Source organism: Streptomyces sp. Ag109_O5-10, from assembly GCF_900105755.1.
In the GTDB taxonomy this organism is placed as follows: Bacteria; Actinomycetota; Actinomycetes; order Streptomycetales; family Streptomycetaceae; genus Streptomyces.
The window spans coordinates 3,477,539-4,391,485 of sequence record NZ_FNTQ01000001.1 but is presented as its reverse complement, the minus strand read 5'-3'; the positions used below and the strand labels follow the sequence as shown (position 1 = coordinate 4,391,485).

822 protein-coding genes, 6 tRNA genes, 3 rRNA genes, 19 pseudogenes and 3 riboswitches (1 of these 853 running past the window's edge) are annotated in these 913,947 nt (G+C 71.0%); of the genes and pseudogenes, 524 read left to right on the top strand and 326 right to left on the bottom strand.

Going from position 1 to position 913,947, the window contains the following annotated elements:
* Nucleotides 1-1,704 carry the 5' portion of a heterodisulfide reductase-related iron-sulfur binding cluster gene (locus tag BLW82_RS20065; RefSeq protein ID WP_093500380.1) on the bottom strand. Its footprint begins 579 nt before the window's first position, so only the first 1,704 of its 2,283 coding nucleotides appear in the window; it begins with the start codon at nt 1,702-1,704; its stop codon lies beyond the left edge, outside the window.
* A gap of 228 nt (nt 1,705-1,932) precedes the next feature.
* Between BLW82_RS20065 and BLW82_RS20060 the strand changes: the two genes are divergently transcribed.
* The 5 genes from BLW82_RS20060 to BLW82_RS20040 all read left to right on the top strand — a co-directional run bounded on the left by BLW82_RS20060 (nt 1,933) and on the right by BLW82_RS20040 (nt 7,195).
* A complete protein-coding gene (locus BLW82_RS20060; RefSeq protein WP_093500378.1) occupies nt 1,933-2,952 on the top strand; it encodes an MraY family glycosyltransferase in 1,020 nt (339 codons plus the stop codon).
* Nucleotides 2,953-3,046: 94 nt separating this feature from the next.
* Nucleotides 3,047-4,882, top strand: a complete 1,836-nt coding sequence (dnaK, locus tag BLW82_RS20055) for a molecular chaperone DnaK (RefSeq protein ID WP_093500376.1) — start codon at nt 3,047-3,049, stop codon at nt 4,880-4,882.
* Nucleotides 4,879-5,532, top strand: coding sequence for a nucleotide exchange factor GrpE (gene grpE, locus BLW82_RS20050; protein ID WP_093500374.1), 654 nt, complete (start codon nt 4,879-4,881; stop codon nt 5,530-5,532). Before dnaK ends, grpE begins: the two co-directional genes overlap by 4 nt.
* Nucleotides 5,533-5,568: 36 nt before the next feature.
* Nucleotides 5,569-6,744 (top strand): molecular chaperone DnaJ, encoded by a 1,176-nt coding sequence (gene dnaJ, locus BLW82_RS20045; RefSeq protein WP_093500372.1) that lies wholly within the window; start codon nt 5,569-5,571, stop codon nt 6,742-6,744.
* A gap of 4 nt (nt 6,745-6,748) precedes the next feature.
* The gene (locus BLW82_RS20040; protein ID WP_093500370.1) at nt 6,749-7,195 is read left to right on the top strand and encodes a heat shock protein transcriptional repressor HspR; all 447 of its coding nucleotides are present in this window, start codon (nt 6,749-6,751) and stop codon (nt 7,193-7,195) included.
* A gap of 72 nt (nt 7,196-7,267) precedes the next feature.
* Here the strand turns inward: BLW82_RS20040 and BLW82_RS20035 are convergent, their stop codons facing one another.
* Nucleotides 7,268-9,241: a PA14 domain-containing protein gene (locus BLW82_RS20035; RefSeq protein WP_107408560.1), complete on the bottom strand. Its 1,974-nt coding sequence runs from the start codon at nt 9,239-9,241 to the stop codon at nt 7,268-7,270.
* A gap of 7 nt (nt 9,242-9,248) precedes the next feature.
* Nucleotides 9,249-11,282 (bottom strand): PA14 domain-containing protein, encoded by a 2,034-nt coding sequence (locus BLW82_RS20030; RefSeq protein WP_093500368.1) that lies wholly within the window; start codon nt 11,280-11,282, stop codon nt 9,249-9,251.
* A 293-nt stretch (nt 11,283-11,575) separates the two neighbouring features.
* Here BLW82_RS20030 and BLW82_RS20025 point away from each other — a divergent pair, with 293 nt between their 5' ends.
* A complete protein-coding gene (locus BLW82_RS20025) occupies nt 11,576-12,685 on the top strand; it encodes a sugar ABC transporter substrate-binding protein (RefSeq protein WP_093500366.1) in 1,110 nt (369 codons plus the stop codon).
* 94 nt (nt 12,686-12,779) lie between these two features.
* On the opposite strand, the gene BLW82_RS20020 is transcribed toward BLW82_RS20025, so the two are convergent.
* From BLW82_RS20020 to BLW82_RS20010, 3 genes are all read right to left on the bottom strand, one after another.
* On the bottom strand, nt 12,780-13,622 hold the full coding sequence (locus BLW82_RS20020) for a transglutaminase family protein (protein ID WP_093500364.1): 843 nt from the start codon (nt 13,620-13,622) through the stop codon (nt 12,780-12,782).
* Between the two features lies 1 nt (nt 13,623).
* On the bottom strand, nt 13,624-14,556 hold the full coding sequence (locus tag BLW82_RS20015; protein ID WP_093500362.1) for an alpha-E domain-containing protein: 933 nt from the start codon (nt 14,554-14,556) through the stop codon (nt 13,624-13,626).
* A 215-nt stretch (nt 14,557-14,771) separates the two neighbouring features.
* Entirely contained in the window at nt 14,772-16,313 is a 1,542-nt protein-coding gene (locus tag BLW82_RS20010) for a circularly permuted type 2 ATP-grasp protein (RefSeq protein WP_093500360.1), read from the bottom strand.
* A 399-nt stretch (nt 16,314-16,712) separates the two neighbouring features.
* Between BLW82_RS20010 and BLW82_RS20005 the strand changes: the two genes are divergently transcribed.
* On the top strand, nt 16,713-17,780 hold the full coding sequence (locus BLW82_RS20005; protein WP_093500358.1) for a helix-turn-helix transcriptional regulator: 1,068 nt from the start codon (nt 16,713-16,715) through the stop codon (nt 17,778-17,780).
* Between the two features lie 364 nt (nt 17,781-18,144).
* Here the strand turns inward: BLW82_RS20005 and BLW82_RS20000 are convergent, their stop codons facing one another.
* Complete coding sequence (locus BLW82_RS20000; protein ID WP_256216221.1) at nt 18,145-19,110, bottom strand: helix-turn-helix domain-containing protein; 966 nt, start codon at nt 19,108-19,110, stop codon at nt 18,145-18,147.
* 397 nt (nt 19,111-19,507) lie between these two features.
* Here BLW82_RS20000 and BLW82_RS19990 point away from each other — a divergent pair, with 397 nt between their 5' ends.
* From BLW82_RS19990 to BLW82_RS19980, 3 genes are all read left to right on the top strand, one after another.
* Nucleotides 19,508-19,843, top strand: a complete 336-nt coding sequence (locus tag BLW82_RS19990; RefSeq protein ID WP_089100103.1) for a Rieske (2Fe-2S) protein — start codon at nt 19,508-19,510, stop codon at nt 19,841-19,843.
* 413 nt (nt 19,844-20,256) lie between these two features.
* Nucleotides 20,257-22,890, top strand: a complete 2,634-nt coding sequence (gene clpB / locus BLW82_RS19985) for an ATP-dependent chaperone ClpB (protein WP_093500352.1) — start codon at nt 20,257-20,259, stop codon at nt 22,888-22,890.
* Nucleotides 22,891-22,992: 102 nt separating this feature from the next.
* Nucleotides 22,993-23,523, top strand: coding sequence for a type III secretion system chaperone family protein (locus tag BLW82_RS19980; RefSeq protein ID WP_093500350.1), 531 nt, complete (start codon nt 22,993-22,995; stop codon nt 23,521-23,523).
* 13 nt (nt 23,524-23,536) lie between these two features.
* Here the strand turns inward: BLW82_RS19980 and BLW82_RS19975 are convergent, their stop codons facing one another.
* The 4 genes and pseudogenes from BLW82_RS19975 to BLW82_RS19960 all read right to left on the bottom strand — a co-directional run bounded on the left by BLW82_RS19975 (nt 23,537) and on the right by BLW82_RS19960 (nt 25,933).
* Nucleotides 23,537-24,718, bottom strand: coding sequence for a hypothetical protein (locus BLW82_RS19975; RefSeq protein WP_371131359.1), 1,182 nt, complete (start codon nt 24,716-24,718; stop codon nt 23,537-23,539).
* Between the two features lie 94 nt (nt 24,719-24,812).
* Nucleotides 24,813-25,247 (bottom strand): annotated as a pseudogene (locus BLW82_RS19970) (aminotransferase class I/II-fold pyridoxal phosphate-dependent enzyme); the annotation flags it as partial.
* A 157-nt stretch (nt 25,248-25,404) separates the two neighbouring features.
* A complete protein-coding gene (locus BLW82_RS19965) occupies nt 25,405-25,665 on the bottom strand; it encodes a Txe/YoeB family addiction module toxin (RefSeq protein ID WP_046730454.1) in 261 nt (86 codons plus the stop codon).
* Nucleotides 25,666-25,675: 10 nt separating this feature from the next.
* Nucleotides 25,676-25,933 (bottom strand): type II toxin-antitoxin system Phd/YefM family antitoxin, encoded by a 258-nt coding sequence (locus tag BLW82_RS19960; RefSeq protein ID WP_037676836.1) that lies wholly within the window; start codon nt 25,931-25,933, stop codon nt 25,676-25,678.
* 469 nt (nt 25,934-26,402) lie between these two features.
* Here BLW82_RS19960 and BLW82_RS19955 point away from each other — a divergent pair, with 469 nt between their 5' ends.
* Complete coding sequence (locus BLW82_RS19955; protein ID WP_107408558.1) at nt 26,403-29,477, top strand: FG-GAP-like repeat-containing protein; 3,075 nt, start codon at nt 26,403-26,405, stop codon at nt 29,475-29,477.
* A 380-nt stretch (nt 29,478-29,857) separates the two neighbouring features.
* Here BLW82_RS19955 and BLW82_RS19950 read toward each other — a convergent pair whose 3' ends face one another.
* A complete protein-coding gene (locus BLW82_RS19950) occupies nt 29,858-31,048 on the bottom strand; it encodes a pyridoxal phosphate-dependent aminotransferase (protein WP_093500346.1) in 1,191 nt (396 codons plus the stop codon).
* A gap of 140 nt (nt 31,049-31,188) precedes the next feature.
* On the opposite strand from BLW82_RS19950, the gene BLW82_RS19945 reads away from it, so the two are divergent.
* The 9 genes and pseudogenes from BLW82_RS19945 to BLW82_RS19900 form a co-directional block, all read left to right on the top strand.
* Nucleotides 31,189-31,482 carry a hypothetical protein gene (locus tag BLW82_RS19945; protein ID WP_093500344.1) on the top strand — a complete coding sequence of 98 codons (294 nt, stop codon included), beginning with the start codon at nt 31,189-31,191 and terminating at the stop codon, nt 31,480-31,482.
* 330 nt (nt 31,483-31,812) lie between these two features.
* Complete coding sequence (locus BLW82_RS19940) at nt 31,813-32,343, top strand: DUF2617 family protein (protein ID WP_093500342.1); 531 nt, start codon at nt 31,813-31,815, stop codon at nt 32,341-32,343.
* Between the two features lie 85 nt (nt 32,344-32,428).
* Nucleotides 32,429-34,090 carry a polyamine aminopropyltransferase gene (locus BLW82_RS19935; RefSeq protein ID WP_093500340.1) on the top strand — a complete coding sequence of 554 codons (1,662 nt, stop codon included), beginning with the start codon at nt 32,429-32,431 and terminating at the stop codon, nt 34,088-34,090.
* A gap of 85 nt (nt 34,091-34,175) precedes the next feature.
* Nucleotides 34,176-34,931, top strand: coding sequence for an SRPBCC family protein (locus tag BLW82_RS19930; RefSeq protein WP_093500338.1), 756 nt, complete (start codon nt 34,176-34,178; stop codon nt 34,929-34,931).
* Between the two features lie 554 nt (nt 34,932-35,485).
* Nucleotides 35,486-36,274: an aldose epimerase family protein gene (locus tag BLW82_RS19925; RefSeq protein WP_093500337.1), complete on the top strand. Its 789-nt coding sequence runs from the start codon at nt 35,486-35,488 to the stop codon at nt 36,272-36,274.
* A 10-nt stretch (nt 36,275-36,284) separates the two neighbouring features.
* Nucleotides 36,285-36,833 (top strand): orotate phosphoribosyltransferase, encoded by a 549-nt coding sequence (gene pyrE, locus BLW82_RS19920; protein ID WP_093500335.1) that lies wholly within the window; start codon nt 36,285-36,287, stop codon nt 36,831-36,833.
* A gap of 161 nt (nt 36,834-36,994) precedes the next feature.
* Nucleotides 36,995-38,017: a class II fructose-bisphosphate aldolase gene (fbaA, locus tag BLW82_RS19915; RefSeq protein ID WP_093500333.1), complete on the top strand. Its 1,023-nt coding sequence runs from the start codon at nt 36,995-36,997 to the stop codon at nt 38,015-38,017.
* Nucleotides 38,018-38,084: 67 nt separating this feature from the next.
* A complete protein-coding gene (locus tag BLW82_RS19910; protein WP_093500331.1) occupies nt 38,085-39,524 on the top strand; it encodes an MFS transporter in 1,440 nt (479 codons plus the stop codon).
* Between the two features lie 158 nt (nt 39,525-39,682).
* A pseudogene (locus tag BLW82_RS19900) lies at nt 39,683-40,587 on the top strand (IS3 family transposase); the annotation flags it as partial.
* Between the two features lie 7 nt (nt 40,588-40,594).
* Here BLW82_RS19900 and BLW82_RS19895 read toward each other — a convergent pair.
* Nucleotides 40,595-41,998 carry an IS30 family transposase gene (locus tag BLW82_RS19895; RefSeq protein ID WP_093496878.1) on the bottom strand — a complete coding sequence of 468 codons (1,404 nt, stop codon included), beginning with the start codon at nt 41,996-41,998 and terminating at the stop codon, nt 40,595-40,597.
* 47 nt (nt 41,999-42,045) lie between these two features.
* On the opposite strand from BLW82_RS19895, the pseudogene BLW82_RS19890 reads away from it, so the two are divergent.
* A pseudogene (locus tag BLW82_RS19890) lies at nt 42,046-42,348 on the top strand (integrase core domain-containing protein); the annotation flags it as partial.
* Nucleotides 42,349-42,376: 28 nt separating this feature from the next.
* On the opposite strand, the pseudogene BLW82_RS19885 reads toward BLW82_RS19890, so the two are convergent.
* The 4 genes and pseudogenes from BLW82_RS19885 to BLW82_RS45530 all read right to left on the bottom strand — a co-directional run.
* A pseudogene (locus tag BLW82_RS19885) lies at nt 42,377-43,276 on the bottom strand (IS481 family transposase); the annotation flags it as partial.
* 235 nt (nt 43,277-43,511) lie between these two features.
* Nucleotides 43,512-44,189, bottom strand: a complete 678-nt coding sequence (locus BLW82_RS45535) for a hypothetical protein (RefSeq protein ID WP_256215882.1) — start codon at nt 44,187-44,189, stop codon at nt 43,512-43,514.
* Nucleotides 44,186-45,250, bottom strand: a complete 1,065-nt coding sequence (locus BLW82_RS19870; RefSeq protein ID WP_093500323.1) for a metallophosphoesterase family protein — start codon at nt 45,248-45,250, stop codon at nt 44,186-44,188. Before BLW82_RS19870 ends, BLW82_RS45535 begins: the two co-directional genes overlap by 4 nt.
* Complete coding sequence (locus BLW82_RS45530; protein ID WP_256215881.1) at nt 45,247-45,714, bottom strand: cupredoxin domain-containing protein; 468 nt, start codon at nt 45,712-45,714, stop codon at nt 45,247-45,249. The genes BLW82_RS19870 and BLW82_RS45530 overlap by 4 nt, the downstream gene beginning before the upstream one ends.
* A 177-nt stretch (nt 45,715-45,891) precedes the next feature.
* Here BLW82_RS45530 and BLW82_RS19860 point away from each other — a divergent pair, with 177 nt between their 5' ends.
* From BLW82_RS19860 to BLW82_RS19845, 4 genes are all read left to right on the top strand, one after another.
* A complete protein-coding gene (locus tag BLW82_RS19860) occupies nt 45,892-46,494 on the top strand; it encodes a sigma-70 family RNA polymerase sigma factor (RefSeq protein ID WP_093500321.1) in 603 nt (200 codons plus the stop codon).
* A gap of 25 nt (nt 46,495-46,519) precedes the next feature.
* Nucleotides 46,520-47,317, top strand: coding sequence for a zf-HC2 domain-containing protein (locus BLW82_RS19855; protein WP_093508155.1), 798 nt, complete (start codon nt 46,520-46,522; stop codon nt 47,315-47,317).
* A gap of 209 nt (nt 47,318-47,526) precedes the next feature.
* A complete protein-coding gene (locus tag BLW82_RS19850) occupies nt 47,527-47,955 on the top strand; it encodes an ATP-binding protein (RefSeq protein ID WP_093500319.1) in 429 nt (142 codons plus the stop codon).
* A 196-nt stretch (nt 47,956-48,151) separates the two neighbouring features.
* Nucleotides 48,152-48,571, top strand: a complete 420-nt coding sequence (locus BLW82_RS19845) for a hypothetical protein (protein WP_093508154.1) — start codon at nt 48,152-48,154, stop codon at nt 48,569-48,571.
* A gap of 19 nt (nt 48,572-48,590) precedes the next feature.
* Here the strand turns inward: BLW82_RS19845 and BLW82_RS19840 are convergent, their stop codons facing one another.
* Nucleotides 48,591-49,010, bottom strand: a complete 420-nt coding sequence (locus BLW82_RS19840) for a DUF3151 domain-containing protein (RefSeq protein WP_093500317.1) — start codon at nt 49,008-49,010, stop codon at nt 48,591-48,593.
* 140 nt (nt 49,011-49,150) lie between these two features.
* Between BLW82_RS19840 and BLW82_RS19835 the strand changes: the two genes are divergently transcribed.
* The 11 genes from BLW82_RS19835 (at nt 49,151) to BLW82_RS19785 (ending at nt 61,972) form a co-directional block, all read left to right on the top strand.
* Complete coding sequence (locus BLW82_RS19835; RefSeq protein WP_143063693.1) at nt 49,151-50,326, top strand: M23 family metallopeptidase; 1,176 nt, start codon at nt 49,151-49,153, stop codon at nt 50,324-50,326.
* A gap of 143 nt (nt 50,327-50,469) precedes the next feature.
* Complete coding sequence (locus BLW82_RS19830) at nt 50,470-51,312, top strand: tryptophan 2,3-dioxygenase family protein (RefSeq protein ID WP_093500313.1); 843 nt, start codon at nt 50,470-50,472, stop codon at nt 51,310-51,312.
* Entirely contained in the window at nt 51,305-52,576 is a 1,272-nt protein-coding gene (kynU, locus tag BLW82_RS19825; protein WP_093500311.1) for a kynureninase, read from the top strand. Before BLW82_RS19830 ends, kynU begins: the two co-directional genes overlap by 8 nt.
* A gap of 176 nt (nt 52,577-52,752) precedes the next feature.
* Nucleotides 52,753-53,628, top strand: coding sequence for an alpha/beta hydrolase (locus tag BLW82_RS19820; protein ID WP_093500309.1), 876 nt, complete (start codon nt 52,753-52,755; stop codon nt 53,626-53,628).
* A gap of 154 nt (nt 53,629-53,782) precedes the next feature.
* Entirely contained in the window at nt 53,783-54,904 is a 1,122-nt protein-coding gene (locus tag BLW82_RS19815) for an alpha/beta hydrolase (RefSeq protein ID WP_093500307.1), read from the top strand.
* A 52-nt stretch (nt 54,905-54,956) separates the two neighbouring features.
* Nucleotides 54,957-56,138, top strand: coding sequence for an acyltransferase family protein (locus tag BLW82_RS19810; RefSeq protein ID WP_177233008.1), 1,182 nt, complete (start codon nt 54,957-54,959; stop codon nt 56,136-56,138).
* Nucleotides 56,131-57,534: a sensor histidine kinase gene (locus BLW82_RS19805; RefSeq protein WP_093500305.1), complete on the top strand. Its 1,404-nt coding sequence runs from the start codon at nt 56,131-56,133 to the stop codon at nt 57,532-57,534. The genes BLW82_RS19810 and BLW82_RS19805 overlap by 8 nt, the downstream gene beginning before the upstream one ends.
* A complete protein-coding gene (locus tag BLW82_RS19800; RefSeq protein ID WP_093500303.1) occupies nt 57,531-58,217 on the top strand; it encodes a response regulator in 687 nt (228 codons plus the stop codon). Before BLW82_RS19805 ends, BLW82_RS19800 begins: the two co-directional genes overlap by 4 nt.
* 108 nt (nt 58,218-58,325) lie before the next feature.
* A complete protein-coding gene (locus BLW82_RS19795) occupies nt 58,326-59,690 on the top strand; it encodes a sensor histidine kinase (protein WP_371131357.1) in 1,365 nt (454 codons plus the stop codon).
* Complete coding sequence (locus BLW82_RS19790; RefSeq protein WP_093500301.1) at nt 59,687-60,361, top strand: response regulator; 675 nt, start codon at nt 59,687-59,689, stop codon at nt 60,359-60,361. Before BLW82_RS19795 ends, BLW82_RS19790 begins: the two co-directional genes overlap by 4 nt.
* A 405-nt stretch (nt 60,362-60,766) precedes the next feature.
* Nucleotides 60,767-61,972, top strand: coding sequence for a cytochrome P450 (locus BLW82_RS19785; RefSeq protein ID WP_093500299.1), 1,206 nt, complete (start codon nt 60,767-60,769; stop codon nt 61,970-61,972).
* Between the two features lie 70 nt (nt 61,973-62,042).
* Here BLW82_RS19785 and BLW82_RS19780 read toward each other — a convergent pair whose 3' ends face one another.
* Complete coding sequence (locus BLW82_RS19780) at nt 62,043-63,611, bottom strand: ABC transporter permease (protein ID WP_093500297.1); 1,569 nt, start codon at nt 63,609-63,611, stop codon at nt 62,043-62,045.
* Nucleotides 63,608-64,563: pseudogene (locus BLW82_RS19775) on the bottom strand (ATP-binding cassette domain-containing protein). The gene BLW82_RS19780 and the pseudogene BLW82_RS19775 overlap by 4 nt, the downstream one beginning before the upstream one ends.
* Nucleotides 64,564-64,637: 74 nt before the next feature.
* Here BLW82_RS19775 and BLW82_RS19770 point away from each other — a divergent pair.
* A complete protein-coding gene (locus BLW82_RS19770) occupies nt 64,638-65,132 on the top strand; it encodes a GbsR/MarR family transcriptional regulator (protein ID WP_093508151.1) in 495 nt (164 codons plus the stop codon).
* A gap of 38 nt (nt 65,133-65,170) precedes the next feature.
* On the opposite strand, the gene BLW82_RS19765 is transcribed toward BLW82_RS19770, so the two are convergent.
* Together BLW82_RS19765 and BLW82_RS19760 are read right to left on the bottom strand one after the other, a co-directional pair.
* Complete coding sequence (locus BLW82_RS19765) at nt 65,171-66,736, bottom strand: COG1361 family protein (protein ID WP_093500296.1); 1,566 nt, start codon at nt 66,734-66,736, stop codon at nt 65,171-65,173.
* A gap of 113 nt (nt 66,737-66,849) precedes the next feature.
* Nucleotides 66,850-68,361, bottom strand: coding sequence for an APC family permease (locus tag BLW82_RS19760; RefSeq protein ID WP_093500294.1), 1,512 nt, complete (start codon nt 68,359-68,361; stop codon nt 66,850-66,852).
* A 363-nt stretch (nt 68,362-68,724) separates the two neighbouring features.
* On the opposite strand from BLW82_RS19760, the gene BLW82_RS45525 reads away from it, so the two are divergent.
* Nucleotides 68,725-69,006 (top strand): PDDEXK family nuclease, encoded by a 282-nt coding sequence (locus tag BLW82_RS45525; RefSeq protein WP_371131356.1) that lies wholly within the window; start codon nt 68,725-68,727, stop codon nt 69,004-69,006.
* Here the strand turns inward: BLW82_RS45525 and BLW82_RS19750 are convergent.
* Nucleotides 68,984-69,832, bottom strand: a complete 849-nt coding sequence (locus tag BLW82_RS19750; RefSeq protein WP_093500291.1) for a diacylglycerol kinase family protein — start codon at nt 69,830-69,832, stop codon at nt 68,984-68,986. The genes BLW82_RS45525 and BLW82_RS19750 overlap by 23 nt on opposite strands.
* 197 nt (nt 69,833-70,029) lie before the next feature.
* Between BLW82_RS19750 and BLW82_RS19745 the strand changes: the two genes are divergently transcribed.
* The 3 genes from BLW82_RS19745 to BLW82_RS19735 all read left to right on the top strand — a co-directional run bounded on the left by BLW82_RS19745 (nt 70,030) and on the right by BLW82_RS19735 (nt 74,243).
* Nucleotides 70,030-71,313 (top strand): adenylosuccinate synthase, encoded by a 1,284-nt coding sequence (locus tag BLW82_RS19745; protein WP_093500289.1) that lies wholly within the window; start codon nt 70,030-70,032, stop codon nt 71,311-71,313.
* Nucleotides 71,314-71,476: 163 nt separating this feature from the next.
* Nucleotides 71,477-73,309: a bifunctional metallophosphatase/5'-nucleotidase gene (locus BLW82_RS19740; RefSeq protein ID WP_093500287.1), complete on the top strand. Its 1,833-nt coding sequence runs from the start codon at nt 71,477-71,479 to the stop codon at nt 73,307-73,309.
* 631 nt (nt 73,310-73,940) lie between these two features.
* Complete coding sequence (locus BLW82_RS19735) at nt 73,941-74,243, top strand: hypothetical protein (RefSeq protein WP_143063692.1); 303 nt, start codon at nt 73,941-73,943, stop codon at nt 74,241-74,243.
* Between the two features lie 159 nt (nt 74,244-74,402).
* On the opposite strand, the gene BLW82_RS19730 is transcribed toward BLW82_RS19735, so the two are convergent.
* Both BLW82_RS19730 and BLW82_RS19725 read right to left on the bottom strand, forming a co-directional pair.
* The gene (locus BLW82_RS19730) at nt 74,403-74,639 is read right to left on the bottom strand and encodes a DUF397 domain-containing protein (protein WP_093500283.1); all 237 of its coding nucleotides are present in this window, start codon (nt 74,637-74,639) and stop codon (nt 74,403-74,405) included.
* Nucleotides 74,636-75,487 carry a helix-turn-helix domain-containing protein gene (locus BLW82_RS19725; RefSeq protein WP_371131355.1) on the bottom strand — a complete coding sequence of 284 codons (852 nt, stop codon included), beginning with the start codon at nt 75,485-75,487 and terminating at the stop codon, nt 74,636-74,638. Before BLW82_RS19725 ends, BLW82_RS19730 begins: the two co-directional genes overlap by 4 nt.
* 115 nt (nt 75,488-75,602) lie before the next feature.
* On the opposite strand from BLW82_RS19725, the gene BLW82_RS19720 reads away from it, so the two are divergent.
* The 4 genes from BLW82_RS19720 to BLW82_RS19705 all read left to right on the top strand — a co-directional run bounded on the left by BLW82_RS19720 (nt 75,603) and on the right by BLW82_RS19705 (nt 77,285).
* A complete protein-coding gene (locus tag BLW82_RS19720; protein WP_093500281.1) occupies nt 75,603-76,010 on the top strand; it encodes a hypothetical protein in 408 nt (135 codons plus the stop codon).
* Nucleotides 76,011-76,173: 163 nt separating this feature from the next.
* Nucleotides 76,174-76,497 (top strand): hypothetical protein, encoded by a 324-nt coding sequence (locus tag BLW82_RS19715; protein WP_143063691.1) that lies wholly within the window; start codon nt 76,174-76,176, stop codon nt 76,495-76,497.
* Between the two features lie 75 nt (nt 76,498-76,572).
* Nucleotides 76,573-76,839 (top strand): cupin domain-containing protein, encoded by a 267-nt coding sequence (locus tag BLW82_RS19710; RefSeq protein ID WP_256215880.1) that lies wholly within the window; start codon nt 76,573-76,575, stop codon nt 76,837-76,839.
* Complete coding sequence (locus BLW82_RS19705) at nt 76,836-77,285, top strand: PIN domain-containing protein (protein WP_093500275.1); 450 nt, start codon at nt 76,836-76,838, stop codon at nt 77,283-77,285. Before BLW82_RS19710 ends, BLW82_RS19705 begins: the two co-directional genes overlap by 4 nt.
* A gap of 103 nt (nt 77,286-77,388) precedes the next feature.
* Here the strand turns inward: BLW82_RS19705 and BLW82_RS19700 are convergent, their stop codons facing one another.
* The 5 genes from BLW82_RS19700 to BLW82_RS19680 all read right to left on the bottom strand — a co-directional run bounded on the left by BLW82_RS19700 (nt 77,389) and on the right by BLW82_RS19680 (nt 83,311).
* The gene (locus tag BLW82_RS19700; RefSeq protein ID WP_093500273.1) at nt 77,389-77,655 is read right to left on the bottom strand and encodes a hypothetical protein; all 267 of its coding nucleotides are present in this window, start codon (nt 77,653-77,655) and stop codon (nt 77,389-77,391) included.
* Between the two features lie 184 nt (nt 77,656-77,839).
* Complete coding sequence (locus tag BLW82_RS19695; protein ID WP_093500271.1) at nt 77,840-78,490, bottom strand: hypothetical protein; 651 nt, start codon at nt 78,488-78,490, stop codon at nt 77,840-77,842.
* A gap of 78 nt (nt 78,491-78,568) precedes the next feature.
* Nucleotides 78,569-81,016 (bottom strand): dolichyl-phosphate beta-glucosyltransferase, encoded by a 2,448-nt coding sequence (locus tag BLW82_RS19690; RefSeq protein ID WP_093500270.1) that lies wholly within the window; start codon nt 81,014-81,016, stop codon nt 78,569-78,571.
* A complete protein-coding gene (locus BLW82_RS19685) occupies nt 81,013-81,714 on the bottom strand; it encodes a GntR family transcriptional regulator (RefSeq protein WP_093500268.1) in 702 nt (233 codons plus the stop codon). Before BLW82_RS19685 ends, BLW82_RS19690 begins: the two co-directional genes overlap by 4 nt.
* Nucleotides 81,715-81,952: 238 nt before the next feature.
* On the bottom strand, nt 81,953-83,311 hold the full coding sequence (locus BLW82_RS19680; protein WP_093500266.1) for an aspartate aminotransferase family protein: 1,359 nt from the start codon (nt 83,309-83,311) through the stop codon (nt 81,953-81,955).
* Between the two features lie 209 nt (nt 83,312-83,520).
* Between BLW82_RS19680 and BLW82_RS19675 the strand changes: the two genes are divergently transcribed.
* Nucleotides 83,521-85,308, top strand: a complete 1,788-nt coding sequence (locus BLW82_RS19675; protein ID WP_093500264.1) for a serine/threonine-protein kinase — start codon at nt 83,521-83,523, stop codon at nt 85,306-85,308.
* Nucleotides 85,309-85,459: 151 nt separating this feature from the next.
* Here the strand turns inward: BLW82_RS19675 and BLW82_RS19665 are convergent, their stop codons facing one another.
* Together BLW82_RS19665 and BLW82_RS19660 are read right to left on the bottom strand one after the other, a co-directional pair.
* Complete coding sequence (locus BLW82_RS19665; RefSeq protein ID WP_093500260.1) at nt 85,460-86,614, bottom strand: Gfo/Idh/MocA family protein; 1,155 nt, start codon at nt 86,612-86,614, stop codon at nt 85,460-85,462.
* A gap of 266 nt (nt 86,615-86,880) precedes the next feature.
* Nucleotides 86,881-87,636, bottom strand: a complete 756-nt coding sequence (locus BLW82_RS19660; protein WP_093500258.1) for an SLATT domain-containing protein — start codon at nt 87,634-87,636, stop codon at nt 86,881-86,883.
* Between the two features lie 306 nt (nt 87,637-87,942).
* On the opposite strand from BLW82_RS19660, the gene BLW82_RS19655 reads away from it, so the two are divergent.
* The 7 genes from BLW82_RS19655 (at nt 87,943) to BLW82_RS19625 (ending at nt 94,713) form a co-directional block, all read left to right on the top strand.
* Nucleotides 87,943-88,287 carry a YbaB/EbfC family nucleoid-associated protein gene (locus tag BLW82_RS19655; RefSeq protein ID WP_093500256.1) on the top strand — a complete coding sequence of 115 codons (345 nt, stop codon included), beginning with the start codon at nt 87,943-87,945 and terminating at the stop codon, nt 88,285-88,287.
* A 93-nt stretch (nt 88,288-88,380) separates the two neighbouring features.
* Nucleotides 88,381-88,980, top strand: coding sequence for a recombination mediator RecR (gene recR / locus BLW82_RS19650; protein WP_093500254.1), 600 nt, complete (start codon nt 88,381-88,383; stop codon nt 88,978-88,980).
* Nucleotides 88,973-89,638, top strand: a complete 666-nt coding sequence (locus BLW82_RS19645; RefSeq protein ID WP_093500252.1) for a DUF5063 domain-containing protein — start codon at nt 88,973-88,975, stop codon at nt 89,636-89,638. Before recR ends, BLW82_RS19645 begins: the two co-directional genes overlap by 8 nt.
* Nucleotides 89,639-89,966: 328 nt before the next feature.
* On the top strand, nt 89,967-91,238 hold the full coding sequence (locus tag BLW82_RS19640) for an aspartate kinase (protein ID WP_093500250.1): 1,272 nt from the start codon (nt 89,967-89,969) through the stop codon (nt 91,236-91,238).
* On the top strand, nt 91,235-92,314 hold the full coding sequence (locus BLW82_RS19635; protein ID WP_093500248.1) for an aspartate-semialdehyde dehydrogenase: 1,080 nt from the start codon (nt 91,235-91,237) through the stop codon (nt 92,312-92,314). The genes BLW82_RS19640 and BLW82_RS19635 overlap by 4 nt, the downstream gene beginning before the upstream one ends.
* A 486-nt stretch (nt 92,315-92,800) precedes the next feature.
* The gene (locus BLW82_RS19630; protein WP_093500246.1) at nt 92,801-93,478 is read left to right on the top strand and encodes a SigE family RNA polymerase sigma factor; all 678 of its coding nucleotides are present in this window, start codon (nt 92,801-92,803) and stop codon (nt 93,476-93,478) included.
* 119 nt (nt 93,479-93,597) lie between these two features.
* Nucleotides 93,598-94,713, top strand: a complete 1,116-nt coding sequence (locus BLW82_RS19625) for a hypothetical protein (RefSeq protein WP_352090277.1) — start codon at nt 93,598-93,600, stop codon at nt 94,711-94,713.
* A gap of 25 nt (nt 94,714-94,738) precedes the next feature.
* On the opposite strand, the gene BLW82_RS19620 is transcribed toward BLW82_RS19625, so the two are convergent.
* On the bottom strand, nt 94,739-95,533 hold the full coding sequence (locus BLW82_RS19620) for an SURF1 family protein (protein WP_177233006.1): 795 nt from the start codon (nt 95,531-95,533) through the stop codon (nt 94,739-94,741).
* A 172-nt stretch (nt 95,534-95,705) separates the two neighbouring features.
* Between BLW82_RS19620 and BLW82_RS19615 the strand changes: the two genes are divergently transcribed.
* Nucleotides 95,706-97,514 (top strand): S9 family peptidase, encoded by a 1,809-nt coding sequence (locus BLW82_RS19615; protein WP_256215879.1) that lies wholly within the window; start codon nt 95,706-95,708, stop codon nt 97,512-97,514.
* Nucleotides 97,515-97,976: 462 nt separating this feature from the next.
* On the opposite strand, the gene BLW82_RS19610 is transcribed toward BLW82_RS19615, so the two are convergent.
* Entirely contained in the window at nt 97,977-99,899 is a 1,923-nt protein-coding gene (locus BLW82_RS19610; protein ID WP_093500241.1) for an NAD-binding protein, read from the bottom strand.
* Between the two features lie 172 nt (nt 99,900-100,071).
* Between BLW82_RS19610 and BLW82_RS19605 the strand changes: the two genes are divergently transcribed.
* Both BLW82_RS19605 and BLW82_RS19600 read left to right on the top strand, forming a co-directional pair.
* A complete protein-coding gene (locus BLW82_RS19605; protein WP_093500239.1) occupies nt 100,072-101,115 on the top strand; it encodes a permease in 1,044 nt (347 codons plus the stop codon).
* Nucleotides 101,112-101,861, top strand: coding sequence for a TIGR03943 family putative permease subunit (locus BLW82_RS19600; protein ID WP_093500237.1), 750 nt, complete (start codon nt 101,112-101,114; stop codon nt 101,859-101,861). The genes BLW82_RS19605 and BLW82_RS19600 overlap by 4 nt, the downstream gene beginning before the upstream one ends.
* 163 nt (nt 101,862-102,024) lie before the next feature.
* Here the strand turns inward: BLW82_RS19600 and BLW82_RS19595 are convergent, their stop codons facing one another.
* From BLW82_RS19595 to BLW82_RS19585, 3 genes are all read right to left on the bottom strand, one after another.
* Nucleotides 102,025-103,257 (bottom strand): cation:proton antiporter, encoded by a 1,233-nt coding sequence (locus BLW82_RS19595; RefSeq protein ID WP_093500235.1) that lies wholly within the window; start codon nt 103,255-103,257, stop codon nt 102,025-102,027.
* A gap of 7 nt (nt 103,258-103,264) precedes the next feature.
* On the bottom strand, nt 103,265-103,750 hold the full coding sequence (locus tag BLW82_RS19590; protein ID WP_093500233.1) for a cation:proton antiporter regulatory subunit: 486 nt from the start codon (nt 103,748-103,750) through the stop codon (nt 103,265-103,267).
* A 98-nt stretch (nt 103,751-103,848) separates the two neighbouring features.
* The gene (locus BLW82_RS19585; RefSeq protein WP_093500231.1) at nt 103,849-104,217 is read right to left on the bottom strand and encodes a peptidoglycan-binding domain-containing protein; all 369 of its coding nucleotides are present in this window, start codon (nt 104,215-104,217) and stop codon (nt 103,849-103,851) included.
* A gap of 152 nt (nt 104,218-104,369) precedes the next feature.
* Between BLW82_RS19585 and BLW82_RS19580 the strand changes: the two genes are divergently transcribed.
* Nucleotides 104,370-105,437, top strand: a complete 1,068-nt coding sequence (locus BLW82_RS19580) for an ATP-binding cassette domain-containing protein (protein WP_256215878.1) — start codon at nt 104,370-104,372, stop codon at nt 105,435-105,437.
* Entirely contained in the window at nt 105,434-106,228 is a 795-nt protein-coding gene (locus BLW82_RS19575; protein ID WP_093500229.1) for an ABC transporter permease, read from the top strand. Before BLW82_RS19580 ends, BLW82_RS19575 begins: the two co-directional genes overlap by 4 nt.
* Here the strand turns inward: BLW82_RS19575 and BLW82_RS19570 are convergent.
* On the bottom strand, nt 106,206-109,406 hold the full coding sequence (locus tag BLW82_RS19570) for an ATP-binding protein (RefSeq protein WP_093500227.1): 3,201 nt from the start codon (nt 109,404-109,406) through the stop codon (nt 106,206-106,208). The two genes, BLW82_RS19575 and BLW82_RS19570, sit on opposite strands and share 23 nt — an antisense overlap.
* Nucleotides 109,407-109,658: 252 nt before the next feature.
* Between BLW82_RS19570 and BLW82_RS19565 the strand changes: the two genes are divergently transcribed.
* The 3 genes from BLW82_RS19565 to BLW82_RS19555 all read left to right on the top strand — a co-directional run bounded on the left by BLW82_RS19565 (nt 109,659) and on the right by BLW82_RS19555 (nt 111,105).
* Nucleotides 109,659-110,090 carry a hypothetical protein gene (locus tag BLW82_RS19565; RefSeq protein ID WP_093500225.1) on the top strand — a complete coding sequence of 144 codons (432 nt, stop codon included), beginning with the start codon at nt 109,659-109,661 and terminating at the stop codon, nt 110,088-110,090.
* 71 nt (nt 110,091-110,161) lie between these two features.
* The gene (locus BLW82_RS19560; RefSeq protein WP_093500223.1) at nt 110,162-110,791 is read left to right on the top strand and encodes a SigE family RNA polymerase sigma factor; all 630 of its coding nucleotides are present in this window, start codon (nt 110,162-110,164) and stop codon (nt 110,789-110,791) included.
* Nucleotides 110,788-111,105, top strand: coding sequence for a hypothetical protein (locus BLW82_RS19555; RefSeq protein ID WP_093500221.1), 318 nt, complete (start codon nt 110,788-110,790; stop codon nt 111,103-111,105). The genes BLW82_RS19560 and BLW82_RS19555 overlap by 4 nt, the downstream gene beginning before the upstream one ends.
* On the opposite strand, the gene BLW82_RS19550 is transcribed toward BLW82_RS19555, so the two are convergent.
* From BLW82_RS19550 to BLW82_RS19515, 8 genes are all read right to left on the bottom strand, one after another.
* Nucleotides 111,102-112,697, bottom strand: coding sequence for an adenosine deaminase family protein (locus BLW82_RS19550; protein WP_093508147.1), 1,596 nt, complete (start codon nt 112,695-112,697; stop codon nt 111,102-111,104). The genes BLW82_RS19555 and BLW82_RS19550 overlap by 4 nt on opposite strands.
* Nucleotides 112,698-112,921: 224 nt before the next feature.
* A complete protein-coding gene (locus tag BLW82_RS19545; RefSeq protein ID WP_093500219.1) occupies nt 112,922-113,839 on the bottom strand; it encodes a class I SAM-dependent methyltransferase in 918 nt (305 codons plus the stop codon).
* 34 nt (nt 113,840-113,873) lie between these two features.
* Nucleotides 113,874-115,064 carry a permease gene (locus BLW82_RS19540; RefSeq protein WP_093500217.1) on the bottom strand — a complete coding sequence of 397 codons (1,191 nt, stop codon included), beginning with the start codon at nt 115,062-115,064 and terminating at the stop codon, nt 113,874-113,876.
* 208 nt (nt 115,065-115,272) lie between these two features.
* Nucleotides 115,273-115,932 carry a zinc ribbon domain-containing protein gene (locus BLW82_RS19535; RefSeq protein WP_093500215.1) on the bottom strand — a complete coding sequence of 220 codons (660 nt, stop codon included), beginning with the start codon at nt 115,930-115,932 and terminating at the stop codon, nt 115,273-115,275.
* Nucleotides 115,933-116,104: 172 nt separating this feature from the next.
* Nucleotides 116,105-117,460 (bottom strand): beta-1,3-glucanase family protein, encoded by a 1,356-nt coding sequence (locus BLW82_RS19530; RefSeq protein WP_093500213.1) that lies wholly within the window; start codon nt 117,458-117,460, stop codon nt 116,105-116,107.
* 276 nt (nt 117,461-117,736) lie between these two features.
* Nucleotides 117,737-118,495, bottom strand: coding sequence for a DUF2182 domain-containing protein (locus BLW82_RS19525; RefSeq protein ID WP_093508146.1), 759 nt, complete (start codon nt 118,493-118,495; stop codon nt 117,737-117,739).
* Entirely contained in the window at nt 118,492-119,106 is a 615-nt protein-coding gene (locus tag BLW82_RS19520; RefSeq protein WP_093500211.1) for a DUF1326 domain-containing protein, read from the bottom strand. Before BLW82_RS19520 ends, BLW82_RS19525 begins: the two co-directional genes overlap by 4 nt.
* Nucleotides 119,107-119,235: 129 nt before the next feature.
* Nucleotides 119,236-120,066, bottom strand: coding sequence for an ANTAR domain-containing protein (locus tag BLW82_RS19515; RefSeq protein WP_093500209.1), 831 nt, complete (start codon nt 120,064-120,066; stop codon nt 119,236-119,238).
* Between the two features lie 363 nt (nt 120,067-120,429).
* Here BLW82_RS19515 and BLW82_RS19510 point away from each other — a divergent pair, with 363 nt between their 5' ends.
* Complete coding sequence (locus BLW82_RS19510) at nt 120,430-121,617, top strand: acyltransferase family protein (protein ID WP_093500208.1); 1,188 nt, start codon at nt 120,430-120,432, stop codon at nt 121,615-121,617.
* A 94-nt stretch (nt 121,618-121,711) separates the two neighbouring features.
* On the opposite strand, the gene BLW82_RS19505 is transcribed toward BLW82_RS19510, so the two are convergent.
* Nucleotides 121,712-122,977 carry a serine/threonine-protein kinase gene (locus BLW82_RS19505; RefSeq protein WP_093500206.1) on the bottom strand — a complete coding sequence of 422 codons (1,266 nt, stop codon included), beginning with the start codon at nt 122,975-122,977 and terminating at the stop codon, nt 121,712-121,714.
* A gap of 271 nt (nt 122,978-123,248) precedes the next feature.
* Here BLW82_RS19505 and BLW82_RS19500 point away from each other — a divergent pair, with 271 nt between their 5' ends.
* The 4 genes from BLW82_RS19500 to BLW82_RS19485 all read left to right on the top strand — a co-directional run bounded on the left by BLW82_RS19500 (nt 123,249) and on the right by BLW82_RS19485 (nt 125,473).
* Entirely contained in the window at nt 123,249-123,833 is a 585-nt protein-coding gene (locus BLW82_RS19500; protein ID WP_093500204.1) for a TerD family protein, read from the top strand.
* A gap of 277 nt (nt 123,834-124,110) precedes the next feature.
* Nucleotides 124,111-124,386: a hypothetical protein gene (locus BLW82_RS19495; protein WP_093500202.1), complete on the top strand. Its 276-nt coding sequence runs from the start codon at nt 124,111-124,113 to the stop codon at nt 124,384-124,386.
* A 150-nt stretch (nt 124,387-124,536) separates the two neighbouring features.
* On the top strand, nt 124,537-124,734 hold the full coding sequence (locus tag BLW82_RS19490; protein ID WP_093500201.1) for a hypothetical protein: 198 nt from the start codon (nt 124,537-124,539) through the stop codon (nt 124,732-124,734).
* 229 nt (nt 124,735-124,963) lie between these two features.
* Nucleotides 124,964-125,473: a sialidase family protein gene (locus BLW82_RS19485; protein WP_256215877.1), complete on the top strand. Its 510-nt coding sequence runs from the start codon at nt 124,964-124,966 to the stop codon at nt 125,471-125,473.
* A 62-nt stretch (nt 125,474-125,535) separates the two neighbouring features.
* On the opposite strand, the gene BLW82_RS19480 is transcribed toward BLW82_RS19485, so the two are convergent.
* Nucleotides 125,536-125,748 (bottom strand): hypothetical protein, encoded by a 213-nt coding sequence (locus BLW82_RS19480; RefSeq protein ID WP_093500200.1) that lies wholly within the window; start codon nt 125,746-125,748, stop codon nt 125,536-125,538.
* A 337-nt stretch (nt 125,749-126,085) separates the two neighbouring features.
* Between BLW82_RS19480 and BLW82_RS19475 the strand changes: the two genes are divergently transcribed.
* Nucleotides 126,086-127,297, top strand: a complete 1,212-nt coding sequence (locus tag BLW82_RS19475; protein ID WP_093508145.1) for an alkaline phosphatase — start codon at nt 126,086-126,088, stop codon at nt 127,295-127,297.
* Between the two features lie 35 nt (nt 127,298-127,332).
* On the opposite strand, the gene BLW82_RS19470 is transcribed toward BLW82_RS19475, so the two are convergent.
* A complete protein-coding gene (locus BLW82_RS19470) occupies nt 127,333-127,701 on the bottom strand; it encodes a VOC family protein (RefSeq protein ID WP_093500198.1) in 369 nt (122 codons plus the stop codon).
* A gap of 63 nt (nt 127,702-127,764) precedes the next feature.
* Here BLW82_RS19470 and BLW82_RS19465 point away from each other — a divergent pair, with 63 nt between their 5' ends.
* A complete protein-coding gene (locus BLW82_RS19465) occupies nt 127,765-128,223 on the top strand; it encodes a MarR family winged helix-turn-helix transcriptional regulator (protein ID WP_093500196.1) in 459 nt (152 codons plus the stop codon).
* A gap of 101 nt (nt 128,224-128,324) precedes the next feature.
* Here the strand turns inward: BLW82_RS19465 and BLW82_RS19460 are convergent, their stop codons facing one another.
* The 4 genes from BLW82_RS19460 to BLW82_RS19445 form a co-directional block, all read right to left on the bottom strand.
* Complete coding sequence (locus BLW82_RS19460) at nt 128,325-128,552, bottom strand: hypothetical protein (protein ID WP_177232767.1); 228 nt, start codon at nt 128,550-128,552, stop codon at nt 128,325-128,327.
* A 108-nt stretch (nt 128,553-128,660) separates the two neighbouring features.
* Nucleotides 128,661-129,668 carry an iron-containing redox enzyme family protein gene (locus tag BLW82_RS19455; RefSeq protein ID WP_093500194.1) on the bottom strand — a complete coding sequence of 336 codons (1,008 nt, stop codon included), beginning with the start codon at nt 129,666-129,668 and terminating at the stop codon, nt 128,661-128,663.
* A complete protein-coding gene (locus BLW82_RS19450) occupies nt 129,665-129,886 on the bottom strand; it encodes a CDGSH iron-sulfur domain-containing protein (RefSeq protein WP_093500192.1) in 222 nt (73 codons plus the stop codon). The genes BLW82_RS19455 and BLW82_RS19450 overlap by 4 nt, the downstream gene beginning before the upstream one ends.
* A 173-nt stretch (nt 129,887-130,059) precedes the next feature.
* A complete protein-coding gene (locus BLW82_RS19445) occupies nt 130,060-131,589 on the bottom strand; it encodes an FAD-dependent oxidoreductase (RefSeq protein ID WP_093500190.1) in 1,530 nt (509 codons plus the stop codon).
* Nucleotides 131,590-131,832: 243 nt separating this feature from the next.
* Between BLW82_RS19445 and BLW82_RS19440 the strand changes: the two genes are divergently transcribed.
* Entirely contained in the window at nt 131,833-132,069 is a 237-nt protein-coding gene (locus BLW82_RS19440; RefSeq protein ID WP_093500189.1) for a hypothetical protein, read from the top strand.
* 194 nt (nt 132,070-132,263) lie between these two features.
* Nucleotides 132,264-132,953 carry a GAF and ANTAR domain-containing protein gene (locus BLW82_RS19435; protein WP_256215875.1) on the top strand — a complete coding sequence of 230 codons (690 nt, stop codon included), beginning with the start codon at nt 132,264-132,266 and terminating at the stop codon, nt 132,951-132,953.
* Between the two features lie 222 nt (nt 132,954-133,175).
* Here the strand turns inward: BLW82_RS19435 and BLW82_RS19430 are convergent, their stop codons facing one another.
* Both BLW82_RS19430 and BLW82_RS44490 read right to left on the bottom strand, forming a co-directional pair.
* On the bottom strand, nt 133,176-135,056 hold the full coding sequence (locus tag BLW82_RS19430; protein ID WP_093500187.1) for a hypothetical protein: 1,881 nt from the start codon (nt 135,054-135,056) through the stop codon (nt 133,176-133,178).
* Nucleotides 135,057-135,743: 687 nt separating this feature from the next.
* Entirely contained in the window at nt 135,744-135,935 is a 192-nt protein-coding gene (locus tag BLW82_RS44490) for a hypothetical protein (RefSeq protein ID WP_177233004.1), read from the bottom strand.
* A gap of 523 nt (nt 135,936-136,458) precedes the next feature.
* Here BLW82_RS44490 and BLW82_RS45520 point away from each other — a divergent pair.
* Nucleotides 136,459-136,940, top strand: a pseudogene (locus tag BLW82_RS45520) (site-specific integrase); the annotation flags it as partial.
* 318 nt (nt 136,941-137,258) lie between these two features.
* On the opposite strand, the gene BLW82_RS19420 reads toward BLW82_RS45520, so the two are convergent.
* From BLW82_RS19420 to BLW82_RS19365, 12 genes are all read right to left on the bottom strand, one after another.
* Nucleotides 137,259-137,771: a hypothetical protein gene (locus tag BLW82_RS19420; protein WP_093500185.1), complete on the bottom strand. Its 513-nt coding sequence runs from the start codon at nt 137,769-137,771 to the stop codon at nt 137,259-137,261.
* Nucleotides 137,772-137,848: 77 nt separating this feature from the next.
* Complete coding sequence (locus BLW82_RS19415) at nt 137,849-138,775, bottom strand: hypothetical protein (protein WP_143063690.1); 927 nt, start codon at nt 138,773-138,775, stop codon at nt 137,849-137,851.
* A gap of 203 nt (nt 138,776-138,978) precedes the next feature.
* The gene (locus tag BLW82_RS19410; RefSeq protein ID WP_256215874.1) at nt 138,979-139,698 is read right to left on the bottom strand and encodes an MFS transporter; all 720 of its coding nucleotides are present in this window, start codon (nt 139,696-139,698) and stop codon (nt 138,979-138,981) included.
* Nucleotides 139,699-140,030: 332 nt separating this feature from the next.
* On the bottom strand, nt 140,031-143,705 hold the full coding sequence (locus tag BLW82_RS19405) for a hypothetical protein (protein WP_143063689.1): 3,675 nt from the start codon (nt 143,703-143,705) through the stop codon (nt 140,031-140,033).
* A 269-nt stretch (nt 143,706-143,974) separates the two neighbouring features.
* Entirely contained in the window at nt 143,975-144,397 is a 423-nt protein-coding gene (locus BLW82_RS19400; protein ID WP_218162376.1) for a hypothetical protein, read from the bottom strand.
* 308 nt (nt 144,398-144,705) lie between these two features.
* Entirely contained in the window at nt 144,706-144,963 is a 258-nt protein-coding gene (locus tag BLW82_RS19395) for a DUF397 domain-containing protein (RefSeq protein WP_371131354.1), read from the bottom strand.
* 134 nt (nt 144,964-145,097) lie between these two features.
* Nucleotides 145,098-146,308 (bottom strand): IS3 family transposase gene (locus BLW82_RS19390; protein ID WP_093500178.1). Its coding sequence is split into 2 segments (ribosomal slippage): nt 145,098-146,062 and nt 146,062-146,308, totalling 1,212 coding nucleotides; the frame shifts between segments, so codons are not numbered across the junction.
* A gap of 81 nt (nt 146,309-146,389) precedes the next feature.
* Nucleotides 146,390-147,175 carry a hypothetical protein gene (locus tag BLW82_RS19385; protein WP_093500176.1) on the bottom strand — a complete coding sequence of 262 codons (786 nt, stop codon included), beginning with the start codon at nt 147,173-147,175 and terminating at the stop codon, nt 146,390-146,392.
* 119 nt (nt 147,176-147,294) lie between these two features.
* Nucleotides 147,295-147,975 carry a DUF488 family protein, N3 subclade gene (locus BLW82_RS19380; protein ID WP_093500174.1) on the bottom strand — a complete coding sequence of 227 codons (681 nt, stop codon included), beginning with the start codon at nt 147,973-147,975 and terminating at the stop codon, nt 147,295-147,297.
* A gap of 243 nt (nt 147,976-148,218) precedes the next feature.
* Nucleotides 148,219-148,292: transfer RNA gene (locus BLW82_RS19375), tRNA-Pro, on the bottom strand.
* A 74-nt stretch (nt 148,293-148,366) separates the two neighbouring features.
* On the bottom strand, nt 148,367-149,128 hold the full coding sequence (locus BLW82_RS19370; protein WP_093500172.1) for a Pr6Pr family membrane protein: 762 nt from the start codon (nt 149,126-149,128) through the stop codon (nt 148,367-148,369).
* A 106-nt stretch (nt 149,129-149,234) separates the two neighbouring features.
* Nucleotides 149,235-150,161, bottom strand: a complete 927-nt coding sequence (locus tag BLW82_RS19365; protein ID WP_093500170.1) for a metallophosphoesterase — start codon at nt 150,159-150,161, stop codon at nt 149,235-149,237.
* A 103-nt stretch (nt 150,162-150,264) separates the two neighbouring features.
* On the opposite strand from BLW82_RS19365, the gene BLW82_RS19360 reads away from it, so the two are divergent.
* Nucleotides 150,265-150,732 (top strand): GatB/YqeY domain-containing protein, encoded by a 468-nt coding sequence (locus tag BLW82_RS19360; protein WP_093500168.1) that lies wholly within the window; start codon nt 150,265-150,267, stop codon nt 150,730-150,732.
* Nucleotides 150,733-150,841: 109 nt separating this feature from the next.
* Here the strand turns inward: BLW82_RS19360 and BLW82_RS19355 are convergent, their stop codons facing one another.
* Complete coding sequence (locus BLW82_RS19355) at nt 150,842-153,145, bottom strand: transglycosylase domain-containing protein (protein ID WP_093500166.1); 2,304 nt, start codon at nt 153,143-153,145, stop codon at nt 150,842-150,844.
* Between the two features lie 559 nt (nt 153,146-153,704).
* Here BLW82_RS19355 and wblA point away from each other — a divergent pair.
* The gene (gene wblA, locus BLW82_RS19345) at nt 153,705-154,043 is read left to right on the top strand and encodes a transcriptional regulator WblA (protein ID WP_132856581.1); all 339 of its coding nucleotides are present in this window, start codon (nt 153,705-153,707) and stop codon (nt 154,041-154,043) included.
* A gap of 43 nt (nt 154,044-154,086) precedes the next feature.
* Here wblA and BLW82_RS19340 read toward each other — a convergent pair whose 3' ends face one another.
* Both BLW82_RS19340 and BLW82_RS19335 read right to left on the bottom strand, forming a co-directional pair.
* On the bottom strand, nt 154,087-155,511 hold the full coding sequence (locus BLW82_RS19340) for an ATPase BagB (RefSeq protein ID WP_093500164.1): 1,425 nt from the start codon (nt 155,509-155,511) through the stop codon (nt 154,087-154,089).
* Nucleotides 155,508-156,485 carry an ATPase BagA gene (locus tag BLW82_RS19335; RefSeq protein WP_093500162.1) on the bottom strand — a complete coding sequence of 326 codons (978 nt, stop codon included), beginning with the start codon at nt 156,483-156,485 and terminating at the stop codon, nt 155,508-155,510. Before BLW82_RS19335 ends, BLW82_RS19340 begins: the two co-directional genes overlap by 4 nt.
* Before the next feature lie 107 nt (nt 156,486-156,592).
* Between BLW82_RS19335 and BLW82_RS19330 the strand changes: the two genes are divergently transcribed.
* From BLW82_RS19330 to BLW82_RS19315, 4 genes are all read left to right on the top strand, one after another.
* On the top strand, nt 156,593-156,751 hold the full coding sequence (locus tag BLW82_RS19330) for a Sp36 family protein (protein WP_019992579.1): 159 nt from the start codon (nt 156,593-156,595) through the stop codon (nt 156,749-156,751).
* On the top strand, nt 156,751-157,215 hold the full coding sequence (locus tag BLW82_RS19325) for a RidA family protein (protein ID WP_093500161.1): 465 nt from the start codon (nt 156,751-156,753) through the stop codon (nt 157,213-157,215). The genes BLW82_RS19330 and BLW82_RS19325 overlap by 1 nt, the downstream gene beginning before the upstream one ends.
* 153 nt (nt 157,216-157,368) lie before the next feature.
* Nucleotides 157,369-158,250: an NUDIX hydrolase gene (locus BLW82_RS19320; protein ID WP_093500159.1), complete on the top strand. Its 882-nt coding sequence runs from the start codon at nt 157,369-157,371 to the stop codon at nt 158,248-158,250.
* Nucleotides 158,247-159,089, top strand: a complete 843-nt coding sequence (locus BLW82_RS19315) for an MBL fold metallo-hydrolase (RefSeq protein WP_093500157.1) — start codon at nt 158,247-158,249, stop codon at nt 159,087-159,089. Before BLW82_RS19320 ends, BLW82_RS19315 begins: the two co-directional genes overlap by 4 nt.
* A 48-nt stretch (nt 159,090-159,137) precedes the next feature.
* On the opposite strand, the gene BLW82_RS19310 is transcribed toward BLW82_RS19315, so the two are convergent.
* Nucleotides 159,138-159,968 carry a nucleotidyltransferase domain-containing protein gene (locus tag BLW82_RS19310; RefSeq protein WP_093500155.1) on the bottom strand — a complete coding sequence of 277 codons (831 nt, stop codon included), beginning with the start codon at nt 159,966-159,968 and terminating at the stop codon, nt 159,138-159,140.
* A gap of 130 nt (nt 159,969-160,098) precedes the next feature.
* Nucleotides 160,099-160,773 carry a Crp/Fnr family transcriptional regulator gene (locus BLW82_RS19305; RefSeq protein ID WP_018547939.1) on the bottom strand — a complete coding sequence of 225 codons (675 nt, stop codon included), beginning with the start codon at nt 160,771-160,773 and terminating at the stop codon, nt 160,099-160,101.
* 276 nt (nt 160,774-161,049) lie between these two features.
* Here BLW82_RS19305 and nth point away from each other — a divergent pair, with 276 nt between their 5' ends.
* The 3 genes from nth to BLW82_RS19290 all read left to right on the top strand — a co-directional run bounded on the left by nth (nt 161,050) and on the right by BLW82_RS19290 (nt 164,271).
* Nucleotides 161,050-162,144 carry an endonuclease III gene (gene nth, locus BLW82_RS19300; protein ID WP_093500151.1) on the top strand — a complete coding sequence of 365 codons (1,095 nt, stop codon included), beginning with the start codon at nt 161,050-161,052 and terminating at the stop codon, nt 162,142-162,144.
* A gap of 100 nt (nt 162,145-162,244) precedes the next feature.
* The gene (locus BLW82_RS19295) at nt 162,245-162,949 is read left to right on the top strand and encodes an NUDIX hydrolase (protein ID WP_256215872.1); all 705 of its coding nucleotides are present in this window, start codon (nt 162,245-162,247) and stop codon (nt 162,947-162,949) included.
* Nucleotides 162,950-163,071: 122 nt separating this feature from the next.
* Nucleotides 163,072-164,271: a MarP family serine protease gene (locus BLW82_RS19290; protein ID WP_093500149.1), complete on the top strand. Its 1,200-nt coding sequence runs from the start codon at nt 163,072-163,074 to the stop codon at nt 164,269-164,271.
* Between the two features lie 27 nt (nt 164,272-164,298).
* Here the strand turns inward: BLW82_RS19290 and BLW82_RS45515 are convergent, their stop codons facing one another.
* The 6 genes and pseudogenes from BLW82_RS45515 to BLW82_RS19260 all read right to left on the bottom strand — a co-directional run bounded on the left by BLW82_RS45515 (nt 164,299) and on the right by BLW82_RS19260 (nt 172,424).
* Nucleotides 164,299-164,478 carry a hypothetical protein gene (locus BLW82_RS45515; RefSeq protein ID WP_093500147.1) on the bottom strand — a complete coding sequence of 60 codons (180 nt, stop codon included), beginning with the start codon at nt 164,476-164,478 and terminating at the stop codon, nt 164,299-164,301.
* A 127-nt stretch (nt 164,479-164,605) separates the two neighbouring features.
* Nucleotides 164,606-165,526 (bottom strand): alpha/beta fold hydrolase, encoded by a 921-nt coding sequence (locus tag BLW82_RS19280; protein WP_093500145.1) that lies wholly within the window; start codon nt 165,524-165,526, stop codon nt 164,606-164,608.
* Nucleotides 165,523-166,011, bottom strand: coding sequence for a phage holin family protein (locus BLW82_RS19275; protein WP_093508139.1), 489 nt, complete (start codon nt 166,009-166,011; stop codon nt 165,523-165,525). The genes BLW82_RS19280 and BLW82_RS19275 overlap by 4 nt, the downstream gene beginning before the upstream one ends.
* 76 nt (nt 166,012-166,087) lie before the next feature.
* Nucleotides 166,088-167,539, bottom strand: a pseudogene (nhaA, locus tag BLW82_RS19270) (Na+/H+ antiporter NhaA).
* Between the two features lie 232 nt (nt 167,540-167,771).
* A complete protein-coding gene (gene acs, locus BLW82_RS19265) occupies nt 167,772-169,730 on the bottom strand; it encodes an acetate--CoA ligase (RefSeq protein WP_093500141.1) in 1,959 nt (652 codons plus the stop codon).
* A 303-nt stretch (nt 169,731-170,033) separates the two neighbouring features.
* Complete coding sequence (locus tag BLW82_RS19260; RefSeq protein ID WP_093500139.1) at nt 170,034-172,424, bottom strand: SulP family inorganic anion transporter; 2,391 nt, start codon at nt 172,422-172,424, stop codon at nt 170,034-170,036.
* A gap of 281 nt (nt 172,425-172,705) precedes the next feature.
* Here BLW82_RS19260 and BLW82_RS19255 point away from each other — a divergent pair, with 281 nt between their 5' ends.
* Nucleotides 172,706-173,968, top strand: coding sequence for a polysaccharide deacetylase family protein (locus BLW82_RS19255; RefSeq protein ID WP_093500137.1), 1,263 nt, complete (start codon nt 172,706-172,708; stop codon nt 173,966-173,968).
* Nucleotides 173,969-173,992: 24 nt separating this feature from the next.
* On the opposite strand, the gene BLW82_RS19250 is transcribed toward BLW82_RS19255, so the two are convergent.
* Nucleotides 173,993-174,973, bottom strand: coding sequence for an ATP-binding protein (locus BLW82_RS19250; protein WP_177233002.1), 981 nt, complete (start codon nt 174,971-174,973; stop codon nt 173,993-173,995).
* A gap of 100 nt (nt 174,974-175,073) precedes the next feature.
* Here BLW82_RS19250 and BLW82_RS19245 point away from each other — a divergent pair, with 100 nt between their 5' ends.
* Nucleotides 175,074-175,898 carry a Fic family protein gene (locus BLW82_RS19245; protein WP_093500135.1) on the top strand — a complete coding sequence of 275 codons (825 nt, stop codon included), beginning with the start codon at nt 175,074-175,076 and terminating at the stop codon, nt 175,896-175,898.
* 402 nt (nt 175,899-176,300) lie between these two features.
* Here BLW82_RS19245 and BLW82_RS19240 read toward each other — a convergent pair whose 3' ends face one another.
* On the bottom strand, nt 176,301-177,125 hold the full coding sequence (locus tag BLW82_RS19240; protein ID WP_093500133.1) for an HAD family hydrolase: 825 nt from the start codon (nt 177,123-177,125) through the stop codon (nt 176,301-176,303).
* Nucleotides 177,126-177,706: 581 nt separating this feature from the next.
* Here BLW82_RS19240 and ssd point away from each other — a divergent pair.
* The 7 genes from ssd to BLW82_RS19205 all read left to right on the top strand — a co-directional run bounded on the left by ssd (nt 177,707) and on the right by BLW82_RS19205 (nt 182,842).
* Complete coding sequence (gene ssd / locus BLW82_RS19235; protein ID WP_093500131.1) at nt 177,707-178,807, top strand: septum site-determining protein Ssd; 1,101 nt, start codon at nt 177,707-177,709, stop codon at nt 178,805-178,807.
* Complete coding sequence (locus BLW82_RS19230) at nt 178,804-179,997, top strand: TadA family conjugal transfer-associated ATPase (protein ID WP_093500129.1); 1,194 nt, start codon at nt 178,804-178,806, stop codon at nt 179,995-179,997. The genes ssd and BLW82_RS19230 overlap by 4 nt, the downstream gene beginning before the upstream one ends.
* Before the next feature lie 193 nt (nt 179,998-180,190).
* Nucleotides 180,191-181,051, top strand: coding sequence for a type II secretion system F family protein (locus BLW82_RS19225; RefSeq protein WP_177233001.1), 861 nt, complete (start codon nt 180,191-180,193; stop codon nt 181,049-181,051).
* On the top strand, nt 181,048-181,836 hold the full coding sequence (locus BLW82_RS19220; protein WP_093500126.1) for a type II secretion system F family protein: 789 nt from the start codon (nt 181,048-181,050) through the stop codon (nt 181,834-181,836). The genes BLW82_RS19225 and BLW82_RS19220 overlap by 4 nt, the downstream gene beginning before the upstream one ends.
* 67 nt (nt 181,837-181,903) lie before the next feature.
* Nucleotides 181,904-182,092 carry a DUF4244 domain-containing protein gene (locus BLW82_RS19215; RefSeq protein ID WP_093500124.1) on the top strand — a complete coding sequence of 63 codons (189 nt, stop codon included), beginning with the start codon at nt 181,904-181,906 and terminating at the stop codon, nt 182,090-182,092.
* A gap of 28 nt (nt 182,093-182,120) precedes the next feature.
* Entirely contained in the window at nt 182,121-182,435 is a 315-nt protein-coding gene (locus BLW82_RS19210) for a TadE family type IV pilus minor pilin (protein WP_093500122.1), read from the top strand.
* 23 nt (nt 182,436-182,458) lie between these two features.
* On the top strand, nt 182,459-182,842 hold the full coding sequence (locus BLW82_RS19205) for an Rv3654c family TadE-like protein (RefSeq protein ID WP_093508137.1): 384 nt from the start codon (nt 182,459-182,461) through the stop codon (nt 182,840-182,842).
* 79 nt (nt 182,843-182,921) lie between these two features.
* On the opposite strand, the gene BLW82_RS19200 is transcribed toward BLW82_RS19205, so the two are convergent.
* On the bottom strand, nt 182,922-185,294 hold the full coding sequence (locus BLW82_RS19200) for a DEAD/DEAH box helicase (protein ID WP_177232999.1): 2,373 nt from the start codon (nt 185,292-185,294) through the stop codon (nt 182,922-182,924).
* Nucleotides 185,295-185,456: 162 nt separating this feature from the next.
* On the opposite strand from BLW82_RS19200, the gene bldG reads away from it, so the two are divergent.
* The 18 genes from bldG to BLW82_RS19110 all read left to right on the top strand — a co-directional run bounded on the left by bldG (nt 185,457) and on the right by BLW82_RS19110 (nt 221,623).
* Nucleotides 185,457-185,798 carry an anti-sigma factor antagonist BldG gene (gene bldG / locus BLW82_RS19195; protein ID WP_010986038.1) on the top strand — a complete coding sequence of 114 codons (342 nt, stop codon included), beginning with the start codon at nt 185,457-185,459 and terminating at the stop codon, nt 185,796-185,798.
* A gap of 248 nt (nt 185,799-186,046) precedes the next feature.
* Nucleotides 186,047-186,481 carry an ATP-binding protein gene (locus BLW82_RS19190; RefSeq protein WP_093500118.1) on the top strand — a complete coding sequence of 145 codons (435 nt, stop codon included), beginning with the start codon at nt 186,047-186,049 and terminating at the stop codon, nt 186,479-186,481.
* 338 nt (nt 186,482-186,819) lie between these two features.
* On the top strand, nt 186,820-189,231 hold the full coding sequence (locus BLW82_RS19185) for a sodium-translocating pyrophosphatase (protein WP_093500116.1): 2,412 nt from the start codon (nt 186,820-186,822) through the stop codon (nt 189,229-189,231).
* A gap of 358 nt (nt 189,232-189,589) precedes the next feature.
* Nucleotides 189,590-190,246 carry a small secreted protein gene (locus tag BLW82_RS19180; RefSeq protein WP_177232998.1) on the top strand — a complete coding sequence of 219 codons (657 nt, stop codon included), beginning with the start codon at nt 189,590-189,592 and terminating at the stop codon, nt 190,244-190,246.
* A 144-nt stretch (nt 190,247-190,390) separates the two neighbouring features.
* Nucleotides 190,391-191,920 (top strand): DUF7059 domain-containing protein, encoded by a 1,530-nt coding sequence (locus tag BLW82_RS19175; protein ID WP_177232997.1) that lies wholly within the window; start codon nt 190,391-190,393, stop codon nt 191,918-191,920.
* Between the two features lie 327 nt (nt 191,921-192,247).
* Nucleotides 192,248-192,445, top strand: a complete 198-nt coding sequence (locus BLW82_RS19170) for a hypothetical protein (protein ID WP_093500112.1) — start codon at nt 192,248-192,250, stop codon at nt 192,443-192,445.
* Between the two features lie 255 nt (nt 192,446-192,700).
* Nucleotides 192,701-195,535, top strand: coding sequence for a type I DNA topoisomerase (gene topA, locus BLW82_RS19165; protein WP_093500110.1), 2,835 nt, complete (start codon nt 192,701-192,703; stop codon nt 195,533-195,535).
* 338 nt (nt 195,536-195,873) lie between these two features.
* Nucleotides 195,874-199,152 carry a dTMP kinase gene (gene tmk, locus BLW82_RS19160; protein WP_093500108.1) on the top strand — a complete coding sequence of 1,093 codons (3,279 nt, stop codon included), beginning with the start codon at nt 195,874-195,876 and terminating at the stop codon, nt 199,150-199,152.
* 244 nt (nt 199,153-199,396) lie between these two features.
* The gene (locus BLW82_RS19155; protein ID WP_093500106.1) at nt 199,397-200,602 is read left to right on the top strand and encodes a DNA polymerase III subunit delta'; all 1,206 of its coding nucleotides are present in this window, start codon (nt 199,397-199,399) and stop codon (nt 200,600-200,602) included.
* Between the two features lie 109 nt (nt 200,603-200,711).
* On the top strand, nt 200,712-202,322 hold the full coding sequence (locus tag BLW82_RS19150; RefSeq protein WP_093500104.1) for an alpha/beta hydrolase: 1,611 nt from the start codon (nt 200,712-200,714) through the stop codon (nt 202,320-202,322).
* Nucleotides 202,323-202,428: 106 nt separating this feature from the next.
* Nucleotides 202,429-202,505 (top strand) — tRNA-Thr (locus BLW82_RS19145).
* A 572-nt stretch (nt 202,506-203,077) separates the two neighbouring features.
* Nucleotides 203,078-207,388 carry a LamG-like jellyroll fold domain-containing protein gene (locus BLW82_RS19140; RefSeq protein ID WP_371131353.1) on the top strand — a complete coding sequence of 1,437 codons (4,311 nt, stop codon included), beginning with the start codon at nt 203,078-203,080 and terminating at the stop codon, nt 207,386-207,388.
* A 192-nt stretch (nt 207,389-207,580) separates the two neighbouring features.
* The gene (locus tag BLW82_RS19135) at nt 207,581-214,375 is read left to right on the top strand and encodes a polymorphic toxin-type HINT domain-containing protein (protein ID WP_256216218.1); all 6,795 of its coding nucleotides are present in this window, start codon (nt 207,581-207,583) and stop codon (nt 214,373-214,375) included.
* Nucleotides 214,369-214,836 (top strand): hypothetical protein, encoded by a 468-nt coding sequence (locus BLW82_RS19130; RefSeq protein WP_093500101.1) that lies wholly within the window; start codon nt 214,369-214,371, stop codon nt 214,834-214,836. Before BLW82_RS19135 ends, BLW82_RS19130 begins: the two co-directional genes overlap by 7 nt.
* Nucleotides 214,837-215,180: 344 nt before the next feature.
* Entirely contained in the window at nt 215,181-215,654 is a 474-nt protein-coding gene (locus tag BLW82_RS19125) for a hypothetical protein (protein ID WP_143063688.1), read from the top strand.
* A 341-nt stretch (nt 215,655-215,995) separates the two neighbouring features.
* Complete coding sequence (locus BLW82_RS43955) at nt 215,996-216,178, top strand: Imm32 family immunity protein (protein WP_143063687.1); 183 nt, start codon at nt 215,996-215,998, stop codon at nt 216,176-216,178.
* Between the two features lie 922 nt (nt 216,179-217,100).
* Complete coding sequence (locus BLW82_RS19115; RefSeq protein WP_093500095.1) at nt 217,101-217,994, top strand: glycosyltransferase family 2 protein; 894 nt, start codon at nt 217,101-217,103, stop codon at nt 217,992-217,994.
* Nucleotides 217,995-218,464: 470 nt separating this feature from the next.
* A complete protein-coding gene (locus tag BLW82_RS19110; RefSeq protein WP_093500093.1) occupies nt 218,465-221,623 on the top strand; it encodes an AfsR/SARP family transcriptional regulator in 3,159 nt (1,052 codons plus the stop codon).
* A gap of 9 nt (nt 221,624-221,632) precedes the next feature.
* Here the strand turns inward: BLW82_RS19110 and BLW82_RS19105 are convergent, their stop codons facing one another.
* On the bottom strand, nt 221,633-223,321 hold the full coding sequence (locus BLW82_RS19105) for a bifunctional 3'-5' exonuclease/DNA polymerase (RefSeq protein ID WP_093500091.1): 1,689 nt from the start codon (nt 223,319-223,321) through the stop codon (nt 221,633-221,635).
* Between the two features lie 67 nt (nt 223,322-223,388).
* Nucleotides 223,389-224,225, bottom strand: coding sequence for a Clp protease N-terminal domain-containing protein (locus BLW82_RS19100; protein ID WP_093500089.1), 837 nt, complete (start codon nt 224,223-224,225; stop codon nt 223,389-223,391).
* Nucleotides 224,226-224,373: 148 nt separating this feature from the next.
* Here BLW82_RS19100 and BLW82_RS19095 point away from each other — a divergent pair, with 148 nt between their 5' ends.
* Nucleotides 224,374-225,510, top strand: coding sequence for a DUF2786 domain-containing protein (locus tag BLW82_RS19095; RefSeq protein WP_093500087.1), 1,137 nt, complete (start codon nt 224,374-224,376; stop codon nt 225,508-225,510).
* A 268-nt stretch (nt 225,511-225,778) separates the two neighbouring features.
* Here BLW82_RS19095 and BLW82_RS19090 read toward each other — a convergent pair whose 3' ends face one another.
* The 3 genes and pseudogenes from BLW82_RS19090 to rpsN all read right to left on the bottom strand — a co-directional run bounded on the left by BLW82_RS19090 (nt 225,779) and on the right by rpsN (nt 227,474).
* Complete coding sequence (locus BLW82_RS19090) at nt 225,779-226,294, bottom strand: DUF4232 domain-containing protein (protein ID WP_093500085.1); 516 nt, start codon at nt 226,292-226,294, stop codon at nt 225,779-225,781.
* 165 nt (nt 226,295-226,459) lie between these two features.
* Entirely contained in the window at nt 226,460-226,978 is a 519-nt protein-coding gene (locus BLW82_RS19085) for a hypothetical protein (protein WP_256215871.1), read from the bottom strand.
* 140 nt (nt 226,979-227,118) lie between these two features.
* Nucleotides 227,119-227,474, bottom strand: a pseudogene (gene rpsN / locus BLW82_RS19080) (30S ribosomal protein S14).
* 506 nt (nt 227,475-227,980) lie between these two features.
* Between rpsN and BLW82_RS19075 the strand changes: the two are divergent.
* A complete protein-coding gene (locus tag BLW82_RS19075; RefSeq protein WP_177232996.1) occupies nt 227,981-228,250 on the top strand; it encodes a DUF397 domain-containing protein in 270 nt (89 codons plus the stop codon).
* Between the two features lie 91 nt (nt 228,251-228,341).
* On the opposite strand, the gene BLW82_RS19070 is transcribed toward BLW82_RS19075, so the two are convergent.
* Entirely contained in the window at nt 228,342-228,821 is a 480-nt protein-coding gene (locus BLW82_RS19070; RefSeq protein WP_093500083.1) for an ATP-binding protein, read from the bottom strand.
* Between the two features lie 354 nt (nt 228,822-229,175).
* Between BLW82_RS19070 and BLW82_RS19060 the strand changes: the two genes are divergently transcribed.
* From BLW82_RS19060 to BLW82_RS19050, 3 genes are all read left to right on the top strand, one after another.
* On the top strand, nt 229,176-230,000 hold the full coding sequence (locus tag BLW82_RS19060) for a helix-turn-helix domain-containing protein (protein ID WP_093500079.1): 825 nt from the start codon (nt 229,176-229,178) through the stop codon (nt 229,998-230,000).
* A gap of 128 nt (nt 230,001-230,128) precedes the next feature.
* Nucleotides 230,129-231,589, top strand: a complete 1,461-nt coding sequence (locus tag BLW82_RS19055; RefSeq protein ID WP_093500077.1) for an aldehyde dehydrogenase family protein — start codon at nt 230,129-230,131, stop codon at nt 231,587-231,589.
* A gap of 99 nt (nt 231,590-231,688) precedes the next feature.
* Entirely contained in the window at nt 231,689-232,228 is a 540-nt protein-coding gene (locus BLW82_RS19050; RefSeq protein ID WP_093500075.1) for a DinB family protein, read from the top strand.
* Between the two features lie 96 nt (nt 232,229-232,324).
* Here BLW82_RS19050 and BLW82_RS19045 read toward each other — a convergent pair whose 3' ends face one another.
* Nucleotides 232,325-233,734: a glutamate decarboxylase gene (locus BLW82_RS19045; RefSeq protein WP_093500073.1), complete on the bottom strand. Its 1,410-nt coding sequence runs from the start codon at nt 233,732-233,734 to the stop codon at nt 232,325-232,327.
* A gap of 102 nt (nt 233,735-233,836) precedes the next feature.
* Entirely contained in the window at nt 233,837-235,123 is a 1,287-nt protein-coding gene (locus BLW82_RS19040) for an ion channel protein (protein ID WP_093500071.1), read from the bottom strand.
* A gap of 121 nt (nt 235,124-235,244) precedes the next feature.
* Between BLW82_RS19040 and BLW82_RS19035 the strand changes: the two genes are divergently transcribed.
* Entirely contained in the window at nt 235,245-236,006 is a 762-nt protein-coding gene (locus tag BLW82_RS19035) for a MerR family transcriptional regulator (RefSeq protein WP_093500069.1), read from the top strand.
* A gap of 36 nt (nt 236,007-236,042) precedes the next feature.
* Here BLW82_RS19035 and BLW82_RS19030 read toward each other — a convergent pair whose 3' ends face one another.
* Nucleotides 236,043-236,408 (bottom strand): YbjQ family protein, encoded by a 366-nt coding sequence (locus BLW82_RS19030; RefSeq protein WP_093508133.1) that lies wholly within the window; start codon nt 236,406-236,408, stop codon nt 236,043-236,045.
* Between the two features lie 156 nt (nt 236,409-236,564).
* On the opposite strand from BLW82_RS19030, the gene BLW82_RS19025 reads away from it, so the two are divergent.
* A complete protein-coding gene (locus tag BLW82_RS19025) occupies nt 236,565-237,530 on the top strand; it encodes a DedA family protein (RefSeq protein WP_093508132.1) in 966 nt (321 codons plus the stop codon).
* Between the two features lie 98 nt (nt 237,531-237,628).
* Here BLW82_RS19025 and BLW82_RS19020 read toward each other — a convergent pair whose 3' ends face one another.
* Nucleotides 237,629-239,287 (bottom strand): threonine/serine exporter family protein, encoded by a 1,659-nt coding sequence (locus BLW82_RS19020; RefSeq protein WP_093500067.1) that lies wholly within the window; start codon nt 239,285-239,287, stop codon nt 237,629-237,631.
* 130 nt (nt 239,288-239,417) lie between these two features.
* The gene (locus tag BLW82_RS19015; RefSeq protein WP_018547987.1) at nt 239,418-239,909 is read right to left on the bottom strand and encodes an inorganic diphosphatase; all 492 of its coding nucleotides are present in this window, start codon (nt 239,907-239,909) and stop codon (nt 239,418-239,420) included.
* 124 nt (nt 239,910-240,033) lie between these two features.
* Between BLW82_RS19015 and dacB the strand changes: the two genes are divergently transcribed.
* The 6 genes from dacB (at nt 240,034) to folE (ending at nt 248,175) form a co-directional block, all read left to right on the top strand.
* Nucleotides 240,034-241,650 carry a D-alanyl-D-alanine carboxypeptidase/D-alanyl-D-alanine endopeptidase gene (gene dacB, locus BLW82_RS19010; protein ID WP_371131500.1) on the top strand — a complete coding sequence of 539 codons (1,617 nt, stop codon included), beginning with the start codon at nt 240,034-240,036 and terminating at the stop codon, nt 241,648-241,650.
* Between the two features lie 458 nt (nt 241,651-242,108).
* Entirely contained in the window at nt 242,109-243,242 is a 1,134-nt protein-coding gene (locus tag BLW82_RS19005; protein WP_093500065.1) for a zinc-dependent metalloprotease, read from the top strand.
* Nucleotides 243,243-243,433: 191 nt separating this feature from the next.
* Nucleotides 243,434-244,546 (top strand): tRNA lysidine(34) synthetase TilS, encoded by a 1,113-nt coding sequence (gene tilS, locus BLW82_RS19000; protein WP_093500063.1) that lies wholly within the window; start codon nt 243,434-243,436, stop codon nt 244,544-244,546.
* Between the two features lie 76 nt (nt 244,547-244,622).
* A complete protein-coding gene (hpt, locus tag BLW82_RS18995) occupies nt 244,623-245,183 on the top strand; it encodes a hypoxanthine phosphoribosyltransferase (protein WP_093500061.1) in 561 nt (186 codons plus the stop codon).
* Nucleotides 245,184-245,392: 209 nt separating this feature from the next.
* On the top strand, nt 245,393-247,432 hold the full coding sequence (ftsH, locus tag BLW82_RS18990; protein ID WP_093500058.1) for an ATP-dependent zinc metalloprotease FtsH: 2,040 nt from the start codon (nt 245,393-245,395) through the stop codon (nt 247,430-247,432).
* 137 nt (nt 247,433-247,569) lie between these two features.
* Nucleotides 247,570-248,175 carry a GTP cyclohydrolase I FolE gene (gene folE, locus BLW82_RS18985; RefSeq protein ID WP_093500056.1) on the top strand — a complete coding sequence of 202 codons (606 nt, stop codon included), beginning with the start codon at nt 247,570-247,572 and terminating at the stop codon, nt 248,173-248,175.
* Nucleotides 248,176-248,194: 19 nt separating this feature from the next.
* Here the strand turns inward: folE and BLW82_RS18980 are convergent, their stop codons facing one another.
* The 6 genes from BLW82_RS18980 to BLW82_RS18955 all read right to left on the bottom strand — a co-directional run bounded on the left by BLW82_RS18980 (nt 248,195) and on the right by BLW82_RS18955 (nt 253,253).
* A complete protein-coding gene (locus BLW82_RS18980) occupies nt 248,195-248,683 on the bottom strand; it encodes a DUF3180 domain-containing protein (RefSeq protein ID WP_093500054.1) in 489 nt (162 codons plus the stop codon).
* Between the two features lie 50 nt (nt 248,684-248,733).
* On the bottom strand, nt 248,734-249,345 hold the full coding sequence (folK, locus tag BLW82_RS18975) for a 2-amino-4-hydroxy-6-hydroxymethyldihydropteridine diphosphokinase (protein WP_093500052.1): 612 nt from the start codon (nt 249,343-249,345) through the stop codon (nt 248,734-248,736).
* Nucleotides 249,342-249,701: a dihydroneopterin aldolase gene (gene folB / locus BLW82_RS18970; protein ID WP_093500050.1), complete on the bottom strand. Its 360-nt coding sequence runs from the start codon at nt 249,699-249,701 to the stop codon at nt 249,342-249,344. Before folB ends, folK begins: the two co-directional genes overlap by 4 nt.
* A 246-nt stretch (nt 249,702-249,947) precedes the next feature.
* Nucleotides 249,948-250,451: a nuclear transport factor 2 family protein gene (locus BLW82_RS18965; RefSeq protein WP_093500048.1), complete on the bottom strand. Its 504-nt coding sequence runs from the start codon at nt 250,449-250,451 to the stop codon at nt 249,948-249,950.
* A complete protein-coding gene (gene folP / locus BLW82_RS18960) occupies nt 250,448-251,341 on the bottom strand; it encodes a dihydropteroate synthase (protein ID WP_093500046.1) in 894 nt (297 codons plus the stop codon). The genes BLW82_RS18965 and folP overlap by 4 nt, the downstream gene beginning before the upstream one ends.
* Before the next feature lie 100 nt (nt 251,342-251,441).
* Nucleotides 251,442-253,253, bottom strand: coding sequence for a phosphatidylglycerol lysyltransferase domain-containing protein (locus BLW82_RS18955; protein ID WP_093500044.1), 1,812 nt, complete (start codon nt 253,251-253,253; stop codon nt 251,442-251,444).
* Between the two features lie 225 nt (nt 253,254-253,478).
* Here BLW82_RS18955 and BLW82_RS18950 point away from each other — a divergent pair, with 225 nt between their 5' ends.
* Nucleotides 253,479-254,591, top strand: a complete 1,113-nt coding sequence (locus BLW82_RS18950) for an alpha/beta hydrolase (RefSeq protein WP_093500042.1) — start codon at nt 253,479-253,481, stop codon at nt 254,589-254,591.
* Nucleotides 254,592-254,688: 97 nt separating this feature from the next.
* Complete coding sequence (locus BLW82_RS18945; RefSeq protein WP_177232993.1) at nt 254,689-255,915, top strand: hypothetical protein; 1,227 nt, start codon at nt 254,689-254,691, stop codon at nt 255,913-255,915.
* A 179-nt stretch (nt 255,916-256,094) separates the two neighbouring features.
* On the opposite strand, the gene BLW82_RS18940 is transcribed toward BLW82_RS18945, so the two are convergent.
* The gene (locus BLW82_RS18940; protein WP_093500039.1) at nt 256,095-257,423 is read right to left on the bottom strand and encodes a PH domain-containing protein; all 1,329 of its coding nucleotides are present in this window, start codon (nt 257,421-257,423) and stop codon (nt 256,095-256,097) included.
* Complete coding sequence (locus BLW82_RS18935) at nt 257,420-257,923, bottom strand: PH domain-containing protein (RefSeq protein ID WP_093500037.1); 504 nt, start codon at nt 257,921-257,923, stop codon at nt 257,420-257,422. The genes BLW82_RS18940 and BLW82_RS18935 overlap by 4 nt, the downstream gene beginning before the upstream one ends.
* A gap of 31 nt (nt 257,924-257,954) precedes the next feature.
* Between BLW82_RS18935 and BLW82_RS18930 the strand changes: the two genes are divergently transcribed.
* On the top strand, nt 257,955-259,106 hold the full coding sequence (locus BLW82_RS18930; RefSeq protein ID WP_093500036.1) for an NADH-quinone oxidoreductase subunit D: 1,152 nt from the start codon (nt 257,955-257,957) through the stop codon (nt 259,104-259,106).
* 47 nt (nt 259,107-259,153) lie between these two features.
* Here BLW82_RS18930 and BLW82_RS18925 read toward each other — a convergent pair whose 3' ends face one another.
* Nucleotides 259,154-260,176, bottom strand: coding sequence for an SAM-dependent methyltransferase (locus BLW82_RS18925; protein WP_093500034.1), 1,023 nt, complete (start codon nt 260,174-260,176; stop codon nt 259,154-259,156).
* 118 nt (nt 260,177-260,294) lie between these two features.
* Here BLW82_RS18925 and BLW82_RS18920 point away from each other — a divergent pair, with 118 nt between their 5' ends.
* Together BLW82_RS18920 and BLW82_RS18915 are read left to right on the top strand one after the other, a co-directional pair.
* Nucleotides 260,295-261,500, top strand: a complete 1,206-nt coding sequence (locus tag BLW82_RS18920) for a sensor histidine kinase (RefSeq protein WP_093500032.1) — start codon at nt 260,295-260,297, stop codon at nt 261,498-261,500.
* Nucleotides 261,501-261,590: 90 nt separating this feature from the next.
* Nucleotides 261,591-262,265 carry a response regulator gene (locus BLW82_RS18915; protein ID WP_093500030.1) on the top strand — a complete coding sequence of 225 codons (675 nt, stop codon included), beginning with the start codon at nt 261,591-261,593 and terminating at the stop codon, nt 262,263-262,265.
* Between the two features lie 140 nt (nt 262,266-262,405).
* Here BLW82_RS18915 and BLW82_RS18910 read toward each other — a convergent pair whose 3' ends face one another.
* Nucleotides 262,406-263,506 carry a DUF5937 family protein gene (locus BLW82_RS18910; RefSeq protein WP_093500028.1) on the bottom strand — a complete coding sequence of 367 codons (1,101 nt, stop codon included), beginning with the start codon at nt 263,504-263,506 and terminating at the stop codon, nt 262,406-262,408.
* Nucleotides 263,507-263,627: 121 nt separating this feature from the next.
* Complete coding sequence (locus BLW82_RS18905; RefSeq protein ID WP_093508130.1) at nt 263,628-264,833, bottom strand: threonine aldolase family protein; 1,206 nt, start codon at nt 264,831-264,833, stop codon at nt 263,628-263,630.
* A gap of 176 nt (nt 264,834-265,009) precedes the next feature.
* On the opposite strand from BLW82_RS18905, the gene BLW82_RS18900 reads away from it, so the two are divergent.
* From BLW82_RS18900 to BLW82_RS18855, 10 genes are all read left to right on the top strand, one after another.
* Complete coding sequence (locus BLW82_RS18900) at nt 265,010-265,972, top strand: Rossmann-like and DUF2520 domain-containing protein (protein WP_093500026.1); 963 nt, start codon at nt 265,010-265,012, stop codon at nt 265,970-265,972.
* Entirely contained in the window at nt 265,969-266,970 is a 1,002-nt protein-coding gene (gene panC / locus BLW82_RS18895; RefSeq protein ID WP_093500025.1) for a pantoate--beta-alanine ligase, read from the top strand. The genes BLW82_RS18900 and panC overlap by 4 nt, the downstream gene beginning before the upstream one ends.
* Nucleotides 266,967-268,715 carry an L-aspartate oxidase gene (locus tag BLW82_RS18890; protein WP_093500023.1) on the top strand — a complete coding sequence of 583 codons (1,749 nt, stop codon included), beginning with the start codon at nt 266,967-266,969 and terminating at the stop codon, nt 268,713-268,715. Before panC ends, BLW82_RS18890 begins: the two co-directional genes overlap by 4 nt.
* 5 nt (nt 268,716-268,720) lie before the next feature.
* Nucleotides 268,721-269,698, top strand: a complete 978-nt coding sequence (gene nadC, locus BLW82_RS18885) for a carboxylating nicotinate-nucleotide diphosphorylase (RefSeq protein WP_093500021.1) — start codon at nt 268,721-268,723, stop codon at nt 269,696-269,698.
* A 4-nt stretch (nt 269,699-269,702) separates the two neighbouring features.
* Complete coding sequence (locus BLW82_RS18880; RefSeq protein WP_089099902.1) at nt 269,703-270,500, top strand: type III pantothenate kinase; 798 nt, start codon at nt 269,703-269,705, stop codon at nt 270,498-270,500.
* 551 nt (nt 270,501-271,051) lie between these two features.
* Nucleotides 271,052-271,669: a hypothetical protein gene (locus BLW82_RS18875; protein ID WP_093500019.1), complete on the top strand. Its 618-nt coding sequence runs from the start codon at nt 271,052-271,054 to the stop codon at nt 271,667-271,669.
* A gap of 83 nt (nt 271,670-271,752) precedes the next feature.
* A complete protein-coding gene (locus BLW82_RS18870; protein ID WP_093500017.1) occupies nt 271,753-271,932 on the top strand; it encodes a hypothetical protein in 180 nt (59 codons plus the stop codon).
* 162 nt (nt 271,933-272,094) lie between these two features.
* Nucleotides 272,095-272,496 carry a BlaI/MecI/CopY family transcriptional regulator gene (locus tag BLW82_RS18865; protein ID WP_093500016.1) on the top strand — a complete coding sequence of 134 codons (402 nt, stop codon included), beginning with the start codon at nt 272,095-272,097 and terminating at the stop codon, nt 272,494-272,496.
* A gap of 9 nt (nt 272,497-272,505) precedes the next feature.
* The gene (locus BLW82_RS18860) at nt 272,506-273,039 is read left to right on the top strand and encodes an amino-acid N-acetyltransferase (protein ID WP_093500014.1); all 534 of its coding nucleotides are present in this window, start codon (nt 272,506-272,508) and stop codon (nt 273,037-273,039) included.
* A 300-nt stretch (nt 273,040-273,339) separates the two neighbouring features.
* The gene (locus BLW82_RS18855) at nt 273,340-273,675 is read left to right on the top strand and encodes a histone-like nucleoid-structuring protein Lsr2 (protein ID WP_093500012.1); all 336 of its coding nucleotides are present in this window, start codon (nt 273,340-273,342) and stop codon (nt 273,673-273,675) included.
* On the opposite strand, the gene BLW82_RS18850 is transcribed toward BLW82_RS18855, so the two are convergent.
* Nucleotides 273,654-274,340, bottom strand: a complete 687-nt coding sequence (locus tag BLW82_RS18850; protein WP_093500010.1) for an SCO3374 family protein — start codon at nt 274,338-274,340, stop codon at nt 273,654-273,656. The genes BLW82_RS18855 and BLW82_RS18850 overlap by 22 nt on opposite strands.
* 430 nt (nt 274,341-274,770) lie before the next feature.
* Between BLW82_RS18850 and BLW82_RS18840 the strand changes: the two genes are divergently transcribed.
* Entirely contained in the window at nt 274,771-277,296 is a 2,526-nt protein-coding gene (locus BLW82_RS18840; protein WP_093500006.1) for an ATP-dependent Clp protease ATP-binding subunit, read from the top strand.
* 61 nt (nt 277,297-277,357) lie between these two features.
* On the opposite strand, the gene BLW82_RS18835 is transcribed toward BLW82_RS18840, so the two are convergent.
* Nucleotides 277,358-280,417, bottom strand: coding sequence for an NACHT domain-containing protein (locus tag BLW82_RS18835; RefSeq protein WP_093500004.1), 3,060 nt, complete (start codon nt 280,415-280,417; stop codon nt 277,358-277,360).
* 212 nt (nt 280,418-280,629) lie between these two features.
* Entirely contained in the window at nt 280,630-281,232 is a 603-nt protein-coding gene (locus BLW82_RS18830) for an HAD family acid phosphatase (RefSeq protein WP_093500002.1), read from the bottom strand.
* Between the two features lie 559 nt (nt 281,233-281,791).
* Between BLW82_RS18830 and BLW82_RS18825 the strand changes: the two genes are divergently transcribed.
* The gene (locus BLW82_RS18825) at nt 281,792-282,343 is read left to right on the top strand and encodes a M23 family metallopeptidase (RefSeq protein WP_093500001.1); all 552 of its coding nucleotides are present in this window, start codon (nt 281,792-281,794) and stop codon (nt 282,341-282,343) included.
* 7 nt (nt 282,344-282,350) lie between these two features.
* Here BLW82_RS18825 and BLW82_RS18820 read toward each other — a convergent pair whose 3' ends face one another.
* The gene (locus tag BLW82_RS18820; protein ID WP_093499999.1) at nt 282,351-282,947 is read right to left on the bottom strand and encodes a TetR/AcrR family transcriptional regulator; all 597 of its coding nucleotides are present in this window, start codon (nt 282,945-282,947) and stop codon (nt 282,351-282,353) included.
* Nucleotides 282,948-283,095: 148 nt separating this feature from the next.
* Between BLW82_RS18820 and BLW82_RS18815 the strand changes: the two genes are divergently transcribed.
* The 4 genes and pseudogenes from BLW82_RS18815 to BLW82_RS46310 form a co-directional block, all read left to right on the top strand.
* On the top strand, nt 283,096-284,694 hold the full coding sequence (locus tag BLW82_RS18815; protein WP_093499997.1) for an MDR family MFS transporter: 1,599 nt from the start codon (nt 283,096-283,098) through the stop codon (nt 284,692-284,694).
* Nucleotides 284,695-284,779: 85 nt separating this feature from the next.
* Nucleotides 284,780-285,241: a helix-turn-helix transcriptional regulator gene (locus BLW82_RS18810; protein WP_371131499.1), complete on the top strand. Its 462-nt coding sequence runs from the start codon at nt 284,780-284,782 to the stop codon at nt 285,239-285,241.
* A 32-nt stretch (nt 285,242-285,273) separates the two neighbouring features.
* Complete coding sequence (locus BLW82_RS18805; protein ID WP_093499995.1) at nt 285,274-285,705, top strand: VOC family protein; 432 nt, start codon at nt 285,274-285,276, stop codon at nt 285,703-285,705.
* Nucleotides 285,702-285,829: pseudogene (locus BLW82_RS46310) on the top strand (SAM-dependent methyltransferase); the annotation flags it as partial. The gene BLW82_RS18805 and the pseudogene BLW82_RS46310, both read left to right, overlap by 4 nt.
* A 249-nt stretch (nt 285,830-286,078) precedes the next feature.
* On the opposite strand, the gene cseC reads toward BLW82_RS46310, so the two are convergent.
* From cseC to BLW82_RS18780, 5 genes are all read right to left on the bottom strand, one after another.
* On the bottom strand, nt 286,079-287,431 hold the full coding sequence (gene cseC, locus BLW82_RS18800; RefSeq protein ID WP_093499993.1) for a two-component system sensor histidine kinase CseC: 1,353 nt from the start codon (nt 287,429-287,431) through the stop codon (nt 286,079-286,081).
* A gap of 11 nt (nt 287,432-287,442) precedes the next feature.
* Entirely contained in the window at nt 287,443-288,147 is a 705-nt protein-coding gene (gene cseB / locus BLW82_RS18795) for a two-component system response regulator CseB (RefSeq protein WP_093499991.1), read from the bottom strand.
* Between the two features lie 73 nt (nt 288,148-288,220).
* Complete coding sequence (locus tag BLW82_RS18790; protein WP_093499989.1) at nt 288,221-288,892, bottom strand: hypothetical protein; 672 nt, start codon at nt 288,890-288,892, stop codon at nt 288,221-288,223.
* Nucleotides 288,880-289,419 carry a SigE family RNA polymerase sigma factor gene (locus BLW82_RS18785; protein WP_093499987.1) on the bottom strand — a complete coding sequence of 180 codons (540 nt, stop codon included), beginning with the start codon at nt 289,417-289,419 and terminating at the stop codon, nt 288,880-288,882. Before BLW82_RS18785 ends, BLW82_RS18790 begins: the two co-directional genes overlap by 13 nt.
* Nucleotides 289,420-289,686: 267 nt before the next feature.
* Nucleotides 289,687-290,562 (bottom strand): HhH-GPD family protein, encoded by an 876-nt coding sequence (locus tag BLW82_RS18780; protein WP_093499986.1) that lies wholly within the window; start codon nt 290,560-290,562, stop codon nt 289,687-289,689.
* A gap of 202 nt (nt 290,563-290,764) precedes the next feature.
* Between BLW82_RS18780 and BLW82_RS18775 the strand changes: the two genes are divergently transcribed.
* A complete protein-coding gene (locus BLW82_RS18775) occupies nt 290,765-291,625 on the top strand; it encodes a hypothetical protein (protein ID WP_177232992.1) in 861 nt (286 codons plus the stop codon).
* A 439-nt stretch (nt 291,626-292,064) separates the two neighbouring features.
* Here the strand turns inward: BLW82_RS18775 and disA are convergent, their stop codons facing one another.
* Together disA and radA are read right to left on the bottom strand one after the other, a co-directional pair.
* A complete protein-coding gene (gene disA / locus BLW82_RS18770) occupies nt 292,065-293,189 on the bottom strand; it encodes a DNA integrity scanning diadenylate cyclase DisA (RefSeq protein WP_093499984.1) in 1,125 nt (374 codons plus the stop codon).
* A gap of 80 nt (nt 293,190-293,269) precedes the next feature.
* Complete coding sequence (gene radA / locus BLW82_RS18765; RefSeq protein WP_093499982.1) at nt 293,270-294,679, bottom strand: DNA repair protein RadA; 1,410 nt, start codon at nt 294,677-294,679, stop codon at nt 293,270-293,272.
* Nucleotides 294,680-294,886: 207 nt separating this feature from the next.
* On the opposite strand from radA, the gene BLW82_RS18760 reads away from it, so the two are divergent.
* Entirely contained in the window at nt 294,887-296,590 is a 1,704-nt protein-coding gene (locus BLW82_RS18760) for a BACON domain-containing protein (RefSeq protein WP_093499980.1), read from the top strand.
* Nucleotides 296,591-296,722: 132 nt separating this feature from the next.
* Here the strand turns inward: BLW82_RS18760 and BLW82_RS18755 are convergent, their stop codons facing one another.
* Nucleotides 296,723-297,580, bottom strand: a complete 858-nt coding sequence (locus BLW82_RS18755) for a DUF3109 family protein (RefSeq protein WP_093499978.1) — start codon at nt 297,578-297,580, stop codon at nt 296,723-296,725.
* An 80-nt stretch (nt 297,581-297,660) separates the two neighbouring features.
* Between BLW82_RS18755 and BLW82_RS18750 the strand changes: the two genes are divergently transcribed.
* The 4 genes from BLW82_RS18750 (at nt 297,661) to ilvD (ending at nt 302,273) form a co-directional block, all read left to right on the top strand.
* The gene (locus tag BLW82_RS18750) at nt 297,661-298,593 is read left to right on the top strand and encodes a Ppx/GppA family phosphatase (RefSeq protein WP_093499976.1); all 933 of its coding nucleotides are present in this window, start codon (nt 297,661-297,663) and stop codon (nt 298,591-298,593) included.
* 211 nt (nt 298,594-298,804) lie between these two features.
* A complete protein-coding gene (locus BLW82_RS18745; protein ID WP_093499974.1) occupies nt 298,805-299,635 on the top strand; it encodes a sugar phosphate isomerase/epimerase family protein in 831 nt (276 codons plus the stop codon).
* On the top strand, nt 299,632-300,255 hold the full coding sequence (locus BLW82_RS18740; RefSeq protein WP_256215869.1) for a TetR/AcrR family transcriptional regulator: 624 nt from the start codon (nt 299,632-299,634) through the stop codon (nt 300,253-300,255). Before BLW82_RS18745 ends, BLW82_RS18740 begins: the two co-directional genes overlap by 4 nt.
* A 164-nt stretch (nt 300,256-300,419) precedes the next feature.
* A complete protein-coding gene (gene ilvD / locus BLW82_RS18735) occupies nt 300,420-302,273 on the top strand; it encodes a dihydroxy-acid dehydratase (protein ID WP_093499972.1) in 1,854 nt (617 codons plus the stop codon).
* A gap of 65 nt (nt 302,274-302,338) precedes the next feature.
* Here ilvD and BLW82_RS18730 read toward each other — a convergent pair whose 3' ends face one another.
* Nucleotides 302,339-304,456, bottom strand: a complete 2,118-nt coding sequence (locus tag BLW82_RS18730) for an outer membrane protein assembly factor BamB family protein (RefSeq protein WP_093499970.1) — start codon at nt 304,454-304,456, stop codon at nt 302,339-302,341.
* Nucleotides 304,457-304,636: 180 nt separating this feature from the next.
* On the opposite strand from BLW82_RS18730, the gene BLW82_RS18725 reads away from it, so the two are divergent.
* From BLW82_RS18725 to proC, 7 genes are all read left to right on the top strand, one after another.
* A complete protein-coding gene (locus tag BLW82_RS18725; RefSeq protein ID WP_093499968.1) occupies nt 304,637-304,957 on the top strand; it encodes an SH3 domain-containing protein in 321 nt (106 codons plus the stop codon).
* A 54-nt stretch (nt 304,958-305,011) separates the two neighbouring features.
* Entirely contained in the window at nt 305,012-305,365 is a 354-nt protein-coding gene (locus BLW82_RS18720; protein WP_177232991.1) for a hypothetical protein, read from the top strand.
* A gap of 54 nt (nt 305,366-305,419) precedes the next feature.
* Complete coding sequence (locus BLW82_RS18715; RefSeq protein ID WP_093499966.1) at nt 305,420-305,926, top strand: hypothetical protein; 507 nt, start codon at nt 305,420-305,422, stop codon at nt 305,924-305,926.
* A gap of 75 nt (nt 305,927-306,001) precedes the next feature.
* The gene (locus tag BLW82_RS18710; protein ID WP_093499964.1) at nt 306,002-306,817 is read left to right on the top strand and encodes a class I SAM-dependent methyltransferase; all 816 of its coding nucleotides are present in this window, start codon (nt 306,002-306,004) and stop codon (nt 306,815-306,817) included.
* A gap of 279 nt (nt 306,818-307,096) precedes the next feature.
* Complete coding sequence (locus BLW82_RS18705; protein WP_093499962.1) at nt 307,097-307,906, top strand: ABC transporter ATP-binding protein; 810 nt, start codon at nt 307,097-307,099, stop codon at nt 307,904-307,906.
* The gene (locus BLW82_RS18700; protein WP_093499959.1) at nt 307,903-308,691 is read left to right on the top strand and encodes an ABC transporter permease; all 789 of its coding nucleotides are present in this window, start codon (nt 307,903-307,905) and stop codon (nt 308,689-308,691) included. Before BLW82_RS18705 ends, BLW82_RS18700 begins: the two co-directional genes overlap by 4 nt.
* 69 nt (nt 308,692-308,760) lie before the next feature.
* A complete protein-coding gene (gene proC, locus BLW82_RS18695) occupies nt 308,761-309,573 on the top strand; it encodes a pyrroline-5-carboxylate reductase (RefSeq protein ID WP_093499955.1) in 813 nt (270 codons plus the stop codon).
* 133 nt (nt 309,574-309,706) lie between these two features.
* Here the strand turns inward: proC and trpS (BLW82_RS18690) are convergent, their stop codons facing one another.
* A complete protein-coding gene (gene trpS / locus BLW82_RS18690; protein WP_093499953.1) occupies nt 309,707-310,777 on the bottom strand; it encodes a tryptophan--tRNA ligase in 1,071 nt (356 codons plus the stop codon).
* Between the two features lie 824 nt (nt 310,778-311,601).
* Between trpS (BLW82_RS18690) and BLW82_RS18680 the strand changes: the two genes are divergently transcribed.
* The 12 genes from BLW82_RS18680 to BLW82_RS18625 all read left to right on the top strand — a co-directional run bounded on the left by BLW82_RS18680 (nt 311,602) and on the right by BLW82_RS18625 (nt 325,071).
* A 16S ribosomal RNA gene (locus BLW82_RS18680) occupies nt 311,602-313,126 on the top strand.
* Between the two features lie 301 nt (nt 313,127-313,427).
* Nucleotides 313,428-316,534: ribosomal RNA gene (locus BLW82_RS18675) — 23S ribosomal RNA — on the top strand.
* A 69-nt stretch (nt 316,535-316,603) separates the two neighbouring features.
* Nucleotides 316,604-316,720: ribosomal RNA gene (gene rrf / locus BLW82_RS18670) — 5S ribosomal RNA — on the top strand.
* Together the 16S, 23S and 5S rRNA genes form the textbook arrangement of a ribosomal RNA operon.
* A 72-nt stretch (nt 316,721-316,792) precedes the next feature.
* Nucleotides 316,793-317,437 (top strand): HAD family hydrolase, encoded by a 645-nt coding sequence (locus BLW82_RS18665; RefSeq protein ID WP_093499951.1) that lies wholly within the window; start codon nt 316,793-316,795, stop codon nt 317,435-317,437.
* Between the two features lie 93 nt (nt 317,438-317,530).
* On the top strand, nt 317,531-318,268 hold the full coding sequence (locus BLW82_RS18660) for a VC0807 family protein (protein ID WP_093499949.1): 738 nt from the start codon (nt 317,531-317,533) through the stop codon (nt 318,266-318,268).
* Nucleotides 318,269-318,349: 81 nt separating this feature from the next.
* Nucleotides 318,350-319,567, top strand: coding sequence for an MFS transporter (locus BLW82_RS18655; RefSeq protein ID WP_093499947.1), 1,218 nt, complete (start codon nt 318,350-318,352; stop codon nt 319,565-319,567).
* Entirely contained in the window at nt 319,518-320,690 is a 1,173-nt protein-coding gene (locus tag BLW82_RS18650) for an acetoin utilization protein AcuC (protein ID WP_093508125.1), read from the top strand. The genes BLW82_RS18655 and BLW82_RS18650 overlap by 50 nt, the downstream gene beginning before the upstream one ends.
* 621 nt (nt 320,691-321,311) lie before the next feature.
* Nucleotides 321,312-322,127, top strand: a complete 816-nt coding sequence (locus BLW82_RS18645) for a phosphatase (protein ID WP_093508124.1) — start codon at nt 321,312-321,314, stop codon at nt 322,125-322,127.
* Nucleotides 322,128-322,257: 130 nt separating this feature from the next.
* Nucleotides 322,258-322,467 carry a helix-turn-helix domain-containing protein gene (locus BLW82_RS18640; protein WP_067299677.1) on the top strand — a complete coding sequence of 70 codons (210 nt, stop codon included), beginning with the start codon at nt 322,258-322,260 and terminating at the stop codon, nt 322,465-322,467.
* Nucleotides 322,468-322,599: 132 nt separating this feature from the next.
* Nucleotides 322,600-322,698, top strand: a complete 99-nt coding sequence (locus BLW82_RS18635; RefSeq protein WP_003948845.1) for a 30S ribosomal protein bS22 — start codon at nt 322,600-322,602, stop codon at nt 322,696-322,698.
* Nucleotides 322,699-322,867: 169 nt separating this feature from the next.
* Nucleotides 322,868-323,953, top strand: a complete 1,086-nt coding sequence (locus tag BLW82_RS18630; RefSeq protein ID WP_093499945.1) for an NAD-dependent epimerase/dehydratase family protein — start codon at nt 322,868-322,870, stop codon at nt 323,951-323,953.
* A 14-nt stretch (nt 323,954-323,967) separates the two neighbouring features.
* Complete coding sequence (locus BLW82_RS18625; protein ID WP_093499943.1) at nt 323,968-325,071, top strand: lysophospholipid acyltransferase family protein; 1,104 nt, start codon at nt 323,968-323,970, stop codon at nt 325,069-325,071.
* A gap of 101 nt (nt 325,072-325,172) precedes the next feature.
* Here BLW82_RS18625 and BLW82_RS18620 read toward each other — a convergent pair whose 3' ends face one another.
* The 3 genes from BLW82_RS18620 to BLW82_RS18610 all read right to left on the bottom strand — a co-directional run bounded on the left by BLW82_RS18620 (nt 325,173) and on the right by BLW82_RS18610 (nt 328,826).
* Nucleotides 325,173-326,417 (bottom strand): DUF5667 domain-containing protein, encoded by a 1,245-nt coding sequence (locus BLW82_RS18620; RefSeq protein WP_093499941.1) that lies wholly within the window; start codon nt 326,415-326,417, stop codon nt 325,173-325,175.
* Between the two features lie 233 nt (nt 326,418-326,650).
* A complete protein-coding gene (locus tag BLW82_RS18615; RefSeq protein WP_093499939.1) occupies nt 326,651-327,493 on the bottom strand; it encodes an ECF subfamily RNA polymerase sigma factor, BldN family in 843 nt (280 codons plus the stop codon).
* Between the two features lie 409 nt (nt 327,494-327,902).
* A complete protein-coding gene (locus BLW82_RS18610; protein WP_093499937.1) occupies nt 327,903-328,826 on the bottom strand; it encodes an HAD family hydrolase in 924 nt (307 codons plus the stop codon).
* Nucleotides 328,827-328,974: 148 nt separating this feature from the next.
* Between BLW82_RS18610 and BLW82_RS18605 the strand changes: the two genes are divergently transcribed.
* The 6 genes from BLW82_RS18605 to hemB all read left to right on the top strand — a co-directional run bounded on the left by BLW82_RS18605 (nt 328,975) and on the right by hemB (nt 335,952).
* Nucleotides 328,975-329,250 carry a glutaredoxin family protein gene (locus BLW82_RS18605; protein ID WP_093508123.1) on the top strand — a complete coding sequence of 92 codons (276 nt, stop codon included), beginning with the start codon at nt 328,975-328,977 and terminating at the stop codon, nt 329,248-329,250.
* Between the two features lie 281 nt (nt 329,251-329,531).
* Complete coding sequence (locus BLW82_RS18600; protein WP_093499935.1) at nt 329,532-330,287, top strand: redox-sensing transcriptional repressor Rex; 756 nt, start codon at nt 329,532-329,534, stop codon at nt 330,285-330,287.
* On the top strand, nt 330,284-331,984 hold the full coding sequence (locus BLW82_RS18595; RefSeq protein ID WP_093499932.1) for a glutamyl-tRNA reductase: 1,701 nt from the start codon (nt 330,284-330,286) through the stop codon (nt 331,982-331,984). The genes BLW82_RS18600 and BLW82_RS18595 overlap by 4 nt, the downstream gene beginning before the upstream one ends.
* Nucleotides 331,981-332,949 (top strand): hydroxymethylbilane synthase, encoded by a 969-nt coding sequence (hemC, locus tag BLW82_RS18590; protein WP_093499930.1) that lies wholly within the window; start codon nt 331,981-331,983, stop codon nt 332,947-332,949. The genes BLW82_RS18595 and hemC overlap by 4 nt, the downstream gene beginning before the upstream one ends.
* On the top strand, nt 332,946-334,652 hold the full coding sequence (locus tag BLW82_RS18585; protein ID WP_093499928.1) for a bifunctional uroporphyrinogen-III C-methyltransferase/uroporphyrinogen-III synthase: 1,707 nt from the start codon (nt 332,946-332,948) through the stop codon (nt 334,650-334,652). Before hemC ends, BLW82_RS18585 begins: the two co-directional genes overlap by 4 nt.
* 307 nt (nt 334,653-334,959) lie before the next feature.
* Nucleotides 334,960-335,952 carry a porphobilinogen synthase gene (gene hemB / locus BLW82_RS18580; RefSeq protein WP_093499926.1) on the top strand — a complete coding sequence of 331 codons (993 nt, stop codon included), beginning with the start codon at nt 334,960-334,962 and terminating at the stop codon, nt 335,950-335,952.
* 29 nt (nt 335,953-335,981) lie between these two features.
* Here the strand turns inward: hemB and BLW82_RS18575 are convergent, their stop codons facing one another.
* On the bottom strand, nt 335,982-336,203 hold the full coding sequence (locus tag BLW82_RS18575) for a hypothetical protein (protein WP_093499923.1): 222 nt from the start codon (nt 336,201-336,203) through the stop codon (nt 335,982-335,984).
* A gap of 288 nt (nt 336,204-336,491) precedes the next feature.
* Here BLW82_RS18575 and BLW82_RS18570 point away from each other — a divergent pair, with 288 nt between their 5' ends.
* On the top strand, nt 336,492-337,697 hold the full coding sequence (locus BLW82_RS18570; protein ID WP_093499921.1) for an aminotransferase-like domain-containing protein: 1,206 nt from the start codon (nt 336,492-336,494) through the stop codon (nt 337,695-337,697).
* Between the two features lie 13 nt (nt 337,698-337,710).
* On the opposite strand, the gene BLW82_RS18565 is transcribed toward BLW82_RS18570, so the two are convergent.
* Both BLW82_RS18565 and argS read right to left on the bottom strand, forming a co-directional pair.
* Nucleotides 337,711-338,484, bottom strand: coding sequence for a DUF4253 domain-containing protein (locus tag BLW82_RS18565; RefSeq protein ID WP_093499919.1), 774 nt, complete (start codon nt 338,482-338,484; stop codon nt 337,711-337,713).
* Nucleotides 338,485-338,533: 49 nt separating this feature from the next.
* Nucleotides 338,534-340,291, bottom strand: a complete 1,758-nt coding sequence (gene argS / locus BLW82_RS18560) for an arginine--tRNA ligase (RefSeq protein ID WP_093499917.1) — start codon at nt 340,289-340,291, stop codon at nt 338,534-338,536.
* Nucleotides 340,292-340,637: 346 nt separating this feature from the next.
* On the opposite strand from argS, the gene lysS reads away from it, so the two are divergent.
* On the top strand, nt 340,638-342,380 hold the full coding sequence (gene lysS / locus BLW82_RS18555) for a lysine--tRNA ligase (protein ID WP_093508122.1): 1,743 nt from the start codon (nt 340,638-340,640) through the stop codon (nt 342,378-342,380).
* Nucleotides 342,381-342,451: 71 nt separating this feature from the next.
* On the opposite strand, the gene BLW82_RS18550 is transcribed toward lysS, so the two are convergent.
* The 3 genes from BLW82_RS18550 to BLW82_RS18540 form a co-directional block, all read right to left on the bottom strand.
* Entirely contained in the window at nt 342,452-343,756 is a 1,305-nt protein-coding gene (locus BLW82_RS18550) for a DUF2637 domain-containing protein (protein WP_093499915.1), read from the bottom strand.
* A 99-nt stretch (nt 343,757-343,855) separates the two neighbouring features.
* Nucleotides 343,856-344,752 (bottom strand): DUF3558 domain-containing protein, encoded by an 897-nt coding sequence (locus BLW82_RS18545; protein ID WP_177232989.1) that lies wholly within the window; start codon nt 344,750-344,752, stop codon nt 343,856-343,858.
* Nucleotides 344,753-344,884: 132 nt separating this feature from the next.
* Complete coding sequence (locus BLW82_RS18540; protein ID WP_093499913.1) at nt 344,885-345,763, bottom strand: hypothetical protein; 879 nt, start codon at nt 345,761-345,763, stop codon at nt 344,885-344,887.
* A 228-nt stretch (nt 345,764-345,991) separates the two neighbouring features.
* Here BLW82_RS18540 and BLW82_RS18535 point away from each other — a divergent pair, with 228 nt between their 5' ends.
* Nucleotides 345,992-347,185 (top strand): RtcB family protein, encoded by a 1,194-nt coding sequence (locus BLW82_RS18535; RefSeq protein ID WP_093499911.1) that lies wholly within the window; start codon nt 345,992-345,994, stop codon nt 347,183-347,185.
* Nucleotides 347,186-347,234: 49 nt separating this feature from the next.
* On the opposite strand, the gene BLW82_RS44485 is transcribed toward BLW82_RS18535, so the two are convergent.
* From BLW82_RS44485 to BLW82_RS18525, 3 genes are all read right to left on the bottom strand, one after another.
* Nucleotides 347,235-347,405: a hypothetical protein gene (locus BLW82_RS44485; protein WP_177232988.1), complete on the bottom strand. Its 171-nt coding sequence runs from the start codon at nt 347,403-347,405 to the stop codon at nt 347,235-347,237.
* Nucleotides 347,405-348,163 carry an SDR family NAD(P)-dependent oxidoreductase gene (locus BLW82_RS18530; RefSeq protein WP_093499909.1) on the bottom strand — a complete coding sequence of 253 codons (759 nt, stop codon included), beginning with the start codon at nt 348,161-348,163 and terminating at the stop codon, nt 347,405-347,407. Before BLW82_RS18530 ends, BLW82_RS44485 begins: the two co-directional genes overlap by 1 nt.
* A 171-nt stretch (nt 348,164-348,334) precedes the next feature.
* On the bottom strand, nt 348,335-348,667 hold the full coding sequence (locus BLW82_RS18525) for a YnfA family protein (protein WP_093499907.1): 333 nt from the start codon (nt 348,665-348,667) through the stop codon (nt 348,335-348,337).
* A 122-nt stretch (nt 348,668-348,789) separates the two neighbouring features.
* Here BLW82_RS18525 and BLW82_RS44480 point away from each other — a divergent pair, with 122 nt between their 5' ends.
* A complete protein-coding gene (locus BLW82_RS44480; RefSeq protein ID WP_218162375.1) occupies nt 348,790-349,266 on the top strand; it encodes a hypothetical protein in 477 nt (158 codons plus the stop codon).
* A 9-nt stretch (nt 349,267-349,275) separates the two neighbouring features.
* Here the strand turns inward: BLW82_RS44480 and BLW82_RS43950 are convergent, their stop codons facing one another.
* On the bottom strand, nt 349,276-349,560 hold the full coding sequence (locus BLW82_RS43950) for a hypothetical protein (RefSeq protein WP_143063686.1): 285 nt from the start codon (nt 349,558-349,560) through the stop codon (nt 349,276-349,278).
* A gap of 32 nt (nt 349,561-349,592) precedes the next feature.
* Nucleotides 349,593-350,978, bottom strand: coding sequence for an NADP-dependent succinic semialdehyde dehydrogenase (locus BLW82_RS18515; protein ID WP_093499903.1), 1,386 nt, complete (start codon nt 350,976-350,978; stop codon nt 349,593-349,595).
* 208 nt (nt 350,979-351,186) lie between these two features.
* Here BLW82_RS18515 and BLW82_RS18510 point away from each other — a divergent pair, with 208 nt between their 5' ends.
* On the top strand, nt 351,187-352,263 hold the full coding sequence (locus BLW82_RS18510) for an NAD(P)-dependent alcohol dehydrogenase (protein ID WP_256215868.1): 1,077 nt from the start codon (nt 351,187-351,189) through the stop codon (nt 352,261-352,263).
* A 24-nt stretch (nt 352,264-352,287) separates the two neighbouring features.
* On the opposite strand, the gene BLW82_RS18505 is transcribed toward BLW82_RS18510, so the two are convergent.
* Nucleotides 352,288-352,983, bottom strand: coding sequence for a type 1 glutamine amidotransferase domain-containing protein (locus BLW82_RS18505; RefSeq protein ID WP_093499901.1), 696 nt, complete (start codon nt 352,981-352,983; stop codon nt 352,288-352,290).
* Between the two features lie 242 nt (nt 352,984-353,225).
* Between BLW82_RS18505 and BLW82_RS44475 the strand changes: the two genes are divergently transcribed.
* On the top strand, nt 353,226-353,387 hold the full coding sequence (locus tag BLW82_RS44475; protein WP_177232987.1) for a hypothetical protein: 162 nt from the start codon (nt 353,226-353,228) through the stop codon (nt 353,385-353,387).
* Here BLW82_RS44475 and BLW82_RS18500 read toward each other — a convergent pair.
* Both BLW82_RS18500 and BLW82_RS18495 read right to left on the bottom strand, forming a co-directional pair.
* Nucleotides 353,369-354,265: an alpha/beta fold hydrolase gene (locus BLW82_RS18500; RefSeq protein WP_107408554.1), complete on the bottom strand. Its 897-nt coding sequence runs from the start codon at nt 354,263-354,265 to the stop codon at nt 353,369-353,371. The genes BLW82_RS44475 and BLW82_RS18500 overlap by 19 nt on opposite strands.
* A gap of 143 nt (nt 354,266-354,408) precedes the next feature.
* Nucleotides 354,409-355,446, bottom strand: coding sequence for a thaumatin family protein (locus tag BLW82_RS18495; RefSeq protein WP_093499900.1), 1,038 nt, complete (start codon nt 355,444-355,446; stop codon nt 354,409-354,411).
* 172 nt (nt 355,447-355,618) lie between these two features.
* On the opposite strand from BLW82_RS18495, the gene BLW82_RS18490 reads away from it, so the two are divergent.
* The 5 genes from BLW82_RS18490 (at nt 355,619) to BLW82_RS18470 (ending at nt 362,002) form a co-directional block, all read left to right on the top strand.
* Nucleotides 355,619-357,562 carry a sigma-70 family RNA polymerase sigma factor gene (locus BLW82_RS18490; RefSeq protein WP_093499898.1) on the top strand — a complete coding sequence of 648 codons (1,944 nt, stop codon included), beginning with the start codon at nt 355,619-355,621 and terminating at the stop codon, nt 357,560-357,562.
* Nucleotides 357,563-357,832: 270 nt separating this feature from the next.
* On the top strand, nt 357,833-358,978 hold the full coding sequence (locus BLW82_RS18485; protein WP_093499896.1) for an LLM class flavin-dependent oxidoreductase: 1,146 nt from the start codon (nt 357,833-357,835) through the stop codon (nt 358,976-358,978).
* Complete coding sequence (locus BLW82_RS18480) at nt 358,975-359,580, top strand: FMN reductase (protein WP_093499894.1); 606 nt, start codon at nt 358,975-358,977, stop codon at nt 359,578-359,580. The genes BLW82_RS18485 and BLW82_RS18480 overlap by 4 nt, the downstream gene beginning before the upstream one ends.
* 217 nt (nt 359,581-359,797) lie before the next feature.
* Nucleotides 359,798-360,547: a response regulator transcription factor gene (locus tag BLW82_RS18475; protein ID WP_093499892.1), complete on the top strand. Its 750-nt coding sequence runs from the start codon at nt 359,798-359,800 to the stop codon at nt 360,545-360,547.
* An 18-nt stretch (nt 360,548-360,565) separates the two neighbouring features.
* Entirely contained in the window at nt 360,566-362,002 is a 1,437-nt protein-coding gene (locus tag BLW82_RS18470) for a HAMP domain-containing sensor histidine kinase (RefSeq protein ID WP_093508118.1), read from the top strand.
* 27 nt (nt 362,003-362,029) lie between these two features.
* Here BLW82_RS18470 and BLW82_RS18465 read toward each other — a convergent pair whose 3' ends face one another.
* Both BLW82_RS18465 and BLW82_RS18460 read right to left on the bottom strand, forming a co-directional pair.
* Complete coding sequence (locus BLW82_RS18465) at nt 362,030-363,829, bottom strand: phosphatidylglycerol lysyltransferase domain-containing protein (RefSeq protein ID WP_093499890.1); 1,800 nt, start codon at nt 363,827-363,829, stop codon at nt 362,030-362,032.
* Between the two features lie 142 nt (nt 363,830-363,971).
* Complete coding sequence (locus BLW82_RS18460; protein ID WP_093499888.1) at nt 363,972-364,253, bottom strand: hypothetical protein; 282 nt, start codon at nt 364,251-364,253, stop codon at nt 363,972-363,974.
* 77 nt (nt 364,254-364,330) lie between these two features.
* On the opposite strand from BLW82_RS18460, the gene BLW82_RS18455 reads away from it, so the two are divergent.
* Nucleotides 364,331-365,161, top strand: a complete 831-nt coding sequence (locus BLW82_RS18455) for a M55 family metallopeptidase (RefSeq protein WP_093499887.1) — start codon at nt 364,331-364,333, stop codon at nt 365,159-365,161.
* An 11-nt stretch (nt 365,162-365,172) separates the two neighbouring features.
* Here BLW82_RS18455 and BLW82_RS18450 read toward each other — a convergent pair whose 3' ends face one another.
* Together BLW82_RS18450 and BLW82_RS18445 are read right to left on the bottom strand one after the other, a co-directional pair.
* The gene (locus BLW82_RS18450; protein ID WP_093499885.1) at nt 365,173-365,853 is read right to left on the bottom strand and encodes a hypothetical protein; all 681 of its coding nucleotides are present in this window, start codon (nt 365,851-365,853) and stop codon (nt 365,173-365,175) included.
* A gap of 170 nt (nt 365,854-366,023) precedes the next feature.
* Complete coding sequence (locus BLW82_RS18445) at nt 366,024-366,572, bottom strand: hypothetical protein (protein ID WP_093499883.1); 549 nt, start codon at nt 366,570-366,572, stop codon at nt 366,024-366,026.
* A gap of 157 nt (nt 366,573-366,729) precedes the next feature.
* On the opposite strand from BLW82_RS18445, the gene BLW82_RS18440 reads away from it, so the two are divergent.
* The gene (locus BLW82_RS18440; RefSeq protein ID WP_093499881.1) at nt 366,730-367,710 is read left to right on the top strand and encodes a cytochrome c oxidase assembly protein; all 981 of its coding nucleotides are present in this window, start codon (nt 366,730-366,732) and stop codon (nt 367,708-367,710) included.
* Between the two features lie 221 nt (nt 367,711-367,931).
* Nucleotides 367,932-369,044 (top strand): Ppx/GppA family phosphatase, encoded by a 1,113-nt coding sequence (locus tag BLW82_RS18435; RefSeq protein ID WP_093499879.1) that lies wholly within the window; start codon nt 367,932-367,934, stop codon nt 369,042-369,044.
* Nucleotides 369,045-369,714: 670 nt separating this feature from the next.
* On the opposite strand, the gene eno is transcribed toward BLW82_RS18435, so the two are convergent.
* Nucleotides 369,715-370,998, bottom strand: coding sequence for a phosphopyruvate hydratase (eno, locus tag BLW82_RS18430; protein ID WP_093499877.1), 1,284 nt, complete (start codon nt 370,996-370,998; stop codon nt 369,715-369,717).
* Between the two features lie 101 nt (nt 370,999-371,099).
* Between eno and BLW82_RS18425 the strand changes: the two genes are divergently transcribed.
* The 4 genes from BLW82_RS18425 (at nt 371,100) to BLW82_RS18410 (ending at nt 374,488) form a co-directional block, all read left to right on the top strand.
* On the top strand, nt 371,100-372,002 hold the full coding sequence (locus BLW82_RS18425; protein ID WP_093499875.1) for a winged helix-turn-helix transcriptional regulator: 903 nt from the start codon (nt 371,100-371,102) through the stop codon (nt 372,000-372,002).
* A gap of 13 nt (nt 372,003-372,015) precedes the next feature.
* Nucleotides 372,016-372,705 (top strand): M24 family metallopeptidase, encoded by a 690-nt coding sequence (locus tag BLW82_RS18420; RefSeq protein WP_093499873.1) that lies wholly within the window; start codon nt 372,016-372,018, stop codon nt 372,703-372,705.
* 117 nt (nt 372,706-372,822) lie between these two features.
* On the top strand, nt 372,823-373,611 hold the full coding sequence (locus BLW82_RS18415; RefSeq protein WP_093499871.1) for an SAM-dependent methyltransferase: 789 nt from the start codon (nt 372,823-372,825) through the stop codon (nt 373,609-373,611).
* 217 nt (nt 373,612-373,828) lie between these two features.
* Nucleotides 373,829-374,488, top strand: coding sequence for an MSMEG_1061 family FMN-dependent PPOX-type flavoprotein (locus BLW82_RS18410; RefSeq protein WP_093499869.1), 660 nt, complete (start codon nt 373,829-373,831; stop codon nt 374,486-374,488).
* 37 nt (nt 374,489-374,525) lie between these two features.
* On the opposite strand, the gene BLW82_RS18405 is transcribed toward BLW82_RS18410, so the two are convergent.
* Entirely contained in the window at nt 374,526-375,398 is an 873-nt protein-coding gene (locus tag BLW82_RS18405; protein ID WP_256215866.1) for a S8 family peptidase, read from the bottom strand.
* 1,098 nt (nt 375,399-376,496) lie between these two features.
* On the opposite strand from BLW82_RS18405, the gene BLW82_RS18395 reads away from it, so the two are divergent.
* From BLW82_RS18395 to BLW82_RS18375, 5 genes and pseudogenes are all read left to right on the top strand, one after another.
* Nucleotides 376,497-377,021, top strand: coding sequence for a PadR family transcriptional regulator (locus BLW82_RS18395; protein ID WP_093499865.1), 525 nt, complete (start codon nt 376,497-376,499; stop codon nt 377,019-377,021).
* Nucleotides 377,018-377,704 carry an ABC transporter ATP-binding protein gene (locus BLW82_RS18390; protein WP_093499863.1) on the top strand — a complete coding sequence of 229 codons (687 nt, stop codon included), beginning with the start codon at nt 377,018-377,020 and terminating at the stop codon, nt 377,702-377,704. The genes BLW82_RS18395 and BLW82_RS18390 overlap by 4 nt, the downstream gene beginning before the upstream one ends.
* Nucleotides 377,701-379,953, top strand: a complete 2,253-nt coding sequence (locus BLW82_RS18385) for an ABC transporter permease (protein ID WP_093499861.1) — start codon at nt 377,701-377,703, stop codon at nt 379,951-379,953. Before BLW82_RS18390 ends, BLW82_RS18385 begins: the two co-directional genes overlap by 4 nt.
* 229 nt (nt 379,954-380,182) lie before the next feature.
* Nucleotides 380,183-380,918, top strand: a pseudogene (locus tag BLW82_RS43945) (hypothetical protein); the annotation flags it as partial.
* A complete protein-coding gene (locus BLW82_RS18375) occupies nt 380,915-381,604 on the top strand; it encodes a YdcF family protein (RefSeq protein ID WP_093499856.1) in 690 nt (229 codons plus the stop codon). The pseudogene BLW82_RS43945 and the gene BLW82_RS18375, both read left to right, overlap by 4 nt.
* Before the next feature lie 135 nt (nt 381,605-381,739).
* Here the strand turns inward: BLW82_RS18375 and BLW82_RS44470 are convergent, their stop codons facing one another.
* The gene (locus tag BLW82_RS44470) at nt 381,740-382,423 is read right to left on the bottom strand and encodes a hypothetical protein (protein WP_177232986.1); all 684 of its coding nucleotides are present in this window, start codon (nt 382,421-382,423) and stop codon (nt 381,740-381,742) included.
* Nucleotides 382,424-382,725: 302 nt separating this feature from the next.
* Between BLW82_RS44470 and hemL the strand changes: the two genes are divergently transcribed.
* From hemL to BLW82_RS18325, 8 genes are all read left to right on the top strand, one after another.
* Nucleotides 382,726-384,054, top strand: coding sequence for a glutamate-1-semialdehyde 2,1-aminomutase (hemL, locus tag BLW82_RS18360; protein ID WP_093499854.1), 1,329 nt, complete (start codon nt 382,726-382,728; stop codon nt 384,052-384,054).
* Nucleotides 384,051-384,770: a histidine phosphatase family protein gene (locus BLW82_RS18355; RefSeq protein ID WP_256215865.1), complete on the top strand. Its 720-nt coding sequence runs from the start codon at nt 384,051-384,053 to the stop codon at nt 384,768-384,770. Before hemL ends, BLW82_RS18355 begins: the two co-directional genes overlap by 4 nt.
* Nucleotides 384,771-384,925: 155 nt before the next feature.
* Nucleotides 384,926-386,191 (top strand): polysaccharide deacetylase family protein, encoded by a 1,266-nt coding sequence (locus BLW82_RS18350; RefSeq protein WP_093499852.1) that lies wholly within the window; start codon nt 384,926-384,928, stop codon nt 386,189-386,191.
* A 67-nt stretch (nt 386,192-386,258) separates the two neighbouring features.
* Nucleotides 386,259-386,849: a TlpA family protein disulfide reductase gene (locus tag BLW82_RS18345; RefSeq protein ID WP_177232985.1), complete on the top strand. Its 591-nt coding sequence runs from the start codon at nt 386,259-386,261 to the stop codon at nt 386,847-386,849.
* A 1-nt stretch (nt 386,850) separates the two neighbouring features.
* On the top strand, nt 386,851-387,624 hold the full coding sequence (locus BLW82_RS18340) for a cytochrome c biogenesis CcdA family protein (protein ID WP_093499847.1): 774 nt from the start codon (nt 386,851-386,853) through the stop codon (nt 387,622-387,624).
* Between the two features lie 3 nt (nt 387,625-387,627).
* Nucleotides 387,628-389,343, top strand: coding sequence for a cytochrome c biogenesis protein ResB (locus tag BLW82_RS18335; protein WP_093499845.1), 1,716 nt, complete (start codon nt 387,628-387,630; stop codon nt 389,341-389,343).
* A complete protein-coding gene (ccsB, locus tag BLW82_RS18330) occupies nt 389,340-390,434 on the top strand; it encodes a c-type cytochrome biogenesis protein CcsB (protein ID WP_093499843.1) in 1,095 nt (364 codons plus the stop codon). Before BLW82_RS18335 ends, ccsB begins: the two co-directional genes overlap by 4 nt.
* A 25-nt stretch (nt 390,435-390,459) precedes the next feature.
* Nucleotides 390,460-390,855, top strand: coding sequence for an SRPBCC family protein (locus BLW82_RS18325; protein WP_093499841.1), 396 nt, complete (start codon nt 390,460-390,462; stop codon nt 390,853-390,855).
* Between the two features lie 92 nt (nt 390,856-390,947).
* Here BLW82_RS18325 and BLW82_RS18320 read toward each other — a convergent pair whose 3' ends face one another.
* From BLW82_RS18320 to BLW82_RS18305, 4 genes are all read right to left on the bottom strand, one after another.
* Nucleotides 390,948-392,495 carry a type 1 periplasmic-binding domain-containing protein gene (locus tag BLW82_RS18320; RefSeq protein ID WP_093499839.1) on the bottom strand — a complete coding sequence of 516 codons (1,548 nt, stop codon included), beginning with the start codon at nt 392,493-392,495 and terminating at the stop codon, nt 390,948-390,950.
* A complete protein-coding gene (locus tag BLW82_RS18315; RefSeq protein ID WP_093499837.1) occupies nt 392,495-394,591 on the bottom strand; it encodes a hypothetical protein in 2,097 nt (698 codons plus the stop codon). Before BLW82_RS18315 ends, BLW82_RS18320 begins: the two co-directional genes overlap by 1 nt.
* Nucleotides 394,592-394,685: 94 nt before the next feature.
* On the bottom strand, nt 394,686-395,657 hold the full coding sequence (locus tag BLW82_RS18310; protein WP_256215864.1) for an isopenicillin N synthase family dioxygenase: 972 nt from the start codon (nt 395,655-395,657) through the stop codon (nt 394,686-394,688).
* On the bottom strand, nt 395,650-396,108 hold the full coding sequence (locus BLW82_RS18305) for a nucleoside deaminase (RefSeq protein ID WP_093499833.1): 459 nt from the start codon (nt 396,106-396,108) through the stop codon (nt 395,650-395,652). The genes BLW82_RS18310 and BLW82_RS18305 overlap by 8 nt, the downstream gene beginning before the upstream one ends.
* 111 nt (nt 396,109-396,219) lie before the next feature.
* Here BLW82_RS18305 and BLW82_RS18300 point away from each other — a divergent pair, with 111 nt between their 5' ends.
* On the top strand, nt 396,220-397,533 hold the full coding sequence (locus BLW82_RS18300) for a PucR family transcriptional regulator (protein WP_093499831.1): 1,314 nt from the start codon (nt 396,220-396,222) through the stop codon (nt 397,531-397,533).
* 287 nt (nt 397,534-397,820) lie between these two features.
* Entirely contained in the window at nt 397,821-398,813 is a 993-nt protein-coding gene (locus BLW82_RS18295) for a magnesium transporter CorA family protein (protein WP_256215863.1), read from the top strand.
* Nucleotides 398,814-398,907: 94 nt separating this feature from the next.
* Here BLW82_RS18295 and BLW82_RS18290 read toward each other — a convergent pair whose 3' ends face one another.
* From BLW82_RS18290 to BLW82_RS18280, 3 genes are all read right to left on the bottom strand, one after another.
* Nucleotides 398,908-400,305 carry a purine-cytosine permease family protein gene (locus tag BLW82_RS18290; protein ID WP_093499830.1) on the bottom strand — a complete coding sequence of 466 codons (1,398 nt, stop codon included), beginning with the start codon at nt 400,303-400,305 and terminating at the stop codon, nt 398,908-398,910.
* A 156-nt stretch (nt 400,306-400,461) separates the two neighbouring features.
* Nucleotides 400,462-400,704 (bottom strand): chaplin, encoded by a 243-nt coding sequence (locus BLW82_RS18285; protein ID WP_093499828.1) that lies wholly within the window; start codon nt 400,702-400,704, stop codon nt 400,462-400,464.
* A 114-nt stretch (nt 400,705-400,818) separates the two neighbouring features.
* A complete protein-coding gene (locus BLW82_RS18280) occupies nt 400,819-401,469 on the bottom strand; it encodes an FMN-dependent NADH-azoreductase (RefSeq protein WP_093499826.1) in 651 nt (216 codons plus the stop codon).
* A 128-nt stretch (nt 401,470-401,597) separates the two neighbouring features.
* On the opposite strand from BLW82_RS18280, the gene BLW82_RS18275 reads away from it, so the two are divergent.
* Nucleotides 401,598-401,948, top strand: coding sequence for a winged helix-turn-helix transcriptional regulator (locus BLW82_RS18275; RefSeq protein ID WP_093499825.1), 351 nt, complete (start codon nt 401,598-401,600; stop codon nt 401,946-401,948).
* A 7-nt stretch (nt 401,949-401,955) separates the two neighbouring features.
* On the opposite strand, the gene BLW82_RS18270 is transcribed toward BLW82_RS18275, so the two are convergent.
* Complete coding sequence (locus BLW82_RS18270; protein WP_093499823.1) at nt 401,956-402,357, bottom strand: hypothetical protein; 402 nt, start codon at nt 402,355-402,357, stop codon at nt 401,956-401,958.
* A gap of 133 nt (nt 402,358-402,490) precedes the next feature.
* On the opposite strand from BLW82_RS18270, the gene BLW82_RS18265 reads away from it, so the two are divergent.
* The 3 genes and pseudogenes from BLW82_RS18265 (at nt 402,491) to BLW82_RS18255 (ending at nt 405,468) form a co-directional block, all read left to right on the top strand.
* On the top strand, nt 402,491-403,387 hold the full coding sequence (locus BLW82_RS18265) for a helix-turn-helix domain-containing protein (protein ID WP_371131498.1): 897 nt from the start codon (nt 402,491-402,493) through the stop codon (nt 403,385-403,387).
* Nucleotides 403,353-403,460 (top strand): annotated as a pseudogene (locus BLW82_RS45510) (DUF397 domain-containing protein); the annotation flags it as partial. The gene BLW82_RS18265 and the pseudogene BLW82_RS45510, both read left to right, overlap by 35 nt.
* A 307-nt stretch (nt 403,461-403,767) precedes the next feature.
* Nucleotides 403,768-405,468 (top strand): protein kinase domain-containing protein, encoded by a 1,701-nt coding sequence (locus BLW82_RS18255; protein ID WP_093499817.1) that lies wholly within the window; start codon nt 403,768-403,770, stop codon nt 405,466-405,468.
* Between the two features lie 504 nt (nt 405,469-405,972).
* On the opposite strand, the gene BLW82_RS18250 is transcribed toward BLW82_RS18255, so the two are convergent.
* From BLW82_RS18250 to BLW82_RS18240, 3 genes are all read right to left on the bottom strand, one after another.
* On the bottom strand, nt 405,973-406,362 hold the full coding sequence (locus BLW82_RS18250) for a hypothetical protein (protein WP_177232984.1): 390 nt from the start codon (nt 406,360-406,362) through the stop codon (nt 405,973-405,975).
* A gap of 121 nt (nt 406,363-406,483) precedes the next feature.
* Nucleotides 406,484-406,750 (bottom strand): PLD nuclease N-terminal domain-containing protein, encoded by a 267-nt coding sequence (locus tag BLW82_RS18245; protein WP_093499815.1) that lies wholly within the window; start codon nt 406,748-406,750, stop codon nt 406,484-406,486.
* A gap of 53 nt (nt 406,751-406,803) precedes the next feature.
* Nucleotides 406,804-407,355 (bottom strand): TlpA family protein disulfide reductase, encoded by a 552-nt coding sequence (locus BLW82_RS18240; protein ID WP_256215861.1) that lies wholly within the window; start codon nt 407,353-407,355, stop codon nt 406,804-406,806.
* 63 nt (nt 407,356-407,418) lie between these two features.
* Here BLW82_RS18240 and BLW82_RS18235 point away from each other — a divergent pair, with 63 nt between their 5' ends.
* The 9 genes from BLW82_RS18235 (at nt 407,419) to BLW82_RS18195 (ending at nt 414,631) form a co-directional block, all read left to right on the top strand.
* Nucleotides 407,419-408,876 carry a menaquinone biosynthesis decarboxylase gene (locus BLW82_RS18235; protein WP_093499813.1) on the top strand — a complete coding sequence of 486 codons (1,458 nt, stop codon included), beginning with the start codon at nt 407,419-407,421 and terminating at the stop codon, nt 408,874-408,876.
* Nucleotides 408,873-409,775: a menaquinone biosynthesis prenyltransferase MqnP gene (mqnP, locus tag BLW82_RS18230; protein ID WP_093499811.1), complete on the top strand. Its 903-nt coding sequence runs from the start codon at nt 408,873-408,875 to the stop codon at nt 409,773-409,775. The genes BLW82_RS18235 and mqnP overlap by 4 nt, the downstream gene beginning before the upstream one ends.
* Before the next feature lie 44 nt (nt 409,776-409,819).
* On the top strand, nt 409,820-410,392 hold the full coding sequence (locus BLW82_RS18225) for a Uma2 family endonuclease (RefSeq protein WP_256215860.1): 573 nt from the start codon (nt 409,820-409,822) through the stop codon (nt 410,390-410,392).
* Nucleotides 410,393-410,447: 55 nt separating this feature from the next.
* Entirely contained in the window at nt 410,448-411,092 is a 645-nt protein-coding gene (locus tag BLW82_RS18220; RefSeq protein ID WP_093499809.1) for a UbiX family flavin prenyltransferase, read from the top strand.
* A 103-nt stretch (nt 411,093-411,195) separates the two neighbouring features.
* The gene (locus BLW82_RS18215) at nt 411,196-411,651 is read left to right on the top strand and encodes an Lrp/AsnC family transcriptional regulator (RefSeq protein WP_093499807.1); all 456 of its coding nucleotides are present in this window, start codon (nt 411,196-411,198) and stop codon (nt 411,649-411,651) included.
* Between the two features lie 38 nt (nt 411,652-411,689).
* Complete coding sequence (gene mqnE / locus BLW82_RS18210; protein WP_093499805.1) at nt 411,690-412,853, top strand: aminofutalosine synthase MqnE; 1,164 nt, start codon at nt 411,690-411,692, stop codon at nt 412,851-412,853.
* Nucleotides 412,854-413,043: 190 nt separating this feature from the next.
* Nucleotides 413,044-413,556 carry a GNAT family N-acetyltransferase gene (locus BLW82_RS18205; RefSeq protein WP_093499803.1) on the top strand — a complete coding sequence of 171 codons (513 nt, stop codon included), beginning with the start codon at nt 413,044-413,046 and terminating at the stop codon, nt 413,554-413,556.
* 89 nt (nt 413,557-413,645) lie between these two features.
* Nucleotides 413,646-413,945, top strand: coding sequence for a DUF4229 domain-containing protein (locus tag BLW82_RS18200; protein ID WP_093499802.1), 300 nt, complete (start codon nt 413,646-413,648; stop codon nt 413,943-413,945).
* A 47-nt stretch (nt 413,946-413,992) separates the two neighbouring features.
* Nucleotides 413,993-414,631, top strand: coding sequence for a TetR/AcrR family transcriptional regulator (locus BLW82_RS18195; RefSeq protein WP_093499800.1), 639 nt, complete (start codon nt 413,993-413,995; stop codon nt 414,629-414,631).
* Between the two features lie 117 nt (nt 414,632-414,748).
* Here the strand turns inward: BLW82_RS18195 and BLW82_RS18190 are convergent, their stop codons facing one another.
* Entirely contained in the window at nt 414,749-415,588 is an 840-nt protein-coding gene (locus tag BLW82_RS18190) for a MaoC family dehydratase (RefSeq protein ID WP_093499798.1), read from the bottom strand.
* Between the two features lie 409 nt (nt 415,589-415,997).
* Here BLW82_RS18190 and BLW82_RS18185 point away from each other — a divergent pair, with 409 nt between their 5' ends.
* The 3 genes from BLW82_RS18185 to BLW82_RS18175 all read left to right on the top strand — a co-directional run bounded on the left by BLW82_RS18185 (nt 415,998) and on the right by BLW82_RS18175 (nt 420,260).
* A complete protein-coding gene (locus BLW82_RS18185) occupies nt 415,998-417,902 on the top strand; it encodes an AMP-dependent synthetase/ligase (RefSeq protein WP_093508111.1) in 1,905 nt (634 codons plus the stop codon).
* A 154-nt stretch (nt 417,903-418,056) separates the two neighbouring features.
* Nucleotides 418,057-419,040, top strand: coding sequence for a DUF1259 domain-containing protein (locus tag BLW82_RS18180; protein WP_093499796.1), 984 nt, complete (start codon nt 418,057-418,059; stop codon nt 419,038-419,040).
* A 26-nt stretch (nt 419,041-419,066) separates the two neighbouring features.
* Nucleotides 419,067-420,260, top strand: coding sequence for a cytochrome P450 (locus BLW82_RS18175; protein ID WP_256215858.1), 1,194 nt, complete (start codon nt 419,067-419,069; stop codon nt 420,258-420,260).
* 179 nt (nt 420,261-420,439) lie between these two features.
* Here the strand turns inward: BLW82_RS18175 and BLW82_RS18170 are convergent, their stop codons facing one another.
* Together BLW82_RS18170 and BLW82_RS18165 are read right to left on the bottom strand one after the other, a co-directional pair.
* Nucleotides 420,440-420,754 carry an AzlD domain-containing protein gene (locus tag BLW82_RS18170; protein ID WP_093499794.1) on the bottom strand — a complete coding sequence of 105 codons (315 nt, stop codon included), beginning with the start codon at nt 420,752-420,754 and terminating at the stop codon, nt 420,440-420,442.
* Complete coding sequence (locus tag BLW82_RS18165; protein WP_093499792.1) at nt 420,751-421,458, bottom strand: AzlC family ABC transporter permease; 708 nt, start codon at nt 421,456-421,458, stop codon at nt 420,751-420,753. The genes BLW82_RS18170 and BLW82_RS18165 overlap by 4 nt, the downstream gene beginning before the upstream one ends.
* A gap of 72 nt (nt 421,459-421,530) precedes the next feature.
* On the opposite strand from BLW82_RS18165, the gene BLW82_RS18160 reads away from it, so the two are divergent.
* A complete protein-coding gene (locus BLW82_RS18160) occupies nt 421,531-422,103 on the top strand; it encodes a helix-turn-helix domain-containing protein (protein WP_093499790.1) in 573 nt (190 codons plus the stop codon).
* A gap of 94 nt (nt 422,104-422,197) precedes the next feature.
* Here BLW82_RS18160 and BLW82_RS18155 read toward each other — a convergent pair whose 3' ends face one another.
* Nucleotides 422,198-422,401, bottom strand: coding sequence for a cold-shock protein (locus BLW82_RS18155; protein ID WP_003992177.1), 204 nt, complete (start codon nt 422,399-422,401; stop codon nt 422,198-422,200).
* 316 nt (nt 422,402-422,717) lie between these two features.
* Between BLW82_RS18155 and BLW82_RS18150 the strand changes: the two genes are divergently transcribed.
* Together BLW82_RS18150 and BLW82_RS18145 are read left to right on the top strand one after the other, a co-directional pair.
* Entirely contained in the window at nt 422,718-423,566 is an 849-nt protein-coding gene (locus BLW82_RS18150; RefSeq protein WP_093499788.1) for a menaquinone biosynthetic enzyme MqnA/MqnD family protein, read from the top strand.
* 331 nt (nt 423,567-423,897) lie between these two features.
* Nucleotides 423,898-425,583, top strand: coding sequence for a serine/threonine-protein kinase (locus tag BLW82_RS18145; RefSeq protein ID WP_093499787.1), 1,686 nt, complete (start codon nt 423,898-423,900; stop codon nt 425,581-425,583).
* Between the two features lie 77 nt (nt 425,584-425,660).
* Here the strand turns inward: BLW82_RS18145 and BLW82_RS18140 are convergent, their stop codons facing one another.
* Entirely contained in the window at nt 425,661-430,238 is a 4,578-nt protein-coding gene (locus BLW82_RS18140) for an FtsK/SpoIIIE domain-containing protein (protein ID WP_093499786.1), read from the bottom strand.
* A gap of 241 nt (nt 430,239-430,479) precedes the next feature.
* Between BLW82_RS18140 and BLW82_RS18135 the strand changes: the two genes are divergently transcribed.
* Nucleotides 430,480-430,782, top strand: a complete 303-nt coding sequence (locus BLW82_RS18135; protein ID WP_093499785.1) for a WXG100 family type VII secretion target — start codon at nt 430,480-430,482, stop codon at nt 430,780-430,782.
* A 67-nt stretch (nt 430,783-430,849) separates the two neighbouring features.
* On the opposite strand, the gene BLW82_RS18130 is transcribed toward BLW82_RS18135, so the two are convergent.
* Complete coding sequence (locus BLW82_RS18130; protein ID WP_256215857.1) at nt 430,850-431,524, bottom strand: hypothetical protein; 675 nt, start codon at nt 431,522-431,524, stop codon at nt 430,850-430,852.
* Between the two features lie 101 nt (nt 431,525-431,625).
* On the opposite strand from BLW82_RS18130, the gene BLW82_RS18125 reads away from it, so the two are divergent.
* From BLW82_RS18125 to BLW82_RS18105, 5 genes are read left to right on the top strand one after another with little or no spacing between them, the layout of a single operon-like run.
* Nucleotides 431,626-431,931, top strand: coding sequence for a type VII secretion target (locus BLW82_RS18125; protein ID WP_093499784.1), 306 nt, complete (start codon nt 431,626-431,628; stop codon nt 431,929-431,931).
* Nucleotides 431,928-433,199 carry a putative T7SS-secreted protein gene (locus tag BLW82_RS18120; protein WP_093499783.1) on the top strand — a complete coding sequence of 424 codons (1,272 nt, stop codon included), beginning with the start codon at nt 431,928-431,930 and terminating at the stop codon, nt 433,197-433,199. Before BLW82_RS18125 ends, BLW82_RS18120 begins: the two co-directional genes overlap by 4 nt.
* 45 nt (nt 433,200-433,244) lie before the next feature.
* Nucleotides 433,245-433,823, top strand: a complete 579-nt coding sequence (locus tag BLW82_RS18115; protein ID WP_256215855.1) for a hypothetical protein — start codon at nt 433,245-433,247, stop codon at nt 433,821-433,823.
* Nucleotides 433,820-434,488: a hypothetical protein gene (locus BLW82_RS18110; protein ID WP_093499782.1), complete on the top strand. Its 669-nt coding sequence runs from the start codon at nt 433,820-433,822 to the stop codon at nt 434,486-434,488. Before BLW82_RS18115 ends, BLW82_RS18110 begins: the two co-directional genes overlap by 4 nt.
* A complete protein-coding gene (locus BLW82_RS18105) occupies nt 434,485-435,048 on the top strand; it encodes a hypothetical protein (protein WP_093499781.1) in 564 nt (187 codons plus the stop codon). The genes BLW82_RS18110 and BLW82_RS18105 overlap by 4 nt, the downstream gene beginning before the upstream one ends.
* 449 nt (nt 435,049-435,497) lie before the next feature.
* Here BLW82_RS18105 and BLW82_RS18100 read toward each other — a convergent pair whose 3' ends face one another.
* Nucleotides 435,498-436,583, bottom strand: coding sequence for a hypothetical protein (locus tag BLW82_RS18100; RefSeq protein ID WP_256215854.1), 1,086 nt, complete (start codon nt 436,581-436,583; stop codon nt 435,498-435,500).
* Nucleotides 436,529-437,179 (bottom strand): hypothetical protein, encoded by a 651-nt coding sequence (locus tag BLW82_RS18095; protein WP_093499779.1) that lies wholly within the window; start codon nt 437,177-437,179, stop codon nt 436,529-436,531. Before BLW82_RS18095 ends, BLW82_RS18100 begins: the two co-directional genes overlap by 55 nt.
* An 18-nt stretch (nt 437,180-437,197) precedes the next feature.
* On the opposite strand from BLW82_RS18095, the gene BLW82_RS43940 reads away from it, so the two are divergent.
* The 5 genes from BLW82_RS43940 to BLW82_RS18075 all read left to right on the top strand — a co-directional run bounded on the left by BLW82_RS43940 (nt 437,198) and on the right by BLW82_RS18075 (nt 440,888).
* Nucleotides 437,198-437,521 carry a hypothetical protein gene (locus BLW82_RS43940; protein ID WP_143063684.1) on the top strand — a complete coding sequence of 108 codons (324 nt, stop codon included), beginning with the start codon at nt 437,198-437,200 and terminating at the stop codon, nt 437,519-437,521.
* Between the two features lie 82 nt (nt 437,522-437,603).
* On the top strand, nt 437,604-437,900 hold the full coding sequence (locus BLW82_RS18090; protein ID WP_093499778.1) for a hypothetical protein: 297 nt from the start codon (nt 437,604-437,606) through the stop codon (nt 437,898-437,900).
* A 68-nt stretch (nt 437,901-437,968) separates the two neighbouring features.
* The gene (locus BLW82_RS18085; RefSeq protein ID WP_143063683.1) at nt 437,969-439,228 is read left to right on the top strand and encodes a putative T7SS-secreted protein; all 1,260 of its coding nucleotides are present in this window, start codon (nt 437,969-437,971) and stop codon (nt 439,226-439,228) included.
* Between the two features lie 47 nt (nt 439,229-439,275).
* The gene (locus BLW82_RS18080) at nt 439,276-439,971 is read left to right on the top strand and encodes a hypothetical protein (protein ID WP_143063682.1); all 696 of its coding nucleotides are present in this window, start codon (nt 439,276-439,278) and stop codon (nt 439,969-439,971) included.
* 41 nt (nt 439,972-440,012) lie between these two features.
* Complete coding sequence (locus tag BLW82_RS18075) at nt 440,013-440,888, top strand: hypothetical protein (RefSeq protein WP_177232766.1); 876 nt, start codon at nt 440,013-440,015, stop codon at nt 440,886-440,888.
* 33 nt (nt 440,889-440,921) lie between these two features.
* Here BLW82_RS18075 and BLW82_RS18070 read toward each other — a convergent pair whose 3' ends face one another.
* Nucleotides 440,922-441,563: a hypothetical protein gene (locus BLW82_RS18070; protein ID WP_143063681.1), complete on the bottom strand. Its 642-nt coding sequence runs from the start codon at nt 441,561-441,563 to the stop codon at nt 440,922-440,924.
* 305 nt (nt 441,564-441,868) lie between these two features.
* On the opposite strand from BLW82_RS18070, the gene BLW82_RS44465 reads away from it, so the two are divergent.
* From BLW82_RS44465 to BLW82_RS18045, 5 genes are read left to right on the top strand one after another with little or no spacing between them, the layout of a single operon-like run.
* On the top strand, nt 441,869-442,153 hold the full coding sequence (locus BLW82_RS44465; protein ID WP_177232983.1) for a hypothetical protein: 285 nt from the start codon (nt 441,869-441,871) through the stop codon (nt 442,151-442,153).
* Nucleotides 442,150-443,556 carry a DUF308 domain-containing protein gene (locus BLW82_RS18060; protein ID WP_093499773.1) on the top strand — a complete coding sequence of 469 codons (1,407 nt, stop codon included), beginning with the start codon at nt 442,150-442,152 and terminating at the stop codon, nt 443,554-443,556. Before BLW82_RS44465 ends, BLW82_RS18060 begins: the two co-directional genes overlap by 4 nt.
* Nucleotides 443,557-443,602: 46 nt before the next feature.
* On the top strand, nt 443,603-444,415 hold the full coding sequence (locus BLW82_RS18055) for a hypothetical protein (protein ID WP_093499772.1): 813 nt from the start codon (nt 443,603-443,605) through the stop codon (nt 444,413-444,415).
* Nucleotides 444,412-445,023, top strand: coding sequence for a hypothetical protein (locus BLW82_RS18050; protein WP_093499771.1), 612 nt, complete (start codon nt 444,412-444,414; stop codon nt 445,021-445,023). Before BLW82_RS18055 ends, BLW82_RS18050 begins: the two co-directional genes overlap by 4 nt.
* Nucleotides 445,023-445,622, top strand: coding sequence for a hypothetical protein (locus BLW82_RS18045; RefSeq protein WP_093499770.1), 600 nt, complete (start codon nt 445,023-445,025; stop codon nt 445,620-445,622). Before BLW82_RS18050 ends, BLW82_RS18045 begins: the two co-directional genes overlap by 1 nt.
* 9 nt (nt 445,623-445,631) lie before the next feature.
* Here the strand turns inward: BLW82_RS18045 and BLW82_RS18040 are convergent, their stop codons facing one another.
* The gene (locus BLW82_RS18040) at nt 445,632-446,303 is read right to left on the bottom strand and encodes a hypothetical protein (RefSeq protein WP_093499769.1); all 672 of its coding nucleotides are present in this window, start codon (nt 446,301-446,303) and stop codon (nt 445,632-445,634) included.
* Between the two features lie 502 nt (nt 446,304-446,805).
* Between BLW82_RS18040 and BLW82_RS18035 the strand changes: the two genes are divergently transcribed.
* From BLW82_RS18035 to BLW82_RS17970, 14 genes are all read left to right on the top strand, one after another.
* Complete coding sequence (locus tag BLW82_RS18035; RefSeq protein ID WP_093499768.1) at nt 446,806-447,534, top strand: hypothetical protein; 729 nt, start codon at nt 446,806-446,808, stop codon at nt 447,532-447,534.
* A 16-nt stretch (nt 447,535-447,550) separates the two neighbouring features.
* Nucleotides 447,551-448,390 (top strand): hypothetical protein, encoded by an 840-nt coding sequence (locus tag BLW82_RS18030; RefSeq protein ID WP_093499767.1) that lies wholly within the window; start codon nt 447,551-447,553, stop codon nt 448,388-448,390.
* A complete protein-coding gene (locus tag BLW82_RS18025) occupies nt 448,387-449,694 on the top strand; it encodes a TadA family conjugal transfer-associated ATPase (RefSeq protein ID WP_093499766.1) in 1,308 nt (435 codons plus the stop codon). The genes BLW82_RS18030 and BLW82_RS18025 overlap by 4 nt, the downstream gene beginning before the upstream one ends.
* A gap of 6 nt (nt 449,695-449,700) precedes the next feature.
* Entirely contained in the window at nt 449,701-450,744 is a 1,044-nt protein-coding gene (locus tag BLW82_RS18020; protein WP_256215853.1) for a type II secretion system F family protein, read from the top strand.
* Nucleotides 450,741-451,661: a type II secretion system F family protein gene (locus tag BLW82_RS18015; protein ID WP_177232982.1), complete on the top strand. Its 921-nt coding sequence runs from the start codon at nt 450,741-450,743 to the stop codon at nt 451,659-451,661. Before BLW82_RS18020 ends, BLW82_RS18015 begins: the two co-directional genes overlap by 4 nt.
* A gap of 69 nt (nt 451,662-451,730) precedes the next feature.
* The gene (locus BLW82_RS18010; protein WP_093508106.1) at nt 451,731-451,982 is read left to right on the top strand and encodes a hypothetical protein; all 252 of its coding nucleotides are present in this window, start codon (nt 451,731-451,733) and stop codon (nt 451,980-451,982) included.
* Nucleotides 451,983-452,033: 51 nt separating this feature from the next.
* Nucleotides 452,034-452,495, top strand: a complete 462-nt coding sequence (locus tag BLW82_RS18005; RefSeq protein ID WP_371131350.1) for a TadE family protein — start codon at nt 452,034-452,036, stop codon at nt 452,493-452,495.
* A complete protein-coding gene (locus BLW82_RS18000; protein WP_093499764.1) occupies nt 452,495-452,914 on the top strand; it encodes a TadE/TadG family type IV pilus assembly protein in 420 nt (139 codons plus the stop codon). Before BLW82_RS18005 ends, BLW82_RS18000 begins: the two co-directional genes overlap by 1 nt.
* Entirely contained in the window at nt 452,911-453,372 is a 462-nt protein-coding gene (locus BLW82_RS17995) for a TadE/TadG family type IV pilus assembly protein (protein WP_093499763.1), read from the top strand. The genes BLW82_RS18000 and BLW82_RS17995 overlap by 4 nt, the downstream gene beginning before the upstream one ends.
* A gap of 204 nt (nt 453,373-453,576) precedes the next feature.
* Nucleotides 453,577-453,927, top strand: a complete 351-nt coding sequence (locus tag BLW82_RS17990; RefSeq protein WP_093499762.1) for an SsgA family sporulation/cell division regulator — start codon at nt 453,577-453,579, stop codon at nt 453,925-453,927.
* Between the two features lie 239 nt (nt 453,928-454,166).
* Nucleotides 454,167-457,145, top strand: a complete 2,979-nt coding sequence (locus BLW82_RS17985; RefSeq protein WP_093499761.1) for a bacterial transcriptional activator domain-containing protein — start codon at nt 454,167-454,169, stop codon at nt 457,143-457,145.
* A gap of 347 nt (nt 457,146-457,492) precedes the next feature.
* Nucleotides 457,493-458,263, top strand: coding sequence for a prepilin peptidase (locus tag BLW82_RS17980; protein ID WP_371131497.1), 771 nt, complete (start codon nt 457,493-457,495; stop codon nt 458,261-458,263).
* Nucleotides 458,264-458,347: 84 nt separating this feature from the next.
* Nucleotides 458,348-459,547, top strand: a complete 1,200-nt coding sequence (mqnC, locus tag BLW82_RS17975) for a cyclic dehypoxanthinyl futalosine synthase (RefSeq protein WP_093499759.1) — start codon at nt 458,348-458,350, stop codon at nt 459,545-459,547.
* A 7-nt stretch (nt 459,548-459,554) separates the two neighbouring features.
* Nucleotides 459,555-460,007, top strand: a complete 453-nt coding sequence (locus tag BLW82_RS17970; protein WP_093499758.1) for an imidazolonepropionase-like domain-containing protein — start codon at nt 459,555-459,557, stop codon at nt 460,005-460,007.
* Between the two features lie 102 nt (nt 460,008-460,109).
* Here BLW82_RS17970 and BLW82_RS17965 read toward each other — a convergent pair whose 3' ends face one another.
* Nucleotides 460,110-460,349 carry a glycoside hydrolase family 18 protein gene (locus BLW82_RS17965; protein WP_371131529.1) on the bottom strand — a complete coding sequence of 80 codons (240 nt, stop codon included), beginning with the start codon at nt 460,347-460,349 and terminating at the stop codon, nt 460,110-460,112.
* A 23-nt stretch (nt 460,350-460,372) separates the two neighbouring features.
* Here BLW82_RS17965 and BLW82_RS17960 point away from each other — a divergent pair.
* Together BLW82_RS17960 and BLW82_RS17955 are read left to right on the top strand one after the other, a co-directional pair.
* A pseudogene (locus BLW82_RS17960) lies at nt 460,373-460,740 on the top strand (acyltransferase); the annotation flags it as partial.
* A gap of 24 nt (nt 460,741-460,764) precedes the next feature.
* Nucleotides 460,765-461,460, top strand: coding sequence for a demethylmenaquinone methyltransferase (locus BLW82_RS17955; protein ID WP_093508105.1), 696 nt, complete (start codon nt 460,765-460,767; stop codon nt 461,458-461,460).
* 15 nt (nt 461,461-461,475) lie between these two features.
* On the opposite strand, the gene BLW82_RS17950 is transcribed toward BLW82_RS17955, so the two are convergent.
* Both BLW82_RS17950 and BLW82_RS17945 read right to left on the bottom strand, forming a co-directional pair.
* A complete protein-coding gene (locus BLW82_RS17950) occupies nt 461,476-461,787 on the bottom strand; it encodes a PASTA domain-containing protein (protein WP_093499757.1) in 312 nt (103 codons plus the stop codon).
* A gap of 110 nt (nt 461,788-461,897) precedes the next feature.
* Nucleotides 461,898-462,434 carry a GNAT family N-acetyltransferase gene (locus BLW82_RS17945; RefSeq protein ID WP_093499756.1) on the bottom strand — a complete coding sequence of 179 codons (537 nt, stop codon included), beginning with the start codon at nt 462,432-462,434 and terminating at the stop codon, nt 461,898-461,900.
* A 48-nt stretch (nt 462,435-462,482) separates the two neighbouring features.
* Here BLW82_RS17945 and BLW82_RS17940 point away from each other — a divergent pair, with 48 nt between their 5' ends.
* Nucleotides 462,483-463,817 (top strand): geranylgeranyl reductase family protein, encoded by a 1,335-nt coding sequence (locus BLW82_RS17940; RefSeq protein ID WP_093499755.1) that lies wholly within the window; start codon nt 462,483-462,485, stop codon nt 463,815-463,817.
* 6 nt (nt 463,818-463,823) lie between these two features.
* On the opposite strand, the gene def is transcribed toward BLW82_RS17940, so the two are convergent.
* Nucleotides 463,824-464,450 (bottom strand): peptide deformylase, encoded by a 627-nt coding sequence (gene def, locus BLW82_RS17935; RefSeq protein WP_093499754.1) that lies wholly within the window; start codon nt 464,448-464,450, stop codon nt 463,824-463,826.
* A gap of 328 nt (nt 464,451-464,778) precedes the next feature.
* Nucleotides 464,779-465,585 (bottom strand): C40 family peptidase, encoded by an 807-nt coding sequence (locus BLW82_RS17930; protein ID WP_093499753.1) that lies wholly within the window; start codon nt 465,583-465,585, stop codon nt 464,779-464,781.
* Between the two features lie 745 nt (nt 465,586-466,330).
* Here BLW82_RS17930 and BLW82_RS17925 point away from each other — a divergent pair.
* Genes BLW82_RS17925 through nuoN form a run of 14 tightly spaced genes read left to right on the top strand, consistent with a single transcriptional unit; the run spans nt 466,331 to nt 482,269 of the window.
* A complete protein-coding gene (locus BLW82_RS17925) occupies nt 466,331-466,690 on the top strand; it encodes an NADH-quinone oxidoreductase subunit A (RefSeq protein WP_007383963.1) in 360 nt (119 codons plus the stop codon).
* Nucleotides 466,691-466,703: 13 nt separating this feature from the next.
* On the top strand, nt 466,704-467,258 hold the full coding sequence (locus tag BLW82_RS17920) for a NuoB/complex I 20 kDa subunit family protein (RefSeq protein WP_053654534.1): 555 nt from the start codon (nt 466,704-466,706) through the stop codon (nt 467,256-467,258).
* Complete coding sequence (locus tag BLW82_RS17915) at nt 467,255-467,998, top strand: NADH-quinone oxidoreductase subunit C (protein ID WP_093499752.1); 744 nt, start codon at nt 467,255-467,257, stop codon at nt 467,996-467,998. The genes BLW82_RS17920 and BLW82_RS17915 overlap by 4 nt, the downstream gene beginning before the upstream one ends.
* Nucleotides 467,995-469,317: an NADH-quinone oxidoreductase subunit D gene (locus BLW82_RS17910; protein WP_093499751.1), complete on the top strand. Its 1,323-nt coding sequence runs from the start codon at nt 467,995-467,997 to the stop codon at nt 469,315-469,317. The genes BLW82_RS17915 and BLW82_RS17910 overlap by 4 nt, the downstream gene beginning before the upstream one ends.
* The gene (nuoE, locus tag BLW82_RS17905) at nt 469,314-470,192 is read left to right on the top strand and encodes an NADH-quinone oxidoreductase subunit NuoE (protein WP_093499750.1); all 879 of its coding nucleotides are present in this window, start codon (nt 469,314-469,316) and stop codon (nt 470,190-470,192) included. Before BLW82_RS17910 ends, nuoE begins: the two co-directional genes overlap by 4 nt.
* Complete coding sequence (nuoF, locus tag BLW82_RS17900) at nt 470,192-471,538, top strand: NADH-quinone oxidoreductase subunit NuoF (RefSeq protein ID WP_093499749.1); 1,347 nt, start codon at nt 470,192-470,194, stop codon at nt 471,536-471,538. Before nuoE ends, nuoF begins: the two co-directional genes overlap by 1 nt.
* Nucleotides 471,535-474,039, top strand: a complete 2,505-nt coding sequence (locus BLW82_RS17895; RefSeq protein ID WP_093499748.1) for an NADH-quinone oxidoreductase subunit G — start codon at nt 471,535-471,537, stop codon at nt 474,037-474,039. The genes nuoF and BLW82_RS17895 overlap by 4 nt, the downstream gene beginning before the upstream one ends.
* Nucleotides 474,036-475,400 carry an NADH-quinone oxidoreductase subunit NuoH gene (nuoH, locus tag BLW82_RS17890; RefSeq protein WP_093499747.1) on the top strand — a complete coding sequence of 455 codons (1,365 nt, stop codon included), beginning with the start codon at nt 474,036-474,038 and terminating at the stop codon, nt 475,398-475,400. The genes BLW82_RS17895 and nuoH overlap by 4 nt, the downstream gene beginning before the upstream one ends.
* Nucleotides 475,393-476,001, top strand: a complete 609-nt coding sequence (gene nuoI / locus BLW82_RS17885; protein WP_093499746.1) for an NADH-quinone oxidoreductase subunit NuoI — start codon at nt 475,393-475,395, stop codon at nt 475,999-476,001. The genes nuoH and nuoI overlap by 8 nt, the downstream gene beginning before the upstream one ends.
* Entirely contained in the window at nt 475,998-476,840 is an 843-nt protein-coding gene (locus BLW82_RS17880) for an NADH-quinone oxidoreductase subunit J (protein ID WP_093499745.1), read from the top strand. Before nuoI ends, BLW82_RS17880 begins: the two co-directional genes overlap by 4 nt.
* Entirely contained in the window at nt 476,837-477,136 is a 300-nt protein-coding gene (gene nuoK, locus BLW82_RS17875; RefSeq protein ID WP_046726439.1) for an NADH-quinone oxidoreductase subunit NuoK, read from the top strand. Before BLW82_RS17880 ends, nuoK (BLW82_RS17875) begins: the two co-directional genes overlap by 4 nt.
* 14 nt (nt 477,137-477,150) lie before the next feature.
* On the top strand, nt 477,151-479,046 hold the full coding sequence (nuoL, locus tag BLW82_RS17870; RefSeq protein WP_093499744.1) for an NADH-quinone oxidoreductase subunit L: 1,896 nt from the start codon (nt 477,151-477,153) through the stop codon (nt 479,044-479,046).
* 5 nt (nt 479,047-479,051) lie between these two features.
* Nucleotides 479,052-480,623 (top strand): NADH-quinone oxidoreductase subunit M, encoded by a 1,572-nt coding sequence (locus BLW82_RS17865; RefSeq protein ID WP_093499743.1) that lies wholly within the window; start codon nt 479,052-479,054, stop codon nt 480,621-480,623.
* A complete protein-coding gene (gene nuoN, locus BLW82_RS17860) occupies nt 480,620-482,269 on the top strand; it encodes an NADH-quinone oxidoreductase subunit NuoN (RefSeq protein WP_093499742.1) in 1,650 nt (549 codons plus the stop codon). Before BLW82_RS17865 ends, nuoN begins: the two co-directional genes overlap by 4 nt.
* Before the next feature lie 95 nt (nt 482,270-482,364).
* On the opposite strand, the gene BLW82_RS17855 is transcribed toward nuoN, so the two are convergent.
* Nucleotides 482,365-482,904 (bottom strand): hypothetical protein, encoded by a 540-nt coding sequence (locus tag BLW82_RS17855; RefSeq protein ID WP_093499741.1) that lies wholly within the window; start codon nt 482,902-482,904, stop codon nt 482,365-482,367.
* A gap of 261 nt (nt 482,905-483,165) precedes the next feature.
* Here BLW82_RS17855 and recQ point away from each other — a divergent pair, with 261 nt between their 5' ends.
* Nucleotides 483,166-485,205, top strand: a complete 2,040-nt coding sequence (gene recQ / locus BLW82_RS17850; protein ID WP_093508104.1) for a DNA helicase RecQ — start codon at nt 483,166-483,168, stop codon at nt 485,203-485,205.
* 74 nt (nt 485,206-485,279) lie between these two features.
* On the opposite strand, the pseudogene BLW82_RS45500 reads toward recQ, so the two are convergent.
* The 4 genes and pseudogenes from BLW82_RS45500 to fahA form a co-directional block, all read right to left on the bottom strand.
* Nucleotides 485,280-485,408 (bottom strand): annotated as a pseudogene (locus BLW82_RS45500) (GntR family transcriptional regulator); the annotation flags it as partial.
* Nucleotides 485,409-485,651: 243 nt separating this feature from the next.
* Nucleotides 485,652-486,299: a tetratricopeptide repeat protein gene (locus BLW82_RS17845; protein WP_093499740.1), complete on the bottom strand. Its 648-nt coding sequence runs from the start codon at nt 486,297-486,299 to the stop codon at nt 485,652-485,654.
* A gap of 156 nt (nt 486,300-486,455) precedes the next feature.
* Complete coding sequence (locus BLW82_RS17840) at nt 486,456-487,394, bottom strand: M56 family metallopeptidase (RefSeq protein WP_093499739.1); 939 nt, start codon at nt 487,392-487,394, stop codon at nt 486,456-486,458.
* A gap of 243 nt (nt 487,395-487,637) precedes the next feature.
* Nucleotides 487,638-488,849, bottom strand: coding sequence for a fumarylacetoacetase (gene fahA, locus BLW82_RS17835; RefSeq protein ID WP_093508103.1), 1,212 nt, complete (start codon nt 488,847-488,849; stop codon nt 487,638-487,640).
* A gap of 277 nt (nt 488,850-489,126) precedes the next feature.
* Between fahA and BLW82_RS17830 the strand changes: the two genes are divergently transcribed.
* From BLW82_RS17830 to BLW82_RS17820, 3 genes are all read left to right on the top strand, one after another.
* Entirely contained in the window at nt 489,127-490,380 is a 1,254-nt protein-coding gene (locus tag BLW82_RS17830; protein WP_093499738.1) for a carboxylate--amine ligase, read from the top strand.
* 98 nt (nt 490,381-490,478) lie between these two features.
* Nucleotides 490,479-490,820 carry a hypothetical protein gene (locus tag BLW82_RS17825; RefSeq protein ID WP_093499737.1) on the top strand — a complete coding sequence of 114 codons (342 nt, stop codon included), beginning with the start codon at nt 490,479-490,481 and terminating at the stop codon, nt 490,818-490,820.
* Between the two features lie 50 nt (nt 490,821-490,870).
* Entirely contained in the window at nt 490,871-491,677 is an 807-nt protein-coding gene (locus tag BLW82_RS17820) for an HAD family hydrolase (RefSeq protein WP_093499736.1), read from the top strand.
* Between the two features lie 18 nt (nt 491,678-491,695).
* Here the strand turns inward: BLW82_RS17820 and BLW82_RS17815 are convergent, their stop codons facing one another.
* Nucleotides 491,696-492,175, bottom strand: coding sequence for a transglycosylase SLT domain-containing protein (locus tag BLW82_RS17815; protein WP_093499735.1), 480 nt, complete (start codon nt 492,173-492,175; stop codon nt 491,696-491,698).
* Nucleotides 492,176-492,180: 5 nt separating this feature from the next.
* Nucleotides 492,181-492,377, bottom strand: a riboswitch (cyclic di-AMP (ydaO/yuaA leader).
* 1,257 nt (nt 492,378-493,634) lie between these two features.
* Here BLW82_RS17815 and BLW82_RS17810 point away from each other — a divergent pair.
* The 5 genes from BLW82_RS17810 to BLW82_RS44460 all read left to right on the top strand — a co-directional run bounded on the left by BLW82_RS17810 (nt 493,635) and on the right by BLW82_RS44460 (nt 499,827).
* Nucleotides 493,635-494,645 carry a polyprenyl synthetase family protein gene (locus tag BLW82_RS17810; RefSeq protein ID WP_093499734.1) on the top strand — a complete coding sequence of 337 codons (1,011 nt, stop codon included), beginning with the start codon at nt 493,635-493,637 and terminating at the stop codon, nt 494,643-494,645.
* Nucleotides 494,646-495,103: 458 nt separating this feature from the next.
* A complete protein-coding gene (locus BLW82_RS17805; RefSeq protein WP_093499733.1) occupies nt 495,104-496,372 on the top strand; it encodes a LolA family protein in 1,269 nt (422 codons plus the stop codon).
* A gap of 57 nt (nt 496,373-496,429) precedes the next feature.
* Nucleotides 496,430-497,440: an ABC transporter ATP-binding protein gene (locus BLW82_RS17800; RefSeq protein WP_093499732.1), complete on the top strand. Its 1,011-nt coding sequence runs from the start codon at nt 496,430-496,432 to the stop codon at nt 497,438-497,440.
* On the top strand, nt 497,427-498,314 hold the full coding sequence (locus BLW82_RS17795) for an ABC transporter permease (protein ID WP_093499731.1): 888 nt from the start codon (nt 497,427-497,429) through the stop codon (nt 498,312-498,314). The genes BLW82_RS17800 and BLW82_RS17795 overlap by 14 nt, the downstream gene beginning before the upstream one ends.
* A gap of 202 nt (nt 498,315-498,516) precedes the next feature.
* On the top strand, nt 498,517-499,827 hold the full coding sequence (locus BLW82_RS44460; RefSeq protein ID WP_093499730.1) for a hypothetical protein: 1,311 nt from the start codon (nt 498,517-498,519) through the stop codon (nt 499,825-499,827).
* Nucleotides 499,828-499,861: 34 nt separating this feature from the next.
* Here the strand turns inward: BLW82_RS44460 and BLW82_RS17785 are convergent, their stop codons facing one another.
* From BLW82_RS17785 to BLW82_RS17775, 3 genes are all read right to left on the bottom strand, one after another.
* Complete coding sequence (locus tag BLW82_RS17785; protein ID WP_093499729.1) at nt 499,862-500,326, bottom strand: VOC family protein; 465 nt, start codon at nt 500,324-500,326, stop codon at nt 499,862-499,864.
* Between the two features lie 31 nt (nt 500,327-500,357).
* Complete coding sequence (rarD, locus tag BLW82_RS17780; RefSeq protein WP_093499728.1) at nt 500,358-501,323, bottom strand: EamA family transporter RarD; 966 nt, start codon at nt 501,321-501,323, stop codon at nt 500,358-500,360.
* Nucleotides 501,324-501,442: 119 nt separating this feature from the next.
* Complete coding sequence (locus tag BLW82_RS17775; protein WP_093499727.1) at nt 501,443-502,294, bottom strand: NAD(P)H-binding protein; 852 nt, start codon at nt 502,292-502,294, stop codon at nt 501,443-501,445.
* A gap of 199 nt (nt 502,295-502,493) precedes the next feature.
* Between BLW82_RS17775 and BLW82_RS17770 the strand changes: the two genes are divergently transcribed.
* The gene (locus tag BLW82_RS17770) at nt 502,494-502,832 is read left to right on the top strand and encodes a winged helix-turn-helix transcriptional regulator (protein WP_093499726.1); all 339 of its coding nucleotides are present in this window, start codon (nt 502,494-502,496) and stop codon (nt 502,830-502,832) included.
* A gap of 100 nt (nt 502,833-502,932) precedes the next feature.
* Here the strand turns inward: BLW82_RS17770 and BLW82_RS17765 are convergent, their stop codons facing one another.
* The 5 genes from BLW82_RS17765 to BLW82_RS17745 form a co-directional block, all read right to left on the bottom strand.
* Complete coding sequence (locus BLW82_RS17765) at nt 502,933-503,934, bottom strand: 2-oxoacid:ferredoxin oxidoreductase subunit beta (RefSeq protein WP_256216216.1); 1,002 nt, start codon at nt 503,932-503,934, stop codon at nt 502,933-502,935.
* A 124-nt stretch (nt 503,935-504,058) separates the two neighbouring features.
* Nucleotides 504,059-505,987, bottom strand: a complete 1,929-nt coding sequence (locus BLW82_RS17760; protein ID WP_093499725.1) for a 2-oxoacid:acceptor oxidoreductase subunit alpha — start codon at nt 505,985-505,987, stop codon at nt 504,059-504,061.
* 202 nt (nt 505,988-506,189) lie between these two features.
* Nucleotides 506,190-506,897 carry a response regulator transcription factor gene (locus tag BLW82_RS17755; protein ID WP_305729047.1) on the bottom strand — a complete coding sequence of 236 codons (708 nt, stop codon included), beginning with the start codon at nt 506,895-506,897 and terminating at the stop codon, nt 506,190-506,192.
* 505 nt (nt 506,898-507,402) lie between these two features.
* On the bottom strand, nt 507,403-508,794 hold the full coding sequence (locus tag BLW82_RS17750; RefSeq protein ID WP_093499724.1) for a sensor histidine kinase: 1,392 nt from the start codon (nt 508,792-508,794) through the stop codon (nt 507,403-507,405).
* Nucleotides 508,795-508,930: 136 nt separating this feature from the next.
* Complete coding sequence (locus tag BLW82_RS17745) at nt 508,931-510,121, bottom strand: sensor histidine kinase (RefSeq protein ID WP_093499723.1); 1,191 nt, start codon at nt 510,119-510,121, stop codon at nt 508,931-508,933.
* A 249-nt stretch (nt 510,122-510,370) separates the two neighbouring features.
* Between BLW82_RS17745 and BLW82_RS17740 the strand changes: the two genes are divergently transcribed.
* The 13 genes from BLW82_RS17740 to BLW82_RS17680 all read left to right on the top strand — a co-directional run bounded on the left by BLW82_RS17740 (nt 510,371) and on the right by BLW82_RS17680 (nt 522,798).
* Nucleotides 510,371-510,781, top strand: a complete 411-nt coding sequence (locus tag BLW82_RS17740; RefSeq protein WP_093499722.1) for an NADH-quinone oxidoreductase subunit A — start codon at nt 510,371-510,373, stop codon at nt 510,779-510,781.
* On the top strand, nt 510,772-511,395 hold the full coding sequence (locus BLW82_RS17735; protein ID WP_093499721.1) for an NADH-quinone oxidoreductase subunit B: 624 nt from the start codon (nt 510,772-510,774) through the stop codon (nt 511,393-511,395). The genes BLW82_RS17740 and BLW82_RS17735 overlap by 10 nt, the downstream gene beginning before the upstream one ends.
* The gene (locus tag BLW82_RS17730) at nt 511,392-512,897 is read left to right on the top strand and encodes an NADH-quinone oxidoreductase subunit C (protein ID WP_093499720.1); all 1,506 of its coding nucleotides are present in this window, start codon (nt 511,392-511,394) and stop codon (nt 512,895-512,897) included. The genes BLW82_RS17735 and BLW82_RS17730 overlap by 4 nt, the downstream gene beginning before the upstream one ends.
* Complete coding sequence (locus tag BLW82_RS17725) at nt 512,894-513,862, top strand: complex I subunit 1/NuoH family protein (protein ID WP_093499719.1); 969 nt, start codon at nt 512,894-512,896, stop codon at nt 513,860-513,862. Before BLW82_RS17730 ends, BLW82_RS17725 begins: the two co-directional genes overlap by 4 nt.
* Nucleotides 513,862-514,452: a NuoI/complex I 23 kDa subunit family protein gene (locus BLW82_RS17720; protein WP_093499718.1), complete on the top strand. Its 591-nt coding sequence runs from the start codon at nt 513,862-513,864 to the stop codon at nt 514,450-514,452. The genes BLW82_RS17725 and BLW82_RS17720 overlap by 1 nt, the downstream gene beginning before the upstream one ends.
* The gene (locus BLW82_RS17715; RefSeq protein WP_093499717.1) at nt 514,449-515,138 is read left to right on the top strand and encodes an NADH-quinone oxidoreductase subunit J family protein; all 690 of its coding nucleotides are present in this window, start codon (nt 514,449-514,451) and stop codon (nt 515,136-515,138) included. The genes BLW82_RS17720 and BLW82_RS17715 overlap by 4 nt, the downstream gene beginning before the upstream one ends.
* Entirely contained in the window at nt 515,138-515,515 is a 378-nt protein-coding gene (nuoK, locus tag BLW82_RS17710; RefSeq protein WP_093499716.1) for an NADH-quinone oxidoreductase subunit NuoK, read from the top strand. Before BLW82_RS17715 ends, nuoK (BLW82_RS17710) begins: the two co-directional genes overlap by 1 nt.
* On the top strand, nt 515,512-517,506 hold the full coding sequence (locus BLW82_RS17705; RefSeq protein WP_093499715.1) for an NADH-quinone oxidoreductase subunit 5 family protein: 1,995 nt from the start codon (nt 515,512-515,514) through the stop codon (nt 517,504-517,506). The genes nuoK (BLW82_RS17710) and BLW82_RS17705 overlap by 4 nt, the downstream gene beginning before the upstream one ends.
* Before the next feature lie 6 nt (nt 517,507-517,512).
* On the top strand, nt 517,513-519,087 hold the full coding sequence (locus tag BLW82_RS17700; protein ID WP_093499714.1) for an NADH-quinone oxidoreductase subunit M: 1,575 nt from the start codon (nt 517,513-517,515) through the stop codon (nt 519,085-519,087).
* Nucleotides 519,084-520,607, top strand: coding sequence for an NADH-quinone oxidoreductase subunit N (locus BLW82_RS17695; RefSeq protein ID WP_093499713.1), 1,524 nt, complete (start codon nt 519,084-519,086; stop codon nt 520,605-520,607). Before BLW82_RS17700 ends, BLW82_RS17695 begins: the two co-directional genes overlap by 4 nt.
* A gap of 239 nt (nt 520,608-520,846) precedes the next feature.
* Nucleotides 520,847-521,710, top strand: coding sequence for a zinc metalloprotease HtpX (gene htpX / locus BLW82_RS17690; RefSeq protein ID WP_093499712.1), 864 nt, complete (start codon nt 520,847-520,849; stop codon nt 521,708-521,710).
* Nucleotides 521,707-522,099, top strand: coding sequence for a YccF domain-containing protein (locus BLW82_RS17685; protein WP_093499711.1), 393 nt, complete (start codon nt 521,707-521,709; stop codon nt 522,097-522,099). Before htpX ends, BLW82_RS17685 begins: the two co-directional genes overlap by 4 nt.
* 132 nt (nt 522,100-522,231) lie before the next feature.
* The gene (locus BLW82_RS17680; protein WP_093499710.1) at nt 522,232-522,798 is read left to right on the top strand and encodes an SMI1/KNR4 family protein; all 567 of its coding nucleotides are present in this window, start codon (nt 522,232-522,234) and stop codon (nt 522,796-522,798) included.
* Between the two features lie 85 nt (nt 522,799-522,883).
* Here BLW82_RS17680 and BLW82_RS17675 read toward each other — a convergent pair whose 3' ends face one another.
* Nucleotides 522,884-524,152 carry an APC family permease gene (locus BLW82_RS17675; protein ID WP_371131349.1) on the bottom strand — a complete coding sequence of 423 codons (1,269 nt, stop codon included), beginning with the start codon at nt 524,150-524,152 and terminating at the stop codon, nt 522,884-522,886.
* Nucleotides 524,153-524,333: 181 nt separating this feature from the next.
* Here BLW82_RS17675 and BLW82_RS17670 point away from each other — a divergent pair, with 181 nt between their 5' ends.
* Complete coding sequence (locus BLW82_RS17670; RefSeq protein WP_093508100.1) at nt 524,334-524,600, top strand: GlsB/YeaQ/YmgE family stress response membrane protein; 267 nt, start codon at nt 524,334-524,336, stop codon at nt 524,598-524,600.
* A 97-nt stretch (nt 524,601-524,697) separates the two neighbouring features.
* Here BLW82_RS17670 and BLW82_RS17665 read toward each other — a convergent pair whose 3' ends face one another.
* Nucleotides 524,698-525,186: a YajQ family cyclic di-GMP-binding protein gene (locus BLW82_RS17665; protein WP_093499708.1), complete on the bottom strand. Its 489-nt coding sequence runs from the start codon at nt 525,184-525,186 to the stop codon at nt 524,698-524,700.
* Between the two features lie 226 nt (nt 525,187-525,412).
* Between BLW82_RS17665 and BLW82_RS17660 the strand changes: the two genes are divergently transcribed.
* A tRNA-Tyr gene (locus BLW82_RS17660) sits at nt 525,413-525,494 on the top strand.
* Between the two features lie 174 nt (nt 525,495-525,668).
* Here BLW82_RS17660 and BLW82_RS17655 read toward each other — a convergent pair.
* From BLW82_RS17655 to BLW82_RS17580, 17 genes are all read right to left on the bottom strand, one after another.
* On the bottom strand, nt 525,669-527,048 hold the full coding sequence (locus BLW82_RS17655) for a tyrosine-type recombinase/integrase (RefSeq protein WP_093499707.1): 1,380 nt from the start codon (nt 527,046-527,048) through the stop codon (nt 525,669-525,671).
* A 60-nt stretch (nt 527,049-527,108) separates the two neighbouring features.
* The gene (locus BLW82_RS17650) at nt 527,109-527,297 is read right to left on the bottom strand and encodes a helix-turn-helix transcriptional regulator (protein WP_093499706.1); all 189 of its coding nucleotides are present in this window, start codon (nt 527,295-527,297) and stop codon (nt 527,109-527,111) included.
* 156 nt (nt 527,298-527,453) lie between these two features.
* Complete coding sequence (locus BLW82_RS17645; protein ID WP_093499705.1) at nt 527,454-528,719, bottom strand: DUF3631 domain-containing protein; 1,266 nt, start codon at nt 528,717-528,719, stop codon at nt 527,454-527,456.
* Between the two features lie 190 nt (nt 528,720-528,909).
* The gene (locus BLW82_RS17640) at nt 528,910-529,878 is read right to left on the bottom strand and encodes a bifunctional DNA primase/polymerase (protein ID WP_093499704.1); all 969 of its coding nucleotides are present in this window, start codon (nt 529,876-529,878) and stop codon (nt 528,910-528,912) included.
* Nucleotides 529,879-529,967: 89 nt separating this feature from the next.
* Nucleotides 529,968-530,423, bottom strand: coding sequence for a single-stranded DNA-binding protein (gene ssb / locus BLW82_RS17635; RefSeq protein WP_093499703.1), 456 nt, complete (start codon nt 530,421-530,423; stop codon nt 529,968-529,970).
* A gap of 23 nt (nt 530,424-530,446) precedes the next feature.
* Nucleotides 530,447-531,241, bottom strand: coding sequence for a deazapurine DNA modification protein DpdA family protein (locus BLW82_RS17630; protein ID WP_093499702.1), 795 nt, complete (start codon nt 531,239-531,241; stop codon nt 530,447-530,449).
* A 14-nt stretch (nt 531,242-531,255) separates the two neighbouring features.
* Nucleotides 531,256-531,759 (bottom strand): hypothetical protein, encoded by a 504-nt coding sequence (locus tag BLW82_RS17625; protein ID WP_093499701.1) that lies wholly within the window; start codon nt 531,757-531,759, stop codon nt 531,256-531,258.
* A 21-nt stretch (nt 531,760-531,780) separates the two neighbouring features.
* Complete coding sequence (locus BLW82_RS17620; protein ID WP_093499700.1) at nt 531,781-531,972, bottom strand: hypothetical protein; 192 nt, start codon at nt 531,970-531,972, stop codon at nt 531,781-531,783.
* Between the two features lie 212 nt (nt 531,973-532,184).
* Complete coding sequence (locus tag BLW82_RS17615; RefSeq protein ID WP_093499699.1) at nt 532,185-534,299, bottom strand: P-loop NTPase family protein; 2,115 nt, start codon at nt 534,297-534,299, stop codon at nt 532,185-532,187.
* A gap of 1 nt (nt 534,300) precedes the next feature.
* Nucleotides 534,301-535,869 carry a hypothetical protein gene (locus BLW82_RS17610; RefSeq protein WP_093499698.1) on the bottom strand — a complete coding sequence of 523 codons (1,569 nt, stop codon included), beginning with the start codon at nt 535,867-535,869 and terminating at the stop codon, nt 534,301-534,303.
* A gap of 295 nt (nt 535,870-536,164) precedes the next feature.
* Nucleotides 536,165-537,175: a hypothetical protein gene (locus tag BLW82_RS17605; protein ID WP_093499697.1), complete on the bottom strand. Its 1,011-nt coding sequence runs from the start codon at nt 537,173-537,175 to the stop codon at nt 536,165-536,167.
* Between the two features lie 16 nt (nt 537,176-537,191).
* Complete coding sequence (locus BLW82_RS17600) at nt 537,192-537,560, bottom strand: RRQRL motif-containing zinc-binding protein (protein WP_093499696.1); 369 nt, start codon at nt 537,558-537,560, stop codon at nt 537,192-537,194.
* Nucleotides 537,560-537,886, bottom strand: a complete 327-nt coding sequence (locus BLW82_RS17595; protein WP_093499695.1) for a hypothetical protein — start codon at nt 537,884-537,886, stop codon at nt 537,560-537,562. Before BLW82_RS17595 ends, BLW82_RS17600 begins: the two co-directional genes overlap by 1 nt.
* Nucleotides 537,883-538,176: a hypothetical protein gene (locus BLW82_RS17590; protein WP_093499694.1), complete on the bottom strand. Its 294-nt coding sequence runs from the start codon at nt 538,174-538,176 to the stop codon at nt 537,883-537,885. Before BLW82_RS17590 ends, BLW82_RS17595 begins: the two co-directional genes overlap by 4 nt.
* A 149-nt stretch (nt 538,177-538,325) precedes the next feature.
* Nucleotides 538,326-538,517 carry a hypothetical protein gene (locus tag BLW82_RS17585; RefSeq protein WP_093499693.1) on the bottom strand — a complete coding sequence of 64 codons (192 nt, stop codon included), beginning with the start codon at nt 538,515-538,517 and terminating at the stop codon, nt 538,326-538,328.
* Nucleotides 538,518-538,630: 113 nt separating this feature from the next.
* Nucleotides 538,631-538,798: a hypothetical protein gene (locus BLW82_RS44455; protein WP_177232980.1), complete on the bottom strand. Its 168-nt coding sequence runs from the start codon at nt 538,796-538,798 to the stop codon at nt 538,631-538,633.
* Nucleotides 538,799-539,856: 1,058 nt separating this feature from the next.
* Nucleotides 539,857-540,573, bottom strand: a complete 717-nt coding sequence (locus BLW82_RS17580) for a GntR family transcriptional regulator (RefSeq protein WP_093499692.1) — start codon at nt 540,571-540,573, stop codon at nt 539,857-539,859.
* A gap of 50 nt (nt 540,574-540,623) precedes the next feature.
* Between BLW82_RS17580 and BLW82_RS17575 the strand changes: the two genes are divergently transcribed.
* Nucleotides 540,624-541,484 carry a class I SAM-dependent methyltransferase gene (locus BLW82_RS17575; protein WP_093499691.1) on the top strand — a complete coding sequence of 287 codons (861 nt, stop codon included), beginning with the start codon at nt 540,624-540,626 and terminating at the stop codon, nt 541,482-541,484.
* Nucleotides 541,485-541,497: 13 nt separating this feature from the next.
* Here BLW82_RS17575 and BLW82_RS17570 read toward each other — a convergent pair whose 3' ends face one another.
* Both BLW82_RS17570 and BLW82_RS17565 read right to left on the bottom strand, forming a co-directional pair.
* Complete coding sequence (locus BLW82_RS17570; RefSeq protein WP_256215847.1) at nt 541,498-542,688, bottom strand: helix-turn-helix domain-containing protein; 1,191 nt, start codon at nt 542,686-542,688, stop codon at nt 541,498-541,500.
* A 12-nt stretch (nt 542,689-542,700) separates the two neighbouring features.
* Nucleotides 542,701-543,534, bottom strand: coding sequence for a hypothetical protein (locus tag BLW82_RS17565; RefSeq protein WP_093499690.1), 834 nt, complete (start codon nt 543,532-543,534; stop codon nt 542,701-542,703).
* Between the two features lie 172 nt (nt 543,535-543,706).
* Between BLW82_RS17565 and BLW82_RS43925 the strand changes: the two genes are divergently transcribed.
* Nucleotides 543,707-544,186 carry a hypothetical protein gene (locus BLW82_RS43925; protein WP_143063679.1) on the top strand — a complete coding sequence of 160 codons (480 nt, stop codon included), beginning with the start codon at nt 543,707-543,709 and terminating at the stop codon, nt 544,184-544,186.
* A gap of 214 nt (nt 544,187-544,400) precedes the next feature.
* Here the strand turns inward: BLW82_RS43925 and BLW82_RS17560 are convergent, their stop codons facing one another.
* The 3 genes from BLW82_RS17560 to BLW82_RS17555 all read right to left on the bottom strand — a co-directional run bounded on the left by BLW82_RS17560 (nt 544,401) and on the right by BLW82_RS17555 (nt 546,759).
* On the bottom strand, nt 544,401-544,631 hold the full coding sequence (locus tag BLW82_RS17560; RefSeq protein ID WP_093499689.1) for a hypothetical protein: 231 nt from the start codon (nt 544,629-544,631) through the stop codon (nt 544,401-544,403).
* Nucleotides 544,632-545,293: 662 nt separating this feature from the next.
* Nucleotides 545,294-545,827 carry a hypothetical protein gene (locus BLW82_RS43920; RefSeq protein WP_143063677.1) on the bottom strand — a complete coding sequence of 178 codons (534 nt, stop codon included), beginning with the start codon at nt 545,825-545,827 and terminating at the stop codon, nt 545,294-545,296.
* 23 nt (nt 545,828-545,850) lie between these two features.
* A complete protein-coding gene (locus BLW82_RS17555; RefSeq protein ID WP_093499688.1) occupies nt 545,851-546,759 on the bottom strand; it encodes a hypothetical protein in 909 nt (302 codons plus the stop codon).
* Nucleotides 546,760-547,091: 332 nt separating this feature from the next.
* On the opposite strand from BLW82_RS17555, the gene BLW82_RS43915 reads away from it, so the two are divergent.
* Nucleotides 547,092-547,781, top strand: a complete 690-nt coding sequence (locus tag BLW82_RS43915) for a hypothetical protein (protein WP_143063676.1) — start codon at nt 547,092-547,094, stop codon at nt 547,779-547,781.
* Nucleotides 547,782-548,166: 385 nt separating this feature from the next.
* Entirely contained in the window at nt 548,167-548,379 is a 213-nt protein-coding gene (locus BLW82_RS17550; RefSeq protein WP_093499687.1) for a hypothetical protein, read from the top strand.
* Between the two features lie 4 nt (nt 548,380-548,383).
* Here BLW82_RS17550 and BLW82_RS17545 read toward each other — a convergent pair whose 3' ends face one another.
* Nucleotides 548,384-549,040: an SDR family oxidoreductase gene (locus BLW82_RS17545; protein WP_093499686.1), complete on the bottom strand. Its 657-nt coding sequence runs from the start codon at nt 549,038-549,040 to the stop codon at nt 548,384-548,386.
* 177 nt (nt 549,041-549,217) lie between these two features.
* Entirely contained in the window at nt 549,218-550,486 is a 1,269-nt protein-coding gene (locus BLW82_RS17540) for an amidohydrolase family protein (RefSeq protein ID WP_093499685.1), read from the bottom strand.
* Nucleotides 550,487-550,763: 277 nt separating this feature from the next.
* On the opposite strand from BLW82_RS17540, the gene BLW82_RS17535 reads away from it, so the two are divergent.
* From BLW82_RS17535 to BLW82_RS17500, 8 genes are all read left to right on the top strand, one after another.
* Nucleotides 550,764-550,836 (top strand) — tRNA-Thr (locus BLW82_RS17535).
* 46 nt (nt 550,837-550,882) lie between these two features.
* A tRNA-Met gene (locus tag BLW82_RS17530) sits at nt 550,883-550,955 on the top strand.
* A 90-nt stretch (nt 550,956-551,045) separates the two neighbouring features.
* Nucleotides 551,046-551,210, top strand: coding sequence for a 50S ribosomal protein L33 (gene rpmG, locus BLW82_RS17525; protein WP_003948671.1), 165 nt, complete (start codon nt 551,046-551,048; stop codon nt 551,208-551,210).
* Between the two features lie 117 nt (nt 551,211-551,327).
* On the top strand, nt 551,328-551,792 hold the full coding sequence (locus BLW82_RS17520) for a MaoC family dehydratase N-terminal domain-containing protein (RefSeq protein ID WP_093499684.1): 465 nt from the start codon (nt 551,328-551,330) through the stop codon (nt 551,790-551,792).
* Between the two features lie 7 nt (nt 551,793-551,799).
* Complete coding sequence (locus BLW82_RS17515) at nt 551,800-552,228, top strand: MaoC family dehydratase (RefSeq protein ID WP_093499683.1); 429 nt, start codon at nt 551,800-551,802, stop codon at nt 552,226-552,228.
* A 132-nt stretch (nt 552,229-552,360) separates the two neighbouring features.
* The gene (locus BLW82_RS17510; protein WP_093499682.1) at nt 552,361-552,942 is read left to right on the top strand and encodes a TetR/AcrR family transcriptional regulator; all 582 of its coding nucleotides are present in this window, start codon (nt 552,361-552,363) and stop codon (nt 552,940-552,942) included.
* Between the two features lie 94 nt (nt 552,943-553,036).
* Nucleotides 553,037-554,473, top strand: a complete 1,437-nt coding sequence (locus tag BLW82_RS17505; protein WP_093499681.1) for a DHA2 family efflux MFS transporter permease subunit — start codon at nt 553,037-553,039, stop codon at nt 554,471-554,473.
* A gap of 182 nt (nt 554,474-554,655) precedes the next feature.
* A complete protein-coding gene (locus BLW82_RS17500; RefSeq protein WP_093499680.1) occupies nt 554,656-555,711 on the top strand; it encodes a UDP-N-acetylmuramate dehydrogenase in 1,056 nt (351 codons plus the stop codon).
* 14 nt (nt 555,712-555,725) lie between these two features.
* Here the strand turns inward: BLW82_RS17500 and BLW82_RS17495 are convergent, their stop codons facing one another.
* Nucleotides 555,726-556,355: an NAD(P)-dependent oxidoreductase gene (locus BLW82_RS17495; protein ID WP_093499679.1), complete on the bottom strand. Its 630-nt coding sequence runs from the start codon at nt 556,353-556,355 to the stop codon at nt 555,726-555,728.
* A gap of 156 nt (nt 556,356-556,511) precedes the next feature.
* On the opposite strand from BLW82_RS17495, the gene BLW82_RS17490 reads away from it, so the two are divergent.
* Nucleotides 556,512-557,129, top strand: a complete 618-nt coding sequence (locus BLW82_RS17490) for a TetR/AcrR family transcriptional regulator (protein ID WP_093499678.1) — start codon at nt 556,512-556,514, stop codon at nt 557,127-557,129.
* A gap of 7 nt (nt 557,130-557,136) precedes the next feature.
* Here BLW82_RS17490 and BLW82_RS17485 read toward each other — a convergent pair whose 3' ends face one another.
* Together BLW82_RS17485 and BLW82_RS17480 are read right to left on the bottom strand one after the other, a co-directional pair.
* Nucleotides 557,137-558,177, bottom strand: a complete 1,041-nt coding sequence (locus tag BLW82_RS17485; protein ID WP_093499677.1) for an adenosine deaminase — start codon at nt 558,175-558,177, stop codon at nt 557,137-557,139.
* Between the two features lie 164 nt (nt 558,178-558,341).
* Entirely contained in the window at nt 558,342-559,568 is a 1,227-nt protein-coding gene (locus BLW82_RS17480) for a pyridoxal phosphate-dependent aminotransferase (RefSeq protein WP_093499676.1), read from the bottom strand.
* Nucleotides 559,569-559,829: 261 nt separating this feature from the next.
* Here BLW82_RS17480 and BLW82_RS17475 point away from each other — a divergent pair.
* From BLW82_RS17475 to BLW82_RS17425, 10 genes are all read left to right on the top strand, one after another.
* Nucleotides 559,830-559,902 (top strand) — tRNA-Trp (locus BLW82_RS17475).
* 109 nt (nt 559,903-560,011) lie between these two features.
* Nucleotides 560,012-560,296, top strand: a complete 285-nt coding sequence (gene secE / locus BLW82_RS17470; RefSeq protein WP_093499675.1) for a preprotein translocase subunit SecE — start codon at nt 560,012-560,014, stop codon at nt 560,294-560,296.
* A gap of 80 nt (nt 560,297-560,376) precedes the next feature.
* A complete protein-coding gene (nusG, locus tag BLW82_RS17465) occupies nt 560,377-561,228 on the top strand; it encodes a transcription termination/antitermination protein NusG (RefSeq protein ID WP_093499674.1) in 852 nt (283 codons plus the stop codon).
* A gap of 226 nt (nt 561,229-561,454) precedes the next feature.
* Nucleotides 561,455-561,889, top strand: coding sequence for a 50S ribosomal protein L11 (rplK, locus tag BLW82_RS17460; RefSeq protein ID WP_037858373.1), 435 nt, complete (start codon nt 561,455-561,457; stop codon nt 561,887-561,889).
* 81 nt (nt 561,890-561,970) lie between these two features.
* Nucleotides 561,971-562,696, top strand: coding sequence for a 50S ribosomal protein L1 (gene rplA / locus BLW82_RS17455; RefSeq protein WP_093499673.1), 726 nt, complete (start codon nt 561,971-561,973; stop codon nt 562,694-562,696).
* Between the two features lie 162 nt (nt 562,697-562,858).
* The gene (locus BLW82_RS17450) at nt 562,859-563,779 is read left to right on the top strand and encodes an SCO4651 family lipoprotein (protein ID WP_093499672.1); all 921 of its coding nucleotides are present in this window, start codon (nt 562,859-562,861) and stop codon (nt 563,777-563,779) included.
* Between the two features lie 402 nt (nt 563,780-564,181).
* Entirely contained in the window at nt 564,182-564,712 is a 531-nt protein-coding gene (gene rplJ, locus BLW82_RS17445) for a 50S ribosomal protein L10 (RefSeq protein WP_093499671.1), read from the top strand.
* Between the two features lie 121 nt (nt 564,713-564,833).
* Nucleotides 564,834-565,217 (top strand): 50S ribosomal protein L7/L12, encoded by a 384-nt coding sequence (rplL, locus tag BLW82_RS17440; RefSeq protein WP_093499670.1) that lies wholly within the window; start codon nt 564,834-564,836, stop codon nt 565,215-565,217.
* A gap of 557 nt (nt 565,218-565,774) precedes the next feature.
* Entirely contained in the window at nt 565,775-569,260 is a 3,486-nt protein-coding gene (gene rpoB, locus BLW82_RS17430) for a DNA-directed RNA polymerase subunit beta (protein WP_093499669.1), read from the top strand.
* 97 nt (nt 569,261-569,357) lie between these two features.
* Complete coding sequence (locus BLW82_RS17425) at nt 569,358-573,257, top strand: DNA-directed RNA polymerase subunit beta' (protein WP_093499668.1); 3,900 nt, start codon at nt 569,358-569,360, stop codon at nt 573,255-573,257.
* 122 nt (nt 573,258-573,379) lie between these two features.
* On the opposite strand, the pseudogene BLW82_RS17420 reads toward BLW82_RS17425, so the two are convergent.
* A pseudogene (locus tag BLW82_RS17420) lies at nt 573,380-574,121 on the bottom strand (SDR family NAD(P)-dependent oxidoreductase).
* Between the two features lie 532 nt (nt 574,122-574,653).
* On the bottom strand, nt 574,654-575,904 hold the full coding sequence (locus BLW82_RS17415; protein ID WP_093499667.1) for a glycosyltransferase family protein: 1,251 nt from the start codon (nt 575,902-575,904) through the stop codon (nt 574,654-574,656).
* Between the two features lie 499 nt (nt 575,905-576,403).
* Here BLW82_RS17415 and rpsL point away from each other — a divergent pair, with 499 nt between their 5' ends.
* From rpsL to tuf, 4 genes are all read left to right on the top strand, one after another.
* Complete coding sequence (rpsL, locus tag BLW82_RS17410) at nt 576,404-576,775, top strand: 30S ribosomal protein S12 (RefSeq protein ID WP_003948652.1); 372 nt, start codon at nt 576,404-576,406, stop codon at nt 576,773-576,775.
* 2 nt (nt 576,776-576,777) lie between these two features.
* Nucleotides 576,778-577,248 (top strand): 30S ribosomal protein S7, encoded by a 471-nt coding sequence (gene rpsG, locus BLW82_RS17405; RefSeq protein ID WP_007384059.1) that lies wholly within the window; start codon nt 576,778-576,780, stop codon nt 577,246-577,248.
* Between the two features lie 39 nt (nt 577,249-577,287).
* Nucleotides 577,288-579,414 (top strand): elongation factor G, encoded by a 2,127-nt coding sequence (gene fusA, locus BLW82_RS17400; protein ID WP_093499666.1) that lies wholly within the window; start codon nt 577,288-577,290, stop codon nt 579,412-579,414.
* Nucleotides 579,415-579,584: 170 nt separating this feature from the next.
* Complete coding sequence (gene tuf / locus BLW82_RS17395; protein WP_093499665.1) at nt 579,585-580,778, top strand: elongation factor Tu; 1,194 nt, start codon at nt 579,585-579,587, stop codon at nt 580,776-580,778.
* A gap of 87 nt (nt 580,779-580,865) precedes the next feature.
* Here the strand turns inward: tuf and BLW82_RS17390 are convergent, their stop codons facing one another.
* A complete protein-coding gene (locus BLW82_RS17390; protein WP_093499664.1) occupies nt 580,866-581,096 on the bottom strand; it encodes a hypothetical protein in 231 nt (76 codons plus the stop codon).
* Between the two features lie 731 nt (nt 581,097-581,827).
* Nucleotides 581,828-582,508 carry an MBL fold metallo-hydrolase gene (locus BLW82_RS17385; RefSeq protein WP_093499663.1) on the bottom strand — a complete coding sequence of 227 codons (681 nt, stop codon included), beginning with the start codon at nt 582,506-582,508 and terminating at the stop codon, nt 581,828-581,830.
* Between the two features lie 107 nt (nt 582,509-582,615).
* Between BLW82_RS17385 and BLW82_RS17380 the strand changes: the two genes are divergently transcribed.
* Entirely contained in the window at nt 582,616-583,167 is a 552-nt protein-coding gene (locus tag BLW82_RS17380) for a helix-turn-helix domain-containing protein (protein WP_371131496.1), read from the top strand.
* Nucleotides 583,168-583,187: 20 nt separating this feature from the next.
* Here BLW82_RS17380 and BLW82_RS17375 read toward each other — a convergent pair whose 3' ends face one another.
* The 5 genes from BLW82_RS17375 to BLW82_RS17350 form a co-directional block, all read right to left on the bottom strand.
* Nucleotides 583,188-583,763, bottom strand: coding sequence for a TetR/AcrR family transcriptional regulator (locus BLW82_RS17375; protein WP_143063675.1), 576 nt, complete (start codon nt 583,761-583,763; stop codon nt 583,188-583,190).
* Between the two features lie 119 nt (nt 583,764-583,882).
* Nucleotides 583,883-584,596 carry an MBL fold metallo-hydrolase gene (locus tag BLW82_RS17370; RefSeq protein WP_218162373.1) on the bottom strand — a complete coding sequence of 238 codons (714 nt, stop codon included), beginning with the start codon at nt 584,594-584,596 and terminating at the stop codon, nt 583,883-583,885.
* A 946-nt stretch (nt 584,597-585,542) separates the two neighbouring features.
* Nucleotides 585,543-586,013: an FkbM family methyltransferase gene (locus BLW82_RS17360; protein WP_093499660.1), complete on the bottom strand. Its 471-nt coding sequence runs from the start codon at nt 586,011-586,013 to the stop codon at nt 585,543-585,545.
* Entirely contained in the window at nt 586,010-586,810 is an 801-nt protein-coding gene (locus tag BLW82_RS17355; RefSeq protein ID WP_256215845.1) for a helix-turn-helix domain-containing protein, read from the bottom strand. The genes BLW82_RS17360 and BLW82_RS17355 overlap by 4 nt, the downstream gene beginning before the upstream one ends.
* 346 nt (nt 586,811-587,156) lie before the next feature.
* A complete protein-coding gene (locus BLW82_RS17350; protein ID WP_093499658.1) occupies nt 587,157-587,591 on the bottom strand; it encodes an ATP-binding protein in 435 nt (144 codons plus the stop codon).
* Nucleotides 587,592-587,747: 156 nt separating this feature from the next.
* Here BLW82_RS17350 and BLW82_RS17345 point away from each other — a divergent pair, with 156 nt between their 5' ends.
* The 3 genes from BLW82_RS17345 to BLW82_RS17335 all read left to right on the top strand — a co-directional run bounded on the left by BLW82_RS17345 (nt 587,748) and on the right by BLW82_RS17335 (nt 589,995).
* Complete coding sequence (locus BLW82_RS17345; RefSeq protein WP_093499657.1) at nt 587,748-588,623, top strand: helix-turn-helix domain-containing protein; 876 nt, start codon at nt 587,748-587,750, stop codon at nt 588,621-588,623.
* Nucleotides 588,620-588,847: a DUF397 domain-containing protein gene (locus BLW82_RS17340; protein ID WP_093499656.1), complete on the top strand. Its 228-nt coding sequence runs from the start codon at nt 588,620-588,622 to the stop codon at nt 588,845-588,847. Before BLW82_RS17345 ends, BLW82_RS17340 begins: the two co-directional genes overlap by 4 nt.
* A 653-nt stretch (nt 588,848-589,500) precedes the next feature.
* Nucleotides 589,501-589,995, top strand: a complete 495-nt coding sequence (locus tag BLW82_RS17335) for a hypothetical protein (protein ID WP_093508096.1) — start codon at nt 589,501-589,503, stop codon at nt 589,993-589,995.
* A gap of 65 nt (nt 589,996-590,060) precedes the next feature.
* Here the strand turns inward: BLW82_RS17335 and BLW82_RS17330 are convergent, their stop codons facing one another.
* Complete coding sequence (locus BLW82_RS17330) at nt 590,061-590,408, bottom strand: hypothetical protein (protein ID WP_093499655.1); 348 nt, start codon at nt 590,406-590,408, stop codon at nt 590,061-590,063.
* A 79-nt stretch (nt 590,409-590,487) separates the two neighbouring features.
* Here BLW82_RS17330 and BLW82_RS17325 point away from each other — a divergent pair, with 79 nt between their 5' ends.
* The 5 genes from BLW82_RS17325 (at nt 590,488) to BLW82_RS17305 (ending at nt 597,469) form a co-directional block, all read left to right on the top strand.
* Nucleotides 590,488-591,135, top strand: a complete 648-nt coding sequence (locus BLW82_RS17325) for a hypothetical protein (RefSeq protein ID WP_093499654.1) — start codon at nt 590,488-590,490, stop codon at nt 591,133-591,135.
* A gap of 172 nt (nt 591,136-591,307) precedes the next feature.
* Nucleotides 591,308-591,607: a hypothetical protein gene (locus BLW82_RS45495; RefSeq protein ID WP_256215844.1), complete on the top strand. Its 300-nt coding sequence runs from the start codon at nt 591,308-591,310 to the stop codon at nt 591,605-591,607.
* Between the two features lie 116 nt (nt 591,608-591,723).
* Nucleotides 591,724-596,379, top strand: coding sequence for an RHS repeat-associated core domain-containing protein (locus BLW82_RS17315; RefSeq protein ID WP_093499652.1), 4,656 nt, complete (start codon nt 591,724-591,726; stop codon nt 596,377-596,379).
* A 3-nt stretch (nt 596,380-596,382) separates the two neighbouring features.
* The gene (locus BLW82_RS17310; protein ID WP_093499651.1) at nt 596,383-596,850 is read left to right on the top strand and encodes a hypothetical protein; all 468 of its coding nucleotides are present in this window, start codon (nt 596,383-596,385) and stop codon (nt 596,848-596,850) included.
* Nucleotides 596,851-596,878: 28 nt separating this feature from the next.
* Nucleotides 596,879-597,469: a hypothetical protein gene (locus tag BLW82_RS17305; RefSeq protein ID WP_093499650.1), complete on the top strand. Its 591-nt coding sequence runs from the start codon at nt 596,879-596,881 to the stop codon at nt 597,467-597,469.
* Between the two features lie 198 nt (nt 597,470-597,667).
* On the opposite strand, the gene BLW82_RS17300 is transcribed toward BLW82_RS17305, so the two are convergent.
* Entirely contained in the window at nt 597,668-598,609 is a 942-nt protein-coding gene (locus BLW82_RS17300) for a DNA-binding protein (protein WP_093499649.1), read from the bottom strand.
* 483 nt (nt 598,610-599,092) lie between these two features.
* Here BLW82_RS17300 and BLW82_RS17295 point away from each other — a divergent pair, with 483 nt between their 5' ends.
* From BLW82_RS17295 to BLW82_RS44450, 3 genes are all read left to right on the top strand, one after another.
* Nucleotides 599,093-599,614, top strand: a complete 522-nt coding sequence (locus BLW82_RS17295) for a hypothetical protein (protein WP_143063674.1) — start codon at nt 599,093-599,095, stop codon at nt 599,612-599,614.
* A 115-nt stretch (nt 599,615-599,729) separates the two neighbouring features.
* Nucleotides 599,730-600,476 (top strand): hypothetical protein, encoded by a 747-nt coding sequence (locus BLW82_RS17290; protein ID WP_093499647.1) that lies wholly within the window; start codon nt 599,730-599,732, stop codon nt 600,474-600,476.
* A 24-nt stretch (nt 600,477-600,500) separates the two neighbouring features.
* Nucleotides 600,501-600,668 (top strand): hypothetical protein, encoded by a 168-nt coding sequence (locus tag BLW82_RS44450; RefSeq protein ID WP_177232979.1) that lies wholly within the window; start codon nt 600,501-600,503, stop codon nt 600,666-600,668.
* A gap of 180 nt (nt 600,669-600,848) precedes the next feature.
* On the opposite strand, the gene BLW82_RS17285 is transcribed toward BLW82_RS44450, so the two are convergent.
* Nucleotides 600,849-603,923, bottom strand: coding sequence for a poly(A) polymerase (locus tag BLW82_RS17285; RefSeq protein ID WP_093499646.1), 3,075 nt, complete (start codon nt 603,921-603,923; stop codon nt 600,849-600,851).
* Between the two features lie 3 nt (nt 603,924-603,926).
* Nucleotides 603,927-605,579: an RNA ligase family protein gene (locus BLW82_RS17280; protein WP_093499645.1), complete on the bottom strand. Its 1,653-nt coding sequence runs from the start codon at nt 605,577-605,579 to the stop codon at nt 603,927-603,929.
* 539 nt (nt 605,580-606,118) lie between these two features.
* Here BLW82_RS17280 and rpsJ point away from each other — a divergent pair.
* The 31 genes from rpsJ (at nt 606,119) to truA (ending at nt 623,599) form a co-directional block, all read left to right on the top strand.
* Entirely contained in the window at nt 606,119-606,427 is a 309-nt protein-coding gene (rpsJ, locus tag BLW82_RS17275) for a 30S ribosomal protein S10 (protein ID WP_003948644.1), read from the top strand.
* Between the two features lie 16 nt (nt 606,428-606,443).
* On the top strand, nt 606,444-607,088 hold the full coding sequence (rplC, locus tag BLW82_RS17270; RefSeq protein WP_062706771.1) for a 50S ribosomal protein L3: 645 nt from the start codon (nt 606,444-606,446) through the stop codon (nt 607,086-607,088).
* 8 nt (nt 607,089-607,096) lie between these two features.
* Complete coding sequence (gene rplD / locus BLW82_RS17265; RefSeq protein WP_093499644.1) at nt 607,097-607,753, top strand: 50S ribosomal protein L4; 657 nt, start codon at nt 607,097-607,099, stop codon at nt 607,751-607,753.
* Nucleotides 607,753-608,172: a 50S ribosomal protein L23 gene (gene rplW / locus BLW82_RS17260; RefSeq protein WP_093499643.1), complete on the top strand. Its 420-nt coding sequence runs from the start codon at nt 607,753-607,755 to the stop codon at nt 608,170-608,172. Before rplD ends, rplW begins: the two co-directional genes overlap by 1 nt.
* A 38-nt stretch (nt 608,173-608,210) precedes the next feature.
* A complete protein-coding gene (gene rplB / locus BLW82_RS17255) occupies nt 608,211-609,047 on the top strand; it encodes a 50S ribosomal protein L2 (RefSeq protein ID WP_093499642.1) in 837 nt (278 codons plus the stop codon).
* A 12-nt stretch (nt 609,048-609,059) separates the two neighbouring features.
* A complete protein-coding gene (gene rpsS, locus BLW82_RS17250) occupies nt 609,060-609,341 on the top strand; it encodes a 30S ribosomal protein S19 (protein WP_023547380.1) in 282 nt (93 codons plus the stop codon).
* A 44-nt stretch (nt 609,342-609,385) separates the two neighbouring features.
* Nucleotides 609,386-609,733, top strand: coding sequence for a 50S ribosomal protein L22 (gene rplV / locus BLW82_RS17245; protein ID WP_003974262.1), 348 nt, complete (start codon nt 609,386-609,388; stop codon nt 609,731-609,733).
* Nucleotides 609,733-610,560, top strand: coding sequence for a 30S ribosomal protein S3 (gene rpsC / locus BLW82_RS17240; protein ID WP_093499641.1), 828 nt, complete (start codon nt 609,733-609,735; stop codon nt 610,558-610,560). Before rplV ends, rpsC begins: the two co-directional genes overlap by 1 nt.
* Before the next feature lie 5 nt (nt 610,561-610,565).
* Nucleotides 610,566-610,985, top strand: coding sequence for a 50S ribosomal protein L16 (gene rplP, locus BLW82_RS17235; RefSeq protein WP_093499640.1), 420 nt, complete (start codon nt 610,566-610,568; stop codon nt 610,983-610,985).
* Nucleotides 610,985-611,209, top strand: a complete 225-nt coding sequence (gene rpmC, locus BLW82_RS17230) for a 50S ribosomal protein L29 (protein ID WP_018564811.1) — start codon at nt 610,985-610,987, stop codon at nt 611,207-611,209. The genes rplP and rpmC overlap by 1 nt, the downstream gene beginning before the upstream one ends.
* Nucleotides 611,209-611,496, top strand: a complete 288-nt coding sequence (rpsQ, locus tag BLW82_RS17225; RefSeq protein WP_093499639.1) for a 30S ribosomal protein S17 — start codon at nt 611,209-611,211, stop codon at nt 611,494-611,496. The genes rpmC and rpsQ overlap by 1 nt, the downstream gene beginning before the upstream one ends.
* A 102-nt stretch (nt 611,497-611,598) precedes the next feature.
* Nucleotides 611,599-611,967: a 50S ribosomal protein L14 gene (rplN, locus tag BLW82_RS17220; protein WP_003998823.1), complete on the top strand. Its 369-nt coding sequence runs from the start codon at nt 611,599-611,601 to the stop codon at nt 611,965-611,967.
* Nucleotides 611,968-611,969: 2 nt separating this feature from the next.
* Complete coding sequence (gene rplX, locus BLW82_RS17215; protein ID WP_053674523.1) at nt 611,970-612,293, top strand: 50S ribosomal protein L24; 324 nt, start codon at nt 611,970-611,972, stop codon at nt 612,291-612,293.
* A complete protein-coding gene (rplE, locus tag BLW82_RS17210; RefSeq protein WP_093499638.1) occupies nt 612,293-612,850 on the top strand; it encodes a 50S ribosomal protein L5 in 558 nt (185 codons plus the stop codon). The genes rplX and rplE overlap by 1 nt, the downstream gene beginning before the upstream one ends.
* Before the next feature lie 5 nt (nt 612,851-612,855).
* Complete coding sequence (locus BLW82_RS17205) at nt 612,856-613,041, top strand: type Z 30S ribosomal protein S14 (RefSeq protein ID WP_003948630.1); 186 nt, start codon at nt 612,856-612,858, stop codon at nt 613,039-613,041.
* A gap of 214 nt (nt 613,042-613,255) precedes the next feature.
* Nucleotides 613,256-613,654, top strand: coding sequence for a 30S ribosomal protein S8 (rpsH, locus tag BLW82_RS17195; RefSeq protein ID WP_030420829.1), 399 nt, complete (start codon nt 613,256-613,258; stop codon nt 613,652-613,654).
* Between the two features lie 24 nt (nt 613,655-613,678).
* A complete protein-coding gene (gene rplF / locus BLW82_RS17190) occupies nt 613,679-614,218 on the top strand; it encodes a 50S ribosomal protein L6 (RefSeq protein WP_093499637.1) in 540 nt (179 codons plus the stop codon).
* A gap of 3 nt (nt 614,219-614,221) precedes the next feature.
* Nucleotides 614,222-614,605, top strand: a complete 384-nt coding sequence (gene rplR, locus BLW82_RS17185) for a 50S ribosomal protein L18 (protein ID WP_030860987.1) — start codon at nt 614,222-614,224, stop codon at nt 614,603-614,605.
* A 36-nt stretch (nt 614,606-614,641) separates the two neighbouring features.
* The gene (rpsE, locus tag BLW82_RS17180; protein ID WP_009190144.1) at nt 614,642-615,247 is read left to right on the top strand and encodes a 30S ribosomal protein S5; all 606 of its coding nucleotides are present in this window, start codon (nt 614,642-614,644) and stop codon (nt 615,245-615,247) included.
* Between the two features lie 2 nt (nt 615,248-615,249).
* Nucleotides 615,250-615,432, top strand: a complete 183-nt coding sequence (gene rpmD, locus BLW82_RS17175) for a 50S ribosomal protein L30 (RefSeq protein ID WP_003974250.1) — start codon at nt 615,250-615,252, stop codon at nt 615,430-615,432.
* A gap of 2 nt (nt 615,433-615,434) precedes the next feature.
* Complete coding sequence (rplO, locus tag BLW82_RS17170; protein WP_007443991.1) at nt 615,435-615,890, top strand: 50S ribosomal protein L15; 456 nt, start codon at nt 615,435-615,437, stop codon at nt 615,888-615,890.
* A 188-nt stretch (nt 615,891-616,078) separates the two neighbouring features.
* Nucleotides 616,079-617,395 carry a preprotein translocase subunit SecY gene (gene secY / locus BLW82_RS17165; protein WP_093499636.1) on the top strand — a complete coding sequence of 439 codons (1,317 nt, stop codon included), beginning with the start codon at nt 616,079-616,081 and terminating at the stop codon, nt 617,393-617,395.
* Nucleotides 617,395-618,060 (top strand): adenylate kinase, encoded by a 666-nt coding sequence (locus tag BLW82_RS17160; RefSeq protein ID WP_093499635.1) that lies wholly within the window; start codon nt 617,395-617,397, stop codon nt 618,058-618,060. Before secY ends, BLW82_RS17160 begins: the two co-directional genes overlap by 1 nt.
* A 121-nt stretch (nt 618,061-618,181) precedes the next feature.
* Nucleotides 618,182-619,018 carry a type I methionyl aminopeptidase gene (gene map, locus BLW82_RS17155; protein ID WP_093499634.1) on the top strand — a complete coding sequence of 279 codons (837 nt, stop codon included), beginning with the start codon at nt 618,182-618,184 and terminating at the stop codon, nt 619,016-619,018.
* 287 nt (nt 619,019-619,305) lie between these two features.
* Nucleotides 619,306-619,527 (top strand): translation initiation factor IF-1, encoded by a 222-nt coding sequence (infA, locus tag BLW82_RS17150; RefSeq protein ID WP_003948620.1) that lies wholly within the window; start codon nt 619,306-619,308, stop codon nt 619,525-619,527.
* A 61-nt stretch (nt 619,528-619,588) separates the two neighbouring features.
* Nucleotides 619,589-619,702 (top strand): 50S ribosomal protein L36, encoded by a 114-nt coding sequence (rpmJ, locus tag BLW82_RS17145; protein WP_003998809.1) that lies wholly within the window; start codon nt 619,589-619,591, stop codon nt 619,700-619,702.
* 190 nt (nt 619,703-619,892) lie between these two features.
* Nucleotides 619,893-620,273 carry a 30S ribosomal protein S13 gene (gene rpsM / locus BLW82_RS17140; protein ID WP_031167100.1) on the top strand — a complete coding sequence of 127 codons (381 nt, stop codon included), beginning with the start codon at nt 619,893-619,895 and terminating at the stop codon, nt 620,271-620,273.
* A 70-nt stretch (nt 620,274-620,343) separates the two neighbouring features.
* Nucleotides 620,344-620,748, top strand: a complete 405-nt coding sequence (gene rpsK / locus BLW82_RS17135; RefSeq protein ID WP_003956432.1) for a 30S ribosomal protein S11 — start codon at nt 620,344-620,346, stop codon at nt 620,746-620,748.
* Between the two features lie 141 nt (nt 620,749-620,889).
* Nucleotides 620,890-621,912: a DNA-directed RNA polymerase subunit alpha gene (locus BLW82_RS17130; protein WP_003966937.1), complete on the top strand. Its 1,023-nt coding sequence runs from the start codon at nt 620,890-620,892 to the stop codon at nt 621,910-621,912.
* A gap of 217 nt (nt 621,913-622,129) precedes the next feature.
* On the top strand, nt 622,130-622,627 hold the full coding sequence (gene rplQ, locus BLW82_RS17125) for a 50S ribosomal protein L17 (RefSeq protein ID WP_093499633.1): 498 nt from the start codon (nt 622,130-622,132) through the stop codon (nt 622,625-622,627).
* Between the two features lie 126 nt (nt 622,628-622,753).
* Nucleotides 622,754-623,599, top strand: a complete 846-nt coding sequence (gene truA / locus BLW82_RS17120) for a tRNA pseudouridine(38-40) synthase TruA (RefSeq protein WP_093499632.1) — start codon at nt 622,754-622,756, stop codon at nt 623,597-623,599.
* 4 nt (nt 623,600-623,603) lie between these two features.
* On the opposite strand, the gene BLW82_RS17115 is transcribed toward truA, so the two are convergent.
* The 7 genes from BLW82_RS17115 to BLW82_RS17090 form a co-directional block, all read right to left on the bottom strand.
* Nucleotides 623,604-625,640 carry an acyltransferase family protein gene (locus BLW82_RS17115; RefSeq protein WP_256215843.1) on the bottom strand — a complete coding sequence of 679 codons (2,037 nt, stop codon included), beginning with the start codon at nt 625,638-625,640 and terminating at the stop codon, nt 623,604-623,606.
* A 35-nt stretch (nt 625,641-625,675) separates the two neighbouring features.
* Nucleotides 625,676-626,776 (bottom strand): mannose-1-phosphate guanylyltransferase, encoded by a 1,101-nt coding sequence (locus BLW82_RS17110; protein WP_093499630.1) that lies wholly within the window; start codon nt 626,774-626,776, stop codon nt 625,676-625,678.
* Nucleotides 626,777-626,792: 16 nt separating this feature from the next.
* Entirely contained in the window at nt 626,793-627,995 is a 1,203-nt protein-coding gene (locus tag BLW82_RS17105; RefSeq protein ID WP_256215842.1) for a glycoside hydrolase family 113, read from the bottom strand.
* Nucleotides 627,996-628,054: 59 nt separating this feature from the next.
* Nucleotides 628,055-629,506 carry a glycosyltransferase family 2 protein gene (locus BLW82_RS17100; protein ID WP_256215841.1) on the bottom strand — a complete coding sequence of 484 codons (1,452 nt, stop codon included), beginning with the start codon at nt 629,504-629,506 and terminating at the stop codon, nt 628,055-628,057.
* 257 nt (nt 629,507-629,763) lie between these two features.
* Nucleotides 629,764-631,152: a glycoside hydrolase family 26 protein gene (locus BLW82_RS17095; protein WP_093499629.1), complete on the bottom strand. Its 1,389-nt coding sequence runs from the start codon at nt 631,150-631,152 to the stop codon at nt 629,764-629,766.
* Between the two features lie 4 nt (nt 631,153-631,156).
* Nucleotides 631,157-631,285 carry a hypothetical protein gene (locus tag BLW82_RS45490; protein WP_256215840.1) on the bottom strand — a complete coding sequence of 43 codons (129 nt, stop codon included), beginning with the start codon at nt 631,283-631,285 and terminating at the stop codon, nt 631,157-631,159.
* Between the two features lie 86 nt (nt 631,286-631,371).
* The gene (locus BLW82_RS17090; protein WP_093499628.1) at nt 631,372-632,250 is read right to left on the bottom strand and encodes a hypothetical protein; all 879 of its coding nucleotides are present in this window, start codon (nt 632,248-632,250) and stop codon (nt 631,372-631,374) included.
* 392 nt (nt 632,251-632,642) lie between these two features.
* On the opposite strand from BLW82_RS17090, the gene rplM reads away from it, so the two are divergent.
* The 4 genes from rplM (at nt 632,643) to BLW82_RS17070 (ending at nt 635,811) form a co-directional block, all read left to right on the top strand.
* Complete coding sequence (gene rplM / locus BLW82_RS17085; RefSeq protein WP_093499627.1) at nt 632,643-633,086, top strand: 50S ribosomal protein L13; 444 nt, start codon at nt 632,643-632,645, stop codon at nt 633,084-633,086.
* A gap of 42 nt (nt 633,087-633,128) precedes the next feature.
* Nucleotides 633,129-633,641 (top strand): 30S ribosomal protein S9, encoded by a 513-nt coding sequence (gene rpsI, locus BLW82_RS17080; RefSeq protein ID WP_093499626.1) that lies wholly within the window; start codon nt 633,129-633,131, stop codon nt 633,639-633,641.
* 180 nt (nt 633,642-633,821) lie between these two features.
* Complete coding sequence (glmM, locus tag BLW82_RS17075) at nt 633,822-635,180, top strand: phosphoglucosamine mutase (RefSeq protein WP_093499625.1); 1,359 nt, start codon at nt 633,822-633,824, stop codon at nt 635,178-635,180.
* 109 nt (nt 635,181-635,289) lie between these two features.
* Nucleotides 635,290-635,811 (top strand): hypothetical protein, encoded by a 522-nt coding sequence (locus BLW82_RS17070; RefSeq protein ID WP_143063673.1) that lies wholly within the window; start codon nt 635,290-635,292, stop codon nt 635,809-635,811.
* Here BLW82_RS17070 and BLW82_RS17065 read toward each other — a convergent pair.
* Both BLW82_RS17065 and coaA read right to left on the bottom strand, forming a co-directional pair.
* Entirely contained in the window at nt 635,808-636,755 is a 948-nt protein-coding gene (locus BLW82_RS17065; protein WP_093499623.1) for a DUF389 domain-containing protein, read from the bottom strand. The two genes, BLW82_RS17070 and BLW82_RS17065, sit on opposite strands and share 4 nt — an antisense overlap.
* Nucleotides 636,756-636,776: 21 nt before the next feature.
* Nucleotides 636,777-637,745, bottom strand: coding sequence for a type I pantothenate kinase (coaA, locus tag BLW82_RS17060; RefSeq protein WP_177232978.1), 969 nt, complete (start codon nt 637,743-637,745; stop codon nt 636,777-636,779).
* Nucleotides 637,746-637,980: 235 nt separating this feature from the next.
* Between coaA and glmS the strand changes: the two genes are divergently transcribed.
* Complete coding sequence (gene glmS, locus BLW82_RS17055) at nt 637,981-639,828, top strand: glutamine--fructose-6-phosphate transaminase (isomerizing) (RefSeq protein ID WP_093499621.1); 1,848 nt, start codon at nt 637,981-637,983, stop codon at nt 639,826-639,828.
* A gap of 48 nt (nt 639,829-639,876) precedes the next feature.
* On the opposite strand, the gene BLW82_RS17050 is transcribed toward glmS, so the two are convergent.
* The gene (locus BLW82_RS17050) at nt 639,877-640,794 is read right to left on the bottom strand and encodes a LysR family transcriptional regulator (RefSeq protein WP_177232977.1); all 918 of its coding nucleotides are present in this window, start codon (nt 640,792-640,794) and stop codon (nt 639,877-639,879) included.
* A 93-nt stretch (nt 640,795-640,887) separates the two neighbouring features.
* Between BLW82_RS17050 and BLW82_RS17045 the strand changes: the two genes are divergently transcribed.
* From BLW82_RS17045 to tsaE, 7 genes are all read left to right on the top strand, one after another.
* Nucleotides 640,888-641,763 carry an aldo/keto reductase family oxidoreductase gene (locus tag BLW82_RS17045; protein WP_093499620.1) on the top strand — a complete coding sequence of 292 codons (876 nt, stop codon included), beginning with the start codon at nt 640,888-640,890 and terminating at the stop codon, nt 641,761-641,763.
* 49 nt (nt 641,764-641,812) lie between these two features.
* Nucleotides 641,813-642,184, top strand: coding sequence for a holo-ACP synthase (locus BLW82_RS17040; RefSeq protein ID WP_093499619.1), 372 nt, complete (start codon nt 641,813-641,815; stop codon nt 642,182-642,184).
* A gap of 54 nt (nt 642,185-642,238) precedes the next feature.
* On the top strand, nt 642,239-643,690 hold the full coding sequence (locus BLW82_RS17035; RefSeq protein WP_177232976.1) for an NAD(P)H-hydrate dehydratase: 1,452 nt from the start codon (nt 642,239-642,241) through the stop codon (nt 643,688-643,690).
* A gap of 414 nt (nt 643,691-644,104) precedes the next feature.
* Nucleotides 644,105-645,028: a L,D-transpeptidase family protein gene (locus BLW82_RS17030; RefSeq protein ID WP_093499617.1), complete on the top strand. Its 924-nt coding sequence runs from the start codon at nt 644,105-644,107 to the stop codon at nt 645,026-645,028.
* 60 nt (nt 645,029-645,088) lie between these two features.
* Nucleotides 645,089-646,294 (top strand): alanine racemase, encoded by a 1,206-nt coding sequence (alr, locus tag BLW82_RS17025; protein ID WP_093499616.1) that lies wholly within the window; start codon nt 645,089-645,091, stop codon nt 646,292-646,294.
* A gap of 138 nt (nt 646,295-646,432) precedes the next feature.
* A complete protein-coding gene (locus tag BLW82_RS17020) occupies nt 646,433-647,695 on the top strand; it encodes an alpha/beta fold hydrolase (RefSeq protein WP_093499615.1) in 1,263 nt (420 codons plus the stop codon).
* On the top strand, nt 647,661-648,173 hold the full coding sequence (tsaE, locus tag BLW82_RS17015) for a tRNA (adenosine(37)-N6)-threonylcarbamoyltransferase complex ATPase subunit type 1 TsaE (protein ID WP_093499614.1): 513 nt from the start codon (nt 647,661-647,663) through the stop codon (nt 648,171-648,173). Before BLW82_RS17020 ends, tsaE begins: the two co-directional genes overlap by 35 nt.
* Before the next feature lie 427 nt (nt 648,174-648,600).
* Here tsaE and BLW82_RS17010 read toward each other — a convergent pair whose 3' ends face one another.
* Complete coding sequence (locus BLW82_RS17010; RefSeq protein ID WP_093499613.1) at nt 648,601-649,164, bottom strand: hypothetical protein; 564 nt, start codon at nt 649,162-649,164, stop codon at nt 648,601-648,603.
* Between the two features lie 136 nt (nt 649,165-649,300).
* Between BLW82_RS17010 and tsaB the strand changes: the two genes are divergently transcribed.
* The 8 genes from tsaB to BLW82_RS16965 all read left to right on the top strand — a co-directional run bounded on the left by tsaB (nt 649,301) and on the right by BLW82_RS16965 (nt 656,373).
* Nucleotides 649,301-649,957 (top strand): tRNA (adenosine(37)-N6)-threonylcarbamoyltransferase complex dimerization subunit type 1 TsaB, encoded by a 657-nt coding sequence (tsaB, locus tag BLW82_RS17005; protein ID WP_093499612.1) that lies wholly within the window; start codon nt 649,301-649,303, stop codon nt 649,955-649,957.
* 17 nt (nt 649,958-649,974) lie between these two features.
* Nucleotides 649,975-650,502, top strand: a complete 528-nt coding sequence (gene rimI, locus BLW82_RS17000; RefSeq protein ID WP_093508092.1) for a ribosomal protein S18-alanine N-acetyltransferase — start codon at nt 649,975-649,977, stop codon at nt 650,500-650,502.
* The gene (gene tsaD, locus BLW82_RS16995; protein ID WP_093499611.1) at nt 650,495-651,589 is read left to right on the top strand and encodes a tRNA (adenosine(37)-N6)-threonylcarbamoyltransferase complex transferase subunit TsaD; all 1,095 of its coding nucleotides are present in this window, start codon (nt 650,495-650,497) and stop codon (nt 651,587-651,589) included. Before rimI ends, tsaD begins: the two co-directional genes overlap by 8 nt.
* A complete protein-coding gene (locus BLW82_RS16990) occupies nt 651,586-651,846 on the top strand; it encodes a hypothetical protein (RefSeq protein ID WP_093499610.1) in 261 nt (86 codons plus the stop codon). Before tsaD ends, BLW82_RS16990 begins: the two co-directional genes overlap by 4 nt.
* A 285-nt stretch (nt 651,847-652,131) precedes the next feature.
* Complete coding sequence (locus BLW82_RS16985) at nt 652,132-653,169, top strand: LacI family DNA-binding transcriptional regulator (protein ID WP_093499609.1); 1,038 nt, start codon at nt 652,132-652,134, stop codon at nt 653,167-653,169.
* 411 nt (nt 653,170-653,580) lie between these two features.
* On the top strand, nt 653,581-654,549 hold the full coding sequence (locus tag BLW82_RS16975) for an LCP family protein (RefSeq protein ID WP_093508091.1): 969 nt from the start codon (nt 653,581-653,583) through the stop codon (nt 654,547-654,549).
* Nucleotides 654,550-654,692: 143 nt separating this feature from the next.
* A complete protein-coding gene (locus tag BLW82_RS16970) occupies nt 654,693-655,049 on the top strand; it encodes a YciI family protein (RefSeq protein WP_093499607.1) in 357 nt (118 codons plus the stop codon).
* 43 nt (nt 655,050-655,092) lie between these two features.
* Nucleotides 655,093-656,373, top strand: a complete 1,281-nt coding sequence (locus BLW82_RS16965; RefSeq protein WP_256215837.1) for an RNA polymerase sigma factor — start codon at nt 655,093-655,095, stop codon at nt 656,371-656,373.
* 168 nt (nt 656,374-656,541) lie between these two features.
* Here the strand turns inward: BLW82_RS16965 and BLW82_RS16960 are convergent, their stop codons facing one another.
* Nucleotides 656,542-657,714 carry a class I SAM-dependent methyltransferase gene (locus BLW82_RS16960; RefSeq protein ID WP_256215836.1) on the bottom strand — a complete coding sequence of 391 codons (1,173 nt, stop codon included), beginning with the start codon at nt 657,712-657,714 and terminating at the stop codon, nt 656,542-656,544.
* A 90-nt stretch (nt 657,715-657,804) separates the two neighbouring features.
* Here BLW82_RS16960 and BLW82_RS16955 point away from each other — a divergent pair, with 90 nt between their 5' ends.
* The 4 genes from BLW82_RS16955 to groL all read left to right on the top strand — a co-directional run bounded on the left by BLW82_RS16955 (nt 657,805) and on the right by groL (nt 661,815).
* Complete coding sequence (locus BLW82_RS16955) at nt 657,805-658,698, top strand: polysaccharide deacetylase family protein (protein ID WP_093499604.1); 894 nt, start codon at nt 657,805-657,807, stop codon at nt 658,696-658,698.
* The gene (locus tag BLW82_RS16950; protein ID WP_093499603.1) at nt 658,695-659,498 is read left to right on the top strand and encodes a polysaccharide deacetylase family protein; all 804 of its coding nucleotides are present in this window, start codon (nt 658,695-658,697) and stop codon (nt 659,496-659,498) included. The genes BLW82_RS16955 and BLW82_RS16950 overlap by 4 nt, the downstream gene beginning before the upstream one ends.
* Before the next feature lie 259 nt (nt 659,499-659,757).
* A complete protein-coding gene (gene groES, locus BLW82_RS16945; protein ID WP_004955293.1) occupies nt 659,758-660,066 on the top strand; it encodes a co-chaperone GroES in 309 nt (102 codons plus the stop codon).
* A 126-nt stretch (nt 660,067-660,192) separates the two neighbouring features.
* Nucleotides 660,193-661,815 carry a chaperonin GroEL gene (gene groL, locus BLW82_RS16940; protein WP_093499602.1) on the top strand — a complete coding sequence of 541 codons (1,623 nt, stop codon included), beginning with the start codon at nt 660,193-660,195 and terminating at the stop codon, nt 661,813-661,815.
* Nucleotides 661,816-661,939: 124 nt separating this feature from the next.
* Here groL and BLW82_RS16935 read toward each other — a convergent pair whose 3' ends face one another.
* The 3 genes from BLW82_RS16935 to BLW82_RS16925 form a co-directional block, all read right to left on the bottom strand.
* The gene (locus tag BLW82_RS16935; protein WP_093499601.1) at nt 661,940-662,647 is read right to left on the bottom strand and encodes an ester cyclase; all 708 of its coding nucleotides are present in this window, start codon (nt 662,645-662,647) and stop codon (nt 661,940-661,942) included.
* 121 nt (nt 662,648-662,768) lie between these two features.
* Nucleotides 662,769-663,542 (bottom strand): SDR family NAD(P)-dependent oxidoreductase, encoded by a 774-nt coding sequence (locus tag BLW82_RS16930; RefSeq protein ID WP_093499600.1) that lies wholly within the window; start codon nt 663,540-663,542, stop codon nt 662,769-662,771.
* Between the two features lie 97 nt (nt 663,543-663,639).
* Entirely contained in the window at nt 663,640-664,308 is a 669-nt protein-coding gene (locus BLW82_RS16925) for an MOSC domain-containing protein (protein ID WP_093499599.1), read from the bottom strand.
* 81 nt (nt 664,309-664,389) lie between these two features.
* On the opposite strand from BLW82_RS16925, the gene BLW82_RS16920 reads away from it, so the two are divergent.
* On the top strand, nt 664,390-665,289 hold the full coding sequence (locus BLW82_RS16920; protein ID WP_093499598.1) for a LysR family transcriptional regulator: 900 nt from the start codon (nt 664,390-664,392) through the stop codon (nt 665,287-665,289).
* 81 nt (nt 665,290-665,370) lie between these two features.
* Here the strand turns inward: BLW82_RS16920 and BLW82_RS16915 are convergent, their stop codons facing one another.
* A complete protein-coding gene (locus BLW82_RS16915; RefSeq protein WP_093499597.1) occupies nt 665,371-665,700 on the bottom strand; it encodes a WhiB family transcriptional regulator in 330 nt (109 codons plus the stop codon).
* A 381-nt stretch (nt 665,701-666,081) separates the two neighbouring features.
* On the opposite strand from BLW82_RS16915, the gene BLW82_RS16910 reads away from it, so the two are divergent.
* The 4 genes from BLW82_RS16910 to BLW82_RS16895 all read left to right on the top strand — a co-directional run bounded on the left by BLW82_RS16910 (nt 666,082) and on the right by BLW82_RS16895 (nt 670,478).
* Complete coding sequence (locus BLW82_RS16910) at nt 666,082-666,693, top strand: response regulator transcription factor (RefSeq protein WP_003948568.1); 612 nt, start codon at nt 666,082-666,084, stop codon at nt 666,691-666,693.
* 277 nt (nt 666,694-666,970) lie between these two features.
* Nucleotides 666,971-667,558 (top strand): sigma-70 family RNA polymerase sigma factor, encoded by a 588-nt coding sequence (locus BLW82_RS16905; RefSeq protein ID WP_089099378.1) that lies wholly within the window; start codon nt 666,971-666,973, stop codon nt 667,556-667,558.
* A 176-nt stretch (nt 667,559-667,734) separates the two neighbouring features.
* Nucleotides 667,735-669,237, top strand: coding sequence for an IMP dehydrogenase (guaB, locus tag BLW82_RS16900; RefSeq protein ID WP_093499596.1), 1,503 nt, complete (start codon nt 667,735-667,737; stop codon nt 669,235-669,237).
* Between the two features lie 116 nt (nt 669,238-669,353).
* Entirely contained in the window at nt 669,354-670,478 is a 1,125-nt protein-coding gene (locus tag BLW82_RS16895) for a GuaB3 family IMP dehydrogenase-related protein (RefSeq protein WP_093499595.1), read from the top strand.
* A 403-nt stretch (nt 670,479-670,881) separates the two neighbouring features.
* Here BLW82_RS16895 and BLW82_RS16890 read toward each other — a convergent pair whose 3' ends face one another.
* The gene (locus tag BLW82_RS16890) at nt 670,882-672,105 is read right to left on the bottom strand and encodes a nucleotide sugar dehydrogenase (RefSeq protein ID WP_093499594.1); all 1,224 of its coding nucleotides are present in this window, start codon (nt 672,103-672,105) and stop codon (nt 670,882-670,884) included.
* Between the two features lie 589 nt (nt 672,106-672,694).
* Between BLW82_RS16890 and BLW82_RS16885 the strand changes: the two genes are divergently transcribed.
* Nucleotides 672,695-674,401, top strand: a complete 1,707-nt coding sequence (locus BLW82_RS16885) for a glycerol-3-phosphate dehydrogenase/oxidase (protein WP_093499593.1) — start codon at nt 672,695-672,697, stop codon at nt 674,399-674,401.
* A gap of 388 nt (nt 674,402-674,789) precedes the next feature.
* Here the strand turns inward: BLW82_RS16885 and BLW82_RS16880 are convergent, their stop codons facing one another.
* Nucleotides 674,790-675,833 carry a serine hydrolase domain-containing protein gene (locus BLW82_RS16880; protein WP_093499592.1) on the bottom strand — a complete coding sequence of 348 codons (1,044 nt, stop codon included), beginning with the start codon at nt 675,831-675,833 and terminating at the stop codon, nt 674,790-674,792.
* 169 nt (nt 675,834-676,002) lie between these two features.
* Here BLW82_RS16880 and BLW82_RS16875 point away from each other — a divergent pair, with 169 nt between their 5' ends.
* The 3 genes from BLW82_RS16875 to BLW82_RS16865 all read left to right on the top strand — a co-directional run bounded on the left by BLW82_RS16875 (nt 676,003) and on the right by BLW82_RS16865 (nt 682,936).
* On the top strand, nt 676,003-678,057 hold the full coding sequence (locus tag BLW82_RS16875; RefSeq protein ID WP_093499591.1) for a serine/threonine-protein kinase: 2,055 nt from the start codon (nt 676,003-676,005) through the stop codon (nt 678,055-678,057).
* A 137-nt stretch (nt 678,058-678,194) separates the two neighbouring features.
* Nucleotides 678,195-681,023, top strand: coding sequence for a protein kinase (locus BLW82_RS16870; protein WP_093499590.1), 2,829 nt, complete (start codon nt 678,195-678,197; stop codon nt 681,021-681,023).
* A 221-nt stretch (nt 681,024-681,244) separates the two neighbouring features.
* Nucleotides 681,245-682,936, top strand: a complete 1,692-nt coding sequence (locus BLW82_RS16865; protein WP_093499589.1) for a serine/threonine-protein kinase — start codon at nt 681,245-681,247, stop codon at nt 682,934-682,936.
* A 16-nt stretch (nt 682,937-682,952) separates the two neighbouring features.
* Here BLW82_RS16865 and BLW82_RS16860 read toward each other — a convergent pair whose 3' ends face one another.
* Nucleotides 682,953-683,369: a hypothetical protein gene (locus tag BLW82_RS16860; protein ID WP_093499588.1), complete on the bottom strand. Its 417-nt coding sequence runs from the start codon at nt 683,367-683,369 to the stop codon at nt 682,953-682,955.
* 215 nt (nt 683,370-683,584) lie between these two features.
* On the opposite strand from BLW82_RS16860, the gene BLW82_RS16855 reads away from it, so the two are divergent.
* Nucleotides 683,585-685,201 (top strand): serine/threonine-protein kinase, encoded by a 1,617-nt coding sequence (locus tag BLW82_RS16855; RefSeq protein ID WP_093499587.1) that lies wholly within the window; start codon nt 683,585-683,587, stop codon nt 685,199-685,201.
* A 10-nt stretch (nt 685,202-685,211) separates the two neighbouring features.
* Here the strand turns inward: BLW82_RS16855 and BLW82_RS16850 are convergent, their stop codons facing one another.
* Nucleotides 685,212-687,107, bottom strand: coding sequence for a glycosyltransferase family 2 protein (locus BLW82_RS16850; RefSeq protein ID WP_093499586.1), 1,896 nt, complete (start codon nt 687,105-687,107; stop codon nt 685,212-685,214).
* A 544-nt stretch (nt 687,108-687,651) separates the two neighbouring features.
* Between BLW82_RS16850 and BLW82_RS16845 the strand changes: the two genes are divergently transcribed.
* The 7 genes from BLW82_RS16845 (at nt 687,652) to BLW82_RS16815 (ending at nt 704,952) form a co-directional block, all read left to right on the top strand.
* Nucleotides 687,652-689,178: a VCBS repeat-containing protein gene (locus BLW82_RS16845; RefSeq protein ID WP_256216213.1), complete on the top strand. Its 1,527-nt coding sequence runs from the start codon at nt 687,652-687,654 to the stop codon at nt 689,176-689,178.
* A 32-nt stretch (nt 689,179-689,210) separates the two neighbouring features.
* Complete coding sequence (locus tag BLW82_RS16840; protein ID WP_093499585.1) at nt 689,211-692,831, top strand: LamG-like jellyroll fold domain-containing protein; 3,621 nt, start codon at nt 689,211-689,213, stop codon at nt 692,829-692,831.
* 163 nt (nt 692,832-692,994) lie between these two features.
* Nucleotides 692,995-699,852, top strand: a complete 6,858-nt coding sequence (locus tag BLW82_RS16835) for a polymorphic toxin-type HINT domain-containing protein (protein WP_256215835.1) — start codon at nt 692,995-692,997, stop codon at nt 699,850-699,852.
* A 5-nt stretch (nt 699,853-699,857) separates the two neighbouring features.
* Nucleotides 699,858-700,361, top strand: coding sequence for an SUKH-3 domain-containing protein (locus tag BLW82_RS16830; protein ID WP_177232975.1), 504 nt, complete (start codon nt 699,858-699,860; stop codon nt 700,359-700,361).
* Nucleotides 700,362-700,454: 93 nt separating this feature from the next.
* Nucleotides 700,455-701,330: a serine/threonine-protein kinase gene (locus BLW82_RS16825; RefSeq protein WP_093499583.1), complete on the top strand. Its 876-nt coding sequence runs from the start codon at nt 700,455-700,457 to the stop codon at nt 701,328-701,330.
* A gap of 136 nt (nt 701,331-701,466) precedes the next feature.
* On the top strand, nt 701,467-703,092 hold the full coding sequence (locus BLW82_RS16820) for a succinic semialdehyde dehydrogenase (RefSeq protein ID WP_093499582.1): 1,626 nt from the start codon (nt 701,467-701,469) through the stop codon (nt 703,090-703,092).
* An 84-nt stretch (nt 703,093-703,176) separates the two neighbouring features.
* On the top strand, nt 703,177-704,952 hold the full coding sequence (locus BLW82_RS16815; RefSeq protein ID WP_093499581.1) for a GMC family oxidoreductase N-terminal domain-containing protein: 1,776 nt from the start codon (nt 703,177-703,179) through the stop codon (nt 704,950-704,952).
* A gap of 112 nt (nt 704,953-705,064) precedes the next feature.
* Here the strand turns inward: BLW82_RS16815 and BLW82_RS16810 are convergent, their stop codons facing one another.
* The gene (locus tag BLW82_RS16810; protein WP_177232974.1) at nt 705,065-706,090 is read right to left on the bottom strand and encodes an LAETG motif-containing sortase-dependent surface protein; all 1,026 of its coding nucleotides are present in this window, start codon (nt 706,088-706,090) and stop codon (nt 705,065-705,067) included.
* A 204-nt stretch (nt 706,091-706,294) separates the two neighbouring features.
* Here BLW82_RS16810 and BLW82_RS16805 point away from each other — a divergent pair, with 204 nt between their 5' ends.
* Nucleotides 706,295-707,470, top strand: coding sequence for a hypothetical protein (locus BLW82_RS16805; RefSeq protein WP_093499580.1), 1,176 nt, complete (start codon nt 706,295-706,297; stop codon nt 707,468-707,470).
* 612 nt (nt 707,471-708,082) lie between these two features.
* Here BLW82_RS16805 and BLW82_RS16800 read toward each other — a convergent pair.
* Nucleotides 708,083-708,400 (bottom strand): chorismate mutase, encoded by a 318-nt coding sequence (locus BLW82_RS16800; protein ID WP_093499579.1) that lies wholly within the window; start codon nt 708,398-708,400, stop codon nt 708,083-708,085.
* 298 nt (nt 708,401-708,698) lie between these two features.
* On the opposite strand from BLW82_RS16800, the gene guaA reads away from it, so the two are divergent.
* Complete coding sequence (guaA, locus tag BLW82_RS16795) at nt 708,699-710,279, top strand: glutamine-hydrolyzing GMP synthase (RefSeq protein WP_093499578.1); 1,581 nt, start codon at nt 708,699-708,701, stop codon at nt 710,277-710,279.
* 194 nt (nt 710,280-710,473) lie between these two features.
* Nucleotides 710,474-711,268 carry a class II aldolase/adducin family protein gene (locus tag BLW82_RS16790; protein WP_093499577.1) on the top strand — a complete coding sequence of 265 codons (795 nt, stop codon included), beginning with the start codon at nt 710,474-710,476 and terminating at the stop codon, nt 711,266-711,268.
* A gap of 137 nt (nt 711,269-711,405) precedes the next feature.
* Here the strand turns inward: BLW82_RS16790 and BLW82_RS16785 are convergent, their stop codons facing one another.
* A complete protein-coding gene (locus tag BLW82_RS16785) occupies nt 711,406-712,293 on the bottom strand; it encodes a DUF4429 domain-containing protein (RefSeq protein ID WP_093499576.1) in 888 nt (295 codons plus the stop codon).
* A gap of 188 nt (nt 712,294-712,481) precedes the next feature.
* Here BLW82_RS16785 and BLW82_RS16780 point away from each other — a divergent pair, with 188 nt between their 5' ends.
* Both BLW82_RS16780 and BLW82_RS16775 read left to right on the top strand, forming a co-directional pair.
* On the top strand, nt 712,482-713,759 hold the full coding sequence (locus tag BLW82_RS16780; RefSeq protein ID WP_093499575.1) for a hypothetical protein: 1,278 nt from the start codon (nt 712,482-712,484) through the stop codon (nt 713,757-713,759).
* Nucleotides 713,760-713,961: 202 nt separating this feature from the next.
* Nucleotides 713,962-714,501, top strand: coding sequence for a DoxX family protein (locus tag BLW82_RS16775; RefSeq protein WP_093499574.1), 540 nt, complete (start codon nt 713,962-713,964; stop codon nt 714,499-714,501).
* 175 nt (nt 714,502-714,676) lie between these two features.
* Here the strand turns inward: BLW82_RS16775 and BLW82_RS16770 are convergent, their stop codons facing one another.
* Nucleotides 714,677-714,886, bottom strand: a complete 210-nt coding sequence (locus tag BLW82_RS16770; RefSeq protein WP_093499573.1) for a hypothetical protein — start codon at nt 714,884-714,886, stop codon at nt 714,677-714,679.
* On the bottom strand, nt 714,873-716,297 hold the full coding sequence (locus BLW82_RS16765; protein ID WP_093499572.1) for a PspC domain-containing protein: 1,425 nt from the start codon (nt 716,295-716,297) through the stop codon (nt 714,873-714,875). Before BLW82_RS16765 ends, BLW82_RS16770 begins: the two co-directional genes overlap by 14 nt.
* 219 nt (nt 716,298-716,516) lie before the next feature.
* On the opposite strand from BLW82_RS16765, the gene BLW82_RS16760 reads away from it, so the two are divergent.
* Together BLW82_RS16760 and BLW82_RS16755 are read left to right on the top strand one after the other, a co-directional pair.
* The gene (locus tag BLW82_RS16760; RefSeq protein WP_093508088.1) at nt 716,517-717,809 is read left to right on the top strand and encodes an ATP-binding protein; all 1,293 of its coding nucleotides are present in this window, start codon (nt 716,517-716,519) and stop codon (nt 717,807-717,809) included.
* Nucleotides 717,806-718,519 (top strand): LuxR C-terminal-related transcriptional regulator, encoded by a 714-nt coding sequence (locus BLW82_RS16755; protein ID WP_093499571.1) that lies wholly within the window; start codon nt 717,806-717,808, stop codon nt 718,517-718,519. Before BLW82_RS16760 ends, BLW82_RS16755 begins: the two co-directional genes overlap by 4 nt.
* Nucleotides 718,520-718,577: 58 nt before the next feature.
* Here BLW82_RS16755 and BLW82_RS16750 read toward each other — a convergent pair whose 3' ends face one another.
* Entirely contained in the window at nt 718,578-719,636 is a 1,059-nt protein-coding gene (locus BLW82_RS16750; protein WP_093499570.1) for a C40 family peptidase, read from the bottom strand.
* Nucleotides 719,637-720,047: 411 nt separating this feature from the next.
* On the opposite strand from BLW82_RS16750, the gene BLW82_RS16745 reads away from it, so the two are divergent.
* Nucleotides 720,048-720,401 (top strand): hypothetical protein, encoded by a 354-nt coding sequence (locus BLW82_RS16745; RefSeq protein ID WP_093499569.1) that lies wholly within the window; start codon nt 720,048-720,050, stop codon nt 720,399-720,401.
* 39 nt (nt 720,402-720,440) lie between these two features.
* On the opposite strand, the gene BLW82_RS16740 is transcribed toward BLW82_RS16745, so the two are convergent.
* Nucleotides 720,441-721,409, bottom strand: a complete 969-nt coding sequence (locus tag BLW82_RS16740; RefSeq protein ID WP_093499568.1) for a tellurite resistance/C4-dicarboxylate transporter family protein — start codon at nt 721,407-721,409, stop codon at nt 720,441-720,443.
* Nucleotides 721,410-721,636: 227 nt separating this feature from the next.
* Nucleotides 721,637-722,800: a C40 family peptidase gene (locus BLW82_RS16735; RefSeq protein WP_093499567.1), complete on the bottom strand. Its 1,164-nt coding sequence runs from the start codon at nt 722,798-722,800 to the stop codon at nt 721,637-721,639.
* Nucleotides 722,801-722,808: 8 nt separating this feature from the next.
* A riboswitch (cyclic di-AMP (ydaO/yuaA leader) is annotated at nt 722,809-722,984 on the bottom strand.
* 335 nt (nt 722,985-723,319) lie between these two features.
* Between BLW82_RS16735 and pcrA the strand changes: the two genes are divergently transcribed.
* Nucleotides 723,320-725,812, top strand: a complete 2,493-nt coding sequence (pcrA, locus tag BLW82_RS16730; RefSeq protein WP_093499566.1) for a DNA helicase PcrA — start codon at nt 723,320-723,322, stop codon at nt 725,810-725,812.
* Nucleotides 725,813-725,867: 55 nt separating this feature from the next.
* Here pcrA and BLW82_RS16725 read toward each other — a convergent pair whose 3' ends face one another.
* Together BLW82_RS16725 and BLW82_RS16720 are read right to left on the bottom strand one after the other, a co-directional pair.
* Nucleotides 725,868-727,349 carry a M23 family metallopeptidase gene (locus BLW82_RS16725; protein ID WP_093499565.1) on the bottom strand — a complete coding sequence of 494 codons (1,482 nt, stop codon included), beginning with the start codon at nt 727,347-727,349 and terminating at the stop codon, nt 725,868-725,870.
* Nucleotides 727,350-727,603: 254 nt separating this feature from the next.
* The gene (locus tag BLW82_RS16720; protein WP_093499564.1) at nt 727,604-728,470 is read right to left on the bottom strand and encodes an esterase/lipase family protein; all 867 of its coding nucleotides are present in this window, start codon (nt 728,468-728,470) and stop codon (nt 727,604-727,606) included.
* Nucleotides 728,471-728,797: 327 nt separating this feature from the next.
* On the opposite strand from BLW82_RS16720, the gene BLW82_RS16715 reads away from it, so the two are divergent.
* On the top strand, nt 728,798-729,214 hold the full coding sequence (locus BLW82_RS16715; RefSeq protein WP_093499563.1) for a coenzyme B12-dependent isobutyryl CoA mutase small subunit: 417 nt from the start codon (nt 728,798-728,800) through the stop codon (nt 729,212-729,214).
* 105 nt (nt 729,215-729,319) lie between these two features.
* Here the strand turns inward: BLW82_RS16715 and BLW82_RS16710 are convergent, their stop codons facing one another.
* Nucleotides 729,320-730,912, bottom strand: a complete 1,593-nt coding sequence (locus BLW82_RS16710; RefSeq protein ID WP_093499562.1) for a DUF5691 domain-containing protein — start codon at nt 730,910-730,912, stop codon at nt 729,320-729,322.
* 337 nt (nt 730,913-731,249) lie between these two features.
* Nucleotides 731,250-732,605: an SWIM zinc finger family protein gene (locus BLW82_RS16705; protein ID WP_093499561.1), complete on the bottom strand. Its 1,356-nt coding sequence runs from the start codon at nt 732,603-732,605 to the stop codon at nt 731,250-731,252.
* Between the two features lie 132 nt (nt 732,606-732,737).
* Here BLW82_RS16705 and BLW82_RS16700 point away from each other — a divergent pair, with 132 nt between their 5' ends.
* The 7 genes from BLW82_RS16700 to sucD all read left to right on the top strand — a co-directional run bounded on the left by BLW82_RS16700 (nt 732,738) and on the right by sucD (nt 741,736).
* On the top strand, nt 732,738-733,856 hold the full coding sequence (locus BLW82_RS16700; RefSeq protein WP_093499560.1) for an ATP-binding protein: 1,119 nt from the start codon (nt 732,738-732,740) through the stop codon (nt 733,854-733,856).
* Nucleotides 733,853-736,231 carry a DUF5682 family protein gene (locus BLW82_RS16695; RefSeq protein ID WP_093499559.1) on the top strand — a complete coding sequence of 793 codons (2,379 nt, stop codon included), beginning with the start codon at nt 733,853-733,855 and terminating at the stop codon, nt 736,229-736,231. The genes BLW82_RS16700 and BLW82_RS16695 overlap by 4 nt, the downstream gene beginning before the upstream one ends.
* Nucleotides 736,228-737,439, top strand: a complete 1,212-nt coding sequence (locus BLW82_RS16690) for a VWA domain-containing protein (RefSeq protein WP_256215833.1) — start codon at nt 736,228-736,230, stop codon at nt 737,437-737,439. The genes BLW82_RS16695 and BLW82_RS16690 overlap by 4 nt, the downstream gene beginning before the upstream one ends.
* Nucleotides 737,440-737,674: 235 nt before the next feature.
* A complete protein-coding gene (locus BLW82_RS43910) occupies nt 737,675-738,643 on the top strand; it encodes a hypothetical protein (protein ID WP_093499558.1) in 969 nt (322 codons plus the stop codon).
* A gap of 231 nt (nt 738,644-738,874) precedes the next feature.
* Complete coding sequence (locus tag BLW82_RS16680) at nt 738,875-739,192, top strand: hypothetical protein (protein ID WP_093499557.1); 318 nt, start codon at nt 738,875-738,877, stop codon at nt 739,190-739,192.
* A 450-nt stretch (nt 739,193-739,642) separates the two neighbouring features.
* Nucleotides 739,643-740,824, top strand: coding sequence for an ADP-forming succinate--CoA ligase subunit beta (sucC, locus tag BLW82_RS16675; protein WP_093499556.1), 1,182 nt, complete (start codon nt 739,643-739,645; stop codon nt 740,822-740,824).
* Nucleotides 740,825-740,851: 27 nt separating this feature from the next.
* Nucleotides 740,852-741,736, top strand: coding sequence for a succinate--CoA ligase subunit alpha (sucD, locus tag BLW82_RS16670; protein ID WP_093499555.1), 885 nt, complete (start codon nt 740,852-740,854; stop codon nt 741,734-741,736).
* A gap of 215 nt (nt 741,737-741,951) precedes the next feature.
* Here sucD and BLW82_RS16665 read toward each other — a convergent pair whose 3' ends face one another.
* Entirely contained in the window at nt 741,952-742,947 is a 996-nt protein-coding gene (locus tag BLW82_RS16665) for an RNA polymerase sigma factor (protein WP_371131348.1), read from the bottom strand.
* Between BLW82_RS16665 and BLW82_RS16660 the strand changes: the two genes are divergently transcribed.
* Nucleotides 742,891-744,678, top strand: coding sequence for a cell division protein PerM (locus BLW82_RS16660; RefSeq protein ID WP_177232973.1), 1,788 nt, complete (start codon nt 742,891-742,893; stop codon nt 744,676-744,678). The genes BLW82_RS16665 and BLW82_RS16660 overlap by 57 nt on opposite strands.
* 42 nt (nt 744,679-744,720) lie before the next feature.
* Here the strand turns inward: BLW82_RS16660 and BLW82_RS16655 are convergent, their stop codons facing one another.
* Nucleotides 744,721-745,497 carry a hypothetical protein gene (locus BLW82_RS16655; RefSeq protein WP_093499553.1) on the bottom strand — a complete coding sequence of 259 codons (777 nt, stop codon included), beginning with the start codon at nt 745,495-745,497 and terminating at the stop codon, nt 744,721-744,723.
* A 357-nt stretch (nt 745,498-745,854) separates the two neighbouring features.
* On the opposite strand from BLW82_RS16655, the gene purN reads away from it, so the two are divergent.
* Both purN and purH read left to right on the top strand, forming a co-directional pair.
* The gene (gene purN / locus BLW82_RS16650) at nt 745,855-746,484 is read left to right on the top strand and encodes a phosphoribosylglycinamide formyltransferase (RefSeq protein WP_093499552.1); all 630 of its coding nucleotides are present in this window, start codon (nt 745,855-745,857) and stop codon (nt 746,482-746,484) included.
* Complete coding sequence (purH, locus tag BLW82_RS16645; protein ID WP_093499551.1) at nt 746,481-748,064, top strand: bifunctional phosphoribosylaminoimidazolecarboxamide formyltransferase/IMP cyclohydrolase; 1,584 nt, start codon at nt 746,481-746,483, stop codon at nt 748,062-748,064. Before purN ends, purH begins: the two co-directional genes overlap by 4 nt.
* Before the next feature lie 81 nt (nt 748,065-748,145).
* On the opposite strand, the gene BLW82_RS16640 is transcribed toward purH, so the two are convergent.
* On the bottom strand, nt 748,146-748,745 hold the full coding sequence (locus tag BLW82_RS16640) for an RDD family protein (protein WP_093499550.1): 600 nt from the start codon (nt 748,743-748,745) through the stop codon (nt 748,146-748,148).
* 231 nt (nt 748,746-748,976) lie between these two features.
* Here BLW82_RS16640 and BLW82_RS16635 point away from each other — a divergent pair, with 231 nt between their 5' ends.
* From BLW82_RS16635 to BLW82_RS16615, 5 genes are all read left to right on the top strand, one after another.
* The gene (locus BLW82_RS16635; RefSeq protein WP_093499549.1) at nt 748,977-749,831 is read left to right on the top strand and encodes a bifunctional methylenetetrahydrofolate dehydrogenase/methenyltetrahydrofolate cyclohydrolase; all 855 of its coding nucleotides are present in this window, start codon (nt 748,977-748,979) and stop codon (nt 749,829-749,831) included.
* Nucleotides 749,821-750,291, top strand: coding sequence for a DUF3017 domain-containing protein (locus tag BLW82_RS16630; RefSeq protein WP_093499548.1), 471 nt, complete (start codon nt 749,821-749,823; stop codon nt 750,289-750,291). The genes BLW82_RS16635 and BLW82_RS16630 overlap by 11 nt, the downstream gene beginning before the upstream one ends.
* Before the next feature lie 385 nt (nt 750,292-750,676).
* Nucleotides 750,677-751,153 (top strand): helix-turn-helix domain-containing protein, encoded by a 477-nt coding sequence (locus BLW82_RS16625; RefSeq protein ID WP_093499547.1) that lies wholly within the window; start codon nt 750,677-750,679, stop codon nt 751,151-751,153.
* 343 nt (nt 751,154-751,496) lie between these two features.
* Entirely contained in the window at nt 751,497-752,537 is a 1,041-nt protein-coding gene (locus BLW82_RS16620; protein ID WP_093499546.1) for a helix-turn-helix domain-containing protein, read from the top strand.
* 408 nt (nt 752,538-752,945) lie between these two features.
* Entirely contained in the window at nt 752,946-753,935 is a 990-nt protein-coding gene (locus BLW82_RS16615) for a malate dehydrogenase (RefSeq protein ID WP_093499545.1), read from the top strand.
* Nucleotides 753,936-754,006: 71 nt separating this feature from the next.
* Here BLW82_RS16615 and BLW82_RS16610 read toward each other — a convergent pair whose 3' ends face one another.
* Nucleotides 754,007-754,693 carry a siderophore-interacting protein gene (locus BLW82_RS16610; RefSeq protein ID WP_093499544.1) on the bottom strand — a complete coding sequence of 229 codons (687 nt, stop codon included), beginning with the start codon at nt 754,691-754,693 and terminating at the stop codon, nt 754,007-754,009.
* A gap of 111 nt (nt 754,694-754,804) precedes the next feature.
* Here BLW82_RS16610 and BLW82_RS16605 point away from each other — a divergent pair, with 111 nt between their 5' ends.
* The 14 genes and pseudogenes from BLW82_RS16605 (at nt 754,805) to BLW82_RS16545 (ending at nt 768,481) form a co-directional block, all read left to right on the top strand.
* The gene (locus tag BLW82_RS16605; RefSeq protein ID WP_177232972.1) at nt 754,805-755,107 is read left to right on the top strand and encodes a type 2 periplasmic-binding domain-containing protein; all 303 of its coding nucleotides are present in this window, start codon (nt 754,805-754,807) and stop codon (nt 755,105-755,107) included.
* 190 nt (nt 755,108-755,297) lie between these two features.
* Nucleotides 755,298-755,477 carry a hypothetical protein gene (locus BLW82_RS43900; protein WP_143063672.1) on the top strand — a complete coding sequence of 60 codons (180 nt, stop codon included), beginning with the start codon at nt 755,298-755,300 and terminating at the stop codon, nt 755,475-755,477.
* Nucleotides 755,478-755,498: 21 nt separating this feature from the next.
* A complete protein-coding gene (locus tag BLW82_RS16600; RefSeq protein WP_093499543.1) occupies nt 755,499-756,197 on the top strand; it encodes a DUF2637 domain-containing protein in 699 nt (232 codons plus the stop codon).
* Between the two features lie 195 nt (nt 756,198-756,392).
* Entirely contained in the window at nt 756,393-757,904 is a 1,512-nt protein-coding gene (locus BLW82_RS16595) for an aldehyde dehydrogenase family protein (protein ID WP_093499542.1), read from the top strand.
* 45 nt (nt 757,905-757,949) lie between these two features.
* The gene (locus BLW82_RS16590) at nt 757,950-759,479 is read left to right on the top strand and encodes a GMC family oxidoreductase (protein ID WP_093499541.1); all 1,530 of its coding nucleotides are present in this window, start codon (nt 757,950-757,952) and stop codon (nt 759,477-759,479) included.
* A pseudogene (locus BLW82_RS16585) lies at nt 759,479-760,522 on the top strand (glycine betaine/L-proline ABC transporter ATP-binding protein); the annotation flags it as partial. The gene BLW82_RS16590 and the pseudogene BLW82_RS16585, both read left to right, overlap by 1 nt.
* 788 nt (nt 760,523-761,310) lie before the next feature.
* Nucleotides 761,311-763,242 carry an ABC transporter permease gene (locus BLW82_RS16580; protein WP_093499540.1) on the top strand — a complete coding sequence of 644 codons (1,932 nt, stop codon included), beginning with the start codon at nt 761,311-761,313 and terminating at the stop codon, nt 763,240-763,242.
* Between the two features lie 2 nt (nt 763,243-763,244).
* Nucleotides 763,245-764,195: an ABC transporter substrate-binding protein gene (locus tag BLW82_RS16575; protein ID WP_093499539.1), complete on the top strand. Its 951-nt coding sequence runs from the start codon at nt 763,245-763,247 to the stop codon at nt 764,193-764,195.
* Nucleotides 764,196-764,300: 105 nt separating this feature from the next.
* Nucleotides 764,301-765,167 (top strand): tyrosinase family protein, encoded by an 867-nt coding sequence (locus BLW82_RS16570; RefSeq protein WP_093499538.1) that lies wholly within the window; start codon nt 764,301-764,303, stop codon nt 765,165-765,167.
* A gap of 125 nt (nt 765,168-765,292) precedes the next feature.
* A complete protein-coding gene (locus BLW82_RS16565) occupies nt 765,293-766,705 on the top strand; it encodes a condensation domain-containing protein (protein WP_093499537.1) in 1,413 nt (470 codons plus the stop codon).
* Between the two features lie 164 nt (nt 766,706-766,869).
* Complete coding sequence (locus BLW82_RS16560) at nt 766,870-767,115, top strand: hypothetical protein (RefSeq protein ID WP_093499536.1); 246 nt, start codon at nt 766,870-766,872, stop codon at nt 767,113-767,115.
* Between the two features lie 36 nt (nt 767,116-767,151).
* The gene (locus BLW82_RS16555; protein ID WP_093499535.1) at nt 767,152-767,544 is read left to right on the top strand and encodes a hypothetical protein; all 393 of its coding nucleotides are present in this window, start codon (nt 767,152-767,154) and stop codon (nt 767,542-767,544) included.
* Between the two features lie 131 nt (nt 767,545-767,675).
* Nucleotides 767,676-767,972: a hypothetical protein gene (locus BLW82_RS16550; RefSeq protein WP_143063671.1), complete on the top strand. Its 297-nt coding sequence runs from the start codon at nt 767,676-767,678 to the stop codon at nt 767,970-767,972.
* A gap of 164 nt (nt 767,973-768,136) precedes the next feature.
* Entirely contained in the window at nt 768,137-768,481 is a 345-nt protein-coding gene (locus BLW82_RS16545) for a hypothetical protein (protein ID WP_256215832.1), read from the top strand.
* 69 nt (nt 768,482-768,550) lie between these two features.
* Here the strand turns inward: BLW82_RS16545 and BLW82_RS16540 are convergent, their stop codons facing one another.
* From BLW82_RS16540 to BLW82_RS16530, 3 genes are all read right to left on the bottom strand, one after another.
* A complete protein-coding gene (locus BLW82_RS16540; RefSeq protein ID WP_093499533.1) occupies nt 768,551-768,841 on the bottom strand; it encodes a hypothetical protein in 291 nt (96 codons plus the stop codon).
* Nucleotides 768,842-769,041: 200 nt separating this feature from the next.
* Entirely contained in the window at nt 769,042-769,326 is a 285-nt protein-coding gene (locus BLW82_RS16535; RefSeq protein WP_093499532.1) for a hypothetical protein, read from the bottom strand.
* 146 nt (nt 769,327-769,472) lie between these two features.
* Nucleotides 769,473-769,946: a hypothetical protein gene (locus BLW82_RS16530; protein WP_093499531.1), complete on the bottom strand. Its 474-nt coding sequence runs from the start codon at nt 769,944-769,946 to the stop codon at nt 769,473-769,475.
* Nucleotides 769,947-770,412: 466 nt separating this feature from the next.
* Here BLW82_RS16530 and BLW82_RS16525 point away from each other — a divergent pair, with 466 nt between their 5' ends.
* The 3 genes from BLW82_RS16525 to BLW82_RS46060 all read left to right on the top strand — a co-directional run bounded on the left by BLW82_RS16525 (nt 770,413) and on the right by BLW82_RS46060 (nt 772,334).
* Nucleotides 770,413-771,183, top strand: a complete 771-nt coding sequence (locus BLW82_RS16525) for a hypothetical protein (protein WP_093499530.1) — start codon at nt 770,413-770,415, stop codon at nt 771,181-771,183.
* 74 nt (nt 771,184-771,257) lie between these two features.
* Nucleotides 771,258-771,536 (top strand): hypothetical protein, encoded by a 279-nt coding sequence (locus tag BLW82_RS16520; protein ID WP_093499529.1) that lies wholly within the window; start codon nt 771,258-771,260, stop codon nt 771,534-771,536.
* 141 nt (nt 771,537-771,677) lie between these two features.
* Nucleotides 771,678-772,334, top strand: a complete 657-nt coding sequence (locus tag BLW82_RS46060; protein WP_305729046.1) for a chaplin — start codon at nt 771,678-771,680, stop codon at nt 772,332-772,334.
* A 60-nt stretch (nt 772,335-772,394) separates the two neighbouring features.
* On the opposite strand, the pseudogene BLW82_RS45470 reads toward BLW82_RS46060, so the two are convergent.
* Nucleotides 772,395-772,719 (bottom strand): annotated as a pseudogene (locus BLW82_RS45470) (isocitrate lyase/phosphoenolpyruvate mutase family protein); the annotation flags it as partial.
* Nucleotides 772,720-772,766: 47 nt separating this feature from the next.
* Nucleotides 772,767-773,264, bottom strand: coding sequence for a carboxymuconolactone decarboxylase family protein (locus tag BLW82_RS16505; RefSeq protein ID WP_093499527.1), 498 nt, complete (start codon nt 773,262-773,264; stop codon nt 772,767-772,769).
* Between the two features lie 47 nt (nt 773,265-773,311).
* Here BLW82_RS16505 and BLW82_RS16500 point away from each other — a divergent pair, with 47 nt between their 5' ends.
* Both BLW82_RS16500 and BLW82_RS16495 read left to right on the top strand, forming a co-directional pair.
* Nucleotides 773,312-774,775: a MocR-like pyridoxine biosynthesis transcription factor PdxR gene (locus BLW82_RS16500; protein WP_093499526.1), complete on the top strand. Its 1,464-nt coding sequence runs from the start codon at nt 773,312-773,314 to the stop codon at nt 774,773-774,775.
* A gap of 254 nt (nt 774,776-775,029) precedes the next feature.
* Nucleotides 775,030-775,551: a CGNR zinc finger domain-containing protein gene (locus tag BLW82_RS16495; RefSeq protein ID WP_093499525.1), complete on the top strand. Its 522-nt coding sequence runs from the start codon at nt 775,030-775,032 to the stop codon at nt 775,549-775,551.
* A 39-nt stretch (nt 775,552-775,590) separates the two neighbouring features.
* On the opposite strand, the gene BLW82_RS16490 is transcribed toward BLW82_RS16495, so the two are convergent.
* Nucleotides 775,591-776,418 carry a DMT family transporter gene (locus BLW82_RS16490; protein ID WP_093499524.1) on the bottom strand — a complete coding sequence of 276 codons (828 nt, stop codon included), beginning with the start codon at nt 776,416-776,418 and terminating at the stop codon, nt 775,591-775,593.
* A 118-nt stretch (nt 776,419-776,536) separates the two neighbouring features.
* Nucleotides 776,537-777,475, bottom strand: a pseudogene (locus BLW82_RS16485) (hydrolase); the annotation flags it as partial.
* Nucleotides 777,476-777,742: 267 nt separating this feature from the next.
* Here BLW82_RS16485 and BLW82_RS16480 point away from each other — a divergent pair.
* Together BLW82_RS16480 and BLW82_RS16475 are read left to right on the top strand one after the other, a co-directional pair.
* On the top strand, nt 777,743-778,087 hold the full coding sequence (locus tag BLW82_RS16480; protein WP_093499522.1) for a hypothetical protein: 345 nt from the start codon (nt 777,743-777,745) through the stop codon (nt 778,085-778,087).
* Nucleotides 778,088-778,094: 7 nt separating this feature from the next.
* On the top strand, nt 778,095-779,285 hold the full coding sequence (locus BLW82_RS16475) for a glutathionylspermidine synthase family protein (protein WP_093499521.1): 1,191 nt from the start codon (nt 778,095-778,097) through the stop codon (nt 779,283-779,285).
* A gap of 75 nt (nt 779,286-779,360) precedes the next feature.
* On the opposite strand, the gene rocD is transcribed toward BLW82_RS16475, so the two are convergent.
* On the bottom strand, nt 779,361-780,566 hold the full coding sequence (gene rocD / locus BLW82_RS16470; RefSeq protein ID WP_093499520.1) for an ornithine--oxo-acid transaminase: 1,206 nt from the start codon (nt 780,564-780,566) through the stop codon (nt 779,361-779,363).
* Nucleotides 780,567-780,670: 104 nt separating this feature from the next.
* A riboswitch (ZMP/ZTP riboswitch) is annotated at nt 780,671-780,761 on the top strand.
* Nucleotides 780,762-780,793: 32 nt separating this feature from the next.
* On the opposite strand from rocD, the gene BLW82_RS16465 reads away from it, so the two are divergent.
* The 3 genes from BLW82_RS16465 to BLW82_RS16455 all read left to right on the top strand — a co-directional run bounded on the left by BLW82_RS16465 (nt 780,794) and on the right by BLW82_RS16455 (nt 784,114).
* Nucleotides 780,794-782,248, top strand: coding sequence for a glycine hydroxymethyltransferase (locus BLW82_RS16465; RefSeq protein ID WP_093499519.1), 1,455 nt, complete (start codon nt 780,794-780,796; stop codon nt 782,246-782,248).
* A 143-nt stretch (nt 782,249-782,391) separates the two neighbouring features.
* Nucleotides 782,392-783,405 (top strand): tryptophan--tRNA ligase, encoded by a 1,014-nt coding sequence (trpS, locus tag BLW82_RS16460; protein ID WP_093508085.1) that lies wholly within the window; start codon nt 782,392-782,394, stop codon nt 783,403-783,405.
* 130 nt (nt 783,406-783,535) lie between these two features.
* Nucleotides 783,536-784,114, top strand: coding sequence for a 2'-5' RNA ligase family protein (locus BLW82_RS16455; RefSeq protein ID WP_093499518.1), 579 nt, complete (start codon nt 783,536-783,538; stop codon nt 784,112-784,114).
* 55 nt (nt 784,115-784,169) lie between these two features.
* Here BLW82_RS16455 and BLW82_RS16450 read toward each other — a convergent pair whose 3' ends face one another.
* Nucleotides 784,170-784,925: a decaprenylphospho-beta-D-erythro-pentofuranosid-2-ulose 2-reductase gene (locus BLW82_RS16450; RefSeq protein ID WP_093499517.1), complete on the bottom strand. Its 756-nt coding sequence runs from the start codon at nt 784,923-784,925 to the stop codon at nt 784,170-784,172.
* Nucleotides 784,926-784,950: 25 nt separating this feature from the next.
* The gene (locus BLW82_RS16445) at nt 784,951-786,306 is read right to left on the bottom strand and encodes a decaprenylphosphoryl-beta-D-ribose oxidase (RefSeq protein WP_093499516.1); all 1,356 of its coding nucleotides are present in this window, start codon (nt 786,304-786,306) and stop codon (nt 784,951-784,953) included.
* A gap of 139 nt (nt 786,307-786,445) precedes the next feature.
* Here BLW82_RS16445 and BLW82_RS16440 point away from each other — a divergent pair, with 139 nt between their 5' ends.
* The 4 genes from BLW82_RS16440 to BLW82_RS16425 all read left to right on the top strand — a co-directional run bounded on the left by BLW82_RS16440 (nt 786,446) and on the right by BLW82_RS16425 (nt 789,285).
* Nucleotides 786,446-786,946 carry a phosphatase PAP2 family protein gene (locus BLW82_RS16440; protein ID WP_177232970.1) on the top strand — a complete coding sequence of 167 codons (501 nt, stop codon included), beginning with the start codon at nt 786,446-786,448 and terminating at the stop codon, nt 786,944-786,946.
* A 154-nt stretch (nt 786,947-787,100) separates the two neighbouring features.
* A complete protein-coding gene (locus BLW82_RS16435; RefSeq protein ID WP_256216212.1) occupies nt 787,101-787,970 on the top strand; it encodes a decaprenyl-phosphate phosphoribosyltransferase in 870 nt (289 codons plus the stop codon).
* Nucleotides 787,967-788,392: a GtrA family protein gene (locus tag BLW82_RS16430; protein ID WP_093499513.1), complete on the top strand. Its 426-nt coding sequence runs from the start codon at nt 787,967-787,969 to the stop codon at nt 788,390-788,392. The genes BLW82_RS16435 and BLW82_RS16430 overlap by 4 nt, the downstream gene beginning before the upstream one ends.
* Nucleotides 788,380-789,285, top strand: coding sequence for a YihY/virulence factor BrkB family protein (locus BLW82_RS16425; protein ID WP_093499512.1), 906 nt, complete (start codon nt 788,380-788,382; stop codon nt 789,283-789,285). The genes BLW82_RS16430 and BLW82_RS16425 overlap by 13 nt, the downstream gene beginning before the upstream one ends.
* Here BLW82_RS16425 and BLW82_RS16420 read toward each other — a convergent pair.
* Nucleotides 789,233-790,495 carry a D-alanyl-D-alanine carboxypeptidase family protein gene (locus tag BLW82_RS16420; protein WP_371131347.1) on the bottom strand — a complete coding sequence of 421 codons (1,263 nt, stop codon included), beginning with the start codon at nt 790,493-790,495 and terminating at the stop codon, nt 789,233-789,235. The genes BLW82_RS16425 and BLW82_RS16420 overlap by 53 nt on opposite strands.
* A gap of 91 nt (nt 790,496-790,586) precedes the next feature.
* On the opposite strand from BLW82_RS16420, the gene BLW82_RS16415 reads away from it, so the two are divergent.
* From BLW82_RS16415 to BLW82_RS16400, 4 genes are all read left to right on the top strand, one after another.
* Nucleotides 790,587-790,826 carry an SCO4848 family membrane protein gene (locus tag BLW82_RS16415; RefSeq protein WP_093508084.1) on the top strand — a complete coding sequence of 80 codons (240 nt, stop codon included), beginning with the start codon at nt 790,587-790,589 and terminating at the stop codon, nt 790,824-790,826.
* Between the two features lie 29 nt (nt 790,827-790,855).
* Nucleotides 790,856-792,103, top strand: a complete 1,248-nt coding sequence (locus BLW82_RS16410) for a metallophosphoesterase (RefSeq protein ID WP_093499510.1) — start codon at nt 790,856-790,858, stop codon at nt 792,101-792,103.
* Between the two features lie 210 nt (nt 792,104-792,313).
* On the top strand, nt 792,314-793,870 hold the full coding sequence (locus tag BLW82_RS16405) for an ABC transporter substrate-binding protein (protein WP_093508083.1): 1,557 nt from the start codon (nt 792,314-792,316) through the stop codon (nt 793,868-793,870).
* Between the two features lie 5 nt (nt 793,871-793,875).
* Complete coding sequence (locus BLW82_RS16400; RefSeq protein WP_093508082.1) at nt 793,876-794,277, top strand: ATP-binding protein; 402 nt, start codon at nt 793,876-793,878, stop codon at nt 794,275-794,277.
* Between the two features lie 138 nt (nt 794,278-794,415).
* Here the strand turns inward: BLW82_RS16400 and BLW82_RS16395 are convergent, their stop codons facing one another.
* Nucleotides 794,416-795,849, bottom strand: coding sequence for a sensor histidine kinase (locus BLW82_RS16395; RefSeq protein ID WP_093499509.1), 1,434 nt, complete (start codon nt 795,847-795,849; stop codon nt 794,416-794,418).
* Complete coding sequence (locus tag BLW82_RS16390; RefSeq protein WP_093499508.1) at nt 795,846-796,535, bottom strand: response regulator transcription factor; 690 nt, start codon at nt 796,533-796,535, stop codon at nt 795,846-795,848. The genes BLW82_RS16395 and BLW82_RS16390 overlap by 4 nt, the downstream gene beginning before the upstream one ends.
* 175 nt (nt 796,536-796,710) lie before the next feature.
* Here BLW82_RS16390 and BLW82_RS16385 point away from each other — a divergent pair, with 175 nt between their 5' ends.
* On the top strand, nt 796,711-799,119 hold the full coding sequence (locus tag BLW82_RS16385) for an MMPL family transporter (RefSeq protein ID WP_093508081.1): 2,409 nt from the start codon (nt 796,711-796,713) through the stop codon (nt 799,117-799,119).
* On the opposite strand, the gene BLW82_RS16380 is transcribed toward BLW82_RS16385, so the two are convergent.
* The 4 genes from BLW82_RS16380 to BLW82_RS16365 all read right to left on the bottom strand — a co-directional run bounded on the left by BLW82_RS16380 (nt 799,112) and on the right by BLW82_RS16365 (nt 801,271).
* Entirely contained in the window at nt 799,112-799,858 is a 747-nt protein-coding gene (locus BLW82_RS16380; protein ID WP_093499507.1) for a TetR/AcrR family transcriptional regulator, read from the bottom strand. The two genes, BLW82_RS16385 and BLW82_RS16380, sit on opposite strands and share 8 nt — an antisense overlap.
* A 9-nt stretch (nt 799,859-799,867) precedes the next feature.
* Nucleotides 799,868-800,362 carry a thiol-disulfide oxidoreductase DCC family protein gene (locus BLW82_RS16375; protein WP_256215829.1) on the bottom strand — a complete coding sequence of 165 codons (495 nt, stop codon included), beginning with the start codon at nt 800,360-800,362 and terminating at the stop codon, nt 799,868-799,870.
* Nucleotides 800,359-800,766 (bottom strand): hypothetical protein, encoded by a 408-nt coding sequence (locus BLW82_RS16370; protein WP_093499506.1) that lies wholly within the window; start codon nt 800,764-800,766, stop codon nt 800,359-800,361. Before BLW82_RS16370 ends, BLW82_RS16375 begins: the two co-directional genes overlap by 4 nt.
* 94 nt (nt 800,767-800,860) lie before the next feature.
* A complete protein-coding gene (locus BLW82_RS16365; RefSeq protein ID WP_093499505.1) occupies nt 800,861-801,271 on the bottom strand; it encodes a VOC family protein in 411 nt (136 codons plus the stop codon).
* Nucleotides 801,272-801,402: 131 nt separating this feature from the next.
* On the opposite strand from BLW82_RS16365, the gene BLW82_RS16360 reads away from it, so the two are divergent.
* Entirely contained in the window at nt 801,403-801,843 is a 441-nt protein-coding gene (locus BLW82_RS16360; RefSeq protein WP_093499504.1) for a hypothetical protein, read from the top strand.
* Nucleotides 801,844-801,910: 67 nt separating this feature from the next.
* Here the strand turns inward: BLW82_RS16360 and BLW82_RS16355 are convergent, their stop codons facing one another.
* From BLW82_RS16355 to BLW82_RS16335, 5 genes are all read right to left on the bottom strand, one after another.
* Nucleotides 801,911-802,690 (bottom strand): succinate dehydrogenase iron-sulfur subunit, encoded by a 780-nt coding sequence (locus BLW82_RS16355; RefSeq protein ID WP_093499503.1) that lies wholly within the window; start codon nt 802,688-802,690, stop codon nt 801,911-801,913.
* Nucleotides 802,690-804,444 (bottom strand): succinate dehydrogenase flavoprotein subunit, encoded by a 1,755-nt coding sequence (gene sdhA, locus BLW82_RS16350; protein WP_093499502.1) that lies wholly within the window; start codon nt 804,442-804,444, stop codon nt 802,690-802,692. Before sdhA ends, BLW82_RS16355 begins: the two co-directional genes overlap by 1 nt.
* A 19-nt stretch (nt 804,445-804,463) precedes the next feature.
* Complete coding sequence (locus tag BLW82_RS16345) at nt 804,464-804,943, bottom strand: succinate dehydrogenase hydrophobic membrane anchor subunit (RefSeq protein ID WP_093499501.1); 480 nt, start codon at nt 804,941-804,943, stop codon at nt 804,464-804,466.
* A 5-nt stretch (nt 804,944-804,948) separates the two neighbouring features.
* A complete protein-coding gene (sdhC, locus tag BLW82_RS16340; protein ID WP_071659649.1) occupies nt 804,949-805,329 on the bottom strand; it encodes a succinate dehydrogenase, cytochrome b556 subunit in 381 nt (126 codons plus the stop codon).
* 192 nt (nt 805,330-805,521) lie between these two features.
* Nucleotides 805,522-806,094 carry a 2-oxo-4-hydroxy-4-carboxy-5-ureidoimidazoline decarboxylase gene (locus BLW82_RS16335; protein WP_093499500.1) on the bottom strand — a complete coding sequence of 191 codons (573 nt, stop codon included), beginning with the start codon at nt 806,092-806,094 and terminating at the stop codon, nt 805,522-805,524.
* A 155-nt stretch (nt 806,095-806,249) separates the two neighbouring features.
* Here BLW82_RS16335 and BLW82_RS16330 point away from each other — a divergent pair, with 155 nt between their 5' ends.
* The 8 genes from BLW82_RS16330 (at nt 806,250) to BLW82_RS16295 (ending at nt 814,187) form a co-directional block, all read left to right on the top strand.
* The gene (locus BLW82_RS16330; RefSeq protein ID WP_177232969.1) at nt 806,250-807,905 is read left to right on the top strand and encodes a beta-N-acetylhexosaminidase; all 1,656 of its coding nucleotides are present in this window, start codon (nt 806,250-806,252) and stop codon (nt 807,903-807,905) included.
* A 114-nt stretch (nt 807,906-808,019) separates the two neighbouring features.
* Nucleotides 808,020-808,784, top strand: a complete 765-nt coding sequence (locus BLW82_RS16325; protein WP_093499498.1) for a DUF4328 domain-containing protein — start codon at nt 808,020-808,022, stop codon at nt 808,782-808,784.
* Between the two features lie 265 nt (nt 808,785-809,049).
* A complete protein-coding gene (locus tag BLW82_RS16320) occupies nt 809,050-809,607 on the top strand; it encodes a hypothetical protein (protein WP_093508079.1) in 558 nt (185 codons plus the stop codon).
* 200 nt (nt 809,608-809,807) lie between these two features.
* Complete coding sequence (locus BLW82_RS16315) at nt 809,808-810,113, top strand: hypothetical protein (protein WP_093508078.1); 306 nt, start codon at nt 809,808-809,810, stop codon at nt 810,111-810,113.
* 117 nt (nt 810,114-810,230) lie between these two features.
* On the top strand, nt 810,231-811,703 hold the full coding sequence (locus BLW82_RS16310) for a DHA2 family efflux MFS transporter permease subunit (protein ID WP_093499497.1): 1,473 nt from the start codon (nt 810,231-810,233) through the stop codon (nt 811,701-811,703).
* 196 nt (nt 811,704-811,899) lie between these two features.
* Nucleotides 811,900-812,064: a hypothetical protein gene (locus BLW82_RS44445; protein WP_177232765.1), complete on the top strand. Its 165-nt coding sequence runs from the start codon at nt 811,900-811,902 to the stop codon at nt 812,062-812,064.
* A 426-nt stretch (nt 812,065-812,490) separates the two neighbouring features.
* The gene (locus tag BLW82_RS16300; RefSeq protein ID WP_093499495.1) at nt 812,491-813,153 is read left to right on the top strand and encodes an RNA polymerase sigma factor; all 663 of its coding nucleotides are present in this window, start codon (nt 812,491-812,493) and stop codon (nt 813,151-813,153) included.
* Nucleotides 813,153-814,187 (top strand): hypothetical protein, encoded by a 1,035-nt coding sequence (locus BLW82_RS16295; RefSeq protein WP_093499494.1) that lies wholly within the window; start codon nt 813,153-813,155, stop codon nt 814,185-814,187. Before BLW82_RS16300 ends, BLW82_RS16295 begins: the two co-directional genes overlap by 1 nt.
* Before the next feature lie 224 nt (nt 814,188-814,411).
* On the opposite strand, the gene BLW82_RS16290 is transcribed toward BLW82_RS16295, so the two are convergent.
* Entirely contained in the window at nt 814,412-815,263 is an 852-nt protein-coding gene (locus BLW82_RS16290; protein WP_093499493.1) for a L,D-transpeptidase family protein, read from the bottom strand.
* 97 nt (nt 815,264-815,360) lie between these two features.
* Between BLW82_RS16290 and BLW82_RS16285 the strand changes: the two genes are divergently transcribed.
* Together BLW82_RS16285 and leuE are read left to right on the top strand one after the other, a co-directional pair.
* Nucleotides 815,361-816,941, top strand: coding sequence for an acyl-CoA mutase large subunit family protein (locus BLW82_RS16285; protein ID WP_093508077.1), 1,581 nt, complete (start codon nt 815,361-815,363; stop codon nt 816,939-816,941).
* Between the two features lie 84 nt (nt 816,942-817,025).
* Nucleotides 817,026-817,679 carry a leucine efflux protein LeuE gene (gene leuE / locus BLW82_RS16280; protein ID WP_093499492.1) on the top strand — a complete coding sequence of 218 codons (654 nt, stop codon included), beginning with the start codon at nt 817,026-817,028 and terminating at the stop codon, nt 817,677-817,679.
* A gap of 228 nt (nt 817,680-817,907) precedes the next feature.
* Here leuE and BLW82_RS16275 read toward each other — a convergent pair whose 3' ends face one another.
* Nucleotides 817,908-819,296 (bottom strand): FAD-dependent monooxygenase, encoded by a 1,389-nt coding sequence (locus BLW82_RS16275; protein WP_093499491.1) that lies wholly within the window; start codon nt 819,294-819,296, stop codon nt 817,908-817,910.
* Between the two features lie 71 nt (nt 819,297-819,367).
* Between BLW82_RS16275 and BLW82_RS16270 the strand changes: the two genes are divergently transcribed.
* Complete coding sequence (locus BLW82_RS16270; protein ID WP_093499490.1) at nt 819,368-820,012, top strand: TetR/AcrR family transcriptional regulator C-terminal domain-containing protein; 645 nt, start codon at nt 819,368-819,370, stop codon at nt 820,010-820,012.
* 72 nt (nt 820,013-820,084) lie between these two features.
* Here BLW82_RS16270 and BLW82_RS16265 read toward each other — a convergent pair whose 3' ends face one another.
* From BLW82_RS16265 to BLW82_RS16245, 5 genes are all read right to left on the bottom strand, one after another.
* The gene (locus BLW82_RS16265) at nt 820,085-820,993 is read right to left on the bottom strand and encodes a class I SAM-dependent methyltransferase (protein WP_093499489.1); all 909 of its coding nucleotides are present in this window, start codon (nt 820,991-820,993) and stop codon (nt 820,085-820,087) included.
* 144 nt (nt 820,994-821,137) lie between these two features.
* The gene (locus BLW82_RS16260) at nt 821,138-822,247 is read right to left on the bottom strand and encodes an acyltransferase family protein (protein ID WP_093499488.1); all 1,110 of its coding nucleotides are present in this window, start codon (nt 822,245-822,247) and stop codon (nt 821,138-821,140) included.
* A gap of 201 nt (nt 822,248-822,448) precedes the next feature.
* The gene (locus BLW82_RS16255; RefSeq protein WP_093499487.1) at nt 822,449-825,136 is read right to left on the bottom strand and encodes a glycosyltransferase family 4 protein; all 2,688 of its coding nucleotides are present in this window, start codon (nt 825,134-825,136) and stop codon (nt 822,449-822,451) included.
* 272 nt (nt 825,137-825,408) lie between these two features.
* Entirely contained in the window at nt 825,409-826,743 is a 1,335-nt protein-coding gene (locus tag BLW82_RS16250) for an alpha-2,8-polysialyltransferase family protein (protein ID WP_093499486.1), read from the bottom strand.
* Nucleotides 826,740-827,717, bottom strand: a complete 978-nt coding sequence (locus BLW82_RS16245) for a glycosyltransferase family 2 protein (protein ID WP_093499485.1) — start codon at nt 827,715-827,717, stop codon at nt 826,740-826,742. Before BLW82_RS16245 ends, BLW82_RS16250 begins: the two co-directional genes overlap by 4 nt.
* 198 nt (nt 827,718-827,915) lie before the next feature.
* Between BLW82_RS16245 and BLW82_RS16240 the strand changes: the two genes are divergently transcribed.
* The 4 genes from BLW82_RS16240 to BLW82_RS16225 are packed head-to-tail and all read left to right on the top strand — an operon-like array spanning nt 827,916 to nt 832,674.
* The gene (locus tag BLW82_RS16240) at nt 827,916-829,238 is read left to right on the top strand and encodes a DUF6716 putative glycosyltransferase (protein WP_093499484.1); all 1,323 of its coding nucleotides are present in this window, start codon (nt 827,916-827,918) and stop codon (nt 829,236-829,238) included.
* 56 nt (nt 829,239-829,294) lie between these two features.
* Nucleotides 829,295-830,545, top strand: a complete 1,251-nt coding sequence (locus BLW82_RS16235) for an acylneuraminate cytidylyltransferase (protein WP_093499483.1) — start codon at nt 829,295-829,297, stop codon at nt 830,543-830,545.
* A gap of 15 nt (nt 830,546-830,560) precedes the next feature.
* Nucleotides 830,561-831,496, top strand: coding sequence for an N-acetylneuraminate synthase family protein (locus tag BLW82_RS16230; protein ID WP_093499482.1), 936 nt, complete (start codon nt 830,561-830,563; stop codon nt 831,494-831,496).
* A gap of 38 nt (nt 831,497-831,534) precedes the next feature.
* On the top strand, nt 831,535-832,674 hold the full coding sequence (locus BLW82_RS16225; protein ID WP_093499481.1) for a hypothetical protein: 1,140 nt from the start codon (nt 831,535-831,537) through the stop codon (nt 832,672-832,674).
* Nucleotides 832,675-832,769: 95 nt separating this feature from the next.
* On the opposite strand, the gene BLW82_RS16220 is transcribed toward BLW82_RS16225, so the two are convergent.
* Both BLW82_RS16220 and BLW82_RS45465 read right to left on the bottom strand, forming a co-directional pair.
* Complete coding sequence (locus tag BLW82_RS16220) at nt 832,770-834,401, bottom strand: thiamine pyrophosphate-dependent enzyme (RefSeq protein ID WP_093499480.1); 1,632 nt, start codon at nt 834,399-834,401, stop codon at nt 832,770-832,772.
* Nucleotides 834,402-834,451: 50 nt separating this feature from the next.
* Complete coding sequence (locus tag BLW82_RS45465) at nt 834,452-834,649, bottom strand: hypothetical protein (RefSeq protein ID WP_256215826.1); 198 nt, start codon at nt 834,647-834,649, stop codon at nt 834,452-834,454.
* Here BLW82_RS45465 and BLW82_RS16210 point away from each other — a divergent pair.
* From BLW82_RS16210 to BLW82_RS16195, 4 genes are all read left to right on the top strand, one after another.
* Nucleotides 834,648-835,157 (top strand): IclR family transcriptional regulator, encoded by a 510-nt coding sequence (locus BLW82_RS16210; RefSeq protein WP_256215825.1) that lies wholly within the window; start codon nt 834,648-834,650, stop codon nt 835,155-835,157. The genes BLW82_RS45465 and BLW82_RS16210 overlap by 2 nt on opposite strands.
* A gap of 113 nt (nt 835,158-835,270) precedes the next feature.
* Nucleotides 835,271-835,777, top strand: a complete 507-nt coding sequence (locus tag BLW82_RS16205; RefSeq protein ID WP_093499479.1) for a carboxymuconolactone decarboxylase family protein — start codon at nt 835,271-835,273, stop codon at nt 835,775-835,777.
* Between the two features lie 106 nt (nt 835,778-835,883).
* On the top strand, nt 835,884-836,978 hold the full coding sequence (locus tag BLW82_RS16200) for an SPFH domain-containing protein (protein ID WP_093499478.1): 1,095 nt from the start codon (nt 835,884-835,886) through the stop codon (nt 836,976-836,978).
* 15 nt (nt 836,979-836,993) lie between these two features.
* Nucleotides 836,994-838,076 carry a TFIIB-type zinc ribbon-containing protein gene (locus BLW82_RS16195; protein WP_093499477.1) on the top strand — a complete coding sequence of 361 codons (1,083 nt, stop codon included), beginning with the start codon at nt 836,994-836,996 and terminating at the stop codon, nt 838,074-838,076.
* On the opposite strand, the gene BLW82_RS16190 is transcribed toward BLW82_RS16195, so the two are convergent.
* Together BLW82_RS16190 and BLW82_RS16185 are read right to left on the bottom strand one after the other, a co-directional pair.
* Nucleotides 838,073-838,267, bottom strand: a complete 195-nt coding sequence (locus BLW82_RS16190; protein ID WP_093499476.1) for a DUF397 domain-containing protein — start codon at nt 838,265-838,267, stop codon at nt 838,073-838,075. The genes BLW82_RS16195 and BLW82_RS16190 overlap by 4 nt on opposite strands.
* Nucleotides 838,267-838,662 (bottom strand): Scr1 family TA system antitoxin-like transcriptional regulator, encoded by a 396-nt coding sequence (locus BLW82_RS16185; protein ID WP_177232967.1) that lies wholly within the window; start codon nt 838,660-838,662, stop codon nt 838,267-838,269. The genes BLW82_RS16190 and BLW82_RS16185 overlap by 1 nt, the downstream gene beginning before the upstream one ends.
* Before the next feature lie 37 nt (nt 838,663-838,699).
* Between BLW82_RS16185 and BLW82_RS16180 the strand changes: the two are divergent.
* Together BLW82_RS16180 and BLW82_RS16175 are read left to right on the top strand one after the other, a co-directional pair.
* Nucleotides 838,700-839,479, top strand: a pseudogene (locus BLW82_RS16180) (hypothetical protein); the annotation flags it as partial.
* 136 nt (nt 839,480-839,615) lie between these two features.
* On the top strand, nt 839,616-840,704 hold the full coding sequence (locus tag BLW82_RS16175) for a glutamate--cysteine ligase 2 (RefSeq protein ID WP_093499475.1): 1,089 nt from the start codon (nt 839,616-839,618) through the stop codon (nt 840,702-840,704).
* Between the two features lie 26 nt (nt 840,705-840,730).
* On the opposite strand, the gene BLW82_RS16170 is transcribed toward BLW82_RS16175, so the two are convergent.
* A complete protein-coding gene (locus BLW82_RS16170) occupies nt 840,731-841,387 on the bottom strand; it encodes a class I SAM-dependent DNA methyltransferase (protein ID WP_093499474.1) in 657 nt (218 codons plus the stop codon).
* Nucleotides 841,388-841,647: 260 nt separating this feature from the next.
* On the opposite strand from BLW82_RS16170, the gene BLW82_RS16165 reads away from it, so the two are divergent.
* The 9 genes from BLW82_RS16165 (at nt 841,648) to BLW82_RS16125 (ending at nt 852,445) form a co-directional block, all read left to right on the top strand.
* Entirely contained in the window at nt 841,648-842,865 is a 1,218-nt protein-coding gene (locus BLW82_RS16165) for a M20 family metallopeptidase (protein ID WP_093499473.1), read from the top strand.
* Nucleotides 842,866-843,283: 418 nt separating this feature from the next.
* Nucleotides 843,284-844,315: a BMP family lipoprotein gene (locus BLW82_RS16160; RefSeq protein ID WP_093499472.1), complete on the top strand. Its 1,032-nt coding sequence runs from the start codon at nt 843,284-843,286 to the stop codon at nt 844,313-844,315.
* A gap of 244 nt (nt 844,316-844,559) precedes the next feature.
* Nucleotides 844,560-845,609 (top strand): BMP family lipoprotein, encoded by a 1,050-nt coding sequence (locus BLW82_RS16155; protein ID WP_093499471.1) that lies wholly within the window; start codon nt 844,560-844,562, stop codon nt 845,607-845,609.
* A gap of 315 nt (nt 845,610-845,924) precedes the next feature.
* Complete coding sequence (locus BLW82_RS16150) at nt 845,925-847,634, top strand: ABC transporter ATP-binding protein (RefSeq protein WP_093499470.1); 1,710 nt, start codon at nt 845,925-845,927, stop codon at nt 847,632-847,634.
* Nucleotides 847,631-848,752, top strand: a complete 1,122-nt coding sequence (locus tag BLW82_RS16145; protein ID WP_093499469.1) for an ABC transporter permease — start codon at nt 847,631-847,633, stop codon at nt 848,750-848,752. The genes BLW82_RS16150 and BLW82_RS16145 overlap by 4 nt, the downstream gene beginning before the upstream one ends.
* Nucleotides 848,752-850,014: an ABC transporter permease gene (locus BLW82_RS16140; RefSeq protein WP_093499468.1), complete on the top strand. Its 1,263-nt coding sequence runs from the start codon at nt 848,752-848,754 to the stop codon at nt 850,012-850,014. Before BLW82_RS16145 ends, BLW82_RS16140 begins: the two co-directional genes overlap by 1 nt.
* Entirely contained in the window at nt 850,011-850,415 is a 405-nt protein-coding gene (locus BLW82_RS16135; protein ID WP_093499467.1) for a cytidine deaminase, read from the top strand. Before BLW82_RS16140 ends, BLW82_RS16135 begins: the two co-directional genes overlap by 4 nt.
* Before the next feature lie 72 nt (nt 850,416-850,487).
* A complete protein-coding gene (locus BLW82_RS16130; protein WP_093508075.1) occupies nt 850,488-851,765 on the top strand; it encodes a thymidine phosphorylase in 1,278 nt (425 codons plus the stop codon).
* A gap of 95 nt (nt 851,766-851,860) precedes the next feature.
* Nucleotides 851,861-852,445 (top strand): Uma2 family endonuclease, encoded by a 585-nt coding sequence (locus tag BLW82_RS16125; RefSeq protein ID WP_093499466.1) that lies wholly within the window; start codon nt 851,861-851,863, stop codon nt 852,443-852,445.
* An 8-nt stretch (nt 852,446-852,453) separates the two neighbouring features.
* On the opposite strand, the gene BLW82_RS16120 is transcribed toward BLW82_RS16125, so the two are convergent.
* Entirely contained in the window at nt 852,454-853,374 is a 921-nt protein-coding gene (locus BLW82_RS16120; protein ID WP_093499465.1) for an AEC family transporter, read from the bottom strand.
* A gap of 199 nt (nt 853,375-853,573) precedes the next feature.
* On the opposite strand from BLW82_RS16120, the pseudogene BLW82_RS46305 reads away from it, so the two are divergent.
* A pseudogene (locus tag BLW82_RS46305) lies at nt 853,574-853,780 on the top strand (hypothetical protein); the annotation flags it as partial.
* Nucleotides 853,781-853,810: 30 nt separating this feature from the next.
* Here BLW82_RS46305 and BLW82_RS16110 read toward each other — a convergent pair.
* Complete coding sequence (locus BLW82_RS16110) at nt 853,811-854,824, bottom strand: sigma-70 family RNA polymerase sigma factor (RefSeq protein WP_093499464.1); 1,014 nt, start codon at nt 854,822-854,824, stop codon at nt 853,811-853,813.
* A gap of 189 nt (nt 854,825-855,013) precedes the next feature.
* The gene (locus BLW82_RS16105) at nt 855,014-856,282 is read right to left on the bottom strand and encodes an MFS transporter (protein ID WP_093499463.1); all 1,269 of its coding nucleotides are present in this window, start codon (nt 856,280-856,282) and stop codon (nt 855,014-855,016) included.
* 62 nt (nt 856,283-856,344) lie between these two features.
* Here BLW82_RS16105 and BLW82_RS16100 point away from each other — a divergent pair, with 62 nt between their 5' ends.
* On the top strand, nt 856,345-857,298 hold the full coding sequence (locus BLW82_RS16100) for a LysR family transcriptional regulator (protein ID WP_093499462.1): 954 nt from the start codon (nt 856,345-856,347) through the stop codon (nt 857,296-857,298).
* A gap of 77 nt (nt 857,299-857,375) precedes the next feature.
* Here the strand turns inward: BLW82_RS16100 and BLW82_RS16095 are convergent, their stop codons facing one another.
* Nucleotides 857,376-858,140, bottom strand: coding sequence for an alpha/beta hydrolase (locus BLW82_RS16095; protein ID WP_093499461.1), 765 nt, complete (start codon nt 858,138-858,140; stop codon nt 857,376-857,378).
* Nucleotides 858,141-858,263: 123 nt separating this feature from the next.
* On the opposite strand from BLW82_RS16095, the gene BLW82_RS16090 reads away from it, so the two are divergent.
* Both BLW82_RS16090 and BLW82_RS16085 read left to right on the top strand, forming a co-directional pair.
* Nucleotides 858,264-859,382: an adenosine deaminase gene (locus tag BLW82_RS16090; protein WP_093499460.1), complete on the top strand. Its 1,119-nt coding sequence runs from the start codon at nt 858,264-858,266 to the stop codon at nt 859,380-859,382.
* Nucleotides 859,383-859,572: 190 nt separating this feature from the next.
* Nucleotides 859,573-859,923, top strand: coding sequence for an ATP-binding protein (locus BLW82_RS16085; protein ID WP_093499459.1), 351 nt, complete (start codon nt 859,573-859,575; stop codon nt 859,921-859,923).
* Nucleotides 859,924-860,003: 80 nt separating this feature from the next.
* On the opposite strand, the gene BLW82_RS16080 is transcribed toward BLW82_RS16085, so the two are convergent.
* From BLW82_RS16080 to afsQ1, 5 genes are all read right to left on the bottom strand, one after another.
* Nucleotides 860,004-860,204, bottom strand: a complete 201-nt coding sequence (locus tag BLW82_RS16080) for a PspC domain-containing protein (RefSeq protein ID WP_093499458.1) — start codon at nt 860,202-860,204, stop codon at nt 860,004-860,006.
* Between the two features lie 95 nt (nt 860,205-860,299).
* Complete coding sequence (locus BLW82_RS16075; RefSeq protein WP_093508074.1) at nt 860,300-860,851, bottom strand: VanZ family protein; 552 nt, start codon at nt 860,849-860,851, stop codon at nt 860,300-860,302.
* 274 nt (nt 860,852-861,125) lie between these two features.
* Entirely contained in the window at nt 861,126-861,728 is a 603-nt protein-coding gene (locus tag BLW82_RS16070) for a hypothetical protein (protein WP_093499457.1), read from the bottom strand.
* A complete protein-coding gene (locus BLW82_RS16065; protein ID WP_177232966.1) occupies nt 861,728-863,257 on the bottom strand; it encodes a sensor histidine kinase in 1,530 nt (509 codons plus the stop codon). The genes BLW82_RS16070 and BLW82_RS16065 overlap by 1 nt, the downstream gene beginning before the upstream one ends.
* Before the next feature lie 50 nt (nt 863,258-863,307).
* Nucleotides 863,308-863,985 (bottom strand): two-component system response regulator AfsQ1, encoded by a 678-nt coding sequence (gene afsQ1, locus BLW82_RS16060; RefSeq protein ID WP_177232965.1) that lies wholly within the window; start codon nt 863,983-863,985, stop codon nt 863,308-863,310.
* Nucleotides 863,986-864,238: 253 nt separating this feature from the next.
* On the opposite strand from afsQ1, the gene BLW82_RS16055 reads away from it, so the two are divergent.
* Nucleotides 864,239-864,976, top strand: coding sequence for a SigE family RNA polymerase sigma factor (locus BLW82_RS16055; RefSeq protein WP_093499455.1), 738 nt, complete (start codon nt 864,239-864,241; stop codon nt 864,974-864,976).
* A gap of 234 nt (nt 864,977-865,210) precedes the next feature.
* Here BLW82_RS16055 and BLW82_RS16050 read toward each other — a convergent pair whose 3' ends face one another.
* Nucleotides 865,211-865,852: a uridine kinase family protein gene (locus tag BLW82_RS16050; RefSeq protein WP_256215823.1), complete on the bottom strand. Its 642-nt coding sequence runs from the start codon at nt 865,850-865,852 to the stop codon at nt 865,211-865,213.
* A gap of 127 nt (nt 865,853-865,979) precedes the next feature.
* Here BLW82_RS16050 and BLW82_RS16045 point away from each other — a divergent pair, with 127 nt between their 5' ends.
* Entirely contained in the window at nt 865,980-866,375 is a 396-nt protein-coding gene (locus tag BLW82_RS16045) for a hypothetical protein (RefSeq protein WP_093499453.1), read from the top strand.
* Between the two features lie 105 nt (nt 866,376-866,480).
* Here the strand turns inward: BLW82_RS16045 and BLW82_RS16040 are convergent, their stop codons facing one another.
* The 3 genes from BLW82_RS16040 to deoC are packed head-to-tail and all read right to left on the bottom strand — an operon-like array spanning nt 866,481 to nt 869,771.
* A complete protein-coding gene (locus tag BLW82_RS16040) occupies nt 866,481-867,368 on the bottom strand; it encodes an aldehyde dehydrogenase family protein (protein ID WP_093499452.1) in 888 nt (295 codons plus the stop codon).
* Complete coding sequence (locus BLW82_RS16035; protein ID WP_093499451.1) at nt 867,361-868,797, bottom strand: aldehyde dehydrogenase family protein; 1,437 nt, start codon at nt 868,795-868,797, stop codon at nt 867,361-867,363. The genes BLW82_RS16040 and BLW82_RS16035 overlap by 8 nt, the downstream gene beginning before the upstream one ends.
* 20 nt (nt 868,798-868,817) lie before the next feature.
* Nucleotides 868,818-869,771, bottom strand: a complete 954-nt coding sequence (gene deoC, locus BLW82_RS16030) for a deoxyribose-phosphate aldolase (RefSeq protein WP_093508073.1) — start codon at nt 869,769-869,771, stop codon at nt 868,818-868,820.
* 191 nt (nt 869,772-869,962) lie between these two features.
* On the opposite strand from deoC, the gene BLW82_RS16025 reads away from it, so the two are divergent.
* Nucleotides 869,963-870,643 (top strand): PH domain-containing protein, encoded by a 681-nt coding sequence (locus BLW82_RS16025; protein WP_093499450.1) that lies wholly within the window; start codon nt 869,963-869,965, stop codon nt 870,641-870,643.
* Nucleotides 870,644-870,842: 199 nt separating this feature from the next.
* Nucleotides 870,843-871,475, top strand: a complete 633-nt coding sequence (locus BLW82_RS16020; protein WP_093499449.1) for a TetR/AcrR family transcriptional regulator — start codon at nt 870,843-870,845, stop codon at nt 871,473-871,475.
* On the opposite strand, the gene BLW82_RS16015 is transcribed toward BLW82_RS16020, so the two are convergent.
* A complete protein-coding gene (locus tag BLW82_RS16015) occupies nt 871,462-872,226 on the bottom strand; it encodes an SDR family NAD(P)-dependent oxidoreductase (RefSeq protein ID WP_177232964.1) in 765 nt (254 codons plus the stop codon). The genes BLW82_RS16020 and BLW82_RS16015 overlap by 14 nt on opposite strands.
* A gap of 657 nt (nt 872,227-872,883) precedes the next feature.
* Between BLW82_RS16015 and BLW82_RS16005 the strand changes: the two genes are divergently transcribed.
* The gene (locus BLW82_RS16005) at nt 872,884-873,525 is read left to right on the top strand and encodes a nucleotidyltransferase domain-containing protein (protein ID WP_093508071.1); all 642 of its coding nucleotides are present in this window, start codon (nt 872,884-872,886) and stop codon (nt 873,523-873,525) included.
* Between the two features lie 7 nt (nt 873,526-873,532).
* On the opposite strand, the gene BLW82_RS16000 is transcribed toward BLW82_RS16005, so the two are convergent.
* Together BLW82_RS16000 and BLW82_RS15995 are read right to left on the bottom strand one after the other, a co-directional pair.
* Nucleotides 873,533-873,994: a S66 peptidase family protein gene (locus BLW82_RS16000; protein ID WP_256216211.1), complete on the bottom strand. Its 462-nt coding sequence runs from the start codon at nt 873,992-873,994 to the stop codon at nt 873,533-873,535.
* A 100-nt stretch (nt 873,995-874,094) separates the two neighbouring features.
* The gene (locus BLW82_RS15995) at nt 874,095-874,433 is read right to left on the bottom strand and encodes an ArsR/SmtB family transcription factor (RefSeq protein ID WP_093499447.1); all 339 of its coding nucleotides are present in this window, start codon (nt 874,431-874,433) and stop codon (nt 874,095-874,097) included.
* Between the two features lie 101 nt (nt 874,434-874,534).
* On the opposite strand from BLW82_RS15995, the gene BLW82_RS15990 reads away from it, so the two are divergent.
* Nucleotides 874,535-875,509 (top strand): quinone oxidoreductase family protein, encoded by a 975-nt coding sequence (locus BLW82_RS15990; protein WP_093499446.1) that lies wholly within the window; start codon nt 874,535-874,537, stop codon nt 875,507-875,509.
* A gap of 127 nt (nt 875,510-875,636) precedes the next feature.
* Here BLW82_RS15990 and BLW82_RS15985 read toward each other — a convergent pair whose 3' ends face one another.
* From BLW82_RS15985 to BLW82_RS15965, 5 genes are all read right to left on the bottom strand, one after another.
* Nucleotides 875,637-876,824 (bottom strand): hypothetical protein, encoded by a 1,188-nt coding sequence (locus BLW82_RS15985; protein ID WP_093499445.1) that lies wholly within the window; start codon nt 876,822-876,824, stop codon nt 875,637-875,639.
* Nucleotides 876,825-876,969: 145 nt separating this feature from the next.
* A complete protein-coding gene (locus BLW82_RS15980) occupies nt 876,970-878,601 on the bottom strand; it encodes a phospho-sugar mutase (protein WP_093499444.1) in 1,632 nt (543 codons plus the stop codon).
* Nucleotides 878,602-878,965: 364 nt separating this feature from the next.
* A complete protein-coding gene (locus BLW82_RS15975; protein ID WP_093499443.1) occupies nt 878,966-879,790 on the bottom strand; it encodes a purine-nucleoside phosphorylase in 825 nt (274 codons plus the stop codon).
* A gap of 148 nt (nt 879,791-879,938) precedes the next feature.
* Nucleotides 879,939-880,217 carry a type II toxin-antitoxin system RelE family toxin gene (locus BLW82_RS15970; RefSeq protein WP_093499442.1) on the bottom strand — a complete coding sequence of 93 codons (279 nt, stop codon included), beginning with the start codon at nt 880,215-880,217 and terminating at the stop codon, nt 879,939-879,941.
* 49 nt (nt 880,218-880,266) lie between these two features.
* Nucleotides 880,267-880,707: a gamma-glutamylcyclotransferase family protein gene (locus tag BLW82_RS15965; protein WP_093499441.1), complete on the bottom strand. Its 441-nt coding sequence runs from the start codon at nt 880,705-880,707 to the stop codon at nt 880,267-880,269.
* A gap of 96 nt (nt 880,708-880,803) precedes the next feature.
* Between BLW82_RS15965 and BLW82_RS15960 the strand changes: the two genes are divergently transcribed.
* A complete protein-coding gene (locus BLW82_RS15960; protein ID WP_093499440.1) occupies nt 880,804-882,252 on the top strand; it encodes an NAD(P)H-quinone dehydrogenase in 1,449 nt (482 codons plus the stop codon).
* 166 nt (nt 882,253-882,418) lie between these two features.
* Nucleotides 882,419-883,384 carry a DeoR/GlpR family DNA-binding transcription regulator gene (locus BLW82_RS15955; RefSeq protein ID WP_093499439.1) on the top strand — a complete coding sequence of 322 codons (966 nt, stop codon included), beginning with the start codon at nt 882,419-882,421 and terminating at the stop codon, nt 883,382-883,384.
* A gap of 107 nt (nt 883,385-883,491) precedes the next feature.
* On the opposite strand, the gene BLW82_RS15950 is transcribed toward BLW82_RS15955, so the two are convergent.
* Complete coding sequence (locus BLW82_RS15950; protein WP_093499438.1) at nt 883,492-884,028, bottom strand: TetR/AcrR family transcriptional regulator; 537 nt, start codon at nt 884,026-884,028, stop codon at nt 883,492-883,494.
* A gap of 89 nt (nt 884,029-884,117) precedes the next feature.
* Complete coding sequence (locus BLW82_RS15945) at nt 884,118-885,890, bottom strand: acetyl/propionyl/methylcrotonyl-CoA carboxylase subunit alpha (protein ID WP_093499437.1); 1,773 nt, start codon at nt 885,888-885,890, stop codon at nt 884,118-884,120.
* A gap of 376 nt (nt 885,891-886,266) precedes the next feature.
* Between BLW82_RS15945 and BLW82_RS15940 the strand changes: the two genes are divergently transcribed.
* Nucleotides 886,267-886,809, top strand: coding sequence for a hypothetical protein (locus tag BLW82_RS15940; RefSeq protein WP_093499436.1), 543 nt, complete (start codon nt 886,267-886,269; stop codon nt 886,807-886,809).
* Here the strand turns inward: BLW82_RS15940 and BLW82_RS15935 are convergent.
* From BLW82_RS15935 to BLW82_RS15920, 4 genes are all read right to left on the bottom strand, one after another.
* Nucleotides 886,781-887,383: a Maf family protein gene (locus BLW82_RS15935; RefSeq protein WP_093499435.1), complete on the bottom strand. Its 603-nt coding sequence runs from the start codon at nt 887,381-887,383 to the stop codon at nt 886,781-886,783. The two genes, BLW82_RS15940 and BLW82_RS15935, sit on opposite strands and share 29 nt — an antisense overlap.
* 37 nt (nt 887,384-887,420) lie before the next feature.
* On the bottom strand, nt 887,421-887,549 hold the full coding sequence (gene mmpB / locus BLW82_RS45460) for a morphogenic membrane protein MmpB (RefSeq protein WP_093499434.1): 129 nt from the start codon (nt 887,547-887,549) through the stop codon (nt 887,421-887,423).
* 105 nt (nt 887,550-887,654) lie between these two features.
* Complete coding sequence (locus tag BLW82_RS15925) at nt 887,655-887,864, bottom strand: acyl-CoA carboxylase epsilon subunit (RefSeq protein ID WP_093499433.1); 210 nt, start codon at nt 887,862-887,864, stop codon at nt 887,655-887,657.
* Nucleotides 887,865-887,873: 9 nt separating this feature from the next.
* The gene (locus BLW82_RS15920; RefSeq protein WP_093499432.1) at nt 887,874-889,457 is read right to left on the bottom strand and encodes an acyl-CoA carboxylase subunit beta; all 1,584 of its coding nucleotides are present in this window, start codon (nt 889,455-889,457) and stop codon (nt 887,874-887,876) included.
* A 110-nt stretch (nt 889,458-889,567) separates the two neighbouring features.
* Between BLW82_RS15920 and BLW82_RS15915 the strand changes: the two genes are divergently transcribed.
* On the top strand, nt 889,568-890,443 hold the full coding sequence (locus tag BLW82_RS15915; RefSeq protein WP_093499431.1) for a biotin--[acetyl-CoA-carboxylase] ligase: 876 nt from the start codon (nt 889,568-889,570) through the stop codon (nt 890,441-890,443).
* A gap of 226 nt (nt 890,444-890,669) precedes the next feature.
* On the top strand, nt 890,670-891,785 hold the full coding sequence (locus BLW82_RS15910) for an adenylate/guanylate cyclase domain-containing protein (protein ID WP_093499430.1): 1,116 nt from the start codon (nt 890,670-890,672) through the stop codon (nt 891,783-891,785).
* A gap of 39 nt (nt 891,786-891,824) precedes the next feature.
* Here BLW82_RS15910 and BLW82_RS15905 read toward each other — a convergent pair whose 3' ends face one another.
* The gene (locus BLW82_RS15905) at nt 891,825-892,460 is read right to left on the bottom strand and encodes a hypothetical protein (protein WP_256215822.1); all 636 of its coding nucleotides are present in this window, start codon (nt 892,458-892,460) and stop codon (nt 891,825-891,827) included.
* Between the two features lie 215 nt (nt 892,461-892,675).
* Between BLW82_RS15905 and BLW82_RS15900 the strand changes: the two genes are divergently transcribed.
* From BLW82_RS15900 to hutH, 3 genes are all read left to right on the top strand, one after another.
* On the top strand, nt 892,676-893,470 hold the full coding sequence (locus BLW82_RS15900) for an enoyl-CoA hydratase/isomerase family protein (RefSeq protein WP_093499429.1): 795 nt from the start codon (nt 892,676-892,678) through the stop codon (nt 893,468-893,470).
* Between the two features lie 188 nt (nt 893,471-893,658).
* Nucleotides 893,659-894,804: a GGDEF domain-containing protein gene (locus BLW82_RS15895; protein WP_093499428.1), complete on the top strand. Its 1,146-nt coding sequence runs from the start codon at nt 893,659-893,661 to the stop codon at nt 894,802-894,804.
* Nucleotides 894,805-894,906: 102 nt separating this feature from the next.
* On the top strand, nt 894,907-896,445 hold the full coding sequence (hutH, locus tag BLW82_RS15890; RefSeq protein ID WP_093499427.1) for a histidine ammonia-lyase: 1,539 nt from the start codon (nt 894,907-894,909) through the stop codon (nt 896,443-896,445).
* 297 nt (nt 896,446-896,742) lie between these two features.
* Here hutH and BLW82_RS15885 read toward each other — a convergent pair whose 3' ends face one another.
* Both BLW82_RS15885 and BLW82_RS15880 read right to left on the bottom strand, forming a co-directional pair.
* Nucleotides 896,743-897,525 (bottom strand): hypothetical protein, encoded by a 783-nt coding sequence (locus tag BLW82_RS15885; RefSeq protein WP_256215821.1) that lies wholly within the window; start codon nt 897,523-897,525, stop codon nt 896,743-896,745.
* A 41-nt stretch (nt 897,526-897,566) separates the two neighbouring features.
* On the bottom strand, nt 897,567-897,884 hold the full coding sequence (locus tag BLW82_RS15880; RefSeq protein ID WP_093499425.1) for an LAETG motif-containing sortase-dependent surface protein: 318 nt from the start codon (nt 897,882-897,884) through the stop codon (nt 897,567-897,569).
* 109 nt (nt 897,885-897,993) lie between these two features.
* Between BLW82_RS15880 and BLW82_RS15875 the strand changes: the two genes are divergently transcribed.
* From BLW82_RS15875 to BLW82_RS15855, 5 genes are all read left to right on the top strand, one after another.
* The gene (locus BLW82_RS15875) at nt 897,994-898,338 is read left to right on the top strand and encodes a hypothetical protein (protein ID WP_177232963.1); all 345 of its coding nucleotides are present in this window, start codon (nt 897,994-897,996) and stop codon (nt 898,336-898,338) included.
* 223 nt (nt 898,339-898,561) lie between these two features.
* Nucleotides 898,562-899,806, top strand: a complete 1,245-nt coding sequence (locus BLW82_RS15870) for a L,D-transpeptidase (RefSeq protein WP_256215820.1) — start codon at nt 898,562-898,564, stop codon at nt 899,804-899,806.
* A gap of 236 nt (nt 899,807-900,042) precedes the next feature.
* Complete coding sequence (locus tag BLW82_RS15865; protein WP_093499423.1) at nt 900,043-901,527, top strand: ABC transporter permease; 1,485 nt, start codon at nt 900,043-900,045, stop codon at nt 901,525-901,527.
* A gap of 244 nt (nt 901,528-901,771) precedes the next feature.
* On the top strand, nt 901,772-902,455 hold the full coding sequence (locus BLW82_RS15860) for an ABC transporter ATP-binding protein (protein ID WP_093499422.1): 684 nt from the start codon (nt 901,772-901,774) through the stop codon (nt 902,453-902,455).
* A 290-nt stretch (nt 902,456-902,745) separates the two neighbouring features.
* The gene (locus BLW82_RS15855) at nt 902,746-905,994 is read left to right on the top strand and encodes a S8 family peptidase (RefSeq protein ID WP_093508068.1); all 3,249 of its coding nucleotides are present in this window, start codon (nt 902,746-902,748) and stop codon (nt 905,992-905,994) included.
* An 88-nt stretch (nt 905,995-906,082) separates the two neighbouring features.
* On the opposite strand, the gene BLW82_RS15850 is transcribed toward BLW82_RS15855, so the two are convergent.
* A complete protein-coding gene (locus BLW82_RS15850) occupies nt 906,083-906,991 on the bottom strand; it encodes a helix-turn-helix domain-containing protein (RefSeq protein ID WP_093499421.1) in 909 nt (302 codons plus the stop codon).
* A gap of 176 nt (nt 906,992-907,167) precedes the next feature.
* On the opposite strand from BLW82_RS15850, the gene BLW82_RS15845 reads away from it, so the two are divergent.
* Nucleotides 907,168-908,211 (top strand): NAD(P)-dependent alcohol dehydrogenase, encoded by a 1,044-nt coding sequence (locus BLW82_RS15845; RefSeq protein ID WP_093499420.1) that lies wholly within the window; start codon nt 907,168-907,170, stop codon nt 908,209-908,211.
* Nucleotides 908,212-908,398: 187 nt separating this feature from the next.
* Nucleotides 908,399-908,782, top strand: coding sequence for a VOC family protein (locus BLW82_RS15840; protein WP_093499419.1), 384 nt, complete (start codon nt 908,399-908,401; stop codon nt 908,780-908,782).
* A gap of 11 nt (nt 908,783-908,793) precedes the next feature.
* Here the strand turns inward: BLW82_RS15840 and BLW82_RS15835 are convergent, their stop codons facing one another.
* Both BLW82_RS15835 and BLW82_RS15830 read right to left on the bottom strand, forming a co-directional pair.
* Complete coding sequence (locus tag BLW82_RS15835) at nt 908,794-909,909, bottom strand: serine hydrolase domain-containing protein (protein ID WP_093508067.1); 1,116 nt, start codon at nt 909,907-909,909, stop codon at nt 908,794-908,796.
* A 77-nt stretch (nt 909,910-909,986) separates the two neighbouring features.
* On the bottom strand, nt 909,987-910,757 hold the full coding sequence (locus BLW82_RS15830) for a FadR/GntR family transcriptional regulator (protein ID WP_256215819.1): 771 nt from the start codon (nt 910,755-910,757) through the stop codon (nt 909,987-909,989).
* Nucleotides 910,758-910,836: 79 nt separating this feature from the next.
* Between BLW82_RS15830 and BLW82_RS15825 the strand changes: the two genes are divergently transcribed.
* From BLW82_RS15825 to msrA, 3 genes are all read left to right on the top strand, one after another.
* Nucleotides 910,837-911,709 (top strand): carbon-nitrogen hydrolase family protein, encoded by an 873-nt coding sequence (locus tag BLW82_RS15825; protein WP_093499417.1) that lies wholly within the window; start codon nt 910,837-910,839, stop codon nt 911,707-911,709.
* 33 nt (nt 911,710-911,742) lie between these two features.
* Nucleotides 911,743-913,149, top strand: coding sequence for an APC family permease (locus BLW82_RS15820; protein WP_093499416.1), 1,407 nt, complete (start codon nt 911,743-911,745; stop codon nt 913,147-913,149).
* A gap of 80 nt (nt 913,150-913,229) precedes the next feature.
* The gene (gene msrA, locus BLW82_RS15815; RefSeq protein ID WP_093499415.1) at nt 913,230-913,742 is read left to right on the top strand and encodes a peptide-methionine (S)-S-oxide reductase MsrA; all 513 of its coding nucleotides are present in this window, start codon (nt 913,230-913,232) and stop codon (nt 913,740-913,742) included.
* Nucleotides 913,743-913,947 lie beyond the last annotated feature (205 nt).

Here is a 913,947-nt window from a genome sequence, read left to right as displayed (position 1 = left end):
GGCCGACTTCGGCTTCTTCGTCGCCGGGTCCACCTCTCCCTCCTCGTTGAGGGACTCGCCGAACGCCATGTTCAGCGCGGCCACGTTCTCCATGCCGAGCTCCTGGAACAGGGGCTCGTTGCCGAGGCGGCGGGCGGAGTCGCCGGTGCACTTCTCGTCGCCGCCCATGATCGCGAACTTGACGCCCGCGATGTGGAGCAGCTCGGCGAAGGCCTTGGTGGTCTTCTTGGCGCGGTCCTCCAGGGAGCCCGCGCAGCCGACCCAGTACAGGTACTCGACCTCGGTGAGGTCCTCGATGTCCTTGCCGACGACCGGGACCTCGAAGTCGACCTCCTTGAGCCACTCCAGGCGCTGCTTCTTCGCCAGGCCCCAGGGGTTGCCCTTCTTCTCCAGGTTCTTGAGCATCGTGCCCGCCTCGGACGGGAACGCGGACTCGATCATCACCTGGTAGCGGCGCATGTCGACGATGTGGTCGACGTGCTCGATGTCCACCGGGCACTGCTCGACGCAGGCGCCGCAGGTGGTGCAGGACCACAGCACGTCCGGGTCGATGACGCCGTTCTCCTCGGCGGTGCCGATGAGCGGCCGCTCGGCCTCCGCGAGGGCCGCGGCGGGGACCCCGGCGAGCTGTTCCTCGGAGCCCTTCTCCCCGCCCTCGGCGGTCTTGCCGCCGCCGGCCAGCAGGTAGGGCGCCTTGGCGTGCGCGTTGTCCCGGAGCGACATGATCAGCAGCTTCGGGGAGAGCGGCTTGCCGGTGTTCCAGGCCGGGCACTGCGACTGGCAGCGACCGCACTCCGTGCAGGTCGAGAAGTCGAGCAGGCCCTTCCAGGAGAACTGCTCCACCTGCGAGACGCCGAAGACGTCGTCCTCGCCCGGGTCGGTGAAGTCGATCGGCTTGCCGCCCGAGGTCATCGGGAGCAGCGCGCCCAGCGAGGTCTCACCCGTCGCGTTCCGCTTGAACCAGATGTTCGGGAAGGCGAGGAAGCGGTGCCAGGCGACGCCCATGTCGGTCTTGAGGGCGACCACGATCATCCAGATGAACGAGGTCGCGATCTTCAGGCCGGCGAAGAAGTAGGTGAGGTTCTGGAGCGTGGAGACGTCCATGCCCCGGAACCAGGACACCACCGGGTACGAGATGAAGAACGACGCCTCGTAGGAGTCCACGTGGTGCTGGGCGCCCTCCAGCGCGTGCAGCGTGAAGATGCAGACGCCGACGATCAGGATGACCGTCTCGACGAAGTAGGCCTGGCCGAAGTTGGAGCCGGCGAACCGGGACTTGCGGCCCGGCCGGTTCGGCTTGCTCAGCTGGCGGATCGCGATCAGCACGAGGATGCCGAGGACCGTCATGGTGCCGATGAACTCGACGAAGACGTTGTACGGCGCCCAGTCGCCGATGACCGGCAGGATCCAGTCGGCCTGGAACAGCTGGCCGACGGCGTTGACGATCGTCAGCAGCAGGGAGAAGAAGCCGACCGCGACGAACCAGTGCGCCACGCCCACGATGCCCCAGCGGTTCATCCGGGTGTGGCCGAGGAACTCCCTGACCACCGTGACGGTCCGCTGGACGGGCTCGTCGGTACGGGTGCCGGCGGGCACGCTCTGACCGAGCCGCATGAAGTTGTAGATCTGCAGGACGGCGCGGGCGAACAACGCCACGCCAACCACGATCAGAACCAGCGACACGATGATCGCGGCGAGTTGCATGGGGGCTCCTCGGGCCTGCGAGGGGTGGTCTCTTCGGGTCTCTTCACAGAGGGTTCCCGAAATTACTAAGCGGTAACTTATCCAGTCGGTTCGAGACTACCCGCATCTTTACTCGCACTGTAGCCAGGTGCGGGGTGATCTGGATCGCTGAGGTCCGCCTGGGCGGTACGCCCCAACCCGATCGTGTTATTCGTACATAATTGTTACATTTAGGTCTAATTTGGACCCGTGCTCTACGGGATCGCCGCCGCCACCACCGCCTTCCTGCTCGCCGCCTTCCTCGCCGCGCTGATCCGCCCGTGTGCCCTGCGGGTGGGGCTCGTCGACCGGCGGCGGGCCCGGCGGGTGCCCGCGCTGGGCGGCCTCGCCGTGGTCGGTGCCACCTGCCTGGTCGCGTTCGCCGGCGACTGGACCCGGGTCGCCCCGCTCGGCACCGGCGTCGGGGAGCTGGTGGCCGCCGGAGGGGCGGTGGCGCTGCTCGGGGTGGTCGCCGACGTATGGCGGCTGAAGACGCGGTTCCTGCTGTTCGGCACGGCGGTGGCGGCCGCGTGCGTGGTGCCGTACGGCGAGTTCGGGATCGTTGGCGGGCTGCTCGGGGCGGCCTGGATCGCCTTCGTCGCCGTTGCCTTCAAGGGGCTCGACCACGCGGACGGGCTGGCCGGGACCGTCGGGGTGGTGACCGCCTTCGGGGTCGGGGCCTGTGCCGCCGCCGAGGTGATGGACGGACTCGCCGTGCTGCTGAGCGTGCTCGCGGCCGCGCTCACCGGGTTCCTGCTGCACAACTGGGCTCCCGCCCGGATCGCCCTCGGCGCCACCGGCTCGCTGTTCACCGGGTTCGTGCTGGCCTCCGCCGCGCTGGTCACCCGGTCCGGCTACGACCCCGCGGCCAGCGCGGGCGTGCTGTTCGCGCTCACCGCCGTGGCGAGCGGCGACGTCCTGCTCGTCGTGCTGTCGCGGCTCCTCGCCGGGCGCCCGGTGCTGCGACGCGGGCCCGACCACCTCGCGCACCGGCTGCGGCGCCTCGGGCTCACCTCGCAGCGGGCAACCGTCGTCCTCGGTGCCGCGTCCTTCGCCGGGGTACTCGTCGCGGTGCTCGTGCACGGCGGCTGGGTGGGCCGGACCGGCGCCACATGCGTCGCCTGCGTCACCTTCAGCATCGTGCTGCTCCTCCTTCGGGTGCCGGTGTACGGGCCCCGGAACGCCGTACCGACGCAGGTCAGCGGGCACTTGCGTGTAAGGAACGGATAAGACTTGAGTCGGCTGGACTCAGGTCTGTTGACCTAGGGCGCGGCTTGCTGCACACTTGAGTCCGTTCCACTCAAGTCAGCTGGAGGAAATCACCATGGCACGTGCGGTCGGCATCGACCTGGGCACGACTAACTCCGTCGTCAGCGTTCTTGAAGGCGGCGAGCCCACCGTCATCACCAACGCCGAGGGTGCCCGGACCACGCCGTCCGTCGTCGCCTTCGCGAAGAACGGCGAAGTTCTGGTCGGCGAGGTCGCCAAGCGTCAGGCGGTCACCAACGTCGACCGGACCATCCGGTCCGTGAAGCGTCACATGGGCACCGACTGGAAGATCCAGCTGGACGGGAAGGACTTCAACCCCCAGCAGATCTCCGCGTTCATCCTGCAGAAGCTCAAGCGGGACGCCGAGGCCTACCTGGGCGAGAAGGTGACCGACGCGGTCATCACCGTCCCGGCCTACTTCAACGACTCCGAGCGTCAGGCGACGAAGGAGGCCGGCGAGATCGCCGGTCTGAACGTCCTGCGCATCGTGAACGAGCCGACCGCCGCCGCGCTGGCGTACGGCCTCGACAAGGACGACCAGACGATCCTCGTCTTCGACCTCGGTGGCGGCACCTTCGACGTGTCCCTCCTGGAGATCGGCGACGGCGTCGTCGAGGTGAAGGCCACCAACGGCGACAACCACCTCGGTGGTGACGACTGGGACCAGCGCATCGTCGACTACCTGGTCAAGCAGTTCGCGTCCGGCCACGGCGTGGACCTCGGCAAGGACAAGATGGCCCTCCAGCGCCTCCGCGAGGCCGCCGAGAAGGCCAAGATCGAGCTGTCGTCCTCCACGGAGACCTCGATCAACCTGCCCTACATCACCGCCTCCGCCGAGGGCCCCCTGCACCTCGACGAGAAGCTCACCCGCGCCCAGTTCCAGCAGCTGACCGCGGACCTCCTGGAGCGCTGCAAGACCCCGTTCCACAACGTCATCAAGGACGCCGGCATCCAGCTCGGCGAGATCGACCACGTCGTTCTCGTCGGCGGCTCCACCCGCATGCCCGCCGTCGCCGAGCTCGTCAAGGAGCTGACCGGCGGCAAGGAGGCCAACAAGGGTGTGAACCCGGACGAGGTCGTCGCCATCGGCGCCTCGCTCCAGGCCGGTGTGCTCAAGGGTGAGGTCAAGGACGTCCTGCTCCTCGACGTGACCCCGCTGTCCCTCGGTATCGAGACCAAGGGCGGCATCATGACCAAGCTCATCGAGCGGAACACGACGATCCCGACCAAGCGGTCCGAGATCTTCACCACCGCCGAGGACAACCAGCCCTCCGTGCAGATCCAGGTCTACCAGGGCGAGCGCGAGATCGCGGCGTACAACAAGAAGCTCGGCATGTTCGAGCTGACCGGTCTGCCGCCGGCCCCGCGCGGTGTCCCGCAGATCGAGGTCTCCTTCGACATCGACGCCAACGGCATCATGCACGTCACGGCCAAGGACCTCGGCACGGGCAAGGAGCAGAAGATGACCGTCACCGGCGGCTCCTCGCTGCCGAAGGACGAGGTCGACCGGATGCGCCAGGAGGCCGAGCAGTACGCGGAGGAGGACCACCGCCGCCGCGAGGCCGCCGAGACCCGCAACCAGGGCGAGCAGCTCGTCTACCAGACCGAGAAGTTCCTCAAGGACAACGAGGACAAGGTCCCGGGCGAGATCAAGACCGAGGTCGAGGCCGCGGTCGAGGAGCTCAAGGAGAAGCTCAAGGGCGAGGACACCGCCGAGATCCGCACCGCCACCGAGAAGGTCGCGGCCGTCTCCCAGAAGCTGGGCCAGGCCATGTACGCCGACGCCCAGGCCGCGGGTGCCGCGGCCGGCGGTGCCCCCGCCAGTGACGCCGCCGACGACGTGGTGGACGCCGAGATCGTCGACGACGAGCGCAAGGACGGTGCCGCGTGACGGAGGAGACCCCGGGCTTCGAGGAGAAGCCCGACGTCCCCTCCGGCGCCACCCCCGACGACGCCGAGCCGAAGGCCGCTCCCGCACAGGGAGCGGCCCCGGCCGGGGACGCAAGCGCACAGCTGGCCGGTCTGACCGCGCAGCTGGACCAGGTACGCACCGCGCTCGGTGAGCGCACCGCGGACCTCCAGCGCCTGCAGGCCGAGTACCAGAACTACCGACGCCGCGTGGAGCGCGACCGGATCACGGTCCGGGAGATCGCCATCGCGAACCTCCTGACCGAACTCCTGCCCGTGCTCGACGACATCGGCCGGGCCCGGGAACACGGCGAACTGGTCGGCGGTTTCAAGTCGGTGGCCGAATCCCTCGAGACGGTCGCGGCGAAGATGGGCCTGCAGCAGTTCGGCAAGGAGGGCGAGCCCTTCGACCCGACGATCCACGAGGCGCTGATGCACAGCTACGCGCCGGACGTCACCGAGACGACGTGCGTGGCCATCCTGCAGCCCGGGTATCGCATCGGCGAGCGCACCATCCGCCCGGCGCGGGTGGCGGTCGCCGAACCGCAGCCGGGGGCGACGCCGGCGAAGGCCGAGGGGACCGAGGAGGCCCCCGCGGCCGACGAGAAGGACAACGGCCCTGAGGAGGGCTGACGTAATAAGTACCGAGCGGAAGGAGGGGCGTCGGGGATGAGCACCAAGGACTTCATCGAGAAGGACTACTACAAGGTCCTCGGCGTCCCCAAGGACGCCACCGAGGCCGAGATCAAGAAGGCGTACCGGAAGCTCGCCCGCGAGTTCCACCCGGATGCCAACAAGGGCAACGCCAAGGCCGAGGAGCGCTTCAAGGAGATCTCCGAGGCGAACGACATACTCGGCGACCCCAAGAAGCGCAAGGAGTACGACGAGGCACGCGCCCTCTTCGGCAACGGCGGCTTCCGCCCGGGGCCGGGCGCGGGCGGCGGCAACTTCAACTTCGACCTGGGCGACCTCTTCGGGGGAGGCGCCCAGGGCGGGGGCGGCGGCTTCGGCGGCGGCGGCTTCAGTGACGTCCTGGGGGGCCTGTTCAACCGGGGCGGCGGCACGGCCGGCCGTACCCAGCCGCGGCGCGGCCAGGACATCGAGTCCGAGGTCACGCTGAGCTTCACGGAGGCCATCGAGGGCGCCACGGTCCCGCTGCGGATGTCCTCGCAGGCCCCCTGCAAGGCCTGTTCGGGCACCGGCGACGTGAACGGCACGCCTCGGGTGTGCCCGACCTGCGTCGGCACCGGCCAGGTGGCGCGGGGATCGGGCGGCGGCTTCTCGCTGACCGACCCCTGCCCGGACTGCAAGGGCCGCGGCCTGATCGCGGAGAACCCCTGCCCCGACTGCAAGGGCAGCGGCCGCGCCAAGTCGTCCCGGACCATGCAGGTCCGCATCCCCGCCGGGGTGACCGACGGCCAGCGCATCCGGCTGCGCGGCAAGGGCGCACCGGGCGAACGCGGCGGCCCCGCGGGCGACCTGTACGTCATGGTGCACGTGGACACCCACCCGGTGTTCGGCCGCAAGGACGACAACCTCACGGTGACCGTCCCGGTGACCTTCACCGAGGCGGCGCTCGGCGGCGAGGTCAGGGTCCCGACCCTGGGCGGACCGCCGGTCACCCTGAAGCTGCCCCCGGGCACGCCCAACGGCCGCACCATGCGCGCCCGTGGCAAGGGCGCGGTCCGCAAGGACGGCACCCGCGGCGACCTCCTGGTCACCGTCGAGGTGAGTGTCCCGAAGGACCTGTCGGGGAATGCTCGGGATGCACTGGAGGCGTATCGCGAGGCGACCGCTGGCGAGGACCCGCGGGCCGAGCTGTTCGAGGCCGCGAAGGGAGCATGAAGAGATGGACGGCCGTCGACGTAACCCGTATGAACTGACCGAGGAGACCCCGGTCTACGTCATCTCGGTGGCGGCCCAGCTCTCCGGACTGCACCCGCAGACGCTGCGCCAGTACGACCGGCTCGGCCTGGTCTCCCCCGACCGCACGGCCGGGCGCGGCCGCCGCTACTCGGCCCGCGACATCGAACTGCTCCGCCAGGTGCAGACGCTGTCCCAGGACGAGGGCATCAACCTGGCCGGCATCAAGCGCATCATCGAACTGGAGAACCAGGTCCTGGCGCTCCAGCAGCGGGTCGCCGAACTCGAGGCGGCCGTCGATGGCGCGGCGGCCGCGATGCGGCAGCGCGAGGCCGCCGTCCACGCCTCCTACCGCCGCGACCTGGTTCCGTACCAGGAGGTCCAGCAGACCAGCGCGCTGGTGGTGTGGCGGCCGAAGAAGGCCAAGGACTAGGCGCGTTCGACGAGGGATTCGACGAGAAAGGGGGCCCCGGCGGAAAGCCGGGGCCCCCTTTCCCACACCTGCTCACGGCTCCAGGATCGCCCACTCCGCGCCCGGGGCCGACTCCGTGCCGTCGGCGTACAGCGCGGTCACCCAGTAGTGGTGGGTGGTGCCGCGGGCGGCCGTGGCGTCGTCGTAGGAGCGGTCGGCCGTGGCCGCCAGCTTCTCGTACGTCCGCGTCGCCGGGTTCCAGCGGTAGACCTGGTAGCCGGTCGCCGAGTCGACCGCGCTCCACGCGAGGTGGACGCCGCCCGAGTCGGGGGTGTCCGCCGTCAGGGTCAGCGGGGAGCCCTCCGGGGTGGCCACCGACGGGGTCAGGTCCAGCTCGTCGACGGCGACCGCGCTCACCGGCCCCAGCCACCGACTGGAGTTGCCCGCGGTGTCGATCGCGTCCACCCAATAGCAGGCGTGATCGCCGTCCGGCAGCCGCACGTCCCGGTATCGCGAGGTGGACGGGGACAGCCACGCCCACTCCGAGCCGGAGCAGACCTGCTCGTCGCCCTCCTCGCCGAGGACCGTGCCCCGGTAGACCACGTACCGGTTCAGGTCGGCCTCGGTGTTGTCGTCCCAGTCCAGCTCGATGCCGTACTCGGTGGCCGTCGCGGTCAGGCCGGTCACCTGGGCGGGCGGCTTGTCCGACGCAAGCGTGGTGACGGTCGCGGTGCCGGAGAGGGGGGACACCTGCGGCCACTGCACGTTCGCCACCGCGTAGTGGTACGTCGTGCCCTCCTCGGCCGAGAAGTCGCCACAGCTGTACCGGCGGGACCCGTCGGAGAGGGTGGTGTAGCTGGTCGTGCAGGTCACCCACTGCGCCGTCGAGGTGTCCACGGGCAGCGTGGTTGAGCGGTAGACGCGGAACTCGCCGTACGGGGTGTCCGCGGCCCTCATCGTCCACTGGAGGGTCGCGCTGCCGATGCCCGCGGTCGCCGTGAGTCCGCGGGGCGCGGCCAGCGGGCGGGTCACCGCCTTGAGGTCGGTGAACGGCGACGCGTGGCCCGAGCCGTCCACGGCCGCGACCCGGTACTTGACGGTCTCGCCCCGGGTGAGCGTGCCGTCGGTGAGGCTCACCGTGTGGGCGAGCTCCCAGGACTTGGTGACCACACCGTGGAAGTCGGTCCGCTCCACCCGGTACTTCACCGCGGCGCGCACCCCCGACCAGCTCAGTTCGGCGCCCGTGTCGGTGGCCGAGACGGTGAACCGGGCGGGCGTCTGCAGCACCGCACTGGTGACCGGGGCGTCGGCGGTGCCGGCCGACTCGTTGCCGGCCTTGTCGTAGGCGCGGATCTCGTAGTAGTAGAGGGCGCCGGTCGCGGGCGGAGCGTCGGTCAGGGACGTCGACGCCGTGGTCCCCACCTTCGTCCAGCCGGTACTCCCGCGCGGGCGCCGGTAGACCCGGTAGCCGGCCAGGTCCATCTCCCGGTTCTTCGCCCAGCTCAGCTTCGTCGTGTTGGCGTTGCCGTCGTAGGACACCAGCGGGGCCAGCGGGGTGAGCGGCCTGACCTTGTCGACCCCGGCCGAGGTGCGCGGTGTGTAGGTGAACTTGACCTTGGCGGCGCCGGTCCAGTTGACGTAGTCGACGCGGAGGGTGTGCTTGCCCTTGGGGACGGTGACGTTGACGGTCTTGGTCACCGTCTTGGTGGTGTTCTTCCACAGGTCGATCTTGCGGACGCCGTCGAGGTAGACCCGGATCCCGTCGAGGCCGGAGGCGGCGAGGGCGAAGGGGCCGCCGGAGCCGAAGTCGCGGGTGACGCTCCAGCGCACCCCGAAGTTGTCCTTCGGGAGGCCGGAGGCCGGGGCGCCGCTCCAGCTCTCGTCGATCGCGGAGTCGCAGGCGGTCTTCTTCGGGGTGCCCTTGAACGTGGTGTTCGCGAACAACTGCCGCTTGAAGACAGGGGAGGCACAGGTCGTGGCCGCCGAGGCGGTGGGCACGGCGACGGTGGTGAGGAGACCGGCCGTGGTGGCCAGCACCACGGCCGTCGCCTGCAGGGTGGTCTTCATCGAGGGGTCAGGTTCCGTTCGGCAGGGACGCACAGGCGTCCACGTTGCTGAAGGTCTCCGAGCCGTCGGGAGCGACGACCGAGAGCACGTAGAAGACGGTCGTGCCGTGGGGCACGGTGGGATCGGTGTAGTGGGTGGCGGTAGGAGCCAGCGGAACGTCCGTCACCCGGACGTAGGTGCGCGTCGCGGGGTCCCAGCGGTACACGTTGATGCCGGCGGCGTCCGTGGCCACCGAGTCCGCACAGTCGATGTACATGCCGCCCTCGTCGCCGAGGGTGGAGTAGGTGGTCAGCGAGCAGTCCGCGGTGTCCTCGGGGACCGTCGCCGGGGTGAGGTTCTGCTCGGTGACGGTGACCTTGGAGTAGGGGCCGCCCCATTTCGGGATGTCCCGACTGTCCTCGTACGAACCGGAGTTCCCGTAGATGTCGACCGGGACGACGATGTAGGCCTTCGTCTCGCCGTTCGCCACCTCGGGGCCGACGACGTACTCGGAGCTGCCGGCGGGGACGGACTCGAGGTACGAGGGCTCGTAGTGCTCCGGGTCCTCGTAGACCTCGTAGTGGTCGATGTCCGCCGCCGTGCTGTCGTCCCAGTCCAGCTTGACGCCGTACTCCAGGGGCACGGCCGTCAGGTGGGTCACGGGCGGCGGCGGGACCTCGTCGCCGGGCCGGGTGACGGTCATGTCGGCGGAGCCGGTGGACCAGCGGCCCGCGGTGTTCTGCCGGATCATCACGTAGTGGTAGGTGGCGCCCTGGTCGCCGTCGTAGTCGACGCAGGAGCGGACGGTGTTGCCGGCCGCGTCCGTGCTCTTCTTGCGGCTGCGGCAGTCGGTGAGGTTGGCGTAGGTGAGCTCCACCGGGGAGGTCGTGGAGCGGTAGACCTTGTAGTCGGCGGTGTCGCCGCCCGCCGGCTCGGTCCAGGTGAACACCGCGCCGTAGCGCGGCACGGTCGCCGTCACGTTCTGCGGCGGCAGGATCGACCGGGTGCTGCGCACCACGTTGGAGGAGCGGGCGTTCCTGGCCGCGTCGAGGGCGCTCACCTTGTAGTCGTAGGCGTAGCCGTAGGACGCCTTGGTGTCCGAGTAGCTCGTGCCGGTGGTCTCGGCGAGCTCGGTGTACGAGGTCTCCGACGCCGACTTGCGGAAGACCTTGTAGGTCGCGGCGTCCGCGGGGGCCGTCCAGGAGAGGTCGTTGGAGGCCTCGACGGCGGTGGCGGTGAGGACCGGGGCGGCGGGGGCGGTCAGGTCCTGCGACACGACGAGTTGGTCGGCGGAGCCCGCCGACTGGTTGCCCGCCTTGTCGTGGGCGCGTACCTCGTAGTAGTACGACTGCCCGGTCGGCGGCGTCTGGACCCGGGCCCGGCGGGTGCCGGCCGTGGCCGAGGCCACCTCGGTCCAGCTGCCGGAGCCCTTCAGTCGCCGGTAGAGCCGGTAACCGGCGAGGTCCATCTCCTTGTTGGCCGCCCAGGTGACGTCGGTGTACGACCCCTCCCCGTCGGGCCGGTAGACGGCGGAGGCCCCGGTCGGCGCGAGCGGCCTGACCTTGTCGACCCCGGTCGAGGTGCGCGGTGTGTAGGTGAACTTGACCTTGGCGGTGCCGGTCCAGTTGACGTAGTCGACGCGGAGGGTGTGCTTGCCGGACGGGACGGTGACGTTGACGGTCTTGGTCACCGTCTTGGTGGTGTTCTTCCACAGGTCGATCTTGCGGACGCCGTCGAGGTAGACCCGGATCCCGTCGAGGCCGGAGGCGGCGAGGGCGAAGGGGCCGCCGGAGCCGAAGTCGCGGGTGACGCTCCAGCGCACCCCGAAGTTGTCCTTCGGGAGGCCGGAGGCCGGGGCGCCGCTCCAGCTCTCGTCGATCGCGGAGTCGCAGGCGGTCTTCTTCGGGGTGCCCTTGAACGTGGTGTTCGCGAACAACTGCCGCTTGAAGACAGGGGAGGCACAGGTCGTGGCCGCCGAGGCGGTGGGCACGGCGACGCCGAGCAGGGTGCCGGCGGTGGCGAGCACCACGGCAGCGGCCGCGGCGCTTCTGGCTGGGTTCATTCGATCCTCTGGTCGTATCCGTACGACCGACACGGTCGTTCCGGATGTCGACTCGTGAGGAACCGCGTTGGTTGTACTGATCTTTGCCTACCCGTGAACTCCCTTTGGATGGAGGGTCCGTAAAGAGTGTTTGGAGGTGATTCCGCTGAGCCTTCACACAAGCAGCGGAGCGTGGCGTTGCGCACTCGTTAAGTAGTTCCGCTTGACGCCGGGTGTGGCCTACGCGTTGTCTTTTCAGACATCTGGGTCGCAAAGCAGCCCACGTCCGGAACGCACCTGAAGTGAGCCCCCGTATGCGTCGTATAGCCATGTTTGTGGCCGCGTCCACGATGACCCTTTCGCTTGCCGGCTGCGGCGTGCTCAACGCGACAGGTTCGTCGACGTCCGCGACCCCGACGAAGGGCAACGACATCACGGTGGGCGTGCTGATGCCGGACAAGATCAACACCCGCTACATCAACTTCGACTACCCGATCATGAAGTCGAAGATCGCCGAGCTGACCAACAACCAGGGCAAGGTCGACTACCAGAACGCCGGCTCGTCCGCCTCCACGCAGGCGACGCAGATGCAGCAGATGATCGCCGACAAGGTCGACGTGATCGTCCTGGACGCCGTCGACGCGCACGCCATCGCGGGCACGGTGAAGAAGGCCAAGGCCGCGGGCATCCCGGTCATCGCCTACGACCGCCTCGCCGAGGGCCCCATCGACGCCTACGTCTCCTTCGACAACGAGCTGGTGGGCGAGGTCCAGGCCCGTACCCTCCTGGAGGCGCTCGGCTCGAACGTCGACACCTCCGAGAAGGTCGTCATGATCAACGGCTCGCCGACCGACCCCAACGCCAAGCAGTTCAAGACGGGCGCCCTGTCCGAGCTGAACGGCAAGGTGACGACCGCGGGCTACTCCTACGACACCAAGGACTGGAACCCGGACATCGCCGAGCAGGAGGTCACCAAGGCCGTCGACCTGCTCGGCAAGGACAACATCGCCGCCGTCTACTCCGCCAACGACGCGATGGCGGCCGGTGTCGTCAAGGCCCTCAAGGCCGCGGGCGTGACCACCATGCCGCCGATCACCGGCCAGGACGCGGACCTCGACGCCATCCAGCGGATCCTCACCGGCGAGCAGTACATGACGGTCTACAAGCCGTACCCCGACGAGGCCGAGGCCGCCGCCCAGATGGCCGTCTACAAGGTCCAGGGCAAGGACATCCAGTTCGACGCGCTCACCCAGGACACCGTCGACAGCCCGACCACCAAGAACATCCCGTCCCAGCTGGTGCAGGTCAGCGCCGTCACCAAGAGCAAGATCAAGGACACCGTCGTCGCGGACGGCATCTACAAGATCTCGCAGATCTGCACGGCCGCGTACAAGTCCGCCTGCGCGTCGGCGGGCCTCAAGTAGGAGTGTCGCCGGGCGCGTGGAGCCGGGAGCTGCTCCAGCGCCCCGGAAGGGGGGCGGGGAACTGCGCGAGCAGCCCCCGCGCACCCGCGCAGGACTACGCGACCCGGGTGAACTCCACCGTCACCTCCGGCGCCCCGCCCGGCACCCCCCGGTAGATCCCCTTGTGCGGGGTCACGTCGTCGTAGTCCCGGCCCCGGCCCACGACCACGTGGTCCTCCCCGGCCCGCACCCGATTCGTCGGGTCGTACCCGCACCAGTCGCCGGCCCAGTACTCGATCCAGGCGTGGCTCTGCCCGGCGACGGGCCGGTCCAGCTCGGCCTCCCGGTCCGGGTGCAGGTACCCGGACACGTACCGGGCCGGCAGCCCCAGCCCCCGCAGCAGGGCGACGGTGAGATGGGTGATGTCCTGGCAGACGCCCGCCCGCTGGGCCCACGCCTCCGCCGGCGAGGTGTTCACCCCGGTCGCCCCCGGCAGGTACGTCACCCGGTCGGCGACCATCCCGGACACGGCCACCGCGGCCTCGTGCGGGCCCAGCCCCGCCGCCGCGCCCAGCGCCTTCTTCACCAGCCTCTTCGGCACCGACGTACGCCCGGTCGGTGTCACGAACTCCAGCAGCCGTGATCCCGACGCCCGTGCGGCCAGCTCGGCCCACCTCGGCGCGGCCGGCAGCGGGCCCGGCGCCGCCGTCTCCACCAGGCTGGACGCGGTGATCGTCAGGTCCTCGTGCGGTTCGAGGAGGTCGAAGCCGGTGACCTGGGTGCCCCAGTAGTCCCAGTACGACCAGACGGCGGTCGCCGGCTGCACCGTGACCCGCGCGTCCAGCGTGGTCTGCCCCGGCAGGGTCAGCGGCGTCATCCGGACCTCGTTGTGCGAGGAGGCCACGGGCTGCGCGTAGGAGACCCGGGTGGTGTGCCGGATGCGGAGGCGACGAGCCATCTCAGGCCCCTTCCTGGGCCCACTGCACGGGCCCCTGGTACGGGAAGAACCGCTCCGCCACCGCGTCGGCGGACGCCATGCAGGCCTGCTGGAGGTCGCGCAGCAGGACCGGCAGCTGCTCCTCCAGGGTGACGGTGTCCAGGTATTCGAGGCGGGTGCGGGCCCGGCCGACGGGGGAGCGGGCCGGGTCCTGCCGGGGCCTGCCGAGCGCGGCCAGGCACTCCTCGGCGGTGGTCAGCGCGTGCAGCGCCGAGCGCGGGAAGTCCCGGTCCAGGAGCAGGAATTCGGCCACTCTCGGAGTGTCCCCGAAGCCGCTGTGCACGCGGGCGTACGCCTCGTCGGCGCCGCTCGCGCTGAGCAGCGTCGGCCAGTCCGGCGCGTGCGCCGCGTCCAGCACGCGCACCGAGAGCAGTCGTACCGTCATGTCCACCCGCTCCAGGCTGCGCCCGAGGACCACGAACCGCCAGCTGTCGTCCCGGCTCATCGTCGAGTCGGCCAGCCCGAAGAAGAGCGCGGCCCGGCTGCGGACCAGCTCCAGGTAGGCGTAGGGGCCGGTGCGGCGGGCCGCGCGGCGCCGGTCGCCGAGCGCGTGCCAGGTGGAGTTGAGGCACTCCCACATCTCCGAGGAGACGGCCTCACGGGCGCTGCGCGCGTTCAGCCGGGCGGCGCCCAGCGCGCCCTCGATGGAGCAGGTGGAACGGGCGTCGAAGGCGAGCTGGTCCAGGACCTGCTGCATGTCGACCCGTTCCGGACCGGCGTCCACGCCGAGGATCGCGTACAGCGACCGGCAGGCGGCGTCCTCGTCGCGCCAGGGGTCCTCCAGCAGCCGGTGCAGGTAGGCGTCGAGGATCCGGCCGGTGGCGTCGGCCCGTTCGACGTACCGCCCCGTCCAGGTCAGCGACTCGGCGATACGGGAGAGGATCACGTCGTTCATCGAGTCCCCCGGTCACACATCGGCCGGTGCGGTGGACACGTGCTGAGCGAGAACCAGGCCGGCACGGCAACCTCCGTTCGCCGGGGAGATCGGGCGGGTTCCCACCCGGCCGGTGCCGATCGCGTAGGACCCGACCGTTCGCCGAGCGGCCGAGCGGTGTGAGCCACGAACCCCTGTCGCCCAGGAGAGGGACGGTTTCATCCTGCTGCGCTCCTTCACTGCTGTGCCCCCTCGTGCACGACGCTGGGGGTGCTGACGGGGCCGAGCTGGCGCGGGGCGACGTCGGGCTGTGCCGCCGTCGGTGCCGCCGGCCGCTCCGCCGGGCCCTCGGCGAGCACCCAGGTGTCCTTGGAGCCGCCGCCCTGGCTGGAGTTGACGATCAGGTTGCCCTCCTGGAGGGCGACCCGGGTGAGCCCGCCGGGCAGGACCCAGATGCCGTCGCCGTCGTTCACGGCGAACGGCCGCAGGTCAATGTGGCGCGGGGCCATCCGTTCACCCGAGAGGGTGGGGGAGGTGGAGAGGGCGACCGGACGCTGTGCGATGAAGCCGCGCGGGTCGGCCGCGACTGCTTTGCGAGTGCGTTCCAGGGTCTCCTTGTCGGCCTTCGGGCCGATCACGATGCCCTGCCCGCCGGCCCCGTCCACCGGCTTCACCACCAGCTGGTCGACCTGGTCGAGGACGGCCTCCAACTGCCCTGGCTCATCAGGCCGGTAGGACTCGACATTGGGGAGAACCGGTTCTTCGCCGAGGTAGTAGCGGATCAGGTCCGGGACGTAGGTGTAGAGGAGTTTGTCGTCCGCGATGCCGTTGCCCACTGCGTTCGCGAGTGTGACGTTCCCCGCGATGGCGGCGTTCAGGATGCCGGGGCAGCCGATCACCGAGTCGGGGCGGAAGTGCAGCGGGTCGAGGAAGTCGTCGTCGAGGCGCCGGTACACGACGTGCACGGGCACCTCGCCCCGCGTCGTGCGCATCCACACCCGGTTGCTCCGGCACACCAGGTCGTGCCCCTCCACCAGCTGCACGCCCATCAGCCGGGCCAGCAGGGCGTGTTCGAAGTAGGCCGCGTTGCTGGGCCCGGGGGTGAGGACGACCACCCGGGGATCACCCGCCGCCCCGCCCGGCGCCGCGGCCCGCAGGGCGGCGAGCAGCCGTCCCGCGTACCCGTCCACCGGCAGCACGTGCTGCTCGGCGAAGAGCGACGGGAAGATCCGGGTCATCGCGCGCCGGTTCTCGATGACGTAGGACACCCCGCTCGGCACCCGTACGTTGTCCTCCAGGACCCGGAAGACCCCGGCCTCGTCCCGCACCAGGTCGATTCCGGCCACATGGATGCGCACCCCGCCGGGTGGCTCCACCGCGTGCGCGGCCCGGTGGAAGTGCGGCGAGCCCAGCAGCAGCCGCCAGGGCACCACCCCGTCCTCGAAGGCCCGCGCGTGTCCGTAGGCGTCGGCCAGATAGGCCTCCAGCGCCCGGACCCGCTGGGCCACGCCTCTTCGCAGAAGATCCCACTCCAGGGCGTCGAGGATCCTCGGTACCAGGTCCAGCGGCCAGGGCCGTTCCTCGCCCGCGAAGGCGTAGGTCACCCCCCGGTCGGTGAAGGCCCGGGCCATCTGGTCGGCCCGGAACCGCAGTTCACTCGGTTCGATCGGCTGAAGCGCAGCCAGTACCGGCTCATAGGCGGTCCTGACCTCACCCGGCCGCACAAACATCTCGTCCCACGCGTCGGCCAACGCGTACGCGTCGAATATGTCCGCCATGGAGGGACGTTAGAGCGGGCACGTAACGCGGCGATCACTGGCGGATTTCGGGGATTCGCCGGGACCGCCGCGTCACGCGCCCGCGAGCGGCCCTCCCCGCAACGCGTCTCCCCCGTGCGCGCGTTGCACGGGCCCCGGCCCGATTGTCGATCGGGGGAGGATGGCCCGGTGCCCCGCCGGGTGTCCGGCGACACCCGTGGCAAGCGGCTCTCGCGATGCCGCGCGCACCCCCTGCCACTACCGTCATCTTGTTGCAATGTTGTCGGCGGAGGCGGTGCGATATGCGGTCGTATCCGGGCATTACGGCGCCCCGCGTGAGGGGAGCCGTGTTGCGGACCCGGTCCGGACCGCTCATAGTTGCGCTGCGGAAGAGGCAGCAAACCGGGGGTGGAATGGGCGATGGCCGGGCACGGGACGGAGGAGCATCCACACGGTGCCGACCGGCTGTGCACCGCCGGGGACCGGGTGTACTCCCGGGCCGTGCGCCGGGGCCGGGTGTCGCGCACGGACGCCGACGCGGTGCCCTGCCTGCTTGAACTGGCGCTGCTGCACCCCGATCCCGACGACATGGACTGGCTGGTGCCCACCGCACCGCAGGAGGTCATGACCCGGCTGTTGCGCGGGGTCTACGACGAGGTGACGGACAGCCAGCGGCGGATGGGGTCGGCGGTCGCGGCGTTCGAGTGGTACGCCGGTCTGGGACGGCATCTGCAGGCCGTCTCGGCGTCCGCGGAGGGCACGGCGGCCATCCGGGTGCTCGACGGGCTGTCCCGGATCCAGGCGGCCATGGACGAGGCGACGGAGGCGTGCACGCAGGAGGTGCTGACCGTGCAGCCCGGCGGCATCCGGCGCGAGTCGGAGCTGACCGAGGGTCTGCACCGGGCCGTCGCCCTGCGCGGGCGGGGCGTGCGGATGCGCGACCTGTACACGCACGTCGCCCGGCACGGCCAGGGCCTGCTCAACTACCTGGAGCTGATGGGCGACGCGGTCGAGGCCCGCACCCTCGACGAGGTCATCGACCGGCTCATCCTCTTCGACCGCACGGTGGCGTTCATCCCCGCGAACGCGGACCGCACGATGGCCCTGGAGCTGCGCCACCCCGCCCTCGTCGAGTACTTCGTCACGGTCTTCGAACGACTCTGGCGCCTCGCGATCCCGCTCACCGCCCCGCTCCCCGACACCGGCATCGAGGGCATCTCGCACCGGGAGCAGTCCATCGCGGCGCTGCTCGCCGAGGGCCACCAGGACGCGGTCATCGCCGAACGCCTCGGCATCAGCGTGCGCACCTGCCGCGCCCACATCGCCCGCCTCTCGGAGACGCTGGGCGCGGCCAGCCGCACCCAACTCGGCGTGCGGATAGCACAGGTGGGACTGGACCGGCCGCCGGGCGAGGCGGGCACGGCGGCCCCCGACACGGCGCTGGACGCGGTCAGCCTTCCTGATCAAGGATCCCCGAGCGTGCGATGAGGCAGCCGAGCCGAGCGCGGCTCCGGCTGCCGGGGGCGGCGGCGAGTCCGTCGTCACGCGGGGCGGTACCCCGGAGGTTCATCAGCGGTTCGCAGAGCTCCACCAGGCGCTGCTCCGGCCGCCGTTCCTCGGTGATGCGGGCGCGGGCCCCGCGCCGCAGCCGGGTCGGCGCGACCTCCGGGGCGGCGGGCTCCAGGCGGCCCGCGTCGTCGGGCGCCGGGTGCAGGAGGCCGAGGTCGACAAGGCAGGGCGCGCCCCTGGCGTCCTGGGCGGAGACGTGCCCGTTGCCGAGGGCCCTTTCGTAGAGTTCCGTCCCCTCGGGGCACAGGTCCTCGACGCCGTGCTCGGCACGAGGGGTGGGGGGTCACGGCCTGCCGGCCTCCTCGGGAGGCGTCTGATCCAGGATTCCGGACTGGGCGATCAGGAAGCCCAGTTGCGCGCGGCTGCCGCTGCCCAGGAGCTGGGCCAGTTTGGCGATGTGGGCCCGGCAGGTGCGGACGTTCATGCCCAGGCGGCGGGCTATCGCCTCGTCGACGTGGCCCTCGATGAGGAGCTTGGCGATGGAGTGCTGGACCTCGGTGATGCCGTCGGGGGCGGTCTCGTAGGGCGCGCCTGCACTCAGCGGGACCGCTCGGTTCCACATGAACTCGAAGACCTTGATCAGGTATCGGACGAGCCCCGGGTGCCGCAGTTCGAGGGCGATCTCCCCGTCGTCGCGGGTGGGGATGAAGGCCACGGTCTCGTCGCAGATGATGAGCCGCTCGACGAGTTCGTCGATCGTGCGGTACTCCACCTTGCCGTCGGTGAACTGGGCGACGTAGGCGAGCGTCTCGGGGCTGTAGCGGGCCGGGTGCTGGTAGAGCGTGCGGATGCGGCAGCCGCGTTCGATCAGCGGCCGGTCGCGTTCCAGGGCCTTGGTGAGCGTGTGTTCCAGGCGCCGGCGGCTGGGCTGGACGGTGAGCATCTCGGTCTGGCACTGAGAGGTGGCCAGATCGAGGGCCGCGTTGATCCGGTCCAGGCCCTCCAGCACCGTGATGGAGTGCGTGGTCGTCGTGGACTGCGCGCTGAGGGTCATGAACGGCTCGAAAGCGTCGGCGAGTTCGATCGACATCCGCCTGCGTTGGGTGATCTCGCTCTCGATCGGGTTCAGCCGCTGGGCGAGGGCGATCGACGGGGGGACCGGGCGCAGCCAGTTCGGGTCGTCGGGATCGGCATGAAGGAGGGCGAACTCCATCAAACAAGGCGCCGGTTCCACATCCGCACGGGCGACGCGTCCCGTCCGGAGAGCGTTCCCGTAGAGACGGCGCCCGTCCTCGCACAGGTCGGTCAGCCCGTGGGGATGTGTCCGCTTAGTCTCATTTATTGCCAAATCTCCACCCCCCAGGGTCCTGAACGTGCAGGAACATGATGCATCGATTGTGTGGCCACGACGTGCCGGAATGGGCCATCGTCGTATTCGGACGGGGGAGAGGTGACCTTCAAATGAGGACGAAGCCGACTATGCATAAGAGAATGCTTCGCTCGGTGCTTGTTGCCGCCTTCTCCGCGGTTGTGGCCTTCGGAGCAGTGGGCGGCCTCTCGGCGACGAAGAGTGATATCGCGGGGGACAGCAGCTGGAGCACCACCGCCGCCGTCCCAGGTGACAGCAGTTGGTCGATCGTGGCGTCCGACGTCCCCGGGGACAGCTCATGGGTTGCCCCGGCCGACAGCAGCTGGGCCGTATCGTCATGACCACCCCACCCGACGACCGCTCCTTCCGCCGGGAAATGGCCACCGCCTACCGCTCGGGCTGGCACTTCATCGACCTCGTCACCGCGATCCCCCACTCCGGTGACTCGTTGATGGTGACTGTCTTCGGTGAGCCGGTCGTCGTCACGCGCGACGAGGACGAGGACGTACGGGCGTACCGGTGTCTGCGCAAGCCCCGGGGTGCGCCGCAGCCCGTGCGGTGCGCGATCCGGTACGGAATGATCTTTGTGAACCTGGACCAACGGGACCACCGGCTGGCTGAGCCGGATGTCCCGGACGTGAGGACCATCTCTGCCACCCCCCGCAGTGCCTGACGCGATTCCCCCGTCGTAAAAGATCGCTCAGGTGCTTCCCCCCGCAGCGGCGTCACCGTGACCTGAACACGGTGACGCCGCTGCAGTTTTAGGGCGACATTTCGGAGTATCCCCTGGTTTCGGCAATGCTTCACGGTGGCTGAAACTGGCTGCCGGAACAGGGTGGCCGCCCCGGCCCCGTGCCGCCCTCACCCGCACCCGGCGTTCCCGCCCGCCTCTCCTGCCCCGGCGCCTTCGCCGCCGCGCTCCCGGCCGCCGCCCGGGCCAGGTTCTTCCTCCGGCAATCACCCACGTGCACATGGCCCGAAAGGCGGCCCCAGGAAGGGCTCCCGCTCGCACCTTGAGTGGAATAGACTCAACTTTGTGTACGTTGGCTGAGTCAGCCGAACGACGCCGAGGAGGAGAACGCGAACGTGGACGCCGAGCTGACCAACAGGAGCCGGGACGCGATCAACGCGGCCAGCAGCCGGGCCGTGACCGAGGGGCACGCGGACCTCACCCCTGCCCACCTGCTGCTGGCTCTGCTTGCCGGGCAGGACAACGAGAACATCACCGACCTGCTCGCGGCTGTCGACGCCGACCAGGCCGCCGTACGCCAGGGCGCCGAACGCGTGCTGGCCGCGCTGCCCAGCGTGACCGGATCCACGGTCGCGCCCCCGCAGCCCAACCGTGAACTGCTCGCGGTCATCGCCGACGCGGGCGAACGAGCCAAGGACCTCGGCGACGACTACCTCTCCACCGAGCACCTGCTCATCGGCATCGCCGCGAAGGGCGGCGCGGCCGGCGAGGTGCTCGACCGGCAGGGCGCCAGTGCGAAGAAGCTGGCGGAGGCCTTCCGGAAGGCGCGCGGCGGGCGCCGGGTGACCACCGCCGACCCCGAGGGCCAGTACAAGGCACTGGAGAAGTTCGGCACCGACTTCACGGCCGCCGCCCGGGACGGCAAGCTCGACCCCGTCATCGGCCGCGACCAGGAGATCCGCCGGGTCGTACAGGTGCTGTCCCGCCGTACCAAGAACAACCCCGTGCTCATCGGCGAGCCCGGCGTCGGCAAGACCGCCGTCGTCGAGGGACTGGCCCAGCGGATCGTCAAGGGCGACGTGCCCGAGTCGCTGAAGGACAAGCGGCTGGTGGCGCTGGACCTCGGCGCGATGGTCGCGGGCGCGAAGTACCGCGGCGAGTTCGAGGAGCGGCTGAAGACCGTCCTCGCCGAGATCAAGGACTCCGACGGGCAGATCATCACCTTCATCGACGAGCTGCACACGGTCGTCGGCGCGGGCGCCGGCGGCGACTCCGCCATGGACGCCGGCAACATGCTGAAGCCGATGCTGGCCCGCGGCGAACTGCGCATGGTCGGCGCCACCACCCTCGACGAGTACCGCGAACGCATCGAGAAGGACCCGGCGTTGGAGCGCCGCTTCCAGCAAGTGCTGGTCGCCGAGCCGACGGTGGAGGACACCATCGCCATCCTCCGTGGCCTGAAGGGCCGTTACGAGGCCCACCACAAGGTGCAGATCGCGGACTCGGCACTGGTCGCCTCCGCGACCCTCTCCGACCGCTACATCACCTCCCGCTTCCTGCCCGACAAGGCGATCGACCTGGTCGACGAGGCGGCTTCCCGGCTCCGCATGGAGATCGACTCGTCCCCCGTCGAGATCGACGAACTCCAGCGCTCCGTCGACCGGTTGAAGATGGAGGAGCTGGCGCTGGAGAAGGAGACCGACCCGGCCTCCCGGGAGCGCCTGGAGAAGCTGCGCCGCGACCTCGCCGACAAGGAGGAGGACCTGCGCGGTCTCAACGCCCGCTGGGAGCGCGAGAAGCAGTCCCTGAACCGGGTCGGCGAGCTGAAGGAGAAGCTCGACGCCCTGCGCGGCACCGCCGAACGCGCCCAGCGCGACGGCGACTTCGACACCGCCTCCAAGCTGCTGTACGGCGAGATCCCGCAGCTGGAGAAGGAGCTGGAGGCCGCGTCCGAGGCCGAGGAGGAGACGGCCAGGGACACCATGGTCAAGGACGAGGTCGGCTCCGACGACATCGCCGACGTGGTGGCCGCCTGGACCGGCATCCCGGCCGGCCGCCTGCTGGAGGGCGAGACCCAGAAGCTGCTCCGCATGGAGGACGAGCTGGGCCGCCGCCTGATCGGCCAGACCGAGGCCGTGCGAGCGGTGTCGGACGCCGTACGACGGTCCCGCGCCGGGATCGCCGACCCCGACCGCCCCACCGGCTCCTTCCTCTTCCTCGGCCCGACCGGCGTCGGCAAGACCGAGCTCGCCAAGGCCCTCGCCGACTTCCTCTTCGACGACGAGCGGGCGATGGTCCGCATCGACATGTCGGAGTACGGCGAGAAGCACAGCGTGGCCCGGCTGGTCGGCGCCCCGCCCGGATACGTCGGCTACGAGGAGGGCGGCCAGCTCACCGAGGCCGTCCGCCGCCGCCCCTACACGGTCGTCCTCCTGGACGAGGTGGAGAAGGCCCACCCCGAGGTCTTCGACGTCCTGCTCCAGGTGCTGGACGACGGCCGCCTCACCGACGGCCAGGGCCGCACGGTCGACTTCCGCAACACGATCCTGGTCCTCACCTCGAACCTGGGCAGCCAGTACCTGGTGGACCCGGTCCTCGGCGAGGAGGAGAAGAAGCGGCAGGTCCTGGAGACGGTCCGGCACTCCTTCAAGCCGGAGTTCCTCAACCGCCTCGACGACACGGTGGTCTTCTCCGCCCTGGCCAAGGACGAACTGGCCCGGATCGCCCGGCTCCAGATCGACCGGCTCGCCAAGCGCCTCGCCGACCGCCGACTCGCCCTGGAGATCACCCCCGAGGCCCTGGCCTGGCTCGCCGAGGAGGGCAACGACCCGGCCTACGGCGCCCGCCCGCTGCGCCGCCTGGTCCAGACCGCCATCGGCGACCGGCTGGCCAAGGAGATCCTCGCCGGCGAGGTCAAGGACGGCGACACGGTCCGCGTGGACGCGTTCGGCGAGGGGCTGATCGTGGGACCGGCGACGGCGGCGGAGGCCGTGGAAAGCACCGGTCAGGAGTCCGGAAAGACGCTCTGAGCGGAATTGCGCCAACGCGAGATGAACCCGCCGGGGCAGGGGTTGCCACCCCCCGCCCCGGATGGGGGAGGATGGCGGAATCCGTATGAAGGGAAAAACACGGTGACCATCGACCCGTCCTCGATTCCGAACTTCGGGGGCCAGCCCGAGCCGCAGCCCCAAGGACCGGCGGGCCCCGTCGTCCCGGATCAGGATCTTGTGAAGCAGCTCCTCGACCAGATGGAGCTCAAGTACGTCGTCGACGACGAGGGCGACCTCGCGGCGCCGTGGGAGCAGTTCCGCACGTACTTCATGTTCCGCGGCGAGGACGAGCAGGCCGTCTTCTCGGTGCGGACGTTCTACGACCGCCCCCACAAGATCGACGAGAAGCCGCAGCTGCTCGAGTCCATCGACGACTGGAACCGGCGGACCCTGTGGCCCAAGGTCTACACCCACACCCACGACGACGGCACGGTCCGTCTCATCGGTGAGGCCCAGATGCTGATCGGCACGGGCGTCGACATCAACCACTTCGTGTCGTCCACGGTCAGCTGGGTGCGGGCCGCGATCGAGTTCGACAAGTGGCTGGTCGAGCAGCTCGGCCTGGAGGAGGCCGTCAACGAGGCCGACGAGCCGGAGGACGGCGAGGAGTAGGACCTGAAGCGGCCTACAGCGGCGTCTGCGCGTAGACGACGAGGTAGGTGCCGTAGCCGAACGAGAGCCCGGCCAGGGCCGTGACCACCACTGTCGCGTGCCAGGGCCGGGCTCTCGCCGTGCGGACCAGCGCCCTGGCCAGCGGCAGCAGCAGCGGGAAGGCCGGGAGCAGGAAGCGCGGCTTCGACTCGAAGAAGCCCGAGCCGCCGAGGGTGATCAGCAGGAGCACGGCGGTGTGGGCGAGCAGCGGGAGCGGGGCGCGGTCCAGGGCCAGCAGGGCGAACAGCACCACCGCCGCCGCGACGATGACCAGCGTCATCGGGAAGACGAACCGGTCGCCGCGCAGCAGCAGCGTACGGACGAACGCCAGCGAGCCCCGGCCGAAGTCGAAGCGCGAGCCCCACAGCCGCTGGACGCCGAAGTAACCGCCCAGCGCGTCGCCGGTGCGGCTGCCGACCCACAGGACGTACGCGGTCCAGCCCAGCGGAGCGAGCGCCGCGCCCGTCCACAGCCTGTGGGTAACCCTGCCGCGGGAGCGGTACAGCTCGTGCCCGGCGGCGAGCAGCACGGCCGCGGCGACCGCGAAGCCGTTCGGTCGGGACAGCCCGGCCAGGGCGGCCAGGGTGCCCGCCCACAGCCAGTTCCCGGCCATGACGGCGTACAGCGACCAGGCGGCGAAGGCGGTCAGCACCGGTTCCGTGTACGCCATGGACAGCACCACGGAGTGCGGAAGCAGCCCCCAGAGCAGCACCAGGGCGGTGCCCACCGCCCGGCCGTGCAGCCGGGCGCCCACCGCGTAGATCCCGCTCGCGGCGACGGCGGCGGCCGTCCATGACACCAGCAGCCCCGCGCCGGCCCCGCTCAGCGGGGTCACGGCCGTCAGGGTCCGGATGAGAGCCGGGTAGAGCGGGAAGAACGCCAGGTCGCTGTGGACGATGCCGGGCCCGAAGTACAGGGTGCGGCCGTAGCCGTGCGCCGCGATCCCCAGGTACCACGCCGCGTCCCACGACCGCCCGAGCAGCGTCAGCGGATGCCGCCCGCCCGCCCACGCGGCCAGCGCCAGCACGGCCATGCCGGTGAGCCGTGCCGCCGCGAACAGTCCCACGGCGACCCCGCCCGCGGCGACGACGGACAGCCGGGCGCCGGGCCGCTGCGCGACGGGCGGGGCGAGGGCGGTGGTGCTGGCGTGGCTCACATTCGCACAGTGCCGGGGGATCGGGTCAGGTGCGAGAAATGTGCGCCCGATGGAGGAAGCGTCCCGTGGAGAGGCGAGCTGCGGCGCCCCGGAGCTACGACAGCCGGCGCAGCCGTTCCGCCGCCTCCTTCAGGACCTCCGCCCGCTTGCAGAAGGCGAACCGCACGAACGAGGCTCCTTCCTCGCGGTGGTCGTAGAAGACGGCGTTGGGGATGGCGACGACGCCCGCGCGTTCCGGCAGGGAGCGGCAGAAGGCGAAGCCGTCCGTCTCGCCGAGGGGGCGGATGTCGGTGGTGATGAAGTACGTGCCGGCGGTGTCGTAGACCTGGAAGCCCGCCTCCGTCAGGCCCGCCGCGAGGATGTCGCGCTTGGTCTGCATGTCCCGGCGGAACGCCTCGAAGTACGCGTCGGGGAGCGCGAGGGCCTCCGCGATCGCGTACTGGAAGGGGCCCGAGGCGACGTACGTCAGGAACTGCTTGGCCGAGCGCACCGCCGCGACCAGCTCCGGCGTCGACGTCACCCAGGCCACGCCTCCTTCGTACACCCATTCACGCGTGGCGCACCGGGCCCACCAAGGTAAGCCGTCGCCGACCGAGGCGCGGGCTGAGAAGTCCGTCGCTCTCCGCCGTACGACTGAGCGCACCGTGCGGATGGGACGGGAACGGTGGATCGCCGCGGTTCACCGGTCAGCTCTCGTAGTGGTAGCGGCACTGTGCGATCAGGACGGCGTCCTCGGTGGCCTTGTAGATCAGTCTGTGCTCGTCGTTGATGCGGCGCGACCAGTAGCCCTGGAATCCGTGCTTGAGCGGTTCCGGTTTGCCGATCCCCTCGTTGCCGTTCCGGGCGATGTCCGCGATGAGCGTGTTGATGCGCTTCAGGATCTTCCGGTCCTGAAGCTGCCACCACAGGTAGTCCTCCCAGGCGCGGGAGGAGAAGGTGATCTTCAACTCGGGGCCCTCATTCGTCGGTCGCCAGTTCGCGTACGGTGCCGCCGCCGTTCTCCAGCTCGTCGATGGAGGCGAGCAGGCGCCGGGCGTTCGCCGGGCTTCGCAGCAGGTACGCGGTCTCCTTCAGGGACTCGTAGTCCTCAAGGGAGACGATGACGACCGGCTCATGTCCGGCCCGGGTGATGACGACCTCCTCGCGGTCGTCGGTGACGGAGTTGAGTACCTCGGCGTACCGCGCGCGGGACTCGGAATACGTCATGGTCTTCACGATCAACCCTCCTTCGACGTACAAGAAATTGTACGTCTCGCTCTGTCGTGCGGCAAGCGCCTATACCACGGCCGGGAGCGTGCGGCCTCCGGTGCGCGAGCGCTTTGCGGAGCCTTTCCGCCGCACCCGGCAGCACCTCGGTGCGTTTGCAGAATGCGAGCCGGGCGCAGGGGGCGCCCGCTGCGGCAGGGAGCATTTTGTCCGGCGCGCGGCGACGGCATCGACGTCACCGACAACGGCGGGTGCGCCGAGAAGGGACCTGGGGTCGCCGATCCGGTGGCCGTCGCGAAGACGATCGGGATCTCGTCCTACCGGTGCCTCAGAGAAACCTGTGGCCACTGTTATCATCAACTCGCCGCGTGTGGGGGGAAGTTCGGGGGCGGATATTTCGCGGCAGCATCAATACACGCCTTCCCGACCGTCGGCCTCCGGCACGCCTCTTTCCGCCGGAAGCCCCCAGGAGGCGACGATGGCTCGTCGTACCACCGCCCGTGGCGTCGTCGCCGCGCTGGCAGTCCTCACCGTCGTCGCCGGTCCCGGTCCACTCGTCGGCACGGCCGATGCGGGCGACGGCACCGGGAGCACCGCACGCGCGACCGAGAAGGTCTTCCAGTCCGACCGTTACCAGCCTCGCGCCGACCGGCTCTACAGCGCCGGTACCGACGGCTACCTGCACGCCCAGGAGGGACGCTCCGGCTACCTGTGGACGTCGTACGCCACCGGTGCGACGACCGAACTGGGCGAGCTGCCGCGAGTCGAATTCGCCGGCTACCTGGGCTCGTCGTCCGACATCGTGACCGACGTCGTCTCGCCCACCCAGAAGGTCGTCCTGCGTGACCTCTCCGCCGCCACCAGCACCGACGTCACCCTCACCCACGGCACGTACATGGCCACCTACGGCACCCATGTGCTGACCCAGGCCCGCGACACGGGCGGCAGCCGCACGCTGTGGCTCTACGGCGGCGACGCCCCGGCCGACGGCACCCTCGTCGACGGGTGGCCGGCCGGGATCACCTCGAACTTCCGGGTGCTGGGCGGCGACAGCGGCACCGCCGTCGTCGGCTACGCGCTGGGGGGCGTGCAGCACCTGGCGCTGGTGGACCTGGCCGCCGCGAAGGTCACCGGCGACGTGACCCTGTCCGCCGCTCCGGCCGCCGTCGCGCTGAGCGCGGACCGGCTGGTCTGGTACCCGTCCGGTACCACGCCGACGGCGCACGTCCTGGACCGCGGCGACCTCACCGCCCCCGGGACGACGGTGCCCCTGCCCGGCACCGAGGGCACCCCGTCGGTCGGCATCGCCGGGGACTGGCTCGTGGTGGCCCGTACCGTGCCGTCGAACCCCTCCAACCTGGCCGACGAGTCCGGCGAGCAGCTCATGGCCGTCCCCGTCACGGGCGGCGCCCCGGTCACCCTGCTCCGGCACGCGAACAGCTCCGTCGTACCCGCCCCCGACGGCGGCCTGCTGGTCGTCGGGGGCGCCGACGCCGGGCACTGGGCGGTACGCCGGGTCACCGGCACGGGCGCGGACACCCCGGCACTGACCGAACTGACCGCCGTACCGCCGGTAGCGGCGAAGATCACGCGGCTGTCGCTGGAGAACGGCACCCTGGCCACCGACGAGGCCAACTCCAGCTTCCTGGGCGCGTACTACACCCGGCCGATCGCCGCGGACGGCACGCCCGGCACCCGGACCTGGGAGAAGTGGGACGGCCTCGACACGGGCCCGTACGCCACCGGGGACGGCCGCGCCGTGACGTTCACCGCCGACGCCGACCCGGTCGGCTCGTACGTCCAGTCCGTCGACCGCGACGACCAGGCCGGCTTCTTCTACCTGCCCTCGGCAACCGGCACCGTCCTCGACGTCACCGGCCGCTACGCGGTCGTCAACGGTTCCTTCCCCAGCAAGCAGTACGTCGGCGACCTCGGTGTCTACACCGACCTGCAGCCCGTCCTCACCCGCTCCGTCACAGCCGCCTCCGTCTGGGGGAGCAGCCTGTGGACGCCGGGTTCCGGCAACGGTGTCGTCACCGCCAGGAACCTGAAGACCGGCGCGACCGCCGCCACCGTCAGCACCGGCGCCCCGTGCGTCCCCAAGGAGCTCCAGGTGGTGAGCCGCTGGATCTACTGGTCCTGCGGTACGGGCGGGACGGCCGGCGTCTGGGACCGAACGGCGAAGAAGAACATCCCCGTCCCGTCCGGCCAGGTCCAGCTCGGCGACGGATACCTCGTCCGGCAGGACACGACCACCGGGACGCTGCTCCTCACTGCCTTCGCCGACGGCACCGCGACCACCCGTGAGATAGCCGACCTCCCGGCGGGCACGTCCGGCGGGCGCGGGACGACCTGGACCGTGGACAAGTTCGGCGGGCCCGTCGCCTACGTCGACGCGGAGAACCGGATCCACCTGGTGCCCAGCGGGGTCGCCACCCAGCCGCTCTCCGCCGTCGAGTCCGAGACGACCGGCAACGCGGGGGAGAACAGCGCGGCCGACAGCCCGTGGTGGCAGTGGCGCGGGCTCCTCTCCAAGCCGGCCGCCTCCTGGACGGCCACCCTCACCAGCAAGGCCACCGGTACCGTCGTCCGCACCCTCTCCGGCGGGGCGGTGCAGGGCAACCTGACCGCGCGGTGGGACATCCGTGACGCCAAGGGCGCGCTCGTCCCCAACGGTGCCTACACCTTCACGGTGACGATCCCGCCTGCCGACGGCTCGGGACGCGCGCTGACCGTGTCGCAGACGGTGCAGGTGTCCGACGGGGCCGCCGTACGCCACGACTTCACCAGCGCCGGTTCCTGGGCGCCCGACGGAACCGGTGACATCCTGACCCTCAGCTCCTCCGGCACCGTCAGCTACCGGCCGGGCACCGGCACGGGCACCCTGGGCAAGGCCATGTCCGCCTCCGGCTGGCCCGCCTCCGTGAAGCTCTTCCCGTTCGGTGACCTCGACGGCGACCGGCGCAACGACATCCTCGTCCGGTTCAGCAGCGGCGAACTACGGGTGTACCGGACCATGCTCGGCCAGGCGTTTCTCACCAGCACTCCGCACACCTCGCTGGGCAAGGGCTGGAACCAGTACGACGTCCTGACCTCGCCCGGCGACATCAGCGGTGACGGCCGTCCCGACCTCATCGCCCGCAACTCCGCCACCGGCGCCGTCTACCTCTACCGGGGGACGAGCACCGGAAAGCTCACCGCGCGCGTGAAGCTCTACGCCGACTGGAAGACGTACAAGAAGATCGTGGGTGTCGGCGATCTCAACGGCGACGGCATCGGCGACCTGGTCGCCCAGGACAAGTCCAACAACCTGTACCGCTACCTCGGCACGGGCAAGGGCACCTTCTCCGCACGCGTGAAGCTGTCCTCCTCCTGGGGCGGCTCGTACGACACCGTCATCGGCGCCGGCGACCTCACCGGCGACGGCAATGCCGACCTCCTGTCCCGCGACACCTCCGGCAACCTGTGGCGCAACAACGGCAACGGCAAGGGGGTGTTCGGCGCCCGCACGAAGATCGCCACCGGATGGCGGGGGTACAAGGGGATCTTCTGAGTGGTGACGAAAAACGCGCCACGGGGCCGGCCGACCTCGAACCCGGCTGCCCGCAGGCCGTTGCCGAGCAGGTCGCGCTTCGGCGGAGGCCGGCGCCGACGTACGTCGGGTACTGCTCCGCCGTCGGGACGGCGGAGCCGAGCGGGCCGTCGGCCGTGACCCAGCCGGAACCGTGTTCACGCACCCGCTCGCGTGCCGCGCGGCAGGCCCCGCCGAGGGAGGCCGGCGAGGTCGGTGGACCGGCGGTCGCTCCACCCGGTCGTGCAAACTCCGCGTCAGCGGTCGCGCTCGTCCATCCACCGCGCCGCTCTACGGCCTGCGACATCTACGCGCTGCGGCGTGAGTCAGGCCGGGACCCTCGCCGGTACGGCTGTCGGCTGTCACCCGGCCAGCGTCTTGAGCCGGGTGGCGGCCTCCTCCAGCACTCCCGTGCGCTTGCAGAAGGCGAACCGTACGAATGGCGCACCCTGCTCGCGGTGGTCGTAGAAGACCGCGTTGGGGATCGCGACCACCCCGCAGCGCTCCGGCAGTGCACGGCAGAAGGTGAGACCGTCGCTCTCACCGAGGGGCCGGATGTCGGTGGTGATGAAGTACGTACCGGCAGGGCGGAAGACCTTGAAGCCCGCCCGCTCCAGGCCGCCCGCGAGCAGGTCCCGCTTGGCCAGCATGTCCGCGCGGAAGTCCGCGAAGTATGAGTCGGGCAGACGCAGTCCCTCGGCCACGGCGTACTGGAAGGGCCCGGAGGCGACGTACGTCAGGAACTGCTTGGCCGAGCGCACCGCCGTGACCAGTTCCGGCGTCGCGGTCACCCAGCCGACCTTCCAGCCGGTGAAGGAGAAGGTCTTGCCGGCCGAGCCGATGGTGACCGTGCGCCCGCGCATGCCGGGGAGGGTGGCGAGGGGGACGTGTTCGGCCTCGTCGTAGACCAGGTGCTCGTACACCTCGTCGGTCACCACCAGCAGGTCCCGCTCCACCGCCAGCTCGGCGACCGCGGTCAGCTCGGCGCGGGTGAGGACCGTGCCGGTCGGGTTGTGCGGGGTGTTGACCAGGAGCAGCCGGGTGCGCGGGGTGACGGCGGCGCGCAGCTCGTCGAGGTCGAGGCGGAAGGCGCCGGCGTCCGGGCGCAGGGTGACCGGGACCCGGGTGCCGCCCGCCATCGCGATGCTCGCCGCGTAGGAGTCGTAGTACGGCTCCAGGGCGATCACCTCGTCCCCGGGCTCCACCAGGGCCAGCAGGGCGGCCGCGATGGCCTCGGTGGCACCGGCGGTGACCAGCACCTCGCCGTCCGGGTCGTACGACAGGCCGTACCGGCGCCGCTGGTGCGCGGCGATCGCGGTGCGCAGCTCGGGGACGCCCGGCCCCGGCGGGTACTGGTTGCCGTGCCCCGCGCGCAGCGCCCGCACGGCGGCCTCCCTGACCTCTTCGGGGCCGTCGGTGTCCGGGAAACCCTGCCCCAGGTTGATGGAGCCGGTGCGCAGCGCGAGGGCGGACATCTCGGCGAAGATCGTGGTGCCGAACTCGGCCAGCCGGCGGTTCAGGAGCGGGCGTTCGCTGGAGGTCATGCCGGTCATCCTGCGCCCAAGCTCTGGAGTTCCTCAACTCCGCTTTGGCCGCCGTGGCGGGCGGGCATCCCCAGTTCACGCCGCGGTCTCGCGGCGGCCGGGGCGCCCACGGGGGGTCGCTCTCGGGGGAGCGGAAAGAAGGTGACGCCATGGGCACCGTCTTCATCGTGGTGGTGGCCGCGGTCATCTGCCTGGCGATCGTCGCGTCGGCGGTCCGCAGGGGCGGCGGGGGCAAGGGGGCGTACCGCGGGGGCGGCTCCTCCTCCTACGACAGCTCCGGCAGTTGGTGGGCCGGGGACTCGGGGTCGTCGTCCTCGCACGGGGGTCATCACGGGGGTGGCCACTCCTGCGGCGGCGGGCACTCCTCGTGCGGCGGCGGGTCGTCCTGCGGCGGGGGCGGGTCGTCCTGCGGTGGCGGGGGCGGCTGCGGCGGGGGCAGCTGAGCCGTCGCGGGCGGCGCGGAACCGGGGCGTCCGGGCGTGGAGCGGGGGAGCTCTCGCCGGGCGCCCCGGCGTGCGCCGGAAGGAGTGGGGCGCACGACTTGGTTGAACAGTTGAGCTGTGGAGCCCTCTGAGGGATGGAAACCCCACGAAGTTGGGTAAAAACGCTGTGGGAGCGCCACAGTTCATGATTCCCTCTAAATCACCAAAGCAGCACCTCGGACGTCCTGACGACACCCTCCCCCGGCTGGGCCGGCCGGGCCGATCTCCCGGTGTCGACCGAGGTGCACCGGACCACACTCCTCCCCTTTTGCGTGTTAGCGGAGCCGATCCATGCTCACGACCCTGAACACCACCTACACCGATACGCGCGCGGCCGACCTCGCCTGGGCCCTGGGGCGCGAGCCGCTGCCCGCCCTGGCCACCCTCGACCTGGAACTGACCGGGGCGAAGCTGCAGTTGAGACTGCTCGGCGCGTCCCACCAGGTGCTCCTGGAGGAGGAGTGCGGCGGCTGTTCGGAGACGGTGGCGTGCATCCCGGGGTCCAGCACCCCCCTGCCACTCGGGGTCGCCAAGCGCAACGGCAACTGGGAGTACGAGTTCGCGGCCCGCGTCGAGGTGCTGTCACCGGGCTCCTTCGCGGGCCGCGCCCAGGAGTTGCTGGCCCTCGTCTCCGAGCATCCGCACGGCCTCGCCGGGGTCTTCCCGGGCAGCCCGCACGCGTTCACGGCGATGCTGGCCCAGCGCCACGAGGGTCAGGTGCACTGGCGGACCTGGCACGCGTACCCGCAGGACGGCCAGCTGGTCGCGACCCGGACCCGGGTCGGCGTACGGGTCCCGGTGCCCCAACCGGTCGCCGGATGACATAAACCAGCGGGGCGTCAAAGGGTCCGGAGTTCCACACGTGTGGGTGACGAAGCGTACCGAGCGAGTGACGTAACGTCGCAGAGTGATCGATCCGCACGCACCCGCCCCGCCCGGCACACCGCCGCCCTGGGGCGCCCTCGCGCCGCTGCCCGTGCGGCCGGGGACGGGCCGCTTCCTGGTCCTGGCGTGCGTGTTCGTCTGCGCGGCCTGCGGACTGGTGTACGAACTCGAACTGGTCGCCCTCGCCTCGTACCTGATCGGCGACTCGGTCACCCAGGCATCCGTCGTGCTGTCCGTGATGGTCTTCGCGATGGGCGTCGGCTCCCTCGCCGCGAAACGGCTGCGCTGGCACGCGGCGGCGGGGTTCGCCGCGGTGGAGGCCGCGCTGGCGCTGGTCGGCGGCTGCAGCGCCATGGCGCTGTACGCCGTCTTCGCCTGGACCGGCGGCTGGGGCGGCCTGTGGGCCGCCGGGCCGCGCTGCCTCCTGGTCGCCTTCTCCCTCGCCATCGGACTGCTCATCGGCGCCGAGGTGCCGCTGCTGATGGAGCTCATCCAGCGCATCCGCCGCCAGGACGCGGGCGGCGCGGTCGCCGACCTGTTCGCGGCCGACTACGTGGGCGCGCTGGTCGGCGGCCTCGCCTTCCCGTTCCTGCTGCTGCCCTTCCTCGGCCAGTTGACGGGCACCCTGCTCACCGGCACCGTCAACGTCGTCGCCGGGGGCGCCCTGGTCCTCGGCCTGTTCCGCCGCGACCTGTCCCGCCGGACCCGCTGGACCCTCCTCGTCGCGAACGTCACCGTCCTCGGCCTCCTCGCCGCCGCCGCCGTCCTCGTCGGCGACTTCGAACGCGCCGCACGGCACGCCGTCTACGGCGCCGACGTCCGCGTCGCCCTCCAGACGGACGTCCAGGAGATCGTCCTCACCGGCGGCACCCACGGCCGCCCTCTCGACCTCTTCCTCGACGGCCGGCTGCGGGTCGGCGGCCGCGACGAACGCCGGTACCACGAAGCCCTCGTCCGCCCCGCGATGACCGGCCCGCACGCGCACGTGCTGATCCTCGGCGGCGGTGACGGCATGGCCGCGCGCGAGGTGCTGCGCCACCGGGGCGTCGACCGCGTCGACATCGTCGAACTCGACGCGGGCCTGGTCCGCCTCGCCCGCCACGACCCCGCCCTGTCCGCGCTCAACGGCCACGCCTACGACGACCCGCACGTCCACGTGTTCACCGCCGACGCCTTCCACTGGCTGCGCGAGTCACCCCGCTCCGGTTCCTCCGGCTCCTCCGGCTCCTCCGGTTACGACGTCGTCATCGCCGACCTGCCCGACCCCGGCATCACCGCCAGCACCAAGCTGTACTCCGAGGAGTTCTACGGCCTGATCCGCCGCGCGCTCGCCCCCGGCGGCCGCCTCGTCGTGCACGCCGGACCGGTCCAGGCCCGCCCGCACGCGTTCTGGACGGTCGCCGCGACCCTGCGGGCGGCGGGCCTCGCCGCCACCCCCTACCGGGTCCTCGGCCAGGACGCCGGGTTCCCTCCGGGCCCCGACCGCTCGGCCGGCGAGTCCAGGGCCCCGCACGACTGGGGCTTCATCCTCGCGACCGCCGGGCGCCGCGCGCCGCCGCTGCGCCTCCCGGCCGACGGGCCGCGGCCGCGGACACTCACGGAAGAGGGACTGGAGCGGGACGCCCTGATGACACCGGCGGCCGGGCTGCCGCCGGCGTCCACGCTGGTGCACCCGCGGTACTGAACGGGCCCGCGGGTCAAGGAGGCTCGCAGCGTGCCGGGCGCCGGGGAGGGTGTGTTGGACCGACTCGTGGGTAGGCTCAGTCGGCATGGAGCACCAGGTGTACGTCCCGGCCCCGGCCTCGCGGCTCAGGGAGGCGCTGGCCGACCCCGCGCGGGTCGCCCGGGCGGTCCCCGGCCTCCAGCAGGACGCGGGCGCCGACCCCGGCAGCGGCCGCCTCAAGGTCCGCATCGGCAGCCACTCGATCACCTACCGGGGCTCCCTGCGGGTGAGCCCCCACGACGACGGTTCGTACGCGGTCGACGGTGACGCCGCCGAGGCCCGCGGCGCCGGCACGGTGAAGCTGGCGCTGACCTTCCGCCTCGCGGAGACGGGCGAGGGCTGCACGGTCACGGTGACCGGTACGGCCACCGCCGACGGGCGGGTCGCGGAGCTGCCCGTGGAGGCGGTGCGGGCGGCGGGGACGAGGCTGCTGAGCCGTTTCGCGGAGGGGCTGGGGGAGGCGCCCGCCGCCGAACCGTCCTCGGTCTTCGAGACGGAGGTCCCGCCGCCGTCCCTGGCACCGGAGCCGGAGCCGGAGCGCGCAGTGGTGGAGGAGCCGGTGAGCGAGCCGGTCGTGGAGCCGCTGCCCGAGATCTTCGCCGAAGCGGCACACGCGCGTCGGACGATGATCGGCCGCAGTGCGGAGGAGGTGGACCACGCGCCGCCGAGGGGGCGGTACGCGCCGGTCCCGGCGCCGCAGACGGTGGCCGGGGCGTCGGCCCTGCGCTGGGCCGCACCCGCGGCGGCACTGGCACTCGCGTCGGCGATCGTGGTGACGAGGGCGTTGCGCAGGCGCCGCTGACCAGGCCGGCGCCGAGGCGGGGACGCTCACCGGCGCCAACCGGGTGCCCCCGCGCCCACCCGTGCCGCCCTGCGGCACGCCTGCCCGCAGCTACGTATCCAAGACGCGGCTGGGCAGTCCCCCGAAAGGGGCCCGGGCAACTGCGCGACCAGCCCTCCACCGATCCGCAGCCGTGTATGCCGGACGCGGGCAGTGCCCCGTAAGGGGCGCGGGGAACTGCGCGATCAGCCCCCACCGGCCCGCAGCTGAACCGCCTGCCGGCAGCCGTGTATCCAGGACGCGGCTGGGCAGTGCCCCCGTAAGGGGCGCGGGGAACTGCGCGACCAGCCCCCACCGGCCCGCAGCCGAACCTCGGCCCCCACCGGCCCGCAGCCGAACCTCGGCCCCCACCGGCCCGCAGCCGAACCTCGGCCCCCACCGGCCCGCAGCCGAACCCCGGCCCCCACCCACCCGCAGCCGAACCCTGACCCCCACCCACCCGCAGCCGAACCCTGACCCCCACCCACCCGCACCCGAAACCCGGCGCGCCACGGCCTCCCCACTACTCTCGTCCCGTGAGTAACGAAGACATCACGCTGACCGCAGGCGACGCCACCCTGCACCTGCACCCCGGCAACGGCGGCCGGATCGCCGGACTCGAGGTCGGGTCCCTCGAACTCCTCCGGCAGGGCGACCGTTTCGGCTGCTTCCCGATGGTTCCCTGGTGCGGCCGGATCCGGGACGGCCGTTTCCTCGACGGCGCCACCCTCGTCCAGATGCCCCTCAACTCCCCGCCGCACGCCATCCACGGCACCGCTCGCGACGGCGCCTGGCGCACCGCGCGCGTCTCGGCGGCCGAGGCGGTCATCACGCGCGAACTCGGCGCCCCCTGGCCGCACCCCGCCCGCGTCACCCACGTCGTGCAACTCGCCGAGGACTCCCTGACGCTGACGATGTCGGTGGAGACGTACGACGACTCCTTCCCGGCGCAGATCGGCTGGCACCCCTGGTTCAACCGGAACCTCGGCGGCCAGGACGTCCAGGTGGACTTCGCCCCCGCCTGGCAGGAGGAGCGCGGCGCGGACCACCTGCCCACCGGCAACCGCATCGACCCGAAGCCCGGCCCCTGGGACGACTGTTTCGGCATGCCCGACGGCGTCGACGTCACCCTCACCTGGCCGGGGCAGCTGGAGCTGAAGGTCGCCAGCCGCGAGCAGTGGGTGGTCGTCTACGACGAGCAGGCGGAGGCCGTCTGCGTGGAGCCGCAGACCGGGCCGCCCAACGGGCTGAACACGCTGCCCCGGCTCGTCACGCCCCTGGAGCCGCTGGAAGCCACGACCACCTGGACGTGGACGCGCCTCTAAGCTGGTCGGCATGAGCGACGTACGTGCTGAGCTGCTGCAACAGATCAAGGACAAGGCCGTGGTGCACGGCAGGGTGACCCTGTCGTCGGGGCTGGAGGCCGACTACTACGTCGACCTCCGCCGCGTCACCCTCGACGGCGAGGCCGCCCCGCTGGTCGGCCAGGTGCTGCTGGACCTGACCGCCGACCTGGAGTACGACGCCGTCGGCGGGCTCACCATGGGCGCCGACCCGGTGGCCGGCGCCATGCTGCACGCGGCCGCCGCCCGCGGAGAGCGGCTCGACGCCTTCGTCGTCCGCAAGGCGGCGAAGGCGCACGGCATGCAGCGCCGTGTCGAGGGCCCGGAGATCAGGGGCCGCCGCGTCCTGGTCGTCGAGGACACCTCCACCACCGGCGGCTCCCCGCTCACCGCCGTGGAGGCCGTGCGCGAGGCCGGCGCCGAGGTCGTCGCCGTCGCCACCATCGTGGACCGCGCCACCGGCGCCGCCGAGAAGATCCAGGAGGGCGCCGGGGTGCCGTACCTGTTCGCCTTCTCGAAGGATGAACTGGGACTGGACTGAACAGCGGGTTGACGACTGGGATTGACCCGGATTTGACCGGCGCGTGGAGCATCGGTTCATGTCTGGAAAGATGGGGACGACGATGACGTCGCCCCCAAGGTCTAGGTCAGGGCCGTAGGAAACCAGCAGTACGCCGACCCGCACACTCAAGGAGCGGACAGATGCCCATCGCAACCCCCGAGGTCTACAACGAGATGCTCGACCGGGCGAAGGCAGGCAAGTTCGCCTACCCGGCCATCAACGTCACCTCAAGTCAGACCCTGCACGCGGCGCTGCGCGGCTTCGCGGAGGCGGAGAGCGACGGCATCGTCCAGATCTCCACGGGTGGGGCCGAGTTCCTGGGCGGCCAGTACAAGAAGGACATGGTCACCGGTGCGGTGGCGCTCGCCGAGTTCGCGCACGTCGTCGCCGAGAAGTACCCGGTGAACGTCGCGCTGCACACGGACCACTGCCCGAAGGACAAGCTCGACGCGTACGTCCGGCCGCTGCTCGCGATCTCCGAGGAGCGGGTGAAGAACGGCCGCAACCCGCTCTTCCAGTCGCACATGTGGGACGGCTCCGCCGAGACCCTCGCCGACAACCTGGCCATCGCGCAGGAGCTCCTGGAGCAGGCCCGCCGCGCCAACATCATCCTCGAGGTCGAGATCACCCCGACCGGCGGCGAGGAGGACGGCGTCTCCCACGAGATCAACGACTCCCTCTACACGACCGTCGAGGACGCGATCCGCACCGCCGAGGCGCTGGGCCTCGGTGAGAAGGGCCGCTACCTGCTCGCCGCCTCCTTCGGCAACGTGCACGGCGTGTACAAGCCGGGCAACGTCGTGCTCCGCCCCGACCTGCTGAAGGAGCTGGCCGACGGCGTGGCCGCCAAGTTCGGCAAGCAGTCGCCGTTCGACTTCGTCTTCCACGGCGGCTCCGGCTCCACCGAGCAGGAGATCCTGACCGCGCTGGAGAACGGCGTCGTGAAGATGAACCTCGACACCGACACCCAGTACGCCTTCACCCGTCCGGTCGCCGATCACATGTTCAAGAACTACGACGGCGTCCTCAAGGTCGACGGCGAGGTCGGCTCCAAGAAGACCTACGACCCGCGCACCTGGGGCAAGTCGGCCGAGGCCGGCATGGCCGCGCGCGTCGTCGAGGCCGCGCAGAACCTGCGCTCGGCGGGCAACAAGATCAAGTAAGCCGCATTACGGTCAGGACCCGGCGCTCGTCTGTCTACGGCGCCGGGTCCGCTGTATACCTGGAACCATGCCAGACGTCCGGATCGCCTCAGCCCAGGGCAAGTGGATCCTGATCACCACGGTCCTCGGCTCCAGCATGGCGCTGCTGGACTCGACGGTCGTCAACGTCGCCCTGCCCCGCATCGGCGACGACCTGGACGCGAGCCTGTCCGCGCTCCAGTGGACGATCAACGCGTACATGCTGACGCTGGCCGGCCTGATCCTGCTCGGCGGCTCGCTCGGCGACCAGTTCGGCCGCCGGAAGGTCTTCGTGATCGGGGTCGTCTGGTTCGCGGCCGCCTCCCTGATGTGCGGCCTGGCCCCGACCGACGCCGTCCTGATCGGCGCCCGCGCCCTCCAGGGCATCGGCGGCGCCCTGCTCACCCCAGGCTCCCTGGCCCTCATCCAGGCCTCCTTCCACCCCGACGACCGGGCCCGCGCGGTCGGCCTGTGGTCCGGCTTCGGCGGCATCGGCGCGGCGGTGGGGCCCTTCCTCGGCGGCTGGCTGGTGGACGGTCCCGGCTGGCGCTGGGTCTTCCTCCTCAACGTCCCGCTGGCCCTGCTCTGCGTCCCCGTCGCGCTGCGGCACGTCCCCGAGTCCGCCGACGGCCGCGCCCACGGCCGCTTCGACATCCTCGGCGCGGTACTGGGCGCCCTGGCTCTCGGTCTGGTGACCTTCGCGCTGATCGAGGCCGGGACCACCTCGCTGCTCGCCGTCGCGGGCGTCGCGGCCGGCGTGGCCTTCGTGTACGTCGAGAAGCACCGCCAGGACCCGATGCTCCCGCTGGACATCTTCGCGTCCCGCCAGTTCACGGCGCTGAACATCGTCACCCTGTGCGTGTACGGCGCGTTCGGCGGCTACTTCTTCCTCACCGCGCTCCAACTCCAGGTGGTGGCGGGCTACTCGGCGCTGGCCGCGGGCACCGCCCTGCTGCCGACGACGGCTTTGATGCTGCTCTTCTCGGCCCGCTCGGGTGCCCTGGCCGACCGCATCGGCCCGCGCATCCCGCTCACGGTGGGCCCGCTGCTGTGTGCCACCGCGATGCTCCTGATGCTGCGCGTCGGCGAACACGCGAACTACCTGACCGACGTCCTCCCGGCGGTCCTGGTCCAGGGCGTCGGCATGGTCACCCTGGTGGCCCCGCTCACCGCCTCGGTCCTCGCCTCCGTGGACACGGCCCGGGCGGGCGTCGCCAGCGGCATCAACAACGCGGCGGCCCGCGCCGCCAGCCTGATCGCGGTGGCGGCGCTGCCGCTCATCGCCGGGATGGGCCCGGAGGCGTACCGGTCGCCCTCGGCGTTCGACGCCGCGTTCGACCGGGCCATGCCCGTCTGCGCCGGCGTCCTGGTGGTCGGCTCCGCCCTGGCCTTCGCCATGGTCCGCCGGCCGGCGCCGGGCTGCGTCCGCCCGGAGTGCCGCACCCACGGGAACGTGACCGCGCCGCCGATCGAGGCGAAGGGCGGCTAGATGTACTCGGTCATGACTTTGGTGACAGGCGGCTGATCGGGGGCTGGCCTGCGAGCGCGGTGTGTCGGCGTCGAGTGTTGTAGAAGGTCAGCGGGCCTTGCCCCCTGATCTTGGACACACGAGACACTGGATCCTGAGGATCTGAGGACGGACATCTCGTGGTCATGAAGAACTATCCGCCGCAGTTCAAGGCGGACGCGGTCGCGCTGTACCAGTCGCGGCCCCAGGCGACGATCCGGCAGGTTGCCGCCGATCTGGGGATCAACCCCGAGACCTTGCGGAACTGGGTGCGGGCAGCCGGCGCGAGCCGGCCGCGGGGACGCCGGGCAGAGGTACCCGCCGAGCCGCCCACTCCGCTGGAGGCGGAGAACGCCGCTCTGCGCCAGAAGGTCCGCGAGCTGGAGGAAGAACGCGAGATCCTGCGCAAGGCGGCGAAGTATTTCGCCGGGGAGACGCGCTGGTGAACCGCTTCCAGTTCGTTGCCGACCACCACCGCCGCTACGGCGTGAAGCGGCTGTGCACCATCCTCGGCATCGCCCGCTCCAGCTTCTACTACTGGCGCCGGACGGCCGCTGACCGGGCCGCCCGGCAGGCGGCCGACGCCCACCTCGCCACCCGGATACGAGCCGTGCACCACGAATCGGGCGGCACCTACGGCGTTCCCAGGATCACCGCCGAACTCCGCGACCGCGGCGAGCGAGTCAACCACAAGCGCATCGCTCGGGTAATGCGCGGCATCGGCCTGGCAGGACTGCGGCTGCGGCGCAGGCACCGCACCACGATCGCCGACCCGGCCGCGGCGAAGGCCCCGGACCTGATCGGCCGCGACTTCACCGCGAGCGAGCCGAACACGAAGTACGTCGGCGACATCACCTATCTCCCGCTGGACGGCGGGAAGTTCCTGTATCTGGCCACCGTCATCGACCTCGCCTCACGTCGCCTGGCCGGCTGGGCCATCGCAGACCACATGCGCACCGGCCTCGTCACCGACGCCCTGGCCGCCGCCGAACACACCCGCGGCAACCTCGCTGGAGCGGTCATACACACCGACCACGGAGCCCAGGTTGGACTCAATCGGTCGTCGCAACACCAGCTACCTGAAGAGATAGTAGGTGCTCATTGAGGGCCTCGGCGGGTGTCTTCCATCCGAGAGTTTTGCGGGGTCTGTTGTTGACGGTGAAGGCGACGGCCTGGAGCTCGTCGGCGTCCCAGCGGGACAGGTCCGTGCCCTTGGGAAAATACTGGCGCAACAGGCCATTCGTATTCTCATTGGTGCCGCGCTGCCAGGGGCTGTGGGGGTCGGCGAAGTAGACCTGCAGCCCGCTGTCGATGCGGAGTTGGGCATGCTGGGCCAGTTCCGTGCCGCGATCCCAGGTCAGTGACCTGCGCAGCTGTTCGGGCAGCGTGGTGATCGTGGCGGTGATCGCGTCCTTCACGGCCTCGGCGCCCCGGCCGGCCAATGCGGGCCCGTTCTTGGTGCGCGGTTCGGTGCCGAAGCCTTCCATCCGGGGCAGGTGCAGCAGCATCGTGAACCTGGTGCTGCGCTCCACGAGCGTGCCGATCGCGGACCGGCCAGTGCCGATGATGAGATCGCCTTCCCAGTGGCCCGGGACGGCCCGGTCCTCGGCCTCAGCGGGCCGCTCGCTGATCAGCACGTCGGCGGTCACATGCCCGCGGATGCTCTGCCTGGAGCGTTCCCGCGGGACGCGTAGTGACCGTCCAGTACGCAGGCAGGCGACCAGCTCTCGCTTGAGCGCCCCGCGCCCCTGGACGTAAAGAGCCTGGTAGATCGCCTCCGGGGAGATGCGCATGGACTCATCATCGGGGAAGTCCGCCTTCAGCCGCTGCGATATCTGCTCCGGGCTCCACGCTGTGGCCCAGAGGCGGTCCTGCCGCCTCGGCTTGTTCCGGCCTTTCCACGGCGCCACCTGCGGACCCGCAATGGTCCTCCCGCCCACGGCATGGACGAGGGTTCCGGCCAGCCGGTCCTGGACGTAGTCGTGCAGGCGCTGGTTGGCCACCAGCTTCGCGGTCTTCGGCCGCTGCGCACGCCGCTCGGCATGCCACTGCGCCAGCGAGGCCCGGTACTCCAGGTGGTAGGTCCGAGTCGAGGCGTTGCGCCGCAGCTCCCGCGAGATCGTCGAGGGCGAACGCCCCAGACGCCGCGCGATCGCACGGACGCCGACGTCTCGTGCACGTAGCAGAGCGATCTCCTCCCGCTCGGCGAACGACAGGTATCGGCCCGAGACTGTCGGGGCAAGACACGGATTCACCCCGCCAGCATGCCGAAACCACCGTGATCCCACTGCCGGGGAGACCTCGATCGCGGCCGCCGCGTCCACCGAGCTCAACCCCCGCGCGATCGCCTGCCAGAACCTGACCCGGTCCTCACGCCAGGCGACACTCGGACGACCCGGCGAAGGCATCTGCCCGCGATACTCCCGCGCCGCCCGCTGCCGATTCCCCACACCCATTCGCAAACCTCCAGCTCACAGAGGTGTTGCGACGACCAGTTGAATCCGCCCAGTACACCAGCCGGGCCTTCGCCGACGCCTGCCGTCAGGCCGGCGTCCGCCAGTCCATGAGCGCGATCGGCTCCAGCGCGGACAATGCACTCGCCGAGTCCTTCAACGCGACCTTCAAACGCGAGACGCTCCAGGGCCGCAAGACCTGGCCCAGCGAACGCGAGGCCCGACTCGACGCGTTCGGCTGGCTCAACCGCTACAACACCCGACGCCGTCACTCCCGCCTCGGACAACGCAGTCCCATCGCCTACGAGACGGCACTCGCCACGACAGCAACTACCCTGGCCCAAGCCGCATAGCCCGTGTCCAAGAATCCGGGTTAAGGCCCAGCCATGGTGCCAGCGCGTGGGCGCGTTCGGTGTTGCTGGCGAAGACCTGGCGGTATGCCCATTCGGTTTGCAGGGTGCGGTTGAAGCGTTCGACCTTGCCGTTTGTCCAGGGGCAGTGGGGGCGGATGAACCGTTGATCGGCTCCCAGGTCGGCCACGGCCTGGCGGAATGCGGTGCTCTTGCGGTAGGTCCAGGCGTTGTCGGTGATGACCCGTTCGATGCGGTCGATGCCGTGGGCGGCGAAGAACGCGGCGGTGCGGGTGAGGAAGGCGGCGCAGGTGTCGGCCTTCTCATCGGCGTGGATCTCCGCATAGGCCAGGCGGGAGTGGTCGTCGACGGCGGCGTGGACGTAGTCGTAGCCGATCCGGGCCTGTTTTTGCGCGTAGGTCTTGCCGGCTTCCCGGCCGTGGGCTCGCCATCCTCCGCCGTCCGGGATCCGTCCGATCTTCTTCACGTCGATGTGGACGAGCTCGCCGGGCCGGGCGCGTTCGTAGCGCGCGGGGCTGCGGCGTTCGGCACGGATGGGCTCTCCGGTCAGCGGGTCGCAGGATGCCAGGTGAGGGATCTGGTGGCGGCGCAGGATGCGGCTGACGGTTCGTGCGGGGACGCCGGTTTCCACGGCGAGGAAGTCCGGGCCCCGCCGGTGAGCGCGCCGTGCACTGAGCACTGCGGCCTCGACGTGTTCGGGGGTACGCCTCGGGCAGCTGCGGGGGCGGCTGGAGCGGTCGTGCAGGCCGTTCCAGCCCTCGGCCCGGAAACGGGCTACCCACCGGTGCGCACACTGGCGCGACACTCCCAGTTCCTTGGCCACGTGCGCCACCGGACGCAGGTCGTACACGACACGGCGCACCAGCAGACATCTGCCGTGAAAGGTCAGCCGGGCATTAGCGTGGGCCACCAAGACCTCCGGTTGTGGTGAAGACAGGCATCTCCACTACGCCCGGAGGTCTTCTCTTGATCAATTACCGACGCGAGTTACCAACCTCTTGGCCGAGTACAGCTAGACGCTCCGCTGGGAAGCGCCGTGACCTGTCGGCTGTCGTTGCGGCGTTGTGGCCGGTCGCGCGGTTCCTCCTGCAGCGCCCCTGGGGGCGCTGCAGAACCCAGCGGATCTCGCCGGAAGGGGCTGGAGGCTACGGCCGGCGGCGGAGCAGGGTGGTGCGCAGGTCGTGTTCGGTGATCTGGTCGGCGGGGCGGTGGAGGGTCCAGCGGTGGGCCGCGCCGCCGTCCATGGGCAGTACCTCGACGACGGTTTCCAGCGGCGGGCGGCCCCGTGGGTCACGGCTGAGCTGGCGGATGACGACGGCGGTGTCGTCGTCCAGGCCGAGCAGGACGCGCACGGTGTCCCTCAGTTCGCGCAACCGCGGGCTCGGCCAGGCGCTGCCCGGGCGTGGTTCCAGGGGCAGGGAAGCTGCCTCCTTCCGTCCGCCCGCGGCCGAGGCCAGCTGCCAGGCCGCGAGGAACAGCAGCGTGCCGGTCTCGGCGAGCAGGCTGAGGGCGGCCTGCGGCGCGGGCTGCAGACCGCGCTCGGTGAAGCCGAAGACGCCGACCGTGCGCGAGGCCGCGAAGCCGCCGAGGGCGCCGAGTGCGACGCCGGCTGCGGCGGCCCGCAGCAGCAGGGGTGGCGTCCCCGCCGCCAGCAGGGCCGCGAGGGCGAAGGAGGCGGCGGCCTGGAGGAGGAACAGGGGACCGATGACGTGGACGTAGCGGTACCCGTCGAGGTACAGCTGGGCGTGGACGTATCCGCCGGCGGCGAGGGTTGCGGCGGTCGCCCACCGCAGGGCCGGGACGAGGAGCCTTCGGTGGTTCATGCCAGCCTCTCATCCTTGACGGCCAGTTCGCGGTCGCCCTGGCGGTAGCCGACGGTGCGTATGCCGAGCGCGGCCTTGAGCTGCCGGGCGGGGACGACCTGGGGGGTGGGGGCGGGGGCCCGGCCCGGTTTGGGCAAGGGGTAGGCGGTGGTGGTGGCGGAGTGGAAGGTGATGTTGCCCTCGGTCTTCGTGAACAGCTGGTGGACGTGCCCGTTGAGGCAGGTGACGGAGGAGAAGCGGCGCAGCAGGGCGATGACCTTGAGGGCGTCGTCGGTGCTCCAGCCCCACTTCGGGTACATGGCGAACAGCGGGATGTGGCTGAAGACCACGACGGGCGTGTCCGAGGACAGCCCGGCGAGGTCCTTGCGGACGAAGTCGATCTGGGCGTTGCCGAGGTGACCGAGCTTCTCCAGGCTCAGGGTGTTGACCAGGGCGATGAAGTGCACGCCGTGGGTGTCGAAGCTGTACCAGCCGTCGCCGAGCGTGCCCGCGCCGAAGGCCCGCCGGTAGGCGCGGCCCGCGTCGCCGATGGAGTCGTGCTCGCCCGGCACGGTGAAGACCCGGTCCGTTCTCAGCCCGGACATCATCTGCTTGACCTGGTCGAACTGCCCGGCCATGGACAGGTGGGTCAGGTCGCCGCTGTGCATGACGAAGTCCGGCCTGAAGCCGAGCGAGTTGACCTGGTTGACCGCTTCGGTGAAGGACCCGGCCACGTCCGTGTTCGCCGGCCCCTGGAACCCGATGTGGCTGTCGGAGACCTGCACGAACCGCAGCGTGCCGCTGCCCGCCGCGGCGACGTCGGTGGCACCGGCGGCGCCCGTCGTACCCGTGGCGGCCTCGGCCGCGGAGCCCCGGGAGCCGGCGATCTGGCTGATCACCTCTCCGCCGGCCACGGTCAGCACCACCGCGCCGCCGAACCACCCGGCGTGCCGCATGAGCTGGCGACGCGTCATGCCGTGTTCCGTGGCGGGTTCACGAGACTCACCGGGTCCACGAAGCCCGCCGGCTTCGTCGTTGGCGTCGTAAGTGCCGTAGTCGTCGTAGTCGTCGTAGGCGGTCATCGGGTCACCTCCACGGTGGCGGTCATGAACGGATGGATGGTGCAGAGGTAGGCGTAGGTGCCGGGCTTGGTGAAGGTGTGGCTGAAGGCGGCGTGGGTGCCCAGGGCGGCGGAGTGCAGCGGACCGCCCGGTCCGGTGCTGGTGACGGTGTGGGCCTCGGTGTCCTCGTTGGTCCAGGTCACCGTCGTACCCACCGGCACCTTCAGCGTGGCCGGCGCGAAGGCGAAGTTCTTGATCGCGACGGCGGTCCCGCTCACCGGCCTGCCCGTGCTCGGGCGGCTCGCGTGCATGTTCATGGTCGGCATGTTCATGGTGGGCATCGACGAGGCGTGCGGCGACCCGCCGCACGCGCTGAGCAGCCCCAGCGTGCCGGCGGTGGCGACGGCGGCCAGGGCGAGCCCGGCCGCGGTGCGCGATCGCCGGCCTCGGGCGCGGAACTCCGGGGGGTGGTGTGTGCGGTTCACGTCTGATCCGTCCTTTGCTCGCGTAGGTCGGTCCTTGTCCGGCTCCACGGACGGCGGCGGTCAGATGGTTCGGTATATATACGCTTTTGCGGAAATTCCTCGCGGCGGCACGGAGTGCTGTCGGCGCCGTGCTCCGCGTTACGGGACAAAGAACTCCATGTGAGCGATCATCGACTTATGCCCCGGAGTTTCCGAAAGCGTGATCCAAGCGTCGATCCGGATCGCTCCGCGCGCCGTGTCTCTGGTAGAGGAACGCTTTCGACCGCGGACGAGGAACTGCTGCGCACTCTGTACGCGGAGCACGCAGGACCCCTGTTCCACTACGTGCTGCGACTGACATCGGGAGATCGGCAATGGGCGGAGGACGTGGTCCAGGAGACCCTGTTGAGGGCATGGCAGCACCCCGCCGCGTTCGAGCCCGCACGCGGCCCGGCCCGGGCCTGGCTGTGCACGGTGGCCCGGCACCTGGTCATCGACGCCCACCGGGCCCGGCAAGCCAGGCCGGCCGAGGCGGGCGGCGAGGCGCTGGAGCGGGTCGCGGAGCAGACGCCGGGCGAGGACGAGATCGAGCAGGCGCTGCAGAGCTGGGCGGTTGCCGACGCTCTCCGGGCGCTGTCCCCGGATCACCGCGCGGTGTTGCTGGAGACCTACTACCGGGGGCGGACCATGGCGGAGGCCGCACAGGTGCTGGGCATTCCGCTGGGCACCGTGAAGTCGCGCACCTACTACGCCCTGCACGCCCTGCGGCTGGCGCTTCAGGAGCGGGGGATCGAGCCGTGACCGTGATGTGCGGGAGGTGGTGACCGTGGGTGCAGAGCACGACGCACTGCGGCTGGCGCTGGGTGGATACGTCCTGGGCACGCTGCCCCCCGCGGAGATGGAACGGGTGCGGGTCCACCTCGCCGCGTGCGACGAGTGCGGGGCCGAACACGCCCGGCTGGCGGGACTGCCCGCGCTGCTGGCGACGGTGACCGCGGCCGAGGCCGAGGCCGCGGGCCGGACGTTGCCGGCGGCCGACGGCGACCTGGCCGACCGGCTGGTGGCCCAGGCGGCCGAGAGCGCACAACTCTCCTCGCCCGCGCCGCCCGCGGCGGCACCGCAGGCGCCCCAGGCGGCGCAGACGGGGGTGCTGGAGAGCCTGCTCCAGCGAGCCGCGGCCCGGCGGCGCAGGAGCCGCCGTCTCCAACTGGCGGGCGCCGCCGCCTCCCTGGCGTTCGTCGCGGCAGCGGCCGGCGGCACCTGGCTGGCCACGGTCGGAACCGTGACCAGCCAGGCGACACCGCCCGGTGCGACCGCGCCGACCGCCTCGCGCACCTTCTCCGGGAGCGACCCCACGACCGGCGTCACCGCCTCGGTGCGGGTCTACCCCTCCGCCTGGGGGAGTGTCCTCCAGGTCCACGCCAAGGGCGCGCCGGCCGGAATCACCTGCCGGCTCCAGGCCGTCGGGCCCGGTGGCACGAGGGCGGACGGCGCCACCTGGCGGGCGGGCGAATACCCTCCGGGTACCACGGTCCAAGGGGCGGTCGACATGTCCCCGGGGGCCATCCAGCACTTCGAGATCCTCGCGGGCGACGGCCAGAAACTGGTCACCATCCGGTCGTGAGGCGCTCCGGCGGTGCCGCTGCCGCAGGCCGGTGCCCAGGCTCGCGAAAAAAGTCACAAAAGGCGCGAAACGCTCGAACCCCTGGACATGTGCCGTCCGTGGAACTGAATGAGCGCGCCACTGCAGGACCGGTACACCGACCCTCCCGACGCCGTCGGCGGTCTCTCCCCATCCCGGTCTCCGCACCTCCACGGAAGAGTCAGAAGACCATGTACGTGACCGATTCGCCCCGCCCGAGTTCACTGCCCGGCGAGCCCTGCCGCTACCAGGCGCTGCTGACCCTGCCCGCGCAGGAGGCGCACGTCCCCGCCGCCCGTCACTTCGCGGCCGATCTGCTGGAGACCTGGAGCGTGCCCGCGAGCGAGCGGGACTCCGCCGTCCTCATCGTGGACGAACTCGCCGCCAACGCCGCTCAGTACGGCCGTGAGCGCATGACCCTGTCGCTCGCCCTCGACCACGGGACCCTGCACATCGTGGTCACCGACTCCGGGACGACGGTGCAGCGCCGGCGCCGCGACGCGGCTCCCGACGAGCACGGCCGCGGCACCGGCATCGTCCAGTACCTCGCCCAGTCGACCGAGGTCCACCAGACCCGCGGCGGCCGCGAGGTCCGCGCCTGCCTGCGGTGTTCGGCATGACCGGCCCCGGCGCCACCGGCGCTGCCGGCGTTCCGGGCGAGCCGCGGCACCCGGTCACCGCGCGACCCGGCGAGTGGCCCCTCGCGACCCACAGACCGTGCCCCGTCGCCGACTGCCCGGGACCGGCCCGGGTCCAGGAGGCGGCACCGTGCCGGCGCTGCGGCACCGGCCCCCGCGTAGGGGCGGAGCGATGACCATGGACGCCACCTCGGACAGCCGTACGGAGACCTGCGCCCCGCCCGCGCACCGGGCCTACGCGAACGCTCCGGACCTGCGCCGCGAGATGCACCGGCTGCTCGCACTGGGGGCGGAGCGCGACGGCCGTCAGGCCGGGCCCCGCACCCGCACCCCGGCCGGCCTCGACACGACGGCCGCCGAACGGGCCTGGCTGCTGCGCAGGGCGGCCCTCATGGACCGGATGGCCCAGGGCGGCGGCTCCGGCCCGGCCGCGGCCGCCGCGCAGACCGCCGGGGAACTCGTCCGGTACGACCGCCGCCATCCCGACCTGGTGGCCGGCCCCTACCACCCCGACGTGATCACGCCCAGGCCCGGACACCGGCTCTACGTCCGCCAGGAGTACGCCGCCTGGACGGCCGCCGGGTGCCCCGGAACCTGAACGCCCCTGCTGCCCGCCGCTATCCGTGCAGCTCGGTGTACGCCTCCGCGCTGCTGTCCTTCAGGAACTGCCAGCAGCGCTCGTTCTCGTCCTTCTCGCCGATCTCACCGGCGGCGCGGGCGAGCGCGGCGAGGCAGCGCAGGAAGCCCCGGTTGGCCCGGTGCTCCCACGGAACGGGGCCGTGCCCCTTCCACCCGGCGCGGCGCAGGGCGTCAAGACCGCGGTGGTAACCGGTGCGCGCGTAGGCGTACGACTCGACGACCGCGCCGCGCTCGAACGCCTCGTCGGCGAGCAGCGCCCAGGCCGGCGAGAAGGTCGGGAACTTCGCCGCCACCTCGACGGGGGCCAGCGACTCCTCGCCCAGCAGGCGGTACGCCTCTTCGTTCTCCGGCAGATACGTCGGCTCCGGGCCGCCGAGCAGGTTCGTGTGCGTCGTCATGGCGCAAGTCTGCCACCGCCGACAACCTCACCCCGCGTCCCGCCGTCTTCCAGAGCGCCCGTTCCGTGGGCGACGGCGGACGTGACGCCAGGCGGGACGGCAGACGTGACGGCAGACGTGACGGCAAGGGGGGAGCAGACGTGCGTGATCCGATGCCCGGCGGGCGGTCGGCGGAGGCCGATGCCCTGGCCCGCTTCCTCACCGCGGACCCGGAGCAGTGGCCCCGGCTCGCCCCGCGGGTGACGGCGGCGGTCGGGATTCCGGCGCTGGAGCGGATCGTGCACGCCACGAACGCCAGGATCGGCGAGTTCGGCACCGTCACGGACGGCCCGGACGGGCTGATCGTGTCCGGCAGCGCGGGCCGGGTGCGGGCCTGGGCCCAGGCCGCCCCGGACGGCGAACTCACCGCCCTGCGCATCGAGGGCGCCCGCTACACCCCGCCCCGGCTCCGGCTGCCCGCCCACCTGACCTGGACGGTCTGCCTCGCCCTGGTCGCCGCGTGGAACGTCCTGATCCTCTGGTCGGCCGGCGACCGCACCGCCTGGACCGCCGGCCTGGCCACCCTCGCCGCGTTCTACGTGTTCTTGGAGGGCTGCGGCGCGCCGGCGATGCAGCCCCGTGCGCTCAGGCGGGCGGTCGAGGCGGGCGCGGTGGCCGCCCTCGCCTCGGCCTGGCGGCTGCCGGGGCTGCCGGCCGGAGCCGGCCTGTCCGGACTCGCCGTCGGCCTCGTGCTGCTCGCGGGCGCCGGGTGGCTGGTCACCGCCGCCCGGCTGCACCGCAGGCCCGCCCCGCTCTCCCGGCCGCTGCGGTTCCCGCTGGAGGGCGCCTGGTACGTCGTACAGGGCGGCGGCCCGGCGGTGAACCACCACGCCCGGGTGCCGGAGCAGCGGGCCGCCCTCGACCTGGTCGCGCTCGGCCGGTACGGCAGCCGTACCCGGCCCGGCCGCGAACCGACGGCGTACGCCGCCTACGGGCGGCCGGTCCGGTCCCCCTGCGACGGCACGGTGGTCTCCGTGGCCGACGGCATCGCCGACCAGCGCCCGGGCGAGATCCGTTACCAGCCGCCGTACGGCAACCACGTGTTCCTCGACACCGGCCGGGAGATCGTGAAACTGGCCCACCTGCGCCCCGGCTCGGTGACGGTGTCCGAGGGCGACACGGTCCGGGCCGGCCAGCTGCTCGGCGAGGTCGGCAACAGCGGCAACAGCACCGAGCCCCACCTGCACCTGCACGCGGAACGCGACGGGGCCGGGCTCGACCTGGCGTTCGAGGGGGTGTCCGGACGGCTGTACCGGGGGCGGACGGTCCGCGGCTGAGCGGTGGCCGCCCAACGGGGGCTCCCGAAGGGCGGGCCTTGCCGTATCCGGGTTACGTTGCGGAAGATGCTGGTGGGGACCGGGGCCCCCGTGTCGGCATCGGCAGGGGCGGACCGCTACCCGGAGTACTACAGGAGACAGCGATGTCCCATGAGGCTCTCGAAACCAACGAGCCCGAGACCCCGCATCTCGACTTCGCCGGCACGACGCCGTACGAGGACTACGTCAAGGCGGACGTGCTCACCCACCTCCAGCACACCCTCTCCGACGATCCCGGAGAGATGGTCTTCCTGGTCACGACCCAGGTGATGGAGCTGTGGTTCACCGTCATCGTCCACGAGTGGGAGACGGCCGCGGCGGCACTGCGCGGCGACGACATCCCCGCCGCGATCGCCGCGCTGAAGCGTTCCACCCGCGAGCTGGAGGCGCTGAACGCCTCCTGGAAGCCGCTCGGCCAGCTCACCCCGGCCCAGTTCAACTCCTACCGGTCCGCGCTCGGCGAGGGCTCCGGTTTCCAGTCGGCGATGTACCGGCGGATGGAGTTCCTGCTCGGCGAGAAGTCCGCGTCCATGCTCGTCCCGCACCGCGGCGCGCCGCGGGTCCACGCGGAACTGGAGAAGGCGCTGCACGAGCCGAGCCTGTACGACGAGGTGGTGCGGGTGCTGGGGCGGCGGGGGTATCCGATCCCGAAGGCGCTGACGGTGGAACGTGACATATCACTGCCCTATACACCTTCCGAGGCGGTCGAGGCCGCCTGGACCGCCGTCTACTCCGGCGCCCAGGACGACGACCTGGCCCGCCTCGGCGAGGCCCTGACGGATGTCGCCGAGCTCGTCTGGCGCTGGCGCAACGACCACCTGGTCGCCACCCGCCGCGCCATGGGCGCCAAGGTGGGCACCGGCGGCTCGGCCGGGGTCGCCTGGCTGGAGAAGCGCGCCCGCAAGAACGTGTTCCCGGAGCTGTGGACGGCGAGGTCCCATGTCTGAGCTGTCTGAGCTGTCTGAGCTGTCCGGGCGGGCCCTGCGGGCGGAGAAGCTGGACGCCGAGGACGAACTGGCCGGGGTGCGCGAGCGCTTCGTCCTGGACGAGGCCGTCTACCTGGACGGCAATTCGCTGGGCGCCCTGCCCGCACACGTCCCCGGCCGCGTCGAGGACGTCGTCCGGCGCCAGTGGGGCGAGCTGCGGATCCGGTCCTGGGACGAGAGCGGCTGGTGGACGGCGCCGGAGCGGATCGGCGACCGGATCGCCCCGCTGGTCGGCGCGGCGGCCGGCCAGATCGTGGTCGGCGACTCGACGAGTGTCAACGTGTTCAAGGCACTTGTGGGTGCGGTACGGCTGGCGGGGGAGGGCCGTGACGAGATCCTGGTCGACGCGACGACCTTCCCCACGGACGGCTACATCGCCGAGTCGGCGGCCCGGCTGACGGGTTGCATCCTGCGCCCGCTCACGCCGGCTGAGGTCCCGGCGGCGCTCGGCGACCGTACCGCCGCCGTGCTCCTCAACCACGTCGACTACCGCACCGGGCGCCTCCACGACCTGCCCGCCCTCACCGCCGCGGTGCACGCGGCCGGGGCGGTGTCCGTCTGGGACCTGTGCCACAGCGCGGGCGCGCTGCCGGTGGGCCTCGACGAGCACGGGGTCGACCTGGCGGTCGGCTGCACCTACAAGTACCTGAACGGCGGCCCGGGTGCGCCGGCGTACCTGTATGTGCGGCGGGAGCTGCAGGACCGCTTCGACTCCCCGCTCCCCGGCTGGAACTCGCACGCGGAGCCCTTCGGGATGCGCTCGGCGTACGAACCGGCGGGCGGGGCGGTACGCGGTCGCGTCGGCACCCCGGACATCCTCTCCATGCTCGCCCTGGAGGCGGCGCTGGAGGTGTGGGAGGGGGTGCAGGTGGCGGCCGTACGCGCCAAGTCCCTCGCCCTGACGGACTTCTTCCTGGAGTGCGTCGAGGCGTACGTCCCGGCGGGCCGCGTCGAGTGCGTGACCCCGGTGGCCCACGAGGAGCGCGGCAGCCAGATCGCGCTGCGCTGTTCCGACGCCGGGGACGTGATGGGACGGCTGATCGAACGGGGCGTGGTCGGCGACTTCCGGCACCCGGACGTGCTCCGCTTCGGCTTCACCCCGCTGTACGTCGGCTTCGCGGACGCGGAACGGGCGGCGCGGGTATTGGCGGAGGTGCTGGCGGAGGTTTCGGCGGAGGGGCCGGGAACGGTGGCGGGAGACGCGGCGGGAGCGGCGCTCGCCTAGCGACTTGCCGACATAGTGATCCCCGGGCAAGGGCCGGGACGGTACAGAACCGAGCAATCCTCACCGTGCGTGACATCCGCGTGTCCGCGCACGTCACGGGCCTGATACCGTCCCGGCCAACGGCCGTATTCCCCACCTGGTCCGCCAACATCATTACGTCGCTGAGAGGTTGGAGCATGCCGGACGACGACGCAGCAGCCCGGGCCGCCGCCGAGGAGGAGTCGGCCTTCTCGCACCCGCACGTCGCGCCCGACGCCACGGCCGCCTACGGCGACCATCCCGACCAGGTGATCGACTTCTACGCCCCGCGCACCGAGGATCCGCTGGCCCCGCTGGTGGTGGTCCTGCACGGGGGCGCGTGGCGTGCGCCGTACGACCGCGGCCACGTCACCCCGTTCGCCGACTACCTGGCCCGGCGCGGTTTCGCGGTGGCCAACGTCGAGTACCGGCGCGGTACGATGCTTCCCGCGCAGGGTGGTGCGGCCCCGGTGGCGGGGCGCTGGCCGGACACCTTCGACGACGTGGCGGCGGCGCTGGACGCCCTGCCCGGCCTGGTCCGCGAGGCGGTCCCGCGCGCGGACCTGCGCCGTACGGTCCTCACCGGCCACTCGGCCGGCGGCCACCTGGCGCTGTGGGCGGCCGCCCGCCACGTCCTCCCGGCGGGTGCCACGTGGCGCACCGCCGGTCCCGCGCCCCTGCGGGGTGTCGTGGCCCTGGCCCCGATCGCCGACTTCGCGATGGCCGAGAAGCTGGACGTCTGCGGCAACGCGGCCCTGCAACTCCTCGGCGGTGAAGAGAAGTTCGCCGACCGTCAGCCGTACGCCGACCCCGCGCTCCTGCTCCCGACCGGCATCGCGACCACCCTGGTCCAGGGACGCGCGGACGTGGTCGTCCCGCAGGCGGTCGCCGAGTCCTACGCCGACGCGGCGGCCAAGGCGGGTGAGGTGGTGGGCCTGACGCTCCTGGAGGAGGTCGGCCACTTCCCCCTCATCGACCCGGCGGCGGACGCCTGCGCGGTGGTCGCGGAGGAGATCGCCCAACTGGCCTGGTGACGGGCCGACCCTGAGGGTTTCCCTGCATACCCGTAGTACCTGAGAGCTACTTCCCAGGTGAGCTCCCGGGCGGGACGCGAACGACGCGGTCCGGTCCGTAATTTCCCGATCAGAGCAGCCCGGCGGCCGGGCGCACTGAGCGGGGGGACCGACCATGACGGCGGTGACGGGGGAGTGGCAGGATCAGCGGGAGCGGCAGGGCCAGGAACAGGATCAGCGGGAGCGGCAGGGGCCGGAGCAGGGGCGTCGGCAGGGGCCGGAGCAGGGGCGTCGGCGGGAGCGGCGCGGGCCGGAACGGGAGCGTCGGCCCGGGAGGCTGTGCCGCACTGCTCTCGCCGCCCTCCTCGCCGCCGCCGTGGTCCTCCCGCTGTCCGCGGCCGCCCGGCCCGGGATTCCCGCCCCGCCGCCCGCTGTTCTCCCCGCCCGCCTCACCCCGGCCGCCCTCGCCACCGTCTACGAGGCCAACCGTGAGAACGCGGCCGAGGCCGCCCGCATGGCCGCGGCCGACGGCGACCTCTCCCGCGCCTCCGCCGACCGCGCCCTCGCGTCCCCCTCCCGTCGCCTGCTCCACCTCGACGCCCGCGGGACCGGCCAGGTCACCGAGGTCTTCGGCGATCTGGCGCACGCGACGCGCATCGCCGTCCTGGTCCCCGGTTCGGACACCACGCTCGACACCTACGCCCGCTTCCACACGGCGGCCGAGTCGCTGTACCGGCGCGTCACCCGCGAGGCACCGGGCGGCACCCGTACCGCGGTCGTCGCCTGGCTCGGCTACCGGACCCCCGCGACCATCAGCACCGCGGTCCTCAGCCCGGGCCGGGCCGGCCAAGCGGCCCCGCGCCTGCGCGCGTTCATCGGCGAACTGCGCGGCCTCACCACCCCGGGGCCGGCGTCCGTCGCCCTCCTCTGCCACTCGTACGGCACGGTGGTCTGCGCCCGCGCCGCCCCCGCCGTCACCGGCCTGGGCGTCACCGACATCGCCCTGGTCGGCAGCCCCGGCACCGGCGCCGGCTCGGCCGCGGCCCTGCACACCTCCGCCCGCGTCTGGGCGGCCCGGGGAGCGGCCGACTGGATAGCCGAGGTCCCGCACGTCCACGCCGACCTGTTCGGCACGACCGTCGGCTTCGGCACCGACCCGGTCTCCCCGTCCTTCGGCGCCCGCGTCTTCGCGGCGGGACCCGGCGGCCACAGCGGTTACTTCACCCCGGGCTCGGCCTCCCTGGCCAACCTCGCCCGGATCGTCCTCGGCGAGACAACGGAGGTCACCCGTGCGTAAGCCGCCGACATCCCGCCGCCCCGACCGCGCACGGCGCCGCACACGACACGGCGTGCGGGACCGCGTGGGACACCTCGCCCACCGCCTCGACGCCGCCACCCCGTCCGGCCGGGACCGTTCCGTGGACGCCCTGCGCGCGGTCGCCGTCCTCGGCGTGGTCCTGGGCCACTGGCTGGTGACGGCACTGGTGGCGGACGGCGGCGAACTGCACACCGGCAGCCCCCTCCAGCACCTGCCGGAGCTGGCCCCGGTCTCCTGGCTCTTCCAGACCCTCGCCGTGTTCTTCCTGGTCGGCGGCCACGTCGCCACCCGCGGCTATGCCACCGCCCGGGCCGACGGCCTCCCGTACCACCGCTGGCTGACAGCCCGTCTGTCCCGCCTCTCCCGGCCGGTCGCCGCGCTCCTCGTCCTCTGGACGATCGTGACCACCGCCCTCCTGCTGTCCGGAACCGACTTCACCACCGTCCGCACACTCGCCAAACTCGCCCTGTCCCCCCTCTGGTTCCTCGTGGTCTTCGCGGCGCTGACGGCGGCGACCCCGCTCGTCGCCCGGCTCAACCCGCTGTGGCCGCTGGCCGTCGTTCTCCATGTGGACCTGCTTCGATTCGGCTTCGGCGCCCCGGCCGGCGTCGGCTGGGTGAACCTTGCGGCCGGCTGGCTGGTGCCGTACTCCCTGGGTGCCGCCTGGACCCGCGGCGAACTGGACCGCCCGCGCGCCGGCTGGGTCCTGCTCATAGGCGGTACGGCGGCGACGGCCGGCCTCGTCGCGTGGGCGGGCTACCCGGCGTCGATGGTCGGCGTCCCCGGCGCGTCCGTCTCCAACCTCGACCCGCCCACTCTGGCCGCCGTCACCTTCGGCCTGGCCCAGTGCGGCCTGGCCCTGCTCCTGCGCGAGCGGCTGCGCCGCACGATGCGCCGCCCCCTGGCCTGGGCGGCGGTGGCCTTCGTGAACCTCTCCGCGATGACGATCTTCCTCTGGCACCAGACGGCTCTCATGGCGACCACGGCCACCGGCCTCCTGGTCGGCCGCCTGCCCGGCCTCCACACGGCCCCCGACCACCTCGGCTGGGTCGCGGCCCGTCTGCTCTGGCTGCCGGCCTTCGCCCTGATGCTCGGTCTATGCTGGGCGGCCTTCCACGGGTACGAGCGCGGCCGCCCCCGGACCCGCTCGCGCGTCGTCCGGAGCCGCCCCTCCGCCGACCGGGCGAACCCGACGGGAGCCCGCCATGTCTAGGCTGATCGCCGTGACGGAGACGGGGACCCGGCGGCCGGAGTGGATCGGGCTCGGCCGCGTGCTGCGCTGGCTGCGGATACTCCGCGACGACCTGTGCACCGCCCGCGTCGACCCGCTGCCCCCCTCCGTGTGGCTGCGCTGGCTGCCGCACGGTGTGCTGTGTGTGGCGGCGATCGGCATCACGATCGGTGGCGTGGCGCAGTTCCAGCACAACGGGCATCTGGGTGCTGGCCTGGCCTCACTGCTCGGGTTCGCCGCGGGCGGCGCCGTGCTCCTCGCGATGTGGCGGCCCGTCCCGGCGTGGTGGCTGTCGACAGGGGGCATGCTGGCGGGTGCCCTCACGCTGCACGGCCGGCTGGGCACGACACCGGTGGTCCTGTTCACGTGGCCCTGGACCGTGGCCGGGATCATCGCGCAGCTGCTGGTCCTGCTGTTGCTCGCACTGCGGGTCCGGGTGCGGGTGGCGGTCGAAGCCCTGGCCGTGACCGTCCTGGTCACCTGGCTCCTCGACGGGGTCTGGGGTGCGCCGCCGCACCAGTCCACCTCGGCGGTCACCGTCATCCTGTCCGTGGTCGTCGTGGCGCTCGGCACGGCCCTGCGCGGCCGCCGCGAGGCGCGCGCCGAGCTCGGCCGCCAGGCCTCGCTCACCGAGGAGGAGCGGGCCCGGCGCACCCTGCTGGAGGAGCGCAGCCGGATCGCGCGCGAGCTGCACGACGTGGTCGCCCACCACATGTCGGTCATCTCCATCCAGGCGCAGGTCGCCCCGCACCTGGTGGAGAACCCGCCGGACGAGCTGCGCGAGAACCTCGAAGGCATCCGGCACAACGCGCTGGAGGCGCTGACCGAACTGCGCCGGGTGCTGGGCGTCCTGCGCTCCGAGAGCCCCGACGAGGACGCGCCCGACGACCCCGGCACCGGCCCGCACAGCCCGCAGCCCACCCTGGACCGGCTGGACACGCTGGTCGAGAACACCAGGGCGGCCGGTCTGACCGTCACCACCCGGATCAACGGCGAGCGGCGCCCGATGCAGTCGGGCGTGGAGCTGTCGGCGTACAGGATCGTGCAGGAGGCGCTGAGCAACGTGCTGCGGCACGCGCCGGGAGCGACCGCCCATGTCGAGATCGAGTACATCCCCTACGGGCTCCTGCTGTCCGTCGCGAACTCCCGGCCGACCCGGCCCGCGCCACCGTCGCCGGGCGCCGGGCACGGGCTGCTCGGCATGCGGGAGCGGGCCACGATGCTCGGCGGTTCGCTGACGGCGGGCCCCCTGGCGGACGGCGGCTACCGGATCTTCGCGGAGATCCCGGCCACCGCGCCCGGCCTGATGTCCGGCAGGACCGCGGACCCCAGCACCGGCACCACCCGTGCCCCCGACCCGAAGGACGACCGCGCATGACGAGCAGCACCGGCAGCCCCATCCGGGTGGTCATCGCCGACGACCAGCAGATGGTCCGGCAGGGCTTCACCGTGCTGCTGAACGCACAGCCCGGCATCGAGGTGGTCGGCCAGGCGGTGGACGGCCTGGACGCGGTGGCCAAGGTCGCCGAACTCACTCCCGACGTGGTCCTCATGGACATCCGCATGCCCGAACTGGGCGGCATCGAGGCCACCCGCCGGATCGTCGGCGAACGCCCGCACATCAGGGTGCTGGTGCTCACCACCTTCGACCTGGACGAGTACGTGTACGAGGCGTTGCGCTCGGGCGCGTCCGGGTTCCTGCTCAAGGACGCGTCCGCGGACAAACTGGCGGAGGCGGTGCGGGTGGTGGCCGCCGGCGACGCGCTGCTCGCGCCCGGCATCACCCGACGGCTGATCACCCAATTCTCCCAGCTGGACGGGGGCGGGGTGCGCACCCCGCTGAAGGCCCGGATCGCCGATCTGACCGAGCGCGAGACGGAGGTCCTCGCGCTGATCGCGCAGGGCCTGTCGAACGCGGAGATCGCCGCCCGGCTGGTCGTCGCGGAGCAGACCGTGAAGACCCACGTGAGCCGGATCCTGGTGAAGCTGGGCCTCAGGGACCGCACCCAGGCGGCGGTGTTCGCGTACGAGTCGGGGCTGATCAGGCCTTCCGGTCACTGACCGGCCGCCCGCTGCTCCGCGACGTACCCGTAGTACCTGAGAAGGACGCCGGAGGACCCTTCTCACTGGTGACGACGGCTGCCCCCGCCTCCGCCTACGGTCGTGTACGTGACCGAGACGACCCCTTCGCAGCCGATGCCGCAGCAGCCGGACGGCGCGTTCGAACCGTACAAGCCGCGCAGCCCGGAGATCCGGGCGGTGCTGGACGCCCTGGGCAGGTTGCGGCAGGACCTGTTCCAGGACGCCTTCGCCTACCGGCCGTTGCCGCCGATGAGCACCGAGCGTCCGTTCGCCCGCCGGCTGCCCGGCCCGCTGCGTAAGTACGCGCCCTGGACCACGCATCTGGCGGTGGCCGCGGCGGGCGTGCTGGTGCTGCTGGTGTCCGTCGCGGACCGGCGGTGGCAGGGGCCTGCCGTGGCCCTGCTGTCCGGGCTGCTCGTGCTGGCGCCGGTGCTGCTCACCCTGGCGCGTCCGGTCGCCGCCTTCTGGCTGTCCCTCGTCGTGACCTGGATCGGCTCCGTGCTGTCCAGCGCTTGGGACGAATGGCCGTGGCAGCCGGGCAACTTCCTCTCCCACCTGGTGGTGCTCGCGGTCGTCGCGGTCCGCACCCGTCCGCGCACGGCGGCCTGGATGTGGGCGATCACCGCGTTCTACGGTGCCCTGAGCGTCCAGCTCCTCGGCGCGGGTCACTACGGCAACGACGTCGGCTCGATGCTGGTCGTCTCCGCGATAGTCCTGCTGGCCGTCACCATCCGGCAGATCCGCCGGGAGGCCGAGCAGACGGTGACCGCCCAGCAGACGGTGACCGCGCACGAGCGGTCCCGGCGCACGCTCCTCGAAGAGCGCACCACGATCGCCCGCGAGCTGCACGACGTGGTCGCCCACCACATGTCCGTCGTCGCCATCCAGGCGGAGGCCGCCCCCTACCGGGTCGAGAACCCGCCGCCGGAGCTGGAGAAGGCGTTCGTCACGATCCGGGAGAACGCGGTGGCGGCCCTCACCGAACTGCGCCGCGTGCTGGGCGTGGTCCGCGCCGAGGACTACGAGGTGCCGGAGGCCCCGCAGCCCACCCTCGCCGACCTGGACGCGCTCCTCGACAACGTGCGACAGGCGGGCCTCGCGGTCGACAAGGGGGTGACCGGCGCGGTCCGTGAACTCCCGCAGGGCGTGGAGCTGTCGGCGTACCGGATCGTCCAGGAGGCGCTGAGCAACACCCTGCGCCACGCGCCGGGAGCGGACGCACGCGTCGAGATCGGCTACGTCATCGGCGGCCTGGGCCTGCGCGTGGTCAACGGCCCGCCGCCGCAGCCCGCCCTCGTCAAACCGTCCCCGGGCGCCGGCCACGGCATCACCGGCATGCGGGAGCGGGTCTCCATGCTGAACGGCGAGATGACGGCGGCCCCGACGCCCGAAGGAGGCTACGAGGTGACGGTCTTCCTTCCCGTCGCCACCGCCCGCGAGGGTGACGCATGACCGACCGGACCATCCGCGTACTGATCGCCGACGACCAGATGATGGTGCGCGAGGGCTTCTCGGTCCTGCTGAACGCGATGCCGGACATCGAGGTCGTCGGCGAGGCGGTCAACGGCCGGCAGGCGGTCGACCGGGTCCGTGAACTCGCCCCCGACGTGGTTCTGATGGACATCCGCATGCCCGAGCTGAACGGCATCGAGGCGACGCGCGAGATAGTCGCCGCCGACACCACGTCCAAGGTTCTCGTCCTGACCACCTTCGACCTCGACGAGTACGTCTACCAGGCGCTGCGCGCCGGGGCCTCCGGCTTCCTCCTCAAGGACGCCTCGGCCCGCCAACTGGCCGAAGGCGTACGGGTGGTGGCGTCGGGCGAGGCCCTCCTCGCGCCCTCGGTCACCAAACGCCTCATCAGCGAGTTCTCCAAGCTCTCCGACGTCCCGCGGCTGATGCCCACGGCCCACGCGGCCTACGGCGACCTCACCGACCGGGAGACGGAGGTCCTGGTCCTCATCGCCCAGGGCCTGTCCAACGCGGAGATGGCCGAGCGCCTGGTGGTGGCCGAGTCGACCGTGAAGACCCACGTCAGCCGGATCCTGGTGAAGCTGGGCCTCAGGGACCGCACCCAGGCGGCGGTGTTCGCCTACGAGGCACGGCTGGTGACGCCGGGATAGCCCAGGAAACCCGCATGCCATGAGCGCAGTCGCCGTTGCGATGGAATCGCGGGCGGTACAGACGTGGACACGGTGCGCCCGGACCGGCCGAAGGGGAGGTCAGCCGGCGTCTCCGGTGAGCAGGTCGTCCGCCGCGTACGTGTGGACCGCCCGGTGCGCCCAGCTCTCAAGCTGCTCCATGTCGGGCTCCCTCCGTGGGCCCGGACGGTCTCCGGGCTCGGAGTCCGCAAGCTACTGCCCCCGCCGCAAGCTGCTGGAGCAGAACCACGCTCCGTCGATCCCCCGGGTCCAGGCGGGCCGGGTGGCCGGCCGCCCCGGGTGATCAGCGTCCTGAGCTCGTGGGGAAGGAAGCAGTTCGGGAACCCCCCCTGGTCAGAGCCGGGACCGGCGGTCTAACGTCCGTCCATGGCAGCCTTCGACCCCTGGGACCCGGACTTCCTGGCCGACCCGTATCCCGCGTACGCCGAGCTCCGCGCCCGGGGCCGGGTGCAGTACTTCGAGCCCACGAACCAGTGGCTGGTTCCGCACCACGCCGACGTCTCGGCGCTGCTGCGGGACCGGCGGCTGGGGCGGACGTACCAGCACCGGTTCACGCACGAGGACTTCGGGCGCAGTGCGCCCGCGCCGGAACACGAGCCGTTCCACACGCTCAACGACCACGGCATGCTGGACCTCGAACCGCCGGACCACACCCGCATCCGCCGCCTGGTGTCGAAGGCGTTCACCCCGCGCACCGTGGAGCGGCTCAAGCCGTACGTGTCCCGGCTCGCCGGAGAACTGGTCGACGGGCTGGTGCGCAGCGGCGGCGGCGACCTGCTCGCCGACGTCGCCGAACCGCTCCCCGTCGCCGTCATCGCCGAGATGCTGGGCATCCCGGAGGCGGACCGCGCCCCGCTGCGCCCCTGGTCGGCGGACATCTGCGGAATGTACGAGCTGAACCCGTCGGAGGACACGGCCGCGAAGGCGGTCCGGGCCTCCGTGGAGTTCTCCGACTACCTGCGGGAGCTGATCGCCGAGCGGCGCAAGGAGCCCGGCGACGACCTGATCTCCGGGCTCATCGAGGCGCACGACGAGGGCGACCGGCTCACCGAGCAGGAGATGATCTCCACCGCCGTACTCCTCCTCAACGCGGGCCACGAGGCGACCGTCAACGCCACGGTCAACGGCTGGTACGCGCTCTTCCGCAACCCCGCCCAGCTCGCCGCCCTGCGCGCCGACCACTCCCTGGTCCCCACCGCGATCGAGGAGCTGATGCGCTACGACACCCCGCTCCAGCTCTTCGAGCGCTGGGTGCTGGACGAGATCGAGATCGACGGCACGACCGTCCCCCGCGGCGCCGAGATCGCCATGCTCTTCGGCTCCGCCAACCACGATCCGGCCGTCTTCCGCGACCCAGGCCACCTCGACCTGACCCGCCGCGACAACCCCCACATCTCTTTCAGCGCCGGCATCCACTACTGCATCGGCGCCCCCCTGGCCCGCCTCGAACTGGCCGCCTCCATGACGGCCCTGCTGGAGCGGGCACCGACCCTGACCTTGACGGCGGAGCCGAGGCGGAAGCCGAACTTCGTGATCCGGGGGTTGGAGGGGTTGAGCGTGGAGGTGGGGTGATCACCCGTTCGGTGATCGCCGGCCGAGTCCGGGCGATGAGGGCGGGCGGCCGTCGACTGCGCGGCGGCCGTCAGCCGGTCAGGTCCCGCCGCCGCAGCCCCACCAGCCCCGCCCCGGCCAGCACCGCCGCCAGCCCGGTCAGTGCCAGCACCGGCCCCCACTCCATCCCGCCGCCCGGCAGCTTCGGCAGGTGCCCGAAGGGGGAGAGGTCGAGGACGAGTCGGGGGGCGTTGAGGGCCGGGCCCACCCAGCCGATGAGGAGGGTGGCCGCGGCCACGCCCCAGGCGGCCGGGGCCAGTCGAGGCGCGATGCCGTACAGCAGCACCGCGACCCCGCCGACCACCCACACCGCCGGGAGCTGCACCAGGCAGGCGCCCAGGATCGGGCCCACCTGCCTGCCGTAGCCGACGGCGAAGCCCGCGGCGGCGAGGAGCATGATCAGGGCGGCGCCCGCGAAGGCGACGGTCAGGTGGCCGGCCGCCCAGCGCAGGCGGCCGACCGGGGCGGCGAGGAGGGGTTCGGCGCGGCCCGAGGTCTCCTCGCCGCTCAGGCGCAGGACCGACGCGACGACGTACAGCGCGGCGACCAGCCCCAGCATCCCGACCATCGAGGCGAGGAACGCGTTGGTCAGCCCGCTCTGGCCGCCCATCCGTTCGAAGATCTTCCGGGCGCTGTCGTTGTCGCCGACCAGGCCGGCCGCGCCCTCGGTCAGGCCGCCGTAGACCACGCCGGCCAGGAAGAAGCCGAGCGACCAGCCGAGCACACCGCCCCGCTGGAGCCGCCAGGCGAGCGCGGCGGCGGAGCCGAGACGGCCGGCGGCCGGGCCGGGGCGGGTGGGGAAGAAGCTCATGCCGAGGTCCCGGCGCCCGGCCAGGGCATAGGCGGCCGCGGCCTGCAGCAGCATCGCCGCCGCGAAGAGCAGGAGCACCCACCAGCGTTCGGCGGCGAACGGGCGCAGGTTCTCCAGCCAGCCGAGCGGGGAGAGCCAGGTCCACGGGGAGGAGCCGTCGTCGCTCGCCGAGTCGCCCGCGGCGCGCAGCACGAAGGCCGCGCCCAGGACCGCCGACGTCAGGCCCCTGGCCAGGCGGGCGCTCTCGGTGAACTGGGCGACGATCGCCGCCGTCGTGGCGAAGACCATGCCGGTGGCGCCCAGGCCGAGGCCGAGGGCGAGCGCACCCGCCGTGCCCTCGGCCGCCAGGCCCGCGGTGACGAGCAGGGTGAGCACGGCGTTCGCGACCGCCGCCGCCAGCAGGGCCGCGGTCAGCGACGCCCGGCGGCCCACCGCGCCCGACGCGAGGAGTTCCGCGCGGCCGCTCTCCTCCTCGTCGCGGGTGTGCCGTACGACGACGAGCAGGCCGGTCACGGCCGCGAGGAGCCCGGCGTACACGCCCACCCGCCAGGCCGTCAGGCCGCCGAGGGAGGTGTCGTGCAGCGGGCCGATCAGCGCACGGTAGGAGGCGTTGGTCTGCAACTGGTGGACCAGGTCGGTGCGTTCGGTGTCCGTGCCGTACAGGCTCCGCAGGGTGCTCGGCATGGAGAGGACCATCAGCGCGTTCACCGCGAGCCACACGGGGGTGGTCACGCGGTCGCGGCGGAGCGCGAAGCGCAGCAGGGTGCCGGTACCGGCGAGGGTGCTCATCGGGTGGCCCCCTCGATCCCGGACTCGACCCCGGACGCGACCCCGGACCCGGCCCCCGACTCGGCCCCGGTCTCGTCCTGGTAGTGGCGCAGGAAGAGTTCCTCCAGGGTCGGGGGCGTGGAGGTGAGGGAGCGGACCCCGGTCTCGGACAGCGAGCGGAGTACGGCGGTGAGCTGCTCGGTGTCGACCTGGAGGCGGATCCGGTGGCCCTGGACGTCGAGGTCGTGGACGCCGGGGAGGTGCGCCAGCCCGTTGGGCGGGCCGGCGAGTTCGGCGGTCACGCTGGTGCGGGTCAGGTGGCGCAGGTCGGCGAGGGAACCGGACTCGACGGTCCGGCCGGCCCGGATGATGCTGACCCGGTCGCAGAGCTCCTCGACCTCGCTCAGGATGTGCGAGGAGAGCAGGATCGTCCGGCCCCGGTCGCGCTCCTCCTCCACGCAGCGCTGGAAGACCTCCTCCATCAGGGGGTCGAGGCCGGAGGTCGGTTCGTCGAGGATCAGCAGGTCGACGTCGGAGGCGAAGGCGGCGACCAGGGCGACCTTCTGGCGGTTGCCCTTGCTGTACGTGCGGCCCTTCTTCGTCGGGTCGAGTTCGAAGCGGTCGATCAGGTCGGCGCGGCGGACTTGTCCAGGCCCCCGCGCAGGCGGCCGTAGAGGTCGATGACCTCGCCGCCGGAGAGGTTGCGCCAGAGGGTCACGTCGCCGGGGACGTAGGCGATCCGGCGGTGCACCTCCACGGCGTCCTTCCAGGGGTCGCGGCCGAGGATCTGCGCGGCGCCCGAGTCGGCGCGCAGCAGGCCGAGCAGGACCCGGATCGTGGTCGACTTCCCGGCGCCGTTGGGGCCGAGGAAACCGTGCACCTCGCCGGCCTCGACGGCCAGGTCGAGGCCGTCCAGGGCCTGGGTGCGGCCGAAGGACTTGTGGAGCCCGGCGACCGTGATTGCCTTCGTCATGGTTCAGAACGTACGCTGTCTTCAGAAATTTGTGAAGTTAAGGAAGTGTGGAAACCCCGGCTAGGGTGGTGACCATGACTACGGATGCGATGGGGCGCGATCAGGAGGCCGTCTCGAAGTTCGTCGAGAGCTTCGCGGCACAGCTCGTCGAGGCCGGGATGCAGCGGATGCCGGCCCGGATCTTCGCGGCCCTGTTGTCATCCGACTCGGGCGCCCTGACCTCCGCGGAACTGGGGGAGCAGTTGCAGGTCAGCCCGGCGGCGGTGTCCGGCGGGGTGCGCTATCTCGCCCAGCAGCACATGGTCTCGCGCGAGCGGGAGCCGGGCTCCCGGCGGGAGCGGTACCGGGTGCACAGCAACCAGTGGTACGAGGCGCTCACCAGCCGGGAGGCCGTGATCAAGCGGTGGGAGGGGGCGCTGCGGGAGGGCGTGAGCAGCCTCGGCCCCGACACCCCGGCCGGGCGGCGGATGGCCGAGACGCTGGCCTTCTTCGAGTTCGTCGACGACGAGATCGGGAAGATGATGGAGCGCTGGCGGGTCCACCGTGATCGGCTCTTCGGCGAGGGGTGACGCCTCGCCGAAGAGCCGGCTGCCGGACCTGCCCTGACTCACGCCCGGTTGCGGCGCCTGACCAGGAGCACGAGCCCGCCGCCGAGCAGCAGCGCGGACGCACCGCAGGCGGCGGCGACGGGCACGGTGCCGCTGCCGCCGGTGGAGGCGAGGGAGCCGGAACCGCCGGTCCCGGAGACCGTCTGCGTCCGGGGGGAGTTGCCGCCGGTGCCGGCGGCGGCCGTCGGGGACGGTGACGCGGAGGCGCTCGGCGTCGCGGTGCTGCCGCCCTCGACCTCGACCGTGACGGCCGCCGTGTCGTTGCCGTGGGTGTGGTCGAACGCCATGGTGTTGCCGAAGGCCGTGGTCGCGTGGGCCGCACCGGTGGTGGTCCTGGCGTTCGCGCGGATCCGCAGGCCGAAGTCGAAGGAGCGGGTGTCCCCGACGGTGAACGTGTTCGGACTCGACTGGCAGATGTACTGTGCTGCGCCCGGCGTCTGCTCGCCGGTACCGGACTTCGCCTCGTCGTTCCACACGCTGCAGTGGGCGGGGATCTTCTCCGCCCTGGTGCCGGTGGGGACGGTCACCAGAAGCGCCGGCTGGTCGTCGCTGGCGTTGTAACCGACCCAGCCTGGACCCTTGTTGCTCAGGGAGACGGTCACGTGCACCAGGTCGCCCGGCGCGCCCGCGGCGGTGGCGCCGCCCGCGACCATGTCGGCGGTGTTGTCGGCGTCGATGTTCTGCCGGTCGATCGGCGTGCCGTCGGTGGCGGCGCTCCCGGCGGCGACGAGGGAGAGCACGGGACCGTCCCCCGGCTTCGGCGCGCTACCGGTCAGGGGCAGGGCCTCATGGCTGAAGAACTCGAAGAGGGCCTGGTCCGTCACGTCCAGCCCGACCGGCTGGTCCACCCGGTAGCTCTTGCCGGGCTCGAGCACCGTGTCGAACGTGCACAGTGCCTCCTCCGTCAGGACGTAGACGTCGCTCTCCTTGTACACGCAGTTGGCGTAGTGCTTCGCGTACGAGAGCCCGATGGTGGTGCGCATCCGCAGCTGGACCCCGTCGGCGGGCAGGGTGCCGAGGTTGCTGATCGTGACCGGGGTGTCGATCGTGGACCCGGGCTTGTCGCCCTTGCGGGGCGCCAGTTTGTTGACCTTCAGGTCGGTGGTGCCCACGGTCACCTTCGCGGTGGTGGAGACCACGGTGCCGTTCGAGGAGGTGCCGCTGAGGGTCACCGTGCCGGTGGTGCCGAGCGGGGTGCCGGGCTTGGCGCTCAGGCCGATGATCGAGCCGGCCGCCTCGCCCGCGGGGACGTCCCGGGTGGGCCAGGTGTAGACGTGGTCGGCGGGCACGGGCGCGTCCGTGGTGACCCAGTCGATGACGTTGCTGAGGTCCGCGCTGATGGTGACAGCCTTGGCGGTGCCGGGGCCGTCGTTGCGCAGGCCCCAGTTCACCATCGTCGGGTCACCCGGCGTCGGTGGCATCGGCAGGCCCAGGTGGTCGTCCTGGAGCCAGATGTGTACGACCGGGCCGTCGGCGGCCTGGGCGGACGTCACGGGCAGCCATGCGGCGACCGCGGCCGCGAAGACTGCCAGCGCGGCCCCGAATCGGTGCCGGCGGTGGGTCATGGTGGCTCCTCCCGGCGGGGCGCCCCTCGCCCTGCCACACCACTGAGACACGTGGTGAATGCCAATGGTTGTCCGGGAGTTCACCATGGCGTCGGCTCGAACGGCCGCCGTGCCTACCGTTCCCTCGTCTCCTCCAGCACCGTCCGCCCCAGCAGCGCGTACCGCTCCGGCGACCGCCGCTTGAGGTACTGGGCGTAGCCGACGCCCGTGCCCGCGACCAGCGCCACCAGCCACGGTGTCGCCTTCAGCAGCAGTGAGCCGGACTCGGCGCCCGCCGCGGCGCCCATGTTGGACACCAGCAGGGCGACCACACCGAGCATCGCGACGCCGCCGACGAGCGGGGCGGTGAAGGTACGGAACCAGTGCCGGCTCTCGGGGTGGTTCCGGCGGAAGTAGACGAGTACCGCGAACGAGCACACCGCCTGCACGACCAGGATCGCCATGGTGCCGAGGATGGCGAGCAGGACGTAGAGGGCGTTGTACGGGTCCTTGCCCGCGATCCAGAACGCGGCGATCAGGACGGCGGATATCACCGTCTGGACCAGGCCGGCGACGTGCGGGGAGCCGTGCCGCGCGTGGGTGCGGCCGACGGTGTGCTGCAGCTTCGGCAGGACGCCCTCGCGGCCCAGCGCGTACATGTAGCGGGCGGCGCAGTTGTGGAAGGCCATCCCGCAGGCCAGCGAGCCGGTGATCATCAGCCACTGCATGAGGACGACCGCCCAGTGGCCGACGTAGTGCTCGGTCGGGTCGAAGAAGAGCGCGAGCGGGTTCGCGGACGAGGCCGCCTGCACGGCCGCCGCCTCACCGTTGCCGGTGATGGCCATCCAGGAGACGAAGACGTAGAAGACGCCGACGCCCAGGACCGAGATCATCGTCGCCTTGGGGATGATCCGCTTCGGGTCGCGGGACTCCTCGCCGTACATCGCCGTGGACTCGAAGCCGACCCAGGACCAGAAGGCGAAGAAGAGGCCGAGGCCGGCGCTGGTCCCCTTGAAGGCGTTGACCGGGTTGACCGGGGCGAAGGCGAAGCCGTGCGGGCCGCCGCCGTGCAGGGCGACCGAGACGGCCATCGCCGCGAGGACGGTCACCTCGGTGCCGAGGAGGACGACGAGCAGCTTCTCGGCGACGCTGACGCCGAACCAGGTGCCGGTCGCGTTGATCGCGAGCATCAGGACGGCGAACGCCCACCACGGGACGTCGAGGCCGGTCTGGTCCTTCAGGGTCGTGTTGGCGAAGACCGAGAAGATGCCGATCATCGCTGGTTCGAAGACGACGTACGCGAAGGTGGCGAGCAGGCCCGAGGCGAGGCCCGCGGTGCGGCCGAGGCCGTAGGAGATGAAGCCGTAGAAGGCGCCCGTCGAGGTGATGTGCTTCGCCATCGACGTGAAGCCGACGGAAAAGATCGCCAGGACGACCATTGCGACGAGATAGCTGGCCGGGGCGCCGATGCCGTTGCCGGACGACACCATGAAGGGCACGTTGCCGGTCATCGCGGTGATCGGCGCGGCGGTCGCGACGGCCATGAAGACCACCCCGAGCAGGCCGATCGCGTTGGGCTTGAGCCGGTGAACCGTGCCCTCGCCGCCTGTCTCCGTCGCCGGGGCGACTCCCTCGTCCACTGCCATTCGGGCTGGCCCCTCTCCTGCCGTCCGCCGTCTGTACCGAACCGGAACTCTGTAGGCCGAATGAGTCCGTCGAGGGTGTCGGCGCGTTAAATGTCTGTCAACCAGACCTTTGGAGAAGAAGGCTGAAACCGATCACGGAGCCGTGACCGGCCGGATGCTCCGAGTGGTGGCTGGGCTGCGGCATGGGGAGGGCGCGTCATGACGCCGATGACTGACCGACCGACGACAAGCGGCACCGAGCCCGGCAGCTTCGAGGATCTGCTGGACACCCTCGACGAGTTGGACGTGCCCGACGGCTACACGGCCGGGATCGTCAAGTGACCGTCGTCTTGTCGCCGTGGTCCAAGGGGTACTAACACCCGCGTGATGCGCCTGGTCCGCCAGGAACTGGAGGCGTACCTTCCGGAGGGCCACGTGATCGAGCGGGCGCCCAACCTCTTCGTCTTCCCGGGGGCCGAGCGCGCGTACGGACCAGGTGTCCACGCGGCGGACGAGCGGGTCTTTGATTCCGACAGCACTCATCTGGAGGGGGAGGCCCTCTCCTTCGTCGCCGAGCTGACCTCCTCGTCCACCCGGGACGGCGACCTGACCGACAAAGTGCGGGTCTACGGAAGGGCCCGCACTACGAAGAACCCGGCACCGTAAGCCCCCACCCCCCCTGCACCACCCGCCAGGTCCGCCGCCGTACCGGCCCCGCCAGCCCGCCGTCCGCCCGGTAGCGGAAATCCGCCCCCGTCACCGTCACCGTGCGGCCCGACGCCCGTACCGGGGTCGCCTCCGCGCCCACCGACAGCGGGCGTACCTCCACCTCGGCGAGGCCGTCGCGGCCGCCCGAGGTCACCGAGATGCCCTCGACCGGCTGGTCCAGGTCCACCACCGTCTCGCCGTCGACCTCCACCCGCAGCCGTGCGGGCGGGCCGGGCACGGCCGGGGCGGGGGCCGGGCGCGCGGACAGGGAGCGCACGAGGTGCTGGTAGGGCCGCAGCCATCCCCTGGCCGGCACGGGGACCGGCACCTGAGCCCCCGCCACCGCCGCCAGCGGCGGGATCCGCAGCGCGCCCAGCACCACCCCGTCGCTGTCGTCGACGAGGAGGTCCATCCGGCGTTCCACCCCGTCCAGGACCGCCCGGGCTGCCGCCACCGCCCCGGCGGGCACCCCCAGCGCGTGCGCGACGCCCTGCGAGCCCCCGACCGGGACCATGGACAGCACGCAGTCGGCCAGCTCCCGCCTGCGGTGCAGGAAGGTCACCGCACGGACCAGGGCGCCGTCGTCCCCGATCACCACCGGGCGCCGCGAGCCCCTGCGGGACAGCACGCGGGCGAATTCCTCGGGGCCGTCCGGCATGCAGACCTTCGCGGCCGCACCCGCGCTGAGCACGTCTTTCGCGATCCGGACGGATTCGCCGTCCGTTTCCCTCGCCGCCGGATCGATGATCACCAGCAGCTGATCGGACCTCGCGAAAGTCGCCACCTCGGTCCTGCCTCGCTTCCTCGGGTAGCATCACTGTGCAAGAGCCCCTTGCGCTATTGCGCCAGGGGCTTCGTCTATTCCGGGGCATCCGGTCCGACGGTTGTGCGGCCAACGACGGTCGCGGTGGTACGCGGCGACGAACCTTACGCGTACGCCCCTGACCTTGGACATGCCCCGCCCGGAAGGGGTGTACGCGCGTGCCCGCACTTGTGCTGCTCGGTGCTCAGTGGGGTGACGAAGGCAAGGGAAAGGCGACGGATCTGCTGGGCGGCTCCGTCGACTACGTGGTGCGATACCAGGGTGGCAACAACGCCGGCCACACGGTCGTCGTCGGCGACCAGAAGTATGCGCTCCACCTCCTCCCTTCCGGAATCCTCTCGCCCACGTGTGTCCCGGTCATCGGCAACGGTGTCGTCGTCGACCCGTCGGTCCTGCTCTCCGAGCTGAGCGGTCTGAACGAGCGTGGCGTCGACACGTCCAAGCTCCTCATCAGCGGTAACGCGCACATCATCACGCCGTACAACGTGACCGTCGACAAGGTGACGGAACGCTTCCTCGGCAAGCGCAAGATCGGTACGACGGGGCGCGGCATCGGCCCGACCTACGCCGACAAGATCAACCGGGTCGGCATCCGGGTCCAGGACCTCTACGACGAGTCGATCCTGACCCAGAAGGTCGAGGCGGCCCTCGACGCCAAGAACCAGATGCTGACCAAGCTCTACAACCGGCGCGCGATCGCCGTCGAGCAGGTCGTCGAGGAGCTGCTGGGCTACGCGGAGAAGCTCGCTCCGTACGTCGCCGACACGGTCCTGGTGCTCAACCAGGCCCTGGAGGAGGACAAGGTCGTCCTCTTCGAGGGCGGGCAGGGCACGCTCCTCGACATCGACCACGGCACGTATCCGTTCGTGACCTCCTCGAACCCGACCGCGGGCGGTGCCTGCACCGGCTCCGGTGTCGGCCCGACGAAGATCAGCCGGGTCATCGGCATCCTCAAGGCGTACACGACCCGCGTCGGCGCCGGCCCGTTCCCGACCGAGCTCTTCGACGCGGACGGCGAGGCGCTGCGCCGGATTGGCGGCGAGCGCGGTGTGACCACCGGCCGGGACCGCCGCTGTGGCTGGTTCGACGCCGTCATCGCCCGCTACGCGACCCGCGTGAACGGCCTGACCGACTTCTTCCTCACCAAGCTCGACGTGCTCACCGGCTGGGAGCAGATCCCGGTCTGCGTCGCGTACGAGATCGACGGCAAGCGCGTCGAGGAACTCCCGTACTCCCAGACCGACTTCCACCACGCGAAGCCGGTCTACGAGAACCTGCCGGGCTGGTCCGAGGACATCACCAAGGCCAAGTCCTTCTCGGACCTGCCGAAGAACGCCCAGAACTACGTCAAGGCGCTGGAGGAGATGTCCGGCGCCCCGATCTCCGCGATCGGTGTGGGCCCGGGCCGGGACGAGACGATCGAGATCAACTCGTTCCTGTAAGTCATGTGTACGCGCGTCCACTTGGGCCGGTCTTGGGAATCCTTGACCGGCCCTTGGGCTTTCCGTGGTTACGCCGGTAACGGGCGACGGTCAGCATCTACGCGGGTAGCCCGCCGCCTCCCGCCCGCCACACTCGTCCTCTCCGCCCTTCCAGGAGCACTGAATGCCCGTCAATCCCATGAACCGCCGTGAGTTCGTGCAGAAGTCGGCCGTCACCGGCGCCGCCGTGGCCGTCGCGGGAACGGTCGGTACCGGCACCGCCCAGGCCGCCGAGGCCGGCCACGGCCGGCCCAAGCCCCCGAAGGCGCCCAAGACCTGGAGCTTCTCCATCCTGGGCACCACCGACCTGCACAGCCACGTCTTCAACTGGGACTACTACACCAACGCGGCGCCCGTGGACTCCAAGGGCAACACCTACGGCATCGCCCGCATCGCCACCCTGGTGAAGAACATCCGCAAGGAGCAGGGCGCGGACCGGGTCCTCCTCGTCGACGCCGGCGACATCATCCAGGGCACCTCGCTCGCCTCCTACTACGCGAGCGTCGACCCGATCACCGGCAAGAACGGCAAGCGCGGCCCCAAGCACCCCATGGCGGTCGCCATGAACGAGATGCGCTACGACGCGGCGGCCCTCGGCAACCACGAGTTCAACTACGGCATCGAGATGGTCCGCACCTTCGAGAAGCAGTGCGACTTCCCGCTGCTCGGTGCCAACGCCCTGGACGCCAAGACGCTCAAGCCCGCCTTCCGGCCCTACACCGTCAAGCACATCAAGGTCCCGCACGGCCCCGACATCAAGGTCGGCATCCTCGGCCTCACCAACCCGGGCATCGCCCTGTGGGACAAGGACAACGTCTCCGGGAAGATGGCCTTCACGGGCCTGGTCGAGCAGGCGAAGAAGTACGTGCCGCGGCTGCGCGCCCTCGGCTGCGACGTCGTCTTCCTCACCGACCACTCGGGCCTGGACGGCTCGACCTCGTGGGGCGACGAACTCCCCTACGTGGAGAACGCGTCGAACCTGGTCGCCGAGCAGGTCCCCGGCATCGACGCGATCCTCGTCGGCCACACCCACGTCGACGTCCCGACGTACACGGTGAAGAACGCGGAGACCGGCGAGGACGTCCTCCTCTCCGAGCCGTACTGCTACGGCTACCGCCTCTCCCGCTTCGACTTCGAGCTGGAGCTGGTGAACCACTCCTGGAAGATCACGAAGAAGACCGCGACCACCCTGAACAGCAACACGGTCGCCGAGGACCCGCGGATCACCGAACTCCTCACCGCCGACCACAACCTGGTCGTCAAGTACGTCAACACCGCGATCGGCACCTGTACCGCGGCGATGTCGACGGCGGAGGCCTGCTGGAAGGACGTCCCCGCCATCGACTTCATCCAGCAGGTCCAGATGGACGCGGTGAAGGCGGGCCTCTCGGCGGCCGACGCCGCGCTCCCGCTGATCTCGGTGGCCGCGTGCTTCAGCCGTACGGCCACCATCCCGGCCGGTGACGTGACGATCCGCGACGTGGCGGGCCTGTACGTCTACGAGAACACCCTGTACGGCAAGAAGCTCACCGGCGCTCAGCTCAAGGACTACCTGGAGTACGCGGCGAAGTACTACCACCAGGTGCCGGCCGGCACGGCGGTGGACACCGCCACCCTCACCAACGCCAACAGCTTCTGGGACTACATGTACGACATGGCGGCCGGCGTCGACTACGAGATCGACATCGCGGCCGCCGAGGGCTCCCGCATCAAGAACCTCACCTACAACGGCACCGCGGTCGCCGACGACCAGGTCTTCGTCGTCGCCGTCAACAACTACCGCGCCAACGGCGGCTCCGGCTACCCGCACATCGCCGCCGCCGAGATCGCCTACAGCTCCACCAACCAGGTCCGCGACCTGATGGTCGCCTACGCCACGGCCAAGGGCACCATCGACCCGTCGGCCTTCGCGGCCACCAACTGGAAGCTGACCCAGGGTGGCACCCCCGTCTTCTAGCGTTCGCCTGCCGCGGGTTTGTGGCGGTCCCACCTCGTGTGGGGCCGCCGTTTCTTGTTCGCCGTGGGGTGAGCACCGCGCCGGTCAGCCGGGAAATCGACAGGTTCCACTTGTCGAGCCCCGGTACGCCGGCCGGCCGGACAGCGTTGTTCCGGCCACTTCCCTGGTGCAGTACGAACGGAAGTCGTAGTCGCCGGTCGCGACGGGGTGCGGGTCGGCCGTGGGGGTGGTGGGCGCGGCCGAGGTGACGGACGTCGGCTCCGGGGCACCACCGCCTCAGTCGCACGCCGAGACGAGGGATACACCGGCCATCACGAGCGCCAACGCCGCCGCCGTGGCACGAGCCTTCGTCACCGCTGCCCCTGACCCTCTCGTCGGGACACGCCCACCGTGCCCCGACCCATCACCCTTCCCGCCCAACGGCGGTCTGGCCAAGCCCAGTCGCCGAAAGCCTCAGAACCGCCGGTGGCGCCTCTTCGGCCGCGGCAGGAGCACCGGAAACCGAGTAGCCGTACTCAGGCGGGGACGACGCCGACGGGGGTGAGATGGGGGCATGAGCCTTCCGCCGCCCCCTTACCCGCCGCCGCCTCCGTACGGTCCCCCGTTCCCGTCGCCCCGTCCCGTGCGGGCGGTGTTCGCCGTCGTGGCCGGACTGCTGCTCGCGGTCGCCGTCGCCGTCAACGGGCTGCTGTTCTTCGGCATGGCCTTCGCCGGTGACAGCTGCGGCACTTCGGCCGGAACAGCGCGGTTCTGCGACGACTCGGGCGCATGGGTGCTGGTGGCGATGTTGGGGCCGTGGGTCACGCTGGCCGCCGCGGTGGTCACGGTCGTGCTCGGGGCGGTGCAGGCCCGGCGGCCGTGGACCGCCTTGGCCGCGGGCGTGCTCGTGTACACGGCCGGGCCCGCGCTGGCCCTGTTCACCGTCTTCGGGTAGACGCTTCGCCGGAAGTGCCGGGACGCGCGCCGCCGATCGTCTGCGGCGCCGTGGTGACCGGCCGCGCAGTTCCTCCCCCAGCCTTCGGCCGGGGGTACCCGCAGCAGCAGCCCGGGATCGAGGTCCTCACGGCGTCGGCGTCCACGGAAGCGCGGGCACTCACCCGGCCGACCGCAGGAACGCGGCCCAGGCGGCCGGGGAGACGGTGAGGTGGGGGCCGTCGGGGGCGGCCTTGGAGTCGCGGATGTGGATGGTGCGGGGGCAGGGGGATATTTCGAGGCAGTTCCCGCCGCCGTCGCTGTGGGAGGACTTGCGCCAGGTGTAGGCGGTTTCGACGCATTGGCCGCCGCTGTCGTTGCTGTAGCTCGACTTGAACCAACGCAGGGTGCTCGTCATGTCAGCTCTTCTCCTGCCAACTTTCGGATGAGGCTCAGCGAGTCATCCGAGCTCAGCGCCTGGGTTCGGATCTTCGCATACCGGTGGGTGAGGCGAGCGACCTTTGTGGGATCGCTGACCAGCACACTTTCGTCCTCGATCTCCATGTAGACCAGGCGGTGGTGCTCCTTGGTCTCCACCAGCTGCATGTCTCCGCGGGCGCCCGCGTGACCGGTCCTCAGGCCCCGTTCCGTCGGTAGCACTTGGACGCTCACATTGTCCCGCTCAGCGTCCTCTGCAAGCGACCGCAATTGGTCGCGCAACACCTCCCAGCTCCCGAACGGCCGTCGCAACACCGACTCCTCCAGGATCAGCTCGATCATCGCCGCCGGGTCCACCCGCTCGAACAACGCCCGCCGAGCCACCCGCGCCTCGACCAGCTCCTCCACCTTCTCCTCCGGCAACTTCGGGAAGCCCCCGCCGATCAGTGCCCGCGCGTACTCCGGCGTCTGGAACAGACCGTCGACCACGAACGTCTGGTACGACGACAGCGTCACCGCCTCCTGCTCCACCAATGCGAAGTTCTTGAACTGGGCCGGATACTTGTCCAGCAGCACGAACCTGCGTGCCTTCTCGAAGATCCCCAGCCCGCCGCCGATCGCCTCCTCCAGCTTGGCGAGCATCTTGTCGCTGGCCGGCTGCGCTCCCGTCTCCATCGCGCTGATCGCGGACCCGGTATAGCCGATGCGTTTGCCCAACTCCTCCTGCGTCAGTTCCTGCTGCTCGCGGAAGGCCTTCGCGAGGGCGGCCAGGAGTTGCGCCGTGCTGCCCGCCTCCGTCTTGTTCTCAGCCCGCGCCATTGCGGTCACCCCCGAACTCAACCGAACTCAACCGGTCACAACCACCGGACCCCGAATTCCCAGAGTTTGCTGCTCTTGACTCTGAGTTATGGCGACGGTAGCCGCAGTTGCCGACACTGATTCCATGAACACGGAAAGTGACCAGTCAAACCTCGGCTGGCTCCCGGCCTCCGGCGTGCAACTCCGCAAAGCCGGTGTCCAGTTCGACGCCGTGCGCGTGGACGACGGGGAGTGGGGGCGGCGGCTCGCCGACCGGCTCGCGGAGCTGACCGGGGGTGACCCCGGTCCCGTCATCGAGGTCGCGAGCGGGCGGCGGTGTGTGTACTTCCTGGTGCCGGCCGGGAGCACGGACCACCTGCCCTGGCCTGCGGAGGTGACGAGACTGACCGCCGTTCCGGCCCGGGTGTCGTACATCCCGATTCCCGCGCTGGACGACATGACCTGGCCGTTGTCGTGGCGCTACCGGCCCTCCGCGCACGGCCGTTTCGTGCACACGCGGTTGCTGCGCTCCGCGCTTCACTCCTCGGAGTGAAAAACGTCAACAAAGGCGCAGGAAAAGGGGCTTGCGGCTTGCGTGCCGCGCTTTGCGGGGCCCTAGAGTCACGATCAACAGATTGCCCCCGCGGTGCGCCAACACCCGGGGGCTCGACACCGGGAGAGTGCAACTCCGGATGCGCGTTCATCGTATGGCGCCCGTGCGCGCCTTCGCAGCTCTTGCCCGCTCCCGTTTCGGGGACCGACGCCTGTCCTGGGGAGCGGCGGGCGTACTGGCGTACCTCTTGGGGCTGCCCAACGGGGCCTGGATCACGGAGCGCATTCTCGCCGAGCGGCGGCGGGAAGGGTGCATGTCGATCGTCGCCTCCCTGCGTGAGCTGGAGGAACGGCGGTATCTGCGGCGGGTGGTGTCGCGGGACCCGGTGACCCGGCAGTACGCGACGGTCTGCGAGGTGTTCGAGAGGCCGTACGAATCTGCGACACCGGCGGGTGAAATGCAAAAAGTTCGCCCTGCGGCGGCTTAGGAAGCAGGGAAGGGAACGCCGTTGACTGTCACACTCGTACGCCCCGAGGTGGTATACCGACGGTATACTGTCTTCATGGCTGACACCACGATCAAGGTCGACCCCGCCGTCCGTGACCGCCTCCAGGAGCTCGCCCGGGAACGCGGACTGAGCATGCGGGACCTCGTGGCGGAGCTGGCCGGAGCCACACCCACCAAGGAAGAGCTGCGCAAGCGGTACGAGGAGACCAGGGCCTACGTCGAGGAGCACTTCCTCGGCAGGCCCTACACGGAAGAGGACGAGAAAGCCGGCGAAGAACTGTGGGCCGACATCGAGTCCGGACGTATCGGGGAGGTCCAGTGACCGAGAGGGAGCGGTACCCGCTGCCGCGCGCCGTCATCTTCGACGACACGGCGGCCCTGGCGCTCGGTGCCGGTAACGGCATGGCCTCCCGCCTGGTCGTGGAGGCGGAGAAGGACGCCGCGCTGCGGGTCTACATCCCCGCGGTGAGCCTGGCCGCGGCGGAGCGGGAGCGGGCCGGGGTCGCGGAGCACGTCGGTGCGCTGCCGTCCGTCAACATCGAAGGGCTCGACTTCGCGGCGGCCACGGCTGTGGGGAAGCGGCTGAGGGCCGCGAACGGTGAGTCGTCGGAGGACGGGAAGGACGAGCCGGACTGGAGCGGTGCCCACGTGCTGCACCTTGCTCTGCCGACCGTCGAGTGGCCGCGTGGCCGTCCGGTCCTGACCAGGACCCCGATGCGGTACCGGGGCACGGGCATCCGCACCATCCGGATCGTCGAGCAGGGCTGACCACGGTCCCGACGACACCCCAAGGCTCCGGACCGAGGACGGTCCGGAGCCTTTTTCACTCACACAGAGATGAACACGCGGCTCATGGCCGGTTCAGTGGTGCCTACCAGCCGCCGTGGCCGCAGTCGGAACCCATGTCGGTGATCTGGGCGCCGGGGCTGCCCTCGCCGTTGATGAGGTTGCTGAGGGCGCCGTTGAGGATGCCCACCTCGCCAAGGACGTCGAGGTTCAGGTCGTGGGATCGGCAGCCGCCGCCGTGACCGCCGTACGCGTGCTGCTGCGCCGGCAGGGCGGTGGCCGGGACGGTGCCCAGGAAGCCGACGCCGCCGATGATGGCGATCACGGCGGCTGCCTTGTGGAGCTTGCGCATGTTCTCCTCCTTGAGCCGAATGGGAGCGCGCGGACATACGATCTGATAAGCGCTCATTTCGGAGCCTAGATCGACATCTGTGGGCGCGCTCTTCGGAGGAGCCATACGGGGGCAGCTGCAGTCGGGTGACCGGTCGTCAGCGTGATCGATCGTCAGTGTGATCCGGCGTCAGCGTGATCGGCCGTCAGCTGAAGACGATCATCGACCCCTGAGCCAGGCTGCGGGTCGCCGCCGCGTGCAGGCCCAGCCACACGTGCCGTTCCCGCGCGAACGGGCTCGGGTCGTAGGGGGCGGGGACCGCCGGCTCCTCCAAGTCGGTGGGGGCGGCCGGGGGTTGCGGCGGGGCCGGGGGGTTCGCCGGGTCGATGCCGATCGACGGGGCGACGTACTCCAGCTCGCGCAGCAGGGCGTGGGAGGAGCCCAGCGGGCCGCCGCTGGCGAGGAGTTCGTCGCTGGAGAGCGGGCTCGGGAAGTCGACCGGGACGTAGGCGCCCGCGTGGTCGTAGTGCCAGACGAGGTGCGACTGCTGGGCCGTCGACTCGAACATCTCCAGGAGCTGCTCGTAGTCGCCGCCGAGGTCGTCCACGGGGGAGACGGGCAGACCGCAGACCTGGAGGAGGTAGGCGCGGCGGAGGAAATGGAGGGCGTCGTAGTCGAAGCCGGCCACGGGTGCGACCTCGCCGGACAGGCCCGGCATGTACTGGTACACCGGCACCGGGGGCAGCCCGGCCTCGGCGAGCACCTTGTTGTATTGCGCGAGTTCCTCGGCGAACGGATTGTCGGGGGTGTGGCACAACACGTCGACGAGCGGTACCAGCCAGAGGTCACAGGCCAAAGAGGGCTCCTCATATCAGGGCGTTCACAGCAAGTGCTCAGCTAGGTGGTCAGGGAAGAGTAGTCCGTGCGGCGCCGGTCAGCTCCCCCCGTGCAGGTCCCATACCCAGACCCCACCGGTCCACTTACCGGGTTTTCCGGTCAGGGCCTCCACCGCCTGTCGTAGTTTCCCGTCATTGGGTTGCGGGGCGACCACCAGGACCCCCGCCTTCCAGTAGGCGAAGTCCTTCTTGGCCTGTGCCCGCCAGTTCTTCCCGATCACCGGGACCTTCCCGCCGTAGCGGACGTCCCGCAGCATGCTGGAGGTGAAGCGCGGTACGGCGCCGTAGATGCCGACGCGGTCGGCGCCGTAGGGGCCGTTGAAGTAGCCGCCCGGGAGCTTGAAGCCGAGCTGGGCGCTGGTCTGCCAGTGCAGGGCCTCCGCGTAGCCGGGATCCGGGAGCGGGAGGGGGACGAGGGACTCGTCCTTGCCCAGGTACGACTTCCACATCCCGCTGCTGATGAACTCGGGGACCGCCTCCCGCGGCTCGGACTTCAGCGGGGCGGGGACGATCGGGAGCAGTGCCATGGCGACGGCGAGCAGGCCGAAGTACTGGGCGCCGACGCGGTGGGTGGCGAGGATCCTCTCCAGGGCGAGTGCGAGCAGGACGCCCAGCGCGGGGGCGCAGATCATCGCCACCCGGCCCTCGATGACGGACTCGAAGAGCGGGAACTTGCGCACCAGTGCCCAGGGCCCCGGATACACCGTCTCCGTCAGCGGGATGCGGATCTTCGGACCCATGGACAGCACGGCCGCGGCGACGGACGTGAACGCCAGCGCCTTGACCAGCGGTCGCTCCCACAGCCGTACGACGATCCCGAAGGCGACCAGGACCAACGGCCAGCCGTAGAAGGCGTTCTGCTCGGTGGGGTTGAGGGAGAGCTCGTTGGCGCGGGCCGCGTCGCCGAAGAGCATCGAGCGCTCGGCGAAGCCGAGGAGGGAGAGGGGGCTGTTTCCCGCGTTGTCGCCGTGCAGGACGCTGTGGTAGCTCTGCGGGCCCGTGAACTGCCAGTACAGCGGGAAGGCGACCAGGGGGAGGCAGACCGTCCCGGCGATCAGCAGGCCCTTGGCCAGCGGGCGCCAGGCCTCCCGCGCCACCGACGGACGTACGGCGGCGTAGGCGAGGGCGAACAGGGTCATGCCCAGGGCCGCCAGCAGGAACGGCTCCTCGCCCAGGAACACCTGGTAGGCCGCCATCAGGCCGAGCACGATCCCGTCCCGCCGCACCCGGGCGCCCTCGGCGAGGCGCAGGGCGCGGTCGATGATCAGCGGGATCATGAACAGGATCACGAAGTTGGGGTGCGCGTTGGCGTGGCTGACCATCGGCGGCGCGAAGGCCGCGAGGGCCGCGCCGACGAACGCGGCACCCCGGTGCCGCACCGCCCGCTTCACGATCAGCCAGTACCAGGCGACGGCGGTCGCGGCGAGCCCCACCGCCATGCAGACGGAGAGCGAGACGGCGGGCCCGGCCACGAGGGTCAGCGGGGCGAACGGGACCGACAGGCCCAGCATGACCGTGTTGGCCATGAGGTTGACGCCGTCGGGGAAGTTCTGGAAGTCGGAGAAGAGCGGGTTGCGCAGGTGCGCGAGGTTGTCCGCGGTCACCGCGAAGAACCACTCCCACTGGTTCTGGTCCTGGATGGAGTCGGTGAGGTAGCGGTGGTCCGGGTCGAAGAAGCGGCCCGAGTAGAGGGCGACGGAGAGGGCGAGGAAGAGGGCCGGGACCAGGAGGTCGGCCGGGCGGAGGCGGCGCAGCCGCAGCCGGGCCAGGTCGGCGAGGACCCTCGGGTAGTCCAGCGGGCCCACCTTCGAGCCGGTCTGGTGGCTCCAGCGGACCGGGACCTCGGTGACCGGGTGGCCGGCGCGGTGCAGGTGCTGGAGGACCTCCACGTCGATGCCCCAGCCGTCGAGCCGGGAACCGGCGAAGGCCTCGCGGGCGAGTTCGCCGTCGAAGAGCTTGAACCCGCACTGGGTGTCCCTGAGGCCCGGCACGGCGGTGGCGCGTATCAGCAGGTTCCCGGCACGGCCGAGCAGCTCGCGCAGCCGGTGCTGGTGGGCGGCTATCTCCGCGCCCGGCACCGCCCGCGAACCGATCGCCGCCGCGGCGCCCTCGCTGAGCGCCTTGTCCAGCCGCTCCAGCTCCTCGATCGGCGCCGCGAGGTCGGCGTCGGTGACCAGCACACGGCTGCCGGCGCTCGCGGCCACGCCCAGGCGCAGGGCACTGCCCTTGCCCCGGTTGCGGTCGGCGGCGACCAGCAGGACCCGCGGATGCCTCAAGGCCGCGACCTCGCGGGTCCCGTCCGTCGAGCCGTCGTCGGAGACGATCACTTCCCAGGAACCGAAGCGGCTCTCGTTGTCGGCGAGGTAACGGGTGACGGCGTCGAGGGTCGGGCCGAGCCGCTCCTCCTCGTTGTACGCCGGGATGACGACGGAGAGGTCGACGGTCTCCCTGTCCTCGCCCTCCCTGGTCTTCGTGGGCGCGGTCATCCGTTCTTCTCCGCCAGTCGCTCGATCAGGGCGAGGGAGTGCGTGTTGTACGCGGCGACGATCCCCCGGGCCGCCCCTGTGTCGCGGCGGGACAGCGCGTCGACCAACTCGGTGTGCCGGGACCACAGATACCCGCGTAGATCGGGCAGCCGGCGCAGATGCCACACCGCGCACACCCAGGACTGCACGCGCAGGCGGTGCAGGAAGTCGGCGAGGTAGGGGTTGCCGAAGAGGGCGGACAGCTCGCGCCAGAAGCGGAGGTCGTAGCCGATGAGGACGGTCAGGTCACCGGCGGCCGCGGCGCGCTGCGCCTCCTCGCCGCGCCGCCGGACCGCGGCCAGGGCGGCGGCGACCCGGGGCTCCTCGGGATCCTTGAAGGCGGGGTGGAGGCCGTCGGCGAGGGCCTGGAACATGCCGTCGGTGACCAGGCTGCGGGCCTCGATCATGTCCCGGTAGTCGGTGATCGTGTACTCCGGCACCCGGAAGCCGCGGTGCTGGTCGGCGTCGAGGATGCCCTGCGCGGACAGGTCGACCAGCGCCTCGCGGACCGGCGTGGCGGAGACCCCGTACTGCTCGGCGATCTCCTTGACCGTGAACTCCCGGCCCGGCTGGAGCCGCCCGGCGAGCACCTCGTCACGGAGCGCGTCCGCGATCTGCTGGCGCAGGGTACTGCGGGTCACAGCGCCGTTGCCGGGCATCGTGGGGTGCCTCTCCTCACGCGTTCGGGTGACGTGCTCGCTTACACGTACATGTACGAGCACGCCACCTTACGCGTTCGGGTTCCGCGAGTACTCCTTCCGTGTCCGCGAAGCTACCCGTGGGTCCTTTCTGCGGCGCCTGTGGGTCGTCTGTGAGAAGCGCCCGCTACAGCGCCCCGTCAGGGGCGCGGGGAACTGCGCGATCAGCCCCCACCGGCCGTCGGCCGAAACCCCGGGCTCAAGCCACCGTGAACCTGTCGGCCACGCTCAGCGCGGCGTCCAGCGCGGCGAACCCTTCCTTCAGCTCCGCCTCACTCACGTTGCACGGCGGCACGACATGCGTCCGGTTCATGTTCACGAAGGGCCACAGCCCGTGCTCCTTCGCCGCCGCCCCGAACGCGGCCATCGCCGCGTTCGCCTCCCCGGCCGCGTTGTAGGGCACCAGCGGCTCCCGGGTCTCCCGGCTCTTCACCAGGTCGAGTGCCCAGAACATGCCGACCCCGCGGACCTCGCCGACGCACGGGTGCCGCTCGGCGAGCGCGGCCAGCGCGGGGCCCACGACTTCGGCCCCCAGCCGCTTCGCGTTCTCGACGACCCCCTCCTCCGCCATCACCCCGATGGTGGCGACGGCGGCGGCGCAGGCCAGTGGATGCCCGGAGTAGGTCAGCCCGCCCGGGTAGGGCCGCTTGCCGAAGGTCTCGGCGATCTTCTGGCCGATGGCCACCCCGCCGAGCGGCACGTACCCGCTGTTCACGCCCTTGGCGAAGGTCATCAGGTCGGGGACGACCCCGAACAGGTCGGCGGCGAACCACTCACCGGTCCGCCCGAACCCGGCCATGACCTCGTCCAGGACGAAGACGATCCCGTACTTGTCGCAGAGCTCCCGGACACCGGCCAGGTACCCGGCCGGCGGCACCATGATCCCGGCGGTGCCAGGAATGGTCTCCAGCACGATGGCCGCGACCGTGCCCGGCCCCTCGAAGGCGATGGTCGTCTCCAGGTGCTCCAGCGCCCGCGCGGTCTCCTGCTCCTCGGTCTCCGCGTAGAAACGGGACCGGTAGAGGAAGGGCGCCCAGAAGTGCACGACCCCGGCGGCGGCACCGTCGGAGGCCCAGCGGCGCGGGTCGCCGGTGAGGTTGATCGCCTGCTGGGTGCCGCCGTGGTAGGAGCGGTAGGCGGACAGCACCTTCGGGCGGCCCGTGTGCAGCCGGGCCATGCGCACCGCGTGCTCGACGGCGTCCGCGCCGCCGTTGGTGAAGAAGATCTTGTCCAGGTCGCCCGGCGTGCGCTCGGCGATCAGCCGGGCCGCCTCCGACCGCGCCTCGACGGCGAAGGCGGGCGCGAAGGTCGTCATCCTCGCGGCCTGCTCCTGGATCGCGGCGACGATCTTCGGGTGCTGGTACCCGACGTTGGTGAAGACGAGCCCGCTGGTGAAGTCCAGGTAGCGCCGGCCGTCGTAGTCCCAGAAGTACGACCCCTCGGCGCCGGCCACGGCAAGCGGGTCGATGAGGTCCTGCGCGGACCAGGAGTGGAAGACATGCGCACGGTCGGCCGCCTTCACGGCGGCGCCGGCCTGGGGACTGGGCTGAGGGGTCATGCGGGGGAGCGTAGGAGCGGCCGGTGGGGGAGCGGTATCGGCGACCTGTTCCGTGGTCGGGGGCATTCCGCGACAGACTGTCCACAGCCTGGGGACACGGCCCGCGGCCGGTCCCTGTTACGTAACCGTAGACATGGCGTCGCGCGATCCCCGGAAGGTCCGCATTATTCTCGGCTCGATCACAAGTGTGAGCGAGGGGCGGATCTGCCATGGAGAAGCTGGGGCCGGGGGATCCGCAGCACATCGGGAGCTACCGGCTGCTGGCACGCCTGGGCGCGGGCGGGATGGGGCACGTGTACCTCGCCCGGTCGGAGCGGGGCCGTACCGTCGCCGTGAAGCTGGTGCGGTCCGAGCTCGCCGAACACGAGGAGTTCCGGGCGCGCTTCCGGCAGGAGGTCCGCAACGCGCAGCGGGTCGGCGGGTTCTGGACCGCGCCCGTGCTCGACGCCGACACCGAGGCCGCCGTGCCCTGGGTGGCCACCGGCTATGTCGCCGGGCCGAGCCTGCAGCGGGTCGTCGAGCACGACCACGGGCCGCTGCCCGAGCGGTCGGTGCGCATCCTCGCCGCCGGGCTCGCGCACGCGCTGGGCAACATCCACACGGCCGGGATCGTGCACCGGGACCTCAAGCCGTCCAACGTGATGCTCACCATAGAGGGGCCGCGGGTCATCGACTTCGGCATCGCGCGGGCGCTGGAGACGCTGCCCGGCGAGCGGCTCACCCAGACCGGCTCGCTCCTCGGCTCGCCCGGGTTCATGGCTCCCGAGCAGGTGCGCGGCGACCGCATCACTCCGGCCTGCGACATCTTCTGCCTCGGCTCGGTGCTCGCCTACGCGGCCACCGGCCGGCTGCCCTTCGAGGCCACGGAGGGTGGCCCGCACGCCCTGATGTTCCGGATCGCCCAGGAGGACCCCGACCTGTCCGGCCTTCCCGAGGACATCGCCGACGTGGTCCGCGACTGCCTGCGCAAGGACCCGGCGGCCCGTCCGTCCCTGGACGCGATCCTGGCCCGGACGGGAGCGGGCGACACGGTCTGGGAGGGCCGCTCCAGGGACCCGTGGCTGCCGGGCGCCCTGGTGGCCCAGCTCGGCCGCCACGCCGTCGAACTGCTGGAGGTGGAGGACCCGACGGGCCACGGGGCGCTGCAAGGGGTGACTCGTCACGAGACGCGGGGGTCGGCGGACCCGGGGGCGCGGGGAACCGCGCGCCCGGCCCCCACCCGCCCGCAGCCGGCACCCGGCGCGCCGTCCCCCGAACACGCCCCCGCGCACCCGGCCTACGGCTACCCGAACCAACCCCACCAGCACCCGCAGTCCTCGCCGTACAACCCGTACACCCAGGACAACCCCTACAGCGAGGCCGCCCCCGAACCCACCCGGGTCCATCCGCCCGTCCCCCCGCCCCCGCTGTACGACCCCCTCCCCGCCGACGAGCCCCGCCGCACCACCCGCTCCACCGCGCTCCTCGTCACCGTCGCCCTGATCGTGCTGCTGGCCGCGGGCGGCTCCGTCTACGCGCTCATGAACAGCGGCGGCGACGACGGCACGGACGCCAAGGCGGGCGGCGGCACCACCTCCGCCGCCTCGAACACCGCCCCGACCACCGCCGCGGAGCCGACGCCCACCCGGTCGCCCTCCTCCTCGGCCGCCCCCGAGGGCACCGTCCCGAGCGGCTTCCTCGGCTCCTGGGCCACCTCGATAGACAACGACACCGGCCACAACACCCGCGAACTGAGCATCCGCCAGGGCACCGTGGGTGACACGGTCCTCACCCTGGTCGCGGACGGACCCGGCTACCACTGCGAGTTCGCGGCGAAGCTCGCCGGGAAGCCCGGCTCGGACGGCCCGCTGGAGATCGGCCCCTCCACGGTCACGGCGGGCAAGCCCCGGTCGTCGTGCACCGCCGGGGAGGCCACCGAGGTGACCCTGCTGCCGGGCGGCAAGCTGAAGCGCGAGACGAAGGACGGCAACGACAGCCTGACCTACAGCAAGGAGTGAACTGCCGCCGGCTCCACCTCGCCGGCGTCGGGTTTCCCGTCGTACGGCGTGAAGGGGAACGGCGAGGACGTGATCCGCTCGTACGGGCACGTGCCCTGCCACCCGCCGGTGGGCACGTGACCCTGCGCCTGAAGCGCGCCGCCCGCCCGGGTCAGCCGAGGTTCACCCACGTCCGCTGCGCGGCCGAGCGGCTCATCGCGTCGAGGACGGTGGCGCTGTGCACGGCGTCCTCCAGGGTCGGGCCGTAGGAGGTGCCCTCGGTGACGGACCGCAGGAAGTTGCGGGCCTCGATCACCTTCAGGTCGTCGTAGCCCATGGCGTTGGCGGCGCCGGGCTGGAAGGCGCCGTACTCGCCGTGGCCGGGGCCGACGAAGACCGTGGAGACGGGCTGGTCCTGGTAGGCGGTGCCGTGGCCGACGCCCAGCTCGCCCATCCGCCGGTAGTCCCAGAAGACGGCGCCCTTGGTGCCGTGCACCTCGAAGCCGTAGTTGTTCTGCTCGCCGACCGAGACCCGGCCGGCCTCCAGGACGCCGCGGGCGCCCGAGGCGAAGCGGAGCAGGCAGTTGACGTAGTCCTCGTTCTCGACCGGGCCCAGCTCGCCGCCGGTGGCGAGGGTGTGGCCGGCCGTGGCGCGGGTGGGCCGGGCGCGCTGCGGGATGAACACGGCGGTGTCGGCGACCAGCGACTCGATGTCGCCGAGCAGGAAGCGGGCCAGGTCGACGCCGTGCGAGGCGAGGTCGCCGAGGACGCCCCCGCCGCCGCGTGCCCGTTCGTACCGCCAGGTCAGGGCGCCGTCGGGGTGCGCGGCGTAGTCGCTGAACAGCCGGACGCGGACGTGTGTGACGCTCCCCAGCTCACCGGAGGAGATCAGTTCGCGGGCGTACGCGACGGCGGGGGCGTTGCGGTAGTTGAAGCCGACCGTTCCCCGCACCCCGGCCTTCACCACCGCCTCCGCCACCGCGCGGGCGTCCTCGGCGGTCAGCCCGACCGGCTTCTCGATCCATATGTGCTTGCCGGCCTCCGCCATGGCGACGCCGATCTCACGGTGCAGGAAGTTGGGCGCGGTGATGCTCACGGCGGCCACCCGCGGGTCGGCGGCGACCTCACGCCAGTCCCGGGTGGTGGACGTGAACCCGAACTGCGCCGCGGCCTCCTCCGCCCGCCCCGGCACCTCCTCGGCCACGGCCACCAGCTCGGGCCGCACGCCCAGCTGCGGGAAGTGGTGTCCCACCCGCTGATAGGCCTGCGAGTGCACCCGCCCCATCCAGCCGAATCCGACGACGGCGACGCCGAGCGTACGCACCATGGGGCTGCCCCTCCTTGGACCGTCCAGAGCCTGCGTGCTCACGATGCGGCGCCGCTTCCAGAAATGTCAAGACATTCGGGCGTCCGGACAAGGGTGGGTGCGCCGCCTCCGTGGCGCCGCCCGCTACAGCGCCCCGTCAGGGGCGCGGGGAACTACGCGGCCGCCCCCACGGTGCCGCACCGAACCGACCACGCGCACCCCCTCCCGCGGCTCCCTCACCGCGCCCCCTCACCGCGCCCCCTCACCGCGCCCCTCCCGCGGCCCCCTCACCGCGGCTCCGGCGGCCGCTGCCTGGGCATGTTCGGCCGGGCCCCGTTCGGCCCCGGTGGCAGCGGAAACCGTCCGTTCAGATGCCCCGCATCGGCCCGCGGCCCCGCCGTCACCGTCGCCTGCATGCCCAGCGGCGCAGGACCCGTCCGGAACTCCACCATCCAGTCGGCCGTCTCCGTACGGACCAGCTCGGTCACGTCCTCCGAGAACCTCCGCAGCACCGCGAGGCACCGCTCGGCCGCCTCGCTCGCCGTGCCCTCCGCCGGACCCAGCACCTCCCGCACGCTCTCCGACGCCCAGTCGAACTGCAGCACCTGCAACCGCCGCTGCACGGCCTGCGCGGTCGCCATGTCCCTTATCCATCCGGACGTCACCCCGAAGAACCGGTCGACGCCGACGCAGGACACCGCCAGCAGCAGCGCGAGATATCCCCACGGCGCGACCCCGCCCACCACCCCGGTGAGGTCGAGGAGCGGCAGCGCCGCCCCGAGCGTCGCCCCCACCGCCGCCCCGCACCGCAGCGCCCGCGCTCCGCGCCGCTTCCAGACCCGGTCCGCCAGATACCACCGGGCGGTCTCCAGCGCGCCGCGCTCCACCCACCGGTACAGCTCGTCGAGCCGCTCGGCCGGCTCACCCCAGTCCCCGAGCGGGAAGGCCCGCCCGGTCAGATCGCCCGGCCGCAGTCCGGCCGCACCCTCGCCGCCCCGCCCGTCCTGAGGCAGTCCCTCGGGCTGCATCTCCGGCTGACCCACCCGGTACTCCCTAACTGATCCCGAACCGATCCCGACCGGTCACGTCCGCGACACCGGAACCGCAACCGGTCCCCACAGTCGACCTGGCACTGGACCTGACAATGGATGCTGACGACGGGAACCCTTCCTACCGCCCAATGGGTGGCGAAGGCTGTCCTTTCGCCTCTTTTCCGCCCGGAAGTGGGTCTTGATCAGGTATAGGGCCGCCTGGAATCTCACTCGAAAGAGTGGCGGGGCGATGGCTGCGTCAACCACGTAGGCTCATCCACAACAGAGAAAATCCGGACCCCGACCCAGGAGCTGATCGTGATCCCCGGTGGTGGCCAGCCCAACATGCAGCAGCTGCTCCAGCAGGCCCAGAAGATGCAGCAGGACCTGGCACGAGCCCAGGAGGAGCTGGCGGGCACGGAGGTCGAAGGACAGGCCGGCGGCGGCCTGGTACGGGCCACCGTGACCGGTTCCGGCGAGCTGCGCGCGCTGAAGATCGACCCGAAGGCGGTGGACCCGGAGGACACCGAGACCCTCGCCGACCTGGTCGTCGCGGCGGTCCAGGCGGCCAACGAGAACGCCCAGGCGCTCCAGCAGCAGAAGCTCGGCCCGCTGGCGCAGGGTCTGGGCGGCGGCAGCGGCATCCCCGGCCTGCCGTTCTGATGTTCGTCGTCCGCACGACACCCGCACCGCCTTCCTAGGACGGGCGGCAGCCAACTACGGTACGTACCGAAAGACTCCAGGAAGGGCAGTCCGTTGTACGAAGGCGTGGTCCAGGACCTCATCGACGAGCTGGGGCGGTTGCCCGGCGTCGGTCCGAAGAGCGCGCAGCGGATCGCCTTCCACATCCTGCAGGCGGAGCCGACGGACGTACGGCGTCTCGCGCAGGCCCTCCTGGAGGTGAAGGCGAAGGTCCGCTTCTGCGCGACCTGCGGCAACGTGGCACAGGAGGAACTGTGCAACATCTGCCGCGACACCCGCCGCGACCCGACGGTGATCTGTGTGGTGGAGGAGCCGAAGGACGTCGTCGCGATCGAGCGCACGCGTGAGTTCCGCGGCCGGTACCACGTGCTCGGCGGCGCGATCAGCCCGATCGAGGGCGTCGGCCCCGACGACCTGCGGATAAGGGAGCTGCTGGCCCGCCTGGCCGACGGCACGGTGACCGAGCTGATCCTCGCCACGGACCCGAACCTGGAGGGCGAGGCGACCGCCACCTACCTCGCCCGCATGATCAAACCCATGGGCCTGAAGGTCACCCGCCTGGCCAGCGGCCTCCCGGTGGGTGGCGACCTGGAATACGCGGACGAGGTCACGCTCGGCCGCGCCTTCGAGGGGAGACGACTCCTAGATGTCTGACGCCACGCTGCACGCGACCGCGCAGAACCCCGACGACTTCGTGGTCCAGATCGCCGACCAGGTGGAGAGCTTCCTGGTGGCCGTGATGGAGGTGTCGAAGGGCGACGAGCCGGACTCGGCGGTCCCCTTCCTCCTCCTGGAGGTCTCCCAGCTGCTGCTGGCCGGCGGCCGTCTCGGCGCGCACGAGGACATCGTTCCCGACGAACGCTACGAGCCGGACCCGGGTCCGGAGCCGGACGTCGACCAGCTCCGCGAGAACTTCGGACGCCTCCTCGAGCCCGTCGACGTCTACTCCGAGGTCTTCGACCCGTACGAACCCCGCAAGGCGCCCGTCCCGGCCCGGATCTCGGACGACCTGGCCGACATCATCACCGACCTCCGCCACGGCATGGCCCACTACCGCGCGGGCCGCACCACGGAGGCCCTGTGGTGGTGGCAGTTCTCCTACTTCTCCAACTGGGGCCCCACCGCCTCCGCGGTGCTGCGCGCCCTGCAGTCCGTCCTGATCCACGTCCGCCTCAACCAGCCCCTGGAGGAACTGGACGGCCTCGACACCGACCAGGCCACCATGGGCGACGAAACCCTGGAGTTCGAGGCGGGCCAGGTCATGCAGCAGGAGATCGGCGGCTCGCTGGGCGTGCGGTCCTCCGCCAAGTAGGTCCGCCGGGCTCCCGACGGGCCCGCGGGCTCGGGACAGGCCCTCGGGGCCGGGCGGCCGCCGCCGCGCACAGGGCGACCAGCGCGGCCGGGCGGACCCGGCGCTGGCGCGAACCCCGTGCCGGCCGGCCGACGACCCGGGTCCGGCTCCCGGAACCCCGTGCGAAGGTCAGTGTGAGGCAGGGCACTTCTCGCGTGGGCTGCTGCCCGCTGGGCAGGTTCCGGTCGCGAGCGGCGAGGTCCCGCGGTCTCACCATGCGGGAGCAGGCCGGTGGAATTCGGACGCTCGTTAAACTGAGCCGACACAACAAACCGAGCGAGGAGCGCACGTGGGCCTTGTCGTGCAGAAGTACGGAGGCTCCTCCGTTGCCGATGCCGAGGGCATCAAGCGCGTCGCCAAGCGAATCGTGGAAGCGAAGAAGAACGGCAACCAGGTGGTTGTCGTTGTTTCCGCGATGGGCGACACGACGGACGAGCTGATCGATCTCGCCGAGCAGGTATCCCCGATGCCTGCCGGGCGTGAGTTCGACATGCTGCTGACCGCCGGAGAGCGTATCTCCATGGCACTGCTGGCCATGGCGATCAAAAACCTGGGCCACGAGGCCCAGTCGTTCACCGGCAGCCAGGCAGGCGTCATCACCGACTCGGTCCACAACAAAGCCCGGATCATCGACGTCACGCCGGGGCGGATCAGGACGGCGCTCGACGAGGGCAACATCGCGATCGTGGCCGGGTTCCAGGGCGTCAGCGCGGACAAGAAGGACATCACCACGCTGGGGCGCGGCGGGTCCGACACGACCGCCGTGGCCCTCGCCGCCGCGCTGGACGCCGAGGTCTGCGAGATCTACACCGACGTCGACGGTGTGTTCACCGCCGACCCGCGCGTGGTGACGAAGGCGCGGAAGATCGACTGGATCTCCTTCGAGGACATGCTGGAGCTCGCCGCCTCCGGTTCCAAGGTGCTCCTCCACCGCTGTGTGGAGTACGCCCGCCGCTACAACATCCCGATCCACGTCCGGTCCAGCTTCAGCGGACTGCAGGGCACGTGGGTCAGCAGCAAGCCGATTGGGGACAAGAAGGTGGAGCAGGCCATCATCTCCGGTGTCGCGCACGACACCTCCGAGGCCAAGGTCACGGTCGTCGGGGTGCCCGACAAGCCGGGCGAGGCCGCCGCCATCTTCCGGACCATCGCCGATGCCCAGATCAACATCGACATGGTCGTGCAGAACGTGTCCGCCGCCGCCACCGGCCTGACGGACATCTCCTTCACGCTCCCGAAGACCGAGGGCCGCAAGGCCATCGACGCGCTGGAGCGCAACCGGTCGGGCATCGGCTTCGACTCGCTGCGCTACGACGACCAGATCGGCAAGATCTCGCTGGTCGGCGCGGGCATGAAGACCAACCCGGGGGTCACCGCGTCGTTCTTCGAGGCGCTCAGCGACGCCGGGGTCAACATCGAGCTGATCTCGACCTCGGAGATCCGCATCTCGGTCGTCACCCGGGCCGACGACGTGCCGGAGGCCGTGCGCGCCGTGCACACCGCCTTCGGTCTCGACTCCGACACCGACGAGGCCGTCGTCTACGGGGGCACCGGCCGATGACCGGCAAGCCGGCGCTCGCGGTCGTCGGTGCGACCGGGGCCGTCGGCACGGTGATGCTCCAGATCCTGTCCCAGCGGGCGGACGTCTGGGGCGAGATCCGCCTGATCGCCACCCCGCGCTCGGCCGGCCGCAAGCTGGCCGTGCGCGGGGTCGAGGTCGAGGTCGTCGCACTGTCGGAGAAGGCCTTCGACGGCATCGACGTCGCGATGTTCGACGTGCCCGACGAGGTGTCCGCGCGCTGGGCGCCGGTCGCCGCGGCCAGGGGCGTGGTCGTGGTGGACAACTCCGGGGCCTTCCGGATGGACCCCGAGGTGCCGCTGGTCGTCCCCGAGGTCAATCCGCACTGCGCCCGCAACCGGCCGCGCGGGATCATCGCCAACCCCAACTGCACCACCCTGTCGATGATCGTCGCCCTGGGCGCGCTGCACGCCGAGTTCGGGCTGCGCGAGCTGGTGGTGTCGTCGTACCAGGCGGTGAGCGGGGCCGGGCGGGCCGGCGTGGAGACGCTGCGGGCCCAGCTGTCCATGGTCGCCGGTACCGAGCTGGGCACCAAGCCCGGTGACGTACGGCGCGCGGTCGGGGACCTGACCGGGCCGTTCCCGGAGCCGGTCGCGCTCAACGTCGTACCGTGGGCCGGATCGCTGCGGGAGGACGGCTGGTCGTCGGAGGAGATGAAGGTGCGGGACGAGTCCCGCAAGATCCTCGGGCTGCCGAAGCTGCCGGTCGCGGTGACGTGCGTGCGGGTGCCGGTGGTCACCACGCACTCCCTGACGGTGCACGCCAAGTTCCAGGGCGCGGTGACGGTCGACGGGGCCCGGGAGATCCTGGACACGGCTCCGGGGGTGGTCCTCTTCGACAACCCGGCCGCCGGGGAGTTCCCGACGCCCGCCGACGTGGTGGGCACCGACCCGACCTGGGTCGGCCGGGTGCGGCGGGCGCTCGACGACCCGACCGCGCTGGAGCTCTTCGTGTGCGGGGACAACCTTCGCAAAGGGGCCGCCCTGAACACCGCGCAGATCGCCGAGCTGGTGGCGGCGGAACTGACCGGCCGTTCAGGTGGGGCGGATTCCGCGTGAACACACGGTGACCACGGCAAACGGCCCGGGTGGCACCCTGGGTGGGAGCGGGCCCACAGGTAGGATCCGCGTAAGAAATGTGTCCCGGAGCATGGTCCAAACCTCTTGAACCGGGACCCGTCCGCGTTCGAAGATTTTCCTCCCCGTCCTCCGCAACCATGCGGGCGGCGGGGAGCGTCTTTGCGGTCGTCCACTTACCGGGCGCTTACGCAAGCGGGCTTTGGGGCGCGGGGACGCATGATCCTGGCGTGGGGACGCCGTGATCGGGGCGTGGGGACGTCCGTTCATCATGGGACATAAGGGAAGAGCGGGACGCATGACGGCAATTGACATACCGTCGAGTGTGCTGCCGGACGCGCGCGGAACGGTACCGAACGCGCCGGCCGGCCCACCCGGCGGCCCCGGCATGCGCCCGTCCGGAACGTCCGACGCAAAAGTGATGCCCGGCACGTACAACCCCACCGGGGGTAGACGTGTCCAACTTGCGTGGCAGAGGTACTCGAACTCAGTGCGCCCGGCGGCGCGACGGCCCTACGGCCGCCCCGCGCCGGTCTGCGCCCCCGCGTGCCCGGCGCGCCCGGCGGCATGCCGGTGATCGCGCCCATGCCCGCAGCGCGGCCCACCCGCATACCCAGCCAGCGCGACGGCGCCGAGGAGGCGACGGCGGCGGCCGGTACCACCGTCGACCACCTCACCGAGACCTACCGGGCGCACTACCGGTCACTCCTCGGCCTCGCCGCGCTCCTCCTCGACGACACCGCCTCCTGCGAGGACGTCGTCCAGGAGGCGTTCATCCGCGTCCACTCCGCCCGCAAACGCGTCCGCGACCCGGAGAAGACCCTGGCCTACCTGCGCCAGACCGTCGTCAACCTCTCCCGCTCCGCGCTGCGCCGCCGCATCCTCGGCCTCAAGCTCCTCTCCAAGCCGATGCCGGACGCCGCCAGCGCCGAGGAGGGCGCCTACGACCAGCTGGAGCGGCGCGACCTGATCAAGGCGATGAAGGGCCTGCAGCGCCGTCAGCGCGAGGTCCTCGTCCTGCGCTACTTCGCCGACATGACCGAGGCCCAGGTCGCCGAGACGCTCGGTATCTCGCTGGGCTCGGTGAAGGCGTACGGCTCGCGCGGCATCGCGGCGCTGCGGGTGGCGATGGAGTCGGCGGCATGACGGACAGCCCCCGAGGAGGCGACTCGCATGATCGCCACGAGCCCTACGCCTGGCACGAGCCGACACCGGAACGGCACCACGAGCATGAGCACACGCAATCGCACGCTGGGAACGGAACTGTGAACGACGGCCCCGACGACAAGGGCCCCGAAGGGCTCCGGAGCGGGCTCGGCCCCGGCTTCGGGGCCGGTGCCGACGGCCCTGAGACCCTGGACGGGCTCGACACGGACGAGCTGGCCCTGCGCCGGCTCCTGCACTCCGCGGTCGACGACCTCGCCCCGCGCGACGGCAGCCTCGACCACCTGCGCCGCGCGGTGCCCGCCCGCCGGGCCCGCAAGCGGCAGGCCGCCGTCGGCATGGCGGCCGCGGCCCTGTTCATCGGCACCGCGGTCCCCGCCCTCGTGCACGTCTCCCACTCCGGCGCCATCGACCCCAACACCTCCATCGCCGGCCAGGCCTCCCAGGCGCAGGGCGGTGCCACCGGCGGCAAGAACCCCGACGGCGGCACCAGCACCTCGGGCGGCACCGGCGGCCAGGCCACCGGCCAGAGCCCCGGCGGCACCAAGGGCGGCGGCAAGGGCGAGAGCACCGGAGCCGTCTCCGGCACCAAGGTCGTCCCCACCGCCGGCGCCGCCAGCAGCGCCCCCGTCTGCACCTCGGCCCAGCTCGGCACCCCGTCCTCCACCGTCGGCGCCCCCGACTCGACGGGCGTCGTCTACGGCACCTTCCGCGTCGTCAACGTCTCGACGACGAGCTGTACCGTCGGCGGCCCCGGCACCGTGGGCGTCCTCGCGCAGGGAGCGGCCGACGCCACCAAGATCGCCGCCGCCCGGCACGTCGCCGGCGACGCGGCGGCCGGGCTGCCCGACCCGACCACCGAGCTCACCGGCCTGATCCTGGCCCCCGGCGCCGCCTACGAGGAGAAGTTCGGCTTCGTCCCCTCGGCGACCTGCCCGACCAGCGGCTCCAGCACCGGCGGCTCCAGCGACACCGGCGGCACCGGCGGCTCCACCGCCTCCCCGAGCCCCACCGACGGCGCCAGCAGCAGCGCGGGTACGACCACCGCCGGGTCGGACGGCACCACCACCCAGCTGCTCACCGAGGACGGCGCCACCGCCGACGGGAGCGTCGCGGTCTCGTACACCCCGCAGGCCGGGTCCCCGACCGGCTCGGCGACGGTGACGAACGCCTGTGCGGGGACGGTCTACTGGACCGGGGTACTGGCGGCCCAGTGACCGGCGGGACCGGCGGCGGCCGTCGTCATACGGCGGTCGGTTGCTGGGCTTCCTCTTCCGGGTCCGGGACCAGGCCGAGCGCCGCGTCCCGGGCGAACTCCGCCTCGCGGCGCAGCAGCCGGAACCACATGAACACCACGAACCCCGCGAAGACGAACCACTCACCGGTGTAGCCGAGGTTCTGGAACGCCTTCAGGTCGAGCCCCGAGTTGTCCGGCGCGGTCGCCGGTACGGCCGTCATCCCCGAGTCGGCCTTCTCCAGGGTGATCCACGCGTCGTACACCGGGTAGGGCACCAGGTTCACGAGTGAGGCCGCGCTGATCGCCGCCGTCTGCCCGGACGGCAGGCCGCCCTGGTTGCTGACGCCGTTGTCCCCCGGCGTCTCGGAGGCCTGCAGCGCGCCGGTGACGGTGACCTCGCCGGCGGGCGGGGCCGGCACCTCGGCGGCGTCCGCCTTGCCGGGCAGCCAGCCGCGCACGACGGGCAGCGCCTTGCCTGAGTCGGTGCGCAGCAGGGTCAGGACGTAGAAGCCGTTCTTGCCGTCGACCTGGCGGTCGGGCACCAGCAGCTGCTTGGCGTACCGGCCGGTGACGGTGGCCCGCTTGCCGGAGGTCGACTGGTCGACGGGCAGCAGGTCGGCCAGCGGCCGGGCAGCCTCGGTCTTCGCCGTCTCGACCTGCGCGTCGGCGCTGCGGTGCGCTTCTACCCGTGCCTCGAAACGGCTCAGCTGCCACGACCCCATGAAGACGCAGAACGGGATGGCGAGCAGCACGAAGACGTTGATGCCCCACCAACGGGGTGTCAGCAGAAAGCGGTACACGCCGTCCACGGTACGGGGCGGTTCATGACGGTTTACGGGCGGGGTGGGCGCGTGGAGACGGGTGCGCGGGCCCGGACGCCCACCTGGAGGTTCGCAAAGTTATCCACAGGCCGTGGGCTCCCGTCGACGCAATGTGGGCGGGGACGGGCACTATGGGGCCATGACTGCGGCCATGAGTGAGAGCGACATGCCGGACTGGGAGAAGCGCTTCCGCGCCCCTCGGGTCTCCCTGCCGGACTGGGCGGAGGACGCCCCCGACCGTTCCCTGTTCGTGTCGAACGCGACGGGGACGTACGAGCTGTACGCCTGGGACCGCGCGAGCGGTGAGCAGCGCCAGGCGACGAACCGGCCGAACGGCACGACGGACGGGCTGCTCTCCCCGGACGGCGCGTGGATCTGGTGGTTCGACGACAAGGACGGCGACGAGTTCGGCGTCTGGCGCCGCCAGCCCTTCGGCGGCGGCGCGGACGAGGAGGCGACGCCGGGCCTGGAGCCGTCGTACCCCTCGGGCCTGGCGCTGGGCCGCGACGGCCGCACGGCGGTCGTGGGCCGCTCCACGGACGACGAGGGCACGACGATCTACCTGGTCAGAACGGGTGAGGAGCCGCTGGAGATCTACCGGCACGCCGAGTCCGCGGGCGTCGGCGACCTCTCCCACGACGGCTCGCTGATCGCGATCGAGCACACCGAGCACGGCGACGCCATGCACTCGGCGCTGCGGGTGGTCCGCCCGGACGGTTCGACGGTCGCCGAGCTGGACGACACCCACGGCGGCAGCGAGGAACTGGGCCTGGAGGTGCTGGGCTTCGCCCCCGTCGACGGCGACCCACGGCTGCTCATCGGGCATCAGCGGCGGGGCCGCTGGGAGCCCCTGGTCTGGGACGTCGTCTCCGGCACGCAGACGGACCTCACGCTCGACCTGCCGGGTGACGTGAGCGCGGAGTGGTACCCGGACGGCGGCGCGCTGCTCATCGCGCACAGCCACAAGGCCCGCAGCGACCTGTTCCGCTACGACCTGGCCACGGGCGGGCTGACCCGCATCCCGACCCCGCCGGGCTCCGTCTCCGGGGCCACGGCCCGCCCCGACGGCACCGTCGAGTACCTCTGGTCGTCGGCCGCCGAGCCGCCGGTGGTCCGCTCCACGACCGGCGAGGTGGTCCTGGACCCGCCGGGCATGAAGTGCCCCCCTTCCGTCCCCGTCTCGGACGCGTGGGTGGAGGGCCCCGGCGGCCTCATCCACGCCCTGATCCAGAAGCCGGCCGGCGCCGTCGGCCCCCTCCCCACCGTCTTCGACCTGCACGGCGGCCCGACCTGGCACGACAGCGACAGCTTCGCGGCGGGGCCGGCGGCCTGGGTCGACCACGGGTACGCGGTGGTCCGCATCAACTACCGAGGCTCCACGGGGTACGGCCGGGCCTGGACGGACGCGCTGAAGCACCGGGTGGGCCTGATCGAGCTGGAGGACGTGGCGGCGGTGCGGAAGTGGGCGGTCGAGTCCGGCCTCGCCGACCCCGAGCGCCTGGTCCTCACCGGCGGCTCCTGGGGCGGCTACCTCACGCTCCTCGGCCTGGGCACCCAGCCGGCGTCCTGGGCGGTGGGCATCGCGGTGGTCCCGGTCGCCGACTACGTCACGGCGTACCACGACGAGATGGAGTCCCTGAAGGCGATGGACCGCACGCTGCTGGGCGGTACGCCGGAAGAGGTCCCTGACCGCTTCGCCGCGTCCTCCCCGATCACCTACGTCGACGACGTCAAGGCCCCCGTCTACATCTCGGCCGGCCTCAACGACCCCCGCTGCCCCATCCGCCAGATCGACAACTACGTCAACCGCCTCGCCGCCCACTCGGCCCCCCACGAGGTCTACCGCTACGACGCCGGCCACGGCTCCCTCGTGGTCGACGAACGCATCAAGCAACTCCGCCTGGAAATGGAATTCGCCGAACGCCACCTCACGCCCACGGCGACAGCACCGACCGACTGACCTTTCCCACCACCCACCCGACTCGGCTGAAGTGCCCCGAAAGGGGCGCGGGGAACTGCGCGAGCGACCACGACGGGGCGGCACCGGACCATGGCGCGGTGGGCCCTGTCAGGGCGCAGGGCACTGTCGAGGACGCGGTATCGAAGCGCCCCGAAAGGGGCGCGGGGAACTGCGCGAGCGACCACGACGGGGCGGCACCGGACCGCGGCGCGGTGGGCCCTGTCAGGGCGCAGGGCGCTGTCGAGGGCGCGGTATCAAAGTGCCCCGAAAGGGGCGCGGGGAACTGCGCGAGCGACCACGACGGGGCGGCACCGGACCGCGGCGCGGTGGGCCCTGTCAGGGCGCAGGGCGCTGTCGAGGGCGCGGTATCGAAGCGCCCCGAAAGGGGCGCGGGGAACTGCGCGCTCGGCCCCCGCGCGGCCGCACGTACGCGCACCACGCCGACCCACCCGCCCCCACCCCTCAACCGAGCGAGTCGGGTGGGTGGGTGGGCGAGGCCCGGTGGCCGGAGAGCTCCGCCAGCCCCCGGCGGGTGGCGACCACCACCACCCGGTCCCCGCCCCGCAACACGTACTGCCCGTCCGCAACCCCCTGCCGCCCCTCGAGCGCCAGCACCCGCCAGGCCCCCACCCGAAACGCCCCCGCCACCGTCCGCCCCTCCAACTGCGGATGCCCGCCCACCGCCACCACCGCCACCAGCAGCACCTTCCGCTCCACCGGGATCGCCCCGAGGATCTGCCGCCCCAGCATCGCCCCCGCGAAGGACGGCGCCGCCAGGTACGACACACTCCGGCTCCGGGTGACCGCGTGCGGATGCGCCGCCCGCAGCGTCCGGTACACGGCCGTCGCGAAGTCGTCGTCGTACAGCCGCAGCACCGCCGTCAGGTCGGGCCGCACGGACCGCGCGTACAGCACGGCCTCCAGATTCGTGGTGTCCGCGCTGGTCACCGCGAGCAGCGCCTGCGCCCGATGGATCTTGGCGGCCTCCAGGACCCCCTCCTGGGTGACGTCCCCGAGCACCACCGGCACCCGCAGCCGCCGCGCCACCGCCAGCCCGCGCGCCTCGGGGTCGGCCTCGACGCACACCACCGGCACGTGCAGCTCCCGCAGCCGCGTCAGCACGCGCGTACCGATCTTCCCCAGCCCGAGGAGGACCACATGACCGCCCAGCCCCCGTGGCGGCTTGCGCAGCGCGGAGGCGCTGCGGAAGGTACCGAGCGCCTCCAGGACAGCCGCCAGCAGCACCGGCAGCAGCAGCAACCCGACCAGCCCCGTCAGGAGTTGCAGGATCTGCCTGCCGACCGGCGCCCCGATCGCGGGGTTGTCGATGGCGAACAGGTCGAGGAGCGTGTAATAGAAGGCCCGTACCGGATGCATGTGCGTCACCACCGACAACGCGACCGCGAGCGCGACCACGCACCCCGCGCTCCCGAACAGCGACCACCTGAGCCGCCGCGAGAACAACGAGGCGAGCGGGGGTACCACCCCCACCCCGCGCCCGGCGGGCTCGGCCGAGCCCCCCGACGACACGTGCTCCAGCACCATCACGCCCCGCTCGCCCGCGGTCCGTACCTGCTCGTCGTCAGGCAGCAGCCGCGGCCCCCGCTCCCGGCCGCCCCCGGCCGGTTCGGGCCCGGTGCCGTTCGGGGAGAGCAGCGCCAGCGGGAACAACCCCTGTTCGCCGGCGTCCTGACCCGCGCCGGCGCCCGGCGGCAGGTCCACCGCCCGCAGCACCAGACCGTCCGTCTGGATGACCTTGCCGCGCCCGGCGAGCGCGGTGGCGGCGAGCGCGGGCGCGGCGGTGTCGGCGTCGGACAGCACGATCGTGGAGGCGTCGCCCACCGCGCCGCCCCCGCTGCCGTCCGGGTCCCCGATCGCCAACGCGGCCGCCTGGTCGAGCAGTTCCTCGATGTGCTGCCCCAACCGCCGGTTGTACAGCCGCAGCACGAGCCGCAACCGCGGATTCAGCCGGCGGGCGGTGAGAGCGGCCCGGATGTTGGTCTCGTCGTCGTCGTACACGAGGGCGAGCGCGGCGGCCCGTTCCACCCCCGCCTCGGCGAGCACCGCCTCACTGGCCTCGACGGCCTCCAGCACCCGCTCCCCGCGCGGCCCTTCACCGCCACCGGAGACCGAGCCGGCACCACTAGCGGCACCACTACCGGCACCGCCGCCACCGCCACTGCCTCCGTTCCCGCCCGTCCATCCCACGGTCGCACTGACCACGCGGTCGAACAGCGCGGCCGAGGCGGCCCGGGCGCGGCCGACGACCGGCGGCCGGGCGATCCGCACGTTCGGTGGTACGACGAGGGTGACCTGTTCGCCGTAGACCGTGCGCAACTCGGCGGCCAGCCGGTGCGCGAGCCCGTCGTCCCCGCACACCACCATGGGCGCCTGGACCCCACCACCCTGATACGGAACGCTCGCCACGAGGGAAAAGACTGCCTCAACGCAACGCATGGTTCCAGCAACGAGGTGAACAGTCACCCCTGACCGCCCGTAGGGAGGGGGAGGGAGCACAATCGCTGGATCTGACCGAAGTGCCGGAGGTATCCGACCCGTGGCCATCACCGAGAAAGCCGCCCCGCCCGGCGCCGCGCCCGAGGGCGGGACGCCCGGCGCCGACGGCACCGGCACCCCGCCCGGCCGGACGGGCTGGCACCTCAACTCCCCGCTTGCCCTGACCCTGCTCCTCCTTCTGGTCGTCATGTTCCAGGGTCCGGTGCGCGGCGCGCTGTCGAAGCCGGTGATGCAGAGCTGGATGACGGTGTTCGTGGCGGTGGTCGTCCAGGCGCTCCCGTTCCTGGTCCTCGGCGTGCTGCTCTCCGCGGCGATCGCGGTCTTCGTCCCGCCCTCCTTCTTCGCCCGGGCCCTGCCCGGCCACCCGGCCCTCGCGGTACCGGTCGCCGGGCTGGCCGGTGTCGTGCTCCCGGGCTGCGAGTGCGCGTCGGTGCCGGTGGCCGGCGCCCTGGTCCGCCGGGGCGTCACCCCGGCCGCGGCCATCGCCTTCCTGCTCTCCGCGCCCGCGATCAACCCGATCGTGCTGACGGCGACGGCGGTCGCGTTCCCGCGCAACCCCGAGATGGTGGTGGGCCGGTTCGCGGGCAGCCTGCTGGTGGCGTGCGGGATGGGGTGGCTGTGGCAGCGGCTCGGCCGCACCGACTGGCTGCGGCTGCCGGCCCACGCGCACCACGAGGGCGAGACCAAGGGGGAGGCGTTCTGGTCCTCGGTCCGGCACGACACCGTGCAGGCGGGTGGCTTCCTGGTGCTCGGCGCGATGGCGGCGGCCACGCTGAAGGCGGTGGCCCCGGCGGAGTGGCTGCGCACGGCGGCCGCCAACCCGGTGGTCGCGATCCTCGCCCTGTCGGTCTTGGCCGTGCTCCTGTCCATCTGCTCCGAGGCGGACGCGTTCGTGGCGGCCTCCCTCACCCAGTTCTCGCTCACCGCGAAGCTGGCCTTCCTGATCGTGGGCCCGATGATCGACCTCAAGCTCTTCGCGATGCAGGCCGGCACCTTCGGCCGCGGCTTCGCCCTGCGCTTCGCCCCGGCCACCTTCGCGGCGGCGATCGCGGGCGCGGTCCTGACCGGGGCGGTGCTGCTGTGAACCGGCAGGCGCAGGCGGCGGTGATGTTCCTGGTCGGCGCGGCCCTGCTGCACGCGGGCACGACCGACCTCTATCTCCGCTACGTCAAGGCGGGTCTGCAGCCGTTGCTGCTGGCGGCGGGCGCGGTCCTGATCGTCTCGGCGCTGGCGACGGCGTGGTACGAGTGGCGGCGCGCCCGCAGCCGCAAGGAGGCCGCGCAGGAGGCCGTACCGGAGACCGCGCCCGAGGGGCACGTCCACCGCGAACCCCGCATCTCCTGGCTGCTGGTCCTCCCGCTCCTCGCCCTGATCCTCATCGCACCGCCCGCGCTCGGCTCGTACAGCGCGATGCGCACCGGTACGGCCCTGCAACAGCCCTACGGCTACAACAAGCTGCCCAAGTCCGACCCGATACCGCTGAACCTGGTCGACTACGCGGGCCGCGCCGTCTACGACCACGGGCGTTCGCTGGCCGGCCACCAGGTCCGGATCGCCGGCTTCGTGGCCGTCGACTCGGCCGGCACCCCCTATCTCGTCCGGATGGCGCTGAACTGCTGCGCGGCGGACGCCCAGCCGGTGAAGGTGGCCCTGACCGGGAAGATCCCCCCGGTGCTCCGGCCGGACGGCTGGCTCCAGGTGACGGGCACGTACATCGCCCGCGAGACCCACGACCCGGTGAACAACGGCCCGATCCCGTACCTCCGGGTCACCGAGGCCAAGCCGATCCCGACCCCGGCGGACCCGTACGACGAGACCTGGAACAACTGACGCCCGCAGGACCGCCCCCTCACCCTCGACGTCCACCAGTTCTCCGTGGACACCCGCCCCGACCAGCGACTCATCGCCTACGCCCCGCCACCGGACTCCCCGTCCCAGGAGGCCAGCCGGGGCAGATAGGGCCGGCGCGTCGGCGTGAGCGCTCCGTCGGAGTTCACGTCCGGCCGACCGCGTCCTGGTCGTCCAGCGGGGTGGCCTGGGCCGGCAGGGCGAGGGGCTGTTCGGGGTGGGGGCGGCGGGTGAGGCGGCGGGCGAGGGGTTCGGTGTAGCGGGCGGTGAGGGGGCCGAGGATGACGAGGATCAGGACGTAGGCCGTGGCCAGCGGGCCCAGGGAGGGTTCGATGCCCGCGGTCACGGCGAGGCCGGCGATGACGATGGAGAACTCGCCGCGGGCGACCAGGGTGCCGCCGGCCCGCCAGCGGCCCCTCACCGAGATGCCGGCGCGTTTCGCGGCCCAGTAGCCGGTGGCGATCTTCGTCAGCGTGGTGACGAACGCCAGGGCGAGCGCGGGCAGCAGCACCGGCGGGATGCTCGACGGGTCGGTGTGCAGGCCGAAGAAGACGAAGAAGACGGCGGCGAACAGGTCGCGCAGGGGAGCCAGGAGGTGGTGGGCGCCCTCGGCCACCTCGCCGGACAGGGCGATGCCGACCAGGAAGGCGCCCACCGCGGCGGAGACCTGCAGCTTCTGCGCGATGCCCGCGACCAGCAGGGTCAGGCCGAGCACCACCAGGAGCAGCTTCTCCGGGTCGTCGCTGGAGACGAAGCGGGAGATGTGCCTGCCGTAGCGGACGGCGATCAGCAGGACCAGTCCGGCGACCCCGAGCGCGACCGCCAGCGTGAGGCTGCCCGCCGCGAGGCCCACGCCGGCCAGCAGCGCGGTGATGATCGGCAGGTAGACGGCCATGGAGAGGTCCTCCAGGACCAGGATGCTCAGTATCACCGGCGTCTCCCGGTTGCCGAGCCGTCCCAGGTCCCCGAGCACCTTCGCGATCACCCCGGACGAGGAGATCCAGGTGACGCCGGCCAGCACCACGGCCGCCACCGGGCCCCAGCCGAGCAGCAGGGCCATCGCGGCCCCGGGCAGCGCGTTCAGCGCGGCGTCCACCAGACCCGCCGGGTACTGGGTCTTCAGGTTGGAGACGAGATCGCTGGCCGTGTACTCCAGGCCGAGCATGAGGAGCAGGAGGACGACGCCGATCTCGGCACCGATAGCGACGAACTCCTCGCTGGTGCCGAGCGGGTAGAGGCCGCCCTCGCCGAAGGCGAGCCCGGCCAGCAGGTAGAGGGGGATGGGCGAGAAACGAAGGCGCCCGGCGAGCCGGCCCAGCAGGCCGAGGCCGAGGATGATCGCACCGAACTCGATCAGGAACACGGAGGAGTCGTGCACGGCGGACTCACTCCCGCCCGAGTATGGCCGCGGCCGCGTCGACGCCCTCACGGGTGCCGATGACGATGAGCGTGTCGCCGCCCGCGAGGCGGAAACCGGGCGTGGGGGAGGGCACCGCCTCGGCGCGGCGCAGCACGGCGACGATGGACACCCCCGTCTCGGTCCGCATCCGGGTCTCGCCGAGGAGCCGGCCGTTCCAGTACGAGGTGGCGGACAGCTCGATCCGCTCGGCCACCAGCCCCAGGTCGGTGGTGGAGAGCAGGTTCGGGCTGTGGTGCGTCGGCATCAGCGCGTCGATGAGCGCCGCCGTCTCCCCCGCGGACAGCCTGAGCGACAGGGCGCAGGCGTCGGGGTCGTCCCGGTGGTAGGCGCTCAGGATCCGCGAACCGTCCCGGTGCGCGACCACGGAGACCCGGCCCTGCTCGCGTGTGGCGAGGTCGTAACGCACCCCGATCCCCGGCAACGGTGTCCTGCTCAGGCGTGGAGCCCCCAAGGCTGTCTCCCCTGTCTCGTCGTCTCGTCCCGCTGGTTCTTTGCGCTTTCTTTAACAACACCCTAACGGGGGAGCCGGGGAGACGGGCCGGGGGTGGCTCAGGACGGGTAGGGGACGTGGCAGTCCAGGGCCGGGTGGTACAGCACGTGCCAGGTGCGGCCCTCGACGACGCCGCTCGCCGGCAGGCCGTGGCAGGTCTGGATCCACTCGATCTTCCGCTGCGTGGCCGTGCCGTAGACCCCGTCGGTCGCGAGCCGGGGCGGCTGCCCGCCCCACGCGTTGCTGAGGCACTGCGCCTGCCTGACCGCGGCTCCGGTGGCGCCGTACCCGAGCGTGGGCTGGTAGCCCGAGGTCACGTACGAGCAGTCCTGGCCGGGAGTGGCCGCCGCGGTGTGCGGCAGTGCCGGGCCCAGGGCGACGGCCGCGACCAGTACCGCGGCCGGGGTGAGCAGTCGGTTCCGTCTCATGCCCGCTCCTTATGGGGGCGACTCGACATCTGCCCATGGTCGCGCGGGAGCGGTGACGCCCGCGAGTCGGGAGCCCGCGACGACGATCGGAAGGGCGCCGCTGAAACCGGGCTGAAGCCGGGCTGAACCGCCGCGACGGCACGCTCTGCGGCATGACGACGAACGAACACGAACGCCGAGACGAAAACGAACGCCGAGACGAAAACGAACACCGGGACGGACGCGAACTCGCGATCGCGGCGACCGGGCTGCGGAAGGCCTACGGGGAAAAGACCGTCCTCGACGGCATCGACATCCGGGTGCCCGCCGGGACGATCTTCTCGCTCCTCGGGCCCAACGGCGCCGGGAAGACCACGGCGGTCAACATCCTGTCCACCCTGATCTCCGCCGACGGCGGCACCGCCCGGATCGCCGGGCACGACCTGACCGCCGAGGCCCAGAAGGTACGGGCCGCCATCGGGGTCACCGGCCAGTTCTCCGCCGTGGACGGACTGATCACCGGCGAGGAGAACATGCTCCTCATGGCCGACCTGCACCACCTCTCCAAGCGGGAGGGACGGCAGGTCACCGCCGGCCTGCTGGAGCGGTTCGACCTCACCGAGGCCGCCAGGAAGCCCGCCTCCACCTACTCCGGCGGCATGAAGCGCCGCCTCGACATCGCCATGACCCTGGTCGGCCGCCCGCGGATCATCTTCCTCGACGAGCCGACCACCGGACTCGACCCGCGCTCCCGCCACACCATGTGGCAGATCATCCGCGAGCTGGTCTCCGGCGGCACCACCGTCTTCCTCACCACCCAGTACCTGGACGAGGCCGACCAGCTCGCCGACCGCATCGCGGTGCTCAACGGCGGCCGGCTCGTCGCCGAGGGCAGCGCCGAGGAGCTGAAGCGGCTGGTGCCCGGCGGCCACGTACGGCTGCGGTTCTCCGACCCGGCGGCCTACGAGCGGGCGGCGACCGAACTGCGCGAGACCACCCGGGACGACGAGGCCCTCGCCCTGCAGATCCCCAGCGGCGGCACCCAGCGCGAGCTGCGCGCCATCCTCGACTGGCTCGACGCGGCCGGGATCGAGGCCGACGAACTCTCCGTGCACACCCCCGACCTGGACGACGTGTTCTTCGCCCTGACCGGCAGCCCCGTTGCTTCGACCGGCACCAAGACCGGCACCAAGACCGGCACCTCGACCGGCACCTCGACCGACAAGGAGACCGTCCGATGAGCACCGCCTCCTACGCCCTGCGCGACAACCTGACCATGCTGCGGCGCAACCTCCTGCACGCCCGCCGCTACCCCTCCCTCACCCTGAACCTGCTGCTCACCCCGGTCATCCTGCTGCTCCTGTTCGTCTACGTCTTCGGCAACGTGATGAGCGCCGGCATCACCGGCGGCCACGCCGACCGGTCCGCGTACGTCGCCTACCTCGTCCCCGGCATCCTCTTCCTGACCGCCGCCATGACCTCGCTCGGCACCGCCGTGTCGGTGGCCACCGACATGACCGAGGGCATCATGGCCCGGTTCCGCACCATGGCGATCTCGCGCGCCTCGGTGCTGATCGGCCACGTGGTCGGCAGCGTGATCCAGACGATGGCGGCCCTCGTCCTCGTCCTGGGCATCGGGCTCGCCATCGGCTTCCGGCCCGACGCGTCGCCGGTCGAGTGGCTCGCCGCGGCCGGACTGATGGCCCTGGTCAGCCTCGCGCTCACCTGGCTCGCGGTCGGTATCGGCCTGATCAGCCCCAACGCCGAGGGCGCCAGCAACATCGGCACCCCGCTGGTGATGCTGCCGTTCCTGTCCAGCGCGTTCGTCCCGGTGGACGCCATGCCGGGCTGGTTCCGCTGGTTCGCCGAGTACCAGCCGTTCTCGCCCTTCATCGAGACCCTGCGCGGCCTGCTGCTGGGCAGCGGGATCGGCACGCAGAACGCGCTGCTGGCCCTCGGCTGGGGCCTCGGGCTGAGCGTGCTCGGCTACCTGTGGTCCCGGGCGCGGTTCAGCCGCGAGCCCCGGCAGTGACCTCGTGCAGCGCCTGCCGGGCCGCCACCCGCAGCTGATCCCGCCCCAGGGCCGCGTACTCCGACCTCGCGTCGGCGTACGCGGCCCCGTCCGCGTTCTCGGCCGCCCGACGGGACCGGGCCGAGGAGAGCGTGGGCAGGTCCCGCATCACCGGCAGCACCTCCGCCAGCGCCAGCAGCCGCACCGCCGCCGGGTCGCCCCCGGCCAGCCCGGCGTGGCCGAGCGCGAGCAGCACCGAGCCGTAGACCGGCAGTTCCAGCAGGTCCCCGGCGCCGGAAGCGTCGCCGGACAGCATGCCGAGCAGCCGTTGCCGCAGGTGTCCGGCGAGCTCGGCGACCGGCTCCAGGCGGCCGTGCTGCGCGTGCGCGGCGAGCGCGGCGGCCTGCACCTGGAGCGACCACGAGTCCAGGAACGGGTCGTCGGCGGCGAGCGCACCCGCCTCCCGGATCCCGGCCGCCGCCTGCCGCCACAGGCCGAGGCCGACCTCGGTCAGCCCCCGGGCCAGCGCTATCTCCGCCCGCGCCTGCAGCAGTTCGGGACTGAAGGCCTGGGCGGCCTCCGGCTGCCGGTCCGGGGCGGCGCGGGCCAGCCAGTACTCCGCCTCCTCGATCTCCCCGCGCTGCAGACAGGCGGACACCAGCCCGTAGCGGACGCCGATCGCGTCCGACCAGGTACCGGCCCCGCTGAGCGCGTCGGCGGCCCGGAGATGGTCGTAGGCCTCCGCGCCGCGCTCCGTCTTGAGGCACAGCTCGCCGATCCGGCCGTGGCTGAGCAGTGTCATGACCGGATTGCCGAGCGTCCCCACCGCGGCGAGCATCCGGCGCGCGTACCGCAGCGCCCGCTCCGTCTCGTACGCCGCTTCCCACAGGTAGCTGGCGACGCCCGCGGCGAGGCCCGCCAGCAGCGGCTGGTCCGCGTCGCACAGCTCCTCCAGCCGCGCGTACCCGGGCGGGCGCATGTCCGGGACCGCGCACAGCACGGCGGCCAGCGCCCGCGGCACGGTGTCCGCCGGGGCGGGCGGCAGGCGGCGCAGCGTGACGAGCTGGCGTACGGCGTGCGGGCCGTAGCCCATGAAGAGGCCGGCCGCGCACACCGCGGCCGCGCTGCGGGCCGTCTCCACGTCCTCGGGGTGCCCGGGTCCCGGACGGAAGTGGGACAGCGGCCCGCCGGTCTCGGCGGCGAGGGTGACGAACCGGGTGTAGCTGTTGCCGACCGACCACAGGGAGGCCAGGACGGCGGTGACGGCGGCGGTGGCCGGCCCGTCGGCGCGGGCCAGGGCGTGCCGCAGTGCGAGGACCAGGTTGTCCTGCTCGGCCCGGACGCGGTCGAAGGCGGCCGGCGCGTCGGTGCCGTACATCCCGGCGTGGTGGGCCCGGCCGAAGTCCCGGGCCCAGGCCAGGAACCGGTCCGTCACGGCCTCGTCCTCGCCCGCCTCGGCCCGTCGGGCGGCGCCGAACTCCCGCAGTGTCTCCAGCATGTGGAACCGCACCCCGGCGGCGCTCTCGCCCACCTTGACCAGCGACTGGCCGGCCAGCTGCTCCAGCAGCTCCGTCGCGTCCCGGCCGCCGCCGGCACCGTCGTCGTCGCCCTCGCCCCCGCCCTCGCCGAGCACGTACTCGGCCGCGTCCGCGGCGAAGCCCCCCGGGAACACCGACAGCGCGCGCAGGGCCGCCCGCCCCTCCGGCTCCAGCAGGTTCCAGCTCCACTCGACCACGGCCCGCAGCGTGCGGTGCCGTTCGGGGGCGTCCCGGGCGCCGCCGCGCAGCAGCGCGAAACGGTCCCCCAGCCGGTGCGCGATGTCGGCCACGGAGAGCACCCGCACCCGGGCCGCCGCCAGCTCCACCGCCAGCGGCAGCCCGTCCAGGTGCCGGCAGATCTCGGCGACCCGGTCCGCGGGCAGCTCCACCCCGGGCCGTGCGGCCCGCGCCCGCTGTCCGAAGAGCTCGACGGAGGTCGCCAGGGACAGCTCAGGCAGGGCGTACACGGACTCCGAGGTCAGCCCGAGCGGGGCCCGGCTGGTGGCCAGGACCCGCAACTTGCTCGACCGCGACACCAGGGCCTGTACCAGCGCGGAGGCGGCGGCGATCACGTGCTCGCAGTTGTCCAGGACCAGCAACGCGGGGCCCGGGCCCAGGGCGGCGACGATCCCGCTCACCGGGTCCTTGCCGCCGCCCGGGAGCTGGCGGGCCTCCCCGCCGCCCACGGCCGAGGCGACCTCGTCGGCCACGTCGTCGCCGGTGACACCGGCCAGCGTGACGAAGTGCACGACGGGCTGTTCGGCCGCCCGGCTCACCGCGTGCGAGAGCCGGGTCTTGCCGAGCCCGCCGGGACCGACCACGGTGACCACCCGGGCGGCGCGCAGCAGCCCGGCCACGGCGGCGACGTCGGCGTCCCGCCCCAGCAGCGGGTTCGGCTCGTGCGGCACCCCGTGCCGGACCGGCGCGGCGTCCGCGCTCAGCAACTCCTGGTGCACGGCCCGGAGCCGGGCCCCCGGATCACTGCCCAGCTCGTCCCGGAGCCGGCGCCGGTAGCCGTCGTACCGGGCCAGCGCCGCGGCCCGCCCCGCACCGGCGGCCTCGCAGCGCAGCAGCTCCGCCAGCACCTCCTCGTCCCGCGGCAGCTCCCGGTTCAGCTCGGTCAGCGGCGCGGTGGCCTCGGCCCGCCGGCCCAGCCGGGCGAGCGCGAGGGCGTGCGCGCGCACCAGCGACCGGTACGCCCGCAGCCGGTCCGCCCGCAGCGCCGCGACCGGGTCGTGCAGCTCCTCGCCCGCCCCGGCGCCCACGCTGCCGTCCCACAGGGCCAGCCCCGCCTCGGCCTCCGCCAGGGAGCCCTCCTGGTCTCCCGCCCGCGCCCGCTCGGCGCTCGCCGCCTCGCGCACGAGCAGCGCGGAGCTGTCGACCTGCGTCTCGTCCAGCCCCAGCCGGTACCCCGTCGGCGTGCTCACGACCAGCTCGGCGCCCAGCTGCGACCGGAGCCGCGACACCAGGATCTGCACCGCCTTCCCCGGCCGCTCCGGCAGCTCGTCCGGCCACAGCCCCTCCACCAGCCGCCCGGTACTGCAGCCGGTACGCAGATCCGCCGCCAGCAACGCGAGCAGCCCGCGCAGCCGCGGCGCGGTGACCTCCCGCCCACGACAGGCGACTTGGGGCAGCAGAGTGAGCTCGGGGGTGTCGGTCACCCGTGCAGACTAAGTGACTGCGCGCGTTCGCCGGGAGGCAGGAATCACGGGTGTTCAGGGCCGCAGGAGCCCGACAGCAGGGAAGCCCGGCGCCCGGTGGAGCCGGGACGCGGATCTTTTCCGCGGTCCACGACAACCTCGGGTGGTGCCGCACGTCTGGTGGGTTGAAAGGCGGTTTCCGGGACGGGATGTCGGGTCCCGGCGCTGCCCGACCTGTCAGCGTCGTCCCTGAACTCTCTGGAGTCGTTTCCTATGCGGCATTCCCGCGCCAAGAAGTCGAACCGTTCCCTGCGCACCTGGGTGCTGGGGTCGGCCGCCGGTCTCGCCCTGGTGGTGGGCGGCGGCATCGCCGCCCAGGCGGCCACCGCCGGTCACGCCCACGCGACCGTGTCGCCGAAGCCCGTGCCTTCCGCTCCGGGCAAGCACTCCTCCGGCGACACCGACCCCACTCCGGTGCCGGGTGACGAGAACGGCAAGCCCTACCCGAGGCCCGTCCCCTCCACCCCGGGCAAGCACACGTCCGGTGACACCGACCCGACTCCGGTGCCGGGTGACGCGAACGGCAAGCCCTACCCGAGGCCCGTCCCCTCCACCCCGGGCAAGCACACGTCCGGCGACACCGACCCGGTTCCGGTGCCGGGTGACGCGAACGGCAAGCCCTACCGCGGCAGCACCGGCCGCTGAGCCGCCGACCATAGGTGTGGCGGGGCCGGACCGGAGCCGGCCCCGCCGTACCCCTGAGGTGAACGAGGACGATGCAGCTCACCCTTGCCCTGCCCTGGTGGGCCCGGCTCATGCGCCGTGCCGGGACAACCCCCTCTCCGGCGTCCGACGTGCCGCTCCCCGGCCGACGGTTCCGGCACCTGCGTTCGGTGGCGGACCGGGACGGCGAGAAGGACGCCCCCACACTCGCCGACCTGTACCGGACCCGGCGGCTCGACATGGTGCGGCTGGCGGCCTTCCTGGTGGACGACCTGCACTCCGCCGAGGACGTCGTCCAGGACGCCTTCGCCGCCGTCTGCCGTCGGCACGGCGAACGGTTGGACGACCTCCAGGACGCGCATGCCTACCTCCACACCGCGGTGGTCAACGCCGCCCGCTCGGTGCTGCGCCGGCGGCGCACCGCGCGCGCGTACACCCCGCCGTACCAGGGTCCGGGAGCGCCGGTCGACGAACTGCTGCTGCTCGCCGAGGAGCACCGGCAGGTCTTCGACGCGCTGGCCCGACTCACCGCGCGCCAGCGCGAGGTGCTGGTCCTGCGGTACTGGTCCGACCTGACCGAGGCGCAGATCGCCGAGACCCTCGGCGTGTCCCGTGGCACCGTCAAGTCGACCGCGAGCCGCGCGCTCGCCACTCTGGAAAAGCTTTTGGAGGTGGACCGATGAGCCATCGGACGCCGCTCGAGGAGCGGCTGCGCGCGGCGCTCGAAGCGCGCGGGCAGCTCATCAGTGCCCACGACCTGTCACCGGCCCGCCCGCCTGCCGGAAGTACCTGGGGCACCCGACGGATCCGGCGGGTGCTGTCCGTCGCCGTCGCCGCCACAGCGGCCGCCGCGGCCGTCGTCGTCCTCGTGCTGTCCTCCAACACCCCGGACCGCCCCCGCCCGGCACCACCCGCACAGCATTCCAGCCCCACGGTCGCCCCTACCTCCACCGTCCCGCCCGTGGTGCCGTCCGCCGTGCCGTCCGTCTCTCGCTAGGCGGCGGACGGCACGCCCGTGCCGTCCGCCGCCCGTCCGAACGTCCGCTCGAACGACGCCGACGCGGCCTCCTCACGCCACTGCACCGCCGCCTTCGCGCTCGCGCCGAGCAGCGCCCGGCACTCCGCCCCCGGCGCCCGCCCGCTGCCGGGGAGCTGCCCGGCGCAGGCCGCGACCGGACGGTAGCCGTGCCGGGTGGGGTTGCCCTGCCACAGGCTGTCGCCGGGCAGGAAGGCGTACTGCAGGGAGGCGCGGGCCAGGTCCTTGAGCTCCGGGTACGTCAGGCCGTAGGTCTCGGCGGCGTACTGGTACTCGTGGCTGATGTCGGTGCGGGAGACGCCGGGGTCGTCGGTGGCCAGGACGACCGGTACCCCGTACGCCCGGTAGGTGTCGAAGGGGTGGGCGGCGCCGCGCACGCCGAGGATCTGGGCGTTGCTGGTGAAGGGCACCTCGACGGCGGTCTGCCGGGCGGCCATCGTACGGGCCGTCCGCTGCCAGTCGTCCTCGTGGCGAAGGCCGACGCCGTGGCCGACGCGTTCGGTGCCGGCGATGTCCACCGCCTCCCGGACGTGGAACCGCAGGTCCTCGGGGTCGACCAGGCCGGGTCGCGACTCGCCCGCGTGCAGGGTGACATGGGCCCGCGGGTAGACCGTGTGCAGGAACCGCACCATGCGCATCTGCACGGTGTAGTCGGCGAGGGCGACGGGCCCGTCCTCGGGCTGGACGAGGTTGACGGCGAGGAAGCGGGGGTCGGTCTCGGCGAGCCGCATTCCGAGGGCCAGCTCGGTGAAGACGCGTTCGCGGGACTCGCCGCGGAAGGCCTGGTAGACGTAGCGCAGGGTGAGCCGGCAGCCGGGGCGGGGCCGGTCGGTGCCGCAGCGGGCCTCGGTCCGGAACCCGGCCTCGGCGTCGTCCGTCGCGCGGCGGGCCTCGGCGGCCACCCGGTCGAGCCGGCCGCCCGCCGCCAGCCGCGCGTACGTCTCGGGAAGGTCGGGGTCCCAGCCGGTCTCGTCGGCCAGTTGCTCGGCGCGGTCGGAGGCCGGGTTGACCATGGTCTCCAGATAGAACTGGTGCTGCGCCGCGACCGAGTCGGCGACCTCCGCGAGCACCTGGCCCGGGTGGAGCGCGGGCACCAGCCCGAACCTGTCGAACGTGGCGAAGAAGTGGTCGTGGCCGCTGCGGTCCGGCGGGAAGCCATACATGGACCAGGCGCGCAGGATCGCCTCGCGGAAGGCACGGTCGTCGCGGGCGTCGGCGGCGGGCCGGGTGCCGGGGCCGCACGGCGGGAGGACGGCGGTCAGCGTCGCCGTGTCGATGCACAGCCCGTCCCCGGCGGCGAGCGCGATCAGGTACTCGGTCCTGACCGCGCCGAAGAGGTGGTTGTGCAGGTCGCCGCCCTTGGGCAGCTTCAGGAAGAACCTGCGCAGGGCCCGGGAGCGGTCCGGGCCCGCCGTCCGCAGCGCGGCCAGGTAGGCGTCCGTGCGGGCCTCGGCGTCCGTCGCCGGGCGTGGGGCGGCTCCGGGGCGGGGAAGCGCCGCGGCGGGGGGTGCGGCCGGCAGGCAGGCCAGCAGGGAGCAGCAGAGCAGGAGCAGGGCCGCGGCGAGGGCGCGGGCGGGGGTGCGGGCGAGGCCCCGGCGCGGGGCGGCGGCTGCGCCGGCGGGCGCCGTGCGGCGCGGGTGGCCGGCGGTGCGAGCGCCGTCGTAGGTCGTCACGGACCGATGATCATCAAGTCGGTCCGGTCGCGGCCGGACAGCCACGCGGCACGCGTCGCAGAGCCACCCGAGCGGGCGCAGCGCCGCGCGGTGACCGCCCGGACTCAGGCGCCGTCCGGCGGGCGGTCCGCCGTGACGGCCGGGCGGTCCGTCGTGACGATCGGGCGGTCCGTCGTGACGGCCGGGCGGTCCGTCGTGACGGCCGGGCGGTCCGCCGTGACGACGTAGTAGTCCAGCAGGCCGTCGCGGTAGGCCGGCAGGAAGTTGCGCGGCCACTGCACGGGCAGCTCGACGCCGGCGAGGAAGCGGTCCAGGCCCGGCCAGACCTGGTCGCCGATCGACTCGGCCCGTACGCCGGTCAGGCCGGCGCCGACGAGGGCGTCGAGGAGGGACGCCAGCGGGTGGGCCACGTCCAGGCCGGACGCGAAGCTCTCCAGCCGCGCGGCCAGTTCGCCGCCCGCGTCCTCGGCGCCGGCCGGCAGGAAGAAGCTGGTGACGGCCAGCCGCCCGCCGGGCCGCAGCACACGCGTGGCCTCCCGGGCGAACGCGGTCAGGTCGCGGAAGTGCTGAGCGGCCTCCACCGAGTACAGCCGGTCGAAGCGGCCGTCCTCGAACGGCATCCGCTCCGCCGCCCCGTGCGCGAAACCCAGCCGTTCCGGCGCGCGGGCGAGCAGGCCGGCGTTGGCCCGGCGGGCCCGTGCCAGTTGCTCGGGGTGGATGTCGAGGCCGGTCACCGCGGCGAAGCCGAACTCCTCCAGCGCGAGCGCGGCACCGACCCCCAGCCCGCAGCCCACCTCGACGGCGCGGGTGTCCGCCCCGTCGAGGGCGCCGAACACCAGTCGGTAGAGGTCGCGCTGGCTGCGGACCCGGTCCTCGGCGGTCAGCGGACGGTCGAGCGGGATACCGGCCCAGTGGCCGAAGTTGATGAACCCGCCCGCGAACGCCGGTGCGGAGCTGAGGTCCTGCGGCCCGTAGACGGCACGCACGGCGGGCGCGACGGCGAGGTCGCGGCTCGGGTCCACGTGATCTCCCCCTGCAGGATTGCGTTCTGGACGGTCACGGATGGTGCTCGCCGTGCGGATGCCCGTGCCCCTCCTGATGCTCCCCACCGTGCCCGTCCGGCGAACCGCCCATCATCCGCAGCATCGCCCGGCCGCCGGTGCGCAGGAACCGTACGACCAGCGCGGCGGCCAGCAGCAGGAAGGCGATGTTGAGGTACGTGGTGTAGTTCCAGCTGATCCCTTCGTCGGGGATCTTCGCGTCGGCCTGGTCGGGGATCAGCCCGAGTCCCCCGAAGGCGACTTCCACGACGTAGCCGGCCACCACGATCGAGGCGTAGAAGGTGCCCAGCAGGAAGGCGGCGGTGCGGGCGCCGTAGTACTTCCGGTAGATGTTGAGGATCGGCAGGATCAGCAGGTCGGCGTAGATGAAGGCGATGACGCCGCCGAAACTGATGCCGCCCTTCCAGAGCACCACGGCCAGCGGCACGTTGCCGATGGAGCAGACGAACGACACGATGGCCACCACAGGGCCGATCAGCGGCCCGGTCACTTTGGCCGCGAGCGGATGGCCGGCCAGGAAGAAGCTCTGCCAGAAGTCGTCCGGCACCCAGGCGGCGATCGCCCCGGCGATCAGCAGTCCCACCACCAGGTCGCGCAGGATCGCCGCCCACTCCATGACGAAGATGTGCGAGACCGACGTGAACCCGTCCCGGGAGAACAGCCGCCGGACGAAGCCGCCCTCGCCGCCCACGGACATGTCCATCGCCGCGTGCCCCTCCATCGAGCCCGCCAGCCCGCGCTCCGCCTGCTCCCGCGCCTGGCGCAGCAGCCGCTCGCGCAGCAGCACGCGGAAGAGCACGGCGAGGACGACGATCATGACCGGGCCGCCGACGAACTCCGCCGCGGTGAACTGCCACCCCATCAGCAGGGCCAGGATCACGCCGAGTTCGATCACGAGGTTGGTGGAGGCGATCTCGAAGGCCATGGCCGCGGTGAAGTTCGCGCCCTTGCGGAACAGCGAGCGGGCGAGCGCGACGGCGGCGTAGGAGCAGGACGAGGAGGCGGCGCCGAGCCCCGCGGAGAGCACGAGCGTACGGGGCCGGTCGTCCCCGAGCAGCCGTACCACCGTCTCCCGGCGCACCACCGCCTGCACCACCGCGGAGAGCGTGAAGCCGAGGATCAGCGCCCAGGTGATCTCCCAGGTCATCGACCCGGCGATGGAGAGCGCGTGCCCGACGGCATGCATGGTGTCCGCCCTTCGCAGCCGATCACGACCCACCGTTTATATACCCCCAGAGGGTATATGGGCCAGTGGTGCCACGGTATCCGGGCGGTGACGTCGGGGGCAGTGGCCTCCGCCTCGGAGACCACGTCGGACCTCGCCGCCACGACGGCCGCCTGCTCCCGAGCGCTCCACGACGGCCCCGCTCGGCCGCTGCCACGGCGCCGGGGCGCTACCTGCGTGAGCCGCACCCCGGACAGAAGGCCGCCCCGTCCGGCACCACCGCGGAGCAGGAGGAACACTGCTCGGACTGGGCCAGCCGGTAGCCGCAGCCCGAGCAGAAGGCGGCACCGTGCGTCTCGGTCCGGCACTGCGGGCAGACCAACTGGCGGGGCGTACCGGGGTCGTAGCCCTGTCCGGCCTGCTGCCCGGCCGCGTACGCCCGCTGCGAGGCCATGTCGTTGAGGCCGCGCTGCTGGGCCGCCATCGCCTCGGCGGCCGTGTCCGGAGCGCAGCGCAGGCAGAGGCCCTGGGCCGCGTTCCAGCAGCGGCCGCACACGTAGTCGGTGCAGCGGGCGCAGCGGTTGAAGTGACCCTGTGCGTTGTCGATCGCCCGCTGGAACGCCTCGTCGCGGGAGCGTCCGTAGCCGGCCCCCGCCAGCCCGTCGGCCGCCGACGTCAGGCCGGTGCCGGTGCGGCCGAGCATCCCCCAGGCCACGTCGACCCCCTTGCGCAGCCAGGTGGCGGCCCGCTCCCCGGCGTACGGCTCGAACGGTGAGCGCCAGGTGTCGTGACAGCGCGAGCAGGAGAACTCGAACTGGAAGCCGGCACCGGTCCCGTTCCGCTCGCACAGGTCCCGGTAGTTGTTGCTGAAGTAGATCTCGGCGCTCATGTGGTCCCCCCACAGTTCAGGCCATCGGCAGACATGCGGTACGACGCAGGGGAAACGGTGCCGGTTCTGGCCAAAGCCGCCGAGTTCGGGCCATGGCCAGAGCCGTGGCCCGGGACGGCTGCCCCTGGCCACGGCTCTGTTCTGCTCTGCCCTGCGGGCCTGGTCGGACCGGCTACCAGCCGACCGCCACCAGGAGCCACTGCGGGTTGGCGTGCGAGATGAACGAGGACTGGCCCGCCACGTCGTCGTAGGGGAAGCCGTAGGCGAGGTGGTTGATGGCGTTGTCGTGCCAGAACTTGGCGTAGTAGTTGGCCGGTGCCGCCGTGTAGAACTGGGCCGGGTCGGACTGCTGGGAGGCCGGCAGGGTGGCGACGTGCCGGTTGAGGGCGGCGCACGTGTTCGGGTCGGACGCCAGGGACGCGGCGCAGCCGAAGATGTCGGAGGTGGCCGCGTTCACGCCCACCGACTGGGCGTACGAGGTGAAGTAGTTGGCGTTGGCGCCGCCCGCGCGGAAGCTCGGGTCGCTGCCGGGCGCGATGATCCGGTACGGCGCCTGGGTCTGGGCCAGCACGTCGAACTGGGACGGCACCGCGTCGATGAACCGCTGGAACGTGGTGGCGCGGTCCTCGGCGAAGGTCTGCCGGTTCTCGCCCACCTCGACGTCGTAACCGTCCTTGGTGTGCAGCCGCATGGCCAGCTTCAGGCCGAAGGCGTCGACGCGGGTGGTGTTGCCGTTGAAGACGTTGTTGCCGACCGTGAACTCGATGAAGTCGTAGTAGGAACTGGTGGGCGAGCCCAGGTAGAAGTACATGCGGCCCGCGGAGTTGGCCGGCATGTCGAGGTAGGGCTGCTCGGCTATGGAGTGCGTCTGGCCGTTGAAGCTCCAGTACACCTGGCTGTCGGGGTACTTGCCGTTGGTGCGGTTGAGGATCTTCACCTCGACGGCGTTGTGCGCCGCCGGGATGTCGCCGGTGCTGCCCCAGAAGTCGTCCGGCGGGGTGGTGGACCCGGGGCCGTACACCTGGAACTCCCACAGGGAGTAGCCGTACGGGGTGCCCCGCACGGTGCCGTAGAGGCGGACGTAGCGGCCGCTGCCGGTGACGGCCAGGTTCTGGGTGCCGCCGGTGGCGGTGGTGGTCGAGTAGACGGTGGTCCAGGTGGCGGCGTCGGTGGAGGTCTGGATCTGGAAGGCCTTCGCGTAGGCGGCCTCCCAGTTCAGGGTGACGCTGCTGAGCTGCTGGACGGAGCCGAGGTCGACCTGGAGCCACTGCGGGTCGGCGAAGGCCGAGGACCAGCGGGTGCCGGTGTTGCCGTCGACCGCCGCGCTCGCGGGGAAGGAGGCGTTCTCGGTCGAGGAGGCGGTGGCGGGCCTGCCCTGGGACAGCAACTGGTCGGCCGCGTGCGCGGGCGACGGGGCGAGGACCGCGAAGAAGGCGGCGATCAGGGCGACCACCAGGCCGAGCGCCAGCCGTGGGCGTAAGGCGGTGGCCGGCGGTCTGCGGGTGGGTGCGCCGACGGAACTCTGCATGCGAAGTCTCCTCAGGCCGGTTCGGCGTGCGGGGGGATGGAGCAACGGCAGATGTGAGAGCGCTCCCTGGGGTTGTAGACCCGTCCCTGCCCGCCGTCAACAACTGAAGCCGAAATCAATCGCGTTGCGGCCCCACGGACCACACGCCGCTGATCCCGGCCCCGGTGCCGCGCACCCGGCGGCCGTCGCATTCGGTTCCCGACCACGTGAACGGCCCGGATCCGGACCGCCCTTACAACCCTTGACGCATCCGGTACGGACCTTTGCGCACCGGTCCTACATCCCGGCCCTGCCGCCGCCGGTGAGCCCGGGAGCCAGCTCCGGGAACCAGAAGACGGCGACGGCCAGCGCGATCGAGGCGATCCCCACGAGACGGGCGATCAGGTGGCCGGCCGGAGCCAGCTTCTCGGCCGTGATCACGCCGGTCAGGACCACCATGGCCCAGAGGTTCATCACGCCGAACGCCGCCAGCAGCACCATCAGCGACCAGCAGCAGCCCAGGCAGAAGCCTCCGTGGTGGACTCCGGCACGCAGATCACGAGAGCGCCCCGGGTACGAGGAGTAGCGCAGCAGTTGCCCCACCGGCGAGCGGCACTTCGCCAGGCAGCGCTCCTTGAGCGGGGTGAGCTGGTAGGCGCCGCCGACGAAGAAGACGGCCGCGGCGACCGCGGTACCCGTCGCGGCCGGCAGGCCCCCCGCCCGGCCCAGGCCCGCGGCCAGCGCGTACGCAGGCAGCCCGGCCGCGGCCCAGACGAGCAGGTAGGCGGCCGTGAAAACGATCATCCGCGGCGTCCGGTGCGCGGTGATGGTACGCGCGTACAGCGCGGCGACGGGCGCCGTGCCGGGCAGCATCATCGCGGCCGTCATCAGGGTCCACACGGCCAGGAAGGCGGCCGGGCCCAGGCCCATCGTGCCCGGCATCGCCGGCATGCCGCCCCAGCGCGTCACCACCCAGACCCAGGCGGCGGCCGCCACGGCCAGCAGCAGTCCGGCGGGGGCCGCCCCGCCGCGGACGGTGACCGGCCGACCGGTCACGCCGACCACGTGAAGGGCGCCGAGTGGCCGTTGCCACCCGAGAAGTCCCAGGACCGGCCGTACACGCCACCGCCCCGCGCCCGCGCGGACCGCGCGATGGCCAGTGTGCTGTTCGCCGGGTGGAACATGCCGGTCAGGTGCATGACCGGCCCGTCCGGGCCGAACTGCGGGGCGACCTGGTCCTCGATCTCCACGTCGATGACGTCGCCCACCCGCGCGGAGTGGTGGCGGCCGTCGTCGCGGTACTCGATGGGAACCCGCTCCACACCGAGCAACTTGCCGATGAGCGGCGCGAGAGCCGCCATCGGCCCGCCGGCCTCACCGCAGAAGACGCTGCCCAGGGCCTCCGCCTGGCGGTCGTCGGCCGAGGCGTCGAGATACACGGCCACCTGCCAGCCACCGTCGGCCATCACCCTGGGGGCGTCGACGAAGACGGCGACATTGCGGCCGGAGACGTCCACGCCGTCCACGGTCCCGCTGTCCACATGGAACGCGAAGGTCACCTGGCAGCGCTCGTGGTCGGCCGGCGCGGTCAGACCCGAGGTGGTGCAGGGGCAGACCACGTCGCAGTTGCAACTCTCCAGGTAGGTGCCGTTCAGGTTCCAGGGCATGGCCGCACCTCCCCTTCCGTGCAGGGAACGCCACTGGAGGGTCCGTTCTGTCCGGTACCGCTCTCCTTCTCAGGCTATTCCCGACGGCCCCTGTCGCGCAGATCAGCGGCGGGCGGGTGCCGGTGGGCGTCAGCGGGTGGCGGTGGTGTGGAGGTGGTTCAGGGCGGAGATCACCGTGGTGTTGCGGTGCCAGACCAGCCAGCGGCCGACCTGCCTGCCGAGCTGGTCGAGTGCCGCCGACTGCTCGGCGGTGAGGTGGGGCAGGGGCCGGTCGTGGTGGGAGGAGACCATGCCGATGACGGTGCCTCTCGGGCTGAGCAGCGGGGCGCTGTGGCAGGCGCGGCTGCCCGTCTGGAGGATCGTCCACCGCGCGGTCTCGTCGAAGGCGTCGGAGGCGGCGACCTCCTCGACAGTGACCTGCCGGGTCTGCTCCGCGGCCTGCGCACAGGAGGTGGTGGAGGAGTCGACGAAGGCGAAGTAGTCGGTGAAGCGTCCGTTCAGCCCGGTGTGGTGCTCCATGCGGAGCATGCCGTTCTGCACCAGTTGCACGTTGCCCATCTCGGCACCGGTGATGTGCAGGGTGCGCTGCAGGGCGGTCTTGAGGACGGCACTGTCGTCGGCCAGCCGGCGTTCGCGGGCGCCCAGGACGGGCAGCGGCGGCGCGGCCGGGCGCGGCCGGCCCGGCACCCAGCTGGAGTCGCCCGGCCGCGGCGCGGGCAGGTGCACGGCCGTCTCGGCGAGGGTGTGCAGTTTGACGTTGAACCGCTGGGAGGCGCCGCGCAGCAGGTCGAACGCCTCCTGCTCCGAGGAGAGCCGGTACGAGGAGACGAGGAGCCGCTCGGCCCGGGCGACACCGGCACGCGCCAGCTTCCTGTTCCGCGCGTCGATCGCCTGCTGCTCGGCGTCCCCGGACCCGTGTTCTCCCGGACGCGGTCCGGGCGCACCGGAATTCTCGCTCATGCACACAGCTCCTGATCCGACCCAACCCCTGCGCACCGCACGTCTTCCCGCCTTCCCCGCGGGCATGTCCGCCTGTGGCACGCGCCACCTCGCTCGCCGGGGGCCACGGACGCCGGGGCCCACGGACGCCACGGTACGAATCGGCTACGGGGCCGGGACGGTCTTCCCGTTCTCGTCGAGGGCGGGTGTCCCTTCGGCGCGGCCTCGCCGGACGGGTGCGCTTGCCCATGGTGGAAAGCGCTTCACGAGGACGCGGGATCAGTCCCGGCACACCGGTTGCTCACCTGTGGGTTGCGCCACGTGACCGGGGGGAGGCGGACCGGATCCGTGTGATCCGGCGGCGCGCGGGCAGACGCAGCCGTCATGAGCACTCTCTGTCGGAGCACGACCACCGAGGTCACGGAGCCGGCCCCGGACGGGCGGGGCTTCTCGTCGGCGTTGCGTGGCGGCGGCGGGCGGGTGACGGGGCTGGACGGACTGCGTACCGTCGCGGTGGTGCTGGTGATCGTGTACCACGTGCTGCCCGACCCGCTGCCCGGCGGCTCGGTGGGCGTGGACGTGTTCTTCACGATCAGCGGTTTCGTCATCACCCGGCTGCTGGTCGCGGAGTACGCCCGCACCGGTCGCATCGGGTTGTGGTCGTTCTACCGGCGGCGGTGGCTGCGCCTGATGCCGGCCCTGCTGGTGATGTGCGCGGTCACCGCCGTGCTGGCCGTGGCGTTCGCACTGCCGTTGTTCCGCGGGGTGTGGACGGCGGTCGCGCTCGCCGCGGGCTCGGCGGTCAATCTCGTCCGGGCCGGGGAGCCAGGGGCGTACTCGGGTCTCACCGCGCCGTTCGGCCACACCTGGTCCCTGGGGGTGGAGGAGCAGTTCTACCTGGCCTGGCCGCTTCTGCTGCTGGTTCTGCTGCGGCGCGGGCGTGCCCGGGTGGTGCTGTGCTGGGTGGCGGTGCTCTGCGTCCTTCCGGTGATCTGGCGGACGGCGCTCTGGGCTCCCACGGCGGCGCACCGCATCTACAACGGGCCCGACACCCGCGCCGACCAGCTGCTCGTCGGCGCCCTGCTGGCCCTCGTGCTGGCCCGGCTGCGTGCCGACGACCCGCGCCTGGCGGTGCTGCGCCGGTGGGCGGGACGGCTGTGCTGGCCGGCCCTCGCGCTGCTGGCACTGATCGTCTGGCAGATCCCGATCACCGGGCCGAGCGGGTGGAACCCCCTCTGGTACACGGTCGGCTTCCTGGCCGCCGCCGTGCTGTCGGCCTGTGTGGTGGCCGCGCTGGAACTGTGCCCGCGGTCCTGGCCCGCCCGCCTGCTGTCGCTGGCGGTGCCGGCCTGGGTCGGACGGAACCTCAGCTACGGGATGTACCTGTGGCACTACCCCCTCATCCGGCTGCTCTCCGAACTCGGTCTGCGCGGCGGCCCGCTGCTCTTCGCGGGCCTCACGGTGACGCTCCTCGCGGCCCTCGCCTCGTACGCCCTCGTCGAACGGCCCCTGCTGCGACGCGGCCGGGTCCGTGTGCGCCGGCCGGAGCCCGCTGTCGTCGCAGCGGCCTGAGCCGGGCCGCCCTCCCGCGCGCTGCTGCCACCGTCGTCGCCGCCGGGCCGCCGCAGCGGTTGTGAAGGCTCTCGCCGCTTGCCGTGGGGCGGGTTCAGTCCTCGCCGTCGCCGTGCTCGGTCTTCCCCTTCGGGCCGCCCCGTTGCCCGTCCGGGCCGCCTCGTTGCCTGTCGGGGCCGTCGCTCTTGCCGGTCCCGGGCACCAGGGCCGGGCTCGCGCTGTGCGTCCGGTCCGCCGGCGGGGTGTCGGCCGAGCTCTGGTCGGGGGAGAACCACGCGAGGCCGAGCAGCAGCGCGCCGAGGAAGATCACCAGAGCGGCGAGGGCGCTCAGCGCCCTGGACCGGCGGGTGGAGAGCGCGCCGCCGCCCGTCCGCTGACGGCGCCGGGCCCGGAGGACCGGAGCGGCGGCCCCGGCGGACGGGAAGGCGTAGGTGGTGACGGAGCCAGGGGCCGTGTCCGTCCCGGGCCAGGTTCCCGGGAGCGCCGCTGAACTGCCCGGACGCGACTCCGGTTCGCGGCGCGGCGTGGCCGCCGGGAGGGGTTCGGGGCGTCCTCGCCAGGAGCCCGCGGCGAACCATTCGGCCGTCCGGCTCGCCGTGGGGCGGTCCTCGGGCCGCTTGGCGAGGAGACCGAGCAGGTAGTTCTCGAAGGCGGGCGGCAGTGCGATGCCCAGCTCGCGCGGCGGCACGGGTGGCGTGTCGAGGTGGTGGTGGAGGACGGCGATGGCGCTCGCGGCGTGGAACGGCACCCGTCCGGTGAGCAGCTGGTAGAGCACGCAGCCCAGCGAGTAGACGTCGGACGGGGGTCCGGCGGGTTGGCCCAGGGCGCGCTCGGGGGCGATGTACAGGCTGGTCCCGACGATCTGACCGGTCGCGGTGAGCCCGCCGGCCGGGTCGTCCATGAAGCGGGCAATGCCGAAGTCGCCGATCTTCACGGATCCGACGGCGTCGAGCAGGAGGTTGCCGGGCTTGATGTCCCGGTGCACGATGCCCTGTTCGTGTGCGACGGCCAGCCCGGCGGCCGCCTGGGCGGCGATACGGGCGACCTCCTCGGCCGGCAGGGATCCCGCCTGCGCGAGCACGTGCTGGAGACTGTCGCCCTCGACCAGCTCCATCACCAGGAACAGACGGCCGTCCTGCTCGCCGAAGTCGACGACGCCGACCACGTGCGGATGCCGGAGCCGGCCCGCGGTCTGCGCCTCCAGGCGGAAGCGGGCGGCGGCGGTGGGATCGGTGTTCTGGGCCAGCAGGAGCTTGACCGCCACCGGTCTGCCGAGCATCTCGTCGTACGCCCGCCAGACCTCTCCCATCGCGCCTCGCCCGATGGCGGTCTCCAGCCGGTACCGGCCCGCTATCAGCACCTGTTGCTTCACCCTCACACCGTGAGACGACTCGACCGCTGCCGGCCATGTCCCTCAGGCGCAACGGGTGTTGGTGGGATGCCGCAGCTTCCTCACTCTACCGGCGGGCGGCGGGCTCCCTTGCTGGTTCTGCCGTCCGGCCGCACCGGGCCGACGGCAATATGGGTGTGACTGTGCGCAAAGCGCGCTCATGGCCCCGTGCTGTGGAACCGCGAAGGTGCCAGGCACACTCTGCGTGTTGAAGTCCCTTCGCCACGAGAATGAGCCACACATGATCACACTCACCAAGGAAGACGGCCCGGCCGACCTGGACGGGGTGACCCATCTGTCCATCGGGGTCTCCTGGGACCCCACCGCGGGCAGCAGTGGCGGCGTGCTGGGCAAGCTGCGCCGTCAGAGCGGCACCGACCTCGATCTGATCGCCATCGCCATGCAGGGCGGCGACCCGGTGCGCCTGGCGGGTCTCGACTCACTCGACCCCATGGGCAACGGTTCGCTGGTCCACAGCGGCGACAACCAGACCGGGCGCGGGGACGGCGACGACGAGACGGTGACCGTCGAGTTCGCCCGGATCCCGCCCAACATCACGTCGATAGTGTTCGTGGCCGCCGCCTACAAGAAGGGCAGCTCCTTCCAGAAGGCCCGCAACATCAGCTTCAAGGTCTACGACGCGACCGGCGGCAGCTCCCAGCAGGTCGCCGACATCTGGCCGAGCCTGCTCACCCAGGACAACGGATGCGCCGTGGCCAAGGCGCTGAGGGTCGGCGCCAGTTGGAAGCTCGAGGTGATCAACGTGACGGGAAAGATCAAGCAGGGCGACGAACACGCCCTGATGCGCTTCGCCGTCAGCAAGTAGCACGTCTGGACTCTGGACGCGCAGGGCTCGCCGGCGCCCCTCGGCCGCCGCTGCGACGCCCTGCCGCACAGACCCGAACGCTGCCGCGCGCCGCGCGCACCCGCGGTCACTCGATGCGGCCGCCCCTCGGATGCCCAGGACGGGCGGCGGAGAGGATGCCACGCTGGAGAGTGCGGGGCCCGCGAGCGGAGGTCCGAGTGCGTGCCGGTCGGTCCGGGGCACTGTCGGCCCGCCGGGACCAGGACCGCGCGACCGACCCGGAAGGCAGGTGCGTCCCATGCGCACGTCGACCCGTATCGCCGGTGCCCTCACCGGCCTGAGCCTCACCCTCGGTGGCGCGGTCCTCGCCGCTCCCGCCGCCCACGCCGACATCCCCGCCTGCACGCGGATGGCCGAACTGGCGGGCGCCACCGCGTCCGACGCCGTCACAGCGGCCTGCGGCCGTGGCGTGGTCGGAGACCTGCAGAGCTGTGTGACCGGGCTGACCGGTGCCGGAGTGGCGGGCGGCGCCGCGACCGGTGCCTGCCGGGCGGCGGCCCACGAACCGCGTTAGCCGACCGGGGCGACGACAGCCGCCGGCCGACCTCCCGTCCCGCCTCGCGGGCCCCATGCGGAGCGCCCATGCTGGGTAAGAGGGCGCCGTCGTCCTGGGACTTGTCCCTCCCGAAGGCCGAACCGAGGCGCCCGAGAGGAGGAGGACGTCATGCGTATGCGCAGAATCCTGGGCCTCGTCCTGGCCGCGGCCACCCTCGTCGGCGTGAGTGCCGTCGGCGCCGGGGCCGCCTCGTCTCCGAACATCTCCAGGGACGACTGCACGGCCGCCGGCGGACAGGTCGTCGCACGCGCCTACGCCGGCTACGCCTGCCAGCTGCCGGACGGGACCACGCAGGCGATCACCTGACCGTTCGCCGCACGGCTGGGCAACCGGTCCACCGTCGGGTGGACCGCCCCTGAAGGCCGCCCCCGCCGCCGTCCGGAACGGACGCGGAAGACGAGCGGTCCCGCCGGCCTCGCCGACCGGCACCCGACGCTCTCCGCGGACCTGCGCGGAGACCGCGCCGTAACAGGACGATCCGAGGAGCCGACCGGCACGCGCCGACGCCGGCAGGACCTGGAGCGCCCCGGTCGCCGTGGCCGGGTCCACCCTGCCGAGCCCGGCCGTCGACCCCTGGACGGGCACGCTGTACATGGCCTACGAGGGCTCGGACTTCTCCGCTGGGAGGTTCGACTCCGTCCAGCTCGTGCGGTCCACCGACGGCGGACGCCCCTGGGGGACCCCGGTGCCGATCAGCCCCGAGGGCGTTGCGGCCTTCTCCCCGTCGATCGCGGTCGACGAGCGGGGCACGGTCGCGCTCACCTACTACGACCTGCGTTTCCTGGAGCCGGGCAACACCACAACCCTGCCCACCGCCCATCAACTGGCCACGCTGCGGCACGGGGACCCGAAGTCCCGGACCGAACGACGGATCTCACGGGTCTTCGACTGGCTGCGGGCGCCGTTCGCCAGGGGCTACTTCCTCGGCGACTACCAAGGCCTGGCGGCGGACGGCAAGGGCGTACGGGCGGTGCTCACCGAGGCCGACTCCGGCGCACCACAGCACCGTACGGACGTCTACACCGGCACTTTCCGCACCGGCTGACCGATGCGACACCGCGTGCGGGGGCGCCCCGCGGCGCGTGGCTGCGGGGCGCCACGTGGGGTTCAGTCGACCTGCTCCCCGTTGTGCGTGCCGCCCTTGCAGTAGTTGCCCGCCTCGTTGATCGCGGGCGTTCCGCCGCCCTGCCTGCACTCGGATGGGGTGACGTACGAGCGGGCACCCTGGGTGGCGGCGGAGGCGGAGGCGGCGCCGGTGAGGCCGAGTCCGGCGAGGGCCGCCGTGGCGACGACGGCGGCGAGGATTCGTCGAATACGCATGTGGTTCCCCTTTCACGTACTGCCTCGGTCGGGGCACTAGCCAGCTTGATCTTCACCCATTCGGGTGGCACGCCATGTTCCGCCATTCGGGTGACAGCGCCGGAGGGGCGATGTCTGCCCGCGGACGGCCCGCCGGGGCCTGCGCCTTCACCTCCCGGTGGCGATCTCGTCGTGTCCTGGCAATCCGCTCTTGGTCAAAATCCCCCAAAGGGAACGTATGTTCACGGTCAAGCAATGGAAAAGAACAGCAATGGAGGGCACTGTGTCCCTGGATGTCCGTAGGGCTCGGCGGTTCGCCGCACCCGCAGCCGCCGCGGTCGCCGCCGCGGTCGCGACGATGGTGGTCAACCCGACGCTGGGCGCGTCGGCCTCGGGTGCGCAGGCCTCGGCCAAGGCCCCGACCGCCAAGAACGTCATCTTCATCAACGGTGACGGCATGGGCGCCGCCACGCGCCAGGCCGCCCGCCTGCACCTGACCGGCATGGGCGGCCGGCTCGCGATGGACGCGCTCCCCGCCTCGGGCCAGCTGACCACCGAGCCGGACGACCCCAAGGCCGTCGTCACCGACTCGGCCGCCGCGGCGACCGCGTGGGCCACGGGCGAGAAGACCTACAACGGCGCGATCAGCGTCGACGTGCACGGCAACCCGCTGGCCACCCTCGGCCGGCAGGCCAAGGCGGCCGGCAAGGCCACCGGCCTGGTCACCACCGCGCAGGTCACCGACGCCTCGCCGGCGGCGTTCTTCGCGAACACCGCCAACCGTTCGGCGCAGGACGAGATCGCCCGCCAGTACATCGAGGTCAGCAAGCCCGACGTCATCCTGGGCGGAGGCGAGGACTGGTGGCTGCCCGCGGGCAGCGCCGGCGCGTTCAGGGACCAGCCCGCCGAGGACCCGTCCGAGGCGAGCAAGGGCACGAAGGGCAACCTCATCGCCCAGGCCCAGAAGGCCGGTTACTCCTACGTCTCCAGCGCGGACCAGCTCAGCCGCGCCAAGGGCGGCAAGCTCCTCGGTCTCTTCGCCAACGAGGAGATGTTCCAGCAGCGCGCCGAGGGTCAGGGCGACGTGTACAGCCCGGTGGTCGGTCTCTCCACCATGACCAGCAAGGCCCTGAGCGCGCTGGACAAGAACAAGAAGGGCTTCTTCCTCATGGTCGAGGAAGAGGGCGTGGACGAGTTCGCCCACTCGAACAACGGCACCCGCGTCCTGCAGTCCATGCGGGAACTGGAGAAGGCGGTGGCCGTGGCCCGTGCCTACGTCGCCACCCACCCCGACACCCTGCTGGTCGTCACCGGCGACCACGAGACCGGCGGCCTGGCCGTCGAGGACTCGGACGCCACCGACGAGTCCGGCACCGGCATCTCGGCCGAGGACGGTCCGTTCAGCATCCGCGGCAGCGACAAGAGCTTCTCCATCGACTGGACCACGTCCGGGCACACCGGTGTGGACGTCCCGGTGACCGCGGCCGGCCCGCTGTCCGACCGCTTCTCCGGCAAGCACCCCAACACCTACGTGTACGACGTGCTGCGCCAGGCCCTGACGCGCCGCTGAACGAGGCGCTGACCGACGGTCTCCGGGGCGGCCTGTCAGGTGCGGTCGTGGAGGGTGACCTGGTAGCCGTCGGGGTCGGCGAAGGTGAACGTGCGGCCGAAGGGGCCGTCGATCGGTGCGGAGACGATGGTGTGGCCGTCGGCGGCGAGTGTGTCGTGGATGGCCTGGACGTCGGTGGCGTGGAGCCAGATCGCGGCACCGATGCCGGGCTGGGCGACGGATGCGAGATCGGTGCCGGGGACGACGTCGCGGAGCGCGAACGCGATCGGCCTGGTCTCGAAGACGACGGCGTGCGCAGGCCCGGCGGGCGACCGGACGAGGCCGAGGTACCGCTCGTAGAACGCCTGCGAGACGTCGAGGTCGCGCACCTGGAGGGAGACGAAGTCGGGGCCGGTGGCGGGCATGGTGAGACTCCTCCTCTGTGTGTCAGATTCCTGACACGGAGGAATGTATGTCAGACTTCTGACATGAGTCAAAAGGGTGCCGGTGTCGACCTGGACAAATCTCTGGGCTACCTGCTGAAAGAGGCTTCGAGTGTTCTGCGCGCGGCCATGGAGGAGGTGCTGCGGCCACTCGGGATGAGCGTGACGCACTACTCCTGCCTCGAACTGCTGGCGCAACGGCCGGGCTTGTCCAACTCCGAGCTCGCGCGTGGCGCGTTCGTGACACGGCAGTCGATGAACGTGCTGCTCCAGGCCCTGGAACGAGACGGCTACGTGACCAGGCCCACGGAGGCGCCCGTCGGGAAGGCGCTTCCCGCCCGGCTCACGCCTCGCGGCCGGCAGAGCCTGGAGAAGGCGAGCGCGGCCGTCCGTGCCGTCGAGGTCAAAATGCTGGCCGGCATGACCGAGACCGAGCAGTCGGACGCGTTCCGGAGCCTGCAGAGCATGATCCGTTCCCTGCGCGACGGCAGCGCCGAGGCGTAGCTCAGGGCAGGCTGAGCCGCGTCACCGAGTGCGCCGCGTCCGGAAGCACTCGCCCGGGCCGTGCCCCGTCGCTTCTCCGCGTCTCCCTGCTGTGCCGGTGGTCAGTCCTCGCCCCGTACGACGTTCCAGTCGTCTTCCTGTCGCATGTGTCCCGCGTTGTCGTCGAGCGTCGGGCGCAGACAGGTGCGTATGCCCCGCCCGCGCAGGCGGCGTGCCCTCGCCCAGCCCGTTTCGGGGCGGCGAGCGACGGTCGGGGTGCTGACTTCCGCAGTCACGGCAAGCTCATCTTCCTTCTCGGTCATGTCTGTTGAGGTCGGGTTCACCGTCATGCCCCCGTTCTCCTTCTGGTCCCGAGTGTCCAGTGGGCAGGGCGGGAAACGTGGTCCGGGCCCGCCGAAGGAGGCGGACACCCCGGGCGCACGGGGCCACCCGCGGTGTTACGAGCCTGGGCACCCGTCCGCCCGCAGCGCCGTGGCTCCCGCGCGCCAAGGGGTGAGGAGCCTGGCGGCGAGCCGATCCTCCAGGCAGGCGGTCGCGCGGATCCCGAAGACCACGTCGGCCTCCAGGTGCGGCTCGCTCTCCAGGAGCCCGCCGACCACGTCGTGGCGTACGACCTGTTCGTGGACGGCGTCCGCCTCGACGTGTTCGGTGTAGAACCGCACGGCCGCGGGTCCCGCCCCGGTCCGGCGCATCGCCTCGGCCAGGCGGCGCGAGGCCGGGGACGAGGTCACCTCGACGGCGGCGAAGTGCCCGACGAGTGCGGCGCGCAGCGAGCGGTGCAGACCGAGCAGGGACATCAGGTTGACGGTGGCGAGCGCCTCGGCAGGCGCGGCGTCGACGTACCTGCCGTACGCCGTGTCCAGGCCGAGGTCCGCCATGAGGGCGGCGAAGAGCTCCGCGTGGATCTCGTCGGCGCGGCCGGCGCCGAACTCGTCGTACTCGACGGCGACCATGGCCGCCTTGGCCCGCCCGCGCAGCCGGGGGATGACCCAGGCGTGCGGGTCGGCCTCCTTGAGGTGGTAGAGCGAGCGCAGCGCGGCGTACTCCCGCAGGTGCCGGCGGGTGCCCTCGGCCTGGAGGTAGTGGGAGACGCTGTCCCCGGGATCCGCGGCCGGCTCGACCTGGAGCTCGTCCAGGGCCCGCGCGGCGGTGTCGGTGGCGTCCACGGGCGCGTCGGCGCGGAGCGCGGACAGGAAACGGTCCTCCAGCGCAGCGCGGACGGTCAGCAGCGCGCTGTCCCACTCCAGGTCGTCGGGCACGCCCTCGAAGCCCTCGTAGTGCAGCTCGTAGAGGACGTAGAGGGCGAGCTGGAGATCGTCGCCGTACGGCGAGGCGTGCGCCGGGGACGGGGCGCCCGCCGGATCCGTGCCGCCCAGGGCCTCCAGGACGGCTGCCGACAGGGGACCGCGTGGTGCGGGCAGGGCCGGGGCGAGGCGACGGGTCACGGGGTACCGCCTTCGCCGGGTCGCTTGCCGCGGCAGCGGTGGCTGGTGTCGCACCAGGGGAAGATCCGGCTGCGGCGGCAGGTGCAGACGGCCACCATGAAACGCGTCGACGCCGTCACCCGGCCGTCCTCGTCCACGACCTCGACCGGACCCTCGACGAGGAGGGGCCCGTCGCGCTGGACGCGGATGCGGCAGGGGCGGTCAGGAGTGTTCGGCACGGGTCACCACCAGTCCCTCGGCCGGACGTCCGTCTCCGCTCCGCAGGCCCCCCGGTGAATGACGTGTGCTTTCACGAGTGCTCCGTTGCTCGTTGCTCCGATGCCGGGGCCGCTGGGTGTCACTGGTGCGCCGACCGGGTTTCCGTCCGCCCGGCCCGGAAACCTCGCGCCCCTCACAGGTCGCGCTTCTGCAGCGGCCTCACGGCGGGCCCCTGGAGGATCCGGCCGTCCGGGGCGAAGCGTGAGCCGTGGCACGGGCACTCCCATGCCTGTTCGGCGCGGTTGAAGGCGACGAGGCAGCCGAGGTGGGTGCAGGCGGCGGACACGGCCTGGAGCTGCCCGCCGGCGTCGCGGTGGACGGCGCACTGATGTCCGCCGAGCCGCACCACGGCGCCGTCGCCCGGCGCGATGTCCTCCGGCCGGGTCTCGGTCAGGGCCTGCAGCCGGTCCCCGATGAAGTGCCGGGCGACCTGAGCCTGGTGCTTGAGGAACGACACGCCCTCGCGGACCACCGGACCCAGGCGGCGCGGGTCGTACAGACCTGCCCAGTCCACCTCGCGACCGCCGACGAGGTCGCTGATCAGGCGGCCCGCCATGATGCCGCCGCTCAGGCCCCAGCCGCCGAACCCGGTGGCCACGTAGACGTGACGGCTACCGGGGTGGAGCGGTCCGACCAGGGGCACGGAGTCGGTGGAGTCGTTGTCCTGGGTGGCCCAGCGATGGGTGAGCCTGAGCCCCGGGAACTGGTCGCAGGCCCACGCGGAGAGCCGGGCGAAGCGCTCCTCGGTATCGGCGGTGCCGGGCGTGAAGTGCTCGCCGGTGACGACCAGCAGGCGTTCGCCGTCCCCGTGGGGGGCGCTGCGCACGGACCGGGTGCCCTGCTCGGGCGTGATGTACATGCCGCGCGGAGCCAGGGCCGCGTCGACGGTCCCGGCCACGACCAGCTCGCGGCGCGGGGAGAGCCGGGTGAACAGCAGCGCCCGGTCGAAGATCGGGTAGTGCGTGGCGACGACGACCTCCTCGGCACGCACCGACACCCCCGCGTCCGTCTCCAGCACACAGGGCTCTCCCTCGGCGAGGCCCACGACCCGCGTCCCCTCGTACACCGTGCCGCCGCGCCGGCGCAGGTCGTCCGCGAGCGCCAGCAGGTACTTGCGGGGATGGAACTGGGCCTGCCCGGTCACCCGGACCGCACCGGCCACCGAGAACGGCAGCTCCGTCTCGGTGACGAACTCGGCCGGCAGCCCCGCCTCCCGCGCCGCCCGCGCCTCCGCCCGCAGCTCCGCCGCCCGTGCGGGGTTCCGCGCGTACGTGTACGCCGCCGCTTCCTCCCACTCGCACTCGATGCCCAGCTCCGCCACGATCCCGGCGGCATGCCGGATCGCCTCGTTCTGCGACCGCGCGTAGAGCCGCGCACCCTCGGGGCCGCGGGTCCGGCGCAGGTGGTCGTAGACCAGGGTGTGCAGGGCGGTCAGCTTGGCCGTGGTGTGGCCCGTCACGCCGGCGGCCAGCCGCCCGGCCTCCAGCACGGCCACCTCACGGCCCTGCCGGACCAGCTCCCAGGCCGTACTGAGCCCGGCGATGCCGCCCCCGATCACGGCGACCTCGACGGAGAGGTCACCGGACGGTGGCGGGGCGGGCTCGCCGGGCGGAGCGGTCTCCAGCCAGTACGATTCCCGGCTTCCTGCGTCGGCGTCCTTCATGGCCGTACCCCTGTCTCGACGTTCCCGGACGCCGGGTTCCCGCCACGACGAGGTGACACCCGGAAGCCGGCGCGGGATCGCCTCGCCGAGCAGCCGCGTCCCGCCCCACTCCGACATCCGCCATGCGACATCCGACATCCGGCGGTGCGTCGTGGCCCTCCGGGGTACTCGACGAGCCGTCCGGAAGACGACGTCAGCGGGCCGAGCGCCCGCTTCGACACAGCGGAACGGAGTGATGCGACGATGGCCAGCGCCACGGAGACCGGAAACATCACCGGAACGCAGGACAAGGACTACAACCTTCTCTGGTACGTCGAAAGCTGCCTGGAGAACGCCCTCCGGCTGGACACCTTCATCAAGGACGCCGAGCAGGCGAAGGACGCGCAACTGGTCGAGCTGTTCACCAAGGCACAGGCCGACAGCCGCAAGGGCGCGGAAATGGGCAAGGCACTGCTGCGCAGCCGCTTGAACAGCGGCTGACTCCCCATTCGCCGGAAGACTCCTTCCAGGCCCGTGCCCATCCCGCAGGGGCCTGGAGGGAGGGGCCCTGGGGAGTTGCGACCCGGAGTCAGCTCCGGACCACCACGGGTATCCGTCCGCGAAGCGAGCGCGCGTCGCGCGTGGAAAGCTGGGTACGAGGTTTGTCCCGGACGTGACGAATGGCGGAGGGCCACGTGGACTGGCGACGGTTCGCGGAGCAGATGGCGTCCCTGGCGCGGGATCTGCTGGCGCAGGACTCGGTCGATGCCACGATGCGGCGGATCACCTCGTCGGCCACCGAACTGGTCGACGGCTGTGACGCGGCAGGCATCCTCGTGCTGCACGACACGCAGGTGAAGACCCTCGCCGCCACCGACCGGCTGGTCGTCGACAGCGACCGGCTGCAGCAGCGGATGGGGGAGGGACCGTGCTTCGACGCCGCTCACAGTTCGCAGGGCGAGCGGGTCTTCCGGATCGCCGACCTCACCGCCGAGCAGCAGCGCTGGCCCGCCTACGCCCCCCAGGCACACAGGCTCGGCGTCGGCAGCATGATGGGCTTCCTCCTGTTCACCGAGGAGGAGGACTTCGGCGCGCTCAACCTCTACTCCCGCAAGCCCGGCGCGTTCACCGAGCCCAGTGAACTGGCCGGCTGGCTGCTGGCCTCCCACGCGGCGGTCGCGTTCTCGGCCGCCCGCACCCATGCCCAGCTGGAACAGGCCCTCGCCACCCGTCACACCATCGGCGAGGCCATGGGCATCATCATGGGCAGCCACCGCCTCACCGAGGAGGAGGCGTTCAACGTCCTGCGCCGCTACTCGCAGGCCAACAACATCAAGCTCCGCGAGGTCGCCCGCAGGGTCTGCCATGAGGGCACCCTGTCGTGACCCGATCACCCGGGCCGCGGCTCCGGATGATCTCGGGCGACTCGCATGCGGTGATCGACCAGGCGAGGGGAAGCCGCGCAGAGGACCCGGCCGGAGACGGCTCGGTGGCGGTCCGCGCGCGGTCCGCCCGGGACGCTGGGACGCGGCCAGAACGACATGAAGGTGAAGGGCGCCCCGGAGGTTCCCGGGGCGCCCTTCGTGGTGGTCGAGACAGAGGGCTGTTCAGCGCACGTCCACGTAGTCGTGGTAGCTCTCGGCGTCCACGTAGGAGCCGGACGCGAGGTAGACGCCGACCCACGTGCCGTCCTGCTTCGCGGTGAAGCGGGCGGTGAAGCGGCCGTGCGAGTCGGCCTTGACGGAGCCCATCTGCGTCCAGGACTTCTTGCCCTTGGCCTGGAAGAGGATGTAGACGCGCTGCTTGCCGAACGCCACCCACTTCGTGCCGCTCAGCCGCTGCAAGGTGCCGGTGGTGGTCACGGTGTGACCCTTGCGCACCGGCTCCGGACCGGCGTTGAAGCCCGAGATCCTGGTGGCGGTGCGGTTGAAGTGCACGGAGTTGGAGTAGCCGGGCTGGTAGTCCGACGAGCCCGCGGAGTACAGCCGCCAGTAGCCCTTCGGCACGGCCACGTACCCGTCGAGGTTGAAGGTGCCGTCGGACTTCGTGGTGAACCAGCCGAGCGACTTCCAGCCGGTCTTGCCGTCGGCCGACTGCTGGAGGTACAGCTTGTGGTTCGGCGGCACCTTGCCGTTGCTGGCGGTCATGCTGCCCTGGATGTGCAGGTCGGAGTATTCGTCGATCCAGCTCGAACAGAAGCAGATGCTCGTCTTGTTGACGACGTCGACCTTGAACTGCGCGTGCGAGGGCGTCAGATACGGGTCGGCCAGGTAGCTGTCGGAGCTGGTCTCGACCGTGAACGTGGTGTCGTCGTACGGGATGTACGGGTCGGTGAGCGTGAAGCGCCCGCCGGCACCGCTGGTCGTCGTGGCGTAGTAACCCATGTCGAGCGCGACGCCCTTGGCCGGGTGCCAGGTGCCACCGTACAGATACTCCACGACACCGGACGAGGACGCCTTGGCGCCGAACTTGATCTGGACGCTGGAGTGGTCCAGCCGAATCCGGCTCGGGCTGACCACGACCGGCAGGGTCTTGCTGTCGACGAGCACATAGGTGTTCGTGCCGTCGGGGTTGGCGAGCCAGAAGGAGAGGGAGACCGGCACGGAGGTGGCGTTGTCGCCGTTCAGCTTCGGTGCCACGTCGATGGCGTAACTGCCGTCGGCGGCGGTGACGGCGGTGTAGGCGTACTCGGCCACCACACTCAGTGCCTGGCCGCCCAGCGGCGAGGTGTCGCCGGTGATCGGGTCGAAGAGGGAGATGCGGCCGCTGAGCGTGACGCGCGTGTGTTCCACGTCCAGCGCGGCGGGGCCGATGCTGCGGTCGGCGAAGACCGGCTTCGGCTCGACGTCCACGGTGGTGGCGTGCGCCGACGTGGTGTTGTCGCCGTCGCTGTCCTGGGCGCTGACCGTCACGTCGTAGCTGCCGTAGGACGGCAGTTGGGACATGCGCGGCGAGCGCCAGACGCCGTCCTGCGGCGTGCCGGAGACAAGCGTGAAGCCGGTGACCGCGACGGTCGCCGGGGCCGTTCCGTGCAGCTCCGTCAGGTCCGCGGACACCTCGGTGATCGCCGAATCGGAGGAGACGGCGACCGTCAGGAAGCCGGTGTCGGACGGGTCGGAGCCGACGTTGCCGAACACCGGTGCGCCGGTGCCGTCCGCAGGCGCGTGGCTGCTCGGGTCGGGCGTCGGGTCGCCGGACGTCGGGTCGGACGGGGTCGCACCGGCGGAGGTCGGGGTGTCTGAGGGTTCGCCGGTGGGCGGGTCGGACGGCGGCGGGGTGTCCGAAGGCGTGCCGGACGGGGCGCCGGTGGGCGTGTCCGAAGGCGTGCCGGGCGGGGTGCCGGTGGGCGTGTCCGCCGGCGTCGGATCGGTCGTCGGGTTCGTGGTCGCGGCGGCCGCCGGGTCCTGGCCGGGGCCGCCGTCCGCGTACGCCAGCGTCGGCGCGGCGAGGAGCGCGGCGCCCAGCGCGGCGGAAACGGCCGCCGACACCAAAGAGCGTGTTCTCACTGCTGGATTCCCCCCACGGGAATGGCGCAGCCACGCTGCCCCGATGTCCGGAGGCCGGCCGCGCTCTCTGTACGGTTGCCGTGATCATCACGCAACGGATCGAACTCTAGTGCCTGCCTCCGACACAGGAGCAAGCGGGTTTGTGGCACCGGCGACACTCCAGGACGCCCTGATGCCCACCGCTCATGCCCCTGTCGGGGATGCGTCCAGTACATGGTCGTACGTGGTCGGGACCTCCGCCACGGACGGCATACGCGGCAGGGGAGACGAACGGCGCTGCGCGGACCGGTCGTCACCGCCGAGAACGTGGCGCACGACGAGGCCCGCTCGGCCCGCAACACGGTGATGGACCAGCCGCACCCCCTCCGTGCGGTGTGTTCCTAGACAGCTCCACCACATCGGAGGTCTTCGCCATGATCAAGCCCAGCGACCGTTGACAACGCTCGTGATCAATACGCCTAGGACGGCGTACGCGGGTGCGCCCCGATGCGGAAACCCCGGTTCGAATCCGGGCCATGGTCACCCTTGGCACGTCCACCTCTTTGCGGGGGGCTCGACCTGCCTCAACTTACGTCCGGGGTGGGGGAGAACTGGCGGCGGCTGTCGACGTCGGTCGTTGTCGGCCACCCTCGGACGGCCCGGAGGCGGTCCGAGGGCGGCCCCGTGTCCTCAGCTGCCCGCGGCCTCGCGCATGGCGCGGGCTTCCTGTCGACCGAACTCCTGGCCGCAGTTCAGACAGGCCCAGTCGGTGTCGCGTGCGCCCAGGCGGAACTCCTGATCGAGATTATGGCGCTCGCATGCCGGGCTTCCGGCGTCGATCCACCGCTGTCGGATCTTGGCAACATCACTGATTTGCACCATGTTTCGACCCTATGTCATCCCTGGTCCGCGCACGCCCATGTGACCCAGGAGCATCAGTTTGGAAGACCGCGTACGCGGAGGGCGCTGACCCGGCGGACCAGGGACCTGCACATTCCTGTGATGCTCGCCGGGACCAAGGTGCGGCGACTGGTCTGCCCTGATCCTGCGAACTGATGGAGGAACGAACGACGTGGCCCTGGAGCCGGCAAACCCCGATGACGGGGACTGCGGCATCGTCGAGGGGAGGGCCTGCGATACCGGATCCGCTTTACGCCACGCATTCGGACACAACTTGCTGACGGCACGGGCGGCAAGCTCACATGGCGCACGGTGTTCTCACACGCCGCATGGGTCGAGCCGGTATTGGAGCCGGACAACTGCGTCCCCTACCTCGGTTGCGGCTGATTTCCCGCTGGGCGCAAGTCGCCAACGCCATTGCTCCACCGAGAGCGGAGTCAGAACCCCGATCCTGCCCACCTACCTCAGCCGCCCTCCTCAGCTCCCACCCCGTCTGCCCTCGGCCCAACCAGATCCTCCGCCGCAGCCTCCGCACATCGCCGTGTGGCGCTCGGTTCGACGGGGGGACACCAGGACCCGGAAGTCCCGGCGCACCCTCGCCCTGCCGGCGCGCTGCGTCGAAGCTCTCTGGCAGCAGCTCGAAGATCAGGGCTGGGACCGGCTCGCCGCCGACGACGCACGGGAGGAACACGGGCTCGTCGTCTCCTCGGTTCGCCGCGCGCCTTCCGCCAGGCGCTCAAGGGCGTCGACGGGATCAACGCCGACGAGTAGACGCCTCGGGAGCCCCGGCACGGCTTCGTGTCGCTGCTCTCCGGCCAGGGTGTCCCGCTGGAGGAGATCTTCCGGCTTGTCGGCCATTCGGGTACGGCCGTGGCCGAGGAGGTCTATCGGAAGCAGATCCGGCCCGTGGTCCAGACTGGCGCGGTGGTCATGGACGGGATCTTGGGCGCCGATCCGCAACGGCAGCAGACACCCGGGAAGCGATAGTCACGCAGATAGACGCGCAGCCCCAAACAGACCAGGCACCTACTCGCGTGAGCAGGTGCCTGGTTTGCTGTTTTGGCTGTCGGGGTGGCGGGATTTGAACCCACGACCTCTTCGTCCCGAACGAAGGGTACGTAGGCTGCCTACCTGTAAGTGATGACGTCTGCACAGCTCAGGGCGTTGGTCTCGGTAGGTTTGGTAGGGTCCCGCAGGGGCTCTGGGAGAAGATCTTCTCCCAGACTTCTCCCAACGGGCCGAGCAGTTGCGGCGCCATCGCGATCACATCGCACTTCACAGAAGCACATTCGCTGCCGTGGTAACTCAGGAACTGAGGCTCTTGCGCCGGGCTCGGAACGTGTACGTGGTGCCGTTCGCGTCCGTGTGGTAACCCCAGCCGCCGCTGACCGCCAGGTCCCAACCGCGTTGCTCTCGCATCTGCGCAGCGAAGGTGCGACGGTCCTTAACAGAACATCCGCAGGCGAGGCGTAGATCAATGCTCACGTACTGGCTGCGGGGATTCTGCTCCCGGTCCGCCAGGCTCCAGTGGACGTCGTGGACGTGGTCGGCAAGGCCAGTTCGTTCCTTGTCGTGGACGATGCCGTGAGCCCGCGCGAACTCGTCAAGGTCGTCGATGACGAAGAGGTCGCTTCGCCACTGCCCGGGCCAGACAGCGAAGAGTCGGGATTCTCCGGCGACCGCCCGTTGATAGGCATCGGGCCCCGCGCCCTGAGTGACTCGGCCGTCCTCGTGGACCTCGATGTAGCACGTGGTGTCCAGCGTGTACGGGAAGTCCTTCCCGGCAGCGGCAGCACTTCTCGGTTCCATGGCCCCCATCCCGCGGTGATCGTGAGGCTACGCTACGGCAGGGTGCGGGGAGGTGCTGCAACCTTCCTGAGTTCTGTCGATGGACGTTAGCCTGCTGGGCCGCGCGGCTCTGTTGCCGTCGCCTCTATGGCTGCCGGCGCGGTGGTCCGGATCGCGGGCAGGTTGTCCGTGATGGCCTGTGCGAGATCGGCGAGGAGATTCGTCAGGAGGCTCAACTGATCGGAGAGGCGGTCGTACTCCTCCACCTCTGCGGGCGTCCATGGAGCTTCGTGGCTTTCCATCTCGGCTATGCGCGATCCGGCCATTGTCGCTTGGATCACTGCCTGAACGGCGCTCCGCAAGCGGCCTGCAACCTCGCCGGGTCCACGGTCGAGGAGTAGATCAAGTTCGTCCGGCTCGGGTAGTGCCGGGATGCCGTGCTCAAGCCAGAAGTCTCCCCAAAGGCGACGACGCCGCGCCTCCGGATCGGCGCCATCCAACAGCCTGATATTGCCTGCCTCGTCCTGCCCGACTAGCAGTCCCGAGCGGGCCGCCAGATCGGCGGTCATGGCTGCGAGGCCATCGTCGTAGTCGGATACCGGACCCGGACCCAAGAACGCGCCTAGCTCCACTAATTGGCGGGTCCGCTCGTCAGCTTTTGGCAGCACTGCCAGATCGTCGTCGGTCATCAGGGTGTTCGGCGCGGCTGCACTCACTCGGGCGTAAAGCAATGGTGTCCCCTGGACGGCAGACTTCCAGGCCGCTAGGGCCGCGTCCAGCCACCAACAGACAAACTCTCGTGCAGCGTCCCGGTGTCCCTTGGCGCAACTGGTGGCCAGCGCCGAGCGAACCGAGAGCAGCACGGAGTCCGCTTCGTAAACCGATCCCTGGTCTTCGATGCGGCGCTCGATGGCAGCCTCACTGAGTGCGTTCAGCTCCTCCATCCGCCGCCGCTCGGATTCGCATTCCCGGAGCAACAAGGACGAACCCCGAGCCATGGCCGACAGGGCCTCGTCCATCTCCTGGCTGGTCATGCCCTGGGAGGCTTCGGGCGAGAGAGACACCGAGTCGGAAGGTAACGGGTCACCACTCATTTGCAACTCCTGTGCGGAGAAGAAGAGAAGACTTGGGCGCTCTTGGCGTGCTACGGCATCGGACTGTACGCCTCGACAGACGGGATTCGGCGGAAACGGTCGAACCTGGCTCATGGAGGCCGCTGCGGTGCTACGCGGGAGTCTCACGCGCGAGGTGGTGGACGAGGGCATCCGGTACTCCATGCCCTTCCCTGCACCCCCTGCGGGCTCGTGGGTGTCCTGCCGTGGTGCTGTGGATGGTGCGGCGTCCTTCCCGCGAAGAGAGCCGCTGCGGCGGAGACCAGTACGAGCACGGCGAACAGGCCGGGGTAACCGCCGAGCGGGTCGGCCAGCGCGGCTCCCGCGAACGGCGCCAGGGCAGACGCGATGGTGGCAGGCGCGGCCAGTAGCCCGGACAGGCGCCCGTAGTGGGTGGTGCCCCGGCGGTCGGTTATGGCGGTGGCTTGGAGCAGGGTGAGGTTGCCGCGCACCGCGCCAGCTGCGATCGCAATGCCCACGAGGGGTGGGAAGGGGCCGGAGACCATTGCGAACGCGGCGGTCGTCACCCCGCCGAGCGTGATCAGGGCGACGGTGCGGCTGGTGATGCCGATGCGGCTGGCGAGGGTCGTGTACAGGTTGCGGCCGAGGGTCTGGCCTGCGCTGCCGAGGCCGAGGGCCCAGGCGGCAGCGAGGATACGAGATTCGAACTCGTGAGAGGTTGCCCCCAACACGCTTTCCAAATGTTCGTCCGGGGGTCCAGGCGGGTTCGTCACCGTCCTGACCTGCGACGCAGGAGCTGCCACGGAGGCGCTTGGACGCCTATGAACGGGGCTGAATGCAACCCAAACTGCAACCCTCCAACGGGTCAGCCAGCGGTCCTCCATCGCTTGATCACGGCCGGCGCAGCGTGATGAGCGGGCCAGATCTGGAGGTGAATCTGCTCGACGGCCTCCGGAGCGTCGGAGCCCTCCTCGCCCGGCTGGCGGACATTGGCCAGGTTCGCGCGCGGCGCGAACGCACATGAGACTCTTGGGGACCTCGAATCACGCGGCATCCGGTAGATAGTTGGTGCAGCCAAGGATGGCCACACGCCCAGAGGGCACCTTGACACTCGCCCCGACCACATGGTCGAAGGCGTCGACCTCACCCGGCCTACGGTCCAGGAGCGTCGTGGCCTGGTCATTCGTTGCGGCGCGATCCTCCGCCGCGATCGGTGTCAGCGTTCGGTTTCGAGGGCGTCGAGTCCGTAGGCGCCGGCTTCGACGAGTTTGTCGATTATGTCAAGGCATCGGATGCGTTGGTCGTGGGTGCCCTGGCGGTAGAGCCGCAGGACGACGGGGACCAGGTTGTAGCCCACTGCGCCGCGGTGGGTTCGGATGTCGCTCCTTGATGTTCCGAGCATGGAAATGACTCCTTCGCAGGCGTCGACGGCCTTGCTCGGGAGGGGGCCTTGGTGGTGGTGGAGTCCTGTGAGGAGTTGGCCGTAGTGGTCTGCGAAGGCGGAACTTGAGGTGAATGCCAGGATCAGGTCGTCGGCCTGCCCCGGCGCGAGGCGGTCGATCTCACCGAGAGCATGAGACGCCTTTTCGCGTACGGCAGTATCCGCGTCGTTGAAAAGCGCAGGTATCACTGTGTGACTGTCCGCAAGATTGCCCGAGAGTACTTCGGCTGCCCCTTGCCTGGCGCGAGGGGAGAGCTCTTGGAAGCTGGTGGGGACGTTGTCGAGTTGCGCTCCGCGAAGTATGGCGACGCCCCAGACTCGGCCAGCACCGGTTGCCGATTCGTCGGCCGTTTGAAGCGCCCGGGCCAGTATCGGGGCGAATCGGGCTGGGTCTTTGGACAGGACTGCGATCAGCAGGTGCTGTGCCGTGGTGGCGCTGTAGATGGCTTCATCGGACGTCGCGAAGAGCTGGTCTGCCGCGTTCAAGGCACGAAGAATGTCGCGAGTCATTAGAGCGCGGACGGCGTCTGCTGCACAGCTGCGGACGGCGACGCTGCGGTCCTTGGCCAGCTGATCGGTGAGGGTAGCCAGCGTCGGTAGGTATTGGTCGCTGTGAAAAAGAAGCGCCGCGACCGCGAGGGCGGTCTGGCCCCGGTTGGAGTTGAGCCCCGCTGTCAGCACGCGGTCAGGCACGTTCGAGTGCGCAACCGAGCTTGTCTCTGCGAGATGGGCGTCCAGATCGCCTGCACATTGCTGTAGAACGGTGATGACCTCAGGGTCGCAGAGCGCCGGAATGGTCTGTATGACATGGCAGATGGCGTACGTGACAGCCTCACCTGCGATGGAACGGGCGTGGACACACAACTGCCCCCACAGCGCGGGATCCAGGCGAGGGCCCGCGTTTCGGATGACGGCGTCGAGATAGCAGGCCGGGAATGATGCGTCGAGACTCAGGGCGAGACGTGTGAACCGTTCGGGTTCCTGTTGTGCTCGCTCTCCGAGGACCTGGGCCAGCTCGTCTGCTCCGCCTGTCAACCAGTGCCGTTCTATCTCGGGAGACGCGTGCTTGGCGAGAGCGAGTCGCCACTGGTGATCGGTCATGAGCTGGGCTTTGCCTGCTGGGATGGGGGAACCGATGCCGCTTGCTCTGAGTTCTTTGGGAGGTTGGGGCGACCAATCTGGAAACTTCCGCTGCCATTCAGCGAGCCGGCGCTGGACGGCGGGGCTTCTCCTTGTCTCGTCTACTGCCGAGAGGAGTTCGTACTGGGCCAGCCCCCACCATCTCCGTCCTTCGACGCTGCGCTCCCATCTGGAGTAGTAGTCCATGAGGGCCGAAACCAGGTTTTCCAACGCCTCGACGCTGCAGTTGACCGTCGCCGCGGCGATGAGCCCGCGTGACGCCCAACGCGTAGTGTCCAGGTACCCGAGCCGGAGATTCTCCTCAGCGGCCAGCAGCCATGCAATGGCCTCGTCGTTGTTGCCGAGCGCTGTGTGCAGTCGGCAGGCGAGGAAGCGGAGCTCCAGGGCGGGCGCGTCCAAGGCGGTGAGCTGCTCGAGGAACGTGCGTGCACTGGCTGGCTCGGCGTTCGCGAGAGATTGCAGGGCTGCGTCCAGGGCTTGGAACAGGGCGGTGTCCACGCTGTAGCCGCCTGCGTGCTGCAAGGACCACCGCCCGCCCGATGCGTAGGGTCGGCTTCGTTGCCCCACACTGGCGCTCGCGACGGTGATCACGAAGTCCAGGACTTCCTCCGTGAAGACCCGGGGAGCCCCGTGGGCGGTGGTGGTCAGGACGAAGTGGGCGCTCTGTGAATGGGTGGTCAGGTTCCCGGCATCGAAGGGGTCGCCGGCGCCGTCCTCCTCTGCCCGGTGGCGGTGGCGCCGGAGGTAGGCGCCGATCAGTCGCGCGGTGGCTTCCGGGGCGGTGCTTGCCAACGGATGGAGAAGGGACCAGAAGTCGCTGTTCACCGCAACCGTTGGTTGCACTTCGTCCAGAAGGCCCCGGGTGATGGCCTCTGCTGCAAAGTCAGCCATTTCGGGGGTGAGTGACCAGTGGACCAGCGACGCGAGGTACCGGTCCCATTCCGGAGACGCGCCGAGGTAGGGGCGGAGCAGTTCTTCGGCGCGTTGGGGTCGCTGCCGCGCCGCAACGAGCAGGACCGGCTGAATGAGGCTGCGTCGAGGCTCCGCTCGCAGCCAGCCTTCCCACCGGTCATCGTGGTCAGAGGCGTCGAACCACTTTGGCGCAGAAAGGAGTCCCCGGATTCTGCTGGCCACCAGTGTCGAGTCCCAGGCGAGGGCTTCTACGGCTTGCCAGTCTTCCGCGCGCGCTTCCATCTGCTGCAGAACGGTGAGAACGACGTCCCTCAGGTGGGGGCGTATGTCTTGTGAGGTCAGGAGTTGGATAACAACGCGGTGGAACTGACGGCGATTGTCGTCGGCCAACAGGTACTCGAGGAGTTGTCTCGTTTGAGCTCTCCGGAAGAGGTGCTGGCCGGACTCGGCGAGGAAGCCGTGGACATCTCCGCCGGAGGCAATGAAGGCTCGCGCAAAGAGGAAGTCGAAGTAGGTCTCGTGGAAGAAGCCGATCCGGTCGAGGCTTGAGCGGACCAGGACGCCAGCCGATTCCAGGACACCGACATGGGCTTGGGCGTAGTCCTCTAGAGACCCTGTTGGTGCGGTGAGGGTCTCGTTCCGGCTCATCCAAGCAACGAGGGAGCCCGTGATGCCTTTCCACACACCGGGTCCGATCTGCTCTTCGATCGCGGTGCGCTGCTCTTCGGTGTACCGCACGTACAACTCCTGCAAGGTGCGATACGGCGCGGTTCTGGCTGCAGGGGACAGCCTGCTGAAGACCGAGAAGTTGAGGGGCACTCTCAGCAACCCGAGTGTGACCGGTCCCACCTGCCCTGTGGTGATCCCGGTTGCTGCGAGGGCGTCCTGGACCGCCGCGTCGCTCAGAGCCTGCACCGGAAAACGCTCCACTCGGCTTTGCTGGGCGACGAGTCCTGACAGCCTCGGGTCCTTGCCGATGTCGACGGTGCGGGCCGCCAGGAGCACCTTCACGTTCGAGGCCGCGGAGAGTTCGCCGAGCATCTCATCGACGGCTTCGTAGGCGTCGGGCATCCGCCCGCTGTAGGTGCTTACGGCGTCCAGTTGGTCCACCACCAGGATGGCTGGCCTTCCCTCGGAGGCACTCATGAGCATCTGGGCGGGGGAGACCACCGGACCGACCTGCTGCGCGCCCAAAGCTGCGGCTGTCTGTGTCTCTGCTTTGACAGCGTCCATCGATAGGGCGACAGCGATCCACCCACGGGTTGTGAGCTTCGCGAGAACGTCTGCGACCACGGCGGACTTGCCCAGGCCCGCTCCACCCTCACACACCACGACTTGCGGACACTCCGGGGTCAAGAGCCGGGCTAGGAGGTTGTCGGTATCAGGGCGTGAAGCCATACCAAACACAGGCTGCGCACTCTGTGCTCGCCGGATGAACGGTTTTACCGTCGCACTGAGCGCAGCAAGCGTTCCAGCAGGATCTAGGTTTGGTGCCAGAGCCGTTGCCAGGAGGCGCTTATCCAGGGAAAGGCTCAGGTCACCGCCCACTCCGCTGATCTGGACCACATCGCCGTGGACCGTCGTATGGCTGACCTGCTGCGATGCCGGTCCAGGGGAGGTAGATCCGGTGCGCCAGAGCCGCGCTGCCAATCGGCGAAGCCCTTCGATCACGGCTCCTCTTCGATGTGCACGTCACCGCCAGTGTCCGAAACCTGCTCCACATGGCCGCCGACAGAACTCCCGCCCACGACCTGCCCGCTTTCCGAAATTCCTCCTGCTCCGGGTGAAGGAGGCCCTGAAGATGGGCTGGTCGGCACTCCCCGGCGCTGGATGCGTACGTTGCCCTGAGTGCCGGATACCTGGGTGACGCCTCCGCCCACCGATGCATTCTGGACCGACTGGCCAGCCTCATTCTCCCTGGCATAGCCGAGCCACCCCATGACGAAGCTGGCGATACTGAGGAGCAGGCCGAGCACACTGGACAGCTTGTCCGCCTTATCCAGGCCGACTATGGCGAAGTAGGACACGAGACCTACGACGATGGCGCTCCCGGAGCCGATCCCGATCCACTTCTGCGTACGTCCAGACACTTGGCCATCATCTCGCGCTTGGCCCCCTTGGTATAGATGCAGTTCCCAGGGGCACGGAGACTGGGCGAGCACCCAGCCGGGGACGGATGGCGCAGGTCACCGAAACCTCCCCAGAAGACCATCAACCTGGCGGCCGATCCGGCAGTGCCGCGCCCGCTACGCTCTGCCCGCGAGTGTGCGGTCGATTGCCCTCCGCCCGAGGGAGCGGCTTCCAGCCGCGCGTTGCACGGCGGGGGCTCCTCCGGCGCCAGCCCCCGCCGGTCGTGTTGCTTCATTGCTGAGCGACGCACGACTCCCTCGCTGGCTGCTCAGCCATGACGCGTACTGGTTGCCCCGCTGGTGATTCCGCCGACCAGCGCGCGCACCGCCACCTTCGAGAACAGCAACGGCCCACGGCTGATGTCCTTGGAGTCGCGCACTGCGGCGCGCTCGCCCAGTTCCGCGACTTCCACGCAGTCGTTCGCACCCCCGCTGTACGAGCTCTTCCGCCACCGCGCGTGCGGGAGATCGACGTCGTACTGGGCTGTCGTGACGTCGTGCGGGGCGGCCATGCTGGGCGTGCTCACTCTTCGAGCTCCTTGCTGATGCGTGCGATGTGGGTGCGAGTCTCCGACGGGTCGAGGGCGCTGTCTCTCAACTGATCATAGATTTCCGTGTAGTTGTCCACGTGAGGTTGATTCCCGGGAGTAGACACCGGGTTTCATGCGACGAGTGACAGAGTATGTGATGCGATCAGACGCTGTTCGAACTCGACTGGTGTGAGGTAGCCGAGCGCGGAGTGCCGACGGCGCCGGTTGTAGTACGACAGCCAGCGGAACAGCTCCAGCCGGGTCTGCGCCTTCGAGGTCCAGCGGCGGCCATGGAGCAATTCGCGCTTGAGGCCCTGGAAGAACGACTCGGCGAGGGCATTGTCATAGCTCGAGCCGACCCGGCCCATGCTGCGGCGGATGCCGTGCCGGCGGCAGACCTTGGCGAAGGCGGCCACGCCGTACTGGGCGCCCCTGTCGGTGTGAAAAACGACGCCATGGACCCGGCCGCCGCGGGTGGCCACAGCCATCTCGATCGCGTCGGTGACCAGGGAAGTCCGCATGTGGTCGGCGATTGACCAGCCCACCACCTTTCTCGAGCAGATGTCGATCACCGTGGCGAGGTAGAGCCACGACGTGCCGACGGCTATGTAGGTGATGTCGCCGCACCACCTGGTGTTCAGCGTGTCCGCGGTGAAATCGCGCATCACCAGGTCCGGCGCGGGTGGCGCGGTCCTGTCCGCGATCGTGGTGCGCTTCTTCTTGCGTAGGTGCCGGCCGACGATGTGGTTGATCCGCATCAGCCGGGTGACGCGCTTTCGGCTGATCCCGTGTCCGCGGGCACGGAGTTCGGCATGCACGCGGGGAGCGCCGTAAGCGCCATGGTGCTCGGCGTGGATGGCCCGGATCTCGGCCACGGTCCGTTTCTCCTCGGCCTGGCGCTCGGCGCGGGCCTGCTCGGTGGCCAAGTGCCGGTAGTAGCCGGCGCGAGATGTCCCGAGCACCCGGCAGATCCGCTTGACGCCGAAGTCGGCGCGGTTGTCGGAGATGAAGTCCCAGCGGTGGGGTCTCACTTCACCTCGCGAGCGAAACAGGCGGCTGCCCGGCGCAGGATCTCGCGCTCCAGGTGCCACTCCTTCTCGGCCTTGAGCAGCCGAGTGTTCTCCGCCCGCAGCCGGGCCAGCTCCTCCGCCTCACTCCCGCCCCCGTCACCGTGTCCGGACGCGGCCTGGGCCTCGTCCTTGCGGACCCACGTCCGCAGCGACTCCGCGGTGATGCCGAGATCCGCGGCCACCGCCGCGTACGTCCGCTTCCCGGCGGCGGCGCGGTAGAGCGCGACAGCGTCTTTCCGGAACTCCTCCGAATACGGAGACTTGCGTCCCACCTGGACATCCCTCCCTGAGCCATCAAGATCCATTGTCAGGGTGTCCACTCCACAGGATCAGCCTCATGTCACACCCTCGCGTCAGTCACCGAACAGGCTGTCCTGGACGAACCGGATGACATTCGCCTTCGGATAAAACAGGCCCAGCAGCATGAACGTCCGAGGATGAGCCGCCATATTGCCGACGAAGAAGTGCACGGCACGGTCGGGAGCGAAGATCGAGTCGTACCAGGTCTCCCGCAGCTTGTCCTGTACAGCGCGCTCGCCGTACTTGTGCAGGAACTTGCGGTAGGAAGCGCCGGCCTCCCAGTCCTTCAGTCCCATGTCGTGGGTGGGGCAGTCCTCGTCCGTGCAGCGGAAGCGGTAGCGGAAGTCCAGGGGTACCCATTCCAGCGGCGCCAGGTCCTGCTCGAAGAGGTCGAGTTGGCCGGCGAGTGCAGCCTTGGATTCCGACCAGGGTTCGGCCGCCGTGAGCCGAAAGCTGACCTCGGTGGGGCGGAAGATGCCCAGCGAGGTGCCACGCTCCTGCTGCTCCCTCTTGATCGCGCACAGGGACGGCGAGACCAGTGGCTCGATGTGCCTGTACCGCTGTCTCCAGTCGCCGCCCGACGGTATGGCACCCACGATCTTGAGCGTGTCGAGGTCCGGACGCAGGCTCTCGGGCCGGGGATCCTTCTTGCCGTGCGGCTCGACGTCGACCTCGATGATCGAGTACTTGGAGAACTGGGCGTCCTCGGCCAGGAGCCGGAACGGCACGGGGAAGAGGCGTACGTGCTGCGGTGCCCCCTGGTCCAGGCGTATGCCTGCCACACAACTGGTCTCGCGGTACTTGTTCGACAGCTCCGGATACGTCTTGACCGTGATCATGATGGTTGCACGCTGGCGGTTCCCTGATCGCATGGCTCCCCCTCCGCAGTTCTCCCCGATCCGATTGGAGGAGAGGCATGCGCCACTGGCAAGGGTGCGTACGCGGGGGAGGGGAAAAGTCAGGCCAGGGGTGTTACGGGTACGGCGGCCCGCTTTCGAACGGTCTCCAGGACGACCTGCCGGTGGCAGCGGCTCTCGTCCTTCTCGAAGCACAGCACCGCGACCCGGAACTGCCGGGCGTGCTCGGCGAGGCGGTCGAGATCGGACTGGGCTTCCTCGGATGCCAGCAGCCCACGGAACCGCGCCCTGCCCACTTCGAGGCGGCCGTCCCAGAACGGCTCCCGGTTGTCCTTGGGATTCCCCAGGCCACGCAGGTGGGTGTACTCGATGCCGGCCTCGGCGAGCGCCACCCCGAGGCGGGTCTTGCTGAAGCCCTTCTTGCGACTGATCGGCGTGAGCCGAACGTCCGCCACCACATCAATGCGGCTGTCGAGCAGTGAGGCGACGAAGGAGTCGATGTCCCGGCCCTCGTAGCCGACGGACCAGAGGCCAGGGGTGGCCCTGGTCTCCCGGAACAGATCATCGAGGGAGACTGCAAGAGCCCCGGCGACCGCGCCGACCGTGAAGAAACCTGGCTGGATCGCTCCCTCGCTCTCCAGGCGGCCCAGCGTTCCGACGGCGATGCCCGCTTCCTTGGCCAGCCGTTCCCGCGTCCACCCGCGGTCCTCCCGCAACGCCCGTACCCGCTGGGCGAGCGCACGGGCATGGTCGTGGGGGGATGTCGAGGGGTGACCTGCCATGTGCGGTGTTCCTAACGACCGTTGGGGCGGCCCGCCGCGGTGTTCCTGGTCAGCCACGAGCCCTGGATTCGCGAACGCGCAGGTCCGAGGGCGCGCAGGCGCCGCTCTTCCTGCGGCACTGGAGACTGCTCCCGGGAGAAGCCGACCAAGATCTTCTCCCAGATTTCTCCCAAACGATCTCCAGGAACCAGTCAGGGGCCTGATCCATCAAGTGGATCAGGCCCCTGACCTGGTACTTCAGCGTCGGGGTGGCGGGATTTGAACCCACGACCTCTTCGTCCCGAACGAAGCGCGCTGCCAAGCTGCGCTACACCCCGGTGTCGCTGCTTTGCTGCTTGTCGCGGCGACGTCGTTTACTTTAGCCCACTGGTGGCTGGAGACGAAATCCGGTTTAGGGGCGGCGTCCGACCGGGTTCGGGCGGGTGTGGTCCAGGGCTACCAGGAGGACTGCCAGGGCGTAGCAGGCGAGGCCGATGAGGAGGGCGTTGGCGAAGGTGGCTCGGTAGCTGTGCTGCTCGGCGTCCAGGAAGGGGTAGAGGTAGCGGCCCGGCGTGCCGGGAAGGACCAGCTCGGCCCGGACGAGGGTGAAGGCCAGGTAGGCCAGGGGATACAGCATCCACGCCGTCGTCTGGCGGAGGTGGAGTCGGCCCGGGGGTGTGAGGATCAGCCAGTCCAGGAGCGCTGCCGCGGGGGCCGCCGTGTAGAGGAGCTGCAGGGCCAGCCACTGCCCGTGCCAGGCCACCGGAAGGTGCGTCGAGCCCGTCATCGAGAACGGGGGAGTCGTGTGGCCCAGCAGCAGGTGGTAGACCAGCGACGAGACCACGGCGTAGAGAAGTGCAGCGCCGGTCAGGGACGAGGGCAGCGGACGGCCCGCCAGCCAGGCCCGGCGGGCCGAGGCGAGGCTGACCAGGGCGAGGAGTATCGCCGCCTGTACTCCGAAGTAGCTCAGGATCCGGTCCGAGCTGCCCAGCAGCAGTTCCAGCCCCACACCCGCCGACGCCAGCACGGCCGTCAGGAGACGGAACGCGGCGGTCACGGGGCGGCGGACGGGGGCGACCACGGCCGTCGCCGGAACGTGTCCGGGTATGAGTACGGGCGTGCCCGGGACCGCGGGGAGGTCGGGAATGTCCCTGGGTATCGGAGGAGTCGTCATGCCCCCAAATTATGGATAAAGGGGCATGTGCGGCATTTCGGTCTACGCCGAGTGGGTTATTCCCTTGTTCCGGTCGTCGAGTGTTCCGGTCCTTGAGCCGTCGGGCCTACCCGCGCTCCACCAGCGTCAGCAGCGTCGCCTCCGGTGGGCAGGCGAAGCGGACCGGGGTGTAGCGGTTCGTGCCGCAGCCCGCGGAGACGTGCAGGTAGGAGGTGCGGCCCTCGGCCGTGTGCGTGGACAGGCCCTTCACCCGGTCCGCGTCCAGGTCGCAGTTGGTGACCAGGGCGCCGTAGAAGGGGACGCAGAGCTGGCCGCCGTGGGTGTGGCCGGCCAGGACCAGGGGGTAGCTGTCCGCCGTGAAGGAGTCCAGGACGCGCAGGTACGGGGCGTGCACGACGCCCATCGAGAAGTCCGCCGTGTCGGACGGACCGCCCGCCACCTGCGGATAGCGGTCGCGCTTGATGTGCGGGTCGTCCAGCCCCGTCAGCTCGACCGTGGCGCCCTCGATCTTCAGGGTGCCCCTCGTGTTCGTGAGGTTCAGCCAGCCCGCCCCGTCGAAGCCGTCCCGCAACTCCTCCCAGTCGATGTGGATCGCGCCGACGACCGGCGGGTTGCCGTTCAGCCCGTGCTTGCCGTTCACCTTCTCCAGCAAGTAGCGGGCGGGGTTGCGGGGCTTGGGGCCGTAGTAGTCGTTGGAGCCGAAGACGTACGCGCCCGGGAACTCCATCAGGGGGCCCAGCGCGTCCAGTACCTCCGGGATGGCCTCCGGGTCGGACAGGTTGTCACCCGTGTTGATCACGAAGTCCGGGCGCAGGCCCGCCAGCGACTGCAGCCAGCGCTGCTTCTTGCGCTGGCCGCTCACCATGTGGATGTCGGACACCTGGAGCACGCGCAGCGGACGCATCCCCGGCGGGAGGACCGGGACCGTCACCCGGCGCAGGCGGAAGGAACGGACCTCGTAGCCGGCCGCGTACAACACACCCGCGGCGCCGAACGCCGCGATTCCCAGGGGTACTCCGTATCGAGCGCGCATATGGCCATCGTGTCAGACCGAGCGGGCGCTCAGAGACCGGGCGGTACGTGAGGTGGGTAAATCGGCGGGCGTCGGGCGTGCGGCACCTGCGACAATCGGTGCCATGACCACCACGCTCAAGTCGAAGCTGCAGGACGACCTCAACGCCGCGATCAAGGGACGTGACGAGCTCCGCTCGGCCACGCTCCGGATGACGCTCGCCGCGATCACCAACGAAGAGGTCGCTGGCAAGGAGAAGCGCGAGCTCTCCGACGACGAGGTGCTCAAGGTGATCGCCAAGGAGGCGAAGAAGCGCCGGGAGGCGGCCGAGGCCTTCACCCAGGGCGGCCGCGCCGAGAGCGCCGAGCGGGAGAAGGCGGAGGGCGAGGTCCTCGCCGGTTACCTGCCGAAGCAGCTCAGCGACGAGGAGCTGGAGGGGATCGTCGCCCAGGCCGTCGAGGAGGCGAAGGCGGCGGGCGCCGAGGGGCCGCGGGCCATGGGCGCCGTGATGAAGATCGTGAACCCGAAGGTGGCCGGCCTGGCCGAGGGCGGCCGGGTCGCCGCCGCCGTGAAGAGGCGGCTCCAGGGCTGAGCGAGCAGCGGCAGGCGGTACGACGGCGGGGCCGCACCTCTTCCGAGAGGTGCGGCCCCGCCGTCGTACCGGGTCGGAGCTGAGGATCAGCCCCTTCCCGGGCTGAGGATCAGCCCCGGTTCCCGCCGTTCCCGTTGTGGCCCCCGTTCGTGTTCCCCTGGATGAAGCCGGCGGGGAGGGAGAAGGTCGGGTTCGGGTTGGGGCCGCCGTTCGTCGAGCCGTCCGTCGTGCCGCCGTTGTCGTTGCCGCCGATGAGACCGCCGATCAGGCCGCCGTTGTCGTTGCCGCCGTTGTCGTTGCCGCCGTTCCCGTTGTCGTTCCCGTGGCCCTTGTCGTGGTTGTTCTCGTCCGGGATGTCCACGAGGTTGAAGGACTCGTCGGCCTTGCCCTCCAGGGCGCCCGCCATGGCGTCCTTCCAGATCGGGCCCGGGGTGTCGGCGCCGAAGACCTCGGAGTGGTAGACGCCGCCGATGGTGATGTTGGTCATCTCGACGTTCTGCTTGGCGCTGCCGACCCAGACCGCGCCCGCGAGGTTGGGCGTGTAGCCGACGAACCAGGCGTTCTTGCGGGCGTCGGTCGTACCCGTCTTGCCCGCGCTCTCCCGGTCGTCGAGGCCGGCCTGCTGACCGGTGCCGGAGTCGATCACGCCGCGCAGCAGGGTGTTGATCGTGTCGGCGGTCTTCTCGCTCATCGCCCGCGAGCAGGTCGACCTGGGGACCGGGAGGGACTTCTGCTCGTTGCCCACCTTCTGGGTGATCGACTCGATGGCGACCGGTGTGCAGTACATGCCCCGGTCGGCGAAGGCCGCGTACGCGCTCGCCATGGTCAGCGGGGAGAGGCCGATCGCGCCGAGGGCGATGGACGGGGTCTGCGGCAGCTTCGAGCCGTCGCCCTGGTGGACGTGGAGCGAGTCGGTCATCTTGACCACCGGGCACAGGCCGATGTCGGAGATCAGCTGGACGAAGTAGGTGTTGATGGACTTCGCCATCGCCTTCTTCATCTGGTACGGCCCGACCTCGGACTCGTTCTCGTTCTCGACCTGCTCGTTCTCCGTGTTGACCCACTGCTTGCCGTCGCACTGCTGCACGGGGCTCGGGTAGTTCATCTTGTACGGCGCCGAGTACTCCTGCGTCGCCGGCTTGCCGCCCTCGATGGCGGCCGCGGCCACGAACGGCTTGAACGTCGAACCCGTCGGGAAGCCGTAGTTGGAGCCGCCGTAGTCCCGGTCGACCGAGAAGTTGTACTCGGTCTCGTTCTTGTTGTAGCCGTACGGCTTCGACTGGCCCATCGCCAGGATCTTGCCGGTGCCGGGCTCCACGAGGGTGGCGGCGGCCGCGACCGAGTCGGACTTGTAGACGTGGTCCTTGATCGAGGCCTGCACCGAGTCCTGGGCCTGCGGGTCCAGGGTGGTGCGGATGGTCAGGCCGCCCTGGTTCCAGAGCTTGGCGCGCGCCTCGCGGGTCTTGCCGAAGGTCGGGTCGGTCAGGAAGACGTTCTCCACGTACTTGCAGAAGAACCCGGCGCCCTTGACCGCGGTGATGCAGCCGTTCTTCGGCTGGGTGACGTGCAGGCCGAGCGGGGCCTCCTTGGCCTTGTCGGCCTCCGCCTGGGAGATGTCGCCGAGTTGGGCCATGCGCTCGAGCACGACGTTGCGCCGCTTGGTGGCCTCGGCCTCGTCGTTGACCGGGTCGTAACGGCTCGGCGACTGCACGATGCCGGCCAGCAGGGCCGACTGCTGGAGGTTGAGGTCCTTGGCGTGCTGGGAGAAGTAGCGCTGGGAGGCGGCCTCGACGCCATAGGCCTGCTCGCCGAAGAAGGTGATGTTCAGGTAGTTCTCGAGGATCTTCTTCTTGCCGAGCTTCTCCTCCAGCTGGATCGCGTACTTCAGCTCCTTGACCTTGCGGCCGAGGGTCTGCTGGGTGGCCTCGGCGACCTTGGTCGGGTCGTCGCCGGCCTCCTCGATGAAGTAGTTCTTCACCAGCTGCTGGGTGAGCGTGGACGCGCCCTGGGCGACCCCGCCGCTCTGCGCGTTCTTGTTCAGCGCGCGCAGCACGCCCTTCAGGTCGATGGCGCCGTGCTGGTAGTAGCGCGAGTCCTCGATCGCGACGATCGCCTTCTGCATGTACGGCGAGATGTCCTTGAGCTCCACCACCGTGCGGTCACGGGAGTAGACCTGGGCGATCTTGTTGCCCTTGCTGTCGAGGATGGTGGTGCGCTGGCTCAGCTGCGGGCTCTTCAGGTTGGCCGGGATGTCGTCGAAGCCCTGGACCGAGCCCTTGGCCGCGAGGCCCAGGGCCCCGGCCGCGGGCAGTGCGATGCCCGCCATCACGGCTCCCGCGAGCACACTGACACCGAGGAACTTGGCGGCCTGCTGTGTGGTCGACAGACCACCGCCCGAGCGCTTCTTTGGCATGGAGGCAGCCTAATCCGTAGTCCTGGCGGTTCCGGGGGAGCGGGTGGCTCTCGGGATGTTCGAGTGCAGGATCGTGACATAGCGGGCGACCCGGCTCACCCGACCGACCGCACGGGATGCTGTGCCCGCCGGCACGCCGACATGAACGGTCTACCGCGTCATTCGCCGGACACGCGTACAGGCCTTGGCCTAAGCTGCTCTCAACTGTCACAGCAGTGCGGCCACGTATCAATACGTCCGGCGACCCCGAATCGTTCCGGAACCTGCCCGTTTTTTTTCGGGTGAGGTGTTGATGGTGTGTCCGAATCCGCCTCGTGTGTCACTCGGCGTCCGTTGTGACGTACCACGGCTGTCCCGGTTTGCCGCGATCATCACGCATGTCGTCAGCTCACTCCCGCGGGTGATCTGCCGCTTACCCATAGTCCGTTCGGGCCATTCAAGATTGGGCCCGAAGGGGGTGTTGCGCTGTGCCCACCTTCCGTAACGTCCTCAACTGGCGGCGGTGAATATGCCGCTGCCGCCGTGGGGGAGCCTCGATTCGGGAGAGGACGGCGCCGGTATGGGCTGGGTAACCGACTGGAGTGCGCAGGCTGCCTGCCGCACTACCGATCCGGATGAACTGTTCGTTCAGGGAGCAGCGCAGAACAGGGCCAAGGCGGTGTGCACCGGATGTCCGGTACGCACGGAATGCCTGGCCGACGCGCTGGACAATCGCGTCGAGTTCGGCGTGTGGGGAGGCATGACGGAGCGGGAGCGTCGCGCGCTGCTGCGCCGACGGCCCACCGTGACCTCCTGGCGCAGGCTCCTGGAGACAGCGCGCTCGGAGTACGAGCGGGGGACCGGAATCGTCCCCCTCGACAGCGACGAGGTGTACGAGAACTACGCGGCCGTGAGCTAGACCGGTCGGGTCTGCGCACAGACCGGACAGGTCGACGACAGGGCTACGGCAGTTCCGGCCGGCCGGCCGCGAGCCGGTCACCGATGTCCCGCAGCCCCGTGAGGTCGTGCACGTCGCCGGGCAACGCGGCCACCTCCACCACGGCCACCTCGGGGTGGCGCGCGGTGAAGCGGTCACGTGTGCGCTGCTCGCGGGAGAGCAGGTGCATGCGCTCGGCGTGCAGCCTCAGCAGGGCTGCGGTGAGCTGGTCGACGGTGCGGTCCGGGTTTTCTGACGACGGCGCTTCTGACGACGGTCCTTGTGACGGCGGTCCTTCTGACGAGGGGGATTCGTCAGTCGTGTCCGCAGCCGAGTCCATAGTCGTGTCCGTGGGCCCTGACGAGGGGGGTCCGTCGGGCCGGGACTCGGACGGCGCAGGCGCGGGTGATTCAGAACTGCCGTACGTGTCGGGAGAGTTACGAAGTCCAGCTTTCCCGCCACCCTGATCGACAATGCGGGGCTCCTCAAGATTTTCCGCGGCGGCGAGCGCACGCTCGGCCGACAGCCGCTCGGCGCCGCTGCCGTGGACCCGGTTGAGGACCAGACCGACCAGCGGCATGTCCTCCGCGGCCAGCCGCTCCACGAAGTAGGCGGCCTCGCGCAGCGCGTCCCGCTCCGGAGCCGCCACCACGAGGAACGCCGTACCCGGCGCCTGAAGCAGCTTGTACGTCGCGTCCGCGCGGGTGCGGAACCCGCCGAACGTCGTGTCCATCGCCGCCACGAACGTCTGCAGGTCCTTCAGCAGCTGCCCGCCGAGCAGCTTGCCGAGTGTGCCGGTCATCATCGACATGCCGACGTTCAGGAAGGCCATGCCCGCACGGCCGCCGAGCTTCGCCGGGGCCGTCAGCAGCCGGATCAGCCGGCCGTCCAGGAAGGAGCCGAGCCGCTTCGGCGCGTCCAGGAAGTCCAGGGCGGAGCGGGAGGGCGGGGTGTCGACCACGATCAGGTCCCACTCGTCCCGGGCCCGCAGCTGGCCCAGCTTCTCCATCGCCATGTACTCCTGCGTGCCCGCGAAGCCCGCCGAGAGCGACTGGTAGAAGGGATTGGCCAGGATGGCGGCCGCTCGCTCGGCGTCCGCGTGCGCCTCCACGACCTCGTCGAAGGTGCGCTTCATGTCGAGCATCATGGCGTGCAGTTCGCCGGGGCCCTCGGTGCCCTTCACCCGCCGCGGCACGTTGTCCAGCGAGTCGATGCCCATGGACTGCGCGAGCCGCTTGGCCGGGTCGATGGTCAGCACGACGACCTTGCGGCCCCGCTCGGCCGCCCGCAGGCCCAGGGCCGCCGCCGTGGTGGTCTTCCCGACGCCGCCCGAGCCGCAGCACACCACGATCCGGGTCTCCGGGTCGTCCAGCAGCGGATCGACGTCGAGCGCGGGCGCGTGCGACAGGCGACGGGCGTCGTCCTGCGCCTTGGCCGGGTCCGGAGTCATGACATCCCCTGTTTCCGCAGTTCGCGGGCGAGTTCGTACAGGCCCGCCAAGTCCATCCCCTCGGCGAGCAGCGGCAGTTCGTGCCGCTCCAGGTCCAGCTCGGCGAGGACCGCGCGCTGCTCGTGCTCCAGCGCGTACCGCTCGGCGTACTCGGCGGCCTGCGTGAGCAGCGGGTCCACCAGCTGCTCGGCCTTCCCGCCGCGCCGCGCCCCGCCGAGCCCGGCCGCCGACAGCGTCTGCGCCACGGCGGTGCGCGGCACGGTCCGTACGAGTTCCAGATCGGCGGCGTCCAACACCTCCGGCCGGACCATGTTCACGATGACCCGGCCCACCGGCAGCCGCGCGGCCCGCAGTTCGGCGATGCCGTCGGCGGTCTCCTGGACCGGCATCTCCTCCAGCAGGGTGACCATGTGCACGGCCGTCTCCTTGGACTTCAGCACCCGCATCACGGCCTGCGCCTGATTGTGTATCGGGCCGATCTTGGCCAGCCCGGCCACCTCGTCGTTGACGTTCAGGAAGCGGGTGATGCGGCCGGTCGGCGGGGCGTCCATGACGACGTAGTCGTAGACGAAGCGCCCGGCCTTGTCCTTCCGGCGCACCGCCTCGCACGCCTTGCCGGTCAGCAGCACGTCCCTGAGGCCGGGCGCGACGGTGGTGGCGAAGTCGATCGCGCCGAGCTTCTTCAGCGCCCGGCCGGCCCCGCCGAGCTTGTAGAACATCTGGAGGTAGTCCAGAAGGGCCAGTTCGGGATCGATGGCGAGCGCGTAGACCTCACCGCCTCCCGGCGCCACCGCGATTTTTCGCTCTTCGTAGGGCAACGCCTCCGTCTCGAAAAGCTGGGCGATGCCCTGCCGGCCCTCGACCTCCACGAGAAGCGTCCGCTTCCCCTCGGTCGCGAGGGCCAGCGCGAGTGCGGCGGCGACCGTCGTCTTTCCGGTCCCGCCCTTGCCGCTGACGACCTGGAGCCTGCTCACATCTTCGAGACTAACCAGTCGGCCCGACACTCACGCGGGAGGCTGTGGATAACCGTGCGTGCGGTGGGCCACGTGTCCCGTCCGTCACAGCGGATACAGTCGGCCCCATGACCAAGTGGGAATACGCAACCGTGCCGCTGCTCGTCCATGCCACGAAGCAGATTCTGGACACCTGGGGCGAGGACGGCTGGGAGCTCGTCCAGGTCGTCCCCGGGCCCAACAACCCCGAGCAGCTCGTGGCCTACCTGAAGCGGGAGAAGCCGTAATGGGCGCCGTGGAGGCCAAGCTGGCCGAACTCGGTCTCACGCTGCCGGCGGTCGTCCCGCCGCTCGCCGCCTACCAGCCGGCCGTACGGTCCGGTGCGTACGTTTACACCTCCGGCCAGCTGCCGATGGTGGACGGCAAGCTCCCGGTCACCGGCAAGGTGGGCGCCGAGGTCACCGCCGAGGAGGCCAAGGAGCTGGCCCGCGTCTGCGCGCTGAACGCCCTGGCCGCCGTGAAGTCCGTCGCCGGTGACCTGGACCGCGTCGCGCGCGTCGTGAAGGTCGTCGGCTTCGTCGCCTCCGCGACCGACTTCACCGGGCAGCCGGGCGTGATCAACGGCGCCAGCGAACTGCTCGGGGAGGTCCTCGGCGACAAGGGCGTGCACGCGCGCAGCGCGGTGGGCGTCGCGGTGCTGCCGCTGGACGCGCCGGTCGAGGTCGAGGTCCAGGTCGAGCTGGAGCCGTAGCCGTAGCCGACCGGACCGGAGCCGCAGGGCGATCCTCAGCCGACCGGACCGGAGCCGCAGGGCGATCCTCAGCCGACCGGACCGGCGCCGCAGGGGTGATCCTCCGCCGGAGCACCTCTCGAACATTCGCTCCCCACGGGATAGCCTCCGGTAATGGCCGATGGACAGTGGTATCCCCCCGAGTGGCCGGACCGCATCCGCGCACACGCGGAAGGCACCCTCGTGCCGGTGGCCCCGAAGCGCGCGGCCACCGTGCTGCTCCTGAAGGACACCCCGGACGGTCCCGTCGTCCACATGCTGCGCAGACGCGCCTCCATGGCCTTCGCCGGAGGCGCGTACGCGTATCCGGGCGGCGGTGTCGACCCGCGCGACGACGACCACCTGGTCCGCTGGGCGGGCCCCACGCGCGCGTGGTGGGCCGACCGGCTCGGCGTCGACGAGGCGGGCGCCCAGGCGATCGTCTGCGCGGCCGTCCGGGAGACGTACGAGGAAGCAGGCGTGCTGCTCGCCGGCCCCGCCCCGGACGCCGTCGTCGGGGACACCACCGGGGACGACTGGGAGGCCGACCGCGCGGCCCTGGTCGCCCGTGAGCTGTCCTTCGCCGAGTTCCTGGACCGGCGGGGCCTGGTCCTGCGCTCGGACCTGCTGGGCCCCTGGACGCGCTGGATCACCCCGGAGTTCGAGAGCCGCCGCTACGACACCTGGTTCTTCGTCGCCGCCCTGCCCGCGGGCCAGCGCACCCGCAACGCCTCCACCGAGGCCGACCGCACGGTGTGGATCCGCCCCGCGGAGGCCGCCGCCGGCTACGACAAGGGCGAACTCCTGATGATGCCGCCCACCATCGCGACGCTGCGCCAGCTCCTGCCGTACGGCACGGCCGCCGAGACGCTCGCGGCGGCGCCGGCGCGGGACATGACCCCGGTGCTGGCCAGCGCCCGGCTGGCGGACGGCGAGATCGTCCTGACCTGGCCCGGCCACGACGAGTTCACCAAGCGCATACCGACCGACCTGACGACCGGTGGAGCCCGACCATGACGGACGCAGCAGCCCTGCCCGGCCAGCCGCGCGGCGGAGTCCTCCCGGGGCCCGCCACCGTGCGGGCCGTCAACGTGCTGGCGCCCAACGCCTCCGCGATGACCCTGGACGGCACCAACACCTGGATCGTTGCCGAGCCCGACTCCGACCTGGCCGTCGTGATCGACCCGGGCCCGCTGGACGACGGCCACCTCAAGAACGTCGTCGACACGGCCGAGAAAGCCGGCAAGCGCGTCGCGCTCACCCTGCTCACCCACGGCCACCCGGACCACGCCGAGGGGGCCGCACGGTTCGCGGAACTGACCGGCACGCGCGTGCGTGCGCTCGATCCGGCGCTGCGGCTCGGCGAGGAGGGCCTGGCCGCCGGAGACGTGATCACGACCGGTGGGCTCGAGCTGCGGGTCGTGCCGACCCCGGGCCACACCGCGGACTCCCTCAGCTTCCACCTCCCGGCCGACCGCGCGGTCCTGACCGGCGACACCATCCTGGGGCGCGGTACGACGGTCGTGGCGCACCCGGACGGCCGTCTCGGCGACTACCTGGACTCGCTGCGCCGACTGCGCTCGCTGACGGTCGACGACGGCGTCCACACGGTCCTGCCGGGCCACGGCCCGGTCCTGGAGGACGCCCAGGGCGCCGTCGAGTTCTACCTGGCCCACCGCGCCCACCGGCTGGCCCAGGTCGAGACGGCCGTCGAGAACGGCCACCGCAGCCCCGCCGAGGTCGTCGCCCACGTCTACGCCGACGTGGACCGCTCTCTGTGGCCGGCGGCGGAACTGTCGGTGCGCGCCCAGCTCGACTACCTGACCGAGCACGGGCTGATCCAGTCAGAGATCTAGACCTGGAGCTTCCGGAGGTCTGGAGCTGGAGCGGCGCCGGGTGGAGCTCTAGTCCCAGCCGTCCGGCCGGGGCGCCCTCGCGCCGTGCACGCGCGCGTATTCGTCCGCCAGCCAGGGGCCGAGGTCGTCCACGTACGACCGCAGCACGGCACGGTCGCCGACCGGCTCGGACCCCAGCACGGCCGCCCGGCGCAGCTGCTCGGCCCGCTCCGGGTAGTAGCGGGCGAACGCCTCGGCCATCTCCCGCAGATCGCTGGTCCAGCCGTTCCAGCGGGGCATGACGAGGGTGAAACCGGTGCGGACGAGATTTCGTGACATGAAGCGCACCAGGGGCCGCAGGGCCTCCTCGGTGCCGTCCGTGGCCGCGATCCGCTCCTGCCAGCGCGGCAGGTACCGGGCCAGGTCGCCGTTGGTCTCGCGGGCGAGCAGCGAGTCGGGGCGGTAGCGGGGCAGGAACTCGGCGAGATCCTCGCCGAGCAGGGGGGTGCAGAGGCAGGCCACGAACCAGCCGAGGTCGTACCGCTCCGGCTCGCTCAGCACTCTCGCGCGGGAGTGGAGCAGGGTCCCGACCCCGTCGATCTCCGGGAACTCCTTGTCGACGGCCTCGCCGAGCACCCGGGCCGCGTCCCGGTCGGCGTCGGTCGGCTCCTCGCTCAGCACGACCACCAGATCCAGGTCGCTGCGCCCCACGCGCGCGGTGCCGCGCGGAATCGACCCGTAGAGGTAGGCGCTGTCCAGGCGCGCCCCGAAGACGTCCAGGAGCCGGTCGCGGGCGGCGGCGACCACGGGGCGGAAGACGTGCGGCACGCGCGCGTGCGAGCCCTCGCGCTCGATGAAGCCAAGGGGGTCGAGGCCCCGGGACGCGACTTTTTCAGACATGGGGAACCACACAGCGGGCCGTCCGGCGCTTGAGGACAAGGCCGGAGGCCGATGATGCGGGGGGCCGATGATGCGGGGGGCTGGGGGGCTGGGGGGCTGGGGGGCAGCCCCCAGAGAACCCGCCTACCGCCTACCGGGACCGCTTCGCCAGCCGCTCGACGTCCAGCAGGATCACGGCCCGCGCCTCCAGCCGCAGCCAGCCGCGCTGGGCGAAGTCCGCCAGCGCCTTGTTCACGGTCTCGCGGGACGCGCCGACCAGCTGGGCCAGCTCCTCCTGGGTGAGGTCGTGGACGACGTGGATGCCTTCCTCGGACTGCACGCCGAAGCGGCGGGAGAGGTCCAGCAGGGCACGCGCGACCCGGCCCGGCACGTCGGAGAAGACCAGGTCGGACATGGCATCGTTGGTCTTGCGCAGCCGGCGGGCGACGGCGCGCAGCAGGGCGGTGGCCACCTCGGGGCGGGCGTTCAGCCAGGGCTGGAGGTCGCCGTGGCCGAGGCCCAGCAGCTTGACCTCGGTCAGCGCGGTGGCGGTCGCCGTGCGCGGGCCCGGGTCGAACAGCGACAGCTCGCCGATCAGCTCACCGGGGCCGACGACGGCCAGCATGTTCTCCCGGCCGTCGGGGGAGGTGCGGTGGAGCTTGACCTTGCCCTCGGTGACGACGTAGAGCCGGTCGCCCGGGTCGCCCTCGTGGAACAGGGAGTCGCCACGCGCGAGGGTCACCTCACTCATGGAGGCACGCAGCTCCGCGGACTGCTCGTCATCGAGCGCCGCGAAGAGCGGGTTGCGCCGCAGAACGTCGTCCACGAGTTCTCTCCTTGTCGACCTGCTCAGGGGATCTTGCTCCCCCTTGGTACCAGGGGACCGTGTTCCCCATTTTGCCGGACCGTCCAAACAGTGTGATCTGTCACAAGGATGCCGCACAGGTGTGCCGAGGTAAGCGGCAGGGGTCCAATCGGGGGCTGATCTTCCGGGTCCAGGGCAGATGTCGGTGCCGGGCTTTAGGCTGGCCGGGTGTCCAAATCGCCGGTGAGAGCACAGGCCAAGGGAGCTGGGCGGGTGGTTGTACGAGATGTTTCCGCTGTGGGCGAACAAGGGCCCGATGCCGCCTCCGGTGAACCGAAAAAGGCGGCAAAGGCGGTGAAAGCCGCGAAGAAGGCTGCGGTGAAGAAGACGGCAGAGACGGCAGTGGAGAAGACGGCGGCGAAGAAGACCGCCGCAAAGAAGGCGGCGTCGGCGGCGAAGAAGACCGCGGCCGAGAAGACGGCGGCGAAGAAGACGGCAGCGAAAAGGACGGCGGCCAAGAAGACGGCAGCGAAGAAGGCGCCCGCCAAGAAGGCCGCGGCGGTCGCGGAGGCCGCCGTCGAGCAGCCGCAGGCGCTGCCTGCCGGGAAGCCCGAGTCGCCGGCCGCGCTCGTCCGCCGGGCCCGCCGGATCAACCGCGAGCTCGCCGAGGTGTACCCGTACGCCCACCCCGAGCTGGACTTCGAGAACCCCTTCCAGCTCCTGGTCGCCACGGTGCTGTCCGCCCAGACCACCGACCTCAGGGTCAACCAGACCACCCCGACGCTGTTCGCGAAGTACCCCACCCCCGAGGACCTGGCCGCCGCCAACCCGGAGGAGGTCGAGGAGATCCTGCGGCCGTGCGGGTTCTTCCGGGCGAAGACCAAGTCGGTGATAGGGCTGTCCAAGGGTCTGGTCGAGCAGTTCGGCGGCGAGGTGCCGGGGCGGCTCGAGGACCTCGTCAAGCTGCCCGGCGTCGGCCGCAAGACCGCGTTCGTCGTGCTCGGCAACGCCTTCGGGCGCCCCGGCATCACCGTGGACACGCACTTCCAGCGCCTGGTCCGGCGGTGGCGGTGGACCGCGGAGACCGACCCCGACAAGATCGAGGCGGCCGTCGGCGCGCTGTTCCCCAAGAGCGACTGGACCGACCTGTCGCACCACGTCATCTGGCACGGGCGCCGGATGTGCCACGCCCGCAAGCCCGCCTGCGGCGTCTGCCCGATCGCCCCGCTCTGCCCGGCCTACGGGGAGGGCGAGACCGACCCGGAGAAGGCGAGGAAGCTGCTCAAGTACGAGAAGGGCGGCTTCCCCGGGCAGCGGCTCAAGCCGCCGCAGGCGTATCTGGACGCGGGTGGCAGACCGGCGCCGCCGCTGGGCGCCGCATCAGGGACATGACCCAGGGGTCTTCTCAGGGACGGAGAACGGAACGATCAAGGAGACTTCGGGCGTTGGAACGGGCAGCAGGGCGGGGGAGCAGGGCAGGACGGGGGAGGCCGTGACACACAGCAAGGCACAGACGGGCGGTGCCCGCGGGGATGTGGCGCTCAGCAAGGAGGGGCTGCCGGAGTGGCTCGGCCCGGTCGTGCGGGCCGCCGAGACGGTCAAGCCGCTCCAGCTGAGCCGCTTCCTGCCGCCGGAGAACGGGGCGGGGCGGCAGTCGGCCGTACTGATCCTGTTCGGCGCGGGAGAGCAGGGGCCCGAGCTGCTGCTGATGGAGCGGGCCGGTTCGCTGCGCTCGCACGCCGGGCAGCCCTCCTTCCCCGGCGGCGCCCTCGACCCCGAGGACGGCGACCCGAAGGCCGACGGGCCGCTGCGGGCCGCTCTCCGCGAGGCCGAGGAGGAGACCGGGCTGGATCCGGCCGGTGTCCAGCTGTTCGGGGTGCTGCCCAGGCTGTACATCCCGGTGAGCGAGTTCGTGGTCACCCCCGTGCTGGGCTGGTGGCGCGAGCCGACACCGGTGGGCGTGGTCGATCCGAACGAGACGGCACGGGTCTTCACGGTCCCCGTGGCGGATCTCACGAATCCGGCCAACCGGGCCACCACCGTGCACCCCAGCGGTCACCGAGGTCCGGCATTCCTGGTCGAATCGACCCTGGTGTGGGGGTTCACGGCCGGGGTGATCGACCGCCTACTGCACTATGCGGGATGGGAGCGCTCCTGGGACCGCGAGAAGCTGGTCCCGCTCGACTGGCGGTCATGACAGGGTGTCCACCGTGCTGTGTCATCCGGGGGACGTCGTGTCCCGTTGCCGCCGCCTCGCGGCGGGTCGGACCCCCGGCCGACCTGTAGAGACCGCGAAGCGACGAGGCGAGGCTTGACTCGGTGAACGTGCTGGACATCCTGTTGCTGGTCGCCGCCGTGTGGTTCGCGATCGTCGGCTACCGCCAGGGGTTCGTCGTCGGCATCCTGTCGGTGATCGGCTTCCTCGGCGGCGGGCTCGCCGCCGTCTACGCCTTGCCGGTGATCTGGGACGCGGTGACCGACAACGCCGAGGTGAGCACCACCGCCGCGGTGGTCGCCGTGGTCGTCGTCATCGTCTGTGCCTCCGTCGGCCAGGCCCTCACCACCCACCTGGGCAACAAGCTGCGCCGGTACATCACCTGGTCCCCGGCCCGCGCCCTGGACGCCACCGGCGGCGCGCTGGTCAACGTGGTGGCGATGCTGCTGGTCGCCTGGCTGATCGGCTCCGCCCTCGCGGGCACCACCCTGCCGACGCTCGGCAAGGAGGTGCGCAGCTCCAAGGTGCTGCTCGGGGTCTCCAGAGCGCTGCCCAACCAGGCCGACACCTGGTTCGCGGACTTCTCCGCGGTCCTCGCGCAGAACGGTTTCCCGCAGGTCTTCAGCCCCTTCGCCAACGAGCCGATCACCGACGTCTCGCCACCCGACCCCGCTCTCGCCAACAGCGCGGTGGCCACCAACGCCAAGCAGTCCATCGTCAAGGTGACGGGCACCGCGCAGAGCTGCGGCAAGATCCTGGAGGGGACCGGCTTCGTCTTCGCGGACCGCCGCGTCATGACCAACGCGCACGTCGTCGGCGGCGTCGACGAGCCCACCGTCCAGATCGGCGGCGAGGGCCGCAAGTACGACGCCAAGGTCGTCCTGTACGACTGGCAGCGCGACATCGCCGTACTGGACGTGCCGGACCTGCGGGCCAGGGCCCTGCAGTTCTCCGCCAAGGACGCGGCGACGACCGACAGCGCCATCGTCGCCGGGTTCCCCGAGAACGGGTCGTACGACGTCCGGCCCGCCCGGGTGCGCGGCCGCATCACGGCCAACGGCCCCGACATCTACCACCGCGGCACCGTCCGCCGCGACGTCTACTCGCTGTACGCGACCGTCCGCCAGGGCAACTCCGGCGGCCCGCTGCTCACGCCCCAGGGCAGGGTGTACGGGGTCGTCTTCGCGAAGTCGCTGGACGACGCCGACACCGGGTACGCCCTCACGGCCGACGAGATCCAGGCGGACATCGCCCGAGGCCGTACCGCGAGCCAGCAGGTGGGCACCGACAGCTGCGCCCTCTAGAGACCCGTGTGGGCCTCGCTCGAGGGGTCAGCCGCGGGTGTGGCGCAGACGTACCGAGACCCAGCGGGCCCGGCGGCGCAGAATGTGCGGGATCCCCACCCTGAGATCAGTGCCCTGCAGCTGCGGGGCGGCTCCCCGGTAGGGGTTCGGGCCGCCTGTCGTACGGCGGCTGCGGGGTGCGTCACTGTAGTCGTGCGTCCAGCCCATACCCCGACGTCTGCCCCTGCCCCAAGGTCGATAACCTCCCGCACGCCCCTCAATCGGCCTATGCGCCGGGCATGTGGCCGTTCGTAGAACAGGTGTCCAGATCCGGATACCGGGCGCATCGGCGCGGTCACCGGTCGGGCTCGGGGTCTTTCAGCCAGTTGACCAGTTCGGCGGAGAAGCCCACCGGGTCCTCCTCGTGCGGGAAGTGCCCCAGCCCGTCGAACAGCCGCCACCGGTACGGCGCTTCGACGTACTCGCCGGAGCCGGCCGCGCTGCGGGTGCGGGTGACCGGGTCGAGGGAGCCGTGCAGGTGCAGCGTCGGGACGCGCACCGGCCGCTTCATCCTGCGGTTGAACTGGATGCCGTCCGGGCGCGCCAGCGAGCGCACCAGCCAGCGGTACGGCTCGATCGAGCAGTGCGCGGTGGACGGGATGCACATGGCCCGCTGATACGTCTCCACGGACTTGTCGTCCGGCAGCCGCGGGCCGGACCAGTCCCGGATCAGCCGGCCGACCAGCGCGCCGTCGTCGGCGGTGAGCTGCCGCTCGGGGATCCAGGGCCGCTGGAAGCCCCAGATGTAGGAGGCGGCGGCGGTCTGCCGGCGGTCCCGGAGCATCGCCGAGCGCCAGCGCCGCGGGTGCGGCATGGACACCACCGCCAGCCGTCGCACCAGCTTGGGGCGCATCGCGGCCGCCGTCCACGCCAGGTAGCCGCCCAGGTCGTGGCCGACCAGCGCGGCGTCCGGCTCGCCGAGGGACCGGATCACGCCGGTGATGTCGAGGGCGAGGTTCGCCGGGTCGTAGCCGCGCGGGGTGCGGTCGCTGCCGCCGACGCCCCGCAGATCCATGGCGACGGCCCGGAAGCCCGCGTCGGCGAGCGCGACCAGCTGGTGCCGCCAGGCCCACCAGAACTGCGGGAAGCCGTGCACCAGCATGACCAGCGGTCCGTCGCCGAGCTCGGCGATGTGGAAGCGGGCGCCGTTGGCGGCGACGTCCCGGTGCGTCCAGGGGCCCTCCAGCCGTACGGCCGAGGGAGCGGGGTCCGTCATGACGACGAGCGTCCCACAGCGGCCTCGATGGCGCGTACGTCGTCCCGGGGAAGTTCCGGGCGCGGATGCGGCTTGGCGTTCTGCAGCACGCTCGCCGACTCCTTCATGGACGCGGCCACCTTCTGCGGGCCCTGGCTCTTCTTGGCCTTCTTCGCGAACACCACGCCGATCAGCGCGAGGACCACGGCCACCAGGACGTTCGCCGCGAAGGAGAGCAGGAAGCAGATCGCGAGATTCCAGTGGCTCCAGGTCCGAATGCCGTACGCCAGCGCGAAGTTGAGCATGGGCAGGGAGAACAGCAGCAGCGCCCCGGCAACCGAGAACGCACCGCCGCTCGTCGCGCCCCGCTTGACGTCCTGCTTCAGCTGGGCCTTGGCCAGCGCGATCTCGTCGTGCACCAGCGCCGACATCTCGGCCGTGGCCGAGGCGAACAGCTGGCCGATGCTGCGTTCGGCACCGACCGGGCTGCCGTCGGGTGCGCTCATCGCGGTCTCCCTCTGCGTCTTCGTCGTCTTCTGCACCGGCCTTTGTGCGCCGGGCCTTTTGTACCGTCTCGTCAGATCATGCCGGACGGCCGCCCTGCGCGCCTGCCCCGCCCGGCACTTCGGCAAGCGCGTCCCGCTCGCCGGCGCCCTAGGAGCCGGCCTTCTCGGCCGCGATCCTGCGGTGTTCGGCGGCCTTCCGTTCGTAGATCTCCGCCATCCGCAGGTGGTACGCCGGGTCGTCCTGCTCGTAGACGTCCGGGATGCCGTCGAGGTCGTCGTCCCGCTCCTCGGCCTCGACCAGCCTGCGGTAGCGAGTGTTCCGTATCTTCAGCAGCACCGTGGCGCACAGGGCCGCGATGAGCGAGCCGGTGAGCACGGAAGCCTTGACCTCGTCGGTGAGCACGGTGTCGCCGGCGAAGGCGAGTTCGCCGATGAGCAGCGAGACCGTGAAGCCGATGCCGGCCAGCGAGGCCACCGCGAAGACGTCCGCCCATTCGAGGTCCTCGCTGAGCGAGGCCCGGGTGAACCGGGCGGTCAGCCAGGTCCCGCCGAATATCCCGGCCGCCTTGCCGACCACCAGGCCGAGGACGACCCCGAGCGTCTCCGGCTTGGTGAAGACGTCGCCGAGCGCCCCTCCGGACACCTTCACACCGGCACTGAAGAGCGCGAACAGGGGCACGGCCAGCCCCGCCGACAGCGGCCGCACCAGGTGCTCGACGTGCTCTCCGGGCGAGTGCTGCTCGCCCTCGCGGGTGGTGCAGCGCAGCATCAGGCCCATGGCGACACCGGCGATGGTCGCGTGCACGCCGCTGTTGTACATCAGCGCCCAGATCACGACCGCGAGCGGGACGTACACGTACCAGCCGCGCACACCCCTGCGCAGCAGCAGCCAGAAGACGGCGAGGCCGAGGACCGCGCCGCCGAGCGCGGCGAAGTGGATCCGCTCGGTGAAGAAGATCGCGATGATCAGGATCGCGATCAGGTCGTCGACGACCGCGAGGGTGAGCAGGAAAGCGCGCAGGGCGCCCGGCAGCGAGGTGCCGATCACCGCGAGCACGGCCAGCGCGAAGGCGATGTCGGTGGCCGTGGGCACCGCCCAGCCCTGGGTGGAGCCGCCGTCGGCGAGGTTGGTCAGGGTGTAGACGAGCGCCGGTACGGCCATGCCGCACAGCGCGGCGACCACCGGGAGGACGGCCGCCTTCGGGTCCCGCAGGTCGCCTGCCACCAGCTCGCGCTTGAGCTCGATGCCGGCGACGAAGAAGAAGACGGCGAGCAGGCCGTCGGCGGCCCAGTGAGCGACGGAGAGGTTCAGGCCGAGGGCGCCGGGGCCGAAGTGGAAGTCGGCGACGCTCTCGTAGCCGTGGCGGAGCCCGGGTATGTTCGCCCAGACCAGCGCGGCTACCGCGGCGGCGAGCAGCAGTACGCCGCCGACGGTCTCGGTCCGCAGCGCGTCCGCCACGATGGTCCGCTCGGGCAGCGAGAGCCGCCCGAGGACCTTCCGGACGGGTGCGGTGCGGGGCGCGGACACGGGGACCTCCGGTCGGTGGGCAGGACAGGGCTACTTGCCGACCAGACTTCCCGGCACACCTTGGGATCACGCAACTTTGCTTAGTTTACCTAAAGTGTGGCGGGAGATGCCAGGTGAGTCTCACGGTAGGTGCAAAAAGGGCGCCCGGCGCGTTTCGCGCCGGGCGCCCTTCGAGCCCCACGAGCCCGTCACGGACGGCCCGGTCGGGGGCAGTCCCCTGGGCCGGCCGGGGTCAGTCCTCGCTCGGCGCAGCCGGGAGCTTCGCCTGGATGAGGTCCATGACCGTCGAGTCGGTCAGCGTCGTCACGTCACCGAGCTGCCGGTTCTCGGCGACGTCGCGCAGCAGCCTGCGCATGATCTTGCCGGAGCGGGTCTTCGGCAGCTCCGCCACCGGCAGGACGCGCTTGGGCTTGGCGATCGGGCCGAGCGTCGCGCCGACGTGGTCGCGCAGGTCGGCGATGAGGTTCTCGTCCTCGGCGTTCGCCGTGCCGCGCAGGATCACGAAGGCGACGATCGCCTGACCGGTCGTCTCGTCCGCCGCGCCGACCACTGCGGCCTCGGCGACCGCCGGGTGGGACACCAGCGCCGACTCCACCTCGGTCGTCGAGATGTTGTGCCCGGAGACGAGCATGACGTCGTCCACCCGGCCGAGCAGCCAGATGTCGCCGTCGTCGTCCTTCTTCGCACCGTCACCGGCGAAGTACTTGCCCTCGAACCTCGACCAGTACGTGTCCAGGAACCGCTGGTCGTCGCCCCAGATCGTGCGCAGCATCGACGGCCACGGCTCGGTCAGCACCAGGTAGCCGCCACCGCCGTTCGGCACCTCGTGCGCCTCGTCGTCGACGACCGTCGCCGAGATACCGGGCAGCGGGGTCTGCGCCGAACCGGGCTTGGTCGCGGTGACGCCCGGCAGCGGCGAGATCATCATCGCGCCGGTCTCGGTCTGCCACCAGGTGTCCACGATCGGCGTCCGGTCGGCGCCGATGTGCTTGCGGTACCAGATCCACGCCTCGGGGTTGATCGGCTCGCCGACCGACCCGAGCACCCGCAGGCTGCTCAGGTCGAACTTCGCGGGGATGTCGTCGCCCCACTTCATGAACGTGCGGATCGCGGTGGGCGCCGTGTACAGGATGGTCACCCCGTACTTCTGCACGATCTCCCAGAACCGCCCCTGGTGCGGGGTGTCCGGGGTGCCCTCGTACATCACCTGGGTCGCGCCGTTGGCCAGCGGCCCGTACACGATGTAGGAGTGGCCGGTCACCCAGCCGACGTCGGCCGTGCACCAGTACACGTCCGTCTCCGGCTTGAGGTCGAAGACCGCCCAGTGCGTGTACGACGCCTGGGTGAGGTAGCCGCCCGAGGTGTGCAGGATGCCCTTCGGCTTACCCGTCGTCCCGGAGGTGTAGAGGATGAAGAGCGGGTGCTCGGCGTCGAAGGCCTCCGGCGTGTGCTCGGCCGGCTGCCGCTCGACGATCTCGTCCCACCACACGTCCCGCGAGTCGTCCCAGGCCACTTCCTGCCCGGTGCGGCGCACGACCAGCACGTGCTCGACGTTGCCCGCCTTGCCCACCGCCTCGTCCACGGCCGGCTTCAACGCGGACGGCTTGCCACGCCGGTAACCGCCGTCGGAGGTGATGACGACCCTGGCGTCCGCATCCTTGATCCGGGTGGCCAGCGCGTCCGCCGAGAAGCCGCCGAAGACCACGGAGTGCGCGGCGCCGATCCGGGCGCAGGCGAGCATCGCGATCGCCGTCTCCGGGATCATCGGCATGTAGACCGCGACCCGGTCGCCCTTCTGAACTCCGAGCTCCAGCAGGGCGTTGGCCGCCTTGGAGACCTCGTCCTTCAGCTCGGCGTACGTGATCGCGCGGCTGTCGCCGGGCTCGCCCTCGAAGTGGATGGCGACCCGGTCGCCGAATCCGGCCTCCACGTGCCGGTCCACGCAGTTGTACGCGACGTTGAGCTCGCCGTCCTTGAACCACTTGGCGAACGGCGGGTTCGACCAGTCCAGCGTCTCGGTCGGCTCCTTGGCCCAGGCCAGGCGGCGGGCCTGCTCGGCCCAGAAGCCGAGCCTGTCAGCCTGGGCCTGTTCGTACGCCTCGGCCGTGACATTGGCGTTCTCGGCCAGGTCAGCGGGCGGCGCGAAGCGTCGCTCCTCCCTCAAGAGGTTGGCCAGGCTTTCGTTGCTCACGACATCTCCCTTTCGAAGGGTGTCCGTTGTGTCCCAGGCCACAGCTCATCAGACCTGAGGCCCCGGTGACAAGGGCCGCCGAATAATTGGTTTAGACCTATCAGGCGCGGCAGGGCGGGGTGCGGCGGGGGTGCCGCGGCCGGACTGCCGTGGCCGGACTACTGCGGCGGCTGGGCACGCCGAGCCTGCCAGGGTCCGGCGTCCCCGTGCACGCCGGACCCGCCGGTGCACACCGGCCCCGCCCGCCCGGCCCACCCCGCCGATGCAGGGCGGTGGCGCCGGCCGGCCCGGACAGCCCCTCGCTCAAGCCGGGCTGGGCAGCTCCTCCGTGCCGGGCACCCCGTCGAACACCTCTTCCTCGCCCTCCGCACCGCCCCGGCGCAGCAGGTACGCCTGCGCCTCGCCCACATGGAAGTACATTCCGTGCAGCTCCAGCGCACCCGCTGCCAGCGCCCGGGCCACCGAGTCGTGTGCCCGCAGGTGCTCCAACTGCTGGATCACGTTGGCCAGGCACAGCCGCTCCATCGTGTCCGCGGCCGCCCGCCCGGCCAGCCGGACCCCCTCACCGCCCTCGTCGGCCAGCCGCGCCAGGCTCGGCAGCCCGTGCCGCAGCCACCGCCCGAGCGGGGTCGCCGTGCCCCCGGTTCCGGAGCCGAGCAGCGCCTGCATCGCCCCGCACCCGGAGTGCCCGCACACCGTGATGGACCGCACCTTCAGCACGTCCACCGCGTACTCGATCGCGGCCGCCACCGAGTCGTCCCCGTTCTCCTCGCCCGGAAGAGGGACCAGGTTGCCCACATTGCGGACCACGAACAGGTCACCGGGACCACTGGAGGTGATCATCGAGGTGACGAGCCGGGAGTCGGCGCAGGTGAGGAAGAGCTGAGACGGCTGCTGCCCCTCGCGCGCCAGCCGGGCCAGCTCCTCCCGGACCAGGGGTGCGGTGTCGCGCTGGAACGCGCTGATCCCGCGGGCGAGTTCATGACCACCGCCGGTGGATCTCCCAGGCCGGCGCCAGGGACCGAGACCCGCACGCTGCCCGGGTCCGTGACCCGCGCGCTGCCCGGGGCGGTGACCGTCCCCCGGCCCTTGGCCGTGCTCCGGGCCGTGGCCGTACTCCGGTGAGCTGACCCCCGCGCGGCAGCCGGTCAGTTCGGCGGAGCCGCCCCGCGCGGTGTGCGCCCTGCGCCAGTCCCGCAGTGACTCGTACGCCGCGTGGTCCATGAACGAACCGGCCAACTCCACCACGGCATGGGCACCTTGGGGTACGAGATGCAGGACTTTGCTGAGCCGGGGCACCGCGAGGAACGTCAGCTGTCCTCTTACGTGTACGTGATGGACTCCTCCCTTCTCGTCGTGGGTGATGCGGGTGCGGGCGAGGCGGTGCAGGGCGAGGGCGACGGCCACGGCGACCCCGAGGACCACGCCCTCCAGGACGCCGAGGAGAACCACCCCGAGCGTGGTGACGGCGTACACCAGCACTTCGCGGTGGCGGGTCACCGTGCGGATGTGGTGCAGGGACACCATCTGGATGCCGACGGCCATCACCAGGGCGGCGAGCGAGGCGAGCGGGATGAGGTCCAGGACCGGGACCATCAGCAGCGCGGCGACTACTACGAAAACGCCGTGCAGCATCGTGGAGTTCCGGCTCAGGGCACCGGATTTCACGTTCGCCGAGCTGCGTACCGCGACCCCTGCGACCGGCAGCCCGCCGAGCGCCCCCGACACGATGTTGGCCGCACCCTGACCGAGCAGTTCCCGGTCCAGGTCGGAGCGGCCGATCCGGGACTGGGGTCCGGTGCCGCCTGCCACCAGCTTGTCCACGGCGACCGCGCCCAGCAGTGACTGCACGCTGCACACCAGCGTGGTGGTGAGCACGGAGGCGGCGATGCCGAGCACCGGTCCCTCGGGCAGCCCCGCCAGGGCATGGCTGCTCCAGGACGGCAGGTCGACCCGGGGCAGGGCGAGCCCGGTGAGGGAGGCCGCCGCGGTGGCACCGGCGACGGCGACCAAGGCGGCCGGGACCGCGCTCAGCAGGCGGCCCGCTCTGCCCGGGATCCGGGGCCAGCCCAGCAGCAGGGCCAGGGTCAGTGCGCTGATCACCACCGCGGCCGGGTGCAGGTTCGCCAACTGGGCGGGCAGTGCCAGGACGTTGGCGAGGACCGAGCTCTGCGGGGTGCCGCCGAGGACGATGTGCAGCTGGGCGACGGCGATGGTGACGCCGATGCCGGCGAGCATGCCGTGCACCACCGCCGGGCTGACGGCGAGCGCGGTGCGGGCCACGCGCAGGCAGCCCAGGCCCAGTTGGGCCAGCCCGGCGAGGACGGTGATGCCGCAGGTGGCCTGCCAGCCGTACCGGTGGATCAGGTCGGCGGTGACCACCGTGAGTCCGGCCGCGGGGCCGCTGACCTGGAGCGGACAGCCGCCGAGCCGGCCGGCGACCAGTCCGCCGACGGCCGCCGCCACCAGGCCGGCCTGGAGCGGGGCTCCCGTGGCGAGGGCGATGCCCAGGGACAGCGGGAGGGCGATCAGGAACACCGCGACGGACGCGGACAGGTCGGCGCCCGCCAGGGGGCGGCGGCGCGGGGGCGTGGGCGAGTGCCGCTGCCGGTCAGCGCCGGTGACGGCGTGGGGAGTTGTGGCTCGGGCGAGGCCGAGGCTCTCGGGGTGGGCGGGTACGCAGGCTGATGACATGTTTCCCGTCTCCTCCGGGGCGACGCGGTCGCGGATCTGGGCGGGATGAATCAACGTTCAGTAAATGAATCGTAATGCAGAGTAAAGGTCAGGCATGGATTTTCTGCGCAAATGGGGCACCTGTTCACCTCCATGGGTGAAGTGAGCAGTTCATCGGCTTGTCGTATTAATCCCTCTCTCGGTCCTATGCGATCTTGGCCGCGCTGTCGGCAGATATCCGGCACATCGCCATGAAACGCCGTCATCGGCGTTAGCCGAGAGAAGGAAGAAGGTGAGCGGAATTGGCCGCCACCCAGAGGATTGCGGTCGGTGCCGTGGCCGCCGCGGCCTGTGCCGCGTCGGTCGCCGGCTGCTCGACCGGTACCAACTCCGAGCAAGGGGCACCCGGACCGCAGAAGGGAGCGCCGGCGCCCCAGAGCGTGGTCCGTCTGATCGGCGACGGGTCCACCGCGTACACCGGGGCGCAGCCGCATCTGCCCCGGCCCGAGCGGCTCAAGGCCGGTGAGAAGCCACCGCAGTTCGTGGTGTTCTCCTGGGACGGTTCGGGCGAGGACAGCCAGAAGCTGTTCTCGCACTTCCGCAAGGTCGCCAAGGAGAACAAGGCGAACATGACGTTCTTCCTCAGCGGCGTCTACATGCTGCCCGAGGAGAAGCGTGACCTGTACCGGCCCCCGCAGCACTCGCCCGGCAGCTCCGAGATCGGCTTCAACGACGAGCAGGGCATCGCCGACACGGCCAAACAGCTACGGCTGGCCTGGCTGGAGGGCAACGAGATCGGCACCCACTTCAACGGGCACTTCTGCGGCCCCGACGGCGGGGTCGGCGAGTGGTCGGTGGCCGAGTGGAAGAGCGAGATCGCGCAGGCCAAGCAGTTCGTGAAGACCTGGAAGACCAACACCGGCATGAAGGACGCCGCCCCGTTGCCCTTCGACTACGACAAGGAGCTCATCGGCGCCCGCACCCCCTGCCTGGAGGGCCAGAAGAACTTCGTGAAAGCGGCGAGCCAACTCGGCTTCCGCTACGACACCAGTGGTGTCAACGACCAGGTGTGGCCCAAGAAGAGGGAGGGGCTGTGGGACCTGTCGATGCAGCTCGTCCCCTTCCCCGGCCACACCTACGAGCAGCTGACCATGGACTACAACTTCATGGTCAACCAGTCCGGCACGTCGACCCAGGGTGACCCCGACAAGTACGACTACTGGGGCGACCAGATGCGCGACGGGCTGCTCCAGGGCTTCAACCGGGCCTACAACGGCAACCGCGCACCGCTCGTCATCGGCAACCACTTCGAGTCCTGGAACGGCGGCACCTACATGCGTGCCCTCGACGAGGTCGTCGCGGACGTGTGCAACAAGCCCGAGGTGCGCTGCGTCTCCTTCCGGCAGCTGGCCGACTGGCTGGATGCCCAGGACCCGAAGGTCCTGGCGAGGCTGCGCACCCTGAACGTGGGCGAGGCCCCGCGGCAGGGCTGGGAGTCCTTCCTGTCCGGCCGTCCCGCCCCGGCACCGAAGGGGGTGCCCGGGGCGCCGGCCGTCAAGCAGTAGGCGCGGAGCCGGGGCCGCCGCCCGTCAGGCGGTGGCGGCCACTCCCTCGCCGAGCACGAAGCCGGGGTCGATCTGCGTCGCCAGGTCGACCCCAGTGCGCTCGTTACCCCACGACAGGGCGTTCTTCAGGTGGAAGTGGACCATCTGCCGGGTGTAGCGCTCCCAGTCCCGCAGCTGGTACGTCGCGTCGGTGGCCACCTTCAGGGTGTGCAGAGCACGGGAGTTGGGGTTCTCCAGGAGGTCGAACCGGGGCGGGCGGCCCTTCTCCATGGCGCGCACCCAGTCCGAGTGCCCGACCGTGACCAGCAGGTCGTCCCCGACCTCCGAGCGCAGGAAGTCGATGTCCTCCTGCCCCTGCACCTTGTTGCCCACGACCTTCAGGACGACGCCGAAGTCCCCGGCGTACTCCTTGTACTGGCGGTAGACGGAGACCCCCTTCCGGGTCGGCTCGGCGACGAGGAACGTGATGTCGAAGCGGGTGAACATGCCGGAGGCGAAGGAGTCCGAGCCCGCCGTCATGTCCACCACGACGTACTCGTCGGGGCCGTCGACGAGGTGGTTCAGGAACAGCTCCACCGCTCCCGTCTTGGAGTGGTAGCAGGAGACCCCCAGGTCGGCCTCCGTGAAGGGTCCGGTGACCATCAAACGGACGGCACCGCCGTCGAGTTCCACCGGCCGCGCGCAGGCGTCGTACACCGGATTGGGCTCCCGCACCCGGACCAGCCGCGAACCCTCGCCGGGCGGGGTGGTCTTGATCATGGTCGCGGCGGAGGCGATGCGCGGGTTGTGGCCGCGCAGGTAGTCCTTGATCAGGGAGAGCCGTTCGCCCATCGCGGGCAGTGCCTCCGCCTCCGTCTCGTCGAGGCCGAGCGCGGGGCCGAGGTGCTGGTTGATGTCGGCGTCGACGGCGACGACCGGCGCGCCGACGGCCGCCAGATGGCGGATGAACAGGGAGGAGAGCGTGGTCTTGCCGCTGCCGCCCTTCCCGACGAAAGCAATTTTCATGTTCACGAAGAGTAGTCGTATGGTGGCGGTGCGTGTCATGTGGAGTGAAGAAGACCACTCCTTCGTGGAGCCCCGGGGTGCGGTGCGTACTGTCGTACTCATGAGTACGACAGGTGCGACCGCCGATCCGCTCGCGGCCCTGGGCGCGCTGCCCGGGGTGGCCGAGTCCGTGGAGTCCGTGCGCAAGGCCGTGGACCGGGTCTACGGGCATCGGGTCATGCGGCGCCGCAGCAATGCCGTCACCTCGGAGGCCGCGCTGCGGGCCGCCCGGGGCAGTGCCGCGCTGTCCGGTGCCGACTGGGCGCTGGAGGAGGTACGGCGGCGCTCCGACTTCGGTGTGGACGGCGAAGCGCGCGTGGTCGGCGCGGCCCTGCGGCTGACCGCGGAGGCGGGTCAGCTGCTGTCCATCTGGCGGCAGTCACCGCTGCGGGTGCTGGCCAGGCTGCACCTCGTGGCGGCCGCGACCGGTGGCGACGAGGTCGGCCGGCCGCGGCGAGTCGGCGAGCGCGTCGACGAGCCGCTGGTGGAACGTGAACTGCCGGACGCCGACGAGGTGTCTGCGCGCCTTGAAGGGCTCTCCGAACTCGTCGTCGCGGGCAGTGCGGCACCCGCGCTGGTCACGGCCGCGGTGGTGCACGGCGAACTGCTCGCGCTGCGGCCCTTCACCTCCTGCAACGGGCTGGTCGCCCGCGCGGCCGAGCGGATCGTGCTGATCGGCAGCGGCCTCGACCCCAAGGCGATCTGCCCCGCCGAGGTCGGCCACGCCGAACTGGGCCGTGCCTCCTACCTGGCGGCCTTGGACGGCTACGTCTCCGGTACTCCGGAAGGGATGGCGGCCTGGATCGCGCACTGCGGGCGGGCGGTCGAACTCGGCGTGCGCGAGTCGACGGCGGTGTGCGAGGCGCTGCAGCGCGGGGCGGCGTAGGAGCCGTCCGGAAAGCCGCGCGGGGCCCCGGGAAAGGGTTGCGGCGGTACGAGGGCTCGTACCGCCGCTGGCATGCTCACCGGGTTACCAAGCGTCCTCGATGTGTTGCCCATCAGGTCGGGTACTTTGCCCGTCACCTGGTGCGGCTGGCCCGTAATCGACGGGTCGACGTCGCGTGGGTGCCCGGTGTTCATGCTCGGTCCGTGGGGCCAAATGCGTTTTAAAGGTGATCCTCTCGGATGTCCTTTGGTCTCGCGGGCCGCTAACCCCTTTGTACTGCAAGCCCGGAGCAAGCGGAACCCCCGCCTACAGTTCTTTACTTTTGGGTTCAAAGGCGATCGAAAGGGGCGTCGATAGGCCGAACGGGTGAAGAGTGCCGAGGGTCGGGGGCGGGGTGCCGGTTCAGGCGACCGTGCTCCGGCGCCTGCTCGCGTACCAGACCAGGCCCGCGGTGGCGGCCGCCGCTCCTATGGCCGCCGCGGCGACCAGGGCCGGCCGCGGAGGCGTGGGGATCCGCTGCTTGAGCCGCACCGGCCGGTGGAAGTCCAGGATCGGCCAGCCGCGGGCGAGGGCCTCGCGGCGCAGCGCGCGGTCCGGGTTCACGGCGTGCGGACGCCCGACGGCCTGGAGCATCGGCAGGTCGGTCGCCGAGTCGCTGTACGCGTAGCTGCGGTCCAGGTCGTACCCCTCGGAGGCGGCCAGCTCCCGGACGGCCTCCGCCTTGGTCGGCCCGTACGCGTAGTACTCCACCTCGCCGGTGTAGCAGCCGTCGTCGCCGACGACCATGCGGGTGGCCACCACCCGGTCGGCGCCGAGGAGTTCACCGATCGGCTCGACCACCTCGGCGCCCGAGGTGGAGACGATGACGACGTCCCGGCCGGCCTTGTGGTGCTCCTCGATGAGGGAGGCGGCCTCGTCGTAGATGATCGGGTCGATCAGGTCGTGCAGGGTCTCGGCGACGATCTCCTTGACCTGCCGGACATCCCAGCCACGGACGAGGCCGGACAGGTACGCGCGCGTGCGCTCCATCTGGTCGTGGTCCATACCGCCGACCAGGAAGGCGAACTGGGAGTACGCGTTGCGCAGCGCCGCCCTGCGGTTGATCAGACCGCCTTGGTAGAACGACTTGCTGAACGTGAGCGTGCTCGACTTCGCAATGACCGTCTTGTCCAGGTCAAAGAAGGCCGCTGTGCGGGGCAAGGAGTGGCTTTCCACGCCCCCGAGCATAGGCGCCCACCATTCGGCGTAAGGTGGGGCGCGTGGGTTTGCCTGAGAGGGCTCTCGGGTACACCATGGAAGTCACGGATCGTTCGCGACCGTGCTAACCCGGTCCGGCTCCTCCCCCCCCGAGTCGGCCGTGGAGACGACCCCCACTCTCCCCCCCGGTGGGGGTCGTCGCATGTCCGGATGGGTTTTCCTCCTCTCTCTCGGGCCACGGGCCCCAGGCTGGGCGGCTTCGGCCGCCCTTCTCGCATGCCCATGATCCGTCACTTTGGGTAGTCGTGGCGCTGCGCTGTGGAAGTCGCACGGGCCCCAGAACGAGGCTCACCGGTATGGGTGACGGCGATATTCACAACCGTCGAGTTGTCCACAGTTTCGGACCAAGATCCACACGATTTCCGGGTTCGCTGCACCGTGATTCCAGCGCGCTCCGGCGGCGGCGAGTTCATGGCCGGTTCCGTTTGTCGGGCGCCAATGGCCGGTTTCTGTCGGCCGTGCATATGGAGCCGCTCGCCGGTTCTTCGCACGTTTGTGAATCGCGTGGCCGCAGGGGCCATGCGGGAGAAGCAGCCAAGGGGGAAGCTCACGTGGCCGGAACCGTCACTCACGACCCGCCGTCCGCCGCCTCGGGACGGCCCGGACGTCCGATGATCGTCACCGAGGACGCCGAACTGCTCGACGACCTGTTGCGCCTGTGCGCCGCGGCAGGTGCCAAACCGGAGGTCCACCACGGCCCGCCGGACCGCGGCGGCGGCTGGGAATCCGCCCCGCTCGTCCTGGTCGGCGACGACGCCGCCCGGCGGGTGCGCGGCGCCACGCGCCGGCGCGGGGTGGTCCTCGTGGGCCTCGACCAGGACGACCCGGACGTGTGGAAAAGGGCCGTGGAGATCGGCGCCGACCACGTCCTGATGCTGCCCGACGGCGAGCAGTGGCTCGTCGACCGGATCGCCGACGTCGTCGAGGGCGTGGGCCGCCCGGCCCTCACCGTCGGCGTCATCGGCGGCCGGGGCGGGGCCGGCGCCTCCACGCTGGCCTGCGCGCTCGCCGTCACCTCCGCGCGTGAGGGACTGCGCACCCTGCTCGTGGACGCGGATCCACTGGGCGGCGGAATCGACGTACTCCTCGGTGGCGAGACCGCCGAGGGCCTGCGCTGGCCGGCTTTCGCCGCCTCGCGCGGCAGGCTCGGCAGCGGCGCCCTGGAGGAGTCCCTGCCCGAACTGCACTCGCTGCGGATCCTCAGCTGGGACCGCGGCGACTGCGTGGCGATCCCGCCACCCGCCGTCCGGGCGGTGCTCGCCGCCGCCCGGCGGCGCGGCGGCACGGTCGTCGTCGACCTGCCGCGCCGCCTGGACGACGAGGTCGCCGAGGTCCTCACCCAGCTCGACCTCGCCGTCCTGGTGGTCCCCGCCGAACTCCGCGCCGTCGCCGCGGCCGGCCGGGTGGCGGCCACCGTCGGCATGGTCGTGCGCGATCTCAGGGTCGCGGTACGGGGGCCTTACGCGCCGGGCCTGGACGACCGCGAGGTGGCCCGGCTGCTCGGACTGCCGCTGGCCGGCGAGGTACCGGCCGAACCAGGCCTGTGCCGTCCCGACCGGAAACCGCCGGGGTCCGCCGCCCGCGGGCCGCTGGCCCGCTTCTGCAAGGGCTTCTGGGAGCGCACCCTGGTCGAGACGGGGGGTGTCGCATGAGCCCCGGCACCGCGGGCGCGGACGGCCCGGCCCTGCTCGACGGAGTACGGCGCTGGCTCGCCGAGAGCGGCGCCGAACCGACCCCGGCGCGGGTGGCACAGGCACTACGTGCCCAGGGGCGGGTTCTCGGGGACGCCGAAGTCCTCGGCGCGGCCGAGCGACTGCGCTCCGAACTGGTCGGCAGCGGCCCACTGGAGCCGCTGCTCGCCGACCCCACGGTCACCGACGTCCTGGTGACCGCCCCGGACCGGGTCTGGGTGGACCGCGGCGGCGGCCTGGAACTCACCCCGGTCGCCTTCCCGGACGCGGCGGCGGTACGGCGCCTCGCGCAGCGGCTGGCCGCGGTGGCCGGCCGGCGCCTGGACGACGCGCGTCCCTGGGCGGACGCCCGGCTGCCCGACGGCACCCGCCTGCACGCGGTCCTGCCCCCGGTGGCCGTCGGCTGCACCTGCCTGTCCCTGCGGGTGGTCCGCCCGCGGGCGTTCACCCTCGGCGAACTGGTCGCGGCCGGGACCGTGCCCCCGGGCGGCGACCGGATCCTTCGGGCACTCCTCGCGGCCCGGCTGTCCTTCCTGGTCAGCGGTGGGACGGGCACGGGCAAGACGACCCTCCTGAGCGCCCTCCTGGGTCTCGTCGGCCCGGGCGAGCGGATCGTGCTCGCCGAGGACTCGGCGGAGCTCAGGCCCGAACACCCGCACGTCGTACGGCTGGAGACCAGACCCGCCAACCAGGAGGGCGCCGGCCTCGTCACCCTGGAGGACCTGGTCCGCCAGGCCCTGCGGATGCGGCCCGACCGGCTCGTCGTCGGCGAGGTGCGCGGGCCTGAGGTGGTCGACCTGCTGGCCGCGCTGAACACCGGCCACGAGGGCGGGTGCGGCACCGTGCACGCCAACGCGGCCGCGGACGTGCCGGCCCGCCTGGAGGCCCTCGGCACGGCCGCCGGGCTCGACCGGGCCGCCCTGCACAGCCAGCTCGCCGCCGCGCTGTCGGTGGTGCTGCACCTGGTACGGGACCGCGCGGGCCGGCGGCGGATCGCCGAGCTGCACGTCCTGGAGCGGGACCCCTCCGGGCTGGTGCGGACGGTACCGGCGCTGCGCTGGGACGCGGCGGCCTTCGCGCGGGAGCAGGGGTGGGAGCGGCTGCGGGGGCTGCTGCGGAGTGGCATGGGTGAGCCGGGAGCTCCGGCCTGAAGTGACGTCAGCGATCCATGTGCGATCCCTGAGTTGCGAGCGCTCCGTGAGTTGCGAGCGATCCCTGGGTTGCGAGTGGTCCGTGAGCTGAAAGCGGTCCATGAGTCGCCAGTGATGCGTGAGTTGAACCGGTCCGTGAGTTGCGAGCGATCCGTGGGTCGAGAGCGATCCATAGTCGAAAGAGGTGTGTGTGATGGGTGGGACGACGGTCGGTGCGGCCCTGGTGTGCGGCGGGGTCATGGCCTGGCTGCTTGCCGAGCGGCAGCGTGAGGTTCGGCGGACGCGGCTGCTGCTCGCCGGCGGCGGAGTGGTGACCACCGGGCCGCCCTCCTGGCAGCAGGCGCTCGGGGAACTCCGGCGGCTGCGCGGCCGTTGGCGGGCTGAGTGGTGGGCCCCGGCCGTAGGCCTCGCCCTCGCGCTGCTCGCCGCCTCGCTCCTGCCGGTCCTCGCGGGGGCGGCCGGGGTGCCGGCGCTGCGCCGGGTGCGGCTGGCCCGCCAGGCGCGACGGGCCCGCCAGCAGCGCGCCGACGCGGTGATCGCGCTGTGCGGGGCGCTCGCCGGTGAGGTGCGCGCGGGACGGCAGCCGGGTGAGGCGCTGTTGCGGGCCGCGCGGGACTCCGGCGGGCTCGGTGAGGCCAGGCCGGCCGTGGTGGCGGCGGCGCGCTTCGGCGGGGACGTGCCGGGGGCGCTGGCGGTGGCGGCGCGGCAGCCCGGCGCCGACGGCCTGCTGGGGCTCGCGGCCTGCTGGCGGGTGGCGGTCGACCAGGGTGCCGGACTCGCGGCCGGTCTCGACCGCCTGGACGCCGCCCTGCGCGCCGAACGCGGCCAACGTGCCGACCTGCGCGCTCAGTTGTCGGGCGCCCGGGCCACCGCGGTGATGCTCGCCGCGCTGCCCGCCCTCGGCCTCCTGCTCGGCTCGGCCATGGGCGCCGACCCGCTGCGGGTGCTGCTGCACACCGGGGCGGGCCTGGGCTGCCTGGTTGTCGGCGCGGCGTTCGAGGGCGCCGGGATGTGGTGGGCGGTCCGGATCGTGCGGGGAGCTGAGGCGGCGTGAGCGCGGAGGTTGTCCACAGGCTGGGGGTGACGGCCGGGGTGCTGGCGGCCCTGGGCTGGTCGGCATGGCGGCTGGAGCTGGCCAGGCGCGGGCGCCGGACCCGGCGCAGGGTGGCCGAACTGCTCGGCCTGGAAAGGCTGGAGCGGACGGAGAGGCACTCCGCCGTCGGCGGTGCCGTCCGCGGGTGGCTGCCGGCCGTCGGGGTGGTGTGCGGCGGCTGGGTGCTGGTCGGCGGGGTCGCCGGAGTGCTGCTGGGACTGGGCGTCGCGGTGGGGCTGTGGCGGTGGCGGAGCAGGGCGGGCGGCGGGGACCGGACGGCCGAGGCGGAGGCTGTCGAGGCCGCGCGCCAACTCCCGCTCGCCGCGGACCTCCTGTCGGCCTGCATCGCCGCCGGGGCCGGTCCGGTGGTCGCCGCCCAGGCCGTTGGAGAGGCACTCGGCGGACCCGTTGGGGAGGGACTGGCGCGCGGCGCGGCCGAGGTGCGGCTGGGCGGTGAACCGGCGGCCGCCTGGCGGGGGTTGTCCGGACTGCCGGGTGCGGCCCCGCTGGCCCGGCTGCTGCAACGCGCGGACGAGTCCGGGATGCCGGCGGCCGCGCCCGTCGCGCGGCTCGCCTCGGACGCCCGCGCCGAGTGGGCGAGGAGCGCCACCGCGCGGGCACGACGGGCGGCCGTGCTGATCTCGGCGCCGGTGGGGCTCTGTTTTCTGCCCGCGTTCATCGCGGTGGGCGTACTCCCCGTGGTGATCGGACTGGCGGGCGGGGTGCTGCGAGGGGGTGGTGGATGAGGGGCGCGACGGGGAGGGCGGCGGATACGAACTGAAGTCGAATCCAAGAGAGTCAAAGGGAGTGGAAATGCGCGAGATGTACTGGAAGATGTGGAAGCTGGTGCGCCGGGACGCCGGGATGGTCACCTCCGAGTACGCGATGGGGATCATCGCGGCCGTCGGGTTCGCGGCGGTGCTCTACGCCGTCGTGACGAGCGGTCAGGTCAGTGCGGAGCTCCAGGCCATCGTGAAACGGGCCCTCAGTGCGCGGATGTGAGCGGGGGTGCGGGGCGGACCGGGGGTTCGTGACCGCGGAGGCGGCCGTGGTGCTGCCGGTGTTGGTGGCGTTCACGATGGCGCTGGTGTGGGGGCTGCTCGTGGTGGCCGCCCAGATCCGGTGCGTGGACGCCGCCCGCACCGGGGCGCGGGCCGCGGCGCGGCAGGACGCCGAGGACGCGGTGATCGCGGTGACGAAGGAGGCGGCGCCGGACGGGGCGACGGTGACGGTGGGCCGGGAGGGTGACATGGTGCGGGTGACGGTGGCGGCGAGGCCGTCGGCGCTGGGCGCGTTGCCCTTCGAGGTGCGGGAGTCGGCGGTCGCGGTCGCGGAGGGGCCGTGAAGGGGCGTGCGGCGGTCGTTCGGCTGCGGCCGTGTGGGGTCTGGTCGCGCAGTTCCGCGCGCCCCTACGGGGCGGCTGACCGGGGGTCCGCCACAGTCTGGAGCGTCGGCGCGATCGCCGTGTTGTGCGTGGTGTTCGGGGTGGTGCTCGGCCTCGGGCAGGCCGTCGTGGTCCGGCATCGCGCCGCCGGTGGGGCCGACATGGCCGCCCTCGCCGCGGCGGACCACTGGGCCGAGGGGGCGACGGCGGCCTGCGCCCTGGCGGACCGTGTGGCACTGGCTCAGGACGCGCGGCTGACGCGATGCGTGATCGTCGGTGACATCTCGGACGTCTCGGCGGCCTCGGGCGGGGGGCCGTTCACGGCAGAGGTCCGGGCCAGAGCCGGCCCCGCCCCAACGCGCCCCTGACCACGTGCCCCTGCCAAGGCGCCCAGAAGGGGGCACGGGGGACTGCGCGACCAGCCCCCACCGGCCCCCGGCCGGAGAACTACCCCGTCGGTGCCCCCCTCAACAGCACCGTGAGGAGCCGGACCGCCCCGCGCTTGTGCAACGGCTCGTTCCCGTTCCCGCACTTGGGGGACTGGATGCAGGACGGGCACCCGGCGTCGCACTCACACGCGGCGATCGCCTCCCGGGTGGCCGTCAGCCAGGTGCGGGCGGTGTGGAAGGCGCGCTCCGCGAAGCCGGCGCCGCCGGGGTGCCCGTCGTAGACGAAGACGGTCGGCAGGAGCGTGTCGGGGTGCAGCGGGATCGACACGCCGCCGATGTCCCAGCGGTCGCAGGTGGCGAAGAGCGGGAGCAGGCCGATGGAGGCGTGCTCGGCCGCGTGCAGGGCGCCGCCGAGGATCTCCGGGCTGATCCGGGCCTCGTCGAGCTGGTCCTCGGTGACGGTCCACCACACCGCGCGGGTGCGCAGCGTACGCGGCGGGAGGTCGAGTTTCGTCTCGCCCAGCACCTCGCCGGTGATGAGCCGGCGGCGCAGGAAGGAGACCACCTGGTTGGTGACCTCGACGGAGCCGTAGCAGAGGCGCCCGTCGCCCCAGGGGATCTCGGTGTCGGTCTCCAGGACGGAGATGGCCGTGGTGTCGCGGGCCACCGTGGAGTACGGCGGCTCGGCCTGCTCGACCAGGGCCACCGAGTCCTCGAGGTCGAGGGAGCGCACGAGGTAGGTGCGGCCCTGGTGCAGGTGGACGGCGCCCTCGTGGACCGTGGAGTGCGCGGCGCTCGCGTCCACCGTGCCGAGCAGGCGTCCCGTGCCCGCCTCGACGACCTGCACCGGGCGGCCGCCCTCGCCGCGGATGTCGGTCAGCTCGGCGGCCCGCTCCCTGCGGGTCCAGTGCCAGGCCTTCGTCCGGCGGCGCAGCAGCTTCGCGGCCTCCAGCTGCGGCAGCAGCTCCTTGCAGGCGGGACCGAAGAGGTCGAGGTCGTCGTCGGTGAGCGGGAGCTCGGCCGCGGCGGCGCACAGGTGCGGGGCGAGGACGTAGGGGTTGTCGGGGTCGAGGACGGTCGATTCCACCGGTTGGTCGAACAGGGCCTCGGGATGATGGACGAGGAAGGTGTCCAGAGGGTCGTCGCGAGCGACCAGGACCGCGAGGGCGCCCTGTCCGGCGCGGCCCGCGCGACCCGCCTGCTGCCACACAGAGGCACGCGTACCGGGGTACCCGGCGATCAGTACGGCGTCCAGCCCGGAGACGTCCACACCCAGCTCCAGGGCCGTCGTGGCGGCAAGTCCGAGGAGCTCCCCGGAGTGCAGCGCGCCTTCCAGGGCGCGCCGCTCCTCGGGGAGGTAGCCGCCGCGGTAGGCCGCGACACGCCGGGCGAGGGAACGGTCCACCTCGGCCAGCCGTTCCTGGGCGATGACGGAGATCAGCTCCGCGCCGCGTCTTGAGCGCACGAAGGCGACCGAGCGCACGCCCTGCACCGCCAGGTCGGTCAGCAGGTCGGCGGTCTCGGCGGTGGCGGAACGGCGCACGGGGGCGCCCTTCTCGCCGTGCAGGTCGGTCAGTGGCGGCTCCCACAGGGCGAAGACCAGCTCGCCGCGCGGGGAGGCGTCGTCGGCGATCTCCACGACCGGCAGGCCGGTGAGGCGGCCGGCGGCCAAGGCCGGCTGGGCGGCGGTCGCGGAGGCCAGCAGGAAGACCGGGGAGGCGCCGTAGCGGGCGCACAGGCGGCGTAGCCGGCGCAGTACCTGGGCGACGTGCGAGCCGAACACGCCCCGGTAGGTGTGGCACTCGTCGACGACGACGTACTTCAGCGACTTCAGGAAGGAGGACCAGCGGGCGTGCCCGGGCAGGATCCCGCGGTGCAGCATGTCGGGGTTGGTGAGCACGTAGTTCGCGTACTGGCGGATCCACTCCCGTTCCTCGTAGGGGGTGTCGCCGTCGTACACCGCGGGGCGCACGGCGTTCCCCAGCGGTTGTGAAAGTTCCTTCACGGCGCGGCACTGGTCGGCCGCCAGCGCCTTGGTGGGCGCCAGGTAGAGGGCGGTGGCGCCCCTGCCGTTGGCCGCCTCGGAGCCGTCCAGGAGGGTGGACAGGACCGGTACCAGGTAGGCCAGGGACTTGCCGGAGGCGGTGCCGGTGGCGACCACCACCGAGTCGCCGTCCAGGGCGTGCTCGGCGGCCAGCGCCTGGTGCTGCCAGGGATGCTCGATGCCGCACTCCTGGACTGCCGCGACGACCTCCGAACGAATCCGGTCAGGCCAGACGGCATGCCGACCCGCGCGCGGGGGCAAGTGCTCCGTATGAGTGATGCGCGAAGCCCGGCTCGGCCCGGAGGCGAGCCGGTCCAGGACCGTGCCCGGAGAGAACCCGGACCCGGCCGGAACCGGCGGTCGATCGGATCGGTGATTTATGGCCATCGGGACCGAGTGTGTCACTGGCGTGACGGACAATGGGGCCAAGGCGTCGTGCACGCCTGCCGTAAGTGATTGAATGCCATCGCGGCTGGCGAACCGTCCCGGGGGCCGCAAGCCGAGGTGTCCCGAGGGGCGACCGCTCGATAGCAAGGTGCTGGAGGATCCGTGGACCTGTCCCTGTCGACTCGTACAGTCGGCGATCGTACGGTCGTCGAGGTCGGTGGCGAAATCGACGTATATACCGCGCCCAAGCTGCGCGAGCAGTTGGTCGAGCTGGTGAACGACGGGAATTTCCACCTCGTCGTCGACATGGAGGGCGTGGACTTCCTCGACTCCACCGGGCTCGGCGTGCTGGTCGGCGGCCTGAAGCGGGTGCGTGCCCATGAGGGCTCGCTGCGCCTGGTCTGCAACCAGGAGCGCATTCTGAAGATCTTCCGTATCACCGGCCTCACCAAGGTGTTCCCGATCCACACCTCGGTCGAGGAAGCGGTGGCGGCCACCGACTGACCCCGGGCCGGCCGACGTGTCCCGGACCGCCGATCGGTCCGTGCCGTCCGGCCGGCCCTCGGCACGGGCTCGTGCGCGCCATGCGCCGCAGGGGCGCCCGTGTCACCCCCGCCCGTTCGGGCCCGCGTGCCCGTGCAGGCAGCCGTCCACGGGCCGCAGTGCCCGAGGCGGACGCAATTCATCGGGGGGTTCCGGGTTCTTCGGCGGCCCGGCCCCCCATCGCACGCCCGTAGTTCCGAGGGGGACGTATGGCCACCGTTGAACTCCGCTTCAGCGCGCTGCCCGAGCACGTCCGCACCGCCCGACTGGTGGCGGCGGCGGTGGCTCGCAGGGCCGGAGTGGACGAGGCCGTCCTGGACGAGGTCCGGCTGGCCGTCGGTGAGGCCTGTTCCCGTGCCGTGGGTCTGCACCAGGCCGCCGGCATCACCGAGCCGGTGCGGGTGGCGCTGATCGAAGAGGAGAAACAGTTCTCCATCGAGGTCGGCGACGACGCACCCCGTTCCGTCCCCGGCGACCGGGCCTCCGGTGGAGCGGCGGACGCGGACGTGGAGACCGAGGAGGACGAGATGGGCCTCGCGGTCATCAGCGGCCTCGTGGACGACGTGGAGGTCACGGCCGGGGAGCACGGCGGGCTGATCCGCATGACCTGGCCGACGACCCCGCCCGGAGTCGCGCTCACCTGAGAGCCACCCCAGCTGTGTGCCGAAGGGCCCCCGAGTGGGGCCCTTCGGCATGTCCGCAGGTCCCCGCACCCGTGTCACCTGTGACCGGTCGTAAAGTGATCTCGTGCGATATGTTTAGTGAATTCATTCACGATCAGCCGGGCGATGATTTGATCAAGTAATCGGCCGTCGTCAATGCTTTTAGGGCATTACCGCTTTCGGGTCCCCTGGCGTGACCTCGATCATTTGCTGAAGAGCACGAGAAGGCCAATTCCGTTTACCGTCCCCTGTTTAGATCACTCCCGGGTACCTAGAATCCGTCCACATCTTGAGCTCAGTCCAAGCGTCAAGGAGGACGAATGGCGGGGCTTTCTACCCCTCATCAGTTGGGCCATCACCCCACAACCTTCGCAGCGGCAGTCCTGACCGACGACAACCGGGTCCTGGTGGCGGTCATCGCCGCCGTGGCGCTGGCCGCGCTCGTGGTCGCCTGGATCCTGGTCCGCCAGGTGCTCGCGGCGGGCGAGGGCACCGACAGCATGAAGAAGATCGCGGCGGCGGTCCAGGAAGGCGCCAACGCCTATCTGGGCCGGCAGTTGCGCACCCTCGGCGTATTCGCCGTCGTGGTGTTCTTCCTGCTCCTGCTGCTGCCCGCGGACGACTGGAATCAGCGCGCCGGCCGGTCGATCTTCTTCCTGATCGGTGCGGCGTTCTCGGCGACCACCGGTTATATCGGCATGTGGCTCGCCGTACGCAGCAATGTGCGCGTCGCCGCGGCGGCCCGTGAAGCCACGCCGGCGGAAGGCGAACCGGAAAAGGATCTCACCGCCGTCTCGCACAAGGCCATGAAGATCGCTTTCCGCACGGGCGGCGTCGTCGGCATGTTCACGGTGGGGCTCGGCCTGCTCGGCGCCTCCTGTGTGGTGCTGGTGTACGCGGCCGACGCGCCGAAGGTGCTCGAAGGCTTCGGTCTCGGTGCCGCCCTGATCGCCATGTTCATGCGTGTCGGCGGCGGCATCTTCACCAAGGCCGCCGACGTCGGCGCCGACCTGGTCGGCAAGGTCGAACAGGGCATTCCGGAGGACGACCCGCGCAATGCCGCGACCATCGCCGACAACGTGGGCGACAACGTCGGCGACTGCGCGGGCATGGCGGCCGACCTCTTCGAGTCGTACGCCGTGACCCTGGTCGCCGCGCTGATCCTCGGCAAGGCGGCCTTCGGCGACTCCGGACTCGCCTTCCCGCTCCTGGTGCCGGCCATCGGCGTGCTCACGGCGATGATCGGCATCTTCGCGGTGGCGCCGCGCCCCAGCGACCGCAGCGGCATGAGCGCCATCAACCGAGGCTTCTTCATCTCGGCGGTGATCTCGCTCGTGCTCGTCGCGATCGCGGTCTTCGTGTACCTGCCGGGGAAGTACTCCGACCTGGACGGCATCGGTGACGCGGCCATCCGGGCCAACGACGGCGACCCACGGATCCTCGCGCTCGTCGCGGTCGCCATCGGCATCCTGCTGGCGGCCGTCATCCAGCAGCTGACCGGCTACTTCACCGAGACCAACCGGCGTCCGGTCATGGACATCGGCAAGACCTCGCTGACCGGCCCGGCCACCGTGGTCCTCGCCGGCATCTCGGTCGGCCTCGAATCGGCCGTCTACACCGCCCTGCTGATCGGCCTCGGTGTCTACGGCGCGTTCCTGCTCGGCGGCACGTCGATCATGCTCGCGCTGTTCGCGGTGGCGCTGGCCGGCACCGGCCTGCTCACCACGGTCGGTGTGATCGTCGCCATGGACACCTTCGGGCCGGTCTCCGACAACGCCCAGGGCATCGCGGAGATGTCCGGCGACGTCGAGGGCGCGGGCGCGCAGGTGCTCACCAACCTGGACGCCGTCGGCAACACCACCAAGGCCATCACCAAGGGCATCGCCATCGCCACCGCAGTCCTCGCGGCGTCGGCGCTCTTCGGGTCGTACCGGGACGCGATCACCACGAACGTGCAGGACGTGGGCGCGAAACTCAGCGGTGCGGGCTCCCCGTTGACCCTGTCCATGGACATCTCGCAGCCCAACAACCTCGTCGGCCTCATCGCCGGCGCGGCGGTCGTCTTCCTGTTCTCCGGACTCGCCATCAACGCCGTGTCGCGGTCGGCGGGTTCGGTGGTCTTCGAGGTGCGGCGGCAGTTCCGCGAGCACCCCGGGATCATGGACTACACGGAGCAGCCCGAGTACGGCAAGGTCGTCGACATCTGCACCAAGGACGCCCTGCGCGAGCTGGCCACGCCGGGACTGCTCGCCGTGATGGCGCCCATCTTCATCGGGTTCACGCTCGGTGTCGGCGCCCTCGGTTCCTACCTCGCGGGCGCGATCGGCGCGGGCACCCTGATGGCCGTCTTCCTGGCCAACTCCGGCGGTGCCTGGGACAACGCCAAGAAACTCGTCGAGGACGGCCACCACGGCGGCAAGGGCAGCGAGGCCCACGCCGCCACGGTCATCGGCGACACGGTCGGCGACCCCTTCAAGGACACCGCAGGGCCCGCGATCAACCCGCTGCTCAAGGTCATGAACCTGGTCTCCCTGCTCATCGCGCCCGCGGTGATCAAGTTCTCCTACGGACATGACAGGAGCATCGGCATCCGGATCCTGATCGCGGTTCTCGCTCTGATCGTGATCGTCGGCGCGGTCTACGTCTCCAAGCGGCGTGGCATCGCCGTCGGAGACGACGAGGACAGTGCCGAACGGGTGGCCAAGTCGGCCGACCCCGCGGTGGTTTCGTAGGCGGTCTTACGACGCCCGCCGGCGCCCTCGCGAGAGGGGGCCGGTCAACGAGCGGGCGGGCGGTGTGTGCTGACACGCCGTCCGCCCGTTTCGTACGCCGGGGCGCCTGCGGCCCGTCGCGCGCCGGAACGTGCGGCGTGTGGCGCGTGCCGGCTGGAGGCTGTCAGCGTGCGCCGGAGGGTGTCGGCGCGTCCTGGAGGGTGTCGGCGTGCGCCGGAGCGCGCTCGGGACCGGCATGTGCGCGTCGTCTCGTCGTGAGCCTTCTCTCCCTGACGCAAACACACCCAAAAGCTTATTTACTGTGTGCTTCCATGAGGGTGCTGTCCGTCCGCCGTGTAGATTCCGGGGGCCGAGAGCCATGGAAGGGACCGATCCGGTGAACAAGAAGCTCGCGGCCGCACTGTCCGGCGGTGCGGTACTGGTAGTGGCGCTGTCCGGGTGCAGCAGCAACAAGGGCACCGACCCGAAGCTGATCGCCTGGGCCAAGACCGTGTGCGACGCGGTGCCGGCGCAGGACGCGAAGATCAAGGCGGCGAACGAGGCGATCTCCACTACGGCCTCGGACACCACGAGTTCGGCCGCGACCATCCAGAAGACCGACTCCCAGGCCTTCCAGGACATGTCCGACGGCTACAAGGCGCTCGCCGCGGCCATCAGCAGCGCCGGCGCGCCCCCCGGGGTGGAAGACGGCGCCAAGCGCCAGCAGAACGTCGTCACGACCCTCAACAGCCTCTCCGCGTCCTACGCCGACCTGAAGAAGAAGGTCGACGCGCTCGACACCAAGAACCAGGCGAAGTTCGCCACCGGTCTGCAGGACGTCGCCTCCCAGACGACGCAGCTGGAGACGCAGAGCAAGAGCGGCACCGCGGCGCTGAACGCCCTGGAGCAGGGCGAGGTCAAGGACGCGATCGCCGAGCAGGCCAGCTGCAAGAAGGTCTCCTCGACGACGTCGACCGGTGCGTCGGGTCCGGCGTCGTCCCCGGCTTCGACCTCGACGTCGTCGACCGCGGGCTGAGGCGGGGGCAGAACCTCGGAGGCCGGGGCCCGGGCCGGTGTCGGGGCGGGTGCCGGGGCGCCGGGGCCGGGTCCGTGCGCCTGGCGAGTTCCGCGGTCCGCGACCGTGTGCTGAGCCCGTGGCCGGGCCTGGCCGCGGGCCACAATGGAGGGCGTGACTGACTCCGGCCTCGCCACCCTGCCCGCCTCCGACCGCCCCGACGTCGCCGCCCGGCTGCGCACCGCCCTGCTGGGCGCCTCCTTCACCGCCGACGGCCTGCTCGACCTGCTCGGCGCGCCCGCCTACGCGGCGCTGGCCCGCAGCGAGACGGTGCCCGCGCTGCGCGCGACCCGCGGGGACACGCCCCTGGAGACGCTCGTCCGGCTGTTCCTCCTCCAGCAGCCCGTGCCGCACGCGCGCGTGGCCGGCGCCCTGCCCGTCGACGACCTCCTGGACAGCGGCTGGCTGACCCGCGCGGGCGGCGACGAGGTCGCGGCCACCGTGGACGTACGGCCGTACGGCGGGCCCGACGGCGAGGACTGGTTCATCGTCTCCGACCTCGGATGTGCCGTCGGCGGCGCGGGCGGCATCGGCCGGGGGCACGAAGAAGTCGTCCTCGGGGTCGGCGGCGCGTCCACGACCCTCGCCGGCATCACCGTCCGCACGCCCGTCGCCGCCGCCCTCGACCTCGGCACCGGCTCCGGGATCCAGGCATTGCACGCGGCCCAGCACGCCACCCGGGTGACGGCGACCGACGTCAACCCGCGCGCGCTGCACATCACGGCGCTCACGCTGGCGCTCTCCGGCGCACCGGCGGCCGACCTGCGCGAGGGCTCGCTCTTCGAGCCGGTCAAGGAAGGGGAGACGTTCGATCTGATCGTCTCCAACCCGCCGTTCGTGATCTCTCCCGGCGCCCGGCTGACCTACCGGGACGGCGGGATGAGCGGGGACGATCTGTGCCGCTCGCTCGTTCAACAGGCCGGGGAGCGGCTGAACGAGGGCGGGTTCGCGCAGTTCCTCGCCAACTGGCAGCACGTCGCGGGGGAGGACTGGCAGGACAGGGTCAGGTCGTGGGTGCCGCGCGACTGCGACGCGTGGATCGTGCAGCGCGAGGTGCAGGACGTCAACCAGTACGCCGAGCTGTGGCTCAGGGACTCGGGCGACCACCGCGGGGACCCGGCGGAGTACCAGGCGCGGTACGACGCGTGGCTCGACGAGTTCGAGGCGCGGAAGGTGAAGGGGGTGGGATTCGGCTGGATCACGCTGCGCAGGACGGGCGCCGCCGTGCCCTCGGTCACCGTCGAGGAGTGGCCGCATCCGATCGAACAGCCGCTCGGCGAGACGATCCGCGCGCACTTCGACCGCCTCGACTACCTCCGTGACCACGACGACGCGGATCTTCTGGAGAGCCACTTCAGGCTCGCCGTCGAGGTGGTCCAGGAGCAGGTCGGGCTGCCCGGCGCCGAGGACCCGGAGCACGTGGTGCTGCGCCAGCACCGCGGGATGCGCCGCGCGACCAAGGTGGACACGGTGGGCGCCGGGTTCGCCGGGGTGTGCGACGGCACGCTGAGCGCCGGGCGGATTCTCGACGCCATCGCGCAACTGACCGGCGAGGACCCGGTATTGCTGCGCGATCGCACGCCCGCGCAGATTCGGCTGCTGGTGGAGCAGGGGTTCCTGGATCCGGCCGTCTGACGGACCGGAAGACGCGCCCGGCCACCGAGCGGGGCGGGCCGGGGACGACCCGTGGGCGGGCCTGCGGGACACGCCGGAGAAGACACCGGAGAAAAAAAGGCCGGAAAAATCTGGCCGGAACGTTCGCCCGGCCTTCCAGCGGCGGTCCACTGACGGTCCATCGGCGGTCCGCTGCCTGTTCGCCCTTCGTCCGCCGATCTGATGTTCGATGGCGTTCCGGCCGCCCGTTCACCCCGACTTCGCCCCTCGGTCTCCCGCCCGCCGCCCGTACGTGCCAGTCTCCGGGCGCTGGGCAGTGACGGGCGGCAGGGAAGGGGGGCGTGGGTCATGGAGAGCGCACCGGCGATCTTCGCGGGGGCGGTGTTCGCCCTGTTCGGAGGAGCGCTGCTGGTGTGGACCGGCGTCCGGCTCCGGCGTGGCGAACCCGTCGCCCAGGGTGTGAGTCAGGTCGCATCGGCGACCCTCGCGAGCCTCGCCGCGGTGATCGCGCTGGGCCTCGCCGCGTACTGCCTGACCCGCCTGTAAAGGGTCCCCTCCGGTAATCGGAGCATCACGCTCCGGACAGGGCCCGGCGGGCGACCGGGGACTCCGGGCGGCAGGAATGGCGGTAGTCGGGTTACCGTTCGAGTGGCCGTTGTGGGCTTTTCCCGTTTGACACGGGGGCGGGATGTACCGTCACACTCCGCAGCGTCACCAAGTGAGCGGGCGTCCCTGCCCGTGCCACGACCCCGGGAGCAAGGCCTGGGGAGGCCCCAGCGTCGACCGGAGAGAAGAGCGAAGTTGTCCCCGACCAGCGAGACCGCAGAGGGCGGCCGCCGACTCGTCATCGTCGAGTCCCCTGCCAAGGCGAAGACGATCAAGGGCTATCTGGGCCCCGGATACGTCGTCGAAGCGAGCGTCGGGCACATCCGTGACCTTCCCAACGGCGCCGCGGAGGTGCCCGAGCAGTACACCGGCGAGGTCCGGCGCCTCGGCGTGGACGTCGAGCACGACTTCCAGCCCATCTATGTGATCAACGCCGACAAAAAGGCGCAGGTCAAGAAGCTCAAGGACCTGCTGAAGGAGTCCGACGAGCTCTTCCTCGCCACCGATGAGGACCGCGAGGGCGAGGCCATCGCCTGGCACCTGCAGGAAGTCCTCAAGCCGAAGATCCCCGTCAAGCGGATGGTCTTCCACGAGATCACCAAGGACGCGATCCGGGCCGCCGTCGCCAACCCGCGCCAGCTCAACCAGAAGCTCGTCGACGCCCAGGAGACCCGCCGCATCCTCGACCGCCTCTACGGCTACGAGGTCTCGCCGGTCCTGTGGAAGAAGGTCATGCCGCGCCTGTCGGCCGGCCGTGTCCAGTCCGTGGCGACCCGGCTCGTGGTGGAGCGGGAGCGGGAGCGCATCGCGTTCCGGTCCGCCGAGTACTGGGACCTGACCGGCACCTTCGGGACCGGCCGGGCCGGTGACCCGAGCGACCCGTCGTCCCTGGTCGCCCGCCTGCAGGCCGTCGACGGCAAGCGGGTCGCACAGGGCCGCGACTTCGACTCGCTCGGACAGCTCAAGACCGCGAACACCCTGCACCTCGACGAGGCGAACGCCCGCGCGCTCGCCGCCGCCCTGGAGGACACCCGGTTCTCGGTCCGCTCGGTCGAGTCCAAGCCGTACCGCCGGTCGCCCTACGCCCCGTTCCGTACGACGACGCTCCAGCAGGAGGCCTCGCGCAAGCTCGGCTTCGGCGCGAAGGCCACCATGCAGGTGGCCCAGAAGCTGTACGAGAACGGCTACATCACGTACATGCGTACCGACTCCACGACGCTGAGCGAGACCGCTGTCGCGGCCGCCCGCGCCCAGGTCACGCAGCTCTACGGTGCCGACTATCTGCCCTCGGCCCCGCGGACGTACGCCGCGAAGGTCAAGAACGCGCAGGAGGCGCACGAGGCGATCCGCCCCTCGGGTGACCGTTTCCGCACCCCCGCCGAGACCGGACTCACCGGTGACCAGTTCAAGCTCTACGAGCTGATCTGGAAGCGGACCGTCGCCTCCCAGATGAAGGACGCGACCGGCAACAGTGTGACGGTCAAGATCGGTGGCACCGCCGCCGACGGCCGGGACGTCGAGTTCAGCGCCTCCGGCAAGACGATCACCTTCCACGGCTTCCTCAAGGCCTACGTCGAGGGTGCCGACGACCCGAACGCCGAGCTGGACGACCGCGAGCGCCGGCTGCCCCAGGTCGCCGAGGGCGACCCGCTGTCCGCCGAGCAGATCACGGTCGACGGGCACGCCACCAAGCCCCCGGCCCGCTACACCGAGGCCTCGCTGGTCAAGGAGTTGGAAGAGCGCGAGATCGGCCGCCCGTCGACGTACGCGTCGATCATCGGCACGATCCTGGACCGCGGCTACGTCTTCAAGAAGGGCACGGCCCTCGTGCCGTCCTTCCTCTCCTTCGCCGTGGTCAACCTGCTGGAGAAGCACTTCGGCCGGCTGGTCGACTACGACTTCACCGCGCGCATGGAGGACGACCTCGACCGCATCGCCGCAGGTCAGGCGCAGGCCGTGCCGTGGCTGAAGCGCTTCTACTTCGGCGAGGGCGGCGAGGACACCGCCACCGGCGGCGCGGCCGACGCCGGCAACGGCGACGGGGACCACCTCGGCGGCCTCAAGGAGCTGGTGACCGACCTGGGCGCGATCGACGCGCGCGAGGTGTCGTCGTTCCCGGTGGGCAACAACATCGTGCTGCGGGTCGGCCGCTACGGCCCGTACATCGAGCGCGGCGAGAAGGACTCCGAGGGCCACCAGCGCGCCGACGTGCCGGAGGACCTGGCCCCCGACGAGCTCTCCGTCGAGCTCGCGGAGGAGCTGCTCGCCAAGCCGAGCGGCGACTTCGAGCTGGGCGCCGACCCGGAGACGGGCCACCAGATCATCGCCCGGGACGGCCGCTACGGCCCGTACGTCACCGAGGTGCTCCCCGAGGGCACCCCGAAGACCGGCAAGAACGCGGTCAAGCCGCGCACGGCCTCGCTCTTCAAGACCATGTCCCTGGACACGGTCACGCTGGCGGACGCGCTGAAGCTGATGTCGCTGCCGCGTGTCGTCGGCACCGACGCCGAGGGCCAGGAGATCACCGCGCAGAACGGGCGCTACGGGCCGTACCTGAAGAAGGGCACGGACTCGCGTTCGCTCACCTCCGAGGACCAGCTCTTCACGATCACCCTCGAAGAGGCGCTGCAGATCTACTCCCAGCCCAAGCAGCGCGGCCGGGCCGCCGCCAAGCCGCCGCTGAAGGAGCTGGGCACCGACCCGGTCAGCGAGAAGCCGGTGGTGGTGAAGGACGGTCGCTTCGGGCCGTACGTCACCGACGGGGAGACCAACGCGACGCTGCGCTCCGGCGACAGCGTCGAGACGATCACCCCGGAGCGCGGCTACGAGCTGCTCGCCGAGAAGCGGGCCAAGGCGCCCGCCAAGAAGACGGCGAAGAAGGCGCCCGCGAAGAAGACCGCGGCCGCCAAGAAGGCCGCACCGGCGAAGAAGACGGCGGCCAAGAAGACCGCCGCCAAGAAGACGACGACGGCCGCGAAGAAGGCGCCCGCCAAGAAGGCGACGGCCTCCAAGACGACCGCGGAGGACTGAGCCCGGCTCGTCTGCCGGGCGGGCGCCTTCTCCGCGGAGGACTGGGCCGGACGTCCCCGGCTCCGTCCGGGCGTCCTCGGCTCCGGCTGGGCGTCCGGGGTCTTGCTTCGGGCGTCCAGGGTCCGATTTCGGGCGTCCCCGGCTCCGGCTTCGGGCGTCCGAGGTCCGATTTCGGGCGTCCCCGGCTCCGGCTTCGGGTGCCCCGGAAGGCTGAGGCGCCCTCAGGTGTCCTCACATCGGCTTCGCATTGTGCACGCCCCGGCATCAACTTGGTGTCGGGGCGTGCGTAGCCGGGGACGTCGCCGCGGGCTGTCGGTGGCTGCCGATAGGCTGAAAGCATGACGCGAGCCGAGCAACCAACGGCCCCCCAGACAGATCCGGACGACGCGCTGGTAGCGGATTCCCGCGAGCGCGCCGTCCGCTCGCTGCTGCGCCGACCCGAACTGAGGCGGTTGTGGAGCGCCCAGCTCGTGAGCGGGATCGGCGACAGCCTGGCGTTGCTGGTGCTTGTCGTGCTCACGCTCCAGGCAGCCGTGGCCCAGGGCTCCTTCGGCGGCGGCTACCGCGGTGCGGCGCTCGCGGTGGCGGTCGTCTTCGGGGTGCGCATTCTCGCCACCCTTCTCTTCGGCGCGGTCCTGCTGGGCCCGCTCACCACGCTGACCGCGCAGGACGGCCCGCTCGACCGCCGCTGGACCATGGTCGGCGCCGACGGCCTGCGCACGGTCCTGCTGATCATCGCGCCCCTGTGGATCGACTGGACCCCGGCGAACGCCCTGACGCTCGTCCTCGCGACGGCCTTCGTCACCGGGGTCGCCGAGCGCTTCTGGACCGTCTGCCGGGAGAGCGCGGCCCCGGCGCTGCTGCCCGCCCCGCCCCCGGAGGGCGCCACGGTACGACCGCTGCCCGACCACCTGGACGCCCTGCGCCGCCTCTCGCTGCGGACGACGTTCCTCACGGTCCCGCTCGCGGCCGCCGCCCTGGTCGTCGCGTCGCTGGTCAACAACCTGCTGGGCACGGGCATCGCCTGGTTCGCCCAGCACCAGGCGGCCCTCGGCTCGTACCTGGCGGCGGGCCTGTTCGCCGCGTCCCTCTCGGTGCTGGTCTACCTGGAGGTGCCCGGCACCCGCACCCCGCGCGCGCGGTCGCCGCTGGAGGGCCTGCGCCGCCCCAAGACCACCGACGGCGCCGACACCGGCCGCACCGGAGCCATCCCGCTCCTCGTGCTGGCCTGCGCCGCGATCGCCGGTGCCATCTCCGCCGCCGTCGCCGTCTGCGTGCTGCATGCCAGGGACCTGGGCGGCGGCCCGGTCCTGTACGGCCTGCTGGTGCTCGCCCTGACCGGCGGGGTCGCCGTCGGCATCCGTACGGCGCCCGCGCTGCTCCCGACGCTCTCCCGCCGCCGCCTGCTGTCCCTGGCGATCGCCTTCACCGGCATCGCGTTGCTGGCCGCGGGCCTGGTTCCCGACGTCACCACCGTGCTCCTGATCGTCGCGCTGGCCGGCATCGGCGCGGGCGTGGCCGCGAACACCGGGCACACCCTGCTCGACCAGGAGACCGAGGACTCCCGCCGGATCCGTACGACCGAACACCTGCACGCGGTGGTCCGGGTCGCCATAGCGCTCGGCGCGCTGGTCGCCCCCCTGGTGGCCGCGCTGATCGGACCGCACCGCCTGGAGAACGGCAAGTTCGTGTTCGCGCACGGCGGCGCCGCGTTCACCCTGATGCTGGTCGGCGCGCTGCTGCTGCCGGTGGCCGCGGTGGTGCTCGCCAAGGTCGACGACCGCGCGGGCGTACCGCTCCGGCACGACCTGCGGGACGCGCTGCTCGGCGGCGACGACCCGGCGCAGACACCCACGGCCAATGGTTTCTTCATCGCCCTGGAGGGCGGCGACGGCGCCGGCAAGTCCACCCAGGCCGAGGCCCTCGCCGAGTGGATCCGGGCCAAGGGCCACGAGGTCGTCCTCACCCGCGAACCCGGCGCCACCCCGGTCGGCAAGCGGCTGCGCTCGATCCTCCTCGACGTCTCCTCCGCCGGCCTGTCGCACCGCGCGGAGGCCCTGCTGTACGCGGCCGACCGCGCGGAGCACGTCGACACCGTCGTCCGGCCCGCCCTGGGGCGCGGCGCGGTCGTCATCTCCGACCGGTACATCGACTCCTCCGTCGCCTACCAGGGCGCGGGCCGCGACCTCTCCCCGACCGAGGTCGCCCGCATCAACCGCTGGGCGACAGCCGGCCTCGTCCCGCACCTGACCGTCCTGCTGGACGTGGAGCCCGAGACCGCCCGCGAGCGGTTCACCGAGGCGCCCGACCGGCTGGAGTCCGAGCCCGCCGAGTTCCACGCGCGCGTGCGGGCCGGCTTCCTCACCCTTGCCGCCTCCGACCCCGGCCGCTACCTGGTGGTCGACGCCGGCCAGGAGCCCGAGTCGGTCACCACCGTCATCCGGGCCCGGCTCGACACCGTGCTGCCGCTCTCCGAGGCTGAGATCAAGGCCGCCGAGGAGGCCCGCAAGGCCGCCGAGGAGGAGGCCCGGCGCAAGGCGGAGCTGGAGGCCGCGCGCAAGGCCGAGGAGGAGCGCGTCGAACGCGAGCGTCAGGAACAGCTCGCCAAGCTCCGTGCCGAGGAGGAGGAGCGCAAGCGCCGCGAGCTGGAGGAGGCGCAGCGCCGCGAGGCCGAACGGCAGGCGGAGGAGGCCCGGCTGCGTGCCGAGGAGGCCCGTCGCCGTGCCGAGGAGGAGCAGGCCCGGCTGCTCGCCGAGGAGAATGCCCGCGCGGAGGCCGAGGCCCGCCGCAAGGCCGAGGAGGAACAGCGCCGCAGGCAGGCCGAGGAAGAGGCCCGGCTGCACGCCGAGGCCGAGGAACGGCGGCTGGAGAAGCAGCGCAAGGCCGAGGAGGCCCTCCTCAAGGCCGAGCAGGCGCGGCGCGCCGCGGCGGAGGCGGCGGCAGCGGCCGACGTGGCCGCCCAGCAGTCCGCCGCACGGCAGCCGACGGCGCCGGGCGTCACACCGGAGGCGGCGACCATGCCGACGCCGGTGGTGAAGCCGGACGTCCGGGCCGACGAGACGAAGGTGCTGCGTCCGGTACGGTACGAGCGGGCACCCGCGGCCCACGAGTCCGACGCCGAGGTGACGGCACAACTGCCGCAGCCGCCGGTGGGGCCCGCGGGCGCGGCTGACGAGACGGCGGTGCTGCCGCCGGTAACGTCGGGCGCCGCGGACGAGACGGCGGTGCTGCCCCCCGTGGGCGCGGCCGACGAGACGGCCGTGCTGCCTCCGGTGCCGCCGGGCGCCGCGGACGAGACCGCCGTGCTGCCTCCCGTGCGGGACGGCGCCGGGGCGCCCGCCGACGGCCCGGCGGACCGGATGCCGCCCGGCTTCTTCCGGGACGAGCGGGCGGGCGGGAACCCCGACGGCTCCCAGGACCGCACCCGCGAGATGCCACAGGTCGACGCGGACGGCGCCGCCGAGGACCAGGCGCCGCGCCGGCGCCCCCGGCCCGACTGGGCCGAGGAGACCCCGCTGGACGATCTGCCGTCGCTGGCGGACGAGCTGCTGGGGTCGTACGAGGAGCCGGACTACGACGACGAGGGTGGCCGTCGGGGTCGCGGCCGGCGCGGCTGAAGGCGCGGCTGACAGCTCGGGTGCAGGCGGGGGGCGGTGCGGGTCGGGATGCCGGCCGGCGCCGCCCCCCGTTGTCAGTGGGCACCCGCACAATGGAGTCCGGACCGCGAAACCGGTGGAATCCGACGTCGGAAGCCGGAGCGCCGGATCTTCGAACCGGCGTGTGGCGACTCGACATGACGACCATGACCAACATGACGAGCATGATGACCATGACGAGCATGACGAAAGGGCGGCGTGACCCATGACCGTGTGGGACGACCTCGTCGGGCAGGAGCGGGTGAGTGAGGTGCTCACCGCCGCCGCCCGGGACGCCGACGCCCTCGTCACCGCCGCCGCGACCGACCAGCCGCCACCGGAGTCGTCGAAGATGACCCACGCCTGGCTGTTCACCGGCCCGCCCGGCGCCGGCCGCAACCGGACGGCGCGGGCCTTCGCCGCCGCCCTCCAGTGCGTGAGCCCCGACCGTGCGCTGGGCGGCGTCCCCGGCTGCGGCTTCTGCGACGGCTGCCACACCGCGCTCGTCGGCACCCACGCGGACGTCACCACGGTCGCCGCCGTCGGCGCCGAGATCCTGGTCAAGGACATGCGCGACACGGTCCGCAAGTCGTACACCTCCCCGGCGACCGGACGGTGGCAGATCATCCTGGTCGAGGACGCCGAGCGGCTGAACGAGAAGTCGGCCAACGCCGTCCTCAAGGCCGTCGAGGAGCCCGCCCCCCGCACGGTCTGGCTGCTCTGCGCGCCCTCGCTGGAGGACGTGCTGCCCACGATCCGCTCCCGCTGCCGCCACCTGAACCTGCGCACGCCCTCCGTGGACGCGGTCGCCGACATGCTCGTCCGCCGCGAGGGCGTCGAGCCCGAGGTGGCCGCGGCCGCCGCCCGGGCCACCCAGGGGCACGTCGACCGGGCCCGCCGACTGGCCACCGACCCGGCAGCCCGCGAGCGCCGCGCGGCCGTGCTGAAGCTGCCGCTGCGGCTGGACGAGATCGGCGCGTGCCTGAAGGCCGCCCAGGAGCTGGTGGACGCGGCGGCGGAGGACGCCAAGCAGCTCGCCGAGGAGATGGACGGCAAGGAGACCGAGGAGCTGAAGGCGGCGCTCGGCGCGGCCCAGGGCGGGCGTCTGCCGCGCGGCACGGCAGGCGTGATGAAGGACCTGGAGGACATGCAGAAGCGCCGCCGCACCAGGACCCAGCGCGACAGCCTCGACGTCGCCCTCACCGACCTGACCGGTTTCTACCGCGACGTCCTCGCGCTCCAGCTGGGTTCCAGGGTCGCGATCGCCAACGCGGACGCCGGGGACCTTCTGGAGCGGCTGGCCCGTGCCGGCTCGCCCGAGGCCACGCTGCGCCGGATCGAGGCGATCGCGGCCTGCCGGGACGCCCTCGACCGGAACGTGGCGCCGCTGCTGGCGGTGGAGGCGATGACGATGGCGCTCAGAGCGGGCTGACGGCGGAATCCGACGCCCTGAACGTGCATGGCGTTGACCGGGGTCACCCGTACGAGCCACAGTCGCCGCGCACGGCACGGAGATCATTTTCCGGCGTTACGCTCGATTGATGCACATCAGGCGAATCACCCGCCGGACCCCAATTCGATCCCGGGCCCATACCCGGACGATGGCGGCCGCCCTGCTCTCGGCCGCCGCCCTGCTCGCCTCCGCGTGCTCCTCCGCCGGGAGCGCGTCGACGTCGGCGTCCACGTCGGCCGACCCCGCCCAGCTGGCCGCGCTGCCCCGCTCGACACCGTCCGCGCTGGCGCCGTACTACGACCAGAAGCTCACCTGGCGGGACTGCGGCGTCCCCGGTTTCCAGTGCACGACGATGAAGGCCCCGCTGGACTACGCCGAGCCCGGCGCGGGTGACGTCCGGCTGGCGGTCGCCCGCAAGAAGGCCACCGGCAAGGCGAAGCCGCTGGGATCGCTGCTGGTCAACCCCGGCGGGCCGGGCGGCTCGGCGGTGGACTACCTCCAGCAGTACGCGGGCGTCGGCTACCCCGCCGAGGTGCGGGCGCGCTACGACATGGTCGCCGTCGACCCGCGCGGAGTCGCCCGCAGCGAGCCCGTCGAGTGCCTGGACGGGCCGCAGATGGACACGTTCACCGAGACCGACGTGACCCCCGACGACCAGCAGGAGACGGACCGCCTGGTCGCGGAGTTCAAGACGTTCGCGGAGGCCTGCGGGAAGCGCTCCGCGCAGCTGCTGCGCCATGTCTCCACCGTCGACTCGGCGCGGGACATGGACATCCTGCGGGCCGCGCTCGGCGACCGGAAGCTTAACTACGTGGGCGCGTCCTACGGCACCTTCCTCGGCGCGACCTACGCCGGCCTGTTCCCGGCACGCGTCGGCCGGATGGTCCTGGACGGCGCGATGAACCCGTCCCTGTCCGCGCGCGAGCTGAACCTCCAGCAGACGGCGGGGTTCGAGACGGCGTTCCAGTCCTTCGCCAGGGACTGCGCGAAGCGCACCGACTGCCCGCTCGGCGACAAGGGCAGCACGCCGACGAAGGTCGCCGACAACCTCGCGACGTTCTTCAAGAAGCTGGACGCGCACCCCGTCCCGACCGGCGACCCGGACGGCCGGAAGCTGACCGAGTCCCTGGGGACGACCGGCGTGATCGCGGCGATGTACGACCAGGCCGAGTGGGAGCGACTGCGCGACGCCCTGCGCACGGCGATGAAGGACAACGACGGCGCGGGCCTGCTCGCCCTCTCCGACAGCTACTACGAGCGGGATGCGGACGGCCGCTACTCGAACCTCATGTTCGCCAACGCCGCGGTGAACTGCCTGGACCTGCCGCCCGCCTTCACCAGCCCCGAGGGGGTCGAGAAGGCACTGCCCGAGTTCGAGAAGGCGTCCCCGGTGTTCGGCCCGAACCTGGCGTGGGCCTCGCTGAACTGCGCGTACTGGCCGGTGCGGGCCACCGGCGAGCCTCGCCGGATCGAGGCGAAGGGCGCCGCCCCCATCGTCGTGGTCGGCACCACCCGCGATCCCGCGACCCCCTACCCCTGGGCCCAGTCCCTGGCCGGCCAGCTCTCCTCGAGCCGCCTGCTCACCTACGTCGGCGACGGCCACACCGCCTATGGCCGGGGCAGCACCTGCATCGATTCCGCGATCGACACCTACCTCCTCGGCGGCACCCCACCGGCGAAGGGAAAGCGCTGCTCATAGCCCTGCGGCCGTCCCCGGAGCCCTGGCTCCGGGGCGGGTACGGAGCACCCCCGGAAACTGTGTAGACTTACCGACGTCGCCGATCGCACCATAGTGCGGGCGACGCGCCGCTTTAGCTCAGATGGCCAGAGCAACGCACTCGTAATGCGTAGGTCTCGGGTTCGAATCCCGAAAGCGGCTCCAACAAAGGCCAGGTCACGGCACACGTGACCTGGCCTTCTTGTTGTTTCGAGGGGTCCGTGCGGCTGTCTTCGTCAGAAGGTGTCGGCGTCCTGGGGTGTGAGTGCCCTGAGCACGGACGCAAGGTGCGTCGTCTTCGCGGGCGGGGACGGAGGCATCACGTTGTGGGATGCCCGGCGTGGCACCTCCCGCGGACGAGGAGGAACCGACCGCGTCGGCCTTCTCCCCCGGAAGAAGCACGCCGGCGGCGGTCTGTGCGCGGCGGGCGCGCATGTGGCGGTACCGCACTTCGACCTGGACGCGACGGACGGACGGTCTGCCGGCCCGAAGCCGGAGGGATCCCCGGCCCCGTGTGTGACCCCCAAGTGGGACATCGGTGTTGGATCCCGGCGAATTCAGGGGGGAAACGTGAAGTATTTCACGACCTGACTTCGCTCGATTGGTAGATCTTGTGCGCTTTATCCCTTCGTAAGGGTCTGGTTAACGAACTGTAAGTACTCATATTTTGCGAGCCGGCCGTTTGATCGAAGACGGCCAGTCGTAGCCCAACAGGGCTCTGTGGGGGAGCAGTTCATATGAATACGCATAGGGGGAGACGCCGACTGCGCACAGTCGGCGTCGTGCTCTCCGCGGCCTTGGTGCTGGCGGCGAGCGCATCCAACGGCGCCATGGCGGTCGCCGACGAGAACGCCGTCACCTCGGCCGACGCCGCCGCCAAGGCCGCCGCCGGTGACGGTACGGGCGAGGATGCCGAGGCGCTGGCCCAGGCCGCGCGCACGGGTAAGCCGGTGGAGATCGTCTCGTTACGCGGTGAGAGCAGCGAGGTGTACGCCACCCCGGAGGGGCACCTGGAGGCCCGGGAGCATCTGCGGCCGGTGCGGACCCGGGTGGACGGCGCATGGCGGGACATCGACACCACACTGATCCGCGGCGCGAACGGAGCGGTGGCGCCCAGGGCGACGACCGTCGGTCTGACGTTCTCCGGCGGGGGTTCGTCCCCGCTGGTGCGGATGACGAAGAACGGTCGTGCACTGGCGCTCTCCTGGCCCGAGGACCTGCCCTCCCCCGAGCTGAGCGGGAACACCGCCACCTATCCGGACGTCCTGCCCGGTGTCGATCTGCGGATGACGGCGCAGCAGGACAGCTTCACCCAGCTCCTGGTCGTCAAGTCGGCCGAGGCCGCGGCGAGTGCCGAACTGAACCAACTGCGGCTGAAGCTGGACGCCGACGGCATGCAGGTCGAGGAGACCGCCGACGGCGGTCTGGCAGCGGTCGACCAGGGAGCCGGTAGCGCCGTCTTCGAGGCTCCCCGCCCCCTGATGTGGGATTCCAGTACCGAGGCGCCCGCCTCCTCGGCCCGGTCCGGGTCCACTGCCGGATTTGCCCGGACGACGTCGTCCAGCGCCGCACGGAGCTCCGTGGCTGCCACCAGCGCCCCCACCGCCTCCGAGGCCGGCGCAGCGGAGTCCGGCAATGTGGCCCCGGTCGGCGTGGACGTTCCCGCCGCGCAGGACGCCCTGGTCCTGACGCCCGACACCGGCGTGCTCAGGGGCAAGGGCACGGTGTACCCCGTGTTCATCGACCCCCAGTGGTACTCCCCGAAGGCCTCGGCCTGGACGATGGCCTCCAAGTACTGGGCGTCGTCGCCACAGTGGAAGTTCAACGGCGACTCGGACGCGGGCCTCGGGTACTGCAACTGGTCGTACTGTGCGCCGTACGACACCAAGCGGCTCTTCTACCGGATCCCGACCTCGAAGTTCGCCGGGCGGACCGTGCTGCAGGCGGAGTTCGTGGTCCGCAACACCTGGTCGGCGTCCTGCTCCGACCGGAGCGTGGAGCTGTGGCGCACCAAGGACATCTCCTCCTCGACGACCTGGAACTCGCAGGACAACAGCGCCTTCTGGATCGATCACCTGAGGACGGAGTCCTTCGCCTACGGGTACACCGGCTGCGCGGCGAAGGACGCGGAGTTCGACGTGAAGTCCGCGGTGCAGCAGGCCGCCGACAAGAAATGGTCGACGATGACCTTCGGCATGAAGGCGGCGAGCGAGACCGACGGCTACGCCTGGAAGCGGTTCTCGGACGACGCCTATCTGCGCGTCCAGTACAACCGACCGCCGCCGCAGATCAAGATGTCGCAGCTGACCATGGAGTACGGCGGCTCCTGCAAGAGCTCCGCCAGTGCCGCGCGGGTACGCACGCTCGGCAAGATCTACGCCAACGACGTCACCGACCCCGACGGCGACTCCGTCTCGGTGGAGTTCCGGGCGAGCTGGGACACCGGTGACGGCAAGGGCGTCGTCACTCGCTGGAAGTCCGGTCCGACGACGGCGAAGAAGTCCGGCTCCGACTTCGCGATCACGCTGCCGTCCTCCATTCCCGCCAACAAGACGGTCAACTGGTACGTCCACTCCTACGACGGGGCCCAGTACTCGCCGTGGTCGTACACCGGTGACCCGACCGCCTGTTACTTCGTGTACGACACGAGCGTCCCCAAGGCACCCACCATCTCCTCGGCCGTCTACCCGGCCTCCGACCCCGAGGACCCCGACGACCCCTGGTATGACGGAGTCGGCCAGTACGGCGACTTCGTGATCACCGGGGCGGTCTCCGACGTGACGAAGTACTGGTTCGGTCTCAACGGCGACCCGGTCTCGGCCAACACGGTCACCACCTCGGGCGGAGCGGCCAAAACCGTGCCCGTGCTGCCGGTCAGGCCGGGCCTCAACACCTTCACGGCGCGGTCATTCGACTCCGCGGGCAACGGCTCCGAGATCCGCACCTACCAATTCCGGGTCAAGGCGGGGCAGCGCGAACGCGCCGGCTGGGCCATGGACGAGACGGCCGGCGCCACCCAGGTGGCGGGCAGCGCACCGGAACAGACCGCGACCCTGTACAACGGCCCGACGCCGAACGTGGAGGGAAGGTTCGGCAAGGCCGTGCAGTTCGACGGCGTCGACGACTACGCCGCCACGGACATCGCCACCATCAACACCGACGTCAGCTTCTCGGTGTCGGCCTGGGTGAAGCTGTCCGCCATGCCCTCCGGAGCGGCGGTCGTGGCAGCCCAGCGCGGCAACAACGCGCCGGGCTTCGAGCTGTACTACTCCAAGAGCTACGACCGCTGGGTGTTCAACCAGTACAGCGCCGACACCACCGCCGGCACCCCCGTCCGGGCCATGCAGGCCGCCGCGGGCGGGGTCAAGGCGGGGGAGTGGACGCATCTGGTCGGCATCTACGCAGCCGGTGAGAAGCTGCTGAAGCTGTACGTCAACGGTGCGCTCGCCGGCACCACGGCCTACTCCACGGCCTGGAACGCACGGCGCGGCATGGTGATCGGCGGCAGCTTCCTCAACGGCACGCCGACGTCGCCCTTCCCGGGTGCCATCGACGAGGTGAAGACCTTCGAGAAACCCCTGTCGGCGGCCGAGGTGTCGAGCCTGTACAGTACGAACGCGATCGGCGACGGCCGTCCGGCGCGCGCGGTCTTCCACATGGACGACGCCGCCGGCGTGACCGCTCTGAGCGGCCGGGCCGATGCGAACCCCGCGGTCCTCAAGGGCGGCGCCACCACGGGTGCGACCGGAGCGGACGGCAACGCGCTCACCCTGGACGGGACCGACGACTACGCCACCACCGCCGGCCCGCACATCAACACCTCGTACAGCTTCGCGGTATCGGCCTGGGTGAAGCTGGCGAAGACCAAGCCGACCCACGCCGCGACCGTCGCCACGCAGATCGGCACCACGGTGACCGGGCCGGAGCTGTACTACTCCAGCTCCTACGACCGCTGGGTGTTCAACCAGCACAGCGCCGACACCGCCGACTCCACGGTGGTGCGGGCCATGCAGCCCGACGGCACCACCGCGTACGGCGGCGAGTGGACGCATCTGGTCGGTGTGCAGGACACCGAGGCCGGCAAGCTCTCGCTGTACGTCAACGGGACCCTGGCCGGCACCACGACCCTGCCCTCGACCTGGTATGCCGGGGGCGCGGTACAGATCGGCGCCAGCGCGTTCGCGGGCGCGGCCACCTCGTTCTTCCCCGGCCAGATCGACGACGTGCGGCTGTTCGACCGGCCGGTGTCCGCCGGCGAGGTGCAGCAGCTGTTCAAGCAGCGCGCTCTGGTCAAGGGCCGCTGGAAGTTCGAGACGGCCACCGGCACCCCGCTGACCTCGCCCGACGCCTCGTCCTCCGGTAACGCCATGACCCTCTACAACGGTGCCCAGACGGGCTCGGGCTGGGTCGACGGCGCCGTCGCCCTCGACGGCACGGACGACTACGCCGCGGCCTCCGTGGTGCCGGTCGACACCAGCGGCAGCTTCACCGTGAGCGCCTTCGTCCAGGCGGCCGCCACTCCGACCAGTCCGGTCACCGTCATGAGCGCTCCCGGTACCAAGAAGAGCGCGTTCGCGGTGCGCTACGAACCCAGCGCCACCCCGGCCACCGATCCGGGCCGCTGGCGGATCGCCACCGCCGACTCCGACAGTGACTCCGCGACCGTCTCCGACATCGGCAACGGCATGTTCTACAGCCCCACCGACTGGAACCACGTGGCACTCGTCTACGACGGCTTCTCCAAGGAGGTCCGCCTCTACGTCAACGGCGAACTCCAGGAGACCGCCTGCGCCGACGCCGACGACGACGGGGTGCAGGACGACGCGAGCTGCGCCGACACCGTCTCGTGGGCCGACGACGTGCTGACCTACAAGGCGGCGAAGACCTTGCAGCTCGGCCGCGACACCACCGGGAGCACGTCCGGTGGGTACTTCCCCGGATCGCTCTCCGACGTCTGGGTCTTCCAGGGTGCGCTGACCGAGACCCAGATCGATCACCTCGCCGTCGGTATGCCGGGCGTGGAGACCGCCGTCCCCAGCGGCGACTGATCAGCTCAGCCACCGGAAGTGGGGCCCGGCCGCCGCAGTCGGCGGCCGTGCCCCCGCTCCCGGGCCACCTGCCTCGCTCCGCCGTGTGCGGCCCCCCGCTGCCCGCGGAGCACTCAACGGGAGGAAGACAGCCCCGCAATGAAGACCAGACGACGCACACGAACAGGCCTTCGGCCATGGCCCCGCGTGGCCATGGCCACGGCCGCCGTGCTGACCGCGACACTGCTGCAGGCGTCGGGAGTGCCCGCCGTCGCCCAGGGCTGGCGCAAGCCGGCGCTGCCGCAGGCCGAGTCGCCGGTCGCCGGCGGCCCGGTGGGCAAGGCGTTGCCCCGCAAGGTGACGAAGGGGCCCCGGACGCCCGCCGAGGCGCCGGCCACCGCCTGGCCGAAGGCGGGCGCGGTGCAGGTGACGCTCGGTCATGAAGCCGCCCGGGTCAAGGGGCTCCCGCTCACCCTGGACGCCGGGGCGGAGCGGTCCGCAGCCGCCGGCGCCTACACCGTGAGCGCACTGTCGCGCGGCGCGGCGCGGAAGACGGGGGTCGACGGACCGGTCTTCGCACTGACCCCCGGCCGCAGCGGTGGCATCCAGCGTGGCGGCAAGGTGCGCGCCGGGCTGGACTACTCCTCGTTCGCCGGCCTGTACGGCGGCGGTTACGCGGCCCGGCTGACCCTGGTCCGGCTGCCCGCGTGCGCGCTGACGACCCCGCAGAAGAAGCAGTGCCGTACGACCCGCCCCGTGGCGACGGTCAACGACACCGAGAAGCAGACGCTGACCGCGAACTCGCTCTCCCTCAGCGCGAGCACGGCGACCGTCCTCGCGGCGACCGCCTCGGCGAGCGGGGACAGGGGCGACTACAAGGCCACTTCCCTGTCCTCCTCGTCGACGTGGAGCACGGATCAGAGCAGCGGCTCGTTCGCGTGGTCGTACGACATGGCGGTGCCGCAGGTGCCCGGCGGGCTGACCCCGCAGGTCGGGCTCTCGTACTCCTCCGGCGGCGTCGACGGCCGTACCGGCAACACCAACAACCAGGCCTCGTGGGTCGGTGACGGTTTCGACCTGTCGCCCGGCTTCATCGAGCGCAGCTACAAGGGATGCGCGGACGACGGCGCGACCAACGCCGACGGGAACAAGCCGGGCGACCTGTGCTGGGCGTACGACAACGCCACGCTGTCGCTGAACGGTTCGGGCGGGGAGCTGGTGCCGAACGGCACCAACTCCTTCAAGCTGCAGAACGACGACGGAACGAAGATCGACCGGATCTACGGCTCGTCGTCCGACGTGCGCTCGAACGGCGCGCGCAACGACGAGTACTGGCGGGTGACCACTCCCGACGGCACCCAGTACTACTTCGGCTACAACCGGCTGCCGGGCTGGGCGAGCGGCAACGAGACCACCGACTCGACCTGGACGGTGCCGGTCTTCGGCAACAACACCGGCGAGCCGTGCAACGCCTCGACGTTCGCGGCCTCCTGGTGCCAGCAGGGCTGGCGCTGGAACCTCGACTACGTCGTGGACCCGCACGGCAACGCGGTCGCGTACTACTACGACAAGGAGACCAACTCCTACGGCCGCAACCTGACCGCCGCCGACGACACGACGTACGTCCGCGGCGGGACGGTGGACCGCATCGAGTACGGGCTGAAGAAGGCGGCCATGTACTCGGCGAAGGCGCTGGCCAAGGTCAACTTCACCAGCAGTGAGCGGTGCATCCCCGACAGCTCGACCACGTGCTCGTCCATCTCCACGGACTCCCAGTACTGGTACGACACCCCGTGGGACCTGAACTGCGAAGCGGGCACCGACTGCGACAACGGCCGCTACTCCCCGGCGTTCTTCACCCGCAAGCGGCTGACCGGCGTCACCACCCAGGTACTGGTGTCCGGTTCCTACAGCAACGTCGACGGCTGGAAACTCACCCACCGGTGGGGCATGGCCGACACCGACTACCAGTTGCTGCTGGACTCCGTCCAGCGCACCGGCTACGACGGCACCAGCACGGTCACCCTGCCGAAGGTCACCCTCGCCTACACCCAGCTCGCCAACCGGCTGGACAAGATCGGCGACGGCTACGCCCCGTACATCAAGTCCCGGCTGTCCACCGTCGCCGACGAGTCCGGCGGCCAGATCGACGTCGGCTACTCGGCCCCGGTCTGTGACGCGGCCGCGCTGCCCACGCCGCAGACCAACACGACCCGCTGCTTCCCGCAGTACATCGGCGGCAGTACGACCGACGACCCGGACCGGCAGTGGTTCAACAAGTACGTGGTCGACACGGTCACCTCGACCGACCGCACCGGCGGCGCGCCCGACCAGGTCACCATGTACGACTACCTGGACGGCGCCGCCTGGCACTACGACGATGACGACGGGATGACCAAGGAGAAGTCCAAGACCTGGTCGCAGTGGCGCGGTTACGGCCACGTACGGGTGCGCACCGGCGGGCAGGGCGGCGCGTCGGCGATGAAGTCGCAGACGGACACGTACTTCCTGCGCGGCATGGACGGCGACCGGCTGGGTCCCTCCGGCGGTACCAGGAGCGTGTCGGTCACCCTGGACTCCGGCGAGGGCGACCCGATCACCGACCACGAGTCGCAGGCGGGGTTCGCCTACAAGACCGTCACCTACTCCGGTCCCGGCGGCAAGGTGCTCTCCAAGACGGTGAGCCGGCCCTGGTACCAGCAGACCGCGAAGAAGGTCCGGGACTGGGGCACCGTCACCGCCAACCTGACCGGCTCCGCCTCCACCAGGTCCTGGACCTCTCTGGACGACGGCGCGGGCGTCAAGTGGCGGACCACCGCGGGCTCCGACACCCATGACACCACCACCGGCCTGGTCACCCAGAGCGAGGACCTGGGCGACACCACGACCGCGGCCGACGACCAGTGCACCCGCACCACCTACGTCTCCGGCAGCGTCCCCGTCGACGCCCCCGTGCGGGTCGAGACGGTCGCCAAGGCCTGCGACGCCACCACCAGCCGCCCGGCCGACGTGCTGTCCGACGTCCGCACCGCCTACGACGGCGGGGCGTACGGTGCCGCGGCGACGAAGGGCGACGCCACGAGGACCGCGAAACTCAAGACGTACAGCGGCACCACCGCGGCCTACCTGGAGTCCGGCTCCACCTACGACGGCTACGGACGGGCGCTGACCACCACCGACCTGACCGCCGACGTCACGGTCACCTCCGCCGGCACGCTCACCCGCACCGCGCGTTCGGACGGCCGTACCACCACCACCGCGTACACCCCGGCCACCGGGTTCCCGACGAGCAGCACGGTGACCACCCCGCCCGCCACGGCCGGGGACAGCACGACCGCCCAGACGTCGACCACCGCCTACGAGGCGCTGCGCGGGCAGCCGCTCACCGAGACCGACACCAACGGCAAGGTCACGACGTACGCGTACGACCCGCTCGGCCGCACCAGCAAGGTCTGGCTGGCCGACCGGACCACGAGCCAGACCCCCAGCTACGAGTTCACGTACACCGTCACCGACACCAAGCCGGTCGCCGTGGGCACGAAGACCATCGGCAACTCCGGCGCCCAGGACACCTCGTACGCCTTCTACGACGGCTTCCTGCGCCCCCGCCAGACCCAGGCGCCCGGCCCGAACGGCGGCACGCTGCTCGCGGACACCTTCTACGACGAACGCGGCCAGGTGGTCAAGGAGTTCGCCTCCTACTACACCGACACCACAGCGCCCTCCACGACGATGTTCAAGCCCGAGAACGCGCTGAGCGTGGAGACCCAGAACCGCTACACCTACGACGGTCTGGGCCGGCAGACCGAGCTGCGGCAGATCGCCGGCAACGGCGACGGCGGCGCCGTCCTCGGCATCACGAAGACCGTCTACGGCGGCGACCGCACCACCGTCATCCCGCCGGTCGGCGGCACGGCTCGGACCACCGTCACCGACGCCCGCGGCAACACCACCGAACTGCGTGAGCTGCGCTCCCGTGACGCCGACGCCGCCTACGACACCACGTCCTACGGCTACTCGCCGCGCGGTGAGCTGACCAGGGTCACCGACCCGGCGGGCAACGCCTGGACCTGGACGTACGACCTGATGGGCCGGCTCACCGACACCACGGACCCCGACAAGGGCGCCACCCACAACGAGTACGACGACCGCGCCCAGCTGACCAGCACCAAGGACGCCCGAGGCACCGTCCTCGCCAGCGTCTACGACGGCCTGGGCCGCAGGACCGAGCTGCGGGACACCTCCGCCACCGGCACACTGCGCGCCAAGTGGGTCTACGACACGATCAGCGGCGCCAAGGGCCGGCTCGCGTCCAGCTCGCGCTACAGCGGCGGCCAGGAGTACAAGTCCAGCGTCGTCGCCTACGACCGGCTGTACCGGCCCCTGCGCACCTCGGTGACGATCCCGTCTTCCGAGGGCGCGCTGCAGGGCACCTACCTGTCGACGACCACCTACAACGCGTCGGGCACGGTGCAAGGCGTCGGCTACCCGAAGGCCGGCGACCTGGCCGCCAACACCGTCACCTACACGTACGAGGACGGCACGCTGCGGCCCCTCAAGGTCAGCGGCCCGCAGAACCTCACCGCGACCACCTCCTACAGCTCCGTCGGCAAGCCGCTGCAGTACTCGCTGGCCGCGAACGGCGGAAAGGCCACGTACGAGACGAACACCTACCAGTGGGGCACCCAGCGGCTGGCCACCACACGGGTGGACCGCCAGGACGTCTCGGGCGTCGACCAGTACAACACCTACTCCTACGACGAGGCGGGCAACGTCCTGTCCGTCTCGGACACCTCACGCTCCGGCACCGACAACCAGTGCTTCACCTATGACTACCTCGGCCGGCTGACCGAGGCGTGGGCCCAGTCGACCACCGGCTGTGTCACCACGCCCAACGCCGCGACGCCTGGCGGCCCGGCCCCGTACTGGACCTCCTACACCTACGACAAGGTCGGCAACCGGCTCACCGAGACCCAGCACGCCACCACGAGCGGCGCCTCGGACACCCAGCGCAGCTACCACTACCCCGACGCGGGTGCGGTCCGGCCGCACACGCTGGGCTCGGTGGACACCACGACCGGCACGGTGAAGTCCACCGACAGCTTCACCTACGACGTCGCGGGCAACACTCACACCCGCCTGCTGGGCAACGGCACCTCCCAGACCCTGGACTGGGACGCCGAAGGCCATCTCGCCAAGGTCACCCAGCCGGTGGAGGGCGGCAGCGACAAGGTCACCGAGTACCTGTACGACGCCGACGGCAACCGCCTGATCGGCCGCACCCCGACGGAGACCACGCTCTACCTCGGGACCACCGAGGTCACCCTGGCCACGGGCGCCACCACGGCCAAGGGTACCCGCTACTTCGACCTCGGCGGCGGCCACCAGGCCGTTCAGGCCAACGACGGCACCTTCTCCTTCACCCTGGCCGACCACCACGGCACCGCCCAGCTGTCCGTCAACGCCGACACCCAGGCGCTGACCCAGCGCCGGAGCCTGCCGTTCGGCGGGCTGCGCGGCACCGTGCCGAACACGTGGACCGGCACCCGGGGTTTCGTCGGCGGCACCAACGACACCGCGACGGGCCTCACCCACCTCGGCGCGCGCGAGTACGACCCCGCCACGGGCCGCTTCCTGTCGGTCGACCCGGTCTTCACGGCCACCGACCCGCAGCAGATGCACGGCTACACCTACGCCGACAACAACCCGCTGACCTACTCCGACCCGGCGGGCACGGAGATCGGCTCCAAGCCCAACTCCTGCCAGTACGACCTCAAGTACTGCAGCAAGCACCAGCAGCAGGAAGTCGGCTACGACCCGAAGACCGGAACGTCCGACTACCACCGGGGCAACATCTACAAGCGCTCCCAGGCGGCGAAGAAGCACTGGGTGGCGTCGAACACCCCCGTCACGAACGACATCGACAAGCTGGCGGACAACTTCTGGTCTCCCCGGATGAACGGGGAGTTCACGGACGACTTCTGGTACAACCCGGCCTACGAGTCGTCCACGGCGGGCTCCGCCTGCTACGGCCGCGAGGGATGCCGCCAGGCCTACCTCTACGTGCTGCACGGCGGCAAGGACGTCGCGAAGGCCAAGGAGATCGCGGCGACCTACTGCGTCTACCACGCCGACGAATGCAACGAGAAGGCCGCGGCCGTCGCACGCGGCAACGTCATCCGGGACACCGTCGCCACCGCACTGCTGGCCTATCTCGGCGGGGCCGACGGCAGTTCGAAACCCTGCAACAGCTTCGTCCCCGGCACCGAAGTCCTCATGGCCGACGGCACGACCAAGTCCATCCAGGACGTGAGGACCGGGGACAAGGTCCTGGCCACGGACCCGAAGACCGGCCGGACCATGGTCAAGACGGTCACCGCCGAGATCACCGGCAAGGGTCTGAAGCACCTGGTCAGGATCACCCTGTCCATCGAGGCCGAGGGCAGGAAGCGGACCGCTTCGGTCATCGCGACGGACGGACACCCGTTCTGGGTCCCGGAACTCGGCGCATGGGTCGACGCCACCGACCTGATCGCCGGCGAACAACTCGACGCGTCCTCCGGGGCCGTGGTCACGATCACCGCGATCCACCGCCGGACCCAGCCGGCCACGGTGTACAACCTCACCGTCGCCGACATCCACACGTACTATGTGCTGGCCGGAGACACGCCGGTTCTTGTACACAATTCGACGCCGACTCCTTCCACTCCGCAGGGTGTCGTATACCTGCGAACCGACTTGATCACCGGGGAGGAGTACGTCGGTCAGGCGAAGAGCTGGAGCCGGTATTTGAAGCGTCAGAGCGAGCACGCGAGGGACTACCCGGGTAAATCGTTCACCTTTGAAGTGCTGGGCAGGGCGAACCCGGGGCAGGATCTTGACGTCCTGGAGGAAAGCTGGATGCGTGCCGGCGGGGGAAAGAAGTCCGTGCCCGGAAGTGTGCTCGAGAACGGTCGAGTGCAGATGAACGACGCCCGTTACAAGGCTGCCGGAGGGACGGTATGCTGAGGAAATACGGGAATGGCGATGTGTTCTCCATTCCGGTGACCGACGAGAAAAAATCCATTGCCCAGGTCGTCGAGAAGCTGCGGGGGAACGTCCTGTTGGCGGTGTTCTCCGAACTCCTGGATGTCGATGACTCCCGCGACGTCGAGTCCTTCGAACTCGATCAGCCGATTTTCTTGCTGGAGACCATGGATCTTCGGATCAAGGACGGCATCTGGTCGGCTCTGGGGAACCGGGAAGTATCCAGGAATATTGTGCCGCCTGAGTACAAGGTCTGGGTTGAGCCACCCGGAGAGTACAGAATTCAGGACATCCGCGGAAACGTGGGAGTCGCGATTTCTGCACAGCGGGCGAGCGAGATGAAGCTCCAGAAGTCGTTCTCCCCCGCTGTCGTCGAAGCGGCCCTGCGGGGATTCCATGGGTTCGGCCCATGGCGTCCGGCCTTTGACGAGCTGACGTTCTGATCCGCAGGGTCCGGCCCTGTTGCCCTGCCGCAGATTTTGTGGCAGGGCAACAGCGGCGTTGCCGAGCAGCGGAAGGTCCCGGTCACCGCGACGGACGGCCGCCCCTTCTTGGTGCCCGAACTGGGCAAATAAAAGGATCCGCACACGTGGATCGCCCTGTTTGCTCGGGCCAATGGCTTCGAGATGACGAGACCAACTCGTGAGAAGCGATACGGCTGACATGGGCCCGGATGTTAATAATCGTCCGCAGCATTGGCATCCTGACGGAACTCCCTATTCTTTGACGCGGGACCACAAGGACACGGGCGAGTATCTTCGTAACTGCCCATAGGAGTGTGCGAACGTTGAATGACTTCGACGAGGTCGACGCGTTCAGTTCGTATGCCCGAAAGATTCGGGCAATCTCGGACATCACTGCTCGATGGGCTGGTCACTATGTTCAGACGGTGGTGTGCCAGATGGATACGGATTGGCCTGAGGGGGACCTGACACTCGGTTTCGTGGAGGAGGGCACGCCGTATACGCCGGTATGGCTACACCTTGCACGGATCCGCTACCTCCGCATGGAGGATCTGCGGGAGACGGGGCCATGCTTTATCGACGGCGTCCACGTCTCGTTGCTGCCCGCCCGACGATCCGACTGGCCGGCCGAGGCGCGCATGCACACGCTTCGGAGTTGGGAAGGCAAGTGGGGTCAGGCCGACCTGGAGTGCGAGATGGTGTGGATCACGATTTCCGGCCCTTGGAGCTTGGAAGTGATCGCGCAGATTGTCAATGTGTCCCTTACTCCACCGGAGCTGACGACCATCTCGGCTTGAGGGTGTCGGCAGCGGCAGTAGTCGACGGCAACGCCGGCCGGCTCAGGAAGCATCCCCGAAGCGACTGCCCGTTCATCATCCGGCCCGGCGACCATCGGTCGTAGGCGAAGAGCAAAGGCGTAACGGTGAAGGTCTTGCGAAGTGATTCGACCGGGGAGCTGGAGCTCTCCGGAACCCGCTCCGAACTGCAGTTCTTGGGGCGGCAGTTGAGGAGCGGGCAGGGGGAAACTCTCCTGGAGGAGGTCTCTGATCCGTTCCCGTACGGCAGGTCGTTGTCACGGATGACATTCCGGCCGGCGAGCGGGAAGGTCGTGATCTCGTCATCCGGGGGCAGCGGGTCAATGGATCTGCAGGGCGGGCCGGAGTCGTTTTCGCTCCTCGCCGAGAACATCGAGGGTTTCGCGGCGGAGGCGGACCAGGACGACCATCTGCACGTCGACTACTTTCCGGACCACGACTATCTGGCCGAGGGATCGGAATCATTGGTCGTCGCCATCGACGGCGATGTGGCCCCGACGCCCTGAAACGGACAACCCCGGCCGGTCCGAGCGGCCTCGGGAGAGACGGAGTCCGTAGGCGCCACAACGTACGACGGCTGAGTGCCGGTACCGCCCACGGTGTGCTCGCTGCGTAGCGTGCGCGGCAGGCCGCCAGAGGCGCGGCGGTGCCTGCGACCCGCGTGAACAGGGCTTCGGGCGGATCCCGAACCCGAACTGTCCGTGAACCGGCGGTCGTTCGGGCCGGGTGATTTGTCGGTGATGTCCCGGGGTCTTGTCTCGGTCCTTGAGTGGTGCCGCCGTGCGGCGCGGGGTCCGGGGACGGATGGGGGGCGGTCGCCATGGCCGAACGCTTCGGCGTGGGCTGCGGGTTCGTGGGGCGTGGGGCGAAGCGGGTGCTGCTGCGGCGGCTGTAGAGGAGGCGCGTCCGGGCGGCCGCGGGTGGTGGTGGTCGAAGGGGCCGCCGGGAGCACGACGGCCCCACGGCCGCCCTGGGACTCCCCGACCGTCACCAGCAGACAGGACCGGGCGGCCAGCGGATCCGGGTACTCCCGCCCCTCCCCCAGCAGCTGCGCCAGTACCCCGAACGGCAGCTCCGTCTCGCTCTCCGCACGGCCCCCGCCGAGGACGCAACCGGCGCCGGACTCCCCGAGAAACCGCCGCACCACTGCGGTCTTCCCGAGGTGGCCCCGGCCGGACGGTCCGGACGCCAGGGCCGGCGTGCCGGCCGGAGCTCCGGGAGTGCTCAGGGGAAAACCCCGGGGTGCGGGCCCGTCCGAACTCACGTGCGGGCTTGGGCTTCGTCCGGCACAAGGAAAATCGCCGTAAAAGGGATGCAAACTAAATCGAAGTCAGGAGTACCGGCGCACCTGGGGCAACATCTTGGTGAACGACGAGTGCCGCGCGGTCAGGGCGCGGGCACCGCCGTCGGCCGGATGGGGTGAGGGAGATGGCGGAGCCGAGGCTCGCGGTTGCCGTGGTGACCATGGGGAACCGGCCCGACGAAGTCGACGCCCTGCTCAGGTCCGTCGCCAAGCAGGACCTCGCCCCGGCCCGCATCGTGATCGTCGGCAACGGCTGCCGGCTGCCCGAGTTCGCCCGCCGACTCGACCTGCCAGGCGAGGTCACCACCGTCGACGTCGAGGACAACCTCGGCTGCCCCGGCGGTCGCAACGTCGCCCTCGCCACCCTGCGCGCGTTCGGCGACGTGGACGTCGTCGTCGAACTGGACGACGACGGCCTGCTCGTCGACGTCGAGGTGTTCCGGCAGGTACGGGACCTGTTCGCCGCCGATCCCCGCCTCGGCATCGTCGGCTTCCGCATCGCGGACGAACGCGGTGTGACCCAGCGACGGCACGTGCCGCGCGTCGGCAATGCCGACCCCATGCGCGGGGGTTACGTCACCGGGTTCCTCGGCGGCGGGCACGCCCTGCGCATGGCCATGCTCGCCGAGACCGGAGACTGGCCCGCCGAGTTCTTCTTCGCGCACGAGGAGACCGACCTCGCCTGGCGTGCCGCCGACGCCGGCTGGCGGATCCTCTACGCGCCCGAGCTGCTCCTCCAGCACCCCCGGACCTCGCCTGCCCGGCATGCCGTCTACTTCCGCGTCACCGCCCGCAACCGCGTCTGGCTGACCCGCCGTCGGCTGCCCCTGCCGCTCATCCCGGTCCACCTCGGCGTCTGGATACTGATCACGCTCCTGCGCGCCCGTTCGACGGGCGGCCTGCGGGCCTGGTTCGCCGGTTTCGCCGAGGGGCTGCGCGAGCCGGCCGGGGAGCGCCGCCCGATGCGCTGGCGCACGGTCTGGCGGCTCACGCGACTCGGGCGCCCGCCCGTCGTCTGAGGCCGGGGAGCGGAGGGGCAGGGGAGCTGGGAAGCGGGTCGTAGTCCGGTCCGCTCCGGTCCGCTCCGGTTCGGTCCGCTCCGGTCCGGCCCGGTTCGGAAACGGGACGAGGGTTCCGGTCGATCACCTCCGCCGACCGGAACCCTCTCGCGTCCCCGGACTCTGGCCTGCGGCGACACTCCCCCGAGTCACGCGATTCACGCGTGCGCCGTCGGACCCGGTCCGATAAGAAGATCACATCAGGGCTCGCCAACGGATCGCTAACATGTGGCCAGTGGTTCTCCTCAAGGCCGCCAACCGGTTGGCGTGAAGACGTCGTTCGGCTCGGGGGGCAGGCCGGAGACCCGGCGGATTCCGGCTCCGACCGGCACAGAGAAGGTGGCGGGAAGTCATCCCCTACGGGATGCGATTCCGCCAGGATCCAGGACCGGCGGGCACCTCCGCCGTGCGGGGAGGCGAAGGGTGGAGTGATGCGGCGGTACGAGCTGCGGTTCGGACTGCTCGGACCTCCTGTCCTCTACGACGCGGCCGACGTACGCCCCATCGGCAGCCCCAAGGTGCGCGCGCTGCTCGCCGCGCTGCTCCTGGAGGCCGGGCGGGTCGTCTCCGTCGAGTCGCTGCGGGAGGCGCTGTGGGGCGGGGCGCCCCCGGTGTCGGCGCGCGCCTCGCTGCACAACCACGTCACCCGGCTGCGCCGGCTCCTCGACGACCCGGAGCGGCTGCGGGCCGTACCGCCCGGATATCTCCTGCGTGTCGACGACGGTGAACTGGACGTCGACGTGTTCGAGGTCCGGGTGGCCCAGGCGCGCGCGGCGCACGGGCGGCGGGAATGGGATCGGGTGCTGCGCGCCTGCGCCGACGCGCTCGCGCTCTGGCGTGGCAGCCCGCTCGGGGGCCTCCCCGCCGAACTCGGCGGCTTCGCCTTCGTGCAGCGCCTGGAGGAGGCCCGGCTGCTGCTCCTGGAGTGGCGCTACGACGCGGAACTCGCCCTCGGCGGGCCCCGGCTGGACAGCGTCGTACCGGAACTGGCGGCGCTCGTCGCGGAGTACCCGCTCCGCGAGGCCTATCACCGCCAGCTGATGCTCGCCCTCCACCGCGGCGGGCGGCAGGCCGAGGCCCTCGCCGTCCACCGCGACCTGCGCAACCGCCTGCGCGAGGAACTCGGCATCGAGCCCGGCCCCGCGGTACGCCGGGCCCATGTGGAGGTGCTGCGGGGGAGCGGCGTGGTGGGGGGAGCGCCGACGCACAAGGGTGTCTCGGGCGGTGGACGGGACGCGGGTGCGCTACGGCCGGTCGCGCAGTTCCCCGCTCCCCTGGGAGGCGCGTCGCCTGGCCGTCGGCCGGAAGCCGAAGACGCTGATCTCGACCAGCCCCTTGACCCGCGTTCCACGCGCGACGACTCCCCGTCCCTCCGTCCCGCCCAACTCCCGCCTCCCCCGGCTCACTTCACGGGTCGGACCGGCATGCGGGAGGAACTGACCCGCACCCTCACCCGTCCGTCCGGGGCCGTCCCTGTCCTCGTCGTCCTCAGCGGCATGGCCGGCGTCGGCAAGAGCGCGCTCGCCCTGCGCGTGGCGCACCAGCTGAGGAATCGTTTCCCCGACGGCCAGCTCTACGTCAACCTGCACGGCGCCACGCCCGGCGTGACCCCGCTCACCCCCGGCCAGGCGCTCGCCGCGCTGCTGCGGGACCTCGGCGCCGACCCCCGGCACATCCCCGAACACCCGGACGCGGCCGCCGCGTTGCTGCGCTCCCTGCTCGCACCGACCCGCACCCTGCTGCTCCTCGACGACGCCGCGAACGCCGCCCAGGTGCGGCCGCTGCTCCCCGGCGGACCCGGCTGCGCGGTGATCGTCACCAGCCGTTCGCCGCTCACCGCGCTCGACGGCGCCCGCCGTTTCCCGCTCGGGCCGCTGACCAGCGAGGACAGCGCGGCGCTGCTGCGCGCGGTCAGCGGGCGTGCGGAGATCGACGCCGGTCACCCGCTCGTCGGCCTCACCGGACGGCTCCCGCTCGCCCTGCGCGTGGTGGCCGCCCGGCTGGCCGCCCGCCGTGCCCTCACCCCCGAGGTGCTGGCCGGTCAACTGGCCGCCACCGAGGACAGGCTGCGCCACCTCGAATACGACGACCTCAGCGTCCGGCGCTCCCTCGCCGTGGCCCATGACGCCCTGGCCGGCTCCGAGCGCGTCCCCGACCGCGACGCCGCCCTCGTCCTGCGCCACCTCGGCGCCCTCGATCTGCCCACCTACGGCGCCCTCCTGATCGCCCGGCTCACCGGCACCGACGAGCGCCGCGCCGAGGCCGCCCTGGACCGGCTGGTCGACGTCGCCCTGCTGGAGGAGACCGCGTACGGTCGCTACACCCCGCACGACCTGGTACGGGACTTCGCCCGCGAGCTGGCCGACGGGGCTGACGGGACCGAAGGGGGCGGTCGTACCGACGGTTCTGACGGTACTGACGGTACTGACGGCACTGACGGCACTGACCGAACCGAGGCCGCTCTCACCGCTCTGCGCTGGTTCGCCGCCGTCGCCGAGCGCGCTCTCCTGGCGATCCTCGAGCCGGGACGCGACCAGAGCGACCGCCGCCGGCCCACCACCGCCCAGCCGCCCGAACACGAGCGGTACGCCGCCGCCCTGCCCTCCTTCGAGTGCGCCGAGCACGCCTTCGCCTGGGGCGACATGGAGCTGGAGAACATCGTCGCCCTGGTGGAGCGGTACGCCGACACCGCCGACGCGCGGATCAGCGCCTACCTCTCCACCCTCGTCCGGCTCCTCTACCCCTACGTCCTGCGCAGCGGCCGGGTCGCCGAGATGGAGGTGCTCGGCACCGCCGCCCTGGCCGCCGCCCGGCGCCTCGGAGACGAGCCCGCCGAGGCCTACGCGCTGGGCGACCTCGCCGGCCTGCGCTTCCTCACCGGCCGCCACCGGGAGGCCCTCGCCCTGACCGACGGGGCGTTGGCCCTGTGGCGGCGGCTGGGCATGGTCTCCTGGGTCCGGCGCGCCCTGAACAACCGGGGGCTGTTGCTCGAGGGGCTCGGCCGGTACGTCGAGTCGGCCGAGGCGCTGCGGCAGAGCCTGGACTACTCCCGGCAGCTGAACGACCCCTACGGCGAGGCCGTCACCCACAGCCATCTCGGCAACCTCTACGAGCACACCGACCCGCGCGCCGCCATCGAGCAGCACCGGCGCTCCCTCGCGATCGGGGACGCCATCGGCGCCGTCATCCTGCAGCACTCGGCGCACTGCAACATCGGCTACGCCCAGCTCCGCCTCGGTGAACCGGCGGCGGCCGCCGCGCACTTCGAGGAGAGCCTGCGCATTCTCGGCGGCCACGGCGACTGGCACGGCGAGTCCCAGACCCGGCTCGGTCTGGTCCGCGCGCTGCGCGCCCTCGGCCGGACCGGCCCCGCCCACCACGAGTGCGCCGAACTCCTGCGCCGCGCCGACGCCCGCGCCGACCGCTACAGCGGTGGTCTCGCCCGCCACCAACTCGGCCTGCTCCTGCGCGAGCAGGGGCGCACCGAGGAGGCGCACGGTGTCTGGCGCGAGGCCCTCACGGCCCTGGACGGCACGGACGAGCCGGACGTCCTCGTGGAGCTGCGCGGCCTGCTGGCATCCGGCGACTGAGCGGACCGGTCACTTCGCGTCGGCGTAGCACTCCACCACCGCCGTCGTGAACGGGAACCGCACCGGTGTCTGCCCGAACGTCAGCCGTCCGGCCAGGTCGGCCGCCTCGCGTATCGCCGCCACGACCGTCTCGGCCTCCTCCTCGGGGCAGTGCACGATCACCTCGTCGTGCTGGAAGAAGACCAGCTCGGCCGCCAGGTCCGCGCAGGTCCTGCGCAGCGCCGCGAGCATCAGCAGGGCCCAGTCGGCGGCGCTGCCCTGGACCACGAAGTTGCGCGCGAAGCGGCCTCTGGCCCGGGAGTTCGTGGAGGCGTAGCCCGGCACCCAGCCCTCGGCCGCCTGCTCCTCCGGCTCCTCCTGAGGCATGCCCGCCTCCTCGGTGCCGTCGCCCGCGCCGGTCGCCGGCGGGCAGGTCCGGCCCAGCCAGGTGCGTACCAGCCGGCCCTCCTCGCCGGCCCGCGCCGCCTCGTCGACGTAGGCGACCGCCTTGGGGAAACGGCGTCTGAGCGCGGCCAGGTTCTTCAGCCCGTCGCCCGAGGTCTGGCCGTAGACCGCGCCGAGGACGGCGAGCTTGGCCTGTGCGCGGTCGCCGGAGAAGGCGCGGTCGGAGACGGCCTGGTAGAGGTCGGTCTCCCGCCCGGCGACCTCCATCAGCCCGGGGTCGCGGGAGATCGCCGCCAGCACGCGGGGTTCCATCTGGTCGGCGTCGGCCACGACCAGACGCCAGCCGGGGTCGGCGACCGCGGCCCGCCGGATCACCTTGGGGATCTGCAGCGCGCCCCCGCCGTTGGTCACCCAGCGCCCGGTGACCGTGCCGCCCGCGTGGAACTCGGGCCGGAAGCGGCCGTCGCGCACCCAGTCCTGGAGCCAGGTCCAGCCGTGCGCCACCCAGATCCGGTACAGCTTCTTGTAGGCGAGGAGTGGCTTCACGGCCGGATGATCGATGCCGGAGAGCTCCCAACGGCGGGTGGACTTCACCTTGATCCCGGCCTGGGCGAAGGCCTTGACCACGTCGGCCGGCAGGTCCGGGCGCACCCGCCTGCCGAACGCGGCCGACACCTCGTCGGCCAGCTCGGCCAGGCGGCGCGGCTCGCCGCCGCCCGCGTACCGCTCGCCGAGCAGTTCGCGCAGCACCTCGCGGTGGACCTCGGCACTCCAGGGCACACCCGCGCCGTTCATCTCGGCGGCGATCAGCATCCCGGCCGACTCGGCGGCGGTCAGCAACCGCATCCGGTCCGGGTGTTCGGCCCGGTCGTGGCGGCGCTGCTGCTCGGCGTAGACCGCGAGGAGTTCGTCGAGCGTCAGGCGGGCGGCGCCCTGCGGCTCGAACAGCGGGGACTGCGCGCCCGGTTCGGCCGCGCGCTGCGGCGGGTCGGGCGGTACGGGGCCGCCGCGGAGGCGGGCCAGGGCGGCGGCGGCCGAACGCGGCTCGCCGGAGCGTCCCTCGTGGCCCAGCAGAAGTGTCTCGGCGTCCTCGATGTCGTAGCACCGCTCCACTCGCACCCCCGTGGCGAGCAGACGCGGGTAGACCTCGGCGGTCGACCGCCACACCCAGCGCGTCACCTCCGGGCGGCCCCTGACCGCCCCGGCGAGATCGGGCTCCCGCCGCACCGGCCCGGCGGGCAGCCCGTCCGGACCGAGGGGGGCGACGTCCACGCCACCGTCCTCGGCCGGAGCGAGAGCCCACCGGTCGGTCATGCTGCGAGTGTGGCATCCACCACTGACAATCGCCCTGACCTGCAGATTCGTCGTTCCGGCGAGTTTCTCAGCCCGCCCCCGCCCCCGTCCCCGTCCCCGTCCCGGTCCCCGCCCCCGTCCCGGTCCCCTCGCCGTCCGCGCCGTCCAGCATCGCGGCCGCACCCGCAGCCTCGGCCGCCGCGTTCTTCTGCTCCAGCAGCAGCGACAGCACCTTGGTCATGTACTCCTCGGTCGCCGGTTTGGTGATGCCCAGTCCGCTGAGGACGCCGTCGCCGTTCTCGTGTTCCAGGAGGGCCAGCAGCAGGTGTTCGGTGCCGATGTAGTTGTGGCCGAGGCGGAGCGCCTCGCGGAAGGTGAGTTCGAGGGCCTTCTTGGCCTCCGGGCCGTAGGGGACGAGGTCGGGGGCGTCGTCCGAGGCCGGCGGCAGCGCGTCCGTCGCCGCCTGGCGCACGGTGTCGAGCAGGACGCCCTGCGCGAGGATCGCCTTCGCCGCGATGCCGTCCGGTTCGGCCAGCAGGCCGAGGACCAGGTGCTCGGGGCGGCCCTCGGAGTTTCGGGCCGCGACCGCCTCGTTGTGGGCCGCCATCACCACGTTCCGCGCGCGGGGGGTGTAGCGGTCGAAGCCCTGGCCGGGGTCGAGGGCGGCGGACTCCTTCGGCACGAAGCGCTTCTGTGCCGCCTGCCGGGTCACGCCCATGCTCTTGCCGATCTCGGACCAGGACGCGCCCGAGCGCCGGGCCTGGTCGACGAAGTGGCCGATCAGGTGGTCGGCCACGTCGCCCAGGTGGTCGGCGGCGATCACCGCGTCCTGGAGCTGGTCGAGAGGTTCGGGGTGCACCTTCTTGATCGCCGCGATGAGGTCGTCGAGGCGTACGGATGCCGTGATGTTCGGGTCGGTAGCCATGTGTCAACCGTAGGTTGACACTCTGTGGGTGTCAACCCTCGGTTGACACTTCGCTGACGGATAGGTCCGAAACCGGAGGGCCGCGACGTTGTCCACAGGGTGTGGATGACCGCCGCTCGTTGTCGGCGCCGCGTGGCACGATCGAAACGTGACCACTAGCCAGCCCAGCACCGTCGACCGAGCTTTCCAGAGCGCCCTGTACGACGACACCGACACCGGCCTCGACACGGGCGCGTCCCTCCTCGCGGCAGACTCCGGCGCCGACGTGGAACTCGCGCGGCGAGGCCGGGAGTTCGTCGCTGCCGCCTGGCGGCGCGGCTGGCAGCCCGCCGACGTCGTACGGCTGGTACGGCGCGAGCTGGACGACCCGCACGTACGGCTCGCCGCCGGGCTGATCCGGGCGCAGGCACCGGACGACCGGCCGCGCGGCCCCCGCTGGCGGGACCAGCTCGACGCGCTGCCGCAGACGGACGGCCACGCACGTGTGGGGGACCGTTTCTCGCACGCCACCGTCGTCCTGGAGCTCTACCGCCTGCTGCTGCGGCTGCCCGCCCTGGAGCCCCTGGACGAGCCCCGGCCCACTGCGGCCGGGCACCGCCCGGAGTCCCGCATGCTCACCCGGATCCGCGCGCTGCTCGCCAAGGCGGAGGCGACCGGCTTTCCGGAGGAGGCGGAGGCGCTCAGCGCCAAGGCGCAGGAACTGATGGCCCGGCACAGCGTGGACGAGGCGCTGCTCGCCGCGGGGGCGCCCACGCCGGACGCGCCGGGTGCCTGCCGGATCGGCGTCGAGCCGCCGTACGAGCAGGCCAAGGCGGTGCTGCTGGACGCGGTGGCCACGGCCAACCACTGCCGCGCGGTGTGGAACGAGCCGCTGGCCTTCTCCACGGTCGTCGGCTTCGAGGCGGACCTGGAGGTGGTCGAACTGCTCCACACCTCGCTGCTGGTGCAGGCCACCCACGCGATGACGAAGGCGGAGGCGGCGCAGCGGGCGGGCGGCCGCAAGCGTACGAAGACCTTCCGCCAGTCCTTCCTGGCGGCCTACGCCCACCGGGTCGGCGACCGCCTCAGAGCAGCGGCCCGGTCGGCCCTCGCCGACACCGACCCGTCCCGGGACCTGCTTCCGGTCCTGGCCACGAGAGAGCTGGCCGTCACCGACCGCATGGCCCAGATGTTCCCGGACACCACCACGACCCGCCTGCGTGGCATAACCGACGAGGCCGGCTGGACAGAGGGCACAAAAGCAGCCGACCAGGCCCAGGTCCACTCACACCCCCAACTCCCCTGAGCCACGGCGCGCCCCGTCAGGAGACGAGGAACGGTGCGCGCCAACCGTTGAGCGCCCCTGTCAGGGGCGCGGGGAACTGCGCGAGACCCCCCACGGCGCGGCACGGGACCACGGTGGGGGGCGCCCCTGTCAGGGGCGCGGGGAACTGCGCGAGAAACCCCCACGGCGCGGCACGGGACCACGGTGGGGGGCGCCCCTGTCAGGGGCGCGGGGAACTGCGCGAGAAACCCCCACCCGTCGGCCGAATCACGACCGCGTCACCCCCGATTCAGTCCCCCGCCTGCTGAAACGCCCCCACCGAGGCGTTCGGCTTCTCCGCCGTCCCCTGGCCCGCCACCGCCCCGTACTTCCACGGGAAGCTCTCCGTCGCGTCGCCCCCCGGCAGGGCCACCGTCAGCGACGTGGCCGCGAGGCTCGCCTTGTCGCCGTCCTTGCCGCGCACGTAGCTGATGGAGAACGTCGCGGAGTCCCCCTTGGCGAGCTTGAGCTGCACGCTCTTCGCACCCGGCTGCGCGCCGACGGCCGCCGACGTACCGCCCGCCTTCAGGGTGACGGCGGCGAAACCCTCCAGGGTGCACGGCGCGCTCTGGTTGGTGATGCTCACCGGTACCTCGCCGGTGTCCCCCGCGGCGGGCGCCACGCTCGCGGAGCCGACCTGGACGGAGACCTTGCCGATCTTGCAGGCCGAGCTGTTCTTGCCGCTGGAGCTGGAGCCGCCGTCATTGCAGGCGGTCAGGGCCAGGGCGGCGGCGACGGCGGTGACGGTGAGCGGAATGGCGCGCATGTGCAGATCCCCATCGAGGTCGTGACGGTGTCCCAGCATCATCACGCCCCGGCCCGGGCCCCGCGCGCCCGCCCCCGCTTCCGACCGCTTCCCGCCCTGTCCCGACCGCCGTTCCGGCCCACCGCGAACACGCCGGGCGCCGGTCGGAAACGGCCCTGCCGGACCCTATTGCCCAAGGCCCGCTGTCGGCAGCCCCGAAGGCAGCTTGCCGCCCTCGGCCCTGGTGTAGGTCTCCTTGCCCGATTTTCCGGACCAGGTGACTTTCATGCCGCTCTTGCTGACCGAGTCCACCATTCCGGTGACGCGGTCCTTGCTGCCGTCCGTGCAGCTGAGATGGATCATCCGCATCCCGGCCTCCTCACCGGCCGTCCCGCTGCACACGGCCCCGCCGGTCTCGAAGAGTCCGGCTTCCTTGCCGGTGACGACCAGCGCGACGATCTTGCCGCCGCTCGTGGTGATCCAGCTGCCCTGCAGCGCGTCGGAGGAGCCCGTGGAGCCGTTCGAACCGCCCGTGGCGGTGGCGCCGGCGGACGACGTGCCGGACGGGGTGGCCGAGGAGTCGCTGCCGCCCCCGCTGCACGCGGTCAGCGCGAGCGCGCCCGCCAGCCCCGCCGCGGCGGCGGTCGCGATCCGCAGGGCCGGCCGCCGGGCCTGCCGCGGCCGCGGGCCGGCCCCGGCCGCCACCGCCGAAGCGTTCCGCGTCGCAACGGTCCGCCCCAGGGCCGCAGGCGTGACCGAAGCCGTCGCCGTCTCCATGCCCGCCGTCGCCACACGCGTCGTAGCCGTACTCGCCGTAGCCGTGGTCACCGCAACGCTCCCGGGTGCTAGGGGTCGGCCGCCCGGCCGCCCGGACGACAGCGGCAAGCTACCAGCACCCACCAGGAGGACTTGCGTAAGCCGGATGGGTATCCCCTGTGGGCCTGGTCCCGCAGATGCAGCCGGGACAGGCCGAACGTACGGAAGTACCCGCGCGGGCGGCCGTCCACCCGGTCCCGGTCGCGCACGCGCGTGGCGCTCGCGTCGCGCGGCCGCCCCCGCAGCTCACCCGCGGCGGCGAGGCGCTCCGCCCCGGTCGAGGACGGCTGAAGGAGGATCTCCTCCGGCTCGGCCCCCCGGGCCGCGTACCGCGCGGCGACCGTTGCCGCCGCTCGGTCTTCGCGATCTTTCTCTTCTTCGCCATATCGGTGCCTCACCCCCGCCGGACCTTCACGTCGACAGGCCGGTGCGCGGGCAGTCTTACGAGCGTGCACCGCCCTCGGTCGTGCCGCTTCCCCGGGGTCGTCGATGTGCCCGGCCCCGTCTACGGCAGGTGGCGGATGGCGTCCCTCCGGTGGTCCGGTTCAGTTCCGGCCGAACCCGCTCACCGGACCATCACACGGGCGCTGGAACACCAGGGCCGGGCCGAGCGTCTTTTCTTAGTGCATGAAGGATTCGATCCGGGCGATCCCGCGCAGAGGGCGGCGCGCGATCATGGACGGGGGCTGGCGGTCGCATGTCCTGCGGACTCTGGGGCAGACGCTGGAACGGGTTGAGTAAAGCGGACGTCAAAGCTGTAACCGCAGGAACACCCCGCGTGCACGTGCATCTGCTCATGCATCTGCACGTGAACAAGGTTATGATCCGGGTCAGTTGACCGCTACATCAATGGTCACATCAGCCAGTTAGTGCACCACCGGGGAGCGACCTGTGGACCTCGACGTTGACGGCGTGTACGGGGGGTTTGACGTGTACAACGGCATGGCTGCCACGCAGCTGGACGGAGTGGCCTGGCAGAAGAGCAGGCACAGCAACTCGCAGGGCTCCTGCGTGGAGTTCGCCCGGCTGCCGGGCGGCGACGTGGCGGTCCGCAACTCGCGCTTCCCGGACGGGCCGGCGCTCGTCTACACGCGTGCCGAGATCGAGGCGATGCTGCTCGGCGTCAAGGACGGCGAGTTCGACCACCTGATCACGAGCTGACGGCGGCCGTATCCGGGGCAACCCGGTGCGTTCGGTGCACAACGTGCGGGTAACGCGCGTAGAAACCCGGCGTCCGAAGACGCCGGGTCCGTCAGTCGGCGGCCTGCAGCCGGAACAGCGCCCACACGACCTTGCCGCTGAGGGTGCCCGCCAGCGGGTGCCAGCCCCAGCCGTCGCTGAACGAGTCGACCAGGAACAGCCCGCGGCCGGACTCCGCGGAGGAGTCGTCGGAGGCGCGCGGGACGGGCGTCTCGTGGCTGGGGTCGCGCACCGCGCACACCAGCCGTCCGGTCCACCGCATCAGGTGCAGCCGCACCGCCGGCGCCTGCGGCGGCGCGAGGCGGTCGGTCTCGCCGGGCACCGCGTGCCGCAGGGCGTTGGTGACGAGTTCCGAGACGACGAGACAGATGTCGTCGAAGCGGTCGCCGACGTCCCACTGGCCGAGCGTTCTCCGGGTGAACAGGCGGGCCTCGCGCACCGCTTCGAAGCGGGCGGGCAGGGCGCAGGAGGCGGCGTTGGACACGGCCGCGGGATCAAGCGGCGGAAGGCCCTGCCGTAATGGCTTGAGCATGGTCGATCCATTCGTCCCCATGCGAGGCACTCCCGGGAATTCGCGGTCGTTGCGATGCAGCGGTGGCGCGGGACCATGGTTTCGGATGCGCACAGCAGATGCAAGGGCAGATGCACGTGCACGCGACCGAATTGGACCCTCCCGTACCGCTTGTTGGCCATTTTTTCCGCCAACTTGCTGCCCTTGGCTTACTACCTGCTTGCAAGTTCCTGTGCTTAAACTTTGGCCGCTTGCCGTTTCCGTAACCGGACGAGTACTGCTCGAAGTGGTTTAGTGGCAGACTGCGGGCCCTGAAGACGGTTGGGGAGGCTGGCGAACGTGAGCGCGGGAGAGCCCGGATCGGTGGTGCGGCGAATGCTGCTCGGCTCGCAACTCAGGCGGCTGCGCGAGGCCCGGGGGATCACTCGTGAGGCCGCCGGGTACTCGATCCGTGCCTCCGAGTCGAAGATCAGTCGCATGGAGCTGGGCCGGGTGAGCTTCAAGACCAGGGACGTGGAAGACCTGTTGACGCTGTACGGCATCACCGACGAGGCCGAGCGCGAACAGCTGCTCTCCCTCGCCCGGGAGGCCAACGTCGCCGGCTGGTGGCACAGTTACTCCGACGTCCTGCCGACCTGGTTCCCCACCTATGTCGGCCTGGAGGGCGCGGCCCACCTCATCCGTGCCTACGAGGTGCAGTTCGTCCACGGCCTCCTCCAGACCGAGGAGTACGCGCGCGCCGTGGTGCGGCGCGGTATGAGGGGAGCGAGCGAGGCCGACGTCGAACGGCGGGTCACGCTGCGCCTGGAGCGGCAGAAGTACCTGGTGGCCGAAAACGCCCCCGACTTCCACATCGTCCTCGACGAGGCCGCCCTGCGCCGACCCTACGGCGACCGCGAGGTGATGCGCGGCCAGCTCCAGCACCTCGTGGAGATCTCCGAACGACCCAACGTGCGGCTGCAGATCATGCCGTTCAGCTTCGGCGGGCACTCCGGGGAGGGTGGTTCGTTCACCATCCTGAGCTTCCCCGAGTCGGACCTGTCCGACGTGGTCTACCTGGAGCAGCTCACCAGCGCCCTCTACCTCGACAAGCGCGAGGACGTAGCCCAGTACGAGCAGGCGCTCAAGGAACTCCAGCAGGACAGCCCGGGACCGGACGAGAGCCGGGACCTGCTGCGCGGGCTGCTCCAGCTCTCCTAGGCCGGCCCCCGCTCCCGAGGCTTTCCCCAGAAGTTCGCTCTCCGTCCCCAACTGGCGTGTCACGCAAGTACGATGACGTGTGATCAGACCGTGATGTTGATCATGGCTGCTAGTGATTTGGGGATCACATGTCGTCGTACTTCACTGACCTGGCCCAGCAGTACATCGACGGTGAGTGGCGCCCGGGGACGGGTTCCTGGGACATCATCGACTTCAACCCGTACGACGGCGAGAAGCTCGCGTCGATCACCATAGCCGCGGTCGAGGAGATAGATCAGGCCTACCGGGCCGCCGAGCGCGCCCAGAAGCAGTGGGCCGCCACCAACCCCTACGCCCGCCGTGCCGTGTTCGAGAAGGCCCTGCGCCTGATCGAGGAGCGCGAGACGGAGATCACCGAGGCGATCATCGCCGAGCTCGGCGGCACGCGCCTGAAGGCCGCCTTCGAGCTGCACCTCGCCAAGGAGTTCCTGCGCGAGTCGATCCAGTGGGCGCTGCGCCCCGAGGGCAGGATCCTGCCCTCCCCGGTGGACGGCAAGGAGAACCGCGTCTACCGGGTACCGGTCGGTGTGGTGGGCGTGATCAGTCCCTTCAACTTCCCCTTCCTGCTCTCGATCAAGTCGGTCGCCCCGGCGCTCGCGCTCGGCAACGCCGTGGTCCTCAAGCCGCACCAGAACACCCCGATCGTCGGCGGCACCCTGGTCGCGAAGCTCTTCGAGGACGCGGGCCTGCCCGGCGGTCTGCTCAACGTCGTGGTCACCGACATCGCGGAGATCGGCGACGCCTTCATCGAGCACCCGGTCCCCAAGGTCATCTCCTTCACCGGCTCCGACAAGGTCGGCCGGCACGTGGCCACCGTCTGCGCCTCGCTCTTCAAGCGCTCGGTGCTCGAACTGGGCGGCAACAGCGCCATCGTGGTCCTCGACGACGCCGACATCGACTACGCGGTCGACGCGGCGGTCTTCAGCCGGTACGTCCACCAGGGCCAGGTCTGCATGGCGGCCAACCGCGTCCTGGTCGACCGCTCGATCGCGGACGAGTTCACCGAGAAGTTCGTCGCCAAGGTCAGGACCCTCAAGGCCGGCGACCCGAACGACCCGGAAACCGTCATCGGCCCGCTGATCAACTCCCAGCAGGCGGAGTCGATTTCGGCCACCGTCGAGCAGGCCGTCGCCGAGGGCGCCACCGCCCTGGTGCGGGGCACGACCACCGACAACCTGGTCGAGCCCTCGGTCCTCACCGGCGTCCCCGCCGACTCCGACCTGCTCCGCCAGGAGGTCTTCGGCCCGGTCGCCTTCCTCATCCCGTTCGACGGCGAGGAGGAGGCCGTACGCCTGGTCAACGACACCCCCTACGGCCTCAGCGGCGCGGTCCACACCGGGAACGTCGAACGGGGCGTGGCCTTCGCCAAGCAGATCGACACCGGGATGTTCCACGTCAACGACGGCACCGTCCACGACGAGCCCGTCGTCCCCTTCGGCGGCGAGAAGCACTCCGGGATCGGCCGCCTGAACGGCGAGACGACCGTCGAGTCCTTCACCACCCTGAAGTGGATCTCGGTACAGCACGGCCGGAGCGGCTTCCCGTTCTAGCCGACGGATTCGGCCACCCGGGCCCTTTAGGACACCACCTGTCCTAAGGGGCCCTTAGTTTCGGTCGGGTCAGGACAGCACACCGAAAGGCGGCCGGACATGGTCACTCACGTTCCCGCGGAAGCACAGGGCGACGAGCGCGGAGCACTGCTTTCCTTCATCGAGGAGCAGCGCGGCGGCATCCGCCGGGCGCTGCTCGGCCTGACCGACGAGCAGGCCGCGAGCAGGCCGAGCGCGAGCGAACTGTCCCTCGCGGGCCTGTTCAAGCACTGCGCCGAGGTCGAGCAGAGCTGGATCGCGCGGGCCAAGCAGGAGCCGGCGGCGATCCAGCGCGACCAGTCGAACTGGCACGAGACCTTCCAGCTGGTCGGCGACGAGACGGTGGCCTCGCAGCTGGCGTACTGGGAGGAGGTCGCGGCCGAGACGGAGAAGTTCATCCGCTCCGTCCCCAGCCTCGACGACACCTTCCCGCTCCCGCCGCAGCCCTGGTTCCCGCCGGAGGGCCGGGTCTCCATGCGCTGGGTCTGTCTCCACCTGATCCGCGAGACCGCCCGGCACGCGGGCCACGCCGACATCATCCGCGAGTCCCTGGACGGGAAGACCGCCTTCGAGCTGGTGGCGCTGGAGCAGGGCTCCTAGGCTGCCGGCGCCCGAAGGGGCCGCCGGGAACTCGCGACCAGCCACGACGGCGCCGCAGAGGGCGGACGGCGCGGCGCGGCCCCTCCCGCGGTGCGCTCAGTGGTGGAAGCTGGTGGCCGCCTCCTTGTCGCGGGTCAGCGGGTGCGGCTGCCGGCGCAGGCCGGGCAGCTGCCGCGACAGGTCGTCGACGAACAGGTCCGCCAGGTCCTTCGAGAAGCCGTTGCGGCACACCACCCGCAGCACGGACAGGTCCTCCCGGTTCGCCGGGAAGGTGTACGCGGGCACCAGCCAGCCGTTCTCGCGCAGCCGCCGGGACACGTCGAAGACGTCGTACGCGGTCACGTGGTCGGCCGTCGTGAAGGCGAACACGGGCAGTTCGTCGCCCCGGGTGAGGAGACGGAAGTCGCCGAGCGCCTCGATGCGTTCGGCGAGCCCGGTCGCCACGTCCCGGGACGCCTGCTGCACCGCGCGGTAGCCGTCCCGGCCCAGGCGCAGGAAGGTGTAGTACTGCGCGACCACCTGGGCACCGGGACGGGAGAAGTTGAGGGCGAAGGTGGGCATGTCGCCGCCCAGGTAGTTGACCCGGAAGACCAGCTCCTCGGGCAGCGCCTCCTTGTCCCGCCACAGCGCCCAGCCGACGCCCGGGTAGACCAGCCCGTACTTGTGCCCCGAGGTGTTGATCGACGCCACGCGCGGGAGCCGGAAGTCCCACACCAGGTCCTCGTCCAGGAAGGGCGCGACCATCGCGCCGGACGCGCCGTCCACGTGGACCGGGACGTCGATCCCGGTGCGTTCCTGGAGGGCGTCCAGCGCCGCGCAGAGGTCGGCGACCGGCTCGTAGGACCCGTCGAAGGTGGAGCCGAGGATCGCGACGACCCCGATGGTGTTCTCGTCGCAGAGGTCGGCGGCGGCCTGCGCGTCCAGGTGGTAGCGGTCGCCCTCCATGGGCACGAACCGCGGCTCCACCTCCCAGAAGTTGCAGAACTTCTCCCAGCAGACCTGGACGTTGATGCCCATGATCAGGTTCGGCCGGGCGCTGCCCGGGTAGCGGTCGCTGTTGCGCTGCATCCAGCGCCGCTTGAGCGCCATCCCGGCCAGCATGCAGGCCTCGCTGGAGCCGGTCGTCGAACAGCCGATGGTGTTCGCCGGATCCGGCGCGTTCCACAGGTCGGCGAGCATGGCCACACAGCGCCGCTCCAACTCGGCGGTGCGCGGGTACTCGTCCTTGTCGATCATGTTCTTGTCGTCGCACTCCGCCATCAGGATCCCGGCCTGGGGCTCCATCCAGGTGGTGACGAAAGTGGCCAGATTCAGCCGGGCGTTGCCGTCCAGCATCAGCTCGTCGTGCACCAGCTGGTAGGCGGTCGAGGGCGGCAGCGGGCCGTCCGGAAGCCGGTGCGTGGGCGGGGCCTCGACCATGCCGGCCACCGGGTTCGCCTCGCCGAAGAACGGGTTGACGGACATGGGTCGCTCTTGGTGCTTCTGGGGACCTTTGTGCAACGGCATGCGGAGTGCCTCCTGGGCGACTTGAGCGATATGGGCGGTGTCAACAGCTATATAGGCGGTATCAACAAGGACGTGAACGGCGCGCGCGGGTACCCGCCGGGATCAGCGCAGGGCCGTGCCGTCCGCCCGCAACTGCATTCTCGGCCGCCCGGTCACGAGCAGCCATGCGGGCAGCGACGCGATGCACAGCAGCGCGACGACGCTCGCCGAGGCCACCAGCACCGAGGCCGTGAACAGACTCACCCAGCCCTGCCGGGTGATCGCCAACAACATGCCCAGCACGCCCGCCGCCACGCCCACCGAGGGCTGGACCGCGGGCACCAGTGCGTGGGCGCACAGCCCGACGGCGGCGCCGATGAACACCGACGGAAAGATCCGGCCACCGCGGAACCCGCAGGTGGCGGCCACCAGCAGCGCGGCCAGCTTGACGACCGCCATCACCGCGAACTGCCCGGCCGACCAGCCCTCCGGGTCCTTCGCCAGCTCCGCGACCTCGTCCAGCCCCTTGAAGAGCGTCAGATGGCCGCCCAACGCCCCCAGGAGGCCCAGCACGATCCCGCCGACCGGAAGCGCCAGCATGGGGTGCCCGAGGCGCCGGAAGGTGCCGTGGACGGACGGGAAGGCATGGACGGCGCACATGCCGAGCAGCGCGGCCGCGGGCGCGATGACCAGGGCCGCCACCAGATCGGGCCAGCGCGGGTGGCTGAGCGCGGGCAGACCGAGGTCCAGGGTCGGACGGGCCACCAGGGCGGTCGTCATCGAACCCGCCCCCGCGGCCATCAGCGGCCCGAAGAGGTTGTCCCACAGCGCCCCCTTCAGCGGCTTCCCGGCCAGCGCCTCGGAGATCACCAGGGCCGCCGCCACCGGCGTCCCGAACAGCGCGCCCAGCGTCGCCGCGTCGGCCAGCGCGGGCCACAGCGAGCCGGGCAGCCGGGGCATCGCGAGCCGCCCAAGCCACAGCGCGAGCCCGACGTTGACGGCGATGAGCGGGTTCTCCGGACCGAGGCTCGGCCCGCCCGCCAGCATCAGCACGGTCGCCAGCACCAGCCCCGGCAGCACGGCCGGCGGCAGCGCCACCGCCTCCAGGCCCAGGGTGGCCGGATCCGGCCCCGCGTGCCCCGGCACCAGCCACACCACCAGCCCCACCGCGATCCCGGTGGCCGTCAGCATCACCAGCATCCACGGCACCGAGTACCGTCCGATGCCCAGCGCGTCCGGCAGGTTGTTCCACAGCACGTGCTGCAGCCGTTCGGCCAGCGAGCTCACCAGCAGGAACAGCAGGCTGCTGCCGACGCCGACGACGAGAGCGGGCAGGATCAGCGGCAGCAGCGCACGCGCGGGGGCCGAGGGCGGGGTGGGGAGCGCCTGCCGCGCGATGTCCTGGGCCACGGGCTCACGATAAGCGGGCGAAAGGGACGCAACATCCTGAACTTCGCGGGTGGGGGCTGCGGAACGGGCTTGCACCTCACGTGACGTGAGGACCCAGGGTGGAGCACGGAAAGGAGCGGAAGTGAACTACTCCGTGGGACAGGCCGCCGGGTTCGCCGGCGTCACCGTGCGCACCCTGCACCACTACGACGAGATCGGCCTGCTGGTGCCGGGCGAGCGCAGCACCGCCGGACACCGGCGCTACGGCGACGCCGACCTCGACCGGCTGCAGAAGATCCTGTTCTACCGGGAGCTCGGCTTCCCGCTCGAGGAGGTCGCGGCCCTGCTCGACGACCCGGACGCGGACCCGCGCGCGCAGCTGCGCCGCCAGCACGACCTGCTGACCGCCCGGATCGAGAAACTGCAGCAGATGGCCGCGGCCGTGGAGCACGCCATGGAGGCACGCAGGATGGGCATCGACCTCACCCCCGAGGAACGCTTCGAGGTATTCGGCGACAAGGACCCCGAGCAGTACGCCGAGGAGGCCGAGCAGCGCTGGGGCGGCACCGAGGCCTACGCCGAGTCCCAGCGCCGCGCGGCCCGCTACACCAAGGCCGACTGGCAGCGCATGAAGGCCGAGGCCGACGACTGGAGCGCGCGTTACGCCGCCCTGGTGACCGCCGCCGAGCCGCCGGCCGGCGCACGGGCCATGGACATGGCGGAGGAGCACCGCCGGCACATCTCGGCCTGGTTCTACGACTGTCCGCCCGAGATGCACCGCTGCCTCGCCGCCATGTACGTCGCCGACGAGCGCTTCAAGGCCTTCTACGACGCCATGGCCCCGGGGCTGGCCGAGCACCTGAAGGAGGCGATCGAGGCGAACGCGGCCCGGCACCCGGCCTGACCCGGTCCCGGGTTCACCACCTGCCGGTCACCGGCCCTACTCCCTGTCGATGACGACGGCCGTGCCGTACGCGCAGACCTCGGTCCCCGTGTCCGCCGCCTCGGTCACGTCGAACCGGAAGGCCAGCACGGCGTTGGCCCCACGCGCGCGTGCCTGCTCGATCAGCCGCTCCATGGCCTGGTTGCGGGTCTGGACGAGCGTCTTCGTCAGCCCCTTCAGCTCGCCGCCGATCATCGACTTCAGACCGGCGCCGATCTGACTGCCCAGGTGCCGGGAGCGCACGGTCAGGCCGAAGACCTCGCCGACGACCTCCCGCACCCGGTACCCGGGAACGTCGTTCGTGGTGACGACCAGCACATCGGCCTGCGGTCCCTGACCGCCGCCGTACTCTTCGATACCCATGTCCACAGCCATTCCCCAGGCCGGGCACAGGCCACCCTGGTTCCATCGGTGGAACCTGGGGCGGACACTTTACGTTGATAGCTTTGTGCGCCCGCACAAGGAACCCGATGTGCCTTCCCCCTCAGGAGCCCGGAAACCGTGACGACCGGAACCGCGATGACGCTCGCTCTCGGCCCGAGCTGGCTGGATCCGAACCAACTTCTCGACTCGTTCGGCATCTGGGGCCTGCTCCTGGTGGTCTTCGCCGAGTCCGGCCTCCTGATCGGCTTCTTCCTCCCGGGTGACTCCCTCCTCTTCACCTGCGGCCTGCTGATCACCTCGAACCAGCTCAACTTCCCGCTCTGGGGCGCCATCGCGCTGATCTGCCTCGCCGCGATCCTCGGCGACCAGGCGGGCTACATGTTCGGCAAGAAGGTCGGCCCGTCGCTCTTCAACCGCCCGGACTCCCGCATCTTCAAGCAGGAGAACGTCACCAAGGCGCACGAGTTCTTCGAGAAGCACGGCCCCAAGTCCCTGATCCTGGCCCGCTTCGTGCCGGTGATCCGCACGTTCACGCCGATCATCGCCGGCGTCAGCGGCATGGCCTACCGCTCGTTCCTGACGTTCAACGTCATCGGCGGCGTCCTGTGGGGCGCGGGCGTCACCCTCCTCGGCTCCTGGCTCGGCAAGATCGACTTCGTCAAGAACAACGTCGAGGCGATCCTGATCCTGATCGTCCTGGTCTCGGTGGTCCCGATCGTCATCGAGTTCCTGCGGGCCCGTGCGAAGGACAAGAAGGCCGCCGCCCAGCAGCCGGAGCCGGAGCCGGTCCGGCAGTACCCGGCACCTCCGGTGATGGACGACGCGACGACGCAGCTCCGCCGCATCGAGCCGACGTACACCCCGCAGCAGTACGGGCAGCAGCCCCAGCAGCAGTACGGGCAGCAGCCCCAGCAGCAGTACGGGCAGCAACCCCAGCAGCAGTACGGGCAGCAGCCCCAGCCCCAGCAGCAGCACGGGTACGGGCAGCAGCAGCCGTACTACGACCAGCAGCAGCCGTACTACGACCAGAACGCCTACGACCAGAACACCTACGGCCAGCAGCAGAACCCGTACACCGAGGACCACTACCGGGCTCCGTAAGCGGCAACGTCCCGCTTTCGGGGGCGCGGGGAAGTGCGCGATCAACCCCCACCCACCCGCACCCGCCGTAGCACCTGGACCCGCACTCCACCGGGCGCTCAGAACCCCCTCGTCCGCTTCGCGGCCCGCCGCTTCCCGGCGGACCCCACCCGCAGGGTCAGCCGGGAGATCTCCGACCCCAGATTGACCCCGATGGCGATGGCCATGGCGAGCGACGCCGCCTTGGCCAGCGACACCAGCCCCTTGTCGACCTCGTTCTGAGCCATCGACAGCAGCCCGAAATAGGTCGCCGACCCCGGCAGCAGCGGCCCGATCGCCGCCGTCGTGTACGGCAGTGCGGAGGCGAACCGGTACCGCGACAGCAGCTGCCCGAACAACCCCACCAGCCCCGCCGCCACCGCCGTGGAGGCGACCGGCGAGATCCCCCCGGCGTAGTGCATCGCGCCGTAGACGCACCATGCCACACCGCCGTTGAGGGTCACCGCCAGCACGGTGGATCGTTCCTGCTGGAGCAGGACGGCGAAGGTCAGTGACAGCACCATCGACGCGGCGATCTGCAGCAGCGGCCGGTGGGAGCCGACCAGCGCCGCGTCGGGATTGAGCCGGCCACCCAGCTTCACGCCGAAGTACAGGACCGTCAGCACCCCGATGACGATCCCGACGAAGAAGTACATGACCTCCAGCAGCCGTGCGGAGGCGGTGATGTAGAAGCCGGTGAGCCCGTCCTGGACGCCCGCGACGAGGGCCCGTCCGGGCAGCAGCGCGAAGAGCCCACCGGTGACGACGGCGGACGCCGCGACATCGACGTGGGCGAGCGAGAAGGCGATCCCGATCGCGGCCGGCGGCATGGCGGCGATCATGAACTGGTAGAACTCCGGCAGCCCCCGCCCCGCGCACAGCCACGCCAGCCGGTCGCCCAGCATCGCGCCGATCGCGGCCGCCACGAACACCAGCACGTCACCGCCGACCAGCACGGAGGCGGCCCCCGCGAGCAGTCCGCTCGCGGCGGTCAGCGCCCAGCCGGGGTACGGGTGCCGGTTGCGGCGGATCGCGGCGAGCCGCCGGTAGGCCTCCTCCAGGGAGACATGGGTCTCCGGGTCGGTGAGGTCGTCCACGAGCCGGAAGACGGCGGCCAGGCGCGTGTAGTCGGTCCCGCGCCGCCGCACCGTCCGGGACGCGGTCACCGGGTCGTCGACGAGCGAGGGCTGGTACGAGATCGCCAGCAGCGTGAAGGTGACACCGGGCTCGCACCGGTCCAGCCCGTACGACCGGCAGACCGCGAACATCGCGGCCTCCACGTCCTCCGCGCCCTCACCGCCCGCCAGCAGCAACTCCCCGATACGCAGGGTCAGGTCGAGCACGCGGGGGACGGCGGGCGCGCCCTCCTCGGCCTTCTGCACCGGTTCCACGGCCGGCCGCTCGGCCACCGGCATGCGCAGCATCGTGCGCATCCGGTCCTGCCAGGGCGCGTCCTTGACGAGGCTGACCGCGGGGAACCCGGAGGCGGGCGTGAAGACGGGCGGGGCGTCCTGGGCGCTGTAGGTGCTCGGCCGGCTGAACGCCGACCCCTCCGGCTCGGCCGCCGCCGGCTGCGGCGCCGCGAGCCCTTCCGGCACCGCGAACTCGGACGTCGTCTCCGGCTCGCCGCCCCCGCTCTCGGGGACCTCGATGCCCCGAGGGACGGCGAACTCGGACGTGAGCTCCGGGTCGTACCGTGCCTCGTCCGACCTGGGCTTGCGGTCCTCCGCCTCCGTCACCTTCGTAACGCTCCCTGAACGACTGATTCACCTGAGCCTCAGTATGCGCATGACCGCACGGCGGGCACGAAAAACGGGCCGCACGCGCGCGTGCGGCCCGTTTCCCGGTGCCGGCCTACCGGGGGTGGTCTCAGTGACCGCCGGTCTCCTTGAAGCGCTTGTAGGACCGCTCGATCTCCGCCTCGGCGTCGGTGCGGCCGACCCAGTTGGCGCCCTCGACGGACTTGCCGGGCTCCAGGTCCTTGTAGACCTCGAAGAAGTGCTGGATCTCCAGGCGGTCGAACTCCGACACGTGGTGGATGTCGCGCAGGTGCTCCACGCGCGGGTCGGTCGCCGGGACGCACAGCAGCTTGTCGTCGCCGCCGGCCTCGTCCGTCATCCGGAACATGCCGATCGCGCGGCACTTGATCAGGCAGCCCGGGAAGGTCGGCTCGTCCAGGATGACCAGCGCGTCCAGCGGGTCGCCGTCCTCGCCGAGGGTGTTCTCGACGAAGCCGTAGTCGGTCGGGTAGGCGGTCGAGGTGAAGAGACGACGGTCGAGGCGGATCCGACCGGTCTCGTGGTCCACCTCGTACTTGTTCCGCGAACCCTTCGGGATCTCGATCGTGACGTCGAACTCCACCGGTGGCTCCTCCATGATCAACACATAGTTCTGATGGTTAAGTGTCCCCCACGCAGGTGTGTGATCGCGAAAGGGGCTGGTGGTCGTGCCAGAGCTGAGGCCTTGGCAGTCCGCGAAACCGCGTGTGCGGAAGTTCGCGGCCGCCGCACGACCGCGTCTGGCACGCCTGGTGACCGCCACGAAATCGCAGGTCGCGAGGTTGCGGCGAGCGGTGGGACCGCGGCTCGCACGCGTCGCGCGCAGGACGGGACCCCGGCTTGCCACCCTGGTCCGCCCCTCTCGGCCTCGGTTCCGCACGCTCAGGACCTGGCAGTACACCGTGTGCGCCGCCACGGCCGGGCTCGCGCTGGCCGCCGGTGCGGTGACCGTGGCGGGCCCCTGGGACGCCGACGGTCAGCGTACGGCCGAGCGGGACCGGGCCGCCGCCCTGGAGCGGACGGGTGGCACAGATCACGGCTCCCGTGCGGACTCCGTCACAGCCGAAGGCGTGCCGGGCCCCGCGCCCAGCGCCGGGCCCGTCCTGACGGGGCTGGACGGCGCCACGAATACCGTGAAGTCGGCGCCCGCCGGAAAGTCCGTCGGCATCTCCGGAACGGCCGTCACGCGCCTCCTGGGGCCCCTCCTGAAGGCCCCGGCGCTCGGCAGCACCCGTACCGCGGTCGTCGTCGACGTGGCCACCGGCAGCCGCCTGTACGGCTCCGGCGCCGACACCGCCCTGACCCCCGCCTCCACCACCAAGATCGCCACCGCCGTGGCCGCCCTCTCCGCCCTGGGGCCCGACCACCGCATCACCACGCGCGTGGTCCTGGAACCCGGCACCAGGGAGGTCGTCCTGGTCGGCGGCGGCGACCCCACCCTCACCGCGCACAAGGACGCGGCCGGCTGGGCCAGCCTGCGCACCCTCGCCACCGAGACGGCCAAGTCGCTGACCGCGCGGGGCATCAAGCAGATCACCCTGTCGTACGACACGACGCTCTACTCCGGCCCGGGCCTGCACGTCATCGGCGTCAACGAGAACCTCGCGCGCGTGAGCCCCCTGACGGCCGACGAGGGCCGCACCAACGCCTCCGTCGAGGGACCGGTGAGGCGGGTGGGCGACCCGGCGGCCGACGCGGCACAGAAGTTCGCGGGCTTCCTCGCGGACGCCGGCATCAAGACCTCGTCCCCCGGCACCTCCAAGGCGAGCGGTCGCGCCGAGACCCTCGCCACCGTCTCCTCGCCGCCCCTGTCCGCGATCGTCGAGCGGATGCTGACCAACAGCGACAACGACATCGCCGAGGCGCTGGCCCGCCAGACGGCGCTCGCCGACGGCAAGCCGGCCGACTTCGACGGGGGAGCGGCCGCGATCGAGGCCCAGCTGACCAAGCTGGGCCTGCCGATGACCGGCGCCTCCTTCCACGACGGCAGCGGCCTGAACCGCGACGACCGGCTGACGGCGAACCTCCTCACCGCCCTCCTCGTCAAGGCCGCCGACGTGGACCGGCCGGGCCTGCGCGCGGTCCTCACCGGCCTCCCCGTCGCCCACTTCACCGGCACCCTCACCGGCCGCTACACGGACGGCGCGGCAGGCGTCGTACGCGCCAAGACCGGCACCCTCACCGGCGTCAACACCCTCGCGGGCACGGTGGTCGACAGGGACGGCCGCCTCCTGGCCTTCGCCTTCCTCACCGCGAACACGACCGACCCGGTCGCGGCCCAGGCGGCCCTGGACAATACGGCGACGGCACTGGCGGGCCTGTAACCACAGCCTGCCGCCCGCGGCCACACCACACGGCCTGCCTCCCGCGGCCGACACGGCCTGCGTCCTGCGGCCGACACGGCCTGCGTCCTGCGGCCGACACGGCCTGCGTCCTGCGGCCGACACGGCCTGCGTCCTGCGGCCGACACGGCCTGCGGCCGACACGGCCTGCCTCCTGCGGCCGACACGGCCTGCGGCCTGCCGGCTGCGCCTGCCGGGCCACCCGCTGAACAGCCGCACCGCCGTGGCCGCGCACCGCCGTGGCGCGGCCGCTTCTCACCCGCCGTGGGCAGGCGTTCCGCAGGGCGGAACGGGTGCACGGCCGGCAGCGCCGGGCACCGTGCGCCAAAGCCGCGCCCTGCCGGCGCGAGGCCCCAACCCCACCGCACCACACAAGTCACGCCAACCACACCAACCCCCACGGCCTGCCCGAAGCGGTAGCGCTAACGTACGGTTGACGCATGACGAGCATCGGTGGCGCTGCTTCTTCTGGGATGGTCGACTGGAATCTCGCGGTGGCGACCGCGACGCGGCTCGTACGGCCGGGCCCCGAGGTGAGCCGCGACGAGGCCCGGGGCATCGTCGCGGAACTGCGTCGGCACGCGAAGGCCTCGGAGGAACACGTCCGGGGCTTCACTCGTATGGGGACCGACGGCATCCACGACACCCCCGTTCTGGTGGTCGACAGGCCCGGCTGGGTGAAGGCGAACGTCGCCGGATTCCGCGAACTCCTCAAGCCGCTGCTCGAGAAGATGCAGGAGCGGCGCTCGGGCTCCCCCGGAGGCGCGGTCCTCGGTGCGGTCGGCGGCAAGGTCACCGGCGTCGAACTCGGCATGCTGCTGTCGTTCCTGTCGTCCCGGGTCCTCGGCCAGTACGAGACCTTCGCCCCCTCCTCCCGCGACCTCCCGGCGGACGAGAACGGCGGTGGCCGGCTGCTGCTCGTCGCCCCGAACATCGTCCACGTGGAGCGCGAACTCGACGTCCAGCCCCACGACTTCCGGCTGTGGGTGTGCCTGCACGAGGAGACGCACCGCACCCAGTTCACGGCGGTGCCCTGGCTGCGCGCCCATCTGGAGGGCGAGATCCAGTCGTTCCTGTCGGAGACCGACGTCGACCCGATGACCGTCCTCGAACGCATCAGGGACGCCGCCCAGTCCCTCGCCGGGAGCCGCCCCGAGGCCGAGGAGGACGACGGCGGACGGTCGTTCGTCGAACTCGTGCAGACCCCCGCCCAGCGCGAGATCCTCGGCCGGCTCACCGCCGTCATGTCCCTCCTGGAGGGCCACGCCGACTTCGTCATGGACGGCGTCGGACCCGCTGTCGTGCCGACCGTCGCCGAGATCCGCGAGAAGTTCCAGCAGCGGCGTGCCAAGGGCGCCTCCCGGCTCGACATGACCCTGCGCAAGCTGCTCGGCCTGGATGCCAAACTCCGTCAGTACCGGGACGGCGAACGGTTCGTGCGGGCCGTCGTCGAGCAGGTCGGCATGGACGGCTTCAACCGGGTGTGGACCTCCCCGAACACGCTGCCGACCAAGGCGGAGATCGCCAAACCGGCGGACTGGGTCGCGCGGGTGCACCGCAAGGCCGAGTCGTGAACCAGCGGACCTGTGGTGAACGGAAACCGGCCGACGGCAGGCGAACGCCCCTCCAATCACCCGTCCGAGGGACCGTGAGCGATGGGTAGGCGTGCGATGCTCGGGGAACGGCCCGTTTCTGTCACCATCGACACACTCTGAGTGACCGGACTCGGGTTCACCCCCCGAAAACTTCATGAAGGGAACCGGACATGGGTCCCCATCCTGCGGTCGCGGCGATACGCCTGGCGGTCCGCCGCGTCCTCCACGACATCCTCACCGACGACAGCCGCCACTGCCGTACCACCGGTGAGCGCACCGGCGGACGGATCGGCGTGCGCCTCGCCCGCCCCGCCGGCAGCCTCTCCGAGGCCCCGGAGATCCCGGAGCAGAACCCGAACGAGCGGCCCCCCTCCCCGCTCGTCCTCGTCGCGTGCTCCGGCGGCGCCGACTCCATGGCGCTCGCCTCCGCCCTCGCCTTCGAGGCCCCCAAACTCGGCATCCGCGCGGGCGGCATCACCGTCGACCACGGCCTGCAGCCCGGCTCCGACCTGCGCGCCGAGGAGGTCGTCCTGCGGCTGCGCGAACTCGGCCTCGACCCGGTCGAGTCCATCACCGTGACCGTCGGCCGCGACGGCGGACCCGAGGCCGCCGCCCGTGACGCCCGCTACGCCGCCCTGGACGCCGCGCTCGAACGGCACGGCGGCGCCGCGATCCTGCTCGGCCACACCCGGGACGACCAGGCCGAAACCGTCCTGCTCGGCCTCGCCCGCGGCTCCGGCATCCGCTCCCTGTCCGGAATGGCCGCGGTCTCGGGGGCCGGCGGCCGTTACCGCCGCCCGTTCCTCCAGCTGGACCGGCAGACCGCCCGCAAGGCCTGCATGGTCCAGTCCCTGCCCGTCTGGGACGACCCGCACAACACGGACCCGGCCTACACCCGCTCCCGGCTGCGCCACGAGGGCCTGCCGGCCCTGGAGAAGGCACTCGGCAAGGGCGTCGTCGAGGCGCTCGCCCGCACCGCCCAGCTCTCCCGCGACGACGCCGACGCCCTCGACACCTGGGCCAGCCAGGCCGAGGCCTCCGTACGGGACGCCGCGGGCCTGCTGGAGTGCGCCAAGCTCTACGCGCTGCCCCCCGCGGTACGCCGCCGCATCCTGCGCCGCGCGGCCATCGAGGCGGGCGCACCGGCCGGTTCCCTGTTCGCCCGGCACATCGAGGAAGTCGACCGCCTCATCACCGGATGGCGAGGCCAGGGGGCCATCAATCTCCCCGGCAAAGTCGTCGCCCAGCGCCAGGGTGGCAGACTGGTGATTCGGCAAGGCTGAATCCCGACCTCACGGAGAGCTCCCCGGAGCCCCTCCGAAAGACCGGGTAGGCCGGTGGGACGACCGACCGAAAGTGATGCGGGTGGACGCGAAAGACATGGGTGCCGACCTCCAGCAGGTGCTCATCACCAAGGAAGAGATCGACGCGAAGCTGGCCGAGCTGGCCGCGAAGATCGACGCGGAGTACGCGGGCAAGGACCTGCTCATCGTCGGCGTCCTCAAGGGCGCGGTGATGGTCATGGCGGACCTCGCCCGGGCGCTGTCCACCCCCGTCACCATGGACTGGATGGCCGTGTCCTCGTACGGCGCGGGCACCCAGTCCTCCGGTGTGGTGCGGATCCTCAAGGACCTCGACACCGACATCAAGGGCCGGCACGTCCTGATCGTCGAGGACATCATCGACTCGGGCCTGACCCTGTCCTGGCTGATCAACAACCTCGGCTCCCGCGAGCCCGAGACCCTGAAGATCTGCACCCTGCTGCGCAAGCCGGACGCGGCCAAGGTCGCCATCGACGTCGAGTGGGTCGGCTTCGACATCCCCAACGAGTTCGTCGTCGGCTACGGCCTCGACTACGCCGAGAAGTACCGCAACCTCCCGTTCGTCGGTACGCTCGCGCCTCACGTCTACGGCGGCTGAACCCCGGCTGATACGCCGCGGGGGCCAGTTCCGTAAGACGATCGGGAACCCCAGCGGGTTTCGCGCCGTTGGAGCATGCAGAGACGGGTTTCACCAGTCGTCCGCGCAGCTTCGTGCGGCTTCGGGCCACAATGCTGGGGTACCGTCAGAAGAACTGTCTTATCAAACTCACTATGGCAGGAGGGACGGGGCGGCACCGCTCCGTATGGATGGACGTGAAGCGATACTTCCGTGGGCCGGTCATGTGGATCGTGCTGGCCGTCCTTGCCGTGGTCGTGTTGATGCAGGTCGTCGGCTCGTCCGGCGGCTACAAGACGGTGGACACCGGCCAGGTCGTGGCGGCGATCAATGACAACAGGGTGGCATCGGCCAAGCTGACCACCGGCGACGAGCAGACCATCAAGGTCACGCTCAAGAACGGCGAGAAGGTCGACGGCAGCTCGAAGATCCAGGCGAGCTACATCGGCGACCAGGGCGTGGCCCTCGCCAACACGCTGCAGACCAAGTACCAGGACAAGCAGATCACCGACGGCTACACCGTCGCGCCGACCAAGCAGAACGCCTTCGTCAGCGTCCTGCTCTCCCTGCTGCCCTTCGTCCTCATCGTGGTCGTCTTCCTGTTCCTGATGAACCAGATGCAGGGCGGCGGCTCCCGGGTCATGAACTTCGGCAAGTCCAAGGCGAAGCTCATCACCAAGGACACCCCGAAGACGACCTTCTCGGACGTCGCGGGCTGCGACGAGGCGGTCGAGGAACTCCACGAGATCAAGGAGTTCCTGCAGGAGCCGGCCAAGTTCCAGGCCGTCGGCGCCAAGATCCCCAAGGGCGTGCTCCTCTACGGCCGTCCCGGCACCGGCAAGACGCTCCTCGCGCGTGCCGTCGCCGGCGAGGCAGGGGTTCCCTTCTACTCGATCTCCGGTTCCGACTTCGTCGAGATGTTCGTCGGTGTCGGTGCCTCCCGGGTCCGTGACCTCTTCGAGCAGGCCAAGGCGAACGCCCCGGCGATCGTCTTCGTCGACGAGATCGACGCGGTCGGCCGCCACCGCGGCGCCGGCCTCGGCGGCGGTCACGACGAGCGCGAGCAGACGCTGAACCAGCTGCTCGTCGAGATGGACGGCTTCGACGTCAAGGGCGGCGTGATCCTCATCGCCGCGACGAACCGGCCGGACATCCTCGACCCGGCGCTGCTGCGCCCCGGCCGTTTCGACCGCCAGATCGCGGTCGACCCGCCGGACCTGCAGGGCCGTCTGGAGATCCTCAAGGTCCACCAGAAGGGCAAGCCGGTCGCGCCCGACGTCGACCTCGCGGCGGTCGCCCGCCGTACCCCGGGCTTCACCGGCGCCGACCTGTCGAACGTGCTGAACGAGGCGGCGCTGCTCACGGCCCGCAGCGACCGCAAGCTCATCGACAACCAGATGCTCGACGAGGCGATCGACCGCGTGGTCGCGGGCCCGCAGAAGCGGACCCGGATCATGTCGGACAAGGAGAAGAAGATCACCGCGTACCACGAGGGCGGCCACGCCCTGGTCGCGGCGGCCTCCCCGAACTCCGACCCGGTCCACAAGATCACGATCTTGTCCCGCGGCCGCGCCCTCGGTTACACGATGGTCCTGCCGGACGAGGACAAGTACTCGACCACGCGCAACGAGATGCTCGACCAGCTCGCCTACATGCTGGGCGGTCGCGCGGCGGAGGAACTGGTCTTCCACGACCCGACCACCGGCGCCGCCAACGACATCGAGAAGGCCACGGCCACCGCCCGCGCGATGGTCACGCAGTACGGCATGACCGAGCGTCTCGGCGCGATCAAGTTCGGCGGCGACAACACCGAGCCCTTCCTCGGCCGTGAGATGTCCCACCAGCGCGACTACTCGGAAGAGGTCGCCGCCCTGGTGGACGAGGAAGTCAAGAAGCTGATCGAGAACGCGCACAACGAGGCCTGGGAGATCCTGGTCGAGAACCGCGACGTCCTCGACAACCTGGTGCTCCAGCTCCTGGAGAAGGAGACGCTGGGCAAGGAGGAGATCGCCGAGATCTTCTCCGCCATCGTCAAGCGCCCGGCCCGGCCGGCCTGGACCGGCTCCTCCCGCCGCACGCCGTCCACCCGCCCGCCGGTGCTCTCTCCGAAGGAGCTCGCACTGACCAACGGGGCCAACGGCGCCACCGCGGCGATCAGCACCGCCAAGGCCACGGCGGCCGAATCCGCCCCCGCGGTCGAGAAGGCTCCCGAGGACCGCCCCGAGAGCTGACTCACACCGGCCTCACCTGGCTCGGAATGGATGCCGCGCCCCCCAGGACCTAGCCTGGGGGGCGCGGCATTTCCGTAATGCCTGTACATGAGGCGCGTGATCCACATGCGCCCGCCCTGAGGAACGAGGCACCCCAGATGACCGACCCCGTGACCCTGGACGGCGAAGGCACCATCGGCGAGTTCGACGAGAAACGCGCCGAGAACGCCGTACGCGAACTCCTCATCGCGGTCGGCGAGGACCCGGAGCGCGAGGGCCTGCGGGAGACTCCGGCGCGGGTGGCGCGGGCCTACAAGGAGATCTTCGCCGGGCTGTGGCAGAAGCCCGAGGACGTCCTGACCACCACGTTCGACATCGGGCACGACGAGATGGTGCTGGTGAAGGACATCGAGGTCTACAGCACCTGTGAACACCACCTGGTGCCGTTCCACGGCGTCGCCCACGTCGGGTACATCCCGTCGGTGACCGGGAAGATCACTGGGCTGTCCAAACTGGCCCGGCTGGTCGACGTCTACGCCCGCCGCCCGCAGGTGCAGGAACGTCTCACTACGCAGATCGCGGACTCGCTGATGCAGATCCTGGAGCCGCGCGGCGTCATCGTGGTCGTCGAGTGCGAGCACATGTGCATGTCGATGCGGGGGATCCGCAAGCCCGGCGCGAAGACCATAACGTCGGCGGTCCGTGGCCAGCTGCGGGACGCGGCCACCCGGAACGAGGCGATGAGCCTCATCATGGCGCGCTGACGGCTGCCCCTGCCCGGGGTCACGCCACCGGCTCGGCCCCGCTGTGGTTGTTGTCGTCGTCCTCCGGGAGCTTGCACACCCGTTCCAGGAAGAGGGCCGCCGCTATGACGGCGATGCCGGCGACGACCGAGAAGGCCGCGTAGAGGGCCTGGTCGCGGCGGGTGGGGAGGTCGAGGAGTTCGAGGAGGACGACGCCGGTGCCGCCGTACATGCCGGCCACGAGAGCGGCGACGAGCGCGCTCGCCTGGCCGAAGACGACGGCGCGGGCCGCCATCAGGGGGTCCACGCCCTTGGCGCCAGGGCGGCGCTCGCGCTGGGCCTTGAGGCGGGCGCGCAGCGAGAGCGCGGTGGAGAGCAGGACCACGGCGATCAGGGCGAGGACGATCGGGGCCGCCACGGGCACGCTCGGCAGCGTCCCCACCGCGTTCCAGAGGCGGGCGGCCGCCCAGGACAGCACTCCGGCCACGACGAAGACGCCGGCCAGCACCCTGATCCGCAGCTCTTTCACTGTTTTCCTTCAGCTCCCCCGCAGCGATGTGGTCGTCTCGACCTTAACGACTACTCGGGCAGTCGGAGTTCCAGGTCCCCGCGCGCTTCCACGCCGTGCCGGGTGACGGCGGCCAGGAGATCCGCGACCGTGCCGCGGCCGGGCAGCAGGGCCTCGGGGTCGATGTCGTACCAGGGCGCGAGCACGAAGGCGCGCTCGTGGGCGCGCGGGTGCGGGAGGGTGAGGTGCGGGTCGTCGGAGACGACGTCGGCGTAGGCGACGATGTCGACGTCGAGGGTGCGCGGGCCCCAGTGCTCGTCCCGCACCCGGTTGAACGCCTCCTCGACCGCGTGTGCCCGCTCCAGCAGGGAGGACGGCGGGAGGGTGGTCTTCAGCACCACGATCGCGTTGAAGTACGTCGGCTGGCTGCCGGGCTCGACGCCCCACGGCTCCGTCTCGTACACCGGCGACACGGCCTTGATGCGGACGCCGGGGGTGTCCTCCAGGGCGTCGACGGCGCCCTGGAGGGTCTCCAGGCGGTTGCCGAGGTTGGAGCCGAGGGCGACCACGGCGCGTTTGGGGTTGGACAGGGTGGTGTCGGCGGCGTCGACCTGCTCGACGACGGAGGCGGGCACCGGCTGGACGGTCGGGTCGCTCGGGCCCCGCAGGGAGGATGCGGTCATACTCGGCTCCGGGTGATGGTGACGGTGACGTCGTCGAAGGGGACGGTGATGGGCGCGTCCGGCTTGTGGACCTGGACCTCGACCTCTCTTACCCCCTCGTGCTTGAGGCAGACCTGGGCGATCCGCTCGGCGAGCGTCTCGATCAGGTTCACCGGTTCCCCCTCGACCACGGCGACGACCTCCTCGGCCACGATGCCGTAGTGCACGGTCTTGGTCAGGTCGTCGTCGGCCGCCGCCGGACGGGTGTCCAGGCCGAGGGCGAGGTCCACGATGAAGGTCTGGCCCTCCTCGCGCTCCTTGGGGAAGACACCGTGGTGCCCGCGGGCCCTGAGGCCGCGCAGCGCGACACGATCCACGCGAATCACTCCTGCAATCGTCGGTGTGCGGCCGGGGGACATCGCGTGCGGGCGATGGTCCGGCCTCACACGAATCTACCTGCGAGCACTGACAGAGCCGGGTTACGGGGCGTGGGGTTCTCCGGGGCGCGCAGGGTTCATCGGGTGTTTCCCCCGGGGAAGCCGGTGGCTCATGGGCCGGTAGCCGTACCTACTCGCGAGTTCGTGATTCCGGCCACTTCCTGGTCCGCCAGGGGTGTCCTGCGCTCAGGAGGGCGTGTCGTCCTCTTCGTCCTCGTCGGTCTCGGAGAGCACCGGGGAGGCGTGGTGGGACCAGAGTTTCCAGCCGTCCCGGGTGCGCCGGAACACGTTCGTGGCGACGACCAGCTGTCCGACCAGCGGGCCGAGTTCCTGGCCGCCCTCGGGGGCCGGACCGCCGCTGAGGATGTTCTCCGTGCAGGTCACCAGGGCGGTGTCGCCGGTGACGGAGACGTGCACGTCGGTGAGGAAGAACTGGATGTAGTCGGTGTTCGCCATGATCAGCGCGTACGACCGCAGGACCTCGCCGCGGCCGGTGAGGACCGGCCAGCCGGGATGCACGCAGGAGATCACGCCGCTGTCGGCGGGGTCGTGGTACTCCTCGTCGACGCCCAGGTCGGCGGGGGCGAGCCAGAGGCCGGAGACGGTTTCGAAGTCGCCGTTCTCCAGTGCCTCGTAGAAGGCGGTGTTGGCGGCCTCGACCTGCTCGACGTCGGTATGGGGGGCGCTCACCGGGCTCCTTCGCCCGGCGCGCCGTCTCCGGTGCGCGCGCTCTCTATTGCGCGCGCGACCCGTACCGCGTCGGCCGTGGCGCGTACCTCGTGCACGCGCACCGCCCACGCGCCGGCGTGCGCCGCGAGCGCCGAGACGGCGGCCGTCGCCGCGTCGCGCTCCCGGGCGGGCGGGGGCGCCCCTTCGGGCCCGGCCAGGACCCGGCCGAGGAACCGCTTGCGGGAGGCGGCGACGAGCAGGGGGTGGCCCAGGGCGTGCAGCCGGTCGAGGTGGGCGAGCAGGGTCAGGTCGTGCTCGGAGTTCTTGGAGAAGCCGAGGCCGGGGTCGACGACGATCCGGTCGGGGGAGACGCCGCCGGCCAGGACGGCGTCCACGCGCGCGTGCAGTTCGTCGAGGACCTCGCCGACGACGTCGCCGTACACGCCCTTGACGTTGCCGCCCTCCAGGAAACCGCGCCAGTGCATGACGACGAAGGGGGCGCCGGAGTCGGCGACGACGGGGATCATGTCGGGGTCGGCGAGGCCGCCGCTGACGTCGTTGACGAGGGCGGCGCCGGCGGCGAGGGCCTGCCGGGCGACGGAGGCGCGCATGGTGTCGACGGAGACGACGACGCCTTCGGAGGCGAGGCCGCGGACGACGGGGACGACCCGGCGCAGTTCCTCGTCCTCGTCGACGCGGGTGGCGCCCGGGCGGGTGGACTCGCCGCCGACGTCGACCAGGTCGGCGCCCTGGGCGCCGAGGTCGAGGCCGTGCTTGACGGCGGCGGTCGTGTCGAACCAGCGGCCGCCGTCGGAGAAGGAGTCGGGGGTGACGTTCACGACCCCCATGACCGCGCACCGGTCCCATGCCGGAAGCCCTGCCACCTGGCCACGTCCGCTGTGGTTGCTCATACGTTCAGCGTAGGCCCAGGGCCCTGTGCCCAGCCCCCGTGGCCCGAGCGGCGCCCCAGGGCTGGAGGGGGCGGAGCGTCCGCTCGGGCCGGTCAGGGGGTCAGGCCGCGCGTACACCCTGTTCGGCGACGCCGTGGGCGCACGGGCGGGGGGCGGGCGTCTGGCGGCGCAGGAACCGCGGCAGCGGGAGGGCGAGGCTGACGAAGCCCTCGGCCTGCATGGCGGCGAGCCCGATGCGCGGGAGGTCGCCGGAGGCCCGGTAGACCACGAAGCGCGGCTCCCAGCGGGGCTGGAACTTGGCGTTGAACTTGTACAGCGACTCGATCTGGAACCAGCGGGAGAGGAACACCAGCAGTCCGCGCCAGGCGCGGAGCACCGGTCCCGCGCCGATCTTCTCGCCGCGGGCGAGGGCCGAGCGGAACATCGCGAAGTTGAGCGAGATCCTGGTGATGCCGAGCTTCGGGGCGGCCTGGAGGGCGGCCACGATGAGCAGCTCGTTCATGCCGGGGTCGGCGGCGCGGTCGCGGCGCATCAGGTCGAGGGAGACGCCGTCGGTGCCCCAGGGCACGAAGTGCAGGATCGCCTTGAGGTCGCCGTACTGGCCGGGCGTCTCGTCCGCCTTGTGGGCGGTGGCGATCAGGCAGTCGCCGTCGGCGGGGTCGCCGATGCGGCCGAGCGCCATGGAGAAGCCGCGCTCGGTGTCGGTGCCGCGCCAGTCCTCGGCGGCCCGGCGGATACGGTCGAGTTCGGCCTCGCCGAGGTCACGGATGCGCCGTACCCGGGTTTCGTAGCCGGCCCGCTCGATGCGCTTGACCATCTGGCGCACGTTGCGCATCGCGCGTCCGGCGAGCGAGAAATCCGCCACGTCGACCACCGCCTCGTCGCCCAGTTCGAGGGCGTCCAGGCCGGTCTCGCGGGTCCACACCTCGCCGCCCGTCTCCGAGCAGCCCATGACGGCGGGGGTCCAGGAGTGGGCCTTGGCCTCGTCCATGAAGCGTTCGATGGCGCCGGGCCAGGCCTCGACGTCGCCGATGGGATCGCCGCTGGCGAGCATCACGCCGGAGACGACGCGGTAGGTGACCGCCGCCTTGCCGCTGGGGGAGAAGACGACCGCCTTGTCGCGGCGGAGCGCGAAGTGGCCGAGGGAGTCGCGGGCGCCGTGCTTCTCGAGGAGGGTGCGCAGCTGGGCCTCGTCCTCCTCGGTGAGGTGGGCGGCGGGGTGCTCGGGGCGGAAGGCGAGGTAGATGGTGGTGACCGCGGTGATCAGGCCGAGGGCGCCGAGGGAGAAGGCGACCGTCCAGGAGGTGGAGCCCTCGTAGTCGACGGGGCCCTCGAAGCCGAACAGGCCGTACAGGACGTGGGTGATGCGGTCGGCCAGGCTGGGGTCGCCGATGGTGCGCTTCGGGTGGGCGCTGACGACGACCAGGCCGAGCGCGAGCGAACCGGCGCTCATGAGGACGAAGTTGGCGAGCGCGCGCCACCGGCTGCGCGGGTCGGGCAGTGCCTTGAACTCGTCGCGGTGGATCACGAGCGGCACGAACAGGGCCAGCGAGATCAGCGCGCCGATGAGCGAGTGCCGGTAGACGAACTGCGAGACCGCTCCTGCCGGCAGCAGTGCGACCGCGGCCCGCCATGCCCGGCGCTTGCGCCGCTTGAGCCCGTGCGCGAGCAGCAGCAGCAGCACGCCGACGCTGAGCGAGAGCGCGGCGGCGAACGGGCCGAGCGAGCCCGGCAGCACCTCGGCCATGGCGTGCATACGGCTGTGACGGAAGCGCGGGAAGACGCCCGCGGCGATGTCCAGGACGCCCACGACCGCGCACGCCCTGCCGACCAGGGCGGGGACAGCCTCAGGGCGCGGGCCACGGACTATCCGCCGCGCCCGGCTTGATCGGCTCGGAACCCAGCCCGACATTTCCCCATCTATCCTGACAGACATCGCATCCCGTAGTTCTGCGAGAGACCTTGGATCCGGGCCCGATTCGGGCATCCGGCGACATTGCGCCCTCTAGGACGGTGTCTCGGGGGGAGAGGTTCACTCCCCACCGGAAAGCCGGTTCAAAGGACAGGGAAAGCCCGGGGCAAGCCTCGCTGAAATGCAGCGAAGGCCGCGGGGGAAAGCGCAGGCAGGAAGCACCTCATGGGTCTCACGAGCAACAAACTGCTGGCATTTACGATCTTGTGCGCCGTACTGCTGTTCGTAGGCACGGTGTGGCTGTGGCCCCGGCTTGCCGGGCAGAGCTGGCGGGCCGTCAGCGGCCGTGTCGGTCTTCTGCTGGCCACCCAGCTGGCCCTGTTCGCGTGCGTCGGGGTAGCGGTTAACCAGGCCTTCGGTTTCTACGCGAGCTGGGCGGACCTGTTCGGCACGGAGACCGGCCAGGGCGTCGTCGTCGACCACGCGGCCGGCCCGCTCCAGGTGATGTCCACGTCCGAGGTGCACGGCATGGGCGGCTCGCTGCCCCGGACGGCCGGTCAGATCCAGCAGGTCGGCATAGTCGGCCGCACGACGCACATCACCACGCCCGCGTACGTGTACCTGCCGCCGGAGTACTTCCAGCCCCAGTACCGCACGCGGACGTTCCCGGTGGTGGTCGTCCTCAGCGGCTATCCGGGCACCGCCAGCGCGCTGGTCGACAAGCTGCACTACCCGCGCACCGCGCAGCACCTGGTCAGGGACGGGAAGATGCGGCCGGTGATCCTGGTGATGCTGCGGCCCACGGTCGCGCCGCCCCGGGACACCGAGTGCGTGGACGTCCCGCACGGCCCGCAGACCGAGACCTTCTTCGCCAAGGACCTGCCCGAGGCGGTGCGGGCGCACTACCGGGCCGCCGTGCGGCCGGGCGGCTGGGGGATCGTCGGCGACTCGACCGGCGGGTACTGCGCGCTCAAGCTCGCCGTGCACCACCCCGGCGTGTACGGGGCCGGAGCCGGGCTCTCCCCGTCGTACAAGGCGCCCCTCGACGCCACGACCGGCGACCTCTTCCAGGGCGACCGGAATCTCAAGAACCGCGCGGACCTGTGGTGGTTCCTGAAGCACGAGCCCGCCCCGGACACCTCCCTGCTGGTCACCAGCAGCAAAGCCGGGGAAACCAACTACAAGGCCACGCTGAGATTCATCGCGAGCGTGGAGGCCACCAGGCGCACCCGGATCTCGTCGATCATCCTCGACAGCGGCGGCCACAACTTCAACACCTGGCGCCGCGAGATCCCGGCGACGCTGCAGTGGATGAGCGGCCGACTGGGCGTCCACTGAGTCCCACCCCTGCCGATACCGTGGGAAGACTTCGTTGTCGCTGTGTTTTTACGGCCTGGGGCACCACGATTCGCCTACGCGCGGTAAGTTTCTGGCCATGCCACGTGGACGCCACCGTCATTCCCCGCCCTTGCACAGGCTGTTGCCTCCCTCAGCGATCGCCGGTGTCTCTCTCGTCTGCGCCCTCGGCCCCTGGCTGTTCTCCCAACCGACGGTGCTGCGCACCCTGGCCGCGATAGCCGCGGCCACCGCGGTTGTCGGCGCCGCCGTCATGCGGCGCTGGGACAGCGAGGCGGGCAAGCAGGTGGCCGACCTGTCACGCGCGCGTGCGAGCGACGAGTGGCGCCACGAGGAGCGGATCGCCGAGCTGGAGACCGACCTGGAGGAGTCCCGGGAACTGCGCGCCAAGCTGGAGCAGCGGCTGCGCGCGAAGCGGTCGGAGCTGGCGGGACTGCGCAACGAGCACGCGTCCCTGCTGCGCCGTTACGCCACGGCCGAGACCGAGCGCGCGAGCGCCCTGGAGGGCCGCCGCCTGCTGGAGATCGAGGCCGCCGAGCCGTCGAACGCGCTCCCGGCCCCCCGCAAGGCGGAGGAGGCGGAGCAGACCGCGGCTCCCGCGGAGGAGCAGGCCGAGGAGAAGGCCGCGGACAAGTCCGCGGCACTGACGGTCGAGGAGACGGCTCCCGCGATCTTCTCGCCGGAGGGTTCCAAGCTCTTCCTGCGGGCCAAGGTGGCATTGGCCCGGTTCGACGAGAAGGACGCCCCGAAGGACGGGACCGACGCGGGCACCGACGCCCGGGCCGCGGCGGAGAAGGCCGCCGGAACCGGGGCCGCCCCGGCGGGCGAGAGCGCGCCGGAGGACGAGGCGCAGGGGCAGCCCGCGGCGGCCGACGGGCACGCGCGTGCGGCCGCCGCCACCACGGCCGGACCGGAGGCGGAGGACACCACCCCGGCGTCGGCGGAGCAGGACGCCCACCCCACGACACCGTCCGCCCGTTCCGTGCAGCCCTCGGGCCACTTCACGGTGCCCACCGCGGTGGCGGTGCTGCCGGCCGCGCCGATCCCGCGCCCGCTGGTCACCGGCGGCTTCGACTTCTTCGGCACCCAGAAGGGCTCGCCCGCCGGCGGCCTGGACGCCGTGCACAACGAGGACCTCGCGGACGTCGTCGGCCAGGAGGCGCTCGCGCTGCACAAGGCCGAGTCCGAGGCCGAGTTCAAGCCCGCCGACGCGCGGGCGCGGGGTGTCGGCCAGGTCATCGACCTGACCGCGCACGACGAGACGGAACAGATCAACCTCGGCGGCCTGCGCAGCGCCGCGTCCTGAACACGCGGCGATTCGGCGCCGCGGCCGGCCGGTGGCCGGGTGTGGCGCCATCGTGGCTGGTCGCGCGGTTCCCCGCGCCCCTGTAGGGGCGCTCACCGCAGCGACCTGCCTCAAGGGGCTCGGGGAACCGCGCGACCAACTCCCGCTCACCCGCCCCCGACCACCGGCCGGACCGTCCGTCAGGCCATCCAGCGGTCCGGCCGTGCCGTCCGGCGCCCCGTCCGTGACCGCTCGGCCTGCTCCCGCAGCAGCGCCGCGGCCTCCTCAGCGCCTCGCAGCCGTGCCGTCACGGTCTTGTTGGCCCCGGTGTCCACATGAACGTCCGCGACGCGCCACAGCCGCTTCCAGGGCCCCTGAGTCAGCCGTACGCTCTGGACCTTGGCGTGCGGTACGAGCGACAGCTTCCGGCGCAGCAGCCCGTGCCGCGCCGCGAACACCGCGTCCGTGACGCCGAGCCGGTACCCGCGCCACCACAGCGGCACGCACCACCGGGCCCGCCCTGGCGGCCGCAGCAGCTCACCGGGCACGGTCACGCCGGGCAGCACCCGCGCGACGACCGACTCGGCCACCGCGCGCGGCGCGACCGGGACCAGCACCGAGTTCGCCGAACCCGCCACGTCCAGTTCGACCCGCACCCAGCGCAGCGGCCGCCACATCAGCGGCTCCACGATCCGCACGGTCTGCACCCGCCCCGGCGGCACCGTCTCGTGCGTGCGGTCGAGGAGCCCGTGGTCGATGCGCAGCCCGTCGGGGGACTCGCCGAGCGTCCAGTCGTACTCCCCGACGAACCGCCCCACGCTGGTCGTGGCCGCCGCGCCGAGCAGCGGCACGGCGGTCGCGAGTACCGTCCACACGCTGTGGGTGCCCAGCCAGAGGAGCGGCGGGGCCACGAGGGCGGCGGCCAGGGAGCCCCAGGTGGCGCCCGTCAGCACGATCGAGAGCGCGAGCTTGGCCGGGGGCACCCGCATCAGCTCGTGCGCCGGCGCCTCGCCGACCTCGTGCGCCGTCTCGGGCGCGAACCCCGCGGCGCGCGCGAGCAGCTCCGCGCGGAGCGCACGCGCCTCGCCCTGGCCGAGGAAGGCCAGTTCGTCCTTCTTGTCGGTGCCGACGACGTCTATCCGCAGCTTGGCGACGCCCGCCACGCGCGCGAGGAGCGGCTGGGTGACGTCGACGGCCTGGATCCGCTCGAGCCGGATGTGCGCGGTGCGCCGGAACAACAGGCCGGTGCGTATGCGCAGTTCGCTGTCGGTCACCGAGAAGTAGGTGAACCACCAGGTGAGGAAGCCGTACAGGGCACCCGCCGTGACCAGGACGCCGAGCCCGCCCAGGACCATGGTCGTGGTCAGCTTCGTCAGCTGTTCCTGCGCCTGGTTCGGGTCGTGCACCGCCCAGCCGGTGAGCACCGCGACCGGCGCCCAGGCCCGCCGGAACGGCGTCACCGGGTGCAGCCGCCGCTCGCCGGCGGCCTTGCCCGCGCGTATGGCGCCCTCGACGCCCGGCGCGGTCACAGCCCCGCCGATCGGGCCCCGCCGAGCTCGGTGAGGCGGTCGCGCAGCCGTTCCGCCTCGGCCGGGTCCAGGCCGGGGATCGTCGCGTCGGTGGCCGCGGCCGCCGTGTGCAGCTGCACGGTGGCGAGCCCGAAGTGCCGCTCGACGGGCCCCGAGGTCACCTCCACCAGCTGCATCCGCCCGTACGGCACCACGGTCTCCTCGCGCCACAGCACCCCGCGGGTGATCAGCAGGTCGTCGGCGCGCTCGGCGTACCGCCAGGAGCGCCAGTTACGGCCCAGCAGCACCCAGCCCCAGGCCAGCGCCGCCAGCGGCAGCAGCGCGAAGGCCCCCCACACCGGGCCGGCGAGCAGGCCCGGCAGCAGTCCCAGGGCCAGGGCGAGCAGCCCCAGCCACACCACCAGCAGCAGCCGACGCATCCGCAGCAGGCCGGGCGGCAGCCCCGTCCAGACCGGCTCGGTCCCCGTGGTCTCGGCGCCGGCGGCGCTCCCCGTCTCCATGGGGCCAGGGTACGTAGGGGAGACTGGATCCATGACGCCCACGACGCAGACCACGGTCGGGATCGGCGGCGCCGCCGAGAGCACCGACATGGTGCTCAACATCGGCCCCCAGCACCCCTCCACGCACGGCGTGCTGCGGCTGCGGCTGGTGCTGGACGGCGAGCGGATCATCTCCGCGGAGCCGGTGATCGGCTACATGCACCGGGGCGCGGAGAAGCTCTTCGAGGCCCGCGACTACCGGCAGATCATCATGCTCGCCAACCGCCACGACTGGCTGTCGGCCTTCTCGAACGAGCTGGGCGTGGTCCTCGCCGTCGAACGCATGCTCGGCATGGAGGTACCGGTCCGCGCGGTGTGGACCCGCACCCTGCTCGCCGAGCTGAACCGGGTCCTCAACCACCTGATGTTCCTCGGCTCCTATCCGCTGGAACTGGGCGGCATCACCCCGGTCTTCTACGCGTTCCGCGAGCGCGAGGAGCTGCAGAACGTCATGGAGGAGGTCTCCGGCGGGCGCATGCACTACATGTTCAACCGCGTCGGCGGCCTCAAGGAGGACCTGCCGGCCGGCTGGACCGCACGCGCGCGTGGCGCCGTGGCCGCCGTGCGTTCCCGCATGGACGTCTTCGACGACCTGGTCCTCGGCAACGAGATCTTCCGCGGCCGGACCCGGAGCGTGGGCGTCCTCGCGCCGGAGGCCGTGCACGCGTACGGCGTGAGCGGGCCCATCGCGCGTGCTTCCGGCGTCGACTTCGACCTGCGCCGGGACGAGCCCTACCTGGCCTACGGCGAGCTCCAGGACACCCTGAAGGTCGTCACCCGGGCCGAGGGCGACTGCCTGGCCCGCTTCGAGTGCCTCCTGGAGCAGACCCACAACGCCCTGGACCTGGCCGGCGCCTGCCTGGACCGGCTGGCCGACCTGCCGCCGGGGCCGATCAACCAGCGGCTCCCCAAGGTCCTCAAGGCACCCGAGGGCCACACCTACGCCTGGACCGAGAACCCCCTCGGCATCAACGGCTACTACCTCGTCAGCAAGGGCGAGAAGACCCCGTACCGGCTGAAGCTGCGCTCGGCGTCCTACAACAACATCCAGGCCCTGACCGAACTGCTGCCGGGGACGCTGGTGGCGGACATGGTCGCGATCCTGGGGTCGCTGTTCTTCGTGGTGGGGGACATCGACAAATAGCGACAAGGTGGGTGAGTAGGGGCGAGCAGGAACCCGCGGGGCGTGCGTTAGAGCAGCGCGTCCTCGACGCCCACCGGCTGGAGCAGCCAGAGGAAGTCGCCGAGGCCGCCGGGGGCGGTGAGTTCCGCGGCCTCGCCCGCGGTCGCGAGGGCGCGCACGTATGCGGCGGGGTTCGTGGAGGCGAGGGTGAGCGGCGGGCGGGCGCCGACCAGGCCGAGGGCGCGCAGGGCGTCGCGCTGCGTGCACAGGAGCGCTTCGGGCAGCCTGAGCGCCGGGTCGAGCGCCGTGCAGGCGTCCAGTGCCACATGCGCCGTGATGTCGCACGCCCCGTCCGGCACGGGGGCCGTCGCCCGGCCCTCGCGGAAGCCGGTCAGCGTCCCGAACGGAGGGCGCGTCTCCAGGGTGTGCGCGTAGTCCACGGCCACCGCGAGGCCCCGCTGGAGGCTGGTGACGGCCGACGCCCACGCCCGGTCCCGGGGCAGCCCGATCTCCGCGCGCAGGCCCGGTTCGGCGCCCAGCGGCCACCACCGCGCGAGCCACTGCGCCTCCGCGCCCGACACGCGCTCGCCGAGCAGCTCGGTGCCGTCCCGCCGGACGTGCACCAGACGGGGCACCCCGGCCGGGTCCACCTCGGCCACCTCGACCGGCACGTTGTCCAGCCACTCGTTGGCGAAGAGCAGGCCCCGGACCGTGCGCGGGAGCTCGGTCAGCCAGGTGATCCGGTCGGGCAGGCCCGGCGGGCGGTCGGCGAGGTCGACCGCGTACGCACGCGTGCGTGCCGCCACGTCCGCGGGCAGGGCCGCGAGCACGCCGGTGACCAGTTCGCCCCGGCCGGCGCCCATGTCGACGAAGTCCAGCTCCTCGGGGCCGCCCAGGGCCTCGTCGACCCGGCACAGCAGTTCGGCCACGGCCCCGGCGAACAGCCGCGAGGCGTGCACCGACGTACGGAAGTGCCCGGCCGGGCCCTCCGGGCGGCGGTAGAAGCCGCCGGGGCCGTACAGGGCCGCCTCGGTGGCCGCACGCCAGCCACGGGCGTCGTCCGCCGTCTCTCGCGTCGCCTCATCCGTCACCGGGCCAGACTAGGCGCACAGGTGATCACCTTCTCCACCTTGCGGAGTACGCGTGCGGAACAGGGATCGGCCCTCCGGTTGACCCCTGCACCTATCACGCTTCCCTACTCTGGGTTACGTGCAGCGCCTCTATGACTTCCTCCGCAGGCACCCGACATGGGTCGACAGCTTCTGGGCCGTCGTCCTGCTCGGGATCTCCGGCGCGAGCATCTGGAAGCTCGGCGAGGCCCAGGCACACCACGGATCCAGGGCCGCCATGCTGGCCGTGTCCGTCGTGATGAGTGTCGTCGTCGCGCTGCGCCGCCGGTTCCCGGAGCCGATGCTGCTGCTGGCCGCGGCCACCGGCCTGGCCCAGCTGGTGCTGGACGTGGAGACGACCTTCGCCAACTTCGCCATGCTGGTGATCGTGTGCACGAACGCCGCCGTCGGCGCCCGCTGGGCGTCCCGGTTCGGCTTCTACGCCGGGCTGGGCGCCGCGCCCCTGGCGCAGATCCGGTGGCCGCAGCAGGAGGCGAGCTTCCCGGGGCACGTCGCGATCGTGCTGTTCCAGACGGCGCCGTTCGTGCTCGCCTGGGTGCTCGGCGACTCCATGCGCACCCGCCGCGCCTACTTCGCGCAGCTGGAGGAGCGCGCCGCCCGGCTGGAGAAGGAGCGCGAGGCGCAGGCCAAGGTCGCGGTCGCCGCGGAGCGCGCCCGGATCGCGCGCGAGCTGCACGACGTGGTCGCGCACAACGTCTCGGTGATGGTGGTCCAGGCCGACGGCGCCGCCTACGTCCTGGACGCCGCCCCCGACCAGGCGAAGATAGCCCTGGAGACGATCTCCTCCACCGGCCGTCAGGCCCTTGCCGAGATGCGCCGCCTGCTGGGCGTGCTGCGCACCGGCGAGCACAAGGAGGTCGGCGAGTACGTCCCGCAGCCCGACGTCGAGCAGATCGACGACCTCGTCGAGCAGTGCCGCACCTCGGGCCTGCCCGTCGACTTCAAGGTCGAGGGCACCCCGCGCCCGCTGCCCAGCGGCGTCGAGCTCACGGCGTACCGGATCGTGCAGGAGGCGCTCACCAACACCCGCAAGCACGGCGGCCCCAACGCGGGTGCCAGTGTGCGGCTGGTCTACTTCGACGACGGACTCGGTCTGCTGGTCGAGGACGACGGCAAGGGCGCCCCGCACGAGATGTACGAGGAGGGCGGCGCCGACGGCCAGGGGCACGGTCTGATCGGCATGCGCGAACGCGTCGGCATGGTGGGGGGCACCCTCGACGCGGGCCCCCGCCCTGGCGGAGGATTCCGCATCAGTGCCCTGCTGCCGCTCAAACCAGCGCATTGACACAGACGCACGCCCCCGGTTGACACCTGTCACGCCCCCAGGCCGAGGGGACGAACGAGAACGAAAAACCAAGGAACGGAAGAGGACCCGATGACGATCCGCGTGATGCTCGTCGACGACCAGGTGCTGCTGCGCACCGGGTTCCGGATGGTGCTCGCGGCCCAGCCGGACATGGAGGTCGTCGCGGAGGCGGGCGACGGCGTCGAGGCCCTCCAGGTACTGAAGTCCACCGCCGTGGACGTCGTCCTCATGGACGTGCGCATGCCCAAGCTGGACGGCGTGGAGGCCACCCGCCGCATCTGCGAGCAGCCCGACGCGCCCAAGGTGCTCATCCTGACCACCTTCGACCTCGACGAGTACGCCTTCTCGGGGCTGAAGGCGGGCGCCTCCGGTTTCATGCTCAAGGACGTGCCCCCGGGCGAACTGCTGGCCGCCATCCGTTCCGTGCACAGCGGCGACGCCGTCGTCGCGCCCTCCACCACCCGGCGCCTCCTCGACCGTTTCGCGCCGATGCTGCCCTCCGCGGGCAGGGAGCCCCGGCACCAGGAACTGGACCGGCTCACCGAACGCGAGCGCGAGGTGATGGTGCTGGTCGCCCAGGGCCTGTCGAACGGCGAGATCGCGAGCCGGCTGGTGCTGTCCGAGGCCACCGTGAAGACCCACGTGGGCCGCATCCTGACCAAGCTCGGCCTCCGCGACCGCGTGCAGGTGGTCGTGCTGGCCTACGAGACGGGGCTGGTACGGGCGGGCGGCGGCCACGGCTAGGCGCTGCCGCCGGCAGTGGCCCGCCGGTGTGCCGTCTGCCGCCGCCTGTCTGCCGCCGCCCGTCGTCCGCGGCGCCGTCGTGGCTGGTCGCGCGATTCCTGCCCCCAGCGCCCCTTCGGGGGCCGCTCGGCGCCTCGCGGCTAGCGGAGCATCCCCTCCAGGAAGTCACTGCCGAGGCGGGCGACGACGGTGACGTCCAGCTGGTGCAGGACGTACCGGCCGCGGCGGCGCGTCGTGACCAGGCCCGCCTTCTTGAGCACGCCCAGGTGCCGGGAGACCTCCGGCGCCGACAGGCCGTGCATCTGCGCCAGCTCGCCGGTGGTGTACGCGCTGCGCGCCAGGTGCCGGCACAGCCGCATCCGCACGGGATGGGACAGCGCCGCCATCCGCAGCGTCAGTTCCTCCACGGACGCGGGCGGGGCGAGCTCGGGCGAGCCGACCGGGTAGTGCAGCACCGGCTGCCAGCCGTAGCGGTGCAGCACCATCAGATGCGGCCGGCCCAGGCTGGTGGGCACCAGCAGCAGGCCGTCGGCCGCCACGCGCGCGTGGCCGTCGGTGAGCTTGTCCACGGTGATCCGCGCGCCCGTCCCGTCGAGCGTCACGGCGGGTGAGACCGCCGCCAGCGCCTCGGCCAGCCCCCTGCGGCGCAGCAGCTCCGTCTTGTGCCGGGCGTCGGCCTCCAGCTGGGGGCGCAGCCGCGACCAGGCGTCGTCGAAGAACGCCGCGGCGCAGTCCTCGAGGAACCGGCGCAGCCACGCGCGCACGCCCGGCGGGTCGTCCAGCAGCCGCCGGGCGAACCGGGCCTGCTGCGGGCCCCGTGAGGCGGCCGCCTCCAGCGCCCTGCGGCGCCCGGGGGGATCCGACAGGAGCGCCGGCGCCCGCGTGGAGTACGTGAGCACGCACGCGAACTCCAGGGCCGCGTCCACGAACTGTTCGTCCGTCAGCCTGTCCAGCTGGTCGAGCTCCGCCGCGAGCGTGCCGGCCGGGAGGGCGCCGGGCACCGCCGCGTACGGCAGGAACAGGTCCGAGAACGTCGTGCGCCACAGGAAGTCCGCCTCGCACATCCGGTCGGCCAGATGCGGTTCCATGCGGGCGGCGACGCCGGTCGCCCAGCCCTGCAGGCCGGGGTGGTGGCCGGGTTCGGACAGGGCGTGCAGCGCCATGCCGAGCTCGGCGAGCGGCGAGGGCACGACGGTGACCCGCTCCGGTCGCAGCTCCGCGATGTCGATACGTACGCTCATATGCCCATCGTGCACGGTGCCCCGACGTGGGTGGGCCGGGCGCCTAGGGGGGCCGGGTGCGGCGGGGGGCCGGGGAGGGGGCTGAGGGCCGGGGTGGTTGCTCGCGCAGTTCCCCGCGCCCCTAGAGGGACGCTCCAGATCGCGGCGTTCCAGGCAGCCGTGAAGCGAAGGCCGCGACCGCCGCTCTCACGTCCTCCGTCGTCCACTCCAGTCCCGCCTGCGTCACCGTCACCTCGGTCATCGACAGGCCCGGGCCCTTCTGTTCCCAGAAGCCGGAGAAGAGGTAGGTGCCGGTCTCCTCGGCCTGGCGCAGCGCCGTCTCCAGCAGCACGTCGGCGTCGTACGGCAGCCAGACCTGGAACTGGTGGGTGTGCGGTGGCTCGGGGTGGATGCGGGACCAGGGGACGCCCGCCTCGGCGAAGCCGTCCCGCAGCGCCGCGGCGACCACGCGCGCGTGGCGGACGTAGTCCGGGAGGCGGGGCAGCTCGCGGTCCAGGCCGGCCAGGGCCGCGAGGGCGGCCGGGAACTGCTGGAAGATCATGCCGCCGTAGCGGTGGCGCCAGGTCTTCGCCTCCTCGACCAGGAGTTTCGGGCCGGCCAGCGCGGCGCCGCCGAAGCCGTCGAGGGACTTGTAGAACGACACGTAGACGCTGTCCGCGAGGTCCGCGATCTCGGCCAGGGGGCGCCCGAAGTGGACGGTGGCCTCCCACAGACGCGCGCCGTCGAAGTGCACCACCGCGTCGCGCTCCCGCGCCGCCTCCACCAGCTCCGTGAGTTCCTCCCAGGAGGGCAGCACGAAACCGGCGTCCCGCAGGGGCAGCTCCAGCATCAGCGCCCCGAAGGGCTCCGCGACGTCGCGTATCTCCTGGGCGGTGGGGAACCGGGGCTCGCCGGTGACGCGCACGGTGCGCAGGCCGGCCACCTCGCGGAAGGCGTTGCGCTCGTGCACCTCGGGGTGGGCGAGAGCGTGCAGGGCGACCGTGGGGTTGCCGGTGCGGGCCGCCCAGCAGCGCAGGGCGACCTGCTGGGCCATCGTGCCGGTCGGGAAGAACGCGGCGGCCTCCGTGCCCAGCAGGGCCGCGACGCGCCGCTCCAGGGCCTCGACGACGCCGTTGCCGTAGAGGTCCGACGGTTCGTCCAGGTCGTACACCCCGGGAGCCGCCTCCTGGAGCCCCGCGAGCCGTTCCCGGAGCGAGGACCGCGCGCCCACGCGCGCGAGGACGCGGGTGGCTTCCCGATAGGCGCGGGAGCGCCGCTCCCGCATCCGGTCCTCCGCGGACAGGGATTCCTTCGGCTGCTCGTCCTGGGCCGTGGCCGTATCACTCATGCCGTGGATGATGCCGTGGCACGGCGGCCGGTGGCCCGTCATTTTCCTCCGCACCACCGGTGTGATCCGTCACCCACAGCCTGTGGACGGCCGATCGGCCCCGGACCGGATAGCGTTAACATGACGAGAAATCGTCCGGTACCCAGAGCGGACTGGAACGGGAAGGCCACCCTCGCGTGAGTACAGTCCAACAGCCAGACCCCAGTGACCGCCCCGCGCGGCTCACCGTCGGCGTGGTCGGCGCCGGCCGGGTGGGTCCCGCCCTGGCCGCGTCCCTGCAGCTCGCAGGGCACCGCCCGGTCGCCGTCTCCGGGGTCTCCGACGCCTCCAGGCGGCGCGCCGAGGCGATGCTGCCCGACGTCCCGCTGGTACCCCCCGCCGAGGTCCTCCAGCGCGCCGACCTGGTCCTGCTGACCGTCCCGGACGACGCCCTGCCCGGCCTGGTCGCCGGTCTCGCCGAGACCGGCGCCGTACGCCCGGGCCAACTGCTCGTGCACACCTCCGGGCGCTACGGCGCGAAGGTCCTGGACCCGGCCCTGCGCGCGGGCGCGCTGCCGCTGGCCCTGCACCCGGCGATGACCTTCACCGGGACGCCGGTGGACGTGCAGCGGCTGGCGGGCTGCTCGTTCGGGGTCACCGCGCCGGAGGAGCTGCGGCTGGCCGCCGAGGCCCTGGTCATCGAGATGGGCGGCGAACCGGAGTGGATCTTCGAGGAGAACCGCCCGCTCTACCACGCGGCCCTCGCCCTCGGCGCCAACCACCTGGTCACCCTGGTCGCCCAGGCCATGGAGCTGCTGCGCACGGCCGGTGTGGAGGCCCCCGACCGGATGCTCGGCCCGCTGCTCGGCGCCGCCCTGGACAACGCCCTGCGCTCCGGTGACGCTGCGCTGACCGGGCCGGTCGCGCGCGGGGACGCGGGCACCGTCGCCGCGCACGTCACGGAGCTGCGCAGGCACGCACCGCAGGCCGTCGACGGCTACCTGGCGATGGCCCGCGCGACCGCCGACCGGGCCCTCGCGCACGGCCTGCTGAAGCCGGAGCTCGCCGAGGACCTGCTCGGCGTCCTCGCCAAGGGCGGCCACGACGGCAACGGCAACGGCACGACCGGTACCGACGGCACCGAGGGGAATTCCCGATGAGCACCGCCCTGCTGCGCACCGCCGACGAACTGCACGCACGCACGCGGCACGGCCGCCGTGCCGTCGTGATGACCATGGGCGCCCTGCACGAGGGCCACGCCACCCTGATCCGGGCCGCGCGCGAGATCGCGGGCCCGGACGGCGAGGTCGTCGTCACCGTCTTCGTCAACCCGCTCCAGTTCGGTGCCGGCGAGGACCTCGACCGCTACCCGCGCACCCTGGACGCCGACCTGAAGATCGCCGAACAGGCCGGTGCGGACGTGGTGTTCGCCCCCTCCGCCGACGAGGTGTACCCGGGCGGGGAGCCCCAGGTGCGGGTCACCGCCGGTCCCATGGGCACGGTCCTGGAGGGCGCCTCCCGCCCCGGGCACTTCGACGGCGTCCTCACCGTCGTCGCCAAGCTGCTGCACCTCACCCGGCCCGACGCGGCCCTGTTCGGGCAGAAGGACGCCCAGCAGCTGGCCGTGATCCGGCGCATGGTGCGCGACCTGAACTTCGGCATCGAGATCATCGGCGTGCCGACCGTCCGCGAGTCCGACGGGCTCGCGCTGTCCAGCCGCAACCGCTACCTGTCCGTCGACGACCGGCGCACGGCGCTCACCCTGTCCCGCGCGCTGTTCGCCGGCCGCGACCGGCACGCGGCCCAGGAGGCACTGCGCGCGCGGGCGCTCGAGGTGCCGTCCACGCGGGCGCGTGCCGAGGCGCTCAGCGCCATAGGCGAGTCCCGGGCGGCCGCCGACGCGCACGCCGTCGCCAAGGCCGTGCCGAACGCCGCAGCGGCGGTCCGCGCCGCCGCCCGGCAGGTCCTGGACGAGGCCGTCCACTTCGACCCGCCGCTCGAACTGGACTACCTCGCCCTGGTCGACCCGTCCGACTTCACCGAGATCGACGACGACTTCACCGGAGAGGCCGTCCTCGCCGTCGCCGCCCGGGTCGGGACGACCCGGCTGATCGACAACATTCCGCTCACCTTCGGAACCCTCGGAGCCGCCTCGTGACCAGCACAGGCACCAGCAGTACCGGCACCAGCACCGGCATACGGCTGCACGCGCCCGCCCCTGGGTGGAGCATCTCGGCGGACGTGGTCGTCGTCGGGTCCGGGGTGGCCGGCCTGACCGCGGCCCTGCGCTGCCAGGCCGCCGGGCTCACCACGGTCGTCGTCACCAAGGCCCGCCTGGACGACGGCTCCACCCGCTGGGCGCAAGGCGGCATCGCCGCGGCCCTCGGCGAGGGCGACACCCCCGAACAGCACCTCGCGGACACCCTGACGGCCGGCGTCGGCCTCTGCGACGAGGACGCCGTACGGATCCTCGTCACCGAGGGCCCCGGCGCGGTCCGGCGGCTCATCGACACCGGCGCCATCTTCGACGAGTCCTCCGAGGGCGGCCTCGACCTCACCCGCGAGGGCGGCCACCACAGGCGCCGGATCGCCCACGCGGGGGGCGACGCCACCGGCGCCGAGGTCTCCCGGGCCCTGGTGGAGGCGGTACGCGCGCGTGGGCTGCGCACCTTCGAGAACGCGCTCGTCCTGGACCTGCTGACGGACGCCGAAGGCCGTACGGCCGGCGTCACCCTGCACGTCATGGGCGAGGGCCAGCACGACGGGGTGGGCGCCGTGCACGCCCCCGCGGTCGTCCTCGCCACCGGCGGCATGGGCCAGGTGTTCTCCGCGACCACCAACCCGTCGGTGTCGACCGGCGACGGCGTGGCGCTCGCCCTGCGGGCCGGCGCGGAGGTCAGCGACCTCGAGTTCGTGCAGTTCCACCCCACCGTGCTCTTCCTCGGCCCGGACGCGGAGGGCCAGCAGCCGCTGGTCTCCGAGGCGGTGCGCGGCGAGGGCGCCCACCTGGTCGACGCGGACGGCACCCGCTTCATGGTGGGGCAGCACGAGCTCGCCGAGCTGGCGCCCCGGGACATCGTCGCCAAGGGGATCATGCGGCGCATGCAGGAGCGGGACGCCGAGCACATGTACCTCGACGCCCGGCACTTCGGCGCCGACATGTGGGAGCACCGTTTCCCGACCATCCTGGCCGCCTGCCGGGCCCACGGCATCGACCCGGTCACCGAGCCCATCCCGATCGCGCCCGCCGCCCACTACGCCTCCGGGGGCGTACGCACCGACGCGCGCGGGCGCACGACCGTCCCCGGGCTCTACGCGTGCGGCGAGGTCGCGTGCACCGGCGTGCACGGCGCGAACCGGCTCGCCTCCAACTCCCTCCTCGAAGGCCTCGTCTACGCCGAGCGCATCGCCGCCGACATCACGGCGGCCCGCGCGGACCACGGCCTGCACGCGCGCGTGCCCGCACCGGTCGCGCGCCCCGGGAAGCCCGCGCACCCGCTGCTCGCCCCCGAGACCCGCTTCGCCATCCAGCGGATCATGACCGAGGGCGCGGGCGTGCTGCGCTCCGAGGAGTCCCTGGCCAGGGCCGCCGCACAGCTCCAGCGGCTGCACGCGGACGCCCGCGACGCCCTGGACGAGAACGGCAAGACCGCCGAGCCCGGTGTCGACACCTGGGAGGCCACCAACCTCCTGTGCGTCGCGCGCGTGCTCGTCGAGGCGGCCCGCCGCCGCGAGGAGACCCGCGGCTGCCACTGGCGCGAGGACCACGCCGACCGCGACGACGCCCGCTGGGGGCGGCACATCGTCGTACGGCTGAATCCGGACCGGACGCTGGCCGTCGGCACCACCGACACCGCAGACTTCCCCCCTACCCGGCCACACCAGCCACACCAGGAGCAGTGACAGACGTGAGCACCAACGACCTTCCCCTCGCCGACGGCGGCGGCTGCGGCGACGGCTGTGCCTGTGGCGCCGAGGGCGACGAGGAGTACCTGGAGTGCGGGCTCGACCCCGCGCTCGCCGAACTGCTGGCCGCCGCCGGGCTCGACCCCATCGAGGTCGAGGACGTCGCCAACGTGGCCGTCCAGGAGGACCTGGCGGGCGGCCTGGACGTGACGACCGTCGCGACCATCCCCGAGGAGGCCGTGTCGACCGGCGACTTCGTGGCCCGCGAGGCCGGAGTGGTCGCGGGCCTCCGGGTCGCCGAGGCCGTGGTCTCCGTGGTCTGCACCGACGAGTTCGAGGTCGAGCGGCACGTGGAGGACGGCGACCGGGTCGAGGCCGGGCAGAAGCTGCTCTCGATCACCACCCGCACCCGCGACCTGCTCACCGCCGAGCGCAGCGCGCTGAACATCCTGAACCGGCTCTCCGGCATCGCCACCGCCACGCGCGCGTGGGCGGACGCCCTGGAGGGCACGCAGACACGCGTGCGTGACACCCGGAAGACCACTCCGGGGCTCCGGTCGCTGGAGAAGTTCGCGGTGCGCAGCGGCGGCGGCGTCAACCACCGCATGTCGCTCTCCGACGCGGCCCTCGTCAAGGACAACCACGTGGTCGCCGCGGGCGGTGTCGGACCGGCCTTCAAGGCCGTACGGGAGGCGTTCCCGGAGCTGGCGATCGAGGTCGAGGTCGACACCCTGCACCAGCTGCGCGAGGTCGTCGACGCGGGCGCCGACCTGATCCTTCTGGACAACTTCACGCCGGGGGAGTGCGAGGAGGCCGTCGCGATCGTCGGCGGGCGCGCGCTCCTGGAGGCGTCCGGGCGGCTCACGCTGGGCAACGCGCGGGCGTACGCCGAGACGGGCGTGGACTTCCTGGCCGTCGGCGCCCTCACCCACTCCTCGCCGATCCTGGACATCGGCCTGGACCTGCGCGAGGCGGAGTGACCCCATGCTCCTCACGATCGACGTCGGCAACACGCATACCGTCCTCGGGCTCTTCGACGGCGAGGACATCGTCGAGCACTGGCGCATCTCGACGGACGCGCGCCGTACCGCGGACGAGCTGGCGGTGCTCCTCCAGGGCCTGATGGGCATGCACCCGCTGCTCGGCGACGAGCTGGGCGACGGCATCGACGGGATCGCGATCTGCGCGACCGTGCCGAGCGTGCTCCACGAGCTGCGCGAGGTCACCCGGCGGTACTACGGAGACGTGCCGGCGGTGCTGGTGGAGCCGGGGGTGAAGACCGGGGTGCCGATCCTCACCGACAACCCCAAGGAGGTCGGCGCCGACCGGATCATCAACGCGGTCGCTGCCGTCGAGCTGTTCGGCGGCCCGGCGATCGTCGTCGACTTCGGGACGGCGACGACCTTCGACGCGGTGTCCGCGCGCGGGGAGTACGTCGGGGGTGTGATCGCGCCCGGGATCGAGATCTCCGTGGAGGCGCTGGGCGTCAAGGGCGCGCAGCTGCGGAAGATCGAGGTGGCGCGGCCGCGGAGCGTGATCGGGAAGAACACGGTGGAGGCCATGCAGGCGGGCATCGTGTACGGGTTCGCCGGGCAGGTCGACGGGGTGGTCGGGCGGATGGCGCGGGAGCTGGCGGACGATCCGGACGACGTGACGGTGATCGCGACGGGCGGGTTGGCGCCGATGGTGCTGGGGGAGTCGTCGGTGATCGACGAGCACGAGCCGTGGCTGACGCTGGTGGGGTTGCGGCTGGTGTACGAGCGGAACGTGTCGCGGATGTGAGCGGGCGGTGGGTTCTTCGCCCCCGCCGCCCCTACCCGTCCCGTCCTCCAGGGGGTGGGCCCCCTTCGACCCCCCTGGTCCGGTCGCCCGTTTCGGGGGCTGCCGCCCCCGGACCCCCGCTTCGGCCTGCGGCCTCGTCCTCAAACGCCGGACGGGTTGAGATGTGGTGTCGACCGGTCTGCGTCCCTGTTCGCCGGACGGGTTGAGATGTGGTGTCGACCGGTCTGCGTCCCTGTTCGCCGGACGGGCTGAGATGTGGTGCCGACCGGCCTTCGTCCTCGTTCGCCGGACGGGTTGAGATGTGGTGTCGACCGGTCTGCGTCCCTGTTCGCCGGACGGGCTGAAATGTGGCTCCGACCGGTCTGCGTCCTCAAACGCCGGACGGGTTGAGATGGGGTGCCGACCGGTCTGCGTCCCCGTTCGCCGGACGGGCTGAAAGTGCGGGGCTGAGCGGGTGGACGGTGTACGCCACACCATGCCCCCTATGTCGAGTTTGTCTGATTTACGCGTATCTTCGGTCCATGCCCACGCCATACGGATCCCGCGGCGGCATGGCGTTCGGTGCGGAGGAGCTGCGTGTGCTCCGCCGTGCTCTCGCCCTCGCCCTTCACCCCGGTCCCGTCTCCGCCGAGGACGTCAAGGACTGTCATCGGCTCGCCGAGTCGCTCGACGAGGCGATCGGCGAGGGGGCCCGGCTGCGCGCCTTCCTGGTGGCCGACCTGGCCAGGTACCGGGCCGCCCTGCCGGGGACCGTCGTCGGCTACCTGACCCTTCTGGAGGAGGCGCTGGCGGCCGGGCACCGGCCCACCCCGGACGACCTCGCCGCGCTGCGGGCGCTGCGCGGGAACCCCGGTGCCGCCGCCCTTCTTGACCGCTGCCAGGAGCTTGCCGAGCACGACGTGCGGGCCCGGCTCGCCCAGGGGGCGCGAAAGGTACCGGCGCCGGCCGTACCGGTCTCCAGGGTCCGGCTGACGGCTCTGCCGGGCGGAGTGGCGAAGGAACCGGAGAAGAAGCCCAAGGAGAAGCCCGCGGAGCGGCCCGCGCCGCGGCCCGCGGCTCCCGAGCCCAGCGCGCCGAAGCGGCCCATTCCCACGCCGGGCGAGGTCTTTCCGCGGCGGCGGCCCGCCACGCCGCCCGCCGGGCCCCCGCAGCAACTCGCCGCGGGCTGAGAAAACGGCAGCTGGCGGGGGGTTGCGGCGTGGTTCGCCCACCCCGCCCCTTTCGCCCGGTCCTCCGTGGCTACCCTGGACCCATGGACTACGTCTCCGCGCTCGTGCCTCCGGTCGTCATGGCCATCTTCTTCATCGGCCTGGTCCGGGTGATCGTGAAGACCCAGGGCGGCGCCGCCAAGGCCAAGGAGGACGCCGCCGTCGACGCGGCCTTCGCGGAGAACGCCCGCCAGGCCGCCGTGTCCAAGACCGACGGCGTCTGAGAGCCGGCCCGCGCCCCTCGCCGTATACCGCACCTTCCGAGTCGCGCGCCCCTTTTGTTCGCCTTTGTCGGTGAAAGTGCACGTCCGGCACGCCATGGGCGGGATCTCCCACTATTGTTCTGAGCTGTGCCTCGCCCATTGGGAGAACTCGAAGACGCGGTCATGACGCGGGTGTGGAAGTGGAACCGCCCGGTGACCGTTCGAGAAGTCCTGGAAGACCTTCAGCAGGAACGGTCCATCGCGTACACCACGGTGATGACCGTTTTGGACAATCTCCATCAGAAGGGCTGGGTCCGGCGGGAGGCCGAAGGGCGCGCCTATCGATATGAGGCCGTCTCCTCCCGGGCCGCCTACGCCGCCGCCCTGATGAACGAGGCCTGGTCGCAGAGCGACAACCCGGCCGCCGCGCTCGTCGCCTTCTTCGGGATGATGAGCGACGAACAGCGGCAGTCCCTCCGGGACGCCGTACGCATCGTGCAGGGTCCGGATCGCAGGGATAGGGAAGACCGGGAAGCCCCGCGAGAGGAGAACCCCGGCTCGGTGACGGACGCCGACGGGCGATAGCGTCCGCTCATGTCAGCGACGCGCCCCGAAGTCACCGCAAAAGCCATCACCGTCCGGCGGGCCCGGACCAGCGATGTCCCGGCCGTGCGCCGCCTCCTCGACGTGTACGTTCGCGACCGCATCCTGCTCGACAAAGCCACGGTGACGCTTTACGAGGACATCCAGGAGTTCTGGGTCGCGGAACGCGACGACAACGCCGAGGTGGTCGGCTGCGGCGCACTGCACGTGATGTGGGAAGACCTCGCGGAAGTGCGCACTCTCGCGGTGAACCACAGCCTCAAGGGTGCCGGTGTCGGTCATCAGTTGCTGGAGAAGTTGCTGGAGACCGCACGTTGGCTTGGTGTTCGCCGCGTTTTCTGTCTGACCTTCGAAGTCGAGTTCTTCGGGAAGCACGGCTTCGTGGAGATCGGCGAGACACCCGTGGACACCGATGTCTACGCGGAGCTGCTGCGTTCCTATGACGAGGGTGTCGCGGAGTTCCTCGGACTCGAACGAGTGAAACCGAACACCTTGGGCAACAGCCGGATGCTTCTGCATCTGTGATCGCCGAGAGGGATCGAGAGGGATCGCGACGGACAAGGGCGCCGCCGAGGCAGAGATGGACGGAGATGGGGCGGAGATCCCCCCGCTATTCCGGGCATCCCCCCTTGCCCCGGTGCCCTATGTCCGAAACGCGCATGTTTCCGGGTGGGAGCGGGCCCCTCGGCCTCTCCCAGGGGTTTGTGTTTTTCCCGCAAAAGCGGTTTGCTTTCCGACGTACTGCAGTACTGCATATAACAGGGGGCGGCGAAACGGCGGGCGCCGCACACCCCGGCCCTGAAGTTATCGATGAAAGGAAATCCGGTGGCACAGAAGGTTCAGGTCCTTCTTGTCGACGACCTCGACGGCGGCGAGGCGGACGAGACCGTGACGTTCGCGTTGGACGGCAAGACCTACGAGATCGACCTCACGACCGCCAATGCGGACAAGCTGCGCGGCCTTCTCGACCCCTATGTCAAGGGCGGCCGGCGTACCGGTGGGCGTGCTTCCGGCGGACGCGGAAAGGCCCGTGCGGCTTCCGGCGGCAGCCAGGACACCGCGCAGATTCGCGCGTGGGCCAAGGAGAACGGTTACGACGTCAACGACCGCGGCCGAGTTCCGGCGACGATTCGCCAGGCCTACGAGGACGCGAACGCCTGACTGTCCTCCGGCTCGTGGCCCGCGCGCCGCAGCCGGACGCGGTGGCACTCCGTGGCCAGCGTGTTCACCAGTCGCACGAGATCGGGGGCGCCTCCGACGCCCCCCATGGCCGACAGCGTCGGCAGCGAGGCCTCGACCTCGCACCCCGACTCGGGGGGCCGCAACCAGACGGCGGCCCCCTGCACGGGCCCGGCCTGTCCCTCGGTGGACCCGGACGGCGGCCGGACGACGGCGGCCGACGGCCCGGGCCGGACCGGGGCGTCCATCGCGCCCCCGGCGCCCAGCGCCCGCAAGCCGAGATCGAGGGCCGGCGCGCCCCACTCCAGCCAGGCCAGCAGCCCCGGCAGCTCCTCCGCGCTGCCCACGGCCACCAGCAGCCGCATCCGGCCGCCCTGAAGGGCCACAGGCGAGCCCGGCGCCAGGTGCCGGAGCGCCCGCACACCCGCCCGCGTGGGCACCTCCAGGACGTCGAAACGCACGCCTGTGACCAGCCGCAGCGGCTCTCCGGGCACCGCGGGCACCGTTGGCCACCCCAGATCGTTCTCGTACCAGTGCCGGGAGGTGCCCGGACCGGAGCCGGCGCCGCATCCGGAGCCGGAAGCGGAATCGAACGGACGACGGGGGTGAGGGACCGTTGAAGCGGCCAGAGGTGCTGTGCCAGCCATGCCAGGCGCAACCGTCCGGGAGGCGTGCGAGTTACGCTGGGTGTGCGTGCGACTGCGCGGAGTTCCGCGAACGGGGGCGTCCGGGGGTACGGAGAGACGCAAGGTTGTTCGCCCATAGCGGAGGGACCGGGCGCCCACGGCATGGACTGTCGGTAGCAGCGGGTAAGACATCCCTAGTGGGAGGGGGCGACACGGAGGCGAGGCCGTCTCACGTTCGCCATCGGCGTACTGGAGGAAAGGGTAACTGCCTGGCCTGCGGGAACATCGTCTCGCACCATCGGGTTGGAGCAGATGTCGGCGTTCGGGGTCAGGAGGCCATCGACGGTGTCGGCAGTTGGAATGAGCGGTCCCCGCTTGCGGGACTAAGCTGCGGAAGGACAGAGAGGGGAAGTTCCCCCCACTGCCTGACCGCTCTGAGGAGCGATTAACGATGTTCGAGAGGTTCACCGACCGCGCGCGGCGGGTTGTCGTCCTGGCTCAGGAAGAAGCCCGGATGCTCAACCACAACTACATCGGCACCGAGCACATCCTCCTGGGCCTGATCCACGAGGGTGAGGGTGTCGCCGCCAAGGCCCTTGAGAGCCTCGGGATTTCGCTCGAGGCGGTCCGCCAGCAGGTGGAGGAGATCATCGGCCAGGGCCAGCAGGCCCCGTCCGGGCACATCCCCTTCACCCCCCGTGCCAAGAAGGTCCTGGAGCTGTCGCTCCGCGAGGCCCTTCAGCTCGGTCACAACTACATCGGCACGGAGCACATCCTGCTCGGCCTGATCCGTGAGGGCGAGGGCGTCGCCGCCCAGGTCCTGGTCAAGCTGGGCGCTGATCTCAACCGTGTGCGGCAGCAGGTGATCCAGCTGCTCTCCGGTTACCAGGGCAAGGAGACCGCCACCGCCGGCGGCCCTGCCGAGGGCACCCCCTCGACGTCCCTGGTCCTCGACCAGTTCGGCCGGAACCTCACCCAGGCCGCTCGTGAGTCCAAGCTCGACCCGGTCATCGGGCGCGAGAAGGAGATCGAGCGGGTCATGCAGGTGCTGTCCCGCCGTACCAAGAACAACCCGGTCCTGATCGGTGAGCCCGGCGTCGGCAAGACCGCCGTCGTCGAGGGCCTCGCCCAGGCCATCGTCAAGGGCGAGGTGCCCGAGACCCTCAAGGACAAGCACCTCTACACCCTGGACCTCGGCGCCCTGGTCGCCGGCTCCCGCTACCGCGGTGACTTCGAGGAGCGCCTGAAGAAGGTGCTCAAGGAGATCCGCACCCGCGGCGACATCATCCTGTTCATCGACGAGCTGCACACGCTGGTCGGTGCGGGTGCCGCCGAGGGCGCCATCGACGCGGCTTCCATCCTGAAGCCGATGCTGGCCCGCGGTGAGCTGCAGACCATCGGTGCCACCACCCTGGACGAGTACCGCAAGCACCTGGAGAAGGACGCGGCCTTGGAGCGCCGTTTCCAGCCCATCCAGGTCGCCGAGCCGTCCCTGCCGCACACGATCGAGATCCTCAAGGGTCTGCGTGACCGGTACGAGGCCCACCACCGGGTCTCCATCACGGACGAGGCGCTGGTCCAGGCCGCCACCCTGGCCGACCGGTACATCTCGGACCGCTTCCTGCCGGACAAGGCGATCGACCTGATCGACGAGGCCGGTTCCCGGATGCGCATCCGCCGGATGACCGCGCCGCCGGACCTGCGCGAGTTCGACGAGAAGATCGCCGCCGTGCGCCGGGACAAGGAGTCCGCGATCGACTCGCAGGACTTCGAGAAGGCCGCCTCCCTCCGCGACAAGGAGAAGCAGCTCCTGGCCGCCAAGGCCAAGCGGGAGAAGGAGTGGAAGGCCGGCGACATGGACGTCGTCGCGGAGGTCGACGGCGAGCTGATCGCCGAGGTCCTCGCCACGGCCACCGGCATCCCGGTCTTCAAGCTGACCGAGGAGGAGTCCTCGCGTCTGCTGCGCATGGAGGACGAGCTCCACAAGCGGGTCATCGGCCAGGTCGACGCCGTCAAGGCGCTGTCGAAGGCGATCCGCCGTACGCGTGCCGGTCTGAAGGACCCGAAGCGCCCCGGTGGCTCGTTCATCTTCGCCGGCCCGTCCGGTGTCGGTAAGACCGAGCTGTCCAAGGCCCTCGCCGAGTTCCTCTTCGGTGACGAGGACGCGCTGATCTCCCTCGACATGTCGGAGTTCAGCGAGAAGCACACGGTGTCGCGTCTCTTCGGTTCGCCCCCCGGCTACGTGGGCTACGAGGAGGGCGGCCAGCTGACCGAGAAGGTCCGCCGCAAGCCGTTCTCCGTCGTCCTCTTCGACGAGGTGGAGAAGGCCCACCCGGACATCTTCAACAGCCTGCTGCAGATCCTGGAGGACGGTCGCCTGACCGACTCCCAGGGCCGGGTCGTGGACTTCAAGAACACGGTCATCATCATGACGACCAACCTCGGCACCCGGGACATCTCCAAGGGCTTCAACCTGGGCTTCGCGGCCACGGGTGACACCAAGTCCAACTACGAGCGCATGAAGAACAAGGTCCAGGACGAGCTCAAGCAGCACTTCCGGCCCGAGTTCCTCAACCGCGTCGACGACGTGGTCGTCTTCCCGCAGCTGACGCAGGAGGACATCCTGCGGATCGTCGACCTGATGATCAGCAAGGTGGACGAGCGCCTCAAGGACCGGGACATGGGCATCGAGCTCTCCCAGTCCGCCAAGGAGCTGCTGTCCAAGAAGGGCTACGACCCCGTGCTGGGCGCGCGTCCGCTGCGTCGCACGATCCAGCGCGAGATCGAGGACACGCTCTCGGAGAAGATCCTCTTCGGCGAGCTGCGCCCCGGTCACATCGTGGTCGTCGACACGGAGGGCGAGGGCGACAGCAAGACCTTCACCTTCCGCGGCGAGGAGAAGTCGGCCCTCCCCGACGTCCCGCCGATCGAGCAGGCGGCCGGCGGTGCCGGTCCGAACCTGAGCAAGGAGGCGTAGCCCTCCGGGGTGAGCCGAGATGAGGGGCCGGTGCTTTTCGGAGCACCGGCCCCTTCGTCCGTCAGCGCGGGTCGAGGCTTGTCTCCGCGTCGGGAAAGAGGCCCGCGAAGCGCGAGACCGAGAAGGTGTGTCCCGGCCGATTGGTCAGGATCACCGAACGGAGCCCCGGAAGCCGGGGTACCAGGGGAGCGAGGTCTTCGGCGCCCCGCAGGGACGCGACCCGCAGCTCCTCCACACCCGGCAGCTCGGGCATCGACTCGATGGAGTGCGGGAGGTCCTGGATGATCCTCGCGTTCAGATGCAGATGGGTGAGCTTCGGCAGCGCGGTGACCGCCCTCCAGTCGGCGACTGTCAGCTCCTTGGTCAGCGGACCCAGGCTGAGTGTGCGCAAGGTGGTCCAGTGCTGGAGCCCGCGCAGTCCCGTGCTCTCCGTGCTGTGTGCGCCGAGGAAGAGGAATTCCAGGGCTGCCTCCGACGGCAGGGTCTCCGTGAGGTCGGTGCCCGGCAGCTGTTGGCTCAGGGTGATGCGGGTCAGGGACCGCAGGTACCGCATCCCCGTCAGGTCGGCGACGCCGTTGCAACCGAGCAGTGTGAGCGGCAGTTCGGTGAGTCGCTCCAGGCCGGTGGCTGCCGGGCACTCGTCGACCCACAGACTGCCGAGCGAGCCGAACGGCGACAGCACGCCCAGATCGGTGAGGTGAGGGTTGCCGGACAGATTGAGCGATGTCACCAGGCCGGGCGTGGGCACCGCGGCAAGGATGCTCTCCACCGGGTGTGCGCCGGCGAAGGAGAGCTCGGGCCAGGGCCGCATGCGGGCCAGCGCCCTCAGTTCCGCGGCGGAATCGCAGCGGAGGAAGAGGTCCGTCCGCAGCAGATGGTCCAGCACCTCCAGCGCGTACTCGTCGGTGTCGAACCGGCTCCAGGTCCCCGCCAGTTGCCGCCGGACATCCAGGTCCTGATGGTCCCGGAACCGTCGCAGCACCCCCAGCGCCCCCGTCGGCTCCTCCGCGCCCAGCACCGATGCCGTCACGGTGACCGCCAGAGCCTCCTCGTCACTCAGGCCCTCCGGACCCGGCAGCAGTTCCAGCACCAGGGGGTCGGCCTCCGCCAGGAGCTTCGCGTCCTCCTTCGTACGGGGTGGGATCAGCGCCGCGGCCCGTGACTCCGCCTGCGTCCGCACCGCCGGGTCCAATGCCGTCGCGTGCTCCAGACAGGCCAGTGCCAGCAAGGTGAGCCGCGGCTGCTCCCCGGCCAGCAGCTGCCGTAGCAGCCAGGCCCGCTCGCGAGGACGCGCATGGGCCACCGCCATGCGGATCACGTCCTCCCACTGGGTGTCGTCCGCGTGGCCGGCGAGGACGTCCAGGTGGCCCTCCTCCACCGCGTACCGGGCGCCCAGGTAGTCCTGGAAGGTCCGGTGGACGAAGTCCAGCACGCCGACGGCAGGTTGGCGGATCAGGCCGCTGCGCAGGAGCAGGGTGCGGAGGACGGCCGACGCGTCGCACTGTCCCCGCGGCAGCGCGAGGGACGGAAGGCAGCGGTCCACGATCGTCTCGGCGGTCTCCACGGCCATCTCCGTACGGCCGCTCAGCACCAGCGCATAGGCGAGGCGCTGGAGCAGTTCCACCTGTGCGTCCTCTCCGAGTTCCACCGCGTCCACCACCCCCATGCCCCGCTCCCGGTCCCGGCGGGCCAGCAGCATCGCCAGGGCGGCGTCGTAGAGCTCCTTGCGGCCGGTGGGGAGGTAGCCGCGCCGCTCCCGGTGCAGGGCGCAGATCAGGCCGCACATCAGGGGGTTGGTGGCGAGGCGGGCCAGATCGCGTTTGGTCCGCAGGGAGTCGAGGAGCGGGCCCTCGAACTCCGGGGCTGCGGCCGCCGTGTGCCAGCGGTGGACGAAGGTCGCCACGTCCGTCCGGCGCATGGGCGCGAGGGTCAGTTCACCGAAGCCTTCCGGGCCGAGCCAGTCGGAGCGGACCGCGGTGGGGCGGGAGGTCAGCAGCCAGCGGTTGCCCGGGAAGGAGTGGATGAGGGAGCGGAGCCAGTCACGGGCGCGGTTGCGGTCGGCGTCGGGGATTTCGTCCAGACCGTCGACGAGGATCAGCCCGCGACCCGCCGACAGGACGCGTTCCGCCCAGCCCTCCGGGGCGGACAGCGGGCAGTCCACCGTGGTCAGGAAGGCGGCGGGGGCGGGAAAGGCACCGGCACCGCGGATCAGGGTGCGCAGCGGCAGGAGGTACGGGACGTGCGCCCCCTCGCGGGCCGCCGTCACCGCCAGCCACTGGACCAGCGTCGTCTTGCCCGAGCCGGCGTCGCCGCGCAACAGGACCCGGTCGTGGGCGAGGAGGGCCTCGTCGGCGGGCAGCTGGAAGGTGACGGGGGCCGGACCGGGGCCGTCCTCGGGGACAGTGCGGTCCTCGGTGGAGGTCGCCTCCAGGCTCAGGTAGGCCACTTCGAGCGGCCAGCGGTCGGGGGAGTCGCGCAGGTCGATGCCGTAGATGGTGATGTGGTTGTGGCGGTCGGCGACGTAGGAGCGGTAGCGGCGTTCGAAGGCGGCGTCGCGGGCGTCGGGGCGGGGGGTGCGGGCGAGCAGCTCATCGATCCTGGCCATGAGTTCGGCCTGGGCTCGGGTCTGCTCGACGAGTGTGCGGGCCACGAAGGTGGAGCGGCGAGTGAAGAACTCCAGGATCTGGAGGCAGGCCCACTCCGTCGCGGAGTCGAGGAAGTAGCAGGCGTCGGAGGAGAGGCCGTCGGGCGCGGACGCCGCGGACTGCAGCCGGGCGGCCAGATCGACGTGGCCCAGTCGTACGGCCTGGACGTCGTCCATGTCGAGATCGCCGAGGGCGAGCAGTCTGCGGGCCAGTGCGTCGGCGACCGCGATCTGCTCTCCGGCCCGGAAGGGCGGCTCACCGGGTGAGTCGAATGCCTGCCGGACCAGATGCTCGGCGAGCTTGTGCACGTCCTTCTCGACCAGTGCGCGCTTCTCGCCGCGGAAGGACACCAGGCTCTTCAGCCGCACCGGCCTGTCCACCAGCCCCGCGCCCGGCCCGTCCGCCACGAAGAGCTTCTTCAGGAGCGGGCCCATCAGGCTCGACGCCAGCTTCCCGCCCAGTACCGTCGGCTCCATCCGCCACCCCCGTGCGTCTCTGCGAACGGATGGAGCCTAGTGCCGCGGCAGGCAACGTTTGCCCGTCAAGGAGCGGCGTCCGGTGCGTGCTCTCGGCGTGCCGGCCGGAAGTCCTCGTACTGGATGTACTTGGGCTTCCGTCCGGTGCGGCGAGAGTGCGTGCCGGGCGTCGTGACGGGGCGAACGTTGCCTGTTGCGGCACTAGCGGCGGACTACGACAACTGGCCGTTGTAGTCGGGCAGCTTGAACGTCTTGTCGGCGTGGCCGCCCGAGAGGTCGGTGGCGCTGTTGCCGATGTTCGCGATGATGTCGTAGCCCTTGTTCTCGATGTCGGCGCGCTGGGCGGTCTTGTAGGCGGCGACGTCCTTGAAGAGGTCGAGGAAGCCGCGGGCGTAGAGGCCGGAGACCTGGTAGCCGTCGTGTTCGAGGTTGTACTCGGTGGGCAGGTAGATGATGCCGGGGCGGGCGGTGACGAAGAACAGGGAGACGCCGTGCTCCTGGGCGTACTTGGCGACGTTCAGCACCGGCTTGTTGGCCGGCTGGGGGTAGCTGAAGCCGAAGTCGGTCTCCAGCGTGGTGTTGTCGATGTCGAAGACGATCGCCTGCTTCTGGCCCGGCTCGGCGGCGGCGATGCGCTGCTTCAGGTAGGGCAGGGCCTGGTCCATCACAGACTGGCAGTCCTGCTGCCAGGTGGCGTAGTCGACCGTGGCGGAGCTGCTCTCCGTCGCGGCCTGGGCCGGCGCGGCCAGTCCGGCGAGGGCGGCCACGGAGACGGCGGTGACGGACATGCGGCGGGTCCAGGTGCCTGTGGTCATCGGGGCGGGGTGTCCTCTCACGTCATGGCTCACGTCATGGCAGTGGTGTCAGGGGCATGATGAGTGGGGCAGATGGCGTGCGGGGAACCATAGGGTTACTGGCGGGTAGGGCGCTAGTGGTGTGCGTCGTATCGGTGCACGGTGTCCCGGTGGCGGCGCGACGGCCGTGGGGCCGGCGCATTCCGCTCGGGGTGACGGCCGATTTCGCCGCACTCGCCGTCCGGGGGTCCGCGGGGGTCGGGGGCGGCCCTCGTGGGTGACATACCGCACGGGCGAAATGTCCGTTACTAGGGCGGATAGTGGATTCGCCTACCGGGAGGAACAGGGACTTTCCTCCTGGAATCAGGGACGGGTGTCGACGCGGGGCAGGGCTTGCCCTGTCGGCATGGCGTGTGTCAAGAAACGGTCAATTCTGGGGCTGTTTACTAGAGAACGTCGTAGAAGAGCGGTTTGAGCGTTTACGGACCTCCGGGTTACCAAGAGATGCCCCGTTCGGCGGCCGCCCCCGTGGGCCGGTGCCGCCGGAGGGGGGTCCTGTCGTCTACTCCACGAGGTTCCGATGTCCCTGCGCGCTGCTCTCCGTTGCCCCCGTACGTCCTCGCTCCGCAGGCGGGCCGCCGTTCTGGCCGCCGGTGCCGGGGTCACGGCCGTGGTGGGGTCGGGGGTCGCGTCGGCCGCCACGTCGAGCGCCGCCGCCTGGGTCGACCCGGTGAAGAAGTACACGCTCTCCGCGACCTTCAACCAGGCCGGCGGCATGTGGTCCGCCCGGCACAGCGGTCAGGACTTCGCGGTGCCGAGCGGCACCGATGTCGTCGCGGCGCACGGCGGCACCGTCGTCAAGGCCGGCGGCAACGGCGCCGGCGACGGTCCCGCGTACGGCAACGCCATCGTCGTCAAGCACGGCGACGGCCAGTACTCGCAGTACGCCCACCTGTCCCGCATCGACGTCCGGGTCGGCCAGATCGTCAGGACCGGTCAGCACATCGCCCGCTCCGGCAACACCGGCAACTCCTCCGGCCCGCACCTGCACTTCGAGATCCGTACGACCCCGAACTACGGCTCCGCGGTCGACCCCGTCGCCTTCCTGCGCGCCAAGGGCGTGACCCTCTAAGGAGCGGTCACGCGGGGTGCGTGCCCCGGTGGGCCTGGGTCACCAGGTCCACGGCGACCTCCAGGACGGCCTCGCGCTTCTTCTGGGGGTCGCCCTCGATGTCCTGCATCACGAACATGCCGGCGTGCAGCGTGAAGAGCGCGCTGATGCAGCGGATCTGGTCGGTCAGCGCCGCGTCCGGGTCGATGATGATGTTCCGCAGGCCGCGCATCCGGTCCTTGAAGGTGTCGCCGATCCTCAGCTCACGGACCGTCGCCTGGTTCTCCTGCATGAACCGGAACAGCGGTTCGGCGTCGCCCAGCGCCGCGTGGTAGCGCCGTATGATCTCCTGCTTGGTCTCCAGGGTGTGCGGCTGACCCTTGCCCCACTCGATCAGGTCCTCGATCGGCCGCGTCAGGTCCTCGAAGACGCTGACCAGGATCTCTTCCTTGGTCTTGAAGTGGTAGTACAGGGCCGCCTTGGTCACGTCGAGGTGCTCGGCGATCTCCCGCAGGGAGGTCTTCTCGTAGCCCTGCTCGGCGAAGAGTTCGAGCGCCACGTCCTGGATGCGCTGGCGGGTGTTCCCGCGGCGCTGCTGCTTGGTGCCGTCCATGGTGACGCTCATCCTCTTACTCCTCGTACTCCCGCGAAAACTTGCTTGCCGCCCGGCTAGTAAACTTACTTGACGCCCGGCTAGCAACGGGTCTAACTTCCGAGTGTACTGAACTAGCCGGGCGGCAAGTAAGTAGCTGTCGCCAGGGGGAGTGGGAGAGATGGCGGACACCCAGGCGGCCGAGACCGGCCAGGAAACACCGGAGGCGCCGGCAGCGGTCGCGGTGCCGGAGAAGGAGCCCAAGAGCGTACGGGTCGTGATGCTCGCGCTCATGGTCGCGATGATGCTCGCGATGCTCGACAACATGATCGTGGGCACCGCGATGCCGACCATCGTGGGCGAGCTGGGCGGTCTGGAGCACCTGTCGTGGGTCGTGACCGCGTACACCCTCGCCACCGCGGCGGCCACGCCGCTCTGGGGCAAGCTCGGTGACATGTACGGGCGCAAGGGCGCCTTCATGACCTCCATAGTCATCTTCCTGATCGGCTCCGCGCTCAGCGGCATGGCCCAGGACATGGGCCAGCTGATCGGGTTCCGGGCCGTCCAGGGCCTCGGCGCCGGCGGCCTGATGGTCGGCGTCATGGCGATCATCGGCGACCTCGTGCCGCCCCGTGAGCGCGGCAAGTACCAGGGCATGATGGCCGGCGTCATGGCGCTCGCCATGATCGGCGGTCCGCTGGTCGGTGGCACCATCACCGACAACTGGGGCTGGCGCTGGGCCTTCTACATCAACCTGCCGCTCGGCGTGGTCGCGCTGGCCGCCGTCAGCGCCGTGCTGCACCTGCCGAAGAAGCGGAACAAGACGCGCATCGACTATCTCGGCGCCGCGCTGCTGACCCTCGGCATCACCTCGATCGTGCTGGTCACCACCTGGGGCGGCTCCCAGTACGCCTGGACGTCCGCGCGGATCATGGAACTGATCGCCATCGGCGTCGTCGCCCTGATCGGCTTCGTCTTCTGGCAGACCAAGGCCGCCGAGCCGGTCCTGCCGCTGCACATCTTCCGCAGCCGCAACTTCACCCTGATGTCGATCATCGGCTTCATCGTGGGCTTCGTGATGTTCGGCGCCACGCTGTTCCTGCCGCTCTACCAGCAGTCCGTGCAGGGCGCGTCCGCCACCAACTCCGGTCTGCTGCTGCTCCCGATGCTCGGCGCGATGCTGGTGACCTCGATGGTCGCCGGCCGGGTCACCACCAGCACCGGCCGCTACAAGATCTTCCCCCTCGTGGGCGGCGTGCTGCTGGCCATCGGCCTGTACCTGCTGTCCACCATGGACACGGACACCACCCGGTTCATCTCCGGCGTGTACATGGCCGTCGTCGGCCTCGGCATGGGCTGCCTGATGCAGATCACCATGCTGGTCGCGCAGAACAGCGTGGAGATGAGGGACATGGGCGTCGCGTCCTCGTCCACCACCCTGTTCCGTACGCTCGGCTCCTCCTTCGGCGTCGCCATCATGGGCGCGATCTTCAACGACCGCGTCAAGGCCGTCATGGCCGAGCGGGCCGGCTCGCTCGGCTCCAAGATCACCGAGCAGTCGGCGCAGCTGGACGCGAAGAGCCTGGCGAAGCTGCCGGCGGCGGCGCGCGAGGCGTACCAGCACGCGGTGTCGGCTGGTACCCACTCGGCGTTCCTGCTCGGTTCCGTGATCGCCGTGCTGGTGCTGGTGGCGGCGGTCTTCGTGAAGGAGGTCCCCCTGCGGGGCGGGCCGACGAAGGCGGACGAGGCGGCGCCGATGCCGGCGGTCGAGGCGATCTGAGACCGGCTGCGGGTGGTTCCGGGGGCTGCTGCCCCCGGGCCCCCGCTTCCTCGTTCCCGGGCCGAGAATTGACGGCGTGGACAAACTGCGGCAGCTGCGCCTCGCCAAGGACGCCATGGACCGGGACTGGGCCGATCCGGCCCTGGACCTCGACGCGGTCGCCGCGCACGCCGGGTACTCGCGGTACCACTTCCTGCGCGCCTTCAAGGCGGCATACGGCGAGACCCCCGGCCAGTACCTGACGCACCGCAGGATCGAGCGGGCGGAGGAGCTGCTCCGCAGCGCGGACCTCAGCGTCACCGAGATCTGCCACCTGGTCGGCTTCAGCAGCCTCGGCACCTTCTCGGCGGGGTTCAAGGCCCGCACCGGGCTCAGCCCCACCGAGTACCGGACCGAGCACGTCGGCCGCGGCGCCTCGCTCATCCCCGGCTGCTACGCCCTGCTCTGGGCCGGCGGGTTCCCGGTCAGAAGCGCAACTTCCGAGAAGCGCGCGCCGGACCCCACTGCCTACCGTGACGGACAGGAACAGCGACCGTCCGGCGGCTGAGGCCGAGACCGGGCAGGCAGGAGAGCGGACCCATGATCCAGGGCCTGGCCATCACCACCGTGTGGACCTTCGACCAGGAGCGCACCAAGGCCTTCTTCACCGAGAAGCTCGGCTTCGAGGTGCGCGACGACATCGCGATGGGCGACATGCGGTGGATCACCGTCGGCGCCAAGGAACAGCCCGGTGTCGAACTCGCCCTGATGCGCCTGGACGGGCCGGGCCTCGACCCCGAGTCCGCCGAGGCGCTGCGCCGGCTGGTCGCCAAGGGGGTCATGGGGGCCGGCGCCTTCCGCACGGACGACTGCCGCGGCGACTACGAGACGTTCCGGGCGCGGGGCGTCGAGTTCGTCCAGGAACCCAAGGAACGGCCGTACGGCATCGAGGCGATCTTCCGCGACGACAACGGCAACTGGTACTCGCTGACCGAGCGCAGCGAAGAGCTCGACTTCTCCAAGGAGTTCTGAGCCTGCCGGCGGAGCCCGGGCCCGACCACACCGCCGTCCGCACCGCGCTGTGGCGGGCACCGCACCCGCGGCCGACGCGCCGCCGCACGTCATCGGGATCGAGGACGAGGTCGGGCTGCGGCTCGGCCGGACACGGACGTCGAGGCGACCCGGCGGACCCAGGCGGCGATGGCCCGCGAGGCCGGCTTCCGGGAGACCCGCCATGTCCCGGCGGGAGACCCGCCATGTCCCGGCGGAGGAACTCGCCGACCGCTGCTTCGCCGGCCGCACCGACGGACTCCGCCCGTCCCGCGGCGAGGAACTCCTCGTGGCCCCCACCTGAGAGTCACTCCTGGCCACCACCTGAGAGTGACTCGGGGCCTCCGCCTGAGCGTCAGCGGCTCCCCGTCTGGGTCGGCCCCGGGAGCATCGGGTAGCTGCCGGTGGCCGTCGGGGCGTGCTCCGGGAGCCACAGGACGGCCACCGCGCCCTCGGCCGGGATGTGCGCGGGTGCCCCGGCCGGGCGGATGTTGCGGAAGGTCAGGCGGGCGCCCAGGACCCGGGCCTGGCCCGCCGCGATGGTCAGGCCGAGGCCGTGGCCCTGGCCGGCCCGGTCCTCGCTGCCGGTGCGGAAGCGGCTCGGCCCCTCCGCGAGGAGCTTCTCGGGAAAGCCGGGGCCGTGGTCGCGGACCCGGATGACCCGGCCCTCGACGGTCACCTCGATGGGCGGCTTGCCGTGCCGGGCCGCGTTGGCGAGCAGGTTGAACAGCACTCGCTCCAGCCGGCGCGGGTCGGTGGTGACCTCCGACTCGTGCACCACCCGCACCTCGATCTCCGGGTCCTTGGCGGCCACCCGCCGGGCCACGAACTCGCCCAGCATGATGTCCTGCAGCTCGGCCCGCTCGGACGCGCTGTCGAGGCGGGCCACCTCCAGCACGTCCTCGACGAGGGTGCGCATCGCCTTCGCCCGGTCCAGGACCAGTTCGGTCGGACGGCCGGGCGGCAGCAGCTCGGCCGCCGTGAGCAGGCCGGTCACCGGCGTACGCAGCTCGTGCGCGATGTCGGCCGTCACCCGCCGTTCGGCCTCGAGGCGCTGCTGCAACGCGTCCGCCATGGCGTCGACGGCCCGCGCCAGGTCGTCGGTCTCGTCCCGTACGACACCGCCGATCGCCTCCCGCACCCGCACGTCCGGCTCGCCCTGGGCGACCTGGTTGGCCGCGGCCGCCGCCTTGCGCAGCCGGACCGAGAGCTGCCCGCCGATCAGCACGCCGAGCGCGCTGCCGCCGAGGACGACCGCGATGGAGCCGATGACGAGGGCCTGGTCGAGGTCCTTCAGCACGTTGCTGCTGCGGTTGGCGAACGTGCTGTGCAGGGACAGCACCCGCCCGTCCTTGGCCTGCACCGCGGCCCAGATGTCCGGCGCGCCGCTGCCGTGGTCGACGACGTCGGTCGCCCGGCGCCCCGCCTCGACCCGCTCGCGCAGGGCGGGCGGCAGCCGGGGGTCGTCGACCTTGACGTCGGGGAAGTTCGCCCTCCCGTACAGCTCGTAGTTGCGCTGGCCGATCTGCAGCCGCTCGTTGGCCAGCTCGCGCGCGTTGTCCAGCATCGAGACCCGGGCGGCGTTGTGCACCACCAGGCTCAGCGCGATCGCGACCAGCGCGCCGACCATCGCGATCGCCGCGCTCAGCTTCCATCTGAGTCCGGTGCGCAACCCCGGACCCCGGTACCGGCTGGAGAACCCCCGCATGACCGCCTCGCTCAGGCCTTCAACTTGTAGCCGAAACCACGGACCGTCTCGATCCGGTCCTGGCCGATCTTGGTGCGCAGCCGCTGCACGTGGACGTCGACGACGCGGGTGTCCCCGCCCCAGCCGTAGTCCCAGACGCGTTCGAGCAGCTTGTCGCGGGAGAGCACGGTCCCCGGCGCCGAGGAGAACTCCAGGAGCAGCCGCATCTCGGTGGGCGTCAGCGCGACCGGCTGCCCGGCCCGGCGCACCTCCATGCCCTCGGTGTCGATCTCCAGGTCGCCGAAGGTGAGCAGGCCGCCGGTCACCTCCGCGGCGTCCTCGCGCGGCTTCTCGCCGCCGCTCGCGTGCCCGAAGCGGCGCAGCACCGCCCGGATCCGGGCGACCAGGACGGCCCCGTCGAACGGCTTGGTCACGTAGTCGTCGGCGCCCGCCTCCAGGCCCAGCACCACGTCGATCGAGTCGGCCCGCGCCGACAGCATGATCACCGGGACGGTCGACTCGTCACGGATGCGCCGGCACAGGCTCACCCCGTCCAGGCCCGGGACCATCACGTCCAGCAGGGCGATGTCGGGCCGGTCGGCGCGGAATGCCTCCAGGCCCGACAGGCCGTCGGGCATGGCGGTGACCGCGAAGCCGTCCCGCTCCAGGGCGAGCTGGGTGGCCTCGCGGATGACGTCGTCGTCCTCGACGAACAGCACGTGGGTCTGGTCTGCCATCCCGGCTCTCTCGGTGGTCGGTGGTCGGTGGGGGGATCAAGTGGGTACGGCGGGTGCGGCGGCTTCCGCTGGTTCAGTTGGCCGGGGAGGGCATCGGGGTGGGGTCGTCGCCGCTGCCGGCCGCGTTGCCGTAGTCGGTGTGGTGGAAGTCCTCCTGGACGAAGCGTCCTCCGGACCAGCTGTAGGTGATCACGTTCTCGCCGGAGGGGCTCGACACCGGGTCGCCCTTCTCGTACACCTGCTTGGTCACGCTCAGGTCGCCCCGGTCCATCTCCGCGTAGACCGGGGACTCCTCGGCCTTGAAGACGTTCTTGTACGCGCCGCTCTCCCTGCGGTACACATACGCCCCGACCCCGACCGCGTCCCCGCAGGTCAGTACGTTCACGACGATGTCCTCGACCGGGCCGCCGGTCAGCTCGCCGTACGTCACGTCGATGGGGTACTCGTCGCCCGAGCACGGCTTCAGGTCCCGCTTCACCGTGGCCGAGACGGCCGGGTCGGCCTTCACCAGGGCGACCGCGTCGACCTTCTCGTACGTCTGCGACGGGTTGGGTGAGGGTGCCTTGGCGGCCGGGGCGGGCGCGACCGAGCCGGCGTGCGCCGGACCCTCGTCACGGGCTCCGGTGCCGCCGGTGCCGCAGGCCGCGGCGAAAAGGGCGACGGCGGCGAGCACGGCCGTCGCCGTGATCACCGCCTGTGCACTCGCGGGGCCCCTGCTGGAACCCGTGCCGGTCAGGCCGCGCAACGCTCCCGCTCCTCACGCTCCAGCGCGCGTGCGTCGAGGTCGCGTGACTCCAGCTCCTCGCGGAGCCGGGCGAGCGCCCGGTGCAGCGTGCTCTTGACCGTTCCGGCCGACATGCCGAGGGCGGCGGCCGTCTCCTCCGTGGACATCTGCTCCCAGTGTCGCAGCACCACGACACTGCGCTGCTTCGGAGCCAGCACCTTCATGATGTCCATGAGGAGAGCGCGGTCCGCGTGCTGCTCGGTGGAGTCCTCCACGCACGCGTCGGGCAGCTGCTCGGTCGGGACCTCCTCCAGCTTCCGGGCCCGCCACCACTCGGTCCGCGTGTTGATCATGACCCGGCGCAGGTAGGCGTCCGCGAGCCGCTTGTCCTCGATGGTCTCCCAGCGGCCGTACGTCCGGACCAGCGCCGTCTGCAGCAGGTCCTGCGCGTCCGTCGGGTCCGGGACGAGCCGGCGGGCGCTGCGCAGCAGCGCGTCCTGTCGAGTGCGGACGTACTCCTCGAATTCGAGCACCTCGCCCTGCGCCATGATCAACCGCCTCCCGATCCCCGTTTTCCCCGGCCCTGAGTCTGAGTTCCTGTCGTCCCGCGGTCCTGGCGGGCACAGAAACGAAGCTACGGACCCGTTGTCACGGGGCTGTGCGGAGCAGCCTGCGGCTAGCAATCGGCTGTCCGTCGGTTGTGTAACGGAAGTAGGTTCGGGGTAAGCGGGCGCACGCTTATGCCCCACTATGCGGTGATTTGACGGGCCGGCAGGGCCGTAACAGAGCCCCGCCGCCTGTGATGTGCCTGTACGTCAGCTCAGCGGCAGCCGGTACAGGTCACCCGCGAGCGGCTCCACCAGGCCGTCCGAGACCAGCCCGTCCAGCGCGCGGGCCCGCTGTACCGGCTCGTGCCACACCCGGTCGAGCACCGTCTGCGGCACCGGCACGTGCGCCTCCCGCAGGACGGCCAGCAATTTGCCGCGCACCTGCCGGTCGGTACCGGCGTACGTCTGCCCGCGCCGCGGCGGCCCCGCGTGCTCGGGCTTGCCCGCCAGCCGCCAGGCACACTCCCCGGCGATCGGGCACCGCTGGCACGTCTCGTTCTTCGCCGTGCACACCAGCGCGCCCAGCTCCATCGAGGCGGCGGCCCAGCGGGCGGCGGTCTTCTCGTCCTGCGGCAGCAGCTCGCGGGCGAGCTTGCGCTCGGCGGCGGTGGTGGCGTTCGGCGGATACTGCACACCGGTCACCGCCCGCGCGAACACCCGCCGCACATTGGTGTCCAGCACGGCGTGCCGCTGCCCGTACGCGAACGAGGCCACCGCGGCGGCGGTGTACTCGCCGATGCCCGGCAGCGCGAGCAGCTGCGCGTGATCCGTCGGTACGTCCCCGCCGTGCCGTTCCGTTATGGCGACGGCGGCGCCGTGCAGCCGCAGGGCACGGCGCGGGTAGCCGAGCCGGCCCCAGGCGCGGACCGCCTCGCCGGGCGCCTCCGCGGCGAGGTCGGCGGGGCGCGGCCAGCGGGCCAGCCACTGCTCGTACACGGGCAGGACCCGGTTCACCGGGGTCTGCTGCAGCATGAACTCGCTGACCATCACACCCCACGGGCCCGCCTCCGGGCGGCGCCAGGGGAGGTCGCGGGCGTGGGCGTCGAACCAGGCGATCACAGGGGTGTGAAGCTTCTCAGTCATGGCCCTTCCGATCCTGCCACGTCCGGCGACGGGTGGGGTGGACGTGGTTCGCGGCGCGGGCGCGGCGGGTTCGGGCTTGACGCCCCTCGCGGCGAAGGGTGGCCGCGCCGACGGGAGTTGCCGAAATGATGATCCGGAAAAGTTGAGGTCTGGGCGGCGGGTGGGGCGAGGAACTGCACGGATCTCTCGTACAGTTTGCGCCGTGGGATCTCTGCGCAATCCGGTCGGGCCGCTTCCCTCCTCCATCTACTGGCGACGGAGGGTCGTCATGGTGTCCGTGGTCGCCCTGCTGGCGCTGTTGATCGTCTGGATCGTCACGTCGGGCGGCGGAGGCGGCAAGAAGGGCGACAACGGGGCGAACGGCAAGAATCCCGTGTCCACGATCACGCCGGGACCCTCCGGCAGCGGACCCGCGATCAGCCAGGCGCCGGGCGGCCGGGACGGGTCGAGCGGGGGCGCTTCGGGGGGCGGTTCCGGTTCGAGCTCCGGTGCGAGTTCCGGTTCGGCTTCCGGTTCCGGTGGCGACGGCGGGAGTTCGGGCGGCTCGGGTGGCGGCACGTCGGGTGGCTCGGGCGGTTCGGGCGGTTCCACCGGCTCGGGGGGCGACGTGACGTCCGGGTCCGGCGGTACGGTCGCCTCGCTGCCGGGGACCTCCTCGCTGCCCAACTGCACAGCCGGCTCGGTGGCGTTGACGCTGCGGAGCCTGCACAACTCCTACTCGCCCGAGCAGACGCCGACCTTCGAGCTCACCGCGAAGAACACGTCGTCCAGCGACTGCAAGATCGACCTCGGGCCGAAGAACGCGGTGCTGACCATCACGCAGGCCAGCGCGGACGACACCTACTGGTCGTCGGCGGACTGCCCGAAGTCGGCGGGGAGCCGGTGGTACCGGGTGCCGTCCGGGAGCAGCATCACGTACACCCTGAAGTGGGACCGGAAGCCGAGCGCCCCCCAGTGCGCGACGCCTCCTGCGGGGTCGGCCGGGGCGGGCACGTACCTGCTGGAGGCCGAGGCGCCGGAGTACGCCAAGGCCCAGGCGTCCTTCGTGCTCGCGGCGGACTAGAGCCGCGGCAGGCAACGTTTGCCCGTCAAGGAGCGGCGTCCGGTGCGTGCTCTCGGCGTGCCGGCCGGAAGTCCTCGTACTGGATGTACTTGGGCTTTCGGCCGGTGCGGCGAGAGTGCGTGCCGGGCGTCGTGACGGGGCGAACGTTGCCTGTTGCGGCACTAGCAGCAGGCGGCGGGAGCCGGGCGGGGGTGGGGACGCTTACCGGCGCTTGCAGGGTGCCGCCGCGCCCACCCGTGCCGCCCTGGGGGCACCTCCCAGGCCCTTAAGGCACTGGGGGAGGCACGACTGCCCGCGGCTATATGAGAGACGGTTGGGCAGCGCGCCCCGAAGGGGCGCCGGGGGTACCCCCGGCCGAAGGCTGGGGGAGGGACTGCGCGACCAGCCCCCACCAGTCCGCAGCCGCCAACAACGCAACGCCCCGAGTTAGTCGGCTGAATCAGACATACCGCTCGAGGATCGAAGACTCCGCCAGCCGCGACAGACCCTCGCGCACGCTCCGGGCCCGGGCCTCGCCGACGCCGTCCACGGTCTGCAGATCGTCCACGCTCGCGGCGAGCAGCTTCTGCAGGCCACCGAAGTGCTCGACCAGCCGGTCGATGATCGCCCCCGGCAGCCGCGGCACCTTCGCCAGCAGCCGGAAGCCGCGCGGCGACACCGCCGAGTCCAGCGCCTCCGGCGACCCGGTGTACCCCAAGGCCCGTGCCACCGTCGGCAGTTCGAGCAGCTCCGCATGGCTCAGGGCGTCCAGCTCGGACAGCGCCTCGTCGACCGTGCGGGAGCGCTTCGCCGTCGGCTCGGGGACGTAGTCCCGGACCACCAGCTCGCGCTCGGGCTCCACCCCGGCGATCAGCTCGTCCAGCTGCAGGGCGAGCAGCCGCCCGTCGGTGCCCAGTTCGACCACGTACTCCGCGATCTCCGTGGCGATCCGGCGGACCATCTCAAGACGCTGGGCGACGGCGGACACGTCCCGGACCGTCACCAGGTCCTCGATCTCCAGCGCCGACAACGTCCCCGCGACCTCGTCCAGGCGGAGCTTGTACCGCTCCAGGGTCGCCAGCGCCTGGTTCGCGCGGGACAGGATCGCCGCCGAGTCCTCCAGGACGCGGCGCTGGCCCTCGACGTACAGCGCGATCAGCCGCATGGACTGGGAGACCGAGACCACCGGGAACCCGACCTGTTTGGAGACGCGGTCCGCCGTGCGGTGGCGGGTGCCGGTCTCCTCCGTGGGGATCGTCGCGTCGGGCACGAACTGCACGCCCGCCCGGAGGATCTTCGACAGGTCGGAGGAGATCACGATGCCGCCGTCGAGCTTGCACAGCTCGCGCAGCCGGGTCGCCGTGAACTCGACATCCAGGACGAATCCGCCCGTGCACATCGACTCGACCGTCTTGTCGAAGCCGAGGACGATGAGTCCGCCCGTGTTGCCGCGGAGGACCCGCTCCAGGCCGTCCCGCATGGACGTGCCCGGAGCCACGGCGCTCAGCGAGGCGCGCATCAGGCCATCGGTACCGGCACTCCCACCGGACTTTCCGGGAGCTCCTGCCCGGTCGTTGGCTGCCACTGCACTCCTCCGGTCGCAGGTTCTGAGGCGCTGCCGTCCCCGCACTCGGTTCGTACGGACGGGCGAGACCAGGGCAAAGTCTACCGGCGCTCCTCTGCCTCCCGTGGGGCCTCTCGGCGACGGGAGCGTGGCAGCACCCGCAGCGCGTCCCCCATGTCGGCCACTTCCAGGACCTTCATGCCCGCCGGGATCTTGCCGGGATCGCCCGGTACGAGGGCGTGCGTGAAGCCGAGCCGGTGTGCCTCCGCGAGCCTGCGCTGGACCCCGGTGACCCGTCTGACCTCGCCCGCGAGGCCGACCTCACCGATGGCGACCAGGTTCTTCGGGAGCGGGGTGTCGCTGGCGGCGGAGGCCAGGGCGAGGGCGATGGCCAGGTCGGCGGCGGGCTCGGAGAGCTTCACCCCGCCGACCGTCGCGGAGTAGATGTCCCGCTTGCCGAGCGCGCTGATCCGGCCGCGCTGCTCCAGCACCGCCAGCATCATGGACACCCGGGAGGTCTCCAGGCCGGACGTGGTCCGGCGCGGGGACGGAATCTGCGAGTCCACGGTCAGCGCCTGGACCTCGGCGACCAGCGGGCGGCGGCCCTCCAGGGTGACGGTCAGGCAGGTGCCCGGGACCGGTTCGGCACGGCGGGTCAGGAAGAGTCCGCTCGGGTCGGCGAGGCCCGTGATGCCCTCGTCGTGCAGCTCGAAACAGCCGACCTCGTCCGTGGCGCCGTAGCGGTTCTTGACGCCCCGGACCAGGCGGAGCCGGGCGTGCCGGTCGCCCTCGAAGTGCAGGACGACGTCCACGAGGTGTTCCAGGAGGCGTGGTCCGGCGATCGCGCCGTCCTTGGTGACGTGGCCCACGAGGAGCGTGGACATGCCCCGCTCCTTCGAGGCGCGGATGAGGGCGCCGGCCACCTCGCGGACCTGGGCCATGCCGCCGGGCGCACCGTCGATCTCGGGGGAGGCGACGGTCTGCACCGAGTCCAGGATCAGCAGCGACGGCTTCACCGCGTCCAAGTGGCCGAGGACAGCGGCCAGATCGGTCTCGGCGGCGAGGTAGAGGTGGTCGTCGATGGCGCCGATGCGGTCGGCGCGCAGCCGGACCTGGCTCGCCGACTCCTCGCCGGTGACGTAGAGCGTGCGGTGCTCGTCGCTGGCCGACTTGGCGGCCACGTCGAGCAGGAGGGTGGACTTGCCGACGCCGGGCTCGCCGGCGAGCAGCACCACCGCACCGGGGACCAGGCCGCCGCCGAGGACGCGGTCCAGCTCCGGGACGCCGGTGGGGCGGGCGGTGGCCTGCCGGCCGTCGACCTGGCCGATGGGCACGGCGGAGGTGGTGACCCGGCCGGGTGCCGTCGTCCGGACCGCGGGCGCGCCGTACTCCTCGATCGTCCCCCACGCCTGGCACTCGGCACACCGGCCGAGCCACTTGGCCGTCTGCCAGCCGCACTCGGTGCAGCGGTAGGACGGGCGGTCCTTCGAGGTCTTGGTACGGGCAGCCATGCGGAAACCGTAGCCCCCGCCACTGACAGCGGGGTCGCGGTGGCCTGAGTGACAGGTGTGGGTGGACCGGTCCCGGCCACCCCGGGACGGGAACGAGCCACGGTAGAACAGGTTCCCGTCCCCGATTGAGGGATCGTTTCACCCGTACGGATTAAAAGAGCTCAAGCCACCAGAAGGGGGCATACGGCGCCGCCTACGGTCGCACGGGTGATGAGCAGCAGTGCGGAGACCTCGGCCCGAACGACCGGCGCACACCGGGCACACCGGGAGGTGCGGGCGGCGCGTGATCGTGCGGCGGCGCGTGCGCTGGCGCAGCGCCCGCCGGCACGCTACGAGCCGTACCTGGACGGGCTGTTCACCTACTGCCTCTCGGTGCTGTGCGACCACGACGCGGCCACCACCGCGCTCGGCGACGTCCTCGCCCTCGCCGAGCGGCGCGGCCAGCGCGTCCCGGAGGCAGCCGGCGACCGCAGGGCCTGGCTGTACGCGCTGGCCCGCTGGGCCTGTCTGCGCGGGCTCGCCCAGGCCAAGCAGAAACGTCAGACCTCCCACGCGGCGGGCCGGCACCCCGCCCCCGCCGCCGACCCCGTGGTCCCCGCCGACACCCAGGAGGAGAGGCGCCGCGAACTGGCGCTGCTCGCCTGGCCGGAAGCCGCCGGCACCACCCCGGAGCAGCGCGAGGCGCTCGAACTCGCGGTACGCCACCACCTGGCCGCCCACGAGGTCGCCGCCGTCCTCGGCATGGACCTGGCCGGCGCCCGGGAGCTGCTCGCCTCCGCCGCCTGCGAGGTCGAACGCACCCGAGCCGCCCTCGCCGTCGTCGAGACCGGCGGCTGCCCGAGCGTGTCCCACCTCACCGGCGACAGCCAGCTCGTCCTCAGCAGCGCCCTGCGCCGCGAACTGGTCCGGCACGTCGACGACTGCCCGCGCTGCCGCCGTACCGCCGAGCGCGCCGCCCCCGGCCGGTGGCCCGGCGCGATGACCACGCCCGCCGAGCTGCCCGTCCTGGAGGCCCCCCGCGCGGCCCTGCACGTGGCCATGGCGCACCAGCCACGCGCGCGTGGCGCCGCCTCCCCGCGCTTCGACCGGCGCGGCTTCCCGATGGACCCCAAGGACCACGCGGCCCGCCGCGACCGGCTACGCGCGCGTGCCGTCACGACGACCGTGGTCGCCACGGTGGTGGCCGCGCCGGTGCTGGCCCTGTGGGCGGCCTACCGGGGCTCGCCGGGGGAGGGCCACGACGGGCCGTCCGTGACCGCGCGGGAGGCCGCAGGACCCGACGCGCTCGACGGCGACACGGGCAAGGGCTACCAGAACGCCGGCAACGCCAGCACCAGACCCGGGCCGCGCATCGGCAAGGACGGCAAGGCCGACGTGTCGGTGGAGGTGATCGGCGTCACGGGAGCCGACCGGAGGAAGGTCGGTGCCGCGCACCTCGCCGTGACCGCCGCGAACGACGGCGACACGACCCTGATCACGCTCACGGCGTCCGGGGGCGCGGCGGTGCGGTGGTCGGTGTCCACCTCGGCGGGCTGGCTGTACTTCTCCAGGCCGTCCGGAACGCTCCGGCCGGGCGAGACGTTCACGATCAAGGTGTACGTCGATCACCTGCGGGAGCCGGCCGGGCACTGGAGCGCGCGGGTGGCGGTGGCGCCGGCGGGAGCGGTGGTGTCGATCGACGGCTTCGGGATGGCTCCGCCGACGCGCCGCGGACCGAAACCGCCCCCTGCGGGGAGGCCGGCACCGACACCGACGGCAACCGCCCCGACCACCCAGCCGACAGCGCCGCCCACCGACCCGCCGAGCTCGCCTTCGCCCACCCCGACCCCCACGGACTCCGGCACCCCGAGCCCCACGGCGCCGACTTCACCCACCGACCCCGGCAGCGAAACCCCACCGCCGGCTTCGTGAGTGCGGCGGGGCCTGCTGTCAGCCAGGCGGGCGCTGAGAGGCGGCCACGGACCCGGCGGGCGCCGCGGCAGCGCGGTGGCAGGTCGCGCAGTTCCTCCCCCCGGCGCCCGTCACAGGGCGCTCCAGGGGGTGTCAGTCCACCGGATCGGCCGGGTGCGGTGCCAGAAGGGGGAGCTGGGAAGCGAGGCGTTCCTCGCAGAGCTCTGCCAGGCGGTCGTAGCCGGCCTTGCCCATCAGTTCGGTCAGCTCCGGGCGGTAGGAGACGTACACCGGGTCGCCCGCGCCGTGTGCCGAGGTCGCCGAGGTGCACCACCAGTGCAGGTCGTGGCCGCCCGGACCCCAGCCCCGGCGGTCGTACTCACCGATCGAGATCTGGAGGACCCGCGTGTCGTCGGGGCGGTCGATCCAGTCGTAGGTCCGGCGGATCGGGAGCTGCCAGCAGACGTCGGGCTTGGTCTCCAGCGGCTCGCGGCCCTCCCGCAGCGCGAGGATGTGCAGCGAACAGCCGGCGCCGGCGGCGAAACCGGGGCGGTTCTGGAAGATGCAGGAGCCCTGGAACGGGCGGGTCTGGCGGGAGCCCTCCTCGTCCTCCGAGATCCAGCCGCCCCGCGTGCCCTCGTCGTGGTGCTGCCAGATCTCCGGCGTGAGCCTGGCCACATGCTCGGCGACCCGCTTCTCGTCGTCCTCGTCGGAGAAGTGCGCACCCAGCGTGCAGCAGCCGTCGTCCGCGCGGCCCGCCTGGATGCCCTGGCAGCCGCTGCCGAAGATGCAGTTCCAGCGCGAGGTCAGCCAGGTCAGGTCACAGCGGAACACCTGCTCGTCGTCGGCCGGATCCGGGAACTCCACCCAGGCCCGTGCGAAGTCGAGACCCTTCTCGTCCGCGGCGAGGGCGGTCTTCGGCGGCTTCGACTGCTTCGGCGGCTTCGCCCGCGAAGAACCGCCGGCTGATTTGGCGGCCTTGTGGTCCTTCGTCTTTTTCGTCTTTGGCACCCGTCCAGGGTAAGTCGCCGAAGGCCACTCCGGGGACTGCTCAGGGACCCCTGTCAGCAGTGTTCCGTACAGTTCCGTACATGAGACTCGGTGTCCTCGACGTGGGATCCAACACGGTGCATCTGCTGGTGGTGGATGCGCACCCCGGCGCGCGCCCGCTGCCGGCGCACTCGCACAAGGCGGAGCTGCGCCTTGCCCAACTCCTCGACGGCGAGGGAGCGATCGGCCCCGACGGCATCGAGAAACTGGTCGGAGTCGTCCACGGCGCCCTCCAGGCCGCGGAGGACAAGGGCGTCGAGGACCTGCTGCCGTTCGCCACCTCCGCCGTGCGCGAGGCCAGCAACGCCGACGACGTCCTCGCGCGCGTGAAGGCCGAGACCGGCGTCGAGCTCCAAGTCCTCACCGGCGCCGAGGAGGCCCGCCTGACCTTCCTCGCGGTCCGCCGCTGGTTCGGCTGGTCCGCAGGAAAGCTGCTGGTCCTTGACATCGGCGGCGGCTCCCTGGAGATCGCGTACGGCATCGACGAGGAGCCCGACACGGCCGTCTCGCTGCCGCTCGGCGCCGGCCGGCTCACCGCGGGGTGGCTCCCCGGCGACCCGCCGTCCTCCGACGACATACGGGCACTGCGCCGTCATGTACGCGCCGAGATCGCCCGTACGGTCGGCGAGTTCAGCCGCTTCGGCGCCCCCGACCACGTGGTCGCCACGTCCAAGACCTTCAAGCAGCTGGCCCGCATCGCCGGCGCGGCCCGCTCCGCCGAAGGCCTCTACGTCCAGCGCGAACTCAAGCGCGGCTCGCTGGAGACCTGGGTCCCGAAACTGGCGGCGATGACCACGGCCCAGCGCTCCGCACTCCCGGGAGTCTCGGAGGGCCGGTCGGGCCAGCTGGTCGCGGGCGCACTGGTGGCGGAGGCCGCGATGGACCTGTTCGAGGTGGAGAGCGTGGAAGTGTGCCCGTGGGCACTGCGGGAAGGCGTGATCCTGCGGCGCCTCGATCACATGGGTTCGGTGTAGCGCCCCGTCCGCCGGCCCGGGGTGCCCCGGCCGAAGGCTGGGGGAGGAACTGCGCGGACCACCACGTCGGCGCCGCCCTCGCGGACTCACCGCAAGCTCCGACGGCGAGCCGGCCGCCCGGCCCTCTCCCCGCACCCGCCGACGCGACCCCCGTCACAACGGCCGGCAGGCGCCGCCTGTCCACCGGTCCCCACCCCGTAACCTGTCCCTCGTGGCAAACCCAAGGGACGTCGTCCGCATCCCGGATGCGAAGGTCGCGCTCTCCACGGCCTCCGTCTATCCGGAGTCGACGGCGACGGCCTTCGAGATCGCCGCGCGCCTCGGTTACGACGGCGTGGAGGTCATGGTCTGGACCGACCCGGTCAGCCAGGACATCGAGGCCCTGCGCCGGCTGAGCGACTACCACCGCATCCCGATCCTCGCCGTTCACGCCCCCTGTCTGCTGATCACCCAGCGCGTCTGGTCCACCGACCCCTGGGTCAAGCTCCAGCGCGCCCGGGCCGCCGCCGAGAAGCTGGGCGCGAGCGCCGTCGTCGTGCACCCCCCGTTCCGCTGGCAGCGCCAGTACGCCCGCGACTTCGTCGAGGGGATCTGGCGCATGGCGAACGAGACGGACGTGCGGTTCGCGGTGGAGAACATGTATCCCTGGCGCTACCGCGACCGCGAGATGCTCGCCTACGCCCCCGACTGGGACGTCACCAAGGACGACTACCGGCACTTCACGATCGACCTCAGCCATGCCGCGACGTCCCGCGTCGACGCGCTCGCCATGCTGGACCGCATGGGCGGGCGGCTCGGCCACGTCCACCTCGCCGATGGCCGCGGCTCCGCCAAGGACGAGCACCTGGTGCCCGGACGCGGCACCCAGCCCTGCGCCGAACTGCTGGAGCGGCTCGCGGTCACCGGCTTCGACGGGCATGTCGTGATCGAGGTCAACACCCGGCGCGCGATGTCCGGCGCGGAGCGCGAGGCCGACCTGGCGGAGGCCCTGGCCTTCACCCGCCTGCACCTGGCCTCGGCGGTGAAGGTGCCCCGCAGGTGAGCGGCATCCCGGCCGGAAACGGTGCGGGTACCCGGCGCCGCGGCCGCCCCCCGCGTACCGAGTCGGCCGACACCCGGGACCGTATCCTCGTCGCCGCCCGCGAGGAGTTCTCCGAACACGGCTACGAGAAGACGTCCGTACGGGGCATCGCCAAGGCCGCCGGGGTCGACTCCGCCCTGGTCCACCACTACTTCGGCACCAAGGAACAGATCTTCGAAGCCGCCATCGCGGTCGCCTTCGCCCCCGCGCTCAACGCGCCCGCCGCCGTCGCCGACGGTCCGCTGGACGGCGTCGGCGAGCGGCTGACCCGGTTCATCTTCGGCATCTGGGAGAACCCCACCACCCGTACGCCCCTCCTCGCGATCGTCCGCTCCGCCGTCAACAACGAGACGGCCGCCGCCGTCTTCCGCCGGCTGGTCGCCGCCCAGCTGCTGCGCCGGCTCGCGGAGCAGCTGGGCCACCCCGACGGGGAGCTGCGGGCCGAGCTGGCCGCGGCGCAGCTGGTGGGCTGCGCGATGCTGCGCTACGTGATCAAGCTGGAGCCGCTGGCGTCCGCGGATCTGGAGCAGATCGTGGCCAGAATCGCCCCGGTGGTGCAGGGACATCTGACCGGGCCATGAGCCGACCCGTGATCCTCGACCCGTGATCCCCGACCCGTGATCACCGACCCGTGATCCCCGTCCGTGCGAGACGCGCGTCCCGCATTCCGGACACCTCGTCCCGAGGCCTGAACAACGGGCGTACGCTCGTCAGCAGCCCTATCTGTCTGAAGGAGCGAGCGACGATGCCCGAGCTGAGGTCCCGCACAGTCACCCACGGCCGCAACATGGCGGGCGCCCGCGCCCTTATGCGCGCCTCCGGTGTACCGGGTGCGGACATCGGCCGCAAGCCGATCATCGCCGTCGCGAACTCGTTCACGGAGTTCGTGCCGGGCCACACCCACCTCCAGCCGGTCGGCCGGATCGTCTCCGAGGCGATCAAGGAGGCTGGCGGCATCCCGCGCGAGTTCAACACGATCGCCGTCGACGACGGCATCGCGATGGGCCACGGCGGCATGCTGTACTCCCTGCCCTCCCGCGACCTGATCGCGGACAGTGTCGAGTACATGGTGGAGGCGCACTGCGCCGACGCCCTGGTCTGCATCTCCAACTGCGACAAGATCACCCCGGGCATGCTGATGGCCGCCCTGCGCCTGAACATCCCGACGGTCTTCGTCTCCGGCGGCCCCATGGAGGCCGGCCGCGCCACCCTCGTGGACGGCACGGTCCGCACCCTCGACCTGATCGACGCGATGGTCGAGGCGGCGAACGAGAACGTCTCCGACGAGGACGTCCTCAAGATCGAGGAGAACGCCTGTCCGACCTGCGGCTCCTGTTCCGGCATGTTCACGGCCAACTCGATGAACTGCCTGACGGAGGCGATCGGCCTCTCCCTCCCCGGCAACGGCTCGGTGCTGGCCACCCACACGGCCCGCAAGCGGCTGTACGTCGACGCGGCCCGCACGGTGATGGACCTCACCCGCCGCTACTACGAGCAGGACGACGAGACGGTCCTGCCGCTGAACATCGCGACCTTCGCCGCGTTCCAGAACGCGATGGCCCTGGACATCGCGATGGGCGGCTCCACGAACACGATCCTCCACCTGCTCGCCGCCGCCCAGGAGGCGGGCGTCCCCTTCGGCCTGGAGGAGATCAACGAGGTCTCGCGCCGCGTGCCCTGCCTCGCCAAGGTCGCCCCGAACGTCGCCAAGACCCGCACGTACTACATGGAGGACGTGCACCGGGCCGGCGGCATCCCCGCCCTCCTCGGCGAACTGCACCGCGGCGGCCTCCTCAACGAGGACGTGCACTCCGTCCACAGCCCCTCCCTCGCGGACTGGCTGAAGACCTGGGACGTGCGCGGCGGCTCCCCGTCGCCCGAGGCGGTCGAACTGTGGCACGCGGCCCCCGGCTGCGTCCGCTCCGCCGAGGCGTTCTCCCAGTCCGAGCGCTGGGAGGCCCTGGACGAGGACGGGGCGGAGGGCTGCATCCGCAACGTCGAGCACGCGTACTCCAAGGACGGCGGCCTCGCGGTCCTCAAGGGCAACCTCGCCGTGGACGGCTGCGTGGTCAAGACGGCCGGCGTCGACGAGTCGATCTGGACCTTCGAGGGCCCCGCGGTCGTCTGCGAATCGCAGGAAGAGGCCGTCGAGAAGATCCTCAACAAGCAGGTCACCGACGGCGACGTCGTCGTGATCCGCTACGAGGGTCCCAAGGGCGGCCCCGGCATGCAGGAGATGCTCTACCCGACGTCCTTCCTCAAGGGCCGCGGCCTCGGCAAGACCTGCGCGCTGATCACCGACGGCCGCTTCTCCGGCGGCACCTCGGGCCTCTCCATCGGCCACGCCTCCCCGGAGGCGGCCTCCGGCGGCACCATCGCCCTCGTCGAGGACGGCGACCGCATCCGCATCGACATCCCGAACCGCACGATCGAGCTCCTCGTCGACGACGCCGAGCTGTCCCGCCGCGAGCAGGCCCTGGGTGGCGTCTACGCGCCGAAGAACCGCGACCGCAAGGTCTCCGCGGCCCTGCGCGCCTACGCCGCGATGGCCACCAGCGCCGACAAGGGCGCGGTCCGCGACGTGACGAAGCTGGGCTGAAACCCGACGTAAGCGGCAAGGGGCCGCCTCCCATCGGGAGGCGGCCCCTTCTGTTCCCGGCACCGCTACCAGCCGCCGGGATCCCCCGCGTCCACGGCGAAGACGGTGCCGTCGGGGGCGGCGGCGCAGACGTGCGAGTCGAGGAGCAGGGGGGCGGGCAGGGCGGCGGTGACCTGGCCGGCGTTCGTGCCGAGGCGCGCCGGGGTCTGGCCGACGAGGGTTCCCCCGCGTCTGTCGACGGCGAGCAGACGTCCGTCGGCTGCGGTGAAGTAGACGTGCCGGTCGTCGGCCACGGGCGCCGACCCCCGGCTCACCGACGTCTGCAGCTCCCAGAGCTGTTTGCCGCTCTCCAGGTCGACGGCCTCCAGCGAGCCACCGGCGGACAGCAGATAGACGACATCGCCGCGCACCGTGGCACCGGGAGCCACCCGGGGAACGGACAGCGCCACCCGGCGGGTCGCCTGCGCCTCCGGTGCGTAGCGCACCACTGCGTCCGTCTCCCCTGCGGTGGTGTCCACGGACAGCAGGAAGAGGGACCCGCCCGCGCTCCCGACCGGCCTCAGATCCCCCGTCATCCTGACCTTCCAGCGCTTGGCCCCGGTGACCGGATCCAGCGCGGTGACCTGGGTGCCCGTCCCGTCGGTGGCGGTACCGGCCGCGTACACCAAGGGATCCCCGGCGAACGTACTCAGGGACGGCGTGCCGCCATCCGAGACGGGCAGGGTCCACCTGGTGTGGCCGGACCTGCTGTCCATGCCGGTGATCACCCCGTTGGCGCCCACGGCCAGCAGCATGCTCTTGGTGAACTCCATGACCTGGTTCGGGGGCATGTCCTGCTTCCAGCGCGACGCACCCGAGGCGGGGTCGAGCGCCTCCACCTTCCGGCCGCCGTACGTCGGCAGCAACAGGAGGCCGCCGGACAAGTACGGCGAGCCGCTCGTACGCTCGTCCGCGACCCTGTGCCGCCACAGCAGCCGGCCGTCCGCCGGATCGAGGGCGAAGGCCAGACCCGACCGGAAGCACAGCAGCTTCCCCGCACCGGCGACGCACTGGGGCATCCCCGAACCGCCCTTGGCCACCGCCTCCGCCTGCCACGCCTCGAACGCCGCCGCGGAGCCGTGCACCGTGCTGCCCACCGGCGTCGGATCGCCGCCCCCGAACCACAGCGTCGAGGCGGCCACACCTCCCAGGGCCAGGACACCGGTCCCGACGGCGACGGCCATGCGCCGCCGCGTCGTCCTCCGCGCCCTCCCCGCCTTCTGTCCGGCTACTGCGGCAGCCGACTCCTCCTCCGGTGAGTCGCCGTCGCCGACCCCGACCCGTTGTGCCGGTATGAACGCCTGCGTGTCGTACGACGCGGACAACGACCTCAGTTCCCGCATCAGTTCGTCGGGCGTCGGCCGGTCCTCCGGCTCCTTGGCGAGGCACCGCAGCACCACCGGAGCGAGTTCCTCCGGTACGCCGGTGAGGTCGGGCTCGTCGTGCACGACCTGGTAGGCGACGACGTACGGGCTGTCGGAGTCGAACGGCCCCTGTCCCGTCGCCGCGTGCACCAGCACCGACCCGAGCGCGAAGATGTCGGCGGCGGGCCCCACCTCACGCGGCCGCCGGAACTGCTCCGGCGCCATGAACGGCGGGGTACCGATCAACTTCCCGGTCTCGGTCCGCAGTTCGCTGTCTTTCGGCCGGGAGATACCGAAGTCGATGACCTTGGGACCGTCCTCGGCGAGCAGTACGTTGCTCGGCTTGAGATCCCGGTGCACCACGCCGACCCGGTGGATGTCGCGCAATGCCTCCGCCAGTCCGGCCATCAGCCGGCGCAACTGGGCAGGAGGCATGGGCCCGTTCCGCTTCACGTGCTCGGAAAGGGTCGGGCCGGGAATGAAGAGGGTGGCCATCCAGGGCCGTTCGGCCTCGGGGTCGGCGTCCACGACGGGGGCGGTGAAGGCGCCGCTGACCTTGCGCGCGGCGGCCACCTCCTGCCGGAAACGGCCCCTGAACTCACGGTCCTTGGCGTACTGGGCATGCACGACCTTCACCGCGAGCTTCAGCCCCGAGGTGCTGCGGGCCAGGTGCACCACGCCCATGCCACCGGAGCCGAGGCACGACTCCAGGCGATAGTGCCCGGCATACTCGGGAAGTTCCGCTTCCGCGCCCGCTCCGGTGTTGCGCTGTGGCGTCAAGGGACCACCCCCGTGCTGTTTCCGCGGAGCGCGACTCACGGAGCCTAGTCGATGACTCGTACGAGACAGAGGCGGCTTGCTAGCCTCCGCGTGCGAGTTACGGACATGTGTTTCGTGGCTCGAACGAGGGGAATCAACGGGACTCCATGGAACTCATGGGTCCAGTGGGGGGAGCAGTACATGTCTGTCGATCACACGCAGGAAGCCGAGAGCGGCGCCGAGGGGGAGGCCGTCTCGACGCTGGCCGCATCCGTCAAGACGTACGCGGTCGCCCCGGGCGTCCGCCTCAACGTCCGCAGCGGCCCCGGCACGAGCTACGCCATCACGCGGACCCTCCCCGAGGGCACCCGCGTTCCGATCTTCTGCCAGACACCCGGTACGACGGTGTCGGGCTACTACGGCGCGTCCAAGATCTGGGACAACATCGACAACGGCGAATACGTCTCGGACGCCTACGTCAACACCGGCAGCGACGGCTACGTGGCCGATCGCTGCGCCTGATCCGGTCTCGCGATCCGGTTTCGCGATCCGGTCTTCGGACTCCGGAGGACTCGTATGACACCGCTCAGACGCAGATCCATCCTCTTGTCGGCGGCAACCGCCGGCAGCGCCTTCCTCATGCTCCTCGGCGCAGCCGCCACGGCGAACGCCGCCGCGACCGTCCGTTACTACCCCATCGCCCCGGGCGTCCGCCTGAACGTCCACGACGGCCCGGGCACCAGCTACAGCATCACCCGCGTCCTGCCCGAGGGCGCCCAGGTGCCGATCTACTGCCAGACCCCGGGTTCGACCGTGTCCGGCTACTACGGCACCTCGAACATCTGGGACAACATCAGCAACGGCGAATTCGTCTCGGACACCTACGTCCACACGGGCAGTGACGGCTACGTAGCCGACCGCTGCGCCTGACCCGCACACCAACCCCGACCCGGAGCCCGCGGCCCCCGGCGCCATAATCGTCCCGTGAGCGACGAACCAGGCACCCCGGACACCCCCGCGGGCTCCACCGGCGGGCCCCGCCCCGAGCCCCTCCGTTTCTTCGACACGTCCTGGGTGAACCACGACGACGGCTACACCGCCCGCCGGATCGGCGTGGCCGTGGGTTCGCTCGCCGCCGCCGTCGGCTCCTGCCTGGTCCTGCGCCTCGCCTACGAGGGCGTCCGGCTCGCCGACACCGGCGCCTTCGTGACCGTCCTCGTCGTCGCGATGTTCGCCATCTGCAGCGCCCTGGCCTTCCGCAACACGTGGGAGTCCTTCGGCAAGCGGCCCGACCCCGAACGCCAGGCCTCCCTGCGCGGCCTCCTCGCCATCGGCTTCGTCGGCTCGCTCCTCGCCTACTTCTTCCGCTCCCTCACCGAGGCCCCCGGCGAGAGACTGCGCCGCGCCGAGTACGACACCGCCGTCCGGGAACACGAGCGCCGCACCACCCGCCGCTCGGGCAACCCGTCGAAGAAGAAGGGGAAGTCCTGAGGCCGGGGCACCGGATCCAGCCCACTTCCCGGGCATCCCTGTCATCCCCGCCCCTCCCACGGGGACCATGACCGTATGACCACAGGCCAGTCGCAGTCGCACCCCCGGAACCAGACGCCGACCCCCGCCCCCTCCCACGCCGCACGCGCGCGCTCCTTCGACGCCGCCGCGGCCCAGTACGCCGCGAACCGACCCTCCTACCCGCCCGCTCTCCTCGACGCCGTCGAGGAGGAGGCCGGCCGCTCCCTCACGGGCGCCCGGGTGGTCGACGTCGGCGCGGGCACCGGCATCGCGACCGCCCTCCTGGACGCGCGCGGCGCCGAGGTGATCGCGGTGGAGCCGGGGGAGGGCATGGCGGCGCAGTTCCACGCCACCCGGCCCGGCATCCCGATCGTCCGCGGCAACGGCAACGCCCTTCCGCTCGCCGACGCCACCGCCGACTTCCTCACCTACGCCCAGGCCTGGCACTGGACCGACCCGGCCCGCTCCGTGCCGGAGGCGCTCCGGGTGCTGCGTCCCGGCGGGGCGCTGGCGCTGTGGTGGAACACCAGCGCACTCGACGTCGGCTGGATCGCCGACGCCTCCGATCGCATCAGCCGCTTCTTCGGCATCGACAACGCGTTCGAGCAGCGCAAGGGGGCCGATCGCACCGACCTCGCGGATCCCAGCGGCCGGCTCCGCTTCATCCGCCGCGAGGTCCGCTGGAGCCGCCGGGTCCCGGTCGACACCCACCTCGCCAACATCGGCAGCCACTCGGCGTTCCTCGTCACCTCCGAGACCCGCCGCACCGAGTTCCTCGCGACGGAACGCGCCCACCTCCTGAAGATCTTCCCGGACGGCGTCGTCGAGGAGACGTACGACGTCCTCCTCCTCGTCGCCCTCAACGTCTGAGCGCTGCCGACAACCGGCCCGCAGGCAGCGACCCGGCCGCGGGCCGGTGGGGGCTGATCGCAGTTCCTCCCCCGGCCTTCGGCCGGGGGTAAGCCAGCACCCCCTACGGGGCACGTCCCAGCCGCCGTCGGCACCCGTGCCGCTGGGGCGGCGCGGGTGGGAGCGGGCGGCGCCCGGCCAGTGCCGGTAAGCGTGCCTTCCCCTCCCCGCCACCGACTTGCCCCGCCCTGCCACGCCCTCCCCTTGACGGCCCACTCCCTCCCGAGCATTATTCATCACATGGTGAATTACTCGCCGGAGCCGCCCCAGGCCCCCGGCAACGCAGCCCTGCCCCCCGCCGTCCAGGCCGCCGGACTCACCGCGGTCCGCGGCCCTCGTACCGTCCTGCGCGGCCTCGACTTCACCGTCCCGCGCGGTCAGATCACCGGTCTCCTCGGCCCCTCCGGATGCGGCAAGTCCACCCTGATGCGGTCGATCGTCGGCACCCAGGCCAAAGTCACCGGCACCCTGAACGTCCTCGGCCGCCCCGCCGGACACCCCGCCCTGCGCGCCCGCATCGGCTACGTCACCCAGGCCGCCTCCGTCTACGACGACCTGACCGTCCGCCAGAACCTCGACTACTTCGGCGCGATCCTCGACCCCACCCGCCCCACCGCCGCCCGCCGTGCCGACGTCGACCGCGTCCTCGGCGAAGTCGACCTCGCCGACCACGCCGACGCCCTCGCCGGCAACCTCTCCGGCGGCCAGCGCAACCGCGTCTCCCTCGCCGTCGCCCTGCTCGGCAGCCCCGAACTCCTCGTCCTCGACGAACCCACCGTCGGCCTCGACCCCGTCCTGCGCCGCGACCTCTGGAACCTCTTCCACACCATCGCCGCCACCCGCGGCGCCACCCTCCTCATCTCCTCCCACGTCATGGACGAGGCCGAACGCTGCCACCGCCTCCTCCTCATGCGCGAAGGCGAGATCCTCGCCGACGACACCCCCGAGGCCCTGCGCACCCGCACCGGCTCCGACACCGTCGAGGCCGCCTTCCTCCACCTCGTCGACGAAGCCGCCGCCAACTCCCGCACGAAGGAAACGGCACGATGACCACCCAGACCGCGACCACCACCGCCGACACCATCCCCGTCGGCGCCCTGAACCTCTCCCGCACCACCGCCACCGCCGCCCGCGTCCTGCGCCAGCTCCGCCACGACCCCCGCACCATCGCGCTGCTGATCCTCATCCCCTGCCTGATGCTGGTCCTGCTCCGCTACGTCTTCGACGGCAGCCCGCACACCTTCGACAACATCGGCGCCTCACTCCTCGGCATCTTCCCGCTCATCACGATGTTCCTGGTGACCTCCATCGCCACCCTCCGCGAACGCACCTCGGGCACCCTCGAACGACTCCTCGCCATGCCCCTCGGCAAAGCCGACCTCATCGCCGGCTACGCCCTCGCCTTCGGCATCCTCGCGATCATCCAGTCGGCCCTCGCCACCGGCCTCGCCGTCTGGCTCCTGGGCCTCGACGTCACCGGCTCCCCCTGGCTCCTGCTCCTGGTCGCCCTGCTCGACGCGCTGCTCGGAACGGCCCTCGGTCTCTTCGTCTCGGCCTTCGCGGCCTCGGAATTCCAGGCGGTCCAGTTCATGCCCGCGGTGATCTTCCCCCAGCTCCTGCTCTGCGGCCTCTTCACCCCCCGCTCCGAGATGCACCCCGCCCTCGAAGCCATCTCCGACGTCCTTCCCATGTCCTACGCCGTCGACGGCATGAACGAGGTCCTCCACCACACCGACATGACCGCCACCTTCGTCAGGGACGTCCTGATCGTCGCCGGCTGCGCCCTGCTGGTCCTGACCCTCGGAGCGGCCACCCTGCGGCGACGCACCGCGTAACCCCGCCCCCGACGTCCGTCCAGCGGACAACCGGCCCCCGCCCGCACCCCCGGTGCCAGACTGAACCGCATGAGTCAGAAAGTCGCAGTCCTCGGCACCGGCAAGATCGGCGAAGCCCTGCTCAGCGGAATGATCCGCGCCGGCTGGGCCCCTGCCGACCTCCTGGTCACCGCCCGCCGCCCCGAACGGGCCGAAGAACTCCGCGCCCGCCACGGAGTCACCCCGGTCAGCAATGCAGAGGCCGCGAAGACCGCCGACACCCTGATCCTCACGGTCAAGCCCCAGGACATGGGCACCCTCCTCGACGAACTCGCCCCGCACCTGCCCGCCGACCGCCTCGTCATCAGCGGCGCCGCGGGCATCCCCACCTCCTTCTTCGAGGAGCGCCTCGCCACCGGCACCCCGGTCGTCCGCGTCATGACGAACACCCCCGCCCTCGTCGACGAGGCGATGTCCGTCATCTCCGCCGGCACCCACGCCACCGAAGCCCATGTCGCCCATGCCGAGGGGATCTTCGGCGCCGTCGGCAAGACCCTCCGGGTACCCGAGTCCCAGCAGGACGCCTGCACCGCCCTCTCCGGCTCGGGCCCGGCGTACTTCTTCTACCTGGTCGAGGCCATGACCGACGCCGGCATCCTGCTCGGCCTGCCCCGCGACAAGGCCCACGACCTCATCGTCCAGTCCGCGATCGGCGCCGCGGTGATGCTCCGCGACAGCGGCGAACACCCCGTCAAACTCCGCGAGAACGTCACCTCACCCGCCGGCACCACCATCAACGCCATCCGCGAACTGGAGAACCACGGCGTCCGCGCCGCCCTCATCGCCGCCCTCGAAGCCGCCCGCGACCGCAGCCGCGAACTCGCCTCCGGCAAGAAGGACTGACTCCGGGGCCTTCTCTCCCGGAACCAATCCATTCCCGCACCGCGTGCGGAGCCGCGTCCCCCAGGGACAAGAAACCCGCACGCGTGACGCTCGTCCGGGGGGCCGCACTCGGCAGGTGTCGAGCCCGCGCGCCCTACCGCGCCGCGTTCAACGCCGGCTCGGCCGTCACCGGACCCGATCCCGCGCCCACGACCGACTCCGGGACGGCGCCCGGCGGCAACAGCCCGATCGCCCGGTAAGCCGTATCGACGATCGGCCGGGCGATCGCCCGGGCCTTCTCCGCCCCATGCCGCAACACCCCCTCCACATATCCAGGATCGGCACACAACTCCTTGTGCCTTGCCTGCACGGGCCTGAGCGTCTCCAGGACAGCCTCCGCGGTGGCCTGCTTCAGAGCGCCGTACGAATCGTGAACGGTTGCCAGTGACTCAGGGTTCCCGCCCGTGCACGCAGCGAGAATCTCCAGCAGATTCGCGACACCGGGCCGCTCCTCCCTGTCGTACACGACCTCCCGCCCGCTGTCCGTCACGGCCCGCATGACCTTCTTCCGGATCACGTCCGGCTCGTCGAGCAGATAGACGATGCCGGGCCCGGAGTCGTCGCTCTTGCCCATCTTCGACGTCGGATCCTGCAGGTTCATCACCCGGGCCGCCACCGTCGGCACGGTCGCCTTCGGCACCACGAACGTGTGCCCGTACCGCCGGTTGAACCGCACCGCCAGATCCCGCGTCAGCTCCACGTGCTGCGCCTGGTCGTCCCCGACCGGCACCTCGTCCGCCCCGTACGCCAGGATGTCCGCCGCCATCAGCGCCGGATACGTCAGCAGGGACAACCGCACGCCCCGCCCCCGCGCCCCCTCGCTCGCGACCTTCTCCTTGTACTGGATCATCCGCCGCATCTCACCGTCGGTCGCCACGCACTCCATGACGTACGACAGCCGGGTGTGCTCGTCGACATGGCTCTGCACGAACACGGTGCACAGCTCCGGATCGAGTCCAGCCGCCAGCAGCAGCGTCGCCGCCTGCCGGGTGAGTCTGCGCAGCCGCGCCGGATCGTGGTCCACGGTCATGCCGTGCAGATCGACGACGCAGAACAGGGCGTCGGACCGGTGCTGGTCCACGGCAGCCCACTGCCGCATCGCCCCCAGGTAGTTCCCCAGTGTCAGGTGCCCGGTCGGCTTGATCCCGCTGAAGACCCGTGTCATTCCCTCTCCACCTCCTGGTCGAGGCCGCCGTCCCCGGCGGCCGACCCTCAGGGGTTCTGGAGGGAGATACGCGAACGGCCGCCGAGGCGGCGGCCGTTGAATACGTACGTGAGCGCGGCCGCCGTCAGGCGGGCCACCACTGCTGGGAACACGTACGCGTAGTCATGGTGGCCACCATACGCCGCCTGGGCACCGGTCCGCCGCGAGTTGACACGCCCCAACCGGATACGTACTGTTCTCCGAGTTGTCCGACGTGAGCGCCGACCCCGGTCGGTCCCCGGACAGCCACTCCGCAAGTACCAGCAATCGGCGATACGTCGTCGACGGCTTCTGTGTGCGTAATTGCGGAATGAGGAATCCACGTTCGAAAGGACGCGGCCCCCGATTAGCTCGGAGGCCGGGAATCCGCTAAAGTCTCACTCGTCGGAACGGCCCAACGGCCGCGAAGACAACTCCCACTGACTGGGAATCAGACGCCGAAAGGATCTGATAGAGTCGGAACCGCCGGAAAGGGAAACGCGAGAGCGGAAACCTGGAAAGCACCGAGGAAATCGGGTCGAGAAAAGATCTGATAGAGTCGGAAACGCAAGACCGAAGGGAAGCCCGGAGGAAAGCCCGAGAGGGTGAGTACGAAGGAAGCGACCGTTCCTTGAGAACTCAACAGCGTGCCAAAAGTCAACGCCAGATATGTTGATACCCCGTCTCCGGCCGTCATGGCTGGGGCGTGGTTCCTTTGAAGAATACACAGCGAGGACGCTGTGAACGGTCGGATCATTCCTCCGACTGTTCCGCTCTCGTGGTGTCGACCCGATTACGGGTAAACATTCACGGAGAGTTTGATCCTGGCTCAGGACGAACGCTGGCGGCGTGCTTAACACATGCAAGTCGAACGATGAACCACTTCGGTGGGGATTAGTGGCGAACGGGTGAGTAACACGTGGGCAATCTGCCCTTCACTCTGGGACAAGCCCTGGAAACGGGGTCTAATACCGGATATGAGCCTGGGAGGCATCTCCTGGGTTGTAAAGCTCCGGCGGTGAAGGATGAGCCCGCGGCCTATCAGCTTGTTGGTGAGGTAATGGCTCACCAAGGCGACGACGGGTAGCCGGCCTGAGAGGGCGACCGGCCACACTGGGACTGAGACACGGCCCAGACTCCTACGGGAGGCAGCAGTGGGGAATATTGCACAATGGGCGAAAGCCTGATGCAGCGACGCCGCGTGAGGGATGACGGCCTTCGGGTTGTAAACCTCTTTCAGCAGGGAAGAAGCGAGAGTGACGGTACCTGCAGAAGAAGCGCCGGCTAACTACGTGCCAGCAGCCGCGGTAATACGTAGGGCGCAAGCGTTGTCCGGAATTATTGGGCGTAAAGAGCTCGTAGGCGGCTTGTCACGTCGATTGTGAAAGCCCGAGGCTTAACCTCGGGTCTGCAGTCGATACGGGCTAGCTAGAGTGTGGTAGGGGAGATCGGAATTCCTGGTGTAGCGGTGAAATGCGCAGATATCAGGAGGAACACCGGTGGCGAAGGCGGATCTCTGGGCCATTACTGACGCTGAGGAGCGAAAGCGTGGGGAGCGAACAGGATTAGATACCCTGGTAGTCCACGCCGTAAACGGTGGGAACTAGGTGTTGGCGACATTCCACGTCGTCGGTGCCGCAGCTAACGCATTAAGTTCCCCGCCTGGGGAGTACGGCCGCAAGGCTAAAACTCAAAGGAATTGACGGGGGCCCGCACAAGCGGCGGAGCATGTGGCTTAATTCGACGCAACGCGAAGAACCTTACCAAGGCTTGACATACACCGGAAACGTCTGGAGACAGGCGCCCCCTTGTGGTCGGTGTACAGGTGGTGCATGGCTGTCGTCAGCTCGTGTCGTGAGATGTTGGGTTAAGTCCCGCAACGAGCGCAACCCTTGTCCCGTGTTGCCAGCAGGCCCTTGTGGTGCTGGGGACTCACGGGAGACCGCCGGGGTCAACTCGGAGGAAGGTGGGGACGACGTCAAGTCATCATGCCCCTTATGTCTTGGGCTGCACACGTGCTACAATGGCCGGTACAATGAGCTGCGATACCGTGAGGTGGAGCGAATCTCAAAAAGCCGGTCTCAGTTCGGATTGGGGTCTGCAACTCGACCCCATGAAGTCGGAGTCGCTAGTAATCGCAGATCAGCATTGCTGCGGTGAATACGTTCCCGGGCCTTGTACACACCGCCCGTCACGTCACGAAAGTCGGTAACACCCGAAGCCGGTGGCCCAACCCCTTGTGGGAGGGAGCTGTCGAAGGTGGGACTGGCGATTGGGACGAAGTCGTAACAAGGTAGCCGTACCGGAAGGTGCGGCTGGATCACCTCCTTTCTAAGGAGCATCTAGCTGCCGCGAGGCAGCCAGAGCCACTACGTCGGCAGATGTCCGACGGTGGTCAGCTCATGGGTGGAACGTTGACTACTCGGCCAGGTTTTCGGGTCGGAGGCTGCTAGTACTGCTCGTCAGAGCGTGGAACGCATGATCTCCGGACGGGAGTTGGCCGGGCACGCTGTTGGGTGTCTGAGGGAATGATCTTCCTTCAGTCGCCGGCCCCGGTGAAGCATCGCGTAAGCGGTGTGTGACGGGTGGCTGGTCGTTGTTTGAGAACTGCACAGTGGACGCGAGCATCTGTGGCCAAGTTTTTAAGGGCGCACGGTGGATGCCTTGGCACCAGGAACCGATGAAGGACGTGGGAGGCCGCGATAGTCCCCGGGGAGTCGTCAACCAGGCTTTGATCCGGGGGTTTCCGAATGGGGAAACCCGGCAGTCGTCATGGGCTGTCACCCGCTGCTGAACTCATAGGCAGTGTGGAGGGAACGAGGGGAAGTGAAACATCTCAGTACCCTCAGGAAGAGAAAACAACCGTGATTCCGGGAGTAGTGGCGAGCGAAACCGGATGAGGCCAAACCGTATGCGTGTGAGACCCGGCAGGGGTTGCGTATACGGGGTTGTGGGATCTCTCTTTTGCAGTCTGCCGGCTGTGAGACGAGTCAGAAACCGTTGATGTAGGCGAAGGACATGCGAAAGGTCCGGCGTAGAGGGTAAGACCCCCGTAGCTGAAACATTGACGGCTCGTTTGAGAGACACCCAAGTAGCACGGGGCCCGAGAAATCCCGTGTGAATCTGGCGGGACCACCCGCTAAGCCTAAATATTCCCTGGTGACCGATAGCGGATAGTACCGTGAGGGAATGGTGAAAAGTACCCCGGGAGGGGAGTGAAATAGTACCTGAAACCGTGTGCCTACAAGCCGTGGGAGCATCCTTGTGGTGTGACTGCGTGCCTTTTGAAGAATGAGCCTGCGAGTTTGCGGTGTGTTGCGAGGTTAACCCGTGTGGGGTAGCCGTAGCGAAAGCGAGTCCGAATAGGGCGTTGGAGTAGCACGCTCAAGACCCGAAGCGGAGTGATCTAGCCATGGGCAGGTTGAAGCGGAGGTAAGACTTCGTGGAGGACCGAACCCACCAGGGTTGAAAACCTGGGGGATGACCTGTGGTTAGGGGTGAAAGGCCAATCAAACTCCGTGATAGCTGGTTCTCCCCGAAATGCATTTAGGTGCAGCGTCGTGTGTTTCTTGCCGGAGGTAGAGCACTGGATAGGCGATGGGCCCTACCGGGTTACTGACCTTAGCCAAACTCCGAATGCCGGTAAGTGAGAGCGCGGCAGTGAGACTGTGGGGGATAAGCTCCATGGTCGAGAGGGAAACAGCCCAGAGCATCGACTAAGGCCCCTAAGCGTACGCTAAGTGGGAAAGGATGTGGAGTCGCAGAGACAACCAGGAGGTTGGCTTAGAAGCAGCCACCCTTGAAAGAGTGCGTAATAGCTCACTGGTCTAGTGATTCCGCGCCGACAATGTAGCGGGGCTCAAGCGTACCGCCGAAGTCGTGTCATTCCAGAATATAGGGCCAACGCCTTCTGGGATGGGTAGGGGAGCGTCGTCTGCCGGGTGAAGCAGCACCGGAAGGTAGTTGTGGACGGTTGACGAGTGAGAATGCAGGCATGAGTAGCGATTCACACGTGGGAAACGTGTGCGCCGATTGACTAAGGGTTCCTGGGTCAAGCTGATCTGCCCAGGGTAAGTCGGGACCTAAGGCGAGGCCGACAGGCGTAGTCGATGGATAACCGGTTGATATTCCGGTACCCGCTGTGAAGCGTCAAACATCGAACCCATTAATGCTAAGGCCGTGAAGCCGCCCTGGAGCCTTCGGGCAAAGGGGAGTGGTGGAGCCGCTGATCCAAGGTGGTAGTAGGTGAGTGATGGGGTGACGCAGGAAGGTAGTCCAGCCCGGGCGGTGGTTGTCCCGGGGTAAGGGTGTAGGCCGTGCGGTAGGTAAATCCGTCGCACTTTAAGGCTGAGACCTGATGCCGAGCCGATTGTGGTGAAGTGGATGATCCTATGCTGTCGAGAAAAGCCTCTAGCGAGTTTCATGGCGGCCCGTACCCTAAACCGACTCAGGTGGTCAGGTAGAGAATACCGAGGCGTTCGGGTGAACTATGGTTAAGGAACTCGGCAAAATGCCCCCGTAACTTCGGGAGAAGGGGGGCCACGCTTGGTGAGAGGACTTGCTCCTCGAGCTGGGGGTGGCCGCAGAGACCAGCGAGAAGCGACTGTTTACTAAAAACACAGGTCCGTGCGAAGCCGTAAGGCGATGTATACGGACTGACGCCTGCCCGGTGCTGGAACGTTAAGGGGACCGGTTAGCTCACTTTCGGGTGGGCGAAGCTGAGAACTTAAGCGCCAGTAAACGGCGGTGGTAACTATAACCATCCTAAGGTAGCGAAATTCCTTGTCGGGTAAGTTCCGACCTGCACGAATGGCGTAACGACTTCTCGACTGTCTCAACCATAGGCCCGGTGAAATTGCACTACGAGTAAAGATGCTCGTTTCGCGCAGCAGGACGGAAAGACCCCGGGACCTTTACTACAGTTTGATATTGGTGTTCGGTTCGGCTTGTGTAGGATAGCTGGGAGACTTTGAAGCGGCCACGCCAGTGGTTGTGGAGTCGTCGTTGAAATACCAGTCTGGTCGTGCTGGATGTCTAACCTGGGTCCGTGATCCGGATCAGGGACAGTGTCTGATGGGTAGTTTAACTGGGGCGGTTGCCTCCTAAAGAGTAACGGAGGCGCCCAAAGGTTCCCTCAGCCTGGTTGGCAATCAGGTGTTGAGTGTAAGTGCACAAGGGAGCTTGACTGTGAGACCGACGGGTCGAGCAGGGACGAAAGTCGGGACTAGTGATCCGGCGGTGGCTTGTGGAAGCGCCGTCGCTCAACGGATAAAAGGTACCCCGGGGATAACAGGCTGATCTTCCCCAAGAGTCCATATCGACGGGATGGTTTGGCACCTCGATGTCGGCTCGTCGCATCCTGGGGCTGGAGTCGGTCCCAAGGGTTGGGCTGTTCGCCCATTAAAGCGGTACGCGAGCTGGGTTTAGAACGTCGTGAGACAGTTCGGTCCCTATCCGCTGTGCGCGTAGGAGTCTTGAGAAGGGCTGTCCCTAGTACGAGAGGACCGGGACGGACGAACCTCTGGTGTGCCAGTTGTTCTGCCAAGGGCATGGCTGGTTGGCTACGTTCGGGAGGGATAACCGCTGAAAGCATCTAAGCGGGAAGCCTGCTTCGAGATGAGGACTCCCACCCACTTGATGGGGTAAGGCTCCCAGTAGACGACTGGGTTGATAGGCCGGATCTGGAAGCCAGGTAACTGGTGGAGGTGACCGGTACTAATAGGCCGAGGGCTTGTCCTCAGTTGCTCGCGTCCACTGTGTTAGTTCTGAGGCAACGACCGTGTTTTTTCCGGTCTAACTTCATAGTGTTTCGGTGGTCATAGCGTGAGGGAAACGCCCGGTTACATTCCGAACCCGGAAGCTAAGCCTCACAGCGCCGATGGTACTGCAGGGGGGACCCTGTGGGAGAGTAGGACACCGCCGAACAAATATTGGGAAAGGCCCACGCCGGGATGGCGTGGGCCTTTCTGCGTTTACGGGGTCGTTTAGGCTCGGGGTATGCGCTACGACCTGGTTATCTTCGACAACGACGGCGTCCTTGTCGACAGTGAGCCCATCTCCAACCGGCTCCTGGCCGCCTATCTCACCGAGTTGGGGTACCCGACCTCCTACGAGGACTCCATACGGGACTACATGGGGTCCGCGATGCACCGGGTCCACGACCTAGTGCTGGAGCGCACCGGGGAGCGGTTGCCGGACGACTTCGACGACGTCTTCCACGGGCGGGTGTTCGCCGCCTTCGAGGCGGAGTTGAAGCCCGTGGCCGGGATCGCGGGTGTACTGGAGCAGTTGGCGGCGGACGGGGTGCCGTACTGCGTCGCGTCGTCGGGGAGTCATGAGCGGATTCGGGTGGGGCATCGGACGACCGGGCTGGACCGGTGGTTCGACGAGTCGCGGATCTTCAGTTCGCAGGACGTGGGGCGGGGGAAGCCGGCGCCGGATCTGTTTCTCTACGCGGCCGACCGGATGGGGGTCGTGCCGGAGCGGTGTGCCGTCGTGGAGGACAGTCCGCTGGGGGTGCAGGCGGCGGTGGTGGCCGGGATGGACGTGTACGGGTTCACGGCCATGACGCCGGCCGACCGGTTGCGCGGGGCGACGCACCTCTTCTCCGACCTGGGGCAGTTGGCTGACCTGTTGGAATGACCGGGGGCACGACGGCGGCGCTGACAATTGTCATGCCGAGCTCCGGACGTTCGTTTCTACTGGGGGACCCCGGCCGGACGTGAAGCTGAGGGCATGACGAAGACGACGAACACCGGGTCCCACAGCAAGCAGCAGCCCAGCGTGCTGGAGAACCTCCGGCCGCTTCTCGTGGATGTGGCGGTGCCCCTCGGGTCGTACTACTTCTTCAAGGGGGCCTTCGGGATGAGCACCTTCGCGGCGCTCGCCTGGAGCAGCGTGGTGCCGGCCGTGCGGACGGTCTGGAGTGTGGCGAAGCAGCGCGTGGTCAACGGGCTCGCGGCGCTGATCCTGGTCGTGAACGTGGTCGGGCTCGCGCTCAGCTTCGTCTCCGGTGACCCGCGGCTCATGCTCGCCAAGGACGGTGCGGTCAGCAGCACCATCGGGATCGGCATCCTGGTGTCGGTGGCGCTGGGCCGGCCGATGATGACGGCGGGGCTGAGGCCCTTCCTCGTGAAGGGGGACGCGGCACGCGTGGCCGCCTGGGAGCGGCTGGCCTCCGGGACCGCGGCCCGCTCGGCGGAGTTCCTGCGCAAGGAGCGGGTCTTCTCCGTGATCTGGGGCCTGGTGCTCCTCACCGAGTGCGTCGCCCGGGTCGTCGGCGCGTACACGATCCCCGTCGACACCATGGTCTGGCTGAGCTCGCTCCTCCTGGTCGTGGCGATCGGCCTCGGCATGGTGGTCTGCGGTGGGGCGGCCGCCGAGCCGATGGCCCGCCTGATCACCGACGAGGTGAAGCGTCAGGAAGCCGCGCAGGGGCAGGAACAGGAGCAGGAACTCACGGTCGCCGCCTGAGCGGCCGGAAGGTAAAGCTGAAGGAAATTCATCTTTGGCTGGATCTACCCACGAGTACGCCGGGGCCCTACGCTCGCCGCCATGACAGATGTGCTGCGGCGCGGCAGGGCCTCGCTGGCGTTCAGCTTCTTCACTCAGGGCGCCACCTTCGCGCTGCTGGTGACGCGCATCCCCGCCATCCAGGACCGGTACGGCGTCTCCGACGCGCTGCTGCCGGTCTTTCTGGCTGCCGTGCCGATCCTGGCCGGCGTCGGCAGTGTCACCACCGAGCAGTTGGTGAAGCGAATACGGCCCAGCCGGCTGCTGCGCTGGTCCCAGCCCGTCGTGATGCTGGCGCTGCTCGGGGTCGGGTCCGGCGGGGTGATGGCGGAGCTGGCGGTGGCGCTGGCCGCGTTCGGCCTGGCCGTCGGCGCGCTGGACGCCTCGATGAACATGCTCGGGGTGAGTCTGCAGCGGACGTACGGGCGCAGCATCATGCTCAGCTTCCATGCCGCGTACAGCCTGGGCGGGATCCTCGGGGCGTCGCTGGCCTGGGTGGGGGCGCACTGGCATCTCGCGCTGTGGGTGTCGTACCTGCCGGTGGTCGCGGTGCTGTTGCCGGCCGCGCTGGTGGGGAGCCGGTGGTACGTGGACGGTGATCCCGCGCCGGTGGAGGAGGAGGCGGCCGGTGGGGGCGCGGGCGGTGTCGTCTTCAAGGTGCTGCTGCCGCTGTGTCTGGTGATGACCTTCGCCTACATCGGGGACTCGACCGTCTCCAACTGGAGTGCGAAGTACCTGAAGGACGTGCTGGGGAGCAGTGAGCAGCTCGCGACCGTGCCGTACAACGTGTACATGGTGACCACGCTGGTCGGGCGGGGCATCGGGGACTTCGGGGTGCGGCGGTTCGGTGCCGTACCCGTCGTACGGCTGGGGGCGGTGGTGGCGGCCGCCGGGTTCGCGGTGGTGGCGGGGGCGCCGGGGGCGTGGGTCGGCATGGTCGGGTTCACTCTGCTGGGGCTGGGGTTGTGCGTGCTGGTTCCGCAGACTTTCGCGGCGGCGGGCCGGCTGTTTCCGGGGGCTTCGGATGCGGCCATCGCGCGGCTGAATGTCTTCAACTACGTCGGGTTTCTGATCGGTTCGCCGTTGGTGGGGGCGCTCGGCGATGCGTGGAGCTATCGCGGGGCGATGTTGGTGCCGATGGTGTTGGTGCTGGTGACGTTGGTGTACGCCCGTTCGTTCGCGACCAGGTCGGACCGATACGGTGGCGGGCATGAGCGGCCGCGCACAGCTGATGTGGGACGAGGCAGTAACGGGCTATGACTTCGGTCCGGGTCATCCGATGGATCCGGTCCGGCTGGCGCTGACCCGGAGTCTGGTCGGTGCCTTCGGGCTCGACCGGGCGGTGGATGTGGTCGCGGCCAAGCCGGCCGGGGAGTCGACGCTGCGGCTGGTGCACCGGGAGGACTACATCGAGGCCGTGAAGGCGGCCTCGGCGGATCCTGGGTCCGCCGACCAGTCGTACGGTCTCGGCACGGAGGACGACCCCGCCTTCGCCGGGATGCACGAGGTGTCCGCGCTGATCGCCGGGCAGTCGGTGGGGGCGGCGGAGGCGGTGTGGCGGGGGGATGCCGACCACGCCGTGAACTTCTCGGGCGGGTTGCACCATGCGATGCCGGGGGCGGCGTCCGGGTTCTGCATCTACAACGACGCTTCGCTGGCGATCGCGCGGTTGCTGGAGCTGGGGGCGGAGCGGGTCACCTACGTGGATGTGGACGTGCATCACGGGGACGGGGTACAGGCCGCGTTCTGGGAGGATCCGCGGGTGCTGACGATCTCGCTGCACGAACATCCCCGTACGTTGTTCCCGCAGACCGGGTGGCCGCAGGAGGTCGGGGCCGGGGCGGGGGAGGGCTCCGCGGTGAACGTGGCGCTGCCGGCGGGGACCGGGGACGCGGGGTGGGTACGGGCGTTTCACGCCGTCGTGCCGGAGCTGGTGGCCGACTTCCGGCCGCAGGTGCTGGTGACGCAGCACGGGGCCGACACGCACTTCGAGGATCCGCTGGCTCACCTGGCCGTTTCGCTGGACGCGCAGCGGGCGGTGCAGGTGGCGTGTCATGAGCTGGCGCACGAGTACGCCGGGGGGAAGTGGGTCGCATTGGGTGGGGGCGGGTACGAGGTGGTGGACGTCGTGCCTCGGTCGTGGACGCATCTGGTGGGCATTGCGGCGGGGCGGGAGGTTGCGCCCGAGACGCTGGTGCCGGAGGGATGGCGGCAGGAAGTGTACGCCCGGACTCGGCAGTTGGGGCCTGGGCGGATGACGGACGGGCGGTGGCCGGTGGGGTGGGCCGGGTGGGAGGCCGGGTACGACCCCGCTGATCGCTTGGATCAGGCCGTGCTGGCGACTCGGCGGGCCGTGTTTCCGCTGCGGGGGTTGCTGGCGTAGGGGTTTCCTCGCCCCCGCCGCCCCTACCCGTCCCGTCCTTCCAGGGGGTGGGCCCCCTGCGACCGCCCGTTTCGGGGGCTGCCGCCCCCGGACCCCCGCATCGGCCTCCGGCCTCGTCCTCAAACGCCGGACGGGCTGAGATGTGGGTGCGGGCCGGTCGTCGTCGAACGCCGGACGGGCTGGAGGGTGGGGGCGGGCCGGTCGATGTACTCGAACGCCGAACGGGCTGAGATGTGGGGCGGCCGGTCGTCGTCGGACGCCGGACGGGCTGGAGGGTGGGGGCGGGCCGGTTGTCGTCCTCGGACGGCGGACGGGCTGAGTGGAGGGGCGGCCGGTTGTCGTCGGACGGCGGATGGGCTGGAGGGTGGGGGGCCGGTCGTCGTCGGGCGGCGGACGGGCTGAGATGTGGTGGGGGTCGGTCTCGTTCTCGGTCGTCGGGGGAGCTGAGATGTGGTGGGGGTCGGTCTCGTTCTCGGTCGTCGGGGGGGGGGCTGGAGGGTGGGGGTGTGGGGCGGTTGTCGTCCTTGAGCGTGGGGCGGGGTGGAGGGGGGCGTTACGCCGACTGTGCGGTGTTCGTCTGTTCTGGGGGTCTGGGTGGGCGGGGGGCGTCAGCATCTCTGTGTGGTGAGTTGTGGTGGGCTTCAGGGTTACTTGGTGGCTGCCGGGCTGGCGGGGGTGGTGGGGACCTCGCGGGAGCGGAGTCTGCGGAGTTATCGGCTGTTCGCGGCTCGGGATCCTCGGGCGTTGATCGGGATTGATCCGCAAGGGGGGTGGGGAGAGGCGGAGTTGATTCGGTTGATGGCTGCCAAGTGTGGGGTTTCGGACGATCCGCGGTGTGTTTCAGGGCATGATGTGATCGATCCTGACCTGACGGTCGCGGGGCTCGATGCCTTCGCCGCGCGGGTGGGGGAGGTGGCCCGGCGGCGGGCCCCCGTGTTGTTCGGGACCGGGCATCCGCACCGGCTGATCGGGTTCTACGCCGGTCTCGCGGACGCGCTGTCGGCGGCGGGGTGTGAGGTCCTCACCCCGGCGCAGGGCCACTGTGTCGACATAACGACCCGGTTCGGTCTACGCACGTGCAACCTCGATTACGTACGAGGTGTCGGGTTCATGAGAGAAGTGGGCCGTGAACGCCCCGGTTGTGCGCCGGGTGCGCACACGCATTCGCCGCTGCCGGTTCGGGTGGCGCTGGATGTGGTGGCGAGGAGCGGCGGACCGTTGCCGGAACTCGTGGTCGGGGACCATGGGTGGGTCTGCGGTGCAGGTCAGCTGGGGTTTGAGGCCATTGGGCTCGCGGATACGGATGACCCTGCGCTCTTCGTGGGGGAGGCCGAGGGGGTGGTGTCCGTGGCCGTTCCGGTTGATGACGGCGTGCGGTCTGATTGCTACACGCCGCTTACCCGCTACGTACTCAATCGAGCGTGTCTGTCACAGTAGGCCGCCGATGGGTGCACCTCTTCCCCACTCGCATCACCCGCCCCTACATTGGGGAGTGAGCACGCAACGACGAAGAGTCACCGGAAGGGGAAGCCGGTGTCCCGTCGAGTGCGGAAGGTTCAGGTGTGTCATGGCAGCTGGCGAGAGGCCTCTGAACGAGGTTGTGTTCCTGACCGTGGCGGAGGTCGCCGCGGTGATGCGAGTGTCGAAGATGACCGTGTACCGGCTGGTGCACAGTGGTCATCTGCCCGCGATCCGGGTGGGGCGGTCCTTCCGCGTCCCCGAGCAAGCGGTACACGAGTACCTTCGCGAGAGCTATGTGGGGGTGGAGACCGCCTGACGGCCGTTCCGGGATTCGTCCCGGGGCACCTCGATTACGACCTCAGCGCTCGGGCGGGTAGGCTAGCCCCTCGTAGGTCGTATGGGCCCATGATGCCCAGCACCGAGTGATGAGAAGTGAGCGAGGGTAGTCGTGGGCTCTGTTATCAAGAAGCGGCGCAAGCGGATGGCCAAGAAGAAGCACCGCAAGCTGCTCAAGCGCACGCGTGTTCAGCGCCGTAACAAGAAGTAATTACGGCGCCGAGCCGCGAGAGCTTGTGTGTGGCCCCCCACCAGTACGGTGGGGGGCCACTGCATTTTCCGGCCGTTGCGCTTGTCGTGGCCTGCTGGGGGTCATGCCAGCGCAACGTCGACCCGCTAAGTTGGCCCGCATACGGGAACACGGAAGAAAGGCGCTGATCTTGGGGAAGGTCGTGCTCGTGACCGGAGTGGCCCGTCAACTCGGGGGCCGGTTCGTACGGCGTATTCAGCGTGACCCCGAGGTGGACCGGGTGGTCGCCGTGGACGCGGTGCCGCCGGAGCATCATCTGGGCGGGGCGGACTTCGTCCAGACCGACATCCGGCAGCCGACCATCGCCCGGGTACTGGCCGAGAGCGGCGCCGACACCGTCGTCCACATGGACGTGACCGGGACACCGCTCGGCAGCGGGAGCCGGACCACCGTCAAAGAGACCAACGTCATCGGGACCATGCAGCTGCTCGGCGCCTGCCAGAAGTCGCCGAACGTCCGGCGGCTGGTGATCAAGTCCAGTACGAACGTGTACGGCTCCGCGCCGAAGGACCCGGCCGTCTTCACCGAGACCACCCCGCCGAAGTCCCTGCCCAGCGGGGGGTTCGCGAAGGACACGGTGGAGGTGGAGGGGTATGTGCGCGGGTTCGCCAGGCGGCGGCCCGACGTGGCGGTGTGCGTGCTGCGGTTCGCCAACATCCTCGGGCCGACCGCGGACACCCCGCTCGCGTCCTATTTCGCGCTGCCCGTCCTGCCCACCGTCCTCGGGTACGACCCGCGGCTTCAGTTCGTGCACGAGGACGACGTGATCGAGGTGCTGCGGATCGCCTCGCACGAGCCGGAGCGCGGGACGCTGAACAGCGGCACGTTCAACATCGCGGGTGACGGGGTGCTGCTGCTCTCGCAGTGCTCGCGGCGGCTGGGGCGGCCCACCGTGCCGCTGCTGCTGCCGGCGGTCACCTGGGCCGGGTCCCTGGTGCGGACGCTCGGCATGAGCGACTTCTCGCCCGAGCAGATCCGGCTGCTGACGCACGGCCGGGTGGTGGACACCGTCCAGATGCGCGAGACGCTGGGGTTCCGGCCGAAGTACACGACGGCGGAGACCTTCGCGGACTTCGTGCTCGCCCAGGCGCCGGGGCTGCTGCCGCCCCAGGCGGTGGCCGCGGCCGTCGACCGGATCGCCGCGCTGCCCGCCCTGAGCGGCGCGCGGACGCCGGCGGCGGCCCCGACGCAGAACCCGACCCAGAGCGCCAACTGAGGAGCGCAGCAACGATGGCGGACGCCAAGGTCATTCCGTTCGACGACGACCGCTCCCGCGGGGCTGCGGTGCAGCGGCCGGCCGGCCGGCGCCGGGGTGCGGGGAACCGGCGCAAGGGCGGCGGCGAGCAGGCGGCGGGGCGCGAGCCCGCGGCGGGGCGCGAGTCCGCGGTGGTGCGTGGGGTCCAGCCTCTCGCCGGGCGGATCCCCGCGCAGGAAGATGTACATGTGACCCGGGAGAACCCTGAGACGGGCGTGAAGCAGCCGCCGCACGACGAGGCCGGCCTGGAGCAGCGTGTCGCACGCGGACTCGCGTTCCTGCGGCGACGGCTGACCGGGGAGTACGAGGTCGACGACTTCGGGTACGACGAGGAGCTGACCGACCAGGTCCTGATGTCCCTGCTGCGGCCGGTGTACGAGAAATACTTCCGTGTCGACGTGAAGGGCATGGAGAACATCCCCGCCCACGGTGGTGCGCTGATCGTTGCCAACCACTCCGGGACGCTGCCGCTGGACGGGCTGATGATGCAGGTCGCCGTGCACGACCGGCATCCGGCGAATCGTCACCTCAGGCTGCTCGCGGCCGACCTGGTCTTCGTGCTGCCGGTGGTGAACGAGCTGGCGCGGAAGCTGGGGCACACACTCGCGTGCACGGAGGACGCCGAACGGCTGCTGACCCAGGGGGAGCTGGTCGGGGTGATGCCGGAGGGGTTCAAGGGCATCGGGAAGCCCTTCGGCGAGCGGTACAAGCTCCAGCGGTTCGGGCGGGGCGGGTTCGTGTCCACGGCGCTGCGGCAGGGGGTGCCGATCATTCCCTGCTCGGTCGTGGGGGCCGAGGAGATCTACCCGATGATCGGCAACGCGAAGACGCTGGCGCGGGTGCTGGGAATTCCGTACTTTCCGCTGACGCCGACGTTTCCGTGGCTGGGGCCGCTCGGGGCGGTGCCGTTGCCGACGAAGTGGACGATTCAGTTCGGGGAGCCGATTCCCACGGACGGCTATCCGCCGGAGGCGGCCGAGGATCCGATGCTGATGTTCAATCTGACGGATCAGGTGCGGGAGCAGATTCAGCACACGCTGTACAAGTTGCTTGTGCAGCGGAGGTCGGTTTTCTTCTGAGCGCCGTCGTGGGTTGAGGCGCGATGGCGAGCCCGGCGCCGTCGTGGTGGCTCGCGCGGTTCCCCGCGCCCCGGAAGGGGCGCGGGGTGACACCGCGTTGATCAGTTGCCGCTGTCCTGGCTGTCGATGCCCAGGCCCGGTAGCAGCCCCGGCAGGAGCGGGGGCAGGGTGACGTCCGGTGCGCTGGAGGCGGACTTGGACGGGGGCGGGGTGCTGGAACCGGTCTTCGGGGGGTCCAGGAGGCCGCCCGTGGTGCCGCCGATGAGGCCGTTGTCGGCGCTGCCGGAGGCCGAGCCGCTGGGGCTGCCGGTGCCGGTCTCGTGGCCCGAGGAGGAGCTGCCGGAGGAGGACGGTGCCGTCGACCGGTGGGTGCCGGAGGACCCGGTGGACGCCGGGTCGGAGTCCTGCCTGCCGGTGCCGCCGCCGGTGTTCTGGGACGGCTGGGGAAGCAGGGACTGCAGCGGGGCGACCTCTTGGTCTATGGCGTCGAAGACCGACGACACCTGCTGGCTGACGTCCCCGAGCTGGACCGGCAGCCTCTCGCGCAGGGCGCCCCAGGCCTCGCGGTGGGACTGGGCGAACGCGGACAGGGCCTGGATGGGACCCAGCGAGTTCGGGTCGCGCTCGTACGCCTCGTGGAGCAGGCGGTGGCCCTCGGTGACGTCGTGCTGCATCCCGGACAGGGTGCGGCGGATCTCGCCGATCGACTCGTGGTCGAGGTGACCGCCGCGGTCCCGCTCCATGAGCCGGCGGGCCTCCATCAGCCGGGTCGAGGCCTGGTCGAGGTACGTCTGGCCGCGCTGGTCGTCGCCGTCGGACAGGTAGTTGAGCTTGAAGTCCTCGATGCCGCGTTTGAGGCCGTACAGGGAGTCGCCGGGCAGGGCGTCGGAGCTGGCGGCGGCGACCCCGCCGAAGGCTCCGGCGGCCACGCCGACGCTCAGGCCGCCCGCGGCGAGCCCCTTGGTGAGCCGGGAACGCGGCCGCAGCTTGCCCAGCGGACTGGCCCGGTGCGCGCCCTTGGCACGGGACGCGCGCTGCTCGGGTACCGAAGCGTCCGCCGCCCCGCCCAGGGTGCCCTCCGCCAGCATGGCCTCCATCGCGGCCACCAGCTGGGCCCGCTGGACGACCTTGACCTCCGGGTCGAGCTCTGGCTTGGGCAGCGCGGCGAGCCCGGTCGCCAGGGCCAACAGCTCGCCCCGCTCGGTCCGTTCGGCCCGGTCCGGGGCGGCCGGTGGATCGCTCGCCGGTTCTCCGGACGGCTCGGCCGCCGGGTCCCGGTCGGGCTGCTCCTCCAGAGCCTGGGCGAAGGCGTTCGCCCGCCGGTGGGCCGATACGTTCGCGATCACTGGCGGCACCTCCTCTCGTCATCACGGTCGACTCCCCAGGGGGTCCTGAGGGTTGCACGCCCTCAACCAGTCCACACGATCGGGTGATCGGGGCTGGCCGGACGTGACCACAGGGAGCCTGTATCCCGCACAACGAGCGGCTCGGCACTTGGGTTACGGACGGCCGGTGATCGGCTGAGAAAGGCAACGCACCTTGACGGAGCGTGAGTTGAGCGTCGCCCAGGGTGGCCGGTTCAGCGGGCGTCGTCCGGGAGGAGCCGGGCGAGAGTGCGCACGGCCCGGTACTGGAGGGTCTTGATGGCGCCCTCGTTCTTGCCCATCACGCGGGCGGTCTCGGCGACCGAGAGTCCCTGGAGGAAGCGGAGCGTCACGCACTCCTGCTGCTGGGGGTTGAGGCGTCGTACGGCGTCGAGCAGGGCCGCGTTGGAGAGGGACTCCAGGACGGAGTCCTCGGGGGAGCGCTCGACCTCGTTGGCGTCGAGCATCTCGCCGGTGGTGACCTCCAGGCGGAAGCGGCTCGACTTGAAGTGGTCGGCGACCAGGTTGCGGGCGATCGTGACCAGCCAGGCGCCGAAGTCACGGCCCTGCCAGGTGAAGGTGCCGATCCTTCTGAGCGCCCGCAGGAACGTCTCGCTGGTCAGGTCCTCGGCGGTCGCCTTGCCGCCGACGCGGTAGTAGATGTACCGGTACACGGTGTCGCTGTACTGGTCGTAGAGGCGCCCGAAGGCGTCGGCCTCGCCGGCCTGGGCGCGCTCCACGAGGTCCATCATCCGGGCGCTGTCGCTGTCCGCGGCCGGGCGGCGGGTGGTGGTGCCGGTGCCGGCACCGGTGCTGCGGCCGCGTCTGCCCACCCCCCGGCCGTCGCCGGACCGGCGGCCCTCGACGACGGCGCTGCGCGCCGGCACCTGTTCCATGCCGTCGGCCAGTGCGTAGCACGGGCCGACGGGGGCGGCGGTGGCGAAGGCGGGGACGGCGTACGCGGTCGGGACAAGGCCGCGCAGCGTCTCTTTGACCGTCGCGACTGTTGCGCGCAGCGTAGCCAGGCCCGAGGCGTCAACCCCGACGTGTGGGTACACGGGACTCCCAGAGGCAGAGCTTCCATCACGTGCAGTACGGAACCTTTCACCCGTCGTAGCGACGGAGGGGAACCGGTTTGCGTCTGAGGAGAATAACGCTTCGTGCAGGCACTGCTACACCGAGTTGCTCAAATCATCGATTGCGTCGCTTCTGTAACCGTTTGGAGCCGCCTCAAGAGCCCTAGAGTGACCGGTTGTTGAACGAAAACGTGCGGGTTTCGGCGATGTGCGGGGCGTGTTGGGGTGACGGCGCGATAATTCGGGGCGCGTGGCGGGGGGTGCCGCTCAAAGGGCACGGCTGGGCAGCGCCCGGTGAGGGGCGCGGGGAGCTGTGTGACCAGCCACGTCGTACGCGCAGGCGGGAACGGGCCGCGGTGCTACGGCGATGTCCTGCCCGGTCGGCGCCGAACTATCGACGCCGTCGGCTCAACGCGATCGCGGCCGCGGTGCCACCGGCCACCGCGCCGACCCCGGCCGCCGCCGGGATGCCTACCTTCGCCGCCTTGCGCCCCGTGCGGTAGTCGCGCAGCCGCCAGTCCAGTTCGCGGGCGTGTTTGCGCAGCTTGGTGTCGGGGTTGATGGCGTAGGGGTGGCCGACCAGGGAGAGCATCGGGATGTCGTTGTGCGAGTCGCTGTAGGCCGCGCAGCGGGAGAGGTCGAGGCCCTCGGCGGCGGCCAGGGCGCGTACCGCCTCCGCCTTGGCGGGCCCGTGCAGGGGCTCGCCGACCAGCTTGCCGGTGTAGACGCCGTTCACCGACTCGGCGACCGTGCCCAGCGCGCCGGTCAGGCCCAGCCGGCGGGCGATCACGCCGGCGATCTCCACCGGGGCCGCGGTGACGAGCCACACCTTCTGGCCCGCGTCCAGGTGGGCCTGGGCGAGGGCGCGGGTGCCGGGCCAGATGCGCTCGGCCATGTACTCGTCGTAGATCTCCTCGCCGATGGTCTGGAGCTCGGCGACACGGTGGCCCTTGACGATGGAGAGGGCCGAGTCGCGGGCGTCCTGCATGTGCTCGGGGTCCTCGACGCCGGCCAGCCGGAACCACGCCTGCTGCCAGGCGAACCGGGCGAGGTCGCGGGTCTCGAAGAACTTCCGTTTGTACAGGCCGCGGCCGAAGTGGAAGATGGCGGCGCCCTGCATGACGGTGTTGTCCAGGTCGAAGAACGCGGCGGCCTTGTCGTCGCCGAGCACCGGGAAGTCCGGCTCCGCGGCCTCGTCGAGGGGCGCCGTCGCTTCCTGGTTCTTGCGCGCGGCCTCCGCCGAGGCCTCGCCTGCCAACACGCTCCGCGCCGTGGCGGAGCGCCTACGGGGAGTGAGCCATCCGAGAGCGGCCATGTCGTGAGCATAGCCAGTCTGTTCGGGAGTTCCGGAGTCACGGGAGTTGGCACGGTGTGAACTCTCCGCGACCGGGTCGTTAAACAAGGCGAAGAACCCGTGCAGAAGACGGCGGACATGCCCTCCCAGGGGCGGGACAATGGACGTCATGAGTCCCCTCTTTGGCCGGAAGGCGCCCGCGCCGAGTGCGCGATCGGTCACCCTCATCCGTAAACCCGGCTGCCATCTGTGTGATGACGCACAGGTCGTGGTCGAGAAGGTGTGCGGCGACCTCGGAGTGCCCTGGGAGCAGCAGGACATCACCCAGGATTCACGACTGCACGATCTCTACTGGGAACAGATCCCCGTGGTACTCGTCGACGGCGAACAGCACACCTTCTGGCGCGTGAACGAGGAACGGCTCCGCAAGGCACTGACCGACTAGTCCAAACCGGCTGGAAAAGTCGCTTAGGATCGACGGCGGCTTGGTCTCGGGGGCGGGATGCGTGAGGAGTGTGTACGGTTTTGCCCCCAATAGAGAGGGAGCGCGAGCGCTTGTGCGCCGGTTCCGGACAGCTGCGCCGGGGGCGCGTGACCCCGGTCACGTTGGCCGGGCAAATCGGACACCATCTTTGTGCACGCGTTCACAAAGACATAGCCTGCTGTCGACGGGGCGGTCTGGGTACGTGTGACCGTCCGCAGCCCCGCTCAACCTGTTGGAGCACCGTGGCAACTGGCCGAACTCACCGACCGGCGACCCGCAGCCGAGGGATCCCCGAGGCCACCGTCGCCCGGCTTCCGCTGTACCTCCGCGCTCTGACCGCACTGTCGGAGCGCTCGGTCCCCACGGTCTCCTCGGAGGAACTGGCCGCGGCCGCGGGAGTCAACTCCGCCAAGCTGCGCAAGGACTTCTCCTACCTGGGTTCGTACGGAACACGCGGTGTCGGCTACGACGTCGAGTATCTCGTCTACCAGATCTCCCGTGAGCTGGGCCTGACCCAGGACTGGCCGGTCGTGATCGTCGGCATCGGAAACCTGGGCGCCGCCCTGGCCAACTACGGCGGGTTCGCCTCCCGTGGCTTCCGGGTCGCCGCCCTGATCGACGCCGACCCGGCGATGACCGGACGGCAGGTCGCCGGGATCGCCGTGCAGCACAGCGACGACCTGGAGAAGATCATCTCCGACAACGGCGTCTCCATCGGCGTGATCACCACCCCGCCGGGCGTCGCCCAGCAGGTGTGCGACCGCCTGGTGGCCGCCGGGGTCACCTCCATCCTGAACTTCGCGCCGACCGTGCTCTCCGTCCCGGACGGCGTCGACGTACGCAAGGTCGACCTCTCCATCGAGCTGCAGATCCTCGCCTTCCACGAGCAGCGCAAGGCGGGCGAGGAGCACGAGAGCGCGGCCGCGCCGGCCGCCGCCCACCAGGACGCCGGTGAGCAGGGACCCGACGGGGACGTACCCGCCGTGATGCCGGCATGAGTCTGCTCGTCGTCGGGCTGAGCCACCGCAGTGCCCCCGTCAGCGTCCTGGAGCGGGCCGCCCTCGGCGCGGACGCCCAGGTCAAGCTGGTCCAGGACACGGTCGCCGCCGAGCCGGCCACCGAGGCCGCGGTCCTCGCCACCTGCAACCGCATCGAGCTCTACGCCGACGTGGACAAGTTCCACGCCGGGGTCGCCGAGCTGTCCACGCTGCTCGCCCAGCACAGCGGGGTCGGACTCGACGAGCTCACCCCCTATCTCTACGTGCACTACGAGGACCGTGCCGTCCACCACCTGTTCTCGGTGGCCTGCGGGCTCGACTCGATGGTGGTCGGCGAGGGGCAGATCCTCGGGCAGATCAAGGACTCCCTGGCCCGCGCGCAGGAGCTGCACAGCGCCGGGCGGCTGATGAACGACCTGTTCCAGCAGGGGCTCAGGGTCGGCAAACGCGCCCACTCCGAGACCGGGATCGACCGGGCCGGACAGTCCCTGGTCACCTTCGGCCTCGAGCAGCTGGCCGCCGGCGGCGCTGTGGAGGACTGGGCCAAGGGCAAGAAGGCGCTGGTCATCGGCGCCGGATCGATGTCCTCGCTGGCCGCGGCGACGCTGGCGCGGGCGGGGGTCGCGGAGATCGTCGTGGCGAACCGCACGTACGACCGTGCGGAACGGCTCGCGCAGATCCTGAACGACGCCGACGACACGGACGTGGTGGCCCGCGCGGTACCGATGGACGCGGTGCCGGGCGAGCTGACACGTGCCGACGTCGCCGTCTCCTGCACGGGGGCGACGGGGGTGGTGCTGACCGCGGAGGCCGTCGCCGCGGCGGTCGAGGGCCGCACGGGTGAGCCGGTCGCCGAGATCGACGTACGGCGGGCGCCGAAGCAGCCGCCCTCCGCCGCCGCCGGACTCGCCGCCGACGAGAACTGCCCCCTCGACCTCACCGCCGAGCAGAGCGGTTTCTCCGTGATGGGCGAGGCCGCCGTCGCCGGGATGGCCGCGGCGGAGCTGGAGCAGCACGCGGCCTGGGTGGACAACGGGACCGTCGACATCCGGGAGACCGGCCGTCGTGCGCCCGAGAGCCCCGAGGCCGAGGCCGAGCTGATCGGGGCGCTGGCCGCGGCCGCCGCCCGGGTCGGCCGGATCCCGGAGCGGCGCAGGCCGGAGCCGGTCGCCGGGTTCGCCCGGCCCGCCCCCGCGCTCTTCCTCCTCGACCTCGCCATGCCCCGCGACATCGACGCGGCCGCGCACCGGCTGGCCGGGGTGCGGCTGGTCGACATCGAGTCGCTGGCGGAGGCGTCCGCGGACGCGCCGATGGCGGCCGACGTGGACCAGGTGCGGAGGATCGTTTCGGACGAGGTCGCCGCCTTCGGCGCGGCCCAGCGGGCGGCGCACATCACGCCCACCGTGGTGGCGCTGCGGACGATGGCCGCCGACGTCGTCGCGGGCGAGATCGCACGGCTCGACGGACGCCTGCCCGACCTGGACGAACGCCAGCGCGGCGAGATCCGGCAGGCCGTGCACCGGGTCGTCGACAAGCTGCTGCACGCGCCGACCGTACGGGTCAAGCAGCTCGCGGCCGAGCCCGGCGGCGCCGGGTACGCGGACGCGCTGCGGACCCTGTTCGACCTCGACCCCGAGACGGTGGCCGCCGTCTCCCGGGCCGTGGACAGCACAGACGAGAAGGACCGACCGGCATGAGTGACAATCCACTGAAGCCACTGCGGCTGGGGACCAGGCGATCCAGACTCGCCATGGCCCAGTCCGGGCAGGTGGCGGAGGCCGTACACCGGGTGACCGGCCGGCCCGTCGAACTCGTGGAGATCACCACGTACGGCGACACCTCCCGCGAGCACCTCGCACAGATCGGTGGCACGGGCGTCTTCGTGACCGCCCTGCGGGACGCGCTGCTGCGCGGCGAGGTCGACTTCGCGGTTCACTCGCTCAAGGACCTCCCGACCACCCAGCCCGCCGACCTGGTGCTGGCGGCCGTACCGGTGCGCGAGGACCCGCGGGACGTGGTCGTCGCCCGGGACGCGCTGAAGTTCACCGACCTGCCGCGCGGGGCGCGCATCGGCACCGGTTCGCCGCGCCGGGCGGCGCAGCTGAACGCGTATGCGCTCGCCCACGGGCTGGACATCGAGACCGTGCCGATCCGGGGGAACGTCGACACCCGGATCGGATACATACGCGACGGCGAACTCGATGCCGTCGTGCTGGCGGCGGCCGGCCTGAGCCGCATCGGCCGCATCGACGAGGTGACCGACTTCCTGTCGGTCGACACGGTTCTGCCCGCCCCCGGCCAGGGGGCACTGGCGATCGAGTGCGCCGCGGACAACGCGGAGCTCATCGCAGCGCTCGGGGAACTCGACGACCCGTTCACGCGGGCCGCCGTGACCGCCGAGCGATCACTGCTCGCCGCCCTGGAGGCCGGCTGCTCCGCCCCTGTGGGCGCGCTTGCCGACCTTCTGGCCGACGGGCAGATTGTCAAGGAAATGCGCCTGCGGGCCGTCGTCGGCACGACCGACGGCACCCGTACGGTGCAGATGTCCACCACCGGTCCCGTGCCCGAGACATACGACCAGGCGACGGCGCTCGGTCGCGAACTCGCCGCCGAGATGCTTGCCCAGGGCGCGGCCGGTCTGATGGGGGAGCGAGCACAGTGAGCCCCACCAACCTTCCCGCCGGCCTGGAACACGGGCACGTCACCTTCCTGGGTGCCGGACCCGGGGATCCGGGACTGCTGACCTTGCGTGCCGTGGAGGCACTGTCCAGCGCGGACGTCCTGGTCGCCGAGCACGACGTGCTCGACGTGATCAGAAGCCACGCCAGGCAGGGCGTCTCCGTCGTGACCACGAATCCGGATCCGTCGTCGGACCCGTATCCGGGCACAGGCACGCCTCAACTCACGGTTGTTGACGGCGCGTCAACAACCGCTTCCCTCCCGCCCGTGCGGGATGCGGCTCATCTTGTCATGGAGGCCGCGCGGGGTGGCAGGCGGGTCGTCCGTGCGGTGTCCGGGGACCCGGGACTTGATACGTACGCGACCGAGGAAATGCTCGCCTGCGTGGCCGCGGGTGTGCCGTTCGAGGTCGTGCCGGGTGTCGCGACCGCGGTGGGGGTGCCGGCGTACGCCGGTGTGCCGCTGCGGGACGCGCAGGGCGCGGACGTCCGCTTCGTGGACGCCCGTACCGCCTCGGACCGGTGCTGGACCGAGGTCGGTGCCTCGGACGGCACGGTGGTCGTGTCGACGACCCTCGACTCGGTGGCCGCGGCCGCCGGGGAACTGGTCGCCGCCGGCCGCAAGCCGGACACCCCGCTGACGGTCACCGTCGCCGGTACGACGACCCGGCAGCGCACCTGGACCGCCACCCTCGGCACCATCGCGCAGACCCTGAAGCAGGCGAAGGTGCTGCCCTCGCCGGACGGCGGCCGGCCGGTGATAGCCGTGGTCGGTGAGCGGTCCGCCGCGGCCCAGCGCGACCAGTTGTCGTGGTTCGAGTCCAAGCCGCTGTTCGGCTGGAAGGTGCTCGTGCCGCGCACGAAGGAGCAGGCGGCGTCCCTCTCCGACCAGCTGCGGTCGTACGGTGCCGTGCCGCACGAGGTGCCGACGATCGCCGTCGAGCCGCCGCGCACGCCCCAGCAGATGGAGCGGGCCGTGAAGGGGCTCGTCACCGGACGCTACGAGTGGATCGCCTTCACCTCGGTCAACGCCGTCAAGGCGGTCCGGGAGAAGTTCGAGGAGTACGGGCTCGACGCCCGTGCCTTCGCCGGGATCAAGGTCGCGGCGGTGGGCGAGCAGACCGCGAAGGCGCTGGTCGCCTTCGGCGTGAAGCCGGATCTGGTGCCGAGCGGTGAGCAGAGCGCCGCGGGGTTGCTGGAGGACTGGCCGCCCTACGACCCGGTCTTCGACCCGATCGACCGCGTCTTCCTGCCGCGCGCCGACATCGCCACCGAGACGCTGGTCGCCGGGCTCATCGAACTCGGGTGGGAGGTGGACGACGTGACCGCCTACCGGACGGTGCGGGCGTCGCCGCCGCCGGCCGACACCCGGGAGGCGATCAAGGGCGGCGGCTTCGACGCGGTGCTCTTCACGTCGTCGTCGACCGTGCGGAACCTGGTGGGCATCGCCGGGAAGCCGCACAACGTCACGGTGATCGCCTGCATCGGGCCCGCCACGGCCAAGACGGCCGAGGAGCACGGGCTGCGGGTGGACGTGATGGCTCCGGAGCCGTCGGCCGCGAAGCTGGCGGAGGCGCTGGCGGAGTTCGGTCTGCGCAGGCGCGCGAGCGCGCTGGAGGCCGGCGATCCGGTGACCCGGCCGAGCGAGCGGCGGCCGGGGGCGCGCAGGAGGCGCACCACCACGTGAGCCGCGTGAGCTACGTGAGGTGAGGGGGTCCGGGGCTGCGCCCCCGGGCCCCCTTTCGCGTGTCGCCGGTCGTCCGCGGGTGCGGGGAGGCTGGGCGCGCGGTTCCTGCCCCAGCCGTCGGCCGGGGTGGGTCAGCCTTCGGACGGGGTGGGTCAGCCTTCGGACGGGGTGGGTCAGCCTTCGGACGGGGTGGGTCAGCCTTCGGACGGGGTGGGTCAGCCTTCGGACGGGGTGCCCCAGCGCCGCTTCGGGGGCGCCGACGCCGAGTCGGTAAGGGTGCTCTTGTGGCGGGCGTAGCGTAGAGGGCATGACGAAGTACGGCTCCTTCCCCGGCACGCGGCCGCGGCGGCTGCGGACCACCCCCGTCATGCGGCGCATGGTCGCCGAGACCCGGCTGCACCCCGCGGACTTCATCCTCCCGGCGTTCGTCAGGGAGGGGGTGAGCGAGCCGGTGCCGATCGCCGCCATGCCCGGCGTCGTGCAGCACACCAGGGACAGCCTGAAGAAGGCGGCCGCCGAGGCGGTCGAGGCGGGCATCTCCGGGATCATGCTGTTCGGGGTGCCGGAGGAGGGGAAGAAGGACGCCCTCGGGACCCCCGGTACCGACCCGGACGGGATTCTGCAGGTCGCGCTGCGGGACGTGCGCGCCGAGGTCGGCGACGACCTGCTCGTGATGTCCGATCTCTGTCTCGACGAGACGACCGACCACGGGCACTGCGGGGTCCTCGACGCCGAGGGCCGCGTCGACAACGACGCCACGCTGGAGCGGTACGCCGAGATGGCCCAGGTGCAGGCCGACGCGGGCGCCCATGTCGTCGGGCCCAGCGGGATGATGGACGGCCAGATCGGTGTCGTCCGCGACGCGCTCGACCAGATCGGCCGCGAGGACGTCGCGATCCTCGCCTACACCGCGAAGTACGCCTCCGCCTTCTACGGCCCCTTCCGCGAGGCCGTCGGGTCCTCGCTGAAGGGCGACCGCAAGACCTACCAGCAGGACCCCGCCAACGTGCGGGAGTCGCTGCGGGAACTCGCCCTCGACCTGGAGGAGGGGGCCGACATGGTGATGGTCAAGCCGGCCGGGCCCTACCTCGACATCCTCGCGCGGGTCGCCGACTCGGTGGACGTGCCGGTCGCCGCCTACCAGATCTCCGGCGAGTACTCGATGATCGAGGCCGCCGCCGAGAAGGGCTGGATCGACCGTGACCGCGCGATCCTGGAGACCCTGACCGGCATCAGGCGGGCCGGCGCGCAGAACATCCTCACCTACTGGGCGGTGGAGGCCGCCCGGATGCTGGGCTGACCGCGGACGACGGTTCCCCCGGGGCGCGTTCAGGACGTCTGCGCGGGCGTCGGCGCCAAGGGCCCGGGTGCCGGGCCCCGGGCGGGATCGGCGCCGGGCCGGACGCGGGCCGCGGAGGAGGACGGGCCCTCGTCGCGTACGCCCTGGCCGTCCCGGCACCCGCTCAGTGCGGTCGCGGCGACCAGCGCCAGGGCGGCTGCCGCGAGGACACGGCGGCGGCCCGCGGCCGGGGTGCGGTGCGTGGCGGACATACGAGGGCTCCCTTGACGATCTCGGCGCGGTCGGCGGTCCCGAAGCATCCTCAGCCTGTGGTGCGGCCCGGCCGAACCGCCAGACTTCACGGGCGATTCGGGACGCCTGAGCCCGGTCCACCCCGCTGAACTGCGCGGATCACGCCGCGTGGGACGGCGGCACGGGACGACCGAGCACCCCGGAACACGGATCCCGCGCCGCTCGTCCGCATCGCGGAATCACCGGTGTAGACGGCACGTACCTCTCTACGCTCCAGCCAAGACGAGGATCAGCCGGAGGAGCCGTCCATGACCGTCACCCCTGCCCCCGCGGCTGGCTCTGCCCAACTGCCGCCGCTCGCCGCCCGGTCCCGGACCGTCGGCGGGTCACCCGTGCGGGAGATCCTCGCGGTCACCGCCCGGCCCGAGGTGATCAACTTCGCGGGCGGGCTCCCGGCCCCCGAACTCTTCGACCGGGAGGGCATCGCCGCCGCCTTCCACACGGTCCTCGGGGAGGTGCCGGAGCGGGCCCTGCAGTACTCGACGACCGAGGGCGAACCGGCGCTGCGGCAGCGGCTCGCGGCACGCATCTCCGCGCGGGGCCTGTCCACCGAGGCCGACGACCTCCTCGTCACCACCGGCTCCCAGCAGGCGCTCTCCCTCCTCGCGAGCGCCCTGATCGACCCCGGCGACACGATCCTCGTCGAAAGCCCCTGTTACCTGGCGGCACTTCAGGTGTTCGGACTGGCCGGCGCACGCGTACTGCCGGTGCCCGGGGACGCGGACGGCGTCGACCCGGCCGCCCTGGAGGAGCTCATCCGCGCCGAACGGCCCAAACTCCTCTACCTCGTCCCGACCTTCCAGAACCCCACCGGCCGCACCGTGCCCGCAGCCCGCCGCGCCGCCCTGGCCACGACCGCCGCCCGGCACGGCCTGTGGATCATAGAGGACGACCCCTACGGCGAACTGCGCTACGACGGCGACCACATCCCCTGGATCGCGTCCTTCCCCGGCGCCGAGGACCGGACGGTCCTGCTCGGCTCCTTCTCCAAGGTCATGGCCCCCGGCCTGCGGCTCGGCTGGCTCCGCGCCCCCGGCACCCTGCGCCGCGCCTGCGCGGTGGCCAAACAGGCGGCCGACCTGCACACCCCGACCCTCAACCAACTCGCCGCCGCCCGCTACCTGGACGTGCTCGACACCCACGTCGCCAAGGTGCGCGCGGTGTACGGCGAACGCCGGGACGCCATGCTCGCCGGCCTCGCCGACGCCCTCCCGGCCGGCTCCACCTGGGACCGGCCCGAGGGCGGCATGTTCCTCTGGGCCAGGCTCCCGTCGTCGTACGACACCACCGCGCTGCTCCGCCAGGTGGTGGAGCAGAACGTGGCCTACGTCCCCGGCGAGCCCTTCTACGCCGCCGACCCCGACCGCTCGACGCTGCGGCTGTGCTTCGTGACGCAGACGCCGGAGCAGATCGCGGAAGGGCTGCGGAGGCTGGCCAAGGGCCTGGGCAGCTAGCCGGGGCCGGGGCTCAGTCCCACCAGAAGTGCCACAGCCGCTCGCCGACCAGCCGCTCGGCGTACGACGAGAGGGTGTCGTCCTCGCCGGGCAGCACGGCGTACGGGCAGAAGGCGAAGTGCTCGGCGGCGACCGCCTCCGCCTCGTCGAGGTCGGCGGGCGGGGCGGCGACGGACAGCGCGAGGTGGTCGAAGCCGAGCGCCACCAGCCGGACGCCGAACCGGTCCTCCCAGGAGCGCAGCACCGCGGACAGCCGGGCCACGTCCTCCTCGTAGTTCACCGGGCCGCTCCAGCCGATGGCCGCCGGTATGTCCGCGCTGCGCCGGGCGGACACCAGCGCCAGATGCGGCTCCTTCAGCCAGGGCCGCCCCTGGCTCAGCGCGTCGGCGACGTCCGCGGCCCGCGAGTCCGGATCGGCTACCAGCGCCGCGGAGGGGGCGAGCCCCGGCCACTCCTCGCCCTCCGGCGGGTCCTCCTCCCAGTAGTCCTCCAGCACCTCGTCGGCGTCGTGGTCCCCCGGGTACGACGTCTCCTCGGGGGCGAAGTCCCAGTCGTCGAGCTCGGACACGTCGATGAGCACCGGCAGCAGCCCCGCACGGGCGGCAGGCGCGCCCAGCGCGGTCCAGGTCCCGGGCCCGGCGGGCTGCCCGGCGTACCACAGCAACGGCGCGTGCCACGGGCCGTCCAGCGCGTCGTCGAGCAGTGTCCCGGGCGGGAGTTGAAGCCCAAGCGACCGACCACTCGGGTCAGTTGCCAGCTTGGGCAGCGGGTTGGGAAGAGTCGCCATGGCAGTGACTGTAAGGGGCGCCACTGACAACGCCGTCCCCGACCAGGGATCAGAGCTTCTCGGGCGTCCTGATGCCCAGCAGCGCCATGCCCTGGTGCAGGGTGCGGGCCGTGATGTCGCACAGGAGGAGGCGGTTCTCCACCTGCTGCGGGGTGTCGGCCTTGAGGACCGGGCACTTGTCGTAGAACGACGTGTAGAGGGACGCCAGCTGGTACAGGTACGCGGCCAGCTTGTGCGGGGCGTACTCCGCCGCCGCCTCGAAGACGGTGTCGCCGAACGCGTCCACGTGCAGGCCCAACGCCCGCTCCGCCGCGTGCAGTTCCAGCTCCGGGTGGGCGGCGGGCCGGACCTCTCCCGCCTTGCGCAGGATCGACCGGATCCGGGCGTACGCGTACTGGAGGTAGACGGACGTGTCGCCGTTCAGCGAGACCATCTGGTCCAGGTCGAACTTGTAGTCCCGGTTCGGCGACGTCGACAGGTCCGCGTACTTCACGGCCCCGATGCCGACCTGCTGGGCCCGCTCCTGGATCTCGTCCTCGGTCAGGTCCTGGGCCTTCTCCCGGACCACCTCGGCGGCCCGCTGCACGGCCTCGTCCAGCAGGTCCTCCAGCCGGACGGTCTCGCCCTCACGGGTCTTGAACGGCTTGCCGTCCGCGCCCAGCACCGTGCCGTAGCCCATGTTGTGCGCGGTGACCTCGTCGGTGAGCCAGCCCGCCCGCCGGGCCGCCTCGAAGACCATCTTGAAGTGCAGCGATTGGCGGACGTCCACGACGTAGAGCAGCGAGGTGGCGTGCAGGTCCCGGACCCGGTTGCGGATCGCGGTCAGGTCGGAGGCCGCGTAGCCGAAGCCGCCGTCCGCCTTCTGCACGATCAGCGGGACCGGCTGGTCGTCCTTGCCCCGGATGTCGTCGAAGAAGACGACCAGGGCGCCCTCGGAGCGGACCGCGACGCCCATCTCCTCCAGCAGCCGGGCGGTCTCGGGCATGCCGTCGTTGTACGCCGACTCGCCGACGATCTCGTCGTCCCGGATCTCCATGTCCAGCTTCTCGAAGACCGAGTAGAAGTAGACCTTCGACTCGTCCACGAACCGCTGCCACAGGTCGAGGGTCTCCTTGTCGCCGGACTGCAGGGCGACCACCCGCTTCCGCGCCCGCTCCTTGAACGCCTCGTCCGTGTCGAAGACCGCCCGGGACGCCTTGTAGACCCGGTTCAGGTTCGACATGGCCTGCTCGCCGTCCGTGTCGGTCTCCGGGGACAGCTGGTCCGGGTTCTCGATCAGGTACTGGATGAGCATGCCGAACTGGGTGCCCCAGTCGCCGATGTGGTGCCGGCCGATCGTCCGCTCGCCGGTGAAGTCGAGCATGCCGCGCAGGGCGTCGCCGATCACCGCGGAGCGCAGGTGGCCGACGTGCATCTCCTTGGCCACGTTCGGCTGGGCGTAGTCGATGACCGTGATGCCCGGGTCGGCCTTGGCGGCCACGCCGAGCCGGTCGCCGTCCGCGTACCGGGCGGCCAGGTTCTCGGTGATCGCCCTGTCGGAGAGGGTGATGTTGAGGAAGCCGGGGCCGGAGACCTCGACGTCCTGGATCAGGTCCGCGCCGGTGGTGATGTGGGAGACGACCTGGGTCGCCAGCTCCCGCGGGTTCGCCTTGGCCTTCTTGGCGGCGGCGAGGATGCCGTTCGCCTGGTAGTCGGCCCGGTCGCTGCGTCGCAGCAGCGGGTCGACGGTGGCCTCCGGCAGGGCGGCGGACAGGGCGTCGGTGAGCTGCTGGTTGACGGAGGCGCTGAGGGGCGTGACCGGGGCCATGGGGTGGGAGCCGTTTCTCCTCGTGGGGTTTGGTAGACGGGTCCAGTATTTCACGGGGGGTAAAGGGGTTTTCGCGGCTACGAGCTCGGGAGCGGCGGTGTGCTGCCGGGTGCGGCGCCGTGGGGGCTGGTCGCGCAGTTCCCCGCGCCCCCCGGACGGCGGCTGCGCCGCCTCCCGGGCGCAGTTCCCCGCGCCCCCCGGGACGGCGGCTGCGCCCCCCGAACGGCGGCGTCGCCGCCTCTCAGGGGCGCCCCGATAACCCGTTTTCGTGGATTCGACCTCGGCTGGGACAATGGAGCGGTCAGCCGTGCGACCGTACCGGCTGTCCCGTGCCAGAAAGAAGGACGTGCCGATCGTGGCTCAGAGCACCGAGACCACCGACTGGGTCTCCCGTTTCGCGGATGAGGTCATCGAGGAGTCGGAGCGTCGGGCCCCGGGCAAACCCGTCGTCGTCGCGTCCGGGCTCTCGCCGTCAGGGCCCATCCACCTCGGCAACCTCCGCGAGGTCATGACCCCGCACCTGGTCGCCGACGAGGTGCGGCGGCGCGGGCACCAGGTCCGGCACCTGATCTCCTGGGACGACTACGACCGCTACCGCAAGGTCCCGGCCGGGATCGCCGGCGTCGACGAGTCCTGGGCCGAGCACATCGGCAAGCCGCTCACCTCGGTGCCCGCCCCGCACGGCTCCGCGTACCCGAACTGGGCCGAGCACTTCAAGGCCGCGATGATCGAGTCGCTGGCCGAGCTGGGCGTGGAGTTCGACGGGATCAGCCAGACCGCGCAGTACACCTCCGGCGTGTACCGCGAGCAGATCCTGCACGCCATGAAGCACCGCGGTGACATCGACGCGATCCTCGCCCAGTACCGGACCAAGCCGAAGACCGGCAAGAAGCCCCAGCAGAAGGCCGTCGACGAGGCCGAGCTGGAGGCCGAGGAGGGCTCGGGCGCGGCGAGCGAGGACGACGGCTCGTCCGGCTCCGCCGGGTACTTCCCGTACAAGCCGTACTGCGGCTCCTGCGGCAAGGACCTCACCACCGTCACGGCGTACGACGACGACACCACCGAGCTGAGCTACACCTGCGACGAGTGCGGGTTCTCCGAGACCGTCCGGCTCAGCGAGTTCAACCGCGGCAAGCTGGTCTGGAAGGTCGACTGGCCCATGCGGTGGGCCTTCGAGGGCGTGATCTTCGAGCCGAGCGGGGTGGACCATTCGTCGCCGGGGTCGTCGTTCCAGGTCGGCGGGCAGATCGTCGGGATCTTCGGGGGCAAGCAGCCCATCGGGCCCATGTACGCCTTCGTGGGCATCAGCGGCATGGCGAAGATGTCGTCCTCCCGGGGCGGAGTGCCCACCCCGGCCGACGCGCTGAAGATCATGGAGCCGCAGATCCTGCGCTGGCTCTACGCCCGGCGCAGGCCCAACCAGTCCTTCAAGATCGCCTTCGACCAGGAGATCCAGCGCCTCTACGACGAGTGGGACAAGCTGGACGCCAAGGTCGCGGACGGGTCCGCGCTGCCCGGTGACATCGCCGCGCACTCGCGTGCCGTCCGCACGGCCGTCGGCGAGCTGCCCCGGACGCCGCGCCCGCTGCCGTACCGGACCCTCGCCTCCGTCGCCGACATCACGGCCGGGCACGAGGACCAGGCGCTGCGCATCCTCAGCGAGCTGGACCCGGCCAACCCGCTGGGCTCGGTGGACGAGGCCCGGCCGCGGTACGACAAGGCCGAGGCCTGGATCAACACCCAGGTGCCGGCCGACCAGCGCACGATCGTGCGGGACGAGCCGGACGCCGAACTGCTGAAGTCCCTCGACGAGGCGTCCCAGCAGTCGGTACGGCTGCTGCTCGACGGGCTCGCCGACCACTGGTCGCTCGACGGGCTGACCCACCTCGTGTACGGCGTGCCCAAGGTCCAGGCCGGGTTCTCCGCCGACGCCACCCCGAAGGAACTGCCGCCGGAGATCAAGACGGCCCAGCGGACGTTCTTCGCGCTCCTGTACCACCTGCTGGTGGGCCGGGACACGGGGCCGCGGCTGCCCACGCTGCTGCTCGCGGTCGGGCAGGACCGGGTACGGGCCCTGCTCGGGGCGTGACGCCGGCATGAACAAGGGGCCCTCCGTCGAGGAGGGCCCCTTCTTCATGCCGCACGCCGTGCGTGACTCGCCTACGCGATGTGGTCGTCCTGGAGCTCCGCCGTGTGGCGGTTCGTGAAGCGGTTGACCATGCGGTCGGCCTCGCGCTGCGGGAGCGTGGTGCCGAAGGTCGCCTCCACGTCGCCCCTGAACTGGCTGGAGCTGGGGTAGCCGCCGTCTATCGACTTCTTGAAGACCAGGTAGAAGTCCTCCTCGGTCGGCTCCGGCGGGCCGCCGCCCTCGCCGAGCTCACGGGTGCGGCCCGGGCCGGACGGGATGGGGAAGCTGCCGGTCGTCTCCGACGGGGACTCCTCGGGCAGCGGCTGCTGCTCCTGGGGCGCCTGGGTGAGCTGTTCCTGCTGGTACTGCTCCTGCCGGTACTGCTCCTGCTGGTAGCGCAGCTGCTCCTGCTCGTACCAGGCCGCGTACTGCTCCTCGGTGTACGAGGGGTCGTACGGCGGCTCGTAGGAGGGGTCGTAGTCGCCCTGGTACTCGACCTGCTGGGGGCTCCTGGCGTGCAGCCAGGGGTTGATCTCCGGATCGGGCACCGCCTGCGGCACGGGCTGCTCGGTGCGCGGGGCGGGGACCAGTGCCGGGCGCTGCCCGTCCTGCGCCGGTGCCGCCGGGGCGGGAGCCGCCACCGCCGGCGCCGGGGCCGGCAGCAGCACCGGGAGGTCGATGCCGGCCGCCGCCAGGCCTTCCGGGGCCGTGTCCGCCAGCGGGACGCCGTACTTGGCCAGCCGCAGCGGCATCAGGGACTCCACGGGAGCCTTCCTGCGCCAGGCCCGGCCGAACCGGGAGCGGAGCCGCGCCTGGTAGACGAGACGTTCCTGCTCCAGCTTGATGACCTGGTCGTAGGAGCGCAGCTCCCACAGCTTCATCCGGCGCCACAGGAGGAAGGTCGGCACCGGGGAGAGCAGCCAGCGGGTGAGGCGCACCCCCTCCATGTGCTTGTCCGCCGTGATGTCGGCGATCCGGCCGATCGCGTGCCGGGCCGCCTCGACCGCCACCACGAACAGCACCGGGATCACCGCGTGCATGCCGACACCGAGCGGGTCCGGCCAGGCCGCCGCGCCGTTGAAGGCGATCGTCGCGACGGTCAGCAGCCAGGCCGTCTGCCGCAGCAGCGGGAAGGGGATGCGGATCCAGGTCAGCAGCAGGTCAAGGGCGAGCAGGACGCAGATGCCCGCGTCGATGCCGATCGGGAACACATAGGCGAAGTTCCCGAAGCCCTTCTTGATGGCCAGTTCGCGGACGGCCGCGTACGAGCCGGCGAAGCCGATACCGGCGATGATCATCGCGCCGGTCACGACCACGCCGATGAGAACGCGGTGCATCCGAGTCAGCTGTATGGGCGCGGCCACCGGTACTCCCCTCCCCTTGCCAGTTGTTGCGCGCAACAGGGTGGCACATCAGTGCGGCGTACGTGTGGCCGGTCAGCCCTTCTTGGCTGACGACTTGGAAGGCGAGGGGGACGGCGAGGCCGACTTGGAGGCCGACTTCGAGGGCGTCGCCGCAGGTGAACTCGGTGCGGGAGCCGCGCCGTTGGCCGTCGCCACCGACGTCACCGCCTCCGCGGTCGCCTTCTGAGCCGCCTTTGTCAGAGCGTCCGCGTCCGGTGCCTTTCCGCCCGCCAGACCCGCACCGTTGTAGTCGAGGGTGACGACGACGTTCGCGGCCCGGGCCACGACCGTCTGCTGCTTGAAGGCGCCCTCCTTCTTCTTCAGGTCGTAGCGCACCGCCGTCGCCTGGTCCCCGGCCCCGGACACCGGCGCCGACTTGGTGTTCTTGGCGCCCGCCACCGACTGGGCGGCCTGCACCTGGCTCGTGTAGTACGCCTCCGCCTGCTTCTCGCCCGAACCCCGGCCGGCGTCCGAGTCGAAGCGCAGGAAGGAGATGTTGAGCCAGCGGAACTGCGAGCCCTTCACACCGTTGCTGTCCAGGCTGCTCCACGAGCAGCTGCCCCGCGTGGCCACGTCGTCCGACGTGCCCTCCTTGCCCGACTTCACGCCCTTCGGCACCAGCGAGGTGAGTGTCTTCTTCGACAGCACCGCACACGGCTTCGGCAGCTTCGCGTACTTCGCCGCCTGGACCTCCGGCGAAGCCGCCGAGGAACCGCCGGCGGCGGCCGACCCGGCGGCGGCGGATTCCGAACTCCCGCCTGTCCCCTGCGCGGCGGCGTCCGAGTCCGAGGAGCAGGCCGTCGCGAACAGCGCCACGGCGGGGACGGCGGCCGCGCAGACGAGACCGCGGCGCAGGCGCCCTGCCCGCCGCTGTGCCTTCCGCCCGTTCCGGGCACGCTGGTCGTCTGACTGGACTGCTACTCGCTGCATGGTTCCTTCACTCACACGTTCGGGGTTCCTGCGGTCGGATCGGGTCCGAGGGGCCACGGTACGCGGTGAGGAAGCTGTGCGGTTCCGGTTCAGGTCCTTTGCGGGTGGGGTGCGGAGGGCGTGCGGGAACCCTCAGCCGTTGAGGGCCTCGGCCAGCCGCCCGGCCAGATTCTGCGCCCTGTCCTGCATTTCCTTGCTGTCCGGCACGGTCCCGGTGGCCATCGGCTGCTCCTCGTAGACGATGGTCACGACGACGTTCGACGTGCGGAACACCACAGTCACCGTCCGCTGTTCGGCCGTCGAACCCGAGCCGCTGAGCTGGTCGTCGAGATAGGCCTCGTCGCCGAGATCGGAGAGGGCGCGCGGCTGGAGACCGGCCGGGGTGGCGGAGGACGAGGAGGACGGGTCGGCGGATCCGCCGGGGGACCCGGAGGGCGACGCGGACGAGGACGCGGACGACGACGCGGACGACGACGAGGTCGCGGACGGGGAGTCCGACGCGGACGTCGACGCCGACGCCGACGGCGACGGTGATTCCGTCTCGGCCGGGCTCGGGGGCGCGGACTCGGGGATGTCCGCCGCCGTCTCCAGCCGCGTGTAGATCGTCTGCGCCTCGCTGTCGTCGCTGACGGCGTTGTCGTACGACACGACCCGTTCGAAATCGACGGACAGCCGGTCCGTGGCGTCGGTGGACTCGACCTTCCAGTGGCAGCCGACCTTGCGGTCGGTGTCGTAGGTGAGCGCCGCGTCGCCCGCGTACGCCTTGTCGCGCTGTTGCTCGTCGGTGATCTGGGCGATGCCCGGCAGGAGCGAGTCGAGGGTGTCGTGGCCGACCGCGCCGCAGGCCTCCGGGAGGGTGCGGTACTTGCCGGGCTGGGCGGCGACGGTGGAGGTGCTGGTGTCCGCGTTCTTGTCGCTCGTGTCGTCGCCACCGCTGGAACCGCTCGTGCAGCCGGCCAGCAGGGCCGCGAGAAGGGCGGCGATGCCGGTTGCGTACGCCTTCCGCTGCACGGTCAGGCTCCTTCCGTTCACTGGTCCGCTCGGTCCTGCTCCAGTGTCCCCGCTGGTTAATCGCTTGCCGCAGCGGGGCGTCCCCTGGAGACAATGTCTATCGCACGCACTGCTGTGAACGCCGGTCCCCTGTCTGGTTTCCCGACCTATGGCGCCGTATTTGCGTTTTGCTTTGATTAAAGCTTCTTGTCCTTTTTGTTGTGCTGTCCGTGGGGGAATGAGGAAGACATGTCGTACGTGGAGATGCCGGGCGCGAAGGTGCCGATCCGGATGTGGACCGACCCGGCGACCGTCGAGGACGTCGCGCTCCAGCAGCTGCGCAACGTCGCGACCCTGCCGTGGATCAAGGGCCTGGCGGTGATGCCGGACGTCCACTACGGGAAGGGCGCGACGGTCGGCTCCGTCATCGCGATGCAGGGCGCGGTGTGTCCGGCGGCGGTCGGCGTGGACATCGGCTGCGGCATGTCCGCGGTGAAGACGTCCCTCACGGCGAACGACCTGCCGGGGGACCTCTCCCGGCTGCGCTCGAAGATCGAGCAGGCGATTCCGGTGGGGCGGGGGATGCACACGGACCCGGTGGAGCCGGATGACTTCCACGGGCTGCCCGCGACGGGGTGGGGGGAGTTCTGGGGGCGGTTCGAGGGGGTTGCGGAAGCGGTGCAGTTCCGGGAGGAGCGGGCCGTCAAGCAGATGGGGACGCTCGGAGCCGGCAACCACTTCGTCGAGGTGTGCGTCGATACGTCTGATGCGGTGTGGCTCATGCTGCACTCCGGATCCCGGAACATCGGCAAGGAACTCGCCGAGCACCACATCGGCGTGGCCCAGAAGCTTCCGCACAACCAGGGGCTGGTCGACCGGGACCTCGCCGTCTTCGTGGCGGACACCCCGCAGATGGCCGCGTACCGCAACGACCTGTTCTGGGCACAGGAGTACGCGAAGTACAACCGCACGCTGATGATGGCGCTCCTGAAGGACGTGATCCGCAAGGAGTTCAAGAAGGCGAAGCCGGTCTTCGAGCCGGAGATCTCCTGCCACCACAACTACGTGGCGGAGGAGCGGTACGAGGGCATGGATCTGCTGGTGACCCGCAAGGGCGCGATCCGGGCCGGCTCCGGCGACTACGGGATCATCCCGGGTTCGATGGGTACCGGTTCGTACATCGTGAAGGGGCTCGGGAACGAGAAGGCCTTCAACTCGGCGTCCCACGGCGCGGGTCGGCGCATGAGCCGGAACGCGGCGAAGCGGCGCTTCTCGACCAGGGACCTGGAGGACCAGACGAGGGGCGTGGAGTGCCGCAAGGACTCCGGTGTCGTGGACGAGATCCCCGGCGCCTACAAGTCGATCGACCAGGTCATCGACCAGCAGCGGGACTTGGTGGCGGTCGTCGCGAAGCTGAAGCAGGTCGTCTGCGTGAAGGGCTGATGCGAAAGGCCCCCGGTCGGCACCGGGGGCCTCGTCGGCTGCTTGCCGGCTACTTCGCGTGCCGGACCGCGTAGATCATCACGAAGGCGATGACGTGGATGCCGAAGAGGAAGTAGGCGAGGAAGTACCAGACCTGGCGTTCGTTCTTCGTCTCCTGCTGCAGGCGGTCTTTCTCCAGTTGCCTTTCCAGAGCCGCCGCGGGGTCGTTCTCGGTCGGCATCAGAGGTCCCGGTGGACCTTGGTGTTGGAGGCCTGGGCGCGGGGGCGGACGACGAGGAGGTCGATGTTGACGTGGCTGGGGCGGGTCACCGTCCAGGCGATGGTGTCGGCGACGTCGTCCGCGGTGAGGGGCTCGGCGACGCCCTGGTAGACCTTCGCGGCCTTCTCCTCGTCGCCGCCGAAGCGGGTCAGCGCGAACTCGTCCGTCTTGACCATGCCGGGGGCGACCTCGATGACCCGGACCGGCTTGCCGACGATCTCCAGGCGGAGGGTCTCGGCGAGGACGTGGGCGCCGTGCTTGGCCGCGACGTAGCCGGCGCCGCCCTCGTAGGTGGCGTGGCCGGCGGTGGAGGAGACCACGACCACCGTGCCGTCGCCGCTCTCCTCCAGCTTGGGGAGCAGGGCCTGGGTGAGGTTCAGGGTGCCGATGACGTTGGTCTCGTACATCGTGCGCCAGTCGGCCGGGTCGCCGGTGGCGACCGGGTCGGCGCCGAGGGCTCCGCCGGCGTTGTTGACGAGGACGGAGACCGTCTTGAACGCGGTGGCGAACTCGTCCACGGCCGCGCGGTCCGTGACGTCGAGCGGGTAGGCGGTGGCCTGGTGGCCGGCGTCGTTGATCTCCTTGGCCAGGGCCTCGATGCGGTCCTCCCGGCGGGCGGTGAGGACGACGCGGTAGCCGGCCTCGGCGAGCCGGCGGGCGGTGGCGGCGCCGATGCCGCTGCTGGCGCCGGTGACGACCGCGATGCGGGAGGGGGCCATGGGTTGCTCCTCGGCGGGGTGTGTTCGTGCGGCTTGCACGGGTGAGTCTAGGTGCCGTGGCTGGTGCGGAACGGGGCGGCCGCGGGCCGGTGGGGTCTGTTCGCGCCCACGCGGCGGAGCCGCACGTCGCGTCGATACGGCCCCGCGCCCTTCTGCGACGGCACGGTCACGTCAGTTTCTGGGTGCCCACATGATCACTGCCATTCCCGCCAGGCAGATCGCCGCTCCTGAGATGTCCCAGCGGTCCGGGCGGTAGCCGTCGGCGACGACGCCCCAGAGGATCGATCCGGCGACGAAGATGCCGCCGTACGCGGCGAGGATGCGGCCGAAGTGGGCGTCGGGCTGGAAAGTGGCCACGAAGCCGTAGGCGCCGAGGGAGAGGATGCCGCCGGCGACCCAGAGCCAGCCGCGGTGTTCGCGTACGCCCTGCCAGACCAGCCAGGCGCCGCCGATCTCGAAGAACGCGGCGACGACGAACAGGGCGGCGGAGCGGAGGATGAGCATGCGTGCAGCGTGCCACGTGCGGCGGGTGTCACCTGATGGGGGGCGCCTGCGGCCGGGTCCGGGTGGCATACATCCCTGTGAGAGCACGGTTACGGATGCCTGAGTCGGACGGGACGGGTGGCATGGCGATGCGTCGTGGTGGGCCGGCGGTGGTCGGTGCGGTGGCGTTGGCGGTGGGTGTGCTGGTCGTGGGCGGTGGTGGTGCCGCCTGGGCCGGCAGCGCGGATCTGGAGGTGCACGGGTCCGTGGTGCTGAGCGGGGACCTGATGGAGGTCCGGGTGACCCCGCTCAACCACGGGCCGGACGGTGTGACGGGAGCCAGCGTGCGGCTGGCTTCGTCGGCGCCGCTGGCCGACTCCCAGCAGCTGCCGGGCGGCTGTGCGCGCACCGGTGAGCGGGAGGTGGTCTGCGAGACCGGGCCGCTGGCGGTCGAGGTGCCGGGGGAGGAGCTGGTGGTGCCGGTACGGCTGCGGGAGGGGCCTGCGGAGGTGCGGCTGGCGGTGGACGTGGCGTGGGGCGGCGGTGCGGTGGACCAGGACCGTACGAACGACGAGCAGCGGGTGCTGGTGCTGGCGACGGGGGACCCGTACGCGTTCTGACCGGCGGCGTCACCGGCCGGCTCGGCCGTCCGGGTCGGATGATGTCGAGGCGGTCGAGGAACGGGGTGGCGTCGGCCGGGTCGCCGGTGATGCTGCAGTGGTCGCGCCAGGGTTTGCGGGCGGCGGCGGGTCGACGGCTTCGGTGGCGAGCGCCGCGAGGTGGGCCGGTACGCCGATGACGCGCCGGCCGACGCAGGCGGACGGCGGCTCCCACTGGCCGTCGTCCACCTGGGGGACGATCTCCGCGAGTTGTGCCGTGCTGGAGCGCGCGGCGGCGAGCCCGGCACGGGTCATGGCGCCTCCCTCACCCGTGCGGCCCGTCCGGGTCAGGCCGCGTTCTGCCCGATCCAGACGGTCTTGGCGTTCATGAACTCGCGCATGCCGAGGTCGGACAGCTCGCGTCCGTGGCCGCTGCGCTTCACGCCGCCGAAGGGGATCTCGGGGTAGCTGGTGGTGTTGCCGTTGATGAAGGCCATGCCGGACTGGATGTCGCGGACGAACAGCTCGCGTTCGGCCTCGTCCTCGCTCCACAGGTTGGAGCCGAGGCCGTAGGGGTGGCCGTTGGCCTCCCGCAGGGCTTCCTCCAGGGAGGAGACCGTCCAGACCTGGGCCACGGGGCCGAAGACCTCCTCGTGGTACATCCGCATCTGCGGGGTGACGCCGGTCAGGACGGTGGGCGGGTAGAACCAGCCGGGCCCGTCGGGGCGTTCGCCGCCGAGCAGCACGGTCGCGCCCTTGGCGACGGCGTCGTCGACGTAGGACTCCACGTCCTGCCGGCCGGACTCGGTGGCCAGCGGTCCCACGTCGGTGCCCGCGTCCATCGGGTCGCCGACCACCAGGGCGTCCATCTTGGCCACGAACATCTCGATGAACGCGTCGCCGATGGCCTCGTGCACGTAGAAGCGTTTGCCGTTGATGCAGGACTGCCCGTTGTTGAGGGTCCGCGCCCGGACCGCGACGTCGGTGGCCCGGTCCAGGTCGGTGGAGGGCATGACGATGAAGGGGTCGGAGCCGCCGAGTTCGAGGACCACCTTCTTGATCTCGTCGCCGGCGATGGCGGCCACCGAGCGTCCGGCCGGTTCGCTGCCGGTGAGTGTCGCGGCGGCCACCCGCGGGTCGCGCAGCACCTGTTCCACCCGTCCCGAGGAGATCAGGAGGGTCTGGAACACGTCGGCGGGGAAGCCGGCGTCGCGGAAGAGTTCCTCCAGGAAGAGAGCGCACTGCGGCACGTTCGAGGCGTGTTTGAGCAGGCCGACGTTGCCCGCCGTGAGGGCGGGGGCGGCGAACCGCATGGCCTGCCACAGGGGCAGGTTCCACGGCATCACCGCGAGGACGACACCGATCGGCTGGTACGTGACGAACGTCTGCCGCGCGCCGACGCGTTCGCCGTCGCCCTCCAGGTCCCGCAGGAACGCGGGGCCCTCGGTGGCGTAGTAGCGCAGCCCGTGCACGCACTTGACCACTTCCTGCTCCGCCGCCCGGAAGGTCTTGCCCATCTCGGTGGTGATCATTTCGCTGACGCTCTCGACCTCCTTCTCCAGGCGGTCGGCGGCGTGCTGCAGCCACTCCGTTCGCTGTTCGACGCTCGTCAGCCGGTACGAGGCGGCCGCTGCCGCCGCCCGGGCGAGCTTGTCCTCGAGTTCCTCCGGGGTCAGTTCGTCGAACCTCCTGAGGACCTCACCGGTCACCGGACTCGTCGTTGCGATAGCCATGGATCCACCGTATGGCGGGTGGACAAGCCCGGCAATCCACCCATTTGCACCATCAGTGGATGCCGTGGCACCGGATGCGTGGCAGACGCGGGCGCGCGACCATGGTGGGGTCCGAAGCGGCGGCCGCGGTGACCGGCGCCGGGACCCGTTTCCTGCCCGCGTCGTGTGCGCCGAGCCGCTCTTTGCCGGTGGCGAGAGTGAGACACCCATGACGCAGATGCGGGCAGCCCGGATGCACGGATACAAGGAACCCCTCCGGGTCGAAGAGGTCCCGGTTCCCGAGCCGGGGCCGGAAGAGATACTCCTGAAGGTCGCCGCGACCGGCATGTGCCGCAGCGACTACCAGCTCCTCAACGGTTACTTCGAGGGGCCGTTCCCGGTGGACCTGCCCTACATCCCCGGCCACGAGGTCACGGGCCGGGTGGCGGGACTCGGCGCCGAGGTGCCCCCGACGGTGGGCTACTCGGAGGGCGACATGGTCGTGGTGAACCCCAGCTGGGGGGACGGCACGTGCCGGCAGTGCCGGGAGGGCAACGAACAGCTGTGCAGCGGTGACGGCCGGTGGGTGGGATTCGGTCCGCCCGGCGGCTTCGCCGAGTACATGGCCGTGGAGTGCCGCCACGCGATCCCGGTCTCGGAGGAGGCGGCGCGGGCGCCGGAGCTCCTCGCCCCGATGACCGACGCGGGCATGACCCCGTACCGGGGGATGCGCAAGCTCCGGGACACGGGCAGGCTCGGCCCCGGCCGGACCGTCGCGGTCACCGGCATCGGCGGTCTCGGCAGCTATGCGATCCAGTACGCGAAGCTGCTCGGCGGCGGTGCGACGGTGGTGGCGCTCGCGCGCACCGACAGCAAGCTGGACGTGGCTCAGGAGAACGGCGCGGACCACGGGATCAACGTGCGCAACAAGTCCACGGAGGCCATCCAGGACGAGCTGGAGAGGCTGACCGGACGCCGCACGATCGACGCCATCCTGGACTGCGTCGGCAGCGAGCCGTCCATCTCCATGGGCTTCGACCTGCTGGGCCCCGAGGGGGTGCTGGTGGCCGTCGGCCTGATGAGCCAGCGTGTCGAGCACCGGCAGTTCCCGTTCGTGGGCACCGAGCTGTCCTACCTCGGCTCGTTCTGGGGCAACCACCTGGACCTCGTCGAGGTCCTCTCGCTCGCCGAGGCAGGCCTCGTCCGGCACAACGTGACCAAGGTGGCGCTGGAGGACATCAACGAGAACCTGGACGCCCTGGGTCACGGTGACGTCGTCGGGCGCCAGGTCGTCGTCTTCGAGTGAGCGCGGGGCCGGCGTCGGCCCGGCTCAGGACAGTGCCGCCACGAGTTCCCGGGCGAGCGGGCCCGAGGACGCGGGGTTCTGGCCGGTGAAGAGGTTGCGGTCGACGACCGTGTACGGCTCCCAGGCGGGGCCCCGCGAATACTCGGCGGGCAGTTTCCTCAGCTCGTCCTCCAGCAGCCACTTGGCCCTGTCGGCGAAACCGACGCCGGCCTCCTCCTCGTTGCAGAACCCCGTCAGCCGGTAGTTCGCGAAGGGGGTGCCGCCGTTCGCGTCCCGGGTGGCGAGGATGGCGGCGGGGGCGTGGCAGACGATGCCGAGGGGGCGGCCGGAGGCGAGGGCGTCCCGCAGCAGCGCGCCGGAGTCCGGGTCGGCCGAGAGGTCCTCCATCGGGCCGTGGCCGCCGGGGTAGTAGACCGCGTCGTAGTCCTCCAGGCGGATGTCGGTGAGGGGGACGGCGTACCGCAGCTCCTCCGCCTCCTCGATGACGGCCTCCTCGCGCAGGGCGTTCTCCTCGCCGCCCGCCATCCGGGGCCGCAGGCTCATCGTGTCCACGACGGGTACGACCCCGTGCGGAGTGGCCACGGTGACCTCGTGTCCGGCGTCGGTGAACACGCGGTAGGGAGCCACGAACTCCTCGGCCCAGTAACCGGTGGGATGTCGGTGCCCGTCCTTGAGGGTCCAGTAGCTCGCGCCGGTCACCACACACAGAATCCTGGCCATGGGACGCTCCTCCGGGACACTTTTTCTTGGGGACGCGTTCAAATGTGCCCATCAAGTCTGGGCGGATACTCCGGAGGCCGCAACTCCGGGCCACCGTCCGGTAAATGCGCCGGTCATCGCGGTGACGGGTACTGTTGTGGCGTGATCAGACCCTATGGTCCGTACGATTTCCTGCCGCCGATCAGGGCCTTCTCGGTGGCCTCGGAATCCGTTGCCAATGGGCGGAATTTGCCCGGGAACAGGTGAGCGGAATTCCCGGTGCGGGAGACGGCGGGCCGCTGCCCGGCGCGGCGGTGACGCCGGCCGACGACGCCGGATACCGCGGGTACCTCGGTCCGGCGCCGCCGCCGGGCAACGGCCCGGACCGCTCCATGCTTCGGGCCGTCTACTTCTTCCACATGTAGTCCTCGGCGGCGTCGGTGATCAGGTCCTTGACCGCCTGTGGGTGGGAGACGAGCGACACGTGCGAGGAGTTGATCTCCACCGTCTTCCGGGCGTTCGCGCGCTTCGCCTCGAACAGTTCCAGGGCCGGGTTGATCGCCATGTCCTGCCTGCCGACGAGGGCGTACACGGGCTTGGTGTGCCAGGCGGCGCCGGTGAGCTTGTCGGCGAACGCCGACATCGCGATCGGGCGCTGGGTGGCCGCCATGACGGTGGTCTGGCTGGTGGGCAGGTCCGCGGCGAAGACCTGGTGCAGTTTGTCCGGCTGGATGTACACGTCGGTGCCGGTGCTGCCGGGGCCGGCCTGGAAGGGCACCGGCTTCAGGGCCTTGGTGAGGGGCGCGGGGGCGAACTTCGCGGCGAGGGTGACCTGCGACTCCCCCTTGTCGGGCATGAGCGCGTTGATGTAGACGAGGGCCTTGACGTTGTCGTTTCCGACGGCGGCCTGCGAGATCACCTCTCCGCCGTAGGAGTGGCCGACCAGGATGACCGGTCCCGTGATGGATTTCAGGAAGCTCGCGAGGTAGGCCGAGTCCTGGGCGACGCCGCGCAGCGGGTTGGCCGGTGCGGCCACCGTGTAGCCGTTCCGCTGGAGTTTCTGCACGACACCGTTCCAGCTCGACGCGTCGGCGAAGGCGCCGTGCAGGAGCACGATGGTGGGCTTCTCCCGGCCGGGGTCGCCGGCCGGACCGCCGGCCTGTGCCGTCATGGGGACCAGGACGGAGGTGGTTCCCGACAGTGCCAGCAGCGCCGCGCCCCAGCGGGCGGCCTGCGCGGTGCGGCGGGGCCTGCCGGACTTGCGGGAGACACGGGGGACGTGGGAGAAGCCGGATATGTGCATGCCGGTCCTTCGGAGCGGGGGCGTCGGTGACGCCCGGGACTCCAGCGTCGAGGAGACCCGTCGGCGTGTCCCCGTGCGCGGGCCGTCCGGGTGAACGGCCGGCCGCGCCCAGGGGACCCGCGCTCCCGCGCCGCCCGCGGTGCTCAGGTGGAGCCGGCCGTCGTCCCGAAGGTCACCCGGTAGTAGCAGGCGCCCTTGCAGGGCATGGTCGCCCCGTCGTCGAAGGCGTAGGAGTAGGCGTAGGGCGCGGCGCGCTTGAAGACCTGGGTGTAGTCCACCGGCCACTTGGCGGGGACGCAGTTCTCGCGGCCCGCCCAGGCGCCGCGGCAGCAGTAGGTGTCGCCGCCGAACGCCGCGCAGGGCGGCTTGCAGCCGATCTCCGCGCCGCCGGACAGGGCCCGCATGGCCTTGGGGCAGTCGACCTCCGTGGTGCAGGTGCCCCGGTAGCAGCCGGAGGGGCTGACCGGGTCGGTGGTCGTGGTGTGGGAGACGTTGATGTACATGGGCAGGTTGGCGCCGTCGACCATGCTCACGTCGTAGAAGTCCATGCCCGCGTAGGCGTCGAAGGTGAACTCGCCGAGGGTGGTGGGCGGGTTGCCGCCGCCGCAGACGCTGGTGCAGTCGCCGGAGGCGCAGGGGCCCGCGGCCGTTCCGCCGGTGCATCCGGTGCGGCCCCAGATGCGGCCGCCCCAGGTGTTCGGGACGGTCACCGAGAGGCTCTGGCCGGGGGCGAGCCTGCGGCCTGCCGGGTAGACGGAGGTGTTGGTGACGACCGCCCACACCGTCTGCGGGGTCTTGTTGACGACGGTGATCAGGCGCTTTCCGGCGGGGGCGGTGGCGGGCTGCCCGGCCTGGCCGGTGGCCGCGGGGGCGGTCCGGGTCTTCGCCGGCACCGAGGCCGACGGCTTGGGGCGGCCCGACGCGGCGGGGGACGCGCTGCGGCTCGACGACGGCGACGGTGACGGTGACGGTGACGGTGGCGAGGCGGGTGCGGTGTCCGACGGACCGGAGGGGAGGGCCGCGGCCGTCCGGCGGTCCGGGTGCGCGGTGGGGGTTCCGACGGGGGTCCACACGCCGTAGGTGACGATCACGGTGGCGGCCGTCGCGAGGGCGGCCGCGCCGGCGTACCACCAGCGGCGTCGCGGTGGTCTCGCGCCGTGTCTCCTGCGTCCTCGTGCCATCCTGGTGCCTTCCTCGGGCGGTACCTGACGTGTGCCTGCCTCTCGGTGACCTCCTCGGTGGGGGCCGTACAACACAAACTGCGAAGCCGACTCGCCGGTTTTCTGTTGTCCCCGCGTCCTGCGCGGGGTCTCCGTTCCGACAGCCGGACTCTGCGCGGAGGAACAGACCCACATGACCGAGAACCATCGCAGCGGACCCGCCCCCGGCGTGGTGGCGGCCGCCCGCGCGGGGGACAGAGCGGCACTGGAGCACCTGGTGACCGCGTGCCTGCCGCTGGTCTACAACATCGTCGGCCGGGCCCTGAACGGCCATGCCGACGTCGACGACGTCGTACAGGAGACGCTGTTGCGCATGGTGCGGGGGCTGGAGAAGCTGCGGGACCCGTCCGCGTTCCGGTCGTGGCTCGTCGCCATCACGATCCGGCAGGTGCGCAACCGGGAGCAGTCGCGGGCCACGGACCGGGACCGCCGGGCCCGTCTGGACGACGCGGAGACGATCACCGACCCGGCGCTCGACTTCGCCGGGCTGACCATCCTGCGGCTGGGCCTGACCGAGCAGCGCCGGGAGGTCGCGGAGGCGACGCGCTGGCTCGACCCGGACGACCAGGAGCTGCTGTCCCTGTGGTGGCTGGAGGAGACCGGCGACCTGGAGCGCGCCGAACTCGCCGGTGCGCTGGGGCTGTCGGACCGGCATGCGGCGGTGCGGGTGCAGCGGATGAAGAAGCAGATGGAGGTCTCGCGGGGGGTGGTGCGGGGGCTGGCGGCCGACCCGCGCTGTGCCGCGCTGGACGGGATCGCCGCGCGCTGGGACGGCACGCCGAGTCCGCTGTGGCGCAAGCGGTTCGGGCGTCACATACGCGGCTGCGGGGTGTGCGCGGGCCTGGAGCGGGGGCTGCTGCCGATGGACCGGCTGCTGAGCGGCCTGCCGCTGGTGGCCGTACCGGCGGGCCTCGACCCGGCGCGGGTGCTGGCTCATGTCACCGGGGCTCACGTCACCGGGTCCCACGCCACCGCACCCCATGCGACCGGGGTCGCGGATTCCGGTGGCGGGGGCCGTCCGCCGCGGGGGCGGCACGGGCGCGCGGGCAAGCGGGCCGGCCGGCAACTCGTGGGCAGGCAGGCGGTCGTGGGCGGTTCGGCGGCGGTCGCGGTCGTCGCGGCGGTCGCGCTGGTCGCGGCCCGGATGACGGCGGGCCCGTCCGCCCCGGCCGCGGACGCGGCCCCGCCGCCGACGCCGGTGGCCGTGGCGTCCCCGAGCCAGAGCCCGAGTCCGACGCACTCCGCCTCCCCTTCGCCCTCCCCCAGCCGCAGCGCGTCCCCGGAACCGTCCGCCAAGCCGGCCCGCTCGAAGCACACCGCGGCTGAGGTGCGGGTGGCCTCCGGCGCCAAGAAGGGCGTGGGCGTATGGACGTTCAACGGCGTGAGCCAGGCGCTCGCGGCGAGCGGGGCGAGCTGGTACTACACCTGGAACACCGGGCACCAGGGCGTGACGACCCCGTCCTCGGCCTCCTTCGTGCCGATGGTCTGGGGCGCCGCGTCCGTCACCGGCACCGCGCTGGCGCAGGCGCGGGCGGCGGGGCCGTACCTCCTGGGTTTCAACGAACCCGACATGGCGCAGCAGTCGAACATGACGGTCGACCAGGCGCTGGGACTGTGGCCGAAGCTGATGGCGGCCGGCAAGGTGCTGGGCAGCCCGGCGGTGGCGTACGGCGGTGACACGGCCGGCGGCTGGCTGGACCGGTTCATGTCCGGGGCGAAGGCGAAGGGGTACCGGGTCGACTTCATCACGCTGCACTGGTACGGCGGTGACTTCCGCACCCCGCAGGCCGTGCGGCAGCTGACCTCGTACCTGGCGGCGGTGTACGCGCGCTACCACAAGCCGATCTGGCTCACCGAGTACGCACTGATCGACTTCTCGCAGGGGACCCGGTTCCCGTCCGCGCAGCAGCAGGCGGACTTCGTCACCGCGTCCACGAAGGCGCTCGACGCGCTGCCGTACGTGCAGCGGTACGCGTGGTTCGGGCTCGGCGCGGACCCGGCGAAGCCGAGCAGCGGGCTGTTCACGAGCGGTACGGCGGCCACGGCGGCGGGCCGGGCCTTCCAGGCGGCGCGCTGAGCGGAGGGGGCCGGGGCCGGCGACGACCGTACCGGCCCCCTCCGGGTCACGGGCTGACGCCCCAGGTGACGCGGTAGCCGCACTCGCCTGAGCAGGTGAGCACGCTGGTCGCGTCGTCGTTGAGGCCGTGGGTTCGCCGGTGGCCGGTCGCGCAGTTCCGCCCCCGGCCGAAGGCCGGGGGCACCTGCGGTGAGCGTGGGGAATAGGTGGCGGTGCGGTCTCGTTCTGCGGGTATAGTTGAATCGTAAACAACCTGGAGGGTGAGCGAGCATGCAGTTCGGGATCTTCACGGTCGGCGACGTCACGCCGGACCCCACCACGGGGCGGACGCCGAGCGAGCGGGAGCGCATCAAGGCGATGGTCGCGATCGCGCTGAAGGCCGAGGAGGTCGGTCTGGACGTGTTCGCGACGGGTGAGCACCACAACCCGCCGTTCGTGCCCTCGTCGCCGACCACGATGCTCGGTTACATCGCCGCGCAGACGGAGAAGCTGATCCTCTCCACCTCCACCACCCTCATCACCACCAACGACCCGGTGAAGATCGCCGAGGACTACGCGATGCTCCAGCACCTGGCCGACGGCCGGGTGGACCTGATGATGGGCCGCGGCAACACCGGGCCGGTCTACCCCTGGTTCGGGCAGGACATCCGCGAGGGCATCAACCTCGCCATCGAGAACTACGCCCTGCTGCGCCGGCTGTGGCGCGAGGACGTCGTCGACTGGGAGGGCAAGTTCCGCACCCCGCTGCAGGGCTTCACCTCCACCCCGCGGCCGATGGACGACGTACCGCCGTTCGTCTGGCACGGCTCGATCCGCTCGCCCGAGATAGCGGAGCAGGCCGCCTACTACGGTGACGGCTTCTTCCACAACAACATCTTCTGGCCCGCCGAGCACACCAAGCGGATGGTCGAGTTCTACCGGAAGCGGTTCGCGCATTACGGGCACGGCACCCCCGAGCAGGCGATCGTCGGGCTCGGCGGCCAGGTGTTCATGCGGAAGAACTCGCAGGACGCGGTGCGCGAGTTCCGGCCGTACTTCGACAACGCGCCGGTCTACGGGCACGGGCCGTCCCTGGAGGACTTCACCGAGCAGACCCCGCTGACGGTCGGCTCGCCGCAGCAGGTGATCGAGCGGACGCTGGGCTTCCGTGAGTACGCGGGCGACTACCAGCGCCAGCTGTTCCTGATGGACCACGCGGGGCTGCCGCTGAAGACGGTCCTTGAGCAGCTCGACATGCTCGGCGAGGAGGTCGTGCCGGTGCTGCGCAAGGAGTTCGCGAAGGGCCGTCCGGCGGACGTCCCGGAGGCGCCGACGCACGCGTCGCTGCGGGCCGCCGCGGCGGCGGAGAAGAAGGCCGACGAGGCCGCGGACGGTTCCGCCGACAAGGCATCGGACAAGAAGGAGGCCGGGGTATGAAGCTCGTCGTCGTCTCAGCGGGGCTGAGCGTGCCGTCGTCCACGCGGCTGCTGGCCGACCGGCTGGCCGCGGCCGTGGGCCGGCAGGCCGAGGCCCCGGTCGAGGTCGAGGTGGTCGAGCTGCGCGACCTCGCGGTCGAGATCGCGCACAACTTCACCAACGGGTTCCCGGGGCGGAAGCTGGCGGCCGCGCAGGAGGCGGTGACCGCGGCGGACGGCGTGATCGCCGTGACGCCGGTGTTCACGGCGTCGTACAGCGGGCTGTTCAAGTCGTTCTTCGACGTGCTCGACAAGGACGCGCTGGCGGGAAAGCCGGTACTGATCGCGGCGACCGGGGGTACGGCACGGCACTCGCTGGTGCTGGAGCACGCGCTGCGGCCCATGTTCGCGTACCTGCGGGCGGTGGTCGTGCCGACCGGTGTGTACGCGGCGTCGGAGGACTGGGGCGCGGAGGGGCTGGAGGACCGGGTCGAGCGGGCGGCGGGGGAGCTGGCCGGGCTGATGCGGGGGCTGCGCCGGAGCGTGCCCGAGCAGCCCGGGGAGCCCGGGGAGCTGCCGGTCGTGCCGTTCGCGGAGCAGCTGGCGAGGCTGTCCGCGAGCTGAGGCGGGGCGGGGCGGGGGCGGGGACGCTTACCGGCGCCTGCAGGGTGCCGCCGCGCCCACTCGTGCCGCCCTGCGGCACGGGTGGGCGCGGCAACGTCTTTCTGCACCAAAATCGCGACGCCCGGTTGCTTCTGTGACGGTGAGAGGCAGGTAAAAAGGGTGATCGTAGGCCCGCGCACCACGGCAGAACCGCCGGAGCCCTTGGCAGACTGGGGAGGTGCCCCAGACTGTGCTGCTCGCCGAAGACGACCGCGCCATCCGCCACGCCCTGGAGCGGGCCCTCACCCTGGAGGGTTATGAGGTGACGGCGGTCGCGGACGGTGTGGAGGCCCTGGCGCACGCCCACCGCACCAACCCGGACGTCCTGGTCCTGGACGTGATGATGCCCGGCATCGACGGACTCCAGGTCTGCCGCGTGCTGCGGGCCGAGGGGGACCGTACCCCGATCCTCATGCTGACCGCGCTGGTGGAGACCGCCGACCGGATCGCGGGACTGGACGCCGGCGCCGACGACTACGTCGTCAAGCCCTTCGACGTCGAAGAGGTCTTCGCCCGGCTGCGGGCGCTGCTGCGCCGGACCTCGCCAGTGACCACCGGCGGCGGCAGCGCCGGGGGCGGCGGTGCCGGTGTCGCCGCCGAACCCGGCCGGGAGCCCCAGGTCTCCGACCGGCAGGTCGAGGCGGCCGGCCTGCGGATGGACCTCCAGGCCCGCCGGGCCTGGCGCGGCAGGCGCGAGCTGGAGCTGACCCGCACCGAGTTCGAACTCCTCGAGCTGCTCGCGCGCAACGCGGGCATCGTCCTCGACCACTCCACGATCTACGACCGCATCTGGGGCTACGACTTCGGCCCCGGTTCCAAGAACCTCGCCGTCTACGTCGGCTACCTGCGCCGCAAGCTCGACGAGCCGGGCGCCCCGCAGCTGATCCACACGGTCCGGGGCGTGGGATACGTGCTGCGGGAGGACTGAGTGGGCCTCCTCCAGCGGCTGGAGCGGCTCACGCGGTTGCTGGCCCGGCGCCGGCCGGGCCTCGTCTCCCTGCGGACCACCTTCGTCGTCTCCTTCGCGGCGGTCACGGCCGTCGTCACGGTCGTCGTCGGCATCCTGTCGTACAACGCCGCCGCCCGGCTGGTCCGCGTCGACCAGCAGTCGGTGTTCACGCAGGTCGTCTCCGACGTCCAGGACGAGGTCAGGCAGCACAGGATGGTGCCGGAGGACTTCTCCTCCTCCCAGCCCGGCCATGATCTGGTCCGGCCCGCGCGCACCGACGTCCAGGTGCTCGGCACGCGGGGCGAGATCGTCGACCGCGGCAGCCCGGTGCTGCCCGTCACCGCCGCGGACCGGGCGGCCGCCACCGCCGCGGAGGCCGGGAAGACGGTCCAGCACCAGGACGTCCAGGCCGGTGAGGACCTGTTCCGGATCGCCACGGTCGCGCTCGGCGGCGGGCGGGGCGCCGTGCAGGTGGCGCAGGAGTTCAGTGACACCGAGGACCTGCTGCAGGCGCTCCAGCAGCGGACGCTGCTGCTGATGGCGGCCGTGGTGGTGGCCGCCGGGCTGCTCGGCTGGTGGCTGGCCCGGCGGATCACCCGCCGGCTGGTGATCCTCACCGCGGCCGCGGAGAACGTGGCCCGCACCCGGCAGCTCGGCATCCAGGTGCCGGTGACGGGACTGGACGAGGTGGGCAGGCTGGGCCGCGCCTTCGACCGGATGCTGGGCCGCCTCGCCCAGTCGGAGGAGGACCAGCGGCGCCTGGTCCAGGACGCGGGCCACGAGCTCCGCACCCCGCTGACCTCGCTCCGTACCAACATCTCCCTGCTCCGCCGGATCGACGAACTCCCGCCCGCCACCCGTGAGGAGCTCGTGGCCGACCTCGGCCAGGAGGCGCGCGAGCTGACCGACCTGGTCAACGAGCTGGTCGACCTCGCGGCCGGGCAGTCCGACACCGAGCCCACGCAGCACGTGGACCTGGCCGACATCGCGGAGGACGTGGCGGGGCTGGCCCGGCGCCGTGCCGGACGCGAGATCGTCCTGCACGTGGCCGGGGACACCACGGCCTACGGGCGGCCCGGCATGCTCCAGCGGGCCGTCTCCAACCTCGTCGAGAACGCGGCCAAGTTCGACCGCGACGGCACGTCCCCCATCGAGATCAGCGTGACCGGCCCCGCCCGGCCGGGCACGGTCCGCGTCGAGGTCCTGGACCGCGGTCCCGGTATCGCCGAGGGCGACCTGATCCGCATCTTCGACCGCTTCTACCGCGCCGCCGACGCCCGCTCCCTGCCCGGCTCCGGCCTCGGCCTCTCCATCGTCCGCGAGGTCGCCCTGGCCCACGGCGGCGCCCCCTTCGCCCTCCGCCGGGAGGGCGGAGGCGCGGTGATCGGGTTCACGGTGGGCGGGGGGATGACGGGCGGGACGCTCCGAGTCTGAGCCGCGGCGGGGCCGGCCCGGACGGCGTCAGGTCCCCCAGGGCACCGTGAGGAAGCCCTCCGCGCGGGCGCTCGCCAGGCCGATCCGCGGGAGGTCGCTGGTCTTCGTGAAGAGGATGTAGCGGGGTTCCCACACCGGGCGGTACTTGGCGTTCGCGCGGTACAGGGACTCGATCTGCCACCAGCGGGAGAAGAAGGTCAGGGTGGCGTGCCACAGGCGCAGGACCGGGCCCGCGCCGAGGCGGGAGCCGCGTTCGAAGACCGAGCGGAACATGGCGAAGTTGAGGGAGACGCGGTCTACCTTCAACTCGGCCGCGCCGAGGAGGAGTTCGACGACCATGAACTCCATCAGGCCGTTCTCGGAGTTGCGGTCGCGGCGCATCAGGTCCAGGGAGAGGCCCTGTTCGCCCCAGGGGACGAAGCTGAGGAGGGCGCGCGGGGTGTCGTCCGCGTCCCGGCACTCCAGCATCACGCAGCGCCCGTCCGCCGGGTCGCCGAGGCGGCCGAGGGCCATGGAGAAGCCGCGCTCGGTGGCACCGTCGCGCCAGCTGTCGGCCCGTTCGATCAGGGTCGCCATCTCGTCGGCCGGAATGTCCTCGTGGCGGCGGATGCGGACCGTGTAGCCGGCGCGGCGGACCCGGTTGTGGGCCTGGCGGACCACGCGCATCGCACGGCCCTCCAGGGTGAAGTCGGCGATGTCGACGATGGCCTCGTCGCCGAGTTCGAGGGCGTCCAGGCCGTGCCGGGCGTAGACGGTGCCCGCCTCCTCGCTCGCGCCCATGACGGCCGGCGTCCAGGCGTGCTGCCGCGCCTCCGTCAGCCACGCGTCGATCGCGCCCGGCCAGGCCTCCGGGTCGCCGATCGGGTCGCCGGAGGCGAGGCTGACACCGCCGACGACGCGGTAGGTGACCGCCGACTTGCCGGTGGGGGAGAAGATCGCCATCTTGTCGCGGCGCAGCGCGAAGTAGCCGAGGGAGTCGCGGGCGCCGTGTTTGTCCAGCAGGCCGCGCAGCCGGGTCTCGTCCTCCGGGCTGAGCAGGCGGCGGCCGCGCGGGGAGCGGAAGCCGGCGTAGAGGACCAGGCAGAAGGCGGCGGCGAGGAGGATGTTGACGATGATGTCGGCCCAGCGGGGGGCGTGCACCGCGGTGACGTGGTCGGCGAGCGGGCCGACGCTGACGCCCCGCAGCAGGGTGTAGGCGATCTCGTCGGGGAGGGTGGAGCCCGGGAGCTTGTTCGTGGCATGGACGAGGAGCGTGCCCAGGCCGCCGGTCACCAGGACGCCGCCGGCGCCCACCGCCAGGGCCGTCTTCGGGTTCGACGGGTCGCCCACCGCGTTGAACTCCCGGCGGCTGACCAGCAGCGCGGCCACGAAGAGGCCGGTGACGGCCGCCGAGACCCAGTTGAAGGCGTGGGCGCGGTACTCGTGCTGGGTGAGGGCGAGGACGTAGAGGGCGAAGAGCGGGGCGGACAGGGTCAGGTTGACCACCCAGGCCGCGCGCTTGCGGCGGCGCATCACCAGCACGAAGAAGATGGCGAGGGCGGCCGAGACCAGGCCCGCCGTGGCCAGGTACGGGGTGAAGAACTGGCCGCTGTGGTGCGCGTGCTGCTGGTGGAGGTGCAGGGTGATGCGGCCGTTGTTGTGCTCGTCGACCTCCTGGCGGAAGGGGAGCGACATCACCGCCAGTATGTTCAGTACGGCGATCACACGCAGGTACCAGACGGTGAAGTCGGCGGCCCGCCTGCGCAGGGCGCCGCCCGAGGCGCCGGTGGGGGCGCGCAGGGCGGCGGAGACGCCGGACGGGATCAGGGTCGACAGCTGTGCGGGCATGGGGACCGGTCACCTTGGGGACGGGGAGCGGGTTGACAGAGGGTTGACGGAAGGGTTGACCCTACAGTCTGTAGGGTATCTGTGGGGGACGCGGGAGCGGTCCACCGTCGTACGGAATACGGTGTGAATGGGCGTCCTGCTCTTACGGACGTGCTGGAGCCTGCGCCCGTTCCCGTTCCGCCCGCCGCCGGGCCGCCAGCATCCACGCCAGGTTGCCGAGCGCCGCCCCGGCCGCCACCGCCGCCACGATCACCCCGCCGGTCGCCAGCCCGTCGCTGAACAGGTGCGGGCGCCGGTCGAGGGCCTGCAGGCCGAAGCCGGACAGCTCGTACACGCCCACGGCCGCGATCAGCAGGCTCGCCACCAGCACCGCCACCGTGGGGGCGAGGCTGCGCCGCGCCTCCTGTGTGTCCGCGCCCTGCATGAGTACCCCCGTGAGCTGACGAGCCGCCGTGGCCGATGGGGAACCTACAATACGTAGGGTCCGGATAGTGTCAGGACGTGCGGATCTACATCAGCGTGGACATGGAAGGCATCACCGGGCTCGTCGACCGGGACGACGTGCAGCCGGGCGGCCGGGACTACGAGCGCGGCCGGTCGATGATGGCCGAGGACGTGAACGCGGCGGTACGCGGGGCGGTGGCCGCCGGCGCGACCGAGGTGCTGGTCAACGACGCCCACGGGCCGATGCGCAACCTGCTCCCCGAACACCTGCACCCCGCGGCCCGCCTGGTGCGCGGCAAGCCGAAGAAGATGCTGATGCTGGAGGGGCTCACGGCGGGGCACGACGCGGCGATATGTGTCGGTTACCACTCCCGGGCCGGTGCCCTCGGTGTGCTGAGTCACAGCTTCATGGGCCACGAGATCGAGGACATCTGGCTGGACGGGAGACCCGCCGGGGAGATCGGGCTCGCGCACGCCACCGCCGCGGCCCTCGGCGTTCCGGTCGTGGCCCTCACGGGTGACGACGCGGCGTGCGCCGAGATGACGGCCTGGGAGGAATCGGTGGTCGCCGTGCCCGTGAAGTACGCCCGGGACCGGTTCGCCGCGGAGCTGCGCCCGGCGGAGGAGGCCCGCCGGGCGATCGAGGAGGGGGTGCTCGCGGCCCTGACGCCCGTGCCGAAGCGGCCCGCCGCGCCCGAGGGCGAGTCCCTCCTCGCCGTGCGCTGGCAGTCCGCCTCCGTCCCCGCCGTCCTCCTCGGCATCCCCGGGGTGACGGCCCTGGACAGCCGTACCGTGCAGGCCCGCGGTCCGCTGCCCGCCCTCTACCGGCAGTTCGGCGTCTGGATGCGGGTCGCCTCCTCGCTCACCAACCAGCCGCCGTACTGCTGACCGGGCGGAGTTCAGCCGCCGGCCGCGCGGTCCAGGGCGCGCTCGGCGGCCTGCTCGTCCTGTCCCAGCAGCGCCTTTTCCAGGCTGTGGTCGTCGTGCCGGGAGAAGCGCTCGCCCGCGGCGACGTCCTCCTTGCTCAGTACGCGCCCGCACCACTCGCCCTGGTCTCCGGTGTGGTCGTCGAAGGGCACGGCCGCGCCCTCGCCGAGGACCACCCAGTTGCCCTGGTGCCGGCGCAGGGCGAGCAGGTAGGTGTGGCCGGTCTGGAAGCGGGGCGCGTCGGTGGCCATCTCGGCGACACGGGTGCCGGAGGACCGGTAGACCTTCCAGCCGGGGGCGACCAGGTCGAAGGTGGCGCCGAGGGCGTGCCGGGGCGACGCCCGCGACCACACCGTGCGCTCGGTCCGGAAGGTCACCAGCCGGTCCGTCGAGTACGCCACGGCCCCCTCGGTGTACGTCCGCCGGTTCGTCTCCCGTTCCCCGGTCGGGCCGCCGACCACGACGTGGTCGGCGTACGACACCCAGTCCTTCGCGGTCTGCGACGGATACAAGTCCCCCGAGCCCCCGCACCCCGTCACCGTCTCCAGCCCCGGCCGGCCGATCAGCACCCCCGCGGTGATCCCGACGGCGGCCAGCAGCGCGGCCAGCGGCCGTGCCGACCCGCGCCGAGGCGTGGCGAATCGTTCCCTCATGTCGGTGCATCCCCCCGTGTCCCCGTCTCCTCCGGGCGGCGGCGGAGGTGGCCGGGCTCCGCGGGCCGCGTTGATCACCCTAGGCGCGGGCCAACGCGGATGATCAAGGATCACCGTGACCCGGCACAGAACTGTGACGTGGGTCCGTGGGGGTGGCGGTGACGGGCGGCTCAGCAGGCCTCGCGGGTCGCGGCGAACTCCAGCCGGGCGTGGTCGGCCGCGGCCACGGCGTCGCCGTAGACCGATCTGCTGACCCGGTACCAGACGCCGTCGCGGCGCCGGTCGCCGTTCACGTCGTCCAGCTCCACGCACCACTTCTCGGTGCGCACGGTCTTCCGGTAGGTCTCGGTGCCGCTGCGGACCCTGGTGCAGGACCGGTACCGCTCGGTCGTGTACCAGGTCCGGGTCTTCCGCCGGCTGCCGGTGCCGCTGCTGGAGGTGTGCCGCTCCCGGCGTGTGGCGGTGGAGCACTTCTTGACCAGGCGGGGGCGGGTGGCCCGGGTGGTCTTCGCGGTGACGTGCCGGACGGTGTCCTTCAGCCCGTGGACGGTGTCCTCCCGGGCGGACGCGGCGCCGGCAGTCGCGGAGACGGAACCGGAAACGTTCCCGGCGGCGCTCCCGTTCCCCTCACCGTTCCCACTCCCGCCCCCGGAGCACGCGCCGAGCGTGCCGATCAGAATCGCTATGGCTCCGCCCACCATGAGCCGCTTTCCGAACATGAATCCCCCACCTCCGAGAACCGTGCCGATCACCACCCGGTGACCGCGCCGATTCTGCACGAGCCCCGGTGCGGCGGCGGGGCGGGACGGGTATAGCGTCGCGCAGTGGACTGACCTGACCCGTTTCGTCCCCGACCGAACAAGGAGGGTGAGCCGGATGGCCGAGCTGACCGTGGGCCGGCTGCTGACGTCGTGGCAGCTGGACGTGCCGGCGCTGCTGCTGGTCGTGGCCCTGGGCGGCCTGTACGCCTGGGGCGTGCGGCGCGTGCGGGCCGGGGGCGGGTCCTGGTCGCCGGGCCGGTCGGCCGCCTTCGCGGTGCTGGGCCTGGGCGCCCTGGTCGTCGCGACGATGTCGGGCCTGGCCGTCTACGACCACGTGCTGTTCTGGCCCGCGGCCGTGCAGAACATCCTGCTCGACCTCCTGGCCCCGCTCGGCCTGGCCCTCGGCGACCCGCTGCGGCTGGCGACGGAGGCGCTGCCGGAGGGCGCGGCGGCGCGGGTCCGCCGTGCGATGACCGGGCGCGTGGTCCGCCTCCTGACCTTCCCCCTGGTCAGCACGGCCCTCGTCCTCGCCACCGAGCTGACGGTCTACTTCACCCCGTACTTCGCCACCGCGCTGCGGGTGGGCTGGCTGCACGAGCTGATGTACCTGCACCTGCTGGTCGCGGGCTGCCTCTTCGTCGTACCGGTGCTGACCCGCGAGGAGACCCTGCCGGCCTGGTGCACGCATCCGGTGCGGGCGGCCCTCGTCTTCCTGGACGGCGTGATCGACGCGGTTCCCGGGGTCGTCGTGATGACGCACGGCACGCTGATCGCCGGCGCGTGGTACCTGCACCACCACCCGTCCTGGGCTCCCGACGTCCGGCACGACCAGCAGATCGGCGGCGGCGCGATGCTGAGCATCGCCGAGCTGGTCGCCCTGCCGTTCCTGCTGGCGCTCCTGTTCCAGTGGGCGCGGGCGGAACGCGTCCAGACGGCGGCCCTCGACCGCCACCTGGACGAGCAGCTCGCCGTGGTTCCGGCGACGGCCGGCCCTGCCCCCGCCTCCGCCCCCGCCGCCGACCGGGTCCGGCCCTGGTGGGAGACGGAGGACAACGAGGTGGCCGCGAGGCTCCGGCGGCAGCACGGCGAGAAGTGACCAGCGCCGGCCGGTGCGGAAGGCGCCCGGCGCGCGGCCGGCCCCGCGGGTGAAGAACTTGTCGAAGTCGGCGGGTTCGGGCACGCCGAGCCGGTCGGGCACGGCGTGCCCGCCAGGTGCCGCGGGAGGCCGCCGCGCTGTGCACACGCCCGGGTATTCCTTTGCGTACACGTCCGTGTACGCACCGCATTTCCCCCGCCGCACTGGGTACGTGCAAGGCCATGAGAGTTGGCCTGGTGGACGCGGGGTCGAACACGGTGCGGCTGGTGGTGGCCGACGCGACGGGTGGGGTGCCGCTGCCGGTGCACACCGCCAAGTGGAAGCTCCGCCTGTCCGAACAGGTCGGCGCCGACGGGCACTTCGGGGAAGAGGCCACCGGGCAGCTGGTCGAGGCGCTCCACAAGGCCGTCGAGGTCGCCCGCCGGTGGGGCGCCCCGGCACCCCTGGCGTTCGCCACCGCCGTGGTACGCAACGCGCCCGACCGCGCGGCCGTTCTGCGGGCCGTGGCCCAGCACACCGGGGTACGGCTGTGCGTGCTGCCCGGCGAGGTGGAGGCGGAGCTCACCTTTCTCGGCGTCCGGCGCTGGATGGGCTGGCGGGCCGGGCCGCTGGCCGTGTTCGACATCGGGGGCGGCTCCTTCGAAGTGGCCTTCGGGCGGGGCCGGATGCCGGAGTTCGCGGTCGCCCTGCCGCTCGGGGCGGGGCGGCTGACCGACGAGTTCCTCGGCCACGACGGGCCGCCGACGGCGGACGAACTGCGCGCGCTGCGCCGCCGGGCCCGCCATCAGCTGCGCGACGCCACCGCCCGTATCCGCTGGGAGCACCCGCACACCGTCGTCGCCACCTCCCGCACCTTCCAGCAGCTGGCCCGGCTGTGCGGCGCGGCCCCGGGCCGGAACGGCCCGTTCGCCGAGCGGATCCTGCGCCGGGGCGACCTGCGCCTCGCGATCGACCGGCTGGCCGCCCTGCCGGCGGCCGAGCGCGCCGGCCTGCCCGGCATCTCCGAACCCCGGGCCCGGCAGAGCCTCGCGGGAGCGGTCGTCGGACACACCGCGATGAAACTGAGCGGCGTGCGGACCCTCGCGATCTGCCCCTGGGCCCTGCGCGAGGGCATCCTCCTGCGCCACCTGGAGGACGGCGCCGACTGGTGGGCCGCCATCGAGGCGACCCACGACACGAACGGTTGCGGCGCGGGTCCGGACGGGCAGTGGGGCGGCGCGAGCCTGGACGGAGGGGAAAACGACCGGTACGGGATCGGAGACGGGGACGCCCGGGCCGCCACGACGGTCAGCCTGCTGCCACTCCGGAGCACGCCACCCACTCCCACGGCCTGACACCGGCCCCTGGCTCCGGCGCCCCGCCCGCGACCGCGTGCCCTGACGGCCTGCTCCGACGGCCTGGCCTCGGCTGTGTGTCCTGGCGGCCTGGCCTCGGCTGTGTGTCCTGGTGGCCTGCCGTCGGCTGTGTGTCCTGGCGGCCTGGCCTCGGCTGTGTGTCCTGGTGGCCTGCCGTCGGCTGTGTGTCCTGGCGGCCTGGCCTCGGCTGTGTGTCCTGGTGGCCTGCCGTCGGCTGTGTGCCCTGGCGGCCTGGCCTCGGCTGTGTGCTCTGGCGGCTTGCCCTCCGCTGTGTGCTCTGGCGGCTTACCCTCGACCGCGTGCCCTCGGCTGCGTGCCCTGGCAGCCTGCGCCGACGGCCTGGCCTCGGCTGCGTGTCCTGGTGGCTTGCCCTCGGCTGCGTGTCCTGGCGGCCTGCTCCTGGTCGCGCCTGGCCTCGGCGGCCTGCTCCCGGCTGCTTCGGGTGTCTGCTTCGGGTCGTCCGGCTTCGGCTGTCCGCCTCGGGTCGTCTGATCTCGACGGCCTGGTCGCGGCGGCCTTGGCTGCGTGCCTCGGTTCTCGGGTCTCGTCCGGCCTCGGCTGCGTGCTTCTGACCCGTCGGGCGGCGGGGGGATGCGTGCCCCGCCGGTTCGGATCCCCTGCCCGGCCGCGCCGTCCCGCGGTTCCCCCTTCAGCGGCGCAGCCCCAGTGACTCGGTGCCCGCGTAGCGGGCCTGGGGGCCCAGTTCCTGTTCGATGCGGACGAGTTGGTTGTACTTGGCGGTGCGGTCGGCGCGGGACAGCGAGCCGGTCTTGATCTGGCCGCAGCCGGTGGCGACGGCGAGGTCGGCGATGGTGGTGTCCTCGGTCTCGCCGGAGCGGTGGGACATGACGACCGTGTAGCCGGCGCGGTGGGCGGTGGCGACGGTGGCCAGCGTCTCGGTGAGGGTGCCGATCTGGTTGACCTTCACCAGGACCGAGTTGGCGATGCCGTCGCGGATGCCGGCCCGCAGCAGGGTCTCGTTGGTGCAGAAGACGTCGTCGCCGGTGAGCTGGCAGCGGTCGCCGAGCCGTGCGGTCAGGTCGCGCCAGCCCTCGTGGTCGTCCTCGGCCATCGGGTCCTCGATCGAGGCGACCGGGTAGCGGTCGACCAGCGCGGCCAGGTACGCGGCGTGTTCGGCGGGGGAGCGGCGCACGCCCTCGCCCGTGTAGTCGTACACCCCGTCCCGGAAGAACTCCGAGCTGGCCGGGTCCATGACGAGGGTGATGTCGGTGCCCGGCTTGTAGCCCGTCTGCTCGATGGCGCGGACCACGAAGTCCAGGGCCTCCTCGGCGGTGCGCAGGTCGGGGGCGAAGCCGCCCTCGTCGCCGACGTTGACGCTGTGGCCGGCGGCGAGCAGGTGGGAGCGCAGGGTGTGGAAGACCTCCGAGCCCATCCGGACGGCCTCGGCGAAGGTGGCCGCACCGATCGGCGCGATCATGAACTCCTGGAAGTCGAGCGGGTTGTCGGCATGCGCGCCGCCGTTGACGATGTTCATCATCGGGACCGGCAGGAGCCGGGCGTCGACCCCGCCGACGTAGCGGTACAGCGGGAGCCGGTGGGCGGCGGCCGCGGCCTTGGCGGTGGCCAGGGAGACGCCGAGCAGGGCGTTGGCGCCGAGGCGGGACTTGGTGTCGGTGCCGTCCAGCTCGGTCATCGTGCGGTCCACGGCCGCCTGGTCCTCGGCGTCGAGTCCGACCACGGCGTCCGCGACGGTCTCGTTGACGGCGTCGACCGCGCGCAGCACCCCCTTGCCGTGGAAGCGGGACGGGTCGCCGTCCCTGAGCTCCACGGCCTCCCGGGCGCCGGTGGAGGCTCCCGACGGGACCGCGGCGCGGCCGAGCGAGCCGTCCCTGAGCTCAACGTCCACCTCGACGGTGGGGTTGCCCCGGCTGTCGATGATCTCCCGGGCGACGACGCGGCTGATGGCGGTCACGGTGCAACTCCTCACGCCTGGCCCGCGGTTCTGCGCACCGGCGGGCGGTAAGTTCCGTCCAGAAACAAAGTGAGTCCCGAAAGGGAACTTACTATGGGCGCATGAGGATGCACAACGCCGACGAGACGTGTGGCGTCGCCCAGGCCGCGCTGGTGCTGGGCGACTGGTGGAACGTGCTGGTGCTGCGGGAGGTCGCCCGCGGGCAGGTCAGGTTCGACGCCCTGGCCGCCGAGATCGGCCTGTCCCGGAAGGTGCTCACCGAGCGGCTCGGCGGGCTGGTCGCCCAGGGCGTCCTGCGGCGCGCCCTGTACCAGCGGCGCCCGGTGCGCTACGAGTACCTGCTCACCGACGCCGGTACGGCACTGCTCCCGGTGCTCGTCGCCATGCAGGACTGGGGCGACCGGTGGGCCCTCGGCGACGGCACGCTCACCGCGACGGCGGAGGCCGGCGGTGCCGAACACGCCCGCGTCCACGCCCTGCCGGGCACCCGCCTGCCGGAGGGCCTGGACCTTCCGGGAACGGCGGGAGCCGGTCCCGGCACCGAGGGGGCGGATGTTCCCCTGATCCCGCCGGACGCCTCCGCCACCGTGCTGTTCGCCTACCCCGGCACCGGCGTCGAATGGGGCCCGATCCCCGGAGCCGCCGGCTGCACCCTGGAGAACCGGCTCTTCCGCGACGCCTGGCCGGACTTCCACCGCGCGGGCGTGGCCGTACGCGGCACGAGCACCCAACTGCCTCACGAACAACTGGAGTTCGCACGCGCCGAGCAGCTCCCGTACCCGCTCGTCTCGGACGCCGCCCACCAGCTGGCCGCGGCCCTGCGGCTGCCGGTCTTCCGGGGCGCCGGCCGGCTGCGGCACAAGCGCCTGATCCTGGTCGTCGACGCCGAACGGACCGTACGGCACACGCTCTTCCCGGTCACCGACATCCCGCACGCCGTGGCGGAGAGCCTGCGGCTGGCCGCGGCCCTGCGGACCCCCGTTGCCCGGGACGACCGGAGCTGATTGGGTTCGGCCCATGGCGGATGACGAACCCAGGCGCGCGGCGCGCCTGCTCGAAGCCCAGGGCAAGGCCGTCCGGCTGTTCGCGGAGATCGAGGAGCGTGGGCTCGTCGCGCCCGGCGAGGGGGAGCGGGCGGTCAGCGACCGGATCCGGGACCTGGCGAACGAGATGTTCGGCACGACCCGGCACTGGCACAAGCGGATCGTGCGGTCCGGGCCGAACACCGTGCTGCCGTACCGGGAGAACCCGCCGGACCGGGTGATCGCCGCGGACGACATCGTCTTCGCCGACTTCGGGCCGATCTTCGAGGAGTACGAGGCCGACTTCGGCCGTACCTTCGTCCTCGGCGACGACCCGGTCAAGCACCGGCTCCGCGCCGACCTCCCCAGGGTGTTCGCGGCAGGACGGCGGTTCTTCGAGGCCGACCCGGAGATCACCGGCGCACGGCTCCACGCCGAGGTCGCCCGCCTCGCGGCGGAGGCCGGCTGGGAGCTGGGCGGCTGGCACGCGGGCCACCTGGTCGGCGAGTTCCCGCACGAGACGATCGACGGCGCCGACGTCGAGTCGTACATCACGCCCGGCAACGACACCCCGCTGCGCCGCACCGACAAGGCGGGCCGCACCTGCCACTGGATCCTGGAGATCCATCTCCTCACTCCGGAAGGCCGGTTCGGCGGCTTCCACGAGGAACTGCTCGACCTCTGACCGGCTCAGCCGCCGTTCTCCGGCCAAGTCCCCCCATGCGCAGGGCAGATGGGCCACGCGAGTACGATCACCACGACCTCGGTCCCACACCGTCTCCCCCGGCGCGATGGAGTTGCCATGACGACCAACCCACAGCCGTCCCCGCCGATAGACACCAGCAGGGCACACCCCGCGCGGGTCTACGACTGGCTGCTCGGCGGCAAGGACAACTACCCGGTCGACGAGGCGGTCGGCGAGAAGCTGCCGCCCGAGGCGAAGGACGCCGCCCGGCAGAACCGCCAGTTCATGCACCGGGCCGCCGCGTGGCTCGCCCGGCAGGGCGTCGACCAGTTCCTGGACATCGGCACCGGCATCCCCACCGAGCCGAACCTCCACCAGATAGTCCAGAACGTCGTGCCGTCGGCCAAGGTCGTCTACACCGACAACGACCCGATCGTGCTCCGGCACGCCGAGGCGCTGCTGATCAGCCGCCCCGAGGGAGCGACCGACTACATCCAGGCCGACGTGCGCGACCCGCGGGCGATCGTCCGGCACGCCCGGCACGTCCTGGACTTCGACCGCCCCGTCGCGCTCTCCCTCATCGCCCTGATGCACTTCATCAGCGACGAGCAGGACGCCCACGGGATCGTCCGCGCCCTGGTCGAGACCCTGCCGTCGGGCAGCTACCTGATCCTCTCGCACGCCGCGTCCGACCTGTACCCGGAACTCGTCGAGCAGGTCGTCGCCGAGTACGCCAGGGGCGGCATCCGGCTCGCCTTCCGCACCCGCCCCGAGGTGGAGCGCTTCTTCGACGGCCTGGACCTGGTCCGCCCCGGCCTGGTCACCGCGACGGAGTGGTTCGCCGACACCCCGGCCCCGGAACCGGAGGGCAGCGGCATCTACGCGGGGGTGGCCCGCATCCGCTGAACCGGCGTGCGGGGAACGGTTCTTCGGTTCACCCCGGCCGCGGCGGGTGGCGTGGCCGGGGTGTGTACCGCCGGGACCTGGCCGGGACCCTCCCCTACCGCCCGGCGTGGCGGGTCATGGGGGCTCCACCGTCGTCGTCGGCAGCCGAGGGCCGAGCCGCGGCACGACGTCATCGAGCGCGGGTCCGTCTCCAGGGCCGGCGTTTAGGGTCGGCAACATGACGACACCTCTCACCGGCAGTGCCTTCGACTCGCTCCGCCTCGACGCCGTGCCCGACCAGGAGGCGTTGCGCCGGGTCTACGCACAGCCCGGCGACGCGGCCGTGCGCAAGCAGATGACCGAACTCACCGAACAGACCCGGCGGTTGATCGGCTGCTCGTCGCTGGTCCTGGTCGCGAGTGCGGACCCGGAGGGCAACTGCGACGTCTCCCCGCGCGGCGGCCCCGCCGGGTTCGTCGCCGTCCTGGACGCGCGGACGGTGGCGATACCGGACGCGACCGGCAACAAGCGCCTGGACACCCTGCGGAACGTCGTCGCCACCGGACGGGCCGGGCTGCTGTTCGTCGTCCCGGGGCGCACCACGACGCTCCGGGTGAACGGCCGGGCCTGCGTCTCCACCCGTCCGGAGCTGCTGTCGCAGCTGACCGCGGTGGGCAAGCCGCCGGCCAGTGCGCTGGTGGTGGGGATCGAGGAGGTCTACCCGCACTGCCCCAAGCCGCTGCTGCGCAGCGGGGCGTGGAAGCCGGAGCAGTGGCTGCCGGCGGACGCCCAGCCGACGTCGGCCGAGGTGACGCTGGCCCAGTTGCGGATGCCGGAGCTGACGATCGCCGACATCGAGCAGGCGGAGGCGGACTCGCTGAAGTACCGGTACGAGTGACGGACGGCCCCGTGCCCCGGCGCGGTGCCGGGGCAGGTCACAGGCCGCCGGTGTTGAGCAGCCGGTTGGGGGTGTCGGATCGGATGCCGTGCAGGGCACCGCGGGTGGCCGTGTGGTCGAGCCAGACGTGGACCTGGTCGGCCGTGGCGTGGGGGTGCGCCGAAAGGTACAGGGCGATCACGCCGGTTGCGTGCGGCGCGGCCCAGGAGGTGGCGCCGTCGTTCTCCGTGGTCGTACCGCCGCCGGCGAGGGCGGCGGTCACCTTCTGGCCGGGGGCGTACAGGTCCACGCACCGCCCGTACCCCGACCCGTAGGAGCCGCCGTCGCTCCATGCGCGGTCTTTCGGGGTGGAGGCCGCGACGACGATCGTGCCGGGGACACCGGCCGGGGAGTGCTTGCAGGCGTCGTCATGGAAGTTGCCGGCCGACACCACCGTCGGGATCCCCGCGTCGACCATCTTCTTCACGGCGGTCTCCAGGGCGGCCGACCGGTGGTCGAGGTTGAGCGACATGTTCACCACCGCGGGCTTCTGCGCGTGCGCGGTGACCCACTTGACCGACTTCACCAGCGCCGCCTCGGCCGCTGCCGGGGAGCCGCCGCCCTCGCTCTCGCACAGGATGCCCTGCACCCGGACGAGCTCCGCCTTGGGCGCCACCCCGTACTTCGCCCCGCCGATGATTCCCGCGACGAACGTGCCGTGGCCGACACCCGCCTCGCTGAAGCAGTCTCCGGAGTCCTTCGGGCCCACGAAGTCGGCGCCGAGGCGGGCGCGTCCGCCGAACTCCCTGTGGCCGATGTCCATCCCGGTGTCGATCACGTAGACGTGAACGCCCTTGCCCGTGGCGGTGGTGGTGAACGTCCCGTTCAGGGGCCGCGACCGCTGGTCCAGAATGTCCAGGTTCCATGGCACGTGCCGGGTTGTGGACGACGCCGCGGTCCGCGCGGTCCGCGCGGCCCCGGACAACGTCCCCACCGTGCCGGGGCGCAGCGGAGCCGAGCCGGACGATGCCCTGTCTCCAGAAGGCGCCACGGACTCCCTCGTCCCGTGCGCCGGGAGCGATCCGCCGCCGCTCCGGGCGGCCGCGCCGGCCTCCCCACCGCAGGCCGAGGCTCCGAGCGCTGCCGCCACGGCCACCACCACGAGACCGGCCTTCGTCACGTTCCGCCCCATTATGTCCCCCAAAGTCCCTGCTTCGTGCACAGTCAGCGCACAAGACGGCCACAGGGTGCGGGCGGTTCCGGCGGGCCGGGACCCGTCTTGGCGAGCGGGGGGCTACCGCGAGGCGGGGGGGCATTCCTCTTCGCCTCGACCTTGCTGAACCGCCGGCTGAGCAGCCATGACCCCCATGACCCCCACGACCTCGATGTGCCCTGGCCGCCTGACGGCCCCTCCCCGGCACCAAAAAGGGCGAGGCCCGAAGACCTCGCCCGAAACCACCGAAACCCCAGATCAGGGCCACACCAGGCAGTACGGCTGATGCCCCGCCTCATGCAGCCGATGGCTGAAGTCCTGCCACTCGTGCAGCGATTGGGGGCGGGAGGGAGCTGACCTGGGGTTTCGCAAGGAAATGCGCGTTGACCTGGGAAAACTCCTCTCGGTAGTTCTCACAGGTCAACGCCGTTTCCCGGGCTCATGTGCCCTGGATGTGCCGTACGAAGACCATGCGGGGTCTTTCGCAACCCCGCAGGTCGTAGGCGTACGAGCGGCATGAGCTGCGGCTCGCGTCGCTCGCGTAACAGCAACGGACCGTAGCTCTGTTGACCCTGCGCTGGAGTTCGTCGATGTCGCCGGAGGCTACGAGACCCGACTCGCGCTCGCCACCCGCGCGAGCCGTCAACCGGGAGCCGGGAGCCGACCAAAGCTCTGAACCAGCGTCCCTGGGCAGTCGACTCAGGGCGACTCGCTGGTCGTCAGTGACAGGCCGACAACCGGATCCGAGGTCCCAGGACCAGAATGAACTCTCAGCAGATATACACTCGGAGTATATCCCCGGTGTATGGTCCTCGCATGAGTGTTCCTCTCACCCTGTTGGGGCTGTTGGAGCGAGAGCCGAGCCACGGCTATGACCTCAAGCGCGACTACGACGCCTTCTTCAACCGCGGCAAGCCGCTGCCGTACGGGCAGGTCTACACAACGCTTGGCAGGTTGGCGCGGGACGGGAAGGTCATCGCCGGCGAGGCGGAGCCCGGAGTCGGCCCGGAGCGCAAGCGCTACGTGATCACCGAGGCGGGGGCGACGGAGTTCGAGACCTGGCTCACCGAGCCGGTGGCCCCCGAGCCCAACCTGCAGACCGTGCTGTTCACCAAGGTGGTGCTGGCCCTGATGCTCGGCCGGGACGCCCAGCAGTACCTCGACACCCAGCGGGCCGCCCACCTGCAGCGGATGCACGAGTTGACGAAGCTGCGCCGCTCCGGCCCGATCATCGACGTCCTGCTCGCCGACCACGGTCTGTTCCACCTGGAGGCCGACCTACGGTGGATCGAGCTGGCCGCGGCCCGGATGGACACGCTGGCAGCGGCGGTGCGCACATGACCGCCCTGATCGAGGCCCGCGATCTCACTCTCTCCTTCGGTGAGACCCCCGCTCTGCGCGGCGCCAGCCTGGCCATCGAGGCCGGCGAGGTGTTCGCCGTGATGGGCCCGAGCGGCTCGGGGAAGTCCACCCTGCTGCACTGCCTGGCCGGCATCCTCACCCCGGACTCGGGCGAGGTGCACTTCGACGGACGCCGCATCGACACTTTGAACGAGGCCGAGCGCAGCGCCCTGCGCCGCGACACCTTCGGCTTCGTCTTCCAGTTCGGCCAGCTCGTCCCCGAGTTGACCGCCGAGGAGAACGTCGCCCTTCCGCTGTTGTTCTCCGGCATGCGCCGGGCGGCTGCGCTCGCCGAAGCCCGGCCCTGGTTCGCCCGGCTGGGCCTGGACGGCCTGGAGCGGCGCCGCTCCGGCGAGTTGTCGGGCGGTCAGGCGCAGCGGGTGGCGCTGGCCCGCGGGCTGGTGGCCCGGCCCAAGGTGCTGTTCGCCGACGAGCCGACCGGGGCGCTGGACTCGCTGACCGGCGAGCAGGTGATGGACCTGATGGTGGACGCGGCCCACGAGGAGGGCACCACCATCGTTTTGGTGACCCACGAGCCCCGGGTCGCCGCGCATGCCGACCGGGAGGCCATCGTGCGGGACGGCAAGGCCAGCCTGCTCACGACCGGACGGATCGCCTCGTGATCGCCTTCGCCTTCCGCCTCGCGGTCAGCGGCGGCCGGGAGGCCCTCGCCCGACTGGCCATGATCACCGCCGCGGTCGCCATCGGCGTCGGGCTGCTGCTGTCGACCTTCGCCAGCATGAACGCCGTCGAGCGGACGAACCACCGGCAGGTCTGGCTCGACACCGGCGCCGCTAGCCGCACCGAGCAGGCGTCGGCGGACCCGCTGTGGTGGTGGCCGCACGGCGACTACTACGACGGCAAGTCCCTGACCGAGGTCGACGTCGCCGCGACCGGCCCGAACTCGCCCGTCCCGCCCGGCCTGACGCACCTGCCGGCGCCGGGTGAGTACTACGCCTCTCCCGCACTGGCCAAGCTGATCCGCGAGACCCCCGCCGACCAGCTGGGCGACCGGTTCCCCGGGCGGCCCACCGGCACGATCGGCGACGCCGCTCTGGCCTCCCCGGACTCGCTGATCGCTGTCATCGGCCGTACCCCGGCCCAGATCAAGGGCGCACGAGGGGCGAGAGCAGTCACCACCATCACCAGTGCCCGGCCATCCGCCTGCGACAACGAGTGCTGGGACAGCGCGGTGCGCGGCGACGCGCTGACACTCATCTCCTCCGTGGTGGCCGGGGCCCTGATCTTCCCGGTGCTGATCTTCATCGCCACCGCGACCCGGCTGTCCGCCGCCACGCGTGAACAGCGGTATGCGGCTATGCGGCTGGTCGGCGCCGCTCCCCGGCAGGTGTCGCTGCTGTCGGCGGTGGAGTCCGCGCTGGCGGCGGCCGCCGGGACGGTTGTCGGCTTCGGACTCTACGCCGCGCTGCGCCCGCTGGTGGCCACCATTCCGCTCACCGGGCAGCAGCGGTTCTTCCTCTCGGATCTCACACTCAGCGCCCCGCAGGTCCTCGGCGTCGTCGTCGGCGTGCCGGTGGCGGCGGCGATCGCGGCACGCCTCGCCCTGCGCCGGGTCACCATCTCCCCGCTCGGCGTGACCCGCCGGGTGACGCCGCGTCCGCCGCGCGCCTGGCGGCTGATCCCGCTGCTGGCGGGCCTGGCCGAACTGGCGTACTTCGTCTTCGTCGGCCGCCGCCCGGCGACCGGGAACGGCCAGACGGCGGCCTACCTCCCCGGCTTCCTGGTGGTGATGCTGGGCCTGGTGATCGCCGGGCCGTGGCTGACCATGATCGTCGCCCGGGCTGTCGCCCGGCGCACCCGTCGCCCGGCCGCCCTGATCGCCGTGCGGCGGCTCGCCGACGACCCGAAGGCCGGCTTCCGCGCGGTCAGCGGCCTCGTCCTGGCCCTGTTCGTGACCACCGCGACAGTCAGCATCATCGGCACCATCAACGACTACCGCGGCACGCTGGGCGGAGACCGGCAGACCCGGACGGTGGTGGAGGCCGGCGGCGACGGCGAGGCGCCGCTGGCCGGGGCCATCCCGACACGCCTGCTCACCGAGGTGAGGGCGATACGGGGCGTGCGGGGCGTGGCGGTCGTCCACGCCAACCCCGACGGCGTCGGCAAGGTGGTAAACCGAAGAGTCCACCCGGGTGATCCTCCCCCGGAGGCGCCGGCACTGGTGACCTGCTCCGACCTGGCGCAGACTCCCATGGTGGGCCGCTGCCCGGCCGACGCGAGCGTCACGGCCGTCGATTTCTACACGTTCGTCAGCCTGCAGTCGCACCCGAACCTGCCATGGCCCGCCGCCGCAATCAGCACCGCAGCCGTCGCCAAGCTGCCCGTACAACTGCTCTACGTGGCCACCGACGGGTCGACAGCCGCCATGGAACGCGTACGGACGCTGCTCACCACCGCCTACCCGCACCACCAGGCCCAAACAGTGGGCGACTGGGGCACCGACTTGCAGCAAGAGCTGGCCGGTTGGCGGCAACTGGCCGACGTGGTGCTGCTGACCACCCTGCCGATCGCAGGCTGCAGCCTGGCGGTGAGCGTGGTTGCGGGCCTGTCGGATCGCCGACGCCCCTTCGCGCTGCTGCGGCTCACCGGCGCGCCGCTGCGGTTGCTGCAGCGGGTGATCGGCCTGGAGAGCACACTGCCGCTGCTTGCAGTGGCCGCGATCTCGATCGGTACGGCCTTCATCGCCTCGGCCCTGTTCCTGAAATCGCAGATGCACTACGACCTGGTGTCGCCGGGCGTGGCGTACTACGCGCTCGTCGCTCTCGGCCTCGTCGCCTCGCTGGGCATCATCGCCTCGACTCTCCCCCTGCTCAAACGCATCACCGGCCCAGAGGCCGCCCGCAACGGCTGACACCCAACTCCCCGCTACGGCCCCGGACATCGTTCCCATCGGTGTCCGGGTCTGATGGGACTCTTCACAACACGACAGCGGTTGTCCCTGAATCCACAGCCCAGGAGCCTTGACGATGTACGTCCCTTCGGGCCGTCCGTCTCCGTGTCGGGAATCTCGGCCCGATCGAGGCCGTGTCCTGCGGTGAACATTGTCTGGTACCCCGCCCGCAGGGCGGTGGACCTGCCGCGCGCGTCAGGACTTCCCGTTCGCCTCAACCCTGTTGAGCCGCTGGTTGGGTAGCCGTGCACCGCATCAGCTGGACGACAAGGGCCTCTATTCATACGGCCGTTCGTTCGCGCTCCTTGGCGACCTCCAGCGCGATCAGGGCGCGATCCACGGCCCACTCTCCGCCCGCCACTCCTACCTGACCGCCCGCGGCATGTTCACCGAGCTCGACATCCCACGCCGGGTGGCTCAGATCGAGCCGTCCCTGGCCGTCGTTCAAGAGATGCCGGGCGAGTTGGAATCCTCCGCTCGCCACTATGCGATCCTCGCCGGGGACCAACGCCTGAGCCCGCGTGACCGTGCCAGGGCGCGGCTGTGGGTGGGTACGGCGCTGAGCAAGGAGGGCGACAACGAGTACGCCACCGACGCGATGACGGCCGCCACTCGTGCCTTCGAGGACCTGGGCGAGCCGGAGGACTGGTCGGTCGCCCACCAGAAACTCGGACTGGCCCACCGCGGTGCCGGCGACCTGAAGCATGCACTGCACTACATCGACATCGCGCACCACCGGCACGGTCGACTCCCCGATGCAGCGGATGAGGCTGGACACCGCGTACGGGCACATCCTTCTGTCGGATGCGGCGACCCGGAATGATGGGCTGTCCGTCCTCGATCAGGCGGCGCAGGTGGCCCGCCAGTACGGGCTGAGCCGCCAGCTGCGCAGCATCGAGGCCATCCGCAAGGACCAGCAGGGATGAGCCAGGGAGTGCCGGTGCCGGAGCACGAGCAGCGCCAGATCACCGACGAGCAGTTCCACGACGCGACGCTGATCTGGAACTACCACCAGATGGGCCACGAGCAGCGGCCCTGCTCGGCGGCGATCGGCCTGGGTAGCCACGACCTCGGGGTCGCGACCACTGCGGTCGACCTTTATCGCGCTGGCCTTTTCCCGGTCGTGGTCTTCAGCGGCGGCAACAGCCCCACCACCCGCGCTCGCTTTCCGCGCGGCGAGGCCGTCCACTACCGCGAGCACGCGCTGAGCCTGGGGGTGCCGGACGAGGCGATCATCGTGGAGTCGAAGGCCGCAAACACCGGCCAGAACATCACCTTCTCCCGTGAGCTGCTGGCCGAGGCCCGGGTGGAAGTGCAGTCGCTGCTGCTGATCTCCAAGCCCTACATGGAGCGCCGCTCGTATGCGACCTGCCGCAAGCTGTGGCCCGAGGCTGAGGTCGTGTGCGCCTCCGAGCCGCTGGAGTTGGACGACTACATCAAGTCCATCGGCGACGAGAAGCTCGTCGTCGACATGCTCGTCGGTGACCTGCAACGGGTGATCGAGTACCCGAAGCTCGGCTTCGCCGTCGAGCAGGACGTACCGGGGGATGTGTATGACGCTTACGAGCGCCTCCTGGGCGCCGGCTTCGACAGCCGCCTCATCAGCAGCTGATCCGCCTGGCGCCTGCCCCCCGTCCAGGGAACGTCCGTGCCCCGAGCGCCAAGGTGCCCTGGCCGCCTGACAGCCCCCTCCGCCACCAAAAAGGCGAGGCCCGAAGACCCCGCCCACCCCGCGAGAAACCCCAGCTCACGGCCACACCAGGCAGTACGGCTGATGCCCCGCCTCATGCAACCGATGGCTGAAGTCCTGCCACTCGTGCAGCAGCTGGTACACGTTGAACGCGTCCCGCGGGCCGCCCCGGTCCGGGACCGTGGACCAGATGAAGGCGGCCGCGCCGACCGCTTCCTCGCCTATGCCGCGCAGAGGGTCGACCACCGTCATGGGGAGCTTCACGACCGCGTAGTCGGGGTGCAGCACCACCAGCTCCAGCGGCGGCACCTTGTGCAGAGGCACGCCTTCGATGCCCGTCAGCACCATCGCGGCCATGGTCTCCGGCTTGATCTTCGTGAACATGCCGTTCATGCCGAGCTCGTCGCCGCCGAGTTCCTCGGGGCGCATCGAGATCGGGACCCGGGCCGCGGTCGCGCCGTCCGGTGCGCCGAAGTATTTGTACGTCACCCCCACCCGACCACCATTCCTGCTCCCGGTCTGCAGACGGTCGATCCGCCGCTCGCTCCGCTGGTCCCGATCCCTGCGATCGCGGTCCCGCTGATCGATACGTCGGTCGCGCCGCTCCGACTCACCCGGTACGCCCTGTTCCTGACGTGCTGCTTCCGCCGATTCCTCCGCGTCGCGCCGGTGCCTTCCCCGTTGGGCGCGTCGAGGACCCAGGTCATCGGTCCCCTCGCCCAGTCCGCCACCGCGATGCATATCTCCACCCGACTGCTTTTCTAGGACGCGTGGCCCCCGCCGCGCAACCCGATCATCGTGTCAGTGACCTCCCCCACGGCCGCCCGCCGAAACGTGCGTCGAAACACCAGTCCGCAGGATCTTTACAGCCTCCGGTCGTCTGCGTACCGGATGAGCTGGGTGTATCGGATCACAGTCTCGCAGATGCCCCGGGCCCTGTGCGGGGACCACCGTCCTCCGCTGCGAGGAGACCGCCGCGCTCGGCCTACCCTGAGGAGGTCACCCAGCATCCGGAGTCCGAGAAGTCGGAGAAGCCGCACGTCATGAGTGCCCAGAGCGAAACGCCCTATCCCTACGACGCGCCCGTCTCACAGGCGCTCTTCGACCGCGCCTCCGCCGTCACGCCCGGCGGCGTGAACTCCCCGGTGCGCGCCTTCCGCGCCGTCGGCGGCACCCCCCGGTTCATGGTCTCCGGCAAGGGGGCCTACCTGACGGACGCCGACGGGCGCGAGTACGTCGACCTCGTCTGCTCGTGGGGGCCCATGATCCTCGGGCACGCGCACCCCGAGGTCATCGCAGCCGTCCAGGAAGCCGTCTCCCGGGGTACCTCGTTCGGTACCCCGGGTGAGGGCGAGGTCGCCCTCGCGGAGGAGATGGTCGCGCGGATCGAGCCCCTGCAGCAGGTCCGGCTGGTCAGCAGCGGGACCGAGGCGACCATGTCCGCCATCCGGCTCGCCCGCGGGTTCACCCGGCGCACCAAGGTGATCAAGTTCGCCGGGTGTTACCACGGTCACGTCGACAGCCTGCTGGCCGCCGCCGGGTCCGGCGTCGCCACCTTCGCGCTGCCCGACACCCCCGGTGTCACCGGTGCCCAGGCCGGCGACACGATCGTGCTCCCGTACAACGACCTGGAGGCGGTGCAGGAGGCCTTCCACCGGCACCCCGGGGAGATCGCCTGTGTGATCACCGAGGCGTCGCCGGGCAACATGGGCGTCGTGCCGCCACTGCCCGGGTTCAACCAGGGGCTCAAGGACACCTGCGCCAGGAACGGCGCCCTGTACATCTCCGACGAGGTCATGACCGGGTTCCGGACCAGCCGGGCCGGGTGGTTCGGGATCGACGGCGTCGTACCCGACCTGATGACCTTCGGGAAGGTCATGGGGGGCGGCTTCCCGGCCGCCGCCTTCGGCGGGCGCGCGGACGTCATGGCGCACCTCGCCCCGGCCGGGCCCGTCTACCAGGCCGGCACCCTCTCCGGGAACCCCGTCGCCACCGCCGCCGGCCTCGCCCAGCTGCGGCTCCTCGACGACGCGGCGTACGACAAGGTCAACGCCGTGTCGGAGCAGATCCAGGGGCTCGTCCGCGAGGCGCTGAACAAGGAGGGCGTCGCGCACCAGGTGCAGACCGCCTCCAACATGTTCTCCGTCTTCTTCACCAACCGTCCGGTGCGCAACTACGAGGACGCGCGGGGCCAGGAGTCCTTCCGGTTCACCGCCTTCTTCCACTCCCTCCTCTCCGACGGCGTCTACCTGCCGCCGTCGTCCTTCGAGTCCTGGTTCGTCTCCACGGCCCACGACGAGCGGGCCGTCCAGAAGATCGCCGACGCCCTCCCGGCGGCGGCCCGAGCGGCCGCGGAGGCCACGGCAGCATGAGCGAGCAGAGTGAGATGAGTGAGAAGAACGAGCTGGGCGGGCGGCGGGACATCACCGTCGTGCACGTGATGCGGCACGGGGAGGTGGCCAACCCGGACGGGGTGCTGTACGGGAGACTGCCCGGCTACCACCTCTCCGAGCTCGGGCGGCAGATGGCCGACCGGGTCGCCGAGTCCCTCGCGTCGCGGGACGTGACGTACGTCGTCGCCTCGCCGCTGGAGCGGGCGCAGGAGACCGCGACCCCGATCGCCAAGGCGCACGGGCTCGACCTCGCCACCGACGAGCGGCTGATCGAGGCCGAGAACATCTTCCAGGGCAAGACCTTCGGCGTCGGCGACGGGGCGCTGAAGAAGCCCGCCAACTGGAAGTACCTCGTCAACCCGTTCCGGCCGTCCTGGGGCGAGCCGTACGTCGACCAGGTCGTACGGATGAAGGGCGCGCTGGACACGGCCAAGGACCGCGCGCGCGGGCAAGAGGCGGTGCTGGTCAGCCATCAGCTGCCGATCTGGATCCTGCGGTCGTACGTCGAGAACCGCCGGCTCTGGCACGACCCGCGCAAGCGGCAGTGCACCCTCGCCTCCCTGACGACTTTCACATACGAGGGTGACAGGATCGTTTCCGTCGGCTACTCCGAGCCCGCCATCGACCTCGTCCCGGCCCACCTCCGCGCCGGCGCCAAGCCGGTGAAGGGGAAGGACAAGGCCTTCGGGGCGTGAACTCCCTGCCGCTCAAGCCGTCTTGAACCGGCTTGGACAGGCCTGAACCGGCTTCATGAGATTAGTCTGAAAATATATGGTTCCTTCTGGAACCACCCTGTTCGTCCCGCCCTCTGAGTGGGTGACCACCAGAGGACGTGACGAATCGGGGAACCATGCGGACCTTCACCCGAAGGGGAATGCTCGGCGCCGGCGCGGGTGCCACGGCCGGACTCGCGCTCGGCCTCACCGGCTGCGGCACACTCACCGGTTCGGACGGCTCGACCCATGCCGCCGGTTCCACCAAGGAGCCGTCGAAGAAGCCCTCGAAGACGCCGAGTGCCCGCCCCCTCGGCGACGGCTCCACCGCCGACAGCGGCAAGCAGCCCCACCAGCCCGCCGCCCCCGAGCCGCTGGAGCCCGGCCAGACCCCGCCGCAGTTCGTGATCTTCTCCTGGGACGGCGCCGGCGAGGTCGGCACCGGCCTCTTCCCGCGCTTCCTGGACCTGGCCAAGGAGCACGGCGCGTCGATGACCTTCTTCCTCTCGGGGCTGTACCTGCTCCCCGAGTCGAAGAAGCGGCTCTACGACCCCCCGAACAACCCCCGCGGCGCCTCCGACATCGGCTACCTCACCGACGAGCACATCAAGGCGACGCTCGCCAACGTCCGCCGGGCCTGGCTCGAAGGGCACGAGGTGGGCACCCACTTCAACGGCCACTTCTGCGGCGGCTACGGCACCGTCGGCAACTGGACGCCCAAACAGTGGCGCAGCGAGATAGACCAGGCCAAGGCGTTCGTGAAGGGGTGGCGGACCAACTCCGGCTGGACCGACCTGCCCCCGCTCCCCTTCGACTACGACAAGGAACTGGTCGGCGGCCGTACCCCCTGCCTGCTCGGCCAGAACAACCTGCTGCCCACCGCCCGCGAGCTCGGCTGGCGCTACGACGCCTCCTCGCCCGGCGGCCGCCAGGTCTGGCCGGAGAAGAAGCTGGGCATCTGGGACCTGCCGTTGCAGCAGATACCGTTCCCGGGCCGCTCCTTCGAGGTCCTCTCCATGGACTACAACATGCTCGCCAACCAGTCGGTCAACTCGACCAAGGCGCCCGCCTACAACTACCCGGGCTGGCGGACCCAGTCGGCCCAGGCGTACATATCGGGATTCCAGCGGGCGTACACGACAAACAGGGCGCCGTTCTTCATAGGCAACCACTTCGAGCAGTGGAACGGCGGCATCTACATGGACGCCGTCGAGCAGGCCTTCAAGCACATCGCCCGGGAGAAGGAGAAGGGCGCCGACGTCCGGATGGTCTCCTTCCGGCAGTTCGTGGACTGGATCGACGTACAGAAGCCGGAGGTCCTGGCGAAGCTGCGCACGCTGGACGTGGGGCAGCGGCCGGCGGGGGGCTGGAAGACCTTCCTGAAGCAGGGCGCGGCGGCCTGAAAACGGGCGCATCCCGGACGGAGGGGGGTGCGCAAGATCCCCAGAACGGGCATGCGAAACTTTTCACATGAGTACCCGTAGCCGCGCCGTCCTGCTTGGCGCCATGGCCGCCGCGGCGGCCCTGACCCTGTCCGCGTGCGGCAACGGCGGCACCTCCGGCGGAGGCGGCAACACCAACTTCGTCACCGGCAAGGACGGCATCGACACGGTTGCGGAGGGCCACCGCGCGGCGGCCCCCGACCTGTCCGGCAAGACCATCGACGGCAGCGCCCTGGACGTCGCGGACTACAAGGGCAAGGTCGTCGTCATCAACGTCTGGGGCTCGTGGTGCAGCCCCTGCCGGGCCGAGGCGCCCAACTTCGCCGCCGTGGCCAAGGAGTACGCGAGCAAGGGCGTCCAGTTCGTCGGCATCAACACCCGTGACACCAGCACCGGTTCCGCGGTCGCCTTCGAGAAGCAGAACGGCATCGACTACCCGAGCCTGTACGACCCGACGGGCAAGCTGATGCTCCGCTTCAAGAAGGGCACGCTCAACCCGCAGGCGATCCCCTCCACCCTGGTACTCGACCGGCAGGGGAAGATCGCGGCGCGCTCTCTGGCGGCGCTCAGCGAGGAGAACCTGCTGAAGATGATCAAGCCTGTCGTCGCGGAGAAGTGACGTGAGCGCACTCCTCACGGTCGCGGCGGAGACCGGCCGGAACGAGACCGTCCTCAACGGCGCCCTGCTGGTCGCCCTGCCGATCGCGCTGCTCGGCGGACTCGTGTCCTTCTTCTCTCCGTGCGTGCTGCCCCTCGTGCCCGGCTACCTCTCGTACGTCACCGGGGTCGCCGGTAGCGACCTCGCCGACGCCCGGCGTGGCCGGATGGCCACGGGCGCCGCGCTGTTCGTGCTCGGTTTCACCGCCGTCTTCGTGTCGGGCGGTGCGCTTTTCGGCTACTTCGGTTCCACACTCCTGGAGCACTCCAGCGGGCTGAGCAAGGTGCTCGGTGTGCTGATGATCGCCATGGGTGTCTTCTTCATGGGCCTGATGCCCTGGTTCACCCAGCGCGAGTTCCGCTTCCACAAGCGGCCGGTGGCCGGGTTGATAGGGGCACCGGTACTCGGCGCACTGTTCGGGATCGGCTGGACGCCGTGCATCGGCCCGACGCTCTCCTCCGTGATCGTCCTGTCCTCCCAGCAGGGCAGCGCCGGCCGCGGCGCCATACTGACCGTCGCCTACTGTCTCGGCCTCGGTGTCCCCTTCGTGCTCACCGCGGTCGCCTTCCGCAAGGCGCTCGGCGCCTTCGGCTGGGTCAAGCGCCACTATGTCTGGGTGATGCGCATCGGCGGCACGATGATGATCGTGACCGGTGTGCTGTTGCTGACCGGGGCCTGGGACAGCCTCGTGCAGGAGATGCAGGGCTGGTCCGACGGCTTCACTGTGGGGATCTGATCGATGAGCAAGACCGAAACCGACAACAGCGAGCAGGACCAGCGGGACCTCGGCGAGGCGGGCTCCCAGCTCTCCACCGCCCCCGTCGAGGAGCCGCCGATCGCCCCCGGCCTCGGTGTGCTCGGCTGGGCCCGCTGGTTCTGGCGGCAGCTCACCTCGATGCGGGTCGCGCTGCTGCTGCTCCTGCTGCTGTCGCTGGGCGCGATCCCCGGCTCGCTGATCCCGCAGTCCGGCGCCGACATCAACAAGGTCGCCGACTTCCAGAAGTCCCACAAGACGCTCGCACCGGTCTACGACAAGCTCGGCCTGTTCCACGTCTACAGCTCGGTGTGGTTCTCGGCGATCTACATCCTGCTGTTCGTCTCGCTCGTCGGCTGCATCATCCCGCGCGCCTGGCAGTTCGTGGGCCAGCTGCGCGGCCGTCCGCCGGGCGCCCCCAAGCGGCTGGACCGGCTCCCGGCGTACACGACCTGGCGGACCACGGCCGAGCCGGAGGAGGTCCGCGAGGCGGCGCTGAAGCTGCTGAAGAAGCGGCGCTTCCGGTCGCACCTCGCCGGGGACGCGGTCGCCGCCGAGAAGGGCTACGTCCGTGAGTTCGGCAACCTGGTCTTCCACGTCGCGCTGATCGTGCTGCTGATCGCCTTCGCCTCCGGCCAGATGTACAAGTCGGACGGCACCAAACTGGTCGTCGAAGGCGACGGGTTCGCCAACTCGATCCTCCAGTACGACGACTTCAAGTCCGGCTCCATGTTCAGCACCGACGACCTGGTGCCGTTCAGCTTCGACCTGAAGAACTTCCACGCCACCTACCAGACCAGCGGCCCCAGCAAGGGCACGGCGGTCTCCTTCGCCGCGGACGTCGACTACAGCGTGGGCGCCTACGGCAAGTCGAAGCGGACCACCGTCAAGGTGAACGAGCCGCTGCACATCGACGACGCCAAGGTCTACCTCGTCAGCCACGGCTACGCGCCCGTCATCACGGTCCGCGACAGCAAGGGCAAGGTCGTCTACCGCGACGCCGTCCCGCTGCTCCCGCTCGACAGCAACGTCACCTCCCAGGGCGTGGTGAAGGTGATGGACGGCTACCAGGACGCCAAGGGCGTCAGCGAGCAGCTCGGCATCTCGCTGTTCTTCCTGCCGACCTACGGCGGCGGTTCCTCGGTGCTCTCCAGCTTCCCGGCGCTCGACAACCCGGTGCTCAACCTGACGCCGTACCACGGCGACCTGGGCGTCAACGCGGGCATCCCGCAGAGCGTGTACCAGCTCGACAAGACGCACATGAAGGAGTTCAAGGACTCCAGGGGCGCGCAGTTCCGGGACAACCTGAAGCCCGGCCAGACCATGCAGCTGCCGAACGGCGCCGGGTCCGTGACGTTCGAGAAGGACGTCAAGGAATGGGCCGGCTTCGAGATCGTCCAGGAGCCCGGCAGCGGCTGGGCGCTGGGCGGCGCGCTCGCCGCGATCTTCGGCCTGGCCGCCTCGCTGTTCATCCAGCGCCGCCGCGTGTGGGTGCGCGCGGTGCAGGGTCCCGACGGCGTCACCGTGGTGGAGATGGCCGGGCTGGGCCGCAGCGAGTCCGCGAAGGTGCCGGAGGAACTGGGCGACCTCGCGGGCATCCTCTACGACCAGGCGCCGGGGGCCCCCGACGCCCAAGACGACGAACCCGTCACATCCCCCAACCCCGAAGTCGTACCTGCCGAAGGGCCTGAGAAGCGATGACTTCCCCAGCCGTGACCACGCTCGCCGCGACCAACGAGCATCTCGCGAGCATGAGCAACACGCTCATCTACTCCTCGATGGCCGTCTACACGCTGGCCTTCTTCGCCTACATCTTCGAGTGGCTGCTCGGCAGCCGCAGCCGGGTCGCGCGCACCGCCAACGCGCTCACCACCGACGCGGCGGCGAAGAAGGCGCCCGCCGTGACGGTCAAGAAGGCTGGCGGCACCGCCGTGCTGGAGCGCCCGCAGGTCGTGGTCCGCTCCTCGGCGGGCTCGCGGGACGTGCCGGACGGGCCCGGCGCGCACGGCGGCGACGAGCAGGGCGACCTCTACGGCCGGATCGCGATCTCCCTCACGGTCCTCGCCTTCCTCGTGGAGCTGGCGGGCGTGGCCACCCGCGCGGCCTCCGTGCAGCGGGCGCCGTGGGGCAACATGTACGAGTTCAACATCACGTTCTCCACGGTCGCGGTCGCCGTCTACCTGACGCTCCTCGCCCTGAAGAAGAACGTGCGCTGGCTCGGCCTCTTCCTGATCACCACGGTCCTGCTCGACCTCGGCCTCGCGGTCACCGTCCTCTACACGGCGAGCGAGCCGCTGGTCCCGGCCCTGCACTCGTACTGGCTGTACATCCACGTCTCGACGGCGATCTTCTGCGGCGCGGTCTTCTACGTCGGCGCGGTGGCCACGATCCTCTACCTCTTCAAGGACGCCTACGAGAGCAAGCTGGAGAACGGCGGCAAGCCCGGCAGCTTCGCCACCTCGGTCCTGGAGCGCCTGCCCGCCTCAGCGTCCCTCGACAAGTTCGCCTACCGCGTCAACGCGGCGGTCTTCCCGCTGTGGACCTTCACGATCATCGCGGGCGCGATCTGGGCCGGCAGCGCCTGGGGCCGGTACTGGAACTGGGACCCCAAGGAGACCTGGTCCTTCATCACCTGGGTCGCCTACGCCTGCTACCTGCACGCCCGCGCCACCGCCGGCTGGAAGGGCCGCAAGGCCGCCTACCTGGCGATGATCGCCTTCGGCTGCTGGCTCTTCAACTACTACGGCGTCAACATCTTCGTCACCGGCAAGCACTCCTACGCGGGCGTCTGACCCCGCCAGGGGCGACACTGGTGTCATGACCGGTTCCATAGAGCAGGGCACCAGTCAGACCCACGGGAGAACGCACATCCTCCACTTCCTCGTGCGCCTCCCCAAAGCGCCGCACCAGGTCTGGCCGAGCCTCGCCACCGCGGAGGGGCTGGCCGCCTGGTTCACCCCGGCCGACGTCCTGCAACCGAGACTGGGCGGTACGGTCACCCTCGGTGACCTGGGCACGGGCACGGTCACCGCCTGGGACGTCGACCGCATCGCCGAGTACACGGTGGAGGGCGGCGGCAGAATCCGCTTCCACCTGGAGCGCGACGGGGACACCGGCAGCGCCCTGCGCTTCACCCACGAGTTCAAGGGCGAGGTGGAGACGGAACAAGGCTGGCGCAACAGGTTCGAACGGTTGATCGACTCCATGGGGTGAGAACGAGGCGCCGGGCGCTCAGGGGCGCGGGGCTGTGTCCCTATGCGGCTCCGCCGCGTGGGCGCGACCAGCCTCCACCCAGCCGCACCCGCCTACGACGGCGGCAGACACTCCCCACTCGGCGGCTTCCCCTCCGGCCACGCGATGGTCACGAACCTGGACCCGCCCTCCGGCCGCAGCTCGACGATCGGCACCGCCTTGTCGTACGGATTCCCGTGCGCGTCCAGGCAGATCCACCCGCTCGCCCCGTCCACCCGCAGCGACCCCTTCACCTGCGGCCACTGCAACCCCACGTCGGCCAGCGCCGGCACCGACCTCCCCGCCGGCACCGCCTCGCGAATGCCGTGCACCGCGAGCCGCGTCGCGTCGTAGCCGATGATCAGCTGCCCGTCCTCCAGGGCGACCGGCCCGATCGGCCCCACCGGCGCCTTCGCCGCGCTCCTCAGCAGCGCGGTGAGCGTCGCCATGTCCGCCGCGGAACCGCCCGTCCTCGGACTTTCCCTGCCCCACGCGTCCGGATGGGCGAGGGCGGTGTAGCGGACGGAGAGGTTGTGCCGCAGGGCGCTGCGGTCCAGATTCGCCTCCCCGGTCAGGTACGAGCCCTCGTCCCCGGTCAGCACCGTGAACTTCCGGTCCTGGCAGCCCCGTCCGCCCAGCGCGTTGATGAACTGCCGCAGCTGGGTGTGGCGCCCGGCGAACAGGATCGTGTCCGTCGTCCGCGAGGTGTCGCAGACCAGGTTGGTGATCTGCCGGAAGGTGTTCGCGGTCGTCCCCTCCTGGCTGCGGTCGGCCGGCGGCGTGAACGGCTGCGGTTCGTACGGCGAGCCCTTGATCAGCGCCGCGAACGACGTCTGGAGCGTGCGCGTGTACGGGTCGCCCGGCTTGTCGTAGACGAGCAGCGCCCGGCCCGCGCTCACCTTCGCGAAGGAGGCGAGGGCGCGGGCCTCGTCGGTGTTGGTGGGGGAGACCCGGGCCAGGCCGGGGTAGGGGTCCTTGCCGCCCCGCCCGTTGGCGAGGTCGTCGGCGGTGATCGACGAGCCGACCACCGGGATGCCCAGCCGGGTCAGCTCCCTGACGGCCCTCTTGTTGTCGTCGGTGCTCTGCCCGACCCCGGCGACCGCCCGCAGCCGGTCCGTGCCGCCGGTCATGCCCGCCAGCTGCGTGACCATCCGCTGCCAGTACTGGCTGGTCGCCCCGGGGTTGGCCAGCACCAGCCGGATCGCCGGGGACTGGCCGTTGGAGTCGTGGTTGGCCTGGTACTGGGCGAGGTAGGCGCCCTGGAGCTCGTGCTCGATGTCGGCGAGGCTGGCCGCGGCCGTCGCCGTGTACGGCAGCATCACCGCGACGGTCACGTAACTCCCGGGCTTCAGGCGGGCGTTCTCCCGGGCGATCGCCTCCACGGTGTTCCGCAGCTGCGGATGCCCGAAGTCGTATGCGGCCGTCGCCACGCCCACGCACTCGTCGCTGCCCTCGGGGCGGGCCACCCCGGGCGCGCAGGACCGGTCGTCGTGCGCGACCGCCCGCACCCCGACGACCAGCCCGGCGATCACCGCGGCCGTCACCAGCAGGGCCAGATAGCGGCGGAGCGGAATCTCCCAGACGCCCTCACGCAACCACGTGCCCACGCCCCGCCCCGCCATCACGCCACCCCGCTCCGCTCGTCGTCGCCCGCGTCACCCTCGTCGTCCCCGTCCTCCGCCGGCGGACGTCCCGCCAGCGCGGCCGCCGGCCAGTCCCGGGAGGCCCGCCACAGCAGCGCGTTGCCGGCCGGCCGCAGGTTGGAGAGCTGCTCCAGCTCGAAGCGCAGCCGGTCGGCGACCTTCGGGTCGGGCAGCACCAGCGGGTCGGTCAGCAGCCACACCGCGTGCAGCAACCGCCGTATCCGCAGGTGCAGTACGCCGTCCACGCCGTCCGGCACCCGCTGCTGGGCGTCGGTGCGGCCGAGCGCCACCGCCGCCCGCCGGTCGCCGGGGCCGCTGAAGTCGCGGCCCTCGGCGTCGTGGGCGTGGAAGTAGGGCGCGGCGGCGACGAACCGCAGGGTGTGCAGCCAGCCGCGGGTGTCCAGGACCGGGAAGCTGTCGCGCAGGTGGGTGACGGCCGGTCCGGTCCGGCCCAGGGCCAGTTGGTGGTGGAGCCGGAAGCGGGCGTGCGCGTCCGGCCGGTCCTCGGTGTAGTACGCGACCAGCGTCTCGTGGGCGGTGCGCCAGCCACTGTGGTCGGCGTCCCGCAGGTGCAGCCGGAGCAGCAGCAGGGTCCGCACGAAGGGGTCCCCGACGAACTGGCCGGGCACGGTGGGCAGTCCCTCCTCGGCCAGCCGGTTCTGCAGGGCGCGTACGTCGGCCGGGCCGAAGTCGTCCGGGAGCAGGGCGGCGGCCAGCGCGCACGCCGAGTCGTGGTCGTGGGCGGCGGCGAGGACGGTCAGCTCGTCGAGGCGGTCGGCGGGGACCAGCCGGTCGAGGAGCCGGAGGTAGGCGGGGGCGGCGGGGCCGTCCTCGACCGGCCGTACGTCGGCGGTCAGCAGGTCGGCCAGCGATCCGGCCCGCTCCGGGTGCTGCGCCGCGGCCTCGGCGAGCAGGGCGATGCCCAGCGGGTTGCCGCGGGTCAGCCGGTGCACGGCGTGCGGGAGCTGCGGCGCGGCCGGGGCGCCGACCAGGTGCAGGGTGTCGTCGGGGGTCAGCGGCGGAAGCGCGACCAGCAGCGCCCGCGAGGAGGGGACGGCCGGGTCCGGCGTCCACTCGCTGCGCCGGGCGACCCCGGCCAGCTCCCGCCGGGTCCCGCCGCGCAGCAGCTCCCGGCCGTCGCCGCGCAGTCCGGCGACGAAGGCCACCTGGTCGGCGATGCCCTCGGCGCGGTCCCTGAGCACCGCGTCCAGCAGGCCGGGCCCCGGCCCGGTCTGGACGTTGTCGACGAGCACCAGCGGCCGGCCGAGCCGCTGCATCCGCGGCAGCACGCCCGCGTACGCCTCGGTCAGGTCGGCGAGCAGCGCCCGCACGAGGTACCGCTCGGCGTGCTCGCGGGAGGTGCCGCCCGCGCGGAAGTGCCCGGAGAGCAGGATCAGCCCGCGCTGGGCGTGCCCGCCCGCGTTCGGGTACGTCCGGTACCAGACCGACGCCTTCTGGTGGCGGCGGCTGGCGAAGCCCTCGGCGACCGACTCCAGGGTGGCCTCGATGGCGCCGGAGACCAGCGGCCCGGTCCCGGTCGCGGCGGCGACCACCTTCGCCGCCACCTTCCCGGCCCACCGCCCGGCGAAGCCGCTGATCCACGAGCCGCTCTCGTTCAGCAGCAGGATCCGCTCCACCTCGCGCCGGATCCGCTCCGAGTCCGCGTCGCCCCAGCCGCCGGCCGCCACCGCGACCAGACCGGACATCAGCCGCGGGAAGGTGATGCGCCCGGCGCCGGTGACCGGTTCGGCGAGCTGCTCGGCGACGACCAGGAGCGCCTGCGCGACCGGCGACCAGGACTCCGCGGGCCGCTCCGGCGGCGGCCCCGCGAACTGCGCCTCCGCGCAGTCGGCGAACGCGACCGGGGTGTGCCCCTTGTACGCGTCCCGCAGCTCGCCGAGCACCGCGCTCTTGCCGAGCCCCCGCGCCCCGGTCAGCACGACGAACGGCAGCTCACCGGGGTGTTCGAGGGGAAGGGCACGATGCTGGTACGGCCGTAAGCCGACGATTCTCGGCACGAGCCCGGCCGGCTCGACGTCGAACAGCGCCCCGCGCCCGTGCAGCCGTCTGTGCAAGGCAGTCCCCCCTCAACGCAAGTGTAGGAAGGGGGAGTTGCTTCAGGCCAGATCGCATGATGACTGTTGGGTCACGAATCCTGACGCTGTGAGATCAGCCGACGGTGATGGAGTCCAGCTTCTCCCGCAGGTAGACGTGCGAGTCGACGGGCGGGTACGCGACCCTGCCGACCGGCGCCGGGACGGACTCGACGGTGGTGCCCGGGGTGCACTCGCCGAAGTAGACGAGGGACATCAGCTCCTCGGCGGGCGCGTCCGTGGGCGGCGGCAGCACCCGGTGCCGGCCCGACCGCCACCGGTCACCGGTCCAACGGGCCATCAGATCACCGATGTTGATGGTGAAGGCGGCCGGGTCGAAGGGCGCGTCCTCCCACCCGCCCTCGTCGGTGTACACCTGCAGCCCGCCCTTGCCGGCCTGCCGGTCCAGGATGGTCACCGTCCCGAAGTCGGTGTGCGGCCCGATCCGGAACTGTCCCGGCTCGGGCTCGCCGACCACGTCGGTGCCCGGGTACCAGTTGATGTTGAAGCCGTACGTCGGATGGTCCATGTGCCGGGAGAAGAAGTCCCGTTCGAGCCCGAGCGCGTACCCGAGCAGGGACAGCAGCTCCTTCTCCAGGTCGGCCATCCGGTCCAGGTACTCCTCGCAGAGCGTGCGCAGCTCCGGTACCTCGGCCGGCCACACATTGGGCGCGTACCACTCCGCGTTGACCACCGGGTCCTCGAACGGCTCGTGGGTCGCGAAGGTCAGCGACTCCTTCAGGTCGGGCGGGGTCTCGGTGCCCTCCGAGTAGCCGTTGGCCTCCGCGCCGGGCCCGAGCCAGCCGCGCCCGCCGACCTTCGCCTCGTACGCCCGCTTGACCTCGTCGGGGAGGGCGAAGAAACGGCGCGCGGCTTCCCGGACGGCGGTGCGCAGCTCCGCGTCGACCCCGTGCCCGGTGACGAGCAGGAACCCGGCGGTCCGCAGGGCGGAGTCGACGGTCCGGGCGAGGTCCTCACGGGCCGCCGGGTCACCGTCCAGCCAGGGGCGCAGATCGATGGTGGGGATACGGGGCCTGGGCTCACTCACCGATGTCCTCATTCCACAGAGCCGGGTTGTTCTCGATGAAGTCGTGCATCAGGGCGACGCACTCGGCGTCCTCCAGCAGGACGATCTCCACACCGTGCTCGGCGAGCCACTCGTGGCCGCCGTGGAAGGTGACCGCCTCGCCGATCACGACCCGGGAGATGCCGAACTGGCGGACCAGACCCGAGCAGTACCAGCAGGGCGACAGGGTCGTCACCATGGTGGTGCCCCGGTACGACCGCTGCCGGCCCGCCGCGCGGAAGGCGGCCGTCTCCGCGTGCATGGACGGGTCGTCGTCCTGCACCCGCCGGTTGTGCCCGCGGCCGAGCAGCGCGCCGTCGGCGCCGTAGAGCGCGGCACCGATCGGGATGCCCCCCTCGGCGAGCCCCGCACGGGCCTCGGCGACGGCGGTGGCGAGCCGGCTACGGGCGGTACGGGCTTGCAGATCGTCCATGACGACACTCTCCCGTGGCCGAAACACGAGGGCAACGTGCGGAAAGTAGCCTCCGGGCAACCCCCGGCCGGACGAAATGTCAGCGGCCGTGTTCGTCCCCTGGAGGTCGCCGTGCCCGCACTCACCCTCCGCGAAGTCCTGGCCCTCGACCCGGTGCGGGCGGCCCGCCCCGAACTGCTCGCCGGAGAGGACGCCCTGGACCGCCCCGTCCGCTGGGTGCACTCCAGCGAGGTCTACGAGGGCGCCAACTTCCTCGACGGCGGGGAACTCCTCCTCACCAACGGCTTCGGACTGACCGACGCCGGTGACGAGGTCCGCCGCCGGTACGTGCGGGAGCTGGCGGCGCGCGGGGCGGCCGGGCTCGCGGTGGAGGTCGGGCGCGCGCTGCCCGGCATGCCGCCCGAGGTGACCGACGAGGCGGACCGGCTCGGCCTGCCGCTGCTCGCCCTGCACCGGGTGGTGCCCTTCGTGCGGATCACCGAGGCCGCCAACCGCGCGATCGTGACCCGCGGCCTGTCCGGCCGCCGTACGGCCGTCCGGCCCTGGGGCGACGACCACGCGGCGGCGCTCCTCGCCGACCTCGCCGACGGACAGGCCCTCAACCAGCCCGAGGTGGAGGCGCGGGCCGCCCTCGCCGGGTTCCACCCCGGCCCCGGTGCCCGGCTGCTCGGCGTCTCGCTGCACGGCAGCCGGGGCGTGGGCGCGGTGGACCGGGCGGCCCGGACGCTGGGCGGGGCCGGAGTACTGCGGGCCGCGTTCCCCGGGGACGTCCTGGCGTTGCTCGCGGTACCGGCCGCGGTCGTCGGCGATCCCGTGCGGGCCGTGCAGGAGGCGTTCCGGGGTGCCGCCGAGGCAGGGGCCACGGTCGCCGTCGGCCACGCGGTCGGCCCCGGCGGCTGGCTGCACTGGAGCGAGACGCTGCGCGCGGCCCGCACCACCCTCGAACTCGCGCTGACCGTCCCGCCCGCCGAACCGGCCGTGCCGGAGGGCCCGTCGGTGACCTCGGCCCGCGCCCTCGCCCTGGAACGGGAGCTGACCCGGGGCGGGATCGCCGCCAACCGCGACCGCCTCGCCGCGCTCGTCCAGCACACCCTCGGCCCGCTGCTGGCCTGGGAGGCGGCCCACCCCAGCGACCTGGTCCGCACCCTGGAGGTGCACCTGCGGCACGGCTGCTCCCCGACCCGCACCGCCGCCCTCCTGCACATCGGCCGCCAGTCCCTCTACCAGCGCCTGGAACGCATCGAGTCCCTCCTCGGCCTGGAGATCGACGACCCGGACCTGCTGGGCGAACTCCTGACGGCGACCTGCGCGCACCGGGTGGTGCGGGGCACGCGCCCCGCAGGGGCGTGGGGAACCGCGCGGCCGGCCACGACGGCGCAGCAGGCTGCGGACGAGCCGGCCCGGCACTTCCGGCGGAGCGCCTAGTGCCGCAACAGGCAACGTTCGCCCCGTCACGACGCCCGGCACGCACTCTCGCCGCACCGGCCGAAAGCCCAAGTATATCCAGTACGAGGACTTCCGGCCGGGACGCCGAGAGCACGCACCGGACGCCGTTCCTTGACGGGCAAACGTTGCCTGCCGCGGCACTAGCCACCTGCCAGCCGCCTCGCCCGGACGGCCCGCACCTGGTCGGCGGCGGCAGCGGGTGCGCGTACCGCGGGCCGCACGCAGGCTGGGAGCGTGGGCGACGGGATCTGCGGCGAGGGCGATCGATGATCGTGACGGTGGTGTCGGTGCCGGACGGGGGTACGACGACGGTCTCCGTGCCGGAGGCACGCCGCCGGCTCGCCACGGACCGGTTCCTCCTCCTCGGCGTCGAACTGCCCGAGGAGGACGAGGGCCCGGCACAGGGCCCGGCCGAGGAGCCGGTGGTCCGGCAGCTCGGCCTCGACGACGAGGACCTGGAGTGGTTCGGCCGGCCGGGCGGGTCCCCGCGGGCCGAGTTCCTGGGCGACACCGCCGGGTTCGTCGTGCCGGTGGTCCGGGACGGCCAGGTCCACCACGTGCACGCCCTGGCCTCCGAGACCTTCCTGGTGGTCGTCCACTGGGGCCGCCGGGCCGGCCTGGCGGGGGACATCAGGGCACTGGTGCGGCGGGAGCGGCCGCGCGACGCGGTGGCCGCGCTGTTCCTGCTGCTCCAGGAGGCGCTCTCGACGTTCCGGCGGGCCGCGGTACAGGCGCTGCTCCAGGTGGAGGAGCTGGAGGACGACATGTTCGAGGCGCGGCGCCCCGAGCAGATCTACCGGCTGTCCCAACTGCGCCGCCACTCCGCCGTCCTGCACCACACGCTGCTGCCCTACCTCCAGGGGGTCGACGAGGTGATCACCCGCAGGATGCTGAGCCCCGACTTCCCGGTGGAGCGGCAGCGGCTCGCCCAGGAGTTCCAGCGGGCCGCACGCCTGGTCCTCGCGGACATCGAGTCCCTCCAGGACGCCAGCCGCCGGGCCTTCGCCAGCTACGGCTCCCTGGTCGCGGGCGAACAGAACGGCGTGATCAACCGGCTGGCCATCGTGTCGGTGATCTTCCTGCCGCTGTCGTTCCTGACCGGGTTCTTCGGCATGAACTTCGAGTTCCTGACGAACCGGCTGGAGACCCGCGACGAGTTCTGGCTGCTCGCCGTGGGACTCCAGCTGGTCGCCGTCGTCGGGTCGCTGTTCCTGCTGCACCGGAGCCGGATCTGGCGGCGGCTGCGGGACGACGACTGAGGGCGCCGCCGGGTGGGGCCGCATTGGGGTCGTCGGTCGGGTACGGACCGGTGGGGGCCGGTCGCGCGGTTCCCGCGCCCCTTACGGGGCGCCGCTAGTGGGCGCGCTTACGAAGGGTCCGGACGGCCGCGTACAGCAGGGCGCTGACCGCGAAGCCGATCAGCGGGGTGATGTCGCCGAAGGACGGCCAGTGCTTCGGGACGTAGCCGACGTAGTCCTCCTGGTTGGAGAAGAGCGGGACGGAGACCGCCACGCCGGTCAGCAGGGCGGCGAGGCCGGGCCAGTTGGTGAAGGAGCGGTCGGTGAGGCGGGCGGAGAGTTCCGCGTCCGTGGCGGTACGGCGCTGGAGCCACCGCTCCACCAGGACGACGCCCAGCCAGGGCGCCACCCAGTAGGCGATGACGAGCAGGAACGCCTCGTAGGCCGCGCCCGCGTCGTCCAGCGAGGCCCAGGCGGCGGCCGTGCCGGCGATGCCCGACACCACGACCAGGGCGCTGCGGCTCAGCCAGGCGGGGAGCTTCAGGCCGAAGGAGGCGATGGAGATCGCGCCGGAGTACACGTTGAGGGCGTTCGCCGAGATGCCGCCGAGCATGATGGCGAGGAGGACGAGGTCGCCGAGCCAGCCGGGGAGGTGGCCGGTGAAGGCGGCGGTCGGGGTGGCGTCCTTCGGGGCGATGATGGTGGCGGAGGCCGCGCCGATGACGGCGACGATCGAGACCGACACGAACAGGCCGACGGCCGGCCACAGGACGGTCTTCGCCTTGTCCGCGGTGCGCGGCAGGTAGCGGGAGTAGTCGGTGGCGTACGGGTTCCAGCCGGCCGCGTAGCCCCAGGCCGCGCTGAACGCGAGCAGGAAGCCGCCGACGCCGCCGCCCGAGCCGCCCCCGCCGAGGTCCGCGTCCTTGAAGGTCCACACCCCGGCCAGCAGGAAGATCACCGCGAGCGCGGGGAACGCGTACTTCTCGAAGGTGTGCACGAAGTTGTGGCCGATGAAGCCGATGAGGATCTCGGCGACCACGACGAGGAGGAGGGAGGGCAGGGGACGCAGGCCGGTCAGTGTGTTCAGGGCGAAGGCGGCGCTGACGCTGTTCACCGCGAACCATCCGACGCCCGCGAGCAGGCCGTTGGCGGCGGAGGGCAGGATGTTGCCGAGGAAGCCGAAGGAGAAGCGGCCGATCACCATCTGCGGTACCCCGAACCGGGGGCCGTCCAGCGAGAGCACGCCCTGGGTGACCGCGCCGATCGCGGTGCCCAGCAGGATCGCGGCGGTCGCCGTCCAGAAGTCCAGGCCGAAGAAGAGGACCGCGATCACGCCGATGTAGACGGTCGCGAACTCGATGTTGGGGGAGGCCCAGGTCCAGAGCAACTGGAGCGGGCTGCCGTGGCGTTCGGCGTCGGGGATCGGTTCCGAGCCCGCCGCCTCCACGGCGATGACCCGGTCGCCGTACTCGGGCGCGATGCTGGTGGTGGAACCGGCGGGAGCAGTCGTCATACGAGGTAAGTGTCGGGATCGCTCCCGGTGCGGCCCAGGGGCGCACTGTCCGCTTCGGGCGGCTCACCGGCGTACAACCTGCACGCATACGAGGAGTTCCGCAGGCGTGATGCCTCCGGAACTCCTCGGACGATACCCGCGACGGGCGGGCTCGGGTCAGCCGTTGGTGCAGGCGTTGGCCGCCGCCGGGTTCAGCAGGCCGATGACGTCGACGCTGTCGCCGCAGACGTTCACCGGGATGTGCACCGGGACCTCGATGACGTTGCCCGACAGCACGCCCGGGCTGTTGGACGCGGTACCGGTGGCGTCGGCGCCGTTGTCGGCGAACGCGGCGGTGGCGCCACCGAGGGCGAGGGCGGCGGCGAGGGCACCGGTGACGGCGAGAGAACGAATGCGCATGACTGTCTCCAAGGTGTCTGGACGTCAGAACGCGTCCATCACAACCGCCCGCCGCAGGGCCCGCACGCGGTGCTGGTCCGATCGGCGCAACCGGCCCTGGGGCCGGTGCTCACGTCACGCGGCGAGTCGGGCCGCCAGCTCCTTCGCCTTGCTGGCCGCGTCCTGGAGGGCACGGTCGCGGGAGGCCTCGTAGAGCGGCACGAGCTCGGCCATCGCCGGGTTCTGCGGGGCCATCGTCAGCTCCGGCACGATGAAGTCGACGTCCAGGCCGAGGCCGTCGGAGAGCACCGCGGTCAGGTAGTTCTGGACGTACTCGAACGGCTCCCGCGGGGTGCCCGGCGCGTACGAGCCGCCGCGGCTGGCGACGACGGTGACCGGCGTGCCCTTGGCGGACGGCGTCTCGCCCATCGTGCGGCCGAACAGGACCACGTTGTCCAGCCAGGCCTTCAGCGTCGACGGGATCGTGAAGTTGTACATCGGGGCGCCTATGAGCAGCGCGTCCGCCTGCTCCAGCTCCTCGATCAGCTTCAGCCGGGCCGCGAAGGCGTCCGCCTGCTCGGGGGTGTGGGAGGCGGGGTCGGCGAAACCGGCGGTGTGGGCGGCCGCGGTCAGGTGCGGTACGGGGTCCGCCGCCAGGTCGCGGTAGATCACCCGGCCGTCGGGGTGCTGCGCCAGCCAGGCCGTGCGGAAGGCGTCGGTGACGGCACGGGAGGAGGAGGCCCCGCCGGGGAGGAGGGACGAGTCGATGTGGAGAAGTGTGGCCATGAGAGGTCTCCGGATACACGGGCCCGGGGCAGGAGCCGCGGGGCTGAGAATTCGTACTCAGCTATAGATAACACAGGTGCTTACTTTTTTGCAGCTCCTTCCTTTTGGTGTGACTGTACCCTGATGCCATGGCGGTGGAGCAGGTCCATGACCCGGAAGCGTGCAAGGGTGTCGACGACGGCATCACGCGCGTCTTCCAGGTGCTCGGCAAGCGCTGGAACGGGCCGATCCTGTCCGTCCTGCTGGATCAGCCCACCCACTTCGCCAGCCTGCGCCGCGCCGTCCCCGGTATCAGCGAGCGCATGCTCTCCGACCGCCTCGCCGAACTGGCCGCGGCGGGACTCGTGGTCCGCGAGGTCGACGAGGGCCCGCCGCTGCGTGTCTCGTACCGGCTCACCGCGTCGGGCGCCGCGCTGGAACCGTCGCTGAAGGCGTTGCGGGAGTGGGCGCAGGAGCACCTGCCGGACGCCCCCTGCTGACGGTCGGCTACCGGACGCTCGCCCAGTGGTCCCGGCGCAGGTGCCTGCGCAGTAGTACGACGACGTCGGTCACCGCGCTCGCGTCGAAGCCCGCCTCGGCCGCCTTCCGCCGTGCGGCGAACTCCGCGCAGGTGGCGCAGCCGGGGACCGGCTCCGGGGCGGGGGTGTCCAGCACGGGGTGACTGAGCGTGCTGGAACGGCGGTTGACCGCCCGTACCTCGGCACTCAGCCGCTCCTCCGCGGTGGCCGGCCGCACCGACTCCGCTCTCGCCTCCCACTCCCGCCCGCCACCGAGGGGACGGAGCAGGGCGTACGGGCCCACGCTGCCGCGGTACTCGCCGACCCTGTCCGTACGGAGGTCGTAGACGACCGTTCCCGTCTCGATCCCGTTTTCGGGGTGTTCGGTCATGTGCGCTCCGGCGTGATGTCGTGACTCTGGGTGTATAGAGCGTGGCGGAGGGGAATGGCCGGTATCAATGCCGGGCGTGTGCCACGGGGCGCCTGTCACGGAGGGGGCGAGGCGAGTGACCACCAACGCCGCGATTTTCGGGGAGCTGCTGCGGCACTACCGCGAGGCCGCGCTCCTCACGCAGGATGCTCTGGCCAAGCAGCTCTTCTGCGACCGGTCGCTGGTGGCCAGAGTGGAGGCGGGCACCCGCGTACCGCAGGACGCGTTCGCGAAGAGGGCCGACGAAGTACTGGGAACCGGCGGTGCGTTGGGGCGGCTGTGGGGGCTCGTCGACTGGTACCCGCAGGTGGAGCATCCGGATTGGTTCAGGCGGCGCGCCGAGATGGATGCGGAGGCCGTCTCTCTGCGGGAGTACCAGGAGCGGGTGGTGCCGGGGATGCTGCAGACGCCCGAGTACGCCGAGGCGATGCTGTCCCGTCAGTCGGACGGCACCGAACTGGAGGACCGGGTGCGGGCCCGACTGAGCCGACAGCAGCGGTACTTCGTAGTCGGCGGCCCGCTCTACGTCGCGGTCTTGGACGAGAGTTGTCTGCGCAACCTCGTCGGGAACGCGGCGATCATGCGGGACCAGTGCGCTCATCTGCTGCAGGTCGGTCGCCGCCCGAATGTCCGGATCCAGGTTGCTCCGGCCCATCGTGCACTCGTACGCCCCAGTGCCTCCATGTCGCTGATCAAGCTGCCGGACGGGCGGGACTTCGTGTACTCGGAGTCGCTCGACCGGGGCCATTTCAACGACGATCCGACCGTCTTCGCACGGCACAGCCAGACCTATGATGTGCTCAGGGCCGACGCGCTGTCAGCGCCCGAGTCCGCCGCCCTGATCAGCGACGCGATGGAAGGGTACGAGCACTATGGACAGGCACGAGCTCAGAGCCGCGACCTGGATCAAGAGCAGCCACAGCGACGCCAACGGCGGCAACTGCCTCGAAGCCGCCCCCGAGTTCACCTCTTCCGCCGTCCCCGTCCGTGACAGCAAGACCCCCGACGGTCCGGTCCTGCTCCTCGGTCGAGCCGCCTGGGACGTTTTCGTCGCGTCGGTGTGACGCGCCCAGCGAGCGGCGCGGGGCTGTATTGAGGTGCGGCTACCGCCGGGTGGGCCCGAGCGGCCAAGGCGTCACTGTCAGCCGACGGGGGGAACACGTGCCCCTTGAGGGGCGCGGGGAACTGCGCGACCAGCCACAACGAACCCGCAGCCGACCGACGGCATTTCGCGGCTGCTCCAGCGGAGCGCATGGCCGCAAGGGCAGACCCGGGGGCAACTTGCCCCGGGGGAACCGGAATCGGCCAACCACCGCTGTCGGCGGTCCTATGCTGACCGGGTCTTCGGGAGTCAGCGGTGCGGGAGGGATCGTGGCAGCTCTGGAGCCCGGCGATCCGCGGTCCGTCGGCGATTACCAGCTGCTGAGGCGGCTCGGCGCGGGCGGGATGGGCCGGGTCTTCCTCGGCCGTTCGCCGGGCGGCCGGCCCGTTGCCGTGAAAGTGGTCCATGCCGAACTGGTCGCGGGACAACCGGAGTTCAGATCGAGGTTCCGGCGCGAGGTGGAAGCCGCGCGCAAGGTGAGCGGTGCCTTCACCGCACCGGTCGTGGACGCCGATCCGGACGCCCCGCTGCCCTGGCTCGTCACCAGCTACATCGCGGGGCCCTCCCTCCAGGACGCGGTCGCCGAGCGGGGGCCGCTGCCCGCCGCCACCGTGCTCGATCTCGCCGCCGGGCTGGCGGAGGCGCTCACGTCGATCCATGCGGCGCAGCTGGTGCACAGGGACCTCAAGCCGTCGAACGTGCTGCTCGCGGAGGACGGCCCGCGGGTCATCGACTTCGGTATCGCGCGGAGCGTGGAGTCCGCGACGATCACGCAGGCGGGGCTCATGGTCGGCTCGCCCGGTTTCATGTCGCCGGAGCAGGTCGCGGGCAGCGAGGTGACCGGTGCGAGCGACGTGTTCTCGCTCGGTGCGGTGCTGGCGTTCGCGGCCACGGGCGGCAACCCGTTCGGCGACGGGCCCACCCCGGCCCTGCTCTACCGCGTCGTCCACGACGACCCCGACATCACCGCCGTCACCGACCCGGCCCTCGCGTCCCTCGTCGCGGACTGCCTGGTGAAGGATCCGGCCGCACGGCCCACCCCGCGCGAGATCCTGGCCCGGATCGGGCCGGCGGCGGATGCCACCGCCTTCCTCGCGAGACCCGCAGGCGATCCCCGGGCGGACCTCACGCGCCCGGTCCCGCAGCCCGTTGCCCCCACCCGTCCGGTCACGAGGCTCGCCCCGGCGCCACAGCCGGTGCCCTACCGCCGGAACCCGGGCACGAGCCGCCGGTGCCGTACCCTGCTCGTCTCCGGGGGAGCGCTGGCCGTCGCCGCGGTCGCGGCCGTCCCGGTCGCGCACCTGGTCAACCGGGGCGAGGCCAGGTCCCCGCAGCACCGGGTCGGTCCGGGTTCCGTCTCCGTCCCCTCGCCGCTGGATGCCTGGCCGCTGGACGAGACGTCGGGGGCGGTCGCCGCCGACGACGCCGGCCGGTACGACGGCGCGGCCACCGCGGTGGGGTGGGGCCGGGGCAAGGACGGGGCGGCGCTGTTCGACGGCGGCACCAGCCAGATCGCGACCGCGGGGCCGGTGCTGCGGACCGCGAAGGGCCGCAGCTTCACCGTCTCGGCGTGGGTGGCCCTGAGCAAGGTGCCGTCGTCCTTCGCGACCGCCGTCAGCCAGGACGCGGGTGACGTCAGCGGCTTCTACCTCCAGTACTCGGCCGCCGAGAACCGCTGGGCGTTCGCCCGCCCCGACCTGCGCGCCCTGTCGTTCACCGTCCCGAAGCCGGACGTCTGGACCCATCTGGTCGGCGTCTACGAGGGCCTGCGCAACCAGCTCCTCCTGTACGTCGACGGCGTCCAGGAGGCCGGCATCAACGACAGCAACCCCGTCGCAGCCCACGGCCCCCTCCTCATCGGCCGCGCCACCACCGCCGGCACCCCCGCCGACTGGTTCCCCGGCTCGATCAAACAGGTCCAGGTCTTCCAGCGAGCACTGACGGCGGCACAGGTCAAGGCGCTGCTCTAGAGATCTCTCGATGGCCGGGGCCGAGGTCGAGGGCCCAGGGCACGGCAACTGGTAGGCGGCCGGCCATGATCGGGCGGCGACCAGCTCGCGCATGGTGCGGTGACGTGCGTGTTGCAGTAGTCCCACACCACCACGATCGGCTCGCCGAACTGCTGGTGCGGGGGGCATCCAGGAGGCGGGCGCAGGCCGACAGGACGCGTTGTCGGCGCAGGAGAAGCCCTGCGGGCCGCCGCAGGGCGAAGGCCAAGCCGAGGCCAGGATGCGCGGTGGGCCGGACGGTGGGCGGATTCGCCGCCTACGTCGACCACCGCTGACGCGTACCACCGAGCCGGCACGCGTCGAGAACGCACCGGGCCGCGACGGCCCCACGCGTCGAGAACGCACCGGGCCGCGACGGCCCGTCACACCGCAGCGTGTTCCGGAGCGCTGAAAACAACACCGGCGCCACCCAGGCGAGTGCTACGCAGCACCGCCACGGCGGTCGGCTGCGTCAGCCGAACCCGGTCACGCGGCAGGGTCGACGTCGGGGTGCGTGAACCGCACGGGCTTGCCCAGCGACCGGGCGTAGGTGATTTCGGCTCGGGTGCTGTCCCCGATGTAGTCCCCGACCACGAGCACCTCGTCAGCGAGCCGGATCTTCGCCCGGTGCAGATCGTCGAGACGAACCTTCAGCGCCTCGGCCTCGACAGGATCGGACCAAAGGTCGTGCGGCGACTTCATGTCACAGCCCGGTTTGACCACGATCTTGCCGCCAACGGTCTCCCGCAGATCGGCCTCGTTCATCTCGGTCATGAAGCGGGTGGAGCCGCAGATCACGACGATGGGCGGGAGGCTCGACAGCTTCTTCGCGTCGGCGAGCCTCTCCTCGGGGGTGGGCAGTCGCGGGTAGGACACCGGTTCCTCCTGGTGCTGTGGTCCAAGGGGCGCCGCCAGGCCGGTCGTCGGCCTCAACGCCCCGACCACGGCTGCTTCTTCCGGGGCCTGCGCCCGCACGACAGCCGAACGCGAACGACGATCAGTCGGTGCGCGGATCGTCCGGCTTCAGGGACTTCAGGAACTCCGGGTTGTCGTCCGGGGCGACCCAACGCTCGCGCGGCTGCCGGGTCCTGCCCGCCACCAGCCAGGCCACCGGGCCGACCAGGACCTCGCCGAAGAGCAGGATGATGAACACCCACGCCAGCTTCGGCAGGGCGCGGACCTCGTCCTCGGGGGTGTTCAGGCAGTCCACGAAGGCGTAGATCCACAGGCCGAGGACCAGCAAGTAGGGCAGATACCTGAGCATGGCGGCCAGACTACTGAAGTCGGCCGCGTGATGTCGGCGGGTGACGCGGTGCGCTACTCCGCCAGCAGCGGCCGGGTGATGGCGCGCACGTCGGCCTCCGTCAGGGGGCTCAGGTACTTCGCGGCGATCTTCCCGTGACGGTCGATGAAGAGGGTGTACGGCAGCGCCCGCGGCAGGTACCCCTTGGGCAGCCGGACGAGCTTGCGGCTGCCGGGGTCGTGCAGGCTCGGGTACACCAGGCCGTGCTCGTCCTGGAACGCCCGGCCCTTGTCCTGCCGGGCGTCCGTGTCCACCCCCAGCACCTGGACGCCCTTCGCCGCCAGCGCCTGCTGTGCCCCGGACAGTTCGGGGGCCTCGGCGCGGCAGGGCCCGCACCAGGACGCCCAGACGTTCAGGACGACGACCTTGCCGCGGTAGCGGGAGAGGCTGACCGGCTTGCCGTCGAGGCTGCTGCCGGTGAGGTCCGGGGCCGTCTTCCGGTCGGCGGCCGGTATCCGGGTCAGCGGGGAGACCGGCGAGCCGGCCCCCTCCCGTGCCGACGTGCAGGCGGACAGCGCGACGGCGACGAGCAGGGCGAGCAGCGGTAACCGCGGATGACGTCTCACGGCCGACGAGTATGCGGGGGGCGGTGGCCGGGGCCGGACCCCGGGTGGCCGATACTGGGACACATGGCTTACGACGATCTTCGCTCCCTGCTCCGGGCACTGGAGCGCGAGGGAGACCTCAAGCGTGTCAAGGCCGAGGTCGACCCGTATCTGGAGGTCGGGGAGATCGTCGACCGGGTGCAGAAGGCCGGCGGACCGGCCCTGCTCTTCGAGAACGTGAAGGGGTCGAGCATGCCCCTCGCGATGAACGTGTTCGGCACCGACCGGCGGCTGCTCAAGGCCCTCGGCCTGAAGTCGTACGGGGAGATCTCCGAGAAGATCGGTGGGCTGCTCCGCCCCGAGCTGCCGCACGGCTTCGTCGGTGTGCGCGAGGCGTTCGGCAAGCTCGGCGCGATGACGCACGTACCGCCGAAGAAGGTGAAGTCCGGGGACGCTCCGGTGCAGGAGGTGGTCCTGACCGGCGACGACGTCGACCTCGACCGGCTGCCGGCGCTGTTCACCTGGCCGCAGGACGGCGGCTCCTTCTTCAACCTGGGGCTGACCCACACCAAGGACCCCGAGACGGGCATCCGGAACCTGGGCCTGTACCGGCTCCAGCGGCACGACAGGCGCACCATCGGCATGCACTGGCAGATCCACAAGGACAGCCGCAACCACTACCAGGTGGCGGCGCGCCGGGGAGAGCGGCTCCCGGTCGCGATCGCCTTCGGCTGCCCGCCCGCCGTCACCTACGCCTCCACCGCCCCGCTCCCCGGCGACATCGACGAGTACCTGTTCGCCGGGTTCATCGCCGGCAAGCGGATCGAGATGGTCGACTGCAAGACCGTTCCGCTCCAGGTCCCGGCGAACGCCGAGGTCGTCCTGGAGGGCTGGCTGGAGCCCGGCGAGATGCTGCCCGAGGGTCCGTTCGGCGACCACACCGGGTTCTACACGCCGCAGGAGCCGTTCCCGGCGCTGACCATCGACTGCGTGACGATGCGCAAGCGCCCGCTGCTCCAGTCGATCGTCGTCGGCCGCCCCCCGACGGAGGACGGCCCCCTCGGCCGCGCCACGGAACGCTTCTTCCTGCCCCTCCTGAAGATCATCGTCCCGGACATCGTGGACTACCACCTCCCCGAGGCCGGCGGCTTCCACAACTGTGCGATCGTCTCGATCGACAAGAAGTACCCGAAGCACGCGCAGAAGGTCATGCACGCGATCTGGGGGGCGCACATGATGTCGCTCACCAAGCTGATCGTGGTCGTCGACTCCGACTGCGACGTCCACGACCTGCACGAGGTCGCCTGGCGGGCGCTCGGCAACACCGACTACGCCCGTGACCTCTCGATCGTGGAAGGTCCCGTCGACCACCTCGACCACGCCTCCTACCAGCAGTTCTGGGGCGGCAAGGCGGGCATCGACGCGACGAAGAAGTGGCCCGAGGAGGGCTACACACGAGACGGGGGCTGGCCGGACATGGTCCTGTCGGACCCGGACACGGCGGCTCTCGTGGACCGCCGCTGGAAGGAGTACGGCCTGTGAGCTCCGCCTCCGCAGCACTCCCACAGCCGGGACGCACGAAAGCCTTCCTCCGGCTGGTGATGATCGAGCACTCGGTCTTCGCCCTGCCCTTCGCGTACATCGCCGCGCTGACCGCGATGTTCGAGCTGGACCGGAACATCCACTGGGGCCGGCTGCTCCTGGTCACGATCTGCATGGTCGGCCTGCGCACCTTCGCCATGGCCGTCAACCGGATCATCGACCGCGAGATCGACGCCCGGAACCCGCGCACCGCCCACCGCGAGCTGGTCACCGGCGCGATGAGCGTCAAGCACGCCTGGACCGGCGCGCTGATCGCGGTCGCCGTCTTCCTCGGCTCGGCGGCCCTCCTGAACCCCCTCTGCCTCGCCCTGGCCCCCGTCGCCGTGATCCCGATGGTGGTCTACCCCTACGGCAAGCGGTTCACGAACTTCCCGCAGGCCATCCTCGGCCTCGCCCAGGCCATGGGCCCGATCGGCGGCTGGCTGGCGATCACCGGCGAGTGGTCCTGGGACGCGGTGATCCTCGGCCTCGCCGTCGGTATCTGGATCGGTGGCTTCGACCTGATCTACGCCTGCCAGGACGTCGAGACCGACCGCGAGATCGGCGTCATGTCGGTCCCGGCCCGCTTCGGCATCCCGGCGGCCATCTGGGGGGCGCGGGCCTGCCACGCGATCGTCACGGCCCTGTTCGTCTGGTACGCGATCGCCACCCACGCCGGCGCGTTCTTCTGGCTGGGCCTGGTGATCGTGGCCGGCGCCTTCGCCTACGAGCACTCCATCGTCCGCCCGCACGACCTGTCCCGCCTGAACAGGGCCTTCTTCAGCGTCAACGGGTTCATCGGGATTGCCCTGTTCGTGTGCGCCTTGCTGGATCTCCTGGTTCGGGGTCTGACCGTCTGAATACGGTGCGGCCTACCATCGAGTGCAGAGAGAGGGAGGCCGACGTGACCGTCTCGGACAGCGACCGCCTGCACTCGCAGCTCGCCCGGTACGAGGACATGTTCCGCGGGTACCGGATGGAGATTGTCGAGGGCAACATCGTGATGAGTCCGCTCCGGCCGTTCCACAACGAGACCATCGTGAGGGTGTGGACGCAGCTCGAACCCCAGTTGGGCCCGGAATGGGGCTTCATCAGCGACGTGGCGATCCCGTTCAGTGACGACTTCGAGTTCTGCCCCGATCTCGCGGTCATTCCCGAAGCCGAGAAGAACCGCAACCTCACCTCCTACCCACCCGACCTGGTGGAGCTGGCGATCGAGGTGGTCTCACCAAGCAGCGTCCGCAACGACTACGAGGTGAAGAACAAGCAGTACGCGGCTCGCGGTATCCCCAACTACCTGATTTTCGATCCGCGCACGGGACACCTTGTCACGTTGTGGAACCCCGGCCCGGACGGATACCTGGGCCGGGACACGCTCTCCTACGGGGGCAAGCTGACCGTGGAGACGAAGCTCGGCAGCCTCACGGTGGACACGTCCCGCCTCCGCGTCGACCCCGAGGCCCCCCACCCGGCCTGAGCCTCGGTCGGCGCGCCGGTACGCTCAAGACGTGAACGCAGGAGAAACGCAGCGCGTGCCTTGGATCGTGGGGGTGTCCGGGGCGTCCGGAACGCCGTATGCCGCTGCGGTGCTGCGTGCCCTGCTGGACGCGGGGGAGAGCGTCGACCTGGTGGTCAGCCGGGCCTCGCGGCTCACCCTGCTGGACGAGACCGGGATCTCCTTCCGGGACGCGCACTGGCGGGACGACCTGGGGGAATGGCTGGCGCGGGGGGCCGACGGCAAGCCGGGGACCTTCCGGGTGGACCTCGCGCGGGCGCGGTACTGGAGCGCCGGGGACCTGGCCGCCGGGCCGTCCTCCGGGTCGTACCCGGTGAAGGGCATGCTGATCGTGCCGGCGTCCACCGCCGCCGTCGCCGGGGTCGCGCTCGGCCTCTCCAAGGACCTGCTCCAGCGGGCGGCCAGTGTCACCCTGAAGGAGCGCCGCCGCCTCGTCGTCGCCGTCCGCGAGACCCCGCTGAACGGCCAGACCCTGCGCCACCTGGTCACCCTGGACGACCTCGGGGCGGTCGTCGTCCCGACCTCCCCCGCCTTCTACGCGGGCGCGACCCACATCCAGGACCTGGTCGACTTCGTCGCCGGGCGGGTGCTGGACGCGGCGGGCGTCGGGCACCGGCTCTACCGCCGCTGGGAAGGGGACCTCGGCGGCGGAAGCAAGTAGCACCCCCGGCACCACCCCGGCACCACCCCGGCACCACCCCGGCACCACCTCTGCACCACCTCTCATCTACTTCGGGAAATCTTCAGCGGAAGGCTTCGATCGCATGGACGCCGTGGACAGGCAGCTCATCCAGGCCCTGAGGGAGAACGGCCGGGCCTCGTACGCTGAGCTGGGCCGCCTCGTCGGACTGTCGGGACCCAGCGTCACCGACCGCATCAACCGGCTGGAGGCGGCCGGGGTCATCACCGGCTACCGCGCCACCGTCAACGCGGCCTCGCTCGGCCTCGGCGTCACCGCCCTCATCGGCATCTCCCTCTCCGACGCGGCCGACCACGAGGACGTGGCCCAGCGGCTGCGGGACCTGCCGGAGATCGAGGACTGCTGGTTCATCGCCGGCGACGACTCCTTCATGCTCAAGGTGCGCTCCTCGGACGTGGACGGCCTGGAGAAGACCATCCGGCGGCTGTCCGGGACGAAGGGCGTCTCCCGGACCCGCACCACGATCGTGCTGTCCACGAAGTGGGAGAACCGGGTCGGGGAACTTCCCGAAGAGGCGTAGAAGTACGGTGGTCGGAGTTGTCGTAGAGAGGTGTGGGCATGGACGTCGGACTCAAGCGTGAGCTGGAGGAGAAGGTCAGGGCCGGTGAGCGGCTGACCCGCGAGGACGGCATCGCGCTGTACGAGTCGGACGACCTGGCCTGGCTGGGCGGCCTCGCCCACGAGGTGCGGACGCGCAAGAACGGTGACGTCGTCCACTTCAACGTCAACCGTCACCTCAACATGACGAACGTGTGCACCGCGTCCTGCGCGTACTGCTCGTTCCAGCGCAAGCCGGGCGAGAAGGACGCGTACACGATGCGCATCGAGGAGGCGGTGAAGCTCGCCAAGGCGATGGAGGGCGAGAACCTCACCGAGCTGCACATCGTCAACGGCCTGCACCCGAACCTCCCCTGGCGCTACTACCCGCGGTCGCTGCGCGAGCTGAAGGCGGCCCTGCCGGACGTCTCGCTGAAGGCCTTCACGGCGACGGAGATCCACCACTTCGAGACGATCTCCGGGCTGTCGGCCTCCGAGATCCTCGACGAGCTGATCGACGCGGGTCTGGAGTCGCTGACCGGCGGTGGCGCGGAGATCTTCGACTGGGAGGTCCGCCAGCACATCGTGGACCACCGCACCCACTGGGAGGACTGGTCCCGGATCCACCGCCTGGCGCACGAGAAGGGCCTCAAGACGCCCTGCACGATGCTCTACGGCCACATCGAGGAACCGCGCCACCGCGTCGACCACGTGCTGCGCCTGCGCGAACTCCAGGACGAGACGAACGGCTTCCAGGTCTTCATCCCGCTGCGCTACCAGCACGACTTCGTGGACATGAAGGACGGCAAGGTCAGGAACCGGCTCCAGGCCCGGACCCAGATGGCGACCGGCGCGGAGGCCCTGAAGACCTTCGCGGTGTCCCGGCTGCTGTTCGACAACGTCCCGCACGTGAAGGTCTTCTGGGTCATGCACGGCGTGCAGACGGCGCAGCTGGCGCTGCAGCACGGCGCGGACGACATGGACGGCTCGGTCGTCGAGTACAAGATCACGCACGACGCCGACAACTACGGCACGCCGAACAAGCTGACCCGTGAGGACCTGCTGGACCTCATCCGCGACGCGGGCTTCCGGCCCGTGGAGCGGAACACCCGCTACGAGATCATCCGCGAGTACGACGGCCCGGACCCGGCGCGCCGGGAGTCCCCGCAGCCGATGCGGGTGTGAGGGCGCCGACGGTGCGTTCTCGGAAGAAGGCCTGGAAGAAGGGGCGACTGCGGCGGCCCCTTCCTCTGGCTTTCGGGGGTGCGGGGAACCGCGCGATCAGCCCCCGGGCTCCCGCAGTCGCACACCGGCCGTAGCCCGCACGGCGAAATCGGTTCTACCCACCCCTCGGCGTAATAGATACCATCGCGCCATGCCCCTTACCTTCACCCTCGACCCCGCCATCACCCCGGCCCTCCGCGACGGCATCCTCGACCTGTGGACGGACGTGACCGACGCCGGGGGAGCCGTCGGATTCGTCGCGCCCGTGACCTCCGAGGAGATCCGGCCGGAACTGGTCCGGCACTTCGTCGCGATGGCCGAGGGCCGGCACCGGCTCCTCGTGGGGCACGACGAGGCCGGCGAGGTCGCCGCCACCGCCTTCTTCTCCTTCAACACGCACCGGCTGATGACGCACTGGGTGTGGCTGTACACGGTGATGGTGCACCCGAGGCACCAGGGCCGGGGCTACGGCCGCGACCTCCTCGCGGCCGCCGCCGACGCCGCCCGCGGCTTCGACGGCATCGACGCGATACGGCTCAGCTGCCGCGGCGGCCTCGGCCTGGAGAACTTCTACGGCTCCTGCGGCTACAAGGAGGTCGGCCGGGTCCCCGCCGCCGTCCGCGTCGCCCCCGGCGACATCACCATGCTGCTGCCGCTGACCTGACCCGCCCCCACCGACCCCGGTGCAAGATCGGCCCCACGGCGTGCTTCACTGGACGGTGCCCCTTTTCGTCATCGGAAGACTGGATTGAGATGCTCCGCTACACGCTGATGCGCCTCGGTATCTTCGCGGGCTGCCTCCTCGTCGTCTGGGGCCTCGTCTACGCCGGCGCGTTCCCGCGTGGCTTTGGCGACTCCAACTTCCTGTGGGTCCTGCTGCTCTCCCTCGTCCTGTCGGCGCCGATCAGCTTCGTCGTGCTGCGCAAGGAGCGGGACCGCGCCTCGGTGCAGGTCGCGCGGCGGGTCGAGCGGATGCAGGCCAACATCGAGGCCAACCGCAGCCAGGAGGACGCGGCGGTCGACGCGGCGGACCAGGCCCGGACCTCCTCGTGAGCTCCTGAGCGGCTCCCGCGTCTGCGGCCCCAACTAGGCTTTGTCCCATGGGGACCGTCAAGACCAAGCGGATGCCGCGCGCGGTACGTGAGCGGCAGATGCTGGACGCCGCCGTGCGGACCTTCGGCCAGCGCGGCTACATGGCCGCGTCGATGGACGAGATCGCCGAACTCGCCGGTGTCTCCAAGCCGTTGGTCTACCTGTACCTCAACTCCAAGGACGACCTGTTCACGGCCTGCATCCGCCGTGAGGCCGGCGCCCTGACCGAGGCGGTCCGCACCGGCGTCGACCGCGCACTGCCCGCCGACCGGCAGCTCTGGGACGGACTGCGGGCGTTCTTCACCCACACCGCCGAACACCCCGACGGCTGGTCGGTGCTGCACCTCCAGGCCCGCACGCACGGCGAGCGGTTCGCCTCCGAGGTCGCCGCGATGCGCGAGGAGATCGTCGCGTTCGTGACCCAGCTCATCGTCGCCTCCGCCCGCGCGGCACACCGCGACCCCGACCTGGCCGAGGGCGAGGTCGCGGGCCTCGCCGAGGCACTGGTGGGCGCCGCCGAGTCCCTGGCGACCTGGGCCAACGCCACCCCGGGAGTCACGGCGCGGCAGGCGGCCGCGACCCTGATGAACTTCGCCTGGGCGGGGCTGGGCGACCTGATGGAGGGCCGGCCGTGGTCGCCGCCGTGACCGGCCCGGTCCGTCACACGGCGCCCCGGCGGCGCAGCGTGGGCGCCGGTCGGCTACGGCCCACTGACAGGTGGGCCGCAGAAGGGCGAGACACACTCTTTGTGCGGTGTTGGCCGATCACCGGGCAACGCGCGGGCGCACGCTGCCTGTGACGTGCACCCGGTCGCCGCTCCGCAATCGGAACCGGCCGTCCGCGGCGGCGTATTCGACCGTGCCCGGCAGCAGCACCGGGGCCCGGAACTCCGCACGTACGACGGCCGCCGTCGGCACCCCGTGCGCGGCCAGGCACCGGGCCACGGTCCACATGCCGTGCGCGATGGCCCGGGGGAAGCCGAAGAGGCGGGCGGTGAACGGATACAGGTGAATGGGGTTGCGGTCCCCTGAGGCGGCCCCGTACCGCCGGCCGACGTCCCCGGCGATCCGCCATTCCTCGACGACGGGCAGTGGGGGGCCGGGCTCCTCCCGGACCGTCTCGCCGGAGTGCGGCGTACGGTGCCGTGCCAGATACGTACTCCGCGACTTCCACACGACGTCCTCGCCGACCCGCACCCCGGTCACGACGACGGCCTCGGTGCCCCGCCGGTGCGGCCTCAACTCCTCGACGTGGACGGCGATGTCGTACGTCCCGTCGGCCGGGAGGACAGCCTGCCGTTCGATCTCGATGGAGGTGTGCACCAGCCCCAGCAACGGCAACGGAAACTCCCGCGCACTCATCAGCCGCATGGCCAGCGGGAACCCGAGCACATGCGGATAGGTGACCGGCAGCCCGTCCTCCCCGGTCGCGAACCCGCAGACACGCTCGTAGGCGGCGAGTTTCTCGAGGTCGGGGCGGACGCCCGGCAGTACGAGGTGAGTGCGGGGGAACGACGCGACGGCGCCCGGCCTTTTGAAGGGCGACCGCGCCGCGCCGAGGGCGAGCAGGGGGCCGAGAGCAGGGGCCCGGTCAAGGACGATCACAGAGGTTCACCTTTCAATGCCGTCGGCGGCAGCGCTCCTCAAGGGCGCAGGGCTCTGACTGATGGCACAGTTCCTGACTCTGGAGTAAAGTTACCGTAGGTAAGCCTATGTCACAGCTGTCCATCACCGGGAATCGGGTCGAACGTGAAGGTCCCTCACGTAACCTCCGGGATTGCACAGGCCCGTCCCCGGACAACCCCCGAAAACCCACAAGCCCGCCACAGCGGCCCCGTACGATCTCCAGCCTGAACCGCCGGTAACCCCTTTCCGAGGGCCGGTGCCGGTGAACGCCTCGGTGCGCGAGGCACGTACGTCATGCAGCAAGCAGTTCACCGCTGCACGCCCGAGGAGCCGCCCCGTGTTCACGTCCTCTTACCCGAACGCCGCCCCCGTCTCCACCGGTGCGGCGATCCAGGCCACGGACTACGACGGGAACCCGATCCTGGTCGAGCCCCTCGTACAGCGGCTGGACGGGGTGGTGCGGGAGGCGTACGTACCGCCGTTCGCGCCGCCGGTACGGCACGGCTCGCTCGCCGACCTGCCGTTCGAGAACGCGGAGGCGGAGCCGGGTGCCGTGGTCCTCAGCCGCAAGTCAACCGAGGAAGACGGTCGTTGGGCCCACGTGACGGCCGCTCAGTTCGCCGCACAGGTGCTGGCGGTGGCCAAAGGGCTGATCGCGGAGGGGCTGATGCCGGGCGACCGGATCGCGATCATGTCCCGGACGACGTACGAGTGGACGCTCCTCGACTTCGGCGCCTGGGCGGCCGGCCTGGTGACGGTGCCGATCTACCCGACCTCCTCGGTCTTCCAGACCCGCTGGATCATGCACGACTCGGGCGCCGTCGCCCTGGTCACCGAGACCAGCGCCCAGGCCGCCGCGCTCGGTCCCGAACTCGACCGGCTGCCCGACCTCAGGCACCTGTGGGTGATGGAGAAGGGACACGTGGACCGGCTCGCGGAGGCCGGCGCAGAGGTGCCGGACGGCGAGGTGGGCGTCCGGCGCGGCATGCTGGGCCCCGACACCCTCGCCACCCTGATCTACACCTCGGGCACCACCGGCCGCCCCAAGGGCTGCGCCCTCTCGCACGGCAACTTCTTCGCCGAGGTCGACAACGCGATCGAACTCCTCTACCCGATCTTCAAGGCGCGCAACGACGAAGAGGTCTCCATCCTCCTCTTCCTGCCCATGTCCCACGTCTTCGGCCGCATGGTGGCGATCGCCTGCATCCGCGCCGGGGTCCGCCTCGGCCACGCCCCCAGCCTCAAGGCCGAGGACCTGCTCCCGGACCTCGCCGGTTTCCGACCGACCTGCCTGCTGACCATCCCGTACATGCTGGAGAAGGTCTTCAACACCGCGCGGGCGAAGGCGGAGTCGGGCGGCCGGGTCTCCGTCTTCGACCGGGCCACCGGGGTCGCGCAGCGCTACGGGGAGGCGCTGGAGGCGAAGCAGACCGGCACCGGCAGCGGGCCCGGCCGCGCCCTGAGGACCGCCCGCACCTTCTACGACCCGCTCGTGTACCGCCGTATCCGCACCGCCATGGGTGGCCGCGTCCGGCACATCATCTGCGGCGGCTCCCCGCTGGGCCGCCGCCTCGCCGCGTTCTACGCCGGGGCCGGCATCGAGATCTACGAGGGCTACGGCCTGACCGAGACCACGGCGGCCACCACCTGCACCCCGCCCCTCAAGCCCCGCCTCGGCACGGTCGGCTGGCCGATGCCCGGCACCAAGGTCCGGATCGCCGCCGACGGCGAGATCCTGGTCGCCGGCGAGCACGTGCTGCGCGGCTACTGGGACCCGGCGGCCGGCGGGGTCGTCCCCGCGACCCGGGACGGCTGGCTGGCCACCGGAGACCTCGGCGAACTCGACGACGAGGGCTACCTCACCATCACCGGCCGCAAGAAGGAGATGCTGATCACGGCCGGCGGCAAGTCCGTGGCGCCCGCCCCGCTGGAGAACTGGCTGCGCTCGCACCCCCTCATCTCCCAGGTGATGCTGGTCGGCGACGGGCTGCCGTACGTCAGCGCCCTCATCACCCTCGACCGGGACGGCCTCACCCACTGGCGCCAGATGAACGGCAAGCACCCGGTGCCGCCCGAGCTCCTGATGGACGACGCCGAGCTGCTGGCCGTCCTGCAGCGCGCCGTCGACGAGGCCAACAAGCTCGTCTCCCGCCCCGAGTCCATCCGGCGCTTCGCCATGCTCCCCGTCGACTTCACCGAGGAGGCCGGGCATCTGACCCCGTCGATGAAGCTGCGCCGCGAGGCGGTCATGAAGGACTTTGCGGCGGAGATCGAGGGTCTGTACGCGAAGTGATCCGCGGCCGTCACGGAAGGTGATCCGCGGCCGTCACACGGAGTGGTCCGCCTCCGTGCCAGGTGATTTGCGTTAGTCCACCTGGCCCCACTGGTGCGATGAAATCACGGGACCTGCCCAGGTCCCGTGATTCCATCGCGCCAGGAGGTGCCTCATGGCTGACGACCGGCAGCAGGAAACCCACCCCAGACCGGCCACCACCCGTCGCCGCGTCCTCGCCGCGGGTGCCGTGGCCCCCGTTCTCGCGGGCGCGGCGATCCCACCCGCGCGCGCCCTCTCCCACGGGCACCCGCGCACCCTCGTCGAACCCGAGCTGACCCAGCTCGCCGACTGGGCGGACGTGACCAAGGCCCTGGGCCGGCCGGGCGACATGAAGCGGTACATGTACCACACCGGTCTGCCCCGCCGGGACCTCAAGGTGGTCTCCCGCGGCGTGCGGATCGAGACCGCGCTGGCCCTCGGCACCCACACCGCCTTCGTCCGCTACAAGGACGGCAGCCATCTGCTGATGGGCGACGCGGTGGTCACCGAGCACGAACTGGACGGCTTCACCGACGCGCTCCTCGAGCACGACATCGCCATCAACGCCGTTCACAAGCATCTGCTCTCCCACCAGCCCGCCCTGTGGTGGCTGCACCTGCACGCCCACAGTCACGACCCGGTGTACGTCGCCAGGGGACTGCGCAAGGCCTTCGACCGCACCGGCACCCCGCTCGACCGGCCGCCCACCACCCCGACGCTCGACCTGGACACCAAGGGCATCGACGACGCCTTCGGCAGCAAGGGCTCCCAGGACGAGGGCGTCTACAAGAGCGTCTGGGCGCGCGCGGAGCAGATCGTGGACGGCGGCATGATCCTGCCGGCCGGCCTCGGCTCGGTGACCACCATCAACTTCCAGCCGCTCGGCCGGGGAAGGGCCGCGATCAACGGTGACTTCGTGATGACCGCGGACGAGGTCCAGCCGGTCCTGAAGCTGCTGCGCAAGGGCGGGGTCGGCATCGTCGAGCTCCACCACCACAACCTGACGGACGAGCCGCGCCTGTTCTTCCTCCACTACTGGGCGATCGGCGACGCCGTGCGGCTCGCGAAGGACCTGCGCGCCGCCGTCCACGCAACCAACGTCGTGCCGTTCCACTGAGCGGCCGACCGACGAAGGAGAAGAACGTGCAGGCGATCAACTGTCCCTTCGGTTTCAGCGAGGCCCTCGACTTCGATCCGGACCTGGCCGGCTTCATGGAGCGCGAGTCCCTCGGCACCATCCGGCTGCCGTACGGCGACTCGGACGCCTGGCTGGTCACCAGATTCGAGTCGGTGAAGCAGGTGACCACGGACCCCCGGTTCAGCCGGGCGGCGATCATCCAGTACGACTATCCACGGATGACGGCCGAGCCGATCGTCTCCCCGGAGTCGATCAACGTGATGGACCCGCCGCACAGCGGCCGGATCAGGCACCTGGCCACCCAGGCCTTCACCCCGCGTCACGTGGACCGGATGCGGGGCCGGATCGGCCTCCTCACGGACCAGTTGCTGGACAAGATGGAGGAGGCCGGTCAGCCGGCCGACCTGGTCCGGTACCTGTCCGACCCCCTTCCCCAGCACACGATCCTGGACCTGCTGGGCATCGACCGCGCCGAGTGGCCCCGGATGCAGGAGCAGGTCCAGCGGCTGCTGGTGGTCGGCGCGGGCAACCGGGACGTCGCACGGGCGGCCAAGGAGGACCTGACCGGCTACTTCACCGAACTCGTCGCCGAACGCCGGAAGAACCCCGGTACGGACATCATCAGCGTGCTCACCGAGGCGCGGGACGGCACGGACCAGCTCGACGACCGGGAACTGGCCGTCCTGGCACTGACGTTCACACTCAGCGGCCAGGACACGGCGACCTGCCAGATCAGCGACATCGTGTACCTGCTGCTGACCCGCCCGGAGCTGGCGGAGTACGCCCGCGCGCACCGGAAGGACCTGACGGACTTCATCCACGAAATGCTCCGGTACATCCCCTTCCGGAAGGGCGTGGGCATTCCCCGGGTGGCACTGGAGGACGTCGAGATGGACGGGGTGGTCATCCGGCGCGGCGACTTCGTCCACGTCTCCTACCTGACGGCCAACCGTGACCCGGAGCGCTATCCGGATGCCCACGAGATCGTGCCCGACCGCCCCGTCGCACCCCACATGACCTTCGGCTGGGGCGGCCACCGGTGCATCGCGGTGCCGTTGGCGATGGCCGAACTGGAGGTCGCCCTGGAGCGCCTCCTGGACCGCTTCCCCACGCTCCGCCTGGCGGTGCGCCCGGAAGAGGTCCGCTGGGACACCGACACCATCCGCCGGTTCCCGCTGGAGCTGCCGGTGGCCTGGTAGACCCGGGCCTCACTCCTCGTCGGCCAGGCGGTCCAGCCATTCCCGCAGCAGGTGCTGTTCCGCACTGCTGAGGACCGTCCGGCCGGCGTTTCCCGTGCGTGACCGCAGGGATCCCGCGACCCGGGGGGCCGTACGGGTGTGCCGACGGCCGGGCGCGGGCGGTACCGACAGCGGTTCCGCTAGCCGACCCCAGCCGCCCGCAGCAGGGCCGTCACCGCCGCGGCGCCGAGGACCACGACAGCGAAAGGCGCCCTGCGCCAGGCCAGTACGCCCGCCGCCAGCACCCCGGCCGGGCGGGCGATCCCGGCGAAGCCGCCGCTCTCGGTCAGCGCCCCGGTGGCCAGCAGGGCGACCAGGAGCACGACCGCCCCCGCCGACGCCAGTTCCCGGACCCGAGCCGGGATCTCGACCCGGCCGTGCAGCGCCGGGCCCACCAGGCGGAAGGCGTACGTGCCGACGGCGAGCGCCAGGATCATGACCACCGTCGCGTTCATCGTCGTACCCCCGCAAGCGTGAACAGGCCCGGCAGGGCGAGGAGGACGGGGATCCCGGCCGGGACGACAGGGGTCACCGCGAGGGCGATCACGGCGCCGATCAGGGCCGCGCGCCGTACGCCCCGGTCCGCGCGGAGGGCGGGCAGGACCAGGGCGACCAGCACCGCGGGGAACGCCGCGTCCAGGCCGTAGCGGCCGGTGTCGCCGAGGGCGCTGCCCGCGAGGGCCCCGGCCGCCACCCCCACGTTCCAGGCGGCGAACAGGCCGAGCCCGGAGACCCAGAACGCGGCCCGACGGCGGGCCGGGTCCGGCTGGGCCAGGGCGAAGGCGACCGTCTCGTCGGTGACCAGGTGGGCGCCGAGCAGGCGAGTGGCGCGGCCGGGGCCGAGCAGGTCGGCGACGGCGAGGCCGAAGGCCGCCGTGCGGGTGTTGAGGAGCAGGCCGGTGGCCGCGGCCGCCAGTGGGCCGCCGCCGGCGAGCAGCACGCCGACCGCGCTGAACTGTGCCGATCCGGCGTAGACCACCAGGGACATAAGGACCGGGACCCACCAGGGCAGGCCGCCGGCGACGCTGACCGCGCCGAAGGAGACACCGACGATCCCGCCGGCCAGCCAGACGAGTGAACTGTCCCGGACCAGGGAGGCCGTCCGCCCCTGCCGGACGGGCCGTCGGGCCGTGCCGATTGTTCGGTTCAGCGAACGCATGTTCTTTACGATGAACGCGTAGAGTGGTGTTCGTCAAGGCGAACGAGCGTACCGATGGAGCGAACGAGAGCGATGTCCGAGGCAACCGGCCGGCCGGACCGGCTTCCCATGGAGTGGATCGCCGGAGCGCTGAAGCGTGAGCGGGCCCGGGCCGGGCTCTCCCTGTCCGAGCTGGCCAAACGGGCCGGTGTCGCGAAGTCGACGCTGTCCCAGCTGGAGGCGGGCGGCGGCAACCCGAGCGTGGAGACGCTGTGGTCGCTGGGGGTGGCGCTCGGCGTGCCGTTCAGCGCGCTGGTCGAGCCGCCGGTGTCCGGCGTTCAGGTGATCCGGGCGGGGGAGGGGCCCACGGTCGCGTCGGAGCGCGCCGACTTCGCCGCGACCCTCCTGTCGTCCAGCCCGCCCGGTGTCCGCCGGGACGTCTACCACCTGCGGATGGAGCCGGGCGTGGCGCGGGAGTCCGAGCCGCACATTCCGGGAACGGTCGAGCACCTCGTCGTATGCGGCGGGAAGGTCAAGGCGGGGCCGCGCGGAGAAACCGTCGAATTGAACCCCGGTGATTATCTGACGTATCGCGGCGATATTCCGCATCTGTACGAGGCGTTGGCGCCCGGCACCACGTTCGTGCTGGTGATGCAGCACGTGTGAGCGGGGACGGAAAAGGCAGGAGCCCCGTCGCCTGACGGCGCGGGGCTCCTTGGGTACTGCACTCAGTCTGCGATCAGACTTGGTTTGTCTGGGATCAGACGGGGGTGACGTTCTCCGCCTGCGGACCCTTCGGGCCCTGCGTGACGTCGAAGCTCACCTGCTGGTTCTCCTCCAGGGAGCGGAACCCGCTGGCGTTGATCGCGGAGTAGTGGACGAAGACGTCGGGGCCGCCGCCTTCCTGGGCGATGAATCCAAAGCCCTTTTCGGCGTTGAACCACTTCACGGTTCCGGTAGCCATAAGCCCTCCTTGGGCCCAAAGGGTCGCCCTGCTCCAGAACCTGCAAGTGTGAAAACAAACTAAGTGCCGCACAACTGCATATGTCTGAAAACTACGAGAGCCCGCGGTTACATGCTCCGCAGGCTCTGTACTGCAAGGGAAACCAAACTGCAACTTGCGGCGAGCCTAGCATGTGGGCAGCCGAAAGCAACAGAGGCCAAGATCACGTCACCCGGACGTTTGAATGCCCCGAGGGCGGGTTGACCGGAGGGTCGGTCGGGACACCAGGGGTGGGGGCGGTGCCAGCACCGTACCCCATGGGGTCTAGTCTCGCGATGTGGACAATTCTCGCACCCGGCCGCGCGTCGGCCACATCCAGTTCCTGAACTGCCTGCCCCTCTACTGGGGGCTCGCGAGAACCGGCACCCTCCTCGACTTCGAGCTGACCAAGGACACCCCTGAGAAGCTCAGCGAGCAGCTGGTGCGCGGCGACCTCGACATCGGCCCCATCACGCTCGTCGAATTCCTGCGCAACGCCGACGACCTGGTCGCCTTCCCGGACATCGCCGTCGGCTGCGACGGCCCGGTGATGTCCTGCGTGATCGTCTCGCAGGTGCCGCTGGACCAGCTGGACGGCCGCCGGGTCGCCCTCGGCTCCACCTCCCGCACCTCGGTCCGCCTGGCCCAGCTGCTGCTCGCCGACCGCTACGGCGTCCAGCCCGACTACTACACCTGCCCGCCCGACCTGAGCCTGATGATGCAGGAGGCGGACGCGGCGGTACTGATCGGCGACGCGGCCCTGCGCGCCAACCTGCTGGACGGGCCGCGCTACGGCCTTGAGGTCCACGACCTCGGCGCGCTGTGGAAGGAGTGGACGGGCCTGCCGTTCGTCTTCGCGGTGTGGGCGGCACGCCGGGACTACCTGGAGCGCGAGCCGCACCTCACCCGTGAGGTGCACGGCGCCTTCCTCGACTCCCGCAACCTCTCCCTGGAGGAGGTCGGCAAGGTCGCCGAACAGGCCGCCCGCTGGGAGGCCTTCGACGAGGCCACCCTCGCCCAGTACTTCACCACCCTCGACTTCAGCTTCGGCCCGCCCCAGCTGGCGGCGGTGACGGAGTTCGCCCGCCGGGTGGGCCCCACGACCGGGTTCGCGGCGGACGTGCGGGTCGAACTGCTGACGCCGTGACAGCGCCCCGCAAGAGGAGCGCCCCATAAGGGGCGCGGGGAACCGCGCGACCAGCCCCCACCAGCCCCCACCGGGCCCGCGGCTGGGGAACTGCCGGGCCCGCGGCTGGGGAACTGCCGGGCCCGCGGCTGGGGAACTGCCGGGCCCGCGGCTGGGGAACTGCCGGGCCCGCGGCTGGGGAACTGCCGGGCCCGCGGCTGGGGAACTGCCGGGCCCGCGGCTGGGGAACTGCCGGGCCCGCGGCTGGGGAACTGCCGGGCCCGCGGCTGAGGAACTGCCGGGCCCGCGGAGCGAATAGGCTGCTGCCGAACTCTCTGGGGGGTGAGGGCGCATGCTGCCGCTCGCGGGCGACGAACCCACGGCCGTCGGGCCGTACCGGCTGCTCGGCCGGCTCGGCTCCGGCGGCATGGGCCGCGTCTATCTGGGCCGTTCGGCCGGCGGCCGCTCCGTCGCCGTCAAGATCGTGCACCCGCACTTCGCGCTGGACGAGGAGTTCCGCGCCCGCTTCCGCCGCGAGGTGCAGGCCGCCCGGCGGGTCGGCGGCGCCTGGACGGCCTCCGTCCTGGACGCCGACCCGGACGCCCCCGTGCCCTGGGTCGCCACCGCCTACGCGGCAGGTCCCTCCCTGACGGCCGCCGTGACCGACGGCGGCCCACTGCCCGCCCACACGGTGCGGGCGCTCGGCGCCGGTCTCGCCGAGGCGCTGGTGGCGGTGCACGAACTGGGTCTCGTGCACCGGGACGTGAAGCCGTCGAACGTGCTGCTGACCCTCGACGGGCCGCTCCTCATCGACTTCGGCATCGCCCGCGCCACGGACGGCACGGCGTCCCTGACGTCGTCGGGGGTGTCGATCGGCTCGCCCGGATACATGTCCCCGGAGCAGATCCTCGGCAGGGGCGCCACGGGCGCCGCGGACGTCTTCTCCCTCGGCGCGGTGCTGGCGTACGCGGCCAACGGGACGCCGCCGTTCCCCGGGGACTCCTCGGCCGCGCTTCTCTACAAGGTCGTCCACGAGGAGCCCGAACTCGGTTCGCTCGGCGGTGAGCTGCGGGAGGTGGCCGAGGCCTGCCTGGTGAAGGAGCCGGGGCGGCGGCCGGCCCCGGCGGAGGTGGCCCGGCGGCTGGCTCCCGAGGGGGCCGCACGGCTGGTGGCCGGCGGGTGGCTGCCGGGGGCGCTGGTGGAGCGGGTGAGCCGGAGCGCGGTGGAGGTGCTCAACCTGGAGGCCGCGGAGGCCGTGCCGGCCGCGGTACCGGCGTCCGGGCCGGTGGAGTTCAGCACCCCTTCGGTGGTGGGGGAGTTCGGACCGCCGCCGCCGACGGTGCCGCCCGTGGCCGTACCGGGGCAGGCGGCGCCGCCCGAGACCGTACCCGCCGTCGTACCGGAGCCGCGGGATGCCCTGCCCGCGCGGGACGGGAAGCCCGGGAAGCCCGGCAAGGTGTCCGTGAGCGTCGCCGCGACCGCCGTACCGGGCGCGGGCGGGCGCGGGCGCCGGGTGAGCTGCACGGTCGCGCTCGCGGTGGCCGCGGCGCTGGCGGTGGTCACCGTCGGGGTGGGGTTCCTGGTGAAGCCGTTCCTGGGGTCCGGCGGCGACGGGGCGGGCGGAGACTCGGGCGCCGCCGCCAAGCCGCCCTCGACGTCCGCGTCCTCCCCCTCCGCCGGCGGGCAGATCCCGGCCGCCTATCTCGGCACCTGGCAGGGTTCGGCCACCGCCCTGTCCGGCAACCTGCCCATCGGCACCTTCCGGATCACCGTCGAACAGACGGCGGTCGGCCACGAGCTGGGGCGCCTGCGGCAGACCGACCAGCTGGGCGGGGTCTGCACGGACGTCCTCACCCTGCGGTCGGTGACGGCGGCCCGGCTCGTCGCCTCCTCGACCGGCGCCGAGGGCAACCACGACGGCTGCGACCCCGGCACGAACACCGTCTACCTGACCCCGAGCGACGGCGACCTGGTCTACACGTCGGACAGCTCGGAGGAGGGGAACCCGGTGGCGGTGATGTCGAGGACGGCGGACTGAGGCGAGGAACTGGGGCGAGGAGCTGAGGCGAGAGGCTGAGGCCAGGAACTGAGACCCTCCTCGCCCCCGCCGTACGGTTACTGAGGGGTCGTCACCGTGACGTGCTCCCCGCTGCCCAGGTGCAGCATGCCCTTGCCCGGCTGGATCGGGCCGCCCACCATGGCCCGGGTGGTCCGGATGCCGATCAGCTCGCCGGAGCCGGACTCCTGAGGGGAGAGCAGGATGCCCCGGCGGGCCTTCTTGGCGTCGACCTGCCAGCCCGAGAAGCCGTCGCAGATCTCGTCCTCGTCACCGGCGATGACGACGGCGAGGCCCTCCTCGGTGCCGCGCTCCACGATCCGCTTGAAGACGTCCTCGGCGTCGCAGTCGTCCAGCACCTCGGCGTCGTCGACCAGCACGACGACGGGCTCGGCCGGAGACGCCGACGACAGCACCTCCGTCAGCTCGTCCTCGTCCACGTCCCGGCCGGTGAAGACCTTCAGCACGCCTTCCTGCCCGTCGAGCTCACGCAGCGGCGACTGCCGGGGCGCGGCGACGACGATCCGCACACCGTTGGCGAGATAGGAGCGGGCGAAGCCCAACAGGGCGGTGGACCGGCCGGACTTGGCGGGCCCGCCGATCACGAAGGCGGGTACGCCCTGCGCCAGGTCCGGTCCGAAGGCGGTGAGTTCGTCGCCGCCGACACCCACCAGGGCCCACAGCGGGGAGGCCGCCGCGGCCGGGGTGCGCATCGCCCAGGCGTCCTCGAAGGAGATCCGGCTGGGCAGCACGTCCACCCGGAACGGGCGCAGGGAGCGCGGCACCTGGGCGTCGCGGGCCTCGGCCGCCTCGCCGATCGCGACGATCGCCGCGTTCTGCCCCTGGCCGGTGGTGTCCGCGGAGAGCAGCGCGAACTGCGTCTCGGCGGCCGTCTCGCTGCGGAAGGCGCGGCCGGGCGGGATCTCCTCGGGAACCTTGCGGGAGTTGATGTCCAGCATCGAGAAGTCGGCGCGGTCGGCGAGGCGCAGACCGTACTTGTCCTCGGTCAGGGAGGAGATCCGGCCGGCCAGGATCTGCCGGTCGCCGGTGAGGACGAGATGGATGCCGACGCTCGCGCCCTCCCGCATCATCACCATGATCTGGTCGGTGAGATCGCCGTGGTTCAGCTCGCCGAGGGTGGGCAGCCAGCCTTCCCAGCGGTCCAGGAGCAGCACGATGTGCGGCAGCCGTTCCGCCTCCGGTACGGCCGCCCGCTGCTCGCCGATGTCCGCGACCCCCTGGTCGGCGAGCAGCTCCTGACGACGGCTCAGCTCACCGGAGAGGCGCGCCATGAGCCGTTCCACCCGCTCGGTCTGGTTGCGGCCGACGACGGCACCGCAGTGCGGCAGCCGGGTCAGCGCGTTCAGCGCGCCGTTGCCGCAGTCGATGCCGTACAGGTGCACGTCCGCGCAGGAGTTGGTGCGGGCCAGCGAACCGGCGATGGTGCGCAGCACCTGGGAGCGTCCGGTGCGCGGGGCGCCCGCGATGATGAGGTGCCCGAAGGTCGCGAAGTCGACGGCGACCGCGCGGCGGGCCTGGTCGGCGGGCAGGTCCTCGACACCGTACGGGGCGGCGGGCAGCGCGCCCTGCGCCTGCACGGCCGGCACCTCGTCGAGCAGCAGCGTGTCGTCGAGGGCGGGCAGCCACGGCGAGTGCTGGGCGGGGATCCGCAGGGCGGTGTTGGCCTCGCGGACGGCGTCGACGAGCACCTTCAGGTCGGTGATCTCGTCGTCCTCCTTCGCCTCGGACTTCGGCTTGCGCAGCGCGGCCCGCCCGAGGTCCTGCCAGGACAGCGCCCCGGCCCAGGGCGCGAGCGTGGCCGGATCCGCGGCGCCCGGCCGCCGTCCGCCGACCCGACCCGACTGGAAGGGGATCAGCGAGGCGTGCCCGAGCCGGACGTACGCCCGTCCCGGCGTGCTCTTCGCGATGTGCCCGGCGTCGGGCGCGTCGATGACGTCGGTCGACTCACCGGCGTCGGTCACGCGCAGCGCGATCCGGAGGTTGGTGTTGGCGCGGATCTCGGGGGACACGACACCGGAGGGCCGCTGGGTGGCGAGCAGCAGGTGGATCCCGAGGGACCGCCCGCGCTGGGCGATATTGACAAGCCCCGTGACGAAGTCGGGCAGATCGCGCACCATCGACGCGAACTCGTCGATGACGATGAGGAGTCGGGGTACCGGGGAACGGGAGGGGTCTCTTCTGACGAGGTCCTGGTAGTCCTCGATGTCCTTGGCATCGGCGGCGGCGAGGATGTGCTCACGCCGCTTGAGCTCCGCCCCCAGCGACTCCAGGGCCCGCTCCACGAGGTGGGCGTCGAGGTCGGTGACCATGCCCACGGTGTGCGGCAGCTTCACGCAGTCCTTGAACGCCGAGCCACCCTTGTAGTCGACGAGCACGAACGTCATGTTCTCCGGGGTGTTGGCGACGGCCAGCGCGGCCACGATGGTCTGCAGCAGCTCGGACTTGCCGGAACCGGTGGTACCGGCGATGAGGCCGTGCGGCCCGTCGCGCCGCAGGTCGATGCCGAACGGGCCGTCGTACGACTCCCCGATGACCGCCATCGTCGACTGCCCGCCCATCCGCCAGCGCGCGGCGATCGCGTCCTGCGTGGGCGGCTCCAGCTGGAGCACGTCGAGCAACCGGCTGGCGGCGGGCAGGGCCGAGTCCTCGCTCTCGCCGCTGATGTCGCGCAGCGGGGAGAGCGAGCGGGCGAGCCGTGCGCACCAGGCGGCGGAGACGAAGTCGGGCCGCACGTTCAGCTTGCGCAGCGCCCCGCTCTGCTCGACGCGCAGCCGCAACTCCAGCTCCTCCGCCGCCTGTTCCTCACCGGCGCCGCCGCTCTGCGGATGCCAGGCCTGGAAGGACGGAAAGCCGCCGACGGCCTGCTGCGCCACGGGCGCCGCTTGCGCGGCCTCCTTGCCGGACCGCGGCTCGGCGACCACGACCCCCTGGCACTCCCCGGGCAGGAACCGCTCCTCCTCGTCGAGGCAGATGGACCGGATGGCGACGCCCGGCCCCTCCTTCAGCAGCCGTACGACACCGGGCATGGACCGCAGCCGCCGCGACCCGTCCCACACGACGACGATGTCGGGGTCGGAGAACGCGGGGCCGTCCGTCTTGCTCCGCCCGCCCTTCTGCAGGGCCTTCTGCCGGCCGTCGAGGAGCTGGGTGAGCTCGCCGACGCGGGCGCCGACGGTCTCGGAGTCGGTGCCGATCAGGACGTTCACGTCCTGCCCGCCGGCCGGCCGGGCGTGCGGCAGCCAGCGCACCCAGTCCCACCGGTCACCGGCGTCGTTGTCGGTGAGGACGTAGAACTGCACGTCCATGGGGCTGTGCAGGACGGCGGTCTGGGCGACGGCCCAACGCCCCAGCGCGTGCGCCGAATCGCCGGGCCCGGCGACGCCGATCACCCCGAGGTCGCGCAGCGAAAGACCGACCGGGGCGTCCTCGATGTACCAGCGGACCTTGCGCTTGTGCTCGTCCTGCTCGGGGTCGTCCAGCTCGACCTCGGAGGGCACGCGCCCGGTGCCGAACCGGATCAGCAGATGGTCGGCGTCGGTCCGCCGCCGCTCCCACAACCGCGTCCGCGGCCCCGTGCCGTACGTCAGCACCGCGGCGGGGTCCGGCACCGCGGCCCGCCGCTCGGACCGCTCCGCGACCAGCGCCTCCTGGGCTTCCGCCTCGATCCGCTGCTTGTGTTCCTTGTACTCCTTGAGCTGCTTGGCGTGGGACTTCCTGCCGTGCTTCTTGTCCATGAAGTAGTTGCCGAAGAGCATGAGCGGGCTCATCAGCGCCATGATCAGGTAGTACCAGCGCCCGAACATCATCACGGAGACGACCGCGCCGACCAGCGGCAGCAGCGCCATCAGCCAGGGCAGCGGCCGGGCCTCGTAGTCGCCGAGCGGGTTGGGCAGCGAGAAGTGCGTCTGCCGGTCGGCGGGACGCAGCCGCGGGGGCCGGTTGTAGTCGAGCCCGGCACCGTCGTCGGACCACTTCAGGGCGGCGTTGGGCGGGGAGTACCCGGTGATCTCCAGAAGGGTGTTGCCGAGGGCGAGCTGCGAGTCGAGGGGCCAGTCGCCGTCGCTCTGCACCGGTTCCCCGTCCAGCCGGGCGTCTTCGGTGTGTATCGCGACTTTGCAGGTGCCGTCGATGGCGATGGTCAGGGTGGCGGCGCGGGCGGGCAGTTCGGGGTCCTCGACGCGGAGGTGGGAGGCGGGCCCGGTGCCGATGTCGTACCGCCCGACCCCGAGCCGGTGCACGGCGCCGGCGGCCGGACCGCCCGCGACCCGGAACTCGACGATGCCGGTGGGCTCACCGAGCAGACACCCGGCGGGATCGTGCAGACTGACGACGACGCCGTCCCGCAGCGGCGAGCCGACGACGGTGGCGGCGGGGTCGAGGGCGTACCCGTCGACGTAGGCGAGCGGCCCGGACACCTGGACGGCCGCGGCCTGTTGGCGGTGCGCGCCGATGGGGATGACCTGGGCGCCGCCCGCACCGGGGTCCGGATACCCCAGACCGACCTGCCGGGCCAGCTCCCTCGCGACGTCCCCTACGGTCGACTCGGGATCCGCGTCGAGCACCACGTCGGCGCTGGCACCGCCGACCGGGTCGACGACGGTCAGACTCAGGCGCACGTTCCGTCCCCCCACACACCTAGAGCACCCAACACAGTGGAAGTGACCTTAGCCGCCCGCTCTTTCCCGGGTGCAACGGGATATGTGCGCTTCACGATTCCGCCGCACAAGGCCCGTGCGGTCGCACGCGTCACCCCCGTAGGATCTTTGCTCGTGCGGACGGCCATGTCATGGCCAAGGATCCGCGCGAACGGTGCCACGGGGGAAGGCCCTGAGGCCACACGAACGGGAGGGAGCCGTCATGGCCGGCAAAGACACGGATCTCACATATGCCGAGATGGAGAAGGTCGCTGGCGACCTGATCAAGGACATGCACGAGCTTGAGGACAAGATCAAGAACGTCGAGAAGCGCGTCTCCGCCCTGGTGGAGAACGGCTTCACCACCCAGAAGGCCTCGGGAGCGTACGACGACTCCATGAAGGACTTCACCAAGGGCGCGACGAAGACGATCCAGGGCCTGCACGGGCTGTCCGACTTCCTGAAGAAGGCCAAGGAAGCGTACGAACAGCTGGACGACTCGCTGGCGAAGCAGGCCAAGGGTTAGTAAAGTCCGAGCTCGCTGAACGACTGGGTGCGACGGAGCACATGCTGTGCTCCGTCGCACTTGGCTGTCAGGCTTCGGTGGCCCGGGCCTCGCCCGGCTGCTGATGGCGCTTCAAGTACGTGTGCAGTTCGCTGTCCCACTGCACGGTGGTCAGAGTGAGCCACGATCCGTCCTTGAAACGCAGGACCAGCTTCTCGTTCCTGACTTTGAAGGCGAGGAGGGGGTCCGCAAGGACGGCTTCTTCGGTGGGTATCTCGGCGACGACCTGCATGAGGGCGTCGCGGCGGATCGACACGCGCTTGGGCGGAGCGGCCAGCAGGATGCGGTCCCCGGCGAGTGCGACAAGGCGTTGGTGGTGGGAGGAATGGCTGTACCACTGCAGGAGGAGGCGGCCGGCCGCCCCGTTCCAGTCGCCGTCGAAGGTCTTGTCGAGGCCGAGCTCGACGACGGCCTTGTCACGCTGCCTCTTTTCGAGCTTCGCGGCGCGGTGACGCTCTTGTTCGCCGGTCGTCGACAGCATCCGCTGGAGGGCCTCCTCACCCGCGCCGAGGAGACCGAACAGTTTGCCGATGAGGAGCAAGGGCGTGCCCAGCGCGACTCCGAGCATGCCCAGCGGCGTGATGAAGGCGGGACCCAAGGGCCCCGAGCCGGCCGCCCGGTGCACTTCGACAGGCGGTTCCGGGATCTTGCCGATCGTGCACCAGACCGCTGCGTCGGGCGTGACGCCGAGCCGGTCCCGCACGGTGTGGTCGGTACTCGTGGACAAACCCGTTCCACCTTCCCTGTAGTTCGCCGGAGGAAGCCTCGCGGCAGTGTCTCATGTCCATGATGGGGGATTTTTCAATGGCCGACAGAATCAGGTACGACCTCGACATGATCAAGGGGTGCTCTCGAACACTGGGCAGGCTCCACAATGAGTTCGACCAGCACGGGAACCCTTCGGACGGTTACGAGGACGAGCTTGGGCACGGTGGACTGAAAGACGCCTTCGACGAGTTCAGTACCACCTGGAAGAAGACGCGCAAGAAACTGTCGAAGGAACTCAAGAAGCTGGCCGATTACACCGGCGCCGCGGCCCAGAAGTACGAAGAGATCGACCACGAGTTGGCCAAGGCGATTGCCGAGAACACGGGGAAGGGCAAGAAGTGAGTAGGCGATCCAGTGATTGGCCGCCGCTGTGGGACGAGGATCCCACCCCCGGTGACCCTGACGAAGTCGCCGCCCTCGGGCGGAAGTTGCGGCAGATGGCCGACATGATCGACGAACAGGCGCGGGTGATCAAGGCACTGTCCTCGGTCGAGGGCTGGGACAGCGACGCCGGCCGGGCCTTCAACGAGATTGCCGACGGCGCCGGAGACCGGCTCAAGAAGGCGTTCGAGCGATACGATGAGGCGTCCAAGGCCGTGGGTACCAGGGTGGCCGAAGGCGAATCGACGGAATTCGCCAGCGAGTTGCATCGGGCTCAGAAGAAGGCCGACAAGGCTCTGGCTGATTACCGTGAGGCCAAGTCCGATCACGACCTTGCCGACCGGGAAGTGAAGAGGTTCACGGACCGCTACCTCGTCAGCGAGATACCCGAGGCGGAAAAGCCCGAGTACGAGCGCTGGGAGAAGAAGCGCGACGAGGCTCTGCACCGCATCGGCCAGGCGCGCAAGGAAGTCAAGGACGCGAGGGACATATTCGACGACGCCGGAGACCGTGCCGCCCGCCATATCAAGGATGTGGTTCACCACGACGCCGTGCGCGACCCGGGCGGATTCATGAACTGGCTCGCTGACTGGGCCGACACGTTCTCCAATATCTCCGCGATCCTGTCCGTTCTGGCAGTCGTCTGCGCATTCATCCCACCGTTGCAGTTCCTGGTTCCCGTCTTCGCCACCCTCGCGGTGCTCACCAGTGCGGCGGCGCTGGCAGGGCACGCCTACGACATGACGGTGCGCGGTGGAAAGGTCAACTGGCTCAAGCTCGGCACCGACTTTCTGGGAGTCCTTCCCGGGCTCGGTGCGCTCAAGGGCTTCAAGGCTCTCTCTGGACTCAGGGGCATGGGAAAGCTCACGGCCCTCTTCAGAGCAGGGACCTTGGGTGAAGTGGGGGCTGGTGCTCTTGCCGGAGTCGGGCACAACTTCCTCAATGGCCTAAGCGTCACCTTGACGAACAAGGTCCTCGGTCAAGGTCTCAAACTCGGGCAGCGGCTCAACATCGCCGGTCTTCCTGAAAAATTCGTCCCCATCGCCGGAAAGCAGATCACCGGCGTCATCAAGGGCAACGGTCTCGCGAGCGCGCTCCACAGGATGTTCAGCGGAGAGAACGGCGGGACCACCGGCTACCAGGAGCCGGAACCCACCAAGTCCACACCGACCCCGTCGCCGTCGCCTCAGCCTTCGCCGAAGCCGTTCCACGCGGCGCTGGCTGCATAGGCGCTCTGAAGGCCACGTGAACCGCGCAAAAGGAGGGTGATCCAAGTGAGCGACTCGACCGACCTCGGCGAGTGGGAATTCGTCGGCCGTAGGGGAGCAGAGGCCACACGGCTTGTCCCAGGTGAGGTGATTGCCGCCATCCCGGCCGCCAAGGCCTTCGCAGAGCGGTCGGGCAATGAACTCCGCTTCGACTTCCTCGACGATCGGGGGGTCCTTCATATGCTCCGGCTCCGGCACGAGGATGAGGTCGCGCTGTTCAACGCGGGGTTCAAGATCGGTGTCCCGCTTGCGCTCGTCGGGTTCGGCACGGCGGTGTACTGGGGCGGCGCGGTTCAGTTCTGGGAGTCGGGTACGGCCCGACTCGTCTACGCGGCCGCGGCCTGCGCAGTCGTACTGCTCCTGCTCGCTGTCTTCTTCCGCACTGCCGCTCTGCATTGGGGGAACCCTGTTCGCCAGAACCTCCGGGCCCGCGCGCGTGCCTACCGGGAGCTGGCGCATCTCGCGCGCAAAGGCGGGGCAGATGTACCCGCTCACTATCCGCACTACGGCTCGTATCCATTCGCGGCCACGTTCCGTCCCGAGGTGGACGAAGCAGAAACCGTCGACGAAGAAGGCCTGTCGTGAGCGCCGTAACAGCTGAAGAGAATGTTCAAGGTTCGCTCGGTGGCCCGGGCATCGATGTCCGCTGGATCATGCCGGAGGGGTTCTTCGAGATCCCGATGGACGCGGAGAGCCTGGACGAGACGGCCGAGCAACTCGTCGAACTGGCCCGAGCCGTGATGCCGGAGGCCACCTTCGAGGTGCAATTGGAGTGGGCGGTCATGGTCGCCGCGCACTACGACTCCTTCGCCGAGGCAGGGATCCACTACTCCGGCTTTGTCATGACGGAGGTGGAGGGGGATCGGTGCACGGCGACGGTCACCGTCAGCATGATCGACCTGGATGCGAGGGCCGGCACTCGCCCCGTCGCCTTCCTGGGCTCGACGATGCGTCACCTCGACATGGGCCAGGTCAGCGAGATCAAGTTGCCCTGCGGTCCGGCCGTGTCCTGCATCGGCACCCGGAAGGGGAGCCTGCCCGGCAGCCTCACCGCCTCCGGAGTCGACGAACCGGTGGTGACCTCCTTCATCCAGGTCCAGATACCGCTGAGCAACGGAACCGTCCTGGTCCTGGAGATGGGCACACCCACGCCCCAGGCCTGGGACGTCTTCTCGGCCATGTTCGCCGGTGTCGTCAAGAGCGTCCGCCTGTTCAACGAGTCGGGCAAACCGATGGTGATGCCCGCATGACCACGGAGCCCGACGCCACGGCACCCCCCAGGGACTACCGGCTCCTGGTCCCCCGGGACTGGTTCCGTATCGACCTCACCCAGGAACGCTGGCGTGCCCAGCTGAAGACGTTCGTGGACCACCAGGCCGACGGAAAGAACGTACCGGCGGAGATCAAGCAGGAGACCTGGGCGACCCTGCGGAACACCGCTGAGGCCGGGGTCAGGGCCGGTGCGCTGGAGTTCTTCCTGAGACCGGAGCTGGAAGACGGCCGCATCCTGCCTGCTTCGCTCATCGTCTCCTTGCTTCCTCGGCCCGGGGGGCTGACTCCCCAGGACCTCCGGGAGTTGCTCGAGGCGAAGCAGCGGCAGAACCCGGCTGCGGTAGAGGTCTCGAGCGTAGCCCTTCCGGCGGGGGAGGCGGTGCGAGTTGTCGGTCCTACGACACTGGACCTGTACGTACAGATGCCGGGCGGCGTCGGCTACCTGGCCCTCGCGTTCGCGGTGCCGCTCAGCGGAGTGACTGGACCCATGCGCAGGCTCTGCGACTCGATCGCGGAGTCGTTGCGATGGATCCTCTGAGGGCCACCGGTTCGAGCGCCTCCCGCGCTCCGTGTTCGCAAACCAGGCGCATGGACGACACGCAGGTGGCGACTCCGTGAGGCGGGAGCAGTGGTCGGTGGAGCCGAGAAGCCGGAGCGCGTCGGTCAGGGACGGGTAGTCGGTGTCGTTCGGCGGCGTGGGCCGTCATGACCGGCAACTCCCTCGAAGCGTCGTGGCTACGACCGTAGTTCGCTCCCTGCGTTGCGCCTTGCCTGTCCGTGGGCGCCGCCTTCGCGATCCTCCTCATCTTGCGGTACGACCAGGCGAAGGCCTCGGGACTCGGCGATGCGCAGCGCGTCGGTGGGTGCTTGCTGACGCTCGGGGAGAGAACGAACCGAACATCTGAAGAGGCCGCGCATGTGCCGCTCGGCCTCTTCAGATGGCTTTGGGATTCGTCGGCTACAACCTTGCCGGCCGCTCGCGTCTCGTCAGCGGTTCACAGCCTGGACTTCCTGCACCTTGACGTCCTGTGTCGTTCCGAAGGTGCCGGACGGCAGGTTGCCGCCCGGGTCCCCCGTTCCGGACCAGGTGATCTGCCAGGTGATGGTCGCCTTCAGCTGGAAGCTGCCACTGCCGGACGAGCGCAGGTATTTGATGCCGCAGGGTGGAGTCTGATCGGCCTTGCCCTTGGCGTACGGCTCACCGATCGACTTGTCGGCGTTCAGGGTGCACACGCCGGAGGTCGGATAGGTCTCTGCGTCGCTGGTACCCGGCTCGAGTTTCAGAGAGACGGGCTTGGCAGTGGTCGTCGCCTGGATGTTGAGGCCGCCGACATTCAGCGAAGCGGTGACCGAGACCTCCTTGAACGTGGCCTTGTCCAGCCACGCCCACGTGGAGAGGTTGACCTTGGTGACATTCGCCGGCGCGAGAGTCACCTTGGTGCCGGGCAGCTGAATAGCATCGTAAGCGGCCTCGGCGAGGATCTTCGGGGTGACGGCCTGAGGGACCCCGGGGTCGTCGTTGTTCGCCACCCAGAAGGGGAGGTCGCTGCATTCCCAGCTGGCCGGGTCGTCCATGCGGTCGGGGTTCTGGACCGCGACCCACCAGTTCCCCTCGTCGGCCTTGTCCTCGTTGTAGTTCTTGTACTTGCCGTCCTTGTAGATGTCACGGAACTGACCGACCGCGGCCTTGGCGTAGTTGGCCTGGCCCGGAGTGTTGATCGTGTCCGTGTACATCGTCTCGACATAGTCCTTGAACTCCGCCACCGAGCGGGGTTCGTACCAGCAGGCGGGCGGGGTCCAGTCGATGACGGGCTGCACGGTGGCATCGCTGCCGCTCGAGCGCACCGAACCGGAATAGGTCACCCTGGAAACGAGCGTGCCTGCGTTGGAGCTGCCGCTCTGCTTGGTGTTGCCCTGAGAACCTTCGCTCGGCGGCCAGGTCGCGGACGCCGTTCCCGCGACGGCGAGAACAAAAACTCCTGAGAGCAGCCCCGCCACGGCGAATCGGCTGCAGGAGGTCACGGCGTGCACGACTTGCTGCCCCTCTGTGAAGTGAGTTTTGTCGTCTGCCATACGCCTTGCTTGTTCTTTTCGAGACGAGTTGTGTAAACGACGTATGAGTCGTCGTTCACTGCCGTCTTGATGACCTTGCCTGACTTGCGGACCTTCGCGAAGGCCTTGCTCTGGTCCTCGCAGTACGCGACACCCGCCGACGCCGAGTCGAATACATCGATCTTGGCGCTGTAGTAGCGGTTGACGCCGGTGATCGAGTAACCATCCTTCGCGATGGACTCGACCCAGTCCTTCGCGTCCGCCAGTGCCCCGCCGCTGTAGTAGAAGCTGAGTGCCGGCAGCTCGGGATCGCCCTGCGCGATGGCGTAGTTGGTCGCGTCGATCCGCCGGGCCACGTCACCGAGGACGGCGTCCTTGGTCGTGTCGCCGGTCTTCCAGCTTTCGAAGGTGTCGGTCAGGTCGTTCGGCAGCGTGACCTTGGGCCTGTCGGCCGCGGCGCTCGCAGTCGGCGAAGCGGACGCTTTCGTACCGCCACTGTCGGCCCCGGCAATCTTGTCGTTGGCTTTTGAACCCCCGTCTCCGCCGCTGCAAGCCGCCAGAAGCAGGGCTGCGGAGGCGGCGAGCGCGGCCGTGGCGAGCAAGGTGCGGCGCTTCACTGTGGACTCCCCGTGAGAATGAAGTTCGGCAAGGATGCAGACGCTATCGGCGGGGTTCACGGTTTCGCCAGCGCGAACCTGTGTGGCATGTGGGAAAAACCGACCAATATGCCCAAATCGCCCATCGGCATGGCTGGGTTGTGTCTTCGTGCGCGGATGGGCGGCCCGTCGGCGTCGTGGGGCGGGGACGTGACGGGTGCGGTCGCGTACGCGCTGCATGCGGGCCACTGGAAGGGAGAAGCAAACCTTTCCTTTGAGTTGCCTTGGTTGTTTTTGCGTCCTGTGGAATGGGGATCGTTCGTGAATTTGTTCAGCGCGGGCTTCATGTCTCCGTTGCCCTGAGCCCCTGTCGCGCCCGCTCTCCCTCGGCCTTAGGATCTTTGCTCTTGCGGATGATCCAAGCACGGAAGGTAACGGGGGCTAGATGAGTGACTTGTCGGCTGACTACGCGGTGCTGAACCGCGTGCGGCACAACCTCGACCACATAGCGGGGCTCATGAAGAAGCCCGGTCGGGAGATGACGCAGGTGACCGGGGAATCTATGGGGGTGCCCGAACTCGCTCAGCGGATGGATCACTTCGGGGAGGAGTGGTCGTACGGGATCAAGCAGTTGACCAAGTTCTCGGAGAAGGCGTCCGAGATGCTGCTCAAAGTGAAGGAGTCCTTCGAGAAGCTGGACCACGAACTCGCCGAGACCAGCAAGAGGCAGGGTGCGAAGTAGCCATGGCTGAGGCGAGGATCGAGGACTTTCCGGCGTTGGGGTTCCTGCCCTGCCCGGGCGATCACACCGTGGCCGACGACGTGGCAAGGACGGTCCGCAGGACGGCGAAGGCGCTCGAGGAGATCTGCCAGGTGCTGCACGGCACCGGTGTCGGCGAGTGGAAGGGCAAGGCAGCCGAGGCCTTCCGGGAAAGGTTCGACGACGACTTCCGGCCGCGGATGGACGACGCCCGTGACTCCTTCGCCAAGGCGGCAGGAGCTTTGGAGGACTGGGCGGCGTACATGGAGCGCAAGCAGAAGGACGCCGTGAGACTGGAGGGCCGTGCGGCCGAAGTCCACGGACAACTGGGCAGCGCGAAGGACAAGGTGAGCCGCCTCGACCACGCCGAGAGCGGTTCGGCCGACGACAGGGACAAGGAGGATCACAAGACGCAGGTCCAGAACGCCAAGGGCGCCGTGAGCGCCAAGGAAGCAGAGCTGGAGGAACTGCGCCGCCAGGGACACCGGATGTCTGGTGACTACCACACATACGGCAATGAGATCGCGGGGCGCTTGAAGGCCGCGATGGACATCGCACCGAACGAGCCCGGTATCTGGGACAGGCTGGGCAACGCCCTTGAAGGCTTGGGCAAGGCCCTCGTCGATCTGCCGGGGGAAGTCGGCAAGCTCCTTTCCGACGTCGGAGACTGGATCAGGAGCCACGCGGACTGGATCACCGTGGCCGCTTCCGTGGTCGGCGTGATCGCGATCTTCTGTCCGGTGCTGGCTCCGCTGGCCATCGGGTTGAGCGCTCTCGCCTTCTTCGCGCACGCGGCGTCCTACGGTGTGAACGGACTCTGGCCGCCGACCGGAGAGAACATCGGCAACTGGCTCACCCTGGGCGGCGACGCGCTGGGCATGGTGCCAGGTGTCGGCGCCGCCAAGTCGGGGATCATGGCGGGATTCAAGGCGGGACGAGGTGCGGAAGGCCTGGTCGCGGGCACCCGTGTGGGTCTCAAGACGGCCGGTGTCACGGCCAAGAACATCATGAAGGCCGCCGACCCGGTTGCTGCCGTGATCGACAGGCCCGTCATTGCCGTCGCCACGAAGCTCGGTGTCTCGCGCGGTACCGCTCTGACTGTCACCGAAGGGGTGCAGGCCGCTGCCACTCTCGCTTGGACGGCGCCGACCGCCGTCAATGCGTACCACACGACGCCGGGTCGGTACGACGCAGCCACCTGGGGCACCGGCGTGGGCAACGCCACCATGGGAACCGGCGGCGGCAAGTTCGGGGGACTCGTGGCTGTCGGCAGCGCCATCGGCCTCGGCGCCTGGGAGTTGACGGACTGATGGCCGGCCACGAAGAGCCTACGACGGCCGTCGTAGCGACCGGTGACTTGACGGACGGCGCTGCCGAGCCCGACCTGTGGTTCGAACTACCGCCGGGCTTTGCCCAGTTCGGCCTCGACGAGGACCCCGAAGCGCGCATGCTGCGGATGGCGGAGGCCACCGATGTCACGTTCGGCGACACCGCTGCGGCGGAGCAGAAGCTCAGTCTGATCGTGTCGGGCGAGTACATCCTCCAGACAATGATCGCCGCGGGTGCCGAGCACGTGTCGAGCTGCCTGGTGCGGATGCCCGACGGAGAGTTGTCCCAGGCGACCTTGTGCGTCCTCCTCGAGACACCGGCGATGGGTCCGGAGCACCAGGACCTGCAGAGTTCGGCGAAGCGGACGGCCGTGCAGTGGAGTGAGCTGTATCCGGATGCCGAGGTCGGGCTCGTGATGCTGCCGTACGGCATGGCCGCCCTGTGCATACGTGACCAGGAACTCCTGGTTCCCGGGGCGCTTTTCGGCCTGGGTGATCCCGTCCCTGCCACCGTCCGGCAGGTGCAGTTCTGCGTGCCGTTGCAGACCGGGCCGGGGTCCGCTCTGTTCGTCTTCACCACGCAGGACACCGACCCCGGTCACTGGCCGGCCTACCTCGACATGTTCAGCGGCATCATGAAATCGCTCTCGGCGGTCAAGCCGGAAGACGAGCGCCGACCAGGCAGACGGAATCCGGACGCCGAAGGAACGGAGAGACGGATATGAGTGGCGAAGACGCTGGACACGACGAGGTTCGCGGGAGACGCGTGGGGCACCCCGTCGTGCTCGCGTTCGCCGTCGGCGGCTACGTGTTCGCGGCCATCGCAGGCCTGTTCGTCCTGGCGGGCGACTTCGGCCCCGCCCTCCTGGTACCTCTGTGGATCGTCCACGCCGTTCTCCTCGTTCTGCTCATTCGGCGGCTGGGGGCGAGGACGTCTAGTACGTACACGATGTTGTTCATCGTGGGCACTTCGGTGATGTCCGTGTACGTGGCGGACATGGCGCGAGATGACCTCACGCTGCAGCAGCGCGGCGAGCGGGTCACCGCCACAGTGGTGGACAAGTGGCGGGACGCGGCGCAGGGCCGCAAGGCGCGTGACTACAACTACACGCTGGAGCGGGAGGACGGTACGAAGGTGCCGGGACCCGCCATGCGAACGCTGACCGACCTTTATGACGTCGGCCAGAGGGTGACGGTCATCGAGGATCCCCAGGGGGAACTCCGGCCGAAGACGCCGGGGCAGGCAGATGCGACGAGCGAGGAACTGGGGTCGCTGGGTTTCGCCCTCGCCGCCATCGGCGCCGTGGCTTGGACGGCTTGGCGGGGATCGGATCCTGCACGGCAGAAAGCCGATGAGGGTGCCGGGCACGACACCGGGAACCGCGCGTACCGGAAATTCACCGGGGCCCGTGGCTCGGGGCCCACGCAGGAGGAGCAGGAAGAACAGCTCCGCGAAGCCTTGCGCACCTACCCCGCCGACCGCCGGGGTTACATCAAGGTGCCACCCGAGCAGTATCCCGACGTGTCGCAACAGCGCGCGGCCCGGATCGCCTGGGAACTCGGCCTCCGTGCAGAGGCCTCCGGCAATCGAGGGTCCTGGCGCTTCGCGGAGAAGGTGGTGGAGGAAGTTCCGCTGGACTGACGACCCGGGGCTCGGAGGGAGGCCACACGGCCTTCATCCCCGTACGCACGTCGGGTCCCCCTTCTTCCAGTTCTGCTGTGTGACCTGCCAGTCGCCGCGGGAGTCCTTCGCGGCCTGGAGGGTGATGAGGATGAAGTCGTTGGCGCTGGGCTTGGTGCGCAGGATCTTGCCGGTCTTTATCTGCTTGCTGTACGCCGTTGTCTGGTCCTCGCAGTAGCGGGCGGCGGCGGTCCTCGCGTTCGCCACGTCAGTGACCGCGAAGTTGAAGAAGCGGTAGTGGCCGGTGACGGTGAGACCGTCCTTCCGGACCTTCGCGACTCGCTGAGTCCAGTACGTGAGGGCCTGCGCGGCGAAGTAGCGGTTCATGTTGGCCGTCCGGCCGTCGCCGTTGGCGAAGGCTTCGAGGCGGGCCTGGGCCGAGTATGCGACGTCCCGCAGGACGGTGTCCTTCGTGGGGTTCCCGGTCGGGTCCCGCTGTACGAGCGTGTTGACGTCCGAGGGAAACGCGAAGACCGGCGCGTTCCCATGCGCTGAGGAGGCGGATGGGGAGGGGGTGTGTGAGTGTGCCTGGCCGGAGGCCGTGGACTTGGCGTCGTTCCCGGGCCCGTCGTCTCCGCCCTCGCTCGCGCCGCATGCCGTCAGCAGCAGGGCCGCGGTGGCTGCGATGGTGGGCAACGTGTGGCGCTCCACTGTGGAATCCCCCGTGCGAATGAAGATCGTCAAGAGGGTGCACGCTATCGGTGGGGTACGAGGTTTCGCCACCGCGAACGTTCTGGCAGGGACGGTTGGGAGGGGCATGTAAACGTAGGGTGGAGGCGCTGCGGTCCGCCGGGCGGTGGAGCCCTCCTTTGAGCTCCCTTTGCGGTCCGTTGGTTGTAGCCCCGAAACGCTCGACACACAGTGACCGTGGTCCTCTGCGTCTCGCGGGGTGGCCGGTAGGGCAGGTGTTCACGGGGGTAGTAGTGGCGGACCACGTCAAGGTGTCCACGACAGAGCTGCGGGAGATCAGCAGGTCTGTCGCGAAGTTGAAGTCCAACTTTGAACATGCGAAGGATCTCGTCGACTCGTACGGCTCCGAGATCGGGTCCGGAGAGGTGGCCGACGCCCTCGGCGACTTCGCGGACGACTGGAAGAAGAAGCGGAAACAGCTCTGCGACGGGCTGGAGTTCCTCGGGAAGACCGCGGGTGAGGCGGCGAAGGCCTACGACGGGGTCGACCAGCACCTCGCCGACGCGCTGGTCAAGGCTCAGCCGGGGGACAAGTGAGCGATCACGACTTCTCCGGAGTCGACTGGCAGACGGCCCGCTACGACGACAGGGAGTTCACGCCGGGGGATCCGTACGAGGTGGCCCGGCTCGGGAAGCGGATCTCCGACACGGCCCGGCTGATCGAGGAGCAGGCCGCCAAGCTGAACAACCTGGTCGACGGGAACGGGTGGGATTCGGACGCCGGAAGGGCGTTCGCGACGAAGACCGGCGAGACCGTCAAGCTGCTGAGCCAGTCGCATCAGCGGTACGCGGCGGCGGGGGCGGCGCTCGGTTCCTCCGTGCCCTACGAGCCCATCGCCGACGGCGTGCGGGAGAACTGGGCCACCGCGCTCAACCACGCGCAGAATCGCGTGCGTTCCGCGCTGAAGAAGGCCGCTGCTGCCGATGCCGACAGCAGCAACTACCAGAAGCAGATCGATCAGCATCCGTCCGCCGACGACAACCACCCGGACAAGCAGAAGCTGAAGCGGCAGAAGGAGGCCTCGGACGGGGACCTCGACGCCGCGAAGCGGGAGCTCCGGGCCGCGCTCAAATACCGGGACACACAGGCTGGGTACGCGGCCAAGGCGATACGGGACGCCATCGACCACGACGGGCTGAAGGATCCCAAGCACCACTGGTGGGACAACTGGAAGGACTGGGTCGCCGACGTCGGGCACTGGGCGGGGGTGGCCGCGGCCGTTCTGGGGGTGTTGGCCCTTGCCCTCAGCTGGGTGCCGATCCTCGGTGAGGTCCTCGGCGCGCTGGCGCTCATCGCCTCGGTCGTCGCCCTGATCTGCGACACCATTTCGGCGCTGGACGGCAAGGGCACCTGGCTGGACGTCGCCATCGACGTCATCGGTGTGCTGTCCTTCGGCGCCGGGCGGGTCCTCGGGACGACGGCCAAGGAGGCGGCGATGGCCGCCCGTGGCGCCTCCGCGGTCAAGGACCTCCAATTGGCCCGGGAGATCGGGCTGAATCCGACGGCGGCCCGCGAACTCGCCGAGACGCTCAACGGGGTCAAGCCCGGCGAGATCGGCAAGGCGCTGTCCGAGGGGCCCACGAAACTCCTGCCGCGGATGCGCTCGGTGGTCAAGGAGTCGCTGAACCTCAAGGCGTACGTGACCGACATCCGCGACGCCCCAGCAGTGCACCGGGCGGCCAAGGCCTTCGCGGAATCGGCGCCCAAGCTGTCGGAGATCGCGGACTCCTCGTTCAAGAGCATGGCGGGCCAGGCCAAGGCCTTGTACTACGGCAGCCAGGTGCTGCCCCTCCTGGCCGGCTGGTCGAACCTGGCACACACGCACTCCGACGAGCCGTGGTTCACCGGGCCGAACTTCCTCCAGGGGGCGAAGGAGATTCCGGGCATCGGGGCCGGCGGAACACCGTTCTACAACTGGCACTGGAGCACCAGCGGCTGACCCGGTCGGCTGTCCGGAATCCCAGAGCGGAAAGAGCAAGGAACACGTGGCGAGCAAGGACGAGCGGTCCGTCGACGAGCTGTTCGCGGAACTGCCGGAGAAATGGCAGCGGTCCCTGGAAGAAGTGGGCCTGGGGCTGCCGGAGCTGCGCCGGATCGCGGCCGGCCCGGACGGCATGCGGCGAGTACGCACCATCCTCGCCGAGTTCTCCGAGGCCACCGCCGATCCTCGGCCGACGCGGGCCGGGTGGACCGGGTACGGCGGGGCAACGCCGGTATGGCCGTGGGCCCGGCTGCTCCTGGTGGCCGTCGTATCGGTCCTCGTCTCCCTGCTCTCCAGCCTGTTCATCGGCAAGGCGTCGGCGTTCGTCGGCCTGGTGCTCGGGCTGCTGGTCATCTGGGTGGCCTTCAAGACCCGTGACACCCGAGGGGCCCCCGTCGCCCGGTATGTCACCGCGGCCGCCTATCTCGTGCTGGTCCTGGTCGGCTCGTACTTCGCCAACGCCTGGTATCTGCAGCTGCGCGGGGCGGAGCAGACGGTCACCTTCGCCACGCCGACCCATCAGTGGACACACGGGACCCGTGAGACGTACTGCAGGGTCCGGCTGCGGGACGGGTCCGTCCACGAGGTGGTCGAGAACAAGGAGAACTGCGCCGACCGCGTCGGGCAGACGACGACAGCCGTCGTCGACCCGGCCGGTCACTACCAGCCCTCCCTCGGCAGCAAGTCCGAGATCGGTGGTGTCCTTGAGGGATACCTGTGCCTGGGCGCCGCCGTGGTGCTCGTGCTGGCACCGATGACGGTCGTGTTCACCGGACGGCGGAAGCGGTACGACCGGGCGACAGGGACGGCGATATGAGCGCCGGGGCGCCTGGTACGGCCACGGCACCCCCCTCCGACTACCGCCTCGCCGTTCCCGAGGGCTGGGAGCGGATCGTGCTGGATCCCGAGAGGTGGGCGCACCGCATCGACAAGGTGGTCAAGCGCGGCCTACGGCGCACGAAGGCCGGTCCGCAGCTCGAGGCCGCGCTCGCGGAGCGGATGCGGGAGCAGGCCGAGGCGGCGCACGCCAACGGCGGTGTCGAGATGTACGTCGTGAACCAGCTCCTCGGCCAGGTCCCGGTCTCCGCCGGCCTGGTCGTCACCCTGCTGCGGCCCGCCCCCGGCACCGAGGTCGGCGACCTGGGGGACATCGCCCGCTCCCTCGCCCTGCGCGCGACCGCCGAGCAGGTCACCCTCGTCGACCTCCCCGCCGGCCCCGCCGTACGCCACCGCTACCTCCGCCGGCCCGCCGCCGACGACCCCGACGGCAACAGACTCGCTGTCACGCACCTGGACGTCTACCTCGCCGTCCCGAACAGCGACCAGCGGCTGCTGCTCTCCTTCTCGACGCCGATGGAGCCGCTGGCGGACGCCTTGGTCGGCCTCTTCGACGCCGTTGCCCGCACTCTGCAATGGATGGCCTGATGCCCGAGTTCGCCGCGTCCACGGTGCGTATGAAGGTGCCCGAGGACGCCGTGTCCCTGCCGGTGCGGGTGGCAGGAGTCGACCTGCACGCATGGGCGGCGGAGGCGGCCGCGCGCCGTGTCGGAACCGACACCCCCGACCCGAAGCTCCGTACCGCCCTCGCCGCCGAACTGCGCGAGGCCGCGGCCGATTCGCGGGAGCGCGGGCCGGTCACCGCGTTGTCCTACGTGCCGGAGCCGCGGCTCGGGGAGCTCGCGCGGATCGAGTTGTCGGCGCTGGTCGCCGACGACACGTACCCGGTACTGAGCGTCGAGCTCCTGCGGCGCTACCTCGCCGCCCCCACCGCCGAGTCCTACCGGCCGCCCGAGGCCGAGCTGCGTACCCTGCCCGCCGGGCCCGCGGTGCGTGTCCGGCACGCGTATGTCCGGGACGTCGGCCGGGACGGGCTGGGGACGGTGCTGGAGACGTGCGCGTACGGCATCAGGGCCGACGAGACGTGGGGACTGGTACTGCTGACGTCCTGGCAGGCGCAGGCCCACACGGACGCCCTGTGCGAGCTGACCGACGAACTGGCGCGGACCGTACGGGTCACGGCCTAGCGGGAGCGGTCAGGGCGCCGTCAGGTGACCGAGCAGGGACTCGCCCTCCAGGGACGTCAGACGGCACCAGGAGCCGTCCGTGAAGGTGATCCGGAAGTCCCGTCCGCCGACGCTGAACGGCCGTCGTTCGACCGTGGCGACCATGCTCAGGTCCGTCTCCCAGAGGATCTCCTCCCAAGGGTCCCTGGGGTCCTGGAGTCCGCCGAGGACCAGCAGGCGGCGGTCGGTCAGGACCAGGTGCGTGATGTCGGTGTCGGGGCGGCGGGCCGGGTCGAGTTCCCAGGGGAGGGTACGGGCGAGGGTGCCGGGGGCGGCCCACAGCACCGGGAAGTCCGTCTCCTCGTTCTCCGGGTCCTCGCTCCTGCCCAGCGAGCCGGAGCCGGCGGGACCGCTGCCGGAGGGCACGTTGCCGTCGGCGGCCACGGCCAGGGCGAGCACACCCAGGAGGAACGTGACGCCCAGGACGGTCCGTACCACGAGGCCGGTCCTCGACCTGAGCCGGTAGACGGGGCCCGTCGGCCAGCCCGCCAACTCGCCCTGTATGTCCCGCCGTTCCGGGTCGCGGAACCAGCGTCGGCCCTTGACCCGGTCCGCCGCTCCGGTCGCGAACGACACGGGGGCGCGCGCCACGAGCTTCTCGCCGACCGGGGGTTGCCAGGAGCGGCGCTGCGGCACGGTCACGGTCTGCCATCCTCGCGGTCGTCGTCACGGTCGTTCACGGCGACACCCGTCGTGCGGGCGGGTGATCCGTGATCCCGTGATCCTAGTCAGGCCGCCGTCCGGAACCGGCCGCCACCGTGAGCACTTCGTGCAGGCCTCATGGGCGCGCGGTGACGGCACCGGGCCCGGACCGGCCGCGAGCGGGGTGCGGTGGATTCACCGGCGCACACTCCGGCGTCCCTTGATGTGTCCAGAGTCCCAACCGCCGCACAGGTCACCGCCGTTGCAGATCGCAACGACGATTTCGGTGAGGTCAAGGAGTCCGGTCGCGCCTTGAGGGGCTTATGTGCGGCTGATACGGTGCGATCGCTTGACACTCACCCCGCGGCCGAGTATTTGGCCGGTTCGGGGTGATTGGTGTGGAGTGTCCGCTATCGCTGTGCCGGTGGGCAGGGCGACGAGCGTTGACAGGTTTTCAGAGTTCTTGACAGACACTGTCTTGGCTGTAACGGGGAGCGGTTGCGTGAAGATCCAAGAGCGTACGGGGGCGGGCGCCGGTCGTTCCGCCGGTCCGGCTCAGCCTTCGGTCGGTGACCGCCTTCCCACCGCGCCGCGCGAGCGCAAGCCCGCCCTGGCCGCGCTCGCCGTGCTGCTGATCCTGCTGGGCGCGCTGGGCGCGACGACGCTGGTGCTGCAGGCGGGCAAGCGGATCGAGGTCATAAAGATCACGCAGGAGATTCCGGCCGGCTCGTCCGTGACCGGAAGCGACGTGACCTCCGTGATGGTCGCCGACGACTCCAGCATCCACTACGTCCGGTGGTCCCAGCTGGAGAGCCTGAAGAAGCTGAAGGCCGTCAGCACCATCCCGGCCGGGGTCGTCGCCGTCGGTGAGATGTTCGGCAGCGGCAGCAAGCTTCCCGCCGGAAAGTCCACCGTCGGCCTGGCCCTCAAGGAGGGGCAGTACCCGTCCGGCATCGAGATCGGCGACACCGTCGCGGCCTACCGCGTCACCGGCTCCTCGTCCTCGGGTGGTTCGTCCTCCGGTGGCTCGTCCTCCTCCGGAACCGACTCGCTGATCACGGGCGACGCCAGGGTCAGCGCCGTACCGGAGGACAAGAGCGGCTCGGACTTCACCGCCAGCACCAACTACGCCATCACGCTCACCGTCAACAGCGACAAGGCGGCGGAGCTTGCCGACGCGGCGTCCAACGGAGAGGTCGCCCTCGTCCTCGTCCCCGGTAACGGCAACTAGAAGGCGGCCCCACCCCATGGCGCTCATCGCAATCGCCGCCGACAAGGGTTCCCCCGGCGTCACCACCGCGGCCGTCGCGCTGGCCGCGGTCTGGCCGCGCCGGGTCCTGCTCGCCGAGGCCGACCCGGCCGGCGGCGACCTGGTCTACCGCAGTGCCGCCGCGCACGGCGGACCGCTCAACCCGAACACCGGCATGCTGTCCATCGCCGCCACGGCGCGCCGAGGGCTCGTACCGGATCAACTCTGGGACCATGTGCAGCCGTTGAGCGGTGGGCTCGAAGTGCTGGTCGGGCTCGGCATAGCCGAGCACGCCGCCGGGCTCGCCGGGCTGTGGCCCACCCTCGGGCACGCCTTCGCTGCCCTCGCCGACTCCCCGAACGCCCCGGCCGACGTCATCGCCGACTGCGGACGGATCAGCGGCGACACCCCGGCCGTGGAGATGTTCCCGCACGCCGCCCTGGTGCTGCTGGTCTCGCGGACCGAGCCCGAGGCGCTCGCCCGGGTCCGGGACCGGGCCGCCGCCCTCGCGCAGAAGCTGCACGGCGGACCGCGCGGCGCCGCCGCCCTCGCCACCCCGCTGATCGGGGTGGTCCTGGTCGCCGACCCGTCCAGCTCGGGCAAGCTGGTCAACCAGGTCAACGACATGCTCGTGCACGCCCAGACCGGCGCCCGGGTCGTGGGCACCATCGCCGACGACCCGGCCGGTGCCGACATGCTGGCCGGCCGCAAGCGTGGGCGCCTCGACAAGTCCCTGCTCATCCGCTCGGCCCGCAAGGTCACCGCCGACCTCCACCAGCAGTACGGCGCCGCCTGGGCCGTACCGACGCAGGCACCCCACGCGGGGGCCGGCCGATGACCGCTGTCGACCACCAGCTGGTCAAGCGGTTCCGGCAGGACGCCGGCGACCGGATCGCCGAGCAGCGCCGCCAGGACCAGGCGTCCGGCGTCACGCCGATGTCCACCGAGGACGAACGGCAGTACGCCCGCGCGGTCATAGCCCAGATCCTGGAGGAGTACGCCCGCGCGGAGATCAACGCCGGGCGCACCCCGCTGGACGCGGAGACCGAGGAGCAGTACGCGGCCGCCGTGCACGCGGCGCTGTTCGGCGTGGGGCGGCTGCAGCCGCTGCTCGACGACCCGGACGTCGAGAACATCGACATCAACGGGTGTGACCAGGTCTTCGTCGGGTTCAGCGACGGGCGGGAGGCCGTCGGGGATCCCGTCGCGGAGACCGACGAGGAGCTCATCGAGCTGATCCAGGTGCTCGGCGCCTACTCCGGTCTGTCGTCGCGGCCCTTCGACTCCGCCAACCCGCAGCTCGACCTGCGGCTCCCCGACGGGTCCCGGCTCTCCGCCGTCATGGACGTCACCCGGCGGCCCGCGCTCTCCATCCGCCGCGCCCGCATGGGCAAGGTCTTCATCTCCGACCTGGTGGGGAACGGGACGCTCACGCCGGAGGTGGCGCACTTCATGGCCTGCGCGGTCCGCGCCCGCAAGAACATCATGATCGCGGGGGCGACCAACGCCGGCAAGACGACGCTGCTGCGGGCCCTCGCCAACGAGATCCCGCCGCACGAACGGCTCATCACGGTCGAGCGCGCGCTGGAGCTCGGGCTCGACACCTTCCCCGACCTGCACCCCAACGTGGTGGCGTTCGAGGAGCGGCTGCCCAACTCCGAGGGGCAGGGCGCCATTTCCATGGCCGAACTGGTCCGCCGGTCACTGCGTATGAACCCGTCCCGGGTCATCGTCGGCGAGGTCCTCGGCGACGAGATCGTCACCATGCTCAACGCCATGTCCCAGGGCAACGACGGGTCGCTGTCCACGATCCACGCCAACAGCTCCAGCGAGGTCTTCAACCGCATCTCGACCTACGCCCTCCAGGCCTCCGAGCGGCTGCCCATCGAGGCCAGCCAGATGCTGATCGCGGGCGCGGTGAACTTCGTCGTCTTCATCCAGCGGCGCAACAACTACCAGACCGGCGGCCGCCTCCAGCGCATGGTCACCTCCGTCCGCGAGGTCAACGGCGTGGACGGCAGGGTGCTGTCCAGCGAGGTGTTCGCGGAGGCCCCCGACGGCCGGATCGTCCCACACGCACCCATAGCCTGCCTGGAGGACCTGATGGCCTACGGCTACCAGCCGCACGGGGCGTGGGGGTGACATGACATGAACCTCAACCCCTTGGCCTCCCTGGGCTCCATGGGCGGGCTCTTCTCCACCACGGTCCTCTACGGCCTCGGCTGCGGTGTCGCCGTCGGCGGCGGACTGGCGCTGCTGATCCTCGCGGTCCGCGGCCTGCCCGCCAAGCCCGACCACGAGAAGCAGAAGGCCAACGAACGGGCCGCCGAACTCATCCGGTTCGCCGGTCAGCGCGGTTCGCTGGCCGCCATCGTCGGCCTCGCCGTCCTGCTGCTGACCCGCTGGGCGGTGGCCGGCATCGCGGCCGGCGTCCTCGTCTTCTTCTGGGACAAGCTGTTCGGCGGCGCCGCCGAGGAGCGGGCCGCGATGAAGCGCGTGGAGGCCCTCGCCTCCTGGACCGAGTCGCTGCGCGACACGATCGCCGGCGCCGTCGGCCTGGAGCAGGCCATCCCGGCCTCCGGCCGCGCCGCCGCACCGATCCTGCGGCCGCACCTCGACGCCCTCGTCGACCGGCTGCGCGCCCGCACCCCGCTGCCCGACGCGCTCCAGCACCTCGCCGACGAGATCGACGACGCCTCCGCCGACATCATCGTGGCCGCGCTCATCCTCAACGCCCGCCTGCGCGGCCCCGGTCTGCGCCAGGTGCTCGGCGCGCTCGCCAAGTCGGCGCGTGAGGAGGTCGACATGCGCCAGCGCGTGATGGCCCAGCGGGCCTCCACCCGGCGCTCGGTGCAGATCGTCGTCGCCGTGTCGGTCGCCTTCGTCCTCGGCCTCGCCGTCTTCAACCGGGACTTCGTCTCGCCGTACGGCACCGCCGTCGGCCAGCTGGTCCTCGCCCTGGTCTGCGGGCTGTTCGCGCTCGGCTTCTGGTGGCTGCGCAAGCTGTCCACCATCGAGACCCCGGAGCGGTTCCTGGTCCGCGACCAGTCGTCCGTGCAGTTCGTACGGCCGCCCCGCACCGCTCCCGGCCAGCCCGGCCAGCCCGGCCAGCCCGGCCAGCCCGGCCAGCCCGGTGCGCCCGGCCACCCCGGTCAGCAGACCCTCCCCACCGAGGAAGGAGCCCGCCGGTGAACCTCACGATGCCGATTCTCGTCGGCGTGACCCTGGGGCTCGGCGTCTACGTGCTGATCCGCGCCCTGATGCCGTCCCGGCGCAGCGCGGTCGCCCAGGTCGCCCGGATCGACGCGATGCGGGCCCGCGGCGCGGCCTACGAGTCGGCGCGGCGGACGCAGGACTCCGGCCGGCTCGGCACGCTGCGCGCCGAGGTCGGCGAGCGGGTCGCCGAGTTCTACCGGCAGCAGGGCTGGGAACAGCGCTCGCTCCGTGCCGACCTCGCCGTCCTGGACCGCAGCTGGGAGAAGTTCCTCGCGACCAAGGTGCTGCTCGCGGCGGCCGGCCTGATCTTCGGTCCTTTCCTGTTCGCCGTCGTCTACACGATGGGCTTCGGCCACAACCCGGTCATCCCGGTCTGGCTGGCCCTGGCCTGCGCGGCCCTGTTCTTCTTCCTGCCCGACCTGGAGGTACGGCGGGACGCGGCCGAGAAGCGCCGGGACCTCAGGCGCGTGATCGGCGCGTACCTCGACCTGGTGTCGATGAGCCTCGCCGGCGGCCGCGGCCTGCCCGAGGCCCTGATGGCGGCCGCCGAGGTCTCCGACGGCTGGGCCAACCAGCGCATCCGCAACGCCCTCGCCGACGCCCGGATCACCGGCGTCAGCCAGTGGCAGGCCCTCGGCGCGCTCGGCGAGGAACTCGGCGTGGAGGAGCTCAAGGACCTCTCCGCCTCCCTCGCCCTGGTCGCGGACGACGGCGCCAAGGTCCGCGAGTCCCTCGCCTCCCGCGCCGAGACCATGCGCCACCGCGAACTCGCCGAGATCGAGGGCAGCGCGGGCGAGAAGTCCCAGTCGATGCTCGTCGCCCAGCTGCTGCTGTGCGCCGGCTTCCTGGTTTTCCTGATCTTCCCGGCGGCGATGCGGGTGTTCCAGGTGTGAGCCGACCCGAGCTGACCCGAGCTTCGTAGAGAACCTTCGCCAACTGCTGTTTCGAGAGGACAAGTCATGATGAACACACGGAACTTCAGCACCGGGATCCCGGCGGTGGACTTCCTGGTCACCTTCCTGCAGGGCCGGGTGCAGCGGGCCCGCTCCGGTGAACTCGACCGCGGTGCCTCCGCCGTCGAGTGGGTCATCATCTCGGCGGTCGTCGTGGCGATCGTCGGCGTGGTGGCGGCCATCATCAACGCGGCGCTGAGCGACGGCGCCAACAAGGTCGGCAACTGCATCAAGGGCGCCAACGCCAGCGGAACCTGCTGAGCGGACGAGCGCGACCACGACGGGGATGACGGGGTGACGGGGGTGACGGGGATGTCTGCGGGCGTGAGCGGAGGCCTGCGCGGCTGGGTACGCCGCCGGGCGGCGGCCGCGCGCGGCGACTCGGCCGACTCGGGCATGACCGCGATCGAGTTCGTGTTCCTCACCCCTGTCCTGTTCTTCATGATCTTCGCGACGGTGCAGTTCGCCCTGTACTTCTTCGCGGACCACGTGGCCCAGGCGGCGGCCCAGGCCGGCGCCCGCAAGGCCCGCGCCACCGCCGACGCGGAGCCCGGCGCCTGGCGCGGCGAGGCCCAGGACGTGGTCGACTCCTACATCAGGCAACTCGGCCCGCAGCTGGTCCTGTCGCCCGACGTGAAGATGATCCAGCCGGAGCAGACCACGGTCGGCGTCGAGATCACGGCCCGCATCCCGACGGTGTTCCCGGGCCTGGACCTGACGGTGCACGCACGGTCCGCGGGGCCGGTGGAGCGGTTCGTGAAGGACAAGAACTGATGTCCGTTGTGGAGAAGAGAGCTCTGGCCGACGACCGGGGGCTGTCGACCGTCGAGGTCGTCATCCTCGCCCCGGTCATGATCCTGTTCATCCTGGTCCTGGTCGCCTTCGGCCAGCTCGTCGACGGGCGCGGGGCCATCGACGGCGCCGCCCGGGACGCGGCCCGCGCCGGGTCCATCCAGAAGGACCACGCCACGGCCATGTCGGAGGCCCGGAAGGCCGCCGACGCGGACCTGTCCGACGTTTGCTCGGGGCCGGTCTCGGTCGTCCAGACCAGCGCGGGCTTCGAGTCCGGCGGCATCTTCACGGTCCAGGTGAGCTGCCGGGTGCGGGGCCTGGCGATGCTGGGCCTGGACATCCCGACGACCCTGTCCTCGACGTTCTCCTCGCCCCTCGACCCGTTCCGGAGGGCGGCATGAGCCTTGCGGTGCTGCGCAGTTGGTGGACCGTGCGCCGGCTCCGTCTCGACGACCGGGGCTCGGGGGCGGGCGCGGTCATCATCTTCGCCCTCGTCTTCATCTCCCTGTCGGCGTTCGTCATCGACGGCGGCCTGTCCATCTCCAAGCGCGAACGGGCCGCCGACATCGCGGAACAGGCGGCCCGTTACGCGGCCCAGGACATCGACCTGGAGAAGCTGTACGAGAACCAGGGCGAGGCGCCGATCAACTTCCAGGACTGCGACGCCCGGGTGAAGACCTTCGCCCGCGAGATGGACATGTCCGCCGCCGACGTCGCGGGTACCCACTGCGTCACCGCCGACGCCCAACAGGTGCAGGTTGAGGTCCAGTTGACCTACGAGCCGGTCTTCACGGGCATGTTCTACGGCGGCGCGATCGTGGTGCACGGGGAGGCCACGGCCGAGAACGAGGTCGGTTAGCCACCGGGCGCTCCGCTGGAGCGGGCGTACACGACGGGCCGCGGCCGCTGTTCCCCGTAGATCCAGGCGTAGGGCGGGGCGAAGCTTCAGGCGCATCAGGAAGTGACGCATGTCACTCAACTTCCTTGCGTTTCAGGCGTAATCAACCCGGCGCCGTGGGCTCTCACTGTACGACGGCCCATCACGCACCCCCGGAGACGATCCGTGCCCATCACGCTCGAGCAGCCCACCGGCGCCCGCCTGCTCACCGCCGACGAGCAGGAGGTGGCGGTCCCCGCGACGCTCCGCTACACCTCGGCCGACCCGCAGGCGGTGCACTTCGTCTTCCCGCCGTGGATCTCCCTGGACGGCGAGGAGGTCACCTGGACCTTCGCGCGGGCCCTGCTGGAGGAGGGACTGGCGGGCCCGGCCGCGCTCGGCAACGTGCACGTGCGCCCGTACGGCGACTCCCGCACGGTCGTCGAACTCCGCGCCGAGGAGGGCGTGGCGGCGGTCAGCTTCCCGACCTCCGCCCTCACCCGCTTCCTGCTGTCCTCGCTGCGCGTCGGCGGCTGACGGACCGTGTGGGGCGTGTGGAGAGGGTGTGCGCAGATCGGGAGCCGGTAACTCCGGCCAATGGGAAACGGGTTGGCGAAAGCGGAGAATCCGGGCGGCGATTGGCCGTTCTGCCCCGGCGACGCCGCGTTCTCCCCCTTCGACGCTGTCGGTGCCAGTCAATAGGATCGTCAAGGGGACCTCGGCAGGCCCGATGCGCCCCCGTTCCACTCCTTCCACACGACCACGGGGCACTCGTCATGGCGCGACGCAGCACATCAAGCTCGACGGGAAGGCCGACGGGCACCGGTCCGTCGGGTCCGCGGAACCGGACCCCGCAGCCGGTGCGGCTGCGCCGGCGTACGTTCGGGGACGTCGTCAAGGCGTTCCTCGCCTTCGTGGTGCTGCTGGTCCTCGTCGTCGGCGTCCCGGGCGCCCTCGCCGTGACCGTCGGCTGGCCCCTGCCACGCAGCGCGCCCAGCATGGACTGGCTGTCGCAGCCCATCGACGTACAGACGTTCCTGAACGCGCTGACGGTCGTCGTCTGGCTGGCCTGGGCCCAGTTCACGGCCTGCGTGCTGGTCGAGGTCAAGGCCGCCGTCTCCGGTGTCGGCCTGCCCGGCCGGGTTCCCGGCGCCGGTCCCAGCCAGCTGCTCGCCCGTCAGCTCGTCGCCGCGCTGCTGCTGGTCGGCGCCACCGCCGCCAGCTTCACCCCGGGCCTCTCCCAGCTCGGCCACAGCCTGGAGGGCAACCAGAAGGGCACGGTGGCCACCGCCCAGGCGACTCCCGGCATCCTCGCCCAGCAGCAGGAGCAGGCGAAGAGCACCGCCGCCGCCCTCGCCGAGCAGGCCGGCCACGCCGCGGCCCAGACCGAACAGGGCGGCTCCACCGCCGCGCACGGAGCGACGAAGTACTACCGGATCCAGCCGCCCGAGGGCCGCCACCACGACTCCCTGTGGGAGATAGCGCAACGCCACCTCGGCGACGGCCGCCGGTACAAGGAGATCTACGAGCTCAACAAGGACCGCGTGCAGCCCGACGGCTCCCGGCTCTCCGAGGCCAGCCTCATCCGCCCCGGCTGGATCATGGAGATGCCCGGCGACGCGCACGGCGGCGAACTCGTCGAGAACCCCGACGCGCACGTCTCGCCGGAGGTCCGGCAGCAGATCGGCGACTACGCGCAGACCGGCGACCACGCCCAGCACCAGCAGGATCGGCATCAGCAGCAGGAGCAGGGCGGCGGACAGCACGCGGGCGGCGACGGGGCCACCGCCCAGATCACCGTGCCGAGCCAGCGCCAGAGCGGCGGCACCGGCGCCCCCGCCGCCCACGAGACCTCCGCGCACTCCTCGTCCTTCGGCCTGCCCGAGGCGCTCCTCGGCGCCCCCCTCCTCGCCGCCGGACTGCTCGCCGCCCTCGGCCGCCGGCGCCGGCAGGCCCTGTGGCAGTCGGCACTCGGTGCCGTCGGCGGCCGCCGCGGCATGGAACCGCCGATCCCGGCCGGCGACGCCCAGGACGTGCAGGACGCGCTGCTGGTCGGCGCCGACCCGGAGGGCGTACGACAGCTCGACCGGTCGCTGCGCGGACTCGCCGCCGCCCTCACCGCCGAGTCCCGTTCGCTGCCCGTCGTCTACGCGGCCTGGCTCAGCCACGGCGACCTGCACCTGCAGCTCGCCCAGCCGGCCGGAAAGCCCCCGGCGCCCTGGCAGCTCGGCCAGGACCAGACGTTCTGGACGCTGTCCCGCGCGGACGCCGAGCGCTACGAGGACACCGACGCGGCCGCCCCGTACCCAGGGCTGGTCAGCCTCGGCACCATGGACGACTCGCGGCTGCTGCTCAACCTGGAGGCCGTCCCCGGCATCGTCTCGCTGAGCGGCCGCGAGGCCGACCGGGCCGCGGTGTTCGCCTCCGTCGCCGCCGAACTCGCCACCAACGGCTGGTCGGACCGGATGACCATCACCCTCGTCGGCTTCGGCGCGGACCTCACACCGCTCGCCCCCAACCGGCTGCGCCATCTCGACGACGTGGAGGCGCTGTTCGAGACGATGGAGGCGGAGACCCGGCAGCGGCGGGGCGCGCTCGGCGCCGCCGACCACCACTCGGTCCTCACCGGCCGTACCGGGCCCGCCCAGCACACCCGCTGGGCGCCGAACCTCGTCCTGCTCGCCTCCCAGCCGTCCGCCGAGGACGCCGTGCGCCTCGCCGAACTCGCCGCCGACGCCGCCCGGCTCGGGATCGGCTACCTGGTCGGCAGCGAGCGCGACGACCTGCCCGGCGCCGCCTGGGCGATGGAGATCACCCCGGACGGCAGGCTCCTCGCCCCGCTCCTCGGCCTCGAACTCCAGGCCCAGCTGCTGCCCGCGGTCCAGCAGCGCGCGGTCGTCGAACTCTTCGTAGAAGCCGACCCCGAACGCGACCCCGACGGGCCCACCACCACCCCGCCCTTCCTCGTCGACATCAGCGAACAGGGCCGTCCCGCGGTGTACGCGCGGCTCGTCGGCCCGTACGAGATCATCGGCCTGGACACCCCCGAGGGAGACCGCAGCCCCCTTCTCCACGAGGCCCTCGCCCTGCTCCTCCTGCACCGCGAGGGCGTGCACCCGCGGGTGCTGTCGTCCGCGCTGTGGCCGCGGGGCGTCACGGAGGACGTCCGCGACGCCCTCCTGGAGCGGCTGCGCGGCTGGCTCGGCACCGACCCCGACGGCAGCCCCCGGCTGCGCGCGGACGCGGCCGGCCGCCTCACCCTCGCCAAGTCAGTGGTCTCCGACCTCGACGTGCTGCGCTCCCTCTACTACGAGGCCACCCAGGGCAAGGGCGTCGAGAGCCGCGCGGTCCGCGGCCGCCTGCTCACCGACGCGCTCGTCCTGGTGCGCGGCCCGCTGCTCGCCGACCGCGCGGAGGGCCGCTACCGCTGGCTCACCCACGAGATCATCGACGCCCAGCTGCCGCTGCTCGTCGCCGACATCGGTCTCGCGCTGTCCGCGTTCCACCTGGAGAAGGACCGTGCGGAGAAGGCGATCGAAGCGCTCGGCGCGGCCCTGCGGACCGCCCCGGCGGACGAGCGCCTGTGGAACGAGCTGCTGCGCGCCACGCACGCCACCGGCGACCCGGACCGGCTGCGCGCCCTCGCCGCCGACCTGATCGCCCGCAGCGGCGCACGCGGCCTGCCCCCGCGCACCGAGGCCCTCCTCGACGAACTCCTCCCCACCTGGCGCGACGGCGCCGCCGCCACCGGATGACCACCGCCCTCGACGTCGCCCTCCCGGCCGCCGCCGCCCTCTGGGGCGCGACGGCCGGGTCCCTGCTGCCCCGCGCCGCGTACCGCTTCTCGGTACCGGCGGGGGAGCAGTGGCGCGCCCAGTGCCCCGCCGGCCACCCCGTCAACGGCTGGCTGGGCCGCGTGCCCTGCGGCGCCTGCGCGACGACGGCCGCCGAACCCCACGCCGCTGAGCCGACTGCTCAAGATCCGGCTGCCGCTGAGCCGACTGCTCAGGAACTGGCTGCCGCTGAGCCGACTGCTCAGGAACTGGCTGCCGCTGAGCCGACTGCTCAGGAACTGGCTGCCGCTGAGCCGACTGCTCAGGAACTGGCTGCCGCTGAGCCGACTGCTCAAGATCCGGCTGCCGCTGAGCCGACTGCCCACGAACCGGCTGCCGCTGAGCCGACTGCCCACGAACCGGTTGCCGCCGAACCCACTGCCCACGAACCGGCCGCCGCCGACGGCGAGAGCGGCCCACAGGGGACACCCGCACCCGGCGACGAAAGTCGCACGGTCGGTGCGGGTGGGAACCCCGAAACCGCAACCACCCACGCACCCGCACCCACCTCCCTCGCTCTCGCCCTCGCCACCGCCACCGTCTGCGCCGCCCTCGCCCTCGCCACCGGCACCCGCCCCGAACTCGCCGTCTGGCTGCTCCTGGCCCCCGTCGGCGTCCTGCTCGCGGTGGTCGACTTCCGGGTGCAGCGCCTCCCCGACCCCCTCACCCTCCCCCTGGCGGCCGCCGCCCTCGCCCTCCTCGGCGTGGCCGCCCTGCTCCCCGAGCACGCCGGCGACTGGCTCACCTCCCTCTACGCGGCCCTCGCCCTGGCCGGCGCCTACTTCGTCCTCTTCCTCGTCAACCCGGGCGGCATGGGCTTCGGTGACGTCAAGCTCGCCCTGGGCACGGGCGCCGTCCTCGGCTGGTACGGCTGGCCCACCGTGCTGCTCGGCACCTTCGCCGGGTTCCTGCTGGGCGCGCTGTACGGCGGTGCGCTCGTCGCCGTACGGCGGGCCGGGCGCAAGACGGCGATCGCGTTCGGGCCGTTCCTGATCGCGGGAGCGTTCGCGGGACTGCTGGTGGGGGCGTACACGGCCTGAGGCCGGGCCGTTCGAAGGGCGGGCGCGGGGCTGGCGTAGGCTGGTTCGGTCCGTCCACAAGCCATTACGAAAGGGACGCGCCCGGTGACCGAGAAGGCCGACCTGCAGTCCGTCCTCGACCGTGCCGCTGCCGGTGGGCGGATCACCCCGGAAGAGGCGCTCGACCTCTACCGCGACGCCCCGCTGCACGCGCTGGGCGCCGCCGCCGACGCCGTACGCCGCCGCCGGTACGCCGGCACCGAGCACATCGCGACGTACATCATCGAGCGGAACATCAACTACACGAACGTGTGCGTCACGGCGTGCAAGTTCTGCGCCTTCTACGCTGCCCCCAAGGACACCGCCAAGGGCTGGACCCGCGACCTCGACGACATCCTGCGCCGCTGCGCGGAGACGGTCGAACTGGGCGGCACCCAGATCATGTTCCAGGGCGGCCACCACCCGGACTACGGCGTCGAGTACTACGAGAAGCACTTCAAGGCGATCAAGGACGCGTTCCCGCAGCTGGTGATCCACTCCCTGGGCGCCTCCGAGGTCGAGCACATGGCCCGGATCTCCGGCGTCTCCGTCGAGGAGGCCATCACCCGCATCCACGAGGCCGGTCTCGACTCCTTCGCCGGCGCCGGCGCCGAGCTGCTCCCCGCGCGCCCCCGCAAGGCCATCGCGCCCCTCAAGGAGAGCGGCGAGCGCTGGCTGGAGATCATGGAGACAGCGCACCGGCTGGGCGTCGAGTCCACGTCGACCATGCTCATGGGCACCGGCGAGACCAACGCCGAGCGCATCGAGCACCTGCGCATGATCCGGGACGTCCAGGACCGGACGGGCGGCTTCCGCGCCTTCATCCCGTACACCTACCAGCCCGAGAACAACCACCTGAAGGGCCGCACGCAGGCCACGCTCTTCGAGTACCTGCGGATGATCGCGATCGCCCGCCTGTTCATGGACAACGTCGCCCACATCCAGGGCTCCTGGCTGACGACCGGCAAGGAGGTCGGCCAGCTCTCGCTCCACTACGGCGCGGACGACCTCGGCTCGATCATGCTGGAGGAGAACGTCGTCTCCTCCGCCGGCGCCAAGCACCGCTCCAACCGCCTGGAGATCATCGACCTGATCCGCAAGGCGGGCCGCGTCCCGGCGCAGCGCGCCACGACGTACGAGCACCTCGTGGTCCACGACGACCCGGCGAACGACCCGGTCGACGAGCGGGTGATGTCCCACATCTCCTCGACGGCGATCGAGGGTGGCACCGCCCACCCCGAGCTGAAGCTCCTCGCCTCCAACTGACCTACGGGTGGAGACGATTCACACGGCGGACCAGGTCTTCGTCAGCTGGGACGCCGAGCCGGTGGAGAACGGCGCGGTGGCCGTCGTACAGGACAGGATCGCCGCGTTCGGACCGTACGAGGACCTGCGCGCACGCTTCCCGCGGGCGCGGGTCCGTACCTGGCCGGGCAACGCCCTGGGCCCCGCCCGCATCCACGAGGCCCCCCTCCCGGACGCCCCGAGCCCACGGGAGCGCGTGCACGCCGTACTGAAGCTGGGGGCGGCCGCCGTCATGAAGCAGTACGTCGACTCACCCGAACTGAGGGCGGCGGCCGACCGCAACGACGTGGCGGTCGTCCCGGGTACGCCCTCGCCACCGACGATCGTGCCGACGGCCCGGGCCGATCTGGCGGTGTTCGACGAGGCGGGGGAGTGCATCGCCACGGTGTGCGCCGGGCGCCTTGTCCACAGACGGCGCTAGTAGGCTCGCGGGGGCGCGGGGGCGCGGGGGCGCGGGGGCGCGGGGGCGCGGGGGCGCGGGGGCGCGGGGGCGCGGGGGCGCGGGGGACTGCGCGATCAACCCTCACCGCCCCGCACACAACGCCCAATCGGCGAACGCCTCCCCGAACGCCCCCGAACTCTGCTTCACCCCAGTGCAGTTCGTCGCGGCGTCGTCCCGCGAAGCAGCCCCGCTCTCACACCGCACGTCCCGGAACGTCGACCACATCGACACCCACGCGTCCCCCTCCTTCTCGGCGAAGGCCCGCACCTCCTTCGCGTAGGACAACGAGGACGTCTCGGCCTGGCTCGCCGTCCTCGGCATACCTCTTCTGCCACGCTTCGGCACCAGACCTGGACGAGAATCCCCTCGCGCAGGCGTTTTGGTCGGCCGTTTCGTGATGCTGCTGATGTGTGGGCCAAGGATCACTTCACGGTCGATTTGCCCTGGCTGACCCGTCACCGGAAGCTCGACCGGACGGTCAGGGTCTTCAACCCGCGCGGTGACGATCCACCTCTGGCACGAGGTCGCCCTGGTCCTCGCGGTCCCGCTGATCGACCAGATGTGGAACGTGCCCGCGTTCGAGAAATGGCTCCCGCTGGACAGCCAGTGGTTCATGTTCGGCGTCGGCTGGATCCTGATCGCGGTGTTCGTCGTGGCGTGCGGCTGGGTGGAGGACATGGCCGCGAAGAAGAAGCCGAAGCGTCTCCCCTGAGGACGTGCTGCAAGAATGGCGAGCGTGACCCGCGCTTCCCTGAACAAGCAGCCGCACGAAGTCGCCTCGATGTTCGACGACGTGGCGGAACGGTACGACCTGACCAACGACGTCCTGTCGCTCGGCCAGGACCGGCAGTGGCGGAAGGAGGTCGCCAGGGCGGTTGACGCGCGCCCCGCGCAGAAGATCCTGGACCTGGCGGCCGGCACGGGTACCTCCTCCCAGCCGTTCGTCAGGGCCGGCGCCTACGTCGTGCCCTGCGACTTCTCCCTGGGCATGCTCCAGGTCGGCAAGCGGCGCAACGCCTGGATGCCCTTCACCGCCGGGGACGCCACCCGGCTGCCGTTCGGGGACGACACCTTCGACGCCGTGACGATCTCCTTCGGCCTGCGCAACGTCCAGGACACCGACGCGGCCCTGCGCGAGATGTACCGGGTGACGCGGCCCGGCGGGCGGGTCGTGATCTGCGAGTTCTCGCACCCGACCTGGGCGCCCTTCCGGACCGTCTACACCGAGTACCTCATGCGCGCCCTGCCGCCGGTCGCCCGCGCCGTCTCCTCCAACCCGGACGCCTACGTCTACCTCGCCGAGTCCATCCGCGCCTGGCCCGACCAGCCCGCGCTGGCCGGCCGGCTGCGCGCGGCGGGCTGGTCGAAGGTGGCCTGGCGCAACCTCACCGGCGGGATCGTCGCCCTGCACCGGGGCTTCAAGGAGGCCTGAGCCCCGACCGGGGACTCACAGGCTGCTCACCTCGAACGTGTTGTCCCCGGGCTGGTCCAGCTCCCGTTGCAGTCCGCCCCTGGGCGGCCGTGGGATGCGTGGCTCGCGCACGCCCCCGCCGCCCTCCCCGTCACCGAAGTCGAACCACACGTACACCATCGAGTCCCGCGGCACCTCGGCACCGGGCTGCGGGAACTGGCGCACGACGTAGTCGACGACCGTGAGATGGAAGTCGGGCCGGTCCGGCGCGTTGAGGAACAGACCCCGCGACCGGGCGGTCTCGCGCGCGTCCACGGCCATCAGCCCGACCAGCCGTGGCACGCGCACTTCGGGTGTTTTGGGTGTTATATGCACAGATGTCACCCCCAGCGATACTGGAAGGGTAACCCCCGACGTGTGGCGGCCGGAAGCGCAAAGTGTCTTTCTGTAGCAGATTGCTACTCTGCGTAATCGACTGACCTGTCGCCGCGCAGGTCGAGCCGGAAGCAGAGCGCCTCCTCCGGCAGACGCGGGTGCGGGAACGTCTCCCGCAGTTCCATCCCGAGGCGCCGGGTCACCGCGACGGACCGCTCGTTGCCCGGCCGCACCATCGCGACCACCGCCGGCACGCCCGCCGCCCGCAGCCGCCCCAGCGTCATGTGCGCCGCCGCCGTCACGTACCCCTTGCCCCAGTGGGCCCGCCCGAGCCGCCAGCCGATCTCGATCTCACCCCTGGGCCCCCAGTCCGGCGCCCACGGCTGGGCGCCGGTGAACCCGATGACCTGCCCGGCCTCGTCGGTCATCGTCCACAGGCAGAAGCCGAGCTCCGCGTCGTGCCGGCGTTGGCGGGCGGTGAGCTCCTCGTAGACGGACAGCTCGGCGGCCCTGCCGCCGTGGAACTCCATGACCTCGGGGTCGTCGAAGACCCGGTGCCAGGCGAACGCGTCCTCGTGCGTGGGTACACGCAGCCGTACCGCGGGGAGAGCTCGGTTCACAGGGGCAGCCCTTCAGCAGGGTGATCAGTACCGCTGAATAGACTGCCCATGTCCAGTGCCGGTCGGCACGCAGATTTCGAGCCTTGGGGAGCCCCCGCCGTGACCGAGCCCCTCTCCGAAAACACCGCCGATGTCATCGTCGTCGGCGCGGGGCCAGCCGGCTCCACGACGGCCTACCACCTCGCCAAGTCCGGCCTTGACGTACTCCTGCTGGAGAAGACCGAGTTCCCGCGCGAGAAGGTGTGCGGCGACGGACTCACCCCGCGCGCGGTGAAACAGCTGGTCGCCATGGGCATCGACATCTCCGAGGAGGCCGGCTGGCTGCGCAACAAGGGCCTGCGCATCATCGGCGGCGGCACCCGCCTCCAGCTCGACTGGCCGGATCTCGCCTCCTTCCCCGACTACGGCCTGGTCCGCAAACGCGACGACTTCGACGAACAGCTCGCCCGCCAGGCGCAGAAGGCGGGCGCCCGCCTCTACGAGCGCTGCAACGTCGGCGCCCCGATCGTCGACGACCGCACCGGCCGGATCACCGGCGTGCACGCCAAGCTCGGCGAGGAGAAGCGCGAAGTCACCTTCCACGCCCCGCTCGTCGTGGCCGCCGACGGCAACTCCACCCGGCTCTCCCTCGCGATGGGCCTGCACCGCCGCGAGGACCGCCCGATGGGCGTGGCCGTCCGGACCTATTTCACCTCCCCCCGTCACGAGGACGACTACCTGGAGTCGTGGCTGGAACTCTGGGACCGCCGCGGCCCCCAGGACCGCCTCCTTCCCGGCTACGGCTGGATCTTCGGCATGGGCGACGGCACCTCCAACGTGGGTCTCGGCGTCCTGAACACCTCCGACGCCTTCAAGGAACTGGACTGGCGCGAGGTCCTCAAGGCCTGGTGCGCGTCCATGCCCGAGGACTGGGGCTACACCCCCGAGAACATGACCGGCCCGATCCGCGGCGCCGCCCTCCCCATGGCCTTCAACCGCCAGCCCCACTACACCCGCGGTCTCCTCCTCGTCGGTGACGCCGGCGGCCTGGTGAACCCCTTCAACGGCGAGGGCATCGCCTACGCCATGGAGTCCGGCCAGATCGCCGCCGACGTCATCGTCCAGGCCCACGCGCGGTCCACGCCCAGCGGGCGCGAGCTGGCCCTGCAGCGCTACCCGCGCGTCCTCAAGGACACCTACGGCGGCTACTACACGCTGGGCCGCGCCTTCGTGAAGCTCATCGGCAACCCGAAGGTCATGCAGATCGCCGCCCAGCGCGGCCTGACCCACCCGCTGCTGATGAAGTTCACCCTGAAGCTCCTTGCGAACCTCACCGACCCGACCGGCGGCGACGCGATGGACCGCATCATCAACGGCCTGAGCAAGGCGGCCCCGAAGGCCTGACCGCTCCTAGGAGCCGATCGCCTCGATGTTGGCGGCCCGGCGGGCGTAGACGTCCTCCCGCCGGTCCGCCATCTGCCGCAGCGCTTCCTTCCGCTCCCGCCCGGTCAACCGGTCGAGATACACGCGTCCGTTCACATGGTCGGTCTCGTGCGCCAGGCAGCGGGCGAAATATCCTGTTCCCTCGATGGTGAGCGGATTGCCGTCCTTGTCCTGCCCGTGCACGATCGCCCGGTCCGGCCGCGGTACGTCCATCATCGCCCCCGGCACCGACAGGCACCCCTCGCCCTCGTCGATCAGTCGCCGCTCGCTCGGGTCCGGTGCCTCGAGGACGGGGTTGACGATGTGCCCGACATGTCGGACACCGTCGTCGTCGGGGCAGTCGTACACGAACAGCCGCAGGTCGACCCCGACTTGGTTCGCCGCGAGGCCGGCTCCCTCGGCGATGTACATGGTGCGGAACATGTCGTCGATGAGCGCGGCGAGGTCGGGGCCGAACTCGGTGACGTCCCGGCACGGCTTGTGCAGGACGTCCTCACCGGTCTCGGTGATCCGGCGCACCGAACCGCGCCGGGCCTCGGGGGCGTGCCGGGGGTAGTGGTCCATGGGATCGCCCTGGACGAAGACGCGTGGCATCGCGGTGTCTCCTTCTCGGATCTCGGGGCCGCCGCGCCGTGTGCGAGCGGCCTGCACCGAGCATCCCAGGAGTCTCCGGATCACGGGCGGGCCTGTGGAAAACCCTCGCCAGGGCCTGCGCCTGTGGAAAACCGGGAGAAGGACGGCCGGCGCGGAGGGGGCGATCCGTGCAGGAGGTGACCTGCGGAGGGGGTGACCTGCAGAGGAGGTGGCCCGCGGAGGGGGTGGTCCGTCGCCGGGCGGGCGCGCCGGAAGGGCCGCTGCCCCCGAGCGGCTGCGGCCCTACCGTGCTTGTGCGATGCCTGAGTTGTCTCGGTTGCCCGGGTTGTCAGAGCACCCGCACCGCGCCGGTCGGCGGGTCGTACGACAGCGGGTGCTCACCGACGCCGCTGGAGGGGTTCTGCGCGCCCACGAACATGCCGTCGCCCACGTACACCGCCACGTGGTACGCGCTGCCGGCGCTGCCCCAATAGAGGATGTCGCCGGGCTGGAGGTTGCTCAGCGAGACCTGGGTGCCCTGCGTCGACTGGTCCTGGGAGACGCGCGGCAGGCTGACGCCGACCGACTTGAAGGCGGCCTGGACGAGGCCAGAGCAGTCCCACGAGTTGGGGCCCGTGCCGCCGGAGACGTACGCGTCGCCGATCTGTGCCTTCACGAAGGCGACCACCGCGGCCGCCGAACCGGTCGCCGTGGACGTGCTCGTGGAGGCGCTGGAGCCCGTGGAGACACTGAGCGTGGTCCGCTCGGCGCTGCGCGAGGCGGCGCGCTCAGCGGCGGCCTTGCGGGCCTCCTCGGCCTTCTTCTTCTTGGCCTCGGCCTTCTGCTTCGCCTCGGCGAGGTCCGCCTTGGCCTGCTTCGCGGCATTTGCGGCGGCCGCGTCGCGCTCGGCCTGGAGGGTGTAGTTCGCCGCGGCCTGCTGCGTGGCGTCGGCGGACTGGGCCACCTGGGTGGCCAGATCGGCCGTCAGGGTGGGCAGTTCGAGCGTCTGCGTCACGGGTTCGGCGGCACTCGCCGAGGCCGCGCCCGCCGCTGCCATGCCGAGGACGCCACTGGCAACTCCGGCGCGCACGGCGATGCTTGTCGTCGCGCTGCGGCGGGATTTCCGGTGGCTGCGTATGTGAGCGGTGTGGGACATGGGAACAACCGGTATCAGGGGCTCCTTCATATCTACAAGAAACGTGTGCTGCGCCACAGTTGCTCAATCGAGACGCCAAATCCTTCGCGCGTCTTTCTTTATTGACGCCTTAACGGACATTGCGGACTCCTGTGATCAAGCCCGTGATCACGTTCTTTCGCTGTTACGTCCGGATTGCCCTCCGCCTACCATCGGTCGGGATGGTTGGCCAAGCCCCGTTCTCACACGCCCCTCACGGATGTGGCGGAGGTCACGGAACGGTTACCGGTGGGGGCGCGTCTCGCGCGTCCGGGTTCGTGAACGCGTGCACGCGTCCACATCGGCCACCGAACCTCCCCCCGATGTGTGAATGCGGCTCACTATCAAGGGGTCCCGTCCATGGCGAATTTGCATGCAGGGGAACCCTCTTGATATGGAGACGCCCACCCGGCACCCCGCCTGGTCTGCATCAACGATCGAAATTGTCACTTCTGGTGATCAGCTGAACGCTTCGCGTACGAAGATCACCACTCATCCGACTTCATGATCGATCGTCAGGTGGTGGAGATCACAAAGCTTGTGGAATACCCCGTGTCGCAGATCACAGAGCGGCGGGCATAAGATGCGAGGCAGTTGGGCTTGTGACCTGCTTCACATGTTCGCGATCTTCGCCCGGGACGCGCGGGGTTCGCGGGACGGACGAGGCAGGTGGGGAGCCCGATCCGAACCGCCACCAGTCAGTGCCGACTGAGAGGAGCGAGGAGCGGTGAACGCCTATGCGCCCATCCTCGTACTGGGAGCCCTCGGGGCAGGCTTTGCGATCTTCTCCGTGGTCATGGCCACGCTGATCGGTCCGAAGCGGTACAACCGCGCCAAGCTCGAAGCCTACGAGTGCGGTATCGAGCCGACCCCCACGCCGGCCGGGGGCGGGCGTTTCCCGATCAAGTACTACCTGACGGCGATGCTCTTCATCGTCTTCGACATCGAGATCGTCTTCCTCTACCCGTGGGCCGTCACCTTCGACGCCCTGGGTGTTTTCGGGCTCGTGGAGATGCTGCTCTTCGTGCTCACCGTCTTCGTCGCCTACGCATACGTCTGGCGACGCGGCGGCCTGGAATGGGACTGAGGGGTCTTTGGACATGGGACTCGAAGAAAAGCTGCCGAGCGGCTTCCTGCTGACCACCGTCGAGCAGGCCGCGGGCTGGGTGCGCAAGGCGTCCGTCTTCCCCGCCACCTTCGGCCTCGCCTGCTGCGCCATCGAGATGATGACCACCGGCGCCGGCCGCTACGACCTGGCCCGCTTCGGCATGGAGGTCTTCCGCGGCTCACCCCGCCAGGCCGACCTCATGATCGTCGCCGGCCGGGTCAGCCAGAAGATGGCGCCGGTGCTCAGGCAGGTCTACGACCAGATGCCCAATCCCAAGTGGGTGATCTCCATGGGCGTCTGCGCGTCCTCGGGCGGCATGTTCAACAACTACGCGATCGTCCAGGGCGTCGACCACATCGTCCCCGTCGACATCTACCTGCCGGGCTGCCCGCCGCGCCCCGAGATGCTGATGGACGCGATCCTCAAGCTCCACCAGAAGATCCAGACCTCCAAGCTCGGCGTCAACGCGAAGGAAGCGGCCCGGGAGGCGGAGGAGGCGGCGCTCAAGGCCCTGCCCACGATCGAGATGAAGGGGCTGCTGCGGTGAGCGACGCGAACGGCCACAACGGGGTCAACCCCGAGAAGGACCTGGCCGCCGACAACCTCCCGGGTCAGCGCGGCCAGGGCGGAGAGGAGATCCGCGTCCAGCGCGGCATGTTCGGCGCCAACAACGGCGGCGACACCTCCGGCTACGGCGGCCTGGTCCGCTCGGTGCGCCTCCCGGGACCGGCCACCCGCCCCTACGGCGGCTGGTTCGACGAGGTCGCCGACGAACTGGAGGGCGCGCTGGAGGAGCAGGGACTGCTCCCGGACAACGCCATCGAGAAGACGGTCGTCGACCGCGGCGAACTCACCTTCCACATCGAACGCGAGCACCTGCCGCGCGTCGCCCGCACCCTGCGCGACGACCCCGCCCTGCGCTTCGAACTGTGCACCGGCGTCAGCGGCGTCCACTACCTGCACGACAAGGGCCGCGAGCTGCACGCCGTCTACCACCTGCGCTCGATCACCCACAACCGGCTGATCCGCCTGGAGGTCAGCGCCCCGGACGCCGACCCGCACATCCCGTCCCTGGTCTCCGTCTATCCGACCAACGACTGGCACGAACGCGAGACCTACGACTTCTTCGGGATCGTCTTCGACGGTCACCCGGCCCTGACGCGGATCATGATGCCGGACGACTGGCAGGGCCATCCGCAGCGCAAGGACTACCCCCTCGGCGGCATCCCCGTCGAGTACAAGGGCGCCCAGATCCCGGCTCCGGACCAGCGGAGGTCGTACTCGTGAGCACACAGTCAGCAGCCGCCCGCGAAACCACCGAGGGCACCGTCTACACGGTCACCGGCGGCGACTGGGACGAGATCGTCCAGTCCGCGGCCCGCGCCGACGACGAGCGCATCGTCGTCAACATGGGTCCCCAGCACCCGTCCACCCATGGAGTGCTCCGCCTCATCCTGGAGATCGACGGCGAGACGGTCACCGAGGCCCGCTGCGGCATCGGCTACCTGCACACCGGCATCGAGAAGAACCTCGAGTTCCGGACGTGGACGCAGGGCACCACGTTCGTGACGCGCATGGACTACCTGACGTCCTTCTTCAACGAGACCGGCTACTGTCTCGCCGTCGAGAAGCTCCTCGGCATCGAGGACCAGATCAGCGAGCGCGCCAGCATCATCAGGGTGCTCCTGATGGAGCTCAACCGGCTCTCCTCCCACCTGGTGTGCATCGCCACCGGCGGCATGGAACTCGGCGCCACCACGATCATGATCTACGGCTTCCGTGATCGTGAAATGATTCTCGATCTCTACGAACTCATCACCGGCCTGCGGATGAACCACGCGTACATCCGCCCCGGCGGCCTCGCCCAGGACCTGCCGCCCGGCGCCGTCGACCAGATCCGCGAGTTCGTGAAGAAGATGCGCAAGAACCTCCCGGAGTACGACAAGCTCGCCACCGGGAACCCCATCTTCAAGGCCCGCATGCAGGACATCGGCTACCTCGACCTGGCCGGCTGCATGGCCCTCGGCGCCACCGGACCGATCCTGCGTGCCGCGGGCCTGCCGCACGACCTGCGCAAGGCACAGCCCTACTGCGGCTACGAGACGTACGACTTCGAGATCCCGACCGCCGACACCTGCGACGCCTACGGCCGCTTCCTGGTCCGCCTGGAGGAGATGCGCCAGTCGCTCGGGATCGTCGAGCAGTGCCTGGACCGGCTCCAGCCCGGGCCGGTCATGGTCGCCGACAAGAAGATCGCCTGGCCCGCCCAGCTCGCCCTCGGGCCGGACGGACTCGGCAACTCCCTCGACCACATCAAGAAGATCATGGGCACCTCCATGGAGGCCCTGATCCACCACTTCAAGCTCGTCACCGAGGGCTTCCGGGTCCCGCCCGGCCAGGCCTACACGGCCGTCGAGTCACCCAAGGGCGAGCTCGGCGTGCACGCCGTGTCCGACGGCGGCACCCGTCCCTACCGGGTCCACTTCCGCGACCCGTCCTTCACCAACCTGCAGGCCATGGCGGCGATGTGCGAGGGCGGCCAGGTCGCCGACGTCATCGTCGCCGTCGCGTCCATCGACCCCGTGATGGGAGGCGTCGACCGGTGACCACTTCTTCCTCGGAGCGCGGAATCAGCCTGGGCATGCCCGAGCTGCCCGCGCCCGCCTACCCGGACGACGTCCGGGCCCGCCTGGAGGCGGACGCGCGCGACATCGTCGCCCGCTACCCCGACTCCCGGTCCGCCCTGCTGCCGTTGCTGCACCTCGTGCAGGCGGAGGAAGGGCACGTCACGCGCACCGGGATGCAGTTCTGCGCGGACGTCCTGGAGCTGACCACGGCCGAGGTCACCGCCGTCGCCACCTTCTACACCATGTACCGGCGCAAGCCCTCCGGCGACTACCAGGTGGGCGTCTGCACCAACACGCTGTGCGCGGTCATGGGCGGCGACGCGATCTTCGAGACCCTCCAGGAGCACCTGGGCGTCGGCAACGGCGAGACCACCGGCGACGGCAAGGTCACCCTGGAGCACATCGAGTGCAACGCGGCCTGCGACTTCGCGCCCGTCGTGATGGTCAACTGGGAGTTCTTCGACAACCAGACCCCGGCCAGCGCCAAACGCCTCGTCGACGACCTGCGCGCGGGCCGGGACGTTGAGCCCACCCGCGGCGCCCGGCTGTGCACCTTCAAGGAGACCGCGCGGATCCTGGCCGGCTTCCCCGACGAGCGGCCCGGAGCCGTGGAGGAGGGCGGGAGTGCGGGACCCGCGTCGCTGGTGGGCCTCCGCCTGGCAAGGGGTGAGGCCGCACCCGCGCGCGTGGTCCATCCGCGCGGAGGTCCGCAGGAGGGAGCGCCGGACCGGCAGGACCGGTCGGCGCACGAGCCGTCGCCGGCCGAGCACCTCAGTTCCCATGACGCACCGCAGGAGACCTCGGCCTCCGACCCGTCGCACCCGGCAGGGACTGCCGCCGAGGAGGGGGAGTGATGACGGTGGTACCCGACCTCAAGGACACCAGCCCCGAGAAGCTGCTCGCACCCGTGCTGTCGGCCTTCTGGGACGAGGACCGGTCCTGGACGCTCGACGTCTACCGGAGGCACGAGGGATACGAGGGGCTCCGCAAGGCGCTCGCCATGTCACCGGACGACCTGATCGCCTACGTCAAGGAGTCCGGACTGCGCGGCCGCGGCGGCGCGGGATTCCCCACCGGGATGAAGTGGCAGTTCATTCCGCAGGGAGACGGCAAACCGCACTATCTAGTTGTCAACGCCGACGAATCGGAGCCCGGGACCTGCAAGGACATCCCGCTCCTGTTCGCCAACCCGCACAGCCTCATCGAGGGCATCGTGATCGCGTGCTACGCCATCCGGTCGTCGCATGCCTTCATCTACCTGCGTGGTGAAGTCGTCCCCGTCCTGCGGCGGTTGCACGAGGCCGTGCGCGAGGCCTACGCGGCCGGCTACCTCGGCGAGAACATCCTCGGCAGCGGACTCGACCTGCAGCTCACCGTGCACGCCGGCGCCGGCGCGTACATCTGCGGTGAGGAGACCGCACTGCTCGACTCGCTCGAAGGCCGCCGCGGTCAACCGCGACTGCGTCCCCCCTTCCCTGCCGTCGAAGGGCTCTATGCCTGCCCGACTGTTGTGAACAACGTCGAGTCCATCGCCTCGGTTCCCGCCATCCTCCACAAGGGCAAGGAATGGTTCAGGTCGATGGGGAGCGAGAAGTCGCCCGGCTTCACGCTCTACTCCCTCAGCGGCCACGTCGCGAGCCCCGGCCAGTACGAGGCACCGCTCGGCATCACCCTGCGCCAGCTCCTAGACATGAGCGGCGGGATGCGGCCGGGCCACCGCCTGAAGTTCTGGACCCCGGGCGGCTCCTCGACGCCCATGTTCACCGACGAGCACCTCGACGTCCCCCTCGACTACGAAGGGGTGGGCGCCGCGGGCTCCATGCTCGGCACCAAGGCACTCCAGTGCTTCGACGAGACCACCTGCGTGGTGCGCGCCGTCACCCGCTGGACCGAGTTCTACGCCCACGAGTCCTGCGGCAAGTGCACCCCCTGCCGCGAAGGCACCTACTGGCTCGTGCAGTTGCTCCGCGACATCGAGGCCGGCAAGGGCGTGATGTCCGACCTCGACAAGCTGAACGACATCGCCGACAACATCAACGGCAAGTCCTTCTGCGCCCTCGGCGACGGCGCGGCGTCCCCGATCTTCTCCTCGCTCAAGTACTTCCGCGAGGAGTACGAACAGCACATCACGGGCCGGGGCTGCCCCTTCGACCCGGCCAAGTCGACGGCCTGGGCGGACCGCCCGGAGGTGAACGCATGACCGTGACCACGAGTTCCCCCTCCTCAGGGGGAACGGCGGCGGTCCCGCCGGAGGACCTCGTCACGCTGACGATCGACGGCATCGAGATCAGCGTGCCCAAGGGCACCCTGGTCATCCGTGCCGCCGAACAGCTCGGCATCGAGATCCCGCGCTTCTGCGACCACCCCCTGCTGGACCCGGCCGGCGCCTGCCGCCAGTGCATCGTCGAGGTCGAGGGCCAGCGCAAGCCCATGGCCTCCTGCACGATCACCTGTACGGACGGGATGGTGGTTAAGACTCACCTCACCTCGCCCGTCGCCGAGAAGGCCCAGCACGGCGTGATGGAGCTGCTGCTCATCAACCACCCGCTGGACTGCCCGGTCTGCGACAAGGGCGGCGAGTGCCCGTTGCAGAACCAGGCCATGTCGCACGGCAACGCCGAGTCCCGCTTCGAGGGCCGCAAGCGCACCTACGAGAAGCCCGTCCCGATCTCCACCCAGGTGCTCCTGGACCGCGAACGGTGCGTGCTGTGCGCCCGCTGCACCCGGTTCTCCAACCAGGTCGCCGGCGACCCGATGATCGAACTCCTGGAGCGCGGCGCGCTGCAGCAGGTCGGCACCGGCGAGGGCGACCCGTTCGAGTCGTACTTCTCCGGGAACACCATCCAGATCTGCCCGGTCGGCGCTCTCACCTCGGCGGCGTACCGCTTCCGCTCCCGGCCCTTCGACCTGATCTCCTCGCCGTCCGTGTGCGAGCACTGCTCGGGCGGCTGTGCCACCCGCACCGACCACCGGCGCGGCAAGGTCATGCGGCGGCTCGCCGCCGACGACCCCGAGGTCAACGAGGAGTGGATCTGCGACAAGGGACGCTTCGCGTTCCGGTACACGCAGCAGAAGGACCGCCTGGAGACCCCGCTGGTCCGCAATGCCCAGGGGGTCCTCGAAGCCGCCTCCTGGCCGGAGGCCCTCGAAGCCGCCGCCCGGGGCCTGGCCGCCGCCCGCTCCCGGGCCGGCGTCCTCACCGGTGGCCGGCTCACCGTCGAGGACGCCTACGCGTACAGCAAGTTCGCGCGCGTGGCCCTCGACACCAACGACATCGACTTCCGCGCGCGCGTGCACACCAGCGAGGAGGCCGACTTCCTGGCCGCACGGGTGGCGGGCCGCGGCCGCGACCTGGACGGTACGGGCGTCACCTACACCTCCCTGGAGAAGGCACCCGCCGTCCTCCTCGTCGGGTTCGAGTCGGAAGAGGAGGCGCCCGGCGTCTTCCTGCGGCTGCGCAAGGCCTGGCGCAAGCACAAGCAGCAGGTGTTCTCCCTCGCCACGTACGCCACACGCGGGCTGGAGAAGGCGGGGGGCACGCTGCTGCCGGCCGCACCAGGCACCGAGACCGAGTGGCTGGACGCACTCGCGAGCGGAGTCGGCCTGGAGGAGTCCGGCACCCGGGCCGCCGAGTCGCTGCGCTCCGAGGGCGCGGTGATCGTCGTAGGGGAACGGCTGGCGTCGGTCGCCGGCGGCCTCACCGCCGCCGTACGGGCCGCCACCGCCACCGGCGCCCAGCTGGTGTGGATCCCCCGCCGGGCCGGTGAACGCGGCGCGCTCGAGGCGGGTGCGCTGCCGTCGCTGCTGCCGGGCGGCCGCCCGGCCACCGACCCACGCGCGCGTGAGGAGGTCGCCGCCGCCTGGGGCGTCTCCGAACTCCCGCTCCGCTACGGCCGCGACACCGGCCAGATCGTCGAGGCCGCCGCCCGCGGCGAACTGTCCGCCCTGCTGGTCGCCGGCGTAGAGGTCGCCGACCTGCCCGACCCGGCACGCGCGCGTGCGGCACTCGAAGCCGTCGGCTTCCTGGTCTCGCTGGAGCTGCGGCCCAGCGAGGTCACCGAGCACGCCGACGTCGTCCTGCCGGTCGCCGCGGTCGCCGAGAAGGCCGGCACCTTCCTCAACTGGGAAGGCCGGGCGCGTCTCTTCGAGGCCGCCCTCAAGCCCGAGCAGATGACCCGGCGGCTGCCGCCCACCGACGCGCGCGTGCTGCAGATGCTCGCCGACGCCATGGACGTCCACCTCGGCCTGCCCGACCTGCGCACCGCGCGGGCGGAACTGGACCGGCTCGCCGCCTGGGACGGACCCAAGGCCTGCGCACCCCTGGAGACGGCGGCCTCGCTGCCCAGGCCCGCCGCCGGGGAGGCCGTGCTCGCCGGGCACCGGCTCCTCCTCGACCAGGGCGTCCTCCAGGACGGCGACGACGCACTGGCAGGCACCCGGCACGCCGCCCACGCGCGCGTGTCCGCGGCGACCGCCGCCGAGGCGGGCGTCGAGGACGGCGGCCTCATCGCCGTCACCGCGGGCGCCGGCACCGTCGAACTCCCGCTCAGGATCACCGAGATGCCCGACCGCGTGGTCTGGCTCCCGCTGAACTCGGCCGGCGGCGGCGTCGCCTCCGACACCGGGGCGCTGCCCGGCTCCCTCGTCCGCATCGGCCCGGCGGGTACCGCCGGTGAGGCACCCAAGGAGGTGGAGGCATGAGCCCGTACCTCGCCGCTGAAGACCTCTCCATGTTCGGCCGCGACCCCTGGTGGCTGGTCGTCCTCAAGGCGGTCTTCTGCTTCGCCTTCCTGATGGTGACCGTGCTGATCTCCATCGTCATGGAGCGCAAGGTCGTCGCCTGGATGCAGCTGCGCATCGGCCCCAACCGGCACGGTCCCTGGGGCATGCTCCAGTCGCTCGCCGACGGCATCAAACTGATGCTCAAGGAAGACGTCGTCGTCAAACGCGCCGACAAGGTCGTCTACGTCCTTGCGCCGATCGTCGCGGCGATCCCGGCGTTCATGGCCATCGCGGTCATCCCGTTCGGCCCGGCCGACAACGAGATCTCCATCTTCGGCCACCGCACCACGATGCAGCTCACCGACCTGCCGATCGCGATGCTCTACATCCTCGCGGTCGCCTCCGTCGGCATCTACGGCATCGTCCTCGCCGGATGGAGCTCCGGCTCCACCTACCCGCTCCTCGGCGGCCTGCGCTCCTGCGCCCAGATGATCTCCTACGAGATCGCCATGGGCGCCGCGTTCGCCTCCGTGTTCCTGTACTCCGGGTCGATGTCGACGTCCACGATCGTCGACCAGCAGCAGGGCCGCTGGTACATCCTGCTGCTGCCGGTCTCGTTCGTCCTCTACGTCGTCACCATGATCGGCGAGACCAACCGCGCACCCTTCGACATGCCCGAGTCCGAGGGCGACCTGGTCGGCGGCTTCAACACCGAGTACTCGTCGATCAAGTTCGCGATGTTCATGCTCGCCGAGTACGTCAACATGGTGACCGTCTCGGCCGTGTCGACCACCCTGTTCCTCGGCGGCTGGCGGGCCCCCTGGCCGATCAGCACCGTCTGGGCGGGGGCCAACCACGGCTGGTGGCCGATGCTCTGGTTCGTCGCCAAGGTCGTCCTGCTGCTGTTCGGCTTCGTCTGGGTGCGCGGCACGCTCCCGCGCGTGCGCTACGACCAGTTGATGAAGCTCGGCTGGAAGGTCCTCATCCCGGTCTCCGTCGTCTGGCTGATGCTCGTCGCGACCGTGCGGACCCTGCGCAACCAGAACTACGACTTCGCCGACATCGCCCTCTACGTCGGCGGTGGAGTCCTCGCACTGCTGGTCCTGTCCTTCGTCGTCGACATGTTCCGCGACAAGGGCCAGGAGGCCGCGCAGCCGAACGCCGAACCGGCCGCGTTCGACCCGATGGCGGGCGGCTTCCCCGTACCGCCGCTGCCCGGACAGGAACTGCCGCCGGTGCCCCGGCGCACCCCCCGCCGGGAGCGGGAGCTGATTGTCAGTGGCGGGCCGGACACTGTCAGTGACGGACCTACGGATGGAAAGGAGGCGTCCGATGGCTGAGGAGCCCAAGGAGACCAAGCCCGGTTTCCAGAACCCCGTCGCCGGCTTCGGCGTGACCTTCAAGGCCATGTTCAAGAAGCGGCTGACCGAGCAGTACCCGGAACAGGCGAAGACCACGGCCCCGCGGTTCCACGGACGGCACCAGCTCAACCGCCATCCGGACGGCCTGGAGAAGTGCGTCGGCTGCGAACTGTGCGCCTGGGCGTGCCCCGCCGACGCCATCTACGTGGAAGGCGCCGACAACACCGACGAGGAGCGCTACTCGCCGGGTGAGCGCTACGGCCGCGTCTACCAGATCAACTACGCCCGCTGCATCCTGTGCGGCCTGTGCATCGAGGCGTGCCCCACGCGCGCGCTCACGATGACCAACGAGTTCGAACTGGCCGACAGCAGCCGCGCCAACCTCATCTACACCAAGGAGCAGCTGCTCGCCGGCCTCGATGAGGGCATGGTCGACACACCGCACTCGATCTTCCCGGGGACCGACGAACAGGACTACTACCGGGGCCTGGTCACCGAGGCCGCGCCCGGGACCGTACGCCAGGTGGCCGTCTCCAAGGGCGAGAAGCCCGAGGACCAGGACCAGGAGGTGGACGCATGAGCCCGCAGCTCGCCGCCTACGCCACCTCCACCGGCGAGGCCTTCCAGTTCTGGGTCCTCGGCACCGTCGCCGTGATCGGCGCCCTGTCCACCGTCTTCATGAAGCGGGCCGTGCACAGCGCGCTGTCACTCGCCGGAACGATGATCATCCTGGCGGTGTTCTACCTCGCCAACGGTGCCTACTTCCTCGGCATCGTCCAGATCGTCGTCTACACCGGCGCGATCATGATGCTGTTCCTCTTCGTGGTGATGCTGGTCGGCGTGACCGCCGCCGATTCCCTGAAGGAGACCATCAAGGGCCAGCGCTGGCTGGCCCTGCTCTGCGGGGTCGGCTTCGGCGTCCTGCTCCTCGCGGGCATCGCCAACGCCTCCCTGAAGGACTTCGCGGGCACCGGCCAGGCCAACGCCAACGGAAACGTGGAGGGCCTCGCCGCCCTCATCTTCACCAAGTACGTCTTCGCCTTCGAAATCACCGGCGCCCTGCTCATCACCGCCGCGATCGGCGCCATGGTGCTCACCCACCGGGAGCGCACCGAACGCGCCAAGACCCAGCGCGAGCAGTCCGAGCAGCGCGTCCGCGACGGCAAGCACCTGCCGCCGCTGCCCGCCCCCGGCGTCTACGCCCGGCACAACGCCGTGGACATCGCCGGCCTGCTCCCCGACGGCACCCCGTCCGAGCTCACCGTCAGCAAGACGCTCCGCGACCGCGGCCAGGTCCGTGACGTGTCCGCCGAGGTGCTCGGCGACCTGCGGGCCCTGGAACAGCGCTCCGAGGAACGGCTGGAGCGGACCCCGGTCGAGCCCACGCACTTCAAGCGCAGCGAGGAGGCGTCGAAGTGAACCCCGTCTACTACCTCTACCTCGCCGCCCTGTTGTTCACGATCGGCGCCACCGGTGTGCTGATCAGACGGAACGCGATCGTCGTCTTCATGTGCATCGAGCTCATGCTGAACGCCTGCAACCTCGCGTTCGTCGTCTTCTCCCGGATGCACGGCAATCTCGACGGCCAGATCATCGCCTTCTTCACGATGGTCGTCGCCGCCGCGGAGGTCGTGGTCGGTCTCGCGATCATCGTGTCGCTGTTCCGTACCCGCCACTCGGCCTCGGTCGACGACGCCAGCCTGATGAAGCTGTAAGGGGTCGCTGAATCGTGGAGAACCTGATTGCGCTGCTCATCGCGGCGCCCCTGCTCGGAGCGGCCGTGCTCCTCGTCGGCGGCCGGCGCCTGGACGCCGTGGGCCACTGGGTCGGCACGATCCTGTCGACGACGTCCTTCGTGTTCGGCGTCATCCTCTTCGCCGACCTGCTCGGCAAGAACCCCGAACACCGCACCCTGATGCAGCACCTGTACACCTGGGTGCCGGTGGAGGGCTTCCAGGCGGACGTCACCTTCCGCCTCGACCAGCTGTCGATGACGTTCGTCCTGCTGATCACCGGCGTCGGCTCGCTCATCCACCTGTACTCCGTCGGGTACATGGAGCACGACGAGCGCCGCCGCCGCTTCTTCGGCTACCTCAACCTGTTCCTCGCGGCGATGCTGCTGCTCGTCCTCGCCGACAACTACCTGCTGCTGTACGTCGGCTGGGAGGGCGTCGGCCTCGCCTCCTACCTGCTGATCGGCTTCTGGCAGCACAAGCCCAGCGCGGCGACCGCGGCCAAGAAGGCGTTCATCGTCAACCGCGTCGGCGACATGGGCCTGTCGATCGCGATCATGCTGATGTTCACGACGTTCGGCACGTTCGCCTTCGGCCCGGTCCTCAGCCACGCCACCGACGCCTCCGAGGGCCGGCTCACCGCGATCGGTCTCATGCTGCTCCTCGCCGCCTGCGGCAAGTCCGCCCAGGTGCCACTGCAGTCCTGGCTCGGCGACGCCATGGAAGGCCCCACCCCGGTCTCCGCCCTCATCCACGCGGCGACCATGGTGACCGCGGGCGTCTACCTCATCGTCCGCTCCGGAACGATCTTCAACGCGGCCCCCGACGCCCAACTGGTCGTCACCGTCGTCGGCGCCGTCACCCTCCTCTTCGGTGCGATCGTCGGTTGCGCCAAGGACGACATCAAGAAGGCCCTCGCCGGCTCGACCATGTCGCAGATCGGCTACATGGTCCTCGCCGCCGGCCTCGGCCCGATCGGCTACGTTTTCGCGATCATGCACCTGGTGACGCACGGCTTCTTCAAGGCCGGGCTCTTCCTCGGCGCCGGCTCCGTCATGCACGGCATGAACGACGAGGTCGACATGCGCAAGTACGGCGGACTCCGCAAGTACATGCCGGTCACCTTCATCACCTTCGGCCTCGGCTACCTCGCCATCATCGGCTTCCCCGGCCTGTCCGGCTTCTTCTCCAAGGACAAGATCATCGAGGCGGCGTTCGCCAAGGGCGGCGCCGAGGGCTGGATCCTCGGCACCTGCGCCCTGGTCGGCGCGGCCATCACCGCCTTCTACATGACGCGCGTGATGCTGATGACGTTCTTCGGCGAGAAGCGCTGGCAGCCCGACGAGCACGGCCACCAGCCGCACCCGCACGAGTCCCCGAAGGTCATGACCATCCCGATGATCGTCCTGGCGGTCGGCTCGGTCTTCGCCGGCGGTTTCTTCAGCATCGGCGACCGCTTCCTACATTGGCTGGAGCCGATCACCGGCCACAGCGAGGGCGACTCCCCGATCAGCGCGGGCGTCGTCACCGGCGCCACCATGGTGTGCCTGATCATCGGCGTCGGCATCGCCTACCTCCAGTACGGCCGCCGGCCCGTCCCCGCCGTCGCCCCGCGCGGTTCCCTGCTCACCCGCGCGGCCCGCCGCGACCTCCTCCAGGACGACTTCAACCACGTCGTCCTGGTCCGCGGCGGCGAACACCTCACCCGCTCCCTTGTATATGTCGACCACACCCTGGTTGACGGCGTCGTCAACGGCACGGCAGCGGGCTTCGGCGGGCTCTCCGGCCGGCTGCGCAAACTGCAGAACGGCTACGCGCGCTCGTACGCGGTCTCGATGTTCGGCGGCGCCGCCCTCCTGGTCGCCGCGACCCTGCTGATGAGGGCGGTCTGATACCGATGTCCTTTCCTCTGCTGACAGCGACGGCGGTCCTCCCGGCCGTCGGCGCGGTCGCCACGGCCGCCGTACCGGCCGCCTGGCGCACCGCCGCCAAATGGCTCGCGCTGCTGGTCTCGCTCGCCACACTCGTCCTGGCGATCGTCGTCATGGTCCGCTTCGACCCCGGCGGCGCCCGCTACCAGCTCACCGAGTCCCACGCCTGGATCAGCGACTTCGGCGTCCGCTACGAACTGGGCGTCGATGGCATCGCGGTCGTCCTGATCGCGTTGACCGCCCTGCTGATGCCCTTCATCATCCTGGCCGGCTGGAACGACGCCGACCCGCTGGAGACCGGCAGCAAGCGGTGGCGGCCCACCCAGGGCTTCTTCGCCCTGATCCTGGCCGTCGAGGCGATGGTGATCATCTCCTTCGAGGCCACCGACGTCTTCCTCTTCTACATCTTCTTCGAAGCCATGCTCATCCCGATGTACTTCCTCATCGGCGGCTTCGGAGACCGCGCCCACGCCCAGGGCGAGAAGGCGGCGTCGACGCAACGGTCGTACGCCGCAGTCAAGTTCCTTCTCTACAACCTGGTCGGCGGCCTGATCATGCTGGCCGCGGTGATCGGCCTCTACACGGTCGCTGGGAACTTCTCCCTCGCCGAGATCGCGCAGGCCCGTGCCAACGGCACCCTGCACATGGCCACCAGCACCGAACGCTGGCTGTTCCTCGGCTTCTTCTTCGCCTTCGCCGTGAAGGCGCCGCTGTGGCCCCTGCACACCTGGCTGCCCAACGCCATGCAGGAGTCCACCGCCCCGGTCGCCGTCCTCATCACCGCGGTCGTCGACAAGGTGGGCACGTTCGCGATGCTCCGCTTCTGCCTCCAGCTCTTCCCGGAGGCCTCGAAATGGGCGACACCCACCATCCTCGTCCTCGCCCTGATCAGCATCATCTACGGCGCGCTGCTCGCCGTCGGACAGCGCGACATCAAGCGGCTGGTCGCCTACGCGTCCATCTCCCACTTCGGGTTCATCATCCTGGGCATCTTCGCGATGACCAGCCAGGGCCAGTCCGGCGCCACCCTCTACATGGTCAACCACGGCATTTCCACCGCCGCCCTGATGCTGGTCGCCGGCTTCCTGATCTCCCGCCGCGGCTCCCGGCTCATCGCCGACTACGGCGGCGTGCAGAAGGTCGCCCCGGTCCTCGCCGGCACCTTCCTGATCGGCGGCCTGGCCACCCTGTCCCTGCCCGGCCTCGCACCCTTCGTCAGCGAATTCCTCGTCCTGGTCGGCACGTTCACGCGCTACCCGGCCATCGGGATCATCGCCACCTTCGGCATCGTGCTCGCCGCGCTCTACACCCTCGTCCTCTACCAACGGACGATGACGGGCCCGGTGAAACCGGCCGTCTCCGCGATGCCCGACCTGAAGGCCCGCGAACTCCTCGTGGTCACCCCGCTGATCGTTCTGCTGATCTTCCTGGGCGTCTACCCGAAGCCCGTCACGGACATCGTCAACCCGGCGGTCAAGCAGACCATGTCGGACGTACACAAGACCGACCCGAAGCCCGCAGTGGAGGCGGCCAAGTGAGCGCAGCAGCCGTCCACAGCCTGTGGACAACCGCAGCCGAGCCGATCTCGAAGATCCCGGCACCGAAGATCGAATACGGGCAGCTCTCACCCACTCTGATCATCGTCGGCGCGGCGATCGTCGGAGTGCTGGTCGAGGCGTTCGTCCCGCGCAAGTCCCGCTACTACGCCCAGGTGTTCGTCTCCGCCGTCGCCCTGTGCGCCGCCTTCGCGGCAGTCGTCGCCCTGGCCGCCGACGGCTACGGCACCACCAAGGCGCACATCGCCGCCATGGGCGCCATCGCCGTCGACGGACCGTCCCTGTTCCTCCAGGGCACGATCCTGCTGGCCGGCCTCGTCGGCCTGTTCACCTTCGCCGAACGCCGCCTCGACCCCGAGGCCCACGGCAACCGCGTCGACTCCTTCGCCGCCCAGGCCGCCGCGGTCCCCGGCAGCGACACCGAGAAGGCCGCCGTCAAGGCAGGCTTCACCACCACCGAGGTCTTCCCGCTCCTGCTCTTCGCCATCGCAGGCATGCTGGTGTTCCCCTCCGCCAACGACCTGCTGACGCTCTTCGTGGCCCTGGAGGTCTTCTCCCTCCCGCTCTACCTGCTGTGCGCCCTGGCCCGCCGCAAGCGCCTCATGTCACAGGAAGCCGCCGTCAAGTACTTCCTGCTCGGCGCCTTCGCCTCCGCGTTCACCCTGTTCGGCATCGCCATGCTCTACGGCTACGCAGGCTCGGTGTCCTACGCCACCATCGCCCAGGTCGTCGACGGCACCGTCACCAGCGTCGACCCCGCCCTCGCGAACACCATGGGCAACGACGCACTGCTCCTCATCGGCACCGCCATGGTCGTCATGGGCCTGCTCTTCAAGGTCGGCGCCGTCCCCTTCCACATGTGGACGCCCGACGTCTACCAGGGCGCACCCACCCCGGTCACCGGCTTCATGGCCGCCGCCACCAAGGTCGCCGCCTTCGGCGCCCTGCTGCGCCTCCTGTACGTCGTCCTGCCCGGCATGCGCTGGGACTGGCGGCCGGTCATGTGGGGCGTCGCGATCATCACCATGCTGGGCGGCGCGATCGTCGCGATCACCCAGACCGACATCAAGCGCCTCCTCGCCTACTCGTCGATCGCGCACGCCGGATTCATCCTCGCCGGTGTCATCGCGACCTCGAAGGACGGCGTGTCGTCCGTTCTCTTCTACCTGGCCGCCTACTCCTTCGTGACCATCGGAGCCTTCGCCGTGGTCACCCTGGTGCGCGACGCGGGCGGCGAGGCCACCCACCTGTCCAAGTGGGCAGGCCTCGGCCGCCGCTCACCACTCGTGGCAGCCGTCTTCGCCGTCTTCCTGCTGGCCTTCGCGGGAATCCCGCTGACCTCCGGCTTCGCCGGAAAGTTCGCCGTGTTCAAGGCGGCCGCCGAAGGCGGCGCGGTCCCGCTCGTCGTGATCGGTGTGATCTCGTCCGCGATCGCCGCGTTCTTCTACATCCGCGTGATCGTCCTGATGTTCTTCAGCGAGCCGAGGCCCGAAGGACCCACGGTCGCCGTGCCCTCACCGCTCACCATGGCGGCGATCGGCCTCGGCGTCGCCGTCACCCTGGTTCTCGGTGTCGCACCGCAGTACTTCCTGAACCTGGCCAGCCAGGCCGGAGTGTTCGTGCGCTGAGACAACCTGTACGTCCCAGGGCCCCGGTTCCTCGCACAGGAGCCGGGGCCCACGCGCGCGTGCACGGCCCAGGACCACGGGGCGGGACCCAAGGACTACGGGCAGGTCACCGTCGGGTTCCACTGCGCGAACAGACCGCTCGGATTGTCCTTCCAGATCCAGGCGCGCAGCGTGTACACGGAGCCCGTCACACCGGGAACCGTCGTCGGCCCCTGGAACTCCTGCCCGAACAACGTCGGCACGGTGCCGCTGCCCGCCCGCACGATCCACTCCGCCGCGACCAGGGCACGGCCGCCGCCGGAATCGGTCTCGTAGAGAAGACCAGCGGGTTTGGCCGGGTCCAGACTGCCGACGCCGGCGGCCTTCACGTAGTGGTAGCCCGCGCCGCCCTTGCCGCCCGGACCGTCCTTGCCGCCCGGGCCGTCCTTGTCGCAGATGCCGGTCCGGACGTACCCGTCCGTGACCGCGAACGGCTCGTACTGGTAGTCCGCCGTCGCCGTGTACGTCGAGGTCAGATCCGTCCACGCGAACGGGTCGGGATCGGGGACGGGATCCGCGCCGGCGGGAACCGCGGCCAGAGCGAACGGCACGGCCAGGGCCAGAACGGCGCCGGCGGTGCGGGACCTGAGAGACATCCTGATGCTCCTTGGGGCGGAAGAGGCACGCGAGCGCGACGCCTCCGTACAACGCGGGCCTCCCCGGTCCCGCCCGTGCAGCATCGCCCGCACCTCTTCCCCGCCGCCACGCGAAGACCGCCAAAGGACTGAGGACACCTCCGCACAGACGAATCCCGCACCCCCTGCCCGGCAGGCGGCCTGTGGATAACTCCGGCGATGTCGGTCCGGACCCCTATCGTGGAGGCAGTGGTCGAAGGACGACGTACGGGGGACATGACGATGGGTGGGACGGGCGGGACCGACGACATGCCAGGGACGACCGAGACGCCGGGGGCGCCACAGGCGCACGGCCCGGCGGACAGCGAGGCACTGGCCACGCTGCACCGCGTCTTCGGGTACGACGCCTTCCGAGGCGAGCAGGAAGCGATCATCGAGCACGTGGTGGCGGGCGGCGACGCCGTCGTCCTCATGCCCACCGGCGGCGGAAAATCACTGTGCTACCAGATCCCCGCCCTGGTCAGACCAGGTACGGGCATCGTGGTCTCACCACTGATCGCCCTCATGCAGGACCAGGTGGACGCCCTGCGCGCTCTCGGCGTCAACGCCGGGTTCATCAACTCCACCCAGGACTTCGACGAGCGGCGCGTGGTCGAGGCCCAGTTCCTCGCGGGCGAGCTCGACCTGCTCTACCTCGCCCCCGAGCGGCTCCGCGTGGACTCCACACTCGACCTGCTCGCCCGCGGCAAGATCGCCGTGTTCGCCATCGACGAGGCGCACTGCGTCTCCCAGTGGGGTCACGACTTCCGCCCCGACTACCTCGCCCTCTCCCTCCTCGGCGAGCGCTGGCCCGACGTCCCGCGCATCGCGCTCACGGCCACCGCCACCCACGCCACCCACCAGGAGATCACCCAGCGGCTGCACATGCCGGCGGCCCGGCACTTCGTGGCCAGCTTCGACCGGCCCAACATCCAGTACCGGATCGTCCCCAAGGCCGACCCCAAGAAGCAGCTCCTCACCTTCCTCCGCCAGGAACACGAAGGCGACGCGGGCATCGTCTACTGCCTCTCCCGCAAGTCCGTCGAAGCCACCGCCGAATTCCTCACCCGCAACGGCATCGACGCCGTGCCGTACCACGCCGGCCTCGACGCGGCCACCCGCGCCGCCCACCAGTCCCGCTTCCTGCGCGAGGACGGCCTGGTCGTCGTCGCCACCATCGCCTTCGGCATGGGCATCGACAAGCCCGACGTCCGCTTCGTCGCCCACCTCGACCTGCCCAAATCCGTCGAGGGCTACTACCAGGAGACCGGCCGCGCCGGCCGCGACGGGCTGCCCTCCACCGCCTGGATGGCCTACGGCCTCAACGACGTCATACAGCAGCGCAAACTCATCCAGTCCGGCGAGGGCGACGAGGCCTTCCGCCGCCGCGCCCAGGCCCACCTCGACTCCATGCTCGCCCTGTGCGAGACCGCCCAGTGCCGCCGCGGGCAACTCCTCAACTACTTCGGCCAGGACCCCGACCCCGCCGGCTGCGGCAACTGCGACACCTGCCTCACCCCGCCCGAGACCTGGGACGGCACCGTCGCCGCCCAGAAGGTCCTCTCCACCGTCGTACGGCTCCAGCGTGAACGCGGACAGAAGTTCGGCGCCGTCCAGATCGTCGACATCCTGCTCGGCAAGCGCACCGCCAAGGTCATCCAGTTCGACCACGACCAGCTGTCCGTCTTCGGCATCGGCACCGACCTCGACGAAGGCGAATGGCGCGGCGTCGTCCGGCAGCTGCTCGCCCAGGGGCTGCTCGCCGTCGAGGGCGAGTACGGCACCCTGGTGCTCACCGAAGCCAGCGGGACGGTGCTGCGGCGGGAGCGCGAGGTTCCGCTGCGCAAGGAGCCGAAGAGGCCGGCGGTCTCACGGGCGGCCGGAAGCTCCGGGTCCGCCGGATCCTCCGGTTCCTCGGGCCGGAGCAAGGCGAAGGCAGCCGTGGCAGAGCTGCCCGAGGACCTGCTCCCCGCCTTCGAGGCCCTGCGCGCCTGGCGCGGCGAGCAGGCCCGCGAACAGGGCGTGCCCGCATACGTGATCTTCCATGACGCCACCCTGCGGGAGATCGTCAGCAGGTGGCCCGAGTCCGTCGCCGAACTCGCCACCGTCGGCGGCGTCGGCGAGAAGAAGCTCATGACGTACGGAGAAGGCGTCCTCGGGGTACTGGCCGGCCTGAAGACACCGACCGCCGATCCCGCACCCGCCCCCGCGGCGTCGGGGACCGGGGACGAGGACCACTGGCCCGAGATGGACGCGGAGCCGGAACCGGAGGACTGGATATAGGGCCGCCCGCGGTGACGGCGGGGGACCCGCCGCTTACAGCCCCTCGCCGCATACGCCCTGACGTCCGCGTCCGGATCGGCCGTCGCCGTGGCCTGGTCCGCGCGCAGCCGACGACGTGTCCGGTGGGCGGCGACGGTAGTCGCGGCGCCCTGACCGGAGTGGTCGCGGATGCGGCGGTCGGCGGGTGGCGTGGCTGGAACCATACCGATGGAGTGGGGAAAGGGGTGTTGCGGAAATACTGCGCCACTTGAGGAGCCGTTCGCACCCCGCTGAGCTGGGTTTTTTCCACAGTGTCGGAAAGATCTGCCACCAGCGCGCGGGTCTGTTCACCCGCGTACCCGCAGCGTGCAGGCAAGCCGGTCCCGGCCGCCGGGCGGTCTTGGACGATCACGTTCGTGGGGAACGGCGACCAGGCGGTCGCGACGGGCACCCGGCCCGCCCGACGACTACGCGCGCATGGACGCGCGGGCTTGTTCGACCCACCCCGAAACCGTCTTTGCGCCACAACTCTGGGCAACCGACTCGGCCTCGTCGAGGTACTGGTGCGCCGCCGGTAGGTCACCGGTCTCGACCGCGAGGTAGGCCAGGGCCACCAGGCCGGCCGCTTCCCCGGGTCTGAAGCCGATCTCCCGGCGCAGCGCCACCGACTCGGTCAGCCGCTCCCTGGCCAGGTCCGGTCGGCCCGCGTCCTTGTCGGTGAAGCCGAGATGGCGCACCGCGTATGACATCGTCAACCGGTCGCCGACGGATTCCGCCAGCGCGTACGACTGCTCGAAGTACGGTCTGCCGGTGGCCCCGTCGCCCTTCACCACCTGGTGCCAGCAGCCGATCCAGAACAACGCGTGCGCCTCACCCGACGCGTCTTCCAGTCGTCGGTACAACTCCGCCGCGCGCTCGAAGAGCATCAGTTCCCGGCTGTTCTCCTCGCGATCGTTGAGGAAACGCACGTGCAGTACCTTGCCGCGCGCCATGGAAAGCCGCGCCTCGACCGCGTCCAGTACGTCGTCGGACCGGTCCAGCGCGGACGTGTCCCCGCCGAACATCGCCGCTTCGAAGAGTTCTTCCGCCTGCACGACCCAGTCCTGCTCTTGCATCAGCAGCCCCCTGTCTTTCCTGCCGGACGAACGACAGTGCCAAGGCTATGCCGCGCTCGCCGCAAGGAGCCGAACAATTGTTGAGGGGGCTCTCCGGCTCCTGCCGTCCGCGGTCCGGCGGTGGTCGCTCCAGGCGGGTTGCTCGAGGCGGTCGATCTAGCCGAGTGCCGTCAGCCCCGGTGCGAACGCGATGAGGAGGGGCAGCAGGGGGACCAGGGCGGCCATCGTCGTCGTCAGGGCCCGCTGGCGGCGCAGCAGCCGTGGTGGCGGTTCCAGCAGGCGGTCGACGCGCTCGCCCAGCAGGCGGCGGCTCGACGCGCAGGAGAGGACCCCGCGGTGCTGGTTCAGTTCGATCAGTGCCAGGGCGGTGGTGAGATGGCCGCAGCGGCGGGACGCCGTGTCGTCGGCGGCGAGTTCGACGAGCCGGTGGGTCTGGTCGCAGAAGTGGGAGAAGAGCGGCACGCGCGGGAAGCCCGTGGCCAGGGCGCTGGACAGGTGGAGCAGCCAGTCGTGATGGGCGCGGGCATGGCCTCGTTCGTGGGTGAGTACGGCGTCGAGCTGGTGGTCGGTGAGGCGGTGCAGTGCCCCCGTCGTCACGACCAGCTGCGGTGGATGGCCCGGCATCCACCAGGCGTCCGGGTACTCGTCCTCCAGCACCAGCATCGGGCCGCGTGCCGCGGGGAGCCCGGCCGGCAGTTCCGGTGCCCGCTCGCGCAGGTGTGCGCGGGTCCGGTCGCGGCGGCGCCGGGCCTCGACGAGTTCGCGGGCGAGCATCGCCGTCGTCCACGCGGCCCCGGACGCCAGCAGCACGGTGAGGACGACCGCCCAGGGGGGCGCGACGGAGAGGTCGTACGCGGCGGTGACCGCCGGTGGCGCCGGCGCGAACACCCGGTCGCGCACGGTGTGGAAGACGGCCGCCGCGCCCAGGGTGAGCGCGGCCAGGCAGCACATCAGCACGGTGGCGACCAGACACTGCCACACCCACAGCGCGACCACCGGTTCCCGCTCCGGCCACAGGGACCGCACCAGGGCACGCGGCGCGGGCACCGCGGCCGTCAGGGCGACGACGGTCAGCAGGAGCAGGCAGACGGTCATGCCGGGGCTCCGTTTCCTGATCGGAGATGCGTGCGGGTGGCGGCTGGTGCGGGGGCGGTACGCCGCCGCGTGACCTGGCGCGCGCCGGCGTGTCCCGTGGTGCGCGCGCCGACGCCTCGCATGGTGCGCGTGCGGGCGCATCGCATGGTGCGTGTCCCGTCAGTATGACGGTGCCGGGTGCCCCGAGTCAGGTGTCGACGGCGATCCGGGCACACCCTTCCGTTCACCGGCCGGGCGTCCCCCTCACCCCGCCACGACCCGCCCGCTGACCTCCCCGAGCCCCACCCGGCTGCCGCCCGGCCCCGGAGCCCAGCCCGACAGCGTCACCACGTCGCCGTCCTCCAGGTACGTCCGCTTTCCGTCCGGCAGTTCGAGCGGCTCGCTTCCGTTCCAGGTCAGCTCCAGCAGGGACCCGCGCTGTCCGGGCTCCGCACCGCTCACCGTGCCGGAGCCGTACAGGTCGCCGGTGCGCAGGGAGGCGCCGTTGACCGTCAGGTGGGCGAGTTGCTGGGCGGCGGTCCAGTACATGGTGGAGAACGGCGGCTCGGACACCGTCTGCCCGTTGATCGCGATGGAGATCCGCAGGTCGTAGCCGGCGGGTTCCTCCGCGGCGTCGTCGAGGTACGGCAGCAGCGGATGCGTCCGACGCGGCGGGGCGACCCGGGCCTCTTCCAGCGCGTCGAGCGGGGTGATCCAGGCCGAGACCGAGGTGGCGAACGACTTGCCGAGGAACGGGCCGAGCGGGACGTACTCCCAGGCCTGGATGTCCCGCGCCGACCAGTCGTTCAGCAGGCAGAGGCCGAACACGTGCTCCCTGAAGTCGGCGAGTGCCACCGGGCTGCCCTGGGGTGAGGGCGTGCCGACGACGAAGCCGACCTCGGCCTCGATGTCCAGCCGTACCGACGGGCCGAACACCGGTGCCGGGTCCGAGGGTGCCTTCCGCTGCCCCGAGGGCCGTACGACGTCCGTGCCGGACACCACGACCGTGCCCGCGCGGCCGTGATAACCGATCGGCAGGTGCTTCCAGTTGGGGGTGAGCGGTTCGGCGGCGTCGGGGCGGAAGATGCGGCCGGCGTTTCGGGCGTGGTTCTCGGAGGCGTAGAAGTCGACGTAGTCGGCGACCTCGAAGGGCAGGTGCAGGGTCACCTCGGCCAGCGGGTGCAGGAGGGGGGCGAGGGCCTCCCGGTGCGCGGGCACGGTCACCCAGGCGGTCAGCGCGCGCCGTACGTCCGACCAGGCGGTGCGGCCGGCGGCCAGCAGCGGGTTGAGGGTCGGCCGGGCGAGCAGGGAGGCGTAGGGGGAGCCGAGCGCGACGGCCGCGGCGCCCGCGTCGAGGACGTGGTCGCCGAGGCGCACGCCGACCCTCCGGTCCGAGCTCTCGGAGGTCGAGAACACGCCATAGGGAAGGTTGTTCGGGCCGAAGGGGTCACCCTCGGGGACCTCGAAGGGGGGCAAGGAGGGCATGGGGTGGCTGCCTCGCTCTCATCCGTGCCGCGCGGGGGACGGCCATGTGGCGACGTCACTATGGCGTTGCGCGGCATTCCATGTGGTCGCGCCACACGTTACGGGTGAGTTGGCTGTCGTGACAGTGTCTAAAGAGTTCGCAATGTCCTAATAGGCCTTGTCGGAGTAGGCAATTCCGGCTTAGCGTCCTTTGGGGGACACGGACGGGGTGGATCCGGTCCGTAGAGGGGGACACGTGGGGGGACCCGTGGCCAGGAATGCCGTCAGCGTGCCGTTCGAGGCGGACCGCGACGTGCCGGGCCTGATCGTCAAGTTCGGCGACTATCCGCTGCATCACGGCGGGGTCGGTGCGATTCGCAGTCTGGGCCGCCTGGGCGTTCCCATGTACGCGATCACGGAGGACGCGTACACGCCGGCGGCTTCGTCCCGCTATCTCAAGCGGGCGTTCGTGTGGCCGACGACAGGCGCCGAGGAACCGGACCATCTCGTCGAGGGGCTGTTGCGCATCGGCCGCCGCATCGGCCGTCCGACGGTGCTGATCCCCACCGACGAGGAGGCCGCCGTCCTGATCGCCGAGCACCAGGACGCGCTCGGCGACCGTTTCCTCTTTCCGCGCGTGGACCCGGAACTGCCCCGCCGGCTGGCGAGCAAGCAGGGCCTGCACGAACTGTGCCTGGAACACGGCATCCCGAGCCCGGCGGCCGCTTTCCCCGACTCGTACGACGAGATCGCGGACTTCGCGGAGAAGGCCCGCTTCCCGATCGTCGCCAAGAACCGTGAGGCGTTCGTCCGGCGCAAGCAGCCCGCCGTCAACGGAACGACGCGGATCGCCACCAGGGAGGGACTGCTCGCCCTCGCCCGTGACTGGGGCACCCATCCGGGTGTCATCCTCCAGGAGTACCTCCCGAGGGAGGAGGCCGAGGACTGGATCGTGCACGCCTATTTCGACGCCGACTCCACTCCGCGCGCTCTGTTCACCGGGGTCAAGGTCCGCTCCTGGCCGCCGCACGCCGGCATGACCGCGAACGCGTACGTCGTCGACAACCCGGAACTCGCCGACCTCGCTGCGCGTTTCATCAAGCAGATCGGCTTCACCGGAGTCATCGATCTCGACCTGCGCTTCGACCGGCGCGACGGTCAGTACAAGCTGCTCGACTTCAACCCGCGGATGGGCGCCCAGTTCCGGCTCTTCGAGAGCGAGTCGGGGGTGGACGTCGTCCGTGCCATGCATCTGGACCTGACGGGGCGCCGCGTTCCGGAGGGGGAACAGCGCACCGGCCACCGTTACGTGGTGGAGAACATCGATTTGCCCGCCCTCCTCGCCTACCGCCGCAGCGGCTACACGACACCGCATGCGCCGAAGCGGCCGAGCGGGACCGAGCTGGCCTGGCTGGCGGGTGACGACCCACTGCCGTTCGTCACCATGCTCGCCCGTTTCGTGCGTCCGGGTGCGCGGCACCTCTACCAGCTGTGGCGCACCAACCGCCGCGGCTCCGGCAACGCCACGAAGCAGGCGCCGTAGCCGCCGTGACCGGCACCGACGCCTTCGGCGGCGGTCCCGTCCTCACCGTCCGCGGGCCGTGACGACGGCGCACCGATCGCCTCGCCGCAGACCACGTCATGGCCGCCGCCGACCACGTCATGGCCGCCGGCGGCAACCGCGTGGACACCGGCGCGACGGGCTTCCTCGGCCCTGGTCAGGCACCTGTCGCCGCCGGCGCACGCCCTGCACCCCAAGGCCGTGCCGTCCACGTCGGCGCAGCGCCGCCCCAACGGCTCGTGCGCGGCGTCCGGTTCGACTGCGTCGCCGTCCCCGTCGAACCGGAGTCCGAGCCGTCGGAACTCCCCGACGTGCAGCGCGTCGCCGGCCGGGTCCTCGGGGGACAGGTGCCGAGCGTCTCGGGAAACCGGACGCTCGCCACCGGCAACGGCCCCATCACGAAGGCGACGGCCGCCACTTGAGGCCGAAACGCACGTGAGTCCCACGGCCGTGCTGTCCGTATTCTCTGATCATGGTCGCACCCTCCCCGTACTCACTGATCGCCACCGACTTGGACGGCACGCTGCTGCGCGGCGACGACACCCTGTCGGAACGGTCGCTCGCCGCGCTCGGGCGAGCCCGCCGGGCCGGTGCCCAGCACCTCGTGGTGACCGGCCGCCCGGCCCCGAGAGTGCGGCCGCTCCTCGACGACCTCGGCTGCACGGGGCTCGCGGTCTGCGGCCAGGGCGCGCAGGTGTACGACGCCGGCGCGCACCGGATGCTGTGGTCGGTCACCCTGGACCGGGAGCTGGCGGAGACCGCCCTCGGGAAGATCGAGGCCGAGGTCGGCCAGGTGTACGCGGCGGTCGACCAGGACGGCGTGGACGGGCTCACGCTCATCGAGCCGGGCTATCTGATGCCCCATCCCACGCTGCCCGCGCTGCGCGTCGCCCGGCGCGACGACCTGTGGTGCGCGCCGATCAGCAAGGTACTGCTGCGCCACCACACCCTCTCCGACGACGAACTGGCGACGATCGCCCGCTCGGTCGTCGGATCACTGGCCACGGTCACCATGTCGGGGCCGGGCACCGTCGAACTGCAGCCGTGCGGCGTGACCAAGGCGACCGGACTCGCGCTGGCCGCCGACCGGCTGGGGCTGACCCCCGGACGGGCCATCGCCTTCGGCGACATGCCCAATGACATCCCGATGTTCGAGTGGGCGGCCCACGGGGTGGCGATGGCCAACGCCCACCCCGAACTCAGGGCTGTGGCCGACGAGATCACCACGTCGAACGAGGACGACGGCATCGCCGTCGTCCTCGAAGGACTCTTCGACTGACGCGAGGCGTCGGTCAGGTCAGTACGCGCCGTTGACGTTGTCGATCGAGCCGTACCGCGCGGCGGCGTAGTTGCAGGCGGCGGTGATGTTCGCGACCGGGTCGTAGATGTCGAACGACGTGCCGTCCACGTGGTAGGCCTTGAACGTCGGGTCGATGACCTGGAGCAGGCCCTTGGACGGGATGCCCTTGGCCGCGTTGGAGTCCCAGAGGTTGATCGCCCGCGGGTTGCCGGAGGACTCGCGCATCAGGTTGCGGTAGATGCCGTTGTAGGTGCCCGGGATCTTCTTCTCCGCCATGATCGCGAGCGACTCGCGGATCCAGCCGTCGAGGTTGTTCGGGTACCCGGCGAGGGTCGTGGAGGCCGTCGTGGTGGTGGAGGAGGCGGCGGACGCGGCCGTCGCCCCGATGAGCGGGAGGGCGAGGACGGCGGCACCGGTGCCGATGACGGCGAGCGTGCGGACGATGTGGTTACGGCGGTGCTGGGGGGCAGCGGGCATGGCGAGGTTCCTCTCCGTCGCCTGCGAGGTGAGCTGTCGGGTTCGGGCCCGGGGAGTTCCCGGCCGTACCGCCCGAAGGCGGTACGACTTCACCCCTAGCCGTTCCGGAACGACGTCTGTTCTGTGACGTCGGCCGCCCGGTCCGGCGACTTACCTGGGTCCCCCGCTCCTGCCATGCGAATGAACTCGTTGATGGGTCACTACGGGCGGCGGCAGGATTCGGCGTCCGCCCGGCGAGCCGGAACGTATGCGAGAGCACATGTCCGAAACAAGAGCCTGATTCATACAAATGCCGATTGACCTTGATCTGTGCCGTATGGGGCGCTTGATCCTTTGCGGTCGCCAATCCTCAACTGGCCCACTGGAAAAGGGAAGGAAGGGTCACCTAACAACCCTTGTGGTGTCGGGGCTCACGTGACCCATTTCACGAAACGGCAATAATGGCAAAGCGGACATTATGGACTATCGGAATCCTCCTTTTCCCGGTTCGGCGGAATACCGTCCAGCTCGCATTGGTTGGAATTGCGCCCCGAGGTGTGCCTATATGGGTGATTGGAGAGATTAGTCCGAATTGATAGATCCTGTGGATTTCTGGCCGATAGGGGGCGGGTGAGGGGGGCGAGTGTCGCCGGTCGGGCTCAATGACGCAGGCGGGGAGGCTGGTTGGGGGCCCGGGCCGGGGTGTGTCGAAGATCGATATGTGCGTGATTCTCATCACGTCGGGGGAAGGGTGTCAGGGGCATCGGGGATCGCCGGTGCGCGTGTCCGTCGTGAGGACGGAACCTCCGCGGCGGTGCGAGTCGTTGACATGACGGCAGCCTGGGCGGGGACCCGGGTGTGCGATGTCCCTGCGGGCCGACGGGGGGAAGGGCGGGCATCCCGTGCGCGCGTAGGGGTGCCGTTCCGTCGGCCGGCGGGATGGCGGTCGGGCAGGCGCGCATACAGGAGTCGCAGGCCGAGGGATGCGGGTCGGCGGAACGCGGAGGTCGTCGTGCGTGGACCCGTGGAGGAAGGGTGTGCGGACGGGTGCGGGATGCCGCCGTTCGTGCGCCGGGTGTCCCCGTCGGCCCGAGTGGGGGGCGGCGGAGAGGGGTACACCCGGGCAAGTGGCGCCGGACGGGGGGAGCGGGGCCCTGTCCGCGCGGCGGCTGTCCGGAGGGTTCGTTGCCGGACGGATCCGGAGCACCGCCCCGGATCAGGGCCCGGCGCGGGGGCCGGTGCGGGACACGAGCTGGGCCTCGGTTCGGGACAACTGGCCGCACTTCCTGTTAAGTCAGTAGATGTCAGGTCGTATCAGCTGATCAAGAACATAACGGTCGTGATCCGATAGCGCCCGGGGTGTAACCGTGGGCGCTATCGGTGATCGAAACCTGACCGGATACGCTGACTTGAGTGATGGCAGCGACCTATCGACAAACCGTGTAATCGCCAGTAGACACCAGCAGACAGGAGACCCCTCGTGACCGTCGTCGGGCCGTTCGGGCTGAGCGTGCGGGACCAGGCTCTGGAAGCCGATGTCCAGGCCGGATTGACGGCTGTCGAGGAAGGCTTGCTAGACGCCACCAAGAGCGAGGTCCCGTTCATCACGGAGGCCGCGCAGCACCTCGTGCGGGCCGGGGGGAAGCGGTTCCGTCCGCTGCTGGTGATGCTCGCCGCGCAGTTCGGCGACCCGTACGCGCCCGGGGTCGTGCCGTCGGCCGTCGTCGTCGAGCTCACCCACCTGGCCACGCTGTACCACGACGACGTCATGGACGAGGCCGCCGTGCGCCGCGGTGTCGACAGCGCCAACACCCGCTGGGGCAATTCGCTGGCGGTCCTCACCGGCGACTTCCTCTTCGCCCGGGCCTCCCAGATCCTCGCCGACCTCGGCCCCGAGGCGGTCCGGGTCCAGGCCCTCGCGTTCGAACGGCTGGTGACCGGGCAGATCCTGGAGACGGCAGGCCCGTCGGACGGCCGTGACCCGGTCGAGCACTACCTCGACGTGCTCAGCGGCAAGACCGGCTCGCTGGTCGCGGTCTCCTGCCGCTTCGGCGCGATGCTGTCCGGTGCCGACGAGACGGTCGTCGACGTCCTCACGCAGTACGGCGAACGGCTCGGCGTCGCCTTCCAGCTCGCCGACGACGTCCTGGACATCGCCTCCGACTCGCACGAGTCCGGGAAGACCCCGGGGACGGACCTCCGCGAGGGTGTGCCCACGCTTCCGGTGCTGCGGCTGCGGGAGCGGGCGGCCCGGCTGGGGCTGGCCGAGGACATCGCTCTGTGCGAGCTGCTCGACTCCGACCTCACGGACGACGCGCGGCACGCGGAGGCCCTGACGGCGCTGCGGGCGCATCCGGCGCTGGAGCAGGCCCGCCGGGACGCGGTCCGGTACGCGGAGGAGGCGCGGGCCGCGCTGAGCCCGCTGCCGGAATGCGTCCCGAAGGCGGCGCTCGTGGAGCTGTGCGACGCGGTGGTGCACCGAGCCGGATAGGCCTTCCGGCCGCTCCCGCTCCCACGCCCCGGCTGCCGGCTCCCGCACCCCGGCTGCCGTCGTCGGCATCCCCTGCCGGGCGGACCACGTGGGCACCCTCTGCCGGGCGGACCACATGGGCGTCCCCCGTTGGGCGGACCAGGTAATCGTGCGGCACCGATCGGAGTGGACACGGCACGCGGACCAACCGGATACGGCCGGCTGGCCGGACGGACACGGACCGTGACGGGAGGCCTCTTCACCGCACGACCCCTACGGGTCGGGGGAGGCGTCTCCACCCCTGTGTCATACCGCAGGTGTACGCGGAGTTGGCTCCGTGGTCTGACGCTTACCCGCCCCCGATTTGGTGAGATGGAAGCCACGGAAATCACCACCACTCACCGATTCGGGTGAGAATGGCGGCTCAGGGTGGGACACGTGCGAGGACGGCCGCCGCCGACGACGGAGGTAGGGCACACATGGCACCGTACGAATCCGACGACAGCACGGGGGCCGCGCAGGCCGGCGACGAGCCGCGCGACGAGTTGCGCGCCGAGCGACGGCGCAAGGCCGCACGATACGTCGTCCCCGTCGCGGTGGTGGGCGTGGCCGCGGCCACCATCGGCCTGGTCCCGGCGCTCGCCAATTCCGGCGACCCCGACCTGCCGAAGATCACCGCGCAGGAACTCATCGACAAGATCGCCAAGTCGGACGTGCAGCAGCTCTCCGGCACCGTGAAGATCAGTACGGACCTCGGCCTGCCCGACCTCGGCGGTCTGGAGAGCAGCCTGATGTCCGGTGCGGCGCAGGGCAGCGGCGACGGTTCGTCCGCCGACCCGACCAGCAAGCTCACCGAGCTGGCCTCCGGCACGCACACCCTGCGGGTGGCCGCCGACGGCCCCGAGAAGCAGAAGGTGTCGGTGCTGGAGAGCGGCGCCGAGTACAGCCTCATCCACAACGGCACCGACGTGTGGGGCTACGACAGCAAGTCCAACGAGGTCTACCACTCCACCGCCGCCGACTCCGGCAAGGCCGAGCGGCACGAAACCCCGGCCACGCCCAAGGACTTCGCCGACGAGGTCCTCAAGTCGGTCGACGACACCACGTCGGTGACGGTCGACGGCACCGCCCAGGTGGGCGGCCGGGACGCCTACCGGCTCGTGGTCAAGCCCAAGCAGTCCGGTACGACGGTCGGCGCGATCAGCATCGCGGTGGACGCGAAGACCGGTACGCCGCTGAAGTTCACGCTCACTCCGTCCAGCGGCGGCGCGGCTGTCGTCGACGCCGGTTACACCCAGGTCAGCTTCGCGAAGCCGGCCGCCTCCACCTTCGACTTCACCCCGCCCAAGGGTGCCAAGGTCACCGAGGGCGACCATGCGGGCAAGGCCGGCAAGGCGGCTGGGGGCACCAGGTACGGGACGGACCAGGGCGGCAAGACCTCCAAGACCCCCGGCGACGGCTCCGCCAAGGGCCTCGACAAGTCCGGCTTCCACGTCCTCGGCAAGGGCTGGAACTCCATAGCGGTCCTCGACACCGGCAGCAAGGGCGGCGTGCCCACCGGCTCCGCCTCCGGCGGCGGCAACCTGAGCGGCTTCCTCGGCTCGCTCGGTGACCCCGTCTCCGGCAAGTTCGGCAAGGGCACCGTCTTCTCCACCCGGCTGATCAACGCCCTGATGACGGACGACGGCAAGGTGTACGTCGGTGCCGTGGACAAGGCCGCACTGGTGAAGGCGGCCAACGCCGGCTGACAGGGGCAGCGCGGGTGCGGTGGCCAGCCTCTGCCGCACGACGAATCGAGGGAGCCGATGGACCGACCGTCCGCCACGGAGCGGGAACCGGAGGACTCCGGGCACCCCGGGGACCTGGGGGACGACGCGCAGGTGGCCGCGGGTGTCATCGACACCCGCGGCCTCACCAAGCGCTACCACGGCGGACAGCTCGCCGTGGACGGTCTGGACCTGACCGTCCCCGCGGGCAGCGTCTTCGGCTTCCTCGGCCCGAACGGCTCCGGCAAGACCACCACCATCCGCATGCTGATGGGCCTGATCGCACCCACCTCGGGCACCGCCCGCGTCCTCGGCCACCCGATGCCGCGCGCCTCACGCGTCGTACTGCCGCACGTCGGCGCCCTCATCGAGGGCCCGGCGCTGTACGGCTTCCTCTCCGGCCGCGACAACCTGCTGCGGTACGACGCCGCCGACCCGGCCGCCGACCCGCGCACCCGGCGCGCCCGCGTGGAGGCCGCGCTGGACCGGGTGGGACTCGGAGCCGCCGCCGCGAAGAAGGCGAAGGCCTACTCCCTCGGCATGAAGCAGCGCCTGGGCCTCGCAGCCGCGCTGCTCCAGCCCCGCAGGCTGCTGGTTCTGGACGAGCCGACGAACGGCCTCGACCCGCAGGGCATGCGGGAGATCCGCTCCCTGGTGCGGGAACTGGCCGGGGACGGCACGACCGTGTTCCTCTCCTCCCATCTCCTCGACGAGATCGAGCAGGTCTGCACCCACGCGGCCGTGATGGCGCAGGGTCGGCTGATCGCCCAGGGCGCGGTGGCCGACCTGGCGGCCGGGGCGCGCGGTCGGCTCGTGGTGACCACCCCGGATCCGGGGGAGGCGGCCCGGGTGCTCAAGGAACAGGGCGTCGCGGACGTCGTCGCCGCCGAGGACCGGGTGACCGGCGAGCCGCCCGAGCGCGACCTCGCCGAGGTCAACGCGGCGCTCGTCACGGCGGGCGTCCGGGTCCGCGGCTTCACCGTGGAACGGGCCTCCCTGGAGGACGCGTTCGTGGCACTGACCGGAGAGGGCTTCGATGTCGCGGGCTGACCTGGCCGTCGTGGACGCAGCGGCCCCGCGGCCGAACCCGCTGTGGAGCCTCGGCCTGCTGCGCAGCGAGCTCGTCACCACGTTCCGTCGCTGGCGCACCCTCGCTCTGCTCGGCGTGCTGGCGGCCGTGCCGATCCTCGTCGGGTTCGCCGTCAGGATCGAGACGCGGGGCGGCGGGCAGGTCGGCCGGGGCGGCGGCGAAGGCCCGGCGTTCATCAGCCAGGTCACCAACAACGGGCTGTTCCTGGTGTTCACGGCGCTGGCCGCGACCCTCCCGTTCTTCCTGCCGATGGCCGTCGGGGTGGTCGCCGGGGACGCGGTCGCGGGCGAGGCCGACGCCGGCACCCTGCGCTATCTCCTGGTCGCCCCGGCGGGCCGCACCCGCCTCCTGCTCGCCAAGTACGCGACGACGATGGCCTTCTGCCTGGTCGCGACCCTGGTGGTGGCGGCTTCCGCGCTCGCCGTCGGTGCGCTCCTCTTCCCGCTCGGCGACCTGACAACGATCTCCGGCACCCGGATCTCCTTCGCCGACGGCTTCGGCCGCGCCCTGCTGATCGCCCTGGTGGTCGCCGCGTCCCTGGCCGGCGTCGCCGCCCTCGGTCTGTTCGTGTCCACCCTGACCAATAGCGGCATCGCGGCGATGGCGACGACCGTGGGCCTGGTCATCACGGTCCAGATCCTCGACCAGATACCCCAGCTGCACGCGCTGCAGCCGTACTTCTTCTCCCACTACTGGCTGTCCTTCGCCGACCTGATGCGCGACCCCGTCTACTGGGACGACCTGGTCAAGAACCTGGAGCTGCAGGCCCTGTACACGGCGGTGTTCGGATCGGCGGCCTGGGCACGGTTCACGACGAGGGACATCACCGCCTAACTGCGCCCGCACCACCCCGGCCTCGGCCCGAGTCCCGGTGCGCCCGCGCCCCGGTCCCGCCGCGCCCCGCCGAAGGCTCCTTCCTGGTGCGAGGCTGTGACGTCGTGGTGACGCGCGAGTCGTTGCGAACGGAGACACTGGATCGTACGCACGAGTACGACCTGGGTACGACCGGATGGTGACGCCGGGGGAATGAGGGCCGATGTCCCGACTCAGCCGCGAGGAGAAGCGGGAAGTCCAGCAGGAGGGACGCCTGGCACCGATCGACGTCCGGGTGGCGGGCGCGGCCGCTTCCGTGGACGGCGTACCGCTGCTCCCCGGCCCCGGTGAGGAACCCCAGCAGGCGGTCCTCAACCACCTCCAGCGCCTCGCCCGCGCCACCGGCCGCCCGGTCCTCGCCACCGTCCACGACACCCGCATCGGCTACGTCGTCCCCCTTCAGGTGAACCTGGACGGCTCCAGCAGCTTCACCGGTGACCCGGTTCGACTGGCGGCACCGGCCCCCGAGCCGAAGGAACAGCCCGAGCCGAAGGCACCCGCACCGACCGAACCGGCACCCGCCCAACCCGCGCCCGCCCATCCCGCACCCGCCCATCCCGCACCCGCCCAACCCGCGCCGGCCCAACCGATGCAGGCGGCGGCCCCGACGTTCCCCCGGCAGGCATTGCACGCGGTACCGCAACCGCCCGCCGCCCCGCCGGTCCCGCCCATGCCGTCGGCCCCATCAGCCCTGGCCCCGCCGCTGCCGCCCGCGCCCGGTACCGTGCGCCCGCCCACCGGCGTCTTCGGCCCGCCGCCCGTCATGAGCCCCCCTGCCACCCCTACGGCCCCTGCCACCCCTCCGGCCCCTGCCCCTACCCCCGCTCCGGCCCCTGCCGCCGCCCCCGCGCCCGCCCGCGAAGAGCCGGCGGCCGACCGGTACCCGAACCCGGACCCCGACCTCCGCTCCACCCACATCCCCACGCCCACCCCCGCCCGCGGGTTCGACGCGGTCGCCGAGGAGGTGCTCGGGGACGAGCCCGTGACGCTGACGGCGGAAGGGGCCGCGCTGCTCACCGAGCCGGTGGCGCGGATCAACGAGGCCGTCCGGACGGGCCGTATCGAAGCGGCGGCCGAACTCGCGGAGCGCACCGTCGCCGAGGCCGCCGCGGTCCTCGGCGCCGACCACACCGAGGTACTGCACCTGGGCGAGCTGACCGCCTACATCTCCTACCTGGCGGGCGACCCGGTGCGGGCCTTCCACCTCTCCCTCGACCTGGCCCGGCAGCGCCGGAATGCGGGGGACGGCGAGGCGGCGTACGGGAACGTGCGGAGCGCGGCGACCGCCTGGCGCGGGGTGCGCGACCCCGAGCACGGGTTGCGCCTGGGCCGCGAGCTGATCGACCTGTGGGCGCGGCTCGCCACCGAGGAGGGCCCGGCGGCCGACGTCGCCGAGGAAGAGGAACTGGAGTCGGCCCGCGCCCGGATGGCCCGCCTCACGGAACGCGCCCGCCGCGCGGCCGGGAACACCTGAGCGTCGCCGTCGCCGCCACCGCCCGCGGAACTCGTCACTGCACGCAGAAGTCGTTGCCCTCCGGGTCGGCCATCACGGTCCACGCCCCGGAGGGCTCGGAGACGTGCCGCACCACGGCAGCGCCCAGCGCCTCCAGGCGAGCCACCTCGTCCGCCCGCCTCCCCTCTCCGGCGTGCAGGTCGATGTGGAGCCTGTTCTTGCCGGACTTCGCCTCCGGCACCCGCTGGAACAGCAGCCGCCGCCCCAGTCCCGTCCCGCGCTCCTCGTCGTACGGGTCGTCCGGGTGCCGTACGGCGATCAGGTCCCGGAAGGCGGCACGGCCGTGGTACTCCAGGGTGGCCGCGTCCGGCAGCGCGCCCAGCTCGAGGAGCCGTGCCACGAACGCGCTGTTGTCCTCGGCCACGTAGTGCAGCGCCGCGGCCCAGAAGTCGGCCTGCGCGTGCGGGTCACGGGCGTCGACGACGAGTTTCCAGTGCAGGGGTGCTGGCGTCTGCGTCATGCCGCCCACTTATAGCCGACGGTTCCGACAGTCACACCTGACTTGCGGGAGTCTCCGAGACGGGGGCGGCCGGCCGTGGTAGGGGCGCCGCCGCGAGCGCCCGCGCGCCCCGGCGGGCGGTGCGCAGCGCGTCCCAGGTGAGCAGGGCGAGGGCGAGCCAGACCAGGACGAAGCCTGCCCAGCGCTCGGGCGGCATCGCCTCGTGGAAGTAGAGGATGCCCAGCAGGAACTGGAAGACCGGCGCGAGGTACTGCAGCAGGCCCAGCGTGGAGAGCGGCACGCGGATCGCGGCGGCGCCGAAGCAGACCAGCGGGACGGCGGTGACGATGCCGGTGGAGGCCAGCAGGGCGGCATGTCCCGCGCCGTGGTTGACGAAGCTGGACTCGCCCTGGCCGGACAGCCACAGCAGATAGCCGAGTGCCGGCAGGAACTGGATCGCGGTCTCCGCCGCGAGTGACTCGATGCCGCCGAGGTTGACCTTCTTCTTGACGAGCCCGTAGGTGGCGAAGGAGAAGGCGAGGACGAGGGAGATCCAAGGCGGCTGCCCGTAGCCGACGGCCAGGACGACGACTGCGGCGAATCCGACGCCCACCGCCGCCCACTGCGCGGGCCGCAGCCGTTCCTTCAGCAGCAGCACGCCCATGGCGATGGTCACCAGGGGGTTGATGAAGTAGCCGAGGGAGGCCTCGACGACGTGCCCGGCGTTCACGGCCCAGATGTAGACGCCCCAGTTGACGGTGATCACGGCGGCGGCGACCGTCACGAGAGCCAGCCGGCGCGGCTGGCGCAGCAGCTCGCCCGCCCAGGCCCAGCGCCGCACGAAGACGAGTGCGACGGCGACGAACGCGAGGGACCACACCATCCGGTGGGCCAGGATCTCCACCGACCCGGCGGGCTTCAGCAGCGGCCAGAACAGGGGGACCAGCCCCCACATCCCGTAGGCCGCGAAGCCGTTCACCAGTCCTGTCCGCCGCTCACCCTTCGATATGCCGGCCACCGGCCCTCCTCACACCCAGCTTCAGCACGCCGGGACGAAGGTAGCGCCGAGCACCCCGGTCTGTCATGGCCGTATCGGCATACGGTCATGACAGACCGGGGTGGGTCGTTTCTGCCGGTCTACTTGAGGGCGGCGGCGATCGCCTCGGAGATCGGGGAGGTCGGGCGTCCGGCCAGGCGGGAGAGGTCGCCGGAGTCGACGACCAGCTCGCCCTTGGCGATCGACGCGTCGACGTCGACCAGGACCGCGGCGAACATCTCCGGCACGCCGGCGTCGGTCAGGATGCCTTGCAGCACCTCGCCGGGCACGGAGTTGTAGGCGATCTCCCTGCCGGTCTGCCGCCCGATCTCGGCCGCGTACTCGGCGAAGCTCCAGGCGGTGTCGCCGCCGAGCTCGTACGTCCGGTTCTCGTGGCCCTCGCCGGTCAGCACGGCGACCGCGGCGGCCGCGTAGTCGGCGCGGGAGGCCGAGGAGACCCGGCCCTCGCCGGCGGCGGCGACGACGGCGTCGTGCGCCAGGACCGGGGCGAGGTTCTCGGTGTAGTTCTCGTGGTACCAGCCGTTGCGCAGCAGGGCGTACGGCAGGCCGGAGGCGAGCAGCACCTCCTCGGTGGCGCGGTGGTCGTCCACCAGCGAGGCGTGCAGGCTGCCGGGGGCGCTGGTGTACGCCAGCAGGGCCACGCCGGCCGCCTTGGCGGCGTCGATGACGACCTTGTGCTGGCCGGGCCGGCCCTTGTCGAACTCGTTGCCGGAGATCAGCAGCACCTTGTCGCCGGCGGCGAAGAGGCCGTCGAAGGTCTCGGGGGCGTTGTAGTCCGCGACGGCGATCGTCACGCCCGCGGCGGCGAAGTCGGCGGCCTTGGCCTCGTCGCGCACGACGGCGGTGATCTGTTCGGCCGGGACCTTCTCCAGCAGTTGCGTCACGACGTGACGGCCGAGGTGTCCGGTGGCTCCGGTGACGACGATGCTCATGGTGTGCGATCTCCTTGTGGGGTTCCGATGCACTAACCCTAGGGGGAGCGCTAACTATAGGAAAGTACCCACTTTGAAGTAAGGTACTGGCATGACCGTAAGTGCAGCCGAAGCCGATCCGCCCAAGGCCGCTACGGCGGCTACGGCCGCTACGGCCGCTACGGCCGCGAAGGCCGCGAAGTACCTCGTCGGCGTGGAGATGTGCCCGTACCGCCTGGTTCTGGAGCACGTCACCAGCCGCTGGGGTGTCCTGGTCCTGATCGAGCTCCTCGACCGCCCCCACCGCTTCAGCGAGCTGCGCCGCGCGATCGGCAGGGTCAGCGAGAAGATGCTCACCCAGACCCTGCAGACCCTGGAACGCGACGGCCTCGTCCACCGCGACGCCAAGCCCGTGATCCCGCCCCGGGTCGACTACTCCCTCACCGATCTCGGCCGTGAGGCCGCTGAGCAGGTGCGGGAGCTGGCGCTGTGGACCGAGCGGCGGATGGCGGACGTGGAGCGGGCCAGGGAGGCGTACGACGAGGCGAAGCGCCGCTGAGGCCGCCGACCGAGCCTTTCCGAGCCTCCTGCGCTCCGGGAGCGCGAGCGGGGCCCGGACGCATCGTCCGGGCCCCGCTCAGGGTTCACTCGGTGCCGGGTCAGCCGACGACCGTCCAGGTGTCCCCGCCGGCCAGCAGCGCCGCGAGGTCGCCCTTGCCGTGCTGTTCGACCGCGGTGTCCAGCTGCCCGGACATCTGGACGTCGTAGACGGGCCGTTCCACCGAACGGAAGACACCGACGGGAGTGTGGTGCAGGGTGTCGGGGTCGGCCAGGCGGGACAGCGCGAAGGCCGTGGTGGGGGAGGGGGAGTGGGCGTCGTGGACGATGACCTCGGACTCGTTGTCCGCGGTCACGTCGACCACCTTCAGGTCGCCGGTGAGCCGGTCGCGTACGACACCGCGCGCGCCGTCCGCGCCGAAGCGGACGGGCTTCCCGTGCTCCAGGCGGATCAGCGCCTCCTCGGCCGACTGCTTGTCCTTGAGGGCGTCGAAGGCGCCGTCGTTGAAGATGTTGCAGTTCTGGTAGATCTCGATCAGGGCCGTGCCCGGGTGGGCGGCGGCCGCGCGCAGGACCTCGGTGAGGTGCTTGCGGTCGGAGTCGATCGTGCGGGCGACGAAGGACGCCTCCGCGCCGATCGCCAGCGACACCGGGTTGAACGGGGCGTCCAGCGAGCCCATCGGTGTCGACTTGGTGATTTTGCCGACCTCGGAGGTCGGTGAGTACTGCCCCTTCGTCAACCCGTAGATGCGGTTGTTGAAGAGGAGGATCTTCAGGTTGACGTTGCGGCGCAGGGCGTGGATGAGGTGGTTGCCCCCGATGGACAGCGCGTCACCGTCACCGGTCACCACCCACACCGACAGGTCACGCCTGCTCGTTGCCAGCCCGGTCGCGATCGCCGGGGCGCGGCCGTGGATGGAGTGCATGCCGTACGTGTTCATGTAGTACGGGAAGCGCGACGAGCAGCCGATGCCCGAGACGAAGACGATGTTCTCCTTCGCCAGCCCCAGCTCCGGCATGAACCCCTGGACGGCGGCGAGGATCGCGTAGTCACCGCAGCCCGGGCACCAGCGCACCTCCTGGTCGGACTTGAAGTCCTTCATGGACTGCTTGGCCTCGGCCTTGGGAACGAGCTGCAGCAGTCCGTCGGCGGCGTGGGTCCCGGTGCCGGCCCCTGCGTCGGTTCCCGCGTCGGTTCCGGCGTCCGTCGTGGCGTCGGTCATGGCGTCAGTCATGGATGGCCTCCTTGAGCGCCGTGGCGAGCTGCTCGGCCTTGAACGGCATGCCGTTGACCTGGTTGTACGAATGCGCGTCCACCAGGTACTTCGCCCGGATGAGGGTGGCGAGCTGACCCAGGTTCATTTCCGGGATCACCACCTTGTCGTACTGCTTCAGCACGGTGCCGAGATTGCGCGGGAACGGATTGAGGTGCCGCAGATGCGCCTGCGCGATCGGCTCCCCGGCCGCGCGCAGCCGCCGTACCGCCGCCGTGATCGGCCCGTACGTCGACCCCCAGCCCAGCACCAGGGTTTCGGCGCCGTCCGGGTCGTCCACCTCGATGTCGGGGACGACGATGCCGTCGATCTTCGCCTGCCGGGTGCGGACCATGAAGTCGTGGTTGGCGGGGTCGTAGGAGATGTTGCCCGTGCCGTCCTGCTTCTCGATGCCGCCGATGCGGTGTTCGAGGCCGGGCGTGCCGGGGACCGCCCAGGGCCGGGCGAGGGTCTGTGGATCCCGCTTGTACGGCCAGAAGACCTCGGTCCCGTCCTCCAGGGTGTGGTTGGGGCCGCTCGCGAACTGCACCCGCAGGTCGGGAAGCTCCTCCAGCTCCGGGATCCGCCAGGGCTCGCTGCCGTTGGCCAGGTAGCCGTCGGAGAGCAGCATCACGGGTGTCCGGTAGGTCAGCGCGATCCGGGCCGCCTCAAGCGCCGCGTCGAAGCAGTCGGCCGGCGTTCGCGGGGCGATCACAGGGACGGGCGCCTCGCCGTTGCGGCCGTACATCGCCTGCAGCAGGTCCGCCTGCTCGGTCTTGGTGGGCAGCCCGGTGGACGGCCCGCCCCGCTGGATGTCGACGACCAGCAGCGGCAGCTCCAGCGAGACCGCGAGCCCGACCGTCTCCGCCTTCAGGGCGACACCGGGGCCGGAGGTCGTCGTCACCGCCAGCGAGCCGCCGAACGCCGCCCCCAGGGCCGCGCCGATGCCGGCGATCTCGTCCTCCGCCTGGAAGGTCCGCACACCGAAGTTCTTGTGCTTGGACAGCTCGTGCAGGATGTCCGAGGCCGGGGTGATCGGGTACGACCCGAGGAACAGCGGCAGATCCGCCTGCCGGGACGCGGTGACCAGGCCGTAGGCGAGGGCCAGGTTCCCGGAGATGTTCCGGTAGGTGCCGACCGGGAAGGCGGTCGTCGCCGGGGCGATCTCGTAGGAGACGGCGAAGTCCTCCGTCGTCTCGCCGAAGTTCCAGCCCGCGCGGAAGGCGACCAGGTTGGCCTTCATGACCTCGGGCTTGCGGGCGAACTTCTGCTGGAGGAATCTCTCCGTGCCCTCGGTCGGCCGGTGGTACATCCACGACAGGAGGCCGAGCGCGAACATGTTCTTGCTGCGCTCGGCCTCCTTGCGGCTGAGGTCGAATTCCTTCAGTGCCTCCACGGTCAGCGTGGTCAGCGGCACCGGATGGAGGCTGTAGCCGTCGAGTGAACCGTCCTCCAGGGGCGAGGTGTCGTAGCCGACCTTCTGCATCGCCCGTTTGGTGAACTCGTCCGTGTTGACGATGATCTCCGCGCCGCGCGGCAGGTCCCCGATGTTCGCCTTCAACGCGGCCGGGTTCATCGCGACCAGCACGTTCGGCGCGTCACCCGGGGTGAGGATGTCGTGGTCGGCGAAGTGCAGCTGGAACGAAGAGACCCCCGGCAGAGTGCCTGCGGGGGCCCGGATCTCGGCGGGGAAGTTCGGCAGGGTCGACAGATCGTTGCCGAAGGACGCGGTCTCCGATGTGAACCGGTCACCGGTGAGCTGCATACCGTCACCCGAGTCCCCCGCGAACCGGATGATCACCCGATCCAGGCGCCGGACGGCCTTCACACCGCCCGGCTTGCGCTGCTCTCCCACGACGGTTCCGTCGGCCTGTTCCGTTGTCCTGCTGACCTGGCTGGTCACTGAACTGGACCTCCTTCGAGGCGGCTGTCCGGGGGTGGCCGTCCCACGGTCCATCCCGCAATCAACCCTACGTCGGTTAGGGTCGCCTTCCCGTGCCCGCTCGCATACTGGACAGAGTTCTGAGACGACCTGTCGCCCTGACTTGTCATGATTTTCCCTCCCCCTGGCCGCCTTCCGGTGCCGACACGGTGCCGTCGGCCCGTCAGGAGTTCAGATACGTCAGAACGGCCAGAACACGCCGGTGGTCACCGTCGCTCTGGGAGAGCCCCAGTTTGAGGAAGATGTTGCTGACGTGCTTCTCGACGGCGCCGTCGCTCACGACCAGCTGCCGGGCGATCGCCGAGTTCGTCCGTCCCTCGGCCATCAGCCCCAGCACCTCCCGCTCCCGCGGGGTGAGGCCCGCGAGAACGTCCTGCTTCCGGCTCCGTCCGAGCAACTGGGCGACGACCTCCGGGTCGAGCGCCGTACCCCCTTCGGCGACCCGCACCACCGCGTCCACGAACTCCCGCACCTCGGCGACCCGGTCCTTCAGCAGATATCCCACGCCCCGGCTGGAACCGGCCAGCAGTTCGGTGGCGTAGCGCTCCTCCACGTACTGCGACAGCACCAGCACCCCGAGTCCTGGATGCGCCTTCCGCAGCCGTACGGCGGCCCGTACGCCCTCGTCGGTGTGTGTCGGCGGCATCCGCACGTCCGCGACGACGACGTCCGGCAGCGCGTCCTGGGCATCCAGGTCGGCGATGGTCTTGACCAGCGCCTCCGCGTCCCCGACACCCGCGACGACGTCATGCCCCCGGTCGGTCAGCAGCCGGGTCAGCCCCTCTCTGAGCAGCACGGAATCCTCGGCGATGACCACCCGCACCCTGTCCTCCACGATCTCCCGGCCCCCCACACCCCGTCCGGCGTACATGCCTGCCCTGTCCGAAAGTCCAGCATTCCAGCATTCGGATCGAAGCGCGTGCGGGTAACGAGAGGACGCGAACCAAATCAGGCCGCCCGACCACAGTCCCTCCGGCGCCTGACGACGACGACCGGAGCCGCCCCCTCCACCACGTCCGGCGCCTGACGACGACCGGGGCCGCCCCCCCTCCACCCCGTCCGGCGTTCGAGGACGGGGACCGGCCGGCCCCCCTATCTGAGCCCGTTCGGCGTTCGAGGACGAAGACCCCGGCCCCCTATCTCAGCCCGTCCGGCGTTTGAGGACGACGACCGGGCGGCCCTCCATCTCAGCCCGTCCGGCGTTCGAGGACGACGACCGGCCCGCCCCCACCCTCCAGCCCGTCCGGCGTTTGAGGACGAGGCCGGAGGCCGATGCGGGGGTCCGGGGGCGGCAGCCCCCGAAACGGGCGGTCGAAGGGGGCCCACCCCCTGGAAGGACGGGACGGGTAGGGGCGGCGGGGGCGAAGAACCCGTCCTCAGCCCCGCCAGGGCAGCTCCGCCGTCACCCGCGTGGGCCCACCCACCGGCGAGTCCACCACCAGGATCCCGTCGACCGCGTCCAGCCGCTCGGCCAGCCCCGCCAGCCCCGACCCCCGCGCCGTGTCCGCACCCCCCACCCCGTCGTCCACGACCTGCAGCATCAACCGGTCCGCAGTCCGCCACACATCGACCGCCGCCTCACTCGCCCGCGCGTGCTTGCTGATGTTCTGCAGCAGCTCGGACACCGTGAAGTACGCGATCCCCTCGATCGCCGCCGCCGGCCGCTCCGCCAGGTCGACCTCCACCCGCACCGGCACCGTGCACCGCGACGCCACCGAGGACAGCGCCGCATCCAGTCCGCGGTCGGTCAGCACGGCCGGATGGATCCCACGGGCCAGGTCCCGCAACTCCTGCAGCGCGGTCTTCACCTCACCGTGCGCCTCGTCCACCATCCGCGCCGCGACCTGCGGATCCTCCCGCAGCTTCTCCTTCGCCAGCCCCAGATCCATGGCCAGCGCCACCAGCCGCGCCTGCGCCCCGTCGTGCAGATCCCGCTCGATGCGCCGCAGGTCGGCGGCGGCCGTGTCCACGACCACCCCCCGGTCCGATTCCAGCTCCACCACCCGCGAAGCCAGCTTCGACGGCCCCAGCAGCCCGTTCACCATCACCCGGTCCACCAGCGTCAGTGCCCGGACGATCCACGGCGTGGCCAGCGTGAACAGCAGCCCCACCAGCGCGGTCACGGTGATCTCGAACGGGTTGTCGAGGTAGACGCTGTGGTGCGCGTCGCCGTAGAGCTGGATCCCGCCCTGCCCGGCCCACATGGGGAACACCCAGAACCACAGCGGATACGTCAACAGGGCCCAGCCGTACGCCCAGAAGTTGAGGGCGACGACGAAGGAGAACATCGACCAGGGGAACTGCAGGACCGCGTACAGCAGGTGACGCCAGGACGTGCCGCTCTTCAGCACCGCGCCGACCCAGGCGAAGAACCCCGGCTTGCGCATCCGCAGCGGCTCCGGGTCGGCCACCTCCAGCTTGAGCAGCCCACGCGCGCGTGCCCGTTCCAGCGCCCCGAAGCCACGGCACCCGGCGAGGGCCACCGCCAGCAGCGGGATCCCGATGAAGGTCACCAGCAGACCGACACCGAGGGAGAGCATCGTCACGGCCCACACGAACAGCGTGACGCCGACCGGCAGGCCGAGCAGGACATAGCCGAACTCGCGCCAGCTGCGCGCCTCGAACGGCGCTCGCAACACCGCCGGCACCCGATGCCGGCGCCCGCCGTACGGCCCGTAGCCGTATCCGTAGCCATGCCCGTGGTCCTGCCCGTGGTCCTGCCCGTGCCCGTACTCGTGCCGGTACTCGTGTCCGTACTCCGTGGCCATCGGCGCCGTCCCGTCCTCTCCCAGCCTCGTCGGCCCTGTCCTGCCGTATCTCCACCCTGCGCTGTCGCAGGTCGCGGAACCATGGAGTCCGTCGGCGTCTCGGAAGGGGGGTTTTCCCCACCCTCCGGCACTGCCGCTACGGCCGGTCGCGCCAGGGCAGCTCGGCGGTGACCGTCGTGGGGCCGCCGGCCGGTGAGTCGACGACGAACAGGCCGTCGACCGCGCCCAGCCGGTCCGCGAGCCCGCGCATCCCGGAGCCGCCGTCCAGGCTGGCCCCGCCGCGCCCGTCGTCCCGCACCTGGATCAGCAGCCGGTCGTCGGCCCGCCACACGTCCACCGAGGCGGTACGCGCCCCGCTGTGCTTGCTGACGTTCTGCAGCAGCTCGGAGACGGTGAAGTAGGCGATGCCCTCGATCGCGGGCGCCGGTCTGGACGGCAGGTCGGCGGTCACCTGGACCGGCACCGTGCAGCGCGAGGCGACCGACGACAGCGCCGCGTCCAGCCCCCGGTCGGTCAGCACCGCCGGATGGATGCCGCGGGCGAGGTCCCTGAGCTCCTGCAGCGCCAGTTTGACCTCGCCGTGCGCCTCCTCGACCATCGCGGCGGCGGCGTCGGGGTCCTCCAGCAGCTTCTCCTTCGCCAGGCCGAGCCCCATCGCCAGGCTGACGAGCCGCGCCTGCGCCCCGTCGTGCAGATCCCGCTCGATGCGCCGCAGGTCGGCGGCGGCCGTGTCGACGACCACCCCCCGGTCCGACTCCAGTTCGGCGATACGGCGCTCCAGCTCGTCGGAGGGCGACAACAGGCCGCGCACCATCGCCCGGTCCACGTTCGACAGCCCGCGCGCGACGAACGGCAGCACCGGCCACAGCACGAACAGCGAGACCAGCGTGACGCAGAAGGTGAGGACGCCCCACGGCAGCCGGATGAAGTCGTACAGCAGCGTCCGCCAGCCCACCGGATCCTTCAAGGTCATCCACAACCGCCCGTAGCCCGCGCCGCGCCTGGTCCACGGCAACGGGGTCGGCTCCTCCACCCGCACCCCGAGCAGCGCACGCGCCCGTGCCCGCTCCAGCTTCCCCAGCTGGCGGGCGCCCAGCAGGGTCGCGGCGAGCAGGGGGATGCCGATCACCGTCAGCGTCAGCACACCGCTCACCCACACCGTCGTGACGACGTAGACGAAGCCGAACAACGACATCGGCAGATTCAGGAGGAGGTGTGCGATCTCCTTCCAGGTGTGGCTTTCGAAGGCGAAGCGCACGGGCGGCAGTCGCTCGCGGTCCTCGCCGGCGTCGGCGTAGCCGGGGGATCGGGGTGCTGGTGCGGTCATATGCGCCAGCGTGCCGCGTGCCGGGGCGCGACGCCATGGAGTTCCCCGCCCGGGTCACCCTGGGGAAAACCCCACCAAGCGGCCCCGGTCCCGTCTCCCACCCTGTCCCGCCGTGTGACGGCCTGCTTACCGTGTCTTTATCAGGGCCTAGACTCCCGTGCGTACAGATCGTCGAATCAAGAGTTGACTGAGGTCACGGCACCGGGCCGGGTCGGGCCGGTGGTCTGTCGAGGGAGTGAGGGACGGGCGATGCGGGAGACGGTGGGCGGTGGACCGACCGCGGTCCTCGCCGCGGACTACTTCGCGTCCTACTCGGTCGTGGGACTGCTGACGCTGGTCGGCGTGGTCTTCGTCGCCGTCGCCTTCGGCGCCGGCCGGCTGCTGCGCCCGGTGGTCCCCACGCCCGAGAAACTCCTCACCTACGAGTGCGGTGTCGATCCCGTCGGCGAGGGCTGGGCCCACACCCAGGTCCGCTACTACGTCTACGCCTTCCTCTACGTCATCTTCGCCGTCGACTCGATCTTCCTGTTCCCCTGGGCGACGGTCTTCGCCGCCCCCGGCTACGGCGCGACCACGCTCGTGGAGATGTTCGTCTTCCTCGGCTTCCTCGCCGTCGGCCTGCTGTACGCATACAAGAAGGGCGTCCTGACATGGACGTGACGCCGGAGCCCGTGCCGACGCCGGAGCCCGTGCCGCTGCCGGAGCCGAAGAGGCTGGGCACGCTCGCCCGCCTCGCCCCCGAACCGATGAAGGTCGTCCTCAACTGGGGCCGCCGTTACTCGCTCTGGGTCTTCAACTTCGGCCTCGCCTGCTGTGCGATCGAGTTCATCGCCGCGTCGATGGCCCGCCACGACTTCATCCGCCTCGGCGTGATCCCCTTCGCGCCGGGCCCCCGCCAGGCCGACCTGATGGTGGTCTCGGGCACGGTCACGGACAAGATGGCCCCGGCGGTCAAGCGCCTGTACGAGCAGATGCCCGAACCGAAGTACGTCATCTCCTTCGGCGCCTGCTCGAACTGCGGCGGTCCCTACTGGGACTCCTACTCCGTCACCAAGGGCGTCGACCAGATCATCCCCGTCGACGTCTACGTCCCCGGCTGCCCGCCGCGCCCCGAGGCGCTCCTCCAGGGCATCCTCAAACTCCAGGAGAAGATCGCGACGGAATCCCTGGGCGAGCGCTACGGCACCCCCCGCCCGTCCGCCGCGGCCCTCCAGAGCGACCTGGTCCGTCCCCCGGCCCGCATCGAGGCCGAGCGCGAAGGAGACGCGCGATGAAGACCCCGGCCGGCTGGCTCCCGGCCCCCGTCGAGGAACTCTTCGGCCCGGACGCCACGGCCGACGAGTCCTACGATGTCCTTACGGTCGACGTCCCTCCCTCCTCCTGGCTCGCCGCCCTGGAGATCGCCCGTACGACTCTCACCTGCACCTACTTCGACTGGCTGAGCGCCGTCGACGAACCCGGCACCGGCTTCCGCGTCTCGGCCCACGTCGTCGCCCTCGCCCCGGTCCGCCGCCTGCTCCTGCGCACGACCGTCCCGCACACCGCCCCCGAACTCCCGTCCGCCGTCGGCGTCTACGCGGGCGCCCGCTGGCACGAACGCGAGACCCACGAGATGTTCGGCGTCCTCTTCACCGGCCACCCCGGCCTGGACCACCTCCTCCTCCCGGAAACCTTCGAAGGCCACCCCCTCCGCAAGGACTTCGTGCTCGCCGCCCGCGTCGCCAAGGCCTGGCCCGGCGCCAAGGAACCGGGCGAGTCCGACCACGGCGGCCCCAAGCGCCGTCAGATGCTTCCCCCGGGCGTCCCCGACCCGAACGAGTGGGGCCCCCTCAAGGGCCAACTCCCGGCCGCCCCCGCCCGCCCGGCCCGCACCGCGGCAGGCCGCACGGCCGGCGACCGCCCGCCCCGCCCGGCCCGCGGAACCGACGAGCGCCCGGCGCGCCGCTCCCGCACGGCCGCGGAGGGCTCGGCGAGCCAAGCTGCCGGCGCCACCGGCGCCACCAGGGCGACCGAGGCGACCGAGGCACCGGGCGCGGCAGCGCCGGCGGCCACTCCTCGCCGGGCACGCAGTGCGACCGGAGGGTCGGCTTCGCAACGGGCGAACTCCGGTGCGCAGGGCGCGCCCACCGAGAATGCCATTGCGGACGGCACCGGCACGGAGGGAGCGGCTGCGGAAGAGACCGCTGCGGCGACGGGGCCGTCGGCTGCTCCCCGGGGGCCTCGCCGGACGCGTACCGCCTCGGGCGGCTCCGCTTCCCAGCGTGCGCAGGAGACGGACACGGGCACACCGGCGGTACCGGCCACCCCGGGCCGCCCCGCAACCCCCCGCAGCTCGGACGCGCCCTGGCACCACGCCCGCCCCGCCTTCGACGAAACTGCGGACGGGGGATCAGCTGCCGGCACGTCGGCCGTCCCGCCGGAGGCAGCCGACGCGGCCGGAACCAAGGCCGAGGAGCCGGGTGCGGGGGAGCCGGGCGCGGGGGAGCCGAACGCATCCACGGCGCCCGCCGCGGAGCCGACGGCACCGGAGCCGACCGGACCGGAGCCGACCGGACCCGAGCCGACGAGGTCGGGGGAGGAGCCGGGGTCGGCCGAGTCAAGCCCCGCCACGTCTGACGAGCCCGAGGGGCCCGAGGAGTCCGAGGAGTCCGAGGAGTCCGAGCCGAACCCTGCAGAGGCCTCCACCCCCGCGCACACCCTTGAAACCCCGCCCCCCGACGACATCGTCCCCGAACACTCCGCCCACCCCGACGACCCCCCAGGAGGCCCGCAGTGAACGACGCTCTGGACGTCGCCCTGCGACTCCTCGTCGTGTTCGTCGTCTTCCTCACCTTCCCCCTGATCGTCGGTCAGACCGAGCACAAGGTGATGGCCCACATGCAGGGCCGCCTCGGCCCGATGTACGCCGGCGGGTTCCACGGCTGGGCCCAGCTGATCGCCGACGGCGTGAAGTTCGCGCAGAAGGAGGACGTGGTCCCGGCGGGCGCGGACCGCCGTGTCTTCCAGCTGGCCCCCGCGGTGGCCCTCCTCCCGTATCTGCTCGTGCTGCTCGCCATCCCGATCGGCCCCGGCGAGGGCGCGGTCGGCCAGGCCCTGGACGCGGGTGTGTTCTTCGTGCTGGCCGTGATGGGCGTCGGCGTCCTCGGCTCGCTCATGGCCGGCTGGGCCAGTGCCAACAAGTTCTCCCTCCTCGGCGGCCTGCGTACCGCCGCCCAACTCCTCGCCTACGAACTCCCGATGCTGCTCGCCGCCGCCTCCGTGGCGATGGCGGCCGGTACCGTCTCCCTGCCGGGCATCGTCGGCTCCTTCCACTGGTGGTGGCTGCCCTGGCAGATCACCGGCGGCCTCGTCTTCTTCGTCGCCGGCCTCGCGGAACTCCAGCGGCCCCCGTTCGACATGCCCGTCGCCGACTCGGAGATCATCTTCGGCGCGTACACCGAGTACACCGGGTTGCGTTTCGCGCTGTTCCTGCTCGCCGAGTACGCCGGGATCGTCGTCCTGTGCGGCCTGACCACCGTCCTCTTCCTGGGCGGCTGGCACGGCCCGTGGGGTGCTGACGGCCTCGGCTGGCTGTGGACCCTCCTGAAGACGGCGCTCCTCGCCTTCGTCGTGATCTGGCTCCGCGTGACCTATCCCCGGTTGCGTGAGGACCAGTTGCAGAAGTTCTCCTGGACCTTGCTCGTCCCCCTTTCTCTCGCCCAGATCGCCCTCACCGGCATCGTCAAGGTGGTGATCTCCTAATGGCCCCCATCCCCGGCTCGGGCCTGGCCAAGGGCCTGGCCGTCACCCTGCGTACGATGACCCGGAAGTCGGTCACCGAGCAGTACCCGGACGCCCTTCCCGACCTTCCGCCCCGCACCCGGGGTGTGATCGGGCTGTTCGAGGAGAACTGCACGGTCTGCATGCTCTGCGCCCGTGAGTGCCCCGACTGGTGCATCTACATCGACTCCCACAAGGAGACCGTCCCGGCGGCGGCCCCGGGCGGCCGTGAACGCAGTCGCAACGTCCTGGACCGCTTCGCCATCGACTTCTCCCTGTGCATGTACTGCGGTATCTGCATCGAGGTCTGTCCTTTCGACGCCCTGTTCTGGTCCCCGGAGTTCGAGTACGCCGAGACCGACATCCGCGAGCTCACCCACGAGCGCGACAAGCTCCGCGAGTGGATGTGGACGGTCCCGGCCCCGCCCGCCCTCGACCCCGGCGCGGAGGAACCGAAGGAACTCGCCGCCGCCCGCAAGTCCGCCGAGAAACTCGCTGCGGCCCGGGCCGCCGAGGCCGCCGAGGCCGAGCAGACCACCGACCGGTTCGAGCCGGGGGAGGGGGAGGCGTGAGCCCGCTCGCCCAGGCGCCGCACGGCTTCCTGTCCCCGACCGGCGTGGAGATCGCCTTCGTGCTCGTCGGCCTGGTCACCTTCGGCGCCGCCCTCGTCACGGTCACCACCCGCCAGCTGGTGCACGCCGCCCTGTGGCTGGTGGTCGCCCTCGGCGGGCTCGCGGTCGAATACCTCCTGCTCACCGCCGAGTTCATCGCCTGGGTACAGGTCCTCATCTATGTGGGTTCCGTCGTCGTCCTCCTTCTGTTCGGTCTGATGCTCACCAGGGCACCGATCGGCCGCTCCCCGGATGCCGACTCCGGAAACCGCTGGGTCGCGGTGGCCGTCGCCGTGGCCGCCGCGGCCGCTCTGGTCTGGGTGGTCGTGGACGCCTTCCGCACCACCTGGATCGACCTGGACGGCGCCGCCGCCGGCTCGACGAAGGTCACCGGGGCGAGTCTCTTCCAGAACTGGGTGCTGCCCTTCGAGGCCCTCTCCGTCCTCCTCCTGGCGGCCCTGGTCGGGGCGATCGTCCTGTCCCGGAAGGCGAAGGCGGATCAGGCCCCGCCCCCTGTGAACGGCCGGGCCGTCACGCAGAGTTCCCCTTCGGTCGCGGATTCCGGGATTCACCCGATCGAGAAGGAAAGCGATCAGGAAGGCGATCAGGAGAACGAGCAGACCTCCGAGCAGGAAGGCGCCCGCTGATGCACCTCGCCTATCCCGCCGTTCTCTCCGTTCTTCTCTTCTGCACCGGCCTGTACGGCGTCCTCGCCCGCCGCAACGCGATCCTGGTCCTGATGTCGGTCGAGCTGATGCTCAACGCCGTCAACCTGAACCTCGTCGCCTTCGACGTCTGGCTGAGCAAGGCCGCCCGGGACACCCTGCACTCCGGTCAGGCCCTGACCCTGTTCACCATCACCATCGCAGCGGCCGAGATCGGCATCGGCCTGGCGATCGTCCTCGCCGTCTACCGCAACCGCGGCACCTCCGACATCGACCGGCTCCGCGACACCGCCGAGGGCCATGAGGACGGCACGCCCACGGACGGGGCGGCCGACGAGAAGGCTGAGGCCACCGCGTGACCACGACCACCCTCGGCGTTCTCGTCCCGCTCCTGCCGTTCCTCGGTGCCGCCGCCGGTCTTCTTCTGGGGCGCACCGCTCCCGGTTTCGTCCGCCCGCTGGCGGTCCTGCCGACGCTCGCCGCGCTGGCCCTCGCCTGCACGGTCGCCGCCGACCAGGGGGGCGGCCGGTCCGTCGACGCCCACACCGAGCTCACTCCGACCGGTTCGGTCCCAATCGAACTCGCCCTGCACATCGACGGCTTCGCCGCCCTCGTCGCCGTCCTGGTCGCCTTCGTAGCGGCCTGCGTGCAGATCTACTCGACCGGCTACCTCCGGGACGACCCGCGCTACCCCTCGTACGCCGCCCTCGTCTCCCTGTTCACCTCCGCGATGCTGTTGGTCGTCTACTCCGGCGACCTGATCGTGCTGCTGGTCGGCTGGGAAGTCATGGGCATCTGCTCCTACTTCCTGGTCGGCCACTACTGGGAGACCCCCGAGGCGCGTGCCGCCTCCATCAAGGCCTTCCTGGTCACCAAGCTCGGCGACGTGCCGTTCCTGATCGGCCTGTTCGCGCTGGCCACCGACGCCGGGTCGTTCCGCATCACGACGGTCCTCGGCGCCGTCGCGAACGGCGGGCTGCACCACCCCACCCTGGTCGGGCTGCTGCTCCTGTGCGGAGTGGCCGGCAAGTCCGCGCAGTTCCCCCTGCACACCTGGCTCCCCGACGCGATGGCCGGTCCCACTCCCGTCTCCGCGCTGATCCATGCCGCGACGATGGTCGCCGCCGGTGTCTACTTCGTCGCCCGTCTCCTTCCGGTCTTCGAGGCCAGCGCGGCCGTGATGGTCGTGCTCGCCGTCATGGGCGCCGTCACGATGGTCGGTTCTGCCCTCGCCGCGCTCGCCCAGGACGACATCAAGCGCGTCCTCGCCTACTCGACGATCGGCCAGCTCGGATACATGACGGGCGCCCTCGCCGTCGGCGACCGGGGTGCCGCCGTCTTCCACCTCCTGTCCCACGGCGCCTTCAAGGCGCTGCTGTTCCTCGCGGCAGGCGTGATCATCCACGCCTCCGGCACCAACTCGCTGGCCGTCATGTCCCGCACCTCCGGCCTGCGCGACCGTGTCCCGGACGCCTACTGGACGATGACCGTTGCGCTGCTCGCGCTCGCCGCGATCCCGCCGTTCAGCGGGTTCTTCTCGAAGGAGTCCGTCCTCGGCGCCGCCGAGCACGCCGCCACCGGCCACACCGAGCACGCCCCCGGCAGCGCCGGCTGGATCGTCCTGGTCGCGGGCCTGGTGACCGCCTTGCTCACCGCCGCCTACGCGACCCGGTTGTGGCTGCTCACCTTCCGGGGCCGGGGGGCCGAGGCACCGGACCACGGCAGGCAGCCGCTGCCCATGACCGTGGTGCTGTGGGTCCTGGCCGTGCCGTCCCTCGCTTTCGGCGGGTTCGCCTACCGGTCGCTGCCCGGCTGGTTCGACGGCCGCGCCCTCACCCCGACCCTGACCACCTCGGTCCTCGGCACCGGCGTCGCGCTCGTCGGCGGACTCGTCACCTACGGCGCCTGGCAGCGCACCAGAACACGGGCCGCCCGCACCCCGCTGGGCGCCGTCGCCGCCCACCCGGAGGGCGACGCCGGACTGGTCGAGGCCGAGGCCATCGCCACGCACGAGCCCGCGTTCGGCGACGTGGCCTACGCGCCCGACCCGGCGGACCCCGGCAGGCTGCTGCTCGGCCCGCTGCACCGGCACGCGGCCGAGGGCTTCCACCTGGACGCCGTCTACGACGCGCTGTTCGTCCGCCCGGTCCTGGCCGCGGCGAGCCTCGTCCAGTTCCTCGACCGCGAGGTCGTCGACACCTACGTCCGTGGGGCAGGCGCACTGCCCCGCCTGCTCGGCGCCGCCGTACGGCGCGCCCAGACCGGCAACGTCCAGACCTATGTGAGCGCGCTGCTCGCCGGCACCGTCGTCCTGGCGGTCGCCGTCCTCCTCGTCGCCACGGGAGCGTGAGCAGGCGTGATCGATATCAGCGAGTCCGTGATGCAAGTTCTTCTGGCACTGATCGTCGTAGGCCCGCTGCTCGGCGCCGTCGCCGCCCTGCTGCCCGCCCCGCCCGGGCTGAAGGGGAAGTCGCCCGAGCAGGCCGTACTCCGGCACGGCGTGACCGTGACCGGCGCGATCCTCGCCGCCGCGATCGTCCTCGCGCTCGGCTTCGACCACGACCATCCGTCCAGGATGCAGGCCACGACCGACATCAGCTGGATCCCCGCACTCGACGTGCGCATCCACCTCGGCATCGACGGCATCTCCCTCCCCCTCGTGGTCCTGACCGCGCTGCTGACCTTCCTCTGCGCGCTCTACTCGTACTTCAACCCGCCCGCGGGACCGTCCCCGAAGGCCTTCGTCGCCCTGCTGCTCGTCCTGGAGTGCGGCGTCCTCGCGAGCTTCGCCGTCCTCGACCTGCTGCTGTTCTTCCTCGCCTTCGAGACGGTGCTCGTCCCGATGTACTTCCTCATCGCCCGCTGGGGCGGTGCGGGACGGACCCGGGCCGCCTGGAAGTTCATCCTCTTCACGCTGCTCGGATCCGTCGTCATGCTGCTCGGCCTGCTCTTGATCGGAATCAAGGCGGGCACGTTCGACATGGTGGCACTCGCCACTGACAACGGCCGGTCGCTGACCACATCCGTGCAGGTCATCGCCGTTCTGGCGATCGGGATCGGGCTCGCGGTCAAGACCCCGATGTGGCCGCTGCACAGCTGGCTGCCGGACGCCCACACCGCCGCGCCGACCGTCGGCTCGGTACTGCTGGCCGGTGTCCTGCTGAAGATGGGCACGTACGGGTTCGTCCGGATCCTGCTGCCGGTCGCGCCGGACGGGTTCCGTACCTTCGCGCCGTACCTCGCAGCCTTCGCGGTTGTCGGGATCATCTACGGGTCCCTGGCCTGCCTGAACCTCGCCAAGCGAGGCGCGCGGGGCGATCTCAAGCGTCTGATCGCCTACTCCTCCGTCGGCCACATGGGCTTCGTCCTGCTCGGCATCGCCACCATGACGCCGACCGGCGTCAACGGCGCCCTGTTCGCCAACATCGCCCACGGTCTCATCACCGGTCTGCTCTTCTTCCTGGTCGGCGGCCTCAAGGACCGCACCGGCACGACCGACCTGGACACCCTCGCCGAGGAGACGGGGGCCGCGCTGTACGGCAAGGCACCGCGCCTCGGCGGCCTGCTCGCGTTCGCCGCCGTCGCCTCGCTGGGGTTGCCCGGGCTCGCCGGGTTCTGGGGCGAGATGCTGGCCCTGTTCGGCGCGTTCAAGCCCGCCGCCGGCCTCAGCCGCCCGGCCTTCCTGACCTTCATGGCGATCGCCGCCTTCGGCACCCTGCTGACGGCCGCGTACATGCTGGCCGTGGTCCGCCGCGTCTGCATGGGCGCCGCATCACAGGAAGTGCCCGAGCTCGCCGACGTCCGCAACTACGAGTTCGCGGCCTGGACCCCGCTCGTCGTCCTCACCGTCGTCGCCGGACTGTGGCCGAAGGCCCTGCTCGGTCTGACCGACCCGGCCGTGCAGCAGCTCCTCGCAGGAGGCACCCGATGAGCGCCCTGGCCCAGCCACTGGCCGCTGACCTCGTCCAGTCCGTCGACTGGCTCGCCATCGCTCCGCCCACCCTCACCGCGGCTGTCGGCCTGGCCGTCCTGGTCGCCGACCTGTTCGTACCCGAGGCGAGGAAGCCGCTCCTCGGCTGGATCTCGGTCGCCGGACTCGCCGCGGCCGCCCTCCTGCTGCTCCCGCTCCTCGGCCACGACCGCAGCACCTTCTGCCTCGCCGGTGCCACGCGCGCGTGCAGCTACACAGCCGACCGGTTCACCCTGGTCGTACAGTTCCTCGTCCTCGGCGGCGCCCTGCTCACCGCTCTGCTGTCCGTCACGACCCTGAAGGACGGCGACCGCCGCTACCCCCAGGGCGAGTTCTGGTTCCTGCTGCTCTCCTCGGCCGCCGGTGCCGCCCTCCTGCCCGCCTCCCGGGACCTCGCCACGCTGGTCGTCGCCCTGGAGGTGGCCTCCCTGCCCGCCTTCGCCCTCGTCGGCATCCGGCACGGCGACAAGAAATCCTCCGAAGCGGCCCTGAAGTTCTTCCTGTCCTCGGTGACCGCGACCGCCGTCAGCCTCATGGGCATCAGCTTCGTGTACGCCACCACGGGCAGCCTCTACCTCACCCAGGTCGCGGACCGGATCCAGCACGTCGACGGACAACTGCACACGCTCGCCCAGACGGGCGTCGTGCTCACCCTCGTGGGTTTCGCGTTCAAGACGGCCGCCGTTCCCTTCCACTTCTGGGTGCCCGACACCTACGTCGGCGCGCCGCTCCCGATCGCCGCCTACCTGTCCGTCGTCGGCAAAGCCGTCGGGTTCTCCGGACTGATCCTGGTCACCGTCGTCGCCTTCCCGTCGTACGCCGACGTCTGGGGCCCCGCGCTCGCCGCCCTCGCCGCACTCACCATGACCGTCGGCAACGCGGCCGCCCTGCGCCAGCGGGCCACGCGCGCGTACAGCGCGGTACGGCTGCTGGCCTGGTCGTCGGTGGGACAGGCCGGCTATCTGCTGGTGCCGATCGCAGCCGCCGGATACAGCGCGGACGCCCGGAAGGCCGTCGGGTCCACCGTCGCCTACGCCCTCATGTACGCCGCGGTGAACCTCGGCGCCTTCGCCGTGGCCGCGGCAGTCGCCCGAACCGAGCGGCTCAACCGGATCTCCGACTACCGCGGCCTGTACGCCAGGAACCCGCTCACCGCCCTGCTCCTCGCGTTCTTCCTGCTCTGCCTCGCCGGACTCCCGCCCGGCGTCATCGGCCTGTTCGCGAAGGTCACCGTCTTCTCTGCCGCCGTCGACGCCGGCCTCGGCTGGCTCGCCGTCGTCATGGCCGTCAACGTGGTGATCGCCCTCTACTACTACCTCCAGTGGGCGGCCCTCCTGTTCCGAACGCCCGAGGGCGAGCCCGCCAGGCACCGCCTCCCCGCCCCTCTCACGGCCGCGCTCGCCCTCACCGGCACCCTCGGCGTCGTCCTCTCCGGCGCTCCCCAGCTGGTACTCCGCTTCGCCACCTCCGGCCTGTTCTGACGCCGTCGCGCGCCTGCACGCGCGCGTGCAGGCCGTCCGCCCGCCCGCAGGGCAAGGCCCCTCACCCGGACGGCTCACCCCGCGCACAGCGGGCACAAGGGAACTAGTGGCCGTCGCCTGGCGTTGACCAGTGCGGGAGGGTCCACTGGACGTGACACCACGACACCGGTGGCATCGCAGATCGGAAGGCAGCACCGCAGGCAAAGGGTTCCCCTGCCGCACGACTTGGAGGGCGTACCGTGCACCGCCGGCACAACGGGCTCAGGACCGCAGTTCTCCTCGGGGGACTGTCGGCACTCATCATCGTCATCGGCAGCTTCTTCGGCCGGACGGGTCTGATCGTCGCGGTCCTCGTCGCCCTCGGCACGAACGCGTACGCGTACTGGAACAGCGACAAACTGGCGCTACGCGCGATGCGCGCCCGCCCGGTGAGCGAGTTCGAGGCACCGGCCCTGTACCGGATGGTCCGCGAGCTCTCCACCCAGGCCCGCCAGCCCATGCCCCGCCTGTACATCTCCCCGACCGAGGCACCGAACGCCTTCGCCACGGGCCGCAATCCCCGCAACGCCGCCGTGTGCTGCACGGAGGGCATCCTGCGCCTCCTGGACGAGCGGGAACTGCGCGGCGTCATCGGCCACGAACTCAGCCACGTCTACAACCGCGACATCCTCATCTCGTCGGTCGCCGGCGCCCTCGCCTCGGTGATCATGTTCCTGGTCAACTTCGCCTGGCTGATCCCGGTCGGCCGTTCGGACGACGACGACGGCCCCGGCTTCCTCGGCCTGCTGCTGATCATGATCCTGGGCCCGCTCGCCGCCAGCCTCATCCAGCTCGCCATCAGCCGCTCCCGGGAGTACGAGGCGGACGCCTCCGGCGCCCAGCTCACCGGCGACCCGCTCGCCCTCGCCGGCGCCCTGCGCAAGCTGGACGCCGGCACCAAACAGCTCCCGCTGCCTCCCGAGCCCAGGATCGAGACCGCGAGCCACATGATGATCGCGAACCCCTTCCGCCCGGGCCAGGGACTGTCCAAGATGTTCTCGACGCACCCGCCCATGGCGGAACGGATCGCCCGGCTAGAGAAGATGGCAGGTCGCCCTCGGTGAAGACCATCCTGAACATCGTTTGGCTCGTCCTGAGCGGCTTCTGGCTGTTCCTCGGCTATCTGCTCGCCGGCGTGATCCTGTGCGTCACGATCATCGGCATTCCCTTCGGCCTGGCCGCTTTCCGTATCGGCGTGTACGCCCTGTGGCCCTTCGGATACACGACCGTGGAGCGCCGCGACGCGGGTGCCCCTTCCTGTGTCGGCAACGTGCTGTGGCTGGTCCTCGCGGGCTGGTGGCTGGCCCTCGCCCACATCGTCACCGGCATCGCGATGTGCCTGACGATCATCGGCATCCCGTTCGGCATCGCCAACTTCAAGCTGATCCCGGTCTCCCTGCTTCCGCTCGGACGCGAGATCGTCCCCACGGACCAGCCGTTCGCGACCCGCTGACCGCACTTCGCCCGACCCGACCCGGCGTCTCCGGCCACGAGTTGTCCACAGGCGGGGGCGGGGCCGGAGCGTTCGGCCGCAGGTTGTCCACAGGCCGGCGCGGATGTCAGTGGCGGCCTGCATCATGAAGCCATGACCGAGATCGAGCAGTTGCTGACACGGGTGACCGCACAGGCCTGCAACTCCCGTCCGTGGGGCTGGCCTTCACTTCCCGCGCCCGTCGACGCCACCACGCTCGACCGCGCCGGGCAGACCCTCGGCTTCCCGCTGCCACCTCTCCTCGCGGCGCTCTACGAGCGAGTGGGCGACGGCGGTTTCGGTCCGTCGTACGGCCTGCTGCCCCTGCTCGACTCCGCGCCCTCGGGGGAACCGGCCGCCGTCACCCAGTACCTCACCAACCGCGAGTACGGCCGCAAGAACCCGGACCGGCCCTGGCCCGAGGGCGTCCTGCCGATATCCCACTGGGGCTGCGGCATGTACGCGTGCGTGGACTGCAGGGACCCGCAGGCCGCGGTCCTGCTCTACGATCCCAACGCCGACGGCGCCGACGGCGCCTGGTTCGTGGACGCGCCCAGCCTCACCGACTGGCTGCGCGTCTGGCTGGAGGGCACGGGCTGGTACGAGGAGACCGACGAGGGCACTGATCTGGCGCTCTGGGCCGGTTTCCGGACCCGCACGGCCCCGGAGCGGGCCCTTTGAAGGACGGCGCCTGCCGAGCGCGACCGTCGCGGTCGCACGCCGCAGCCCGCGGTCGCGGTGGCTGCCATCGTGGCGGCCACCGTTGCTACCGGGCCACCACCCACCGCCGTACGGCGTACGCCGCCGCACCCACCGCCAGTACGGCCGCCCCCACGACCACCGAGATCACCGGCAGCGCGAAAGCGAGGACCACACACCCCAGCAGTCCCACCGCCGGTACCGTCCGAGCGCGCAGCGCCGGATCCAGCGTCCACGCCGAGGCGTTGGCCACGGCGTAGTACGCCAGCACCCCGAAGGAGGAGAAACCGATGGCACCCCGTACGTCCGTGGTCGCCGCCACCACGGCGACCACCGCGCCGACGGCCAGCTCCGCGCGGTGCGGGACCTGGAAACGGGGGTGCACGGCAGCCAGCGCCGGCGGCAGATGACCGTCGCGGGCCATGGCCAGCGTCGTCCGCGACACCCCCAGGATCAGGGCCAGCAGCGAGCCGAGCGCGGCCACCGCGGCCCCCACCCGCACCACGGGCACCAGCCCCGGTACCCCGGCCGCCCGCACCGCGTCGGCCAGCGGCGCGGCCGCCCGCCCGAGCCCGTCCGCGCCCAGCACCGAGACCGCGGCCACCGCCACGCACGCGTACACCACCAGCGTGATCCCCAGAGCCAGCGGGATCGCACGCGGAATGGTGCGCACAGGGTCCCGGACCTCCTCGCCGAGGGTCGCGATCCGCGCGTACCCGGCGAACGCGAAGAACAGCAGACCAGCCGCCTCAAGCACCCCGCCCACGCCCGTCGGCAGTCCGACGTCCAGCCGCCCCGCGTCCGCCGCCCCGGACGTCAGGCACACCACCACCACGGTCGCGAGGACCGCCAGCACCACGGCCACGATCACCCGCGTCAGCCAGGCAGACTTCTGGATGCCGCCGTAGTTCACGGCGGTCAGGGCCACCACGGCGGCCACCGCCACCGCGTGCGCCTGCCCCGGCCAGACGTACGCGCCCACGGTGAGCGCCATCGCGGCGCAGGACGCCGTCTTGCCGACGACGAACGCCCAGCCCGCGAGGTATCCCCAGAAGGCGCCGAGCCGCTCCCGCCCGTACACGTAGGTACCGCCCGACTGCGGGTACCGGGCGGCCAGGCGTGCCGAGGACATGGCGTTGCAGTAGGCGACCAGGGCGGCGACGGCGAGAGCCGGCAGCAGCCCCGACCCTGCGGCGCGGGCGGCGGGGCCGAGCGCGGAGAACACGCCGGCCCCGACCATCGAGCCGAGACCGACGATCACCGCGTCGCGCACGCCCAGCGTGCGCCGCAGACCGGAGGAAGGAGGAGGGACCACCCGGCGCACCCTACTGATCAATGCAACCGTGCGGTATCGCCCAGGCGTCCTCGTCATCGACAAGGCACGAACACACGCGCGACGGACACACACGGACGTGCCGGACGGCCTGTCCGGCACCACCGGTCCGGCACAGCCGGCCCGGACCGAAATCACAGGGCCGGAACAGTGCGAACACAGCGCGGAAGGGCAGGTTCAGGTCATGGGCATCATCAGCTGGATCATCCTGGGACTGTTGGCCGGCGCCATCGCCAAAATCCTGCTGCCCGGACGCGACCCGGGCGGCTTCATCGGTACGACCCTCATCGGCATCGTGGGTGCGTTCCTCGGCGGCTGGATATCGGCCCGCTGGCTGGACCACCCGGTCACCAAGAACTTCTACGACGGCGCGACCTGGGTGGCGGCGATCGGCGGCTCCCTGGTCCTGCTGATCGCCTACCGCATCCTGTTCGGCAACTCGCGTGACTGACCATCCCCGGCCGGTCCCGTCGCACTAGTGAGCGAGCAAGTACGAGGAGGGCGGGCACCACGTGGTGCCCGCCCTCCTCGTACTTCGAAGGCGCCGCCTACCGGTAGTTCACGAACTGGAGCGCGAAGTCGAAGTCCTGGCCCTTCAGGAGCGCGATCACGGCCTGGAGGTCGTCGCGGCTCTTGGAGCTGACCCGCAGTTCGTCGCCCTGCACCTGGGCCTTCACGCCCTTGGGCCCCTCGTCGCGGATGATCTTCGCGACCTTCTTCGCGTTCTCCTGGGAGATGCCCTCCTCGATCGACGCGAAGATCTTGTACTCCTTGCCGGAGAGCTGCGGCTCACCCGCGTCCAGCGCCTTGAGCGAGATGCCACGCTTGATCAGCTTCGACTGGAAGACGTCGAGGATCGCCTTGACCCGTTCCTCGGAGTTCGCCTGCATCAGGATCTTCTCGCCGGACCAGGCGATCGAGGCGTCCACGCCCTTGAAGTCGTAACGCTGCGAGACCTCCTTGGCGGCCTGGTTGAGGGCGTTGTCGACCTCCTGCCGCTCGACCTTCGAGACGATGTCGAAACTGGAGTCGGCCATGTCCTGTGGCTCCTTGTATCGGGGGTGTGACGGGATGCGTCGCGGCGCGCAACGGCAGCCGCCGAGCCCGGGGTGGGGACCGGGCCGCATCCGCACCAGCCTAGCCACCCCGCGTCCCGTGGGCGGCGATCAATCGGGTGGCGGAGCACCCCTGCGGATCGGGTATTGTTTACGTCGTTGCCAGGGAGCACCGCCGAAAGGCGGTTCGGTCTGGCGGCAAAACCCCGGCGGTGTGCCCGAGCGGCCAAAGGGAGCAGACTGTAAATCTGCCGGCTCAGCCTTCCCAGGTTCGAATCCTGGCGCCGCCACACTGGGGAAAACCCCCTCTGACCAGGTTCTTAGCCTGGTCAGAGGGGGTTTCTCGTTGATCGGCCCCGTTCGATTCGGCGTGGACGGGACGTGGACGTGTCTCACCCCGTACCGCCCAAATCTCACTGTCGGTCAGTGCGTGTCCCCCAGGTGTCCCCCGGGGGTGAGCATGATCACTCGGGCCCATTCCACTCCCGAAGTGCCGCATCGATCCGACTGTTGGCACGCTCCCGGGTCTGGTCCAGCACCTTGGCGTACACCTTGTGCAGGACTGCGATGCTGTGCCCTGCCCGCCGGGCGCACTCCATGGCGTCCACGCCGGAACTGAGCCAGAACGACACACCGGCGTGCCGCAGGTCGTAGGGGCGGCGGGCGAGCAGTGAGGACGTCTCCGCCTCGCTCAGGACATTTTGTCGAGCCTTTGCCCACACCTCCCCATAGCCGGTCTCCTGAAGTAGGCCGTTGCGGCTTGTCCTGAACAGCCGGCCGTCCGGCGCCGTACCGTGTGCGGCGATGTGCTCCCGCAGCATGCGGACGAAGTGCGGCGGGATCGGCACCGGACGGGAGTCCTTCTTGGCGCGCGCTTTCAGGTGGCGGGTCTCGTGTGCCGCCCCGTCGTTCGTCCAGCTCCGCCCTGCCCGGACGATGCCCTGCCGGAGGGTGAGCATCCCCCATCCCGTCTCCGGGAGGTGGCACTGATCCGCGCGCAGTCCGGCAGCCTCAGCCGGACGCATGGCCGCGTAGTACAGGCACCCGAAGAACGCTTCCAGGTGCCGCCCGCGCGCCCCCTGCTCGCGGACTCCCGCCAGTAGCGCGCGAACCTGGCGAGGGTTGGCGACGCTCTCGGGGTCCACCGCCTCAACTGACTTCGGAGCCGTCCACTTCACGGCCGAGAGCGGGTTGACCGGCATGCTGAAGTACTGCTCTTCGACAGCCAGTCCGAGAACGTCGCTCAGGCACGCCCGCTTTCGCTTCGCGGTACGCGGCGAAGCCTCCTTCCCGTCCAGTCTCAGGGCGAGAGCGTCCAAGGCCAGTCGGACGGTGGCCGGGTCTTCCAGCGCAGAAACCGGCATGGAGTGCTTGGCGATCCACTCCAGGGCGCGGGCCACGTCGTCCGGTGCAGTCTCGTTCCAGCGGTTCCGGTTGTACGCCCACCCGTAGAGAGCGCGTCGCAGAAGCGCCGGATCGGGCATGCCGGCCTTCGTCTTCACGAGCGCGGGGGTGATGGTGGCGAGCGCGTCGGCGTAGTTCTTGCGCGACTTGGCCGGCGCCAAGGCCCACTTGCGGCCGACGTACGTACGGGTGTGCTCGTACCAGGTGACGGAGCCCAGTCTCGCGCGCAGCTCGGAGACAGGAAGCCCCGTCTCCTCGTCGAACTGGTCGCCGCGCCGCACAGCGGACATCAGTTCCGAACGGCGGCCCTCAGCCTGCGCTTTGAGCGTGTAGCTCTTGGAGTGCTTGCGCTCCCCGACCAGCCAACGGAGGCGATATGGCTTCGGGCGGTCCTTGCGGACCTCGATGGCGTAGAGGCGAACGTCGTAGGTCAGTGACATGCGAACTCCAGAGGGGCCCGCTAAAGCGGGCCCCTCGTGTCTCGTGGGTACCGGGAGGAGTTAGGCGGCGGTGTCTTCCATGGACGCCCACCACGCGTCCAGGTCGGAGCGCCGACAACGGAGTTGACCATTGGGGAGCTTGATGAGCTTGGGCGCCTTGCCGCGGGCACGCATGCGGTAGAAGGCGGCGCGGCTCATCTCGATCTCTTCGAGGACTTCGGGGAGCTTGAGCATCTTGGGGCGAGCCATCGTTGCGACTCCTCGTCTTGGCCTTCTGGGGAATCCGCAACATCCGCCACGCCGCAACATTGCTGGTCAGCGGCTTGAATCTGTGGCGGATGCCGTTTCTGTTGCGGATAGGTGCCGCCGCGCGGGGCACGCGGCGGCACCGTGGGGTGTAGCTGGTCAGCCGACGCTGCGAAGGGTGCGTGTGTCGGATTCCGCGAACATGTGGCGGGTCTCGGAAGGGGTATCCGCCACAGATTCACCCTCGTTGACCTGCGGTGTTGCGGCTGTTGCGGATGTTGCGGATTCTCCGGGGGGAGGGGGGCAGTAGCGGGCCCACGCGTCGCTGAGGTCCTCCGCGTAGTAGCCCTTCGGGGTGGTGCTGCCGACGCGGATTCCCTTGGGCTTGATCGGGGTGTTGTCGGGGCGGACGTATTGGCTCAGGAGCTTGGCCATGGCGCGGGCGGTGAGCGGCTTGATCTGCTGCCCGTCCTCGCTCATGTCGGCCCACGGCGCGTCGTCGATGCTGAGGAGGACTTCGAGGATGGCGGCGGTGGGCAGCTTGTCGACTCCGCAGAACACGCGGTCGCGCAGGTCGGTCAGCAGCCGCACCCCGAGGGAGGCCTCGTCGCCTTCCCGTGCGGCCTTGATGAGGGCGACGCAGGCGGCGCGGGCGCGTTCGGGCCAGTGCCCGCCGGCCGCGTCGGCCACCGCGAGCAGGGGTTCCCACACGTCGGCCGGCCGGTCGGTGACTCCTTCGGGCATGTCGGGCCAGGCGTTCGCGATCTGGTCGTGCAGGGGGGCTGCCCAGTCGGCGAGCCGGTCGCGCAGGGCGTGGCCCTGCTTCTCGTGGACGCGGCGCCGGTAGGGCTCGCACTTCTCGTTGGGCGCCTTCTTGCGCATGCGGATGATGACGGAGCGGGTCAGGATCGTGTCCGGAAGCGAGCCGAGTCCGGCCATCGCGACCGCGCAGAACGACGGGAGGAACGCGGCTTTCTGGTCGGATCCGTCCCCGATGCAGCGCAGGGACTTGGCGCCGCGCCGGTAGCCGGAGTTGAGGAACCCGCGGACTTCCTCGTTCCCGCCTGCTTTCGGGCCGAAGACGGTGTCGATCTCGTCGAACAGCAGCGTTGGGGTGCCCTCGTCAGCCGAGACGAGCCGGAACAAGGCGTTGGCGGAGGCGTTGACGGTGGTCGCGGAGCGCGGGGTGAGGGTCTCGATGATCTCCAGTGCCCGTGACTTCCCCGAGCCCGGTTCGGGGCTGAGGAAGGCGATGCGGGCGGTGCTGTCAAGCGCGTCCATCAGGTGCGCGTGCGCGTCCCACAACGCGACGGCGACGTAGGCGTGCTCGGTGGGGAAAACGTTGAAGCGGCGGTGGAAGGCTTCGACCTCGTCAAGCAGGGCGGCGCCGTCGATGGACGGCTCGGGTGGGGTGGTGCTGGTCATGCGGCGGTCCTCCCTTCGAAGTGGGGCAGCAGGCGCACGGTGCGGTGAGTCGGGGGGAAGAGCTGAAAGGACGCCCTTCGGGCGACCTTCTGTCGGCCGCCCACGGTCCTCACGCTGCGAGCGAGCAGCGCGCAGCGCGGGCCGTAGGGGTTGGGAGGGAGGCAATCCAGGTGGGGGGAGCGGGCGGCGTTCATACGGCTTCCCGCGGTGTGGCGTGGGCGGTGATCCACTCCATGGCGCTGCGGATCGTCGTGCGGCACTCGGCAGCCGACAGGCCCGTCGATTCCCCCGCCGCCTGGATTGCCTCTTCGACCGTGTGCCGGGAGATGTGTCCCCAGGCCACGAACCGGGCCACCTTGCAGGCGCTGCGGTACAGCGTGTTGTTGCGGCCGACGGGCCCGCCCTCGCTGGCGGCGGCCACGACCGCGCATTCGCGTTCCAGCGCGGTCCGGGCGGCCTTGGTGCCGTCCCTGACCGGCGCCAGGGCGGGCGCCTGCGCCGGTTTCACGGGTTCGGTGAGCAGGGCGGCCAGCCATCCGGGCAGGGGCGCCACGACGGCGGCTTCCGCGACGTCATAGGTGCCTTGGGGGGTGGTGCTGCCCGCGGCGACGACGTAGCCGCCCCAGGCCCGGGTGTCGATGTGCGGACCGAGCTTCTTCACCGTGCACTTCAGCCGGACGCCGGGTGGGGTGGTGAAGTACAGGTGCTGGCCCCCGCTGGGGGTCCGCACCCGGTAGGTGAGCGGGAAGGGCTGGCCGGCGCGCTCGCAGAGCGCGTTGAAGGTAGTGGCGCCGTCAGGCGCTCCTTCCTGCTCTTTTGTCTTCGGCACGTCCAGGTCGACCACGAGCAGACCGGCCGGGCCGGTCGCGATCCCCACGTTGTACGGGCGGCTGGCCCATGCCGTGTGGATCAGGTCGGGGTCGGTGGTGGCGCGCTGTTCCGGGGTGCGGTGCCCGCCCGCGCACCGGCCTGCTCGGGGGCAGTCCCGTTCGGGGTGCCCGGAGGGGCGTTTGGCTCCAGGGTGCAGCGGGATGACGGGCCAGCCGCGCTCAGCGGACAGCAGGGCGGCGGCGAGCAGGTGCAGGCTTTCCAGGGCCACGGTCACCGGCTGGTCTGTGCTGCGGTCGTCCGCTTTCGGGACGACGGTGAGGTGGGTCATGCTGGATTCCTCCAACAGGTCTGTTGTGGACTGGTTGGCCGGGGCGGTCGCGTGTCTTTGGCGAGATCGGGCGACCGCCCCGGGCGTGGTTAGAACGGGGGCTCTTCGCTGAACTGGGCTCCGGCTGCGGCGCTGGTCTTGTCCCACGGGTTGTCGCCGGCCGGGCCGTTCTGGGTAGCGCGCTTGGCGTTGACCGTGACGGTGGTGAAGCGGACGGACGCGCCGATGTCGTCGATTTCGACGGCGAGCATGGAGCGCTTCTCGTTCTGGTCGGTGGTCCAGTCGTGTTGGCGCATTCGGCCGGTGGCGACGACGCGTGAGCCCTTGGTCAGGGATTCGGCGACGTGTTCGGCGAGGGTGCGCCAGGCGGCGCAGCGGTAGAAGGCGGTGGTGCCGTCCTTCCACTGGTTCGACGTGCGGTCGAAGCTGCGCGGGGTGACGGCGATGGTGAACTTGGCGAGCGCGGCGCCGCCTTCGGTGAACTTCAGCTCGGGGTCGTCGGTCAGGTTGCCGACGAGGGTGATCGGGGTCTCTCCGAACGACATGCTGATGTCTCCTTGGATGTGAGTTAGGCAGCGTTGAGCAGGGGCTGTTGCCAGGCGGGTATGGCTGCCAGGACGCGGGTTCGCCAGCTCAGGGCGTATTCCAGGCAGTTGGCGCAGTTCTTGTGCGTGTGGCCAGCGATCGGGGGTCTCTTGCGGGCGTGATAGCTCCAGGCCGCGGAGTCCGCGGAGGCGAGCAGGTGGCCCACCTTCTCCAGTCCCAGGGTCTTGAAGCCGAAGCCGTGCAGTTTGAAGCCGTGCGCGGCCATCGCGGTGACGATCGCGGCGCCCTTCTGCGTGGACTGGAGCCGGCATACCGAGCCCAGTCCGACGACCGGTTCGGCCCGCAGGTCCACGCCGGCCTTCTCGTACAGCTCCGCGCACCGTTCGTAGGCGGGCACGTTGTCGCCTTGAAGGACGGGCGCGATGCGCAGGTCCGGGGCGCGTGAGCGCAGTTCGAGGAAGTTGGCCACCGTGCGGCGCTGGTGCTCTTCCACGCTGAGATGGGTACCGGCGAACACGTTCGGTCCGGCCGTGCCACCGTGGACGATGAGGTCTTCGCACATCCAGTCCTGCGGGGCTGCCCAGTCGTAGGGGCCGACGCATTCCCAGATGCGGCGCAGGTCGTCCACGTACTGGCGGGGGGTGCGGGTCCACTCGCCGTGGCGCTGGAGCTCCGAGAACCCGCCGGAGTCCACGGCATACGGACCAAGCGCGGGAGTCAGTTTGGCCGCCTTCACGAAGTGCTCGGACTTCAGGAACAGCGGCACCCGGGTCAGCCGGACCCAGTGGCGTTTGTGGGTGGTCAGGTAGAAGCGCAAGGCGGCTCCTGGGGTCAGGTGCGGAGTTCGTTGCGGTTGCGGGCAATCAACCCGTACGCGGGCGTGGTGATCGTGTTGGTCTCCTGCCGGACCGGCCCGGCGTAGTGGTGGTGGGTCTCCGTGCGGACTCCTCGGAGGGAGCGCAGGGCCGATCCGACGGCGGCGACGACCGCGGCCACGCCAGCGATCGGGAGGGTGACGAACAGGACCGAGGTGAGCGTGACGGCGGCGAAGCCCTGGCAGGCGAGCCAGATCCCGCACCCGAGTCCGACGCAGGTGGCGCCGACGCCGATACCGGCCACGGCGGTGCCCGCGGCCCATGCCGGGACAATGCGCCGGTCGGGCTGCGGGACGGGCGGGGTGGTGCCGTAGGCGGGCAGGGGGCTGGTGTCGCGGTAGGCGGTCGGCATCTGGTGGGTGGGCCGGTAGGCGTCGGCGATGATGCGGCGGGCTTCGGCGGTGGCTTCGGCGTCGGTCATCCGCGGCTGCCAGGCCGCACTGTTCTCGTACTCGGGCATGGCGGTGGCTCCTGGCGGGGGTCAGGTGAGGTGGCGGGCGGCGTCGGCGAGCGCGAGGCACATGGCGCGGACGGGTCCGGCGGCGCCGGTGCCGGCGGTGAAGAACCCGAACAGGAAGAGCACGAGGGCGCTGAACGGTCCGAGGTAGCGGCCGCGCAGCAGGACGAGGGCGAGCACTCCGAAGAGTGCGACGGCGGACAGGGTCACGATCACGAGCGGCCTCCCGGAAAGCGAGGCGGGCAGCACCCGTTTCCGTGGTGCTGCCCGTGTGGTGGCTTGTCGCGTTGCTTGTCGTCTGTCTTGTCGTGCGGCTTGTCGCTTGTCTTGTCTTGTCGCTTGTCGCCTCCCAGCTCACAAGCCGTTTCCGGCCCCCTGGGGGCGGCCGTGGCGGCATGTGTCGGGGCAGGGTGACAAGCGACAAGTGATCAGTGTTCGGGGGGTTGTTGGGGTGCGTGGCGGTGGTGGACGTAGCGGGCTTTGGTGCCCTCCCCGACGCGGACGGCGGTGCCGTCCTTGACCCACGTCTTGAGCCAGCCGACCACCGTCTGACGGGTGGTGCCGTACTCGTCGGCGAGGGCGCGGGCGATGGCGGATGCGCCGGTGCCGTCCGGGCCGGCGGCGAGCAGCAGGGCGAGCGCAACCTGTTGCGCGGGGCTGTCATGCTCGCCCCGCAGTGCCGACAGGTTCAGCCCGCCCGCCGCGGGCGGCGGGGTGTCGGGGGTGTGCGGGTCGGGGGTGGTGGCGAACTGTGCGTCGATCTCCTCGCGGAAGCGGCGCAGCATCTCGTCTTCCGCCATCTCAGGTCCGGCCGCCTGCGTGTCGCGGAACGCGGACAGCCGCAGCGCCTCCCCGCCCGAGGTGTCCGTCTGCTCGTCGTCGGGGACGATCTGCTCGCGCATCCATGCGGTGCGCTCGCTGTCCCAGCGGCGGATGTAGGCGGCCCCGGCAGCCTTGACCGACACGTCATCGAGGACGGGGTGCCGGTCGGAGGTAGCGGCGATGATGTCCCGGATCTGGTTCGGCAGGATGCGCCAGGCTTTGAACAGCGCGGCCGGGGACTCGGGGGTGCCCATGAACCCGGCGCCCTTGAACGGGGCCTGGTCCACGCGCAGTCCGCGCGAGCCGGGGAACATCTTGCCCAGGTCCATGCCCTCGGTCTCCCCGCCGGTCAGCGCGACGCGCACCTTGGCTTCCCGGCGGATCATCAGGTTGCCGAGCACGCTGCCGGTCGCCCCGAGCGCGGTCAGCACGGTGCGCAGGCCCATGGCGCGGGCGATCCGGATGACTTCGAGGATCTTCTCAGCGAGCTTGCGCATCTGCCGGTCCGGGCTGGCCAGGATCTCCGCGCCCTCGTCGATGACCAGCATGATCTGAGGAATCTTGGGGCTGATCGGCAGCAGGTCGGTGTTGGCCTTGGCGAGCAGGTCCTGATAGCTGGTCTTGCGGTGCTTGGCGACCCGCACGGCCGTGTCCAGCATGGCCATGGCCTCATCGAACGTGCCGGCGAGCCAGTCGATGCCGGGCCGTACGGTCTTGCCGTCCTCCCGCACGATCTCCTGGTTGAGGACGGGCAGCACCCAGGGCAGGCCGGCCGATCCGGCGTTCAGGTCGATCACCCAGGTCAGGACGTCTTCGGCGCGGGCGAAGCCAGCGAGGATCGCGTGGACCATGTTCGTCTTGCCCGACCCAGTCGGCCCGACCACCAACGCGCACTGCTCGCGCAGGTAGGCGAGGATGCTCTCCGCGTTCGTGCGGTAGCCCCACGGGATGCCCGTGTGCAGGGACAGGACGCTGTAGTCGGCCGGGTAAGTCCGTTCCTCCTCCAGGACGTTGACCGTGGTCACGTCAATGATGACGCGCCCCTGGTGGATGCCCGGGGAGGCGGTGGCGGTGCAGCCGTGCGGCAACCGGGCGTCCGCAGACAGTCGCGGCGACTCGGCAGCGATCTTGTTCCAGGTGGCGCCGCCGGGAGGGAGTTCGGCGTCGATGGAGTAGCCGGCGCCGGTCTCCCACATCTCCACTCCGAGCACGCGCACGGTGAGGGAGCACACCCGCTGGATGCGCTCGACCCATTCCGCGGCGATCGCGCGGCGCTCTGCGGACAGCTCGCGGGCGATCTGGCGATGTTCGGCGGCGAGTGCCTCCTCTTCCCGTGCCTCCTCGAACAGGGCGGAGGATCGGGCGGCGGCGCCGATGCCGACGCCGATGGTGGCGAGGGATCCGAGCGCGGCCCACGTGAGCGGGCCGTGGGTCATGGCCCAGGTGGTCCAGCCCGCCCCGATGAGCCAGGATGCGGCGCGGGTGGCCAGGGTGCGGCCGGCGTTGCGTACCCGCAGGCCCACGACGGTGTGTCCGAGGGCGCCCGCGGCACCTACGGCGAGGGCCCAGCCGGGGGGCATGTGGGTGGCGGCGCCGGTGGTGGCGATGGCGAAGGCTCCGGTGGTCGCGGACAGGGCGCCGGTCACGGGTCCGTGACCGGCCGCCCAGTCCAGCACCGGGCCACTGCTCTGCTGCTTCTTGGCGGTGGCGGTGCTGCTCATCTCAGACGTTCCAGCCCTTCTCAGCGTCGTGGCCGTTGCGGGGGTCCTCGTGGCGGGCGATGTCCTGCTCGTGGACCTGCCGGAACAGCGGGCCCATGTCCTCGGCGACCGCAACCGCGCTCATGAGGGCGCCGAAGATGTCGTTGAAGCCGTCCGCGATCTCCTTCTCCAGCGGGAACTCGTTGTCGGAGCGCTCGGCGAGGATCTTCATCACGTTGGCCACGCTGCTCAGCGCGGCCGGGAGCCCTTCGACCATGGCGAGGATCTCCATGGCGTTCTCGGGCTCGTAGGCGTTGGCGGCCTGCTCCATCTCGGCAGCGGCCTCTTCGAACCGGAAACCGGACACGTACTCTCCTTCACTGACCTCGGGAATCGTGGGGGTGGGGACCTTGGCGGCGGGCCGTTCGACACTGTCCGCGATGCCCTCGGTGCCGTCCTCGGTGGCTTCCGCGTCCGCGGCGGCTTCCTGCTCGCGCAGGTCCTCGCGGGTGATCTCGTCGCGTTCGGCGCGCTGTTGCGTGGCGGTGCGGACCATGGCCCAGTACAGGCGGCGGCCGGGGTACATCAGCCACGGGATGTCGAACTTGCGGCCAATCGGGGTGGTCAGGCAGCCCAGCAGGCCCACGGGCAGGGCGAGCAGGGCAGCGAGCAGGCGTCGCCCGTGGAAGCGGGCCGCGGACCGGCGCAGTGCCTTGCGGGCGGCCTTGCGCGCGGGCGCCTTGCGGACCGCGGCCCGCTGCGCGGCCACCGTGGCGCCCGCCTTGGCGTCGCGCTTAGCACGCTGTTTGGCGATCGCCGCATCGCGCGCGGTGCGGGCTTTGCGGGCGGTGCCGCCCAGCAGGCGGCCGGTCAGACCGGCACGCTTGCCCACCCCGGACTTGCGGGCGGGGGTGTTGGCGTTGCGGCGCGCGTCGGCGACCGCACGCCGTGCGTTGGTGGTCTGTGTGCGCTGTCCGGCACGGGTCCCGGTGGCGGCCTGCTGCGCGGCGCGCAGGGCGCGTATCTGCCCGACCCTGCCCGCGCCACCGGCCGAGTGCTTGGACGCACCCGGACCGGTCGTGCCGCGGGTCTTCGAGCCGGTGGCGGTGCTGGCGGGGCGGGCGGCCGGGCCACTGCTACGGCGGTGCTGGCCCGGCACACCACCCGACCTGCCACCCGCACGACTGGCACGGGAGCCGGCCGAACGGGTCCCGGACCCGCCGCCGGTCAAGCCGCCGTGGCGCAGGCCTGCGCTGCGGGCAGCAGCACGGCCGGCGGCGCGGGCCGCTTGCCTGCGGGTGACGCGGCGGGCGTTGGGCTTGCGGGAGCGGGTGGCGGCGACCGTGCCGAGGACCACCATGCCGGTAGCGGCGACCATGGCGGCGATCGGGCCGCCCGCCAGGGAAGCGGCGGCGACCATACCGACGGTGCTGTTCGCCCCGGTCAGGGCGAGCGGCACGACAGGCCACCCACCCGGGGTGTGCTCTACCTCCCTGCTGTCCTTCGCCGTGGTCGGCGCGGTGTCGGGTGGTGTCGGGGGTGTGGTCGGGGCAGCCTCGATGGCTACCGGCTCGGTGCTGAGTTCCGTCATGCTGGGAGCACTCCTTTTGGGGAGTAGGGCCCGGCCGGGGCCGTAGGAAGTTGCCGGCCGGGCCTGCCGGATGAGGGGCTGAAACCGCAGCGCAGACGCGGTGCGGGCGGCTCGCGAGAGCCACCGTGTGGAGCGGTTGGGTCAGCTCGCCGGGTCTGCCCGCGGGTCTGCGAGGGTGCCGCTCGCCGGGGCTCACCGGGTCTGCTTCACTGGTTCGGTCGACTGCTTCCGGCAGTCGCAACGACGGCCAGCCCAATTCCCGTGGGCTGGCCGTCATTGGTGTGTGCCGGACGCGTTACGGCTGTGCGTCTTCCGCGTCGATCAGCGCGGCGTACGCCTTGCGCACGCGCTCCTCCTTCGCGGGAAACCCTGCTGCGCGGTACGCGGCCAGGGCCTTGCGGTAGGACAGCGGAGGGTTCTCCGAGTGGCGAAGCCACCGCAGCACGACCGTGAGCTGTTCCTCGGTCAGCGGCTCGCCCGGCTGAGGCGTCGCGACACCCGCCACGGCCGCCACTCCGGCCAGCGCCGCCCAGTCGAGCGGGGTGTGTCCCGCGCCGTGCGGGGCGGGGAGTTCCGGCGCCGGGGACACGGGGCCGACCTGCGGGGACACGGGGGACACACCCGGGGACACACCCTCCTGTGTCCACTGCCCCAGCACCTGCGCCAGGTCGTCGTCCGAGAACAGCGCCGGGACCTCGGGCACGTCGTCGTCGACGGGGTGCTCGGTGGTGAGCTTGGCGAGTTCCTCGGCTGCCTCGTGGCGGACCTTCTGTGCCTTGCCACGGGCCTTGCGCTCCTCGCGCTCCAGCACGGCCGCGGTCTCGTGCCGGTCCGTCTTGGCGCGGGTGACGGCCCGGCCGATGGCCACCTGGTCCCGCGTCGCGCTGCGCACGGCGTCGATCTGCTGCTGCGCTGCAGGGGAGATCCGGGTGGACTCGCGTTCCACCGCCATGATGAGCGTGGCCTTGGCGGCGGCGGGCACGACGGCGCCGATGACGGCGACGGCGGGGGTGGCGTACATCAGGCCGTGGGTGAACAGCACGCCGACCGAGGCCACCAGGAACACCCAGCCGAGCGTGGCCGGCAGCGTTCCTTTGGAGCCCTGGCGGCGGTGCGCGGTCTCCATGGCCAGGGCGTACAGCCATACCGCGTCGTAGATCCCGGCCACGGTCATGGCGAGTGCGGTCGGGGCCTGGCGGGAGAGGATCTCCCCCACGGCGTAGACGGTCCACCCGAGCGACATGCCGGTCAGCGCGACCGGCAGGCTCCAGTGAGCCGCCCGCCGGGCAACGTGCTTGGCTTCCATGTTTTTCACTCCGTTTCTACTGGTCATCGGGGTAGGCGCACGGGACGCAGACCCCCAGCGATGCGGGGATGACGTATCCGGCGTCGGTGCGGCACTTCGGGCAGGTGCGGCGCGCTTTCATCGCGCACTCCAGCGCGCGCCGCCTGGCCGGCGTCATCGGCCGAACCGGGAGGGCCTTGTCGAGCCGGTAGAGATAGGCGACCAACGGGCCGCGCCGGTAGCGCGGGCGCAGGATCTGCCCGGCCACCGGCTGACCACCCGGACGCAGCCCGCGGGCCCGTAACTGCCGTCTGGTCGCCAGCCCGTCGGGGGCGCAGTGCCAGGGGTAGGTGGGGATACCGTGCCGAGCGCCGTTCGGGTCGAAGCACTTGCCCCACGACGCCATCAGGCCGCGGCCTTGACCGGCGCGGGGGCGGGTAAGTCGCCGAAGCCGGTCAGTTCCAGCACGGCGCCCGCGTAGTCGACGGACGCCTTCAGCACGCTGGTGTCGCCGCTCTGCTCGCCGTAGGCGACGTCGTCCGGGGTGATGCCCAGGGCGTCCCGCCAGGTCTCGAAGTGCGCCAGGTCGTCATGGAACCTCAGCTGCAACCGGTTCGGGTACAGGGGTGACACGTCGATGTCCGGGGCGGGCAGGTGCCCGAAGTCCACGGCGAGCAGGCGCAGCACGCGCAGCGGCACGGCCAGGCAGTCCAGCGTCGGGTCCTGGTTCATGCCGCGGCCCCCCGGCGTACCGGACGGCGGCGGGTGGGGCGGGGCAGCGGGACCACGTTGAACAGCTCCGGATGGTCGTCGACGACCTGCGCGGCCAGCCGGATCAGGTCGTCCGGCCCGCTCGCGAACTCGGGGTCGGTCAGGATGTCGCGGGCCGCGTCCATGCGCGCCGCACGCTCCATCTCGCTCTCGCCCTCCACTCCGAGCCAGAGTTCGACGGGCGTACCGAGGGCGAGTTCGAGGAAATCCTGTGGACTGTCGGCCCGGTGGCCAGACACGAAGGAACGCATGGGAGCTCCCAGCTCGAAGGGAAGGAAGAGGCCAGGGACCGCGGAACAGGCGGTCCGGCGTAGGCGGCCACCACCCGAGTGCGGCGGGCCACAGTGCCCCGGCCGGGAGTCGAACCCAGCCTTGCGACCATCGGGGCGGTTGAAGCGGGTCAGCGGCGGAAGGCCCAGCGGGTGAGCGCGGAGAGCTGGTCGGTGACGTCGGTGACGTTGCCGGATTCCAGTTCGTCGGCGCGGTCCTCCAACTGCCTGGCCCGCTGCTCGTTGCCGCGGTCGCGCGCCCATTCGGCGGCCTGCCGGTTCTCGTCGGCCTGGCGCCGCATCCGGTCAGTGATCTTCCCCATGCCGGGTTCCTCTCAGCTCTGCGAACAGGTGGTCGTGCGTGCCCCGGGCCGGATCCGATCCGGCGCCCATCACGGCTGGTCACCGGGGCTGTAGAGGTGGTGACGGGTGGGTGCTACCGGGGCTGCTCGGTCAGGTGAGCCGCGTCCTCGTAGGCGCTGCGGATCTCCTGCTGCTGCCAGGCCAGCTCAGCCGCGGCCGGCACAGGGTCCTGCCGACCGAGGTCAGCGGCCCACGCGTCCGCACGGGCCTCCATGTGCCAGGCCGCCGGATCGGTCGCCATCAGCACGCCCCCTCGAACGCGGGGCACGCGACCGAGTGACCGGCCGGGTACGGGTGCGGCCCACGCGGACGCGGCGGCAGCGGATCCTTCGTCTTCTCGTGCTCGCTACCGGCCATCAACGGCCGCCCCGGGCACGGGCGTTGTCCTGGCTCTGCTTGTTCGCGGCGGCGTTCTTACGGGCCAGTTCGGCCCGCTCCGCGTCTGTCAGACTGGTGATCACAGGTGCCTCCAACCAGGTGCCTGTACGCGGTCCCTCGGGTCGCACCCCGGGGGACCGCTCACGGCCGGACTATCCGGCTCCCCCCGCCCCGCCCGTACAGGCGACGCACCCAGGTGCGGGCCGGACGGGCGAGGAGAGGCAACCGGCCGCAGCGCTAGCCGCTGCGATGGCAGGTAGAGGGCGGCTCGGATTGGCCGTGAGCGTGCGTTCCACTCACCGACCGGGAAGGGGTTCTGGCGCTCGCCGGCCGATCCATCACGGCGACGCCCACGGTCTTCGCTGGTGCACTGGCTATCCCATCGGTTGAGGTCAACAAGGGTGTGGCAGTGCAAGACGGACGCGTCAGCGCTTGAAGCGAGGCGTCCGTGATCTCCTCCGGTGACATCGTCCGTTTCGGCTCTCACGCGCAACGTGAGGGAGTGCCTAGTCCGTTCGTGGCGACACTTGGAAGCTGTGTCGCCGCGGTCCTATCCACCGACCGGTCATCGCGGGGAGTCGCCCTCGCTCGGGATTCGGTGTCTCAGTGCCGTGCACTCACGAGCCCGCGAAGTTCGGTTTCGCGCTCGTGGACCGCTGTCCAAGTTGTTCGCACCGGGTCTGACAGTCGACGGACTGCATCTGCCACTCCCCTCCGACCTGACAGCCAAAGGGTGGTGCTGCCGCTCCCCTTACAGGCCGGGCGGCGTTGCATCCAAGACTGGACCGGTGGACCGGTCCAGTCAAGCGATGAAAGCAGAGTTGGCGGATTGAAGGGACAGTCTCCGCAGCTCAGAGCGCCTAAAAAGGCGTCAAAAAAGCTGGACCGGAGGACCGGTCCAGCTTCGTTTGGCGGTGTTTTCTACATCGCGTAGGTGTCCACCTGCTCGAAGAGCGAGGAAGGTGTGACTCCCTCCTCACAGACCAGCGGACGACCCTCCTGGTCGTAAGCGGTGTGAAGGAGTACCGCCACTGCGCTTGCCGGCGGCACGCCCAACCGGTCCGCTTCTTCGTCTGTGGCGAGCCGCACTGTGGTCACATCCACCCCCTCGACCGGAAACCGTCCGGTCTGCCGACGGACGTAGCGTGTCGTGCCTTCGGCAATGGGGGCGGTGTCGGCGAGACGGGGAGACGCCTCTGCGATCTCGGGAGGGAACCACGCTTCGACGCAACTATTCGGGGTTCCGTCGGGTAGCTGCAGAACACGGATGCGCCGAAGTGCCTGCGTCCCAGGGGGGAGCTTGAGGGCGGCGGCGACTCGGGCGGGGGGTTCTGACCAGTCGGGTGCCCCGAGGCGCAAGAACGGCATACCGCCCAAGATGCGCGCCGATCCGGCACGACGGGCACCGGCAGGACGCGCTACGGGCGTCTCCGTGACGACGAAACCGGTGCCTTGCTTGGCCACTACAACGCCGTCGTTGCGCAGCACGTCCACGGCCTTGATGGCAGTGGCTCGTGACACGTCCCACTGCTCAGCCAGGTCACGGCCGGACGGGATGGTGTCCCCAGGAGCGAACTCGCCAGCGGCGATGCGGGCGCGCAGAGACTCGGCGATCTCTTCGTACTTCAGAACAGCCATGGCTTCCCCTCGCGCTGGACTGGTCCACCGGTACACACGATACTGCGAGCATGTCGAATCTCGAATTGGCTCCCTCCGTGATGCGGTTTTACGGCGAGACAGTGAACGAGGACAGCCGTCTGCGCAGGTCGGCAGATGGGCGCATGGAGTTGATCAGGACGCAGGAGCTCCTCCGACGCTTCTTGCCCCCCGCGCCGGCGCGCGTCCTCGACGTGGGAGGCGGGACTGGGGTTCACGCCGAATGGCTCGTTAAGGACGGCTACGAAGTCACGCTTGTGGATCCGGTGCCGCGGCATGTGGAGACCGCCTCAGCCGTGTGCTCGGCGATCGTTGGGGACGCTCGTGATCTGCGCGAGCCGGACGACAGCTTTGACGTAGTGCAGCTTCTTGGGCCTCTGTACCACCTGCCCGATCCCGAGGACCGCACTAGGGCGTTGGCGGAAGCCAACCGAGTGGTGAAGCCGGGCGGGTTGGTGGCTGCAGCGGCGATCAATCGGTACGCGTCGCTCTTCGAGCACGTCACGTACGCCCACCTGCACACTGAGCGGATTCGGGATTCGGTTTCCGAGATCCTTGAGACGGCCGTCTACGACGGGGTACGCGGGTTCACTCTGTCGTACTTCCACCGAGCTGAAGAGCTGGTGGCGGAGTTGGTGGCCTCCGGTCTGGAGGACGTGCAGGTCTTCGGGATCGAAGGGCCTGCGTGGTCACTCGTGAAGGCAGCCGAGCAACAGCCGGGCGAAGGGCCGACGGACGACCTCATTGCGTCTGCCTTGGAGGCAGCACGCATGGCGGAGCCGTACCCAGAGCTGCTAGCCGCCAGTTCGCATCTGCTGGCCGTAGGGCGGGCTCCCTACCCGGCGTCGTCTGCGGCGCCAATGGCGCCGCAGACTGCCCAGACGGGGAATTGATCAAGCCCGGGACTTAGGTCCCGGGCTTATCAATCTTGCTTCCAAACAGGGGGATCACCCCGTCTTGGCTATCTACTTCTTGAGGCTCAAGAAATAGATCCTCACGTACGGGGGACCTTGCTGTCACTGTTCGAAAGATCCCCGGAGTCACCCGGGATTCTCTGGCCAGTGAAAGTTCGTCCATACCTACGCTCGACAGAATTTCCACCGCCTTGGGGTAGAGTGACGGTTGCTCTACGGCAGGCATTTCTCCTGGTTCTCGGCGGCGCCATCCCTTCGATGACAAATAGGCGACAGCGTTGCGATACGTCACGTCACTCATTATGCCGAGAGCCCTGGAGCGATACAGGAGAGCCTGAAGGCTTACCCCGTAAGTCTCCTTCAGTGTTGCGAGGATTCTCCAGTCTGCCTTGCTGGGCAAAAGGTCGCGCAACTCATCCTCCGGGAGCAGGAGTTCAGCCGCGAATCGGTGCGCCTGGTTCTCGACGACCTTGCTCCCCGGTTCAGCATCCACGTGCATCACGAGATGCCCAATTTCGTGGGCAACGTCGAAGCGCTGACGATAGTAATCTTCCTTGGCTGGATTCAATACCACCGTCGGCCTGTAGCCGTCGTCAAAAGAGTAGGCGTCAACTGCGGCAGTTTGCGCGGGGCTGAACACGACCACGACGCCATGGTTTTCTGCTAGGCGCACCAGGTGGCCAACCGGCCCTGAGCCAATGCCCCAGTGCTTGCGAAGAAGACGAGCCGCCTCCTCGGGGAGCGTGCTCGACTCGTCTTCTACGTCGACGCTTAGCCGCGGCAGATTGGGTTCCGGGAACTCGACGTGCCGTTCGAGAGCGGCGCCCACATCTCCAGCGATAACTCCGTAGGCGAAGGCTTGGTCTCGCGCCAACTGCGTCGTCGAACGCAACGAGCGAAAGTGAGGTACGGAGTCGCTGGCTGTCGATTGGTGAGGGCCAGGGAGGAAGAAACCCGGATCCACTCCAAGCGTCAGGCATAGCTGAGCAACCGTCGCGGGCGCTGGGCGTTTCGTGTTGTTTTCATATGCCGCGACAGCGGTAGCGCTTTTGTCGATTTTCGTGGCGAGTGCGTTCTTTCTGAGGCCGATCAGTTGTCGCGCGAGCGTCAAACGTCGTCCGTCGAAGAGGCGAGAGGCGTCACTAACCTGCACATCTGTGCGGCGTGAGGAATCCATGACCATCCACTCGTTTCATTACTTGTCGTTCTCTCCCGACGTCAGGCGACGCTCTCCGCTCCCTTCCGACGACTGACGGCGAAGGCGAACGGGTGCGTCCTGAATGCCGGACAATCCGGGACGAGGGTCGGGCGAAGTGGGAATCGGTACCGAAGTGGGAGTACCCGGTTCGGCTGCAAGTAGATCATGCTTCCAGTACCAGGCATCCCCGCCCCCACGATTCAAACGAGAGCGCCCCAAGTAAAGTTCTCGGATGTTCAGCTCTCGTTCGATGCTGTGGGCGACGATGAGCGTTGTCGCGTTGAGCTCCGCGTTCTCTTCCCTCAGAGCCTGGATGGTGGCGGCGAGCGACTCGGCCTCGTCCTCCCAAAGGGTGGGGTGAGGGTCCAGCCATCCTGTCGGCTTCCCCTGAGACGCAACGCGCTGCTTGGTGGGGCTCTTCCGGGGCCACGGGATGCGATTGCTCTCCCCGAACACGAACGACGTGAGCAGGAACCGCCAATCCCCACACCGCCACCCCGGCGACTGATTGAGGTCAGACCAGACGACTGTGCCTGGGGCGATGAGGGGCATCTTGCGGTGCTCGCCCGGGGCCAGTCCGGCAGCCACGAGGTCCAGGCCGGCTGAGGCAGACTCGAGTGAGTCCACGCTGTGCTTCCCTGTGGAGAACGCTCGGTGCAGTCGGTCAACGAAGAGCTTGTGGGCGGTAGATCCGACCCAGCCCTGGTCATGCCCCGTTTCGGGGTCGTAGTCCTCCATAGTGCGTCGGTAGGCCGACGCACTAGCCCATGTGAGGGTCGCGAGAACACCACTGGACTCAAGGTCCTCAAGCGCATCCTGCTGTTCGCTCATGCCGCATGACTCTACCTCATCTCAGTAAGTGGTGCGTAAAAATGAACCGGATCCCTATGGCGGCGCGTTCAAGTAAACCGAACACGCGATCGAATCTATGCCAACCTATCGTCTTGCTTGGCGCCCCACCAGTACTCAGTCTCTGCTCGTACTGGCAGGTTGGTGTCGATCCTTGACATTGGTCAGTCGTGGCATTCGCCTGATCAACAGCGTGAGCGCCTGCCACGATGTGGTCATGCCGAAGCCTGGAATGCCTCTCCAAGCCGCGCTCATTCCCGACTGCACCAAGCCGGAAGCCCACCGCGCTGCCTACAAAGCAGCCAAGGCCGACGATGCGATCTTCGTATGCATTGCTCGTCAGGGGCAGCGTTGGAAGGTGCAGCTTGATGCCATGGCCAGCCGCAGGCCCTACGTATCGGATCAGGCGATGACCGTCCTGCAAGCAGCGGCTGAAGCGCTCGTACTGGACGGCACTGTGGAGCAGGCCAACGTCGGAGCTGACTACATCTCCATGTGGCCGATTGAGACCGAAGAGAGGGCACGCGAGATCGGAGCCGCGTTCCACGCCGCGATGTACGGTCTCCAGCTCCTACACCTCGCAGCACCGAGCCAGCCGGGACCGCCTCCTCCTCGGTCAGGAGGGGGCCGTTGACATCAATGTGGGCGCACAACCACACACGGCGACGGCTGCGCGCCTTACCCCGCTGGCGGCCATCCTCCGGCCAGCAGTGACCGGACCGAGTGACGAAAACGCCCGAAGGTTCAGGTCAAAGCGCGTCTGGCCATGGGAATCTGGTTGGTCTTGAAAAGCCGCTGTGCTCCCAGCCAGGCAGGGCTGACCCCGTAGCCGGGCGGGAACCACTGCCTCACAGCGGCGGGAGGCTGTGCTTCTTCTTCCATCTCCGTCGGCGACCCTGGCGGACTTCCGCGAACAGGAAGCCGGCGTTGACGACCAGGACCACGCCCAGCAGCAGGTGTGGCAACCAGGACCACCACGGGTGGGGGTTGAGCAGAGGAGCCGCGATGCCGTTGAGGCCTAGGAGAAAGGACGCCGCCATGAAAGCCCACAGCCACCACGGCGCACGGCGGTCGGCCATGTTCCCCCCTCCTGCGCGGTGAAGTCCGGTGTTCGCCGGGAGCAGCGTGTCACAACGGCGTGCTCGCCACACCCCCCGGCAGGCACGGCCCACAGATCTCCCCACCTCGTCGAGCCGGCTGCGCTCCGCTCCGCCGGCGCGCTCCCGGCTCGGCGCCGGGCGCCGCTCCTGCCTTCGGCCCGCTCCGCCCGCGCTGCGCCGACGCGCGCCCACGAGGACAACTCCGGGCCATGAGCCGATCACCGTAGAGGGCGGCCACCGGTCACAGCCAGCCTCCGGCGGGGGCGCTCAGGCTCCGAGATGGCGGGGGCGCCGATCGCGAGTGCCGGCGGACAGTGGCGTGCGCGGGGTGCTCCCATCCCGTCTGCCATCGACCCAGGCAGAGCCGAGCAGACGCGGCCCATGGCGTCCAGGTCGTTCGTACAGTGGCGCGCTCCACCTGGACGCCATGAACCACGCCCGCTCCACGGTGTGTGGGCCGACGGCAGACGGGATGGGAGCCGGGAGGGTTGTGGTGGAGAAAGGTGACCATGGCACCAGATTTCCGCTCGTTCGGTCCTCTCATTCAAGAGGCCGCACATGGTCGTTGAGTACTGGGGCTTTCGACATACTCGAACGAGCGGCAAAGCGGCTCTGCTGACTTGGCGGAGTTTCGCGGCGTGCTATTTCACCTTCGGGGGGAGAAGCGGAATTTTAGAATGAGCCAGCCACAATCGTTTTAGGCTCATCAATACCGTCAGCGCTAGGTGAAGAAAGGTAGCGACCAGAAGTCCGGTCCATGCCCAGTGAACTGGCTTCTTCGGATCGCTGACAGTGCTGCACGTAACGAGCGAGACGATCAGGAAAAGCCCAACAACTACCGCCCAACTGACGTTATTGAACAGTTCTTTTATGTACTTTGTTGCTTCTTCGTCTCCGAGTCGATCGTCGCGCTGCAAACGTAGGCTGAGTGTGAAGACGTTGGTCAACAGTCCGAATAGCAGGCCGGTGAAGATTCCGACCCCGCCGATGAACTTGGACACGTCGTATAGGCCAAAATGGCCGTAGTGTCGCAGCGTCGAGGTAAGGGCCCCCGCGGCCAAGGGGAAGAGGATGAAGGCCGCGAAATCTGCCAATCGCCTCTTTTGGGTTTTTGCGTCTACGTAGGTTCGAAAGTGGGCTTTCGCGATATCGCGGACATCCCACTTTTCACTCACGAATCCCCCTCAGGCTTCCATGCTCACTGCTGCCACGTACGTCTGCTGACGTGCATGTAGTCAAGTGAAGCACCCGCCTCTGACACTACTGCTGACCTGAAGGTTTCCGGCGTGGGGGTCCCGCCGGGCCCGTTGTCCAGTTCGTACATGAAGCGTGGCAGGTCGTGATCAACGACGATAGTCCGGGAGCGCCCGTCTGATTCAATCTGCATGCGCACCTGGTCGGCGTCGGGGACCCTGACCGAGAAGACCGTGTCCGAGGGGAGGCGCTTCTCCATTGCCTGCTTGATCCAGCCAGCCGGCAAAAAGCGCCTGCGTGCTGCCTTCACGCGATGCTCTTGAATTCGGCTTCCAACTGCTCCATCAGAATCCTGTTGATGGACGACATATGTGATCTCTTTGAGACTGGAATGATTGATGAATTCATTCCAAGCGTTCGTGTCCTGGAAGTGATTGATCTCGATTACGTACCGCTCGTTAGGGAACTTCTCGCGAAACCATTCCTTGAATGAAGCGCACAGGGCGCCAAAGGCGGAAGTGTGGCCTACGAATTCACTGGCCCACAGTGCGCAATCTCCTACTGTGGGGATAATTAGAGCTTGGCGTACTGGGTATGATGCGGCGTCTGACTTCTGTATATCGTACGAGTCGCTACCGGTGTCAGTCGCCACAACCTTTCCCGTCACCCCGTAATTGCCGGACTCGACCGTGAACCAAAGGGTTCGGAAGTCTACCTCTGAATTTTCGAGCCGGAGATATTTTTCGGTCTTATCTATTCGCTTCCCCTTTCCTTTCAATTCCGAATCTAGGAACTCTGAGTAAAGCGCCAACAGGTCACTGTCGTTCGGCCCAAATGCGCCAACGGGGAGGTATTCATCCGACCGAAACTTGCGGATCTTTACTTCGTAAAGGGAGAAGGCGTGTCGTGCCATGCGGTGCATCTTTCTGAGAACAGGGCGACGTGTGGTTGGCAGGGTACTGTCAGTCGCAGTTGATGCATAGCGTTGGCCAAAGGAGCAGAGGCCTTCTTCTGTGGCTGGGCCGTCTGTGGGCCGTCCGAGGGGGACCGGCGACGACAGATGACGGCAGTCAGCGACCCGAGCGTGCCGCGGCCCGCTTCCGATGCCGCATGGTGTCCGGTCAGCCGCCTATGCCATGGATCTGATCAGTTCCGCCCTGTCGGGACACGGCCTGAAGAGCGGGCGGCGGCGGGCTCGGCGACTCCTGGGTACACGCTGCCGCCATGCGCTGCCACACTCGCCGGATGGTTGGTCAGACATGTCCTGCGGGGCAACAGAGCGCAGGTTCGCTTCCCGCGGCTGCCGTCGTGGCGGCCTGCGCCTTGATCTTCACCGTAACTACCTTCTGGTGGCTCAATGCTCGGCAGGGAAAGCTGCGGAGCTGGGAGCCACACTCGTTCGCTGCTGCGGTCACGCCGCAGCTAGCCCGGCTCCGATTCCCCCTTGTTCTCTACAACACCGGTGCCAAGCCCATCGTGGTGATCGACCTTCGCTTGTCGTTCCCGGAGGAGCAACGATCGGTGCTGCCCCTGCCTTGGACGAGTACGCGGGATCGCCTCAGACCAGAGTCGGAAGATGGTGTGCGCCTGCCAGCGCCATTCGCTGTCAGCGGGCGGACGGCTGATCAGGTCTTTTTGGAGTTTGGGGCACCATTCCCGGGCTTCGTGCCAGAAGCACGGGACTACAAGGCCGTTATTGAGGGGCGTCTGGGGCATCGAACCGTCCTTGATCGTGCGCTGAGACGCCACCAGACGTGGCAGCCGATCCTCAGTTTCACCTTGCGCGCAAGGCACATCACTGAACCCGGCGCCTATATCGCCTACAGCAACAAGCCAGGTGATCGAACCGAAGAAGAGCTGCGGAAGGCAGACGCGGCTCTTGGTGCGCTTCTGAAGACTCTCCGGGGAGCCGCTGAAGCGGGTGAACAAGCGTGAAGGGCGCCCCGGACGGGGCGCTCCTGGTCGGGGTTCCCCTGTAGGCACAAGGGCGCCTTTCCCCCATGCGTCCCCCAGACGGCTCCACAGAGAGGGAACGGCCTGATCAGACTGAGTGGAGTCGGCCCGCTGTAAATCTGCCGGCTCAGCCTTCCCAGGTTCGAATCCTGGCGCCGCCACACGGGAACGATGGGCCCGTGACCTGCGATCAAGCAGGTCACGGGCCCATTGTCGTGCGCTCGGCCGCATGCCTTGCGCGCGGGCCGGACCATGCGGGCGCGGGGCGTGGACGCGGGGCATGACGAAGATCATGACGGCGCTTGGCCGGTGAGGTGGCCGGGCCGCGGTCCGCCGGGGGTGTCCCACCTCGGGGCACACTGAACACATGTCCTCCCGACGCAGAACCTGCCCGGTGTGCCGCCGTGAAATCGCCGTCGTGGCGGGCCGTTTCGCACGGCACGACCCGCCCGGGGCCCGTGAGGCCGGGGAACTCGTCTCCTGCTCCGGGTCGCGGCAGCAGGCCCGGATCGCGGCCGTGGAACCCTCGTTGGACGGTTACGTCGTGCCGGAGTTCCCCGGGCAGCTGCCGCTGTTCTGAGAACTCAGTTCCCGGCCACCGACTTCACGGCCACCGTGACCGGCGTCGACCCGTTGATCAGCTCCAGGGTCAGGCCGGCCGTAGCCGAGGTGTCCACCAACTCCGCCAGTACGGCGGCCACGTCGTCACGGGTGACCGTACCCCGGCCGGTGTGCGCCTCCAGCCGCACCAGACCGGTGCCCGGCGCGTCCGTCAGCGAACCAGGGCGCAGGATCGTCCAGTCGAGGGTGCTCTGCCCGGTCACGTACACGTCGGCCTCGCCCTTGGCCCGCAGGTACACGTCGAAGACGCCGTCGCCCCGGTGCGCCGGGTCCGCGCCCATCGAGGAGACGACCACGAAACGGCGTACGCCCGCGCGCACGGCCGCGTCCGCGAACAACACCGCCGCGCCCTTGTCCACCGTCTCCTTGCGGGCCGTGCCGCTGCCCGGGCCCGCGCCCGCCGCGAACACCGCCGCGTCCGCCCCCTGCAGCAGCGCCGCGACGTCCTCGACCGACGCCGACTCCAGGTCCAGCAGCACCGGTTCGGCACCGGCCGCCCGCAGGTCGTCGCCCTGCTCGGCTCTCCGGATGATTCCCGCGACCTCGTCCCCGCGCGCGGAGAGCAGCCGCTCCAGCCGCAACGCGATCTGACCATGACCACCAGCGATGACAGTGCGCATGTTTCAGACCGTACGCCCGAAGCCCCGCATCCGCCGCACGACTTCATGCGCCCCACGCGCCGGGGTGGTTCCTCCTGGCGCGCCGGTCCGAAACGGGCGCCCTGCGGGGATCCCGCGCTCCGCGCCGCGCGCTCCCGCGCCCCGGTCCGCACGCGGGCGTTCGCGTTCGCGCGTCCCTCAGGACAACGCCCCTCGCCCCTGCCGGGGCAGCCCCAGTTCCGCTGCCACCGCCGAGTTGCAGTACTCGCGGACCGCGCTCGTGCGTGCCACCACGCGCCCCCGGTGCACCACGATCCGGCTGTAGGCGAGCGAGAGCGCACCGGCCAGCTGGTCGCCGCGTACCGCGAGGAGTTCGGCGGGGAATCCGGCCTCGACGCGGACCTCCGGCAGGCCGAGAGCGGCGCGGGAGGCGGCGCTCACGGCGTCGTAGGCGTCCTCGGGGCGCAGGCCGTGCCGGGAGGCCAGGAGGTACGCCGCCTCCAGGGGGTCGGCGCGGCCGACGGGGTTCGACAGATCGCGCAGGGCGCCGCTGCCGGCGGCGATCCGCACCCCGGCCGCGCGCAGCAGTCGTACCGGAGGCGTGCCGCGGCGGTCCACGGCGCCGCAGCCGCCCTGGGGCAGGCACACCACCGTGATGCCGGCCGCGGCGAGCTGGTCCGCGACCCGCGCGGCCACCTCGGCGGGCAGGCGCGCGAGCCCGGCGCACGGTCCGAGGGCCACGCCGGGGCGCAAGCCGCCCGCCATCGCCGCGAGCCTCGCCAGCCGGGCCGGGTCGGTGGCGTCCGTGTGCAGGTCGACCGGGCAGCCGTGTTCGGAGGCGACCTCCAGGACCGCCTCCGCGTAGCCGGTGGGATCGGGGTCCAGGTCGGGGCAGCCGCCCATGACGGACGCGCCCATCTTCGCGGCGTCCCGCAGTATGGCGAGCCCGTCGGCGCCGGCGATCCCGGTCAGCACGCGTGGCATCGCGACCGTCGTGAGCTCCGCGAGCCCGCGCAGCGAGCGGCGCGCCTGGAGGACGGCGGCTAGGGCGCCCAGCCCCTGGACGTCGCCCACGCGCACGTGCGCGCGCACCGCCGTCGCACCGTGTCCCAGCTGCAACAGGGCCGCCTCGGTGGCGCGGCGCTGGACGTCCTCGGGTTCGTAGGAGACCGGGCCGTCGTGTTCGGCGGAGAGCGCGCTGTCGCCGTGGGCGTGCGGTTCGGCGGGGGCGGGGAGGAGGAGGTAGCCGGACAGGTCCACACGCGTGCCGCCCGTGCGGGCCGGGCCGGGGGCCAGGCTGCCGGCCGTACCCACCGCCTCGATGCGCCCGCAGCCCAGCCGTACGTCCACGGTCCTGCCGTCGGTGAGTCGTGCCCCGCACAGCAGGAGCGCGGCCGGGTCGGGCCGGCCCGAGGAACCCTGCGGGTTGGACGACGACGAGGGCGGCTGCGGCTGGCTGTCGGGCATCGCGCTCCATCAGGGTCGGTCCAGGCATGGGACTCAAGATCACGCAGAGTGAGTCGAGCCTAGGACGGCGAGCCGCGCGCGGCGGGGAGGAGCGCAATAGTCGTACCGGAGCCGTCGGACCTGCGGGGAACGGTTGCCCACGCGCGCGTGGCGGGTGACGGAAGGGGCCCGGGAGGCCGTTGTGAGCCGTGCGGGAGGGGGCCGGAAGGGGCCGGGAAGGGCGGCGGGAAACGGATTTGGGCGAACGGCGGCCGAGCGTGTAATGTCTTCATCGCTCGCCCCAATAGCTCAGTCGGCAGAGCGTCTCCATGGTAAGGAGAAGGTCTACGGTTCGATTCCGTATTGGGGCTCTGGTGTGGGAGGTTCCCGTCGCGAGGCGGGAGCTGATCTCATCAAAGCGGTGTAGCTCAGTCGGTAGAGCAAGCGGCTCATAATCGCTGTGTCACCGGTTCAAGTCCGGTCACCGCTACTGACAGTAGCCGATTGCGGGGTCGGTCCTTCGATCGGCTACTCTTTCTTGCGTTGAATCAGTCCATCCGTTCGTCTTAGGAGCACTCACGTGGCTGCCACCGACGTCCGCCCGAAGATCACGCTGGCCTGCGTGGAGTGCAAGGAGCGGAACTACATCACCAAGAAGAACCGGCGTAACAACCCGGACCGTCTTGAGATGAAGAAGCACTGCCCGCGTTGCAACGCGCACACTGCGCACCGCGAAACGCGATAAAAACAGGCTCGTCCGTGAGGCCGTCCCCGACTCGGGGGCGGCCTCACGGCGTTTCGGCCGATGCCTTTCCCGCTAGTTTGTGGGGCAGCACAGCAGACATCAGGAGGTGCCGGGCCAATGGCGCTCGACCAGTCCTTCGTGGGACGGACCTACCCGCCCACCGAGCCCTACGAGGTGGGCCGGGAGAAGATCCGTGAGTTCGCCGAGGCGGTGGGCGACACCAACCCCGTGTACACGGACCCGGAGGCCGCCAAGGCGCTCGGCCATTCCGATGTGATCGCCCCGCCGACCTTTGTCTTCTCGATCACATTCCGCGCGGCCGGACAGGTCGTCGAGGACCCGCAGCTCGGCCTGGACTACAGCCGGGTGGTGCACGGCGACCAGAAGTTCGCCTATCGGCGCCCGGTGCGCGCCGGCGACCGGCTGACCGTGACCTCGACCATCGAGGCCGTCAAGTCCCTCGCGGGCAACGACATCATCGACATCCGTGGGGACGTCCACGACGAGACCGGCGAGCTCGTGGTGAGCGCCCTGACCAAGCTGGTGGCCCGCGCGGCGGACGAAGAAGAAGGCGGGGCGTGAGGATCCGATGACGTCGAAGATCGCGTACGAGGACGTCGAGGTCGGCACCGAACTGCCGGCGCAGACCTTCCCCGTGACCCGTGCCACGCTGGTGCGGTACGCGGGCGCCTCCGGGGACTTCAACCCGATCCACTGGGACGAGAAGTTCGCCAAGGAGGTCGGCCTGCCGGACGTCATCGCCCACGGCATGTTCACCATGGCCGAGGCGATCCGGGTGGTCACCGACTGGACCGGTGACCCGGGTGCGGTCGTCGACTACGGCGTCCGCTTCACCAAGCCCGTCGTCGTCCCGAACGACGATCAGGGCGCCCTGATCGAGGTCAGCGGCAAGGTCGCGGCCAAGCTCGACGACAACACCGTGCGCGTCGACCTGACGGCGACGAGCGCAGGGCAGAAGGTGCTGGGCATGTCGCGGGCGGTCGTCCGGCTGGGCTGAGCCCGGCCTCGCGACCGGTAAGGGGCGCTCTGCCATCGTGGGCGCCCCTTACGCGTCACCGGGGTGCAGGCGCCGAAGCCCTTCGGCGGCCGATCCTTGACTTAGTTAGTGATTGAGCACTAACTTCATCGCATGGTCAGGATGAGTGCCGAGGAGCGGCGCGAGAGCGTCATCCGTGCGGCGATCGCGGAGTTCGCACAGAGGGGCTACTACGGCACCTCCACCGAGGCGATCGCCAAGCGGGTCGGGGTCTCGCAGCCTTACCTCTTCCGGCTCTTCCCGGGCAAGAAGGCGATCTTCGCCGTCGCCTCGCAGCGCTGCGTCGACGAGATGCGCGAGCTCTTCGAGAAGGTGGCCGAGGGGCTGCGCGGTGAAGAGGCCCTGGACGCCATGGGTGAGGCGTACGTCCAGCTCATCCAGGAGCAGCCGGAGCGGCTCCGGATGCAGATGCAGACGTACATCGCCGTCGCGGCCGCCGAGGCGGAGGGTGAGCACGAGTTCGGCGAGCTCGTGCGGGCCGGCTGGGGGCGGCTGTGGGACACCGTCCACCTGCTCTCGGGGGCGGACGTCGACCGCACCACGACCTTCCTGGCCAAAGGGATGCTCATCAACACCTATGCCGCCATGGGGTTTCCGCCCGAGCACCGGGTCTGGCAGGGGATGTACGAGGATGCCGGGGCCAGGGGGAAGCCGGAGAAGTGCGGCGACGAGTGAGGGGACGGTTCACCGTTCCCCGCCCGGGCCTTTTCATGACCCAGAAAATTAGTGACTGATAACTAATCAACGCCGAGCACGCTCTGGGGGAGCGATGTCACAAGAGACCGCACGTCGTGGGGGCGCCGGATGGGCCCTCGTCATCACCAGCGTCGCCGGGTTCATGGCGGCCCTCGACAACCTCGTCGTCACCACCGCCCTGCCCTCCATCCGCAAGGACCTCGGCGGAGCCCTGGACGACCTCGAATGGACCGTGAGCGCCTACACGCTCACCTTCGCGGTCCTGCTGATGTTCGGTGCCGCCCTCGGCGACCGCTTCGGCCGGCGCCGGCTCTTCCTCACCGGGCTCACCGTCTTCACCGGCGCCTCCGCCGCCGCGGCCATGGCGCCCGGTATCGACTCCCTGATCGCGGCCCGCGCGGTGCAGGGCGTCGGTGCGGCCGTCATGATGCCGCTCACCCTCACCCTGCTGACGGCCGCCGTGCCCGAGGCCAGGCGCGGGATGGCCTACGGCATCTGGGGCGCCGTCAACGGTCTCGCGGTGGCCTCCGGGCCGCTCATCGGCGGCAGCCTCACCGAACACGTGTCCTGGCACTGGATCTTCTGGCTGAACGTGCCGCTGGGCCTCGCCCTGCTGCCGCTCGCCCGGCTCCGCCTCGCCGAGTCCCACGGCACCGGCGCCCCGCTCGACGTCCCCGGCACCCTGCTCGCCAGCGGCGGCCTCTTCGGGATCGTCTACGGCCTGGTGCGCGGCCCCGCCGACGGCTGGACCAGCCCGCTCGTGCTCACCGGGCTCTTCGCGGGCGGCGCCCTGCTCGTCGGCTTCGTCCTCCACGGCAGCCGCGCCAAGAACCCCATGCTGCCGATGCGGCTCTTCCGCTCCCGCGCCTTCTCCGGGATCAACGCGGCCAGCCTGCTGATGTTCCTCGGCATGTTCGGGTCGATCTTCCTGCTCAGCCAGTACATGCAGGGCGTGCTCGGCTACTCGCCCACCGAGGCGGGCCTGCGGATGCTGCCCTGGACGGGCATGCCGATGATCGTCGCGCCGATCGCCGGCATCCTGTCCGACCGCATAGGCGGCCGCCCGGTCGTCGCGGCCGGGCTCTTCCTCCAGGCCGCCGGGCTCGGCTACCTGGCCTCGGTCGTCACCGCCGACGCCTCCTACGGCGCCCAGCTGCCCGGCCTGATCGTCAGCGGCATCGGCATGGCCCTGTACTTCGCCCCGGCCGCCAACCTGGTGATGTCCGCCGTACGCCCGCAGGAACAAGGCATCGCCTCCGGCGCCAACAACGCGCTGCGCGAGGTGGGCGGCGCACTCGGCGTCGCGGTCATGTCGTCCATCTTCTCCGCCCAGGGCGGCTACGAGAGTGCCCAGAGCTTCGTGGACGGACTGCAGCCCGCCCTGGTCACCGGCGCGGCCGTGGTGGCCCTCGCCGGGATCGCCGCGCTGGCCATCCCCGGCAGGCGACGCGCCGCGCGGCTCGTGGCGGAGGGGGAGCCGGCCCCGGCACTGGAGACCGTAGGCCGCTGACGACGGCTGACGGCACGCGCGCGTGGGGCCCCGTTTCCGGTGCGGACGGGGCCCCACGCGCGCGTGCCGCTCGGTGCGGACGGGGCCCCACGCGCGCGTGCCGCTCGGTGCGGACGGCGCCCCACGCGCGCGTGCCGCTCGGGGCGGCCGGACCGCCGGCGGCGTCTCGTAGTCTTGGGCGCGTGCAGGAACTCCACGACGCCCCCCTCGCCCCCCTCACCACCTTCCGGCTCGGCGGCCCCGCCACCCGGCTGGTCACCGCGACCACCGACGCCGAGGTGATCGCCGCAGTCCGGGCGGCCGACGACAGCGGGACCCCGCTGCTGGTCATCGGCGGCGGATCGAACCTCGTCATCGGCGACAAGGGCTTCGACGGCACCGCCCTGCGCATCGCCACCACCGGATTCGAACTGCGCGGCAGGACGCTGGAGCTGGCGGCAGGCGAGGTGTGGACCGACGCGGTCGCCCGCACCGTCGAGGCCGGCCTCGCGGGCATCGAGTGCCTCGCCGGCATCCCGGGCTCCGCGGGGGCCACGCCCATCCAGAACGTGGGGGCGTACGGGCAGGAGGTCTCCTCGACCGTCACCGAGGTCGTCGCGTACGACCGGCGGACGGGCGCGACGGTGACGCTGGCCAACGAGGAGTGCGCGTTCTCGTACCGGCACAGCCGCTTCAAGGCCGACCCGGAGCGGTACGTCGTCCTGCGCGTCCGGTTCGGGCTGGACGACGCGGGCGGGCTGTCGGCGCCGGTGCGGTACGCGGAGGCCGCGCGGGCGCTCGGGGTGGAGCCGGGGGACCGGGTGCCGCTCGCCGACGCCCGCGAGACGGTGCTCAAGCTGCGCGCCGGCAAGGGCATGGTGCTGGATCCCGAGGACCACGACACCTGGTCGGCGGGGTCCTTCTTCACCAACCCGATCCTCGCGGACGAGCAGTTCGCGGCCTTCCACGCGCGCGTGCGCGAGCGGCTGGGCGACGGGGCCGAGCCGCCCGCCTACCCCGCCGGGGAGGGGCGTACCAAGACCTCGGCGGCCTGGCTGATCGACAAGGCCGGGTTCACCAAGGGGTACGGCAGCGGCCCGGCCCGGATCTCCACGAAGCACACGCTGGCGCTGACCAACCGGGGCGGGGCCACGACCGAGGACCTGCTGGAGCTGGCGCGGGAGGTCGTCGCCGGGGTCCGGGAGGCCTTCGGGGTGACCCTGGTCAACGAGCCGGTGACCGTCGGCGTCAGCCTCTGAGCGCCCCGCCGGACTCAGTACGCCACGCCCACCCCCTGCTTCACCGTCCCCGCGTCCTCGATCATCGCGAGCATCGCGTGGGCCACGTCCGCCCGTGCGATGAAGCGTCCCTTGTGCGGGAAGCCGCCCACCACCGTGCGGTAGGTACCGGTCAGCGGCTTGTCCTGCAGGCGCGGCGGGCGGACGGAGGTCCAGTCGGTGCCGCTGCGGGACAGTTCGGTCTCCATCTCGCGCAGGTCGTCGTAGACCGGCTTGAGGACGGTGGCCACCAGACCGCGCATGGTGCGGTCCAGTAGGCCGTCGTCCGGTTCCGGGCCCACCGGCGCGGCGCTCACCACCAGCAGCCGTCGTACGGCCTCCGCCTCCATGGCGGCCAGGACCGTGCGGGTCAGCCGGGCGGCGACGCCGGCGTCCCCCCGGCCGCGCGGGCCCAGACCGGACAGGACCGCGTTCCGCCCGGTCACCGCCGGGCGGATCACCTCGGGGTCGGTGAGGTCCGCGCGGACCACCTCCAGGCCCGTGCCGGTCACGGTCAGCCGGGCGGGGTCGCGGACGACCGCCGTGACCCGGTGGCCGGACGCCAGCGCCTGACGGACGATCTCGCGGCCGATTCCGCCGGTCGCGCCGAACACAGTGAGATTCATGACTGCTCCCGTTCCAGCACAGTGATGGTGAGCGAGGTGGGTGAGTATTCACTCACCCATCGCCATCTCTAGAGTGAGTAAGCACTCACCCACCCGTCAAGACTTCTCGGGAAGTCCGTCGGAATCGCCGAAAGGGGCATGTGATCCTTGGATGCCATGGAGCAGAAACCGGCCCGCGTCCGCATCCTCGACGCCGCTCACGAGCTGATGCGCACCGTCGGGCTCGCCCGCGTCACCACCAAGGAGATCGCCAGGGCGGCCGACTGCTCCGAGGCGGCCCTGTACAAGTACTTCCCCAGCAAGGAAGAGCTGTTCGTGCACGTGCTCACCGAGCGGCTGCCACGGCTCCTCCCGCTCCTGGGCGAGCTCACCGTCGAACCCGGCCGGGGCAGCCTGGAGGACAACCTCACGCGGATCGCCCGTCAGGCCGCGCTCTTCTACGAGGAGAGCTTCCCGATCACCGCGTCCCTCTACGCCGAGCAGCAGCTCAAGCGGAAGCTCGACGACACACTGCGCACCATCGGGGCGGGACCGCACGTGCCGATGAGGGCCCTGGACGGCTACCTGCGCGCCGAGGCGGCCCTCGGCCGGATCCGGCCCGACGCCGACACGTCCGCGGCCGCCGCCCTGCTCCTCGGCGCCTGTGTCCAGCGCGTCTTCTCCTACGAGGCGACGGAGACCGGCGAGCGCCCGCCGGTGGACGCGTTCGCGGCCCGCGTCGCCCGCACCCTGCTCGGCGGGCTCTCCGTCGCCGAGGAGCCCGCCCGCCCGTGACCGGGGATCAGGACACCGGGGCGGTCAGCCAGGCGTCGATGTCCGCCAGGAGCCCGGTCTTCACGTCCTCCGGTGCGGCCGAGCCGCGTACCGACTGGCGGGCCAGTTCCGCCAGTTCGGCGTCGGTGAAGGCGTGGTGCACGCGCGCGATGTCGTACTGCGCGGCCAGCCGCGAGCCGAACAGGAGCGGGTCGTCGGCGCCCAGGGCCATCGGGACGCCGGCCTCGAAGAGGGTGCGCAGCGGGACGTCCTCGGGCTTCTCGTAGACGCCCAGGGCCACGTTGGAGGCCGGGCACACCTCGCAGGTGATCTCCCGGTCCGCCAGGCGCTTGAGCAGCCTCGGGTCCTCCGCCGCCCGGACGCCGTGCCCGATCCGGGAGGCGTGCAGGTCGTCCAGGCAGTCCCGCACCGAGGCCGGCCCGGTCAGCTCGCCGCCGTGCGGGGCCGCCAGCAGACCGCCCTCGCGCGCGATGTGGAAGGCCCGGTCGAAGTCCCGCGCCATGCCCCGCCGCTCGTCGTTGGACAGTCCGAAGCCGACCACACCCCGGTCCGCGTACCGGACGGCGAGCCGGGCCAGCGTGCGCGCGTCCAGAGGGTGCTTCATGCGGTTCGCGGCCACCAGGACGCGCATGCCGAGGCCGGTCTCCCGGGAGGTCGTCTCCACCGCGTCCAGGATGATCTCCAGGGCCGGGATCAGACCGCCGAGGCGCGGGGCGTACGACGTCGGGTCCACCTGGATCTCCAGCCAGCGCGAACCGTCCCTCAGGTCCTCCTCGGCGGCCTCCCGGACCAGGCGCCGGATGTCCTCGGGCTCTCTCAGGCAGGAGCGCGCAGCGTCGTACAGCCGCTGGAAGCGGAACCAGCCCCGCTCGTCGGTGGCCCGCAGACTCGGTGGTTCGCCGCTGGTCAGGGCGTCGGTGAGCACCTCGGGGAGGCGTACGCCGTACTTGTCGGCCAGTTCCAGGACGGTTCCCGGCCGCATCGAACCGGTGAAGTGCAGATGCAGATGAGCTTTCGGCAGCTCAGAGACATCACGTACGTGCTCCATTCCAGGATCCTGCCGTACGTACCCGCCGTACCGGTAGCCGATTCCCCATTAGTGGCCTTGCTCGCACACGAGAACGCACACAACGCGCACGCGGCCGCACACGAGCACGGGCCGCCTCCCCACAGGGAGACGGCCCGCACGCGCGTGTGCAGCGCGAGAAGGAGTCAGTCCTTCGCCTCGGCCAGCAGCTTCTGCATCCGGCTCACGCCCTCGACGAGGTCCTCGTCACCCAGCGCGTACGACAGCCGCAGGTAGCCCGGCGTGCCGAAGGCCTCGCCGGGGACGACCGCCACCTCGGCCTCCTCCAGGATCAGCGCGGCCAGCTCGACCGAGTCCTGCGGGCGCTTCCCGCGGATCTCCTTGCCGAGCAGCGCCTTGACCGACGGGTAGGCGTAGAAGGCGCCCTCGGGCTCGGGGCAGACCACGCCGTCGATCTCGTTGAGCATCCGCACGACCGTCCGGCGGCGCCGGTCGAACGCCTCGCGCATCTTCGCCACGGCCTCCAGGTCACCGGTGACGGCGGCCAGGGCGGCGACCTGCGCCACATTGGAGACGTTCGACGTGGCGTGCGACTGGAGGTTCGTGGCCGCCTTGACGACGTCCTTGGGGCCGATGAGCCAGCCCACCCGCCAGCCGGTCATGGCGTACGTCTTCGCCACGCCGTTGACGACGATGCACTTGTCGCGCAGCTCGGGCAGGAGCGCCGGCAGCGAGGTGAACTTCGCGTCGCCGTAGACCAGGTGCTCGTAGATCTCGTCGGTGAGGACCCACAGGCCGTGCTCGACGGCCCAGCGGCCGATCGCCTCGGTCTCGGCCTCGCTGTAGACCGCGCCGGTCGGGTTCGACGGGGAGACGAAGAGCACGACCTTCGTCTTCTCGGTGCGGGCCGCCTCCAACTGCTCCACGGAGACGCGGTAGCCGGTGGTCTCGTCCGCGACGACCTCGACCGGGACACCGCCGGCCAGGCGGATGGACTCCGGGTACGTCGTCCAGTACGGCGCGGGGACGATGACCTCGTCGCCCGGGTCGAGGATCGCGGCGAAGGCCTCGTAGATGGCCTGCTTGCCACCGTTGGTGACGAGGACCTGGGAGGCGTCGACCTCGTAGCCGGAGTCGCGCAGCGTCTTCGCGGCGATCGCGGCCTTCAGCTCGGGCAGGCCGCCGGCCGGGGTGTAGCGGTGGTACTTCGGGTTCTTGCAGGCCTCGACGGCGGCTTCGACGATGTAGTCCGGCGTCGGGAAGTCGGGCTCACCGGCGCCGAAGCCGATCACCGGGCGTCCGGCGGCCTTGAGGGCCTTGGCCTTGGCGTCCACGGCGAGGGTGGCGGACTCGGAGATCGCGCCGACTCGGGCGGAGACCCGGCGCTCGGTGGGAGGGGTTGCAGCGCTCATGGGGCCCATCGTTTCAGACCGGAAACCTGCCCGGCACGCCGGTTTCACGGACTGAACAACTACGGACCGAACCATGCACAAGCGTGCGGATCCGCCCCCGGGCCAGGACGATCTTCCGTACGGTCGGCCCGGACTGCCGCTTTCTGTTCGACGCGGGCCCGCGGACCACGTACACTCTCCACTCGTTGGCCTTCAGCGGTCGCGCGTGAGCAGGTGCACACCGAGCACCCGGTCGGATGCGGTACGTTGGGGACACAGCAAAGGGTCGTAGCTCAATTGGTAGAGCACCGGTCTCCAAAACCGGCGGTTGGGGGTTCAAGTCCCTCCGGCCCTGCTACACACACCGCCAGGATGTGTGCGCATGTACGTACAAGCATTGCACCGCCGTGCGGCTCCAGAAACCGGGCGCGGCACGGCCATGACCCGGGACCAGGTGAGGACGAATGACGGACGCCGTGGGCTCCATCGACACGCCTGATGCCGATGAGGTGCAGGAGTCCAAGAAGAAGGGCCGCAAGGGCGGCAAGCGTGCCAAGAAGGGCCCGCTGAAGCGCCTTGCCACTTTCTACCGCCAGATCATTGCGGAGCTCCGCAAGGTGGTCTGGCCGACGCGTAACCAGCTGACGTCGTACACCACCGTGGTGATCTTCTTTGTCGCCATCATGATTGCTCTGGTGACCGTGATTGACTATGGACTCAACCACGCGGCCAAGTACGTCTTCGGCTGAGCACAGAGCGAAGGGCGCCGTGGTACCGGCGCCCGTTTTCGCATGTTCCACCCCTATGTATCCAGGAAGAAGCAGCCATCGTGTCTGACCCGAACCTGAACGACGCCGTCGAGCCCGAAGAGGCCGTCGATGACGAGTTGGACATCGTCGAGGGCGCGGACGAGCAGGACGAGTTCGAGGCTGCCGAGGCCGAACTGGGGGAGCCGGCCGAGGAGGCCGCGATCCACGTCGTGGACGAGGACACAGCGGAAGACGAGGACGCCGACGAGACCGACGAGGTCGAGGAGGCTCTCGAGGAAGCGCCGGCCGAGCCGGTCGACCCCGTGCAGGCACTGCGCGAGGAGCTGCGCCTGCTCCCCGGCGAGTGGTACGTCATCCACACGTACGCCGGCTACGAGAACCGCGTGAAGACCAACCTGGAGCAGCGCGCCGTCTCGCTGAACGTCGAGGACTACATCTTCCAGGCCGAGGTGCCGCAGGAAGAGGTCGTCCAGATCAAGAACGGCGACCGCAAGACGATCAAGCAGAACAAGCTGCCCGGTTACGTGCTCGTCCGCATGGACCTGACCAACGAGTCGTGGGGCGTCGTCCGCAACACCCCCGGCGTCACCGGCTTCGTCGGCAACGCGTACGACCCGTACCCCCTGACCCTGGACGAGATCGTCAAGATGCTCGCGCCGGAGGCCGAGGAGAAGGCGGCGCGCGAGGCGGCGGAGGCCGAGGGCAAGCCGGTGCCGCAGCGCAAGGTCGAGGTCCAGGTGCTGGACTTCGAGGTGGGCGACTCGGTGACGGTGACCGACGGTCCGTTCGCCACGCTGCAGGCGACGATCAACGAGATCAACCCGGACTCCAAGAAGGTCAAGGGTCTGGTGGAGATCTTCGGGCGTGAGACGCCGGTGGAGCTTTCGTTCGACCAGATCCAGAAGAACTAGAGGTCGCACCTCAGCTGCGGGCCGGTGGGGGCCGGTCGCGCAGTTCCGCGCGCCCCTGTCGGGGCGCCCGAGTGGACGTCCGTGCCAGGTCAGGTGCCTTTCTCCGGCCCCTGACCTGCTCGGTTTTTGGCCGCGCATCTATACCCGTTATCGTTGTGCGGTATGCCTGCGTTCGGGTTGGTCCCCTCGCGCAGGCAGGACCCGAAATGAAAGGACCCGGAGAGCTATGCCTCCCAAGAAGAAGAAGGTCACGGGGCTCATCAAGCTCCAGATCAACGCCGGTGCGGCGAACCCGGCCCCGCCGGTCGGTCCCGCGCTCGGCCAGCACGGCGTCAACATCATGGAGTTCTGCAAGGCCTACAACGCCGCGACCGAGTCGCAGCGCGGTTGGGTCATCCCGGTGGAGATCACGGTCTACGAGGACCGCTCCTTCACCTTCGTCACCAAGACCCCGCCGGCCGCGAAGATGATCCTCAAGGCCGCTGGTGTCGAGAAGGGCTCCGGCGAGCCGCACAAGACCAAGGTCGCCAAGATCACCGAGGCGCAGGTCCGCGAGATCGCCCAGACCAAGCTGCCCGACCTCAACGCCAACGACCTGGACGCCGCGTCGAAGATCATCGCCGGCACCGCCCGTTCCATGGGCATCACGGTCGAGGGCTGAACCCCACCTTCGTAGAACCACCGTGGTAGGGCCTGCTCGGCCCGTACACCACGACTCCTTCAGAACACACAGGAGCAAGTTGTGAGCAAGCGCAGCAAGGCTCTCCGCGCTGCGGACGAGAAGATCGACCGGGAGAAGCTGTACGCCCCGCTCGAGGCCGTCCGTCTCGCCAAGGAGACCTCCACGACCAAGTTCGACGGCACCGTCGAGGTCGCCTTCCGCCTGGGTGTCGACCCGCGCAAGGCCGACCAGATGGTCCGTGGCACCGTGAACCTCCCGCACGGCACCGGCAAGACCGCCCGGGTCCTGGTCTTCGCGACCGGTGACCGTGCCGAGGCCGCGCGTGCCGCGGGCGCCGACATCGTCGGCGCCGACGAACTGATCGACGAGGTGGCGAAGGGCCGTCTGGACTTCGACGCCGTCGTCGCCACCCCGGACCTCATGGGCAAGGTCGGCCGCCTCGGCCGCGTCCTCGGCCCCCGTGGTCTGATGCCGAACCCGAAGACCGGCACCGTCACGCCGGACACCGCCAAGGCTGTCAACGACATCAAGGGCGGCAAGATCGAGTTCCGCGTCGACAAGCACTCGAACCTGCACTTCATCATCGGCAAGACGTCCTTCGACGACGACAAGCTGGTGGAGAACTACGGCGCGGCGCTGGAGGAGATCCTCCGTCTGAAGCCGTCCGCCGCCAAGGGTCGCTACATCAAGAAGGCCGCGGTCAGCACCACCATGGGCCCCGGCATCCCGGTCGACCCGAACCGCACCCGCAACCTCCTCACCGAGGAGGACCCGGCCGCCGTCTGAGCCCCGCGCTCGGTCCGGTAGCCGCGTCAGGGACGCGACACCATCAGGACGGGCCCCGCAACCTCTCGGTTGCGGGGCCCGTCCTGCTGTTCGGGCGACTCCCGGCGCGCTGTCAGTGCCCTGGGTTAGCGTCTGGATACGGGACTTCACGGGGGTGGGGGGATGAAGAGCGGGCGAGCGCGTCGTACGGCCGTCTCGATCGCGGTGGCGGCCGCGCTGACCGGAGTGGCGGCCTGCAGCTCCGCGGGGGGCTCAGGAGGCACCGGGGGTTCCGGCAGGGAGGACAGGGCCGGCGCCCGCGCCGCGACCGGGGTCAGCCCGATCGCCGAGCTGCGCTCCGCGCAGAAGTCCACCGACGACGCCGACTCCGCCCGGGTCCGCTCCACCACGACCATGGGCTCCCTGCTGTCCATGACGACCGACGGCAGCCTCGCCTGGGACCACGGCATGTCCGGCACCGTCACCATCACCTGCACCGGCGGCAGCACGGCCGAGCTGATGCGCAAGCTCGGTACGACGTCGATGGAGGCCCGCTACCTGCCCGACGCCTACTACGCGAGGATGAGCGACACGTTCGCCGCGCAGACGGGCGGCAGACACTGGATCCGGTACGGGTACGGCGACCTGGCCTCCGTCGCCGGCGACTCGGGAGCCCTGCTCAAGGACCAGATGCAGAACACCACGCCCGACAAGTCGGTGCAGATGCTGCTGGCCTCCGGCGACGTGCGGAAGGTCGGCGAGGAGACGGTCGACGGCCAGTCCACCACCCACTACGCCGGCACCGTGGACGTGGCCGGCCTGGCCGGGCGGAGCAGCGGCCTCACGGCAGGCCGGCTGGCCGCCCTGAAGACGCAGCTCACCCAGGCCGGCGTCACCACCGAGACCGTCGACATCTGGGTCAACGGTCAGGACCTGCTGGTCAAGAAGACCGAGAAGGCCGCCACGGCGAACGGCACGATGACCCAGACCGCGCACTACAGCGACTACGGCGTCAAGGTCAGCGCCCGGGTGCCGCCGGCCGGTGACACCGAGGACTTCAGGAACCTGCTCAAGGCGCAGGGCGCGACCGGGCTGACCTCCTGAGCCAACGGGGGTGCCCCCGGGAAGGGCGGGGTGCGGCTGTCCGGCTGACGGCCGGTGGGGGGATGGTCGCGCAGTTCCTCCCCGGGCCCCGGCCGGGTGCCCCCGGCACCCGCGGGGCGCGCTGCCGTGGCCGATTTGCTCGACGGTGCCCGGGTCCCGTACTCTCCTACAGAAGCCAAAGACCGCTGGTCGTTGCCGTGTGCTCGTAAGAGCGTGCGGTGGCCGAAGGATCCGCTGAATGGCGGACGACCCGCGCAGGTGACTGTGGAAGTGCTCCCGGAACCGCATGCGTCGCGTATGTGATTTCGGTCGAGCTACGCCCCGTGCGCCTGCGCCGGGGCGTTTCGTTTTCCCCAGCCCCTTCCGAGCGGTCCTCATCACCCGGAAGGAGGCCGACGCTCTATGGCAAGGCCCGACAAGGCTGCCGCGGTAGCCGAGCTGACGGAGCAGTTCCGCAGCTCGAACGCCGCCGTGCTGACCGAGTACCGGGGTCTCACCGTGGCGCAGCTCAAGACGCTGCGCCGGTCGCTCGGTGAGAACGCCCAGTACGCCGTGGTGAAGAACACGCTGACCAAGATTGCGGCCAACGAGGCCGGGATCACGACGCTCGACGACCTGTTCAACGGTCCGACGGCGGTCGCCTTCGTCACCGGTGACCCGGTGGAGTCGGCGAAGGGTCTTCGTGACTTCGCCAAGGACAACCCGAACCTCGTCATCAAGGGCGGTGTCCTTGACGGCAAGGTGCTGTCCGCCGACGAGATCAAGAAGCTTGCGGACCTCGAGTCCCGCGAGGTTCTGCTCGCCAAGCTGGCGGGCGCCCTGAAGGGCAAGCAGACGCAGGCTGCTCAGGTCTTCCAGGCGCTCCCGTCGAAGCTCGTCCGCACCGTGGACGCGCTTCGCGCCAAGCAGGACGAGCAGGGCGGTGCCGAGTAACTCGGCTCGCGAAATGACCGCCGCCTGAGGCAGCCCGCCGAAGGAAACGGTCGTAGCGGGCCGAACGTACGCCCGCCAGACATGTACACACGGCACCAGCCGAATTAGTGGAAGGAAAGCCATCGTGGCTCTCACCCAGGACGAACTGCTCGCCGAGTTCGAGGGCATGACCCTCATCCAGCTCTCCGAGTTCGTGAAGGCGTTCGAGGAGAAGTTCGACGTCACCGCCGCCGCCGCGGTTGCCGTCGCGGGCCCGGCCGGTCCGGCCGCCGCCGCCCCGGTCGAGGAGGAGAAGGACGAGTTCGACGTCATCCTCACCGGCGCCGGCGACAAGAAGATCCAGGTCATCAAGGTCGTGCGTGAGCTGACCTCGCTCGGCCTGAAGGAGGCCAAGGACCTGGTGGACGGCGCCCCGAAGCCCGTCCTCGAGAAGGTCGCCAAGGACGCCGCCGAGAAGGCCGCCGAGTCCCTCAAGGGCGCCGGCGCCTCCGTCGAGGTCAAGTAACACCTCCGAGGTCGACCAAGACCTCCGTGTGCTGAAACACCCCCTCGGGGGGCTGTAACGCGCAGACCGCGAAGAGCGATCATCCATCCGGGTGGTCGCTCTTCGGCGTTCCTGGAAGGCCGACCACGGTTGCCTTGCACCCGCCCCGGCGGGAGGTATGGTGATCTTCGTCGTGTCACCGGGCGCACCGGGTTTGCGCAGGGGGGCCTTGACGAACCGCACGCAGCGCGCAATTCTCAGGACGCGTCGCCAGAACGGTCCGAATCCGAGGCATGGATCGGCGACGAAGAGGGCAGTATCAACGTGCGTTGAGGGCAGGCATGACGCAGGCGTTGACGGTGAAGAGGGTCTCAGAAAATGGGGACTGGACATCAGTGTGCCAAGTGGCTACACTGACCCTTTGCGCTGCCTGTTAGCCTTCCCCTGCCCGTCACCAGGGGTCTGCCCTCACTCGAATGCCGACGACCGAACCTCCTCTGAACTGGGGTTTCCGTCTCTGCGTCCGGGAAGGGACCGGGGAGCGCGTAGTGAGTCCGAGCCCTCGGAAGGACCCCCTCTTGGCCGCCTCGCGCACTGCCTCGAACGCGAATACGAACAACGGCGCCAGCACCGCCCCGCTGCGCATCTCTTTTGCAAAGATCAAGGAGCCTCTCGAGGTTCCCAACCTGCTCGCGCTGCAGACCGAGAGCTTTGACTGGCTGCTCGGCAACACCGCCTGGCAGAGTCGGGTCGAGGAGGCTCTGGAGTCCGGTCAGGACGTCCCCACCAAGTCCGGTCTGGAGGAGATCTTCGAGGAGATCTCTCCGATCGAGGACTTCTCCGGGTCGATGTCGCTGACGTTCCGCGACCACCGCTTCGAGCCGCCGAAGAACAGCATCGACGAGTGCAAGGAGCGCGACTTCACGTACGCCGCCCCGCTCTTCGTCACGGCCGAGTTCACCAACAACGAGACCGGTGAGATCAAGTCTCAGACGGTCTTCATGGGCGACTTCCCGCTCATGACGAACAAGGGCACCTTCGTCATCAACGGCACCGAGCGTGTCGTGGTGTCGCAGCTGGTCCGTTCGCCCGGTGTCTACTTCGACTCGTCGATCGACAAGACGTCCGACAAGGACATCTTCTCCGCCAAGATCATCCCGTCCCGGGGTGCCTGGCTGGAGATGGAGATCGACAAGCGCGACATGGTCGGTGTCCGCATCGACCGCAAGCGCAAGCAGTCCGTGACCGTCCTCCTCAAGGCGCTCGGCTGGACCACCGAGCAGATCCTCGAGGAGTTCGGCGAGTACGAGTCGATGCGCGCCACCCTGGAGAAGGACCACACCCAGGGCCAGGACGACGCGCTGCTCGACATCTACCGCAAGCTGCGTCCGGGCGAGCCCCCCACGCGTGAGGCCGCGCAGACGCTGCTCGAGAACCTCTACTTCAACCCGAAGCGCTACGACCTCGCGAAGGTCGGCCGCTACAAGGTCAACAAGAAGCTGGGCGCGGACGCCCCGCTGGACGCCGGTGTGCTGACCGTCGAGGACGTCATCTCGACGATCAAGTACCTGGTCAAGCTGCACGCGGGCGAGACCGAGACGGTCGGCGACAGCGGTGGCACGATCGTCGTCGAGACCGACGACATCGACCACTTCGGCAACCGTCGTCTGCGCAGCGTCGGCGAGCTCATCCAGAACCAGGTCCGTACCGGTCTGGCCCGTATGGAGCGCGTCGTCCGCGAGCGCATGACCACCCAGGACGTCGAGGCGATCACGCCGCAGACCCTGATCAACATCCGGCCGGTCGTCGCCTCCATCAAGGAGTTCTTCGGCACCAGCCAGCTGTCCCAGTTCATGGACCAGAACAACCCGCTGTCGGGTCTCACCCACAAGCGCCGTCTGTCGGCTCTTGGCCCGGGTGGTCTCTCCCGTGAGCGGGCCGGCTTCGAGGTCCGTGACGTGCACCCGTCGCACTACGGCCGCATGTGCCCGATCGAGACCCCCGAAGGCCCGAACATCGGCCTGATCGGCTCGCTCGCCTCCTACGGCCGGGTCAACGCGTTCGGTTTCGTCGAGACCCCGTACCGCAAGGTCGTCGACGGCCAGGTCACCGACGAGGTGGACTACCTGACCGCCGACGAGGAGGACCGCTTCGTCATCGCGCAGGCCAACGCCGGCCTCAACGACGACATGCGCTTCTCCGAGGCCCGCGTGCTGGTCCGCCGCCGTGGCGGCGAGGTCGACTACGTCGCCGGTGACGACGTGGACTACATGGACGTCTCGCCGCGCCAGATGGTGTCGGTGGCGACCGCCATGATCCCGTTCCTCGAGCACGACGACGCCAACCGTGCCCTCATGGGCGCGAACATGATGCGCCAGGCCGTGCCGCTGATCAAGAGCGAGTCCCCGCTCGTCGGCACCGGCATGGAGTACCGCTCCGCGGTCGACGCCGGCGACGTGGTCAAGGCCGAGAAGGCGGGTGTGGTCCAGGAGGTCTCCGCGGACTACATCACCACCGCCAACGACGACGGCACGTACATCACCTACCGTCTGGCCAAGTTCGCCCGGTCCAACCAGGGCACCTCGGTCAACCAGAAGGTCATCGTGCTGGAGGGCGACCGGGTCGTCGAGGGCCAGGTCCTCGCCGACGGTCCCGCCACCCAGAACGGCGAGATGGCGCTCGGCAAGAACCTGCTCGTGGCGTTCATGCCGTGGGAGGGTCACAACTACGAGGACGCGATCATCCTGTCGCAGCGCCTCGTGCAGGACGACGTCCTCTCCTCGATCCACATCGAGGAGCACGAGGTCGACGCCCGTGACACCAAGCTCGGCCCCGAGGAGATCACCCGGGACATCCCGAACGTCTCCGAGGAGGTCCTCGCCGACCTCGACGAGCGCGGCATCATCCGCATCGGCGCCGAGGTCATCGCCGGCGACATCCTGGTCGGCAAGGTCACCCCGAAGGGCGAGACCGAGCTGACGCCGGAGGAGCGCCTGCTGCGCGCGATCTTCGGTGAGAAGGCCCGTGAGGTCCGTGACACCTCGCTGAAGGTGCCGCACGGCGAGACCGGCAAGGTCATCGGTGTGCGCGTCTTCGACCGCGAGGAGGGCGACGAGCTGCCGCCGGGCGTGAACCAGCTGGTCCGCGTCTACGTCGCGCAGAAGCGCAAGATCACCGACGGTGACAAGCTCGCCGGCCGGCACGGCAACAAGGGTGTCATCTCCAAGATCCTGCCGATCGAGGACATGCCGTTCCTGGAGGACGGCACCCCGGTCGACATCATCCTCAACCCGCTGGGTGTGCCGTCCCGAATGAACCCGGGACAGGTCCTGGAGATCCACCTCGGCTGGCTCGCCAGCCGCGGCTGGGACGTCTCCGGTCTCGCCGACGACTGGGCCCAGCGGCTCCAGGCCATCGGCGCGGACCAGGTCGCCCCGCGCACCAACGTCGCGACCCCGGTCTTCGACGGTGCCCGCGAGGACGAGCTGGCGGGTCTGCTGCAGCACACCATCCCGAACCGCGACGGCGACCGCCTGGTGCAGCCGACCGGCAAGGCGCGGCTGTTCGACGGCCGCTCCGGTGAGCCGTTCCCGGACCCGATCTCCATCGGCTACATGTACATCCTGAAGCTGCACCACCTGGTCGACGACAAGCTGCACGCTCGTTCGACCGGCCCGTACTCGATGATCACCCAGCAGCCGCTGGGTGGTAAGGCCCAGTTCGGTGGCCAGCGGTTCGGCGAGATGGAGGTGTGGGCGCTGGAGGCTTATGGCGCCGCGTACGCCCTCCAGGAGCTGCTGACCATCAAGTCCGACGACGTCACCGGCCGCGTGAAGGTCTACGAGGCCATCGTCAAGGGCGAGAACATTCCCGAGCCCGGCATCCCCGAGTCCTTCAAGGTGCTCATCAAGGAGATGCAGTCGCTCTGCCTGAACGTGGAGGTGCTGTCCAGCGACGGTATGTCCATCGAGATGCGTGACACCGACGAGGACGTCTTCCGCGCGGCGGAGGAGCTCGGCATCGACCTGTCCCGGCGCGAGCCGAGCAGCGTCGAAGAGGTCTGACGGGAGTCCGGCGGGCCCTGAGCCATCAGGGCCCCGCCGACCCCCAGGCCCCCGTTTCAGACCACAGACTTACAACCCTGAGAGGGATTGACGCATAGTGCTCGACGTCAACTTCTTCGATGAGCTCCGGATCGGCCTGGCCACGGCTGACGACATCCGTCAGTGGAGCCACGGCGAGGTCAAGAAGCCCGAGACGATCAACTACCGCACCCTCAAGCCGGAAAAGGACGGGCTCTTCTGCGAGAAGATCTTCGGCCCCACCCGGGACTGGGAGTGCTACTGCGGCAAGTACAAGCGTGTCCGCTTCAAGGGCATCATCTGCGAGCGCTGCGGCGTCGAGGTGACCCGCGCCAAGGTGCGCCGTGAGCGGATGGGCCACATCGAGCTTGCCGCGCCCGTCACGCACATCTGGTACTTCAAGGGTGTCCCGTCGCGCCTCGGCTACCTGCTGGACCTGGCGCCCAAGGACCTCGAGAAGGTCATCTACTTCGCGGCGTACATGATCACGTTCGTCGACGAGGAGCGCCGTACCCGCGACCTGCCCTCCCTGGAGGCGCACGTCTCCGTGGAGCGCCAGCAGATCGAGAACCGCCGCGACGCCGACCTGGAGGCCCGCGCCAAGAAGCTGGAAAGCGACCTGGCCGAGCTCGAGGCCGAGGGCGCCAAGGCGGACGTGCGCCGCAAGGTGCGCGAGGGTGCCGAGCGTGAGATGAAGCAGCTGCGCGACCGTTCGCAGCGCGAGATCGACCGCCTCGACGAGGTGTGGACCCGGTTCAAGAACCTCAAGGTCCAGGACCTGGAGGGCGACGAGCTCCTCTACCGCGAGCTGCGGGACCGCTTCGGCACGTACTTCGACGGTTCGATGGGTGCCGCGGCGCTGCAGAAGCGCCTGGAGTCCTTCGACCTCGACGAGGAGGCCGAGAAGCTCCGCGAGATCATCCGTACCGGCAAGGGCCAGAAGAAGACCCGTGCGCTCAAGCGCCTGAAGGTCGTCTCCGCGTTCCTGCAGACCAGCAACAGCCCCAAGGGCATGGTGCTCGACTGCGTGCCGGTCATCCCGCCGGACCTCCGCCCGATGGTGCAGCTGGACGGTGGCCGCTTCGCGACCTCCGACCTGAACGACCTGTACCGCCGTGTGATCAACCGCAACAACCGCCTGAAGCGGCTTCTCGACCTCGGCGCGCCCGAGATCATCGTGAACAACGAGAAGCGCATGCTCCAGGAGGCCGTGGACGCCCTCTTCGACAACGGTCGTCGTGGTCGCCCGGTCACCGGTCCCGGCAACCGCCCGCTGAAGTCCCTGAGCGACATGCTCAAGGGCAAGCAGGGTCGTTTCCGTCAGAACCTGCTCGGCAAGCGAGTCGACTACTCGGCGCGTTCCGTCATCGTCGTCGGCCCGCAGCTGAAGCTGCACCAGTGCGGTCTGCCCAAGGCCATGGCGCTGGAGCTCTTCAAGCCGTTCGTGATGAAGCGCCTGGTCGACCTGAACCACGCGCAGAACATCAAGTCCGCCAAGCGCATGGTGGAGCGCGGCCGCACCGTCGTGTACGACGTCCTCGAAGAGGTCATCGCCGAGCACCCGGTGCTGCTGAACCGTGCGCCCACCCTGCACCGCCTCGGCATCCAGGCCTTCGAGCCGCAGCTGGTCGAGGGCAAGGCCATCCAGATCCACCCGCTCGTCTGCACCGCGTTCAACGCGGACTTCGACGGTGACCAGATGGCCGTGCACCTGCCGCTGTCCGCGGAGGCGCAGGCCGAGGCCCGCATCCTGATGCTGTCCTCGAACAACATCCTCAAGCCCGCCGACGGCCGTCCGGTGACGATGCCGACCCAGGACATGGTCCTCGGTCTGTTCTTCCTGACGACCGACAGCGAGATGCGCGACGTCAAGGGCGAGGGCCGTGCGTTCGGCTCGGCGGCCGAGGCGATCATGGCCTTCGACGCCGGCGAGCTCTCGCTCCAGTCGAAGATCGACATCCGCTTCCCGGTGGGCACCATCCCGCCGCGCGGCTGGACCCCGCCGGCCGCCGAAGAGGGCGAGCCGGAGTACCAGACCGGTGACAGCTTCCGTCTGAGGACCACGCTCGGCCGTGCGCTCTTCAACGAGCTGCTGCCGGAGGACTACCCGTTCGTCGACTACGAGGTCGGCAAGAAGCAGCTCTCCGAGATCGTCAACGACCTCGCCGAGCGGTACCCGAAGGTCATCGTGGCGGCGACGCTCGACAACCTGAAGGCGTCCGGCTTCTACTGGGCGACCCGTTCCGGCGTCACCGTCGCCATCTCCGACGTCGTCGTGCCCGAGGCGAAGAAGGCGATCGTCGCCGGGTACGAGGCCAAGGACGAGAAGGTCCAGAAGCAGTACGAGCGCGGTCTGATCACCAAGGACGAGCGCACGCAGGAGCTCATCCAGATCTGGACCCAGGCGACCAACGAGGTCGCCGAGGCGATGAACGACAACTTCCCGAAGACCAACCCGATCTTCATGATGGTGAACTCGGGTGCACGAGGCAACATGATGCAGATGCGTCAGATCGCCGGTATGCGTGGTCTGGTGTCGAACGCGAAGAACGAGACGATCCCGCGTCCGATCAAGGCGTCGTTCCGTGAGGGTCTGTCCGTGCTGGAGTACTTCATCTCCACGCACGGTGCCCGTAAGGGTCTGGCGGACACCGCCCTGCGTACCGCCGACTCGGGTTACCTCACCCGTCGTCTGGTCGACGTCTCCCAGGACGTCATCATCCGCGAGGAGGACTGCGGCACCGAGCGCGGCCTCAAGCTGCACATCGCGGAGGTCGGCGCGGACGGCGTGCTGCGCAAGGCGGACAACGTCGAGACCAGCGTGTACGCACGTGCGCTGGCCGAGGACATCGTCGTGGACGGCGTGGTGCTGGCTCCGGCCAACACCGACCTCGGCGACGTGCTCATCGACGAACTGGTCGCCCGCGGCGTCTCGGAGGTCAAGACCCGCTCGGTCCTGACCTGTGAGTCCGCCGTCGGCACCTGCGCCATGTGCTACGGCCGCTCGCTGGCCACCGGCAAGCTGGTCGACATCGGTGAGGCGGTCGGCATCATCGCCGCCCAGTCCATCGGTGAGCCCGGTACCCAGCTGACGATGCGTACCTTCCACACCGGTGGTGTGGCCGGTGACGACATCACCCAGGGTCTGCCGCGTGTCGTCGAGCTCTTCGAGGCCCGTACCCCGAAGGGTGTCGCCCCGATCTCCGAGGCCCAGGGCCGCGTGCGGATCGAGGAGACCGAGAAGACCAAGAAGATCGTCGTCACCCCGGACGACGGCAGCGACGAGATGGCCTACCCCATCTCGAAGCGTGCCCGTCTCCTGGTCAGCGAGGGCGAGCACGTCGAGGTGGGCCAGAAGCTCACCGTGGGTGCCACCAACCCGCACGACGTGCTGCGCATCCTGGGTCAGCGTGCCGTCCAGGTCCACCTGGTCGGCGAGGTCCAGAAGGTGTACAACTCGCAGGGCGTGTCGATCCACGACAAGCACATCGAGATCATCATCCGGCAGATGCTGCGCCGCGTGACGATCATCGAGTCCGGCGACGCCGAGCTGCTGCCCGGCGAGCTGGTCGAGCGCTCGAAGTTCGAGCACGAGAACCGTCGTGTGGTCCAGGAGGGCGGTCACCCGGCTTCGGGTCGTCCGCAGCTCATGGGTATCACCAAGGCCTCGCTGGCGACGGAGTCCTGGCTGTCGGCCGCCTCCTTCCAGGAGACGACCCGAGTCCTGACGGACGCGGCGATCAACGCCAAGTCCGACAGCCTCATCGGCCTCAAGGAGAACGTCATCATCGGTAAGCTCATCCCGGCCGGTACGGGTCTGTCCCGCTACCGCAACATCCGGGTCGAGCCGACCGAGGAGGCGAAGGCCGCGATGTACTCGGCCGTCGGCTACGACGACATCGACTACTCGCCGTTCGGCACCGGCTCCGGCCAGGCCGTCCCGCTGGAGGACTACGACTACGGTCCGTACAACCAGTAGTAGTTGGTTCTGAAGGGCGGTCACCCCGTTTCGTATGGGGTGACCGCCCTTCGGCGTTGTGCCGGCGAGCGGTCAGCTCCAGCGCCGTCACGGCGGGCGTGGTCGCGCACCGGGCTCGCGTGTCAGGCGGTGAAGCCGCCGTCCACGTGGATCGAGGCTCCGGTGATGTAGGCGCCGTCCACGCTTGCCAGGTGGGCGACGGTGGCCGCGATCTCGGCCGCTTCCGCGTAGCGGCCCACCGCCGTGAATCCGGCGATCGCCTCGGCGTCCGGCCCGTCAGCCGGGTTGGTCTCCGTGTCGGTGGGGCCGGGATGCACCAGGTTGACGGTGATGCCACGCGGACCGAGTTCTCGGGCCAGGCCCTTCGTCATCCCGACCAGAGCCGTCTTGCTCATGCAGTACAACGCCAGCCCGGGGAAGACCGCGCGCTCGGCGACGTTGCTGCCGATGCTGATGATGCGGCCGCCCCGGTGCATGTGCCGAACCGCCGCCTGGGAGGCCGTGAACGGTGCCCGGACGTTCACCGCGAGGGTGCGGTCGATCTCCGCGGCCCCCAGGTCCTCGAGTGGGCCGACGAGGAAAAACGCCGGCGTTGTTGACCAGGATGTCGAGTCCGCCGAAGGCCGAGGCGGCCTCGTCCACCGCGGCGGAGAGTGCCTCAGGGACGGCGCTGTCGGCCTGGACGGCCAGTGCCCGGCACCCTCTGGCCTTGACCTGCTCCACCACCCGGGCGGCACGTTCCGTGCCGTTCTCGTAGGTCAGGACGACGTCGGCGCCTTCTTCGGCCAGCCGTAACGCCACGGCAGCGCCGATGCCCCGGCCACCACCCGTGACCAACGCCACGTTTCCCTCAAGTCGTTTCATGACGTCGAGCATTGCGGTCGCCGGCGCCGGAAGCCGGCGGGAAACCGACTCGGCATTCGACCTCCGGGAGGGCAGCACCATCGCCGGCTGTCCAGTCCTTGGTGGCCAGTCGCGAAAATTGAATAAACGCGATCCAGTGATTCTTTCGCTGCTTTGTTGTTTTCCTTTCTTCAGTCGCAGCCGTTCCCATGTCCCGAGAGGTGGCCGACCGCGGCGGTCCGCGGTGCCTGTGACCTGGCACGATCTCCGGGGAGTCGGCGGAACCGCACGTGCCGGTCCGTCGGCCGTGCTGCGGCCGGAGGTGTAAGTCTGGTGGTATCGATGAAAAGAATCCGGTGTCGTCACATCCCGGTCCGGTCAGGTGGTCATGGATCCGCCTTGAACTCCCGAACGGATGCCGTACCGAATTACCGGGGGCCGAGGCAGGGTTCGACGGCTGGTCCGGTATTCCGGGTCCGGGCGGGAGATATTCGTTCGAGAGTGGTGTTCTTCGCTCGCCGTGTCGCCGCGCCGCTACGGAATCCCCAAGCCGCTACGGAATCCCCAACTCGAAGATCACGTAGTGCGCGTACCATCCCGAAGCCACCGCCGCCGTCGAGAAGAACACCAGCAGGCTCGGCCACCTCAACCGCGCCATCGCCGCCGCCGGAGCCAGCAGCAGCGGGAAGACGGGGAGCAGGTAGCGCGGGGTGTTGCCGAACATCTGCTGGGTGCCGAGGATCGTCACGATCGAGGCGAGGGTGTACGCCGTCAGCACCAGCGGTGGCCGTTTGCGGAGCAGGAGCGCGACGAGGAACGGCAGTGCCACCACCACCTGCACGGCGATCAGGTCCGGGACCGAGTAGGCGAAGAGGTAGTCGCCGTGCCCCACGGCCACGTTCCGCAGTACGTCCAGGGTGTACGCGCCGAAGTCGAAGTAGTGCGCCCAGGCCTGGCGCTGGAGCGAGAAGTACGCGCCCGGGCTGCCCATCGACCAGCCGACCCAGGCGATGTAGGTGAGCAGGCCGAGGGGCGCGGCGACCGCCGCGTACAGCGGGGCCGCGACGCCCAGCTCGCGCCTGCTGTCCGCGCGCAGCAGCGTGACCAGGGCCGCCAGGCAGACCGCGCCGATCAGCACGGCCGCCGTGGGGCGGCTCAGGCCGGACAGGAAGGCGAGCAGGCCGGCCGCCACCCAGCGGCGTCTCAGCACGGCGTGGCAGGCCCAGGCCGCGATCGCCACGAACAGGGACTCCGTGTAGACCGCCCACTCGACGCCGGCGGCGGGGGCCACGGCCCACAGGCCGGCCGCGACGGTGCCGGCCCGGGCGCCGGCGAGCAGCGAGACCACCGCGTGGATGCCGGCCGCCGCGACGAAGGAACAGAGGACCGAGACGAGGATCGCGGAGCCGTAGAGGCCGATGCCGGTGATCTCCGAGACCGCCCGGACCAGACCGGGGTAGAGGGGGAAGAACGCGACCGAGTTCTGCTCGGCGCTGAACTGACCGCCGGGGGCGAGGGGCCGGAGAGCCTCGGGGTGGTAGCCCTTCTGCGCGACCTGGAGGTACCACCAGCCGTCCCAGGTGGACAGGACGTCCCACCAGTGGGCGCCGCCGCCGAAGCGGGGATCCTTGTGCCGGTAGTCGCCGGCGGACGTCAGCAGCCAGGCGAAGACGAGGAGGCCGGTGAGCTTGGCGGCGCCGTAGAGGGCGAGGGGCGGGAGGTAGGGGCGGGCGGCCGGGGGGAGGCGGAGGGGCCTCGGCGGTCTTGCGATGCCCGGCGCGGTGTTGCTCTGAGCTGTGCTCATGAGTGTGCTGCCCCCTGAGGAACGCCGTAGGACGTGCCGCGAGCGGTCTTCCGGCGGCTGCGCGTCGTGGTTGATCGCGCGGTTCCCCGTGCTCCTGACGGAGCGCCCGGTGGGGCCTGCGATCAGAAGATCTGATCAGCGTCGCACAGCCGTGAATCCGATCGGCGTCAACGTGCGCCGCTCTCCGTTCGCGTGTCGTTCGTCTTCGTGGTATATCGGAGGGCGGCCCAAAACCCCAGTTCAGGTCCCCCGCAACCGGTCCCCCTTCTTTTGTTTTGACCGGAGTGATTGCGCTAGGTACGCTCAGACCTTGTGCCTGGGGTGTGCCCTGACCCTCGTGCGTGCCTTCAAACCGCACCGGAGTGACGAAGTGGCCACCGCGATCCGCGCTCCCTTCTGCCTCGCGGCAGGAGTTCGCGGAATCCGACACACCCGACCGCGTGGGTCGGCGATGTTCCAGGTTAGCTTCACCATTCGGCACACAGAAACCGGAGAAGTAGTGCCTACGATCCAGCAGCTGGTCCGTAAGGGCCGGCAGGACAAGGTCGAGAAGAACAAGACGCCCGCACTCGAGGGTTCCCCTCAGCGCCGTGGCGTCTGCACGCGCGTGTTCACGACCACCCCGAAGAAGCCGAACTCGGCCCTGCGTAAGGTCGCGCGTGTGCGTCTGACCAGCGGCATCGAGGTCACTGCTTACATTCCGGGTGAGGGACACAACCTGCAGGAGCACTCCATCGTGCTCGTGCGTGGCGGCCGTGTGAAGGACCTGCCCGGTGTTCGCTACAAGATCATCCGCGGCTCGCTCGACACCCAGGGTGTCAAGAACCGCAAGCAGGCCCGCAGCCGCTACGGCGCCAAGAAGGAGAAGTAAGAATGCCTCGTAAGGGCCCTGCCCCGAAGCGCCCGGTCATCATCGACCCGGTCTACGGTTCTCCTCTTGTCACGTCGCTCATCAACAAGGTGCTGCTGAACGGCAAGCGCTCCACCGCCGAGCGCATCGTGTACGGCGCCATGGAGGGCCTGCGCGAGAAGACCAGCAACGACCCGGTCATCACGCTCAAGCGCGCGCTGGAGAACATCAAGCCCACGCTTGAGGTCAAGTCCCGCCGTGTCGGTGGCGCCACCTACCAGGTGCCGGTCGAGGTCAAGCCCGGCCGCGCCAACACCCTGGCGCTGCGCTGGCTGGTCGGCTACTCCCGCGCCCGTCGCGAGAAGACCATGACCGAGCGTCTGCTCAACGAGCTTCTCGACGCTTCGAACGGCCTCGGTGCGGCCGTCAAGAAGCGCGAGGACACGCACAAGATGGCCGAGTCCAACAAGGCCTTCGCGCACTACCGCTGGTAGTCGCTACCCCCATCGAGACCGAGAGAAGACCGAAGCCTTATGGCTACCACTTCACTTGACCTGGCCAAGGTCCGCAACATCGGGATCATGGCCCACATCGACGCGGGCAAGACGACCACCACCGAGCGGATCCTGTTCTACACCGGTGTGTCGTACAAGATCGGTGAGGTCCACGACGGCGCTGCCACCATGGACTGGATGGAGCAGGAGCAGGAGCGTGGCATCACGATCACCTCTGCTGCCACCACCTGTCACTGGCCGCTGGAAGACGTCGACCACACCATCAACATCATCGACACCCCGGGCCACGTCGACTTCACCGTCGAGGTGGAGCGTTCGCTGCGCGTGCTCGACGGTGCCGTGACGGTGTTCGACGGCGTCGCCGGTGTCGAGCCGCAGTCCGAGACGGTGTGGCGTCAGGCGGACCGCTACGGCGTTCCGCGCATCTGCTTCGTCAACAAGCTCGACCGGACCGGTGCCGAGTTCCACCGCTGCGTCGACATGATCTCTGACCGCCTGGGCGCTCAGCCGATCGTCATGCAGCTCCCGATCGGTGCCGAGGCCGACTTCCAGGGCGTCGTGGACCTCGTCCGCATGAAGGCGCTCGTGTGGTCCGCCGAGGCCACCAAGGGCGAGATGTACGACGTCGTCGACATCCCGGCCACCCACACCGAGGCTGCCGAGGAGTACCGCGGCAAGCTGCTCGAGGCCGTGGCCGAGAACGACGAAGAGATCATGGAGCTGTACCTGGAGGGCGAGGAGCCCTCCGAGGAGCAGCTGTACGCCGCGATCCGTCGTATCACCATCGCGTCCGGCAAGTCCGACGGCACCACCGTCACCCCGGTGTTCTGCGGTACCGCGTTCAAGAACAAGGGCGTTCAGCCCCTGCTCGACGCGGTCGTGCGCTACCTCCCCTCCCCGCTCGACGTCGAGGCCATCGAGGGCCACGCCGTGAACGACCCGGAGGAGGTCGTCAAGCGCAAGCCGTCCGACGACGAGCCGCTGTCCGCGCTGGCGTTCAAGATCATGAGCGACCCGCACCTCGGCAAGCTCACCTTCGTCCGGGTCTACTCGGGCCGCCTGGAGTCCGGCACCGCCGTGCTGAACTCCGTCAAGGGCAAGAAGGAGCGCATCGGCAAGATCTACCGCATGCACGCGAACAAGCGTGAGGAGATCGATTCGGTGGGCGCCGGCGACATCATCGCCGTCATGGGTCTCAAGCAGACCACGACCGGTGAGACGCTGTGCGACGACAAGGCCCCGGTGATCCTGGAGTCCATGGACTTCCCGGCGCCGGTCATCCAGGTCGCCATCGAGCCCAAGTCGAAGGGCGACCAGGAGAAGCTGGGCGTCGCGATCCAGCGCCTGGCCGAGGAGGACCCGTCCTTCCAGGTCCACTCGGACGAGGAGACCGGCCAGACCATCATCGGTGGCATGGGCGAGCTGCACCTCGAGGTGCTGGTCGACCGTATGCGCCGTGAGTTCAAGGTCGAGGCCAACGTCGGCAAGCCGCAGGTGGCGTACCGCGAGACGATCCGCAAGGCCGTCGAGCGCGTCGACTACACCCACAAGAAGCAGACCGGTGGTACCGGTCAGTTCGCGAAGGTGCAGATCGGCATCGAGCCGCTCGAGGGTGGCGACACCTCGTACGAGTTCGTGAACAAGGTGACCGGTGGCCGTATCCCGAAGGAGTACATCCCTTCGGTGGACGCCGGTGCGCAGGAGGCCATGCAGTTCGGCATCCTCGCCGGTTACGAGATGACCGGTGTCCGCGTGATCCTGCACGACGGTGCCTACCACGAGGTCGACTCCTCCGAGCTCGCCTTCAAGATCGCCGGCTCGCAGGCCTTCAAGGAGGCCGCGCGCAAGGCGTCCCCCGTGCTCCTTGAGCCGATGATGGCCGTCGAGGTCACCACGCCCGAGGACTACATGGGTGAGGTCATCGGTGACATCAACTCCCGCCGTGGTCAGATCCAGGCCATGGAGGAGCGGGCCGGTGCCCGCGTCGTGAAGGGCCTCGTGCCCCTCTCGGAGATGTTCGGTTACGTCGGCGACCTGCGCAGCAAGACGTCCGGCCGGGCCAGCTACTCCATGCAGTTCGACTCCTACGCCGAGGTTCCGCGGAACGTCGCCGAGGAGATCATCGCGAAGGCCAAGGGCGAGTAAGCACCGCGTTTAACGCGGCGCACACACACGCCTTAGGCTTGACCCCGGAGCCTCACGGGTCGTTCCTCCGCATTCGCGGCGGTACGGCCCGGGGCCCGGGACCCAACAGCAAAGATCACCTGGCGCCGATTGAACCTAGGCGTACAGAACCACTCCACAGGAGGACCCCAGTGGCGAAGGCGAAGTTCGAGCGGACTAAGCCGCACGTCAACATCGGCACCATCGGTCACATCGACCACGGTAAGACGACCCTCACGGCCGCCATTACCAAGGTGCTGCACGACGCGTACCCGGACCTGAACGAGGCGACCGCGTTCGACAACATCGACAAGGCGCCCGAGGAGCGTCAGCGCGGTATCACCATCTCCATCGCGCACGTCGAGTACCAGACGGAGACCCGTCACTACGCGCACGTCGACTGCCCCGGTCACGCGGACTACATCAAGAACATGATCACGGGTGCCGCGCAGATGGACGGCGCGATCCTGGTCGTGGCCGCCACCGACGGCCCGATGCCGCAGACCAAGGAGCACGTGCTCCTGGCCCGCCAGGTCGGCGTTCCGTACATCGTGGTCGCCCTGAACAAGGCCGACATGGTGGACGACGAGGAGATCATGGAGCTCGTCGAGCTCGAGGTCCGTGAGCTCCTCTCCGAGTACGAGTTCCCGGGCGACGACCTGCCGGTCGTCCGCGTCTCCGCGCTGAAGGCGCTGGAGGGCGACGCCGAGTGGACGCAGTCCGTGCTCGACCTCATGACCGCCGTCGACGAGAACATCCCGCAGCCCGAGCGTGACGTCGACAAGCCGTTCCTGATGCCGATCGAGGACGTCTTCACGATCACCGGTCGTGGCACCGTCGTCACCGGCCGTATCGAGCGTGGTGTCCTCAAGGTCAACGAGACCGTCGACATCATCGGCATCAAGACCGAGAAGACCACCACCACGGTCACCGGCATCGAGATGTTCCGCAAGCTGCTCGACGAGGGCCAGGCCGGTGAGAACGTCGGTCTGCTCCTCCGTGGCATCAAGCGCGAGGACGTCGAGCGCGGCCAGGTCATCATCAAGCCGGGCTCGGTCACGCCGCACACCGAGTTCGAGGCGCAGGCCTACATCCTCTCCAAGGACGAGGGTGGCCGCCACACGCCGTTCTTCAACAACTACCGTCCGCAGTTCTACTTCCGTACGACGGACGTGACCGGCGTCGTGACCCTCCCCGAGGGCACCGAGATGGTCATGCCGGGTGACAACACCGAGATGAAGGTGGAGCTCATCCAGCCCGTCGCCATGGAAGAGGGCCTGAAGTTCGCCATCCGCGAGGGTGGCCGCACGGTCGGCGCCGGCCAGGTCACCAAGATCAACAAGTGATCTCGGCCCGCAAGGGCTGACCAGGCAGGTCTGAGGAGGCCCGTACGACTTCGGTCGTACGGGCCTCTTTGCTGCTTCGGCAGGACCTCACTGCATGTTCTGCACGGGCGGATGGTCGTACGACGCCTCGCACACGTACACCTGGAGGGTGTAGCCGCGCCCGATGGTGATCTGCGTGTCCAGCGCCGGTCCGAGGAAGTGGTAGCCGGTGTATCCCGCGTCCTCCACCGGGGCCCAGCTGCCGCTGCCACCGTCCCACTCGGTGCCGTCGATCGTGAGCAGGGGCCGCACCCCGGCGCCGCACTCGGCGCAGGCCATGGGGAACGGGTCGGAGAAACTCCAGGGCGCGTGTCCCCCGAGCTTCCATCCCGGGGCGACGGCCAGGTCGTACTGATAGCAGACCTCCGGCTCCTCGTCCTCGCCCTCGAAGCCCTCCTCCCACTCGTGGATCCGGTCCGCCAGCTCCTGAGGCAGCTCGTGCGGGGCCGGGTAGCTCGGGCAGATAGTCGTCGCTGCCGATGACGGCGGGCCGCGGGGGAGCGGCGAGCGCGGTCACGACATCGGCGGCCCGGCGCCAACGCAGCTCGACCCTCGGCGAGTAGTCGTCCTCGGGATGGTCGAAGGCGCACCACAGCACCTGGAGCAGATCGGCGCCCTCGGGCCGGGGCAGCGTCGGCACATCCGCGGCACGTATCTGCGCGACCGGCACCAGCGCCACCGGCCCTTCCAGGGCCGCCCGGTACGGCGTGGTCCCCCGGTCGACCAGCGCGCGCTCCTCCTCGGTCAACAGGTCGGCGCCCTCGGCGCGCGGCCGGGCCCAGGCCTCGCGCAGGACACGCCGGCCGACGTGGACATCGTCCGGCGCCTCACCGTGCTGCCAGGGACTCGCATGTTCCGGACAGGTCGGCCAGGGCTCCTCGGCCGGCCACAGCAGGGGGCCGCCGACGGAACTGCCGGCCGTGCTCGTCCAGGAACGTCGCAGATCGCCCGGGTGGTCTTGGCGATGTGGTGGGTTTGCCGGCTGGAGCACCTGGTCGGAGGGGCGCGGCTCATGCCGGCTGTGTGTTGGCGCTCCGCAGACGCTGAGCCAGTTTGGCCAGTGACCGTTCCTGCAGGCGACCGAAGTGCGCGACGCGTACGTCGCCGCCGGCGGCGTCGATGATGGCGAGCTGACTTCGCCGGGCTGTGTCCAGGTCGTCGGCGAACAGCGGGCGTTCGGCGCCGTGCCGCGGGAAAAGGGCCTCGCCGAAGGCGTCCCCGGCCAGGACAGTGCCGGTGGGCAGTTGCACGCTCGTGGAGCCGGGGGTGTGGCCGGGGGTCCAGAAGGACCGGCCGATGCCGCCGTGCTGGGTGAGGTCCTCATCGTCGTCCAGCTCGAAGTCAGGGGTGACCGGTGCTTTCAACCCGCGCATGACGCTGGGGGCCAGTACGCGGCCAAGGGGTCGCCGCGGGGTCACGTGCAGCTGGCCGCCGGCGCGCAGCGCGCCGGCATCGGCATGGTGGATGGCTACGCGGGCGCCGGTGGCCTCGCGCAGGGCGTCGGCAGCGCCGACGTGGTCGTAGTGGAAATGCGTCAGCACGATCAGGTGCAGCTTGGCGTGGGTCTCGGTGAGCTTGGCGAGCACCTTTGGCGCGAGAGCCGGGGTGGCGGCGTCCACGAGCATCGCCGTGCCGTCGTCGATGACGAGGTAGGCGGTGGATATGCCGTCCTTGATCGGGTGGATGTCCATGGTGGTGGCCTCCGAGGTGTTGTTGTCAGTGCTTACTTGCGTCGCTCTGCCGGAAGGAGTGAGCAGCGTCGACCGGATCGGCGGACGAAGGGGCTGAGCCGGCCGCGATCCGCAAACCCCTGGCCGATCGCCTGGGCTGCGAGGCGGTCGACCTGGTAGGCGCGGGAGGCTCTGGTGCTGTGTCGGTGCGTGAGGTTCAGCGGAGCGCAGGCGTCTCGTCGGCCGTGGCGTACCGTCACTTCCGCGGCCGCGATGCGCTCCTGCCGGTGGTCGCCCAGGAGTGCGCCGGGATGCTCCTCGCCGACCACATCGCCACCGCGCTGGAGGGTGTGGCGCCGTTCACCGGCGAGCCCGCTGCGGTATGGCGCGGGCTGCCGGCGGCCGGCGTGGCCCACCTGAACTGCGCCACCGGCGGCACACAGCTCAATCCGTGGGACCCACTGCCTGTCTGGGTAGACCGCCACGGCCTGGCGACGCTGCGCCTGGACGCCGTGCTGTTTGTCCTGCGCGAGGCGGTCTTCGCCCAGGCCCGGGACCGGGTCCTGGCCGCCATTACCGCCGCCGTGCCACTGGGATCCTCTCCACCACCCGGCCGGGGTGGTGCCATCAGAAAGCCAGGACCGTCCGCACGGCCAGGGGGACGCGCTTTGAAACGGTGAGAATGAGAACCGCGGTGTTGTCAGTCGGGCTTGCGGAGTCTCGCGATGGAGCTGATGAGCTCAACCTCGGCTCGGGCAAGGTCCGGCCAGGGGAACTGGTAGCCGTTGCGCAGCAGAACAAAGCCGTGCATGGCCGCCCACAACTGCGTTGCGGTGGAAAAGACGTCAGTCACCTCGGAGGATCCGTCGGCGACGCAGAGTCGGAGGCTTTCCATGAGGTAGGCGAACGGCCCGGCGTCGGGGTTGCGGGAGTCCGGTGCGTCCGCGGGTGTGGGGCGGGGTTCCGTTCCGCGAAGGAGCCGGTTGCGCTGGAAGAGCAGTCCGTACAGATTCGGGTTGTCAAGTCCGAATGCCATGTAGGCGCGGCAGCCGGCGATGAGCCGGTCCCGGGGTGCCTCAATTCCTTCCTTCGCATCCGCGATGAAGCGGCCTAGCTGGGCGAAGGTCTCGACGGTGACGGCCTGCACGATCTCGTCCGGGCCTGCGAAATGCAGGTAGATCGACTGGGGTGCAATGCCGATCCGCCGTGCCAGCCCACGCAGGCTCACCGAGCTCGCGTAGCCGTCCTCGATGAGGATCTCTCGGGCGGCCGACACGATGTCACCGCGTAGGGCCTGCCCCGCACCCCGGGGGTTGCGTTGTCTGCTCCCGGCAGCCGCTCTACTCACGGCCGTAACCTTACGCCGATGCCGGTTCGGCGCGAGCGGAGCGCGGGTCAGCCGAGAGGGTCGGGGACCTCGTGGGCGGTGGCCGCTTCGCGCAGCAAGGTAGTGCTCTCGCCGCGTAGCGGCTGACCGTGGCCGAAGCAGACGGTGTCGATGTCGATGTCCGCGAAGCGCCGGAAGGATTCACGGGCCTGTGTCCGGTCGAGGTTGAACGGCCCGAGTACGACCTGGCCCCCTTGCTCGGTGGCAATGTCACCGGTGAACAGGACAGCCTCGTTCGGGAAGTGCAAGGCGATGCTGCCGTCGGTGTGGCCGGGAGTCGACAGGACGCGGGCGTCGATCTCCTCGAGGATCTCGTCGTCGTCGAGCTCGCGGTCGACACGAGAAGGCGCGGCGTCGGGGATGGTGCCGGCGATGTGGGCGTAGAACTCCTCCTCGGCGTGGGTGAGGGCGGGAAGCGAGCTGTAACTGCTGCCGCGGATGATCGGGGCATCGTTGCGGTGTGCCCAGACGCGAACGTTGGGCCAGGCGGCCAGTTCGGCAGCCGACCCGGCATGGTCGGGATGCCAGTGCGTCAGGACCACGTGGGTCAGCGACTCCCGGTCCAGGCCCCAACCACGCAACGCCTCGGTGATGACCTTGCCTTGCCCGGCGATGCCGGTGTCGACCAGCACCGCGTTCGACCCGCGGCGCAGTAGGTAGGCCTGCCCAGGCCCATCGTCGAGCACCATGCGCAGGTCGGGGCACACATCAACGATCTTCATTTCGGTCTCCCTTGGCCAAACCGGCTGGATGTACCTGCAGTGACCGGGAGCCTTAGCAACCTCACGGCCGTAACCTCACGGGCGTGAGGTTACTGGCGCGATCCTGGCTTGGCAATACCGCGCTGACGCATGCCGTTGCACCGATGGTCCGAGTTGTTGACCCATCGCTATCTCCGGTATGCGCCGCCTCAACCCGGAATCAGGCCCCTGACCTGCATCAGCTGCAGCGCGCCGCACGGGGCGACGGGTGAACCGCCGACTTGTACAGGGGACTCGTGAACCGTCTGCCGCTCTTCGGGGCCGGCTCTCCCGGGTATGCCGCCGGTCCGGCGTCCGTCCGCGGTCTGACTCAACAGAGGCGTCTCCGCCCGCGGTGAGGGCGTCGTCGATGTTTCTGCCGCAGCGACCAGCCCCGCCACCGCCGTCGAGCCGACCTCGAACCCGGACGACAGGGACAGCCACAGTCGGTACGCCGACTTTCGGAACCAACCTGGCCGGGGCGTGGGTGGACTTGTGGGGATCGGCACCGAGCAGTATCACGGGACCGGGTTCCTCATGGTCGGGTGCGCGCACTTTCCCGCGGTGGCCGGCGTAAGAACGACCGTATCGACGCAGCGGCCGCGGCCACCGTCGGCTTATCTGCAGGGAGACGTGCGGGACCTCGCGCCCGAGGATTACACAACGGCGCCGGCTCTCCTGGACGAACGGCGTGTGAACCTGGCCCAGGCCGGGGTGCGCACGGTCAACCAACTCCACGCGCTGCTGCGCGATCTGCTGCCCGGAGGCGCCCCGACCCAACTGTCCGCGGACCTGGCCGCCAAGCTGCTGCGATCCGTCCGCCGTCGAGCGCCGAGGTCACGGTGCCGGACGTCGAGGAGCCAGCACCTCCGGCAGACGGGTCGGCCGGAGGCAGGGCTCAGTGCCGCGGAGTTCAGTTCGGCGGGTCTCAGTTCCGCGGCGCGAAGAGCAGGTTGCGGGTGTGTGGCGGGCGGGGCTTGTTCCAGGGCACCAGCCCGCCGTCGTGCTCGGCGATCCAGTGGACGTCGTAGCCGAGGGGGTCGAACTCGGCGATGAGGTCGTCGAGGGCGGCGTCGACCAGGGCCTCCATCACCAGGGTCGGCCGGTCGCGCTTCGGCACCTGGCGGGCGCCGCGGAGCACCGACATCTCGTGGCCCTCCACGTCGATCTTGACGAGGTCCAGCGGAGTGTCGGCGAACACCTCGTCCAGGGTGAGCAGTTGGATGCGCTTGTGCTGGGCGTCGGGGGCGGCGCCGCCCTCCAGGGGCGAGCCGGTGGAGAGCAGGTTCCCGGAGAAACGGACGGTGATGTCGGCCCGGCCGGGCTCGCTGGAGACGCCGGCCTGGTGGAGCTTGACGTTCCGCTCGGGACCTCTCGGCGTAGGGATTGGGCTGGTCATGCCGCTCTCGGTAGCGGCTGGTGGGTGCGGCAGTCCCGGCAGCGGCCGGGCTCCGCCGCGCGGAACGGGCGGTCGCAGCCGTCGCAGTCCTGGAAGGGGAGCGGACGCGGCGGGGCGGGCGGTGGTGGCGGTGGCAGGTGCTCCGTGAGGCGGTGGGCCAGGAGGCCCGCCGGGTGGAGAAGCTGACCGACCGGGAGGCAGGACGTGAGGGTGCGGCGTACGGCTTCGGGCGAGGCGCCGCGCTCCAGCCAGGCGTCGACCGCCGGGGCGAGCCGTCGTACCTCGCGTTCGGGGAGGAGCAGGCGGGGGTCGTCGTGGTGGAGGCGGGAGAGGAGGGTGGTGGCCGTGTGCCGCGGGTCGGGGGTGCCGCGCGTGGGTTCCGGCAGAGGTGGTTTCGGCGGGCGCGGCGGCGATGCCGGTGCCGGGGGATGCGTCCGATCGGGGCCGGGCACCGGTGGCGCTGGCGGTACGGGTGGCGGCGTAACCTCTCGTACCTCCTCCGCCCCCGTCGGCCGGTTGTACGACACCGTCCGCGAGACCACCCGGCCGTTCGGCAGCCGCTCGCGGGTCCGGGACAGGTAGCCCTGCGCTTCCAGTTCGCGCAGTGCCGCTGCGATCCGTACCTCGCCCTCGGGGAAGCGCGCGGTCAGCGACCTGATGTCCACGCGGGCGCCGGTCGGCAGCGACTGGATGTGGCCGGCGAGGCCGATCGCGGTGAGGGAGAGTTCGCGGTGCTGGAGGAGGCGGTTGTCGACCACCGTGTACCGCGTGGTGAGCCGGACGTTGACGTGGGTCACCCCGTACGAGGGGTTCGAGCCGGGAACGGCTGACCTGGCGCGCGAGGGCGCGCTAGTGTGCTCTGCATCCATCGGGAAGTTGCAGTCTTCCTAGGTGGTCAGGCCCTCGATCGGGATCGCTACTCCCGGCCGGGGGCCGTCGTATGTGCGTCGCGAGTGACGGGTGACCGTGTGTTGCCCCGGCCGTCACTCGGTGTTGTCGCGGCGAGCATATGCCGGGCAACCGGCACCGAATCCAGCCCAGTTGGCCATGTTCACTCCGGAGAGTGACAGGCGGCGGCGGGGAGGCGGGTGGGGTTGGGGAGGGGAATTTCCCTGGGGGTTTTTAACTACTTGGCGGCGGGCGTCACCGTGTCGCGGCGGACCGCGTGACGGTCAGCTCGGCCCAGACGGTCTTGCGGGGGCGGGGTCCGAGGGAGACGCCCCAGCGGTCGGCGAGGGCCTCGACGATCACCAGTCCGCGGCCGGTCTCGTCCTCCCCGGAGGGGAGGTGCAGGCGGGGGCGGCGCTCCTCGCAGGTGTCCGTGACCTCGATGCGGACCGTGTTCCCGACGACGTACATCAACAACCGGAAACCCCGGCCCGCCGTCCGCCCGTGCGTCGCCGCGTTGGTCGCCAGTTCCGCGACGACGTGCGCCGCGTCCTCCGACGGCAGTCCCCACGACCGCAGTTGCTCGGTCGCCAGCAGCCGCGCCAGCCGGGCTCCTCTGCGCGTGGGCGACAGCAACACGCTGTAGTTGCGGATCGGGCAGGCGAGGGGGGTGGAGATTTCCTGATTCACGTCACTCAGCGTGGCCGCCCATGCCTACCGTGAACAGTGACGGAGCCGTTGCGTACGGTCACTGTCCGCTGCTTGTCCGGTGCTGTCCGGGCTGTCGGACACGGGCGTACGGGTAGGGCGTCGTCGAGGCACGGTCGTACGACGGAGGGATGCGGCATGAGTGTGGACGGTGCGGTGGTGCGGCTCAAGCACGAGGCGGACGAGCCGGGTTGGGAGGTGGATCCCGATGACGACTGGGGCGTCGCGGTCATCGCGACCGTCGGGCGGCAGCTGAAGCTGCGGCGGGAGGCGGTGGGGATGCGGGCCGCCGAGTTCGGGGTGGCGGTCGGGTACGGCGAGGACATGGTCTACAAGATCGAGGGTGGAAAGCGGATTCCCCGGCCGGAGTATCTGGACAGGGCGGACGAGGTGCTGGGGGCGGAGGGGCTGCTCTCGGCGATGAAGGAGGACGTACGGCGGGTCCGGTACCCCAAGAAGGTGCGTGACCTGGCGCAGCTGGAGGCCAGGGCGGTCGAGCTCCAGCTCTACGACCCGCTCAACATCCACGGGTTGCTCCAGACACCCGAATACGCGCGCGGGCTGCTCCTGATGCGTCGCCCGGCGTACACCGGGGACGAGGTGGAGCGGTTCATCGCCGCGCGCGTGGCCCGCAAGGCCGTCTTCGAGCGGGACCCGGCGCCCGAACTCAGCTTCGTTCTGGAGGAGTGGACGCTCCGGCGTCCGCTCGGCGGGCGGACGGTGCTCCGTCAGCAGCTGGAACACCTGCTGGAAGTGGCGCAGTTGCGGAACGTCGAACTTCAGGTGATGCCGATGGATCGTGAGGAGCACGCGGGACTGGCCGGCGGAATCGAGGTGCTGAAGTCCGAGGACGGCTCGGCGGTGGGGCGTTCGGTAGCAGTGGCCAACGGCCGACCGGTGTCCGATGCGAAGCAACTCCGTATCCTTGAACTGCGGTACGGCATCATCCGGGCGCAGGCGCTCACGCCGCGTGAGTCGACGGCCTTCATCGAACAACTGCTGGGGGAGACATGATCCGCAAGACCACGGCCGAGGACGCCTCCGGTCTGACGTGGTTCAAGAGCAGCTACAGCAGCAGCAGTGAAGGCGACTCCTGCGTCGAAGTCGCCGTCAGCCCCGCCACCGTCCACATCCGCGACTCCAAGAACACCGCGACCCCCTCCCGCGGCCCCCACCTCACCTTCCCGCCCGTCACCTGGACGGCCTTCCTCTCCCACGCGGCCGCCGCCGGCGAGTGAGGTACGCCCGCGAGTTGTTCGCGCCGCTGGGGGCGGTCGTCGCCGTGGGCGCGCTGAACGCCACCGGCACCTGGTCGTTCGCGGATGTCTCGGTCGGCGCGTTCCTGGCGGGCAGACGGCAGCAGTGGGACCGTCTCTTCGCCGCGGTCTGCGCGCTCTGCGGCTTCGACCGCGACGAGGCGACGGCGATCGCCGACGAGATGGCCTACTTCCACGACTACGACCTGTCCGCGCGGCTCCTCGTCCTCTGGTCGGCCGGAGTGACGGGGGTCGAGAGCCTGCACGACCCGTCGCCGCCGGTCGTACGCCGCACGTGCCGCATGGCTGCTGACCTCCAACTGACCGAGTTCCTGGACATGTTGGTGCGGACGGCCCTCGACGCGGGCACGGACGCCACTGCCGGTGCGCCTCAGGTCATCGAGATCCTCACCGCCGCCGGCGCCCTGGCGGACCCGGCCGGGAACGTCACCCCGCACCACGTCCACCGCATGTGGCGAGTCGCCCATCCGCCGTCGGTGCTCCGCCCGGACTCGTCCACTGCGGAGCACGTCAAGGCGGGGCTCCGGTCGTACGACGGGACGCTGGAGGAACTGCTCGGCGGCGGCCCGCCGGAGCGCGGCTACCGCTACGTCGGCCCCGCCGAACTCGCCGTCATGGCACGGCGATCCGGGGGCGGACCCGGCACCCGGATCGCCTCCGTGGCCGACTTCGAGTCGTGGGCCGCACGGCAGTCACCGGCGGAGCTGGCCGAGCCGTTCACGTACGTCGTCGGCGCCGACGGGCTGCTATGTCTCGCGCCCCGCCGCAGCGAACACGTGGCCTGCGCGGGCGGAGCGGCCGTACTCGGCGCCGGGGAGATCACCTTCGTGCGCGAGGCGGGTCAGTGGGCGGCGAGCGAGGTCGGCAACCAGTCGACGGGCTACTGCCCCGACGTCACGTCCTGGCCGGCGGTGGCCCGGGCCCTCGACGGCATCCCGCTCCGCCGCCCCGCCGCCTTCACCCACGAGGTGGTGTTCCGCCGCTGCCCGGCCTGCGCGGAGCACAACATCGTCCGGGAGGGCGACTTCGTCCGCGTCTTCTGCGGCAGCGACCTGCCGAAGGCCTGGAATGTGGAGGTGGACGACGTCGGCAGGTCAGCTCACCCGTGAGGCGTCGAAACGGACCTCCGCCGCCGGAGTCACCGCGACCGACGTGAGGGAGGGCCCAGGGCCCTCTACTCCGCCTTGTTCCCGCCACCACCCTGTTGCTGCTGGCCCTCCGGTCGCACCGCGTCCTTCGCCTTCTTCGCGAGGTCGTCGTCCAGTTTCTTGAATTCGCGGACCACGGTGTCGGACATGTCGGCGAGGGAGTCGATCTGCTTGGTGATGTCCTCGCGGCCGTCGTGCCAGTTGGACTCGAAGTCGTCGAGGGCGTCGTAGACCGTGCCGCTGCCGACGTCGTCCCGGTAGGACTCGAACATCTTCTTGGTGTGGTTGAGGCGTTCCTTGATGGAGCGCAGCTTGCGGCCGTAGTCCTCAAGCTCGCTCAGCGGTATGGCGAGATCGCTCTTGCCGTTGCCCACGTGACCGTCCCCCGTTCGCGCGTCTCGTAGTCTGGGCCGCACCGTATATCAGATCATCGGGGGAGGGGTGGCGTACAGCATGGCCCGCTACATGGAGACGCTGACGATCGAGCGCGGCGGTTTCCGGATCAAGGTGCCGGAGTCGTGGTGGGAGTTCGACGTGCGGCCGGAGTCGCGGGACGACTCGATCCGGCGGATGGTGAACGAGCGCATCGCCCAGCACCCGGAGCTGGCGCAGTACCGGGACACGTACGTCGGCTTCCTGCGCAAGTCCGCGGCCGACGCGTGGAAGTCGGGCGCGATGTACTGCGGCTGCATGGCGGAGAGCTTCGGCGGGGACACGCCGATCACGGGCTCGGTCACGGTGTCGCTGGTCGGCGGCCGTACCCGCGAGGGCGCGCCGCTCTCCAACGACCCGGCCGCCATCGCCGCCCAGCTCGCCCCCAAGGAGGCCCATAGGGAGGGCGACTCCTGGCGCAAGGTGACGACCGTCGACATCCCCGGCGTCGGCCCCGCCGCCCGCACCTACGGCATCGAGGACATCCCGATCCCCGAGGACAGCCTGGGTCGCACGATCCGCGCCATCCTGATGCAGACCTTCATCCCGGTCCCCGGCCAGGAGGGCAAGGTCGCCCTGGTGGCCGGCAGCAGCCAGGTCCTCGACCTCGCCGACTCCTTCTTCGACATCTTCGACGCGATCACGTCGACGTTCCGGTTCGCGGACTGACCCTTTGCGGTGGGAGGCGCGGTGGCGGACCGGCGAGGGTCTGCTGGGGCTCGCCGACCCTGCGGAGTGGGACGCCGCGTTCGAGCGCGGCGAGGATCACCTCGGTACGGCGGTGATCGGGCTGGCTCTCAACTGTCCGTTGGGGGAGGCGTCCCCCCGGATCGTGAGGGCGATGAGACTCCCGGACCAGGAGGAGCGGGGTTACGCCTGCACCGCGGCGGGCACCGCGGCCCGCCTCAACCGCCGGCTGACTCCCGAGCTGTTCGCCGCGCTGCGCGCCGAGGGGCCGGGCGGTCCGGCCGGGGACGCGATCGGCGACACGCTCGCCTTCGTGCCGTTCCGGGACCTGCCGCCGTGGTTCAAGCGCCGGTGGGTGTACGTGACCGTGCGCGGCACGCTGGAGCACTGGTGGCTCCGCTCCGTGGACGCCGTCCAGGACGGCCGGCGGACCTTGCGCGGACGCCGACGCTGAGCCCCTGCCGGCACGGCCGACTCGACCGTCGGTCTTCACCTCGAACGGCCGTTCCTTGTAAGTTCGCGTGTGCACAGGTTTGTTGATGAGGCGTACGCGACGGGGGTTGCGGGATCATGGCGGGGTACCGACCGGCGGACTGGCATCCACTCGACCTCGACAAGGACCCCACCCCCGGCGACCCACAACGCGTCCGCACCCTCGCAGCACAGCTGCACACCTTCGCCGACGACGTCTCCGACGCGCTGCGTCTGGTCAAGGGCATGGCCGGCGAGGACACCCTCCTGCAATGGGCGGGCAAGTCGGCGGAGGTGTTCAAGGAGCAGTTCAAGGACGTTCCGAAGAACCTGAAGAAGCTGAAGAAGTCCTACGAGCTGTGCGGCGACGCCCTCGCCGACTACTGGCCGAAGCTGGAGCGGGCGCAGGCGCTGGCCGACAAGGCCCTCACCAAGGCGAAGGAGGCCCAGTCGGACCTGTCCTCCGCCAAGTCCCGTCTCTCCTCAGCCGATTCCTGGGTGACGCGGGCGACGAAGGAAGCCGACAAGTACAAGGACGACCCCACCGGCAGCAAGTCCGACGCCGACAAGCCCGACGAGGGCAAGGTGCGGGCCGCCACCCGGGACGTGCAGAGCGCCAAGTCCGCCCATACTCAGGCCCAGTCGGACGTCACCACCGCCCAGAGTGCCCTGGACGCCGCGAAGAAGATGGCCGAGGACGCGCGGAAGATGCGCGACGACGCGGCCGGGGAGGCGAAGCGGAAGATCGACGAGGCCTCCGACGCGGGCATACCGAACCGACACTGGTGGCAGGACGTCGGGCACTGGTTCGAGGACAACTGGGACACCATCGTCACCGTCTGCAAGGTCGTCGTCGCGGTCGTCGGGATCATCGCGATGATCATCGGCGGGCCGATCCTCGGCGCGATCGTGCTGGTGGCCGCGCTCGTGGTGCTCGCGGACACGCTCTACAAATACTCCAAAGGCCAAGCGTCCCTATGGGACGTCGCGTTCGCCGCGCTGGACTGCATACCCGGCGGCAAGGGCATCACCAGCCTTGGCAAACTCGCCAAGGGCATGCGGGGACTTGGCAAGCTGGGGCTCAAGGGCATGGCCGAGGCCGTGCGGGGGCTCGGGACCCGTGGCCTGACCAGTCTGCGCTCCGGGATGACGGATCTGGTCGCCAGAGGCAAGGCTCTCGCAGGGCGCTGCCCGGGCGGCGATCCGATCGACCTGGTGTCGGGCGAGATGCTCATGGTCGCTTCAGATGTGACCTTGCCGGGCATCCTGCCGCTCGAAGTCAAACGGACTCATCTGTCCACTTACAACTACGGCAGGTGGTTCGGTCCGTCCTGGGCATCAACGCTCGACGAACGACTGGAGATGGACGACCAGGGGATCGCCTTCGCCTCGGACGACGGAATGCTGCTCGCCTACCCCCGTCCGACGCCTGGTGACCCCGTGTATCCGCTGGAAGGCCCTCGCTGGCCGTTGGAGTGGGACGGACATCCCGGCGGGCCGATGACCATCATGGATCCGGAGACCGGGGTCAACCGCGTGTTCCAGCCGGACGGTGCGCCGGGGGCCGACGGCAGCACGGTGTTTTCCTTGCGCAGCCGGAGCGACCGCAACGGACATCGCCTCGACATCGAGTACTCGGCCGCCGGGGAGCCGGTGGCTCTGCACCACAGCGGGGGGTACCGCGTCGCGATCGAGACGGAGGCCGGGCGTATCGCATCGCTGCGGCTGGCGGAAGCGACCGGCTCGGACGACGCGACTCTGGTGCGCTACGCCTACCGCGATGGCGACCTGGTCCATGTGTACAACTCCTCCGGCCTGCCCTTCCGGTATGCCTATGACGACCGGGGGAGGATCACCAGGTGGGAAGACCGGTGCGGTTCCTGGTACGAGTTCGAGTACGACGAAGAGGACCGCTGCGTACGCGGCACGGGCGCGGACGGGTTCCTCGACTGCCGGCTCACGTACGACCGCGATGCGCGCCGGACCGTGTACTCCGACTCGGCCGGACAGGCCACCGTGCACGAGTACAACGAGCGGCTGCAGCGGACGGCGGTCATCGACGCGCTCGGGAACGTCACACGATACGAGTGGGATCGCCGAGACCGGCTGGTGGGGTATACCGATGCCCTGGGCAACCGCACCCGTTACGCCTACGACGCGGCCGGAAACCTGGTCGGCATCACGAGCGCCGACGGCACCACCGCTCGGGCCGAGTTCAATGAGCAGCGCCTTCCGGTGCTGACCGAGGCCGCCGACGGCTCCTGCTGGTCCTACGCCTACGACGACCGTGGCAACCGCACGTCGGTCACCACTCCACTCGGGGAGACGACCCGGTTCACCTACGACGGCAAGGGAGCGCTGACCGGGATCACCGATCCGGCCGGAGCGGTCACGAGGGTCGAGACCGATGCACGTGGGCTTCCCGTGAAGTCGGTCGATCCCCTCGGCGGCACCGTGCAGCACACCCGGGACGCTTTCGGCCGGGTCTCCGAGATCCGCGACGCTCTGGGCAACGTGACCCGCCTTACCTGGAACGTCGAGGGCAAGCCCCTGTCGCGGACCACGCCCGACGGCGCTAGGGAGGCCTGGGATTGGGACGCCGAGGGGCGTCTCGTGCGCCACACGGATCCCACCGGCTCTGTCACCCGTTTCGGGTACACCCATTTCGATCTTCCTGCCTGGCGGTCCGATGCCGACGGCCGGCAGCGGCATTTCCGCTACGACACGGAACTCAGACTGGTAGGCGTTACGAACGAGCAGGGCCTCGCGTGGGAGTACCGATTCGGCGTCACGGGGCTCCTGGAGTCGGAGACCGACTTCAACGGCCGCACGCTGACCTATTCGTACGATGCCGCCGGCCGACTCGCCCGGCGCACCAATGGCGCCGGGCAGGTTACGTCCTACGAGCGTGACGCGGTGGGCAGAGTCGTCGTCAAGACCACCGCGGAGTCCTTGACGACGTTCTCCTACACGCCGAGCGGACAGGTGTACCGGGCCCGGTGCGGCGATGTCGTCGTGGAGGCGGAGCGCGATCCGCTCGGACGGGTACTGAGCGAGACGACCAACGGCCGGACCATCAGTCACGCCTATGACCGACTGGGCCGCCGCACGGTGCGCAGGACGCCGTCCGGAGCGGAGAGCCGGTGGGAGTACTCGAAGCGGAGTCTGCCGTCGAGGCTTTCGAGCGCCGGCCGCGAGATCGTCTTCCGGCACGACGAAGACGGCAAAGAGGTGGTCCGGGACTTCGGCGATTCCCTCCGCATGGAGCGTCACTGGGACGAATGCCGCCGCATGACGTCCCATGTGCTGCGGGCACCTGACGGCCACGGCCTCGGCGACGAGAGCCGGGTCGTCAGCCGTCGCGACTATGTGTACGGAACTGGTGACCGACTGACCGAAACACGCGACCTCCACGGTGGCCGGCAGCAGTTCCGGCACGACGAGCGCGGTCGCGTCGTGGCGGTCGACGGTGATTCCTGGCACGAACGCTACGCGTACGACGCAGCGGGCAACCCGACGTCCTCGTCCTCGTCACTCACGGGCCGAGCGGACGGAGAGCAGTCCCGGCACACGTATGCCGGGAACCAGGTTCGTCGAGCGGGCAGGAGGTCGTATTCGTACGACGGCCAGGGCCGGGTCACCCGACTGGTGCAGCGGACACTGTCCGGGGGCCGCCGGGCGTGGTCGTTCAGCTGGGACGCGGACGATCGGCTCACTGGCATGACCGGCCCCGACGGGCGTCGCTGGAGCTATGACTACGACCCGTTCGGACGCCGCACGGAGAAGCGGTGCCATGCCGAGGACGGGCAGGTCATCGAGCGGACCGCGTTCACCTGGGACGGCCAGCGCCTGGCCGAGCAGTCCCGCTGGAGCGACGCGGGCGAGCACACGGTCACGTGGGAGTACGAGCCAGGTACGCACCGGCCGATGGCACAGGCGGAGCGGACACGGTCGCGCGAGCTGCCGCAGGAGGAAGTCGACGAGCGGTTCTTCGCCATCGTCACGGACGTCGTCGGCACGCCTGTCGAACTGATCGGTCTGGACGGCGCGGTGCGGTGGCGGGGCAGGTCCGGTCTCTGGGGCGACGAGGACGCCCCCGACACGGCGGCGGCGGGCGGGCTGTCGTGCCCGCTCCGCTTCCCCGGGCAGTACGCGGACGAGGAAAGCGGCCTCCACTACAACTTCCACCGCTACTACGACCCGCACAGCGTCCGCTTTCTGACCCCCGACCCGCTCGGGCTCCAGGCAGGGCCCGACCACTACGCCTACGTCTCCAATCCCCATCTCTGGGTGGATCCGCTCGGCCTGCAGCGGTGCCCGACGTTCGTGGGCATCCAGTGGATGACCGACAAAATGCTGCAACGCGTTTCGTTCCGCTACCAACGGTTCGTCACGCACACGGACTACGAGCAGGTGTGGCGCCTCGGAGACGGCCGGGAGGTGCACGTGGACGGTGGTCCCACCGCGGACGGCTTCATCGTCGAGGCGAAGTGGACCGGTGGTGACCATCCGGGTGAGTGGGCGGCGTCTCAGTACAATCCTGCGCATCGTCACTACGACGAGGACCGGATCACCAGTCAGGCCGAGAAGCTCCTGGCGCTGAACGAAGGACTGGGCGGCAAGGGGGTGCGGTATGCCACCTCCTACCCGGAGGGAGCCGAGCACCTCCGGGATCTTTTCAGCAGCAAGTTCCCAGACGAATTCGCCGATGGAAGGCTGAACGTCTTCCACGTGCCGGGAAACGGAATGGATTAGGGCGTGGACGAGGTCGTTGCAGTTCTGGAGCTCCTGGCCGACGACGAGAGCCTGACGGGAGAGGGGATCGGTGCCGTCCTGGAACGGCTGGGCTGGGGCGTGGCGCGCCAGGTGACGGGCGCCGCGTTCCCCCGTGTCTGGCGCAAGAACGACCTCCTGGCGGGTATCGAGGGGGACGCTCCACAGGTGCGCCTCGCTGTCACCCTGTGGGAGCGCGAGGTCGACGAGGAGGCCGGCTTCGACGCGCTGGAAGCGCTGTACGACGAGTCCGCGCAGGTAGTCGGGCGGATCGCACACGAGGTGGAGACCGGTGTCCTTGCCGGGCGCCTCGCCCGACTGGACGGTGGCCAGACGGTGGGCATCGACTACATCGAGCAGCGGGCCTGGGGCCTGGGACGTCGGTCGCTGCTCGTCGGTGCGGTCCAGGACGACACGGAACTGCCGGTGAGGGTCGACGCCGTCGTTTCATGAACTCGGGCGTGCGGTGAGTACCGGCGCGATGTCTGACGTGCCGCAGCGGAATCTGGCCGTCTACCGGCTCCTGCCGAGCCTGAGCGACTACGCGACGCTGCGTCTGGACGGTCCCGACCAGAGCAGGCTCATGCGGTGGCAGCGGAGCGGGGACGATTCGGGCCGGCCGACCGGGCTGCGTGCCGAATGGATGGACGACTCCGCGCCCAGGAGCGAGTTCCCCAGCGGCAGTCCCGGAGCGCCTGTGCTCAGCCGCCGTCTGGCCGAGGGGTTCGGGGACGAGTTGCTGTCGGCCGGAAGCCTGGTCCCCGTCGAGATCCGCAACGGCAAGGGCGACGACTACGTCCTTCTCCTCGTCGACCAGGTGGTCGACTGCCTCGATCTCCGCAGGTCGTCCAGGCCGAAGCGGAACGGCGAGATCAAGAAGCCGGTGTACCGTCCCGAGGCACTGCCGACCCGGCTGCCTGCGTTCCGCCTGCCGCAGTTCCCTCGTGCCGTCCAGTGGAACGGTTGGGCCGTCGACCGGCTGCTCGACCTCACGATGGACCAGATCGAGGCCCGTCTGACCTGGTCGGAGGAGCCCGCGGCCAAGCCCCATCCCGATCCCTGGGGATTCTGACCGAAAGCGAGCCTCGGCAACGACGACTGGTCGTGACGCGCCCCGACACCGCCGGCGTCTCCGGGGGGGAATAGCTGGTGGATCTCAACGAAGGCACGGCCGACTGTGTCCGGGACGTTGTGACCGAGATGATCTCGCGGCTCGGTATGTGTCGATGCTCCCAGTACAGACTTCGATTCTTCGGGGAGAAAAGGGAGCTCACGCGGCTGCGTTGATGTCCAGCCCCGCCTCACGGCATGCACGACAGTAGGCCCCTGGTGCGGGTGTGCGGATCGCGCGCTCGCAGCCCTCGCAGCTGTGCAGCGGGGAAGGGACAGCGTGGGTCTCACCCGATGACAGAGATGACGGAGGGGTCGGTGCGGGAGGCGGCAGGCACTCCGTGAGGCGGTGCGCCAGTAGGGCCGCTGGGTGGCGGGGCTTGGGCGGGAGGTTCGCCGTGAGGCTGTGGCGTACGGCCTCGGAGGAAACGCCACGTTCCAGCCAGGCGGCGACGGCGGGGGTGAGACGGCGGACGTCCCGTTCGGGCAGGACGAGGCGGCGGTCGTCGTGGTGGAGCGTGGCGAGCAGGGCGGCGGCGGTGCGGTGGCGTTCGATGTCGGGCGTTCGGGGTTCGGGGAGAGGGGGTTTGGTCGCGGGCTCGGAGGCGGGCTCAGGGGCCGTCTTGGGTTCGGGGCCGGTTCTTTGTGCCGGGGGTGCTTCTTGCCGGGGTGGTGGGAGAGCGTCCCGAGGTTCGGCGGGCTGGGGTGGACAGTCGGGAAGCGCATCGGGGCACGGTGTCGAGGCTGTCAGGGGCTGGGGCTGGTTGTACGACACCGTGTGCGTGACGAACCTGCCGTTGGAGAGGCGTTCGCGGACCTGGGCCAGGTAGCCGTGGGCTTTGAGTTCGCGCAAGGCGGCGGCGATACGGGTCTCGCCCTCGGTGAAGCGGCCGGCGAGGGTCTTGATGTCGACGCGGGACTGGCCGGGCAGCGACTGGATGTGGACGGCGAGCCCGATCGCGGTGAGGGAGAGCTTCCGATGCTGGGCGAGATGGTTGCCGACGATCGTGAAGCGGGTGGTGTGCGGGGTGTTGATGTGGGTGACGCCGCGGGGATTCAGCGGCTGGGCGCACGCGGGCGCGCTAGAGTTCTGGGTACCCATCGGGAAGCTCGATTCTTCCTCGGTGGTCAGGCCCTCGCACTGGGATTGCAGTCCCGGCGGGGGCCGTCGCATGTCTGCGGTTGTGGTCGGTCGGGGCGAGCATATGCCAGCGAACCGGGCCGAAATCCAGCCGAGTTGGGGATCACCACTCTTCCGGGTGACCAGGGTTGCTGTGGGGGATCGGTGGGGCGGGGAGGGTTTGGAGGGGTACTTGCCCCGGGTCTCCGGAAAAGCTTTGATCACGCGTCGGGCCGGGTTGTGGGGTACCGGGACGTGACCCGCCGCGATCCGGTGGGGCGGACATCGACTTCGGCCCAGACGGCCTTGCGCGGGGCGGGCCCGTGGGCCACGCCCCAGCGGTCGGCGAGCGCGCTGGTGGAGGAGAGTCTGCGCTGACCGTCAGTCCCACAGCCTCGTCGTTTTGAAGGGCCGTGAGAGCGTGGCTCGGCGCGACCGCGCCGGTCGGAATGCGGAATGAGTTACATGGTTGACATAAGCGGTGAATTGAGTCGGCTGTCCAATCTTGACGAACTCAGCGGCCAGGCCGTGGAGGGAGTCCTCACCGGCGCCGGGTGGACGGGGGAGCGCAGGAACCCCGCGAAGGCATGGGCCACCACCTGGCGGCGCGACGATGCCAGCGCATGGGTGCAGGGGAACGCGCCTGTGGAGGTGCAGTTCACTCTCTGGCACCGCGATGTCGAGGACGAGCGGCCGGATCCGGACACCTACATCGAAGAGCTCTACGACGCGGCGGCGGCAGAACTCCCGGCGGTCGTCTCGCAGCTGACATCCGGAGTCCTCGGACCGCGGCTCCAGGAGTCGGACCGGGATCTGACAGGTGACGAGGACTTCATCGACCACCGGGCGTGGCTCCTCGCGGACAAGGTCGTTCTGGCCGGGATCAAGCACAGTGACACCGACGCGCCCGTCCAACTCGTCGTCGTACTGCGCGAGGACACCCCGGATGCCGACGACGAGGACGACGAGGACGACGACTGGTCGTGACGCGCCCCGAGGTCGCCGGCGTCTGATGGGCGGAAAGCCTGATGGACCTCGACGAGGGCATGGCCGAGTACTTCCGGGACAGCGCGAAGGAGATGGGGACGCCCCCGAATAAACCATGGATCTTCAGTCCACCGTCACCGCGTTCCCGCGGGCCACGCCGATCGACGGCCTCGACTGTGCCTGGACGTGGCGTCTGAACCCGGTGCTGAACTTCGCGGGGGCGCTGACTGCCGACGGCACCCGGCTTCTCCAGATGAACCAGGTGCGCAGGCACGACGAGGCGCTGGCGGGTGCGGTCCTGGCCTTCGCCCGCGCGCACGAGGCGGAGCTGATCGTCGAGGGACGTTTCCTGACTTGCGTCGGCGGCTTCGAGGCGCTCGGATACTCCTTCGACGCCGTCGCGGCCACCGTTCCCGCAGTGCACGGCCACCACCGGGTCCGGATCCCCGACCTCATGCCTCTGACCACCATCGTCTTTCCCGCGTACCGATGCGAGTTCTCGGGGCGGGAGACACTGGAGGAGGCAGAGGCCAGGTATCACAAGATGCTGCCCACCGCGGACATCGGCCGCGGGCCCGTGCCGTTCCTGAAGATGCGCTACGACAACCCGCGTACCGGGGGCGGCAGCAACAACCCGGGGCGGGCCCTGGCCGGGCCCGAGGTTCTGCCGGCCGAGATCGCGGAGCTGAGGAACGCTCCCGGCGGGTTCGTGGAGTACGAGAACCACGCCGGTGACGTACGGCGTGTGGAATGGGACCCGACCGGCACGTGGGTGCTCTCCGATGCGTGCGGGAGGCAGGAGTTGGGGCTCGACGAGCTTCTGCCCACGGTGGCGGAGACCCTGCGCCGGTCGCGTTCTTGATCAACTGAGCGTGAGGGGGCTGGTATGGACATGGGTTACGACCAGACCTGTTCCTGGTCCCCGGAGACCGACGGTGCGCTGCGCCGGGCGGGTTGGCGGGACGACCATACGGTGCCGACCGACACCTGCGAGTGGATCCTGCGGGAACGCGGTTCTTCCGTGCCCCACGAGGCGGCGAGGCGGTTCCTGTGACGTATCCCCAGGGGCCGAGGAGCGACTACGAAACGCTGCGTCTGAACGGGACGGACCAGAGCCGGCTGATGCGCTGGCAGCGTCTGGGCGGTGAACCGCCTGACCTGGTCCGAGGACCCGGCGGCCAAGCCTCACCCCGACCCCTGGGGATTCTGATCGCGCCCTGTCCGACGCCGAGCGTCAGCGCAAGGTGGGTACGCCGCCCCCCTCGGCCCGCGTCAGTGTGACTCCGGTCAGGCCGCGCAGTCGGCGTTCCGCGAGAGCCGCGAGCCGGCCGGCGGTCGGCGGGGCGGAGCCCAGGCCGATGGCGTAGCGGACCGGGTTCGTGGTGAAGGGGCGGGGCCAGGCATGGCAGTCGGGGACCGACGTGGAGAGGTCGGTGAGGAGGGCTCGCATTCTGCCCCGCACCCGGCCCTCGTCCGCGTCCCGGCCCACGGTCAGGACCGCCCAGGCCGCGTGGCGGCGGTGGAGCGGGGGCGGGGCGATGAGTTCGGCCCGGGGGTAGGGGTCCGTGGTTCCTTCCAGCAACTCCCAGGCCCGGAACAGCTCCTGGGCCACCAGGTCACGCATGCCCGCCGTCACCTGGTCGGTGCAGGGGCGTACGGGGGCGGAGGGGGTCGTGACGGTGAGGGGGAGGAGGGGCTGGGTCGGATCGGGTGTCCGGCCCACCGGTTCCCGCCAGTCCCAGGCCGCCCAGGTCGCGAAGAAGTGCCGTAGGAGCTCGCCCGGCGCGAGGTCGCCGGCCTCGGCCGTGGCGCGGGCGGCCAGGACGGACCAGGCCAGGCCCGGCAGGCCGCCGAACGGCGCCGAGTCCAGGCCCCGGGCCTTCGCCCAGGCCTTGACCCGCGTGGCCAGCAGGGCGAAGGCGGGCCCGCGCCCGCCCACCGAGGCCAGCACCGCGTCGGCGTCGCTCACCGCGCTGAGCGCGATCGCGGCCGCCTCGCCCAGCTCGGTCCGGCGCGCAACCGCCTCCGCGGGGTCCGTCGCACCTGTGGTGACCACGAGCAGGTCCACGTCCAGCCCGTCGATCCGCAGCCGCAGACCGGGTACGCGGGCCCCGACCACCTCGCGCACGTCCGTCGCCTCGGGGAGAGCCGCCGCCAACCGTGCCCGTACGGCGGGGAGTCCCACCGTGCCGGGCAGCGCCGCCACCAGGTCCAGGTCCGCACCGGGCAGCGCGCAGCCCATGCGCCGGGAGCCGACGACGTGTACGACGGCCTCGGGGAACGCGTCCTCGATGCGGCGGGTGGTCTCCTCGGCCACCCGCGTCACCGTGTCCTCGTCCTCCGCCCCGCCCCGAGCGGCCTCCTCGGCCACCCGCGTCACCGTGTCCTCGTCCTCCGCCCCGCCCCGAGCGGCCTCCTCGGCCACCCGCGTCACCGTGTCCTCGTCCTCCGCCCCGCCCCGAGCGGCCTCCTCGGCCACCCGCGTCACCGTGTCCTCGTCCTCCGCCCCGCCCCGAGCGGCCTCCTCGGCCACCCGCGTCACCGTGTCCTCGTCCTCCGCCCCGCCCCGAGCGGCCTCCTCGGCCACCCGCGTCACCGTGTCCTCGTCCTCCGCCCCGCCCCGAGCGGCCTCCTCCGCCCACCGCACCTCGCCCGTCCCCAGCGTCACCGTGGCCCGCACCCGCATCGGCTCGTCCCCGCGCCGCGAGAGCAGCGCCAGTTCGCCGACCCTGACTGGCATCGGGGCGAGCCGGGCCGCGCAGGCGTCGGCCAGGGCGTTCGGGTCGGTGGTGCGGCCCAGGCTGAGGTGGGGGGTGAAACCGCTGCGGCGGCCGCCGCAGCGGGGGAAGTGGCGCAGGAGTGTGCGGTGCAGGTCGGCCCAGGGCTCCTCACCCGTGGCGGCGGGGTCGAGCCAGACGGTCGCGTCGTCCCGGTGGCCGAACCACTGCACCCCCTCCAGGCGGGCGTCGAAGGGAGCGGTGGCGGCCGTCGCGAGCACCGCCGCCGCCCGTTCGAAGGTGTGTTCCGGTACGAATCCGAAGAGCAGGTTCACGTGCGGGGGCCAGCGTCGGATCTGCGGGTCGTGGTCCCGGCGGATCTCCTGCAGCGGGGCCCACAGCTCCTCGGGCGGGAGCCACGCCAGCGCCGTGCGGGGCGTCGGTCCTTCGGCAAGTGACTCCAGGGCGTCCGTCTCCGGAGCGCCCACCGCGAACTCGGCCAGGACACCGTAGTGGTCGGAGACGAACGTCCCCTCCGCCGACGGCACGTCACCGCACAGTCCGGCGCGCCGTGCCCGCAGCCCCTCCCCGCGCAGCAGCACCCGGTCCAGCCGCGAGGCCCGGCCCGTCAGCGAGGAGATCGCGGCCAGCGGATTGCTGCCCGGGTCGAAGGTCGGGGTCGTGTCGTCGGCGCCGTGCACCTCGCTCCACGCGTCCCGCAGGCCCAGCGTCAGCTGCGGTGTGTGGCCGCCGTCGTTGAAGTCACCCAGCACGAGCAGATCGGCGTCCACGCCCGCCAGGCCCTCGGCGATGCGGGTGAGTTCGGCCTCGCGGCGGTCGGCGCCGTTCTCCGAGTGGTCGCTGCTCAGATGGGTCGCCGCGATGACCACGGGACGTCCGCCCGCCTCCACGACGAGGGCGGTCACCGCCTTGTGCGGGCCCAGTTCGTGGTGCGCGGCCTCGATGACCGGGAGCCGGCTCAGGAGCAGCAGACCGCACGTGTCGACGTCCCGCCCGCGCGGGTCCGTGCCCAGGGTCCAGCCCGCCCGCACCCAGTCCTCGTCCAGCAGGAGGGCGAGGAGTTCCGCCTCGACCTCCTGCAACGCGATCACGTCCACGTCCGCGTCGCGCAGCGCCCGCAGCAGGAGAGGCCTGCGCCGGGCGCTGTCGATGCGGTCGGCGTCGTACCGGTCCCAGAGGGTGTTCCAGGTCAGTACCCGCACGCCGCCGGATTCCCGCCCACCGCCGGACGCGTCCCCGCGTCGAGAGGGGGCGGGACCCCAGTCCGCGCCGTCCCACGCGTACGGCGTACGGGCCGTGAAGAACGGCGCGCGGAGCAGCCGGGCCTCGCGAACCCGCCCCGCCTCCGTCGCGTCGATCCGGTCCAGCCCCGCGGCCCGGTCCCACACCACCTCGCCGTCGGCCTCGATGAACAGCACCCGGTGCCAGGGGATCTCGCCCCCAGGCACGAACGCGGGCAGCGGGACCCGCTTGGGCGCGGCGCCGCGCTGGAGGACGCCCAGGACGAAGCGGGCCGGATCGAAACGCGCGTCCCAGCGCACCCGGTGGTAGATCTCCTCGCTCGTACGCACGCGTCAGACCTCTTCCTCGACGGTCCCGCTCGCCCCGACGTACCAGGTGCGGTGAGCGTCGCCGGGATACGGCGGGACGAAGCGCCGCAGCTGGCCGGTGAGCACGTCGGGCGGCACCGGGTGCTCGCGGCGGGTGTTTCGCCGTACCAGCTCGTCCTCGTCGACCAGGACCACGGCGTGCGTGATCAGGGCGTCACGGCGGTGGGCGATCCCGTGCACCAGCGAGCGCTGCTGCTTGGTGAGGGACGTGGCGTCCCACACCACGGTCCCGCCGCCGGCCAGGGCCCGGTCCAGCCGGCCGAGACCCTCGCGGAGGACCTCGCCGTTGGCCCGCTGGTCGGCGCGTGAGCCGCGCGCCTCGCGCAGGTCGTCCAGGGAGACGTACGCGTCCACGTCCGGGAGCCCCCGTGCGAAGGTGCTCTTGCCGCTGCCGGCCGGGCCGACCGTCTGCACCAGCTTCGGGAACGCGCCGGACCGCCAGCGCCAGGTCGCGGCGACGGCCTCGTCGGCACTGCCGATCCGCCCCAGCGCGTACGCCTCCCGGGCCTCGGCCCGGCACCGGGCGGCCGTGTCGGCCGGCAGTTCCGCGAACGCCTCCCGCAGCCCGAGGCTCCGCACGTCCTCGGCGTGCAGCGCCGACCACTCCACCTGCTCGCGCGCCGCGTCCGTGTGCGCGGTGGCCCGGGCAACCGCGTGCAGCAGGCCCAGGTCGGCGGCGTACGACAGGCGCACCAGACCGGCCCGCCGGTCCTCGTCCGGATACGGCCGGTGCAGCGACGGCTGCAGCCCCACGAGGTCGGCGACCCGGCGGGCGAGCGGTATGCCCGCCACCGTGGCGAGCCGTGCCGCCAGCCGCCCCCGCCGCACCCCGTGCAGCAGCGCGGCCAGGACGCCGGCCAGCAGGTCGTCCCCGGACCGTCCCGCCGGATCGAAGCGGCCGACGGCCCGTGCGTCCCCCTCACCGGGCAGTCCCACGGCCTCCTCCAGCGCCCGCACGTCGACCGCCGCTCCCGATCGCACCGCCCACAGGGCCGCCCCGGCCCCGAGCCCGTTCTCGACGACGGCCGCGTGCATCCAGTGCGTGTCCGTCCGCACATGTCCCGCCCGCACCCACTTGGCCACGCGCTCCCCGAACTCCTGCGCGGCGAACCCGTCCGCGACCCGGACGACGTATCCCTCCTGCCGTTCGGGATCCAGCCGCAGAGCGCGCAGCGCCCGCTCGTCGAACACGCCCCGCCACAGCACCCGGGGGACGGGAACGCCGAGCCCGCGCAGGAAGACCACCGTGCGGTCCCAGTCCAGGCAGCGGCCCTCCCCGTCCCACACCGAGAAGCCGTAGAAATAGCTCACCAGGTCGTCGTACGGGATCGAGTGCCGGGCGAACATGTTCTCCCCGCACACCCGCCACCCCTCCGGGAGGGCGTGGCCGATCCGGGCCTGGAGTGCCTTGACCCAGGTGCGGGAGGGATGGTGGGCCGAGTCCAGCGAACGGGCGTGCAGGCCGTCGGCGTAAAGTGTGGTGTTCTCGCCGTCGAGCTTCTCGGTCACGACGACCTCGCGGCCGTGCAGGCCGGACAGGTCGGTGACCCGGAGGTCGTCGGCGCTCGCGCCGGGCGACCACGGCAGATGCCGGGTCCGTGGATAGTGCGTACGCATGGTGAACGTCCCCCGTGACAGCCGTCGTGCCTGCTCAGCGTAGGGGCGTCGGGCCACGGCGGGCGAGCGGGTTTCGGTGCGGCCGGGACCCGGCCGAGTCTCTCGGGAACGCCGCGGGGGAGGGCCCGGGTTTGACGTGCGTCACTCCGGGGGTATGCTCCCCGGCCCGATTGGCCAGCCCCCCACCCTCTGTGGCAGACTGTCGGAGTTGCTCGGTCGAGTGTTGATGCTGCGCGCCTCCCGCCGGGAGGACCGGAAGCGAGTCCCACAGTACTCGTCGTCCTAACTGCCACTACGGCAGCACTGGGGCGGACGTACGGGAATCTTTCGGGAAGTGCGGTGCGGCACCGGCCAGGCACCCGGTGGGCCTTCCGCCCCCGGCTTGCGGTTCCGGAAGGGCCGTGTGCATTCCCCGCAGGGATGTTCGAACAAGGGGCATCTGTGTCAGCGGGAGCGCGACACGCCCGACCGCGTGGGTCGGAGAAGGTAGGCGGAACCGCCGGGTTCCAGAGCGTGCAGAGAAGGACTACTGAGTAGCCATGGCGGGACAGAAGATCCGCATCCGGCTCAAGGCCTACGACCACGAGGTCATCGACTCCTCGGCGAAGAAGATCGTCGAGACGGTGACCCGCACTGGTGCGTCGGTCGCGGGCCCGGTGCCGCTGCCCACTGAGAAGAACGTGTACTGCGTCATCAAGTCGCCGCACAAGTACAAGGACTCGCGCGAGCACTTCGAGATGCGCACCCACAAGCGCCTGATCGACATCCTCGACCCGACCCCCAAGACCGTTGACTCTCTGATGCGACTCGACCTTCCGGCCGGTGTCGACATCGAGATCAAGCTCTGAGGCCGGTGATCTGAGAATGGCTAAGCAGATCAAGGGCATCCTGGGCGAGAAGCTCGGCATGACGCAGGTGTGGGACGAGAACAACCGTGTTGTTCCGGTCACCGTCGTCAAGGCCGGCCCCAACGTCGTCACCCAGGTCCGTACCAACGACGTCGACGGCTACGAGTCGGTCCAGATCGCCTTCGGCGAGATCGACCCGCGCAAGGTGAACAAGCCCCTCAAGGGCCACTTCGCCAAGGCCGACGTCACCCCCCGCCGTCACCTCGTCGAGATCCGTACGGCCGACGCCTCCGAGTACACCCTCGGTCAGGAAGTCACCGCCGAGGTCTTCGAGGCCGGCGTGAAGGTCGACGTCACCGGCAAGAGCAAGGGCAAGGGCTTCGCCGGTGTCATGAAGCGTCACAACTTCAAGGGCCTCGGCGCCGGTCACGGCACCCAGCGCAAGCACCGCTCGCCCGGTTCCATCGGTGGCTGTGCCACCCCGGGCCGCGTGTTCAAGGGCCTCCGCATGGCGGGTCGCATGGGCAACGAGCGTGTCACCACCCAGAACCTGACCGTCCACGCCGTTGACGCGGAGAAGGGTCTGCTGCTCATCAAGGGCGCGGTTCCCGGTCCGAACGGCGGCCTCGTCCTGGTCCGCACCGCGGCCAAGGGGGCCTGAGGTAACCGATGAGCACTGTTGACATCCTTTCGCCTGCCGGCGAGAAGACCGGTAGCGTCGAGCTCCCCGCGGAGATCTTCGGCGTGGAGAAGGTCAGCATCCCGCTGATCCACCAGGTCGTCGTCGCGCAGAACGCTGCCGCCCGCCAGGGCACGCACAAGACGAAGACCCGTGGCGAGGTCCGTGGTGGCGGCAAGAAGCCGTACCGCCAGAAGGGCACCGGCCGCGCCCGTCAGGGCTCGACCCGCGCGCCGCAGTTCGCCGGCGGTGGCGTCGTCCACGGCCCGCAGCCGCGTGACTACTCGCAGCGCACCCCGAAGAAGATGAAGGCTGCCGCCCTGCGTCACGCCCTCACCGACCGGGCGCGCCACAACCGCATCCACGTCGTCACCGGCGTGGTCGAGGGCGAGTCCCCCAGCACCAAGGCCGCTCGCACGCTGTTCGGCAAGATCTCGGAGCGCAAGAACCTGCTCCTGGTCGTCGACCGCGCCGACGAGGCCGCGTGGCTCTCCGCCCGCAACCTGCCCCAGGTCCACATCCTGGAGCCGGGCCAGCTGAACACGTACGACGTGATCGTCTCGGACGACGTGGTCTTCACCCAGGCCGCTCTCGAGTCCTTCGTCGCCGGCCCGAAGGCCAACGACACCGAAGGGACCGAGGTCTGATGGCTACCCGTCACCCGAGCATCGCCTCGAAGGCGGCCAAGGCCGCCAAGGCCGCGCGCGTCGCCAAGGCGAAGCGCCACGCCGCCGAGGGCAAGAACACCGTCGAGACCCCGCTCAGCAAGTCGTTCACGGACCACCGTGACGTGCTGCTGAAGCCGGTCGTCTCGGAGAAGAGCTACGCGCTCCTGGACGAGAACAAGTACACGTTCGTCGTCGCCCCGGGTGCCAACAAGACCCAGATCAAGCAGGCCGTCCAGGCGGTCTTCTCGGTCAAGGTCACCGGGGTCAACACCCTCAACCGCCAGGGCAAGCGCAAGCGCACCAAGACCGGTTTCGGTCAGCGCGCGGGCTCCAAGCGCGCGATCGTGACCCTCGCCGAGGGCGACCGTATCGACATCTTCGGCGGTCCGACCGCGTAAGCGGGTCGGATCGTCCGATATCGGACGAGGACTGAGAAATGGGAATCCGCAAGTACAAGCCGACTACGCCGGGCCGTCGTGGCGCCAGCGTCGCCGACTTCGTCGAGGTCACGCGGTCCACGCCGGAGAAGTCGCTGGTCCGCCCGCTGCACAGCAAGGGCGGCCGTAACAACGCCGGTCGTGTGACCGTTCGCCACCAGGGTGGCGGACACAAGCGCGCCTACCGAGTGATCGACTTCCGTCGTCACGACAAGGACGGCGTGCCGGCGAAGGTCGCGCACATCGAGTACGACCCCAACCGCACCGCGCGCATCGCGCTGCTGCACTACGCGGACGGCGAGAAGCGCTACATCCTCGCCCCGCGCAACCTGCAGCAGGGCGACACCGTGGAGAACGGTCCCGGGGCCGACATCAAGCCGGGCAACAACCTGGCCCTCCGCAACATCCCGGTCGGTACCACGGTCCACGCGATCGAGCTCCGTCCCGGTGGTGGCGCCAAGTTCGCCCGCTCCGCGGGCGCCTCGGTGCAGCTGCTCGCCCGTGAGGGCGCCATGGCGACCCTCCGTATGCCGTCCGGCGAGATCCGCATGGTGGACGCGCGCTGCCGCGCCACCGTCGGTGAGGTCGGCAACGCCGAGCAGTCGAACATCAACTGGGGCAAGGCCGGCCGCAAGCGGTGGCTGGGCGTCCGCCCGACCGTCCGTGGTGTCGTCATGAACCCGGTCGACCACCCGCACGGTGGTGGTGAGGGCCGGACCTCCGGTGGCCGTCACCCCGTGTCCCCGTGGGGCAAGAAGGAAGGCCGTACTCGTTCGCCCAAGAAGGCGTCGAACAAGTACATCGTCCGCCGCCGCAAGACGAACAAGAAGCGCTAGGAGCGGGTTTAGATGCCGCGCAGTCTCAAGAAGGGGCCCTTCGTCGACGACCACCTGATCAAGAAGGTGGACGCCCAGAACGAAGCCGGCACCAAGAACGTCATCAAGACCTGGTCCCGTCGCTCCATGATCGTGCCGGCCATGCTCGGCCACACGCTTGCGGTGCACAACGGCAAGACCCACATCCCGGTGTTCGTCACCGAGTCGATGGTCGGTCACAAGCTCGGCGAGTTCTCGCCGACGCGCACCTTCCGGGGTCACGTCAAGGAAGACCGGAAGTCGAAGCGCCGCTAGCAGCGGATCGCATTCAGACACGTAAGTAACTGAGAGGGACAACCATGGAAGCCAGGGCCCAGGCGCGGTACATCCGCGTTACGCCCATGAAGGCCCGCCGCGTGGTGGACCTTATCCGTGGCATGGATGCCACGGAGGCTCAGGCTGTTCTGCGATTCGCTCCGCAGGCAGCCTCCGTGCCGGTCGGCAAGGTGCTCGACAGCGCCATCGCCAACGCCGCGCACAACTACGACCACACCGACGCCGACAGCCTCTTCATCTCCGAGGCGTACGTCGACGAGGGTCCGACCCTGAAGCGGTTCCGGCCGCGCGCCCAGGGCCGTGCCTACCGGATCCGCAAGCGGACCAGCCACATCACCGTGGTCGTCAGCAGCAAGGAAGGAACCCGGTAATGGGCCAGAAGGTTAACCCGCATGGGTTCCGGCTCGGTGTCACCACGGACTTCAAGTCCCGGTGGTACGCCGACAAGCTGTACAAGGACTACGTCAAGGAAGACGTCGCCATCCGTCGGATGATGACGTCCGGCATGGAGCGCGCCGGCATCTCGAAGGTGGAGATCGAGCGCACCCGTGACCGTGTGCGTGTGGACATCCACACCGCGCGTCCGGGCATCGTCATCGGCCGCCGCGGCGCCGAGGCCGACCGCATCCGCGGTGACCTGGAGAAGCTGACCGGCAAGCAGGTCCAGCTGAACATCCTCGAGGTCAAGAACCCGGAGACGGACGCTCAGCTGGTGGCCCAGGCCGTCGCCGAGCAGCTCTCCTCCCGCGTCTCCTTCCGCCGTGCCATGCGCAAGAGCATGCAGTCGGCGATGAAGGCCGGCGCCAAGGGCATCAAGATCCAGTGCGGTGGCCGCCTCGGCGGCGCCGAGATGTCCCGCTCGGAGTTCTACCGCGAGGGCCGTGTGCCCCTGCACACGCTCCGCGCGAACGTGGACTACGGCTTCTTCGAGGCCAAGACGACCTTCGGCCGCATCGGTGTGAAGGTCTGGATCTACAAGGGCGACGTCAAGAACATCGCCGAGGTCCGCGCCGAGAACGCCGCTGCCCGCGCCGGCAACCGCCCGGCCCGTGGCGGTGGCGCTGGTGACCGCCCGGCCCGTGGTGGCCGTGGTGGCGAGCGGCGCGGTCGCAAGCCGCAGCAGGCTCCCGCTGCCGAGGCCCCCCAGGCCGAGGCCGCCGCCGCTCCGGCTGCTGAGAGCACCGGAACGGAGGCCTGACCGACATGCTGATCCCCCGTAGGGTCAAGCACCGCAAGCAGCACCACCCGAAGCGTCGCGGTGAGGCCAAGGGCGGTACCACGGTCGCGTTCGGCGAGTACGGCATCCAGGCCCTCACGCCGGCGTACGTGACCAACCGCCAGATCGAGGCGGCCCGTATCGCGATGACCCGCCACATCAAGCGTGGCGGCAAGGTCTGGATCAACATCTACCCGGACCGCCCGCTGACGAAGAAGCCTGCCGAGACCCGCATGGGTTCCGGTAAGGGTTCTCCGGAGTGGTGGATCGCGAACGTGCACCCGGGTCGGGTCATGTTCGAGCTGTCCTACCCCAACGAGAAGATCGCCCGTGAGGCGCTCCTTCGCGCGGCCCACAAGCTGCCGATGAAGTGCCGGATCGTCAAGCGCGAGGCAGGTGAAGCGTGATGTCGGCCGGTACCAAGGCGTCCGAGCTGCGCGAGCTGGGCAACGAGGAGCTTCTGGGTAAGCTCCGCGAGGCCAAGGAAGAGCTGTTCAACCTCCGCTTCCAGGCGGCCACGGGTCAGCTCGAGAACCACGGCCGTCTGAAGGCGGTCCGCAAGGACATCGCGCGGATCTACACCCTGATGCGCGAGCGTGAGCTGGGCATCGAAACGGTGGAGAACGCCTGATGAGCGAGAGCAATGTGACTGAGAAGACCGAGGCGCGCGACAGCTTCCGCAAGACCCGTGAGGGTCTCGTCGTCAGCGACAAGATGGACAAGACCGTCGTCGTCGCCGTCGAGGACCGCGTCAAGCACGCGCTGTACGGCAAGGTCATCCGCCGTACGAACAAGCTCAAGGCGCACGACGAGCAGAACGCCGCCGGCGTCGGCGACCGCGTCCTCCTCATGGAGACCCGGCCGCTGTCCGCCACGAAGCGGTGGCGCGTCGTCGAGATCCTCGAGAAGGCCAAGTAATTTCCTGCGGGGCAAACCCCGCAGGACAGTTCCGCCAGGCTCTGGGCGGGTGTGCGAGGTGCGCACCCGCCCGGGGAACCGGCAGACAAACAGGAGATAGACGTGATCCAGCAGGAGTCGCGACTGCGCGTCGCCGACAACACTGGTGCGAAGGAGATCCTTTGCATCCGTGTGCTCGGTGGCTCCGGTCGCCGCTACGCGGGCATCGGTGACGTCATCGTCGCCACCGTCAAGGACGCGATCCCCGGTGGCAACGTGAAGAAGGGTGACGTCGTCAAGGCGGTCATCGTTCGCACCGTCAAGGAGCGCCGCCGTCCGGACGGCTCGTACATCCGCTTCGACGAGAACGCCGCCGTCATTCTGAAGAACGACGGCGACCCTCGCGGCACCCGCATCTTCGGCCCGGTCGGCCGTGAGCTGCGCGAGAAGAAGTTCATGAAGATCATCTCGCTCGCGCCGGAGGTGCTGTAAGCATGAAGATCAAGAAGGGCGACCTGGTCCAGGTCATCACCGGCAAGGACAAGGGCAAGCAGGGCAAGGTCATTGCCGCTTACCCGCGCGACGAGCGTGTCCTGGTCGAGGGTGTCAACCGGGTCAAGAAGCACACCAAGGCCGGTCCGACCGCTCGCGGTTCGCAGGCCGGCGGCATCGTCACGACCGAGGCGCCGATCCACGTCTCCAACGTCCAGCTGGTCGTTGAGAAGGACGGCAACAAGGTCGTCACGCGTGTCGGTTACCGCTTCGACGACGAAGGCAACAAGATCCGCGTTGCCAAGCGGACGGGTGAGGACATCTGATGGCTACCACCACTGCTCCGCGTCTGAAGCTGAAGTACCGCGAGGAGATCGCGGGCAAGCTGCGTGACGAGTTCAAGTACGAGAACGTCATGCAGATCCCCGGTCTCGTCAAGATCGTGGTCAACATGGGTGTCGGCGACGCCGCCCGTGACTCGAAGCTGATCGAGGGCGCGATCCGCGACCTCACCACGATCACCGGTCAGAAGCCGGCCGTCACCAAGGCCCGCAAGTCCATCGCGCAGTTCAAGCTGCGTGAGGGTCAGCCGATCGGTGCCCACGTCACGCTCCGTGGCGACCGCATGTGGGAGTTCCTGGACCGCACCCTGTCGCTCGCGCTGCCGCGCATCCGCGACTTCCGCGGCCTGTCCCCCAAGCAGTTCGACGGCCGTGGCAACTACACCTTCGGTCTCACGGAGCAGGTCATGTTCCACGAGATCGACCAGGACAAGATCGACCGTACCCGGGGTATGGACATCACCGTGGTGACCACGGCGACCAACGACGCTGAGGGCCGCGCGCTCCTTCGTCACCTCGGCTTCCCGTTCAAGGAGGCGTGAGCGAGATGGCGAAGAAGGCTCTGATTGCCAAGGCCGCCCGCAAGCCCAAGTTCGGGGTGCGTGGCTACACGCGCTGCCAGCGCTGCGGCCGTCCGCACTCCGTGTACCGCAAGTTCGGCCTGTGCCGCGTGTGCCTTCGTGAGATGGCTCACCGTGGCGAGCTGCCGGGCGTGACCAAGAGCTCCTGGTAATCCCCGCTTTTAGGGATTCCAGAGGCTCTCGGTAAGCAATGGGCGTGTCAGGCGCCCGCCCCTTCATGGCTTAGGCTTGGAGGGTTGGGCGCCTGACGGTCGCCCGTACGACTTACTACGCCGTAGGTCCACCGCGCCGCACCCGTCCCGTCTCGGATCGGGGAGAGGGATGGCGCACCAGGAAACCCCGGCGAGAGAGGCCGAAGGCCAATTCATGACCATGACTGATCCGATCGCAGACATGCTGACGCGTCTGCGGAACGCGAACTCGGCGTACCACGACTCTGTGACGATGCCGGCGTCCAAGATCAAGTCTCACATCGCGGAGATCCTCCAGCAGGAGGGCTTCATCACGGGCTGGAAGGTCGAGGACGCCGAGGTCGGCAAGAACCTCGTCCTGGACCTGAAGTTCGGTCCCAACCGTGAGCGCTCCATCGCGGGCATCAAGCGGATCTCCAAGCCCGGTCTCCGGGTGTACGCGAAGTCCACCAACCTGCCGAAGGTGCTCGGCGGCCTGGGCGTGGCGATCATCTCCACGTCGCACGGGCTCCTCACTGACAAGCAGGCCGGCAAGAAGGGCGTAGGCGGAGAAGTCCTCGCCTACGTCTGGTAGCAGAAGGGAACGGAGGAAACAGCTATGTCGCGCATCGGCAAGCTCCCCATCGCGGTTCCCGCCGGCGTGGACGTCACCATCGACGGTCGCACGGTGAAGGTCAAGGGCCCCAAGGGCGAGCTGACCCACACCATCGTGGCTCCGATCGACATCGCCAAGGGCGAGGACGGCACTCTCGCGGTGACCCGCCCCAACGACGAGCGTCAGAGCAAGGCCCTGCACGGCCTGTCCCGCACGCTGGTGGCGAACATGATCACCGGCGTGACCCAGGGTTACGTGAAGAAGCTCGAAATCAGCGGTGTCGGTTACCGCGTGACCGCCAAGGGCTCGAACCTCGAGTTCGCGCTCGGTTACAGCCACCCGATCCTGGTCGAGGCCCCCGAGGGCATCACCTTCAAGGTCGAGGCTCCGACCCGTTTCTCGGTCGAGGGCATCGACAAGCAGAAGGTCGGCGAGGTCGCGGCCAACATCCGCAAGCTGCGCAAGCCCGACCCGTACAAGGCCAAGGGCGTCAAGTACGAGGGCGAAGTCATCCGCCGCAAGGTCGGAAAGGCGGGTAAGTAAGCCATGGCATACGGGCAGAAGATCCTCAAGGGCGACGCCTACAAGCGCGCCGCGATCAAGCGCCGTCACATCCGGATCCGCAAGCGGATCGCCGGTACGGCGGAGCGTCCCCGTCTGGTCGTGACCCGCTCCAACCGCCACATCGTGGCGCAGGTGATCGACGACCTCAAGGGCCACACCCTGGCTTCCGCGTCCACGCTTGACGCGTCGGTCCGTGGTGGCGAGGGCGACAAGTCCGCGCAGGCCAAGCAGGTCGGCGCCCTGGTCGCCGAGCGTGCCAAGGCCGCCGGCGTCGAGGCCGTGGTGTTCGACCGTGGTGGTAACCAGTACGCCGGCCGCATCGCGGCTCTGGCGGACGCCGCCCGCGAGGCCGGGCTCAAGTTCTGAGCCGCTTGTAGCTAGCGGAAAGAGAGAGGTAATCCAATGGCTGGACCCCAGCGCCGCGGTGGCGGTGCCGGTGGCGGCGAGCGGCGGGACCGGAAGGGCCGTGACGGCGGCGCTGCTGCCGCCGAGAAGACCGCGTACGTTGAGCGCGTTGTCGCGATCAACCGCGTCGCCAAGGTTGTGAAGGGTGGTCGTCGCTTCAGCTTCACCGCGCTGGTCGTGGTGGGCGACGGTGACGGCACCGTGGGTGTCGGTTACGGCAAGGCCAAGGAGGTGCCGGCCGCCATCGCCAAGGGTGTTGAGGAGGCCAAGAAGCACTTCTTCAAGGTCCCCCGTATCCAGGGCACCATCCCGCACCCGATTCAGGGTGAGAAGGCTGCCGGCGTCGTCCTGCTCAAGCCCGCGTCCCCCGGTACCGGTGTTATCGCCGGTGGCCCGGTGCGTGCCGTGCTCGAGTGCGCCGGTATCCACGACGTGCTGTCGAAGTCGCTCGGCTCCGACAACGCGATCAACATCGTGCACGCGACCGTGGAGGCCCTGAAGGGCCTGCAGCGTCCCGAGGAGATCGCGGCCCGCCGCGGTCTGCCCCTGGAGGACGTCGCTCCCGCGGCTCTGCTGCGGGCGCGTGCCGGGGCGGGTGCGTAATCATGGCGCAGCTCAAGATCACGCAGGTCAAGTCCTACATCGGCAGCAAGCAGAACCACCGTGACACCCTGCGTTCCCTTGGTCTCAAGGGCATCAACACGCAGGTCGTCAAGGAGGACCGCCCCGAGTTCCGCGGCATGGTGCACACCGTCCGCCACCTCGTGACGGTCGAGGAGGTCGACTGATCATGGCGGAGAACAACCCGCTCAAGATCCACAACCTCCGTCCCGCCCCGGGCGCCAAGACCGCCAAGACCCGTGTCGGTCGTGGTGAGGCGTCGAAGGGTAAGACGGCCGGTCGTGGTACCAAGGGTACGAAGGCCCGCTACCAGGTTCCGGAGCGCTTCGAGGGTGGGCAGATGCCCCTCCACATGCGTCTTCCGAAGCTGAAGGGCTTCAAGAACCCGTTCAAGACCGAGTTCCAGGTCGTGAACCTCGACAAGCTGGCCGCGCTGTACCCGGAGGGTGGCGAGGTCACCGTCGAGGGTCTCGTCGCCAAGGGTGCCGTTCGCAAGAACAGCCTCGTCAAGGTCCTCGGCCAGGGTGAGGTCTCCGTGGCGCTGCAGGTGACGGTCGACGCCGTCTCCGGCTCCGCCAAGGAGAAGATCACCGCCGCCGGCGGCACCGTCACCGAGCTCGTCTGATCGTTTCGGACGTCTCGATGGCGTAAGCGAATCCCGACCGGGGATACCTCACAATGGGGTATCCCCGGTTGGTCGTTCCTAGGGGGGCAGTGCGGCCGGTAAGGTGGCCAGCACTGTTCTTCTTCCCATTCGTCGAACCTCAAGACCGTCACCCTTGACGCACTTGCGCGGGGGTCGCAGGAGGCACCGTGCTCACCGCGTTCGCCCGGGCGTTCAGGACGCCCGACCTGCGCAAGAAGCTGCTCTTCACGCTGGGCATCATCGTGGTCTACCGGGTCGGTACGCACATCCCGATCCCGGGTGTGAACTACACGTCGGTGCAGCAGTGCGTGAAGGAGGCCTCTGGCAACCAGGGTCTCTTCGGCATGATCAACATGTTCAGCGGTGGCGCGCTGCTGCAGATCACGATCTTCGCGCTGGGCATCATGCCGTACATCACGGCCAGCATCATCCTTCAGCTGCTGACCGTGGTCATCCCGCGCCTGGAGGCCCTGAAGAAGGAGGGCCAGGCCGGTACGACGAAGATCACGCAGTACACCCGTTACCTGACGGTGGCCCTGGCCATCCTCCAGGGCACCGGCCTGGTCGCCACCGCCCGCAGCGGCGCGCTCTTCAACGGCTGCTCGGTCGCGTCGAGCATCGTCCCGGACCAGTCGATCTTCACGACGATCACGATGGTCGTCTGCATGACCGCCGGTACGGCCGTCGTCATGTGGCTCGGCGAGCTGATCACCGACCGCGGCATCGGCAACGGCATGTCGATCCTGATGTTCATCTCGATCGCCGCGACCTTCCCGTCCGCGCTGTGGGCCATCAAGAAGCAGGGCACGCTGGCCGACGGCTGGATCGAGTTCGGCGCGGTCATCGCGATCGGCCTGGTCATGGTCGGGCTCGTCGTCTTCGTCGAGCAGGCCCAGCGCCGCATCCCGGTGCAGTACGCGAAGCGCATGATCGGCCGTCGTTCCTACGGTGGCACGTCCACGTACATCCCGCTCAAGGTGAACCAGGCGGGTGTGATCCCCGTCATCTTCGCCTCGTCGCTGCTGTACATCCCGGCTCTCGTGGCTCAGTTCGCGGGCGGCAACTCGGGCTGGAAGAGCTGGATCGAGCAGAACCTGACCAAGCAGGGTGACAGTCCCACGTACATCACCCTGTACTTCCTGCTCATTGTTTTCTTCGCGTTCTTCTACGTGGCGATCTCCTTCAACCCCGAGGAAGTCGCCGACAACATGAAGAAGTATGGTGGCTTCATCCCGGGCATCCGGGCTGGCCGACCGACCGCTGAGTACCTGTCGTACGTGCTCAACCGGATCACCTGGCCGGGTTCGCTGTATTTGGGGCTGATCGCTCTCGTACCGACAGTGGCGTTGGTCGGCTTCGGGGCGAGCCAGAACTTCCCGTTCGGCGGGACCAGCATCCTCATCATCGTGGGTGTCGGTCTCGAGACGGTGAAGCAGATCGAGAGCCAGCTCCAGCAGCGCAATTACGAAGGGTTCCTCCGCTGATGCGTATCGTCCTCGTCGGGCCGCCGGGCGCCGGTAAGGGAACGCAGGCCGTCCGCCTTGCCGAGATGCTGGGCATTCCGCACATCTCCACGGGCGACCTGTTCCGCGCCAACATCAGTAAGCAGACCGAGCTCGGCAAGCTCGCCAAGTCCTACATGGACGCCGGTGACCTCGTACCCGACGAGGTCACCATCGCCATGGCCAAGGACCGCATGGAGCAGCCGGACGCGGCGAACGGCTTCCTGCTGGACGGGTTCCCGCGCAACGTCTCGCAGGCCGAGGCGCTGGACCGGCTGCTGAGCGACGAGGGCATCGAGCTGGACGCCGTCCTGGACCTGGAGGTCCCGGAGGAGGAGGTCGTCAAGCGGATCGCCGGCCGGCGCGTCTGCCGCAACGACTCGTCGCACGTCTTCCACGTGACGTACAGCCCGCCGAAGCGGGAAGGTGTGTGCGACATCTGCGGCGGCGAGCTGTACCAGCGTGACGACGACTCCGAGGACACCGTCCGCACCCGGCTGGAGGTCTACCACACGCAGACCGAGCCGATCATCGACTACTACAAGGCACAGGGGCTGGTCGTGACGATCTCCGCCCTGGGTCCGGTGGACGAGATCACAAAGCGGGCGCTGGAGGCGCTGAAGCGCGAGAAGGCCGAGAACAACTAGATCGCGGTTCTTCCGGCCGCGGCGCCCTCCCCGGACCACCTCCGGGAACTCCAGGGCGCCGCGGCCGTACTGTTGTACAGACACCCCAGTCGACGCGAGTGATGGAGAGCGCAGGCCACCCATGGTGCAGATCAAGACCCCCGAGCAGATCTCCAAGATGCGGGCGGCGGGCCTGGTCGTGGCTGCGATCCACGCGGCCACCCGCGAGGCGGCGGTCCCCGGCGCCAGCACCAAGGACCTGGACGAGGTGGCCCGCAAGGTCCTCGCCGAGCACGGCGCCAAGCCGAACTTCCTCGGCTACGGCGGTTTCCCCGCCACCATCTGCACCTCCGTCAACGAGGTGGTCGTCCACGGCATCCCGTCGGAGGACGTCGTCCTCAAGGACGGCGACATCATCTCCATCGACTGCGGCGCGATCGTCGACGGCTGGCACGGCGACGCGGCCTACACGGCCTTCGTAGGCTCCGGGCACGCTCCGGAGCTGATCGAGCTCTCCCGGGTGACCGAGGAGTCGATGTGGGCCGGCATCGCGGCGATGAAGCAGGGCAGCCGCCTGGTCGACGTCTCGCGGGCCATCGAGACCTACATCCGCCGCCAGCCGAAGCCGGGCGGCGGCCGGTACGGCATCATCGAGGACTACGGCGGTCACGGCATCGGCACCGAGATGCACATGGACCCGCACCTGCTGAACTACGTAGACCGGCGGCGGGGCAAGGGGCCGAAGCTGGTGCCCGGGTTCTGCCTGGCCATCGAGCCGATGGTGTCGCTGGGCACGCCCCGGACCCAGGTGCTCCAGGACGACTGGACGGTCATCACGACGGACGGCACCTGGTCCTCGCACTGGGAGCACAGCGTGGCGCTGACCGAAGAGGGGCCGCTGGTGCTGACGGCTCCCGACGGGGGCAAGGCCAAGCTCGCCGAGCTGGGGATCACCGCCGCGCCGGATCCGCTGGGCTGAGCATCGTTCGCGGCCGCCGTGGGGACTGGTCGCGCAGTTTTCCCCCAGCCTTCCGCCGGGGTGCCCGCAGCGCATCTGCCCGGGCGCTCCGGCCGGCGCCCCTCACCATGTGTCGCGCGCTTAATGATCTGTGTTCTGGGGCAGGCTTTCCCGATTCGTCTTTCCGGGTGCGCTGACGTAGACTGACTCGTCGGCTCTCGTGCACCCGCATGTCCGCATGCGCCCGCGAGGAATCCCGAGTGGGATGCGTGGGAGTCGATCAAGGTAGTCGATTCGAAGGGCGAAGCGTGGCCAAGAAGCAAGGTGCCATCGAGATCGAGGGCACTGTCGTCGAGTCTCTTCCGAACGCCATGTTCAAGGTCGAGCTCCAGAACGGCCACCAGGTCCTGGCACACATCAGCGGCAAGATGCGTATGCACTACATCCGTATCCTCCCTGACGACCGGGTCGTGGTGGAGCTGTCTCCGTACGACCTGACGCGTGGCCGGATCGTCTACCGATACAAGTAGATCTTGCCCACGTCCCGTGTGAGCGGGGCCGCCGGCAACTGACCCGGAGAACCTCAATCCCATGAAGGTCAAGCCGAGCGTCAAGAAGATCTGCGACAAGTGCAGGGTGATCCGCCGTCACGGTCGGGTCATGGTCATCTGCGAGAACCCGCGCCACAAGCAGCGCCAGGGCTGACGCACGACCGATCCCTCTGCATCCATCGCAGAGATTCGCGCGACGCAAGCTGAACATGTTCATACGCAGAATCCAGGTGCCACGGCGCCTGACACCCCCGGTTCGGAGGCCGGGGACCCAGTTCGTACCTGACACGGCGGCTGGGAACCGGTTCTGCGGAAGACCTCCGAAGATCACCAGGAGCCATTGAATGGCACGCGTTTCCGGTGTTGACATCCCGCGCGAAAAGCGCGTGGAGGTCGCGCTCACCTACGTGTTCGGCATCGGCCGGACACTCTCGCAGCAGACGCTGGCCGAGACCGGCATCGACCCGAACACCCGCGTTCGCGACCTGACCGAAGAGCAGCTGGTCGCCATCCGCGAGTACGTCGACAACAACATCAAGACCGAGGGTGACCTCCGTCGCGAGATCCAGGCCGACATCCGCCGCAAGGTCGAGATCGGCTGCTACCAGGGTCTGCGTCACCGTCGCGGTCTGCCCGTCCGCGGTCAGCGCACCAGCACCAACGCCCGCACCCGCAAGGGTCCGCGTCGCGCCATCGCCGGTAAGAAGAAGCCGGGCAAGAAGTAGTCCGCAGCGGACAACGCTTCATCAGCGGTCTTCGCTGTAGGACCGACCACCTCCCCGTAGGAGTTACTAGATGCCCCCCAAGGGTCGTCAGGGCGCTGCCAAGAAGGTGCGCCGCAAGGAAAAGAAGAACGTCGCTCACGGCCACGCGCACATCAAGAGCACGTTCAACAACACGATCGTCTCCATCACGGACCCGTCCGGCAACGTGATCTCCTGGGCCTCCGCCGGCCACGTCGGCTTCAAGGGCTCCCGGAAGTCCACGCCGTTCGCCGCGCAGATGGCGGCCGAGTCGGCTGCCCGCCGTGCCCAGGAGCACGGCATGCGCAAGGTCGACGTGTTCGTGAAGGGCCCGGGTTCCGGTCGTGAGACCGCGATCCGCTCCCTGCAGGCCACGGGCCTCGAGGTCGGCTCCATCCAGGACGTCACCCCGACCCCGCACAACGGCTGCCGTCCGCCGAAGCGCCGTCGCGTCTGACCTCGCTTCGCAGGACTGCTCGGGCGGTACGGCTCCGTAAGGGTCGTGCCGCCCGTACCCTTGCAGTACCGCGCTCTTACAGGTGCGGTTCCGTCGGGCGTCAAATAGCGGGCGTCCACGAAAGAAGGATCTGATCCACACATGCTGATCGCTCAGCGTCCCTCGTTGACCGAAGAGGTCGTCGACGAGTTCCGCTCCCGGTTCGTGATCGAGCCGCTGGAGCCGGGCTTCGGCTACACCCTCGGCAACTCCCTCCGCCGTACCCTCCTGTCCTCGATCCCCGGCGCGGCTGTCACGTCGATCCGGATCGACGGCGTGCTGCACGAGTTCACCACCGTGCCGGGCGTCAAGGAGGACGTCACCGACCTGATCCTCAACATCAAGCAGCTGGTCGTCTCCTCGGAGCACGACGAGCCGGTCGTGATGTACCTGCGCAAGCAGGGCCCGGGTCTGGTCACCGCCGCCGACATCGCGCCCCCGGCCGGTGTCGAGGTGCACAACCCCGACCTCGTCCTCGCCACGCTCAACGGCAAGGGCAAGCTGGAGATGGAGCTGACGGTCGAGCGTGGCCGCGGTTACGTCTCCGCCGTGCAGAACAAGCAGGTGGGCCAGGAGATCGGCCGTATCCCGGTCGACTCCATCTACTCGCCGGTGCTCAAGGTCACGTACAAGGTCGAGGCGACCCGTGTCGAGCAGCGCACCGACTTCGACAAGCTGATCGTCGACGTCGAGACGAAGCAGGCCATGCGGCCGCGTGACGCCATGGCGTCGGCCGGCAAGACCCTGGTCGAGCTGTTCGGTCTCGCCCGCGAGCTGAACATCGACGCCGAGGGCATCGACATGGGCCCGTCCCCGACGGACGCGGCGCTGGCGGCCGACCTCGCGCTCCCGATCGAGGAGCTCGAGCTGACCGTCCGTTCCTACAACTGCCTCAAGCGTGAGGGCATCCACTCCGTGGGTGAGCTCGTGGCGCGCTCCGAGGCGGACCTCCTGGACATCCGCAACTTCGGTGCGAAGTCCATCGACGAGGTCAAGGCGAAGCTGGCCGGCATGGGCCTGGCCCTCAAGGACAGCCCGCCCGGATTCGACCCCACCGCTGCGGCGGACGCGTTCGGCGCGGACGACGACGCGGACGCGGGCTTCGTGGAGACCGAGCAGTACTGAGCACTCCGCGAGGAGGCCGGTTCTGCGGCTGCGCGCCCGCTGCGGCTGGTCGCGCAGTTCCTCCCCCGGCCTTCGGCCAGGGGTACCCCCAGCGCCCCTTCGGGGACGCGGACCCTCCGGGGTTGAAGAGAACCCCGGATCTCCGACGGGCGACCGCCCGCTCGGATACTGACCCCGGTACCTGACACGGCCGGGGCAGACACACAGGAGAAGAACCATGCCGAAGCCCACCAAGGGTGCCCGTCTGGGCGGCAGCGCCGCGCACGAGAAGCTGCTCCTCGCGAACCTCGCGAAGTCGCTCTTCGAGCACGGCCGTATCACCACCACCGAGGCGAAGGCGCGCCGCCTGCGTCCGTACGCCGAGCGTCTGGTCACCAAGGCGAAGAAGGGCGACCTTCACAACCGCCGTCAGGTGCTCCAGGTCATCACGGACAAGAGCATCGTGCACACGCTCTTCACCGAGATCGGCCCGCGGTACGAGAACCGTCCCGGTGGCTACACCCGCATCACCAAGATCGGTAACCGTCGTGGCGACAACGCGCCCATGGCTGTCATCGAGCTGGTGGAGGCGCTGACCGTCGCCCAGCAGGCGACCGGTGAGGCCGAGGCCGCGACGAAGCGTGCGGTCAAGGAGACCGAGGAGGCCAAGGTCGAGGAGACCAAGGCCGACGAGGCTCCGGCCGACGAGGCTGCCGAGGAGTCGAAGGAGGCGTAAGCCGTCCTTTGGCTGCCGGTCCGTCGTGGCTGGTCGCGCAGTTCCCCGCGCCCCTTACGGGGCGCGTCAGTGGGCCCGTTCCCTTCGAGGGGCGGGCCCGCTTTCTTGCCCTGAGAGGATTCTCCTGTGAGTGACGACGTTCAGCCCGGCCATGTGCGTATCCGTCTCGACCTGTCCTACGACGGGACCCACTTCCACGGCTGGGCCAAGCAGGCCGGCGGGAAGCGGACCGTGCAGGGGGAGATCGAGGACGCGCTGCGGATCGTCACGCGGTCGCAGGGCGCGGTGTACGAGCTGACCGTGGCCGGGCGGACGGACGCCGGAGTGCATGCGCGGGGGCAGGTGGCGCACGTCGATCTGCCGGCCGGGGTGTGGGAGGAGCAGCGGGAGAAGCTGCTGAAGCGGCTGGCGGGGCGGTTGCCGAAGGACGTGCGGGTGTGGTCGGTCGGCGAGGCGCCGGCGGGGTTCAACGCGCGGTTCGCGGCGCTGTGGCGGCGGTACGTGTACCGGGTCGGGGACCGGCCGGGCGGCGTGGACCCGCTGCTGCGCAACCACGTGCTGTGGCACGACTGGGAGCTGGACGTCGACGTGATGGACGCCGCCGCGAAGTCGCTGGTGGGGGAGCACGACTTCGCCGCCTACGCGAAGAAGCGCGAGGGGGCGACGACGATCCGGGAGATCCTCGGCTTCGGGGTGACCCGGCGCGCCGACGGGGTCGTGGAGATCGAGGTCCGGGCCGACGCCTTCTGCCACAACCAGGTGCGGTCGATGGTCGGCGCGCTGCTGTTCGTGGGAGACGGGCACCGGGGTGTGGAGTGGCCGCGGAAGGTGCTGGACGCGGGGGTGCGGGACAGCGCCGTGCACGTCGTACGACCGCACGGGCTGACCCTGGAGGAGGTCGCGTACCCGGCGGCCGGCCAACTGCTGGAGAGGCAGCGGCAGGCTCGCCGGGTACGGGTGCGGACGGTCTGAGGGGTCAGCCGGCCAGGATCTTCTTGAAGGTCGGCTGCAGGAAGGGCACGAGTGACTTGGCGTAGCTGCCCGTCATGTGGCTGTAGTCGAAGTAGACCACCGTGCCACCGATGACCGCGGGACAGTAGCCGTCCGAGCAGAAGGCGGAGACGGTGTCGATCACCTTGGCCCCGTTCTCCTCGGCCACGTCGCGTTCCAGGGCGCGGTTCACCGGGTGGTCGACGACCTTGTCGGACTTCGCGGTGCACGACGCCAGGTCCTTGGCCTGCTCGGCCAGGCAGTCCGGGACGCTGAAGCCCGGGTACGGCGTGTCCGTCAGGTACACCAGCTTGGCGCCGGTGGCCTTGAGTGCCTTGAAGGTCTCCTCGGCGCCCGAGCGGGTGACGGTCGGCTGGACACGGTTCGCGACGACGACGACATCAGGCTTGAGCTCACCGATGTAGGCCAGGGCCGACTTCCGCCAGCTGGTGCACTCGGTGTAGTCACGCCCGAGGTCCGCGCGGGTGATCTTGTAGTCCTCGGGACTGCAGCCGCCCTTCGCCACGGTCACGATCTTCGCGTGCAGGTTCTCGCCGAGCCCCTGGAAGGCGTTGCCCCACTGCCAGGAGTGGGAGTCGCCGAAGACGACGACCGTCTGCTTGCCCTCCGGGTCACCGATGACGCAGTCGTCGCGCATGACGAACTTCGTGGGCTCGAGGTTGTCGATGCAGCCGTGTGTGGTCTGGTCCTTCGGCGACTTCAGCAGGTTGTCCTGGGTGATGTCGGGCTTGGCCCGCTTGGCCACGGCCTCCTGTACGGAGGCGGTGCCCTGGTAGCCCAGGGCCGCGGCGCTGCTCCCGGTGGAACCGACGGCCAGGTTGAGTGGGATCACGTGCAGGGCGACGACCATGGCGGCGACGGTGGAGGCGGTCAGCGCACCCCCGGTGACCACACCCCGCCAGGGGATGGCGACCAGCTTCACGTTCTCCCTGAACCGCTTCTCGATCAGGTAGTGCATGAGGATCGCCAGCAGGAAGGAGAAGACCGCGACCCGGAAACGGTCGGAGTAGCCGAACTCGCGGTCGATCATGCTGGGGAAGAGGATCAGGAGCGGCCAGTGCAGGAGGTACCAGCCGTAGCTGACGTTCCCGATGAAGTTGAAGATCGGATTGTCGAGGAGCTTCTCGGCGCCGAAGCTCGGGTTGGCACAGCCACCGGCGATGATCATGCCGGCGCCCAGCAGCGGCCCGGCCACCGCGTAGCCCGGCAGCGGGGTGTGCTTGGTGATGAGGAGGCCGGTGACGAGGAGGGTGCCCAGGCCCAGCCAGGTGATGACGCCTGCCAGCCCGGTGTTCATGCGGGACAGCAACTGGGCGCCGAGGGCGAGCAGGACGCCGAAGGCCAGCTCCCAGATGCGGGTGGTGGTGCTGAAGTAGGCCATGGGCTGGTTCGACGTGGTCATCGTGTAGCCCAGGTAGAACGAGCCGCCGATCACGGCCGTCAGGAACACCGCCACCAGGACGCGGTTGCGGAAGATCAGCTTGCTGAGCCAGACCATGACGACCAGCATGATCGGGGCGAGCAGGTAGAACTGCTCCTCGATGCCCAGCGACCAGAAGTGCTGGTACGGGGACTGGCTGCCGTCGTTGGCGAAGTAGTCGGTGCCGTTCTCGGCGAGACGCCAGTTGATCAGGCTCACCGACGCGCTGAGTCCGTCCGTCATGTAGTCCCGGAAGCGGAACGGGCTGACGTAGATCCAGGACACGATGGCGGTGGCCGTGATGGTGATGGCCGTGCCCGGCGCGAGTCGCCGGAACCGGCGGGCCCAGAACTTGGTGAGGGACACCTTGCCGGTCTTGTCGATCTCGGCCAGGAGCTGGCTGCCGATGAGGAAGCCGCTCAGCACGAAGGAGACATCCACGCCGCCGTGGATGTCGAGGATGCCGCAGTGCATGCTGACGACCATCATGATGGCCACGGCACGCAGGCCCTGAATGTCCGGCCGGTACTTGCGCAGACGCTCCGGCTGGGCGTCGGCGGCCGATGAACGATGGCGGGTCACGGTTCTCCAGTAACTGTCCGGGCTGGCCGGCGACTTCAATGGACCGTCGGGCAGGCGACAGCCGTACCGCTGACGCGCACACCTTGGGCGGGGATGCGGATGCCGCACGACAGCCGTAGCTGGGCGGGGAGCTCGTTCTGCGCGCCGACATGCGAGTGGCAGCCCACCACGGCCTCACGAAGAAACGATTCGCTGCCGATCGAGGAGTCATGGTCGACCACGGACTCGTGGATCTGCGCGCCCTCGGCCACGGTGACGTGCGCGCCGATGATGGAACGGTCGACGAGCGCGTGCGGGCCGATGACGGCGTGCGGGCCGATCGTCGAGCCGCCCGTGACCCGGGCGGTCGGGTCGACGGTGGCCGTGCGATGGATCAGGGCGTCGCCGGGCGCCGCCACCAGGGGCGAGGCCGCCGCGCCGGTGACCAGGTCCGCGGAGCCGTGGACGAAGGCCAGCGGGGTGCCGAGGTCTCGCCAGTAGTCCTCCGTGGTGTGGCCGAACACGCGCCGGCCCGCGGCGACCAGCTGCGGGAAGGTCGTCTGCTCGACCGAGACCTCCCGGTCGGCCGGGATGGCGTCCAGCACGGACCGGCGGAAGACGTAGCAGCCGGCGTTGATCTGGTCGGTGACGCACTCCTCGGGCGTCTTGGGCTTCTCCAGGAAGGAGAGCACCCGGCCGGACTCGTCGGTGGGGACCAGACCGAAGGCGCGCGGGTCGGGGACCCGGGTGAGGTGCAGGGTCACGTCGGCGTCGTGTGCCTGGTGCCACTCCAGGACGGCAGGCAGGTCCACGCCGGACAGGATGTCGCCGTTGAGGATCAGCACCGGCGCGTCGGCCGAGGTGCCGCGCAGCAGGCGCCCGGCGTTGCGGATCGCGCCGCCCGTGCCGAGCGGGACCTCCTCGACGGCGTAGGAGATCGCCAGGTCCTGGGAGAAGTCCCTGAACTCCTCCTCGAAGAGGCGGGCGAGGTACGAGGTGGCGAACACCACATGCTCGACGCCGGCGTCCATCAGCTTGGCGATCTGGTGCCGGATGAAGGAGGTGCCCGCCACGTTGAGCAGTGGCTTCGGGGTGTGGTTGGTCAGCGGGCGCAGGCGCGTTCCCTTGCCGCCGACCAGGATGATGGCTTCTTGCATGACTGCCTCCGCTCGGTCAGTTGGTGGTGGCGGTGCCGGGTCCCGCGTAGTCAGAGGTGAAGCAGGACTTGATGGCCGCCTCGGAGAGGGGACGTCCGGCGAAGTCGAGCCGGGAGGCAACCTTGTCGTCGGGCTTGGTGTTCGGGTCGTCGTCGAACCAGAGCGACCACCAGTAGATGCCCTGCATCTTGCGCTCCTGGACGACCTGGCAGACCGCCTTGTACCAGTTGGCCTGCACGTGCGGGTTGACGGCCCGCCGGGCATAGAAGTCGCCGGGGGCGTGGTAGGCGCCGTTCATGGCGCCGATGCCGGTCTCGGAGACGAGGATCTTGGGCAGCGGGCCGGTGGCCTTGCGGTCCAGCCAAGTGTTCCAGCCCTTGACCAGGGCCGAGACGGGTGCCGTGTCCGGCACCTTGACCGGGAAGTAGGCGTCGACGCCGAGGTGGTTGACCGGCATGTTGATCCGGCCGGTGACGTAGTTGTCCCAGTTGGCGTTGTAGGAGACCTCGCCGGAGAAGTTCTTCTCGGTGTAGGAGACCAGGGGCTCCCAGCCCACGTCGCCCTCCAGGGAGTTCAGCTCGGTACCGATCACGAAGGTGTTGGTCTTCGCGTCGTCGGCGGCCCGGAGGTACGGGGTGAGGAACTTCTTGTACGAGGCGAACCAGGCGGAGCGGGAGGCGGGGTCGATGTCACCGCGCCAGTGCTTGGTCGGCTTGAGGGTCCCCTCGTCCAGGATCGGGCGGACCTGGGTGCGGAATCCGGCGTCCTTGAACACCTTCAGCACCTTCTGGAGCCGCTCCGGGGAGGGCGTCTTGGCACCGGCCGAGAGCGTGTCGGAGGTGGAGTTCTGGATGAAGAAGGGGAAGGAGACGGAGACCGAGTTGGCGCCCAGGCCGATGAGGTACTCGGCCTGTTTACGGGCCTGCTTCTCGATGAACGTGTCCGACCGTTTCGTCTTCTCCTCCTCCCAGTAGAGCTGTACGCCCCACTGCGCCATGCCCTGCTTCCAGGGCTTGGCGACCTGGAGGGCGTCGGCGGCGGAGGACGCGGAACCGGAGGGGGAGGAGGCCGTCGCCGTTCCGGACTTGTGGCCGGACGAGGTCGAGGAGTCCTTCTCGTCGCCGATCACGACCTTGGGCAGGGCCGAGCCCGACTCCCAGCGCACCGGGTGGTTGCCGAGGATGAAGGGGCTGCCGAGGACGATGGTGAGGACGGTCACCGGGAAAATGGCAAGCAGGGGCAGTCGTGAACGCATGTCAGTGGTTGTCTTCCGGGCGACTAGGCGGGCTTGGCGATCACGACGAACTTGTTCTCCTCGCGCCGGACGAACTTCAGGAAGCCCTTGAAGCCGCCGAGCCCTTCCATCACGGAGAAGACGGGGATGAGCGCGACCACAACGATCGGCTCCCACCACTTGCGCCGACCGCTGACCGACGCCAGCGCGTTCAGCCGCAGTCCCTCCCAGTAGGTCCAGATGACGTACGCGAAGTTGAAGGCCCACAGGATGGTGACGGACTGGGTCACGGGCGAGGTGTTCATGTCGTTGAAGAGCCAGCCGATGAGGAGTACGGCGCCGATGTGCTGGAGCGGGCCGAGGATCCAGGTGGTCACGCAGATCGACAGGAACCAGCGGTAGCGCAACGGCACGGCCCTGTTGAAGCAGAGGGCCACCAGGCCCCAGGCCCAGCGGTCCCGCTGCTTGACGAAGTCGGCCGCGGTCGCGGGAGAGGCGCCGTAGCAGCGGCCGTTGAACCAGTCGCTGCGGCCCGGGTACTTACGGCAGAAGGTCAGGGCGAGCCGGGCGTCCTCGACGATCTCCTTGGGGCCGAAGTCCCAGCCGATCTCGGCCTCGATGGACGCGCGTAGTACCAGCAGCTCGCCGTGCACGCCGGCGGCCGGGGTGCCCATCCCGGTCAGCGCACGGAAGCGGGCGATGTCGTCGGCGGGGCGCACTGCGTCGGCGAGCCAGGTGAACTTGTTGACCGCGTTCTCACGCGGATACGTGAGGATGCCCTGGGCCATGTGCTTGGCCTCGTCGGGGTGAGCGCGGCGCTGGCGGTTGATGAACTGGGCGAGCGAGGACGCGGTGTCAGGGCCGACGCCGGTGTCGTCGTCCATGTGCAGCACCCAGACGTAGTCGAGGGCCTCGCCCTCCGCTATGCGCAGCTCGTGGGCGTAGTGGTTGGCGCGGGCCTTGAAACGGGTGCCGTTGGCCGGGACGTAGTCCTTGGGCACCGTGATCACCCGGATCAGCGGGTGGGAGTCGGCGAGCCGGTCGATGTCCGCGGCCGCCTCGCAGCCCTCCTCGGTGAGGATGTCGACGCGCATGTACGGGAACCACTCGGGCAGGTGATCGACGTACGAGAGGATCGAACGCTCGAGGGCCGGGTAGGTGTCGTTGCGGCCGATGGTCGGGCACAGCACGATCAGGAAGTCCTGTTCGGCCGGTGCGGGCGGGATCATCCGGTCGCTCTTGCGGACCCGGCGGCGGATCAGCAGGGCGCCCTGGATGCCGACCAGCACACCGGCCACCGGCAGGGACCAGACGACGGTCAGGATCCAGCTCAGCAGGGAGGTACTGGGCCGGAAGCTCCACAGCCCGAACACCACCAGGAAAACGAAAGGCAGTAGAAAGGGGAGGATTCCCGGCTTCCACGCCGCGGTGCGCTTGGCCAGCTTTTCATTGTGCCGCGAATGCGGCACACCCCCGTCGACCAGTGTCGATGCCATGACGACTGCGGAACTCCCGTGTAATCGATGGTGCGTTGAGGCAACGACGGATCTGGGCTACGGCACGCGTGAGCAGTGCCTGGCGGCTGGGTTGTTCCGGGTCCATCCCCCTCAACGCCTTCTTCGGCGCCACGATCACTGCCGCTCAGATGCCCCCCCAGGCGCCCGCGGCACTGACCGAATAGACACCGGATCCTCGCATGCATGGGCGATACAGGGAACGCTTGTGAGGAGGATGTGTTCAAAAGTTAATCAAGTTACGCCTTGTGTGGTGATCTTCGCTCGGTGTCATCGACTTGGATTCGATGGCCGCCGGTAATCAACTTCGAAGATCCATAGGTCAGTTTGACGTCGCCCGTCGTGTTCTTCGCCCGCGGGGCGGAGACGTTGTCGTACGTGAGTGATTGACCCCACACCGTCCACATGACCCACGGGGTCCGCGTGAGGGTCCGGGGCTGGGCCGCGTTCAGAGGGACGTAGAAGGACTCGGCGACGACGCGGGGCCGGTCGAACTCCTCCAGCCCGCGGTACCAGATCTCGGTCCATGCGCCATTGCCGAGCGGCTTCGCCGGGGTGTCGCTGTAGGCGTCGACGCCCACGACGTCGACGCAGTCCCCGCCGGGGTAGTACTTGGCGGGCGAGCGGCCGTAGCCCCCGTCCCAGGAGTTCGGCGACCACACGAAGAGCAGGTTGTGCAGCCCGCGCCGGTTCACCAGGTAGTCGTAGGTCAGCCGCCACAGCCTTCGGTACGTGGACGGATCCTGCCCCGCCCACCAGAAACCGTGCCCCGGGGCCGCGTTCATCTCGTGGTACGGCCGCAGCAGCACCGGCACTCCCTGGCCGGCGAGGTAGCCGATGTGGTCCGCGAGGAAGTCGAGGTCGTGCAGGAGGGCCTGGTGCTCGGCGGTGCCGTCGGTGACCACCCGGCCGAACCAGCCGGGGTCCTTCGCGCCGGGGGAGTTGGCGTGCAGCGTCTGGGCGAAGCCCTTGACCGGGCTGCCCGGGTAGGGCTGGTGGAAGGAGAAGCCGACCAGACCGGCCGGACGGCCTCCGTTGTGCGGCAGGGACACGTCCGCGTGTGCCGCGCACTCCCGATGCGTGCCAGAGGTCCGGTAGGAACCGTCGACCGCCCGGGGCAGTCCCGCCCACACGCCGACGGCGAGGTCCACCGCGTCCTCTATGTACCCCCAGTAGGGGCGGCAGGCGGGCCAGGCCTTGTTGTACGAGCGTGCCGTGCCCACCGCCCAGCCCGGCTGTCCGTAGCCGGGACCGAGGTCCAGCTCCACGAAGCCGGGCAGCCGGCCGGTGATGTCGTGGACCTTCTTGTAGTAGTAGCCCGGCTGCTTCGTGCCCCGGTAGTCGCCGTACGACGGGTTGTACCGCTCGTTCTGCAGCTCCACGTGCTGGCCGATCACCGTACGGCTCGGCCTGCCGCGCCGGGCGTCGTTCTCCAGGCCCGCCAGCATCGCGTACACCCGGCACGCGGCGGCCGTCGCCTGCGGGTCCCGGGCGCGCAGATCGGTCGGCACAGTCCTCGGCCCGCCCGTCCCGTTCCCGTCGGGCCAGGCCCACACCGCCAGCGGGGCCGCGGCCGCCACCCCCACCGCGGCCGCCCCGGTCAGCCGGATCAGCCTCCGCCTCTGCACGGCGCTACGCCGGTTCGACGACGGTGCCCGAGGCGGCGGCCGCCGGGGTTGCGGTGACGACGGAGGCGGCGAGGGCTGTGCCGCCGAGACCGGCCGCGCCGGTGAGCAGCCTGCGTCTGGACGTGTGCGTCATGAGTGGGTCCCCCCATGGGTTCGCCGGCCGGTGAACTCCTTGATCACCGGCCAGCGGGGGGAGACTCTCACGCGCCCCTGGATGCGTCACCGGTCGGCGGCCGCCGACGCCTGGGCCTCGCCGCGGCGGTGGATCTGGCGGAAGGTGAACTCCGCCAGGTCGTCGCCGGCCTGGAAGACCTTGGTGTCCTTGGTGGTGACGTCCTTGCCGTTCAGGAATCCGGCGGTGGTGAAGTACGCGTAGCGGCCGTACGAATTGGTCGTCGTACGGCAGACGCCGGAGTCGCAGAAGGTCTTGACGCCGGAGCCGGCCAGGGCGGTCACGAAGCCCTTCTTGTCGGCGTCGGTCTTGGCCTTGGCCGCCTGCGCCTCGGTGTTGAAGACGGCCACGCCGACCGTGACCGCGACGCCGTCCTTGGAGTAGGTGACCCGCAGCAGACGGGTGCAGCCGTCCTTGTCGAGGACGGTCGGGAGGGAGCCCTTGGCGGCCGTGGCGCACTTCTTCGTGTCGGCCGTGGCGCCCTTCTTGTAGACGGTCTCGCCCATGGTCAGCTGGGTGCCCGGGAAGAGGGTCGCGGCGCTCAGCGGAGCCGTGTCCTTCTGCACGCTCGATATGAACTCCTCCGGGTCCAGCGGCGGCGGCGCGCTGGTCGGGGCGAAGGACGGCACCGAGCCGGACGTGTCGCTGGGCAGCGAGGCGCTGGCCGGCAGGTTGGTGGGCGTGCCGGAGGCCTTGTTGTCACCGCTGGCGGACACCACGGCCATGGCGACGGCGGTGCCGATCGCCAGCGTGGCGACCACGCCGCCGCCGATGAACAGCACTCTGCGCCGCTTGTTCCGCGTCTCCGACGCCTCGGCGAGCGATGCCCAGTCCGGGGTCTGGCCGGCCCCGCTGCTCCAGGGCTGCTGAGACTGCGGTTTCCACGGATCCCACTGGGACTGAGGTCCCCCCTGCCCATAACTCATGGGGCGCATCTTAGACGGGGGCCGGGGGGTGCCGGTGCGACTGTACGAACGGAGACCGGGGACCTGCGGGGGGCTTTCGGGGGACCTTTGGGGGCAGGACGGCGCATCCTGGTACGGCCGTGCTCCCGGGATTTCCCGCCGCGGTCGGCGACGGCTCGTCCGGATGCCGGCGGGAGCTCGTTTTGACCCGTCAGGGGCCACCCTTGTACGCTTGCCCTTCGTTGTGTATTGGTCCGCTCATTCTCACGGGAGTGGCCTCTACCTAGGTTCCCTGGAGCAGTTACCAGTGGGCGGCATACGGGCAGCGTCCCCGGCATTGTCGTCCCCAGCTGCACGATCGCTTCAGTGATGCCATGTGTCAGCACCCATCCACTGAAGAAGAAGGCTGCGAAGTGCGTACGTACAGCCCCAAGCCCGGCGATGTGACTCGCCAGTGGCACGTCATTGACGCTCAGGACATCGTCCTGGGTCGTCTCGCCACCACCGCCGCGACCCTTCTGCGCGGCAAGCACAAGCCGATCTACGCGCCGCACGTCGACGCTGGTGACTTCGTCATCATCATCAACGCCGACAAGGTGCACCTGTCCGGCAACAAGCGGACCCAGAAGATGGCCTACCGCCACTCCGGCTACCCGGGCGGTCTGCGCTCCGTCCGCTACGACGAGCTGCTGGACAAGAACCCCGAGAAGGCCATCGAGAAGGCCGTCAAGGGCATGCTCCCCAAGAACACCCTGGGCCGTCAGATGCTCACCAAGCTGAAGGTCTACCGCGGCGAGAACCACCCGCACGCTGCCCAGCAGCCGGTTCCGTTCGAGATCACCCAGGTCGCGCAGTAATCCCGGCCACCCCCTAAGACTGAAGAGAATCTGAGGAGCATCGTGGCCGAGACCACTGCCGAGCAGCCGCTCGAAGAGCTTGACATCGACAGCTACACCACGGAGTCGGACGTCCCCGTCGAGGGCGAGTACACCTCCGAGTCCCTCGCGTCCCGCTTCGGCGACCCGCAGCCGGCCGCCGGCCTGGGCCGTCGCAAGAACGCCATCGCCCGCGTCCGGATCGTCCCGGGCACCGGCAAGTGGAAGATCAACGGCCGCACCCTCGAGGACTACTTCCCGAACAAGGTGCACCAGCAGGAAGTCAACGAGCCCTTCAAGGTGCTCGAGCTCGAGGGCCGTTACGACGTCGTCGCCCGCATCGCCGGTGGCGGTGTCTCCGGTCAGGCCGGTGCGCTCCGTCTCGGTGTCGCCCGCGCGCTGAACGAGGCCGACGTCGACAACAACCGCGGCCCGCTCAAGAAGGCCGGCTTCCTCAAGCGCGACGACCGTGCGGTCGAGCGCAAGAAGGCCGGTCTGAAGAAGGCCCGCAAGGCCCCGCAGTACAGCAAGCGCTAATCACCAGCTGCCTGCACGTACTCCGAACGCCCCGGCGGCACGCCACATGTGCCACCGGGGCGTTCGTTTATCCCGGTCAAGGGCGTATAACGACACAAGACGCTCAAAGGCTGGTGTGATCGCATGACTAAGCGCCTGTCATCATTTCCTGGCAGCAAAGACGCTTCTTCAGGAGGACAAGTGGGACGACTCTTCGGTACGGACGGCGTGCGCGGTGTCGCCAACGCGGACCTGACCGCCGAGATGGCGCTCGGCCTGTCCGTCGCGGCGGCGCACGTGCTGGCCGAGGCGGGCACGTTCGAGGGCCACCGGCCGACGGCGGTCGTCGGACGGGATCCGCGTGCGTCCGGGGAGTTCCTGGAGGCCGCCGTGGTCGCGGGCCTGGCCAGCGCCGGCGTCGACGTCCTGAGCGTGGGCGTCCTCCCGACACCGGCGGTCGCGTTCCTGACCGGCGCGCTCGGCGCCGACCTCGGCGTCATGCTCTCCGCCAGCCACAACGCCATGCCCGACAACGGCATCAAGTTCCTCGCCCGTGGCGGTCACAAGCTCGACGACGAGCTGGAGGACCGCATCGAGTCGGTGTACGAGTCCCACCGGCACGGCGAGCCGTGGGAGCGGCCGACGGGCGCGGGCGTGGGGCGGGTGCGGTCGTACGACGAGGGCTTCGAGCAGTACGTCACCCATCTCCTCGGCGTGCTCCCGAACCGGCTGGACGGGCTGAAGATCGTCCTGGACGAGGCGCACGGCGCGGCCGCGGGGGTCTCGCCGGAGGCGTTCCGCCGGGCCGGTGCCGAGCTCGTCACCATCGGCGCGGAGCCGGACGGGCTCAACATCAACGACGGTTGCGGCTCGACCCACCTCGGCAAGCTCAAGGCCGCGGTCGTCGAGCACGGCGCGGACTTCGGCATCGCGCACGACGGGGACGCGGACCGCTGCCTGGCCGTCGACCACACCGGCGAGGAGGTCGACGGCGACCAGATCATGGCCGTGCTCGCCCTCGCCATGCGGGAGCGGGGCGCGCTGCGCGCCGACACCGTCGTCGCCACCGTCATGTCCAACCTCGGCTTCAAGCTGGCGCTGGAGCGGGAGGGGCTGCACCTCGTGCAGACCGCGGTCGGCGACCGGTACGTGCTGGAGGAGATGAAGGAGCACGGCTACGCCCTCGGCGGCGAGCAGTCCGGCCACGTCATCATCCTCGACCACGCGACGACCGGTGACGGCACGCTGACCGGGCTGCTGCTGGCGGCGCGGGTCGCCGAGACCGGGCGGTCGCTGCGGGAGCTGGCGGGCGTGATGGAGCGGCTGCCGCAGGTGCTGATCAACGTGCCGGACGTCGACAGGTCGCGGGTGAGGACCTCCGCGGACCTGGCGGCGGCGGTCGCCGAGGCGGAGCGGGAGCTCGGGGAGACCGGGCGGGTGCTGCTTCGCCCGTCGGGCACGGAGCCGCTGGTGCGGGTGATGGTCGAGGCGGCCGACATCGAGCAGGCCCGGTCGGTGGCGGGGCGGCTGGCCGACGCGGTGAAGTCGGCGCTGGGTTGAGCCTCAGGGCGTAGCAAAAAGTGCGTGACCGATCACTGACTGTTTCTCTTGCGTCGAGGCCGCTCTGTGCGGCACCCCCTCGACGGAAGAGAAACACAGCATGAAGATCGTGAGCACCCTCCTGAAGCGAGCGGCCGGTCCGGTTCTGGTCGCGGGCCTCGTCGTCACCTCGTCCGCCACCCCGGCCGCCGCCGCCCAGCCACCGGGCTCCACGGCGTTCCGCATCTTCGGCGGCCTGGTCGGACTCCAGGCGCGTACCGGAGTGAACAACGTGGTCACGGCCAGCACATCCACCGGCCGGCTGATCCTCACGGACACCACGGGCATCGCGATCGGCCCGGGCTGTACCCGGGTGGACGCCAACACCGCGGACTGCGGCAGCGCCGCCACGGTCACCCGGCTCGCGGTACAGCTGGGCGACGGGAACGACAGCTTCGACGGCTCCACCGCCAATGTCAGCACCACCGCCGATGCCGGTACGGGCACCGACAGCGTGAAGACCAACGGCCGCAGCGACACGGTCGGCGTGGAGGACAACACCGGCGGTGACACGGTGGACTGCGGAGGCGGCACGGACACGGTGTTCGCCGACTCCGGCGACACCATCACGAACTGCGAGCGGCGGTTCTAGGAACCGCCCGCCTTCGCCGTGCGCGCACGCCGGCTGGCCCAGAACCACTTCTGGGCCAGCAGCGTCAGCGTTCCCGCCAGCACGATCCCCAGCAGGTTCAGCAGCAGTTGTTCCGAGGAACCCCATGCCTGGCGGTACTCCGTGAAGGCGAAGGCCACGGCCGCGTTCGCGGCAGCCGGGACCGTCGTCACCGAGATGGCGACACCCACCAGGGCACCGGACTTCGCCGAGGTCAGGGAGAGTATGCCGGCGATGCCGGCCAGGACCGCGACGACGAACGAGAAGGCGTCGGGGCGGTAGATGAAGTTGGTGTTCGGGCGTTCCGCCTCCAGCTGCACCCTCGTGAACAGGCCGAGGCCGTCCATGAGACAGGTGAAGCCCACCGTCACGAGCATCGCCACCGCGAAGCCGACCAGCAGCGCGACGACGGAGCGCACCGCCAGGCGGGGCCGGCGCCGCACCAGTGCCGTGCACAGGCCGGCCAGCGGGCCGAACTCCGGACCCACCGCCATCGCGCCCACGATCAGGATCGCGTTGTCCAGGACGACACCGCAGGCCGCGATCATCGTGGCCAGGGTGATGAAGGCGACGTAGGTGACCGACAGCGTCGACTCCTCGTGGGTCGCCTCGGTCAGCCCCTCCCACAGCACCGCGTCGGCGCCCTCGCCCGGGGCCTCCGCCTCGGCCTTGTCGGCATGGTGGGACAGGCTCAGGTCGATGTCCTGGACCGCGATCGAGCCGGTGCGGTCGAGGTCCAACGCCCGCAGCCCGCGGATGAGTTCGTCACCGGCCTCGCGGGCCACGTCGCACATCACGACGTCCCCGGCCGGGTCGCGGGCCGCGCCCGGCAGCACGACCAGGTGCGCGGTGCCCACGGTCGCCTCGATCAGACGGACCGCGTCGTCCGTGCGGTCGGCCGGGGTGATCAGGCGCAGATGCAGCATGACGCCTTTTTAACAGGCGCTCTAGAGCTTGCGGAGCCGCAGTCGCTGCACCTTGTGGTCCGGTCCCTTGCGGACGACCAGGGCGGCGCGGCCGCGGGTCGGGGCGATGTTCTCCACCAGGTTGGGCTTGTTGATGGTCCGCCAGAGGCCGCGGGCGTAGTCGACGGCCTCCTCCTCGGACACCTGGGTGTACTTGCGGAAGTACGAGTCCGGGTTCTGGAAGGCGGTCGCGCGCAGCTTGCGGAACCGGTTGAGGTACCAGCGCTCGATGTCCTCGGTGCTCGCGTCGACGTACACGCTGAAGTCGAAGTAGTCGGCGAGACCGACCCGGGTGCGGCCGTCCTGACCGGGGAGGGCGGGCTGGAGGACGTTGAGGCCCTCGACGATGAGGATGTCCGGCCGGCGGACGGTGAGCTTCCGGTCCGGCACGATGTCGTAGATGAGGTGGGAGTAGACGGGGGCGGTGACCACGTCCTTGCCGGCCTTGATGTCGGCGACGAAGCGGGTCAGGGCCCGGCGGTCGTACGACTCGGGGAAGCCCTTGCGGGACATCAGGCCGCGGGCTTCGAGCTCCCTGGTGGGGAGCAGGAAGCCGTCCGTGGTCACCAGCTCGACGCGGGGGTGCTCCGGCCAGCGGGAGAGCAGGGCCTGCAGGAGCCGGGCGACGGTGGACTTCCCGACGGCCACCGAACCGGCGACGCCTATGACGAACGGGGTGCCGGACTGGGAGCCCTGCTCGCCGAGGAAGGTGTTCAGGGCGCCCCTGAGGCCGTCCGTGGCACCGACGTACAGATTGAGCAGCCGGGACAGCGGGAGATAGATGTCCCGCACCTCGTCGAGGTCGATCACGTCGCCGAGGCCGCGCAGCTTCTCGACCTCCTCGGCGGTGAGCGGCAACGGCGTCTTGTCGCGCAGCGCGCTCCACTCGGAGCGGGTGAGGTCGACGTAGGGAGTCGCCTCCGGCCTGTGCCGGTGGGCGCTCCGGGGCATCGGGGAGACCGGAGAGATCACATTCCATTGTTAACGGAGTTTGAACGGGGTGGGGGGTGGGGTCGGTCACGTGGGGTTCTGAGCATGCGAAGGACAGGACGACTCCGCCGCTCTTCGGTCCGCCGGCCCGGCGGCCCGGTGGGGCGTGGATCGCGGTGCGCAGGGGCTGGATGATTTCCGATTTCGGGCACGCTGAGCCGTGTTCGGGCGGGGGTCGGCGCTTAGGCTGCCGCTCATGTGCGGAATCGTGGGATACGTGGGGGCGCAGTCGGCGCTCGATGTGGTGGTCGCCGGGCTCAAGCGGCTGGAGTACCGCGGGTACGACTCGGCGGGCGTCGCCGTGCTCGCGGACGGCGGGCTCGCCTCGGCGAAGAAGGCCGGGAAGCTGGTCAACCTGGAGAAGGAGCTGACGGAGCGGCCGCTGCCGGCCGGTGGCACCTGCATCGGGCACACCCGGTGGGCCACGCACGGCGGGCCGACGGACGCCAACGCGCACCCGCACCTGGACAACGCGGGCCGGGTCGCCGTCGTCCACAACGGGATCATCGAGAACTTCGCCGCGCTGCGCGCTGAGTTGGCCGAGCGCGGGCACGACCTCGCCTCCGAGACGGACACCGAGGTGGTCGCGCACCTGCTCGCCGAGGAGTTCTCCGGCACCGCCGACCTCGCCGAGGCGATGCGGCTGGTGTGCCGGCGGCTGGAGGGCGCGTTCACGCTGGTCGCGGTGCACGCCGACGATCCGGACGTGGTCGTCGGCGCACGCCGGAACTCCCCGCTCGTGGTGGGCGTCGGAGAGGGCGAGGCCTTTCTCGCCTCGGACGTCGCCGCGTTCATCGCCCACACGCGTTCCGCGATCGAGCTGGGCCAGGACCAGGTGGTGGAGCTGCGCCGGGACGGCGTGACGGTGACGGGCTTCGACGGCGCTCCGGCGGACGTCCGCTCGTACCACGTCGACTGGGACGCGTCGGCAGCGGAGAAGGGGGGCTACGACTACTTCATGCTCAAGGAGATCGCCGAGCAGCCCAAGGCGGTCGCCGACACCCTGCTCGGCCGTATCGACGCGAACGGCTCGCTGACCCTCGACGAGGTCCGGATCTCCGCCGCCGAGCTGCGTGAGATCGACAAGGTCGTCATCGTCGCGTGCGGTACGGCCTTCCACGCAGGCCTGATCGCCAAGTACGCCATCGAGCACTGGACGCGCATCCCGTGCGAGGTGGAGCTGGCCAGCGAGTTCCGGTACCGGGACCCGATCCTGGACTCGCGCAGCCTCGTCATCGCCATCTCCCAGTCCGGCGAGACCATGGACACGCTGATGGCACTGCGGCACGCACGGGAACAGGGCTCCAAGGTCCTCGCGATCTGCAACACCAACGGCTCGACGATCCCGCGGGAGTCGGACGCGGTGCTGTACACCCACGCCGGACCCGAGGTCGCGGTCGCCTCGACCAAGGCGTTCCTCACCCAGCTGGTGGCCTGCTACCTGGTGGCGCTGTACCTCGGCCAGGTGCGGGGCACCAAGTGGGGCGACGAGATCAGCGCCGTGATCCGGGACCTCTCGCACATCTCCGGCGAGGTCGAGCGGGTCCTGGAGACCATGGAGCCGGTACGGGCGCTGGCCCGGACGCTGGCGGACAAGAAGACCGTGCTGTTCCTCGGCCGGCACGTCGGCTACCCGGTCGCCCTCGAAGGCGCCCTGAAGCTCAAGGAGCTGGCGTACATGCACGCCGAGGGCTTCGCGGCGGGTGAGCTGAAGCACGGGCCGATCGCGCTGATCGAGGCGGACCTGCCGGTGGTGGTCGTGGTCCCGTCCCCGCGTGGCCGCTCCGTCCTCCACGACAAGATCGTGTCCAACATCCAGGAGATCCGGGCCCGCGGCGCCCGCACCATCGTGATCGCGGAGGAGGGCGACGAGACGGTCGTACCGTACGCCGACCACCTGATCCGGATCCCTGCCACGCCGACCCTGCTCCAGCCGCTGGTCGCCACGGTCCCGCTCCAGGTATTCGCCTGCGAACTGGCCACCGCCCGGGGCAACGAGGTGGACCAGCCCAGGAACCTCGCCAAGTCGGTCACGGTCGAGTAGGGGAGAGCGGCGGGGGCCCGTCCCGGCGGAGCGAGGGCCCGGTGGGGGTCACAGCCGGGTGGCCGTGCGGACCAGGGCGGCCAGGGCCAGGGAGCGGCTGTGGGCGGGCCAGGCGATGTGGGTGACCACGGGTGGCGCGTCGGTCAGCGGGACGGCGGCGTGCTCCGCCCACAGCCAGGCGCGGGCCGAGTCGGGCAGGACGGTCGCGGTGCGCCCGAGGGCGATCAGCTGGGCCAGCTGGGTCTGGTCGCGGATCTCGGGGCCCGGACCGGGCGGGTACGTGCCGTGGCGGGGCCAGCGGGCGAGCGGCAGGCCCGGGATGTCGACGACGTCGGCGAGGGACAGCGTCCGGTGGGCGGCGAGCGGGTGACCGGCGGGCAGGACGGCGATCTGCCCCTCGCTCGTCAGCTCCTCGCTGTCGAACCCGGCGAGGGAGTTGAACGGTGCGTGCATGAGCGCCACGTCGGCGCGGCCGTCGCGCAGCATCCCTTCCTGCTCGCACATGCCCGTGGGCAGCACCTCGATCTCGGCGGCGCCGGGCTCGGCCGCGTAGGCGTCGAGGAGCTTGTGCAGCAGTTCGTGGGACGCGCCGGCCTTCACGGCCAGCACCAGGCGGTCGCGGGGGCCGGCCGGACCCCCGGCGCCGCCGGCCCGGCGGGTGCGGCGGACGGCGGCGCTGGTCGCGTCGAGGGCCGCGCGGCCCTCGTGCAGCAGCACCTCCCCGGCGCCGGTCAGCCGGACCCCGCGGCGGTCGCGGTCCAGCAGGCGGACGCCGAGACGCCGTTCCAGCTGCTGGATCGCCCGGGACAGCGGCGGCTGCGCGATGCCGAGGCGCTCGGCGGCGCGGCCGAAGTGCAGTTCCCCGGCGACGGCCAGGAAGTACCTCAGCTCGCGGGTCTCCAAGGTGGCCACGGCGTCGGTGGTGTCCGTGGTGTCCGTCCTGCCCGTGCCGCCCGTCCCGTCCATGACCACAGCGTACGTCGGTGATACCCGGGGGGTATGACAGGGCACCGCGGCGGTATTGGATGCGCCGCGGGTCCGCGAGCGACCATCGACGGCATGGACAACACACCCTCCGCATCGCTGCCCGGCGGCACCTGGGCCCTGGGCGATCTGACCGTGACCCGGGTCGGCTACGGCGCCATGCAGCTCGCCGGGCCCGGGGTCATGGGCCCGCCCGCCGACCGCGACGGCGCGCTCGCCGTACTGCGCGAGGCCGTCGCCCTCGGGATCACCCACATCGACACCGCGGGTGCGTACGGACCGCGCGTGACCAACCGGCTGATCCGTGAGGCCCTGCATCCGTACCCCGCGTCGCTGCACGTCGTGACCAAGGTCGGCGCGGTCCGCGACGGGCAGGGCGACTGGATTCCCGCCCGGCGGCCCGAGGACCTGCGCCGCGCCGTCCGGGAGAACCTCGACGACCTCGGCCTCGACACCCTCGACGTGGTCAACCTCCGGCTCGGCGACGCCCAGGGGTTTCGGCCCGGCTCGCTCGCCGAGCCCTTCGAGGCACTCGCCGAACTCCGGCAGCAGGGCCTGATCCGGCACCTCGGAGTGAGCAACGCGACGCCGGAACAGGTCGCCGAGGCCCGGACGATCGCGCCGGTCGTGTGCGTGCAGAACATGTACAACCTCGCCCACCGCCAGGACGACGAGCTGATCGACGACCTCGCCGCCCAGGGCATCGCCTACGTGCCCTTCTTCCCGCTCGGCGGCTTCACCCCGCTGCAGTCCACGGCACTGTCCGCAGTGGCCGCCCGGCTGGACGCGACGCCGATGTCGGTCGCCCTCGCCTGGCTGCTGCGGCGGTCGCCGAACATCCTGCTCATTCCCGGGACCTCGGCGGTGGCGCACCTGCGGGAGAACGTCGCCGGCGCGGGACTCGCCCTGTCCGACGAGGACCTCGCCGAGCTGGACAAGATCGGCCGGTAGCGGGACGTGGCCCGGCCTCCGGCCGCCCGACGGGCCGTAAGGTGCTCTGGTGAGCATCATCGGGGTAGGCATCGACGTCGCCGAGATCGACCGGTTCCGGGAGTCGCTGGAGCGGACCCCCGGGCTGGCCGGGCGGCTCTTCGTCGAGCGGGAGCTGTACCTGCCGGGCGGGGAGCGGCGCGGTGTCGCCTCGCTCGCGGCGCGGTTCGCGGCCAAGGAGGCACTGGCCAAGGCGCTCGGCGCACCGCCGGGGCTGCTCTGGACGGACGCGGAGGTGGTCGTCGAGGACAACGGGCGGCCGCGGCTGCAGGTGCAGGGCAGCGTGGCCGCCTGCGCGGCCGAACTCGGCGTGCGGTCGTGGCATGTGTCGCTCAGTCACGACGCCGGGGTGGCGTCGGCGGTGGTGATCGCCGAGGGATGACCGGGGCGGGCGGGGCGGATGCGCGTCCCGCCGGTTCCGGGGCAGACTCGGGGCATGCGGACTGCTTACAGCGTGGAGACGGTACGGGCGGCCGAGCGGGAGCTGATGGCGCGGCTGCCGGAAGGGGCGCTGATGCAGCGGGCCGCCGCCGGGCTGGCCGCCGCCTGCGCCGACTTGCTCGGACGGGTGTACGGCAGCCGGGTGGTCCTGCTGGTCGGCAGCGGGGACAACGGCGGGGACGCCCTGTACGCCGGGGCGCGGCTGGCCCGCCGCGGCGCGGGGGTCGCGGCGGTGCTGCTCGCGCCGGAGCGCACGCACGAGGGCGGTCTTGCGGCGCTGCGCCGGGCCGGAGGGACCGTCGTACGGGAGGGCGGCGCCGAGGAGTTGGTGCTGCGGGCCGATCTCGTCGTCGACGGGATCGTGGGGATCGGCGGCAAGGGCGGGCTGCGGCCCGGGGCGGCGGAACTGGTGGCGGTCGTGGAGCGGTCCCGGGCCGCCGTCGTCGCCGTGGACCTGCCGAGCGGGGTGGAGGCGGACACCGGCGAGGTGCGCGGGGCGGCCGTACGGGCGGACCTGACCGTGACCTTCGGGACGCACAAGCCGGGGCTGCTGATCGATCCGGCGCGGGAGTACGCCGGTTCGGTGCGGCTGGTCGACATCGGGCTCGAACTGCCCGAGGAGGCCGAGCTGGAGGCGTTGCAGGACGTGGACGTGGCGCGGCTGCTGCCGGTGCCGTCGGCGGAGAGCGACAAGTACCGGCGCGGGGTGGTGGGCGTCGTGGCCGGCTCGGCGCGCTATCCGGGGGCCGCGGTGCTCGCGGTCGCGGGGGCGTTGCGGGGCGGGGCCGGGGCCGTGCGGTACGTCGGGCCGGCCAGGGGCGAGGTGCTGGCCCGCTTTCCCGAGACGCTGGTGTCTGACGGGGGGCCGCGGAAGGCCGGGCGGGTGCAGGCGTGGGTGGCCGGGCCGGGGGTCGGGGACGACGCCGACGCCGTCGCCGAGGTGCTGGCGGAGGACGTGCCGGTGCTGGTCGACGCGGACGGGCTGCGGCTCGCCGACCGGGACGCGGTGCGCGGCCGTACGGCGCCGACCCTGATGACGCCGCACGCCGGGGAGGCGGCGGCCCTGCTGGGGGTACGGCGGGAGGAGGTCGAGGCCGGCCGGCTCGCGGCGGTGCGGGAGCTGGCGGCGGCGTACCGGGCGACGGTGCTGCTGAAGGGGTCGACGACGCTGGTCGCGGCGGCGGGGGGCGGGTCCGCCGTCCGGGTGAACGCGACGGGGACGCCCTGGCTGGCCACCGCCGGGAGCGGGGACGTGCTGTCGGGGCTGGCGGGGTCGTTGCTGGCGGCGGGGCTGGACGGGCGGGACGCGGGGAGCGTGGCGGCGTATCTGCACGGTCTCGCGGGGCGGTTCGCGGCGGAGGGGGCGCCGACGGTGGCGCACGCCGTCGCGGACGAGTTGCCGGCGGCGTGGCGGGGTGTTTTCCCACCCGCCCACCCGACTCGGTAGGACAGGCCGCACCGTCGCGGGGCTCCGCCCCGGACCCCGGACCCCGGCCGACGCCGGACGGTCGGGTGCGGCGCTGCCGTGGCTGGTCGCGCAGTTCCCCGCGCCCCTTACGGGGCGCTGCCCTGCCCCCTGGGGTGAGCTGCCCGCGCGTCTTGCGGGGCGTTGCCTGTGCCCCGGGGTGGCCTCCCTGCGCGTCTTGCGGGGTGTTGCCTGTGCCCCCCGGGGTGGCCTCCCCGCGTGTCTTGCGGGGCGCTGCCCTGCCTCCCCGGGTGACCTCCCTGCGCGTCTTGCGGGGCGTTGCCTGTGCACCGGGGTGAGCTGCCCGCGTGTTTTGCGGGGCGCTGCCTGCGCCCCCCGGGTGACCTCACCGCGCGGCTCCCCGGGATTCCGGGCCCCGCGGGTTTGTCTGATCGCATGATTTATGGACGAATCGCTCGTTATCGGTGTGGTCTGGTGCGGGAGGTCGCAGGGGTTCTCGTGGTCGCCGTGGCTGTGCTCTGCCTCGGTGCCGGGACCGGGGCCGCGGTCGGCGCCGCGCCCGAACCGGGTGCCGCCGTCCCCGAGTCGGAGCTGGTGCCGGGGGTCGCGCCGGGGCCCTCGCAGCCCTGGCAGATCGACACCCCCGACCAGGTGCTGGCGCCCAAGGTGTACACGCCCACCGCCAAGGAGGACGCCGTCGAGCCGAAGGCGGCGGCCCCCGGGACGTACGACCTCATCGAGTACGTGCCGCTCAGCGACGCCGTCTCCAAGGTGAGCTGCTCCAAGCTGACCGGGCCGTATCAGAAGCAGATCGAGCAGTGGCTGAAGCTGAAGGCGGACGGGAAGCAGTCCGCCGCCGACTGCAAGGCCATCCAGAAGTTCCAGAAGAAGTACAAGATCAAGCCGGCGATCGGGTTCGCGGGGCCCGTGACCTGGTACCAGATGATGCTCCTGTCGGCGAAGAAGAACCCGAACGCCGCCGGGAACTGCCCCGTGAAGTCGTACCGGGTCGCCTGCGTGGACCTCAACCGGCAGGTCACCTGGGTGCAGAAGGGCAGCAAGGTGGTCTACGGGCCGGTGCAGATGCGCAGCGGGCGGAAGGGGTACGCGACCAGGGCCGGGTGGCACACCGTCTACTGGCGGCACAAGAACCACTGGTCGACGCTGTACAACTCGCCCATGCCCTACGCCCAGTTCTTCGACGGCGGGCAGGCCTTCCACGCCGTCTACGGCTCCATCTACACCACCGTCGGCTCCTGGGGCTGCGTGAACCTCAAGCTCGGCGACGCGAAGAAACTGTGGAGCGTGCTGAAGAAGGGCGACAAGGTGTACGTGTGGGGCCACCGTACGGGTACCTGAGCCCGGTACCCGGGGCTGTGCCTGAGGGCTGTCGGAGGCCTCTGAGACACTGGGGGCGCGATGAGTGACACACCGACGGCGCAGACCGCACCGACCGCGCCCCTGCGCGCCCGCGCCGAGATCGACCTGGCCGCCCTGCGGGCCAATGCGCGGACCCTGCGTGCCCTCGCACCGGGCGCGGCCCTGATGGCCGTGGTGAAGTCCGACGCGTACGGCCACGGGGCACCGCGGTGTGCCCGCGCGGCCGTCGAGGCGGGCGCGAGCTGGCTCGGCACGGCCACCCCGGAGGAGGCCCTGGCGCTGCGCGCGGACCCCGGGCTGCCCGCGGACGTGCGGATCATGTGCTGGCTGTGGACGCCGGGCGGCCCCTGGCGGGCGGCGATCGAAGCCGACCTCGACGTGTCGGTGAGCGGCATGTGGGCCCTGCGCGAGGTGACCGAGGCGGCGCGGGCGGCAGGACGCCCCGCCCGCGTGCAGCTCAAGGCCGACACCGGACTCGGGCGCAGCGGCTGCCAGCCCGCCGACTGGCCCGAGCTGGTCCGCGAGGCGCTGCGCGCCGAGGCGGCGGGACTGCTCCGGATCACCGGACTCTGGTCGCACTTCGCCTGCGCCGACGAGCCCGGCCACCCCTCCATCGCCGCCCAGCTCACCCTCTTCCGCGAGCTGCTCGGGTACGCCGAGGGGCAGGGCGTGCGCCCCGAGGTGCGGCACATCGCCAACTCACCGGCCACCCTCACCCTGCCCGAGACCCACTTCGACCTGGTCCGTACGGGCATCGCGCTCTACGGCCTCTCGCCCAGCCCCGAGCTGGGCAGCGCGGCCGACTTCGGGCTGCGCCCCGTGATGACGCTGTCCGCCTCCCTCGCCCTCGTGAAGCACGTACCGGGCGGGCACGGGGTCAGCTACGGGCACCACTACGTCACGCCCGGCGAGACGACCCTCGGACTCGTCCCCGTCGGTTACGCGGACGGCATCCCGCGACACGCCTCCGGCACCGGGCCCGTGCTGGTCGGCGGAAAGTGGCGGACGGCCGCCGGGCGCATCGCCATGGACCAGTTCGTCGTGGACCTCGGCGGCGACGAGCCCGAAGCCGGGGCGGAGGCGGTGCTGTTCGGTCCGGGCGACCGGGGTGAGCCCACCGCCGACGACTGGGCCCAGGCCGCGGGCACGATTGCATACGAAATCGTCACGCGCATCGGAACCCGGGTACCCCGCGTCTATGTGAACGGGGAACCGAGTGGGCAAGAACCAGGGGACGACGCCTGACCCCAGGGGTTCGGCGGCGGCACGACCCGGTTACACCTGTATCAACAGCACCAACAGCACCAACAGCACCATGCGTCGCGTCAGCATCACCCGTGTCAGCTAGGCAGCGAACTGCAGTACGGCGAAGAGGAGCGGTACGTGAGCGAGAGCAGTGCGGAGGCCGTAGCGGAAGCCGCCGCGGCGGCCCTCGTCGCCTCGGCCACGGGGGCGGCCTCCGGCAGCTGGCGCAAGGTGACGGGCGTCGCCGGCGCCGCCATAGGAGTGCTCGCCGCCGGGGCGGCCGCCGGTGTCGCCGTGGAGCGGATGACCGTCGGCCGCGGGATGCGCCGCAAGGCCCGCCTCGCACTGGACTCGGCGGGCCCGTACGGCACCCTGCGCGGCACCCCCGGCAAGGCGTACGCGGACGACGGCACCGAGCTCTACTACGAGGTCGACGAGGTGGTCCCCGATTCCGGACCCGCCGTCTCGCCGCGCCGCCGCCGGCTCTTCGGCCGCAAGGCGCCCGCACCCGTCACCGTCGTCTTCAGCCACGGCTACTGCCTCAACCAGGACTCCTGGCACTTCCAGCGGGCGGCCCTGCGCGGGGTCGTGCGCACCGTGCACTGGGACCAGCGCAGCCACGGTCGCTCCGGGCGGGGCGTCGCCCAGCACGAGGACGGGGTGGAGCTCACCATCGACCAGCTGGGCCGGGACCTGAAGGCCGTCCTGGACGCGGCCGTGCCGGAGGGGCCGATCGTGCTGGTCGGGCACTCCATGGGCGGCATGACGGTGATGGCGCTGGCCGCGCAGTACCCCGACCTGATCCGCGAGCGGGTGGTCGCCACCGCCTTCGTCGGTACCTCGTCCGGGCGGCTCGGCGAGGTCAACTTCGGGCTGCCGGTCGCCGGCGTCAACGTGGTGCGCCGGGTGCTGCCCGGGGTGCTGAAGGCGCTGGGCACGCAGGCCGCGCTGGTGGAGAAGGGGCGGCGGGTCACCGCCGATCTCTTCGCCGGGATCATCAAGCGGTACTCGTTCGCGTCCAAGGACGTCGACCCGGCGGTGGAGCGGTTCGCGGAGCGGATGATCGAGTCGACACCGATCGACGTGGTCGCCGAGTTCTACCCGGCCTTCACCGACCACGACAAGACCGCGGCCCTCGCCTACTTCCAGAACCTGCCGGTCCTGGTGCTGGCCGGGGTGCAGGACCTCGTCACGCCCAGTGAGCACAGCGAGGTCATCGCCGACCTGCTGCCCGACGCCGAACTGGTGCTGGTCGCCGACGCCGGGCACCTGGTCATGCTGGAACACCCGGAAGTGGTCACCGACCGCCTCGCCGACCTGCTCACCCGCGCGGGGGCCGTGCCGGCAGGGGCTACCGTAAGTGGCTATGGAAGCACCAGCAGCACGGCACAGCCAGGCTGAGACCGAGTTGACCGTCACCTCCCCCGGGCAGATGGGGGAGCTGGGCCGCAGGCTGGCGAAGTTGCTGCGCGCCGGTGACCTCGTGATGCTCAGCGGGGAGCTCGGAGCCGGCAAGACGACGCTGACGCGGGGACTGGGCGAGGGGCTCGGCGTGCGCGGGGCCGTCACGTCGCCGACGTTCGTCATCGCCCGCGTGCATCCGTCCCTGGGGGACGGTCCGCCGCTCGTCCACGTGGACGCGTACCGCCTGGGCGGCGGGCTGGACGAGATGGAGGACCTCGACCTCGACGTCTCGCTGCCCGAGTCCGTGGTCGTCGTGGAGTGGGGCGAGGGCAAGGTCGAGGAGCTGACCGACGACCGGCTCGTGATCGGCATCCACCGGGCGGTCGGCGACACCACCGACGAGGTGCGGCACGTGACCCTGGCGGGGCTGGGGGAGCGGTGGGACGGCGTGGACCTGGGCGTCCTGTCGGCCTGAGGACCGCGTGAACGTTCCGACAAGGCGTCGGCAAGATATTGCGCCGGACACGTCGGGCGTGGTCACATGGTACCCAGTCCGTGGTTAGGTCTACCTAACTACGCCCGCCCCCGCACCATCAGGAGGCGCCCGTGTCCGTGTCCCGGTCCGAGGAGCGGCGACCTGTCGTGGTCGCCGTGGCCCCCGGTGTCTCCATGCGCGACCTGCTGGCGTCCTGCGCGTGCGCGGCCGCGGTGTCCCGGCCGCCGAGAGCGCCGGCAGCGCCCCGAAGGAGCGCTGGGAACCGCGCGACCAGCCACGACGGCGCGGCAGCCGGCGGAGCGCTGGACCTCCCGCGGAGCGCTTAGGCGGGGTTCGGCCGGCGGGTCCGTGCGGGCCGGTGGCGGCTGGTCGCGCAGCTCCCCGCGCCCCTTACCGGGCGCTTGGCTCAGCGGATCACGACCACCTTCACGCCGATCGTCGCGAAGTTCCACATCGCGGTGCCGTCCGCGCGGGTCTCGCGGATGCCGCCGGTCTTCACCGTGGGATCGGGGGGCGCGGCGGCGCGCTGGGCGGTGACCGCGCTGAAGCCGATGGCGGAGCCGTCCTTCGTGGTGGTGAAGCGGACCACGTGCTCGATGGGGAGGCCGTCGGTGCCGGTGACCGCCTTCGAGCGGGACGTCACCCAGTAGGCGCCGAGCGGCGGGTCGATGGTGCCGGGGCGCACCTTGAAGGTGCGTTCGACGCGGCCCCGCTCGTTGACGAGCCAGACCCGGTCGTCGTCCACCGAGTACACCACCCGTTCACCCGTCCCGGACGTGTTCGGCAGGGCGGTGGGGTGGCGGCGGTCCCGGGGCGCCTTGGCGGCGGGCGCGCCGGGCGCGGGGCTCGCCGACGACCGGCTGCCGAGGCCGGGCGGGACGGTGGCCGAGGCCTGGTAGGCGAGGAAACCGACCGCTCCGACGGCCGCCGCGGTGAGGCCTGCCACGACTCCCGAGCTGGTCCCTGCCACGTGCGCCACCTCTGCCTGCCGTAGAGCCTCACGGGGAGCCTCGCCGTATATGTCGTACTTCGTACAGACCGTAGCAGTCAGTGACCGTCCGACCCGGCCGGGCGTGCTCGCGGCGCCGGAGCCGTAGGCTGTTCGCGTGCTCTTGCTCGCTCTGGATACCGCCACCCCCGCCGTCACCGTCGCCCTGCACGACGGCACGGCCGTCATCGCCTCGTCGAGCCAGGTGGACGCGCGCCGGCACGGCGAGCTGCTGCTGCCGGCCGTCGACCGCGTCCTCGCCGAGGCCGGGGTCAAGCTGGACGCCGTCACCGAGATCGTCACCGGCATCGGTCCCGGCCCCTACACCGGCCTGCGGGTCGGTCTGATGACCGCGGACACCTTCGGGCTCGCGCTCGGCGTGCCCGTCCACGGCCTGTGCACGCTCGACGGGCTCGCCTACGCGGCCGACATCGAGAAGGGCCCGTTCGTGGTCGCGACCGACGCCCGCCGCAAGGAGGTCTACTGGGCGGTGTACGAGGACTCGCACACCCGGCGCACGGAGCCGGCCGTGGACCGGCCGGGCGACATCGCCGAGAAGGTCGCGGGGCTGCCCGCCATCGGCGCCGGGGCGCTGCTCTACCCCGACACCTTCCCGGTCGTCCACGAACCCGAGCACGTCTCCGCCGCGGCCCTCGCGTCGCTGGCCGTCGCGAAGCTGGCCGCCGGCGAGGAACTGCCCGCGCCCCGGCCGCTGTACCTGCGCCGGCCGGACGCCCAGGTGCCCAAGAACTACAAGGTGGTCACCCCGAAGTGACCGCACAGCTGCGCGAGATGCGCTGGTGGGACATCGACCCGGTCCTGGAGCTGGAGAAGGACCTGTTCCCCGAGGACGCCTGGTCGCGGGGGATGTTCTGGTCCGAACTGGCGCACGCCAGAGGACCCGCGGCGACCCGGCGGTACGTGGTGGCCATGGAGGGCGACCGGATCGTCGGGTACGGCGGGCTCGCCGCCCAGGGCGCCTCCTCCGAGGACAGCGGCCCCGCCGCGGTCGGCGACATCCAGACCATCGCCGTACGCCGTGACCAGTGGGGCACCGGGCTCGGCGCGGAACTGCTCACCGAACTGCTGCGGGCCGCGACCGCCTTCGAGTGCGCCGAGGTCATGCTGGAGTGCCGGGTCGACAACATCCGCGCCCAGAAGCTCTACGAGCGGTTCGGCTTCGAGCCCATCGGGTTCAGACGCGGCTACTACCAGCCGGGGAACGTGGACGCCCTGGTGATGCGCCTGACGACCGGGCAGCCCGGCAGTGGCTCCGCCACCGGGCCCACCTCAGAACAAGGAACCGAGATCAATGGCTGACGAACCCCTGGTGCTGGGGATCGAGACCTCCTGCGACGAGACCGGCGTCGGCATCGTCCGGGGCACCACCCTGCTCGCCGACGCCGTCGCCTCCTCCGTCGACGAGCACGCCCGTTTCGGCGGGGTCGTCCCGGAGGTCGCCTCCCGCGCCCACCTGGAGGCGATGGTCCCCACCATCGAGCGCGCGCTGAAGGACGCGGGCGTGAGTGCGAAGGACCTCGACGGCATCGCGGTCACGGCGGGCCCCGGCCTGGCCGGCGCGCTGCTGGTCGGCGTCTCGGCGGCGAAGGCGTACGCCTATGCCCTGGGGAAGCCCCTTTATGGCGTGAACCACTTGGCCTCCCACATCTGCGTGGACCAACTGGAACACGGTCCCCTCCCTGAACCGACGATGGCCCTCCTGGTCAGCGGCGGCCACTCCTCGCTGCTGCTGTCCTCGGACATCACCTCCGACGTACGCCCCCTCGGCGCGACCATCGACGACGCGGCCGGCGAGGCCTTCGACAAGATCGCGCGCGTGCTGAACCTCGGCTTCCCGGGCGGCCCGGTCATCGACCGGTACGCGAAGGAGGGCGACCCCGCGGCGATCGCCTTCCCGCGCGGCCTCACCGGCCCCCGCGACCCGGCGTACGACTTCTCCTTCTCCGGTCTCAAGACGGCGGTGGCCCGCTGGATCGAGGCCAAGCGCGCGGCCGGCGAGGAGGTCCCGGTCCGCGACGTGTCCGCCTCCTTCCAGGAGGCGGTCGTCGACGTCCTGACCCGCAAGGCCGTCCGGGCCTGCCGTGACGAGGGCGTCGACCACCTGATGATCGGCGGCGGGGTCGCCGCCAACTCCCGGCTGCGTGCCCTCGCGGCGGAGCGCTGCGAGGCGGCCGGCATCCGGCTCCGGGTGCCGCGGATGAAGCTGTGCACGGACAACGGCGCGATGGTGGCCGCGCTCGGCGCGGAGATGGTCGCCCGCAACCGGACCCCGTCCGGCTGGGACCTCTCGGCGGACAGCTCCCTGCCGGTGACCGACCCGCACGTCCCCGGCAGCCACCACCACGACCACGTGCACGAGGTCAGCAAGGAGAACCTCTACTCGTGACGGTCGTGCTGATGTGGGAGGCGCGGGCGGTACCGGGCCGGGGCGCGGAGTTGCTCACCTGGGCCCGGCAACAGGTCCTGCCCGAGCCCCCGTTGCGCCGCGACACCTTCCGGGCACCGCAGGACCGGGTGCTGGTGATCACCTGGTGGGACGCCTCGTACGGCGACCCGGACCTGCCCGAACTCGCCTCCCCGCCGGAGGAGTTGGTGGGCCGCCCGGTGCACCGGTGGCGGTTCGAGTCGGTGGCGGCGGACTGAGCGCCCCGAAGGGTTGCCGGGCAGGGAAGCAGCCCCCACCCCCGCCGCCCTCCACATCCGCAAACGCCGAAGGCCGCGCCCGCCCTCGTCGACACGGGCGGCGGCGGGCAGCGCGGGGTCGCGCCGGGGAGCGATGGTCATGAAACTCCCGTCTCTGCTCCCCTGCGGGTTCTCTGCTACGAACGCTCTGCCGCGAATGTTTCGTGCCACACACCGAATGTTCCGGGAACCTGTGGCGTGCGCAGGTCTTCGTCAAGGGAGGAGCGCGGGGATACGATCGCGGGCATGACGCCTTCGAAGCCCACAGAAACGCAGACGGCGACGCTCGCCGAAATCGCCCGTGAGGCCGGCGTGTCCGCTCCGACTGTTTCGAAGGTCCTCAACGGGCGCGCCGACGTCGCTCCGGCCACCCGCACCCGGGTCGAGGAGCTGCTGCGCGCCTACGGCTACCGGCGGCGCCGCGCCGAGGCCTCCCGGTCGCCGCTGATCGACCTGGTCTTCCACGAGCTGGAGAGCGCCTGGGCGATGGAGGTCATCCGGGGGGTGGAGAACGTGGCCCGGGACGCCGGCCTGAGCGTCGTGCTGAGTGAGAGCGCCGGGCGGCTCACCCCGGGACGGACCTGGGCGGACCAGGTGGCGGCGCGGCGGCCGCACGGGGTGGTGCTGGTGCTGTCCGGGCTCGACGAGTCGCAGCGGGCGCTGCTGCTGAGCCGGTCCATCCCGTTCGTGGTGATGGACCCGGCGGGGGACCCGGGGCCGGACGTGCCGTCGATCGGCGCGACGAACTGGCAGGGCGGGCTCGCCGCCACCCGGCACCTGGTGGAACTGGGGCACCAGCGCATCGGGGCGATCAGCGGGCCGTCCCGGATGATGTGCAGCCGGGCCCGGGTGGACGGTTACCGGGCCGCGCTGGAGACCGCCGGGCTGCCGGTGGACCCGGCCCTGATCAAGGCCGGCGACTTCCACCACGACGCCGGCTACCGGCTCGGTCTGGAGCTGCTGCGCATGCCCGACCGGCCCACCGCGATCTTCACCGGCAACGACCTCCAGGCGCTCGGGCTCTACGAGGCCGCGCGTGAGCTGGGGCTGCGCATCCCGGAGGACGTGAGCGTCGTCGGGTTCGACGACCTGCCGCTGGCCCGCTGGGTGGGGCCGCCGCTGACGACCGTACGGCAGCCGCTGACCGAGATGGCCGAGGCGGCCGCGCGGCTGGTGCTCGAGATGGGGCGGGCGGAGGAGGCGACGACCGCGACCCGGGTGGAGCTGGCGACGAGCCTGGTGGTGCGGTCGAGCACGGCGGCGCCAGGACCCGGTGGTATGTGACATGGCACTGCCCCCGCGAGGGGCAGGGCCATCGGCACCGCGTCACCGGCTCCCTGCTCAGTCCGGCGCGGCCGTCTCCCGCGCCAACGCCTCCCGCAACGGGACGGTGGCGGACGGGAGTTCGGTCACCTCCGGGTCCAACCCGTCCTGGAGCGGCACCAATCCGGCGCCCACCGTCACCCTGAGCCGAACCCAGGGCTGGACTCTGGGCTGAACCCTGGGTGAGAAGGGTGAGATTTTCCGAAGAAAACCTCTTCGCGACGCTCGCGCTAACAGTCCCCTAATAATTCGGACTTACGTTCCTGCCTTGTGACGGGACACACGGGACACGAGGAGCAAGGCGTCGCCGGCAGACGGGTGGGCCGGCGGTCGAGAGCGCTGAGGATCGTCGGCCTCACCCTGGCGGGGGTCATGACGCTCGGCATCGCGGGCGCGGGGTGGGTCTACTGGCACCTCAACGACAACATCAAGAGCGTCGACGTCGACAGCGCGCTCGGGGACGACCGCCCGGCGAAGGCGGTGACGACACCGCCGGCCGAGCCGTCCGCGTCCGCCTCCGCATCCCCGCTTCCCACCGGTTCGATGAACATCCTGGTGCTGGGCTCGGACTCGCGCAGCGGCAAGGAGAACAAGAAGCTCGGCGGCGGCAGCAGCTCGGGCGCCCGCTCCGACACCGCGATGGTCGTCCACGTCGACGCCGGCCGCACGTCCGCCACGATCGTCAGCATCCCGCGCGACACCCTGGTCACCCGGCCCTCCTGCCCGCTCTCCTCCGGCGGCTCGACGTCCGTCGCCTACAACGCGATGTTCAACAGCGCCTACTCGGTGGGCGGGGCGGTGTGCGCGGTCAAGACGGTCGAGTCGATCACCGGCGTCCGCATGGACCACTATCTGGAGATCGACTTCTCGGGCTTCGCGAAGCTGGTCGACGCGCTCGGCGGGGTGACCGTGACGACCGACCAGGACATCGACGACGACGACAGCCACCTGCACCTGAAGAAGGGCACCCACCACCTCGGCGGCACCCAGGCCCTGGCACTCGCCCGCACCCGGCACGGCATCGGCGACGGCAGCGACCTGGGCCGGATAGGGCTCCAGCAGAAACTGGTGAAGGCCCTCCTCGACCGGATGGCCTCCATCAGCCTGCTGACCGACCCGGGCAAGCTCTACGAGGTCGCCGACGCGGTCACCGCCAGCCTCACCACCGACACCGGTCTGGACTCGCTCAGCGAGCTGATGCGGCTCGGGCAGAGCCTGAAGGGGCTGACCTCCGACCACACGAAGACGGTGATGATGCCGGTGGTGACCGCGCCCTCCGACCACAACCGGGTGATCGCGAAGGAGCCGGCGGCGGGCGAGCTGTGGGAGTCCCTGCGATAGGCGCTCCGCAGGGGCCGGAATACCTCCCGGAAAAAAACTTCGGGGAATCCTGGGTGCGCGTGTCGATCCGGGGGCGGCCCGTTCGACGCAAGGGTGAGATGCGGGGAGAGACCCCGCACCGCACCGGAACACCAGGAGCCACCATGCCCCGTTACCTGTCGCTCGTGAAGATCGACGAGAACACCGCCCCCGCCGAAGGCCCCAGCGAGGAGCTGATGCAGCGGATGGGCGAGCTGATCGAGGAGATCACCAAGGCCGGCGTGATGCTGGACACCGCGGGCCTCACGCCGACCGCCCAGGGCACCCGGGTGCACTGGGAGGGCGGCAAGATCTCCGTCACCGACGGACCGTTCACCGAGGCCAAGGAGGTCGTCGGCGGGTACGCGATCATGCAGTGCAAGGACAAGGCCGAGGCCCTGGAGTGGACCAAGCGGTTCCTCAAGGTGCACGAGGAGTTCTGGACCGTGACCTGTGAGGTCCGGGAGATCGCGGAGGGCTGATCCTCCTGGCGTACGCCCGGTGGCGGGTGTTGCATGGGGGGCTGTGAGCACACAGCCCCCCGCCGGGCCCGCCGCCTCCGCCGCGGCCGACCCCCGCCACGCCATCGAGACCGTCTTCCGGCTCGAATCGCCCCGCGTGATCGCCGGCGTCGCCCGGATCGTCCGGGACGTCGGCATCGCGGAGGAGCTGGCGCAGGACGCGCTGGTCGCAGCCCTTGAGCAGTGGCCCCGGGACGGCGTGCCCGACAACCCGGGCGCCTGGCTCATGGCGACCGCCCGGCACCGCGCCGTCGACCTGATCCGGCGCCGGGAGAACTACGCCCGCAAGCTCGCCGAGATCGGCCGCGCCACCGAGACGACGGCCCCGCCGGAGGAACCCGCCGACCCGGACGACATCGACGACGACCTGCTCCGGCTCGTCTTCACCACCTGCCACCCGGTGCTCTCGCCCGAGGCACGCACGGCTCTCACCCTGCGCCTCCTCGGCGGCCTGACCACGGCCGAGATCGCCCGCGCCTTCCTGGTCCCCGAGCCGACGGTCGCCCAGCGCATCGTCCGCGCCAAACGCACCCTCGCGACGAAGAACGTCGCCTTCGAGGTGCCGTACGGACCCGACCGCGAGGCCCGGCTCGGCTCGGTCCTGGACGTCATCTACCTGGTCTACAACGAGGGCTACGCGGCCACGGCGGGCGACGACTGGCTGCGCCCGTCGCTCTGCGAGGACGCGTTGCGGCTGGCCCGCCTCCTGTCCGCCCTGATGCCGAAGGAACCGGAGGTGCACGCCCTCACCTCCCTCCTGGAGTTCCAGTCCTCCCGTACGGCCGCCCGCACCGGGCCCGACGGCGCACCGGTCCTCCTGCGGGACCAGAACCGCCGCCGCTGGAACCGCATGCTCATCGCCCGCGGCATCAGGGCCCTGGCCCGCGCGGACGCCACGGCGACCGGCGCGCCGGGGCCGTACGCCCTCCAGGCGGCCATCGCGGCCTGCCACGCGCACGCGTACACGTACGAGGAGACCGACTGGAGGGCCATCGCCACCCTGTACGGGCTGCTGGCGGCCCGCTCCCCGTCCCCGGTCGTCGAGCTGAACCGGGCGGTGGCCGTGTCGATGGCGGACGGCCCGGCGGCGGCCCTCGCGATCGTGGACTCGCTGACCGCCGAACCCGCCCTGAGCGGCTACCACCTCCTGCCGAGCGTCCGCGGCGACCTGCTGGCCCGCCTCGGGCGCACGGCCGAGGCCCGCGCGGAGTTCGAACGGGCCGCGGGTCTCGCGCACAACGAGCGGGAACGGGAACTGCTGCGGCGCCGGGCGGCGGAGGCCTAGCCGCTAGTGCCGCGGCAGGCAACGTTCGCCCGTCAAGGAGCGGCGTCCGGTGCGTGCTCTCGGCGTGCCGGCCGGAAGTCCTCGTACTGGATGTACTTGGGCTTTCGGCTGGTGCGGCGAGAGTGCGTGCCGGGCGTCGTGACGGGGCGAACGTTGCCTGTTGCGGCACTAGGGCCGGGCGGGGTGGCCGAGGAGCATCGTGGGCGCCCCCGCCACCCGGGTCAGGAACACGGTCGCCGCGTTCGGGCCCTGCGGCTTGACCTTCCTGCGCAGTTCCTCCGGCTCCACCGCCGACCCGCGCTTCTTCACGGTCAGGTTCCCGACCTCGCGCTCCCGCAGCAGGGCCTTCAGCCTCTTGACGTTGAAGGGGAGTTCGTCCGTGATCTCGTACGCCGTGGCGTAGTCGGTGGCCCGGAGCGTATCGGCCGTGACGTAGGCGATCGTCGGGTCGATGAGGCCGCCGGCCAGTTCCTCGGCCGCCTCGGCGACCAGGTGGGCGCGGATGACGGCGCCGTCCGGCTCGTAGAGGTAACGGCCGACCGGGCGGACGGCGGGGTCGGGCAGGCCGCGGCCGAGCAGGGTGCGCGGGCCGGGCAGGAGGGTGGCGCGGACGGCCCCGGGGGCGCCGGTGCCGAACCAGAGGACGGCCTCCTTCACGTCGCCGCCGTCCGAGATCCACTCCGCCTCGGCCGCCGCCGGGACCGCCTCGTGCGGGATGCCGGGGGCGATCTTCAGCGCGGCCACCCGGGCCGCCGACGCGGTCGCCACCGCCCAGGACAGGGGCGGTGAGTAGGCCTCGGGGTCGAAGATGCGGCCGCGGCCGCCGCGCCGGGCCGGGTCGACGAAGACGGCGTCGTGGCCGGCCGTGTCCACCTCCTGGACGTCCGCCTCCCGGACCTCGATCAGGTCGGCGAGCCCGAGCGCCCCGGCGTTCGCGCGGGCGGTGGCCGCCGTCACCGGGTCCCGGTCCACGGCGAGGACGCGGATGCCGGCCCGCGCCAGCGCGATCGCGTCGCCCCCGATCCCGCAGCACAGGTCGGCCACCGAGGTCACCCCGAGCGCCTTCAGCCGCTCGGCCCGGTACGCGGCGACTGTCGCCCGCGTCGACTGCTCGACCCCGTTCGGCGTGAAGAACATGCGGTCCGCGTCCGCCTCCCCGAACTTCGCCGCCGCCCGCTGCCGCAGCCGGGCCTGGGCCAGCGCCGCCGACACCAGCTCGGCGGGGTGCTCGCGGCGCAGCCGGGTGGCCACGGCCAGCTCGTCGGCGGGCGCGGTGCCGCGCACCTCGTCGAGGAGGGCGTGGCCCTCGGGGGTGAGGAGGAGGGAGAGGAGGTCGTTCACCGGGTCATTGTCGGCCAGTCGGTGGACGGTTCGCCTCCGGCCGAGGTGTCTGCCGGGGTTCCGGGGAGAGGGCTGGAAAGATCCGAGGCCATGCGAGCAGTCGTACAAAATGACAAAAATAGGGTGGTTTCGGCCATGGTTGCCCTCACCGCCGTAGCGGCCGTCGCCGTCGTCTCCGGCTGCGGCGGGCCGGGGGACGAGGCCGCGGTCCGGCCCGCCGCGGGCCAGCAGGCCCACCGGGGCGCCGCCGCCCCCGACGACCACGCCGCCCTGGTCGCCGCCGCCCGGCGCTGGGGTCTCGACGCGGTCCCGCTGCGGCCTCCGGCCCCGCCGAAGCGCAAGCCGGCGATCACCGCTCGCGACGGCTTCGAGGTGGACGGCCAGGTCGAGGACGACCTCCCCCCGGTCTTCACCACGGTCCCCACCAGGAAGAAGGTCGTCTTCCTCACCATCGACGACGGCGCCGAGAAGGACCCGGACTTCCTGCGGATGATGGGCGAGCTGCACATCCCCTACACCGCGTTCCTCAGCAACTACCTGGTCAAGGACGACTACGGCTACTTCCGCCGGATGCAGGCCGAGGGCCACACCCTCAACAACCACACCCTCACCCACCCCTACCTGCCCGGTCTGACCTACGAGGAGCAGAAGCACGAGATCTGCGGCATGCAGGACATCATGAAGCGGCAGTTCGGCAAGGCGCCGACGGTCTTCCGGCCGCCCTACGGCAACTACAACGGCGACACCCTGCGCGCCGCCAAGACCTGCGGCATCAAGTACGCGCCGATCTGGGACGAGGAGGTGTTCGTCGACCACTGGGAGTACCGCGAGTGGGACCGCTCGCTGCACCCCGGAGACATCGTCCTCACGCACTTCCGGGGCCGGAACGACTGGGACGGCACCATGGTCGACGACATGCGCCGCTTCCTGAACAAGGTCACCCGTGACGGCTACGCGGTGGCGCGCCTGGAGGACTACCTGTGAGCCGACCGAGGGCGACGGCCGCTGTCCTGGCCGCCGCCCTCCTGCTGTCCGCGTGCGCGCCCTCCGTCGACCCCATCGAACGGCTCGGCAGGAAGGCGGCCGACCGGGTGCACCCGCACGGCCCGTCCGGCGAGCCGACGTACCGCCAATGGGGTCTGACCGAGCCGCTCGCCCCGGCGCCCCGCCCGCCGCTGCACCCGCTGTCCGTGCGCACCGGCCTCCCACCGGTCGTCGACCACGTCACCACCTCCGACCGGGTGGTCTTCCTGACCTACGACGACGGGGCCGAGAAGGACCCCCGCTTCGTCGACATGGTCCGCGAACTGCGGCTGCCGGTGAGCATGTTCCTCACGGACAGCGTGGTCGGTCCCGGCTACGGCCACTTCGCCCGCCTCCAGTCGGTCGGCGCGAGCGTCGAGAACCACACCCTCGACCACCCGGCCATGCCCGGCCTGCCGTACGCCGGCCAGCGCGCCGAGATCTGCGGCCAGCAGGAGAAGCTGAAGTCCCGCTTCGGCATCCGGCCCCGCCTCTTCCGCCCGCCCTACGGCACCTACGACACCACCACCCTGCGCGCCGCGGACGACTGCGGAGTCGCCGCGGTGGTGCTGTGGCGGGCGGCGACGACCCCCGACGGCATCAGCTACCGGACCGGCGACAGACAGCTCCGCCCCGGCGACATCATCCTGGTGGGCCCCGACGAGGCACTCGGCCCGACCCTCAGGGTGCGCACCGCCCGGCTGCTGCGCCGGGTGCAGGCGAGCGGGCTGACGGTGGGCCGTCTTGAGGACTATCTCTAGCCCGATCCTGGTCGGGGAGGTGCGCGCCGCCGTCGCCCCGTGACGCCCCCCCCGGGAGGGCGATTCCGGCGCCGCGCCGCACGCAATTGGCACTCCGCTTGACCGAGTGCTAATCACGGTCATAGTCTCGGCTCTGGCACTCGGCAGATGAGAGTGCCAACAACGCGACGGGCAGGTCCGGCACCCGCGACGACGGATCGACCTGGTCGCCACCTCAGACAGTTAACCCCGTGAGATCTCCGAAGGGGGAGGTCGGATCGTGACGACCGCCAGCTCCAAGGTTGCCATCAAGCCGCTTGAGGACCGCATCGTGGTCCAGCCGCTCGACGCCGAGCAGACCACGGCCTCCGGCCTGGTCATCCCGGACACCGCGAAGGAGAAGCCCCAGGAGGGCGCCGTCCTCGCCGTGGGCCCGGGCCGTTTCGAGAACGGCGAGCGCCTGCCGCTCGACGTCAAGGTCGGCGACGTCGTGCTCTACAGCAAGTACGGCGGCACCGAGGTGAAGTACAACGGCGACGAGTACCTCGTCCTCTCGGCTCGCGACGTGCTCGCGATCATCGAGAAGTAAGCCTGCGACTCACACCTCAAGCACTCCGCTTGAAGCTGCGCCCCTGGCCCCCGCGATCCTCCGAGAAGCCGGGCGCCAGGGGCGCAGCCTTGTTCACCCCAGATTTCCGAGAGGGCATCCGCTGCCATGGCGAAGATCCTGAAGTTCGACGAGGACGCCCGTCGCGCCCTTGAGCGCGGCGTCAACAAGCTTGCCGACACGGTGAAGGTGACGATCGGCCCCAAGGGCCGCAACGTCGTCATCGACAAGAAGTTCGGCGCCCCCACCATCACCAACGACGGTGTCACGATCGCCCGCGAGGTCGAGATCGAGGACCCGTACGAGAACCTCGGCGCGCAGCTGGTCAAGGAGGTGGCGACCAAGACCAACGACATCGCGGGTGACGGTACGACCACCGCCACCGTGCTGGCTCAGGCGCTCGTCCGCGAGGGCCTGAAGAACGTCGCCGCCGGTGCCTCCCCGGCCGCCCTGAAGAAGGGCATCGACGCCGCGGTCGCCGCCGTCTCCGAGGACCTGCTCGCGTCGGCCCGCCCGATCGACGAGAAGTCCGACATCGCCGCCGTCGCCGCGCTGTCCGCCCAGGACCAGCAGGTCGGCGAGCTCATCGCCGAGGCGATGGACAAGGTCGGCAAGGACGGTGTCATCACCGTCGAGGAGTCCAACACCTTCGGTCTGGAGCTGGACTTCACCGAGGGCATGGCCTTCGACAAGGGCTACCTGTCGCCGTACTTCGTGACGGACCAGGAGCGCATGGAAGCCGTCCTGGAGGACCCCTACATCCTCATCAACCAGGGCAAGATCTCCTCCATCGCGGACCTGCTGCCGCTGCTCGAGAAGATCATCCAGTCCAACGCCTCGAAGCCGCTGCTGATCATCGCCGAGGACGTCGAGGGCGAGGCCCTGTCGACCCTGGTCGTCAACAAGATCCGCGGCACCTTCAACGCGGTCGCGGTCAAGGCCCCCGGCTTCGGCGACCGCCGCAAGGCGATGCTGGAGGACCTGGCGATCCTCACCGGCGCCACGGTCGTCTCCGAGGAGGTCGGCCTCAAGCTCGACCAGGTCGGCCTGGACGTGCTGGGCTCCGCCCGCCGTGTCACGGTCACCAAGGACGACACCACGGTCGTCGACGGCGCCGGTGACTCCGGTGCGGTCAGCGGCCGCGTCGCCCAGATCAAGGCCGAGATCGAGAACACCGACTCCGACTGGGACCGCGAGAAGCTCCAGGAGCGCCTCGCGAAGCTGGCCGGCGGCGTGTGCGTGATCAAGGTCGGCGCCGCCACCGAGGTGGAGCTGAAGGAGAAGAAGCACCGTCTGGAGGACGCCATCTCCGCGACCCGCGCCGCGGTCGAGGAGGGCATCGTCTCCGGTGGTGGCTCCGCGCTCGTCCACGCCGTGAAGGTCCTCGACGACAACCTCGGCAAGACCGGCGACGAGGCCACCGGTGTCTCCGTGGTCCGCAAGGCCGCCGTCGAGCCGCTGCGCTGGATCGCCGAGAACGCCGGCCTGGAGGGCTACGTCATCGTCTCCAAGGTCGCCGAGCTGGAGAAGGGCAACGGCTACAACGCCGCCACCGGCGAGTACGGCGACCTGGTCAAGGCCGGCGTCATCGACCCGGTCAAGGTCACCCGCTCCGCCCTGGAGAACGCCGCCTCCATCGCCTCCCTGCTGCTCACGACCGAGACCCTGGTCGTCGAGAAGAAGGAAGAGGAAGAGGCCGCCGCCGGCCACTCCCACGGCCACTCGCACTGAGGCACCGGACTCCGAGGTCTCCGAGGCGCCAGTCTTGGAGGAACCGGTCTCTGAGGAAGCCCCCGTTCCCGGTCGTCCGCCGGGAACGGGGGCTTCGCCCCTCGCGGGTCCTTCGATGGTCGGCCTAGTTCTCCAGCGCGTCCAGCGCACCCAGCTGAGCCAGCAGTCCCATCCGGTCGTACTGCAGCCAGCCCTCGGCCATCTTCCCGTCGGCGCCGAAGCGGTGGATGGTGGTTCCGGCCATGGTGGCCTGCCGGCCGGTGTTGGCCACGCCCATGAACGCCGCCTTCTGCACGCCCGTCCACAGCCACCTGGTGCACACCCGGTCGCCCTGGGCGATCTGGTCCTCGACGAGGAACGTGAAGTCGAAGGCCCCCCGCCACATCTCCAGCTTGCGCCGCATCGCGTCCATGCCGATGGTGTCCTGTCCCTCGACCGGATCGTGGTCGTGGTAGTCCTCGGCGAGCAGGCCGTCCAGCGGAACCAGCGGGCCGGGCGCGGCGATCGTCTCGAAGAACCGCCGCGCGGTGCCGGCGAACAGCCCCTCGTCGCGCACCACGTCCAGATCGGTGAACCTCGGCGTCCCCTCGCACAGCGCCAGCAGCTCGTGGAAGACCTTGTCGGTCTCCGGGAGCCGCGAGTTCCGCATCGCCTCCTCGTACGACGGGAACTCCACGATCTCCACGACGCGCTCCGCGTCGGTGCGGTCCTTGCCGACCAGCGTGTGCGTCGCCGTCCGCTTCCCCTTGGTCTGCTCGACCCACCTGTCCATCAGCCGGTCCATCTCGTCGAACCGCCTGGTCCTGCACTCGATGAGCTGCACGAACGTCATGACACCGCCTCCGGCCCCCCTGCGGGCGCGACCGAACGACACCATCGTCTCACCGGACCCGTCCCGGTGTGCCCCGATATGTTCCGATAGGACGGGTCCGGGGCGGGCCGGGTCCTGGTCCCTACTGCGGCCCGTACTTGCGGCCCGTCTTCGCGCTGATGCCGCCCACCAGCCCGCGCGGCGCCACCTTCGCCAGGCCCGTCAGCACCTTGTAGCGGGGATCCGGGACCGACAGCGTCTTCCCGCGCGCGAGGTCGGCCAGCGCCGCCGCGACCAGCTTGTCCGCGTCCAGCCACATCCAGTCCGGGATGTTGTCCGTGCCCATCCCGGCCCGCTGATGGAACTCCGTACGGACGAACCCCGGCGCCAGCGCCATCAGCCGCACCCCGCTGCCCGCGAGGTCGCGCGCCGCGCCCTGGGTGAACTGCACGACCCACGCCTTGGAGGCGCCGTACGTCCCGCGCGGCACGAAGGCCGCCACCGACGCCACGTTGACCACTCCGCCGCGGCCGCGCTCGCGCATCGCCTCGGCCGCGGCCGAGGTCAGCCGCAGCACCGCCTCGCAGTGCACCTTGAGCATGCGCAGCTCGTCGGCCATCGAGACGTCCAGATAACGGCCCTTGTTGCCGAAGCCGGCGTTGTTGACCAGCAGGTCGACCGGGTGACGGCGGTCCCCGAGCCGGGCGGCGACCGACTCGATGCCGGCGTCCTCGGCGAGGTCGGCGGTGAGCACCTCCGCCTCGATGCCGTGCCGGTCGTGCAGCTCGGTCGCCTGCTCGCGCAGCCGCTTGGTGTCCCGCGCCACCAGGACGAGGTTGTGCCCGTCAGCCGCCAGCCGCCGCGCGAACGCGGCACCGATCCCCGCGGTCGATCCCGTAATCAGAGCCGTTGTCATGGACCAAGGGTAGTTACCCGGACCGACGGCGTCCGCTGTGCGCACCGGCTCTCCCTGAGGGTGAAGCGCCGGTGAACGGCCCGCGCGTGACGGCCGTTCAGCCGCTCTGCGCCGCCACGTACTTACGGGCCAGCGCCAGCGCCTCCGGGTGCAGGGCCGCGCCCGCCGCGAGCAGCCGGGGCAGCAGCTCCCGCTCGGTGGTGGTCGCGCGGAACTCCATCGCGGCCGTCACCCCGTGCTCCGGCAGGTGGATGATCTCGATGGGGTCGCCGGCCCGGATCTCACCCGGTTCGATCACCCGGAGGTAGGCACCGGTGGCACCCTTCCGCGTGAATCTCTTCACCCATACCCGCTCGCCCAGATGGCCCTGGAACGTACGGCACGGGATGCGCCCGGAGGTGACCTCCAGCACGACCTCGGGACCGATCCGCCAGCGCTCGCCGATCAGCGCCCCCGACACGTTCAGCCCGTTTGTCGTGAGGTTCTCACCGAAACAGCCGTTCGGCAGCGGGCGGCCGAGTTCCTTCGCCCAGTCGTCGAGGTCCTCGCGCGCGAAGGCGTACACCGCCTGGTCGTCGCCGCCGTGATGGCGCAGCTCGCAGACCGCGTCCCCGGCGAGGCCGCTGCCCGCGGTCCCCTTCGGCCCGGGCGCCGCCACCCGCACCGGCCCGGCCGCCGGCCGCTTGTCGATACCGGTCACGCCGTCCACCTGGTCCGTGTGCGGCGACGGCGTCGGACGGCCGAGGTTCACCGAGAGAAGCTCCATGCTCCGCACGGTACGGGAGCACCCCCCAAAGCGTCGACGCGTTTTCGGGCGCCATGTCCAAGTCGGCCTTATGCTCAAGGGGTGATAGAAGCACGTCATCTCCGGGTCCTGCGGGCGGTCGCCACCACCGGGTCCTTCTCGGCGGCGGGGCGCGAGCTGGGCTGCACCCAGCCCGCCGTCAGCCAGCAGATGAAGGCCCTGGAGACCTCCGTGGGCACGCCGCTGCTGGTCCGCAACGGCCGCGAGATGCGCCTGACCCAGGCCGGCGAGGCCCTGGTCCGGCACGCCTCCGGGATCCTCGCCGGGCTCACCGCCGCCGAGGAGGAGGTCGCCGCGATCGCCGGGCTGCGCGCGGGCCGGGTCCGCCTGGTCTCCTTCCCGAGCGGCAGCTCCACCCTGGTCCCGACCGCCCTCGCCGCCCTGCGCGCCGCCCACCCCGGCACCCGCGTCTCCCTGGAGGAGGCCGAGCCGCCGAAGTCCGTGGAGCTGCTGCGCGCGGGCGACTGCGACATCGCGCTGGCCTTCCGTTACGAGGGCGCCGCGGACGCCGAGGAGTGGGACGACCTGGTGGTGCGGCCGCTGCTGACCGACCGGCTCGTCGGCCTGGTGCCGGAGCGGCACCGGCTGGCCCGTGCGGAGTCGGTCGCCCTCGGGGAACTCGCCGACGAGCCCTGGATCGCGGGCTGTCCGCGCTGCCGGGGACAGCTTGTCCAGGCGTGCGAGAGTGCGGGTTTCACGCCCCGTATCGACTTCGCCACCGACGACTACCCGGCCGTGGTCGGCCTGGTCGGCGCGGGTCTGGGCGTGGCCGTGCTGCCGCGTCTTGCGGTCGAGTCGGTACGGCCGAGAGGTGTGCGCACGGTGGTCCTGGAACCTACGGTGCGGCGGGAGATCGTCGCCCTGACGCTGCCCGACCTGGCACAGGTGCCGGCGGTGGCGGCGACGCTCGATCAGCTGGGCCGGGCCGCCCGGCGGGCGTGACGGAAAGGCGCCGGGTGCCCGCGCGTGCCCGATCGTCCACAGATCGTCAACGCGTTGTCAACAGATTGCAGAAACGTTCTTTCACGTGTCGGAGGCGGAGTCGCCGCTGGTCGTCGACGCCGACACCAGCCTGTTGCGCGCCCGCCCCATGAGCTCTTCGCGCTCGTCCTCGGTCAGGCCGCCCCACACGCCGTACGGCTCACGGACCGCCAGCGCGTGCGCCGCGCACTCCGCGCGGACCGGGCACCTCATGCAGACCTCCTTGGCCGAGTTCTCACGGGCGCTCCGAGCCGCCCCGCGCTCGCCCTCGGGATGGAAGAAGAGCGAGCTGTCGACCCCGCGGCAGGCGGCCATGAGCTGCCAGTCCCACAGGTCCGCGTTCGGTCCGGGAAGGCGGGAGAAATCTGCCATTACGTGACCCCTTGTAGCCGTTCTGGGCGGATACGGTGCCAACGACCGTACATCTCCGGTCTAGAGAGATGAAAATATGACTCATTGGCAATCTAGCCCCAGACACTGTGAAACGGGAAGAAAAAGGTCTAAATGGGGCATTGGTTGTGATGAAAAGTTGAGGGTCTGACGTCCATGTCTGCACCGTGTCCGCTCCCTCACGTAGAGTGCCGAAGACGGCAGGCAGCCCCGTAACTCTTTCGAGTGACCGTCGTTGAGAGTGCGGTGGCGGTTGAAGCAACAAGCTCTCGGGCAGGCGTCCGAGACGTTCGACCGCACAGGTGACGATTCCGTACCAGCCTGGAGGCTCAAGGTGACGCGCATCAGCTGCGGAGGGCGGTCATGACATCCGTCCTCGTCTGCGACGACTCCCCGCTTGCCCGAGAGGCGCTGCGCCGCGCGGTGGCGACCGTGCCCGGCGTCGAGCGTGTGACGACGGCGGCCAACGGCGAGGAAGTCCTCCGCCGCTGGGGCGCCGACCGATCCGACCTGATCCTGATGGACGTGCGCATGCCCGGACTGGGGGGCGTCGAGACCGTGCGACGGCTGCTGTCCGCCGACCCCGGCGCGCGCATCATCATGCTCACGGTCGCCGAGGACCTGGACGGCGTGGCCCTGGCCGTCGCCGCCGGGGCCCGCGGCTACCTGCACAAGGACGCCTCGCGCGCCGAACTGCGGGCCACCGTGACCCAGGCCCTCGCCGACCCGACCTGGCGGCTGGCCCCCCGCCGCCTCCGCTCGGCCGAGATGGGGGCCGCCCCCACCCTCACCGCGCGCGAGATCCAGGTCCTGGAGGGCATGAGCCACGGCCGCTCCAACGCCGAGATCGGCCGCGAGCTGTTCCTCTCCGAGGACACCGTGAAGACCCACGCCCGGCGCCTGTTCAAGAAGCTCGGAGCCTCCGACCGCGCCCACGCGGTGGCCCTCGGCTTCCGCTGGGGTCTGGTTCGTTAGTACGGCGGTGATCTGCGCCGCAGTGGAGAAGCGGACCGACCGGACGCCCCCGCCTACCCGATGGTGGGCGGGGTCCACAAGGCGGAGCGCCGAAGGCGTGCTGCTCGTTTCGGCGCGGATGCCGCATCCTTGAGGTGTGGAGTCTCTCGGGGACGAGTCGTTCGAGCGGAAGGGGAGGGCGCAGGAGATGAGTTCCGGCGCACCTGCTCATAACGCTTCGGTGCACAACGACGGAGGCGATGCCGCGCCGCCGACGGCAGCAGGGCACCATGGACCGATGCGCGACGACGAGGCGGTCACTGCCGTGGGGACGATCGGCGCTCTCGTCCATCGCGCCGTGGACGGGGACGAGCAGGCCACGCACGACCTGCTCGCCCATGTTCACCCCCTCGCGCTGCGCTACTGCCGCACCCGCCTGTCCCGCCTCCCGGGCGACGCCCGCCACTTCGTCGAGGACCTCGCCCAGGAGGTCTGCGTGGCGGTCCTGCTGGCCCTGCCGCGGTACCGCGACACCGGCCGCCCCTTCGAGGCCTTCGTCTTCGCGATCGCGTCCCACAAGGTCGCCGACCTGCAGCGCGCCGCGATGCGCCACCCGGGCTCCACGGCCGTCCCCTCCGACGAGATGCCGGAACGCCCCGACGACTCCCTCGGCCCCGAGGAGCGCGCGCTGCTCAGCAGCGACGCCGAGTGGGCCAAGAAACTCCTGGCCAACCTCCCGGAGAACCAGCGCGAGCTGCTGCTGCTCCGCATCGCCGTGGGCCTCACGGCCGAGGAGACCGGCCAGATGTTGGGAATGTCACCGGGTGCGGTGCGGGTCGCCCAGCACCGGGCCCTGAGCCGGTTGCGGGCGCTGGCGGAGCAGTAGGCGGCGGTGTCCCGCCCCGGTCCGACCGGGCTCGGCCCCCTCCCGATGAACAGGCGCACGTCCGTTCCCGTACGAACATACGAAGCCTGGAGCTGAGTCGTACCGTGGAATTCGGGAGCCGTGCTTCCCGTTAGCATGGACATCCGCACCGATCAAGGCCATTTGGGGAAGGTGTCATGACCACCAACGTCGACGGAGTGCCCGACAAATTCGCCACGCTCGGGCTGACCTACGACGACGTGCTGCTGCTGCCGGGAGCCTCCGAGGTCCTCCCGAACGCGGTCGACACCTCGTCCCGCATCTCCCGCAACGTCCGGGTCAACATCCCGCTGCTCTCCGCCGCGATGGACAAGGTCACCGAGTCCCGCATGGCGATCGCCATGGCCCGGCTCGGCGGGGTCGGCGTGCTGCACCGCAACCTCTCCGTCGAGGACCAGGTCAACCAGGTCGACCTGGTGAAGCGGTCCGAGTCCGGCATGGTCACCGACCCGATCACGGTGCACCCGGACGCCACCCTCGCCGAGGCCGACGCGCTGTGCGCGAAGTTCCGGATCAGCGGTGTCCCGGTCACCGACCCCGACCGGAAGCTGCTCGGCATCGTCACCAACCGCGACATGGCCTTCGAGAGCGACCGCTCGCGCCGCGTCCACGAGGTCATGACGCCGATGCCGCTGGTCACCGGCAAGGTCGGCATCTCCGGCACCGAGGCCATGCAGCTGCTGCGCAAGCACAAGATCGAGAAGCTGCCGCTCGTCGACGACCAGGGCATCCTCAAGGGCCTGATCACGGTCAAGGACTTCGTCAAGGCCGAGAAGTACCCGAACGCGGCCAAGGACTCCGAGGGCCGCCTGCTCGTCGGCGCCGCCGTCGGCGCGAGCCCCGAGGCCCTCGAGCGGGCCCAGGCGCTCGCCGAGGCCGGCGTGGACTTCCTGGTCGTCGACACCTCGCACGGCCACAACAGCAACGCCCTCAGCTGGATGGCGAAGATCAAGTCCAGTGTCGACGTCGACGTGGTCGGCGGCAACGTCGCCACCCGCGACGGCGCGCAGGCGCTGATCGACGCCGGTGTCGACGGCATCAAGGTCGGCGTGGGCCCCGGCTCGATCTGCACCACCCGCGTGGTCGCCGGCATCGGCGTCCCGCAGGTCACCGCCATCTACGAGGCGTCCCTCGCCGCCCGCGCGGCCGGTGTCCCGCTGATCGGCGACGGCGGCCTGCAGTACTCCGGCGACATCGGCAAGGCGCTCGCGGCCGGTGCCGACACGGTGATGCTGGGCTCCCTCCTCGCGGGCTGTGAGGAGTCCCCGGGCGAGCTGCTCTTCATCAACGGCAAGCAGTTCAAGTCGTACCGCGGCATGGGCTCGCTCGGCGCCATGCAGTCGCGCGGCCAGGGCCGGTCGTACTCGAAGGACCGCTACTTCCAGGCCGAGGTCTCCTCCGACGACAAGCTCGTCCCCGAGGGCGTCGAGGGCCAGGTGCCCTACCGCGGCCCGCTGGCCAACGTGCTGCACCAGCTCGTCGGCGGGCTCCGCCAGACCATGGGCTACGTGGGCGCGGCCACCGTCGAGGAGATGGAGTCCAAGGGCCGCTTCGTGCGGATCACCGCCGCGGGCCTCAAGGAGAGCCACCCGCACGACATCCAGATGACGGTCGAGGCGCCGAACTACAGCCGCAAGTAGTCGCCGGAGCCTCTTCAGGGTCTTTCCAGGGCGGTCCCGGGCGCACCGGGGCCGCCCTTGCCGTACCGGTCGGCGATACTGGAAGACGCTGAAACGCAGAGGGAAAGGCCACAGACGTGACTGAGATCGAGATCGGGCGCGGCAAGCGCGGCCGCCGGGCGTACGCCTTCGACGACATCGCCGTCGTCCCCAGCCGCCGTACGCGGGACCCGAAGGAGGTCTCGATCGCCTGGCAGATCGACGCCTACCGCTTCGAGCTGCCGTTCCTGGCCGCCCCCATGGACTCGGTCGTCTCCCCGGCCACGGCGATCCGCATCGGCGAGCTCGGCGGCCTGGGCGTGCTCAACCTCGAAGGCCTCTGGACGCGGCACGAGGACCCGCAGCCGCTGCTCGACGAGATCATCGGGCTGGACTCCGACACCGCCACCCGCCGCCTCCAGGAGATCTACGCGGCTCCCATCAAGGAGGAGCTGATCGGCGCGCGCATCAAGGAGGTGCGCGACTCCGGCGTGGTCACGGCGGCCGCGCTCTCCCCGCAGCGCACCGCCCAGTTCTCCAAGGCGGTCGTGGACGCGGGCGTCGACATCTTCGTCATCCGCGGCACGACGGTCTCCGCGGAGCACGTCTCGTCCTCGCACGAGCCGCTGAACCTGAAGCAGTTCATCTACGAGCTGGACGTCCCCGTGATCGTCGGCGGCTGCGCCACGTACACGGCGGCCCTGCACCTGATGCGCACGGGCGCGGCCGGTGTCCTGGTCGGCTTCGGCGGCGGCGCCGCCCACACCACGCGCAACGTGCTCGGCATCCAGGTCCCCATGGCCACCGCCGTCGCCGACGTGGCCGCCGCCCGCCGCGACTACATGGACGAGTCCGGCGGCCGCTACGTCCACGTCATCGCCGACGGCGGTGTCGGCTGGTCCGGCGACCTCCCCAAGGCGATCGCCTGCGGCGCCGACTCGGTGATGATGGGCTCCCCGCTCGCCCGCGCGACGGACGCGCCCGGCAAGGGCCACCACTGGGGCATGGAGGCCGTCAACGAGGAGCTCCCGCGCGGCAAGAAGGTCGACCTCGGCACGGTCGGCACCCTCGAGGAGATCCTCACCGGCCCGTCCCACACCCCCGACGGCTCGATGAACCTCTTCGGCGCCCTGCGCCGCGCCATGGCCACCACCGGCTACAGCGAGCTGAAGGAGTTCCAGCGCGTCGAGGTGACGGTGGCGGACGCGCAGCACAAGCGGTAGGCATCAGCCGCCGTACGGCGGACGCAGGGCCGGTCGCCCCGGGCGGGCGACCGGCCCTTTCGCATGCCCAAGTGCGCCGGTGGGGGCGCGTGTTGAGGGGGAGGGGCGTGCGGTTGCGGTTGTGGCGAACGCGGGGTGTACCGGCGTCGTCCGGTACCGGATCCTCCGTTCAGCGGCCCAGGGCTGGAGAGCGGCCGCCCCATGAGGACCAGGGGCGGACACCCGTTCACTTCCCAGGAGCCTCCGCGGCACCGCACGACCCGCTGCACCGGGCTACACCGCCCGGTAAGTCAGCCGCGCCCCACCCCGTCCGCGACCACCTCACGAGCCACAGCCACCCACGCGCCCCTCTTCGCCCCCGCCCGCCGGTCGGCGAGCGGCCTGCCGCGGGCGCCGGGCCCGCTCAGAGCCGGTGCGCCGCCCCCGTCGGGGTCGCCCCGCGGGTGTCCAGCAGCAACTGGGCCTTCACCGACAGGCCCTGCAGGTCGTACGTGCGGTGCTGCTGGACCAGGATCGTCAGGTCGGCGTCGGCGGCCGCCTCGTAGAGGGAGTCCGCGCGCGGCACCGGGCGGTCCAGGACGTTCCAGGACGCGATGTGCGGGTCGTGGTAGCTGACCGAGGCACCCAGCTCCATGAAGCGCATCGCGATCTCCTGGGCGGGGCTGTTCTGCTGGTCGGCCAGGTCGGCCTTGTAGGTGACCCCGAGCAGCAGCACGCGCGCACCACGCGCCGACTTGCCGTGCTCGTTGAGGAGGGCGGCGGCGCGCTGCACGACGTACCCCGGCATCCGGCTGTTGACCTGCTGGGCCAGTTCCACCATGCGCAGGCCCCGGCCCGCGTGGCCGGACAGGTCCTGGGCGACGCCGTGGCCGCCGACCCCGGGGCCCGGACGGAAGGCCTGGAAGCCGAACGGCTTGGTCTCCGCGCAGCGGATGACGTCCCACAGGTCGACGCCCAGATCGTGGCAGAGGACGGCCATCTCGTTGACGAGGGCGATGTTGACGTGCCGGAAGTTGGTCTCCAGGAGCTGCACGGTCTCGGCCTCGCGCGGGCCACGCGCGCGTACCACCTTGTCGGTGAGCCGGCCGTAGAACGTGGCGGCCGATTCCGTGCACGCGGGCGTGACGCCGCCGATGACCTTCGGGGTGTTGGCCGGCGTGAAGTCCCGGTTGCCGGGATTCACCCGACTGGGCGAATAGGCGAGGTGGAAGTCGCGGCCCGCGCGCAGGCCCGAACCCTTCTCCAGCAGCGGCCGCAGGAAGTCCTCCGTCGTCCCCGGATGGACGGGGGACTCCAGGATCACCGTCGTGTGCGGACGCAGCCGCGCGGCCAGGGTGCGGGCGGCGGCCTCCACCGGGCCCAGGTCGAGCCCGCCGTCGGCGCCGCGCGGGGCCGGCGCGCAGATCACGGCGGTGCGCACCCGTCCCAGCTGTGCCGGATCCTCGGCCACCCGGAAGCCCTTCGCGAGCATCCGGCGCAGCTCGGCGGGGCTCAGCGAGCCCGCGTCGGGGCCGCCGGCCTCCGGGTCGGTGGCATAGCCGATCGTGGAGACGCCGGCGGCCACGGCGGCCTGGGCGAGGGGCAGGCCGTAGGGACCGAGTCCGATGACGGCGAGGTCTGCGGGCATGGCGTGGGCCGTCCTTCCCAGTAACCGAAGCGGGACAGGTGCGCAAGCCCTGTGGACAGGATGAGCGAGGCGCACGGTCAGACTAGGAGTAAATATGACCGTTATGCGGGATTGTGTTCATGTGTCTTCCATGGGTTCGGTGACCGTTGTCCACAGGCTGGGGGTGAGTGGTGGCTGAAGCCGGGCCGGCCGGTCAGAATTTGGGCAGGGGCCACGCCCGCCGGGGGCGCGGCCGACGCGACCGATGACCGACGACGCGTTCGACGGCGGACGCCGCGGTCCACGACCCATTCGACGATCCCTTCTACGACCCGGCCGGCGACCCGGGACAACGGCGCGACCGACTACCGACGACCGACGACGACCAGTGACCGACATCGGCCCAGGACCGGCGGGTAGACGGGTACCGGTGACAACGGCGATCGACGGCCGCAGGCACCCGATGCCCTCCGCGGCGATCGACGGCCGATGGCGACCGGCGGCCCGCGGGCGGCGGTGGCTGATGGCGGCCGCCGGCCGGCGGTGGCCGGCGGCGAGCGATGGACCGATGGCGAGCGATGGCCGCATGGCGGCAGAGCGGGAGGCAGCGGTGAGGACAGCGACACTGGGGCCGGAGCAGCGAGCGGAGTCCCTGGCGGCCATGGCCGAGCGCGAGCTGGACGTGCTCGTGGTGGGCGGCGGAGTGGTCGGCGCGGGTACCGCGCTGGACGCGGTCACCCGGGGCCTGAACACCGGCATCGTCGAGGCCCGCGACTGGGCCTCGGGTACCTCCAGCAGGTCCAGCAAACTGATCCACGGCGGCCTGCGCTACCTGGAGATGCTCGACTTCGCCCTGGTCCGCGAGGCCCTCAAGGAGCGCGGCCTGCTCCTGGAACGCCTCGCTCCGCACCTGGTCAAGCCGGTGCCGTTCCTCTACCCGCTCCAGCACCAGGGCTGGGAGCGCCTGTACGCCGGCTCGGGCGTCGCGCTCTACGACGCGATGGCGATGGCCCGTGGCCACGGCCGGGGCCTGCCGGCCCACCGCCACCTGAGCCGCCGTCACGCCCTGCGGGTCGCGCCCGCGCTGCGCAAGGACGCTCTCGTCGGCGCCATCCAGTACTACGACGCCCAGATGGACGACGCCCGCTATGTGGCGACCCTGGTGCGCACCGCGGTGTCGTACGGCGCGAAGGCGGCCAACCGCGCGCGCGTGACCGGGTTCCTGCGCGAGGGCGAGCGGGTCGTCGGGGCCCGGGTGCAGGACGTGGAGAGCGGCGGGGAGTACGAGATCCGCGCCCAGCAGGTCGTCAACGCGACCGGGGTGTGGACCGACGACACGCAGGCGATGGTCGGCGAGCGCGGCCAGTTCCACGTCCGCGCCTCCAAGGGCATCCACCTGGTCGTCCCCAAGGACCGCATCCACTCCACGACGGGCCTGATCCTGCGCACCGAGAAGTCGGTCCTGTTCGTCATCCCCTGGGGGCGGCACTGGATCATCGGTACGACCGACACCGACTGGGACCTGGACAAGGCCCACCCGGCCGCCTCCAGCGCCGACATCGACTACCTCCTCAACCACGTCAACTCGGTGCTCGCGGTGCCGCTGTCGCGCGACGACGTGGAGGGCGTCTACGCCGGTCTGCGCCCGCTGCTGGCCGGTGAGTCCGACGCCACCAGCAAGCTGTCGCGCGAGCACACGGTCGCGCATCCGGTGCCGGGGCTCGTGGTCGTCGCGGGCGGCAAGTACACGACGTACCGGGTGATGGCCAAGGACGCCGTCGACGAGGCGGTGCACGGGCTCGACATGCGGGTCGCGGAGTGCGTCACCGAGGACATCCCGCTGCTCGGCGCGGAGGGCTACCGGGCGATGTGGAACGCCCGGGCCAGGATCGCCGCCCGCACCGGTCTGCACGTGGTCCGTGTCGAGCATCTCCTCAACCGCTACGGCTCGACGGCGGAGGAGGTCCTCGACCTCATCGCCGCCGACCCCGGCCTGGCCGAGCCGCTGTCGGCCGCCGACGACTACCTGCGCGCCGAGGTCGTCTACGCGGCCTCCCACGAGGGCGCGCGCCACCTCGACGACGTCCTGACCCGGCGCACCCGCATCTCCATCGAGACCTTCGACCGCGGCACCCGCAGCGCCCGCGAGGCCGCCGAGTTGATGGCCCCGGTCCTCGGCTGGGACAAGGACCAGATCGAACGCGAGGTCGAGCACTACGAGAAGCGCGTCGAGGCCGAACGCGAGTCCCAACTCCAGCCGGACGACCAGACGGCGGACGCGGCGAGGCTGGGAGCACCGGAGATCGTGCCGCGATAGTCCGCCATCCCCGGCCCTGCGTGTCGGTCGGCCGCCGGAAAGTCCGCCCCCGCGGGGACGGCGCCCGCCGTGACGGCGCCCAGCCGCGACGGTGGTTTCCGGCGGTGCCGGACCGACCGTGCCGGACCGACCGTGCCGGACCGACCGTGCCGGACCGACCGTGCCGGACCGACCGTGCCGGACCGACCGTGCCGGACCGACCGTGCCGGACCGACCGTGCCGGACCGACCGTGCCGGACCGACCGTGCCGGACCGACCGTGCCGGACCGACCGTGCCGGACCGACCGTGCCGGACCGACCGTGCCGGACCGACCGTGCCGGATCGACCCTCAGAGATCATCCGATCGAGCGACCCGGCAGCGGGATCTTCCTCCCGGACCCGGCCGTTCTACCCATTGCGAGGGCAGAACTCGGCCGCGAGCAGTGCGGGTTCGAGGGCCGGGTCTGCGAGCGCCGTCGTGTTCACACGGAACGTGAGGACATGCCGGCCGCCGATCGAGGCAGCGCTCCGCACGTAGCTGCCCGCGATCCGGCCGTTGTGTCCCCACACCGTGGTCCCGCACGGCAGCTTCACAGGAAAGATTCCCAGGCCGTACACGCCATGTGCGGCACGGGTGTCGAGCATTTCGCGCAGCCGGCGCGGGGGCAGCAGCTCGCCGTCCAGCAGCGCCGCGTAGAAGCGGTCCAGGTCGTCGAGCGTGGTCACCAGCTCACCCGCCGCGCCGGCCACGCGCGGGTCGAGCTCGGTGGCGTCGGAGCCGTCGGACGCGTAGGCGCGGCCGTGCGGGGAGGGCAGTGAGGTGCGGGCACCGGGGAAGGAGGTGCCCGTGAGACGGAGGGGGGTGATGATGCGTTGCCGGACCTCGGTGGCGTAGGAGTGCCCGGTGACCTGACGGATGACCATGCCGAGCACGACGTAGTCGGTGCTGGAGTACGCGTAGTGCCCCAGCCCGGTCGAAGGGAGGGCGAGCGCGAGGCGTACGGCCTGAGGCGGGGCCAGCGGGACGGCCCCCCGGGTGACCGTGGTGAAGTCGGCGAGCCCGGCGGTGTGGCTGAGCAGGGCCCGCAGGGTGATTTTCCGTCCGTCGACGCCGTGCCCGCGCAGCAGTTCCGGCAGATACCGCTCCACGGAGTCGGAGAGGGCGAGGCGGTGTTCCGCGGCCAGTTGCAGGACGACGGTGGCGATGAACGTCTTCGTGATGCTGCCGGCCCGGAAGTGGTCGGCACGGGCGATGCCTTTGCCGGCGCCCGCATAGCGGACGTCGTCGCCGTCGCGGTCCAGAAGCGCGGCGGCCGGTGCTCCGCCTTTGATGACGAACTGTGACAGGAGCGGGTTCCTGGCTTCCGCGGAGGAGGCGGAACCGGACATCAGCGGGGCGAACAGCAGGGCAAGAGAGACCGGTATGGCCACCAGTGTCCGAAGCGACGGCATCCGGGTTCCTCCCTTCTCGCGGCCCATCATCTCGCCCGTGTGACGCACTCGTCACCGGGGGTTCCGGTCGGCCGGCCCCGATGCGCAATCAGGGGGCCCCTGGGCGTTGGGCACTTGTCGGGTGAGGGACAATGAAGGCTCTGTCAGGGCGGGTTGCATGAGGGGACGCATGTCAGAGGCGGAGCGGGCGGGGACTTCTCGTCAGGAGACTCGTCAGGACAACAGCGAGCGTCTTCTCGCCGGGCGGTACCGGCTGGGAGGAGTGCTCGGCCGCGGCGGCATGGGCACGGTGTGGCGCGCCGAGGACGAGACCCTCGGCCGGACGGTGGCCGTCAAGGAGCTGCGGTTCCCGTCGAACATCGACGAGGAGGAGAAGCGGCGCCTGATCACGCGCACGCTGCGCGAGGCCAAGGCGATCGCACGGATCCGCAACAACAGCGCGGTGACGGTCTTCGACGTGGTCGAGGAGGACGACCGGCCCTGGATCGTGATGGAGCTGGTCGAGGGCAAGTCGCTGGCCGAGGTCATCCGGGAGGACGGCCTGCTGGAGCCGAAGCGGGCGGCCGAGGTCGGGCTGGCGATCCTGGACGTGCTGCGGTCGGCACACCGCGAGGGCATCCTGCACCGGGACGTGAAGCCGTCCAACGTGCTGATCTCGGAGAGCGACGGCCGGGTCGTGCTCACCGACTTCGGCATCGCCCAGGTCGAGGGCGACCCGTCCATCACCTCCACCGGCATGCTCGTCGGCGCCCCCTCCTACATCTCCCCGGAGCGGGCCCGCGGTCACAAGCCCGGCCCGGCGGCCGACCTGTGGTCGCTCGGCGGCCTGCTGTACGCGGCGGTCGAGGGCACACCGCCCTACGACAAGGGGTCGGCGATCGCCACCCTGACGGCGGTGATGACCGAGCAGCTGGAGGAGCCCAAGAACGCGGGACCGCTGAAGGACGTCATCTACGGGCTGCTCACCAAGGATCCGGCCAAGCGGCTGGACGACGCGGGCGCGCGGGCGATGCTCACCGCGGTCATCAACACGCCGGCGGAAGTGCCCGCCGACGCCACCCGCGTCGTACCGCTGCCTCCGCAGCCCGAGGCGCCGCAGCAGGAGCAGGGCGCCGGGGCCAAGCGGGGCGAGGAGGCCGGGGAGAAGCTGCGCGGGGCGCTGCGGTCGGTACGGAAGGCCGCGGGGGCGGCGAGCGCCGCTGCCGCCACCCGGACGAAGAACACGGGCGCGGCAGCCGAGGCGGGCGCGGGCGCGGCACCCGGGGCCCCGGTCGTGGCCGGTTCGCCCTCGGGACCGGTCGGGGGTGCGCGACCGGCCGCGGCCGGCGGGTCCGGCGCGGCCACCACCCCGGCGGGGAGCAAGCCGACGGCCGGCAAGGCGAGTTCGGGGTGGCCCGTGATGCCGCCGCCGGATCTGGACCTGGCGCCCCGGCCCGTGCCCAAGGCTCCGCTCACCGACGTGGTGCCGAAGCGCACCCTGGTGATCATCGCCCTGGTGGTGGTGCTCGCGGTGCTCGGTACCGTGCTCGCCATCGTGCTGAACGGCGGCGACGGGAACAGCAAGGGGAGCGGCAAGAACGGCGGTGCCAAGGCGGGTTCGTCCGCGGGGGCGAGCGCGAGCAGCGGTTCCGGTTCGGGAGCGAAGTCCGGTTCCGGGGGCGACTCCACCAAGCGGGACACGAGCGGCGGCACGCGGACGGACGGCGACCCCTCGGCGGCCGGCACCCCCGGGAGCGGTGGCTCGGAAGACTCCGGCGACGACTCGTCCTCGGCGTCGAACTCCAGTGGCAGCGCGCCGGTGGTGACCAAGTACAAGGGTGACCAGGGATACTCGATCGGGCTGCCCAAGGGCTGGAAGTTCCAGACCAGCAGTTCGGCCGGAGACCGGTTCGCCGGGCCCGACGGGCAGAAGCTGCTGATCGCCTGGACGAGCACGCCCAAGGACGACCCGGTCGCGGACTGGAAGAACCAGGAGCGTTACATGGTGCGCTCCCAGTACCAGAAGATCCGCATAGCCGAGGTGAGCTACCGCAGCTGGAACACGGCCGACTGGGAGTTCACCTACGTCGACGGCGGCACCAAGTATCACACGGTCGACCGGGGGTTCGTCGTCAGCTCCAAGCAGGGGTACGCGCTGATGTACACCGCGAAGGCCGACGACTGGAGCAGTGAGCTGCGCAAGGACACCTGGAAGACGCTGACGGTGTCCTTCGAGCCCCGGTGACAAATTCGCATCCCCACAATGAGACTTGCCTCCGGCACGTATCGTGAGTGGTTGCGGACCGTACGCATCCAGGTATGCATGCATAACGGGCCGCGAAACGAACGGATTTGACCAGCCGGGCGGCCGGGGGAGGCAACGTGGACGACTACGCGGGTCGGGTGCTCGCCGACCGCTACCGCCTGCCGTTGCCCCCCTCCGACGAGTACGAACACACCGAGACCCGGGCCTTCGACACGTACAGCGGGCAGGAGGTGTTCGTCCGCCAGGTGCCGTTGCCGGAGGTCGTCGAGGCCGAGGTGCTGGACGCCGAAGGGCTGCCGGAGGGTTTCACTGCGCGTGACCGTGGCGCGCGGCGGCCGCCGACGGCGCGCACCGCGACACGCCGGCCCAGCGACCCGGTGGTGCGGCGCGCCGTCGAGGCCGCGCAGGCCGCCGCCCGGATCCCCGACCATCCCCGGCTCGACCAGGTATTCGACGTGTTCGCCGAGGGCGGTTCGCTCTGGATCGTCAGCGAGTCGGTCGCCGCGCGGCCGCTGTCGGCGGTGCTGGCGGAGCAGCCGCTGAGCCCGTACCGGGCGGCCGAGGTCGCCTCCGACGTGCTGATGGCGCTTCGGGTGCTGCACGCCCACGGCTGGGTGCACCGCAACATCACCGCCCGCACGGTCCTCGTCTGCGACGACGGCCGGGTGATGCTGACCGGCCTCGCGGCCGGGGCGGCGGAGGAGGCGCTGTGCGGGTACGACCCGGTGCCTGCGCCCGACGGCGAGGGCGGCGCGGGCGGTGCGCCGACCGACGGTGGCCGGTGGGTCGGCGTGGCGGAAGGTTCCGCCACGCCAGGTGGCCCGCCCGGCGCGCCCGGCCCTTCCGGTCCCTCCGGTGAGAACGTTTCGCCCGGTTTGCGCGTTTCGGGTGGTTCCGGCGGCGCGGGTGTCGTGCCCGTCGGGGGCATCGGGAGCATCGGTGGTGCGTCCGGTGGTACGGGCGGCGCGCAGCAGGCGCCCGGCGCGCCGGAAACCGATCCCGAGGCCGCCCGGCGCGCCGCGATCCAGGCGCGGGCTGCCGGCGGGCTGCCGGGGGCCGGTCCCGACGAGGGCACGGGCGGCGCCGGTACGGGCGGCGCCGGTGCGGGGGCCGTGGAGCGGCGGGCCCTGGAGACCGGCTCGGACATCCGGGCGGCGCGGGCCGGGGCGATCGCCGCGTACCGGGCGGGAGCGAGGGCCGCCGCCAGGGTCCACGAGGCCCAGCAGCACGGACGGGCCGCGCTGCCCGGCGCCCGGCCGCCGGCCGAGGGCGACACCACGGCGCCCGCGCCGCAGCCGCCGTACGGTCCGGGACACGCCAACGGGACGGCCCAGCAGTCGTATGCCAACGGTGTGGCGCAACCGCCGTACGCGAACGGGCAGACGCAGGTGCCGGGCGGGGAGCAGCGGGCCGCCGGTGCCATGCCGCCCGGCCAGATCGCGGACCCGTACGGGGTGGGCGGCGCGCCGTCGCCCTGGCACGGCGCCGCACCCCGTCCCCGCCCCGGCACGCACCCGGCGGTGGCTCCCGGCCAGGAACGCACCGCGCTCCCGGCGGCCGGACCCGGTGCGGGCACTGCCCTGACCGGTGCCGGACTTCCCGGCGGCCAGGGCCAGGCGCCCGCCGTCGTACCCGCGCAGGGTGCCGGACCCGCCGCCGCCCGCTGGGGCGAGGCCGGTGCCGCCGTTCCCGGCCGGCGGGGGCCCGGCACCGCGCTGGCCGCCGAGCGGGCGCGGCAGGTGCGGATGACCGTCGTGGGGCCGGTGACCGAGCGCTGGGCGCCGGAGCAGGCCGTTCCCGTGCACGAGAACTGGCAGCTGGCGGCCCCCATCGGCCCGGCCACCGACCTGTGGGCGCTCGGTGCGCTGCTGTTCCGGTCGGTACAGGGACACGCGCCGTACCCGGAGGAGTCCACGGCCGAGCTGGTGCAGCTGGTGTGCTCGGAGCCGCCCGCCTTCGCGGAGGAGTGCGGGTCGCTCAGGCCGGTCGTGGAGTCGCTGCTGCGTCAGGACCCCACCGAGCGGCTGGACTTCGAGGAGCTGCGCGGCTGGCTGCGCTCGCTGGTGCGGTCCGCGCCCGAGCCGGACGCCGGTGCCCATGTCGTCGCCGCCCCGCCCGCCGACCCCCGGCGGCTGCCGATCGTCCGGCGCCGCGGCGAGCTGGTGCGCAGGCGCAAGGCCGGGCTCCCGGCGACGCACGGCCGGCACAAGCGGGCCCGGGAGGAGGGCAGGTCCCCGCGCCGGCTGGGCCGCACCCTGCTTCTGCTGGTCCTGCTCCTGCTGGCCGCGGCGGTCGCGTACGCCATGCTGTTCCTGCCGAAGAAGGACACCGGGGCCGAGGGCGGCGCGGCGGCCGGGAACCGGACGGGCACGGCAGGCGAGGCGAGTCCCGCGCCGAGCCACGACCGGACGCCGACGCCGACGCCGACCCCCACGTCGACCCCGTCCACCGAGACGCAGACCACCGCCGGTTCGACCGGCGGTGCCACGGTCGCCGACGGGTTCACCCTGCGCGAGGACCCGAACGGCTTCCGGATCGCCGTCGCCCAGGGATGGAGCCGTTCCCCGAAGAACGGCAGCGGCCAGGTGATCTACTCGCACGGGAAGTTCGAGCTGATCGTCGTGGCCGGGCGGGACAGCGCGGCGGCTTTCGGCAGCGACCCGATGGCGTACCAGCGGGACAAGGAGCCGGAGCTGCAGCCCTACCGGAACTCCAGCTGGGCCACCGCGGGCGGGCTGCGGACCATCACGGTCGGTCAGCAGGTGTCGGCGGAGGGCCAGTTCACCTGGACGGACGGCCGGCAGGGCGACCTGTTCGTGCGCAACATGGTCTTCCTGATCAACGGGAGATACCACATCGTGCAGGTGCGCGGTCCGGAGGCCGACCGGGACGAGGTCACCACGGTGTACGAGCAGGCGTCGGCGACGTACAGGTACACGGGCTGAGACGCAGAGGCAGCCGCGGACGTACAAGGGGGCGGGCCGGGGGAATTCAACGCGCCCCCAAGGCGGTTGGTTCCCGTTCCGGTGCGGGGATTTCGTTCACATCCGGTGGCGGAAGCGAGAACCGTCACAGTGCTGTCTCCGTGGGACCCCCCTTGTTCCCTGACCGGGGAGCGGTCCTTAGTCTGACCCTGACAAGACCATTGCGGGGCAACGTGAATCAGATGCAGGGCCTGCTCATCGCGGGCCGCTACCGGCTGGCCGACATCATCGGCAGCGGCGGCATGGGCCGGGTGTGGCGCGCCCATGACGAAGTGCTGCACCGGGCCGTCGCCATCAAGGAGTTGACGGCCGCGCTCTACGTCTCCGAGAGCGACCAGGCCGTCCTGCTGGCCCGCACCCGGGCGGAGGCCCGGGCCGCGGCGCGCATCAACCACTCCGCCGTCGTCACCGTCCACGACGTCCTCGAACACGACGGCCGCCCGTGGATCGTCATGGAACTGGTCGAGGGCCACTCCCTGGCCGACGCGGTCAAGGAACAGGGGCGCATCGAGCCGCGGGAGGCCGCCCGGATCGGGCTGTGGGTGCTCCGCGCGCTGCGCGCCGCGCACAGCGCCGGGGTGCTGCACCGGGACGTCAAGCCGGGCAACGTCCTGATCGGACGGGACGGCCGGGTCCTCCTCACCGACTTCGGCATCGCCCAGATCGAGGGCGACACGACGATCACCCGTACCGGGGAAGTGGTCGGATCCGTCGACTACCTCGCGCCGGAGCGCGTGCGCGGGCACGATCCTGGGCCGTCCTCCGACCTGTGGGCGCTGGGCGCGACGCTGTACACGGCGGTGGAGGGGCGCTCGCCGTTCCGCCGCACCTCGCCGCTGACCACCATGCAGGCGGTCGTCGAGGACGAGGCCGGCGAGCCGCACGGCGCGGGCCCGCTGGGGCCGGTCATCACGGCCCTGCTGCGCAAGGAACCGGCCGAGCGGCCGAGCCCCGAGGAGACCGAGCAGATGCTCGCCGAGGCGGCGGAGGGCCGACGGCCGAGCGGGGCGCAGAAGTACGTGCCGACGCAGTCGCATGCCGGTGGGATCTGGCGGGACTCCGGCGGTTCGCACGGCGAGACGTACGACGGCTCGCGGGGCGGGGAGTACGGAAGCTCGTACGGCGGGCAGCGCCCCCCGGGGGGCTCCACCACCTCGCCGACAGCCGTCGCCGCGCCGTCCGCCCCCGTTGCCGCCCAGCCCAGGCGACGCCGGCTGCGCACGCTCGCCCTCGTCGTCACCTTGGCCGCGCTGCTGGGTGGTGGCGCGGCCGTCGTCCTCCAGAAGTGGGACTTCGGACAGCAGCAGGACGGCACCGGCAGTGTGATCACCCCGGCCACGTCAGGTTCCACCTCGTCGGGCGGCGCGACCGTGGCACCGGGCGGCACGATTCCCGCGGGCTGGAAGAAGTACGACGACCCCGTGGGCTTCACGCTGTACCTGCCCGCGGGCTGGAAGCGCTCGGTGTCCATCAAGAAGACGAACGGTCTGGAGCAGATCGACTACTCGCCCGACGGGGGCACGCACCTCGTACGCGTCGCCGTCGACACTTCACCCGACTACAGCAACGCGTACGACCACATGCGCAACCTCGAAAGGCTGCTCAGACAACGGCTGGTGGACTACAAGACGGTGAGTCTGAAGGAGGACACGTACCGCGATCTGCCGAGCTCCCGCTGGGAGTACACGTGGACCGCACTGCCGAAGGACGCGAAGGTGCCGGGGGCGTACCGGGCCGTCGACCTCGGCTACTTCACCGGCGACGGCGTCGAGTACGCGATCTACACGGCCTCACCGATTGACGACTGGGCCACCACCAGCAAGCGGTTCACCTTCGTTCTCCAGGGCTGGCGGGAGGGCGAAGTCAAGCCGTGAGAGCGTCAAGTGACGTTCAGGCCCAGTCCGCGCAGGTGAGCCCGCTGACGATCTTGTCCCCTTCCCAGACCGCCACGTGCACACCGACCTCGCGGAGCCAATTGTCGGTGTCCGACGCGTGCGTGCTGAAGGTGAGAGTCGATCCGTTTCCGTCGTATTCGTAGTGCCAGGGCCAGCCCTCGAGGTTCTCGCCACCGTTGGAGGAGATGAGCTGAATGCCCACGTGGTGACCATCGGCGGCGGTGTCCTTGACCCAACCGCTGATGTCCACGTAATTGTTCGACCAGTTGGAGAACGTGAGGCTCCCCTTGGCGCCGGTCGTGGAGCACGATGCTCCGCCACTCGCCGCGCTGGCGTCGGTCACGGTGGCCGTGGCGAATATCGCCGCCGCCGCGACACTCGTGACGGAAAGGCGCTTCCATGTGTTTCCCATAAGGAAACAATAAGGGTTTCATGATTCACATGGCAGCACGGTTCTGGCCACCCGTTTTACCTTGCTCAGGGCTTATGTCCGGATGATTTGCCGTGCCCTGTAACCATTTCAAAACTCGATGTGGCTGAAAACGCTCGTCTGTGAAGTGTTCGCGGCGGTGCACTTGGCCGGTCACCGCGCCGGAAGGGGGGCGTCCGGTGCGGCATCATGGGGCCATGGGGACCGACGGGGACGCCGTCCGTCTGATCGCGGGGCGTTATCGCCTGCAGGCGCGGCTCGGGCGGGGCGGGATGGGTGTCGTGTGGCGCGCGGCCGACCACTTGCTGGGGCGGCAGGTCGCCGTCAAGGAGCTCACCGTCGACGACTCCCTCCCGGACGACGACGCCCGGCTGCGCCGTGACCGCACGCTGCGCGAGGCGCAGGCCGTCGCCCAGTTGCACCACCCGCACATCATCGTCGTGCACGACGTCGTCGAGGACGGCGGACGGCCTTACATCGTCATGGAGTTGATCGAGGGCGGTTCGCTCGCCGACCGGATCTCGCGGAGCGGGCCGGTGGACGTGAGCGAGGCCGCGCGGATCGGGATCGCGCTGCTGAGCGCCCTGCGGACGGCGCACGGGGCCGGGGTGCTGCACCGGGACATCAAGCCGGCGAACGTGCTCGTGGAGGCCGCCACCGGGCGTGTCGTGCTCACCGACTTCGGGATCGCCCAGGTCGCGGGCGCCACCACGCTCACCGAGACCGGGTCCTTCGTCGGCTCGCCCGAGTACACCGCGCCCGAGCGGATGTCGGGCGGCCGGTCAGGACCGGCCGCCGACCTGTGGTCGCTGGGGGCACTGCTGTGCGCGGCGCTCAGTGGCGAGTCGCCGTTCCGGCGCGACTCGCTCGGCGGGATCCTGCACGCCGTGGTCTCCGACGAGATCCGGCCACCGGCCCAGGCCGAGCCGCTGCTGCCGGTCGTACGGGGGCTCCTCGAGCGCGATCCCGAGCGCCGGCTGGGCGCGGCGGAGGCCGAGCTGATGCTGCGCGGGTTCCTGGAGACGGGGGCCGTGACGGGCGCCGGTGGCGCGGCGCGGAGCGCGGGCGTCGCGTCGTACACGCCGACCCAGCGGGACGTTCCGCGGCCGCCGCCGCCCGAACCCGCCGTGCCGCCCCGGACCTCCACCCGCGGGGTGCTGGTCGCCGCGCTGCTGGTCGCCGCGATGGCAGGGGCGGGTGTGTCGGCGGCCACCCTGCTGTTCCACGGCGACGGGGGCGGCACCGCGCCGGGTCCCGGAGGCACGACGGCCGTCTCCGCCTCGCACCAGGCGCCCCCCTCGGCCACGGCCACCACGCCGTCCCCGTCCCCGAGCGTCCCGAGCGCCCCGCCGCCCACCACCCACTCCCGCACCGCGCCCTCCGGATACCGTCTCGCGCGGGACCCGGCCGGCTTCTCCCTCGCCGTCCCGGAGGGCTTCACCCGCGACCCGCAGGGCGAGCGTGTCTTCTACATGTCGCCGGGGCAGACCTTCCGGCTCGGCATCAAGCTCTCCGAGACGCAGACCGGCGGCCCCGGCGGGGTGATGCGGCGCGCGGCGGCCGAGGGGCCGAGCACGAACCCCGGCTACCACGACGGCCGGGTCACCGACACCACCCACTCCGGAAACCCCGCCGCCTTCTGGGAGTTCACCTGGAAGGGCTTCAGCGCGGCGGAGGGCCCCCGGCACACCTACGACCTCTGCTGGGAGGAGGACGGCACGCTGTACGACGTGTGGGTGTCGGCGCCGGTCGGGAAGGTGCGGGAGGCGCGGGAGTACTTCGACGTGGCCGTCGACACGTTCACGGCCACGTGAGAAGAGGCCGCTACCGGGTGCGCCGGACCAGGTCCACGAGACGGCGGGCGGTGCCGGCGCGGTAGGCCGGGCCCTCCAGCCGCAGCAGGGCACCGTTGCGGACGACCGCGTACGCGACCGGCGCCGGCGCCTTCGGGAGGGTGACCGGGTGCCGTCCTGACGGCAGTTGCAGGCGGGCCGGGAGGCGCAGATGCACCACACCGGCGTCGGGGACCAGCTCGGCGTTCACCGTCAGCGTGGCGACCGTGACCTTGACGGGGGCGGCTGTGGTGGACGCGGCCGCCGCAACATACGGCAACGGGAGCGCGTGCCTGCCGTGCGCGGAGTTCGCGGCGGCGGCCTCGGCGGTGTCGGGGCCGAGCTTGCGCAGGCGGGGGCCCACGTCGAGGGTGAGCTGCGCCCGGCCGGCCGTCCAGTAGGGGAGGGCGAGCCGGCCGCCGGTGAGGGCGGGGGTGGCGGCCGGGGTGTTCGGAGTGGCGTCGCCGGTCATGCGGATCAGCCGGTCGACGCCCAGGAACTGCACGTACGCCCACACCTCGTGCGGCCCGCGCTCCAGCGGGCGGCCGCCGGCCAGCCGTTCCGGATCCAGGGTCAGCCGTCCGGACGCGACGAGCCGGGACCGGCCTTCCCCGAGTGGTTCCAGCCGTACGTCCAGGTCGCCTTCCGGGTACCACCAGTCCTCCCGGTCCCGGTCCTTGACGACCAGTTCGGCGTAGGCGAGGCGGAACGGGTCACGGACGTCCCAGCCGTCCTCGGTCCCCGGCACTCCACCCAGCAGCTCCGGGTCGAGCCAGTGCTTCCCGTCCCGCTGGACGAGTGCCAGGGGCTCGCCGTCTCCTCGTACCAGGCTCAGCCTGACATCGGCGACCAGGCGGCCGTCCTCCCAGCGGGGTTGGCCGAGTTCGCCGCGGGCCTGCACCTCGCGGACGTGCTCGGCGAACGCGACCGCGCCGTCGAAGTCGCCGCTTTCGAGGAGTTCGGCCCGCAGCCGTGACACCGCGGGCAGCCCCTCCCGTACGGCCGGCGGGAACTCCTCCAGGGCCAGCTGACGGGCTGTCTCGAAACGCGGGCGCTGGTCGGCCGGGTCCTCGCGCAGGACTTCGGGTTCCCGGGCGCGGGCAAGGATCTCCACCTGGTAGAGGCGGTGCAGCAGCCGGTTCTGCAGGGCGTCGAGGTCGTCGGAGGGTGTGGTGCCGTCCTTGAGCTGCCGGGCGATGGTGCGGAGATTGGGCCAGAACCCGTACCGGGGGTTGAACCGGTGCTGGGTGTTGTTGCCTCCGTCGTCCCGCTTCATCCAGTAGTAGCAGGGGTAGTCGGCGAGGATCGCTATGCGCTGTGCCTTCAGGTAGGCGGCGGTGACGAAGAGCATGTCCTCGAGGAACCAGGGTCCCTCCGGGAAGCGCAGGCCGTGCTGCTCGACGAAGGCCCGGCGGAACATCTTGTGCGGCGTCAGCGTCTGCATCAGCTCGTCGTTGTCGATCGTGCAGGTGTCCACCGTGTGCCGGAACACCCGGCGGGGCCGCACCATGGTGCTGGACATCTTGCCGAGTACGACGTCGGCGTCGTTCCGCTTCGCGTGCTCGTACAGCCGCTCCAGGGCCTCGGGCCCGAGCATGTCGTCGTGGTCGACGAACTGCACGTACTCGCCTCTGGCGTGCTGTATGCCGAGGTTGCGCGGTGCACCCGGCCAGCCCGAGTTGGGGCGGGCGCGGACCTGGACGTTCGAATGCGCGGCCGCGATCTTCTCCAGCCGGGCCGGAGTGTCGTCCGTCGACCCGTCGTCGACGTAGATCACCTCGTACTCGTCCGCCGGCAGGCTCTGCCCCAGCAACGACGGTGCGCACTCGTCGACATAGGCCCCGGTGTTGTAGACGGGGACGATGACGCTGACCTTGATTCTCGGCATTCCCCGGATTTTACCCGCTTGGTCGCGCGGTGACGAACCGTTCGCAGAAGGGCAGGGGGTGACCGCGGTTGCGGAATTGGATAACCGAAACGGGAGGCTCGATCATTCTGCTGAATTACCGGGGAGGTCGGCGGGTGCAATTTCCTCGGTGGATCGTGGAGCCGAATGCCGATAAAAGGGGCCGGGCTGTTTGCAGATAGGAAGCATCTTCCACTCATGAACGTATCACGATCATTCCGGAGCCGTCATGTGAATATTTCGTGAAGCGTCCTTGGCTTCCCTCGGGGGGGCGCGCGAACGGGGCAACCTTTGCCCCTTTTTGCCGCCCTGGATCCCCTTCTCGTTCGTTGCAGCGCATAAGGCAAAGATGATGCCGCTCTGTGTGGTTGCCGTGTGCAGCCGGTTTCTCGAACGGTCTTGACGGCCTTTATTTGTCTCGTATTTAGTCTGCTCTTACGTCATTCATAGGGTGGTCTTACCTGGGCTCGCCCGACGGGACAACGAGGGGTGGAGTGTGCGTACGCGTACACATCTGGCGGGGAAAATGGTCGCGTTGGCCGGCCTTCTCCTGGCCGCGACGGGGGGCGTGACGCTGACCTCGCCGGAGGCGGCCGCCGCCACATGCACGGCGGGGACCGCGAGCGATTTCAACGGCGACGGGCTGCAGGACACGGTGATCGCGGACCCGGGCGCGACGGTGAACGGGGTCAAGCGCGCCGGACTGGTGCGGGTGGTCCTGGGCGGGGGCAAGGGCGTCTCGGAGATCTCCCAGGCGACCAGCGGCATGGGTGCGACGCCCGAGACCGGCGACGGCTTCGGCACGTCCTACGCCGGCTACGACGCCGACGGCGACGGCTGCAGCGACCTGGTGGTCGGCGCGCCGTACGAGGACGTCGTGAAGGACGGCAAGAATCTCGTCGACGCCGGGGCGATCTACATCATCCACGGCACGCCCACCGGCATCGGGACGGGCTCCGTGATCCAGGGCTACAGCCAGGCGGGGTTCGACTCCGGTACCGCGACCGAGGCGTACGACTGGTTCGGCTACGCGCTGAAGGCGGGCACGACCGCGAGTGGATCGCCGTACCTGGTCATCGGGGTCCCCGGTGAGGGAGTCACGGTGGGCAGCACGACGTACACGGACGCCGGGTGCATCGAGTACGTCCAGGGCACCACCAAGGTCTCCCTGACCCAGAACTCTCCCGGGGTGCACGGCGACGCCGAGGAGAACGACCGCTTCGGCTCCTCGCTCGCCGGAACCAACCGCTACTTCGCCGTCGGCGTTCCCGGTGAGGGAGCCGGTGACCTGGCGTTCGCCGGCGCGGTGGAGGTCTTCAGCCACACCCTCTCCGGCGGCATGCCCACGCCGCTCGTGGGGCTCGGCCAGGACAGCACCGGGATCGGCGGTGCGTCGGAGGCCGGGGACCGCTTCGGCTTCTCGGTCTCCATGACCGGCTACCGGCCCAGCGACCAGACGTACAACTCCGACGTCCTACTGGCCGTGGGCATCCCGGGCGAGGACATCGGGACCACGCCGGACGCGGGCGGGGTGGCGGTCATCCGCATCCAGCCGTCCGGCGCTTACACCCAGATCGCGGCCTTCGACAATAGTGTCCCGGACGTCGAGGGCGACGCGGTCGCCGACGACTTCATGGGCCAGCGCGTGGCGATCGCCAACACCGACACCACCGTCGTGACCACCACGGCCAACGTCCGCCTGGCCGTCGGTGAGCCGGGCAAGGACACCCCGGCGGTCAAGGACGCGGGTGCCGTGCACACCTTCCGGCCGCTCGACATCGCCATCGGCGCCAACGACAAGGAGCTCTTCCGCGGTTCGGGGCTGCCCGGCACCGCGACCGCCCGCGACTACACGGGCATCGCACTCGCGGGCGGCAGCACCAACCTCTACGTGGGCGTGCCCTACAGCAAGGAACCGGCCACCTCGAAGGGCGTCGCGTACGTCATGCCGTGGTCCGACATCGACGGCACCACCAGCACGGGGACCACCGTCCACGTGCCCGGATCGGGCGGCCTGCCCGACGCGGGCTCGACGTTCGGGGTGATCGGGTGAACCGCCGGCACGGGAGCAGAGAGCACCGCACCATGAAGATCCGCAGAAGCCCCGGACGCCGCCCCCTCGTCGCGGCCGCCGCGGTGGCGGCCCTGCTGACGACCGGTCTGAGCGTCGTCCCCGCCCCGGCCGCCGAGCAGACGTCGGCCGCCGCCAAGGACACCACCGCCGACAGCGGCACGTCGCTCTCCCCGGACGCCGCCCGGACCAGGGCGAAGAAGTCCGGCAAGGCCGTCGAGATCCAGAGCCTGCGCGACGAACGCGGCACCACCGTCGCCAACCCGGACGGCACGTTCACCGTCAGCGAGTACGTCCAGCCCGTCCGCACCCGCGTCGACGGCAAGTGGACGGACATCGACACCACGCTGGTCAGGCGGAAGAACGGCACCCTCGCCCCCAAGGCGGCGCTGACCGCCATGTCCTTCTCCGGCGGCGGTGACACGACCTTCGCCGAGATCGAGAAGGACGGCCGCTCCGTCTCCCTGGACTGGCCGGACAAGCTGCCGAAGCCGAAGATCGACGGCTCCACCGCCACGTACCCGAACGTCCTGGACGGCGTCGACCTCAAGGTCACCGCCAGTGCCGAGGGCTTCTCGCACGTGCTGGTCGTCAAGAACGCGAAGGCGGCGGCCGACCCGGAGCTGGCGAAGCTGCGCCTGCCGCTCGACACCTCGTCGGTGCGGCTGACGGAGACCGGCGACGGCGGGCTGACCGCCACCGACACCGGCTCGGGCGGCGCGGTCTTCGAGGCGCCGCAGCCGGTGATGTGGGACTCCAGCCACGCGGCGAAGGACGACGCGCCCGCCGCCGACGAGAACACCCAGACACCCCCCGAGGGCGCCCGGGTCGCCGACGTCGGAGTCGACGTCTCCGCGGACACGATGACGCTCACCCCCGACACCGGCCTGCTCACCGACGCCGACACCGTCTACCCGGTCTACATCGACCCGGTAGTCAAGACCTCGACCCGCACGGGCTGGACCATGGTGTCCTCGCACTACTCGAGCACCTCCTTCTGGAAGTTCGACGACGACGAAGGCGTCGGCCTGTGCCCCTCCGACGTGTCCGTCCGGTGCAGCAGCTCGTCGGACGTGAAGCGGCAGTTCTTCGCGATCCCGACCGGCACCTTCGCGGGGAAGGACATCGTCAGCGCCGAGTTCGCGGTGACGCAGGTGTTCACCTACAGCTCCAGCGCCCGTGAGGTGCAGCTCGCCCGGGTCAACAGCACCGGCGCGAGCGCGATCAGCTCGAAGACCGACTGGGCGAACCAGCCGTCATCCAAAGCGACGGTCGGCACCAAGTCGCCCACCGGCAACGCCGGGTCGTGCACCTCGACCAACCAGAACGTCCGCTTCGACGTACAGAGCACCATCCAGACCGCGGCCGACAAGGCCTGGGACACCACCACGTTCCGGCTGAAGGCGGGCAGTGAGTCCGACACCTCGTACTGGAAGCGCTTCTGCGGCAACGCGCACCTCGAAGTGACCTACAACCGGCCGCCGCTCGAGCCCGTCCAGAGCGACCTGCAGATGAAGCCGGGCGGTGCCTGCGAGTACGGCGCGGGCACCGAGCACTACGTGACCGAGGCCCCGCGGGTCTCCGCCGTGATCCGCGACTACGACCACGGGGACACCGGCTCAAACTCCGAGACGCTCCAGGCCCAGTTCAAGGTCTGGTGGACCAACTCCAGCGGTGACACGGTCACGCACTACGCCACGACGGCCAAGAAGACCACCGTCGACTCCAGCTGGAGCGACCAGACCGGTGTGGCCACGTTCTTCTACACCATCGGCAGCGACGTCGCGGGCGACGGCGAGGCCGGGTTCACCGTCCCGTCGAACACCACCGTCGCCTGGGCGGTCCGCGGCTACGACCAGCAGTCGTACGGCGCCTGGTCCACCGACGGCGACCAGACCCGCTGCGAGTTCATCTACGACACCAGCAAGCCCAAGTCGGCCGCGATCACCTCGGCCCGGTACCCCGACGACGAGGCCTGGCACACGGGCGTCGGCGACTACGGCGACTTCACCATGGACTCGCCGTCCACCGACGTCACCAAGTACACCTACTACGTCACCGGCCCGCAGGCCGACAGCGCGAAGAAGACGGTGACCGCCGACTCCACCGGCGGCCCGGCGACCATCCGCTGGATGCCGCCGAGCGAGGGCACGTACACCCTGCACGTGACCGCGGTCGACGGCGCCGGCAACGCGCAGAAGACGCCGACCGTGCACGTCTTCCTGGTCAGCGACGGCCGCGCGCCGGTCGCCGCCTGGACCCTCGGTGACGCCAAGGGCTCCACGAAGGCGGCCGGGAGCAGCACCACCCCCGCCGCGACCCCCGGCTCCGGAGTGGCCTTCGGCGCGGCCGGCCCGCTCGGCTCCACCGACACCGCCGCCTCCTTCGACGGCACTGACGCCGCCTACCTCGACTCGGGCACCGCCTCCGTCGACACCGGCAAGTCCTTCTCGGTGAGCGCCTGGGTGATGCTGCCGACGCTGCCCACCCAGAACATGACCGTCGTCAGCCAGGACGGCACCGCCCAGGCCGGCTTCGAGCTGGGCTACGACAAGGACACCGCCTCCTGGACCTTCCGCATCCCGGTCAGCGACATGGAGACGCTGGGCACCTGGAAGGTCTCCGGCGCCACGGCGGTCGTGGGCAGCTGGACGCACCTGATCGGCGTCTACGACGCCGAGCTCGGCAAGCTGATGCTGTACGTCAACGGCGTCCTCGTCGCCGACGACGTGCAGGCCCGGCACACCGTGTGGACCGCGACCGGCGCCGTGCAGATCGGCCGCCGGCTCGACCTGGACGGATACACCAACAACCTCAAGGGCAGTGTCGCGGACGTCAAGCTGCACGACCGGGTCATCCCGCCCACCGAGGGCCAGGAGCTCGGCGGCATCCAGCCGCACCAGCTGGCCTACTGGCAGCTGGACGAGGCCGCGAACGGCGTCTCCCCGGAGAACGGCGGCGGCACCGGGCTGACCCTCGGCGGCGGCGCGTCCATCTACGTGCCGGACGAGTCCTGCGACCCCGAGGCCGACCCGGAATGCGTCCCGCCGGCCGCGCCGCTGTGGGGCGACGGACACCTGGCGCTGGACGGCGTCAGCGGCTACGCAACCCGTGCGGCGGCCGGACCGCTCACCGCGCAGGACAGCTTCACCCTGACGGCACGGGCCCGGCTGGCCTCGGCGAGCCCGGCGACCGACGAGACGGTGCTGTCGCTCTCCGGCGCCAACGGCACCGCGATCAAGGTCAGGTACTCGGCGGCCGACGCCCGCTGGCAGCTGATGGTGACCGACGCGGACACCTCCTCGCCGGTCACCGTCACCGAACTGGACAAGGGCGACGCCCCGAGCTCCGCGGGCGACGGCGACCATCTCGCCCTCGTCTACAACGCGGTCTTCGGTGACGCGCTCCTGTACGTCAACGGGGTCGCCGTGGTCGACGCCTCCTGGGACAACACCTGGGACTTCAGCACGACCAGCCTCCAGATCGGCCGTGCGCGGACCGGTTCGTCGGCGGGCGAGTACTTCTCCGGCGCCGTGGACGAGGTGCGCATGTACCAGGGTCCGCTGGACGCCTCGCTGGTGGCGCTGGTCGCCGGCCTGCCGGGCGGCTCCAGCATCGACGAGACCCCGGCCTAACCGGCCCGTTGCGTGGGCGGGCGGCTCGACTCCGAGCCGCCCGCCCCTCTCGGCATGTCTGCCGCTCCCGTATGTCCCCTACTCCATAGGAGAGTTGATGTCCTCGCCTCCCTGGTTCCGGTCGGCACGACCGGCCTGGCGAAGCGGTCGCAGAAGGGCCGCCGTGGTCCTCGGACTGGCGCTGTCCATAGGGCTGCTCCCGCAGTACGCCCCGGCGGCCACCGCCTCCGACAGCGGTGTCACCCGGCCCAAGACGCAGACCGACCTCGACCATCCGGTGCGCGGCACGAGCGCCACCGCGAAGACCTTCAAGAAGACCGACCAGGCCAAGAAGGCCGCGGTCAGGAAGACCACCAGGGCCCACTGGCCCAAGGTGGGCAGCGCCGAGGTCGACCTCGGCGGCAAGGCGGTCAGGGCCGACGGCCTGCCGCTGACCCTGAAGGCGGCCGGCGGGGCCAAGGGCGCCGACGCGGTCCGCGTCCGGGTCCTGGACCGCAAGGCCACCGAGGCCGCCGGGGTGGACGGCGTGCTGTTCACCGTCGCCCGCTCCGACGGTGCCGCGACCGCGGGACCCGCCCAGGTCGCCCTGGACTACTCGGACTTCGCCGACGCCTTCGGCGGCTCCTACGGCTCCCGGCTGCGGCTGGCGACGTACCCCGCGTGCGTGCTGACGACGCCCGAGAAGAGGTCCTGCTCGACGCCGACCTATCTGAGGACGGCGAACGACCCGGCGAAGCAGACCCTGACCGCGACCGTGCAGGCCGCCGCCGACACCTCGGGACTGTCCGGCCGGCTCCTCGAAGCGGACTCCGCCGCGTCCTCGGCCACGGTCGTCGCGGCCACCGCGAGCAGCGGCGGCGACGGCGGCGACTACAAGGCCACCAGCCTCTCGCAGTCCTCGCAGTGGGGCGTCGACGCCAGCTCCGGCGCGTTCACCTGGTCGTACCCGATGAGCGTCCCGCCGGTCCCCGGCGGCATGCAGCCGACCGTCGGACTGAGCTACAACTCCCAGTCCATCGACGGCCAGACGGCCACCACCAACAACCAGGGCTCGTGGATCGGGCAGGGCTTCTCCTACGACCCCGGTTACATCGAGCGCAGCTACAAGGCCTGCGCCGACGACGGCCACGACGACACCAACGGCGACGAGTGCTGGGCGTTCGACAACGCCACCCTGTCGCTGACGGGCGGCAGCTCGGGCCGGCTGGTCAAGGACGACAAGACCGGCGCGTGGCGGATCAGCTCCGACGACAACTCCAAGGTCGAGCACCTCACCGGCGCCGTGAACGGCGACGACAACGGCGAGTACTGGAAGATCACGACCGGCGACGGCACCCAGTACTACTTCGGCCTCAACCACCTCACCGGCTACGCGAGCGGCAACGAGGAGACCAACTCCACCTGGACCGTCCCCGTCTACGGCGACGACTCCGGCGAGCCCTGCTACAAGTCCACGTTCGCCGACGCCTACTGCACGCAGGCCTGGCGCTGGAACCTCGACTACGTCGTCGACCCGCACGGCAACGCCATGTCGTACTTCTACGGCACGGAGACGAACTACTACACGCAGGGCCTGAAGACCACCGAGAACGGCAAGGCCTACATCCGCGGCGGCTACCTCAAGCGCATCGACTACGGCCAGCGCGACGGCTCGGCGTACTCCACCAAGCCCGCCGCCCAGGTCGTGTTCACCACCGCGGAGCGCTGCGTCGGCTCGCTGACCGACTGCTCCGCCGACGCCCTCACGGACTCCACGGCCGCCGACTGGCCGGACGTCCCCTGGGACCAGAACTGCAAGTCGGGCACCAAGTGCCCCGGCCAGAACTCGCCGACCTTCTGGACCCGCAAGAAGCTCACGAAGGTCACCACCCAGATCCGCACCGGTGACTCGGCGTACACCCCGGTGGACGTCTGGAGCCTCACCCACGACTTCACCGACAACGGCGACGGCTCGCGGTCCCTGTGGCTCAGCAAGATCGACCACACCGGCAAGGTCGGATCCGACGCCTCGGTCCCGTCCGTCCAGCTGTACGGCACCCAGCTGCCCAACCGCGTCGACGAGACCGGCGACAACGTCCAGCCCTTCTACCGGTTCCGCCTCTCCGGGGTGCAGAACGAGTCGGGCGGCGTGCTCAGCGTCAACTACGCCGGCAACCAGTGCACGACGAGCAACGTCCCGGCGGAGGACTCCTCCGTCAAGCGCTGCTTCCCGGTGAAGTGGAGTCCGCCGGGCGCCACCGACCCGATCACGGACTGGTTCCACAAGTACGTGGTCGCCTCCGTCGTGCAGACCGACCTCACCGGCGGCAGCGCCGACCAGGTCACCTCGTACACCTACCTCGGTGACGCGGGCTGGCGGAAGACCCCGGCCGACGGCATCACCAAGTCCGAGGACCGCACCTGGAGCGACTGGCGCGGCTACGGCAGGGTCCGGGTCGTCACCTCCGACGGCACCAACTCCGCCGCCAACACCCGCACCGAGCACGTCTTCTTCCGTGGTCTCGACGGCGACGTCGACAAGAACGGCACCACCCGCCCCGCGACCGTCACCGACTCCAACGGCGTCTCCTACGACGACTCCGACTGGAAGGCCGGCCAGGAGCTGGAGACGCTCACCTACAACGGCGACGACATCACCGAGAAGTCGGTGACGGTGCCGTGGACCGCGGTGACCGCGACGGAGACCCGGGACTGGGCCACCTACAAGGCCCGTTACGTGGCGAACGGTTCGACCGACACCTACACCGCGCTCGCGGTGGGCGGCTGGCGGCACACCAGGTCCACCACGACCTACGACGACGCGACCGGCCGTGAGAAGGCGGTCGACGACGACGGCGAGGTCGGCGTCGCCGACAACCAGTGCACCCGCACCGAGTACGCGGACAGCGCGAGCGCGCACATCTACACGACGGTCTCGCGGGTCGAGAAGGTCGGCGTCGACTGCGCCTCCACCCCCGACCGTTCCAAGGACGTCATCTCCGACGACCTGACCTACTACGACGGTTCGACGACCCTGGGCGCCGCCCCCACCAAGGGCGACCCCACCATGACCAAGCGGCTGTCGGCCCACAACGGCACGACGGCCACCTACCAGACGACCGCCGTGACGACGTACGACGCCTACGGCCGCCCGCTGGTGGTCAAGGACGCGGAGACCGCGTCGTCGTCGACGCAGTACACGTCCTCCACGGTCTACACGGACACCTACGGCCTGGCGACCAAGTCGACGGTCACCAACATCGACGGCTGGTCGACGACCACGGAGTACGCCCCCGCGTGGGGCCAGCCGACCGCCAAGACCGACACGAACGGCCTGCGCACCGACCTGGCCTACGACGGCCTCGGCCGCCTGGTCCAGGTCTGGCTGCAGGACCGCCCCAAGGCGAAGAACTTCACCCCGTCCATCAAGTACGAGTACCTGATCCGCGGCGCCGCCGGCCCGGCCGCCGTCCACACCCAGAAGATCGAGAACGACGGCACGTCGTACGGCAGCGAGTGGTCGCTGTACGACGGCTGGCTCAGGCCCCGCCAGGACCAGACCGAGGGCGACGGCGGCCGCATGGTCGCCGACACGCTCTACGACGGTTCGGGCCGCGTGGCGAAGGTCAACGACACCTACTTCACCTCGGGTTCGCCGTCCTCGACGCTCTTCGACCCGGTCGACGCCGACCTGGACGCGACGACCGTCACGCAGTACGACGGCGCCGGCCGCACCACGGCCTCGATCTTCAAGGTCAACGGCACCGAGGACTACCGCACCACGTACGCCTACGGCGGCGACCGCGTCACGACCACCCCGCCGCAGGGCGGGGTCAAGACGACGGTGGTCAAGGACGCCCGGGACAACACGACGACCCAGATCCAGTACCCGGCGGACGGCGACGCGGTCACCACGTCGTACGGCTACGACGTCGCGGGACGGCTGACGGCCGTCACCGACGACAAGAACAACAAATGGGCCTACACGTACGACCAGTTGGGGCGTAAGAAGACGGCGGTCGACCCCGACACCGGTTCGTCCTCGTACACCTACGACGCCCTGGACCGCCAGACCTCCGTCACGGTGAACGGCGACAAGACGTCGACGGTCTACGACGAACTGGGCCGGGCGGTCTCCACCTGGCAGGGCGAGCCGACGACGGGCACCAAGCTCTCCGTCACCAAGTACGACACGGTCTACAAGGGCGAGCTGTACGGCGTCTACACCTACAAGGACGGCGCGGTCTACTCGTCGGTCACGTACCCGACCCTCGACCCCGACAACGACTACGCACCCGTCTCGACCAAGTACTACCTCTCCAAGACGGCCGAGCCGCAGCTGGGCGGGACCTACGAGTTCACCGCCCAGTACAACGACGACGGCACCCTGCAGAGCCAGGGCCTGCCGGCGACGGGCGACCTGTCCGCCGAGGCGGTCGGGTACGTCTACGACGGCCTCCAGCGCCCGACCGGCCTCACCACCTCCCTGGGCGGCCTGAGTTACGTCACGGACGCGTCGTACTCGCCGACGTCGAACCTGGAACAGCTGGAGCTGTACACGGGTGAGTCGACGGCGAAGAAGACGTGGATCACCAACAACTACGAGGCCGGCACCGATCGCCTGACCAACTCGCGGGTGGACGTCCAGGGCGCGTCGAGCGTCGCCTACGACGCCGACTACACCTACGACAAGGCCGGCGACATCCTCTCCGTCGCCGACACCCCGACCGGCGGCACGAGCGACGTCCAGTGCTTCTCGTACGACGGCCTGGGCCGCGTCTCGTCCGCGTGGACGTCGTCGGTCGCGTCGAACGGCGCGAGGGGCACCGGCTCGACCGACGCGTCCTGCGCGTCGGGAGCGTCCACGTCGACGGTGGGCGGGGTCTCCCCCTACTGGACCGACTACGGCTACGACACGATCGGCAACCGCACGAGCGAGGTGCGCCACGGCCTGAACGGCGCGGCGACGTCGAGCCGCACGTACAAGTACGGCGAGACGGGCTCCGGCCCCAACGGCGCCGCCTCCGGCGCCCACACGGTGTCGTCGGTGACGGAGAAGACGGACGCGACCAGCACCACTCCCGCGGTCACCTCCCGGAACTCCTACACCTACGACGCGTCGGGCAACACCAGGACCCGCGTCCTGGACGGCGACACCCAGTCGCTGGCCTGGGACAAGCAGGGCGAGCTGACGACGGTCACGAACGCCGACAACTCGGTGACGACGTACAAGTACGACGCGTCGGGCTCCCGCATCCTCCGGGACACGCCGACGGAGAAGACGTTCTACCTGCCCGGCACCGAACTCCACTACGACAAGTCGACGTCGAAGGTGACGGCGACCCGCTACTACACCTTCGCCGGCACCACCGTCGCGATGCGGGAGGCGGCCGGCGTCCACTTCCTGGCCTCCGACGACCAGGGCACGGCGGAGCTGGCGGTCGACGCGAAGACGGGTTCGACGACCCGCCGCCGCATGGACGCGTTCGGCAACCTCCGCGACGACTCCACGTCCTCGTCCACGGGCTGGGTGAACGACAAGGGCTTCGTCGGCGGCACCGTCCAGGAGTCCACGGGCCTGACCACACTCGGCGCCCGCGAGTACGACTCCGACACCGGCCGCTTCATCTCGGCGGACCCGGTGGTCGACTACACCGACCCGCAGCAGATCAACGGCTACGCGTACGCCAACAACAGCCCGGTCTCCCACAGCGACGCGTCCGGCCTGCGTCTCGCGGACTGCGTCGGCGGCTGGAACGAGTGCGGTCCCGGCCCCTCCACCCACCGCGGCGCGGTCGGCACTCGCGACAACAGCGGTTCGGGCAGTACCGGCAGCGGTACGACCTACACCCCGGCCCAGGCGAAGGCGGACGACGCCAGAGCGAAGGAGGACTCGGCCAAGCAGCGCGCGATCGCGATCGCCAAGGAACTCGGCAAGATCGCGATGGACGAGCTCGGCATCACCGACGCCCTCGACTGCTTCACCACCGGCAACCTGGGCGCCTGCGGCAACACGGCCCTCAACGTCGTCGGCTCCTTCCTCGGCGGCGGCCCCCTGGCCAAGCTCGCCAAGAAGTACCTCTTCCGCTGGGACAAGGCCGCAGCCCTCGGCAAGCGCATCTACGGCCTCGGCAAGGACCTCCTGAAGTCCTTCAAGGACTGGCGCAAGAGCAGGAAGGAAGCGGACCGGCTGGCGGAGGTGGCCTCGTGCTCCGTGAAGAAACCGAACAGCTTCACCCCGGACACCAAGGTGTTGATGGCGGACGGCACGGCCAAGGCCATCGAGGACGTGAAGATCGGCGACAAGGTCCTGGCCACCGATCCGGAGACAGGGAAGACCAAACCGGAAAAGGTCACGGCCGAGATCAAGGGCGTGGGCCTCAAGCACCTCGTGAAGGTCACCGTCCACGTCGACGGCAAGAAGGGCTCCAAGACCTCCTCGGTCACCGCGACCGATGCCCACCCCTTCTGGGTGCCGGAGCTGGGCGAGTGGATCAACGCCACGAACCTGCAGGCAGGCGAGTGGCTGACCACTGGGTCGGGCAGCCGCATCCAGATCACCGCCGTGCAGCGCTGGACGGCCCTGACGGCGACGGTCCACAACCTCACCGTCGGTGAGCTGCACACGTACTACGTGCTGGCGGGGAACGCTCCGGTGCTGGTTCACAACACCAGTCCCTGTGATCCCCTGGTCACCTATGCGGACAGCGTGCGCAACGAGCAGGGCGTGAAGTTCGCATCCGAGTACACGTCGCCCTCGGGGAATGTCTACTACGGGCGCAACCGGCACGGCGAGCCTGTGACCGGGGAACTCGGCTCGGCGGTTCAGCGAGTGGACCACCACGGCGGATGCTCGGAGGTGCACTGCCTCGTCCAGGCCCAGGACGCCGAGGGGTCCGCTGGAATCCGCGGAGGGTCCATGCGCACGGTGAAGTCCCGCAACAACTCCATGCCGACGTCGAATACCGCAGGGCATGGCGACCCGGGCGACCCGTGTGCCAGATGCAAACGGCTGATGGACGACCTGGGAGTCGCATACTGACTGCCATGATCAGATTCGACTCGCTCCACCCGGATGTGCTGGAAGCGCTCGGCAACTCCGGGTGGAGCGCCCAACGGAGGGTCGACATCAGCCAGTGGGTGGTGCCTCTGGAGGCCGAAGGGTATCGGGTCCACCCTCTGGCATCGGAGGTACTCGCCAGTCTGGGAGGAATCTCGGTCCCTCCGCTGAACGAGGCAGGCCCCAACTTCAGCAATGGCGATCCGTTCAATTTCGATCCGCTCGCGGCCGGAGCGGGACAGCGCGGTATGGCTGTGGAAGCGGAAGACATTCTCGGTGGGTCCTACTTCCCGGTGGGCGAATGGCTCAGCTACTCCAGCGTCTTCGTGGAGGCGCAGGGGCGAGTCATCGCCATGGGGATGGGATGGATCTGGGAACTGGGCGCCACTTTTGAAGAGGCTCTGGAGCTTGCGATTCTCGCCGAGCGCCCCCTGAGGTGCCTCTACTCCGACCCGGGCCTCGACCCCTGGCCAGCGATGCCGTCCGACTGATACCGGAAGGGGCCCTGCCGGATCTCCGGTGGGGCCCCTCTCGCTGACCTCGTCGCTTCGACAACGGCATGGTGTGCACGGTACTCATGTGCCATGAGCGAAGACGGCGAACTGCCGGTCGAGGGACGGCTGATCGGTGGGCGTTACCGGCTCGCCGGGCGCATCGGGTCCGGGCCGGCCGGGACCGTGTGGCGGGCCCGGGACGAGCAGGGCGGGCGGGACGTCGCCGTCAAGGAGCCGCGCCTGGACGGAGAGCCGGACGGCGAGGAACGGCGGCGTGCCGCGCAGCGGCTGCTGCACGAGGCCCGGGCCGCCGCCCGCGTCGACCACCCGGCCGCCGTCGCCATCCACGACGTACTCCTCGATGACGAACTTCCCTGGGTCGTCATGGAGTTGGTGGAGGGGGAGTCGCTGCACTCCACCCTCGCCGCCCGGGGGCCGCTGCCGGCCGCCGAGGCCGCCCGGATCGGGCTCGCCGTCCTCGGGGCGCTGCACTCCGCCCACTGTGTCGGCATCGTGCACCGTGACCTCAAGCCGTCCAACGTCCTGCTCGAAGCGGGCGGCGACCGTGTCGTCGTCACCGACTTCGGTATCGGCGGGGGACAGGGGTGCGGCCCCTTCGACGCCCCCGAGTGCGGTGCGGGGCGGGGCGTCGCAGGGCCCGCCTCCGATCTGTGGTCCCTGGGCGCGTTGCTCCGTACGGCCGTGGGGAGTGCGCAGGGGCCCATCGGACCGCTGCTCGACAAGCTCCTCGCCGTCGAGCCCGAGGCCCGGCCGACGGCCACCGGCGCCGCCGAGGTGCTCGCCGAGATCGCCGGAGTCAACCTTCCGGCGTGGGTGACCGAGCCCTCCGCACCGGCACCGGTCCACTCACCCGTCCCTCCCGCCCCGGCGGCCCCGGAACCACGCCGCCTCACCCCCCTCACCGCCCTCGGCCTCCTCCTCGCCAAAAAACCGGAGCGCGGCTGATCGTCCGCACCCGAGGGCGCCGAGGCCGCTGATCAGCGCATTCCCTGCCAGTGATCACTGGCGTGGTGTGTGCACTCCGTGAAACCGGGTTACCCACGGGTACCCAAAGGCCCCGCGCCCGAATACCCTGCGGCTCATGACGGACTCGCAGGCCCCGGCCCACGCACCGGCCCCCACCGGCACGAACCCCCTCGCCCCCGCGCCCGCAGGGGCCCGAACCGCCGCCGACGTGGTCACGCCCGAGCTGGTCGCCCAGCTCACCAAGGGTGTCGTCGGCTCCGGACGTACGGCCAACCACACGCCCTTCACCGGCGAGAAGCTGGCCGACCTGCCCGAGTCCAATCCCGAGGACGTGGCCAAGGCCTTCGACGCGGCCCGTGCCGCGCAGGCCGTGTGGGCGAAGGTGCCGGTACGGCAGCGCGCCGCCGTGCTGCTCCGCTTCCACGACCTGGTCCTCGCCCGCCAGGCCGAGGTCCTCGACCTCATCCAGCTGGAGACCGGCAAGGCCCGCCTGCACGCCCACGAGGAGGTGCAGGCCGTCGCCGTCGCCGCCCGGCACTACGGCCGCAAGGCGCCCGCCTACCTCCGCCCCAAGCGGCACGCGGGGGCCATGCCCACGCTCACCAAGGTGACCGAGCTCCGTCACCCGCGGGGCGTGGTGGGCCAGATCGCCCCCTGGAACTACCCCCTCGAACTCTCCGTCGGCGACGCGCTGCCCGCCTTCGCCGCGGGCAACGCGGTCGTCATGAAGCCGGACACCGAGACCTGCCTGACCGCCCTGTGGGCCCGCGACCTCCTCATCGAGGCGGGGCTGCCCGCGGACGTCTTCCAGGTCGTCCTCGGCGAGGGCCCGGTCGTCGGCCCCGAGGTCGTCCGGCACGCCGACTACGTCTCCTTCACCGGCTCCACCCGTACCGGACGCGAGGTCGCCCAGGGCGCGGCCGCCCGCCTGGTCGGCGTCTCCCTCGAACTCGGCGGCAAGAACGCCATGCTGGTCCTCGACGACGCCGACATCGAGAAGGCCGCCGCCGGCGCGGTCCGCGCCTGCTTCTCCTCGGCCGGCCAGCTCTGCATCTCCATCGAGCGGCTCTACGTCCACGAGTCCATCGCCGACGCGTTCGTGGAGCGCTTCGCCGCCCGTACGAAGGCCATGCGGCTCGGCCGGTCCCTCGCCTACGGCGCCGACATGGGGTCCCTGGTCGGGGAACGGCAGTTGGAGACCGTCACCCGGCACGTCGACGAGGCCGTCGAGAAGGGCGCGACCGTCGTCGCCGGCGGCACCGCCCGCCCGGACATCGGCCCCTACTTCTACGAGCCGACCATCCTCGACGGCGTCGAGGACGCGATGGCCGTCTGCACGGAGGAGACCTTCGGCCCGGTCGTCTCCCTCTACCGCTTCAAGACGGAGGACGAGGCCGTCGAGCACGCCAACGGCACGCCGTACGGCCTCAATTCGTCCGTCTGGACGAAGAACGGCAGCCGGGGCCGTGCGGTCGCGGCGCGACTGCGCACGGGAACCGTGAACGTCAACGAGGGCTACGCCCCCGCCTACGGCAGCGTCCAGTCCCCGATGGGCGGCATGAAGGACTCGGGCCTCGGCCGCCGGCACGGCTCGGAGGGCATCCTCAAGTACACGGAGGCGCAGACGGTCGCGCAGCAGCGCCTGCTTCCGATGGCGCCCTCGCTCGGGATGGACGACGAGAAGTACGCCCAGTTCATGAGCACCAGTCTCCGGGTGATGAAGGCACTGAGGCTCAGGTAACCGGCCTGTTCTTCGAGGGGCGCGGGGAACTGCGCGACCAGCCACCGACCACCCGCAGTGCACACTCAAAGGGGAGATGGCACGTTGTCTCAGGACACCTATGACTACGACGTCCTGGTCGTCGGCTCAGGATTCGGCGGCTCCGTAACCGCCCTGCGCCTCACGGAAAAGGGTTACAAGGTCGGCGTACTGGAAGCCGGCCGCCGCTTCACCCGCGACACCCTCCCCAAGAACTCCTGGGACATCAAGAACTACCTCTGGGCCCCGCAGCTCGGCTGCTACGGCATCCAGCGCATCCACCTCCTCGGCAACGTCATGGTGCTGGCCGGGGCGGGCGTCGGCGGCGGCTCGCTGAACTACGCCAACACCCTCTACGTTCCGCCGAAGCCCTTCTTCGACGACCCCCAGTGGCGGGACATCACGGACTGGCAGGAGGAGCTGGAGCCGTACTACGACCAGGCCCAGCGCATGCTCGGCGTACGGCTCAACCCGACGATGACCCCGTCCGACGTGCACCTGAAGGCGGCGGCGCAGAAGATGGGCGTCGGCGACACCTTCCACCTCGCCCCGGTCGGCGTCTTCTTCGGCGACGGCAAGGACGCCGACGGCGAGGCGAAGGCGGCGCCCGGCGACCAGGTCGACGACCCCTACTTCGGCGGCACGGGCCCCGCCCGCACCGCCTGCACCGAGTGCGGCGAGTGCATGACCGGCTGCCGGCACGGCGCGAAGAACACCCTCAACGAGAACTACCTCCATCTCGCCGAGCGGGCCGGCGCGGTCGTCCACCCCATGACCACCGTCGTCTCCGTCACCGACGACTCCCAGGGCGGCTACGCGATCGCCACCCTCCCCACCGACGACCGGAAGGCGCAGGGCCGGACCTTCAAGGCGCGCCGGGTCGTCGTCGCCGCCGGCACCTACGGCACCCAGACCCTGCTGCACCGGATGAAGGCCGGCGGGCAGCTGCCGTACCTCTCCGACCGTCTCGGCGACCTCACCCGCACCAACTCCGAGGCCCTGGTCGGCGCCCAGACCGACGACCGGCGCTACCGCAGGGCGCACGGCACCCCGAAGGCGGACTTCACCAAGGGCGTCGCGATCACCTCGTCCGTCCACCCGGACGAGAACACCCACATCGAGCCGGTCCGCTACGGCAAGGGCTCCAACGCGATGGGCAGCCTGTCGATCCTCCAGGTCCCCTACGCGGAAGGCTCCTCCCGCGTCCTCGGCTGGCTGGCGAACGCGGCCCGCCACCCCCTCCTGGTGCTGCGCTCGCTCTCCAACCGGCGCTGGTCGGAGCGGACCATCATCGGCCTGGTCATGCAGTCGCTGGACAACTCCCTGACGACGTACCTGAAACCGGACGGCGTCGGCAAGGGCCTGCTCACCGCCCGGCAGGGCCACGGCGCCCCCAACCCCAAGCAGATCAGGGCCGCGTCGGAGGCGGCCACCGTGCTCGCCGAGGAGATCAACGGCTTCGCCGGCAGCAACGTCGGCGAGCTGATGGGCACCCCGCTCACCGCCCACTTCCTCGGCGGCTGCCCCATCGGCGACTCGCGCGAGAACGGGGTCATCGACCCGTACCACCGGCTCTACGGCCACCCGGGCATCTCGGTCGTGGACGGCGCCGCCGTCTCCGCCAACCTGGGCGTGAACCCGTCCCTCACCATCACCGCGCAGGCCGAGCGGGCGATGTCCTACTGGCCGAACAAGGGCGAGGCGGACCCGCGGCCCCGGCAGGGCGAGCCGTACCGGCGCCTGCAGGCGGTCGAGCCGCACCACCCGGCGGTCCCGGCCGGGGCCTTCGGCGCGCTGCGGCTGCCGTTCCTCGGGATGCCCGCCGTACCGCCGAAGAAGTAGCCGGAGGAAGCAGCGGCCGGACACCGAAGAGGGACCTGTGCCCCCCTCCGAGCCCAGGTCCCTCTTCGATCGGTGCGCGACCGCCGCCGTACGACGGTCCGCGCGACCTTGCCTATGAGTCCGCGCCGGTCCTGCGCCGCCGTACCAGGACCACCGCGCCGGCGCCGACCACGACGGCGACTCCGCCGACCAGGCCGATGACCGGCAGCGCCGAACTGGAGCCGGTGTCGGCGAGGTTGCCGGTCGGCAGGTCGGAGACGTCGCCCTGGGGCTTCTTCACGGAGTCCTTGCCGCCGTCGTCGCCGGGCGTGGCCGTACCCGGAGCCGGATTGGACGAGCCGGCCTTGAGGACCGTGAAGTCGTACTGGGCCCAGCCCTCGGCGATGCAGTCCTGGCCCTCGACCTTGTCGAGGTAGGCGCCGGAGCCGAAGGAGTAGGCGTCACCGGCGGGTGCCTTGGCGTCGACGGAGAGGCGCAGGTCGACCGACTTGCTCGCGCCCGCCTTCAGCTTCGGCACGTAGAAGAAGTAGTCGCCGGCCCAGTCGTCGTCGCCGATCCGGTCCCAGGATCCGGTGTCGGGGTTCTTGAACTCCAAGTCGACGTACGGGCTGAGGTACTTGGACGCGTCGAGTTCGTAGTTCTCGATCTCGGCGTAGAAGGCGACACCCTCGACGTCGGCCTTGGAGTCGTTGGTCACGACCAGCTCGAAGCCGTGGAAGCCGTCGCCCGCGACGATCTTGCCGGGCAGGCCCTTGATGTCGGCGGACACCTTGGCGTCGCCGAAGTCCTGGTCGAGGTCCTCGCAGTAGGGCACGTCCGGGTCGGTCGGGTTCTCGCTGGGCTCCGCCGACTGGGACGGCTCGGTGGAGGCCGACGCCGACGCCGAGGCGCTCGCGCTGCCGCTGGGGGAGCCGGAGGGCGACGCGGACCCGGACGCCGAGGCGCCGTCGCTCGGCGAGGCAGAGCCGGAGTCCGACGGGGAGGCGGACGAGGTGTCATCGGGGGTCGCGCCCGGCGCGCTCTCCGACGCGGGCGTCGACGGGGACTCCTCCGCGAACGCGGCCGGCGCGGACAGCAGGGCGACCGGTGCGATCACGGCCGCTGCCGCCGCCGTTGCCAAGGCCTGGCGAAGCTTCATGAGGACCCCCTGCGTCAGCCGCGGCGGACGTATGTCACCGCTGGTTCCGCAGATGTGACCGGCGAGTCCTGTGAATGGTTGCCTCCACATTCACAGATCTCTTATGTGAGGTGAGTCACTCGCCAGTCGGACCGCCGGGGGGCAAGGGCACAACAGTTTCCAAGGCTATTCTCGCCCCGTCGAACGGCCGAGCGAGAGAGTGTCATGTCTGACAGACGGTCCGAAGAGTCGTCGGGGGACGAGCCGTCGTCCTCCTCCATATCCGACGAGGTGTGGGAGCAGTTCCTCCAGGACACCGAACGGGAGATCCGCAAGTCCGCCCCCAAGGAGCCGTCCGCCCGGGCCCGTGAGGTGACCGAGCGGCTCAAGGGGCAGCAGGGGCAGCCCGCGGGCTGGCGGACCGGGCCGGCCTGGCAGGAGATGAACGGGCGGGCCGCCCGGCGCCGCAGGGTCTGGGCGGTCGTCGGCATTCCGCTGGCGATCGCCGTGGCCGTCGTGGCGATGCGGCCGTCGCTGATTCCGGGCGACCCCTTCGGCTCGTCCGGCACGCGGGCCGGCACGGACGCCGCCGTCAAGGAACTGCCCGCCGAGACCACCGCCCCGACGGCCCCGCCCTCGGCCGTCGCCCCCGACACCCCCACGCTCGCGCACCCGTTCGCCGGTTCCCCGGCGCTGCGCTGGGCCGACGGTGCGGCCGGCATCGTGCTGCCGAAGGCCACCGCGCTCGGCGCGATCCCCAGGGAACGTGTCGAACTCGCCCTGCAGCAGACCCGGAAGCTGCTGGTGGACGCCAACCTGAACCCCGACGTCATCGCCGGCGGCACCCCCGGTGCGGCCCTCTCGGTGCTCGACCCCAAGCAGCCCGACGTGATCGGCAACCTCAAGACCTCGCTGCGCAGCCCCAGCAAGACTCACAACCCGCTCTTCCTCTTCAGCCGCTTCGACCCGAAGGAGGTGAAGCAGGCCGGGAAGATCGTCAAGGTGCGCGGCCGGATCACCTTCGCCAAGGGCAAGTACCACGGCGTGGCCATACACGCCGATTACACCTTCGTCTACCCGGTCGTCCGCGCCGACGCCACCGGCGACGGCTCCACCGAGGTCACCCGCACGATCGTGCGCCGTGTCATGGACGCCGAACTCCCCGACCCCGCGCGGTACCAGGTCACCTCCGGCCGCCTGACCCTCCTCCACTACGACGAGGACGCCGGCAACTCGGCCTGCGGCATCCACGACGGCTACCTGCACCCGCAGTTCCCGTCCCAGGCCCTGGCCCTGGATCCGAGCGAGAGCGCCACTCCGAGCGGACAGCCCGTCGACCCGTACGACCGCAGCCGTGACATCGGCAAGGAGCAGGCCTGCAACAAGGTGAGCCGGACCTAGTCCGCTCGCGTTCCTCCGCAGACAGGCGAAGGGCCCCGCGGAACGGAGCCGCGGGGCCCTTCTTTCGTCAGCACCGACGTCAGGGCAGCGTCGGTGCCTGGGAGCGGCGCCGGGGGGTTGCGCCGCTGGTCTCTGTGCCCTGTACCACCGCCCGTGCCCCGGGTCGGCGCCCCGGCGCGCTCGGGGCGTACGGCAGGTCTCGACCTTTGGCGGACGGTCGGTACACGGCAATTCCGTTGCCTGAACTGGGACTTGGGAACTCCGAAGGCCTTGCGGGCCTTCTAGGCATCGTGCTGGATGTACGCGGCCTCCGCAACCGTTTGACCCAGACCTTGTGCATTTTTGCAATTTTCCGCCGGTCGGCCCCGGGCGTCCCCGGAGCCGGCCGTCTCTTGGGTGACCGGGCTGCTGTCCCCTGCCGTCCGGTCACTTGACTGGAACGAGGTCCCACGGCGCACGGCACATTCCGTACGCCTCATCGCTCCAGCGAAGCCACGCGTGGTTCTTTCGGGCCCGCCCCTGGCTGACACGGACACCCCACCAACGAAGCGGTTCACGGGCCGGTCACGCGCCGTACGGGTGAGAAGAGTCCCGAACTCAGGTCCGCCCGACTCAGATGCGACCCCGGCACAATTCCAGGAGCGTCATGGCCAGGGCCGTGCCGGGCCTGCCGAGGGCCGAGCTGTAGTGGCCGAGGATCTCCATCTCCCGGGAGAGGTTCACCCGACGGCCGCCGGAGGCGATCCGCGCCTCCTGGACGACGGCGGAGACGGCCATCCGTTCCTGGACCAGACCGATGATCCGGTCGTCGAGCGCGTCGATGCGCTCCCGCGCACCGGTGATCACCTCGGCGGCCTCGTGGGTACGGGCACCGGTCAGGTCGATCGCCTTCACAGGGGTCGTGGGGTTCGTGGGGGTCAGGGGGGTCATGGGGGCTCCTCGTCTTTCCTTGCCGAAGGGGTGCGATGCGGTGCCCCGGAGCGACCGGATCCGGAGAAACAGCAGGCGCCCCGGACCTTGTCGGCCCGGGGCGCCTGGGGAAGTCGCTTGTCAGTTGCTCAAGCAGCACGACCATGGCAGCCGGTGGGCCGGTCGCCATAGGTAAAGAGGAAGGTCGTCTGCGTGAGCATGGGGGCGAGTATGCCACAGCACTACGGGGAGGTGCCCCGCGCCTGCCCCGTTAGAATCGGTAACCACAGACCCCCGCCCGACCGCCGGAAGGCACCCCGTGTCATCAGCGACTCCCGCTGCCGCCGCTCCCGACACCGTCCTGGTCGTCGACTTCGGCGCGCAGTACGCCCAGCTCATCGCCCGCCGCGTCCGCGAGGCCCGGGTCTACAGCGAGATCGTGCCCAGCACCATGCCGGTCGCCGAGATGCTCGCCAAGAACCCGGCGGCGATCATCCTCTCCGGCGGCCCCTCGTCCGTGTACGAGGAGGGCGCCCCCCGCCTGGACCGCGAGCTCTTCGAGGCCGGCGTCCCGATCTTCGGCATGTGCTACGGCTTCCAGCTGATGGCGCAGGTCCTCGGCGGCACCGTCGACAACACCGGCGCCCGCGAGTACGGCCGCACCGACCTGCACGTCTCCAAGGCGTCCTCCACCCTGTTCGAGGGCACCCCCGCCGAGCAGCACGTGTGGATGTCGCACGGCGACGCCTGCTCCGCCGCCCCCGAGGGCTTCACCGTCAGCGCGTCCACGGACGTCGTCCCGGTCGCCGCCTTCGAGAACGACGAGCAGAAGCTCTACGGCGTCCAGTACCACCCCGAGGTCATGCACTCCACGCACGGCCAGCAGGTCCTGGAGCACTTCCTCTACCGGGGCGCGGGCCTCAAGCCCACCTGGACCACCGGCAACGTGATCGACGAGCAGGTCGCCGCGATCCGCGAACTGGTCGGCGACAAGCGCGCCATCTGCGGCCTGTCCGGCGGCGTCGACTCGGCGGTGGCCGCCGCCCTCGTCCAGAAGGCCATCGGCTCCCAGCTGACCTGCGTGTACGTCGACCACGGCCTGATGCGCAAGGGCGAGACCGAGCAGGTCGAGAAGGACTTCGTCGCCGCGACCGGCGTCCAGCTGAAGGTCGTGGACGCGGAGGCCCGCTTCCTCGACGCCCTCGCCGGCGTCTCCGACCCGGAGCAGAAGCGGAAGATCATCGGCCGCGAGTTCATCCGGGTCTTCGAGCAGGCCCAGGCCGAGATCATCGCCGACGCCGGCCCGGCCGTGGAGTTCCTGGTCCAGGGCACCCTCTACCCGGACGTGGTGGAGTCCGGCGGCGGCACCGGCACCGCGAACATCAAGTCGCACCACAACGTCGGCGGCCTCCCCGAGGACCTGGAGTTCAAGCTCGTCGAGCCGCTCCGCAAGCTCTTCAAGGACGAGGTCCGCATGGTCGGCCAGGAGCTCGGCCTGCCGGACGAGATCGTCCAGCGCCAGCCGTTCCCCGGCCCGGGTCTCGGCATCCGGATCGTCGGCGAGGTCACCAAGGAACGCCTGGACCTGCTCCGCGAGGCGGACGCGATCGCCCGCGAGGAGCTGACCGCGGCCGGCCTCGACCGGGACATCTGGCAGTGTCCGGTGGTCCTGCTCGCGGACGTCCGCAGCGTCGGCGTCCAGGGCGACGGCCGCACCTACGGCCACCCGATCGTGCTGCGCCCGGTCTCCTCCGAGGACGCCATGACGGCCGACTGGTCCCGCCTGCCGTACGAGGTCCTCGCGAAGATCTCCACCCGGATCACCAACGAGGTCCGCGACGTCAACCGGGTCGTCCTCGACGTCACCTCCAAGCCGCCGGGCACCATCGAGTGGGAGTAGCCCTGATGAAGAGGTGGTACGGCGCCGGCTGTGCCACCTCTTCGTCATGTGCAGCAGCGACCACGCGGCTGTCGGTTCCCGACCTCTTCTGTCGCGATCTGCTCGCGCGCGTCATCTTTACAGAACAGCTCTGTTTTCCTGCGCTGACCGGCGGTAACTTCCGGCCGTAACGCAAACCCAGTGCTGGAGGACCTATGCACGGGCCGACCCCGCCCCTTCCGCTCCCCACCGACCAGCTCCAGTTCGCGATGCCGCCGATGTACGACTCGCTCGACGACGAGCGCCGGCATCGCAAGGAGCGGCTCGCCGGAGCGCTGCGGATCTTCGGCCGGGCCGGACTGGAGGACGGCGTCTCCGGACACATCACCGCCCGCGACCCCGAGTACTCGAACTGCTTCTGGGTCAACCCCTTCGGCATGCCGTTCAAGCACGTCACCGTCGGCGACCTGGTCCTGGCCAACGAGGACGGCCAGGTGATCGAGGGCCGCTACCACGTCAACCAGGCCGCCTTCACCGTCCACGCCCAGGTGCACGCGGCCCGCCCGGACGTCGTCGCCGTCGCCCACTGCCACTCCGTGCACGGCCGCGCCCTGTCCGCCCTCGGCGACCTGCTCGACCCGATCAGCCAGGAGAGCTGCGCCTTCTACGAGGACCACGCCCTCTACGACGCCTACACCGGCGTCGCGGTCGACGCCGAGGAAGGCCGCCGGATCGCCGCCGCCCTCGGCTCCCGCAAGGCGCTGGTGCTGCGCAACCACGGGTTGCTGACCGTCGGCGACTCGGTGGACGCGGCGGCCTGGTGGTTCCTGTCGATGGAGAAGTCCGCCCAGGTCCAGCTGACCGCGAAGGCGGCCGGCCGGCCCCTGCTCATCGACCACAAGCTCGCCGTCGCCACCCGGGAGCAGCTCGGGGGTGACCTGGTGGCCTGGATCAACTACCAGCCCCTGTGGCAGGACATCAGCCGCAGCGAACCGGACCTGCTCAGCTAGCGCTTCGCCGGAAGGGCCGAGATCCGTTCGTCCGCGGCGCCGTCGTGGCCGGCCGCGCCCGCGCGGCGGCAGCCGCATATCGGATGCGCATACCGGATACGGCCCCGCGCCCCTTCGGGAGCTGCTGGGCCGCCGGCTCAGAAGCTGCGCAGTACGGCCGCCTTCGTCAGGGCGAACTCCTCGTCCGTGAGGACGCCGTCGCGGTGCAGGTCGCCCAGCTCCCGGAGCCTGCGCAGCAGGACGTCGTGGTGGTCGGCCGACTGGCGCGGCACGGTCACCGGGGGCCGGTCCCGGTCGGGGTACTCCGTGCCCGGCCGGGTCGACGGATGCGGCAGCCGGGCCGTGACCGCCGCCGCCACCAGCGCCGTCAGCAGGTCGCGGCGGACACTGCCCCACAGGTCCAGGGCGTACGGGTCGCGCTCGGCCGGCAGCTTCGAGAACACCGTCTCCCGGGTCACGAACCGCAGGAAGCCGTCCTCGTACCCGGAGTTGGGCAGCCACTCCACCCGCACCAGATCGCCGACGCCGATGATCCGGGGCCCGGTGGCCCGCTTGACCCGGTCGGAGGTGTCGGCCCAGTCGATGCGCACCTGCGTACCGTCGAACGACACCGTGCCGTCCGAGGACCGCACCGACACCGGTACCGGCGGCCCCGGCAGCAGATAGGTCCGCGCCGGCTCCTGCGGGACCTGGTCCAGCAGCAGCGACCGCCGGATCTCCGCCACGACGTACTCGGCCACCCCCGACCGGTCCCCGTCCACCACCAGCCGATACGGATCCGCCGCCTCCGGCAACCGCCCGCCGGTCGCCTGCAGCAATGGGTCCGCACCCTCGCGCAGCCGCATCCTCAGCAGCCCCCGCCTGCGCTCCGGCTCGTACGCCACCCCCGCCACCGCCTCCAGGGGTACGGCGATCTCCCCGTAGGTCTGCCGGAACAGGGGCACGGACCGGTGACGTCCCGGCGTGACCCGGACCGTGCTTCCGTCGAAGGCCCAGGTCCCGTCCCGCTGGATGATCTCGGCCATGGGGAAATTCTCGCAGCCGGGTCAACACGTCTGCCGTATCTTCACCCGCCGTGACCGGCCCACTGAACGTGAACCGCGTGGCGTAAGGCACAATTCGCTCTCGACACAAGGGAGTTGCATGGCGTCGTCCGGCCCCGGGGAGGGCCCTGCGCGTCGTGCCCCGGGCGTGGGGAAGGCAGGCGTCGGGCGTGGCGGTGCAGGAGGCGAGGCAGGGCGCCGGTTCGGGTGCCCACGGTGGCGGCTGCGCGTGCGGGGACTGCCCGCGCGGGGCACGCGAGGGACACCGGCGGGCGGTCGCGGAATTCCTCCTCAAGCGGGAGGAGTTCGCGGCCGGGCAGGGGCTGCCCGCGGCGGTGGCCCACTCGGCCTCCGCCTCCCGTCAGTGGGTCTCCGAGGAACTCGCCCAGTCCGCCGGGGTGGTCGCCGAACGCGGCCGCGCCGAGGGCGAGGCCTGGCTCGCCCGCCTGTGGCTGCGCACCGTGTGCACCGTCTGGGCCGCCGTCGTGATCATGCTCCTCACCCAGGCCCTCACCGCCGTCGGCGCGGGCTGGACCAGCGCCCGCACCGCCGGACTGCTCGCCGCCCTGCTCGTGGCCCTCGCCCTCACCGCCGCCTCCTGGTTCCACCGCTCGCGCGGCGGCGTCCTCGCTCCCGTCATCGGCGAGGACAACCGCATGTCCACCTCCCGCACCGTCGCCGCCTCCTGGGTCCTCTTCGTCGCCTACGCCGTCCTCGTCCTGGCCGGCCGCCTGGCCGCCGCCTCCTCTCCCGCCGAGCGTGACGCCCTCATCTCCGGCCTCGACCTCGCCCGCGGCGCCGGGGCGGTCACCGTCCTCGCCGTGGTCTGCGGCATCGCCGTCCTGGTGCGCCGAGTGGTCGGCCTGCGCATCGCCGGCCAGCGCCTGCAGAAGGTGCGCGCCCACCGCCCCCGCGCAGCCGACCTGCTCACCGACGACTCCGGCCGCGGCACCTTCGCCGACATCCAGTACGCCGTCATCAGCGCCGTCGCCCTGGTCTTCGCCGCCGTACGGCTGGCCCGCCGTCCCGACCAGCTCCCCGACCTGCCCTGGGGCCTCGCGACGGTGGTCCTGATCTCCGCCGCGACCTACCTGGCCGGCAAGTACGCCGAGGGCGGCCGCCCGGTGATCCTCTCCGTCGTCCGGGCCCGCGAGGCCGGTGACCTGGACGCCCCGATCCGCACGGGCGACGACATCGAGATCCGCGGCACCGGCTTCGTCCCGCCCGGTGCCCAGACCGCCGACCGCCTCTCCCGCATGGTGGTCCGCATCGGCGCCGTCAACGTCCACGTCCCCCTGGTCCCCGTCACCGGCGGCTTCAGCAATCCCACGGACCACGTCCTGACCGTCCCCGTCCCGGCCGACGTGGAACCCGGCTCCGTCGAGGTCCAGGTGGTGACGGCGGCCGGAGTGGCGACCAACCGGTGCGTGGTCGAGGTGACGGAGTGAGCCGACCGCTCGGCGAAGGGCGGAGCGGAACCGGCCGAGCCCACCCCCAGGCCCTTCTTGCCCACCTTTCTCCACCCTCCCGGGTGTCTCAGTCCGGCCGAAATTCGGAAAAACGTCCGGGAGAGGATTGAGCCGACCGCCATCGTCGTACGTATGGTCTGTTAAGGGGCCCGGTTCCTGCGGCGAGAGGCGGCTACTGGCGATGACTCACGGCACTCGTTCGGACACGCACACTCCGTACCTCGACGGCGACCGCGGTCTGCGGGACACCGCCACCCACTACGCCCTCCTTCCCCTGCGGATCTTCCTGGGCGTCACCTTCATCTACGCCGGCCTGGACAAACTGACCGACAGCGCCTTCCTCAAATCCGGCGGCTCCGGGTCCATCGGCGACACCATGCGCGCCGTCCGCGACTCCGCCGCGATCCCGGCCCTGGTCGACCTGGCCCTGAAGAACCCCGTCGGCTTCGGCACCGCGATCGCCATCGGTGAGCTCGCCGTCGGCCTCGGCACGCTCTTCGGCCTGCTGGCCCGGCTGGCCGCGCTAGGCGGCGCACTGATCTCACTCAGCCTCTGGCTGACCATCAGCTGGGCCAACTCCCCGTACTACTACGGCAACGACCTCGCCTACCTGATGGCCTGGCTGCCCCTGGTGCTGGCCGGTGCCCCCTACCTCTCGCTGGACGCGATGCTCCGCGCCCGACGCCGGCACCGCTCGGCTCGGGCTTCGCTGGGCCTCTAGTGCCGCAACAGGCGACGTTCGCCCCGTCACGACGCCCGGCACGCACTCTCGCCGCACCAGCCGAAAAAGCCCAAGTACATCCAGTACGAGGACTTCCGGCCGGCACGCCGAGAGCACGCACCGGACGCCGCTCCTTGACGGGCAAACGTTGCCTGCCGCGGCACTAGCCGGCTCCCTAGCTCTCCTGTGTGCCGCGGCGCCTGCGTATCGCCCGGGTCAGCGCCGCGGCCACCCCTGCGAGGAAGAGGCCGGCCACCGTCACGGGGATGACCGCGAACCACTCGGTGTGCCACCAGCCGCCCGCGTCACCGGCGTAGGCGACCCCCGCCGCCGTCAGGAAGACACCGACGACCAGCCGTCCGGGCTGGAACTCATGCCGCACCACGGGCCACCTCCACCTGTCCCGCGCCGACCTGGAGATCCAGATCGAGCGTCCCCGCGTTCTTCACGCCGCCCGCCGGCGGCAGCGTCACGTTCTTGTGCCTGCCCGGCTCCACGTCCACGTCCTTCTTGTCCTCACCGGGCAACCGGATGTCGCCCACTCCCACGTCGACGCTCATCCGCACGGTCACGTCCGCCGGCACCACGATCTTCAACCGGCCCGCGCCCACCTCGGCGGAGGTCGACACCGTCCGCCCCCGGGCGATGCGTATGTGCGTCAGGTCCAGTGTGGCCACGCCCGTCCCGAGGTCGTACGCAGGCGACACCTCCGCCGCGGTGGCGGGTGTCCAGGACGCCCGTGTCCAGTGGGTGCTGATGTTCGACGGCAGGGCCGTCGCGGCCGCCAGCAGGGCCGCCGTGAGCAGGGCGAGGAACAGCGAGCCGGCCCCCGTGCGTCCCAGGAACGAGCTGAGCGCCGTCCCCAGCCCGAACACGATCAGCGCGCAGGCCAGACCGGCCTGGAGGCTGGTGCCCAGCGGGTGCGCGTCCCAGGTCAGTCCCGTGCCCAGGCCGCCCGCCAGCAGCGCGAACAGGAAGATCCAGCCGCTGATCCAGCGCGGCCCGCGCGGCTTCGGAGGCGGGCCCGGCCGGGCCCGGACGCCCTGGCCGTGGACCCAGGGGGTGCTCAGCCGGAAGTCGAGCCCCGGCACCTGCGGGCCCGGAACATCGGTCGGGCCCCACAGGTAGCCGGTGCCCCCGACATGCGTGCCGTCCTTGACGATCGGGTCCCGCCACCACGAGGGGTAGGAGACGGCGACCGGCGGTGCCTGGGCCTCCGGCGGCGCGTCGGCGACGGCCTGCGCGGACAGCGGGTCGGGGTCGGGGGCGCCGCGCCGCCGCGACCAGTATCCGGCGCCGGCCAGCAGCAGGGAGAGGACGACGGCGAACGCCAGCACCTGGCCGTTCCTGATCATCGTCAGCAGCACTCCGCAGCCGACCAGCGCGAACAGCACGGCCGCCAGGGCCTGCCCGTCGACCCGGCCGGTCAGCAGCTTGCGGACCTCGTTCTCCTCGTCGTCCTCGTACGGCACGAAGAGCCAGGCGAAGCCGTAGAAGAGGAGACCGACGCCGCCGGTCGCGGCCAGCACGGCCAGGGTGATGCGGAAGATCACCGGGTCCAGGTCGGTGTGGCGCCCGAGCCCCGCGCACACGCCCGCGATCATCTTGTGCCGGCGGTCGCGCCGGAACCGGGGAGAGGCCGCGTCGGCGGCTTCCGCGCCGGTGCGGGTGGCGTCGGCTCCCGTCGCGACCGTCTCCGCCGCGGCGGGCGCGGCATCCGACGGCCCGGCACCCGCGGCGGGGCGCGGGCCGGGGCCGGGTCCCGGACCCGTCGCGGCGCGCTCGTGATCAGTCATGAGTCAATGGTGACGGTCCCGCGGCCGCAGCGGCAGTCGGGATGACCCTGGCCGAACCCTGAGATCTGCCCCGAGGCCGGACCGGGAAGCGTTCGAACGGCCGGAAGCGAGGACTTCCCGCAGGGAAATCCGGGGACCAGCGGGGAAATCCGAAGATCAGGGGAGTCTCGGGGGTCGACCCTGATGCTCCACCACGGCGGGCGTGTGAACATCGATGGCATGCCGGAAGCCGCAGCAGTGCCACTCGACGACCCGCGGCCGCCGCGCAAGCTCTACCGCAGCAGCGACGGCCGCTGGCTCGGCGGAGTGGCGCGGGGCCTGGCCGGGCATCTCGGCCTGCCCGTCGTCTGGGTGCGGCTCGTCTTCGTCGGCCTCTTCATGGCCAACGGCCTCGGCGCCCTGCTGTACGCCGCGTTCTGGTTCTTCGTGCCGCTCGGCGTCGGCGGGGTCGGCGGGCAGAAGCCGCCGTCCCTGGTCGCCACCGAGACCTCGGCGGACGGCCGCCGCAGACTCGTCGCCCGCAAGCCCGACAAGGGCCAGATCGTCGCCCTGCTCCTCATGGTCGTCGTGTCCGTGGTGTTCGTGGGCAGCGTCAACCTGACCAGCGGCGCCAAGGCCTACCTCGTTCCCGCGGTCCTGGTCGCGGCCGGTGTCGCCCTGGTCTGGCGCCAGGCCGACAACGCCCGCCGGGCGCGCTGGGTCGAGGTCGGCAGCCGGCGCCGCACGCTCAGCCTGTTGCGCGCGGGCGTCGGTGTCCTGCTCGTCACCGCGGGTGTCTCGGGCGTCTTCGTCATGCAGGGCTCCGCCGCGCACATCGGCGCGGTGCTCCAGGCGGCCCTCGCCGTGCTCGTCGGCATCACGCTGCTCGCCGGTCCGTACCTGGTCCGGATGACCCAGGATCTCTCCGAGGAGCGGCTGATGCGCATCCGCGCCCAGGAGCGTGCCGAGGTCGCCGCCCATGTCCACGACTCCGTGCTGCACACCCTCACCCTGATCCAGCGCAACGCGGAGAACGCGGGCGAGGTGCGCCGTCTCGCCCGCGCCCAGGAGCGCGACCTGCGCACCTGGCTCTACAAGCCCGACGGCACCGGCAAGGACGAGGCCGACGAACCCGCCACCCTCGCCGACGCCGTCCGGCGCAACGCGGCGGAGGTGGAGGACAAGCACGGGGTCCCCATCGAGGTCGTCGTGGTCGGGGACTGCCCGCTCGACGAGCGGACGGGCGCGCAGATGCAGGCCGCGCGCGAGGCGATGGTCAACGCGGCCAAGTACGGTGGCGAGGGCGGCGCCGTCCAGGTCTACGCCGAAGTCGAGGGAAGGACGGTCTTCGTGTCCGTCCGCGACCGCGGTCCGGGTTTCGACCTCGACTCGATACCCGCCGACCGCATGGGTGTCAGAGAATCGGTCATCGGCCGCATGGAACGCCACGGTGGCACCGCACGGCTGCGGTCCGTGCCGGGCGGCGGCACGGAGGTCGAGCTGGAGATGGAGAGGGCGGAGAAGACGTCATGAGCGACGCGACCGAGGCGAACGGCCCGGCGGAAGGCGAGGGCCAGGCCGGGCGTCGGGTGCGTGTGGTCCTCGTCGACGACCACCGGATGTTCCGGACGGGCGTCCAGGCCGAGATCGGCCGGACCGAGCAGACCGGCGTCGAGGTGGTGGGCGAGGCGGCCGACGTCGACCAAGCGGTGTCGGTGATCACCGCGACCCGGCCCGAGGTGGTCCTCCTGGACGTGCACCTGCCGGGCGGCGGCGGGGTCGAAGTGCTGCGCCGGTGCGCCCCGTTGATGGCGGACGCCGACCGGCCGGTGCGTTTCCTCGCGCTGTCCGTGTCGGACGCGGCCGAGGACGTGATCGGCGTGATCCGGGGCGGCGCCCGGGGCTACGTCACCAAGACGATCACCGGCACCGACCTGGTCGACTCGATCTTCCGGGTCCAGGAGGGCGACGCGGTCTTCTCGCCGCGGCTCGCCGGGTTCGTCCTGGACGCCTTCGCCTCCACCGACGCCCCGCCGGTCGACGAGGACCTCGACCGCCTCACCCAGCGCGAGCGCGAGGTCCTGCGCCTCATCGCCCGCGGCTACGCGTACAAGGAGATCGCCAAGCAGCTGTTCATCTCCGTCAAGACGGTCGAGTCCCATGTGTCGGCGGTGCTGCGGAAGCTGCAGCTGTCGAACCGGCACGAGCTGACCCGCTGGGCGACGGCACGCCGCCTGGTCTGAGGGCGTTCCCCGGCCGGTTCGCCGGTTCGCGGCCGCCCTGCCGGTCGTGGGCGGCCGCTCAGACGACCCGTGTCGCGCCCGCGAACGGCATCTCGTCGATCGGGGCGATCCGTACCGGCGCCGAGGGGTTGGGCGCGTGGATCATCTGGCCGTTGCCGATGTAGATGCCGACGTGGCTGATGCCCGAGTAGAAGAACACCAGGTCGCCCGGCTGGAGTTCGGAGCGGGAGACGCGGCGGCCGGCGTTGATCTGGGCGTAGGTGGTGCGGGGGATGGAGACTCCGGCGGAGCGGTAGGCGGCCTGGGCGAGTCCCGAGCAGTCGAAGGCGTCGGGGCCGGTCGCGCCCCAGACGTAGGGGCTGCCGAGCTTCGAGTAGGCGTAGGCGATGGCGGCCGCGGCGCGCGAGTCGGTGGCGGCGACGCTGCCGGCGGTCAGCGGAGCGCGGGCGTCCGCCGTGGAGCGTGAGGCGCGTCCGGTGCCGCCGTCCGCCGTGACCGCCGACCGCTGCTGCGGTGACAGCCGGTCCAGCAGCTCTCGCGCCTCGTCCAGTTTGCCGACGACGGCGGCCTTCTCCCGCTTCAGCTCGGCCTGCCGGGACCGCAGTGCCGTCAGCTCGACATGCGCCGCGCCCCGCAACTGCTCGATGCCCCGCAGCTGTTGCCGTACCCGTGCCACCGCACCGGCCTGCCGGTCGCCGGCCCGCTCGGCGACGGCCGCGTCGTCCAGGTACTGGTCGGGATCGCTGGACAGCGCCAGCTGCCAGGCCGGATCGATGCCGCCGTCGCGGTACTGCGCGGCCGCCACGAGACCGAGCGCGTCCCGGGCGGAGTTGAGCTTCTGCTGCGCGCGGGCCGTCTCGTCCTGCAGCGACCTCAGCCGCCGCTGGGCCGTGTCGGCCTTGTCCTTCGCCCCGTCGTACTTCTGGGTGGCCTCCTCGGCCTCCTGGTACAGCTGGTCCACCTTGGCCTTCACCTGGGCCGGTGTCAGCTGCGGCTCGGCGTTTCCGGTCCCTTCGAAGGCCGTCGCGGTGGCCGCGCCCGCCAGGGCGAGGGTGACGGCCGTGCGGGCCGTGCCGCCGCCGAGCGAGCGCTGTCGGGGCTTGCGGTGCGCTGCCACCTGGACTGTCCCGTCCTTTCGTACGACCGCGGGGAGTGCGGATTGGCCGTCCGGCGGCGGCCCGCACAGGGGGAACGGGCCGCCGCCGGGTCTTCTCGGCGGTGGTGTCCGAGTGCCGCCCTGGCCCGGGCGGCGGTGGGGAGTCGGTCACCTGGGGGAGGACGCTAGGCCCGGGTGTGTCGGCCTGGTAACGCGATGCGCGGAATTGGCGTGACCGGATCGCTACCCGACGGTATGTGGACGGGATCGCGGTCCGGAGTCGTCGGCTTCTCGGGGCGGGATGACCGAAGCGGCGGTTCCGGGCCTGATGGGCGAGGCGGGGTGCTATGGCGTGCATATATGCGGGGCGGTGCCGCCGGGGGAGGGGCCGGTGACCGGTGCCCCGTACGGCCCTGATTAGGCTCCGGGGCCATGGACGTACTCATCCATCTCTTCGTCGGCCTGCACATCATCGGCATCGCCGCGCTCCTCGGCGGCTTCCTCACCCAGATGAAGGCGATGGGCCAGGGCACGGCCCGGTTCGTCCCCGGGATGCTGCACGGCGCGTTCACCATGCTGGCGACCGGCGTGATCCTGGTCGGCCTCAACGAGGCCGACGACCACCACGTCAACACGATCAAGATCGGCGTGAAGCTCGCCCTGCTGATCGTGATCCTCGGACTCGTCTACGTGAAACGGGACGACGAGAAGGTCGAGAAGGGCGCCTTCGGCCTGGTCGGCCTGCTCACGATGGTGAACATCTTCATCGCCGTCCTGTGGACCTGAGCCTCCGGCGCCGTGTCGTGGACCGGATGCCCGGCACCCTCAGCGTGCCTTCCTGAGGACGGCACGGGCGCCCGCCGCCGCACCGGCCGCGACCGCCAGCCAGGCCGCCACCGTGACCCACACCAGCACCCGCCCCGGCCACTTCAGCCACGCGCCGCCGACGGCGGCCGCGACCGACAGCGTCGCCGTCGCCGTCATCCCCATCGGGTACACCGTCGCCCAGCGGCGCACGTCGTAGCGGAGCCGGGGCCACGCCACCTCCGCGGCCAGCAGGACGGCGTACCAGGCCAGGTCCAGGACCAGCAGCGCCACCGTCACCACGCGCAGGACGCCCCGGTCGTCGTCGTTCCACAGGTACAGCCGCGCGCTGTCGGCGGCCAGCAGCCGCGCCCCGGCCAGCGCCGACATCGCGAGCGCGCCGCCCGCCACCCACTGGTCACCGGGCCCCTGGGCGATCTGCCGCCACTCGAACCGGGGCACGGCGAGCCCGTACATCGCGAGACCCAGCCAGAACAGGACCAGCGACAGGTGGGCGAGCCACGCCGTGGTCAGGGCCGCCGCCAGGGTCGCGCCCAGCACGGCCGGCCCCTGCGTGGCCACACAGGCCAGGAACACCGCGCCGGGCATCCTCGGCTTCCAGTGCCGTACGACGAGGACCAGCAACGGCGGCCACAGCACCACCGACAGCGCCAGCAGGGCCTCGGCGAGAGGCTGCCACCCGAGCGCCGAGAACCGCGTCCCCAGCACCGTCGTCGCCGCCACGGCGGTCAGCGCGCCCGGCGTCCGCGCCTGGTCCGCCCACTGCCGGCGATCCCGTACCAGCCGTACGACGCAGTCCGCGGCCAGCGCCACCCACATCACGCAGGCCACCACCAGCGCCACCCGGGACACGGTCTCCGCGCCCACCAGGTGCAACCCCACCGACACGATGCCGGTGGCCATCACGGCGGCCCCGGCCGCCGGCGGACGCCGCGCCCACCAGGCGCGAAGGGGTGACATGCCGGACATGCCCCTGATGCTAGGGAGAGCCGGCCGGGGTAGGGGCGGGGCACGCGCGCGTGCGGACCGGAAACCGTGCCGCGCCGCGCGAGCCGCAGGGGCGCGGTGGACAGGAGCGCCAAGGGGCGCCGGCGGGAGACCGGGGACGCGTGGCGGCAGGCGGGCGCCGTGGTGTGTGCGGGCCGGCGGAGGGAAGCGGGTGGGGGCGCCCGAGGAGTGACGGGCGCCCCGCGGGGTCAGGCCGGGCGCACCACGCTGTGGATGATCGACTCGCCGCCGTAGTAGACGGACTCCTCCCGGACGTAGGCGCCGGGCTTCGGGGCGTGGATCATCATGCCGTTGCCGATGTAGATGCCGACGTGGCTGACGTCGTCGTAGAAGAAGACCAGGTCGCCGGGGCGGGCGTCGGCGAGGGAGACGGTGGTGCCGGCGTTCACCTGGTCGTAGGTGGTGCGCGGCAGGGAGACGCCCGCGGCCTTCCAGGCGGCCTGGGAGAGTCCGGAGCAGTCGTATGAGCCGGGGCCGGTGGCACCCCAGACGTAGGGCTTGCCGATCTGCGCGCGGGCGAAGGCGATCGCCTTGGCGGCCTTCGTGGCGTAGGCGGAGTCCGTGCCGGAGTCCGAGCCGGAGCCCGAACCGGAAGCGGAGCCGCCCGAGGCCGACGGGGACGACGAGGCCTCCTGGCCGGCTGCCGCGGACTGCTGCCTCGCCAGCTCCGCCGCCTTGCGGGCCGCCGCCTCCCGCTGCCGCCTCTCGATCGCCGCCAGCCGGGCCTTCTCCGCGGCCGTCAGCCGCGAGAGCAGCTCCCGCGCGGAGGCCAGCTTCGTCTGCACGGTCGCCTTGGCGGCTTTGAGGTCGTCCTGCGTCCCGGTGAGCGACTCGAGGCTCTCGGTGGCCTCCTGCCGCTTCTTCATGGTCGCGGACTGCTGGGTGACGTAGTCGTCGACCGCGCCCTTCTGGCGCGAGGTGAGGCGGCTCATCAGCTGGTCCTGGTCGAAGTAGCCCTGGGGGCTGTCCGCGAGCAGGAAGGTCGCCGTGTCGGGAACGCTCGCCCCGGTCCGGTACTGGGCCGCGGCGAACGAACCCAGTTCCGCACGTGCCTTGTTGAGCCGTTCGGCGCGTCTGGCGACGTCGTCCAGCAGGGCGTCGACCTGTTTGCGCTGCCTGCCGGTGCGCTCCTTGGCCGCGTTGTACCTCTCGGTCGCCGACTCCGCCTGCCGGTAGAGGGCGTCGACCTTCTTCTCGACCTCCTCCAGGCTCGGCTTGCCGTCCTCTGCGGGCGCGGCCTCGGCCGACTGGGAGAACAGGGCCACGGAGGTGAGGGCCGCGGTGGCCAGCGCGGGGGTGCGTATGCCTGCCGCGCGCGCTCCTGACGGCCGGGACTTGCGGTGCGACGCCAACGGGGGGCGACTCCTTCCGGTGTTCCGCCTACCGAGTTAGCTGTCGGGTTCGGGCGGGTGGTTCGGAAGGGTTGCCCTACGGTCCGCTCCCAGGGAGGGGAGTCGGGACCGATTCACCCCGGGATCGGTGTGGGTCCCCGGCTCCGGATGCGCGGTGGCGCCCCGGACTCGGCGGAGGCCGTGCGGCCCGGCGACGTTCGCCGGTGGGGGTCGTACGGCCCGCCCGGCACGCTAGCCAACTCGTGTGGTCTCTGTGAAGTTTGATGTGCGATATGCCCGATACATTTTCGTGACCTCAACGTTGTGCTCTGTTCGGGCGGGGCGATCCGAGAGGTTATGGGCGACTTGCCCGGGTAGGTCCAAAGGTCCCGGCGGGAGGGATCCGAAGGTCCGGGGTGGGCGTCGGTGGCTGCGGGGCGCGCGTCCACCTGCTGTGACGGAGGGGATCCGTTCGGTCACGGGGGCGAGTTTTCGGGGCGGCGGCCGGTTGTCGGTGGCGCGCCCTAGACTCGGAGAGCGATGAGCAGCCTCTTTGACGACAGCTTCCTGGCGAGCCTCCAGGCCCCCCGCGGCCACGACGAGGAACCCCCGCCGCCGCCCGAGGACGAGCACGCTCCGGAGCCGGTTCCGGACGATCTGTTCGGCGGGAAGTTCGACGTGCCCCCGGACCGGGACGTCTACTACCGCGACGGTGCCGCCCGCCCGGCCCTGGACCCGGCCGCACTCCTGGAGGGGCTGAACGACAACCAGCGGGCGGCCGTCGTGCACGCCGGATCCCCGCTGCTCATCGTGGCCGGTGCCGGTTCCGGCAAGACGCGCGTGCTCACCCACCGCATCGCGCACCTGCTCGGCGCGCGCCAGGTGCACCCGGGCCAGATCCTCGCGATCACCTTCACCAACAAGGCCGCGGGCGAGATGAAGGAACGCGTCGAGCACCTCGTCGGCCCGCGCGCGAACGCGATGTGGGTGATGACCTTCCACAGCGCCTGCGTGCGGATCCTGCGCCGGGAGAGCAAGAAGCTCGGCTTCACCTCCTCCTTCTCGATCTACGACGCGGCCGACTCCAAGCGCCTGATGGCCCTGGTCTGCCGCGACCTGGACCTCGACCCCAAGCGGTTCCCGCCGAAGTCGTTCAGCGCCCAGGTCAGCAATCTCAAGAACGAGCTGGTCGACGAGGAGGACTTCGCCGCCCGGGCGAGCGACGGCTTCGAGAAGACCCTCGCCCAGGCCTACGCCCTCTACCAGTCGCGGCTGCGCGAGGCGAACGCCCTCGACTTCGACGACCTGATCATGACGACGGTCAACCTGCTGCGCGCCTTCCCGGACGTCGCCGAGCACTACCGCCGCCGCTTCCGGCACGTCCTGGTCGACGAGTACCAGGACACCAACCACGCCCAGTACGCCCTCGTGCGCGAGCTGGTCGGCACCGGCGGCGGCGCCGACGGCACCGGCACCCCGCCCGGCGAGCCCGACCTGCCCCCCGCCGAGCTCTGCGTCGTCGGTGACGCCGACCAGTCGATCTACGCCTTCCGGGGCGCCACGATCCGCAACATCCTCCAGTTCGAGGAGGACTACCCGAACGCGACGACGATCCTCCTGGAGCAGAACTACCGCTCCACGCAGACGATCCTCTCCGCCGCCAACGCGGTCATCGAGCGCAACGAGTCCCGCCGCCCGAAGAACCTGTGGACCAACGCCGGCGCGGGCGCGCAGATCACCGGCTACGTCGCCGACACCGAGCACGACGAGGCGCAGTTCGTCGCCGAGGAGATAGACCGTCTGACGGACGCGGGCGAGGCGAAGGCCGGCGATGTCGCCGTCTTCTACCGCACCAACGCCCAGTCCCGTGTCTTCGAGGAGATCTTCATCCGGGTCGGCCTGCCCTACAAGGTGGTCGGCGGCGTCCGCTTCTACGAGCGCAAGGAGGTCCGGGACGTCCTGGCGTACCTGCGGGTGCTGGCCAACCCGGAGGACTCCGTGCCGCTCCGGCGGATCCTCAACGTCCCCAAGCGCGGCATCGGCGACCGCGCGGAGGCGATGATCGACGCCCTCGCCCAGCGCGAGAAGATCAGCTTCCCGCAGGCGCTCAAGCGGGTCGACGAGGCGTACGGCATGGCCGCGCGGTCGACGAACGCGGTCAAGCGGTTCAACACGCTGATGGAGGACCTCCGTACGGTCGTGGAGTCCGGCGCCGGCCCCGCCACGGTCCTGGAGGCGATCTACGAACGCACCGGATACCTGGCCGAGCTGCAGAACTCCACGGACCCGCAGGACGAGACCCGCATCGAGAACCTCCAGGAACTCGCCTCCGTGGCCCTGGAGTTCGAGCAGGAGTCCGGGGAGGGCGAGCAGTCAGGAAGCCTCGCCGACTTCCTGGAGCGGGTGGCCCTGGTCGCCGACTCCGACCAGATCCCCGACGAGGACGAGAACGGCGACGGCGTCATCACCCTGATGACCCTGCACACCGCCAAGGGCCTGGAATTCCCCGTGGTCTTCCTGACCGGCATGGAGGACGGCGTCTTCCCGCACATGCGCGCCCTCGGCCAGACCAAGGAGCTGGAGGAGGAACGGCGGCTCGCCTACGTCGGCATCACGCGCGCGCGGGAGCGGCTCTACCTCACGCGGTCGGCGATGCGCAGCGCCTGGGGCCAGCCGTCGTACAACCCGCCCTCGCGCTTCCTGGAGGAGATCCCGGGCGCGTATCTGGAGTGGAAGCGGACCGGGGCGATGGCACCGGTCTCCTCCGGGCCCGCCGCGGGCGTGGCGGCCTCGCTCTCCTCGACCCGCTCGCGTTCCTCGGCGTCGGGCGCGTCCGGCTTCGCCACCCGGCGGACCTCGGAGAAGCCGGTGGTCTCGCTGGCGGCCGGCGACCGCGTCACCCACGACCAGTTCGGCCTCGGTACGGTCGTCGCGGTGAAGGGCACAGGCGGCAACGCGGAGGCGACGATCGACTTCGGCGACGCCAAGCCGAAGCGGCTGCTGCTGCGGTACGCGCCGGTGGAGAAGCTCTAGCCCGGAAGACCTGGGCCCCGCCGCGGCGGGGCCCAGCCGTACCGGTCAGGCCGGATCAGGTCGGGTCGAGTCCGTGGCTGCGCAGCCACGGCAGCGGGTCTATGGCGGCACCGCCGGCCGGCCTCACCTCGAAGTGCAGGTGCGGCCCCGTCGAGTTGCCGGAGTTCCCGGAGTACGCGATCGGGTCGCCGGCCTTCACCGTCGTACCGGCGGCGACGCGGTACGACGAGAGGTGGCAGTACCACGTCTCCGTGCCGTCCTTCGCCGTCACGATCATCATGTTGCCGTAGGCGCTGTTCCACTTGGTGGAGACGACGCCGTCGGTCGCGGCCATCACCGTCGTGCCGTAGGAGACGGGGAAGTCGATGCCCGTGTGGACGGACATCCAGTTGACGCCGGCCTGGCCGAAATAGGCGCTGAGCCCTCTCTGCGTGACCGGAAGCACGTACTTGGGGCGCAGCCGCTCCTTGCGGGCCGCCTCCGCCGCCGCCTTCTTCTTCTCGGTCTCCTGCTGGGCCTTCAGGTCGATGCGCTCCTGCGTCCGGCTGGCCCGGTCGGCGAAGTCGTCGGCACCCGCGGAGAGCGTCCTCAGCTGGGCGTCCAGCCTGCTGTTGGCGGCGGACGGTTTCACCGACTGCGCGTCGGAGGCCGAGGCCGTGGTGTCCTTGCCGTTGTCGGTCAGGCCGTTGACGGAGGCGGCCGCGATCCCGGCGACCCCCATCACGCACACGGAGGGCACCGCCACGGTCAGCAGCGCGGACCGCTTGGGAGGCGTACGGCGACGGGAACGCGCCCCCGCGCGGGAGCCGGCGCGAGTCGCCGCAGGAGTGGCCGGGGTGACCTCTTCCTGGTCCTCCAGCAGTGGCGTTACTGCAGGCAGTTCACCGGTCGCGGTCAACCCCACGTCGTCCGGGAAGTCCGCCGTGGACTCCGCGAACCCGTCGTGCCCGCCGTGCTCCGCGTACTGCCCGTGTTCCGCCTGCTCCTCGAAGTCCCCGTACGCCTCGTGCTGTTGCGCGTGCTCGGGCTCGTGCTCGGGGACGTGCGCCTGGGTGCCGTCGGAGTTCCACTGGGTGGCGTCGTACACGCCGGTGTCGCAGGCCTGGGTGCCCCACTCCCACTGCTGGGTCGCACCGGCCATGCCCGGCTGGTCGGGCTGCAGCCAGGCGTTCGCGTCCCACTGGCCGCTGGCGTCGGGGGCCGTGCCCTGCGCCGGAACGGTCCACGCGGTGCTGTCGTAGGCGCCGGAGTCGTAGGCGGCGTGGTGCTGGGCCGCGTACGGGTCGTAGTTCAGCGTCTGGCCGCCGGAGGTCTGCCACTGCGTGGTGTCGTAGGCCCCGGTGGCCTGTCCCTGTCCGGGGAGGCTGCCGAAGAGCGGGTCGCTGTGGAACGCGGTGCCGGTGGCGGTGTGGTCGCCGTACGTGGTGAAGTCGCCGTACTGGGCTTCCTGGGTGCCGTACGCCGCGTAGTGCGCCGGGTCGGCGTCGGAAGCCGGGGCCGGGGTGGTCATGGTCCCCGACGGGTGACGGTCGTTCACCAACTTCTCTTTCGCCTCGACAACAGGGGCTGGCAGAGCAGTGCGGCGACTGTACCCGGCGGTATACGGGCGCGACAATCTTCAACAGGTTTCGCTGTTTCGGGAAACGGGCATTCGGCCGTGTTTCGGGGGACGACGGGCGCGGGCTTGGCTTTGTGTTCGATGATTGTTCGAGGCGAGTGGGGGTCCCGGGAGGTCCTGGAGGCCCCCCGCGGAGGTCCCAGCCGGTCATGAACGGGCGCTCCGGTGCACCCTCAGGCCACCGTCAGACCGCCCGCGGTCCGCTCCTCGGGGTGCGTCTCGTCGAGGGCCTGTCGTATACCGTTCGCGATCGCCGGATGGACGGGCAGGGCGAGGTGGCCGATCCCGGTCACGCGCACGTTCGTCGCCAGGAGGTCCGGGTGGTCGACGCGGGCCGTCTCCACCGGCTCCATCAGCGAGTCGAGGTCGCTCCAGAAGCTCACGAACCGGGTACGGCAGCCGGGCGCGGGCCGGGCCAGCTCCTCGATGACCGCCGAGCCGGGGCGCATCTGCCGCACGATCGGGTGCGCGTCCGCCAGCGGCGCCACCCGGGTGCCGGAGTGCGGGGTGCCGAGCGTCACCAGCGTGCGGACGCGCAGGTCACCGCCGAGGCGCTGGACGTAGTAGCGCGCGATCAGCCCGCCGAGGCTGTGCCCGACGATGTCGACCCGGCCGCTGCCGGTGCGCTCGCAGATCTCCTCGACATGGCGGCCGAGCAACTCGGCCGCGGTGCGGATGTCGCAGGTCAGCGGCGAGTAGTTGAGCGACTCGATGCGCTGGCCGCCGTGCTGGGCGAGGGTGCGGCGCAGCAGGACGAAGACCGAGCGGTTGTCGATGAAACCGTGCAGCAGCACGACCGGCGGGGCCGCCCGGACCGGCAGCCGGGCCGTGCCGTCGGGCTCCGCGGGTGGTACGGGCGGGACGGCCGGGCGGCGCTCGGGGGTGAGGCCGGTCGGATAGAGCAGCAGATGCCCGGCCAGGATCGCGGCCTCCAGGGCGGTCGACTTCAGGAGGGCCACCGACAGGCCGGCGAGTCTGCTGGGCAGGAAGCGGCGGCAGAACGGGAGAAAGGGCTCCAGTAGTACCTCGGTGACCTTCATCGGCCGACCTCCTGTCGGCACGCCGAGGACAGCTCCGTCCCCCGTGTGCCCTCATGGGGATGCCGGGACGGAGGCTGCGGGGGGTGGCAGGGTGCGACGACGTGCCGCGTCGCGCGCTCCTGCCGTCCCCGCGGACCACGCTGCGGCTCCCTGACGTGTCCCGCTGTGTGTGATTTCCCCCTCTGTAACCTCCGCGAAACTGCCGGTTGCGCGATGCTGGAGATAACGTTCGTTCACTCGAGGCGGGTGGCGGAACGCGCCGAATGTGCGGTACTTCTCGGTACGCATGGATGTCGGCGTGTTCGTTTCGTGGTCATGGAGGCAGTGATGGGTGTGGCAGCCGGTCCGATCCGCGTGGTGGTGGCCAAACCGGGGCTCGACGGCCACGACCGCGGGGCCAAGGTCATCGCGCGGGCGCTGCGTGACGGGGGCATGGAGGTCATCTACACCGGGCTCCACCAGACACCGGAGCAGATCGTCGACACGGCCATCCAGGAGGACGCCGACGCCATCGGCCTCTCCATCCTCTCCGGCGCCCACAACACCCTCTTCGCCGCGGTCATCGACCTCCTCAAGGAGCGTGACGCCGAGGACATCCTCGTCTTCGGCGGCGGCATCATCCCCGAGGACGACATCGCGCCCCTCAAGGAGAAGGGCGTCGCCGCGATCTTCACGCCGGGCGCGACGACGGCGTCGATCGTGGAGTGGGTCCGGGAGAACGTGCGGCAGCCGACCGAGGCGTAGGCCGCGTTCGCGGGGAGCCGGCTTCGGAGGGTGCGGGCCATGTGCCGGCCGCGGGGCGGTGCGGCTGCGGGGCGGTGCGGGCCTGTCGGGCGGTTCCCCGTGCCCCTAGGGGGCGCGGTCGTCCAGCTCTGTGAGCATGGCCGCCCGCAGCCTCAGTGTCGTCACCAGGCGCTGGAACGCCTCGGCCCAGTAGCCGCCGGCTCCCGGTGAGGCGTCCTCGCGTTCGTCCGGTACCGCGAGGAGGGCGTCCAGGCGGCCGGCTTCCGAGGGATCCAGGCACCGCTCGGCCAGGCCCATCACCCCGCTGAAGCTCCACGGGTAACTTCCCGCGTCCCGCGCGATGTTGAGGGCGTCCACCACGGACCGGCCGAGTGGCGCGGACCACGGCACGGCGCAGACGCCGAGCAGCTGGAACGCCTCCGACAGGCCGTGTGCCGCGACGAAGCCGGCCACCCAGCCGGCGCGCTCGTCGCCCGCCAGCGTGCCCAGCAGCTTGGCCCGCTCGGCCAGGGACACCGCGCCCGGACCGGCCGCCTCCGGTGCCCCCGGCACCCCGAGCAGCGCTCTCGCCCACTCGGCGTCCCGCTGCCGTACGGCGGCCCGGCACCAGGCCGCGTGCAGCTCGCCCTGCCAGCCGTCCGCCACCGGCAGCGCCACGATCTCCTGCGGGTTCCGGCCGCCGAGCCGGGCCTGCCAGCCGGAGAGCGGGGCCGCCTCCACCAGCTGCCCCAGCCACCAGGACCGCTCGCCGCGTCCGGCCGGCGGTTTGGCCACGACGCCGTCGCGCTCCATCCCGGGGTCGCACTCCGGCGGTGCCTCCACCGCGATCACCGGACGGTCCCCGGTGCGGTCGACCGCCACGCACGCCCCGGCCCGCACCGCCATCCGCCCGGCGAGCGCCGAGCCGGGCAGCGCGGACAGCAGCTCGGCCGCCGTCGTCCGCACGTTGCGGCTGCGGTCCGACAGCGCCTGCTCCAGGAACGGCTCGTCCCCGGCGGCCAGTCCCATGCGCAGCGAGTCGAGGAACATCAGCCGGTCCTCGGCCCGCTCCGTCGCCCAGGTCCCGGCCAGCAGCTCGCGCGCCGACTCGGGCGCGCGGGCCCGCAGCGCGGCCAGCAGGGCCACCCGCTCGGCGAACAGCCCCTCCTGCCACAACTGCCGTATCCCGTCGGTGTCCTCGGGGCCGGGCAGGGCCGCGCCGCCGCCCGGGGCCGCGCGCAGGGCGAACCGCCAGTCCTGGTTGAGCCGGGCCAGCCACAGGGCGCGCGGTCCCGCAAAGGCCAGCGCGGCGGCCCGCAGGTCGGTACGGCCCCGGGCCGCGTCCAGCAGTGCGGGCAGCGCCTGCGGGGGAGCGGCGAACCCGCGTGCGTTGGCCGCCGCGAGCCACTGCGGCAGCAGCTCCATCAGGTCCGGCGAGGTACCCCGCCGGCCGCCGGCCGCGGTGCCGGGGCGATCGGACAGCAGCATCGCCAGTCTGCGTGCCGCGGCGGCGGGCAGCGCGGGGCGCGGGTCCCCGGGGGTCGGTTCGGGGCGGTGTGCGGCCGGTGCCGGACGCAGCCCGGCCCGCCGTCGTACGGTCGCCACGGCCGCCTCGTCCAGCAGGGCCACGGGAGCCTCGCGGCACGGTCCGCCGGTCGTCGGCGGGCGCCGGTCCGTGCCCAGCAGCGCCGTGGTGACGAGATCTTCCCAAGCGGTCACGGGGTTCCCTTTCCGCGAGTGCGGCGAGTGCGGCGAGTGCGGCGAGTGCGGCGAGTCCGCGAGGTTCGCGAGTGCCGCGAGTCGGTCGGGTACGGGGCGATGGTGTCGGGTCGGTTCGGGTGGGAGTGGTGGGCGGCCGGGTGCGGGTGCGTCGGGGCTGGTCGCGCAGTTCCTCCCCCGCGTTCGGCCGGGGGCGCAGCCGGCCTCCCCCCGGACGGCGGCTGCGCCGCCCCGGACGCGACCGCCGCTCGCGGACGGCGGCTGCGCCGCGCGCGGGAGGGCGGCTGAGCTGCCCCTGGGTCGGTGGGAGTGCGACGCGGATCGCGGGCCGGCCGGGTCAGCACAGCGGTACCGCCTCGCCGGTCTCCTGCGGCCAGGCCGTCAGCGGGGTGAAGCCGCGGTGGCCGCACTCGCCGAAGACCGTGACCGGGGCGCCGCCCGAGAGCGCGACCAGCCGCCACAGCCCCGGACCGGAACGGGTGCCGGCCGCCAGGGGCAGCGCCGACTCGCCCTCGGCGTCCGCCAGTTGCCAGGAGTCGCCGTCCGGGACCGGCACGACCCGGCCGAGCGTCACCGGCACGGATTCCAGCCACGGGTCGTCGCGCAGTGCCTCCCCGTACCGGGCCGCCGCCTGTGCCGTCGGTACCCCCGGCGGCCGTGCCGACGAGGGCGCGGGTGCGGCGAACCGCTCGCCCAGTGCCGCCCGGTGCTGCCCCGCACCCGGAAAGGCGGACAGCTCCGCGTCCAGGGCGAGGCCGACGGGCAGCGCCAGTTCGGGCGCGCGGCCTGCGGCACCGTAGGAGAGGAGCAGCGCCGTGCGGCCCGAGTCGGCGCCGTGCAGCCAGATCCGGCGGGTCGTCAGCTTCGCGTCCGCGGTGTCGTACTGGGCGAGGACCAGCCAGCGGTCGCGCACCGGCGTACCGTCCGCCGGGGCGGGCAGGCCGATGCGGGAGCGCACCGTGGCCGCGAGGTCCGCCGGGAGCCGGTCGCGGCGCAGCCAGCCCTGGACGAGGAGGTGCAGCAGCGCGCACTCCTCGAGCAGCCGCACCGGCCAGCCCGGACCGGAGCCCGGTATCGCCCCCAACTCCCTTACCCGCGCCGCCAGTCCGGGAGCCTGGGCGTCGACCATGCGGGCCGCCGTCTCCTCCCACAGCCCGTACCCCGCCTGCTCGGCCGCGGCCAGGCCGCCGCGCAGCAGGTCGGACAGCCGCTGCTCCAGCTCCGTGGCGCCCGCCGTGACCCGCTCGGCCCGCTGCTCCGCCCGGCGCCGGGCCGCCTCGGGATCAGCGGCGGCCGGGGAACTCCCGGCGCCCGTCGGCCGTTTGCCCTCCGCACGGCTGCGTCTGCCCGCGATCCACTGCTCGGCCCAGTCCGGCGGCTGCCGCGCCGCCGGCACCGAGTCGTCCCCGCCCGCCCAGAGCAGGAGCAGGCCGAGAGCGTGCTTGCAGGGGAACTTCCGGCTCGGGCAGCTGCACTTGTAGGCGGGCCCCGCCGGGTCGGCGACGTCCACGATCGTCTGGTACGGCTTGCTGCCGCTGCCCTTGCACAGTCCCCATACCGTCCCCTCCTCGCAACTCCCGGCCCCGGACCACGGCCCCGCCGCTCCGAGCCTGCTTCCCGCCTTGCGTGACGCGGCGTCAGGCGCCAAGGCCAGCACCTGGTCCACGCTCCAGCGCACCCCCTGCTGAGTCATGCCATCGAAGGTAGGTCCCGCCACTGACAATCGGCCCGGCGAGCACGTTTGTGCAGGTCAGAGCGATTGTCAGTGGCGTGGTGCACGGTGGACACCAGATCCGAACCGGCCGAGCTGGAGGGGGCCTCAGCCATGACTGTGTCCGTGGAACCGACCGACCCGACGACCGTCGAGAGCGCACTGCGACCGCACGCCGAGCACGCCTTCGCCGCCGAACTCGCGGCACTGGCCGCACAGGACGACCGGCCGCGCCCGGCCCGCTGGAAGCTGTCCCCGTGGGCGGTGGCCACCTATCTGCTCGGCGGCACACTGCCGGACGGCACGGTGATCACGCCGAAGTACGTCGGCCCGCGCCGCATCGTCGAGGTCGCCGTCACCACCCTCGCCACCGACCGCGCCCTGCTCCTGCTCGGCGTGCCCGGCACCGCCAAGACCTGGGTCTCCGAGCACCTGGCCGCCGCCGTCAGCGGCGACTCGACCCTCCTCGTGCAGGGCACGGCCGGCACCCCGGAGGAGGCGATCCGCTACGGCTGGAACTACGCGCAGCTGCTCGCCCACGGCCCCAGCCGGGACGCCCTCGTGCCCAGCCCCGTCATGCGGGCCATGGCGGAGGGCATGACGGCGAGGGTCGAGGAGCTCACCCGGATCCCCGCCGACGTGCAGGACACGCTGATCACGATCTTGTCCGAGAAGACCCTGCCCATCCCCGAGCTGGGCCAGGAGGTGCAGGCGGTCCGCGGCTTCAACCTGATCGCCACCGCCAACGACCGCGACCGGGGGGTCAACGAGCTCTCCAGCGCCCTGCGCCGCCGCTTCAACACCGTGGTGCTGCCCCTGCCGGACAGCCCGGACGCCGAGGTCGACATCGTCGCGCGCCGGGTCGACCAGCTCGGCCGCTCCCTCGACCTGCCGGCCGTGCCCGACGGCATCGAGGAGATCCGCCGCGTCGTCACCGTCTTCCGCGAGCTGCGCGACGGGGTGACCGCCGACGGCCGCACCAGGATCAAGTCGCCGAGCGGCACGCTCTCCACGGCCGAGGCGATCTCCGTCGTCACCGGCGGCCTCGCCCTGGCGGCGCACTTCGGGGACGGCGTGCTGCGGGCCGGGGACGTCGCCGCCGGCATCCTCGGAGCGGTGGTCCGCGACCCGGCCGCCGACCGGGTCGTCTGGCAGGAGTACCTGGAGACGGTCGTCCGCGAGCGGGACGGCTGGAAGGACTTCTACCGCGCCTGCCGCGAGGTGAGCGCGTGAGTGACGACACCGCGTGGCGGCGGTCGCCCGGCCCCGGGCCGCTGCTGCTGGGGGTTCGGCACCACGGGCCCGGCTCCGCGCGGGCGGTGCGGGCCGCGCTGGACGCCGCCCGGCCGCGGGCGGTGCTGATCGAGGGGCCGCCCGAGGCCGACGCGCTGATCCCGCTGGTCGCCGACCCGGAGATGCGGCCACCGGTCGCGCTCCTCGCGCACGCCGTGGACGAGCCCGGCCGCTCGGCGTTCTGGCCGCTGGCCGACTTCAGTCCCGAGTGGGTGGCGCTCCGCTGGGCCCTGGAGCACGCGGTCCCGGCCCGCTTCATCGACCTGCCGGCCGCGCACACGCTGGCGTGGCAGCGCCCGGAGGGCCCGTGCGAACCGGACGCCGGATCCGGCGGCGGGCAGCAGCAGATCCGCGTCGACCCCCTGGCCGCGCTCGCCGAGGCCGCCGGTTACGACGACCCCGAGCGCTGGTGGGAGGACGTCGTCGAGCACCGGGGCGGCGCCGGTGAGCGGGACGCGTTCGCGCCGTTCGCCGCGGTGGCGGAGGCGATGGCGGCGCTGCGGGAGACGTACGGGGCCGGCGGCCGCGACCGCGATCCCGTGCGGGAGGCCCACATGCGGCTCAGGCTGCGCGCCGCACAGCGGGAGTTCGGGGAGCAGGTCGCGGTGGTGTGCGGGGCGTGGCACGTGCCGGCGCTGCGCGCGAAGCACCCCGTCGCCGCCGACAGGGAAATGCTGAAGGGGCTGCCCAAGGTCAAGGCGGACCTGACCTGGGTGCCGTGGACGAACCGCAGGCTGGCCCGGGCGAGCGGCTACGGCGCGGGCATCGACTCGCCCGGCTGGTACGGGCATCTGTTCCGCGCCCCGGACCGGCCGGTGGAGCGGTGGCTCACCAAGGTGGCCGGACTGCTTCGCGAGGAGGACCGGATCGTCTCCTCGGCCCACGTCATCGAGGCGGTACGGCTGGCCGAGACACTCGCGGTGATGCGCGGCCGCCCGCTGCCCGGCCTCGGCGAGACGACCGACGCGGTGCGGGCTGTGCTCTGCGAGGGCTCGGACGTCCCGCTGGCGCTGGTGCACGACCGGCTGGTGGTCGGGGACGTGCTGGGGGAGGTGCCGGAGGCGGCGCCCGCGGTGCCGTTGCAGCGGGACCTCGCCCGGGAGCAGCGCCGGCTCAGGCTGAAGCCGGAGGCGCTGGAGCGTGAGCTGGAGCTCGACCTGCGCAAGGAGACCGACGCCGGGCGCAGCCGGCTGCTGCACCGGCTGCGGCTGCTCGGCGTCGGATGGGGGGAGCCCGCGCAGTCGCGGGGAAGCACCGGAACGTTCCGGGAGACGTGGCGGCTGCGCTGGGAGCCGGAGCTGTCGGTGCGGGTGGCCGAGGCGGGCGTGTGGGGGACGACCGTCGAGGGCGCGGCGACGGGCAGGGCCGAGGCCGACGCGGTGCAGGCGAGCGACCTCGCCGACGTCACCGGGCTCGCCGAGCACTGCCTGCTCGCCGGGCTGCCGGACGCGCTGCCGGTGGTGATGCGGGCGCTCGCCGACCGGGCCGCGCTGGACACGGACGTGGGCCGGCTCGCCCAGGCCCTGCCCGCCCTGGTCCGCTCCCTGCGCTACGGCGACGTCCGGGGCACCGACACCCGGGCACTCGCCGAGGTCGCCGCGGGTCTCGCCGAGCGGGTCTTCGTCGGGCTCCCGCCGGCCTGCGCCGCCCTCGACGCGGACGCCGCCGACGAGATGCGCGGCCATGTGGACGCGGTGCACACGGCGGTGGGCCTGCTCGGGGAGACGGCGGCGCAGGCCGGTCCCGGTCAGTCGGACCTCCGCCTCCGCTGGGGGGCCGTGCTGCGCACGCTCTCCGGGCGGGACACCGTGCCCGGGGTGCTGCGCGGCCGGGCCGTGCGGATCCTGCTCGACGAGGGAGAGCTGGATCCGCAGGAGGCGGCGCGGCTGATGGGCCTGGTGCTCTCACCGGGGACCCCGCCGGCGGACGCGGCCGCCTGGATCGAGGGGTTCGTCGGCGGGAGCGGTGCGGGCGGGATGCTGCTGGTGCACGACGAGCGGCTGCTCGGCCTGGTCGACGCCTGGCTGACCGGGGTGCCGGCGGAGGCGTTCACGGACGTGCTGCCGCTGCTGCGCCGGACGTTCTCGGTGTACGAGCCGGGGGTGCGCCGGACGATCGGCGAACTGGTGCGCCGTGGCCCGGGGGAGCGGCTCCGGGGCGGAGCGGGGCAGGCCGGCGGAACACCGGGGTTCGGCGCCGAGCCGGACGCCGGGCGCGCCGACGCCGTACTGCCGGTGCTGCGCCTGCTGCTCGGCCTCGGTGAAGGGGAAGAGGCGGAGGAATCGGACAACGACCTTGTGGGGGCGGGGAGATGACCACGGACGCGACGGCCGCGACGGACGCGGGCACCAGGATCGGCACCGGTGCCGGCGCCGCTGATGCCGCGCGGGAGCGGCTGCGGCGGTGGCGGCTGGTGCTCGGGGGCGAGGCCGCCGACGGGACCGGGTGCGCGCTGTCGGGGCGGGACGCGGCGATGGACGGGACGCTGGCCGCGCTGTACGGGAAGGGGGACAGACCGCAGTCGGGGCGGGAGCGTTCGGCGGGGCTCGGGGCGTCGGCGCCGTCGGTCGCACGCTGGCTCGGGGACATCCGGACGTACTTCCCGTCGTCCGTGGTGCAGGTCATGCAGCGTGACGCCATCGACCGGCTCGGGCTGGCCGCGCTGCTGCTCGAACCGGAGATGCTGGAGGCGGTGGAGGCGGACGTGCACCTGGTCGGCACGCTGCTCTCGCTCAACAAGGCGATGCCGGAGACGACGAAGGAGACGGCGCGGGCGGTCGTGCGCAAGGTCGTCGAGGACCTGGAGAAGCGGCTGGCCACCCGTACCCGGGCCACCCTGACCGGCGCCCTCGACCGCAGCGCCCGTGTCAGCCGCCCGCGCCACCACGACATCGACTGGAACCGCACCATCGCGGCCAATCTCAAGAACTACCTGCCCGAGTACCGGACGGTGGTACCGGAGCGGCTGGTGGGGTACGGGCGGGCGTCGCAGTCGGTGAAGAAGGAGGTGGTGCTCTGCATCGACCAGTCCGGGTCGATGGCGGCCTCGGTGGTGTACGCCTCGGTGTTCGGGGCGGTCCTCGCGTCCATGCGGTCGATCGACACCCGGCTGGTCGTCTTCGACACCGCGGTGGTCGACCTCACGGACCAGCTGGACGACCCGGTGGACGTCCTCTTCGGCACCCAGCTCGGCGGCGGGACGGACATCAACCGGGCGCTGGCGTACTGCCAGTCGCAGATCACCCGGCCCGCGGAGACCGTCGTCGTCCTCATCAGCGACCTCTACGAGGGCGGGATACGCAACGAGATGCTGAAGCGGGTCGCGGCGATGAAGGCGTCGGGGGTGCAGTTCGTGGCGCTGCTCGCGCTGTCGGACGAGGGGGCGCCGGCGTACGACCGGGAGCACGCGGCGGCGCTCGCGGCGCTGGGGGCACCGGCGTTCGCGTGCACGCCCGACCTCTTCCCGGAGGTGATGGCGGCGGCGATCGAGAAGCGGCCGATCCCGGTGCCGGACACCGTGTGACGCCCTGCCCGAAGGGTGACTTGTCGACTCGGCGGTGACCGCTGCGGCCGCCAAAAGGGACATGAGTACCCATCGGTAACGGGGGGCTTGCGCACCCTCGGGAGTCCCGTGCAAGGATCGAAGTCTCCACTGGTCTTTCACCGGCCTTCACGCCGTTGTACCCCTTCTGCTCTGTTCCGCCGCACGGAGGATCCACCCCGCTTTGACCTCGCCAGCCGTTCCGTCCGGTGCCGCCGTGCGCGTGTTGCGCACGGCGCCGGGGCGGCGTGCGCTGCACCTGGCGCTGCTGGTCGGCGGACTGCTCGCGCTCGGCCTCCTCTGCGGGCAGCGGGCACAGGCGGCCGAGGGGGTGACGCCGACACCGTCGTCGGCACCGTCCTCGACCTCGGCACCGTCGGTGAGGTCGGCGCTGGCGTCGGTCGTGACGTCGGTGGTGCCGCAGCGGCTCCCGGTGCAGGGCGCGGTGACGCCGCATCGGGAACCGGTGGCCGTGCGGAAGCCCGTCGTCAAGACCGTGCCGGTGGTGGACGGCGTCGGCGAAGCAGTGCGGTCCGTGACCGGCACGGTGAGCGGCACCGTGACCAGGACCGTGTCCTCTCCCGTCGCCTCGGCCTTGACCGAGACCCTCACCGACACGCTCACCGAAACACTCACCGAAACGGTGCGGCAGGTGACGGAGCTGCCGGTGGTGCCAGTAGTGCCGGTGGTGCGGGTGCCGGAGCTGCCCGTCGTCTCCGACCCGCCGGCCGGGTCGGACCCGGCACCGGTGACCCCGGCGCCCGGCCCCACGCACGCGCAGCCGCGGACACCGGTCGCCCACGAAGCCGGTCACGGGAAGCCCCGTACAACGGCCGCGGCGGAGGCGGCGGCGACCACTGCCGCGTCGTACGGACCGCGGATCACCGCCGCCGCGACCTTCACGTCCGGCAAGGCGACGCACCCAGGCGCCCACCGGGCCGCTGCCCGCGCCGCCCGCTCCGCCGCCCGCGCCGCCGGCGCGCCCGCCCGCCCCGCGCCCGCAGGGGACCCGGACGGCGTGCTGGGCAAGGCCGCGGTGGACGCCGCCCCCTCCCGGCACGGTGACGCGCACGCCGTGACCTTCGCCGACCGGGCGCCGCTCGGGTTCGCGCCGGGTGCCGCCCCGCGTACCGACGCGGCCGGGACCGGAGACAGGTACCGGGACATCCCGCTCTTCCCCGGCTAGGACCGGCGACCACCCTCCCCGCCACGGACCTGCCGCGCGGGGGCGGAACAGGTCTGCCCGTCCGCCCGGACCCTCGCGGAGCCCCCTTCGGACTCCGTGCGCACGCTCCGGTACCCCTGCCGGCGCTCCGGGCGGCGATGTCCCCAGCCGCGCTTCCGGCCCCACCGGAAGCTTTCCCGGCTCCGTACGCGCGTGGAAGACGCGCCGGAGCCCCGAAGGACTGACGCACGCATGAACGAGTACATCGGCCGTTCCATGGTCATAGCCGCCGGCCGGAGCTGGGCGGGCGCGTTCGGCCGGCCCGCGGAGGCCGGCGCCGAGGAGTCGCCCGCCGTGCCGGGCCGGGCGGCCCGGATCCGTGGCGCCGAGGCCATCCAGGGCGCCCGCGCGGCCCGCGCCGCGACGGCCACGGCCAGGGCGCAGGCCACCGCCCGGGCGCACGCCCAGGCCCTCCAGAACCGCGCCGCGACGATGCTCACGGCCACCGCCGCCGGCCACTTCCCCTCGGCGGGCAGCCTCATGACCCCGGAGGCCGGCCGCCGGGCGTAGGCCTGTGCGACCGGTTTCCCGCGACTCCGTGGGCGACTCGGCGCGGACGGCCGAACGCCGTCGGTCCGTCCGGCCGGAACCTCACGGTTCGGGGCGGCCCTCCCCTCTGGGGCGGGGCGCGGCCGCCCGGCCCGAGGACCGGGAATCCTCGGGGCCTGAGGCCTCACCGGGCCAACCCCAGCCCGGTGAGGCCTCGCACTTCGCACGCGAGACGGCACGCCGTGCCACCGAAACCCGGGATACCCGGCATCATGTGACAGGTATCACCGCTCAGGTGTGACTCCCGATTTAGAGACCCCCAGCGAGCGGCGATAATCTGCGAGACGGACATGCCGCGCGCTCGGACACCGTGTGCGCACCCCTTGTGACACATTGCGGACGTCACGTTGCCCTTCGCGGCACGCCCACGCATCCAACGAACCGCGAGATCACTGATAGGGACGGAAGCGCGTGGACCTGTTCGAGTACCAGGCGAGGGACCTCTTCGCCAAGCACGATGTACCGGTGCTGGCCGGTGAAGTCATCGACACGCCTGAGGCGGCGCGCGCGATCACCGAGCGTCTGGGCGGCAAGTCCGTCGTCAAGGCGCAGGTGAAGGTCGGTGGCCGCGGCAAGGCCGGTGGCGTCAAGCTGGCCGCCTCCGCGGACGAGGCCGTCGCCCGGGCGACGGACATCCTCGGCATGGACATCAAGGGCCACACGGTCCACAAGGTGATGATCGCCGAGACGGCCCCGGAGATCCTCGAGGAGTACTACGTCTCCTTCCTCCTCGACCGTGCCAACCGCACCTTCCTCTCCATCGCCTCCGTCGAGGGCGGCATGGAGATCGAGGAGGTGGCGGCCACCCGCCCCGAGGCCGTCGCCAAGACGCCGATCGACGCGATCGACGGCGTGGACCTCGCCAAGGCCAAGGAGATCGTCGCCGCGGCGAAGTTCCCGGCCGAGGTCGCCGACAAGGTGGCCGACGTCCTGGTCCGGCTGTGGGACACCTTCATCAAGGAGGACGCCCTCCTCGTCGAGGTCAACCCGCTCGCGAAGGTCGCCTCCGGTGACGTCATCGCCCTCGACGGCAAGGTGTCGCTGGACGACAACGCCGAGTTCCGCCACGCGGACTGGGCGGAGCTCCACGACAAGGCCGCGGCCAACCCGCTGGAGGCCGCCGCCAAGGAGAAGAACCTCAACTACGTCAAGCTCGACGGCGAGGTCGGCATCATCGGCAACGGCGCGGGTCTCGTCATGAGCACCCTGGACGTCGTCGCGTACGCCGGTGAGAACCACGGTGGCGTCAAGCCCGCCAACTTCCTGGACATCGGCGGTGGCGCCTCTGCCCAGGTCATGGCGAACGGCCTGGAGATCATCCTCGGCGACCCCGACGTCAAGTCGGTCTTCGTCAACGTCTTCGGTGGCATCACCGCCTGCGACGAGGTCGCCAACGGCATCGTGCAGGCGCTGAAGCTTCTGGAGGACCGCGGCGAGGACGTCTCCAAGCCGCTCGTCGTCCGCCTCGACGGCAACAACGCCGAGCTGGGCCGCAAGATCCTCACCGACGCCAACCACCCGCTGGTGCAGCGCGTCGACACCATGGACGGCGCGGCCGACAAGGCCGCCGAGCTGGCCCACGCCGCCAAGTAAGCACTCAGGACGAGGACACAACACACCATGGCTATCTGGCTCAACAAGGACAGCAAGGTCATCGTCCAGGGCATGACGGGCGCCACCGGCATGAAGCACACCAAGCTCATGCTCGGCGACGGCACCAACGTCGTGGGCGGCGTGAACCCGCGCAAGGCGGGGCAGACCGTGGACTTCGACGGCACCGAGGTACCGGTCTTCGGTACGGTCGCCGAGGCCATCGAGAAGACCGGCGCCAACGTCTCCGTCATCTTCGTGCCGGAGAAGTTCACCAAGGACGCGGTCGTCGAGGCCATCGACGCCGAGATCCCGCTGGCCGTCGTGATCACCGAGGGCATCGCCGTGCACGACTCGGCGTCGTTCTGGGCGTACGCCGGCAAGAAGGGCAACAAGACCCGGATCATCGGCCCGAACTGCCCCGGCATCATCACCGTCGGCCAGTCCAACGTCGGCATCATCCCGGGCGACATCACCAAGCCGGGCCGCATCGGCCTGGTCTCGAAGTCCGGCACGCTGACGTACCAGATGATGTACGAGCTCCGTGACATCGGCTTCTCCACCGCCGTCGGCATCGGTGGCGACCCGATCATCGGCACCACGCACATCGACGCGCTCGCCGCGTTCGAGGCCGACCCCGACACCGACCTGATCGTCATGATCGGTGAGATCGGTGGCGACGCCGAGGAGCGGGCCGCGGACTTCATCGCGAAGAACGTGACCAAGCCGGTCGTCGGCTACGTCGCGGGCTTCACCGCGCCGGAGGGCAAGACGATGGGCCACGCCGGCGCCATCGTCTCCGGTTCGTCGGGCACCGCCCAGGCGAAGAAGGAGGCCCTGGAGGCCGCGGGCGTCAAGGTCGGCAAGACCCCGACCGAGACGGCGAAGCTGGCACGCGAGATCCTCGCCGGCTGAACAACCGTGTGACTGTACGCCGGTAGGCCCGTTCCCCGAGGGGGCGGGCCTACCGGCGTTTCGCTCACCGGCACGCGCCGGGTGGGCGCGGCTGAAGAGGGGCGACCGGGAAGACGCGGCGGGTGAAGCGCCCCGTCAGGGGGCGCCGGGGGTACCCCCGGCCGAAGGCCGGGGGAGGAACGCGCGAGCCCCCCACCGGCCCGCCGTCGACGCACTCACCTCGCCAGCGGTACCACCCTCTCCGGTCCGTTCTGGACGGACTTCCGCAGTTTCGCCTGCAGCGCCCGCTCCCCGGCGGACAACGGCCCCATCCCCACCTCCGCCGGCACCCCGCTGATCGCCTGCGCCGGGCCGATCGGCGCCTCGTAGTGCGTCGGTGCCGTCCGCAGCGTGAGGGTCGTCGCCACGACGATCGTCGCCGTGAAGGCGAGCGCGGACCGGGTCCAGAAACGGGTCCGCCGTTCGGCGTACGTCCGCACGGTGGGCGGCTGGGCCGCTCGCAGCCGCTCCGTCGAGGCCAGTTCGGCCAGCCGCCGGTGCAGCGCGGCGGGGTCGGCGAGCTCCGGCACCTGGCCGGCGACCAGCCGCCGCGCCCGGGTCAGCCGGCCGGCCGCCGCCGGCGTGCTCGCCTCCGTCTCCGCCGCGGTCTCCGGCAGGTCGAGGCCGATGCCGTCGTACAGCAGCAGCGTGCGCCGGTACGTCGGCGGCAGCTTCAGCAGCGCCTCCAGGAGCGCGCGGTCGGCCGCGTCGGCCGGTGGCGGCTCGGGGTGGCGGTAGCGCAGCCGGAACCGGTGCCAGGGGGAGAGCGCACACTCGTGCACCATCGCCCGCACCCAGCCGGCCGGATCCCGGTCGCGGGCCACCTGCGGCCAGTTCTGCCAGGCCAGTTGGAAGGCCCGCTCGACGGCCTCCTGCGCCAGCTCCCGGCGGCCGGTGAGCAGGTAGGCCTGCCGCACCAGGGCCGGGGCGCAGAACGCGTAGAGCGCGTCGAAGGCCTGAGCGGGCGTCAGAGCGGGGGACAGTCCGGCCTCGTGGACATGGCCAGGGCTCTGCGTCATCGGGCGCACCTCCCTTCGAAAAAGCACATAAACATATATTGAGCGACACTTCGGCTGTTCACCGGTTACGACGGGAAAGCGCGTGTCGTTGGGAGCATGGCGGTCGTGATTCGGATGACCGCCCGCCGCCCGTCGTTGCCCTCTCGTCGGCACTCGCCGCCGCTGCTCAGCCGGGTGCGCGACCGTTCCCCTGGACTGGGCGCGAGCCTGGCGGCCGGTGCGCTCGCGGCCGGACTCGGACTCGGGTCCTTCGCCGTGCTGGCGATCGCGCTGTGGGTCAGCTCGCCCTACCCCGACAGCGGACCGGGCGGCGCGCTGCACGTCGCGGCCGCGCTGTGGCTGCTCGCCCACGGCGTCGAACTGGTCCGCACCGACACGCTGTCCGGAGTGCCGGCGCCGGTCGGGGTGACACCGTTGCTGCTGCTCCTGGTGCCGGCGCTGCTCCTGCAGCGGGCGGCGCGGTACGCGGTGGACGCGCCGGACGGCGACGATCCCGACGCCCCGCCGCCGGTCCGCGCCCGTACGGCCTGGGCCGGGGTCGTCGCCGGCTACCTCGGCGTCGGCGGCTGCGCCACCCTGTACGCGTCCGGCGGCGCGCTGCGGCCGCAGTGGGCGTGGGTGGCGGTGGCTGCGCCCCTGCTCGCGGCGTGCGCGGCGGGCGCCGGGGTGTGGACGGCGTACGGCCGGCCGCGTGAACCGCTGCTGCGCCTGGTGTCACTCCTGCCGGGTGCGGTACGGCGGCGGCTGCTCGGGCGCGACACCCGGGTGCGGTGGGGTACGGCCCTGCGCGCGTCCCTGGCCGGGACGGCCGTGTTCCTCGGCGGCGGCACGCTGCTGCTCGCGGTGTCGCTGGTGGGGCACGGGGACACCGCGCGGGCGTCGTTCCTGCAGCTGACGGAGGGCTGGACGGGCCGGTTCGCGGTGCTGTTCCTCTGCGTCTCGCTGATCCCGAACGCGGCGGTGTGGTCCGCGTCGTACGCCGTGGGCCCCGGCTTCGTGCTCGGCGCCGGGCACCACGTGACGGCGCTGGCCTCGGATCCGGCACCGCTGCTCCCGCCCTTCCCGCTGCTGGCGGCCGTGCCGCAGCACGGTCCCGGGACCTGGGTGCACTGGGTGGCCGGGGCGGTGCCGGTGGTGGCCGGCGTGACGGTGGCGTGGTTCGTGGCGGCGCGGGCGGCCGAGCGGCGCTGGTCGGCCAAGCGCACGGCCGGGGTGGCGGCACTGGCGGCGCTGCTGGGCGCGCTGCTGCTCGCGGCGCTGGCCGAGCTGGCGGGCGGCCCGCTGGGCGTCGCCGCGCTCGCCTCCTTCGGCCCCGTCTGGTGGCAGACGGGCGCGGCGACGGGCGGCTGGCTCCTCGCGGTGAGCCTGCCGGCCGCCCTGACGCTGCGGGCCTGGCGGAGGGAGGGCGCCGACTCACTCGCCGCGTGGCTGGGCTTCGCGGGGCGCAAGCCGCGGGACGGGCGGGCCGCGGAGCAGGAGCGGACGCAGGGGAGTCAGACGCCGTCGGCCCCGTCCCGTACCTCGGCCCCCGCTCCCGTCCCGGCGCCGGTGGCGACCCCGGCCCCGGTCTTCGTGACCGGACTGCTGCCCGACCAGGCCGACGGCGACGCCTCCGAGCGGTACGAGGCGCTGCCGGCCGAGCCGCACCACGTGCACCCCGTCCACCCGCTGCCCGGCGAGGTGCACCCCGTCCACCCGCTGCCCGGGGAGATGCCGCCGGTGGACCCGCCGCCCGGCCCCTGGGAGGACGAGGAGGCGCGCAAGGCCCGCTGGACGGCGCTGCGGAGGCTGTCCGAGCCGACGGCCGAGGACGAGGACGACGTGGTCGAGGACGATGCGGCCGAGGACGATGCGGCCGAGGACGAGGGCACCGACGGTCCCTGACCCTCCCGCCCCGTCACCCCGGCACCGTCCGCCTCCGCCCCGTCAGCTGTTCCCGCTCCCCAGGAACCCGCGCAGCTCCTGCGGCAGCAGGTGGTCGCATGACTGCTTGGCCTCGTTGGTGAGGGCGTCCGAGACGCAGGTGTAGTAGTCGCGGTAGACCATCTGGGCCGTGAAGTTGGCCGCCACCAGGGCCAGCGCCAGGGACGCCGTGACCAGGCCGCTGATCGCCGCAGTCGTCTGGGGGCGGCCGGTGGCGGCGGCCCCGTCCGGGTCGCGGGGCTTGGCGCGGAGCGCGCTGATGCCCCAGTAGACGGCCAGGGCGCCGAGCAGCAGCGCCACGTACGGCCAGCTGAAGAGCGCGAAGAGGAAGGCCCACATGCCGCACAGCAGGGCGTACCGCGCCCGCCGCTGGGCCGGGTCGGTCGGGTCCCAGCGCATGCCGGAGCCGCCGGAGCCGCCGGAGCCGCCGGGGCCGTTCTGGCCGCCGCCGCCCGGACCGCCGTCGGGACGCTGGCCGAAGCCGCCGGACTGCCGGCCGGGCTGGCGGTCGCTCCACTGGCTGCCCCAGGGCGCTTCCCGGTCGTCGTCACCGGCCGGGCGGCGCGGCCGCCACGGGCTGTCCGGCGTGCCCTCCGGCGGCGGGGCGAAGGGGTTGTCGTCCTTCTGGCCGTCCTCCCCGTCCTTCCGGTCGCCCTTCGGCCGGTTCGAGGACGCGTCCGGCGGCGAGGCCGGCCGCTCCCGCAGCAGCACGGCGGAACCTGTCCCTCCCTGTACCGACTGCGGGGGGAGCATGCGAAGTCCCAGGCTGCGGTCCGGCATCAAGTGAGCGTCTTCCCCTAGATCAAGATGAACAGAACAGAGCTGATGGATGGGCTGGATACGGATACGGCTGGATACGGCGGCTGGCTGCGGGCGATCGGTACGGCGGCCGGAACGACCGCCTACCCCGTGAACGCGTCGTATCCCGGACACGTTCCCGCCCCGCCACCTCCCAGACGCTACCTTCCGGCCACGCCCCCGTCCCGTGGGGGCCGCCCGGTGTGCCGGTATCGTTGCTGACGGTCGGCCGCTTCGTAGACTTCCCCGTATCCCGGGGCGCGAAGCACTCGTACGAATGTACAAAGCGGGTGCGGGGCCGGCCACCGTACCGACGCTCCCCCGAGAAAGGGCCCCACCGTGGCCGCCAAGCCCGTGGCCAAGCGCCTTGTCGTGCTGGTCTCCGGATCCGGCACCAACCTCCAGGCGCTCCTCGACGCGATCGCCGAGCACGGCGCCGAGGCCTACGGTGCCGAGGTCGTCGCCGTCGGTGCCGACCGTGCCGGCATCGAGGGGCTCGCGCGTGCCGAGCGGGCCGGGATCCCGACGTTCGTGACCAGGGTGAAGGACTTCGCGACCCGGGAGGAGTGGGACCGGGCGCTGGCCGACGCCGTGGCCGCCCACGAACCCGATCTCGTCGTCTCCGCCGGGTTCATGAAGATCGTCGGGAAGGAGTTCCTGGCGCGGTTCGGCGGGCGGACCGTCAACACGCACCCCGCCCTGCTGCCCAGTTTCCCCGGAGCCCACGGCGTACGGGACGCGCTCGCGTACGGCGCCAGGGTCACCGGCTGCACCGTCCACTTCGTCGACGACGGCGTCGACACCGGACCGATCATCGCTCAGGGCGTGGTGGAGGTCCGGGACGAGGACGACGAGAGCGCGCTGCACGAGCGCATCAAGGACGTCGAGCGAAGGCTGCTCGTCGAGGTCGTGGGGCGGATCGCCCGCAACGGCTATCGCATTGAGGGACGAAAGGTAGTTATCCAGTGACCGCCGAGAGCACTGTCACGGCCGAGAGCGGCAAGCGGCCCATCCGTCGCGCGCTCGTCAGCGTCTACGACAAGACCGGGCTCGAAGAGCTCGCCCGCGGGCTGCACGAGGCCGGTGTCGCACTCGTCTCCACCGGCTCGACCGCCGCCCGCATCGCCGCCGCCGGCGTGCCCGTCACCAAGGTCGAGGAGCTCACCGGCTTCCCGGAGTGCCTGGACGGCCGGGTCAAGACCCTGCACCCCAGGGTGCACGCCGGCATCCTCGCCGACCTGCGCCTCGAGGACCACCGACGCCAGCTCCAAGAGCTCGGCATCGAGCCCTTCGACCTCGTGGTCAGCAACCTCTATCCGTTCCGCGAGACCGTCGCCTCCGGCGCCACCCCCGACGAGTGCGTCGAGCAGATCGACATCGGCGGTCCTTCGATGGTCCGCGCGGCCGCCAAGAACCACCCCTCGGTCGCGATCGTCACCAGCCCCGCCCGCTACGCCGACGTCCTCAAGGCCGTCGCCGAGGGCGGCTTCGACCTCGCCACCCGCAAGCGGCTCGCCGCCGAGGCCTTCCAGCACACGGCCGCCTACGACGTGGCGGTGGCCTCCTGGTTCGCCTCGGAGTACGCCCCGGTCGACGACTCGCGGTTCCCCGACTTCCTCGGCGCCACCTGGCAGCGCGAGAACACCCTGCGCTACGGCGAGAACCCGCACCAGCCCGCCGCCCTCTACGTCGACGCCGCTGGCGGCGGTCTCGCCGAGGCCGAGCAGCTGCACGGCAAGGAGATGTCGTACAACAACTACACGGACACGGACGCCGCCCGCCGTGCCGCGTACGACCACGACGAGCCGTGCGTCGCGATCATCAAGCACGCCAACCCCTGCGGCATCGCCGTCGGTTCGGACGTCGCCGAGGCGCACCGCAAGGCGCACGCCTGCGACCCGCTGTCCGCGTTCGGCGGGGTCATCGCCGTCAACCGGCCGGTGAGCCGGGAGATGGCGGAGCAGGTCGCCGAGATCTTCACCGAGGTCATCGTCGCGCCCGACTACGAGGAGGGGGCCCTCGAAGCCCTCGCGAAGAAGAAGAACATCCGGGTGCTGAAGGCGCCGGGCGCCCCCGTCAACCCCGTCGAGGTCAAGGCGATCGACGGCGGTGTGCTGCTCCAGGTCACCGACCGCCTCCAGGCGGACGGCGACGACCCGGCCAACTGGACCCTCGCGACCGGCGAGGCGCTGGACGCGGCGGAGCTGGCGGAACTCGCGTTCGCCTGGAAGGCCTGCCGGGCCGTGAAGTCCAACGCCATCCTGCTCGCCAAGGACGGCGCCTCGGTCGGCGTCGGCATGGGCCAGGTCAATCGCGTCGACTCCGCGAAGCTCGCCGTCGAGCGGGCGGGGGAGGAGCGGGCGCGCGGCTCCTACGCCGCCTCCGACGCGTTCTTCCCGTTCCCCGACGGCCTGGAGATCCTCACCGCCGCCGGCGTCAAGGCCGTGGTGCAGCCCGGCGGTTCGGTCCGCGACGAACTCGTCGTGGAGGCCGCGAAGAAGGCGGGCGTGACGATGTACTTCACCGGCACGCGGCACTTCTTCCACTGAGCCGCCACGGCGCAAAGGGCGTCAACACCAGGGCCGTGTCCCCGCAGCGGGGGACACGGCCCTTGGGGTGCCGGTGAAGGCTCAGTTGCTGCGGATCACGATCGTGCCGCACACCTTGTCGGCGAACGTCTGGCGCTTGGCGTCCCACGCCGGCCACAGCCAGCCCAGGTAGCAGGCGAGGCTGTCCAGGATGTGCGCGATACGGCGCACGAACGCCATGCCGACGCCGATCGGCTGGCCCGTGGCCTCCTTGACCAGGCGGATGCCCAGCGCCTTCTTGCCGATGGTCTGGCCGGTGCGGCCCTCCATGATCAGCTGCCAGATCGCGATGCCGATGATCGCCAGGGCGCCGATGATGCCCAGCACCGCGGCCTTGCTGGCGAAGAGCACCAGGATGTACGGCACCAGGAAGACCAGGCCGTCGACGATCGTGCCGCCGAAGCGCTGGCCCCAGTTCGCGTACGGCGGCGTGGCGCCGTAACCCTGCTGCGGGTAACCGTAACCACCCTGCTGCGGGTAGCCGGGCTGCTGCGGGTAGCCGTAGCCGGGCTGACCCTGCTGCGGCGGGACGCCCTGCGGGGCCTGCTGGTAGCCGGGCTGCTGCGGGTAGCCGTAGCCGGGCTGACCCTGCTGCGGGTCCTGCGGCTGACCGTAGGGGTTGTTGGGCGCGCCGAAACTCATGACGGGTTTCCTCCGTTTGACCTGCGGGGACGACGCGGACAAGGACGGAGGTACGTCACGAACTGAGCGGTTTTGCCCCCCCACCGGACCGCGATACTGCGCCGCTCATGGTTGAGTACGGGCGAGTTGTTGTCCAGTCCGATTAGCGATGTGTTGTGCAAGTGCAACATCATTGATCATGACCGCGCACCCGACTGGAACCGGGAGACCGGCATCCGCGAGGATGGAGCCATGACCGCCCAGATTCTCGATGGCAAGGCCACCGCAGCAGCGATCAAGTCCGATCTGACCGCCCGCGTGGCGGCGCTGAGGGAGAAGGGCGTCACGCCCGGCCTCGGCACGATCCTCGTCGGGGACGACCCCGGCAGCCAGAAGTACGTCGCCGGCAAGCACCGCGACTGCGCCCAGGTCGGCATCGCCTCCATCCAGCGCGAACTCCCGGCCACCGCGACCCAGGAGGAGATCGAGGCGGTCGTCCGCGAACTCAACGACGACCCGGCCTGCACCGGCTACATCGTCCAGCTGCCGCTGCCCAAGGGCATCGACGAGAACCGCATCCTGGAGCTGATGGACCCGCACAAGGACGCGGACGGCCTGCACCCGACGAACCTCGGCCGGCTGGTGCTCGGCGAGCCCGCGCCGCTGCCCTGCACCCCCAACGGCGTGCTCACGCTGCTGCGCCGGTACGGCGTCGAGATCAAGGGCGCCGAGGTCGTGGTCGTCGGCCGCGGTGTGACCATCGGCCGCCCGATGCCGCTGCTGCTCACCCGGCGCAGCGAGAACGCCACGGTGACCCAGTGCCACACCGGCACCCGCGACCTCGCGTCGCACCTGAAGCGCGCCGACATCATCATCGCCGCCGCCGGTTCCCCGCACCTGATCCGCCCCGAGGACGTCAAGCCGGGTGCCGCCGTCCTCGACGTCGGTGTCTCCCGCAACGCCGACGGCAAGATCGTCGGGGACGTGCATCCCGGGGTGGCCGAGGTCGCCGGGTGGCTCTCGCCGAACCCCGGCGGGGTCGGGCCGATGACCAGGGCGCAGCTGCTCGTCAACGTGGTCGAGGCGGCGGAGCGCAGTGCCGGCTGAGCAGGCACACGACGACGAGCCGACCGTCCGCGACGCGATCAGCGCTCCGGACGCGCAGGGGCGGCCCCGGCGGGCCACGCGCCGCTTCCCGCTGTTCACGCGGGACACCGCCCGCCCCGAGGGGGGCGGCAGGGCCGCGTCGGGGGACCTGCCGGCGCCGGCCCGGCAGTGGCCGATGCTGGTGGTGCTGGCGGCCGTCGCGGTGGGGCTGCTGCTGACCTCGCTCGACCAGTTCCGGGTCGGCGCGCTGCTGATCGGGGCGGCGCTGCTGGCCGGGGCGGTGATGCGGTGGATACTGCCGAGCGTGGGGATGCTGGCGGTCCGGTCGCGGTTCACGGACATCGCCACGTACGGGGTGCTGGGACTGGCGATCGTGCTGCTGGCGTTGATGGCGCAGCCGAAGCCGTGGCTGGTGATCCCGTTTCTGAAGGACACGCTGCATTTCACGATGAAGAACTAGGCATTCTCGTCGGGTGCGGGTGCGGGTGCGGGTGCGGGTGCGGGTGCGGGTGCGGGTGCGGGTGCCGGTGCCGGTGCGTGGGGCGCTGGTCGCGTGGTTCCCCGCGCCCCGCTCGGGCGCGTCCCCAACCGGCACCGGAAAATCCGCCCAGACCGCAAGGCGGCCCGTCCTCTCCCCCGAGCAGGACGGGCCGCCGTCGGGAATCAGCCTTCCCAGCGCGCGGCGGCTGTTCAACGGCTGTCCACCGGCTGTGGCAGAGAGGTGACAGTTCCGCTACGGGGCGCCCGCACTGCCACTGCCGGCGGGAACCGGCGGGCCGCCCGCCGTCGTCACCCGCTCTGAACTGGTGACGAACCGGCGACTTGGCGGGCCGTGGAGGTGCGTGATGGGCGGCTGGCAGCCGCTGCCGGAGGGGCTCCCGCCGGAGGTACGGCACTTCGTGGAGCAGCTGCGGCTCCTCAAGGACGACACCGGCCTCAGTCTGGTCGCGCTGGGTGCCCGTACCGCGTACAGCAAGTCGTCGTGGCAGCGCTATCTCAACGCCGTGCAGCCGCCGCCCCGGCAGGCCGTCGTCGCGCTGTGCCGGGTCGCGGGCCTCGCCGACTCGGACGCCGAACGGCACGCCGTGCGGTGGGAACTCGCCGTCGAGGCCTGGCCGCGCCCGGCGGCCGCACCGGACCCGGACCGCCCGCCGGGCGACGCGGAGCCGGAGGGGTACGAGGACGATCCGACCCTCCCGTGGTGGGACCGGCCGGAACCGGACCCGGAGCCCCGCCCGCACGGCCGTCTGCTGCTGTACGCGATCCTGCTGCTGCTCGTCCTGCTCCTCGTGGCGGTCCTCGGTGCCGTGGCCCTCGGGTGAGGTGGGTCCCCTGTGACCTGCGGGGTCACGGCCTGATGACCGGTGTGCCGATGTGTTGACAAGTTCGCGCACAAGTAACGGAGTCGACCCACAACCGGGCTAACGTGTCCAATCGGGACGAGCCGAGGGCCCGTTGGACCGTAGGGCGGCAGGCGTGCGACGGTGCGTGCCGGACGGGTCGGTGCTTCTGTGCGCCCCCAGCCGGGGGACTGTACTCCGGGGCCGCCGCATCTTGCTGGGTAGGCCAGACGGGGACCGGCGCGGGGCTCCGCGCGAGGGGAAGCGCGGGGGAAGACACGGCACCGAACCGGGGGAAGAGGACCGGGGGAAGAGGGGGGAAGCAATGCCTCGTTGGAAGGCCCTGCCGGACGAACTCGATCCGCAGGTAAAGGAGTTCGCGACCCAGCTGCGGCGGCTCGTGGACCGCAGCGGCATGAGCGTCGCGGCGCTGTCCGATCGCACCGGCTACGCCAGGACGTCCTGGGAGCGCTATCTCAGCGGCCGTCTGCTGGCACCGAAGGGCGCGGTCGTCGCGCTCGCCGAGGTCACCGGGACCGATCCCGTCCACCTCACGACCATGTGGGAGCTGGCCGAACGGGCCTGGAGCCGTTCGGAGATGCGGCACGACATGACCATGGAGGCGATCCGGATCTCCCAGGCGCGGGCCGCGCTGGGGGAGTTCGGGGCGCCGCCCGCCACCTCCTCCTCCGATGCCGGGGGCGGCAAGGCGCCCCGCCGGTCGGCCAGCGCGCTGGCGATACCGGGGATCGCCGGACCGGCGGGCGTCTCGCCCACCATCCCGCCCCAGCCGACGGCGCCCGACGCGAACCGCCGGGAGGGCGCGGGGGGTTCCCGCGGCCCGGCGACGCCTGCGGCCCCGCCCGGCGGCGGCAGGCGGCGGCTGACGATGTTCCTCGCCGGGGTCGTCGGTGTGGTCGTGGTGGTCGCCGCGGTCCTCTTCCTCACCGGGGGCGACGGCGGCGGGCGGAAGAACCAGGGCCACGGTGCCTCGGCCACCCCGTCCACCCCCACCGGCAGCGGCCTCCCGGCCGGGGTGAAGTGCGCGGGTACCGGCTGCACTGGGAAGGACGCGGAGGCCATGGGGTGCAGCGGCGACCTCGTGACCACCGCGAAGACCGTCACCGTCGGCGCGACCACGCTGGAGGTCCGCTACAGCCGGACCTGCGGCGCCGCCTGGGGCCGGATCACGGGGGCCGCCCAGGGCGACTCGGTCCGGGTCACGGCCGGTACCACCACGGAACGCGGCGACATCACGGCCACCGGCGACACGATCGCGTACACGCCGATGGTGGCGGTGCGCGACGCGGCGGCGGCGAAGGCCTGCGCCACGCTGGCGTCGGGGCAGCGGGGGTGCACGACGTAGCGCGCCCACGACAGCCCCTCCGGCGTTCGAGGACGAGGCCGAAGGCCGGCAGCGGGGGTCTGGGGGCTGCAGCCCCCAGTGCCTCGCGACAGCGCGTCCGCGCGCCCGCGAAGAAATCGGCGGCACACAGGAATGCCGGCTTCCATCCCGGGCACGCGAGAGGTATCCCCCCACGGGAGTCCGGAATCCGGTACCCCCGGCGGCGGCCGCACTGTCTCACCTCTCCCGGACAGGCGGCCGCCTCTTTTGTGGGGTGAGCCACACGGACCCCTCGCCCTCCGGCATCCTCGATGCGCGATAGCCTGACCGGTGGATCTCTTGATACCAAGAGATCGATCATTTGTACGTCCGCACCCCAGGGCACCCAGGGCAAGGACGCCCACCGCCAGCTGTCATACGGAGAACGCCATGACCCGCACTCCCGTGAACGTCACCGTCACCGGCGCGGCCGGCCAGATCGGTTACGCCCTGCTCTTCCGCATCGCCTCCGGCCAGCTGCTCGGCGCGGACGTGCCGGTCCGGCTCCGCCTCCTGGAGATCACCCCCGCGCTCAAGGCCGCCGAGGGCACCGCCATGGAGCTCGACGACTGCGCCTTCCCGCTGCTCCAGGGCATCGACATCTCCGACGACCCGAACGTCGCCTTCGACGGCGCCAACGTCGCCCTCCTGGTCGGCGCCCGCCCCCGCACCAAGGGCATGGAGCGCGGTGACCTCCTGGAGGCCAACGGCGGCATCTTCAAGCCGCAGGGCAAGGCCATCAACGACCACGCCGCGGACGACATCAAGGTCCTGGTCGTCGGCAACCCGGCCAACACCAACGCGCTGATCGCCCAGGCCGCCGCCCCGGACGTGCCGGCCGAGCGCTTCACCGCGATGACCCGCCTCGACCACAACCGCGCGCTGACCCAGCTCGCGAAGAAGACGGGCTCCACGGTCGCCGACATCAAGCGCCTGACCATCTGGGGCAACCACTCCGCCACGCAGTACCCCGACATCTTCCACGCCACGGTCGCCGGCAAGAACGCGGCCGAGGTCGTGAACGACGAGAAGTGGCTGGCCGAGGAGTTCATCCCGACCGTCGCCAAGCGCGGTGCGGCGATCATCGAGGCCCGCGGCGCGTCCTCCGCCGCCTCCGCGGCCAACGCCGCGATCGACCACGTCCACACCTGGGTCAACGGCACCGCCGACGGCGACTGGACCTCCATGGGCATCCCGTCGGACGGCTCCTACGGCGTCCCGGAGGGCCTGATCTCCTCCTTCCCGGTCACCACCAAGGACGGCACGTACGAGATCGTCCAGGGCCTGGAGATCAGTGACTTCTCCCGCGCCCGCATCGACGCCTCGGTGCAGGAGCTGGCGGAGGAGCGCGAGGCGGTCCGCGCCCTCGGCCTGATCTGAGCCTCCCGCACCCCGACGGGCCCCGCGCCGGATTCCTCCGGAGCGGGGCCCGTCCGTGTCCCGTGGGGCGGTTACTCCATCCCGCGCTTCCCCGGCGTCCAGAACGGCTTGGTCAGGACCGCGCGCCGGTCCCACCCGGCCTCCTGGACCAGTACCTTCCGCACCGCCTGCACGGCACGTGCCTCCCCGGCGACGTACGCCACCCCGCCGGGTTCGGGAGCGAGCCGCCGTACCGCCTCCGGCAGCGAGGTCTCGGTCCTGAGCACCCAGTCGAGGCGCTCCGCGTGGGTGAGGGGCAGCCGGTCGGCGGCCGTCTCCGTCTCGACGCAGCCGGAGATCCGGACCTCCTCGGGCAGTGCCGCGAGCATCGCGCCGAAGGCGACCGCCGCCGTCTCGTCGCCGACGAAGACATGGTGGGCGGCGTCGGGACGCAGCGTGAAGGTGCCCTCGGGCCCGCGCAGCCGCACCTGCTCGCCCTTCTGCGCGGTCCGGCCCCACCGGGCGCCCGGCCCGCCCTCGGGGTGGTCGAGGACGCACAACTCGACCACGCCGGAAGGGTCGTAGTGCCAGATCGAGTACGTCCGCAGGGTCAGGCCGGCCACCAGGACCCGGACCTGCTGGCCGGGCCGGACGTCGAGGCCGGCGAGCTGGTCGCCGTCGACGCGCAGCCGGCGCATCCGGGCGGTGAGCTGTTCGGCCTCGGTGACGGTGCCGCGCAGGGTCAGCAGGTCGAGGACGGGGTCCAGGAGGGCGGGCATCGGGGGCTCCTCAACGGGCCGGGGTGCGGAGGGAGTTGCTCAGGCGCCGGTCGAACGCGATAGTACGCGTTCCGGATCGGACGCGATAGTACGTGTCGGGATGCGGCCGCCGTGGCCGGCCACCACGAGCGCCGCCCGTCCGGGCACCCGCTGCCGGCCGGCGAGCCGACCCCCGAGCGGTACGCGACCGCGGCCGGTCACCTGAACGTCTCGCGGCGCGGCAAGCTGCACGGCCCGGTCGACGCCGCGCCGGCCGAACTCGCTCTGGAGCGCCGGGTGGTGGGTTCCGGCGGCACCTTCCCGGCCTCCCTCCTCGTGCTGCGCGAGTCCGGCCTGATCGGCCCGGCCTGGCACTTCCGCCACGACGCGACCCGGCGCACGCCTGGCTGCGGAACCGCGTACGGGAGCCGATGACCGGGGCCTCCGGCGCCGTTGTCGGCGCCGGATCACAGCCGTTCATTTGAATTCGATACTCACGGAACGTAATCGCCCGCGCATTCAAAATTTCTTCGAATGTACGGGCGGTGTGAATTATACAACTTCTCTTCCGGGTGACTGAATTCCCCCGAACGCTCCAAATCCCGCCCGGCGCGACGGTCGTTAGGTGACCGTGACGCGATTGGACTGGTGCGCAGCCGAAGATCATCCGACAACCGTGCTCCGCTGGCCCGGTGGTATGGATATCACCTCATGCTCGGACCTGCTCGATGATTTCCTGAAGAGAATCAACACGATGGAAAATGAATATCGGCGGACCATGGCGGATCTGTACGGGGCCTTCTGAGGCAGGGTGCGGAGGTAATCGATGGACGGGATTCAGCACGACTCGGGGCCGGGTCTGTACGACCACCCCGGCTTCTACGACCACCCCGGTCTCTACGACCACGCCTGGGGTGTCCCGGAGCCGGACGTCGCGGCGAACGACTGGGACCCGGTCGAGGAGCTGGCGCAGATACTGTCCGCACCGACTGTGACCACGGCCCCCACCCTGCTGGACGTGCCGGCCCAGCGCCGGGGCAGCCGCCGGCGGGTCCGCCACCGGGTCCGCCACGACTCCCACCTGCTCGACGGCGGCCGGAGCGTCACGCACATCACGCTCCTGATCGCGACGGTCTCGCTGTGCGCGGTGTCCATGCTGGCCTGGTCCCTCTGCTACTCCTACGCCCAGCTGCGCGGCATCGCCTCCTCGGTGCTCCCCGGCGGGCTGGCGCAGTACTGGCCGCTGACGGTCTACGGCCCGTGGTTCGTGGCGGCCCTGTCCGTCCTGCGGGCCACCGCGCAGCGCCGGAGCGCGCGCCGCTCCTGGTGCGTCGTGCTGGCCGCCTCCGTGGTGGCCGTGGCCCTGTGTGTCAGCCACTCGTCCCACGCCCTGCTGTCCTTAGTCATCTTCGGGATTCCGCCCGTCACCGCCCTGGTCTGCTTCTGGGAGCTGGTCGGCCAGATCTCGACCAAGAGCGGGCCCCGGCACGCCACGCCCACCGCATCGGCGAGCACCACGTCCTGAACCCGAACCGCCCCCCGGGAGCCTTCGCTCTCCCGGGGGGTTTGTTCATGCATGTCCGACTGTTCAGTGACGCCGCGCACTTTCGGTCGACGATTGCGCATGCAATCCGAGACCGAGGGCAGGTGCCGACGGTCCCCGAGTGTGACCCGGTTGTCACCCAGGGGCACCGAACAGGAACGGAAGGCAATACCGATCATGGCGGACAGCACGGCACGAGCGACCATCCATGCCGGAGGCGACTGGCTGGCAGCGGTCTCCGGCGCGACGCGCGAGATCATCGACCCCGCGGACGGCCTGCCCTTCGCCGTGGTCGCCGAGGGTGACGAGAAGGACGCCGAGGCCGCGGTGGCCGCCGCCCGGCACGCCTTCGACACCGGTGACTGGCCCCGGACCCCCGTCGCCGAGCGCGCCGCCCTGCTCCGCCGGGTCGCCGACCTCCTCGTGCGCGACCGCGAACAGCTCGGGCTCCTGGAGAGCCGGGACGCGGGCAAGACGGTCGAGGAGGGCCGCGTCGACATCGACTGCGTCGCCGACGCCTTCCGCTACTTCGCCGACCTGGTCGCCGCGGAGGGCGCGGGCCGGGTGGTCGACGCGGGCTCGGCCGACATCCACAGCGTCGTCGTGTCCGAACCGGTCGGCGTGTGCGCGCTGATCACGCCCTGGAACTACCCGCTCCTCCAGGCGAGCTGGAAGATCGCCCCGGCGCTCGCGGCCGGCAACACCTTCGTGGTCAAGCCCAGCGAGCTCACCCCGCTGACGACGGTCGCCCTGATCGGACTGCTCGCCGAGGCCGGACTGCCCGCCGGTGTCGCCAACCTCGTCACCGGCCCCGGCCACACCGTCGGCGCCCGCCTCGCCGAGCACCCCGGCGTCGACCTGGTCTCCTTCACCGGCGGCCTGGTCAGCGGCACCAAGGTCGCCCAGGCGGCGGCGCCCACCGTCAAGAAGATCGCCCTCGAACTGGGCGGCAAGAACCCCAACGTCGTCTTCGCCGACGCCTGCGCCACGCAGGAGGGTTTCGACACCGCCGTCGACCAGGCCCTCAACGCCGCGTTCATCCACAGCGGCCAGGTCTGCTCGGCCGGCGCCCGGCTGATCGTCGAGGAGCCGGTCAGGGAGCGGTTCGTCGCCGAACTCGCCCGCCGCGCCGCCCGGATCCGGCTCGGCCGGGGCACCGCGGACGGCGTCGAGTGCGGCCCGCTCGTCTCCGCGCAGCAACGCGCCAAGGTCGAGGCGTACGTCGCGTCGGCGCTGGCGGAGGGCGCCGTGCTGCGCGCGGGCGGCAAGCGCCCCGAACCGTCCGCCGACCGCCCGGCCGGCGGCTACTTCTACGAACCCACTGTCCTCGACCAGTGCCACCGCGGGATGCGGGTCGTGCGCGAAGAGGTCTTCGGCCCGGTCCTCACCGTCGAGACCTTCCGCACCGAGGACGAGGCGGTCGCCCTCGCCAACGACACCGAGTACGGCCTCGCGGGCGCCGTGTGGAGTACGGACGCCGGGAAGGCCCGCCGGGTCGCGGGGCGGCTGCGGCACGGCACCGTCTGGATCAACGACTTCCACCCCTACCTGCCGCAGGCGGAGTGGGGCGGCTTCGGAAAGAGCGGCACCGGCCGCGAACTGGGCCCCGCCGGGCTCGCCGAGTACCGCGAGACCAAGCACGTCTACCAGAACCTCGCGCCGAAGCCGGTGCGCTGGTTCGCCGGCTGAGTTCTTCCGACCGCCGTACCGAAGAAGCCTCTTGGAGCTCCCCCCATGTCCCACACCCCCCACGTCTACGACTACGTCGTCATCGGCGGCGGAACCGCCGGTTCCGTCATAGCCTCCCGCCTCACCGAGAACCCGGACGTCACCGTCGCCGTCATCGAGGGCGGCCCGAGCGACGTCGGCCGCGACGACGTCCTCACCCTGCGCCGCTGGATGGGCCTGCTCGGCGGCGAGCTGGACTACGACTACCCGACCACCGAACAGCCGCGCGGCAACTCCCACATCCGGCACAGCCGCGCCCGGGTGCTGGGCGGCTGCTCCAGCCACAACACCCTCATCTCCTTCAAGCCGCTGCCCTCCGACTGGGACGAGTGGGAAGAGGCGGGAGCCAAGGGTTGGGGCGCGGTGCCGATGGAGGCCTACTACGCCCGCCTCCTCAACAACATCGTCCCGGTCGACGAGAAGGACCGGAACGCCATCGCCCGCGACTTCGTCGACGCCGCCCAGGAGGCGCTGGGCGTCCCGCGCGTGGAGGGGTTCAACCGGCGGCCGTTCACCGAGGGCGTCGGCTTCTTCGACCTCGCGTACCACCCCGAGACCAACAAGCGCTCCAGCGCGTCGGTGGCCTACCTCCACCCGGTACTGGACGAGCGCCCCAACCTGCACCTCCTCCTGGAGACCTGGGCGTACCGCCTGGAACTGGACGGCACCCGGGCCGAAGGCGTCCACGTCCGCACCAAGGACGGCGAGGAACTCCTCGTGCGGGCACGCAACGAGGTCGTCCTGTGCGCCGGCGCCGTCGACTCCCCGCGCCTCCTCCTCCACTCGGGCATAGGCCCGGCCTCGGACCTCGAGGCCCTCGGCATCCCGGTCGCGCACGACCTCCCGGGCGTCGGCGAGAACCTCCTCGACCACCCCGAGTCGGTGATCGTCTGGGAGACGAACGGCCCGATCCCGGAGAACTCCGCGATGGACTCCGACGCGGGCCTGTTCGTCCGCCGCGACCCCGAACAGCCGGGCCCGGACCTGATGTTCCACTTCTACCAAATCCCGTTCACGGACAACCCCGAGCGCCTGGGCTACGAACGCCCCGCGCACGGCGTCTCGATGACCCCGAACATCCCCAAACCCCGCAGCCGCGGCCGCCTCCACCTCACCAGCGCCGACCCGTCCGTGAAGCCCGCGCTCGACTTCAGGTACTTCACCGACGAGGACGACTACGACGGCCGCACCCTCGTCGACGGCATCCGCATCGCCCGCGAGATCGCGAGGACCGAGCCGCTGGCGGGCTGGCTGAAGCGCGAGGTGTGCCCCGGCCCTGAGGTCCTCGGCGACGCGGAACTGAGCGAGTACGCCCGCAAGGTCGCGCACACCGTCTACCACCCGGCCGGCACCTGCAGGATGGGTGCGGTCGATGATCAACTGGCCGTCGTCGATCCCGAGTTGCGCGTCCGCGGCCTGGACGGCATCCGCATCGCCGACGCCTCCGTCTTCCCGGCCATGCCGGCCGTGAACCCGATGATCGGGGTGCTGATGGTCGGCGAGAGGGCCGTGGACCTCCTGAAGGGCGGTGCGTGATGACCGGTACGACCCCTGTCTTCTCCGTCGAGGGCCTGTGGAAGGTGTTCGGCCCCAAGGCCGACCGCGTCCCGGCCGACCCAGAACTGACCACCCTGTCCCCGGCCGAACTCCGCACCCGCACCGGCTGCACGGCCGCCGTCCGCGACGTCTCCTTCGACGTGCGCAAGGGCGAGGTCTTCGTGGTGATGGGCCTGTCGGGGTCCGGCAAGTCCACCCTGGTCCGCTGCCTGACCCGGCTCATCGAGCCGACGGCCGGTGCCATCGCCATCGACGGCGAGGACGTCCGTGCGATGGACAAGGGCCGGCTGCGGGAACTGCGCCGGCACCGGGCCGCGATGGTCTTCCAGCACTTCGGGCTCCTCCCGCACCGGTCCGTCCTCGACAACGTCGCGTACGGCCTGGAGATCCAGGGCGTCGGCCGGTCCGAGCGGCGAGAGCGGGCCGCCGAGGTCGTCGTCAAGGTCGGCCTGGAGGGCATGGAGCAGCGCCGCCCCGGCCAGCTGTCCGGCGGCCAGCGCCAACGGGTCGGCCTCGCACGGGCGTTGGCCGTGGACCCCGAGGTCCTCCTGTTCGACGAGCCGTTCAGCGCGCTCGATCCGCTTATCCGGCGGGACATGCAGGAGGAAGTGGTCCGCCTGCACCGCGAGGAGGGCCGCACGATGGTCTTCATCACCCACGACCTGTCCGAGGCGCTCAAACTCGGCGACCGCATCGCCCTGATGCGGGACGGCGGGGTGGTCCAGCTGGGCACCCCGGAGGAGATCGTCGGCTCCCCGGCCGACGACTACGTCCGCGAGTTCGTCCGCGACGTGCCGCGCGAGCAGGTGATGACGGTCCGCTCCGCGATGCGTTCACCGGACGGGACCGGAGCCGCCGACGGCCCCGCGATCAGCCCGGAGGCGACCGTCGCCGAGGCGATCGAGGCGGTCGCGGAGGCCGGCGTCCCGGCACGCGTCGTGGACGGGGACCGCTGCGTCGGCATGCTCGACGCCGACACGCTGCTCGGCGTCGTGGCGAAAACCGCCCCGGCCGTCCCGCCGGCCGCGAGCGGTCGTGGGCCGCTCGCGCAGTTCCCCGCGCCCCTGGGTGGGGATGCGGAGCCCCGGCCGGAAGGCGCCCCCGCTTCGGGCGGTTCTTCGGCCGCGGGTGGTGGTGGGCCGGTCGCGCAGTTCCGCGCGTCCCTGGGTGGGGATGCGGAGTCTCGGCTGGATGGTGCCCCGGCTTCGGGGAGTTCTTCGGCCGTGGGTGGTGGTGGGCCGGTCGCGCAGTTCCCCGCGCCCCTGGGTGGGGACGCGGAGCCGCGACCGGATGGTGCCCCGGCTTCGGGGAGTTCTTCGGCCGTGGGTGGTGGTGGGCCGGTCGCGCAGTTCCCCGCGCCCCTGGGTGGGGATGCGGAACCCCGGCCGGAAGGCGCCCCCGCTTCGGGCGGTTCTTCGGCCGCGGGTGGTGGTGGGCCGGTCGCGCAGTTCCCCGCGCCCCTGGGTGGGGACGCGGAGCCCCGGCCGGAAGGCGCCCCCGCCCCGGCCGTCCCTCCGGCCGCAAGCGGTCGTGGGCCGGTCGCGCAGTTCCCCGCGCCCCTGGGTGGGGACGCGGAGCCCCGGCTGGAGGGGCCCCCGGTCGCGCAAGTCCGCGCGTCCCTGGGTGGGGACGCGGAGACACCGTTGGAAGGTGGGCCGGACGCCGTCACCGCCCCTGCCGCGGGTGTCGGCGAAGCCGACTCAGCCGCGGGCAGTCGTGCCGCTGGGGCGGCACGGGTGGGCGCGGCGGCACCCCGTCAGCGCGGGCACGTGACACCCCCTGCCCCCGGCACCAACCCGGAGGGCGTCTGATGGCGACGATCACTGTCCCCGCTCCGCGAGCGATGCGCACGGTCCGTCCCGCCGTACGCAAGCTCCTCGTCCTGGCCGTAGCCGCCGCGATCCTCGTCCCCCTCGCCAACGCCCGCTGGGCGTCCGCCTCCTGGCCCAGCCACCTCACCGTCGATCTGTCCGCTCCCCTCACCTCCGCCAGCAACTGGGTCATCGACAACCGGGACACCCATCCCCTCTTCCTCTACTTCTTCGGCTACATCAGCGACGCCGTCGTCCTGACCGTCCGCGCCGTCTACCTGACCCTCCTCGCCGCGGGCTGGCCCGGCGTCACCGTGGTCGCCGCCGCCGTCGCGCACCGCCTCGCGGGGACGCGGCTCGCCGCCGGTACGGCCGCCGCGTTCCTCGCCTGCGGCGCCCTCGGCATGTGGGTGCCGACGATGCAGACCCTCGCGCTGATGGTCGTCGCCGTGCTCGCCTCCGTCGCCGTGGGCCTCGTGCTCGGCCTCGGTGCCGGGCTCTCCGACCGGCTGCACCGCGCCCTGCGCCCGGTCCTCGACACCATGCAGGTGCTGCCCGCCTTCGCCTACCTCCTCCCCGTCGTCCTGGTCTTCGGCATCGGCGTCCCCGCGGCCGTCCTCGCCACCGTCGTCTACGCCGCCCCGCCCATGGCCCGGCTCACCGCCCTCGGCCTGCGCCGCGCCGACCCCGAGGTCCTGGAGGCCGTCGACTCGCTCGGCGCCACCCGCGCGCAGCGGCTGCTGACCGCCCGCATCCCGCTGGCCCGCAAGGAACTCCTGCTCGGCCTCAACCAGACGATCATGATGGCCCTGTCGATGGCGGTCATCGCGTCCGTCATCGGCGCCGGCGGTCTCGGCGACCGCGTCTACCAGGCCCTCGCGTCGGTCGACGTCGGCGCGGCCCTCGCCGCCGGTGTGCCGATCGTGCTGCTCGCGGTCGTACTGGACCGCATCACCGCGGCGGCGGGCGAGCGCGGCGACACCCGGAAGCCCACCGTCGGCCTCCTGTACGGCCTCGGCGCCACCGTCGCCGTCGCGCTCGCCGCCCGCCTCCTCGGCCGTCTCGACTGGCCCACGGCGTGGACCCTGAACTTCGCGGAACCGGTGAACCGTGCCGTCGACTGGATGACCGCCCACCTGTACTCGGGCGTACCGGTCGTGGGCGGCACCGCCGACTGGGCGGGGCACTTCACCACCTGGATCCTCGACCCCGTGCGCTCGGGGCTGCAGTGGCTGCCCTGGTGGGCGGTGCTGTTCGTGGTCGCCGCGCTGGCCTGGCTGATCGGCACCTGGCGCACCGCGCTGACCGCCGTCCTCGCGATGGCCGCGATCGGCGTGCTGGGGGTCTGGGAGCCGTCGCTGGACACCCTCTCCCAGGTCCTCGCGGCCGTCGCCGTGACGCTCGTCCTCGGCTTCGCGACCGGCATCGCCGCCGCCCGCAGCGACCGGGTGGAGCGGGCCCTGCGGCCCGTCCTGGACGTCTTCCAGACCATGCCGCAGTTCGTGTACCTCATCCCGGTCGTCGCGCTGTTCGGCGTCGGCCGCGCGCCCGCCGTCGCCGCCGCCGTCGTCTACGCGCTGCCGGCCGTCGTACGGATCACCGCGCAGGGGCTGCGGCAGGTGGACCCGGCCGCCCTGGAGTCCGCGCGGTCGCTCGGCGCGACCGGGCGCCAGCAGCTGCTGCAGGTCCAACTGCCGCTCGCGCGCCCGGCGTTGCTGCTCGCCGTCAACCAGGGCGTGGTACTCGTCCTCGCCGTCGTCATCATCGGCGGCCTGGTGGGCGGCGGCGCCCTCGGGTACGACGTCGCCTTCGGCCTCGCCCAGGGCGACCTGGCCACCGGACTGGTCGCCGGTGCGGCCATCGTCTGCCTGGGGCTGATGCTCGACCGGGTCACCCAGCCCACGGAACGCCGTACGGGAAAGGGGGCGTGACCATGCGCCGTACGACACTCGTCGCCGCCGCCTCCGTCCTCGTGCTCGCCACCGGGTGCGGTGCCGCCGACATGACCAAGCAGGCCTCGCCGTTCGCGGGCGCGCAGGGCGCGAAGACCGTGACCCTGTCCGTGCAGTCCTGGGTCGGCGCGCAGTCGAATGTGGCCGTCGCCCAGTACCTCCTCGAGCACAAGCTCGGCTACCGCGTCGACACCGTGCAGGTCGACGAGGTCCCGGCCTGGGACGCGCTCAGCCAGGGCCGCGTGGACGCGATCCTGGAGGACTGGGGGCACCCGGACCAGGAGAAGAGGTACGTCGACGACAAGAGGACCATCAGCCGGGGCGGGGGGCTCGGGGTCACCGGGCACATCGGCTGGTTCGTGCCGACCTACCTCGTCAAGCAGCACCCGGACATCACGGACTGGAAGAACCTGAACAAGTACGCCTCGCTCTTCCGCACCGCGGAGAGCGGCGGCAAGGGACAGCTCCTGGACGGCTCACCGTCGTACGTCACCAACGACAAGGCGCTGGTGAGCAACCTGAAGCTGGACTACCAGGTCGTCTTCGCCGGGTCCGAGGCCGCCCAGATCACCCAGATCAAGCAGTTCGCCAAGGAGAAGAAGCCCTTCCTCACCTACTGGTACGCGCCCCAGTGGCTGTTCAAGAAGGTGCCGATGACCGAGGTGCGGTTGCCGGCGTACAAGGAGGGCTGCGACGCCGACGCGGCCAAGGTCGCCTGCGCGTATCCGCACACCCCGCTGCAGAAGTACCTCAACACCGGCTTCGCGCGCAGCGGCGGCAGGGCGGCGGCCTTCCTGAAGAAGTTCACGTGGACGACCGAGGACCAGGACCAGGTCTCCCTCATGATCGCCGACCAGAAGCTGAGCCCCGAGGAGGCCGCGAAGAAGTGGGTGGACGGCCACCCCGAGGTGTGGAAGCGCTGGCTGTCCTGAGCCGGCCGCCGGGCGTGCCGCCGCGTCACCGGTCCGGCCGTAGGCCGGTGACCCGAAGGTATGTCCGGCGGTTACCCCTCCGGCCGATGCCCGAGGGAGGCGTACGTGGTCTACACGCGCAAGAACGTCAACAGGCTGACCCGAGCCGAGCGACGCCGGTTCGTGGACGCGCTGCTGGAGGTCAAACGCCGGGGTGAGTACGACGAGTTCGTGCGGATCCACATCACGCACAACTCCGCCGACCGGGAACACCGGTTGCGCACCGCCCACATGGCGCCCTCCTTCCTGCCCTGGCACCGCAAGCTGCTGCTCGAACTGGAGTGGGCGCTGCGCCGGGTGGACGCGTCGGTGACGGTGCCGTACTGGGACTGGACCCGGGACCGGGCGCCGGGCTCCCTGCCGTGGGCCGACGATCTGCTCGGCGGCAACGGGCGGCGCCCGGACCGGCAGGTGATGACGGGCCCGTTCGCCTACCGGGCGGGCCACTGGAAGATCACCGAGAACGTGACCGACGTGCCGTACCTCACCCGGGACCTCGGCCATGCCCGTGCCCCGATCCAGCTGCCGACCGCGCGCGACGTCGAGTTCGCGCTGGCCGACCCGGTCTACGACAGCTGGCCCTGGAACTCGGCCGTCACCCGCGGGTTCCGCAACAAACTGGAGGGCTGGGGGAGCGGCCGGGGGAGCGTCTCCTGGCAGAACCACAACCGGGTCCACCACTGGGTCGGCGGGGTGATGGTCAGCGCCGCGTCCGTCAACGACCCGGTCTTCTGGCTGCATCACTCCTTCGTCGACCTGCTGTGGACCCGCTGGCAGCAACGGCATCCCGGCCACACCTACCTTCCCGCCGGGCCCCCGGGCGCGGGTGATCCCCAGCACGGCCGGGTCGTGGCCCGGCACCAGCAACTGCCGCCCTGGAACGTCACTCCGGCCGAACTGGAGGACGTGCGTGGGATCTACAGATACGAGTGAGGTAGTGCGCTTGTCCGTTCGAGATGTCACACGTCCCGCTGAACTCACGACGACACAGCGATCATCGCGCGCGTACGGCTTGCCGTTGATGATGAAGCTGGTGTCTTCTGCGAAGGAGAGCCACCGTGCGAATTTCTGACATCCAGCGCTGTGAGATCCGGCCCGGACGGCTCGTCGAGTGGAGGTTCAGCCCGGTGACGATCGCGGCCGCGGCGGCGCTGCCGCCGGATCCGCGGCCGCCGGCGTACATCCAGGAGTCGCACATCAGAACGGCCCGGTCGGTGCGCGAGGACGGGCTGTTCGTACCGACCTGGCTCGGCGCGGCGTTCGACCTGCCGGGCGAAGTCGATCTCGACGCGCTGGAAGGGGCGTTGCGCGGCTGGACACTGCGGCACGAGACGCTGCGCAGCGGCTTCCGGTGGGCCGGTGACGACATGCAGCGGTTCACGCTCGCCGAGACCGACGTGTCCCTGCACCGCGAGGTGGTCGGCGAGTTCACCGACGCGGGGGCGCTCACCCGGTACCTGCAGGATCGGTTCGACGCCGCGGCGGACGCGCTCGGCTGGCCGAACCTCATCTACACCGCCGTCGTACGCGAGGACTCCACCAGCGTGTACATGGCCTTCGACCACACCAACGTCGACGCCTACTCGATCCACCGGCTCCCGGAGGAGATCAACGGGCTGTACGCGGCCGCCGTCGCGGGAAGCCCCGTGACCGGCCCGTCCGTGGGGAGTTACGTCGACTTCTGCGAGCAGGAGCGGGCGAACGCGGACGGCATCGACGACGCCCACGCGATCGTCGCGCGCTGGCGGGAGTTCATCGCCCGGTGCGGCGGCCGGCTCCCGGAGTTCCCCGTCGACCTCGGTGTCGAGCCCGGCGGGGTGCTGCCCGCCCAGAAGCTGGTGTGCGAGCCGCTCGTCGACGCGGACGCCGCCGCCGCGTTCGAGGCGTACTGCCGTCCCTACGGCGGCAGTCTGGTGGGCATCCTGGCCGCCACCAGCCTGATCGTCCACGAACTCGGCGGCCAGCCGGTGTACCGCACCGTCGTGCCCTTCCACACCCGGCTGAAGTCCGCGTGGTCGGACTCGGTGGGCTGGTACGTCGGCGGCGCACCCATCGAGGTGCCCGCGGCCCGGGACCTGGAGAGCGCGCTCGACACGGTCCGCGCCGAACTGCGGGCCAACCGGTCCCTGGCCCGCATCCCGCTCGCCCGCGTACTGCGGCTGCTCGGCGCGGACTTCAGGCCGACCTCGCCCGACATGTACTCGATCATCTCGTACGTGGACGCCCGGCTCATCCCCGGCGCGGCCGACTGGGCCGAGCAGAAGGCGTACGGGCTGCTCCGGGTCTCGTACGGGGACCAGGTGTGCGCCTGGGTCAACCGGCTGCACGAGGGACTGTGGTTCGCCTGCCGCTACCCGGACACCGACATCGCCTACAAGAACGTGCGGCGGTACGTCGAGCGGCTGCGGGACCTGATCCTCTCCGTGCCCGCGACCGATCGCCCGCGGCCCGCGGAGCTGGCGCTCTCCTGACCCAACTCCCCCCGTCCATAAGGTGATTATGTGTTGCTATGTCACTCTGGGGATGGATGTCCGTTGTGGAACCTCTTGTCCCGCTACTGCTAGTGTTCTTGCCATCACGCTAGGCAACCACATCGCTGTATGAGCAGCTGTACGAGCAAAGGACCGAGGGTTCCATGCGCAAGCTTCAGCAGGTCGTGATCGCAGCAGTGGCGGCGGCCGGCGGTCTGTCCGCCGTCGCCGCCGCCCCCGCCGTGGCCGAGTCCTACGACAGTGGGCCGCAGGTGTCCAACCACTACCGCCCCTACCAGGAGTGCAGCCCGCAGACGGTGTCCGAGAACGACGTCCCGATCGGTGTGCTCGGCCTCGCCGACACCCTCGACACCACCTGCGGCCAGTACAACCAGGCCTTCGGCGGCTGAGTTCGGCGGGTGTCCTCACGACAGGAAGCGCATCACATGTTCAGCGGGAAGATCAGCGGGAAGAAGATCGCGGCTGTCTCGGGGCTCCTCGGCGGCCTCGCCGTGGCCTGCGCCGGTCTCGCTCCGGCGTACGCCGCGGCGGGTCCGGGCAAGTGCACCGACGACCTCATGGGCAACCTCACCTGTACCCAGCGGATCAAGGGCGAGGTTCCCGAGGGCGGGTCCATTCCGCACCAGGAGACCTGCAAGCCGGTGCAGCCCGTGCAGTTGCCCGCGGTCCTGGGGCAGGGCACGGAGCGGCTCGGGCCCGAGGTGACCTGTTCCCCCGGGACCGTCGGGGTGGCACCCGTGGAGAAGGGCGACGAGCCGGAGTCGCCGGCCGACCCGTTCGGTGTCATGGGCCGGATCCTTCCGGTCGGCGGCCGGTAGCGCTTGTACGACAGACGGGGCTGAAGCGCAACTCGGCGGGTGTGGATCCTCGGTTAGCTACGGAGTGTGTGTATATGCTCACATTAAGTAGTCGAGCCGGGCGCTACCGCCTGGACCAGAAAGGGTCAATCATGCGTAAGTTTCAGCGCGTCGCACTCGTAGCGGCGACGGTTGCGGGGCTCTCCTTCCTCGGTGCCGGGGTCAGCTCCGCCGCCGGTGGCGAGGACGCGCCTCCGCAGATCACCGCCGTAGCCAACTCGACGGCCAACGCCCTGGCCGTCGGTGGTGGTTACTACGCCACTCCGCAGGCCCAGCCGCAGGGTCAGCCCGAGGCTCAGCCCGAGGCGCAGCCCGAGGCGCAGCCGCAGGAGCAGGGGAACTCCGGCCCCGAGCAGGGCGGTTACGACCAGAACCAGGGTGGCGAGTAAAAACGCATCCCGCACGAACTCGGTATCCCGCGCCGGCACCGCTCCGGTCCGCTTGCCGGTGTACTGAGTGACAACCATGGCGAAAGCAGCCCGGACGCACCCCGACTCCGTCGAGGTATGCGTCCGGGCTGCTTTGCGTCGCCCTTCGCAGAGAAAGACAACTCATGTTCACTGCACGGAAGATCGCCACCGTCTCGGGGCTCGTCGGAAGTCTCGCCGCGCTCTGTGTCGGCGCCGGGCACGCGTACGCGGACCCGTCCCCGGGCGACTGCAGGACCACCGCCCAGGGCGGCACCGTCTGCGTTCACAAGAGCGAGACGCGTATCGACAAGAACGGCACGCATGTCGTCAAGCAGGCGCAGGACTGCTCGACCTCGGACCGTCCACGCGTGGTGTTCCCGGACGACCGGCTGACGGGTGAGGGCTTCCACGGCGTCGGGGAGGTCGTGGACTGCTCCAACAAGGCCGAGTTGCCCAAGGGCTTCAAGCGGCCGCACGTCGAGTTCTGAGGGCCCCGGAAACGACAGTCCCCGGTTTCCCGGCCGATGGCCGGGAAACCGGGGACTGTTTTCTGCGTCCTACTTGCCGAACGCGCTGTTGCTGCAGCCCATGCTCGAACCCAGGGACGACTGCTGCGCACCCGAGTTGCCCTCGCCGTTCAGCAGGTTGCCGCCCAGGCCGTTGAGAATGCCGACCTCGCCGAGGATGTCGAGGTTCAGGTCGTGCGACTTACAGCTGCTGCTCTGCTGGATGTTGAATTCGTCGCCCTTCTTGCCCCAGCCCTGGTCGGCGTGAGCGGCGCCGGCGCCGAGGAGCCCGAAGCTCCCGAATGCGGTGACGAGAACGGCGGCGGTGCGGAGCTTGTGCATGTCATCTCCGATGAACGAGGTGTGGTGGATGCGATCTGCGAGAAATCGCGATCTGTGTCATAAAGGCTGATACGAAATACCCGAGACAAACGCGCGACGCGCCGAATGCCCCTGTATTTCGCTGCTTTGCCGACCCGTCGACACACACGAATGGTCCCGGCGCCGGGCGCCGGGACCATTCACTGCTGCTGTTGCGGGCCTCAGAAGGCGCTGTTGTTGCAGCCCATCGTCGAACCGAGGTTGGTGGCCTGGGCGCCCGGGTTGCCCTCACCGTTCAGGGCGCTGCCCAGCAGGCCGTTGAGCAGACCGACCTCGCCGAGGACGTCGAGGTTCAGGTCGTGCGACTTGCAGTGCGAGCTCTGGGTGATGTTGAACTTGTCGCCGTGCCCGTGGCCCTCGCCGCCGCCGGCGTAAGCCGTGCCGCTGACCAGGCCGATGCTGCTGAGGGCGGCGACCAGGACGGCGGCGTTGCGAAGCTTGCGCATGTCATCTCCGTGGAGTGGGGGGTTGCGATCTGCGGAAGATCGACTTTTTACAATTACGGGAGATTAGTACCTAATACGGCAAATCTGGCAACGACGCGCTGTTCTCCGCGATACGCGACAGAAACACCCGAAGAGTCGAACGGCCGTCAGCCCTGGTACTGGGCGTTGGCGAGGGCGTTCGACTGGCTGTTGGCCTGGGTGCAGTCGACGCCCCGCGTCTGGGAGGCGGCGAGCAGGGCGACCGGGACGTTCGCGTCGAGCAGGGACTGCGGGCTGCACTCCTGGTACGGACGGAACAGGTTGTTCTGCTCCACCGGTCCGCCCTGCACCTGTTGCGGGGCCTGCGGCGAGATCTGGGGGCTGATCTGCGGGTTCAGCTGGGGGTTGAGCTGCGGGGCGACCTCGGTGCCGCGCTGCGGGGCCTGTTGCGGGGCCGGCGTGCCGTACGTCTGCGCGGTCGCCTGGGCGGAGGTGGCCGCGGCGGCCTGGGCGTCCGGCTGCGACAGGGGAGTCGGACCCGTCCCGTAGGAGACGGGGGCGGCGGAGCTGGGGCCGGCGCCGACAGCGGTCAGACCGCCGGCTGCTGCGACGATGAGCGCGACTTGCCGAAACTTGCGCATGGAATCCTCGGCTCTTCATGTGATCTGTGCACGGAACCTGATGAAATGACTGATGAGGCAGCGCGGTTATCGCTTTGTCGCCGCACCGGGCGGCTGAGATGCCCCTTCGCCCTCACCCCGTGGGCAACGAGAGGCATGCGGACCCGGATACGGGCGCGGTGCCGCGTCACCCGTTTGCCGAAAGGCATATGAGCGGCAACGCCCGTACCGGTGACGGCAATTGGGTGACACGATCCCGAATTGCCGTGACCACGGCCCGCCATTCCTCGTTCCGGTGGGGAGAGGGCAGCGGTCGAGGACCTGAAGAGAACGAGGCGAATCACCGCCGGCTCCGATGCGAAGTTCGCGTGCTGTTCGGGAGCACCGCTGCTGAAAGTGCAGTGTCATTACCGCACCGTCCGCACGCGCGACCGCACCGAACGCAATGAACTTTCTCATCTCCAGGTATCGAAGGGCCGAGGGTTTCATGCGCAAGCTTCACAAGGCCGCGCTCGTTCTGGCGGCGGCCGGCGGACTGTCCGCCATCGGCGCCGGCGTCAGCTATGCCGACGCTCCCGTCGGATACGGCGGTCCGGTTCCGGCGCCGGCTCCGGACCAGCCGTATCCCCAGGCCCCGCCCCCGGCACCCGCTCCGCCGCAGGCCCCCTACGCAGCCGGCCAGACCCAGGGCTCGGCCCAGGCCACCGTCCCCGCCTACCCGCAGCAGCAGGCCGCGCCGCCGCCGCAGTACCAGCAGCAGGCGCCGCCGCCCCAGCAGTACCCGCAGCAGCAGACCGGTTACGCCGCCGCCTCGGCCTCGTCGCAGGGCTCGGCCCAGGCCACCGCCGCCCCCGCGTACCCGCAGCAGCAGTACGCCCCGGCGCCGCAGTACCAGCAGGCCCCGCCGCCCCAGCAGTACGCCCAGCCGCAGGCCGCCCCCGCCTACCCGCAGCAGCAGTACGCGCCGGCGCCGCAGTACGTCCAGCCCCAGCCGCAGGCCGCCCCGCCGCAGGTCGTACCGCAGGTCATGCCCCAGGTCATGCCGCAGGTCGCCCCGCAGTTGGCCGTTCCCCAGGGCTACGCCCCGGAGGGCCCGACGCGCGTCACCCCGCAGGTGAACCCCCAGGTGAACCCGCAGGTGAACCCGCTCATCAACCCCGTGCTCGGAGCGCCGGGCGTGCCCGGGCTCGCACCGGTCGGACTCGGCCAGGTCGCGGCGCCCCCCGTCGGCCAGCTGGGGCTTCCGCGCCTGGGCTGACGCCCTCCCGCCACCTTCCGCCACTTTTCAACGACCCGTAGCGGATCCCCGTCCGCTCGACCAACGGAGAACCCATGCGCACGTTCCACAAGGCGGTCCTCGTGGGCGCCGCCGTCCTCGGCAGCGTCTGCTCGTTCGGCGGCGGCACCGCCTCCGCACACGGCGAGCCCGGCCACGACATCGACGTCACCCAGGGCACCGAGTGCCGTTCCCACGACATGAACATCGAGGTGCTCGGCAACATCAGCGCCCTCACCGGCCTGGCAGGCAACCTGCTGAACGGCGAGGGGAACCCGGGCGCGCAGCAGAGCCACCTCGGCTCGGACATGGGCTGCAACAACCAGGCGCTCTGACCTGGTAGTCCGTCTCTCTGTCTCTCTTCATCTCTCTTCAATGATCCCCCCAACATTTCGCCGAGTCCGGGTGACTGCCCGCGACGCGTCTGGAAGGGCAGGTACCCCATGAAACGGGTTACCCGGAACAGTGTGATCGCCATGGCCGTCGCCTCTGGCGCGATGGCGGTAGCGGGGACGGCGCACGCCGACTCCGCCGCGGAGGGCACCGCGAGCAACTCGCCCGGAGTGGCGTCCGGCAACGCCATCCAGTTGCCGGTGGACATCCCGGTGAACGTGTGCGGGAACACCGTGGACGTGGTCGGGCTGCTCAACCCCGCGATGGGCAACAAGTGCTCCAACGAGGGGCCCAAGGCACCGGGCAAGGCGGGCTCCGGCACGTCGGGTCACGCCAAGGCCGACGGAACCGCCCACGACTCGCCGGGAGTTCTCTCCGGCGACCTCGTCCAGATCCCGGTCCACGTGCCCGTGAACGTCAGCGGCAACAGCGCGAACCTGGTGGGCCTCCTCAACCCCGTCTTCGGCAACGAGTCGAGCAACGGCTCGGACGAGCCCGACGCGCCTGCGCCCTCCACCCCGTCGACGCCGCGGGTGCACCACGAGCCGCAGCACCCGGCCCCGGCCAAGACGCACCCGAGGCGGACCACCGTCGTGCAGCAGCGGACGACCGACACCCTCGCCCACACCGGCGCGGCCAGCCCCTGGGCGCCGGCCGCCGTGAGCCTGGCCTCCCTGGCGGCCGGCGCGGTGCTCTACCGGCGCTTCCGCCCGGGGACGGGCAGCTCGTCGTACGTCTGACCGGAACCGTGCCCCGCAGGGGCGTGTGGCTGTGCTGATGAAGCGGCCGCCGCCGCGTGGGCCAGGTCCGAACGTGACACGGGTGGCCCCGAGTTCGCCGAGTCCGGCGGGCGAGGGGCCGCCGCCGTCCACGCGCGTGCATGTTCAACGGGCCCTCGACGCCGGCGCGCGGCAGAGGGAGTACGGCGGTGGGGGCGTCGATCGGGTGGACGCGGTCGGCGCCCGCCGCCACCACGTACCGCGCGGCCCGCTCGACGGCCTGGTCCGGATCACCGGTGCCGCGGGCGATGGTGTCGGCACGGGCGTTGCGGAACAGCCGGTCTCCGGCGGCGAGACGGGCCTCGGCCGGTCACGCGGTGTGCTCGTGCGGGTCCTTGGGGACGCCCCCGCCGCGAACATCTCCGCCGCCGGGAAGCCGGCTACCGGCCTTGCTCACCCGTGCTGTCCCGGCGTGTAGTGCCCGGGGACCATGCGGGTCGTCACGGCGAACCGGTTCCAGGAGTTGATCACGATGATCGAGGCGATCAGCTGCGTCAGCTGCACCTCGTCGAAGTGCTTGGCGGCCCGCTCGTAGACCTCGTCGGGCACGAAACCGTCGGTGAGCACCGTGACGGCCTCGGTCAGCTCGAGCGCGGCGAGCTCCTGCTCGGTGTAGAAGTGCTTCGACTCCTCCCACGCGCTGAGCTGGACGATGCGCGCGATGCTCTCGCCCGCCGCGAGCGCGTCCTTGGTGTGCATGTCGAGGCAGTACGCGCAGTGGTTGAGCTGCGAGGCGCGGATCTTCACCAGCTCGAACAGCTTGGCGTCCAGACCCTTACGGGCCGCCCCGTCCAGACGGACCATCGCCTTGTAGACCTCGGGCGCGTGCTGGGCCCAGGCGAGGCGAGGGGTGTGCTCGGGGGCGTACTCGGCGTTTTCCTGATCGCTCATGGTGACGACGCTACGTGCCAGGCAGCCCAGGGGTATGGTCCATTTCCATGGAGAACCCATGGGCCACTTCACCACCCCGGCCCGTCTCGCCCGCCCGGCCCACGCGGGCCGCCCTGGGCATCGACCTCCACCTGGAGCCGGCCGCCGGTCCGGGCCTGCGCCGGGGCCTGACCGACGCGCTGCGCGAGGCCGTGCGCAGCGGCCGGTTGCTCCCCGGCACCCGGCTGCCCTCCTCCCGCACCCTCGCCGCCGACCTGGCCATCGCCCGCAACACCGTCGCCGACGCCTATGCCGACCTGGTCGCCGAGGGCTGGCTCACCGCCCGGCAGGGCTCCGGCACCCGGGTCTCGACGGGCGTGGCGCCGGCCCGGGAGGCGCAACCCCCCACGGGAACGGCCGCCCACCGGCCCGCCTACGACCTGCGCGCCGGCTTTCCCGACGTCTCCGCCTTCCCGCGCGCCGAGTGGCTGAAGGCCGCCCGCCGCGCCCTCACCGCCGCGCCCAACGAGGCCTTCGGCTACGGCGACCCCCGCGGCCGCCCCGAACTGCGCACCGCGCTCGCCGCCTACCTCGCCCGAGCCCGGGGCGTGCGCGCCGACCCCGAGCGGATCGTGATCTGCGCCGGGTTCTCGCACGGCCTGAGCCTGCTCGGCGGCATGCTGCGGGCCCGCGGGGCGGACACGGTCGCCGTGGAGTCGTACGGCCTCGACGAGCACTGGCAGCTGCTCACGGCGGCCGGTCTCCGTCAGGTCCCGCTGCCCTTCGACGAACTCGGCACGGACACCACGGAGCTGGCCAGGGGCCCGGCCGCGGTTCTGCTGACCCCCTCGCACCAGTTCCCGATGGGCGTGCCGCTGCACCACGACCGGCGGGCGGCCGTCGTGGACTGGGCGCGGCGCACCGGCGGTCTGGTCCTGGAGGACGACTACGACGGCGAGTTCCGCTACGACCGCCGGCCCGTCGGCGCCCTCCAGGGCCTCGCCCCCGACGAGGTGGTCTACCTGGGCACCGCCAGCAAGTCCCTGGCGCCCGGGCTGCGGCTGGCCTGGATGGTGCTGCCCCCGGCGGTGGCCGGGACGGTGACGGCGGTCAAGGGCGGCGTGGACACCTGCAGCGCGCCGGAGCAGCTGACCCTGGCCGAGTTCATCACCTCCGGCGCCTACGACCGGCACGTGCGCGCCGCCCGCTCCCGCTACCGGCGGCGCCGCGACGCCCTGGTCAGGGCCCTCGCCGAGCACGCCCCGGCGATCCGGGTCACCGGCATCGCGGCGGGCCTGCACGCCGTGCTGCGGCTGCCGCCCGGCACCCGGGACCGGGTGATCCGGGCCGCCGCGGACCGTGGCCTCGCCGTCGAGAGCCTCACCCCGCGCCACCGCCACCCGGACGCGGCCGTCGCACCCCCCGACGCCCTCGTCCTCGGCTACGGCACCCCGCCCGACCACGCCTGGTCGGGCGCGCTGGACACCCTGTGCACGGTGCTGTCCGACCCGGCTGTGACCGGCGCCGCCTGAATTCCCCCGGACCCGGACGGGAACGTGGTGCCCGGCCCGGCATAACGACATTGCGGCCGCGGGCGGGTGGGGGCCGGTCGCGCAGTTCCTCGCGCCCCTGAAGGGGCTCCGTCGGCGTTGGTGCCTTTGGGGCGATCCGCCCGAGCCGCCTGGGGTGTCGTGCTCCCACCAGAGGACGCTGGTGGCGGCCGCCTCCGGCCGGGCGTTCCGGTCGCCCGTGTAACCTGTCTGGTGCGTCGATTCGGTTAGGAGGGATGGCGGTGGCCGACCGGGAACAGCAGGAGACGCTGCTGCTGGAGCTCCTCAACAGCACGCCGGTCGTCAACGGGGTCGCCCAGGACCTGCTGGCGGACCCGGGGGCGGCACGGTCCTGGCAGCGGGCGCACGGCGGCAGCGGGACCGCGGCCGAGCTCCGCGACCTAGTGGCGGCTCGTGACGTCCTCCAGGCGGTGGTGCGCGGCAATCTGCCCGCCACCTCGCTGGCCCCGCTCCTGGACGGCGTCACCTCCCGCCCCCAGCTCTCGCCGGCGGGCGTGTCGTGGCAGCTGGACGCCCCCGAGGAACGGCGGATGGCCGCGGAGGCGGTCATGGCGTGGAGCGGCGTGCAGCAGTCGCTCCCGGGCCGGCTGCGGCCGTGCGCCAACCCGGAGTGCCGGCTGTTCCTCATCGACCGCAGCAGGACCAACGGGGCCCGCTGGTGTTCGATGGCGGTGTGCGGCAACCGGATGAAGGCGCGACGCCACTACCAGCGCACCCGCGACGCCGTGCCGGACTGACGGCGGCCGCCCGCGGGCGGAGGACCGGGGACGGCGGGCTCATCCCTCCTCGGCCGTGGCCGGCGCCTCCCCGAACCGGCCCAGGGCCAGCGCCCCCGCCACGGCCACCGCGAAACCGAGCACCGCGAGCCAGGCCAGCCCCTCCCGGGTGCGGTCCCCGAGCCATACGACGCCCACCGTCGCCGGGCCGATCGTCTCCCCGATGACCATGCCGGCCGTCGCCGTGGTCACCGAGCCGCGCTGCAGCGCCGAGGTGAGCAGCATGAAGGCGCCGCCGCCCCCGACCAGCAGCGCATAGGCCGCGGGGTTGGTGAACAACCCGGCCGGCCGCAGGGTGTCGATGAGCCGCACCGACACCTCCACCACGCCGAACCCGAACCCCGCCCCGAGGCCGAGGACCAGCGCACGCCCCCGTCCGGTCAGCCGCCCGCCGGCCAGGCCGAGCAGCAGTACCCCCACCGCGGTCCCGAGCATCACCCACTTCAACGTCGTGGACCCGGCCCGGTCGCCCTCCGGGCCCGACGCCAGCCCCAGCATCGCGAGCCCGGCGCACACCACCCCCACCGCGGCCCACTCCACCCCGCTCAGCCGCACCCGCAGCAGCCGCGCCGCGACCACCGCGGTCACCGCGAGCGACGAGGCCAGGGCCGCGCTCACCGCGTAGATGGGGAGCGCCCGCAGCGCCAGGATCTGGAACACGAAGCCGAGCCCGTCCAGCCCCAGCCCGACGACGTACCGCCACTGCCGCACCGCCCGCAGCAGCAGCGCGGCCTCCCCGCCGGCGCCGTCACCGGCCGCCCGCGCGGCCACCGCCTGCAGGACCGTCGCCGTACCGAAGCAGATCGCCGCCGCCAGGGCGCACACCATTCCGAAGAGCACAGAGGGACTGTAGGGGAGGGGCCCGCGGTGATCGGGAGGAAAGGTAAGAAGGAGCGGGTCCGGGGCGGCCCCGGAACCGCTCCCCGGGCGCCGTCCCCGGACGTCAGCTCGCGCCGGTGAGCCAGGCGGTGGCGTTGAGGGCGAGGGCGGCGTTGGTGGCGCCGCTGTCGTTCCAGCCGTCGTACAGCTTGTTGCCGGACTGGCCGGTGCCGTCGTCGATGGGCGAGCTGTCGCCCCAGAAGGCGACCCGGCCGCTGCCGAAGGTGCTGGTGGCGAAGAAGGCGCCGGTGTTGCCGGAGTAACCGCTGCGGTAGACCAGGCCCTTGACGGCGGAGTTGTCGGAGGGTTTCAGCGTGGCCGTCGTCCCGTCGGCGATCAGGCTCTTGGTGACCGTGCCGAAGCCGCCGTGCAGCACCGCGTTGCCGCTGTCGCTGATCGCGGCCGGGTAGCCGGAACTGATGTCGAGCGAGTCGATGGAGAAGCCGAACGGGTCGGTCGAGTCCACGCTGTTGTTCGTCATCAGGTCGTTGAGGATCTCGACCGCGTCGTAGCCGTCGTTGTTGCGGTCGGCCCCGGTGTGGTCCGAGATCATGAAGAGACCGCCGCCGTTCTTCACGAAGTTCATGATCGCCGTCTTCTCGGCGGTCGTGAACAGCGTGTTCGGCTCGGGGAGCACCAGCGCGTCGAACTTCGACAGGTCGGTCGTCGACGAACCCCCGTACGTGAGCGCGCTGGTCGCGGTCTTCAGGCTGTAACTGCCGGTCTTCTGCAGGGCCACGCCCCACGAGGAGAGCGCGCCGGTCCAGTCCTTGTCCGAGGACGGGGAGGAGTTCTGGGCGAGCGGGTCGGGCTTGCTGGTGGAGATGATCCAGTCCGCGTTGCCGGCCTCCTCGGCGTGGCCGTCGTCGAACAGGACGCGGTAGGTGGTGGCCGCGTGGGCGGGGGTCGCGGCGCCGGTGGCCTGGACGGCGGCACCGGCGGCGAGCAGGCCGAGCACGGTCAGAGCCGTGGTGAGTGTGCGGCGCGGTACGGCGAAGCCGGGCATCTGTCATTCCTCCATCGGTGGGGGGCGAGAGGGATGGCGGTGCGGGTGGTGCGTCACGAATCGTTCTGCGCGCGTAGAATCCGAAGTTGATCGTTCACCTACGGGCAGCAGGACGCTACCGGCAGGACGTGGCGCGCCGGCCGGAGCCCGGCGACTTCACATGCTTTTCTTACCTGTGCATGACAATCGAGCCACCGCCCCGCGGTGGCTCGAAACCGCTCGTCTAAGCTTTCGCCCGGCATCGCATCGCACGGGGGGAGAACGAACATGGCGGACGCACGCCGGCAGCTGCGCTCGGGCACGGTCGTCCTCGGCGGCATGGGCCTGCTGGCCGCCGCCCTGACCTCCTGCTCCGCCGACCCCGACAAGCGCTGCGTCGACCGCGACAGCTACACCGCGGCCAAGGGCTACCAGGTCGTCTCCGACAAGAACTGCACCTCGGCCAGGTCCACCGTCGACGCGGGCTACTACTACGGCGGCACGAAGAAGAGCGGCTGGGTCAGCGGCGGCTCCTTCACCAAGCCGCGCAGCGGCTCGGGCGGCTCCTCCGGCGGTGGCCACAGCGTCAAGCGGGGCGGCTTCGGCGGCGAGCACGGCAGCTCCGGCGGCTGACCGCGCCGTGGAACGCCGTGCGACCGAACCCCGCCCCGGCTGGCAGCGGACCGTCGAGGAACAGGGCCTGATCTACCCGCTCACCCGCCACCCCGACGGCGCCCTGCGCCCGTACTGGGACGAGAGCGCCTACTACGTCTTCACCCTCGACGAGGTGGAGGCGCTGGAGGAGACCGTCGAGGAACTGCACGCCATGTGCCTGGCGGCAGCGGACCAGATGGTCAAGGAGAATCGTTTCGCCGACCTGGGCATCACCGACCCGCAGGTCGCGGCGGCCGTCACCGAGTCCTGGCACCGACGCACCGAACTCCCCTCCCTGTACGGCCGCTTCGACCTGCGCTACGACGGAACCGGCCCGGCGAAGCTCCTGGAGTACAACGCCGACACCCCCACCTCCCTGGTGGAGGCCGCGTCGGCGCAGTGGTTCTGGATGGAGGACCGCTTCCCGGGCGCCGACCAGTGGAACAGCCTCCACGAACGCCTCGTCGCCGCCTGGCGGAAACAGGCCCCGCTCCTCCCGCCCGGCGCCCCGCTGCACTTCGCCCACTCGTCCGCCGACGAACTCGGCGAGGACCTGATGACGGTCGCCTACCTCAAGGAGACGGCGGACCAGGCGGGCCTCGCCACCGACTGGATCCCCGTGGAGGAGATCGGCTGGGACAGCCTCTCCGGCCGGTTCGTCGACAACGAGCTCCGGTTCATCCGCAGCTGTTTCAAGCTCTACCCGTGGGAGTGGCTCACCACTGACGCCTTCGCCGCCCACGTCCTCGACACCCTCGACAACGGCGGCGGCACCGGCACCACGATGTGGATCGAGCCCGCCTGGAAGATGCTGCTCAGCAACAAGGCCCTGCTGGCGATCCTCTGGGAGCTGTATCCGGGCCACCCGAACCTCCTCCCGGCCCACCTCGACGGACCGAGGGAGCTGGCGGCCACCCGCGGATACGTCAGCAAACCGCTGCTGGGCCGGGAGGGCGCGGGCGTCCGCGTCCACGCGCCGGGCGCGGAGCCCGTCGTCCGCGACGAGCCCTGCTGCTACCAGGAACTGGCCCCGCTCCCCGCCTTCGACGGCAACCACGTGGTGCTGGGCGCCTGGGTGGTGGGGGAGGAGGCGGCGGGCCTGGGCATACGCGAGTCGTCGGGCCTGGTGACGGACGACTACGCCCGCTTCCTGCCGCACGTGATTCTGCCTGCCTGAGGGGCGCCGGGGGAGGTACTGCGCGACGAGCCACGACGGGGCGGCACCCGCCATCAGGCCTTCGGCGGCACCCCCTCACGCACTCAGCACCGCCCACAACTGCTCCACCCCCCACTCCAGATCCTCCTCCGCCACCACCAGCGGCGGAGCCACCCGCACCGTCACCCCGTGGGTCTCCTTCACCAGCACCCCCCGCTCCATCAGCCGCTCCGCCACCGCCCGTCCCGAGCCCGCCTCCGGATCCACGTCCACCCCCGCCCACAGCCCCCGCCCCCGCACCGCCGTCACCCGTCCGCTGCCGGTCATCTCCGCCAGCCGCCGGTGCAGCAGGTCCCCCAGTTCGGCCGCCCGCTCCTGGAACTCCCCGGTCCGCAGCATCGCGATCACCTCCAGAGCCACCGCGCAGGCCAGCGGGTTGCCGCCGAAGGTGGAGCCGTGCTCGCCGGGCCGGAACACCCCGAGCACCTCGGCGTTCGCCACCACCGCGGACACCGGCAGCACCCCGCCGCCCAGCGCCTTCCCGAGGACGTACACGTCCGGTACGACCCCCTCGTGCTCGCACGCGAACGTCCGCCCGGTCCGCCCCAGCCCGGACTGGATCTCGTCCGCGACGAACAGCACGTCCCGCTCCCGGGTCAGCTCCCGCACCCCGGCCAGGTAGCCCTCCGGCGGCACGATCACCCCCGACTCGCCCTGGACCGGCTCCAGCAGCACCGCGACCGTGTTCTCGGTCACCGCGGCCCGCATCGCGGTCAGGTCGCCGTACGGCACGATCTCGAAACCCGGGGTGTACGGCCCGTAGTCCGCCCGTGCCTGCGGATCCGTGGAGAAGCTGATCACGGTCGTCGTACGGCCGTGGAAGTTGCCCCCCGCCACCACGACCTTCGCCCTCTCCGCCGGCACGCCCTTGACCCGGTACCCCCACTTCCGGGCGGTCTTCACCGCCGTCTCCACGGCCTCCACGCCGGTGTTCATCGGCAGCACCATCTCCATCCCGCACAGCTCGGCCAGCTCCGTGCAGAACGCGGCGAACCGGTCGTGGTGGAACGCCCGCGACGTCAGCGTCACCCGCTCCAGCTGCGCCTTCGCCGCCGCGACCAGGCGCGGGTGGCCGTGCCCGAAGTTCAGCGCCGAGTAGCCGGCCAGGAAGTCCAGGTACCGGCGCCCCTCGACATCCGTCATCCAGGCGCCGTCGGCCGTCGCGATCACCACCGGAAGCGGGTCGTAGGTGTGCGCGCTGTGCGCGTCGGCGGTGGCGACAAGGGCTTCCGTAGCGGTCACGGCGACTCCAGAGGGCGCGGCGGGATCGCCCCCCTTCCTACCCTCTGCCCCTGCCCGACTGGTGGACGTCACGGCCCCCGGGCCCGGCGTGCCCGGTAATGTGATCCGCGGGCCGTGACTGGCGCGCTGGGATGGGACCGACCATCGGGGAGCGGCCCGCGTCGTGAGCGAGTGCCGTGCGCCTGGGCCGAACCGTGAATGCCGAACGCCATGTCCGGAGGTCCCGAATGTCAGACAAGTCCGCGCCCCTGTCCCCCGAGTCCATCGCCTACCGCGCCGCCCTCGACGTGATCCGCGCGGTCGAGCCGCGGGTCGCCGACGCCATCGGCCAGGAGGTCCACGACCAGCGCGAGATGCTCAAGCTGATCGCCTCGGAGAACTACGCCTCCCCGGCGACCCTGCTCGCGATGGGCAACTGGTTCAGCGACAAGTACGCCGAGGGCACGGCCGGCCGCCGCTTCTACGCCGGCTGCCGCAACGTCGACACCGTCGAGGCGCTCGCCGCCGAGCACGCCCGCGAGCTGTTCGGCGCCCGGCACGCCTACGTCCAGCCGCACTCCGGCATCGACGCCAACCTGGTCGCCTTCTGGGCCGTCCTCGCCGACCGCGTCGAGGTCCCCTTCCTCCAGAAGGCCGGCGCCCGCCAGGTCAACGACCTCTCCGAGGCCGACTGGGCCGAGCTGCGCCACGCCTTCGGCAACCAGCGGATGCTCGGCATGTCCCTGGACGCCGGCGGCCACCTCACCCACGGCTTCCGCCCCAACATCTCCGGCAAGATGTTCGACCAGCGCTCCTACGGCACCGACCCGGCCACCGGCCTGATCGACTACGACGCGCTGCGCGCCCAGGCCCGCGACTTCAAGCCGCTGATCATCGTCGCCGGCTACTCGGCGTACCCCCGGCTGGTGAACTTCCGGATCATGCGGGAGATCGCCGACGAGGTCGGCGCCACGCTGATGGTCGACATGGCCCACTTCGCCGGTCTGGTCGCCGGCAAGGTCCTGACCGGCGACTTCGACCCGGTCCCGCACGCCCAGATCGTCACCACCACCACCCACAAGTCGCTGCGCGGCCCGCGCGGCGGCATGGTCCTGTGCGACGACTCCCTCAAGGACCAGGTCGACCGCGGCTGCCCGATGGTCCTCGGCGGCCCGCTCCCGCACGTCATGGCCGCCAAGGCGGTCGCCCTCGCCGAGGCCCGGCAGCCCGCCTTCCAGGACTACGCCCAGCGGATCGTCGACAACTCGCGCGCGCTGGCCGAGGGCCTGACGCGCCGCGGCGCCACCCTGGTCACCGGCGGCACCGACAACCACCTCAACCTGATCGACGTCGAGACGTCGTACGGCCTCACCGGCCGCCAGGCCGAGTCCGCCCTCCTCGACTCCGGCATCGTCACCAACCGCAACGCGATCCCCGCCGACCCGAACGGCGCCTGGTACACCTCCGGCATCCGCGTCGGCACCCCCGCCCTCACCACCCGCGGCCTCGGTACGGCGGAGATGGACGAGGTCGCGGGCCTGATCGACCGCGTCCTGACCGCGACCGAGCCGGGCACGACGAAGTCGGGAGCGCCGAGCAAGGCATCGCACGTCCTGGACGAGAAGGTCTCCACGGAGATCGCCCAGCGCGCGACGGACCTGGTCGCGGGCTTCCCGCTGTACCCGGAGATCGACCTCGGCTGATCGACGCCGTAGGGGGCGGCGCCCCGTGAAGGGCGCGGGGAACTGCGCGAGCGACGACACGCGACCCGCGGTCCCCCGCGCCCCGAAACCACCCCTCACCCGAGGGGCCGTTCCCACCCTCACCCTCTGAGAGAATGGTGAACATGGCCTCTGATCGACCCCGCGTGCTCTCCGGCATCCAGCCCACCGCCGGCTCGTTCCACCTGGGCAACTACCTCGGCGCCGTCCGCCAGTGGGTAGCCCTCCAGGAGACCCACGACGCCTTCTACATGGTCGTCGACCTGCACGCGATCACGGTCCCGCAGGATCCGGCCGACCTGCGCGCCAACACCCGGCTCGCCACCGCCCAGCTGCTCGCGGCCGGTCTCGACCCGGACCGCTGCACCCTCTTCGTGCAGAGCCACGTCCCGGAGCACGCCCAGCTCGCCTGGGTCATGAACTGCCTCACCGGCTTCGGCGAGGCCAGCCGGATGACCCAGTTCAAGGACAAGGCCGCCAAGCAGGGCACCGACCGCGCGAGCGTCGGCCTGTTCACGTACCCCATCCTCCAGGTCGCGGACATCCTGCTCTACCAGGCCAACGAGGTCCCGGTCGGCGAGGACCAGCGCCAGCACGTCGAGCTCACCCGCGACCTCGCCGAGCGCTTCAACGGCCGGTTCGGCGAGACCTTCACCATCCCGAAGCCGTACATCCTCAAGGAGACGGCGAAGATCTACGACCTCCAGGACCCGGCGATCAAGATGAGCAAGTCGGCGTCCACGCCGAAGGGCCTCATCAACCTGCTGGACGACCCGAAGGCGACCGCGAAGAAGGTCAAGAGCGCGGTCACCGACACGGACACCGTGATCCGCTACGACGCCGAGCACAAGCCGGGCGTCTCCAACCTGCTCACCATCCACTCCACGCTCACCGGCAAGTCGATCGCCGATCTCGAGCAGGAGTACGAGGGCAAGATGTACGGCGCGCTCAAGACGGACCTCGCCGAGATCATGGTCGACTTCGTCACCCCGTTCCGGGAGCGCACCCAGCAGTACCTGGACGACTCGGAGACCCTCGACTCGATCCTCGCCAAGGGTGCCGAGAAGGCGCGTGCCGTCGCGGCCGAGACCCTGGCCCAGGCCTACGACAGGGTCGGCTTCCTGCCCGCCAAGCACTGAGCGGGGCGAAGCGCTGCACATCACTTCGGTCACGGCTGCCCGGGAGGCGGCCGTGGCCGTACAGTCGATAGCCGGACGCCCGGGTACGAACCCGACATGTGTCCGCCCATCACGACCGACGGGAGATGACGTGGGGACCGTAACGATCGGCGTGTCGATCGCGGTCCCGGAGCCTCACGGCAGCCTGCTCCAGGAGCGGCGCGCGGGCTTCGGCGACGCCGCGGCCCACGGCATCCCCACGCACGTGACCCTGCTGCCGCCGACCGAGGTCGACGAAGAGAAGCTGGCCGAGGTTCAGGCACACCTCGGCGAGGTCGCCGAGGCGGGGCGGCCCTTCCCGATGCGGCTCTGCGGTACGGGTACGTTCCGGCCTCTGTCGCCGGTGGTCTACGTCCGGGTCGCCCAGGGGGCCGAGGAATGTGCCTGGCTCCAGGCGCGGGTGCGCGACGAGGCGGGGCCGCTCGCCAGGGACCTGCAGTTCCCGTATCACCCTCATGTGACCGTCGCTCACGGGATCGACGAGGCCGCCATGGACCGGGCGTTCGCCGACCTGGCCGGTTACGAGGCCGAGTGGCCCTGTACCGGGTTCGCGCTGTACGAGCAGGGTGCGGACGGGGTGTGGCGGAAGCTGCGTGACTACGTGTTCGGGGGCGCTGTCGTGCCGCCTCAGGTGGGGCACGTGGAGCGGGGATCCATCGCCAGTCGGTAGCCCGTGGGCCGGTGGGGGCCGGTCGCGCGGCTCCGCGCGCCCCTGACGGGGCGCTTCAGATCGGCAGCCTCCTGAAGACCGACCGCGGGGCGTGCCGCAGCGCCGACATCACCACCCTCAGCGCCCCCGGTACCCACACCACCTCCGAGCGCCTGCGCAGGCCCAGTTCGATCGCCGTCGCCACCGCCTCCGGGGTGGTGGCGAGCGGGGCTTCCGCCAGGCCTCTGGTCATCTTCGTCCGGACGAAACCCGGCCGTACGACCATCACGTGCACGCCCGTCCCGTGCAGCGCGTCGCCCAGGCCCTGCGTGAAGGCGTCCAGGCCCGCCTTGCTGGAGCCGTAGATGAAGTTGGCGCGGCGGGCGCGTTCGCCGGCGACGGAGGAGAGGACGACCAGGGAGCCGTGGCCCTGGGTCTGCAGGGCCCGTGCGGCGACCAGGCCCGCCGAGACGGCACCCGTGTAGTTGGTCTGGGCGACGCGTACGGCGTTCACCGGTTCGCGTTCGTCGGTGGCCTGGTCGCCGAGGATGCCGAAGGCGAGCAGGACCAGGTCGATGTCGCCGTTGGCGAAGACCTTGCCGAGGGCCGTCTCGTGCGACTCGGGGTCGAGCGCGTCGAAGGGGACGGTGTGGACGTCGGGGCCGAGGGCGCGCAGCTGCTCGGCGGCCTGTTCGAGGCCGGGGGAGGGGCGGCCGGCCAGCCACACCGTGCGGGTGCGGCGGGCGATCAGCCGGCGCGCGGTGGCCAGCGCGATCTCCGACGTACCACCGAGGACGAGCAGGGACTGGGGCATTCCGAAGGCGTCCTTCACGGCAACTCCTTGGGCTGGAGGAGGACTAGAGACCGAGACGGCGGGACAGGTCGGAGACGAGGATTCCGCGCGGGTCCAGCTCCGCGCGCAGGGCGCGGAAGTCGGCGAGCCGCGGGTACATCGCGGCGAGCAGGTCGGGACGGAGCCGGGCGTCCTTGGCGAGGTAGACGCGGCCGCCGGCGCCCGCGACCTCCTCGTCGAGTTCGTCGAGGAAGGTGCCGAGGCCGGGCAGCCCGGCGGGGATGTCGAGGGCGAGGGTCCAGCCGGGCACGGGGAAGGAGAGCCAACCGGGGTCGGCCTCGCCGAAGCGCTTGAGGACGGCCAGGAAGGACGGGCAGCGGCGCTCGGAGATCCGGGCCACGATCCGGTGCAGGGCGGCCTCCTGGCCGTGTCCGACGGCGAACTGGTACTGGACGAAGCCGGCCCGGCCGTAGACGCGGTTCCAGTGCGGGACGCCGTCCAGGGGGTGGAAGAACGCGGAGATGCGCTGGAGCTGGCCGATCCGGGCGCGGGGCGCCTTGCGGTACCAGAGCTCGTTGAAGAGGCCGACGCTGGTGCGGCCGAGGAGGCCGCCGGGGAGGAAGGCCGGGGCGGGTGGCAGCTCGCGGGGGCGGAAGGCCAGCGGGGCACGCCCGGCACGGCGGTTCCCGGCGAGCGCCTCCCGGGGCGCGTGGTCGCCGCGGGTGAGCACCGCGCGCCCGGTCGCCGCCCCGCGCGCCAGCAGGTCGATCCAGGCGACCGAGTAGCGGTAGCGGTGGTCGGTCCCGGTCAGACGGGCCATCAGGTCGTCGAGGTCGGTGGCGCGTTCGGTGTCGACGGACATGTACGACGTCTCGACGGGGAGGAGGCGGACGGTCGCCGTGAGGATCACTCCGGTCAGACCCATGCCGCCGGCCGTCGCGTCGAACAGCGGGGTGCCGCGGCTCACCGTGCGGACCTGGCCGTCGGCGGTGAGGAGCTCGAAGGACAGCACGTGCCGGGAGAACGATCCCGAGACATGGTGGTTCTTGCCGTGGATGTCGGCGCCGATCGCGCCGCCCACCGTCACCTGGCGGGTCCCCGGGGTCACCGGGACGAACCAGCCGAGCGGCAGCAGCACCTCCATCAGGCGGTGCAACGAGACCCCGGCGTCGCACAGCACGGTGCCGCCGTCGGCGTCGATGGCGTGGACGCGGTCCAGGCCCGTCATGTCGAGCACGGCACCGCCGGCGTTCTGCGCCGCGTCGCCGTAGGCCCGCCCGAGGCCCCGCGCGATACCGCCGCGCGCCCCGCAGTTCCGGATCGCGTCCGCCGCCTGCTGGTAGGTCCGGGGGCGGATCAGGCGGGCGGCGGTGGGGGCGGTGCGGCCCCAGCCGGTGACGGGGACGGTCTCTCCAGACATACGGTGACCGTAACGCCCGGTATGGGCAATTAGCGCTATTGGCCACGGGAGATCGCCTGACTCCCCGAAACGGGTGATTATCCGAATGTCGCTCAATACGGTCGTAGCTTTGGCGGGGTGAAGGTGAACAGTGAGTCCAATGGACGACATGGACCACCGGATCCTCTCCGCACTGCACGCCTGCGGCGCCGATCCACGCGTCGCGTCGGCCGCGCGCGGTCTCTCCCTCGCCGGTGAGCACGGCGCGCTCTGGCTCGCGGCGGGCCTCGCCGGGGCCGCCGTGGACGGCGCGCGGCGCGGCGCCTGGCTGCGCGGCACGGCGCTCGTCGCGGTCGCGCACCTCGGCAGCATGGGCGTCAAACGGGTCGTACGCCGGGCCCGCCCCGCGCACGTCCGGCCCCGGATGCACACCGCGGGCCGGCACTCCTTCCCCAGCTCGCACGCCACCTCCGCGGCGGCCGCCGCCGTCGCCTTCGGCACGCTCGGGGTCCCCGCCCTGGCGCCGCTCGCGGCCGCCATGTGCCTGTCCCGGCTCGTCGTCGGCGTGCACTTCCCGACCGACGTGGCGGCGGGCGCGGCCCTCGGGGCGCTCACGGCCCGCGCCGGGGCACGCTGGATGAGCGGAGGCGGCCGTGACTGAGACCGCGCACGCCGCCGCGCAGGAGGCCGCCGGCACGGCACCGGCGGAGGGTCGCGCGGAGGGGCTCGCTGAAACGACTCTGCACGGACAGCGCGTCCACCCCTTCCGGGCCCACGCACCGGCACGCGCGCGGGTCACCCCCGGCGGCCTCGTCATGGGCCTGCTGCGGACCACCCGCCCCAAGCAGTGGGTCAAGAACACCCTCGTCGTCGCCGCCCCGGCCGCCGCCGGGCGCCTCTTCTCGGTGCCCGCGCTCGGCCGCCTCGCCCTGACCTTCGCCCTCTTCACGGCCTGCGCCGCCGCCGTCTACCTGATCAACGACGCCCGGGACGCCGAGGCCGACCGCGCCCATCCCGTGAAGTGCCGCCGCCCGGTCGCCGCGGGCCAGGTCCCGGTCCCCGTCGCCTACGCCGCCGGCGGTCTCCTGGCCGTCCTCGCCCCCCTGCTCGCGGCCCGGCTCACCCCGCCCCTGGTCCCGGTCCTGCTGACCGCCTACCTGGGCATGCAACTGGCGTACTGCGTCGCCCTGAAGCACGTCCTGGTCGTCGACCTCGCCGTCGTCACCACCGGCTTCCTGATGCGGGCGATGATCGGCGGGATCGCCCTCGGCATCCCGCTGTCCCGCTGGTTCCTGATCACCACCGGCTTCGGCGCACTCTTCATGGTGGCCGCCAAGCGCTACTCCGAGGCCGTGCAGATGGCCGGAAAAGCGGGCGCCACGCGCGCGCTGCTCACCGAGTACACCACCGGCTACCTTCGCTTCGTCTGGCAGCTGGCCGCCGGAGTCGCCGTCCTCGCCTACTGCCTGTGGGCCCTCGAAGGCCACGACGGGCCCGCCACCGGCCTGCTGCCCTGGCGCCAGCTGTCCATGGTCGCCTTCATCCTGGCGATCCTCCGGTACGCCGTCTTCGCCGACCGCGGCACCGCGGGCGAGCCCGAGGACGTCGTCCTGCGCGACCGCGCCCTCGCCCTGATCGGCCTGGCCTGGCTGGCCATGTACGGCCTCGCGGTGGCCCACTGGTGACCCCGCCCGCGCGCGAGCTGATCGGCTTCGCGACCGTCGGCCTGCTCGCCTACGCCGCCGACCTCGGCCTCTTCAGCCTGCTGCGCGGCCCGGCCGCCCTCGACCCGCTCACCGCCAAGTCCCTGTCCTTCGTGGCGGGCTGCACGGTCGCCTACCTCGGCAACGCCCGCGGCACCTACCGCCACACCCGTGCGACCGGGGCACGGGCCTACGCCGTCTTCGTCGCCGTGAACCTCGCCGGCGCCCTGGTCCAGCTGCTCTGCCTCGCCGTCAGCCACTACGGACTCGGCCTCACCTCGCAACGCGCCGACACCGTCTCCGGCGCGGTCGTCGGCATGGCGCTGGCTACGCTCCTGCGCTTCTGGGGTACCCGCACATTGGTGTTCCGCGGAGGGGGCAGAGTCGGATCATGGACTGGCTGAGAAAACTCCCCGTCGTCGGCCCCCTCGTGGGCTGGCTGATGACGACGCACGCGTGGCGGTCGTACGAGCGGCTCGACCGGGTGAAGTGGTCCCGGCTGGCCGCCGCCATGACCTTCATCAGCTTCGTCTCGCTCTTCCCGCTGCTGACCGTGGGCGCCGCGATCGGCGCCGCCACGCTGAGCGCGTCGCAGCAGCAGGACCTGCAGAAGAAGATCGCCGACCAGGTGCCCGGCATCTCCGACCAGCTGGACATCCACTCCCTGGTGCAGAACGCCGGCACGGTCGGTCTCATCGCCGGTGCCGTCCTGCTGTTCACCGGCATCAACTGGGTCGGGCAGATGCGGGACTGCCTGCGCGCGGTGTGGCAGCTGCCCGACAAGGAAGAGAACCCGATCCTCGCCAAGGCCAAGGACGGCGTCATCCTGATCGGCTTCGGCGGCGCCGTGCTCGTCACGGTCGCCGTCTCCACCATCGCCTCGGCGGCGGTCGGCTGGACGGGCCGCCAGCTCGGCATCGCCGAACACAGCTGGGGCAGCCTGCTCCTGCGCATCGCCGCGTTCCTCGTCGCCGTGGTGGCCGACTTCCTGCTCCTGCTCTACGTCCTCACCCTGCTGCCCGGCGTCGAACCACCGCGCCGCCGCCTGCTGGTCGCGGCCCTGATCGGCGCGGTCGGCTTCGAACTCCTCAAGCTGCTGCTCAGCGGCTACATCCAGGGCATCGCCGGGAAGAGCATGTACGGCGCGTTCGGCGTCCCGGTGGCGCTGCTGCTGTGGATCAACTTCACGGCCAAGATAGTCCTGTACTGCGCCGCCTGGACGGCGGAGGAGACCACCGCCGAGTTCAGGGACGAGTCCGCCGGCGCACCAGATCCGGCAGCGGCCAACGGCGGTTGACCACGAACGCGGCGCCCGCCAGCAGCACCACCACGCCGCCCGCGATCCCCAGCGCCACCCCGACCCCGCCGGAGCCGTTCGCGGAGGCGGCGGCCACCGGCTTCGCGCTCGCGCCGTCGTCCTTGCCCGCGGCGGTGGCCCGCGGCGACGCACTGGAGGTCGCGGCTCCCTTGGGCGGCACCAGCTCGCCCACCGGAGTCACCTTGCCGGCCGCCTGGAAACCCCAGTCGAAGAGCTTGGCGGTCTCCTTGTAGACCTCGTTGTGCTCCTTCTTCTCCGGGTTCATCACGGTGACCAGCAGCACCCGGCCGTTCCGCTCGGCGACCCCGGTGAAGGTGGCGCCCGCGTTGGTGGTGTTGCCGTTCTTCACCCCCGCGATGCCCTGGTACACCGGGACGTCGGTGTCGCCGCTCAGCAGCCGGTTGGTGTTCTGGATCTCGAAGGACCCGCGGACCGGCTTGCCCTTCGCGTTCTTCGTCGTGTCGCCCGGGAAACTGGCCCGCACGGTCGAGCAGTACTCCCGGAAGTCCTTCTTCTGCAGCCCGGAACGCGCGAACAGCGACAGGTCGTACGCCGACGACACCTGCCCCGGCTGGTCGTACCCGTCCGGACTCACCACGTGGGTGTCCAGCGCCTGCAGCTCGTCCGCGTGGTCCTGCATGTCCTTGACGGTCTGCTCGACCCCGCCGTTCATCGCCGACAGCACGTGCACCGCGTCGTTGCCGGAGCGCAGGAACACCCCGAGCCAGAGGTCGTGGACCGTGTAGGTCTGGCCCTCCTTTATCCCGACCATGCTGGAACCGGCGCCGATGCCGGCGAGGTCGGCCGGCACCACCTTGTGCGGGGTCGTCTTCGGGAACCGGGGCAGCACGGTGTCCGCGAACAGCATCTTCAGGGTGCTCGCCGGGGGCAGCCGCCAGTGCGCGTTGTGCGCGGCGAGCACCTCGCCCGACTCTGCGTCGGAGACGATCCAGGACCGCGCCGTGACGTCCTTCGGCAGCACCGGCACCCCGGCGGCCAGGTTCACCTGGGTACCGGGCTGCCCGAGCCGGGCACCGCCCACCGTCGACATGCCCGCCGGGGGAGTCGCCGACGGGGTCGTGGACGGAGTCGGTGCGGCGAGCGCGGCCGGCGCGGTGGACGACAGGGACAGCAGGGCGGCGGAGGCGACCAGCAGCACGCGGCTGGCCTTCGGCTTCGGAGCGGGCACGGACGAGAACGTACCTGCCACGGAGGGCGAAGTCCCGTCACCGACTCCACCCCGGAACCGGAACCGGACAGCGGCCGGAGATACTGAACCCATGAAGCTCAGCCGTCCGGTCTCCTGGTTCCTGCTCGCCTTCGGGGTGTGGAGCTGGTTCATCTGGATCACTTTCGTCAAAAACCTCGTCAAGGACGGCAGCGGTCTCGCCTTCGACAACGGGCATCCCACGGCGTACTTCTGGATCCACCTGACGCTGGCCGTCGTGTCCTTCGTATTGGGGACGGTCATCGGGGTCATCGGGTTGCGCGGAGTCCGCGCACTGCGCCGTACGTCATAGAAAACAGGCCAGGGAAGAGGCACGGCAGGGTGATCATCGTCTTCGGGCTCCTCGCCCTGGCCGTGGTGACGGCCCTGTACGGGTACCTCTGGCGCCGCCTGGTACGCGAGACGACGACCGGGTGGGGGTGGCCGCGCCGGCTGGGGACGGCCCTGTTCGTCGTCGGCCCGGCGACGATGTTCGCGGCCCTGTTCGCAGAGCTGGGCCACGCCCCGTTCCTCCTGCAGCGGGTGCTGGCCTGGCCGGGCTTCCTGTGGATGGTGCTCTCGCTGTACCTGCTGCTGGCGGTGGTGGCGGGGGAAGCGATACGGCCACTCCCGGGCCGCCTGCCGACGCGCCCCGAAGGGGGCGCGGGGAACTGCGTGACCAGCCACGACGGCGAGCAACTGTCAGCACGAACAGAAGGCCCCCTCAAACAACTCACCCGTACCCGGCAGCCGACCCGGGCGGCCCCCACCCGCCGCCTCTTCGTCTCCCGCGTCATCGGCGGCGCGGCCGCCACCGCCGCCACCGCCACCGTCGGCTACGGAACCTACGGCGTCCTGCGCGGCCCCCGCGTGAAACGCGTCACCGTCCCCCTCGCCAAACTCCCCCGCGCCGCCCACGGCTACCGCATCGCCGTCGTGAGCGACATCCACCTCGGCCCCGTCCTCGGCCGGGGCTTCGCGCAGCGCGTCGTGGACACGGTCAACGCCACCCAGCCCGACCTGATCGCGGTCGTCGGCGACCTCGTCGACGGCAGCGTGCGGGACCTCGGCCCCGCCGCCGCCCCCCTGGCCCAGCTCTCCGCACGCCACGGCAGCTACTTCGTCACCGGCAACCACGAGTACTTCTCCGGCGCCCCGCAGTGGGTCGAGGAGGTCCGCACCCTCGGACTGCGCCCCCTGGAGAACGCCCGCACCGAACTCGCGCACTTCGACCTCGCCGGGGTGAACGACATCGCCGGCGAGAGCACCGGCCAGGGCCCCGACTTCGACCGCGCCCTGGCCGGCCGGGACCCGGCCCGCGCCTGCGTGCTCCTCGCCCACCAGCCCGTCCAGATCCACGAGGCCGTCCGTCACCACGTCGACCTCCAGCTCTCCGGCCACACCCACGGCGGCCAGCTCTGGCCGGGCAACCTCATCGCGGCGGCGGCCAACCCGACCGTCGCCGGTCTGGACCGTTACGGCGACACCCAGTTGTACGTCTCCCGGGGCGCCGGCGCCTGGGGTCCGCCCACCCGCGTGGGCGCCCCCTCCGACATCACGGTCATCGAACTCGCGTCGCTGCAGGCCTGACCGGGACCGCGTCGCACACACTGTGGAAGAGCTGTGAAATCCGGCGGAAACAAGCCATCGGTAAGTTCTTCCTCATCTAGTCAGATCGCTCTTCCCCCACATGAAACACCTGTGATTAGGTGAGCCGCGTCACTTAGGGGAGTGACATCTGTGGAGGGCCTGGGCAGGGCCTGGAACGGACCCGTGCTGGTCCTGGGGAGGGCACCGACCATGCGATCTGTTCGCATGCGGATTCTCGTGACACTCGTCGTTCTGGCGGTCGTGGGGATCGGCGGCTGGCAGCTGCTGCCGTCGCAGGAGAACAAGAACAAGACGATCACCGTCGGCACGACCGACGCCGTCACCTCGCTCGACCCGGCCGGCGCCTACGACGCCGGTTCGTGGGCGCTGTTCAACAACGTCTTCCAGACGCTGCTCACCTTCGCGCCCGGCGGTGTCCAGCCGGTCCCGGACGCGGCGCAGAGCTGTGACTTCACGGACTCCGGCCTGCGGACGTACCGCTGCGTGATGCGCGACGGGATCACCTTCCCGAGCGGCCGGACGATGACCGCCGAGGACGTGAAGTACTCCTTCGACCGGGTCAAGAAGATCAACTCCGATGTCGGTCCGGCCCCCCTGCTCTCGACGCTCCGCTCGGTGACCGCCTCCGGCAAGACCGTCACCTTCCATCTGGCGTCCGCGGACGCGACGTTCCCGTTCAAGCTGGCCACCGGCGCCGGCGCGATCGTCGACAAGGACAAGTACCCGGCGGACAAGCTGCGCACCGACAACTCGGTGGACGGCACCGGCCCGTACACCCTGACGTCGTACACGAAGGACAAGCAGGCGACCCTGCGGCCCAACGGCACCTACAAGGGCGAGCTGAGCGGCACCGGCCGCCCCGTCGAGCTGCACTACTACGCCGACTCGGCCAAGCTCGCCGCCGCCTACAAGGCCAAGCAGGTCGACGTGGCGACCCGGACGCTGCCGCCCGGCATGGTCTCCAAGCTCTCGCCGAGCGACCCCGACCAGCGCGTCCTGGAGTCGGACAGCTCCGAGACCCGCAACCTGTACCTGAACACCCGCAAGAAATCGCCCCTGCACGACGTCCTGGTCCGCCGGGCCCTCGCCTGGCTGGTCGACCGCGAGCAGCTCGCCTCGTCGGTGTACTACGGCACGGTGCAGCCGCTGTACTCGCTGATCCCGAGCGGCCTCACCGGCCACACCACGTCCTTCTTCGACACCTACCCGACCCAGAGCGTCGCCAAGGCGAAGGCGCTCCTGGCGGAGGCCGGCGTCAGCACGCCCGTCGAGTTCACCTTCGGCTACGGCATCGGCCACGGCGCGGGAGCCGAGGAGGCCGCCGCGCTGAAGAAGCAGCTGGAGGTGGGCGGCCTGTTCAAGGTCGACGTCAAGGGTTACGAGTGGACCGACTTCCAGAAGTCGTGGGCCCAGGGGAAGATGGACGCCTGGGCGGTCGGCTGGGTCGCCGACTATCCCGACCCGGACACCTTCGGCGCCTCCCTGGTCGGCAGCGACTCCGTGATGAGCACCGGCTACAGCAACAAGGCCGTCGACGGCCTTCTCCAGGACAGCCAGCGGTACGCCGACCGCAGCCGCGCCGACCAGGACTTCCGGACCGTCCAGACGGACGTGGCGAGCGAGGTCCCGCTGATCCCGCTGTGGCAGCGCACCGACTACGTCCTCAGCAGCGAGGACGTGGGCGGGGCCCAGTACCTCACGGACAGCACGGGCATCTTCCGCCTGTGGAGCCTGAACTGGATCTGACCGGCGTGCTGAGGCGCAGCGCCTTCCGGCTGCCCCGGCACCCGGCGTCCGTCGGCCTGGCCCGGCACCGGGTCCGGGACCACCTGGCGGCGTGGGGCCACGGCCCGGACACCGCGGCGGTCCACGACGCCCTGCTCCTCGTCTCCGAACTGGCCACCAACGTCGTCCGCCACGGCCTTCTCCTGGAGCGGGAGTTCGAGGTCGCGGTGACCGCCCTGGCCGACGGCTCCTGCCTGCTGGAGGTCTCCGACGAGGGGCGTGCGGAGCCCCGCCTGCGGATCGTCCGGGAGGACGACGAGACCGGCCGGGGCCTGCACCTGGTGGAGACGATCGCGGCGGCGTGGGGAGTGTGGAGCAGGGGAGCCCACGGCAGGACCGTGTGGGCACTGATCTCGGTCCACCCGTAGCCGTCATGTGCGGCTGCGGCGCCGTCGTGGCTGCTCGCGCAGCTCCCCGCGCCCCTCAACGGACCGGCACTGCAACGCCCTTGCTCTTGGGGGCGCGGGGAACTGCGCGGCCGGCCCCCACCCACCCGCACCCGAAACTCACACCGACCGCAACGTCACCGTCACCGCCAGCCCCTCCCCCGGAGAGGTCCGCACCCGCACCTCACCTCCATGGGCCTCCACCACCCCCTGCACGATCGCCATCCCCAGCCCGCTCCCCTCCGCACTCCCCACCCGGAAGAACCGGTCGAAGATCCGCCCGGCGTCCTCCTCCCCGAGTCCTGGCCCCTCGTCGGCCACACACACCCGGACCACCCCGTCCGCCCGCTCCACCTCCAGCCGCACGGCCGCGTCCACCGGTGTGTGGACCCGCACGTTGGCCATCAGGTTCCCCAGCACCTGCCGCAGCCCCGACTCGTCCGCCCGCACCAGCACCGCCCCGTCGGCCGCCACGGCCACCGGCCGCTCCGGCTGCTGCGCCCGCAGGTCCTGAGCCGCGTCCCGCACCAGCCGGCTCACGTCGACGTTCCGGAACCGGATCTCCGGCCGCTGGTCGAGCCGGGCGAGCAGCAGCAACTCGTCCACGAGCCGCCCCATCCGGTCGACTTCGCCGTGCATCCGGTCCCAGGCCCGCCGCCGCTCCCCGGGCTCGCGCAGCATCCCCTTGTCGTACAGCTGGAGATAGCCGCGGATGGCGGCCAGCGGCGTGCGCAGCTCGTGCGAGGCGTCGGCGACGAACCGGCGCAGCTGGGACGCGCTGCGCTCGCGGGTCCGGTACGCCGTCTCCACCTGGTGGAGCATGGCGTTGAGGGCCAGCCGCAGCTGCTCGACCTCCTCCGTCGGATGCTGGCTGGAGGGCACCCGCCGGGTCAGGTCGCCCTCCGCGATCGCGGACGAGGTCTCCACCATGTCCTCCAGCGGCAGCAGCCGTCTCCGCACGCTGTACATGGTCAGGCAGCACAGCAGTGCGAGCAGCAGCGTGCCGACCGCGAAGTCCAGCTTGAGCGCCTTGGCGATGCCCTTGTGCAGCAGCTCGGTCGAGGTGGCCAGCAGGATGCAGGAGCCGTCGGCGAGCCGGGTCGCCGTCACCCGGTAGGAGGCGCCGTGCACGTCGACGTCGCGCGGGTCGGGCGCGGCGGCGAGGGCCCGCGGGTCGGGCACGGCGGCGGCGAGGGAGCGCTGGGCCGCGGTCGGCCTCATGTCGAAGAGGGAGATCGTCTCGCCGCTGGCGTCGATGACCGTGAAGATCGAGTCCGGGGTCGGGTCGGACTCGGCCGGGGTGATCCGGTCGCGGATCACGCCGAGCGCTCCCAGCGAGTCGACCTGCCGCAGGGTCAGCCCCGAACTCCCCAGTGACGTCCGCATCTTGAGCAGCTCGGAGTCCACCTGGTCGAGCAGGTACAGCCGCATGCCCATGATGCTCGCGACGGCCGCCACCACGATGCCGACGGCGAGCAGTCCGACGTTGGCCAGGGTGAGCTTGCCGCGCAGCGAGTGCAGTCCGTGCCGGTGCCGGCGTTTGCCGAGGCTCATGTCAGGCCGTACCCGACGCCCCGCCGGGTGGTGATCACCGGTGCGCCCAGCGCGTCGAGCTTGCGCCGCAGATAGCTGATGTAGGTCTCCACGACGGTCGACTCGGACGGTATGTGCTCGTACTGCCAGACGTGCCTGAGCAGCTGCTCCTTCGGCACGATCCGGCCGCCGTTGCGCACCAGGAAGCGCAGCAGCGCGTACTCGGTCGGGGTCAGCTCGACCGTACGGCCGGCGCGGTGCACCGAGTACGTCGTCTCGTCCAGCTCCAGGTCGCCGTAGCGCAGCGGCGGGCGCTGCTGGATGACGTCCGCCGGGCGGGTACGGCGCAGCACGGCGCCGATCCGGGCGACGACCTCGTCGATGTTGAACGGCTTGGTGATGTAGTCGTCGCCGTAGCCGAGCGCCCCGACTATCTCGGCGGGCGCGTCCCGTGCGGTGAGGAACACCAGCGCCAGGTCGGGCTGCCGGGCGCGCAGTTCGCGGGCGAGAGCCCGTCCGTCGCCGTCCGGCAGCATCACGTCGAGCAGGGCCGCGTCCGGCCGGGTGCGCTCGGCCAGCGCGAGGGCGGCCCGGACCGTACCGGCCGTCATCACCTCGAACCGGTGGTAGCGCAGGGCGATGGCGAGGACGTCCGCGATGCTCGGCTCGTCCTCCACGATCAGCACGGTGCTGCCTGGAGCCGTCATGCCCCCAGTATCGGCGCCGCCACCGACAGCCGGGGGCGCGCAGCTTTGGAGTTCCTTGAGAGTCATGCACGCCCCGTGTCCCGGCGCGCCCCCCACTGCCGATCCTGTTGCCCAGGACCTGGGGGACCAACCGACCGAAGTGATCGACGACAAGGAGCTGTTGAGCGTGACGGCATTGGCACGGTGGTGCTATCGGCACCGGCTGGTGGTCCTGCTGCTGTGGGTGGGGGCACTCGTCGGCGTGGGCTTCTCGGCCTCGTCGGCGGGCACGAACTACGCGAACGTGTTCTCCCTCCCCGACACGGACTCCAAGACCGCGTACGACCTGATGCAGAAGGCCTTCCCGAACACCTCCGGTGACACGGACACCGTGGTGTGGAAGGCCGACAGCGGCTCGGTGACGGACCAGGCGGTCAAGGACCGCGTCCAGCCGGCCCTCGACAAGATCGCGAAGCTGCCCGGCGTGGGCGCGGTCAGCAGCCCCTACGCGGGCGCCCGCGGGTCGGCGCAGATCAGCAAGGACGGCACGATCGCCTACGCCCAGCTGACCTTCACCAAGCGGGCGAACGAGATCCCCAAGGAGCAGGTGCAGAAGGTCCTCGACACCGCCCAGGGCGCCGCACGGGCGGGTCTCCAGGTCGAGGTGGGCGGCCAGGCCATCCAGCGCGTCCAGGAGCCGCCGCAGGGCCTGTCCGAGATGGTCGGCATCGTCGCGGCGGCCGTCGTGCTGTTCCTCGCCTTCGGCTCGTTCTTCGCGATGACCCTGCCCATCGCGATCGCCGTCTTCGGCGTCGGCATGGGCCTGTTCTCGACCCAGCTGCTCAGCCACACCACCGACATCCCCGACATCGCGCCGCTGCTCGCCTCCCTGATCGGCCTCGGCGTCGGCATCGACTACGCCCTGTTCATCGTCACCCGGCACCGGCGCGGCATCCTGCGCGGCATGGACCCCGAGGAGTCGGCGGTCACCGCCCTCAACACCTCGGGCCGGGCGGTGCTGTTCGCGGGCGGCACGGTCTGCATCGCGCTGGCCGGCATGCTGGTCACCCGGCTGCACTTCCTGGACGGCGTGGTCATCGGCACCTCCCTCACGGTCGTGCTCAGCGTCCTCGCGGCCACCACCCTGCTGCCCGCCCTGCTCGGCTTCCTCGGCCCGCGCGTCCTCAGCCGCCGGCAGCGCCGCCGGCTCGCCGCCGAGGGCCCGGAGCCGGAGAGGGCCAGCGGCCTCGCGGCCCGCTGGTCGGCGAACGTCGAGAAGCGCCCGCGCCGCATCGCCGCGCTCGCCGTGGTCGTCATGGCCGTGCTGGCCATCCCGGTCCTCTCGCTCCGGCTCGGCGCCACCGACCAGGGCAACGACGACGCGTCCACGACCACCAGGAAGGCCTACGACCTGCTCGCCGAGGGCTTCGGTCCCGGCTTCAACGGCCCCCTCCAGGTCGTCAGCGTCGGCGGCGACACCGCGACGCTGGTCCAGGGCCTGCGGTCGACCCCGGGCGTCGCCCAGGTGGCCGAACTGCCCCCGGCGCGGGGCGTCACGGTCATCCAGGTGGTCCCGACCACCTCACCGCAGTCCAAGGAGACCGACGACCTCATCGACACCCTGCGCGACCAGGTGATCCCGAAGGCGGGCGCACAGGCGCACGTGGGCGGCGTGACGGCGGTGTCGAAGGACTTCGCCTCCGTCACCGGCGACCGGTTGCCGCTCTTCATCGGGACGATCATCACCCTGGGCTTCCTGCTGCTCCTGGTCGCCTTCCGCTCCCTCATCGTCCCGCTGACGGCCGCCGTGATGAACCTGATCGCGGCGGCGGCCTCCTTCGGCGTCCTCGTGGCGGTCTTCCAGTGGGGCTGGGGCCTGGACCTGCTGGGCCTCGGCAAGGAGGGCCCGATCAACGCGTTCCTCCCGGTCATCATGCTCTCCCTGCTCTTCGGCCTCTCCATGGACTACCAGGTGTTCCTGGTGAGCCGGATGCACGAGGAGTGGGTGCACACCAGGGACAACGCGCGGGCGGTCCGGGTCGGCCTCGCGGAGACCAGCCGCGTCATCAACTCCGCGGCCCTGATCATGGTCTGCGTCTTCCTCGCCTTCGTCCTCAGCGGCGACTCGGGCGCGGCGATGGCCGGCGTCGGACTGGCGGCCGCGGTCGCGCTGGACGCCTTCATCCTCCGTACGGCCCTGGTCCCGGCGGCGATGCACCTGCTGGGCCGCTCCAACTGGTGGCTGCCGGCCTGGCTCGACAAGCGGCTCCCGCACCTGGCGGTGGAACCCCAGGAGCCGGCGGCTGCGGAGCCGGCCGAGTCCACCGGCCCGGCCACGGCGATCCACGGCTTCGTCCGCACGGCGGACGGCGACCCGGTGGAGGAGGTGACCGTGACCCTGATGTCCAAGGGCGGCCGCCAACTGGACCGCGTCACGTCCCTGGCGGACGGCTCCTACATCGTGTCGGTCCCGGCGCCGGGTGCGTATCTGCTGGCGGTCACGTCGGCGTCGTACGGCTCGAAGGCCCGGCACGTGACGGTGGGGGAGGGGCCGGTGGTCTACGACGTGGAGCTGACCGGGGACGAGGTGGACGCGGTCAACTAGCCGAGCCCTTGGCCCTGCCCCCCGGATCCGGCAGCACCCGCGTCATCCCGGGCAGGAAGTCCGTGAACAGCTCGTGCACCTCCAGCACGAGCGGCCGCAGGACCCGGAACCGCGCGAGGGACACGCCTCGCGCGGTCAGCCGGGCCCCCCGCTCGGCCAGCCGGTAGCTCCGCTCCCGGCCCTCGGTCCGGTCGAAGATCCAGTACAGGACCAGGCCCATCTGCGAGAGCCACATCAACTCGGGAAGCACGTCCCGTAGTTCCGGGGCGACCTTCGTCCTCGCCCCGGCCAGCACCTCGCGGTGCACGCTGATCGCCTCCACGCGCGCGTGCTCGCTCTCCGGGGAGAAGGGGCTGAGCGGGCTGTCGGGGTCGGCGGCGTTCTTGAAGAAGTGGACCGCGAACTCGTGGTACGGCCGGGCGATGTCCAGCCACACCTTGAGCACGCCGGCCAGCCGCGCCTCCAGGTCGGTCTCCTTGTCCAGGACCTCGCGGACCGCCACCCGGTGCTCGGCGGCGAGCTGGTCGTAGAAGCCCTGGATCAGGTGTTCCTTGCCGGCGAAGTAGTAGTACGCGTTGCCGACGGAGACCCCGGCCTCCGTGGCGATGGCCCGCATGGTGGTCTTCTCGTAGCCCCGCTCCCGGAACAGGCGCATCGCCGTCTCCAGGATCAGCGCGCGGGTCTGCTCGGACTTGCTCTGGGCAGCGGCCTCGACGGGACCGTCGTTCTTCGCGGACACGGACAGAGCCTAACGAGTGGCGCAGACGCCGCCGGCACAGCCCGGAGGGTCGTAGATCCATCCGACACCGGGTTCGTACACCCATCCGTCCTCCCGCCGGAAGGTCTTCCCGGTCCCCAGGCCGCCCCGCCACCAGGCGGCGGCGAGCACCGCGCCCCGCGCCAGCCGGGCCCCGGCCGGCGTGCTGAGCCGGTGGGCGAGCGGCCGATGATCCCGCAGTGCCCAGAGCACGACGATCCAGGCGGCGGTGTCCCGGTAGACCTGCCCCGCGTCGCCGACGACGGTGACCTCGTCGAAGGTGGCCGAGTGGTCCAGCTCGGGGAAGCGGGCGCGGGCCTGGTCCGACCCGGCGGGAACCAGGGTGAGCGGCACCAGCTGCGGCTGCCGCGCGAGCCAGTCGCGCAGATGGGTGCAGAGCGTGCACTCGGCGTCGTAGAGGACGGTGAGCCCGTGGACCGGGACGCGCACGGCGCCCCGGTCGGCGGTGGCGGTCACGGCGGTCACGCGCCGGCCGCCGGCGCGGTCCAGCCCTGCGGCGGTACCGGCGGGAGCTGCTCCTTCTCCATGATCCCGCGGCGCCTGATCCGGTTCAGCACGTACACGTTGCCGAGGTGCATCACGCCGAGCACCAGCAGCACCACGCCGAGCTTGGAGGACAGCGCCTCGAAGATGCCCCGGGTGTCGTCGATCGTGTCGCTGGTGTGCAGGTAGAGCGCGACGAAGCCGAGGTTCACGAGGTAGAAGCCGACGACCAGGAGGTGGTTGACGGCGTCGGCGAGCTGCTCGTTGCCGTGCAGGACGTCGGAGAGGAAGATCCGCCCGTTGCGGCTGAGCGTGCGGGCCACCCAGATGGTCAGACCGATGCTGACGAGCAGGTAGATGACGTAGGCGATGACCGTGCGGTCCATGCCCCACCCCTTCTTGAACGCGTTCAAAACGCTGACAGGGATGACTGTAGACCTAGTTTTGAACGCGTTCAACTCCGTTGCGGGGTGACCCGCTTCACCCTCGCCGAGCCAGCTCCGGCCGCTTGCTGTAGTCCGTGAGGCCGATGATGTTCCCCCACGGGTCGGCGACCTCGACGGTCCAGCCGGTGGCCACGGAGAACGGCTCGTCGAGCACGGCGATCCCGGCCTCCTTGAGCCGCCTGGCCGCGCCCCGCGCGTCCGGCACCTCCAGCCACACGCGCGGCGACGCCCACACCGCCGGCCGGTATCCGAGGCCCTCCTCGGCCCGCAACAGGATCCCGGGCGTCTCGCCCCCGACCTTCAACAGGGCGATCCCGCCCTCGTCGAACCGGAACCCCACCGTGAACCCGGCCCGCTCGTAGAAGGCGACGGCGGCCGCGAGATTCCCGACGGGCATCACCACGTTGTCGAACCCGAGCAGTTCGTACGACTCGTCATCTGACATGCGATCAGATTAGGAGCGGAGATGACGGTTGCCGGGCGGGCTGACCGTCGGGTCACTCAATGGGCCGAGAAGGGGGCCGTCACATCGCTACGCTGAGCCGTCGTCGGTGCCGGGCGAGCGAGGGGGCGGGGATGGCTCCGGGAGCAGAGGCCTTCCACGGCGAGGCGCGGGCGGCTTTCGCCGACGTCGCCGAGCGGCTGGGCCTGGACGGGCCGGACGGCGGCGGAGGGGACCGGCATCTCGCCGTCGCGGCCTACACCGGCTCGGGAGTGACCTACAAGGCGGTCCTCGGCCTGTGGCAGGGCGACGTCGAGATCCACGTCTGCCGCAGGACCGCGCTGACCGAGTGCAAGATCGGCGTCGAGGGGCTGGCCGTCTCGGCAGGTGTCGTGGACCGCCGCGGCCGGGTCTCCTTCGACGCCCGCAGCCTGCGCCGGCTCCGCAGGTCCCTCGCCGGTCAGGTCCGCTACGTCGAACTCGTCCACCCCCTGGTCTCCGGCGACCCGGACGAGGCGCTGACCCTGATGCGCGCGGCGGGCGCCCGGGAGTGGCGCAGACCGGCCGTGGGCTGAGGCCGGACGCCGAAGGCCCCGCTCCCTGCGCGGGAGCGGGGCCTTCGCCGTCGTGGCCGAACCGGGATCAGAAGCGGCGCGTGATCAGTGCGCGCTTGACTTCCTGGATCGCCTTGGTGACCTCGATGCCGCGCGGGCAGGCGTCCGTGCAGTTGAAGGTCGTGCGGCAGCGCCAGACGCCGTCGCGGTCGTTGAGGATCTCCAGGCGCTGCTCGGCCGCCTCGTCACGGCTGTCGAAGATGAAGCGGTGCGCGTTGACGATGGCGGCCGGGCCGAAGTACTGGCCGTCGTTCCAGAAGACCGGGCACGAGGACGTGCAGGCCGCGCAGAGGATGCACTTCGTGGTGTCGTCGAAGCGCGCGCGGTCCTCGGGGGACTGCAGACGCTCGCGCGTGGGCTCGTTCGTGTCCTTCGTGATGAGGAAGGGCATGACGTCCCGGTACGCCTGGAAGAACGGCTCCATGTCGACGATCAGGTCCTTGAGGACCGTCAGGCCCTTGATGGGCTCGACCGTGATCGGCTTCTCGGGGTTGATGTCCTTGATGAGGGTCTTGCAGGCAAGACGGTTCTTGCCGTTGATCCGCATCGCGTCCGAACCGCAGATGCCGTGCGCGCAGGAACGGCGGAAGGTCAGCGTGCCGTCGATGTCCCACTTGATCTTGTGGAGGCCGTCGAGGACGCGCTCCTTCGGGTCGATCTCCAGCTGGAAGTCTTCCCAGACCGCGTCCGCGGAGACCTCCGGGTTGAAGCGGCGGATCCGGAAGGTGACCGTGATGTAGGGGGAGTCGGCGAAACCGGGCTCGGGCCGGCCTGCCGCGTCCGCCTTGTCCAGAACAGGGGTTGCCATCAGTACTTACGCTCCATCGGCTGGTAGCGGGTCTGGACGACCGGCTTGTAATCGAGACGGATGGACTCGGTGCCGTCGTCGCCCACCTCGCGGTACGCCATGGTGTGGCGCATGAAGTTGACGTCGTCGCGGTTGGGGTAGTCCTCGCGGTAGTGACCGCCGCGGGACTCCTTGCGGGCCAGCGCGGAGACCGCCATGACCTCGGCGAGGTCGAGCAGGTTGCCCAGCTCGATGGCCTCGAGCAGGTCCGTGTTGAACCGCTTGCCCTTGTCCTGGATCGAGACGTTCTTGTAGCGCTCGCGCAGCTCCGCGATCTTCTCGACCGCCGTCTTGATCGTCTGCTCGGTGCGGAACACCATGACGTTGGCGTCCATGGTGTCCTGCAGCTCCCTGCGGAGCGTGGCGACCCGCTCGTTGCCCGTCGAGGAGCGCAGCCGCTCGATCTGGGAGACCACGAACCCGGCCGGGTCCTCGGGGAGCTCCACGTACTCGTGGCCGTGCGCGTACTCGGCGGCCGCGATGCCCGCCCGGCGGCCGAACACGTTGATGTCCAGGAGCGAGTTGGTGCCGAGGCGGTTGGCGCCGTGCACGGACACGCAGGCGACCTCGCCGGCCGCGTACAGGCCCGGGACGACGGTGGTGTTGTCGCTCAGCACCTCGCCCTCGACGTTGGTCGGGATGCCGCCCATGGCGTAGTGCGCGGTGGGCTGGATCGGGATCGGGTCCGTGTACGGCTCGATGCCCAGGTAGGTGCGCGCGAACTCGGTGATGTCCGGGAGCTTCGCGTCCAGCTGCTCCGGCGGCAGGTGGGTGAGGTCGAGGTAGACGTGGTCGCCCTCGGGACCGCAGCCGCGGCCCTCGCGGATCTCCGTGTAGATGGAGCGGGAGACGACGTCACGGGACGCGAGGTCCTTCATGACCGGCGCGTACTTCTCCATGAAGCGCTCGCCGTCCTTGTTGCGGAGGATGCCGCCCTCACCGCGGGCGCCCTCCGTCAGCAGGATGCCCATGCGCCAGATGCCGGTCGGGTGGAACTGGAAGAACTCCATGTCCTCCAGCGGCAGGCCGCGGCGGTAGACGGCCGCCTGGCCGTCACCGGTGAGCGTGTGCGCGTTGGACGTCACCCGGAAGAACTTGCCGGTGCCGCCGGAGGCGTAGATGACCGCCTTCGCCTGGAAGATGTGGATCTCACCGGTGGCCAGCTCGTACGCCACCACGCCGGACGACTTCCGGACGCCGTCGACCTCGGTGATCAGCTGGTCCAGGACGTAGAACTCGTTGAAGAACTCCACGCCCTCCTTCACGCAGTTCTGGTACAGCGTCTGGAGGATCATGTGGCCGGTGCGGTCGGCCGCGTAGCAGGACCGGCGGACCGGCGCCTCGCCGTGGTTGCGGGAGTGACCGCCGAAGCGGCGCTGGTCGATCGTCCCGTTGGGCGTCCGGTTGAACGGCAGGCCCATCTTCTCCAGGTCGAGGACGGCGTCGATGGCCTCCTTCGCCAGGATCTCGGCGGCGTCCTGATCGACCAGGTAGTCACCGCCCTTGACCGTGTCGAAGGTGTGCCACTCCCAGTTGTCCTCCTCCACGTTGGCCAGCGCGGCGGCCATGCCGCCCTGCGCGGCGCCCGTGTGGGAGCGGGTGGGGTAGAGCTTGGTCAGGACCGCGGTGCGGCTGCGCTTGGTGGACTCGATGGCCGCGCGCATGCCCGCGCCGCCGGCGCCGACGATGACGGTGTCGTACTTGTGGATCTTCATGATTCTCGCAGCCCCGTGCCTAGCGGATGTTCGGGTCGAAGGTGAAGATCACCAGCGAGCCCAGCAGGATGGTGAACACCGTGGCCGTGTAGAGCAGGCCCTTGAGCCACAGCCGGGTGTTCGCGCGCTCCGCGTAGTCGTTGATGATCGTGCGCAGGCCGTTCGCGCCGTGCAGCATCGCGAGCCACAGCATCAGCAGGTCCCAGACCTGCCAGAAGGGGCTCGCCCAGCGGCCAGCCACGAAGGCGAAGCCGATCTTCGACACGCCGCCGTCGAGCACCAGCTGGATCAGCAGGTGGCCGAGGACCAGGACGACGAGGACGACGCCGGACAGGCGCATGAACAGCCAGGCGGCCATCTCGAAGTTGCCGCGGGTGGAGCGCGGGGTCTTCTTGGTGCGCTTGCGCGGGGCCTCGATGAGGGGGGCCGGGTTGTCGACGTCGAAGAGGGGTGCGCCCTCGACGGGGCCGACGCCGGCGGGGGTTTCAGTGGTCGACATCTGCGTCAGCTCCCGAACAGGACACGAGCGGCGTGGCCGAGAACGGGGTAAACGGCCCCGGCCATCAGGACGACCCAGACACCGACGACCGTCCAGAGCATCTGCTTCTGGTAGCGCGGGCCCTTCGACCAGAAGTCGACGGCGATCACGCGCAGGCCGTTGAGGGCGTGGAAGAGGATGGCGGCCACCAGGCCGTACTCCAGCAGTGCGACGATCGGCGTCTTGTACGTGGCTACGACCTTGTCGTAGTCCTCGGGGGAGACGCGGACGAGAGCGGTGTCCAGCACGTGAACGAACAGGAAGAAGAAAATGAGGACGCCGGTGACTCGGTGAGCCACCCAGGACCACATTCCTTCCCGGCCGCGGTACAGCGTTCCAGCCGGCACGGAAGTCCCTCCGGGAGCGGGGTATCGGGGCCGCGCCGGCTTGTGGGTGTCGGTCGGGCCCGGCCGGGTACGGTCCACCGGCCCCCAGCATCGTAGCGAGGCGCTGCCGCTGGGCTTACGCCGGGCCTACCGGTGTGATCAAAGTGGCACGCGTATGGGTTAGCCGGGCGGCATCCGGGGTGCCGGATTCGGTTATTTGCCGGGTGCGGGTGCGTTTGGGCTGGTCGCGCTCCGCGGCGGAGCCGCTGATGGACGCTGCCCCGCGCCCCTGAGTCTCTCGGCCAGCCGTCCGCCTGCCAGGCGCCGGAGCTCCTCGGCCGCCACGACGCGTTCCTCTTCCGGATCGTTTGTCAAACGTGACCGGATGCCTTCCAGGACGCGGTCCAGGGATTCGGCGGGTGGTGTGTCGCCCAGGTAGATCACGAACACGTGTCCGAACTTCGCCTCGTAGGCCGCGTGGGCCGCGGTCAGGGCCGTGTGGGCCGCCGAGTAGGTGTCCTCGGGCAGCTCCGGAAGGCACTCGCCCGCCAGGGCCTCCGCCAGGTCCCCCGGCGACAGGTCGTACGCCGCCTCGTCCGCCGCCGCCAGGAGGGACTCCACGTCGGGGTACGGGCGGTGGTCGCTGATGCGGCGGGACCAGCGCAGGCTGTGCAGACAGTGCAGGAGCAGCGCGCCGGCCTCGTCGTCGGGGGCGGCGTTGAAGGCGTCCAGCGGGGCGGGGAGATCGGGCAGGCGGTGGGCGGGCAGCGTGGGTCCTCGCGTCACATGTGGTGTGGCAGGGGATGCTGTGGGAGATGTGTCGTCGACGTTATCGAGGACGTCCACGGTGTGTCCGTTGGTTGCCTGAATTTCACCCGAACGGGAGAGTTTCAGATTGCGTCGATGACGGCTGTGCGGCGGGTGCGTCGTAAGTTGTAGCCGTGAGCCAGCACAGGCGCAGGCCGTCGACACGGGAGGGCGCGCGGAGGCGGGCGGTGGTGGTCGCCGCCGCCGTCGCGGGGACCGTCGCGCTCGGCACGGGCATCGGCGTATGGGCCTCCTCGGGCGGCGACGGCGGGAGTACCGCCGGAGCGTCCCGGCAGCCCTCCGGAAGCGACCGGTCGGCCTCGTCCGGGGCGGCCACCCCCACACCCACCCGCAGCTACCCGCTCTCCCAGGCCCCCCGCACCATCCCCGCCGTCCGCTCCCACATCGCCGCCCGCGGCCCCGGCTGGCGCCCGCAGCGGGGCGGCCGGGTCGTGGTGAGCGACCCGGCGCTGGCCGACGAGGGGCGGCTGACCGCGGGCGAGCTGGGACTGACGTACGCCGGGCAGAAGGGCGCGGACGAGGATGTCCGGCCGGGCGACCTGCGGCTCGACCTCGGCGGCGGCGGGGACCCGGAGTCGTACACCATGACCGTGCGCGGCGGGTCGGTGCGGATCAGCGGGCCCGGGGACGCCGGCGTCTTCTACGGCACCCGGACCCTCAAGCAGGAGGTGCACGGCGGCGGTACGGCCCCGGAGGGGGTGGTGCGGGACCAGCCGGCCAAACCGCAGCGCGGGTTCATGCTGGACATCGCGCGCAAGCCGTTCACCGCCGACTGGATAGAGGCCCGGATACGAGAACTCGGCGACCTGAAGTTCAACGAACTCGGGCTGCACTTCTCCGACGACCAGGGCTTCCGGATCGAGTCCGACACCCACCCCGAGATCGTCTCCCGGGACCATCTGACCAAGGCCCAGGTGAAGGAGATCGTCGCGCTCGCCGCCGCCCGGCACATCCAGGTCGTACCGGAGATCGACTCGCCCGGACACCTCGGCGCCGTCCTCGCCGCCCACCCGGAACTGCGGCTGCGCAACGCGCAGGGCGTCGCCACCAGGGGCGCCATCGACATCTCCAAGGACGCCTCGGCGAAGATCGTCGACGACCTGCTCGACGAGTACGCCGACCTGTTCCCCGGCTCCTCCTGGAACCTCGGCGGCGACGAGTACCAGGCCCTGACCGTCGCGGACCCCGAGGCCTCCTATCCGCAGCTGGCGGCAGCGGCCCGGGAGGCGTACGGGGACTCGGGCACCGTCGCCGACCTCACCACCGGCTGGCTGAACGACCGCGCCGACACCGTCCGCGCCCACGAACGCACCATGCGGGCCTGGAACGACGGCTTCCTGACGGGCACCTCCGTGCAGCCGGCCGACGACCTCCAGGTCGCCTACTGGACCGGCAAGGAGAACGGCGCCCGGCAGCCCGTGGAGTACCTGAGGGCGGGCCGCAAGGTGCTCAACTACAACGACGAGTACCTGTACTACGTCCTCGGGCAGCCCAACACCTTCGTCTACCCGACCGGGCAGCGCATCTACGAGCAGTGGATCCCGCGCATGCTGCGCGGCACCTCGGCCGTGGCCGCGCGCTACGAACCCCAGGTCCTCGGCGGCTCCTTCGCGGTCTGGTGCGACCTGGCCGGCTCCCAGACCCAGGACCAGGTGGCGGCCGGCATCAGGATGCCGCTGCGGGCCACCATCGAGAAGCTCTGGGACCCGGCGACCACCCCGGCGATGTCCTGGACGGACTTCAAGGCCCTGGCGAACAGGCTGGGCTGACACGGAATCACGGTGGACGTACGGTGTGGCGGGCCGTATGTTCCGCATTCCGCGCGGGCCGGGGGAGGGTGCCGTGCGCAACCGAGTGCCCGACCGCGTCCCGGGGGAACCGTCTTGATCTGCGCCCGCTGCCACCACTTCGCCGCCGCGCCCGGCACCACCCTGTGCCACCGCTGCCTCGGCGACCCGCCCGCGCCGGTCCCGGCCGCCGGCAGCACGCCGGGGCTGTGGCTGCGCTCGCCGGTGGGCCTCGGCTGGGCCGCTGCCGTACTGCTCGGGGCGGTCGTCGCCGCCGACCTGTTCGCCGTCTGGGCGAACTTCCTGAGGTACGACGTCATGGGCGACCTCGTGGACGGCGAGACCGGTGCCGCGGTGTTCCTGCGGGCCGACCGCGCCGACGCGCTGGTCCGCCTCGCCGCCCAAGCCCATGCCGTCTCGATGGTCGCCTGCGTGATCGTGTACCTGTGCTGGTTCCAGCGGGTGCGCGCCAACGCCCAGGTGTTCGACCCGCTCCGGCAGAGCATGTCGCCGCGCTGGGCGATCGGCGGCTGGTTCGTGCCGATCGCGAGCCTCTGGTTCCCGCGCCGGATCACCCTCGACATCTGGGACGCCAGCAGCCCGCGGGGGGCGGCCCGTTCGCACAGGCTGGTCAACGCCTGGTGGACCCTGTGGCTGGTCGCGCTGTTCGCCGGCCGCCTGGCGAGCACCGAATCCGACGACGACCTCGGCGTGGCCTGGGACCAAGCCGTCTCCGTGGAGTTGCTCATCGCGCACGCTCTCGATCTCGCCGCCGCCGTCCTCGCCGTCCTGCTCGTGGTGCGACTGACCCGGATGCAGCACGAGAAGGCCATGGCGGGCACCGCCCCGGTCGCGGTCTGAGGCCTGGCCGCGCTCTGGCGCCTGGCCGCGGTCCGACGGCCGGCCGCGCTTCTGTCCACGGCCGAGCTCCCACCCACGGCCGCGTTGTTGCCCGGCCCGCCGATCCCGGCCCGGACGCACTGTTGGCTGAAAAGCCTTTCTTCGGACCCCTTCGGATCCCGGGTGTCCGGCACGTGTGACACTGCCGTACCGTCGCACGCAGTTAGGGGAAGTACGAGCTCCGTGCATGTCGGACCTTGGTATGTACCGATTCTGGGAGGCGTGGATGAGCCTGGTGGAGTTGATCGCTCAGGCCGATGAACGCGGACTGGCCGCCAGCGGGCTGGCTTGTTTGGATCGGTGCGTGCCACTGCTCGGCGGGGACGACCTGGTGCTGCGGCCGCTGTGGGCGAGCCTCGCCGACGGCTCCGACTGGAGCGCGGGCCTCGAGAAGGCGCGCGGCTCGCTCGGCACCGGCGCGGAGGCCGGCGGCCAGGCCGACGAGGCCGGGACGCTCGCCCGGCGGATGCTCGACGCCGCGCCCGAGTCGCAGGAGGCCGCCGGCGTCCGGCTGTGGGCCGACGCCTGTTCCGTCGCCTCGTTGCAGATCCACCGGCTCCTCGACCCCGCCGAGGACGCGGCGCCCTCCGTCGACACCCGTCGTGAGGGCGGCACCGAGGGCATGTCCCCGCTGGTCGCCGCCGAACTGCGGCGCCAGGTCACGGTGCTGGAACTGCTGGCCGGGCACGGCGCGGCCGGACTGCGCCGCGCGCTGGACGTCTCCACCGAGGGCCGCCGGGTGCTGCGCGCGGTGGTGTCGCGGCGGGCCCGCGGGCTCGGGTGAACCATTGGTGAGGGCGGTGCGCGGGTCCTGCGCCGGTTGCGGGAACAGCGCCGGATCCGGATGACGAAACCGCCGCCGGCCTGGATCTTCCCTATGTGACAGTCCACTACGTGACACCCCCCTACGGGACCGCAGGGCAGCAGACCAGGCCGCACGCCGCCGCCAGACCGGCGCGGTGGGCGGCGGACGCGGTCGCCGTGATGCGCGAGGGCGCCCGGGTCCGGCTCGACTACTCGGCGCAGAGCGTGTGGCGGGTCGACCGGGTGATCGAGGAGATACGCCGGGAGGGCGTGCCCTACGACGCCGTGCGGGAGACACTGCGCGGCCTCGGGGCATACGCCGGTGAGGTGATCGTCCGTCACACCGGCGCCGAATGGTGGGCGTCGGGCGGCGAGCACTGGATCCGCACCCCGGACGGCCGACTCTGGGACCCCGTCGACGAGGCCAGGCGCTGCTACGGCGGCCACGGCTCGCTGCGGCTGCTGTGCAGGGACGCCCTGGGGTAGTCCGGCGGAGGGGCCCGGGACCGCGAGTGGTCCCGGGGCGGCGCGGGGCTCGGCAAAAACACCGTAATAAGAGACGCGGGCGTTCCCAACTGGCCGGTCGCGGAGCACGATTGGCCCATGGCCGACAACCGACGCTGGTGGGCCCTGGTCGTCATCGCACTGGCCCAGCTGATGGTCGTGCTCGACATGACCATCGTCAACATCGCGCTCCCCTCCGCCCAGGTCGCTCTGCACATGTCCGACGGCAACCGGCAGTGGGTGATCACCGCCTACACCCTCGCCTTCGGCGGACTGCTGCTGCTCGGCGGCCGGATCGCCGACCTGGCCGGACGCAGGGTGGCGTTCATGACCGGCCTGGTCGGCTTCGCGGCCGCCTCCGCGCTCGGTGGGGCCGCGGTGAACCAGGGGATGCTGTTCGGGGCGCGGGCCCTGCAGGGCGTGTTCGCCGCGCTGCTCGCGCCGGCCGCGCTGTCGCTGCTCGCGACGACGTTCACCGACCCGAAGGAGCGAGGGAAGGCGTTCGGCATCTTCGGCGCCATCATCGGCGCGGGTGCCGCGGTCGGGCTGCTCGCCGGCGGCTTCCTCACCCAGTACCTGGACTGGCGCTGGTGCCTGTACGTCAACGTGCCGATCGCGCTGGTCGCGTTCGCCGGGGCCTGGGCCCTGCTGCCCGGCGGCGGCCGGCATCCGGACGCCCGCCTCGACGTCCCCGGCGCTCTGCTCGGCTCGGCCGGCATGCTCTCCCTGGTCTACGGCTTCTCCGAGGCGGAGTCCCGGAGCTGGACCGACGGCCTGGTCCTGACGCTGCTGGCCGGCGGGGTCGCGCTGCTCGGCCTCTTCGGCTACTGGCAGACCCGCGCCCCGGTCCCGCTGCTCCCGATGACCGTCGTACGGGACCGGCAGCGCATCGGCGCGTTCCTCACCGTGCTGCTGGTGACCATCGGGATGTTCGGCGTCTTCCTCTTCCTGACCTACTACATGCAGCGCGTCCTCGGCTACTCGCCCGTGAAGACCGGTGTCGCCTATCTCCCCATCACCGTCGGCATGGTCACCGGCTCCACCCAGGTCGCCGCCCGGCTGCTGCACCGGGTCCCGCCCCGCGTGCTGATGGTGCCCGGGCTGCTGCTCGCGGCCGGGGCGCTGGCGCTGATAGCCCAGGTCGGGGTCGAACCGGCGTACGCCTCGCACATCCTGCCCGGCATGCTGATGCTCGGCCTCGGCATGGGTACGGCGATGATGACCTCCGTCTCCCTGGCCACCGGCAACGTCGCCCCGCGCGACTCGGGCGCGGCCTCGGCCACCTTCAACACCGCCCAGCAGGTGGGCGGTTCGATCGGCACGGCCCTCCTCAACACCATCGCCGCGAGCGTCACCACCCGCTACGCCACCGCGCACGCCGCGAGCGTCCCGGACAAGGCGCTGCTGGCCGCGAGGGCCGCCGTGCACGGCTTCAACGTGGCCACCTGGTGGGCGATGGCCGCGCTGCTCCTCGGCGCCCTGATCGCCGGGGTCGTCGTGAACGCGGACCGGGCGCCCACCCCGCAGGCCCCGCGGGAACGGGCCCCGGAACCGGTGGACTCGGCCACCTGATCCGCCCGCCGGCACAGGCGCCGGCCGCGCTCTTCCCGTGTGACGTTTCCGTGCGGCGCGGCGCTGGTGCTCGTAGGGCCGCGCGCCCCGTCACCGGTGCCGCGCGACTCGGCACGGCACCGGAACCGGGACATGAGTGAGCGGCACGGCCACGAACCCGCCTCGGCCGACGGCAAGCACCCCCCCCGGCGGCACGGTGACCGGAGCCGGGCCCCCGCCGGCGGCCCTGCTCGCCGCCGCCGTCCGCGTGCCCGGCGCCGACACCGAGGGCGAACGGCGTGCGGTGGCCGCCTTCCGTACAGCCCGCGACACCGGCACCCACCGCGCACGCACCCGGCGCGGCGACGACTGGCGGCGATGAGCGGAAGCGGGCCGGAGCGCTCCGGCCGATGATGACCGGCAGCGTTTCCGACCGGAGAGCGACCAGGACGGCGTACGTCTTCGGGCCGGAGGAGGTGCCACGGAGACGGCCGGGGCCGCCACCCCCCACAGGAGAGGCCCCGGCCGTCGCGCGGCACGGGCCGCGCGGCGGCCCGTACTCTGTTCAGCGCCGTGAGTGCGTTTTCTGTCACACCCCAGGGCGTCACGAGATAGTTGTACTTTGTACGGACGTGGACGGCGAGCGGTTTCAGGTCGTAACGTGCAGTTCGCGCCGGGCCGCAGAGGGCGCGTGACCACCGCAAGGACCGCGGTCCCGAACACCGCAACCATCAACGAGGAACCACGACGGCGAGAACCACGACCGCGAGAGCGGCACCGGTTCAGGCGCACAGTAGGGAACACACAGGTGCTGGGGGACGACGCGGAGTTGACCGCCGCGGTACGTGCTGCACAGGACGGGGACGAGACCGCGTTCCGCATCGTCTACCGCGCGGTGCAGCCCCGCCTGCTCGGGTACGTCCGCACGCTGGTCGGCGAGCCGGACGCCGAGGACGTCGCCTCCGAGGCCTGGCTGCAGATCGCCCGCGACCTCGACCGGTTCAGCGGGGACGCGGACCGGTTCCGCGGCTGGGCCGCCCGGATCGCCCGCAACCGCGCCCTCGACCACATACGCATGCGCGGCCGCCGCCCCGCGATCGGCGGCGACGAGACGGAACTGACCGGCCGGGCCGCCGAGTCGGACACCGCGGGCGAGGCCATCGAGGCGCTGACCACCGACTCCACCCTCTCCCTCATCGCCCGGCTGCCGCAGGACCAGGCCGAGGCCGTCGTCCTCAGGGTCGTCATGGGTCTCGACGCCAAGACCGCCGCCGAGACCCTCGGCAAGCGCGCCGGCGCGGTCCGGACCGCGGCCCACCGGGGATTGAAGAGACTCGCCGAGCTGCTCGGCGCCGACCCCGAGACGGCAGGCGTCCTCGACGCGCTGCCACCCCAGCGAGGACCGAACGCTCGTGCGGTGACCTCCGCGAGTGTGACGCATACGCGTTCGCGGACGCAGAAGGACATGTGATGGCCGACGAGCGGTACAAGTGGCTGAACCGGGTGACGGCGGAACGTCTGCTGCGCGGTGAGTCGCTGGAAGCTGTCGACGCCTCCACCCGTGACCAGGCAGAACGCCTCGCCGACGCGCTCGGCGCGCTCTCCGCGCGGGCCACGCCGGCCGCTGCCGAACTCCCCGGTGAGGAAGCCGCGCTGGCTGCCTTCCGCAAAGCGCGCGAATCCGCCGAGGACGCCCGGACCGATGCGGCCACGTGGCAGGGCCGGCTCGGGCGGGACGCCGACGCGGGCCTCTTCCGGATCGGTGTCGGCTCCCGGCCGTCCCGGGTCCCGGGCTGGGCCCGCCCCGCACGGCTCGGCCTCGCCGCCGCGCTGACCGCCGGCATGCTCGGCGGGGTCGCGGTGGCCGCGGGCACCGGGGTGCTGCCGACGCCGTTCGACGACAACCACCCGGGACCGGCCGCCTCCGTCTCGGCCGCCGGTACCCCCGCACGCCCGCAGGACTCGCAGTCCCCCGAGTCGCTGCTCGGCGGCGAGACCCGGACGCCGTCCTCCGGTGCAGCCCCGGGCGCCTCCGGGCAGCCCTCGCCCGACCCGTCCGGCGGGCGGAAGGACCGGGACACCGGCTCGACCGGCGTCCCGGCCGGCGGGTGGAGCGGCGCCCTGACGTCCTGCCGCGCGATACGGAACGGCAAGCCCCTCGGCACCGACCGAAGGCGCGCCCTGGAGGGACTGGCGGGCGGCGCCGGCCGGGTGGACAGGTTCTGCACGGCCGTTCTCGACACCGGGCTGAACGGCAAGGACGGCGTGGCCCGTGACGGCAAGGGCGACGACAACACCCAGGGCGGCCGGCACGACGGCCAGGGCGACGGCACCGGCACCGGCGACGACGACGGCCGGCCGGGCCGAGGCGGCGGCAAGGACGGCGGCAAGGACGGGGGCTGGGGCAACGACCACCACCAGGACGGTGTGGCCACCCCGGCTCCGAAGGCCTTCGCACCGCCGCGGCCCGGCACCTCACCCAGCCCTACGTACAGCGCGCTTTGACCTTTACGCACCGCTGTGACCTGCGTTTTTGAAAGTCCCTGAACTTTTTTCCCGCAGGGTGTGACGTTTTCGGCGCCGGCGACGCAGTACAGAGTGAGCCGACTGGTCATCGGCCGTCGCACAGAGCCGGGGTTCCCCCCGTACCCGTGGCTCGTGCATCGGCGCGGGCGGGACACGTTCCCCCGGTCCCGCCCGCGCCCCGAACGTCACCCGCCGGTACCGGTTCACCAGGAGACGACGACCTTGTCGCCGTTCCGCACCTGCGCGAACAGATCCGCGATCGCCGCCTCGTCCCGCACGTTGACGCACCCGTGCGAGCCGCCCGCGTAGCCCCGGGCCGCGAAGTCGTAGGAGTAGTGCACCGCCTGCCCGCCGCTGAAGAACATGGCGTACGGCATCGACGAGTGGTAGAGCGTCGACACGTGGTGGCGGGACTTCCAGTAGACGTGGAACACACCCTCGCGGGTCGGGGTGTACTGCGCCCCGAACCGCACCGACATCGTCGACACCGTGCGCCCGTCGATCATCCAGCGCAGTGTCCGGCTGGTCTTGCTGATGCACAGCACCCGCCCGGTCAGGCACCGCGGATCGGGCGCGGCGGCCGGCTGACCGCCCATCAGGTACAGCTCCCACTTCCCCGGCCGGTGCGTCATGCGGACCAGCCGCTGCCAGGTCACGGCGTCGGTCTCGCCCGTCCGCGGCAGCCCGCGCCTGCCCTGGAAGCCCTCGACGGCCTGGGCGGTGAGGTCGTCGTAGATCCCCGTCGGCCCGTCGAACAGCCAGGCGACCTGGCGCAGCCGGGCCTGCAGCTCGCGGACGCCGGTACCGGTGTCGCCGCGGGTGTACACGATGTGCGGCGGGACCGTCTCGACGGCGGACGGCGAGGGGGTGCGCGCGGTCGGCGTGGTCGAGCCGGACGCGGTGGGAGCGGTGCCGACGGGTGCCGGGCCGCGCGGGAGGTCGATGTGGACGGGCGAGTGCCCCTTGGCGTCCCCGCCGCCCGCCGGCTGCACCGTGCACCCGCACAGCACGGCCAGTACGGCGGCCAGGACCCCCGAATACCCCGAGACCTTCATGCCGAGATGCTTCCCCGCGTGACCGCCGCCGAACAAGGGGGCATCGTGGGAACGGACAGACGTACTGGTGTATCGGCGTACCGCGGAGGTCACCGTCATGGCCCGTGAGTCGGAGTCCGGACTGCCCATCGAGCCGGTCTACGGTCCGGGGGACCTCGCGGGCTGGGACCCTGCCCGCAGCCTCGGCGACCCGGGCTCGTACCCCTTCACCAGGGGCGTCTACCCGACGATGTACACCGGGCGCCCCTGGACCATGCGCCAGTACGCCGGGTTCGGCACGGCCGCGGAGTCCAACGCCCGCTACCGGCAGCTCATCGCGCACGGCACCACAGGTCTCTCCGTCGCCTTCGACCTTCCCACCCAGATGGGGTACGACTCGGACGCGCACCTGGCGCACGGCGAGGTCGGCAAGGTGGGCGTGGCGGTCGACTCGCTCGACGACATGCGGGTGCTGTTCGGCGGGATCCCCCTGGACCGGGTGTCGACGTCGATGACGATCAACGCCCCGGCGGCCGTGCTGCTGCTGTTGTACCAGCTGGTGGCGGAGGAACAGGGCGTGCCGGCGGCGGCGCTGACCGGCACGATCCAGAACGACGTCCTGAAGGAGTACATCGCGCGGGGGACGTACATCTTCCCGCCCAAGCCGTCCCTGCGGCTGACCGCGGACATCTTCGCGTACTGCCGGGCGGAGATGCCGAGGTGGAACACGATCTCGATCTCCGGGTACCACATGGCGGAGGCGGGGGCGTCTCCGGTGCAGGAGATCGCCTTCACGCTCGCGGACGGGATCGAGTACGTGCGCACGGCGGTCGCGGCCGGCATGGACGTCGACGAGTTCGCGCCGCGTCTGTCGTTCTTCTTCGTGGCGCGCACGACGCTTCTGGAGGAGGTCGCCAAGTTCCGGGCGGCGCGCCGGATCTGGGCGCGGGTGATGCGCGAGGAGTTCGGGGCGAAGGACCCGAAGTCGTTGATGCTGCGGTTCCACACCCAGACGGCCGGGGTGCAGCTGACGGCCCAGCAGCCGGAGGTGAACCTGGTGCGGGTGGCGGTGCAGGCCCTGGGCGCGGTCCTCGGCGGCACCCAGTCGCTGCACACCAACTCCTTCGACGAGGCGATCGCGCTGCCCACCGCCAAGAGCGCCCGGCTGGCGCTGCGCACCCAGCAGGTGCTGGCGTACGAGACCGACGTGACGGCGACGGTCGACCCGTTCGCGGGGTCGTACGCGATCGAGCGGATGACCGACGACGTGGAGGAGGCGACCCTCGCCCTGATGCGCAGGGTCGAGGAGCTGGGCGGCGCGGTCGCGGCGATCGAGCACGGTTTCCAGAAGGGCGAGATCGAGCGGAACGCCTACCGCATCGCGCAGGAGACCGACGCCGGCGAGCGGGTCGTGGTCGGCGTCAACCGCTTCCGGCTCGACGAGGAGGAACCGTACGAGCCGCTGCGCGTCGACCCGGCCATCGAGCGGCAACAGGCCGAGCGCCTCGCCGGGCTCCGCGCCGACCGCGACCGGGCGGCCGTCGCCAGGGCTCTCACCGCCCTGCAGAAGGCCGCCGAGGGCGACGACAACGTGCTGTACCCGATGAAGGAGGCGCTGCGGGCGCGGGCCACGGTGGGCGAGGTGTGCGACGCGCTGCGTGAGGTGTGGGGGGTGTACGTCCCGGCGGACGTGTTCTGACGGTGCGTTCGGGCAGGGCGTCCCGATGGTGCGTGGCGGACGGCACCCGGGGCGTTGTCGGACCCGCGTGCGAGACTACTTCTCATGTTCGGCGTCATCGATCTCCCCACCTACCTGGCAGGACTCGTCCTGATCGTCCTGCTGCCCGGCCCCAACTCCCTCTACGTGCTGTCCGTCGCCGCCCGGCAGGGGATCCGGGCCGGTTACACCGCCGCCGCGGGCGTGTGGTGCGGGGACACCGTGCTGATGACGCTGTCGGCGGCCGGGGTGGCCTCGTTGCTCAAGGCCAACGCCGTGCTGTTCGGGATCGTGAAGTACGCGGGCGCCGGCTATCTCACCTGGCTGGCGATAGGGATGCTGCGGGCGGCCTGGGCGATGTGGCGGTCGCGGAAGCAGCAGGCGGCGGAGCGGACGGCTCCGGCCGCCGCCCCGGCGCAGGAGCGCCCGTACCGCCGCGCTCTGGTGATCAGCCTCTTCAACCCGAAGGCGATCCTGTTCTTCATCGCCTTCTTCGTGCAGTTCGTCGACCCGGGGTACGCGTACCCGGCGATCTCCTTCGTCGTCCTCGGCGCCTTCGCCCAGCTGGCCAGCTTCCTCTATCTCAGTGCCCTGATATTCAGCGGCACGAGGCTGGCGGACGCGTTCCGCCGCCGCAGGCGGATGTCGGCGACGGCCACCTCGGCGGCGGGGGTGCTGTTCCTCGGGTTCGCGGTGAAGCTGACGCTGGCCAGCGCCTGAGTCAGGGCCCGAGCCCGAGCCGCCGGCCGGCCCGGGCGGCAGGGTCACAGGTGTTCGGTCAGCCGTTCGGCGGCCCGGTCGGCCCGTTCCGCCCTCCTCCCGGCGATCCGGGCCGGGCTGCGCGGTCGCCGACGAGGGCCCGCACCGTGGCGCCCTAGTAGGGGCGCGGAGAACTGCGCGACCGGCCAGGAGGGCGCCGCGGACTCCACGCGGCCCGGCCCGGAGCTGTCAGCGGAGCGCTGGCACCCCGGCGCGCGCCGCGTACGGCCGCAGACCCTCCGCCGTCTCTCCCGCCCAGCCCACATAGCCGTCCGGGCGGATGAGGAACACCCCCGGGCCGTAGGACTCCGGGGCCGGCAGGCCGCCGAGGCCGGTCACCGGTTCCGGGGCCAGCAGCGTCCAGTGCGGTCCCCGGAACGCGTCGAACATCCGCACCCCGTCCGCGTTCCGCCCGTCGGGCGCGCGGTCGCCCGCCCGCACCGGTCCCGGGTTCGCCCGGGTCTCCTCGGTCAGCGAGGACTCCCGGTAGTGGATACCCAGCTGGACCGTGGCCTCGCCCCGCCGGATCTCGCCGTTGTGGACGCCCGTCGAGAGGCCCAGCATGGCGGCGGCGTTCGCGCGGCGCTCCTCCTCGTAGGTGTCGAGGAGCGCGTCCGGCGCCCGTCCGGCGAGCACCGCGGCCAGCTTCCAGCCCAGGTTGTAGGCGTCCTGGACGCTGGTGTTCAGGCCCTGGCCGCCGACCGGGGAGTGGACGTGGGCCGCGTCACCGGCCAGGAAGACCCGGCCCACCCGGAACCGGTCGGCCAGCGCGGCGCGGGGCCGGAAGTCGGAGGCCCAGCGCACCTCGGTGACGTCCGCCGCGTCGAGGTGGCTGTACGTCGTCACCAGCCGTCGCAGGCCGGCCAGGGACAGGTCGGTCTCCGTGCCCTCGGGCAACCGGGCGCCCAGCTGGAACTCGTCGGTGCCGGCCAGCGGGCACAGTGCCACACCGCAGCCGTCGTCGCCGACGAAGGTGTGCCAGTGGTCGCGGTCGAGGCCCCGCACCCGCAGGTCGGCCACGAGGAACGGGCTCGGGTCGACCGACTCGCCGGTCATCCCGACGCCCACCGCACGCCGTACGGTCGAACGCCCGCCGTCCGCCGCCACGACATACCGCGCACGGGCCGTCGTCCCGTCGATGAAGCGGGCGGTCACCCCCTCGGCGTCCTGCTCCAGGCCGGTCAGCCCGCGCCCGAACGCGACCCGGCCGCCGAGCTCCCGCAGGCGCGCGTACAGCACCTCCTGCGTGCGCCACTGCGCGACCATCAGCGGCTCGGTGTACGGCGTCCCCTCGTCCGCCGGCACCGCGTCGAACATCGGCTTCGTGCCGAGGGGTTCGCCGTTCTTCCAGAGCAGCCGGGGCGGGTAGGGGCCGCCGGCCGCGCGCATCGCGTCGAGCACGCCGAGATCGTCGTACACCTCCTGGGTGCGGGGCTGGATCCCCTTGCCGCGCGAGCCCGGGAACAGCTTCTCGCCCGCCTCCACGACCAGTGCGTCCACCCCGCGCCGGGCGAGGTCGATCCCGAGGGCGAGCCCGGTCGGTCCGGCGCCGACGACCAGTACATCCAGCGTATCCATCACATTTCTCCTTAACGCCGTTAAGTGCCGTCGGGGGCCAGGTTGCACTTAACGTTGTTAAGCTGTCAAGCGTGAGTACGGAACGACGCACCCCTCTCGACCGCCGCCGGGTCGCCGACACGGCCCTGCGCCTGCTGAACGAGGTCGGTCTGGAGGGGCTGACCCTGCGGGCCATCGCCAAGGAGCTGGACGTCAAGGCGCCGGCCCTGTACTGGCACTTCAAGGACAAGCAGGCGCTGCTCGACGAGATGGCGACGGAGATGTACCGCCGGATGGTCGCGCAGGCGCGGCTCGACCCCACCGAGAGCTGGCAGAACGTGCTGCGGACGACGGGCCGCGGACTGCGCGCGGCGCTGCTCGGCTACCGCGACGGAGCGAGGGTCTTCAGCGGCTCACGCTTCACGGGCGTCGAACACGCCCCGGAGCAAGAGGCCTACCTCCGTGTCATGACGGAGGCCGGCTTCACCCTCGCCCAGGCGGTCCGCGCGGGCATGGTGACGAACGCCTACACCATCGGCTTCGTCATCGAGGAACAGAGCGTCGTACCCCTCTCGGGCGTGCGCCGGGAGGGGTACGACGTCGAGGAACGCGCCCGCCTGATGGCCGACTTCCCACTGGCGGCGGAGGCGGGCAGGGAGATCTTCGACGACTACGACCGGCACTTCGAGGAAGGACTGGAGATCGTCATCGCGGGGATCGAGGCGCGGTGGGGCTAGGACGGGTTCCCGAGTCGGGTGGGCGACCGGTCGAGAAGGCCGGAATCCTCGCCCTTCAGGGCGAGGGGCAGGTCAGTTCATCGCCTTCCGGATGGCCCGGGTGAGCACCGGCGGCAGCAGGTCCCGGGCGACCCGCCGTACCCGGCTGGGCCGGCGGGGCGGAGTGGCGGGGGTGGCCGGCCGGGGCGCGGGCGCGGGCTCCGGTTCCGCCGGGACGTCCGCGTAGCGCGCCGGCGGGAACTGCGGTGCCTGCATCCCCTTGGACTTCAGCCGTACGATCCGGTGGCCGGCCGCCGTCTGGGTGCTCAGGTGGCAGTCGGTCCGCTGCTTGATCATCTCCATCAGCGCCTCCTGCACCGGCTCGGCGTCGCCCCAAGTGCCGTACAGCTTCTGGGTGCTGAGGCAGATCGGGTTCAGTCCGCCGTTGAGGACGGCCTCCCAGGCCGCTATGGAGACACCGGGCGTGTGCTCGGAGCGGAAGTCGTCGAGGACCACGATGCCGTCGGGCACGAGCAGTTCACGCGCTGCCTTTATGTCGCCGTGCACGTGCTCGTACAGGTGCGAGGCGTCGACGTGCACGAACCGGCAGGAGCCGGGGGCTACTTCGGTGGGGACCACGGAGCTGGGGCCCTGCAGTATGCGGGGGAGTTCCTCGTGGAAGGCGAGGTAGTTCTGCTCGAAGATGCCTCGGGTGAGTTTGCTGTAGGACTTCGTCGACTCGGCCCGGTTCGCGTCGTCCGGGGCGTCGCCCTCGAAGAGGTCGCAGACCGTGTACGTCTCGCCGGGCCGCAGGTGCCGGGCCGTGAAGATCGCGCTCTTCCCCATGTAGGTCCCGACCTCGAGGAGGTCGCCGCGCGTTCCGGCCTCCTCCTGGCGGCTCAGGAACCAGTCGAAGAGCACCTGGTCGAGCACCGGGAACCAGCCGGGGACGTCGTCGAGGCGGCGGGGCGGTCGGGTCGTTTCCTGGGTGGTTGTCGCCATGCGGAGAAGGCACTCCCTCGGTACACGGAACGGCGGTCGGTGGAATCCCTGCGGAAAACCTGTGCACAGGCAAGGTTCCAAGGTGCCTGCCCGCCACGCCGGTCCGAAACCCAAGCAGAGATGAACGCCGGGCCAACATCGGCATCAGGCGTTTTTCAGGGCCCGCTTCAGGCGCGGTCCGAGGGGAGTCTCCACGAACCGGTGCATGAGCCAGGCGAGCCCCAGCATCCCGAGGACCGTCACCGCCAGCGTCGGCCACGGCGGCAGCCCCCACGCCCGGTGCAGGACCCGGATCACGAACCAGCCCAGGTGTTCGTGTACCAGGTAGAAGGGGTACGTCAGCGCCCCGGCGGTGGTCAGCCAGGGCCAGGCCGCCCAGCGCGTCCAGCCGGCCGCCACCGCGGCGACGGCGGCGAAGGCGAGGGTGACGAGGAGCATCACGACGTACGGGTCACGGGGCGAGCCCGGGTGCCACAGGCCCTGCGTCGCCGTGCGCATGCCGAGGATCCAGGAGAGCGCCACGATCCCCCAGGGCAGCAGTCCGTGGCCGAAGCGGTGGACGAGGTAGAGGGCCAGGCCGCCGACGAAGTACGGCGCGTACGCGGGCATCACGACCAGCTCGGCCCAGGCGCCTCCGGTCGCGGTGGACAGGACGGCGGCCATGGTCCACACCGAGCAGAACAGCACCACCCTGCGGTAGGTGACGCCCGGCAGGACCACGAGGAGCGCGAACAGGGCGTAGAAGCGCACCTCGACCCAGAGGGTCCAGCAGACGCCGAGCACGCGGGGCACCCCGAGCGGCTGTTGCAGCATGGTCAGGTTGACCAGGAACTCGTCGAGCCGCACCGGGTGCACCACCGCCGGCAGTGCCACGGACGCCCCGGTGATCAGCGCGAGGGCGACCCAGTACGCGGGGTAGAGGCGGGCGACCCGGGAGCGGAAGAAGTCGCCGAGGGAGCGGCCCCAACTGCTCATGCAGATCACGAAGCCGCTGATGACGAAGAAGAACTGGACGCCGAGGCAGCCGTAGACGGCCGCCCTGGACAGGGTCGGGAAGACGTGGTCGGGGTTCTGGTGCCAGGAGGCGGAGACGACGCCGCCGCGGCCGGCGTAGTGGTAGAGGCAGACCATCAGCGCGGCGGCGAGCCGCAGTCCGTCGAGGGCGAGGAGGCGGGGGCGGGGCCGTCCGGGTGGGGCCGGAACGGCCGTGATCCGTGCAGGCGGTGAGGGCAGTGGGGGGGATGCGAGTGGCATGGTCCGGGACGCCTACCCGGGGACAGGCCGCTAATCATCCGATCGGCTCGGACATCGCCGGTACGAAGGAGGTGCACCGCCGTCACCTGGGTGAATCACCGGAATACCACAGACGGTGGCCCCGATAATTCATATGACGGTATGTATTTGTTCGTTCGCCGGCCATGCGATCGGCCGGCGAACGACGGGTCGTACGAGCGCTCAGTCGGACTTCAGCAGCCGGGCCGAGCGGTTGGACAGCTCGATGCGGATCGACTCCTTGCGGGCCAGCTGGCGTATCGCCTTGCCCCGGGCGCCGAGGTCCCCGGCCACGCGGGAGATCTCCGACCACACCCGGCCCCGGTCGCCGCCCGCGATGGCCGCGGCCGACAGCAGCCGGAGCGCCCCGTCGGTCTCGCCGCGCGAGGCCCGTATCTCGGCCATGCCGATGAGCACGTCCACCGGCTGTCTGCGGCGCAGGATCTCCCAGCCCACGCGCAGCGCCTCGTCCTGCCGGCCGGCCGTGAAGTGCCGGGTGAAGTCCTCGTTGAGGTACTTGGCGTGCCGGGAGAGCACCGCGGAGAACGGGCCCTCGGCATAGGCCGTCTCGCCGTCCGGCTCCTGCCCCTCGGGGGCGTCGGCCGCGACGGCGGCGGGCAGGGCGCGTGCGACGCCCCCGGGGCCGGCCAGGTTCAGCGCGGTCGTCATCCGGGCGGTGAAGGCGGAGATGTCGAACAGCTCCTCGACGTCCTGGTACTCGTCCTCCGCCACCTCCTCCTCCAGCACGCGCCGCAGCGCGTCCAGCGCCGCCGCGGGCGTGTACTCGGCGAAGGACCGGTAGCCGGGCACCCCCTCCAGCACCTCGCGAGAGCCCACCCGGTGGTACGTGACGGTACGCAGCCGCTGCTGCACCGCCTCCACCACCGACAGCGGCATCGGGTCGTCCATGCTGGACAGGAAGAACACGTCGGAGTCGGCGAGCTCCTCGCGCACCCGGTCGCGGGAGAGCGCTCCCATCCACTCGACGCGGTCGGACAGCAGCGTCGAGGAACTGATCCGCCAGGTCTTGTGGCCGATCCACGCGAACTCCCACGGCAGGCCCTGCGTGTAGGCGAGTTCCGCGACCCGCGAGAACAGGTCGAGGCCCTTGCGGTCCTGCATCGAGCCGACCATCACGATCCGCGGCCGCTCCCCGGGCGTCCGCCGGGCCAGGGTGCGGTGGGTGTCCTGCGGGACGGTGTTGTAGACGACGACCGGGTCGCTCACGCCGAGCTGCCGGAACATGTCGGCCTGGGCGGTGGAGACGCACAGCACCTTGACCTTGGGCAGCACCTTGACCATCTCGGCGTGCCGCAGCGCGTGCTGCTCGCCCTCGAAGTTCATGACGTACTCGGTCTCGTGGGCGTACACCACCACGGAGCGGCCCAGGGCGACCAGCGCCTCCGTCAGCTCGTTGGCGAGCGGCGAACGCCAGAACGGGGCGAGGCTGTTGATCAGGACGACCTCGGCCTCCGCCAGGTCGGCCAGCACGTCCTCGGTGCGCGTGTACACGCCGAGGTCGAAGTAGCGGATGTCGACCGGGTTCTGGGCGAGCAGCGCCTGGGTGTAGGTGAGCACGGGGATCGCCACACCGGTGACGTAGGAGAACCCCAGGCCCAGCACGGCCAGCGAGCGCGGCCGGTTGAGCCGCTCCTCGACGGCGCGCAGGGCCCGGTCGGCGCGGGAGCCCCCGGCCGCCTCCTCGACGGGCGCGGGCCGGCGGGGCGCGGGCCGCGCGGCCGGGACCTCGGCCTCCTCGATACGGCGCAGGACGCGGGAGGGGACGTCGTCGTGGAAGGTGATGAAGTGCTCGACGGGCTCACCGTGCGCGTTGGGCGTGAACTTGCCCGTGCGCTGTAGTTCGGCGGTGACGTCCACGAGCTCGCCGACCGTGCCGACGTTGCGCAGCAGCGGGTGGTTGAGCGTCGGGAAGACGATGTTCAGCGCGGGCGGGCTGAACAGGACGAGCGGCGTGCCGGCCCGCAGCGTCTGCAGGTAGGTGGTGGAGAAGAAGGTGATCGCGAGGTCGTAGCCGTCGAGGGACCCGGCGTCCAGGAGCGCGCTCTCGTCGAGCACGGTCACGTCCGGCAGGGTCCCCAGCCAGTCGAGGTGGCCGCGGAGTGTGGAGGGGTGCGGCTTGATCTCCACCTCGCCGAAGCCGGTGAGCGCCGCGCACAGCTCGGTGAGCTGCTCCCGGTGGTCCTTCCTGGAGAGCTTGCGCTGGTCGCTGAGCGGCTGGTCGAGGACGACGATGCGCAGCGGCTCGTCGGCGCCCTTGGTGTGCCGGTGGGCGGCGGAGCGGGCCGCACGCAGCAGCTGGGGGTCGTCGCTGTGGCCGAGCGCGCCGGTGATGTGGACGGGCACGTTGCTGTCCGCGGAGCGGAACATCAGGTGCTGGGCGGTCGCCGGGCCCCACACGCAGACGGCGGCGGGGGACGAGGAGCCGTAGTACCAGTTCTGGTCGCGCAGGCCCGGGTCGGTCCGCTTGAAGTGGAAGTCCAGGTGCCCGTCCTGCACGAGGACCAGCGGCAGCGTGTCGCGCAGTTCGCCGGCCACCCGGCGGCCGCGCTGCGACTGGTCGTTGAAGAACACCAGCCGGTCGACGCGCTCCTGCGCGGTGTAGGCGCGGACGCGGCGGCCGACCTCCTCCAGGAACTCGTCGCCGCTGATCGGCTCCTCGACCTGGAAGAGGTTGTGCACCTTGAGGTCGTCGAAGCGGGCCGCCGCCTCCTGCTCGATCCATCCGGCGACATCGCCGTCCCGGTCTGCCGTGACCAAGTGGAAGGAGTGTGCCTCGGCTCCCGGCGCCTTCATGATCTCCGAGGCGAGACCGACACCGTTGCGGTTCTCGACAAACACAGCGATACGCATGGACGCAATCAATCTGCAGTGGGGCGGTCAGTTTTTACCGTGATCACACCCGAACCTTTATGTGAGTGAATGAAATACGACCTCGTTCGGCCGGGGATCGAACCGATGGGGAACCTTGGGTGAACTCTGGGAGACATCGGGTTGTGCGGCGGGACAAAAGCGGGAAGTGAGCAAGTAAGAAGCCCCTCGCTCTCACAGGATTTTCATACCTTGTGAAAACGAGGGGCTGCGACGGCGCCTCTTCCCGGTGCGGTGCGGTGCGGCACCGCTTCTCAGCGCTTGACGGCCTTCTGCAGTGCCCGGGCCCGGCGGACCATCCGCCGGGCCGTGGCGTTGCGGGGGATGAAGGCGAGCCGTCCCGGGATGCCACCGGGCAGACCGAGGGAGGTCAGCCGCTTGCGCTTGAAGTAGCGCTTGGCAGTACCGCTCTGGTGCTTGCTGAGATAGTGCTCGGTCTCGGCGCGCAGCTGCGGGTAGATCTTCGGCTGCATGGCGAAGCCCACCGCGCGGATCAGCTCGCCGAGCGCCGCCACGCTCATCCGCGGACGCTGTTCCTCGACCGCCCTGCGGTCGGTGAGCTCGGGCACCAGCGCGTCCACGACGGTGACCGGGACGCGGTTGCTGTTCTCGTACGGCGTGAGCCTGTCGAGGAGGGTGTCGGTGCCGACGCGGGCGGTCGGCAGGCCGTACAGCGCGGACGCGGTGAGCAGCGCGGTGGAGAAGCAGCCGACGACCAGAGCGGGACGCATGCGCTGGTAGAGCACCTCGGCGAGGACCGTGGTGTCCAGGACCGTGAGGTCGACCTCGAGCTTCTCGGCCTCCTGCTCCAGGGTGCGGGCGAACCGGGCCGGGGCGGAGGGGTGCGGCTTGAAGACGACCTTGGTGTGGCCGAGTCCGACGGCGCCCTGCAACATCCGGACGTGCAGGTTCTCCTCCTGCTCCGGGGTGAGGATGTCGAGCGCGGACAGGTACTGGCCGAGCAGCAGGGCCGGTTCCTCGATCGCGGGCAACTCGTCTCCGCTGGGGGCGAGTTCGGCCAGTACCTTGGTGAACGCCGCGGTCGGCACGACCTCGCCGTCGACGCCGAACTCGGTGAGCAGCATCGGCTTCAGGCCGGGCACCAGGTCGAGGTGGAGGACGCGGTCGACACGGGTGCCGACCAGCGGGTCGATCTTGTTGCGGGTCGGGCCGTAGCTCATCAGGCCGTCGGCGTAGACCGTGACCGGAGCGCCGTTGAAGATCTGGGTGAGGCTGAGCGAGGGATTGACCTGGATCGACTCGACGGCGATCTCGACGTCGTCGTCGCCCAGCTGCCACTCGTGGCGCAGGAAGCGTTCCCACAGCGGGAAGTCCTCCGGGCGCGGAGCCCAGCCGCCCGGGTGGAACGGGAAGATCGTCTCGTTGTACGAGATCACGTCGTCGAAGCGGTCGCGCAGCCGCTCGAACCCCGGTGCCTGGTCCAGGCCCGGGGTGGTCTCGGGGGTCGCCGCATTGTTGCAGACCAGCAGGATGCGCCGGTCGGCCGGGCGGAAGGCGCCGGAGTCCAGGGCGGCGGCGAGGGTGGCCGTGCCGTAGAGGGTGGACGCCTGGAAGATCTGGGTGGTCACGCGGCGGCTCCCGCGGGGGCGGGACGGCGGCGCAGCCGGCGCAGCGTGGTGGCGCGCTGGAGGTCCATGGAGTCCAGGGCCTCGCCCAGCACGTCCTGCGGCATGCGCCGCAGTGCGGCCGCACTCATGGATTTCAGCTTCTTCGCCACCGCGGGCTCGAACCTTTCGATGGATCCCAGATGATGGGAAATGATGGCGCAATACGTGCGGACGGCCTTCGGCAGGAGTTCCTTCGCGTCGGCGTCCTGCGCCGTTTCCTCGATCACCTGGTCGAACGCGCGAATGAAATCGAGCTGACGGACGTCGCCGATCTGTGTGAGCGAAGAGGCTACGCCACGCCGGTAGAAGACACCGAGCAGGTTCACCGCCGCGAAGGACGCGGCCTCCCGGTGCAACTTCCAGATCCACGGCCGGTCCTCGGCCGTGCGCAGCCCGTCGGTGAAATGCACGAGCCCCTGGTCCACCAGACGGCGGTGGTAGACGCCCGCCCACGCGTAGGCGTAGTCGACGGAGGTGGACCGGTCGGCGGGCAGGATGGCCTCCCGCGGGTTCAGCACGACGTTGCGGCGGCCGACCGGCACCCGGTGCACGACCCGGGCGCGCGCCGTGCACTGCACGTGGTCGGTGCGGACGAAGTCGCAGCCCAGCGACTCGATCGCCTCGACCAGCTGGGGGTAGTAGCCGGGCGCCAGCCAGTCGTCGCCGTCCAGGAAGGTCACGTACTCGCCGCGCGCCTTGTCGATGCCGGTGTTGCGCGCGGTGGCCAGCCCTCCGTTCAGCTCGTGTCTGACATGGACCGCGCCGGGGAGTTCGCGCTCGGCCCGCGCGAGAATCTCCGGTGTCCCGTCGGTCGAGCAGTCGTCGACGAGAATGAATTCGAAGTCCTCACGCGCGTTCGCGCGCAGGCTCCTCAGGGTGTCGGGGGCGTATTGCTGCACGTTGTAGAACGGCACGATGACGGAGAGCTTGACCACGTGAAGGACGTTAGGGGGACGCCCGTCATCCGTCTTGTCTGTCTCCTTGAATCCAGGTGAACGACGCGTGGCGAAGCTGTGAACCAGATGATTTTGAGCGCTTATCCCGAGCTGATTCCCCATCCGGAGACGTGTTGTTAACCTTTTGTTGGATTCGGGTTGGGGAGTTCCTCGGAATGGCTTCCTAGCGTCTTCGATGTGCCAGCAAGTGCAACGAAGTCCCTGCGGGTGGCCGTCCTGGCGGACTCCGACACCCGGTGGAAGTGGGGGGCGCTCACCGCGAAGCGCCTGATCCCCAAAGAAACCGATGATTCGGACGCCCGGCTCGACGGCTACCTCCTGCGCGGCCGTGCCACCCCGACCGCCCGCCAGCTCCAGGAGGTCGGCGTCCACGCGGACTCGCTCCGCGAGGTGACGGCCGTCGAGTTCCTGCGAGAGATGGAACAGGAGTCCTACGACATCCTGGTCCTCTCCCTCGTCGGCGGCGGCACGCAGGCCATGCTGCACGGGCTGCGCAGCGCCTGGGCCGGCCGCGGGAAGCGGCCCGTCGTCGTCACCGGCTACGTGGGCGTCGTCTACGAGAAGCTCGCCGACGGCCTGTTGCTGCGGCACGGCGCGGACCTCGTCCTCGCCAACTCCCGCCAGGACGCCGACCGGTTCCGGGCGGTGTACGACGGGGTCGGCGCCGACTCCTCGTCGGTGACCGAGGTCGCGCTGCCGTTCCTCGGCGGGGCGCCCTACGAGGGCGAACACAACCCGTACACCGTCGTGTTCGCCGCCCAGCCCTCGGTCCCGGACAGCCGCAAGGACCGCACCTACCTGCTCGACCGGCTGATCGCGCACGCCCGCAGGCACCCCGAGCGGGAGGTGCTGCTCAAGCTGCGCTCCAAGCCCGGCGAGCACACCACCCACATCGAGGAACTGCCGTACCAGAAGCTGGTCCAGGGCAAGGACGTGCCCGCCAACTTCCGGCTGGTCTACGGCCACATGGGCGAGGTCCTCGACCGCACCGACCTGCTCGTCACGATGAGCTCGACGGCCGCCCTGGAGTCCCTGCACCGCCGGATCCCCACCGTCGTCCTCACCGACCTCGGCATCCGCGAGGCGCTCGGCAACCACCACTTCGTCGGCTCCGGCTGCCTCGCCTCCTGGGACCAGCTCGACGCCGGACACCGCCCGGTGCCCGACGCCGAGTGGGTCTCACGGCAGGGCGTCGCCGCCGACGGCAGCTACGCCACCGCCTTCGACGCGGCCCGCGAACGCATCGCGAAGCTGCTGGCACGGCCGGGCGGGCTGCCCCCGCTGAACCCGTACTACACACCCGAGACCGCGTCCGGTTACCTGCCCGGCGTCCTGGCCCGCCACCACCTCGGCCCCGACGGCGTCCCGCTCCCGGGCGCGCCCGCCGCCGACAGGGCCCCGGGCCCCGTCCGCCAGATCGTGCGCCGGGCCGCACGCGGCGCCTACCGCCACGGCGTCCAGCGGGTCGCCCCCGTGATCCGACGAATGGGAGAGCTGTGAGCGACCGGATCCCGCGTCAAGGAGCCCCGCTCCAAGCGTCCGAAGGAACTGAGCCGATGTCCCACCCCGAAGGGGCCGTAGTGCCCCGCGTCCTCGCCGTGATCCCCGCCCGGGGCGGCTCCAAGGGCGTCCCCGCCAAGAACCTCGCCCCGGTCGGCGGCGTCCCGCTGGTCGCCCGCGCGGTCCGCGAGTGCGTCGCCTCCCGCCTGGTCACCGACGTGGTCGTCTCCACCGACGACCAGGCCATCGCCGCCGCCGCCCGCTCGGCCGGCGCCGAGGTCGTGCTGCGCCCCGCCGCCATCGCCGGCGACACGGCCACCTCCGAGGCCGCCGTCCTGCACGCCATGGACGCCCACGAGGCGCTGCACGGCGCCACGGTCGACGTCGTGCTCCTCGTCCAGTGCACCAGCCCGTTCATCGTCCGCGAGGACATCGACGGGGTGGTCGGCGCGATCGTCGAGAACGGCGCCGACACGGCCCTGACCGTCGCTCCCTTCCACGGTTTCGTCTGGCGCGACGAGGTGCACGCCCCGGTGCCGGTGGGCGCGGACGAGGCCTTGGCGAGCGGCGGCTTCGGCGTCAACCACGACAAGTCGTTCCGCCCGCGCCGCCAGGACCGCCCCCAGGACTTCCTGGAGACCGGCGCCGCCTACGCGATGCGCGCCGACGGCTTCCGCGAGCACCAGCACCGCTTCTTCGGCCACACCGAACTGGTGCGGACCGACCCGGCGCGCGTCCTGGAGATCGACGACCACCACGAGCTCGCCCGCGCCCGCGCCCTGGCCCCGCTCTTCGACGCGGACCGCCCCGGCGCGCTGCCGACCGCCGACGACGTCGACGCGGTCGTACTGGACTTCGACGGCACCCAGACCGACGACCGGGTGCTGATCGACGCCGACGGAAAGGAGTTCGTCTCCGTGCACCGCGGCGACGGACTCGGCATCGCCGCCCTGCGCAGGAGCGGGCTGCGGATGCTGATCCTCTCCACGGAGCAGAACCCGGTCGTCGCCGCCCGGGCCCGGAAGCTACAGGTTCCGGTCCTGCACGGCATCGACCGCAAGGACCTCGCGCTCAAGCAGTGGTGCGAGGAGCAGGGCATCGCGCCCGAGCGCGTGCTCTACGTCGGAAACGACGTCAATGACCTCCCGTGCTTCGCCGTAGCCGGCTGGCCCGTGGCGGTCGCGAGCGCCCACGACGTCGTACGCGGCGCCGCACGCGCGGTCACCACCCTCCCCGGCGGTGACGGCGCGATCCGAGAGATCGCCAGCTGGATCCTCGGCCCCTCTCTCGAATCCCTCCCGAAGTAAGGACATCCCACAGTCATGAGCACCTCCCGCCTGCGCCAGTTCGGTTCCCGTGAGGTCGGCCCCGGCCGGCCCGTCTACATCTGCGGCGAGATCGGCATCAACCACAACGGTGAGCTGGAGAACGCCTTCAAGCTGATCGACGTCGCCGCCGAGGCCGGCTGCGACGCCGTCAAGTTCCAGAAGCGCACCCCGGAGATCTGCACCCCGCGCGACCAGTGGGACATCGAGCGCGACACCCCCTGGGGCCGCATGACCTACATCGACTACCGCCACCGCGTGGAGTTCGGTGAGGACGAGTACCGCCAGATCGACGAGTACTGCAGGACCAGGGGCATCGACTGGTTCGCCTCCCCGTGGGACACCGAGGCCGTCGCCTTCCTGGAGAAGTTCGACGTCCCCGCCCACAAGGTCGCCTCCGCCTCCCTGACGGACGACGAGCTGCTGAAGGCGCTGCGCGCCACCGGCCGTTCGGTCATCCTCTCCACCGGCATGTCGACCCCGAAGCAGATCCGCCACGCGGTCGAGGTCCTCGGCTCCGAGAACATCCTCATGTGCCACGCCACCTCCACCTACCCGGCGAAGGCCGAGGAGCTGAACCTCCGCGTGATCAACACGCTGGAGAAGGAGTACCCGAACGTCCCGATCGGCTACTCCGGCCACGAGACGGGTCTGCAGACCACCCTCGCCGCGGTCGCGCTCGGCGCCACCTTCGTCGAGCGCCACATCACCCTCGACCGCGCCATGTGGGGCTCCGACCAGGCCGCCTCGGTGGAGCCGCAGGGCCTGCAGCGTCTGGTCCGCGACATCCGCATCATCTCCGAGTCCCTCGGCGACGGCGTCAAGAAGGTCTACGACTCCGAGCTCGGCCCGATGAAGAAGCTGCGCCGCGTCAGCGGCGTCGTCGCCGAGGCGGAGATCGCCGCGGCCGCCGGCGAGCCGGTCCAGGTCTGACACCTCTGTTGTTACGACGACGGGACGGTCGTACGTCGATGAGCCTCCGCGCCGGGAACGCCGGCCCCCCCACACTCGCGTTCGTCGAGAGTCCGGTGCAGCTGCTGAACGTGCTGGAGTGGGCGCATGTCCACGCCCTGCGCGGGGCGGCCGACCCCGTGCCGGCCGTACCAGGACAGGTACGGCGCCCGGCAACCGGCATATCCGCACCCGGCATGGAGCTCACGATCGTCGTCCTGTCCCCGACGGACCCCATGACCCGGGGCCAGCTGCGCCGTATGGCGGACCTGGCCCGGGACGAGGGGTACCGGGTCCGCTGGGAGGAGGCACGGGGCGGTACCGCCGCCCCCTTCCAGACGATCGGCGGCCTGGCGGGCTCCCTCCGCCGGGCCGACCGCATCGTGATGGGAGACCCGTTCTCCCGCTACGTACAACTGCTCCTGACCATCACCCGCGCCCGTGACCTGGTCGTGGTCGACGACGGCACGGCCACGATGGAGTTCGTCGCCCAGCTGGCGCGCGGCGAACGCCTGGTCCGCTGGCACCGCAAGGGCGGCCGGCCCGGCGCCCGGGACCTGCTCTTCGCGCCGGTCTCCTCCTCCGCACGCCGCCGCCTCACGCCGAGCGGCGGCCGCCGGGTGGAGGTCTTCTCCTCCATGCCGGTGACGGAGACGCCGGCCGGCGTGACGGTCACCGCGAGCGACTTCGGCTGGACCCGCGCCCGCTTCGGGCCGCCGCGCATCACCAAGGGCGCCGACATGGTGGGCACCTCCCTGGTGGAGACGGGCGTCGTGGACGGTGACCGCTACCTGGAGGCCGTCCAGACCCTGGCCAAGGCGCATGGCGCGACCCGCTACTTCGCGCACCGCCGCGAGAGCACCGAGAAACTCCACCGCCTGGCGGCCGAGACGGGCCTGGAGATAGTCCGCCCGGACCTCCCCCTGGAACTGATCGCCCGCCGCGGCCCCATCGGCCGTACGATCCTCAGCTTCCCCTCGACGGTCGTGCACACCCTCCCGCTGGCCCTGGCCGGCACCGGCGTCCGCGTGGCCGTCTGCGACATCGACCCGGCATGGCTGACGGAGAACGCGTCACCGAGGGCGCAGGGGTTCCTGTCGGGCGTCACGGGTTCGGCCAAGGACGTGCATCGGCTGGCGGCGGTCGCGGGCCCGGCCTGAGCGCACCGTCCCGTAGAGGGCGCGGGGCTGTATCCAGGTGCGGCCACCGCGCGGGCGCGACAAGCCGCGACGCCTCAGCAGGCCACGGGTGACGGTCATGCGAGCTCCTGGGGTGCGGGGTGTGCCCCGGGGGCGAGCGGCCGGTCGGGGCGCACGGCCACCTCAAGGAGGAGTGGTGCGCTGCGGTGCGCCAGGTCCGGCAGCAGCGTGTCGAGCTCGGCGAGCAGCTCGGCCCAGCCGGTCACCCGGCGGGCCGGGCAGCCCAGCGAGCGGGCCAGTCCGCAGACGCTGACCTCCTCGAAGGCCGGCCAGGGCGGCTTGCCGCCGTGCCGGTCGGCGAGCTGGTCCATGACCGCGTAGCGGCCGTTGGCCAGCACGACGAAGAGCGCGCCGACGCCGTAGTGGGCCGCCGTCCACAGGGACTGGATCTGGTAGAGCGAGGACCCGTCGCCGACGACCGCGACCACCGGCCGTTCCGGGGCGGCCATCCGGATCCCGATCGCGGCGGGCAGCGCGAAACCGAGCCCGCCCTGCGCCGCGCTGAGGAACCCGAGCGGCTGCCGGGCCGGTACCAGCGCGTGCAGGTCGGGCCGGCTGGACGGAGTCTCCTCCACCAGGACCGTGTGCGCGGGCAGCCGCTCGGCGAGGGCGGCCAGGACCTGCGCGGCACGCAGCTCCTCGCCCTCGCGCGGGGGGCGGGGCGCGGCCGGCCGGCCGAGGACCGGCATGGGGGCCCCGGACCGGTCCCGCACCCCGGCGGCCAGCTCGCCGCAGAACGCCGGCAGCGGCGCGACGACGGCCAGCTCGACGGGCGCCCGCTGGGCCTCGGCCGGGTCGTCGGTGACGACGGCCAGCCGCGTCCCGCCGCCGGTCAGGGGACCGTCCTCGTACGGGTTCTGCCGCAGCACCGGCGCGCCCACGGCCAGGACCAGGTCGTAGGGGGCGAGCGCGGCGCGCAGCCGCCCGCGTTCGGCGGGCAGGTGCCCGGCGAACAGCGGGTGGTCCTGAGGGAAGCCGGCCCGCGCCCCGAACGGCTCCTGCCACACCGGGCAGCGCAGCCGCTCGGCCAGCACGGTGAGCGCCCGCCAGGTCGCCGCGTCGTCCGCACCGGCTCCGACGACCAGCGCCGGGCTCGCGGCCGCGTCCAGCAGGGCGGCCACCTCCCGGACCGCGCCGGCGTCGGCGGCGGTGGCCTGCCGCAGCGTGCCCGGGGCGGGCACCGGGAGGCCGTCCGCGGGCTGCGCCCAGTCGTCCATCGGCACGATCACCAGCGCCGGGCCCCGCCCGACGCGCGCCGCGTGGGCCGCCCGGCCGATCGCGCCGGGCACGTCCTGGGCGCGCACCGGCGTCTCCACCCGTACCGGATAGTCACCGGCGAGTCCGGCCAGCCGCCCGGCGAGGAAGGGCTCCTGGGCGAGGTGGCGCCGGTCCTGCTGGCCGACCAGCACCACCAGCGGGGCCCGGTTCTCCCGGGCGGTGGCCAGCGCGCCGACGGCGTTGCCGAGCCCGGCCGTGGTGTGCAGCAGGACCAGGGCGGGTTCGCTCCGGGCGAGGGCCCAGCCGGTGGCGGCGCCGACCACCGACCCCTCGTGCAGCGCCAGGACGAAGTCGAGGTCGTCGGGGAGGTCGGAGAGCAGCGCCACCTCCGTCGAACCCGGGTTGGCGAAGAGGGTGGTGAGGCCGTGCAGGCGCAGGACGTCGAAGGCGGCGTCTCGCACAGTGCGCATGGTGTGGGGTTCCCTTTCCGTGACGAGGAGGCCCTGGGACTCGGCGCCCGTCAGGCCGACTTGCCGCTGCCGCTGCCGCTGCCGCTGCCGCGGCGCGGGTCGCGTACCGCTGTCAGCAGGCAGAACCCGGCGACGATGATCGCCGCGTCCAGCCACACCGCCGCCGTCCAGCCGCCGGTCCGGTCGCGGAGCACTCCGCCGACGGCGGGCGAGAGCACGGCGCCGGTCTCCCCGATGAGGTTCTGCATGCCGAAGGCCGAGCCGCGCAGCCACCTGGAGGCGCTGCGCGACGCCACCCGGGAGACGGCCAACCTGCTGGTCCTCGACGGACCCGACGCCTTCTTCCTCGACGGGCTGGAAGGCCCGCGCACCCTGCGGGTCGCGCCGCGCACGGGCGACCACCTGGCCGCGTACGGCGCGGCCGGAGGCAAGGCACTGCTCGCCGAACTGCCCCCCGAGGCGGTACGGATGCGCTATCCGCAGGGTCTCGGCCGCCTGACCGACCACACCCTCCCCGACGTCGACGCCCTCCTGGCCGACCTGGCCGTCTGCCGGGCCCGGGGATACGCGCTCAACTTCGACGAGAGCGTCACCGAGGTGCACGCGGTCGGCGTGCCGGTCCGGGACTCCGCCGGGCTGTGCGTGGCCGCGATCACCGTCTCGGCGCCGGGCACCCGGCTCGGCCACGCCGACGTCGAGGGACTCCTGCCGCCGCTGCGCAAGGCCGCGTCCGGCATCGCGGCCGACCTGGGGTGAGGCCCGGGCGACGACCACCGGATCCACAGCGGCTCCCGCGCCGGTCACATTTCCGCGTTCCGCTCCGTCAGTGCGGTGACAGCGACACGACAGCGCTCATCGAGGAGACGACGATGGAAGCACGCTCGATCACGGCAGAGGTTCCGACGACCCCCCGGATGTCCGACGACCCCGCGCAGCTCGTCCCCGAGCTGGCGGACGTGTCGGCGGCACTGTTCCGGGTCACCGGCAACGGCTCGGTACCGCGCCCCACGATCAGCCTGGTCCAGCTGCGGGCCGGTCAGATCGTCGGCAGCACCTACCTGACCGTCCTGCACACGGGTTTCCTGCGGAAGGCCGGGGAGACGGAGGAGCGGATCACCTCCGTGTCCTCCTGGCAGGACTCGCCGTACTTCACGGCGGCGGAGCGGGCGGCCCTGGCCCTGACGGAGGCCGTGCTGACGCCTCCGGCGCACGGCGAACGGGTCCCCGACGACCTCTACGCCCAGGCGGCCGAGGTGTACGAACCGAAGGCCCTGGCCACCCTGATGTTCGTGATCGGCCAGGTCAACTTCTTCGTCCCGGTCGCTCTGATCGCCAAGCCGGTACCGGGTCGGGCGTTCAACGCGCCGTGGAAGTGAGGCGGTGACGCGGGCGCGCCCGGCCGGGCGCGCCCGTAGCCGCGCCGACCGTATGGGCATACTGTCGGCTGATCGTTTGATTGCCGCGCGGAGTGGGGGGGTTGCTGTGGGGCTGATGGACCGCATCCGCGGTGAGTTCATCGACATCATCGAGTGGACCGACGACGGCCGGGACACCATCGTGTGGCGCTTTCCGCGCTATGGCAACGAGATCAAGATGGGTGCCCGGCTCGTGGTGCGCGAGTCGCAGGTGGCCGTCTTCGTCAACGAGGGCCGGCTGGCCGACGTCTACCAGCCGGGCACGTACACCCTGTCGACCCAGAACATGCCGGTCCTGTCCACCCTGAAGGGCTGGAAGCACGGCTTCGAGTCGCCGTTCAAGGCCGAGGTCTACTTCGTCACCACCCGGCAGTTCACCGACTTCAAGTGGGGCACCCAGAACCCGGTGATCCTGCGGGACGCCGAGTTCGGCATGGTCCGGGTCCGTGCCTTCGGCACCTTCGCCGCCCAGGTGGTGGACGCCGCCGCGCTGCTGCGCGAACTCGGCGGCACCGACCCGCAGTTCCGCACCGAGGAGGTCGGCGAGCACCTGCGCCGGCTGATCGTCTCCAAGCTGGGCTCCGCGCTCGGCGCCTCCGGCGTACCGCTGCTCGACCTCGCCGCCCGCCAGGACGGCATCGGGCAGCAGCTGGCCAAGGCGCTGACCCTGGAGCTGTCCGCCACCGGTATCGCCATCCCCCGGTTCTACATCGAGAACATCAGCGTCCCGCCGGAGGTCGAGGCGGCGATCGACACCCGCTCCCGGATGGCGGTCACCGGCAACCTCGACGACTACGCCAAGCTCCAGGCGGCCGACGCGATCCCGCTCGCCGCCGCCAACCCCGGCACCGGCGGCGACGCCCTCGGTCTCGGTGTGGGCATGGCGCTGGGCCAGCGGATCGTGCAGAGCACGTCCGGTACGGCCCCTGCCGCGGTCCCGCCGCCGCTGCCCACCGCGCCCCGCTGGTTCATCGCGGTCGGCGGACAGCAGCAGGGCCCGTACGACGAGAGCGCGCTGGCCGGGCAGGTGGCGGCCGGCAACCTGAACCGGACCACGCTGGTCTGGCGCACCGGGCAGGCCGCCTGGCAGCCCGCGGACCAGGTGCCGGAGCTCGCTTCACTGCTCGCCGACGTCCCGCCGCCGCTGCCCCCGCAGGGCTGAGAACGGAGAACCGAGTTGACGGATCAGGACGTCGTGCCGGCGCCCGACCGGGCGTTCCAGTGCGAGGCGTGCGGCGGGGTCAGCGAATACGCGCCCGGGACCTACGCGCTGCGCTGCCCGTACTGCAGGCACGAGCAGGACATCACGCCGATACCGCGACAGGTGACCGAGCACCCGATCGAGGAGCTGGCCGCGCTGCCCCGGCGGGCCGTGGCGCCCGGCCGGACGAAGGTGTACACCTGCCCCGGCTGCCACGCGGTGACCGAGAGCGACACGCTCAGCGACACGTGCCAGTTCTGCGCCACGCCGCTGGTCTCCGACGCCGCCGGCACCGAACGCGTGGTGCCCGAGGCGGTGCTGCCCTTCGGAGTGGACCGTGACCAGGCCCGTGCGGCGCTGGCGAAGTGGACCAGGTCGCGCTGGTTCGCGCCCGACGAACTGAAGAAGGTCACCGAGGCGGAGACCTTCCGCGGCAGCTACCTGCCGCACTGGACGTACGACGCGCAGACCACCACCCACTACACCGGCGAACGCGGCGAGCACTACTGGGTGGAGGAAGAGGACTCCGAGGGCAACACCCGGCGGGTGCGGCACACCCGCTGGCACCACACGTCCGGGACGGTCGACCGGTTCTTCGACGACGTACTGGTGCCGGGCAGCGGCCAGGTACCGGTGAAGGAACTGGACAAGCTGACCCCCTGGCCGCTGGAGGAGACGGTTCCCTACCAGGAGGAGTACCTGGCGGGCTTCCGCACCGTCCGGTACGACGTCGAGCCGGAGGCCGGCCTGGAGTCGGCGAAGGCGCGGATGGCACCGGTGATCCGTGCCGACTGCCGGCGGGACATCGGCGGCGACGAACAGCGGGTGCACTCGGTCTCCACCGCCTACAGCGGCCTCACCTACAAGCTGGTGCTGCTGCCGGTCTGGTTCCTGACCTACCTCCACGCCGGCAAGGCATGGCCGGTCATGGTCAACGCCCGCACCGGCGAGGTCATCGGCGAACGGCCGTACAGCGCACTGAAGATCACCCTGGCATCGCTGGGCGCCGCGCTCCTGATCGCACTGGTGGTGCTGCTCGTGGTGATGCTGCGCAACTAGGGGCGCGGTACGTCCTTGAGGGCTGCGACGAAGAGGGCGAAGGACGCAGGCGGGAAGGTGAGGGTGCCGACGGTGGGGTCCTTGGAGTCGCGGACGGATATGCGGGTGGGGGAGGCCGCTATCTCTACGCAGGAGTCGCCGTCGCCGAAGCTTGAGTAGGGCGACTTCTGCCACCTGCCGGGAACGGACATCACAGTTCCTTCGCCACGCGGTTGATCAGGTCTCGGGACCTGTCGGGGTTGAGCGACGCGGCTTCCAGCGTACGGAGAAGTGTTCGAAGAGCGCCGAGTTGGCCCTCGGAGTCGACGTAGGCGGCGCCGTTCGGTCCGTCCCGCACCACGGTGTCCAGCTTGGACACGGCGCCGCCCGCGTACAGCATGGCGCTCGCCGCGCCCGCGAATCCCTCCTCGGTGAAGGGGATGACCCGCACGGTTACGTTGTCCGCCTCGGAGGCTTCGAGCACCTCGCTCAGCTGGGCTCGCGAAGCTGCGCGGTCGCCCACCATGATGCGCAGTGCCGCCTCGTGGATGATGGCGTCGAACGGTTTGCCGTCCAGGACAGCCTTGCGCCGCAGCCGGTGCTGCACACGCGACTCCAGCTCCCTCGGCGGAAGTTCCGGGACGCGGGAAATCGCCGCGATGAACGTGGACCTGACGGAGATCGAGCCGGTCGAGCGCCGGGTGGACACGCTGCTGCGGGCGGAGACGGACGAGGGGACGTATCTTCTGGTCGTCGAATCGCAGGGGCAGCCGGACGACCGTAAGCGGGGGAGCTGGCCGTATTACCTGTCCTACCTCTACGAGAAGTACCGGTGTGAGCCGGTGCTCATCGTGATCACGCAGAGCAGCGCGACGGCGAAATGGGCGGCGCAGCCGATCCAGCTCGGCCTGCGGGGATGGGAGTCGCTGACGGTGCGGCCGCTGGTGCTGGGGCCGGAGAACGTGCCGGTGATCGCGGATGAGCGGGAGGCGGTGCGGGACGTACCCCTTGCGGTGCTGTCGGCCATGACACACGGGCGGGGGCGGCACGCCCCGGCCATACTGGAGTCGCTGGCAGCCGCCGTGCAGACCATCGACCGCGACAGTGCCGCGGTCTTCGTGCAGTTCGTCGACTCGTGCCTGGTCGATCCCCAGGCGAAGCAGATGTGGAGGGACCTGATGACGGCGATCCAGTACTTCTGGCGGCACCCGTTGGCGGAGCAGGTGCGCGAGGAAGGGCGTGAGGAAGGCCGGATCCAGCAGTGCGCAGAGATGGTGCTGCGGGTCCTGGAATGGCGTGGCATTCCGGTGAGCGAGTCCGTTCGAGAGCAAGTGGACGCCTGTACGGAGCTGGACCAACTGGAGGTCTGGGCCCAGCGCGCAGTGCACGTCACGGACGCCGCGGAGCTGTTCGCCGAGGAGTGACCGTCGGGCCGCGGGCGTGGGTGGGGTGGCACGGATCCTCCTGCCACGCGCGGCAGGTGTCCCCTCGCTCCGCCTGGGAAGTCGGGGGGTACAGCTTGCCGCGTACGGTCGCGGCGTGGACGGAGGGCGGATTTGCGTGCGTACCGTCGGTGTGGAGGAAGAGCTTCTGCTCGTCGACCCGGAATCGGGTGAGCCCAGGGCGTCGGCCGCGGCCGTGCTGGCGCGGGCCTCGCTGGTGGATCCGGGGCAGGACGTGTTCGAGAAGGAGCTCTACGGGCAGATGCTGGAGTTCGCCACCCATCCACAGGCGGACATGGCGGAGCTGGGGGAGGAGATCGTCCGGTGCCGCAAGGAGGCCGCCCGGCTGGCCGGGGAGCTGGGGTGTGCCGTCGTCGCGCTCGCCTCCTCGCCGCTGCCCGTCAGCCCCTCCATCAGTGTGAACCCGCGGTACCAGTGGCTGGCCGAGCAGTACGGCATCGCCACCCGGGAGCAGCTGGTGTGCGGATGCCATGTGCATGTTGCCGTGGAGTCCGACGAGGAGGGGGTGGCGGTTCTCGACCGCATCCGGCCGTGGCTGCCGGTGCTCGTCGCGATCAGCGGGAACTCGCCCTTCTGGCAGGGCAACGACACCGGCTACTCCAGTTACCGCAGCCGGGTGTGGGCGAGGTGGCCGTCCGCCGGTCCGGTGGAGCTGTTCCGGACCGCCGAGCGCTACCACCGGCTGGTGGCGGACATGGTGGCCACCGGCGTGATCCTGGACGAGGGGATGGCCTACTTCGACGCCCGGCTGGCCCAGCGCTACCCGACCGTGGAGATCCGGGTCGCGGACGTCTGCCTGCGCGCCGGGACCGCCGTGCTCGTGGCCACCCTCGCCCGCGCGCTGGTGGAGACGGCCGCGCGGGAGTGGCGGGCCGGGCGGGAGCCCGTCGACCACGGGGTGGGGCTGCAGCGGCTGGCCGGCTGGCGGGCTGCACGGTCCGGGCTCGGCGGTGAACTGCTCGATCCCGGCACCATGCGGCCCCGCGCGGCCGCCGCCGTACTGGAGTCACTGCTCGCGCACACCCGGGACGCCCTGGACGGCAGCGGTGACCTGGCGGCCGCGGAGGAGGGCGTGGAGCGGCTGCTGCGGTGCGGCAACGGTGCCGTCGAGCAGCGGGAGCTGCTGGCCGGCTCCGGGAGCCTGCGGGACGTCGTCACGGGGTGCGTGCAGCGCACCCAGGAGTGATGCCCCGCACCTCGGGCGGTGCCGGTTCAGCCCGGCTTGCGGGCCAGGACAAAGGCCCGCGGCCGCGTCTCCGACCCCACCGGTTCCCGGATCAGCGTCGCCGCCACGTCCAGCCCCGCCTTGGCGAGCATGTCGCTCACCACGTACGCGGGGCGCCAGTGGTAGCGCAGGTCGATCTCGCGGCCGAAGCGTTCGGTGAGGTGGAGGCCGGGTGTCTCGCCCTTCTGGAACGACAGCAGGACGTGGCCGCCGGGGACCAGGACGCGGTGGAAGCCGGCGAAGGTCGCCGGGAGGTGGTCGTCGGGGACGTGGATGATCGAGTAGAGGGCGACGATGCCACCGAGCGTCTCGTCGGGCAGGTCCAGGGAGGTCATGGAACCCCGATGGAAGCGCACGGCCGGGTGGGTCTCGCGGGCCAGGGTGACCATGGCGGGCGAGAGGTCGATGCCGAAGGCCTGGACACCCAGGTCGTTCAGGTGGGCCGTGATGTGGCCGGGGCCGCTGCCCAGGTCGGCCACGGGGGCGGTGCCGTTCGCCTTCACCAGCGCGGCGAAGGCGGCGATCATGGACATGTCTACAGGCAGGTCTGGGATGCCGGGAAAGGCGGCGGCGTAGTCCCTGGCGATCGTGTCGTAGGACGTACGGGTGGTCTCTATGAAGTCGGTCGTCTCCGGGTCCGTCACGGTCGCGCACGCTACCGGGCGGGCGGGGCCCGTGTGGCGAAGTCACGGTCGCGGCCCGGTCCCGTTCCGGTGGGTGGACAGGACGGGCGTGATCGCCGCCAGGCGTGGTATCCGTGGAAGAGGAAACATACGTGTTACCCAGCCACGTCCGAGGTCATGCGTCCGCGGTCAGATTTTCTTCCCCTAACGGGCTGAACTTTTGTTGATCTCGGGTCAGTTGACCCCCCGGGCGTCCTACCCTTCAGAGGGTGAACCAATTGATGTCCCTAGAGACCGAGGCCGACCTTCCCGGGGCTGTGCTCCCCGGCGTGCTCAGCGAGGAACTGCACGCCGAACTCGTCGCCTTCCGCCGCGACCTGCACATGCACCCGGAGCTAGGCAACCAGGAGTTCCGCACCACGGCCGCCATCAAGGAGCGGCTGGAGAAGGCCGGCCTGCGGCCGCGCGTCCTCCCGGCGGGGACCGGACTCGTCTGTGACATCGGGACGGTCGGGGACGGGCTCCCGGTGCTCGCCCTGCGGGCCGACATCGACGCCCTGCCCATCCCGGACATGAAGACCGAGTGCTCGTACCGGTCCACCGTGCCGGACCGGGCGCACGCCTGCGGACATGACGTGCATACGACAGTGGTGCTGGGCGCCGGACTGGTTCTCGCCGAGCTGCACGCGAAGGGGCAGCTGCCGCGGCCGGTGCGGCTGCTCTTCCAGCCCGCCGAGGAGGTGCTGCCCGGCGGCGCCGCGGACGCCATCGAGGCCGGGGTGCTGGACGGGGTGGGGCGGATCATCGCCGTGCACTGCGACCCCCGCGTGGACGTGGGCCGGATCGGGCTCAGGACCGGCGCCATCACCAGCGCCTGCGACCGGGTCGAGGTCGCGCTGGACGGCCCCGGCGGGCACACCGCGCGGCCGCATCTGACGACCGACCTGGTCACCGCCGCCGCCCGGGTGGCCGTCGACGTGCCGGCGCTCATCGGGCGGCGCGTGGACAGCCGTAGCGGGCTCGCCGTGACCTGGGGCCGGATCGAGTGCGGGCACGCGCCCAACGTGATCCCGCAGCACGCCGAGCTCTCCGGGACCGTGCGCTGCCTGGACCTGGAGGCCTGGCGGACCGCGCCGGACGTCGTGCACGCGGCGATCGACGAGGTCGCCACCATGCACCGCGCCAAGTCCGAGATCAACTACGTGCGCGGGGTGCCGCCGGTCGTCAACGACCCGGTGATCACGGAACTGCTCCGGGACGCGATGACCGCGCGGCGCGGTACCGACTCCATCGAGACCACCGAGCAGAGCCTCGGCGGCGAGGACTTCTCCTGGTACCTGGAGCACGTGCCGGGCGCCCTCGCGCGGCTCGGGGTGCGCACGCCGGGCGAGCGGACCGTGCGCGACCTGCACCAGGGTGACTTCGACGCCGACGAGCGGGCCATCACCGTCGGGGTGGAGCTGTTCACGGCCGCCGCCCTGATCGACGCGACCATGTAGCCGTCGCCCTGATCGGCGCGATCATGTGGTCGCGGCGGCGGAAGACGTATCGGACGGCAGGACGGCAGGACTGCATGTCGGCGGGAACGCATGTCGGACGGCGGGAGAACCGGTCGGCTTCCCCGCAAGCCACGCAAGTCCCACAGGGGGTGGAAGGGTGCCCGGTCGGCACCCCTTCGCCCCCTTGTGTCACCCCGCCGTAACCGGCGGAGGCCGCTTGTAACCCGGAGTCGGCACGGTTCGATAACGGCCCGGAGAAACCCCGTTCCCCTCCCCTTCTACGCGCGTTACTGTGCGCCGAAATCGCCACCGTGGGTGGACGGTTGGGGAAGCGGGCCGGTGACGGTGCCGTGGGGACGAAGGGGTGCTTGCTGTGCGTCATATCTCGGGTCGGAGGACTCGGTTCTCCCAAGCTGCGGTGGCCGTTGCCGTCATCGCCCTCGCGGCCGCCGGGTGCGGCAAGTCCAGCTCGGACAGCGGTGCGACCAGCACCAACTCGTCCGGCAAGTACAACGGCAAGGGCATAGGCCTCGCCTACGACATCGGCGGCAAGGGTGACCAGTCCTTCAACGACGCCGCCTTCGCCGGCTTCGAGAAGGCCGAGAAGGAGTTCGGCATCGGCGGCCGGGACATCGAGCCGCAGGACGGCGAGTCCGACGCCGACAAGGTGCAGCGTCTCGACACGCTCGCCAAGGCCGGCTACAACCCGATCATCGGGGTCGGCTACTCCTACGCGCCCGCCGTCAAGGAGGTCGCCGCCAAGTACCCGAACATCACCTTCGGCATGATCGACGACTCGACGATCCAGGCGAAGAACGTCGTCGACATGGTGTTCGCCGCCGAGCAGTCCTCCTACCTCGCCGGTGTCGCGGCCGCCTCCGCGACCAAGAAGGACCACATCGGGTTCATCGGCGGCGTGGACATCCCGCTGATCCACACCTTCGAGGCCGGGTTCGACCAGGGCGCCAAGTCCGTCAACCCGAAGATCAAGATCGAGTCGCAGTACCTGACGCAGACCGCGGCCGAGGGCGGCTTCTCCAGCCCGGACAAGGGCAAGACCGCCGCCCAGGGCCAGATCGACGCCGGCGCCGACGTCATCTACCACGCGGCCGGCCTGTCCGGTCAGGGCGTGATCGAGGCCGCCGCCTCCGACAAGGTCTGGGCGATCGGCGTCGACTCCGACCAGTACCAGCAGTCCGCGCTCGCCAAGTACAAGGACTACATCCTCGGCTCGGCGCTGAAGAACGTCGGCGGCGCCGTGTACGACCTGGTGAAGTCAGTCTACGAGGGCAAGCCGGAGAGCGGCACCGTCGAGGGCACCCTGAAGACCGGCGGCGTCGGCTTCGCGGACACCAACCCGAAGTACAAGGCCATGACCAAGGTCGTCGCCGCCGTCGACAAGGCCAAGCAGGACATCATCGACGGCAAGGTCACCGTCAACACGAAGTAATGCGACATATACAAGTCGCCGGGTGAGCGGCCGTACCGACGGGTACGGCCGCCCGCGCGTCGTTGCAGTCCGTGCGCCCCTTGCCTCCTGCAAGGGGCGCGCTGCTGTCCGTCACCTTGGCGGTGACTGTGGCCACAGCTAGATAACGGACCGGACATTGGGGGTTTTCCGTCTGGTCTACGCGCGTTACGCTGCCGCGGAACCAGCGCCTGGTTTGGGCGCTTGTACGAAGGAGTCTCGTTCCATGCGCCGGGTGTCCCGAATCGCCGTTGCGGGCGTTGCAACCGCAGCCCTTGCCGTCACTGTTTCAGCGTGCGGCAGCTCGTCCAGTTCGTCCACCGGCAAGGCCGGCGCGTCCAAGGGCGTCGGTCTCGCGTACGACGTCGGCGGCAAGGGCGACCAGTCCTTCAACGACGCCGCGTACGCCGGCTTCCAGAAGGCCGACAAGGAGTTCGGCGTCACCGGCCGGGACATCGAGCCGCAGGACGGCGAGTCCGACGCGGACAAGGTGCAGCGTCTCGAGACCCTGGCCAAGTCCGGCTACAACCCGGTGATCGGTGTCGGCTTCGCCTACGCGCCCGCCGTCAAGGAGGCCGCCGCGAAGTTCCCGAAGATCACCTTCGGCATCATCGACGACAACCAGGACCAGTCGAGCAACGTCGCGGACATGGTCTTCCACGAGGAGCAGTCCTCGTACCTGGCCGGTGTCACCGCCGCGCTGACCACCAAGTCGAACACCGTCGGCTTCATCGGCGGCGTGGACGTCCCGCTGATCCACAAGTTCGAGGCGGGCTTCGAGCAGGGTGTCAAGGACACCAAGAAGAACGTCAAGGTCAAGGCCCAGTACCTGACCCAGACCGCCCAGGAGGGCGGCTTCTCCAGCCCCGACAAGGGCGAGGCCGCCGCCGAGGGCCAGATCGGCGCGGGCGCCGACGTGGTCTACGCCGCCGCCGGCCTCTCCGGCCAGGGCGTCATCAAGGCCGCCGCCGCGCACAAGGTGTGGGCGATCGGCGTCGACTCCGACCAGTACAACCAGGCCGCGCTGTCGAAGTACAAGAACTACATCCTGACCTCGGCCCTCAAGAACGTCGAGGGCGCGGTGTACGACCTCGCCAAGTCCGTCATCAAGGACAAGAAGCCGCTGTCCGGCGAGATCCGCGGCTCCCTGAACAACGGTGGCGTCGGCCTGGCCGACTCCAACCCGGTCTTCAAGAACAACGCCGCCCTGCAGGCCGCGCTCAAGAAGGCCGAGGCCGGCATCAAGGACGGTTCGATCACGGTCAAGACCTCCTGACCCAGGGGTCATGACCTTGTCCTAGGCATGGTCAAAAGCACGCTGTAATGGCAGCGTTACGGCCACGGAACGGGGTGCGGGAAGGATGTTCTTCCCGCGCCCCCTGCCATGATCCGGGACCCCGGCGCGGATCCGAGAGTTCGGTCAGGAAGCTCGGGTGCGGGTGCGGGGGACGGACGGCAGGGACAACCCCCGTTCGCGCGGCAGAATGCTCGGAACGGATCGAGAGTCGAAAAAGCTCGGTCAGGTCCGGGCACTATTTAAAGCAGGGGCGCTACGCGCGTAGAGCGACCCCTTTTCCGAGGAGAGTGCGCCATCGACGCGTCCAGCAGCCCTCCGCTCACCGCAGAGACGACAGCCGCGGTCGAGCTGGCGGGGATCACCAAGCGATTCCCGGGTGTCGTAGCCAACCACGACATCCACCTGTCCGTCCGCAAGGGCACCGTGCATGCCCTGGTGGGCGAGAACGGGGCCGGCAAGTCGACCCTGATGAAGATCCTCTACGGCATGCAGAAGCCGGACGAGGGCACCATCGCGATCGACGGCGAACAGGTCTCCTTCTCGTCCCCGGCCGACGCCATCGCACGCGGCATCGGCATGGTCCACCAGCACTTCATGCTGGCGGACAACCTGACGGTCCTCGAGAACGTCGTGCTCGGCAGCGAGAAGCTGTACGGCATCGGCGGCAACGCCCGGAAGAAGATCAAGGAGATCTCCGACCGGTACGGCCTCGGCATCCGCCCGGACGCCCTGGTCGAGGACCTCGGCGTCGCCGACCGGCAGCGCGTGGAGATCCTCAAGGTCCTCTTCCGCGGTGCCAAGACCCTGATCCTCGACGAGCCCACCGCGGTCCTCGTCCCGCAGGAGGTCGACGCGCTCTTCGACAACCTGCGCGAGCTGAAGTCCGAGGGCCTCTCGGTCATCTTCATCTCCCACAAGCTCGGCGAGGTGCTGTCCGTCGCCGACGAAATCACCGTCATCCGGCGCGGCACCACGGTCGGCACGGCGATCCCGTCGGAGACCACCCCGCGCCAGCTCGCCGAGCTGATGGTCGGCAGCGAGCTGCCGACCCCGGAGACCGCCGAGTCCACGGTCACCGACAAGGCCGTCGTCACGGTGAAGAACCTCACCGTCTACGCCAGCGGCCCCTCCCTCGGCGAGGTCGGCGCGCAGCCCGAGACCGCGACGGTCGGCTCCTCCGGCGCCACCGCCCGCGGCGACGTCCTCGACGAGGCCACCGCCCCCGGCGCCGCCAAGCGCGTCCTCGACGACGTCACCTTCACCATCCACGCCGGCGAGGTCATGGGCATCGCCGGCGTCGAGGGCAACGGCCAGACCGAGCTGATCGACGCGCTCATCGGCACCCGCAACGCCGACTCCGGCACGGTCGAGTTCCTCGGCGAGGACGTCACCGGCTGGGGCACCCGCAAGCGCCGCGAGTCCGGCGTCGGCTACATCCCCGAGGACCGGCACCGCCAGGGCCTGCTCCTGGAGTCCCCGCTCTGGGAGAACCGCATCCTCGGCCACGTCACCGAGAAGCCCAACGCCAAGGGCTTCTGGCTGGACATCAAGGGCGCCCAGGCCGACACCCGCCGGATCGTCGAGGAGTACGACGTCCGCACCCCCGGCATCGACGTCACCGCCGCCTCCCTCTCCGGCGGCAACCAGCAGAAGCTGATCGTCGGCCGCGAGATGAGCCACCACCCGAAGTTCCTGATCGCGGCCCACCCCACCCGCGGCGTCGACGTCGGCGCCCAGGCGCAGATCTGGGACCGCATCCGGGAGGCCCGCCGCGAGGGCCTGGCCGTGCTGCTGATCTCCGCCGACCTCGACGAGCTGATCGGCCTGTCGGACACCCTGCGGGTGATCTTCGACGGAAGGCTGGTCGCGGACGCCGACCCGGCCACCATCACCCCGGAGGAGCTGGGCTCCGCCATGACGGGTGCCGCGTCCGGCCACCTGGAACACGTAGACACCGCCCCAGGACACGAAGGCGCCGACGGCCCGGAGGACGAGGCCCGATGAAGAAGTTCGACAAGGAGCGGGTGCTCCTCGCGCTGGCCGGCCCGGTCATCGCGCTCGTCCTCGCGATCGCCCTGACCTCGATCGTCCTGCTGGCCTCGAACCGCAACCCGTTCGAGCCGTACGTGCTGATGCTCCAGCAGCTGCCGTACTCGGACATCCAGGTCCTGATCATCAACCAGGCGGCGATGTACTACATCGCGGCCATCGCGGTCGCCCTCGGCTTCCGGATGAACCTGTTCAACATCGGCGTCGACGGCCAGTACCGCCTCGCCGCCGTGATGACGGCCGTGGTCGGCGCCAACGTCGGCCTGCCCGCCTTCCTGCAGATCCCGATGCTGCTCCTGGTCGCCATGTTCACCGGCGCCTTCTGGGCCGGTATCGCGGGCGTCCTCAAGGTCACCCGCGGAGTCAGCGAGGTCGTCGCCACGATCATGCTGAACGCCATCGCCACCAGCGTCATCGGCTACGTCACCCTCTCCAACGTGTGGGGTGTCCAGGTCGGCAACAACATGACGACCGGCGTGATGAAGAAGTCCGGCTGGTTCCCCGGCATCAACCTGGGCTCCGACGTCGGTGAGATCTACGGCATGGTCTTCGTCGCCATCGCCCTCGGCATCGGCTACTGGGTCGTCCTCAACCGCACCCGCTTCGGCTTCGACCTGCGCGCCACCGGCGCCTCCGAGTCCGCCGCGGCAGCCTCCGGCGTCGACGCCAAGCGCATGGTCCTGATGTCCATGCTCATCTCCGGCGCCGTCTCCGGCCTCGCGGGCCTCCCGCTGCTGCTCGGCGACTCCCACACCTACAGCCTCGACTTCCCGGCCGGCCTCGGCTTCACCGCCATCGGCATCGCCCTGCTCGGCCGCAACAACCCGGGCGGCATCGCCTTCGCCGCCCTGCTGTGGGCCTTCCTCGACAAGGCCTCGCCCGCCCTCGACTACGCGACCCCGGTGGCGTACGAGAAGGAGATCGCCACGATCATGCAGGGCCTGATCGTCTTCTCCGTCGTCATCTCCTACGAAGCCGTACGGCAGTGGGGTCTGCGCCGCCAGCAGCGCCAGGTCGGCGCGGAGCTCGCCGCGGCCGCCGCCAAGAACACCAAGAAGGAGGTGGCGGCCTGATGTCCACCGCGACCATCGCCAAGCCGCAGGCGAAGCAGCCCGGCAAGGGCGGCCGCCGAATGTCACTCCCGGTACTCCTGCTGGTCATCGCGGGCGTCCTGATCCTGACCTCCGCCGTGCGCCTGATCACCGGCGCCGACGGCATCACCTCGACCGGCCAGATGTCCACCGCGCTGCGCCTCGCCGTGCCGATCGGCCTCGCCGGTCTCGGCGGTCTGTGGGCCGAGCGCGCGGGCGTCGTCAACATCGGCCTCGAAGGCATGATGATCCTCGGCACCTGGTTCGGCGCCTGGGCCGGCTACCAGTGGGGCCCCTGGACCGGCGTCGTCTTCGGCATCCTCGGCGGCGCCCTCGGCGCCCTGCTGCACGCCGTCGCCACCGTCACCTTCAACGTGAACCACATCGTCTCCGGTGTGGCGCTGAACATCCTCGCCCTCGGCGCCACCCGCTACCTCTCGAAGTTCACCTTCGAGAACGCCGAGGGCGGCTCCTCCAAGCAGTCCCCGCCGATCGACTCGCTCGGCACGTTCAGCGTCCCGGGCCTGTCCGACTGGCTGGACACGCTCAACCAGAAGCACTGGTTCTTCATCTCCGACATCGCGGGCCTGGTCGGCGGTCTGCTCACCGACCTCTCGCCGCTGACGGTGATCGCGGTGGCCCTCGTGCCGATCACGTGGTGGGTCCTGTGGCGCACCGCCTTCGGCCTGCGCCTGCGCTCCTGCGGCGAGAACCCGGTCGCGGCCGAGTCCCTCGGCGTCAACGTCTACAAGTACAAGTACATCGCGGTGATCATCAGCGGCGGCTTCGCCGGCCTCGGCGGCGCGTTCCTCTCGATCGTCGCCTCGAACGTGTACCTCGACGGCCAGACCGCCGGCCGCGGTTACATCGGTCTCGCCGCGATGATCTTCGGCAACTGGATGCCGGGCGGCCTCGCCCTCGGCGCGGGCCTGTTCGGCTACACCGACAGCCTCAACCTGCGCGGCGGCACGGTGAACGTCCACGCGCTGATCCTGCTGCTCGCGATCCTGCTGGTGTTCGGCGCCGCGTACCTCGCCTGGAAGAAGAAGTACGTCCCGGCGGCGATCACCATCGTGATCTCGGTCCTGATGTTCGTCTGGTACGCCACCACCAACGACGTCCCGCGTCAGCTCGTGACCGCGACCCCGTACATCGTCACCCTCCTCGTCCTCTCGCTGTCCGCGCAGTCCCTGCGGATGCCGAAGGCGGACGGCCTGCCGTACCGGAAGGGGCAGGGCAAGTGACCGCCGAGGCGGCCGGCGTCGACTGGGAGGCCCTGCGGGCCGAGGCGCGGGAGGCCATGTCCCACGCCTACGCCCCGTACTCCGGCTACCCGGTCGGGGCCGCGGCCCTGGTCGACGACGGCCGTACGGTCTCCGGCTGCAACGTGGAGAACGCGTCGTACGGCCTCGGGCTGTGCGCCGAGTGCGGACTGGTCTCCGAGCTCCAGCGCACGGGCGGCGGCCGCCTCACGCACTTCACCTGCGTGGACGGCACGGGCGCCCTGCTCGTCCCGTGCGGCCGCTGCCGCCAGCTCCTCTACGAGTTCGGCGGCCCGGACCTGTTCCTGGACACCCCGGAGGGCGTATTGCCCCTCTCCGAGATGCTGCCCCAGGCCTTCGGCCCGGCCCACCTCACCAAGTAATCCCGTACGGCCCCTTCCGGCAGGGAGGGGCCGTACGCATCGCACTTCTCCGAAGGGAACGCCATGGCCACCATGGACGCCGTCTCCGTCATTCGCACCAAGCGCGACCGCGGTGAGCTCAGCGACCGGCAGATCGACTGGGTCATCGACGCGTACACGCGCGGCGAGGTCGCCGACGAGCAGATGTCGTCGCTCGCGATGGCCATCCTCCTGAACGGCATGAACCGCCGCGAGATCGCCCGCTGGACCGCCGCGATGATCGCGTCCGGCGAGCGCATGGACTTCTCCTCCCTGTCCCGTCCGACGGCCGACAAGCACTCGACCGGCGGCGTCGGCGACAAGATCACCCTCCCGCTGGCCCCTCTCGTGGCGGCCTGCGGCGCGGCCGTCCCCCAGCTCTCCGGCCGGGGCCTCGGCCACACCGGCGGCACCCTGGACAAGCTGGAGTCGATCCCCGGCTGGCGCGCCCTGCTCTCCAACGAGGAGATGCTGTCGGTACTGGACGGCACCGGCGCGGTGATCTGCGCGGCGGGCGACGGCCTGGCCCCCGCCGACAAGAAGCTGTACGCGCTCCGCGACGTCACCGGCACGGTCGAGGCGATCCCGCTGATCGCCTCCTCGATCATGTCGAAGAAGATCGCCGAGGGCACCGGCTCCCTGGTCCTGGACGTGAAGGTCGGCACCGGCGCCTTCATGAAGACCATTGAGGACGCCCGCGAGCTGGCCTCGACCATGGTCGGCCTCGGCACCGACCACGGCGTGAAGACGGTCGCCCTCCTCACGGACATGTCCACCCCGCTCGGCCTCACCGCGGGCAACGCGCTGGAGGTCCGCGAGTCGGTGGAGGTCCTGGCCGGCGGCGGCCCCGCCGACGTCGTCGAACTCACCCTCGCCCTGGCCCGCGAGATGCTCGACGCGGCCGGCGTCCGCGACGCCGACCCGGCGAAGGCTCTGGCCGACGGCTCGGCGATGGACGTCTGGCGCCGGATGATCGCGGCCCAGGGCGGCGACCCGGACGCGGCCCTCCCGGTGGCCAAGGAGCAGCACGTCGTGAAGGCCACGGAGTCGGGCGTCCTGACCCGCCTCGACGCCTACGACATCGGCGTCGCCGCCTGGCGCCTGGGCGCCGGCCGGGCCCGCAAGGAGGACCCGGTGCAGGCGGGCGCGGGCGTCGAACTGCACGCCAAGCCCGGCGACACGGTCACCGCGGGCCAGCCCCTCCTCACCCTGCACACGGACACCCCGGAACGCTTCGAGTACGCGCTCCAGGCGGTCGAGGGGTCGTACGACATCGGGGCGGCGGGTACGGCCTTCACGGCGTCGCCCGTCGTGCTGGAACGTATCGCCTGACCAGGGGATTTATCGATCGGGTGAACGGGATCGGTGGACCTGCGCCGGTCCCGTTCGGCATGCTGGGATCGGTGACGCAACCGAAGGAGACCGCCATGAGCGCACTCACCGTGGGCCACGACCCCGAGCAGAGCTGGGACGAACTCGTCCAGTTCTGGGAGGAGATGGAATGGCCCGAGGGCAGCAAGGTGGAGATCATCGAGGGGATCGTCACCGTGTCACCTGCTCCCGCTTATCGACACAACGACATCGCTGAGCGTGTCCAGCGTCGCCTGTATTCCGTGATTCCGGAGGATTGGGGGGTCTATCAGACGCTGTCGATCGCCGTGCCATCGCGCCTCGGTATGTTCATTCCGGACATTGTGGTGGCTCCTCGGCAGACCGATACGGATGTGGACAGCCACATCCCCGCAGGACTTGTGGAGCTCGTCGTCGAGGTGACCTCCAAGTCCAACGCCCGCCACGACCGCGTCAGCAAGCCTGCCGCCTACGCCACCGCGGGCATCCCCCTGTACCTCCTCGTCGACCGATGGGCCCCCGGCGGTCCCACCGCGACGCTCTACGGTGAGCCCAAGGGTGATGTCTACCGGGTCCTCAGCGCCGTCAAGTTCGGCGATCCCATCAGGCTGCCGGAGCCGTTCGGCCTCACGATCGACACCGCGGAGTTTCCCGCCGACTGACCGTCACGTCACCCCAGCAGCGCCGCCACGACCACCAGCACCGGTACCGCCAGTACCGTCGACAGCAGTATCGAGTCCCGGGCCAGCCCCTCGCCGACCCGGTAGGTACTGGCATAGGTGTACAGGTTCTGCGCGGCCGGCAGCGCCGACGTCACCGTCACGTCCAGCAGGGGTGCCCCGTGCAGGCCGAAGACGGCGGACGCCAGGGCCCAGGCGGCCAGGGGCTGGCCCACCGACTTCAGGGCGACGGAGAGGAACACCGGGTGGCGCTCGCGGCCCCGGCCGGGGAGAGCGCTGCCCCGCAGGGAGATGCCGAAGGCGAGCAGGACGGCCGGGACGGACATGTTGCCGATGAGGGTGAGCGGGTCCATCACCGGGCCGGGCACATGGATTCCGAAGCCCGAGACCGCGACGCCGGACAGTGAGCCCACGGCTATCGGGTTGCGGAGCGGGGTCAGCAGGCGGCGCCACCACGGCCCCTTCTCACCCATGCCCGACAGGTCGAGGACCGTCAGGGCGACCGGGGTGAGGACGACGACCTGGAAGAGCAGTACCGGTGCCACCAGGGACGCGTCGCCCAGCACGTACACCGCGATCGGGATGCCGAGGTTGCCGGAGTTCACGTAGCTGGAGCACAGCGCGCCGATCGTCGTACGGCCCACGCCCCAGCCCCGTACGACGCCCACCGCCACGAACGCGCCCGCCGCCGCGGCCGTGCTCAGGGCCGTCACCAGGAGGCGGCTGGAGAAGATCACCGCCAGGTCGGCCCTGGCGAGGGTGGTGAAGAGGAGGGCGGGGGAGGCGACGTGGAAGGCGAGCTTGGTGAGCACCTCGCGGCCGTTCGCCCCCAGGTGGCCGCCGCGGCCGAGGACGTAGCCGACGGCGATGACGATCGCGATGACCGCGAAACCGCTCAGCACCCCCTGCACGGCACGACCCCCTCGCGGGGGAGGAGATCGTCGGGTGGAGCGGGCGCTGTTGATCCGTGGGGCATACAGCCAACCCTCTGGGCCGGTCAGGCGCAGGTCAACGTTGTGGCCCTTGTGATCTCCGCGACCGTCTCGGGACCGTGCGGAAGGCGGGGTGCCCTACCGATGAGTTGTCAGGCCGTCGCCGGTCTACCGCCTCGTGGATGCCGTGACCCCCGCTGTGCTCGTGCTGTCGGGCCCCGTCGCCAGGGACGAGGTGCCGGGGCTCTGCGACGACGTGCGTGAGCTGCTCGCGGCGGGCGAAGCCCGGGTTGTCGTGTGCGACGTGGGCGGTCTCGGTCCGCCGGGGCTCGGCGCCGTGGACCTGCTGGCCCGCCTTGAGCTGGCGGCCCGGCGGGCCGGAGGGCGGATACGGCTCCGCGACCCCGACCCCGCCCTACGCTCCCTCCTCCGGTTCGTCGGACTCCGCATCCAGATGGAGGGGGAGGCCGAAGAGCGGGAACCACCGCTTGGTGTCGAGGAAGAAGTGGAACCCGGTCAGGCGGCCGCCCGAGATCTCCAGGACCTGAACGGCCCAGGGGCTCCAGCCGCCGGTGTCCGGGTCGGGCTTGTACTGGGCGAACCCGGGCAGGCCGTTGACCCGGACCGGGAACAGCCGTGAGCCCTCGCAGGCGGAGCCGATGGTGGTCATGAAGCCGGCGATGTCGTCGTGACCGGTGAGCCACAGGTCGAACGGCGGCATCGTCATGATGGCCTCCTCGTGGAGGAGTGCCGTCAGGGCGGTCATGTCGTAGCCCTCGAACGCGGCGACATAGCGCTCCAGGAGCTTCTGCTGCTCCTCGTCGAGCGGGTCGGAGACGTCGGCGGCCGCGCCCGACTGCCGCTGCTCGGCCAGGGTGGCCCGGGCCCGCTGCAACGCGCTGTTGACCGACGCGACGGTGGTGCCGAGCAGCTCGGCCACCTCGGTGGCCTTCCAGGCCAGCACCTCGCGCAGGATCAGCACCGCCCGCTGCTTCGGCGGCAGTTGCTGGAGCGCGGCCATGAAGGCGAGCCGGATCGACTCCTTGGCCACGGCGGCCTCCGCCGGGTCGTCCACGGTCGGCAGCACGCGCGCGTCCGGCACCGGCTCCAGCCAGGTGTTGTCGGGCCGGGGCGAGAGAGCGGCCTGGGCCAGCGGCGTCGACTCGCTGAGGTCCATCGGCCGGGCCCGCTTGCTGCCCGCGGTCAGCATGTCCAGGCACACGTTCGTCGCGATCCGGTACAGCCACGACCGCAGGCTGGAGCGGCCCTCGAACTTCTCGTAGCTCCGCCAGGCCCGCACCATCGTGTCCTGGACCGCGTCCTCGGCCTCGAAGGACGAGCCGAGCATGCGGTAGCAGTACCCGGTCAGCTCGGTCCGGTGCTTCTCCAGTGCGACGTCCAGCTCCGCCGTCGCCGTGCCGTCGGTCATCTTCCGTCCACCCACCCCTGTGGCCGTTCCTGTTCGCGCGACGTTGCGCTCCAGCACTTCGGAAGGTATCGCAGGGGACTGACAATGACCCCAGGAGTGGGGAAACGTGCAGGTGGGATGGGGTGCGCGCGAGGGGGCGGGGGCGCGGTGCGGTGGCGGGCGCGGCGCCGCCGCGGCTGGTCGCGCGCTTCAGTGAGGGTTGGCCAGGACCTGGCGGCGGGCCGCCACCGAGCCGAGGACCGTGATGGTCACGACGCCCAGGATCGCGAGCAGGCCCACGGTGACCGTCCCTGCCCAGCCGCTCGCGTGGAAGGCCAGCGCGCCGATCGTGCTGCCCGCGCTGGAGCCGATGTAGTACGCGGACTGGTAGAGGGCGGAGGCCTGGGCCCTGCCGTGGGTGGCCGTCTTGCTGACGGCGGAGGAGGCGACCGCGTGGCCCGCGAAGAAGCCCGCGGTGATCAGGACCAGGCCCAGCAGGACCAGGGGGAGCGAGTCGGCCAGGGAGAGGAGGAGACCGCCGGCCGTGGTGCCGCCGGCCAGGTAGAGGGCGCCGCGGCGGCCCAGGCGGCCGACCAGGCGGCCCGCGGTCGACGCGGACACCGTGCCGACCAGGTACACCAGGAAGATCGAGCCGACGATGCCCTGGGGGAGCGAGAAGGGCTCCTGGGTCAGTCGGTAGCCGATCACCGTGTAGACGCCGCCGAAGACGGTCATGAAGAGCGCGCCGATCGCGTACAGGCGGCGCAGCAGCGGGTCGGCCAGGTGGTCGCGGACCGTGCCGAGCAGCCGGCGCGGGTGCAGTGAGCCCGCCTTGAAGTGCCGCGGCGCGGGGAGGAGCAGCCGGAAGGCCACGGCGCAGCCGACCGCGATCACGCCGATCGTGCCCACGGCCACCCGCCAGCCCCACTCCTGCGCGACCCAGCCGGTGATGACCCGGCCGCTCATCCCGCCCACGCTGTTGCCCGCGACGAACAGGCCTATCGCCGTGACCAGCGCCCTCGGCCGGACCTCCTCGGCCAGATAGGCCTGCGCCGACGCCGGCAGACCGGCCAGCGCCGCGCCCTGGACGCCGCGCAGCACGATCAGCACGCCGAGGGACGGCGCGAAGGGCACGAGCAGTCCGACGGTCACCGCGACCGCCAGCGAGGCCGTCATGACCGTACGGCGTCCGAACCGCTCCGAGAGGGCGCTCATCGGGATGACGAACAGCGCCAGACCGCCGGTCGCCGCCGCCACCGTCCAGCTCGCGTCGCTCGCGGAGACGCCGTAGCCGTCCGAGATCAGCGGGAGCAGGGCCTGCGTGGAGTAGAGGAGGGCGAAGGTCGCGACACCGGCGAGGAAGAGCGCGAAGCTCATCCGGCGGTAGCCGGGACCGCCCGGGGTCAGACGGGAGTCGGGGGCGGGGACCGACGGGACGGCGTCCACGGTGGTGGACGCCCCGGTACTGGCGGGAGACATGCTTCGAACGTACGGACCCGCCGTTGATCCGTCCAATGCATGGAATCGCCATAATCGTTCCCATGGAGCATCAGCAGAGGTCGGCGAGGCGCCTGTCACCGGACAGTGACACAGAAGACATGACGATGTTGCTGGCCCCACGCCTCGCGTACTTCGCCGGCGTGGCCCGCACGGAGCATGTCACCAGAGCCGCCCAGGAGCTGAACGTCCCCCAGTCCACCCTCTCCCGGGCGATGGCCCGCCTGGAACAGGACCTGGGCGTGGACCTCTTCACCCGGCACGGCCGCACCGTCTCCCTCACCCCGGCCGGCCGCACCTTCCTCACCTCGGTCGAGCGTGCCCTCGGCGAGGTCCGGCGCGCCGCCGAGGAGGTACGCGCCGACGCGGACCCCACCGCGGGCAAGGTCGCCTTCGGATTCCTGCACACCATGGGCGCGGAGACCGTGCCCGGCCTCCTCCAGGCCTTCCGCGTCGACCATCCCCGGATCCGTTTCAGCCTCGTCCAGACCTACGGCGAGGCGATGATCGAGAAGCTCCGGGCGGGCGAGCTGGACCTCTGCCTCACCTCTCCGGTGCCGGACGCCCCGGACCTGGCCGCCCGCCGCCTCGACGAACAGAGGCTGCGCCTGGTGGTGCCCGTCGACCACCCGCTGGCCAACCGCAAGCGCGTCCGCCTCGCCGAGGCCGCCGACGAGACCTTCGTGACCCTGGAACCGGGCTACGGCCTGCGCCGCATCACCGACGACGTGTGCAGGGAGGCGGGCTTCAAGCCGAGGGTCGCCTTCGAGGGAGAGGAGGCGGAGACGCTGAGGGGCCTGGTCGCGGCCGGCCTGGGCGTCGCCCTGCTCCCGCCACCCGCCTTCCCCCGCCCGGGAGTAGTGGAACTGACGGTGACCGCCCCGAGAGCGGTACGAGAGATCGGCGTGGCGTGGCTGGAGGGCCGTCCGGACACGCCGCCGGTGGCGGCTTTCAGGCGCTTCCTGCTGTCGCGAAGGGGCAACCTGCTCCCCACCTAGGTGCGGCACCCCTTCGGGGGCGCCGGGGGAGGAACCGCGCGACCGGCCACAACGCACCCGCAGCCGGAAACCGGGCCTCAGCCCTTACGGAGCGACCGCCCGAAGCCCGCGGCCAGCGGCATCCGCAACCCGATCGGCGGCGGCGCAGCCAGCGCGTCCTCCACCGGCCGCGACACCGGCCGCCCGTACAACGCCCCCATCACGAAGTCCGAAGCGAGCGCGAGGACTTCGTCCCGGTGCTGATGCAACCCGTGGCCGTCCGAGTGCACCTCGAACCGGCACACCTCCCGGTTCGCCTTCTTCGCCCGCGCCGCCAGCCGGAACGACAGCTCCGGGTCGGCCCGTTCGTCGTTCGTGCCGTGCACGATCAGCACCCGCCGCCCCACCAGCTGCCGAACCGGCTCCTCGGGCGCCGCCCCGTCGTCCCCGGGCAGCCAGGGAGCGACGGACACCACGGAGTTGACGGCCTCGTGCCCGCCCGCGTGCAGCGCGGCCCGGCCGCCCATCCCCACGCCGAGCAGGCACACCGGAACGTCGCCGTACCGCCGTACCACCTCGTCGGCCGCCCAGCCGGCGTCCCCGGCGAGGTTCGCCTCGCCGCCGTTCCACCCGCGGTAGCGGTAGCGGACGACATGTGCGGCCAGCCCCTCGTCCCGGCCGTCCCGGGCGAGCCGGCGCCCGAGCGCGCGGACGAAGGCCGTCGCCCATACGAGGGACGGCCGTCGCGCGGACACCTCCTCCCCGCCGGGGAGGAGCAGGACCGCGCCGCTCACCGTCGTCGGCTCCTGGCCGACTGCCCTGCTCAGGCTGGCCGTTCGGACCGGCGTCGCTTGCTGTGCCATGACAGAACAGTGTCAGAAGAGGCGGTGTACGCGACCCGTCCGTGCGGTCACCATTGCGTATCGACGGAAAGGGAAATCTCCGAGTACCGAGCGATCTACGCGCGTAGGAGTTACAGTGCGGAAATGACGAGCCAGAGCACCCCGAACACCCCGACGCCGGACCAGATCCGCCGGGCGCCGAAGGTTCTGCTGCACGACCACCTCGACGGCGGCCTGCGTCCGGGCACCGTCGCCGACCTCGCCCGGGAGACCGGGTACTCCGGCCTCCCCGAGGCCGACGCGGACAAGCTCGGCATCTGGTTCCGCGAGGCCGCCGACTCCGGTTCGCTGGAGCGGTACCTGGAGACGTTCTCGCACACCGTCGGCGTCATGCAGACCAGGGACGCCCTGATCCGGGTCGCCCGCGAGTGCGCCGAGGACCTCGCCGAGGACGGCGTCGTCTACGCCGAGGTGCGGTACGCCCCCGAACAGCACCTGGAGCGGGGGCTCACCCTCGAAGACGTCGTCGAGGCCGTCAACGAGGGCTTCCGGCAGGGCGAGGCCCTCGCCCGGGAGGACGGCAGGCGGATCCGGGTGGGAGCCCTGCTCACCGCCATGCGGCACGCGGCCCGCTCCCTGGAGATCGCCGAACTCGCCAACCGCTACCGGGACCTGGGTGTCGTCGGCTTCGACATCGCCGGCGCCGAGGCGGGGTACCCGCCCACCCGGCACCTGGACGCCTTCGAGTACCTGAAGCGGGAGAACAACCACTTCACCATCCACGCCGGGGAGGCCTTCGGGCTGCCGTCCATCTGGCAGGCGCTGCAGTGGTGCGGCGCCGACCGGCTCGGGCACGGGGTGCGGATCATCGACGACATCCAGGTCCACGAGGACGGTACGGTCAAGCTCGGCCGCCTCGCGTCGTACGTCCGCGACAAGCGCATCCCGTTGGAGCTGTGCCCCAGCTCCAACCTCCAGACCGGCGCCGCCGACTCCTACACCGGGCACCCGATCGGGCTGCTGCGTCGGCTGCATTTCCGGGCCACCGTGAACACCGACAACCGGCTGATGTCCGGGACCAGCATGAGCCAGGAATTCGAGCATCTCGTCGAGGCGTTCGGTTACACGCTCGACGACATGCAGTGGTTCTCCGTCAATGCGATGAAATCAGCGTTCATTCCTTTCGATGAACGACTCGCCATGATCAATGACGTTGTGAAGCCCGGGTATGCAGAGCTGAAATCCGAATGGCTGTTCCAGTAGACCGCCTCCACCAGTGGTTCTGTTGATCCGGAGGGCCGATCGAGCCTCCTGGCGGGGCACGGAATGCGGACAGGTCTTCACCGGCCGTCCGCATTTCGGTGTTTGCGGCGGACCATCCGGCATGTTTACGGTCGGGGACCGCTCAGCGTGTTATTGATCCCCGTCTCCGTATTCCAAGGACGCATTGACGATGAAGCAGTCTGCTGCCAAGACCCTCGGTGTCGCCGCCCTCGGTGCCGCCTTCGCCGCTGTCGGCGCGGGCGCGGCCAACGCGGCCCCGGCCGTCCCGGACTCCCAGGCCCTGGACACCGTCACCAAGACGCTGCCGGCCGAGAACGTCTCCAAGGCGCTGCCGGGTGCCGGCGAGGCCGTGGCGCAGGGGCAGAGCGCCCTCGCTGCCGGACTGACCGCCGTCCAGCCCGCCGTCGAGCAGGTCGTCGCCGGCGGCCCGACCAAGCCCGTCGCGGGCCTCCTCGGCGGACTGCCGGTCAAGGGCCTGCCCACGCACGGCCTGCCGGTGAACGGAATTCCGCTCGGCTGACCTCTCCCCAGCCGATCGGCAACGCCGTTGGGGCGCCCCGGAGTCGTCCGGAGCGCCCCAACGGCGTTGTCGAGCCCTGGTCACCAGGCGGCGGAGGCCTTCTCCTCCGACGGGAGGAGGATCCACAGCGCTATGTAGAGCAGGAACTGCGGTCCCGGCAGCAGGCAGGACAGCAGGAAGATCACCCGCATCGTGGTCGCGGAGGTGCCGAAGCGCCGGGCCAGCGCGGCGCACACTCCGCCGATCATGCGGCCATGGGTGGGGCGGGCGAGGCTGGACATCTGCGGCTCCTTCGTGAGCGTCCGGTGCGAGGCGGCCCTTCCGGCCCCCCGTCTGCCCTCTACGCTACGGAGACGAACCGGGTCGAAGCGTCGCTCTACGGGGCGATCCCGACCCTGGGAATCGTCGGGGTACGACCCTGAGCCGCTTCCTCCTGCGGGAGGGCGGCGGGCCGCTGCCGCTCACCCCGCCGACGGAGCCGGGCGCGGGCCGCCGGCACCACCGCCAGATGCGCGATCACCACGCCCGCCGTGTTGAGCAGGATCGAGTCGACGTCCACCACCCGGCCGGGCACCCCGGTCTGCAGCAGGGCTATCCCCGTCGAGATCAGCGCGCCCGCGGCGGCCGAACGGGTCAGGGAGGCGAGGATCGAGACCCGGAGCCTGCCGTGCGTCATCGGCAGCAGCACACCCAGCGGCGCGAGCAGCGCGAGCCCCTCACCGATCCGGTGCGCCGCCTCGCGGCCGCCGAGGGCCAGGTCGGCGCGTATTCCGGCGAGGGGGTGCAGGTTGGCGGGCATCACCCAGGGCACGTCCAGCGGCCGCAGCATCAGCCAGGCGACGAACGCGAGGTGTGCGGCGAGGAGGACACCCCCTGCCACACGGACGCGGATCGCGGCGCTGCCGCCGATGGAGCCTTGACGCTGCACGCCCCCGTAGACGCGCCCGCGCACGCGATCGGTTCCGGATACAGCGGTGAGGCCTCGGACACACGGCGCCCGTCAGGGGCGCGGGGAACTGCGCGAGCAACCGTCCGCAACCCGCACCCGCCGTACGGCCTCAGGCGGAACCCCGCCGGGCGCGCTCCCACGCGAGTGCCCCACCACGCCGTCGGCCGACCGCGGCGCCGTCGTGGCCGGTCGCGCCGTTCCTCCCGGCCTTCGGCCAAGGGCGCCCCCAGCGCCCCTTACGGGGCGCGGCCCGTCAGTTGGAGGCGACCTCGGTGGACGGCGGGCGGTTCTCGCTCGGCGCGTTCCGCACGGCGTCCGTGCACGCGTACCGCCGTAGCGGTTCCTTCCCCGGACCGCCCAGGATCACCGACCCGTCGCCCTCCGCGGCCGCCGAGTCGGACAGCGTGCACACGATCTGGGCGAGCGCGTACGACGTCAGCTGCGGCGGCGACGAGCTCAGCCGCAGCGTGTCGTCGGGGTCCCCGGTCCGCGGCCCCCACACGCTCATCCCGCCCCGCACGTACGTCGTGTAGCCGGCCTCCTTCTCGGCGGCCGACGGCGTCTCGGCGAGCTGGTCGAGCAGCCCCTGGGCGACGATGACCCGCCGCTTGGCGTCCGCCGACCCGTCCGGCACCCGCACCTGGCGGTCGACGGTCACCAGCGACGAACCGCACAGCAGGAACACCTGCACCGGCACCCCGCGCTCGTCCTGCGCGGACACGTCCGGCTGCGTCATCGAGCACGGCACCCGCGAGGGCGCCCCGCCGAAGTCGGTCGGCACCTCGGTGGCCCGGATCCCGCACCCGGAGAGCGCCAGCGCCAGCCCGGCGACGGCCAGGAGTCTTCGTACGTGCATCAGGCGCCCTTCTCCCCGGTGCCCCCGGCTTCCCCGGCCTTCCCGGTGTCCGTGTTCTCCTCCGTCAGCCGTGAGGCGTCCCGGGGCAGCCGGAGGGTGAACACCGCGCCGCCCTCGGGGGAGTTCGCGGCGGTGATCGAGCCGCCGTGGATGCGGGCGTTCTCCGTCGCGATGGACAGGCCCAGACCGCTGCCCTCGGAGCGCGGCCGGGAGGCGCTGGCCTTGTAGAACCGGTCGAAGACGTGCGGCAGGACGTCCTCCGGGATGCCCGGACCGTGGTCCCGTACGGCGACGACCAGTTCGTCTCCGTCTATCCGCACCGACACCCGCACCGGCGAACCGCCGTGCTTGAGCGCGTTGCCGATCAGGTTGGCGAGGATGACGTCGAGGCGGCGCGGGTCGAGGCGGGCGTGGATGCCGCGCTCGGCGTCCAGATCCACCGCGTCCAGCCAGGCGCGGGCGTCGATGCAGGCGGTGATCTGGTCGGCGATGTCGACGTCGTCGAGGACGAGACGGGCCGTACCGGCGTCGAAGCGGGTGACCTCCATCAGGTTCTCGACGAGGTCGTTGAGGCGGCGCGTCTCGCTGACGACCAGCCGGACGGCGGGTTCGATCATCGGGTCCATCGACCCGGACTCCGCCTCCAGCTCCTCCTCCAGGATCTCCGTCACGGCGGTGATCGCGGTGAGCGGGGTGCGCAGTTCGTGGCTCATGTCCGCGACGAACCGGCGCGAGGCGTCGTCCCGTGCGGCCATGTCGTCGACCCGCTTCTCCAGTGCCTCGGCCGCGTCGTTGAACGTCCTGGACAGGTCCGCGAGTTCGTCCGTCCCGGAGACCCGCAGCCGGGTGTCCAGCTTGCCCTCGCCGAGCCGCCGGGCGGCGACCCCGAGCCGGTGCACCGGCTTCAGCACGGTCGTGGCGGCGGCCTGCGCCAGCAGCGCCGAACCGATAAGGGCGAGCCCCGTGGCGATCCCCAGCGACCAGGCCAGCGAGTTGAGGTCCTTCGCCTCCGGCTCCAGGGACTTCATCATGTAGCCGGTCGGCCCGCCGCCGATCAGCCGCGTGCCCGCGACGAGATACGGCGTGCCGTGGTCGACGACCCGCTGCCAGTACAGGTGGTACGCCGACTTGTTGGCGTCGGTCACCTTCTGCTGCTTGCCGACGGCCTTGCGCAGCGAGGCCGGCACGTCGTCCAGCGCGAACGCGCTGAGCCCGTCGGAACTGCCGTACACCGTCTTGCCGTTGCTGTCCTCGCCGACCAGCAGCACGCTGAACCGCTGGCTGCTGTTGGCCATCTGCCCGGCCGTGCGCTGCAGTTCGTCCTGCGTCGGGTGCACGGGCAGCGCCCCGGCGCGGTTCTGCATCTCCTGCTGGAAGTCGCGCAGCACCGCGTCCTGGGTGCGGGTGAGCACGGCCTCGCGGTTGAGCCAGTACGCGATGCCGGACGCGGACACGGCGGCGGTCAGCGCGACGAGCCCGAACACGACGACGAGCCGCAGCCGCAGACTGGTGAAGCGCAGCCGGGACATGGCTCCCCTGCGATCCGCGGCCCAGCCGCGGAGGCCCCCCTGCACGTCCGTCACTGAGGGGCGTCCAGGCGGTAGCCGACACCGCGCACGGTACGGATCAGGGTCGGGGACGAGGGCACGTCCTCCACCTTGGCGCGCAGCCGCTGCACGCACGCGTCCACCAGCCGGGAGTCACCGAGGTAGTCGTGCTCCCAGACCAGCCGCAGCAGCTGCTGCCGGGACAGCGCCTGCCCCGGCCGCCGGCTCAGTTCGAGCAGCAGCCGCAGCTCGGTCGGCGTCAGCTGGAGGTCCTCGCCGTTCTTCGTCACGGTCATCGCGCTGCGGTCGATGACGACGTTGCCGAAGGTCGCCGAGTCGGTGGACTCCCGCTCCCCGCGCCGAAGCACGGCCCGGATGCGGGCGTCGAGCACCCGCCCCTGGACCGGCTTGACGACGTAGTCGTCGGCACCGGACTCCAGTCCGACCACCACGTCGATGTCGTCGCTGCGGGCGGTCAGCAGAATGATCGGCAACTGGTCCGTGCGCCGGATCCGCCGGCACACCTCGAAACCGTCGATGCCGGGCAGCATGACATCGAGGACGATCAGATCGGGCCGCTGCTCACGCAACAGCTTCAGACCGTCCTCACCGGTCGCAGCGGTGGCCACCCGGTGCCCCTGGCGCGTCAGAGAGAGCTCCAGGGCCGTACGGATGGCGTCGTCGTCCTCGATCAGCAACAGGGAAGGCACGGGCTCATTCTGGCCCATGCGGGCCCCGTCGTACGACCTGTGCGGCGCGCAGCTCCCCGCGAACCTCCGTACCGCCACCGACTGTGCACTCTCTGTGGACGTTCTGTGCCGGACCCCTGTGACAGGTCTGTGACAGTCGGCGGATACGGCCGTGAAGGTGGCCCGGCAGTCTTTTCGGCACGGGCAGGCGAGTGAACGCGGCGAGCGGCCCGAGCAAGCCGAACTACCGGAAGTCCACGACGGGGGGCGCGAGATGAACACGCTGATCGGTCACAGCACCAGCGCAGTGATCACGCGTCTGCACGACGTGAACCGGGGTTCCGAGAAGTCCGGTGCCGTGAGCGGGCGGGGGTGCGCTCGCGGCACCGGGCGTCAGCACACCGGTTACATGACGGTGGTTGACAGCTTCACGGGGGAAGCACACGGGGGATCCGCCTACGGGGAGGACACGGGGGAGCGCCGCTCGCTGACCGAGGCGGAGTTCACCGCCTACGTCCAGGAGCGCCGCGCCTCCCTGTACGCGACCGCCTACCACCTGACCGGCGACCGCTACGAGGCCGAGGACCTGCTGCAGAGCGCGCTGTTCTCGACGTACCGGGCCTGGGACCGGATCAGCGACAAGGCGGCCGTGGGCGGGTACCTGCGCCGCACCATGACCAACCTGCACATCAGCGCCTGGCGGCGCCGCAAGCTCAACGAGTACCCGACCGAGGAACTGCCGGAGACGCCCGGCGACACGGACGCGATGAGCGGCACCGAGCTGCGCGCGGTCCTGTGGCAGGCGCTGTCCCGGCTCCCCGAACTCCAGCGCACCATGCTGGTCCTGCGCTACTACGAGGGCCGCACGGACCCGGAGATCGCGGAGATCCTCGACATCAGTGTCGGCACGGTGAAGTCCAGCATCTGGCGGTCGCTCCGCCGGCTGCGCGAGGACGAGGTCCTCAGCTTCGGCCGTGACGAGGAGGACGCCTTCGGGGAGCTCGTCGCCTGAAGGTCTGGGGATCCGGGGGGATCCTGACGGGGGAGAACCGGGGGACCCGGGGGAGGGTCCGGGGGGACCACCGGGGAACACGGGGGAAAGACGGGTCCGGGGGGACCCGGGGGGAAGCACGGGGGAGCTCCGCCACGGGGGACACGGGGGTGTTCGGCGGAGCGACGGGGGAAGCGGGACTGGAGGGCCGGGGGGTCCATCCAGTCCCGCTTTCTTCTGCCCTCTCCACGGTTGTTACGCCGGTGCCTGTGTCCGGTCACGGCTCTGCCGGCCCACCGCTGCCGCCGCCATCCGGCCCAGCGCCTCGTCCCGGTCGCACGGGTACGCGCCCAGCGCCACCTGGCGGGCCACGATCGTGCGCTCCGCCCGCATCAGCCGCCAGCCGCGGCGCAGCAGGAACGGGACCGACTTGCGGCCCTCCTTGAGATCGCGCAGGAACCGGCGGCGGAACGTCTTCACCGGGCCCCGGCTCAGGCAGAGCGCGTCGGCCAGCAGGCCCAGTTCGCGGCAGCGCTCCACGATCTCGGCGGCGAAGATGCCCTCGGCGATGAACAGCGGGGTGCGGCCGATGTCCAGGGTCTCGGCGCCGGTGCGGGCGCTCAGTGCTATGTCATATACCGGTACGGGCGCGGCCCCTGTGGCACACAGCCGGCCGATCGCCTCGACCGCGACCTCCGCGTCCCAGGACTCCGGGTGGTCCCAGTCGATGTCCGAACTCCCCGCCACCAGCGGCAGAGTCGGGTCGTCGCCCTCCTTGTAGAAGTCGTCGAGGCGCAGGACGGGAAGCCCGGAACGGGCGGCGACCAGTGACTTGCCCGAGCCGGAGGGGCCGCACAGCAGCACGACGCGGGCGGGGGACGGGGGATGAATGCTCACGGAACACCAGTTTGACGTATGGGGGGCCTCCTGCCGACCCCGCGGGTCGGCTTTGGAGCGTGAGTCACACCTCAACTACCCTGTGTACCGACATGATTACCCTGCGTACCAGAAGGTGGCACCCCTGATGTCCCGACACGCGTCCTCCCCGACCCCGACCGCCCGGCGCGCTCTCACCGCCCTTGCCACGGCAGGTGTGGCGCTCGGCGCGGGCGCCGCGACGGCGGCCGCGGACACCCAGCCCGCGGTGGACGTGGTCCGGACCAGCCCCAGCTCGCTCGGCCACATCGACCCGCAGGCGGGCGTGCGGGCGCTGGGCACGATGCTGCCGTACGTGACGGGGACGGTGGCGGCCCTGAAGCCGAACCCCCTCGCGGGCACGGGTGTCGACCCGCTGGACAACGGGGTGGGGACCCAACTCGCCGACTTCAAGCCGCTGACGTCGAAGATGGTGACGGGGCCGGTGGCGCAGGCGCCGTCGATCGGGGCGATCCCGGTGGTGGGGCGGGTTCTGGGGGGCTGAGCCTGGTGGGGAACTGCGGGCCCGGCCGTGACTGGTCGCGCAGTTCCTCTCCCACCCTTCGGCCGGGGGACCCCCGGCGCCCCTGACGGGGCGCCTGAGCGGGCCTCAGTAGGAGGAGCCCGACGCCCCCAGTGCCCCCGTCGGGTGCCACACCGTCTTCGTCTCCAGGAACGCCGTCATGCGGTCGGTCCCGGGCGTCGCCGTCCAGTCGTCCACAGGCTGTGGACGCAGGACGCGCTTGAGGTTGTCGGCCGCCGCGATCTCCAGTTCCTTGGCCAGCACCTCGTCGGCCCCCGCGAGGTCGATCGCGTTGACGTCCTGGTGCGCGGCCAGCGGAGCGGCGATCTCCGCCGTACGGCCGGAGAGGACGTTGACGACGCCGCCCGGCACGTCGGAGGTGGCCAGGACCTCGGCCAGGGAGAGGGCCGGGAGCGGCGCCTTCTCACTGGCGACGACGACCGCCGTGTTACCGGTCGCGATGACCGGCGCGACCACCGACACCAGGCCCAGGAACGACGACTCCTGCGGGGCCAGGACGGCGACGACGCCCGTGGGCTCGGGGGAGGAGAGGTTGAAGAACGGGCCCGCGACGGGGTTGCCGCCGCCGGTCACCTGGGCGATCTTGTCGGTCCAGCCCGCGTACCAGACCCAGCGGTCGATCGTCGCGTCCACGACCGCGGCCGCCTTGGACTTGCCGAGGCCCTCCGCGTCGGCGACCTCGCGGACGAACTGGTCGCGGCGGCCCTCCAGCATCTCCGCGACGCGGTAGAGGACCTGGCCCCGGTTGTAGGCGGTGGCGCCCGCCCAGCCGCCGAACGCCTTGCGGGCGGCGACCACCGCGTCCCGGGCGTCCTTGCGGCTCGACTGCGGTGCGTTGGCCAGCCAGTTGCCCTTGGAGTCGGTCACCTCGTACACCCGGCCGCTCTCGGAACGCGGGAACTTCCCGCCGACGTACAGCTTGTAGGTCTTGAAGACAGACAGGCGATCAGACATCGAGGTATGCCTCCAGGCCGTGGCGGCCGCCCTCGCGGCCGAAGCCCGACTCCTTGTACCCGCCGAACGGCGAGGTGGGGTCGAACTTGTTGAACGTGTTGGACCAGACGACGCCGGCGCGCAGCTTGTTCGCGACCGCCAGGATCCGCGACCCCTTCTCGGTCCAGATGCCGGCGGAGAGGCCGTACTGGGTGTTGTTGGCCTTGGCGACCGCCTCGTCGGGCGTCCGGAAGGTCAGGACCGACAGGACGGGGCCGAAGATCTCGTCGCGGGCGATGGTGTGGGCCTGGGTGACGTTCGTGAAGAGCGTCGGGGCGAACCAGTAACCGGCGGACGGGAGTTCGCAGGCAGGGGACCAGCGCTCGGCGCCCTCCGCCGCGCCCTGGTCGGCGAGGGCGGTGATGCGGGCCAGCTGCTCCGCGGAGTTGATCGCGCCGATGTCGGTGTTCTTGTCCAGCGGGTCACCGAGGCGGAGCGTGGACAGGCGGCGCTTGAGGGAGTCCAGCAGCTCGTCGTGGATCGACTCCTGGACGAGGAGACGGGAGCCCGCGCAGCAGACCTGCCCCTGGTTGAAGAAGATGCCGGTGACGATGCCCTCGACGGCCTGGTCGATCGGGGCGTCGTCGAAGACGATGTTCGCGCCCTTGCCGCCCAGTTCGAGGGTGAGCTTCTTGCGGGTGCCCGCGACGGTCCGGGCGATCTCCTTGCCGACGGCGGTGGAGCCGGTGAAGGCGACCTTGTTGACGTCGGGGTGCGCGACGAGCGCGGCGCCCGCGTCGCCGTAGCCCGGCAGGATGTTGACGACGCCCTTGGGCAGGCCCGCCTGGCGGCAGATGTCCGCGAAGAAGAGGGCGGAGAGGGGAGTCGTCTCGGCGGGCTTGAGGACCACCGTGTTGCCGGTGGCGAGCGCCGGGGCGATCTTCCAGGCCAGCATCAGGAGCGGGAAGTTCCAGGGGATGACCTGGCCGGCCACGCCGAGCGGCTGCGGGTTCGCGCCGTAGCCCGCGTGGTCGAGCTTGTCGGCCCAGCCCGCGTAGTAGAAGAAGTGCGCGGCGACCAGGGGCAGGTCGGCGTCGCGCGTCTCCTTGATCGGCTTGCCGTTGTCCAGCGTCTCCAGGACGGCCAGCTCGCGGCTGCGCTCCTGGATGACGCGGGCGATGCGGAAGAGGTACTTGGCGCGCTCGGAACCCGGCAGCGCGGACCACTTCTCGAAGGCCTTGCGGGCGGCCCTGACGGCCCGGTCCACGTCCTCGGCACCGGCGCGGGCGACCTCGGAGAGGACCTCCTCGGTCGACGGGCTGACCGTCTTGAAGACCTTGCCGTCGGCCGCGTCCGTGAACTCGCCGTCGATGAAGAGGCCGTAGGAGGGCGCGATGTCGACGACGGAGCGGGACTCGGGCGCCGGTGCGTACTCGAATGCGGTGGTCATCTTTTCCTTGGCCATGGTGATCAGTCCACCGTCACGTAGTCGGGGCCGGAGTAGCGGCCGGTGGCCAGCTTCTGACGCTGCATCAGCAGGTCGTTCAGGAGCGAGGAGGCGCCGAAGCGGAACCAGTGGTTGTCCAGCCAGTCCGCACCGGCGGTCTCGTTGACGAGGACGAGGAACTTGATCGCGTCCTTGCTGGTCCGGATGCCGCCGGCGGGCTTGACCCCCACCTGGACGCCGGTCTGCGCCCGGAAGTCGCGCACGGCCTCCAGCATGAGGAGGGTGTTCGCCGGGGTGGCGTTGACGGCGACCTTGCCGGTGGACGTCTTGATGAAGTCGGCGCCCGCGAGCATGCCCAGCCAGGAGGCCCGGCGGATGTTGTCGTACGTCGACAGCTCGCCGGTCTCGAAGATGACCTTCAGGCGGGCGGACGTTCCGCAGGCGTCCTTCACGGCGACGATCTCGTCGTACACCTTGCGGTAGTTCCCCGCGAGGAACGCGCCCCGGTCGATGACCATGTCGATCTCGTCGGCGCCCGCGCTCACGGCGTCCCGCACGTCGGCGAGCTTGACCTCGAGCGCGGCGCGGCCGGCCGGGAAGGCGGTGGCGACGGAGGCGACCTTGACGGACGAGCCGGCGACGGCCTCCTTCGCGGTGGCCACCATGTCGGGGTAGACGCAGACGGCGGCCGTGGCGGGTGTCGTACGGTCCGTCGGGTCCGGGTGGACCGCCTTGGCGCCGAGCGCCCGGACCTTGCCCGGGGTGTCCGCGCCTTCCAGCGTCGTCAGGTCGACCATCGAGATGGCGAGGTCGATGGCGTACGCCTTCGCGGTGGTCTTGATGGAACGGGTGCCGAGGGAGGCGGCACGCGCCTCCAGGCCGACCGCGTCGACGCCGGGCAGCCCGTGGAGGAAACGGCGCAGCGTGCTGTCGGACGCGGTGACGTCAGCAAGTGCGTGGGGTGCGGTGGTGGGCATGGTCACCAGCCGAGCATATCTACGCGCGTAGCGGCTGTACACCCCGAGGGAACGGTTCTTCTTGGCGGCGCCCGCGCCGGCGCCCCGAAGGGCCGGGGGAACCGCGCGAGCGGCCACCTGTGACCCGCATTCGCGTACGGCCATGATGCCCCCACGGCGCCGATGCGCACGTCTGGTGCAGAATCGGCGCTATGACCACGCCTCTCGTCAAGGACCGCATCTACCGCTCGCCCCAGGCGCTGATCGGTGGCGTACTGCTCCTCGTCATCGTCCTCTGGCTCGGTATCGACGCGCTGATCCGGGGGCACGGCCACACCCCCTGGCTGGCCCTCGCCGCGCTCATCCTCATCGTGCCGCTGGTCGTCGCGTTCACCCTGCGTCCCGCGGTGTTCGCGGGCGAGGACCGGCTCCGGGTGCGGAACCCGTTCCGGGTGATCACCCTGCCGTGGGGGGAGATCGCCTCGCTGCGGTCCGGGTTCTCGAACGAGGTGGTCGTCAAGTCCGGCGCGAAGTACCAGCTGTGGGCGATCCCGGTGTCCCTGCGGGGCCGCAAGAAGGCGGCACGGCAGCAGGCGAAGTCGCAGGCGGACGCGCGGCGCGGGCGGACCGGGCCGGGGGCCGGGGGCGCCGGGCGCGGGCTCGGGGGGTTCGGCGGCTTCGGGGGATTCGGGGGGCAGGCCGCGGCCGAGCAGGCCGACGGGCCGATGCGCGCGGAGGCCGACAAGGCCATGGACGACCTGCGGGAGATGCTGGAGAGCAGGGGTCCGGCGGAGTCGGCGCAGGGCGAGGTCACGGTGCGGTGGGCGTACGAGGTGGCTGCGCCGGCGGTGGCGGGGGCGGTACTACTGGTGATCCTGCTGGTGGTGGGGTAGGGCCGTGGTGGGGGTGCGGGTAGTCGGCCGGGTGCGGCCCGGTGGGGGCTGTTCGCGACGTTCCCCGCGCCCTGCGGGGGTGTCGGTGCCGAGGGTCTAGGGGCCCACGCCCGCGCGACCTGTCGTTGACCCGGCCCCGCGGCACCGCGCCCGCAGAGCTAAAATGGACTGCACGGTCCACTGTGCGGAGGCGGGTGCGATGCTTCACAAGGAGCTGACGGCCAAGGGGAAGGCCACCCGGCGCCGCATCGTCGAGGGGGCCGCCGAGGTGCTGCGGGAACGGGGCGTCGGCACGGTGACGCTGGACGACGTCATGGCCCGGACCGGCACCAGCAAGAGCCAGCTCTTCCACTACTTCCCGGACGGCAAGGACGAACTGCTGCTCGCCGTCGCGCGGTTCGAGGCGGAGCAGGTGCTGGAGGACCAGCAGCCGTATCTCGGCCGCCTCGAATCCTGGGAGGACTGGCAGCGGTGGCGGGACGTGGTGATCGCCCGCTACGAGGCGCAGGGCGACACCTGTCCGCTCGGGTCGCTGTTCCTCCAGGTCGGGCGGTCGACGCCGGGCGCGCGGGCGATCGTGGTCGAGCTGTTGCGGCAGTGGCAGGAGAGCCTCGCGGCGGGCATCCGCGCGGTACGGGCCACCACCGGCCCCGGGGCCGGTGCGGACGTGGACGTCGACGCCCGGGCCGCCGCCCTGCTCGCCGCGATCCAGGGCGGTGTGTCCATCCTGCTGTCGACGGGGCGCTCCGCCCACCTGCGGGCCGCCCTCGACCAGGGGATCGCGGACCTGCGGCGCGAACTCGACCCCGCCCCGGCGGCTACGCCGCGATGACCGCCGCGGTCGTACGGCCGCCGTCCACGTCGAGCACGACCCCGTGCACGAACGACGACTCGTCGGCCGCCAGGTACACCGCCGCACCCGCGATCTCCTCCGGCGTGCCCATCCGGCCCGCCGGCGTCCCCGTCATCATCGCCTCGGCGACCCCGGCGTGCTCGGCGTCCGCCGCCAGCACCACGCCCGGCGAGATCGCGTTCACCCGCACCCCCCGCGGCCCGAACTCCGCCGCCCACGCCCGGGTCAGCGTCTCCATCGCGCCCTTGGTGGAGCTGTACAGCGCGCCCACGGGCACGCCCAGCCGTGCGATCCAGGACCCCAGGTTGACGATCGCCCCGCCCCCGGCCTCCGCCATGGCGGGCGCGACGGCGGCCGTCAGGAAGAACGGGGCCTTGACGTTGACCGCGTAGACCTCGTCGAAGGTCTTCTCGTCGGTGGCGGGGGTCACGTCGCCGGGATAGATGCCGGCGTTGTTGACGAGCACGTCGAGGCGACCGCCGAGCACCCGTGTCGCCTCCTCGGCGAGCGCCCGCGACGCGGCGGCGCTGCCGTCCAGGTCGGCCCGCACGAAGTCGGCCCGACCGCCCCGGGCCCGGATTCCCTCGACCACCTCCGCCCCGCGCCCCGCGCTCCGCCCCGAGACGACGACATGCGCCCCCTCCGCGGCGAACGCCTCGGCGATCGCCCGCCCGATGTTGCTGGTCGCGCCGGTCACCAGCGCGGTCTTGCCGGTCAGCCGCATGGTCATGATCAACCTCCGTGTCACGTGGTCCTTCGTCAGGCGCGGACCACTGTGCGCCGAAGAAAATGGACCGGCAAGTCCAAAAATGTGGTAGCCCGGATCGGACCGGCCGTCAGTGTCCGTCCGTGGCGCGAGGGTGCCCTGTGCCCGCGAGGTGATCCAGCAGGCCTCCCGGCCGGTGTGGAGACACCGGATGCGGCCGCCGCCAATCACCTCGATCTGCCACCGCTCACAGGCCTGCCCGCGGTGGGCGCCGCGGGTGAGACCGCCCTTGAGGCGACGGTGCCGAGGCGCCTCGACGGCCGGCCCGGGGTCGGTACGCAGGGTGACCCCGGCGCGGTAGGTGTTCTCGCGGGCTTGCTGAGCGAGGTTCTCCCGCCCTTGGCCGACGAGGCGTCGGCGAAGCGGACTTCCCGGCGGCCGCCTGGAGCCGGTGCTGCGAGGCGGTCACCGCGGCCGGCAACTCGGGGTCGGAGTGGATCGCCGGGCAAGCGTCTGCTCGTTCTTGTTCACCGGCTCGGAGAAGTTCACGGCTGCACTCTCGGCACTCATGACTTTGGAACTACTTCGAAACTTACCGAGGCGCTAGCGCGCGTACGAGTGATCGTGCCTCCGCCGATCCGGCATGCAGGATCTTGCGATGTGCGGCGGTACGTTGCGGTGGTGCCTGAATTCCTGCCTTCCGGCGGTGCGGTTCCCGACGCCGACGAACTGACCGTCCGCTGGGCGGACGCCTGGCGGCCGGAGCGGGTCGCGGACCGGCTGGACGGGGTGGGCGTGCCCTGGTGCGTCGCGGCGGGGTGGGCGCTGGACCTGTTCCGCGGGCAGCAGGCACGGCCCCATGGCGACCTGGAGATCGCCGTACCCGTGGCGGGGTTCGCGGAGGTTCGCGACCGCTTCCCCGAGTACGTGTTTGACGCCGTGGGCTCGGGACGCGTCTGGGCGGCGGCGGGAGACGAGGCGCTCGCGGCGACGCACCAGACGTGGGCACGGGATCCGGCGAGCGGCCGGTTCCTCTTCGACGTCTTCCGCGAGCCGCACGAGGGCGGGACCTGGATCTGCCGGCGGGACGAGAGCCTGCGGCTGCCGTACGACGCGATCATCGAACGGACGGCGGACGGCATCCCCTACCTGGTACCGGAGTTGGTGCTGCTGTTCAAGGCGAAGGAGCCGCGGCCCAAGGACCACGCGGACTTCGACGGGATCCTGCCGCTGCTGAGCCGGGCACGGCGGGACGCTCTCGGGGCGTGGCTGACGCGCGTACATCCCGGACACCCGTGGTCGGCGAAACTGACGGAGCGGTGAGTCCCCGTCATCCTCGTCCCTTTGGTGCCCGGTTGAGCCGACGGGTGCACCCTCGGTCACCGCCACGGGCGGCGCGTACCGCACGTTCGGGCAGTGACAACGTCCTCCTCTCCGTGTCGAGGGCGGCGCGGATGCCGAGCGGCGTCGGCGGGTTCGGGCCCGGGTGCCCGATCTCGGCGTTGCCCAGCACGGGGATGGCGCGGTCACCGAGGACGTCGAGGAGGAGCTCGGCAAGGGTCCAAGAGCCCTCGGGCGAGCCGAGTCCGTCGATCGCCTCGGGAACGCCCACGACCATGCCGGAGATCCGGTCGAGGATCCCGCTGTGCCGCAGTATCTGCGGATAGCTCCACACGTACGATGCCTGGCCGCCCAGCTCCTCCCGGAACAGCACCGCGCCGTCGAAGCATGCGAGCGGCACCGCGAAGGGCGTCGCCTGCGCCGGCACGATGCGGTTGACGACCCCGCCGATCAGCGGTCTACGGCCGAGGCGGTGCGGGGAGAGTCACCCGGGCGGTGTCCCGACGCCCGGGTGGGCACGCGACGCGTTTTCCGATCGGTTCCCCTCCCGGCTACGGGTGCGGCTCCGGTCGCAGGACGAGGTCGAGGAGGCCCGGGAAGCGGGCCTCGAACTCCGGGCGGCGGAGGCGGTTGACGCGGCGAGGGCCCTCGTCGCGCTGTTCGACGAGACCGGAGGCCCGCAGGACGGAGAAGTGGTGGCTGAGGGCGGCCTTGCCGACGGGTACGTCGAAGCTGCCGCAGCTGCGGGTCCAGTCGGCGCCGGCGGCCAGCTCCCTGACGAGCGTGAGGCGTACCGGGTCGGCGAGGGCGGCGAGGGCGGTGAGGACGGGCACCTCGTCGGGGTGGGTGTGCTCGGGGGCGGCCCGGTGGCTGGGGCTCGTGCCGGTCATGCCGTCCTCCTCGTCCGTGGTCCGCTTGCCGAGTGTTCGATGAAAACCATACACTCTCGAGTGTTCGATTCGTGTTGAACACTTGCTGAGGGGTGTGAGCCGTGCGCGCGGTCGAGTTGCAGGAATACGGCGGTCCGGAGGTCCTGAAGGCCGTGGAGGTGGCGGTCCCCGAGCCGGGCCCCGGTGAGGTGGGCATCGACGTGGCGTACGTAGGCGTCAACTTCGCCGACCTCAAGGCCCGTTCGGACGGGTACCGGGTTCCGGGGCTGCCGTTCCGTCCGGGGCTTGAGGTCTCGGGCCGCGTCCGGACCCTCGGCGCGGGTGTCACGGACCTCGCCGTCGGCCAGGAGGTGGCCGCGCTGACCCAGGGCGGCGGCTACGCGGACGTGGTCGTGACGGAGGCGGCGACGGTCTTCCCGCTGCCGGCGGGGGCTGACCTGCGCACCGGAGCCACCCTCCCGTCCGTCCTGCCGACCGCGTACGCCCTCGTCCACACCGTCGGCCGCCTCCAGCCCGGCGAGACCGTCCTCGTGCAGGGCGCCGCCGGCGGCGTCGGCACGGCGGCCGGGCAACTGGCGAAGGCGGCCGGCGCGGGCGCGGTGTACGGCGTGGTGTCGAGCGCGGCGAAGGCCGCGTACGCGCGGGACCACGGCTACGACGAGGTCTTCGTCGGCGACTTCGAGGAGCCGGTACGGGAGGCCACCGGCGGCCGGGGGGTCGACCTGGCCCTCGACCCCGTCGGCGGCAGGACGCTGCGCGCGAGCCTGTCCTCCCTGGCCCGTTTCGGCCGCCTCGTCTCCTACGGCAACGCCAGCGGCGAACCGGCCTGGACGGCGGGCCAGCCGGAGCTGTATCCGCGAGGCCTCTCGGTCGCCGGGTTCTCCGTCCTGACGCTGGCCCAGACGGCTCCGGACGTGCTGCGGGAGCTCTCCGCGCGGGCCTTCGCGAAGGCCGCGGACGGCACGGTGACCCTGCCGGTCACGGCCGAGTTCGCCCTGGAGGAGGCGGCGGAGGCACACCGCCTGATGGGCGGCCGGACGAGCACCGGCAAACTCCTGCTGCGGGTCGCGGGATGACGGCGGCGTCGGCTGCCGACGGTCGGGGCCGGGAACCGCGCGGACGGGCTCTCCTGGGGCGACCTCACCCTGCGGTCGTGCGTCGGGCCGGACACCGGGTTCCGCTACCTGGTGCGGGACCGGCCGCTCACGGCGCGCTCGGCCACACCAGGAGCATGTACGCCCCGCAGTACGCCGAGCCCGCGACGGCCGCCGTCAGGGCGAGGACGCGTACCCGTGCCGAGGCGCGGGCGAGGTACCCCGCCACCGGCAGCAGCAGCGGGAAGCCGGGGAGGAGGAAGCGGGCGCGGGGGAAGTAGACGCCGCCGCTGGCCACCACGATCAGCAGCAGGACCGCGCTGAAGACGAGCAGCGGGAGCGGTTGCCGGTCCGCCGCGGCCAGTCCGAACAGGACGACCGAGGCCAGTATCGTCAGGCTCACCACGACCAGGAACAGCTCCGGACGCGAGACCTGCCCGAACAGGTACCGCAGCCAGCGCAGGGTCTCCGCGCCGCCGTCCAGTTCGTTGTGCCACATCCGCTGGACCGCGAAGTAGCCGTCCCAGCGGTGGAGTCTGACGCCCACCCAGCCGACGTACGCGCACCAGCCGAGCGGGGCCGTCAGGGCCGCCGCCAGGGCGCGCGGCGAGCGACGGGTGCGGAGGGAGAGCAGGGCGGTGACGGTGACCGCGGCGGCCACGGCGATGCCGGTCGGCCGGGTCAGGCCGGCGAGGACCGAGCCGGCCGCCGCGTACAGCCAGCGCTCGGCCAGCACCGCGTACAGCGTCCACGCGGCGAAGGCCGTGAACAGGGATTCGGTGTAGCCCATCCACTGGACCAGGCCCACCGGGTACGCCGCCCACAGCACGGTGAGCAGGAGACCGACCCGGCGGCCGGCCAGCCGGTCGCCGACCGCGAAGACCCCCCAGGCGGCGATCAGGGACGCCAGCCACGCGAGGGCCAGCCCGGTGCTGGCCCGGGTGCCCGGGGTCAGCACCGCGACGGCCTTCACCAGCAGCGGGTACAGCGGGAAGAACGCCAGGTTGTTGTGGTCGTACGCGGTGCCGAGGACGTGCGTGTACCCGTGGTCCGCGATGCCCAGGTACCAGCGGGAGTCCCACTGCGTCGCCAGCATCGGCCACACGCCGTGGTGGCGCCGGTGCGCCCAGACGGTGAGGAACACCAGGCCGGCGAGGCGTACGGCGAGGTACGCGGCGAGCGCCGGAGCCGCCCGGCGCAGGGCGTGGCGGGGCACGGCCGCGGTGGGGAGGTGGTGGGGTCGTCGGGTGCCCGGGATGTGCCCGCGGGGGGCGGTGTCGGGGGCGGTCGAGGACACGGCGGCGGCTCCAGTGCGACGGCTGCGGCGGGCGGTACCGGATCACCGTTCCCCGGGAGCCGGGGCGGGGCGCGGTGGGTGGGTCGGTCGCCGTCGCGAAATCACCCGTAGGGGTGCCCCCGGCGGAGAGGCACCCCAGCGGGCGTCAGATGCCGGCCGCGGCGGACAGGTCGCGCTTGATCGCCGCGAGCAGGGTGGTCGCGGTGGCGCGGGCCGCCGGGAGGCCGGTGTGCGCGGCCACCGGGACCACCACCTCCAGATAGCACTTCAGCTTCGGCTCGGTGCCGCTCGGGCGGACGACGACGCGGGCGCCGTTGAGGGTGTAGCGGAGGCCGTCGGTGGGGGGCAGGGTGGCGGTGCCCCGGGTGAGGTCCTCGGCCTTGGTGACGGCGAGGCCCGCGAGTTCGGCCGGGGGGTGCTCGCGGAGGCGCCGCATCGCGTCGGCGATGACGGAGAGGTCCTCGACGCGGACCGAGAGCTGGTCGGTGGCGTGCAGGCCGTGTTCCACGGCGAGGTCGTCGAGGAGGTCGAGGAGGGTACGGCCCTCCTCCTTGAGGACCGAGGCCAGCTCGGTGATCAGGAGGGCCGCGGTGATGCCGTCCTTGTCGCGGACGCCTTCGGGGTCGACGCAGTAGCCGAGGGCCTCCTCGTAGCCGTAGCGCAGGCCGTCGACGCGGGCGATCCACTTGAAGCCGGTGAGGGTCTCCTCGTAGGGGAGGCCCGCCTTCTCGGCGATGCGGCCGAGGAGGGAGGAGGAGACGATCGACTCGGCGAAGACGCCGGTGGCGCCGCGGCGGACCAGGTGGGCGGCGAGGAGGGAGCCGACCTCGTCGCCGCGGAGCATGCGCCAGGCGCCGTCGTCCTTGACGGCCGCGGCGCACCGGTCGGCGTCGGGGTCGTTGGCGATGATCAGGTCGGGGTCGGTCTCGCGGGCCTTCGCGAAGGCGAGGTCCATCGCGCCGGGCTCTTCCGGGTTGGGGAAGGCGACGGTCGGGAAGTCCGGGTCCGGGTCGGCCTGTTCGGCGACGAGGACGGGGGCGGGGAAGCCGGCGCGGGCGAAGGCGGCGAGGAGGGTGTCCCTGCCGACGCCGTGCATGGCCGTGTAGACCGTGCGGGCGGTGCGGGGCGAACCCTCGGCCAGGACCGCGTCGGTACGGGCCAGGTAGGCGTCCAGGACCGTGTCGTCGAGGGTTTCCCAGCCGGTGTCGGGGCGGGGGACGTCGTGCAGGGTGGTGATCGCCTCGATCTCGGCGGCGATCTCCGCGTCCGCGGGCGGGACGATCTGGGAGCCGTCGCCGAGGTAGACCTTGTAGCCGTTGTCGCGGGGCGGGTTGTGGCTGGCGGTGACCTCCACGCCGGCGACCGCGCCGAGGTGCCGAATGGCGAACGCGAGGACGGGGGTGGGGAGGGGGCGGGGGAGTACGACGGCCTTGAGGCCGGCGCCGGTCATGACCGCGGCGGTGTCGCGGGCGAAGTCGGCGGACTTGTGGCGGGCGTCGTAGCCGATGACGACGGTGCCGGTGGCGTGGCCGTGGGCCTTGAGATACGCGGCGAGGCCGGCGGCGGCCCGGATGACGACGGCTCGGTTCATGCGCATCGGGCCGGCGCCGAGTTCGCCGCGGAGGCCTGCGGTGCCGAACTGGAGTGTGCCGCTGAAGCGGGCCGACAGTTCGGTGACGTCACCGGAGTCGATGAGCTTGGCGAGCTCGTCGCGGGTCTCCGGGTCGGGGTCCTCGGTCTGCCAGGCTCGGGCCCGGGCGATGAGATCGTCGTGCACGGTCGTCGTCCAACCTCTCGTGGTGTGCCTGCGGCGCGTCCGCGGCTTCGGCGGGGGTGCGCGTAGCGCCCGCGGGCGGTGGGTGGGCCGGGGCGGGGAGTCCCCGTCCCCGGGCCGGCGGTGAACCATCTTCAGGGGTGCGGGTGCCGAACGCCGGCCGCTGCGGGCGGGGACTCCCCACCCCGTCCCCTTCCCGCCGTACGCGTCCGCACCGCCCCCTTCCCTCTCGTCCGGGGGCGCCCGCAGCGTCCCGTAAGGGGCGCTGGGGGTACCCCCGGCCGAAGGCTGGGGGAGGAACCGCGCGATCAGCCACGACGGTGCTGTGGACGCGGTCGGACCGTACGTGGCAACCCGGACGGCGTCCTCAGAGCCTGCCCAGTACCTGCGCCAGCAGTTCGCCCATGCGTGCCGCCGAGTCGCGGCCCGCCTGGAGGACCTCCTCGTGGTTGAGGGGCTCGCCCGTCATGCCCGCGGCGAGGTTCGTCACCAGGGAGATGCCCAGCACCTCGGCGCCCGCCTCACGCGCGGCGATCGCTTCCAGGACCGTCGACATGCCCACCAGGTCCGCCCCGATCACCCGGGCCATGCGGATCTCGGCCGGAGTCTCGTAGTGCGGGCCGGGGAACTGCGCGTAGACGCCCTCCTCGAGGCCGGGGTCGATCTCCTTGCACAGGGCGCGCAGCCGGGGGGAGTAGAGGTCGGTGAGGTCGACGAAGTTGGCGCCGACGATGGGGGAGGTCGCCGTCAGGTTGATGTGGTCGCTGATGAGGACCGCCTGACCGGGACGCATGCCCTCGCGCAGGCCGCCGCAGCCGTTGGTGAGGATGATCGTCTTGCAGCCGGCGGCCACGGCGGTGCGGACGCCGTGGGCGACGGCGGCGACGCCGCGGCCCTCGTAGTAGTGCGTCCGGCCCAGGAAGACCAGCGCGCGCTTGTCACCGGAGGAGTACGAGCGGATCTTGCCGCCGTGCCCCGCCACGGCCGGCGGCGGGAAGCCGGGCAGCTCCGTGACCTGGAACTCGGCGTCGGGAGCGCCCAGGGCGTCCACGGCCGGGCCCCAGCCGGAGCCCATCACGAGGGCGACGTCGTGGGTGTCGGCGCCCGTGAGCTCGCGCAGGCGGGCGGCGGCCGCGTCGGCGGCGGCGTGGGGGTCGCCCTGGATGTCGTCCGGAAGAAGAGATGCGTTCACGCGGATGAGAGTAGCCGGTCTGGGCCTACGCGCGTAGATGACGGAGCTCATGCAATGGCGATCGTTGTCTTGTCGTTTCCGACGAGAGGTGTGACGCGGGTGACCTTTGAGCCGGCTGTGAGGGGTCTGTGCCGGTTGCGGGGTGTGGTCACTCGTCGGTGACGAGGACGTCCTTGTCGTTGAAGACCTCGACGATGAAGATCAACAGGCGGCCGCGGCTGACCGTGTACTCCACGAGGACGTTCTGTGTGAGGCGGATGGTGCGGTCGTCCCCCGTGGAGCTTATGGGGCGGGACACGGAGAGGAAGGGGTCGCGGGCGAGGAGGGCGATGCCCTTGTCGAACGCGACGCGGGTGCGGTCGTCCAGCCGGTCGCGGGCGGCCGCGGCCTGCACGGTGTAGTAGACGTCGTACGTGGTGGGGGACATCCGCTCTCCCGCTGATGCGTCGGTCACACAAGTGTAGGGACGCGGGGTGTCAGCAGGGTCGCTTGCGCAGTTCCATCACGTAATCGTGTGGTGCGCCCGCGGACTCGGCCGCGTCGGCGATCTCGCCCAGGTAGCGGGCGGAGGGCAGGCCGCCCTCGTAGCCGTCGAGGACGTAGAGCCAGGCGGTCTCCTCGCCCTCCAGGGTGTGCACGCGGACCTTGGCGCGGCGGTAGATGCCCAGGCCGACGCCCTCCCAGCGGTCCATGGACTCCTCGTCCATCGGGGCGATGTCGTACAGGCCGACGAAGACCTGGGAGAGAGGGTCCTCGACGATGGTCGCCAGAGCGCCCTCCCAGCCCATGTGCTCGCCACCGAAGGTCAGCCGCCAGCCGTTCAGCCAGCCGGTGGCGCGCAGGGGCGAGTGCGGGGCGCGGCGGGACATCAGCCGCGCGTCGAGATTGCCGGCGTACGCGGCGTAGAGCGACGACATGGGGAGAGGGTACGGCAGGCGTCACGGGTGTCACTCCCGTCCCGGTGAGCGTCCGGCGCCGCCCCGGGGCAATAGCACCTTGAAGCGTGCGGGACAATGGAGTACGTGACTCGGATCGTGATCATCGGTGGCGGACCCGGCGGCTATGAAGCGGCGCTGGTGGCCGCGCAGCTCGGCGCGGAGGTGACCGTCGTCGACTGCGACGGTCTGGGCGGAGCGTCGGTGCTGACCGACTGCGTGCCGTCGAAGACCCTGATCGCTACGGCCGAGGTCATGACGACCTTCGATTCGTCGTACGAGGAACTGGGGATCATCGTCGCCGATGACACTCCGCCGCTGGAGCAGGCCGCCCGGGTGGTGGGGGTCGACCTGGGGAAGGTCAACCGGCGGGTGAAGCGGCTCGCGCTGGCGCAGTCGCACGACATCACCGCCTCGGTGACGCGGGCCGGTGCGCGGGTCATGCGGGGGCGCGGGCGACTGGAGGGCATGCAGGCCCTGGACGGGTCGCGCAAGGTCGTCGTCAGCGCCGCGGACGGCAGTGAGGAGACGCTGGTCGCGGACGCGGTGCTGATCGCGACCGGCGGGCATCCGCGGGAGGTGCCCGACGCCCTGCCCGACGGTGAGCGGATCCTGAACTGGACCCAGGTGTACGACCTGACCGAGCTGCCCGAAGAGCTGATCGTGGTCGGGTCGGGTGTGACCGGTGCCGAGTTCGCCGGTGCGTACCAGGCGCTGGGGTCGCGGGTCACGCTGGTGTCGTCGCGGGACCGGGTGCTGCCGGGCGAGGACCCGGACGCGGCCGCGGTCCTGGAGGACGTCTTCCGGCGCCGGGGCATGAACGTCATGGCGCGGTCGCGGGCGGCCGCGGCGAAGCGGGTCGGGGACCGGGTCGAGGTCACGCTCGCGGACGGCCGGGTCATCAGCGGTTCGCACTGCCTGATGGCTGTCGGTGCCATTCCGAACAGCGCCGGGCTCGGGCTGGAGGAGGCCGGCGTGAAGCTGCGCGACTCCGGGCACATCTGGACCGACAAGGTGTCGCGGACCACGGCTCCGGGGGTGTACGCCGCCGGTGACGTGACGGGTGTGTTCGCGCTGGCGTCGGTGGCCGCCATGCAGGGGCGGATCGCGATGTACCACTTCCTGGGCGACGCGGTGGCGCCGTTGAGCCTGAAGACCGTCTCGTCGAACGTCTTCACCGACCCCGAGATCGCGACGGTGGGCTACACGCAGGCCGACGTGGACGCGGGCAAGATCGACGCCCGGGTGGTGAAGCTGCCGCTGCTGCGCAACCCGCGCGCGAAGATGCAGGGCATCCGGGACGGCTTCGTGAAGATGTTCTGCCGGCCGGGCACCGGGATCGTGGTCGGCGGTGTGGTCGTCTCGCCGCGGGCCTCGGAGCTCATCCATCCGATCTCGATCGCCGTCGACAACAATCTGACGGTCGAACAGATCGCGAACGCGTTCACCGTGTACCCGTCTCTTTCGGGGTCGATCGCCGAGGTGGCGCGGCAGTTGCACACGCGGAAGGTGACCGGGGAGGCCTGACGGCCGGAACCGACTCCCCGCTGGTCACGGGGAGTTGTCGGTCATGCGTGCGGCATAGGCGGGGCGGGTAGGTCCTATACCACTCCTGACCCTGCTGTGCGAACAACTTCTGCTATTCGGCGCAAACTGCTGAAAGCAGACGGTCGTTGGGGTTACTGTCAGTTTCGTGTTCGCTGCAGAACGTCGCCAATTGATCCTCGAAATGGTGCGAGCGAACGGGGCCGTGTCGCTCCGTGAGCTCGCCCGCGTCGTCCAGACCTCAGAAGTGACCGTACGGCGGGACGTGCGCGCACTGGAGGCAGAAGGACTCCTCGACCGCCGGCACGGCGGTGCGGTACTGCCGGGCGGGTTCACGCGGGAGTCCGGCTTTCCGCAGAAATCTCATCTCGCGACCGCCGAGAAGACGGCCATCGCCGATCTCGCCGCGAGCCTCGTCGAAGAGGGCGAGGCCATCGTGGTCGGGGCGGGTACCACCACGCAGGAGCTCGCCCGCCGGCTGGCGAGAGTGCCCGGCCTGACCGTCGTCACCAACTCGCTGCTGGTGGCACAGGCCTTGGCCCATGCCAACCGGGTCGAGGTCGTGATGACCGGCGGCACCCTGCGGGGCTCCAACTACGCGCTCGTCGGCTCCGGTGCGGAGCAGTCCCTGCAGGGGCTGCGCGTGTCGAAGGCCTTCCTGTCCGGGAGCGGCCTGACGGCCGAGCGGGGGCTGTCCACGTCCAACATGCTGTCGGCGTCCGTCGACCGGGCGCTGGTGCAGGCCGCCGCGGAGGTCGTCATCCTCGCCGACCACACCAAGCTCGGCACGGACACGATGTTCCAGACCGTGCCGACCGATGTCATCACCCGGCTGGTCACCGACGAGCCGCCGCCCCACGACGACCGCGCCGTCACCGAGCTGCAGGCCCTTGCCGACCAGGGGGTGCAGATCGCCGTGGCCGGGGCGTCCGGGAACCAGGGGGGTGATCAGGTCCCGGCGCGTCAGCAGCATCAACAGCGCCGGGACGTCGCCCTGCCCGGACCGCGGCGGAGTCAGGGGCCGGGGGCGGGGTTGCGGTCGGCTTCGATGCTGGGGGGAGAGCAGCCGACGGGGGGCGAGCGGGGGCGGGTCGCTGACATGCGGCGGCGGTGAGGGTGCCCAGGCGCCGCGGGGGCCGGCCGTCACGCGGGTGCGGGTCCGCCGTGGCTGGTCGCGCGGTTCCTCCCCCAGCCTTCGGCCGGGGGTACCCCCCAGCACCCCTACGTGAGTCCGCGCAACGTCAGTTCCAGCAATCTGTCTGCAAGATCCGGGTCTCCGGGTGACTCCTCCGCCGCCAGGGCGATGGCGTGGGTGAGTTGGAGGAGGTCAGTGATCCGTACGTCCGCCCTTACCGTGCCCGCGTGCTGAGCGCGGGTCAGCAGGGCCGTGCCCGCCTCCCGCATCGGGGTGCCGCAGCGGGACAGGGCAGAGGTCGGGGTGGCTGACATCAGGGCCCTCGACAGGCCCCGGTAGGCCGCCGCGTGGGCGACCACCTCGCGGAGCCAGGTCAGCAGGGCCTGGCAGGGGTTGGCCGCGGTCTGCAAGCCGGAGGCCGTGGCCAGGAGTTCGCGCACCGAGTCCTCGAAGACCGCGCTCAGCAGGGCGTGCCGGTTCGGGAAGTGGCGGTAGAGAGTGCCGATGCCCACCCCCGCCCGGCGGGCCACGTCCTCCAGCGAGGCGTCCGTGCCGTGCTCGGCGAAGACGGCGCGGGCCTCGGCCAGCAGCCGGTCGTGATTGCGGCGGGCATCCGCACGCATGGGGCGTTCCATGTTCCGGGAAGCCGTCCAGAAAGTCGGGTGCCCGGCGAACGGGTGACGTTCGCCGGGCGGTGTGGTGCGGGGTGGCGTCAGTCCTTGATCTCGCAGATCACGGCGCCGGAGGTGAGGGAGGCGCCGACCTCGGCCGCGAGGCCCTTGACGGTGCCGGCCTTGTGGGCGTTGAGCGGCTGCTCCATCTTCATCGCCTCGAGTACGACGATCAGGTCGCCCTCCTCGACCTCCTGGCCCTCCTCGACCGCGACCTTGACGATCGTGCCCTGCATCGGCGAGGCGAGGGTGTCGCCGGAGGCGGCCGGGCCGGACTTCTTCGCGGCGCGGCGCTTCGGCTTGGCGCCCGCGGCCAGGCCGGTGCGGGCCAGGGTCATCCCCAGGGACGCCGGGAGGGAGACCTCCAGGCGCTTGCCGCCGACCTCGACGACGACCGTCTCGCGGCCGGCCTCCTCCTCGGCCTCGGCGTCGGCCGGGGCGGTGAAGGGCTTGATCTCGTTGACGAACTCGGTCTCGATCCACCGGGTGTGGACCGTGAACGGGTCCTCGGAGCCCGTCAGCTCGGGAGCGAACGCCGGGTCACGGACGACGACCCGGTGGAACGGGATCGCCGTGGCCATGCCCTCGACCTGGAACTCGTCCAGGGCCCGGGCGGCCCGCTGCAGGGCCTCGGCGCGGGTCCGGCCGGTGACGACCAGCTTGGCCAGCAGGGAGTCCCAGGCGGGGCCGATGACCGAGCCGGCCTCCACGCCCGCGTCCAGGCGGACACCGGGGCCGGAGGGCGCGTCGAAGCGGGTGACCGTGCCGGGGGCGGGCAGGAAGTTGCGGCCCGGGTCCTCGCCGTTGATGCGGAACTCGAAGGAATGACCGCGCAGCTCCGGGTCGCCGTAGCCGAGTTCCTCGCCGTCGGCGATGCGGAACATCTCGCGGACCAGGTCGATGCCGGCGACCTCCTCGGTCACCGGGTGCTCGACCTGGAGGCGGGTGTTGACCTCCAGGAAGGAGATCGTGCCGTCCTGCCCGACCAGGAACTCGCAGGTGCCCGCGCCGACGTAGCCGGCCTCCTTGAGGATGGCCTTGGAGGCGCGGTACAGCTCGGCCATCTGGGCCTCGGAGAGGAAGGGCGCGGGGGCCTCCTCGACCAGCTTCTGGTGGCGGCGCTGGAGCGAGCAGTCACGGGTGGAGACGACCACGACGTTGCCGTGGGTGTCGGCCAGGCACTGGGTCTCCACGTGCCGGGGGCGGTCCAGGTAGCGCTCCACGAAGCACTCGCCGCGGCCGAAGGCGGCCACCGCCTCACGGACGGCGGAGTCGTACAGCTCCGGGACCTCTTCGAGGGTGCGGGCGACCTTCAGCCCGCGCCCGCCGCCGCCGAAGGCCGCCTTGATGGCGATCGGCAGGCCGTGCTCCTCGGCGAACGCCACGACCTCGTCGGCACCCGAGACCGGGTCCGGGGTGCCGGCCACCAGGGGCGCGCCCGCCCGCTGGGCGATGTGCCGGGCGGCCACCTTGTCGCCCAGGTCTCGGATGGCCTGCGGCGGCGGGCCGATCCAGGTCAGGCCCGCGTCCAGGACCGCCTGCGCGAACTCGGCGTTCTCCGAGAGGAACCCGTAGCCGGGGTGGACGGCGTCCGCGCCGGCTTCGCGGGCGGCGTTGAGGACCTTGGAGATGTCCAGGTAGCTGGTGGCGGGGGTGTCACCGCCCAGGGCGAACGCCTCATCCGCGGCGCGGACGTGCAGAGCGTCCCGGTCCGGTTCCGCGTAGACGGCCACGCTCGCGATCCCGGCGTCCCGGCAGGCCCGGGCCACGCGGACAGCGATTTCGCCACGGTTGGCGATGAGCACCTTGCGCACGATTGAGGCTCCCTCCTTGAAACAAGCCGAGTTTAGGGACTGCCGACACGACACTTCGACCCGTCCCCAATGGTGACCTTGCCCACACGGAGCGTGATGCGAAGCTCACCCGACCCGGGAAATCCCTTGTCGCACCTCGGTACGCAGGACTCCTTCGGAAAACCCTAGCCCTGTCATGTGGTCAAGGTCTCTGTGAGAGCGTGCCGCGCCCCACTCGGTTTCTTTGTTGAGTCCCTACGAATGGCCCAACGTTTCTTTGCTGCCGACCGGACCCTTGTCCCGCGGTTTACCCGTTAGTAGCGTTCGCGATGTCTTGAACGTACTTCAAGTAACACCGGCTCGGGTCCGGGCCGTGAACGAAAGTGGGTGGGGACCGGTGGTGCGCAGACCGGTGGCGTGGGCCGTGGCGGTCATACTCTTCGCCGAGGCAGTGGGCATCGCGGCACTCAACTGGTTCATGGGCATGGTCGTCGACCGCCAGGACATGTCCCTGGCCGGCCTCGACCCGGACAAGATGTCGGTGTCCGCGAAGGGCGGCGCGGTGGTCTTCGGCCTCTACTTCGCGCTGTGCGGCCTGGTGGCCCTGCTGGTCGCCGTCCGCAACCGGCCGCCCGCCGGCCTCGGCCGGGTGCTGCTGATCAGCGTGGCGGTCGTGCACGCCCTCCTGGGTGCCGTGTCGTGGGGGCTGATCGGCTGGCAGGCGTTCCTGTTCATGGTGGTCGTCCTCGCGCTCGTCGTACTGCTGCTGATGACGTACGACCAGGTGGACGGGGCCGGTGCGGCAGGGGCCGGAGCCGACGGCGGGGACGAAACCGGTTCCGGGCCCGCGAGCGAGCCGGAACCGGGGCCGGGGGCGGAGGCGAAGAACGACACGCCGCCCGCCGGGCCGTTCACTCCGCCGGCGCCCACAACTCCGTGATGCCGACGCCGAGCTCCGCCAGGAGCCGGCGGACCAGGGGCAGGCTGATGCCGATCACGTTGCCGTGGTCGCCGTCGATGCCTTCGACGAACGGCGCGCTGCGGCCGTCCAGGGTGAACGCTCCGGCCACGTAGAGGGGTTCGCCGGTGGCGACGTACGCGGCGATCTCCTCGTCGGTGGGCTCGCCGAACCGTACGACCGTGGACGCGACCGCCGACACCCAGCGCTTGCTCGCCGTGTCCCAGACGCAGTGCCCGGTCTGCAGGGTGCCGGCCCGGCCGCGCATCGACTTCCAGCGGGCGGTGGCCTCCTCGGCGTCGCCCGGCTTGCCGAGGGCGCGGCCGTCGAGGTCGAGCACGGAGTCGCAGCCGATGACGATCGCGCCCTGCACGTCGGGGCGGGCGGCGACGACGGACGCCTTCGCCTCCGCGAGGGCGAGGGCCAGGTCGGCCGGGGTGGGTGCGGTGACGGCCTCCTCGTCGACGCCGCTGACGATCACCTCGGGGGCGAGGCCCGCCTGGCGCAGGAGGTTCAGCCGGGCGGGGGACTGGGAGGCGAGGACGAGTCTGCGCATGGGGGCAGCGTATCGGTGGGGGCCGGCAGAGGGTTGCTCACCTCACGCCCAGCACGATCATCAGGACGACCATCACCAGGGCCAGGAAGACGCCGAGCCGCCGGAGGGTGTTCTGCATGTCCTGCAGGTCCTTCGGCGGCTCGTCTTCGGGGTCCGACCAGAGCATGCCCCCAGCGTGGGGCCCGGCCGACCTCGGGCGCCTGAGTAGGGGTACTCAGATCGGGGCCCGGGGTTCCGCTTGGGTGCGCGGTTCCTCGCCCCCAGGGGTGGCTCAGGAGGGCCAGTAGGTGCGGCTCCATGCGCTTGGACTCGGGGCTGGGATCCGCTGCTGGGCGATGCGGCCCGGGTCGGACCACGCGCTCGCGGGTCGCGGGGTGCCGGGCGGGACGGCCGCGAGGGCAGCCGCACGGGCCCTTACGACCGCCAGGGCGGCGGCCAGCTCCTCCGGGGTCGGGTTGCCCCGTATGACCTTGATCGTCACAGCGGCTCCTTAGAGGGGGATGTTGCCGTGCTTCTTCGGGGGCAGTGACTCGCGCTTGGTGCGGAGCTGGCGCAGGCCCCGTACGACGTGGCGGCGGGTGTCCGACGGCATGATGACCGCGTCGATGTAACCGCGTTCGGCCGCCGTGTAGGGGTTGAGGAGGGTGTCCTCGTACTCCTGGATGAGCTGCGCCCGGGTGGCCTCGACGTCGGCCGCCTCCGCGATGGTGCGGCGGTGCAGGATGTTGACCGCGCCCTGGGCGCCCATGACGGCGATCTGGGCGGTGGGCCAGGCGAGGTTGAGGTCGGCGCCCAGGTGCTTGGAGCCCATGACGTCGTAGGCGCCGCCGAAGGCCTTGCGGGTGATGACGGTGATGAGGGGGACGGTGGCCTCGGCGTAGGCGTAGATCAGCTTGGCGCCGCGGCGGATGATGCCGTCGTGCTCCTGGTCGACGCCGGGCAGGAAGCCGGGGACGTCGACGAAGGTGATGACCGGGACGTTGAAGGCGTCGCAGGTGCGGACGAAGCGGGAGGCCTTCTCGCTCGCCTTGATGTCCAGGCAGCCCGCGAACTGCATCGGCTGGTTGGCGACGATGCCGACCGGGTGGCCCTCCACGCGGCCGAAGCCGGTGACGATGTTCGGGGCGAACAGGGCCTGCGTCTCGAAGAACTCGCCGTCGTCGAGGACGTGTTCGATCACCGTGTGGATGTCGTACGGCTGGTTCGCGCTGTCCGGGACCAGGGTGTCCAGCTCGCGGTCCTCGTCGGTGACCGCGAGGTCGGCCTCCTCGGGGAAGACCGGGGGCTCGGAGAGGTTGTTGGACGGCAGGTACGACAGCAGCTGCTTGACGTACTCGACGGCGTCCTTCTCGTCGCCGGCCATGTGGTGGGCCACGCCGGAGACGGAGTTGTGGGTCCGGGCGCCGCCCAGCTCCTCGAAGCCGACGTCCTCGCCGGTGACCGTCTTGATGACGTCCGGTCCCGTGATGAACATGTGGGACGTCTGGTCGACCATGACCGTGAAGTCGGTGATGGCCGGGGAGTACACGGCGCCGCCCGCGCAGGGGCCGACGACGAGCGAGATCTGCGGGATCACGCCGCTCGCGTGGGTGTTGCGGCGGAAGATCTCGCCGTACGCGCCGAGGGAGGCGACCCCCTCCTGGATCCGGGCGCCGCCGGAGTCGTTGATGCCGATGACCGGGCAGCCGGTCTTCAGGGCGAAGTCCATGACCTTCACGATCTTCTGGCCGTAGACCTCGCCGAGGGCGCCGCCGAAGACGGTGAAGTCCTGCGAGAAGACGGCGACGGGACGCCCGTCGACCGTGCCGTACCCGGTGACGACGCCGTCGCCGTAGGGGCGGTTCTTCTCCAGGCCGAAGTTGGTGGAGCGGTGCCGGGCGAACTCGTCCAGCTCGATGAAGGAGCCCTCGTCGAGGAGCAGCTCGATCCGCTCACGGGCCGTCAGCTTGCCCTTGGCGTGCTGCTTCTCGACGGCGCGCTCCGAACCGGCGTGTGTCGCTTCGTGGACACGGCGCTGGAGATCCGCGAGCTTCCCCGCGGTCGTGTGAATGTCGATCTCTTCCGGCTCGGACATCGGGATGCGGCTCCCTGCCTGCTCAAAAGGGGGGACGGTTACTCATCCGTAGCGTAGTGGGGCGCCTACCAAACGGCAGTGCGGCGTACAACACACCTAGGGTGGCTTGCATGACGCCGCGAGATGCAGCAGATGCGAACAACAATCGTTGGTCCGACCTGGACCGTCCACCGCTGAACGGGGCGGGGTTGCGTCGGGCCCTGGTGCGGGACGGCGGGCACGAAGGCCTGTACTGCGACATCGAGGTCGTGGGCCGTACCGGCTCCACCAATTCCGACCTCGTGGCGCGGGCCGTCGCGGGGGGCGCCGACGAGGGCGCGGTGCTGGTCGCCGAGGAGCAGACGGCGGGACGGGGACGGCTGGACCGGCAGTGGACGGCGCCGCCGCGCTCGGGCCTGTTCTTCTCGGTGCTGCTGAAGCCGGCCGAGGTGCCGGTGGCCCGCTGGGGCTGGCTGCCGCTGCTCACGGGGGTGGCGGTGGCGACGGGGCTGGCGCGGGCGGCGGGCGTCGACACGGCGCTCAAGTGGCCGAACGACCTCCTGGTCACCGTCGGTGACGAGGAGCGCAAGGCCGGGGGCATCCTCGCGGAGCGGGCCGGTGAGGACGGGGTGGTGGTCGGCGTCGGCATCAACGTCACGCTCCGCGCGGCGGAGCTGCCGGTGCCGCAGGCCGGGTCGCTGGCGCTGGCCGGGGCGGTGAGCACGGACCGGGAGACGCTGCTGCGGGCCGTCCTGCGGTCCCTGGAGGACTGGTACGGGCGCTGGCGTGCGGCGGGCGGCGATCCGGGCGTGAGCGGGCTCCAGGAGGCCTACGCGGCGGGTTGCGCGACGCTGGGGCGGACGGTGCGGGCGGAACTGCCCGGGGACCGGGCGCTGGTCGGCGAGGCGGTGGCGGTCGACGGCGACGGCAGACTGGTGATCGCCACGAAGGAGGGGGTCCAGGAGCCGGTGGGTGCGGGGGACATCGTGCACCTACGGCCCGCATGAGGCCCGGGGCCGGGGTGGGGACGCGTACCGGCGCCGGAGAGACGGCCGGGGAGCGCCCCGTAAGGGGCGCGGGGAACTGCGCGGCCGGCCCCCACCCATCCGCACCGGAAACTCGCCCCCTCACCACCCCGATGTCGGCTTACCTCACGAAGTGAGCTACCGCACAGCTGCCGTAGAGTTGAGCCTGGTCGGTATGCGACCGCGGTAGATCGGAAGGGCAGCAGGCGTGACCGTCGACGACACGGGCTCCGGCGAGGGCGCGGACGCCGCCGACTCCGGCGAGGACCCCCTCGCGCTGCGTCTCGAAGGCCTGATCCTCGGGGCCGAGCGCCGTTACACCCCCTTTCAGGCGGCCCGCAGCGCCGGCGTCTCCATGGAGCTGGCGTCGAGGTTCTGGCGGGCGATGGGTTTCGCCGACATCGGCCAGGCCAAGGCGCTGACGGAGGCCGACGTGCTGGCCCTGCGCCGGCTCGCCGGTCTCGTCGAGGCGGGGCTGCTCAGCGAGGCCATGGCGGTGCAGGTCGCGCGGTCCACGGGGCAGACCACCGCCCGTCTGGCGGAGTGGCAGATGGATTCCTTCCTGGAGGGCCTGACCGAGCCGCCCGAGCCGGGCATGACCCGCACCGAGGTCACGTACCCGATCGTCGAACTGCTCCTGCCCGAGCTGGAGGAGTTCCTCGTCTACGTCTGGCGCCGCCAGCTCGCCGCCTCGGCCGGCCGGGTCGTGCAGGCCACCGACGACGAGGAGATGGTCGACCGCCGCCTCGCCGTCGGCTTCGCCGACCTCGTCGGCTTCACCCGGCTGACCCGGCGCATGGAGGAGGAGGAGCTCGGCGAACTGGTCGAGGCCTTCGAGACCACCGCCGCCGACCTGGTGGCGGCCCGTGGCGGCCGGCTCATCAAGACCCTCGGCGACGAGGTCCTGTACGCGGCCGACGACGCCGGTGTCGCCGCCGACATCGCGCTGCGCCTGGTGGAGACCATGGCGAACGACGAGACGATGCCGGAGCTGCGGGTCGGCATGGCCTTCGGCACGGTCACCACCCGAATGGGCGATGTCTTCGGTACGACCGTGAACCTCGCCTCCCGCCTCACCTCGATAGCCCCGCGCGACGCCGTGCTCGTGGACAGCGCGTTCGCGGAGGAACTGATCCGGGTCGGGGAGGCGCCGGCCTCGGAGGCGGCCGCCGCGGAGGAGGCGGCGACCGCCGAGAAGGAGGGCGAGGAGCCCCCGGTGTACCGCTTCGCGTTGCAGCCGATGTGGCAGCGTCCGGTGCGTGGCCTGGGCGTGGTCGAGCCCTGGCTGCTCACCCGCAGGGACGAGGCGGTCCCGCCCGCCTAGGTCCGACGGTCCGGCGGATCCCCCCTCGTAGTCCCGGCGTCAGCCGCCCGGAGCGGCCGCCCCGCCGACGCACAGGCCGATGATCGGGACGCAGAGGCCGGACCCGGCCGGGGTGGAGGACCGTGGTGTCGGCGTGGGGCTGGCCGCGTTCCCGGGCGGTGCCGAGGCCGGCCGCGAGGTGGCCGAGGAGGCCGGGGTGTCGGGGGCCTCGGGGATGGTGGTCGGGCCCGGGGTGGACTGCGCGGCGGGCCGGCTCGCGGGCGCGGTCTTCGGGGGTACGACGGTGGAGGCCGTCACCGGCGCCGGACTCGCCCCGACCGTCACCGAGGCGGGCGAGCGGTCCGGCCGGGGGATGGCGGTGGCGGTGGCGACCATGGCGGCGGCGGGGGTCGACCGGTCCGTCCCGGTCCCCGGATCCAGCCGGGGTTCCGCCTCGGCGGCGCCGGGGGCGCCCGCGCCCGGATCGACGCTCACCCGGACCAGGCTCAGGGCCCCGGCGGCCAGCGCGATACCGCCCGCGACGAGCAGGACCCGGCGGGGGCGGGGGCGGCGGTGCCGGCCCCGGGGGTGCGGAAGCAAGCGGCGCGGGACGGCCGGGGTGGGCGCCGTGGCCGTCGCCGGCTCCACCTCCGTGAGGTCGGTGTCTCGCGCCGGCTGCGTCGACGTCTCGGTCATCACGATCCCTCCCCGCGCGCTCGCGCCCCCGATGCGCCATGGCGAGCGCACGTTATGCGCTCCCCTGGGCGGTGCGGCGCGACTTGGGCGGGATGTCACTCGAACGGGTTGCCGGGGTTCGATGCGGGAACCGGGTGGCCGCTCTTTCCCGTTCGCATCTCGGCTGCGATGATCGAGGTCGAGATGTTAACCCGCGTTAACCGGAGGGCGTTGTCGTGAGCGAGGAGCGGTTCGGGGAGTTCGTGCTGGTACGACGGCACGGCAAGGTCGCCGAGTTCGTGCTGGACCGGCCCCAGGCCATGAACGCGGTGTCGGCGGAGATGGCGCGTTCGATCGTGGCCGCGTGCGCGGCCCTGAGCGCCGACCGGGACGCCCGGGTGGTCGTGCTGACCTCCTCGCACGAGCGGGCGTTCTGTGTCGGCGCCGACCTGAAGGAGCGCAACGCGATGAGCGACGCGGAGCTGCTCCGGGCGCGGCCGCTGTCGCGCGGGGCGTACACCGGCGTGCTGGAGCTGCCGATGCCGACGATCGCCGCCGTACACGGCTACGCGCTCGGCGGGGGCTTCGAACTGGCGCTGTCCTGCGACGTGATCGTGGCCGACGGCACCGCCGTGGTGGGCCTGCCCGAGGTGTCGGTGGGCGTGATCCCGGGCGGCGGTGGCACGCAGCTGCTGCCGCGCCGGGTGGGCGCGGCCCGCGCGGCCGAGCTGATCTTCTCGGCGCGGCGGGTGGAGGCGCCGGAGGCACGGGCGCTGGGTCTCGTCGACGAGCTGGTGGAGAAGGGGCAGGACCGGGAGGCGGCGCTGGAGCTGGCGGCCCGGATGGCGGCGAACTCGCCGGTGGGCCTGCGGGCGGCGAAGCGCGCGTTGCGGCTGGGGCACGGGCTGGACCTGCGGGCCGGCCTGGAGGTGGAGGACGCGGCCTGGCGGACGGTGGCGTTCTCGGGGGACCGGGCGGAAGGGGTCGCGGCGTTCAACGAGAAGCGGCGGCCGGAGTGGCCGGGGGAGTGAGGTGCGGGTGGGCCGGGGACGGGTGCGGGGACGCTCACCTGCGCTGACCCGGTGACGCCGGCCGAAGGCCGGGGGAACTGCGCGAGCAACCCCCACCGGCCCGCGGCCCGCGACGGTGCGCCCGCCCCGCAACACCTGTTCGCCGCACCAATGTCCCGAATGAACCGGATCCTCCCTAACCTGGAGTGATGGGTGAGGACAACCGGCTCGCCGCCGTCGTGGCGCTGGCCCAGGGCATGGCTGCGGCTCACACCCCACATGAGTGCTGGCACGCCGCCGCGGCCGGTGCCTGCCGTGCGCTGGACGGCAGTTTCGCCGCGCTCTCCGTCTGGGAGCGCGAGCTCGGCCGGCTCCGGGTCCTCGTGAACGTCGGGGAGCGCGCCCCGGACGAGGAGGAGTACCCGGAGGCCGAGGCCTACCCGGTGCACCAGTTCCCGGAGATCACCGAGTTCCTCCACGAACGCTGGGCGGGCGGCGGCGGCCCCAACGCCTGGGTCGAGACCGCCGAGGGTGCGGCCGCCGGCCGCCCCGGCTACTCCCACCAGCGCGTCGCCGCCCTGCGTCGCCGGGGCCGCGGCTGCTGCCTGGTCGCCCCGATCGTGCTGCACGGCAGGGCCTGGGGCGAGCTGTACGTGGCCCGCGCCGTCCGCGCCCCCGTCTTCGACCGCGCCGACGCCGACTTCGCCACCGTCCTCGCCTCCGTCGTCGCCGCCGGGATCGCGCAGACCGAGCGTCTCGAGGAGGCCCGCCGGCTCGCGTACACCGACGCCCTCACCGGGCTCGCCAACCGCCGTGCCGTCGACGTACGCCTCGACGAGGCGGTCGAGCAGCACCGCGCCGAGGGGGCCGTGGTCAGCCTCGTCGTGTGCGACCTCAACGGGCTGAAGAAGGTCAACGACACCTGCGGGCACGCCGTCGGCGACCGTCTCCTCGAACGTTTCGGCTCGGTGCTGTCGCTGTGCGGGGCGATGCTGCCGGGTGCGCTGGCCGCGCGGCTCGGCGGCGACGAGTTCTGCCTGCTCGCGGTCGGCCCGCCGGCCGACGAGGTGGTCAAGGCGGCCGGCGAACTCTGCCGCCGGGCAGGAGAGTTGGAGCTGGGGGAGGGGGTCGCGTGCGGGGTCGCCTCGACCGCGGACCCGATCGGTCCGGTGCGCTCGGGGCGCCGGCTGTTCCGGCTCGCCGACGCGGCCCAGTACCGGGCCAAGGCGCTGCGCGCCGTGCGGCCGGTGGTGGCCGGACGGGAGGGTCCGGACGATCCCGTGGTGCGGCTGGCCGACGCGCCGCCGCCGGAGCGGGCGGAGCGGCGGAGCTTCCGCGGCCGCCGGGGACTGTGAGGTACGGCTGTGAGGTACGGCTGTGACGTACAAGTAAGGGGCGAACCCGTGCCCCAGTAGTGACAGCCCCCGCATTCAATGCGTACGCTCCTGAATATGGATATGCACACTGTGGTGGTGGGGACGTCCGGTGTCACCGCGTCCGACGTTCTCGCCGTGGCGCGCGGCGGCGCCCGGATCGAACTGTCCGCGGAGGCGGTCGCGGCCCTCGCGGCGGCCCGCGAGATCGTGGACGCGCTGGCGGCCAAGCCGGACCCGGTCTACGGCGTCAGCACCGGCTTCGGTGCTCTCGCGACCCGGCACATCAGCCCGGAGCTGCGGGCCCAGCTGCAGCGCAACATCGTCCGTTCGCACGCGGCCGGGATGGGGCCGCGGGTGGAGCGCGAGGTCGTACGGGCCCTGATGTTCCTGCGGCTGAAGACCGTCTGCTCCGGACACACCGGTGTGCGTCCCGAGGTCGCCCAGACCATGGCCGACGTGCTGAACGCCGGCATCACCCCGGTCGTGCACGAGTACGGCTCCCTGGGCTGCTCCGGGGACCTGGCCCCGCTCTCCCACTGCGCCCTCACGCTCATGGGCGAGGGCGACGCCGAGGGCCCCGACGGGGTCGTACGGCCCGCCGGCGAGCTGCTCGCCGAGCACGGGATCGCCCCCGTCGAACTGCGCGAGAAGGAGGGGCTGGCCCTCCTCAACGGCACCGACGGCATGCTGGGCATGCTGGTCATGGCCCTCGCCGACCTGGACATGCTCTACAAGTCGGCCGACGTCACGGCCGCGTTGAGCCTGGAGGCGCTGCTCGGTACGGACAAGGTGCTCGCGCCCGAGCTGCACGCCATCCGGCCGCACCCGGGGCAGGGCGACAGCGCCGCCAACATGCTCGCCGTGCTGGAGGGTTCCGAGCTGACCGGGCACCACCAGGACGACGCGCCGCGCGTCCAGGACGCCTACTCGGTGCGGTGTGCTCCGCAGGTCGCCGGGGCCGGGCGGGACACGCTCGCGCACGCGCGGCTGGTCGCCGAGCGGGAGCTGGCGTCGGCCGTCGACAACCCGGTCGTGCTGCCCGACGGGCGGGTGGAGTCGAACGGCAACTTCCACGGGGCGCCGGTCGCCTACGTCCTCGACTTCCTCGCCATCGCGGTGGCCGACCTCGGGTCGATCGCCGAGCGGCGGACGGACCGGCTGCTGGACAAGAACCGCAGTCACGGGCTGCCGCCGTTCCTGGCCGACGACGCGGGTGTGGACTCGGGGCTGATGATCGCCCAGTACACGCAGGCGGCGCTGGTGAGCGAGCTGAAGCGGCTGGCCGTTCCGGCGTCGGCCGACTCGATCCCGTCCTCGGCGATGCAGGAGGACCACGTCTCGATGGGGTGGTCGGCGGCGCGCAAGCTGCGGACGGCCGTGGCCAATCTGACGCGGATCATCGCCGTCGAGCTGTACGCGGCCAGCCGGGGCGTCGAGTTGCGGGAGGGCCTGGCGCCCGCGCCGGCGAGCCGGGCCGTGATCGACGCGGTGCGCTCCGCGGGGGTGCAGGGGCCTGGGCCCGACCGTTTCCTTGCGCCGGATCTGGCCGCGGCGGAGGAGTTCGTGCGGGGCGGGGGCGTTGTCGCGGCGGCGGAGAAGGTGACCGGGCCGCTGCGGTAGTTCGTCGGCCGCGGGTGCGTGGGGGCTGGTCGCGCAGTTCCCCGCGCCCCTCGGCCTCTCCGCGTGGCCTTTCCCAGCATGCGCGGGGTGCATGGCTTCGTGAGGTGCGGTTTCTTGTGGGCCTGGGTTTCTCCGCGTGGCTTTTCCCAGCATGCGCGGGGTGCATGGCTTCGTGAGGTGCGGTTCCCCGTGCGCCTGGGTTTCTCCGCGTGGCCTTTCCCGGAAGTGCGCGGTGCGTGGGTTCGTGATGCGGGGTTCCCCGCGCCTCTTCTCGGAGAGGCGCGGGGAGTTCGTGCGCTACTTCAGCTTGGTCGACTGGGCCTTGATCACTGCCGGTGGCACTGTGTACGGCTTGCTGGTCATCATGGCGCCGATGTTCATCGTGAAGTACGTGGCGACGGTGTTGCCGTAGCGGACGACCTCGGCGTGCAGGGGGCCCTTGTCGCCGTCCATGTCGGTGGTGGCGGTGAAGGCGATCGACTCGTCGCCCGACCCGGACGCCTTGGCCGGCGTCACCTCGGTGACCTTCTGTTCATCGCCGGCGGCGCCGCCCGTGAAGCCCGTGGTGCAGGACGTGAGGGCGGTCGAGAGGGCGCGCAGGGCCTGCCGGGCGCCGTCGCCGTCGTACGACGACAGGTCGAGGGAGGTGACGTCGAGGTTCAGGGAGTCCTTGAGCGCGCTCTCGAACTTGCCGTCGGCCATGTCGTCGAGGGAGGTCGCGTGGTCGGTGGGGTCCTTCTTGTCCTCGCGTACCGTGCGGCCGATCTCGGACGCGGGGTCGGCGGGGGCGAGGCCGGTGAGGACGTAGGCCAGCGGGCGGCACTTGTCGTCGCTGGACTTGATGGTCTTCCGGGTCGCCGCCGCCTGCCCGATCGCGTTGACCTTGTAGCCGTCCACCTCGCCCTGCGCGAGGATCCGCTGCTTCAACTCCGCGGTGCTCAGCGCCTTGACGGTGGACGCCTCCCGCGCGGTGCCCGAGGTGTCCGTGGAACTCCCGTCGGAGCAGCCCGTGATGAGGGCGAGGGACAGCGCGCCGCCGACGGCGAGGGCGCAGGTCCGCACGCCCGATGATCTCTTCATGAGAGGACTGTGAGTCCCCGGTCAAGGAGTGGTCAAGTCGTTTAGAACTCCAGGCGCTCCCGGCGGACCGAGTAGACCACGAAGCCCGCGCCCACGGCGAGGAAGAGGGTGCCGCCGACGACGTACGGCGTGGTGTCCGGGCTTCCGGTGTCGGCGAGGTGGGTGGCGTCCCCGGTCGCCTCGGACGTGGCCTCGGACAGCGCCCTCGCCTGCTGGGTGACCCGGGTCGCCGTACTCTCCGACGTGCCCGTTCTCGCCGGGGCGTCCTGCGACGCGTGGGCGGACGGTACGAACCACAGTGCGCACAGGAGCGTGCCTGCGGCGGTGGCGGTCAGCAACGGGCGGCGAGCGGATGACACGGAATATCGATCCCCTTGTGACGCTGGCGAATTGGCCGTGTGGGCTGATGTTAGTGAAAATCGCGGGTCACGGGAAAGTCACGGGAGGTTTCGGTCGTACGCTCCCGTCATGAGCACTCCAGAGACATCACGTTTTGTGCGGCTTCGGGTGGAGCTGGTCCTCGAGGTGGAGGACGGCGACGAGGTCACCAAGGCCGCGCTGCAGCGGATCGCCGGGGATCCCGACCTGCCCGGCGAGGAACGGGCCCAGGCCGAGGCCGCTGTGACGGAAGACACCGCCGAGGCGCTCGCCTACCTCGTCGACCCGTTCGACCTGGTCAGCGAGGTGCCCGGGGTCGAACTCCAGCAGGCCTCCTGGTCCAGCGAGCGGATTTCCTATGATCCCGATTCGCCGGACTGGGATCTCGACGAGGATGATGACGACGGCGACGACGAAGAGGGCGGCATCGGCTGAGCGATCCGGGGAACCGGTGACCCCGGGCGGCAACCGCCGTCCGGGGTTTCGTCGTCTCGGGGGGCGCGCGGACCGGTCATTTCCGCACCGGCCGCCCCCGTGGGCGTGTTGTGCCCCACAGATCCGGAGAGTGTGGAACGGGACGACGCGGCCGCGGCGTTGGGACTTCCTGACGGGGACTCTCGGTGTGTTCGCGGACTCGGCAACGATGGAGAAGCGTGTGATGACGGACAGTAAGCGGCGCAGGGGCCTGGTGGCCGCGTCCGCACTGCTCGGTGGCGTACTGGTGCTCACGGCGTGTTCCGGCAGCGACCACAAGGCGTCCGGCGGCGGCCAGAGCTCGCAGGCCCAGGCGGACGAGGCCGCGGCCAAGAAGTCGTCGAAGGCCGACATCACCATCACCCCCAAGGACGGCTCGTCCAACGCGTCGATCAACAACTCCGCGGCCGTCACCGTCAGCAAGGGCACGCTCACCGGCGTCACCATGACCACCGCCGACGGCACCGCGGTCGCCGGCGCGCTCTCCGCCGACAAGACCAGCTGGAAGCCCTCCGCCCAGCTGGAGCGGTCCACCACCTACAAGGTCGCCGCCGAGGCCAAGGACTCCGCCGGACTGGTGGCGCACGAGAACGCCTCCTTCACCACGGTCTCCCCGGCCAACAGCTTCATAGGCAGCTTCACCCCCGAGGACGGCTCGACCGTCGGCGTCGGCATGCCCGTGTCGATCAACTTCGACAAGCAGATCACCGACAAGGCCGCCGTCCAGAAGGGCGTCACGGTCACCTCCAGCAGCGGCCAGGAGGTCGCCTGCCACTGGTTCTCCACCCAGCGCATGGACTGCCGCCCCGAGGACTACTGGAAGGAGAACTCCACCGTCACGCTGAAGCTCGCGCTCGACGGTGTCGAGGGCGCCTCCGGTGTCTACGGCGTGCAGCAGAAGACGGTCACCTTCCACATCGGCCGCAACCAGGTCTCCTACGTCGACGCCCAGACCAAGGAGATGAAGGTCACCCAGGACGGCAGGACCGTCAAGACCATCCCGATCTCCGCCGGCTCGCCCGAGAACAAGACGTACAACGGCGTCATGGTGATGTCCGAGAAGTTCAAGGAGACGCGCATGAACGGCGCGACCGTGGGCTTCACCGACAGCGACGGCAAGGGCGAGTACGACATCAAGGACGTGCCGCACGCCATCCGCCTCACCAGCTCCGGCACCTTCCTGCACGGCAACTACTGGGGCGCCAAGTCCGTCTTCGGCTCCGTGAACACCAGCCACGGCTGCGTGGGCCTGTCCGACACCAAGGGCGCCAACGACACCAGCACGCCCGCCTACTGGATGTACAGCCACTCGATCATCGGTGACGTGGTGGTCATCTCCCACACCGGCGACAAGACCGTGGCCCCCGACAACGGCCTCAACGGCTGGAACATGAACTGGGCCGACTGGAAGGCCGGTTCGGCCGTCTGAGCCACCCGAGCGCTGCCAGGAAGGCGGCCGTCCCCCCGGGGGGACGGCCGCCTTCGGCGTTGTACCTGTCCACCGTGGTCCCGTGGATCCGCGCCGCCGACGTACTCCTGGGCGCGCGCCGAGAAAAGGGCGCTGACGGCCCGGAGCGGGGCCGTTCCCGGCCTCCGTACAGCCTTCTCATGCATCTTTTATTGGGGCCTTATCGAGCCATCACGGTGCGTCCCTACCTTGCGGTCATGTTCTTCACCTACCTGAGGCGCGAACTGCGCCGCCGCAGAAAGGCGGCTCTCGTGGTCGCCTCCGGCCTCGCGCTGGGCATCGCACTGGTCATCGTGGTCAACTCCGTGTCCAACGGCATGGGGAAGGCACAGGACAAGGTCCTCCAGTCGCTGTACGGCCTGGGTACGGACATGACGGTCACCAAGGCCGCGTCGGCGTCCACGAGCGCCTCCCAGCGGCCGCGCTTCAACTTCGACGCGCAGAACAACGGCTCGTCGAGCACGCAGAGCAGTGACCGGGTCATGGTGCAGGGCTTCACCACCCTCGCCTCCACCACCGTCACCAAGGTCGGCGACCAGAAGGGCGTCGCGGCCGCTGTCGGCGGGCTGAACCTCAACGTGGTCAAGATCAGCGGCCAGTTCACGCGGGGTCAGTTCCAGCAGAACCAGGGCTCCGGCGGCAACCGTGGCGGCTTCGGCGGCGGAAACGGCCAGCCCCAGGGCGAGGTCAGGGGCGGCGGCGCCAACTTCGACGTCAACGCGTACACCGTCTACGGCACCGACGTCACCCAGACCGAGGTCGGCCCGCTGACCTCGTCGAAGATCACCAGCGGCCGTACCTTCAAGACCACGGAGACGGACGCCAAGGTGCTGGTCGCCGACTCGGCGTACGCCAAGGAGAAGAAGTACAAGGTCGGTTCGACCGTCACCGTCAACAAGGTCAAGTTCACCGTCATCGGCATCGCGACGGCCGACAGCGGTGACGCGGCGGCCAACCTGTACATGCCGCTGAAGCAGGCGCAGACGCTCGCCGACGAGAAGAACAAGGTCACCACGATCTACGTCAAGGCGACCGACTCCAAGCAGATCTCCTCGGTCAAGAAGACCATCCAGAGCAACGTCTCCGGTACGACGGTCACCACCTCCGCCGACCTCGCGGACACCGTCTCCGGCTCGCTGTCCACGGCGTCCTCGCTCGCCACCAACGTCGGCAAGTGGCTGTCCATCGCGGTGCTCGTGGCCGCGTTCCTGGTCGCCGGCCTGCTCACCTCGTCGGCGGTCTCCCGCCGCGTCCGTGAGTTCGGCACGCTGAAGGCACTGGGCTGGAAGTCCGGCCGGGTCACCCGGCAGGTCATCGGCGAGGCCATGGTCAACGGCCTGGTCGGCGGTGCGCTCGGGATCGCGCTCGGCCTGGTCGGCGCGTACGTCGTCACCGAGATCAGTCCCACGCTGCAGGCCTCGCTCGGCGGTGGCGGTGGGGGCGGCGGCTTCGGCGGCGGCGGTGGCGGCTTCGGCGGTGGCGGCGGTGGCGGCGGCTTCGGCGGCGGTCCGCGCCGGCAGGCCGCGAAGACCCTGGAGGTCGCCCTCACGGCACCGGTCAGCGTGACGACGATCGTCCTCGCGGTCGGCCTCGCGGTGGCCGGCGGCCTGATCGCGGGCGCGTTCGGCGGCTGGCGCGCGTCCAGGCTGCGGCCGGCGGACGCACTCCGCCGCGTCGAGTAGCCGACGTCGGCTGGAGCGGGGGGTGGGGACGCTCACCGGCGCTTGCAGGGTGCCGGCCGCGCCCACCCGTGCCGCCCCAGCGGCACGACTGCCCGCGGCTGGAAAGGAGCGCCGGCCCCAGCGCCCCGTCAGGGGCGCCGGGGGTACCCCCGGCCGAAGGCTGGGGGAGGGACTGCGCGACCAGCCCCCACCGGCCCGCAGCCGACCACCGACCGCCCCACCCCACAACCCTCCAGGAGCCACCATGTACGAACTCGGAAACGTCACCAAGCTCTATACCCGCGGCAAGGACACCGTCCGCGCCCTCGACGGCATCGACCTCACCATCGCCGACGGCGACCGCCTGGTCATCCAGGGCCCCACCGGCGGCGGCAAGTCCACCCTCCTGCAGATGCTGGGCGGCCTGGACCGGCCGACCTCCGGCGAGGTCGTGCTCGACGGCACCGACCTGGCCAAGCTCTCCGAGACCAAGCTGACCCGGGTCCGCAGCGAGAACATCGGCTTCGTCTTCCAGTCGTTCAACCTGATCCCGACGCTCACCGCCCAGGAGAACGTCGAGACCGCCCTCGTCCCGCTCGGCGTCAAGAGCAAGGAACGGCGCGAGCGCGCCGCCGAGGCGCTGACGTCGGTCGGCCTCGGGGAGCGCCTCGGCCACCTGCCCGGCGAGATGTCCGGCGGCCAGCAGCAGCGCGTCGCCATCGCCCGGGCCCTCGTCAAGCAGCCCAAGGTGCTGCTCGCCGACGAGCCCACCGGCAACCTCGACGAGGGCATGCGCGACGAGATCATGGACGTACTGGAGCGCATGTGGAAGGAGCACGGGCTGACCTTCATCATGGTCACGCACGACTCCGCGATCGCGAAGAAGGCCCCGCGTCTCGCGACCATCCGCAAGGGCAAGATCACCGTCAAGGAGAACGCCGGCGCGTAGCACCGGCGCGCCGCGTTCGACCGCGCGGTTGTGTAACGGTGTTCGCCCCGGCGCGTAACAGTTGTCCCGCACTCTTCTTACCGGTCTCTCATCTATTGAGCCCGCTGATCACCCCCCGGCATACTCCGTATTCCGGGGGGTTGGCGTATGTGCGTACGAGACTGACTCCGGCCGGGTGAACGGGGAGTTCGCCCGGGACACCGTCTCCTGGGGGAGTCTTGCGCAGACAAGTGAAAAGCGCTGCCGTGGCCACTGTGGCCACGGCAGCGGCCGTCGCGCTCGCCGCGGGCATGACCAGCCCGGCGTCGGCGAAGCCGCAATCGCGTGCCGCCTCGGCAGCCGCCGCCTCTTCGCTCACCGCCAAGCACCACGTCACCCTGATCACCGGCGACCGGGTCGCCCTCGACGCCAAGGGCCGGGTCGTCGGCCTGGAGCGGGCGAAGGGGCGCCAGCACATACCCTTCCGGATCAGCAAGGCTCGCGGGCACACCCTCGTCGTCCCCGGTGACGCCGTCCAGCTGGTGGCCTCCGGCAGGCTGGACCAACGGCTCTTCGACGTCACCGAGTTGAACAGGGCCGCGACCCGCCGGGCGCAGAAGAACGGCCTCAAGGTCATCGTCGGCTACAGCGGTGCCGCCACCGCCACCCGGGCCGACGTCCGGGACGCCGGCACCCTGCGGCACAGCCTGAAGGCGCTGAACGCGGACGCCGTGCAGACCCCGGCCAAGGAGACGCCCGAGCTGTGGGACGCGGTCACCGACGGTGACAAGGCCGCCGCCGGCATCGCGCACGTCTGGCTCGACGGCGTCCGCAAGGCCAGCCTCGACAAGTCCGTGCCGCAGATCGGCGCGCCCACGGCCTGGAAGGCCGGCTACAACGGCAAGGGTGTCAAGATCGCCGTCCTGGACACCGGTGTGGACACGAGCCACCCCGACCTCAAGGACCAGGTGGTCGAGTCCAAGAACTTCAGCGCGGCCGCCGACGCCGTGGACCACTTCGGGCACGGCACGCACGTCGCGTCCATCGCGGCCGGCACCGGCGCCGAGTCGCACGGCAAGTACACGGGTGTCGCGCCCGGCGCGAAGATCCTCAACGGCAAGGTCCTGGACGACACCGGCTCCGGTGACGACTCCGGCATCCTCGCCGGCATGGAATGGGCGGCGGCCGAGGGCGCCGACATCGTCAACCTCAGCCTCGGCGGCTTCGACACCCCGGAGATCGACCCGCTGGAAGCCGAGGTGAACAAGCTCTCCGAGCAGAAGGGCATCCTGTTCGCGATCGCCGCGGGCAACGAGGGCCCCGAGTCGATCGGTTCGCCGGGCAGCGCCGCCGACGCGCTCACCGTCGGCGCCGTCGACGGCAACGACAAGCTGGCCGACTTCTCCTCCACCGGGCCCGCCGCCGACGGTTCCATCAAGCCGGACGTCACCGCGCCCGGCGTCGACATCACCGCGGCCGCGGCCAAGGGCAGCGTCATCGACCAGGAGGTCGGCGAGAACCCGCCCGGCTACCTGACCCTCTCGGGTACCTCGATGGCGACCCCGCACGCCGCGGGCGCCGCCGCGATCCTCAAGCAGGAGCACCCCGACTGGGGCTTCCAGGAGCTGAAGGCGGCCCTGACCGGCTCCGCGAAGGGCGGCAACTACACGCCGTTCCAGCAGGGTTCGGGCCGGATCGCCGTCGACAAGGCCATCAAGCAGACCGTGCTCGCCGACCCGGTGTCGGTGAACTTCGGTGTGCAGCAGTGGCCGCACACCGACGACACCCCGGTCACCAAGCAGCTGACGTACCGCAACACCGGCACGTCCGACGTGACGCTCACGCTGAAGTCGTCCGCCACCGGCCCCAAGGGCGCGGCGGCCCCGGCCGGCTTCTTCAAGCTCGGCGCGACCCAGGTGACCGTCCCGGCGGGCGGCACCGCCTCCGTCGGCCTCACCGTCGACACCAGGCTGGGCGGCACCCTCGACGGCGCCTACTCGGCGTACGTCACGGCGACCGGCGGCGGCCAGGCCGTCCGCACGGCGGCCGCGGTCCGGCGCGAGGTGGAGTCGTACGACGTCACCGTCAAGCACATCGGACGCGACGGCAACCCGACCGGTGTCTACAGCACCGACCTCGTCAGCTACTCGGGCCTCGGCGACGGCCGCGACTACGTCGTGCCGGTCTCCGGTACCGGGACCGCCACGTTCCGGGTGCCGAAGGGCACGTACCTGCTGGACGCCCTGATCGCCAAGGACTTCAGCACCTTCGACGGCGGCGTCGACTGGTTGGTCGACCCGAAGCTGAGCGTCACCAAGGACCTCACGCTCACCGTCGACGCCCGCACCGCCAAGGCCGCCGACATCACCGTGCCGGACACCGCGGCCAAGCCGCACACCGCGACGATCGACTACATGTACGACCCGGCGGGTGTCGGATTCGGGGTCGGCTTCGACAGCTTCGACAAGATCCGGGTCGCGCCGCTGGGCGGCGAGGTCGCCAACGGTCTGACCCAGACCTGGAGCGGCCAGTTCACCAAGGGCGGCAGCGAGGAGTACGACGTCGCCACCAGCGCCCCGGTGAAGAAGCTGCAGGGAGGCAAGGTCCGGCACTTCAGGACGAGCGAACTGGCCACGGTGCGCAACGCCGTCGGCGCCTCCGCCCCGGGCAAGACCGGAGCGGTCAGCCCGTGGGGCGTCGTCGGGGAGGACTTCGTCTCCGGCGACGCGGTGGAGCAGAAGCTACCCGGCACCCGCACCTTCCACGTCTCCACCGTGGACGGCGCCCAGTGGGCCTTCGACGCCACCCAGTACTCCGGCCACGACGCCAAGGGCCTGCCGATCGCCGACGCCTTCTACACACTGGGCGACCCCAGGACGTACAAGGCCGGCAATACCTACCGGAACACCTTCAACACGGCCGTCTTCGGGCCGGAGCTGAGCAGCGGGTTCGGCCTGTACCGGGACGGCAACCAGATCTTCGGCACCGTCCCGCTCTTCTCCGACGGTGCCCGGCACGCCGGGTCCTCCGACTTCCTGTCGGTGCGGACCACCCTGTACCGCAACGGCACCAAGGTCGGCTCCAACAAGGACCCGCTCTTCGGCGACGGCGTCTTCACGGTGCCGTCCGGTGACGCCGCGTACAAGCTGACCACCTCGGTCGTCCGCTCGGCCAAGGTCGCCGCCGCCTCCACCCGGATCGACGCGAGCTGGACCTTCCGCTCGAAGAAGCCGGGCAGCGGCACCGTCCTGGCCCAGCTGCCGGCCTCCACGGTCCACTTCGGCGCCGGGACCGGCCTGGACAGCCGCGTCGCGGCGGGCCGGAAGAACACCTTCCCGGTCACCGTCGAGGGCGCGGCCGCCGGCCGCAACCTGAAGTCCCTCACCGTGTACGTGTCCTACGACCACGGCCGGAACTGGCGGAAGGTGACGGTCAGCCACGGCAAGGTCACCGTGAAGAACCCGGCGAAGGGCAAGGCAGTCTCGCTCCGCGCCACGATCACCGACAAGAAGGGCAACACGTCGTCGGTCTCGATCTACGACGCGTACTACGGCAAGTGAGCCATGGCTGCTGAGTAGCACCCCAGCGAGCGGCCCGCCGGAAGCGCGGCTTCCGGCGGGCCGTTCCCCATGCCGTGGAGGCCGCCGGTCAGGGTGCCGGGGCGACCCGGGTGGCGTCCGTGCCCCAGCTGGCCAGCAGCCGCAGCGCCTCGGCCGACGGCGAGCCCGGTTCCGCGTGGTAGGTGACCAGTGCCTGGTCCTGGTCGCCGGACATGCGGAACGACTCGTAGTTCAGGGAGAGCTCACCCACCAGCGGATGGTGCATCCGCTTCACCCCGTACGACTTCTCCTTGACGTCGTGGGTCGCCCACAGCCGGCGGAACTCCTCGCTCTTGACGGAGAGCTCGCCCACCAGCGCGGAGAGCCGGGTGTCGTCCGGGTAGCAGCCCGCGTCCATCCGCAGCTGGCAGACGATGTCGATCGCCTTCTGCTCCCACTCGGCGAACAGCTCGCGGTAGTCCGGCCGCAGGAACGTCAGCCGGGCCCAGTTGCGCTCCGCCGCCGGCAGCTCCGCCCAGTCACCGAAGAGCGCCGCCGCCATCCGGTTCCACGCCAGGATCTCCGAGCGCCGCCCCACGATGTACGCCGGCACGTTCTCCATCGACTCCAGCAGCTGCCCCAGCGAGGGCCGCACCTGCTGCGGCCGCGCCGACGCCCTCTTCTTGTGCTGCTTGCCCTTGGCGAGGTGGGTGAGATGCGCGTGCTCGGCGTCGGTGAGCCGCAGCGCGCGGGCGATCGAGTCCAGCACCTCCGCCGACACGTTCCGCCCGTTGCCCTGTTCCAGGCGCGTGTAGTACGCCACCGACACCCCGGCCAGCTGCGCCAGCTCCTCGCGCCGCAGTCCCGGCACCCTGCGGTGCCGCCCGAAGTCCGGCAGCCCCACGTCGGAGGGGCGCAGCCGGGCCCGCCGCGTGCGCAGGAACTCGCTGAGCTCGGCACGCCGGTCCAGGGACGGGGAGGCGGGGGCTGGGGTGGCGGGCGGGGACTGGTCTTCCATACATCCAGTATTCACGGTCGTACGCACCCGAACCTGATCCCGCCAGTGGTAGGCACGCCAGACGTACGCAGAGGCGGGGGCTGGGTGACGGACGTAGCGTGGAGGAGCCTGGAAGCGTGCCCGGGACGGAAGAAGGCGACCGGGCGCGAAGAGACACCTCTAGGAGAACCCCCCTCATGACCACTGTTGCTGCTTACGCCGCGCCCGCCGCCAAGGCACCGCTGGAGCGGACCACGATCGAGCGGCGCGCGGTCGGCGAACACGACGTCCTCATCGACATCCGGTTCGCCGGTATCTGCCACTCCGACATCCACCAGGCCCGCGAGGGCTGGGGCACGGCGATCTTCCCGATGGTGCCCGGGCACGAGATCGCGGGCGTCGTCTCCGAGGTCGGCCCGGGTGTCACCAAGTACGCGGTGGGGGACCGGGTGGGCGTCGGCTGCATGGTCGACTCCTGCCGCGAGTGCGACAACTGCAAGGCCGGTCTCCAGCAGTACTGCACCGGCGGCGGCCCGACCTGGACGTACAACGCCGTCGGCAAGGACGGGCAGCCCACCTACGGCGGTTACTCGCAGAAGGTCGTCGTCGACGAGAACTACGTCGTCCGCATCCCCGACGGCCTCTCCCTCGACGTGGCGGCCCCCCTCCTGTGCGCCGGCATCACCACGTACTCCCCGCTCAAGCACTGGAACGCCGGTCCCGGCAAGAAGGTCGCGGTCGTCGGCCTCGGCGGCCTGGGCCACATGGGCGTGAAGATCGCCGCCGCCCTGGGCGCGGAGGTCACCGTCCTGTCCCAGTCCCTCCGCAAGAAGGACGACGGCCTGAAGCTGGGCGCCACGCACTACTACGCGACCAGCGACCAGAAGACCTTCGAGAACCTCAAGGGCACCTTCGACATCATCCTCAACACGGTGTCGGCCCCGCTGGACTTCGACGCCTACCTGTCGCTGCTGAAGACCGACGGTGCCATGGTGAACGTCGGCATCCCCGAGGAGCCGGTGCACATCCTGCTCTCCTCCGTCTTCGGCAACCGCCGCAGCCTCAGCAGCTCCGGCATCGGCGGTATCCCGGAGACCCAGGAGATGCTCGACTTCTGCGCCGAGCACAACCTGGGCGCCGAGATCGAGCTGATCGGCGCCGACCAGATCAACGAGGCGTACGACCGGGTCGTCAACAGCGACGTCCGCTACCGGTTCGTGATCGACACGGCGACGATCTGAGTCACCGGCTCCGTCTCCGGCCGAGGAGCCGGAGCGGTCAGGGGCCGCCGACCAGGGAGGCCAGCGCACCCACCGGGATCTCCGGCGGAGGGACCGGGGTGCGGGCCACCGGGTCGGCGACCACCGACTAAGGCTAGCCTCGCCTTAGCTGGTGCCAGGGTTACGTTGGACGGGAGGAGGTCCCGCGATGACCGTGAACCTGAACCACACCATCGTCGCCGCACACGACAGGCACGCCTCGGCGAGGTTCCTCGCCGACATCCTCGGTCTCGAAGTCGGCCCGGACTACGGCCCGTTCGCCCCGGTCGCGCTGCCCAACGGCGTCACCCTCGACTACCTGGACACCCCCGGCGACATCCCGCCGCAGCACTACGCCTTCCTGGTCTCCGAGGACGACTTCGACGAGATCCTCACCCGCGTCCAGGAGGCCGGCCTCGACTACTGGGCCGACCCCTTCCACAGCCGTCCCGGCGAGATCAACACCAACGACGGCGGCCGCGGCACCTATTTCGACGACCCCGACGGCCACCGCCTGGAGATCCTGACCCGCCCCTACGGCAGCGGCGGCTGACCCCGTGCCGGTCAGGCCCGCAGCCCCGTGATGCCGTCCTGGGCGGCCATGACCAGCTCGATGCCGCGGTTGTCGGCGGCGGGCTCGCGCATCTGGTTCGTCACGTACGCGATCGCCGTCCGCTCGTCGGGGTCGACCCAGACCAGCGCGCCGCCCCAGCCGCCCCAGCCGAGGGAGCTGCCGAAGAGGCCGTAGCCGAGGCCGTACCGGGCGGGCATGCCGAGGCGCAGGTCCTCGCCCTCGAACTGCACCTCCCGCGCCCGCTCGCACCCCTCGGGGGACAGCACCCGCACCCCGCCGACGGTTCCGCCGCAGGCGAGCAGGGACTGGACGAGGGCGGCCGAGCGGGCGTTGCCGTAGCCGCTCGCCGCGGGGATCTGCGCGCGCCGCCAGGCGATGCCGTTGCCGTCCCGGAGGCGGAGGGCGGTGGCCGTGGTGGGGGCCGTCGGGGCCGCGTCGCCGCTCGCGGCACCCGCCGTGTAGTCCTCGTCCCGGCCCGGCGGCGGCACGGTCAGGGCCACCCGGGAGTCGTGCTCGGGCCCGAGGCCGAGGTGGAAGTCCGCGCCGAGCGGCCCGGCCACCTCCGCGGCGAAGAACTCACCGACGCTCCGCCCGGTGATCCGGCGCAGCACCTCGCCCACGAGGAACCCCTGGGTGAGCGAGTGGTACCCGGCGGCGGTTCCCGGCTCCCACTGCGGAGCCTGCCCGGCGAGCCGCTTCGTGGCGGTCGTCCAGTCGTACAGCTCCTCGATCGGTCCTTCCCAGTCGGGCAGTCCGGCGGTGTGCGACAGCAGATGCCGCACGAGCACGTGCCGCTTGCCGGCCGCCGCGAACTCCGGCCAGTAGCGGGCGACCGGCGCGTCCGGGTCCAGCCTTCCCCGGTCGACCAGGACGAGCGCGCACAGCGCGGTCATCGTCTTGGTCACGGAGAACACGTTCACGATCGTGTCCCGCTCCCACGCCCGGGTCCGTCCGGCGTCGGCGAACCCGGCCCACACGTCCACCACCGGCTGCCCGTCCACGAAGACGGCCACGGCACCGCCCACGTCACCGTCGTCGACGAATCCGGCGAGTGTGGAGGGCACGGCGGAGAACAACTCGTCGTACGAGCCCTGGATGTCGGCCATGCCTGCCATTGAGCCCGCGGGGGCGCGGCCCGGCAACCGAATATCGGTACCCCCGGCCGGCGCGTCCACCGGAGTGCTCAGCCCATCAACCCCACGAACATCGTCCGGTGCAGGGTCTCCACGTGGCCGCGGGCGATGTCGGCCGCCTCGGCCGCGTCACCCGCGCGGAGCGCCGCCACCAGGGCCCGGTGCTCGTCGTTGGAGTCGCGCAGCGCGGCGAGGGGGTAGGGGAGGTAGTACGCGTAGAGCCGGCGCAGCACGGTCCCGTAGGTCCCGACACTCGCGTCGAGGCCGGTGGCGCGGGCCACGGCGAGGTGGAACCGCTCGTCGCAGGAGTGGAACTCCGCCCAGCTCTCCGCCCGGTCCATGGCCGTGACCAGCGTGTCGAGCTCGTCCAGGGCCGCGCCGGTCACGCCGCGGGCGGCGAGATGGGCGATCCCGCACTCCAGGACGGTCCGCTCGTCGATCAGGCGGTGCACCTCGGCGCTCTGCCCGTGGTACGCCTCGGCCGCGCCGACCACCCCCCGGGCCGGCCGCTCGGCGACCAGCGTGCCGCCGTTGCGGCCGCGCCTGCGCTCCAGGACGCCGTCCGCGCACAGGGAGCCGAGCGCACGGCGCACGGTGATCTCCCCGACGCCGAGCGCCTCGGCTATGGCGTCGGTCGGGGGCAGCCGCTCGCCGGGGGAGAGCAGTCCGAGGTCGACCGCCATGGCGATCCGGGCGCGCACCGTCTCCAGTGCGGTGAGCCGGCGGATCCCGTTCAGCTTGGGCGAGTTGAGGGCGAGGACGGGTCCCTCGGAGGGCACCTCGGGGTGCGCCGGTACGGATCCGTTCGGGGTGCCGGTCATGCCCTCAATGTAGCGACCAGTAAAACTGCTCATAATGAGACCATTGTATAAGGGATCATATTGAGCTAATTTCCTGGCCATGTCCCGGCCCCTTCCCGTCGCCCTGGTCCAGGCCCCTCCCCGCCCGGCCACCGACCCGCTGTCCGGCTTCGCCGAAGACGTCGGGGAGGTACTGGCGCGCTTCCCGCAGACCCGCCTCGTCGTCCACCCCGAGCTGCACCTGTGCGGCACCGAAGGCCCGGCCGCCGAGTCGGAGGACCGCCTGGCGGCCGCCGCGGAGCCGCTCGACGGCCCCCGGGTGCGACAGCTCGCCGAACTCGCGGGCGACCTGGGCGTCTGGCTGTTCCCGGGCACCGTGGCCGAGCGCGGCCCGGCCGGCGAGCTCTTCAACACCGCCCTCGCCTTCTCCCCCGAGGGACGGCTCGCCGCCCACTACCGCAAGCTCTTCCCGTGGCGGCCCTTCGAGCCCTACACCCCCGGCGACCGCTTCGTCGTCCTGGACCTCCCGGACACCGGCCGGGTCGGCTTCGCCATCTGCTACGACGCCTGGTTCCCTGAGGTGGCCAGGCACCTGGCCTGGATGGGCGCCGAGGTCATCGTCAACCCGGTCATGACCACCTCGGCCGACCGCGCCCAGGAACTCGTCCTCGCCCGGGCCAACGCCATCGTCAACCAGGTGTACGTGGTCAGCGTGAACACCGCCGGCCCCGTCGGCACCGGGCGCAGCCTGGTCGTCGACCCGGAGGGACGCGTCCGCGTCCAGGCCGCCGACTCCGCGCCCACCGTGCTGACCGACGTCCTCGACCTGGACGACGTCACCCGCGTGCGGACCTACGGCACCGCGGGCCTGAACCGCATGTGGGACCAGTTCACCGAGGCCGACGCCCCCATCGACCTCCCGCTCTACGACGGCCGACTGGACCCCCGCCGCTGGCGGCCGGCCGGCGACTGACCCGCTCCGTCCCCTCCTCGCGCAAGGAACGCCATGTCCGCACCCTCCGCCCCGCCCGCCCTCGCCCGCAGCCTGACCCTCAGATCCGTCGTGCTCTTCGGGCTCGCCTACATGACCCCGATCATCGTGCTCGGCACCTTCGGCGTCGTCGCCGACAGCACCCACGGCGCCGTGCCGACCGCCTACCTGCTGGCCCTGGTCGCCATGCTCTTCACCGCGCACAGCTACGGGAAGATGGCCGCGACCCACCCCGTCGCCGGGTCCGCCTACACCTACGTACGGCGCTCCATAGACTCCCGGGTCGGCTTCCTCGTCGGCTGGGCCACCCTGCTGGACTACTTCTTCCTGCCCATGGTCATCTGGCTCATCGGCGGGGCCTACCTCCAGGCGGAGTACCCCTCGGTGCCGTTCTGGGTGTGGATCATCGCGTTCATCGTCGTCACCACCGCGCTCAACATCCGGGGCATCAAGGCCGCGGAGCGGGTCAACGACCTGCTGATGGTCTTCCAGGTCCTGGTCGTCGCGATCTTCGCCCTGCTCTGCCTGCACCACGTCTTCCGGCACCAGGGAGCGGCCGGCCTCGTCAGCGCCACCCCGTTCGCGAACCACGCGACCGGCCTCGCGGGCATCTCCGCCGGCGCCGCGATCGCCGCGTACTCCTTCCTCGGCTTCGACGCGGTCACCACACTGACCGAGGAGACCGTCGAGCCGCAGCGCACCATCCCCCGCGCCATCCTGCTGACCGCGCTGATCGGCGGCGGCATCTTCGTCGTCGTCGCCTACACCACGCAGCTGGCCCACCCCGGGTACGCGTTCACCGACTCCAGCTCGGCCGCGTTCGAGATCGCCAAGACGGTCGGCGGCGACCTGTTCTCCTCCGTGTTCCTGGCCGGGCTGGTCGTCGCCCAGTTCGCCTCCGGGATCGCGGCCCAGGCCAGCACGTCACGGCTGCTCTACGCGATGGGCCGCGACTCCGTGCTGCCGAAGAAGGTGTTCGGCAGCATCCACCCCAAGTACCACACCCCCGCCTTCAACATCCTCCTCGCCGGGGCCGTCGGCCTGATCGCGCTGCACCTGAACGTCGCCACCTCCACCTCCTTCATCAACTTCGGCGCCTTCACCGCCTTCACCTTCGTCAACCTCTCCGTCATCGCCACCTACGTCCGGGAGCGCCGCGCGGGCCGCCGCCCCGCCGTGTGGTCGTACGTCCTGCTCCCGGCGGTCGGCGCCGTCGTCGACGTATGGCTGCTGTGCCACCTCGACGACCGGGCCCGCACCCTCGGCCTGATCTGGCTGGCCCTCGGCGTCTGCTACCTCGCCTACCTCACCAGGGGCTTCCGCAAGGCCCCGCCGGAGATGACCTTCGACGAGGACCCGGACCCGGCCCCCGCGACGGACCGGGCGGCGGGCACGGAATCGCCGGGAACCCGCACGCGTTGAGGAGGGTGGACATCGCAGGCCGCCGGTGTGCGAGCCGAGGAGCCCGGGTGACCGGGCCGACGAGAACTGGAGGGGTCACGATGACTGTGCAGACGCAGCGGGCCGTGCTGGCGGGCGGGTGCTTCTGGGGGATGCAGGACCTGATCCGCAGGCAGCCGGGGGTGACGGCCACCCGGGTCGGCTACACCGGGGGTGACGTGCCGAACGCGACGTACCGCAACCACGGCACGCACGCGGAGGCCATCGAGATCCTCTTCGACCCCGAGAAGACGGACTACCGCACCCTCCTGGAGTTCTTCTTCCAGATCCACGACCCGAGCACCAGGAACCGCCAGGGCAACGACATCGGCCTCAGCTACCGCTCGGCGATCTACTACGTCGACGACGAGCAGAAGCGGATCGCCGAGGACACGATCGCGGACGTAGACGCCTCCGGGCTGTGGCCGGGCAAGGTCGTCACCGAGGTGGAGCCGGTCGGCCCCTTCTGGGAGGCCGAGCCCGAGCACCAGGACTACCTGGAGCGCTACCCGGACGGCTACACCTGCCACTTCCCGCGTCCCGGCTGGAAGCTGCCCGTCCGCGCGGAGGGCTGACGACGCACGGCCCGGCACCCGGCGGAAGCCCTCGCACGAGGCCCCGCCGGGTGCCGGGCCTCGTCATGACGCGGATGGCCGCCCCGGATGGCGGCGACGGGCACCGTTCACCAGACAGCGCGGACCTTCCCGTCGAGGGAGCATGGGCATGCCCCCAGCAGCTCGAACGGTGCCTCCTGCCGCCGCAGGTGCCGCAGCTCCACCC

Coding starts and splice junctions, on each gene's coding strand:
- tsaD (WP_093499611.1), top strand. CDS start 650,495: ATGGCTGACGAACCCCTGGTGCTGGGGATCGAGACCTCCTGCGACGAG.
- BLW82_RS16575 (WP_093499539.1), top strand. CDS start 763,245: ATGCGCCGTACGACACTCGTCGCCGCCGCCTCCGTCCTCGTGCTCGCC.
- BLW82_RS17855 (WP_093499741.1), bottom strand. CDS start 482,904: ATGTCTCTCAGGTCCCGCACCGCCGGCGCCGTTCTGGCCCTGGCCGTG.
- deoC (WP_093508073.1), bottom strand. CDS start 869,771: ATGCCCACCACCGCACCCCACGCACTTGCTGACGTCACCGCGTCCGAC.
- BLW82_RS15905 (WP_256215822.1), bottom strand. CDS start 892,460: ATGACCGAGACGTCGACGCAGCCGGCGCGAGACACCGACCTCACGGAG.
- BLW82_RS16970 (WP_093499607.1), top strand. CDS start 654,693: ATGCCCCGTTACCTGTCGCTCGTGAAGATCGACGAGAACACCGCCCCC.
- BLW82_RS44490 (WP_177233004.1), bottom strand. CDS start 135,935: ATGGTGCAAATCAGTGATGTTGCCAAGATCCGACAGCGGTGGATCGAC.
- rpmJ (WP_003998809.1), top strand. CDS start 619,589: ATGAAGGTCAAGCCGAGCGTCAAGAAGATCTGCGACAAGTGCAGGGTG.
- BLW82_RS18840 (WP_093500006.1), top strand. CDS start 274,771: ATGTTCGAGAGGTTCACCGACCGCGCGCGGCGGGTTGTCGTCCTGGCT.
- BLW82_RS15995 (WP_093499447.1), bottom strand. CDS start 874,433: ATGACCGGCACGAGCCCCAGCCACCGGGCCGCCCCCGAGCACACCCAC.
- BLW82_RS19760 (WP_093500294.1), bottom strand. CDS start 68,361: ATGGCAGTGGACGAGGGAGTCGCCCCGGCGACGGAGACAGGCGGCGAG.
- BLW82_RS16520 (WP_093499529.1), top strand. CDS start 771,258: ATGCGCACGTTCCACAAGGCGGTCCTCGTGGGCGCCGCCGTCCTCGGC.
- BLW82_RS18105 (WP_093499781.1), top strand. CDS start 434,485: ATGACCACGGAGCCCGACGCCACGGCACCCCCCAGGGACTACCGGCTC.
- BLW82_RS16225 (WP_093499481.1), top strand. CDS start 831,535: ATGAGCCTCCGCGCCGGGAACGCCGGCCCCCCCACACTCGCGTTCGTC.
- BLW82_RS19090 (WP_093500085.1), bottom strand. CDS start 226,294: ATGCGCGCCATTCCGCTCACCGTCACCGCCGTCGCCGCCGCCCTGGCC.
- rplX (WP_053674523.1), top strand. CDS start 611,970: ATGAAGATCAAGAAGGGCGACCTGGTCCAGGTCATCACCGGCAAGGAC.
- BLW82_RS19850 (WP_093500319.1), top strand. CDS start 47,527: ATGTACGTGACCGATTCGCCCCGCCCGAGTTCACTGCCCGGCGAGCCC.
- BLW82_RS19685 (WP_093500268.1), bottom strand. CDS start 81,714: ATGCCCGGCAACGGCGCTGTGACCCGCAGTACCCTGCGCCAGCAGATC.
- BLW82_RS17585 (WP_093499693.1), bottom strand. CDS start 538,517: ATGGGGAAGATCACTGACCGGATGCGGCGCCAGGCCGACGAGAACCGG.
- BLW82_RS19355 (WP_093500166.1), bottom strand. CDS start 153,145: ATGCCAAAGAAGCGCTCGGGCGGTGGTCTGTCGACCACACAGCAGGCC.
- BLW82_RS17665 (WP_093499708.1), bottom strand. CDS start 525,186: ATGGCCGACTCCAGTTTCGACATCGTCTCGAAGGTCGAGCGGCAGGAG.
- BLW82_RS17540 (WP_093499685.1), bottom strand. CDS start 550,486: ATGCCCGACAGCCAGCCGCAGCCGCCCTCGTCGTCGTCCAACCCGCAG.
- BLW82_RS19465 (WP_093500196.1), top strand. CDS start 127,765: ATGAGTCAAAAGGGTGCCGGTGTCGACCTGGACAAATCTCTGGGCTAC.
- BLW82_RS16370 (WP_093499506.1), bottom strand. CDS start 800,766: ATGGACCGCACGGTCATCGCCTACGTCATCTACCTGCTCGTCAGCATC.
- BLW82_RS17595 (WP_093499695.1), bottom strand. CDS start 537,886: ATGAACCAGGACCCGACGCTGGACTGCCTGGCCGTGCCGCTGCGCGTG.
- BLW82_RS19950 (WP_093500346.1), bottom strand. CDS start 31,048: ATGACCGGCATGACCTCCAGCGAACGCCCGCTCCTGAACCGCCGGCTG.
- BLW82_RS19940 (WP_093500342.1), top strand. CDS start 31,813: ATGCTCACGACCCTGAACACCACCTACACCGATACGCGCGCGGCCGAC.
- BLW82_RS18570 (WP_093499921.1), top strand. CDS start 336,492: ATGACCGTCACCCCTGCCCCCGCGGCTGGCTCTGCCCAACTGCCGCCG.
- BLW82_RS18020 (WP_256215853.1), top strand. CDS start 449,701: ATGAACCTCAACCCCTTGGCCTCCCTGGGCTCCATGGGCGGGCTCTTC.
- BLW82_RS19790 (WP_093500301.1), top strand. CDS start 59,687: ATGACCGACCGGACCATCCGCGTACTGATCGCCGACGACCAGATGATG.
- BLW82_RS20015 (WP_093500362.1), bottom strand. CDS start 14,556: ATGAACGACGTGATCCTCTCCCGTATCGCCGAGTCGCTGACCTGGACG.
- BLW82_RS16395 (WP_093499509.1), bottom strand. CDS start 795,849: ATGAGCCTCGGCAAACGCCGGCACCGGCACGGACTGCACTCGCTGCGC.
- BLW82_RS18545 (WP_177232989.1), bottom strand. CDS start 344,752: ATGCAGCGAGTAGCAGTCCAGTCAGACGACCAGCGTGCCCGGAACGGG.
- BLW82_RS19280 (WP_093500145.1), bottom strand. CDS start 165,526: ATGACGGACCCCGCTCCCTCGGCCGTACGGCTGGAGGGCCCCTGGACG.
- BLW82_RS19490 (WP_093500201.1), top strand. CDS start 124,537: ATGCGTATGCGCAGAATCCTGGGCCTCGTCCTGGCCGCGGCCACCCTC.
- folE (WP_093500056.1), top strand. CDS start 247,570: ATGACCGACCCCGTGACCCTGGACGGCGAAGGCACCATCGGCGAGTTC.
- rplC (WP_062706771.1), top strand. CDS start 606,444: ATGGCTAAGCAGATCAAGGGCATCCTGGGCGAGAAGCTCGGCATGACG.
- trpS (WP_093499953.1), bottom strand. CDS start 310,777: ATGACACGGGTCTTCAGCGGGATCAAGCCGACCGGGCACCTGACACTG.
- nuoI (WP_093499746.1), top strand. CDS start 475,393: ATGGCTGAGGAGCCCAAGGAGACCAAGCCCGGTTTCCAGAACCCCGTC.
- hemC (WP_093499930.1), top strand. CDS start 331,981: ATGAGTGACAATCCACTGAAGCCACTGCGGCTGGGGACCAGGCGATCC.
- BLW82_RS18155 (WP_003992177.1), bottom strand. CDS start 422,401: ATGGCTACCGGAACCGTGAAGTGGTTCAACGCCGAAAAGGGCTTTGGA.
- BLW82_RS17995 (WP_093499763.1), top strand. CDS start 452,911: ATGAGCCTTGCGGTGCTGCGCAGTTGGTGGACCGTGCGCCGGCTCCGT.
- BLW82_RS44470 (WP_177232986.1), bottom strand. CDS start 382,423: ATGCATCGCGGTGGCGGACTGGGCGAGGGGACCGATGACCTGGGTCCT.
- rplW (WP_093499643.1), top strand. CDS start 607,753: ATGGCTACCCGTCACCCGAGCATCGCCTCGAAGGCGGCCAAGGCCGCC.
- BLW82_RS17600 (WP_093499696.1), bottom strand. CDS start 537,560: ATGGCGTCGTGGGGCAAGTGCTTCGACCCGAACGGCGCTCGGCACGGT.
- BLW82_RS16130 (WP_093508075.1), top strand. CDS start 850,488: ATGGACGCCGTCTCCGTCATTCGCACCAAGCGCGACCGCGGTGAGCTC.
- BLW82_RS18465 (WP_093499890.1), bottom strand. CDS start 363,829: ATGCCCGCACAGCTGTCGACCCTGATCCCGTCCGGCGTCTCCGCCGCC.
- BLW82_RS18235 (WP_093499813.1), top strand. CDS start 407,419: ATGGCTTACGACGATCTTCGCTCCCTGCTCCGGGCACTGGAGCGCGAG.
- BLW82_RS19315 (WP_093500157.1), top strand. CDS start 158,247: ATGACGGACGCAGCAGCCCTGCCCGGCCAGCCGCGCGGCGGAGTCCTC.
- BLW82_RS18375 (WP_093499856.1), top strand. CDS start 380,915: ATGAGCCAGGGAGTGCCGGTGCCGGAGCACGAGCAGCGCCAGATCACC.
- BLW82_RS16070 (WP_093499457.1), bottom strand. CDS start 861,728: ATGCACGTACGAAGACTCCTGGCCGTCGCCGGGCTGGCGCTGGCGCTC.
- BLW82_RS19100 (WP_093500089.1), bottom strand. CDS start 224,225: ATGGCTACCGACCCGAACATCACGGCATCCGTACGCCTCGACGACCTC.
- BLW82_RS17670 (WP_093508100.1), top strand. CDS start 524,334: ATGGGCATCATCAGCTGGATCATCCTGGGACTGTTGGCCGGCGCCATC.
- BLW82_RS17765 (WP_256216216.1), bottom strand. CDS start 503,934: ATGAAGGACTTCAAGTCCGACCAGGAGGTGCGCTGGTGCCCGGGCTGC.
- BLW82_RS17450 (WP_093499672.1), top strand. CDS start 562,859: ATGAAGAGCGGGCGAGCGCGTCGTACGGCCGTCTCGATCGCGGTGGCG.
- BLW82_RS16100 (WP_093499462.1), top strand. CDS start 856,345: ATGGAGCATCAGCAGAGGTCGGCGAGGCGCCTGTCACCGGACAGTGAC.
- hutH (WP_093499427.1), top strand. CDS start 894,907: ATGCACACTGTGGTGGTGGGGACGTCCGGTGTCACCGCGTCCGACGTT.
- BLW82_RS17815 (WP_093499735.1), bottom strand. CDS start 492,175: ATGCCCGCTGCCCCCCAGCACCGCCGTAACCACATCGTCCGCACGCTC.
- BLW82_RS17930 (WP_093499753.1), bottom strand. CDS start 465,585: ATGTCCCACACCGCTCACATACGCAGCCACCGGAAATCCCGCCGCAGC.
- BLW82_RS16625 (WP_093499547.1), top strand. CDS start 750,677: ATGGGCGGCTGGCAGCCGCTGCCGGAGGGGCTCCCGCCGGAGGTACGG.
- BLW82_RS18490 (WP_093499898.1), top strand. CDS start 355,619: ATGACCGAGAACCATCGCAGCGGACCCGCCCCCGGCGTGGTGGCGGCC.
- BLW82_RS19930 (WP_093500338.1), top strand. CDS start 34,176: ATGGAGCACCAGGTGTACGTCCCGGCCCCGGCCTCGCGGCTCAGGGAG.
- BLW82_RS17680 (WP_093499710.1), top strand. CDS start 522,232: ATGACCGAGATCGAGCAGTTGCTGACACGGGTGACCGCACAGGCCTGC.
- BLW82_RS19520 (WP_093500211.1), bottom strand. CDS start 119,106: ATGCCCTGGAACCTGAACGGCACCTACCTGGAGAGTTGCAACTGCGAC.
- BLW82_RS16390 (WP_093499508.1), bottom strand. CDS start 796,535: ATGACGGCTCCAGGCAGCACCGTGCTGATCGTGGAGGACGAGCCGAGC.
- BLW82_RS16360 (WP_093499504.1), top strand. CDS start 801,403: ATGGCTCCGGGAGCAGAGGCCTTCCACGGCGAGGCGCGGGCGGCTTTC.
- BLW82_RS17820 (WP_093499736.1), top strand. CDS start 490,871: ATGGTCGCACCCTCCCCGTACTCACTGATCGCCACCGACTTGGACGGC.
- trpS (WP_093508085.1), top strand. CDS start 782,392: ATGGCCTCTGATCGACCCCGCGTGCTCTCCGGCATCCAGCCCACCGCC.
- BLW82_RS15935 (WP_093499435.1), bottom strand. CDS start 887,383: ATGCGCAGACTCGTCCTCGCCTCCCAGTCCCCCGCCCGGCTGAACCTC.
- BLW82_RS18410 (WP_093499869.1), top strand. CDS start 373,829: ATGACGACACCTCTCACCGGCAGTGCCTTCGACTCGCTCCGCCTCGAC.
- argS (WP_093499917.1), bottom strand. CDS start 340,291: ATGGCCCCGGTCACGCCCCTCAGCGCCTCCGTCAACCAGCAGCTCACC.
- proC (WP_093499955.1), top strand. CDS start 308,761: ATGAGTCAGAAAGTCGCAGTCCTCGGCACCGGCAAGATCGGCGAAGCC.
- BLW82_RS18880 (WP_089099902.1), top strand. CDS start 269,703: ATGCTCCTCACGATCGACGTCGGCAACACGCATACCGTCCTCGGGCTC.
- BLW82_RS16580 (WP_093499540.1), top strand. CDS start 761,311: ATGGCGACGATCACTGTCCCCGCTCCGCGAGCGATGCGCACGGTCCGT.
- BLW82_RS17750 (WP_093499724.1), bottom strand. CDS start 508,794: ATGGCCACGGAGTACGGACACGAGTACCGGCACGAGTACGGGCACGGG.
- BLW82_RS19060 (WP_093500079.1), top strand. CDS start 229,176: ATGCTGCTCGGCTCGCAACTCAGGCGGCTGCGCGAGGCCCGGGGGATC.
- BLW82_RS17510 (WP_093499682.1), top strand. CDS start 552,361: ATGGTCAGGATGAGTGCCGAGGAGCGGCGCGAGAGCGTCATCCGTGCG.
- BLW82_RS19200 (WP_177232999.1), bottom strand. CDS start 185,294: ATGGCCATAAATCACCGATCCGATCGACCGCCGGTTCCGGCCGGGTCC.
- nuoK (WP_093499716.1), top strand. CDS start 515,138: ATGCACCTCGCCTATCCCGCCGTTCTCTCCGTTCTTCTCTTCTGCACC.
- BLW82_RS16315 (WP_093508078.1), top strand. CDS start 809,808: ATGCGCGAGGGCGCCCGGGTCCGGCTCGACTACTCGGCGCAGAGCGTG.
- BLW82_RS16745 (WP_093499569.1), top strand. CDS start 720,048: ATGGACGTACTCATCCATCTCTTCGTCGGCCTGCACATCATCGGCATC.
- BLW82_RS16165 (WP_093499473.1), top strand. CDS start 841,648: ATGTCCCTAGAGACCGAGGCCGACCTTCCCGGGGCTGTGCTCCCCGGC.
- BLW82_RS18350 (WP_093499852.1), top strand. CDS start 384,926: ATGCGGACCTTCACCCGAAGGGGAATGCTCGGCGCCGGCGCGGGTGCC.
- BLW82_RS19005 (WP_093500065.1), top strand. CDS start 242,109: ATGACGAGCATCGGTGGCGCTGCTTCTTCTGGGATGGTCGACTGGAAT.
- BLW82_RS16040 (WP_093499452.1), bottom strand. CDS start 867,368: ATGTCTGATCGCCTGTCTGTCTTCAAGACCTACAAGCTGTACGTCGGC.
- BLW82_RS20010 (WP_093500360.1), bottom strand. CDS start 16,313: ATGGCGGACATATTCGACGCGTACGCGTTGGCCGACGCGTGGGACGAG.
- BLW82_RS19365 (WP_093500170.1), bottom strand. CDS start 150,161: ATGCGCGCTCGATACGGAGTACCCCTGGGAATCGCGGCGTTCGGCGCC.
- BLW82_RS16275 (WP_093499491.1), bottom strand. CDS start 819,296: ATGGATACGCTGGATGTACTGGTCGTCGGCGCCGGACCGACCGGGCTC.
- BLW82_RS18700 (WP_093499959.1), top strand. CDS start 307,903: ATGACCACCCAGACCGCGACCACCACCGCCGACACCATCCCCGTCGGC.
- BLW82_RS16495 (WP_093499525.1), top strand. CDS start 775,030: ATGGCGGTGGCCGACCGGGAACAGCAGGAGACGCTGCTGCTGGAGCTC.
- BLW82_RS19860 (WP_093500321.1), top strand. CDS start 45,892: ATGCCCCGGAGTTTCCGAAAGCGTGATCCAAGCGTCGATCCGGATCGC.
- BLW82_RS18575 (WP_093499923.1), bottom strand. CDS start 336,203: ATGTCCGCCACGCACCGCACCCCGGCCGCGGGCCGCCGCCGTGTCCTC.
- BLW82_RS19150 (WP_093500104.1), top strand. CDS start 200,712: ATGCACATCAGGCGAATCACCCGCCGGACCCCAATTCGATCCCGGGCC.
- BLW82_RS18780 (WP_093499986.1), bottom strand. CDS start 290,562: ATGACTGAGAAGCTTCACACCCCTGTGATCGCCTGGTTCGACGCCCAC.
- BLW82_RS18485 (WP_093499896.1), top strand. CDS start 357,833: ATGCAGTTCGGGATCTTCACGGTCGGCGACGTCACGCCGGACCCCACC.
- BLW82_RS18345 (WP_177232985.1), top strand. CDS start 386,259: ATGAGTACCCGTAGCCGCGCCGTCCTGCTTGGCGCCATGGCCGCCGCG.
- BLW82_RS16545 (WP_256215832.1), top strand. CDS start 768,137: ATGTTCACTGCACGGAAGATCGCCACCGTCTCGGGGCTCGTCGGAAGT.
- BLW82_RS19500 (WP_093500204.1), top strand. CDS start 123,249: ATGATCACACTCACCAAGGAAGACGGCCCGGCCGACCTGGACGGGGTG.
- BLW82_RS18665 (WP_093499951.1), top strand. CDS start 316,793: ATGCGCTACGACCTGGTTATCTTCGACAACGACGGCGTCCTTGTCGAC.
- cseB (WP_093499991.1), bottom strand. CDS start 288,147: ATGGCAGACCAGACCCACGTGCTGTTCGTCGAGGACGACGACGTCATC.
- BLW82_RS17985 (WP_093499761.1), top strand. CDS start 454,167: ATGGCGCGACGCAGCACATCAAGCTCGACGGGAAGGCCGACGGGCACC.
- BLW82_RS19635 (WP_093500248.1), top strand. CDS start 91,235: ATGACCGGCAAGCCGGCGCTCGCGGTCGTCGGTGCGACCGGGGCCGTC.
- BLW82_RS18435 (WP_093499879.1), top strand. CDS start 367,932: ATGAGAGTTGGCCTGGTGGACGCGGGGTCGAACACGGTGCGGCTGGTG.
- BLW82_RS16700 (WP_093499560.1), top strand. CDS start 732,738: ATGACTGTGTCCGTGGAACCGACCGACCCGACGACCGTCGAGAGCGCA.
- rplV (WP_003974262.1), top strand. CDS start 609,386: ATGGAAGCCAGGGCCCAGGCGCGGTACATCCGCGTTACGCCCATGAAG.
- BLW82_RS16620 (WP_093499546.1), top strand. CDS start 751,497: ATGCCTCGTTGGAAGGCCCTGCCGGACGAACTCGATCCGCAGGTAAAG.
- BLW82_RS16530 (WP_093499531.1), bottom strand. CDS start 769,946: ATGCGCAAGTTTCGGCAAGTCGCGCTCATCGTCGCAGCAGCCGGCGGT.
- BLW82_RS19260 (WP_093500139.1), bottom strand. CDS start 172,424: ATGTCATCAGCCTGCGTACCCGCCCACCCCGAGAGCCTCGGCCTCGCC.
- BLW82_RS17370 (WP_218162373.1), bottom strand. CDS start 584,596: ATGAAGATCGTTGATGTGTGCCCCGACCTGCGCATGGTGCTCGACGAT.
- BLW82_RS18100 (WP_256215854.1), bottom strand. CDS start 436,583: ATGGCAGACGACAAAACTCACTTCACAGAGGGGCAGCAAGTCGTGCAC.
- BLW82_RS43915 (WP_143063676.1), top strand. CDS start 547,092: ATGGTTGGTCAGACATGTCCTGCGGGGCAACAGAGCGCAGGTTCGCTT.
- BLW82_RS16850 (WP_093499586.1), bottom strand. CDS start 687,107: ATGCCGAGAATCAAGGTCAGCGTCATCGTCCCCGTCTACAACACCGGG.
- BLW82_RS17480 (WP_093499676.1), bottom strand. CDS start 559,568: ATGAGCGCTGCAACCCCTCCCACCGAGCGCCGGGTCTCCGCCCGAGTC.
- BLW82_RS18910 (WP_093500028.1), bottom strand. CDS start 263,506: ATGAGCGTACGTATCGACATCGCGGAGCTGCGACCGGAGCGGGTCACC.
- folP (WP_093500046.1), bottom strand. CDS start 251,341: ATGAGCAACCACAGCGGACGTGGCCAGGTGGCAGGGCTTCCGGCATGG.
- BLW82_RS18045 (WP_093499770.1), top strand. CDS start 445,023: ATGCCCGAGTTCGCCGCGTCCACGGTGCGTATGAAGGTGCCCGAGGAC.
- BLW82_RS17880 (WP_093499745.1), top strand. CDS start 475,998: ATGAGCCCGCAGCTCGCCGCCTACGCCACCTCCACCGGCGAGGCCTTC.
- BLW82_RS18025 (WP_093499766.1), top strand. CDS start 448,387: ATGACCGCTGTCGACCACCAGCTGGTCAAGCGGTTCCGGCAGGACGCC.
- BLW82_RS44450 (WP_177232979.1), top strand. CDS start 600,501: ATGGACATGGGTTACGACCAGACCTGTTCCTGGTCCCCGGAGACCGAC.
- BLW82_RS17720 (WP_093499718.1), top strand. CDS start 513,862: ATGGCCCCCATCCCCGGCTCGGGCCTGGCCAAGGGCCTGGCCGTCACC.
- BLW82_RS19840 (WP_093500317.1), bottom strand. CDS start 49,010: ATGACGACGCACACGAACCTGCTCGGCGGCCCGGAGCCGACGTATCTG.
- BLW82_RS16145 (WP_093499469.1), top strand. CDS start 847,631: ATGAAGAAGTTCGACAAGGAGCGGGTGCTCCTCGCGCTGGCCGGCCCG.
- BLW82_RS17640 (WP_093499704.1), bottom strand. CDS start 529,878: ATGACCCACCTCACCGTCGTCCCGAAAGCGGACGACCGCAGCACAGAC.
- BLW82_RS20035 (WP_107408560.1), bottom strand. CDS start 9,241: ATGAAGACCACCCTGCAGGCGACGGCCGTGGTGCTGGCCACCACGGCC.
- BLW82_RS18830 (WP_093500002.1), bottom strand. CDS start 281,232: ATGACCACAGGCACCTGGACCCGCCGCATGTCCGTCACCGCCGTCTCC.
- BLW82_RS16855 (WP_093499587.1), top strand. CDS start 683,585: ATGGGGACCGACGGGGACGCCGTCCGTCTGATCGCGGGGCGTTATCGC.
- BLW82_RS18440 (WP_093499881.1), top strand. CDS start 366,730: ATGGCCGAGCTGACCGTGGGCCGGCTGCTGACGTCGTGGCAGCTGGAC.
- BLW82_RS15950 (WP_093499438.1), bottom strand. CDS start 884,028: ATGCGTGCGGATGCCCGCCGCAATCACGACCGGCTGCTGGCCGAGGCC.
- BLW82_RS19385 (WP_093500176.1), bottom strand. CDS start 147,175: ATGATCACGGTCAAGACGTATCCGGAGCTGTCGAACAAGTACCGCGAG.
- BLW82_RS19845 (WP_093508154.1), top strand. CDS start 48,152: ATGGACGCCACCTCGGACAGCCGTACGGAGACCTGCGCCCCGCCCGCG.
- BLW82_RS18335 (WP_093499845.1), top strand. CDS start 387,628: ATGAGCAAGACCGAAACCGACAACAGCGAGCAGGACCAGCGGGACCTC.
- BLW82_RS19535 (WP_093500215.1), bottom strand. CDS start 115,932: ATGAGCGCCGAGATCTACTTCAGCAACAACTACCGGGACCTGTGCGAG.
- BLW82_RS17305 (WP_093499650.1), top strand. CDS start 596,879: ATGTCTGACGTGCCGCAGCGGAATCTGGCCGTCTACCGGCTCCTGCCG.
- BLW82_RS16825 (WP_093499583.1), top strand. CDS start 700,455: ATGAGCGAAGACGGCGAACTGCCGGTCGAGGGACGGCTGATCGGTGGG.
- def (WP_093499754.1), bottom strand. CDS start 464,450: ATGCCACGCGTCTTCGTCCAGGGCGATCCCATGGACCACTACCCCCGG.
- BLW82_RS15960 (WP_093499440.1), top strand. CDS start 880,804: ATGGAGTACGTGACTCGGATCGTGATCATCGGTGGCGGACCCGGCGGC.
- BLW82_RS19610 (WP_093500241.1), bottom strand. CDS start 99,899: ATGGTGGTGTGCGGGGACGACGGGCTCGCGCACCGGCTGGCCGCCGAG.
- BLW82_RS18420 (WP_093499873.1), top strand. CDS start 372,016: ATGGCGGATGACGAACCCAGGCGCGCGGCGCGCCTGCTCGAAGCCCAG.
- BLW82_RS17755 (WP_305729047.1), bottom strand. CDS start 506,897: ATGTACGCCGGACGGGGTGTGGGGGGCCGGGAGATCGTGGAGGACAGG.
- BLW82_RS16425 (WP_093499512.1), top strand. CDS start 788,380: ATGGACTGGCTGAGAAAACTCCCCGTCGTCGGCCCCCTCGTGGGCTGG.
- BLW82_RS18785 (WP_093499987.1), bottom strand. CDS start 289,419: ATGGCGCAGGGCGAGGTGCTCGAATTCGAGGAGTACGTCCGCACTCGA.
- BLW82_RS17045 (WP_093499620.1), top strand. CDS start 640,888: ATGGACAACACACCCTCCGCATCGCTGCCCGGCGGCACCTGGGCCCTG.
- BLW82_RS16905 (WP_089099378.1), top strand. CDS start 666,971: ATGCGCGACGACGAGGCGGTCACTGCCGTGGGGACGATCGGCGCTCTC.
- BLW82_RS17100 (WP_256215841.1), bottom strand. CDS start 629,506: ATGGCATCGACACTGGTCGACGGGGGTGTGCCGCATTCGCGGCACAAT.
- BLW82_RS17805 (WP_093499733.1), top strand. CDS start 495,104: ATGGCACCGTACGAATCCGACGACAGCACGGGGGCCGCGCAGGCCGGC.
- BLW82_RS46060 (WP_305729046.1), top strand. CDS start 771,678: ATGGCCGTCGCCTCTGGCGCGATGGCGGTAGCGGGGACGGCGCACGCC.
- BLW82_RS19140 (WP_371131353.1), top strand. CDS start 203,078: ATGAATACGCATAGGGGGAGACGCCGACTGCGCACAGTCGGCGTCGTG.
- dnaK (WP_093500376.1), top strand. CDS start 3,047: ATGGCACGTGCGGTCGGCATCGACCTGGGCACGACTAACTCCGTCGTC.
- BLW82_RS17345 (WP_093499657.1), top strand. CDS start 587,748: ATGAGTGTGGACGGTGCGGTGGTGCGGCTCAAGCACGAGGCGGACGAG.
- BLW82_RS17300 (WP_093499649.1), bottom strand. CDS start 598,609: ATGGGTACCCAGAACTCTAGCGCGCCCGCGTGCGCCCAGCCGCTGAAT.
- BLW82_RS15835 (WP_093508067.1), bottom strand. CDS start 909,909: ATGGCCGACATCCAGGGCTCGTACGACGAGTTGTTCTCCGCCGTGCCC.
- BLW82_RS18030 (WP_093499767.1), top strand. CDS start 447,551: ATGGCGCTCATCGCAATCGCCGCCGACAAGGGTTCCCCCGGCGTCACC.
- BLW82_RS16500 (WP_093499526.1), top strand. CDS start 773,312: ATGGAGAACCCATGGGCCACTTCACCACCCCGGCCCGTCTCGCCCGCC.
- BLW82_RS15865 (WP_093499423.1), top strand. CDS start 900,043: ATGTTCTTCACCTACCTGAGGCGCGAACTGCGCCGCCGCAGAAAGGCG.
- BLW82_RS16020 (WP_093499449.1), top strand. CDS start 870,843: ATGCTTCACAAGGAGCTGACGGCCAAGGGGAAGGCCACCCGGCGCCGC.
- BLW82_RS19815 (WP_093500307.1), top strand. CDS start 53,783: ATGACGGCGGTGACGGGGGAGTGGCAGGATCAGCGGGAGCGGCAGGGC.
- BLW82_RS16435 (WP_256216212.1), top strand. CDS start 787,101: ATGGGCCTGCTGCGGACCACCCGCCCCAAGCAGTGGGTCAAGAACACC.
- BLW82_RS18835 (WP_093500004.1), bottom strand. CDS start 280,417: ATGGAGCCGACGGTACTGGGCGGGAAGCTGGCGTCGAGCCTGATGGGC.
- BLW82_RS18295 (WP_256215863.1), top strand. CDS start 397,821: ATGATCGTGACGGTGGTGTCGGTGCCGGACGGGGGTACGACGACGGTC.
- rpsS (WP_023547380.1), top strand. CDS start 609,060: ATGCCGCGCAGTCTCAAGAAGGGGCCCTTCGTCGACGACCACCTGATC.
- BLW82_RS18425 (WP_093499875.1), top strand. CDS start 371,100: ATGAGGATGCACAACGCCGACGAGACGTGTGGCGTCGCCCAGGCCGCG.
- BLW82_RS19110 (WP_093500093.1), top strand. CDS start 218,465: ATGCGGCGGTACGAGCTGCGGTTCGGACTGCTCGGACCTCCTGTCCTC.
- BLW82_RS17385 (WP_093499663.1), bottom strand. CDS start 582,508: ATGGACATCCACCCGATCAAGGACGGCATATCCACCGCCTACCTCGTC.
- BLW82_RS19690 (WP_093500270.1), bottom strand. CDS start 81,016: ATGACCGCGCCCACGAAGACCAGGGAGGGCGAGGACAGGGAGACCGTC.
- hemL (WP_093499854.1), top strand. CDS start 382,726: ATGAGTGCCCAGAGCGAAACGCCCTATCCCTACGACGCGCCCGTCTCA.
- BLW82_RS17895 (WP_093499748.1), top strand. CDS start 471,535: ATGACCGTGACCACGAGTTCCCCCTCCTCAGGGGGAACGGCGGCGGTC.
- BLW82_RS19045 (WP_093500073.1), bottom strand. CDS start 233,734: ATGCCGTTGCACAAAGGTCCCCAGAAGCACCAAGAGCGACCCATGTCC.
- BLW82_RS16560 (WP_093499536.1), top strand. CDS start 766,870: ATGCGCAAGCTTCAGCAGGTCGTGATCGCAGCAGTGGCGGCGGCCGGC.
- BLW82_RS20005 (WP_093500358.1), top strand. CDS start 16,713: ATGGCCGGGCACGGGACGGAGGAGCATCCACACGGTGCCGACCGGCTG.
- BLW82_RS16035 (WP_093499451.1), bottom strand. CDS start 868,797: ATGACCACCGCATTCGAGTACGCACCGGCGCCCGAGTCCCGCTCCGTC.
- BLW82_RS19340 (WP_093500164.1), bottom strand. CDS start 155,511: ATGACTCCGGACCCGGCCAAGGCGCAGGACGACGCCCGTCGCCTGTCG.
- BLW82_RS18705 (WP_093499962.1), top strand. CDS start 307,097: ATGGTGAATTACTCGCCGGAGCCGCCCCAGGCCCCCGGCAACGCAGCC.
- BLW82_RS16285 (WP_093508077.1), top strand. CDS start 815,361: ATGGCCCGTGAGTCGGAGTCCGGACTGCCCATCGAGCCGGTCTACGGT.
- BLW82_RS16985 (WP_093499609.1), top strand. CDS start 652,132: ATGACGCCTTCGAAGCCCACAGAAACGCAGACGGCGACGCTCGCCGAA.
- BLW82_RS16310 (WP_093499497.1), top strand. CDS start 810,231: ATGGCCGACAACCGACGCTGGTGGGCCCTGGTCGTCATCGCACTGGCC.
- BLW82_RS17065 (WP_093499623.1), bottom strand. CDS start 636,755: ATGCTGCATCTGCGCCTGATCACCCCGGCCGACCGCACGGACGACGCG.
- BLW82_RS16265 (WP_093499489.1), bottom strand. CDS start 820,993: ATGGCGACAACCACCCAGGAAACGACCCGACCGCCCCGCCGCCTCGAC.
- BLW82_RS17650 (WP_093499706.1), bottom strand. CDS start 527,297: ATGGCTCGCCCCAAGATGCTCAAGCTCCCCGAAGTCCTCGAAGAGATC.
- BLW82_RS16140 (WP_093499468.1), top strand. CDS start 848,752: ATGTCCACCGCGACCATCGCCAAGCCGCAGGCGAAGCAGCCCGGCAAG.
- BLW82_RS17775 (WP_093499727.1), bottom strand. CDS start 502,294: ATGAGCATCGTCGTCACCGGAGCCACCGGACACCTCGGCCGTCACGTC.
- BLW82_RS16355 (WP_093499503.1), bottom strand. CDS start 802,690: ATGGCAACCCCTGTTCTGGACAAGGCGGACGCGGCAGGCCGGCCCGAG.
- BLW82_RS44455 (WP_177232980.1), bottom strand. CDS start 538,798: ATGGCGACCGATCCGGCGGCCTGGCACATGGAGGCCCGTGCGGACGCG.
- tmk (WP_093500108.1), top strand. CDS start 195,874: ATGACGCGAGCCGAGCAACCAACGGCCCCCCAGACAGATCCGGACGAC.
- ilvD (WP_093499972.1), top strand. CDS start 300,420: ATGCCCGAGCTGAGGTCCCGCACAGTCACCCACGGCCGCAACATGGCG.
- BLW82_RS17360 (WP_093499660.1), bottom strand. CDS start 586,013: ATGACCAGCCCAATCCCTACGCCGAGAGGTCCCGAGCGGAACGTCAAG.
- BLW82_RS16765 (WP_093499572.1), bottom strand. CDS start 716,297: ATGACTGATCACGAGCGCGCCGCGACGGGTCCGGGACCCGGCCCCGGC.
- BLW82_RS17545 (WP_093499686.1), bottom strand. CDS start 549,040: ATGCGCACTGTCATCGCTGGTGGTCATGGTCAGATCGCGTTGCGGCTG.
- BLW82_RS18395 (WP_093499865.1), top strand. CDS start 376,497: ATGAGTGTTCCTCTCACCCTGTTGGGGCTGTTGGAGCGAGAGCCGAGC.
- BLW82_RS18875 (WP_093500019.1), top strand. CDS start 271,052: ATGGCGTTCGGTGCGGAGGAGCTGCGTGTGCTCCGCCGTGCTCTCGCC.
- BLW82_RS18325 (WP_093499841.1), top strand. CDS start 390,460: ATGACCGGTTCCATAGAGCAGGGCACCAGTCAGACCCACGGGAGAACG.
- BLW82_RS18950 (WP_093500042.1), top strand. CDS start 253,479: ATGGGTCTCACGAGCAACAAACTGCTGGCATTTACGATCTTGTGCGCC.
- BLW82_RS17295 (WP_143063674.1), top strand. CDS start 599,093: ATGGTTGACATAAGCGGTGAATTGAGTCGGCTGTCCAATCTTGACGAA.
- BLW82_RS19050 (WP_093500075.1), top strand. CDS start 231,689: ATGGTCACTCACGTTCCCGCGGAAGCACAGGGCGACGAGCGCGGAGCA.
- BLW82_RS18305 (WP_093499833.1), bottom strand. CDS start 396,108: ATGGACGATCTGCAAGCCCGTACCGCCCGTAGCCGGCTCGCCACCGCC.
- BLW82_RS15970 (WP_093499442.1), bottom strand. CDS start 880,217: ATGTCCCCCACCACGTACGACGTCTACTACACCGTGCAGGCCGCGGCC.
- BLW82_RS16465 (WP_093499519.1), top strand. CDS start 780,794: ATGTCAGACAAGTCCGCGCCCCTGTCCCCCGAGTCCATCGCCTACCGC.
- BLW82_RS19565 (WP_093500225.1), top strand. CDS start 109,659: ATGCGGCATTCCCGCGCCAAGAAGTCGAACCGTTCCCTGCGCACCTGG.
- BLW82_RS17390 (WP_093499664.1), bottom strand. CDS start 581,096: ATGGCCTGCGCCGAGTGCGGCGCCGGGGTGCGGCCCCTGCTCACGATC.
- rplF (WP_093499637.1), top strand. CDS start 613,679: ATGTCGCGCATCGGCAAGCTCCCCATCGCGGTTCCCGCCGGCGTGGAC.
- BLW82_RS17290 (WP_093499647.1), top strand. CDS start 599,730: ATGGATCTTCAGTCCACCGTCACCGCGTTCCCGCGGGCCACGCCGATC.
- rplD (WP_093499644.1), top strand. CDS start 607,097: ATGAGCACTGTTGACATCCTTTCGCCTGCCGGCGAGAAGACCGGTAGC.
- tsaE (WP_093499614.1), top strand. CDS start 647,661: ATGGAAGCACCAGCAGCACGGCACAGCCAGGCTGAGACCGAGTTGACC.
- BLW82_RS18165 (WP_093499792.1), bottom strand. CDS start 421,458: ATGCGTTCGCTGAACCGAACAATCGGCACGGCCCGACGGCCCGTCCGG.
- rplO (WP_007443991.1), top strand. CDS start 615,435: ATGGCGGAGAACAACCCGCTCAAGATCCACAACCTCCGTCCCGCCCCG.
- BLW82_RS16255 (WP_093499487.1), bottom strand. CDS start 825,136: ATGCGTATCGCTGTGTTTGTCGAGAACCGCAACGGTGTCGGTCTCGCC.
- ftsH (WP_093500058.1), top strand. CDS start 245,393: ATGGACGTGAAGCGATACTTCCGTGGGCCGGTCATGTGGATCGTGCTG.
- BLW82_RS20030 (WP_093500368.1), bottom strand. CDS start 11,282: ATGAACCCAGCCAGAAGCGCCGCGGCCGCTGCCGTGGTGCTCGCCACC.
- BLW82_RS19330 (WP_019992579.1), top strand. CDS start 156,593: ATGACCAAGTGGGAATACGCAACCGTGCCGCTGCTCGTCCATGCCACG.
- rimI (WP_093508092.1), top strand. CDS start 649,975: ATGCGCTGGTGGGACATCGACCCGGTCCTGGAGCTGGAGAAGGACCTG.
- BLW82_RS17050 (WP_177232977.1), bottom strand. CDS start 640,794: ATGGACGGGACGGGCGGCACGGGCAGGACGGACACCACGGACACCACC.
- BLW82_RS17130 (WP_003966937.1), top strand. CDS start 620,890: ATGCTGATCGCTCAGCGTCCCTCGTTGACCGAAGAGGTCGTCGACGAG.
- BLW82_RS15915 (WP_093499431.1), top strand. CDS start 889,568: ATGACGCCGCGAGATGCAGCAGATGCGAACAACAATCGTTGGTCCGAC.
- BLW82_RS19990 (WP_089100103.1), top strand. CDS start 19,508: ATGACCACCCCACCCGACGACCGCTCCTTCCGCCGGGAAATGGCCACC.
- BLW82_RS18820 (WP_093499999.1), bottom strand. CDS start 282,947: ATGAGCGTCACCATGGACGGCACCAAGCAGCAGCGCCGCGGGAACACC.
- BLW82_RS19185 (WP_093500116.1), top strand. CDS start 186,820: ATGGCGGGGCTTTCTACCCCTCATCAGTTGGGCCATCACCCCACAACC.
- BLW82_RS16910 (WP_003948568.1), top strand. CDS start 666,082: ATGACATCCGTCCTCGTCTGCGACGACTCCCCGCTTGCCCGAGAGGCG.
- BLW82_RS18320 (WP_093499839.1), bottom strand. CDS start 392,495: ATGGCGGGGCGGGGCGTGGGCACGTGGTTGCGTGAGGGCGTCTGGGAG.
- BLW82_RS17035 (WP_177232976.1), top strand. CDS start 642,239: ATGCGGACTGCTTACAGCGTGGAGACGGTACGGGCGGCCGAGCGGGAG.
- BLW82_RS19115 (WP_093500095.1), top strand. CDS start 217,101: ATGGCGGAGCCGAGGCTCGCGGTTGCCGTGGTGACCATGGGGAACCGG.
- BLW82_RS19025 (WP_093508132.1), top strand. CDS start 236,565: ATGACGCTCGCTCTCGGCCCGAGCTGGCTGGATCCGAACCAACTTCTC.
- BLW82_RS16405 (WP_093508083.1), top strand. CDS start 792,314: ATGCGATCTGTTCGCATGCGGATTCTCGTGACACTCGTCGTTCTGGCG.
- BLW82_RS18170 (WP_093499794.1), bottom strand. CDS start 420,754: ATGAACGCGACGGTGGTCATGATCCTGGCGCTCGCCGTCGGCACGTAC.
- BLW82_RS16680 (WP_093499557.1), top strand. CDS start 738,875: ATGAACGAGTACATCGGCCGTTCCATGGTCATAGCCGCCGGCCGGAGC.
- BLW82_RS19370 (WP_093500172.1), bottom strand. CDS start 149,128: ATGACGACTCCTCCGATACCCAGGGACATTCCCGACCTCCCCGCGGTC.
- BLW82_RS19070 (WP_093500083.1), bottom strand. CDS start 228,821: ATGCTCAAGCCATTACGGCAGGGCCTTCCGCCGCTTGATCCCGCGGCC.
- BLW82_RS16535 (WP_093499532.1), bottom strand. CDS start 769,326: ATGCGCAAGCTTCGCAACGCCGCCGTCCTGGTCGCCGCCCTCAGCAGC.
- BLW82_RS15875 (WP_177232963.1), top strand. CDS start 897,994: ATGAGCACTCCAGAGACATCACGTTTTGTGCGGCTTCGGGTGGAGCTG.
- BLW82_RS16440 (WP_177232970.1), top strand. CDS start 786,446: ATGGACGACATGGACCACCGGATCCTCTCCGCACTGCACGCCTGCGGC.
- BLW82_RS18180 (WP_093499796.1), top strand. CDS start 418,057: ATGGCTGACGACCGGCAGCAGGAAACCCACCCCAGACCGGCCACCACC.
- BLW82_RS16590 (WP_093499541.1), top strand. CDS start 757,950: ATGTCCCACACCCCCCACGTCTACGACTACGTCGTCATCGGCGGCGGA.
- BLW82_RS19215 (WP_093500124.1), top strand. CDS start 181,904: ATGCGCGAGATGTACTGGAAGATGTGGAAGCTGGTGCGCCGGGACGCC.
- rpsQ (WP_093499639.1), top strand. CDS start 611,209: ATGAGCGAGAGCAATGTGACTGAGAAGACCGAGGCGCGCGACAGCTTC.
- BLW82_RS45490 (WP_256215840.1), bottom strand. CDS start 631,285: ATGACGCACACGTCCAGACGCAGGCTGCTCACCGGCGCGGCCGGTCTC.
- BLW82_RS16790 (WP_093499577.1), top strand. CDS start 710,474: ATGCACGGGCCGACCCCGCCCCTTCCGCTCCCCACCGACCAGCTCCAG.
- rpsH (WP_030420829.1), top strand. CDS start 613,256: ATGACCATGACTGATCCGATCGCAGACATGCTGACGCGTCTGCGGAAC.
- BLW82_RS19895 (WP_093496878.1), bottom strand. CDS start 41,998: ATGGGTGTGGGGAATCGGCAGCGGGCGGCGCGGGAGTATCGCGGGCAG.
- BLW82_RS15860 (WP_093499422.1), top strand. CDS start 901,772: ATGTACGAACTCGGAAACGTCACCAAGCTCTATACCCGCGGCAAGGAC.
- BLW82_RS16345 (WP_093499501.1), bottom strand. CDS start 804,943: ATGTCGACCACTGAAACCCCCGCCGGCGTCGGCCCCGTCGAGGGCGCA.
- panC (WP_093500025.1), top strand. CDS start 265,969: ATGAGCACCGCCCTGCTGCGCACCGCCGACGAACTGCACGCACGCACG.
- BLW82_RS18815 (WP_093499997.1), top strand. CDS start 283,096: ATGGCGGACACCCAGGCGGCCGAGACCGGCCAGGAAACACCGGAGGCG.
- hemB (WP_093499926.1), top strand. CDS start 334,960: ATGACGAAGTACGGCTCCTTCCCCGGCACGCGGCCGCGGCGGCTGCGG.
- BLW82_RS16205 (WP_093499479.1), top strand. CDS start 835,271: ATGGAAGCACGCTCGATCACGGCAGAGGTTCCGACGACCCCCCGGATG.
- BLW82_RS19325 (WP_093500161.1), top strand. CDS start 156,751: ATGGGCGCCGTGGAGGCCAAGCTGGCCGAACTCGGTCTCACGCTGCCG.
- BLW82_RS18720 (WP_177232991.1), top strand. CDS start 305,012: ATGACACCGCTCAGACGCAGATCCATCCTCTTGTCGGCGGCAACCGCC.
- BLW82_RS15855 (WP_093508068.1), top strand. CDS start 902,746: ATGACCAGCCCGGCGTCGGCGAAGCCGCAATCGCGTGCCGCCTCGGCA.
- BLW82_RS16830 (WP_177232975.1), top strand. CDS start 699,858: ATGATCAGATTCGACTCGCTCCACCCGGATGTGCTGGAAGCGCTCGGC.
- rplB (WP_093499642.1), top strand. CDS start 608,211: ATGGGAATCCGCAAGTACAAGCCGACTACGCCGGGCCGTCGTGGCGCC.
- BLW82_RS18530 (WP_093499909.1), bottom strand. CDS start 348,163: ATGGCCCCCTCCCGCATCGCGGTCGTCACCGGCGCCAGCAGCGGCATC.
- BLW82_RS16600 (WP_093499543.1), top strand. CDS start 755,499: ATGGACGGGATTCAGCACGACTCGGGGCCGGGTCTGTACGACCACCCC.
- BLW82_RS19645 (WP_093500252.1), top strand. CDS start 88,973: ATGTCTGACGCCACGCTGCACGCGACCGCGCAGAACCCCGACGACTTC.
- BLW82_RS19580 (WP_256215878.1), top strand. CDS start 104,370: ATGACGACGAACGAACACGAACGCCGAGACGAAAACGAACGCCGAGAC.
- BLW82_RS18205 (WP_093499803.1), top strand. CDS start 413,044: ATGCCCCTTACCTTCACCCTCGACCCCGCCATCACCCCGGCCCTCCGC.
- BLW82_RS17605 (WP_093499697.1), bottom strand. CDS start 537,175: ATGGAAGCCAAGCACGTTGCCCGGCGGGCGGCTCACTGGAGCCTGCCG.
- ccsB (WP_093499843.1), top strand. CDS start 389,340: ATGACTTCCCCAGCCGTGACCACGCTCGCCGCGACCAACGAGCATCTC.
- BLW82_RS18510 (WP_256215868.1), top strand. CDS start 351,187: ATGACGCAGATGCGGGCAGCCCGGATGCACGGATACAAGGAACCCCTC.
- BLW82_RS15885 (WP_256215821.1), bottom strand. CDS start 897,525: ATGAAGAGATCATCGGGCGTGCGGACCTGCGCCCTCGCCGTCGGCGGC.
- BLW82_RS19665 (WP_093500260.1), bottom strand. CDS start 86,614: ATGGTGCGTACGCTCGGCGTCGCCGTCGTCGGATTCGGCTGGATGGGG.
- BLW82_RS19245 (WP_093500135.1), top strand. CDS start 175,074: ATGAGTACGACAGGTGCGACCGCCGATCCGCTCGCGGCCCTGGGCGCG.
- BLW82_RS18450 (WP_093499885.1), bottom strand. CDS start 365,853: ATGAGGGAACGATTCGCCACGCCTCGGCGCGGGTCGGCACGGCCGCTG.
- dnaJ (WP_093500372.1), top strand. CDS start 5,569: ATGAGCACCAAGGACTTCATCGAGAAGGACTACTACAAGGTCCTCGGC.
- BLW82_RS16295 (WP_093499494.1), top strand. CDS start 813,153: ATGGCCGACGAGCGGTACAAGTGGCTGAACCGGGTGACGGCGGAACGT.
- BLW82_RS18640 (WP_067299677.1), top strand. CDS start 322,258: ATGGCAGCTGGCGAGAGGCCTCTGAACGAGGTTGTGTTCCTGACCGTG.
- BLW82_RS16640 (WP_093499550.1), bottom strand. CDS start 748,745: ATGAGTTTCGGCGCGCCCAACAACCCCTACGGTCAGCCGCAGGACCCG.
- rplE (WP_093499638.1), top strand. CDS start 612,293: ATGGCTACCACCACTGCTCCGCGTCTGAAGCTGAAGTACCGCGAGGAG.
- BLW82_RS19765 (WP_093500296.1), bottom strand. CDS start 66,736: ATGACCCACCGCCGGCACCGATTCGGGGCCGCGCTGGCAGTCTTCGCG.
- BLW82_RS19710 (WP_256215880.1), top strand. CDS start 76,573: ATGGCTGACACCACGATCAAGGTCGACCCCGCCGTCCGTGACCGCCTC.
- BLW82_RS16045 (WP_093499453.1), top strand. CDS start 865,980: ATGTCCCGACACGCGTCCTCCCCGACCCCGACCGCCCGGCGCGCTCTC.
- BLW82_RS16235 (WP_093499483.1), top strand. CDS start 829,295: ATGTCCCACCCCGAAGGGGCCGTAGTGCCCCGCGTCCTCGCCGTGATC.
- BLW82_RS19555 (WP_093500221.1), top strand. CDS start 110,788: ATGAGCCATCGGACGCCGCTCGAGGAGCGGCTGCGCGCGGCGCTCGAA.
- BLW82_RS43955 (WP_143063687.1), top strand. CDS start 215,996: ATGGATCTGCAGGGCGGGCCGGAGTCGTTTTCGCTCCTCGCCGAGAAC.
- BLW82_RS17505 (WP_093499681.1), top strand. CDS start 553,037: ATGTCACAAGAGACCGCACGTCGTGGGGGCGCCGGATGGGCCCTCGTC.
- BLW82_RS17030 (WP_093499617.1), top strand. CDS start 644,105: ATGATTTATGGACGAATCGCTCGTTATCGGTGTGGTCTGGTGCGGGAG.
- BLW82_RS18825 (WP_093500001.1), top strand. CDS start 281,792: ATGTCCCTGCGCGCTGCTCTCCGTTGCCCCCGTACGTCCTCGCTCCGC.
- BLW82_RS17965 (WP_371131529.1), bottom strand. CDS start 460,349: ATGCCGAGGACGGCGAGCCAGGCCGAGACGTCCTCGTTGTCCTACGCG.
- BLW82_RS17920 (WP_053654534.1), top strand. CDS start 466,704: ATGGGACTCGAAGAAAAGCTGCCGAGCGGCTTCCTGCTGACCACCGTC.
- secE (WP_093499675.1), top strand. CDS start 560,012: ATGACGGACGCCGTGGGCTCCATCGACACGCCTGATGCCGATGAGGTG.
- BLW82_RS18160 (WP_093499790.1), top strand. CDS start 421,531: ATGTCCGAGGCAACCGGCCGGCCGGACCGGCTTCCCATGGAGTGGATC.
- BLW82_RS20020 (WP_093500364.1), bottom strand. CDS start 13,622: ATGGCTCGTCGCCTCCGCATCCGGCACACCACCCGGGTCTCCTACGCG.
- wblA (WP_132856581.1), top strand. CDS start 153,705: ATGGGCTGGGTAACCGACTGGAGTGCGCAGGCTGCCTGCCGCACTACC.
- BLW82_RS19510 (WP_093500208.1), top strand. CDS start 120,430: ATGAGCACTCTCTGTCGGAGCACGACCACCGAGGTCACGGAGCCGGCC.
- BLW82_RS19230 (WP_093500129.1), top strand. CDS start 178,804: ATGAGCCCCGGCACCGCGGGCGCGGACGGCCCGGCCCTGCTCGACGGA.
- BLW82_RS18850 (WP_093500010.1), bottom strand. CDS start 274,340: ATGGCTGGCACAGCACCTCTGGCCGCTTCAACGGTCCCTCACCCCCGT.
- BLW82_RS19615 (WP_256215879.1), top strand. CDS start 95,706: ATGAGTGAGAGCGACATGCCGGACTGGGAGAAGCGCTTCCGCGCCCCT.
- BLW82_RS18500 (WP_107408554.1), bottom strand. CDS start 354,265: ATGCACATATCCGGCTTCTCCCACGTCCCCCGTGTCTCCCGCAAGTCC.
- BLW82_RS19055 (WP_093500077.1), top strand. CDS start 230,129: ATGTCGTCGTACTTCACTGACCTGGCCCAGCAGTACATCGACGGTGAG.
- leuE (WP_093499492.1), top strand. CDS start 817,026: ATGTTCGGCGTCATCGATCTCCCCACCTACCTGGCAGGACTCGTCCTG.
- BLW82_RS16090 (WP_093499460.1), top strand. CDS start 858,264: ATGACGAGCCAGAGCACCCCGAACACCCCGACGCCGGACCAGATCCGC.
- BLW82_RS17485 (WP_093499677.1), bottom strand. CDS start 558,177: ATGGAGCACGTACGTGATGTCTCTGAGCTGCCGAAAGCTCATCTGCAT.
- BLW82_RS18445 (WP_093499883.1), bottom strand. CDS start 366,572: ATGTTCGGAAAGCGGCTCATGGTGGGCGGAGCCATAGCGATTCTGATC.
- BLW82_RS19805 (WP_093500305.1), top strand. CDS start 56,131: ATGTCTAGGCTGATCGCCGTGACGGAGACGGGGACCCGGCGGCCGGAG.
- BLW82_RS15845 (WP_093499420.1), top strand. CDS start 907,168: ATGACCACTGTTGCTGCTTACGCCGCGCCCGCCGCCAAGGCACCGCTG.
- BLW82_RS19445 (WP_093500190.1), bottom strand. CDS start 131,589: ATGAAGGACGCCGACGCAGGAAGCCGGGAATCGTACTGGCTGGAGACC.
- BLW82_RS16015 (WP_177232964.1), bottom strand. CDS start 872,226: ATGACCATGCGGCTGACCGGCAAGACCGCGCTGGTGACCGGCGCGACC.
- BLW82_RS16080 (WP_093499458.1), bottom strand. CDS start 860,204: ATGTCCAGCCTCGCCCGCCCCACCCATGGCCGCATGATCGGCGGAGTG.
- BLW82_RS16840 (WP_093499585.1), top strand. CDS start 689,211: ATGAAGATCCGCAGAAGCCCCGGACGCCGCCCCCTCGTCGCGGCCGCC.
- BLW82_RS16975 (WP_093508091.1), top strand. CDS start 653,581: ATGACGCTCGGCATCGCGGGCGCGGGGTGGGTCTACTGGCACCTCAAC.
- BLW82_RS17625 (WP_093499701.1), bottom strand. CDS start 531,759: ATGCCCGAGTACGAGAACAGTGCGGCCTGGCAGCCGCGGATGACCGAC.
- BLW82_RS16880 (WP_093499592.1), bottom strand. CDS start 675,833: ATGCCGTCGCTTCGGACACTGGTGGCCATACCGGTCTCTCTTGCCCTG.
- BLW82_RS16055 (WP_093499455.1), top strand. CDS start 864,239: ATGAACACGCTGATCGGTCACAGCACCAGCGCAGTGATCACGCGTCTG.
- BLW82_RS16555 (WP_093499535.1), top strand. CDS start 767,152: ATGTTCAGCGGGAAGATCAGCGGGAAGAAGATCGCGGCTGTCTCGGGG.
- rpsJ (WP_003948644.1), top strand. CDS start 606,119: ATGGCGGGACAGAAGATCCGCATCCGGCTCAAGGCCTACGACCACGAG.
- BLW82_RS19130 (WP_093500101.1), top strand. CDS start 214,369: ATGCTGAGGAAATACGGGAATGGCGATGTGTTCTCCATTCCGGTGACC.
- pyrE (WP_093500335.1), top strand. CDS start 36,285: ATGAGCGACGTACGTGCTGAGCTGCTGCAACAGATCAAGGACAAGGCC.
- BLW82_RS18945 (WP_177232993.1), top strand. CDS start 254,689: ATGCCACGTGGACGCCACCGTCATTCCCCGCCCTTGCACAGGCTGTTG.
- BLW82_RS16220 (WP_093499480.1), bottom strand. CDS start 834,401: ATGCGCACTGTGCGAGACGCCGCCTTCGACGTCCTGCGCCTGCACGGC.
- BLW82_RS19480 (WP_093500200.1), bottom strand. CDS start 125,748: ATGCGTATTCGACGAATCCTCGCCGCCGTCGTCGCCACGGCGGCCCTC.
- BLW82_RS16935 (WP_093499601.1), bottom strand. CDS start 662,647: ATGACGTTCGTGCAGCTCATCGAGTGCAGGACCAGGCGGTTCGACGAG.
- alr (WP_093499616.1), top strand. CDS start 645,089: ATGAGTGACACACCGACGGCGCAGACCGCACCGACCGCGCCCCTGCGC.
- BLW82_RS17325 (WP_093499654.1), top strand. CDS start 590,488: ATGGCCCGCTACATGGAGACGCTGACGATCGAGCGCGGCGGTTTCCGG.
- BLW82_RS18200 (WP_093499802.1), top strand. CDS start 413,646: ATGCTCCGCTACACGCTGATGCGCCTCGGTATCTTCGCGGGCTGCCTC.
- BLW82_RS18865 (WP_093500016.1), top strand. CDS start 272,095: ATGACGCGGGTGTGGAAGTGGAACCGCCCGGTGACCGTTCGAGAAGTC.
- BLW82_RS19440 (WP_093500189.1), top strand. CDS start 131,833: ATGGCCAGCGCCACGGAGACCGGAAACATCACCGGAACGCAGGACAAG.
- msrA (WP_093499415.1), top strand. CDS start 913,230: ATGACTGTGCAGACGCAGCGGGCCGTGCTGGCGGGCGGGTGCTTCTGG.
- BLW82_RS17610 (WP_093499698.1), bottom strand. CDS start 535,869: ATGACGGAACTCAGCACCGAGCCGGTAGCCATCGAGGCTGCCCCGACC.
- BLW82_RS18655 (WP_093499947.1), top strand. CDS start 318,350: ATGACAGATGTGCTGCGGCGCGGCAGGGCCTCGCTGGCGTTCAGCTTC.
- BLW82_RS18280 (WP_093499826.1), bottom strand. CDS start 401,469: ATGGCCACACTTCTCCACATCGACTCGTCCCTCCTCCCCGGCGGGGCC.
- BLW82_RS15820 (WP_093499416.1), top strand. CDS start 911,743: ATGTCCGCACCCTCCGCCCCGCCCGCCCTCGCCCGCAGCCTGACCCTC.
- BLW82_RS19740 (WP_093500287.1), top strand. CDS start 71,477: ATGCCCGTCAATCCCATGAACCGCCGTGAGTTCGTGCAGAAGTCGGCC.
- BLW82_RS16230 (WP_093499482.1), top strand. CDS start 830,561: ATGAGCACCTCCCGCCTGCGCCAGTTCGGTTCCCGTGAGGTCGGCCCC.
- BLW82_RS17735 (WP_093499721.1), top strand. CDS start 510,772: ATGGACGTGACGCCGGAGCCCGTGCCGACGCCGGAGCCCGTGCCGCTG.
- BLW82_RS17615 (WP_093499699.1), bottom strand. CDS start 534,299: ATGAGCAGCACCGCCACCGCCAAGAAGCAGCAGAGCAGTGGCCCGGTG.
- BLW82_RS18525 (WP_093499907.1), bottom strand. CDS start 348,667: ATGCTCATCCTCCGCTCCGCCGCCCTGTTCGTCGTCGCCGCGTTCTTC.
- BLW82_RS16705 (WP_093499561.1), bottom strand. CDS start 732,605: ATGACTCAGCAGGGGGTGCGCTGGAGCGTGGACCAGGTGCTGGCCTTG.
- BLW82_RS17840 (WP_093499739.1), bottom strand. CDS start 487,394: ATGACCGTCTGCCTGCTCCTGCTGACCGTCGTCGCCCTGACGGCCGCG.
- guaB (WP_093499596.1), top strand. CDS start 667,735: ATGACCACCAACGTCGACGGAGTGCCCGACAAATTCGCCACGCTCGGG.
- BLW82_RS18135 (WP_093499785.1), top strand. CDS start 430,480: ATGGCCGGCAAAGACACGGATCTCACATATGCCGAGATGGAGAAGGTC.
- BLW82_RS16740 (WP_093499568.1), bottom strand. CDS start 721,409: ATGTCCGGCATGTCACCCCTTCGCGCCTGGTGGGCGCGGCGTCCGCCG.
- BLW82_RS15895 (WP_093499428.1), top strand. CDS start 893,659: ATGGGTGAGGACAACCGGCTCGCCGCCGTCGTGGCGCTGGCCCAGGGC.
- sdhA (WP_093499502.1), bottom strand. CDS start 804,444: ATGAAGATCCACAAGTACGACACCGTCATCGTCGGCGCCGGCGGCGCG.
- BLW82_RS19870 (WP_093500323.1), bottom strand. CDS start 45,250: ATGACCGCCTACGACGACTACGACGACTACGGCACTTACGACGCCAAC.
- rpmC (WP_018564811.1), top strand. CDS start 610,985: ATGTCGGCCGGTACCAAGGCGTCCGAGCTGCGCGAGCTGGGCAACGAG.
- BLW82_RS16860 (WP_093499588.1), bottom strand. CDS start 683,369: ATGGGAAACACATGGAAGCGCCTTTCCGTCACGAGTGTCGCGGCGGCG.
- BLW82_RS17495 (WP_093499679.1), bottom strand. CDS start 556,355: ATGAATCTCACTGTGTTCGGCGCGACCGGCGGAATCGGCCGCGAGATC.
- BLW82_RS19515 (WP_093500209.1), bottom strand. CDS start 120,066: ATGAGCGAGAATTCCGGTGCGCCCGGACCGCGTCCGGGAGAACACGGG.
- BLW82_RS17340 (WP_093499656.1), top strand. CDS start 588,620: ATGATCCGCAAGACCACGGCCGAGGACGCCTCCGGTCTGACGTGGTTC.
- BLW82_RS16805 (WP_093499580.1), top strand. CDS start 706,295: ATGTCTGACAGACGGTCCGAAGAGTCGTCGGGGGACGAGCCGTCGTCC.
- BLW82_RS19575 (WP_093500229.1), top strand. CDS start 105,434: ATGAGCACCGCCTCCTACGCCCTGCGCGACAACCTGACCATGCTGCGG.
- BLW82_RS15870 (WP_256215820.1), top strand. CDS start 898,562: ATGACGGACAGTAAGCGGCGCAGGGGCCTGGTGGCCGCGTCCGCACTG.
- BLW82_RS19945 (WP_093500344.1), top strand. CDS start 31,189: ATGGGCACCGTCTTCATCGTGGTGGTGGCCGCGGTCATCTGCCTGGCG.
- BLW82_RS18010 (WP_093508106.1), top strand. CDS start 451,731: ATGAACACACGGAACTTCAGCACCGGGATCCCGGCGGTGGACTTCCTG.
- BLW82_RS19105 (WP_093500091.1), bottom strand. CDS start 223,321: ATGACCGACCGGTGGGCTCTCGCTCCGGCCGAGGACGGTGGCGTGGAC.
- groL (WP_093499602.1), top strand. CDS start 660,193: ATGGCGAAGATCCTGAAGTTCGACGAGGACGCCCGTCGCGCCCTTGAG.
- BLW82_RS18860 (WP_093500014.1), top strand. CDS start 272,506: ATGTCAGCGACGCGCCCCGAAGTCACCGCAAAAGCCATCACCGTCCGG.
- rpsE (WP_009190144.1), top strand. CDS start 614,642: ATGGCTGGACCCCAGCGCCGCGGTGGCGGTGCCGGTGGCGGCGAGCGG.
- BLW82_RS18565 (WP_093499919.1), bottom strand. CDS start 338,484: ATGGCGACTCTTCCCAACCCGCTGCCCAAGCTGGCAACTGACCCGAGT.
- BLW82_RS18550 (WP_093499915.1), bottom strand. CDS start 343,756: ATGCACCGCGTTCTCATCGGCGTGGTCGTGACCGGCGCGATGATCATC.
- BLW82_RS16595 (WP_093499542.1), top strand. CDS start 756,393: ATGGCGGACAGCACGGCACGAGCGACCATCCATGCCGGAGGCGACTGG.
- BLW82_RS19785 (WP_093500299.1), top strand. CDS start 60,767: ATGGCAGCCTTCGACCCCTGGGACCCGGACTTCCTGGCCGACCCGTAT.
- BLW82_RS16890 (WP_093499594.1), bottom strand. CDS start 672,105: ATGCCCGCAGACCTCGCCGTCATCGGACTCGGTCCCTACGGCCTGCCC.
- BLW82_RS16875 (WP_093499591.1), top strand. CDS start 676,003: ATGTCAGAGGCGGAGCGGGCGGGGACTTCTCGTCAGGAGACTCGTCAG.
- BLW82_RS17770 (WP_093499726.1), top strand. CDS start 502,494: ATGTGCCCGTACCGCCTGGTTCTGGAGCACGTCACCAGCCGCTGGGGT.
- mqnE (WP_093499805.1), top strand. CDS start 411,690: ATGGACGTCGGACTCAAGCGTGAGCTGGAGGAGAAGGTCAGGGCCGGT.
- BLW82_RS16095 (WP_093499461.1), bottom strand. CDS start 858,140: ATGGCACAGCAAGCGACGCCGGTCCGAACGGCCAGCCTGAGCAGGGCA.
- BLW82_RS18090 (WP_093499778.1), top strand. CDS start 437,604: ATGAGTGACTTGTCGGCTGACTACGCGGTGCTGAACCGCGTGCGGCAC.
- BLW82_RS17560 (WP_093499689.1), bottom strand. CDS start 544,631: ATGGCCGACCGCCGTGCGCCGTGGTGGCTGTGGGCTTTCATGGCGGCG.
- BLW82_RS18870 (WP_093500017.1), top strand. CDS start 271,753: ATGGACTACGTCTCCGCGCTCGTGCCTCCGGTCGTCATGGCCATCTTC.
- BLW82_RS18610 (WP_093499937.1), bottom strand. CDS start 328,826: ATGGCCGCTCTCGGATGGCTCACTCCCCGTAGGCGCTCCGCCACGGCG.
- BLW82_RS18905 (WP_093508130.1), bottom strand. CDS start 264,833: ATGAGTGATACGGCCACGGCCCAGGACGAGCAGCCGAAGGAATCCCTG.
- BLW82_RS19405 (WP_143063689.1), bottom strand. CDS start 143,705: ATGGCTTCACGCCCTGATACCGACAACCTCCTAGCCCGGCTCTTGACC.
- rpsC (WP_093499641.1), top strand. CDS start 609,733: ATGGGCCAGAAGGTTAACCCGCATGGGTTCCGGCTCGGTGTCACCACG.
- BLW82_RS16445 (WP_093499516.1), bottom strand. CDS start 786,306: ATGTCTGGAGAGACCGTCCCCGTCACCGGCTGGGGCCGCACCGCCCCC.
- BLW82_RS43950 (WP_143063686.1), bottom strand. CDS start 349,560: ATGACCCGTGCCGGGCTCGCCGCCGCGCGCTCCAGCACGGCACAACTC.
- BLW82_RS19190 (WP_093500118.1), top strand. CDS start 186,047: ATGGCCACCGTTGAACTCCGCTTCAGCGCGCTGCCCGAGCACGTCCGC.
- BLW82_RS17280 (WP_093499645.1), bottom strand. CDS start 605,579: ATGCGTACGCACTATCCACGGACCCGGCATCTGCCGTGGTCGCCCGGC.
- BLW82_RS17315 (WP_093499652.1), top strand. CDS start 591,724: ATGGCGGGGTACCGACCGGCGGACTGGCATCCACTCGACCTCGACAAG.
- nuoF (WP_093499749.1), top strand. CDS start 470,192: ATGACGGTGGTACCCGACCTCAAGGACACCAGCCCCGAGAAGCTGCTC.
- BLW82_RS19310 (WP_093500155.1), bottom strand. CDS start 159,968: ATGTCTGAAAAAGTCGCGTCCCGGGGCCTCGACCCCCTTGGCTTCATC.
- BLW82_RS17565 (WP_093499690.1), bottom strand. CDS start 543,534: ATGAGCGAACAGCAGGATGCGCTTGAGGACCTTGAGTCCAGTGGTGTT.
- BLW82_RS18750 (WP_093499976.1), top strand. CDS start 297,661: ATGAGACTCGGTGTCCTCGACGTGGGATCCAACACGGTGCATCTGCTG.
- BLW82_RS16480 (WP_093499522.1), top strand. CDS start 777,743: ATGGCGGACGCACGCCGGCAGCTGCGCTCGGGCACGGTCGTCCTCGGC.
- BLW82_RS19560 (WP_093500223.1), top strand. CDS start 110,162: ATGCAGCTCACCCTTGCCCTGCCCTGGTGGGCCCGGCTCATGCGCCGT.
- BLW82_RS18480 (WP_093499894.1), top strand. CDS start 358,975: ATGAAGCTCGTCGTCGTCTCAGCGGGGCTGAGCGTGCCGTCGTCCACG.
- BLW82_RS19675 (WP_093500264.1), top strand. CDS start 83,521: ATGGAGAAGCTGGGGCCGGGGGATCCGCAGCACATCGGGAGCTACCGG.
- BLW82_RS18930 (WP_093500036.1), top strand. CDS start 257,955: ATGACGCCCACGACGCAGACCACGGTCGGGATCGGCGGCGCCGCCGAG.
- BLW82_RS16260 (WP_093499488.1), bottom strand. CDS start 822,247: ATGCCACTCGCATCCCCCCCACTGCCCTCACCGCCTGCACGGATCACG.
- BLW82_RS19380 (WP_093500174.1), bottom strand. CDS start 147,975: ATGGCAGGTCACCCCTCGACATCCCCCCACGACCATGCCCGTGCGCTC.
- BLW82_RS16635 (WP_093499549.1), top strand. CDS start 748,977: ATGACCGCCCAGATTCTCGATGGCAAGGCCACCGCAGCAGCGATCAAG.
- BLW82_RS19800 (WP_093500303.1), top strand. CDS start 57,531: ATGACGAGCAGCACCGGCAGCCCCATCCGGGTGGTCATCGCCGACGAC.
- BLW82_RS19240 (WP_093500133.1), bottom strand. CDS start 177,125: ATGCTCGGGGGCGTGGAAAGCCACTCCTTGCCCCGCACAGCGGCCTTC.
- BLW82_RS16065 (WP_177232966.1), bottom strand. CDS start 863,257: ATGTCCCGGCTGCGCTTCACCAGTCTGCGGCTGCGGCTCGTCGTCGTG.
- BLW82_RS15965 (WP_093499441.1), bottom strand. CDS start 880,707: ATGTCGTCGCTCTACGCCGCGTACGCCGGCAATCTCGACGCGCGGCTG.
- BLW82_RS17590 (WP_093499694.1), bottom strand. CDS start 538,176: ATGCGTTCCTTCGTGTCTGGCCACCGGGCCGACAGTCCACAGGATTTC.
- BLW82_RS18415 (WP_093499871.1), top strand. CDS start 372,823: ATGACGACCAACCCACAGCCGTCCCCGCCGATAGACACCAGCAGGGCA.
- BLW82_RS17580 (WP_093499692.1), bottom strand. CDS start 540,573: ATGGCTGTTCTGAAGTACGAAGAGATCGCCGAGTCTCTGCGCGCCCGC.
- BLW82_RS16925 (WP_093499599.1), bottom strand. CDS start 664,308: ATGGAGCTTCTCTCGGTGAACCTCGGCCGTCCGACGCCGTCGCCGCAC.
- BLW82_RS19495 (WP_093500202.1), top strand. CDS start 124,111: ATGCGCACGTCGACCCGTATCGCCGGTGCCCTCACCGGCCTGAGCCTC.
- coaA (WP_177232978.1), bottom strand. CDS start 637,745: ATGCCCCGGAGCGCCCACCGGCACAGGCCGGAGGCGACTCCCTACGTC.
- BLW82_RS44460 (WP_093499730.1), top strand. CDS start 498,517: ATGTCCCGACTCAGCCGCGAGGAGAAGCGGGAAGTCCAGCAGGAGGGA.
- BLW82_RS45465 (WP_256215826.1), bottom strand. CDS start 834,649: ATGCAGAACCTCATCGGGGAGACCGGCGCCGTGCTCTCGCCCGCCGTC.
- BLW82_RS19250 (WP_177233002.1), bottom strand. CDS start 174,973: ATGAAAATTGCTTTCGTCGGGAAGGGCGGCAGCGGCAAGACCACGCTC.
- BLW82_RS17575 (WP_093499691.1), top strand. CDS start 540,624: ATGTCGAATCTCGAATTGGCTCCCTCCGTGATGCGGTTTTACGGCGAG.
- BLW82_RS16810 (WP_177232974.1), bottom strand. CDS start 706,090: ATGAAGCTTCGCCAGGCCTTGGCAACGGCGGCGGCAGCGGCCGTGATC.
- rplQ (WP_093499633.1), top strand. CDS start 622,130: ATGCCGAAGCCCACCAAGGGTGCCCGTCTGGGCGGCAGCGCCGCGCAC.
- rplP (WP_093499640.1), top strand. CDS start 610,566: ATGCTGATCCCCCGTAGGGTCAAGCACCGCAAGCAGCACCACCCGAAG.
- BLW82_RS18145 (WP_093499787.1), top strand. CDS start 423,898: ATGCTGCCGCTCGCGGGCGACGAACCCACGGCCGTCGGGCCGTACCGG.
- BLW82_RS17865 (WP_093499743.1), top strand. CDS start 479,052: ATGTCCTTTCCTCTGCTGACAGCGACGGCGGTCCTCCCGGCCGTCGGC.
- BLW82_RS19820 (WP_093500309.1), top strand. CDS start 52,753: ATGCCGGACGACGACGCAGCAGCCCGGGCCGCCGCCGAGGAGGAGTCG.
- BLW82_RS16550 (WP_143063671.1), top strand. CDS start 767,676: ATGCGTAAGTTTCAGCGCGTCGCACTCGTAGCGGCGACGGTTGCGGGG.
- BLW82_RS18270 (WP_093499823.1), bottom strand. CDS start 402,357: ATGACCGAACACCCCGAAAACGGGATCGAGACGGGAACGGTCGTCTAC.
- BLW82_RS18605 (WP_093508123.1), top strand. CDS start 328,975: ATGAGTCCCCTCTTTGGCCGGAAGGCGCCCGCGCCGAGTGCGCGATCG.
- BLW82_RS16690 (WP_256215833.1), top strand. CDS start 736,228: ATGACCACGGACGCGACGGCCGCGACGGACGCGGGCACCAGGATCGGC.
- BLW82_RS19410 (WP_256215874.1), bottom strand. CDS start 139,698: ATGGAGGACCGCTGGCTGACCCGTTGGAGGGTTGCAGTTTGGGTTGCA.
- glmS (WP_093499621.1), top strand. CDS start 637,981: ATGTGCGGAATCGTGGGATACGTGGGGGCGCAGTCGGCGCTCGATGTG.
- BLW82_RS20040 (WP_093500370.1), top strand. CDS start 6,749: ATGGACGGCCGTCGACGTAACCCGTATGAACTGACCGAGGAGACCCCG.
- BLW82_RS18195 (WP_093499800.1), top strand. CDS start 413,993: ATGGGGACCGTCAAGACCAAGCGGATGCCGCGCGCGGTACGTGAGCGG.
- rplJ (WP_093499671.1), top strand. CDS start 564,182: ATGGCAAGGCCCGACAAGGCTGCCGCGGTAGCCGAGCTGACGGAGCAG.
- BLW82_RS15830 (WP_256215819.1), bottom strand. CDS start 910,757: ATGACCGGCACCCCGAACGGATCCGTACCGGCGCACCCCGAGGTGCCC.
- BLW82_RS16800 (WP_093499579.1), bottom strand. CDS start 708,400: ATGACCCCCCTGACCCCCACGAACCCCACGACCCCTGTGAAGGCGATC.
- rpsM (WP_031167100.1), top strand. CDS start 619,893: ATGGCACGCGTTTCCGGTGTTGACATCCCGCGCGAAAAGCGCGTGGAG.
- BLW82_RS19955 (WP_107408558.1), top strand. CDS start 26,403: ATGGCTCGTCGTACCACCGCCCGTGGCGTCGTCGCCGCGCTGGCAGTC.
- BLW82_RS17555 (WP_093499688.1), bottom strand. CDS start 546,759: ATGGCACGACACGCCTTCTCCCTTTACGAAGTAAAGATCCGCAAGTTT.
- BLW82_RS16930 (WP_093499600.1), bottom strand. CDS start 663,542: ATGACAACGGCTCTGATTACGGGATCGACCGCGGGGATCGGTGCCGCG.
- BLW82_RS16715 (WP_093499563.1), top strand. CDS start 728,798: ATGGGTGTGGCAGCCGGTCCGATCCGCGTGGTGGTGGCCAAACCGGGG.
- BLW82_RS16775 (WP_093499574.1), top strand. CDS start 713,962: ATGACTCACGGCACTCGTTCGGACACGCACACTCCGTACCTCGACGGC.
- BLW82_RS19360 (WP_093500168.1), top strand. CDS start 150,265: ATGACCACCACGCTCAAGTCGAAGCTGCAGGACGACCTCAACGCCGCG.
- BLW82_RS16720 (WP_093499564.1), bottom strand. CDS start 728,470: ATGAAGGTCACCGAGGTACTACTGGAGCCCTTTCTCCCGTTCTGCCGC.
- BLW82_RS18215 (WP_093499807.1), top strand. CDS start 411,196: ATGGACGCCGTGGACAGGCAGCTCATCCAGGCCCTGAGGGAGAACGGC.
- BLW82_RS18805 (WP_093499995.1), top strand. CDS start 285,274: ATGATCCAGGGCCTGGCCATCACCACCGTGTGGACCTTCGACCAGGAG.
- BLW82_RS16085 (WP_093499459.1), top strand. CDS start 859,573: ATGAAGCAGTCTGCTGCCAAGACCCTCGGTGTCGCCGCCCTCGGTGCC.
- BLW82_RS19910 (WP_093500331.1), top strand. CDS start 38,085: ATGCCAGACGTCCGGATCGCCTCAGCCCAGGGCAAGTGGATCCTGATC.
- BLW82_RS18495 (WP_093499900.1), bottom strand. CDS start 355,446: ATGGCACGAGGACGCAGGAGACACGGCGCGAGACCACCGCGACGCCGC.
- BLW82_RS19780 (WP_093500297.1), bottom strand. CDS start 63,611: ATGAGCACCCTCGCCGGTACCGGCACCCTGCTGCGCTTCGCGCTCCGC.
- pcrA (WP_093499566.1), top strand. CDS start 723,320: ATGAGCAGCCTCTTTGACGACAGCTTCCTGGCGAGCCTCCAGGCCCCC.
- BLW82_RS16125 (WP_093499466.1), top strand. CDS start 851,861: ATGAGCGCACTCACCGTGGGCCACGACCCCGAGCAGAGCTGGGACGAA.
- rplK (WP_037858373.1), top strand. CDS start 561,455: ATGCCTCCCAAGAAGAAGAAGGTCACGGGGCTCATCAAGCTCCAGATC.
- BLW82_RS45535 (WP_256215882.1), bottom strand. CDS start 44,189: ATGAACCACCGAAGGCTCCTCGTCCCGGCCCTGCGGTGGGCGACCGCC.
- BLW82_RS16915 (WP_093499597.1), bottom strand. CDS start 665,700: ATGGCAGATTTCTCCCGCCTTCCCGGACCGAACGCGGACCTGTGGGAC.
- BLW82_RS18125 (WP_093499784.1), top strand. CDS start 431,626: ATGGCCGACAGAATCAGGTACGACCTCGACATGATCAAGGGGTGCTCT.
- BLW82_RS44480 (WP_218162375.1), top strand. CDS start 348,790: ATGGCGATGCGTCGTGGTGGGCCGGCGGTGGTCGGTGCGGTGGCGTTG.
- BLW82_RS17205 (WP_003948630.1), top strand. CDS start 612,856: ATGGCGAAGAAGGCTCTGATTGCCAAGGCCGCCCGCAAGCCCAAGTTC.
- BLW82_RS17110 (WP_093499630.1), bottom strand. CDS start 626,776: ATGCAAGAAGCCATCATCCTGGTCGGCGGCAAGGGAACGCGCCTGCGC.
- BLW82_RS17740 (WP_093499722.1), top strand. CDS start 510,371: ATGCGGGAGACGGTGGGCGGTGGACCGACCGCGGTCCTCGCCGCGGAC.
- BLW82_RS16540 (WP_093499533.1), bottom strand. CDS start 768,841: ATGCACAAGCTCCGCACCGCCGCCGTTCTCGTCACCGCATTCGGGAGC.
- radA (WP_093499982.1), bottom strand. CDS start 294,679: ATGGCTGCCCGTACCAAGACCTCGAAGGACCGCCCGTCCTACCGCTGC.
- BLW82_RS17160 (WP_093499635.1), top strand. CDS start 617,395: ATGCGTATCGTCCTCGTCGGGCCGCCGGGCGCCGGTAAGGGAACGCAG.
- BLW82_RS18460 (WP_093499888.1), bottom strand. CDS start 364,253: ATGCAGGGCGCGGACACACAGGAGGCGCGGCGCAGCCTCGCCCCCACG.
- BLW82_RS19680 (WP_093500266.1), bottom strand. CDS start 83,311: ATGACCCCTCAGCCCAGTCCCCAGGCCGGCGCCGCCGTGAAGGCGGCC.
- BLW82_RS18535 (WP_093499911.1), top strand. CDS start 345,992: ATGTCGTACGTGGAGATGCCGGGCGCGAAGGTGCCGATCCGGATGTGG.
- BLW82_RS17515 (WP_093499683.1), top strand. CDS start 551,800: ATGACGTCGAAGATCGCGTACGAGGACGTCGAGGTCGGCACCGAACTG.
- BLW82_RS19170 (WP_093500112.1), top strand. CDS start 192,248: ATGGAGAGCGCACCGGCGATCTTCGCGGGGGCGGTGTTCGCCCTGTTC.
- BLW82_RS19420 (WP_093500185.1), bottom strand. CDS start 137,771: ATGGGGGCCATGGAACCGAGAAGTGCTGCCGCTGCCGGGAAGGACTTC.
- BLW82_RS18660 (WP_093499949.1), top strand. CDS start 317,531: ATGACGAAGACGACGAACACCGGGTCCCACAGCAAGCAGCAGCCCAGC.
- BLW82_RS17695 (WP_093499713.1), top strand. CDS start 519,084: ATGAGCGCCCTGGCCCAGCCACTGGCCGCTGACCTCGTCCAGTCCGTC.
- BLW82_RS17940 (WP_093499755.1), top strand. CDS start 462,483: ATGTCCAGTGCCGGTCGGCACGCAGATTTCGAGCCTTGGGGAGCCCCC.
- BLW82_RS19275 (WP_093508139.1), bottom strand. CDS start 166,011: ATGAGCGCACCCGACGGCAGCCCGGTCGGTGCCGAACGCAGCATCGGC.
- BLW82_RS17490 (WP_093499678.1), top strand. CDS start 556,512: ATGGAGCAGAAACCGGCCCGCGTCCGCATCCTCGACGCCGCTCACGAG.
- BLW82_RS18000 (WP_093499764.1), top strand. CDS start 452,495: ATGTCCGTTGTGGAGAAGAGAGCTCTGGCCGACGACCGGGGGCTGTCG.
- rpmD (WP_003974250.1), top strand. CDS start 615,250: ATGGCGCAGCTCAAGATCACGCAGGTCAAGTCCTACATCGGCAGCAAG.
- BLW82_RS19540 (WP_093500217.1), bottom strand. CDS start 115,064: ATGCATGCCGTCGGGCACGCGCTCTCCATCGCCGGGTCGATGACCTGG.
- hpt (WP_093500061.1), top strand. CDS start 244,623: ATGCGGGTGGACGCGAAAGACATGGGTGCCGACCTCCAGCAGGTGCTC.
- BLW82_RS17825 (WP_093499737.1), top strand. CDS start 490,479: ATGGCCGCCGCCGACCACGTCATGGCCGCCGGCGGCAACCGCGTGGAC.
- BLW82_RS18915 (WP_093500030.1), top strand. CDS start 261,591: ATGACGATCCGCGTGATGCTCGTCGACGACCAGGTGCTGCTGCGCACC.
- BLW82_RS19180 (WP_177232998.1), top strand. CDS start 189,590: ATGGAAGGGACCGATCCGGTGAACAAGAAGCTCGCGGCCGCACTGTCC.
- BLW82_RS17335 (WP_093508096.1), top strand. CDS start 589,501: ATGGCACGGCGATCCGGGGGCGGACCCGGCACCCGGATCGCCTCCGTG.
- BLW82_RS17795 (WP_093499731.1), top strand. CDS start 497,427: ATGTCGCGGGCTGACCTGGCCGTCGTGGACGCAGCGGCCCCGCGGCCG.
- rplR (WP_030860987.1), top strand. CDS start 614,222: ATGGCATACGGGCAGAAGATCCTCAAGGGCGACGCCTACAAGCGCGCC.
- BLW82_RS16820 (WP_093499582.1), top strand. CDS start 701,467: ATGACGGACTCGCAGGCCCCGGCCCACGCACCGGCCCCCACCGGCACG.
- BLW82_RS16320 (WP_093508079.1), top strand. CDS start 809,050: ATGAGCCTGGTGGAGTTGATCGCTCAGGCCGATGAACGCGGACTGGCC.
- BLW82_RS16865 (WP_093499589.1), top strand. CDS start 681,245: ATGCAGGGCCTGCTCATCGCGGGCCGCTACCGGCTGGCCGACATCATC.
- BLW82_RS16415 (WP_093508084.1), top strand. CDS start 790,587: ATGAAGCTCAGCCGTCCGGTCTCCTGGTTCCTGCTCGCCTTCGGGGTG.
- BLW82_RS16845 (WP_256216213.1), top strand. CDS start 687,652: ATGGTCGCGTTGGCCGGCCTTCTCCTGGCCGCGACGGGGGGCGTGACG.
- BLW82_RS20025 (WP_093500366.1), top strand. CDS start 11,576: ATGCGTCGTATAGCCATGTTTGTGGCCGCGTCCACGATGACCCTTTCG.
- cseC (WP_093499993.1), bottom strand. CDS start 287,431: ATGCGGGGGTTCTCCAGCCGGTACCGGGGTCCGGGGTTGCGCACCGGA.
- BLW82_RS17415 (WP_093499667.1), bottom strand. CDS start 575,904: ATGAGCACAGCTCAGAGCAACACCGCGCCGGGCATCGCAAGACCGCCG.
- BLW82_RS18935 (WP_093500037.1), bottom strand. CDS start 257,923: ATGGAGACGGGGAGCGCCGCCGGCGCCGAGACCACGGGGACCGAGCCG.
- BLW82_RS17520 (WP_093499684.1), top strand. CDS start 551,328: ATGGCGCTCGACCAGTCCTTCGTGGGACGGACCTACCCGCCCACCGAG.
- BLW82_RS17550 (WP_093499687.1), top strand. CDS start 548,167: ATGTCCTCCCGACGCAGAACCTGCCCGGTGTGCCGCCGTGAAATCGCC.
- BLW82_RS18710 (WP_093499964.1), top strand. CDS start 306,002: ATGACCACAGGCCAGTCGCAGTCGCACCCCCGGAACCAGACGCCGACC.
- BLW82_RS19225 (WP_177233001.1), top strand. CDS start 180,191: ATGGGTGGGACGACGGTCGGTGCGGCCCTGGTGTGCGGCGGGGTCATG.
- BLW82_RS17800 (WP_093499732.1), top strand. CDS start 496,430: ATGGACCGACCGTCCGCCACGGAGCGGGAACCGGAGGACTCCGGGCAC.
- BLW82_RS19730 (WP_093500283.1), bottom strand. CDS start 74,639: ATGACGAGCACCCTGCGTTGGTTCAAGTCGAGCTACAGCAACGACAGC.
- BLW82_RS18955 (WP_093500044.1), bottom strand. CDS start 253,253: ATGTCGGGCTGGGTTCCGAGCCGATCAAGCCGGGCGCGGCGGATAGTC.
- BLW82_RS16615 (WP_093499545.1), top strand. CDS start 752,946: ATGACCCGCACTCCCGTGAACGTCACCGTCACCGGCGCGGCCGGCCAG.
- BLW82_RS19175 (WP_177232997.1), top strand. CDS start 190,391: ATGGAGGGCGTGACTGACTCCGGCCTCGCCACCCTGCCCGCCTCCGAC.
- BLW82_RS17745 (WP_093499723.1), bottom strand. CDS start 510,121: ATGACCGCACCAGCACCCCGATCCCCCGGCTACGCCGACGCCGGCGAG.
- BLW82_RS15840 (WP_093499419.1), top strand. CDS start 908,399: ATGACCGTGAACCTGAACCACACCATCGTCGCCGCACACGACAGGCAC.
- BLW82_RS18050 (WP_093499771.1), top strand. CDS start 444,412: ATGAGCGCCGGGGCGCCTGGTACGGCCACGGCACCCCCCTCCGACTAC.
- fusA (WP_093499666.1), top strand. CDS start 577,288: ATGGCTACCACTTCACTTGACCTGGCCAAGGTCCGCAACATCGGGATC.
- BLW82_RS16655 (WP_093499553.1), bottom strand. CDS start 745,497: ATGCCGGACCGCAGCCTGGGACTTCGCATGCTCCCCCCGCAGTCGGTA.
- BLW82_RS18355 (WP_256215865.1), top strand. CDS start 384,051: ATGAGCGAGCAGAGTGAGATGAGTGAGAAGAACGAGCTGGGCGGGCGG.
- BLW82_RS17645 (WP_093499705.1), bottom strand. CDS start 528,719: ATGACCAGCACCACCCCACCCGAGCCGTCCATCGACGGCGCCGCCCTG.
- nuoH (WP_093499747.1), top strand. CDS start 474,036: ATGAGCCCGTACCTCGCCGCTGAAGACCTCTCCATGTTCGGCCGCGAC.
- BLW82_RS19700 (WP_093500273.1), bottom strand. CDS start 77,655: ATGCGCAAGCTCCACAAGGCAGCCGCCGTGATCGCCATCATCGGCGGC.
- BLW82_RS19415 (WP_143063690.1), bottom strand. CDS start 138,775: ATGACCAGCCAGGAGATGGACGAGGCCCTGTCGGCCATGGCTCGGGGT.
- BLW82_RS18390 (WP_093499863.1), top strand. CDS start 377,018: ATGACCGCCCTGATCGAGGCCCGCGATCTCACTCTCTCCTTCGGTGAG.
- BLW82_RS16785 (WP_093499576.1), bottom strand. CDS start 712,293: ATGGCCGAGATCATCCAGCGGGACGGGACCTGGGCCTTCGACGGAAGC.
- BLW82_RS18505 (WP_093499901.1), bottom strand. CDS start 352,983: ATGGCCAGGATTCTGTGTGTGGTGACCGGCGCGAGCTACTGGACCCTC.
- BLW82_RS16610 (WP_093499544.1), bottom strand. CDS start 754,693: ATGCCCGCCCTCCTGGACCCCGTCCTCGACCTGCTGACCCTGCGCGGC.
- BLW82_RS18290 (WP_093499830.1), bottom strand. CDS start 400,305: ATGACGACTGCTCCCGCCGGTTCCACCACCAGCATCGCGCCCGAGTAC.
- BLW82_RS18005 (WP_371131350.1), top strand. CDS start 452,034: ATGTCTGCGGGCGTGAGCGGAGGCCTGCGCGGCTGGGTACGCCGCCGG.
- BLW82_RS18285 (WP_093499828.1), bottom strand. CDS start 400,704: ATGCGCATTCGTTCTCTCGCCGTCACCGGTGCCCTCGCCGCCGCCCTC.
- BLW82_RS18625 (WP_093499943.1), top strand. CDS start 323,968: ATGGCGGACGCCAAGGTCATTCCGTTCGACGACGACCGCTCCCGCGGG.
- BLW82_RS16105 (WP_093499463.1), bottom strand. CDS start 856,282: ATGTCTCCCGCCAGTACCGGGGCGTCCACCACCGTGGACGCCGTCCCG.
- rpsK (WP_003956432.1), top strand. CDS start 620,344: ATGCCCCCCAAGGGTCGTCAGGGCGCTGCCAAGAAGGTGCGCCGCAAG.
- BLW82_RS43940 (WP_143063684.1), top strand. CDS start 437,198: ATGAAGTTCGGCAAGGATGCAGACGCTATCGGCGGGGTTCACGGTTTC.
- BLW82_RS16755 (WP_093499571.1), top strand. CDS start 717,806: ATGAGCGACGCGACCGAGGCGAACGGCCCGGCGGAAGGCGAGGGCCAG.
- BLW82_RS19530 (WP_093500213.1), bottom strand. CDS start 117,460: ATGCAGAGTTCCGTCGGCGCACCCACCCGCAGACCGCCGGCCACCGCC.
- BLW82_RS16955 (WP_093499604.1), top strand. CDS start 657,805: ATGCGAGCAGTCGTACAAAATGACAAAAATAGGGTGGTTTCGGCCATG.
- kynU (WP_093500311.1), top strand. CDS start 51,305: ATGTCTGAGCTGTCTGAGCTGTCTGAGCTGTCCGGGCGGGCCCTGCGG.
- BLW82_RS16365 (WP_093499505.1), bottom strand. CDS start 801,271: ATGTCAGATGACGAGTCGTACGAACTGCTCGGGTTCGACAACGTGGTG.
- map (WP_093499634.1), top strand. CDS start 618,182: ATGGTGCAGATCAAGACCCCCGAGCAGATCTCCAAGATGCGGGCGGCG.
- BLW82_RS17785 (WP_093499729.1), bottom strand. CDS start 500,326: ATGACGCAGACGCCAGCACCCCTGCACTGGAAACTCGTCGTCGACGCC.
- BLW82_RS16110 (WP_093499464.1), bottom strand. CDS start 854,824: ATGACCGACGGCACGGCGACGGCGGAGCTGGACGTCGCACTGGAGAAG.
- BLW82_RS19135 (WP_256216218.1), top strand. CDS start 207,581: ATGGCCACGGCCGCCGTGCTGACCGCGACACTGCTGCAGGCGTCGGGA.
- BLW82_RS17090 (WP_093499628.1), bottom strand. CDS start 632,250: ATGAGTTATGGGCAGGGGGGACCTCAGTCCCAGTGGGATCCGTGGAAA.
- BLW82_RS17570 (WP_256215847.1), bottom strand. CDS start 542,688: ATGGTCATGGATTCCTCACGCCGCACAGATGTGCAGGTTAGTGACGCC.
- tilS (WP_093500063.1), top strand. CDS start 243,434: ATGGGTCCCCATCCTGCGGTCGCGGCGATACGCCTGGCGGTCCGCCGC.
- BLW82_RS19155 (WP_093500106.1), top strand. CDS start 199,397: ATGACCGTGTGGGACGACCTCGTCGGGCAGGAGCGGGTGAGTGAGGTG.
- BLW82_RS16760 (WP_093508088.1), top strand. CDS start 716,517: ATGCCGGAAGCCGCAGCAGTGCCACTCGACGACCCGCGGCCGCCGCGC.
- BLW82_RS19830 (WP_093500313.1), top strand. CDS start 50,470: ATGTCCCATGAGGCTCTCGAAACCAACGAGCCCGAGACCCCGCATCTC.
- BLW82_RS16190 (WP_093499476.1), bottom strand. CDS start 838,267: ATGTCCGTTCCCGGCAGGTGGCAGAAGTCGCCCTACTCAAGCTTCGGC.
- BLW82_RS18650 (WP_093508125.1), top strand. CDS start 319,518: ATGAGCGGCCGCGCACAGCTGATGTGGGACGAGGCAGTAACGGGCTAT.
- BLW82_RS16660 (WP_177232973.1), top strand. CDS start 742,891: ATGGCGGTCGTGATTCGGATGACCGCCCGCCGCCCGTCGTTGCCCTCT.
- BLW82_RS19460 (WP_177232767.1), bottom strand. CDS start 128,552: ATGACGGTGAACCCGACCTCAACAGACATGACCGAGAAGGAAGATGAG.
- BLW82_RS19770 (WP_093508151.1), top strand. CDS start 64,638: ATGACTACGGATGCGATGGGGCGCGATCAGGAGGCCGTCTCGAAGTTC.
- BLW82_RS45515 (WP_093500147.1), bottom strand. CDS start 164,478: ATGGGCTGGACGCACGACTACAGTGACGCACCCCGCAGCCGCCGTACG.
- BLW82_RS18725 (WP_093499968.1), top strand. CDS start 304,637: ATGTCTGTCGATCACACGCAGGAAGCCGAGAGCGGCGCCGAGGGGGAG.
- recQ (WP_093508104.1), top strand. CDS start 483,166: ATGGGTGGGACGGGCGGGACCGACGACATGCCAGGGACGACCGAGACG.
- fbaA (WP_093500333.1), top strand. CDS start 36,995: ATGCCCATCGCAACCCCCGAGGTCTACAACGAGATGCTCGACCGGGCG.
- BLW82_RS18275 (WP_093499825.1), top strand. CDS start 401,598: ATGGCGGTGGAGCAGGTCCATGACCCGGAAGCGTGCAAGGGTGTCGAC.
- BLW82_RS15825 (WP_093499417.1), top strand. CDS start 910,837: ATGTCCCGGCCCCTTCCCGTCGCCCTGGTCCAGGCCCCTCCCCGCCCG.
- BLW82_RS17655 (WP_093499707.1), bottom strand. CDS start 527,048: ATGTCACTGACCTACGACGTTCGCCTCTACGCCATCGAGGTCCGCAAG.
- BLW82_RS16525 (WP_093499530.1), top strand. CDS start 770,413: ATGCGCAAGCTTCACAAGGCCGCGCTCGTTCTGGCGGCGGCCGGCGGA.
- ssb (WP_093499703.1), bottom strand. CDS start 530,423: ATGTCGTTCGGAGAGACCCCGATCACCCTCGTCGGCAACCTGACCGAC.
- BLW82_RS17730 (WP_093499720.1), top strand. CDS start 511,392: ATGAAGACCCCGGCCGGCTGGCTCCCGGCCCCCGTCGAGGAACTCTTC.
- BLW82_RS18595 (WP_093499932.1), top strand. CDS start 330,284: ATGAGTCTGCTCGTCGTCGGGCTGAGCCACCGCAGTGCCCCCGTCAGC.
- BLW82_RS16025 (WP_093499450.1), top strand. CDS start 869,963: ATGACCACGCCTCTCGTCAAGGACCGCATCTACCGCTCGCCCCAGGCG.
- BLW82_RS17845 (WP_093499740.1), bottom strand. CDS start 486,299: ATGCAAGAGCAGGACTGGGTCGTGCAGGCGGAAGAACTCTTCGAAGCG.
- BLW82_RS44485 (WP_177232988.1), bottom strand. CDS start 347,405: ATGCCGACCGAGAACGACCCCGCGGCGGCTCTGGAAAGGCAACTGGAG.
- BLW82_RS16505 (WP_093499527.1), bottom strand. CDS start 773,264: ATGAGCGATCAGGAAAACGCCGAGTACGCCCCCGAGCACACCCCTCGC.
- BLW82_RS16290 (WP_093499493.1), bottom strand. CDS start 815,263: ATGAAGGTCTCGGGGTATTCGGGGGTCCTGGCCGCCGTACTGGCCGTG.
- rpsG (WP_007384059.1), top strand. CDS start 576,778: ATGCCTCGTAAGGGCCCTGCCCCGAAGCGCCCGGTCATCATCGACCCG.
- folK (WP_093500052.1), bottom strand. CDS start 249,345: ATGACCGCATCCTCCCTGCGGGGCCCGAGCGACCCGACCGTCCAGCCG.
- BLW82_RS45495 (WP_256215844.1), top strand. CDS start 591,308: ATGAGACTCCCGGACCAGGAGGAGCGGGGTTACGCCTGCACCGCGGCG.
- BLW82_RS19585 (WP_093500231.1), bottom strand. CDS start 104,217: ATGAGACGGAACCGACTGCTCACCCCGGCCGCGGTACTGGTCGCGGCC.
- BLW82_RS18245 (WP_093499815.1), bottom strand. CDS start 406,750: ATGCTCAGGTATCTGCCCTACTTGCTGGTCCTCGGCCTGTGGATCTAC.
- BLW82_RS19720 (WP_093500281.1), top strand. CDS start 75,603: ATGAACACGGAAAGTGACCAGTCAAACCTCGGCTGGCTCCCGGCCTCC.
- BLW82_RS15850 (WP_093499421.1), bottom strand. CDS start 906,991: ATGGAAGACCAGTCCCCGCCCGCCACCCCAGCCCCCGCCTCCCCGTCC.
- BLW82_RS18515 (WP_093499903.1), bottom strand. CDS start 350,978: ATGGCTATCGCAACGACGAGTCCGGTGACCGGTGAGGTCCTCAGGAGG.
- BLW82_RS16155 (WP_093499471.1), top strand. CDS start 844,560: ATGCGCCGGGTGTCCCGAATCGCCGTTGCGGGCGTTGCAACCGCAGCC.
- BLW82_RS19320 (WP_093500159.1), top strand. CDS start 157,369: ATGGCCGATGGACAGTGGTATCCCCCCGAGTGGCCGGACCGCATCCGC.
- BLW82_RS19470 (WP_093500198.1), bottom strand. CDS start 127,701: ATGCCCGCCACCGGCCCCGACTTCGTCTCCCTCCAGGTGCGCGACCTC.
- BLW82_RS16490 (WP_093499524.1), bottom strand. CDS start 776,418: ATGGTGTGCGCCCTGGCGGCGGCGATCTGCTTCGGTACGGCGACGGTC.
- BLW82_RS15920 (WP_093499432.1), bottom strand. CDS start 889,457: ATGTCCGAGCCGGAAGAGATCGACATTCACACGACCGCGGGGAAGCTC.
- BLW82_RS16210 (WP_256215825.1), top strand. CDS start 834,648: ATGCCGAAGGCCGAGCCGCGCAGCCACCTGGAGGCGCTGCGCGACGCC.
- mmpB (WP_093499434.1), bottom strand. CDS start 887,549: ATGCTCTGGTCGGACCCCGAAGACGAGCCGCCGAAGGACCTGCAGGAC.
- BLW82_RS19475 (WP_093508145.1), top strand. CDS start 126,086: ATGGTGGTCAACCCGACGCTGGGCGCGTCGGCCTCGGGTGCGCAGGCC.
- sucD (WP_093499555.1), top strand. CDS start 740,852: ATGGCTATCTGGCTCAACAAGGACAGCAAGGTCATCGTCCAGGGCATG.
- BLW82_RS19030 (WP_093508133.1), bottom strand. CDS start 236,408: ATGGGTATCGAAGAGTACGGCGGCGGTCAGGGACCGCAGGCCGATGTG.